The 910766-nt window shown below is 66.2% G+C and carries 798 protein-coding genes, 10 tRNA genes, 1 other RNA gene, 4 pseudogenes and 3 riboswitches; of the genes and pseudogenes, 439 read left to right on the top strand and 374 right to left on the bottom strand.

Annotation, left to right across the window (positions count from 1 at the left end):
• Positions 1-11 precede the first annotated feature (11 nt).
• The 4 genes from dusA to ACVOMH_RS04050 all read left to right on the top strand — a co-directional run bounded on the left by dusA (position 12) and on the right by ACVOMH_RS04050 (position 3811).
• The gene (gene dusA / locus ACVOMH_RS04065) at positions 12-1046 is read left to right on the top strand and encodes a tRNA dihydrouridine(20/20a) synthase DusA (RefSeq protein ID WP_481551155.1); all 1035 of its coding nucleotides are present in this window, start codon (positions 12-14) and stop codon (positions 1044-1046) included.
• A 185-nt stretch (positions 1047-1231) separates the two neighbouring features.
• A complete protein-coding gene (locus tag ACVOMH_RS04060) occupies positions 1232-1609 on the top strand; it encodes a PepSY domain-containing protein (RefSeq protein WP_481551131.1) in 378 nt (125 codons plus the stop codon).
• A gap of 71 nt (positions 1610-1680) precedes the next feature.
• Positions 1681-2364, top strand: a complete 684-nt coding sequence (locus tag ACVOMH_RS04055) for a response regulator transcription factor (protein WP_053520384.1) — start codon at positions 1681-1683, stop codon at positions 2362-2364.
• 22 nt (positions 2365-2386) lie between these two features.
• Positions 2387-3811, top strand: coding sequence for an ATP-binding protein (locus tag ACVOMH_RS04050; protein ID WP_481551130.1), 1425 nt, complete (start codon positions 2387-2389; stop codon positions 3809-3811).
• A gap of 3 nt (positions 3812-3814) precedes the next feature.
• On the opposite strand, the gene ACVOMH_RS04045 is transcribed toward ACVOMH_RS04050, so the two are convergent.
• Together ACVOMH_RS04045 and ACVOMH_RS04040 are read right to left on the bottom strand one after the other, a co-directional pair.
• Positions 3815-4624, bottom strand: coding sequence for a M90 family metallopeptidase (locus tag ACVOMH_RS04045; protein ID WP_481551129.1), 810 nt, complete (start codon positions 4622-4624; stop codon positions 3815-3817).
• On the bottom strand, positions 4591-4869 hold the full coding sequence (locus ACVOMH_RS04040; RefSeq protein WP_481522582.1) for a hypothetical protein: 279 nt from the start codon (positions 4867-4869) through the stop codon (positions 4591-4593). Before ACVOMH_RS04040 ends, ACVOMH_RS04045 begins: the two co-directional genes overlap by 34 nt.
• A 125-nt stretch (positions 4870-4994) precedes the next feature.
• On the opposite strand from ACVOMH_RS04040, the gene birA reads away from it, so the two are divergent.
• The 14 genes from birA (at position 4995) to rarD (ACVOMH_RS03970) (ending at position 16222) form a co-directional block, all read left to right on the top strand.
• Positions 4995-5960 carry a bifunctional biotin--[acetyl-CoA-carboxylase] ligase/biotin operon repressor BirA gene (birA, locus tag ACVOMH_RS04035; RefSeq protein ID WP_481551128.1) on the top strand — a complete coding sequence of 322 codons (966 nt, stop codon included), beginning with the start codon at positions 4995-4997 and terminating at the stop codon, positions 5958-5960.
• Positions 5957-6694: a type III pantothenate kinase gene (locus ACVOMH_RS04030; protein ID WP_481551127.1), complete on the top strand. Its 738-nt coding sequence runs from the start codon at positions 5957-5959 to the stop codon at positions 6692-6694. The genes birA and ACVOMH_RS04030 overlap by 4 nt, the downstream gene beginning before the upstream one ends.
• 9 nt (positions 6695-6703) lie before the next feature.
• The gene (locus ACVOMH_RS04025; protein ID WP_481551126.1) at positions 6704-7465 is read left to right on the top strand and encodes an SPOR domain-containing protein; all 762 of its coding nucleotides are present in this window, start codon (positions 6704-6706) and stop codon (positions 7463-7465) included.
• A 97-nt stretch (positions 7466-7562) separates the two neighbouring features.
• Positions 7563-7638: transfer RNA gene (locus tag ACVOMH_RS04020), tRNA-Thr, on the top strand.
• Between the two features lie 92 nt (positions 7639-7730).
• Positions 7731-8651, top strand: coding sequence for an arginase (gene rocF, locus ACVOMH_RS04015; RefSeq protein WP_481551125.1), 921 nt, complete (start codon positions 7731-7733; stop codon positions 8649-8651).
• A gap of 127 nt (positions 8652-8778) precedes the next feature.
• On the top strand, positions 8779-8931 hold the full coding sequence (locus ACVOMH_RS04010; RefSeq protein ID WP_054659629.1) for an entericidin A/B family lipoprotein: 153 nt from the start codon (positions 8779-8781) through the stop codon (positions 8929-8931).
• Positions 8932-8983: 52 nt separating this feature from the next.
• Positions 8984-9121: an entericidin A/B family lipoprotein gene (locus ACVOMH_RS04005; RefSeq protein ID WP_481551124.1), complete on the top strand. Its 138-nt coding sequence runs from the start codon at positions 8984-8986 to the stop codon at positions 9119-9121.
• A gap of 201 nt (positions 9122-9322) precedes the next feature.
• Positions 9323-9544 (top strand): CsbD family protein, encoded by a 222-nt coding sequence (locus tag ACVOMH_RS04000; protein ID WP_054659626.1) that lies wholly within the window; start codon positions 9323-9325, stop codon positions 9542-9544.
• A 355-nt stretch (positions 9545-9899) separates the two neighbouring features.
• Positions 9900-11201 (top strand): tryptophan--tRNA ligase, encoded by a 1302-nt coding sequence (locus ACVOMH_RS03995; protein WP_481551123.1) that lies wholly within the window; start codon positions 9900-9902, stop codon positions 11199-11201.
• A gap of 25 nt (positions 11202-11226) precedes the next feature.
• Positions 11227-11520: a hypothetical protein gene (locus ACVOMH_RS03990; protein ID WP_481551122.1), complete on the top strand. Its 294-nt coding sequence runs from the start codon at positions 11227-11229 to the stop codon at positions 11518-11520.
• A gap of 82 nt (positions 11521-11602) precedes the next feature.
• Positions 11603-12535, top strand: a complete 933-nt coding sequence (locus ACVOMH_RS03985) for an MBL fold metallo-hydrolase (RefSeq protein ID WP_481551121.1) — start codon at positions 11603-11605, stop codon at positions 12533-12535.
• Positions 12536-12667: 132 nt separating this feature from the next.
• On the top strand, positions 12668-14320 hold the full coding sequence (locus ACVOMH_RS03980; protein WP_481551154.1) for a M28 family metallopeptidase: 1653 nt from the start codon (positions 12668-12670) through the stop codon (positions 14318-14320).
• A gap of 103 nt (positions 14321-14423) precedes the next feature.
• Positions 14424-15323, top strand: coding sequence for a drug/metabolite exporter YedA (gene yedA, locus ACVOMH_RS03975; RefSeq protein ID WP_481551120.1), 900 nt, complete (start codon positions 14424-14426; stop codon positions 15321-15323).
• Positions 15320-16222 (top strand): EamA family transporter RarD, encoded by a 903-nt coding sequence (gene rarD / locus ACVOMH_RS03970; protein WP_481551119.1) that lies wholly within the window; start codon positions 15320-15322, stop codon positions 16220-16222. Before yedA ends, rarD (ACVOMH_RS03970) begins: the two co-directional genes overlap by 4 nt.
• A 79-nt stretch (positions 16223-16301) precedes the next feature.
• On the opposite strand, the gene ACVOMH_RS03965 is transcribed toward rarD (ACVOMH_RS03970), so the two are convergent.
• The 5 genes from ACVOMH_RS03965 to ACVOMH_RS03945 form a co-directional block, all read right to left on the bottom strand.
• Positions 16302-19157, bottom strand: coding sequence for a TonB-dependent receptor (locus tag ACVOMH_RS03965; protein ID WP_481551118.1), 2856 nt, complete (start codon positions 19155-19157; stop codon positions 16302-16304).
• Positions 19158-19402: 245 nt separating this feature from the next.
• Entirely contained in the window at positions 19403-20710 is a 1308-nt protein-coding gene (locus ACVOMH_RS03960) for an ABC transporter permease (protein WP_096144903.1), read from the bottom strand.
• Positions 20711-20720: 10 nt separating this feature from the next.
• Complete coding sequence (locus ACVOMH_RS03955) at positions 20721-21881, bottom strand: ABC transporter permease (RefSeq protein ID WP_054660219.1); 1161 nt, start codon at positions 21879-21881, stop codon at positions 20721-20723.
• A gap of 83 nt (positions 21882-21964) precedes the next feature.
• Positions 21965-22651, bottom strand: a complete 687-nt coding sequence (locus tag ACVOMH_RS03950) for an ABC transporter ATP-binding protein (protein WP_481551117.1) — start codon at positions 22649-22651, stop codon at positions 21965-21967.
• Positions 22652-22840: 189 nt separating this feature from the next.
• Entirely contained in the window at positions 22841-24082 is a 1242-nt protein-coding gene (locus ACVOMH_RS03945) for an efflux RND transporter periplasmic adaptor subunit (protein ID WP_481551116.1), read from the bottom strand.
• Positions 24083-24286: 204 nt separating this feature from the next.
• On the opposite strand from ACVOMH_RS03945, the gene ACVOMH_RS03940 reads away from it, so the two are divergent.
• Genes ACVOMH_RS03940 through ACVOMH_RS03925 form a run of 4 tightly spaced genes read left to right on the top strand, consistent with a single transcriptional unit; the run spans position 24287 to position 27827 of the window.
• Positions 24287-25192 carry an ABC transporter ATP-binding protein gene (locus ACVOMH_RS03940; protein ID WP_481551153.1) on the top strand — a complete coding sequence of 302 codons (906 nt, stop codon included), beginning with the start codon at positions 24287-24289 and terminating at the stop codon, positions 25190-25192.
• Positions 25192-25986, top strand: coding sequence for an ABC transporter permease (locus ACVOMH_RS03935; RefSeq protein ID WP_481551115.1), 795 nt, complete (start codon positions 25192-25194; stop codon positions 25984-25986). Before ACVOMH_RS03940 ends, ACVOMH_RS03935 begins: the two co-directional genes overlap by 1 nt.
• Before the next feature lie 39 nt (positions 25987-26025).
• Complete coding sequence (locus ACVOMH_RS03930; RefSeq protein WP_481551114.1) at positions 26026-27228, top strand: sensor histidine kinase; 1203 nt, start codon at positions 26026-26028, stop codon at positions 27226-27228.
• Positions 27225-27827, top strand: a complete 603-nt coding sequence (locus ACVOMH_RS03925) for a response regulator transcription factor (RefSeq protein WP_057505847.1) — start codon at positions 27225-27227, stop codon at positions 27825-27827. The genes ACVOMH_RS03930 and ACVOMH_RS03925 overlap by 4 nt, the downstream gene beginning before the upstream one ends.
• Before the next feature lie 3 nt (positions 27828-27830).
• Here the strand turns inward: ACVOMH_RS03925 and ACVOMH_RS03920 are convergent, their stop codons facing one another.
• Complete coding sequence (locus ACVOMH_RS03920; protein ID WP_481551113.1) at positions 27831-28379, bottom strand: cytochrome b; 549 nt, start codon at positions 28377-28379, stop codon at positions 27831-27833.
• 11 nt (positions 28380-28390) lie between these two features.
• Positions 28391-29485 (bottom strand): catalase family peroxidase, encoded by a 1095-nt coding sequence (locus tag ACVOMH_RS03915; RefSeq protein WP_481551112.1) that lies wholly within the window; start codon positions 29483-29485, stop codon positions 28391-28393.
• Positions 29486-29635: 150 nt separating this feature from the next.
• On the opposite strand from ACVOMH_RS03915, the gene ACVOMH_RS03910 reads away from it, so the two are divergent.
• Positions 29636-30151: an RNA polymerase sigma factor gene (locus ACVOMH_RS03910; protein ID WP_054660978.1), complete on the top strand. Its 516-nt coding sequence runs from the start codon at positions 29636-29638 to the stop codon at positions 30149-30151.
• On the top strand, positions 30148-30894 hold the full coding sequence (locus ACVOMH_RS03905; RefSeq protein WP_481551111.1) for an anti-sigma factor family protein: 747 nt from the start codon (positions 30148-30150) through the stop codon (positions 30892-30894). Before ACVOMH_RS03910 ends, ACVOMH_RS03905 begins: the two co-directional genes overlap by 4 nt.
• 34 nt (positions 30895-30928) lie before the next feature.
• Here ACVOMH_RS03905 and ACVOMH_RS03900 read toward each other — a convergent pair whose 3' ends face one another.
• The 7 genes from ACVOMH_RS03900 to ACVOMH_RS03870 form a co-directional block, all read right to left on the bottom strand.
• Positions 30929-32299, bottom strand: coding sequence for a leucyl aminopeptidase family protein (locus ACVOMH_RS03900; RefSeq protein ID WP_481551110.1), 1371 nt, complete (start codon positions 32297-32299; stop codon positions 30929-30931).
• Positions 32300-32335: 36 nt separating this feature from the next.
• Entirely contained in the window at positions 32336-33046 is a 711-nt protein-coding gene (locus tag ACVOMH_RS03895) for an HAD family hydrolase (protein ID WP_481522602.1), read from the bottom strand.
• A gap of 43 nt (positions 33047-33089) precedes the next feature.
• A complete protein-coding gene (locus tag ACVOMH_RS03890; RefSeq protein WP_481551109.1) occupies positions 33090-34184 on the bottom strand; it encodes an AI-2E family transporter in 1095 nt (364 codons plus the stop codon).
• A gap of 48 nt (positions 34185-34232) precedes the next feature.
• On the bottom strand, positions 34233-34658 hold the full coding sequence (locus ACVOMH_RS03885; protein WP_057505853.1) for a hypothetical protein: 426 nt from the start codon (positions 34656-34658) through the stop codon (positions 34233-34235).
• Positions 34655-35143 (bottom strand): phage holin family protein, encoded by a 489-nt coding sequence (locus tag ACVOMH_RS03880; RefSeq protein WP_481551108.1) that lies wholly within the window; start codon positions 35141-35143, stop codon positions 34655-34657. The genes ACVOMH_RS03885 and ACVOMH_RS03880 overlap by 4 nt, the downstream gene beginning before the upstream one ends.
• Before the next feature lie 5 nt (positions 35144-35148).
• Entirely contained in the window at positions 35149-35508 is a 360-nt protein-coding gene (locus ACVOMH_RS03875) for a hypothetical protein (protein ID WP_054660582.1), read from the bottom strand.
• A gap of 108 nt (positions 35509-35616) precedes the next feature.
• Positions 35617-37044 (bottom strand): Do family serine endopeptidase, encoded by a 1428-nt coding sequence (locus tag ACVOMH_RS03870; RefSeq protein ID WP_481551107.1) that lies wholly within the window; start codon positions 37042-37044, stop codon positions 35617-35619.
• Positions 37045-37507: 463 nt separating this feature from the next.
• Between ACVOMH_RS03870 and ACVOMH_RS03865 the strand changes: the two genes are divergently transcribed.
• From ACVOMH_RS03865 to ACVOMH_RS03850, 4 genes are all read left to right on the top strand, one after another.
• Positions 37508-39661 carry an adenosylcobalamin-dependent ribonucleoside-diphosphate reductase gene (locus tag ACVOMH_RS03865; protein WP_481551106.1) on the top strand — a complete coding sequence of 718 codons (2154 nt, stop codon included), beginning with the start codon at positions 37508-37510 and terminating at the stop codon, positions 39659-39661.
• Between the two features lie 144 nt (positions 39662-39805).
• Positions 39806-40621 (top strand): histone, encoded by an 816-nt coding sequence (locus tag ACVOMH_RS03860; protein ID WP_481551105.1) that lies wholly within the window; start codon positions 39806-39808, stop codon positions 40619-40621.
• An 85-nt stretch (positions 40622-40706) separates the two neighbouring features.
• Positions 40707-41471 (top strand): TSCPD domain-containing protein, encoded by a 765-nt coding sequence (locus tag ACVOMH_RS03855; protein ID WP_481551104.1) that lies wholly within the window; start codon positions 40707-40709, stop codon positions 41469-41471.
• A gap of 3 nt (positions 41472-41474) precedes the next feature.
• Positions 41475-42755, top strand: a complete 1281-nt coding sequence (locus ACVOMH_RS03850) for a hypothetical protein (RefSeq protein WP_481551103.1) — start codon at positions 41475-41477, stop codon at positions 42753-42755.
• 13 nt (positions 42756-42768) lie between these two features.
• On the opposite strand, the gene ACVOMH_RS03845 is transcribed toward ACVOMH_RS03850, so the two are convergent.
• The 4 genes from ACVOMH_RS03845 to ACVOMH_RS03830 all read right to left on the bottom strand — a co-directional run bounded on the left by ACVOMH_RS03845 (position 42769) and on the right by ACVOMH_RS03830 (position 45525).
• A complete protein-coding gene (locus tag ACVOMH_RS03845) occupies positions 42769-43017 on the bottom strand; it encodes a hypothetical protein (RefSeq protein ID WP_481551102.1) in 249 nt (82 codons plus the stop codon).
• A gap of 540 nt (positions 43018-43557) precedes the next feature.
• Complete coding sequence (locus tag ACVOMH_RS03840) at positions 43558-43764, bottom strand: hypothetical protein (protein WP_481551101.1); 207 nt, start codon at positions 43762-43764, stop codon at positions 43558-43560.
• Positions 43757-43906, bottom strand: a complete 150-nt coding sequence (locus ACVOMH_RS03835; RefSeq protein ID WP_481551100.1) for a hypothetical protein — start codon at positions 43904-43906, stop codon at positions 43757-43759. The genes ACVOMH_RS03840 and ACVOMH_RS03835 overlap by 8 nt, the downstream gene beginning before the upstream one ends.
• Before the next feature lie 323 nt (positions 43907-44229).
• The gene (locus tag ACVOMH_RS03830; protein ID WP_481551099.1) at positions 44230-45525 is read right to left on the bottom strand and encodes a solute carrier family 23 protein; all 1296 of its coding nucleotides are present in this window, start codon (positions 45523-45525) and stop codon (positions 44230-44232) included.
• 448 nt (positions 45526-45973) lie between these two features.
• On the opposite strand from ACVOMH_RS03830, the gene ACVOMH_RS03825 reads away from it, so the two are divergent.
• The 5 genes from ACVOMH_RS03825 to ACVOMH_RS03805 all read left to right on the top strand — a co-directional run bounded on the left by ACVOMH_RS03825 (position 45974) and on the right by ACVOMH_RS03805 (position 50620).
• A complete protein-coding gene (locus ACVOMH_RS03825; protein ID WP_481551098.1) occupies positions 45974-46456 on the top strand; it encodes a pyridoxamine 5'-phosphate oxidase family protein in 483 nt (160 codons plus the stop codon).
• A gap of 412 nt (positions 46457-46868) precedes the next feature.
• Positions 46869-47891, top strand: a complete 1023-nt coding sequence (locus tag ACVOMH_RS03820; protein ID WP_481551097.1) for an N-acetylmuramoyl-L-alanine amidase — start codon at positions 46869-46871, stop codon at positions 47889-47891.
• Positions 47892-47910: 19 nt separating this feature from the next.
• Complete coding sequence (locus ACVOMH_RS03815; protein ID WP_481551096.1) at positions 47911-48246, top strand: hypothetical protein; 336 nt, start codon at positions 47911-47913, stop codon at positions 48244-48246.
• 1001 nt (positions 48247-49247) lie between these two features.
• Positions 49248-49913, top strand: a complete 666-nt coding sequence (locus tag ACVOMH_RS03810) for a hypothetical protein (protein WP_481551095.1) — start codon at positions 49248-49250, stop codon at positions 49911-49913.
• 203 nt (positions 49914-50116) lie between these two features.
• Complete coding sequence (locus ACVOMH_RS03805) at positions 50117-50620, top strand: hypothetical protein (RefSeq protein ID WP_481551094.1); 504 nt, start codon at positions 50117-50119, stop codon at positions 50618-50620.
• A 316-nt stretch (positions 50621-50936) separates the two neighbouring features.
• Here ACVOMH_RS03805 and ACVOMH_RS03800 read toward each other — a convergent pair whose 3' ends face one another.
• A complete protein-coding gene (locus ACVOMH_RS03800; protein ID WP_481551093.1) occupies positions 50937-51971 on the bottom strand; it encodes an HPP family protein in 1035 nt (344 codons plus the stop codon).
• A 226-nt stretch (positions 51972-52197) separates the two neighbouring features.
• On the opposite strand from ACVOMH_RS03800, the gene ACVOMH_RS03795 reads away from it, so the two are divergent.
• The 10 genes from ACVOMH_RS03795 (at position 52198) to ACVOMH_RS03750 (ending at position 61921) form a co-directional block, all read left to right on the top strand.
• On the top strand, positions 52198-53244 hold the full coding sequence (locus ACVOMH_RS03795) for an NAD(P)-dependent alcohol dehydrogenase (protein ID WP_481551092.1): 1047 nt from the start codon (positions 52198-52200) through the stop codon (positions 53242-53244).
• A gap of 102 nt (positions 53245-53346) precedes the next feature.
• On the top strand, positions 53347-54633 hold the full coding sequence (gene bioA / locus ACVOMH_RS03790; protein WP_481551091.1) for an adenosylmethionine--8-amino-7-oxononanoate transaminase: 1287 nt from the start codon (positions 53347-53349) through the stop codon (positions 54631-54633).
• Complete coding sequence (gene bioD, locus ACVOMH_RS03785) at positions 54630-55280, top strand: dethiobiotin synthase (RefSeq protein ID WP_481551090.1); 651 nt, start codon at positions 54630-54632, stop codon at positions 55278-55280. The genes bioA and bioD overlap by 4 nt, the downstream gene beginning before the upstream one ends.
• 85 nt (positions 55281-55365) lie before the next feature.
• Positions 55366-55656 (top strand): hypothetical protein, encoded by a 291-nt coding sequence (locus ACVOMH_RS03780; RefSeq protein ID WP_481551089.1) that lies wholly within the window; start codon positions 55366-55368, stop codon positions 55654-55656.
• Between the two features lie 86 nt (positions 55657-55742).
• Positions 55743-56825, top strand: coding sequence for an SPFH domain-containing protein (locus ACVOMH_RS03775; RefSeq protein ID WP_481551088.1), 1083 nt, complete (start codon positions 55743-55745; stop codon positions 56823-56825).
• Complete coding sequence (locus tag ACVOMH_RS03770; RefSeq protein WP_481551087.1) at positions 56822-58027, top strand: TFIIB-type zinc ribbon-containing protein; 1206 nt, start codon at positions 56822-56824, stop codon at positions 58025-58027. The genes ACVOMH_RS03775 and ACVOMH_RS03770 overlap by 4 nt, the downstream gene beginning before the upstream one ends.
• A 159-nt stretch (positions 58028-58186) precedes the next feature.
• Entirely contained in the window at positions 58187-58333 is a 147-nt protein-coding gene (locus tag ACVOMH_RS03765) for a hypothetical protein (protein WP_157722938.1), read from the top strand.
• 290 nt (positions 58334-58623) lie between these two features.
• Complete coding sequence (locus ACVOMH_RS03760) at positions 58624-59970, top strand: c-type cytochrome (protein WP_481551086.1); 1347 nt, start codon at positions 58624-58626, stop codon at positions 59968-59970.
• Entirely contained in the window at positions 59967-60875 is a 909-nt protein-coding gene (locus ACVOMH_RS03755; protein ID WP_481551085.1) for a c-type cytochrome, read from the top strand. The genes ACVOMH_RS03760 and ACVOMH_RS03755 overlap by 4 nt, the downstream gene beginning before the upstream one ends.
• A gap of 29 nt (positions 60876-60904) precedes the next feature.
• On the top strand, positions 60905-61921 hold the full coding sequence (locus tag ACVOMH_RS03750) for a hypothetical protein (RefSeq protein ID WP_481551084.1): 1017 nt from the start codon (positions 60905-60907) through the stop codon (positions 61919-61921).
• A gap of 76 nt (positions 61922-61997) precedes the next feature.
• Here ACVOMH_RS03750 and ACVOMH_RS03745 read toward each other — a convergent pair whose 3' ends face one another.
• Positions 61998-62387 carry a DUF6165 family protein gene (locus ACVOMH_RS03745; RefSeq protein ID WP_481551083.1) on the bottom strand — a complete coding sequence of 130 codons (390 nt, stop codon included), beginning with the start codon at positions 62385-62387 and terminating at the stop codon, positions 61998-62000.
• 147 nt (positions 62388-62534) lie between these two features.
• Here ACVOMH_RS03745 and ACVOMH_RS03740 point away from each other — a divergent pair, with 147 nt between their 5' ends.
• A complete protein-coding gene (locus ACVOMH_RS03740; RefSeq protein WP_481551082.1) occupies positions 62535-62960 on the top strand; it encodes a hypothetical protein in 426 nt (141 codons plus the stop codon).
• Positions 62961-63038: 78 nt separating this feature from the next.
• On the opposite strand, the gene ACVOMH_RS03735 is transcribed toward ACVOMH_RS03740, so the two are convergent.
• Entirely contained in the window at positions 63039-63236 is a 198-nt protein-coding gene (locus ACVOMH_RS03735; RefSeq protein WP_054659872.1) for a heavy-metal-associated domain-containing protein, read from the bottom strand.
• 135 nt (positions 63237-63371) lie between these two features.
• On the opposite strand from ACVOMH_RS03735, the gene ACVOMH_RS03730 reads away from it, so the two are divergent.
• The 3 genes from ACVOMH_RS03730 (at position 63372) to ACVOMH_RS03720 (ending at position 67114) form a co-directional block, all read left to right on the top strand.
• Positions 63372-65855 (top strand): heavy metal translocating P-type ATPase, encoded by a 2484-nt coding sequence (locus ACVOMH_RS03730; protein WP_481551081.1) that lies wholly within the window; start codon positions 63372-63374, stop codon positions 65853-65855.
• A 23-nt stretch (positions 65856-65878) separates the two neighbouring features.
• Complete coding sequence (gene cueR / locus ACVOMH_RS03725) at positions 65879-66337, top strand: Cu(I)-responsive transcriptional regulator (RefSeq protein WP_481551080.1); 459 nt, start codon at positions 65879-65881, stop codon at positions 66335-66337.
• Between the two features lie 204 nt (positions 66338-66541).
• Positions 66542-67114, top strand: coding sequence for an OmpO family porin (locus tag ACVOMH_RS03720; protein ID WP_057506070.1), 573 nt, complete (start codon positions 66542-66544; stop codon positions 67112-67114).
• Positions 67115-67208: 94 nt separating this feature from the next.
• On the opposite strand, the gene ACVOMH_RS03715 is transcribed toward ACVOMH_RS03720, so the two are convergent.
• The gene (locus ACVOMH_RS03715) at positions 67209-67682 is read right to left on the bottom strand and encodes a YehS family protein (RefSeq protein ID WP_481522633.1); all 474 of its coding nucleotides are present in this window, start codon (positions 67680-67682) and stop codon (positions 67209-67211) included.
• A 187-nt stretch (positions 67683-67869) separates the two neighbouring features.
• On the opposite strand from ACVOMH_RS03715, the gene ACVOMH_RS03710 reads away from it, so the two are divergent.
• Positions 67870-68193, top strand: coding sequence for a DUF6122 family protein (locus ACVOMH_RS03710; RefSeq protein ID WP_481551079.1), 324 nt, complete (start codon positions 67870-67872; stop codon positions 68191-68193).
• A gap of 16 nt (positions 68194-68209) precedes the next feature.
• Here ACVOMH_RS03710 and ACVOMH_RS03705 read toward each other — a convergent pair whose 3' ends face one another.
• The 3 genes from ACVOMH_RS03705 to ACVOMH_RS03695 all read right to left on the bottom strand — a co-directional run bounded on the left by ACVOMH_RS03705 (position 68210) and on the right by ACVOMH_RS03695 (position 70501).
• Positions 68210-68647, bottom strand: coding sequence for a hypothetical protein (locus ACVOMH_RS03705; RefSeq protein ID WP_481551078.1), 438 nt, complete (start codon positions 68645-68647; stop codon positions 68210-68212).
• Positions 68648-68752: 105 nt separating this feature from the next.
• Complete coding sequence (locus tag ACVOMH_RS03700; protein ID WP_481551077.1) at positions 68753-69964, bottom strand: NAD(P)/FAD-dependent oxidoreductase; 1212 nt, start codon at positions 69962-69964, stop codon at positions 68753-68755.
• A gap of 42 nt (positions 69965-70006) precedes the next feature.
• A complete protein-coding gene (locus ACVOMH_RS03695) occupies positions 70007-70501 on the bottom strand; it encodes a lipocalin family protein (RefSeq protein WP_054659203.1) in 495 nt (164 codons plus the stop codon).
• 520 nt (positions 70502-71021) lie between these two features.
• Here ACVOMH_RS03695 and ACVOMH_RS03690 point away from each other — a divergent pair.
• The gene (locus ACVOMH_RS03690) at positions 71022-73406 is read left to right on the top strand and encodes a DUF3772 domain-containing protein (RefSeq protein ID WP_481551152.1); all 2385 of its coding nucleotides are present in this window, start codon (positions 71022-71024) and stop codon (positions 73404-73406) included.
• Between the two features lie 23 nt (positions 73407-73429).
• Here ACVOMH_RS03690 and ACVOMH_RS03685 read toward each other — a convergent pair whose 3' ends face one another.
• A complete protein-coding gene (locus ACVOMH_RS03685) occupies positions 73430-75532 on the bottom strand; it encodes a phosphoglycerol transferase I (protein ID WP_481551076.1) in 2103 nt (700 codons plus the stop codon).
• Positions 75533-75721: 189 nt separating this feature from the next.
• Positions 75722-77374, bottom strand: a complete 1653-nt coding sequence (locus ACVOMH_RS03680; RefSeq protein WP_083468518.1) for an ABC1 kinase family protein — start codon at positions 77372-77374, stop codon at positions 75722-75724.
• A 179-nt stretch (positions 77375-77553) separates the two neighbouring features.
• Between ACVOMH_RS03680 and ACVOMH_RS03675 the strand changes: the two genes are divergently transcribed.
• Positions 77554-78465 carry a DUF808 domain-containing protein gene (locus ACVOMH_RS03675; RefSeq protein WP_481551075.1) on the top strand — a complete coding sequence of 304 codons (912 nt, stop codon included), beginning with the start codon at positions 77554-77556 and terminating at the stop codon, positions 78463-78465.
• Between the two features lie 157 nt (positions 78466-78622).
• Here ACVOMH_RS03675 and ACVOMH_RS03670 read toward each other — a convergent pair whose 3' ends face one another.
• From ACVOMH_RS03670 to ACVOMH_RS03660, 3 genes are read right to left on the bottom strand one after another with little or no spacing between them, the layout of a single operon-like run.
• Positions 78623-79285, bottom strand: a complete 663-nt coding sequence (locus tag ACVOMH_RS03670) for a hypothetical protein (protein ID WP_481551074.1) — start codon at positions 79283-79285, stop codon at positions 78623-78625.
• A gap of 10 nt (positions 79286-79295) precedes the next feature.
• On the bottom strand, positions 79296-79835 hold the full coding sequence (locus ACVOMH_RS03665) for an RNA polymerase sigma factor (RefSeq protein WP_481522640.1): 540 nt from the start codon (positions 79833-79835) through the stop codon (positions 79296-79298).
• 55 nt (positions 79836-79890) lie between these two features.
• The gene (locus ACVOMH_RS03660; protein WP_481551073.1) at positions 79891-81435 is read right to left on the bottom strand and encodes a GGDEF domain-containing protein; all 1545 of its coding nucleotides are present in this window, start codon (positions 81433-81435) and stop codon (positions 79891-79893) included.
• A gap of 114 nt (positions 81436-81549) precedes the next feature.
• Here ACVOMH_RS03660 and ACVOMH_RS03655 point away from each other — a divergent pair, with 114 nt between their 5' ends.
• Positions 81550-82182, top strand: coding sequence for a Rossmann-fold NAD(P)-binding domain-containing protein (locus tag ACVOMH_RS03655; RefSeq protein ID WP_481551072.1), 633 nt, complete (start codon positions 81550-81552; stop codon positions 82180-82182).
• Between the two features lie 21 nt (positions 82183-82203).
• On the opposite strand, the gene ACVOMH_RS03650 is transcribed toward ACVOMH_RS03655, so the two are convergent.
• The 7 genes from ACVOMH_RS03650 to pdhA all read right to left on the bottom strand — a co-directional run bounded on the left by ACVOMH_RS03650 (position 82204) and on the right by pdhA (position 87796).
• Complete coding sequence (locus tag ACVOMH_RS03650) at positions 82204-82962, bottom strand: SDR family NAD(P)-dependent oxidoreductase (RefSeq protein ID WP_481551071.1); 759 nt, start codon at positions 82960-82962, stop codon at positions 82204-82206.
• Positions 82963-83013: 51 nt separating this feature from the next.
• Positions 83014-83400: a VOC family protein gene (locus ACVOMH_RS03645; protein WP_481522644.1), complete on the bottom strand. Its 387-nt coding sequence runs from the start codon at positions 83398-83400 to the stop codon at positions 83014-83016.
• A gap of 28 nt (positions 83401-83428) precedes the next feature.
• Positions 83429-83770: a hypothetical protein gene (locus tag ACVOMH_RS03640; RefSeq protein ID WP_481551070.1), complete on the bottom strand. Its 342-nt coding sequence runs from the start codon at positions 83768-83770 to the stop codon at positions 83429-83431.
• 173 nt (positions 83771-83943) lie between these two features.
• On the bottom strand, positions 83944-85284 hold the full coding sequence (locus tag ACVOMH_RS03635) for a dihydrolipoamide acetyltransferase family protein (RefSeq protein ID WP_481551069.1): 1341 nt from the start codon (positions 85282-85284) through the stop codon (positions 83944-83946).
• Complete coding sequence (locus ACVOMH_RS03630; protein WP_054659864.1) at positions 85281-85634, bottom strand: SH3 domain-containing protein; 354 nt, start codon at positions 85632-85634, stop codon at positions 85281-85283. The genes ACVOMH_RS03635 and ACVOMH_RS03630 overlap by 4 nt, the downstream gene beginning before the upstream one ends.
• Before the next feature lies 1 nt (position 85635).
• Positions 85636-86715, bottom strand: a complete 1080-nt coding sequence (locus tag ACVOMH_RS03625; protein WP_057506063.1) for an alpha-ketoacid dehydrogenase subunit beta — start codon at positions 86713-86715, stop codon at positions 85636-85638.
• The gene (pdhA, locus tag ACVOMH_RS03620; protein ID WP_481551068.1) at positions 86708-87796 is read right to left on the bottom strand and encodes a pyruvate dehydrogenase (acetyl-transferring) E1 component subunit alpha; all 1089 of its coding nucleotides are present in this window, start codon (positions 87794-87796) and stop codon (positions 86708-86710) included. Before pdhA ends, ACVOMH_RS03625 begins: the two co-directional genes overlap by 8 nt.
• A 285-nt stretch (positions 87797-88081) precedes the next feature.
• On the opposite strand from pdhA, the gene ACVOMH_RS03615 reads away from it, so the two are divergent.
• From ACVOMH_RS03615 to ACVOMH_RS03600, 4 genes are all read left to right on the top strand, one after another.
• The gene (locus ACVOMH_RS03615) at positions 88082-88942 is read left to right on the top strand and encodes a tryptophan 2,3-dioxygenase (protein ID WP_054659870.1); all 861 of its coding nucleotides are present in this window, start codon (positions 88082-88084) and stop codon (positions 88940-88942) included.
• A 276-nt stretch (positions 88943-89218) separates the two neighbouring features.
• Positions 89219-90730, top strand: coding sequence for a peptide MFS transporter (locus ACVOMH_RS03610; protein WP_057506062.1), 1512 nt, complete (start codon positions 89219-89221; stop codon positions 90728-90730).
• A gap of 10 nt (positions 90731-90740) precedes the next feature.
• Positions 90741-91337 (top strand): thioredoxin family protein, encoded by a 597-nt coding sequence (locus ACVOMH_RS03605; protein ID WP_481551067.1) that lies wholly within the window; start codon positions 90741-90743, stop codon positions 91335-91337.
• Between the two features lie 140 nt (positions 91338-91477).
• Positions 91478-92590 (top strand): hypothetical protein, encoded by a 1113-nt coding sequence (locus ACVOMH_RS03600; RefSeq protein WP_481551066.1) that lies wholly within the window; start codon positions 91478-91480, stop codon positions 92588-92590.
• A gap of 13 nt (positions 92591-92603) precedes the next feature.
• Here ACVOMH_RS03600 and ACVOMH_RS03595 read toward each other — a convergent pair whose 3' ends face one another.
• Positions 92604-93098 carry a MarR family winged helix-turn-helix transcriptional regulator gene (locus tag ACVOMH_RS03595; RefSeq protein ID WP_054659311.1) on the bottom strand — a complete coding sequence of 165 codons (495 nt, stop codon included), beginning with the start codon at positions 93096-93098 and terminating at the stop codon, positions 92604-92606.
• A gap of 125 nt (positions 93099-93223) precedes the next feature.
• On the opposite strand from ACVOMH_RS03595, the gene hppD reads away from it, so the two are divergent.
• From hppD to hmgA, 3 genes are read left to right on the top strand one after another with little or no spacing between them, the layout of a single operon-like run.
• Positions 93224-94333, top strand: a complete 1110-nt coding sequence (gene hppD, locus ACVOMH_RS03590; RefSeq protein WP_481551065.1) for a 4-hydroxyphenylpyruvate dioxygenase — start codon at positions 93224-93226, stop codon at positions 94331-94333.
• Positions 94334-94365: 32 nt separating this feature from the next.
• The gene (locus ACVOMH_RS03585; protein ID WP_054659310.1) at positions 94366-94830 is read left to right on the top strand and encodes a hypothetical protein; all 465 of its coding nucleotides are present in this window, start codon (positions 94366-94368) and stop codon (positions 94828-94830) included.
• Positions 94831-94872: 42 nt separating this feature from the next.
• Positions 94873-96177 (top strand): homogentisate 1,2-dioxygenase, encoded by a 1305-nt coding sequence (hmgA, locus tag ACVOMH_RS03580; RefSeq protein WP_054659308.1) that lies wholly within the window; start codon positions 94873-94875, stop codon positions 96175-96177.
• 1 nt (position 96178) lies between these two features.
• Here the strand turns inward: hmgA and ACVOMH_RS03575 are convergent, their stop codons facing one another.
• Positions 96179-96655: a hypothetical protein gene (locus ACVOMH_RS03575; protein ID WP_481551064.1), complete on the bottom strand. Its 477-nt coding sequence runs from the start codon at positions 96653-96655 to the stop codon at positions 96179-96181.
• Positions 96656-96785: 130 nt separating this feature from the next.
• Between ACVOMH_RS03575 and ACVOMH_RS03570 the strand changes: the two genes are divergently transcribed.
• The 4 genes from ACVOMH_RS03570 (at position 96786) to ACVOMH_RS03555 (ending at position 98860) form a co-directional block, all read left to right on the top strand.
• The gene (locus ACVOMH_RS03570) at positions 96786-96998 is read left to right on the top strand and encodes a hypothetical protein (protein ID WP_481551063.1); all 213 of its coding nucleotides are present in this window, start codon (positions 96786-96788) and stop codon (positions 96996-96998) included.
• An 86-nt stretch (positions 96999-97084) separates the two neighbouring features.
• Positions 97085-97369: a hypothetical protein gene (locus ACVOMH_RS03565; protein WP_481551062.1), complete on the top strand. Its 285-nt coding sequence runs from the start codon at positions 97085-97087 to the stop codon at positions 97367-97369.
• A gap of 75 nt (positions 97370-97444) precedes the next feature.
• Positions 97445-98395 (top strand): calcium/sodium antiporter, encoded by a 951-nt coding sequence (locus ACVOMH_RS03560; protein ID WP_481522654.1) that lies wholly within the window; start codon positions 97445-97447, stop codon positions 98393-98395.
• Positions 98396-98437: 42 nt separating this feature from the next.
• The gene (locus tag ACVOMH_RS03555; protein ID WP_481551061.1) at positions 98438-98860 is read left to right on the top strand and encodes a hypothetical protein; all 423 of its coding nucleotides are present in this window, start codon (positions 98438-98440) and stop codon (positions 98858-98860) included.
• A 23-nt stretch (positions 98861-98883) separates the two neighbouring features.
• Here ACVOMH_RS03555 and ACVOMH_RS03550 read toward each other — a convergent pair whose 3' ends face one another.
• From ACVOMH_RS03550 to ACVOMH_RS03520, 7 genes are all read right to left on the bottom strand, one after another.
• A complete protein-coding gene (locus tag ACVOMH_RS03550) occupies positions 98884-99240 on the bottom strand; it encodes a Na+/H+ antiporter subunit G (protein WP_481551060.1) in 357 nt (118 codons plus the stop codon).
• On the bottom strand, positions 99237-99488 hold the full coding sequence (locus ACVOMH_RS03545; protein WP_425478351.1) for a K+/H+ antiporter subunit F: 252 nt from the start codon (positions 99486-99488) through the stop codon (positions 99237-99239). Before ACVOMH_RS03545 ends, ACVOMH_RS03550 begins: the two co-directional genes overlap by 4 nt.
• A 29-nt stretch (positions 99489-99517) precedes the next feature.
• A complete protein-coding gene (locus tag ACVOMH_RS03540; RefSeq protein WP_054660114.1) occupies positions 99518-100024 on the bottom strand; it encodes a Na+/H+ antiporter subunit E in 507 nt (168 codons plus the stop codon).
• Positions 100021-101571 (bottom strand): monovalent cation/H+ antiporter subunit D, encoded by a 1551-nt coding sequence (locus ACVOMH_RS03535; protein ID WP_481551059.1) that lies wholly within the window; start codon positions 101569-101571, stop codon positions 100021-100023. Before ACVOMH_RS03535 ends, ACVOMH_RS03540 begins: the two co-directional genes overlap by 4 nt.
• A complete protein-coding gene (locus ACVOMH_RS03530) occupies positions 101568-101948 on the bottom strand; it encodes a Na+/H+ antiporter subunit C (RefSeq protein WP_054660087.1) in 381 nt (126 codons plus the stop codon). Before ACVOMH_RS03530 ends, ACVOMH_RS03535 begins: the two co-directional genes overlap by 4 nt.
• Positions 101948-104776: a monovalent cation/H+ antiporter subunit A gene (locus tag ACVOMH_RS03525; protein ID WP_481551058.1), complete on the bottom strand. Its 2829-nt coding sequence runs from the start codon at positions 104774-104776 to the stop codon at positions 101948-101950. The genes ACVOMH_RS03530 and ACVOMH_RS03525 overlap by 1 nt, the downstream gene beginning before the upstream one ends.
• 87 nt (positions 104777-104863) lie before the next feature.
• The gene (locus tag ACVOMH_RS03520; protein WP_481551057.1) at positions 104864-105790 is read right to left on the bottom strand and encodes a universal stress protein; all 927 of its coding nucleotides are present in this window, start codon (positions 105788-105790) and stop codon (positions 104864-104866) included.
• A 73-nt stretch (positions 105791-105863) separates the two neighbouring features.
• Between ACVOMH_RS03520 and ACVOMH_RS03515 the strand changes: the two genes are divergently transcribed.
• Complete coding sequence (locus ACVOMH_RS03515; protein WP_481551056.1) at positions 105864-106769, top strand: NAD-dependent epimerase/dehydratase family protein; 906 nt, start codon at positions 105864-105866, stop codon at positions 106767-106769.
• Here ACVOMH_RS03515 and ACVOMH_RS03510 read toward each other — a convergent pair.
• Together ACVOMH_RS03510 and ACVOMH_RS03505 are read right to left on the bottom strand one after the other, a co-directional pair.
• Positions 106763-107242, bottom strand: a complete 480-nt coding sequence (locus ACVOMH_RS03510) for an Mpo1 family 2-hydroxy fatty acid dioxygenase (protein ID WP_057506057.1) — start codon at positions 107240-107242, stop codon at positions 106763-106765. The two genes, ACVOMH_RS03515 and ACVOMH_RS03510, sit on opposite strands and share 7 nt — an antisense overlap.
• A gap of 91 nt (positions 107243-107333) precedes the next feature.
• Complete coding sequence (locus ACVOMH_RS03505; protein WP_057506056.1) at positions 107334-108260, bottom strand: phosphoribosylaminoimidazolesuccinocarboxamide synthase; 927 nt, start codon at positions 108258-108260, stop codon at positions 107334-107336.
• A gap of 163 nt (positions 108261-108423) precedes the next feature.
• Between ACVOMH_RS03505 and ACVOMH_RS03500 the strand changes: the two genes are divergently transcribed.
• The 11 genes from ACVOMH_RS03500 (at position 108424) to ACVOMH_RS03450 (ending at position 117451) form a co-directional block, all read left to right on the top strand.
• Positions 108424-108753, top strand: coding sequence for a J domain-containing protein (locus ACVOMH_RS03500; protein ID WP_054658250.1), 330 nt, complete (start codon positions 108424-108426; stop codon positions 108751-108753).
• A 12-nt stretch (positions 108754-108765) separates the two neighbouring features.
• Complete coding sequence (rpe, locus tag ACVOMH_RS03495) at positions 108766-109440, top strand: ribulose-phosphate 3-epimerase (RefSeq protein ID WP_054658252.1); 675 nt, start codon at positions 108766-108768, stop codon at positions 109438-109440.
• A gap of 3 nt (positions 109441-109443) precedes the next feature.
• Entirely contained in the window at positions 109444-109935 is a 492-nt protein-coding gene (locus tag ACVOMH_RS03490) for an N-acetyltransferase family protein (protein WP_481551055.1), read from the top strand.
• A 286-nt stretch (positions 109936-110221) separates the two neighbouring features.
• Positions 110222-111151: a lipid kinase YegS gene (gene yegS, locus ACVOMH_RS03485; protein ID WP_481551054.1), complete on the top strand. Its 930-nt coding sequence runs from the start codon at positions 110222-110224 to the stop codon at positions 111149-111151.
• 185 nt (positions 111152-111336) lie between these two features.
• A complete protein-coding gene (trpE, locus tag ACVOMH_RS03480) occupies positions 111337-112827 on the top strand; it encodes an anthranilate synthase component I (protein WP_054658256.1) in 1491 nt (496 codons plus the stop codon).
• A gap of 49 nt (positions 112828-112876) precedes the next feature.
• Positions 112877-113659 carry an SIMPL domain-containing protein gene (locus ACVOMH_RS03475; protein ID WP_481551151.1) on the top strand — a complete coding sequence of 261 codons (783 nt, stop codon included), beginning with the start codon at positions 112877-112879 and terminating at the stop codon, positions 113657-113659.
• 10 nt (positions 113660-113669) lie between these two features.
• Positions 113670-114254: an anthranilate synthase component II gene (locus tag ACVOMH_RS03470; protein WP_481551053.1), complete on the top strand. Its 585-nt coding sequence runs from the start codon at positions 113670-113672 to the stop codon at positions 114252-114254.
• 69 nt (positions 114255-114323) lie between these two features.
• Positions 114324-114836 carry a DUF1543 domain-containing protein gene (locus tag ACVOMH_RS03465; protein ID WP_481551052.1) on the top strand — a complete coding sequence of 171 codons (513 nt, stop codon included), beginning with the start codon at positions 114324-114326 and terminating at the stop codon, positions 114834-114836.
• Between the two features lie 14 nt (positions 114837-114850).
• Positions 114851-115888 (top strand): anthranilate phosphoribosyltransferase, encoded by a 1038-nt coding sequence (trpD, locus tag ACVOMH_RS03460; protein WP_481551051.1) that lies wholly within the window; start codon positions 114851-114853, stop codon positions 115886-115888.
• A 52-nt stretch (positions 115889-115940) separates the two neighbouring features.
• A complete protein-coding gene (gene trpC / locus ACVOMH_RS03455) occupies positions 115941-116735 on the top strand; it encodes an indole-3-glycerol phosphate synthase TrpC (RefSeq protein WP_481551050.1) in 795 nt (264 codons plus the stop codon).
• Positions 116732-117451: a haloacid dehalogenase-like hydrolase gene (locus ACVOMH_RS03450; RefSeq protein WP_481522668.1), complete on the top strand. Its 720-nt coding sequence runs from the start codon at positions 116732-116734 to the stop codon at positions 117449-117451. Before trpC ends, ACVOMH_RS03450 begins: the two co-directional genes overlap by 4 nt.
• A 6-nt stretch (positions 117452-117457) precedes the next feature.
• On the opposite strand, the gene ACVOMH_RS03445 is transcribed toward ACVOMH_RS03450, so the two are convergent.
• Positions 117458-118219, bottom strand: a complete 762-nt coding sequence (locus ACVOMH_RS03445; protein WP_057506053.1) for a sulfite exporter TauE/SafE family protein — start codon at positions 118217-118219, stop codon at positions 117458-117460.
• Positions 118220-118478: 259 nt separating this feature from the next.
• On the bottom strand, positions 118479-119168 hold the full coding sequence (crp, locus tag ACVOMH_RS03440) for a cAMP-activated global transcriptional regulator CRP (protein ID WP_054659443.1): 690 nt from the start codon (positions 119166-119168) through the stop codon (positions 118479-118481).
• Between the two features lie 152 nt (positions 119169-119320).
• Between crp and speD the strand changes: the two genes are divergently transcribed.
• Entirely contained in the window at positions 119321-120115 is a 795-nt protein-coding gene (gene speD, locus ACVOMH_RS03435; RefSeq protein WP_057506052.1) for an adenosylmethionine decarboxylase, read from the top strand.
• Positions 120116-120258: 143 nt separating this feature from the next.
• On the top strand, positions 120259-120573 hold the full coding sequence (locus ACVOMH_RS03430; RefSeq protein ID WP_054659435.1) for a DMT family transporter: 315 nt from the start codon (positions 120259-120261) through the stop codon (positions 120571-120573).
• Between the two features lie 162 nt (positions 120574-120735).
• Here ACVOMH_RS03430 and coq7 read toward each other — a convergent pair whose 3' ends face one another.
• Positions 120736-121380 (bottom strand): 2-polyprenyl-3-methyl-6-methoxy-1,4-benzoquinone monooxygenase, encoded by a 645-nt coding sequence (coq7, locus tag ACVOMH_RS03425; protein ID WP_481551049.1) that lies wholly within the window; start codon positions 121378-121380, stop codon positions 120736-120738.
• Between the two features lie 200 nt (positions 121381-121580).
• Here coq7 and rplM point away from each other — a divergent pair, with 200 nt between their 5' ends.
• Together rplM and rpsI are read left to right on the top strand one after the other, a co-directional pair.
• Complete coding sequence (gene rplM / locus ACVOMH_RS03420) at positions 121581-122009, top strand: 50S ribosomal protein L13 (RefSeq protein WP_054659439.1); 429 nt, start codon at positions 121581-121583, stop codon at positions 122007-122009.
• Positions 122010-122011: 2 nt separating this feature from the next.
• The gene (rpsI, locus tag ACVOMH_RS03415) at positions 122012-122404 is read left to right on the top strand and encodes a 30S ribosomal protein S9 (RefSeq protein ID WP_005411311.1); all 393 of its coding nucleotides are present in this window, start codon (positions 122012-122014) and stop codon (positions 122402-122404) included.
• 166 nt (positions 122405-122570) lie between these two features.
• Here rpsI and ACVOMH_RS03410 read toward each other — a convergent pair.
• The 3 genes from ACVOMH_RS03410 to ACVOMH_RS03400 form a co-directional block, all read right to left on the bottom strand.
• Positions 122571-122645: transfer RNA gene (locus ACVOMH_RS03410), tRNA-Gln, on the bottom strand.
• A gap of 113 nt (positions 122646-122758) precedes the next feature.
• A tRNA-Gln gene (locus ACVOMH_RS03405) sits at positions 122759-122833 on the bottom strand.
• 31 nt (positions 122834-122864) lie between these two features.
• A tRNA-Met gene (locus ACVOMH_RS03400) sits at positions 122865-122941 on the bottom strand.
• 119 nt (positions 122942-123060) lie between these two features.
• Between ACVOMH_RS03400 and ACVOMH_RS03395 the strand changes: the two genes are divergently transcribed.
• The 3 genes from ACVOMH_RS03395 (at position 123061) to bfr (ACVOMH_RS03385) (ending at position 124559) form a co-directional block, all read left to right on the top strand.
• A complete protein-coding gene (locus ACVOMH_RS03395) occupies positions 123061-123672 on the top strand; it encodes an RNA pyrophosphohydrolase (protein ID WP_057506051.1) in 612 nt (203 codons plus the stop codon).
• 87 nt (positions 123673-123759) lie between these two features.
• Positions 123760-123969: a (2Fe-2S)-binding protein gene (locus ACVOMH_RS03390; RefSeq protein WP_481522672.1), complete on the top strand. Its 210-nt coding sequence runs from the start codon at positions 123760-123762 to the stop codon at positions 123967-123969.
• 119 nt (positions 123970-124088) lie between these two features.
• The gene (gene bfr / locus ACVOMH_RS03385; protein WP_054659448.1) at positions 124089-124559 is read left to right on the top strand and encodes a bacterioferritin; all 471 of its coding nucleotides are present in this window, start codon (positions 124089-124091) and stop codon (positions 124557-124559) included.
• A gap of 7 nt (positions 124560-124566) precedes the next feature.
• Here bfr (ACVOMH_RS03385) and ACVOMH_RS03380 read toward each other — a convergent pair whose 3' ends face one another.
• The 3 genes from ACVOMH_RS03380 to ACVOMH_RS03370 are packed head-to-tail and all read right to left on the bottom strand — an operon-like array spanning position 124567 to position 129396.
• On the bottom strand, positions 124567-126891 hold the full coding sequence (locus tag ACVOMH_RS03380; protein WP_481551048.1) for an ATP-binding protein: 2325 nt from the start codon (positions 126889-126891) through the stop codon (positions 124567-124569).
• The gene (locus tag ACVOMH_RS03375; RefSeq protein ID WP_481551047.1) at positions 126888-128717 is read right to left on the bottom strand and encodes an EAL domain-containing protein; all 1830 of its coding nucleotides are present in this window, start codon (positions 128715-128717) and stop codon (positions 126888-126890) included. The genes ACVOMH_RS03380 and ACVOMH_RS03375 overlap by 4 nt, the downstream gene beginning before the upstream one ends.
• Positions 128718-128748: 31 nt before the next feature.
• Positions 128749-129396, bottom strand: a complete 648-nt coding sequence (locus ACVOMH_RS03370) for a DUF4126 domain-containing protein (RefSeq protein WP_481522675.1) — start codon at positions 129394-129396, stop codon at positions 128749-128751.
• Positions 129397-129564: 168 nt separating this feature from the next.
• Between ACVOMH_RS03370 and ACVOMH_RS03365 the strand changes: the two genes are divergently transcribed.
• The 5 genes from ACVOMH_RS03365 (at position 129565) to ampE (ending at position 133100) form a co-directional block, all read left to right on the top strand.
• Positions 129565-130305 carry a DUF6776 family protein gene (locus ACVOMH_RS03365; protein WP_481551046.1) on the top strand — a complete coding sequence of 247 codons (741 nt, stop codon included), beginning with the start codon at positions 129565-129567 and terminating at the stop codon, positions 130303-130305.
• A 2-nt stretch (positions 130306-130307) separates the two neighbouring features.
• Positions 130308-130745, top strand: a complete 438-nt coding sequence (locus ACVOMH_RS03360; RefSeq protein ID WP_054658944.1) for a bactofilin family protein — start codon at positions 130308-130310, stop codon at positions 130743-130745.
• Between the two features lie 31 nt (positions 130746-130776).
• Positions 130777-131163 (top strand): iron-sulfur cluster insertion protein ErpA, encoded by a 387-nt coding sequence (gene erpA, locus ACVOMH_RS03355; RefSeq protein WP_054658942.1) that lies wholly within the window; start codon positions 130777-130779, stop codon positions 131161-131163.
• A 59-nt stretch (positions 131164-131222) separates the two neighbouring features.
• A complete protein-coding gene (gene nudC, locus ACVOMH_RS03350; RefSeq protein WP_481551045.1) occupies positions 131223-132131 on the top strand; it encodes an NAD(+) diphosphatase in 909 nt (302 codons plus the stop codon).
• Between the two features lie 72 nt (positions 132132-132203).
• Positions 132204-133100, top strand: a complete 897-nt coding sequence (gene ampE / locus ACVOMH_RS03345) for a regulatory signaling modulator protein AmpE (RefSeq protein WP_481551044.1) — start codon at positions 132204-132206, stop codon at positions 133098-133100.
• A 59-nt stretch (positions 133101-133159) separates the two neighbouring features.
• On the opposite strand, the gene ACVOMH_RS03340 is transcribed toward ampE, so the two are convergent.
• The 4 genes from ACVOMH_RS03340 to ACVOMH_RS03325 all read right to left on the bottom strand — a co-directional run bounded on the left by ACVOMH_RS03340 (position 133160) and on the right by ACVOMH_RS03325 (position 136242).
• A complete protein-coding gene (locus ACVOMH_RS03340) occupies positions 133160-133576 on the bottom strand; it encodes a DUF2752 domain-containing protein (protein ID WP_481551043.1) in 417 nt (138 codons plus the stop codon).
• A 46-nt stretch (positions 133577-133622) separates the two neighbouring features.
• Positions 133623-133904: a CD225/dispanin family protein gene (locus tag ACVOMH_RS03335; RefSeq protein ID WP_054658939.1), complete on the bottom strand. Its 282-nt coding sequence runs from the start codon at positions 133902-133904 to the stop codon at positions 133623-133625.
• A 21-nt stretch (positions 133905-133925) separates the two neighbouring features.
• Entirely contained in the window at positions 133926-134159 is a 234-nt protein-coding gene (locus ACVOMH_RS03330) for a hypothetical protein (RefSeq protein WP_157722828.1), read from the bottom strand.
• A gap of 193 nt (positions 134160-134352) precedes the next feature.
• Positions 134353-136242: an MFS transporter gene (locus ACVOMH_RS03325; RefSeq protein WP_054658937.1), complete on the bottom strand. Its 1890-nt coding sequence runs from the start codon at positions 136240-136242 to the stop codon at positions 134353-134355.
• A gap of 179 nt (positions 136243-136421) precedes the next feature.
• Between ACVOMH_RS03325 and ACVOMH_RS03320 the strand changes: the two genes are divergently transcribed.
• On the top strand, positions 136422-137615 hold the full coding sequence (locus ACVOMH_RS03320) for an MFS transporter (RefSeq protein ID WP_481551042.1): 1194 nt from the start codon (positions 136422-136424) through the stop codon (positions 137613-137615).
• Here ACVOMH_RS03320 and yccS read toward each other — a convergent pair.
• From yccS to prmA, 8 genes are all read right to left on the bottom strand, one after another.
• On the bottom strand, positions 137612-139801 hold the full coding sequence (gene yccS / locus ACVOMH_RS03315; RefSeq protein ID WP_481551041.1) for a YccS family putative transporter: 2190 nt from the start codon (positions 139799-139801) through the stop codon (positions 137612-137614). The two genes, ACVOMH_RS03320 and yccS, sit on opposite strands and share 4 nt — an antisense overlap.
• 113 nt (positions 139802-139914) lie before the next feature.
• Positions 139915-141222: a phosphoribosylamine--glycine ligase gene (gene purD / locus ACVOMH_RS03310; protein WP_481551040.1), complete on the bottom strand. Its 1308-nt coding sequence runs from the start codon at positions 141220-141222 to the stop codon at positions 139915-139917.
• A gap of 22 nt (positions 141223-141244) precedes the next feature.
• Positions 141245-141655 (bottom strand): hypothetical protein, encoded by a 411-nt coding sequence (locus tag ACVOMH_RS03305; RefSeq protein ID WP_145974300.1) that lies wholly within the window; start codon positions 141653-141655, stop codon positions 141245-141247.
• Positions 141655-142458 (bottom strand): hypothetical protein, encoded by an 804-nt coding sequence (locus ACVOMH_RS03300; protein WP_481551039.1) that lies wholly within the window; start codon positions 142456-142458, stop codon positions 141655-141657. The genes ACVOMH_RS03305 and ACVOMH_RS03300 overlap by 1 nt, the downstream gene beginning before the upstream one ends.
• 35 nt (positions 142459-142493) lie before the next feature.
• On the bottom strand, positions 142494-144077 hold the full coding sequence (gene purH / locus ACVOMH_RS03295; RefSeq protein ID WP_481551038.1) for a bifunctional phosphoribosylaminoimidazolecarboxamide formyltransferase/IMP cyclohydrolase: 1584 nt from the start codon (positions 144075-144077) through the stop codon (positions 142494-142496).
• A gap of 117 nt (positions 144078-144194) precedes the next feature.
• On the bottom strand, positions 144195-144467 hold the full coding sequence (gene fis, locus ACVOMH_RS03290; RefSeq protein ID WP_054661077.1) for a DNA-binding transcriptional regulator Fis: 273 nt from the start codon (positions 144465-144467) through the stop codon (positions 144195-144197).
• 96 nt (positions 144468-144563) lie between these two features.
• A complete protein-coding gene (locus ACVOMH_RS03285; RefSeq protein WP_481551037.1) occupies positions 144564-145349 on the bottom strand; it encodes a DUF3426 domain-containing protein in 786 nt (261 codons plus the stop codon).
• 29 nt (positions 145350-145378) lie between these two features.
• A complete protein-coding gene (gene prmA / locus ACVOMH_RS03280) occupies positions 145379-146293 on the bottom strand; it encodes a 50S ribosomal protein L11 methyltransferase (protein ID WP_481551036.1) in 915 nt (304 codons plus the stop codon).
• 148 nt (positions 146294-146441) lie between these two features.
• Here prmA and ACVOMH_RS03275 point away from each other — a divergent pair, with 148 nt between their 5' ends.
• Positions 146442-147404 carry a hypothetical protein gene (locus ACVOMH_RS03275; RefSeq protein WP_481551035.1) on the top strand — a complete coding sequence of 321 codons (963 nt, stop codon included), beginning with the start codon at positions 146442-146444 and terminating at the stop codon, positions 147402-147404.
• Entirely contained in the window at positions 147401-147775 is a 375-nt protein-coding gene (locus ACVOMH_RS03270) for a hypothetical protein (RefSeq protein WP_054660428.1), read from the top strand. Before ACVOMH_RS03275 ends, ACVOMH_RS03270 begins: the two co-directional genes overlap by 4 nt.
• Before the next feature lie 67 nt (positions 147776-147842).
• On the opposite strand, the gene accC is transcribed toward ACVOMH_RS03270, so the two are convergent.
• From accC to cutA, 6 genes are all read right to left on the bottom strand, one after another.
• Positions 147843-149210: an acetyl-CoA carboxylase biotin carboxylase subunit gene (gene accC, locus ACVOMH_RS03265; RefSeq protein WP_054660431.1), complete on the bottom strand. Its 1368-nt coding sequence runs from the start codon at positions 149208-149210 to the stop codon at positions 147843-147845.
• Positions 149211-149220: 10 nt separating this feature from the next.
• Entirely contained in the window at positions 149221-149694 is a 474-nt protein-coding gene (gene accB / locus ACVOMH_RS03260; protein WP_057505770.1) for an acetyl-CoA carboxylase biotin carboxyl carrier protein, read from the bottom strand.
• A 66-nt stretch (positions 149695-149760) separates the two neighbouring features.
• The gene (gene aroQ, locus ACVOMH_RS03255; RefSeq protein ID WP_481551034.1) at positions 149761-150195 is read right to left on the bottom strand and encodes a type II 3-dehydroquinate dehydratase; all 435 of its coding nucleotides are present in this window, start codon (positions 150193-150195) and stop codon (positions 149761-149763) included.
• Positions 150196-150452: 257 nt separating this feature from the next.
• Positions 150453-151019: a TlpA disulfide reductase family protein gene (locus tag ACVOMH_RS03250; RefSeq protein ID WP_481551033.1), complete on the bottom strand. Its 567-nt coding sequence runs from the start codon at positions 151017-151019 to the stop codon at positions 150453-150455.
• A 1-nt stretch (position 151020) separates the two neighbouring features.
• Positions 151021-153363 carry a protein-disulfide reductase DsbD family protein gene (locus tag ACVOMH_RS03245; RefSeq protein WP_481551032.1) on the bottom strand — a complete coding sequence of 781 codons (2343 nt, stop codon included), beginning with the start codon at positions 153361-153363 and terminating at the stop codon, positions 151021-151023.
• 3 nt (positions 153364-153366) lie between these two features.
• Positions 153367-153690: a divalent-cation tolerance protein CutA gene (gene cutA, locus ACVOMH_RS03240; RefSeq protein WP_054658667.1), complete on the bottom strand. Its 324-nt coding sequence runs from the start codon at positions 153688-153690 to the stop codon at positions 153367-153369.
• Positions 153691-153925: 235 nt separating this feature from the next.
• On the opposite strand from cutA, the pseudogene ACVOMH_RS03235 reads away from it, so the two are divergent.
• From ACVOMH_RS03235 to groL, 3 genes and pseudogenes are all read left to right on the top strand, one after another.
• Positions 153926-154006 (top strand): annotated as a pseudogene (locus ACVOMH_RS03235) (pilin); the annotation flags it as partial.
• A 347-nt stretch (positions 154007-154353) separates the two neighbouring features.
• Entirely contained in the window at positions 154354-154641 is a 288-nt protein-coding gene (locus ACVOMH_RS03230) for a co-chaperone GroES (protein WP_481522690.1), read from the top strand.
• A gap of 59 nt (positions 154642-154700) precedes the next feature.
• The gene (gene groL / locus ACVOMH_RS03225) at positions 154701-156347 is read left to right on the top strand and encodes a chaperonin GroEL (RefSeq protein ID WP_057505767.1); all 1647 of its coding nucleotides are present in this window, start codon (positions 154701-154703) and stop codon (positions 156345-156347) included.
• 90 nt (positions 156348-156437) lie between these two features.
• On the opposite strand, the gene trxC is transcribed toward groL, so the two are convergent.
• Positions 156438-156890 carry a thioredoxin TrxC gene (gene trxC, locus ACVOMH_RS03220; RefSeq protein WP_481551031.1) on the bottom strand — a complete coding sequence of 151 codons (453 nt, stop codon included), beginning with the start codon at positions 156888-156890 and terminating at the stop codon, positions 156438-156440.
• A 369-nt stretch (positions 156891-157259) separates the two neighbouring features.
• Here trxC and ACVOMH_RS03215 point away from each other — a divergent pair, with 369 nt between their 5' ends.
• The 4 genes from ACVOMH_RS03215 to ACVOMH_RS03200 all read left to right on the top strand — a co-directional run bounded on the left by ACVOMH_RS03215 (position 157260) and on the right by ACVOMH_RS03200 (position 159675).
• Positions 157260-158333 carry a 3-deoxy-7-phosphoheptulonate synthase gene (locus ACVOMH_RS03215; RefSeq protein ID WP_481522691.1) on the top strand — a complete coding sequence of 358 codons (1074 nt, stop codon included), beginning with the start codon at positions 157260-157262 and terminating at the stop codon, positions 158331-158333.
• Between the two features lie 152 nt (positions 158334-158485).
• A complete protein-coding gene (locus ACVOMH_RS03210) occupies positions 158486-158932 on the top strand; it encodes a hypothetical protein (protein WP_481522692.1) in 447 nt (148 codons plus the stop codon).
• An 18-nt stretch (positions 158933-158950) separates the two neighbouring features.
• Positions 158951-159211, top strand: a complete 261-nt coding sequence (locus ACVOMH_RS03205; RefSeq protein WP_054658675.1) for a GIY-YIG nuclease family protein — start codon at positions 158951-158953, stop codon at positions 159209-159211.
• Positions 159212-159336: 125 nt separating this feature from the next.
• Entirely contained in the window at positions 159337-159675 is a 339-nt protein-coding gene (locus tag ACVOMH_RS03200; RefSeq protein WP_057505765.1) for a YegP family protein, read from the top strand.
• A 78-nt stretch (positions 159676-159753) separates the two neighbouring features.
• Here ACVOMH_RS03200 and ACVOMH_RS03195 read toward each other — a convergent pair whose 3' ends face one another.
• Positions 159754-161268, bottom strand: coding sequence for an acetyl-CoA hydrolase/transferase family protein (locus tag ACVOMH_RS03195; protein ID WP_057505764.1), 1515 nt, complete (start codon positions 161266-161268; stop codon positions 159754-159756).
• A 281-nt stretch (positions 161269-161549) separates the two neighbouring features.
• Here ACVOMH_RS03195 and glnE point away from each other — a divergent pair, with 281 nt between their 5' ends.
• Positions 161550-164375 carry a bifunctional [glutamate--ammonia ligase]-adenylyl-L-tyrosine phosphorylase/[glutamate--ammonia-ligase] adenylyltransferase gene (glnE, locus tag ACVOMH_RS03190; RefSeq protein ID WP_481551030.1) on the top strand — a complete coding sequence of 942 codons (2826 nt, stop codon included), beginning with the start codon at positions 161550-161552 and terminating at the stop codon, positions 164373-164375.
• Between the two features lie 40 nt (positions 164376-164415).
• Here glnE and ACVOMH_RS03185 read toward each other — a convergent pair whose 3' ends face one another.
• The 4 genes from ACVOMH_RS03185 to ACVOMH_RS03170 all read right to left on the bottom strand — a co-directional run bounded on the left by ACVOMH_RS03185 (position 164416) and on the right by ACVOMH_RS03170 (position 167537).
• A complete protein-coding gene (locus ACVOMH_RS03185) occupies positions 164416-164985 on the bottom strand; it encodes a queuosine precursor transporter (RefSeq protein ID WP_481551029.1) in 570 nt (189 codons plus the stop codon).
• 164 nt (positions 164986-165149) lie between these two features.
• Positions 165150-165668, bottom strand: coding sequence for a hypothetical protein (locus ACVOMH_RS03180; RefSeq protein ID WP_481551028.1), 519 nt, complete (start codon positions 165666-165668; stop codon positions 165150-165152).
• 15 nt (positions 165669-165683) lie between these two features.
• Positions 165684-166529, bottom strand: a complete 846-nt coding sequence (locus ACVOMH_RS03175) for a DUF2145 domain-containing protein (RefSeq protein WP_481551027.1) — start codon at positions 166527-166529, stop codon at positions 165684-165686.
• 36 nt (positions 166530-166565) lie between these two features.
• Complete coding sequence (locus ACVOMH_RS03170) at positions 166566-167537, bottom strand: mitochondrial fission ELM1 family protein (protein WP_481551026.1); 972 nt, start codon at positions 167535-167537, stop codon at positions 166566-166568.
• Positions 167538-167665: 128 nt separating this feature from the next.
• Between ACVOMH_RS03170 and ACVOMH_RS03165 the strand changes: the two genes are divergently transcribed.
• Together ACVOMH_RS03165 and ACVOMH_RS03160 are read left to right on the top strand one after the other, a co-directional pair.
• Positions 167666-168256, top strand: a complete 591-nt coding sequence (locus ACVOMH_RS03165) for a malonic semialdehyde reductase (protein WP_481551025.1) — start codon at positions 167666-167668, stop codon at positions 168254-168256.
• An 89-nt stretch (positions 168257-168345) separates the two neighbouring features.
• Positions 168346-169041: a YceI family protein gene (locus ACVOMH_RS03160; RefSeq protein ID WP_481551024.1), complete on the top strand. Its 696-nt coding sequence runs from the start codon at positions 168346-168348 to the stop codon at positions 169039-169041.
• Between the two features lie 98 nt (positions 169042-169139).
• Here the strand turns inward: ACVOMH_RS03160 and ACVOMH_RS03155 are convergent, their stop codons facing one another.
• On the bottom strand, positions 169140-169460 hold the full coding sequence (locus tag ACVOMH_RS03155) for a hypothetical protein (RefSeq protein ID WP_481551023.1): 321 nt from the start codon (positions 169458-169460) through the stop codon (positions 169140-169142).
• A gap of 169 nt (positions 169461-169629) precedes the next feature.
• Between ACVOMH_RS03155 and ACVOMH_RS03150 the strand changes: the two genes are divergently transcribed.
• Positions 169630-170694, top strand: a complete 1065-nt coding sequence (locus tag ACVOMH_RS03150; RefSeq protein ID WP_481551022.1) for a linear amide C-N hydrolase — start codon at positions 169630-169632, stop codon at positions 170692-170694.
• A 61-nt stretch (positions 170695-170755) separates the two neighbouring features.
• Positions 170756-171541, top strand: a complete 786-nt coding sequence (locus tag ACVOMH_RS03145) for a hypothetical protein (RefSeq protein ID WP_481551021.1) — start codon at positions 170756-170758, stop codon at positions 171539-171541.
• A gap of 142 nt (positions 171542-171683) precedes the next feature.
• On the opposite strand, the gene ACVOMH_RS03140 is transcribed toward ACVOMH_RS03145, so the two are convergent.
• Entirely contained in the window at positions 171684-172475 is a 792-nt protein-coding gene (locus ACVOMH_RS03140; RefSeq protein WP_481551020.1) for a siderophore-interacting protein, read from the bottom strand.
• Between the two features lie 94 nt (positions 172476-172569).
• Entirely contained in the window at positions 172570-173091 is a 522-nt protein-coding gene (locus tag ACVOMH_RS03135) for a PadR family transcriptional regulator (protein WP_481551019.1), read from the bottom strand.
• A 400-nt stretch (positions 173092-173491) separates the two neighbouring features.
• Between ACVOMH_RS03135 and aceE the strand changes: the two genes are divergently transcribed.
• Positions 173492-176179 (top strand): pyruvate dehydrogenase (acetyl-transferring), homodimeric type, encoded by a 2688-nt coding sequence (gene aceE / locus ACVOMH_RS03130; RefSeq protein ID WP_481551018.1) that lies wholly within the window; start codon positions 173492-173494, stop codon positions 176177-176179.
• 61 nt (positions 176180-176240) lie between these two features.
• Positions 176241-177791: an SIR2 family protein gene (locus ACVOMH_RS03125; protein ID WP_481551017.1), complete on the top strand. Its 1551-nt coding sequence runs from the start codon at positions 176241-176243 to the stop codon at positions 177789-177791.
• 75 nt (positions 177792-177866) lie between these two features.
• Here ACVOMH_RS03125 and ACVOMH_RS03120 read toward each other — a convergent pair whose 3' ends face one another.
• The 3 genes from ACVOMH_RS03120 to ACVOMH_RS03110 all read right to left on the bottom strand — a co-directional run bounded on the left by ACVOMH_RS03120 (position 177867) and on the right by ACVOMH_RS03110 (position 179442).
• Positions 177867-178103, bottom strand: coding sequence for an IS3 family transposase (locus ACVOMH_RS03120; RefSeq protein ID WP_481551150.1), 237 nt, complete (start codon positions 178101-178103; stop codon positions 177867-177869).
• Positions 178104-178338: 235 nt separating this feature from the next.
• Positions 178339-178851 (bottom strand): hypothetical protein, encoded by a 513-nt coding sequence (locus ACVOMH_RS03115; RefSeq protein ID WP_481551016.1) that lies wholly within the window; start codon positions 178849-178851, stop codon positions 178339-178341.
• 132 nt (positions 178852-178983) lie between these two features.
• Entirely contained in the window at positions 178984-179442 is a 459-nt protein-coding gene (locus ACVOMH_RS03110; RefSeq protein WP_481551015.1) for a hypothetical protein, read from the bottom strand.
• A 289-nt stretch (positions 179443-179731) separates the two neighbouring features.
• Between ACVOMH_RS03110 and ACVOMH_RS03105 the strand changes: the two genes are divergently transcribed.
• The gene (locus ACVOMH_RS03105) at positions 179732-180217 is read left to right on the top strand and encodes a hypothetical protein (RefSeq protein ID WP_481551014.1); all 486 of its coding nucleotides are present in this window, start codon (positions 179732-179734) and stop codon (positions 180215-180217) included.
• A gap of 723 nt (positions 180218-180940) precedes the next feature.
• Here the strand turns inward: ACVOMH_RS03105 and ACVOMH_RS03100 are convergent.
• Complete coding sequence (locus tag ACVOMH_RS03100; RefSeq protein WP_481551013.1) at positions 180941-182206, bottom strand: serine hydrolase domain-containing protein; 1266 nt, start codon at positions 182204-182206, stop codon at positions 180941-180943.
• Between the two features lie 288 nt (positions 182207-182494).
• Between ACVOMH_RS03100 and ACVOMH_RS03095 the strand changes: the two genes are divergently transcribed.
• From ACVOMH_RS03095 to ACVOMH_RS03085, 3 genes are read left to right on the top strand one after another with little or no spacing between them, the layout of a single operon-like run.
• On the top strand, positions 182495-183733 hold the full coding sequence (locus ACVOMH_RS03095) for an efflux RND transporter periplasmic adaptor subunit (RefSeq protein WP_481551012.1): 1239 nt from the start codon (positions 182495-182497) through the stop codon (positions 183731-183733).
• A 3-nt stretch (positions 183734-183736) separates the two neighbouring features.
• Positions 183737-184939 carry an ABC transporter permease gene (locus tag ACVOMH_RS03090; RefSeq protein ID WP_481551011.1) on the top strand — a complete coding sequence of 401 codons (1203 nt, stop codon included), beginning with the start codon at positions 183737-183739 and terminating at the stop codon, positions 184937-184939.
• Positions 184932-185645 (top strand): ABC transporter ATP-binding protein, encoded by a 714-nt coding sequence (locus ACVOMH_RS03085; RefSeq protein WP_481551010.1) that lies wholly within the window; start codon positions 184932-184934, stop codon positions 185643-185645. The genes ACVOMH_RS03090 and ACVOMH_RS03085 overlap by 8 nt, the downstream gene beginning before the upstream one ends.
• Positions 185646-185840: 195 nt before the next feature.
• On the opposite strand, the gene ACVOMH_RS03080 is transcribed toward ACVOMH_RS03085, so the two are convergent.
• Entirely contained in the window at positions 185841-187106 is a 1266-nt protein-coding gene (locus ACVOMH_RS03080; RefSeq protein WP_481551009.1) for a ferredoxin reductase family protein, read from the bottom strand.
• A 1097-nt stretch (positions 187107-188203) separates the two neighbouring features.
• Between ACVOMH_RS03080 and ACVOMH_RS03075 the strand changes: the two genes are divergently transcribed.
• From ACVOMH_RS03075 to ACVOMH_RS03065, 3 genes are all read left to right on the top strand, one after another.
• Positions 188204-188587, top strand: coding sequence for a hypothetical protein (locus ACVOMH_RS03075; RefSeq protein ID WP_481524069.1), 384 nt, complete (start codon positions 188204-188206; stop codon positions 188585-188587).
• Positions 188588-188798: 211 nt separating this feature from the next.
• Entirely contained in the window at positions 188799-189215 is a 417-nt protein-coding gene (locus tag ACVOMH_RS03070; RefSeq protein WP_481524068.1) for a hypothetical protein, read from the top strand.
• 30 nt (positions 189216-189245) lie between these two features.
• Positions 189246-190598: an XVIPCD domain-containing protein gene (locus ACVOMH_RS03065; RefSeq protein ID WP_481551008.1), complete on the top strand. Its 1353-nt coding sequence runs from the start codon at positions 189246-189248 to the stop codon at positions 190596-190598.
• A gap of 34 nt (positions 190599-190632) precedes the next feature.
• On the opposite strand, the gene pnuC is transcribed toward ACVOMH_RS03065, so the two are convergent.
• The 3 genes from pnuC to ACVOMH_RS03050 all read right to left on the bottom strand — a co-directional run bounded on the left by pnuC (position 190633) and on the right by ACVOMH_RS03050 (position 194715).
• Complete coding sequence (gene pnuC / locus ACVOMH_RS03060) at positions 190633-191199, bottom strand: nicotinamide riboside transporter PnuC (RefSeq protein ID WP_481551007.1); 567 nt, start codon at positions 191197-191199, stop codon at positions 190633-190635.
• Positions 191196-193370, bottom strand: a complete 2175-nt coding sequence (locus tag ACVOMH_RS03055) for a TonB-dependent siderophore receptor (protein WP_481551006.1) — start codon at positions 193368-193370, stop codon at positions 191196-191198. The genes pnuC and ACVOMH_RS03055 overlap by 4 nt, the downstream gene beginning before the upstream one ends.
• A gap of 70 nt (positions 193371-193440) precedes the next feature.
• A riboswitch (TPP riboswitch) is annotated at positions 193441-193536 on the bottom strand.
• A gap of 42 nt (positions 193537-193578) precedes the next feature.
• Entirely contained in the window at positions 193579-194715 is a 1137-nt protein-coding gene (locus ACVOMH_RS03050) for a phosphotransferase enzyme family protein (protein ID WP_481551005.1), read from the bottom strand.
• 1043 nt (positions 194716-195758) lie between these two features.
• On the opposite strand from ACVOMH_RS03050, the gene ACVOMH_RS03045 reads away from it, so the two are divergent.
• From ACVOMH_RS03045 to hemC, 6 genes are all read left to right on the top strand, one after another.
• Complete coding sequence (locus ACVOMH_RS03045) at positions 195759-198353, top strand: bifunctional diguanylate cyclase/phosphodiesterase (RefSeq protein ID WP_481551004.1); 2595 nt, start codon at positions 195759-195761, stop codon at positions 198351-198353.
• 165 nt (positions 198354-198518) lie between these two features.
• The gene (locus tag ACVOMH_RS03040; RefSeq protein WP_481551003.1) at positions 198519-198842 is read left to right on the top strand and encodes a DUF3817 domain-containing protein; all 324 of its coding nucleotides are present in this window, start codon (positions 198519-198521) and stop codon (positions 198840-198842) included.
• A 905-nt stretch (positions 198843-199747) separates the two neighbouring features.
• Positions 199748-201703, top strand: coding sequence for a glucans biosynthesis glucosyltransferase MdoH (gene mdoH / locus ACVOMH_RS03035; protein WP_481551002.1), 1956 nt, complete (start codon positions 199748-199750; stop codon positions 201701-201703).
• Between the two features lie 51 nt (positions 201704-201754).
• On the top strand, positions 201755-202420 hold the full coding sequence (locus ACVOMH_RS03030) for an alpha/beta hydrolase (RefSeq protein ID WP_481551001.1): 666 nt from the start codon (positions 201755-201757) through the stop codon (positions 202418-202420).
• 100 nt (positions 202421-202520) lie between these two features.
• On the top strand, positions 202521-203249 hold the full coding sequence (locus tag ACVOMH_RS03025; protein WP_057505748.1) for a LytR/AlgR family response regulator transcription factor: 729 nt from the start codon (positions 202521-202523) through the stop codon (positions 203247-203249).
• A gap of 30 nt (positions 203250-203279) precedes the next feature.
• On the top strand, positions 203280-204191 hold the full coding sequence (gene hemC / locus ACVOMH_RS03020; RefSeq protein WP_481551000.1) for a hydroxymethylbilane synthase: 912 nt from the start codon (positions 203280-203282) through the stop codon (positions 204189-204191).
• A gap of 102 nt (positions 204192-204293) precedes the next feature.
• Here hemC and ACVOMH_RS03015 read toward each other — a convergent pair whose 3' ends face one another.
• Complete coding sequence (locus ACVOMH_RS03015) at positions 204294-205070, bottom strand: DUF481 domain-containing protein (RefSeq protein WP_054660161.1); 777 nt, start codon at positions 205068-205070, stop codon at positions 204294-204296.
• Positions 205071-205232: 162 nt separating this feature from the next.
• On the opposite strand from ACVOMH_RS03015, the gene ACVOMH_RS03010 reads away from it, so the two are divergent.
• Positions 205233-206198, top strand: coding sequence for a helix-turn-helix transcriptional regulator (locus ACVOMH_RS03010; RefSeq protein WP_481550999.1), 966 nt, complete (start codon positions 205233-205235; stop codon positions 206196-206198).
• Positions 206199-206294: 96 nt separating this feature from the next.
• On the opposite strand, the gene ACVOMH_RS03005 is transcribed toward ACVOMH_RS03010, so the two are convergent.
• Positions 206295-206891: a lipocalin family protein gene (locus ACVOMH_RS03005; protein WP_481550998.1), complete on the bottom strand. Its 597-nt coding sequence runs from the start codon at positions 206889-206891 to the stop codon at positions 206295-206297.
• Between the two features lie 138 nt (positions 206892-207029).
• Between ACVOMH_RS03005 and ACVOMH_RS03000 the strand changes: the two genes are divergently transcribed.
• Both ACVOMH_RS03000 and ACVOMH_RS02995 read left to right on the top strand, forming a co-directional pair.
• Positions 207030-207350 (top strand): hypothetical protein, encoded by a 321-nt coding sequence (locus ACVOMH_RS03000; protein ID WP_481550997.1) that lies wholly within the window; start codon positions 207030-207032, stop codon positions 207348-207350.
• 67 nt (positions 207351-207417) lie between these two features.
• Positions 207418-209517, top strand: a complete 2100-nt coding sequence (locus ACVOMH_RS02995; protein ID WP_481550996.1) for a prolyl oligopeptidase family serine peptidase — start codon at positions 207418-207420, stop codon at positions 209515-209517.
• A gap of 75 nt (positions 209518-209592) precedes the next feature.
• On the opposite strand, the gene ACVOMH_RS02990 is transcribed toward ACVOMH_RS02995, so the two are convergent.
• The gene (locus ACVOMH_RS02990) at positions 209593-210786 is read right to left on the bottom strand and encodes a pyridoxal phosphate-dependent aminotransferase (protein ID WP_481550995.1); all 1194 of its coding nucleotides are present in this window, start codon (positions 210784-210786) and stop codon (positions 209593-209595) included.
• Between the two features lie 104 nt (positions 210787-210890).
• Here ACVOMH_RS02990 and ACVOMH_RS02985 point away from each other — a divergent pair, with 104 nt between their 5' ends.
• From ACVOMH_RS02985 to hslU, 9 genes are all read left to right on the top strand, one after another.
• On the top strand, positions 210891-213002 hold the full coding sequence (locus ACVOMH_RS02985) for a S9 family peptidase (protein WP_481550994.1): 2112 nt from the start codon (positions 210891-210893) through the stop codon (positions 213000-213002).
• A gap of 18 nt (positions 213003-213020) precedes the next feature.
• Complete coding sequence (locus ACVOMH_RS02980; RefSeq protein WP_054658502.1) at positions 213021-213428, top strand: YbaN family protein; 408 nt, start codon at positions 213021-213023, stop codon at positions 213426-213428.
• A 51-nt stretch (positions 213429-213479) separates the two neighbouring features.
• Positions 213480-213734, top strand: a complete 255-nt coding sequence (lptM, locus tag ACVOMH_RS02975; RefSeq protein WP_054658504.1) for an LPS translocon maturation chaperone LptM — start codon at positions 213480-213482, stop codon at positions 213732-213734.
• Positions 213727-214578: a diaminopimelate epimerase gene (dapF, locus tag ACVOMH_RS02970; protein WP_481550993.1), complete on the top strand. Its 852-nt coding sequence runs from the start codon at positions 213727-213729 to the stop codon at positions 214576-214578. Before lptM ends, dapF begins: the two co-directional genes overlap by 8 nt.
• Entirely contained in the window at positions 214575-215252 is a 678-nt protein-coding gene (locus ACVOMH_RS02965; RefSeq protein ID WP_057505745.1) for a DUF484 family protein, read from the top strand. The genes dapF and ACVOMH_RS02965 overlap by 4 nt, the downstream gene beginning before the upstream one ends.
• Before the next feature lie 16 nt (positions 215253-215268).
• Positions 215269-216147 (top strand): tyrosine recombinase XerC, encoded by an 879-nt coding sequence (gene xerC, locus ACVOMH_RS02960; RefSeq protein ID WP_481550992.1) that lies wholly within the window; start codon positions 215269-215271, stop codon positions 216145-216147.
• Between the two features lie 126 nt (positions 216148-216273).
• Complete coding sequence (locus tag ACVOMH_RS02955; RefSeq protein ID WP_481524048.1) at positions 216274-216486, top strand: DUF3079 domain-containing protein; 213 nt, start codon at positions 216274-216276, stop codon at positions 216484-216486.
• A gap of 101 nt (positions 216487-216587) precedes the next feature.
• The gene (hslV, locus tag ACVOMH_RS02950; RefSeq protein ID WP_054658510.1) at positions 216588-217139 is read left to right on the top strand and encodes an ATP-dependent protease subunit HslV; all 552 of its coding nucleotides are present in this window, start codon (positions 216588-216590) and stop codon (positions 217137-217139) included.
• Positions 217140-217168: 29 nt separating this feature from the next.
• Positions 217169-218542: an ATP-dependent protease ATPase subunit HslU gene (gene hslU / locus ACVOMH_RS02945; protein WP_054658512.1), complete on the top strand. Its 1374-nt coding sequence runs from the start codon at positions 217169-217171 to the stop codon at positions 218540-218542.
• 96 nt (positions 218543-218638) lie between these two features.
• Here the strand turns inward: hslU and ACVOMH_RS02940 are convergent, their stop codons facing one another.
• Entirely contained in the window at positions 218639-219316 is a 678-nt protein-coding gene (locus ACVOMH_RS02940; protein WP_481524045.1) for a TetR family transcriptional regulator, read from the bottom strand.
• A 225-nt stretch (positions 219317-219541) separates the two neighbouring features.
• On the opposite strand from ACVOMH_RS02940, the gene ACVOMH_RS02935 reads away from it, so the two are divergent.
• Both ACVOMH_RS02935 and smeE read left to right on the top strand, forming a co-directional pair.
• The gene (locus ACVOMH_RS02935; protein ID WP_481550991.1) at positions 219542-220723 is read left to right on the top strand and encodes an efflux RND transporter periplasmic adaptor subunit; all 1182 of its coding nucleotides are present in this window, start codon (positions 219542-219544) and stop codon (positions 220721-220723) included.
• A gap of 12 nt (positions 220724-220735) precedes the next feature.
• Positions 220736-223879: a multidrug efflux RND transporter permease subunit SmeE gene (gene smeE / locus ACVOMH_RS02930; RefSeq protein ID WP_481550990.1), complete on the top strand. Its 3144-nt coding sequence runs from the start codon at positions 220736-220738 to the stop codon at positions 223877-223879.
• A 236-nt stretch (positions 223880-224115) separates the two neighbouring features.
• On the opposite strand, the gene ACVOMH_RS02925 is transcribed toward smeE, so the two are convergent.
• Both ACVOMH_RS02925 and ACVOMH_RS02920 read right to left on the bottom strand, forming a co-directional pair.
• Positions 224116-224364 (bottom strand): hypothetical protein, encoded by a 249-nt coding sequence (locus ACVOMH_RS02925; protein ID WP_481550989.1) that lies wholly within the window; start codon positions 224362-224364, stop codon positions 224116-224118.
• Between the two features lie 122 nt (positions 224365-224486).
• The gene (locus tag ACVOMH_RS02920; RefSeq protein ID WP_054658102.1) at positions 224487-224939 is read right to left on the bottom strand and encodes a nucleoside deaminase; all 453 of its coding nucleotides are present in this window, start codon (positions 224937-224939) and stop codon (positions 224487-224489) included.
• Positions 224940-225042: 103 nt separating this feature from the next.
• Here ACVOMH_RS02920 and ubiE point away from each other — a divergent pair, with 103 nt between their 5' ends.
• From ubiE to ACVOMH_RS02900, 4 genes are all read left to right on the top strand, one after another.
• Positions 225043-225807 carry a bifunctional demethylmenaquinone methyltransferase/2-methoxy-6-polyprenyl-1,4-benzoquinol methylase UbiE gene (gene ubiE, locus ACVOMH_RS02915; RefSeq protein ID WP_481524041.1) on the top strand — a complete coding sequence of 255 codons (765 nt, stop codon included), beginning with the start codon at positions 225043-225045 and terminating at the stop codon, positions 225805-225807.
• A gap of 143 nt (positions 225808-225950) precedes the next feature.
• Positions 225951-227882: a M1 family metallopeptidase gene (locus tag ACVOMH_RS02910; RefSeq protein WP_481550988.1), complete on the top strand. Its 1932-nt coding sequence runs from the start codon at positions 225951-225953 to the stop codon at positions 227880-227882.
• 151 nt (positions 227883-228033) lie between these two features.
• The gene (locus ACVOMH_RS02905; RefSeq protein ID WP_481550987.1) at positions 228034-228768 is read left to right on the top strand and encodes a hypothetical protein; all 735 of its coding nucleotides are present in this window, start codon (positions 228034-228036) and stop codon (positions 228766-228768) included.
• 9 nt (positions 228769-228777) lie between these two features.
• On the top strand, positions 228778-229413 hold the full coding sequence (locus tag ACVOMH_RS02900; protein ID WP_481524082.1) for an HAD family hydrolase: 636 nt from the start codon (positions 228778-228780) through the stop codon (positions 229411-229413).
• Between the two features lie 128 nt (positions 229414-229541).
• On the opposite strand, the gene ACVOMH_RS02895 is transcribed toward ACVOMH_RS02900, so the two are convergent.
• Complete coding sequence (locus ACVOMH_RS02895) at positions 229542-230474, bottom strand: carbohydrate kinase family protein (RefSeq protein WP_054658096.1); 933 nt, start codon at positions 230472-230474, stop codon at positions 229542-229544.
• A 277-nt stretch (positions 230475-230751) separates the two neighbouring features.
• On the opposite strand from ACVOMH_RS02895, the gene ACVOMH_RS02890 reads away from it, so the two are divergent.
• The 8 genes from ACVOMH_RS02890 to ACVOMH_RS02855 all read left to right on the top strand — a co-directional run bounded on the left by ACVOMH_RS02890 (position 230752) and on the right by ACVOMH_RS02855 (position 240755).
• A complete protein-coding gene (locus ACVOMH_RS02890; protein WP_005419402.1) occupies positions 230752-231798 on the top strand; it encodes a rod shape-determining protein in 1047 nt (348 codons plus the stop codon).
• 126 nt (positions 231799-231924) lie between these two features.
• The gene (gene mreC, locus ACVOMH_RS02885; protein WP_481550986.1) at positions 231925-233004 is read left to right on the top strand and encodes a rod shape-determining protein MreC; all 1080 of its coding nucleotides are present in this window, start codon (positions 231925-231927) and stop codon (positions 233002-233004) included.
• A complete protein-coding gene (gene mreD, locus ACVOMH_RS02880) occupies positions 233001-233486 on the top strand; it encodes a rod shape-determining protein MreD (protein ID WP_481550985.1) in 486 nt (161 codons plus the stop codon). The genes mreC and mreD overlap by 4 nt, the downstream gene beginning before the upstream one ends.
• A gap of 2 nt (positions 233487-233488) precedes the next feature.
• Entirely contained in the window at positions 233489-235543 is a 2055-nt protein-coding gene (gene mrdA / locus ACVOMH_RS02875; RefSeq protein WP_481550984.1) for a penicillin-binding protein 2, read from the top strand.
• Positions 235540-236643, top strand: coding sequence for a rod shape-determining protein RodA (gene rodA / locus ACVOMH_RS02870; RefSeq protein WP_481550983.1), 1104 nt, complete (start codon positions 235540-235542; stop codon positions 236641-236643). The genes mrdA and rodA overlap by 4 nt, the downstream gene beginning before the upstream one ends.
• A gap of 389 nt (positions 236644-237032) precedes the next feature.
• A complete protein-coding gene (gene mltB / locus ACVOMH_RS02865; RefSeq protein ID WP_481550982.1) occupies positions 237033-238169 on the top strand; it encodes a lytic murein transglycosylase B in 1137 nt (378 codons plus the stop codon).
• Positions 238166-239437 (top strand): septal ring lytic transglycosylase RlpA family protein, encoded by a 1272-nt coding sequence (locus ACVOMH_RS02860; RefSeq protein WP_481550981.1) that lies wholly within the window; start codon positions 238166-238168, stop codon positions 239435-239437. The genes mltB and ACVOMH_RS02860 overlap by 4 nt, the downstream gene beginning before the upstream one ends.
• A gap of 103 nt (positions 239438-239540) precedes the next feature.
• Entirely contained in the window at positions 239541-240755 is a 1215-nt protein-coding gene (locus ACVOMH_RS02855) for a D-alanyl-D-alanine carboxypeptidase family protein (RefSeq protein WP_057505739.1), read from the top strand.
• A gap of 65 nt (positions 240756-240820) precedes the next feature.
• Here the strand turns inward: ACVOMH_RS02855 and ACVOMH_RS02850 are convergent, their stop codons facing one another.
• A complete protein-coding gene (locus ACVOMH_RS02850; protein WP_481550980.1) occupies positions 240821-241879 on the bottom strand; it encodes a lipid A deacylase LpxR family protein in 1059 nt (352 codons plus the stop codon).
• A gap of 429 nt (positions 241880-242308) precedes the next feature.
• On the opposite strand from ACVOMH_RS02850, the gene ACVOMH_RS02845 reads away from it, so the two are divergent.
• The 14 genes from ACVOMH_RS02845 (at position 242309) to folK (ending at position 257650) form a co-directional block, all read left to right on the top strand.
• Positions 242309-243994, top strand: coding sequence for a CsgG/HfaB family protein (locus tag ACVOMH_RS02845; protein WP_481524031.1), 1686 nt, complete (start codon positions 242309-242311; stop codon positions 243992-243994).
• Positions 243995-244362: 368 nt separating this feature from the next.
• Positions 244363-245340 (top strand): CsgG/HfaB family protein, encoded by a 978-nt coding sequence (locus ACVOMH_RS02840; RefSeq protein WP_054657866.1) that lies wholly within the window; start codon positions 244363-244365, stop codon positions 245338-245340.
• A gap of 114 nt (positions 245341-245454) precedes the next feature.
• Positions 245455-245733 (top strand): DUF493 family protein, encoded by a 279-nt coding sequence (locus ACVOMH_RS02835; RefSeq protein ID WP_054657872.1) that lies wholly within the window; start codon positions 245455-245457, stop codon positions 245731-245733.
• 26 nt (positions 245734-245759) lie between these two features.
• Positions 245760-246422, top strand: coding sequence for a lipoyl(octanoyl) transferase LipB (gene lipB / locus ACVOMH_RS02830; RefSeq protein ID WP_089153131.1), 663 nt, complete (start codon positions 245760-245762; stop codon positions 246420-246422).
• A 16-nt stretch (positions 246423-246438) separates the two neighbouring features.
• On the top strand, positions 246439-247449 hold the full coding sequence (lipA, locus tag ACVOMH_RS02825) for a lipoyl synthase (RefSeq protein WP_481550979.1): 1011 nt from the start codon (positions 246439-246441) through the stop codon (positions 247447-247449).
• Between the two features lie 207 nt (positions 247450-247656).
• The gene (locus tag ACVOMH_RS02820) at positions 247657-249831 is read left to right on the top strand and encodes a carboxy terminal-processing peptidase (protein ID WP_481550978.1); all 2175 of its coding nucleotides are present in this window, start codon (positions 247657-247659) and stop codon (positions 249829-249831) included.
• A 113-nt stretch (positions 249832-249944) separates the two neighbouring features.
• Positions 249945-250499: a DUF2242 domain-containing protein gene (locus ACVOMH_RS02815; RefSeq protein WP_481550977.1), complete on the top strand. Its 555-nt coding sequence runs from the start codon at positions 249945-249947 to the stop codon at positions 250497-250499.
• Entirely contained in the window at positions 250496-251761 is a 1266-nt protein-coding gene (locus ACVOMH_RS02810; RefSeq protein WP_481550976.1) for a hypothetical protein, read from the top strand. The genes ACVOMH_RS02815 and ACVOMH_RS02810 overlap by 4 nt, the downstream gene beginning before the upstream one ends.
• Positions 251762-251769: 8 nt before the next feature.
• Positions 251770-252678 carry a phosphogluconate dehydrogenase (NAD(+)-dependent, decarboxylating) gene (gene gnd / locus ACVOMH_RS02805; protein ID WP_481550975.1) on the top strand — a complete coding sequence of 303 codons (909 nt, stop codon included), beginning with the start codon at positions 251770-251772 and terminating at the stop codon, positions 252676-252678.
• A 15-nt stretch (positions 252679-252693) separates the two neighbouring features.
• Positions 252694-253080, top strand: a complete 387-nt coding sequence (locus tag ACVOMH_RS02800; RefSeq protein WP_083468401.1) for a BON domain-containing protein — start codon at positions 252694-252696, stop codon at positions 253078-253080.
• A gap of 151 nt (positions 253081-253231) precedes the next feature.
• The gene (locus ACVOMH_RS02795) at positions 253232-255037 is read left to right on the top strand and encodes a sensor histidine kinase (protein WP_054657868.1); all 1806 of its coding nucleotides are present in this window, start codon (positions 253232-253234) and stop codon (positions 255035-255037) included.
• A 10-nt stretch (positions 255038-255047) separates the two neighbouring features.
• Positions 255048-255488 carry a response regulator gene (locus ACVOMH_RS02790; RefSeq protein ID WP_481524024.1) on the top strand — a complete coding sequence of 147 codons (441 nt, stop codon included), beginning with the start codon at positions 255048-255050 and terminating at the stop codon, positions 255486-255488.
• 6 nt (positions 255489-255494) lie between these two features.
• Positions 255495-257018: an ATP-binding response regulator gene (locus ACVOMH_RS02785; protein ID WP_481550974.1), complete on the top strand. Its 1524-nt coding sequence runs from the start codon at positions 255495-255497 to the stop codon at positions 257016-257018.
• Positions 257019-257161: 143 nt separating this feature from the next.
• Positions 257162-257650, top strand: coding sequence for a 2-amino-4-hydroxy-6-hydroxymethyldihydropteridine diphosphokinase (gene folK, locus ACVOMH_RS02780; protein WP_481550973.1), 489 nt, complete (start codon positions 257162-257164; stop codon positions 257648-257650).
• A gap of 6 nt (positions 257651-257656) precedes the next feature.
• Here folK and ACVOMH_RS02775 read toward each other — a convergent pair whose 3' ends face one another.
• Positions 257657-258394, bottom strand: a complete 738-nt coding sequence (locus ACVOMH_RS02775) for a pteridine reductase (protein WP_481524021.1) — start codon at positions 258392-258394, stop codon at positions 257657-257659.
• Between the two features lie 54 nt (positions 258395-258448).
• Between ACVOMH_RS02775 and ACVOMH_RS02770 the strand changes: the two genes are divergently transcribed.
• On the top strand, positions 258449-259633 hold the full coding sequence (locus ACVOMH_RS02770) for a class I SAM-dependent methyltransferase (RefSeq protein ID WP_481550972.1): 1185 nt from the start codon (positions 258449-258451) through the stop codon (positions 259631-259633).
• A complete protein-coding gene (locus tag ACVOMH_RS02765; protein ID WP_481550971.1) occupies positions 259621-260016 on the top strand; it encodes a VanZ family protein in 396 nt (131 codons plus the stop codon). Before ACVOMH_RS02770 ends, ACVOMH_RS02765 begins: the two co-directional genes overlap by 13 nt.
• A 225-nt stretch (positions 260017-260241) precedes the next feature.
• On the opposite strand, the gene ACVOMH_RS02760 is transcribed toward ACVOMH_RS02765, so the two are convergent.
• From ACVOMH_RS02760 to ACVOMH_RS02725, 8 genes are all read right to left on the bottom strand, one after another.
• Positions 260242-262596, bottom strand: coding sequence for a beta-N-acetylhexosaminidase (locus ACVOMH_RS02760; protein ID WP_481550970.1), 2355 nt, complete (start codon positions 262594-262596; stop codon positions 260242-260244).
• Between the two features lie 120 nt (positions 262597-262716).
• Positions 262717-264189 carry an outer membrane protein assembly factor BamB family protein gene (locus ACVOMH_RS02755; protein WP_481550969.1) on the bottom strand — a complete coding sequence of 491 codons (1473 nt, stop codon included), beginning with the start codon at positions 264187-264189 and terminating at the stop codon, positions 262717-262719.
• 163 nt (positions 264190-264352) lie between these two features.
• Positions 264353-267301, bottom strand: coding sequence for a TonB-dependent receptor (locus ACVOMH_RS02750; protein WP_481550968.1), 2949 nt, complete (start codon positions 267299-267301; stop codon positions 264353-264355).
• Between the two features lie 842 nt (positions 267302-268143).
• Positions 268144-270984, bottom strand: a complete 2841-nt coding sequence (locus ACVOMH_RS02745) for a TonB-dependent receptor (RefSeq protein ID WP_481524015.1) — start codon at positions 270982-270984, stop codon at positions 268144-268146.
• A 117-nt stretch (positions 270985-271101) separates the two neighbouring features.
• On the bottom strand, positions 271102-272106 hold the full coding sequence (locus ACVOMH_RS02740) for a glucokinase family protein (protein WP_481524079.1): 1005 nt from the start codon (positions 272104-272106) through the stop codon (positions 271102-271104).
• A 327-nt stretch (positions 272107-272433) separates the two neighbouring features.
• The gene (locus tag ACVOMH_RS02735) at positions 272434-274743 is read right to left on the bottom strand and encodes a beta-N-acetylhexosaminidase (protein WP_481550967.1); all 2310 of its coding nucleotides are present in this window, start codon (positions 274741-274743) and stop codon (positions 272434-272436) included.
• Between the two features lie 112 nt (positions 274744-274855).
• Positions 274856-277519 (bottom strand): TonB-dependent receptor, encoded by a 2664-nt coding sequence (locus ACVOMH_RS02730; protein WP_481550966.1) that lies wholly within the window; start codon positions 277517-277519, stop codon positions 274856-274858.
• A 76-nt stretch (positions 277520-277595) separates the two neighbouring features.
• The gene (locus tag ACVOMH_RS02725; RefSeq protein WP_481551149.1) at positions 277596-278630 is read right to left on the bottom strand and encodes a glucokinase family protein; all 1035 of its coding nucleotides are present in this window, start codon (positions 278628-278630) and stop codon (positions 277596-277598) included.
• Between the two features lie 366 nt (positions 278631-278996).
• Between ACVOMH_RS02725 and ACVOMH_RS02720 the strand changes: the two genes are divergently transcribed.
• The 6 genes from ACVOMH_RS02720 to ACVOMH_RS02695 all read left to right on the top strand — a co-directional run bounded on the left by ACVOMH_RS02720 (position 278997) and on the right by ACVOMH_RS02695 (position 285175).
• Positions 278997-280286, top strand: coding sequence for a sugar MFS transporter (locus ACVOMH_RS02720; RefSeq protein WP_481550965.1), 1290 nt, complete (start codon positions 278997-278999; stop codon positions 280284-280286).
• A gap of 43 nt (positions 280287-280329) precedes the next feature.
• Complete coding sequence (locus tag ACVOMH_RS02715; RefSeq protein WP_481524011.1) at positions 280330-281406, top strand: LacI family DNA-binding transcriptional regulator; 1077 nt, start codon at positions 280330-280332, stop codon at positions 281404-281406.
• A gap of 6 nt (positions 281407-281412) precedes the next feature.
• Positions 281413-282441, top strand: coding sequence for an SIS domain-containing protein (locus tag ACVOMH_RS02710; protein WP_481550964.1), 1029 nt, complete (start codon positions 281413-281415; stop codon positions 282439-282441).
• Entirely contained in the window at positions 282441-283583 is a 1143-nt protein-coding gene (nagA, locus tag ACVOMH_RS02705) for an N-acetylglucosamine-6-phosphate deacetylase (RefSeq protein WP_481550963.1), read from the top strand. Before ACVOMH_RS02710 ends, nagA begins: the two co-directional genes overlap by 1 nt.
• Positions 283584-283600: 17 nt before the next feature.
• Positions 283601-284668 carry an acyltransferase family protein gene (locus tag ACVOMH_RS02700; RefSeq protein WP_481550962.1) on the top strand — a complete coding sequence of 356 codons (1068 nt, stop codon included), beginning with the start codon at positions 283601-283603 and terminating at the stop codon, positions 284666-284668.
• 72 nt (positions 284669-284740) lie between these two features.
• Positions 284741-285175, top strand: a complete 435-nt coding sequence (locus tag ACVOMH_RS02695) for an SseB family protein (protein ID WP_481550961.1) — start codon at positions 284741-284743, stop codon at positions 285173-285175.
• On the opposite strand, the gene ACVOMH_RS02690 is transcribed toward ACVOMH_RS02695, so the two are convergent.
• Positions 285172-286392: a multifunctional CCA addition/repair protein gene (locus ACVOMH_RS02690; protein WP_481524006.1), complete on the bottom strand. Its 1221-nt coding sequence runs from the start codon at positions 286390-286392 to the stop codon at positions 285172-285174. The two genes, ACVOMH_RS02695 and ACVOMH_RS02690, sit on opposite strands and share 4 nt — an antisense overlap.
• Positions 286393-286434: 42 nt before the next feature.
• On the bottom strand, positions 286435-288402 hold the full coding sequence (locus ACVOMH_RS02685; RefSeq protein ID WP_481550960.1) for a transglycosylase SLT domain-containing protein: 1968 nt from the start codon (positions 288400-288402) through the stop codon (positions 286435-286437).
• Positions 288403-288604: 202 nt separating this feature from the next.
• On the opposite strand from ACVOMH_RS02685, the gene ACVOMH_RS02680 reads away from it, so the two are divergent.
• Positions 288605-288976, top strand: coding sequence for an ExbD/TolR family protein (locus ACVOMH_RS02680; protein ID WP_481550959.1), 372 nt, complete (start codon positions 288605-288607; stop codon positions 288974-288976).
• Between the two features lie 70 nt (positions 288977-289046).
• On the opposite strand, the gene ACVOMH_RS02675 is transcribed toward ACVOMH_RS02680, so the two are convergent.
• The 4 genes from ACVOMH_RS02675 to ACVOMH_RS02660 all read right to left on the bottom strand — a co-directional run bounded on the left by ACVOMH_RS02675 (position 289047) and on the right by ACVOMH_RS02660 (position 292304).
• The gene (locus ACVOMH_RS02675; protein ID WP_172675130.1) at positions 289047-289784 is read right to left on the bottom strand and encodes an endonuclease/exonuclease/phosphatase family protein; all 738 of its coding nucleotides are present in this window, start codon (positions 289782-289784) and stop codon (positions 289047-289049) included.
• A 72-nt stretch (positions 289785-289856) separates the two neighbouring features.
• Positions 289857-290654, bottom strand: a complete 798-nt coding sequence (locus ACVOMH_RS02670; protein WP_057505637.1) for a thiol:disulfide interchange protein DsbA/DsbL — start codon at positions 290652-290654, stop codon at positions 289857-289859.
• Positions 290655-290772: 118 nt separating this feature from the next.
• Positions 290773-291420 (bottom strand): thiol:disulfide interchange protein DsbA/DsbL, encoded by a 648-nt coding sequence (locus tag ACVOMH_RS02665; RefSeq protein WP_481524004.1) that lies wholly within the window; start codon positions 291418-291420, stop codon positions 290773-290775.
• Between the two features lie 98 nt (positions 291421-291518).
• Positions 291519-292304, bottom strand: coding sequence for a c-type cytochrome (locus ACVOMH_RS02660; protein ID WP_481550958.1), 786 nt, complete (start codon positions 292302-292304; stop codon positions 291519-291521).
• Between the two features lie 231 nt (positions 292305-292535).
• On the opposite strand from ACVOMH_RS02660, the gene yihA reads away from it, so the two are divergent.
• The gene (gene yihA, locus ACVOMH_RS02655; RefSeq protein WP_481550957.1) at positions 292536-293171 is read left to right on the top strand and encodes a ribosome biogenesis GTP-binding protein YihA/YsxC; all 636 of its coding nucleotides are present in this window, start codon (positions 292536-292538) and stop codon (positions 293169-293171) included.
• A gap of 42 nt (positions 293172-293213) precedes the next feature.
• Here the strand turns inward: yihA and ACVOMH_RS02650 are convergent, their stop codons facing one another.
• The gene (locus ACVOMH_RS02650; protein WP_481550956.1) at positions 293214-293918 is read right to left on the bottom strand and encodes a VIT1/CCC1 transporter family protein; all 705 of its coding nucleotides are present in this window, start codon (positions 293916-293918) and stop codon (positions 293214-293216) included.
• A 161-nt stretch (positions 293919-294079) separates the two neighbouring features.
• On the opposite strand from ACVOMH_RS02650, the gene ACVOMH_RS02645 reads away from it, so the two are divergent.
• The 5 genes from ACVOMH_RS02645 (at position 294080) to ACVOMH_RS02625 (ending at position 302435) form a co-directional block, all read left to right on the top strand.
• Complete coding sequence (locus ACVOMH_RS02645; RefSeq protein ID WP_481550955.1) at positions 294080-295444, top strand: glutamate--cysteine ligase; 1365 nt, start codon at positions 294080-294082, stop codon at positions 295442-295444.
• A gap of 298 nt (positions 295445-295742) precedes the next feature.
• A complete protein-coding gene (locus ACVOMH_RS02640; RefSeq protein ID WP_481550954.1) occupies positions 295743-298757 on the top strand; it encodes a TonB-dependent receptor domain-containing protein in 3015 nt (1004 codons plus the stop codon).
• Positions 298758-298829: 72 nt separating this feature from the next.
• Entirely contained in the window at positions 298830-300467 is a 1638-nt protein-coding gene (locus ACVOMH_RS02635; protein WP_481550953.1) for an alkaline phosphatase D family protein, read from the top strand.
• A gap of 52 nt (positions 300468-300519) precedes the next feature.
• Positions 300520-301695 (top strand): hypothetical protein, encoded by a 1176-nt coding sequence (locus tag ACVOMH_RS02630; protein ID WP_481550952.1) that lies wholly within the window; start codon positions 300520-300522, stop codon positions 301693-301695.
• Between the two features lie 98 nt (positions 301696-301793).
• Positions 301794-302435, top strand: a complete 642-nt coding sequence (locus tag ACVOMH_RS02625) for a glutathione S-transferase family protein (RefSeq protein ID WP_481550951.1) — start codon at positions 301794-301796, stop codon at positions 302433-302435.
• Between the two features lie 93 nt (positions 302436-302528).
• Here the strand turns inward: ACVOMH_RS02625 and ACVOMH_RS02620 are convergent, their stop codons facing one another.
• Entirely contained in the window at positions 302529-304211 is a 1683-nt protein-coding gene (locus ACVOMH_RS02620; RefSeq protein WP_481550950.1) for a tetratricopeptide repeat protein, read from the bottom strand.
• A 153-nt stretch (positions 304212-304364) separates the two neighbouring features.
• Between ACVOMH_RS02620 and ACVOMH_RS02615 the strand changes: the two genes are divergently transcribed.
• The 4 genes from ACVOMH_RS02615 to fghA are packed head-to-tail and all read left to right on the top strand — an operon-like array spanning position 304365 to position 306982.
• Positions 304365-304640, top strand: coding sequence for a metal/formaldehyde-sensitive transcriptional repressor (locus ACVOMH_RS02615; RefSeq protein WP_481523994.1), 276 nt, complete (start codon positions 304365-304367; stop codon positions 304638-304640).
• A gap of 51 nt (positions 304641-304691) precedes the next feature.
• Positions 304692-305801, top strand: coding sequence for an S-(hydroxymethyl)glutathione dehydrogenase/class III alcohol dehydrogenase (locus tag ACVOMH_RS02610; RefSeq protein WP_481523993.1), 1110 nt, complete (start codon positions 304692-304694; stop codon positions 305799-305801).
• A gap of 10 nt (positions 305802-305811) precedes the next feature.
• A complete protein-coding gene (locus tag ACVOMH_RS02605) occupies positions 305812-306141 on the top strand; it encodes a DUF3658 domain-containing protein (RefSeq protein WP_481523992.1) in 330 nt (109 codons plus the stop codon).
• Position 306142: 1 nt separating this feature from the next.
• Positions 306143-306982, top strand: a complete 840-nt coding sequence (fghA, locus tag ACVOMH_RS02600; protein WP_481550949.1) for an S-formylglutathione hydrolase — start codon at positions 306143-306145, stop codon at positions 306980-306982.
• A gap of 58 nt (positions 306983-307040) precedes the next feature.
• Here the strand turns inward: fghA and ACVOMH_RS02595 are convergent, their stop codons facing one another.
• The 3 genes from ACVOMH_RS02595 to ACVOMH_RS02585 all read right to left on the bottom strand — a co-directional run bounded on the left by ACVOMH_RS02595 (position 307041) and on the right by ACVOMH_RS02585 (position 309087).
• Entirely contained in the window at positions 307041-307715 is a 675-nt protein-coding gene (locus ACVOMH_RS02595; protein WP_481550948.1) for a Dph6-related ATP pyrophosphatase, read from the bottom strand.
• Positions 307716-307718: 3 nt separating this feature from the next.
• Positions 307719-308057: a hypothetical protein gene (locus ACVOMH_RS02590; protein ID WP_054658058.1), complete on the bottom strand. Its 339-nt coding sequence runs from the start codon at positions 308055-308057 to the stop codon at positions 307719-307721.
• An 85-nt stretch (positions 308058-308142) separates the two neighbouring features.
• The gene (locus ACVOMH_RS02585) at positions 308143-309087 is read right to left on the bottom strand and encodes a DegV family protein (protein ID WP_481523989.1); all 945 of its coding nucleotides are present in this window, start codon (positions 309085-309087) and stop codon (positions 308143-308145) included.
• Between the two features lie 484 nt (positions 309088-309571).
• Between ACVOMH_RS02585 and ACVOMH_RS02580 the strand changes: the two genes are divergently transcribed.
• Entirely contained in the window at positions 309572-310387 is an 816-nt protein-coding gene (locus ACVOMH_RS02580; RefSeq protein ID WP_481550947.1) for a helix-turn-helix transcriptional regulator, read from the top strand.
• On the opposite strand, the gene ACVOMH_RS02575 is transcribed toward ACVOMH_RS02580, so the two are convergent.
• Positions 310333-312552, bottom strand: a complete 2220-nt coding sequence (locus ACVOMH_RS02575) for a putative bifunctional diguanylate cyclase/phosphodiesterase (protein ID WP_481550946.1) — start codon at positions 312550-312552, stop codon at positions 310333-310335. The two genes, ACVOMH_RS02580 and ACVOMH_RS02575, sit on opposite strands and share 55 nt — an antisense overlap.
• A gap of 18 nt (positions 312553-312570) precedes the next feature.
• A complete protein-coding gene (locus ACVOMH_RS02570) occupies positions 312571-314370 on the bottom strand; it encodes a methyl-accepting chemotaxis protein (protein ID WP_481550945.1) in 1800 nt (599 codons plus the stop codon).
• A gap of 317 nt (positions 314371-314687) precedes the next feature.
• Between ACVOMH_RS02570 and ACVOMH_RS02565 the strand changes: the two genes are divergently transcribed.
• Positions 314688-315230 carry a DUF924 family protein gene (locus tag ACVOMH_RS02565; protein ID WP_481550944.1) on the top strand — a complete coding sequence of 181 codons (543 nt, stop codon included), beginning with the start codon at positions 314688-314690 and terminating at the stop codon, positions 315228-315230.
• 79 nt (positions 315231-315309) lie between these two features.
• Here ACVOMH_RS02565 and grxD read toward each other — a convergent pair whose 3' ends face one another.
• Complete coding sequence (gene grxD, locus ACVOMH_RS02560) at positions 315310-316236, bottom strand: Grx4 family monothiol glutaredoxin (protein WP_481550943.1); 927 nt, start codon at positions 316234-316236, stop codon at positions 315310-315312.
• Between the two features lie 61 nt (positions 316237-316297).
• Between grxD and ACVOMH_RS02555 the strand changes: the two genes are divergently transcribed.
• Positions 316298-317077, top strand: a complete 780-nt coding sequence (locus ACVOMH_RS02555; protein WP_481550942.1) for a polysaccharide deacetylase family protein — start codon at positions 316298-316300, stop codon at positions 317075-317077.
• Between the two features lie 42 nt (positions 317078-317119).
• Positions 317120-318376, top strand: coding sequence for a DEAD/DEAH box helicase (locus ACVOMH_RS02550; protein ID WP_481550941.1), 1257 nt, complete (start codon positions 317120-317122; stop codon positions 318374-318376).
• Between the two features lie 18 nt (positions 318377-318394).
• Here the strand turns inward: ACVOMH_RS02550 and ACVOMH_RS02545 are convergent, their stop codons facing one another.
• Genes ACVOMH_RS02545 through ACVOMH_RS02530 form a run of 4 tightly spaced genes read right to left on the bottom strand, consistent with a single transcriptional unit; the run spans position 318395 to position 321425 of the window.
• Positions 318395-318724, bottom strand: coding sequence for a DUF6172 family protein (locus tag ACVOMH_RS02545; protein ID WP_481550940.1), 330 nt, complete (start codon positions 318722-318724; stop codon positions 318395-318397).
• 53 nt (positions 318725-318777) lie between these two features.
• Positions 318778-319476, bottom strand: a complete 699-nt coding sequence (locus ACVOMH_RS02540; protein ID WP_481550939.1) for a class I SAM-dependent methyltransferase — start codon at positions 319474-319476, stop codon at positions 318778-318780.
• A 23-nt stretch (positions 319477-319499) separates the two neighbouring features.
• A complete protein-coding gene (locus tag ACVOMH_RS02535; RefSeq protein ID WP_481550938.1) occupies positions 319500-320141 on the bottom strand; it encodes an SGNH/GDSL hydrolase family protein in 642 nt (213 codons plus the stop codon).
• A gap of 9 nt (positions 320142-320150) precedes the next feature.
• Complete coding sequence (locus ACVOMH_RS02530; RefSeq protein ID WP_481550937.1) at positions 320151-321425, bottom strand: pyridoxal phosphate-dependent aminotransferase; 1275 nt, start codon at positions 321423-321425, stop codon at positions 320151-320153.
• Between the two features lie 193 nt (positions 321426-321618).
• Here ACVOMH_RS02530 and rsgA point away from each other — a divergent pair, with 193 nt between their 5' ends.
• On the top strand, positions 321619-322716 hold the full coding sequence (rsgA, locus tag ACVOMH_RS02525; protein ID WP_481523980.1) for a ribosome small subunit-dependent GTPase A: 1098 nt from the start codon (positions 321619-321621) through the stop codon (positions 322714-322716).
• 31 nt (positions 322717-322747) lie between these two features.
• On the top strand, positions 322748-324004 hold the full coding sequence (locus ACVOMH_RS02520; RefSeq protein WP_057505580.1) for a flavohemoglobin expression-modulating QEGLA motif protein: 1257 nt from the start codon (positions 322748-322750) through the stop codon (positions 324002-324004).
• 22 nt (positions 324005-324026) lie between these two features.
• On the opposite strand, the gene ACVOMH_RS02515 is transcribed toward ACVOMH_RS02520, so the two are convergent.
• The 7 genes from ACVOMH_RS02515 to ACVOMH_RS02485 form a co-directional block, all read right to left on the bottom strand.
• Positions 324027-325268 carry an FAD-dependent oxidoreductase gene (locus ACVOMH_RS02515; protein ID WP_057505581.1) on the bottom strand — a complete coding sequence of 414 codons (1242 nt, stop codon included), beginning with the start codon at positions 325266-325268 and terminating at the stop codon, positions 324027-324029.
• 89 nt (positions 325269-325357) lie between these two features.
• Entirely contained in the window at positions 325358-326563 is a 1206-nt protein-coding gene (gene gltS, locus ACVOMH_RS02510) for a sodium/glutamate symporter (RefSeq protein WP_481550936.1), read from the bottom strand.
• A gap of 295 nt (positions 326564-326858) precedes the next feature.
• The gene (locus ACVOMH_RS02505) at positions 326859-327257 is read right to left on the bottom strand and encodes a RidA family protein (RefSeq protein WP_054660859.1); all 399 of its coding nucleotides are present in this window, start codon (positions 327255-327257) and stop codon (positions 326859-326861) included.
• A gap of 46 nt (positions 327258-327303) precedes the next feature.
• Positions 327304-328740 carry an N-acyl-D-amino-acid deacylase family protein gene (locus ACVOMH_RS02500; RefSeq protein WP_481550935.1) on the bottom strand — a complete coding sequence of 479 codons (1437 nt, stop codon included), beginning with the start codon at positions 328738-328740 and terminating at the stop codon, positions 327304-327306.
• A 3-nt stretch (positions 328741-328743) separates the two neighbouring features.
• The gene (locus tag ACVOMH_RS02495) at positions 328744-329619 is read right to left on the bottom strand and encodes a MurR/RpiR family transcriptional regulator (RefSeq protein WP_199398882.1); all 876 of its coding nucleotides are present in this window, start codon (positions 329617-329619) and stop codon (positions 328744-328746) included.
• Between the two features lie 4 nt (positions 329620-329623).
• Positions 329624-330979 (bottom strand): GntT/GntP/DsdX family permease, encoded by a 1356-nt coding sequence (locus ACVOMH_RS02490; RefSeq protein ID WP_481550934.1) that lies wholly within the window; start codon positions 330977-330979, stop codon positions 329624-329626.
• Between the two features lie 22 nt (positions 330980-331001).
• Positions 331002-332213 (bottom strand): amino acid deaminase, encoded by a 1212-nt coding sequence (locus tag ACVOMH_RS02485; protein ID WP_481550933.1) that lies wholly within the window; start codon positions 332211-332213, stop codon positions 331002-331004.
• Between the two features lie 266 nt (positions 332214-332479).
• On the opposite strand from ACVOMH_RS02485, the gene ACVOMH_RS02480 reads away from it, so the two are divergent.
• From ACVOMH_RS02480 to ACVOMH_RS02465, 4 genes are all read left to right on the top strand, one after another.
• The gene (locus tag ACVOMH_RS02480; protein WP_054659761.1) at positions 332480-334774 is read left to right on the top strand and encodes an NADP-dependent malic enzyme; all 2295 of its coding nucleotides are present in this window, start codon (positions 332480-332482) and stop codon (positions 334772-334774) included.
• 112 nt (positions 334775-334886) lie between these two features.
• A complete protein-coding gene (locus tag ACVOMH_RS02475; RefSeq protein WP_282267169.1) occupies positions 334887-335084 on the top strand; it encodes a zinc-finger domain-containing protein in 198 nt (65 codons plus the stop codon).
• Positions 335085-335092: 8 nt separating this feature from the next.
• Positions 335093-336205 (top strand): glycosyltransferase, encoded by a 1113-nt coding sequence (locus ACVOMH_RS02470; RefSeq protein ID WP_481550932.1) that lies wholly within the window; start codon positions 335093-335095, stop codon positions 336203-336205.
• Positions 336186-337517 carry an O-antigen ligase family protein gene (locus tag ACVOMH_RS02465; protein ID WP_481550931.1) on the top strand — a complete coding sequence of 444 codons (1332 nt, stop codon included), beginning with the start codon at positions 336186-336188 and terminating at the stop codon, positions 337515-337517. The genes ACVOMH_RS02470 and ACVOMH_RS02465 overlap by 20 nt, the downstream gene beginning before the upstream one ends.
• Before the next feature lie 24 nt (positions 337518-337541).
• On the opposite strand, the gene ACVOMH_RS02460 is transcribed toward ACVOMH_RS02465, so the two are convergent.
• Positions 337542-338462 carry an LpxL/LpxP family Kdo(2)-lipid IV(A) lauroyl/palmitoleoyl acyltransferase gene (locus tag ACVOMH_RS02460; protein WP_481550930.1) on the bottom strand — a complete coding sequence of 307 codons (921 nt, stop codon included), beginning with the start codon at positions 338460-338462 and terminating at the stop codon, positions 337542-337544.
• Positions 338463-338537: 75 nt separating this feature from the next.
• Here ACVOMH_RS02460 and waaA point away from each other — a divergent pair, with 75 nt between their 5' ends.
• Positions 338538-339833, top strand: coding sequence for a lipid IV(A) 3-deoxy-D-manno-octulosonic acid transferase (gene waaA, locus ACVOMH_RS02455; RefSeq protein ID WP_481550929.1), 1296 nt, complete (start codon positions 338538-338540; stop codon positions 339831-339833).
• A 78-nt stretch (positions 339834-339911) separates the two neighbouring features.
• On the opposite strand, the gene ACVOMH_RS02450 is transcribed toward waaA, so the two are convergent.
• The 3 genes from ACVOMH_RS02450 to ACVOMH_RS02440 form a co-directional block, all read right to left on the bottom strand.
• Positions 339912-341270 (bottom strand): TolC family outer membrane protein, encoded by a 1359-nt coding sequence (locus tag ACVOMH_RS02450; RefSeq protein ID WP_481550928.1) that lies wholly within the window; start codon positions 341268-341270, stop codon positions 339912-339914.
• A 19-nt stretch (positions 341271-341289) separates the two neighbouring features.
• Positions 341290-341937, bottom strand: coding sequence for a protein-L-isoaspartate O-methyltransferase family protein (locus tag ACVOMH_RS02445; RefSeq protein ID WP_054657423.1), 648 nt, complete (start codon positions 341935-341937; stop codon positions 341290-341292).
• 135 nt (positions 341938-342072) lie between these two features.
• Entirely contained in the window at positions 342073-342735 is a 663-nt protein-coding gene (locus ACVOMH_RS02440; protein WP_054657425.1) for a TetR/AcrR family transcriptional regulator, read from the bottom strand.
• A gap of 109 nt (positions 342736-342844) precedes the next feature.
• Here ACVOMH_RS02440 and ACVOMH_RS02435 point away from each other — a divergent pair, with 109 nt between their 5' ends.
• The 3 genes from ACVOMH_RS02435 to ACVOMH_RS02425 all read left to right on the top strand — a co-directional run bounded on the left by ACVOMH_RS02435 (position 342845) and on the right by ACVOMH_RS02425 (position 350193).
• A complete protein-coding gene (locus ACVOMH_RS02435; RefSeq protein ID WP_481550927.1) occupies positions 342845-343969 on the top strand; it encodes an efflux RND transporter periplasmic adaptor subunit in 1125 nt (374 codons plus the stop codon).
• 3 nt (positions 343970-343972) lie between these two features.
• The gene (locus tag ACVOMH_RS02430; protein WP_481550926.1) at positions 343973-347134 is read left to right on the top strand and encodes an efflux RND transporter permease subunit; all 3162 of its coding nucleotides are present in this window, start codon (positions 343973-343975) and stop codon (positions 347132-347134) included.
• Positions 347135-347307: 173 nt separating this feature from the next.
• Positions 347308-350193, top strand: coding sequence for a diguanylate cyclase (locus tag ACVOMH_RS02425; protein ID WP_481550925.1), 2886 nt, complete (start codon positions 347308-347310; stop codon positions 350191-350193).
• A gap of 31 nt (positions 350194-350224) precedes the next feature.
• Here the strand turns inward: ACVOMH_RS02425 and gdhA are convergent, their stop codons facing one another.
• The 10 genes and pseudogenes from gdhA to ilvC all read right to left on the bottom strand — a co-directional run bounded on the left by gdhA (position 350225) and on the right by ilvC (position 360713).
• Entirely contained in the window at positions 350225-351568 is a 1344-nt protein-coding gene (gene gdhA, locus ACVOMH_RS02420; protein ID WP_481550924.1) for an NADP-specific glutamate dehydrogenase, read from the bottom strand.
• A gap of 123 nt (positions 351569-351691) precedes the next feature.
• Complete coding sequence (gene leuB, locus ACVOMH_RS02415) at positions 351692-352753, bottom strand: 3-isopropylmalate dehydrogenase (RefSeq protein WP_481550923.1); 1062 nt, start codon at positions 352751-352753, stop codon at positions 351692-351694.
• Positions 352743-353321: a 3-isopropylmalate dehydratase small subunit gene (leuD, locus tag ACVOMH_RS02410; RefSeq protein WP_054657433.1), complete on the bottom strand. Its 579-nt coding sequence runs from the start codon at positions 353319-353321 to the stop codon at positions 352743-352745. Before leuD ends, leuB begins: the two co-directional genes overlap by 11 nt.
• Positions 353321-354739: a 3-isopropylmalate dehydratase large subunit gene (gene leuC, locus ACVOMH_RS02405; protein ID WP_054657435.1), complete on the bottom strand. Its 1419-nt coding sequence runs from the start codon at positions 354737-354739 to the stop codon at positions 353321-353323. Before leuC ends, leuD begins: the two co-directional genes overlap by 1 nt.
• Before the next feature lie 35 nt (positions 354740-354774).
• Positions 354775-356331 carry a 2-isopropylmalate synthase gene (locus ACVOMH_RS02400; RefSeq protein ID WP_057505590.1) on the bottom strand — a complete coding sequence of 519 codons (1557 nt, stop codon included), beginning with the start codon at positions 356329-356331 and terminating at the stop codon, positions 354775-354777.
• Positions 356328-357428, bottom strand: coding sequence for a threonine dehydratase (locus ACVOMH_RS02395; protein WP_481550922.1), 1101 nt, complete (start codon positions 357426-357428; stop codon positions 356328-356330). Before ACVOMH_RS02395 ends, ACVOMH_RS02400 begins: the two co-directional genes overlap by 4 nt.
• Before the next feature lie 111 nt (positions 357429-357539).
• Positions 357540-357791: an ACT domain-containing protein gene (locus tag ACVOMH_RS02390; protein WP_054658906.1), complete on the bottom strand. Its 252-nt coding sequence runs from the start codon at positions 357789-357791 to the stop codon at positions 357540-357542.
• Positions 357775-358968, bottom strand: a pseudogene (locus ACVOMH_RS02385) (thiamine pyrophosphate-dependent enzyme); the annotation flags it as partial. The pseudogene ACVOMH_RS02385 and the gene ACVOMH_RS02390, both read right to left, overlap by 17 nt.
• Positions 358969-359097: 129 nt before the next feature.
• A pseudogene (locus tag ACVOMH_RS02380) lies at positions 359098-359699 on the bottom strand (thiamine pyrophosphate-binding protein); the annotation flags it as partial.
• Positions 359700-359738: 39 nt separating this feature from the next.
• Positions 359739-360713 (bottom strand): ketol-acid reductoisomerase, encoded by a 975-nt coding sequence (ilvC, locus tag ACVOMH_RS02375; RefSeq protein ID WP_481550921.1) that lies wholly within the window; start codon positions 360711-360713, stop codon positions 359739-359741.
• A gap of 629 nt (positions 360714-361342) precedes the next feature.
• Here ilvC and ACVOMH_RS02370 point away from each other — a divergent pair.
• Positions 361343-362200, top strand: coding sequence for an AfsR/SARP family transcriptional regulator (locus ACVOMH_RS02370; RefSeq protein WP_481550920.1), 858 nt, complete (start codon positions 361343-361345; stop codon positions 362198-362200).
• Positions 362201-362417: 217 nt separating this feature from the next.
• Here ACVOMH_RS02370 and ACVOMH_RS02365 read toward each other — a convergent pair whose 3' ends face one another.
• From ACVOMH_RS02365 to ACVOMH_RS02295, 15 genes are all read right to left on the bottom strand, one after another.
• On the bottom strand, positions 362418-363740 hold the full coding sequence (locus ACVOMH_RS02365) for a prepilin-type N-terminal cleavage/methylation domain-containing protein (RefSeq protein ID WP_481550919.1): 1323 nt from the start codon (positions 363738-363740) through the stop codon (positions 362418-362420).
• Entirely contained in the window at positions 363737-364831 is a 1095-nt protein-coding gene (locus ACVOMH_RS02360) for a prepilin-type N-terminal cleavage/methylation domain-containing protein (RefSeq protein ID WP_481550918.1), read from the bottom strand. The genes ACVOMH_RS02365 and ACVOMH_RS02360 overlap by 4 nt, the downstream gene beginning before the upstream one ends.
• Positions 364828-367473 carry a hypothetical protein gene (locus ACVOMH_RS02355; RefSeq protein WP_481550917.1) on the bottom strand — a complete coding sequence of 882 codons (2646 nt, stop codon included), beginning with the start codon at positions 367471-367473 and terminating at the stop codon, positions 364828-364830. Before ACVOMH_RS02355 ends, ACVOMH_RS02360 begins: the two co-directional genes overlap by 4 nt.
• A gap of 12 nt (positions 367474-367485) precedes the next feature.
• The gene (locus ACVOMH_RS02350) at positions 367486-368169 is read right to left on the bottom strand and encodes a prepilin-type N-terminal cleavage/methylation domain-containing protein (RefSeq protein WP_481550916.1); all 684 of its coding nucleotides are present in this window, start codon (positions 368167-368169) and stop codon (positions 367486-367488) included.
• A 13-nt stretch (positions 368170-368182) separates the two neighbouring features.
• Positions 368183-369439, bottom strand: coding sequence for a type II secretion system F family protein (locus ACVOMH_RS02345; RefSeq protein ID WP_481550915.1), 1257 nt, complete (start codon positions 369437-369439; stop codon positions 368183-368185).
• Complete coding sequence (locus ACVOMH_RS02340) at positions 369436-371151, bottom strand: GspE/PulE family protein (RefSeq protein WP_481550914.1); 1716 nt, start codon at positions 371149-371151, stop codon at positions 369436-369438. The genes ACVOMH_RS02345 and ACVOMH_RS02340 overlap by 4 nt, the downstream gene beginning before the upstream one ends.
• The gene (locus ACVOMH_RS02335; RefSeq protein WP_481550913.1) at positions 371138-372520 is read right to left on the bottom strand and encodes an AAA family ATPase; all 1383 of its coding nucleotides are present in this window, start codon (positions 372518-372520) and stop codon (positions 371138-371140) included. Before ACVOMH_RS02335 ends, ACVOMH_RS02340 begins: the two co-directional genes overlap by 14 nt.
• An 8-nt stretch (positions 372521-372528) precedes the next feature.
• Positions 372529-373125, bottom strand: a complete 597-nt coding sequence (locus tag ACVOMH_RS02330) for a hypothetical protein (RefSeq protein ID WP_481550912.1) — start codon at positions 373123-373125, stop codon at positions 372529-372531.
• Between the two features lie 317 nt (positions 373126-373442).
• Positions 373443-375164: a pilus (MSHA type) biogenesis protein MshL gene (mshL, locus tag ACVOMH_RS02325; protein ID WP_481550911.1), complete on the bottom strand. Its 1722-nt coding sequence runs from the start codon at positions 375162-375164 to the stop codon at positions 373443-373445.
• A 33-nt stretch (positions 375165-375197) separates the two neighbouring features.
• Positions 375198-376001: a type II secretion system protein gene (locus ACVOMH_RS02320; protein ID WP_481523952.1), complete on the bottom strand. Its 804-nt coding sequence runs from the start codon at positions 375999-376001 to the stop codon at positions 375198-375200.
• A 1-nt stretch (position 376002) separates the two neighbouring features.
• On the bottom strand, positions 376003-376608 hold the full coding sequence (locus ACVOMH_RS02315; RefSeq protein WP_481550910.1) for a hypothetical protein: 606 nt from the start codon (positions 376606-376608) through the stop codon (positions 376003-376005).
• A complete protein-coding gene (locus tag ACVOMH_RS02310; protein WP_481523950.1) occupies positions 376605-377114 on the bottom strand; it encodes a hypothetical protein in 510 nt (169 codons plus the stop codon). The genes ACVOMH_RS02315 and ACVOMH_RS02310 overlap by 4 nt, the downstream gene beginning before the upstream one ends.
• Positions 377111-378496: a hypothetical protein gene (locus tag ACVOMH_RS02305; protein WP_481550909.1), complete on the bottom strand. Its 1386-nt coding sequence runs from the start codon at positions 378494-378496 to the stop codon at positions 377111-377113. Before ACVOMH_RS02305 ends, ACVOMH_RS02310 begins: the two co-directional genes overlap by 4 nt.
• On the bottom strand, positions 378493-379059 hold the full coding sequence (locus ACVOMH_RS02300) for a hypothetical protein (protein WP_481523948.1): 567 nt from the start codon (positions 379057-379059) through the stop codon (positions 378493-378495). Before ACVOMH_RS02300 ends, ACVOMH_RS02305 begins: the two co-directional genes overlap by 4 nt.
• 5 nt (positions 379060-379064) lie before the next feature.
• A complete protein-coding gene (locus tag ACVOMH_RS02295) occupies positions 379065-379868 on the bottom strand; it encodes a prepilin-type N-terminal cleavage/methylation domain-containing protein (RefSeq protein ID WP_481523947.1) in 804 nt (267 codons plus the stop codon).
• Between the two features lie 158 nt (positions 379869-380026).
• Here ACVOMH_RS02295 and ggt point away from each other — a divergent pair, with 158 nt between their 5' ends.
• Positions 380027-381733: a gamma-glutamyltransferase gene (ggt, locus tag ACVOMH_RS02290; RefSeq protein WP_481551148.1), complete on the top strand. Its 1707-nt coding sequence runs from the start codon at positions 380027-380029 to the stop codon at positions 381731-381733.
• A gap of 188 nt (positions 381734-381921) precedes the next feature.
• Here the strand turns inward: ggt and ACVOMH_RS02285 are convergent, their stop codons facing one another.
• On the bottom strand, positions 381922-383499 hold the full coding sequence (locus ACVOMH_RS02285) for a BCCT family transporter (protein WP_481550908.1): 1578 nt from the start codon (positions 383497-383499) through the stop codon (positions 381922-381924).
• A 548-nt stretch (positions 383500-384047) separates the two neighbouring features.
• Here ACVOMH_RS02285 and ACVOMH_RS02280 point away from each other — a divergent pair.
• From ACVOMH_RS02280 to ACVOMH_RS02260, 5 genes are all read left to right on the top strand, one after another.
• A complete protein-coding gene (locus ACVOMH_RS02280; protein WP_481550907.1) occupies positions 384048-384629 on the top strand; it encodes a DUF4136 domain-containing protein in 582 nt (193 codons plus the stop codon).
• Between the two features lie 20 nt (positions 384630-384649).
• Positions 384650-385336: an ion channel gene (locus tag ACVOMH_RS02275; protein WP_481524486.1), complete on the top strand. Its 687-nt coding sequence runs from the start codon at positions 384650-384652 to the stop codon at positions 385334-385336.
• 250 nt (positions 385337-385586) lie between these two features.
• Entirely contained in the window at positions 385587-387890 is a 2304-nt protein-coding gene (locus ACVOMH_RS02270; RefSeq protein ID WP_481550906.1) for a winged helix-turn-helix domain-containing protein, read from the top strand.
• Positions 387891-388005: 115 nt separating this feature from the next.
• Positions 388006-388887 carry a helix-turn-helix domain-containing protein gene (locus ACVOMH_RS02265; protein ID WP_481550905.1) on the top strand — a complete coding sequence of 294 codons (882 nt, stop codon included), beginning with the start codon at positions 388006-388008 and terminating at the stop codon, positions 388885-388887.
• Between the two features lie 66 nt (positions 388888-388953).
• On the top strand, positions 388954-391794 hold the full coding sequence (locus tag ACVOMH_RS02260) for a TonB-dependent receptor plug domain-containing protein (RefSeq protein ID WP_481550904.1): 2841 nt from the start codon (positions 388954-388956) through the stop codon (positions 391792-391794).
• Positions 391795-391997: 203 nt separating this feature from the next.
• On the opposite strand, the gene ACVOMH_RS02255 is transcribed toward ACVOMH_RS02260, so the two are convergent.
• The 3 genes from ACVOMH_RS02255 to ACVOMH_RS02245 all read right to left on the bottom strand — a co-directional run bounded on the left by ACVOMH_RS02255 (position 391998) and on the right by ACVOMH_RS02245 (position 395977).
• Positions 391998-393116, bottom strand: coding sequence for an HDOD domain-containing protein (locus tag ACVOMH_RS02255; RefSeq protein ID WP_057505603.1), 1119 nt, complete (start codon positions 393114-393116; stop codon positions 391998-392000).
• A gap of 142 nt (positions 393117-393258) precedes the next feature.
• Positions 393259-393804, bottom strand: a complete 546-nt coding sequence (gene ppa, locus ACVOMH_RS02250; RefSeq protein WP_054660091.1) for an inorganic diphosphatase — start codon at positions 393802-393804, stop codon at positions 393259-393261.
• Between the two features lie 145 nt (positions 393805-393949).
• A complete protein-coding gene (locus ACVOMH_RS02245; RefSeq protein ID WP_481550903.1) occupies positions 393950-395977 on the bottom strand; it encodes a sodium-translocating pyrophosphatase in 2028 nt (675 codons plus the stop codon).
• A 249-nt stretch (positions 395978-396226) separates the two neighbouring features.
• On the opposite strand from ACVOMH_RS02245, the gene ACVOMH_RS02240 reads away from it, so the two are divergent.
• Positions 396227-396736, top strand: coding sequence for a hypothetical protein (locus tag ACVOMH_RS02240; protein WP_481550902.1), 510 nt, complete (start codon positions 396227-396229; stop codon positions 396734-396736).
• 47 nt (positions 396737-396783) lie between these two features.
• Here the strand turns inward: ACVOMH_RS02240 and ACVOMH_RS02235 are convergent, their stop codons facing one another.
• Together ACVOMH_RS02235 and ACVOMH_RS02230 are read right to left on the bottom strand one after the other, a co-directional pair.
• Positions 396784-397389 carry a YiiX family permuted papain-like enzyme gene (locus ACVOMH_RS02235; RefSeq protein WP_481550901.1) on the bottom strand — a complete coding sequence of 202 codons (606 nt, stop codon included), beginning with the start codon at positions 397387-397389 and terminating at the stop codon, positions 396784-396786.
• A gap of 5 nt (positions 397390-397394) precedes the next feature.
• Entirely contained in the window at positions 397395-398651 is a 1257-nt protein-coding gene (locus tag ACVOMH_RS02230) for a 6-phosphofructokinase (protein WP_481550900.1), read from the bottom strand.
• A 149-nt stretch (positions 398652-398800) separates the two neighbouring features.
• On the opposite strand from ACVOMH_RS02230, the gene ACVOMH_RS02225 reads away from it, so the two are divergent.
• The 3 genes from ACVOMH_RS02225 (at position 398801) to ACVOMH_RS02215 (ending at position 401711) form a co-directional block, all read left to right on the top strand.
• A complete protein-coding gene (locus ACVOMH_RS02225; RefSeq protein ID WP_054659115.1) occupies positions 398801-399364 on the top strand; it encodes an adenylate kinase in 564 nt (187 codons plus the stop codon).
• Between the two features lie 288 nt (positions 399365-399652).
• A complete protein-coding gene (gene mpl, locus ACVOMH_RS02220; protein ID WP_481551147.1) occupies positions 399653-401026 on the top strand; it encodes a UDP-N-acetylmuramate:L-alanyl-gamma-D-glutamyl-meso-diaminopimelate ligase in 1374 nt (457 codons plus the stop codon).
• Positions 401027-401102: 76 nt separating this feature from the next.
• Positions 401103-401711 carry an LON peptidase substrate-binding domain-containing protein gene (locus ACVOMH_RS02215; protein WP_481550899.1) on the top strand — a complete coding sequence of 203 codons (609 nt, stop codon included), beginning with the start codon at positions 401103-401105 and terminating at the stop codon, positions 401709-401711.
• A 149-nt stretch (positions 401712-401860) separates the two neighbouring features.
• On the opposite strand, the gene ACVOMH_RS02210 is transcribed toward ACVOMH_RS02215, so the two are convergent.
• On the bottom strand, positions 401861-403864 hold the full coding sequence (locus ACVOMH_RS02210) for a bifunctional DedA family/phosphatase PAP2 family protein (RefSeq protein WP_481550898.1): 2004 nt from the start codon (positions 403862-403864) through the stop codon (positions 401861-401863).
• Between the two features lie 121 nt (positions 403865-403985).
• Between ACVOMH_RS02210 and ACVOMH_RS02205 the strand changes: the two genes are divergently transcribed.
• Positions 403986-404648, top strand: a complete 663-nt coding sequence (locus ACVOMH_RS02205; protein ID WP_481550897.1) for a protein kinase family protein — start codon at positions 403986-403988, stop codon at positions 404646-404648.
• Between the two features lie 87 nt (positions 404649-404735).
• Positions 404736-405554: an SDR family oxidoreductase gene (locus ACVOMH_RS02200; RefSeq protein ID WP_481550896.1), complete on the top strand. Its 819-nt coding sequence runs from the start codon at positions 404736-404738 to the stop codon at positions 405552-405554.
• 129 nt (positions 405555-405683) lie between these two features.
• On the opposite strand, the gene ACVOMH_RS02195 is transcribed toward ACVOMH_RS02200, so the two are convergent.
• Positions 405684-406556 carry an ion transporter gene (locus ACVOMH_RS02195; protein WP_057505639.1) on the bottom strand — a complete coding sequence of 291 codons (873 nt, stop codon included), beginning with the start codon at positions 406554-406556 and terminating at the stop codon, positions 405684-405686.
• 75 nt (positions 406557-406631) lie between these two features.
• On the opposite strand from ACVOMH_RS02195, the gene ACVOMH_RS02190 reads away from it, so the two are divergent.
• Entirely contained in the window at positions 406632-407861 is a 1230-nt protein-coding gene (locus ACVOMH_RS02190) for an acetylornithine transaminase (RefSeq protein ID WP_481550895.1), read from the top strand.
• A 352-nt stretch (positions 407862-408213) separates the two neighbouring features.
• On the opposite strand, the gene ACVOMH_RS02185 is transcribed toward ACVOMH_RS02190, so the two are convergent.
• On the bottom strand, positions 408214-408549 hold the full coding sequence (locus ACVOMH_RS02185) for a hypothetical protein (protein ID WP_481550894.1): 336 nt from the start codon (positions 408547-408549) through the stop codon (positions 408214-408216).
• A 2-nt stretch (positions 408550-408551) separates the two neighbouring features.
• Between ACVOMH_RS02185 and ACVOMH_RS02180 the strand changes: the two genes are divergently transcribed.
• Positions 408552-414641 (top strand): fibronectin type III domain-containing protein, encoded by a 6090-nt coding sequence (locus ACVOMH_RS02180; RefSeq protein WP_481550893.1) that lies wholly within the window; start codon positions 408552-408554, stop codon positions 414639-414641.
• A gap of 76 nt (positions 414642-414717) precedes the next feature.
• Here ACVOMH_RS02180 and ACVOMH_RS02175 read toward each other — a convergent pair whose 3' ends face one another.
• Positions 414718-415311, bottom strand: a complete 594-nt coding sequence (locus ACVOMH_RS02175) for an HAD-IA family hydrolase (protein WP_481550892.1) — start codon at positions 415309-415311, stop codon at positions 414718-414720.
• A 150-nt stretch (positions 415312-415461) separates the two neighbouring features.
• Here ACVOMH_RS02175 and azu point away from each other — a divergent pair, with 150 nt between their 5' ends.
• Entirely contained in the window at positions 415462-415911 is a 450-nt protein-coding gene (gene azu / locus ACVOMH_RS02170; protein ID WP_481550891.1) for an azurin, read from the top strand.
• Positions 415912-415982: 71 nt separating this feature from the next.
• On the opposite strand, the gene hemL is transcribed toward azu, so the two are convergent.
• Both hemL and thiE read right to left on the bottom strand, forming a co-directional pair.
• On the bottom strand, positions 415983-417275 hold the full coding sequence (gene hemL, locus ACVOMH_RS02165) for a glutamate-1-semialdehyde 2,1-aminomutase (protein WP_481550890.1): 1293 nt from the start codon (positions 417273-417275) through the stop codon (positions 415983-415985).
• Between the two features lie 35 nt (positions 417276-417310).
• A complete protein-coding gene (thiE, locus tag ACVOMH_RS02160) occupies positions 417311-417931 on the bottom strand; it encodes a thiamine phosphate synthase (RefSeq protein WP_481550889.1) in 621 nt (206 codons plus the stop codon).
• A gap of 69 nt (positions 417932-418000) precedes the next feature.
• Here thiE and ACVOMH_RS02155 point away from each other — a divergent pair, with 69 nt between their 5' ends.
• A complete protein-coding gene (locus ACVOMH_RS02155; protein ID WP_481550888.1) occupies positions 418001-418192 on the top strand; it encodes a rubredoxin in 192 nt (63 codons plus the stop codon).
• A gap of 95 nt (positions 418193-418287) precedes the next feature.
• On the opposite strand, the gene ACVOMH_RS02150 is transcribed toward ACVOMH_RS02155, so the two are convergent.
• From ACVOMH_RS02150 to ACVOMH_RS02115, 8 genes are all read right to left on the bottom strand, one after another.
• Positions 418288-419136: a SirB1 family protein gene (locus ACVOMH_RS02150; protein ID WP_054658226.1), complete on the bottom strand. Its 849-nt coding sequence runs from the start codon at positions 419134-419136 to the stop codon at positions 418288-418290.
• A gap of 66 nt (positions 419137-419202) precedes the next feature.
• A complete protein-coding gene (locus ACVOMH_RS02145; protein ID WP_481550887.1) occupies positions 419203-419655 on the bottom strand; it encodes a DUF192 domain-containing protein in 453 nt (150 codons plus the stop codon).
• An 84-nt stretch (positions 419656-419739) separates the two neighbouring features.
• Complete coding sequence (rpiA, locus tag ACVOMH_RS02140; RefSeq protein WP_054658230.1) at positions 419740-420387, bottom strand: ribose-5-phosphate isomerase RpiA; 648 nt, start codon at positions 420385-420387, stop codon at positions 419740-419742.
• Between the two features lie 111 nt (positions 420388-420498).
• A complete protein-coding gene (locus ACVOMH_RS02135; RefSeq protein ID WP_481550886.1) occupies positions 420499-420981 on the bottom strand; it encodes an EVE domain-containing protein in 483 nt (160 codons plus the stop codon).
• Positions 420978-421565 (bottom strand): 5-formyltetrahydrofolate cyclo-ligase, encoded by a 588-nt coding sequence (locus ACVOMH_RS02130; protein ID WP_481550885.1) that lies wholly within the window; start codon positions 421563-421565, stop codon positions 420978-420980. Before ACVOMH_RS02130 ends, ACVOMH_RS02135 begins: the two co-directional genes overlap by 4 nt.
• A 94-nt stretch (positions 421566-421659) precedes the next feature.
• Positions 421660-421844: non-coding RNA, 6S RNA (gene ssrS / locus ACVOMH_RS02125), on the bottom strand.
• A gap of 84 nt (positions 421845-421928) precedes the next feature.
• Positions 421929-422228 (bottom strand): cell division protein ZapA, encoded by a 300-nt coding sequence (locus ACVOMH_RS02120; RefSeq protein ID WP_054658236.1) that lies wholly within the window; start codon positions 422226-422228, stop codon positions 421929-421931.
• Complete coding sequence (locus tag ACVOMH_RS02115; RefSeq protein WP_054658238.1) at positions 422225-422446, bottom strand: TIGR02449 family protein; 222 nt, start codon at positions 422444-422446, stop codon at positions 422225-422227. The genes ACVOMH_RS02120 and ACVOMH_RS02115 overlap by 4 nt, the downstream gene beginning before the upstream one ends.
• A gap of 124 nt (positions 422447-422570) precedes the next feature.
• Between ACVOMH_RS02115 and ACVOMH_RS02110 the strand changes: the two genes are divergently transcribed.
• Both ACVOMH_RS02110 and ACVOMH_RS02105 read left to right on the top strand, forming a co-directional pair.
• Positions 422571-423116, top strand: a complete 546-nt coding sequence (locus tag ACVOMH_RS02110) for a YecA/YgfB family protein (RefSeq protein ID WP_481550884.1) — start codon at positions 422571-422573, stop codon at positions 423114-423116.
• 8 nt (positions 423117-423124) lie between these two features.
• Complete coding sequence (locus tag ACVOMH_RS02105; protein ID WP_481550883.1) at positions 423125-424450, top strand: aminopeptidase P N-terminal domain-containing protein; 1326 nt, start codon at positions 423125-423127, stop codon at positions 424448-424450.
• Positions 424451-424517: 67 nt separating this feature from the next.
• Here the strand turns inward: ACVOMH_RS02105 and pepQ are convergent, their stop codons facing one another.
• The 7 genes from pepQ to rph all read right to left on the bottom strand — a co-directional run bounded on the left by pepQ (position 424518) and on the right by rph (position 431742).
• The gene (gene pepQ, locus ACVOMH_RS02100; RefSeq protein WP_481550882.1) at positions 424518-425852 is read right to left on the bottom strand and encodes a Xaa-Pro dipeptidase; all 1335 of its coding nucleotides are present in this window, start codon (positions 425850-425852) and stop codon (positions 424518-424520) included.
• Between the two features lie 83 nt (positions 425853-425935).
• Positions 425936-426283, bottom strand: coding sequence for a PilZ domain-containing protein (locus tag ACVOMH_RS02095; protein WP_481550881.1), 348 nt, complete (start codon positions 426281-426283; stop codon positions 425936-425938).
• The gene (locus tag ACVOMH_RS02090; protein ID WP_481550880.1) at positions 426280-428733 is read right to left on the bottom strand and encodes a DUF1631 domain-containing protein; all 2454 of its coding nucleotides are present in this window, start codon (positions 428731-428733) and stop codon (positions 426280-426282) included. The genes ACVOMH_RS02095 and ACVOMH_RS02090 overlap by 4 nt, the downstream gene beginning before the upstream one ends.
• A gap of 79 nt (positions 428734-428812) precedes the next feature.
• Positions 428813-430018 (bottom strand): radical SAM family heme chaperone HemW, encoded by a 1206-nt coding sequence (hemW, locus tag ACVOMH_RS02085; protein ID WP_481551146.1) that lies wholly within the window; start codon positions 430016-430018, stop codon positions 428813-428815.
• Positions 430019-430031: 13 nt separating this feature from the next.
• Complete coding sequence (gene rdgB / locus ACVOMH_RS02080; RefSeq protein WP_057505614.1) at positions 430032-430634, bottom strand: RdgB/HAM1 family non-canonical purine NTP pyrophosphatase; 603 nt, start codon at positions 430632-430634, stop codon at positions 430032-430034.
• A complete protein-coding gene (locus ACVOMH_RS02075; protein ID WP_054657045.1) occupies positions 430631-431017 on the bottom strand; it encodes a VOC family protein in 387 nt (128 codons plus the stop codon). The genes rdgB and ACVOMH_RS02075 overlap by 4 nt, the downstream gene beginning before the upstream one ends.
• Positions 431014-431742 (bottom strand): ribonuclease PH, encoded by a 729-nt coding sequence (rph, locus tag ACVOMH_RS02070; protein ID WP_057505615.1) that lies wholly within the window; start codon positions 431740-431742, stop codon positions 431014-431016. The genes ACVOMH_RS02075 and rph overlap by 4 nt, the downstream gene beginning before the upstream one ends.
• A gap of 108 nt (positions 431743-431850) precedes the next feature.
• Here rph and ACVOMH_RS02065 point away from each other — a divergent pair, with 108 nt between their 5' ends.
• From ACVOMH_RS02065 to ACVOMH_RS02025, 9 genes are all read left to right on the top strand, one after another.
• Positions 431851-432711: a YicC/YloC family endoribonuclease gene (locus tag ACVOMH_RS02065; protein WP_054657047.1), complete on the top strand. Its 861-nt coding sequence runs from the start codon at positions 431851-431853 to the stop codon at positions 432709-432711.
• A 114-nt stretch (positions 432712-432825) separates the two neighbouring features.
• Complete coding sequence (gene gmk, locus ACVOMH_RS02060; RefSeq protein WP_054657049.1) at positions 432826-433452, top strand: guanylate kinase; 627 nt, start codon at positions 432826-432828, stop codon at positions 433450-433452.
• A 129-nt stretch (positions 433453-433581) separates the two neighbouring features.
• Positions 433582-433881 carry a DNA-directed RNA polymerase subunit omega gene (rpoZ, locus tag ACVOMH_RS02055; protein WP_054657051.1) on the top strand — a complete coding sequence of 100 codons (300 nt, stop codon included), beginning with the start codon at positions 433582-433584 and terminating at the stop codon, positions 433879-433881.
• A 107-nt stretch (positions 433882-433988) separates the two neighbouring features.
• Positions 433989-436148 carry a RelA/SpoT family protein gene (locus ACVOMH_RS02050; protein ID WP_054657053.1) on the top strand — a complete coding sequence of 720 codons (2160 nt, stop codon included), beginning with the start codon at positions 433989-433991 and terminating at the stop codon, positions 436146-436148.
• Between the two features lie 196 nt (positions 436149-436344).
• Positions 436345-436728, top strand: a complete 384-nt coding sequence (locus ACVOMH_RS02045; protein WP_054657055.1) for a RidA family protein — start codon at positions 436345-436347, stop codon at positions 436726-436728.
• A gap of 435 nt (positions 436729-437163) precedes the next feature.
• The gene (gene recG, locus ACVOMH_RS02040) at positions 437164-439296 is read left to right on the top strand and encodes an ATP-dependent DNA helicase RecG (RefSeq protein WP_481550879.1); all 2133 of its coding nucleotides are present in this window, start codon (positions 437164-437166) and stop codon (positions 439294-439296) included.
• Positions 439297-439361: 65 nt separating this feature from the next.
• Positions 439362-440297 (top strand): nucleoside hydrolase, encoded by a 936-nt coding sequence (locus ACVOMH_RS02035; protein WP_481550878.1) that lies wholly within the window; start codon positions 439362-439364, stop codon positions 440295-440297.
• Positions 440298-440385: 88 nt separating this feature from the next.
• Positions 440386-440628 (top strand): type B 50S ribosomal protein L31, encoded by a 243-nt coding sequence (locus ACVOMH_RS02030; protein ID WP_054657059.1) that lies wholly within the window; start codon positions 440386-440388, stop codon positions 440626-440628.
• Positions 440629-440902: 274 nt separating this feature from the next.
• The gene (locus tag ACVOMH_RS02025; RefSeq protein WP_054657061.1) at positions 440903-442177 is read left to right on the top strand and encodes a citrate synthase; all 1275 of its coding nucleotides are present in this window, start codon (positions 440903-440905) and stop codon (positions 442175-442177) included.
• Positions 442178-442414: 237 nt separating this feature from the next.
• Here the strand turns inward: ACVOMH_RS02025 and ACVOMH_RS02020 are convergent, their stop codons facing one another.
• Positions 442415-443035 carry a hypothetical protein gene (locus ACVOMH_RS02020; protein ID WP_054657063.1) on the bottom strand — a complete coding sequence of 207 codons (621 nt, stop codon included), beginning with the start codon at positions 443033-443035 and terminating at the stop codon, positions 442415-442417.
• Between the two features lie 81 nt (positions 443036-443116).
• Positions 443117-445543 (bottom strand): penicillin-binding protein 1A, encoded by a 2427-nt coding sequence (locus ACVOMH_RS02015; protein ID WP_481550877.1) that lies wholly within the window; start codon positions 445541-445543, stop codon positions 443117-443119.
• A 217-nt stretch (positions 445544-445760) separates the two neighbouring features.
• On the opposite strand from ACVOMH_RS02015, the gene ACVOMH_RS02010 reads away from it, so the two are divergent.
• From ACVOMH_RS02010 to tkt, 13 genes are all read left to right on the top strand, one after another.
• The gene (locus ACVOMH_RS02010) at positions 445761-446819 is read left to right on the top strand and encodes a pilus assembly protein PilM (protein WP_054657067.1); all 1059 of its coding nucleotides are present in this window, start codon (positions 445761-445763) and stop codon (positions 446817-446819) included.
• On the top strand, positions 446819-447541 hold the full coding sequence (locus tag ACVOMH_RS02005) for a PilN domain-containing protein (protein WP_481524454.1): 723 nt from the start codon (positions 446819-446821) through the stop codon (positions 447539-447541). Before ACVOMH_RS02010 ends, ACVOMH_RS02005 begins: the two co-directional genes overlap by 1 nt.
• On the top strand, positions 447538-448209 hold the full coding sequence (locus tag ACVOMH_RS02000; protein ID WP_481524453.1) for a type IV pilus inner membrane component PilO: 672 nt from the start codon (positions 447538-447540) through the stop codon (positions 448207-448209). The genes ACVOMH_RS02005 and ACVOMH_RS02000 overlap by 4 nt, the downstream gene beginning before the upstream one ends.
• Before the next feature lie 23 nt (positions 448210-448232).
• A complete protein-coding gene (locus ACVOMH_RS01995; protein ID WP_481524489.1) occupies positions 448233-448742 on the top strand; it encodes a pilus assembly protein PilP in 510 nt (169 codons plus the stop codon).
• Between the two features lie 19 nt (positions 448743-448761).
• Positions 448762-450663 carry a type IV pilus secretin PilQ gene (locus tag ACVOMH_RS01990; RefSeq protein ID WP_481550876.1) on the top strand — a complete coding sequence of 634 codons (1902 nt, stop codon included), beginning with the start codon at positions 448762-448764 and terminating at the stop codon, positions 450661-450663.
• A 98-nt stretch (positions 450664-450761) separates the two neighbouring features.
• On the top strand, positions 450762-451781 hold the full coding sequence (locus ACVOMH_RS01985) for an AAA family ATPase (RefSeq protein ID WP_054657075.1): 1020 nt from the start codon (positions 450762-450764) through the stop codon (positions 451779-451781).
• A gap of 84 nt (positions 451782-451865) precedes the next feature.
• Complete coding sequence (locus ACVOMH_RS01980) at positions 451866-452801, top strand: DUF58 domain-containing protein (RefSeq protein ID WP_481550875.1); 936 nt, start codon at positions 451866-451868, stop codon at positions 452799-452801.
• Positions 452798-453253 (top strand): DUF4381 domain-containing protein, encoded by a 456-nt coding sequence (locus tag ACVOMH_RS01975; RefSeq protein WP_481550874.1) that lies wholly within the window; start codon positions 452798-452800, stop codon positions 453251-453253. The genes ACVOMH_RS01980 and ACVOMH_RS01975 overlap by 4 nt, the downstream gene beginning before the upstream one ends.
• Before the next feature lie 11 nt (positions 453254-453264).
• Positions 453265-454251 (top strand): vWA domain-containing protein, encoded by a 987-nt coding sequence (locus ACVOMH_RS01970; RefSeq protein ID WP_481551145.1) that lies wholly within the window; start codon positions 453265-453267, stop codon positions 454249-454251.
• A complete protein-coding gene (locus ACVOMH_RS01965; protein WP_481550873.1) occupies positions 454248-456011 on the top strand; it encodes a vWA domain-containing protein in 1764 nt (587 codons plus the stop codon). Before ACVOMH_RS01970 ends, ACVOMH_RS01965 begins: the two co-directional genes overlap by 4 nt.
• Positions 456008-457696, top strand: coding sequence for a BatD family protein (locus tag ACVOMH_RS01960; protein WP_481550872.1), 1689 nt, complete (start codon positions 456008-456010; stop codon positions 457694-457696). Before ACVOMH_RS01965 ends, ACVOMH_RS01960 begins: the two co-directional genes overlap by 4 nt.
• A gap of 42 nt (positions 457697-457738) precedes the next feature.
• Positions 457739-459046 (top strand): dicarboxylate/amino acid:cation symporter, encoded by a 1308-nt coding sequence (locus ACVOMH_RS01955; protein ID WP_481550871.1) that lies wholly within the window; start codon positions 457739-457741, stop codon positions 459044-459046.
• Positions 459047-459221: 175 nt separating this feature from the next.
• Entirely contained in the window at positions 459222-461228 is a 2007-nt protein-coding gene (gene tkt, locus ACVOMH_RS01950) for a transketolase (protein WP_481550870.1), read from the top strand.
• 162 nt (positions 461229-461390) lie between these two features.
• Here tkt and ACVOMH_RS01945 read toward each other — a convergent pair whose 3' ends face one another.
• Positions 461391-465647: an autotransporter family protein gene (locus ACVOMH_RS01945; RefSeq protein WP_481550869.1), complete on the bottom strand. Its 4257-nt coding sequence runs from the start codon at positions 465645-465647 to the stop codon at positions 461391-461393.
• A 452-nt stretch (positions 465648-466099) separates the two neighbouring features.
• Here ACVOMH_RS01945 and ACVOMH_RS01940 point away from each other — a divergent pair, with 452 nt between their 5' ends.
• The 7 genes from ACVOMH_RS01940 to ACVOMH_RS01910 all read left to right on the top strand — a co-directional run bounded on the left by ACVOMH_RS01940 (position 466100) and on the right by ACVOMH_RS01910 (position 474748).
• Positions 466100-467503, top strand: a complete 1404-nt coding sequence (locus tag ACVOMH_RS01940; protein ID WP_481550868.1) for a DcaP family trimeric outer membrane transporter — start codon at positions 466100-466102, stop codon at positions 467501-467503.
• Positions 467504-467563: 60 nt separating this feature from the next.
• Positions 467564-468895, top strand: coding sequence for an arginine/agmatine antiporter (gene adiC, locus ACVOMH_RS01935; RefSeq protein WP_481550867.1), 1332 nt, complete (start codon positions 467564-467566; stop codon positions 468893-468895).
• A gap of 42 nt (positions 468896-468937) precedes the next feature.
• Positions 468938-471226: an Orn/Lys/Arg family decarboxylase gene (locus tag ACVOMH_RS01930; RefSeq protein ID WP_481550866.1), complete on the top strand. Its 2289-nt coding sequence runs from the start codon at positions 468938-468940 to the stop codon at positions 471224-471226.
• 30 nt (positions 471227-471256) lie between these two features.
• Positions 471257-472159: a cation diffusion facilitator family transporter gene (locus tag ACVOMH_RS01925; RefSeq protein ID WP_481550865.1), complete on the top strand. Its 903-nt coding sequence runs from the start codon at positions 471257-471259 to the stop codon at positions 472157-472159.
• A 75-nt stretch (positions 472160-472234) separates the two neighbouring features.
• Positions 472235-472609 (top strand): BlaI/MecI/CopY family transcriptional regulator, encoded by a 375-nt coding sequence (locus ACVOMH_RS01920; RefSeq protein WP_481550864.1) that lies wholly within the window; start codon positions 472235-472237, stop codon positions 472607-472609.
• A complete protein-coding gene (locus tag ACVOMH_RS01915) occupies positions 472596-474176 on the top strand; it encodes a TonB family protein (RefSeq protein ID WP_481550863.1) in 1581 nt (526 codons plus the stop codon). Before ACVOMH_RS01920 ends, ACVOMH_RS01915 begins: the two co-directional genes overlap by 14 nt.
• Before the next feature lie 11 nt (positions 474177-474187).
• Positions 474188-474748 (top strand): hypothetical protein, encoded by a 561-nt coding sequence (locus ACVOMH_RS01910; RefSeq protein ID WP_481524438.1) that lies wholly within the window; start codon positions 474188-474190, stop codon positions 474746-474748.
• An 83-nt stretch (positions 474749-474831) separates the two neighbouring features.
• On the opposite strand, the gene ACVOMH_RS01905 is transcribed toward ACVOMH_RS01910, so the two are convergent.
• Positions 474832-475653 carry a S1/P1 nuclease gene (locus ACVOMH_RS01905; RefSeq protein WP_481550862.1) on the bottom strand — a complete coding sequence of 274 codons (822 nt, stop codon included), beginning with the start codon at positions 475651-475653 and terminating at the stop codon, positions 474832-474834.
• Positions 475654-475764: 111 nt separating this feature from the next.
• Positions 475765-476409 (bottom strand): OmpW/AlkL family protein, encoded by a 645-nt coding sequence (locus ACVOMH_RS01900; RefSeq protein WP_054657438.1) that lies wholly within the window; start codon positions 476407-476409, stop codon positions 475765-475767.
• Between the two features lie 209 nt (positions 476410-476618).
• On the opposite strand from ACVOMH_RS01900, the gene gap reads away from it, so the two are divergent.
• The 3 genes from gap (at position 476619) to ACVOMH_RS01885 (ending at position 481982) form a co-directional block, all read left to right on the top strand.
• Positions 476619-477620, top strand: a complete 1002-nt coding sequence (gap, locus tag ACVOMH_RS01895; protein ID WP_057505643.1) for a type I glyceraldehyde-3-phosphate dehydrogenase — start codon at positions 476619-476621, stop codon at positions 477618-477620.
• Between the two features lie 259 nt (positions 477621-477879).
• Positions 477880-480600 carry a DUF2339 domain-containing protein gene (locus tag ACVOMH_RS01890; protein WP_481550861.1) on the top strand — a complete coding sequence of 907 codons (2721 nt, stop codon included), beginning with the start codon at positions 477880-477882 and terminating at the stop codon, positions 480598-480600.
• Positions 480597-481982, top strand: coding sequence for a DUF3999 domain-containing protein (locus tag ACVOMH_RS01885; protein ID WP_481550860.1), 1386 nt, complete (start codon positions 480597-480599; stop codon positions 481980-481982). The genes ACVOMH_RS01890 and ACVOMH_RS01885 overlap by 4 nt, the downstream gene beginning before the upstream one ends.
• Before the next feature lie 36 nt (positions 481983-482018).
• Here ACVOMH_RS01885 and ACVOMH_RS01880 read toward each other — a convergent pair whose 3' ends face one another.
• Positions 482019-482582, bottom strand: coding sequence for a GNAT family N-acetyltransferase (locus ACVOMH_RS01880; RefSeq protein ID WP_481550859.1), 564 nt, complete (start codon positions 482580-482582; stop codon positions 482019-482021).
• 79 nt (positions 482583-482661) lie between these two features.
• Here ACVOMH_RS01880 and ACVOMH_RS01875 point away from each other — a divergent pair, with 79 nt between their 5' ends.
• The 4 genes from ACVOMH_RS01875 (at position 482662) to ACVOMH_RS01860 (ending at position 487480) form a co-directional block, all read left to right on the top strand.
• Positions 482662-483840, top strand: a complete 1179-nt coding sequence (locus tag ACVOMH_RS01875; RefSeq protein WP_481550858.1) for a phosphoglycerate kinase — start codon at positions 482662-482664, stop codon at positions 483838-483840.
• Positions 483837-484481: an HAD-IA family hydrolase gene (locus tag ACVOMH_RS01870; RefSeq protein ID WP_481550857.1), complete on the top strand. Its 645-nt coding sequence runs from the start codon at positions 483837-483839 to the stop codon at positions 484479-484481. Before ACVOMH_RS01875 ends, ACVOMH_RS01870 begins: the two co-directional genes overlap by 4 nt.
• Before the next feature lie 369 nt (positions 484482-484850).
• Positions 484851-486317 (top strand): pyruvate kinase, encoded by a 1467-nt coding sequence (gene pyk, locus ACVOMH_RS01865; protein ID WP_054658804.1) that lies wholly within the window; start codon positions 484851-484853, stop codon positions 486315-486317.
• Positions 486318-486475: 158 nt separating this feature from the next.
• A complete protein-coding gene (locus ACVOMH_RS01860) occupies positions 486476-487480 on the top strand; it encodes a class I fructose-bisphosphate aldolase (RefSeq protein WP_057505625.1) in 1005 nt (334 codons plus the stop codon).
• A gap of 77 nt (positions 487481-487557) precedes the next feature.
• Here ACVOMH_RS01860 and ACVOMH_RS01855 read toward each other — a convergent pair whose 3' ends face one another.
• The 3 genes from ACVOMH_RS01855 to cysG all read right to left on the bottom strand — a co-directional run bounded on the left by ACVOMH_RS01855 (position 487558) and on the right by cysG (position 490790).
• Positions 487558-488142: an O-acetyl-ADP-ribose deacetylase gene (locus ACVOMH_RS01855; protein ID WP_057505626.1), complete on the bottom strand. Its 585-nt coding sequence runs from the start codon at positions 488140-488142 to the stop codon at positions 487558-487560.
• Between the two features lie 170 nt (positions 488143-488312).
• Positions 488313-489272: a cysteine synthase A gene (cysK, locus tag ACVOMH_RS01850; RefSeq protein ID WP_481524430.1), complete on the bottom strand. Its 960-nt coding sequence runs from the start codon at positions 489270-489272 to the stop codon at positions 488313-488315.
• Positions 489273-489293: 21 nt separating this feature from the next.
• Positions 489294-490790: a siroheme synthase CysG gene (gene cysG, locus ACVOMH_RS01845; RefSeq protein WP_481550856.1), complete on the bottom strand. Its 1497-nt coding sequence runs from the start codon at positions 490788-490790 to the stop codon at positions 489294-489296.
• 130 nt (positions 490791-490920) lie between these two features.
• On the opposite strand from cysG, the gene ACVOMH_RS01840 reads away from it, so the two are divergent.
• Together ACVOMH_RS01840 and ACVOMH_RS01835 are read left to right on the top strand one after the other, a co-directional pair.
• Positions 490921-491904, top strand: a complete 984-nt coding sequence (locus ACVOMH_RS01840; RefSeq protein WP_481550855.1) for a LysR family transcriptional regulator — start codon at positions 490921-490923, stop codon at positions 491902-491904.
• A 124-nt stretch (positions 491905-492028) separates the two neighbouring features.
• A complete protein-coding gene (locus tag ACVOMH_RS01835; RefSeq protein ID WP_481550854.1) occupies positions 492029-492463 on the top strand; it encodes a BLUF domain-containing protein in 435 nt (144 codons plus the stop codon).
• Positions 492464-492469: 6 nt separating this feature from the next.
• Here the strand turns inward: ACVOMH_RS01835 and ACVOMH_RS01830 are convergent, their stop codons facing one another.
• From ACVOMH_RS01830 to ACVOMH_RS01820, 3 genes are all read right to left on the bottom strand, one after another.
• On the bottom strand, positions 492470-493204 hold the full coding sequence (locus ACVOMH_RS01830; protein WP_481550853.1) for a phosphoadenylyl-sulfate reductase: 735 nt from the start codon (positions 493202-493204) through the stop codon (positions 492470-492472).
• Positions 493201-494907, bottom strand: coding sequence for an assimilatory sulfite reductase (NADPH) hemoprotein subunit (gene cysI, locus ACVOMH_RS01825; RefSeq protein ID WP_481550852.1), 1707 nt, complete (start codon positions 494905-494907; stop codon positions 493201-493203). Before cysI ends, ACVOMH_RS01830 begins: the two co-directional genes overlap by 4 nt.
• 89 nt (positions 494908-494996) lie before the next feature.
• The gene (locus ACVOMH_RS01820; RefSeq protein ID WP_481550851.1) at positions 494997-496838 is read right to left on the bottom strand and encodes an assimilatory sulfite reductase (NADPH) flavoprotein subunit; all 1842 of its coding nucleotides are present in this window, start codon (positions 496836-496838) and stop codon (positions 494997-494999) included.
• A 201-nt stretch (positions 496839-497039) separates the two neighbouring features.
• On the opposite strand from ACVOMH_RS01820, the gene cysD reads away from it, so the two are divergent.
• The 8 genes and pseudogenes from cysD to ACVOMH_RS01780 all read left to right on the top strand — a co-directional run bounded on the left by cysD (position 497040) and on the right by ACVOMH_RS01780 (position 507358).
• Positions 497040-497951 carry a sulfate adenylyltransferase subunit CysD gene (gene cysD / locus ACVOMH_RS01815; RefSeq protein ID WP_481550850.1) on the top strand — a complete coding sequence of 304 codons (912 nt, stop codon included), beginning with the start codon at positions 497040-497042 and terminating at the stop codon, positions 497949-497951.
• 26 nt (positions 497952-497977) lie between these two features.
• A pseudogene (cysN, locus tag ACVOMH_RS01810) lies at positions 497978-499831 on the top strand (sulfate adenylyltransferase subunit CysN); the annotation flags it as partial.
• Between the two features lie 118 nt (positions 499832-499949).
• A complete protein-coding gene (locus tag ACVOMH_RS01805; protein WP_481550849.1) occupies positions 499950-501035 on the top strand; it encodes an efflux RND transporter periplasmic adaptor subunit in 1086 nt (361 codons plus the stop codon).
• Positions 501032-504157, top strand: coding sequence for an efflux RND transporter permease subunit (locus tag ACVOMH_RS01800; protein WP_481550848.1), 3126 nt, complete (start codon positions 501032-501034; stop codon positions 504155-504157). The genes ACVOMH_RS01805 and ACVOMH_RS01800 overlap by 4 nt, the downstream gene beginning before the upstream one ends.
• Positions 504150-504677, top strand: a complete 528-nt coding sequence (locus ACVOMH_RS01795) for a GNAT family N-acetyltransferase (RefSeq protein ID WP_481550847.1) — start codon at positions 504150-504152, stop codon at positions 504675-504677. The genes ACVOMH_RS01800 and ACVOMH_RS01795 overlap by 8 nt, the downstream gene beginning before the upstream one ends.
• Before the next feature lie 96 nt (positions 504678-504773).
• The gene (locus tag ACVOMH_RS01790) at positions 504774-506276 is read left to right on the top strand and encodes an alanine/glycine:cation symporter family protein (protein ID WP_481550846.1); all 1503 of its coding nucleotides are present in this window, start codon (positions 504774-504776) and stop codon (positions 506274-506276) included.
• A 12-nt stretch (positions 506277-506288) separates the two neighbouring features.
• The gene (locus ACVOMH_RS01785; RefSeq protein ID WP_481550845.1) at positions 506289-507128 is read left to right on the top strand and encodes a TrmH family RNA methyltransferase; all 840 of its coding nucleotides are present in this window, start codon (positions 506289-506291) and stop codon (positions 507126-507128) included.
• A 17-nt stretch (positions 507129-507145) separates the two neighbouring features.
• Complete coding sequence (locus ACVOMH_RS01780) at positions 507146-507358, top strand: hypothetical protein (protein WP_481550844.1); 213 nt, start codon at positions 507146-507148, stop codon at positions 507356-507358.
• 206 nt (positions 507359-507564) lie between these two features.
• On the opposite strand, the gene ACVOMH_RS01775 is transcribed toward ACVOMH_RS01780, so the two are convergent.
• The 4 genes from ACVOMH_RS01775 to ACVOMH_RS01760 all read right to left on the bottom strand — a co-directional run bounded on the left by ACVOMH_RS01775 (position 507565) and on the right by ACVOMH_RS01760 (position 510598).
• The gene (locus ACVOMH_RS01775) at positions 507565-508980 is read right to left on the bottom strand and encodes a M28 family peptidase (RefSeq protein ID WP_481550843.1); all 1416 of its coding nucleotides are present in this window, start codon (positions 508978-508980) and stop codon (positions 507565-507567) included.
• A gap of 95 nt (positions 508981-509075) precedes the next feature.
• Complete coding sequence (mscL, locus tag ACVOMH_RS01770; protein ID WP_481524614.1) at positions 509076-509492, bottom strand: large-conductance mechanosensitive channel protein MscL; 417 nt, start codon at positions 509490-509492, stop codon at positions 509076-509078.
• 63 nt (positions 509493-509555) lie between these two features.
• On the bottom strand, positions 509556-510257 hold the full coding sequence (locus tag ACVOMH_RS01765; RefSeq protein ID WP_481550842.1) for a fumarylacetoacetate hydrolase family protein: 702 nt from the start codon (positions 510255-510257) through the stop codon (positions 509556-509558).
• Between the two features lie 59 nt (positions 510258-510316).
• Positions 510317-510598, bottom strand: coding sequence for a hypothetical protein (locus ACVOMH_RS01760; protein WP_481550841.1), 282 nt, complete (start codon positions 510596-510598; stop codon positions 510317-510319).
• Between the two features lie 177 nt (positions 510599-510775).
• On the opposite strand from ACVOMH_RS01760, the gene ACVOMH_RS01755 reads away from it, so the two are divergent.
• The gene (locus ACVOMH_RS01755) at positions 510776-511126 is read left to right on the top strand and encodes a Rieske (2Fe-2S) protein (RefSeq protein ID WP_481550840.1); all 351 of its coding nucleotides are present in this window, start codon (positions 510776-510778) and stop codon (positions 511124-511126) included.
• Between the two features lie 13 nt (positions 511127-511139).
• Here the strand turns inward: ACVOMH_RS01755 and ACVOMH_RS01750 are convergent, their stop codons facing one another.
• The 5 genes from ACVOMH_RS01750 to thiS form a co-directional block, all read right to left on the bottom strand.
• Positions 511140-511931, bottom strand: a complete 792-nt coding sequence (locus tag ACVOMH_RS01750; protein WP_481550839.1) for a DUF6491 family protein — start codon at positions 511929-511931, stop codon at positions 511140-511142.
• Between the two features lie 78 nt (positions 511932-512009).
• Positions 512010-513857: an SLC13 family permease gene (locus ACVOMH_RS01745; RefSeq protein WP_481550838.1), complete on the bottom strand. Its 1848-nt coding sequence runs from the start codon at positions 513855-513857 to the stop codon at positions 512010-512012.
• Between the two features lie 30 nt (positions 513858-513887).
• Positions 513888-514622 carry a tRNA (guanosine(46)-N7)-methyltransferase TrmB gene (gene trmB, locus ACVOMH_RS01740; protein WP_054657322.1) on the bottom strand — a complete coding sequence of 245 codons (735 nt, stop codon included), beginning with the start codon at positions 514620-514622 and terminating at the stop codon, positions 513888-513890.
• Positions 514622-515416 carry a thiazole synthase gene (locus tag ACVOMH_RS01735; RefSeq protein ID WP_481550837.1) on the bottom strand — a complete coding sequence of 265 codons (795 nt, stop codon included), beginning with the start codon at positions 515414-515416 and terminating at the stop codon, positions 514622-514624. Before ACVOMH_RS01735 ends, trmB begins: the two co-directional genes overlap by 1 nt.
• A 68-nt stretch (positions 515417-515484) precedes the next feature.
• Positions 515485-515685 carry a sulfur carrier protein ThiS gene (thiS, locus tag ACVOMH_RS01730; protein WP_054657339.1) on the bottom strand — a complete coding sequence of 67 codons (201 nt, stop codon included), beginning with the start codon at positions 515683-515685 and terminating at the stop codon, positions 515485-515487.
• Positions 515686-515853: 168 nt separating this feature from the next.
• Here thiS and ACVOMH_RS01725 point away from each other — a divergent pair, with 168 nt between their 5' ends.
• The 5 genes from ACVOMH_RS01725 (at position 515854) to ACVOMH_RS01705 (ending at position 521263) form a co-directional block, all read left to right on the top strand.
• Positions 515854-517653, top strand: a complete 1800-nt coding sequence (locus ACVOMH_RS01725) for an autotransporter outer membrane beta-barrel domain-containing protein (RefSeq protein ID WP_481551144.1) — start codon at positions 515854-515856, stop codon at positions 517651-517653.
• A 129-nt stretch (positions 517654-517782) separates the two neighbouring features.
• Positions 517783-517856, top strand: a tRNA-Gly gene (locus ACVOMH_RS01720).
• Positions 517857-518028: 172 nt separating this feature from the next.
• A complete protein-coding gene (gene rimK / locus ACVOMH_RS01715) occupies positions 518029-518904 on the top strand; it encodes a 30S ribosomal protein S6--L-glutamate ligase (protein WP_481550836.1) in 876 nt (291 codons plus the stop codon).
• Between the two features lie 354 nt (positions 518905-519258).
• Positions 519259-519936, top strand: a complete 678-nt coding sequence (locus tag ACVOMH_RS01710) for a response regulator transcription factor (protein WP_054657328.1) — start codon at positions 519259-519261, stop codon at positions 519934-519936.
• The gene (locus ACVOMH_RS01705) at positions 519929-521263 is read left to right on the top strand and encodes a sensor histidine kinase (protein ID WP_481523755.1); all 1335 of its coding nucleotides are present in this window, start codon (positions 519929-519931) and stop codon (positions 521261-521263) included. The genes ACVOMH_RS01710 and ACVOMH_RS01705 overlap by 8 nt, the downstream gene beginning before the upstream one ends.
• Before the next feature lie 86 nt (positions 521264-521349).
• Here ACVOMH_RS01705 and coaE read toward each other — a convergent pair whose 3' ends face one another.
• From coaE to ACVOMH_RS01690, 3 genes are all read right to left on the bottom strand, one after another.
• Positions 521350-521961 carry a dephospho-CoA kinase gene (gene coaE, locus ACVOMH_RS01700; RefSeq protein WP_481550835.1) on the bottom strand — a complete coding sequence of 204 codons (612 nt, stop codon included), beginning with the start codon at positions 521959-521961 and terminating at the stop codon, positions 521350-521352.
• A gap of 239 nt (positions 521962-522200) precedes the next feature.
• On the bottom strand, positions 522201-523064 hold the full coding sequence (locus ACVOMH_RS01695; protein ID WP_481550834.1) for a prepilin peptidase: 864 nt from the start codon (positions 523062-523064) through the stop codon (positions 522201-522203).
• 7 nt (positions 523065-523071) lie between these two features.
• Positions 523072-524331 carry a type II secretion system F family protein gene (locus tag ACVOMH_RS01690; protein WP_481550833.1) on the bottom strand — a complete coding sequence of 420 codons (1260 nt, stop codon included), beginning with the start codon at positions 524329-524331 and terminating at the stop codon, positions 523072-523074.
• A gap of 447 nt (positions 524332-524778) precedes the next feature.
• Here ACVOMH_RS01690 and ACVOMH_RS01685 point away from each other — a divergent pair, with 447 nt between their 5' ends.
• Complete coding sequence (locus ACVOMH_RS01685) at positions 524779-525138, top strand: prepilin-type N-terminal cleavage/methylation domain-containing protein (protein WP_481550832.1); 360 nt, start codon at positions 524779-524781, stop codon at positions 525136-525138.
• 163 nt (positions 525139-525301) lie between these two features.
• On the top strand, positions 525302-525643 hold the full coding sequence (locus ACVOMH_RS01680; RefSeq protein WP_481550831.1) for a type IV pilin protein: 342 nt from the start codon (positions 525302-525304) through the stop codon (positions 525641-525643).
• A 248-nt stretch (positions 525644-525891) separates the two neighbouring features.
• Here the strand turns inward: ACVOMH_RS01680 and ACVOMH_RS01675 are convergent, their stop codons facing one another.
• Positions 525892-526590 carry a hypothetical protein gene (locus tag ACVOMH_RS01675; protein WP_481550830.1) on the bottom strand — a complete coding sequence of 233 codons (699 nt, stop codon included), beginning with the start codon at positions 526588-526590 and terminating at the stop codon, positions 525892-525894.
• Positions 526591-527147: 557 nt separating this feature from the next.
• Positions 527148-527627: a hypothetical protein gene (locus ACVOMH_RS01670; RefSeq protein WP_054660738.1), complete on the bottom strand. Its 480-nt coding sequence runs from the start codon at positions 527625-527627 to the stop codon at positions 527148-527150.
• A gap of 470 nt (positions 527628-528097) precedes the next feature.
• Here ACVOMH_RS01670 and ACVOMH_RS01665 point away from each other — a divergent pair, with 470 nt between their 5' ends.
• Both ACVOMH_RS01665 and pilB read left to right on the top strand, forming a co-directional pair.
• The gene (locus ACVOMH_RS01665) at positions 528098-529084 is read left to right on the top strand and encodes a diaminopimelate dehydrogenase (protein ID WP_481550829.1); all 987 of its coding nucleotides are present in this window, start codon (positions 528098-528100) and stop codon (positions 529082-529084) included.
• Positions 529085-529220: 136 nt separating this feature from the next.
• A complete protein-coding gene (gene pilB / locus ACVOMH_RS01660) occupies positions 529221-530951 on the top strand; it encodes a type IV-A pilus assembly ATPase PilB (RefSeq protein ID WP_481550828.1) in 1731 nt (576 codons plus the stop codon).
• Positions 530952-531038: 87 nt separating this feature from the next.
• Here the strand turns inward: pilB and ACVOMH_RS01655 are convergent, their stop codons facing one another.
• Together ACVOMH_RS01655 and ACVOMH_RS01650 are read right to left on the bottom strand one after the other, a co-directional pair.
• Positions 531039-532421 (bottom strand): sigma-54-dependent transcriptional regulator, encoded by a 1383-nt coding sequence (locus tag ACVOMH_RS01655; protein WP_057505905.1) that lies wholly within the window; start codon positions 532419-532421, stop codon positions 531039-531041.
• Positions 532422-532488: 67 nt separating this feature from the next.
• On the bottom strand, positions 532489-534102 hold the full coding sequence (locus ACVOMH_RS01650; protein WP_481550827.1) for a sensor histidine kinase: 1614 nt from the start codon (positions 534100-534102) through the stop codon (positions 532489-532491).
• Positions 534103-534356: 254 nt separating this feature from the next.
• Between ACVOMH_RS01650 and sucC the strand changes: the two genes are divergently transcribed.
• From sucC to ACVOMH_RS01635, 3 genes are all read left to right on the top strand, one after another.
• Complete coding sequence (sucC, locus tag ACVOMH_RS01645; protein ID WP_481550826.1) at positions 534357-535526, top strand: ADP-forming succinate--CoA ligase subunit beta; 1170 nt, start codon at positions 534357-534359, stop codon at positions 535524-535526.
• Between the two features lie 25 nt (positions 535527-535551).
• Positions 535552-536430, top strand: coding sequence for a succinate--CoA ligase subunit alpha (gene sucD / locus ACVOMH_RS01640; protein ID WP_054658152.1), 879 nt, complete (start codon positions 535552-535554; stop codon positions 536428-536430).
• A gap of 216 nt (positions 536431-536646) precedes the next feature.
• Positions 536647-538284 (top strand): NAD+ synthase, encoded by a 1638-nt coding sequence (locus ACVOMH_RS01635; protein ID WP_481550825.1) that lies wholly within the window; start codon positions 536647-536649, stop codon positions 538282-538284.
• Positions 538285-538366: 82 nt separating this feature from the next.
• Here the strand turns inward: ACVOMH_RS01635 and ACVOMH_RS01630 are convergent, their stop codons facing one another.
• Positions 538367-539251, bottom strand: coding sequence for an outer membrane protein assembly factor BamD (locus ACVOMH_RS01630; protein WP_054658154.1), 885 nt, complete (start codon positions 539249-539251; stop codon positions 538367-538369).
• Positions 539252-539366: 115 nt separating this feature from the next.
• Here ACVOMH_RS01630 and rluD point away from each other — a divergent pair, with 115 nt between their 5' ends.
• From rluD to ACVOMH_RS01610, 4 genes are read left to right on the top strand one after another with little or no spacing between them, the layout of a single operon-like run.
• Positions 539367-540356 carry a 23S rRNA pseudouridine(1911/1915/1917) synthase RluD gene (gene rluD, locus ACVOMH_RS01625; protein ID WP_057505902.1) on the top strand — a complete coding sequence of 330 codons (990 nt, stop codon included), beginning with the start codon at positions 539367-539369 and terminating at the stop codon, positions 540354-540356.
• Positions 540356-541135 (top strand): peptidoglycan editing factor PgeF, encoded by a 780-nt coding sequence (pgeF, locus tag ACVOMH_RS01620; RefSeq protein ID WP_057505901.1) that lies wholly within the window; start codon positions 540356-540358, stop codon positions 541133-541135. Before rluD ends, pgeF begins: the two co-directional genes overlap by 1 nt.
• A gap of 2 nt (positions 541136-541137) precedes the next feature.
• The gene (locus ACVOMH_RS01615; protein WP_199398897.1) at positions 541138-541671 is read left to right on the top strand and encodes a DUF4166 domain-containing protein; all 534 of its coding nucleotides are present in this window, start codon (positions 541138-541140) and stop codon (positions 541669-541671) included.
• Positions 541661-542065 (top strand): thiol-disulfide oxidoreductase DCC family protein, encoded by a 405-nt coding sequence (locus ACVOMH_RS01610; protein WP_054658490.1) that lies wholly within the window; start codon positions 541661-541663, stop codon positions 542063-542065. Before ACVOMH_RS01615 ends, ACVOMH_RS01610 begins: the two co-directional genes overlap by 11 nt.
• Positions 542066-542077: 12 nt before the next feature.
• Here the strand turns inward: ACVOMH_RS01610 and otsA are convergent, their stop codons facing one another.
• The 4 genes from otsA to ACVOMH_RS01590 all read right to left on the bottom strand — a co-directional run bounded on the left by otsA (position 542078) and on the right by ACVOMH_RS01590 (position 548593).
• Entirely contained in the window at positions 542078-543445 is a 1368-nt protein-coding gene (gene otsA / locus ACVOMH_RS01605; RefSeq protein WP_054658492.1) for an alpha,alpha-trehalose-phosphate synthase (UDP-forming), read from the bottom strand.
• A complete protein-coding gene (locus ACVOMH_RS01600) occupies positions 543442-545223 on the bottom strand; it encodes a glycoside hydrolase family 15 protein (protein ID WP_057505899.1) in 1782 nt (593 codons plus the stop codon). Before ACVOMH_RS01600 ends, otsA begins: the two co-directional genes overlap by 4 nt.
• A gap of 54 nt (positions 545224-545277) precedes the next feature.
• Positions 545278-546024 carry a trehalose-phosphatase gene (otsB, locus tag ACVOMH_RS01595; protein ID WP_054658494.1) on the bottom strand — a complete coding sequence of 249 codons (747 nt, stop codon included), beginning with the start codon at positions 546022-546024 and terminating at the stop codon, positions 545278-545280.
• 136 nt (positions 546025-546160) lie between these two features.
• The gene (locus tag ACVOMH_RS01590) at positions 546161-548593 is read right to left on the bottom strand and encodes a TonB-dependent receptor plug domain-containing protein (RefSeq protein ID WP_481550824.1); all 2433 of its coding nucleotides are present in this window, start codon (positions 548591-548593) and stop codon (positions 546161-546163) included.
• Positions 548594-548780: 187 nt separating this feature from the next.
• Between ACVOMH_RS01590 and ACVOMH_RS01585 the strand changes: the two genes are divergently transcribed.
• The 7 genes from ACVOMH_RS01585 to ACVOMH_RS01555 all read left to right on the top strand — a co-directional run bounded on the left by ACVOMH_RS01585 (position 548781) and on the right by ACVOMH_RS01555 (position 557660).
• The gene (locus ACVOMH_RS01585; protein ID WP_481550823.1) at positions 548781-549257 is read left to right on the top strand and encodes a DUF3574 domain-containing protein; all 477 of its coding nucleotides are present in this window, start codon (positions 548781-548783) and stop codon (positions 549255-549257) included.
• A gap of 55 nt (positions 549258-549312) precedes the next feature.
• Positions 549313-550212 (top strand): FG-GAP repeat protein, encoded by a 900-nt coding sequence (locus ACVOMH_RS01580; RefSeq protein ID WP_481550822.1) that lies wholly within the window; start codon positions 549313-549315, stop codon positions 550210-550212.
• 63 nt (positions 550213-550275) lie between these two features.
• Positions 550276-551865: a SulP family inorganic anion transporter gene (locus ACVOMH_RS01575; protein ID WP_481550821.1), complete on the top strand. Its 1590-nt coding sequence runs from the start codon at positions 550276-550278 to the stop codon at positions 551863-551865.
• A 60-nt stretch (positions 551866-551925) separates the two neighbouring features.
• Positions 551926-552750: a DUF3014 domain-containing protein gene (locus ACVOMH_RS01570; protein ID WP_481550820.1), complete on the top strand. Its 825-nt coding sequence runs from the start codon at positions 551926-551928 to the stop codon at positions 552748-552750.
• A 182-nt stretch (positions 552751-552932) separates the two neighbouring features.
• Entirely contained in the window at positions 552933-555521 is a 2589-nt protein-coding gene (gene clpB, locus ACVOMH_RS01565; RefSeq protein ID WP_481550819.1) for an ATP-dependent chaperone ClpB, read from the top strand.
• Positions 555522-555658: 137 nt separating this feature from the next.
• Complete coding sequence (locus ACVOMH_RS01560; RefSeq protein WP_481550818.1) at positions 555659-556228, top strand: hypothetical protein; 570 nt, start codon at positions 555659-555661, stop codon at positions 556226-556228.
• A gap of 145 nt (positions 556229-556373) precedes the next feature.
• Positions 556374-557660 (top strand): O-acetylhomoserine aminocarboxypropyltransferase/cysteine synthase family protein, encoded by a 1287-nt coding sequence (locus ACVOMH_RS01555; protein WP_481550817.1) that lies wholly within the window; start codon positions 556374-556376, stop codon positions 557658-557660.
• A gap of 125 nt (positions 557661-557785) precedes the next feature.
• On the opposite strand, the gene ybaL is transcribed toward ACVOMH_RS01555, so the two are convergent.
• Together ybaL and ACVOMH_RS01545 are read right to left on the bottom strand one after the other, a co-directional pair.
• Positions 557786-559480: a YbaL family putative K(+) efflux transporter gene (gene ybaL / locus ACVOMH_RS01550; protein ID WP_481550816.1), complete on the bottom strand. Its 1695-nt coding sequence runs from the start codon at positions 559478-559480 to the stop codon at positions 557786-557788.
• Between the two features lie 238 nt (positions 559481-559718).
• The gene (locus tag ACVOMH_RS01545; RefSeq protein ID WP_481550815.1) at positions 559719-562103 is read right to left on the bottom strand and encodes a TonB-dependent receptor plug domain-containing protein; all 2385 of its coding nucleotides are present in this window, start codon (positions 562101-562103) and stop codon (positions 559719-559721) included.
• A 312-nt stretch (positions 562104-562415) separates the two neighbouring features.
• Here ACVOMH_RS01545 and ACVOMH_RS01540 point away from each other — a divergent pair, with 312 nt between their 5' ends.
• Positions 562416-564293, top strand: a complete 1878-nt coding sequence (locus ACVOMH_RS01540; protein ID WP_481523729.1) for an ABC-F family ATP-binding cassette domain-containing protein — start codon at positions 562416-562418, stop codon at positions 564291-564293.
• Positions 564294-564351: 58 nt separating this feature from the next.
• On the opposite strand, the gene ACVOMH_RS01535 is transcribed toward ACVOMH_RS01540, so the two are convergent.
• Positions 564352-565230: a LysR family transcriptional regulator gene (locus ACVOMH_RS01535; RefSeq protein ID WP_481550814.1), complete on the bottom strand. Its 879-nt coding sequence runs from the start codon at positions 565228-565230 to the stop codon at positions 564352-564354.
• A 168-nt stretch (positions 565231-565398) separates the two neighbouring features.
• Between ACVOMH_RS01535 and blaCESS the strand changes: the two genes are divergently transcribed.
• The 4 genes from blaCESS to ACVOMH_RS01515 all read left to right on the top strand — a co-directional run bounded on the left by blaCESS (position 565399) and on the right by ACVOMH_RS01515 (position 571003).
• Positions 565399-566289, top strand: coding sequence for a CESS family extended-spectrum class A beta-lactamase (blaCESS, locus tag ACVOMH_RS01530; RefSeq protein WP_481550813.1), 891 nt, complete (start codon positions 565399-565401; stop codon positions 566287-566289).
• 56 nt (positions 566290-566345) lie between these two features.
• Complete coding sequence (locus ACVOMH_RS01525) at positions 566346-567587, top strand: cation:proton antiporter (RefSeq protein WP_481550812.1); 1242 nt, start codon at positions 566346-566348, stop codon at positions 567585-567587.
• Between the two features lie 82 nt (positions 567588-567669).
• Positions 567670-570312 (top strand): serine/threonine-protein kinase, encoded by a 2643-nt coding sequence (locus tag ACVOMH_RS01520; protein ID WP_481550811.1) that lies wholly within the window; start codon positions 567670-567672, stop codon positions 570310-570312.
• Positions 570313-570355: 43 nt separating this feature from the next.
• The gene (locus tag ACVOMH_RS01515; protein WP_481550810.1) at positions 570356-571003 is read left to right on the top strand and encodes a hypothetical protein; all 648 of its coding nucleotides are present in this window, start codon (positions 570356-570358) and stop codon (positions 571001-571003) included.
• Between the two features lie 65 nt (positions 571004-571068).
• Here the strand turns inward: ACVOMH_RS01515 and ACVOMH_RS01510 are convergent, their stop codons facing one another.
• The gene (locus tag ACVOMH_RS01510; protein ID WP_481550809.1) at positions 571069-572025 is read right to left on the bottom strand and encodes a DUF3011 domain-containing protein; all 957 of its coding nucleotides are present in this window, start codon (positions 572023-572025) and stop codon (positions 571069-571071) included.
• Positions 572026-572212: 187 nt separating this feature from the next.
• Here ACVOMH_RS01510 and aspS point away from each other — a divergent pair, with 187 nt between their 5' ends.
• The 20 genes from aspS to ACVOMH_RS01410 all read left to right on the top strand — a co-directional run bounded on the left by aspS (position 572213) and on the right by ACVOMH_RS01410 (position 591186).
• Entirely contained in the window at positions 572213-573970 is a 1758-nt protein-coding gene (gene aspS / locus ACVOMH_RS01505) for an aspartate--tRNA ligase (RefSeq protein WP_481550808.1), read from the top strand.
• A 152-nt stretch (positions 573971-574122) separates the two neighbouring features.
• Positions 574123-574644: a GNAT family N-acetyltransferase gene (locus tag ACVOMH_RS01500; protein ID WP_054659723.1), complete on the top strand. Its 522-nt coding sequence runs from the start codon at positions 574123-574125 to the stop codon at positions 574642-574644.
• A gap of 112 nt (positions 574645-574756) precedes the next feature.
• Positions 574757-575389, top strand: a complete 633-nt coding sequence (locus tag ACVOMH_RS01495; RefSeq protein ID WP_481550807.1) for a lipase family alpha/beta hydrolase — start codon at positions 574757-574759, stop codon at positions 575387-575389.
• Positions 575390-575453: 64 nt separating this feature from the next.
• A complete protein-coding gene (locus tag ACVOMH_RS01490) occupies positions 575454-576185 on the top strand; it encodes a YebC/PmpR family DNA-binding transcriptional regulator (RefSeq protein ID WP_481523722.1) in 732 nt (243 codons plus the stop codon).
• A gap of 76 nt (positions 576186-576261) precedes the next feature.
• The gene (gene ruvC, locus ACVOMH_RS01485; protein WP_054657579.1) at positions 576262-576783 is read left to right on the top strand and encodes a crossover junction endodeoxyribonuclease RuvC; all 522 of its coding nucleotides are present in this window, start codon (positions 576262-576264) and stop codon (positions 576781-576783) included.
• Between the two features lie 10 nt (positions 576784-576793).
• Positions 576794-577381, top strand: a complete 588-nt coding sequence (ruvA, locus tag ACVOMH_RS01480; protein ID WP_481550806.1) for a Holliday junction branch migration protein RuvA — start codon at positions 576794-576796, stop codon at positions 577379-577381.
• A gap of 43 nt (positions 577382-577424) precedes the next feature.
• Entirely contained in the window at positions 577425-579341 is a 1917-nt protein-coding gene (locus ACVOMH_RS01475) for a potassium transporter Kup (RefSeq protein WP_481550805.1), read from the top strand.
• A gap of 45 nt (positions 579342-579386) precedes the next feature.
• A complete protein-coding gene (gene ruvB, locus ACVOMH_RS01470) occupies positions 579387-580433 on the top strand; it encodes a Holliday junction branch migration DNA helicase RuvB (protein ID WP_054657585.1) in 1047 nt (348 codons plus the stop codon).
• Positions 580423-580848 (top strand): tol-pal system-associated acyl-CoA thioesterase, encoded by a 426-nt coding sequence (ybgC, locus tag ACVOMH_RS01465; RefSeq protein WP_481523720.1) that lies wholly within the window; start codon positions 580423-580425, stop codon positions 580846-580848. Before ruvB ends, ybgC begins: the two co-directional genes overlap by 11 nt.
• 20 nt (positions 580849-580868) lie before the next feature.
• Entirely contained in the window at positions 580869-581648 is a 780-nt protein-coding gene (gene tolQ / locus ACVOMH_RS01460; protein WP_054657590.1) for a protein TolQ, read from the top strand.
• A 39-nt stretch (positions 581649-581687) separates the two neighbouring features.
• Positions 581688-582116 (top strand): protein TolR, encoded by a 429-nt coding sequence (gene tolR / locus ACVOMH_RS01455; RefSeq protein ID WP_054657591.1) that lies wholly within the window; start codon positions 581688-581690, stop codon positions 582114-582116.
• Positions 582106-583182: a cell envelope integrity protein TolA gene (gene tolA, locus ACVOMH_RS01450; protein WP_481523719.1), complete on the top strand. Its 1077-nt coding sequence runs from the start codon at positions 582106-582108 to the stop codon at positions 583180-583182. Before tolR ends, tolA begins: the two co-directional genes overlap by 11 nt.
• 171 nt (positions 583183-583353) lie before the next feature.
• Complete coding sequence (tolB, locus tag ACVOMH_RS01445; RefSeq protein ID WP_054657594.1) at positions 583354-584670, top strand: Tol-Pal system beta propeller repeat protein TolB; 1317 nt, start codon at positions 583354-583356, stop codon at positions 584668-584670.
• Between the two features lie 64 nt (positions 584671-584734).
• Positions 584735-585250, top strand: a complete 516-nt coding sequence (pal, locus tag ACVOMH_RS01440) for a peptidoglycan-associated lipoprotein Pal (RefSeq protein WP_054657596.1) — start codon at positions 584735-584737, stop codon at positions 585248-585250.
• Between the two features lie 3 nt (positions 585251-585253).
• Complete coding sequence (ybgF, locus tag ACVOMH_RS01435) at positions 585254-586063, top strand: tol-pal system protein YbgF (RefSeq protein WP_481550804.1); 810 nt, start codon at positions 585254-585256, stop codon at positions 586061-586063.
• Between the two features lie 36 nt (positions 586064-586099).
• On the top strand, positions 586100-586789 hold the full coding sequence (gene queE / locus ACVOMH_RS01430) for a 7-carboxy-7-deazaguanine synthase QueE (RefSeq protein WP_481523717.1): 690 nt from the start codon (positions 586100-586102) through the stop codon (positions 586787-586789).
• A 117-nt stretch (positions 586790-586906) separates the two neighbouring features.
• Positions 586907-587572, top strand: a complete 666-nt coding sequence (gene queC / locus ACVOMH_RS01425) for a 7-cyano-7-deazaguanine synthase QueC (protein WP_481550803.1) — start codon at positions 586907-586909, stop codon at positions 587570-587572.
• A gap of 64 nt (positions 587573-587636) precedes the next feature.
• A tRNA-Lys gene (locus ACVOMH_RS01420) sits at positions 587637-587712 on the top strand.
• A gap of 136 nt (positions 587713-587848) precedes the next feature.
• Entirely contained in the window at positions 587849-588400 is a 552-nt protein-coding gene (locus ACVOMH_RS01415) for an ECF-type sigma factor (RefSeq protein ID WP_054657602.1), read from the top strand.
• A gap of 26 nt (positions 588401-588426) precedes the next feature.
• Positions 588427-591186, top strand: coding sequence for a protein kinase domain-containing protein (locus tag ACVOMH_RS01410; RefSeq protein ID WP_481550802.1), 2760 nt, complete (start codon positions 588427-588429; stop codon positions 591184-591186).
• A gap of 28 nt (positions 591187-591214) precedes the next feature.
• Here ACVOMH_RS01410 and recQ read toward each other — a convergent pair whose 3' ends face one another.
• Entirely contained in the window at positions 591215-593017 is a 1803-nt protein-coding gene (gene recQ / locus ACVOMH_RS01405) for a DNA helicase RecQ (RefSeq protein WP_481550801.1), read from the bottom strand.
• Between the two features lie 303 nt (positions 593018-593320).
• The gene (locus ACVOMH_RS01400; RefSeq protein WP_481523713.1) at positions 593321-593869 is read right to left on the bottom strand and encodes a Dps family protein; all 549 of its coding nucleotides are present in this window, start codon (positions 593867-593869) and stop codon (positions 593321-593323) included.
• Between the two features lie 88 nt (positions 593870-593957).
• Here ACVOMH_RS01400 and hrpA point away from each other — a divergent pair, with 88 nt between their 5' ends.
• On the top strand, positions 593958-598070 hold the full coding sequence (gene hrpA, locus ACVOMH_RS01395; protein WP_481550800.1) for an ATP-dependent RNA helicase HrpA: 4113 nt from the start codon (positions 593958-593960) through the stop codon (positions 598068-598070).
• A 19-nt stretch (positions 598071-598089) separates the two neighbouring features.
• On the opposite strand, the gene ACVOMH_RS01390 is transcribed toward hrpA, so the two are convergent.
• Positions 598090-598623: a DUF4124 domain-containing protein gene (locus ACVOMH_RS01390; protein WP_241772681.1), complete on the bottom strand. Its 534-nt coding sequence runs from the start codon at positions 598621-598623 to the stop codon at positions 598090-598092.
• A gap of 101 nt (positions 598624-598724) precedes the next feature.
• Entirely contained in the window at positions 598725-599240 is a 516-nt protein-coding gene (locus ACVOMH_RS01385; protein ID WP_054659794.1) for a hypothetical protein, read from the bottom strand.
• A gap of 54 nt (positions 599241-599294) precedes the next feature.
• Between ACVOMH_RS01385 and ACVOMH_RS01380 the strand changes: the two genes are divergently transcribed.
• Positions 599295-601460, top strand: a complete 2166-nt coding sequence (locus ACVOMH_RS01380) for a RelA/SpoT family protein (protein WP_338062225.1) — start codon at positions 599295-599297, stop codon at positions 601458-601460.
• Between the two features lie 181 nt (positions 601461-601641).
• Positions 601642-603045 carry a tetratricopeptide repeat protein gene (locus tag ACVOMH_RS01375; protein ID WP_481551143.1) on the top strand — a complete coding sequence of 468 codons (1404 nt, stop codon included), beginning with the start codon at positions 601642-601644 and terminating at the stop codon, positions 603043-603045.
• A 27-nt stretch (positions 603046-603072) separates the two neighbouring features.
• Here the strand turns inward: ACVOMH_RS01375 and ACVOMH_RS01370 are convergent, their stop codons facing one another.
• Positions 603073-605172: a glycosyltransferase gene (locus ACVOMH_RS01370; protein WP_481550799.1), complete on the bottom strand. Its 2100-nt coding sequence runs from the start codon at positions 605170-605172 to the stop codon at positions 603073-603075.
• Between the two features lie 96 nt (positions 605173-605268).
• On the opposite strand from ACVOMH_RS01370, the gene mrcB reads away from it, so the two are divergent.
• The 4 genes from mrcB to tsaB are packed head-to-tail and all read left to right on the top strand — an operon-like array spanning position 605269 to position 611040.
• A complete protein-coding gene (mrcB, locus tag ACVOMH_RS01365; protein ID WP_481550798.1) occupies positions 605269-607680 on the top strand; it encodes a penicillin-binding protein 1B in 2412 nt (803 codons plus the stop codon).
• A 17-nt stretch (positions 607681-607697) separates the two neighbouring features.
• Positions 607698-608219 (top strand): hypothetical protein, encoded by a 522-nt coding sequence (locus ACVOMH_RS01360; RefSeq protein WP_481550797.1) that lies wholly within the window; start codon positions 607698-607700, stop codon positions 608217-608219.
• A 54-nt stretch (positions 608220-608273) separates the two neighbouring features.
• Entirely contained in the window at positions 608274-610319 is a 2046-nt protein-coding gene (yoaA, locus tag ACVOMH_RS01355) for a DNA repair helicase YoaA (RefSeq protein WP_481550796.1), read from the top strand.
• Positions 610320-610329: 10 nt separating this feature from the next.
• Positions 610330-611040 carry a tRNA (adenosine(37)-N6)-threonylcarbamoyltransferase complex dimerization subunit type 1 TsaB gene (gene tsaB, locus ACVOMH_RS01350; RefSeq protein WP_481550795.1) on the top strand — a complete coding sequence of 237 codons (711 nt, stop codon included), beginning with the start codon at positions 610330-610332 and terminating at the stop codon, positions 611038-611040.
• Between the two features lie 104 nt (positions 611041-611144).
• On the opposite strand, the gene ACVOMH_RS01345 is transcribed toward tsaB, so the two are convergent.
• Both ACVOMH_RS01345 and gshB read right to left on the bottom strand, forming a co-directional pair.
• A complete protein-coding gene (locus ACVOMH_RS01345) occupies positions 611145-612035 on the bottom strand; it encodes a TonB family protein (protein WP_481550794.1) in 891 nt (296 codons plus the stop codon).
• Positions 612035-612982 carry a glutathione synthase gene (gshB, locus tag ACVOMH_RS01340; RefSeq protein ID WP_481550793.1) on the bottom strand — a complete coding sequence of 316 codons (948 nt, stop codon included), beginning with the start codon at positions 612980-612982 and terminating at the stop codon, positions 612035-612037. The genes ACVOMH_RS01345 and gshB overlap by 1 nt, the downstream gene beginning before the upstream one ends.
• A gap of 253 nt (positions 612983-613235) precedes the next feature.
• Here gshB and pilG point away from each other — a divergent pair, with 253 nt between their 5' ends.
• The 7 genes from pilG (at position 613236) to ACVOMH_RS01305 (ending at position 625195) form a co-directional block, all read left to right on the top strand.
• Positions 613236-613637: a twitching motility response regulator PilG gene (pilG, locus tag ACVOMH_RS01335; protein WP_054658683.1), complete on the top strand. Its 402-nt coding sequence runs from the start codon at positions 613236-613238 to the stop codon at positions 613635-613637.
• A gap of 17 nt (positions 613638-613654) precedes the next feature.
• On the top strand, positions 613655-614017 hold the full coding sequence (locus ACVOMH_RS01330) for a response regulator (RefSeq protein WP_054658681.1): 363 nt from the start codon (positions 613655-613657) through the stop codon (positions 614015-614017).
• Positions 614017-614547 carry a chemotaxis protein CheW gene (locus ACVOMH_RS01325; RefSeq protein WP_481550792.1) on the top strand — a complete coding sequence of 177 codons (531 nt, stop codon included), beginning with the start codon at positions 614017-614019 and terminating at the stop codon, positions 614545-614547. Before ACVOMH_RS01330 ends, ACVOMH_RS01325 begins: the two co-directional genes overlap by 1 nt.
• 40 nt (positions 614548-614587) lie before the next feature.
• On the top strand, positions 614588-616624 hold the full coding sequence (locus ACVOMH_RS01320) for a methyl-accepting chemotaxis protein (RefSeq protein ID WP_481550791.1): 2037 nt from the start codon (positions 614588-614590) through the stop codon (positions 616622-616624).
• 108 nt (positions 616625-616732) lie between these two features.
• Entirely contained in the window at positions 616733-623338 is a 6606-nt protein-coding gene (locus ACVOMH_RS01315; protein WP_481550790.1) for a hybrid sensor histidine kinase/response regulator, read from the top strand.
• Positions 623304-624692, top strand: a complete 1389-nt coding sequence (locus ACVOMH_RS01310) for a chemotaxis protein CheB (RefSeq protein WP_481551142.1) — start codon at positions 623304-623306, stop codon at positions 624690-624692. The genes ACVOMH_RS01315 and ACVOMH_RS01310 overlap by 35 nt, the downstream gene beginning before the upstream one ends.
• Positions 624693-624721: 29 nt before the next feature.
• A complete protein-coding gene (locus ACVOMH_RS01305) occupies positions 624722-625195 on the top strand; it encodes a chemotaxis protein CheW (protein ID WP_054660630.1) in 474 nt (157 codons plus the stop codon).
• 11 nt (positions 625196-625206) lie between these two features.
• Here the strand turns inward: ACVOMH_RS01305 and ACVOMH_RS01300 are convergent, their stop codons facing one another.
• Positions 625207-625941 (bottom strand): 16S rRNA (uracil(1498)-N(3))-methyltransferase, encoded by a 735-nt coding sequence (locus tag ACVOMH_RS01300; protein WP_481550789.1) that lies wholly within the window; start codon positions 625939-625941, stop codon positions 625207-625209.
• 127 nt (positions 625942-626068) lie between these two features.
• On the opposite strand from ACVOMH_RS01300, the gene nudE reads away from it, so the two are divergent.
• From nudE to ACVOMH_RS01250, 10 genes are all read left to right on the top strand, one after another.
• Complete coding sequence (gene nudE, locus ACVOMH_RS01295; RefSeq protein WP_054660702.1) at positions 626069-626617, top strand: ADP compounds hydrolase NudE; 549 nt, start codon at positions 626069-626071, stop codon at positions 626615-626617.
• On the top strand, positions 626614-627420 hold the full coding sequence (cysQ, locus tag ACVOMH_RS01290) for a 3'(2'),5'-bisphosphate nucleotidase CysQ (RefSeq protein WP_481550788.1): 807 nt from the start codon (positions 626614-626616) through the stop codon (positions 627418-627420). The genes nudE and cysQ overlap by 4 nt, the downstream gene beginning before the upstream one ends.
• 77 nt (positions 627421-627497) lie before the next feature.
• A complete protein-coding gene (gene mazG / locus ACVOMH_RS01285; protein ID WP_481550787.1) occupies positions 627498-628316 on the top strand; it encodes a nucleoside triphosphate pyrophosphohydrolase in 819 nt (272 codons plus the stop codon).
• A complete protein-coding gene (locus ACVOMH_RS01280; protein WP_481550786.1) occupies positions 628313-628636 on the top strand; it encodes a YnfA family protein in 324 nt (107 codons plus the stop codon). Before mazG ends, ACVOMH_RS01280 begins: the two co-directional genes overlap by 4 nt.
• Positions 628637-628999: 363 nt before the next feature.
• On the top strand, positions 629000-629968 hold the full coding sequence (locus ACVOMH_RS01275; RefSeq protein WP_054659510.1) for an SPFH domain-containing protein: 969 nt from the start codon (positions 629000-629002) through the stop codon (positions 629966-629968).
• Between the two features lie 3 nt (positions 629969-629971).
• Complete coding sequence (locus tag ACVOMH_RS01270) at positions 629972-630403, top strand: NfeD family protein (protein ID WP_054659512.1); 432 nt, start codon at positions 629972-629974, stop codon at positions 630401-630403.
• An 89-nt stretch (positions 630404-630492) separates the two neighbouring features.
• On the top strand, positions 630493-631599 hold the full coding sequence (gene gcvT / locus ACVOMH_RS01265; protein ID WP_481550785.1) for a glycine cleavage system aminomethyltransferase GcvT: 1107 nt from the start codon (positions 630493-630495) through the stop codon (positions 631597-631599).
• 86 nt (positions 631600-631685) lie between these two features.
• Positions 631686-632081, top strand: coding sequence for a glycine cleavage system protein GcvH (gene gcvH, locus ACVOMH_RS01260; RefSeq protein WP_481523695.1), 396 nt, complete (start codon positions 631686-631688; stop codon positions 632079-632081).
• A 615-nt stretch (positions 632082-632696) separates the two neighbouring features.
• Positions 632697-632900, top strand: coding sequence for a hypothetical protein (locus ACVOMH_RS01255; protein WP_481523694.1), 204 nt, complete (start codon positions 632697-632699; stop codon positions 632898-632900).
• Between the two features lie 86 nt (positions 632901-632986).
• Positions 632987-633484 carry a hypothetical protein gene (locus ACVOMH_RS01250; protein ID WP_481550784.1) on the top strand — a complete coding sequence of 166 codons (498 nt, stop codon included), beginning with the start codon at positions 632987-632989 and terminating at the stop codon, positions 633482-633484.
• 316 nt (positions 633485-633800) lie between these two features.
• On the opposite strand, the gene ACVOMH_RS01245 is transcribed toward ACVOMH_RS01250, so the two are convergent.
• The gene (locus ACVOMH_RS01245; RefSeq protein WP_481550783.1) at positions 633801-635213 is read right to left on the bottom strand and encodes a serine hydrolase domain-containing protein; all 1413 of its coding nucleotides are present in this window, start codon (positions 635211-635213) and stop codon (positions 633801-633803) included.
• 79 nt (positions 635214-635292) lie between these two features.
• Here ACVOMH_RS01245 and ACVOMH_RS01240 point away from each other — a divergent pair, with 79 nt between their 5' ends.
• Entirely contained in the window at positions 635293-635898 is a 606-nt protein-coding gene (locus tag ACVOMH_RS01240; protein ID WP_057506036.1) for a LemA family protein, read from the top strand.
• A 67-nt stretch (positions 635899-635965) separates the two neighbouring features.
• A complete protein-coding gene (locus ACVOMH_RS01235) occupies positions 635966-637909 on the top strand; it encodes a M48 family metallopeptidase (protein ID WP_481550782.1) in 1944 nt (647 codons plus the stop codon).
• 12 nt (positions 637910-637921) lie between these two features.
• Here the strand turns inward: ACVOMH_RS01235 and ACVOMH_RS01230 are convergent, their stop codons facing one another.
• Positions 637922-639520, bottom strand: coding sequence for a GMC family oxidoreductase (locus ACVOMH_RS01230; protein ID WP_481550781.1), 1599 nt, complete (start codon positions 639518-639520; stop codon positions 637922-637924).
• Between the two features lie 152 nt (positions 639521-639672).
• Here ACVOMH_RS01230 and ACVOMH_RS01225 point away from each other — a divergent pair, with 152 nt between their 5' ends.
• Positions 639673-641037 carry an NTP/NDP exchange transporter gene (locus ACVOMH_RS01225; RefSeq protein ID WP_083468380.1) on the top strand — a complete coding sequence of 455 codons (1365 nt, stop codon included), beginning with the start codon at positions 639673-639675 and terminating at the stop codon, positions 641035-641037.
• Positions 641038-641100: 63 nt separating this feature from the next.
• Positions 641101-641457, top strand: coding sequence for a DUF1304 domain-containing protein (locus ACVOMH_RS01220; RefSeq protein ID WP_054657458.1), 357 nt, complete (start codon positions 641101-641103; stop codon positions 641455-641457).
• A 49-nt stretch (positions 641458-641506) separates the two neighbouring features.
• On the opposite strand, the gene ACVOMH_RS01215 is transcribed toward ACVOMH_RS01220, so the two are convergent.
• The 3 genes from ACVOMH_RS01215 to ACVOMH_RS01205 form a co-directional block, all read right to left on the bottom strand.
• The gene (locus tag ACVOMH_RS01215) at positions 641507-641785 is read right to left on the bottom strand and encodes a DUF4442 domain-containing protein (RefSeq protein ID WP_481550780.1); all 279 of its coding nucleotides are present in this window, start codon (positions 641783-641785) and stop codon (positions 641507-641509) included.
• Positions 641786-642038: 253 nt separating this feature from the next.
• Entirely contained in the window at positions 642039-644513 is a 2475-nt protein-coding gene (locus ACVOMH_RS01210; protein ID WP_481550779.1) for an acyl-CoA dehydrogenase, read from the bottom strand.
• Positions 644510-645418 (bottom strand): alpha/beta fold hydrolase, encoded by a 909-nt coding sequence (locus tag ACVOMH_RS01205; RefSeq protein WP_481550778.1) that lies wholly within the window; start codon positions 645416-645418, stop codon positions 644510-644512. The genes ACVOMH_RS01210 and ACVOMH_RS01205 overlap by 4 nt, the downstream gene beginning before the upstream one ends.
• Before the next feature lie 165 nt (positions 645419-645583).
• Between ACVOMH_RS01205 and ACVOMH_RS01200 the strand changes: the two genes are divergently transcribed.
• Complete coding sequence (locus tag ACVOMH_RS01200; protein ID WP_481550777.1) at positions 645584-646186, top strand: TetR/AcrR family transcriptional regulator; 603 nt, start codon at positions 645584-645586, stop codon at positions 646184-646186.
• A gap of 243 nt (positions 646187-646429) precedes the next feature.
• On the opposite strand, the gene ACVOMH_RS01195 is transcribed toward ACVOMH_RS01200, so the two are convergent.
• From ACVOMH_RS01195 to hslO, 4 genes are all read right to left on the bottom strand, one after another.
• The gene (locus ACVOMH_RS01195; RefSeq protein WP_481523685.1) at positions 646430-646945 is read right to left on the bottom strand and encodes a hypothetical protein; all 516 of its coding nucleotides are present in this window, start codon (positions 646943-646945) and stop codon (positions 646430-646432) included.
• Positions 646946-646972: 27 nt separating this feature from the next.
• Positions 646973-649750 (bottom strand): TonB-dependent receptor, encoded by a 2778-nt coding sequence (locus ACVOMH_RS01190; RefSeq protein WP_481550776.1) that lies wholly within the window; start codon positions 649748-649750, stop codon positions 646973-646975.
• A gap of 240 nt (positions 649751-649990) precedes the next feature.
• A complete protein-coding gene (locus tag ACVOMH_RS01185) occupies positions 649991-650812 on the bottom strand; it encodes an XOO1806 family protein (RefSeq protein WP_481551141.1) in 822 nt (273 codons plus the stop codon).
• 153 nt (positions 650813-650965) lie between these two features.
• A complete protein-coding gene (hslO, locus tag ACVOMH_RS01180; RefSeq protein WP_481550775.1) occupies positions 650966-651859 on the bottom strand; it encodes an Hsp33 family molecular chaperone HslO in 894 nt (297 codons plus the stop codon).
• Between the two features lie 75 nt (positions 651860-651934).
• Here hslO and mtgA point away from each other — a divergent pair, with 75 nt between their 5' ends.
• From mtgA to ACVOMH_RS01165, 3 genes are read left to right on the top strand one after another with little or no spacing between them, the layout of a single operon-like run.
• Complete coding sequence (mtgA, locus tag ACVOMH_RS01175) at positions 651935-652684, top strand: monofunctional biosynthetic peptidoglycan transglycosylase (protein ID WP_481550774.1); 750 nt, start codon at positions 651935-651937, stop codon at positions 652682-652684.
• A gap of 34 nt (positions 652685-652718) precedes the next feature.
• Positions 652719-653735, top strand: a complete 1017-nt coding sequence (locus tag ACVOMH_RS01170) for a glycosyltransferase family 2 protein (RefSeq protein ID WP_481550773.1) — start codon at positions 652719-652721, stop codon at positions 653733-653735.
• Positions 653695-654126: a CBS domain-containing protein gene (locus ACVOMH_RS01165; protein ID WP_054659677.1), complete on the top strand. Its 432-nt coding sequence runs from the start codon at positions 653695-653697 to the stop codon at positions 654124-654126. Before ACVOMH_RS01170 ends, ACVOMH_RS01165 begins: the two co-directional genes overlap by 41 nt.
• Positions 654127-654350: 224 nt before the next feature.
• Here the strand turns inward: ACVOMH_RS01165 and trhA are convergent, their stop codons facing one another.
• The 3 genes from trhA to ACVOMH_RS01150 all read right to left on the bottom strand — a co-directional run bounded on the left by trhA (position 654351) and on the right by ACVOMH_RS01150 (position 657580).
• Positions 654351-654983 (bottom strand): PAQR family membrane homeostasis protein TrhA, encoded by a 633-nt coding sequence (gene trhA, locus ACVOMH_RS01160; protein WP_481550772.1) that lies wholly within the window; start codon positions 654981-654983, stop codon positions 654351-654353.
• Between the two features lie 84 nt (positions 654984-655067).
• Positions 655068-656672, bottom strand: coding sequence for a peptide chain release factor 3 (locus ACVOMH_RS01155; protein ID WP_054659673.1), 1605 nt, complete (start codon positions 656670-656672; stop codon positions 655068-655070).
• Positions 656673-656746: 74 nt separating this feature from the next.
• On the bottom strand, positions 656747-657580 hold the full coding sequence (locus ACVOMH_RS01150; protein WP_481550771.1) for a M23 family metallopeptidase: 834 nt from the start codon (positions 657578-657580) through the stop codon (positions 656747-656749).
• A gap of 117 nt (positions 657581-657697) precedes the next feature.
• A riboswitch (SAM riboswitch) is annotated at positions 657698-657817 on the top strand.
• Between the two features lie 15 nt (positions 657818-657832).
• Between ACVOMH_RS01150 and metX the strand changes: the two genes are divergently transcribed.
• From metX to rarD (ACVOMH_RS01130), 4 genes are all read left to right on the top strand, one after another.
• Entirely contained in the window at positions 657833-658915 is a 1083-nt protein-coding gene (gene metX, locus ACVOMH_RS01145; protein WP_481523679.1) for a homoserine O-succinyltransferase MetX, read from the top strand.
• Positions 658912-660156 (top strand): O-succinylhomoserine (thiol)-lyase, encoded by a 1245-nt coding sequence (locus tag ACVOMH_RS01140; protein WP_481523678.1) that lies wholly within the window; start codon positions 658912-658914, stop codon positions 660154-660156. The genes metX and ACVOMH_RS01140 overlap by 4 nt, the downstream gene beginning before the upstream one ends.
• Positions 660153-661220: a homoserine dehydrogenase family protein gene (locus ACVOMH_RS01135; protein WP_481523677.1), complete on the top strand. Its 1068-nt coding sequence runs from the start codon at positions 660153-660155 to the stop codon at positions 661218-661220. Before ACVOMH_RS01140 ends, ACVOMH_RS01135 begins: the two co-directional genes overlap by 4 nt.
• Positions 661221-661370: 150 nt before the next feature.
• On the top strand, positions 661371-662249 hold the full coding sequence (gene rarD, locus ACVOMH_RS01130; protein ID WP_481523676.1) for an EamA family transporter RarD: 879 nt from the start codon (positions 661371-661373) through the stop codon (positions 662247-662249).
• Between the two features lie 76 nt (positions 662250-662325).
• On the opposite strand, the gene ACVOMH_RS01125 is transcribed toward rarD (ACVOMH_RS01130), so the two are convergent.
• On the bottom strand, positions 662326-662949 hold the full coding sequence (locus tag ACVOMH_RS01125; protein WP_481523675.1) for a hypothetical protein: 624 nt from the start codon (positions 662947-662949) through the stop codon (positions 662326-662328).
• Between the two features lie 330 nt (positions 662950-663279).
• Positions 663280-664662: an L-serine ammonia-lyase gene (locus tag ACVOMH_RS01120; RefSeq protein ID WP_481550770.1), complete on the bottom strand. Its 1383-nt coding sequence runs from the start codon at positions 664660-664662 to the stop codon at positions 663280-663282.
• A 96-nt stretch (positions 664663-664758) separates the two neighbouring features.
• On the opposite strand from ACVOMH_RS01120, the gene ACVOMH_RS01115 reads away from it, so the two are divergent.
• Complete coding sequence (locus ACVOMH_RS01115; RefSeq protein WP_054659845.1) at positions 664759-664983, top strand: glutaredoxin family protein; 225 nt, start codon at positions 664759-664761, stop codon at positions 664981-664983.
• Between the two features lie 90 nt (positions 664984-665073).
• Here the strand turns inward: ACVOMH_RS01115 and ACVOMH_RS01110 are convergent, their stop codons facing one another.
• The 3 genes from ACVOMH_RS01110 to ACVOMH_RS01100 are packed head-to-tail and all read right to left on the bottom strand — an operon-like array spanning position 665074 to position 666883.
• Entirely contained in the window at positions 665074-665643 is a 570-nt protein-coding gene (locus tag ACVOMH_RS01110; RefSeq protein WP_481550769.1) for a YceI family protein, read from the bottom strand.
• Complete coding sequence (locus ACVOMH_RS01105) at positions 665640-666218, bottom strand: cytochrome b (RefSeq protein WP_054659560.1); 579 nt, start codon at positions 666216-666218, stop codon at positions 665640-665642. The genes ACVOMH_RS01110 and ACVOMH_RS01105 overlap by 4 nt, the downstream gene beginning before the upstream one ends.
• Positions 666215-666883 carry a YceI family protein gene (locus ACVOMH_RS01100; protein ID WP_481551140.1) on the bottom strand — a complete coding sequence of 223 codons (669 nt, stop codon included), beginning with the start codon at positions 666881-666883 and terminating at the stop codon, positions 666215-666217. Before ACVOMH_RS01100 ends, ACVOMH_RS01105 begins: the two co-directional genes overlap by 4 nt.
• A gap of 323 nt (positions 666884-667206) precedes the next feature.
• Between ACVOMH_RS01100 and ACVOMH_RS01095 the strand changes: the two genes are divergently transcribed.
• A complete protein-coding gene (locus ACVOMH_RS01095) occupies positions 667207-670767 on the top strand; it encodes an ATP-binding protein (protein ID WP_481550768.1) in 3561 nt (1186 codons plus the stop codon).
• Here the strand turns inward: ACVOMH_RS01095 and mdtD are convergent, their stop codons facing one another.
• The 6 genes from mdtD to ACVOMH_RS01065 form a co-directional block, all read right to left on the bottom strand.
• Positions 670768-672183, bottom strand: a complete 1416-nt coding sequence (gene mdtD / locus ACVOMH_RS01090; RefSeq protein WP_481550767.1) for a multidrug transporter subunit MdtD — start codon at positions 672181-672183, stop codon at positions 670768-670770. It lies immediately after the preceding gene.
• Entirely contained in the window at positions 672180-672662 is a 483-nt protein-coding gene (locus tag ACVOMH_RS01085; protein WP_481550766.1) for a hypothetical protein, read from the bottom strand. The genes mdtD and ACVOMH_RS01085 overlap by 4 nt, the downstream gene beginning before the upstream one ends.
• A gap of 1 nt (position 672663) precedes the next feature.
• Positions 672664-673737 (bottom strand): uroporphyrinogen decarboxylase, encoded by a 1074-nt coding sequence (gene hemE, locus ACVOMH_RS01080; protein ID WP_054660499.1) that lies wholly within the window; start codon positions 673735-673737, stop codon positions 672664-672666.
• Between the two features lie 60 nt (positions 673738-673797).
• Positions 673798-674049, bottom strand: coding sequence for a WGR domain-containing protein (locus ACVOMH_RS01075; RefSeq protein ID WP_054660501.1), 252 nt, complete (start codon positions 674047-674049; stop codon positions 673798-673800).
• Positions 674050-674181: 132 nt separating this feature from the next.
• On the bottom strand, positions 674182-675294 hold the full coding sequence (gene aroB, locus ACVOMH_RS01070; protein ID WP_481550765.1) for a 3-dehydroquinate synthase: 1113 nt from the start codon (positions 675292-675294) through the stop codon (positions 674182-674184).
• The gene (locus tag ACVOMH_RS01065; protein WP_481523667.1) at positions 675291-675833 is read right to left on the bottom strand and encodes a shikimate kinase; all 543 of its coding nucleotides are present in this window, start codon (positions 675831-675833) and stop codon (positions 675291-675293) included. Before ACVOMH_RS01065 ends, aroB begins: the two co-directional genes overlap by 4 nt.
• A gap of 99 nt (positions 675834-675932) precedes the next feature.
• Between ACVOMH_RS01065 and ACVOMH_RS01060 the strand changes: the two genes are divergently transcribed.
• Positions 675933-676136 carry a dodecin family protein gene (locus tag ACVOMH_RS01060; RefSeq protein WP_481523666.1) on the top strand — a complete coding sequence of 68 codons (204 nt, stop codon included), beginning with the start codon at positions 675933-675935 and terminating at the stop codon, positions 676134-676136.
• Positions 676137-676183: 47 nt separating this feature from the next.
• Here the strand turns inward: ACVOMH_RS01060 and ACVOMH_RS01055 are convergent, their stop codons facing one another.
• Entirely contained in the window at positions 676184-677008 is an 825-nt protein-coding gene (locus tag ACVOMH_RS01055) for a kinase (RefSeq protein ID WP_481550764.1), read from the bottom strand.
• Between the two features lie 42 nt (positions 677009-677050).
• Between ACVOMH_RS01055 and pdxH the strand changes: the two genes are divergently transcribed.
• The 3 genes from pdxH to ACVOMH_RS01040 all read left to right on the top strand — a co-directional run bounded on the left by pdxH (position 677051) and on the right by ACVOMH_RS01040 (position 678888).
• On the top strand, positions 677051-677650 hold the full coding sequence (pdxH, locus tag ACVOMH_RS01050) for a pyridoxamine 5'-phosphate oxidase (protein WP_481550763.1): 600 nt from the start codon (positions 677051-677053) through the stop codon (positions 677648-677650).
• 99 nt (positions 677651-677749) lie between these two features.
• Positions 677750-678094, top strand: a complete 345-nt coding sequence (locus ACVOMH_RS01045) for a YqfO family protein (RefSeq protein ID WP_481550762.1) — start codon at positions 677750-677752, stop codon at positions 678092-678094.
• On the top strand, positions 678091-678888 hold the full coding sequence (locus tag ACVOMH_RS01040; protein WP_481550761.1) for a cobalamin-binding protein: 798 nt from the start codon (positions 678091-678093) through the stop codon (positions 678886-678888). The genes ACVOMH_RS01045 and ACVOMH_RS01040 overlap by 4 nt, the downstream gene beginning before the upstream one ends.
• 49 nt (positions 678889-678937) lie before the next feature.
• On the opposite strand, the gene ACVOMH_RS01035 is transcribed toward ACVOMH_RS01040, so the two are convergent.
• Positions 678938-680167: a citrate/2-methylcitrate synthase gene (locus tag ACVOMH_RS01035; protein WP_481550760.1), complete on the bottom strand. Its 1230-nt coding sequence runs from the start codon at positions 680165-680167 to the stop codon at positions 678938-678940.
• Positions 680168-680280: 113 nt separating this feature from the next.
• Here ACVOMH_RS01035 and prpB point away from each other — a divergent pair, with 113 nt between their 5' ends.
• The 7 genes from prpB (at position 680281) to pbpC (ending at position 694580) form a co-directional block, all read left to right on the top strand.
• Positions 680281-681168: a methylisocitrate lyase gene (gene prpB / locus ACVOMH_RS01030; RefSeq protein WP_481550759.1), complete on the top strand. Its 888-nt coding sequence runs from the start codon at positions 680281-680283 to the stop codon at positions 681166-681168.
• Between the two features lie 29 nt (positions 681169-681197).
• A complete protein-coding gene (locus ACVOMH_RS01025) occupies positions 681198-681788 on the top strand; it encodes a DUF1003 domain-containing protein (RefSeq protein WP_481550758.1) in 591 nt (196 codons plus the stop codon).
• Positions 681789-681821: 33 nt separating this feature from the next.
• Positions 681822-682979, top strand: coding sequence for a bifunctional 2-methylcitrate synthase/citrate synthase (gene prpC, locus ACVOMH_RS01020; protein WP_481550757.1), 1158 nt, complete (start codon positions 681822-681824; stop codon positions 682977-682979).
• Between the two features lie 182 nt (positions 682980-683161).
• Positions 683162-685777: a Fe/S-dependent 2-methylisocitrate dehydratase AcnD gene (gene acnD / locus ACVOMH_RS01015; protein ID WP_481550756.1), complete on the top strand. Its 2616-nt coding sequence runs from the start codon at positions 683162-683164 to the stop codon at positions 685775-685777.
• 90 nt (positions 685778-685867) lie between these two features.
• A complete protein-coding gene (prpF, locus tag ACVOMH_RS01010) occupies positions 685868-687055 on the top strand; it encodes a 2-methylaconitate cis-trans isomerase PrpF (protein ID WP_481550755.1) in 1188 nt (395 codons plus the stop codon).
• 205 nt (positions 687056-687260) lie between these two features.
• Positions 687261-692144 (top strand): alpha-2-macroglobulin family protein, encoded by a 4884-nt coding sequence (locus ACVOMH_RS01005; RefSeq protein ID WP_481550754.1) that lies wholly within the window; start codon positions 687261-687263, stop codon positions 692142-692144.
• A gap of 120 nt (positions 692145-692264) precedes the next feature.
• Positions 692265-694580, top strand: a complete 2316-nt coding sequence (pbpC, locus tag ACVOMH_RS01000; RefSeq protein ID WP_481551139.1) for a penicillin-binding protein 1C — start codon at positions 692265-692267, stop codon at positions 694578-694580.
• 54 nt (positions 694581-694634) lie between these two features.
• Here pbpC and ACVOMH_RS00995 read toward each other — a convergent pair whose 3' ends face one another.
• Together ACVOMH_RS00995 and ACVOMH_RS00990 are read right to left on the bottom strand one after the other, a co-directional pair.
• Positions 694635-695201 carry a ferritin-like domain-containing protein gene (locus ACVOMH_RS00995; protein WP_481550753.1) on the bottom strand — a complete coding sequence of 189 codons (567 nt, stop codon included), beginning with the start codon at positions 695199-695201 and terminating at the stop codon, positions 694635-694637.
• 27 nt (positions 695202-695228) lie between these two features.
• Positions 695229-695711 (bottom strand): redoxin family protein, encoded by a 483-nt coding sequence (locus ACVOMH_RS00990; RefSeq protein ID WP_481550752.1) that lies wholly within the window; start codon positions 695709-695711, stop codon positions 695229-695231.
• A 149-nt stretch (positions 695712-695860) separates the two neighbouring features.
• Here ACVOMH_RS00990 and ACVOMH_RS00985 point away from each other — a divergent pair, with 149 nt between their 5' ends.
• Entirely contained in the window at positions 695861-696298 is a 438-nt protein-coding gene (locus ACVOMH_RS00985; protein WP_481523653.1) for an Hsp20/alpha crystallin family protein, read from the top strand.
• A gap of 127 nt (positions 696299-696425) precedes the next feature.
• Complete coding sequence (locus ACVOMH_RS00980) at positions 696426-697313, top strand: DnaJ C-terminal domain-containing protein (RefSeq protein ID WP_057506018.1); 888 nt, start codon at positions 696426-696428, stop codon at positions 697311-697313.
• Positions 697314-697387: 74 nt separating this feature from the next.
• Here ACVOMH_RS00980 and pilH read toward each other — a convergent pair whose 3' ends face one another.
• Both pilH and ACVOMH_RS00970 read right to left on the bottom strand, forming a co-directional pair.
• A complete protein-coding gene (gene pilH / locus ACVOMH_RS00975) occupies positions 697388-697771 on the bottom strand; it encodes a twitching motility response regulator PilH (RefSeq protein ID WP_054660845.1) in 384 nt (127 codons plus the stop codon).
• Between the two features lie 106 nt (positions 697772-697877).
• Positions 697878-698873, bottom strand: a complete 996-nt coding sequence (locus tag ACVOMH_RS00970) for a YhdH/YhfP family quinone oxidoreductase (RefSeq protein ID WP_481550751.1) — start codon at positions 698871-698873, stop codon at positions 697878-697880.
• 141 nt (positions 698874-699014) lie between these two features.
• Between ACVOMH_RS00970 and hflK the strand changes: the two genes are divergently transcribed.
• The 5 genes from hflK (at position 699015) to ACVOMH_RS00945 (ending at position 703686) form a co-directional block, all read left to right on the top strand.
• Positions 699015-700118: an FtsH protease activity modulator HflK gene (hflK, locus tag ACVOMH_RS00965; RefSeq protein ID WP_054659494.1), complete on the top strand. Its 1104-nt coding sequence runs from the start codon at positions 699015-699017 to the stop codon at positions 700116-700118.
• Positions 700115-700978 (top strand): protease modulator HflC, encoded by an 864-nt coding sequence (gene hflC / locus ACVOMH_RS00960; protein WP_054659496.1) that lies wholly within the window; start codon positions 700115-700117, stop codon positions 700976-700978. The genes hflK and hflC overlap by 4 nt, the downstream gene beginning before the upstream one ends.
• Positions 700979-701056: 78 nt before the next feature.
• Positions 701057-701242 carry a DUF2065 domain-containing protein gene (locus ACVOMH_RS00955; protein WP_054659498.1) on the top strand — a complete coding sequence of 62 codons (186 nt, stop codon included), beginning with the start codon at positions 701057-701059 and terminating at the stop codon, positions 701240-701242.
• A gap of 245 nt (positions 701243-701487) precedes the next feature.
• Entirely contained in the window at positions 701488-702780 is a 1293-nt protein-coding gene (locus tag ACVOMH_RS00950) for an adenylosuccinate synthase (protein WP_481523652.1), read from the top strand.
• A 132-nt stretch (positions 702781-702912) separates the two neighbouring features.
• Positions 702913-703686 carry a hypothetical protein gene (locus ACVOMH_RS00945; RefSeq protein ID WP_481550750.1) on the top strand — a complete coding sequence of 258 codons (774 nt, stop codon included), beginning with the start codon at positions 702913-702915 and terminating at the stop codon, positions 703684-703686.
• Between the two features lie 63 nt (positions 703687-703749).
• On the opposite strand, the gene ACVOMH_RS00940 is transcribed toward ACVOMH_RS00945, so the two are convergent.
• Complete coding sequence (locus ACVOMH_RS00940; protein ID WP_481523650.1) at positions 703750-704160, bottom strand: hypothetical protein; 411 nt, start codon at positions 704158-704160, stop codon at positions 703750-703752.
• Positions 704161-704326: 166 nt separating this feature from the next.
• Here ACVOMH_RS00940 and ACVOMH_RS00935 point away from each other — a divergent pair, with 166 nt between their 5' ends.
• Positions 704327-705058 (top strand): helix-turn-helix domain-containing protein, encoded by a 732-nt coding sequence (locus tag ACVOMH_RS00935; RefSeq protein ID WP_481550749.1) that lies wholly within the window; start codon positions 704327-704329, stop codon positions 705056-705058.
• 60 nt (positions 705059-705118) lie between these two features.
• Here ACVOMH_RS00935 and ACVOMH_RS00930 read toward each other — a convergent pair whose 3' ends face one another.
• The 3 genes from ACVOMH_RS00930 to gcvP form a co-directional block, all read right to left on the bottom strand.
• Positions 705119-706066 (bottom strand): hypothetical protein, encoded by a 948-nt coding sequence (locus ACVOMH_RS00930; RefSeq protein ID WP_481550748.1) that lies wholly within the window; start codon positions 706064-706066, stop codon positions 705119-705121.
• 3 nt (positions 706067-706069) lie between these two features.
• The gene (locus ACVOMH_RS00925) at positions 706070-707488 is read right to left on the bottom strand and encodes an XVIPCD domain-containing protein (RefSeq protein WP_481550747.1); all 1419 of its coding nucleotides are present in this window, start codon (positions 707486-707488) and stop codon (positions 706070-706072) included.
• A 223-nt stretch (positions 707489-707711) separates the two neighbouring features.
• Positions 707712-710576, bottom strand: coding sequence for an aminomethyl-transferring glycine dehydrogenase (gene gcvP, locus ACVOMH_RS00920; RefSeq protein WP_481550746.1), 2865 nt, complete (start codon positions 710574-710576; stop codon positions 707712-707714).
• Between the two features lie 110 nt (positions 710577-710686).
• Positions 710687-710793, bottom strand: a riboswitch (glycine riboswitch).
• A 327-nt stretch (positions 710794-711120) separates the two neighbouring features.
• Here gcvP and ACVOMH_RS00915 point away from each other — a divergent pair.
• Positions 711121-712341, top strand: coding sequence for a multidrug effflux MFS transporter (locus tag ACVOMH_RS00915; protein WP_481550745.1), 1221 nt, complete (start codon positions 711121-711123; stop codon positions 712339-712341).
• Positions 712342-712419: 78 nt separating this feature from the next.
• Positions 712420-712836, top strand: coding sequence for a hypothetical protein (locus ACVOMH_RS00910; protein ID WP_481550744.1), 417 nt, complete (start codon positions 712420-712422; stop codon positions 712834-712836).
• A 1206-nt stretch (positions 712837-714042) separates the two neighbouring features.
• Here the strand turns inward: ACVOMH_RS00910 and ACVOMH_RS00905 are convergent.
• The 6 genes from ACVOMH_RS00905 to ACVOMH_RS00880 all read right to left on the bottom strand — a co-directional run bounded on the left by ACVOMH_RS00905 (position 714043) and on the right by ACVOMH_RS00880 (position 721766).
• Complete coding sequence (locus ACVOMH_RS00905) at positions 714043-714669, bottom strand: hypothetical protein (protein ID WP_481550743.1); 627 nt, start codon at positions 714667-714669, stop codon at positions 714043-714045.
• Positions 714670-714973: 304 nt separating this feature from the next.
• Entirely contained in the window at positions 714974-716986 is a 2013-nt protein-coding gene (locus ACVOMH_RS00900; protein ID WP_481550742.1) for a M2 family metallopeptidase, read from the bottom strand.
• 71 nt (positions 716987-717057) lie between these two features.
• Positions 717058-717492 carry an EamA family transporter gene (locus ACVOMH_RS00895; protein ID WP_481550741.1) on the bottom strand — a complete coding sequence of 145 codons (435 nt, stop codon included), beginning with the start codon at positions 717490-717492 and terminating at the stop codon, positions 717058-717060.
• 26 nt (positions 717493-717518) lie between these two features.
• A complete protein-coding gene (locus ACVOMH_RS00890) occupies positions 717519-719174 on the bottom strand; it encodes a phosphoethanolamine transferase (RefSeq protein ID WP_481550740.1) in 1656 nt (551 codons plus the stop codon).
• Positions 719171-719944, bottom strand: a complete 774-nt coding sequence (locus tag ACVOMH_RS00885) for a phosphatase PAP2 family protein (protein WP_481550739.1) — start codon at positions 719942-719944, stop codon at positions 719171-719173. Before ACVOMH_RS00885 ends, ACVOMH_RS00890 begins: the two co-directional genes overlap by 4 nt.
• A gap of 139 nt (positions 719945-720083) precedes the next feature.
• Complete coding sequence (locus ACVOMH_RS00880) at positions 720084-721766, bottom strand: ArnT family glycosyltransferase (RefSeq protein ID WP_481550738.1); 1683 nt, start codon at positions 721764-721766, stop codon at positions 720084-720086.
• 207 nt (positions 721767-721973) lie between these two features.
• Here ACVOMH_RS00880 and ACVOMH_RS00875 point away from each other — a divergent pair, with 207 nt between their 5' ends.
• A complete protein-coding gene (locus ACVOMH_RS00875) occupies positions 721974-722669 on the top strand; it encodes a response regulator transcription factor (RefSeq protein ID WP_054659540.1) in 696 nt (231 codons plus the stop codon).
• Positions 722666-723958 (top strand): sensor histidine kinase, encoded by a 1293-nt coding sequence (locus tag ACVOMH_RS00870; protein ID WP_481550737.1) that lies wholly within the window; start codon positions 722666-722668, stop codon positions 723956-723958. Before ACVOMH_RS00875 ends, ACVOMH_RS00870 begins: the two co-directional genes overlap by 4 nt.
• Before the next feature lie 206 nt (positions 723959-724164).
• On the opposite strand, the gene ACVOMH_RS00865 is transcribed toward ACVOMH_RS00870, so the two are convergent.
• From ACVOMH_RS00865 to ACVOMH_RS00845, 5 genes are read right to left on the bottom strand one after another with little or no spacing between them, the layout of a single operon-like run.
• A complete protein-coding gene (locus ACVOMH_RS00865; RefSeq protein ID WP_481550736.1) occupies positions 724165-724746 on the bottom strand; it encodes a hypothetical protein in 582 nt (193 codons plus the stop codon).
• Positions 724694-724945 carry a cell division topological specificity factor MinE gene (gene minE / locus ACVOMH_RS00860; protein WP_054659534.1) on the bottom strand — a complete coding sequence of 84 codons (252 nt, stop codon included), beginning with the start codon at positions 724943-724945 and terminating at the stop codon, positions 724694-724696. Before minE ends, ACVOMH_RS00865 begins: the two co-directional genes overlap by 53 nt.
• A 2-nt stretch (positions 724946-724947) precedes the next feature.
• On the bottom strand, positions 724948-725757 hold the full coding sequence (minD, locus tag ACVOMH_RS00855; protein ID WP_054659532.1) for a septum site-determining protein MinD: 810 nt from the start codon (positions 725755-725757) through the stop codon (positions 724948-724950).
• 33 nt (positions 725758-725790) lie between these two features.
• Positions 725791-726552, bottom strand: coding sequence for a septum site-determining protein MinC (gene minC, locus ACVOMH_RS00850; RefSeq protein ID WP_481523634.1), 762 nt, complete (start codon positions 726550-726552; stop codon positions 725791-725793).
• Position 726553: 1 nt separating this feature from the next.
• Positions 726554-727144, bottom strand: coding sequence for a GNAT family N-acetyltransferase (locus ACVOMH_RS00845; protein WP_054659603.1), 591 nt, complete (start codon positions 727142-727144; stop codon positions 726554-726556).
• A 140-nt stretch (positions 727145-727284) separates the two neighbouring features.
• On the opposite strand from ACVOMH_RS00845, the gene ACVOMH_RS00840 reads away from it, so the two are divergent.
• The 4 genes from ACVOMH_RS00840 to ACVOMH_RS00825 all read left to right on the top strand — a co-directional run bounded on the left by ACVOMH_RS00840 (position 727285) and on the right by ACVOMH_RS00825 (position 731022).
• Positions 727285-728484, top strand: a complete 1200-nt coding sequence (locus ACVOMH_RS00840) for a sensor histidine kinase (RefSeq protein WP_054659605.1) — start codon at positions 727285-727287, stop codon at positions 728482-728484.
• Positions 728484-729125 (top strand): response regulator, encoded by a 642-nt coding sequence (locus tag ACVOMH_RS00835; RefSeq protein WP_054659606.1) that lies wholly within the window; start codon positions 728484-728486, stop codon positions 729123-729125. Before ACVOMH_RS00840 ends, ACVOMH_RS00835 begins: the two co-directional genes overlap by 1 nt.
• A 284-nt stretch (positions 729126-729409) precedes the next feature.
• Positions 729410-730549: a polyketide cyclase gene (locus ACVOMH_RS00830; RefSeq protein WP_481523633.1), complete on the top strand. Its 1140-nt coding sequence runs from the start codon at positions 729410-729412 to the stop codon at positions 730547-730549.
• A gap of 101 nt (positions 730550-730650) precedes the next feature.
• Positions 730651-731022, top strand: coding sequence for a DUF423 domain-containing protein (locus ACVOMH_RS00825; protein ID WP_054659610.1), 372 nt, complete (start codon positions 730651-730653; stop codon positions 731020-731022).
• Between the two features lie 613 nt (positions 731023-731635).
• On the opposite strand, the gene ACVOMH_RS00820 is transcribed toward ACVOMH_RS00825, so the two are convergent.
• Genes ACVOMH_RS00820 through ACVOMH_RS00790 form a run of 7 tightly spaced genes read right to left on the bottom strand, consistent with a single transcriptional unit; the run spans position 731636 to position 735862 of the window.
• Entirely contained in the window at positions 731636-732445 is an 810-nt protein-coding gene (locus ACVOMH_RS00820; RefSeq protein ID WP_481550735.1) for a M15 family metallopeptidase, read from the bottom strand.
• A gap of 9 nt (positions 732446-732454) precedes the next feature.
• A complete protein-coding gene (locus ACVOMH_RS00815; protein WP_481550734.1) occupies positions 732455-733024 on the bottom strand; it encodes a PH domain-containing protein in 570 nt (189 codons plus the stop codon).
• Positions 733021-734313 (bottom strand): alpha/beta hydrolase, encoded by a 1293-nt coding sequence (locus ACVOMH_RS00810; RefSeq protein WP_481550733.1) that lies wholly within the window; start codon positions 734311-734313, stop codon positions 733021-733023. The genes ACVOMH_RS00815 and ACVOMH_RS00810 overlap by 4 nt, the downstream gene beginning before the upstream one ends.
• Positions 734313-734495, bottom strand: coding sequence for a DUF4177 domain-containing protein (locus tag ACVOMH_RS00805; RefSeq protein ID WP_054660372.1), 183 nt, complete (start codon positions 734493-734495; stop codon positions 734313-734315). The genes ACVOMH_RS00810 and ACVOMH_RS00805 overlap by 1 nt, the downstream gene beginning before the upstream one ends.
• On the bottom strand, positions 734492-734677 hold the full coding sequence (locus tag ACVOMH_RS00800; RefSeq protein WP_054660374.1) for a type II toxin-antitoxin system antitoxin: 186 nt from the start codon (positions 734675-734677) through the stop codon (positions 734492-734494). The genes ACVOMH_RS00805 and ACVOMH_RS00800 overlap by 4 nt, the downstream gene beginning before the upstream one ends.
• Entirely contained in the window at positions 734674-734958 is a 285-nt protein-coding gene (locus ACVOMH_RS00795; protein WP_481550732.1) for a hypothetical protein, read from the bottom strand. The genes ACVOMH_RS00800 and ACVOMH_RS00795 overlap by 4 nt, the downstream gene beginning before the upstream one ends.
• Before the next feature lie 22 nt (positions 734959-734980).
• Positions 734981-735862: an SPFH domain-containing protein gene (locus ACVOMH_RS00790; RefSeq protein WP_481550731.1), complete on the bottom strand. Its 882-nt coding sequence runs from the start codon at positions 735860-735862 to the stop codon at positions 734981-734983.
• Positions 735863-736132: 270 nt separating this feature from the next.
• Here ACVOMH_RS00790 and purT point away from each other — a divergent pair, with 270 nt between their 5' ends.
• Positions 736133-737320, top strand: coding sequence for a formate-dependent phosphoribosylglycinamide formyltransferase (purT, locus tag ACVOMH_RS00785; RefSeq protein ID WP_481550730.1), 1188 nt, complete (start codon positions 736133-736135; stop codon positions 737318-737320).
• A 67-nt stretch (positions 737321-737387) separates the two neighbouring features.
• Here the strand turns inward: purT and ACVOMH_RS00780 are convergent, their stop codons facing one another.
• Together ACVOMH_RS00780 and ACVOMH_RS00775 are read right to left on the bottom strand one after the other, a co-directional pair.
• Positions 737388-738593, bottom strand: a complete 1206-nt coding sequence (locus ACVOMH_RS00780) for an endonuclease/exonuclease/phosphatase family protein (RefSeq protein ID WP_481550729.1) — start codon at positions 738591-738593, stop codon at positions 737388-737390.
• 37 nt (positions 738594-738630) lie between these two features.
• Positions 738631-739386 carry an arginyltransferase gene (locus tag ACVOMH_RS00775; RefSeq protein WP_481550728.1) on the bottom strand — a complete coding sequence of 252 codons (756 nt, stop codon included), beginning with the start codon at positions 739384-739386 and terminating at the stop codon, positions 738631-738633.
• Positions 739387-739537: 151 nt separating this feature from the next.
• Between ACVOMH_RS00775 and ACVOMH_RS00770 the strand changes: the two genes are divergently transcribed.
• Positions 739538-740104 (top strand): EF-hand domain-containing protein, encoded by a 567-nt coding sequence (locus ACVOMH_RS00770; RefSeq protein WP_481550727.1) that lies wholly within the window; start codon positions 739538-739540, stop codon positions 740102-740104.
• Positions 740105-740208: 104 nt separating this feature from the next.
• Here ACVOMH_RS00770 and ACVOMH_RS00765 read toward each other — a convergent pair whose 3' ends face one another.
• The 4 genes from ACVOMH_RS00765 to ACVOMH_RS00750 all read right to left on the bottom strand — a co-directional run bounded on the left by ACVOMH_RS00765 (position 740209) and on the right by ACVOMH_RS00750 (position 743725).
• Positions 740209-741408 (bottom strand): RNA polymerase sigma factor, encoded by a 1200-nt coding sequence (locus ACVOMH_RS00765; protein WP_481550726.1) that lies wholly within the window; start codon positions 741406-741408, stop codon positions 740209-740211.
• Between the two features lie 60 nt (positions 741409-741468).
• Positions 741469-741978, bottom strand: a complete 510-nt coding sequence (locus ACVOMH_RS00760) for a putative signal transducing protein (RefSeq protein ID WP_481550725.1) — start codon at positions 741976-741978, stop codon at positions 741469-741471.
• A 3-nt stretch (positions 741979-741981) separates the two neighbouring features.
• Positions 741982-742878 carry an acyl-CoA thioesterase II gene (gene tesB, locus ACVOMH_RS00755; protein ID WP_054660821.1) on the bottom strand — a complete coding sequence of 299 codons (897 nt, stop codon included), beginning with the start codon at positions 742876-742878 and terminating at the stop codon, positions 741982-741984.
• A 64-nt stretch (positions 742879-742942) separates the two neighbouring features.
• Positions 742943-743725, bottom strand: coding sequence for an enoyl-CoA hydratase/isomerase family protein (locus tag ACVOMH_RS00750; RefSeq protein WP_481550724.1), 783 nt, complete (start codon positions 743723-743725; stop codon positions 742943-742945).
• Between the two features lie 37 nt (positions 743726-743762).
• On the opposite strand from ACVOMH_RS00750, the gene ACVOMH_RS00745 reads away from it, so the two are divergent.
• A complete protein-coding gene (locus ACVOMH_RS00745; protein ID WP_054657105.1) occupies positions 743763-744215 on the top strand; it encodes a copper chaperone PCu(A)C in 453 nt (150 codons plus the stop codon).
• Positions 744216-744358: 143 nt separating this feature from the next.
• Here ACVOMH_RS00745 and ACVOMH_RS00740 read toward each other — a convergent pair whose 3' ends face one another.
• Positions 744359-744766 carry an acyl-CoA thioesterase gene (locus tag ACVOMH_RS00740; RefSeq protein ID WP_054657103.1) on the bottom strand — a complete coding sequence of 136 codons (408 nt, stop codon included), beginning with the start codon at positions 744764-744766 and terminating at the stop codon, positions 744359-744361.
• The gene (gene uvrA / locus ACVOMH_RS00735) at positions 744766-747726 is read right to left on the bottom strand and encodes an excinuclease ABC subunit UvrA (RefSeq protein ID WP_057506384.1); all 2961 of its coding nucleotides are present in this window, start codon (positions 747724-747726) and stop codon (positions 744766-744768) included. Before uvrA ends, ACVOMH_RS00740 begins: the two co-directional genes overlap by 1 nt.
• 273 nt (positions 747727-747999) lie before the next feature.
• On the opposite strand from uvrA, the gene rplU reads away from it, so the two are divergent.
• The 3 genes from rplU to obgE all read left to right on the top strand — a co-directional run bounded on the left by rplU (position 748000) and on the right by obgE (position 749828).
• Positions 748000-748308 (top strand): 50S ribosomal protein L21, encoded by a 309-nt coding sequence (rplU, locus tag ACVOMH_RS00730; protein WP_054657101.1) that lies wholly within the window; start codon positions 748000-748002, stop codon positions 748306-748308.
• A gap of 19 nt (positions 748309-748327) precedes the next feature.
• The gene (gene rpmA / locus ACVOMH_RS00725) at positions 748328-748588 is read left to right on the top strand and encodes a 50S ribosomal protein L27 (RefSeq protein ID WP_054657099.1); all 261 of its coding nucleotides are present in this window, start codon (positions 748328-748330) and stop codon (positions 748586-748588) included.
• A 184-nt stretch (positions 748589-748772) separates the two neighbouring features.
• On the top strand, positions 748773-749828 hold the full coding sequence (gene obgE / locus ACVOMH_RS00720; RefSeq protein WP_481550723.1) for a GTPase ObgE: 1056 nt from the start codon (positions 748773-748775) through the stop codon (positions 749826-749828).
• 277 nt (positions 749829-750105) lie between these two features.
• On the opposite strand, the gene rpsT is transcribed toward obgE, so the two are convergent.
• Positions 750106-750375, bottom strand: a complete 270-nt coding sequence (gene rpsT / locus ACVOMH_RS00715) for a 30S ribosomal protein S20 (protein ID WP_005408560.1) — start codon at positions 750373-750375, stop codon at positions 750106-750108.
• 100 nt (positions 750376-750475) lie between these two features.
• On the opposite strand from rpsT, the gene murJ reads away from it, so the two are divergent.
• The 12 genes from murJ to radA all read left to right on the top strand — a co-directional run bounded on the left by murJ (position 750476) and on the right by radA (position 764092).
• Complete coding sequence (murJ, locus tag ACVOMH_RS00710) at positions 750476-752104, top strand: murein biosynthesis integral membrane protein MurJ (RefSeq protein ID WP_481550722.1); 1629 nt, start codon at positions 750476-750478, stop codon at positions 752102-752104.
• Between the two features lie 79 nt (positions 752105-752183).
• Positions 752184-753131 (top strand): bifunctional riboflavin kinase/FAD synthetase, encoded by a 948-nt coding sequence (locus ACVOMH_RS00705; RefSeq protein ID WP_481550721.1) that lies wholly within the window; start codon positions 752184-752186, stop codon positions 753129-753131.
• Entirely contained in the window at positions 753128-755959 is a 2832-nt protein-coding gene (gene ileS / locus ACVOMH_RS00700) for an isoleucine--tRNA ligase (protein ID WP_481550720.1), read from the top strand. The genes ACVOMH_RS00705 and ileS overlap by 4 nt, the downstream gene beginning before the upstream one ends.
• Positions 755959-756465 (top strand): signal peptidase II, encoded by a 507-nt coding sequence (gene lspA, locus ACVOMH_RS00695; protein WP_481550719.1) that lies wholly within the window; start codon positions 755959-755961, stop codon positions 756463-756465. The genes ileS and lspA overlap by 1 nt, the downstream gene beginning before the upstream one ends.
• A 51-nt stretch (positions 756466-756516) precedes the next feature.
• Positions 756517-757467, top strand: a complete 951-nt coding sequence (ispH, locus tag ACVOMH_RS00690) for a 4-hydroxy-3-methylbut-2-enyl diphosphate reductase (RefSeq protein WP_481550718.1) — start codon at positions 756517-756519, stop codon at positions 757465-757467.
• 36 nt (positions 757468-757503) lie between these two features.
• Positions 757504-757579, top strand: a tRNA-Thr gene (locus tag ACVOMH_RS00685).
• Between the two features lie 277 nt (positions 757580-757856).
• Positions 757857-758918: a ubiquinol oxidase subunit II gene (gene cyoA, locus ACVOMH_RS00680; RefSeq protein WP_481550717.1), complete on the top strand. Its 1062-nt coding sequence runs from the start codon at positions 757857-757859 to the stop codon at positions 758916-758918.
• Positions 758919-758920: 2 nt separating this feature from the next.
• Positions 758921-760918, top strand: coding sequence for a cytochrome o ubiquinol oxidase subunit I (gene cyoB, locus ACVOMH_RS00675; RefSeq protein WP_481550716.1), 1998 nt, complete (start codon positions 758921-758923; stop codon positions 760916-760918).
• On the top strand, positions 760915-761547 hold the full coding sequence (cyoC, locus tag ACVOMH_RS00670; RefSeq protein ID WP_054657083.1) for a cytochrome o ubiquinol oxidase subunit III: 633 nt from the start codon (positions 760915-760917) through the stop codon (positions 761545-761547). The genes cyoB and cyoC overlap by 4 nt, the downstream gene beginning before the upstream one ends.
• A complete protein-coding gene (cyoD, locus tag ACVOMH_RS00665; RefSeq protein WP_054657081.1) occupies positions 761547-761888 on the top strand; it encodes a cytochrome o ubiquinol oxidase subunit IV in 342 nt (113 codons plus the stop codon). The genes cyoC and cyoD overlap by 1 nt, the downstream gene beginning before the upstream one ends.
• A gap of 163 nt (positions 761889-762051) precedes the next feature.
• Positions 762052-762666 (top strand): lysoplasmalogenase, encoded by a 615-nt coding sequence (locus ACVOMH_RS00660; protein WP_481550715.1) that lies wholly within the window; start codon positions 762052-762054, stop codon positions 762664-762666.
• Between the two features lie 31 nt (positions 762667-762697).
• A complete protein-coding gene (radA, locus tag ACVOMH_RS00655; protein ID WP_054657078.1) occupies positions 762698-764092 on the top strand; it encodes a DNA repair protein RadA in 1395 nt (464 codons plus the stop codon).
• A 15-nt stretch (positions 764093-764107) separates the two neighbouring features.
• On the opposite strand, the gene ACVOMH_RS00650 is transcribed toward radA, so the two are convergent.
• A complete protein-coding gene (locus ACVOMH_RS00650; RefSeq protein WP_481550714.1) occupies positions 764108-764899 on the bottom strand; it encodes a cytochrome C assembly family protein in 792 nt (263 codons plus the stop codon).
• A gap of 110 nt (positions 764900-765009) precedes the next feature.
• Between ACVOMH_RS00650 and ffh the strand changes: the two genes are divergently transcribed.
• The 7 genes from ffh (at position 765010) to rplS (ending at position 770592) form a co-directional block, all read left to right on the top strand.
• Complete coding sequence (gene ffh / locus ACVOMH_RS00645) at positions 765010-766389, top strand: signal recognition particle protein (protein ID WP_057506380.1); 1380 nt, start codon at positions 765010-765012, stop codon at positions 766387-766389.
• Positions 766390-766478: 89 nt separating this feature from the next.
• Positions 766479-767549: an NAD(P)H-dependent flavin oxidoreductase gene (locus ACVOMH_RS00640; RefSeq protein WP_481550713.1), complete on the top strand. Its 1071-nt coding sequence runs from the start codon at positions 766479-766481 to the stop codon at positions 767547-767549.
• Between the two features lie 5 nt (positions 767550-767554).
• A complete protein-coding gene (locus ACVOMH_RS00635; protein WP_481551138.1) occupies positions 767555-768340 on the top strand; it encodes an aminotransferase class IV in 786 nt (261 codons plus the stop codon).
• 116 nt (positions 768341-768456) lie between these two features.
• Entirely contained in the window at positions 768457-768717 is a 261-nt protein-coding gene (gene rpsP, locus ACVOMH_RS00630) for a 30S ribosomal protein S16 (RefSeq protein ID WP_054659045.1), read from the top strand.
• Between the two features lie 40 nt (positions 768718-768757).
• On the top strand, positions 768758-769273 hold the full coding sequence (gene rimM, locus ACVOMH_RS00625; protein WP_481550712.1) for a ribosome maturation factor RimM: 516 nt from the start codon (positions 768758-768760) through the stop codon (positions 769271-769273).
• Positions 769274-769278: 5 nt separating this feature from the next.
• Positions 769279-770055 (top strand): tRNA (guanosine(37)-N1)-methyltransferase TrmD, encoded by a 777-nt coding sequence (trmD, locus tag ACVOMH_RS00620; RefSeq protein WP_054659041.1) that lies wholly within the window; start codon positions 769279-769281, stop codon positions 770053-770055.
• A gap of 138 nt (positions 770056-770193) precedes the next feature.
• Positions 770194-770592: a 50S ribosomal protein L19 gene (gene rplS / locus ACVOMH_RS00615; protein ID WP_057506378.1), complete on the top strand. Its 399-nt coding sequence runs from the start codon at positions 770194-770196 to the stop codon at positions 770590-770592.
• 354 nt (positions 770593-770946) lie between these two features.
• Here rplS and ACVOMH_RS00610 read toward each other — a convergent pair whose 3' ends face one another.
• Positions 770947-772440 (bottom strand): MATE family efflux transporter, encoded by a 1494-nt coding sequence (locus ACVOMH_RS00610; protein WP_481550711.1) that lies wholly within the window; start codon positions 772438-772440, stop codon positions 770947-770949.
• A 106-nt stretch (positions 772441-772546) separates the two neighbouring features.
• Here ACVOMH_RS00610 and ACVOMH_RS00605 point away from each other — a divergent pair, with 106 nt between their 5' ends.
• Positions 772547-772954, top strand: a complete 408-nt coding sequence (locus ACVOMH_RS00605) for an RNA-binding S4 domain-containing protein (RefSeq protein WP_481550710.1) — start codon at positions 772547-772549, stop codon at positions 772952-772954.
• 94 nt (positions 772955-773048) lie between these two features.
• On the opposite strand, the gene ACVOMH_RS00600 is transcribed toward ACVOMH_RS00605, so the two are convergent.
• From ACVOMH_RS00600 to ACVOMH_RS00580, 5 genes are all read right to left on the bottom strand, one after another.
• The gene (locus tag ACVOMH_RS00600) at positions 773049-773657 is read right to left on the bottom strand and encodes a DUF937 domain-containing protein (RefSeq protein ID WP_481550709.1); all 609 of its coding nucleotides are present in this window, start codon (positions 773655-773657) and stop codon (positions 773049-773051) included.
• Positions 773658-773828: 171 nt separating this feature from the next.
• On the bottom strand, positions 773829-775478 hold the full coding sequence (locus tag ACVOMH_RS00595) for a catalase (protein WP_481550708.1): 1650 nt from the start codon (positions 775476-775478) through the stop codon (positions 773829-773831).
• Between the two features lie 379 nt (positions 775479-775857).
• Positions 775858-778413, bottom strand: a complete 2556-nt coding sequence (mutS, locus tag ACVOMH_RS00590) for a DNA mismatch repair protein MutS (RefSeq protein ID WP_481551137.1) — start codon at positions 778411-778413, stop codon at positions 775858-775860.
• A gap of 127 nt (positions 778414-778540) precedes the next feature.
• The gene (locus ACVOMH_RS00585) at positions 778541-779659 is read right to left on the bottom strand and encodes a metallophosphoesterase (RefSeq protein WP_481550707.1); all 1119 of its coding nucleotides are present in this window, start codon (positions 779657-779659) and stop codon (positions 778541-778543) included.
• A 145-nt stretch (positions 779660-779804) separates the two neighbouring features.
• The gene (locus ACVOMH_RS00580) at positions 779805-781244 is read right to left on the bottom strand and encodes a GGDEF domain-containing protein (protein WP_481550706.1); all 1440 of its coding nucleotides are present in this window, start codon (positions 781242-781244) and stop codon (positions 779805-779807) included.
• A gap of 299 nt (positions 781245-781543) precedes the next feature.
• On the opposite strand from ACVOMH_RS00580, the gene ACVOMH_RS00575 reads away from it, so the two are divergent.
• From ACVOMH_RS00575 to ACVOMH_RS00565, 3 genes are all read left to right on the top strand, one after another.
• Positions 781544-783202, top strand: a complete 1659-nt coding sequence (locus ACVOMH_RS00575; protein WP_481550705.1) for a GGDEF domain-containing protein — start codon at positions 781544-781546, stop codon at positions 783200-783202.
• Between the two features lie 48 nt (positions 783203-783250).
• On the top strand, positions 783251-783973 hold the full coding sequence (locus tag ACVOMH_RS00570) for a pseudouridine synthase (protein ID WP_481550704.1): 723 nt from the start codon (positions 783251-783253) through the stop codon (positions 783971-783973).
• 88 nt (positions 783974-784061) lie between these two features.
• The gene (locus ACVOMH_RS00565; protein WP_481550703.1) at positions 784062-785126 is read left to right on the top strand and encodes a GGDEF domain-containing protein; all 1065 of its coding nucleotides are present in this window, start codon (positions 784062-784064) and stop codon (positions 785124-785126) included.
• Between the two features lie 48 nt (positions 785127-785174).
• Here ACVOMH_RS00565 and ACVOMH_RS00560 read toward each other — a convergent pair whose 3' ends face one another.
• From ACVOMH_RS00560 to ACVOMH_RS00550, 3 genes are read right to left on the bottom strand one after another with little or no spacing between them, the layout of a single operon-like run.
• Positions 785175-786086, bottom strand: a complete 912-nt coding sequence (locus ACVOMH_RS00560; RefSeq protein WP_057506582.1) for a DMT family transporter — start codon at positions 786084-786086, stop codon at positions 785175-785177.
• 46 nt (positions 786087-786132) lie between these two features.
• Positions 786133-786966, bottom strand: coding sequence for a DUF72 domain-containing protein (locus tag ACVOMH_RS00555; RefSeq protein ID WP_481551136.1), 834 nt, complete (start codon positions 786964-786966; stop codon positions 786133-786135).
• 36 nt (positions 786967-787002) lie between these two features.
• On the bottom strand, positions 787003-787437 hold the full coding sequence (locus ACVOMH_RS00550; RefSeq protein WP_481550702.1) for a VOC family protein: 435 nt from the start codon (positions 787435-787437) through the stop codon (positions 787003-787005).
• Between the two features lie 106 nt (positions 787438-787543).
• Here ACVOMH_RS00550 and ACVOMH_RS00545 point away from each other — a divergent pair, with 106 nt between their 5' ends.
• On the top strand, positions 787544-789130 hold the full coding sequence (locus ACVOMH_RS00545) for a serine hydrolase (protein WP_481550701.1): 1587 nt from the start codon (positions 787544-787546) through the stop codon (positions 789128-789130).
• A 271-nt stretch (positions 789131-789401) separates the two neighbouring features.
• Entirely contained in the window at positions 789402-791234 is a 1833-nt protein-coding gene (locus tag ACVOMH_RS00540; RefSeq protein ID WP_481550700.1) for an ABC transporter ATP-binding protein, read from the top strand.
• 171 nt (positions 791235-791405) lie between these two features.
• On the opposite strand, the gene ACVOMH_RS00535 is transcribed toward ACVOMH_RS00540, so the two are convergent.
• The 12 genes from ACVOMH_RS00535 to ACVOMH_RS00480 form a co-directional block, all read right to left on the bottom strand.
• The gene (locus ACVOMH_RS00535) at positions 791406-791918 is read right to left on the bottom strand and encodes a DUF1993 domain-containing protein (RefSeq protein ID WP_481523599.1); all 513 of its coding nucleotides are present in this window, start codon (positions 791916-791918) and stop codon (positions 791406-791408) included.
• Positions 791919-792098: 180 nt separating this feature from the next.
• Positions 792099-792590 (bottom strand): thermonuclease family protein, encoded by a 492-nt coding sequence (locus ACVOMH_RS00530; protein ID WP_481550699.1) that lies wholly within the window; start codon positions 792588-792590, stop codon positions 792099-792101.
• A gap of 223 nt (positions 792591-792813) precedes the next feature.
• On the bottom strand, positions 792814-793677 hold the full coding sequence (gene hchA, locus ACVOMH_RS00525; protein ID WP_481550698.1) for a glyoxalase III HchA: 864 nt from the start codon (positions 793675-793677) through the stop codon (positions 792814-792816).
• Positions 793678-794406: 729 nt separating this feature from the next.
• A complete protein-coding gene (locus tag ACVOMH_RS00520) occupies positions 794407-795345 on the bottom strand; it encodes an aspartyl protease family protein (RefSeq protein WP_481550697.1) in 939 nt (312 codons plus the stop codon).
• A 269-nt stretch (positions 795346-795614) separates the two neighbouring features.
• On the bottom strand, positions 795615-796634 hold the full coding sequence (locus tag ACVOMH_RS00515) for a hypothetical protein (protein ID WP_157722844.1): 1020 nt from the start codon (positions 796632-796634) through the stop codon (positions 795615-795617).
• Between the two features lie 364 nt (positions 796635-796998).
• The gene (locus ACVOMH_RS00510; RefSeq protein ID WP_481550696.1) at positions 796999-797436 is read right to left on the bottom strand and encodes a hypothetical protein; all 438 of its coding nucleotides are present in this window, start codon (positions 797434-797436) and stop codon (positions 796999-797001) included.
• A gap of 157 nt (positions 797437-797593) precedes the next feature.
• Positions 797594-797776: a hypothetical protein gene (locus ACVOMH_RS00505; RefSeq protein ID WP_481550695.1), complete on the bottom strand. Its 183-nt coding sequence runs from the start codon at positions 797774-797776 to the stop codon at positions 797594-797596.
• Positions 797777-798484: 708 nt separating this feature from the next.
• Positions 798485-798916, bottom strand: a complete 432-nt coding sequence (locus ACVOMH_RS00500; RefSeq protein ID WP_481550694.1) for a PH domain-containing protein — start codon at positions 798914-798916, stop codon at positions 798485-798487.
• 467 nt (positions 798917-799383) lie between these two features.
• A complete protein-coding gene (locus tag ACVOMH_RS00495) occupies positions 799384-801186 on the bottom strand; it encodes a DUF885 domain-containing protein (RefSeq protein ID WP_481550693.1) in 1803 nt (600 codons plus the stop codon).
• A 192-nt stretch (positions 801187-801378) separates the two neighbouring features.
• Entirely contained in the window at positions 801379-801672 is a 294-nt protein-coding gene (locus tag ACVOMH_RS00490; protein ID WP_054660288.1) for a hypothetical protein, read from the bottom strand.
• 290 nt (positions 801673-801962) lie between these two features.
• Positions 801963-802205, bottom strand: coding sequence for a DUF1653 domain-containing protein (locus ACVOMH_RS00485; RefSeq protein WP_481550692.1), 243 nt, complete (start codon positions 802203-802205; stop codon positions 801963-801965).
• 24 nt (positions 802206-802229) lie between these two features.
• Positions 802230-803144 (bottom strand): peptidylprolyl isomerase, encoded by a 915-nt coding sequence (locus ACVOMH_RS00480; protein WP_481550691.1) that lies wholly within the window; start codon positions 803142-803144, stop codon positions 802230-802232.
• Between the two features lie 152 nt (positions 803145-803296).
• On the opposite strand from ACVOMH_RS00480, the gene ACVOMH_RS00475 reads away from it, so the two are divergent.
• Both ACVOMH_RS00475 and ACVOMH_RS00470 read left to right on the top strand, forming a co-directional pair.
• The gene (locus ACVOMH_RS00475) at positions 803297-803659 is read left to right on the top strand and encodes a PadR family transcriptional regulator (RefSeq protein ID WP_054660281.1); all 363 of its coding nucleotides are present in this window, start codon (positions 803297-803299) and stop codon (positions 803657-803659) included.
• Positions 803659-804669, top strand: a complete 1011-nt coding sequence (locus tag ACVOMH_RS00470) for a sensor domain-containing protein (protein WP_481523585.1) — start codon at positions 803659-803661, stop codon at positions 804667-804669. Before ACVOMH_RS00475 ends, ACVOMH_RS00470 begins: the two co-directional genes overlap by 1 nt.
• Before the next feature lie 67 nt (positions 804670-804736).
• On the opposite strand, the gene ACVOMH_RS00465 is transcribed toward ACVOMH_RS00470, so the two are convergent.
• Together ACVOMH_RS00465 and ACVOMH_RS00460 are read right to left on the bottom strand one after the other, a co-directional pair.
• Complete coding sequence (locus ACVOMH_RS00465; protein ID WP_481550690.1) at positions 804737-806059, bottom strand: polyhydroxyalkanoate depolymerase; 1323 nt, start codon at positions 806057-806059, stop codon at positions 804737-804739.
• Positions 806060-806143: 84 nt separating this feature from the next.
• Positions 806144-806740 carry a class I SAM-dependent DNA methyltransferase gene (locus ACVOMH_RS00460; RefSeq protein ID WP_481523583.1) on the bottom strand — a complete coding sequence of 199 codons (597 nt, stop codon included), beginning with the start codon at positions 806738-806740 and terminating at the stop codon, positions 806144-806146.
• 63 nt (positions 806741-806803) lie between these two features.
• Between ACVOMH_RS00460 and ACVOMH_RS00455 the strand changes: the two genes are divergently transcribed.
• Positions 806804-807259: a CopD family protein gene (locus ACVOMH_RS00455; protein ID WP_057505801.1), complete on the top strand. Its 456-nt coding sequence runs from the start codon at positions 806804-806806 to the stop codon at positions 807257-807259.
• Between the two features lie 76 nt (positions 807260-807335).
• Here ACVOMH_RS00455 and ACVOMH_RS00450 read toward each other — a convergent pair whose 3' ends face one another.
• The 4 genes from ACVOMH_RS00450 to ACVOMH_RS00435 form a co-directional block, all read right to left on the bottom strand.
• Positions 807336-808115, bottom strand: coding sequence for an alpha/beta hydrolase (locus ACVOMH_RS00450; RefSeq protein WP_481550689.1), 780 nt, complete (start codon positions 808113-808115; stop codon positions 807336-807338).
• 115 nt (positions 808116-808230) lie between these two features.
• Entirely contained in the window at positions 808231-809190 is a 960-nt protein-coding gene (locus ACVOMH_RS00445) for an acetyl-CoA carboxylase carboxyltransferase subunit alpha (protein WP_481523581.1), read from the bottom strand.
• 74 nt (positions 809191-809264) lie between these two features.
• Positions 809265-812852: a DNA polymerase III subunit alpha gene (dnaE, locus tag ACVOMH_RS00440; RefSeq protein WP_481550688.1), complete on the bottom strand. Its 3588-nt coding sequence runs from the start codon at positions 812850-812852 to the stop codon at positions 809265-809267.
• Positions 812853-813124: 272 nt separating this feature from the next.
• The gene (locus ACVOMH_RS00435) at positions 813125-813787 is read right to left on the bottom strand and encodes a hypothetical protein (RefSeq protein ID WP_481550687.1); all 663 of its coding nucleotides are present in this window, start codon (positions 813785-813787) and stop codon (positions 813125-813127) included.
• Positions 813788-813934: 147 nt separating this feature from the next.
• Here ACVOMH_RS00435 and ACVOMH_RS00430 point away from each other — a divergent pair, with 147 nt between their 5' ends.
• Together ACVOMH_RS00430 and ACVOMH_RS00425 are read left to right on the top strand one after the other, a co-directional pair.
• Positions 813935-816151, top strand: a complete 2217-nt coding sequence (locus ACVOMH_RS00430) for a winged helix-turn-helix domain-containing protein (protein WP_481550686.1) — start codon at positions 813935-813937, stop codon at positions 816149-816151.
• 54 nt (positions 816152-816205) lie between these two features.
• Positions 816206-816640, top strand: coding sequence for a hypothetical protein (locus ACVOMH_RS00425; RefSeq protein ID WP_145974275.1), 435 nt, complete (start codon positions 816206-816208; stop codon positions 816638-816640).
• A gap of 15 nt (positions 816641-816655) precedes the next feature.
• On the opposite strand, the gene ACVOMH_RS00420 is transcribed toward ACVOMH_RS00425, so the two are convergent.
• The 15 genes from ACVOMH_RS00420 to rpsB form a co-directional block, all read right to left on the bottom strand.
• Complete coding sequence (locus tag ACVOMH_RS00420; protein WP_481551135.1) at positions 816656-817279, bottom strand: ribonuclease HII; 624 nt, start codon at positions 817277-817279, stop codon at positions 816656-816658.
• 32 nt (positions 817280-817311) lie between these two features.
• On the bottom strand, positions 817312-818517 hold the full coding sequence (lpxB, locus tag ACVOMH_RS00415; RefSeq protein WP_481550685.1) for a lipid-A-disaccharide synthase: 1206 nt from the start codon (positions 818515-818517) through the stop codon (positions 817312-817314).
• Positions 818514-819305, bottom strand: a complete 792-nt coding sequence (gene lpxA, locus ACVOMH_RS00410) for an acyl-ACP--UDP-N-acetylglucosamine O-acyltransferase (protein ID WP_481524410.1) — start codon at positions 819303-819305, stop codon at positions 818514-818516. Before lpxA ends, lpxB begins: the two co-directional genes overlap by 4 nt.
• A 16-nt stretch (positions 819306-819321) precedes the next feature.
• Entirely contained in the window at positions 819322-819780 is a 459-nt protein-coding gene (gene fabZ, locus ACVOMH_RS00405) for a 3-hydroxyacyl-ACP dehydratase FabZ (RefSeq protein WP_054658737.1), read from the bottom strand.
• A complete protein-coding gene (gene lpxD / locus ACVOMH_RS00400) occupies positions 819777-820793 on the bottom strand; it encodes a UDP-3-O-(3-hydroxymyristoyl)glucosamine N-acyltransferase (protein WP_481550684.1) in 1017 nt (338 codons plus the stop codon). Before lpxD ends, fabZ begins: the two co-directional genes overlap by 4 nt.
• A gap of 104 nt (positions 820794-820897) precedes the next feature.
• Positions 820898-823363, bottom strand: coding sequence for an outer membrane protein assembly factor BamA (bamA, locus tag ACVOMH_RS00395; protein WP_481524408.1), 2466 nt, complete (start codon positions 823361-823363; stop codon positions 820898-820900).
• A 71-nt stretch (positions 823364-823434) separates the two neighbouring features.
• Entirely contained in the window at positions 823435-824793 is a 1359-nt protein-coding gene (gene rseP / locus ACVOMH_RS00390; RefSeq protein WP_481550683.1) for an RIP metalloprotease RseP, read from the bottom strand.
• Between the two features lie 26 nt (positions 824794-824819).
• On the bottom strand, positions 824820-826016 hold the full coding sequence (locus ACVOMH_RS00385; protein ID WP_057505796.1) for a 1-deoxy-D-xylulose-5-phosphate reductoisomerase: 1197 nt from the start codon (positions 826014-826016) through the stop codon (positions 824820-824822).
• Between the two features lies 1 nt (position 826017).
• Positions 826018-826839, bottom strand: coding sequence for a phosphatidate cytidylyltransferase (locus tag ACVOMH_RS00380; RefSeq protein WP_481524405.1), 822 nt, complete (start codon positions 826837-826839; stop codon positions 826018-826020).
• Entirely contained in the window at positions 826836-827609 is a 774-nt protein-coding gene (gene uppS, locus ACVOMH_RS00375) for a polyprenyl diphosphate synthase (RefSeq protein ID WP_481524404.1), read from the bottom strand. The genes ACVOMH_RS00380 and uppS overlap by 4 nt, the downstream gene beginning before the upstream one ends.
• Before the next feature lie 3 nt (positions 827610-827612).
• Positions 827613-828170 carry a ribosome recycling factor gene (frr, locus tag ACVOMH_RS00370; RefSeq protein WP_054657163.1) on the bottom strand — a complete coding sequence of 186 codons (558 nt, stop codon included), beginning with the start codon at positions 828168-828170 and terminating at the stop codon, positions 827613-827615.
• Positions 828171-828252: 82 nt separating this feature from the next.
• Complete coding sequence (gene pyrH / locus ACVOMH_RS00365) at positions 828253-828981, bottom strand: UMP kinase (RefSeq protein ID WP_057505795.1); 729 nt, start codon at positions 828979-828981, stop codon at positions 828253-828255.
• 109 nt (positions 828982-829090) lie between these two features.
• The gene (locus tag ACVOMH_RS00360) at positions 829091-830596 is read right to left on the bottom strand and encodes an HDOD domain-containing protein (RefSeq protein WP_481550682.1); all 1506 of its coding nucleotides are present in this window, start codon (positions 830594-830596) and stop codon (positions 829091-829093) included.
• Between the two features lie 175 nt (positions 830597-830771).
• The gene (gene tsf, locus ACVOMH_RS00355) at positions 830772-831650 is read right to left on the bottom strand and encodes a translation elongation factor Ts (RefSeq protein ID WP_054657167.1); all 879 of its coding nucleotides are present in this window, start codon (positions 831648-831650) and stop codon (positions 830772-830774) included.
• A gap of 133 nt (positions 831651-831783) precedes the next feature.
• Positions 831784-832587, bottom strand: a complete 804-nt coding sequence (gene rpsB, locus ACVOMH_RS00350; RefSeq protein WP_054657169.1) for a 30S ribosomal protein S2 — start codon at positions 832585-832587, stop codon at positions 831784-831786.
• 480 nt (positions 832588-833067) lie between these two features.
• Here rpsB and map point away from each other — a divergent pair, with 480 nt between their 5' ends.
• The 5 genes from map (at position 833068) to dapE (ending at position 839179) form a co-directional block, all read left to right on the top strand.
• On the top strand, positions 833068-833859 hold the full coding sequence (gene map, locus ACVOMH_RS00345; protein ID WP_481524402.1) for a type I methionyl aminopeptidase: 792 nt from the start codon (positions 833068-833070) through the stop codon (positions 833857-833859).
• Positions 833856-836495 carry a [protein-PII] uridylyltransferase gene (locus tag ACVOMH_RS00340; protein WP_481550681.1) on the top strand — a complete coding sequence of 880 codons (2640 nt, stop codon included), beginning with the start codon at positions 833856-833858 and terminating at the stop codon, positions 836493-836495. Before map ends, ACVOMH_RS00340 begins: the two co-directional genes overlap by 4 nt.
• Complete coding sequence (gene dapD / locus ACVOMH_RS00335; RefSeq protein ID WP_481550680.1) at positions 836495-837535, top strand: 2,3,4,5-tetrahydropyridine-2,6-dicarboxylate N-succinyltransferase; 1041 nt, start codon at positions 836495-836497, stop codon at positions 837533-837535. Before ACVOMH_RS00340 ends, dapD begins: the two co-directional genes overlap by 1 nt.
• A gap of 72 nt (positions 837536-837607) precedes the next feature.
• Positions 837608-837964 (top strand): arsenate reductase, encoded by a 357-nt coding sequence (locus tag ACVOMH_RS00330; RefSeq protein WP_481550679.1) that lies wholly within the window; start codon positions 837608-837610, stop codon positions 837962-837964.
• A gap of 87 nt (positions 837965-838051) precedes the next feature.
• On the top strand, positions 838052-839179 hold the full coding sequence (gene dapE, locus ACVOMH_RS00325) for a succinyl-diaminopimelate desuccinylase (protein ID WP_481524398.1): 1128 nt from the start codon (positions 838052-838054) through the stop codon (positions 839177-839179).
• Here the strand turns inward: dapE and ACVOMH_RS00320 are convergent.
• Both ACVOMH_RS00320 and ACVOMH_RS00315 read right to left on the bottom strand, forming a co-directional pair.
• A complete protein-coding gene (locus ACVOMH_RS00320; protein WP_481550678.1) occupies positions 839176-839862 on the bottom strand; it encodes a pentapeptide repeat-containing protein in 687 nt (228 codons plus the stop codon). The genes dapE and ACVOMH_RS00320 overlap by 4 nt on opposite strands.
• A 95-nt stretch (positions 839863-839957) precedes the next feature.
• A complete protein-coding gene (locus ACVOMH_RS00315) occupies positions 839958-840851 on the bottom strand; it encodes a tetratricopeptide repeat protein (protein ID WP_481550677.1) in 894 nt (297 codons plus the stop codon).
• Positions 840852-841208: 357 nt separating this feature from the next.
• Between ACVOMH_RS00315 and asnB the strand changes: the two genes are divergently transcribed.
• Positions 841209-842894, top strand: coding sequence for an asparagine synthase B (asnB, locus tag ACVOMH_RS00310; protein WP_481550676.1), 1686 nt, complete (start codon positions 841209-841211; stop codon positions 842892-842894).
• A gap of 101 nt (positions 842895-842995) precedes the next feature.
• Positions 842996-843421: a RidA family protein gene (locus ACVOMH_RS00305; protein ID WP_481524394.1), complete on the top strand. Its 426-nt coding sequence runs from the start codon at positions 842996-842998 to the stop codon at positions 843419-843421.
• Between the two features lie 43 nt (positions 843422-843464).
• Here the strand turns inward: ACVOMH_RS00305 and ACVOMH_RS00300 are convergent, their stop codons facing one another.
• Positions 843465-845759 carry a penicillin acylase family protein gene (locus tag ACVOMH_RS00300; RefSeq protein ID WP_481551134.1) on the bottom strand — a complete coding sequence of 765 codons (2295 nt, stop codon included), beginning with the start codon at positions 845757-845759 and terminating at the stop codon, positions 843465-843467.
• Between the two features lie 179 nt (positions 845760-845938).
• Between ACVOMH_RS00300 and bfr (ACVOMH_RS00295) the strand changes: the two genes are divergently transcribed.
• A complete protein-coding gene (bfr, locus tag ACVOMH_RS00295) occupies positions 845939-846427 on the top strand; it encodes a bacterioferritin (protein ID WP_481550675.1) in 489 nt (162 codons plus the stop codon).
• A gap of 50 nt (positions 846428-846477) precedes the next feature.
• Here the strand turns inward: bfr (ACVOMH_RS00295) and ACVOMH_RS00290 are convergent, their stop codons facing one another.
• The 3 genes from ACVOMH_RS00290 to parC form a co-directional block, all read right to left on the bottom strand.
• Positions 846478-847134 (bottom strand): thiopurine S-methyltransferase, encoded by a 657-nt coding sequence (locus tag ACVOMH_RS00290; RefSeq protein ID WP_481550674.1) that lies wholly within the window; start codon positions 847132-847134, stop codon positions 846478-846480.
• A 14-nt stretch (positions 847135-847148) separates the two neighbouring features.
• Positions 847149-847400 carry a hypothetical protein gene (locus ACVOMH_RS00285; RefSeq protein WP_054659247.1) on the bottom strand — a complete coding sequence of 84 codons (252 nt, stop codon included), beginning with the start codon at positions 847398-847400 and terminating at the stop codon, positions 847149-847151.
• A gap of 86 nt (positions 847401-847486) precedes the next feature.
• A complete protein-coding gene (gene parC, locus ACVOMH_RS00280; protein WP_481550673.1) occupies positions 847487-849730 on the bottom strand; it encodes a DNA topoisomerase IV subunit A in 2244 nt (747 codons plus the stop codon).
• A gap of 198 nt (positions 849731-849928) precedes the next feature.
• Between parC and ACVOMH_RS00275 the strand changes: the two genes are divergently transcribed.
• From ACVOMH_RS00275 to ACVOMH_RS00260, 4 genes are read left to right on the top strand one after another with little or no spacing between them, the layout of a single operon-like run.
• Positions 849929-850372 (top strand): MarR family winged helix-turn-helix transcriptional regulator, encoded by a 444-nt coding sequence (locus ACVOMH_RS00275; protein ID WP_054659251.1) that lies wholly within the window; start codon positions 849929-849931, stop codon positions 850370-850372.
• The gene (locus tag ACVOMH_RS00270; protein WP_481550672.1) at positions 850369-851865 is read left to right on the top strand and encodes an efflux transporter outer membrane subunit; all 1497 of its coding nucleotides are present in this window, start codon (positions 850369-850371) and stop codon (positions 851863-851865) included. Before ACVOMH_RS00275 ends, ACVOMH_RS00270 begins: the two co-directional genes overlap by 4 nt.
• A gap of 11 nt (positions 851866-851876) precedes the next feature.
• A complete protein-coding gene (locus ACVOMH_RS00265; protein ID WP_481550671.1) occupies positions 851877-853055 on the top strand; it encodes a multidrug transporter in 1179 nt (392 codons plus the stop codon).
• A 7-nt stretch (positions 853056-853062) separates the two neighbouring features.
• A complete protein-coding gene (locus tag ACVOMH_RS00260; protein WP_481524387.1) occupies positions 853063-854622 on the top strand; it encodes a DHA2 family efflux MFS transporter permease subunit in 1560 nt (519 codons plus the stop codon).
• A gap of 133 nt (positions 854623-854755) precedes the next feature.
• On the opposite strand, the gene ACVOMH_RS00255 is transcribed toward ACVOMH_RS00260, so the two are convergent.
• The 3 genes from ACVOMH_RS00255 to ACVOMH_RS00245 form a co-directional block, all read right to left on the bottom strand.
• Positions 854756-854842, bottom strand: a tRNA-Leu gene (locus tag ACVOMH_RS00255).
• A 131-nt stretch (positions 854843-854973) separates the two neighbouring features.
• A tRNA-Leu gene (locus ACVOMH_RS00250) sits at positions 854974-855060 on the bottom strand.
• Between the two features lie 164 nt (positions 855061-855224).
• Positions 855225-855311: transfer RNA gene (locus ACVOMH_RS00245), tRNA-Leu, on the bottom strand.
• 117 nt (positions 855312-855428) lie between these two features.
• Here ACVOMH_RS00245 and rnr point away from each other — a divergent pair.
• The 3 genes from rnr to ACVOMH_RS00230 all read left to right on the top strand — a co-directional run bounded on the left by rnr (position 855429) and on the right by ACVOMH_RS00230 (position 862413).
• Positions 855429-857930 (top strand): ribonuclease R, encoded by a 2502-nt coding sequence (gene rnr, locus ACVOMH_RS00240; RefSeq protein WP_481550670.1) that lies wholly within the window; start codon positions 855429-855431, stop codon positions 857928-857930.
• A gap of 120 nt (positions 857931-858050) precedes the next feature.
• Positions 858051-858797, top strand: coding sequence for a 23S rRNA (guanosine(2251)-2'-O)-methyltransferase RlmB (rlmB, locus tag ACVOMH_RS00235; protein WP_054660104.1), 747 nt, complete (start codon positions 858051-858053; stop codon positions 858795-858797).
• A gap of 694 nt (positions 858798-859491) precedes the next feature.
• Positions 859492-862413, top strand: coding sequence for a diguanylate cyclase (locus ACVOMH_RS00230; protein ID WP_481550669.1), 2922 nt, complete (start codon positions 859492-859494; stop codon positions 862411-862413).
• On the opposite strand, the gene rnt is transcribed toward ACVOMH_RS00230, so the two are convergent.
• The 10 genes from rnt to pstS (ACVOMH_RS00180) all read right to left on the bottom strand — a co-directional run bounded on the left by rnt (position 862410) and on the right by pstS (ACVOMH_RS00180) (position 871750).
• Entirely contained in the window at positions 862410-863066 is a 657-nt protein-coding gene (gene rnt, locus ACVOMH_RS00225; RefSeq protein ID WP_481524383.1) for a ribonuclease T, read from the bottom strand. The genes ACVOMH_RS00230 and rnt overlap by 4 nt on opposite strands.
• A 60-nt stretch (positions 863067-863126) precedes the next feature.
• Complete coding sequence (locus tag ACVOMH_RS00220) at positions 863127-863879, bottom strand: HvfC family RiPP maturation protein (RefSeq protein WP_481550668.1); 753 nt, start codon at positions 863877-863879, stop codon at positions 863127-863129.
• Positions 863872-864750: an HvfB family MNIO-type RiPP peptide maturase gene (locus ACVOMH_RS00215; protein ID WP_481550667.1), complete on the bottom strand. Its 879-nt coding sequence runs from the start codon at positions 864748-864750 to the stop codon at positions 863872-863874. The genes ACVOMH_RS00220 and ACVOMH_RS00215 overlap by 8 nt, the downstream gene beginning before the upstream one ends.
• Complete coding sequence (locus tag ACVOMH_RS00210; protein WP_481550666.1) at positions 864734-865084, bottom strand: HvfA family oxazolone/thioamide-modified RiPP metallophore; 351 nt, start codon at positions 865082-865084, stop codon at positions 864734-864736. Before ACVOMH_RS00210 ends, ACVOMH_RS00215 begins: the two co-directional genes overlap by 17 nt.
• A gap of 107 nt (positions 865085-865191) precedes the next feature.
• Complete coding sequence (gene phoU / locus ACVOMH_RS00205; RefSeq protein WP_057505787.1) at positions 865192-865899, bottom strand: phosphate signaling complex protein PhoU; 708 nt, start codon at positions 865897-865899, stop codon at positions 865192-865194.
• Between the two features lie 121 nt (positions 865900-866020).
• The gene (gene pstB / locus ACVOMH_RS00200; RefSeq protein ID WP_481524380.1) at positions 866021-866851 is read right to left on the bottom strand and encodes a phosphate ABC transporter ATP-binding protein PstB; all 831 of its coding nucleotides are present in this window, start codon (positions 866849-866851) and stop codon (positions 866021-866023) included.
• 16 nt (positions 866852-866867) lie between these two features.
• Positions 866868-867734 carry a phosphate ABC transporter permease PstA gene (pstA, locus tag ACVOMH_RS00195; RefSeq protein WP_481524379.1) on the bottom strand — a complete coding sequence of 289 codons (867 nt, stop codon included), beginning with the start codon at positions 867732-867734 and terminating at the stop codon, positions 866868-866870.
• Positions 867734-868702: a phosphate ABC transporter permease subunit PstC gene (pstC, locus tag ACVOMH_RS00190; protein WP_054657474.1), complete on the bottom strand. Its 969-nt coding sequence runs from the start codon at positions 868700-868702 to the stop codon at positions 867734-867736. Before pstC ends, pstA begins: the two co-directional genes overlap by 1 nt.
• Before the next feature lie 146 nt (positions 868703-868848).
• The gene (pstS, locus tag ACVOMH_RS00185) at positions 868849-869937 is read right to left on the bottom strand and encodes a phosphate ABC transporter substrate-binding protein PstS (RefSeq protein ID WP_481550665.1); all 1089 of its coding nucleotides are present in this window, start codon (positions 869935-869937) and stop codon (positions 868849-868851) included.
• 793 nt (positions 869938-870730) lie between these two features.
• On the bottom strand, positions 870731-871750 hold the full coding sequence (gene pstS / locus ACVOMH_RS00180) for a phosphate ABC transporter substrate-binding protein PstS (protein WP_481550664.1): 1020 nt from the start codon (positions 871748-871750) through the stop codon (positions 870731-870733).
• Positions 871751-872223: 473 nt separating this feature from the next.
• On the opposite strand from pstS (ACVOMH_RS00180), the gene ACVOMH_RS00175 reads away from it, so the two are divergent.
• The 3 genes from ACVOMH_RS00175 (at position 872224) to ACVOMH_RS00165 (ending at position 877395) form a co-directional block, all read left to right on the top strand.
• Positions 872224-873639 carry a hypothetical protein gene (locus ACVOMH_RS00175; protein ID WP_481550663.1) on the top strand — a complete coding sequence of 472 codons (1416 nt, stop codon included), beginning with the start codon at positions 872224-872226 and terminating at the stop codon, positions 873637-873639.
• A gap of 472 nt (positions 873640-874111) precedes the next feature.
• Positions 874112-876130: an AAA family ATPase gene (locus tag ACVOMH_RS00170; RefSeq protein ID WP_481550662.1), complete on the top strand. Its 2019-nt coding sequence runs from the start codon at positions 874112-874114 to the stop codon at positions 876128-876130.
• Positions 876127-877395 carry an McrC family protein gene (locus tag ACVOMH_RS00165; RefSeq protein WP_481550661.1) on the top strand — a complete coding sequence of 423 codons (1269 nt, stop codon included), beginning with the start codon at positions 876127-876129 and terminating at the stop codon, positions 877393-877395. Before ACVOMH_RS00170 ends, ACVOMH_RS00165 begins: the two co-directional genes overlap by 4 nt.
• A 17-nt stretch (positions 877396-877412) precedes the next feature.
• On the opposite strand, the gene ACVOMH_RS00160 is transcribed toward ACVOMH_RS00165, so the two are convergent.
• Together ACVOMH_RS00160 and ACVOMH_RS00155 are read right to left on the bottom strand one after the other, a co-directional pair.
• Positions 877413-877535, bottom strand: coding sequence for a hypothetical protein (locus ACVOMH_RS00160; RefSeq protein ID WP_481550660.1), 123 nt, complete (start codon positions 877533-877535; stop codon positions 877413-877415).
• A gap of 307 nt (positions 877536-877842) precedes the next feature.
• Complete coding sequence (locus ACVOMH_RS00155) at positions 877843-879051, bottom strand: OprO/OprP family phosphate-selective porin (protein ID WP_481550659.1); 1209 nt, start codon at positions 879049-879051, stop codon at positions 877843-877845.
• Positions 879052-879585: 534 nt separating this feature from the next.
• Between ACVOMH_RS00155 and cls the strand changes: the two genes are divergently transcribed.
• Together cls and ACVOMH_RS00145 are read left to right on the top strand one after the other, a co-directional pair.
• Positions 879586-880851, top strand: coding sequence for a cardiolipin synthase (cls, locus tag ACVOMH_RS00150; protein ID WP_481550658.1), 1266 nt, complete (start codon positions 879586-879588; stop codon positions 880849-880851).
• 540 nt (positions 880852-881391) lie between these two features.
• Entirely contained in the window at positions 881392-883932 is a 2541-nt protein-coding gene (locus ACVOMH_RS00145) for a cation-translocating P-type ATPase (protein WP_481550657.1), read from the top strand.
• A 188-nt stretch (positions 883933-884120) separates the two neighbouring features.
• On the opposite strand, the gene nth is transcribed toward ACVOMH_RS00145, so the two are convergent.
• The 3 genes from nth to ACVOMH_RS00130 all read right to left on the bottom strand — a co-directional run bounded on the left by nth (position 884121) and on the right by ACVOMH_RS00130 (position 886013).
• Entirely contained in the window at positions 884121-884756 is a 636-nt protein-coding gene (gene nth / locus ACVOMH_RS00140) for an endonuclease III (RefSeq protein WP_481551133.1), read from the bottom strand.
• Positions 884757-884869: 113 nt separating this feature from the next.
• Positions 884870-885220 (bottom strand): hypothetical protein, encoded by a 351-nt coding sequence (locus ACVOMH_RS00135; RefSeq protein ID WP_057505782.1) that lies wholly within the window; start codon positions 885218-885220, stop codon positions 884870-884872.
• A 10-nt stretch (positions 885221-885230) separates the two neighbouring features.
• The gene (locus ACVOMH_RS00130; RefSeq protein WP_481550656.1) at positions 885231-886013 is read right to left on the bottom strand and encodes an enoyl-CoA hydratase/isomerase family protein; all 783 of its coding nucleotides are present in this window, start codon (positions 886011-886013) and stop codon (positions 885231-885233) included.
• Between the two features lie 167 nt (positions 886014-886180).
• Between ACVOMH_RS00130 and ACVOMH_RS00125 the strand changes: the two genes are divergently transcribed.
• On the top strand, positions 886181-886882 hold the full coding sequence (locus ACVOMH_RS00125) for an FKBP-type peptidyl-prolyl cis-trans isomerase N-terminal domain-containing protein (RefSeq protein ID WP_054660063.1): 702 nt from the start codon (positions 886181-886183) through the stop codon (positions 886880-886882).
• Positions 886883-886904: 22 nt separating this feature from the next.
• Here ACVOMH_RS00125 and ACVOMH_RS00120 read toward each other — a convergent pair whose 3' ends face one another.
• Positions 886905-887144: a hypothetical protein gene (locus tag ACVOMH_RS00120; RefSeq protein ID WP_481551156.1), complete on the bottom strand. Its 240-nt coding sequence runs from the start codon at positions 887142-887144 to the stop codon at positions 886905-886907.
• Here ACVOMH_RS00120 and ACVOMH_RS00115 point away from each other — a divergent pair.
• The 3 genes from ACVOMH_RS00115 to ACVOMH_RS00105 all read left to right on the top strand — a co-directional run bounded on the left by ACVOMH_RS00115 (position 887040) and on the right by ACVOMH_RS00105 (position 889712).
• Entirely contained in the window at positions 887040-887807 is a 768-nt protein-coding gene (locus ACVOMH_RS00115) for a CoA pyrophosphatase (RefSeq protein WP_481551132.1), read from the top strand. The genes ACVOMH_RS00120 and ACVOMH_RS00115 overlap by 105 nt on opposite strands.
• Entirely contained in the window at positions 887804-888706 is a 903-nt protein-coding gene (locus ACVOMH_RS00110) for a sulfurtransferase (RefSeq protein WP_481550655.1), read from the top strand. Before ACVOMH_RS00115 ends, ACVOMH_RS00110 begins: the two co-directional genes overlap by 4 nt.
• 76 nt (positions 888707-888782) lie before the next feature.
• The gene (locus ACVOMH_RS00105) at positions 888783-889712 is read left to right on the top strand and encodes a DUF1684 domain-containing protein (protein ID WP_481550654.1); all 930 of its coding nucleotides are present in this window, start codon (positions 888783-888785) and stop codon (positions 889710-889712) included.
• Here the strand turns inward: ACVOMH_RS00105 and ACVOMH_RS00100 are convergent.
• A complete protein-coding gene (locus tag ACVOMH_RS00100; protein WP_481550653.1) occupies positions 889697-890278 on the bottom strand; it encodes an N-acetylmuramoyl-L-alanine amidase in 582 nt (193 codons plus the stop codon). The two genes, ACVOMH_RS00105 and ACVOMH_RS00100, sit on opposite strands and share 16 nt — an antisense overlap.
• A 52-nt stretch (positions 890279-890330) precedes the next feature.
• On the opposite strand from ACVOMH_RS00100, the gene ACVOMH_RS00095 reads away from it, so the two are divergent.
• Positions 890331-890858: a hypothetical protein gene (locus ACVOMH_RS00095; RefSeq protein WP_481550652.1), complete on the top strand. Its 528-nt coding sequence runs from the start codon at positions 890331-890333 to the stop codon at positions 890856-890858.
• A 135-nt stretch (positions 890859-890993) separates the two neighbouring features.
• A complete protein-coding gene (gene rlmKL, locus ACVOMH_RS00090) occupies positions 890994-893138 on the top strand; it encodes a bifunctional 23S rRNA (guanine(2069)-N(7))-methyltransferase RlmK/23S rRNA (guanine(2445)-N(2))-methyltransferase RlmL (protein ID WP_481550651.1) in 2145 nt (714 codons plus the stop codon).
• Positions 893139-893191: 53 nt separating this feature from the next.
• On the opposite strand, the gene ACVOMH_RS00085 is transcribed toward rlmKL, so the two are convergent.
• The 5 genes from ACVOMH_RS00085 to ACVOMH_RS00065 are packed head-to-tail and all read right to left on the bottom strand — an operon-like array spanning position 893192 to position 896952.
• Positions 893192-893590, bottom strand: coding sequence for a hypothetical protein (locus tag ACVOMH_RS00085; RefSeq protein WP_057505777.1), 399 nt, complete (start codon positions 893588-893590; stop codon positions 893192-893194).
• A 59-nt stretch (positions 893591-893649) separates the two neighbouring features.
• On the bottom strand, positions 893650-894936 hold the full coding sequence (locus tag ACVOMH_RS00080) for a DUF445 domain-containing protein (RefSeq protein ID WP_481550650.1): 1287 nt from the start codon (positions 894934-894936) through the stop codon (positions 893650-893652).
• A gap of 6 nt (positions 894937-894942) precedes the next feature.
• Entirely contained in the window at positions 894943-895368 is a 426-nt protein-coding gene (locus ACVOMH_RS00075) for a hypothetical protein (protein WP_054660296.1), read from the bottom strand.
• Entirely contained in the window at positions 895365-896009 is a 645-nt protein-coding gene (locus tag ACVOMH_RS00070) for a DUF5671 domain-containing protein (protein WP_481550649.1), read from the bottom strand. The genes ACVOMH_RS00075 and ACVOMH_RS00070 overlap by 4 nt, the downstream gene beginning before the upstream one ends.
• Positions 896010-896061: 52 nt before the next feature.
• Complete coding sequence (locus ACVOMH_RS00065) at positions 896062-896952, bottom strand: ParB N-terminal domain-containing protein (protein ID WP_481550648.1); 891 nt, start codon at positions 896950-896952, stop codon at positions 896062-896064.
• Positions 896953-897120: 168 nt separating this feature from the next.
• Between ACVOMH_RS00065 and ACVOMH_RS00060 the strand changes: the two genes are divergently transcribed.
• From ACVOMH_RS00060 to ACVOMH_RS00050, 3 genes are all read left to right on the top strand, one after another.
• The gene (locus ACVOMH_RS00060) at positions 897121-898623 is read left to right on the top strand and encodes an aldehyde dehydrogenase (RefSeq protein ID WP_481550647.1); all 1503 of its coding nucleotides are present in this window, start codon (positions 897121-897123) and stop codon (positions 898621-898623) included.
• An 83-nt stretch (positions 898624-898706) separates the two neighbouring features.
• Complete coding sequence (locus ACVOMH_RS00055; protein WP_481524358.1) at positions 898707-899084, top strand: YajD family HNH nuclease; 378 nt, start codon at positions 898707-898709, stop codon at positions 899082-899084.
• An 87-nt stretch (positions 899085-899171) separates the two neighbouring features.
• Complete coding sequence (locus tag ACVOMH_RS00050; protein WP_481550646.1) at positions 899172-900467, top strand: MFS transporter; 1296 nt, start codon at positions 899172-899174, stop codon at positions 900465-900467.
• A 123-nt stretch (positions 900468-900590) separates the two neighbouring features.
• Here ACVOMH_RS00050 and ACVOMH_RS00045 read toward each other — a convergent pair whose 3' ends face one another.
• The 3 genes from ACVOMH_RS00045 to ACVOMH_RS00035 form a co-directional block, all read right to left on the bottom strand.
• Positions 900591-901052 carry a bacteriohemerythrin gene (locus ACVOMH_RS00045; RefSeq protein ID WP_481550645.1) on the bottom strand — a complete coding sequence of 154 codons (462 nt, stop codon included), beginning with the start codon at positions 901050-901052 and terminating at the stop codon, positions 900591-900593.
• A 105-nt stretch (positions 901053-901157) separates the two neighbouring features.
• A complete protein-coding gene (locus ACVOMH_RS00040; protein WP_481550644.1) occupies positions 901158-902462 on the bottom strand; it encodes a diguanylate cyclase in 1305 nt (434 codons plus the stop codon).
• Between the two features lie 66 nt (positions 902463-902528).
• The gene (locus ACVOMH_RS00035; protein WP_481550643.1) at positions 902529-903821 is read right to left on the bottom strand and encodes an NAD(P)/FAD-dependent oxidoreductase; all 1293 of its coding nucleotides are present in this window, start codon (positions 903819-903821) and stop codon (positions 902529-902531) included.
• Between the two features lie 181 nt (positions 903822-904002).
• Here ACVOMH_RS00035 and ACVOMH_RS00030 point away from each other — a divergent pair, with 181 nt between their 5' ends.
• The 6 genes from ACVOMH_RS00030 (at position 904003) to ACVOMH_RS00005 (ending at position 910626) form a co-directional block, all read left to right on the top strand.
• Positions 904003-904761: a gamma-glutamyl-gamma-aminobutyrate hydrolase family protein gene (locus ACVOMH_RS00030; protein ID WP_481550642.1), complete on the top strand. Its 759-nt coding sequence runs from the start codon at positions 904003-904005 to the stop codon at positions 904759-904761.
• Positions 904762-904767: 6 nt separating this feature from the next.
• Entirely contained in the window at positions 904768-906156 is a 1389-nt protein-coding gene (locus ACVOMH_RS00025) for a glutamine synthetase family protein (protein WP_481550641.1), read from the top strand.
• 138 nt (positions 906157-906294) lie between these two features.
• Positions 906295-907419, top strand: coding sequence for a polyamine ABC transporter substrate-binding protein (locus ACVOMH_RS00020; RefSeq protein WP_481550640.1), 1125 nt, complete (start codon positions 906295-906297; stop codon positions 907417-907419).
• A gap of 311 nt (positions 907420-907730) precedes the next feature.
• Positions 907731-908861, top strand: a complete 1131-nt coding sequence (locus ACVOMH_RS00015) for an ABC transporter ATP-binding protein (RefSeq protein WP_481550639.1) — start codon at positions 907731-907733, stop codon at positions 908859-908861.
• Complete coding sequence (locus tag ACVOMH_RS00010) at positions 908858-909784, top strand: ABC transporter permease subunit (RefSeq protein WP_481550638.1); 927 nt, start codon at positions 908858-908860, stop codon at positions 909782-909784. Before ACVOMH_RS00015 ends, ACVOMH_RS00010 begins: the two co-directional genes overlap by 4 nt.
• On the top strand, positions 909781-910626 hold the full coding sequence (locus ACVOMH_RS00005; protein ID WP_481550637.1) for an ABC transporter permease subunit: 846 nt from the start codon (positions 909781-909783) through the stop codon (positions 910624-910626). The genes ACVOMH_RS00010 and ACVOMH_RS00005 overlap by 4 nt, the downstream gene beginning before the upstream one ends.
• Positions 910627-910766: the final 140 nt, after the last annotated feature.

Here is a 910766-nt window from a genome sequence, read left to right as displayed (position 1 = left end):
ATACGATAGCAATGCAGCAAACCGAATCCCACGCCATATCTGGCGAAAAGCCCCGCAGGCCTTACGTTCTGGAGGGGATAAGGCTATGTGTCGCCCCGATGATGGACTGGACCGATCGTCATTGCCGTGCTTTCCACCGGCTGCTGGCGCCGGGTGCACGGCTGTATACCGAGATGGTGCATGCCAATGCGGTGATCCATGGGGATCGCGAGCGTCTGCTGGGCTTCGATGGCAGCGAACAGCCGCTGGCGCTGCAGCTGGGAGGCAGCGAACCGGCGCTGCTGGCGCAGGCCGCGCGCATTGCCGCCGACTGGGGCTATGACGAGGTCAACCTCAACTGCGGCTGCCCGTCGGACCGGGTGCAGGCCGGGCGGTTTGGCGCCTGCCTGATGCGCGAACCGGAGCTGGTGGCCGATTGCGTTGCGGCGATGGTCGCGGCGGTGGAGATTCCCATCACGGTGAAGTGCCGGCTGGGCGTGGACGAGGACAACGACTACGCGGTGTTCGCCGCCTTCGTCGACCGGCAGGTCGCCGCCGGCGCGGCGATGGTCGTAGTGCACGCGCGCAACGCCTGGCTCAAGGGCCTGTCGCCGAAGGAGAACCGCGAGATTCCGCCGCTGCGCTACGAGTGGGCGTACCGGCTCAAGCAGGAGCGTCCGGCGTTGCCGGTGGTGCTCAACGGCGGCATCGCCACGGTCGAGGCCGCGCAGGCGCAGCTGGCGCAGGTCGATGGGGTGATGCTGGGGCGCGCGGCCTATCACGAGCCCTATGTGCTGCACGCGCTGGAGGCGGCGCAGACCGGCATGGCCTTGCGTCCGCGGGAAGAGCTGCTCACCGCCTTCCGTCCGTATATCGAGGCCCAGCTCGAGCGAGGACTGGCGCTCAAGCACATCACCCGCCACCTGCTCGGGCTGTTCCACGGCCAGCCCGGTGGCCGCGGTTTCCGCCAGGTGCTGAGCGAAGACGCACACCGTCCGGGCGCGGACTGGGCGCTGATCGAACAAGCGTTGCAGGTGACCCGCGAACAGGCCGCCCGCGCCGCATGACCTTGGAAGTGGTGTTGGTGCGGTCATCTAGCTGAACGGGGCCGGTGGAGGCGGGGACGAGTTCAGATCGGATTCACCCCTAAAAATCAATTATTTGCCTCGATTTCGTGAGCTCCCTGGAAGTTTTTCTGGACCCGCGATTCACGATTTTTGAACGTTCCGTCGCAGTCCGATAGGATCACCGCATGCTTCCGGCCAGCCGTCATGTTTTCCCCCTCGTCGTTGCTGCAGCCCTGGCTGCCGCCGGTGCGGTCGTGGCGCCGGCCGCGGCACAGGAACAGCGCCCGGAGGCGCGCGGCGCCAACAACGAGGCCGGATTGGCCCGCAACGCCCCCCGGATGCAGGCCAATGGCCGCTCGCTGTCCGACGCGGTGCGTCGTGTGCAGCGCGAAACCGGTGGCCGCATTCTCGGTGCCGAGCGCGTGCCCTACGATGGCCGCGATATCAATCGCGTCAAATACATGGATGACCGCGGCCGGGTGCGTTATATGGACGATCCCTCGCCGCCGGTCCCGCGCGGTTCGCGCCGGGCCGATCCGCCACCACGCGGCGATAACTCCTGAACAGCGATAATCGCCCGCGTTCCGCATCAAAATGCTGGCCCACAGCCGGCCCAAGTTACTAGGGAGAGTTCATGCGTATCCTTCTGGTCGAAGACGAAGCCCCGCTGCGGGAGACCCTGGCAGCCCGCCTCAAGCGCGAAGGCTTCGCGGTGGATGCGGCGCAGGATGGCGAGGAAGGCCTGTACATGGGCCGCGAAGTCCCGTTCGACGTGGGCATCATCGATCTCGGCCTGCCCAAGATGTCGGGCATGGAGCTGATCAAGGCGCTGCGTGACGAGGGCAAGAAGTTTCCGGTGCTGATCCTGACCGCGCGGTCGAGCTGGCAGGACAAGGTCGAGGGCCTGAAGCAGGGCGCCGACGACTACCTGGTCAAGCCGTTCCATGTCGAAGAGCTGCTGGCGCGTGTCAACGCGTTGCTGCGCCGCGCCGCCGGCTGGTCCAAGCCGACCCTGGAATGTGGCCCGGTGGCCCTGGATCTGGCGGCACAGACCGTCAGTGTCAGCGGCAGCAATGTCGATCTGACCAGCTACGAATACAAGGTGCTCGAGTACCTGATGATGCATGCCGGCGAGCTGGTGTCGAAGGCGGACCTGACCGAGCACATCTACCAGCAGGATTTCGATCGCGATTCGAACGTGCTGGAAGTGTTCATCGGCCGTCTGCGCAAGAAGCTCGATCCGGACGGCGAACTCAAGCCGATCGAAACCGTGCGTGGTCGCGGTTACCGGTTCGCGATTCCGCGTAACGAAGGCTGAGCCCCGTCAGGGGCGGTGCGATATGACGGGCCGTCAGTGGCTGTTGAAGCGTTGGCGGCCTCGTTCTTTGCAGGCGCGCCAGCTGCTGGCCGCGTCGGTGGGGCTGATCGCGTTCTTGGCGTTGGCCGGCTACGCGCTGGATGCGGCCTTCGCCGACACTGCGCGGGCCAATCTGCGGGAGCGCCTGAAAAACTATGCCACCGCCTATGCCGGTGGCATCGACTTCACCCGCGACGGCTCGCTGTATATCCGCGAGCAGCCGCCGGATCCGCGCTTCGATGTGCCCGGCAGCGGCCTGTACCTGCAGGTGGTGATGCCCGGCGACCATGGCAATTCCATGTCCGCCGAAGGGCCGATCCTGCCGGAAGTCAGTGGCCATCTGCTTGATCCCCGGCAGGAGGTGTTTGAAGGGCCGCTGCCGATGACCCAGATCGACGGCACGCCCGGCGAGGTCTATCGCTACGGGCTGGGGCTGGTCTGGGGCGGTGACGGCGCGCCGGAAGCCGAGTTTCCCTACACCATCTATGTGCTGGAAGATTCGCGCGCGCTGGGTGCGCAGCTGCGGGTGTTCCGCGGCGCGGTGTGGTTCTGGCTCGGTGTCACCGGCCTGATCCTGCTGCTGCTGCAGACCCTGGTGCTGCAGTGGAGCCTGCGCCCGCTCAAGCGCGTGATCAACGAGTTGACCAAGGTGCAGCGCGGCGAGCGCGCCCGCATGAGTGAACGGCATCCGCGTGAGCTGGAGCCGCTGACCGAAAGCATCAACGCCTTCATTGAAAGCGAGCGCGAGAACCTGGACCGCCAGCGCAATACGCTGGCCGATCTGGCGCACAGCCTGAAGACACCGATCGCGGTGCTGCGCACGCAGCTGGACAGTGGTGCCGACGACGCCGCGCTGCGCGAGGAGCTGGACGTGCAGCTGCAGCGCATGAACAACCTGGTGTCCTATCAGCTGGCCCGGGCGGCCTCTTCGGGCCACAAGCTGTTTTCCGCGCCGGTGCCGATCGAGGCCACCGCCGAAGACATCGTGCCGGGACTGGAGAAGATCTATGCCAGCAAGGGCGTGCTGTGCGAGTTCGATATCGCCCCGGGCGTGAATTTCTACGGCGAGCCGGGCGATCTGCAGGAGTTGCTCGGCAACCTGCTGGAGAACGCGTTCAAGTGGGCGCGCCGCAGCGTGCTGCTGACTGCCAAACCGATCCCCGCCGCGCCGGGACGCCGCGCCGGCCTGCAGCTGGCGGTGGACGATGATGGCCCGGGTATCGCCGAGGAGAATATCGCCAAGGTGCTGCAGCGCGGAGTACGCGGTGACGAGCGGGTACAGGGCCATGGCATCGGCCTGTCGATCGTGCAGGACCTGATCAAGGACTATCGCGGCGAACTGCAAGTCAAGCGTTCGGCCGAGCTGGGCGGGGCCCGTTTCGAAGTGACGCTGCCGCCGGGGCTGTGAGGTTCAGGCGCCGTCGAGGGCGGCGAGCACGTCGGCAAACGGCGACGGGCCATAGAAGCGGCGCAGGTGTGCGGCCACAGCCGGCATCGCCTGCTCCAGCAGTTGCGGTGCGGAGAAGTGGTACTCGCTGACGACCGCAAAGAACTCCTCCGGGGCCTCGGCCGCATACGGATCCAGAGCGGTGTCCTCGCCGTTGTCCACCTGCCGGCAGAAACGGTCATAGCACTGCTGGAAATCGCGCGCCCACTGCTTCTGCCACTCCCGCGGCAGCGGCGGCGTGCCGTCCATCGCGCCATCGAGCAGGTCGATCTTGTGCGCCATCTCGTGCACGGCCACGCAGAACCCGGCCTGCGGATCGGCGATATCGGCCTGCACATCGGCCCAGGACAGGATCAGCGGACCGCTGTCCCACGCCTCGCCGATCAGTTCGTCATCCCATTCGTGCAGGATGCCGGCCGCGTCCAGATGGCTGCGGCGCACCCGGAACGCATCGGGATAGACCACCAGTTCGGACCAGCCGTGCAGGCCTTCGGCACCGAACTCGATCAGTGGCACGCAGCACAGCGTGGCCAGCAGCAGGCGCTGGGCCGGATCCAGTTCCAGCCCGGCGACCGCGGTGATGGTTTTCCGCTGCAGGAACCGCGCGACCAGCTCGCGCAGGCGGCGCTCGCGTTGCGGGACAAGCGGCCGCACCCACGGGCAAGCCTCGCGGACCTGCAGCCAAAGCGCGTCATCAACCGGAGGTGGCGGGCGTTGCCACCAGCGCCCGAATCCAGGGATCAGCGGAACATGCCCGGCAGCAGGCGGTGCCACTTCGGTGCGCGCAGGCGGGGGATGATTTCCTCATCGCTGCCACCGCCGGCCGGCGGTGTGGTGCGCTTTGTCGCCGGCGCTGGCGCGCCGCTGGCCAGATTCACCGATGCCGCTGGCACTGCAACCCGCTCCACTTCGCTGGGAGCGTAGGTGCAGCCGGTGTTGCTGGAGCCATTGAGCGCTTCGGAGGCCTGCGCTGCAACCGGCGTCAACAACAGGATCAGGCAATGTGCGAGGTGGCGCATCGACAACATCCAGAGCGGGCGAGCTCCCGATTCTAGCCTGCTTTTTTGCCTGAATTGGTCCGTGTGCTGGGCGCCCTGCCGGGCATCCCGCATAATTTCGTCGATTGTTTTGAGGAATAGCTGCCGTGGATGACCGCGAACTGCTGGCCAAGCTGGGGGCCGGGCCCCTTTCCGGCGATGCGCTGGCCCGCGAGCTGGGGCAGACCCGGGCCGCAGTCTGGAAGCGTATCCAGGGCCTGCGCGCGGCGGGCGTGGCGATTGACGGCCGCGCGGGCGACGGCTACCGGCTTGAACGTCCGGTGGAGCTGCTGTCGGCCGCGGCGATCCGCGCGGCGTTGGCGCCGGACGTGGTGAATCTGCTGGCGGATCTGCATGTGGGCTGGACCGTGGCCTCGACCAACAGCGAATTGCTGCAACGCAGCGCGCCTGGGCGCGGGGTGGAGGTGCTGCTGGCCGAGCGCCAGACCGGTGGCCGTGGACGGCGCGGCCGGCATTGGGCCTCGCCCTTGGCCGCCCATGTGTACCTGTCGCTGTCGCGCGCGTTTCCCGGAGGCCTGTCGCGGATGGGCGGGTTGAGCCTGGCGATGGGCGTGGCCACGGTGGAGGCGCTGCATGCCCTGGGGTTCACCGGTGCCGGCCTGAAGTGGCCCAACGATGTGATGGTGGACGGACGCAAGCTCGGCGGCCTGCTGGTGGAGGGCGGTGGCGAGTTTGCCGGTCCGGCGCGCGCGGTGATCGGACTGGGCTTGAACGTGCATATGCCCCCGGCCGTGGCCGCGGATATCGGACAGCCGTGGATCGATCTGCAAACGCTCGGCCCCGCGGCGGTCTCGCGCAATGCGGTGGTCGCCGCGCTGCTGTCGCGACTGCTGCCGGCGCTGGAATTGTTCGAACAGCAGGGTCTGGCGCCGTTCCTGCCGCGTTATGCGGCGATGGACGTGCTGGCCGGACGTGTGGTGCGGATCGAGGAGGCCGGCGTGCTGCATGAGGGGCACGCCTGCGGACTGGCCGAGGATGGCGCGCTGCGGGTGCGCATCGACGGGCGGGAAACCTGCTTCCATGCCGGCGAAGTCAGCGTGAGGGCGGCATGAGCGACTGGTTGTTCGATCTGGGCAATTCGCGGTTCAAGTTCGCGCCGCTGGTGGAGGGCGGCGTGGGTCCGGTACAGGCCTGGGCGCACGGTGCCGAGGCGATGACCGCCTCCGCGCTGCAGGCGCTGCCACGGGGCGATACCGCGTGGGTCGCCAGCGTGGCGGCCAGCACGCTGACGGCCGAGGTGATGACGGTGCTGGACGCCCGCTTCGCGCGGGTACAGGTGGCGCGCACGCAGGTCGAATGTGCCGGTGTGCGCATTGCCTATGCGCGTCCGGAAAAGTTCGGCGTGGACCGTTTTCTCGCCCTGTTGGCCGCCGCGCGTGCGCGCCAGCCGGTACTGGTGGTGGGGGTTGGAACCGCACTGACGATCGATCTCATGGATGGCGATGGGCTGCACCGCGGTGGCCGGATCGGTGCCTCGCCGACGGTGATGCGGCAGGCCCTGCATGCCCGTGCGGCGCAGTTGCCGGCCAGTGGCGGTGACTACGCCGAGTTCGCCAGCGATACGGCCGACGCCCTGGCATCGGGCTGTGACGGGGCTGCCGTGGCGCTGGTGGAGCGCAGCCTGCGCCTTGGCGCGGAGCTGCTCGGCGTGCCGCCGCAGTTGCTGGTGCATGGCGGCGGGGCGGCGCCGTTGCTGCCATTGCTGCCGCCAGCCGAGTACCGCCCGGCACTGGTGCTGGACGGACTGGCACGCTGGGCCGTGCATCAGCCCGTGCTGGAACGTTAGGATCGGCCCATGTTGATGCGCTTCCTGATTGTCGTACTGGCCATCCTCAACGTGGGGGTCGCGCTGTGGTGGATGACGCCGCGGTCAGCGACCGCGCCACTGCCTGCCGATAACGAGCCGGGCGTGGCCTCGCTCGAGCTGCTGCCCACGCCGGCGGTACCCCCGGCTGCCGCGCCTGTTGCGGAGGTCGCGCCCAGCCCGTCCGAGCCCGCGCCGGTTGCCGCCGCGAACGCAGTACCGGCGGCGGTTGCCCCGCCCGCTGTTGCCGCTTCTGCACCCGCACCGGCCACGCCTGAAGCCCGGGCACCGGCGCAATGTCTGAGTCTGGGGCCGTTCACCGCCCAGGCCCAGGCGCAGGGGGCGCTGTCCAGGCTGGGGGAGGTGGCCGAACGCGCGCGACTACGTGAGGTGCCGGGCAAGGCGGCATCCGGTTATCGCGTGCTGATCCCGGCAGCGGCCACCCGCGATGAGGCCCAGGCCACCGTCAAGCGCATCGTCGAGGCCGGCTTCAGTGACTACTTCATCATCGCCCAAGGGGATGATGCCAATGCGGTGGCGCTGGGCCAGTACCGCAATCGCGAAGGCGCCGAGCGCCGCCAGGCGGCGCTGACGGCAGCGGGGTTTCCGGCCAGGCTGGTCGCCAATGGCAGTGAAATGCCGCCCAGCTGGTGGATAGATGCGGCCGTGGCGGCAGGCTCCAGCCCCGCGGTGCTGGCGCAGCGCAGCGGCGCGGCGCAACAACAATCGCTGGATTGCACCCGGCTACGCTAGAATGGCGCCCCGCCGGTCCAGTGATCCGGCGGGTTTGCGCGCTGTGATGGCGTAAACTGTCCGCGCGGCTGCAATGGCTCGCCGGACGCACAATCTTGCCGCTTTAGCTCAGTTGGTAGAGCAACTGTCTTGTAAACAGTAGGTCATCCGTTCGATTCGGATAAGCGGCACCACCCTTCCCTTCCGTTTGCCTCCTGCTGCGCTGCCGCGAGGCGTTCGTGCGGCTGCTCGCTAGACTGCGCTGATTTGCAATGGAGGTATCGGTATGGCCGTTTTTCGTCCCGTGTCGCTGATCGGGGTACCCACGGATGTGGGGGCCGGCCATCGCGGAGCCCGTCTGGGGCCCGAGGCGCTGCGCATTGCAGGCTTGCCGGAGGCCCTGGTCGCGCGCGGTGTGGAGGTGCGTGATTTGGGTAATCTGCAGGGCCCGCGCAATCCCTGGAGCGGGCCGGTGCACGGCTACCGGCATCTGGATGAAGTTGTGGCCTGGAACAGGGCGCTGATGGAGGCGACCTACGCCGAACTGGCCGATGGACGCCTGCCGATCATGCTCGGTGGCGATCATTGCCTGGGCATCGGCTCGATCACCGCGGTGGCACGCTGGTGCCGCGAGCAGGGCAAACAGCTGCGCGTGCTGTGGCTGGATGCGCATTCGGATTTCAACACCTCCGAGGTCACGCCCTCGGGCAACATCCACGGCATGCCGGTGGCCTGCCTGTGCGGACTGGGGCCGGATGCGTTGACCCGGCTGGGAGGGAATGCGCCGGCGCTCTCGCCGCAGCAGGTGCGACAGATCGGCATCCGTTCGGTGGATGCCGAGGAAAAGCGCCTGATCAAGCAGCACCACGTCGATGTCTATGACATGCGCTATATCGATGAGACCGGGATGAAGCGCACCCTGCAGCAGGCATTGGCCGGCATCGACGACAATACCCACCTGCATGTCAGTTTCGATGTGGATTTCCTGGATCCGAGCATCGCGCCCGGCGTGGGCACCACGGTGCCCGGTGGTCCCAACTATCGTGAAGCACAGCTGGTGATGGAAATGATCGCCGACACCGGTCTGATGGGATCGCTGGACATCGTCGAGCTCAATCCCTTGCTGGATCACCACAACAAGACCGCCGAGCTGGCGGTGGATCTGGTGGAAAGCCTGTTCGGAAAGTCCACGCTGATGCGGGGCTGAGCCTGAACGTACCGGGCCGCTGTTCACGCCCACTGCACAGCGCACTCGCCAGATTCACCTCCACCTGCGGGCAGGTCGGCTGCGGATGTCCGCCGCCGGCTCCCGCCAGATGCAAAGGAGAAGTCGGATGAAGCGAGTGCTGATGTTGGCCCTGCTGGGGCTGTTTTCGGTCGGAATGCTCAGTGGCTGCAACACCGTTGCCGGTGCCGGCAAGGATATGCAGAAGGCGGGAGAGAAGGTGGAAGACAAGGCCGGCGATTGCAGTGACGGCAAGTGCTGACGGCAGTGCTTTGCGGCAAGACTTGGGTGTCTACTCACAACAGGAGAAAAACATGAAGCGTCTGGTTGCTCTGGTGCTGGTGTCGATGTTCTCGGTGGCGATGCTGTCGGCCTGCAACACGGTTGCCGGTGCCGGCAAGGATGTGCAGAAGGCCGGTGAGAAGGTCGAGGATGCTGCCAAGGGTCATTGATCGGGCAGGTACCTGTTCGAGTTCAAGCAACAAGGCCGGCACTGCCGGCCTTGTTGCGTTATACGAGGTCAGACGTTGAAGCTGAAGCATCGTTCACCGACATCAGCATGGGCCAACGAAGCGTGGACCTGATGCCAACATCGTCGCTGCCATGGTGGTCCCACGCGAACCAACCGCGTATCCCCCGAAAGGAGCAACGTAATGAATAAAGACATCATTTCCGGCAAGTGGACCCAGCTCAAGGGCAAGGTGCAGGCCAAGTGGGGCGACATCACCGATGACGACATGAAGGTGGCCGAAGGCAACGCCGAATATCTGAGCGGGCGCCTGCAGGAACGTTATGGCTGGGCCAAGGATCGCGCTGAGAGCGAGGTGCGTGATTTCGAAAAGGCCCTGCACAAGGAATATCCGGATTACCACTGAGCGCCTTCGCGCAGGTGATTGAAGAAGGGCCGCAGCGATGCGGCCCTTCCTGTAAGGGCACGCAGGGCAGGTGTGGGGGTGCGTTGATCGGTACTGGACCTCCGGAAGGAATTACCGGCGATGGGATGCCGGTGCGGCCGCTCGCGGCACGTACGAAGTCCCGCATCAGGCGGGGCGGCTCGCCTCCCGGTCCGCCGCGGACAGGAGCCCCACAGGGCGCGATGCCGCACAACACGCGGGCGCACAGGCCGTGTATGGCCGGCTGCCGGGGCCCGTCGAACACGCGGATGGAGGCGGCGACGGGGATCGGCGGGGTTACACTGGCCGGGTTCATTCCTCTGTCACCCTTGCGTTCATGACTACCCGCGTCCTTACCGGCATCAAGCCCTCCGGCACCCCGCACATCGGCAATTACCTGGGGGCGATCCGCCCGGCCATCGCCGCCAGCCGCGCTGCCGACACGGAAAGCTTCTTCTTCCTGGCCGACCTGCACAGCCTGATCAACACCCAGGAGCCACTGCGCGTGCAGCGCTCCACCTTGGAGATCGCCGCCAGCTGGCTGGCCGCGGGGCTGGACCCGGACAAGGTGTGGTTCTACCGGCAGAGCGATATTCCGGAAATCACCGAGCTGACCTGGTACCTGACCACGGTCGCCAGCAAGGGCCTGCTCAATCGCGCCCACGCCTACAAGGCGGCGGTGGACAGGAACCGCGAGGAAGGCGTCGACGAGGACGCCGGTGTCACCGCCGGCCTGTACATGTACCCGGTGCTGATGGCCGCCGACATCCTGGTGTTCGGTGCCAACAAGGTGCCGGTCGGCCGCGACCAGATCCAGCACATCGAGATGGCGCGCGACTTCGGCCAGCGCTTCAACCATGTCTACGGCAAGGACTACTTCGTGCTGCCCGAGGCGGTGATCGACGAGGCGGTGGCCACCTTGCCGGGCCTGGACGGCCGTAAGATGAGCAAGAGCTACGACAACGTGATTCCGCTGTTCGCCCCGCGCGAGGAGCTGAAGAAACTTGTGTTCTCGGTGCTGACCGATTCGCGTGCGCCGGGCGAGCCCAAGAGCACCGAGGGCTCGGCGCTGTTCCAGATGTACCAGGCCTTCGCCAGCGCCGAGCAGACCGCCGTGTTCGCCCAGGCGTTCGCAGACGGCATCGCCTGGGGCGAGGCCAAGGCGCAGGTGTTCGAACGCATGGACGCCGAGCTGGCGCCGCTGCGCGAGCGCTACAACGCGCTGATGGCCGAGCCGGCCAAGATCGAGGCGCTGCTGCGCCAGCGCGGCCAGCAGCTGCGCGAGCAGTTCGCCATTCCGCTGCTCAAGCAGCTGCGCGAAGCGGTGGGCCTGCGCGACCTGTCCACCATCGGCCAGACGGCGAAAGCCGAAGCGGTGGCCAAGGTGGCGCTGCCGTTGTTCAAGCAGTACCGCGAGAAGGACGGCCGCTTCTACTTCAAGCTGCTCGATGGCGACGGCCAGCTGCTGATCCAGAGCGAAGGCTTCGACTCGCCGCGCGATGCCGGCCAGCTGATCGCCGTGCTCAAGCAGGCCGAGCAGGGCGATGCGCTGCAGAGCGAGCTGTTCAAGGTCGAAGGCGAAGTGGAGCCGGTGCTGGCCGCGCTGGCCGCGCTGCGCGAGGCCGCCGCCAAGGATTGACCCGTTACCTGGAAGGAGCACGTCGATGGCCTGGTTGTCGTTGTTGTTGTTCTTTCCCTGGTTCTGTGTGGTGGGCGCGCTGTATTGGTGGTTTCCGCGCCAGCCGCGGCATCGCGCCCGCAGGCTGTTCGATGCCGTGATGCTGGGGCTGGCCTTGCTGGTCAGCACCGGCTTCATGCTGTGGGGTTACCGGGTGGGCGCGGCGGAAGGGGCCGCGGGCCTGTGGAAGCAGATCCTGGCGGTGCTGTACGCCTATGGCGGCTTCCTGGCGGTGATGGTGCTGGCGCTGCTGCTGCGCCCGCGGGTGCTCATGTACTGAATCCGGCGGCTGCGACCAAGGTGCAGTGGAAGCGGCCGGCAACGGCTGGCAGGATCGAAGATCGCCTTCCCGGAGCTGCCCGATGTCCGTCGACCCTGGCATCCACACCATCGACACCGCGTTCCAGCGCGATCATTTCGATGCGGCCTATCTGCTTGTGCACGGGGGACGCGGCGCGTTCATCGATTGCGGCACCACGCATTCGCTGCCGAGCCTGCTGGCCGCGGTGCACGGGGCCGGGCTGCAGCCGGCCGATATCGACTGGCTGATCCTCACCCATGTGCATCTGGACCACGCCGGCGGTGCCGGCGCGCTGCTGCAGCACCTGCCCAACGCGCAGCTGGTGGTGCACCCGCGCGGCGCGGCGCACATGATCGATCCGGCGCGGCTGATTGCCGGTGCCACCGCGGTCTATGGCCAGGCGGAAGTGGCGCGCAGCTACGGGCCGATCGTGCCGGTGCCGGCCGCGCGCGTGGTGGTAGCCGAGGATGGCCACCGCGTGTCGCTGGCCGGGCGTGAGCTGCTGTGCGTGGACACCCCCGGCCATGCCCGCCATCACCACTGCATCTGGGATGCGGCCAGCGGCAGCTGGTTCACCGGCGACACCTTCGGCCTGTCCTATCGCGAACTGGACATTGACGCCGGGCCGTTCATCATTCCGACCTCCTCGCCGGTGCAGTTCGAGCCGCAGGCGCTGCATGCCTCGATCGAGCGGCTGATGGCGCGCGCGCCGGTGGCGATGTACCTGACCCACTACGGCCGCGTCGAGCAGCCGGCGCGACTGGCGGCCGAGCTGCACGCGCAGATCGACGCGATGGTGGCTATCGCCCGCCACTGCGATGGTCACGCCGATCGCCACCGGCTGCTGGTACAGGCGCTGGGCGCGCTGTATGTGGCGCGGCTGCGCCTGCACGGCAGCACCCTGGACGAGGTGCAGGTGTTGCAGGTGCTCGGGCTGGATATCGAGCTCAATGCCCAGGGGCTGGAATGCTGGCTGGACCGCGGCCGCCGCTGAGGGCTGGAGTGCAGTGCAGTGCACGGCTGTGGCGATCAACGATCTGCGCGGTGGCGTGGCCCCCTCATTAAACAGACACCGCACGCGATAGAATCGCCGCTCTGTCGAACGCTGGTGTCCGCTGTGAATCCGATGCGCATTCTGCTGTTGTCGTCGTGCCTGTTTGCCGGCGGCATCGCCCATGCGGCCAACGACCTTCCCGGCGGCGGCATCGATGCTGCAGCGTTGTCCCGGCACGTGCGGGTGTTGGCCTCGGACGAATTCGAGGGCCGCGCGCCGGCCAGCGCCGGCGAACAGCGCACGGTGGACTATCTGGTCGAGCAATTCCGTGCGTCGGGTCTGCAGCCGGGCGGCGAAAACGGGGGCTGGGTGCAGAACGTGCCGCTGGTGCGCGCGCAGGTCGACGGGCCGGTCACCGCGCAACTGAGGCTCGGTGGCACGGCGCGGAAACTGGTCAACGGCGAGGACGTGACCCTGCAGAGCCTGCGCCCGCAGGCGGCCGTGGAGGTGCGCGATGCGCCGCTGGTGTTTGTCGGTTACGGCATCACTGCGCCCGAGCGCCAGTGGGACGACTACAAGGACCTGGACCTGCGCGGCAAGATCGCGGTGGTGCTGATCAACGACGCCGATTTCGAGGCCGATATGGCCGGGGCGTTCGATGGCCGCGCGGTCACCTACTACGGCCGCTGGACCTACAAGTTCGAGGAGGCCGCGCGCCGGGGCGCCGAAGGCGTGCTGATCGTGCACGAGACCGCTCCGGCGGCGTATCCGTGGGCGACGGTGAAGGCGTCGGGCACCTCGCCGCTGTTTGACATCCAGCGCAGCCAGGCCGAGGCGATGGCGCAGCACACCACGCTGCGTGGCTGGATGCAGCGCAACCTGGCCGAGCAGCTGTTCACCGCTGCCGGGCTGGATTTCGAGGCCGAGAAGCGCAAGGCGATGCGCGCCGATTTCCGGCCGGTGGCGCTGGGCGATGCGCGCCTGTCGGCCAGCTTCAAACTCAAGCGCGAGCCGGTGGTGACCCGCAACGTGGTGGCCAGGCTGGAAGGCGCGAGCCATCCGCACGAATCGGTGATCTTCTCCGCGCACTGGGATGCGTTCGGCATCGGCCAGCCCGACGCCAGCGGCCAGACCGTGCGCCATGGCGCGATCGACAACGCCACCGGCGTGGCCGCGCTGCTGGAGCTGGGGCGGGTGTTCGCCGCCGGCCCACGGCCGCAGCGCACGCTGTACTTCATCGCGCTGACCGCCGAGGAGAAAGGCCTGCTCGGGGCCAGCTACTACGCCGCCCATCCGCTGGCGCCGCTGGAAACCACCGCGGCGGTGTTGAACATCGAGATGTTCAGCCCGGACGGGGAAACCGCCGATATCGCCACCTGGGGCAATGGCCGCGTCTCGCTCGAGCAGGATATCGACCGCGTGGCCAAGGCGCGTGGCCGCCATTGGTCGCCCGATCCGAATCTGGAAGCCGGTTTCTTCTACCGTGCCGACCATTTCGCCTTCGCCCGCAAGGGCGTGCCGGCGATCACCGTGGGGGCGGGGCTGGACAAGCGCGACGGTGGCGTGGCGGCCGGCCGCGCGCTGCGCGATGCCTACTTCGCCAGCTGCTACCACCAGGCCTGCGATGCGTGGTCGCCGCAGTGGGATGCACGCGGGCTGGCCGCCGACACGCTGCTGGTCTACGACCTGGGGCTGGAACTGGCCAACAGCCGGCAGTGGCCGCAGTGGCAGCCGGGCGCGGAGTTCGAGGCCGCACGTGAGGCCAGCGACGCGGCGCGGCGCTGATCGCCCATCCCTGCGCCGCTGTTGCAACCCGGCGTTGCGGCAGCGGTAGCAGTGGGGGGCCGGTGGTGGCCTAAAATGGCGCGGTCCCCCGCCGGTTCTGCCCATGTCCGCTCCCGTTTCCGCACGGCCCGCCCCGCGCGGTGGTCTTGTCGTCCTCGCCCTGCTGCTGGTGTACGTGGTCTGGGGCTCGACCTATCTGGGCATCCATCTGGCCCTGGAAAGCGGCCTGCCGCCGTTGTCGGTGATCTCCGGTGCGCGCTTCGTGGTGGCTGGCAGCGTGCTCTATGCCTTGCTGCGCTGGCGCGGTGTGGCCGCCCCGACCCGGGCGCAATGGGCGACGCTGGCGGTGATGGGTGTGTGCCTGCTGTTCCTGGGCAACGGCATGGTGGTGATGGCAGAACGCGAAGTGTCCTCGGGCCTGGCGGCGGTGGCGGTGGCCTCGGTGCCGCTGTGGATGGCACTGTTTTCCACCTTGCGCGGCGAGAAGGCCACCGGCGGTGAATGGCTGGGCATCGCGATTGGTTTTGCCGGGGTGCTGTGGCTCAACGCCGGCAGCAGCCTGACCGCCACCCCGCACGGACTGGTGTTCCTGCTGATCGCCCCGCTGGGCTGGGCCGCCGGGTCGATCTGGTCGCGCGGACGCGACCTGCCATCGCCGTTCATGACCGCCGCCGGGCAGATGCTGTGCGGCGGCGTGATCCTGGTGGCCGGCGGCCTGCTGCGCGGCGAGCGGATGGACGCGCTGCCCACGCTGCAGGGCGTTCTGTCGGTGGGCTACCTGACCGTGTTCGGGTCGATCATCGCCTTCACCGCCTATGTCTGGCTGCTGCACAACGTGCGCCCGGTGCTGGCCAGCAGCTATGCCTACGTCAATCCGGTGATCGCCGTGGCGTTGGGCGCGTGGATCGCGCACGAGCGTTTCAGCGGCGCCGATATCGGTGCGATGGCGGTGATCCTGGCCGGCGTCGTGGTCATCACCCTGGCCCGGATCCGCCGCGCATGAACACCACCGGCGACCACCGCAACGGCCTGCTCGCTGTCACCCTGGCCTTTGTGATCTGGGGCCTGTTCCCGCTGTACTGGCATCTGCTCAAGGACGTGCCCTCGTTCCAGATCATCGCCCACCGCATTGTCTGGAGCGCGGTGCTGCTGGTGGGCGGTCTGGGTCTGGTGCGTGGCTGGGGCTGGCTGCGCGAGGTCAGGGCCACGCCACGGCGGTTCTGGCTGCTGGGCCTGTCGAGCCTGCTGATCGGTGCCAACTGGAGCCTGTACATCTGGGCGGTAAATGCCGGCCACGTGGTGGAAACCAGCCTGGGCTATTTCATCAACCCGCTGCTGAGCGTGGTGCTGGGCGTGGTGGTGCTGGGCGAACGGCTGGGCAAGCTGCAGTGGCTGGCGGTGGCGCTGGCCGCGCTGGGCGTGGCCTGGCTGACCTGGCAAAGCGGGCGGCCGCCGTGGATCGCGCTGGGTTTGTCGGTCACCTTCGGTCTGTACGGGTTGATCCGCAAGCTGGTGGCGGTCGAAGCGGTGGCCGGGCTGGGCGTGGAAAGCCTGTTCATGGTGCTGCCGGCGCTGGCTTACGTGCTGTGGGCCGAGAGCGGCCACGGCGGCGGCTTCCTCTCCGGCTGGGGCTGGGGCAACGATGCGCTGCTGGTGCTGGCCGGCGCGGTCAGCGCGATCCCGCTGATCGCCTTCGCCTACGGGGTGCGGCGGGTGCCGCTGACGGTGGTCGGGCTGCTGCAGTACATCGCCCCCACCCTGCAGTTCCTGGTCGGCGTGCTGGTGTTCCGTGAGGCGTTCGAGCACCGCCAGCTGGTCGGCTTCGGTCTGATCTGGGCGGGTCTGGCGGTGTTCGCGTTCGCCGGACTGCGGGCCGCGACCAGGGCCCGTTCGCGGGCGTGAGGCATCGCGGCCTGCGCCACCGCTGAAACGGAAACGGCGCCCCGCAGGGCGCCGCTCCGTCAACTCACAGCGCGGTGGATCAGAAACGCTGCTGGTACTTCATGTAGATGAAACGGCCGATGTCGAAGCCACCGTAGTAGGTGAAGCTGCTGTTCGGGCCGCTGTACATGATCGGGCCCGCGTGCTCGAACACGTTGTTCACGCCCAGCGACACAGTGCCGTCCCACGGCAGCGCATAACGGACCTGCAGGTCGTGAAAGGTGTTGGAACCGACCTGCTTGCTCGGCTGCATGTCCGTGTACGGCGACTGGAAGTCGGGCAGGTTGCACTCCGGGCCACCGTCCAGATCGTAGGAGCACTTCTCCTTCATGCTGGAGTAGTAGCGGGTGGTCCAGCTCACGCCCAGATCACCGTACTGCCAGTCGGCGGTGAGGTTCGAACGCACGCGGAAGTTGCCGCCCCAACCGGTGTACTGGTCGACCGGGGTGGTGGCTTCGTTGTCGCTCTTGCGCGACAGGTAGTCCACATAGGTGGTGTTCCAGCGCAGCGAGACCTGGCCGATCGCCAGTTCCGGCAGGCGGTAGCGGATGCCCACGTCGTAGCCGGCGGTTTCCTGGTAACCGGCGTTGTTCAACGAACGGTTCATGCCGCTGACCTGGCCCTTGTTGGTGCCCGAGGTGTAGCGGGTGAAGCGGCTGCAGGCCGAGGTGATGCCCTGCACGTAGCACTGGTTGAGGATGTCGGTGGCCGACTCGCCAACGATCACGTTGTCGATGCGGATCTTCCACCAGTCCAGGCTCAGGTCCAGGCCGGATACGAAGTCCGGGCTGTAGACCAGGCCCACGGTCCAGGTCTTGGCGGTTTCCGGCTTCAGCTCCGGGTTGGAGCCGGAGGTGAAGTCGGTCACGGCCTGTACGCCGGAGGTGGTGGCCAGTTCGCCGTCACCGGTCTTCTGGCGGAAGTCGTTGCCCAGGCCGGCCGCGGTGCAGCGGGCGGCGACCTCGGCATTGCGCGCGGCGGCGCCGAAGGCGCGGTCGCACGGATCGGTGATGCGGTCACGGGTGGTGACCGTGCCGCCGTACAGGTCGTCCACGGTCGGCGCACGGAAGCCGGTGCCGTAGGTGGCGCGTACCAGCAGCTCGTCGACCGGCTTCCACTTCAGGCCGAACTTGCCGTTGGTGGTGCCACCGAAGTTGTTGTAGTCCGAATAGCGACCGGCCACGTCCATCGACAGCTCGCGCACGAACGGCAGATCCGCCAGCAGCGGCACCTGCAGTTCCAGATAGACCTCGTCCAGCTTGTAGTCGCCGGCGGTCGGCTTGCCGCTGGTACCGGCGATCTGGCCGTTCTGCACCATCAGGTCCGGGGTGTAGCTGGCTTCCTCGCTGCGGTGTTCCACACCCATCGCCGCCATCACGTCACCGGCCGGCAGCGAGAACAGCGAACCGGAGATATTGGCGCTGAACACCTTCGTGGTGCTGCGGATATCGTCGACGAAGCTCTTGAACAGGTAGTCGCGCACGGCCGGGTCGCCGCTGAGCGAACCGGGGCTGTTGCTGCCCATCGGTGCCAGCGGATTCCACGGCACGCAGCCTTCGATCACGTTGCCGACGGTGCCGCAGCGGGCCACGCCATTGGCATCGATGAAGGAGGCGCCGACCGCGTTGTTGACGTTCGGCTGGTACATGCTCTGCAGCGTGCGGCGCTCGCCCTCGTTGCGGTTGAACATGTAGCCCACGTTCCAGTCCCAGAAGTGCGAACCGGTCTCGAAGCTGCCTTCCAGGCCCACGCTGGCACGCTTGGTGGTCAGGCTGTTGTTGGTCGCACGCGGGAACTCCTCGGTGCGGTGCGAGAACAGCACGTCCTTGCCCCAGTGGTTGAACGCGCTGTCCTTGGACAGGGCCGCACGCGCGCCGCTGTTGGCCTGCGCCTGGGATACCGAGTACGGGTAGCCGGCCAGCTGCTTGACCGAATCGCGCTCGCTGTAGAGCACGTCGGCGACCACGCGCAGGTCGTCGGTGATCTGGAAGCCGCCGTTGGCGAAGGCCGACTTGCGTTCCAGCGCCGAGAGCAGCGTCATGTTGGTCTTGGTGTTGGCATAGGTGGCGCGGTCGACCGGCTTGAAGTTCTCCTTCTTCGACGGATCGCCGCCCGGACCGACGCTGAGCACCTTGCCATCGACGGTGACCGAGCCCCATGCCGTGGTGCCGTTCAGACCATCGGTGGGGTGATAGGGGCCATTAGGATAGGCGGTGAACTCGCGCGCGCCGCCCAGCACCGGATCTTCCTTGGTGCTTTCGGCGCCGACGCTGAACCAGCCGCGGTCATAGGTCTTGCCGAACGTCGCGCTGTAGGCGCGCTTCTGGCCATCACCTTCGCCGTACTGGCCGACGTAGGCGCTGGCGGTGCCGCCATCGAAGTTCTTGCGGGTGATGACGTTGACCACGCCGGCGATGGCGTCAGAGCCGTACAGCGCCGAGGCGCCGTCGGTCAGCACTTCCACGCGTTCAACAATGGCCGAGGGAATCGAGCCGACGTCGGAGTAGCCGCCGGCGCTGACCCCCATGCGGCGACCGTCGATCAGCACCAGGCTGCGCTCGGGACCGAGGTTGCGCAGGCTGACGAACATGCCGCCGTAGTCGCGACCGGAGGACAGCGCCGAGGCGCGGCTCAGCGCCGGCGCGCCGGCGGCGGTGACGTCCTGCAGGATATCGGCGACGTTGACGTAGCCTTTCTTCTCGATTTCGGCGCGGGTCAGGGCGATGACCGGCTGGGCGGTCTCGACATTGGCCTGGCGGATACGCGAACCGGTGATCTCGATGCGGTCCAGGGTGACCGGGGCGTCGGTGGCGTCCTGCGCGAACGCAACCGGGGTGCAGCTGCTGGCCAATGCGAGGGCAATGGCGGTGTGCAGCGGTTTTGACTTCAGATACATCGCTTTCAGACTTCCTTTCTAACTACGAAAAAAAGCGCCCGCGAGGGGCGCCATGACAGATGCATCACCGTTGGGGGAGGGACGCAGCATCCGCTCACACAGATGCGCTGCCCGCCAGGACTTAGGCGGGCGCGCATCATGGACCAAACGGATAGATGCGTGAAGGGAGGGTTTCCGCCATGGCACTGTCAACGGGCCGGCCGAAGCGCGGGCAACGGCGGTTCCCGCGACGCTGCCCGCAGCCCTCAGGTCTCGCGCAGGGCGGTGGTGATAGGCAAGCGCGCCGCACGCAACGCCGGGAACAGGCCACCGACCAGGCCGATCCCCAGCGCCCATTTCAGCCCGCTCCACAGCAGCGGCGGTGAGACCTTGAACTGGAACACCACCTGGCTGAAGTTGTTGCCCAGCGTGGAAACGGTGAAGTTGTTGAACGCCAGCCACGCCACCGCCCCGCCCAGCAGGCCGCCCAGCAGCGCCAGCAGCATGGTCTCCAGCATCACCGCGGTGACCACCGGCACGCCGCGGAAGCCGATGGCGCGCAGCGTGGCGATCTCCCGCGCCCGCGTGGCCACCGCCGCATACATGGTGTTGAGCGCGCCAAATACCGCGCCCACCGCCATGATCGCGCCAATCACCGTACCCAGCACCTTGAGCAGTCCGTTGAGGCTTCCGCCCTGCTTTCGGTAGTAGTCGGCGGTGGTCTCCACATCCAGCTTCAGGCGCGGATCGGCCTCGACCGCGGCCTTGAAGGTCGCAAAGCCCTGCCTGCCCTCGGTACGCACCGTGATCGACTGCCAGGCGCTGCGGTTGTAGGTGGCGGCCAAGGTCTGCGCATCGGTCCACAGCTCGGACTCGTGTGCATCGCCGGATTCGAAGATGCCCACCACCGTCCAGGTCTGGTTGCCGAGGTTGAGCGTGCGGCCCACTTCCAGGTCGCGGAACTGCTTCTGCGCGCCGCGACCGGCCACGATCTCGCGCAGGCCGGCACCGAACTGGCGCCCTTCGACGATGCGTACCTTGTCATGCACTGCCCAGGCCTGTTCGCCGACACCGCGGAACTGCGCGTTCACGTCGGTACCGTCGCTGCGCGAGATGACGTTGACCACCTGCGACAGCTCCGGCGATACCAGCGGGCGGCCGTTGTCGCCGCGCGCGACACCGGGCAGGGTTTCCAGCAGAGGCACCTGCTCGCGGGTGATGACCGAGTTGGTTTCGGCCTGCGAGCCGCCGCGCAGCACGATGGCGGTGGTGTCATTGCCGGTGGCTTGCAGTGTGGCCTGGAAGCCCTGGCCCATCGCCAGCATCGCCACCAGCACGCCGACCACGCCGGCAATGCCGATGACGATCACCGAGGAAGCGCCCCAGCGCTGCGGCAGGCTGGCCAGGCCGATTCGGGTGGCGGCCAGGGCCAGCCGGCCGCTGCGGGTGAGCAGCAGCCACCCTGCGAGCACGATCGCCACGCCGGCCACGCCCACCCAGGGCAGCGCGATCCAGATGCCCAGGCCGATGGCCAGCAGGACGATGACCAGCGCATTTGCAAGAAATTTCCTCATCTCGTTCTCCTCAGCGCCCGGCCAGTGCATCGACGATCTTCAGGCGCTTGGCGCGCAGCGCCGGCAACACGCCCACCACCAGCCCGATCAGCACGATCAGCAGCGCACCCATCGCCCAGGTCTGTCCCGGCACCACCGGCGGCAGCAGGCCCATGGTCTTGGGCGCCATGGCCGGCAGCGCCAGCGCCGCCAGTCCCAGACCGGTAGCGCCGCCGAGGCCGACCAGCAGCACCGACTCCACCATCACCAGCATCAACACGGTGCCGTCCTTGAAGCCGAGCGTCTTGAGCACCGCCAGCTCGGGAACGCGCTCGCGCACCGCTTGCGCCATGGTGTTGCCGGTGAGCAGCAGCAGGGTGAAGAACACCGCACCCATGATCGAGGTGACGATCATGCCGATGTCGGCGAACTGCTTGATGAAAGCCTGCTGGAACGCCGACTCGGTCTGGCTCTTGGTTTCATGGTCGGAGTTGGCCGAGAGCGCGTCGATGGCCTGAGCCACGCGCGAGGCGTGGTCGGGGTTGTCCAGCCGCACGGTGTACCAGCTGACCTGGTTTTTGATGTAGTCGTTGGATTCGTCGAAGTACTTCCAGTTCATCATCAGCTGGCGTTCTTCGTTGGCCGCGGTGGCGGTGTTCCTGGATTTGAATATGCCGACCAGCTGCAACGGCCAGTCGTTGCTGCCGCCGCGCGGAAAGATCGTGGCCTGCAGCGGAATGGTGTCGCCGATCTTCCAGCCGAACTGCTTGGCCAGGGAGTCTCCGACGATGGCGCCGGTGCGGGTGGTGCGGAACGCTTCGACCTGGTCCTTGGGGATATCGAATTCGGTCATCAGGTCGAAGTAGTTCGGTGCCACCGAGAAGTTGGGGAAGAAGTTCCTCTGGTCCTGGTAGATGCCGCCGAACCACATCGCATAGGTGACATCGTCGACGCCTTCCACCTGGCGGATCTGCGATTCCAGCCGGATCGGCAATGACTGGGTGATGGACAGGCGCGAGGCGACCACCAGCCGGTTGGCACCGGCCACGCTGCTGCCACCACTGGCGAAGGCCACGCGCACCGAATCGAGCATGCCGAACAGCAGGAACGCGGTGACGATGGACAGCAGCGTGAACAGGGTGCGCGTACGGCTGCGGAACAGCTGCGCCCAGATCAGGGAGAAGTACTTCATGGCGTACCTGCCTGTGCGCCACCGTGCGGGCGGCTGCGCCATAACGAAGACCGTTGGTGTTGTTTTTTCATGACCGGGCTCCTTCAGTGCACCGGGGCGTCGACCAGCTCGCCCTTGTCCAGATGCACGGTGTGGGTGGCGTACTCGGCGGCCTTGGGGTCATGGGTGACCATGATGATGGTCTTGCCATGTTCGCGGTTGAGCAGCTGCAGCAGCCCCAGCACTTCCTCCGCGCTCTGGCGGTCGAGATCGCCGGTGGGCTCGTCGCAGATCAGGAAGGTCGGGTCGGAGACGATGGCGCGGGCGATGGCCACGCGCTGCTGCTGGCCACCGGACAGTTCATTGGGGCGATGGTCGCGGCGATCGGCCAGGCCGACCAGGGTCAGCGCGATCTGCGCGCGGCGCTTGCGTTCGCTGGCGTTGAGGCCGGTCAGCAGCAATGGCAATTCCACGTTCTTCTGCGCGGTGAGCATGGGCATCAGGTTGTAGAACTGGAACACGAAGCCGACGTGGTGGCTGCGCCAGGTGGAGAGCTGGCCGCCGCTGAGCTGGTCGATACGCTGGTCTTCGATGTTGATCTCGCCGCCGCTGGGCGCATCCAGCCCGCCGATCAGGTTGAGCAGCGTGGTCTTGCCCGAACCGGACGGACCCATCAGCGCGACGAAGTCGCCCCGCGCGATATCCAGATCGATGCCCTGCAGCACCTGCACTTTCTCCGGGCCGCGCTGATAGGTCTTGGTGATGTTGCGCAAGGAAACGAGGGGGCTCATGGGTAGACCTCAGCAGTGACGGAAGGAATGTGGGCCTGCCACCTGGCAGGTGCAGGGCACGGCGGCGTGGAACGACGGCAAGGGCCGCCCCGCGCTGGAGCGCACAGGCGGTTCATACAAAACCTGCAGCACAATCAGCGCGTGATTCCCGGCACCGCAGCGGATACGCCCGGCCAGCGGGCAGGGCGCTTACTTGTCCGCGCCCGCCAGCGCCACCTTGTCGCCATCCTTCAAGGCATCCGGCGGATCGAGCACCACCGTCTGCCCCACGCCCAGACCCGCCAGCACCTGCTTGTCCTTGCCCAGCGTGGCGCCGGTCTGCACGGCCTGCGCCCGCACGGTGTTGTCGGCCTGCAGCACGAATGCCGTCGGTTTGCCGTCACGCTGCACGATGGCCGCGCCCGGTACCCGTACCCCCTTGGGGGCCGCGGTTCCAGCCGGCGCGGCCTTCTCCAGGAAGCTCACCCGCACGCCCATTTCCGGCACCACACGCGGGTCTTTCACCTTCAACGCTACGCGGACCTTCACCGTGGCCTTGCCGCGGTCGGCGGTGGGGATGATCGCGATCACCTCGCCGGGGATCTTCCAGTCCGGATAGGCGTTGAGCACGATCTCCACCGGCATCTTCGGCTGCACGCGGCCGATGAAGGCCTCGCCCACTTCCACTTCCACTTCCAGCGAATCCATATCGACGATGGTGCCGATGCCGGTGCGGGTGAAGCCGCCGCCGGCCGACAGCGGCGAGACGATTTCGCCGGGCTGCGCGGCCTTGGCGGTGACCACGCCGGAGAACGGCGCGCGCACGATGTTGTTGTCCACGCCCAGGTCGGCGATGGCCAGCGCGTCGCGCGCCACCTCGGCGTTGTGGCGGGCGGTGGCCAACTGCGCACGCAGACTGTCGCGGGCCGCCACGGCCTGGTCGTACTGCGAGCGTGACACCAGCTGCTGGCCGACCAGGGAGTGCAGGCGCGTGACTTCGGTCTCGCTCTGGCGCAGCTGTGCCTGCAGGCCGCCGATCTGGCTGCGTGCGGCTGACAGCTGTGCGGCACTGAGGCTGCGCTGCGCATTGGCATCGATCGGATCCAGCGTGGCCATCACCTGGCCTTCTTCCACGCGCATGCCTTCTTCGATCATCACCTCACGCACCTTGCCGGTGATCTTGGCCGAGACGGTGGCCATGCGCCGTGCGACCACGTAGCCGCTGGCATCGAGCACCGAGGCGGTGCCACTGCCGTTCTGCGCCATGGCAAGCACCAGCGCGGTGTCCACCGTCAGTGCCGGCTTGCGCCCCAACCACATGCCCGCGGCCAGGGCCAGCAGCAGCGCCAGACCCGCCACCACCCACCACCAGCGCCGTGATGGCGAGGGGCCGCGCGGCGGCGCGGAGCGGTCGATGCGGAGTTCCTTCAGCAGTTCAGCAGATGCATTCATGTGGGAGAAGACGGCGCGTGACGGGGAATGTGACGGAAGGTACCCCAAACCGGTGCGACGGGAAGGTCAGGGCTGGAGCCAAGCATAGGCAGCCGGCAGCGGCGGCACAGGTGACGGGTGTCACCTGCTTTGCCTGACCGCCGGGACTGCCGCCATCGGCGTGTCGCGCCTACCGTGGCGCCATTCCGCCTGGAGGTGATGGTGATGGAGCAGGGCAAGGAAGTGCTGGCCAGCCTGCGTGGTGTGTACAAACGCTACGGTGCGTTGGCGGCGCTGGATGGCGTGGACCTGGACCTGCATGCCGGACAGGTGCTGGCGCTGCTCGGGCCCAACGGCGCCGGCAAGAGCACCACCATCGGCCTGCTGCTGGGCCTGCTGCGCGCCGATGCCGGGCAGGTGCACTTGTTCGGTGACGATCCGCAGCAACTGGCGGCACGGCGCAATATCGGGGTGATGCTGCAGGACGCCCAGCTGCCGGAAACTCTGAGCGTGGCGGAACTGCTGCGGCTGTCGGCCAGCTACTACCCGATGCCGCGCACCGTGGACGAATGTGCGGCGCTGGCTGGTATCGAGGACCTGCTGCAACGTCGCTACGGAAGACTTTCCGGAGGCCAGCAGCGACGTGTGCAGTTCGCCGTCGCCATCTGTGGCCGGCCGCGCCTGCTGTTTCTGGACGAGCCCACCGTCGGCCTCGACCTGCCCGCGCGGCAGCGGCTGTGGGCCACGGTGCGCACCCTGGTGGACGAGGGTGCGGCGGTGGTGCTGACCACCCACTATCTGGAAGAGGCAGAGCAACTGGCCGACCGCATCTGCGTGATGCGGCGTGGGCAGGTGGTCAGCGACGGCAGCGTCGCGGCCCTGCGGGCCCGCGTGCTGGTCCGCACGGTGCGTTGCCAGTCGCAGCTGGATGCCGCGCAGGTCGCACGCTGGCCGGGCGTGCGCCAGGCCCAGCGCGAGGGCGACCGCCTGCATCTGGCCTGCGACCAGGTGGAGGCGGTGGTACGGCGCCTGCTTGCTGCCGATCCGGACCTGTCCGCGCTGGAGGTCAAACCGGCCGGACTGGAAGAGGCGTTTTACGATCTCACCCACCCCCACGCACAGGCGGCCTGATGAACACCTCCTCTTCGATCCTGGCCGGTACGCGTACCGTGCCCGCCATGTCCGGCCGGCGCCTGCTCGGTGCCTATCTGCAGGAGGCGCGCGCCGAATGCCTGCGCTACCTGCGCAGCCCCGGCTTCGTGCTGCCCTCGCTGCTGTTCCCCGCCACTTTCTACCTGATGTTCGCGGTGATGCTGGGTTTCGGCCATTCCGCTGACGGGCCGCGCTTCCTGCTGGGCACCTATTCCACCTTCGGGGTGATGGCGCCCGGCCTGTTCTGCTTTGGCGTATCGCTGGCGCTGGAGCGCGGCAACGGCCTGCTCAGGCTCAAACGTGCGCTGCCGATGCCACCGGCCGCCTACCTCGTCGGCAAGATGGTGATGGCGATGCTGATGGCGCTGATGATCGGGGTGCTGTTGCAGGTGCTGGCGGTGCTGGTCGCGGGCGTGGCGTTGTCGGCATCCCAGGTGCTGCGCCTGACCGTGACCTGTGTGCTGGGCGCGTTGCCATTCTGCGCGTTGGGTCTGTTGATTGGCACGCGGGTGAAGGGCGATGCCGCGCCGGCGCTGGTGAACCTGCTGTACCTGCCGATGGCCTTGCTGTCGGGGCTGTGGTTCCCGCTGTCGATGCTGCCGCCGCTGCTGCGCACGCTGGCGCCGATCTGGCCCAGTCATCACCTGAACCTGATCGCCCAGTCCTCGCTCGGCTTCGATACGGGTAGCACCTGGCCGCATGTGGCATGGCTGGCGGTGTTCACTGTCGCGGTGACGCTGCTGGCGGCGTGGCGTCTGCACCGTCATGGCTGATGGCATCATGGCCCGCACTGCAACCGGAGCCGTCCGCTGATGTCCCGTCTTCTCCCCGCCTGGCTTGCGCCGGCCCCGGATTCGGTGGTGGCCGACAACCTCAGGCTCGGAAAATGGCCCTGGATCGACGCGGTCCATCTGTTCTGGACGGTGTGGGTGTTCATCACGCCGATGTTCGGCGGCGGTTACACCGTGCGCTGGGCGCTGATCACGCTGTGGTCCTATCCGCTGTTCCTTCTGTTGTACGCGATGGCATTGCTGGCGCCACGACGCCGCGCGCCATTGTTCGCGCTGGTAATGATCGTGTTGTCGATGGTACTGCTGCGCGTCTATCCGTCCGGTCTGAGCTACTTCATTTTCGGCTGCGTGATGCTGCGGGCCAACCGCGCCATCGGCACCGGTCGCTACCTGATCGAAGTGCTGCTGTTGAACGTGGTGTTCGTGGCGCTGGCCTCGTGGATCGGCTACCCGTGGCAGACCGTTGCCTGGGTGCCGGTGCTGGCGGTCATCATCGGCATCATCGTCAACGTGGAGCGCGCCAGCAGCGAGAAGGACGCCGCGCTGCGGCTCTCGCATGAAGAGGTGCGCCGCCTGGCCGCTACCGCCGAGCGCGAGCGCATCGGTCGGGATCTGCATGACCTGCTCGGCCATACCCTGTCATTGATTACGTTGAAAATGGAGCTGTCGCGCAAGTTGTTCGAGCGTGACCCGCAGCGATCGCAGCGCGAGCTGGCCGAGGCCGAGCAGATCGCCCGGGATGCGCTGGCACAGGTGCGCAGTGCGGTCACCGGATTCCGCGCCGCCGATCTGGCCGCCGAACTGGCGTCGGCGCATCTGCTGCTGGAGTCCTCGCATGTGCATCTGCGCTATTCGCCACCGCCGCCGATGCCGGCCTGGATCGAGGCGGGGCTGTCGATGATCCTGCGCGAAGCGGCCACCAATATCGCCCGGCATGCCCAGGCCAATGCGGCGCAGATCGCCATCCACAGCGAGCCCGGCGCGGTGTGGATGGAGGTCGTCGATGATGGCCGAGGCGGTGTGGCGGCCAATGGCAACGGCCTGGCCGGCATGCGTGAGCGGGTACTGGCGCTGGGGGGCGAGCTGCGGATCGATTCGCCCAAGGGGCAGGGAACACGGTTGAAGGTGCGCATTCCCGTCACTGCCACGACGCCGTCGTTGCCGCTGGCAGATGCTGCACCGTTGCCGCCTGACGCAGCCGCGGCCGGGGAGGTCCGCGCATGATCCGCATCCTGCTGGCCGAGGACCAGGCGATGGTGCGCGGCGCGTTGTCGGCGCTGCTCAACCTGGAGACGGATATCGAAGTGATTGGCACCGCGGCCGATGGCGAGATCGCCTGGCGGGAGCTGCAGCGGCTCACGCCCGATGTGCTGGTCACCGATATCGAGATGCCGGGACTGACCGGGCTGGAACTGGCCCAGCGCGTGCAGCGCCACGGGCTGCCGGTGAAGGTGGTGATCGTCACCACCTTCGCGCGAAGTGGCTTCCTGCGCCGCGCGCTGGATGCCGGCGTGCAGGGCTATCTGCTCAAGGATGCTCCGGCCGAGAAGCTGGCCGAGGCCCTGCGCCAGGTGCAGCGCGGTGGCCGCGCGATCGATCCGCAGCTCGCGGTCGAAGCGTGGTCCGAAGCCGATCCGCTCAATGACCGCGAGCGCCAGGTGTTGCGACTGGCCGGCGAAGGCCGCTCGGCCAACGAGATCGCCGAACAGCTCGGCCTGTCGCACGGCACGGTGCGCAACTACCTGTCCGAATGCATCGGCAAGCTCGGCGTGGCCAACCGCATCGAGGCGTATCGCCTCGCGCGGCAGAAAGGCTGGCTGTAGCCGTTACGGACGCTCGCGGCGTGGGCCGCGGGCCATCGCCTGGAACACGCCGTCGCGGCGTACCCAGGCGTGGTACAGCGCCGCCGACAGGTGCACCAGCACCGTGGCGAACAGCAGGTAGGCCAGGAGCCCGTGCGCTGCCCGCAACGGCGCATACAGCCCGGGCGAGTGCGGCACGATCGCCGGCAGATGCACGCTGCCGAACATCACGACCGGATAGCCGCCGGCCGACAGCATCGCCCAGCCGATCAGCGGCATCGCCAGCATCAGCGCATACAGCACCCAGTGCGATGCCTCCGCGGCGAACTTCTGGATGGCAGGCAGATCGGCTGGCAGCGGCGGCGCGCGGTGGCTCAGGCGGTTGCCCAGGCGCACCAGTGCCAGCAGCAGGATGGCGATCCCGAGCGGGCGATGCAGGTCGATCAGCGCCGGCCGCAAGGTCAGCGAGGCGACCATGATCACGCCGACAAACAGCATCGTCAGGATCAGCACTGCCATGCTCCAGTGCAGCAGGCGGGCGAGCAGGTTGAAGTGCGAAGGATCAGGTTTCATGGGTGAGCCGCTCATCGGGTTACTCCCTGGCCGGTGGCTTGGATGGCTTTGCCGCTGGCGATTTCGCGTTCGCGCCGGTCGAATGATTTGGCATACACCGCCGAGCGCGCCGCCAGGATCGGGTCATCGGACGCTTCCACGCCGGTGGGCAGGATCAGGGGATCGAAGTTCAGATCGCGGCAGGCGCCGTCGGCCTGCGGCTGCCACTGCAGCAGTGTCAGCGTGCCCACCGTCACCTGCTGGCGGTTTTCCGGCCAGGGTTGGGAGGGATCGTCGATCGCATCACCGGGCTCGGGCAGGCTCACCTGCATGTCCCAGCGCACCGGGCCGGCGGCCAGGCGCTGGCCCAGTTCCTCGGCCAGATAGTCCAGCGGAGCCTGCGCGCGCTGGGCTTTGTCCATTTCCACAAACGGCGCCTGGGGCCGCATCGACCAGCGCACCGGCTGGGCGTCGCCGGCGGCGTTGATGAAGCGGAAGCTGTGGATGCCGTTGTAAGCGGTGTTGGCCCAGCTGCTGGACCACGGCGCCGACTTGGCCCAGGCCTGGAATCGCCGCGCCTGCGGGTACTTGTCCAGGAAGACGGCCATCTTGGCCGGGTCGGGCTTGCCGGTGGCCGGATCCGGGATCTGGGCGCGGGTCTGCTCCAGAAACGCCGCCGCCGAGGGCACGGCGAAGAACGGGAAGCTGTTCATCGCCATCCGCCACTCCTGGCCGTCGTCGCTGCGCAGTTGCAGCGCCATGCTGCGCACGCGGGCCGCGGCATCGGCGCCATGCGGATCGCCGCCGCCAATCGACATCCGCCCCAGCACCGGCACCGCCGTCTGCGAGAACACCCGGGCTTTGGACAACGCAGCGCCCTCGGCCGTGCCCTGGAAGGTGCCCGTCACACAGATGCCCTTGCTGTGGGCACGGCGGAAACCGGGATGCCGCGCGCCGGTGGCCTCGATCGTGTTGATGAACGTGGACGCGGTCAGGCGCTGGCTGCTGCCGATCCAGCCGGCCGACCAGGCAAAGGCGACCGCGCCGAGCCCGGCGATGCCCGCGATACCGGCCAGCGGCAGCCAGCGGTGTCGGCGCGTTACAGGGGGGGGAGAGTCGGCAGTCATGGGCGTTTCCTGGGTGTGTTGACAGGTAGGACGTGCGGGCGCGCTGTCTATTCCATCGGACTGCGAAAAATATTCCGGAAAGGTTTTGCCCGGTCCGGGAATAATCCTCCGACATTAGCGTCATACCTGTAACTCTGCTGCCTGACTGTGATGGATACCTTCGACGACGAACGCCTGCGCGCGCTGTTGCCCCGCTTGCGCCGGTTTGCCCGCTCACTGGCGGCCGATCCGGCCAGTGCGGACGATCTGGTGCAGGCCACGCTGGAGCGCGCACTGCGCCGCTGGCATACCCGGCGCGAGGACGATGCGCTGCAGGCCTGGCTGTTCTCCATCCTCTATCGCCAGTTCATGGACGAACGCCGGCGAGCGGCGCGCTGGCAGCGGGTGGTGGCCTTGTTCGCACCGCAGCAGGCCGGCACCTCGCCATCGGCAGAGCGCGTACACGATGGACGTGCGCAGCTGGCCGCCTTTGCCCGGCTGCCGGTCGAACAGCGGGCGTTGCTGATGCTGGTCAGTGTTGAAGGCTTCAGCTATCGCGAAGCGGCCGAGGCGCTGGGCATTCCGATCGGCACGGTGATGTCACGGCTGTCGCGGGCGCGCGACCGGCTGCGTGCGCTGGATGAAGGCACCGCCGATACCACTCCGGCACTGCGGGTACTGAAATGAACACACTGCCTCCCGACGACGAAGCACTGCACGCCTACGTGGATGGGCGCCTGGACGCCGACCGTGTCCGCACCCTGGAGCACTGGCTGCAAAACCACCCGGAGCAGGCCGCGCGCATCGCCGGCTGGAAACGCGATGCCGCCTCGCTGCGTGCGACCTGGGCCGGTCTGGAGCCATTGCCGGCCGATACCCCCCTGGCGCCGCCGCAGATCCGCCGCCAGCTGCAGCGGCAACGACGCGCGCGGATGGGGCTGGTCGCCAGTTGTGTGCTCGCCCTCGGTCTTGGCACGACGCTGGGCTGGCAGGCGCGCGAGCTGCGCATGGCCGGTGAGCGCCTGCCGATGGCCGATGCCGTCGCTGCCTACCGTCTGTTTGCCGACACGGATGTGCCGCTGGAGTCCGGGGCCGGTCGTGACAGTCCGCTGCAGGGCTGGCTGCAGGCCAACTTCGGCGCGGCCGGCGCGGCGCCGGACCTGCAGTCGCAGGGGTTCCAGCTGCAGGGCGGACGCATGCTGTCCACCCCGGAAGGCGCGGCGGCCATGCTGGTCTACCAGGATGCCGACGGGGCCCGCATCGGCCTGTATCTGCGGCCGCGCAGCGACCGCTTCAGCCAGGGCGAGCGCCGCGATGGGCGCCTGCTGGCGCAGTACTGGGCGGAGGGAAATACCGCCTTCGCGCTGGTCGGGCCGGCCACCCAGGCACGGATGCGCGAGTTGCGACCGTTGTTGCACACCGCGGGCTGACGCCCGTCAGGACATCAGCCCGCAGCGGTGATGCTCAGCGGCCGTAACGGGTCTTGAGCATCGCCCAGGCCGAGCGCAGCGCCAGCGCTTCGCCCCCGGCCGGACGGCCCGCGCGCGCGCTGTCGTTCCACGCGTACACGTCCAGATGCGCCCAGGTCTGGCCGGCTTCGATGAAGCGTTCCAGATACAGCGCGGCGGTGACCGAGCCGGCCATGCGCGAACCGGCATTGGCCATGTCGGCGATACCGCTGTTGAGGTAGCGCAGGTACGGGCGCCACAACGGCATGCGCCAGACCGGATCGCGGGTGGCGTCGCCGGCGTCGAGCCACTGCTGGGCCAGGGTGTCATCGTTGGCGAACAGCGCCGGCAGGTCCGGGCCCAGCGCGATCCGCGCCGCGCCGGTGAGCGTGGCGAAATCGATGATCGCCTCGGGCTGCTGCTCGCTGGCATAGGTCAGCGCATCGCACAGCACCAGCCGGCCCTCGGCGTCGGTGTTGTCGATCTCCACGGTGATGCCCTTGCGGGTGGTGATGACCTCGCCGGGACGGAACGCGTCCGGGCCGACCGCGTTCTCCACCGCGGCGATCAGCAGGGTCAGCCGCACTGGCAGTTCCTGTGCCATCACCAGCCCGGCCAGCGCCAGCGCGTGGGCGGCGCCGCCCATGTCCTTCTTCATGTTGCGCATGCCATCAGCCGGCTTCAGGTCCAGGCCGCCGGTGTCGAAACACACGCCCTTGCCGACCAGCGCCAGATGCGGCGCATCGGCCTTGCCCCAGCGCAGTGCGATCAGTCGCGGTGCACGGTGCGAGGCGCGGCCGACCGCATGGATGGTCGGGAAATTCTGTTCCAGCAGTTCGTCGCCGGCGATCACTTCCAGTTCGCCGCCATGGGCGTTCACCAGCGCACGTGCGGCATCTTCCAGCTGCTGCGGGCCCATGTCCTCGGTGGGCGTATTGACCCAGTCGCGCACGCGCAGGCAGGCGGTGATGACATCGGCCACTTCGCTGGACGGGGAGGCCAGCAGTTGCGCCGGTGCGCGTGCCGGCTTGCGGTAGCGGGCGAAGCGGTAGCTGCCCAGGCCCCAGCCCAGCTGCAGGTTGCTGGCACTGGCCATATCCAGTTCGCCGGCCACCTTCCAGACACTGCCGGCCGGGAGCGCGAACGGGGCGTGCGCATAGCTGTAGGCATCGGCGCGATCACCCACGCCCAGCACCGCACCGGCCAGGCCGTCGGTGCCGGGTAGCAGCGCGACCGAGCCGGGCGCGGCGCTGAACTGCTGGCTCTTCAGCCAGGCCTGCAGGGCGGCCGGCTGCTGCGCGTTCCACGCGGCAAAACCGTTGTGGTCGAGCACGTACAGGGGGAGCGCGTGCGAAGAATCCGTGGTGAAACCATTGAGCGTGGACATGCAATACCTCTACTGCGTCTGGTGGCGGCCGCCGGTTCAGGCCAGGTGGCTGGATGCGTTGGCATCGAGCCAGTCGGCCAGTCCGGTCAGGGTGTCGAACTGCAGATCGGGCTGCAGCTCCGGATGGGTCCATGTATGTGCGTCGCGATTGATCCAGCAACCGCGCAGGCCCGCGCGGATGGCGCCGGCCACGTCCATCTCGGCGTGATCGCCGACGTGCAGCACCTGTGCCGGCGCCACGCCGAGGCGCTCGCAGGCGGCATGGAAGATGCCCGGGTCCGGCTTGGCCGCGCCGAACTCGCGCGAACCCAGCTGGAAGGCGAACAGCTCGCCGATGCCGATGCGCTGCAGATCGGCGTTGCCGTTGCTGACCGCCGCCACCGGCACGCGCGTGGCGATACGGCGCAGCGCGGCCAGTGCATCGGGATAGAACTCGACCTGGTTGCGCGCGGCGTAGAAGGCCTCATAGGCCGGCTCCAGCAGCGCCGGGTTGGCGCCGCTGTTGTCCAGCGCTTCGGCCAGTGTCAGCCGCCGCAACGCGCTCAGGTCATGGTGCAGATGGGGGTTGTCGACGAAGGTGCGCTCGCGCAGTTCGCGCATCGCTTCCACCGGGTACAGGGTGGCCGTCGCCGGGCTGTGCTCGCGCATCCAGTCGTGCAGCACCTGGTCGATCCGCGCGCCGATGGGCGCGAACGGCCAGAGGGTGTCGTCCAGATCGAGGGTGATGGCTAGGACAGGGAAGTTCACCGCGCCATTTTACGTCAAGCCATCGGCGCAGGCCTGCGATGCACTATTCCAGCAGCCTGGCCCAGCCCTGCATGCCGTCCAGCCGGGTCAGCACCAGTTTCACGCAGACCAGCAGCGGCACCGCCAGCAACAGCCCGACCATCCCCCACAGCCAGCCGAACAGCATCAGCGCCAGGATCAGCATCAGCGGCGAGATCGCCATGCTGCGGCCGAGCACCACCGGCGTCACCAGCTGGCCCTCCAGCGTGTGCAAGGCCAGGTAGCACAGCGCCGGCAGGAACGCGGTGAGCGGATCGCGGAACTGCACAAAGCCCATCAGCAGCATCAACGCGATGCCGAGCAGCGGCCCCACGTAGGGCGCGAAATTCAGCAGTGCCGCCACCGTGCCCCACAGCAACGCTTCGGGCAGCGCGATGCCCAGCAGCATCAGCGCGCCGGCCAGGGCCAGCCCCAGCAGCACGTTGATCACGCTGATGGTCAGCACGTAGCGCGAGATCTCGCGCTCGATCGAGCGCAGGATGTCGGCGGTGAAACGCTTCTGTTGGCGGGTGGGCAGCAGCGCCAGCACATGCCGTTGCAGGCTGTCGCCATAGATCATGAAAAACAGCGTCAGCAGCACCACCGCCAGCGCCGAGGCTGCCAGCTTGGGCGTGCGCACCAGCGCCTTGTAGGGGTCATCGAGCTGGGTACGGATCACCTGCACCTTGCGGCTGCCCTCGCCGGCGGCGGCGCGGGCAAAGCTCTCGGCCGCCTGGTTGGCCTGCTGCACCGGTTTGACCAGCGCCTGCACCTGGCGCGAGATCTGCCGCATCTGCTGCGGCGCCTCTTGCACCCAGTCGCTGGCCGGCCCGGCCAGCTGCACCGCCAGCGCGCCACTGCCGGCCAGCCCACCCAGCAACACCAGCACGGCGCCCAGAAACCGCGGGACATGCAGCCTCTGCAGCCCGCGGATGATCGGGTTTCCCACCAGTGCGAAGAACATCGCCAGCAGCACCGGCAGGATCACGCTCTGCGCGGCCCACAGCGTGTAGCCGACGGCCAGGGTGGCCAGCACCACCAGCGCCGTCGGCGAACGCGGACGTGGCGCGGGGGCAGGCGGGTCCTCAGGTGCGGCAATTTCGGGCAACGACTCGGACATGCGGACGATGCTCAGAAAGAGGGAGGGGCGGTGTGCCGGCGCGGGAGCTCAGGACTCTGATACATCGGTGGCGGCTTCGGCCGCGCGTGGCTGCACGGGGTCGGCGGCTGCGGCACCGGTCGAAGCGGCGGTTTCGGCCGCCTGTCCGGCATCATCGGCCGCAGCGCTGGCCTGTTGCGCCGCCATGCCCGCGGCTGCGGCCGCAAATGAAGCCACCGAGGCCTGTGCCGAGGCCACCAGTCCGGAGACCGAGCCGATCATCTGCAGCCAGCGGCCACCGCTGAAGGCGCCACCGGGCTCCAGCTTGCCGGCCGCAAAGCCGCCTGCCAGGCCGGCGATGACGATGCGCCCGGGGGTCCAGGCGCGCCGCCAGACATGGTTGAGCAAATTCCACTGGCTGAGGGTTTCGGTGCTGCGGACCTGCACCACGGCTTCGGCGCGCCGCACGCGGCGCTGCAGGACTTCGAACTTCATGGCGTGTTGTCCCCGGGCACGGTCACGTGGGCATCGGGATCTTCATCGCCGGGCTCATCGAACAGGCCCATCCGCGACAGCTGCCGGCGGGTGGCATGCATGCCGGTGTGGTGGAAGAAGTACGACACCCTCCAGATCGCATAGCCGGCCATCGCCAGACTGGCGAGGGTGGGGACCAGCAGCGATATGAACAGTGACAGGCCCAGGTACTGCAGCAACGCGACCAGCGTGGCGGCCAGCAGCAGCCACGCCGAGGCGCCGAACACGATCGCCACCCCGCTCCAAGCCAGGGCACGGCCGAAGGCGCTGCGGGCCAGGGCCAAATCGGCCGAGGCCAGGCGCCGCAGCGAACGGAACGTGTGGGAGGCCGAATCCAGCGTCTGGCGACCGGCATTGCCGATCTGGCGGATGCTCTCTTCCAGTCCGGGGGCTGGCGCATCCGCTCCTGCCGGTTCACCCGGTGGCGGTGTGGCGTGTTCGCTCACGCCGGTCAGTCGTTGCTGCGGGCGAGCTTGGCGATGATCCAGCCGGCGGCGAAGGCCACGCCGAAGGAGGCCAGTGGCCGCTCGCGGATCAGCTCGGCGGCGCTGTCGATCAGATCCTTGCTCTTGTCCATCAGTGCGTCCATCTGTTCCTTGGCGGCGGCACCGCCCAGCTCGGCCGCGGCCAAGCCGGACAGGGCGCTGTCAGACAGCTCGGCCTTCATGTTGGCCTTGCCCAGGCGCAGTTCGTCAGTGGCGGCGCCGGCGGCGCCCTTGACCGCCGAGCCGGCGGCATTCGCGGCCGACTTCAGGTGCGCGCCGGCCTCGCCCAGATGCTCTTTCATGTTTTCGGTATTGGTGGGGCTCATCGTGATCTCCTGGTTTCAGCGGGAGCGCCGCGAGGCGGCGCGCGGGTTGCAGCGGGCGTCCAGAAATACCAGTCGCGGGGTGTAAGGCGCGTTACGGACGATGAACCATCATCGCATCAACAGCTGACCGCGCGTGTTGCCGCGCAGAATGCTCAGCGCCAGTTGCGGCGGGCGTGGTTGGAAACTGGCGCGCCAGCTGGCCAGATCGGTGAACTCCCCGCTGCTGGCGGCAAGAATCACATCGCCACTGGCCAGCCCCGATTGTGCGGCGCGGCTGCCCCGTGCCACGTTGCTGACCAGCACGCCGTTGAGGCCGGCCTGACGCAGTGATTCGGGCAGATCGGCGAAGGTCGCGCCGCTCAGACGCGGATCCAGCGTTTCGCCGCTGACCGCACGCGGCTGTTCCTTCAAGGTGGCTTTGAGTTGCAGCGCTCTGCTGTCGCGACGCACTTCCAGCTCCACCGTGCGGCCTACCGGCTGCAGGCCCTCGAAGTTGTGCAGCGCCTGCGCGTTGTCCACGCGCTGGCCGTTGATCGCGGTGATCACATCGCCGGCCTTCAGCCCGGCGGCCATCGCCGCCGAGGCGGGCAGCACCCGCGTCACCAGTGCGCCGCGTGCTTCGGCCAGTCCCAGGCCCTGCGCGATCTGCGGGCTCAGGTTCTGCGTTTCCACGCCCAGCGTGCCGCGCACCACCACGCCCTTGGTGATCAGCTGCTCGACCACGTCGCGCGCCAGGTTGGAGGGAATGGCCAGGCCCAGGCCGATGTTGCCGGCCATGCTGCCCTGCGGGTTGAAGCTGGCGGTGTTGATGCCGATCAGCTGGCCGGACAGGTTGACCAGCGCACCGCCGGAGTTGCCCGGGTTGATCGAGGCATCGGTCTGGATGAAGTTCTGGTAGCCCAGCCCGCGGATGCCACTGCGGCCCACCGCCGAGACGATGCCGCTGGTCACCGTCTGGCTGAAGCCGAACGGGTTGCCGATGGCGACCACGAAGTCGCCCACGCGCAGCTGGTCGCTGTTGCCCAGGCGGATCTCGGTGAGCTTCTCGGCCGGGATGCGGATCAACGCGATGTCGGTGTCGGCATCGGAGCCGAGGAACTCGGCCTTGACCGTACGTCCGTCGGCCAGGGTCACCTGCACATCGTCGGCGTTTTCGATCACATGGTGGTTGGTCAGCACATAGCCCTTGGCCGCATCGATGATCACGCCCGAGCCGAGCGACTCGTTGATGCGCTCGGCCGGCACCTGCGGGAACAGGCGGCGGAAGAACGGATCGTTGAAGTAGGGGTTGCGCACCCGTACCACCTGCTTGGTATTGACGCTGACCACGGCCGGCATCACCTGCTCCAGCATCGGCGCCAGCGAGGGCAGCGGCTGCCCGGCCACCGAGGCCGGCAACGCGGCCGTGGCCGGCAGCGCGCTGGCCAGCGGCGCTGCATCGGCACGGTTGTCCAGGTGGGCGTTGATCGCCGTGGCGGTAAAGCCACCGAAGGCGGCGGCCAGGGCCAGAGGCAGCAAAGTGGGGATCGGTCGCATAAGTGCGGTAGCTCCGTGCACAGGCGCCAGGGGGCGCGTCGGGATGGGGCGGAATTCACTGAACGCGAGTGTGGCCGCCGATGGCTAAATCGACAATGAAATATTCCGCACCGCCGCAATCCCAAGGCCGGCAAGCGCTTCGCCGATTGCAAGGGGCTGGCGGCAGATTTTTCGTTTGACATCACCTTGCCGCTGGGTAAGCTTGGCCTCGCCATCAGCCACAATATATTGGGTTGATGTGAAACGCGCCCCCAAGCAGTAGGGTTATGCTCGGGGCGAGCACCCCAGCGGAAGGCGTGCAATGACAGCGAAAACGATGCAGATAACCGGTAGTCCCCGGAGTCCCCTCATCTCGCCAGCAGGCGCGTAACCACGCGGCTGTGCGTCGTCGTCGTTGCCGCCCGGCCCGCCGGGGAAGAGCCAAATCGCGCCCCATGGCGCCTTGAAGAGAATTTCCATAATCATGAGCACGGTGCGTCTTGAAGTGGTCAGCAATCAAACCAAATCGGACCTGATCCCTCTGCAGCCTGCCTCGCAGGACATCTGGGAAAAGAAGTACCGCCTCACGACCAAGGCGGGTGAAGCGCTGGATGCCGATATCGACGGTACCTACCAGCGCGTGGCCCGTGCCCTGGCCGATGCCGAAGCCAGTGAAGAGAAGCGCGCCTACTGGTACGAGCGTTTCGTCTGGGCGCTGCGCCGCGGTGCCATCCCGGCCGGCCGCATCACCTCCAATGCCGGCGCGCAGGAACACAAGCCGGCCACCAGCACGATCAACTGCACCGTGTCGGGCACCATCACCGACTCGATGGACGGCATCCTGGAGAAGGTCCACGAAGCGGGCCTGACCCTGAAAGCCGGCTGCGGCATCGGCTACGAGTTCTCCACGCTGCGCCCGCGCGGCGCATTCGTCGCCGGCGCCGGCGCCTACACCTCCGGTCCGATGTCCTTCATGGATATCTACGACAAGATGTGCTTCACCGTGTCCAGTGCCGGTGGCCGTCGTGGCGCGCAGATGGGCACGTTTGATGTGTCGCACCCGGACGTGAAGGATTTCATCCGCGCCAAGCGCGAGGACGGGCGCCTGCGCCAGTTCAACCTGTCGCTGCTGATCACCGACGGTTTCATGGAGGCGGTCAAGACCGATGCCGACTGGCCGCTGGTGTTCCCGTTCAACACCAAGGAACACGGCGACATCGACCTGGCCAAGGCCGAGGACGTGGTCTGGCGCGACTGGCCGACCCACGAGAACTACATCGTCCGCGACGATGGCCTGGTCGCCTGCAAGGTCTACGGCCACATCCGTGCCCGCCACCTGTGGGACATGATCATGGTCTCCACCTACGACTACGCCGAGCCGGGTTTCATCCTGATCGACCGCGTCAACGAGATGAACAACAACTGGTGGTGCGAGAACATCCGCGCCACCAACCCGTGTGGCGAACAGCCGCTGCCGCCGTACGGCGCCTGCCTGCTGGGCTCGGTCAACCTGACCAAGTTCGTGCGCGATCCGTTCACCGACAAGGCCAGCTTCGACTGGGACGAGTACAAGGAAGTGGTGCGCGTGTTCACCCGCATGCTCGACAACGTGGTCGAGGTCAACGGCCTGCCGCTGGAGCAGCAGCGCAACGAGATCATGCGCAAGCGCCGCCACGGCATGGGCTTCCTCGGCCTGGGCAGCACCATGACCATGCTCCAGATGAAGTACGGCTCCAAGGAATCGTGCGAATTCACCGAAGCCATCGCCCGCGACATGGCCGTGGCCGGCTGGGAAACCGGTCTGGAACTGGCCCGCGAGAAGGGCGCCGCGCCGATCATGGACGAGCAGTTCACCGTTACCGCCGCGATGCTGCGCCAGCGCCCGGAAATGAAGAAGGACGGCTGGAAGGTCGGCCAGACCATCGCCGGCAAGGTGCTGCACGCCAAGTACAGCCGCTACATGCAGCGCATCGCCACGGTTGCCCCGGAACTGGTCAAGGAACTGGCCGAAACCGGCGCGCGCTTCACCCACCACAGCTCCATCGCCCCGACCGGCACGATTTCGCTGAGCCTTGCCAACAACGCCTCCAACGGCATCGAGCCCTCGTTCGCGCACCACTACAGCCGCAACGTGATCCGCGAGGGCAAGAAGTCCAAGGAGAAGGTGGACGTGTTCTCCTTCGAGCTGCTGGCCTACCGCGCGCTGGTCAACGCCAAGGCCATGCCGTTTGCCGAAGACGCCGACGCGCAGCTGCCGGAGTACTTCATCAGCGCCGACGACATCTCGCCCAAGGAACACGTGGACGTGCAGGCCGCCGCGCAGAAGTGGGTGGACAGCTCGATCTCCAAGACCGCCAACGTCCCCACCGATTACCCGTACGAGCAGTTCAAGGACATCTACCGTTACGCCCACGAGCAGGGGCTGAAGGGCTGCACCACGTTCCGCTTCAACCCGGCCGCCTTCCAGGGCGTGCTGGTCAAGGAAGCGGACCTGGAAAACACCACCTACCGCTTCGAGCTGGAAGACGGCTCCACGGTGGAGGTCAAGGGCAACGAACAGATCGAGTACGACGGCGAAATGCACACCGCCGCCAACCTGTTCGATGCCTTGAAAGAAGGGTATTACGGCAAGTTCTGAGTAATGTCCCGGCCGTCCCGCCGCTGCGGCGGGGCGGTGACGCGATGGTCGCCGCCATCGGGTTGTACCGCGTGAGTTCCACGTTGCATCGGCTTCGAGATAGCATCGCCCACGTTACAGACCCGACGCCCTGAGGAGGGCTTTATGAGCAATGGTAATGGTGTGACGGCGACCGTTTCCCAGGTTGTCGAGACTGTGAAAGAAACCACCGCCCATCTGGGAGACAGCCTGGCGGTCACCGCCAGCGACGCCGTTGTCGCAGTCAAGGCCCGCGCCCGCAAAGCCGAGGCCGGCGCCAAGCAGCAGGTCGCCAAGGTGAAGAAGGCCGTGGCCAAGGCCGAGAAGGTCGTCGCCAAGAAGGCGGCCGCTGCCAGCAAGGAAGTGAAGAAGACCGTCTCCTCGGTACGCAAGAAGCTGGAAACGGCCAAGGTCAACGCCCAGGCCGAAGCGGCCGCGCTGAAGAAGCAGGGCGCCGGCAAGCGCGCCGCGGCCAAGAAGGCCCTGGCCAAGGTCGAGAAGACCGCGGCCAGCAAGGCGGCCTCGGCGAAGAAGACGGTGAAAACCGCCGAGAAGAAGGTCGCCAAGGCCGTGACCAGGAAAGCCGCTGCCACCAAAAAGGCAGTGAAGGCCACCGAGAAGAAGGTGGCCAAGGCCGTGGTCAAGAAGACCGCCGCCGCCAGGAAGGCGGTGAAGAGCGTCGAGAAGAAGGCGGTCAAGAAGGTCGTCGCTGCCAAGAAGGCAGTGAAGAAGGTCGAGAAAAAGGCGGTCAAGAAAGTCGCCGCCGCCAGGAAGGCGGTAAAGACTGCCGAGAAAAAGGCCGTCAAGAAGGTCGCCACCGCCAAGAAAGCGGTGAGGAAAGTTGAAAAGAAGGTCGTCAAGCAGGCCGCGGCCGCCAAAAAGACCGCTGCCAAAAAGGCCGCGACCGTGAAGAAGGCGGTCAAGAAGGCCGTTCGCAAGTAAGTCGCACCGCGCGCCCCGTCCTCACCGCGAGGACGGGGTTGCTGCCGCATACCCCGCACCACCACGCATATCCAGGACACGCACCATGGCCGTCAAAATCGACAAGAAAATCAAGGGTTACTCCGTCGTCACTCCGGACGACAAAGCCCGGGAAGCAGCGGCCAGCGCCCCGGTTGCCGTGGTCCAGGACGCCTCGCCGCTGGACAACATCGTGCACATGCACGAGCGCATCGAGCGCCCGGAAGTGCTGATCGGCAGCACCTACAAGATCAAATCGCCGCTGGTGGAGCACGCCTTCTACGTGACCATCAACGACATCGTGCTCAACGCCGATACCCAGCACGAGCTGCGCCGTCCGTTCGAGATCTTCATCAACTCCAAGTCGATGGAGCATTTCCAGTGGATCGTGGCGCTGACCCGCATCATGTCGGCCGTGTTCCGCAAGGGCGGCGACGTCACCTTCATCGTCGATGAGATGAAGGCCGTGTTCGACCCGAAGGGCGGCTACTTCAAGGCCGGTGGCGTGTACATGCCGTCGCTGGTGGCCGAGCTGGGCTTCATCGTCGAAGAGCACATGAAGTCGATCGGCCTGCTGCACGATCCGGAAATGAGCGCGCACCAGCGCGCCATGATTGCCGAGAAGCGCAAGCAGTTCGAGGAACACTCAAAAAAAAACGCTGAAGCCGTAACCGTCGCGGTTGCCGCCGTGGAAGCGGGCGAGGACGCCAGTGCCGACAACGGCAGTTTCCCGGCCGCGGCGACCATGTGCCACAAGTGCAGCACCAAGGCGCTGGTGGTGATGGATGGGTGTCAGACCTGCTTGAATTGCGGGTATTCAAAGTGCGGGTAACTTATGGCGCTTGTTGATATAGAAGAGCTTGTCGAACGCGTTCGAGGCGAAAGAGGAAGGGCGTTTATTCGTGAAGCTGTGCTTTGCTACAAGGCTGGTGCGTATCGCTCATGCGTAGTCGCAACTTGGATCGCTCTTATATACGATTTTATCGAAAAGTTTAGAGAGCTAGCTCTTTCTGGGGATGAGTCTGCTAAGAAGCTTGTGCTGGAGTTCGATCGAATTCAAGGCGCGCGAGACACTGCTGCTGCTTTGAAATTCGAAAGAGAAGTGCTTGATGTTGCTCGTGACGATTTCGAGCTTATTTCATCTCAAGAGCTGGTTGATCTTAAGCGTCTATTCGAAGATCGAAATCGATTCGGCCACCCGAACATAAACCAGGATTCGGATGAGCTAGATGCAACCCCCGAGCTGGCAAGGATGCATTTAAGAAATGCTGTCGAGCACGTTATGCATCGTGCGCCGGTCCAGGGCAAGGTGGCTCTAAGCGCAATTCAGGCTGCCGTCGATTCCCCGCTTTTCCCTGTGAAAATTAGTGAAGCTGCTATTGCACTTAGTGGGACGCCTCTCGTTCGCGCTAAAAAGGTCGTCGTTCGCGAATTTTTCTTAGGGTGCACAACTTCTCTAATTCGAGAGAAACTTCCTGCTGGTACTTTCGAAAGGCGGTGCGCTGCTGCCTCGGCTACCCGAAAGATGCATGCGGAAGTTGTAGGCGAAGTTGTTGAATCAAAAATTAGCTCTGTCTTTGAAAAGACGTCAGACGAATATCTGGATCGCCTTATTGTACTTCTGAATAAGGAGCCGGATTTTGAAAGGTACGTCAGTGCTGCGCTTCAGATCAGGCTCAAATCTTTCATTAAAGGGCTGGACGATACTAAGTTGGCGGTTTTGAATTTCATTGCTACCGATAGCTTGTTGCTTGAGGTTGCCTTGGAACGTCTTTCTAGGGTCACCGCGTCCCAGATGCGTGATTTTGTCCAGCGTGCTGCAGCTGAGCCTGCGCAAGCCGTTGTTGAGCGTGCTATCGAGCTTGTGGAGCAATCAAAGAGTTGGGATTCATCAAATGCGGTGCTCTCCGTTATTGGGGAGCGAATGCTGACCGTTCTGAGTAAGGAAAATGCGCGAAGAATTTTGGCGGCAAATTCCAATGGTGAGGTCAAGTGGAGCTTTAGCTACCCTGAGATAATTAAGAAATTAGTGGCTATGGGATTGCTTACCAAAGAAGAGGTTGAGAAGGTGGCATTGCTTGCAGGAGATGGCCCCTTGATCTCGCTCTTCGATTGACGAGAACAGTAACTTAGCCCTGTTCAAAAAAAACAGGGGTCAGCCAAAAACAGGGGTCAGAGTCGATTATTCGATCTGGCCCTTTTTCTTTGGGGTGGATCAAGGTCAAAGGCTTCCGTCTGCTGCGCAGCCGGGTAACTTTTGATGCGGCAAAAGTCACCAAAACCGCTTTCGCCGGACGCGTGCCGATGCGTTGAAGCCGCATCGGTTCCCTGCGCTCCTCGCGGATCGGGGCGGCGCGGAACTCGCTGCGCTCAGACACCCGCGCCTTCTTCCCCCGATCCACTGCGGTGCTCGGCACGCTTTGACGGCTCGGGTGGATCAAATGCGGTAAGCCAACAACGCGTAGCCCGGGTAAGCGACGCGCACCCGGGGCGTTCCCTGATGGCAACGTGCGGCTTTCCCGGGTGCGGCCCGGGCCTTACCCGGGCTACGGTGGGTCGCGTGATAGGGCACGGAGTAGCTTGGGATGGTGCGATACCGACGGAACCGGGTTGCGGGCGCACCTATTTCTTCACGGAGCCGCATCGGTCAGCTGTGCTCCTCGCGGATCGGGGCGGCGCGGAACTCGCTGTGCTCAGACACCCGCGCCTTCTTCCCCCGATCCACTGCGGTGCTCGGCACGCTTTGACGGCTCGGGTGGATCAAAAGCTGAAATCAAAAGCTAAAAACAGGGGTCAGAGTCGATTGTTGGTTCTGATCCTTTTGTTTTGGCGGTGGATCAAGGTCAAAGGCTTCCACACGCTGCGCGTGCGGGTTCCTTTTGTCTTGGCAAAAGGAACCAAAACCAGGAAAACAGGGGTCAGAGTGGATTATTCGCTCTGGCCTTTTTGTTATGGAGATGGGTCAAGGTCAAAGGCTTCCACACGCTGCGCGTGCGGGTTCCTTTTGTCTTGGCAAAAGGAACCAAAACCGCTTCCGCCGGACGCATGCCGATGCGATGGAGCTGCATCGGTTCCCTGCGCTCCTCGCGGATCGGGGCGGCGCGGAACTCGCTGCGCTCAGACACCCGCGCCTTCTTCCCCCGATCCACTGCGGTGCTCGGCACGCTTTGACGGCTCGGGTAGATCAAATGCTGTAAGCAACAGCAACAGCAACAGCAACAGCAACAGCAACAGCGTGGCAATGCGGCCGTCGCGGTTGACGTTCATCCCCGTAGAGCATGGCCAATGACTGGCGCGAATACCCGAAGGGCGACGCGCAGGAGCGCGTCGTTTTTCGCCGGTACATGGATGTGCCGTCGAAAAATGCGCCGGGCAGTGGCGGACCCGCGCATCGCGCGGGCATGCGTCCCGGGTGTGCTTTCTTTTGGTTACTTTTCTTTGCACAGGCAAAGAAAAGTGACTCGCACACCGCAGGTGCACGAAAGCTTTTCTGCCTTGGCTTTTCAAGATCAGAGGGGGAGCAGGGGGCGGAGTGGATTATTCGCTCTGGCCCTGGGTTTCCGTTCTGTCCGTCTTAGACAGGTGCCGCTTCACTGGGCTTTGGTGCGACCAAGCAAGGCATAAAGCCCGATCGCGCCGAAGGTGGCGCAGCCGATGCCGCCGAGCGCGAACTCGCCGAACTTCAAGGTGAACTCGCCGGTGCCGAGGATCAGGGTGATGGCCGCCACGATCAGGTTCTTGGTGTCGGAAAAATCCACCTTGTTGTCGACCCAGATCTTGGCGCCGGCAATGGCGATCAGACCGAACACCACGATCGACACCCCGCCCATCACCGGCAGCGGGATGGCCTGGATCAGGGCGCCGAACTTCGGTGAGAAGCCCAGCGCGATGGCGATCAGCGCCGCGACCAGGAACACCGCGGTGGAGTAGATGCGGGTGGCGGCCATCACGCCGATGTTCTCGGCGTAGGTGGTCACGCCCGTGCCGCCGCCGGCAGCGGAAACCAGGGTCGCCACGCCGTCACCGATGAAGGCGCGGCCCATGTACTGGTCCAGGTTCCTGCCGGTCATGGCGGTCACCGCCTTGATATGGCCCAGGTTCTCGGCCACCAGGATGATCACCACCGGCACGATCAGCAGCATGGCGCGGGTGCTGAAAACCGGCGCATGCATAGACGGCAGGCCAAACCACGGGGCGGCGGCGATGCCGCTGACATCGACGGGTTTGCCCATGCCCAGGCCGTTGGTCAGACCGGCATAGATGCCGCTGGCCACGATCAGGCCGATCAGGATCAGCAGGCGCTGCAGCATGCCGCGGGTGAACACCGCCACCAGCGCGACCGACAGGAAGGTCACCGCCTGCATCCACGCATCGAAGTTGTTGGCGGCCATGGTCTTGATGGGAATCGAGGCCAGGTTCAGGCCGATCACGGCCACTACGGCGCCAGTGACGACCGGCGGCATGAAGCGTTCGATCCATCTCGTGCCCACCGCGTGGACCAGCACGCCAATGGCGATGTAGACCAGGCCACAGGCCATGATGCCGCCCAACGCCAGCCCGATATTGGCGTTGGCCCCCTGGCTGGCCACATAGCCGGTGGCCACGTTCACCACGCCGATGAAGGCGAACGACGAGCCCAGGTAGCTGGGGACCTTGCCGCCGGTGATGAGGAAGAAAATCAGGGTGCCGACACCACTCATCAGCACGGCCAGGTTGGGGTCAAACCCCATCAGGATGGGCGCGAGCACCGTCGAGCCAAACATGGCGATCACGTGCTGGATGCCCATTAGCCCCGTTTGTGCCCAGGGCAGGCGCTCGTCGGGTCCGATGACGCCGCCGTTCTGCAGCGCGGGGGGGGACTTTTCGGTCCATGAGAACATGCCCATCTGGTTTGCATCCGGAGAACTGCTGGGCTGATTGTAGAGGCCGGGCGTGCCCACGGAAATCGGAAGAAAACCCCGCTGTCAGAGTCAATTATTCGCTCTGGCCCGCTGGTTTTGGCGATGGCTCGAGGTCAAAGGCTTTCGCCTGCTCCGCGGCCGGGTGCATTTGACCGGCCATTCGGCCGTTGAGGATCGGCTGACGCGGCAGAAGTCACCTGCCGGGCGTGGCGATGAACGGCGACGCCGGCTCGAAGGATGAGCGCCGCAGGTCCGAATCAAACCGCTTCCGCTGGATGCATGTCGATGTGATGAAGCGGCACCGGTTCCCTGGGCTGCGCGGATCGCGAAAGTGCGCAGGTTGCGGTGATGTCATCAATGGCGGCGTCTGTCATCACTGTCTGCATATGGGCGGTCGGCGAGGATCGGGTTTCCCTCAAGTGGAGAAACGTGGATGACCACACCCGAAGAGCTTCAGGAAAAACTCTGGAAAACCTTGGCCTCCGACCGTACCGTGCTGCTGGGTGTGCCGGGCAGTTACCACGGCGCGCCCAGGCCGATGACCGCCCTGGTGGAGGGAGAGCATGGCCCGGTATGGTTCTTCGCCGGCCGGCCCAATACGCTGGCGGACCTGGCCCGGACGGGGACGGCGGCGCAGGTGCTCGTGGTGGCCAAGGGGCATGAACTGTTTGCGACCATCAATGGCACGTTGAGCGTGCACAACGATCCGGCCATGATCGAGCGCCTGTGGAACCCGTTTATTGCCGCGTGGTTCGAGGGCAAGGATGATCCCACGCTGGTACTGCTGCGCTTTGATCCCGCTGATGCCGAGGTCTGGAAGAACGAGAACAACCTTCTGGCCGGGATCAAGATGATGCTGGGTGTGGACCCGAAGAAGGACTACGCCGACAACCAGGCGCACATCAATCTGCGCTGAGCGGTGCCCGCGTATCGAAGGGGATTGAACGCCGCGCCCTGTCCGATCCATGGAAATGGCTGCCACACGGCAGCCATTTCGCATGGGCAAGACAGGGGACGTAAAACCGGCGCACCGTCGTTGTTTTCAATGGATCTTCTGTACGGGCGATGGTTGCAAAGGTCGGGCTGTTGCCCGGCCTTTGTATTCTGGAGACGGCGATAGGGCCTTTATGCCGGAAGCCGGGCTGCATGGCCGTTTTGCACGGGCTGTGTCACACGCCGTTGGCCGGCATCCCGGGTTCAGGTCGTGAGGCCTGCCTGCTCCCGCTCTGGAAAATGGTATCCGTGCCGCATTTGCCCCCTTGCGATATCCGTATGATCCCAGCCGGTGGGGCGTCGCCTTCTGGAAGAATATTCAAGGAGGAATACAGATGGTTGAATCACGATCTACTCATCTTCCCAGTTCCCCGATCCATCCCGACAACGCGTTGTACCAGCGGCTCCTGTCCGGAGTGGAGGGTTTGCAGCGATGGACGCCGGACCACTGTGTCAATCTGGCTGCCGCCCTGTATGCGGAGGTGCGCAGTCGGCACCCGCACATGCGCGCGCAGGATATTGGCCAGGTTGTTGCGGGACAGGCGGAGGGGGCTCGCGCGGTCCTGTTCGCCATGCCGGTGGCTGGATATCACCGGCATGATCCGGACCCTGCTGCACTGCGGTTCGGTGTGTCTGTCGAGGCGCGCCTGCAATCGGCCCAGGTGACATTGGCCCCTTTTGGACGACAGCTAACGATCGGTGCGGATGGATTCCTGACCGACTCCGGGATCGTCCACACGCCGATTGCCAAGATCGAGCAGGGCGCGATGCCGCAGGTAAATGGCATTGTCCTGCATCGAACAGAATCGAGTACGGCCGCCGGAACGATAGACACATGGCGGACCCGGGCGGACGGAACGGGCGCCCACTTTCTGATCGACCTCGATGGCACGATCCACCAGACCGTCAGTATCGAGCGTCAGGCATGGCATGTGGGCGCGATACGGTCGCGTGGCGAAGTTGAAGGAACCCTTACGCCGGAAGATCAGCGTGAGCTCGAGGTGGCAAGGGGAGCGGTCCCGGAGTGGCGCGCCGCGGCGGTACGGGCGGTCAGTCGGGTCGAATCCAGCCGCCCGTATCCAGAGCGCTATCCAGTCAATGGCGACAGTGTGGGTATCGAGGTGGTGGGCAGATACCGTGCAGCCACCAGTACGTGGGATTCGCCCACCGCGGCGCAGACAGCATCAATCCGCAAACTGGTTTCCACCTTGCAGCACAACTTCGGGCTTACCGACCATGACGTGTATCAGCATGATGTCATCTCGCGCAAAACCCCTGGCGAAGGTGCGGGCTTGTATCCGCCTGCTGCTCCTGCTGCCGATGTTGGTGGGGTGCCACCTGCAGGACCGGCCCGATAGCAGCGGGCCGGAAATCACCGTGCTTGAGATTCTCAAGCCGGTCTATCAGCCCCTGGAAAGCGCGCGCCGGTCGTCCGCGGAGGCGGCCACTTGCCAGGCCTGGTCGCTCGACGCCCGGCAGGCGACGACCCTTTTCCGCCTGAGCAAACCGCTGCGGGAGGGCGAGTTGCACGATTACGACTGGCTGCCCTGTTCAATCAAGGGGCGGGTGCAGGCCGAAGGCCGGATCTGGGATTTCGAGATCAATGCCGCAGGTACCAGCACGTGGCGCGGCAGCCATGAGACGCGTCTGCTCGGCTGCGCGCAGGCCGCGTGCGAGTCGCTGGTGATCCTTATGCCCCAGGGCGGGCAGTGAACAAAGGGCCGGGGTCACTTCTGTCTGGCGTGGCCAGGCAACGGCTTCCACGGACTGTGCGTGCGGGCTACGTTTCACGCAGCAAACGTAGTCACTGGAGCGGAGCGATCAACGGCGAAGCCGGCCCGAAGGGGCGTAATTCAGGTGCGAATCAAGCCACTTCCACCGGGCGCATGCCGATGCGATGAAGCCGCATCGGTTCCCTGCGCTCCTCGCGGGTCGGGGCGGCGCGGAACTCGCGGCGCTCAGTGCCGCACCTTTCTCCCTCGATCCACTACGGTGCTCGGCAGGCCTTGAGAGTTCGGGTGGATCAAGTGCGGCAGACAACAGCAACAACAGTCGCTGGCGACCAGGGACGAACTGGCATCGGCACGGTTGGCCGCGGTAGCCGAGTCTTCAGTCGCCCTTTGCCATTCGATTTTCTGCTTCTGCTTACTGCAGTGGGCCTTCATTCCCCTAACGCATGGCTGATGGCGGGCGCGGGTAACCGCAGCGCGATGCGCAGAAGCGTGTCGATTTTCACCAAACTAGTGACGTGCCTTCGAACGAAACATGCGCCTGAGCGTGACGGACTCGCGCAAGGCGCGGTCGTGCATCCGTGATGTGTTTGACCCGTCATCGGTTGTTGGAACGGCTCCTGTTACGGCTGTTTTTTTGCGAAAGCAAAGAATGGCCCTTCAGCCGCCGAATGGTTGGTCACAGCAGCGTATAAGCGCAGGTGCACGAAAGCTTTTCTCTCTTGCTATGCAGTCCGCACCATTTACATGGGGCTCTGCGCTTTCTTCCTTGCATTTCGAATTTCTGAAATCGGCGGTGCATCCACTTTCTGCGGCATGCCGAGCCCTGTATTTGGCGGCCCGGGTGCGACGGTCAACATGATTTGGGCAGCGGTCTTTCGTCAGCGGAACGTCAAATGGAGGCAGACCATTAAAGATTCGGCGCGTACGGCCGTTACCGGCAGCGCCTTATGGCCGATCTCTTTCTTTCCGGATTTCATATTCATGTTCAAACCCACTGTCCTCGCCCTGGCCGTTGCGTTCTCTGCCAGCCTGGTTGTCCCCGCCGCCGCCGCGGCCGCCTTTGACGACGTGAGCGTCGGTGCCGGCGTGTCCACGCTGGGCTATGGCGTGGACCTGAATTCGCAGTTCACCGAGCGCTTCTCCGCCACCGTGGGCTACAACGCCTTCACCATCGACGGCGACGAGAACACCGATGACGTCCGCTACCAGGGTGATCTGAAATTCAACAACGCCACCGTCAAGCTCAACTGGCATCCGCTGTCGGGCGGCTTCCACGTCTCGGCCGGTCTGGTGGTCGGTGATATCCGCGCGGCTGTCACCGGCACCCCGCGTGCCGGCGGGGTCTACGAGTTCAACGGCGTGCAGTACACCGCCGCCGATGTGGGCCAGCTGCGTGGCCGCGTGGAAATCAAGGACAGCGTGGCGCCGTATGTGGGCGTGGGCTACCGTTCGCGCGGTGAAGGCCTGGGCTTCTACGCCGACCTGGGCGTGATCTCGGCCAAGACCAGCGTCAGCCTGGCCGCCACCGGGCTGGCCGCCGATCCGCAGTTCAAGGCCGACCTGGAGCAGGAGCGCCGCGAGCTGGAAGACAAGATCGATCTGAGCGTGTACCCGGTGCTGGGTCTGGGCCTGGTCTACCGTTTCTGACCGCCGCACGCCTGCGCGGGCCGGTACCAGGGCCAGGCGGATGCCTGGCCCTTTTTTTGTGTGGCGGCGATTGCTGGCGCGGCCACCGCGCCGCAACCGGCGCGTAGGTGGCCGACGGTATCTGTAACTGTGATCTGCATCGATGGGCGCCGATGTCCTGCATTGCCTATGATCGGCAGTCCATCAAGACACAGGAGTGCAATGTGCGACAGACAGGGAAATGGGTGGGGCTGATGGTGGCCATGGTGGCGGGCCTGTCGGCCTGTTCCGAGCCGGAGCAGCCGGCGCTGGCAACGGCCCCGCTGACGCTGGCACCCGCGCCGGTGGCGGAAGAGACTGCCGCCACGGGCCCCGCAGTGGCCACGGACACCGCCACGGCGGGCGCGCGGCGTGCCTGCATGATCGCCGGCACCATCACCGTCCTCGGCGAGTCGATCCGCTCGCGCGATTGCATGCAGATCGCCGGCACCAGCACCGAGCAGGACCTGGCCCGGGCCTGCGAAGGGCTGGCCGATGGCCTGAAGCAGGCCGGCAGCGCACCGGCCGAGGTGACCTATATGGAGGCCTGCCCGTCGCCCTCGCAGGGCGTGTGCCGGAACATCTTCGGTGGCAGGTTCGACGGCCACTACTACGAGCGCACCGCCGACAGTCTGGAAGGTTTGCCGCAGAGCTGCAGCATGGGCGGCGGCACCTGGGTGGCCGGATGAATATGGCCGTTTGAACCGGGCCGGTTGATTCTGGCGGAACCAGCAGGGCCGGCCGCGGGTTTGCGCGCCGGCCTTTTTCTTTCGGTGGCATGTTCGCCGGGCAGCGGCTGGAGGCGGCATGCGGCGGCATGTCAGCCTGGCCGACTGCGCGGTCGCGCCGCTGCTGCTCTCCGCCGCCTGGGCCGATCCGATCAGCAACCGTTATCCGTTGTTGCGCGGTCGCTGGCGCGCCCGTCTTTCGCCCGCGCGATGGAGGAGGCACGACTGCCGGCACCTGTTGCCGCCGGGCTTGTCGGAGCGCGACTGCGCGCGTGCTTTACGCCGGCAGCGAAGGCGGGCGGCGCGCGGCGTCCTGTCCGGTGGTCGCCGGCAGTTTCCCGGCGCCGGTCTTGATCCAGCGTCCGTCCTGGCGCGCCTCCACCTCGAAGCGGGCCCAGTGCTGGAACTGCGCCGGACTGGCCTCGCCCTGCTGGCCGCAACCGGCGCCGGCGACGATGCGATACGAAAGACGGGGGGTGGGGGTGCCTGCCGCCGGCAGCGCGAGCACCTGGCGCACGCTCCACGTGCGGCCCAGCCGGCCATTGCTGTAGCAGCGCCCGGCCTGGATCCGCGCCGGGTGCAGCGACACGCGCTCGGCATGCTGCTTGGCCAGTTCCAGCAGCTCGGTGAGGTTCTCGTCGGTGATGTCGACAAAGGAGTTGAGCTGGCCGATGGCGGCGTGGAAATCCTCCTGGGTCAGATCGAAATTGCGCTGGGCCGGGCTCACGCTGGGCAGGGGCTGCCGGCGGCGGTGCAGATGGGCCGGATAGCGGCGCCAGGCGAAGCAGGCGTTGAACAGCACCGCCGCCAGCAGGATCGCGCCGACATTGATCGCCACCGGCGTGAGCAGATAGTGGTAGCCCAGCGCATGCACGTCGCTGCCGCCGATCACCGCCGCCAGGGCGGTGGCGCCACCGGGTGGATGGATGCAGCGCAGGTAGTGCATTGCCGCCACCGCCAGTCCGACCGCGAGTGCGCCGGTCCATACCTGGCCGGGAAACAGCTGCTGGCAGCTGACGCCGATGAACGCGGGGACCAGGTGCCCGGCCAGCACCGGCCACGGCTGCGACAGCGCGCCGTGCGGTACCGCGAATACCAGCACCGCGGTGGCACCCATCGAGGCCAACAGCAGGGTGCTGCCCGGATGGCCGTCAAAGCCGTGCGGAAAGCTCCAGTGGGTGAGCTGGTAGACCGCCAGCAGGCCCAGCAGCGCGCCCAGCGCGGAGATCCACTTTTCGCCGTGACGGGTCTGGTTGCGTTCAATACCCAGCCAGCTGCGAAGCGGCGGGAGCGGTGTGGGAGAGGATTTCATCGGCGCAAAGCGGTAGCAGGTGTCGCCCCTATTTTCAGGTCACAGGGGCTGGCCGCACTACACGCAATGCGGCGATTCGGGCGTCGGCTCATGGCGATTTCTTCGCTCGATATGCCTGCGGTGGCCATGTATGGACAGCTGCATCCTGCCGGCGTGACTTATGCCATCACCGGTGCGCACCTAGACTGTGCGCCTGCGCCGCACCGCGGCTTTACCGGATGACCCCATGAAAACCCACGGTTACGCCGCTTTCGATCCCACCTCGCCGCTGGCGCCTTTCACCTTCGAACGCCGTGCGCTGCGCAGCAACGATGTGGCGATGGAGATCCTGTACTGCGGCGTCTGCCATTCGGACCTGCACACCGCCCGCAACGACTGGGGCTGGAGCTATTACCCGATCGTGCCGGGGCATGAAATCGTCGGCCGGGTGATCGAGGTCGGTGCCGAGGTCAGTCGCTACAAGGTGGGCGATCATGTCGCGGTCGGCTGCATGGTCGACAGCTGCCTGGCCTGCGACCAGTGCGACAGCGGCCAGGAGCAGCTGTGCCGCAACGGCATGACCGGCACCTATGCCGGCGCCGACCGCATCAGCGGCGAGCCCACCCAGGGCGGTTACGCCAAGCATCTGGTGGTGCGCGAGGAATTCTGCCTGCGCATGCCGCAAGGGCTGGACCTGGCGCGCGCCGCGCCGCTGCTGTGCGCCGGTATCACCACCTGGTCGCCGCTGCGCAGCTGGAACGTGGGCCCGGGCAGCCGTGTTGGCGTGATCGGCCTGGGCGGTCTGGGCCATATGGCGGTGAAGCTGGCGGTCGGTCTGGGCGCCGAGGTCACCGTACTCAGCCGCAGCCCGTCCAAACAGGCCGATGCGCTGGAACTGGGCGCCGGCCGTCTGCTGGTCTCCAGTGACGAGGCGGCGATGGCCGCGGCCGCGGCCTCGTTCGATCTGATCATCGACACGGTGCCGGTCAAGCACGAGCTGGACCCCTACCTGCCGCTGCTGGATATGGACGGCACGCTGGTGATCGTGGGCCAGGTCGGGCCGATGGGCCAGATCAACTCCGTGCCACTGCTGCTGGGCCGCCGCTGCATCGCCGGTTCCCTGATCGGTGGCATCCGCGAGACCCAGGAGATGCTGGATTTCTGCGCGGAGAAGAACATCCTGCCGGACTGCGAAATGATCCGTATGGACCAGATCAATGAGGCCTATGAGCGCATGGAGAAATCCGATGTGCGCTACCGCTTCGTCATCGATATGGCCTCGCTGCCGCAGTGACGGGAATCCATCGTGGCGGCGCACGTGCGCCGCTGCGGGCGAGGGCGTAAGGTACGCGCCCTGCAAGCCGCCTCCCGTGCGGCGTGGTTCTGGATGATGGTGATGGATCAATTCGACCGTGAGCACCTGTGGCATCCCTACAGTGCGCTGGGCGGCCCGGTGCCGGTGCTCAAGGTCACCCGTGCCGATGGCGTGTTGTTGCAACTGGAAGACGGTACCCGCCTGATCGACGGCATGGCCTCGTGGTGGTGCGCGGTGCATGGCTACAACCACCCGGTGTTGAACCAGGCCGTCATCGGGCAGCTGGGAAAGATGGCGCACGTGATGTTCGGCGGGCTCACCCATGAGCCGGCGATCGCGCTGGGCAAGGCGCTGCTGGAGATCGTGCCGGCGGGGCTGGAGGCGATCTTCTACGCCGACTCCGGTTCGGTGTCGGTGGAGGTGGCGCTGAAGATGGCGGTGCAGTACCAGGCCGCACGCGGCAAACCCTGCAAGAACAACATCGCCACCACCTGCTCCGGTTATCACGGTGACACCTGGAACGCGATGTCGGTGTGCGACCCGGTCACCGGCATGCATGGCCTGTTCGGTGCGTCGCTGCCGGCGCGCTGCTTTGTGCCGGCGCCACGTACGGGGTTTGACGAACCGTGGGATGAGCGTGATAGCGCGCCGGTCGCGCAACTGTTCGCCGAGCGCGCTGACACGCTGGCGGCGTTCATCATCGAGCCCATCGTGCAGGGCGCCGGTGGCATGCGCTTCTATCATCCGCAGTACCTGCGCGAGCTGCGGCGGTTGTGCGACGCGTATGACGTGCTGCTGGTCTGCGACGAGATCGCCACCGGCTTTGGCCGCAGCGGGCGGCTGTTCGCCTGCGAGCATGCCGGTATCAGTCCGGACATCCTGTGCATCGGCAAGGCGTTGACCGGCGGTTACATGACCCTGGCCGCGACGCTGTGCACGCGTGCGGTGGCCGAGGGCATCGCCAGCGGCGAGCCCGGCGTGTTCATGCACGGCCCCACCTTCATGGCCAACCCGCTGGCCTGCGCGGTGGCGGCCGCCTCGATCCGGCTGCTGCGGTCGCAGGACTGGCAGGGCACGGTGGCCGCGATCGAACACCGCCTGCACGAGGGGCTGGCGCCGGCACGCGCACTGCCGCAGGTGGCCGATGTGCGGGTGCTCGGTGCGATTGGGGTGATCGAGCTGAAGGCGCCGCTGCGGCTGGAACGCATCCAGCAGCGCATGCTGGAGGCGGGCATCTGGATCCGCCCGTTTGGACGGCTGGTGTATGTGATGCCGCCGTATGTGATTGAACCGGCGCAGCTGCAACAGCTGTGCGAGGGCATGGTGGCGCTGGTGGCCAGCCTGCAGGACGAGGATATGCGCGCATGAACGGCAAGGTGGTATTCGTCAGTGGCATCGATACCGAGATCGGCAAGACCGTGGTCACCGGCTGGCTGGCGCGGCAGTGGCTCGAGCAAGGGGACAACGTCATCACCCAGAAGCTGGTGCAGACCGGTTGCGTCGGTGCGTCCGACGACATCCTGATGCACCGCCGCATCATGGGCTGTGATCTGTTCGAGGAAGACCGCGATGGCACGACGATGCCGGTGCTGTACGCCTATCCTGCCTCGCCGCACCTCGCCGCGCGGCTGGAACAGCGTGAGCTGGATCTTGCCGCGATCGAACAGGCCACCGCGCGTTTGTGCGCGCGCTATGACACGGTGCTGGTGGAAGGTGCCGGTGGCCTGATGGTCCCGCTGACCGCGCAGCTGCTGACGATCGACTATGTGGTCCAGCGCGGCTGGCCGGTACTGCTGGTGACCTCCGGGCGGCTGGGCAGCATCAACCACACGCTGCTGTCGCTGGAGGCCATTGCCGCGCGCGGCATCACGCTGCACGGGGTGGCATGGAACTGCCGCGACGACAGCGGCGATGAAGTGATCGCCGCGGACAGCCGCAGTTTCATCCGTGCGCATGTGGCGCGCCATTTTCCGCAGGCGCAATGGTACGAGGCGCCGCGGCTGGAGCTGGCCTGACGGCCGCGGCGCCCCGGGGACGCGCTTGCCATTGGCGGCAGCGCTGGGTATATGAATGGATCATGTCTGCGGAAGGAGCCCTCTGATGACGTTCGCATTTCCCGCGTTCCACGAACACATCCTGCCCGGTGCACACACTGTCGAAGCCGTGGAAGCGGCCATGCGCAAGGCCGGCTGGCAGGATATCCGCCGCCACGGCAGCACCGTGATCGCCAAGGTCGGGCTGAATCTGTTCTCGTTTGGTGAAACCGTGGCCATCACCCTGGCACCGGGCCATGCGGTATTCCGCAGCACCTGCATCCTGGCCACGCAATGCCTGGACTGGGGCAAGAACCGGCGCAATATCGACACCCTGCTGGCGGCACTGCGCGGCTGATTGCACCGGTACCCGGGGCCGGCGGCCCTGCGCCGGCTCTGCTCGTTCCGTCTTAGAATCGGCCCTCAGACGATTCGGGAGGCGGTATGAGCATTCTGGGCTTCATCAAGAAAGAGCTGATCGAGATCATCGAGTGGACCGATGACTCGCGTGACACGCTGTCCTACCGCTGGCCGGACGAGGATCGCCAGATCAAGAACGGCGCGCAGCTGATCGTGCGCGAGTCGCAGATGGTGCAGTTTGTCGCCGCCGGCCAGTACGCCGACCTGTTCGGTCCCGGCAAGCACACGCTGAGCACGGCGAACATCCCGGTGCTGTCCACCCTCCTGGGCTGGAAGTACGGCTTCGAGTCGCCGTTCAAGTGCGATGTCTATTACCTCAATACGCGCCTGTTCACCGGCAACAAGTGGGGCACCGCCAACCCGGTGATGATGCGCGACGCCGATTTCGGCGTGGTGCGTCTGCGCGCGTTCGGCACCTACGATTTCCGCATCGTCGATCCGCCGAAGTTCCTCAAGGAGGTGGCGGGTACCGACCAGAATTTCCGTCTGGACGAATTCGCCGACACCATGCGTTCGCGCATCGTCAGCGTGTTCACCGAGGCGCTGGCCAGGGCCGGTGTGCCGGCGCTGGATGTGTCGCAGCGCTATTCCGAACTAGGCGAGGCGCTGCTGCCGATCATCAACCCGGCCATGTCCGGCAAGTACGGCATCGAGATCACCAGCTTCGTGCTGGAGAACGTGTCGGTGCCGCCGGAAGTGGAACAGGCCATCGACAAGCGCTCGAGCATGGGCGTGATCGGCAACCTCAACGACTACGTCAAATACCAGATGGGCCACGGCATGGGCGAGGGCGGCGAAGGGGCGGCCGCCGCCGCGGTGCCGGCGCAGATGGCGATGGGCTTCGGCATGGCGCAGGAAATGATGCGCGGCATGCAGGGCACCGCACCGGCCGCCGCAGGTGCGGCGGTGCCGCCGCCATTGCCGGCCGCCAGCATGGATGCACCGGTGTTGGACGTACTCACCCCCGAGCAGGCCGCGCAGGCCTTGTCGGTGTCGGTGGAGGACGTGATGGCCGCCATCGCCACCGGTGAGCTGAAAGCGCGAAAGATCGGCACGGCCACCCGCATCGCCCGTTCGGCACTGGAAGAGTTCCTGCGCGGCGGATGAACAACGCAACGGTTGGCAAACATCCCTGTCCCGAATGCGGCGGGGATCTGCAATGGAATGCCGGCAAGCAGGCGCTGGCCTGTCCGTACTGCGGCACCGTGGTACCGCTGGCGCAGGCCGCCGACGGTGTGGGCGATGGCAGTGCCGGTGTGGTCGAACAGGACCTGATGCAGGCGCTGGCGCGGCTGCAGGCGGCCGAGCGCACGCAGCCTCCACCGCTGCCGGCGGAGCAGGCACGCCCGGGCGGTGTGCTGGGCCTGCTGCAGAGCATGGCTGCCACGCCTGCCGCGCAACGCGGCTATGGCGCGCAGTCACGCGAGGTGCAGTGCCAGAGCTGCCATGCGATTTCGGTATTTGTCGCCGGCAAGGTGGCCGACCGCTGCGAGTTCTGCGGCTCGCCCTCGATCATCGATCACCAGTCGTTGGGCGATGCGATCACCCCGCAGAGCCTGCTGCCGTTCAAGATCAGCGACGGGCAGGTCCGTGATGGCATCCGCAAGTGGTACGGCACGCGCTGGTTCGCACCGAGCCGGCTCAAGCGTGCGGCGTTGACCGATACGCTCAAGGGCGTGTACCTGCCGTACTGGACGTTCGATGCGCAGGTGTCCGCGCGCTGGACGGCCGAGGCCGGCTACCACTATTACGTGACGGTGAGTTACCGCGACTCCAACGGCAATACCCGGACCCGACAGGAGCGACGCACGCGCTGGGAACCGGCGGCGGGCTCGCTGCGGCATTTCTTCGATGACGAGCTGGTGCCGGGTACGGTCGGGGTGCATATGGCGCTGCTGCACAAGATCGGCAGCTTTCCGACCACCACCGATCTGAAGGCCTATTCGCCCGAGTTCGTGCGTGGCTGGATGGTGGAGCGTTACCAGGTCGATCTGCGCCAGGCCGCGCAACAGAACGTGGCGCAGATGCAGGCGCAGACAGAAGCGCTTTGCGCCGAGCAGGTACCCGGTGATACACACCGCAATCTGCAGGTACAGGCCGATTACAGTGCCCGCACCTTCAAACACATCCTGGTGCCGGTGTGGCTGGTCAGCTACACCTATGGCGCGCGCAGCTACCAGGTACTGGCCAACGGCTACACCGGCGAGATTGCCGGTGAGCGTCCTTACAGTGCGTGGAAGATCTTCTTCGCGGCGGTGACCGCTGCGCTGGCGGTGATGGCATTGCTGTATGTGCTGGGAAATCTCTAGGCCTGCCGGTTGCCGGGATGAGGCTGGCTGCGGCAGCGACCGGACGTGGTCCCGGTGCCGCCGCGGGCGTCTGGTGGTCGCCCCCTTTAAAACCGCTGGAGCGGCCCCCATCTGATGGGCTTGTGGTAACAGCAACAAGGGAGGCTTATGCAAGCCGACATGACTGGATGGATCCAGTGCAGGAAATGCAACGCGGTGTACGAGCCCGCGATCAAGGTGCTTGAGCGGGTGTGTCCGCAGTGCCTGTCGATCAAAACCGTACGTCTGGACGTGGCCACGCTGCTCCAGCATCACGCAATCGCCTGACACCAGGCACAACCGGTGGGCCAGGCATTGCCTGGCCTTTTTTCTGCAGCGGCCACGTACCCTCCGGTACCGGTGCAACGCCGCAGGCCAGCCTTCAGTCCGGCGATGTTCCGGCTTTGCCTATGCTGGCGGTTGAATCCTGCGCCGTCCGGGTGGAATGCCGCAACGCCCTTGCCTTTGCACGTTTTGCGCGTTGCGGTGCGGCAGACGCGCGGCGGTGATTGATCTGGATCATGACCACGCACAGACGGCCTCGGGAGAATGGCCGCGCTCCCGGTAAGGCAGGTCGCATGAAGAAACTCACGAAGCTGGTGTTGGTGGTGGTGTCGGGGATGGCGGTTGCCTACGGTGTCGCCCGCTCCACGCCACACTGGTTCGCACCGCGGCAGGTGGCCGAGGTCGATATCCACGATCGCGCGCTGATCCAGCGCGGTGAATACCTCTCGCGCGTGGCCGATTGCGCCGCCTGCCACACCGCTCCCGGCGGCAAGGCGTTTGCCGGCGGGCTGGGCATGCAGACGCCGATGGGCACCCTTTATTCGACCAACATCACCCCGGACAAGGCCACCGGTATCGGGGGCTACGACTACGCCGATTTCGAACGGGCGGTGCGCCGTGGTATCCGCGCCGATGGCCAGCCGCTGTATCCGGCGATGCCGTATGTGTCCTACACGATCAGCTCCGATGAGGAGATCAAGGCGCTGTATGCCTACTTCATGTCCAGCGTGGCGCCGGTGGTGCATGCCAACGCCGCAACCACGATTCCATGGCCGGCAAGCATGCGCTGGCCGCTGTCGTGGTGGCAGCTGATGTTCGCCCGTCCGCGCGAGCACCGGGTGGATCCGGCACTGGATGCCAGCGCGCAGCGCGGCGCCTATCTGGTGGAAGGCTTCGCCCATTGCGGCGCCTGCCATACCCCGCGTGGGCTGGCGTTCCAGGAAAAGGCGCTGGCCGATGATGGTGGCCGCCAGTTCCTGTCCGGTTCGGTGCTGGAAGGCTGGTATGCCAAGAGCCTGCGCGATGAGGATATCGGGCTGGCGACGTGGAGCGAGGCCGAGATCGTCGAGTTCCTGCGCAGCGGACGTACCGACCGCACCGCGGCGTTCGGTGGCATGGCCGATGTGGTCCAGCACAGCACCCAGCACATGAGTGCTGAAGATCTGCAGGCGATGGCGCACTACCTCAAGCAGCTGCCGGCGCGTGCCGAACGTGCGCCGCAGTGGACGCCGCGCGCCGACACCACCACCGCGCAGCTGCGCGCTGGCGACTACCGCCAGCCCGGTGCGCTGGGCTATTCGGAGCACTGCCAGGCCTGTCACCGCGCCGACGGCAAGGGCGCGCCACGCATCTATCCGGCGCTGGCCGGCAATTCGATCGTGTTCTCCGACGATCCCAGTTCGCTGATCCAGGTGACCCTGGCCGGTGGCCGTACACCGCAGACCGCGCATGACCGCATGGCGTTCACCATGCCCGGTTTCGCCCATGTGCCCAACGTCGAGCTGGCCGACATCCTGAGCTTCATCCGCAACAGCTGGGGCAACCATGCCAGCGAGGTGACGGCCAACGACATCGCCCGCATGCGGCGGGTGATCGCGCACAAGCCCGTGCACTACGTGCCCGAGGAGGCCGCGCAATGAACAAGTCATGGATGGCGGCCACTGCCGCCCTGCTGCTGGCCGGTGCCGCCGGCGCCTGGGTCTGGCACGCCTACACGCACCCGGATCTGGATGCGCCGGAGCCGGTGCCGATGGAGGTGCTGGACAAGGACGGCAAACTGCTGGGCCATCATCTGGCGCCCAGCGCGCAGGAGATCGCCGGGCTGTCCAACGCCGCGCAGGTGATGCTGGGCCGGCGTCTGCTCAATGAAACCGCGCGGCTGCTGCCGGACAACGTCGGCAACGGCCTGAACTGCAACTCCTGCCATATGGCCAACGGCCGCGAGCCGCTGCGCAACCACTACCTCAATACCGGCGGCAACTACCCGCGCTACATGCCGCGGCCGGGCAAGGCCATCGATCTGGCCGAGCGCATCAACGGCTGCTTCGTGCGCTCGATGAACGGCAGGAAGCTGGCGGTGGAATCGGCCGAGATGCAGGGCATGCTCGCCTACATGCACTGGCTGGGCAGCGGCATGGCCAAGGGCGCGAAGGTGTCGGGCAAGACCGAAGGACCGATCGACATGTCGCTGCGGCCCGATCCGGTACGGGGCGAGCAGATCTACGCCGCGCAATGCGCCTCCTGCCATGGCAACAACGGCGAGGGCATGAAGGACGCCTCCGGCGACTACCTCTTCCCGCCGCTGTGGGGCGAGGAGTCGTTCAACATCGGCGCCGGCATGGCGCGATTGAGCAAGGCGGCGGCGTTCGTCAAGCACAACATGCCGCTGGCGGTGACCTACGAGCCGCCGTTCGGACAGACGGTACTGCCCGACCAGGATGCGATCGATGTGGCCGAGTATTTCATCAGGCAGCCGCGGCCGGATTTTGCCGGCAAGGTCAACGACTGGCCGCGCGACAACAAACCCAAAGACGCCCGGTACTGATCGTGCCGTTGGCAACCAGGAGTACAGGAATGCAGATTGTTTCCCGCGGAATCCTCGCCATGGCCATCGCGGCCGGCTGCGCGCCGCTGGCGGCGCTGGCGCAGGACAGCGGCCCGGACACGACGCTGTCCACGCAGATCTTCGCCAACGCCAGCCAGCTGGACCGCGATGGTGTGGAGACCGCCGATGAGGGATTGGCGATCGACCTGAAGCGCACCTTCGTGACGCTGGACCACCGTTTCAATGCGCGCTGGTCGGCGCAGATCACCACCGATGTGCAGTGGAACCGCAACAGCGATCCGACCGATGTGTGGCTGCGCCATGCCTACCTGCAGCGCGGTTTCGGCAATGGCAGCTGGCTGCGGCTGGGTAATGCGCCCACGCCGTGGATCGCGCAGGAGTCCGCGCGCGAAGGGTTCCGGTATGTGGACGCCGGATTGATCGCACGCACCAAGATGGGCGCGCCGGCCGACTACGGGGTGCATGGCCAGTACCGCCACGGGCCGCTGGTGTATGCGGCCTCGGTGGTGACCGGTGGCGGCTTCCAGAAGCCGCGGCTGGGCAACCGCGCCGATGTGGAGGCACGGGTGGGCTGGACGCCGCTCAAGGGCGTGGAATTGGCCGCCGGTGGCTATCGCGGCACGCGCGCGCAGGATGCCGGCAGCAAGCCGCATGTGCACACCGCGCAGCGCTGGAACGCGATGGCCAGCTGGGTGGGCGAGCGCAGCCGCGTCGGCGCGCAGTACTTCCGTGCCGAAGACTGGACCCGCATCACCAAGCCCGGCAGCGATGACCAGCGCGGCTGGTCGGCGTGGAGCAGCTACCAGTTCACCCCGCAGTACGGCGTGTTCGCCCGCTATGACGAAACCCGTATGAGCCTGGATATCGATCCGATCACGCGCGAGCGCTATCACCAGCTGGGCGTGGAGTGGAAGCCGAACAAGCACCTGCGGCTGGCCGCGGTTGGCAAGCGCGTGGAGCAGGCTTCGAAGCAGAAGGCGATGGAAAGCCACGAAGTGGGCGTGTGGGCGCAGCTCGCATTCTGAGCCCGATCAGCGTTGGTGAAACGCGAAAGGCCAGCGTTGTGACGCTGGCCTTTGCTTTCCGGACCAGGCCGTGGGCTTACTCGCCCTGGTACTGCTTCTCTTCCACCAGCGCCGAGCCCGCGACGCGGTTGATCTCGTTCTTGACCGCCACGCGCTCGCCATTGGTGCCATAGACACCGCGGGCCAGGGCGATGAACTCGGCGCCGAAGTCCTGCGCCGCTTCTTTGTCGCGCAGCCGGTCCTGGATCTCCCACATGCGCTCGTTGATCGCCTTGAGCTGGTCCTTCAGCGGCGACAGCTCGGTGCGCGCGCGCTGCTGTTCCAGCCACAGCGGCCACAGGCCATCCAGTTCGGTACGCACGTTGGCCAGCTTGGCCGCATCGGTGATGCGCTCGGCCTTGATTTCCAGGATGGTGATCTTGTCGATCAGTTCGCCGATCGATACCGGGGTCAGGAGGGTCTGCACGTTGCCGCTGCCACTTCAGAAGATGGGGGCCATGATACCGCCCGCCGCCGTCGCGTCGCCCGGGGAAAGGTTGCCGATGTTCCGGTAGTGGTCGCGCCTGCGTGTGGCCGCGCACAATGCGGGCCCGCCCCTGCCGTGGAGTTGCCGATGTTGTCACCGCGTTCCGTCGCCGTCGCCGTGCTGTTGGGCGGTCTGGCCTGCCTCGCCACTGCTGCCGCGAGCGATGCGCCCGCACTGCAGGGCGCGTGGCAGCTGCAATCGGGTGAATCCGTCAACAAAGAGGGTGCGGTGGTGGACTACGCCAGCCAGAAGCTCGCCAGCACCAAGCTGCTGGCCGACGGCCGCTTCGCCTTCACCACCACCAGCGACGGAAAGTTCTGGGCTGGCGGTTCGGGTACCTATACCACCGAGGGCGCGCGCTACGTGGAAACCCCGCTGATGGCGTCCTATCCGCTGGAGAGCGGCGGCCGCTACGAGTTCCGTTACACGCTGGAGGGCGATGTGTGGACGCTGGAACGCTGGGACGGTGAGCGTCGGGTCGAGCGCGAGGTATGGCGGCGCGTGGCGCGCTGAGGTGCACGGGGGGCATGCCTTCGAGCCGGGCGGAAGAGGGGCTCCGGCGCCGGTTCAGCCCTGATCCACCGGGGCCGGTCAGTCCTGCTGTGCCGGCGGGAAGCCGGCCGCGTCCAGCGCCTCGATGAAATCGGTCGCCGGGTGGCTGGACTGGATCTGCACGGTCTTGCCTGCCAGATCGATGTCGATGGTGGCAGCCGGGTCCACGTCCTTGACGGTCGCGGTCACGCTGCGGGCGCAGCCGCCGCAGGTCATGCTGTCGATATGCAGTTTCATCGGGAATCTCCACTGGGTGGGGGCATGGTGGGGCTTGCCAGTGTGGCAAGGTCAAGCACCGGATAAGGCTTGACCCTGCCATCGTGGGAAGCTTTAAGGTGCCCTCAACAGTAGGCAGGTGGAGATGAGCCGATGATGAGCAAGGTCGATCCGGGCACCCCGCATCCGGCACAACATTCGGAAGAATTGTTGATCGAAGGCATGACCTGTGCCTCGTGCGTGGGCCGGGTGGAGCGGGTGCTGAGCGCGCTGCCCGGCGTGCAGTCGGCCAGCGTCAACCTCGCTACCGAACGCGCCAGCGTGCGGACCGACGGCAGTGTCGGGCGGCAGGCGCTGGTGCAGGCCATCCGCAAGGCCGGCTACGAGGTCAGCGCGCCGGCCCCGGTGGAGCTGATGATCGAGGGCATGACCTGCGCTTCGTGCGTGGGCCGGGTGGAGCGCGCGCTGCAGGCGGTCCCCGGCGTGCAGTCGGCCAGCGTCAATCTGGCCACCGAGCGCGCGCGGGTGCAGGGCGATGCGCCGGTCCAGGCGCTGCTGGCCGCCATCGCCAAGGCCGGCTACAGCGCCCATGTGCTGGACCTGGCCGGCAGCGGCGAGGATGCCCAGGCGCAGCGTCACGCCGAGGAGCTGCGCGTGCTCAAACGCGATCTGTGGCTGGCCGCGGCGCTGACCCTGCCGGTGTTCGCGCTGGAGATGGGCGGGCATCTGCTGCCGGCGTTCCATCATGTCATTGCCACCACGCTGGGCACGCAGAACAGCTGGCTGCTGCAGTGCGCGCTGACCACGCTGGTGTTGCTGTTGCCGGGTCGCCGCTTCTATCTCAAGGGCATCCCGGCGCTGCTGCGCGCCGCACCGGACATGAATTCGCTGGTTGCGGTCGGCACGCTGGCTGCGTACGGCTTCTCGCTGGTGGCGACCTTCGCCCCGCGCTTGCTGCCGGCCGGCACGGTCAACGTCTACTACGAAGCCGCGGCGGTGATCGTGACGCTGATCCTGCTCGGGCGCATGCTCGAAGCCAAGGCCAAGGGCCGCACTTCCGAGGCGATCAAGCGCCTGCTCAAGCTGCAGGCCAGGACCGCACTCGTGCGCCGCGACGGCGGTGTGGTCGAACTGCCGCTGGAGCAGATTGCCACTGGCGATGTGATCGACGTGCGTCCGGGTGAGCGGATCGCCGTGGATGGGCAGGTGATCGACGGCGACAGCTACGTCGACGAGTCGATGATCAGCGGCGAGCCGGTGCCGGTGCAGAAGGCGCCGGGTAGCACCGTCATCGGCGGCACCGTCAACCAGACCGGCACGCTGGGCGTGCGCGCCACCGCGGTGGGCGGGGCCACGGTACTGGCGCAGATCATCCGCCTGGTGGAACAGGCACAGAGCGCCAAGCTGCCGATCCAGACCCTGGTGGACCGCATCACCCTGTGGTTCGTGCCGATCGTGATGGCGCTGGCGGCGCTGACCTTCGCGGTGTGGCTGTTGCTCGGCCCGGAGCCGGCGCTGACCTTCGGCCTGGTCAACGCGGTGGCGGTGCTGATCATCGCCTGTCCCTGTGCGATGGGCCTGGCCACACCAACCTCGATCATGGTCGGCACCGGCCGTGGCGCCGAGCTGGGTGTGCTGTTCCGCAAGGGCGAGGCGCTGCAGCTGCTCAAGCAGGCGCAGGTGGTGGCGGTGGACAAGACCGGCACGCTGACCGAAGGCCGCCCGGTCCTGACCGACCTGCAGCTGGCCGACGGCTTTGACCGCGCCGGTGTGCTGGCCAAGGTGGCGGCGGTGGAGGACCGCTCCGAGCACCCGATCGCCCGCGCCATCGTCAGCGCCGCGCGGCAGGACGGGCTGACGCTGCCTGCGATCAGCGCCTTCGAATCGGTGACCGGTTTCGGCGTGCGGGCCGAGGTGGACGGCGTGCGCGTGGAAGTCGGCGCGGACCGCTTCATGCACAAGCTCGGCCTGGACGTGGCGCTGTTCGCCGATGCCGCGCGGCGGCTGGGCGAGGAGGGCAAGACCCCGCTGTACGCGGCCATCGATGGCGTGCTGGCGGCGATCATCGCCGTGTCCGACCCGATCAAGCACGACACCCGCGCCGCCATTGCCGCGCTGCACGCGCTGGGCTTGAAGGTGGTGATGATCACCGGCGACAACCGCCGTACCGGCGAGGCCATCGCCCGCCAGCTGGGCATCGACAAGGTGGTTGCCGAAGTGCTGCCCGAAGGCAAGGTCGAGGCGGTGCAGCGGCTGAAGGCCACGCATGGCCATCTGGCCTATGTCGGTGACGGTATCAACGATGCGCCGGCACTGGCCGCGGCCGATGTCGGCATGGCGATCGGCACCGGTACCGACGTGGCGATCGAGGCGGCCGATGTGGTGCTGATGTCCGGCAGCCTGCAGGGCGTGCCCAACGCGATCGCCCTGAGCAAGGCGACGATGGGCAATATCGGCCAGAACCTGTTCTGGGCGTTCGCCTACAACACCGCGCTGATTCCGGTGGCCGCCGGCGTGCTGTATCCACTGTGGGGCGTGCTGCTCTCGCCGGTGTTCGCCGCCGGCGCGATGGCGCTGTCGTCGGTGTTCGTGCTGGGCAATGCGTTGCGCCTGAAGCGCTTCCAGCCGCCGCAGGGTTGACGGAGACGATGATGGAAGTGGGCATGAACATCGGCCAGGCCGCCAGGGCCACCGGCATCTCGGCCAAGATGATCCGCTACTACGAGGACACCGGCCTGATCGGGCCGGTGGCGCGTACCGATGCCGGCTACCGCCTCTACAGCCCGCGCGACATCCACACGCTGGGCTTCATCAAGCGTTCGCGCGACATGGGCTTCAGCGTGGAGCGTATCGGCGAACTGCTGGCGCTGTGGAAGGACCACTCGCGCCACAGCGCTGACGTCAAACGCATGGCCAGCGAACACATCCAGGTGCTGCGCGAGCGCATCGACCAGTTGCAGGAGATGGTGCAGACGGTGCAGGCGCTGGTGGATTGCTGCGCCGGCGATGGTCGCCCGGATTGCCCGATCCTGCGCGACATCGAAACCGGCGTGCCGCTACACGGTCCGGCGACGCCGACAACCTTCGGCCAGGCCGCTGCGGGCAAGCGCAAGCACACGTAGATCGCCGTGCTCGCTTGAATCCGGCCAATTGCGCTACACGCGCCACGCGTGCCAGAAAATGCCTGAATAAACGCCTAAAAACAGCGCTTCTCGCGCATGCCGATTTCAGGATGCGTTGGGGTGGCTAACGGAAAACTTACAACCGGACGCAAGCAGTCGCGCTGGCTGCTGTGCCATCTAGTTAGTAATCCAGAGGTTGTACCCATGAAGAATTCGCTGATTGCCCTGGCGCTGCTTGCCGCCGCTCCGTTCGCCGCCTCGGCCGCCGACGGCCTGTCCTACAACTATGCACAGGCTGATTACGTCAAGACCGACGCGGACGCCGGCAAGGCCGACGGCTGGGGCGTGAAGGGTTCCTATGAATTCATTCCGCACGTCCATGCCTTCGGTGAATACAACCAGCAGAAGGCCGACCTTACCGACGCCAAGACCGACCAGTGGCGCGTCGGTGTCGGCTACAACCGCGAAATCGGCAACAGCACCGACTTCGTCGGCCGCGTGGCCTACAACAAGTTCGACCCGAAGCAGGGCCTGGACTTCAACGGCTACAGCGCCGAGGCCGGTATCCGCACCGCGTTCGGTGCCCACGCCGAGGTCTATGCGATGGCCGGCTACGAGGACTACACCAAGAAGCACGGCATCAACCCGGAAGGCGAGTTCTACGGCCGTCTCGGTGGCCAGGTGAAGTTGAACCAGAACTGGGGCATCAATGGCGACCTCAAGATGAACGGCGAAGGCGACAAGGAATGGTCGATCGGCCCGCGCTTCAGCTGGTAACCGGCTGAGCTGTTGCCCAGACAGAAAAGCCCGGCATTGCCGGGCTTTTTCTTTGTGCAACCGTGGGGCAACTGCCCGCCACGGTGCTGGTGACTCAGCGGTTGCCGCGCAGGCGCAGGGTCAGGCCCTTGAGGAAATTGCGCAGCATCTGGTCGCCGCATTCGCGGTAGTTCTTGTGGTCGGGCTGGCGGAACAGCGCCGACAGCTCCGGCTTGGACACCGGAAAACCGGCGCTCTCGAAGACATCGTGCATATCGACATCCTTCAGCTCGAAGGCCACGCGCAGCTTCTTGAGGACCACGTTGTTGGTGATGCGCTTTTCCGGCGGGCGGGCAGGCTGCGAGTCGTCGCGGCCGCGGAAGTGGTAGATCAGGCCATCGAGGAAGCGCGACAGCACGGCGTCCGGGCAGGCCACGAACAGCGGCTCGTCTTCCTTGCGCAGGAAATCATGCACCTGCGAAGGATCCACGCTGAAGGCGGGATCGGCCAGCAGGATCGTATCCACCACCATGCCGTCGCTGAGATCGAGCATGTAGCGGATGCTGCGCAGTACGTCGTTGTTGATCATTGCCACTCCGGAACCACCGCGGCGGAACTGCCTGCGGGGGCATAGTGTAACGCCGCACCCTGCGGCCCCGGCCTACAATTGGTGCCCGTTCAGACAGCCCGCCGCGCATGCGCCTCGTACCTGCCGTTCCTTACGCGTCCACCGCTCCGCCGGGGAAGCCACAGATGACGCTCCGCCGGGGCAGCCGGTGAGCCTGCGCGCGATCATCCACCTGTGCCTGCATGCGGCGGTGCCGGCGCTGCTGGCGTGGCTGTTCTGGCGCCCGCAGTTCGGCAAGGCGTGGCTGGTGATGCTGCTGGGCTGGGTGATCGACCTGGATCACCTGCTGGCCGATCCGGTCTACGTGCCGGACCGGTGCAGTGTCGGCTTCCATCCGCTGCATACCGCGCCGGCGATCGCGCTGTATGCCGGGCTGGTGGTGCCCCAACGCACGCGCCTGCTCGGCATCGGCCTGGTGCTGCACATCGCGCTCGATGCGATCGACTGCATGTGGATGCGCTGCAGCAGCTGAGCCGGTCCCGGGAGGCTTACCAGCCGCCGTACCAGGGGCCCGGGCCATAACCGTACGGCCCGATGCCTTCCCCCTTGCTGAGGTGGATGTTGAGGTCCACCCGACGGGTCTTGCCCTCGTCATTGGTGTAGTTCTTGCCCAGGTTCAGATCCACTGCGCTCCAGTGGCTGTTGCCGGTCTGCTTGGAATAGCCGATGCCGGTACTGATCGCGCCATGCACCTGCAGCTTGTCGTCGACAGCCTCGGCGACGGGCTGGTTTCTGGACAGGCTGCGACCGCTGTGATCGCCGTAGAACGTGCCTGGTGCATCGGACTGGTAGGCCGGATCACCGAGATACCGCAACGGCGCCTGCGGAACGCTCAGATCCAGCGCCCCCGGGGTGACCGCATCGTTCTGCGCCACCGCGGCAGCGGGCAGCAGCAACAGGGCAAGGATAAGGGAGGTTCGGATCATGGCGGGTACCGCTCCGGAGCACGCGGCATCGTCAGTGATGCCGCTGGTGCAAAACTAGCAGATATGGCTTGAATGATGCCTGTCGTTTCCGCCTGCCCGTGGCGCTCACTCCAGGCGCTGGAAGGAAAACAGCGCAGCCAGCCGGTGCCGGCGCCGCTCGATGGCCGCGCGGATCAGGCCGGCGCCGATCATCGAATAGGTGATGCCGTTGCCGCCATAGGCCAGGGCGAACTGCACCCGTGGCCCCCACTGCGGATGCGTGCCGAAGAACGGCAGCCCGTCGCCGGTTTCGGCGAATGTACCGGCCCAGGCGAAGGCCGGTACCAGCTGGAGGTGCGGAAACAGCGCAGTGACTTTGTCCGCCAGCGTGTGGGCCTTGCGGTCGACACGGGCGTCGCGGCGCGCGGGGATGTCCACCGCGTCATCTTCACCGCCGACCAGCAGACGGTGATCGGCGGTGCTGCGCAGATACAGGTAGGGCCGCGCGGTTTCCCACAGCATCGTTGCGCGCAGCGGCCCCAGCGCCGCGACCGGCAGCGGATCGGTGACGAAGGCGTAGCTGCTGCGGTTGCGCGCGACCCGCTGGTCCAGCCACGCCTCGCTGGCGTAGCCGGCGGCCATCACCACGTGTTTGCAGGTGATGGTGACGCCCTGCTGGGTCCGTGCCTGCACCTGGCGCGCGGAGGGCTCCAGCGCGGTGATGCAGGTGCGGTCATAGACCTGTCCGCCGCGACGTCGCAGCTCGGCCAGCAGGTGGTAGGTCATCCGGTACGGGTCCACGCTGGCGGCCAGCTCGCTGACAATGGCGCCCGGCGCGGCGAAACCATAGCGCTTCTGGATTCGCGCCGTATCCAGCCAGCGCACCGCAAAGCCGTGGCGGCGGCGCAGTTCGAACTCGTCGATCAGCGCGGGCACATCGCGCCTACGGCTGGCGTAGTACAGGCTGGAGCGGTGCTGGAAATCCGTGCCGCGCAGCCGCGCGGCGACCTGCTGCAATCCTGGGATGGCCTCGGCACAGGCCTGGTAGGCCAGCACCGCCTGTTCTTCGCCGTAGTGTTTGGCCAGTACCCGCAGCGGCGTATCGATTTCGTACTGCAACAGCGCCGTGCTGGCCGCGGTGGAGCCCCAGCCGATATCACGTTGCTCCACCACGGCCACATCATGGCCATGCAGCCCCAGCTCGTCGGCGATCAGGGCGCCGCTGATACCGCCGCCGATCACCAGCACATCGCAGCGCAGCGACTGCTCCAGCTGCGGGAAGGCCCGCATCAACCCGTTGCGGATCGCCCAGAACGGATAGCCGCTTTTAAGATCCATCGTCGTCGTGTTCCTCGCCTGTAGAGGTTCAGTGGTGCCGGTTCAGGCCGTGCGCTGGCCGGTGTGCGGGGTATGAATCAGCGGCTCGATATCGAAGCCCAGTTGGCGTGCCCGTGCCAGGTAGTGCTCGCGGATGGTCGCGTCCATATCCGGTTGCCGGGCCAGCAGCCACAGGTATTTGCGGTCCGGGCTGCCCACCATCGCCGTGGTGTAGTCCGGAGCCAGTGCGATCACCCAGTAGTCGCCTTTGGTGAAGGGAATCCAGCGCAGGCCTTCGGGCAGGAAGCTGACTTCCAGTTTGCTGTTGGAGGCATCCACCGGCGTGGCCCGGCCGATGGATTCTTCCAGCTCACCGTTGTGCAGGCAGCGGTTTTGCACCCTTACGCTGCCATCTTCATTGAGCGAGTAGTGCGCGCTGACATCGGTGGCGTCTTCCGGCTCATGCCGCATTGGCAGACGATCGATTTCATACCAGGTGCCCAGATAGCGCTGCAGCTCCAGCGAGGGCACGGTAGGCAGGGGCGAATGCTCGGTCATGGATAGCGTCTCCTTGGTAATGGCAAGTTCCGGGAGGCAACGCTATAGCCCGAGCGCGGTGAACGGGTTGTGCGCGCCGGCCGCGCGGATTGCCGGTTGCTCCAGGCAGACCGTGACCTGAATCACTTTTGCTCCGCCTGGCGTTACTCCGCTCACATAGCCCGCTGCTTGACCGTGGGCGCGCCACGCGCGCGCTGCAAACAGGTGACTGCGCTGTTCGACGGCGAAGTCCGCTGTTTGCGGGTGCCGGTCCGCGGCCGGACTCTCAGGGCTGCGAGCCCAGGGCAGCCTATGCCCACGATCAGCCCACTGTGGAAGCTCTCCCCGCATTCCCGGACGCAACCGCCCTCACCTGGCGCGGTTGCGTCCGCCGTGCTGCGTGTCGCGACGGTTCGCATGATCTAGATGTTGGCTGATCTATAGTCCGCAGCAGGCGCGGTGTTCCGCGCGATCCGGTGCTTTTGCCTTGCTTGCTCAATGCGTTCTACAGCCGCTGCGCGTCGTGCTGTTTGTCATTTTGATGGTGGGAACAGGGCTGTCGGTCGAGCCGGCACGCGCCGCGCCGCAAGCCGCGGCCAGCGCCGGGCCGACCCCGCAGCTGCGGATTGAACAGGCCAGCAAGCTGTTCGCCTCGACGCAGCACGCCATGGATGATGCCGACGCGCCGGAAACCCTCAAGACCCTGTCCGAGCAGGCCGCCCAGGCCCAGCGCGAGGCCGAGAGCAGCGTGCAGGCACTGGCGCCGGAGCTGGCCCAGCTGGACGCGCGTATCGAACAGCTCGGGCCGGCGCCGGAAGGGGGCGAAGTGGCCGATATCGCCCGGCAGCGCAAGGCGCTGGAGCGCCAGCGCGACCAGATCGATGCCGCTATCAAGCGGGGAAAACTGTTGGCCGAGGATGCGCGGCAACTGGGCGAGGCGATCGAGAAGATGCGGGCCCAGCAGTTCGGCGAACAGCTCGGGCGCAAGGTCGGCTCGCCGCTGTCGCCGGCATTGTGGCGCCAGTTCTTCGCGCAGCTGCCGGACGATGTGGGGCGCTTCCAGTCGCTGTACCGGCAGGCCGGCAACGGCATGCGCCAGGCCACGGCCCGGCATGGCTGGGCGGCACCGTTGGTTGGCGCGGCGGTGGCGCTGGTGCTGCTGTTTCCGCTGCGGCTGTGGCTGCGGCATCTAGGGCGCCGCTATGCCGCCTCCGAGCGGGCGCCGGCAGGGCGTCTGCGGCGTACCGGACTGGCGGTGTGGCTGCTGCTGGTAGGTACGCTGATGCCGTGGCTGGCGAGTCTGGCGATGGTGGCGGGGCTGCAGGAGATTTCAGCCATCGCACCGCGGCTGGAGCGCGTCGCCGAGCAGTTTTCACTGGCAACCCTGGTGGCCGCCTTCATCGGCGCACTGGCGGCCTGTCTGCTGGTGCCCAAGCGACCGTCGTGGCGGCTGCTGGATATCGATGACCTGGCCGCCTTGCGCCTGCGCCGCTTCGCGTGGGCGGCGGCAGGCTTGACCTGGCTGACGATGCTGCTGCGGGCGGTCAACGCCGCCGCGCGGACCTCGCAGGTGGGCACGGTGACGCTCGATGGCCTGATCGCGTTGACCTATGTGGTGCTGATCATGTCGATGCTGGTGACCCTGGCCGCGCTGCACCGGCGCCGGGCGGCAGAGGCGGCCAAGGTCGAGCAGGAGGATGCCGGCAGTGGCCGCGCGCCCAGTGCACCGCGCAGCGGCTGGCTGGTGGTGGCGCGGCTGGGCGGTTATCTGAGCATCGGCGCGGCGCTGGTGGCGACCTTGCTGGGCTATCTCAACTTCGCCATGTTCACCGCCCAGCAGATGGTATGGGGCACGGTCGTTGTGCTGGCGACCACCTTGCTGCTGCGCTTTGCCGATGATTTCGCGCTGTGGCTGCTGGCACCGGGCAGTGCGCTGGGACGCATGCTGCGTCTGTCCACCGGCCTGCCGCCCGGCCGTCTGGAGCAGGCCGGCGTGCTGCTGTCGGCGATCTTGCGGATTGCCGTGGTGATGCTGGGTATCACCGCGTTCATCGCTCCGTTCGGCAATGTCAGCGCCCTGTATGGCTGGCTGGAGACGCTGGCCGGTGGAATCCGGATCGGCGACAACCTGCTGCGGCCGTCCTCGGTGCTGTGGGCGATCGGGGTGCTGGTGCTGGCGCTGGCGCTGATGCAGGTGGTGCAGCGCTGGCTGGTGGATACCTATCTGCCCAAGACCGAACTGGATCTTGGTGCGCGCAACTCGATCAGCACCGTCGCCCGCTATCTGGGCATCGTGCTGGCGGTACTGTGGTCGCTGGCGACGCTGGGTATCGGCTTCGAGAAGCTCGCGTTGCTGGCCAGCGCGCTGTCGGTGGGTATCGGTTTCGGTCTGCAGGCGATCACCCAGAACTTCGTGTCCGGGCTGATCCTGCTGGCCGAGCGGCCGGTGAAGATCGGCGACTGGGTGAAGATCGGCGACCAGGAGGGGGACATCCGCCGCATCTCGGTGCGTTCGACCGAGATCCAGGTGGGTGACCGCTCCACGCTGATCGTGCCCAACTCCGAATTGATCACCAAGACCATCCGCAACATGACCACGGCCAATGCACTGGGGCGGATCCAGATCCAGTTCTCGGTGCCGCTGGGCACCGATATGGGCCGGTTGCGCGCGCTGCTGCTGGGCATCTATGCGGCCAACGAGACCGTGCTGGAGCATCCGGAACCGTCGGTGTTCATCGATTCGATCAGCGGTGGCCAGGTGGCGATCAACAGCTTTGCCTACGTGCCCTCCTCGCGCAATGTCTACGGCACCCGCAGTGAGCTGCTGTTCGAGCTGTTGCAGCAAGTGGCGGCGCAGGGCATCGCGCTGGTCACCCCCACCGATATCCATCTGGTACGCGATCCGTCGGCACCGGCGCCGACCTGAGGCGGCGCGGTGACCGCCGCAGATCAGGAACGGGGCCGCTGCGCCGGCGTGCGCACCAGCGCGTAGTCGTCCACCGCCAGGGTTTCGGCATGGCTGAGCCAGGCGCGGATTTCCAGATCGTCGATGGCGTGATCCAGTCCCAGCGGCATGCGGATGCGCCCGTTGCTGTCGGCCTGCACCCATTGCTGGGCGACCACCACCTTGCGCTGCGATGACACCGCCTCGACCCAGAACGCGCGTTGCGGGCGCTGCGCGGCATAGATCTCCAGCACATACCGGCCCGGTCCGGTGCGCTGCGGCTGGCGGCTGATCATGCGTGACTGGCGCACGCTCGGGCGCGGGCCCTGGAACGGTTGCAGCGGGGCATCCACGGCGATGCCGCGGCGCAACTGGCCGTCGCGGTACAGGCGCATGCCCTGGTCGCTGTCCACCAGCAGCGCGCACCAGTGGCCCTCGGCCGACCCGTCCTCGAACGCGGTGCAACGGTCCACGTAGGCCAGCCGGTGCTCGGGATCGGCTTCATCGAACTTGCGCGAGGTGTTCTCCAGATACACCGACTTCAACTCCCACTTGCGGTCGTACTCGAGCAGCACCGGTGGCTGCACGTTCTGCACGCCGACCTGCACGTGGTCGTCCTGCAGACGCAGCATGCGGTTCTGTTCACCCAGCCACAGCGAGCGGGCGAACGCGCGGTAGCGGGTGTAGCTGTCGCCATCGCCGTGCAAGGCCGCGACACTGGCGCTGGGCGCGCGCTGTGGCGCGACCAGCGAACGTCCGAAGCCGATCGCGTCGATCGCCGGATCGATCAGCTGCAGCAAGGTGGCGCCCGAATCCAACGTGGTGCCGGCATCGCTGTGCAGCTGGCGCGGGGCGATATCCGGGCCGAGGAACAACAGCAGGTTCTCGCGGGTCTGCTTCTCCAGCACATGGCTCAGGTGGTTGGGCATGGCCAGGTGGTCGGAGGCGACGATCACCAGCGTGTTCCCGGCAAAGGCGCTGGCGCGGATGCGATCGACCAGCCGCGAAATCAGCCGGTCGCTGCACTGGAGGGCATGGAGCAGGCCGATATCGCCCAGCGCGCTGCGGTAGCGCAGGTTCCTGCAGGCCACCGGCAGATGGCCGGCCGGGTGATGGGTGTCCATGGTCAGTGCGGTGAGCATGAACGGCTGGCCGTTGCGTGAGAGCTCCATGAAGCGCTCGAACGCGTGATCGAGCAGCACATCGTCATGCACGCCCCAGTTGGAGAAATGCTTTTGGGCGATATCCTGTTGCTGGAACCAGGCCAGGTCCCGCACCTCGTCGAAGCCGTGCGTGGACAGGAAATCGGCTTTGGCCGCGAACTGGCCGTTGGCGCCCCCCAGGTAATGGTTGCGGTACCCCTGCTGCTTGAGATAGTCGCCCAGACAGAACGCCTCGGGCAGGAAGCTGGCCATGCGGCCCATGCTGTTCTCATCACCCTGTGCGGTGGTCAGCGGCACCCCACACATTGAAGACACCAGCCCGGCGATGGTCCAGCCGCTGCCGTCGGCCGAGGCGATATTGCGCACGTCCAGCGCCTGGCGGGCGAGGCGCCGGAGGTTGGGCATCAGTCCGGGAAACACCGCCTCATCCAGATAGGTGCGCTCCAGGCTTTCGCCATAGATCCAGACGATATTCGGGGTGCGTGCCAAAGGCCGGGATGGCACCACGTATTCGGGCGCGACACTGCTGTAGTCGACCGGTTGCATCTGCTGGTAGATGCGTCGCGCATCCGTGTAGAGCGGGCTGCTTGCCATCGTGGCGATCACCAGCGCGATGAATCCGGTCAACACGGCCCCGCCGCCGCGCCTCCGATGGAAGCGTTTGATCCGCATCAACAGCAGCGGTGTCAGCGACAGCAGTACCAGGGCGAGGAAGCCGGCGATGTACGCGCCGAAATCTCCCACACCGGCACCTTCCATATCGCTGCGCAGGTGATAGAGCGTGGCGGAGTTGATGCCATCGCCACTGAGTCGATCGATCAGCCACCAGCTGCTCAAGGCCAGCAACAGCACGGACAGCAGTCCCGCCTTGAGGCGCAGTCCGGTGGGCGACAACAACAGCAGGACGACAAGTGTTGCCAGATAGAACCAGATGATCCAATGCATGCGGTCAGGTGGAGAGTGGAACAGGGCAACGGCCGCGGCCGCAGGCTCCCTGCCATCATGCGGTGTCATGCATGTGACGGAGGGATGTCAGCAGAGTGCCTGCGCGAACCTGACTGGAATGTTTTTTCCGGCGGAACAGTTTGCCGTGCCGCCGTGCCATGAGCGTGGCGGTGGCGGCGTCATTCCGGCTCAGCGATGTCCGCGTTCCTCGTGCGCACGGGCCCGCGTGCGCCGGTCGAACAGCAGGGCGCTGAGGATCAGCCCCAGACCGATCACCACCGCCACCAGGAACAGCAGGATCGCGAAGGCCGGATAGCCGAACAGCGTCACGCGCGTGGGAACCCGCATCAACAGCACCGAGGACAGCAGCAGCGCGGCGGTGATCAGGGCCGCGGCGATGCGGTTGGCGACCTTCTGGATGTTCTCCATCAGCCGCGATTCTTCCAGCCCGGTCACCTTCATCTGCAGCCGGTTCTCGGCGACCAGGCTGAGGATGTCGGTCAGGCGCCGCGGCCCGTTGCGCAGCAGCTGCTGCATCTCCATCGCCTCGCTGGCCAGATTGGCCACCGACAGCGACTTTTTCAGGCGCGCGCGCATCACATGCTGCAGCTGCTTTTCGACCACACCACGGGTATTCATCGCCGGCGCGAGCACGCGGCACACGCCTTCCAGATTCAGCAGTGCCTTGCCCAGCAGGGTCAGCTCCGGTGGGGTGCGCAGGTTGCTGGCGGTGGCGATGCGCACCACTTCCAGCACCACATGGCCTTCGGACATGGTGCCATTGGCGGCGTAGCGGGCGATCATCTGCCCGGTCTCGCGCAGGTAGCGCTCCTCGTCGTAATCCTCCAGCCGCGTACTGATGCTGATGATCTCATCGGCCACTTCCTCGCCACGGCCGTCGATGGCGGCAAACAGCAGTTTGAGCAGGCGCTCGCGCAGCCGCGGCGGCACATGCGCCACCATGCCCAGATCGAAGATGGCCAGTTGTCCCTCGGGGGTGACGCGCAGATTGCCCGGATGCGGATCGGCGTGGATCTCGCCATGGACGAAGATCTGGTCCAGGTAGCCGCGGATCAGCGCTGCGGCCAGCGGCTCCATCGACTGCTCGGTGCGCCGCACCTGTGGAATGGCATCCACCCGCACGCCCTGCACCAGCTCCATGGTCAGCACCCGGCGGCTGCACAGGTCCCACACCGGCTGTGGAACCGTCAGCTCCGGATAGGGCGCCAGATGCTGGCCGAAGCGGGCCAGATTGGCCGCTTCGGTTTCGTAGTCCAGCTCCATGCGCAACGTTTTGGCGAACTCGTCCAGCCAGTCGGAAAAGCGCACCTTGCGGCCGACCCGGGTGAGGTGGTCGGCGGCGGTGGCAAAGCTGCGCAACACCGACAGATCCGAACGCAGCTGCGCGGCCACGTCGGGCTTTTGCACTTTCACCGCCACCTGGCGGCCATCACGCAGTTCGGCGCGATGCACCTGGGCGATGGAAGCGCAGCCCAGCGGTTCCGGGTCGAACCAGACAAACAGCTTGGCCACCGGCGCGCCGAGGTCTTCCTCGATGATCGCGCGGATCTGTTCGGCCGGAATCGGCGCCACTTTTTCCTGCATGCGCTCCAACGCGGTCACATACTCGGCCGGAATCATGTCCGGTCGCGTGGACAGCACCTGCCCGAGTTTGACGAAGGTGGTGCCGAGCGCCTCCAGATCGGCCACGAACTGGGTGGGGTTGTCGGTGGCGGGAATCCGGTCCAGACGCGGCAGTTCGCCATCAAGCTGGAGGCCGGAAAACACCCCCGAGTTCCGGTAGCGCACCAGCAGGCGCACGATCTGCTGGCGTCGGCTCATGCCGCCGATAGTGGTCGCGGTGGTATCGCTGGATGGCTCGGTCAAGGAGGCGTTCCGGGCAGAAGGGAGGGCCAGTGTGGCCGGCGCCGGGTGGTAGAGGGGTGAACACGCACGGCCTCACGCGCGGCAGGCGCTGAATAGGTGAAAATCGCCGCCTGTCCCATTCCTACGGTGTGCCCATGGCTGGAGCCAGCCTGTTTGCCCTGCTCGACGATATCGCCACACTGCTTGATGACGTTTCCCTGTTGACCAAGGTGGCGGCCAAGAAGACCGCCGGCGTGCTGGGGGACGATCTGGCGCTCAACGCGCAGCAGGTGACCGGCGTGAGCGCCAACCGCGAGTTGCCGGTGGTGTGGGCCGTGGCCAGGGGCTCGCTGGTCAACAAGGCGATCCTGGTGCCGGCGGCGCTGGCCATCAGCGCCTGGCTGCCGTGGGCGATCACGCCCTTGATGATGATCGGTGGCGCCTTCCTGTGCTTTGAGGGCGTGGAGAAGCTGGCGCACAAGTTCCTGCACTCCAAGGACGAGGACGACGCGCACAAGGCCGAGCTGACCCGCGCGCTGGCCGACGAGAAGACCGACGTGGTGGCCTGGGAGAAGGACAAGATCAAGGGGGCGGTGCGCACCGACTTCATCCTCTCGGCCGAAATCATCGTGCTGTCGCTGGGAGTGGTGGCCACTGCCCCGTTCGGCCAGCAGGTGACCACGCTGGTGGTGATCGCGCTGGCGATGACCGTGTTCGTCTACGGCCTGGTGGCCGGCATCGTCAAACTCGATGATCTGGGCATGTGGCTGCTGGACAAGGGCCGCACGCTGGCCGCGTTCGGACGCGGGCTGCTGTATGCCACGCCGTGGCTGATGCGCGGCCTGTCCATCGCCGGTACCGCAGCGATGTTTCTGGTCGGCGGCGGCATCCTGGTGCATGCGATTCCGGCATTGCACCACTTCGTGACCGGGTTGGCGCCGGCGCATCTGCAATGGCTGGCCAACGCGCTGGGCAGCGTGGTGGTGGGCATCGGCGTCGGCGCGCTGGTGCTGGTGGCGGTGACCCTGTTCCAGCGGCTGCGCGGCGGCGGCAAGCCGGCGCACTGAGCACGAATGATGGCGTGATGGGTGCCGGTGCCGGTGCCGGCGCCGGCCCGCGCCCTGCGACACCGGTGGGCGCGATCAGCACCGACGTGTCCCCTGAACCACGGCTTCGCCAAACAGGACGAAGCCCGGCCTGGGACAGACCATGCACGGAACGGGGCTAGTGCAGCGGGTCCTGCAGCTCGCGCAGTTCCTGCTGGGCGCGGGCCAGTGATTGCCCGGACAGGGCCTCGAATCCGCGGTGCAGCCAATGGGAGGCGGGTACCCGGTGCAGCGCCCAGTGCGCAAGGACGCTGCCGGCCACTGCCGCGACCAGGCCTGCCCCCAGTGTGGCGAGGAACCAGCGCGGCGCCATCGCATACAGATCCAACCCCAGCCACTGCACGCACAGCCACTGCGTGGCCAGCAGCCACAGACAGGCCCACGGCAGCCCCAGCGCCAGCTCGGTGAGGGCGGTGAAGCGGCGCAGCTGCGCCAGCCGGGTGAGCTGCTGCAATACCGGTGCCTGGGTGTACTGCAGGCGCGCGGACAGCAACGCGCGGGTGATCGACACCCAGATCGCGGCGATGCCGTAGCCGTGCAAGACCAGTCCGGTCAGCAGCAGATGCGGCACCTGCCGATGCTCGATCCAGAAGCGGGCGGCCAGTGCGGTGACCACGATCCACACCGCCAGCCACAGCAGCTGCAACGCGCTGAATCCCCGCAGGCGTTTGCGCACGTCGCGGCGACGCGGCTCACGCCAGGCCTCCAGCGCCCGCGCTTCGATCTGGTCCAGACGCCGGGCCTGCTGCGCCCAGGCGGATTTGAGATCGTCCAGTTCCATGCGCGTGTCCTCAGCGGTCGGGGGATGGGTTGAGCCGCTGCCGCAGTTGCTGGCGCAAGCGGTGCAGGCGGGTGGCGATATTGCCCGGACTGAGGCCCAGCACCTCGCTGATCTGGCGGTGGCTGCAGTCGTCCAGGTGCAACAGCAGCAAGGCGCGGTCCAGGGCCGGCAGGCTGCGGATCAGTGCATTGAGTTGGGCCAGACTGGCCGCATCCTCGGCGCTGTCGGCCACCGCGGCGAGGTCGTCGATGCGCGCGGCATCGACATCGCGGTGGTGATGCAGGCGCAGGCGCTGGTGGCGCAATTGCGAGATCGCCACATTCAGCGCGATGCGGTACAGCCAGGTGCTGAATTGCGCGCGCTCCGGGGCGAAGGCGGGGAACGCGCGCCAGGCCTGGATGCTGATCTCCTGGAGCAGGTCCCTGCGCTCCTCGCTGTCATGGCAATAGGCGCGGGCGACCTTGAGCACGATGCCCTGATGCTGTGCCAGCAGCGCGGCGAAGCGCTGCTGCAGATCCTCGCTCGTCCCGGCCATCATGATGGTGTCCATGCCCTGATGATTCGCACCAGCGCAGGAAATATCACAGCCTTGTCCAACTTGCCGCTCAGTCGGCCAGGATCGCCAGGTTGCGGCCGCCGCGCTTGGCGGCATACAGGGCACGGTCGGCGCGCTGCAGCAGCGCATCGGCCGTTTCCCCAGCCACCGCGCTGGCGACGCCGGCACTGAAACGGACCTGCACGCGCTGGTCCTCATGCAGGAATGGCCGCTGGACCAGTGCGGTCTGCAGCTGTTGCACCGTTTCCAACGCCGCCCCGCGGCCCAGCTCGGGCAGCACCAGCACGAACTCGTCGCCGCCCAGCCGGGCGATATGATCGCGGCCGCGCAACCGATGCTGGATCACCGCCACCAGTTGCCGCAGCGCCTGATCGCCGCCGGCATGGCCGTGGGTCGCGTTGGTCTGGCCGAAGTGGTCCAGGTCCAGCATCGCCACGCTCAGCGGCGTGGTGCCGGCGCGCAGTTCCCCGCCCAGCACTTCTTCCAGGCCACGCCGGTTGAGTGCCCCGGTCAGGGGATCGGTCCGCAGCTGACTGCCGACTTCTTCCAGTTCACGTTCCAGTTGCAGCACCCGCTGCTCGGCGGCGACCGCCTCGGCCCGGGCATTGGCCAGGTGGTCGCGCGCGCGCAGCGCCTGCGCCTGCACGCGCGCGGTGTCCTGCAGCACGTCCTGCAGCAGCTGGCTCAGATCGGCGATGCTGCGTGCCTGGCGGACCGAGATGGCGTAACTGGCCAGACGGTCGTGGTAATCGCCGGTATCGGTGGCCATGCCGTCCACCTGCTGGACGAAATCGATCATCAACTCCTTCATCGCCGTCTTGGAGGCGTCGATGCCCTGCTTGAGCAGGCCCTGGCGATAGATCACCTCCCGCAGGTCGTTGCGGGTGTGCTCCAGCGAACTGCGATCCAGCGGGCCGCCCAGCAACTGGCGCACCGCGCTGATCTGCCCCTGCAACCAGCTGCCGCCCTCGAGCAGTTCGGCGATGTTTTCCAGCAGCAGATCGAACAGGTTCAGCAGCAGGTCGTGCTGTTCCTGCAGCCCTTCGCTGCGCACGCCGACCTGGTGGCACAGCTCGCGCAGCTGCTGCTCCACTGGCGCCAGCGACTGGCCCGGCTGCCAGTGGCGCAGTTCGGCGCCCATCCGTTCGGTGTGCTGCTGCAGTTCCGGCGCCTGTACCAGCAAGCCGGCCAGCACCGCATCCAGGGTGTTGCGCAGCAGGTCGCGCAGCTTGGCGGCATCGCCGTTCGCCGATGGCGTGGTGTCCAGTTCGACCGTGCGGATGTACTTGTCGATCAGTTGCCGCAGCAGGCGGCCATAGCGCTCCCAGTCGCGCTCGGCCTGGGCGCTGTGCAGGCGCTGGCCCATGTCGCCCAGCTCGCCGGGCAGCGTGGCCATGCCCTGGGCGAAGGCGTGCAGCAGCGCTTCGGGCTCGCGGGCGGCGGCGAACAGCAGCTGCAGCTGTGCCATGCCCTGGGCGCCCTCGGCCGGCCGTGGACTGTTCACCGCCGGTTCGGCGCTTGCCGCCTGCCGGCGTGACAGGATGCGTCCCAGCCCGGCGCCGCGGGGAAGGGGAGTCTCGGTGCTGTCGGCCATTGCGGGAGTCCGGGCAGGAAGCGGGCGCGCTGGCGCCGGGAAGGTGGTAAGCAACCCCCATTATCGGCAAGGTGGGCGCCTGCTTGAACGGCAAGCGATCACGGGAGGTAACTGATGCGGGTATTGCTGGCGGGCGCGACCGGACTGGTTGGTGCGCAGGTGCTGCGGCAGCTGCTGGACGATCCGCGCTGCAGCGGTGTGGTGGCGCCAACGCGGCGGCCGCTGCCGATGCGCCACGCGCGGCTGCTCAATCCGGTACACGACTTCGCCGCCTTGCCGTTGGAGGCGCCGTGGTGGCGGGTGGACGCGGCCATCTGTGCGCTGGGCTCGACGATTAAACAGGCCGGTTCGCGTGAAGTGTTCCGGCAGATCGACCACGGCTATCCGCTGCTGATCGCGCAGGCGGTCAAGCGCCAGGGCTGCGAGGTGTTCGCGTTGAACTCGGCCGCCGGGGCCAATGCGCGCTCGCCGCTGTTCTACAACCGGGTCAAGGGCGAGCTGGAGCGGGATCTGCGCGCGTTGGGGTTCAGCTCGCTGACGCTGGTGCGGCCGGGCCTGATCGGCGGGCAGCGCCGTGAGCGTCGCCCGGCGGAGCATCTGGCCGGCGTGGTGCTGGGCGCGTTGGCACCGGTGCTGCCGCGCGGCTGGCGGATCAATCCGGCCGCGCATATCGCCACCGCGCTGGTGCAGGCGGCGCTGCAGCCGCCACCGGGAGAGCAGGTGGTCGGCGCGGCGGCGCTGGCCTGAACCGATTACCCGGCGTGGCGCTTACGCCTGCAGCGACTGGCCGCCATCCACCGCCAGCACCTGGCCGGTGATCCAGCGGGCGGCCGGTGAGCACAGGAACACCGCCGCGCTGGCGACATCCCCGGCATCGCCGAAACCGCCGAACGGAATCTTCGCGCGGATCTGTTCGTACAGCGCCGGCTCGCTGCTGCGCCGGCGGTCCCACAGGCCGTCGGGGAACTCGATCGATCCCGGTGCGAGTGCATTGACGCGGATGCGTTCGCGCGCCAGTTCGGTGGCCAGCGACACGGTGTAGTAGTTCACTGCGGCCTTGGCGGTGGAATAGGCGGCCGCACGCGGGGTCGGCACCGAGGCGTTGATCGAGCTGATGTTGAGAATCGCCGGCATCGTGCTGCCCCGCAGGTATGGCAGCGCCGCGCGATTGGTCCGCACCGCGGCCATCAGGTCGATCTCGAAGCCGGCTTGCCAGCTGGCATCGTCATTGCCGTTGCCAAACCCGGAGGCGTTGTTGATGACGATATCGATGCCGCCCAGCGCCGCGGCCGCCGCTTCCACCCAGCTTTGGATCTGGGCCGGATCGGCCAGGTCGCAGGCCTGCACATGCACCGGTGCGCCCTCGCGCTGCAGTGTCTGTCGCGCGTGCTGCAGGCCCTCGGCGCCGCGCGCGCACAGCGACAGCCGCGCGCCGGCCCGGGCGAACGCCGCGGCGATGGCCAGACCGATGCCGCGGCTGCCGCCGGCCACCAGCACCCGGGCGCCGGCAAGGGAGGAATCGGACATCGGGGCATCTCCAGCGGAAAAGTGATTGCCATTATCGGCGCGCCGGCGCGGTTACTCCCAGGTGTTGGGGGTCTGTCCGCGCGCCGGATGCTTCATCGCCACCACGCAGAAGCGGTGGCCGGTCGGCGCCTCCATCACCCACCAGCGTTTGACGAAGCCGATGCGGCGCGCGCCCAGTGCTTCCAGCCGGTCGGCTTCGGCGTCGATGTCGTCGGCCTCGATATCCAGATGCACGCGCGAGGGGTGGCTGACCCGCTGCACTTCCACCTGCAGCTCACCGGGCGCATCGCGCAACCGCGTGTACTGCGCGCCGTCGCTGTCGGTCTCGGCCGGCAGCGCCTGCAGGCCCAGTGCGGCGCTCCAGAAGGCCGCGGCGGTATCACTGTCGGTGTCCTGGCAATCGATGATGAAACCGGCCAGACGGCTGCGGTGGCTCATGGCGATACTCCCGGTCGGGTGGCGACGCTCAGCGGGGCAGGTTGGACAGGAACAGCTCGACCTTGCCGCAGGCCGGGCAGGCATGCAGCTCGAACTCCTCGCGGTTGACGAACAGTTCGCCCAGATCGCCCAGCAGGAACGGCATGGCCTGCGAACCTTCGTGGAAGCGCTTGCGGCCGATGAACTCCATCCGCGAGCCCGGGCAGCGCAGGCACTGGATCAGGCGCGGCGGCTGCAGCCATGGCGCGCTGGCCTCGGGCCGGAATGGCCGTTCCGGCGCCGAGCCGTCGGCATGGGTGCCGCAGTTCCAGCACTGTTCGAAGTGACCTTCGTTGGCTTCCTTGCAGTTGCTGCAGATCCAGCTGTTCATCAGGCGTACCGTCGCAGGTGGAGGTGGATGTGCGCATCCTAGCGCCGTGACCGCAGACCGGGGTGACAGTGCGAAACGCGGTGCCCGCGCCATCGGCAACGCAAGGCCCGGTTCCTCCGCCCCAAAAAAAGCCCGCATTGCTGCGGGCTGAAGTCTTGCTGCAAACAAACTGCTCAGTGGGCCAGGGCCAGATCGTCGATCATCGCGCGCAGGAAGCGGGCGGCTTCGCCACCGGTGCAGGCGCGGTGGTCGAAGGTCACCGACAGCGGGATCACCTTGTGCGTTTCCACGCCGCCCATCACCGGGGTCAGCTGGAAGCGGGCGCGCCCGGCGGCAACGATCGCCACGCACGGTGGCACCACCACCGGGGTGGCATAGCGGCCGGCGAACATGCCGAAGTTGGACAGGCTGATGGTGTAGCCGCTGAGCTCGGACGGGGCGATGGAGCGGTCTTCCACCTGCTGGCGCAGGCGGTTGATGCCTTCGCGCACGCCGCGGGCGTCGAGCATGTCGGCATTGCGCAGCGCCGGCACGAACAGGCCGTCATCGGTGTCCACGGCGATGCCGATGTCGACCTGCGCGTGCAGGGTGCGGGTGAGGGTGTCACCGTCGAACCAGGCGTTCATCGCCGGCACCGCCTGGCAGGCGGCGACGATCGCCCGCACCAGCCGCGAGGTCATGTCGTTGCCCGGCATCCAGGCATGGATGTCGGCGTCGTCATTGAGCGTGGTCGGCACGACCTTGCTGTGCGCGTCGGCCATGACCCGGGCCATGTTGCGGCGCACGCCCTTGAGCGGTTCCGGCTGGCCCTTGGCGACCATGCCCGGCGGGGCGGTGCGCATCGGCTTGCCGGCGGCCGACAGCGGCGTACGGGAGACTTGGGCCCGCGCGGCGACCAGCGGGGCAGCGGCCGTCGGAGCAGGAATCGGCGTGGCGCCGACCTTGGCGGTGCCGGCCGCGGCGGCCTGCTTCACATCGTTCATCGTCACCGCGCCGTCGGCACCGGTGGCGCGCACGCGGGTCAGGTCCACGCCCAGCTTGCGCGCCATCGCCCGCACCGCCGGCATCGCCTTGACCCCGCCCACGGCCACGGCCTGTTCGGTGTGCACGGCGTTGGAGCTGACCATCGCGCCGACCACGGTGCCTTCATCGGCCCGTTCGGCGGCGGCTGCCGCCGGGGCAGGTGCAGCCACCGGCACCGGCGCGGCTTCGGCCGGGGCGCCGTGGTGGTGGCCGGTGTCCTGGCCTTCGGCACGCTGCGGCAGGTTCGGGTCGATCTCGAAGTGCGCCAGCATGTGCCCGGTGACCACGATGTCACCGGCCGCGCCGGCCAGCTTGAGCACCTTGCCGGAGACTGGCGAGGGGACTTCGACCACCGCCTTGGCGGTTTCCATCGACACCAGCGGCTCGTCCAGCCGGATCACATCGCCTTCCTTGACGAACCATTCGACGATGGTGGCGTCCGGCAGGCCTTCGCCCAGGTCGGGCAGGTTGAAGCTCTTGGTCTGGCTCATGTGCAGTTCTCTTCCAGCAGTTCAAGTTCGCGGGCCGGCAGCCAGCCCTGCACGCCATCGGCGCGTTCGGACCACCACCAGCCGCCATGTTCGTGATGCAGTCGCACCTGTTCGCCGCGGTCCACGTCCAGCTCGCGCGCGCTGTAGTCGCGCAAGGCCTCGGCGCGGCCGTCACCCAGCGGCCGCAACCAGTCGGCCGGGGCCCAGCCAGCGGTGCCCTCAGCGGTTTTCACCCAGGCGAAGGCCGGCCATTCCTCGTCGCGGACACCGAGTTCGACGATCTGTCCGGTGCGCAGTTGCACCGGGTTGCGGTACTGGTTGCGGTGACTGCCATGCAGGCGTGCCCGCATGTCAGCCCGCCGCCACGGCGCGCTTGGCCGCCGCCACGATCCGCTCCACGCTCGGCAGGTACTTCATCTCCAGGCGGAACAGCGGGATGTGGGTGTCGTAGCCGGTGACGCGCTCGACCGGGGCCAGCAGGTCGTACATCGATTCCTCGGCCAGGCGCGCGGCGATCTCGGCACCAAAACCGGCGGTCTTGGGCGCTTCCTGCACGATCACGCAGCGGCCGGTCTTGGCCACCGATTCGGCGATGGTGGCGAAGTCCAGCGGACGCAGCGTGGCCACGTCGATGACCTCGGCGCTGATGCCTTCGCCGGCCAGCTTGTCGGCCGCTTCCAGCGCTTCCTTGACCTGCGCGCCCCAGGTCACCAGGGTCACGTCGGTGCCGTCACGCAGCACGAAGCACACGTCCAGCGGCAGTGCCTCGCCGTCATTGGCGACCACTTCCTTGTACTGGCGGTAGATGCGCTTGGGCTCCATGTAGATCACCGGATCCGGCTCGCGGATCGCGGCCAGCAGCAGGCCGTAGGCGCGCTGCGGGCTGGACGGCAGCACCACGCGCAGCCCCGGCACGTTGGTGAAGATGGCCTCGTTGGCTTCGCTGTGGTGCTCGGGCGCGCGGATGCCGCCGCCCCACGGCACGCGCAGCACCATCGGGCAGTGCAGGCGGCCACGGGTGCGGTAACGCAGGCGCGCGGCATGGCAGATCACGTGGTCGACCATCGGGTAGACGAAGCCGTCGAACTGGGCCTCGGCCACCGGCTTCATGCCCTGCGCGGCCAGACCGACGGTGAGGCCGGCGATGGTGGTTTCATCCAGCGGGGTGTCCAGCACGCGCTGCGCGCCGAAGCGCTGCTGCAGGCCGGCGGTGGCGCGGAACACGCCGCCGTTGACGCCGACGTCTTCGCCCAGCACCAGTACCGAGGGGTCGTGTTCCATTTCCCAGGCCAGGGCCTGGGTCACCGCTTCGATCAGGGTGATGGGCGTTGCGGTCATGGGCTCTTCTCCGCGCGCGGTGGCGGCGCTGTGCGCCGTGCCGGCGTCGTGGCCGGCGGTGGATTCAGGGGCGGTGCGCTTGAGATCATCCATGGCGCTGCTCCAGGGCGATGGCGTCGGCGCGCTGGGCCAGCAGGTCCGGCGGCGGATCGGCATACAGGTAGTCGAACATCGCCTCGACCGGCTGCACCGGGCAGTTGAGGTAGGCGTTGACCTCCTCGTCCACGCGCGCGCCGCATTCGGCGATCCAGCTCTTTTCTTCCTCCTCGCTCCACACGCCCTGTGCGGTCAGGTACTTGCGCAGGCGCAGCATCGGCTCGTTCAACCAGGCCGCCTTCACTTCGGCGTCATCGCGGTAGCGGCGCGCGTCGTCGGCGGTGGTGTGATCGGACAGGCGGTAGGTGAGCAGTTCCAGCACGGTGCCGCCGTTGCCGGCCAGGGCGCGTTCGCGCGCCTGTTCCATCGCCGCCAGCACCGCGATCAGGTCGTTGCCGTCCACCTGCAGGCAGAACAGGCCACCGGCGATGCCCTTCTGCGCCAGGGTTTCGGCACCGGTCTGGGCCGAACGCGGTACCGAGATCGCCCAGCCGTTGTTCACCACGCACAGGATCAGCGGCAGCTTGTAGGCGCCGGCCGAGTTCACCGCGGCGTAGAAATCGGTCTTGGAGCTGCCGCCATCACCGCACACGGTCACCGCCACCTGCGGCTTGCCCTGCAGCTTGAACGACAGCGCCGAGCCGGCCGCATGCAGGCACTGGGTGGAGATCGGCACGCAGATCGGGAAGTCGCGGACCGCGTCGCTGTCGCGGTCGTAATCGCTGCCGCGCTCGTCACCGCCCCAGTACATCAGCACGTCGCGCGGGCGTACACCGCGCATGAACATGGCGCCGTACTCGCGGTAGCTGGGGGCGAACACGTCGCCGGGCTTCATCGCCGCACCGATGCCGACGTGGGCCGCTTCATGGCCCAGGCAGGAGGCGAAGGTGCCGAGCTTGCCGGTGCGCTGCAGGGCCACGGCCTTGGTGTCGAACACCCGCGTGGCCAGCATCTGCTTGAACATCGGCAGCAGCGCCCGCGCATCGCGCAGCGAGGCGGGAAGGTCATTGCGGACCAGGTTGCCGTCGGCATCCAGGTACTGCAGGTATTCGATTTGGAACTGGGCGGAAACCGTCATCGCATCAACACCTTGAACAGATGGTTTCAAATGATAGGAATTGCCCATGGTAAGGACTCGGACCGGAAAAGCCGTCCTGCGGCGCAGCACAAACCGCCGTGCGAGCGTCCGCCGGGGTTGATAGCCACGGGGCAGGCGCCACAAACTCAACCTATTCAGTCGTGTTGTCGGGCGTGCGCATTGTCGCGCCGGGCGCGCTGGCAAGTGTTGCGTTTCCGTTTGCGCGGGGCCGCCGCCAATGGCCGGGCTGCGTTACGCTTTGCGCCCCGCGCACAGGCACGACCGATGACCGTAGAAAAGAACCAGCGTGAGCTCGAAGCCGGTATCCATACCGATCTGCAGGGCCGGCTCACCTACGGCGGTTACCTGCGCCTGGACCAGCTGCTGTCGGCGCAGCAGCCGCTGTCCAGTCCGCCGCACCACGACGAGATGCTGTTCATCATCCAGCACCAGACCTCGGAGCTGTGGCTGAAGCTGCTGGCGCACGAGCTGCGCGCGGCGCGCGGTTTCCTGCAGCGCGACCAGGTCTGGCAGTGCCGCAAGGTGCTGGCCCGCGCCAAGCAGGTGCTGCGCCTGCTGACCGAGCAGTGGGCGGTGCTGGAAACCCTGACACCATCCGAATACATGGGCTTCCGCGACGTGCTGGGGCCCTCCTCGGGCTTCCAGTCGCTGCAGTACCGCTATATCGAATTCCTGCTGGGCAACAAGAACGCCGACATGCTCAACGTGTTCGCCCACGACCCGGCCGGGCAGGCGCAATTGCGTGAAGTGCTGGAGGCGCCCAGCCTGTACGAGGAGTTCCTGGCCTATCTGGCGCGCTTCGGCCATGCCATCCCGGCCACCTACGACGACCACGACTGGACCCGGCCGCATGTCAGCGATCCGGCGCTGCGCCCGGTGTTCGAGACCATCTACCAGGACACCGACCGCTACTGGCGCGAGTACTCGCTGTGCGAGGACCTGGTGGACCTGGAAACCCAGTTCCAGCTGTGGCGCTTCCGGCATATGCGCACGGTGATGCGGGTGATCGGTTTCAAGCGCGGCACCGGCGGCTCCTCCGGCGTGGGCTTCCTGCGCCAGGCGCTGGAGCTGACCTTCTTCCCGGAACTGTTCGAAGTGCGCACCAGTATCCGCGCCGACGGCTGAGACGGGCCACGGGCAGCCCCCCGGCGCCGTTGCCCCGCATCGCGGGCGGAGGGCGGTGGGGTGTGCCGCCACGCGCTGGGCGCTGGCGGCATTGCGGCGCATTCATGAGGTTGCGGCGGCGGCCGGGTGGTTTGCGCGGCGGCCATGGCCGTGCGTGACCGGGACCTGACCGGCGCAACCTCTATTTGACGTGAAGCGGACGCTTCTGTGATCCTCGCCCGTCGCGCCGGTTCCGGCCGATTTCTTTACCCAACGAATTGTTCAGGGGAGTCCCGCATGAGCGCTGCCGCGCCGAATTCCGCATCCACCCCGGCGCCCGTGCCGGAGTTCAAGACCACGCTTGGCCATCCGCGTCCGCTGTGGATGCTGTTCATGACCGAGTTCTGGGAGCGCTTCGCGTTCTACGGCATGCGCTGGGCGCTGGCGCTGTACATCGTGGCGCAGTTCTTCAACGGCGACGCCGCCGGTGAGGGCTCGGCCAGCAAGCTGTACGGCGCCTACCTGGCGCTGGTGTACGCGGCGGCGCTGTTCGGCGGCTATGTCGCCGACCGGGTGATCGGCTACCAGCGCTCGATCCTGCTGGGTGCGGTGGTGATGGCGGCCGGCCTGTTCCTGGTCATGGTGCCGAACGAGATGGTGTTCAAGATCGGCCTGGCCACCATCGTGGCCGGCAATGGCCTGTTCAAGCCCAACATCTCGACCATGGTCGGCCAGCTGTATGCCACCGGCGATGAGCGCCGTGATTCGGGCTTCACCCTGTTCTACATGGGCATCAACGCCGGTGCGCTGATCGCGCCGATCCTGACCGGCTGGCTGGCCGAGAACATGTTCGGCGGCTCCTCGCAGATGCCGGCCTACAAGGCGGTGTTCATCGCCTCGGGCGTGGGCATGCTGATCAGCCTGGTGTGGTTCTGGTTTGGCCGCGCCCAGCTCAAGGGCATCGGCCGTCCGCTGGCCGGCGCGGAAGGTTTCGGACGCCTGCTGCTGGTGGTGCTCGGGGTGCTGGTGGCGATTCCGGCGATCTACTTCCTGCTGACCATCGATGCCAACAATCTGCAGGTGCTGCTGACGATCCTGTTCGTGGGCCTGTGCGTGCTGATCCTGCGCGAAGGCTTCGCCAACGGTGCGGTGGCGCGTGACAAGGCGATCGCGATGCTGATCATCTTCGCCTTCAACGTGCTGTTCTGGATGTTCTTCGAACAGGCCGGCAGCTCGTTCAACTTCCTGGCGCAGAACATCGTCCAGCGCGACTTCGGCGGCTGGACGTTCCCGGTGGGCTGGTTCCAGTCGGTCAACTCGCTGGCCATCATCACCCTGGCGCCGGTCATCGCCTGGATGTGGGTCAAGATGGGCAAGGCCAATCCGTCGATCCCGCGCAAGTTCGGCCTGGGCATCATCTTCAACGGCCTGGCGTTCCTACTGCTGATGTTCGCGCTGTCCAGCCTGGTGGACCCGCAGAGCCTGAAGATCCCGTTCTGGACGCTGTTCATGGTCTACGTGATCCAGTCGGTCGGCGAGCTGTGCCTGTCGCCGATCGGCCTGTCGATGGTGACCAAGCTGGCACCGGTGCGCCTGATCGGCTTCGGCATGGGCGGCTGGTTCCTGTCCACCGCGATCGGCAACAACCTGTCGGGCATTTTCGCCAGCAGCGTCAGCGGTGAAGGCGGCATGACCGTGGCCTCGGCGCAGGCCGGCTACACCTTCGGTTTCTGGGTGCTGATCGGCGCCGGCGTGCTGCTGTTCCTGATCGCGCCGCTGATCCAGAAGCTGATGCACGGCGTGAAGTAAGGCGGTGCCGATGAAGCGGTTGTCCGGGATGGTTGCCTTGCTGCTCACCGCGGCCTTGGCCGGCTGCAATCCGCCGCCGGCCGCCGCGCCGGCAGCGGTGCAGCCGCTGGACACCTCCGAACAGAAGCCGCCGGTGGCCGATATCCGCCAGCCGGTGGCTTCGGGCAATACCCCTGCCGCGGCGGATATCGCCGCGGTGGCCGGGCTCAATGCGCAGTTCGACCCGGCACGGGATCCGTTCGCCGATCTGGAAACGGCCAAGGTCGAAGCCCAGCGTGGTGGCAAGCGGATCATCCTGGATGTCGGTGGCGAATGGTGCTCGTGGTGCCACCTGCTTGACGCCTTCATGGAAGGCGATTCGCAGCTGCGCCGCTTTCGCGATGCCAACTACGTGTGGATGAAGGTCAATTACAGCGAGGACAACGAGAACGTCGCGTTCCTGTCGCGCTTCCCCGGGATTTCCGGCTATCCGCACCTGTTCGTGCTCGACGCCGACGGCCGGCTGCTGCACTCGCAGTTCACCGGCGAGCTGGAAAAGGGCAAGGGCTACGATCGCGCGCGCTTCGAGGCGTTCCTCCGCCAGTGGGCCCCGCCGGCCACGCCCTAGGCGTGCGGTAACCGGCAACCACAGCGGCGTCGCAAGGCGCCGTTTTTTATTGGGGGCACGCCGGGGCTTCATTTCCGTGCACCCCGGCCGCTATCGGAAAGATAGCCCGGCATCCGGCCGGGGACGCCGGCCCTATCCGCATGCACGCTGCTCCGCCTCCTGTTGATGCGCTTGACGAATCCGCCACTGCCGAGGCCGCCGGTGTGAACCTGCCGACGGTGGAAGCACTGCTGGATGAAACGCCAGACATGCCGCAGGACGTGCCGCGCTACCGCCTGCCGCTGGCCGCCTCACCGCCGAACATCATGCTGCAGTCGGCGATCACCCGGCTGGTCGAACAGAAAGAACGGATCGATGCGCTGGTGCGCGACGGCCTGCTGTCCGGCCTGTTGCCGGCCGAATGGAGCGCGCACCCGGGCAACGAGTTGCGTGCCTTCGTCGCCTCGGTGCTGCCGTTCGCCTCCGATGCGGTGCGCAGCGAGACCGTGCCGGCGCGGGTGCCACTGAAATTCCTGCTTGGCCAATCGCACCGCTGGAGCCGTGCCGAGGTGGCCGAGCCGAAGTCCCTGGCGGTCTATCTGGCGGCCGACGAGCGGGCAACGGCAGGCAGCGCCGATCAGGCCGAAGTGATGCTGCTCTCGCCGCTCGGTCTGGCCTGGGCGCAGGAGGGACGCAGCCGGGTCGGCTTCCTGCGCGCGCTGGGCGTCGAGTCGATGGCCGCGCGGGTGACGACGCTGGCCTATCCGGAAGCGGCGCAACTGGCGCTGTACCAGGTGACGGTCGATGGCATGACGCAGATCTGGTGCGTGCTGGACAACCGCCGACTGCGCGCGCTGTCGGCCCCGTCGCTGACCTTGCCGGTGTTGACCGCTTATGGCGTCGTCGCGCCACAGCCCTGGCCGGCGCAGTGGCCGGAAGCGGCCGACGTTGGCGCCGAGCTGGCGCGAATGCGCGGCGGTCGTGGCGTGGTCGAAGTCGATCTGGTCAAACTGGTGGACAAAATAAGACGTGGCAAAGCCGGCGAGGCCTGGGCCAGCGCAAGTCTGATGCAGCTGCACACCTGGGTGCCGCGTTGGCGCTTTTTCCTGGCTTCGTTCATCGGCCTGCCGGCGGCCTTGCTGGTGATCGCAGCACTGGCCCTGCCCGGTCAGATCGAAGCGGCCGCGGTTGCTTCGGCGCTGGGTTTTGCCGGAGGCGCCATCGCCGCGCTGGCCGCGCCATGGATCTATGCGCGACGCAAGTACCTGAGCTGATCGCCGATGGCGATCAAGCCTCGTTCATGCGTGCCAGGCCGGCCTCGGCCAGGCGCGTGATCAGGCGTTCCAGCCCCTGTTCTTCCTCCTCGGTGAGGACCGACATCAGGCGCCGCTCCATCTCGATCACCAGCGGTGCGATGGTCTCGTAGACCTCGAAGCCGGCCGCCGACAGCGCCAGCACCGAGCGCCGGCGGTCATCGCCGTGGGTCTCGCGTTTGATGAAACCGCGTTCCAGCAGGCGCGCCACGGCGCGGCTGACCGCGACCTTGTCCATCGCCGTGCGCTCGGACACCTCGCTGGCCGAGGAGCCCGGGTACAGCGCCAGGATCGTGATCACACGCCATTCGGGGATGGCCAGGCCATAGCGCTCGCCGTACAGCCGGGCGATGTTGCCGCTGACCCGGTTGGACAACACGCTGATGCGGTAAGGCAGGAACTGCTCGAGATCCAGCAACACGTGCGAGGCACGGATGCTGGTGGACTTGCTGTAATCGGAAGAGCTCATGCTGCAGTGCACCTTGATGGTGGTTTCATGTGAAACTATAACCTTCGGTCCAGGCCCCCGTTCGGGCGGGCCTTCCTGTCTAGCTCGCCGGTGACCGGCGACTGCCCTGCTTCCGGAGCCAACTCATGAATACCCCCAGCGCCACCCACGCGCCCAATCTGGGCATGCAGGTCACCACCTTCGAAAACCCGATGGGCATCGACGGGTTCGAGTTCGTCGAGTTTGCCGCACCGGCCGGGCAAGGTGCCCAGCTGCACGACTACTTCCAGAACATGGGATTCACTGCCGTGCTCCGCCACCGGCAGCGTGCTATTACCGTCTACCGTCAAGGCGGCGTCAACTTCCTCGTGAACGAGGAGCCGGATTCCTTCGCCGCCAATTTCGCCGCCAAGCACGGTCCGTGCGCCTGCGGCTTCGCGATCCGCTTCGGCAAGCCGGCGGCCGAGGTGTTGGCCGCGGCCATCGGCAACGGCGCCGAGGAAGTGACCCTGCTGGCCGACACCCGCGCGGTGCCGGCGCCGGTGATCAAGGGCATCGGCGACTGCATGCTGTATCTGGTGGACCGCTATGGCGCCGCCGGCAGCATCTACGACACCGATTACGAGCCGATCGAAGGCGCCGAGCAGAACCCGGCCGGCTTCGGCCTGACCTTCATCGACCACCTGACCCACAACCTGTACCTGGGCAACATGCAGCAGTGGTCGGACTACTACGAGCGGTTGTTCAACTTCCGCGAGATCCGCTACTTCGACATCAAGGGCGCCAAGACCGGGCTGGTGTCCAAGGCGATGACCGCACCGGATGGCATCGTGCGCATTCCGCTCAACGAATCCTCCGATCCGAAGAGCCAGATCAACGAATACCTGGACGCCTACAAGGGCGAGGGCATCCAGCACATCGCCTGCTTCACCGACAACATCTATGACACGGTCGAGGCGATGCGCGCGCGTGGCATCCAGTTCCTGGACACGCCGGACACCTATTTCGACGTGGTCGACCTGCGCATCCCGGACAACGGCGAGGACGTGGAGCGTCTGCGCAGGAACAAGATCCTGATCGATGCCGATCCGGAGACCAAGCAGCGCAAGCTGCTGCAGATCTTCACCACCAACGCCATTGGTCCGATCTTCTTCGAGATCATCCAGCGCAAGGGCAACGAAGGCTTCGGCGAAGGCAACTTCCAGGCGTTGTTCGAGAGCATCGAGCGCGACCAGATCAAGCGCGGCGTGCTGTAACGTTACCGGCCCCTTCCCCCGAGAAACGCGCGATGCTGACCGAGCTGATCACCCTGCTGACCTGTGACGACCTGCAAGGCAAGGACCTGGCCGCCTGCGTGTCCAGGATCAAGGCCTCGCCGATGGATCCGGAGCTGGACTGGATCGACGGCGACAGCCCGGCGGCGTTCATGCAGTTCGCGGTCCTGGCCGAGCTGGGCGATTACCTCGCCATCGGTGACAAGCTCGATGAACTGCACGAGGAGATCAGCGAGCAGTTCGCCAATCCGCTGCCGGCAATGCCCCACCAGGCGCTGTCGGCGGCGGAGTATTTCCAGTGGCTGGACGGGCAGCTGGCCGCCCGTCCGACGCCCTACGAGATACTGCTGTGGGGCAACCCGTTCGACGACAACCTCTACGCCTTCATCGTCCGTCGCCACGACAGCCCGCGCATTCTTGAACTTGCCGGAGAACTGGGTTTGCTGATCGAACCGGCGACCCGGCGTCAGCTGACCTGAAACCATCCCCTCCCGTCCGGGCCCATCCAAGCGAGCGCAGCCATGTCCCAGAGCAATACCGCCTACCAGTCCGGATTCGGCAACGAGTTCGCCACCGAGGCCGTACCCGGCACGCTGCCGGTGGGACGCAATTCGCCGCAGCGGGTGGCCCATGGCCTGTATGCCGAGCAGCTGACCGGCACCGCTTTCACCGCCCCACGTGGCAGCAACCGCCGCAGCTGGCTGTACCGGATCCGTCCGGCGGCGATGCACGGCGAATTCACGCCGTTCGTGCAGCCGCACCTGCATGGCGAGTTCAGCCACGCGGCGGTATCGCCCAACCAGCTGCGCTGGGATCCGCTGCCGTTGCCCACCACGCCCACCGATTTCATCGAAGGCCTGTACACCATGGGCGGCAACGGCGGGCCTGCGGCGCACAGCGGCGCGGGCATCCATATGTATGCGGCCAACACGGACATGCGCGGCCGCTGGTTCTACAACGCCGATGGCGAGCTGCTGATCGTGCCGCAGCTGGGCCGGCTGCGGCTGCGCACCGAGCTGGGCCTGATCGAGATCGAGCCGCAGCAGATCGCGGTGATCCCGCGCGGCGTGCGTTTTGCCGTGGAGCTGCCCGACGGGCAGGCGCGCGGCTATGTCTGCGAGAACTTCGGCGCACAGTTGAAGCTGCCGGACCTGGGGCCGATCGGCAGCAACGGCCTGGCCAATCCGCGCGATTTCGAAACCCCGGTGGCCGCCTACGAGGACCTTGAAGGGCAGTTCGAGCTGGTCGCCAAGTTCCAGGGCCGGCTGTGGCGCGCGGACATCGGCCACTCGCCGCTGGACGTGGTCGGCTGGCACGGCAACTACGCGCCGTACCGCTACGACCTGCGCCACTTCAACGCCATCGGTTCGATCAGCTACGACCATCCGGATCCGTCGATCTTCCTGGTGCTGCATTCGGCCAGCGACACCCCGGGCACCAGCAACCTGGATTTCGTGATCTTCCCGCCACGCTGGCTGGTGGCGCAGGACACGTTCCGCCCGCCGTGGTTCCACCGCAATATCGCCAGCGAGTTCATGGGCCTGATCCACGGCGCCTACGACGCCAAGGCCGAGGGCTTCGTGCCCGGTGGCGCCTCGCTGCACAACTGCATGACCGGCCACGGCCCGGATGCGGCCACCTTCGACAAGGCTTCCCATGCCGACCTGTCCAGGCCGGATGTGATCACCGACACCATGGCCTTCATGTTCGAAACCCGCGGCGTGATCTGCCCGAGCGAGCAGGCGGTGGCCGCGACGCATCGCCAGCGTGGCTACCAGGCCTGCTGGAGCGGCCTGCGCAACCACTTCACCCCGCCCCGGGGGTGATTCACGCCGGCACCGGTGCCGGTTCCAGCACCGCTGCCAGCTGCGCCTGCGGCAGCACTTCACGCAGGCGCGCCTGCACCCGCTGCGTGTAGCCTTCGGAAGTCAGTGTCGGCAGGTGTCGTAGGGCCAGCGTCAGCGCCTGCACGGTGTCGGCATCCTCACGCGCGGCCTGCAGCACCCGGTGCAGCTGGGTGGCGGTGGGATGGCGCTGCAGGGCCAGGATATCCAGCACATAGATGCGTGCGGCCAGCAGCGAGCGGCGATGTGGCTCGGCAGGAGCGGGGCGGTCCGTGGACAGATAGCCCTCGCGCTGCAGCCCGGCGATCAGTGCGGCCGCGTCACTGCCCAGCAGCAGGCGCAGCTCGTCCAGATCACGTTTGCCATCACACAGGATCAGCGCCCGCCGCTGGCGCAGGTCCAGCGCGCCGGAGGGTGTGTGCAGTTCGGCATGGCCCAGTTCGGTCTTGTGCGGCTGCATGGGGACTCGACGCGGCGCGGAAGGAGATGAGCCTGGCGGTCGCCGGTGAAAGCACCATGACAAGGCGTCGCTCACCTGGCGCGGCCGGTGCGGTCGCTAGACTCGGCCCGGACCTGCCCGGAGTTGCCGTATGAACCGCATCGCCTTGTTTTCGCTGATCCTCCTCGCGCTGCCGGCGGCCTCGCCCGTCCGAGCCGACCGCATCGCCGTCGGCAACCGGCAGCGTGTCTGCATCGGCCGCCGTGGCTGGGCCTGCTGTGACGACTGCCGGTGCCCGCTGGCAGGGCTATGGGCCGGTGGCACTGGGCAGCGATGCCGCGCAGCTGCGCGCGGTGTGGCCTGACGCGCTGCAAGGCGATGCGGTCGCCGACGGCGGCTGCTATTACCTCAGTCCGGCCGGCCGGCCAGGACGAGGCCCGGCCATTCTTCATGATCGAGGGCGACCGCTTCGTGCGCTATGACCTGCGTAGCACCGCTGTTCCGGCGCCAGGCGGTGGCACGGTCGGCATGGAGCTGGCACAGCTGCAGGCGCTGTATCCGCACGCCGGTCCCCCGCAGCCGCACAAGTATGTGGACGGCGCCCGGATGCTGCGGGTGACGGCGATCGACGGTGGTCCGGGCGTGCTGGTGTTCGAGCTGGGCGCCGATGGCAAGGTCGGCGCGTGGCGCGTGGGACTGCCGCCACAGGTGGATTACGTGGAAGGCTGCGGCTGATACCCTGCTGCCGCTAACGGTGGGGCACGCGTTCGGCCCTGCAACCGCCGCCATCATTGCCGGGAGAGATGCGGAATGTTTGAAGCAATCGTGTGGTTCGCATTGGGGCTGTTGCTGCTGGCGCTGGGCGGGGACTCCATCGTCAAGGCCGCCTCCGGTCTGGCCCAGCGCTTCGGCGCCTCGCCGTTCGTCGCCGGTCTGCTGCTGGTGGCGTTCGGCACCTCGCTGCCGGAGCTGGTGGTCAATGCCCGCGCGTTCGTGGTCGGCGCGCAGGAGCTGGCACTGGGCAACGCGGTGGGCAGCAACATCGTCAACGTCGGTCTGACCCTGGGTCTGGCGGCGCTGGCGTTTCCCTTGCTGGTGCGCACCCGGCTGCTGTCACCGCTGCTGGTGCTGCTGGCCGTGGCGTCGCTGGCATTGATCGTGTTCGGCCTGGATGGCGTGATCAGCCGCAGCGAAGGCATCGTGCTGCTGCTGGGCTTTGTGGCGGTGCTGGCGTTGCTGCTGACGCGCGCGCGGCGCGAGCCGGTGGAGCTGCAGGAGAGCATCGCCAACTACGCCACCACCCGCACGATGCTGTGGCTCAATATGGTCCGCCTGCTGATCGCCGCCGTGGTGCTGTATTACGGCGCACGCTGGGTGGTGCAGGCCGCACCGGTGATCGGTGCCGGCTGGGGGATGTCGCCGTTGCTGGCCGGCCTGCTGCCGGTGGCTATCGGCACCGCGTTGCCGGAAGTGGCTGCGGCCATCGCCGCGGCGCGTCGCGGCCAGGGCGACATGGTGGTCGGTCATGTGATCGGCTCGAGCCTGTTCAACCTGCTGGTGGTGGTGGGCGGTATGGCGGCGCTGCGACCGATGCCGCTGCCGGCCTCGTTCGTGCGGCTGGAGCTGCCGGCGGCGATCGTGTTCGTGCTGATGCTGTACCCGATGCTGCGCGGCGACCTGAAGATCACCCGCGGCGAAGGTGCGGTGCTGCTCGTGGCGTTCCTGGCGTGGGTGGGGTTGGAACTGGCGCTGTTGTATTGACGGATCAGGGAGGCAGTTGTGCGCAAGGGGATGGGTGTTGCGATGTTGTGCGTTGTACTGGCCGGGTGCGCGCTGCTGCCGCGGCAACAGGGGGCCTGGATCGATCCGGCGATGGCGGTGCAGCTGGCCGCGGCCGCCGGTCCCGGCCGTGGCGTGGATGGCGTGTTCGCACTGAACGTGCGTGCTATCGGAGAAGAGGGTGGCCGCCTGTTCCTGGGCTCGCAGCCGGACTACCGTGACCCGCGCAATCTCAGCGTTGCGGTGGATCCGCAGGCGCGGCTGGCGCTGGCCGAGCGGCTGCAGGCCGATCCGAAGACGGTGTTGAAGGGCAAGCCGGTTCTGGTGCGCGGTACCGCGCGCATGGTGCGGATCGACTTCACCGACGGTCAGGGGCAGCCCAGCGGGAAGTACTACTACCAGACCCATGTGCGCGTCAGCGACGTGGCGCAGATCCAGCTGCGCTGACGCCCGCCGGAAGCGCCGCCGCCTCAGTCAGGCGGAGTGTCGGTGTCGGGCCCGCCGTTACCGCCGGTGGGCGGTTCGGGGCGGCTTTCCATCATCAGCGACAGCGCCGCCTTGGCCATCAGGTGCGCGCTGATCGGGGCGGTGATGAACAGGAACACGGTGATCAGCAGCTCGCGCGGCTGCGGGTCTTCGCCCAGGAAGATGTGATAGGCCACCGAGCACGCCAGGATGCAGCCCACCCCCAGGGTGCTGGCCTTGGTCGGCGCATGCAGGCGCTTGAAGAAATCGGAAAAGCGCACCAGTCCCAGCGCGCCGACCAGGATGAAGAAACAGCCGAACACCAGCAGGGCCGACAGTGTGATCTGCAGGAACGTGATCATTCGACGATATCCCGGCGCAGTACGTACTTGCTCAGCACCACGGTGCTGCCGAAGCCGAGCATGGCGATGATCAGCGCGGCCTCGAAATAGATGGCCGAATCCAGGTACATGCCGAACAGCATCAGCAGCGCGATGGCGGTGACCGAGAGCGTGTCCAGGGCGAGGATGCGGTCCGGCACGGTTGGCCCGCGCAGCAGCCGCCACAGCGCCAGCAGCATCGCCAGCCCGACCACATGCATGCACACCATCAGGGTGGTTTCGAATATCAGATGCCCGTTCACGGGAAGATCTCCATCAGCGGCGCCTCGTAGCGGCTCTTGATCTCGGCGATCAGCGCGTCGGCGTCCTCCAGGTGCAGCACATGTACCAGCAGGTGGCGGCGGTCCTCGGACAGCGCGGCCGACACCGTGCCGGGGGTCAGGGTGATGAAGCTGGTCAGCGCGGCGATGCCGTGGATGTTGCCGATATCCAGCGGCAGCCAGATGAACGCCGGTTTCAGGCGGTCTTCCGGGCCCAGCACCTGTGCGGCCACGCGCAGGTTGCAGATCAGGATGTCCCACAGGATCGTGCAGACCAGCCGCGGTACCGGTCGCAAGGTGCCGATGCGGGCGAACTCGCGGTCCAGGCGCGCGGCGAACAGCGGCACCACCAGCCCGAGCAGCAGGCCCAGCAGCAGCTGGCCCACGTCGAAGGTGAAGGACATCACCATCCAGAACGCGACCACGGTGATGGACAGCACGGGCGACGGGAACAGCCGGCGCAGCAGGGGGCGATGTGGACTCATGGCTGCCTCACTTGCGGGAGGGTGCCGCGCACATCCTGCAGGTAGCGGTCCGGCGCCTGCAGTTGCGTGGCGATGGCCTCGGACTGGCGCATCAGCGGCGCGGCGAACACGCTCATCGCCACCACGTAGCCCAGCAGCAGGCAGGCGGCAGCGGTTTCGAACGGTCGCGCAGGGGCTTCGCTGGGCCCGGGGTGCGGCCCGGCCACCTCGTCCTCGGCGCCAGGCACATGCCAGAACAGGCGGATGCCGGTGCGGGTCAGGCCGATGATCACCAGCAGGCTGCTGCCCAGCACCGCGGTCCACACCACGGCGGTGTGCGCGTCGGGCACGGCCGCCAGCAGCGCGGCCTTGGCCAGGAAGCCGGCCAGGGGCGGCAATCCGGCCACCGCGACCGCGCCGACCAGGAACAGCAGGCCCGGCACGGTCTTGCCCGGCAGTACGGTCTGCTCGCCCTCGCGTCGCTGCCCGGCACGGAGGCGCCGGCGGCGGATCAGGTCGGCCACCAGGAACAGTGCCGCCGCGGTGAAGGTGCTGTGCGGCAGGTAGTACAGGCCGGCGGAAAGGGTGCCGGGAGTGCCCAGCGCGAAGGCGATGAACAGCGTTGCCGCCGAGACCACCACCAGGTAGGCGACCAGCACGCTCAGGCGGGTGGCCGCCAGTGCGCCGAGCGCGGCCACCAGCAAGGTGGCGATGCCGGTCCACAGCAGCCAATCGCTGCCATAACCGGCCATCGCGCCGGCGTCGGCATCGAACCACAGCGAGGTCACACGCAGCACCGCGTACAGGCCGACCTTGGTCATGATCACGAACAGCGCCGCCACCGCCGCCGGCGCGCGGGCATAGGATTCGGGCAGCCACAGGTACAGCGGCAGCAGCGCGGCCTTGGCGCAGAACACCAGCAGCAGCAGGCCCAGCGCGGCCTTGGCCAGCTTCAGGTGGCTCGGTGGCAGCTCGGCGATGCGCTGGCCGATCTCGGCCATGTTCAACGAACCCAGCGTGGCGTAGAGCATGCCCAGCGCGATCAGGAACAGCGTCGAGGCGGTGACGTTGAACACCACGTAGTGCAGGCCGATGCGCATGCGCAGGCCGCGTCCGCCCGACAGCAGCAGGCCGTAGGAGGCGATCAGCAGCACCTCGAAGAACACGAACAGGTTGAAGATGTCGCCGGTCAAAAACGCGCCGTTGAGGCCGACCAGCTGGAACTGGAACAGCGCATGGAAATGCGGTGCGCGCCGGTCCCAGCCGGTGCAGGCATGCAGCAGGCAGGCGATGGCCAGCAGCAGGGTGGTGGCCAGCATCCAGCCCGCCAGGCCATCGGCCACCAGCGCGATGCCCAGCCGCGCCGGCCAGTCGCCCAGCAGGTAGGCCCAGATCTGGCCCTGGCTGGTCTGCGCAAACAGCAGCGCCACCGCCACCGCCAGCGCCGCCATGCTGGCCCAGGCCACGCTGCGCTGCACCTTGGGCCCGTAGCGTCGGTGTTCGATGAACAGCGACAGCGCCGCGCCCAGCAGCGGAATCAGGATCGGCAGGATCACCAGATGGTTCATGCGCCGCGCCCCGGTTTGGCGGCTTGCTCAGCCGGCGGCTCGGGCTCGTGTGCATCCACGTGATCACTGTGGTTGTCGCTGCGGCTGCGCATGGCCAGCACGATGCTCACCGCGGTCATCGCAAACGCAATGACGATGGCGGTCAGCACCAGCGCCTGTGGCAGCGGATCGGTGTAGTGCGCCAGCGTGCTGGCGATCCCATCCTTGAGCACCGGCGCCTTGCCGATCACCGGCCGCCCGGCGCTGAAGATCAGCAGGTTGGTGGCATAGGACAGGAAGGTCATGCCCAGGATCACATCGAAGCTGCGCGCGCGCAGCAGCAGGTAGATGCCGATGCCGGTGAGCACACCGATCGCGCTTGCCAGGGCCAGTTCCATCAGTGCATCTCCCCGGTGCGGGCCGAACGGCGGTGGATATCGATCTCGCCGTTGCGGGCGTTGCGGCTGCGCGAGGGTTTGACGGTGCCCATCATCGACAGGATCAGCATCACCCCGCCGAACACCACCAGGTACACGCCGGTATCAAAACCGATCGCGCTGGCCAGCGGTACCTCGCCGATCAACGGCAGCTGCAGGTCCAGGTGGCCACTGGTCAGGAACGGTACGCCGAACAGCAGCGAGCCGGCGCCGCTGAGCAGGGCGATCAGCAGGCCCAGGCCGATGCATCTGATGTAGTCGAAGCCGAAGCGCGATTCCACCGAGGCCGAGCCCTGGATCACGTACTGGATCAGCAGCGGCACCGCCAGCACCAGGCCGGCGATGAAGCCGCCGCCGGGGGCGTTGTGGCCGCGCAGGAACAGGAAGATGGACACGGTGAGTGTGAGCGGGAACATGATCTGCGCCAGATCGGCCGGTACCGGCAGCTTCATCGGCGGGCCGGGCATGATCTGCTCCGGCGCCATCCGCGAACGCCGCAGCAGTGCATGCACCACCAATGCGGCGATGCCGAACACGGTGATCTCACCGAAGGTGTCAAAGCCGCGGAAGTCCACCAGGATCACGTTGACCACGTTGTGGCCGTAGGCCTCGGGCAGCGAGCGCAGCAGCAGTTCGCCGGCCATGGTGTTGGGCGGCAGGGTCATCAGCGAATAGGCCAGCGCGGCGATGCCGGTACCGGCGACGATGGCGATGGCCGCATCGCGGCGCTTGCGCCAGCGCGAGTGTTCCGGCGGCGACTGCGCTGGCAGGTAGTTCATGCCCAGCAGCATCAGCGCCAGCGTCACCATCTCCACCATCAGCTGGGTCAGGGCCAGGTCCGGCGCGGACAGGAACACGAAGGTCAGTGCCACCATCAGCCCGGTACCGCCGATCACGATCACCGCCAGCAGTCGCTGCCGGAACAGGAACAGGCCGGCAAAGGCGCAGGCCAGCATCACCAGCCACAGCATCCAGCCCAGCAACGGGATCGGTTGCGGCGCCGGCCAGGCCGGCATCGCCGGATTGGCGACATAGGGCGCGGCGGCCACGATCACCGCCACCAGCACCAGCGCCAGTAGCATGCGTTGCAGACTGCCGTTCGCCACTGCGGCGGTGAAGCGCTGGGCAAAGCCGAACAGCACCTCCAGGTTGCGCTGGAACAGCTGCTTGCCGACCGGACGGTTGCGCGCGGCGTACAGGTCGGTGAACCGGCGCAGGCCGAAATACAGTGCGATGCCGCCGGCCACGCCGATGACGCTCATCGCCAATGGCAGGTTGAAGCCGTGCCAGACGGCCAGGCTGTACTCGGGCAGCGCCGGGCCGAGGATCGCCTGGGCGCCGGCCTTGAGCACCGGGGCGACGGTCAGCGCCGGCACGATGCCCACCGCCAGACAGATCACCACCAGCACTTCCACCGGCACCTTCATCCAGCGCGGCGGCTCATGCGGCACCACGTCGATGTCGACCGGTCCTTTGCCGAAAAAGGTGTCGTGGACGAAGCGCAGGCTGTAGGCCACGCCGAGGATGCCGGCCAGCAGCGCGGCGGCGCTTACCGCGTTGCGCATCCAGTCCGGGCCTTCGGTGGCCAGCGCCTCGGCAAACAGCATTTCCTTGGACAGGAAACCGTTGAGCAGCGGGATGCCGGCCATTGCCAGCGAGGCGACGATGGCCAGCGTGCTGGTGATCGGCATCAGCCGACGCAGGCCGCCGAGCCGGCGCATGTCGCGGGTGCCGGTTTCGTGGTCGATGATGCCGGCGGCCATGAACAGCGAGGCCTTGAACGTTGCGTGGTTGAGGATGTGGAACACGCCTGCCACCACCGCCATCGGCGTGGACAGGCCGAACAGCAGGGTGATCAGGCCTAGATGCGAGATCGTCGAATAGGCCAGCAGGCCTTTGAGGTCATGCTGGAAGATCGCGTTCCACGCGCCGATCAGCAGGGTGATCGCACCGATACCGCTGACCACATAAAAGAACAGCTCGGTGCCGGCCAGCGCCGGGTGCAGCCGTGCCAACAGGAACACACCGGCTTTGACCATCGTGGCCGAGTGCAGATAGGCCGACACCGGCGTCGGCGCGGCCATCGCATGCGGCAGCCAGAAGTGGAACGGGAACTGCGCGCTCTTGGTGAAAATGCCGGCCAGCACCAGCAGCAGCGCCCACGGATACAGCGCGCTGGCGCGGATCAGCTCGCCCGAGGCCAGCACCACGTCCAGATCGAAACTGCCGACGATGCGGCCGATCAGCAGCACGCCGGCCAGCAGCGCCAGACCGCCGCCGCCGGTGACCACCAGTGCCATGCGCGCGCCCTCGCGGGCGTCCTTGCGGTGCGACCAGAAGCCGATCAGCAGGAACGAGCTGATGCTCGTCAGCTCCCAGAACACCATCAACAGCAGCAGGTTGCCGGCCAGCACCATGCCCAGCATCGCGCCCATGAACAGCAGCAGGTAGCTGTAGAAGCGCCGCGCGCTGTCCTTCGCCGAGAGGTAGTAGTGCGCGTACAGCACCACCAGCGCGCCGATACCCAGTACCAGCCCGGCGAACATCCACGCCAGCCCGTCCAGGCGCAGGCTGAAATCCAGCCCGATCTGCGGCAGCCACTGCCAGCTGCTGCGGACGATCCCGCCATCGAGCACGGTCGGGGTCACGCTGCCCAGCAGCGCCAGCCCCAGCACCGGTGCCGCCCCCGCCAGGCAGGCCGCCGCGCTGCGTGGCAGGCGGCCCAGCAGGGCGATGGCCGCAGCCAGCAGGAAGGGCAGCGCGAGCAGCAACGGCAGGACAGGCGTCATTCAGGAATGAAGGTGCAACGGGAGGATTTCGAGTTTAACAGGCGCTTTTTCCCGGTCCGGCGGTTTTTCTGAACGAGCCGTTCGGGTTCAGCCTGCAAGTCCAGCAACGGCGGTGTCTGCGGGCAGGGAACGCGGATCGCGGATCAACAGGGTGTCCGTTTCCAGCACCGCGACCAGCCGCCGGGCGACGCTGCCGATCAGCAGCTCAAACAGCGCGCCGCGGCCGTGCGTGGCGACAATGACCAGCTCCGCGCCGCTGTCCCGGGTATACCGCCGCAGTACCGCCGCCGGTGCGCCGGTATCGATATGGATTTCCGCCATGGCCTGTGCCAGCAGCGGCCGCAGTTCGGCCAGGAGCTGCTGGGCCTGTCCGCGCGCCGCGTCCCGGGCCTGCTCCTGCACGCTGGCGCGATCGCCGCCGAGCAGGGGGCTGCCCGTGGATTCCAGTGCATGCACCAGCGACAGCCGCAGTGGCGGACCCAGCAGCGACAAGGCCTGGCCGGCCGCCCGGTTGACGCTGTCGGAGAAATCGCTGGCCACCGCCAGGTGGCGATACGGTCCACGTACCCGGTCATGCACGATCAGCACCGGCAGCGGCGAATGCCGGCTCAGCCACAGCACGGTGGAGTCGGGTACCGGCAGTTCAAACAGCATGTCGCTGGCGATGCCGGTCACCAGCAGGCCGCAATTCTCCTCGGCCGCCAGGCGCAGCAGGGCCCGGCCGACATGACCCTGCGTCACCCGGACGTCAATCCTGCCGCTGTGGTCTTCCCCGTCCAGCAGCCGTTGCAGGCGACGCTCGGCGGTATCCCGTGGGTCCGGCGCTCCCTGTGGCAGTTCCGCGCCGGCTTCCATGGCGGCATCCGGAAGTACCGTGGCCACCACCAGCCGCGCGTTCCATTGCCGTGCCAGCTGCAGGGCGCGTGCCAATGCGCGGTCGCAACGGGCGCTCAGATCGGTGGCGAGCAGGATGGCGGAGGGAACGGCGTGGGAGTGGCTTTCAGAAGAGGACATGGCGTGCTCGGAGTTGTCCGGTTCGAGTCTACCTGCTGCGGCAAATCGCGATTGATCGCCTATCCTGTGCGGCATGGAAAATGACACCCGCGTTGAAACCGGCCTGCGCAAGGCACTGCTGTTTGGTGCCAGTGGCCAGATCGGTGAGCGCGTACTGGCCAACCTGCTGGCCGCAGGCTGGGAGGTGACCGCGGTGTCACGCCACGCGCAGGTGGCGCTGCCGGGAGTGCGGTGGCAGCGCGGCGACCTGTCCGGCACCTGGCAGGGCGAGGAGGGGTTTGACGCCGTTTTCAGCTGTGGTCCGCTGGACCATTTCGCGCGCTGGTATGCCGCATCGGACGTGCACGCACCGAAGGTGGTGGCGTTCGGTTCGACCAGTGTGGACGTCAAGCAGGATTCCCCTGAGCCGGCCGAGCGGGATGTCGCCGGTCGTCTGCGCGAAGCCGAGCAGGTGCTGTTCAAGCGTGCCAAAGAGCGTGGTGTCGCCGCCACGGTACTGCGGCCGACGCTGGTCTACGGTGCCGGCCGTGACAAGACGCTGAGCGTCATCGCCGCGCTGGCTGCGCGTACCGGTTTTTTTGTGTTGCCGCATTGTGCCAATGGCCTGCGCCAGCCGGTGCACGTGCAGGATCTGGCCGACGCGGCCCTGCAGGTAGTGCGGCATCCGGCAGCGGCCGGTCGCGCCTATGCGCTGGGCGGCGGTGAGGTGCTGGGATATGGCGAGATGGTCCGGCGGGTGCTGGCGTCATTGCCGGCCCGGCCGCGCCTGTGGAGCGTGCCGATGCCGTTGTTCCGGCTGGCCTTGCGGCTGGCGCATGCCAGCGGGCGGTTGCAGGGCATGAGTGCGGCCACGCTCGCCCGCATGCGCGATCCGCTGGTCTTCGATATCGAACCGGCGCGACGGGACTTCGGCTATGCGCCGCGTCCGTTCATTGCCGAGGCGGCGATGTTCACCGCGCCGGCGGCGGCCGATCAGTAACGCCAGCCGAACTGGCGGTACAGCTTGGCCAGCACCCAGATCGGGCCGATCAACAGGTAGGTCAGGTCGGTGAGGAAACTGGGCCGTCGGCCTTCGATCCTGTGGCCGATGAACTGTGCGATCCACGCCAGCACAAACACGCCGATGCCGATGCGCAGCAGCAGCGGAATGCCCAGGCGGTCTTCCAGCAGCCGGCAGATGCAGCCGGCCACGAAGAAAAGCATCAGCATGCCGATGCCCAGCGGGCGCGACAGGCGGTTGTAATAGGCCCAGGTGCCGAACATCGCCAGGGCCGCCCAGATGCCGTGCTGGAACCACGGCAGCAACGGCGGAACGCACCACAGCAGGGCGATCGCCGACCACAGGATGGCCGGTACCGCGACCACATGGATCGCCTGGTTGGTGGCGTTGCTATGGTCGCCGGAATAACCGGCGAAGTAGCGGTCCAGCGGGCGCGCGCTGCGGATGTCCATGGTCTCTCCCGGCCCTTGGTGGGCAGAGCATAGCGCGGCTACCCGGCGGACGCGCCCGGCAGGCCGCGCGCGTCCGCCAGGTGGTACGGCCTCAGTCGATGCTGATGCCCGCCAGCTTGTCCAGCGCCTCGGCGTACTTGGCGCGGGTGCGTTCGATCACCTCGGCCGGCAGCGCTGGGCCCGGGGCGGTCTTGTCCCAGTCCAGGGTCTCCAGATAGTCGCGCACGAACTGCTTGTCGTAGCTCGGCGGGCTGATCCCGACCTGGTACTCGTCGGCCGGCCAGTAGCGCGAGGAATCCGGGGTCAGCATCTCGTCCATGATGTACAGGCGGCCATCGGCGTCGGTGCCGAACTCGAACTTGGTATCGGCCAGCAGGATCCCGCGCTCGGCCGCGTATTCGGCCGCGAACTTGTAGATCCGCAGCGTGGCGTCGCGCACCTTCTCGGCCAGATCCGCGCCCACCGCCTTGACCATCGCGTCGAAATCGATGTTCTCGTCGTGGTCGCCCACCGCCGCCTTGGTGGACGGGGTGAAGATCGGCTCGGGGAGTTTCTCGGCCTGCTGCAGGCCATTGGGCAGGGCGATGCCGCTGACCTTGCCGGTGCGCTGGTAGTCCTTCCAGCCGCTGCCGATCACATAGCCGCGGGCGATCGCTTCCACCGGCACCGGCTTGAGCTTCTTGGTCACCACCGCGCGCTTGGCGTACAGCGCCGGATCGACGCCTTCGGGCAGCACACTGGCCACCTCGATGCCGGTCAGATGGTTGGGCATCAGGTGTTCGGTCTTCTTGAACCAGAAGTTGGAGACCTGGCACAGCATCTCGCCCTTGCCCGGGATCGGGTCGGGCAGCACCACGTCAAACGCCGACAGGCGATCGGTGGCAACCATCAACAGGTAGTCCCCGGGGGGCGTGCCAGCAGGCAGACGTTCGCGTGGGATATCGAACACATCACGCACCTTGCCGCGATGGCGCAAGGGCAGGCCGGGAAGATCGGATTGCAACAGCGTGGTCGGCACGGGCACTCCTGGGGCTTGGCAATGATGCCGCCGGCGTGGAGGACCCGGGTCTGGAGACCCGCAGGGCCCGCTGCTGGACGGCGGGCGGCCTAGTGTAAAGCCGGATCGGGTCGCTGTGGCATAAAATGCGCGTCTTGACGGTCCTCAGGCCATTGGAACCTCCATGCGCTGGTACGGAAAACTGCTTGGTTTCATCGCCGGGGCCCTGCTTTTCAGGCCCAATCCCCTGTTTGGTGCGGTGATCGGCCTGCTGCTGGGCCATGCCTTCGACAGTGACTGGTTCCGCCTGGGCAAAGATCTGCCGTACCGCGAGTTGGGGGTCACCCGCGACGCCACCGATGCCGAGATCGACCTGGCCTACCGTCGCCTGATGTCCCAGTACCACCCCGACAAAGTGGCCGGCGCCGCGCCCGAACTGCGCGCCCAGGCCGAAAAGAAGGCCCGGCAGATCAACGCCGCCTACGACCGCATCAAAACCCTGCGCAAGCGCTGAAAGGCTCCCGTCATGTCCAACTGCATCATCGCCCCGTCCATCCTCTCGGCCAATTTCGCCAAGCTCGGCGAGGAGGTCGACAACGTGCTGGCCGCTGGCGCCGACTGGGTCCATTTCGACGTGATGGACAACCACTACGTGCCCAACCTGACCATCGGCCCGATGGTCTGCCAGGCGCTGCGCAAGCATGGTGTGACCGCGCCGATCGACGTGCATCTGATGGTGGAACCGGTGGACCGCATCGTGCCGGACTTCGCCGAGGCCGGTGCCAGCCTGATCAGCTTCCACCCGGAAGCCAGCCGCCACGTCCACCGCACCATCCAGCTGATCAAGTCGCACGGCTGCAAGGCCGGCCTGGTGCTGAATCCTGCCACCCCGGTCGAAGTGCTGGACTGGGTGCTGGAAGACCTGGACCTGGTGCTGCTGATGTCGGTCAATCCGGGCTTCGGTGGCCAGGCCTTCATCCCCTCCACGCTGGACAAGCTGCGCGCGGTGCGGGCGATGATCGACAAGCTCGGCAAGCCGGTGATCCTGGAGGTCGACGGCGGGGTGAAGGCCGACAACATCGGCGAGATCGCCGCCGCCGGTGCCGATGCCTTCGTCGCCGGTTCGGCCATCTTCAATGCGCCGGACTATGCCGGGGTGATCGCGAAGATGCGCGGCAACGTCGCCGCGGCGCGGGGCTGAGTGGTGGGCGCGGCAGAAGTACGCATCCGCCCGGCATTGGCCGATGACGCAGGCCTGATCCTGAACTTCATCCGCGAACTGGCGATCTACGAGAAAGCAGAGTCGTCAGTGCAGACCGACGAGGCCGGCATCCGTGACAGCCTGTTCGGTCCGGATGCCAAGGCGCAGGCGCTGATCTGCGAGCGCGACGGCAAGGCGATTGGTTACGCCGTGTTCTTCTACAACTACTCGACCTGGCTGGGCCGCAACGGCATCTACCTGGAAGACCTGTACGTCAGCCCCGAGGCGCGCGGCAGCGGCGCGGGCAAGGCCCTGTTGCAGCACATCGCCAGGCTGGCGGTAGCGCAGGGCTGCGGTCGTTTCGAATGGTCGGTGCTGGACTGGAACACGCCGGCTATCGATTTCTACAAAGCCGCCGGAGCGGTGGCGCAGGACGAATGGACGGTGTATCGCCTGCAAGGCGAAGCGCTGCAGAAGTTCGCCTCAGGCGAATGATTGGCTGTTTGCAGGAGCGGCGTACGCCGCGAAGCACGGACGAAACCAGGTCGACAAGAGCTCATCCCCTTTGCCGGGCAACAGGCAGGGCGCGGCTCTGAAGATGAAGCAAAAAAAGGCCGCAGCGTTGCCGCTGCGGCTGGGGAATAGTGCGGAGGCTGATCCTGCCTCCATCCGTCGTCCTTGCTATGGACTTCCATACTCCCGGTCCTCGATGACGGAACGGTGACATTCACCCGCCCGCAGTGACGCGCTTGCTAGGCTGCGCGCGTTTCCGGAGAACAGCATGCAGGCAAGTCCGTGGTTTCTGATCCTCAATGGCAAGTCCGCCAACGATGAGGCGGTGCGCGAGGCTGTTGCGCAGCTGCGGCGACAGGGCCGCATCCTCGCGGTCCGGGTGACCTGGGAAGCCGGTGATGCCGGGCGTCATGTGCGTGAAGCCATCGCGGCCAATGCCGCGGTGATCGTGGCCGGCGGTGGCGATGGCACCTTGAGCGAAGTGGCCGAGGCCATGGCGCAGAGCACGCTGGATGCGGCGCAGCTGCCGGCGCTGGGATTGCTGCCACTGGGTACCGCCAACGACTTCGCGGCCGCCTCCGGCATCGCGCTGGAGCCGTTGGCCGCGCTGACGCTGATTGGCGCCACGGCGGCGCGGCCGATCGATCTGCTGCAGATCGACGGTGACGGGCGAAGCCATTGGTGCGCGAATCTGGCCAGCGGCGGTTTCGGTACCGACGTCACCGTGGAAACCCGCGAAGGATTGAAGAAAATGCTGGGCGGGCTGGCGTACGTGGTCACCGGTATTTCGCGGGTGGGCCGGATCGAGCCGATCCGGGCGCGGATCCACGGCGGAGACTTCGCCTGGGAGGGAGATTTCATCGCGCTGGGCATCGGCAATGGCCGTCAGGCTGGTGGCGGGCAGGTGCTGTGCCCGGATGCGCTGCTCGATGACGGCCAGCTGGATCTGACTGTCGTGCCCGAGCTTTCCGGTGAGGTCCTGTCCACCTTGGGCACTTTGTTCAGCGACGGCAAGCACGCGGCACTGGAGCAGGTCGCGGTGCGCGCCCGCCTGCACCAGCTGTGGATCGATGCCATGCAGCCGATGACACTGAATCTGGATGGGGAGCCGCTGCAGGCGCGCCGCTTCCATGTGCGCTGTGTGCCCGGCCGGGTACGCATGCATCTGCCTGCGGACACCGCCCTGCTCAGCCGCTGAACCGTTGCTGCTGCAAGCAATTGCCGATGTTGCAGATGCACACCACACCGCGATCTTGCGGTAGAGTTGCCCGGTGCCCATTCTGACGACCAAGCGTTCCCTTTCTTCCGCTCGCCGCTGGTGGCGATGGTGGCCCGTTGCCGTCGTCCGTCCCGCCACCGTCGTTTCCCGGAAGGAAAGCCGTCTTGATCACGCAAGAGCAGTTCCAGCAACTGGCCGCTGAAGGCCGCAGCGCACACCCGCACAATTTCGTCCCCGTCGTCCGTGAAGTGCTGTCCGACCTGGACACGCCGCTCTCGGTTTACCTGAAGCTCGCCGACGGCCCGTATACCTACCTGTTTGAATCCGTCGAAGGCGGCGAACGCTTCGGGCGCTATTCCATCATCGGCCTGCCTGCACGCCGCACGTACAGCTTCCGCGGGCATACGCTGGAAGTCAGCGAGCTGGGCGAGGTGGTCGAGCGCCGCGACGTGGCCGACCCGTTGGCCGAGGTGGAAGTGCTGCGCAAGCAGTACTCGGTGCCGCAGCTGGAGGGCCTGCCGGGCTTCACCGGCGGCCTGGTCGGCTGGTTCGGCTTCGAGTGCATCCAGTACATCGAGCCGCACCTGGGCGCGGGCGAAAAGCCCGACGAACTCGGTACGCCCGACATCCTGCTGATGCTGTCCGAAGAGCTGGCGGTGTTCGACAACCTCAAGGGCCGCCTGTACCTGATCGTGCATGCCGACCCGGCGCAGCCGCAGGCCTGGGCACGCGCGAACCGTCGTCTCGATGAGCTGGCGCACCGCCTGCGCCAGGGCGGCGCCGGTTACCCGCAGTCGCAGGTGTCCGACGCCATCGACGAGCAGGACTTCCAGTCCTCGTTCACCCGCGAGGAATACCACGCGGTGGTGCGCAAGGCGCAGGACTACGTGCGCGCCGGTGACATCTTCCAGGTGGTGCCCAGCCAGCGCCTGCGCGTGCCGTTCCGTGCACGGCCGATCGACGTGTACCGCGCGCTGCGTGCGCTGAATCCCTCGCCATACATGTATTTCATCGATGTCGGTGGCACCCAGGTAGTGGGTTCCTCGCCGGAAATCCTGGCGCGCCTGCGCGATGGCATCGTCACCGTGCGTCCGATCGCCGGCACCCGTCCGCGCGGCGCCACGCCCGAGTTGGACAAGGCGCTGGAAGTCGAATTGCTGGCCGATCCCAAGGAGCGTGCCGAGCACGTGATGCTGATCGATCTGGGCCGCAATGATGTCGGCCGCGTCGCCGAGCCGGGCACGGTGAAAGTGGGCGAGCAGTTCGTGATCGAGCGCTACAGCCACGTCATGCACATCGTCAGTGAAGTGACCGGCACGTTGAAGGCCGGCCTGAGCTATAGCGATGTAATGCGCGCGACCTTCCCGGCCGGCACGGTGAGCGGCGCGCCAAAAATCCGTGCGCTGGAGATCATCCGCGAGCTGGAGCCGGTCAAGCGCAACGTCTATTCCGGCGCGGTCGGCTACATCGGCTGGAACGGCGATGCCGATACCGCCATCGCCATCCGCACCGCGGTGATCCAGGACGGTTACCTGTACGTGCAGGCCGGCGGCGGCGTGGTCTACGACTCCGACCCCGATGCCGAGTGGCAGGAAACCATGAACAAGGGCCGCGCGCTGTTCCGCGCGGTGGCGCAGGCGGCGAAGGGCTTGTGAGCGTGCATTGTTTGCGCATCGTGGTGCGCAGGGGAATGGGGAAATCGGGATGAAGAGCAGATTCGTGTTGTCGTTGTTGCTGGCCTTGGCGCCGGTGCTGTCGTTCGCACAAGCTAATTCGATTCCGTCGCAGCCTCACCTGCTGGTGAAGGGGCAGGCTGCGCGCACGGTGGTGCCGGATCACTTCACGGTCGAGTTCCTGGTGCAAGCCACGGACATGGCGCCGGAACAGGCGCGGTCGAGGGTCGAGCGGAACGTGGCGGCGGTACTGGCCGCGTTGAAGAAGCACCGCGCGCTGGCGGAAAACACCTACGCCTCCTCCCTGTCGATTTCCGCCGAGAATGCGTACGAGAACGGCAAGCAGGTGTTCAAGGGAACCAAGGTTGTCCGTCGCGTCCGTGGCAGCTTCGATGATCTGGAGAAGCTGCGCGCATTGCTGGCCGACGTGGATGCCGGGCCGGAATTGCAGATCACCTCGTTGCGCTCCGGTTACGCGAAGGCCAGCACGTTGCGCGCCGAACTCAAGGCGCAAGCCGCCCGCCAGTCGCGCCATTCCGCCGAAGGGTTGGCAGCGGCCTACGGCACACGCATCACCGGCCTGTACACCATCTCCGACGTTGCTCCGAACTTTGCCTACGGCGTGCAGGCCGGTACGTGGCAGTCGACGAGCGAAGATGCCGGGGACGACGCCATCCCGCCGCCGTCTCCGCCAGCTCCCCCTGCGCCTGCGGCAATGGAGGTATCCGGCTCCCGCCTTGCGCCCGAGAGTCTGGAAACCGGGACGATCACCTTCACCGAAAACGTCTACGCGATCTTCCTGATCGCTCAATGAGTGCCATTCCATGCTGTTGATGATCGACAACTACGACAGCTTCACCTTCAACCTCGTGCAGTACCTGCAGATGCTGGGTGCCGAGGTGAAGGTGGTGCGCAACGATGCGATGAGCGTCGAGCAGATCGCCGCGCTCCAGCCTTCGCATATCGTGGTATCGCCCGGCCCGAAAACGCCGAACGAGGCCGGTGTGTCGCTGGAGGTGATCCGCCAGCTGGGTCCCCGCATCCCGGTGTTCGGCGTATGCCTGGGCCACCAGAGCATCGGCCAGGTCTATGGCGGTGACGTGATCCGCGCCGGCAACATCATGCATGGCAAGACGTCGCCGATCCGCCATGAAGGCAAGGGTGTGTTTGCCGGCCTGCCGGACCGCTATGAGGCCACCCGCTACCACTCGCTGGTGGTGGACAAGAACACGCTGCCGGCCGCGCTGGAAATCACCGCCTGGACCGAGAACCCGGACGGGTCGATGGAAGAAATCATGGGCCTGCGCCACCGCGAGTATCCGGTCGAAGGGGTGCAGTTCCATCCCGAATCGATCCTCACCCAGCATGGCCACGCGCTGATGAAGAACTTCCTGGACCGTACATGCTGATTGCACGGACGAGGCTGCTTCAGGCCGATGAGGGCGGTTCGATTCGAGCGCTGACGGAACGCCGGTGTCATGGGTGATATCGAACTGCGCCTGTTCGTGGTGATGCTCGGCGGCCGCCATGCGCGTGCCAATACCGAGGTGCACGACGTGGTGTTCGCCGTTGGCCGGGATATCAGGCAGACCTGGCCGCAGCTGCGCGAGCAGTGGTTCGGCGAGGCCGCCGGCCTGCATCTGGATTCTTGGATGACGGTCGATGGGGTCGAAGACTGGCAGGTACGCCTGTCGCAGGATCCGCCTGCCGCGGACGCGCCGACGCTGTTCTTCGTCAACCTCGGCGGTTATGTCGAAGGTGTATTCGGCGAAGACCACCGGTATCTGCTGGTGGTCGCCGCCGATGCGGCCGAGGCCAAGCGCAAGGCGCTGGCGCAGGCCCAGACGCAGTGGATCAAGCCACACCGCGATGCGCTGCTGGAAGTGGACCGCTGCCTGCCGGTGGGGCCGATCGGTGGCCTGCATGTGCAGCTTCGGCGTGGCGCACACGCCGGCATCCGCAGCCAAAGCGACTACATCGTTATTTCCTGATTTCTGGAGTTGTCATGACCATCACCGCGCAGGAAGCCCTGCAACGCACCATCGAACACCGCGAGATCTTCTTTGACGAGATGGTGGACCTGATGCGCCAGATCATGCGCGGTGAAGTCTCGCCGACCATGACCGCGGCCATCCTCACCGGCTTGCGGGTCAAGAAGGAAACCGTCGGCGAGATCGCCGGCGCGGCCACGGTGATGCGCGAGTTCGCGCTGCCGGTGGCGGTGGAAGACAAGACGCATCTGGTCGATATCGTCGGTACCGGCGGCGATGGCTCGCACACGTTCAACATCTCGACCTGCTCGATGTTCGTGGTGGCCGCGGCTGGTGCCAAGGTGGCCAAGCATGGCAACCGCAGCGTCTCTTCCAAATCCGGCAGCGCCGACGCGGTGGAAGCGCTGGGCGCGGTGATCGAGCTGCAGCCCGGGCAGGTGGCTCGCGCCATTGAACAGACCGGCATCGGCTTCATGTTCGCGCCGATGCACCATCCGGCCATGAAGGTGGTGGCGCCGGTGCGCCGCGAGATGGGCGTGCGCACCATTTTCAACATCCTCGGCCCGCTGACCAACCCGGTCGGTGCCACCAATATCCTGATGGGCGTGTTCCACCCGGACCTGGTCGGCATCCAGGCGCGCGTGCTGCGCGAGCTGGGCGCCGAGCGCGCGCTGGTGGTGTGGGGCCGCGACAACATGGACGAGATCTCGCTGGGCGCCGGCACCCTGGTGGGCGAGCTGCGTGACGGCAAGGTGCGCGAGTACGAGATTCATCCGGAGGACTTCGGTATCGCCATGTCGGCCAGCCGCAACCTCAAGGTGGAGAACCCGGAAGAGTCCATCGCCATGCTGCGTGGCGTGCTCGACAACGCGCCGGGCCCGGCCAACGACATCGTCGCGCTCAATGCCGGCGCGGCGCTGTATGTGGCCGGTGTGGCCGACAGCATCGCCGATGGTCTGGCCCGCGCCCGTGCGGCCATCGCCGATGGCAGCGCCCGTGCGCGCATGCAGCAGTACGTGGCCGTCAGCCGTATGCTGGCCGGCCACAGTTGAACGCTTCTCCGCTTCCCGCGTCCGCAGCGCCCGCCTTTCAGGAAACAGATCCATGAGTGACATCCTCAACACCATCCTCGCCCGCAAGATGCAGGAGGTGGCCGAGCGCAGCGCCCGCGTGCCGCTGGCCGAGCTGAGGGCGCGCGTGGCCGAGGCGCCGCCGGTCCGCGGTTTCGCCAATGCGCTCAACGCGGCGATCGCCAATGGCGATCCGGCGGTGATTGCCGAGGTCAAGAAGGCCAGTCCGTCCAAGGGCGTGATCCGCCCGGACTTCCATCCGGCCGATATCGCGGTGAGCTACGAGCTGGGTGGCGCCAGCTGCCTGTCGGTGCTGACCGACGTGGATTTCTTCCAGGGCGCGGACGCCTACCTGCAGCAGGCGCGGGAGGCCTGCACCCTGCCGGTGCTGCGCAAGGACTTCGTCGTCGACCCCTACCAGGTCTATGAGGCGCGCGTGCTGGGCGCGGACTGCATCCTGCTGATCGTCTCGGCGCTGGATGACCGCCAATTGGCCGAGCTGTCCGGGTTGGCGATGCAGCTGGGCATGGACGTGCTGGTGGAAGTGCACGACATCGACGAGCTGGAGCGTGCGATCCAGGTGCCGGTGCCGCTGATCGGCATCAACAACCGCAACCTGCGCACCTTCGAGGTGTCGCTGCAGAACACGCTGGACATGAAGGATGCGGTGCCGCGTGACCGCCTGCTGATCACCGAGAGCGGCATTCTCGGCCCGGCCGATGTCCAGCTGATGCGTGAGGCAGGCGTCAACGCCTTCCTCGTCGGCGAAGCCTTCATGCGTGTGGAAGAGCCGGGCGAGGGCCTGCGTCAGCTATTCTTCCCGGCATGACCGATTCATACCCCTTGCCTCCGGACGATGCGCAACTGGTCGTCTTCGACTTCGATCACACCCTCTACGACGGCGATTCCGGCAGTCATCTGTTCGCCTGGCTGATCAGGCGCAATCCGCTGCGACTGCTCGCGGCGGTGCTGGCCACGCCGGTACTGGGGCCGCTGGTGGCGATGCTGCCGACGCGGCGCATCGGCATTTCCGGCTATGTCTGGATTGCCACGTTCGGTCTGCATCAGGCGCGCGAGTTCAACAAGGTCATCGACCGGTACGTGCTCACGCACGAGACGCAGATTCGCCAGAAGCTGCTGCCGCATGCGCTGGAGGTGTTTGCCGCGCATCGCCGCGCCGGCGACCGCGTGGTGGTGGCCACCGGCGCGCCGCCGGAGCTGGCCCGCGCCATCCTCACCTTCGTCGCCCACCAGGGTGTGCCGGTGATCGGCAGTGAAGTGGGGCCGCGGCTGGGCGCGATGGGCGCCACCCGGCACTGCCACAACGAGGAAAAGATGCGGATGCTGCGCGAGCGGGGCTACGGCGACATCGCCATCGCCTATTCGGACAGCACCGCCGACCTGCCGCTGCTCAAAGCGGCCAGGGCGCCGGTGGTGGTCAATCCCAAGCATTCGCGCGTGGCCTACTTCGGCAAGGTGCTGCCGGTGGGAACGCCAATCCTGAACTGGGGTTGTGCCGGTCGCGGCGGTGATCCGCTGCCCTGAGCCGGCTCAGGCGCCGCGCAGCTTGAGCAGCGCGGTGCCGATCTGGAACAGGCTGATCGACAGCACCAGCAGGCCCACGGCAACCAGCACCCAGCGCTCCCGGACCCGCTTGACCAGCAGCGCAGCCACCGGTGCGGCCATCATGCCGCCCACCAGCAGCCCGGCGACAATGGACAGGTGCTGCAACCCCATCGACAGCAGGAAGGTGGCCGAGATCGACAGGGTGACGAGGAATTCGGCCGCGCTGACCGTACCGATGGTGGTGCGGGCCTGAGCGCCGCGCGCAAGCAGGGTCGAGGTCGCCACAGGTCCCCAGCCGCCGCCACCGCTGGCATCGAGCAGGCCGGCGAAGAAGCCCAGCAGGGGTACCCGCTTTATCTCCCGGCGCGGCGCGAAGCGGCCGGCGGCGCGGGCGAGGATGAACACCGCCAGGGTCAGCAGATACAGATAAATGAACGGACGGATGGCCTCGCCCGGCAGCCGCGTCAGCCCATAGGCGCCCAGCGCGCCGCCGATCGCGCCGGGCACGGCCAGGCGCAGGAACAGGCGTCGGTCGACATTGCCGGCCACCAGGTGCGAGACGCCCGAGGCGCCGGTGGTGAACACCTCGGCGGTGTGGATGCTGGCACTCACCGCGGCAGGCGGCAGGCCCATGCTGAGCAGCACGGAGGAGGAGATCAGGCCGAAGGCCATACCCAGTGCGCCGTCCACCAGCTGCGCACCGAGCCCGATCAGGATGAACCAGTAGAACTCGCTGCCAAATTCCATATCGCCAGCCTGCGGGCAGAGCCCGGAGCGGTCAAGGAAAGCTCCATCGGCAACGTTTCTCCGGCATCTGCGGTGGCAGGCTATGGGGAAGTCGGGCGGACAGGGGCGGGTATTCCCGCCGCTGTTCATGCAGATCATCCGGGCCGCCGGGCAGCGGTGTCGCGCAGACAAAAGCCCCCGGTCGAAAGGGGGCTTTTTTGATGGATGCCGCGATCATCGCGCTGATCGCACAGGCGCTGGCGCGATGGTTGAAGGCGTGTCAGCGGGTTCCGTACAGCACCACGGTCTTGCCGCGGGCGTGAAGGATGCCGTCCACCTGCAGCTTCTTCAGCACGCGGCCGGCCATTTCACGCGAACACCCCACCAGCCGGGCGATCTCCTGCCGCGACACGCGCAACTGGGTGCCTTGTGGATGACTCATCGACTCCGGCTCCTTGGCCAGATCGTGCAGGGTGCGGATGATGCGGTCAGTCACGTCCAGGAACGCCAGGCGGCTGGCTTTGCGGCTGGTGTGCAGCAGGCGCCGGGAGATCTGCGAGCCGATGGCATACAGCAGTTTCGGGGCGTCGGTGGACAGCGGCCCCAGGAACAGCTGGTGCAGGCGTTCATAGCTGATTTCAGCCAGTTCACACGGGGTGCGGGTGCGCAGGATGACCTCGCGCTTGTCCGATTCGATGAACAGACCCATCTCGCCAACAAACTCGCCGGCGCCGAAATAGCCCAGCACCAGTTCACGGTCGTCGTCTTCCTCGGCAATGATGCTGACCGAGCCGCTGATCACGTAATACAGGGTGCCGGCCGGGTCGCCAGGGCGGAACACATCGGTCCGGGTAGGGTAGCGGCGCCGGTGGCTGTGGGCCAGAAAGCGTTCGATGGTGGCTATATCCAGAGCCAGTGGGCTGGAGGCGAGGCGCGCGTTGGACACGGTGGTGGCGTTCCCTTGGCTCATGATGGCGTTCACATGACGAATGAACATGCTTAACGGACAAGCTTAGCGGCGCTGACCCCACCGGGCAAACCGGGGTAATGTGGGTACGTATCGCAGGGGGGGACTTTGCCCCATAATCGCCACCTTTCCCACCATCTACAGGATCGACCGCCGTGGTCAAGCCGTTGCCTCGCCTGAGGTTACAAGGATTCAACAACCTCACCAAGGCCTTGAGCTTCAACATTTATGACGTCTGTTATGCGCGTACCGAAGAGGAGCGCCAGCGTTATATCGAGTACATCGACGAGGAATACAACGCCGATCGACTCACGCAGATCCTCACCGATGTCGCTGAGATCATCGGTGCGAACATCTTGAATATTGCGCGCCAGGACTACGACCCGCAGGGGGCGTCGGTCACGATCCTGATCTCCGAAGAACCGGTGATCGACAAGAAGGCCGCCGGCAAGGAGTTGATCTCCGATGCAGTCGTCGCGCACATGGACAAGTCGCACATCACCGTTCACACCTACCCGGAAACCCATCCGCAGGAAGGTATCGCCACGTTCCGCGCCGACATCGATGTGGCCACCTGCGGCGTGATCTCGCCGCTGAAGGCCTTGAACTATCTGATCGAGAGCCTGGAATCGGACATCGTGATCATGGATTACCGTGTTCGCGGTTTCACCCGTGACGTGAAGGGCAAGAAGCACTATATCGACCACAAGATCAACTCGATCCAGAACTTCCTGGCCAAGAACATCAAGTCGCGTTACGAGATGTTCGACGTCAACGTCTATCAGGAAAACATCTTCCACACCAAGATGCACCTGAAGGACTTCGACTTGGACCAGTACCTGTTCGAAGAGAAGGCCAAGAACCTCTCGTTCAAGGAGCGCATGAAGATCGAGGCGCTGCTGCGTCGTGAGATCGAGGAGCTTTTCCACGGCCGCAACCTGGCCGAGTGAGTCTCAACACGGCGGCGGGCGTGCCCGCTGCCGTGACAACTGGCGGGACGGCCCGCCCTGCAGTGGATGCAGACGATTGCCGACGGCGGCCCGGTGCAGACATCGGGCCGCCGTTTTTTTTTGATTTGTGGAGGAGTTGCGTGATGCCCTGGATCTATCTGCTGCTGGCCGGCGTATTCGAGATCGGGTTTGCCCTGGGCCTGAAGTACAGCGAAGGCTTCACCCGTCTGTGGCCAAGCGTTCTGACGGTGGTGCTTGCCGCGATCAGCCTGTGGTTGCTGACCCAGGCGCTGCGTACCATCCCGGTGGGTACCGGCTATGCGGTATGGACCGGAATCGGCGCGGTTGGCGTGGCGGTGGCCGGGGTGCTGCTGTTCGGCGACGATGCATCGTGGTCGCGGCTGCTGTGCATCGGCTTGATTGTCAGCGGTGTGGTCGGCTTGAAGCTGGTCTCGTAAGCCGATGCCCCCGTTTGGGCTGCCGGCGCTCCTGGAGGCCCGATGTGCGCCGGAAGGCCGGATGCGTTAGTCGCCGCTCGGTGCGGTGCCGGGTAGTCGGCGTCTCCGGATGCCGTGGCCCGCACATTTTCCGGAGTGGTTCCAGACGCGTGGATGCTTCGCTCAGAGCCGGTAAGCCACGGCCTTCATCGCCTTGGATGCCAGTGCCATTGCCGACGGGATCGGAAACGGCAGTTTGCGTGCGCCGGCATGTTCGGCGTGCTCGGCGTGGCGGGCCTCGTCGAGCTTCATCACCTGCAGGATGGCGCGGCTGCGCTGGTCGGCCGGCGGCAGGGTCTGCAGATGCTCATCCAGATGGGCCTCCACCTGGCGCTCGGTCTCCACCACGAAGCCCAGGTTCCAGCCATCGCCGCGCAGGCCGGCGAGGGTGCCGATGGTGTAGCTGCCGGCGTACCACAGCGGGTTGAACAGGCTGGGGCGGCTGCCCAGCTCGTGCAGGCGGTCGGCGCACCAGCTCAGGTGGTCGGTTTCTTCCTGTGCCGCTGCGAGCAGATGGTCGCGCGTGGCGGGGTCGCGGGCAACCGCGGCCTGCCCGAAATACAGGCCCTGCGCGCAGACTTCGCCGACATGGTTGATGCGCATCAGTCCGGCCGCATGCCGGACTTGGTCCGGGTCCAGTGCCGCCTCGGGTGTGTCGCCGGCGGGATTGGGCCGGACAGCCATTGGACTCCCGAACACCGTGTCCAGCGCACGCTGTGCTTCGGTCAACAGGTGATCCAGGGGTGTCTGTATACGTGCGGTGGGCATGGGGCTGCAGGCGGGTAAGCGGATGCCCGATTCTCGCCGCTGGGTCAGGGTATGCCAAGGCGGAGGCATGTGCCCGGTTGCCAGGTTGCGCAGTCCCGTTGCGGCTGGTAGAATCCCGCCTCTTGCGTTTCACCTTCACAACGCGTGGCAGAGTTCCGGTGGTCCAACGCCGCAATGAGCCCGACCTAACAGAGTTCTTTATGAGCACTTTCACTGCAAAGAACGAGACCGTCCAGCGCGACTGGTACCTCGTTGATGCCGACGGCAAGACCCTTGGTCGTCTGGCTTCCGAACTGGCCCGCCGTCTGCGCGGCAAGCACAAGCCGGTTTACACCCCCCACGTTGATACCGGCGACTACCTGGTCGTCATCAATGCAGAAAAGATTGCCGTCACCGGCAACAAGCTGCAGGACAAGATGTATCACCGTTTCACCGGTTACATCGGCAACCTGAAGAGCGAGAATCTGGCTCAGGCGCTTGAGCGTCATCCGGAGCGCGTGCTCGAGACCGCGGTCAAGGGCATGCTGCCGAAGGGCCCGCTGGGTCGCCAGATGTACCGCAAGCTCAAGGTCTACGCCGGCACTGAGCATCCGCACGCCGCACAGCAGCCGCAGGTTCTGGATATCTAATCATGGCTATCACTCAAAACTACGGCACTGGCCGCCGCAAGTCCTCCACCGCTCGCGTGTTCCTGCGCAAGGGTTCGGGCAACATCACCGTCAATGGTCGTCCGCTGGACGAGTTCTTCGGTCGTGAGACCGCGCGCATGATCGTGCGCCAGCCGCTTGAGCTGACCAAGAACACTGAAAGCTTCGACATCCTGGTCACCGCCGCTGGCGGCGGCACCACCGGTCAGGCTGGTGCGATCCGTCTGGGCATTGCCCGTGCACTGGTCGAGTACGACGAAACCCTGAAGTCCGAGCTGCGCAAGGCTGGCTTCATGACCCGTGACGCCCGTGAAGTCGAGCGTAAGAAGGTCGGTCTGCACAAGGCCCGTCGCGCCACCCAGTTCTCCAAGCGCTGATTTCCAGTGCTCTGGATCGGGCGACTCCGGTTGCCCGACTGGTTGCGAAACAAAAGCCCGGCTCGTCCGGGCTTTTGTTGTTTCTGGCATCGGTGCAGTGTGGGTGCGCGGGTGGGGGTCGGGCATAGAAAAAGGCCAGATCATTCGATCTGGCCTTTTTGGTATCTGGCAGCCCCGGAAGGATTCGAACCTCCGAATGCCTGAGTCAGAGTCAGGTGCCTTACCGCTTGGCGACGGGGCTAAGTGCGGACTGGATTATCGCATGCCATGCGTGTGGAAGCCAGATTCCGCATGTTTTGACTGGCATTGATCAATAGAAAAAGGCCAGATCATTCGATCTGGCCTTTTGGTATCTGGCAGCCCCGGAAGGATTCGAACCTCCGAATGCCTGAGTCAGAGTCAGGTGCCTTACCGCTTGGCGACGGGGCTGTGGTTGCGAGAGTTGCCTCTCTGTTCCCTGTGGTGGCTATGGGTGGACTCGAACCACCGACCCCAGCATTATGAGTGCTGTGCTCTAACCGGCTGAGCTACATAGCCTCAGGGAGCCCGCAATTATTCTTGGACGGCCGGACTATGTCAACAGGTTTTTTCCGTGCTTGTGGCCTGAGGGCGGCCATGGCAGAGTCGCTGCAGTAGATTTTTCAGGAGTCCGCATCGTGATCGATCCGGACGGCTATCGACCGAACGTCGGCATTGTGCTGATGCGTGAGGATGGGCAGGTGTTCTGGGCACGCCGCGTGCGCCGGGATGGCTGGCAGTTCCCGCAAGGTGGAATGAACACCGACGAGACACCGGTCGAGGCCATGTATCGCGAGTTACAGGAAGAAACCGGTCTGTTGCCTGAGCACGTCGAAGTGCTGGGGGCCACGCCTGGCTGGTTGCGCTACCGGCTGCCCGCCAGGGCCATCCGCCATAACGAGCGCCAGGTCTGCGTCGGCCAGAAGCAGGTCTGGTTCCTGCTGCGTCTGACCGGCGATGAAGCGCATGTGCGCCTGGACCTGACCGAGACCCCGGAATTCGACCATTGGCGCTGGGTGGACTTCTGGTACCCAGTCGAGCATGTGGTGATGTTCAAGCGGGGTGTCTATGCGCGTGCGCTGCGGCATCTGGCGCCGCTGGCGCAGGGGGTGGCGGGGGGCGGTATTCAGGCGATGCCGCGATCCGCACAGGAGGCGTGGTTGCCGGGCAGCAGTGCCGGGCATGAGCGGCCACGCAAGCGAACGCGCCGGACCGGGCCCTGGCCGCGGCGACGGCTCCAGGAGGATTAGGGGCGGTTCACCTTCGGAATTGACAACTATTCGCGTTTGCGTTTGAATCTCGATCAGCCGCTTCCGGCTACTCAAGGCCCACGCATCATGTACGTCTGCATCTGCACCGGAGTTACCGATCACCAGATCCGCGAAGCCGCCCTGGCGGGTTGCGAAACGGTGGCAGAGCTGACGATGCGTACCGGGTGCGGGTCCAATTGCGGCTCTTGTCTGGAGATGGCCGCGGGCCTGCTGGAACAGGCCCGCAACACCCGGGCCCTGCCGCTCCCCGTCCTGTGGATGGCCCGCGCCGCGTAAGTCCCAGCGGGACTTCCCCGAGGTGAGCCCGCGCTGGGGCTAATGATCACGATTCGCGTTCCTTCATGCGGCATCCGCAAGCGTTACAGTGCCTGCGTTCAACTGCGGGAGCGAGTGCAATGAAGGGCGACGCCAAGGTCATCGAATTCCTCAACAAGGTCCTCTACAACGAGTTGACCGCCATCAACCAGTACTTCCTGCACGCCAAGATGCTGAAGAACTGGGGGCTGAAGGAACTGGCCGAACACGAATACAAGGAATCGATCGACGAGATGAAGCATGCCGACGTGCTGTCTGATCGCATCCTGTTCCTTGAAGGACTGCCGAACTTCCAGGCGCTGGGCAAGCTGCGCATCGGTGAAAATCCCACCGAGATCCTCAAGTGCGATCTGGCGCTGGAGATCGAAGCGGTGACGGTATTGCGCGATGCGGTGGCCTACGCCGAGTCCATCGGTGACTACGTCAGCCGCGAGTTGTTTGTGAAGATCCTCGATTCCGAGGAAGAGCACATCGACTGGCTGGAAACCCAGCTGGATCTGATCGCGCGCATCGGCGAGCCGAATTATCTGCTGACCAAGCTGGACGACTGATCCGGCTTCAGTGGTCGACGGTGCTGTTGGTTTCGCGGATTCCGGCCTGGTAGCCGGTCAGTGCCAGGCGCGTGCGCGCGAACTCGGCGATGATCAGCGCGACCATCACCGCCGGCCGTTCCAGGGTGCCGGCGCGGGCATCCAGTTCCACCCGGCGCGCCGCGGCTGACAACGCCAGCGCGCCGACATTGGCGCTGGAGGATTTCAGGCTGTGGGCCAGCTCGCGCAACTGGTCCAGATCGGCGCTGGCCGCCGCGTCCTGCAGCCGACGGACCAGCGGTGCGGTGTCATCGAGAAACACCTTGATGATGGTGGCGGTTTCTCCGCCGGCGATTTCCCGCAGCTCATCGAGCACTTCGCGCTCGAGCACCGGCAGCGAAGTGGCCGGCGGCATGCTGGATGGTGTTTCCACCGGAGGGGCGGCCATCGCAGGGCGCATGTCCGGCACCGCGGCAGCAGTGGCTGCGCAGGCCGGTTTGCACCAGCGGCGCAGGCAGGCGGCGAGCTCGTCGCGGGCGATGGGCTTGGACAGGTAGTCGTCCATCCCGGCATCCAGACAGCGCTGGCGATCGCCCGCCATGGCGTTGGCGGTCATCGCGATGATTGGCAGTCGGTGCAGGCCCGCAGTGGTCTCGTGCTCGCGCCAGCGGCGCGTGGCGCTGTAGCCATCGAGCACCGGCATCTGGCAGTCCATCAGCACCGCGTCGTAGCGTTGTACGCGCATCTTCTGCAGGGCGATCTCGCCGTGGACTGCGGTGTCGGCCGCGCAGCCGAGGACGGCCATCAGCTTCTGCGCGACCAGCAGGTTCACCGGGTTGTCTTCGACCAGCAGCACGCGTGCCCCGGCCAGTGCGGTAGGGGTGTCCGGCTCGGCCTGGGCGGCTGCCGATTGCGGGGCGGGCGTCGCCGGTGTTGGCGCCTGAATCACCGGCGCCAGCATTGCGCGCAGATCCGCATCCGGGCTTTGCCGTGACAGCAGGTTGCCATGGGCGCGCAGTTCTTCGGCGACCGGCATATCTCCGTAGAGCCAGATCAGACGCAGGTCGCCGTGCTCGTTGCGGGCGATGGCGCGCTGCAGCGCCAGGGCGCTCTGGCGCAGGGGTTCCAGATCGCCGATGACGGTGTGATAGGCGTTGGATGCGGTGCCATTGCGCAGGCGCTCGAGCGCCTCCTGCACCGTATCCACCGCTTGGACCGCAAAGCCCCAGTGCGGGAGTGCCAGCTCCAGCCGCTGGCGCAGACGCGGTTCGGGTGTGACCAGCAGTACCCGCGTCTTGTTCTCTACCGGAGCCGTCTGGCGCAGATCGCCGATCACCTTCAGCAGGGGAATCTCGAACCAGAACGTGGCGCCGCTGCCCGGGGTAGAAACCACGCCGATGCTGCCGTGCATCAGGTCGATGATGCGTTTGCAGATGGCCAGTCCCAGCCCGGTGCCGCCATACAGGCGCGTGGTGGAGGCGTCGGCCTGGGTGAAGGCGTTGAACAGGCGCTCCTGCTGGGCGGCATCGATCCCGATGCCGGTGTCGTGCACTTCAAAGCGCAGCTGGTGCTGGGCATTGGTTTCGCCCAGTCGTTTGACCTGGATCTGGATGCTGCCGCGCTCGGTGAATTTGATCGCGTTGACCAGCAGGTTGCTCAGCACCTGGCGCAACCGTACCGGATCGCCGCGCACCGAAAGCCGTACCGCCGGATCCAGTGCCAACGTGATGCGCAGCCCCTTGTGCTCGGCCGAACGCTGCATCAGTTGCAGCATCGAATCGAGCAGTTCGCGCAGGTTGAAGGTGGTGATCTCCAGCTCCAGCCGGTTGGCTTCAAGCTTGGAGTAATCGAGGATGTCATCGACGATGCGGAACAGCTGGCGCGAACTTTCGCTGGCGGTGTTGAGCATCTCCCGCTGTTCCGGCTCCAGGTGTCCCTGCGCAACCAGTTCAAGCATCGGGATGATGCCGTTGAGAGGAGTGCGGATCTCATGGCTCATCGTGGCCAGGAACTCGCTCTTGGCCAGGGTCGAAGCCTCGGCCTCCTGCTTGGCCTGCAGCAGCTGCTGTTCGAGCCGGGTGTGTCGCTGCTCTTCCTGCCGCAGTCGCAGCAGTTCGCGCTCACTCTGTAACGCGCGGCTTCGTTGCAGTGCCAGGGTGTCTGCCAGGTGGCGGCTGGCGAAAACGGCAAACAGGGCGGAGGCGCCGGCGCCGAGCATGGCGCCGGTTGCGGCCAGGGCTGCGAAGCGGGGCGGCAGCAGCCAGACACATGCTGCCGCGGCGATCGCCAGCATCGCCGCGGCGATCGCCCATCCGGTGGCTGACGGTGTGTGCTCGGCCGAGCGCCCGCTCATAGCACCGCGTTCTGGAAATCGAAGTTCAGCTCCGTGCCCACCGACTGCACCACATTGCCCTGGATGAAGTCGACCCCGCTCATCCACATTGCCGCGGCGGCCTGCGGGTCCTCGATCTGCTGGCCGATGACCTGCAGCCCGGCGTGATGGGCGCTGGTGATGGCCAGCCGCAGCTCATCGCGCAGTTTCTGGCTGCCGGCACTGCCTGCGAAGCGACCGGCCATGCGGACGTAGCTCAGCGGCAACTGGCTGAGCAGTGCATTGGCCTCGTCGCCGGGCTCGAACTGGCTCAGGCAGAACTGCACACCTGCCGGCATCAGCCGGGTACAGAACTGCTGCAGGGTGACCGCATGCACCAGTGCGTCGCCCAGGCGGACATCCACCACCAGCGAGCTGCCGGGCACCTGGCGCTCCTGCAGTGTATTCAACAGCCAGTTGGCGAAGCTCTCGCGCGCCAGTGTGCGCAGCGACTGCGAGACAAACAGCCGCATCGGTGGCGTGGCATGCTGGTACAGGTGCAGCATGCCCAGTGCGTGGTCGAGCATCTGCTGGTCGAGGTCGGCGATGCGGCCGGCGGCTTCGGCGGCGGGAATGACCTGCCCGGCGGACAGCAGGGTGCCGTTGCTCTGGCGCAGGCGCAGCAGCACCTGGTACTGGGCGGTGTCGCCACCGGCGACAGCGACGATGGGCTGGTAGGCCAGTTCGATCTGGCCGTCCAGCAGGGCCAGGTGTTCATGCGTGGCGTCTTCGCTGCCCTGGTAAGCCACCAGACCGTCGGGGTGCAGGCGTGCCAGCAGCGCGGTGCGCTCCACCGCCTCCAGCGCGCTGCCGGCATCGGCGAAGCCGTGTGACAGGCCGGCATAGCCGATGGCGCAGCGCAGGTGGACCGATTCGTCCTCGCGCGCGATCAATGGATGGGCCGACAGCGCTTGGCGCACCGCGCCTGCCAGCGGTGCCAGTGCTTCTTCGTCGATACCGCGGGTGAGCAGCAGGAAGCTGTTGTCGTTCAGACGGGCCAACAGATGCGGCCGCGCCGCCTCGGCCAGCCGTCGTCCGGCCTGCACCATCAGCCGTTCGAAGGCGGCATAGCCATAGCGTTCGCGCAGCCCCAGGGCGCTGGCCACTTCGATGAACATCACGCCACCGGGCTGCCGTTCGGCCAAGGCCGTGTCCAGCTGCAGCATCAGGTTGTGGCGGGTGGGCAGGCCGGTCTCGGGATTGTTCATCGCCGGCGCGGTGTCGCTGCGTCCTTGTGCCTGCTGGCGTGAGCGGCGGATACGGTTGGAGACCGCCGCCACCAGATGGCGCGGCCGGATCGGTTTGGTCAGGAAGTCGTCGGCGCCGCTGTCGAGCACCTCGAACTGGCGCTCGGGATCCATATCACCGGTCAGGAACACGATCGGCAGCAGCTGCTGGTCCGGCTGCTGGCGGATCAGCGCGGTCAGGCGCATGCCGTCCAGGCCGGGCATGTGCAGGTCCATCAGGATCAGGTCCGGACGGTGCTCGGTGATGGCCTGCTGCACGCCCTCCACTTCCATCTGCACGATGGCCTGCATGCCGGCGCCGTGCAGCACACTTTGTGCGAACAGCGCCTGGGAGCGGTCGTCCTCGACGATCAGCACGCGATACGGTGCTTCGCCGGCGGCCTGATGATTGCTGTTCTCGTTGCGGGCCGCCGAAGGCACCGGAGCGGGTGCCTGCGTCTGTTCGGGCTGGGTGATGCTGGCAGGCACGTTCTCCACACTCCAGCGCTGCCAGTAATTGGCCGGTGGGGTTTCCGCGCGGATCGGTCGTGCGGAGGAAATCACAGTGTCGTTGGTGGCCATCGGTACTCCCGGTCGACCGTGGATTATGCGGTCAAGCCGACGGTGGCAGCGAATGATCGCCCGGTGCCGGCGCTTGCGCGGGCCGCGCAGCGGGCGGGGGGGCGGCGAACAGCCGGCGCAATCCGCGCCAGAGCATGCGCCAGATCAGCCATACCGTCAGCGCACCGATCAGGCTGGCGCCGATCACGAACACCAGCGCCAGCCACGGGTTGGCCAGCGCCAGCGCCAGCCCGCCGATGACCACACCATCCTCGGCGGTGGAAGCGACCCAGTTGCTGGCCGGCTCCGGCGAGGTGTTGAGCAAGGCGCGGGTACCGGCCTTCAGGCCGTGGCTGGCCAGCGCGACCCCGGCGCCAGCGGCGAGCACGCCGGTGCTGAGCTCCCCGTCGCCTGACAGGGTCGCCGCGGCGAGGAAGGCGCCGGCCGGCACCCGGGCAAGGGTCTGCAGCAGGTCCCAGATCGAGTCCACCCCGGGAATCTTGTCGGCGAAAAATTCGGTGATGGCTAGTGCGCCGGAGGTGCCCAGCACCCACCAGGACTGCGTGGCCTGCAGCGCCGGCGGCAGCTCGACCCAGCCCAGCAGCCCGGCCAGGCCCACGCCGAACACGGTCAGATACACCCGGATGCCGGCCAGCCAGGCCAGCAGGATGCCGATGACAAAGATATGGGCGTCGGTCACGGTCGTCGGTCCATGAGGAAACTGTGAGCAGGGTCCAACTATCGGGCATGGCCGCGGTGAATGCCAGATCCGGCCTGCCGGCGCCCTGGCCGGGGGTCGTTTACACTGCCGTGTCGTTTCGAACGGAGCAGCAGCGCCCGTCTTCACTCACGGGTGCCGGCCACTGCCATGAACAACCGATCGCCTTCCCGTTTCCAGATCACCCCGCGCGGCGCCGGTGGCACCCGCCCGGGCTGGCTGCCCGTTGCGCTGCTGGCCACCGCCTGGCTGTTGTCGCTGCTGCTGGTGGGCTGGCTGGCCGCCCGTTATGCCTCGCCCGATGCGGGCGGTCTGCGCGAGCGCCTGCGCCAGAGCGAGCAGCAGCTGGAGCAGCAGCGCGGGCAGATCGAAGAATTGCGGCAGCGGCAGGCCACGCTCGAGGCATCGGACAAGATCAGCCGCGCGGCCAATACCGAAGTGCAGGCCTCGCTGGCCGAGCGCGACGAGGAAATCGCCGGCCTGCGCGCCGATGTCGCCTTCTATGAGCGGCTGGTGGGGGCCACCAGCCAGCGCAAGGGCCTGAACGCCCATTCGATCGAATTTTCCGCCGAGGCGGCCGGGACCTGGCATTACAGCGTGGTGCTGACCCAGAACCTGAACCGCGGCGCCATCAGCCAGGGCCAGATGCGCTTCTCGGTAGAGGGCGTGAAAGACGGCAAACTGACCACGGTCAGCTGGGATGAGCTGCACCAGCGCAAGGATGTGCCCGGGCAGAACTATTCGTTCCGCTATTTCCAGCAGCTGGACGGGAGCGTGATGCTGCCCCGGGATTTCACCCCGCAACGTGTGCGAGTCTCGCTGTCGGGGCCCGGGGGAGGCGCCACACAGACATTCGATTGGAAACTCGCCGGCAACGGCAGAGGGGAGTAATGATGTTCAAAAGCAAATCCAACCGCGACAGCCAGCTGGTCGTGGACGCCCTGATCGGGCCGCAGGTGGTGATCCGCGGCGATGTGGTGTTCAGCGGCGGGCTGTACGTGGAAGGCCGCATTCTGGGCAAGGTCGTCGCCGAAGACGGTGCCGAGGCGATGCTGACGCTGGCCGAGCAGGGCCATATCGAAGGCGAGATCCGCGCCGCGGTGGTGGTGCTCAGCGGCCGCCTGGATGGCGACGTGTACGCCAGCGAGCGGATCGAGCTGACCCCGAGCGCGCGGGTGACCGGCAACGTCCATTACCAGGTGGTGGAGATGAATGCCGGTGCCCAGTTGAACGGTCGACTGGTCCATTCCGCCAGCGCGGTCGCCGCGCTGCCGTCACCGGAGGCCAAGCGGGGCGGAAAGATCCGCCAAGCTGAAGCGGCCGAAGCTTGAATCCTCCCGGCCGCGTCCCCATGCTGACCCCATGAGTACGTTAGTGTCCCTGCCCGGCGCCAAGCCGGCACCTGATTACCAGTCGCTTGATCGTCCGCTCAATTTCACCGGTGCGGCCGCGGCCAAGGTGCGTGAACTGATCCAGGACGAGGGCAGTGACGCGCTGGCGTTACGCGTCTACATCCAGGGGGGCGGCTGTTCCGGCTTCCAGTACGGCTTCGAGTTCGACGAGAACCGCGAGGCCGACGATCTGGCGGTGGTCACCGACGGCGTGACCCTGCTGGTCGATCCGCTGAGCCTGCAGTATCTGATGGGTGCCGAGGTGGATTACACCGAAAGCCTGACCGGCGCACAGTTCGTGATCCGCAACCCGAACGCCCGCACCACCTGCGGCTGCGGCAGCAGTTTCTCGGTCTGAGTCACCGGCCGCACACGGCGCCCTTGCGATAGGGGCGCTTTGTCGGCACGCTCTGGCCGATGTCAAAGCTCTCCCTACCTTCCTTGGCCGGCTACGCGTTTACCGCCAGCTCCCTTGATCGCGCCGATGCGTTGCGCGATGACCCCGATGCGTTGTCCGGCCTGTGGCCGCAGGCCCGCGTGCTGGTGCTCGATACCGATGGCACGGCCTTGTGCGATGACAGCGGACAGCCGCTCCCGCTCAGTGGCCGGGATCTGGGCGGTGGCCCGGGATCGGCAATCTTTCTGGGCGTGGAACAGGGCCGTGCAGTGTTCGTGGTCGAGGCCGGTGCGGTGACGGTAAGCGCGCCGCAGCGGGTGGATCTGCGCCAGGCCGCGGCGAGCTGGTCGCCGGCCGATTCCGCCGCGTTCTGCTATGCCCGTGGCATGTCGTACTGGCATACGCGCACCCGTTATTGCGGCGTGTGTGGCGGCGCGGTGAATTTCCGTCGCGGCGGTTTCATCGGCCACTGCGGACAATGTGGCACTGAACACTATCCGCGGGTGGATCCGGCGGTGATCGTCGCGGTCGAAAACCAGGGGCGATTGCTGCTGGGACGCCAGGCCAGTTGGGCGCCACGCCGCTATTCGGTGCTGGCCGGTTTTGTGGAACCGGGCGAGACCTTCGAGCAGACGGTCATGCGCGAAGTGTTCGAGGAGGCCAAGGTGCGGGTGCGTGAAGCGCGTTATCTGGGTACGCAGCCGTGGCCGTTTCCGGGCGCGTTGATGGTCGGCTTCTGCGCCACTGCCGAGGACGATGTTCCGGCCGTGGATGGCGAACTGGAAGATGCGCGCTGGTTCAGTGTGGATGAAATCAGCTCGGCAATGCAGCGTGAGATCGACGATGACGGGCAGGGCATCTTGCTGCCGCCGCGGATTTCCATCGCGCGGACGCTGATCGGGGACTGGTTCGACCGTCAGCGTCGTTGAGCCGCTGCCAGCGCCATCTGCGCCGGTTCCAAGGGGGAAGGCAATGCCGACAATCGTGACAGGAGAATTCGCATGTTCACGACACTGGTAGCGGTGATCGCCGCGCTGGTACTGGGCCATCTGGCGCCGGCGCAGATGGCCGCGCTGCGCGACTGGCGCTGGTTCGGGCGCTGGCTGGCATGGGTGCAGGGTCAGTCGGAAACGGCGCAGGACAACCGCCATGCTTTGTGGCTGGCGATCCTTCCCTGCGTGCTGGCGGTCGCCGCGCTGCAGTGGCTGTTGTCCGGGCGGCTGTACGGCTTGCCGTCGCTGCTGTTCGGCATCGCCGTGCTGGCCCTGTGCTGGGGGCCGCGCGATTTGGATCGCGATGTGGAAGCGGTGATCGATGCCGAAGATGCAAATGCCTGTGGTGTGGCGATCTCGCAGCTGCAACGCGCCGGCGGCAGCCTGCGCGAGGACGCCCCCTCGCTGGTGGATGCCACGGTGATCAATGGATTGCGTCGCTGGTTCGCGCCGCTGTTCTGGTTCCTGCTGCTGGGGCCGTGGGGCGTGCTGCTCTACCGGTTGCTGGCGCAGGCCGTGCACGGCGCGCAGGGCGCGTTGCTCTCGCCTGCGGCGCGCGAAGACGGCAACACCTTTTTGAAAATCCTGGAATGGCCGGTGGCGCAGCTGATGACGTTGGCGATGGCGCTGGCGGGCAATTTCGACACCGTGTCTTCGGCATGGCGCCGCGCCGGCGGCAGCCGGGCATCGCTGTCCATCGACTTCCTGGCCGAGGCTGCGCGCGCGAGTGTGGGGGCCGAGCTGGTGGAAGAAGCCGAAGCGGCCGAAGCGGCGCGACTGGAAGGCATGCTGCCGGCCGATGAGCGCTTTCCCGAACTGCGCGATGCGATGAGCCTGGTCTGGCGCATGCTGCTGCTGTGGATGGTGATGCTGGCACTGATGATCATCGCCGGCTGGGTCGGCTAGGCCCGCCAGCGGGAAGGCGCTGCAGGGCCATCGCGCCAGCCGCGCGGAAGGCGGCTGTATCAGCCCGGCGCCAGCAGATGGAACGGATACCAGGGAAGGTTGCGGGTAACCCAGAAGCCGGCAATCAGTCCCATCCACAGCATCGGCCGCGCAACCGGTCGCAGCATCGGCTGAAGTGCTCTCGGCCACAGACCCGCGCCGTGCAGGGCCATCATCAGCATGGGCAGAATCGAGACCACGAGCAGTGGGTTCATCGCCAGGGCCTGGGGCAGGTCCAGCTGGACCAGCGCATGCAGACAGCGGGTGCTGCCGCAACCCGGGCACAGGATGCCGGTGAGCATGTAGAACGGGCAGGCGGGCAGGGGATTGCCGGGTGTGTTCGGATCGATCCGGCCCAGCACGGCCACCGCACCGGCCCCGAGCGTGGCCATTGCGGCCAGCGGTGCATAACGCAACAGGTGCGGGGGAAATTTCATGTCACAGAGCGCAGGCCGGCCGCGGACAGCCGACCTGCGTAATGCATCAGTAACCCGATGCGCCGCTCATCGCGCCGCCAACACCCAGCAGCACGAACACGACCACATACAGGATCACGACCACGACCCAGGCCAGGGCCGACCAGATGGCCCACTTCTTGGCCTTCTCCGAGGCGTCACGGGCACCGGCGACGTCACCGGCTGCCAGCAGGCCGTTGACCTTGGCGGCGTGGATGATCGAAACGATGCCCAGCGGCAGGCAGCAGAACAGGGTGGACAGGATCGCCCAGACGAGGTTGTTGGAAACGGCGGGACTGCTGGTGTTCACGAAAAACTCCTTGTTGAAAAATCAGCGAGACTTGCAGGCATTTGCCGCGATCAGCGGCGAAATGATCATGGCGGCGATCCAGCACAGGGGCCAGGTGATCCAACCGATGAACAGGAAAAGCAGCAGGAAATTGACGAAGGCCACGGCCCAGTAGCCGAACATGATGAACAGTCCGGTGGCGACATTGCCAGCGTACATATGGCCGATGCCGAACACCTGGAACAGGCCGGGGAGAACTTCCAGCAACGCCGCCACGCCACCGGATCTGTGCGGATGGTAGTAGTGGTGAACCTGCTGCGGAATGGGCGGCGCCGGCGCTGGTGCCGGTACCGGTGGTGTCGCGTTGTCCATGTATCCCCTGGGTGTCCCTTGCGTCGCATTGTCCCCTGCGATGCGTAAGCGCGATAGCGTAGCCAGTTGTCTTACGTCTGGAAAGCGTGGCGTGTGCTCAGGCCTCGCTGCCGCGCAATGCCCGCACCTTGTCCTCCAGCTGCGCGGCACCGGTAGCGGTTCCCTCCACCGGGGGCGCGGCGATGACGCCGATCTGGGCGCGGAAGCGGCGCGGTACCCGCATCCGCCCCAGCCGGGTGTCGCGCCGGCTCCACATGCTCGACCACATGCCGGTGAGCGCCATCGGCACCACGGGTACCGGGCGCCGCGCCAGGATCTTCTCCACGCCGGACTTGAACGCCGCGATCTGGCCATCCCGGGTCAAGGCGCCCTCCGGGAAGATGCAGACCAGTTCGCCCTCGGCCAGCGCCGCATCCACCTCGTCGAACGCGCGCTGCATCAGCGCGGCGTCCTCTTTCGGGCTGGCGATGGGAATGGCCTTGGCGGTGGTGAAAATCCAGCGCATCACCGGGATGTTGAAGATCCGGTAGTACATGACAAAGCGCACCGGGCGCGGGATGGTCGCCGACAGGATCAACGCGTCCATGTAGCTGACGTGGTTGCAGACGATCAGCGCCGGGCCCTCATCGGGCACGTGTTCCTCCACGCCGGTCACGCGCAGCCGGTACAGGGTGTGCACCATCACCCAGCTCAAAAAGCGCATCAGGAATTCGGGGACGATGGTGAAGATGTAGACCGCCACCACCACGTTGGCGATGGCCAGCGCCAGGAACAGCTGCGGCACGCTCCAGTCGAGCACGGTCTGGGTCAGCAGGCCCAGCCCGGCGGCCAGCACGATGAAGCCGGAGTTCTGGATGTTGAGCGCGGCGAACACCCGCGACATCTCCGACCTGGGCGAACGGCTCTGGATCAACGCGAACAGCGGCACCACGAAGAAGCCGGTGAACAGGCCGATGCCGAGCAGATCGATGACGATGCGCACGCTGCCGGGCTGTTGCAGGAATCCGGCCAGGTCCAGACCGGCCACACTGGCCGTGCCGGTGCGGGCGAAATACAGATCGAACAGGAATGCGCTCATGCCGAACGCGCCCAGTGGCACCAGTCCGATCTCGACGATGCGCCCGGACAGCTTTTCGCACAGCAGTGAACCGGTGCCGGTGCCCAGCGAGAACAGTGCCAGCGCCACGATGTACAGCGTGGAGCCGCCGCCCAGATTGACCTCGGCGTAGGTGGGCAGCTGCGAGGTCAGGATGGTGCCGAAGAACCAGAACCACGACACGCCGAGGATGGCGTTGCGGACCGCCTTCTGCTTCTTGGCCAGGCGCAGCACCGCCAGCGATTCGCGCAGCGGATTCCAGTGAATTTTCAGGTCCGGCGCGCCGGCATCCACGCGCGGGATCAGGCGTGCGGCCAGGTTGCCGGCCAACGCCAGGGTGATGATCGCCACTGCCGCGACGATGGGGCCCTGGCTGCCGGCCAGCGCGAAGATCATGCCGCCGGCGATCATGCCGGTCAGGATCGAAATGGAGGTGCCCATCTCGACCAGGCCGTTGCCGCCGGTCAGTTCCTCGGGTTTGAGGATCGAGGGCAACACCGAGTATTTCACCGGTCCGAACAGGGTGGACTGCAGGCCGGTACAGAACAGCGCGATCAGCAGTACCGGCATGTTCTGGGTGAGAAAGCCGATCGCCGCCAGCGACATGATCACGATCTCCATCAGCGTGGTGATCACGATCAGCCGCTGCTTCTCCAGCTTCTCGGCGATCTGTCCGGCCAGCGCCGAGAACAGGAAGTACGGCAGGATGAACAGCGCAGGTGCCAGGTTGGTGTAGAGCGTGCGTTCTTCGGTGCTCACGCCCAGATAGAACAGCAGACCGATGATCGCCTGGCGGTAGATGTTGTCGTTGAACGCGCCCAGTGCCTGGACGATGAAGAACGGCAGGAAGCGTCGCTGCGTGAGCAATGAGAACTGGCTGTGGCCGGACATCGGGACTCCTTGGTCTGCGCGGCACATTAGCAGACCGTGATGGCGGCTGAAGTACCATCAAACGCGGCCTTGGCTTCTGGATCACTGTGTCATGGCGGTGTTTTCACCGCCTGCGCGCAAGCTCGGCAAAAATAGCGGCTCTGCCGCGTCGGACGCGGCCTTGTGCGATATGTCCTGTGATGAACAACTCCGCTCCAGTCGCAGCCACGTCGCGGCCGCTGTCCTCCGCGCTGGTGCTGCTGCTGGCGATCGCGGTTGGTCTGGTGGTGGCCAGCAACTACTACGCCCAGCCGTTGTTGCAGCTGCTGGCCGGCGTGTTCGATGTCAGTGCCGGGGTGGCCGGCTGGGTGGTGACGGTGGCGCAGCTGGCCTATGCCGCCGGGCTGCTGCTGATCGTGCCGCTGGGCGACAGGCTGGAGCGGCGAGGTTTGATTGTCGGCCTGTTCGTGCTGGCATCGGGGGGCCTGGGGATCAGTGCCAGCGCCGGCAATTTCGTCCAGCTGCTGGCGGGTACCGCCCTGGCGGGGCTGAGCGCGGTGGCCGCGCAGATCATCATTCCGCATGCGGCCACGCTGGCGCGACCGGAGCAGCGCGGGCGCGTGGTCGGCACGCTGATGGCCGGCCTGCTGCTGGGTATTCTGCTGGCGCGGACCGCCTCCGGGCTGCTGGCGGGCATCGGCTCGTGGCACACCATCTACTGGGTTGCGTGTGTGGCGTTGCTGCTGTGTGCCCTTGTCTTGGTCCGGCTGCTGCCGCCATACAGGCCGACGGCCAGACTGTCGTATCCACGCCTGATCGGCTCGGTGCTGGCTCTGCTGCGCGATGAGCCGCTGCTGCGCCGGCGCTCGCTGCTCGGCGCCTTGCTGTTTGCCGGTTTCAGCGTGTTCTGGACGCCACTGGCGTTCTTGCTGTCAGGGCCGGCCTATGGCTACTCGATCAGCACCATCGGCCTGTTCGGCCTGGTGGGCGCGGCCGGGGCGCTGGCGGCCAGCCGCGCCGGGCGACTGAGTGATCGCGGACTGGGGCGCTGGGTGGCGGGCGGCGGCCTGGTGCTGCTGCTGCTGTCCTGGCTGGTGCTGGCGCTGGCGCCGGTCTCGCTGGCAGCCCTGGTCGTTGGCGTGCTGTTGCTGGATATCGCGGTGCAGGCGGTACACATCAACAACCAGAGCGCGATCTACCAGCTGGATGAAAACGCGCGCAGCCGCATCACTTCGGCCTACATGACCTGTTACTTCATCGGCGGCGCCAGTGGCTCGGCGCTGGGCACGGCGGCGTGGACGCGATACGGCTGGAACGGCGTGTGCGTGCTGGGCGGCGGCTTGGCGCTGCTCGGCCTGCTGGTGTTCTTCGTGCCGGCGCGCAGGTCGCGCTAGGCCTTTGCCGGAGGCGCGCTGCCGGCAGTGGTTGTTGCCACCGCTTCGGCGGCCACCGTGCGCAGCCGCGGCAGCAGCCGCAGCATGAGCGCCAGCTGGGTACGTACCAGCTGCGATTTCTCGTTGATGTCCTCGGGTGTTTGCTCCAGTGCATCGGCCAGGGCGATCTCGTCTTCCTGCGGCGTGGCGGCCTCGCGTTTGCCCAGTGCCTGCGCCAGTTGCGACAGCGACTGCTGCAGCTGCTGCTGGCCCTGGTGGACCAGCGGATCATCGCTGACCACCACCGCCTGCGCGCGATGCGCCCCCAGTGCCGACAGATAGCCCAGCAAGGTGTTGGACAGGGCGAGGAAGCGGAAACCCGCATCGAGATTGCCGCGGGCATAGCCCGGTTCGCGCAGCATGTTGGACAGGGCTGCCGACAGGGCGACATCGGCGTTGTGCATGTCGCGTCGGGCGATACGGTAGGGCAGGTCATCGCGCATGCCGCTGCGGTACTGGCCCAGCACCTCCTCCAGATACGCCGCGCCGGTCGCCACCACCTGCGCCATCACCTTGTGCAGCCGCCGGCCTTCCCAGTCCGGCAGGATCAGCAGCGAGGCCAGCGCGGCGATGACGCAGCCGATCAGCGTGTCGAGCAGGCGCGGCCAGATCAGCACGAAGCCGTCGCCGAGCAGGTTGAAGCACAGCAGCGCCATCAGGGTGATCGCCGCGGTGGCGATCACATAGCGGTCGGTACGGGTGATGAAGAACAGCAGCGCCGCGGCCAGCGCCAGCAACAGCTGCAGGCCGGTACCGGGAAACAGCTGCATCAATGCCCAGGTCACGCCCAGGCCGAGCAGTGTGCCGGCGATGCGCTGCACCAGTCGCAAGCGGGTCGCACCGAAATGCGGGCGGCACACGAACACGATGGTCAGCAGGATCCAGTAGCCGTTTTCCGGATGCACCAGCGCAAGCAGGGCATAGCCGGCGATCAGGGCGATGCCGATACGCACGCCGTGGCGGAACAGCAGCGAGCCGGGCGTGAGGGCCTGGCGCAGGCGCGTGCCGATATCGCGCAGGGTATGCGGCGAGGAATCGCGCAGGCGGGTGTCGATGCCTTCCAGCGGGGTGTCGGCCAGCGCGGTTTCCGACAATTGCCGCTCGATGCTGGATAGGTTGGCCGCCAGCAGCTGCAGCGAACCGAGCAGGCGCGTCCACTGTGGATTGCGCTGCGCGCGCAGGTACTGCAGCGAGGACTGCAGGTCCTGCCCGGCCACGCGGGTGCGCTCACCATAGTCAAAGGGCTGGCGCAGGCGGATGGCCTGGCCCAGGGCCTGGCAGGCCTTGCCCTGCAGCGACAGCAGGCGCCGGCAGCGGTAGAGCACGTCGCTGTGGAAGAAGGCTTCGGCCAGTGCCTCATAGGGGTAGTGCGAGGAGCTGGCCCGCTCATGGAAATCCTGCGCCATGTAGTACAGGCGGAAATACAGACCCGATTGCACACCTGGCCGCCCGGAGCGGCCGAAGCGGCTGAGGATCGCGGTCTTGGCGATGTTCAGCGCCCGCACCACGCGCACGTTCTGCTCGGCCAGCGCCAGCTGTCGCGCCTCCAGGTTGCCCTGCCGCACCGGTTCGAACAGGTCGGCCTTGAGCTGCAGGTACTGGCCCAGCTCGACGAACAGCCGCGCCAGCCGCTCGCGCACCGGGCGGTTGGCGAACATCGCCGCCCACAGGATCGACAGCAGTCCGTACCACGCCGCACCCGCCAGCAATGGCAGCACTTCACGCGTCGCCTGCCACTGGTTGCTGCCAGGGTGCTGGTCCAGCGCGATCATCGCGTAGATCGCCAGCGTCACCGCGGCCTGGCCGATGGAGGCATAACGCTCGCCCAGTGCGCCGAGCAGGGTCAGGCCGAACGCGGTCAGCGCCAGCGCGGTAATGAACGGCAGCGGATGCGGGAACAGCACGACCACCGCGGCGGCGGCCGCGACAAAGCACAGCAGCGACAGCAGCACCGATTTGGTGCGTCCCCACCAGTTGTCATCGGTCTCGGCGATGGCGCTGGCGATGATGCCCAGGAACAGCCCCGGGATCGCCCCGATAGGGCCGTCGTACCAGCCGTAGGCCAGAGCGGCGGTGAGCGCGATGAACACCCGCAGCCCATAGCTGGCTTTCTCGTGGGCCCACAGCCGGGTCAGGCGCGATTCCAAGGCGGGTGGCGCTCGATGATGGGATCAGGGGCCATTATTGCCGGTCCCGGGGACAGACCGGCAATCGTCCGGTGCGACCGCAGGGCGAGCGCACCGGTCTGTTTCAGGGGGGATCAGCCCTGATCCTGCTCGCGGGCGATGGCACGCCAGCCGATGTCGCTGCGGTGGAACGCGTGGGTCCAGTGGATCTTCGCCACACCGGCATACGCGTGCCGCTGCGCGGCGGAGACGCTGTCACCCAGCGCGGCCACGCACAGCACACGGCCGCCGGCGGAAAGGATGTTGCCTGCGGCGTCCTGCGCGGTGCCGGCGTGGAAGACCTTGGCGCCGCCGTGGGAAATATCCCCCGGCACGTCCTGCAGGCCCGAGATCACCTCGCCGGTGATCGGCGTTTCCGGATACGGCCGGGCGGCCATCACCACGCCCAAGCTGGGGCGCGGATCCCAGCAGGCTTCCACGCCAGCCAGCGCGCCGTCGATGGCCGCCTCGAGCAGCTCGACCAGATCCGACTGCAGGCGCAGCATCACCGGCTGTGTTTCCGGGTCGCCGAAGCGCACGTTGAATTCGATGACCTTCGGCGCACCGCTGGCATCGATCATCAGCCCGGCATACAGGAAGCCGGTGAACGGCACGCCATCTTTGATCATGCCGGCCACGGTCGGCTCCACCACTTCGCGCATCACCCGAGCATGCACTTCAGGGGTGACCACCGGAGCGGGAGAGTACGCGCCCATGCCGCCGGTATTCGGGCCGGTGTCGCCGTCGCCCACGCGTTTGTGATCCTGCGATGTCGCCATCGGCAGCGCGGTGCGGCCGTCGACCATCGAGATGAAGCTGGCTTCCTCGCCTTCGAGGAATTCCTCGATCACCACGCGTGCGCCGGCATCGCCGAAGGCGTTGCCGCTGAGCATGTCGTGCACCGCCGCCTCGGCCTCGTCCAAGGTCATCGCCACGATCACGCCCTTGCCCGCGGCCAGGCCGTCGGCCTTGATCACGATCGGCGCGCCCTTCTCGCGCAGGTAGGCCAGCGCCGGCGCCACCTCGGTGTGCACCGCGTAGAACGCGGTGGGAATGCCATGCCGGGCGAGGAAATCCTTGGCAAACGCCTTGCTGCCTTCCAGCTGCGCGGCGGCGGCGGTCGGGCCGAAGATGCGCAGGCCGGCGGCGCGGAAGCGGTCCACCACACCCAGCACCAGCGGCACTTCCGGACCGACCACGGTCAGCCCCACCGCCTCGTCCTGGGCCAGGCGCAGCAGGCTGTCGATGTCGGTGACCTTGACCGCCACGTTGCGGCACTTGGCTTCGGTGGCGGTACCGGCGTTGCCCGGGGCGACGATCACTTCGCTCACGCGCGGCGATTGCGCCAGCTTCCAGGCCAGAGCGTGTTCACGGCCACCGGCGCCGATGACGAGGATTTTCATGGGGTCAGTTCCTGTGGGGCATTCAAGGGGAAGGGCAGTCGGAAGCGCTCAGGGCGACTTCGAAAAACACCGCGCCGTTGGCATCGACGAAGCGGCGCCGCACACCGCCACCGGCCGCGTAGACCGGAGCCAACGCCGGTTCCTGGCACAGCTCGGCGATGGCCTCGGCTTCATCGCGGCGCAGCGCGGCGAACAGGTCGGGCTTGGCTTTGGCCATGGCCACGGTGGCCTCGGGAAAACGGATCATCAGCACCAGGTCATCGCCATGGCGGTGCACCGAATCGATCACCAGGCCATCGCGATAGGGCGCGGGCAGTTCCGTGCCCAGCGTGGCGATGGCCGCGCGCTGGGCCCCGGTGAGCTGGTCGCTGCCACAGCCGGGCAACAGGGCGCTGCCGGCAACGGCAGCCAGAAGCAGAACGGTCTTGCGCATCAGCGGCATTCCTCGCGTTGCAGGTCGGCCGGGATCAGGTAGCGCGCCTGTGCCGGATCGTAGGTGACGGTATGGGTCCGGTTGGTCCGGCCGTGGCAGTCGCGCCCGCTTTCGGTCACCCGCAGCGGCCAGTAGGGCACGTCGGGCTGGCTGTCGTCGGGCCGGATATCCAGATCCAGCGCCAGCGTGCCGGGCGCGCAATGGCCGGCGGCGTTGCATTCGATGGCGTTGTGGTTGTCCCAGTGCACACGCAGCCAGCCGGCGTCCGCGAGCCTGTCGCCGCCATCGAACAGCAGCCAGGCGCGGTGTCGCGTTCTGGAGCCGACGGCCACCAGCTCGTCGTCGATCTGGTAGGCCCACGCTCCGGCGCCCACCTGCACCGTGCTGATGCTGCCCGGCTGTCCGTCGGCGCCACTGGCGCGCCCGGGCAACTCGGCGGCAAGGCGCATGCTGCCGTCGGCAGCCTGCTGCAGCACGATGAAATCGGTGGTGCCCAGCTCGATCGAGGTGGCGTTGGCATAGCCGGTGCAGACGGCCAGCATGCGGTAGCGGTTGCCGCCGAGGGTGATGCCGTGGTCGGCGCACAGCGCGCGCTGGACCGGGCGGGCGCTGCCGGTGCCAGGATCCTCCAGCTGCTGCGCCCATTGCCCGGTCAGCTGTGCCGGCGCGCCGTAGCGCTCCTGCAGCAGCGCCCGTACCGCGTCATCGTGGCGCAGTACCGGCTTTTCCGCCCCGGCGCCGGCGGCCGGCGGCGTGTCCTGCCGGCAGGCCGCCAGCAGGACCACGGCGGCCAGGGAAATCAAGCGTGGAAACATCCCCATGGCCATCGGTGCGCGGCTCAGTGACGGAAATGACGCACGCCGGTGAACACCATGGCGATGCCATGTTCGTCGGCGGCGGCGATCACTTCGGCATCGCGCATCGAACCGCCCGGCTGGATCACCGCGGTGATGCCGGCTTCGGCGGCGGCGTCCAGGCCGTCGCGGAACGGGAAGAACGCATCGGAGGCCATCACCGACCCCGGCACCACCAGACCGGCGTCGGCGGCCTTGATGCCGGCGATGCGCGCCGAATAGACGCGGCTCATCTGGCCGGCGCCCACGCCAATCGTGCGCTCGTCCTTGGCGTAGACGATCGCGTTGGACTTGACGTACTTGGCCACGCGCCAGGCGAACAGCAGGTCGCGCGTTTCAGCGGCAGTCGGCGCGCGCCGGGTGACGGTCTTCAGTTCGTCGGCGCTCATGCCGCGGTTGTCGGCGCTTTGCACCAGCAGGCCCGAACCGATGCGCTTGGTGTCGTAGTTGTTGCGGGCATCACCGGCCGGAATGCGCAGCACGCGCACGTTGGCCTTCTTGGTGGCGTAGTCCAGCGCGGCCGGCTCGTAGTCCGGGGCGATCAGCACTTCGACGAACTGGCGGTCGAGGATGGCCTTGGCGGTGGCCGCGTCCAGCGTCCGGTTGAAGGCCAGGATGCCGCCGAACGCGCTGGTCGGGTCGGTGTTGTAGGCCATCTCGTAGGCGGCGCCGACATCGGCCGCCACAGCCACGCCGCACGGGTTGGCGTGCTTGACGATGACGCAGGCCGGCACGTCGAACTGGCGCACGCATTCCCATGCGGCATCGGCATCGGCCAGGTTGTTGTAGCTCAGTTCCTTGCCCTGCAGCTGCACGAAGGTGGCCAGGGTGCCCGGCACCGGGTACAGGTCGCGGTAGAACACGCCGCTCTGGTGCGGGTTCTCGCCGTAGCGCAGGTCCATGACCTTGATGAAAGAGGAATTCATCTGCGCCGGATATTCGTTGCGCACCGGCACCGCGGCGCCGGTGTCGGTCACCGCCGACAGGTAGTTGCTGATCGCCGCGTCGTACTGGGCGACGCGGTTGAACGCGGCCACCGACAGTTCGAAACGCTTGGCCGCCGACAGCTGGCCATCATTGGCCTCCAGTTCCGCCAGCAGCGCGGGGTACTGGTCCGGGCTGGTGGCCACGGCGACGCGGGCGAAATTCTTGGCCGCACTGCGCAGCATCGCCGGGCCGCCAATGTCGATGTTCTCCACCGCGTCGGCCAGGGTGCAGTCGGCCTTGGCGGTGACCGCTTCGAACGGGTACAGGTTCAGCACCAGCAGGTCGATCGGGGCGATGCCGTGCTGCGCCATCACCGCGTCATCGGTACCGGCACGGCCGAGCAGGCCGCCGTGCACCATCGGGTGCAGGGTCTTGACCCGACCGTCCATCATTTCCGGGAAGCCGGTGACATCGGACACGTCCTTGACCGGCAGGCCGGCCTCGCGGATCGCCTTGGCGGTGCCGCCGGTGGACAGCAGTTCGACGTTGCGGGCGGCCAGGGCGCGGGCCAGTTCGAGCAGACCGGTTTTGTCGGAAACAGACAGCAGGGCCCGGCGGACGGGCAGCAAATCGGAGGACATGGGGCGTGGGGATCAGCGGAGCGGGCCGATATTGTAGGCCGAGGCGCTGGTTGCGTGCGGGCCGCGCCCTGCGTGCGGCAGCCCGGCGCCGTATCCGCCCAGGCCCGCCGGGCGGGATCAGGCCAGCCCGTATTCCTTGAGTTTCTTGCGCAAGGTGGCGCGGTGGATGCCCAGCATCGACGCCGCACGGCTCTGGTTGCCCTCGCAGTGGTTGAGGATTTCCACGAACAGCGGGATCTCCATCTCGCGAAGCACGATCTCGTAGACATCGTCGGCGTCGCAGCCGTCAAGATCGCGCAGGTAGCGCCGCACGGACTGGGCAACGTGTTCGCGAAGCGGCGGCTTCGGAGCGCCGCGACTGGTGTCAGGACGTGGAGGGGCAGCGTTCAAGGGAGTTCCCGGATTCAGCAGAGGCGGGCGCGCGGCCCGTCGTGAGGGGAGGGAGTCTAGCGCGTGGGCCGGCGCGCTGCCACGCCGGTGCCGCGGTTACTGGAATTCGAAGTTGAACGCGACCGTGGCCGCGGCCGGTTCGCGCAGCCGGAAGGAGACCTGCGCGCTTTGCCCCGGCTCCAGCCGCGCCTGGGGATCGGCGCCCTTGCCGAGGTAGTCGGCCGGCAGCAGCGTGCGGCGGCCGATCACCCGGCCATCGGCGTCGGACAGCGACAGCCGCAGCGCCGGCCAGGCCTGCGCCCAGCGGGCATCGTTGCGGAAGCTGGCCTGCACCTGCAGCGCACCGGGCTGGCCGGGCACCGGGCGGATATCGCGGCTGAGCATGGCGAAGGCGGCCGGCTCATGCCAGGCCGGCAGCGCGCAGCGCAGCAGCGTGCAGATGCCGCTGATCAGCGGACGGGTACTGGCGCTGGCGGCGAGCGTGGCGCGGTCGGCGATGAGGATCTGCAGCAGCAACACCAGCGCCAGTGCGCCCAGCAGGCCCCACTGCCAGCGCGGGGTGGGGCGGGCAGTGCCGGGCGTGGCGGCAGCACGCAGGAAACTGGGTGCCTCGACTCCCGCTGGCTCCGGCAAGGCCGCCTCCACGGCATCCTCAAACGGAACGACAGCCGGGTCGCTCTCCGGCCGCGGCGTCAGCACGGCGGTGCTGGCCGCACCGGTCACCGTCGGGTCCTCCCCGGGCTGCCCGTCCGCCGGCGAGGTTTCGACCAGGCAGGCGCCGGCCGGTGCGTCACCGGCGTCGTCGATGGCCGCCGTGCGGTCGGTGGCGGCGTGCAGGAAGGTGGCCAACGGCCGACGAGGCGGAGTGGTTTCTTCGGTCATGGGTGGCAAGGCCGGCGCATGGGCCTCATTCAAGCACGGCGCACGCCGGTGATGCGCATCCAGTCGCCATCGCGCACGGCTTCGAGCTGGTCGAACCATGCCGCATAACGCTGCAGCAGCTCGTCTTCCTGACCATGCAGGATGCCCGACAGGGCGATGCGGCCGCCGGGGGCCACGCGCGTGGCCAGCAGTTCGGCCAGCGCGTCCAGCGCCGAGGCCAGGATATTGGCTACCACGATCGGGTAGGTCCGCACCGGCTCGTCCTCGGGCAGGTAGGCGGCGATCTGCATGCCGTTGCGCTCGCCATTGTCGGCGGTGGCGATCAGTGCCTGCGGGTCGTTGTCCACGCCGGTGGCACTGCCGGCGCCCAGCTTGAGCGCGGCCAGCGCGAGGATGCCCGAGCCGCAGCCGAAATCGAGCACGGCCTGGCCGGCCAGCAGGCCGTCGGTCGAAAGCTGGTCCAGCCAGCGCAGGCACAGCGCGGTGGTCGGGTGGGTGCCCGAGCCGAACGCCAAGCCCGGGTCCAGCCGCACCACGGCCGCATCGGTGGCCTGCGCGTCTTCGGGCAGTTCATGGTTCCACGGCACGATCCAGGTGCGCGCACCAAAGCGCATCGGCTGGAACTGGTCCAGCCAGGCGCGCTCCCAGTCCTCGTCCTGGACCGCGCGGAAACTGACCGAACTCCAGTCCAGCCCGGCATCGAAGGCTTCCAGCGCGGCCAGCAGCGCCAGCGCATTGGTGTCGGCCGGGAACAGCGCCGTCAGTACCAGTTCGTTCCACAGCGGGGTCTCGCCCACGCCCGGTTCCAGGATCGCCCGCTCGTTGCTGGTGTCGGCGTCGGCATCGAGCATGGTCACCGCCAGCGCGCCGACGTCCTCGAGTGCATTTTCGTAGCGGGGCTGGGTGGCTTCGGTGCAGCGCAGGGTGATTTCGAGAAATGGCATGGGCGAGGGACAGCGACAGCGGGACAGACCGCGCATCCTAGACGAGGCGGCGCCCGATTGCGCGTTTTCCGCCCGCCGATTCAGCCGTTCCGGCGTTGTGGTTGCTAGACTTCGTATCCTTCTGCCGCAGCGGTCTTCGCCGGTTTCCATGCTTTCCAGCCTGTCCAGAAAACCCTGGTACCTGTTGGTGCTGCCGGCGGCCGCGCTGCTGGCGGTGCTGGGCTATCGCAGCGGGCTGGCACAGAGCGGTGCCGGGGCCGAGCAGGCTGTCGCCGGGCAGGTCGAGGCGGCGCTGGTGGCGAACGCCGCCTCGCCGCGCCCGACCCGCCCACCGCCGGTGCTGCGTGAGCGTTCCACCGCGATCGGGCCTGGCCTGCCGGTGGATATGCGCGGTGCGCTGGAGGATGGCGGCAATCTGTTCGACTACGCCCGTCAGCTGCGGCTTGCCGCGGCGGCCGGCGATGCCGAAGCGGCGTGGGTCGTCAGCCGGATCTATGACTATTGCGGCCTGTATGCGCTGGACCCGCAAAGTTATGCCCTGGACAGCGCGATGCTGGCCGGGCTGGGGCTGGATGACGCCCCGGGCCTGATCGCCGCGCGGCAGCGGGTAAGCCAGCGCTGTAGCGGTTTCACCGCTGCCGACCAGCTTGGCCGGCCGCTGCTGCTGCAGCAGCGGCGTCAGGCGGCCAGGGCCGGCAATCTGGCCGCCGAGGCCGCGCTGCTGGCGATGGGCGAGCCGTTGCACAAGGAGGCGGACTACCGGCGCGGGCTGGTGGAGCGGGTCCAGCAGTCGCAGGATCCGGAAGCGTTTCTGGCGATTTCACCGGCGATGGGCGTCATGGCCGCCGGTGATGATGCGTTGAGCGGGCTGGTGGCGGGCAGCCAGTTCACGCAACTGGCGTGGCAGGTGGCGGCGTGTCGTCTCGGCTTGGCGTGCGGGCCCGACAGCGTCCTGATGAACAGCTATTGCGCCAACGGCGGAATCTGTTCGCGGGACCCGGGGCAGGACTTCGAGTCTTTCGTGTTTGATGCCGCGGTACCGCGGCAAGGTGTTGAGAAAATGAACGAATTGGTCAGTTACCTGCGCAAGGCGCGGGGAGGTGCGCGATGAATTACCGTCGTTTTCTGCGCGGTGCCAAGTTCTGGATCTGGGTCGTCCTGTTCGTGGCCTACTCGGCCGGCGCGGTCGGGGTGCTGCTGATAGACACCTATGAAAGCCGCTACCGGAACCTGTCCCAGGTCAAGCTGACCTCGGTGAAGGCCGACGCCGACGCCCGTCGTGCCGGCGCCAGCCAGGCGGCGGCGGTCTACCGCGCGCAGAGCGGCACGCCGTTTTCGACCTTGCCGGCCGGCAGCACCTTCCAGATCGTATGGCCCGACGGCTCGACCGAAACGGTGATGATTGTCGATCCGACCTCGCCGCTGGGCGTGGAGCCGGTCAAGGGCAGTGCGATCACCGCCGCCGATACCGGCGCGCAGTAGCCGGCAGCGGATCGCAGGCAAAGAAAAAGGCGGGTTGCCCCGCCTTTTCCCTGTCGCCATGCGCTGATCAGGTCAGCGCGATGGACTGGTTCTTGCGCTCGGCCAGCCGCTTTTCCAGGTAGTGGATGTTCTGTCCGCCGGCCTGGAAGCCCTTGTCGCGCATGATGCGCTGCTGCAGGGCCACGTTGGTCTTGATCCCGTCCACCACCATTTCGCTCAGTGCCACCCGCATGCGGGCGATGGCGGTGTCGCGGTCCGGGCCGTGCACGATCAGCTTGCCGATCATCGAGTCATAGTTGGCCGGCACGCGGTAGCCGCCGTAGATGTGCGTGTCCACGCGCACGCCCGGGCCGCCCGGCGGGTAGAAACCGGTGATGGTGCCGGGGCACGGGAAGAAGGTTTCCGGGTCCTCGGCGTTGATCCGGCACTCGATGGCGTGGCCATTGATCTGGATGTCGCTCTGCTTGATCGACAGCTTGTGGCCGGCGGCGATCTTCAGCTGCTCGGCGACCAGATCGATCCCGGTGATCATCTCCGTCACCGGATGCTCCACCTGGATGCGGGTGTTCATCTCGATGAAGTAGAAGCGGCCGTTCTCGAACAGGAATTCGAAGGTGCCGGCGCCGCGGTAGCCGATGCGGATGCAGGCTTCCACGCAGACCTTGCCGATCTCCGCACGCAGTTCCGGGGTGATGCCCGGCGCCGGCGCTTCTTCCACCACCTTCTGGTGGCGGCGCTGCATCGAGCAGTCGCGTTCGCCCAGATGGATGGCGTTGCCCTGGCCGTCGGCCAGCACCTGGATCTCCACATGACGCGGGTTTTCCAGGAACTTCTCCATATAGACCATGTCGTTGCCGAACGCGGCCTTGGCTTCCTGCTTGGTGGTGGCGATGGCGTTGACCAGCGCGCCCTCGGTATGGACCACGCGCATGCCGCGGCCACCGCCGCCGCCGGCCGCCTTGACGATGACCGGATAGCCGATCTCGCGGGCGATCTTGACGTTGGTGGCCGGGTCTTCGCCCAGCGGGCCGCCCGAACCGGGCACGCACGGCACGCCGGCGGCCTTCATCGCGCGGATGGCTTCGACCTTGTCGCCCATCAGGCGGATGGTGTCCGCCCTGGGACCGATGAAGATGAAGCCGGACTCTTCCACGCGTTCGGCGAAGTTGGCGTTCTCGGAGAGAAAGCCGTAGCCGGGATGGATGGCCTGGGCGTCGGTGACCTCGGCCGCGGCGATGATCGCCGGGATGTTGAGGTAGCTGTCCGTGGACGGGGCCGGGCCGATGCAGACCGACTCGTCGGCCATGGCCACGTGCTTGAGGTTGCGGTCAACGGTGGAATGCACCGCGACCGTGCGGATGCCCAGGGTGTGGCAGGCGCGCAGGATACGCAGCGCGATCTCACCCCGGTTGGCGATAACGACCTTGTCGAGCATGGCCGGCGCCTCAGGCGATCACGAACAGCGGCTGGTCGAACTCGACCGGCTGGCCGTTCTCACCCAGGATCGCCACGACCGTACCGGCGACTTCGGCTTCGATCGGGTTGAACATCTTCATCGCCTCGATGATGGCCAGGGTCTCGCCGGCCTTGACCTGCTGGCCGACGCTGACGAAGGCCGGCTTGTCCGGCGAGGACGAGGCATAGAAGGTGCCGACCATCGGCGCGCGCTGCACGTGGCCATCCGGCAGGGCGTTGCCCGGCTTGGCGGTACCGCCGGTGGAGGCCTCGGTCGGGCCGCTCATCGGCATGGCGGCGGCCGGTGCCGGGGCGGCGTAGACCGGAGCCGGCGCCGGGGCGGCATAGCCGGCCACCGGGGTGCGCGACAGGCGCACGGACTCTTCGCCTTCCTTGATCTCGATCTCGGCCAGATTCGACTCTTCCAGCAGGTCGATCAGTTTCTTGATTTTGCGCAGGTCCATTGAATGCCTCGTTGGGTGGTGTTCGAAACCGTGGGCGTCAGGCGCCACGCGGTTCCGTGGAAAGGGTCAGAGCCGCTGCAGGGCGGCGTCCATGGCGTAGCGGTAGCTGTCGGCGCCAAAGCCGCAGATCACCCCCACCGCCTTGTCGCTCAGATAGCTGTGGTGGCGGAATGGCTCGCGGCTGTGCGGGTTGGACAGGTGGATCTCGATAAAAGGTATCGCCACGGCGGCCAGCGCATCGCGCAGCGCCACCGAGGTGTGGGTGAAGGCGGCCGGATTGATCAGGATGAAGGCGGTACCGTCGGTACGGGCGGCCTGCACCCGGTCCACCAGCACATGTTCGGCATTGGACTGCAGGTGCTCGGTCGCATGCCCGGCCTGCTGCGCCTGCGCCATCAGCGCGGCGTCGATCTGGGCCAGCGTCGCGCTGCCGTAGACCTCGGGTTCGCGCGTACCCAGCAGATTCAGGTTGGGGCCGTGAAGGACCAGCAGTTTTGCCATGGGCCGCAGGGTTGGCAGGAAAGGGCGGCAGTGTGAGGGAAGCTGGCGATGCTGTCCAGTTCGACGAAATTAGCTTCGTTTTAATCGTTTGTTTGAATTTTTCTGGTGGCCATGCCGTGGTACTCCCAGCAGACGCTGCGGCAGGTACGGGGCAGGTACGTGGCAGAGTGCAGGCGCCAACGGCGCGATCACCTGGATCACGAATCTGCCGGAAGTCGGCCTGTTCGCCGACGATCGCCGCCAGGCGGCCCCATCGCTCAGGGCAGCTGTGCCCAGCGCTCGATCTCGCCGGCTTTGAACGGGCCGAGTTTCTGCCTGACGATGCGCCCCTGCGCATCGACCAGCACGCTGTAAGGCAGCAGCCCTCGGGTGTTGCCAAGCCTGACGCTGGCGTCGGCCGGTCCCGGCGTGTCGAGCACGATCGGGTAGTACACCGGCACATTGCCCAGGAAGTCGAGCACGGCCTCGGGGCTGTCCAGGGCCAGGCCGAGCACCTGCGGGCCATTGTCGGCATGTTGGGCGGCAAAGCGTGCCAGTTCCGGCATTTCCTCGATGCACGGTGCGCACCAGCTGGCCCAGACGTTGATCAGCAGGGGGCGACCCAGGAACCGCCCGGGCAGCGGGGTGGGCATGCCGTCCAGGTCCGGCAGCGTCAGTGCCGGCATCGCGTCGCCGGGGACGGCGGCGTACACCGCCGGCGGTGCTGCCGGCAAGGGCGGTGGCGACGGAAGGGGATCGGTCCCGGGGCTGGTCAGCCACAGCCCGGCGCCGGTACCGGCCGCGGCGGCCAGGGCGATGACCACGGGCCAGGCCGGCCGGCGCATCTCAGCGGGCCGCCCGCAGCAGCGCGTCTTCGACGACGGCCTGGGTCAGTACGGTGGGCAGCACCCGCGGCGGCGCGCCCGGGCCGTAGACCACGTACAGCGGTACGCCCACGGCTTTGTGCTGCTCGAGGAAGGCGCTGATCTGCGGGTCGACATTGGTCCAGTCGCCGCGCATATACACCGCATCCAGGCGCTTGAGGGTGTCGCGGAAGGCGTCACGGTCCAGTACGTTGCGCTCGTTGGCCTTGCAGGTCACGCACCAGTCGGCGGTCATGTTGACCAGCACCACGCGGTTGTCGGCGCGCAGGCGGTCGAGCATTTCCGGCGAATACGCCACGGCGCCTTCGCTGGTGGCCTGCGCCGCCGGCGGAGCGAGACGGGTCACGGCCCAGACCGGAGCCAGCGCGGCCAGTGCGATCAGCGCGCCCAGTGCCATGCCCGCGTGGCGGCTGTGCCAGCGGCTGCGCTCGAACCACCACAGACCCAGCGCCAGCAATGTCGCACCCGCCAGCAACAGCGCCACCGCGTCGATGCCGCGCTGCTTGCCCAGCACCCACAGCAGCCAGATCGCGGTGAAATACATCGGGAAGGCCAGCACCTGCTTGAAGGTTTCCATCCATGCCCCGGGCTTGGGCAGGCGCCTTGCCAGGCGCGGGACGAAGCCGATCAGCAGGAACGGCAGTGCCAGTCCCAGGCCCAGGGCCAGGAACACCAGCATCGCCAGCAGCGGCGGGGCGGTGAAGGCATAGGCCAGTGCCGGGCCCATGAACGGGGCGATGCACGGACTGGCCACCACGCAGGCCAGTACACCGGTGAAGAAATCACCGGCCGCCCCGCTGCGGTGTGCCAGCGACTGGCCGACGCCGCCGAGGCGGCCGCCAAGCGTGAACACGCCCGACAGGCTCAGGCCGACCGCGAACATCAGATAGACGAGGGTGGCGATGAACCACGGATGCTGCAGCTGGAAGCCCCAGCCCGCCGCCTGGCCGGCTGCCCGCAGCGCCAGCACCAGCGCACCGATCGCGCTGAAGGCGACCAGCACCCCGAGCGTGTACCAGAGGGCATGACGGCGCGCGTGCAGGCGGCTTTCGCCACTCTGCGCCAGCCCCAGCACCTTCAGCGACAGTACCGGCAGCACGCAGGGCATCAGATTCAGGACCAGGCCCCCGAGCAGCGCCAGCGCCAGGATCCCCAGCAGCGCCGGGCGTGCGGTGGTGCCCGGTGGCTGGCTGCGCAGGCTGTTGTCGGCCGAGGCGTCCAGTGAAAGGGCGCCGGTACCCGGGTCGGCATTGGGGCGCATCACCAGCGGCTGCGGTGCGCCGGCTTCTGCCTGCTGCGGTGGCGTGGGGTCGAGGGCCGCGGCCGGCGCGGCCTTCTGTCCGCTGGGCAGCGGTGGGATCACCAGCGGTGCGACGACCGCCTCCTCGCGGGGCGAGACCCTGCCGGCCGGTAGCGACAGGCGCACGCGCCGGGTCATCGGCGGATAGCAGATGCCATCGGTCTGGCAGCCCTGGAAAGTGGCCACCAGGGTGGCGCTGGTGGCCTCGGCGCGCTCGCGGCGTAGAGGTACCGGCACCTCGACCTGGTCGAAATAGACCACGACATTGCCGAAGTGCTCGTCGCGGTAGGGCTGGCCGGCCGGCCATTGCGGCTTGCCGGTGCGGATACCCGCAGCGCCTTCCAGCGCCAGCGAGGTGCGGTCGCGATACAGGTAATAGCCGGGCGCCGGCGAGAAGCGCAGCAGCAGGCGGTTGCCGTCATCGACGATGGCTTCAAAGCCGAAGGCCTGCTCCGACGGCAGCGGCAGCTCCTGTGCCGCCGCCGCGCCGGGCAGCTTCAGGCCCCCGGTGTTGCGCGCCAGCGGGTTGAACAGGGGCGCGCCGGACCCGGCAGTGGCGGTGGATGCGGCGGCGCCGGGCAGTTTCACCTCGATGCTGCGTTTCTGCGGCGGATAGCACACCCCGGCATCGGCGCAGCCCTGGTAGCGCACTTCCAGAGTCACGCTGTCCGCGCCGGACTCGGCCGTGCCCGGCAGGGTGGCCCGCAGCTGCCGGTGGTAGGTCTCCACATCACCGAAGAACTGGTCGTGCTTCTTCTCGCCGGCCGGCATCTGCAAGGCGCCGGCGGTAAAGCCGGGACCGGACTTGACGCTGGTGCGGTGGCGGTAGAGGTAGTAGCCCGGGGCGATGTCCCAGCGCAGCTCGATCCGCTCGCGGCTGCCGGCCTCGGCCTTCAGGACGAAGGCCTGGTCGACCGGCAGCAGGTCCTTTTCATCCAGGGCCAGGGCGGGCAGGGCGCACAGGGACAGCAGGCACAGCGCGGTCAAACGTTGGAACAACATCATCGATCAGGTTTCCTCCCGGGTCTGGGCCCGGATCCAGTCCAGATACGCCGGCAGGCCGGCGTCCGGGGAGACCACCAGGATCTCCGGCAATTCATAGGGGTGCTGCTGGACGATAGCAGCGGACAGGGCGTCCAGCCGCTCGGCGCAGGTCTTGATCAGCAGCTGCACCTCCTGCGCCTGCTCGATCTGTCCCTGCCAGCGGTACACAGACTGCATCGGCGGCAACAAGTTCACGCAGGCGGCCAGCCGCTGCTCCACCAGGTGACGGGCCAGCGATTGCGCAGTCACAGTGTCCGGGCAGGTGCAAAAGACCAGTCTTACGTCCATGCGGGCATTGTCGCAGAAGCGTCGCCCACACTTTCAAAGAGGAGTTCCAATACCGTTGTCACCGCTTGCATGTTGCGGCAAGTCACAGTTGTTATAGGCGTGTTTCACCTGCGATGAAAGGCCGGATCACTGGCGACTGGCGCCGTTGGGTGACGTATGCACCGCTGGCTGGCACGCAACAGGAGGCGGCTTCCTGGAACGACCCACCGCACGGGGATTCACGCTGATCGAGTTGATGATGGTGGTGGCGATCCTTGCCATCCTCGCGGCCATCGCGCTGCCGGCCCATCCGAACCCTGTACTGCGCAGCAAAATCCGCAGGGCGCAAAGTGCCAGGGGCAGTGCGTCCTGCCATCTGCTGTGATGCAGTGTCGCCGGCGGGCGTAACCCACGGTTCGGTCCACGGGTCCCGCTCCCCCTGATATTCAAGAAGCAGTGCAGCCCTGCGGCCGGGCGGCAATTTCTCTCTTGCTATGGCGTGGCCCGCTTGTCCCCCGGGCCGCGCCATTTTTTTCTTGCAGCCCTTGAAAGCCTCCGGGCGGGCCCCATCTCGCAGTCATGCCCGTTCGACGGGCGTTTTTACGCGTGGCACCTATATCGCCGGCAAAGCGGTCGGGTTCCGCCGAAGTTTTCAGGCCAATCAATAACTTAAGAGGTCTTTTCATGAGCATCAAGCCGCTTCACGACCGCGTTGTGGTCAAGCCGATCGAAGCCGAGGAAGTTTCCGCCGGCGGCATCCTGATCCCGGATTCGGCCAAGGAAAAGTCCACCAAGGGTGAAGTCGTGGCCGTGGGCCCGGGCAAGCCGCTGGACAACGGTTCGGTGCGTGCGCCGGCGCTGAAGGTCGGCGACAAGGTCATCTACGGCCAGTATGCCGGTTCGACCTACAAGGCCGACGGCGTCGAGTACAAGGTGCTGCGCGAAGACGACATCCTCGCCATCGTCGGCTGAGCGCGTCTTCCCACCTGATCCACCCCCAGACACTCTTACATTTACTGAGGTAACAGCACATGGCTGCCAAGGATATCCGTTTCGGTGAAGACGCCCGTTCGCGCATGGTGCGCGGCGTCAACACGCTCGCCAATGCCGTCAAGGCCACCCTGGGCCCGAAGGGCCGCAATGTCGTGCTCGAAAAGAGCTTCGGCGCCCCGACCATCACCAAGGACGGTGTGTCCGTGGCCAAGGAAATCGAACTGGCTGACAAGTTCGAGAACATGGGCGCGCAGATGGTGAAGGAAGTCGCTTCCCGCACCAACGACGATGCCGGTGACGGCACCACCACCGCCACCGTGCTGGCCCAGGCCCTGATCCGTGAAGGCGCCAAGGCCGTGGCCGCCGGCATGAACCCGATGGACCTCAAGCGCGGTATCGACAAGGCCGTGGTGGCCGCTGTCGCCGAGCTGAAGAACATCTCCAAGCCGACCGCTGACGACAAGGCCATCGCCCAGGTCGGCACCATCTCGGCCAACTCGGACGAGTCGATCGGCAACATCATCGCCGAAGCGATGAAGAAGGTCGGCAAGGAAGGCGTGATCACCGTCGAGGAAGGCTCGGGTCTGGAGAACGAGCTGGACGTGGTGGAAGGCATGCAGTTCGACCGCGGCTACCTGTCGCCGTACTTCATCAACAACCAGCAGGCGCAGACCGCCGACCTGGACGATCCGTTCGTGCTGCTGCACGACAAGAAGATCTCCAACGTGCGTGACCTGCTGCCGGTGCTGGAAGGCGTCGCCAAGGCCGGCAAGCCGCTGCTGATCATCGCCGAAGACATCGAAGGCGAAGCGCTGGCCACCCTGGTGGTCAACACTATCCGCGGCATCGTCAAGGTCGTGGCCGTCAAGGCCCCGGGCTTCGGCGACCGTCGCAAGGCGATGCTGGAAGACATGGCCGTGCTGACCGGCGGCACCGTGATCTCCGAGGAAGTGGGCCTGTCGCTGGACAAGGCCACGATCAAGGACCTGGGCCGCGCCAAGAAGGTGCAGGTCTCCAAGGAGAACACCACGATCATCGACGGCGCCGGCGATGTCGCCGCCATCGAGGCCCGTGTTGGCCAGATCAAGACCCAGATCGAGGACACCTCCTCCGATTACGACCGCGAGAAGCTGCAGGAACGCGTGGCCAAGCTGGCCGGCGGCGTGGCCGTGATCAAGGTCGGTGCCTCGACCGAAATCGAAATGAAGGAAAAGAAGGACCGCGTCGATGACGCCCTGCACGCGACCCGTGCGGCGGTGGAAGAAGGTGTGGTCCCGGGCGGCGGTGTGGCGCTGGTGCGTGCGGTTGCCGCGCTGGCCGGTCTGAAGGGCAACAACGAAGACCAGAACCACGGCATCCAGATCGCGCTGCGTGCGATGGAAGCCCCGCTGCGCGAAATCGTCGCCAACGCCGGTGAAGAGCCGTCCGTGATCGTCAACAAGGTCAAGGAAGGCAAGGGCAACTTCGGTTACAACGCCGCCAACGGCGAGTTTGGCGACATGATCGAGTTCGGCATCCTGGATCCGACCAAGGTGACCCGTTCGGCCCTGCAGAACGCCGCGTCGATCGCCGGCCTGATGATCACCACCGAAGCGATGGTGGCCGAGGCGCCGAAGAAGGACGAGCCGGCCATGGGTGCCGGTGGCATGGGCGGCATGGGTGGCATGGGCGGTATGGACTTCTAAGTCCGCCGCGGCCTCACCGCTGCTGATGTACGCAAAACCCCGCCGCGAGGCGGGGTTTTGTTTTGTCTGCGCTGTGCGGTTGCCGCCGCGTCAGCCACGCAGCTGCGCGCTGGCCCATTGCACGATGCTGCTGGCGGGCATCGCGCCGGACTGGCGTGCGATCTCGTGACCGCCCTGGATCAACACCATGGTCGGGATGCTGCGGATGCCGAAGCGGGAGGCGATCGCCGGTTCGGCCTCGGTATCGACTTTGCCCAGGCGCATGCGTGGTTCCAGCTGCGCGGCCGCCTTGGCGAACTCCGGCGCCATCTGCCGGCACGGGCCGCACCAGCCCGCCCAGAAATCCACCAGCAGCGGAATCTGCGAGCGGCTGGCATGGGCCTCGAACGCGGCGCTGTTCAACGCCAGCGGCGTGGCGGTGAACAGCGGCCGGTGGCATCGCCCGCAGGCCGGTGCCTGTCCCAGGCGCGCGCCGGGGACGCGGTTGATGGCATGGCAGTGCGGGCAGGCGATCTGCAGCAATCCGGTGGTGTCGTTGTTCATCGCAGCGGTCAGGAACGCGGTGAGCGGCGGTGCAGTATGCCGCCGTTGCGGTGAACTTCTTATCGCTGCTGCTTTATGAAGATAGATCCTGCGGGGAAGAACACGATGGTGCCGGACCCAAGGTGTCCGTTGCCCCTGAAACTGTCGCATCGCACAAAAAACCGTGTTATCAATGCTCCCCATGAACGCAGCCCGCGCCAGCTTTTACTTCTGGTATTACTTTCCCAAGCCGCTGGCGGAGGAAGGACTGCGCTCACCCTGAAGAAACTTTCAGATGCATTCCCGAAAAGCCGCCAGCGAACCTGGCGGCTTTTTTCATGCCGCCACGCTGGGGCAGAACCATTCACTCGTTTTGAACTGGAGACCCCCATGCCCCCCCACACCGACGATCTTCGCATCCGCAAACTTGAACCGCTGACCTCGCCGGCGCAGCTGCTGGCGTTGTTGCCCTGTGATGAACAGGCCTCGCAGACCGTGGCCGATGCCCGCGCCGCGCTGCACCGCATCCTGCACGGCCAGGACGACCGGCTCGCGGTGGTGGTGGGCCCCTGCTCGATCCACGATCCGGTGGCGGCGATGGAATACGCCCAGCGCCTGCGTCCGCTGCGCGATGCGCTCAGCGGTGAACTCGAGATCGTCATGCGCGTGTACTTCGAAAAGCCGCGTACCACGGTGGGCTGGAAGGGCCTGATCAACGATCCGGACCTGGATGGCAGCTTCAACATCAACAAGGGTCTGCGCGTGGCGCGCGGCCTGCTGCGTGACATCAACCGCCTTGGCCTGCCGGCCGGCGTGGAGTTTTTGGACGTGATCTCGCCGCAGTACATCGCCGATCTGGTGGCGTGGGGCGCGATCGGCGCGCGCACCACCGAAAGCCAGGTGCACCGCGAGCTGGCCTCGGGGCTGTCGTGCCCGGTGGGTTTCAAGAACGGCACCACCGGTGATGTGAAGATCGCTGCCGATGCGGTCGGCGCGGCCTCGCACCCGCACCACTTCCTGTCGGTGACCAAGGAAGGCGGCACCGCCATCGTCGCCACCCAGGGCAACCCGGACTGCCATGTGATCCTGCGCGGCGGCAAGGCCCCGAACTACGACGCCGCCAGTGTGCAGGCCGCCAGCGACGTGCTGGCCAAGTCGCAGCTGCCGGCGCGGTTGATGATCGATGCCAGCCATGCCAACAGCAGCAAGAAGCCGGAGAACCAGCCCAAGGTGATCGATGACGTCGCGATGCAGGTGGAAGCGGGCGAGCAGCGCATCGTCGGGGTGATGATCGAGAGCCATCTGGTGGCCGGCCGCCAGGAGCTGATCGAAGGCCAGCCGCTGGTCTATGGGCAGAGCATCACCGATGGCTGCATCGACTGGGACAGCACCGTGCAGGTGCTGGAGCGTCTGGCCGAGGCGGTGCGTGCGCGTCGCCGCGTGCAGCTGGAGGCGGCGGCCTGAGCCTTGTGTGACGTCCCTACTGGTGCACGGGAGCCTGCCGCAGTAGTTTACGCAGCCGGAGGCGCGAGGCCTCCGGTCTGCTGTGGCGACGGGGCAATCCACCTCCCCCGGCAGGAAGCCGATCAGTTCACCGTTCCAGGGAGAAGGAAGTAATGCGTACCCGTATGTGCAGTGTGGCGTTGGCAATGGCGCTGGTTCCGGCGATGGCGGTGGCCGCCAGGAAGCCGGTCGAGGATTCGGGCAGTGGTTGCCTGCAGAACCTGTCGGTGACCGGCGGTTTCAGCTCCGGCAAGCAGTTCCTGGCCTCGACCGACCACGAAGGCCTGGGCTATGCGGAAGTCTTCGCCAAGACGGTGGCCGCGATCGAGGCCGAAGGCATGGTCGGCATCTACCCGAACGAGCGCACCGGCTATATCGCCGCGGAAAATCCGGTCACCGGCGGGGGCGGCGCCACCGTGCCACTGCGCACCACCGTGCGCCGCCAGGACGATGGCAGCGTGCGCGTGGAAGTGCGATTCAGCACCAAGGGCGGGCAGATGACCTCCAACAAGGCTGTGGGCGCGGGCATGTGCAAGATCGCCGACGCCGCCAGCCTGTGATGTAGGCCTGCAACGCCTGTGCGCACCGCCAGCTGGTTCCTGTATCTGCTCGAATGCCGTGACGGCAGCTACTACGCGGGTATCAGCACCGATGTGGAGGCGCGCTTCCAGGCGCACCGCGCCGGCAAGGGCGCGCGTTACACCCGCGCGCATCCACCGCTGCGGATCCTGGCCAGCCGCCCCTATGCCGACCGCTCCGCCGCCTCGCGCGCGGAATGGCAGATCAAACAGTTGCCGCGCGAGCGCAAGCTGGCCTGGCTGGAGCGGCAGGAGGATTGAGGTAGAGTCGGCTGCGCGGTGGCGGTGGCTGATCGCCGCCGCGTCCGGTTGTCCGGACCTTCCGCCCTGCCTGCGGCAGCGCGGGGGCCGCGAGCCGGCCTCATCCTCAACGCGGGGGAATTGCGATGGCAGGTTGGTACGAGTTGGACAAGAGCAGTGACGGCCAGTTCTATTTCGTGCTCAAGGCGGGCAACGCCGAGGTGATCCTCACCAGCGAGCGCTACAGCACGCGGACCGCGGCCGAGAACGGTATCGCCTCGGTGCAGCACAACAGCCCCGATGAGGCGCGCTACGAGCGCAAGACCGCCAGCGACGGGCGCTACCACTTCAATCTCAAGGCCGCCAATCACCAGGTGATCGGCAGCAGTCAGCTGTATGCCTCGCAGGCGGCACGCGAAGCGGGCATCACCAGCGTCAAGGGCAATGGCCCCAGCACTACCATCAAGGACAGAACGGCGGTCTGAGCGCGATCTGCGGTCTTTGCCAGAAACGAAAAGCCCGGCGTTGTGCCGGGCTTTTTTGTTGAAGCGCGCTGAAAGGACTCAGCCCTTCATGCTGCCGGTGTCGAGCCAGCGCTGGTGCCAGGACAAGGCTTCGGGCAGCAGGTGCGGAGTGTGCTTGCCGTAGCTGTCGCGGCTGGCGCGGTCGAAATAATCGTTGAGCTGGTCGCGGAAATCCGGATGCGCGCAGTTGTCGATCAACACGCGGGCGCGCTTGCGCGGGGTCAGGCCGCGCAGGTCGGCCAAGCCCTGTTCGGTGACGATGATCGACACGTCGTGCTCGGTGTGGTCGACGTGACTGGCCATCGGCACGATCGCCGAGATGGTGCCGTTCTTGGCGGTGGACGGGCTCAGGAACGTGGACAGGAAGCCGTTGCGGGCGAAGTCGCCGGAGCCGCCGATGCCGTTCATGATGCGGCTGCCCATCACGTGGGTGGAATTCACGTTGCCGTAGATGTCCACCTCGATCATGCCGTTCATGCCGATGCAGCCCAGGCGGCGCACCAGTTCCGGATGGTTGGAGATCTCCTGCGTGCGCATGATGATGCGCTGGCGGTAGAAATCGATGTTGCGCTTGAACTCCTCGTTGGCTTCCGGGCTCAGCGCGAAGCCGGTGCACGAGGCGTAACTGAGCACACCGGACTTGAGCAGGTCGAGCATGCCGTCCTGGATCACCTCGGTGAAGGCGGCCAAGTCGCGGAAACCGCTCTTGGCCAGCCCGGCCAGCACCGCGTTGGGGATGTTGCCCACGCCGGACTGCAGCGGCAGCAGGTTGGCCGGCAACCGGCCCTGCTTGACCTCGTGCTTGAGGAAGTCGATCAGGTGCGCGGCGATCATCTCGCTGGTGGCATCGATCGGGCTGAACGGACTGTTGCGGTCCGGGCCGTGGGTACGCACCACCGCGACGATCTTGTCCGGATCGCAGTGCAGCGAGGTGTCGCCGATGCGGTCGTTGGCGCTGACCAGCGGGATCGGCTTGCGGTGCGGCGGCAGCGCGGTGCCGTAGTAGATGTCGTGCATGCCATCGACGCCGGCCGGCTGCCAGTCGTTGACCTCGATGATCACCTTCTTGGCCAGGTCCAGCCAGGTCTTGTTGTTGCCGACCGAGGTGGAGGGCACCAGCGAGCCGTCCTCGCGGATCGCCGAGACCTCGATCACCGCGGTGTCGATCTCGCCATAGAAGCCGAACCAGACATGCTGGGCGACGTGGCTGAGGTGGATGTCGATGTAGTCGAGCTTGCCTTCGTTGATGCGCGTGCGGGCATCGGGATCGCTCTGGAACGGCATGCGCATGGCGATGCCGTCGGCCTTGGCCAGCGCGCCATCCAGCTCCGGTGCGGTCGAGGCGCCGGTCAGCAGCTTGATCTGGAACGGCAGGCCGTCGGCATGCACCTGTTCGATGCGCTTGGCCAGCGCCAGCGGCACGGCCTTGGGATAGCCGGAGCCGGTGAAACCGCTCATGGCAACAGTTTCGCCCGGCTGGATCAGGGCGGCAGCGGCTTCGGCAGAAACCACGCGGTCACGCAGACGCGCGTCGAGAATACGTTCGACAGACATGACGACAAGTTTTCGTAGGGGACACGGGATTATCGCGGATCGGACGCGGGGATGTTGTCCGACCTTGGTGGGATGGCGCGGGCCGCCGGAATGCTTCTGTACTGCCGGGTATTGTTTTGCACTGCAGCGTGCAAGTTGCTTCCGATCCCCGCAGGATCGCCCTGCATCCCGACGTGGGGGAGGGAGCAAGGCCCGCTGGCAGTTCGCTGCCAGCGGGCTTTTTTATTGTCTTTTCGCGGCAGATCGCGACCGCAGGTGGCAGCGGATGCCAGAATTGGCGCATGAGTCCAATCGCCCCCGCGCTGCCTGAATCCGTCCTTCCGGTCGTCGACCGCGCCCTGGCCCGCCTGCGGCTGGCCGTCCCTGATCCGTCGCATTGGCCGCCCTCGGCCGCCTTCGACGCCGGCCTGCGACAGCTGGCGGTGGCCAGCGATTTCGCCATCGACACCCTGTGCCGGCAGCCGGAACTGCTGCGCTGGCTGGCCGACGGCGCCGCTGTGCCGCTGCCGCCACCGGTGCTGGACCCGCTGCAGTCCAGCGCCTGGCCGACCCGGCTGCGCCGCTACCGCGCAGCGGTTTCCACCGCCCTGGTCTGGCGCGATCTGCTCGGTCTGGACGAGGTGGAGGCGACGCTGGCCGGTGCCACCGCGCTGGCCGAGGACTGCCTGCAGCTGGCACTGGCCGCGCTGGAGCAGGAGTTCGCCCAGCGGCATGGCGTGGTCCGTGCCGCCGATGGCAGTGTGCAGCGGCTGGTGGTGTTCGGGCTGGGCAAGCTCGGTGGCGGCGAGCTGAATTTCTCCTCCGATATCGATCTGGTCTATGCCTACCCGGAAGGAGGCGAGTCCGATGGCGCCCGCCCGCTGGCGGCCGAGGAGTATTTCGCCCGGCTCGGCCAGCGGTTGGCACGGCTGCTGGATGAAACCACCGCCGAAGGCTTCTGCCATCGCGTCGACCTGCGCCTGCGCCCGTTCGGCAGCGCCGGACGGGTGGCGTTGTCATTTGCCGCGATGGACCAGTATTTCCAGCGCGAGGGTCGCGACTGGGAGCGCTATGCGTGGATCAAGGCGCGCGCGGTGGCCGGCGATATCGCCGCCGGCGAGGTGTGGCTGCAGACGCTGCGGCCGTTCGTCTATCGCCGCTATCTGGATTTCACCGCGCTCGACGGCCTGCGCGAGATGAAGGCCGCGATCACCGCCGAGGTCGCGCGCAAGGACCGGCTGGACGACATCAAGCGCGGCCCGGGCGGCATTCGCGAGATCGAGTTCCTGGCCCAGGCGCTGCAGCTGATCCGCGGCGGCCGCGAAGCGGCACTGCGCGAGCGGCGCCTGCTGCCAGCCCTGCGCGCGCTGGTCGAGGCCGGGCAGATGGCGGCCGGCGATGGCGAGGACCTGATCGACGCCTACCGCTTCCTGCGGCGGCTGGAGAACCGCCTGCAGATGCTGCGCGACGCGCAGACCCACGCGCTGCCGGTCGATCCGCTGGACCGCGAACGCATCGCGCTGGGCCTGGGCTATGCCGGTTGGGAGGCGCTGCTGCGCGATCTGGACGGACAGCGGCAGCGGGTAGCCACCGAGTTCGACGCGCTGCTGGCGCCGCGCCAGGGCCAGGCTGCGCCCGATGCGCTGGCCAGCTACTGGCGGGTGCTGCCCGGCGGCGGCAGTGCCGAGGTGTTGGCCGACGCCGGCTTCGCCGATGCCACCGGCGCGGACCAGTCCTTGCGCGAATTCGCCCAGTCGCTGGGGGTGAAGTCGCTGTCCGACGCGGCGCGGGCGCGGCTGGACCGGGTGCTGCCGGCGCTGCTGCACGCCGCCACCCGCTCGCCGCAGCCCGATGCCGCGCTGCGCCGCGTGCTCGGCCTGCTGCAGGCGATCCTGCGCCGCACCAGCTATCTGGCGCTGCTGGACGAGCAGCCCAGCGCGCTGGAACGGCTGGTCAACGTGCTGGCGCGCAGCGCGCTGCTGTCCGAGCGTCTGGTCGGTTTCCCGCTGCTGCTGGACGAGCTGCTCGATACCCGCGTGGCCGGGCCGATGCCGCAGCTGCAGGACATGCACGACGCCTGCGCGCAGGCGCTGACCCTCGACGATCCGGAAGCGGCGCTGCGCATGCTCAACGAGGTGCGGCTGGCGTTGAGCTTCCGCATGGCGCTGGCCTTCCACGATGGCCGCCAGCCGGCGGTGGACTGCACCCGGCAGCTGGCGCAGCTGGCCGACGCGGTGGTGGTGACGGTGCTGGAAATGGCCCGCGCCGATCTGGTCGCCACGCATGGCGAAGTGCCCGGCGGGCGCTTTGCGATCATCGGTTACGGCAGCCTCGGCGGGCTGGAGCTGGGCTTCGGCTCGGATCTGGATCTGGTGTTCCTGTACGACCACCCGGCCGGGGTGGATGCCAGTGATGGCGGCCGGCCGCTGGAAAGCGGGCGCTGGTTCGCGCGGCTGGCGCAGAAGGTGATGGCGCTGCTGGCCGCGGTCACCGCCGCCGGCCGCCTGTACGACATCGATGTACGGCTGCGCCCGGATGGCGGCAAGGGCGCGCTGGTGTCCTCGCTGGCCAGCTACACCGACTACCAGCGCGAGCGCGCCTGGACCTGGGAGCACCAGGCGCTGGTGCGCGCCCGCGCGATCGCCGGCGAGCCCTCGCTGCTGGCCGATTTCGAACAGGTGCGTGCGGCCACACTGGGCCGGGTGCGCGACCACGACACGCTGTTTGCCGATGTGCTGAAGATGCGCGCGCGCATGCGCACCGAACTGGACCGCAGTGACGCGGCGCGGATGGATCTGAAGCAGGGCGCCGGCGGGCTGGTGGATCTGGAGTTCGTGCTGCAGACCGGGGTGCTGGCGCAGGCGGCGGGCCATCCGGCGCTGTGCGAGCCGCGCGAGACCCCGTTCCTGATCGCGGCACTGGCCGCGGCCGGCTGGCTGCCCGGCACTACCGCGGTGGCGCTGCACGACGCCCATGCCACGTTGCTCGATGCCGGGCTGCGCTGCACGCTGGACCGGCGGCCGCGCATCACCGCGCCCACCCCGGAAATCGAGGCGGCGTGCGCGGCGATCACCGCCGCGGCCATCGCCCAGGGCTTGCCGTTCGAACCGGGCAAAGCGGCGCTGTAGGTCTCACACCCTGGCCCGGTGGTGCTGCCGGGCGGTCGGCTCAGCGGGTGCCGGGCTGGCCGCGCAGCGGCGCCATCTTCCACAGCAGGGCGCGGAACGGGGCCAGCAGGCACACGCCGATGGCCAGCTTCACCGCCAGGTCACCGGCCGCCCAGCTCACCCACGGCAGCTGCGAGCCGGCGAAGGCGATCGACCAGAAGATCGCCGTATCCACCGTGGCACTGCAGGTGGTGGCCACCATCGGCGCCCGCCACCAGTTGCCGGCGCGCAGCCGGTCGAACACGGTGATGTCCAGCAGCTGGGCGACGATGAACGCCGAGCACGAGGCCACCGCGATGCGCGGCGTGGCGATCCAGATCGACAGCAGCACCGCCACCGCGAACCCGGCCCACGCCACGCGGCGCGCGGCGCGCGGGCCGAAGCGGCGGTTGATCAGGTTGCTGACCAGGAACGCCACCGGATAGCTGAACGCGCCCCAGGTCAGCCAGTCATTGATCGGGTATTGCACCAGCACGTTCGAGCCCAGCACGACGATGCCCATTGCCAGCACAGCCAGCAGCATCGAGGGGAGGGTGAGCGGGGCGAAGCGGATCGATGGAGTCGGGGACATGGCGGACAGCAGGCGGCAACGCCGCAAGGCGCCGCGGAACAGGACAAGGAAGCGCGGCCGCGCCGGAGCCGGCGGGCGCAAGGGCCGGTCATTGTACCGGTCCGGCCTTTACCGGCCTTCACCGGCGCCCGGTGGGGCGGCGGCGGGGCCGGTTGTGCGGAGGCTTACAGCGTCGTGGTACGGCTGTCCCCGGCCGCCTCGATGGTCGGCACGAAGGTCAGTACCGCGCCGTCCTCGGCGCGCAGCATCCAGCCCGCGCCCTGCGGACTCGGGGTGAAGGCCACGGTCTGGCCGGGCACGAAGTTGGCCGCCGGGTTGTCCTGCCGCTGCGGCCATTGCAGAAGTGCGGTGTTTTCCGGATTGGCCGGGTCTTGCAGGGAAACGCTGCGGCCACCGTCGGCGGTCCGGGCGATGTCCTTCACCTGCATGTCCGGCAGCGGCCCGGCGCTGGTCCGGCGCTTGCCCTTGTGCGGCTTGCTGGAGGCCTTGGACAGGTCGGCCACGCTGCGCACGCCGGTGACCGACAGGTACAACGGCCCGGACACCACCATCATCGCGCTCACGCCGGTGATCAGCACCGAGGCCTGCGAGCCGGTCATGTCGTCGCCGGCCTGAGCCGGAGATGCGGGAAGCGCTAGGGCCAGAGCGCAGGTCAGGACGGTAGCGGCAAGCAGGGATTTCATGGGGTTCTCCTGGGGTTACGGGGAAGAAGATGCAGCCGGTGCAGCGATGCGCTGGTGGGCGATGCTCAGCTCACGCTCCAGCGCGCCGCGTTTGTGCAGGAAATCGAACACCGATTCCACCGTCACCACCGAATAGTTGCCGGAAACGCGTTCGCTGGCCGGATGATCGGTGACGGCCACGTTGTCGGCGAACAGGCGCGCCCCCAGCCGTTTGCCCAGACCGATATGCAGACGCGAGGGCCTGAAGTCCTTGCGCTTGAGCCAGGCCAGTGCGGCGTCTCGGTTGCCCAGCGTGCGGCCGTCTTCGACCTGCGCCATCGCCGCGGCGGTCACTTCCAGAATCCACTGGTTGGAGTTCTGGTAGTCGCTGCCGCCGGGCCAGGCCAGCATGCTGTAGCGCGGCTGGTGCAGGGCGCGGGCCGCTGCGGCTTCGCCGGCCAGCAGCTGCCTGAGCGCGGCCTGCACGGCCGGCGTGGGAATGCCCACGCGCAGGTCGGTGCTGATCGCGCTTTCACCGAGCAGATTGACCAGCCCTTCGCGGTACAGGTCCGACGAGCCGGATTTGCAGCGGTTGAGCAGGTGCAGCACATCCCAGCTCCCGGCTTCGTTGCGGACCAGAAACGCCAGATGGCTGTGGCGCAGGCCGTACCTGCGCAGGTCCTGGCCGCCGCGCGCGGCGATGGCCACCTCCACCCCGGGCAGCGCATCGAGGGTGTCGGCGGTGATGGCGGCCATGTCGAACATCGCCGCGATCGTGGTCGGCGGCGGGTAGCGCGGGGTGCAGGTCGGCGGCTGTGCGTTCGCCACCGGGGCCAGCGTGGCGATACCCAGCGCCAGCACTAGGGCAAAACGGCGGTTCATCGGTATGCATCCTTGCAGGCAAACTGTAAAAGACCGTTACAGGCCGAGGCGGGCCTTGACCTCGGCGGCGATGCGCGGGGTTTCGCGCAAGGGTTCGATCGGGTCTGCCGGGTCGGCGTCCAGCGCGGTCAGACCCTCCAGCAGCCGGCCGCGTTCGACCAGCGATTGCTGGAACCGCGCCATCCGTCCCTGCGCGCGCCGGCCCAGCAGCACGCCCACCGGCACCCGGGTGGCGCAGGCCTCGGACAGCAGGTTCACCGAGTCCGGCGTGCAGACCACGCGGTCGGCCCAGCCCAGCAGCCCGGCATACGGATTGGAACCGTCACCGCCATCACTCCAGATCACCCCCGGCACATCGTCGAAAGCGTGCAGCAGCGCCTGGGTCACCGCGCGCGGGGTACGCCGCGAGGTGGTGGCCAGCACGCTGCCGCCCTCGGCGCGCACCTGCGCGGCCAGCGCCTGGAACAGCGGCACGATCTCGCGCTGCTGCCACGGCGCGTGGTCGGTGGGGCCGCCGACCAGCAGGGCGGTGCGCGGCCCGGGCAGGTGTTCGAAACTGGAGAAGGCCGCGCGGCCGCAGGCCAGCCAGTCGTCGGTGACCGGGTTCAGGCTGCCTAGCAGGGTCAGCACGTTGTCGCCGCGCAGGCGGTCGTGGTCCGGGGTGATCACCAGATCCCAGTGGCGCGGGTGGATGCGCGGATCGAGGATCTGCACCGTGCGCGTGCCATTCCGGCCCAATACCCGCAGCGCGCCGGCCGCCTGGCGGCCGCAGCCGATCGCCAGTCCGGGTTGCGCGGCGGCCATCCGCTCGAAGCCTGCACCGAAGCCCCGCGTGGCGCCGGGCAGCAAGCGCGGTGCCAGCCAGCGCCACGGTGCCCGCGGTTCCAGCTGCAGCCGTTGCTGGCCGCCCAGACGCAACGCCGATGCCAACGCGACCGCTTGGCGGACGTTGCCGGCGCGGCCGTCGGTGATCGTCCAGGGAAGCGTCGATCGTTTCGCGTTTGGCATCAATTCGTTTCAGTAAGGCCGGGTGTTGCATCAGTCGTGGCGCTCTACACTGCGTCCACTCGTCGTGTCATTGTCCGGGCCTTTCCGGCCCAGCGCCACGACCGTAGCCAATTCACCACGGAGTTTCCATGTCCGACATCTTCAACGATGCCGCGCTCGACCAGCTGTTCCGTACCGCCCGCACCCAGAACACGTTCCAGGACCGCCCGGTTGAAGACAGCCAGCTGCGCGCGCTGTACGACCTGGTGAAGTGGGCGCCGACCTCGGCCAACGCCAGCCCGGCGCGCTTTGTGTTCGTCAAATCGGCCAAGGCCAAGCAGAAGCTGGCGCCGGCGCTGTCCGAAGGCAATCTGGCCAAGACCCTGGCCGCGCCGGTCACGGCGATCATCGGGTTTGACCTGGATTTCCACGAGAAGCTGCCGTACCTGTTTCCGCACACCGATGCCAAGAGCTGGTTCGATGGCGCGCGTGAGGGCCGTCACGAGGCCGCGTTCCGCAACGGCAGCCTGCAGGGCGCCTACCTGATCCTGGCCGCACGCGCGCTGGGCCTGGATGCCGGTCCGATGTCCGGCTTCGACAACGCCAAGGTCGATGAAGCGTTCTTTGCCGGCACCGCGATCAAGTCCAATTTCCTGGTCAACCTGGGCTATGGCGATCCGGCCGGGCTGTTCCCGCGTCTGCCGCGCCTGTCCTTCGATGAAGCCGCGCGCATCGAGTAAGTGTTCCATCGCCGGCGGTCATCACATCCGCTGACGCCGGCGTGTTGAAACTGCCTCCGTTCCTCTTTCTCTTCCTCAAGGAAACTCCCATGTCCACGCTCTCCAAACTGCTGCTCCCGCTGGCCCTGGCCGCCGCCATCAGCGCCTGCTCCAAGCCGGCCGAACAGGCCGCCCCGGCCGCGACTCCGGCGGAAACCGCCGCCGCGCCGGCCGAAGCCGCTGCCCCGGAAGTGGCGGCCATCCAGGTCGCGTCGGGGACCTACAAGCTCGATCCCAGCCACACCGATGTGCTGGTGCAGTGGAACCACATGGGCTTCTCCAACCCGACCGCACACTTCGGCAATGCCGACGGCACCCTGGTGTACGACGCCGCCGACGTGAGCAAGTCGACCGTGGAAGTCACCCTGCCGCTGTCGGGCCTGAACAGCTTCACCGCCAAGTTCGACGAGCACCTGCGCAGCGCCGATTTCTTCGACGCCGCCAAGTTCCCGACCGCCACGTTCAAGAGCACCAAGGTGGAAGCGGCCGGCACCAACAAGCTGACCGTGACCGGTGACCTGACCATCAAGGGCGTCACCAAGCCGGTGGTGCTGGGCGTGACCGTCAACGGTGCCGGCGAGCACCCGATGATGAAGGTGCCGTCGGTCGGCTTTGATGCCACCACCACCCTCAAGCGCAGCGACTTCGGCGTGGGCGCCTACGCCCCGGCCGTCAGCGATGAGGTCAAGGTCCGCATCACCACCGAGGCCAGCCAGGCCAAGGCCGAAGAAGCCAAGGCCCAGTAACCGGGGCGGGTTGACCGCTGCGCCCAGCGGCTGCAGCAAGAAGGCCCGCCAGTGATGGCGGGCCTTCTGTTTTCATGCACCACCGCAAAGCTGCGCGGTTACTCGCAGCGCACCGCGGTGATGACGTTGTTGGCATCGACGAACACGCGCAGGCGGTCTTTGCGGATGTCGCGGGTGGTGATGCTGGCCGGGCCGATCGGATTGACCAGCCCGGCGCCGCTTTCGCGCTTGAGCCGGCGGATGGTCGGCTCGTCGTTGACCTTGCCCACGGCCCACTGCAGCGTGGCATCCCGGCAGAGCCCGAAGTCGGGGTCGACAGCGGCAGGCGGCGCGCTCTGGCAGGCGGCCAGGCCCACGGCCAGCAGCAGGGCGAACGCCGGCAGGCGCAGTGTCGGGGAGGCGGCGGAAAATTCGGACATGGGATCGATCACATCGGCGGCCGGGCGTGGCTGCGCCGAGCATAGCAGCGGCTGGAAGGCGGCCGCTGCGGCAAGGCACGGCCACTGTGTCCACTGTCGATAGGGGATCGTTGCTAGGATCTGTCCGTCTGCTGTCAACGCAACGGTCAAAAAAAGGGAGTTTTTGTCCATGAAGTCAGTCAAGCGATCCCTCGTGGCAGCCTGTGCCACGCTCGTTGTCGGCGTGCTGGGCATGGCGCCCCCCGCAACGGCCTGCACCCGCTTCGTCTACCACGGTGCCGGCGATGAGGTCTTCACCGGCCGGTCGATGGACTACAAGGTCGATACCGGCACCCATCTGTGGATGTTTCCGCGCGGCATGCAGCGCAACGGCGAGACCGGCGCCAATACGCTCACGTGGACCTCGCGCCACGGCAGCGTCATCGCCAGCGCCTACGACTTCGCCACCACCGACGGCATGAACGAGGCGGGCCTGGTCGCCAACCTGCTGTGGCTGGCCGAATCCGAATACCCCGCGCGCGACAGCGGCAAGCCGGGCCTGAGCATCTCGGTGTGGACCCAGTACATGCTCGACAACTTCGCCACCGTGGAAGAAGCGGTCAAGGCGCTGGCCGACGAGCCGTTCACCCTGGTCAGCGATGCCGCCCCCGGCGAGCAGCGTCTGGCCACGCTGCACCTGTCACTGTCCGATGCCAGTGGCGACAGCGCCATCATCGAGTACATCAAGGGCAAGCAGGTCATCCACCACAGCCGCGACTACACGGTGATGACCAACTCGCCGGTCTTCGAGCAGCAGCTGGCGCTGGAAAGCTACTGGCGGCAGATCGGCGGCACGGTGATGCTGCCGGGCACCAACCGCGCGGCGGACCGCTTCGCGCGTGCGGCGTTCTATATCGACGCCATTCCCAAATCCACCGATCCGGTGGAATCCACCGCCAGCGTTTTCAGTGTGATCCGCAACGTCTCGGTGCCCTATGGCATCACCACGCCGGACCAGCCCAACATCTCCTCCACGCGCTGGCGCACCGTGGCTGACCAGACCCGCAAGCTGTACTACTTCGAGTCCGCGCTGGCGCCCAACGTGTTCTGGGTGGATCTGAAGAAGATCGATTTCAGCGAGCATACCGGCAAGGTCAGGCGGCTGGATCTGGGGCAGCAGGCACGCACCCTGTATGCCGGCGAGGCCAACGCGCAGTTCAAGGAAACCAAGCCGTTCCGTTTCCTCGGCGTCTGAGCGCCGCTTGCTTACATCGATCGTCTGCCCGGCACGCGGGCAGGCATCACCCGGAGCTCCCATGCACACGCGATTCAACCCCAAGTACCTGCCGGCGTCGCTGGCAATGGTCGTGCTGACGACGGCCGTTGTGCCGCTGGCCCAGGCCGAGACGTCCGGCGATGACCGCTGGCGTTTCCAGGCCACCCCGTATGTGTGGATGAGCGGCATGGAAGGCCAGGTGCGCCCGTTCCGCAGCGCGCCGACGGCCGAGGTGGACAAGTCCTTTTCCGAGCTGATGGACAGCCTGGACGCCGCGGCGTTTATCACCGGCACCGCGCGTCGCGGCAGCGTCGTGCTGCAGGCCGATCTCACCCATGCCGCCACCTCCGATTCAACGCCGCTGCCGCTGGGCCTGGCGGCCAACGTCAAGGTGCGACAGACCTCGGCTACGCTCACCGCCGGTTATGCCGTCAGGGCCGATGAGCGTACCGGCATCGATCTGCTGGCCGGCATCCGCTACTGGGATATCAACGCCGCGGTGCAGGTCCCGGGCCTGCTCTCGGCGCGTTCGGATTCGTCGTTCGTCGATCCGATCGCCGGCGTGCGCTGGCGCCAGGTGCTCTCGCCGCGCTGGAGCAGCGTGGCCTATGCGGATGTCGGTGGGTTCGGACTGGGCTCGGATGCCACCTGGCAGGTGCTGGCGCTGGCCAACTACCAGGCGACCGAGCAGTGGTTCGTGTCGATGGGTTACCGCCACCAGTGCCTGGACTACCGCGACCAGGGCAAGCGTCTGGACGTGGCCCTGTCCGGTCCGATGCTGGGGGTGACCTACCGGTTCGGTGCGGGCCGAAGCCCGCCGCTGTAACGCACGCGCCCCGCAAACGGGAGGCACCGAGCGCCGCCGTGCAGGCGGTGGCGGGCGCGGCGGCTGTTCCCCGCTGTCCACGCCGCCGCGCGTTCGCGCACAGCCTCCCTCGTGCGTCGCCTCGGGGAGGCGACAGTTGCGATCACTCCGTCTCGTCGGGGTCCGCCTTCCAGTAGCCGGTGGCGCGGATCCATTCCTTGGGCACCTGCAGGTGGCCTTCGATGAACTTGCGCATCATCCGCGCGCGCCGCGACTCGGCGGCGATCCAGTAGAACGCATCGCCGTCGGGCTGTTCGAAATCCACCAGCGCGTCTTCCAGCAGGGTGCTGTTGGCCGCGTCGAAGCCGTTGCGCTCGAACCAGTGCACTGTCACCTGCGCATCGCTGTCCAGCGGCTGGCGGTCGGCTTCCTCGGGGATCTCGATGAACACCTCGGCCACGGCGTGTTCGGGCAGCTCCTCCAGTCGCCGGGCGATGGCCGGCAACGCGGTTTCATCGCCGATCAGCACATAGCTGTCGAAGTCGTCGGCGATCACATGCGAGCCGCGCGGGCCGGCCACTACCAGCGCATCGCCCGGCTGCGCGCTGGCCGCCCAGTTCGCCGCCGGGCCATCGCCGTGCAGCACGAAATCCAGCACCAGCTCGCCGGCCTGCGCGTCAAAGAAGCGCGGCGTGTAGTCGCGTGCCGGCGAGGGCAGCTGGCCTTCCAGATAGCGTGGGCCTTGCTCGATCAGCTCCGGCAGCACGAAGGCGCCTTCGGCATTGGGGAAGAACAGCTTGACGTGGTCGTCGGGCGCGGCGCTCTCGAAGCCGGCCAGCGCATCGCCACCGACGATGACGCGTTGCATGTTCGGGGTCAGGCGCTGGCTGTGCAGCACCTGCAGCGGGCGGAACTGGATGGCGCGGCGGACGAGTCGGGATTCATGCAAAGACATGGGGGTACCTGGGTTCGGTCAAAGGCGCGGTGCGCCGGGGTGACCTGGCTGGATCGCTCTGGCTGGGTCGTGGGAAGAAAGAGGGCGGTGCGGCTCAGCCGGCATTGCCGCCGTCCTGTGCCGCGTGCCGCACCCGCGCCGTGGCCTGGGCCAGCAGCGCGGTGATGTGGGCCACGTCGGCGTCGCGCCAGCGGCGGTCGTGCAGCATCAGCGCCCGGGTGAGCTGGCCCATCGCCTCGCGCAACGGCGGCGGCAGCTTGGCCTTGGCCATCGTGCGCGCGCTGTGCCGGGCACGCAGCAAGGCGGCCTGCACCTCGGCATCGAGCGCGGCCAGCTGCGCGCGGCCCAGCGCGCTGATGCGATAGCGCTTGCGGCCGCCCTCCTCCTCGACGCTGACCCAGTGCTGCTTCTCGAAGTCCGCCAGCAGCGGATAGACCGAGCCGGCGCTGGGCGTGTAGGTGCGCACGAACATCTCGCTGACCTGCTGGATCAGTTCGTAGCCGTGGCGCGGCGCCTGGCCCAGCAGCCACAGCAGCAGCAGGCGCAGGTCACCGCGGCCAAGTGGACGGGCCGTGGCGCGGCTGCGGGTATCGGTGGTCACGGCCTCGGCCTTCATTTCGATATATCGGAATTGGTAAAGACGATATATCGAAAAGCCCCGGCCGGCAAGCGCCGGCGACGATCCGGCCGGGCAGGTGATACGGGTGCGACCGGGCGATTCCGCCGGCCGGTTTTCTGCTGCATCGCAGCATGGCTCCCGTTGTCACCTTGCTGACCCGGGCGGCTCGCGGCTTCGGGCCCACATGGCGCTGGTCGCCATGCGACGGCGCTGCGGACGAGGTGTCCTGCCGTGTCTACGTCCGGGGGCCATCGATGTCGCCGGATGTCTTGCGGACAGTAGTGGAATCAACGCCATACGTATGCGTAGCCAGCTTCGTCAGGGGCGCGGTGCGCTACACTTCAGGGCTCAAAATTAAAAACAAGCGCGCGCGTGCGTGCAGTACCTGGGAGCGCCAATGAACTGGTTGAATGAAGTGCTGAACAACGACCCCAACCCGGTGGAAACACAGGAGTGGATCGAGTCGTTGAAGGCCGTTATCGATGTCGAGGGCCCCGAGCGCGCGCATCAGTTGCTGGAAGGCATGGTGGAACTGACCCGTCGTTCGGGCGCGTTCCTGCCGTTCTCTCCCACCACCGAATACGTCAACACCATCGCCCCGCACCTGGAGGCCAAGAGCCCGGGCAATGCGGAGCTGGAATGGCGCATCCGCTCGATCATCCGCTGGAACGCGATGGCCACCGTGGTCCGCGCCAACCGCAAGCCGGGCGACCTGGGCGGCCACATCGCCTCCTTCGCCTCCGGCGCCACGCTCTATGACGTGGGCTTCAACCACTTCTGGCGCGCGCCCAGCGAGAACCACCCGGGCGACCTGCTGTTCATCCAGGGCCACAGCGCCCCGGGCATCTACGCCCGCGCCTTCCTGGAAGGCCGCATCGACGAGCAGCAGCTGGACAAGTTCCGCATGGAAGTCGATGGCGGCGGCCTGTCCTCCTACCCGCACCCGTGGCTGATGCCGGACTTCTGGCAGACCCCGACCGTGTCGATGGGCCTGGGCCCGCTGGCAGCGATCTACCAGGCGCAGTTCATGAAGTACCTGGAGAACCGCGGCCTGATCGAGAAGTCCGACCGCAAGGTGTGGTGCTTCATCGGTGACGGCGAGTCGGACGAGCCGGAAACCCTGGGCGCGATCGCGCTGGCCGGCCGTGAAGGCCTGGACAACCTGATCTTCGTGGTCAACTGCAACCTGCAGCGCCTGGACGGCCCGGTGCGCGGCAACGGCAAGATCATCCAGGAACTGGAAGGCGTGTTCCGTGGCGGCGGCTGGAACGTGATCAAGCTGCTGTGGGGCGGTTACTGGGATGCCCTGCTGGCCAAGGACACCAACGGCGTCCTGAAGAAGCTGATGATGGAAACCGTCGACGGCGAATACCAGAACTGCAAGGCCTTCGGCGGCGCGTACACGCGCGAGCATTTCTTCGGCAAGTACCCGGAGACCGCGGCGATGGTCGCCGGCCTGTCCGATGACGACATCTGGCGCCTGAACCGTGGCGGCCACGACCCGCACAAGGTGTACGCCGCCTACCACCAGGCCGTGAACACCAAGGGCATGCCGACCGTGATCCTGGCCAAGACGGTCAAGGGCTACGGCATGGGCAGTGCCGGCGAGTCGCTCAACCCGACCCACCAGACCAAGAAGCTGGACGACGAGGCGGTCCGCCACTTCCGCGACCGTTTCAACATCCCGGTCACCGACGAGCAGCTCAAGGACGGCCAGGTGCCGTTCTACCACCCGGGCCCGGATTCGCCGGAAGTGAAGTATCTGCAGGAGCGTCGCGCCGCCCTGGGCGGCTACCTGCCGCAGCGCCGGCAGAAGGCCAGCAAGTCCTTCACCGCGCCCAAGCTGGAAACCTACGAGCGCCTGCTCAAGGATTCGGGCGAGCGCAGCTACTCCACCACCATGGCCTTCGTGCAGACGCTCAACATCAGCCTGCGCGACAAGGAGCTGGGCCCGCACCTGGTGCCGATCGTCGCCGACGAAGCGCGCACCTTCGGTATGGAAGGCCTGTTCCGCCAGATCGGCATCTACGCCCCGTACGGCCAGAAGTACAAGCCGGTCGATGCCGACCAGCTGATGTACTACCGCGAGGACCAGTCCGGCCAGGTGCTGCAGCAGGGCATCAGCGAGCCGGGCGCCATCGCCTCGTGGATGGCCGCCGGTACCAGCTACTCGGTCTCCAACGTGCCGATGCTGCCGTTCTACATCTACTACTCGATGTTCGGCTTCCAGCGCGTGGGTGACCTCGCCTGGCAGGCGGCGGACATGCGTACCCGCGGCTTCCTGCTCGGCGGCACCGCCGGCCGCACCACGCTCAACGGCGAAGGCCTGCAGCACGAAGACGGCTTCAGCCACATCGTCGCCGGCGGCATTCCCAACGTGCGCAGCTACGACCCCACCTTCGGTTACGAAGTCACCGTCATCCTCCAGCACGGCACCAAAGCCATGATGGAAGACCAGGTGGACGAGTACTACTACATCACCCTGATGAACGAGAACTACACCCACCCGGGCATGCCCGAGGGTGCAGCCGAGGGCATCATCAAGGGCATGTACCTGCTCACCGACGCCGGCAAGCCCAAGAAGGGCGAGCTGCGCGTGCAGCTGCTGGGCAGCGGCACCATCCTGCGTGAATCCATCGCCGCGGCCGAGCTGCTGGACAAGGACTTCGGCGTCACCGCCGACATCTGGTCCTGCCCCAGCTTCAACGAACTGCGTCGCGACGGTTTCGACGCCGAGCGCTGGAACCGCCTGCATCCGGAAGCCGAACAGCGCAAGCCGTACGTCACCCAGTTGCTGGAAGGCCGCCAGGGCCCGGTCATCGCCGCCACCGACTATGTGCGCGCCTACGCCGACCAGATCCGCGCCTTCGTGCCGATGACCTACTCGGTCCTGGGCACCGACGGCTTCGGCCGCTCCGACACCCGCGCCAACCTGCGTCGTTTCTTCGAAGTGGACCGGTATTACATCGCCCACGCCGCCATCGCCGCCCTGGCGAAGGACGGCAAGATGACCGCCAAGGACGTGGCCCGGGCGATCAAGCAGTATGGGATTGATCCGGAGAAGGCGAACCCTGTGGGGGTTTGATGAAGGTTCTGGTATGTGAAATGGGCGGCCTTTAGGTCGCCCATCTTTTATTGGGGGAAATATGGATATAACAAACTACCTCGTAGAAATCCTCAAAGAAAAGGCTTCGGGTGCCTTCCTCTTCCTGGGCTCTGGATTCTCTCGTCGCTATATTGGATTGGAGGATTGGAAGGGGCTTTTGCAAAGATTTTGTGCGCCAGGTGTACAGTTCGAGTACTACTTGTCCAAAGTGGATGGCGATTACCCGGAGGCCGCAAAGCTGCTATCCGTAGATTTCAATGAGCGCTGGTGGCGTGAGGAAGAATTCTCGAAAAGTCGCGACCAGTGGGGTGGTCGAATAGCAACAAGTTCGTCCGCGCTTCGAGTGGAAATATGTAATTACTTGTCTTCGTTGACTAGTCAGTTTCCAGGTGGTCTGGAGTTGCCTGGCGAGGTTGAGATAATTCGTCGTCTAAACGTCGATGGAATTATTACAACTAATTGGGATTGCTTTTCTGAGCACCTGTTCCCTGACTACAAAGTTTATGTCGGTCAGGGTGACCTCCTGTTTGCTAATCCTCAAGAGGTTGGTGAAATATATAAAATCCATGGCGGATGTTCAGATCCTGATTCTCTAGTTCTTACATCGGACGACTATTCTCTTTTTGCTAGTCGTAATCCCTATCTGGCTGCGAAGCTAATAACTGTATTTGTGGAGCATCCGGTTGTTTTTATTGGATACTCACTATCCGATCCAAATATTCAGTCGATACTTCGTGCTATTAGCTCATGCATTGGATCAAAGAATGTCTCAAAGCTTCGTAAGAATTTGATTTTTCTCCAGCGCCTTGGTGATGGCGAGGAGGACTCAATTTCTGAGACTTTCTATGCAACTGATTCTGAGCAAATTCCGATCGTGCTCGTAAAAACTAACGATTTTTCTCTTGTTTATTCAGCGCTGGAGCAAGTGAAGCGTAAGGTGCCAGCGCGCATCCTTCGATTCTGCAAAGAGCAGATGTACGAGGTTGTAAAAAATGGAGAGCCTGATAAGAAAATCACTGTCATAGATATAGAGAAGATTTCTGCTACTGACAGTGTAGAATTCTTGGTTGGCGTTGGGGTTGTATCTAAGGGGCTTTCTGCTGTTGGATACGAGTCCATTCAGGCTGTTGATCTTTTTTCTGATTTGATTGTTTCTGAAAAAAATTATGACGCAGATTTGGTCCTTAAGAGTGTCATAAAGAGTGTTGGTAGGAATACAAGTAACATACCTGTCTTTAAGTATCTAAGTGCTGCAGGGGTTCTTACTAAGGCTGAGTACAATAAGTCTGATTACGAGCTTAAAAAGTGGGTGGATAGGCGAATAGATGAGTTTCGCCTAAGTGTCTACAAAAAGTCTTTTAATAATAAATGCAAGGATATGGGTGCGGCTGATGTAATACGTGAATTTAGTCCAGAGGTTGCTGCGGCTTATATTCCATTTTTATCATCCGACAAGATTGACTTGGATGTTCTTCATGCGTTCCTGAAAGATAACTTTGACATTTTTAGTCAACAAAATAGCGGTTATGTGAGTTACTTCCGCAAGCTGGCCTGCTTTTATGATCGGCTGAGATTTGGATGGAAGTTCTGATCGCGGAATAACGGCAAAAACAGGGGGGAACAACGGGGTCAGGTTGGAGTGACCCGTGTTTCGTGGACAGGGTAGTCAGGGGACAGTCCTGACCGGTTGATATTGCTGTTCGGCTTGTAACGGCGTGGTGTAGCCCAGCCCGGAATGCAGCCTGGCCCTGTTATAGAACACTTCGATGTACTCAAATATCGCGGTTCTGGCGGCCTCCCGGGTTTTAAACGGGCGGCCGTCATTGATTTCCAGGGCCGTAGGCTGGGTTGGCTTTATCAACCCAGCAAAGCCGGCTGAGAGCCACGGTATCGCTCCGGTCATTCTGGTTGTGAAATGAGGGGCAACGGCTTCCACACGCTGCGCGTGCGGGTTCCTTTTGTCTTGGCAAAAGGAACCAAAACCGCTTCCGCCGGACGCGTGCCGATGCAATAGGGCCGCATCGGTGCCCTGCGCTTCTCGCGGACCGGGGCGGCGCGGAACTCGCTTCGCTCAGACACCCGCGCCTTATTCCCCCGATCCGCTGCGGTGCTCGGCACGCTTTGACGGCTCGGGTGGATCAAATGCTGTAAGCAACAGCAACAGCAACAGCAACAGCAACAGCAACAGCAACAGGAAAAACCAAAGCCAAAGCCAAAGCCAAAGCCAAAGCCCTAGCGAAAGTGACCGCAGGTGAGCCCGGAAAGTTGATTCGTGATGACGGTGGGTTCGGTGTTTGTATGGAGGAGAGCGGCATGTTTGCCTGGCTCGCCCTTCGCCCTTCGCCCTTCGCCCTTCGCCCTTCGCCCTTCGCCCTTCGCTTTTCGCTTTTCAGCTTGTGCTTTTGAAGTTGACCTTCACCCCGTAGAGCATGGCCAATGACCGGCGCGGATACCCGCAGGGCGACGCGCAGGAGCGCGTCGTTTTTCGCCGGTACACAGATGTGCCGTCGAAAAATGCGGCAGGCAGTGGCGGACCCGCGCAACGCGCGGGCATGCGCCCGGGGGGGCTTGACCAACCATTCGGTTGTTGGAAAAGCGCCTCTTTTGGTTACTTTTTCTTTGCACAAGCAAAGAAAAAGTGACTCGCGCACCGCAGGTGCACGAAAGCTCTTGATCTTTCAAAAAGAATCGCCTCGAGGGTTCCAAGGCCCGCGGGCTGACTGAGTATCAACGATCCAGCCTGCTTGCTGTAAAAAGTGCTCCCAGCAATTGCCGGCACCGTGTCAGTTTCGGCGCCTCGGGGCATCACCGGACCTGAATATGACGGTGCCCGATTCGATTCCAATGGCGAACGATGTGCCGAGCAGCACGCATTGCCAGAACCAATCGCTTCCGATCTTTCCACCGGACATGAATGCCAAGATCGTAATCAGTGCGAGCGCGTGGAGCAGTACGCGTGAAATCCGTCCATACCTGTCCCAATCTTCGCGGCGTGCGTGACCGAAGTGCTTGAATCCATTTTCGCGGAACATCTTGAATTGGTAATAGAAACCCAGCATTTCAAAGACCAATCCGCGTTTGGCACCGGGCAGCGTCAGTCCCCACATGCAAATCATTGCTCCGACATACAGGATGGGCGGCAGCCAGGTGCCGCCGTCGATCGCACCGTACGCGATGCTGATCGGTGCCATTGCCACAACATGTAGGAACAGGATCAGTTTTCCCGAAAGCCGGTAACGCATTCCATCGCTCTCCGCCGTACGCCGCGTCGAGCCTATCGCATCTGGCTCATGGGAAATAAGCGCCTCGAAAACGATGAGGCAGTGTCGGTTTTGCGGAAGCGGCGCTCACGCTAACGGCTCTGTAGTCCTTTTCCTACCGCGCAACGCGTGTTCCACCGACTGACGTGGGCTGTGGCACGGGCGCAACGTCGCCGTGCTCCGGCCGCCCGGACGGTTGATTGCCACCGGCGGTAACGGAGCACGGACCCCGGACGTGCCGGGTTGGATACGCATAAGCAAGGAGCAGGCTGTGACCCAGAATGTGGTTTCCCTCGTCCTCAGCGACGCGCAGGTGGCCGCCGCCACCACCGGTTTGAAGCAGATTGAAAGTGCGTTGCCCGGGTTGATTTCCCTGCCGGCCGAGGACGCGCGCGGGCTGGTGTTCATGGGCGAGCGCTCCGGCCCGTTCGTACGCCGCACCCTGCGCGTGGTGGAGGAACACCCGCACGTGGTGCCGGCCAGCCTGGATATTCCAGCCGCGCAGGCCGACCTGCTCGCTTACGACCAGCTGGTGCCGCTGCTCGAACGCCTGCAGTACCTCACCAGCCGGGTGCAGGACACCGTCAACGCACTGGGCAGCGACCTGATGAGCACCGCGCTGGACGCCTACGGCCATATCAAGGTGTCCGGCAACGACCACGGCCTGGAAGACCTGCGCCGCCAGCTCGGCCACCGCTTCCGCGGCACCCGCACGGCCGCCCCGGTAGCCCCGGCCGAGGTGGCCGGCGCCGGCTGATCCCCCGCAGCGCTTGCCCGACAACGCCGGCCCCGTGCCGGCGTTGTCGTTTGGGGCGCCGCCGCCACCGTCGTCGCCGTCCGCCCCTTGCCGCCGCCGGCCACTACATCCATTTTCAGGACAATCGACCAAAAATCGGTCGACGCCGAACGAAAATCGCTCGACTGCGACCGAAAAATGGTCGTCGTCGACCAGAAATCGGTCGTGCACGAGCAAAAAATGGTCGGCGTCGACCGGAAATCGCTCGCGCGCGACCAATAAATGGTCGGCATCGACCATAAATCGCTCGTCACCGGCCGAAAAATGGTCGCGCACGAGCAGAAATCGGTCGGCAGCGACCGCAAACCGGTCACCGCTGCGCGAAAAACGCCCGCCTGCGCCCGCAGATCACCCGGCCCCCTCCGTCAAAGCGTCACCGCCATCCCAAAACCGCCCACGCCTGGCCGCGCAGCGCCCCTTCTATACCGATGAAGCCACTTCCGGGGCGCACGGACAACCGATGCACCGCACGGCACCGTGCGCAAGCGGCGGCCATTGCGCCTTTGTCCTACCAGTAACGAGCGTAGGCCGGGTGGGCTTCATCGACCCGGCAAAACACGGCGAGCGCCGGGTGCACGCTCTGGTGCCTCTCTGCGGCGGGCGGTCATGAGCAGCGGGAGCCGCTGGGGCTGTCCACCCTGCGCCTGTTTCCCGTCGTGTCGAACCTGAGGGTTTGCCCGACTGTCAGAGATCAAAGCCCAGCAGGTCGTGCCCGCTGGCATGGCGGACGATGCGCCGGTAGAGCAGGTTGCCGCTGCCGCCATTGGTCAGCAGCACGATCGCGCGTTGCCGCGCGGCATCGCCCAGCGCGAAGTTCTTGAAGATGTCGGCGTTGCTGCCTGCGTGATAGAACACCGGCCCGCTGCGGGTGTCTTCCAGGTTCCAGCCCAGTCCCTTGTCGGTCCAGCGGCCGGGCAGGACCAGTTGCGGCGTGAGCATCGCCTGGCGGGTGGTTTCCCTGATCTCCCACGCGGCCGGCGTGGTGCGCGGCATCATCAAGGTCATGAAGGTGGCGTAGTCGCGCAGCGTGGTGCGCAGGCTGGCGGCGGCATTGGCCATGATGTCGCCCTGCCACTGCACCAGCCTGGGCGGCGCGCTGGCCAGCACGTCGGGCAGGGCGCGCACCGCATCGTCGTACTTCCACGCCGAGAGCGGCTTGCCCCAGCGCTCGGCGACCGGCTGCGCCGCGCTCCATTGCTCGCGCAGCAACTGGCGGGGCATGCCGGTGCCGGGCCGGTCATGGGCGCGGTGGCCGTAGACCGAGCGCGCGGCGAGAGCGGCATCCCAGCCGTAGCTGCTGGCGGTCATGCCGGCTGGCCCGAACAGGCGCGACTGCATCGATTCGTCCAGGCTTTCCCCGGTCAGTGTTTCCACCACCAGTTGCAGCCAGAAGAACGCCTCGCCCGAATAGCCGATGCGCGTGCCCGGCTGGAAGGCGGGCGTCAGTGCTTCCTGCGCCGGCTGGGGGCGCCAGTTGGGCAAGCCGCTGGAATGGCGCAGCACATCGCGCGCGGTGATCAGCGCGATCCACGGTGAATCGGACAGATAGTCCGGCCGGCGGTAGTGCACCAGCGGCCGGTCGAGATCGATCAGCCCCTGATCGGACAGCTGCAGCACCAGATAGGCGAACACCGGCTTGCTGAGCGAAGCGTTCTCGAACAGGGTCTCGGCGGTGACCGGGGCCTGCGTCAGGGCATGGGTCACGCCCAGCGTGCGGCTCCAGACCGGCTTGCCCCCGTCGATGACGGCAATGCCCAGCCCGGGTACCGCGAACGCGGCCATCAGGCGCGGCAGCGCCGCCAGAAACGCATCGGAAGGAATCCACGGTCCCGTATCGGCCCGGCACTGCGCGCCGGCGGCCAGCGGCGCTGATCCGATCGCCGCCAGTGAACCGGCCCCCAGCGCGAGGAAGCGGCGACGGTCCAGACGGAGAGGCGCACGAGTAGGCATCACCGCATTGGATAGGGTTGGGGATGGGCTGGCAAGCGGCTCCCCGGCGCCACTCAGCTATCAGGGCCAGGTGGGAGGAACTGGAGTCCGACCCCGGTTCTCACCTGCTCCCTTGTCCGTTGCTCTCGACGGCAGGGCGTGCGCGTGGCGCGGCCTATCGGAATAAGGCTGATGCGAGAGTCGGAACTGGACCCTGACCCCGGTTCCGGTCGCCCGGGTTCTTCCCGCCATTGTCGCCCCGACGACGGACAGGTGAAGATACGCCCTGGTTTCCAGAGTGCCCCACCCATGCCACACGCCTCCGCTCGGCGGAAATGGATCATCGCCGGTGCCGTCGTGCTGGTGCTGGCCGTGCTGTCCTGGGGCAGTGTCCGCTGGCGCGGTCCGCTGCTGCCGGGCTATGTGGTGAGCGTCGGTCCGCTGGTGCAGAACGTGGTCGCAACCGGTCGCGTCGCGGCGCTGTCCCGGGTGGAAGTGGGGACCGAGATCTCCGGCCTGGTGCTGGAGCGCCGGGTGATGGACGGCGACCGGGTCGCACCGGGCGACGTGCTGGTGGTGCTGCGTGCCGCCGACCTGGAAGCGCGCCGCGACGAGGCACGCGCGGCGCTGGCCGCGCTGCGCCAGGCCGAGCGACCCGACGCCCAGGCGCGGTTGCGCCAGGCCCGGGCCGATCTGGCCCAGGCCGAGCGCGAGGCCGCCCGCCGCGCCGCGCTGGGCCAGCGGCAGCTGGTGTCGCGCGAGAGCGTGGAGCAGGCGCGGCAGGCCCTGGTTGCCGCACGCGCGGTGGCCGATCAGGCGCGGGTGGCGGTTGAAGCGTTGACCGGCGGTGCGCGCGAAGCCCAGGCGGTTGAACGCCTGCGCGCGGCCGACGCCGAGCTGGAGCGCGCGGTTATCCGGGCGACCGTCGCCGGCACCGTGCTGACCCGCCAGGTGGAGCCCGGCGATACGGTCAGTGCCGGGAAGGTGCTGCTGGAGATCGCCCGCGATGCGCCCGGCGAAATCCTGCTGCCGCTGGACGAGAAGAATCTGGCGCTGCTCGAGGTCGGGCAGCCGGCGACCTGCGTGGCCGACGCCTGGCCCGGACGCCCGTTTGCCGCCACCGTGTACCACATCGCCCCGTCGATCGACCCGGCCCGTGGCACGGTCGATGTGCGGCTCCGCATCGATCCGCCGGTCGACTTCGTGCGTCAGGACATGACCGTCACCGCGACCCTGCTCACCGGCCAGCGCCGGCGTGCCCTGGCCGTGCCCAACGACGCGCTGATCGCGGCCGATCCGGGCTCGGACCGCGCGCAGATCCTGCGCGTGCGCGATGGTCGTGCAGTGCCCGTGGCGGTGCGCCTGGGGCTGCGCGGGCTGGCCATGACCGAGATCGCCCAGGGCCTGGAGGAAGGCGACGAGATCGTGGCGGCGGGCGCCCTGGGTGTCACCGGGCGTCCGGCCGACGGTGCTCGCGTGCGCCTGCGCCTGCAGCCGCCGCCGGTGGCGCAAATGCCGCCCGCGGCCGATGCCGGCGACGCCGGCTGAGCCATGTGGATCGAGTCCACCATCGCGATGCGCTTTTTGCGGCAGGGCCGGGCGCAGTCGCTGCTGATCCTGTTCGGTATCGCGGTGGGTGTGTCGGTGATCGTGTTCGTCACCGCGCTGATCGCCGGTCTGCAGCAGAACCTGATTGAACGCACGCTCGGTACCCAGGCGCATGTCCGGGTGGAGGCGCCGCGCGAGGTCAACCATATCGCGCCGGCGGCACCGGGCACCCTGCAGCTGGTGCTGGAGGAGCCGCGCCCGCAGTCGCTGCGCCCCATCGACAACTGGCAGCAGGTGCTGGAGGTGATCGAGCGCCTGCCCGGGGTCAGCGCGGTCTCGCCGGTGGTGTCCGGTCCGGCGTTCGGGCGTCGCGGCGATGCGACCGCCTCGGTGGCCCTGGTCGGCATCGACCTCCCGCGCTATGTGCGGGTGATCCCTCTGCAGGAGAACCTGGTGGAGGGCCGGCTGGAGGTGGGCTCGGGCAACGGGCTGGTCGGCCGCCAGCTGGCCGAGGACCTGGGCCTGCGCACCGGTGGCAAGCTGCGCCTGGACGCCGGCGAAGGCCGCGAGGCGGTGATCAACGTTGCCGGCATCTTCGAGCTGGGCGTGCGCGAGCTGGATGCGCGCTACGTGTATCTGGATCTGAAACAGGCGCAGTCGCTGCTGGCGCTGCCCGGCGGCATCAGCGTGATCGATGTGACCGTGCAGGACGTGTTCGCCGCCGACCAGACCTCCGCGCGCCTGCGCGGGCTCACCGGGCTCAAGGCCGAGAGCTGGATGGAGAGCAATGCCCAGCTGATGAACGCGCTGACCTCGCAGAGCATGTCCACGCGCATGATCAGTTTCTTCGTGGCCATCTCGGTGGCACTGGGCATTGCCAGCGTGCTGGCGGTGAGCGTGGCCCAGCGCACCCGCGAGATCGGCATCCTGCGTGCGATGGGAACGCGGCGGCGGCAGATGCTGCAGGTGTTCCTGATCCAGGGCGCGGTGCTGGGCCTGGTCGGTTCGGCGGTGGGTGCCTTGGCCGGCTGGGGGCTGGTGGGCGCGTTCAACAGCTTCGGGCCGAAGCTGTTCACCATCGTGCTGCCGCCGGCGCTGGTCCTGGCGGCGATGGCGCTTGCCACGTTGTCCGGCATGGGCGCGGCGCTGGTGCCGGCCTGGCGTGCATCGCGGTTGGATCCGGTGGAGGCCATCCGCCATGTCTGAGGTCCGCGAGGTGCTGCGCCTGGAGGGGCTGCGCAAGTCCTACAACCTGGGCCAGCCCAACGAGGTGGAAGTGCTGCACGGGGTGGACCTGAGGCTGGACAGCGCCGACTTCGCCGCACTGGTGGGCCCCTCCGGTTCGGGCAAGAGCACGCTGCTGAACATGATCGGCCTGCTGGATTCCCCCACCGCTGGCGAGCTCTATCTGGGCGGCCGGCCCACCCGCGCGATGGACGACGAAGCCCGCACCGCGCTGCGCGGCAGCCAGATCGGTTTCGTGTTCCAGTTCCATCACCTGATCGGCGCGTTCACCGCGCTGGAGAACGTGCTGATGCCGGTGCTGGTCGCCCACGGCCGGCCGTCGCGCGAGACGCTGGATATCGCCCGCGGGCTGTTGGCCGACGTGGGCCTGGAGAAGTTCGCCGACCGCCTTCCCGACCAGCTTTCCGGTGGCCAGCAGCAACGGGTGGCCATCGCCCGGGCGTTGATGACCCGGCCCTCCCTGCTGCTGGCCGATGAGCCCACCGGCAACCTGGATACCCGCACCGCGGCGGACGTGTTCCAGTTGCTGCGCCGCTTCAACGAACAGTTCGGCTGCGCGGTGCTGGTGGTGACCCACGACCCGCGCTTGGCGGAAACCTGCGACCGCAAGATCACACTGGTGGACGGCCGCATCGTCTCCGACGAAGGGACGCGGGGCGACCGGTAAACCCCGCGGGCGGAACACCCGCTCGCCCCATGCGTGGTTCAGGGCGGTTCCGGACCCGGGCGGCGCCAGCCCGGCGGCCTTGGCTTGGCCCTCATCGGATTCGCGCCCGCACCTAACGCCGATGTGGCAAGCAGCAGGCGCCGGGTGCGCCGATGCCTGCAGCACCGTCTGGATGACGGCGGCCGGGGGGCCGCGTCAGCGGAAGTCGAACAGTTCGTGCGAGAGGTTGGCGTTGGGCACGCCATGGGCGGCCATGATCTTGCGGACCTCCTCGAGCAGGCCGGCCGGGCCGCAGAAGCAGACCTGGAGATGGGAGGGGCCCGCTTCGGCCACCCGCGCGGCGAACTTCTCCTGGAAGGCGGGGGTCTCCACGCCCGCCAGTATCGGCACGTAGTCCACGCCGCGCTGCTGTGCGAGCGGGGCCAACTCCTCGGCGGCGGGAAACGCGCGACCCGGCGTCTGGAAATTGAACAGGGTGATGCGTTCTAGTCCGCGCGCGGCAGGATCATCCAGCCAGGCCAGGAATGGAGAAATGCCAACGCCGCCAGCGATCCATACCTCGGCGGTCGCCTGCGCCGGCCGCATGAATCGCCCAAACGGTGCGTGTACTTCGGCGGTCATCCCGATGGAAACCTCCCGGACCAGACGCTGCGTGTAATCGCCCAGGGCGCGGATGACGAACTGCACCGGCTCGCCGCGCGTCCCCGCACTGGCGATGGTGAACGGATGGGGCTCGTGCAGCCCGGGCGCACTGAAGGACACAAAGGCGAACTGGCCCGCCCGGTATTCAATGCCGTGGCCCAGCGGCGACAGCACCAGCCGCACCGCGGAAGGGCCGGATACCACGCCGGTGACCTGGTATTCGGCGCGGTTGGATACAAAGGGATAGAGCAACAGTTTGTAGAAGGCGCCGGCGGCACCCAGCGCCGCGGCGATGGTCAGCCAGACACCGGCCGGGGACAGCAGCGCGACCGGTGACTTGAAGCTGAGCCAGTGCAGGACCACAATCAGGAACAGCGGGCCGGACAACTTGTGCCACCAGCGCCAGGTGCGGTACGGAATTTTGCGGTTCAGTGCGAGCAGCACGATCAGCATCAGCGCGATGTAGGACAGCTGCCGTACCAGGCGCGTCACCGGCGCAGGCAGTTCGATGATTGCGGCGGTCTCCCAGCCCGGCATGCCCGCCTTGAATGCCAGGTGCACCGAGGCGAAGACCAGCGCCCAGACCCCCAGCCATTTATGGGTTTCATAGACCCGGTCCAGTCCCCCGAATGCCGACTCCACCACTTTCCAGCGCGCACCCAGCAAGGCGGCGCAGGCCATCATCACCAGCGCCGCCACGCCCGAGGCCAGGCTGACGGCCGCCATGCTGCCGCGGGTTCCCGCCGGCAGATCGACAAAAACCAGCGCAAAACTCAGCGCAGACAATCCGATCAACACGGGGGCGGTCTTCAAGCGCATGGCGGTTGGCCTGTTTGGGGCGCCTATGCCGTTCAGGCGCGTACGCAGTATGGCAGTGACAGGCAGGGGCGGCACAGTGCCGCCGTCAGGCTGTTTGGCCGCATTGACCTCCCTCGACGCGCCGCCGCACACGCCTCAGGCCACGACCGGCATGGACGCGGTAGGTGCAGACAACTCCCCGGTGAGGATTGCGCCTGTCCTCCGCAGCGGGGCCTCTTCGATTCGTCCTTCATCCACGCTTTTTTCCCGTGTCCACCGCACCTGCGGGTAGATCATCGGCAGCCGAGCGGGCTGAAAAAGCAGGAACAGATAGAAACAGGGATCAGAGTGGAGTGACCCGTATTTCGTGAAAGGTTTCCGGTCAGCTGACGCGTATGTGCAGAGCGACAACAATCCGCGCGGCGCCGCATGTCACCACAGCGATGCTGCGCAGCTGCATCAGCAGGGTGACTCACAACGACACCCCACCATTGCCCGAGCCGGATTTACCAGCAACTACGCCCCGATGTCCTGCATGGCGCACTCCAAAGAAGTGGGCGAGATTGCAGCAAGCCGGGCTTCGACCGGCAAGTATCGAAGCCCGGTGCTGCCCGTGGTTTTCAGGCCGTCCTGGCCGCCCTGCTCCATGCCCGCAGGCCGATCACCGCCTGGCTGAAAGACAGTAGTTGAAGCAACGCTGAGATACCTGTTCTATCAGGCGAGACGCTGCCGTTCTTTCTTTCAGGTCTGGGGACGAGAATGCGACCCATACGTTCGCACTCCTGGCTCTCCAAGTCTGTGTTGTGTCGGCGTGGTGTGGGGCTGAGCCGCGGTCGAATACCGGATTGACGCGTGTGTTGGTGGTCTTTTCCTACACCGCCACATGTGATTTGCCGACATTCTTCGATTCGTTTGACAGGCAATGTCCCGAAGGCGGTGTATCTGTTGCCACTGTATCTACAACAAGGAGGCGACCGGCACAGCGCCGCAACTGCGCAGGATTGCATCATGCACAAGCCAATAAAGGCCTGTGACACGGAATGTGTGTCGCTTTGTTCCAGGTTGTTGGCTAGCGCCGGGTGAGCTGTATGGCTAGTGCTCTTCACAAGGAGATGGATATGCGTCCGCTGAAGGCTGTTCTTCTGGTATTGATTTCTATATCGGCGGCTGATGAGGTATCAGCCGCAAAGAGCGGGCCGTCACCGGTTTACCCCAAAGAGCTTCAAGGTACGTGGGATCTTGGGCAGGGCTCCTGCAAGTTGCCCATCGATCCAGATCTGGATGCGCCGATACGAGTGGAAACGGCGCGGCTGATGGGCTACGAGCATCAGGAGGCACCTGTTTCCATAGAGCGTGTTTCAGAGAGCCCGCTTGCCTGGCGGGTTTCTGCAACTTCAGACAACGCCCCAGGGATCACTACTGATGATCTGTATATCGTCAAAAATGATCATCTGACCATCTCTGATGGCGAGGCGACCAGAAAGTACCGCCGGTGCAGATAAACCCCGACAGTATGATCGAGTAGCAGCCATCAGGTTCAGGAAAGCATGGCCACATAACCGTTCTGTATTGGGTGTCAGGATTTCTGGATGGTTCGTTCTTCTTTCAAACGGTTCTTGGCTGAGTCTGCAGCGGAATGGGACAACCTCCCGCCTGCTTCTTTGAGGGGCGAAACGACGAAGATTCAATCACGCAGACAGGGAGTGCAGGTGGATGAACTGGAAATTCTCGCTCGCCATTGCCATCTCGGCCATTGCTTTTGCGATGACCGCAGATGCGGGCGTGGCGTCTTCTACTGGTACGAAAGCGGTCGCGTCCTATCCACAGGAACTGCACGGCTCTTGGATTCCTGCATCGGCGGTTTGCCCACAACGTGGCCAACCTCTCGACGGGGACAACGTGATGCACATCAGCGCAGAGTTGCTCCAGGGGTATGAGGATCAGAGCACCCCATCTGCGGTGGCCGTCATTTCGAGCGAGCCACCGGCGTGGAGGATTGAATCGTTGGTGGATGTCGGACCTTCCGGGGTCTACGAAAGAGGCGACCCCAAAATTTTCGTGCTCAGCGATGGGAATCTTTCCGTTACGTCAGAATTCCACGCCGATGTCTACAGGAAGTGCGATCGCTAGAAGGGCTTTTGATCAGACAAGGAAGAATCTATGGAAAGGGAATTGCCAAGCTATCGAATGCTGCAACTGGGGGCGCCGGATCGGAACAGAGTTCAAAGAAACGAAGTGTTCAACGACCTTGAAGGGCTGGTAACACATCACCCGGACTACAACAGGAACGCACAGCTGTTGAATGGAGTGGTTGTCCGCGGTGAAGACCATCGCCGGCGGACCTACAGCGTTGTAGGTGGTGAAATTCAGGAGGTGGAGGCGGCGCGCACCGACGAATATCGCGCATTGACGCAGGACCAGGTTCTGCTCGTGAAAGATTTCATACTGGAGGACTCGCGAATCGCGAGTGGCCAGCCTGGCGTGCGGCAGGTTGATGTGCCTGCACCGATGGCAGGTTATGTCGGCCGTGTTGACGCTGCCAATGGTGTTGTCGACATCCTCGACAGGCGCGGTGGTGAGGTGATTGTGAGGGCCCGGCATCTCTATCCCATCGCCGTCCACGTGGGCGACGAGGTCGGGTACGGCCAGTCTCTTGGTATCCAGAGTAATCGTGGGCTCAACGCCCGTGCTGGCAAGCATGTCCACTTCGAGGTCGATACCCGCTATTACCAGCACTATGAGAACTATATTGAAGATCTGGCCAGTGGCCGGCTGTCCATTGATCCCGCGGGACAGACACAAGGCATCGAAGCTAGGCCAGTCATCGATGATAGTGTGATCCGCATTGGAGAGTCGGCGGATATCGTGCGTCTGATCCAGGAGCGCTTGAACGCGGAGGGTTTTCGTGACACCAATGGCGGGCTTTTGCAGGAAGATGGCGTCTACAGGCTTTCTATGCAGCCTGCTGTCATCAACTACCAGAACGCACGGGGGCTGCCGGCCAGCGGCGACCTCGATCCGGCCACGTTGCAGCAGATCGCGCCAAGAGTATTCCCGCCAGAGGTAAACCGGTTGGAGCATGATGTGCATCCCAGCTACCTCGACCTCCATAGCGGCACTATGCCCGAGGAGGATCCGTTGCATCGCCAGGCGGAGAGGGCCGTGCGGTGTCTCGAGCAGAATCTGGGAAGGAACTACGACGGCAATAGCGCCAGATTGGTGGCAAGTGCTGCCTGCCTGGCTAAAGAAAATGGTCTGACGCAGATAGACCATGTACTGCTCAGCCGAACTACCGGGACAGCCCAACACGGTGAGAACCTGTTTGTTGTGCAAGGCGTGCCAGATGATCCGGCGCATCTGCGAGCACATATGCGTACCGATGAAGCGCTGGGCAGGTCGGTTGAGCAGTCGCTCGCCCACTTGCAGGTACTGAATGAAACGCAGAGTAGGCGGCAGGAGCAGCAGCCCGAGCAACGTGGACAGGTACACGCCCCTCAACCTGGGTTGGGGTAAAAAGCCGGGGCCGGCATGAGCCGGCCCCGGCCCGTCAGACCGTCCTGGCCGCCTTGCTCCATGCCCGCAGGCCCATCACCGCCAGACCGACGAACAGCAGGTACAGCGCAGCGGTGACGTGCAGCGATTTGACCAGGTACATGCCGATATAGACCACATCGACCACGATCCACAGCCACCACGCGGCGACATGCCGGCGTGCCTGCCACCACTGCGCCACCAGGCTGAGCGCGGCGAGTATGGCGTCCAGCCACGGCAGCGCGGCGTTGGTGAAACTGTGCATCGCCGCGCCCAGGGCCAGGCCGAACGCCAGGCCGATGCCGAGGTCACGCGACCACTGGCGTATTGCCAGTGGCGCGATGACGATCTGGCCGTCGTGCTGCAGTTGCCGGCGCCAAGTCAGCCAGCCGTACAGCAGGAACGCGGCGAAGGCGCCCTGCAGCAGGGCATCGGAATACAGCCTGACCTGTACGAACACCAGTGCGTACAGGCCGACCGAGACCAGTCCGACCGGCCAGGCGAGCATCCGCCGTTGCGTCATCAGCCACACGCCGAGGATGCTGAAGACGACGGCCGACCATTCCAGCAGCGCCGGGTTCATAGCGCGATGGTGACCGACAGGCGGGCCTGACGCGGTGCGCCGGGGAACAGGTAGTAGTCACCGGAGCTGCTGCCGGTATCGCGCCAGTAGAAGCGGTTGAACAGGTTGTCCACCGACAGGTTCCAGTTCATGCGATGCCCGCGCAGCTGGTGCTGGAAACGCAGGCCGGCATCGGCGACGTTGTAGCTGGGCGCGCGCACGCGGCCATCGGCGGTGGCGACATTGGCCGAGGCATAGCGCCAGCCGCCGGTGATACCCAGGCCTTCAACGAACGGCAGCTCGTAATCGGCGTGCAGGCTGGCGCGGGTCTTGGGCACGTTGATCAGCTGATGGCCTTCATAGGCGGGCGTGCCGCTGTGGCGGGCTTCGGCCTGCAGCACGCTGGCGCTGGCGGTCAGCCGCAGGTGCTCGCTGACGTGCCCGCGCGCAGTCAGTTCCAGACCGGTGTGGGCCTGCTGGCCGCGCTCGACGAAGGTGTAACCGGCGTCGCTGGCATCGGGCTGGGCGTACTGGAACGGCTGGGTGATGCGGAACAGCGCCGCGCCCAGCGCCAGTGCCTCGGAGGCCGCGAACTTGACGCCGACTTCGGTCTGGCGCGAGCGCACCGCAGGCAGGAATTCGCCATCATTGGTGGTCCAGAACGGTGCTTCCTGACCCAGCGCGATGCCTTCGACATAGCTGGCGTAGACATTGAGCTGATCGTTCGCGCGCCAGATCAGCGCGCTCTGCGGCAGGAAGCGTGAGAGGCGGCTTTCGCGTTCCAGCGCGCCGCGCTTGTTGCGCGCGGTCTCCTCCAGCCGCACGAAGCGACCGCCGGCCAGCCACTGCCAGTCGGCACCGAGATCTATGCGATCGAGCACGAACAGCGCGTTCTGCCTGCTGTCCAGGCGGCGCACCGAGGGGCCCGGCTGCAGCGGCGAGGGCGCGAACTGCGGTACCTCCGTGTCATGGATGTTGCCGGTGCCGACGTACTCGTTGACGTTGCGGCGCTTGTCCACGGTGCGGTGGAAGCCGTCCACGCCGAGCGTAAGCTGGTGGCCGATGTTGCCGGTGCTGAAGCGGCCATGCAGTTCGGCGCGCAGCTCCTGGTTGCGGCGGGTGTCGTCCGGGCTGCGGTAGTCGTAGATGTCGTAGTCGCCGTTGGGCGCGAAGAAGTTGCCCGGCACACTGCCGTCGGCGCATTGCGCGGCGTAGTAGCAGCCATAGGCGAAGGCGACGTTGTCATCGATCACCGTGCGGCTGTGGCTGGCCGACAGCCGGGACTGCCAGTTCGGGCTGAAGTCCCAGGTGTGCAGCGCGGTGATGTTGGTGCTGTCGATGCCCACCGGCCGTTGCCAGGCCTGGTAGCCGAGCATGTGCTCCCGGTCCACTTCGCCCGGCAGCGCACTGGCGCCGAGCAGCTGGTAGGCCGAGGCCGAGCGCTGCGCGCTGGTCTGGTAGTTGGCATCCACCTCGAGCTTGGCGCGTTCGCTGATCCGCCAGTCGGTGGCCAGCGCATAGAAGTTGCGGCGGCCATCGGCGTGCTCGATATACGAATTGCTGTCGTCCCAGGCGGCATTAAAGCGCACCCCGAAGCGCGGGCTCAGCCAGTGGCCCACGTCGATGGCGGCGTAGCGGCTGCCTTCGGCATCGGTGGCCAGGGTGAGGTTGCGGACGTCGGCCGGGCGCTTGCCGACGTAGTTGATGATGCCGCCCGGTGCCATCACGCCGGCAGCCAGTCCGGCCTCGCCCTTGAGCACTTCCACCTGCGCGATGTGTTCCAGCGCCAGGCGCTGCTCGCCGGCAATGCTCAGGCCGTTGAAGCGGTAGCCGGTGGCGGTATCCAGCGCGAAGCCGCGGATGGCGATGTTCTGGTAGTAGCCGACCGGCGCGTAGCTGTCGCCGAGCGAGGCATCGTTGTGCGCCAGCTCGGAGAGCGTGCGCACCTGACGGCTGTCGAGCAGGGCGCGATCGAGCACGCTGACCGCGGCCGGGGTGTTCTTCCAGTCGCCGCCGCCGAAGCTGCCGGACTGGGTGGTCTGCGGTGCAGCGTCCTGTTTGGCCTGCACGCGCACGGCGGCCAGCTCGGTGGGCGAGCGGTCGGCGGCCTCGGTTTCAACGTTGCTGGCGTACAGCGGCAGCGCCGCGCCCAGGGCGGCAGTCAACAGCGAGATTCGGTAGCAGCGGTTCATTCGGTTCGTCATCAGCCAGGAGGGGAGACGAAGCGAAGGCGCGCGCACGAACCCCGCCAAAGAGGGGGTTCGGGTGCTGCTCAAAGCTCCCTACGCCGGTGCAAACCGGATCAGGTTCCAAGGGACTCTCTCAGCCTGATCACGCCAGGCACCCCCGCTTCAGGGGCGTATTTGACCACAACCGGATGGATTTGGCCCGTGCGCCGGTTCAGGCGGCGGCGCGCAGCGCGGCCAGCAGCGCCTGTCCCGGGTTGCGGGTGAACCACTGTGCGTGGCCGAGCAGGAAGGTGTGCCAGGCGATGTCGGCGTTGGCGGTGGAGCCGGTGGCGCCGTGGAAATACTCCACTTCCGACAGGGCGAAATCGAAGTGGACGATGGGCAGCAGGTCGGCCAGCAGCTGTACCTGCGCCGCGCTCAGCGGGCGGACGCGGCGGTAGCCGTCGAGCAGGGCCAGCGCGATATCGGTATGCACCGCCTGCGCGCCGCGCTCCAGTTCCAGCCACGCCACCGCGTTGCGCTCGATCGCGGTGGCCAGATCGAACAGCGCGCTGGTAGGCGAGGCGAGACCGAAGTCGAGTACCGAGGCCACCCTCGGGGTACTGCCGGTGTCGCGCCACAGCAGGTTGGAGACGTGCCAGTCGTTGTGTGCCCACAGCCGCGGTTCGCGGTGCAGGCGCTCACCGAGCGCGCGGTGCCACGGCAGCACGGTCTGCTGCAGATCGCGCTGCCACGGTTTGCGCGCCAGATAGTCGGCCAGTGCCGGGCGCTCGACCAGATCGCGCTGCAGTTGCGCGATGGGATCGGCCGCGCGGATCAGGTCATCGCGTGCGACCAGCATGTGCGTGCTGCGCTGCGGGGCGTGGTAACCCGCAGCGGCGTTGTGCAGGGTTGCCAGCATCGCGCCGGCGGCCCGCGCGTGTCCGGGATCGAGCGGCGGTGTCCATGATGGTGCGTCGCGGTAGAGGTCCTGACCGGCGGCCAGTGCATGCAGCTCGTAGGTCCAGTGACCATGTTCAATGGCGGTGGCGCCATCGCGATCACCCATTACCTGCACCACCGGTACCCCGGCAGCGGCGAGATGGGCGATGAAGCGGTGTTCCTCGCCCAGGCTGGCCGTGGTGCGGACGCTGTGGTGATGGCGCTTGATGAACACCTGTCCGTGTCGGCCCTCGACGATGGCCGCCGCTGACATCGGCCGCGGGCTGTGCCACAACACCGCACCGGCACCTTCCAGTTGCGGGAAACGCCCGCTCAGCCATGCGATCTCGCGCGCGCTGATCGCAGGCCAGTCGGCCGCCACCTCATCGTTGTTGAGGCCCTGGACGCGGTGATCGGTGTTGTTCATGGGAAGACGGTAGTGACGTGCAAGGGGGGACGGGAGCAGCAGGGTAGCGCGTGCGGTGCGGAAGGCCATGCACGTGGAGAAGGTGCAGTTGAACCAGGTAACCCCGCGCCAACCGTGAACGCTGTTCCTGGAAATTTGGTGTGGCCAGGATGCGGCTGCCGCAGCTATTCCCCCCGCAGCGACTTTGGCCGCACGCGTTGTGTCGCTCCGGCTTCCACTTCGCTTCTCTCACAGCGGGGACAATCTGGCCAGGTATTAATCCAGGTTTCGTCGTAGCAACCACGGATCGTTGCGCGCGGCTGGAAATGTCACCGGGCAGTGTCGTGTCAAGCGTGCTCGTCGCAAGGTGAGCGGGAAGATGCACCTCGCCACTGGCGGGTCTACCGCAACGCGATGAGACCCGTGCCGCCGGCGTCGTACCGTTGCTGTGCGAGTGAGCCAAGCCAAGCCAAGCCAAGCCAAGCCAAGCCAAGCCAAGCTGTGGTCCGCGCCTCTATCACCACAACGATGGCATGGGCTTCGACACATCACGTTCGTTGAACAGGGCCTGTTGGATTCAACAACGCGTTCAGCTCCGCAGGGTGCCGTGAGCTGACCCGCTCAAGTCCACTTGATTGGCGGGACAGCGAATTGCGAAGGCGGCCACGGCAGGGATGTGTGTTTTGGCATCGGTCCGGCTTACCGTGGAACCGGCCGGCCGAGGCGGCTCCATGGATGAAGCGGCGCGGCGATGGTGGTCAAAAGTGAAACCCGGCACGCCGTTTCAGAAATGGATTGCGGTCCCGGGTTTGCGTTCAAGAATTCCTTTCATCACCCGATAGGGTTATTGATCGGCGACAGTCGGCCTGCTGCTGCGGCACGGACGATGTGTGTATAGACCACGCCGCTTTCACTGCGCGACGGGTGGGGGGGAGCATTATTGTCGTTGTCATCTTCAGGGAGCCGAATTCATGCCAGTACGGGAGGCAGGGAGGACACCGGAGGAAACGGGTACGGGCAACGCGATTACGCGCGGATTGGTACCCACCTCTCCGTTCTGGGCTTTGGCGGTATTGTTGCTGGGCCTGGTGTGCACGGCGGCTCTGGCGCACCATGAGTGGGTCTACCAGCAGCAGCGCACTGAATCCTTGCAGGGCTCGCTGGCCAATGCGGCGCAGTCGCGCATGCGCGAGCCGCTGAAGGGGGCGGCCATGGTGCTGCGCTCGATGCAGACGGTGTTCCTTTCCAGCGATGGAATGGACCAGAAAGAGTTCTCCCAATACCAGAAGAACCTGCGTCCGCAAGAGCTGGCGCAAGGTTATGTACTCACCGGCTTCGCGCGCGCCGAATTCAGTGCCACCGATCCCGGCCAGGTGGCTTACCGCTACCAGTTTGTGGCGCCGCTGCAGGGAAACGAGGTGCTGGTCGGTTTCGATATCACCCGGCAGCCGGATAATCTACGGGCATTGCAGCTGGCGCGGGACCGCGATATGCCCACCGCGTCAGCGCCGTTTCCCTTGCTGCAGTTCCAGGACGCTGCGGCCAGTGCCACCGGCGTCACCGTGCGCCTGCCGGTCTATTCTCCCGGTGCGGTTCCGCTGACGGTGCCTGAACGTCGTCAGCGCGAGATCGGAGCGCTGGCGGTCAGCATGCGACTGGAGCCGATGATCACCCAGGCACTGCAGGGGCGCGTGCTGGAATACATGCACGTGCAGATTCGCGATCTGGATGCGCCTGCCGGGCAGGACCTGGTATTTGCGTCAGCCACGCCGGTCGCCGAAGTTCCCCAGCAAGTGCGGCAACTGGATTTTGGCGGCCGCCGTTGGGAGATGCGTCTGTGGCCGCGCGCTGACCTGTTCGAATGGGGGCAACTGCGCGCGATCCTTATCGGCGGCACCGCGATCAGTACCCTGCTGGCACTGCTGGTGTGGTCGCAGATGACGACCCGGCGCCGCGCGGTTGATCTGGGGCGGCGCATGAGCGTGCGCTTCGGTGAAAGCGAGGCACGCTTCCGCACTCTCAACGAACTGCTGCCGGCGCTGGTGTTGCTGGCCAATGGTGACGGCAGTCGCATTACCTACGCCAACCAGGCGGCGCGGCAGTTGCTGGGTGACGTGGTCGGGTCACCGCTGGGCTCGCTGTTCGCCGATAGCCATGCCTGCGAGCGCGCGATTGCCATGGCGGTGAGTGGTGGTGGGTGGCGCAGCCAGGAGGTGATGCTGACCCCGGCCGGCGGCGCGGCTTTCTGGATCAATGCCTCGCTGGCCCAAGTGGAAGTGGAGGCACTGCCTCATTTGCTGATGGTGGCCACCGATACCAGTGCGCAGCGGGCGATGACCGAGCGCCTGCATTACCAGGCCACGCACGATGAATTGACCGGACTGCGTAATCGTCGCGAGTTCGAGCGGCTGCTGCGCGAAGCGCTGGCCGGTGAGGACGGCACTGCACTGGCTGCGCCGTTCGCGCTGCTGTACTTCGACCTGGACCAGTTCAAGCTGATCAACGATCTGTCCGGCCATGCGGCCGGTGACCAGTTGCTGGTACAGCTGGCGCGGGCGATGCGCGCCGTGTTGGGCCGCAACACGATTCTCGGCCGGCTCGGCGGGGACGAGTTCGCCCTGCTGGCGTTCGATGTGGACCTGGTGCAGGCCGAAGCGCTGGCCGAGCGCATCCGGCGCTGCATCGAGAGCCATATTTTCCACTGGCAGGAGCGTACTTATACCGTCAGCGCCAGCATTGGCCTGGTCATGGTCGAGCGGGAAGGCAGCACGCTCAAGGACCTGCTGGCCTGGGCCGACAGCGCCTGCTACCAAGCCAAGGAAAATGGCCGCAACCGTGTCTGCACCTATCGCGAGGATGCCGCCAGCACCCAGCGTATCGGCGAGATGGAGTGGGCCAACCGCCTACGCGGGGCGCTGGAGCAGGGCCAGCTTTTGCTGGACTACCAGGAGCTGGTGGCGCTTGACCCGGCGGCGGGTGATGCGGTGCATGTGGAGCTGCTGCTGCGCATGCGCGATCACAACGGCCGTGAGGTCATGCCCGGTGCCTTCCTCAGCGCCGGCGAGCGCTACGGGCTGATGCCGGCGGTGGACCGTTGGGTGATCCGTACCGCGTTGGCCAACTTCTCCCGGATCCATCCGTGCGGTGTCCAGCTGCACAGCTGTTCCATCAACCTGTCCGGCGCCAGCCTCGAGGATGACGGTTTGGCGGATTTCATCCTCGATGCGATCACCACGTTCAGGGTGCCGCCGGAGCGGCTGTGTTTTGAAATCACCGAAACGGTGGCTGTGCGCGACCTGCAACGCGTGGCACGTGTGATCGAGCGCCTGCGCGCGTCCGGATGCCGGATCGCGCTGGATGATTTCGGTGCCGGCATGTCCTCCTTCGGCTATCTGAAGAACCTGCCGGTGGACAGCATCAAGATCGACGGCAGCTTCGTGCGCGACCTTGGGCGAGAGCCGGTCAGCCGCATCATCATTGATGCCGTGACCCGGATTGGCCACGAGCGGAAACTGAAGGTCGTCGCCGAATGGGTGGATGACGAAAACGTGCTGTCTGTATTGCGCGAGCTCGGCGTGGACTACGCCCAGGGTTTCCTGCTGCACCGCCCCGAGCGGGTGCTGTTCCAGCGTGAAAAAGCTAACGTCCGGGTCGGTTGAATAAGACAGAGGTAAAGGTGATCCCTACGTGCCGTTGCCTGGCGCAGTCGGTCATGACTTTCGGCACGGATGTGATCTGCCTGTCGCGCAAAGCGGCGCTGATCCAGGGTGAGCAGCGCGGTTGGCCTACAATTTCCCGCCTTTCTGCACACGCACGGGTTTCTGATGTCTGCCAAACCGCTCTCTCCCGCAGGCAAGCTGTTTGCCGCGGCCGCGTTTATCGAAGGTGTCACCTGGGCCGGGTTGCTGGTCGGCATGCTGCTCAAGTACGGCACGGAAACCACCACGCTGGGGGTGAGGATCTTCGGACCGCTGCATGGTGCGGCGTTCCTGTTCTATGTGGTGGTCAGCCTGTATGCGTGGGGCAGGTTGCGCTGGCCGCTCTGGGCGATGCTGGTGGCGCTGGTGGCCGCGGTGCCGCCGCTGGTCACTGTGCCGGTGGAGATGTGGTTCCGCCGTATCGGACTGTTGTCCCACCGTCCGGGCTGATCGGCTGCGCTTCACCGTGCCCGGATGATCATGCCCGGGGGCGCTGTACGGTCCGGCCGGAGTGTTTTCTGCGGCTGTCGGCGGCCTTGTCCGCGGCCCCTTGTGTCATGCCGGCCAGGGTTTGCATCGTGCCGGCCGTTTCCCGCAATTTTTTTGCCGGTGATCTTTCCGGCGGTTTGTTTGATGGCATTCCTTGCGTCGTGCCGGGTGCCTTCAACATGGCCGTGCTGCACGAACGGTCTGCCGCAGAGGTCTGCAGCGGTGCACATGCCGGCCGCCTGCGCGGAGCACGCCTTCGGGCAGTTGGGCCGGAGGTTTCGTGGCGTTGCAGCCGGCGCGTGTTCATTTCGGGTTCTGTCTAACGTGCGCTGGTTTTCGTGACGCCGGTGCGCGGCGGCAGGCGAGCGGGCCCCTGTGAGGCATTCGCCCACCGGTGGGCGGTTTCTTCGGGGTCGGGACCGGCGCCTGCTGCTGCCAGCGGTGCCGGTCTTCAGGTCACGCGCCAGGACATCCCGGAAATGCGGAGCGGCGGGCGCCGGTGCTGCGGCGAGGCGTCGGGGCGTTTGGGCGTTTGGGCGACGCCATGGGGGCGGATTGCGGGGGCGGCCCGCAGCAAAGTGGTGGCCGTCCGGAGGTTCATTGATAATGGGGCCGTCCTGCGCCCAGGTGCGGGCTCCGTCATGAGGTGGACCTGGCGTTGAGGATGCCGGTACGGCGATGCGGTGGAGGGGGCTCCCGCATTGATCGGTTTGGGGGAAAGGGCACCGCGCCGGCGGCCTGGCGTTTGCCGCAGGTTTAAGTTGAACCGTCTAACGTTTTCCGCCTATCACGCCGTCCCATCGAGGAATTCTGGTGCATCACGGAAGCAGCGTTCATCCCAGCCCAAGCCGCGGTCATCTTCCCGATTGCCGCGGTTTTCTCCTGTCCTTCGTCGTGGGGCGCCGCGCGTGACGTTCGATATTTCCGGTTCACCGCTACGGGATGCCGGTATGGCGGTGCTGCCGGCCGAGCATCCCCTGGCAATGCCCGAGCAGTCTTTGCGCGACGGCTATCTGCATGCGCCGCGGCAGCTCACCGCGCCGGCCAATATCGGTTTGCGGCGGCTGTATGTGTTCGGCACGACCGCGCTGATGACGCTGGCAGCCAGCGCGATGATGGCCCGGGTGCTGGCCAGTGGCGGCATCAATGTGCTGGAAGTCTGCCTGCTGGCGCTGTTCGTGCTGCTGTTCGCGTGGGTCGCCCTGTCGTTCGTCGGCAGCCTGGCGGGGCTGCAGGCGCTGCTCCGCGGGCGGCGGAAATTGGGCATCTATCCGGATACGCCGCTGCCGGCGTTGCGTGAGCGCACTGCGCTGCTGATGCCCACCTACAACGAGGACCCGCGGCGGATGATGGCCGGCCTGCAGGCGATCTACGAATCGGTTGCGGCCACCGGGCAGCTGGATCACTTCGATTTCTTCGTGCTCAGCGACACGACCCGCGAGGTGACCGGTCGCGCCGAGGAACAGGTGTTCGCACGGCTGGTGCAGGCCACCGGCGGCGCCGGGCGACTGTTCTACCGGCGCCGTGCCAGCAATGTCGGGCGCAAGGCCGGCAACATCGCCGACTGGGTGCGCCGCTTCGGAGGCGCCTACCCGCAGATGCTGATCCTGGATGCTGACAGCCTGATGACCGGTGAGGTGATCGTGCGGCTGGTGTCGGCGATGGAAAATCATCCCACCGTCGGCCTGATCCAGTCATTGCCGGCCGTCGTCAACGGCCGTACCGCGTTTGCCCGCATGCAGCAGTTTGGCGGCCGGGTGTATGGGCCGGTGATGGCCTATGGCGTGGCCTGGTGGCACGGGGCCGAGAGCAATTACTGGGGCCATAACGCGGTGATCCGCACCCGGGCCTTCGCCGAGCAGGCGGGGCTGCCCGAGTTGCCCGGCCGCAAGCCGTTTGGCGGACATGTGCTCAGCCACGATTTCGTCGAGGCGGCGCTGATCCGTCGCGGCGGCTGGGCCTGCCACATGGTGCCGTACCTGCACGGCAGCTACGAGGAAGGCCCGCCGACACTGACCGATCTGCTGATCCGGGATCGCCGCTGGTGCCAGGGCAACCTGCAGCACGCCAAGGTTGTCAGTGCCAGCGGGCTGCACTGGATCAGCCGGGTGCACATGCTGATCGGCATTGGCCATTACTTCACCGCGCCGATGTGGGCGATGCTGATGCTGATCGGGGTGGCCATTCCACTGATCCACGGCGGGATCGATGTGGCGCAGGAGTTGCACCTGCAGCTGGCCCCCGCGCAGTACTGGCGCGGGCTGGACCAGGACGGTGTGGTGTGGGTGTTCGTGCTGACCATGGCGGTGTTGCTGGCGCCCAAGGCGATGGGCTATGTCGCCATGCTCACCTCGCGCAACGAACGCCTCGGTTGCGGTGGCGCGCTGCGCGCGCTGGTCTCGGTGCTGCTGGAAACCGTGCTGGCGGCGCTGATGGCGCCGGTGGTGATGTACGTGCAGTCGCGGGGTGTGGCCGAAGTGCTGGCCGGCAAGGATTCGGGGTGGGATGCGCAGCAGCGTGACGATGGCAGCGTGTCGTGGCCGGAACTGCTGCGCCGCTATGGTGGCCTGAGTGTGTTCGGGGTGCTGGTCGGCGGCATGGCCTATGCGGTTTCGCCGCCGCTGGCGGCATGGATGGCGCCAGTGGTGATCGGCATGGCGCTGGCGGTACCGGTGGTGGCGCTGACGTCCTCGCGCAGCGCCGGCGACTGGCTGCGGCGCCATGGCCTGCTGTCCATTCCCGAGGAGAGTGCACCGCCGGCCGTGCTGGTGCGCGCGGCCGAACTGAGAGCGGCGGCACTGCGCGAGCCCCTGCAGGACTGAGCCGGGGCCCGGGGCAGGCATAATGCGGGCCTGTCTTTGGGAGTCGTGGAAATGCTGGAAACAGTGGAACAGCAAACCGGCGCGGCGCCGGAATGGTCGGTGATCTGGTTGCACGGCCTGGGCGCCGATGGCCATGACTTCGCACCGATCGTGCCTGAACTGGTGCGCCCGCACTGGCCGGCGATCCGCTTCGTGTTTCCGCATGCGCCCAAGCGCCCGGTCAGCATCAACGGTGGCATGCCGATGCGGGCCTGGTACGACATCGTCAGCATGGATTTCCGCAGCCGCGCCGATACCGCTGGCGTGGCCGAGTCGGTGGCGCAGGTCGAGGAGCTGATTGCACGCGAACAGGCGCGCGGCATTCCGCTCGACCGCATCCTGCTGGCCGGTTTCTCGCAGGGCGGCGCCATCACCCTGGCTACCGGCCTGACCCGGCGTGAGCCGCTGGCCGGCCTGATCGCGTTGTCCACCTACCTGCCGGAAGTCGATGCCGCCGCCCGCCAGCTGGTGGAAGGCGCCACCGCCCAGCCGGTGTTCATGGCCCATGGCAGTGCCGATCCGGTGATTCCGCTGCAGATCGCCGAACACAGCGCGCAGGTGCTCAGGCAGCTGGGGTTCGCGCTGGAATGGCACCGCTACCCGATGGCCCACCAGGTCTGCGCCGAGGAGATCCAGGCGCTGGCTGAATGGCTGCAGCTTCGTTTCGCGCACGCATGATGTGAGTATTGGCAGCATGGTTGGCGTGTGGTCCGCACAGCAGTCGCGGGCCGGGGAGCACGCCGATCCGGTGGCAGATTGATGGTTTTGGGGAGATGACATGAAAGTGGTCATTGCCGATGACGAGCCCTTCGCCCGCGAGCGGTTGCGCGCGCTGCTGGCCGAGCACGCGGAGGTGGAAGTGGTCGCCGAGGCGGCCAACGGCGTGGAGGCCCTGCATGCCTGCGCCGAGTTCAAGCCGGATGTGGTGCTGCTGGATATCGCCATGCCCGGCGTCGACGGGCTGGAGGCGGCGCGCCACCTGGCGCAGTTCGAGCCACGCCCGGCGGTGGTGTTCTGCACCGCCTACGACGCCCATGCGCTGTCGGCGTTCGAGGCGGCGGCGATCGACTATCTGATGAAGCCCGTGCGCGCCGAGCGGCTGGCCTCGGCGCTGGAGCGGGCGCGCACCTTTGTCGCCGGGCGTGACCATGCCCCGGTCGCCGCAGCCGCGCAGGCACGGCGGGTGCTGTGCGCACGGCTGCGCGGCAGCCTGCGGCTGATTCCAGTGGAAGACATCCTGTATCTGCAGGCCGACGAGAAATACGTGGTGGTGCACCACACCCGCGGGCAGGACCTGATCGAGGAATCGTTGCGCTCGCTGGAAGAAGAGTTCCCGGCGCGCTTCATCCGCATCCACCGCAATTGCCTGGTCGCGCGTGCGCGGCTGGTCGAGTTGCGGCGTGCCCCGGCCGGGCAGGTGCATGCGGTGTTGCGCGATGTACCCGAGCCACTGGAAATCAGCCGCCGCTGCGTGGCCAGCCTGAAGCAGGCGTTGCCGCAGCTGTGACCGCCGCGCCGCTGCGGCGATAATGGACACATGACTACCTTGCGTATTGCCACCCGAAAGAGCCCGCTTGCCCTGTGGCAGAGCGAACACGTCGCCGACCGCCTGCGCCAGGCCCATCCGGGGCTGGAAGTGACCCTGGTGCCGATGAGCACGCGCGGCGACGAGGTGCTGGACCGTTCGCTGGCGGCCATCGGCGGCAAGGGCCTGTTCCTGAAGGAGCTGGAGCTGGCGATGCTGCGCGGCGAAGCCGACTGCGCGGTGCATTCGCTCAAGGATGTGCCGATGGAACTGGAGGCACCGTTCGTGTTGCCGGCCATTCTGACCCGCGCCGACCCGGCCGATGCCTTCGTTTCCAACCACTACGCCACGCTGGACCAGCTGCCGCACGGCGCGGTGGTGGGCACTTCGTCGCTGCGCCGGCAGGCCCAGCTGCGCGCGCTGCGGCCGGATCTGCAGTCGCGCGACCTGCGCGGCAACGTCAACACGCGTCTGGCCAAGCTCGACGCCGGGGACTACGACGCGATCATCCTGGCCTGCGCCGGGCTGGAACGTCTGCAGCTGGGCGGGCGCATCCGCAGCCGGCTGGTTGAGCCGCAATGGCTGCCGGCACCGGCGCAGGCCGCAGTGGCCATCGAATGCCGCGCCGATGCGACCGAGGTGATCGCGCGGGTCGCGACGCTGGATGACGTCGCCACGCGCACCTGCGTGGAAGCCGAGCGGGCGATGAACCGGGCGCTGGATGGCAGCTGCCACGTGCCGGTGGCCGGATTGGCGCAATGGCGAGGCGATGACGAGCTGTGGTTGCAGGGGCTGGTCGGTGGTGTGGCCGATGGCCGCATCGTGCGGACCGAGGCGCTGGGCCCGGCCGCGGATCCGGAAGCGCTGGGCCGGCGGGTCGCCGCGCAGCTGTTGCAGGCCGGCGCCGCCGACCTGCTGCGCTGAGCCACGACCGGAGGGGCGGGTCCGTCCGTTGCAGAAGCGCCCGGTTGCATCGACACAAAAAAGCCGGCGCGAGCCGGCTTTTTGTATCGTGAACGTGCTCGCTTACTTGAAGCTGTACACCACGTTCATCGTGGTCAGCGTATCGGTCTTGCGCTTGTCCTCGGCCACGTCGCTGTTGTGGCGGGCCTGCCAGCCGGCTTTCAGCGCAAAGTGCTTGTTCATGCTCACCGACACACCGAAGTCGTTCTGCGCGAAGGTGTTGTACGAGCCTGATTCCACCAGCAGGGTGTTGACCAGATCGGTGTTGTCGGTGATGGAATACTTCAGGTCGAACAGGCCACGGCCGATCAGGTCGGTGCGGTTCTCGTCGGTTTCCGAATTGTGCGAGCGGCGCACACCCGGACCGATCTGCGTATCCAGCGTCACCCGCTCGGCATCGATCAGGCGCGTGCCATAACCCAGACCGAAGCTGCCCTGGCGGTCGTAGGTGGCGAAATCGTCATTTTCATAGCGCACCGTCGCGGTCAGCTGGCGGTGCTCGCCCAGTTGCAGCGCGCTGCCGGCACCGGCGGTGTAGCGGTTGGAGGTGGTCTGGCGCTTGCGCGAGGTGCTGCCGTCGTCGGCGGTGACGGTGTACTCGGCGCTGGAACGCAGGCCGAACAGGTCCATGCTGTGGACCCAGTCGTCATCGCTGTAACGCAGCTTCAGGCGGCCGTTGAAGCTTTCGGTGCTGCTGTTGCCGTGGGCCGAGGCGAAGCCCAGTTCACCGCCACTGCCACTCCAGGGAGAGCTCATCGCGGCAGGATCGGAGCCGCTGTCGGCCCAGGCCAGCGGAGCACACAGCAGCAGCGGGAAAATCAGTGAAACACGCAGGGACATCAAGCAGTCTCCGGGGCACAAGGGGGGAAAACGGACGGTTTGATGATACCGGAAGCCCTGCCACCCCCGGTTCAGCGCGGCGCGGCGCTTTAGTCGCGGTTGAAGATTGTCCGGCCAGGGCCGCTGCTCCATTGCAGCGCGGACTCGGACATAATCGGGCTCATGGACCGCTATGAACGTATCAACGCGCTGCATCGTCTTCTCAAGTCGGCCCGCTATCCGGTCACGGTGGCACGGCTGCAGGAGGAGTTGAGCTGTTCCAGAGCCACCGTGTACCGGGATCTGGCCTTCCTGCGCGATGCGCTGATGGCGCCGGTGGAAGGCGACGGCGAAGCCGGGTTCCGCTACCAGACTGGCGAAAGCGAGCGTTTCGAGCTGCCCGGGCTGTGGCTCAGCTCCGAGGAGCTGCATGCCTTGCTGGCATCCCAGCACCTGTTGTCGCGGACCGGCGGTGGCGTGCTGTCCTCGGTGCTGGCGCCCCTGCAACAGCGGATCGAGGGGCTGCTGGCGGCCCAGGCCGGGGCGTCGAACTGGCCGGTGGAGCGGGTGCGGGTCATCCCGCACCGCGGTCGCAAGCTGGACGAGGCTAGCTTTCGCACGGTGGCGTCCGGGGTGCTGGAGCGCAAGCAGCTGTCCTTCGAATACCGCGCGCGTTCGACCGATGAGGCCACCCGACGCACGGTGTCGCCGCAGCGGATCACCCATTACCGCGACAACTGGTATCTGGATGCCTGGGACCACAGCCGCGAGGCGGTGCGCAGTTTCGCGGTGGACCGCATCCACCAGGCGCGATTGCTGGACCAGCTGGCCCGCGATGTGCCCGATACCGAGCTGGACGAACAACTGGCCGCCAGCTACGGCATTTTCTCCGGCGCGCCCAAGGGCTGGGCGACGATCGTGTTCAGCGCCAAGGCCGCGCGCTGGGTCGCCGACGAGCACTGGCATTCCAAGCAGCAGGGCCGCTTTCTGGCCGATGGCCGCTACGAGTTGAAGGTGCCCTACAGCGTTTCACGCGAGTTGCTGATGGATGTGCTGCATTACGGCTCCGATGCGGAGATCGTCGAGCCGCAGTCGCTGCGTGAGCAGGCCAAAGCCTTGCTTGCATTGGCGCTGAGCAACTACGACTGAGCCGCTGACCACAGGCCGACATGAAAAAGCCCGGTGCTTTGGCATCGGGCTTTTTCCATCGCGGCGGCCGGTCAGCACAGAGGTGCCACCGACCGGTTATTTCTGGTTGGGAACCTCGAAGCCCAGCTTGTCCACCTGCTCCGGATGCTGCGGCACGCGCTTGAGCTTGTCGGTGTTGACCTCGTAGGTGTCACGCAGGCGCTGCGCAAGGCGACGATACAGGGTGATGTCCATATCCGGTTCGCGGGCGAAGATCCACGCCATCTCCCGGCCCGGGTAGCCGATCAGTGCCCAGGAGTAGTCCGGCGCCACCTCCAGGATGCGCGTGTGGGTGGGCACGACCTTGTAGAACCAGGTGCGCCAGCGGCGGTTGCCGCTGTCCGGGTCGACCTTGGCGCGGATGCTGATTTCCTCCAGCGGCTGGCTGAAGCCCTCGCGGAACTGGTAGCGGATGGCGACCTTGTCATCCTCGCGCAGGGTGTAGGTGTTGACGCTGGCCACGTGGCCACGCTCGATGAAATTGGGAACCCGGCCAATCACATACCAGCGGCCCATGAAGCGCTGCAGGTCGATCGGACCGTTTACATCACCGGCTGCCGTCACCGGCGTCGGCGCGTCCTGTGCATGCAGTGGGGCCTGCGGCAGGGCCAGACTCAACAGGAGGGCGGACAGAAACACTGGAAGTGATCGCATTACGGAGTCGAGCGCCATTGGGGAGTCACGCCCGCATGTTCGACCGGTGGCGAGGGGCGCGTCAATGGCAGGTCGCAGCCGGTGAGATGGCCGCCGCCGAGCATGCACTCCCACCCCGTCATGCAGCCGGAGAACGTCATGTCGCAGTCGTCCGCATCGTCCTGTCGTCGTAATGAATCGCACGAGCCCGATCGGCGGGTACTGCGTGGGGTCAGGCAGTTGGCGCTGGCGGGGCTGGCACTGGTGCTGGTCTGGCCGGCGGCCCGCGGCTACAGCAGCTGGATCGGCTGGTTGCCGCTGTGGCTGGTGGGCATGCCGCTGGTGGCCTGGTGGGCGCTGTACCGGTTCCGCCTGCCGGCCGCCTGGCGTGCCGTGGGGGATCGCCGCGTTCGCCGTCGCCCGCCACAGGCACGGCGCTTCTGCCGTCCGGCGGCGGCCAGGACGCGGAAGGCGGCCTGACCTTCGACACGGGGCGCGTGGCAGCGGCCGTGCTAGCGTTCGCGCCTTATGACCGCATGGAGCCAGCATGTCCCGACTCACTTCCGCCTGCCTTGTCGCAGGCCTTATTTCCACCGGCCTGGCCGGAGCCGCCATGGCCGCTGACGAATCCCAGGACAAGTACGCCTGGCTGGAAGAGGTTGCCGGTGACAAGCCGCTGACCTGGGTCAAGGCCCAGAACGCGCAGGCTGAAGCCAAGCTGGCGCAGACCCCGCAGTTCAAGCAGATGGAAGCCGGCATCCGCGAGGTGCTGGATTCGGACGCCAAGATCCCGGGCGTGGAGAAGATCGGCGACTACTACTACAACTTCTGGAAGGACAAGCAGCACGAGCGCGGCGTGTGGCGCCGTACCACGCTGGTGGAGTACCGCAAGGCCGAGCCGCTGTGGGAAACCATTCTGGATCTGGATGCGCTGAACAAGGCCGAGGGCGAGAACTGGGTATGGCATGGCGCCAACTGCCTGCGTCCGCAGTACACCCGCTGCCTGATCGCACTGTCGCGCGGCGGCGCCGACGCCGATGTCACCCGCGAGTTCGATCTGGTCAAGAAGGACTGGATCCAGGACGGTTTCTTCCGTCCCGAAGCCAAGGGCGGCCTGGCCTGGATCGACCAGGACAACGTGTTCGTCTACACCGATTTCGGCGACGGCTCGATGACCACCTCCGGTTACCCGCGCGTGGTCAAGCAGTGGCGCCGCGGTACCCCGATCAGCGCGGCCACCACCGTGTACGAAGGCAAGCCCGAGGACATGTACATCTCGGCGATGCATGACGATACGCCGGGTTTCGAGCGCAATTTTGTCAACCGCACGATCGCTTTCTACAACAACGAACTGTTCCTGGTCGGCGCCGACGGCAAGCTGGTCAAGGTGGATGCACCGAACTCGGCCGAGAAGAGCGTGCGTCGCGAATGGCTGACGCTGGAACTGCGTGAGCCGTGGACGGTGGGTGGCAAGACCTACGCCGCCGGTTCGCTGCTGGCGACAAGGTTCGACGATTTCATGGCTGGCAAGCGCACGTTCGACGTGCTGTTCGCGCCGACGGACACCACGTCGCTGGCCAGTGCGGTGTGGACCCGGTCACACGTGGTGCTGAACGTGCTCGACGACGTCAAGAACCGCCTGAAGGTCCTTACCCATGGCCAGGACGGCTGGGTGTCCAGCGATTTCACCGGCGCCCCGGCGTTCGGCACGATTGGTGTCGGCGCGGTGGATGCGGATGAAAGTGATGCGGTGTGGATGACCGTCACCGACTATCTGACCCCGACCACGCTGGCCCTGGCCGAAATCGGCCAGCCGCCGGAAGTGCTCAAGACCATGCCGGCGTTCTTCGACGCCAGCGGCAAGGTGATCGAGCAGCACTTCGCCACCAGCAAGGATGGCACCCGCGTGCCGTATTTCGTCGTGCATGACAAGGCGATGAAGCTGGACGGCTCCAACCCGACCCTGCTGTACGGCTATGGCGGCTTCGAGATCTCGCTGACCCCCGGCTATTCCGGCGGCATGGGCCGTTCCTGGCTGGACAAGGGCGGCGTGTATGTCGTGGCCAACATCCGTGGCGGTGGCGAGTACGGTCCGCGCTGGCACCAGGCGGCGCTGAAGCAGAACCGGCACAAGGCCTATGAGGACTTCGCCGCGGTGGCGCAGGACCTGGTCCGCCGCAATATCACCTCGGCCAAACACCTGGGCGTGCAGGGCGGCAGCAACGGCGGCCTGCTCACCGGCAACATGCTGACCCAGTACCCGGAACTGTTCGGCGCGGTGGTGGTGCAGGTGCCGCTGCTGGACATGAAGCGCTACAGCCACCTGCTGGCCGGCGCCTCGTGGATGGCCGAGTACGGCAACCCGGACACGGCCGACTGGGAGTTCATCCAGACCTTCTCGCCGTACCACCTGTTCGACCCGGCCAAGACTTACCCGCCGGTGCTGTTCACCACCTCCACCCGCGATGACCGCGTCCATCCGGGCCACGCCCGCAAGATGGCCGCGAAGATGATCGAGGCCGGCAAGGACGTGACCTACTACGAGAACATTGAAGGCGGCCACGGCGGTGCGGCCAACAACGCGCAGGCCGCGCACATGCAGGCGCTGGCCTACAGCTTCCTGTGGGAGCAGCTGGGCGGGAAGTGATGTCCGACGGCAAGTGATGCAGGAAAAACGCCACCTTCCGGTGGCGTTTTTTTGTTCAGGGGGGCGTGGAGTGGATCAGCGTTGCTGCCAGCTGCGCAGGCCGCAGGCGATACGCTCGACCGCCTGCTGCAACCGCGCCACGTCCTGCGTGTAGGCGATGCGCACGTGCTGATGGGCGCGGTGCTGGCCGAAATCCAGCCCCGGCGTGAACGCCACATGCTCGGTTTCCAGAAAGTGCGCGCAGAAGGCCTGCGCATCGTCGGTGAACGCGCTGACATCGCAATACAGGTAGAACGCGCCCTGCGGTTCCACGTCGATGCGGAAGCCCAGCTCGCGCAGGGCCGGCAGCAGGTAGTCGCGGCGCTGGCGAAACTGCTCGCGGCGCTGTTCGAAGAGGGCGATGGTCTCGGGCTGGAAACACGCCAGCGCCGCATGCTGGGCCATCGACGGCGCGCTGATGTACAGGTTCTGGGCCAGCTTCTCCAGCTCGGGGACCGCCTGCGGTGGCGCCACTAGCCAACCCAGCCGCCAGCCGGTCATGCCGAAGTACTTGGAGAAGCTGTTCAGCACGAAGGCGCCGTCATCGACTTCCAGCACGCTGGGCGCGTCGAAGCCGTAGGTCAGGCCGTGGTAGATCTCGTCGACCACCAGATGGCCGCCATGCGCCTTCACCGCGCCGGCCAGCGCCGCCAGCTGCGCCTTGTCCAGGGTGGTGCCGGTGGGGTTGGCCGGCGAGGCGAGCAGGGCACCGACGCTGTCGCGGTTCCAGTGCGCGTCGATCAGCTCCGGGGTGAGCTGGTAGCCGGTGGCGGGTCCCGCCGGCACCAGTTGCGCGGCGCCTTCGACCAGACGCAGGAAATGCCGGTTGCAGGGATAGCCGGGGTCGGCCAGCAGCCAGTGCCGGCCAGGATCGACCAGCAGGCTGGAGGCCAGCAGCAGGGCGCCGGAGCCGCCGGGCGTGATGAGGATGCGCTCGGGGTCGATGTCCAGCCGGTAGCGGTCGCGATAGAAGCCGGCAATGGCCTGGCGCAGCGCCGGCAGGCCGCGGGCGGCGGTGTAGCGGGTATGGCCGGCGGCCAGCGCGGCCTGGCCGCCGGCGATGACCGGGGCGGCGGTGGTGAAGTCCGGCTCGCCGATTTCCAGATGGATCACATCGTGGCCGGCCTGCTCCAGTGCGTTTGCGCGGGCCAGCAGCGACATGACATGGAACGGGGCGATCTCGTGACTGCGACGGCTGTAGCCGGAAGGAGTGGGGTCGGATGTTTTCATCGCCGCCATGATAGGCGGGGTCCCCGGCATCGGGCCAACGGTGGGCCGTGGCACACTGTGGCCCGTTGCGCGGGCGGCCCGGAGCCAGCCCGCTGGAGCGCCTGATGAAATCCGCCCTTTGCCTGTTGGTTGCAAGCCTGATGATCAATACCGCCGCTGCTGTCTCCCCGCCTTCGCCGCCGGATGTGGAAAAACGCCCGCATACCGTCACCACGCCGTTCGGTGCGCAGCGCCAGGACGAGTACTACTGGCTGCGTGATGACAGCCGCGAAGATCCGGCGATGCTGGCTTACCTCAATGCCGAGAACGCCTATACCGATGCGCTGATGGCACCGCTCAAGCCGCTGGAGGAGAAGCTCTACGGCGAGATCGTCGGCCGCATCAAGCAGGATGACGCCAGCGTGCCGTACCGCGAGCGCGGTTACTGGTATTACACCCGCTACGAGACCGGCAAGGACTACCCGGTCTACGCCCGCCGCGAGGGCAGCATGGAGGCTGCCGAGCAGGTCCTGCTCGACCTGAACCCGATGGCCGAGGGCAAGGGCTATTTCTCCGTTGGTGACATGCAGGTCAGCCAGGACAACCGCCTGCTGGCCTGGGCCGAGGACGATGTCGGCCGCCGCCAGTACGCGATCCGCTTCAAGGACCTGGCCACCGGCCAGATCCTGCCCGATGTGATCCAGGGCGTCTCGCCCAACGTGGTCTGGGCCGATGACAACAAGACCCTGTTCTATGTCGAGAACGACCCGGAAACCCTGCTCACCGTGCGGGTGAGGAAGCACGTGCTCGGCACCCCGGCCAGCAGTGATGCGCTGGTCTACGAGGAGCACGACGACAGCTTCTACATGCGCATCGGCCGTACCCGCGACGACCGTTACATCGTCATCGGCGTGGACAGCACGGTGTCTTCGGAGCTGCGCTACACCTCGGCCGCCACGCCGGGCGAGTTCACCGTGCTGGCGCCGCGCGCGCGTGATGTCGAATATGACGCCGACCACTATGACGGCCGCTGGGTGATCCGCACCAATGCCGACGGCGCCACCAACTTCAAGCTGGTCACCGCGCCGGAAGGCGCCACCAGCCGCACGCAGTGGCAGGACTGGGTCAAGCACGATCCGCAGGTGCTGATCGAAGGCTTCGAACTGTTCGACGGCTACACCGCCATCGCCGAGCGCGCCGAAGCGCTGGAGCGCGTGCGCCTGCTGTTCGCCGATGGCCGCAGCCAGTTCGTCAAGGCCGACGAGCCGGCCTACTCGATGGGCCTGTCGGTCAATGCCGAGCCGGACACCGATTGGCTGCGCTACAGCTACACCTCGCTGACCACGCCGGCCACCACCTACGAGCTCAACGTGAGCACCGGCGAGCGCCGCCTGCTCAAGCAGCAGCCGGTGATCGGCTATGACCCGTCGCTGTACCAGACCGAGCGCGTCTGGGTGACCGCGCGCGATGGCGCCCAGGTGCCGGTGTCACTGGTCTACAGGAAGGGCTTCAAGAAGGACGGCACCGCCGCGCTGTACCAGTACGCCTACGGCAGCTACGGCATGTCGATGGATCCGTATTTCAACCAGAGCGTGGTCAGCCTGCTCGACCGTGGCGTGGTCTATGCCATCGCCCACATCCGCGGGGGCGAGGAGATGGGCCGGGCGTGGTACGAGAACGGCAAGCTGCTGCACAAGCAGAACACCTTCAACGATTTCATCGATGTCACCCGCGCGCTGGTGGCCCAGGGGTATGCGGCCAAGGACCGCGTGGCCGCCGCCGGTGGCAGCGCCGGTGGCCTGCTGATGGGCGCGGTGGCCAACCAGGCCCCCGGCGACTACAAGGTGATGGTGGCGCAGGTGCCCTTCGTCGATGTGGTCACCACCATGCTCGATGCCAGCATCCCGCTGACCACCAACGAGTACGACGAGTGGGGCAACCCGGAGCAGAAGCCGTACTACGACTACATGCTCAAGTACTCGCCTTACGACAACGTGCGCGCACAGGCGTACCCGTCGCTGTTCGTCGGCACCGGCCTGTGGGATTCGCAGGTGCAGTACTGGGAGCCGGCCAAGTGGGTGGCCAAACTGCGTGACGTCAATACCGGTACCGCGCCGATCGTGTTCCGTACCAACATGGAAGCCGGGCACGGTGGCAAGTCCGGCCGATTCCAGCGGTACAAGGAACAGGCCGAGTCCTTTGCCTTCGTGCTGTGGCAGCTGAGTCTGGCCGATTGATGCCGCCGGCTTCCCGCGATGTCTGATACACCACCGCCCGATGAGCCCCGCCCACCGCGCCTGCGCTGGGCGTGGTGGCTGCTGGCCTACGTCAGCCTGGGGGTGGGCATCGTCGGCATCTTCGTGCCGGGGCTGCCGACCACCGTCTTCGTGCTGATTTCGGCCTGGGCCGCTTCCCATGGTTCCGAGCGCCTGCACCGCTGGTTGCTCGATCACCCGCGCTTCGGCCCGGCCATCAGGGACTGGCGGGCGCACGGCGCGGTCAGCCGCAAGGGCAAATGGATGGCCAGCGCCACCATGCTGGTCTGCGCGCTGATCACCCTGTGGTGCGTACCGCTGGCGTGGGTGAAGTGGACCTCGATCAGCATCATGGCCTGCGTCTGCCTGTGGTTGTGGCGGCGGCCTTTGCCGCCGGGCGATGACTGAGCGCTCGCGGCGCCATCCGGATTTCATGGTCCAATCGCTATACTCGGCGCCATGAACAAGACGTCCCGTTGCCTGATTTCCATCCCCGCCACCCTCCTGCTGCTGGCCCTGGCCGCTTGCGGCAACAAGGGTCCACTGGTGATGCCACAGAAGCCGGTGCCGATCGAGGAGCAGGAAGTCGTCCCGGACGATGTGGACGCGGCCGCTTCCGACACGCCGACCGACCAGGCGGAACCAGAGCCGGTCGACAGCGGCGACGATGCGGGGATCAAGCCGGCAGAAAGTGCTGACACCCCCAATGAGTAAGCCGGTTTCAGGGCGCCTTCGCTTCACCAAGATGCATGGCGCCGGCAACGATTTCGTGGTGCTGGACCTGCGTGACGGCAGCCCGCCGCCGGATACGGCATTGGCGGCCCGGTTGGCCGACCGGCATCGCGGCGTGGGTTGCGACCAGATATTGACCATCGAACCGGCGCGCAGCGACGGCGCGGTGGCGTCGTACCGGATCTGGAATTCCGACGGTTCCAGCTCGCAGCAATGCGGCAACGGCGCGCGCTGTGTCGCGGCCTGGCTGGTGCGTGCGGGTGCGGCGCAGGGCGATGAATTCATCATCGACAGCCCGACCCGCAGCCACACCGTGCAGCGGCTGGGCCCGGACCAGTATGCGGTGGCGATGGGGCGTCCGGTGTTCGCACCGGCTCAGATCCCGTTGCTGGGTTTCCCGCGCGCGCGGGAGGAATATGTGCTGTCCTTGCAGGGCGAGAATGTCCGCTTCGGTACGGTGTCGATGGGCAACCCGCATGCGGTGCTGGAAGTGGGCCTGATCGATGCCGCGCCGCTGGAGCGGATCGGGCCGCTGCTGCAGCAGCACGCCTCGTTCCCGGAGTCGGTGAATGTGGGTTTTGCCCAGGTCATGGATGCCGGGCATGCGCGGCTGCGCGTGTACGAACGCGGTGTCGGCGAGACATTGGCCTGTGGCAGTGGCGCCTGCGCCGCGGCGGTAGTGCTGATGCAGCGGGGCCGTCTGCGGCGCGATGCAGTGATGTCATTGCCGGGAGGGGATCTGCGTATCCAATGGCCGGCCGACGACGCGGAAGTGGTGATGTCCGGTCCGGCGGCATTCGTATTCGACGGAGAATGGACGGGATGAACGACACGGTCGAGAAAATCGGTGCCCACGAAGTCGCCGCCTGGCTGCGGCGTCACCCCAGCTTCCTCAAGCAGTTCCCCGATCTGGCGCTGACCATGGTGGTGCCGCGCGATGACGGCCCCACCGCCTCGCTGGCCAGCTACCAGCTGGAAGTGCTGCGCGATAAGAACCGCGAACTGTCGCGGCGGCTGGCCGACCTGGGCAGCAACGCGCAGATCAACGAGCGGCTGGCCGTGCGCACCCACCAGCTGACCCTGGCGCTGATGCGCCAGACCAGCGCCGCCGCCACGCTCAAGGCGATGGCCGCCTCGCTGGAAGAGGATTTCGCCGGCGATCTGGTCAGCCTCATCGTGTTTGATGCGGTGCCCGAACTGGAACAGGCGCCGTGGTTGCAGGTGCTCGCCCACGACGATCCGGCGCTGGCACCGTTCCACGATTGCCTGCTCGACGGCGAGCCCATCTGCGGTCGTCTGCAGCAGGAAAAGAACCAGGTGCTGTATCGCGAACGCGTGGGCGAGGTCGCGTCCACCGCGCTGCTGCCGTTGCCGGGTGTGGGCCTGATCGCGGTGGGCAGCCATGATCCCAACCGCTTCTACCCGGGCATGGGCACGCTGTTCCTGCGCATGATGGGCGAGGCGCTGGCGGTGGGGTTGCAGCGCTTCCGCAGCGTCTGATGGCAGGGATGCGGCGATGAGCGCCGTGCAGGCCTTCCTGTCGTATCTGCGGATCGAGCGGCGCATGTCGGCGCATACGCTCGATGCCTACCAGCGCGATCTGGCGGCGTTGTCGCAGTGGTGCGAAGCCCAGGATCTGGGCGATCCGCAGGCATTGTCGGGCGACCGGCTGCGCGAATTCATCGCTGCCGAGCACCGGCGTGGACTGGCGGCCAAAAGCCTGCAGCGGCGGCTGTCGGCGTGCCGCAGTTTCTATACCTGGCTGCTGAAGAACCGTGCCATCGCCACCAGTCCGGCTGCCGGCCTGCGTGCGCCCAAGGCGCCGCGCAAGCTGCCGCAGGTGCTCGATGCCGATGAGGCGGTGCAGCTGGTCGAACTGCCCACCGATGCGCCGCTGGGGTTGCGTGATCGCGCGCTGCTGGAGCTGTTCTATTCCTCCGGGCTGCGCCTGAGCGAGCTGTGCGCGTTGCGCTGGCGCGATCTGGACGTCGCCAGCGGGCTGGTGCTGGTGCATGGCAAGGGCAATCGCGAGCGCGCGGTGCCCGTCGGCTCGCATGCCTTGGCGGCATTGCAGCAGTGGCGGTGCGACAGTGCCGGTACTGCGGAAAAACCGGTATTCCCCGGACGCGGTGGCGGCCCGATCACCCCGCGTGCGGTGCAGATCCGCATCAAGCAGCTGGCGCAGCGCCAGGGGCTGTTCAAGCACGTGCATCCGCACATGCTGCGGCACAGTTTTGCCAGTCACATCCTGGAGTCGTCCGGCGACCTGCGCGGTGTGCAGGAGCTGCTCGGCCACGCCGACATCGCCACCACCCAGATCTACACGCATCTGGATTTCCAGCACCTGGCCAAGGTCTACGACGCCGCCCATCCACGCGCCCGGCGCAAGTCCTGATCCGTATCGCCACCGGCGGGTCCGCCGAGCTGAATCGGCGCTGCCTGATTGCACCTTGTTTGACTTGTGTCAGGGCGTCGGCGATGGCATCTGCCCATTGTGGGCAGGACCCGTAGAGAGATCGACATGGCCAAGCCGTTTCCGCTCAAACCCAAGCACCCCGAGCGCATCTGCTGGGGCTGCGACCGCTATTGCGCCGCCGATGCGCTGGCCTGTGGCAATGGCTCCGGGCGCACGCAACATCCGATCGAAACCCAGGGCGAGGACTGGTACGTGGCCTGGGGTATCGAGCCGGAACCCGGGCGTCCCAATCAGGCCCGCAAGCAGCAACCCTGGTGAGTCCGCGCGGCTGAATGCCGACTGTCGCGGCACGGTGGCGGCCAGGCTTGATCGCTGCGGAAACTGTCCCCATGTCCGTGGAACAGTATCCCGGAGGCCGTATGGACCCCAGTCAGAACCCGAATGTTTTTCACGCCACCACCATCTGCTGCGTCCGCCGCGGCGCGCATGTGGCGATCGCTGGCGATGGTCAGGTCACCTTGGGACACACGGTGATGAAGGGCAACGCGCGCAAGGTGCGCCGGCTGGGTCGTGACGGCCAGGTGCTGGCCGGCTTTGCCGGTGCCGCGGCCGATGCGTTCACCCTGTTCGAACTGTTTGAAGCCAAGCTCGAGAAGCACGGCCAGCTGACCCGCGCGGCGGTGGAACTGGCCAAGGACTGGCGTACCGAGCGCCGTCTGGGCAAGCTGGAAGCGCTGCTGGCGGTGGCCGACCGGGAAACCTCGCTGATCATCAGTGGCACCGGTGATGTGATCGAGCCGGAGGACGGCATCATCGCCATCGGCTCGGGCGGCTCCTATGCCCTGAGCGCGGCACGCGCGCTGCTGGCCCACACCCAGATGGATGCCAAGGCCGTGGCGACCGAGGCGATCCACATCGCCGGCGGCATCTGCATCTACACCAATACCAACGTGGTGGTTGAAGAGCTCTGAGCCCTTCAGTCAACGATTGCGAGTACCCCATGAACCACAAGATCGAAGTTTCCTCCGCCACCATGACGCCGCGCGAGATCGTGCAGGAGCTGGACCGGCACATCGTCGGCCAGCACGACGCCAAGCGCGCGGTGGCCATCGCCCTGCGCAACCGCTGGCGGCGCATGCAGTTGCCGGCTGATCTGCGTAACGAAGTGATGCCGAAGAACATCCTGATGATCGGCCCGACCGGTGTCGGCAAGACCGAGATCGCGCGCCGCCTGGCGACGCTGGCCAATGCGCCGTTCGTGAAGGTGGAAGCGACCCGTTTCACCGAGGTCGGCTACGTCGGCAAGGACGTGGAACAGATCATCCGCGATCTGGCCGATACCGCGGTCAAGCTGTACCGCGAACAGGCCAAGGTGCGCGTACGCATGCAGGCCGAGGAGAAGGCCGAAGACCGGATTCTCGACGCGCTGCTGCCGCGCCGCAGTGTCGGCATCGGTTTTGACGCCGAAGCCGCGCGCAACGAGCCCTCGGCGCAGGACAATGAAACCCGCATCAAGTTCCGGCGCATGCTGCGCGCCGGGGAACTGGACGAGCGCGAGATCGAGCTGGAGTTCAGCGCCAACCTCAGCATGGACATCATGACCCCACCTGGCATGGAGGAAATGGGCCAGCAGCTCAGGTCCATGTTCGCCAACCTCGGCGGTGCCAAGGCGAACAAGCGCACCTTGACGATCAAGGCGGCCCGTCCGCTGCTGATCGAGGAGGAGGCCGGCAAGCTGGTCAACGAGGACGATATCCGCGCGGCGGCGATCGAGGCCTGCGAACAGCACGGCATCGTCTTCATCGACGAGATCGACAAGGTCGCCAAGCGCGGTGACAACGTCGGTGGCGGCGATGTTTCGCGCGAGGGCGTGCAGCGCGACCTGCTGCCGCTGGTGGAAGGTTCCAACGTGTCGACCAAGTACGGCACGATCAAGACCGACCACATCCTGTTCATCGCATCGGGTGCCTTCCATCTGGCCAAGCCCTCGGATCTGATTCCCGAATTGCAGGGCCGCTTCCCGATCCGCGTCGAGCTGGGGGCGTTGAGCAAGGATGATTTCGTGCGCATCCTCACCGAGCCGAAGGCGGCGCTGACCAAGCAGTACGAAGCCCTGCTGGCCACCGAAGGCGTCGAGGTCGATTTCACCGTTGATGCCGTCGACCGCTTGGCCGAGATCGCCGCGCAGGTCAACGAGCGGCAGGAGAACATCGGTGCCCGCCGGCTGCACACGGTGCTGGAGCGGCTGCTCGATACGCTCAGCTACGAAGCGCCGGATCGTGATGGCGACAAGGTCGTGATTGATCGCGGCTACGTCGACAAGCACCTGGGTGAGCTGGTGCAGGATCCGGACCTGAGCCGCTACATCCTGTAACCTCTATCCCTTACGTGCGTAGATGGAACGGCAGCCCCCTTGGTGCTGCCGTTTCTGTTTGCGGGTGTTCTGGGCGGGAGCCGCGGCGGCCTGGCGTCAGTCCAGCTCGTCCGGATCGAGTTCAGGCAGCGGCAGTGGCGCCGCGCCCGGTGTGAATACGCCCGGTTGCACGTAGTACGACAGCAGCGCATCCATCGTTTCGCGACTGTCGCGTTCCAGGTCGAACCGCTGCGGTTGCAGCATCGCGCTGTACAGCACGCCAGTGAGGCCGGCATGCAGGATGCGCGAGACCACGGTGGCATCCACGCCTTCGCGCAGCTGGCCGAGTGCGCCGGCGCGTTCGAGGGCGCGGCGGAAGATCGCCATCTCCTCCTCGATGCTGTCGTGCTGCAGCTGCTGCATGGCCTGGCTTTCGGCCGAAAGGTCATTGCGCAGCATGATCTCCATCAGATCGCGCAGGCGCGGATCGTTGGCCAGCTCGCCCACCGAGATCAGCATCGCCGAGCGCAGGTCGAGGATGGGCGTGTTGCGATGCGGTGAATAGGTGCGACGCAGGCGTTTGATGAAGGGGACGCGCTCACGGCCGATCATCGCTTCCAGCACTTCGGTCTTGTTCTTGAAGTGCCAGTACACCGCGCCGCGTGAACAGCCGGCGCGCTCGCCGATGGCGGCCAGCGAAGTGCCGGCCACACCGTTCTCGTGGAAGCAGGCCAACGCCGCATCGAGGATGCCTTCGCGGGTGGCTTGCGCCTCTTCTTTGGTTTTTCTGGCCATTGCGCGGTGCACAGGTGGGATGACGCCGGACTGAACTGTATCCGTTTACAAACAGTCATGCATGTATGTATATTTCCGCCGCTTGCTTTGCAGGATGGCGGTGATCTGCGCCGGGCAGCCGCCGCCCCGGCTGCGCCCGTACCGTATGCGCCAGCGGTTGCGCCGGCTACTGCCAGGTGCCGCCGGATCCTCAAGCGCTATTTTCCCTATTGAGCCTCTCTCTTCATGCACGCCATCAGCCGCTGCCGTCTCCTCGCGCTCTCGCTCGCACTCACCCTCACGCTGGCCGCCTGCAAAGGGGGCGAGGCGCCGCCGCCGCAAGGTCCTGGCCAGGTCACGGTGGTCACGCTCAAGGCCGAACCGGTCACCCTGACCCGCGAGCTGGCCGGCCGCGCCACCGGCTACCAGGTCGCCGAAGTGCGTCCGCAGGTCAGTGGCATCATCGCCAAGCGCCTGTTCACCGAAGGCAGCCTGGTCAAGGAAGGCCAGCCGCTGTATCAGCTCGACGATGCCGCCTACCGCGCCCAGGCCAACAGTGCCCGCGCCCAGCTGGCCCGGGCCGAAGCCAGCGCCAACGCCGCGCGTCTGGCCGCCCGGCGCAGCGCAGAGCTGGTCAAGAGCAAGGTCATCAGCGTGCAGGATGACGAGAACGCGCAGGCTGCCTGGAAGCAGGCCGAGGCCGATGTGGGTGCCGCGCGCGCGGCGCTGGATGCGGCCAATGTGACGCTGGGCTATGCCCGCATCACCGCACCGATCAGCGGCCAGATCGGCAAATCCTCGGTCACCGAAGGCGCGCTGGTCAGCGCTGGCCAGGCCGCCGCGCTGGCCACCATCAACCAGCTCGACCCGATCTACATCGATGTCAGCCAGTCCTCGGCCGAGCTGCTGCAGCTGCGCCGCGAACTGGCCGCCGGGCGCCTGGAAGGCGCGTCCGAGCTGCCGGTGGAGATCGTGCTGGAAGATGGCAGCACCTTCGCCCACAAGGGCAAGCTGGAGTTCTCCGAGGTCAGCGTCGATCCCGCCACCGGCAGCTATGGCTTGCGCGTGCGCGTGGACAACCCCGAGCAGGTGCTGATGCCGGGCATGTTCGTGCGTGCGGTGCTGGCCAGCGGCGTGCGTCCCGATGCGCTGCTGGTGCCGATGCAGGGCATCGCCCGCGATCCCAAGGGCAATACCACCGCGATGGTGGTCGATGGCGAGGGCAAGGTCGCGCTGCGCCCGGTCACCGTCAGCCGCACGGTCGGTGACAAGTGGCTGGTGGAAGACGGCCTGAAGGCCGGTGACAAGGTCATCGTCGAGGGCCTGCAGAAGATCGGCCCGGGGATGCCGGTGCAGGCCACCGAGAAGGGTGCCGAAGCCGCCCAGCCCGCCGCCGCGCCTGCCGCGGCGCCGGCTGCCAAGCAGTAAGCGGAGAACCATATGGCTCGCTTCTTTATCGACCGGCCCATCTTTGCGTGGGTCATCGCCATCATCATCATGCTGGCCGGCGCGCTGGCGATGATCAAACTGCCGATCTCGATGTATCCGGAGGTCGCACCGCCGGCGGTGTCGATCTCGGCCAACTACCCGGGCGCTTCGGCCAAGGTGGTGGAAGACTCGGTGACGCAGATCATCGAGCAGAACATGAAAGGCCTGGACGGGCTGATCTACTTCTCCTCCAACAGCTCCTCCAACGGCCAGGCCAGCATCACCCTGACCTTCGAGAGCGGGACCAATCCGGATATCGCCCAGGTCCAGGTGCAGAACAAGCTGCAGCTGGCCATGCCGCTGCTGCCGCAGGAAGTGCAGCGCCAGGGCATCAACGTGGCCAAGTCCAGCTCCGGCTTCCTCAACGTGCTGGGCTTCGTCTCCGAAGACGGCAGCATGGACGAGAACGACATCTCCGACTATGTCGGCTCCAATGTGGTCGATCCGCTCAGCCGCGTGCCGGGTGTGGGCTCGATCCAGGTGTTCGGCGGCAAGTACGCCATGCGCATCTGGCTGGATCCGAACAAGCTGCAGACCTACAAGGTCTCGGTGGACGAGGTCACCGGCGCGGTCCGCGCGCAGAACGCGCAGGTGGCCGTGGGCCAGCTGGGCGGTGCGCCGGCGGTGAAGGGCCAGCAGCTCAACGCCACCATCAATGCGCAGGACCGCCTGCAGACGCCCGAGCAGTTCCGCAACATCGTGCTGCGCACCGAGGCCGACGGTTCCACCTTGAAGCTCGGTGATGTGGCCCGGGTCGAGCTGGGCGCGGAAACCTACGATTTCGTCACCCGCTACAACGGCAAGCCGGCCTCGGGCCTGGCGATCACCCTGGCCACCGGCGCCAACGCGCTGGAAACGGCCGAGGGCGTGCGCAAGGCGTTGAGCGAACTGGAAGCCAGCTTCCCGCGCGGCATGACCGCGGTGATTCCGTATGACACCACCCCGTTCGTGCGGGTGTCGATCAAGGGCGTGGTCAAGACCCTGATCGAAGCGATCGTGCTGGTGTTCCTGGTGATGTACCTGTTCCTGCAGAACTTCCGCGCCACGCTGATTCCGACCATCGCCGTGCCGGTGGTGCTGCTGGGCACCTTCGGCATCCTGGCGGTGCTGGGTTTCTCCATCAACATGCTGACCATGTTCGCGATGGTGCTGGCGATCGGCCTATTGGTGGATGACGCCATCGTGGTGGTGGAGAACGTCGAGCGGATCATGGCCGAGGAAGGGCTTTCGCCGCTGGAGGCCACCCGCAAGTCGATGAGCCAGATCACCGGTGCGCTGGTCGGCATCGGTCTGGTGCTGTCGGCGGTGTTCGTGCCGATGGCCTTCATGAGCGGCTCCACCGGCGTCATCTATCGCCAGTTCTCGGCCACGATCGTCTCGGCGATGGCGCTGTCGGTGCTGGTGGCGATCGTGCTGACCCCGGCGCTGTGCGCGACCATGCTCAAGCCGCTGAAGAAGGGCGAGCACCATGTCGCCCCCACGGGGCTGTCGGGCCGCTTCTTCAACTGGTTCAACCAGGGCTTTGACCGCACCAGCGGCACCTACCAGCGTGGCGTGCGGGGCATCCTCGCCCGTCCGGGCCGTTTCATGGCGGTGTTTGTCGCGCTGACGGTGGTGATGGGCCTGCTGTTCGCCCGGCTGCCCAGCTCGTTCCTGCCCAATGAGGACCAGGGCATCCTGATGGCGCTGGTGCAGGCGCCGGTCGGCGCCACCCAGGAGCGCACGCTGGAGTCGATCTACAAGCTCGAAGACCACTTCCTGAAAAACGAGAAGGACGCCGTCGAATCGGTGTTCTCGGTGCAGGGCTTCAGCTTCTCCGGCATGGGCCAGAACTCGGGCATGGCCTTCGTCAAGCTCAAGGACTGGAGCGAGCGCACCCCGGACCAGGGCGTGGGCCCGATCACCGGCCGCGCGATGGGGGCACTGGGTCAGATCAAGGACGCCTTCATCTTCGCCTTCCCGCCGCCGGCGATGCCGGAGCTGGGTATCGCCTCGGGCTACAGCTTCTTCCTGAAAGACAACGCCGGACAGGGCCATGAGGCGCTGGTCAACGCGCGCAACCAGCTGCTGGGCATGGCCGGGCAGAGTGACAAGCTGGCCAACGTGCGCCCGAACGGGCTGGATGACACCCCGCAGCTGCGTCTGGACATCGACGTCGCCAAGGCCGGTGCGCACGGGCTGTCGCTGGATGCGATCAACTCCACGCTGGCCACCGCCTGGGGGTCGAGCTACGTCGATGACTTCATCGACCGCGGCCGGGTCAAGCGGGTCTATATGCAGGCCGACGACAGCTTCCGCATGAACCCGGAGGACTTCAACCTGTGGACGGTGAAGAACAGCGCCGGCGAGATGGTGCCGTTCTCGGCCTTCGCCAGCCAGCGCTGGGATTACGGTTCGCCGCGTCTGGAACGCTACAACGGCGTCTCGGCGCTGGAAATCCAGGGTGAGGCCGCGCCGGGCGTGGCCTCGGGCGATGCGATGCTGGAAGTGGAAAAGCTGGCCAAGCAGCTGCCGCCGGGCTTCAGCATCGAATGGACCGCCGTCTCCTACCAGGAACGCGAGGCCGGTTCGCAGACCCCGCTGCTGTACACGCTGTCGCTGCTGATCGTGTTCCTGTGCCTGGCCGCGCTGTACGAAAGCTGGTCGGTGCCGACCGCGGTGCTGATGGTGGCGCCGCTGGGTATTCTCGGTGCGGTGCTGGCCAACACCCTGCGCGGCATGGAGCGCGACGTGTACTTCCAGGTGGCGATGCTGACCACCGTGGGTTTGACCTCGAAGAACGCGATCCTGATCGTCGAGTTCGCCAAGGAGCACCTGGAGAAGGGCGCCGGGGTGATCGAGGCGACGATGCACGCCGTGCGTGACCGTCTGCGTCCGATCATCATGACCTCGCTGGCGTTCGGTCTGGGTGTGCTGCCGCTGGCCATCGCTTCCGGTGCCGGTTCCGGTGCGCAGCGTGCGATCGGTACCGGTGTGCTCGGCGGCATGATCGTCGGCACCCTGCTGGGCCTGTTCTTCATCCCGCTGTTCTTCGTGGTGGTGCAGCGACTGGTCAACCGCAAGCAGCTGGCCGCCGATAGAGATTTGCAGCGGTAACGCGCTGTGCAGATCGCTGGAAACGCCGGGCAATGCCCGGCGTTTTCTTTTCCGGCTACCGCAGGGCTTCTGCCGCCGCTCAGTGCGGATGCTGCCGTTGGTCCAGTGCCCGTGCGCTTGCACGGGCCGGCCGCTGTGCTGCTGCGGACTTGGCCGGTCGTCACCGATTCCCGGCGATGCATAAAAAAACGCCGGGGCAATGCGCGGCGTTTCTGGATAGGGCGGGACCGGTCCTGTCAGCTGATCTCCAGCGGGTCCAGCAGCTGGGCTTGTTCCACTGCGCCCAGGCGTTGGGCGAGCACGGCCAGGCGGTTGCACAGCTCGGTACGCAACTCGGGGAACTCGGCGGTCAGTTCAGCCTGGATCTGCTGATAGGCATCCCAGAACGCGGCGGTGCTTTGATGGCGCGCGTACTGGGCGCGCAGGCGCTCGCCCGCCTGCTGGAACGAGTGGTGACTGCGGTGGGATAAAACGGGCGCGTCCATGGCGTTACCTTTAATGGCTCTGCCCCCTGTGGCTGCAGCATAGTCCTGAATCCGTGCGCTGCCCACGCCCGCAGTCTCAATTCAGCATATGAACCGCACGAGCGGTCAACGGCGGGCCGGTGTCACTCGCCGATGTCTTCGTTCCAGACATCCGGGTGCTCGGCGATATAGCGGCCCATCATCTCGATGCAGCCCGCATCGTTCAGGTCGATGACCTTGACCCCGTTCTCGCGCAGCCAGTCGATACCGCCGGGGAAACTGACCGATTCACCGACCACCACGGTGCCGATGTTGAACTGGCGCACCAGCCCGCTGCAGTACCAGCACGGCGCCAGCGTGGTGACCATGATGGTGTCGCGGTAGCCGCGTTGGCGCCCGGCCTTGCGGAAGGCGTCGGTTTCGCCGTGGATGGACGGATCGTCCTCCTGGATACGGCGGTTGTGGCCGCAACCCAGCAGCCGGCCATCGTTGTGGTAGAGCGCGGCACCAATCGGAATGCCGCCCTCGGCCAGCCCCTGGCGGGCTTCGGCGATGGCGGTTTCCAGCAGGGCACGGTAGTCGGGGGTGGTGATCATGGAACTCCTCATGGCGCGACTGCGCCGGCAGAGGACCATGATAGCGGTCGTGTTCAGCCCGCCGGCAGGGACGTGGGGCGGCGGCGGTGCGATAATCGCCCACATGAGCGAATCCCCCTACAAGACCGGCACCACCCACTTCGGCTTCCGCGACGTACCGGCCAAGGACAAGCAGAAGCTTGTCGGCCAGGTGTTCACCTCCGTGGCCGACAACTACGACCTGATGAACGACCTGATGAGCCTGGGCATCCACCGGTTGTGGAAGCGCTACTTCGTGGCCACCGCGCAGGTGAAGCCGGGCGACCGCGTGCTGGATCTGGCCGGCGGTACCGGCGATATCGCGGTACTGCTCAAGGAGCGCATCGGCGCCGAGGGCAGCGTGGTACTGGGCGACATCAACGCCGGCATGCTGTCGGTGGGCCGCGACCGGCTGACCAACCGCGGCCAGGTCTCGGGCTTCGAGTGGGTGCAGCTCAACGCCGAGGCATTGCCGTTCCCGGACCAGAGCTTCGATCTGGTGACCATCTCCTTCGGCCTGCGCAATGTCACCGACAAGGACGCGGCGCTGCGCGAGATGTACCGCGTGCTGAAAGTCGGCGGGCAGGCGCGGGTGCTGGAGTTCTCGGAAGTGACGGTGGACTGGTTCAAACCGGTCTACGACTTCCACTCGTTCAAGGTGCTGCCGAAGCTGGGCAAGCTGTTCGCCCGCGGCGATGCCGACAGCTACCAGTACCTGGCCGAAAGCATCCGCAAGCATCCGCCGCAGGAAGAACTCAAGGCGATGATGACCGAGGCCGGTTTTGGCCGCTGCCACTACAAGAACCTCAGCGCCGGCATCGTTTCGATCCACTCCGGCTACAAGCTGTAACTCCGGGCGACGGGGCTGGACAGGGAGCGGCGCAAGCCGCTCTTTGCGTTTCCGGGCCGGCGACTGTGCCCTGGGACGTGCGGCCTCGGCGCGCCGCAATCGGTTTAAACTTCGGAATTATTCCCTGAACCGGTTGCTGATCCATGCGTTCTCCGTTCCTGATGCTGCCGCTGGCCGTCGCGCTCGTCGCCGGCTGTGCCAAAGAACCCGCCACGCCTGTTGCCGACCCCGTCGCCGAGAAGCCCGCCGCCGTGAGCACCGTCAACCGCAGCCATGATGAAAGTTCCTACGCCGAGCCGGACAAGGTCGTCATCAAGGATCTGGCGCTGGACCTGAAGCTGGATTTCGATACCCGGCAGATCGGCGGCACCGCCACCTACACGCTGGAGTGGAAGGACAAGGCCGCCACGCAGCTGTTGCTCGATACCCGCGAGCTGAGCATCGAGAAGGTCGAGGCGATCGCCGCCGATGGCGCCGCATCGCCGCTGCAGTTCACGCTGGCCCCGGCCGACAAGGTGTTCGGCAGCAAGCTCAGCATCGAGGCTCCGCAGCAGCCGGCCACCATCGCGATCACCTACCACACCGCGCCGACCGCCTCGGGCCTGCAGTGGCTGGAGCCGTCGATGACCGAGGGCAAGCAGCTGCCCTTCATGTTCAGCCAGTCGCAGGCCATCCACGCCCGGTCGTGGGTGCCGCTGCAGGACACCCCGAGCGTGCGCTTCACCTACAGCGCGCACGTGACCAGCCGCCCGGACGTGATGGTGCTGATGAGCGCCGACAACGATCCCAAGGCCGCGCGTGACGGCGACTACAGCTTCAAGATGCCGCAGCCGATTCCGTCCTACCTGCTGGCCATCGCCGCCGGTGACCTGGTGTTCGAGCCGATCTCGCAGCGTTCGGGCGTGTGGGCCGAGCCGGCCATGGTCAGCAAGGCCGCCAAGGAGTTCGAAGACACCGAGAAGATGATCGGCGCCGCCGAGAACCTGTACGGCGAATACCGCTGGGGCCGCTACGACATGCTGGTGCTGCCGCCGTCGTTCCCGTTCGGCGGCATGGAGAACCCGCGCCTGACCTTCGCCACCCCGACCGTGATCGTGGGCGACAAGTCGCTGGTGTCGCTGATCGCGCACGAGCTGGCGCACAGCTGGTCCGGCAACCTGGTGACCAACGCCAGCTGGAAGGACATCTGGCTCAACGAAGGCTTCACCACCTACGTGCAGGGCCGCATCACCGAGGCGCTGTACGGCCCGGAAATGGCCGAGATGGAGCGCGAGATCGACCAGAGCGATCTGCTGGCCGAAGTGAAGGGCATGAGCCCGGCCGACCAGGCGCTGGCGCTGCCGCCGCTGACCGAGCGTGACCCGGACGAGGCGCTGAGCAACGTCGCCTATGTCAAGGGCGCCTGGTTCCTGCAGTTCCTGGAGCAGCGTTTCGGTCGCGCCGTATTCGATCCGTTCCTGCGCGGCTGGTTCAACGACCACGCCTTCCAGAGCGCGAATACCGACCAGTTCGTCGCCTACATGAAGAAGAACCTGCTGCCCAAGAACCCGACCGCGGTGACCGAGGCCGAGCTGACCGCGTGGCTGGACGAGCCGGGCATTCCGGCGTTCGCGATCAAGGCCCGCGCGCGCAACTTCGCCGTGGTCGATACCGCGCGTATCGCCTACCTGGGCAGCGACAAGGTGCCCAGCAACCAGGTCACCAGCCAGTGGGGTACCCAGGAATGGGTGCGTTTCATCGATGGTCTGGGGCAGAAGCAGCCGCTGGAGAAACTGGCGCAGCTGGATGCGGCCTACCACTTCACCGGCACCCCGAATGGCGAGATCGCCATGCGCTGGTATCCGCTGGCCATCCGCAGCGGCTATGGCGAGGCACAGGCCGCTGCCGGCGAGTTCATCCAGCGTGTGGGCCGCCGCAAGCTGATCCTGCCGGTCTATGCCGAGCTGGTGAAAACGCCCGAAGGCCTGGCCTTCGCCAAGGACGTGTTCGCCCGCGCCAAGCCCGGTTACCACCCGATCACCACCGCCTCGGTGGAGGACATGATCGCCAAGGCCGAGGCGGCGCCGAAGCAGTAACCGCTTGCGCAAGCGGTTGTGTCACCGGAACGGCGGGCTTCGGCCCGCCGTTTCCCGTTGGCGTGCGTGGTCACGGCAGCCGGCGGATGTTTAAAGTAGCCCCATCCGGCGTTCGCGCCGGCCTGTTCCTGCCCGACAACGGAGTGGCTTGATGAAACCTTTGATCTTCGGCGCGCTGTGCGCCTTCGCCCTGGCCGGCTGTACCGATCCGGAGGTCGAGCGGCAGAAGCAGGAAGCGGCCGCGGCGCAGGAACGCGCGCGCCAGGAGCAGGCCGCCGAGGTCATTGGCAAGCAGTACGACAGCGCCGTCACCGCTTCGGAATGGGAGAAGGCGCGTGTCCACGGCGTGGCACTGCTGGACCAGTATCCGGATTCGGACACCGCCCGCCGGATCGAACCGGGCCTGGCCGAGGTGAAGCAAAAGGCCGAGGCCGCGCGTGAGCTGCGGCGCATGCAGGCGCTGTGGAACTACAACCAGGTGCCGGCCAAGGGCGGCGTGCAGCGGTCGGCGATGATCTACAGCAAGGAGCGCGTGGACTTGGATGGCAGCGGCGCCAAGCCGGTGCAGCTGGTGTTCCGCGACCATCCCGAGTGGAAGCGCCATGCCTATCTGGTGCTGCAGGCCAGCGACTTCGCCAAGGCCTGCTATGCCAGCTGCCAGGTCACGGTGACGGTGGATGACCAGGCGCCGCGCCGGATGGCCGCGCATCGCCCGGATACCGACGAGGCCATCGCCATGTTCATCACCGACAACCGCGGCCTGTGGCGGCTGGCGCGCAAGGCGAAAGTCATCCAGATCGAATTTCGGGTGAAAGCCGGTGACAGCCGCAGCGCGGTGTTCGAAGTCGGCGGGCTCGATGGCAGCCAGCTGCCGGGCTGGGATTGAGGCGTGGGTATTGTCGGATCGCCGCCGCTGGCGCCGGTGCCAGGCGTGGTGGACAGCCGCCATTGGGTGTTCGACATGGATGGCACGCTGACGCAGCCGCTGCATGATTTCGAGTTGATCCGGCGTGAGCTGCAGATTCCAGCCGGTGCGGACATTCTTGAACATCTGGCCAGCCTGCCAGTCCAGCAGGCGGCCGCCAGCCATGCCTGGTTGATGCGGCACGAGCGGGAACTGGCCGAGGCTTCCGTGGCGGCACCCGGTGCGGTGGCCTTGATCCGCGCGCTGCATGCTGACGGTTGCCGGCTGGGCATCCTTACCCGCAATGCGCGTGAGCTGGCGGAAGTGACGTTGGCGGTGATCGGGGTGGCGGATTGTTTTGCCGCTGACGAAATCATCGGCCGCCGGGACGCGGAGCCCAAGCCGTCACCGGCCGGCTTGCAGTTCTTTGCCGCGCGCTGGCAGGTACCGCCGGCGCGGATGCGGATGGTGGGGGACCATTACTACGATCTGGCCACCGCCCAAGCGGCGGGTGTGCCGGGAATTCTGATCAATGTGCCGGATGATCCCTGGCCAGGCATGGCACAGTGGCAGCTGCGTGATTGCGCGCAGTTGCTGCAGCATTGGCGCGCCGCGGCGTCGGGATAGCGGCGCGCAGGGCCTGGCGGTCGCATTGCCGACGGCGGCAGTGCCCGGCAGGGCCCGACCCTGGCGTTTGCCATCGGCAGGATCGGTAGTGGCACGCAAAAAAAAACGGCGCCGAGGCGCCGTTTTTCCTAGAGGCTGTAGCCGAACTGCTGCTTGAACTGGTCGTTGAACTCGGCGAAATCGAAGCGCTGGTTCTGGGTGCCGGGGTGTTCGACCTTCAGCGCACCCATCAGGTTGCCCATGCGGCCGATGGTCAGCCAGTCATAGCCCTTCTCGATGCCGAAGATCAGGCCGGCACGGAACGCATCGCCGCAGCCGGTCGGGTCGACCACGCGGCGCTCGTGCGCCGGCGGGATGTCGAAGCTCTTTTCCGGGGTGTGGATGATCGCGCCACGCGGGCCCTGGGTGGTGATGTAGGCCTTGACCCGGCTGACGATGTCTTTCTCGTCCCAGCCGGTGCGCTGCTGCAGCAGGTTGGACTCGTAGTCGTTGACCACCACGTAGTCGGCCTGCTCGATGAAGGTGCGCAGCTCCGGACCGTTGAACAGCGGCAGCGCCTGGCCGGGATCGAAGATGAAGGGGATGCCGCATTCCACGAACTCGGCCGCGTTCTGGATCATGCCTTCGCGGCCATCCGGCGCCACGATGCCGAAGCTCACGCCCGGCACGTCGCGCACGTGGTTGTCGTGCGAACGCATCATCGCGCCCGGATGGAAGGCGGTGATCTGGTTGTTGTCGTGGTCGGTGGTGATGAAACACTGCGGGGTGAACATGTCTTCCAGCACCCGCACCTGGCTCAGGTCGATGCCCATGCGCTCGAAGTGCTCGCGGTAGGGGCCGAAGTCTTGGCCCACGGTGCCCATCGGGATCGGGCTGCCGCCCAGCAGCTTCAGGTTGTAGGCGATGTTGCCGGCGCAGCCGCCCAGCTCCCGGCGCATCCGCGGCACCAGGAACGACACGTTCAGGATGTGCACCTTGTCCGGCAGGATGTGGTTCTTGAACTGGTCCGGAAACACCATGATGGTGTCGAAAGCAAGGGAACCACAGATCAGAGCGGACATCGGGAACAGACCTATACGGAAAAGGGGAAATTCCCGCCATGCAGGCGCACGCGGGTCGGCGCGATCGGGGCGCCAAAGTGCGTAAGGGTACCGGCTGCGGCGACGCACGACCAGAACCGCAGATGTCCGCAGGGGCGCCGAATCGGGCCAAAGCCCCGATTCACAATGGATTGTCCTTGCCCGCACCGGGGGGGATTGATAGGCTAGCGGACCTCATTTTCTGCCCATTTTTTCGCCAATCGGCGTGGGCACGACACCCCTCAGGATCACTTCCCAGATGTTCAAGAAGCTGCGTGGCATGTTCTCCAATGACCTGTCCATCGACCTGGGCACGGCCAACACCCTGATCTATGTGCGCGGCCAGGGCATCGTGCTCAACGAGCCGTCGGTCGTGGCGGTGCGTCAGGACCGTGCCATCGGCGGTACCCGCTCGGTGGCTGCCGTCGGCGCCGAAGCCAAGCAGATGCTCGGCCGTACCCCGGGCCATATCACCACCATCCGCCCGATGAAGGATGGCGTCATCGCCGACTTCACCTATACCGAGGCGATGCTCAAGCACTTCATAAAGAAAGTGCACAAATCGCGCGTGCTGCGCCCGAGTCCGCGCGTGCTGGTCTGCGTGCCGGCCGGCTCGACCCAGGTCGAACGTCGCGCCATCAAGGAATCGGCCGAAGAGGCCGGTGCGCGTGATGTGTTCCTGATCGAAGAGCCGATGGCCGCGGCGATCGGTGCCGGCATGCCGGTGACCGAGGCGCGCGGTTCGATGGTCATCGATATCGGTGGCGGCACCACCGAAGTGGCGGTGATCTCGCTCAACGGCATCGTCTATTCGGCCTCGGTGCGTATCGGTGGCGACCGTTTCGACGAGTCGATCACCAATTACGTGCGCCGCAACCACGGCATGCTGATCGGTGAAGCCACCGCCGAGCGCATCAAGGTGGAGCTGGGCTGCGCCTACCCGCAGGCGGAAGTGATCGAGATGGAGATCTCCGGCCGCAACCTCGCCGAGGGCGTGCCGAAGATGATCAAGATCAGCTCCAACGAGGTGCTCGAAGCGCTGCACGAGCCGCTGTCGGGGATTGTCTCGGCGGTCAAGCTGGCGCTGGAGCAGACCCCGCCGGAACTGTGCGCCGACGTGGCCGAGCGCGGCATCGTGCTGACCGGCGGTGGCGCGCTGCTGCGCGACCTGGACCGTCTGATCTCCGAGGAAACCGGTCTGCATGTGCAGGTGGCCGATGATCCGTTGACCTGCGTGGCCCGCGGTGGCGGTCGTGCGCTGGAGCTGGTGGACATGCACGGCAACGAGTTCTTTGCGCCGGAATAAGCCGTTCCGGTCGCGTATCGCGGCCACGCCCGAACGGCGTGAGCGGCCGTCCGCACACGCCCCGTGCAGCCCACCGCCGGGGCGTCGTCGCATCCTTTTTCCGCATTTTTCCAGTCGAAGCCTGACGTGCCGCCCTACGCCGGTCCTCCCGTAGCCTCCCGCCAGGGCGATGCCAGCAGTCCGTTGCGCCTGCTGGCCTATCTGGCGCTGGCCATCACCCTGATCGTGCTCGATGACCAGGGCGGCTGGCTGTCGCGCCTGCGCCAGCAGGCCAACGTGCTGGTGCAGCCGGTGTGGGCGCTGGCCGGCGTACCCGGGCGCGTGGGCGCCTCGGTCCGCGACAATGCCGCCAGCCACAACCAGCTGGTGGCCGAGAACCGCGAACTGCGCAACCAGCTGCTGCTGGCCAATGCGCGGCTGACCCGGCTGCAGACCGCGGCGCTGGACAACGCGCAGCTGCGCGAACTGCTCAATGTGGCCGAACGCAGCGGGCTGGACGTGCAGCTGGCGCCGATCCTGGATATCGACCTGGACCCGGTGAGGCAGCGGCTGGTGCTCGATGCCGGCCGCCGCGAAGGCGTGCATGTGGGCCAGCCGGTGATCGATGCCGGCGGGCTGATGGGCCAGGTGATCGCGGTGACGCCGGCGCATTCGACCGTGCTGCTGCTGACCGATCCGGATCATGCGGTGCCGGTGACTGTGGCCCGCAACGGCGTGCGCCTGATCGCCTACGGGCGCGGCGACACCCTGGAACTGCGCGATATCCCGCTCAGCGCCGGGGTCGAGGTGGGCGATGAGATCGTCACCTCCGGACTCGGCGGGCGGTTCCCGTCCGGTTTCCCGGTGGGCAAGATCATGAAACTGCGGCCCGACGATACCCACGCCTTCCTGGTGGGCGAACTGGAGCCGGCGGCCAAGCTCGATCGCGGCCGTGATGTGCTGCTGCTGCGCTCGGTGCCGACGATTGCGCGACGGTCGGTGACCGATGGTCTGGAGCTGCCGGCCACGAGCGCCGGGCCGGCGCCGGGCCTGTCGCCCGCCACTGTCACCGCGCAATCGGGCGGAGCTGCCGCAAGCTCGGTCGCGCCTGCGCTAAACACGGCCACTGCCGGACCGGCCGTGCCGCCAGCCAGCTCCACGCCCGCGACTGGACAGGCTGCTGATCCTCCCTCTCCGGCGGCCGCGCCGGCGCAGGTGCGCCCATGAGCCGGTTGCGCAACAAGGGTTGGGTGCTGCCGCTGAGTTTCGGGCTGGCGCTGCTGCTGGGGCTGGTGCCCTTGCCGGAGCTGCTGCTGCCGCTGCGGCCTTACTGGCTGGCGCTGGTGCTGGCGTACTGGGTGATCGAAACCCCGGACCGGGTCGGGCTGGGCTTTGCGTTCTGCATCGGGCTGCTGGCCGATCTGATGTTCGGCGGCATTCTGGGCGAGCAGGCGCTGCGGCTGGTGGTGATGGCCTTCATCCTGCAGCGCTTCCGCGCGCGCATCCGGTTCTTCCCGCTGTCGCAGCAGGCCTTGGCCATCGGCGGGTTGCTGCTCAATGACCGGGTCATCGATGCGGCGATCCACCTGCTGGTCGGCGAGCCGCTGTTGCGCTGGAGCTACTGGTGGGCGCCGCTGCTGGGCATGGCGCTGTGGCTGCCGCTGTATGTGGCGCTGGATGCGGTGCGGCTGGGCAAGCGCGGGCGCTGAGCATGTACCGTCGCCGACCGTCCAAGAACCTGCATGCCGAAACCGAGCAGTTCCGGCGGCGCGCGGCGCTGGGCTTTGCCGGGGTGCTGCTGACCCTGGGCTTCCTCGGCGGCTGGTATTTCAAGCTGCAGGTGCTCGATCACGAGATCTACGCCACCCGCTCGGAAGCCAACCGCATCAAGGCGCGGCCGGTGGTGCCGGGACGCGGACTGATCTACGACCGCAACGGCCGCCTGCTGGCCGAGAATGTGCCGGCCTTCCGTCTGGATGTGACCCCGGACAAGGTGCAGGACATGGAGGCCACCCTGGCTGGCCTGCAGAAGATCTTCGCGCTGACCGACGAGGACATCGAACGTTTCCGGCAGTCGCGCAAGGCGCGCCGCAGCTTCATGCCGGTGACCCTGAAACTGCGGGTCAGCGACGAGGAGATGGCGCGTTTCGCGGTGGACCGCTGGCGCTTTCCCGGGGTGGAGCTGGAGCCGTACCTGACCCGGCGCTATCCCTACGGCGACCTGTTCGGCCACATCATCGGTTACGTCGGCCGGGTCGATGACAAGGACCTGGAGGAGCTGGGCGAGGGCAACGCGGCGCTGAGCCATATCGGCAAATCCGGGCTGGAGCGGTTCTACGAAGCGCAGCTGCGCGGCAAGATCGGCTACGAGCAGGTCGAGACCAATGTGCAGGGGCGGGCGATCCGCACCATCGGCCGGGTGCCGGCGCAGTCGGGGACCGACCTGCGGCTGTCCATCGATGCCGACCTGCAGCGGGCGATGGTGGCCGCGTTCGGCGAGCAGGAGGGCTCGGCGGTGGCGATCGATCCGCGTACCGGCGAGATCCTGGCCATGGTCAGCCTGCCCTCGTACGACCCGAACCTGTTCGTCAACGGCATCTCGCATGCCGATTTCAAGCGCCTGAACGAAAATCCCTCGCGCCCGCAGTTCAACCGGCTGGTGCTCGGCGGTGTGGCGCCAGGCTCCACGATCAAGCCGTTTGTCGGTCTGGCCGGGCTGGACAGCGGCGTGCGCCGGCCGGAGGACAAGATCCTCTCGCGCGGCATGTTCTACCTGCCGGGCGTGAGCCGCGGCTGGGGCGATGCCAACCGCGGCGGCCATGGCTGGACGGACCTGCGCAAATCCATCGCGCAGTCGGTCAACACCTATTACTACCAGCTCGGTATCGACCTGGGCATCGAGCGTTTTGACCAGTATCTGGGCAGCTATGGCTTCGGCCAGCACACCGGCATCGATCTGGCCGGCGAGATCGACGGCATCCTGCCCTCGCCGCAGGCCAAGCTCAAGGCGCGCAAGGAGCGCTGGTATCCGGGCGATACGGTCAACGCCAGCATCGGCCAGGGCCTGTGGAAAGTGACGCCGTTGCAGCTGGTACGTGGAATTGGCGGGCTGGCCAGTGGACAACTGCGCCGGCCGCACCTGGTGACCGAACAGCGCGCCGGCTTCGATCACGACTGGGCACCGTTGCCGCAACCGGCAGGCAAGCCGATCACCCCCAACCCAGCCAATCTGCAGGCGGTGCGCGAAGGCATGATGGCCACGATGCAGCCCGGTGGCAGCGGCTGGCGCGTGGCTGCCGGGGCGCAATACCGCATGGCCGGCAAGACCGGTACCGCGCAGGTGGTCAGTCGCAAGGGGACGGCCGCGGTCAATCCCAAGAGCCTGCCGATGCACCTGCGCCATCGCGCGCTGTTTGTCGGCTTCGCCCCGGCCGAAGATCCGGTGATCGCCATTGCCATCGCGGTGGAGGGCGGCGGTTACGGTGGCTCGGCCGCGGCGCCGATCGCGCGCAAGGTGTTTGATGCCTGGCTCCTTGGCGAGATGCCCGAGGGCCTGCAGCCGCTGGATGCCGAGCGCGGCACCGTGGCGCTGGGGGTGACCGGTTTCGATACCGAAGATCCGGCGCTGCTGGCCCGTGGCGAACAGGCCGCGCTGGCACTGGAGGAGCTGCCGGTCCTGGTCGGCGCGCCGGTGGCGCCGCCGTCGCCGCAAACCCCGCCACCGCCGGCGGCGCTTCCGGCACCGGCCACGGGAGAACGTCGATGAGGGATTTCCTGCGCTGGGCGCTGGAGATGGGCCAGCGGCTGACCCGCGGCCTGGACTGGCCGCTGTTGATGGCGCTGCTGGCACTGATGGTGATCGGCCTGGCGGTGCTCGACAGCGCCGGCGGATCGGGGCTGGTGATGGCCCAGGGGGCCCGGTTCGCGGTCGGCCTGCTGGCGATGTGGGCGATCGCGCGGACCTCTATCCTGCGCATCCGCGCCTGGACCCCGGCGATCTATGCGATCTCGATGCTGCCGCTGCTGGCGGTGTTCGTGCTGGGGACCGGCAAGTACGGCCGGCAGTGGTTGAACCTGGGCTTTTTCTACCTGCAGCCGGCCGAACTGCTCAAGGTCAGCCTGCCGATGATGGTGGCCTGGTACCTCAACCGGATGCCGTTGCCGCCCCGCATCCCAGTGGTGCTGGTGGCGGCGGTGATCATCGGCGTACCGACGGGACTGGTGATGCTGCAGCCGGACTTCGGCACCGGGGTGCTGATCGCCGCCAGCGGCGCCTTCGTGCTGCTGCTGGCCGGTCTGCCGTGGTGGTGGGTCGGCGTGGGGGTCGGCGGCGTGGCCGCGGCCGCGCCGGTGGCCTGGTTCTGGCTGCTGATGCCCTACCAGAAGGACCGCATCCTGATGTTCCTGGACCCGGAGAGCGATGCGCTGGGCGCGGGCTGGAACATCATCCAGTCCAAGATCGCCATTGGCTCCGGCGGGCTGACCGGCAAGGGCTGGGGCCTGGGCTCGCAGTCGCACCTGAACTTCATTCCCGAGCAGACCACCGACTTCGCCTTCTCGGTGCTGAGCGAGGAGTTCGGCTGGATCGGCGTGGCCGTGGTGCTGGCGCTGTATCTGTTCGTGATCGGCCGCTGCCTGTGGATCGCGGTGGAATCGCGCGACGGCTACTCGCGGCTGCTGGCCGGGTCCACCGGCCTGGCGTTCTTTGTCTACATCCTGGTCAACGGCGGCATGATCTCCGGATTGTTGCCGGTGGTGGGCGTGCCGATGCCGCTGATCAGCTACGGCGGCACCTCGGCGGTGTCGCTGCTGGCCGGGTTCGGGCTGGTGATGGCGGTGCGCGAGCATCGTCCGGTGCACGGTTGAATGGGCAGGATGTGCAAGCTTTGATCCAGATCAAATACTGGATTTAACTTTCGCTTCACAATAATGACCGTCGCCGGACGCTGTCGCGCCGCGATGGTCGGCAGGTGCTCCGGGCACGTCGACTGGTCGGATCCAAGGGCATGACATGGGGAGATGTCACGCTTCCACGATTGGAGTCCGGCCTGAGCGCCGGTTGTGCCTGCGGGGATGGGGGCGCGGCCGGCGCTTTTTTTTGCGCGGCGGGTGCGGAGGCATTGCCGTATTCAGCTGCGAGGGGACCATTTCCGGTCCTGCAACGGCAATTTCCGCCATCGTTTCCGCGCTTCAATCTGCTTGGGATTCATGGTCTTATTGATGGAAATTCATCTTTGACCTGCTAACCTCGCCTGATGATTCGACGCGCTTTGATCTGCTGCATCACCCTGGGTCTGGTCGCCTGTGCGACCCCGCCGCAGGTCCCCGCTCCTCCCGCCACGCCGGTGGGAACGCCGATCACGCCGGGCACCGGCCCGGCCGAGGCGGTCCCCGAGGCCAAGGCCGATCTGCCGCCGGTGGACCTGACCCCGTTGCCGTTCGAGACCGCCCGCGCCAATTTCATCCGCGACACCGCCGCCCGCTACGGCATCGAGCCGGGCTACATCGAGGCCACACTGGCCCAGGCGCAGGTGCGTCAGCCGATCATCGCGGCGATGTCGCGTCCGGCCGAGCGGGTCAAACCCTGGAACGAATACCGGCCGATGTTCATCAGCCAGGCGCGGATCGACGGTGGCAGGCAGTTCTTCGCCGACCATCGCGACGAGCTGTTGCGGGTGCAGGAACGCACCGGCGTGCCGGCCGAAGTGATCGTGGCGATCATCGGTGTGGAAACCAGCTACGGCAAGAACGCCGGCAACCACCGCGTGCTCGATGCGCTGTACACCCTGGCCTTCAACTACCCGCGCAGCGGCGACCCGGCCAAGCTCGAGCGCGAGGTGCGCCGCGAGCTGTTCTTCCGCGACGAGCTGGCCAAGCTGTTTGAACTGGGCAAGCTGGAACAGCTCGACATCACCGCGCTCAAGGGCAGCTATGCCGGGGCGATGGGCATGGGCCAGTTCATGCCGTCCAGCTATCTGGATTACGCGGTGGACGGCAATGGCGATGGCCGTCGCGACCTGTTCAACAGCTACGACGACGTGTTCTCCTCCATCGCCAACTATTTCGTGAAGAAGGGCGGCTGGATCCGCGGCGGCACGGTGGCGGTACCGGCCACGCTGCAGGCGGGGTTCGCCGAGCTCAACCCGGCCGACTGGACGCCGAGCCTGACCGTGACCGAGCTTGCGGCCCGTGGTTACCGCCCGGTCACGCCGGTGCTGGCGGTCAATGCCAAGGCCACCCCGGTCACCCTGGAAGGCAGTGACGGCAAGCAGTACTGGCTGGGCTTCCAGAACTACTACGCGATCACCCGTTACAACATCTCCAAGATGTACGCGATGGCCGTGTTCCAGCTGTCCCAGGCCATCGCCGGCAAGGAGCTTCCGCCGGCATGAACAGCAAGTGGCTGGTCCCTGCGTTGATCGTGCTCGGGCTGGCCGCCTGCAGCAGCGCGCCGAAGAAATCCGCCGCCGGGGTCAGCGGCTCCAGCGCCCAGCGCCCGGCCACCGTGGTGCAGGGCACAGGCAGCGCGGGCGGCCAGTGCCCGGACGGTTCGCCCTATGCCAAGGCACAGGAAGACCTGTCCACGCGCGGCAACTACATCGCCGGCGGCCTGTACAAGCCCGGGGTCAGCGACAGCACGCCGACCTATGTGCCCAACGTGGCCTGCATTCCCGAGCCGGAGGTGGTCAGCGAGCCGCGCTCGCCGGTGGGCAACAAGTCGCCGTATTCGGTGCTGGGCAAGTCCTACCGGGTGATGGACCGGGTCGATGACTACGTCGAGCAGGGCACCGCCTCCTACTACGGGCAGAAGTTCCACGGCCGCCTGACCTCCAACCGCGAGGTCTACGACATGTACACCTTCAGCGCCGCGCACAAGACCCTGCCGCTGCCCAGCTTCGCCCGCGTGACCAATCTGGACAACGGCGAATCGGTGGTGGTGCGGGTCAATGACCGTGGCCCGTTCCACGAGGGCCGGGTGATCGACCTCAGTTATGCCGCGGCGGTGAAGCTGGGCATCACCCAGCGGGGTACCGGCCGGGTGGAAGTGCGCGCACTGACCCCCGGTGACAACACCGTTGTTTCCGGCGACAGCCGCCGCACCCGCCGCGAGCGCACCGCTGCCGTGGCCAGCGCACCGGCGCGCCGGGCAGCAGCGACCAGCCGCATGGACCAGCTGGTGGAGAAACTGCCGCCCGTCACGCCGGCGCGTCCGGTCGCGGCCAGCGCCGAGCATTTCGATACCTGGATGAAGGACAACGGTGCGCGTGTGGCGACCGGTCGTCCGGCCACCACCACCGCTGCCGGCGACGCGCCGGCGGCGGCCAGGGTGCAGGCGTTGGCGCCGTCGGTTGCCACGGGTGCACCTGCGGCCGCTGCAACGCCGGTCGTTCCGGCACCGGACAAGGCCGATGCTGCCACCCGCGCGCTGGGCACTATCCTGCTGCAGGTGGCCAGTTTCTCCAGCCGCGACAACGCCGCCCGTGCGCTGGGCCAGCTGTCCTCGGCCGGAATCGCCGGTGCCAGCCTGAGCGATATCGTCAGTGGCGGCCGGACCCTGTGGCGCCTGCGCGTGCCGGCCCGCGACCATGACAGCGCGGCCGAGCTGGCCGGGCGTATCGCCGGACTGGGTTTCGGCCGGCCGCAGCTGGTCCGCGATTGAGCCGGGCCATTAACCCCGGCCATATGCCGGTGCCGCAGCCGCAGTGCCAGCGCCCTACAATGGCCCCCCGCTTTTTTCCTCGTCCATCAGGAACCGTTTTCCGATGAAATTCCGTTTCGCCGCCGCTGCACTGGCCACGACGCTCGCTGTCGGTCTGGCCTCCGCCCAGACCCCCACGCCCATGCCGGCACCGGCACCTGCCGCTGCGGCCGCCCCGGTGCAGGTGGCCACGCCGCCGGCGCCCGTGCCAACCACCGCCAGTGCCTGGGTGCTGATGGACTACGCCACCGGGCAGGTGCTGGCCGGCGAGAACATCCACACCCCGCTGCCGCCGGCCAGCATCACCAAGGTGATGACGTCCTATGTGCTTGCCGCGGAAATGAAGAACGGCAAGATCAAGCCCGACGACCAGGTGATGATGAGCGAGCGCGCCTGGCGTGAAGGCGGTGCCGGCACCGATGGCAGCTACAGCGGCTTCCCGGTCAACCAGACCGCACGTCTGGAAGACATGGAAAAAGGCATGGCCGTCCAGTCCGGCAACGACGCGGCGATCGCGCTGGCCGAACACGCCGCCGGCAGCCAGGAAGCCTTCGCCGCGCTGATGAACAGCTACGCCGCCAAGATCGGCATGAAGGATTCGCACTTCGTCAATGCCCACGGCCTCACCGCCGAAGGCCACCAGTCCAGCGCCTACGATCTGGCGCTGCTGGGCCGCGCGTTCGTGCGCGACTATCCGGAAACCTACGCCTACAACAAGATCAAGGAATTCACCGTAGGCAAGATCACCCAGCCCAACCGCAACCTGCTGCTGTGGCGCGATGCCAGCGTGGACGGCATCAAGACCGGCCACACCTCGGCGGCCGGTTATTGCCTGCTGAGCTCGGCCCAGCGCGGCGACCAGCGGCTGATCGCGGTGGTGCTGGGCGGCGCCTCGGAAAAACAGCGCGCCGATGACAGCCTGGCGCTGCTGAACTGGGGTTTCCGCTTCTTCGAGACCCACCGGCTGTACGAGCCGGGCAAGGCGGTGACCGCGCAGCATGTGTGGAAGGGCAAGGCCGATGAAGTGCAGCTGGGCGTGGCCCAGCCGATGCTGGTGAGCGTGCCGCGTGGCCGCTACAACGATCTGAAGCCGTCGATGGATGTGCCCAAGCAGCTGGTGGCGCCGATCGCCGCCGGTCAGCAGATCGGCACGGTCAAGGTCTCGCTGGACGGCAAGGTGGTGGCCGAAGCGCCGCTGGTGGCGGTGCAGGCGGTGGAGGAGGGTGGCTTCTTCAAGCGCCTGTGGGACGCCTTCATGATGTGGTGGAAGTCCGAGTAAGGACCCGCCACACCGCAGCGAAAAGCCGGCGCCCGCGCCGGCTTTTTGTTTTCCGCAGTGGCCCGCTACAGGGTTCGGCTGACAGTGAAGCTGCCGAACACCGGTGTCTGCCGCTGGCCTTCAAATTCGCGGCTGCGGTGGTAGCGCGCCAGTGCGAACTTCCACTTGCCGCGCATCACCGCCAGCCCGTAGCCGAGTTCCCCGACCAGCGGGCGCTTGTCCACGCGATGGCTGCGGCGGAAGGTGTTGCCGTCCAGGGTGATGTCGCGCAGCACCCAGCGTGCATCGGCGGTCATGAACAGGTGGCCGGACCAGCCCTCGGCACGGCCGCGACGGGTGGGGGCGGTGTTCTCGCCGGCCGGGCGCAGCGGCGAGCTGCCGAAGTCGTCGGGCAGTTTCCAGCCGAAGCGGATCTCGCCGCCGCCATTGGCATAGGTGGCCAGGTTGCCCAGGGCGCCGCCCCCGTGGCTGATCACATCCCAGCCCCAGCCGTGCGCCTCGCCTTCGGCCGGCCAGCGCTGCAGGCGTTCGTGCAGCAGCTTGAACACCGGTTCGTCCTGCAGCTGGTGTCCCCAGCCCCTGAACTTTTCGTCGCCGAGCAGGCCGTGTACGCCGTCCTGCACCTGTTTGCCCTGTGCCGACGGACCGACCATGCCCAGGGCCAGCTGGGTGGTGCGCAGGTGGTTCCGGTGACGGGCATTGAAGCCGAAGGTGGTCAACAGCACCGCAGCATACGGACGGTCATCGCCGATCAGGTCGCTGCGGGTGTGATCGGTCGGGGTGAACAGGCCCTGGCCGACACTGAAGATCATGTTCTGCTGCTCGAACCGGCCCGGATACAGGTGCTCCAGATACTGGTTCACCCAGCGCGCCGGCCGTGGCAGGCAGGGGTCGTCGGTGTAATCGCGCAGGTTGGGCGAGACCAGCGTCAGCAGCGCGCCATTGGTATAGCCCTGGTCCTGCTGGGCGCCGCCGAACAGGTCGTTGTCCACGCGGAAGTTGAGCGCCGGCGGCTGTTCAAGCAATGTGCTGGCGGTGCAGGTGGCGGCCGTCACCCCTCCGGCCGGGGCGACAAGCCCGAACGCCACGCCCCATGCCAGGCGGGCTCCTGTGCTGGCTTTCATTCAATCGGCTTTGCGGGAAAAGGGAGTGGCAGCGTAGTGCCGCGATCAGGCCCGCCCTATCCCGCTGGGTGGATCAGAGCGTTGCAGCGCCCCCGTTGCGCCGCAACGCCCGGTGGCGCGGGCGCTCCGGCGCCCGGCGCGCGTCGCTTCAACGGGCGGGAACCTGTGTTCCATTTCGCGGCGGGAGCGCGGGATATTGCGCAAATCAAGACGCCGGGGTGCCGCGCCTGAAACGTGAGAGCCCGTGGTGCCGGACTTTCGTGGGAGCAGGCGGCGCGGGATCGGTCTATTCGTATTCAGTAATGTATATTTCAGATGAAGTAATTTCTGCCGAAGCAGGGACCTGCATGCCCTGTGAGGGAGTGCGGGCATCACTTTCACACGCGATACAACCAGGCCGGCATGCAGGCGACGGCCACAGGGGAAAACATGAAAAAGTATTCTGCAGCGCCGGTTCTGGGTGCAGCACTGGCGTTGGCTCTGTTCGCACCGGCCGCCCAGGCGCTGGATTTCAAAATGAGTCTCCGCGGCGGTCTGAAGTGCAAGAAGCCTGAAGGCACGATCCGTATCGTCGAACCTGATGACGGGCAGGCGCTGTGGGCCAGCCATGGCCTGCCGGCGCCGACGCGCATGCTGCGGGTGATGGTGACCGATTCCAATTGCTTCACGATCCTGGACCGTGGCGTGGGTTTTGCCGCCGCGCAGGCCGAGCGTGAACTGGTGGCCGGCGGTCATATCCAGGAAGGCGCGAATCTGGGCGGAGGGCAGATGCTGGCCGCCGACTTCATTCTGATTCCCGATCTGGTCTCGCAAAATCCCAACGCCGGCGGTTCCAACGTCGGTGGCGGTGCCGGTACCGACAAAAAACGCGGCCTGATCGGTGGCCTGGCCAACGTGGCCACGCTCGGCGTGGCGGGCAAGATCGCCGGCGGCATGAGCTCGCGCAAGCAGACCGCCGAGGTGATCTTGACCATCACCGATTCGCGCACCGCCGAACTGCTGGGTACCGCCTCCGGCGAGGCCAAGCTGACCGACCGTGACTGGAACCTGATGGCCTCGGCCTCGGCCAAGGGAATCAATGGCGGAATTTCGGCCGGTGCCTACGAGAACACCGAGTTCGGCAAGGTGATCAAGGAAGCCTATGGCGAAGCGTTCCAGGCGCTGCTTGAGCGGGTGGAGAAGGTCGATTTCGCCGCCCGGGTGAGGTCGGCGCCCACTGCCACCTCCAAGCCGCAGCTGGCCAGTGCCGCCACCACCTCCTATCCGGCTGGTGGCAATCCGACCGCGACGGCCTCGGCGATGCCGGCCAGTGCAATCGCCGCGCAGCAGGCCTTGCAGATCCAGCAGATGCAGTTGCAGATGCAGCAGATGCAGGCGGCCCAGCATCTGGCACAGCAGCAGATGCCGATGGTGCCGCCGCCGGTAGCGGTGCTCCCGGTACAGCCTTCGCCCTATGACCAGCAGGGTTATGCGGCAGCGCAGGCCGGTGCCGCGCCGTTGGCAGGCCAGACGGCCGGCGCCATGCAGCAGGGCGCCGGTGCCATTGTCGGTGGATTGGCGCAGGCGGCGGTACAGCAGCTGGTGCCGGAGCAGATGCAGGCCGGTGCCTCGCAGCTGGCCGGTGCGGCGCAGTTGGCAGGCCAGGTGGTCGGCGGCATGCAGCAGGGTGCCGGTACCGGTGCCATTGTCGGCGGATTGGCACAGGCGGCGGTGCAGCAGCTGGTGCCGGCACAGATGCAGGCCGGCGCTTCGCAGCTGGCCGGTGCGGCGCAACTGGCCGGGCAGGTGGTCAATGGCATACAGCAGGGGGGGGTCGCCGGTGCGGTGGCCAGCGGGTTGACGGCGGCGGCCCAGCAGTACGCCCCCCAGGTGGTTGCTTCGCAGCAGCAGGCCGCCGCGGCGCTGCGCCGGGTACTGGTACTCAATGAGCCGGTCAACCTGATGCAGGACCATTCCGGGCGCGGTGCGGTACTGCGGACGCTGCAGCCGGGCATGAGCCTGATCCTGACTGGCGGTACCCAGGGCGCGATGCTGGAAGCGCACGACCAGACCGGTGTGTACGGCTGGGTGCCGGCCACTACGCGTGGCACGGTACAGCCTTCGCACAACCAGTAATGAAACGATCCGGGAACCGGTCGCGGCGGCTGATCGTCGCGCTGCGGATTCCCGGAACCACCGGCCGCCTCACCCATGTCGTGGCATGGCTGGATCGGCCAGTCTATCCGGCACCGGCCCGGGCAGCCGCTCCACCGGCGCATGCCGGTGGCACGGTGGCCTGTCGTCCGTCAGCACGGCGGCGTTCAGTGACGCGGTTCCCTGAATGTCCGCTTGCTGGATGGAATCTGAAAAAGCGCTGGGTTACGATCCGGGCGGACCTGCGGCACTTGCCTGATCCCGTATCAGCAAGGAACAGGATGTTGTTGCAAGGTTTCTAAACCAAAGGAACGCACCTCGAAAGGTGCAGGTAACGGGGAATCACGTAGATGCGTAATGTTTTTTCGCCGCTGGTTGCAGCGGCTCTCACGGCGGGTATTGCCGCCGCTCTCACCAGCCAGCCGGCTGACGCCGCCTTCAAGCAGAAGGGCACCCAGGCGCAGGAACAGCGCAAGGCTGCCGCCGCCCAGATTCCCACCTGCCCGCGCCCGATCGGCACCTTGTCGGTGATCGAGCCGGAGGACGCCACCCACTGGTGGACCGGCCAGCAGCTGCCTGCGCCGTCGCGACTGATCAAAGCCTTCGTCAACCGTTCGCGTTGTTTCACCCTCGTGGACCGTGGCGCGGGCATGGCTGCCGGGCAGTTCGAGCGCGAGCTGGCTGCCAGCGGCGACCTGCGCGGCCGTTCCAACGTCGGCAAGGGCCAGGTCCGTGCCGCCGATTACGTGATGATCCCGGACCTGATCTCGCAGAACACCAATGCCGGCGGCAACGCCATCGGTGGCCTGCTGGGCGGGCTGATCGGTGGCAAGGCCGGTGCGATCGTCGGCGGCCTGAATTTCACCAGCAAGACCGCCGATGTGGTGCTGACCGTCACCGACGTGCGCTCCTCCGAGCAGGTGGCGATCGCCGAAGGTTCCGCACGCAAGAGTGACATGGGCTTCGGCGCCAGCGGCGGCCTGTTCGGTGGTGGCGGCCTGGGAGCGGCGGGGGTGGGCGGTTACGCCAACACCGAGATCGGCCAGGTGATCACCATGGCCTACCTGCAGGCCTACACGGACATCATCGCCCAGCTGGGTGGTCTGCCGGACAATGCTTCGGCGGCCGGTGCGCAGCAGGCGGTGACGGTCACCCGCGCCGGCCGGTTGCTGGCCAATGCCAAGGGCACCGGCGCGGCGGTGCGCTCGCTGGAGCCGGGCATGATGCTGTACCCCACCGGGGTGAAAGAAGGCGTCATGTGGGAAGTGGAGGATGAAATGGGCAACAAGGGCTGGGTGTCTTCCACCATGCTGGAACTGTCCAGGTAAGCGTCTGAAGCTGTACACAGCGAAGGGCCGCGCAAGCGGCCCTTCGCATTCAGGGGCGATGGCGGACTGCAGCCGGCCTTGGGTTTGACCGCCGGCGCCCCGATAATGGCGGGCATGGAAATCAAATCCGACAACCCTGAACACGGCTTCCAGTTCCCCGGCACCTTTGAGCTCAGTGCCATGGGCACGGCCGATACCGGTCTGGAGACCGAGCTGCCGCGGCTGCTGCAGCAACACGGCGTCGAGGTGCTCAGCGAGCGCATCAGCTGGAAGCATTCCTCCAACGGCAAGTATGTATCCGTGCGCATCAGCTTCAAGGCCGAAAGCCGCGAGCAGTACGATGCCGCGCATGAAGCGCTGCGTAACCACCCGGAAGTGAAGTGGACGCTGTAAACAGCGGCACCGGGCCGGCGGCTCGCGTGGCGGCGCGGACGGCCACGCTGCGTGATCTGGGCCGGCAGGGCTATGAGCCGGTCTGGCATGCGATGCAGCGCTTCACCGACGCCCGCGACGACAGCACCACCGACGAGCTGTGGCTGGTCGAGCATGATCCGGTGTTCACCCTGGGCCAGGCCGGCAAGGACGAGCACGTGCTGGCGCCAGGTGATATCCCGGTGCTGCATGTCGATCGGGGCGGTCAGGTGACCTATCACGGCCCCGGCCAGATCGTGGTCTACCCGCTGCTGGACTTGCGCCGGCTGGGTATCGGGGTGCGCGATTACGTGTGCCGCATCGAGCAGGCCATCATCGACACGCTGGATGAATGGAATATCGGTGCCGAACGCCTGGACGGTGCGCCCGGCGTGTATGTGGGCGGCGCCAAGGTGGCCGCGCTCGGCATCCGTGTGCGCCGTGGCTGCAGCTTCCACGGGCTGGCGCTGAATGTCGCGCTGGATCTGGAGCCGTTCCACCGCATCAATCCCTGTGGTTACGCCGGGATGCAGGTGACCTCGGTGCTAGACTTGGGCGGTCCGTCCGGGATCGATCCGGTCAAGCCGGTGCTGCTGTCCCATCTGGCCCAGCAGTTCGGTCTTGAGCTGCGGCCTACTCCCGAACTGCCCGATCTGAACTTCGCGGCCTGAGGCCGCCGGTACCGCCATGACTGAATCCACTCCGCGCTCCATTCCCCTGCAGGTCGTGCAGGCCGACACTCCGTCCGCGCCGTTGCAAACGGGCGTCAAGCAGCTCGGTAGCGACAAGATCGGCCGCTCGCCGGTGCAGTTCGCCGATGCGCCGGTGCTGCGCAAGCCTTCCTGGATCCGCGTGCGCATTCCGTCGGGCAATGCCGTGGCCAACCTCAAGGCCAAGCTGCGCGAGAACCGTCTGGTGACGGTGTGCGAGGAAGCCAGCTGCCCGAACATCCACGAATGCTTCGGCCATGGCACCGCGACCTTCATGATCCTGGGCGAAGTCTGTACCCGCCGCTGCTCGTTCTGCGATGTGGCCCATGGCCGGCCCAAGCCGCCGGACGCCAGCGAACCGGCCAGCCTGGGCCAGACCGTGGCCGACATGGGCCTGAAGTACGTGGTGGTGACCAGTGTCGACCGCGACGACCTGCGCGACGGCGGTGCCCAGCACTTCGTCGACTGCATCAGTGCGATCCGCGCCAAGTCGCCGGGCACCCGTATCGAGGTGCTGACTCCGGACTTCCGTGGCAAGGGCCGGATGGAGCGCGCGCTGGAAATCCTGGCGCAGAACCCGCCGGACGTGTTCAACCACAACATCGAGACCGTGCCGGACCTGTATCGCAACGTGCGTCCGGGTGCGGATTACCAGTGGTCGCTGACCCTGCTGAAGAACTTCAAGGCACAGCACCCGGATGTGCCGACCAAGTCCGGCATCATGCTCGGCCTGGGCGAGACCCTGGAGCAGGTGCAGGCCACGATGCGCGACTTGCGCGCGCACGACGTGGAGATGATCACCATCGGCCAGTACCTGCAGCCGACCGCGCATCACCACCCGGTGCTGCGTTACTGGACGCCGGAGGAATACAAGGCGTTCGAGGACTACGGCTACGAACTGGGCTTCACCCACGTCGCCTCCGGCCCGATGGTGCGTTCGTCCTACCACGCCGACCAGCAGGCGGCCGGGGCGGGCGTCGGCGTCTGATCGCCTCGCCATGATCCCGCGACGGCGGCATGCCGTCTGCGGGATCGCCGTGCCTGTGCCATGCATGCCGGTACGGTTCACATTCTGCTACCGGGCAGCGGCTAGTCTGATCCGACGCAGGGTGACAAGTGCAGAAACTTTCGGCACTGTCCGGGTGTCCGAACTGCGCGCAGTCTCCCCCTACCGTCTGGTGTCACGAGTATCTAGATGAACTATCGAGTCCCCGCCTTTTTGCTGGCCTTGGCGCTGACGGCGCCGGCCGCGTTGCTGGCGCGTGCCGACACGCCGGCACTGCCCTCCACGGCGACCGTCGATCAGGCGACCACCTCCAAGCTGGTGTACGGACTGCTCTCGGACAGCCGCTACGCCTATCGCCCGCGTCCGCTGGATGCGGCGACCTCGCAGGACGTGTTCAAGCGTTATCTGGAATCGCTGGACGGGGGCAAGCAGTTTTTCACCCGTGAGGACGTGGAGCGCTTTGCGCCATTGGCTGCCAATACGGGAACGGCGATCCGCAGCGGTGAGCTCGACCCGGCCTTCCAGGTGTTCGCGGTGTACCGCCAGCGGGTGGCCGATCGCGTGGCCTATGCTCGCGGGCTGCTCAAGCGCGAGCCGGATTTCACACTGGAAGAGCGCTTTGAATACGACCGCAAGGACGTGCCCTGGAGCACCTCGGCGGAGCTGGACGAGCTGTGGCGCAAGTCGGTCAAGAACGACTGGCTGCGGCTGAAGCTGGCCGGCAAGTCGGCCGCCGATATCCGCAAGACTCTGGACAAGCGTTACGCCACGCTGCTCAAGGGCATCAACGAGTCGAAGAACGAGGACGTGTTCTCGCTCTACCTCAACGCCTACACCCGCGCGGTGGACCCGCATACCGATTACTTCACCCCGCGCACTGCGGAGAACTTCAACCAGGCCATGTCGCTGTCGCTGGAAGGCATCGGCGCGCAGCTGCAGCGTCAGGACGATGTGGTGGTGATCCGCGAAGTGGTGCCCGGTGGCCCGGTGGCGATGGATGGCACGCTCAAGCCCGGTGACCGCATCGTCGGCGTGGGCCAGGGCAAGTCCGGCCCGCTGGAAGATGTGATCGGCTGGCGCATCGACGACGTGGTGGCCAAGATCCGCGGTGCCAAGGACACCCAGGTACGGCTGGAATACATTCCCGCCGCCGAGGGACTGGATGGCAAGCACCGCATGGTGACGCTGACCCGGCAGAAGATCCGCCTGTCCGAACAGGCCGCCAAGGGCGAGACGATGACCATTCCGGGCGCTGCCGACGAGCCGGAGCGTCGCATCGGCATCGTCAAGCTGCCCACGTTCTACCAGGACTTCGAAGGCCGCCGTCGCAACGCGACCGATTACGCCTCGGCCACCCGCGACGTGGCCAAGCTGCTGGCCGGTTTCAAGGCCGACAAGCTCGATGGCGTGGTGCTGGACCTGCGCAACAACGGCGGGGGTTCGCTGGATGAGGCGATCGAACTGACCGGTCTGTTCATCGAACAGGGCCCGGTGGTGCAGGTGCGCGAATCCGGCGGCCGCGTCACTGTCAACAGCGACCGCAACCCGGCGGTGGCCTGGGACGGCCCGCTGGCGGTGCTGATCAACCGTGGCTCGGCCTCGGCCTCGGAGATTTTCGCCGGTGCCATCCAGGATTACGGCCGCGGTCTGGTGATCGGTGAGACCACCTTCGGCAAGGGCACCGTGCAGAACGTGGTGCCGCTGGACCGTTGGCCGGCCAGCGAGAAAGAGCGCTTCGGCCAGGTCAAGCTGACCATCGCCCAGTTCTTCCGTGTCAGCGGCTCTTCCACCCAGCACAAGGGTGTGGTGCCGGACCTGGCGTTCCCGGCCAGTGTCGATGCCAGCGAATTCGGCGAGAGCACCTACGACAACGCGCTGCCTTGGACCCGCATCGCCGCGGTGCCGCACACCCAGTACGGCAATTTCGCGCCGATCCTGCCGCGGCTGGAAACCCGCCATGCCGAACGCGTGCGTAGCGACCGCGAGTTCCAGTGGTGGGAAGAGGATGTGCAGCAGTTCCGCACCGAGGCCGCCAAGAAGTACATCTCGCTCAACGAGGCCGAGCGCCGCGCCGAGCGGGAAAAGCAGGATGCCCAGCGCAAGCAGCGCCAGCAGATCCGCAAGGATTTGGGCCTGCCGCTGGATCCGCTGGCCGAGGACAGCACCGATGACGGTCTGACCGGCAACGAGCGCGACATCGTCAAGGATGCCGAGCGCGAGAAGGCTGCCGAGAAGCGCCCGGATCCGTTGCTGAGGGAGTCGGCCGCGATCCTGGCCGACGCCCTGAATCTGCTGGAAAAGGACCGTCCGCTGTCGGCGCAGGTGCTGCCGCAGTCCAGTGGCCCCGGACGCTGGGCCGACTGATCTTCCTGTGTGCCGGGCGCAGTGCCAGTACCGGTGCGCTGTGAATGACGCCGTCAACGTCCCGCGACGTTGGCGGCGTTATGCTGAGTGCCTTCGGTAAACGAGGAGCGCCCATGCCTGGCTGCCGGTTGCACCTGCTGGTAGGAACCGTCTTGCTGGCGCTTGCCGCATGTGGCGGCAAGGTTGCCGACAGCACGGTGCTGCGCGAGTCGTTCGATTCGGGTGACACCTATTCGCGCAATCTCGAGGTGGCGCCGGCCCAGGCCTGCGAGGCTGCTCGTCGCGCGCTGCTCAGCCAGGGTTATGCGGTCACCCGCGCCGATGCGGGCGGTGTCGAAGGCAGCAAGAATTTCCAGCCCAAGGACGAAGTGCACGAGCAGCTGTTGCTGCGGGTTTCGTGCGTGGGCCGCGCCGATGGCCGCGCGCAGGTGTTCGCCAGTGCGGTGCAGGAGCGCTATGCGCTGAAGAAATCACCGACCTCGGCCAGCGTCGGTGTCGGTGCGCTGGGTTCGGTGTCCGTGCCGTTTGGCAGCAATGACGATTCGCTGGTGCGCGTGGCCAGCCGCACCGTGCAGGATGCGCTGTTCTATCGCAATTTCTTCGGCCGCCTGCAGCAGTATGTGGAGGAGGTGGCCGCGCCACAGATACCCGACGGAGCGGCCCGGTGAGCCCTCACCGCGGCCGGGCATGGCAGGCCGCGGCGTGCGGATTGGTGTTGTGCGCGGTGTCTGGCTGGCCGCTCGCCGCACAGGCGCGTGCCGGTTGCGGCATTGCGCTGCTGCAGGAGCTGGGCTGGCGGATCACGCCGACGTCCGGAGCGGAGCCGCAGGTGCTGGCTGGCCGACCGTGCGAGCGGGGATCGGTGATGGAGGCACAGCGCCTGGGCGATCTGCAGGTACATATTCCCGCCCGCTACAGTGCCAGCCAGCGCGAGCAGTTCGCCGCGGGATTGCTGCAGAGCCCCCCCAGCGTCTGCGCCTATGCGTTCCGGCTCGGTGATGCGGCACGCACCGCCACGACACGGCTGCAGGCCAATGCGAACTACCGCTTTTCCGCATTGCAGCTGGGCTGGATCGGCTTCGGGGTGGGCGGCGCGCGGGCGCAGGGGTGGCAGCGCTTCCGCAGCTTCGGCCGGGGATATGCACCCGTGGCCGGCAATGCGCGGGCGATGGATGCCTTCTACACCGGCAGTGTGCGTTCCGAATGCGGAGTCGGGCGGCAGATCGCCCAGCTGGCCACCCAGCGCGAGTTGTATGGCGATGTATTGTTCGACCGCGAGTTCACGGCCGCGGAGCTTTCGATCGGCACGTTCCTGACTTTGCACGATACGCAGAGCATCCTGCTCGGCAGCAGCGCCGGCGAGCTGTTCGCCGATGGCAAGGCGGTGCGCACCTCGGCACGGGGGCGCCAGGCGTTCATGGCGGTGCCGGGTTTCATCGAGCATGTGTTCGAGCGCAGGTTTCTGGATGACATCAACAACCAGGCCGAGAACTTCATCATCACCGATCTCAGTGCAGCGGCCGCACAGGCGCTGGCGCGGCACGGCGGATTGGCCCACTACGACCGCGTCAACCGGCAGATATGGCAGCTTTCACAACAGATGCCGGGAAGTGGGTGGCGTCGTTTTGAACGTCTGTTGCATGAGCGCGATCCGGCACTGCGCGCCGCGCTGCCGCCGGAACAACAGGCGGTGCTGGCCCGGATCGATGCGCTGCTGGCCGATCCGGTGTACCGGGAGTTGCTGATTTACGTACATCCCAAAGGCGTCAAGCCGCTTGGCTACCATATCGTGCGCCTGCTGGATCGCAATCCACGTACACCTTTCAGCATCGATCTGGCATTGCACAATGTGCATTCCACGCTCTATCAGCGCTGGATCGGCGCCCGGCTGCGCGAGTGCGGCAATGAAATGTCTTTCAGCACAAGATGAGGTGCGGCGTGCAACTGGGAATGATCGGTCTGGGGCGCATGGGCGCCAACATGGCGCAGCGGCTGCATCGCGCGGGTATCCATGTGCACGGCTTTGATCCCGCGGCCCAGGCCCGGGAGCAGGTATCGGCTGCCGGTATTGCCACCAGCGACACGTTGCAGGATCTGGTTCACGCAATACCCGCGCCCCGGCGGCTGTGGCTGATGGTGCCGTCCACGGTGGTGGATGCAACGCTGGATGCGTTATTGCCGCTGCTGTCGAACGGAGACGTGGTGATCGATGGCGGCAACTCCTGGTACAAGCAGTCGCAAGCGCGGGCGGCCCGCTGCGGTGAGCGTGGGGTCGCCTTCGTCGATTGCGGCACCAGCGGCGGCATCTGGGGGCTGGAGGAGGGCTACTGCCTGATGGTGGGCGGCGATGTCGGCACGCTGGCCGGACTGGCGCCACTTTTCAGGGCGCTGGCGCCGGCCATGGACCGGGGCTGGGCGCACGTTGGACCGGTGGGTGCCGGACACTTCTGCAAGATGGTCCACAACGGCATCGAGTACGGAATGATGCAGGCCTATGCCGAAGGCTTTGCCTTGATGGAAAAGAAGGCCGAGTTCGAACTGGATCTGGCCCAGGTGACCGAGCTGTGGCGCCATGGCAGCGTGGTGCGCTCCTGGTTGCTGGATCTCGGTGCCGACGCGCTGCGGGATAATCCCACGTTGGCGGGGATCGCCCCTTATGTCGAGGATTCGGGGGAAGCCCGTTGGGCAGTGGCCGAGGCGATCGATCTGGAGGTGCCGGCGCCGGTGATCACCCTGTCGTTGCAGGAGCGCTTTCGCTCACGTCAGCGCAATTCCTTCACCGACCGGATGCTGGCGGCGATGCGCCGTCAGTTCGGTGGTCATGCGATCAGGAAGACAGATGCATAGCGCTGGAGGCATCAGATGGGCACAGGCCGGCGGAGCAGCGCTGCGATGAACAAGACAACGCGTGGGTTCGTGCTGGGCCTTGTCTGCACACTGCTGGTGGATGCCGCGATCGCGCAGCCAGCCAGCGGGACAGATGCCGTGCCAACGCCTCCGGCCGATGCATCCACGGCATCGGGTGATGCGTGGATTTCCACCCGGATCAAAGCCGCGCTGGTCCCGCTGGTGCGTGAGCGTCGTGCCCAAATCGCGGTCGAGGTATCGCAGGGGCGTGTTGTGCTAGCGGGAACCGTGGAAGGGGAGCTGACCCGGCAGCAGATCATCGCGTTGTGCATGCAGACCCGCGGCGTTGCCACGGTCGATGCTTCCGCGCTGAAAATCACGGGATTTGCCATGCCGCGTTGAACGTCGCATGAAGCCGGGCGCGGCGTTCACTCCGCGGGTAAATCATGCAATGCTTCGGCGGCAGGTATCCGGCGGGAAAGTTCAAGCCTGCTCCACGCAGGTGATAGACCTATCCGGCTGTTTGTAACGGCCAGCAATGCAAGGGGAGATGATGCTGTCAAGGTTCACCGATGATGGTTGGGACCGCTGGCGATTGATCGGCCTGGGCCTGGCGGCCTTCCTGATCATCGTGGTTCCAGCACTTACCATGCGGCAGCTGTCGCGTGAAAGCGTCAATGCCGCCAACTGGGTTGCCCATACCCAGGCGGTGGGCGCGCGCCTGTACAACCTGCAGGCCGATATCCGCGATGTGGAGTCGGCGGCACTGACCCTGTCCAAGGGTATCCAGTCTCCAGCCCTGGATGAACGTCTGCAGAGGATGGACCGCATGCAGGCCACCATGCAGGAGCTGGCCGAGCTGGTCAAAGACAGTCCGGAACAGCTGGTACGCATGGGCCGCATCGAGTCGATGCTCGAGCGCCGCATGGAGCTGGCCAAGGAAGTGGCACAAAGTCCTGATTCCCCGCACCAGCGGGCGATGATCGAGGAGATGACGTTCCGCTATCCCATCCGCATGCTCGTGGAGGAACTGCAGCAGCACGAGGAAAAACTGCTGGCCGACCGCGCCGCCACCGCTGAACGACGGCAGCGTGTGTCGTCGATCGTCTCGTGGAGCGCGCTGGTGGTGCAGCTGCTGTTGCTGAGCCTGGTGTTGTGGCTGCTCAAGCGCCAGATAGGCGGCCGTGCCGAGGCGGAGTTGCGCCTGATCAAGGCCAGTGCCCGCGCCAACTCGGTGCTGCAGACCGTCCGCGAGCCGATCGTGCTGCTGGATCACGAACAGCGGGTGGTGCTGCACAACACCGCGTTTTCAGAGCTGTACAGCGTCAACCACGAGGACATCAACCAGCGGCCGCTGCAATCGATCGGAGATGGAGTGTGGGCCGATGCGATCATCCGCCAGCGGTTGGCGGACGTGCTGTTGCGTGGACGCGAGTTGTGGGATTTCGAGCACGAGCAGCGCAGCATCGATGGCATGGTAAGAACCATGCTGATCAATGCCCGGCGCATGCCCTTGCCGGATGCGGACGATGAAGTGGTGCTGATGACCGTCAGTGACATCACCTTGCAGCGCGCCGTGCAGGTGCGGGTGGAGGAGCTCAACCGCCAGCTGGAAGGCAAGGTCGAGCAGATGGCCGAGGTCAATCGCGAGCTGGAGGCGTTCAGCTACTCGGTATCACACGATCTGCGTGCACCGTTGCGGCATGTGGCCGGATTCGCCGACAAGCTCGGACGCCATCTGGGCGACGGCGCCGACGAGAAGACGCGCCACTATCTGGAGGTGATCACCGGTTCGGCGCAACGGATGGCGGCGCTGATCGATGACCTCCTGGTCTACTCGCGCCTGGGACGCGGTGCGATGCGGATGCAGACGGTGGATATGCAGTCGCTGGTGGACGATACCCGCTCGTTGCTGGATTCCAATCTCAAGGCCGAGGAGCCGGAGAATGGTGCCCACCGCGAGATCGAGTGGAAGATCGGGCCGCTGCCGGTGCTGATCGCCGACGAGAACATGATGCGGCAGGTGTGGTTGAACCTGCTGGGCAATGCGGTCAAATACACTGCCGGTCGCGACAAAGCGGTGATCGAGGTGACGTCCCGGGCACTTGCCGACGGCGGTCAGCAGTTCTCCGTGCGTGATAATGGCACCGGCTTCGACATGCAGTACGCCGGCAAGCTGTTCGGGGTGTTCCAGCGGCTGCACAAGGCCAGCGACTACCCGGGTACCGGCATCGGGCTGGCCAGCGTGCGCCGGGTGCTGATGCGCCATGGCGGGCGCATCTGGGCCGAGGCCGAGACCGACAAGGGCGCAACGTTCCATTTCATTATTCCCCCGCAAGCGCCTGAGGCGCACAGTTGAAGGTTGTGACATGAATCCACTCCGTACGATCCTGATTGCCGAAGACAGTTCCGCCGACGCCGAAATGGCGATCGACGCTTTGCGTGATGCGCGCCTGGCCAATCCCATCGTCCATGTGGAAGACGGCGTGGAAGCGCTGGATTTTCTGCTGCGCCGTGGCGCCTTCGCGGGTCGCGAGGATGGACTGCCGGCGGTGTTGCTGCTGGATATCAAGATGCCGCGTATGGATGGCCTGGAAGTGCTGCAGCGCATCCGCGCCGAGGAAGAGCTGAAACGGCTGCCGGTGGTGATCCTTTCGTCCTCGCGCGAGGAAAGTGATCTGGCCCGCAGCTGGGATCTGGGCGTGAACGCCTATGTGGTCAAGCCTGTCGACGTCGACCAGTTCTTCAGCGCGGTCAAGACGATCGGTACCTTCTGGGCGGTGATCAACCAGGCCCCCGAGCTGGAGTGACGGCAGATGCCAAATATGGGAGCTCCGTTGGGCCCGCTGCGGATCCTGCTGGTGGAGGATTCGCAGGAAGACGCAGAGTTGCTGTGCGACCAGATTCTGGACGCCGGGCTGGAGGCGCGTTTCCAACGCGTTGACAGCGAGCAGGATCTGCTGGACGCGTTGGCGGAGGAAGCGCCGGATATCGTGCTGTCGGATCTGAGCATGCCGGGTTTTTCCGGCTATCAGGCGCTGCGGATCGTGCGTGAGCTGCATCCACAGACTCCCTTCATTTTTGTTTCCGGCACCATGGGTGAGGAAACCGCAGTGGAAGCACTGCATAACGGCGCCAACGACTACATCATCAAGCACCTCCCGGCCCGGCTTCCTTCCGCGGTCGCACGCGCCATCCGTGATGCGCGCAGTGCGCAGGAGCGCGCGCGCGTCGAGGAGGAGCTGATGCGTGCGCAGCGTCTGGAAAGCCTGGCGCTGCTGGCGGCGGGCTTGAGCCATGATCTGCGCAATATCCTGCAGCCGCTGCTGATCGTGCCGGATCTGATCCGTGACCGCAGCGATGATCCCAAGGTGATCCGCCTGGCGGATGTGATCGCCGAATGCGGGCGTCGGGGTCATGAGATGGCCGAGTCGATGCTGTCTTTCGTGCGCGGTTCGCGGCAGCCCAGCGAATCGGTCGGAATGTCGCGCCTGTTCCAGGCGGTGGGAATGCTGCTCAAAAGCAATATTCCCGCGTCGGTCGAGCTGCATCTGGAGGTGGCCGACGAACGGCTGGCGGTGGAGGCCAACTACACGGAGCTGCAGCAGGTGCTGCTCAATCTGTGTCTGAACGCGATCCAGGCCATGCCCAATGGCGGGCAGTTGCGGCTGGTTGCCGAGCGCGCGTTTGATCCGGTGGCAGGCGAACAACTGTGCATCCGCGTGCAGGACCAGGGCGTGGGCATGGATGAAGCGACGCTGCAACGGCTTTTCACTCCATTTTTCACCACCAAGAGCACGGGCACCGGCCTGGGTCTGATTTCATGCCGGCGCATCGTCGAGGGCCTGGGAGGCGTGATCAGCGTCCAGAGCGTGCCCGGACAGGGCACCTGCTTTGATCTGCTGCTGCCGCTGAGTGCGGAGCTGGCGTCTGATGACGGTGAGCGGCCGGCCGCGATTCCGGGCGGACGCGGGCAGCGTGTACTGATCGTTGATGACGAAGCGGTGCGGCTGTCGTTGCTGGGCAACGCGCTTTCCAGTCAGGGCTACCGCTTGCGTCTGGCCGCGGATGGCGCCGCGGCGCTGCGGCACCTGCAGCAGGCAGGATTGCCGGATGTGCTGCTGGTCGATGCGGGCATCCCGCTGCTGTCGGCCGGCCAGCTGCTGGCTGAAATGCACGGCATGGGTTTCCATGGCCCGGCCATCGTGCTGGAAGAGGCCGGTGAGCGGGTTTTCGATCAGATACCTCCACCGCCGGGCATCCGGGTGCACACCCTGCCCAAACCGCTGGAAATGCAGCGGGTGTTCCGCGCGGTGGCCGATGCCCTTGGCGTCAGCTGAGTTCTGCTGGCGTCAGTACCATGATTTATCCGACGCCAGCGTCGGCATTGCTTCACTGCTGCCCTATCATGTGCGCTCCGATTCCACGCGGCCTTGATGATGGTGCCAACCACCACGGCAGTGCCGCAGGCAAGTGACAACCGATGACCACCGTGCTCTTGAGCCTGGGCAGCAATCTGCGGCCGCAACACTATCTGCATCTGGCGGTGGAAGTGCTGCGCGGGCGTTTTGGCCCGCTGCGCGTGTCCCCGGCCTATCGCACCCCCGCGGTCGGCTTTGACGGGCCGGATTTCCTCAACAACGCGGTGATGCTGGAAACGCAGATGCCCTTGTTGGAGCTGGACCAGTGGCTGCATGCGGTGGAGGATGCCCACGGACGTGACCGCAGCGGCCCGCGCTTCAGTGACCGTACGCTGGATATCGACGTGGTGTATTACGGCGATCTGGTGGTGGAAGGACCGGGCCATCTGCGCATTCCGCGGCCCGAGCTCAAGCATGCGTTCGTGCTCAAGCCGTTGGCCGATATCGCCCCGGATTTCGTTGATCCCGTGCGCCACCAGACCCTGCGTCAAATGTGGCAGGCCCACCCGCAATACGGCCAGGCCTTCGACGTCGTCGAACTGGAAGCCTGAGCCGGCTCAGGTCAGCGTGCGGCCGCCATCCAGTCGCAGGGTCTGCCCGGTGATGTAACCGGCATCGTCCAGCAGCCAGCGCACCGCCGAGGCGATTTCGTGCGGCGTGCCCAGACGGTCCAGCGGCGTACGCTCCATCAGCTTCTGTTTGGCCGCCTCACTCTTGCCCTGTTCCGGCCAGAGGATGGCGCCGGGCGCGATCGCATTGACCCGCACGTGCGGGGCCAGTTCCAGCGCCAGCGTGCGGGTGGTCATTTCCAGTGCCGCCTTGGCCGCGCTGTAGGCGGGGTGGTCGCGCAGCGGCTGGGTAGCGTGCAGATCGGTCAGGTTGACGATGGCGCCGCGCTGGCGGCGCAGGTGTGGGGCGGCGGCCTGGGCGAGAAAGAAAGGCGCGCGGGCATTGACCGCAAACAGCTCGTCCCACTGTTCCGGCTGCACCTGTCCGAACGGGGTCGGGAAGAAGTTGGAGGCATTGTTGACCAGCGCATCCAGCCGCCCGAAGTGGCTGACGGCCTGTTCCACCAGATCCGGCAAGCAGGCAACATCGCGCAGATCCGCTTCCAGCGCCAGCACGCTGCCTGGCCGTTCACTTTCCAGATCGAAGGCCAGTGACTGCAGCTCCTCGCCGGACTGGTGGGCGTGCAGGGCGATGCGATAACCATGGGCATGCAGGTGCCGCGCAATGCCGGCGCCGATCCGGCGCGCGCTGCCGGTGACCAGGGCCACCCGTTGGGATTCTGTCATCTGTGGTTTCCTCACTCGGCTATCCTGTGCATTGTCCCCGTAAACCGCCGCATCATGCACGCCGACCTGCCCACGCCCGACCCCGAAGCGCTTGCGCACAGCCAGCAGCTGGCTGACCACCTGCGCGCCGACATCTTCGCCCAGGGCGGTGCGGTGCCGTTTTCACGTTTCATGGAGCTGGCGCTGTATGCCCCGGGCTGGGGCTATTACAGTGCCGGCGCCAGCAAGTTCGGTGCTGCTGGCGATTTTGTGACCTCGCCGGAGATGGGGTCGCTGTTCGCTGCAACCACCGCCAACGCCTTGGCACCGGTGCTGCAGCAACTGGGTCCGCAGGCGCGGATGCTGGAGCTGGGGGGCGGCAGTGGCGCATTCGCCGAGGTCATGCTCAAGCGTCTGCAGGAACTGGATGCACTGCCAGCGCGCTATGCGATTCTCGAACCTAGTGCGGATCTGCGCGAGCGCCAGCGGGAGCGGCTGGCCAAGGCGCTGCGCGCGGAGGTGTTCGCACGGGTCCAGTGGCTGGACCGTCCGTTCGATGACGACTGGGACGGGGTGGTGTTCGCCAACGAGGTGATCGATGCATTGCCGACGCCGCGCTTTCTGGCCAGCGACGGCGAGATCTACGAAGAAACCGTGGAGCTGGATGGCGAAGGCCGTTTCGTGCGCGGCGCGATGCCGGCCGATGCGTTGTTGCGTGCATCGGTCCGCCACATCGAGGCGTATCTGGAGGAGCCGTTCGCCCACGGCTACCGTTCGGAGGTGCTGCCGCAGCTGCCGTACTGGATACAGGCCGTCGCCGGTGGCCTGCGGCGTGGGGCGATGTTGTTCATCGACTACGGCTACCCGCGTGCGGAGTTCTACCGCCATGACCGCACCGATGGCACGCTGCGCGCGTTCTACCGGCATCGCGCGCACAACGAGGTGTATCTGTGGCCGGGGCTGCAGGACATCACCGCATCGGTGGATTTCACCGCGCTGGCCGAGGCCGGTACCCACGCCGGTTTTGATCTTGCCGGTTACACCAACCAAGCCAGCTTCCTGCTCGGCAACGGTATTACCGGGCTGCTGGAACAGGCCGAGCAAGACGCTGATGAACGCGGGCGGGTAGGTCTGCGCAATCAGCTCAAGAAGCTGACCTTGCCCAGCGAGATGGGCGAGCGTTTCCAGGTGATGGGCTTCAGTCGCGACGTGGATTTCTCGGCGACCTTTCTGATGGGCGATCTGACTTGGCGCCTGTGAGCACGGTGCTTAAACCGTTGCGGCACGCGCGGTTGTGGTTGGGATTGTGGTGCGTGGCATTGCTGGGGGTGATTGCGGTGTGTCTGATTCCACCGCCGCCGCTGGCATTGCCGCCCAACAGCGACAAGCTCGAACACTTCCTCGCGTATTTCGTGCTGGCCGCCTGCGCCGTGCAGCTGTTCGCCACACGTCGCGTGCTGGTCGCGGTTGCGCTGGGACTGGTGCTGATGGGGATTGGCATCGAGTGGGCGCAAGGTGCCCTGACCGCCACCCGCATGGCCGATCCGATGGATGCGCTGGCCAACACCAGCGGTGTTGTCGCGGGGATGCTGACCGCCCTGACACCACGGCGCGATCTGCTGCTGCGTTTGCAGCCGCGTTGAGCGGCGGTTCCAGTCTGGAATCCGGGTTGCCGCTGCAACCAGCGGGTGCGGTGCGCCGCCGAAGTGCCGTCGCTCACTATCCGGCTTTTCCACACGCGGGCGGGCTGCTACGGTTGGCAGGTCACCGGGGCCCTGCGCGGCACCGGTGACGGCTGTAAAAGATGGCGCGGTGCGGGCCGCAGGGTGGAGAGGACCCTGGGGAACGCACCGCGCCCTCCCGGGTAACTACTTGGCCGGTTGCAGCTGGATCTGGTCCAGCACCCACATCTGCGGGCGGGTATCGCCACTGAAGGTCATGCACAGATCGGTGATCTGTTCGGCGCCCTTGCGCAGCGGTGCTTCCAGTTCGATGAAGCCGTCCTTGCCCGGATGTTGCGGCAGCGGTACCGACGCCAGCACGCGGCCTTCGCAACCGGCGCGCACCTCGAACTCGCCGTACCTGGCCACAGGCTTGCGGTAGCCGCGGCGGGCCTCTTCTTCCTTCAGCAGGCCGAAGTTGTAGGGGATGCGGCCGGCGCGGACCTTGAACGCGGCGATGTCCTGCAGCTGTGCGTCTTCCCACAGCCAGCACGGGTTGAAGATGCTGACATCGAAGTTGTCCCGCCCGCTGCCCTCCAGCGGATTGTCGTCTTCCAGGCGCAGCAGCAGGCGGCCGCCTTGCGGGCATTGCGCCAAGGTCTTGTCGGTGCGGGTCAATAGCGAGGCGGCATCGAACGTCCAGCTGCTGGGGGCATTGGCGACGGGCTTGCCGTTGAAGAAGGTCAGCGCCTTCAACTCCGTGGGCACCGGGAGCGTCAACGCACCGGGGTAGGCCGCGGATTGTGCAGTGGGCAGGCTGCCGTCGGTGGTGTAGCGGATGTCGCGGTAGCCCAGTGGATTGGACAGCTCTACTGTCACCTTGTTGCCGGCGCGGTCGTCCTGCCGTTTCATTGCCACGGCCAGTGCGGTCTGGCCATAGGCGATATCCAGCGCCTTGTAGCGTTGCAGCTGTGCCGGCAGACGGGCCAGGAAGTCGTCGTAGCTTTTGCGCGCCAGCGGCGTCCAGGCGATCTCGGCCAGCGCCGACATGCGTGGAAACAGGTTGTGCTGCAGACGTTCGAACGTGCGGGTGTGCTCGGTCCACATATTGGCCTGAACGCCCAGCACATGCTTGCGCTGTTCGGCATTCAACTGGGCCGGGACCGGATCGAAGGCGTAGATGCGCTGCATCGAGGTGAACTTCGGGCGGCCCGGCGGCTCATCCGGCGAGTTGGTCTGCAGGAAGTCCAGATACAGCGTATTGCCCGGTGTCATCACCACATCGTGGCCATGGGTGGCTGCCTCGATGCCGCCCTCGATGCCACGCCATGACATCACCGTCGCTTCCGGAGGCAGACCGCCTTCGATGATCTCGTCCCAGCCGATCAGCTTGCGGTCGTGGCTTTCCAGGAACTTCTCCAGACGCTTGAGCATATGCGACTGCAGCGCCTCCTCATCCTTCAGCCCCAGCTCGCGGATGTAGGCCTGCACCTGTGGCGAGTCCTGCCACTGGTATTTGACCGCCTCGTCGCCGCCGATATGCACGTACTGGCCGGGGAACATCTCGATCACTTCGCTCAGGATGTTCTCCAGGAACTGCAGGGTTTCCTCGCGCGGATTGAACAGATAGGGATTCACGCCCCAGTTGTGCGAGGTCTGGGTCGGGCCGTTGACCACCCCATGTTCCGGGTAGGCGGCGACGGCAGCCTGGGCATGGCCTGGCACGTCGATTTCCGGCACCACGGTGATGTGGCGGGCGGCAGCGTAGGCCACGACATCGCGGATCTGGTCCTGTGTGTAGTAGCCGCAATACCGGTTGGGTGAACCGTCGGCCTTGACGCCTGCCTCGCCGGCCGGCACGCGGCAGCTGCCGACTTCGGTCAGCTTCGGATAGCGCTTGATCTCCATGCGCCAGCCCTGGTCGTCGGTCAGATGCCAGTGGAATACGTTGAGCTTGTGCATGGCCATGGCATCGAGCAGGCGCTTGATCTGCTCCACGCTCTGGAAGTGGCGGGCCGAATCGAGCATGAAGCCACGCCAGGAAAAGCGCGGTGCATCCTCGATGCGCAGCGCACCCAGCGTCACCGAAGCGGACTGCGCCGGCGCCAACATCTGCCAGATCGACATCGCGCCGTAGAACAGGCCGCGGTCGTCGCTGGCTTCAACCACGATGCCGTTGTTGTCCACCCGCAACGAATAGGCGTCGGCAGAGGCGCCATCGCGCGCGGGCAGCCGCTGGAAACGGATGCTGTTCTTGCTGGATTGTCCGGTCCCTGGCTGCAGCTTCAGTGGCGAAGTGTCGCCCAGCAGCTGGATGAACTGGCGTGCGACGGCCGCGGTGTCGCCATTGGCGATCACAAGGGTGGAGGCATCAACGGTGAAACGGCCGCTGAGCGGCTGCAGCACGGCAGGACGGGGAATGATGCTGGCACTGCTCGCATCCACCGGTTGCATCTGCGCCGACGGGCTGGCGTGTGCGGTCCCGGCCTGGCCTGTGGTGCTGGCGAGAATGGCCAGCATTGCCGCATGCAGGAGGTGGGTGGAGAGTCGGTGTCGGGTCATCGTGAATCCTCTTGGTCGATGTCAGGTGGCCGTGGCCAGCCGGGTGCTGCGTTTACAGCTGGTTGTCGGAATGACGGGTGCGATCCGGGCGGGGGAAAAAAACACACGATGCACTCTGGGTCAGGGGCTGTGTGCCGTGGTCCGCGCTGTGGCCGAGGTTGCACGGAGCATCGCATCCAGATCAAACCCCATCAGCACACCCTCGATGTCGGCGGCCACCAGCGTTGTCGCATCACCGGAAACACTGCCGGCGATGCCCCACTGGAAGCCGCGTCCGGGCGGTAGCGAGTAGGCGGAAAGCCAGCGCCCATCACGTCGATCCAGCACACCGATACCGGCGCCGTGTTCGAGAAAATAGGGGTGGCCAGCGGCCATGCCGATCACCAGGTGATCGCCCAGCGCCAGCGGCGTGCCCCAGCTCCAGCCGCCGACATCGGTACGCCAGAGGACGCGACCGTTGATGATGTCGATGGCGCTGACCTTGCGCAGGTCGGAGGAGCCGATGTACAGCGTGTTGCCGTCGAAGGCAGGTTCCGATTCGATCCACGACGTCCAGAACTGGGTCAGCCACAGTGCATTGCCGGTGCGTGCATCGACGGCATGCAGCACGCCACTGCGGTCGTTGCAGAATACCCGGCCGCGATACACCACCGGGGCTGCCCCGGGGCGTGCCGGCATGCGGTATTGCCACAGCGGGCTGCCGGTACGGGCATTGAGCGCCTGCAGCACGCCTGCTTCGGTAACCACAAACAATTGCTGGCCATCGCTGGCGAGGCTGTGCAGGATGCGGCCTGGCAGCTGCCGCTTCCAGCGACTGGCGCCGGTATGCATATCCAGCGCTTGCACGCTGCCGTCGCTGCCGCCGATATGGAGCTGGCCATTGGCGAGCAGCGGGCGCAGGCCCTGCCACTCCCAGGCGGCGGATTGCGGGTTGGGCGGTTCACGGCTGCTGCGTGCGTCCTGGATCGACGAGCGCCATTGTTCGCGCCCGCTTTTGCGGTCAAGCCGGTGCAGATAGCCGCCATCGCTGCTGATGAAAACCGCATCGTCGGTCAGCAGCGCGGTTGCATAGATCGGATAGCCAAGCGCGCTGCCCCAGCGCACGCTGCCATCGGCAAGATCGATGGCATACAGGCTGCCAGCGGTGGTGCCGAGATAGGCGACGCCGTTGTCGGTTACCGGCGAGGCGAAGATCTGGCCACCCAGATGGGCCTGCCAGCGTGGACCCGGTAGGGATGTGGGGGCATCGGGCGCGCCTGGCGTGGGCAGCATGTCGCGTTCGCCACGCTGCAGGCGCATACGTTCGCCGTTGCCAAGCAAGGTGCCGACGAGTTCGTTTCCCTGCCTGCGCAGCGCCATATGCAAGTTGCGGTGAACCAGGGTGCCGCTGTCGTCCAGGTCGGCCTTGCCATGCAACGGCAGGGCGCGCAGATGGGCGATGGGCAGATCCAGCTGCATGTCGTAGCGGCCGTGGGCGTCTGCCTGCAGATTCAGGCCGATGCTGACTTTCTCGCGCGGACTGCCGATCTCGCCAAGCCAGTAGCCGGAGAGATCATCAGCGGCGATGGCTGACAGGCCCAAGGCAAGCAGCATCAGCAGCACAACGCCTTGCACTGTGGGTGCGAGCAGAAGCGGCCGGTGGGGGGCCTTGGCAAAGAAGGGGTGTCTCATGCGCGCGATGACCTGTACGAACTGCGGAGTGAGCTTGAGCCTGGCGGGAGCTCTCGGCTCCCGCCAGGTGGTTTTGCATTACGGCTTAGAAGGCGAAGCGCAGTGAGGCCATGTAACGGCGGCCACTCTTGTAAGCGCCATTAAGCAGCTTTTCGGCGCCAAAGTAGCTGTGATACTGCTCGTCAAGCAGGTTCATGCCTTCAAGTCCCACGCTGAGATTGTTGGTGATCTTGTAGGAAACCGATGCATCCAGTGAGTGGTAGTCCATCGTCCACAACTGCTGGCTGCCATTGATGCGAGTGAAGTACTTGTCACGCCAGTTGTAGGTGATGCGGGCAGTAAAGCGGTCGTTCTCGAAGTATGGGCTGATGTTGAATTGGTTCTTCGAGTTGTAAGGCAGCGGCAGACCACCACTGGCTTCACCGTCGGAATAGGTGTAGTTGGCGATCACGCCGAAACCAGCTCCAATGTTCTGTTGCCAAGCGATTGATGCGCCCTTGATTTTGGCGTCACCACCGTTTACCGGACGGTCAACCCGATACACCGCATCGTCGCGCTGGTTGTCGTTCCAGTGGGTTTCGTCCTGCGCCACATTGACGATGTAGTCGGCAACATCGCGGTAGAACAGGGAGCCGGCCAGGATCGCGTCCTCACTGAAGTACCACTCCGCCGAGAAATCAAGGTTGCTGGAGCGATATGGCTTCAGGTTCGGGTTGCCTGCTGCACCGGTCAGGGTCTGGTCGGACAGCCACATGTAACTGGATAGGTCCGAGTAGCCCGGGCGTGCCATGGTCTTGGCCGCGGACAAGCGCAGTACCAGGTCGTCGCTGGCCTCGTACGCGAGATTGAGGTTGGGCAGTACGCTGTTGTATTTGCTCTTGCGGGTAACGTAGTCAAACGAGGCGGCGATGCGTTCCTGACTCCATTCGCGCTCGGTGCAGCTCTTCAGCCCGGTGTTGCATTCATAGGCGCTGGAGGCGGATTCGGTGCGGACATAGCGTACGCCGATGTTGCCGCGCAGGCGGTCGAGGCTGAAGTCGGCCTGCACATAGGCGGCCTTGATGTCCTCCTCGATGGTCCAGGTGTTACGCACGAACTCCAGGTTGCCCAGCGTGGTGGATACCGGGGCACTCTGCCATGGCGCCAGCCAGTCGCCGCTGTTGATGTAGTCGGCGAGCTTCCAGCCATCAATAGTGAACCGGTTGCCCAAGTCACCATAGCCACTGAAGCCGTCGAGGTAGTTGCCGGGAAGCTTGCGTGGGTCGAACATGTCGGCCGTGGCATCGCCGTATGTGGAGACTGAGTCGAGCACCACGCCGCGCTGGATCTGGCCGGTTTCGTGCGAACGCTGCTTGTAGCCGGCGCGGATCAGGTAGACCGGGGAGTCGAGTTTGAAGCCGAAATCCACTTGACCGTAGGTCTCCTTGTCAAGCGTGGGCTTCTCGATCAGGTTGCCACCCCAGCCGCTTCGCCAGTTGCTTTGTGTCGGCGCATCGGTATGCCACGGGCTGGCGTAGCCCCCGTCCATGCGGAACATTTCCGGGTTGGTGAAGGGGTTGTCTCCGATGATCTTCAGCGTCGCAGGCGTTCCCGGGCCGTTGCCGATGGACCACTCGTAGTCCGCCGGTGCCAGGAAGCTGGCGTACACCTGCTCCGGACCGCCCTCAGCCTTGGTGCTGCCGATGTGTGTGGACGCGTACCAGCGATCGCCGTTCCAATCGAGTTTGATGTCGTAGGTCTCAGACTCGATCTTGGCGCGGCGGTTTTGCATATCGAACGTCATACGACCGCCCTTGTGCTTGCCGCCCGTGATCAGGCCGTCTTCGATGGTGACGTCAGTCAGCGTCATCAGGCTGCCGTAGGTATTTCCCGGCCATGCGAACATTGACTGCGCCATGTGGTCGAAGCTGGCGTCGATCTTCAGCGCATTGATTTCGATATTCAGTTGCTCAACCGGCTTGAACTGAAGGGAGGCGGAGTAGGTATTCCGCTTACGCTCCTGCTCGAAGAAGTGTGCACTGATTGTGCTGGGTCCGATCGCCTCAGGGTTGGAATTGAGCGCATCCGCACAGGCGCCCTGGCAGGTGCCTGGTTTCTGAGGCTGCTTGCCGTTGGGAAGTGCCGGCTGTGACCAGTCGTCGCCGGTGTTGTTGACCGAGCCGGCGGCACCATCCAGACCATCGCGGTAGTTTTTCGCACGCACCGTGTTGTAGGACTCGATGCCGTCGCGGCGGATACTCTCGTTGCTGGACTGGGCTGAAAGGATGAAGCCGAAATTGTCGGCGCTGTTCTTCCAGCCAAAGGCTGCGGACGCACTGGGGTCAGTCTTTTCGACGCGATCATTGCGGGCATAGCTGACCCGGCCGGTGATACTGATCTGCTCGGGCATATCCAGCGGCTTGCGTGTGGAAACGTTCACGGTACCGCCTATGGAGCCCTCGTCCAGACGCGCTTCCGGCGACTTGAACACTTCCACCTTGCCCACCAGCTCTGGTGCCAGCAGCGAGTAGTTGAAGGTCCGGGTCGGAAAGTCGGACATGTTCCAGTCGCCCGAGGCGATGGACTGGCCATTGAGCAGGGTGCGGTTCAAGGCCGGGTCGACGCCCAGGATGCTGACGCGTTCGCCCTGGCCGTAGGCGCGGTCGATGGTGACGCCGGGGATGATGGTCATCGCCTCGGCAACGTTGGTGGCCGGGAACTTGCCCACGTCCTCGGCGGTGATGACATCCACGATGGCGTCGGCATTGCGCTTGGTTTCCAGCGACTGCTGAAGGCTGGCGCGGATGCCGGTGACGACAACGCGGTCAAGCTCGGTGGCATCGTCCCGGGCGTCCTGCGCGACAGCCGAGAAGCTCAATGCCAGACAGCTGACGATGGCCGCGGTGAGCGGCGACTTGCGATGGTTCAAAGGTCTCTCTCCCTTTGCTGGTGGTGGCCAGCGGAGGGGCTGGCCGGCGATGTCCGCATGCGGGTTGCTTGCGGGAAAGCGTCGCGGGCGAAGCGCCGCGGATATGAGGACCCGGTCGTCGAGCAAGGACGGCCAGGTCGCGCGGCAAGCCGCCCTGTGCGATCGGGGTTGGTGAAGGCTTTCGATGGACTCGCCACAGAACTGCACGCAGGGCCGCCGGTGGCGAGGGCGCTATATCCGAGTGGCTGCACGGCTGGCTTGTCCACGTCATTCCTTTGAGTGCGTCATGGATGGCGCTGAGGTGTGGGTGAAGTGTGCAGTCAGCATTCGGTTAAATGCAAAAAAAATTCTCATGAAAATCAGTCGGAAATTTTTCTCATTTTCGTAACCATATGTTTGTTTTTAAACATTAATAGCCTTGAAAATTTTTCATAATTCATTTCACATGAAACTCGTCTGCTAGTTTTTGTTTTAATAATGAAAATTATGTTCACAATCGATTCATTGATGTTTTCCGTTTCATCCGGGAGGTGACTGTCGGTGGTGTTGGCGGTCTGCGCTGCTTTTACCCTCGCGCAGTCCGCCCCGTTCCTTCTGGTCTGCGCCCGGTCTGGTTTGGCTGCGCCACATGCGTGCACTGCGATGCGGGTACTTCTCTGGAATGGTGTGGCTGCGTCTGGGACGGGCGTGTAGCCCCTTGTGCCGGTTGCTGATCCGCCACGGTGATCGCACTGTTCCGCTGGCGGCGCAGATGGAATTGAGCGCTTCTACGAGCGTGTTGATTCTTCCGCGAGAGTCCGTTGCAGGCGCTCCGTACCGTCGGATCGGCGGTGTCTGGCCGGTCTGCATGGCGGAGAAACACTGGAGCGACAGGGCCGGTGGGCGGGCAAAAAAAAGCGGGCCTGGAAAACCCAGGCCCGCTGGAGGAGAAAGACAGCGGTAAAACAATCAACAGTCAGTGGCGGCTATCAGAAGGCGAAGCGCAGTGTGGCCATGTAGCGACGGCCCGTACGGTAGAGGCCGCGGATCACCTTTTCCGTGTTGGCGATACCCGGCACTTCCGCATAGGAGCGGTACTCGCTATCCAGCAGGTTCATGCCGTCCAGGCCGAGGGTCAGGTTTTCCGTCAGCTTGAGGTTGATGGAGGCGTCCAGCGAGTCGTAGTCATCGGTGACCAGGAAGTTTCCGCGGTCAGCCTGCGTGTAGTACTTCGAGCGCCACGAGTAGGTGACACGTGCGCTCCAGCGGTCGCTTTCGAAGAACGGACTGACGTTGATCTGGTTCTTGGAGTTGAACGGCAGGCGCCCACCCGCGTCAGCTTTGGCGTCGGCGTAGGTGTAGTTGGCCAGCAGGCCCAGACCATTGTCGAAGCTGCTCTGGAATGCAGCCGAATAGCCCTGGATCTTCGCGCCACCGGCATTGTTCGGACGGGTGATGTCGTACTCCATGTCGGCGCTCTCGGCCTGGTTGTAGTGCGTCTCCTTCTGGGTGGTGTACAGGATGTAGTTGTCCACCTTCTTGTAGAACGCCGTACCCGCCAGAATGGCGTTCTCGGAGAAATACCACTCGGCAGAGAAGTCCAGGTTGGTGGACTCGTACGGATCCAGCTCCGGGTTGCCGCCGCCGCCGGTGAGGGTCTGGTCGCCAATCCACAGGTAGCTGGACATGTCGCCGTAGTTCGGACGGGAGATGACCTTCGCCGCCGAACCACGCAGCACCACGCTGTCATTGAGGTCGTATGCGACGTTCACGTTCGGCAGGACATTGCTGTACTTCTTGCTGATGGTGTTCAGCACATAGCCGTCAGCCGGGCACGGGCTCTTGAGCGAAGAGCATTTGTAGCCGGTGCTTTCCGACTCGGTCTGCACCAGGCGCACACCGAAGTTGCCGCGCAGACGGTCATAGCTGAAATCAGCCTGGAGGTAGGCGGCATTGATGTCTTCCTTCACCGACCAGGTGTTGGAGGCAAAGGACGGATCGTTGAACGTGCTCGGCGTCGGCATGGTTTGCCACGGTGCCAGCCATTTGCCGCTGTTGATGTAGTCGGCCAATGCCCAGCCGTCGATCATGAAGCGGTTGGACAGGTCGCCGACGTTGCCAAAGCCGCTGAGATAGCTGTCCGGCACCGGCTTCGGATCGAACTGGTCGGCAGTCAAATCGCCATAGCCCTTGATCGAAGCCAGTGACACACCGGCCATCGACTGTGCGGTTTCGTGTTCGCGACGCTTCACGCCGAAGCGCAGCTGGTAGATAGGCGAATCCAGTGTGATGCCGAAGTCGGCCTGGACGTACTTCTCTTCGTCCCGGGTCGGCTTGGTGACGATATTGCCGCCCCAGCCGGCGCCCCAGTTGGTGGCGGAGGGGGGGTTGGTGTGCCAACCACCGGCAGGGCCGCCGCCGTCGAAGCGATATGCGGATGGATCGGTGAACGGGCTGCCGGACTGTCCCGGCTTCATGTGGTTGGCGACGTCGGAAATCGGGTCGGTCTGGTAGCCGGAGAAATTCAGGGTCGGAGTTTTTCCGCTCAGGTCATAGCTGTAATTGGCCTTGTTGAGGAACTCACCGAACACCTGCTTGCCGGTGCCGCCGGTGGCCTTGGAGACGCCGGCGTGGGCGGAAGCGAACCAGCGTTCGTCCTTCCAAGTGAACTTCAGGTCATAGGAGTCGGTGTCCACTGTCGCCTGGCGGTTCAGCAGGTCGTACACGGTCAGGGCATTGCGGAACGAGGCCTTGGTGATGACGCCGCCATCGACGGTCAGGTCGGTCAGATTGCCCAGCGCATTCCATGGGTTGCCATTGAAGGCAAACATGGAGTGGGTCATGTTGTCGTACTTGGCCTTGACGTTGAGCGCGTTGAACTCGATGTCCAGCTTGTCGTTGGGCTTAAACTGCAGTGCCACGGACAGGGTGTCGCGCTCGCGCTCCTGTTCGAAATAGTGGGCACTGATCGAGTTCGGCGCCACCGCGTTCGGATTGGCGAGCAGGGTGTCTTTGCAGGCGCCCACGCAGCTTGGCGGCATGGTGGTAGCGGGATCGGTCGACCAGTCGGTCGTGGTGGTGGTGACCGAGTTGGGCGAGCCGCCCTTGCCGTTGATGTAGTCCTTGCCAGTGACCGTGCCATAGGATTCGATGCCGTCACGGCGGATGTTTTCGATCGAGCGTTGCGCCGAGATGATGGCGCCAAAATTGTCGGCTTGGTTTTTCCAGCCAAACATCGCCGATACCGAGGGGTCGCCTGCTTCAACGCGGTCGTTGTAAAGGTAGCCGACGGAGCCGGAGATGGTGGTGCCGCTCAGGTCCAGTGGCTTGCGTGTGGAGATGTTGACGGTACCGCCGATCGAGCCTTCCTCAAGCCACGCTTCCGGCGACTTGTAGACTTCGACTTTGCTCACCAGTTGCGGAGCCAGCAGCGAGTAGTTGAAGGTGCGCCCTGGCTGGTCAGAGATGAACCAGTCGGCCGAGGCAATGGTCTGGCCATTGAGCAGGGTGCGGTTCAAGGCCGGATCGGTGCCGAGGATCGAGACCTTCTCACCCTGGCCGAAGGCCTTGTCGATGGTCACGCCGGGGATGATGGTGATGGCCTCGGCAACGTTGGTGGCCGGGAACTTGCCCACGTCTTCGGCGGTGACCACGTCGACGATGGCATCGGAATCACGCTTGGAATCAATGGCCTGCTTCAGGCTGGCGCGGATGCCGGTGACCACGACGGTATCAAGGTCGGTCGCGCTCTGGCTGGCGTCCTGTGCGTGGGCCGAGAAGCTCAGGCAGGTGACGATCGCGGCGGATAGTACGGACTTGCGGTACCTCATGATGTCTCTCCTCATCATTGTTGGATTTCCGGTGTGCACCGGACACTGCGTAGTGGGGGTCCATGCGCGGTTGATTCGACACATGCACCGGGGTACTGCGGTTGGAAGTGCTCCGGGTTAGGCGTCCCTCCGGCCCAGATACCAGCTTGCGGCGCCGATGACGCCCAGTTGCCCGTGCTCTACCAGCTTCACGGGAATGCCTTGCAGCGCCGTGGTCATCGGCCCCTTGTTGAGGAAGCGCTCGACAAAGGTGCTGTTCAAAAGGAACTGGCTGATCTTCGGCAGGATGCCGCCCGCCAGGTAGATGCCGCCCTTGATGCCGTACAGCAGCGCCATGTCGCCGATGGTCGAGCCGAGGATTCCGCAGAACAGCTGCAGGGTTTCACGCGCCACCGGATCGTCATTGCCTTGGGCGGCCGTGCTGATGGCATCGGGGGTGGCGTGGACAGGACGGGCGTCGTGGATGGCGCACAGCGCGATGTAGAGATTGAGCAGGCCGGGGCCAGAAAGGGCCTGTTCGATACAGACATGCGAGCGACCCCGCAGCATCTGCTGCAGTACCGCCGTTTCCAGTGCGGTGGTGGCCGGCAGTGACGCCTGACCGGCTTCTGTGGCCAACACCACCGAGCGATGCGGGCCGGGAATCCATACCGCGGCACCCAGGCCGGTGCCGGGGCCAACGATCAGGGTCGGACCCGACGCTGCGTCGGCCGGGCCGGTCAGCTGCAACACCTGGCGTGCATCGATATGGGCCGCCGCATGTGCCACGGCTTCAAAATCGTTGACCAGGTGTACCGCCTCGAAGCCAAGGTCGTCGCGGATGCGTGTGGTGCTCAGCGCCCATGGCAGGTTGGCCGAAATCACCGTGCCGTCTTCCAGTGCATAGCCGGCGCTGGCGATGGCGCATTCGCGCACGCCCGGTGCCTGGCTGTGGAAGTCGGCAAGGATGGCGCTGAGGCTGGGGTAATCGGCACAGCGGTACTGGCGATAGGACAGCACATCCAGATTCGATGGCGCTCCAACAGCCGCTTGGATCAGTCCCACGCGCACGTGTGTTCCCCCCACGTCCGCGGCCACCAGGGGGGCAGGGCGGGGGGGGAAGACATCGTGTGCTGGATGGATGCTGACGGCCACTGGACTTTCCCCGGAGATTCGCGCGGCGTGTCTGGGCGCTGCGGTAGCCGGAGTTTCGTGTTGGGTGACAACGATGTCAAGCTGCGTTGCAAAAAATTTTCATATTGATCAGGTTGTACCTGCTCCATTCATATCAATGATTTATCGGTATATTTCACTTTCACCTGCAACCTGGCTTACGTTTCAGCCGTTTTGTGGAGGGTGACGCCTTTGGCTGTGAAATTTATTCGCATGCCTTTTGTCCTCCCAAAAGAAAAGGCCACCGTCTCCGGTGGCCTTTGTTTACAGCGGCCTGTCTACAGGGGTCTGGGTTGATCAGTCCGCCGTTTGCAGCTCCACGCGATCCAGTGTCCACATGTTCGGGCGGGTGTCGCCGGTGAAGCGGATGCACAGGTCGGTAGGGGTATCGGTGCCGGTAATCGGGGCTTCCAGCTCCAGGAAACCGTCGGCGGCGGGGTTGGCCGGCAGGGGCACGCTCGCCAGCGGCTTGCCTTCGCAATTGGCCAGGATGTCCATCTCGCCATGCGTGCTGCGTGCCGGTACGAACTTGCGGGCAGGCTCATCTCCGGCCAGCTGGAAGTTGTAGGGGATCCGGCCGGCCCGCACCTTCACCCTGTGCACGCCGCGCAGATCGGCTTCGGGCCACAGCCAGCAGGGGTTGAAGATGTTGACGTTGAAGATCTCGCGCTCCCCTTCGGCCGGGCCGTCGTCTTCCAGTCGCAGCAACAGCTTGCCACCGTTCGGGCACAGGCCCAGCTGGGTGTCTTCGCGGATGCGCAGGGAATCGCGGGTTACCTGGAAGCGGTTTTCCGCAGCCAGTGGCTTGCCGTCGAAGAACGCGGCCATGCGCACCTCGGTCGGCAGCTTCAGTTGCAGTGGCTGGTTGTAGAGGGGCGAGCTGGCGGTGACCTCGCTGCCATCTAGCGTGTAGCGCACCGCATAACCCAGGGGATTGTCCAGAGTCACTTCGGCGGTGCCGGCGATGCGGTCGCCCTTCTCGCTCATGTCCACCTGGAACGGCGTCTTGGCATAGGCGATACCCATGGCCTGATAGCGTTGCAGCTGACGGGGCAGGCGGGCGCGGAAGCTTTCGAAGTCGCGCTTGTCCTGCGGACTCCAGCCGGTTTCGGCCACTGCCGCCAGGCGCGGGAACAGGTTGTGTTCCAGATTCCGGTTGTTGCGGGTGTGCTCGCTGAACATGTTGGCCTGCAGGCCGAGGATATGGGAGCGCTTGTCGGCTGCCAGTTCCGCCGGCACCGGCTCGAATTCGTAGGCCCTCTGCAGAGTGATTGTGGTCGGACGGCCCGGTGGCTCGTTCGGCGATTCGGTCTGCAGGTAGTCCATGTACATGTGGGTGACCGGTGACATCACCACGTCATGGCCTTCGCTGGCCGCTTTCAGGCCGCCTTCGGTGCCACGCCAGGACATCACCGTCGCTTCCGGCGGCAGGCCGCCTTCGAGGATCTCGTCCCAGCCGATCAGGCGCCGGTCATGCTGCTCCAGGAATTTCTCCAGACGCTTGATCATGTGGCTCTGCATTTCCATCTCGTCCTTCAGGCCGAGTTCGCGCATGTGGGCCTGTACGCGCGCGGAGGCGATCCACTGGTCCTTGACCGCTTCGTCGCCGCCGACGTGCACGTATTCGGCCGGGAACATCCCGATCACTTCCAGCAGCACGTTCTCCAGGAACTGCAGGGTGCTTTCTTCGGTGTTGAACAGGTTGGGGAACACGCCCCACTGGTTGTCGATGACCAGCTTCTGGTCGGTGACGCCCAGCTCCGGATAAGCGGCGATGGCCGCCGTGGCGTGGCCCGGCACGTCGACCTCCGGGATCACCCGGATGTGGCGCTCGGCGGCATAGGCGACGATCTCGCGGATCTGCTCTTGGGTGTAGAAGCCGCAGTAGGTGCGCGGCTCACCGTTCTCCTCGTTGCGGCCGGCATCGCCCAGCGGCACGCGGCAGCTGCCCACTTCGGTCAGCTTCGGGTAGCGCTTGATCTCCATGCGCCAGCCCTGGTCATCGGTGAGGTGCCAGTGGAAAGTGTTGAGCTTGTGATGGGCCATCGCATCGAGCAGCTTCTTGATCTCGTCGATGCTCTGGAAGTGGCGGGCCGAATCGAGCATGAAGCCGCGCCAGCTGAAGCGGGGTGCGTCCTCGATGGTGGCCGCGGCAGCCTGGCCGGTCTTGTCGCCGGTCAGCAGTTGTGCGGCGGTCACCGCGCCGTAGAACAGCCCGGCCTCATCCCGCGCACTGACGTCGATGCCCTTGCTGGACACCTTCAATGCATAGCCTTCGGTTCCGGTCGCCACGGAAGCGTCCAGATGAAAGCGGATCTGTGCCTTGCTGGCCTTGTCGCTCACGGCCAGCGTGGGGCCGCCATTTTGTTTCAGCAGGCTGATGAACTGGCTGGCGACGCGGCGCGAGGTGGCATCGCTGCCGGCAACGCGGGTGGCAGGACCGATGGCGAAGTCTTTTCCTGCCACCGCCTGGTAGCTGGCGGGCAGTGGAATCAGCTGGAGCGGGGCGCCGAGGTCGCCTGCGTGCGCGTGCAACGCGGTAAGGCCCAGCAATACGCAGCTGCCAAGCCAGAGGGCGCGGTTGCGCGCGGGAGGGGACTTCGTCATGGGCGGAGCTCCGTTCTTGTGGTTCGAGAGGGTACTAAACAAAAACGCCGGGCCCGGAATGATCCAGGCCCGGCGCATCACACTCACCGGCGATGGTGCACGCCGGGATAGATCAGAACTTGAAGCGCAGGCTGGCCATGTAGCGACGGCCGGTAAAGTAGGCCGCTGCCAGCTGCTCTTCCTGGCTCACATACTGCTCGTACTTCTCATTGAGCAGGTTCATCGCGTCCAGCGACAAGCTGAGGTTTTCGGTGATGTTGAAGCCCAGGCTTGCGCTCAGGTCGGCATAGGCGGCGGTGGTTGCAGCCGGTGCACCGGCAACGTAGCCAACACCTTCGTACTTGCTGCGCCAGTTGTAGTTGACGCGTGCGCTGAACAGTTCGTTTTCGAAGTACGGGCTGACGCTGACCGTGCTGCGCGAGAGATACGGCATGTTGTTGCCGGCATCCGTCTCGCCGGTTGCGTAGGTGTAGTTGGCGATCAGGCCCAGACCGGTGTCGCCGAATGCCTGCTGATAGTTCACGTTGAAGCCGCGAACACTGGCACCACCGGCATTGCGCGGGCGGGTCACGCTGTAATCGCAGAAACCGTCGGCAGTGCAGCCATGGGAGCCGACGACATTCAGCCAAGTCGCGGGGTTGTTGTCACGCATGGAGTTGTAGCGGCGCTCCACGCCCGGGGTCTGCAGCACGTAGTTCTGGGTCTGCTTGAGGAATACCGAGCCGGCCAGCACGGACTGCGGCGCGAAATACCACTCGGCCGACAGGTTGAAGTTGTACGCCTTGTACGGGTCCAGGTCCGGATTGCCGCCCGAGCCGGTCATCATGGTGTCGTTCAAGAACAGATTGTTCGACATCAGGTTGTACGGCGCCCAGGCAATGACTTTGGCGGCCGAGGCGCGCAGCACCACATCGCCGCCGTTGTCATAGACCAGGTTGAGCGAGGGCAGCATGTTGCTCTTCTTGCTCTTGGTGGTCTGCCACCATTCTGCCGGAGCAGGCAGCACCGGTACGTTATCGCCATATACGTAGGCGCTGCTGTCGGTGTTGGTCTGTACCCAGCGCACGCCGACGTTGCCGCGCAGCGCGCCAGTGGAGAAATTCAACTGGGTATAGACGGCGGTGGTCTTCTGCTCCAGCTCCCAGGTGTTGTTCAGGAGGCTGGCGGCGTCGGAGCGGGTGTAGTCCACCGGGCTGCCCTTGACCCAGTCGATTACATTGCCTGCGCCCACTTGCGGATGACGGCTGGTGTTGCCGTAAACGCCCGGGAGGCTGCTCAGCAGGCTGGTGTTGCCGATGGTACCAACGTCGGCCAAGGTGCCGCCGCGTACGCCGCCATAGACGCCAAGACCGTAGTTTTCAGTATGTTCAGTGCGGCGCACGCCAGCTTGCAGCTGGTTGAACACGCTGTCGAAATTCATACTGAAGTCCAGTTGGGCGTACTTGTCCTGCGCTTCAGAGCTGAACACGCCGTTGTTGCCGAACATGTTGCCCCAGTTGGCTGGATCGTAATAATCGCCCTGGTCGTCAGCCTGAAAGCCCTTGCGGTAGTCCCAGGAATACGCGCCGCTGTAGATCGGCTCAAGCAGGAACTGGCTGATGTTCGGGTTCTCGGATTTGCTGGTGCCGATCTTGCCGCCAATCTTCCAGCCTTCGCCGCGGTACTGCAGGTCGAGGTCCACGCCCTTGGTGGTGACTTCGGAGAAGCGCACCTGGTTGTCATAGACAATGCCGGTGCCACTGCCCGGGTTGGCATTGGTATGGCCACCGGTGACGAAGCCGTTGGAGCCGGTGGGGTTGAAGTAGTCGATGGCGGCCATCGCAGAGTTGTTCTGCGTCATGAAGTTGTACATCGACTGGTTGTAGCTGTCGAAGTTCTCTTTGATGTACAGCCCGCTCAGCGTGCCTTCAAACTGGTCGTTCGGCTTGAATTGCAGATTCACCAGTGCGCTGTCGCGGGTGCGCTTCTGCTGGAACCACGCCACGTTGATTTCCTGGGCCACTTTGTCGGTCGGTCGCAGTTCACCGCGGGAGACCTGGTCGGCCACCTTCTGATTGACGGCGGCAAAGTCGGCGACGGTGCTGTAGCCGAAGATTTCGATACCCTGGCGGTCGACCCGCTCCTCATGGCGCTGGGCGGCGACGTTGACGCCGAAGGTGGAGTCGTTGTTCTTCCAGCTGTAGAGCACCGATACATTGGGGGCGCCCTTCTCGGCCTGGTCATTGTAGTTGTAGCCGACCGAGCCGCTGATGGCGTTGGCGTCCATGTCCAGGGGCTTGCGCGAGTGCATCAGCACGGTGCCGCCCAAGCTGCCTTCGGGCAGCCGGGCTTCGGAGGATTTGATGATTTCCAGCCGACCCAGCACTTCCGGGGCGAGCATGGTGTAGTCGAAGCCACGATTGGGCGACTCGCCGTACAGCCAGATGGCCTGTGCGACCGGGTGCCCATCGATGAAGCTCAGGTTGAGGCTGGGATCGGTGCCATCGATGGAGACGCGCTCGCCCTGGCCGAAGCGGCGGTCGATGGTGACGCCCGGGATCAGCGCCATTGCCTCGGCGGCATTGGTATTGGGGAACTTGCCGATATCTTCTGCAGTAATGGACTCTGAAACGGTGTCGTTGTTGCGCTTGGTGTCCAGCGACTTCTCGAGGCTGGCACGGATACCGGTAACGGTCACGGTGTCCAGGTCGGTCGCGGTCTGGTTGGCGTCCTGTGCGTGGGCGCTGAACGCAAGGCAGCTGACGATCGCCGCTGAAAGCAGGGTTTTACGATGCATGTTGTCTCTCCTCAACATCAGATTGAATGGCACGGATGTGCCGCGTTACTGCAGGTCGTGCTGGTGGATCTGTTGCTTATGCTGCGTGGGCTTGCTTGGCCGAATTTTCCAGATACCAACTGGCGGCGCCGATGACGCCCAGTTGCCCGTGCTCTACCAGCTTCACGGGAATGCTTTGCAGTGCCTTGCGCATCGGCCCCTTGTTGAGGAAGCGTTCGACGAAGGTGCTGTTCAAAAGGAACTGGCTGATCTTTGGCAGGATGCCGCCCGCCAGATAGATGCCGCCCTGCACGCCGTAGAGCAGGGCCATATCGCCGATGGTCGAGCCGAGGATTCCGCAGAAAAGGTGCAGGGCTTCCACCGCATGCGGGTCGCTGCCATCACAGGCGGCGGCGCTGACGGCATCGGGCGTGATGTGGATGGGCGTGATGTCGCGTACCGCGCACAGCGCGTTGTAAAGGTTGAGCAGTCCCGGCCCGGACAGGGCGTGTTCGATGGACACGTGCGGACGGGTACGCAGCATCTGCTGCAACACGGCCATTTCCAGCTCGGTGGTTGCCGCAAGCGACGCCTGGCCCGCTTCCGTGGGCAGGACCATCGAGTGCGTGCCAACCGGAATCCAGAGGGCGGCGCCGAGTCCGGTGCCAGGACCGATCACCAGCGTCGGGCCTGCCGGGGTTTGGCTTGGACCGGTCAACTGCAGGACTTGGTTGTCATCGATATGGGCGGCCGCATGCGCGACGGCTTCAAAGTCGTTGACCAGGTAGACGCTCTGGAAGCCCAGATCCTCGCGGATCTTCCGCGAAGATAGCGGCCATGGCAGGTTGGCCGATATCACGCTGCCGTCGGCCAGCGCATAGCCGGCGGTGGCAATCACGCAATCGGAAACCGTCGGATTGTGGCTGGCGAAATCGGAGAGGATCGCATCCAGCCCCGGGTAGTCGGCGCAGCGGTACTTCCGGTAGGACAGCACGTCGATTGTGGGCCTGTCGCCGTCTCCGGTCTGGATCAGGCCGACACGTACATGCGTACCGCCGACATCCGCCGCGAAGAAGGGCCGGGAGGCGTGTTCGTGACAGTTGCTCTGTTGTGGGGGGACGACAGCGGTCACTCGAATTCCCTGTGAGGTGGGAGCGCCCGCAGGGGCGCCAATCGGGGCCGAGTCTGTAATCGTTCTGACAACGATGTCAACGAATAGTTGCAACTTTCGATGCTGCACTGCGGCGTGCTTCGCGCAATTCCTGCATCTGCCGGTTTTGTTGCATCCGACAGCTTGCAACAGCTGAAACACGTGGTTTTATGAGGAAGGCACCGGTGCGCAAAGGATTGCCGGTATCTGCTGGACGCCGCGCAAGCCACCGTTGCTGGCAGGTGTTGTTGACAAACCTGTCAGCAGCAAACCATAAATGTGACAACGTTGTTCCCACGTAATCGCCAGGCGGCTCGATCCGTCTCCCGCATCCGCAGGAGCTTTCCCATGTCTGCTGTTCCCGCTTCCACGCCGCGCACCAGCATGGTGTCGTCCATCGCCATCGTCGGCGTGCTGTTTTTCATCATCGGTTTCTGTACCTGGATCAATGGTCCGCTGATCACCTTTGTCCGCCTGGCCTTCGACGTGAGCGAGGTGTCGGCGTTCCTGGTGCTGATGGTGTTCTACCTGTCCTATTTCTTCCTGGCGTTGCCGGCGTCGTGGATCCTCAATCGCACCGGGATGAAGAAAGGTCTGGCGTTGAGCCTGGCGGTGATGGCGGTCGGTGCGATGGCCTTCGGCGAGTTCGCCACGCAGCGCTGGTTCGGTGGCGCATTGGGCGGCCTGTTTGTCATTGGCGGCGGCATGGCGCTGCTGCAGACCGCGGTCAATCCCTACATCAGCATCCTTGGCCCGATCGAAGGCGCCGCGCAGCGCATCGCGCTGATGGGTATCTGCAACAAGATCGCCGGCATGCTGGCGCCGGTGGTGATCGGCACCTTCGTGCTGCAAGGCATCGGTGACCTGGAAACCCAGGTGCAGGCGGCCGATGCCGTCACCAAGACCGAACTGCTGAACGCCTTCGCCGCCAAGATCCATACTCCGTATCTGGCAATTGCCGGCGTGCTGCTGCTGGTGGCGGTGGGGGTGCTGTTCTCGCCGTTGCCGGAAGTGCGTGCCGACGAGGCCAATGCGGTCGCCAATGACGGCAAGGTCGAAAAGCGCAGCATCTTCCAGTTCCCGCATCTGTGGCTGGGCGTGCTGTGCCTGTTTGTCTACGTGGGCGTGGAAGTCATGGCTGGCGATGCTATCGGTACCTATGGCAATGCCTTCGGCCTGCCACTGGACAGCACCAAGCTGTTCACCTCCTACACGCTGTTCGCGATGCTCGTCGGCTACATCGTGGGGCTGGCGCTGATCCCGCGCTTCATCTCGCAGGAAAAGTATCTGGCCGTGTCCGCGGCGCTGGGCGTGCTGTTCACCCTGGGCGCATTCTTCACCCATGGCTATGTGTCGGTCGGTTTTGTGGCCGCACTGGGTTTTGCCAATGCGATGATGTGGCCGGCGATCTTCCCGCTGGCGATCCGTGGTCTGGGCCGCTTCACCCAGACCGGTTCGGCGTTGCTGGTGATGGGTATTGCCGGCGGCGCGATCATCCCGCAGGCCTTCGCGCTGCTCAAGCACGCCTATCCGGAACACTTCCAGCTGGTGTTCGCGGCACTGATGATTCCCTGCTACCTGTACATCCTGTATTTCGGCACGGTGGGGCACAACGCGGGCAAGGCACGTGGCCGCTGAATCGAGCATCATGGCGGGAATCGAGCCAACGCGGGAAACAGTTATGCGTAGACCCACCATCAAGGATGTCGCCGAGCGGGCCAAGGTCTCGTTGAAGACCGTCTCGCGCGTCATCAACAATGAGCCATCGGTGATGCAGGCCACCCGTGCGCGCGTGCTGCGTGCGGTGGCCGAGCTGGACTACGAGCCGGACCCGTCGGCGCGCAATCTGCGCAGCAACACCACGTTCGTGATCGGGCTTGTCTACGACAACCCCAACCCGTACCACATCATCGGCGTGCAGAACGGGGTGCTCTCGGCCTGCCGGGAAACCGGCTTCGGCCTGCAGATCCATCCCTGTGATTCCACCTCGCCGATGCTGGCCGAAGAGCTGGCCGATTCGGTGCAGCGTTCGCGTCTGGCCGGACTGGTGCTGACCGCGCCGATGTCCGAGCGCCCGGAGCTGGTCGCCGCGCTCAATGCGCGCGGCATCAAGACGGTCCGCATCATCGCCGCCACCGAGGACCCGGGCGATGGCCCGTGCGTGTTCGTCGATGACCGTGATGCGGCCTATGAAATCACCGAGCACCTGATCCAGCTGGGTCACCAGCGCATCGGCTTCCTGTGGGGCGGCATTTCACACCGCTCCAGTGGCGAGCGCTATGCCGGCTACGAGGCGGCGCTGAAGGACTACGGCATTCCGCTGGACAAACACCTGGTCGTGCCGGGCGATTACACCTTCGATGACGGCTTCCGTGGCGCGCGCCGCCTGCTGGCGTTGCGCGAGCCGCCCACCGCGATCTTCGGTTCCAACGACGAGATCGCCGCCGGCGTGCTGGCGGCGGCCAACTCGGCCGGTTTGAACGTGCCGTATGACCTGTCCATCGCCGGTTTCGAGGACAGTCCTTTCTCCCGCCAGTCGTGGCCGGCACTGACCACCGCCAAGCAGGCCACCGGTGATATCGCCCGGCATGCCGCGCGGCTGCTGATCAGCCAGTTGCGCAGCGACGCCTATGACGACACCCCCATGCAGCTGCACAACCAGGGCTTCGTCCCGCAGCTGGTGGTGCGTGGCTCCACCGCGCCGCTGCGTCAACAGCCGTCGCGGCCTCCTTCCTCTCCCCCTGACCTGTCCGAGTAACGATCCATGGCACTGCCGAGTGAGACCGAAACCCTGATGTTCCGTGAGGCGGCCGAAAGCGCCGCCGTCATCGCCGCCCAGTTCGCCCGCAACCGCGATGTGGTGCAGGCGCTGGCCGCCGACCTGCGGCAGAACCCGCCGCCGTTCGTGGTGACCTGTGCACGTGGCAGCTCCGATCACGCGGCTACCTATGCCAAGTATCTGTTCGAAACCCGGCTGGGCCTGGTCACCGCCTCGGCCTCGCCGTCGGTCGGTTCGGTCTACGAGGCGCCGTTGCAGGTGCGTGGCGCGCTGTATGTGGTGATCTCCCAGTCGGGCAAGAGCCCGGACTTGCTGCGCAATGCCGAGGCCGCCAAGGCCGCCGGCGCGCGCGTGGTGGCGCTGGTCAATGTCGAGGATTCACCGCTGGCGCAGCTGGCCGACACGGTGATCCCGCTCGGGGCGGGCGTCGAGCGCAGTGTCGCGGCGACCAAGAGCTATCTGGCCTCGCTGGCGGCGATCCTGCAGCTGGGCGCGTACTGGAAGAACGATCCGGCGCTGATCGCCGCGCTGGACGAGTTGCCGGCAGCGTTGTCCAAGGCATGGGAATGCGACTGGTCGGCGGTGACCGATGGCCTGGTCGATGCCCACAACCTGTTCGTGCTGGGCCGCGGACCGGGTCTGGCAGCGGCGCAGGAAGCGGCGCTGAAGTTCAAGGAAACCTGCGGCCTGCACGCCGAGGGCTACAGCTCGGCCGAAGTGAAGCACGGTCCGATGGCGCTGGTCGGCAGGGATTTCCCGGTACTGGCGTTCGCGATGCCCGATGAAACCGGCGCCGGCACCCGCGCCGTGGCCGAGGAATTCGCCGCGCGTGGCGCCCAGGTGTGGCTGGCCGGTGAAGGTGGCGCGCTGCCGGTGGCGGCGGCACCCCATCCGCTGTGTGCGCCGCTGCTGATCGTGCAGAGCTTCTACCGTGCGATCAATGCGCTGGCGCTGCGTCGGGGCAACAACCCGGATCTGCCGCCGCATCTGAACAAGGTCACGGAAACGGTCTGATGAAAACGGTACTGCGCAACGGCCGCATTCTTGCCGGCGAGGACTTCCGTGACGATGTCGCGGTACTGATCGACGACGGCCGTATCGTTGCGCTCGTCGCTGCCGATGATCCGCAACTGGCCGCTGCCGACGAGGTGGTGGATCTGGGCGGCGGCTGGCTGATGCCCGGCTTCATCGACGTGCAGGTCAATGGCGGCGGCGGTGTGCTGTTCAACAACCGGACCGATGTGGAAGCGCTGCGCACGATGATGGCCGGCCATCGCAGGTATGGCACTACCGGCATGCTGCCGACACTGATCAGTGACGATGCCGGGGTGATGGCGCGTGCGTTGCAGGCCATCCGCGACGCCATCGCGGCGCAGGTGCCGGGTGTGCTCGGCATCCACCTTGAAGGGCCCTACATCGCCCCGGCGCGCAAGGGCACGCATGATGCCGGCAAGTTCCGCGTGCCCGATGCCGACGAAGTCCAGATGGTGACGTCGCTGGACAACGGCATCACTCTGATCACGCTGGCACCGGAGCGGGTGCCGGCCGCGACGATCCAGCAGATGGTCGCCAACGGTGCGATCGTTGCCGCGGGCCATACCGCAGCGACCTACGAGGAAATCCGCGCCGGACTGGACGCCGGCCTCACCGGTTTCACCCATCTGTACAACGCGATGTCGCCGCTGCAGGGGCGTGATCCGGGTACCGTCGGCGCCGCGCTGGAAGATGCCGGCAGCTGGTGCGGGGTGATCGTCGATGGGGTGCACGTGCATCCGGCCAGCCTGCGCGTGGCGCTGGCGGCCAAACCGCGCGGCAAGGTGTTCCTGGTGACTGACGCGATGCCAATGGTGGGCTCGGACAATCCGGCGTTCGAGCTGTATGGCGAAGTCATCACTGCCGTGGATGGCGTGGTGCGCAACGCCGCCGGTGCCTTGGCCGGCTCCGCGCTGGACATGGTCACCGCTGTGCGCAACACGGTGAAGCTGCTGGGCCTGCCGCTGGCGGAGGCCGCACGCATGGCTTCGACCTATCCGGCGCAGTTTCTCGGGCTGGGTGACCGCTACGGGCAGATTGCGGCCGGTTATCAGGCCGATTTCGTCCTGCTGGACCGGGACCTGCAAGTCCAGGCCACCTGGATCGCCGGTCAGCGCGACTGACCACGTCGCTCCGGTAGATGGACAAGCCCGTTCGATTCGCCTCGGTTGATGCCCTGCGTGGCATCACCGTCGCGGCGATGCTGCTGGTCAACAATCCCGGCAGCTGGAGTCATGTCTATGCGCCGCTGCTGCATTCGGACTGGTATGGCTGCACGCTGACCGATCTGGTGTTTCCGTTCTTTCTGGTGATCGTCGGTGTGTCGATCGCGCTGGGTGTGGTGCCGAGGGTCGAACAGGGTGCGGACCGCGCGCGGCTCGCTCGCACCGTGCTGCTGCGCGCGCTGCGCATTCTCGGCTTGGGGCTGCTGCTGCACTATCTGGCGTGGTGGTGGCTGGACCTGCCGCACTACCGGCCATGGGGGGTGTTGCAGCGCATCGGTATCTGTTTCGCGCTGGCCGGCATGGCTGCAATCTGGTTGCGGCCCCTGGGGCAATGGCTGCTGCTGGGCGGTGTGTTGATCGGCTATGCGGTGCTGCTGGCCGCCGGTGGTTCGCTGGAGCCTCTGGTCAACCTGCCCAGTCGCGTCGATAGCGCGCTGCTCGGTCCGCTGCTGTACCAGTACGACCTTGCCACTGGCCAGGGCCATGATCCGGAAGGGCTGCTGTCCACGCTGGGCGCGCTCGCCTCGACGCTGATCGGCCTGCAGGCCGGGATGCTGTTGCGCAAACGTACCAGACATCTGCTGGTGGGCGCGCTGATCCTGCTGACGGGAGGCCTGGCGTGGTCGCCGTGGCTGCCGTTCAACAAGAATCTGTGGACCCCGTCCTACGTGCTGTGGACCGCCGGCTGGGCGTTCGCCTGCCTGTGGGTGGCCCATGTGCTGATCGACCTCCGCCACTGGCCGGCGCTGGGGCGCCGTTTCGGCGTCAATGCGATCACCGCTTACGCCGGCTCGTCGGCGATGGTGCTGGCGTTGATAGCTGCGGGTGTCTGGAGCGGGCTGTGGACGCAGGTGTTCGACCGCTGGATCACACCGCTAGCGGGGGCGCAGGCCGCGTCGCTGCTGATGGCGCTGACGTTCGTCGCGCTGTGGTGGCTGCCGATGGCGTGGATGGACCGGCGCAAGATCTATCTGAAGATCTGACAGCGCCGGGCTGCGGCGGGCAGGATGAGGCTGGTACAGTCGCTGGCGTAATCCATTTCTCCAGGAACACCGATGTCCACTGAAGTCCCTTTCACCCCGCTCAACGATCTGGAAGTCCGTCTGCTGCGAACCCAGGAAGCGGCCGTCAGCCCGGCGTATTTCCTCGATTCGCTGCTGAATGAAAAGGTCTTTGTGCTGCTGGACAAAGAGATTCCCGAAGGCGGCGACTGGGATGAAACCATCAACCCGCTGGTGCTGACCAATGACGCCAACGAGCCGATGTTCGCGGTGTTCTCCGCGCCCGAGAGAGCGGTGGTCTGGAGCGAGCAGGTGCCCGCGTTCGAAAACGCGCTGCATCTGGATTTCCGCTGGCTGCTGGGCGGTATCGCCGATGGCGTGGGCATCGTGCTCAACCCGGGCTTCGACGTCGGCATGGAAATGGTCCCCGACGCGGTGGCACAGCTGAAACAGCGCGCCGCGGCATTGGCACGCGCCGCAGGGGTTTAACGCGCCGCGCCAATGGCGCGGACGCGCGCCTTGGCCAAGGCCTCGCCGATGGCGGGGCCTTTCAGCCCCTCAGTAGCGATATCCCGGGCATTGATTGCCAGGGCGGCGGCATGCAGGCGCTGCAGTGTGCTGCGCTGTGGATAGTCGCTGTCTTCAAAGCCGAGCCGCCCGCGCTTGTCGCATTCGCACACCAGCGCCATCTGCGCGATGCGCTCGGGCCGGCGGAAGCCGTCGCAGCGGGAGATCAGTTCCAGCACGGTGGCGTCACGCAGTTCATCGATGCGATGCACGTTGAGATGCTCGCGGCAGACCGCTTCGGCCAGTTGGCGGTGATCGACCGGAATCTTCAGGCGTTCGCAGAGCTTGGCCAGCGGCTTCAGGCCGCGCTGTTCGTGCATGATGTGGCGGGGCAGTTCATCGGCCGGGGTCAGCGCCTTGCCCAGGTCGTGGGTGAGCGCGGCAAAGCCGATCAGGTCATCGCCCGGCGCCAGCTGTGCGGCCATGTCGCTGACCATTTCCTGATGGATGCCGGTGTCGATTTCCGGGTGGAACTCGGCGCGCTGTGGCACCCCGTACAGCGCATCCAGCTCGGGCAGGATCACCGCCAGCGCGCCGGTGTCGTGCAGGCTGCGCAGGAAGGCCGAGGGCTGCCTGCAGGTCAGCGCCTTGCGGGTCTCCTGCCAGATGCGCTCGGGTACCAGCGCCTCCAGCTCACCGCTTTCGGCGATCTGGCGCATCAGTGCGGCCGTTTCCGGCGCCAAGGTGAAACCCAGTGGCGCGAAGCGGGCCAGGAACCGCGCCGCGCGGAGCACGCGCAGCGGGTCTTCAACAAACGCCGGACCGACATGGCGCAGCACCCGCTGCTGGATATCACGCACGCCGCCCCAGGGATCGACCAGCTCGCCGCTGTCCTGGTCGCGGGCGATGGCGTTGATGGTGAAGTCGCGGCGCTGCAGATCCTGCTCCAGCGTCACCGATGGGTCGGCATCGACCACGAAGCCGCGGTAGCCGCGTCCGGACTTGCGCTCGGTACGGGCCAGCGCGTGTTCCTCGCCGGTGTCCGGATGCAGGAACACCGGGAAGTCCTTGCCCACCGCCTTGAATCCGCGCGATTCCATTTCCGCCTGGGTGGAACCGACCACCACCCAGTCACGGTCACCCGGCGGCAGGCCCAGCAATGCATCGCGGACCGCGCCGCCAACGAGATAAATCTTCATGGGCACATGATGCCGCACTCGCAGTGGCATCAGGGGCGCGTTTCAGCGACTGCCGCTGGTCACCACAGGTGCGCTGGGGCAGGTGAACGGCTTGCGGCGGGTGTCGATCTTGCCAACCATGCGCTCGCTCAGGGTGGCGGCGTCGCCATTGAGGCGCCAGTCGTAGATCACGCTGAAGGCGAGCACGCGGGCCACGTACTCGCGGGTTTCCTTGTAGCTGATGGTCTCGATCCAGAAATCCGGATCAAAGTCCGGGCGCTGCGACTGCCAGCGTGCGGTCGGGGTCGGGCCGGCGTTGTAGGCGGCGATGGTGACGTAGGGCTGGCCGTTGTATTTGTCCATCAGCTGGCGCAGGTAGGCGCTGCCGATGGCGATATTGGTGTCCGGGTCGTACAGGCTGGCCGCGCCGCCATAGCCGCTCAGGCCGATACTCTTGGCCACACTGGCACCGGTGGCGGGCAGCACCTGCATCAGGCCCATCGCGTTGGCCGGTGAGCGCGCGTTGGGATTGAAGATGCTCTCGGCGCGGATTTCCGCGGCGATCCAGGCCGGGTCCAGCGCGTTGCGCGCGGCTTCGCGGCGGATGCTGTCGTCGTGGTGCAGCGGGAACCGCAGCTTGTACAGGCGTTGCTCCTGCGGCCCCTTGAGCGCGAACACGGCGCGGTCGAACCAGCCGTTGTCGCTGGCCACTTCCACCGCGAGCCGGCGCTGGGTGTCGTCAAAGCGCGACAGCGCGTCGGCCCATTCGCGGGCGGCCCACAGCGGGCGCTCGATCTTGAACAGTTCCAGGGCGCGCACCAGTGCGGGGTCACGGGCGACGCTGCTCTTTGCCTGGGCGCTGTCGCCCGGATTCCACGGGCACAGCGCATAGGGCTGTTTCAGCTTGTCGGCGGCGAGGAAGCCATGAAAGGTCGGCTCGTTGGCGGCGGCGCGGTAGAGCGCGCTTGCGTCGGCCGGCTTGCCGGTCTTCTCCAGCAGGCGGCCTTCGAACCAGCGCCAGCGCGAGTCGTTGCGCTGGGCGGGCGGCATCTTGCGGATGGCGGCCAGCGCGGCCGGCCAGTCGCCGCGCGCCATCGCTTCGCGGGTACGCCATTCGTGCAGGCGTTCGTCATAGGCCGATTCGGGTACCGCGGCCAACCGCCGCGCCGACTCCGGCAGGTAGGAGGCCACCGTCCACAGTGCGATCTGGTAGCGCACCTGTCCCTGCTGTGCGGCGCTTAGCTCCAAAGTCCGGGTGTACTGCGGCAGCTGCTGCTCGGCGGCGCCCGGGTCGGTCTTGGCCAGCTTTTCCAGGCCATCGGTGGCGATACGGCGGCTGCGCTCGTTCTTCGGCCAGTTCAGGGCGCGGGCGTCGGGCTTGTCGACGAAGGCGGCGTAGTCGTTGGCCTGGGCCAGTTCGGCCGCAGGCAGGCCGCGCGCGGCGGCGCGCATCACCGCCGGTTGCTGGGCATCGGCGGCGGCATCGATGCGTTCCCAGCGCAACGCGGCGGGCAGGCCACCGCGGCTGGCGAGCACCGCGAATACCGGATCGCAGGCATCGGGCAGGGACTTGCCGCTGCTGCGCCACAGCGCCTGCGCCTCGCTGGTCCACTGCGCATCGGCCTTGCCGGTAGCCTGGCGGGCATTGAGCACGGCGCAGCGCAGGCCCGGATCGGTACTGGAGGTGTAGTTGGCCAGCAACGTCGGCCAGTCCTGGCGGCGGGCCAGCGCCGGCAGCCACGCCGCGCGGAACGTCTCGGCCACCGCCTGGCCCTGGTAGCGCTTGAGGAAGTCCTGCGCCTGCGAGGTCGTCAGCGTGTCGATGTTGCGGCGTAGACGGGCGTACTCGAGCCACCCATACAGGGGATGGTTGCGCAGGCCGCTTATCGAGGCATCTTCGGCTTTGCCGGCCTCGGCATTGGCGATGGCGGTACGCAGGGCGGTGCGCTGCGCCTCCACGTTCTGGGCGTGGAGGCCGGCCGTGGCCAGCGAAAGGAAAATGCCCAAGGGCAGCAGGGAGAATCGACTCATGCGCGAAGCATAGCGGCGCGGGTGTCAACGGCGGTGCGCCAGTCCTGCTCGATGATGAATGCCGGTGGCCGGGACCTGCGCAACGATGCCGGGATGACAGGCGAAACGTCGGCTGAATCCGTCGGCTGCGGACCTCCGCCGCTTGCATCATCGGCGCTAGTCTCGGCCATGAGGCGAGCGGCCTCCACGGGAGGGGAAGACCATGGCATTCAGTGCGAAGGGCAATTCTGGACCGTTGGCCGAGATCAACGTCACGCCGCTGTTGGATGTGATGCTGGTGTTGCTGATCATTTTCATCGTGACCGCACCGCTGGTGTCCTATCCGATTCCCGTGGCCCTGCCGCAACCCACCACCACGCCACCGCCACGGCTTGAACCACCGCCGCCGATCGAATTGCGGGTGGATGCCGGCAACCAGCTTCGCTGGAATGGCCAACCACTGGCATTGGCCGATGTGCAGACCCGCCTGCAGGAACAGGCGCAGGCCCATGCGGGCAATCTGCCGGAGCTGCGCATCGCCACCGATCCGGGCGCGGAGTACGCCGTGATGGCGCGGATCGCCTTCGTGCAATAACGGCGGCGCGACATGGCACCGATGGAAAGGCCGGCAATCTGCCGGCCTTTTTCCGTATCTGCGCGGTGGATCAGCGCAGGCTTTCTTCCGGCACCTGGACTTCCATCTTCACCGCCAGATGATCCGAATAGGCGGCGGGTACCGCCTGCGTATCCACCACATTGAGCGTGTCGCTGGTGAGGATATGGTCGATGGCCCGTTCCGGGCGCCAGCTGGGGAAGGTCGGGACCAGGCAGCCGGGTGGCTGCAGCCGGGTCTTGCGATAGAGCAGCTGCATCTCCGGACGATCGGCCATGCAGTTGAAGTCCCCCATCAGCACCGCGTTGGGATGATCGCTCAGCAGGTCGGAGATGAAATCCAGCTGCGACATGCGCGAATTGGTACCCAGCGACAGATGCGCCACGGCCACGGTGAGCCCTTCCTTGCCATCCCCGTAACGGGCCAGCAGCACGCCACGGCCGCCGATACGGCCGGGCAGGGGGTGATCCTGCACCTCCACCGGCTCCAGGCGGCTGAGCAGGCCGTTGGCGCTGGAGGCCACACCGCCCATGCGCCGGTTCGGCTGGTGGCTCCAGTAATTGAAGCCGGCGCGTTGGGCCAGATAGTGGGTCTGGTTGGTGAAGCCCGAGCGCAGGCTGCCCGGATCGGCTTCCTGCAGGCCGACGATGTCATGCCCGCTGGCCAGCTGGGCGATGGCGTCCAGGCTGGAGCGTTTCTGCCCGGCGGGCAGCGCATGCGACCAGCTGCGGGTCACATAGTCGCTGTAGCGACGGGTGCTCGAGCCGGCCTGGATGTTCGCGGTCAACAGCCGCAGCGTTTTGGTGGGGGATTTCACGATAGTGCGACTGGAGGGCCCCGGGATTCCGAGGCCCTTGATACCTTACCGGGCGTTGGCGGCGCGTTCGCGCGCGACCAGGTGGTCGGCGATGCGCAGCATGTCTTCCCAGCCCTGGCCCTTGACCAGGTACTTGCCGTTGACGATCAGCGACGGGGTGCCGGAGATCTTGCTGCGCTGGGCGAACTGCTTGGCGCGGTTGACTTTGGCCGAAACCGAGAAGCTGCCCATGGTGTCGGCGAAGGTCTTCGGCGCCACGCCGTGCTTGCCGTAGAAGTTGGCGATGTCCTCGACCGAGTCACGGCCGCGCTCGCCCTTCAGGGTCTGCTCGATGTGGATGGCCGAATACAGCGCATCGTGGGTCTTGTCCTGCACGCCCAGCGCTTCGGCGGCGTAGAAGGCGCGCGCATAGTCATCCCAGGTGCCGCCGAACACGGCCGGCACGTAGACGAAGTTCACGTCCGCCGGCAGGCCGGCCTTCCACGAGCTCACCAGCGGCTGGAAGCGGGCGCAGGCCGGGCAGACATAGCCGAAGATCTCGGCCACTTCGATCTTGCCGGTGGCCGGCTGGAACGGCTGGCCGCCTTCGATGGCCACATAGTCGGTGCCGGCAACCGGCTCCGGGCCAACCAGGCGGGCGGCGGCCGGAACCGGCGCGGCCGGAGCGGCGGCCTCAGTGCTGGCGTCCGCGGCCGGTGCCTGTTCGGTGGCGGCCGGAGCCGGCGCCGCTTCCGGCGCGGCCGGGGTGGCCGGAGCGGTGGTGTCGGCCGAGCCATCCTGGGCCTTGCAGGCGACCATCAACGGGAGCAGGGCCATCAGGGCCAGGGCGAAACGGATCTTCATCGGGTGGGATCTCCAGCGGAAATTCGGGGGTCCTCAGGCCGCGCGGAGCGACCGGGGACCACATGATGACATTATGTGCAGGCGCGGCTGAACCGGCTGTCGGCCGCGAGGGAGCCGCTCAGCGGCGTTTGGCGGCAGCCCGTTCGCGGGCGATCAGTGCATCGGTGATGCGCACGGCATCCTCGAAGGTGCGGCCCTTGACCAGGTATTTGCCGTTGACGATCAGCGCCGGTGTGCCCGGTGCACGCACGCGCATCGCAAAGCTGCGCGCATTTTCCAGCTTGCTGTCGACCTCGGGGCTGCGCAGCACATCGATATAGCGCTGCGGCTGCACGCCGTAGTTGGCGTAGAAGCTCGCCAGTTCCTGCGGCGATACGTTCTGTACCGGCAGGCTGCGCTGCTGGTGCAGGGAACGGAACATGTCGCCGTGGCTGCGCTTGAGCACGCCCAGCTGCTCGGCGGCGTAGAACGCGCGGGCATAGGAGTCCCAGTGGCCGCCGAAGACTGCCGGCACCAGCGTCAGGCGCACATCGGGCGGCTGCCTGGCCGCCCAGGCTTCCAGTACCGGCTCGAAGTTGGCGCAATGCCGGCAGGTGTAGCCGAACAGCTCGACGACCTCGATCTTGCCGGCCAGCGGTGCGAACGGGCCGGGAGCGGCGATCAGGTCATAGTCCTGGCCTTCCACCAGCGCGGCCGAGGGGGCGGCACAGGCGGCCAAAGGCGCCAGGGCGAGCATGAGGGCCATCAGGCGGGAAAGAAACGACATAGGGCTTAAAGTCTCCAGTCAAAAATAAAGACGCCGACCTGGTGGGGCCGGCGCGTCTGCGAACAGCACCTGCCGGTCGCCGCAGCGACCTGCGCGGGCTAGGGTTGAGCGGGGGCAGCGGCCACCGTGGCGTCATCGGCCCGATCATGCAGGCCCTGCACATAGCTGGCCAGCGCCTGGATTTCCTGCTCGGTCAGTGCCTGGCTGACCTGCGCCATGATCTTGAACTGGGCCGCATCGGTCTCACCGGTTTGCCCGGCCTGGTAACGCTGCAGACGCTGCGTCACGTAGCCGGCGTACTGGCCGCCGATGTGCGGATAGGCCGGGCCGGGATTGCCGGTGCCGGTGGGCCCGTGACAGGCGATACACGCGGGAATGCCGCGGCTGGCGTCACCGCCGCGGTAGAGCTTCTGTCCGATCTCGAAGAACTTCATTCCGGCATAAGGGCCCTCGCTGACCTGTGCATCATCGGCAACGCCGGCACCACTTTTCTGCGTGGCGAAGTAGGCGCCGATATCACGCATGTCCTGGGCGGTGAGGTTCTGCACGAACGGCACCATCGCCGCCACCGCGCCTTCGTTGCGCTGGCCGTTGGCGATCAGCGCCACCTGCCTGGCGACATAACGTTCGCTCTGTCCGGCCAGGCGCGGGTAGATATCGATCGGCGAATTGCCGTCGGCGCCATGGCAGGCCGCACAGGTGGAAGCTTTGGCCTGTCCGGCGGCGGCATCGCCGGGGCGGGTCTTGCTGAAATCGATTTCCAGCGGCGCCACGGCCACCGGCGCATTGTCGGGGACGGCGCTCACCGAACTCTGCGCAAACGCGACGACGGCGATCAGCGGTACAGCGAGTGCAGCAACGGCAAGAACACGAGCATGGCGCATGCGGAAGCTCCGTGTGGACCGGCCGGGCGGGGCTTCCGCCGGCATCGCCCGGATTATCAACGCCGTTTCGCGGCAGGGTCAACGCAGCACTGCAGCAAAAACCGCACGGGCACGGTGCCGAAGGGGGCGTAGTGGCCCGGAGGAGGGATTTTTCGCCGTTGCCAGGGGAAATGCCGCAGCGGCCATCAATCGGACACGGCGCGCGGCGCCGCAACATGCGATCCTATGCCCATGTCACAGCTCCTCGAACGCGCCCAATACCTGCTTTCCGCCCACAATGCCAAGCAATTGCCGGAGGATATCGGCAGTGAAGTGGCGTTTGCCGGTCGCTCCAATGCCGGCAAGTCCAGCGCCCTGAACGCCCTGACGCGCCGCAATGCACTTGCCCGCGTCTCCAAAACACCTGGCCGCACCCAGCAGCTGGTGTTCTTCCAGGTCACCCCCCAGGCGCATCTGGTCGATCTGCCCGGATACGGTTACGCCAAGGTGCCGCTGGACCTGAAGGCGCACTGGCAGGCCTTCATCGAGAAATATTTCCGCACCCGCGAGGCCCTGAAGGGACTGGTGGTGGTGATGGACATCCGGCACCCGTTGAAGGAATACGACCTGCAGATGCTCGGTTACGCGGTGCAGCGCGGGCTGCCGGCGCATGCGTTGTTGACCAAGGCCGACAAGCTCGGCCGGGGCCAGCAGATGCAGACCCTGCAACAGGTGAAGAAAGAGTTGTCCTCGCGCTTTGGCGACAGCGTCAGCGTGCAGTGCTTCTCCAGCGAATCCAAGCAGGGTGTGGATGAAGCCCGCCTGGTTGTCGGTGGCTGGCTGGGATTGAACCCGACCGTCGCCGATGCCGATACCGCTGCCGGATAAGGACCCTCTCCACCGCACCCCGGTGTGTGGCGCGGTGGGGGATCAGACCGGAATCTGGAACAGCCGTCCGATCAGGGCGGCTGCGGCCATCGCCATCGCTCCCCAGAACGTGACTCGCAATGCACCGCGTCCTGGCGAGGCGCCGCCCAGGCTGGCTGCCAAGGCGCCCGTCAGGCACAGCCCGATCAGCGTGGCGAGGGTGGTTGCCAGCGTCACGTGGGCAGCGGGAACCAGCAGCGCGGTCAGCATCGGCAGTGCGGCACCGGCGATGAAAGCCGCGGCCGAGGACGCGGCGGCCTGCAGCGGGCGTGCACGCAGGGTTTCGGTGATGCCCAGTTCGTCGCGGGCATGGGCGGCCAAGGCATCGTGTGCGGTCAGTTGCTCGGCCACGGCACGGGCCAGTTCCTCATCCAGTCCGCGTTGGCGGTAGATGCGGGTCAGCTCGTCCAGCTCACTGTGCGGGTCTTCACGCAACTCGCGGCGTTCGAGGGCCAGATCGGCGTGCTCGGCATCGGCCTGTGATTTGACCGATACGTATTCCCCCGCCGCCATCGACATCGCCCCGGCCACCGTGCCGGCAACGCCACTGGCGATGATCGTGGTGGCGCTGGCGCCGCCAGCGGCCACCCCCACCACCAGTCCGGCGATGGAGACAATGCCGTCATTGGCGCCCAGCACGGCCGCCCGCAGCCAGCCAACCCGGTCGGAACGGTGTCGTTCGTAGTGCATATGACGGCTACGGTCCATGCCCCAGTGTAGCGGGCGCGCCCGTCAAGCCGCCATAGCTGGGATGCTGAAATCCGCGACTGTCCACATGGCCGGTGCAGGCGGCGCGATATAGTGCCGCCTTGCGATGGACCGCTCCGGACCCCACATCGCGCCTTCATTCCCCCAGTGCGAGCCAGCCCTTGTCGAGCCCCAGCCACGTCGCCGATACCCCCATCACCGACCGCGACCAACTGGTCCAGGAGATCGCGTCGGGTGAAAAACCCAAGGCGCAATGGCGCATCGGTACCGAGCACGAGAAGTTCGGTTTCCGCCTCGATGACCTGCGTCCGCCGGCCTTCGACGGTGACCGTGGCATCGAGGCGCTGCTGACCGGGCTGACCCGCTTCGGCTGGGCGCCGGTGCAGGAAAACGGCCGCACCATCGCCCTGCTGCGTGACAATGCTTCGGTGTCGCTGGAGCCGGCCGGGCAGCTGGAACTGTCCGGCGCGGCGCTGGAAACCATCCACCAGACCTGCGTGGAAACCGGCACCCATCTCAACGAGGTGGCACAGGTGGCCGGCGAGCTGCAGCTGGGCTTCCTGGGTATGGGTTTCCAGCCCAAGTGGACGCGTGCGGACATGCCGTGGATGCCCAAGGGCCGCTACCAGATCATGAAGAACTACATGCCCAAGGTCGGTGCGCTCGGCCTGGACATGATGACCCGCACCTGCACGGTGCAGGTCAACCTGGATTTCGCCTCCGAGGCGGACATGGTGAAGAAGTTCCGCGTGTCGCTGGCGTTGCAGCCGATCGCCACCGCGCTGTTCGCCGACTCGCCCTTCACCGAAGGCAAGCCCAACGGCTACCTGAGCTGGCGCTCGCACATCTGGACCGATACCGATGCCGACCGCACCGGCATGCTCGACTTCGTGTTCGAGGATGGCTTCGGTTACGAGCGCTATGTCGACTATCTGCTCGATGTGCCGATGTACTTCTCCTACCGTGACGGCATCTACCACGATGCCAGCGGCCAGAGCTTCCGCGACTTCATGCAGGGCAAACTGCCGGTGCTGCCGGGCGCGCTGCCCACGTTGCGTGACTGGTCGGACCACATGACCACCGCGTTCCCGGAAGTGCGGATGAAGAAGTATCTGGAAATGCGCGGTGCCGACAGTGGTCCGTGGAGCCGGATCTGCGCGCTGCCGGCGTTCTGGGTGGGGCTGCTGTATGACCAGACCGCGCTGGATGCGGCCTGGGACCTGGTCAAGGATTTCAGTCTGGCCGAGCGCCATGCCCTGCGTGACGGTGTGCCGGAGCAGGCACTGCATCTGCCGTTCCGCAACGGCACCGTGCGCGATCTTGCCGCTCGCGCGCTGGAGATCGCGCGCGACGGCCTGCGTCGGCGCGCCGCGCTCAATGCCGATGGCCAGGATGAAACCCATTTCCTGGACGTATTGCAGGAGATCGTCGATTCCGGCAAGACCGCCGCCGAGCGCAAGCTCGACCTGTTCCACGGCCGCTGGAACGGCCGCGTGGAGCCGCTGTTCGCCGAGTTCGCGTACTGAACACAGTCGCCGCGTGGTAACCCGCGTAACGCGCACTGCCTGCCGGCAGCGCCGCGTATCGCGCCCATTGCCGGGCAGCGGCGACATCGTGCGCTGCCATCGATCCCTTGCCACAGGTGCTGCGCCGGTGGCGGGCATTTCCTGTTTCAACGGTGCAAGGCATCCGCACCTGGACGCCAGCGGATAGAGCCGGCGACCACCTGTAAATGTTCTGTAACTGAAGGTGAATACGATGCGCTGCATCTGCCTGGAAGCAGTTTCCAGGCACGACCTACGCATATCTCTTCAGGAACAAATCATGATCGTAGTCAGGAAGTCGGCGCTGGCTGGTGCCATCGTGCTTGCGCTTTGCCTTGCGCCAGAAGCCTTCGCGCAGGAGCAGCGGCAGGTTTCGGAGCAGGCAATGGCCGGTGGCGCGGTTCGCGGCCGTGTCTTCAATACCGATAGTGGCCAGTACGTGCGCAATGCAGAACTGCGCGTTGCCGGAACCACCAATGTCGTCTACAGCGATCAAAGCGGTGGTTTCCGCCTCAATGGTGTTCCCGCAGGTGAGGTTGTGCTCGTCGTCCGCTACGCCGGGCTTGAGGAAAGCCGGGTGACGGTCACGGTCACCAAGGGCGAGGTGGCCAGCGTGGATATTCCGCTCAAGGCCCCCGCCTATGCATCGGGAGCCAGCGAGGCGGTGAGCCTGGAGGGTCTGACCGTCACCGCCAGTCGCGAAGGCCAGGCCAGCGCGATCATGGAGCGGCGTGCGGCGATGAATGCCAAGAACGTGGTGGCCGCCGACAACTATGGCGCGCTGACCATGGGCGACGTCGGCGAGTTCATGAAGTCGATGCCGGGTCTGTCGCTGGATTACACCGAAGTCGACGCCACCGCGGTGCGTATCGGTGGTCTGGATCCGAAGTATTCGACGTTCACCACCGATGGCGCACGCATGGCCACGGCCACCTCGAACAACAACTCCGGCCGGCAGAACTCGTTCGAGCAGATGTCGATCACCGGCATCGAGTCGATCGAGCTCAACCACACGCTGACCGCGGCGATGGATGCCGATTCGCCGGGTGGCAGCATCAACCTGCGCAGCAAGCATGCTTTCCAGCGCAGCAAGCGTGATCTGGTGTTCCAGCTTGGTGCGGTGGGTACGTCCGATTCCAACTGGTCCGGCAGATACTTCCCCGACGACAAGAAGCACGACACGATCTATCCCTCCGGCCAGTTCGGCTTCGGCGATGTGTTCATGGACGGCCGCTTCGGCGTGGAGTTCAACGCCAGCTACAACGCCAACTATGTGCAGCAGGACCGCATCCAGACCGACTGGGCCTACAAGCCCGACGGCAGCGCCATGCCCTACCGGGTGATGTGGCGTCCGGGTCCGAAGAAGACCAGCCGTACCGCCGCCAACCTGAGCCTGGACTACCAGATCACCGACAACCTGGTCGCCTCGCTGCGCAGCACCTACTCGATGTACGACGTGGAGTACTTCAACCAGTACACCTACCTGATTTTTGGCACCACGTCCAAATCCGAAGCCGCGCCGGGCTCCACCCCCGAGCACATCGTGGTGGATCCCAATGGCACCAACACCCGGCTGCATACGCAGTACTCGCATCGCTATGCCGGTACCCCCGCCTATCTGGTCGCGCCCAAGCTCGAGTACAAGGGCGAGAGCTGGGAGGCGGTGCTGCGCGGCAGCTACTCGTCAGCCGAGTTCAACTTCCGCGACAACAGCAAGGGCTTCTTCCAGCGCACCGACAGCTGGCTGACCGGTATCGGTTTCACCCTGGATCGCCCGTCGGAAGGTTCGCACGCGTGGAATCTGGCGCAGACCGCAGGGCGGCCCTGGAACGATCCAGCCAACTTCAATCGCGATCACCCCATTGGCTACAACGTGCGCACTGCCGAATCCGATGCGGTCAACGACCAGTCCGGTATCAATCTCGACCTGAAGAAGCATCTGAGCTGGAACGACAACCCGCTCACGCTGATGGGCGGTCTGGGCACGCGCAGCAACGACTGGCGCACCAATGAAGGTTCCTGGCAGCAGTACAAGTATGTCGGTCCGAACGGCAGCCAGACCGATCCCTCGGCCTCGGTGCCGTGGACCGGGAATTACGACTTCGCGATCATCGGGACCGGCGCGGGAAACCTGAACGATCAGGGCTGGCGCGCTGACAACAACTACGCGATGTACGACATCTACCGGGAGCATCCGGAGTACTTCGTGCCGGACGATATCGGCAACCTCAAGCGCCGGCTCGACAACAACAAGCGCATCCAGGAAGACGTGGATGCCGCCTACATCGAAGCGGAAACCCGCATTGGCGATGCACGCTTCGACCTGGGCCTGCGCTATGAGAAGACCCATACCGCGGCGCGCATGGCCGACGTGCGTCCGCGCAGCGAGGTCCAGGCCGCCGGGCTGGACCCGAACACGGTCGAAGGCCTGCTGTACCAGTACAACAACGGCCGTTACACCACGCGCAAGGGCGGGTACGACGATTTCTTCCTCAGCGGCGGCATGAAGTACGACTTCACCGACAAGCTGGTCGGCCAGCTGTCCTTCAGCCAGTCCATCCTGCGCCCGGACTACGGCAACCTCGGTGGTGTGGTGTCGGTGAACGAGGACACGATGATCGTCACCGTGCCCAACGCGCAGCTCAAGCCCGAGCATTCCACCAAGTACTACGCCAGCCTACAGTACTACCTGGAGCCGTCGGGCATGCTGGGGCTGTCGTATTACAAACTGGACATGCAGGACATGCAGGTCACCGGTATCACGGTCGATCCGGAAAGTGTGGGTTTCAACCCCGGTGATTACGAAGGCTATACCTTCCGCAGTGCGCAGAACCTGCCGGGCACCAGCACCAACGAAGGCATGGTGCTGGAGTACAACCAGCAGCTCACCTTCCTGCCCGGTGCGCTCAAGGGCCTGAGCCTGTACGGCTCGCTGACCCATGTGAATCCGGATGGTCCGCGCCAGAACATTCCCAAGGAAGCAGCCAATTGGGGTGTCCGCTACAACTACGGGCGCTTCGATTTCCAGATCAACGGCAACTACCAGTCCGAGCATCGCGTCAGCGCCTTGAGCAACACGCCGACCACTGCCAACAACGGCATCCTCTACCGCGATTCGCGTCAGCTGTGGAATATCAGCGCCAGCTACAAGTTGACGGACAACATCGACGTGATGCTGGCCGGCCGCAACATCTTCAACGAGCCGGAAGTCATCTACTCCAACATCCCCAGTCGCGTGCAGATGTACACGGTCTACGGCTCGATGTGGAACTTCGGTATCCGCGGCCGCTTCTGATCGCCACTGCAGCCCTTCCGCGCCGGGCGCGGAAGGGTTTTTTCTGTCTGGATTCCCGTTGGAGACTGCTTCGTGACCGTCAATATCGATCGTCGCCGCCTGATCATCGGCGCCGGCCTGGGGATTGGTGCGCTGCTGCTACCGGTCGGCCGCACGTTGGCTTGCGAGCTGCTCGGCGCCAAAGGTTTCACCCACAATGTCGCCAGCGGCGAACCCGGCCCGCATTCCATGCTGCTGTGGACGCGCTATTTGCCCCCGACAGGCAGCAATGACGTGACCCTGCAGGTGGAAATGGCGCTGGACCGTGCGTTCACCCGGGTGGTGGCCGGCGCCAGTGTCCGCACCGGGAGCTACCGCGACTGGACAGCCAAGCTCACTGTCGATGGTCTGCAACCGGCGACCACCTACTGGTACCGTTTCATTGCACCCGATGGCAGCTTCTCGCCGGTGGGCCGCACCCGTACGCTGCCCGTAGGCGAGGTCGCCAGCTTCAGGCTCGGCCTGTTCTCCTGCGCCAATCTGCCGGTCGGCTGGTTCAATGCCTACGCGCATGCGGCCGAGCGCGAGGACATGGACCTGTGGCTGCACGTGGGCGACTACCTCTACGAATATGGTCTGGCTTCCTACAAAACGCAGGACCGGGTTGCAGGACGTGAGGGGCTGCCGGCGCACGATCACGAAATGGTATCGCTGCTGGATTACCGCCTGCGCCTGGCCTGCTATCGCGCCGATCCGGACTTGCAGCGGCTGCATCAGATGGCACCGATGGTGGCGCTGTGGGACGACCACGAGATCACCAACGACAGCTGGGAGGGCGGCGCGCAGAACCACCAGCCCGCCAGCGAAGGTGACTGGAACACCCGCAAGGCGGCCGCGGTGCAGGCCTATCGGGAATGGCTGCCGGTGTCCGACGAGCCGTGGAAGCAGTATCCGATCGGCACGCTGGCCACGCTGTACCGCACCGAGTCGCGCCTGATCGGGCGCACGCAGCCGGCCGATATCCGCAGCGCCTATTTGGCCGGTACCAAGGCGGCGCTGGAAGCGTTACGCGACGGCCCGTGGCAGGATCCCTCGGCAACGATGCTCGGTCTGGAGCAGGAGAGCTGGCTGTACCACGGTCTGCAGCACAACGCCGGCAACACCACGTGGCAACTGGTGGGGATGGGCACCATCCTCGGTCGCACGCTGATGCCGGAGCAGACCCTGGGCTGGCTGCGTCCGGAGGCCAGCGAACGTACGGTGCAGGCCTTCAAGGACAACATCCGCGGCGCACGCGTTGGCCTGCCGATGTGGATGGACCGCTGGGATGGCTACCCTGCCGCGCGTTCGCGTCTGCTGCGTGCGGCGCAACAGGCCGATGCCAACCTCGTGATGCTCTCCGGTGACAGCCACAACGCCTGGGCCTATGCGCTGGAGGAGGGCGGGCAACCGGCGGGGGTGGAGTTCGCGGTGCAGGCGGTCACTTCTGGCGGTATCGAAGGCAGCATGGCCGCCGATCCGAAAACGGTGGCTGCGGCCTTCATGGCCCGCAACCCGGAAATCCGCTGGTGCGATACCGCACAGCGCGGCTACGCGCTGCTGGACATCAACCCGCAGCGGATCCGCTGCCAATGGGTGTTCATGCAGGACATCAAGGCCCGCACCACCGCGTTGGCCGGCTCCCATCAGATGACCGTGCAGCGCGGACAGAACCGTTTCAGCGGCGCATGAACTGCCGCCCGCCTACCAACCGGCCACCTGCATCCGTTTCCAGGGATCTCCCATGAAAAACAGTTTCTACCTGCTGCTGGCGCTGCTGGCGGCTCCGGCGCTGGCCGGGGAACCGACTGCTGCCTCCGGCAAACCCCCTGTGCTGCCATTGAAGCAGGACGGGGGCACCTGGGATGCAGGACATGTGCAGGGCATCGCCGTGGACCGGCAGGGCGGCTTCATCTACTACTCGTTCACCGATCTGCTGGCCAAGTTCGACTTCGAGGGAAAGCTGGTGGGCACGCTGGCCGGCTGGACCGGTCATCTGGGTGATCTGGATCTCAACCCCGCTGACGGGCGGATCTACGGATCGCTCGAATACAAGGCCGATCAGGCGTTCTACATCGCCATCATCGATGGCCAAGGCATCAACCGGCTGGGGATGAATGCCGCCGAGGGTGAGGTTTTCCGCACGGTCCATCTGCCCGAGGTGGTGGACGACTACACCGCCGACGTGGATGGCGACGGTCGCTTCGATGGCGATGACGGTCGCTACTCCGGCAACGAGGCGCAGTCACCGGATCACCGTTATGGCTGTTCGGGCATCGACGGAGTGGCGTTCGGGCCACGCTTCGGTGCGAGCGAGGGCCCGCTGTACTTAACCGTGGCTTACGGCATTTACGGAAACACCGCACGCACCGACAACGACCACCAGGTGCTGTTGCAATACGACATCCGTGACTGGGCGCGTCACGCGCAGCCACTGCTCGAGGCACGGCCGCACCGGCAGGGACCGGCGGAGGTTGATGGGAAATACTTCGTGTACACCGGCAACACCACCTATGGGGTGCAGAACCTCACCTATGACGCTGCATCGCAGCGCTGGTTCATGGGCGTGTACCGCGGCCGCAAGGCGGCATTTCCCAACTACCAGCTGTTCGCCGTGGATGGCCGGGCGGCGCCGGTCCTTGGGGATCTGGTCGGGGTGCCGGCGGCCGATGGCAAGGGCTGGGAACAGGGCCTGCGACTGGCCCTGGCCGCGGATGGCCAGCGCGATCCGGCGACCGGCATCCGTGGCTGGAACCAGAAGGCCGATGTCGGCTTGCAGTCGCTGGGCGGGGGGCTGTTCTATTCCGTGCGCAATTCCGGCGCAAAGGGCGCGCAGCAGGCCGAACTGACGCTGATGCGCTGGACCGGCGACACATCGCAGCCGCTGATGCCGGTGTTGACGGAGCCGCCGGGGCAATGACCGCCGCCGGCCGGATTCGTCTTGCAGCGCAGCGGGCACTTCCGGGAGATGCCGCAGCGTGTTGCTAGACTGCCGTTCCACCATCCGGAGCCAGGTACATGGGCAGTTCGAACGATGAGATTGTCTTCTACACCCACCCGCAATCGCGCGGCCGCGTCGTGCGCTGGATGCTGGAGGAGATCGGGCAGCCCTACCGCGTCGAGGTGATGGGCTACGGGCAGAGCATGAAGTCGCCGGAGTATCTGGCGATCAATCCGATGGGCAAGGTGCCGGCCATCGTCCACCGCGGCGTGGTGGTGACTGAAACCGCGGCGATCTGCGCCTATCTGGCTGACGCGTTTCCGGCCGCCGGGTTGGCCCCGGCGCTGGCCGATCCGCTGCGTGGCAGCTACCTGCGCTGGCTGTTTTTCGTCGCAGGACCGGTCGAGGCCGCGGTCACCGCCCGCGCGCTGGGCCAGGAGCTGCCCCCGGAGAAGGCCGGATTCGTCGGTTATGGCAGCTATGAGGCGACCATCGGCCTGCTGGAGCAGATCGCGGCCAAGGCGTCGCCGTGGTTGCTTGGCGAGCGTTTCAGCGCGGCCGATGTCTATGTCGGCAGCCAGATCCTGTTCGGCTTGACCTTCAAGACGCTCCCGCCGCAGCCGGGCTTTCTCGCCTATGCGCAACGTCTGGGCGAGCGGGAGGCGTTCAAGCGCGCCGCGGCGGCCGATGACGCGCTGGTCGCACAGCCGGCGGGCTGATGCCGTGACCCGGCGTGGCGGGGAAGCCTACTCCCGGCTGGGGAGTGGTGCCCTGCGGCGGGGACGCCCGGCGCAGAATCGGCGTGGCTGCGCTCAATAGCGCGCGGCAGTCAGCGGCGCATCGGCCCACTGCCAGGCGGCGGCCTGCTGGCGAGAGGTTTCGTGCGCGGCATCGGCTTGGCCCAGGGCCTGCTGCGCCTGCGCCAGGCCGAACAGCGACCAGCCGTTGAGCGGATAGGTCCTCAGATCCTGGTTGAAGGCTTCCGCCGCGCCGTTGGCATCGCCGTTTTCCAGCAGCGCGGCGCCCAGATACGGGCGTACCGGCAGGGGCCAGTCGGCCGGCTCGTTGTAGGCCAGTGCGTCCTCGGCTGCGGTGGCTTCGCGCAGGCGGGTGATCGCGTCGCGATGTTTTCCCTGCGTCCGCAGCAACTCGCCCTGCAGCAGCCCATCGGCGACACGCAGGACATTGTCGGCGTGATTGATGTCGAAGAAGCTCACCTGCGCCATCGCCGGATCGATGGCGATCGCATGCAGCGCGTCGGCTTCTTTTTCCGCTTTATCCACTGCACCTTTGCGCAGCTGGGCCATGCCGCGGGCGAAGTGGCGTATTGCGGCCGGATAGGGCAATTCCGACGGGGCGCTGGTATCGGACAGGATCGCGTCCCAGTCGCCGAAGCGGACCTGGGTGAGCAGCGGCGCGACCACGAACTGCTGCATGAACTGCATCGGCGCCTCGCCCATGGCGCTGCGGTCGGCACGCTCGGCCGTCTGCTTTGCCGCCTGCAGCGCCAGCGTGCGTGAGCCGGTCAGGCCGGTGGTCATCGTCGCGAAGTGCCAGTTATGTGGCACATAACCCAGCGGGTAGACGCCGTTGCTGCCGCGGCATACGGCCAGGAAGTCCTTGTCGGCGGTGGTGGCGGCCAGATTGGTCAGGGTCGCATCGTGGTAGCGGCCGACGCGGATGTAGATATGGGCGGGCATATGCACCAGATGCCCGGAGCCGGGCGCCAGCGCCGCCAGGGTATCGGCATAGGGTTCGCCGCGCTTGGGGTCGGGGGAGGCCTCGATGGCGTGTAGGTAGTAGTGCATCGCACCGATATGGCGCGGATTGCGCGCCAGCACGCGCTCCAGTTCGCCGACCAGCTTCGGGGTGAACTGCGCCGGTGAGCCGTCCGCGTTCCAGTAGGCCCACGGCGACAGATCCATCAGCGCCTCGGCATACAGGGTGGCCGCGTCGTCATCGTCCGGGAACTGCGCGACCACCTGGGCCATCGCCTCGGCATAGGCGTGGTCCAGTGGTGCGCGGTCGTCCGGTGCTGGGGCGAGATAGCGCTTCTGCAGTGCCTGGATCAGGGCCTGATCGACCGGTCGCGCGCTGCCGGCCAGATGCGCCGCCTTTGCCGCCAGCGCGCTGGCTTCTTTGGCCGCAGCCGGGTCCATCGGCAGGTTGATGTTCGGGCCCAGCACCAGCGCCTGTCCCCATGTGCACATCGCGCACTGTGGATCCAGTCGCGCCGCTTCGGCGAAGGCCCGTCCGGCGGCTTCGTGGTTGAAGCCGTAGGCCAGCCGCAGGCCCTGGTCGAAGTAGCGTTGTGCCATCGGTACGGGCGTGCCGATATCCCGATGCAGATCGCCAAAGGTTTCAAACAGGGGCACCGGCACCGAGTCGGGGACGGCGGCTGTCTCGATGCCGGCGTTCCCGGCCCGATCACAGCCGGTCAGCAGCAGCGCAGCCAGCGTCGATGGCAGCAGCAGGAGCGCGGATCGGCGGATCATTGTGGCGTCTCCGGAGCAGTTGACCGGGACGATACTGCGGCCCCGCGCGCGCGGTGATACGGCGCTGTGAAGGATGTGCCGGCATCTCTGGCGGGTGCAATCGCGCAGCCTGCAAAATATACTACCCCCCAGTACAAGGTATCGGGGTCGGTCATGCCGCACTCGCCGGAGGAAAAAAGGAAGGTTCTGGCCCGGGTTAAGCGTATCCGTGGTCAGTGCGATGCGCTGGAGCGCGCGCTGCAGGCCGGTGCCGACTGCGGCCCGGTGCTGCAGCAGATCGCCGCCATTCGCGGCGCGGTCAACGGACTGATGAGCCAGGTCATGGAAGCCCACCTGCGTGAGGAATTCGGCCAGCTGGCGCGGTCCGAAGCCCAGCGCGCCGCGCGCGTGACCGAGATGTCCAGCCTGATCCGTTCCTATCTCAAGTAATCCCGGGCGGCGCACAGCGTCGCCTTCCGTCATTCCCGCAGGAGAACAACCATGAAATCCCGTGCCGCCGTCGCCTTTGCCGCCGGTGAACCGCTGCAGATTGTCGAGATCGATGTTGCCCCGCCCCAGGCCGGCGAGGTGCTGGTCAGGATCACCCACACCGGCGTGTGCCATACCGATGCCTTCACCCTGAGCGGTGAGGACCCGGAAGGCCTGTTTCCGGTGGTGCTGGGCCATGAGGGTGCCGGCATCGTGGTCGAGGTGGGCGAGGGCGTCACCAGCGTAAAGCCGGGTGACCACGTGATTCCGCTGTACACCGCCGAATGCGGCAAGTGCGAGTTCTGCACCAGCGGCAAGACCAACCTGTGCGTGGCCGTGCGCGCCACCCAGGGCAAGGGCGTGATGCCCGATGGCACCACCCGCTTCAGCTACAACGGTGAGCCGATCTACCACTACATGGGCTGCTCGACCTTCTCCGAGTACACCGTGGTGGCCGAGGTCTCGCTGGCCAAGGTCAACCCGGAAGCCAACCCGGAGCACGTCTGCCTGCTCGGCTGTGGCGTGACCACCGGCATCGGCGCGGTGCACAACACCGCCAAGGTGGCCGAGGGTGATTCGGTGGCCGTGTTCGGCCTGGGCGGCATCGGCCTGGCGGTGATCCAGGGCGCGCGCCAGGCCAAGGCCGGGCGCATCATCGCCATCGACACCAACCCGTCCAAGTTCGAGCTGGCCCGCCAGTTCGGCGCCACCGACTGCGTCAACCCGAAGGACTTCGACAAGCCGATCCAGCAGGTCATCGTCGAGATGACCGGCTGGGGCGTGGACCACAGCTTCGAGTGCATCGGCAACGTCGATGTCATGCGCGCGGCGCTGGAATGCGCGCACCGCGGCTGGGGCCAGAGCGTGATCATCGGCGTGGCCGGCGCGGGCAAGGAAATCTCCACCCGGCCGTTCCAGCTGGTCACCGGCCGCAAGTGGATGGGCACCGCCTTCGGTGGGGTGAAAGGCCGCAGCCAGCTGCCGGGCATGGTCGAGGACGCGATGGCCGGCAAGATCGAGCTGGAGCCGTTCGTCACCCACACCATGGGCCTGGAGCAGATCAACGAGGCCTTCGAGCTGATGCACGAGGGCAAGTCGATCCGTTCGGTGATCCACTACTGAGATGAGTGCGATGTTCAACAAAGATGGATTGGCCGCCGCACTGGCTGGCATGGACGACAGCGCGGAAGCGCGTGAGGCGATCGAGCGACTGCAGGCATCCGATCTGGCGGAGATTGACGCGTTGATCCTGTCGTCGCTGGACCGGAGCTGGAAGAAGGCCGGCTTCGTTACCACCGGCGTATTGATTGCCGCACCCGACGAATACGAGGATATTCCGGAGGCGTTCTACGCGTTGCGTATCCGCGCGCTGGCCAACGATTCGCGCATCGAGGTCAAGGGCGACCTGGACGTGTTGAAGACCTGCCAGATCCGCCTGTCGTCCGCCTCGGGAGGTGGCTGAGATGCTGGCCGAACGCCTCGAACACCGTGCCAGTTTCGGCGGCTGGCAGGAGGTCTACCGCCATCCTTCCCGGGTGCTGGGCTGCGACATGACGCTTGGGGTCTATCTGCCGCCGCAGGCGCAGGCCGGCGCTCGCTTGCCGGTGCTGTACTGGCTCTCGGGCCTGACCTGCACCGAGCAGAACTTCATCACCAAGGCCGGCGCGCAGCGCTATGCGGCCGAGCACGGGATCATTCTGGTGGCGCCGGATACCAGCCCGCGGGGCCCGGCGGTGGCCGATGCCGACGGCTACGACCTGGGCCAGGGCGCCGGCTTCTATGTCAATGCCACCACCGAGCCGTGGGCCCGCCATTACCGGATGTACGACTACATCGTCGATGAACTGCCGGCGCTGGTGGAGGCGAATTTCCCGGCCAGCGATGTCCGCGCGATCAGTGGCCATTCGATGGGCGGCCATGGCGCGTTGACCATCGCGCTGAGGAACCCCGGCCGTTACCGCAGCGTGTCGGCGTTCTCGCCGATCGTGGCGCCCTCGCAGGTGCCGTGGGGACAGAAGGCGTTTGCGGCCTATCTCGGCGACGACAGGGCGGCGTGGGCGCGTCACGACGCCACCGCGCTGGTTGCCGGGGCGAGCGAGCGTTTGCCGCTGCTGGTCGACCAGGGTGATGCCGACGAGTTCCTCGCCAGCCAGCTCAGGCCCGAGCTGCTGCAGGCCGCCTGCGAGGCGGCTGGCCATCCGCTGCAGTTGCGCCTGCAGCCCGGTTACGACCACAGCTACTACTTCATCAGCAGCTTCATCGGCGAGCACATCGCCCATCACGCCAGGGCGATGTGCGGTTGAACTGGCTGTCCCACTGGCGCAGGTCGTTCCTGCACCAGTGGGACAGTGGCCGGTGCGGTCAAGCCGTCAGGAAATCCGTATAGGCGTAGCGTGCGTCACGGAGCACGGTATCGCCCTGGCGCAATCGCAGTGGCGCACGGAACATCGGGCCGGCGCTGACGCAGGTGTGGAACTCGCCGTTCTCGCCGCAGGCATCAACGCCGGCGGGCAATGCGTCAAGGAAAGCCATGTCAAAGGCATGTCCGGCGAACGTTGCATCCAACACCTGGCTATCCACGCAGCACAGCTGCGCGCGCAATCCTTCCTGCACCATCTGCCGGGCCAGCGCAGCGGTGTCGCGGCCAAACAGGGGAAACAGTGTGTGCCAGCCGAGTTCGGCGTACTGCTGCACGCGCCAGTCGCGGATGTCTGCCAGCAACAGATCGCCGAAGGCGATGGTTTCCAGCGCAGGCCAGCGCTGGCGAGCGCCGCTCAATGCCTCGGACATGCGTGCCAGGTACACCGTGTTGTCGCAAACCGGTGGAATCCAGGCCTGTACCAGAGGCAGTCCCGCAGCATCGGCTTGGGCCTGGAGCACGTCGGCACGCACCCCTTGCATCGAAGAGCGGTTGTAGCCTTCGGTGAGCGTTGTAAGCAGCGCAATGACGACGAAGTCCTCGCGCTGGCGCAGTTCATGCAGTGCCCAGGCGGCATCCTTGCCACCGCTCCAGGACAGCAGGATCGGCGTGGCCACCGCTCAGCGCACGTCGCGCAGTTCCCAGTGGCTGCCGGCCAGCAGCCGCAGACGCTGCTTGAACAGCTCGCCGGGCAGGCGGGTGGTGGCCTGGAGGTTGATGCGCAGATCGGCCTGCTGGCCGGTCACCGTGGCATCCGGGTCGGTGGCGCCCAACGCCGGGTCGACATCCTCCGGATCCTCCTGGGTGGCCTTCCAGCGCTGGAACAGCTCGGGCGTGCGCAGCGCGGCCTGCAGCTGCGCGGCGAACTCCTCGGCGCCATTGGCGCTGAAGGACAGGCGCGGATCGTTGCCACGGGCTTTGGCCGGATCGGGCAGGGAGATGGAGTACTGCACGGACATACGGATTCTCCTGAGGGTTGACCCAACGTAACGTGCAACGCGTTGCGACCGCGTCACGCCAGTGATGGCCGGGGGCGATCGGTGGTCAGGCGGTGAAGCTGTGGGGCTCGTCGGCAAAACCGACGGTCACCGCGCCCTTGCCGACATTGACCATGCCGGTCAGGCTCATCACGCTTTCCAGCAGTTCCACCTTGTTCGCGCTGCAGGTATCACGCAGCGCGGCGTAGCCGGGCAAGGTGCGCAGTTCGGAAAGCTCGCCGCCGTAGCTCACGCATACGGTGGGCGTCAGCAGTCCGTTGCGCACCCGTTGCCCGGTGAAATCGAACAGCTTCTGCACCGCGTTGTCGAAACCCTTGATCTTGGCCACCGGCGCGGTATCGCCACGATAGCCGTGCAGTACCGGCTTGATATCCAGCGCGCTGCCCAGTGCGGCGCTGAGCAGGCCGACGCTGCGGTCGCCCTTGTGGCGGGCGCGGGCACGCAGGTAGTAGAGATCCCGGGTGACCATGTAGCCATGCACGTTGCCCGCCAGCTGTTCCAGCCGCTCGCGCATCTGCTGCACGCTGGCACCGCTTTCACGCAGGCGCACCGCCTCCACCGCGGTAACCGCCTGCGCGGCGAACAGGTTCTGGGTGTCGAGCACGCGCAGGGCGAACGGCGAGTTGTGGCCGGCAGCCTGGCGCACGGGCTTGTAGTCGTTGAGGATCGCGAAGCTGGCCTGCATGGCGTTGTCGTGGATCGGGCTGCGGGTCTTGGTGATGGTCATGCAGAACACATGGTCGTAGTCGATCACCAGCGTGCCCAGGAACAGATCACGGATCTGGTTGACGCTGAAGGCAATGGTTTCCGCTTCGGCACCGCCCTCGGCCACATGCGCATGCAGGAAACCCAGCGTGGCCTCCTCGTCGCGGTGGTCGGCCAGCACCGCTTCGCCGATCCGTACCGTGATGGGCAGCAGCACGATGCCGTGCTGGCGGATGAACTCCGGCGGCAGGTCGCAGGCCGAATCGACAACAATCCCTATGCGCATTAAAGCCCCCCGTCCCGATGTGATCTGAATGTGCGAACCGTATCGCAAAACCAACGCCGGCGTACGGTTTCGGGCCAGGTATTCCGTCCTTGAGCGGCGGCTGCCCGATGGTCCAGCGAGGAGTCCGGTGGACCGTATCCGGTTCCTTCCGCGCAGGCCTGCCGAGGGGGCCTGACCAACGGGCACAGGCACCGGCGATGGCGGCGCTCCCTGCACCTCGATGAAGGTGCCCGCCCGCCATTGCGTAACACCTGGCAAGTCCACTCGCTGGTGCGTGCCGGCTCCGGATCTGCGCAAACCTCTGGTCACGGCCGGGACCGGCCGGCAGGCTTCCAACCGCTCCGGCGTGCAGGTATTGAAGCGACTCTGCCGCCACCAGATTTTTACCCCATGCAACAGCGGTATCAGCCATACCGCTACGCAGGGTGGTATTTATGAATGCGCGATAGAATGCGGGACATAGGGAAATTTGGCGAAGTGCAGTATGTGTTCCAGCAACGCGCTTTCTACAGGTCAGGCCGCCGGACAGGCCGCAGATACTCCAGGCGAAAAAGCAGTGACCGCCCACGGAGCCGGAGCGGTGGATTCACGCATGATTGTGATTGCGGTGAACCGTCCGCTGATCCAGCACGGACTTGTGCATCTGCTGGAGAAGCTGGAGGCCCCGGGACACATAAGCATCAGCCGCAGTGTCGCCCAGACAAGCCAGCTGCTGCAGCGAAGCAACGTCGAGGTGCTGTTGACGGATCCCGAGCATGCTTCGCACCTGCATCGTGCCGATCGTCATGCGCTTGCGTCGGTGCGCACGCTTGTCATCACCTCGCGCGACCATGCCGGTGAGGATGCTTTTCCCCGTCAGGGCCGTCTGTGCGGCATGCTCACGGAAAAGGGCTGCGAGTGCAGTGCCCGTCTCCTGCTGTTGACGCTGCTTGAATGCCGGTTCAGTGGTGCGGAAGATTCCCGGTGCGGTGGGTGTGTGCTGCAGGAAACCCTGAAAAAAGCCGATCTGCCGCTGTCGCCGCGTGAGTTCGAGATATTCCTGCGCATTGGCGAAGGCATGGGGCCGACACAGATCGCCAGCGAGTCCGGCCTGTCGGTGAAAACCGTCGAAAGCTATCGCGAGAAAATAAAACAGAAACTGCAGCTGCAAGGCCGTGACGCCCTGCTGGCGGCATCGATGCGGTGGCGCTCCGGTTACTTCATCCAGATCGCACCCGGCGACGATGCCGATTCACCCGCAACGCATCATGTGTTCAGCCATTGCTCGGCGAACTGCTCCGCCGGCAGCGGTACTCCGTAGAAATATCCCTGCGCATGGCTGCACCCGAGCCGCTTCAGCGCATCCACCTGCAGCGCGCTTTCCACGCCTTCGGCGACCATGCGCAACCCCAGGCTCTGCGCCATCGCGATGGTGGCCACCACGATGGCGTAGTCGTGCGGTTGCTCCAGCATCCCCAGCACGAAGGAGCGATCGAGCTTGATCTTGTCCAGCGGGAAACCCCGCAGATGCGCCAGCGACGAGTAGCCCATGCCGAAGTCGTCCAGGGACAGTGAGAAACCGGAATCTTTGAGCTTCTGGAGGATGGACAGTGACGACTCGGGGTCGATCATGATCCCGCTCTCGGTCAGTTCCAGGTCTATTTTTCCGGGCAGTACCCCCGCTTGGTGGACCAGCTCCAGCAGCTGTTCGGCGAACTGTGGATCATCGAGCTGGCGCGGGGAGATATTGATTGCCAGCTGGCCGGGGAGGGCACGCCCGGCCGACTCCCAGCGATGCAGTTGCCGGCAGGCCTGGGCGGCAACCCACTGGCCGACGGCGCCGATCAGGCCGCGATGTTCGGCCAATGGGATGAACTCGTCGGGACTGACTTGGCCCAGCACCGGATCGTGCCAGCGCAGCAGCGCTTCGGCACCTACCAGGGTGCCATCTGCGACGGTTACCTGGGGCTGGTAGTACAGCTCCAGGGCACCTTCATCCAGGGCATGTTGCAGACGACTGGCCAGTTGCGCGCGCCGCAACAGGCGTTCACTCATCTCCGGCCGGTAGATCTCGATGCCGCTGCGCGAAGATTTTGCCACATACATGGCGATATCGGCATTGCGCAGCAGCAGGCCGCTTTTGAGGCCGTCCTCCGGGCAGCTGGCGATACCGATGCTGGCGCGGATACCCATCATCGACTGGCCGATCCACAGGGGTCTGCCGATCGCAGTGGAGAACCGCAAGGCAGCGGTTGTCGCGCCGTCCTTGGCGCCGGTCGGGGTGAGCACGACAAACTCGTCTCCTCCGAGCCGGGCCACCATTTCCTGTGGTTTCAGGTTCTCCTTCAGACGGCGTGCGACCTCGATCAGCACTTCATCGCCGACGCTGTGTCCCTGGGTGTCGTTGATCTCCTTGAAGTCATCCAGATCGATGAACAGCAGCGAGAACGGTTTGCGGGTCTTCCCGGCATCTATCAGGTGACGTTCGAGGTTGCCCAGGAAGTTGGCCCGGTTGGGCAACTGGGTCAGGTCGTCGAACAGGGCCAGCTGTTCGATCCGCGAAAGCTGCGAGACCTGCAGCGAGATGTCCTGCACGGTACCGACCACGCGGACCGGCTTGCCGTTCTCCAGCAGGGCCCGGCCGCGCTCGCGCAGCATGCGCAAGGGATGCCCGGGATGTTCTACCCGATAGCGGACGTCATAGGTGACGCCGCTGGCCAGGGTCGAGGCGAAGGCGGCATCGACTTCGGCACGGTCGGCCGGATTGACCCAGTAGCGCAGGCGTTCGTACCCGTTCTTCTCCTGGGTCTGTTCCAGATGCAGCATCTCCTGCGCGCGCGGGCATCCGTTCAACGGGCCTTCCGGTAGGAACAGCTCCCAGCGTGCAAGCTGCGCCAGATCATGTGCCTCGGACAACAGCGCTTCGCTCTCGCGCAACGACGATGTGGATTTGGATAGCGCATGGCGATCGGTGAAGACATAGGCGTTCATCGCGATGCCCATGTCCAGAAACAGCCGCTTGATCACCGACTGCATGGCCGCCGCGTAAAAGCGCGGATCCTCGGTCAGGATCGGCTCCAGCGAGTGGGTGATCTCGCTGAGCAGCTGGCTGCAGGAGCCCAGATACCAGTGCGGTTCCAGCCCGATATGGTGGTGGACCATGCCGATACGCAAGCGGTTGTCGACGTAGGCTGGATCCACCGGCGCGCAGAACAGCTCGCGCAGGTAGTGCTGCTGCATCCCGCGCAGACGGTCGAGCTGGCGCCCGTCCTGGATGTAGGAGCCGGTTTCAGCGAACGCGCCCACATGGGCGTAGAAGCGGTCGATGTTGTGCTGGGAACAGCTCTGGATGTAATCCCAGGCCTGGTTGAGGTTGCGTTGATCTTCGGCGTTGTATTTCAGATAGGCCAGACGCAGGTCGATTTCAGCTTGCGGGATCTCTGGCGTTCCACCGGAAAACGGTGAGCTGGGTTTTGGAAAATCCATCTTCAAACCTGTTGGAAACTAGAGCGTAGCAAGTGGGGTGTCGCGGATGGCTGCCGACGGCGGCAGGGCCTGCAGATGGAAGCGGCCGGTCTGGGCATGCAGCTCCCGTGCGGCCTCGTGCAGGGCCTCGGCGGCGGCGGCGTTCTGCTCGGCCATGGCGCTGTTCTGCTGGGTAAAACGATCGATCGTATCGATGGCAACATCGACTTCGCGCAGGCTCTGGCGCTGCTGCCCGGCATCCGCGGAGAGGATGCCCAGGTCATGGTCTATCAGCCCCGCGGCCTCGGTGATGTCCCGCAGTTTCGCTGCCGCGTCGGCAACCAGCGACTGGCCGTGCAGGACGCCCTGCGTCGATGCCGTCACGATCCGGTTGATCTGTTGTGCGCTCTCGGCGCTGTGCTGGGCCAATGCCCGTACCTCACTGGCGACCACGGCAAAGCCCTTGCCATGGACGCCCGCGCGGGCCGCTTCCACGGCGGCGTTGAGTGCCAACAGGTTGGTCTGGAAGGCGATCGCGTCGATCTGTTTGACGAAGTTGGCGATCTGCGTGTTATCCCGGGCCATCGTGTCGATGGCATGGGCCACCGCGGTGACCATGTCCTGTCCGGACTGCGATTCCGCGTTGATCCTGGCGGCCTGCGCGGTGATCGTGTCCAGTGCGCGGTTGGTCTGTTGCAGATGCACGCCCAGCTGCTTGACCGCACTTGCCGACTCCTCCAGCGAAGCCGCCTGGGCTTCGGTGCGACTGCTGAGCTCGCTGCTGCTGGCGGCGATCTCGCTTGCCGTCTGCAGCACCGCCGCCGATGACACCTGGATGGACCGGATCATCTGCGCCAGATTGCCCGCCGCGGTGTTGAGTGCCACGTGCAGTTGCTGGAAGACCCCCTCGGCATGCTCATCCAGCCGGCTGCCCAGCTCGCCGCGGGCCAGAGCACTGGCCACGCCAACGGCACTCGTCATCGGGGCATGCACCGCCTGCATCATCGTATTGAGCAGCTCGGCCAGTGCCTGCATGCTGCCCTCATAGTGCGCGGGCTGGAGCCGGCCATCCAGGTCGCCATGGCCGACGCGGCGCACCAGCTCGTGTACCGCGTGGATGTCGTCCCAGATGGCGAAAGCCCCCAGATAGCGGCCGTTGCCATCGCGGATCGGCATGGCATCCAGTTCCATGCGCATGGGTCCGATCTGCAGTGACGCCGATATCTTTGTCCGCGCGTTGCGCAGCGCCTCGCGCTGGTGCTGCGGATGCCGGTGGAAGATATCGATACTGCGACCGACCAGCTGCTCCGGATCGAAGTCGGGGAAGCGACTGCGCATGGCTTCCAGGTTGCGCTGGAACATGCGCTTGAGCGCATCGTTGACGTACACGATGGTGCTGTCGGCATCGGCCAGCATCAGCTTGGCGGTCATGTTGTCCAGTGCGGTGCGCAGGCGCAGCTCGCTATCGGCGGCCTGTGCCCAACGGGTCTTGTCGGTCCATTCCACCGCGTAGATGCTGGTAGTCCCGTCGGCGCCGGCGATCGGGGTGATGGCCAGGCCGAACCGTGCGCTGCCGACACGGATGTCGGTCAGGTGGCGCCCTGTGAGCTGTCGCAGCTGGAGGTGGCGCGCCGCCGGATCATGATGGAAGCGGTCGATCGAACTGCCCACCAGCGTCGCCGCGTCAAAATCGGGAAATTGCTGGCGCAGTTCTGTTTCCAGGCTGGCCAGCATGTTCCGCAATGCCGGATTGACGGCCAGGATGACGCCCTCGGCATTGGCGACCATCAGGCAGGTGCTGGCGCCATCGACAATGCTTGCCCACAGCGCGGGCGACAACGATTGGATACCGGCGGCGCGCCTGCGCGGCCAGAATGCTCGGATCAGCGCTTTCAAAGGACCCCCTCCCTTTATCCGGCGAGGCTATGAAAGGCCGACGCGCTCCGCCAGCGGGGTTTCCCCCTCCCCCTGCCCGGGGCTGCCGCAGGCGGAGGACGCAGGTGGCCGTGCTGGCGACGGGCAGCGCACAAAGCCGTATGCACGGCGCTGCGCGCGGCTTAAGCTAGCGGCGCAATGCGATAGGTCTGCACGTCACCTTCAGGGGCCGCGTATGTGGGTGGGTATCGCCATATGGATAGCAGCTGATCGGGGAGACAGTGGTGGAAACGGCACGTTCGGTGGTGGAATTCTGGCGGGCGGCAGGGCCGCAACGCTGGTTCGTGCGTGACGATGCGTTCGATGCGGCATTCCGCGAGCGCTTCCTGGACACGCACTACACCGCTGCCCGGCGTGGCTGTGAGGACTGGCTGCACGACGCCGAAGGTGCCCTGGCGCTGCAGATCCTGCTGGACCAGTTTCCGCGCAACTGCTTCCGCGGTACCGCCCATTGCTATGCCACGGATGGGCTGGCACGGCACTACGCCATACGCAGCATCGAGGAAGGGCTGGACCGTGAGCTGACACCGCAGCTGCGGGCCTTCATCTACCTGCCGTTCGAACACTCCGAAGACCCGGTCGACCAGGATCGCTCGGTGGCGATGTTCGAAGTGCTGGGCGATCTGGAATACCTGCGCTTTGCCGAACTGCACCGCGACATCATCCGCCGCTTCGGCCGCTTCCCGCACCGCAACGCGGTGCTGGGGCGGATTCCGACCCCGGAGGAGCTGCACTTCCTGGCCGAAGGCGGGTTCGCCGGCTGAGTCCGCAGCCGGCACGGTTTACCCAAAAAAAACGCCGGCAATGCCGGCGTTTTCTGGTTCTGCTGTGGCCAGTAGCCGATCAGTACTTCGGTACGCTGTTGTCCACGTGCTCCGACCAGGCGTCGATGCCGCCGGTGATGTTGAACACGTTGCTGAAACCCTTGGCGCGGAACTGTTCGGCAGCCTGCGCGCTGCGGCCACCACGGTGGCACAGGAACGCCAGTGCGGTGTCCTTGGGCAGGGCTTCGAGCCTGGCGCGGTTGTCGCCGTCAAAGGTTTCGAAGGGCGCGTTGATCGCAGCGATGGCGCGCTCGTCGGCCGGGCGCACATCAACCAAAGTGATGCTGCCGGCGCGCAGCTGGTCATCGGCGCTGCGTACGTCCAGCTCCTGCACCGCCTTGGGGGCGTTGGGGTTGTTGATCGCCAGACCCTGGCCGCGGATGTCGTCCACCCAGTCGATGGTGATGCCTTCGGCGCGGCGGGCGCTGGAGACATCGAACTGCACGCGCAGGCCATTGGATTCGGCGGCAATCGCGTTGGGATCGTGCGGGGCCAGCTGGAAGTTCGGCTGGAAGTTGGCATCGATGCTCAGCTGCAGCGCGGCACCGGGGGAGTCGGCCAGCGCGCCCTTGAGCATTTCCACCGCCGCCGGGGTGACGGTGATGGTCGGCGGGGTGCGGTCCGGGGCGGCCACACCCAGCAGGCTGCTCAGCTCGCCGCTGTTGGCCATCTGCAGGATGATGTCGCTGCCGCCGATCAGCTCGCCGTCCACGTACAGCTGCGGAATGGTCGGCCAGTCGCCATAGAGCTTGATGCCTTCGCGGATGTCCTGGTCGGCCAGCACGTTGACATGACCGAATTCCACGCCCAGATCCTGCAGCGCGCCGACGGCCTTGGCCGAAAAGCCGCATTGCGGCATGGACGGCTGGCCCTTCATGAACAGGACGACGCGGTCGGCGGCGAGGATGGATTCAATGCGCGAACGCAGGGCAGGGTCCAGGGACATCGGGAACTCGCAGAAGTGGTGAGGACTGCGGCTGATTCTACGCTGCATGGCATCATGGGGCATGACTGCCCCGGAAACCCTGTATCGCATTCCTGTGCGCCCCTGGCGCTGGGTGAAGTGGCTGCTGGCCTCGCAGCTGGGCGTGGCGCTGGTGTGGTGGCAGCTGGGCTGGGTCTGGGGACTGCCGCTGCTGCTGGCCAGCCACGGGCTGTTTATCGTGCCGGTGTTCCTGCCCAACAGCCGCTTCTACGCGCCGGTGCTCAGCCGCGTGCCCGGCGCGGAGGTGTGGCTGACCATCGATGACGGCCCCTCCGATGAGACCCCGGCGCTGCTGGATCTGCTTGATCGCCATGCGGCCAAGGCCACGTTCTTCATGGTGGGCGAACGGGCAGCGGCGCGGCCGGAGCTGGTGCGCGAGGTGCTGCGGCGTGGCCATGAGCTGGGCAACCACAGCCACTCGCACCCGCAGGCGCGCTTCTGGGCGCTGGGTCCGGCGCAGATGGCGCGCGAGATCGGCCAGTGCCAGCAGGCCCTGACCGCCATCGCCGGCACCCCGCCGCGCTGGTACCGCTCGGTGGTGGGCATGACCAATCCGTTTGTCGCCGCCGCGCTCAAGCGGCATGGCCTGACCCGGGTGGGCTGGAGTGCGCGCGGCTTTGACGGGGTGGGTTGCACACCGGAAGGGGTGATGGCGCGGATCGCACAGGATCTGCAACCTGGCGCGATCGTGCTGCTGCATGAAGGCGCCGGGCATGGCCAGAACCTGGCCATCATCGAAGCGGTGCTGCAGCAGCTGCAGGCGCGCGGCCTGCGTGCACGCCTGCCACAGCGAACGGCGTAGACTCGCCTCCCCGCCATGCCGGCGGTGTTCCGGACCTGCACCATGCCCTTTTCCACGCTCGGCCTGTCTCCTTATGTATTGCCCGCCCTGCAGCAGGCGTTGCAGCAGGCCGGCTATGCGGCGCCGACACCGATCCAGCAACAGGCGGTACCGCTGGTGTTGAAGGGTCGGGATGTGGTGGCGCTGGCGCCGACCGGGTCCGGCAAGACGGCCGCCTACGTGCTGCCGGCGTTGCAGCGCTTCTTTGTGCCACCGCCGCGCAAGCCCCGCGTGCTGGCCCAGCTGGTACTGGTGCCCACCCGTGAACTGGCGCTGCAGGTGGCCGATGTGTTCGCCACGCTGGGGCGTGAACTGCCGCGCAAACCGCATCTGGTGTGTGCGGTGGGCGGGGTCTCGATCAATCCGCAGATGATGGCCTTGCGTGGCGGTGCCGATATCGTCGTGGCCACGCCCGGGCGGCTGCTCGACCTGCTGGCGCACAACGCGTTGTCGCTCAGGCAGGTGCAGCTGCTGGTACTCGATGAGGCCGACCGTCTGCTGGAACTGGGCTTCGGCGCCGAGCTGCGGCAGTTGCTGGCCGAGCTGCCGGTGCAGCGGCAGACCTTGCTGTTCTCGGCCACCTTCCCGGCCGATATCCAGGCGCTGGCCGCGGCCGGGCTGCGCGATCCGCAGCGGCTGGAAGTGGGCGCGCAGGCGCCGGTGGAGATCGAGCAGCGGGCGATCCAGGTCGATAGCGGCCGCCGTGCCGAGCTGCTGTTGTCGCTGCTGGAAGAACAGCAGTGGCCGCAGGTGCTGGTGTTCGTCGCCAGCATCCGCGAGGGCGACCGGCTGGCCGCGCAGCTGCGCAAAGCCGATATCAGCGCCCAGGCGCTGCACGGCGAGCTGTCGCAGGGCCGTCGCTTCGGCATGCTGCAGGCGTTCAAGGATGGCCGGTTGCGGGTGCTGGTGGCGACCGATCTGGCGGCGCGGGGCATCGATATCGCGCGCCTGCCGGTGGTGGTCAATTACGAATTGCCGCGTGCGCCGGCCGACTACCTGCACCGCATCGGCCGTACCGGGCGGGCCGGGGAGAAAGGTCTGGCGGTGAGCTTCATCGATGCTGCGGCGATGCCGCACTGGCGTCTGATCGGCAAGCGCCACGGGCTGGCGGTGACGGTCGAGGTGCTGCCCGGTTTTGTACCGCAGCAGGCGGCACCGGCGCCGGGCGTGGTGGCCGATAGCAATGGCGGCATCAAGGGCCGCCGGCCCAGCAAGAAGGACCGCCTGCGCGCGGCGGCGGCCGCTAAGATGGCCGGCTGACGCGCCGGCCTTGCCCGGTCAATCTTCGAAGTCGTTTTCCGGTGCCACCGCCGGCTCCGCGGCCGGGCGCGGGCTGCGCTTGGCCGGCTTGCTCAGCACTTCCACATAGAACTGGGTGTTGCCGGCGGCGACCAGCGCGTCGATGGCGCGGAACAACCCGTCATACGCCACCGGCTTGGCGGAGGCTTCGTCCACGCCGAGCCTGCTGTCGAAACCCCACGTATCGGCGCCGGCCGGCAGCGCTTTGCCGCGCTCACGCTTGGTGTACTTGCGGATGTCGTGCTTGCTGGCTTCCAGCAGGCGGTCCGGATGTTTGCCTTCGATATCGAGGCGGTAGGTCTTCTTCACGGGAGTCTCGTTGCGGTGCCGGCCCGGGACGGGCGGCGGAGGGAATGGGCCAATTATCGGCGCAAATGGGCCGGCCGTGGCTGATCGCGCTGCGCGACCAGCAGCCAGTTGTTGAATGGGGTGTTGCCGTACAGCGGAGTGAGGCGCACCGACAGCCCGACCTGCCGCAGCAATGCCTTCAGCGATTCGGCATCGGGATAGTGGCGTGGACGGAACTGCATCCAGCCGATCAGGTTGGCGGCACGGTCGCCCAGGCGCGAGATCCGGCCGCGGCGGCTGTCATCAGCCAAGGCCATGCGCAGCACCAGCCGGCCGTCGCCCTCCAGCATGCCGGCGGCGTGGGGCAGAAGCGACTGCTGCGCCGGGGCCGGAAGGTATTGCAGGACATCCAGAATCGCGACACTGCCGCGGTGTTCGGGCAGGGTGGTGGCCAGGTCCATCACCTCGAAGCTGGCGTCGGCCAGCGCGGCGCGACTGGCCACCGTACTGCCACGGCGGATCTTGGCCGCATCGTTGTCGACCCCACGGTAACGCATGCTCTGTCCGTCCCGGCGCAGGGCGTGGGCCAGCAGGCCCAGGCCGCAGCCCATGTCCAGCACGGGGGCGCGGGTGCCGCGCAGGGCCTGCAGCACCCCGGGGTAAAGCGGGTCGCTGCGCAGCTTGCCCAGGGTGTAGTAATAGTCCCAGCGGTTGCCCCAGGGCCGGGTCGGCGCGAAGGCGCGGGCGATGACGCGCGCGTCATCGGACGTCATGGCCGGGGAGTCGTCGCGCGCGCTCACTGGGGCTGCGAGGCCGTGAGCAGGCCACTGGCGACCGGCAGCGCCACTTCCATCCAGCGCCGGTACATCTGCGCCGACGGATGCAGGCCGTCGGCGACCAGCATGGCCGGCTGGTCGCCGCCATCACGGCTGACCGGGGTGATATCGACGAAGGCCACGCCGTAGTCGCCGCAGCAGGCACGGGCGGCGGCGTTGAAATCATCGATGTCCTGCGCGACCTGGGCGGCATCGCGGCCGTTGTCGCGCGCGTAGGGCGTGAGGCCCCAGTCGGGAATCGACAGCACCAGCACCCGGGCCGGCAGCTCGTCGGCCAGGGCGATCGCGCGCTGCAGCAGCTGCTCGAACTGCTGGCGGTACTCGGCCAGCGGGCGTCCCCGGTACTGGTTGTTGACCCCGATCAGCAGGCTGACCAGCGCGAACGGCCCCTGGGGCGCAGCCTCATCGATGGCCGCGGCCAGCTCGTCGGTGGTCCAGCCGGTGGTGGCGATGACCTGCGGGTCGGCCAGTGGCACACCCTGCGCGCGCAGCGCCGCGGCCAGCTGGAACGGCCAGGTGCCGGCGGCCGGCACGCCCTCGCCGATGGTGTAGGAATCGCCCAGCGCAAGATAACGGGCGGCAGCGGTATCGATCGCGTTCATCGCCTTCGCTCAGCCGGTTGCGGCAGTGCGGGGTTTGAGTGTGACCACCTTGGTCACCGCGTCGGCGCGGCGGGCCAGCAGTTTGTCGATGCGGGCGAACACGTCGCGCATCACGCCGGCTTCCGGCAGCAGGGTCACGCGGAAGTGGTTGCGGTAGGGCACGTTGAAGCTGGAACCGGGCACCACCAGCACGCCTTCTTCTTCCATCAGCTGCAGCGCGAAATCATGGTCGTCAAAGCCCTGCGCGGCCGGGCCGACCACCGCCGGAAACGCGTACAGCGCCCCGGCCGGGGTGACCAGCGACAGGTGCTCGCTGGCGGCGCAGGCCTCGATCACCGCGCGGCGGGTCTCGTACAGGCGGCCGCCGGGGCTGCACAGCGCGGTGATGGTATCCGGGCCATTGACCGCCGCCTCGATGGCGTACTGGCCGGGGACGTTGGCACACAGGCGCAGCGCGCTGAGCAGGTCCAGCGCGGCGCGGTATTCGCCCAGCTGTTCGCCGGCACCGGACAGCAGCATCCAGCCCACGCGCCAGCCGCAGGCGCGATGCACCTTGCTCAGGCCGCTGAAGGTCAGGCACGGATGATCGCCGGCCAGCGGCGCGACCGGCTGGAACTGCGCGCCGTCATACAGGATCTGGTCGTAGATCTCGTCCACCAGCAGCAACAGGTTGTGCTTGCGGGCGATGGCGACGATCTTCTCCAGCAGCGCCCGCGGGTAGCTGGCGCCGGCCGGGTTGTTGGGATTGATCAGCACGATGGCACGGGTGCGCGCGGACACCAGCGCCTCCATCTCCACCGGGTCGGGCAGGAAGCCGTTTTCCGGCTTGCACTGGTAGTACACCGGGCGGCCGTCGTTGAGGATGGTCGCGGCCGACCACAGCGGGTAGTCCGGCGAAGGCACCAGCACCTCGTCGCCCGGGTTGAGCAGGGCGCGCAGCGACAGGTCGATCAGCTCGGACACGCCGTTGCCCACGAACACCCGATCAGCCACCGCATCGGGCGCGCCGCGGCGGGCATAGGCGGTGGCGATGGCTTCACGCGCGCCCGGCAGTCCCTGCTGGTGGGTGTACGGATCGGTGCGGCCCATGTCATCGGCGATCGCGTGCTGCAGGTGCTCAGGCGCGCGGAAACCGAAATTGCCGGGGTTGCCGATATTGAGCTTGATCAGCCTGCGCCCTTGCGCCTCCAGCTCCCGCGCTCGCCGGGCCAGTTCACCACGGATCTCGTAGCGGACTTCGGACAGGCGTTCACGGGTCGCAAGCGGTTTGGCAGAGGTTGACATTTCTCACAGCCGTCAAGGGCATGGACACCGCATGGTAGCGGAATTGTTGCGATGCGGGGCAACGGTTCCATTCCCAACAATTCCCAACAATCAGCGGCGCAACTGCCGTGCAAACCGCGCCTGCGCAGGGCCGTTTCCCCCTGCGACCACCGCCTTGGCGGGAGTCGATGCCGCAGCCCGGTAGAATTGGCCGATGACAGATTCCATCGACTTCACCGCGTTGCGTCCCATTGGCTGGCCCTGGCCCGGCGCGCCGGAAGATCCGGCCTGGCAGGGGCTGTTCGCCGCGCATCCGCAGGCCCGTCCCGGACGGGTGATCGAGCAGCACCGCTCCGGCTATGTGGTGGCCGATGCGCCCGAGGCCGCGATCAAGACCGAATCGCCTCCGGAATGGCAGCGGCCGCGCTTCCCCAGCCACGAGCGCGCGGCGGTAGGCGACTGGGTGCTGCTGGAAGGCAAGCGCATCGTGGCGCTGCTGCCGCGGCGCACCTCGATCAAGCGCGGCGCCGCCGGCGAGCATTACCACCAGCAGGTGATCGGCGCCAACATCGATACGGTGTTCATCGTCTGCGGGCTGGATGCGGACTTCAATCCGCGTCGCATCGAGCGTTACCTGCTGCTGGTGGGGGGCGGTGGCGCCGAGCCGGTGGTGGTCCTCACCAAGGCTGACCAGACCGAGTACAGCGACGATGCGCTGGAGGTGCTGCAGGATCTGGCCGCGCAGCAGATCCCGTTGCTGGCGATCAACGGCAAGGATCCGGCCAGCGTGGCCGCCTTGCATCCGTGGCTGGGGCCGGGCCGCACCGTGGTGCTGGTCGGTTCCTCCGGTGCCGGCAAATCGACCCTGACCAATACGCTGCTGGGCGAGGAGCGGATGAAGACCGCCGAGGTGCGCGGCAATGACTCGCGCGGCCGCCACACCACCACCCATCGCGCGCTGATGCCGTTGCCCACCGGCGCCTGTCTGATCGACACGCCCGGCATGCGCGAGCTCAAGCCCACCGGCGAGGAAACGCTGGCCGAAGGCGGTTTTGCCGATATCGAAGCGCTGATCCTGCAATGCAAGTTCAGTGACTGCTCGCACCAGACCGAGCCCGGCTGCGCGGTGCAGGCCGCGATCGAGCGTGACGAGATCGATGAGACCCGGCTGGAGAGCTACCGCAAGCTGCGCGAGGAAGTGGCCGCCGCCGCCGCCAAGCTGGCCCAGCGCCAGGCCGAGCAGGCCACAGAGCGGAAACGCAGCGGACGTGGTGCGCAGTGGCGTCCGGTCAACAAGGGCAAACGCCGCTGACCGGCAGCGGCCACTGATCGAGGTTGGGGGTATGGGCAACGCAATCACCGCCAATGATCCGGCCATCGTCCACCACGCCGCGCTGGATGCGCGCATGGTGCAGGCGGTGAAAGGCCTCCGTCTGTTGACCCTGACCAGCTGGCCGGCGTCGATGCAGGCGCCATTCCTGGACAGCGTGGCCCGCGGCAATCCGCGCCTGCCGCAGGTGCGTTACCCGCAGCACGATTTCAGCGACGCGCGCCGTGAACTGGCCGCCATCGAGGCGGCCGTCGATGAATCACATCCGCTCGGGGCCTACCTGCGTGATTCGGTGCGCAGCTGGGACCAGGCCGCCAGCCTGCTTGAAGCATTGGGCACGCCGGCGGTGGACCATTTCTCCAGCCAGCTGTTCGGCGTGCCCGAGCAGCCGATGCCCGGTAACGGCCCGAGCACCCGCGAGGCGGCACGGCATTTCATCCAGATCGCGCAGGAGCTGGACCATGAGCTGCTGGCGCCGGAGGAAACCGTGCCGGTGTCGGCCACCGCGCTGCAGTTGCAGTTGCAGGCCGATCTGGATGACTTCTTCGATGGGCGCGTTATCAGCGTGGAGCTGGACGCGGGGCTGATCGCCAAGGCCGCCGCCGGTGCCACCCGCATCCGCCTGCGCAGCGGCGCCTGCTTCAGCGCCTACGACCGCGCGCAGCTGTTCCACCACGAGGCGCTGGTGCATTCACTCACCGCGCTCAACGGCCGCGAACAGGTGCTGCTGCCCAGCCTGGGGCTGTCCTCGCCGCGCATCACCGCCACCCAGGAAGGGCTGGCGACGTTCGCCGAGCAGATCACCGGCAGCATCGACATCCAGCGGCTCAAGCGGGTGAGTCTGCGGATCGAGGCCATTGCGATGGCGCGCGACGGGGCCGATTTCATCCAGGTGTTCCAGTACTTCCGTGATGCCGGGCAGACTCCGGATGAAAGTTTCTCCTCGGCGCAGCGGGTGTTCCGCGGTGTGCCGACCCGCGGTGGGTCGGCCTTCACCAAGGACACCGTGTATCTGCGCGGGCTGGTGTCGGTGCATACCTTCTTCCGGCAGATGCTGCGCGATGAAAAACTGCAGGTCTGCCGCTGGCTGTTCGCCGGCAAGATGACCCTGCACGATGCGCAGGCGCTGGCGCCGCTGTTCGAGGCCGGAGTGCTGGCGCCGCCGCGCTGGCTGCCGGGCTGGATCCAGCGCGCCAACGGGCTGGCCGGGGTGTTGGCGTTTTCGCTGTTCGCCAACCGGATCCGCATGGACCAGCTCGGCGAACGCTGAGGCCTTCGCCCGGAACGCGCTCTCAGGGCGTGCCGAGCAACTGTGCGATGGCGCGCTCGCCGCTGCCCATCGCCAGCGTCCAGCCGAGCATGCCGTGGCCGAGGTTGCAGCCCAGCCCGTCGCCGAGGTCGCGGATGACCGGCGAGGACCACGGTGTCACCGGGCGCAGGCCGGCCCAGTGGCTGGTGAGGTGGTCGTAGTCGGCGGCCTCCGGCAGCGAGGCCCGCGCCATCGCCACCAGCTGTGCCAGCCGCGCCGGTTCCGGCGCCGGGTTCCAGTCGTTGAGATCGGCCAGACCGGCCACGCGGATACGCTCGCCGAGCCGGCAGAACACCAGCTTGCGTTTGGTGTCGGTGATGCTGACCTGCGGCGCATTGGCGCCACATGGCGCGGTGAACGAATAGCCCTTGATCGCCATCAGCGGCACGCGGATGCCGGCCGGGCGCAGCAGCCGGGCACCGTCGATGCCGGCGCAGACCAGCAGCCGCGGTGCCCGCAGCGCCTGTCCATCGGCTGATTCCAGCTGCCACTGGCCGTTCCTGCGCTGCAGCGAACGGGTGTCGAAATCGAACCGGGTCTGCACGCCGTACTGGCGTTGCAGTATTTCCAGCAGTCCCAGGCTGAAACGCCATGGATCGCCGGCCTCCTCCTCGGGCGAGTACACCGCGCCGGCCAGCCACGGCGCACCGCTCAACGCCGGCTCGATGGCGCGGGCCCCGGCGGCATCCACCAGTTGCTGCTGCACGCCGTAGGGACGCTTGAGCGCGATCATCGCCGCCGCACCCTGCACGCCTTCTGCGGTGGGATACAGGTGCAGCTTGCCGGAGACGGCGTGGTCGAAGGCGATCGGGTGCTGCTGCAGCAGCGCCTGCATCGCCGCGCGCGACTCCAGCGCCAGTTCCAGTGTGGCCAGCGTGTTTTTGTGCAGACTGCCCGCATTGGCCTGGCGCAGGAAGGCCACGCCCCAGCGCAGGAAATCCGGATCGGCCGACCAGCGGGTGCGGAACGGGCCATTACGGCCGAACGCCATTTCCGGCAGCTGGCGCCAGGTGGCCGGGCCGGCCATCGCGTCGGTATAGGCGTAGCTGAGCTGGGCGCCGTTGGCGAAGGAGGTGCCCAGCGCCGGACCGGCGTTGCGATCGACCAGCAGCACCGCCAGGCCGCGCCGGGCGGCCGCCCAGGCGCTGGCCAGACCCACCACGCCGGCACCGAGGATGATCAGGTCAGGACCGGAGGACGCGGGGGCTGCAGCGGGAGAGGTCATGGTGAAGGCGGCTACGGGGTGAGCGTTGCTTCACATTGTCGCGCCATATCCGTGCGCATGGCACGGATATGGCGCACGGAACCGGTCGCTCAATGCGGCCAGAAGTTCAGGAAGCCGGTGATGATCAACGCGTTGATGAAGTCGATGAAAAACGCGCCCACCAGCGGTGCTACCAGGAACGCACGCGGTGCAATGCCGTAGCGCTGCACCAGCTTGCGCATCACCGCCATGGCGTTGGCGGTGGTGCCGAGCATGAAACCGATGAAACCACCGCCCATCACCGCCGCGTCATAGTCGCGGCCCATCAGGTAGAAGATCGGCACCGCGAACAGCGCCACCACGCCGACCTGGATGATCAGGTTCACCAGCAGCGGCACGCCCAGACCGGCCAGTTCCCACAGTTTCAGGTCCATCAGCGCCATGGCCAGGAACAGCGCCAGGCAGATGTTGCCGATCAGATCGGTGGTGGGTACCGACAGCTTGATCCAGCCGGTGGCGTCATCGATGTTGCGGATCAGCGCGCCCACCAGCATCGCGCCGATATAGCCGGGCAGGGTCAGGCCGATGTGGGTGAAACTCTTGCCCACCCACGCGCCGACCCACATCGCCATCAGCAGCACGACGATGCTCTTGAGCGAATCGAACTCGCGGGCCGCTTCGCTGGGATAGCGCAGCAGGATCGACTCATCCACGTCCTTTGCGCCACTTTCGCCGCGGCTGCTGGGGGTGATGACCTTGAAGCGGCGCAGCAGCACGGTGATGACCGGTCCGCCGACGACGCCACCGCAGATGATGCCGGCCATGGCCGCGGTGACGGCCAGGGTCTCGGCGCCCTGCAGGCCGGCCTTCTCGAACAGCGGCGCGAACGCCAGGCCGGTGGCCGGGCCGCCAGTCAGCGTGGCCGAACCGGCCAATACGCCGAACATCGGGTGCAAGTCGAACATCCAGGCCACGCCGATGCCGATCAGGTTCTGCAGCACCGCAAACAGCGCCGCGATCACCAGGAAGGTCATCACCTGCCGGCCACTGATACGCAGCAGCCGCACACTGGCATTGATGCCCAGGGTGGTGAAGAAGGCCACCATCAACGGGGTCTTGAGCGTGGTGTCCAGGGTGAACAGCGTTACCTGCTGGCTGTGCGCCCACCATACCGCCAGCGCCACCAGCAGCCCGCCGATGACCGGCTCGGGCAGGTTGTAGCGGCGGAAAAACGGGATGGCGCGGCACAGCGCGTAACCCGCGAACAGCGTCAGGCCGGCAAAGGCCACCGTCTGCACGGCATCGAGTTGGATCATGGAACAGGTACCTCTACCAACGGGACACGGACTTTGTCCGGCTCAGGAAACAATATCAATAGCAGGTAGAGGTGGTTGCAGCGGCATTTCCGCCACCAGGTGGCGCTAGAATCGCCCGGCTCTAAGCTGAATGGGGATGGCTTGCGATGCATGCAGTGCCGGCCCCGCGCGCGATGTTGGGGTTTGCCGGCGGAACCCGCGCCGCGGTTTGCGGCCTGCGGCTGGGTGCGCGCCTGTTCGCAGTTCGAGCGGCCGGGTGCGCCCCGCTGCGGAAAGGCGCCGCGCTGCCGGCGGCTCAGTCGCGCGGTGGACGCTTGTAGGCCACGCAGTCCACTTCCACCTTGCAGTCCACCACCATGCGGCTTTCCACGCAGGCACGGGCCGGCGGGTGCTCGCCGAAATAGTGTTTGAACACGCCGTTGAAGGCGTAGAAGTCGCGCGCGTCGTCCAGCCACACACCGCAGCGCACCACATGCTCGGGGCCGTAGCCGGCCTCGGCCAGGATCGCCAGCACGTTGCCGATCACCACGTGCGACTGCTCGGTCACGGTGCCGGCGACCAGCTCGCCATCGCGCATCGGCACCTGGCCGGAGACGAACAGCCAGCCATCGGCCTCCACCGCCCGCGAGAACGGCATGTGCTGTTTGCCCTGGCCGACGCCGCCTTCGGCGCCATAGCGCTTGATGTCACTCATGGGTATTCCTTTCTATGTATGAGGTGTACCGGGAAGGTGCGCCGGTTCAGGCCGCTGGCGCCGCTTCCGGACGGATGAACCGGCCCGGGCGGGCGGTGACCTGGCGGCCGTCGTAGGCGAGCCGGCCGTTGACCCAGACCGCGTCGATCCCTTCGGCGGCGCGGATCGGATCGTGGAAGCTGGCGGTATCGCGCACCCGGGCCGGGTCGAACAGCACCAGGTCGGCCCACCAGCCTTCGCGGATCTGGCCGCGGGCGCCCATGTGGAAGCGCGAGGCCGGCAGCCCGGTCATCTTGTGCACGGCGGTGTGCAGCGGGAACAGCTGCTCGTCGCGCGCATAGTGGCCGAGCACGCGCGGGAAGGTGCCCCACAGCCGCGGGTGCGGGCGCGGATCGCGCGGCAGACCGTCCGAGCCGATCATCGTCAGCGGGTGGCTGAGGATGCGGCGCACGTCGGTTTCGTCCATGCAGAAGTAGACCGCGCCGGCCGGCTGCAGACGCACGGCGGCCTCCGTCAGCGGCAGATGCCAGTCGGCGGCGATCTCGGCCAACAGCCGACCGCCCTGGTCCGGTTCGGACTCGGACCAGGTGATCAGGATGTCGTAGGCATCGGTGACCTGCTTCAGGTCCAGGGTCGAGGCGCTGGCGGCGTAGGGATAGCAGTCGCAGGCCACGTCCTGCCCGGCCGCGGCGTGCTGCAGGTGTTCCAGTACCTCGGCGCTGCGGCCCCAGTTGTCCACGCCTGCACATTTGAGATGCGACACGCGGACCGCGGCTTGCGGCGTGCGCGCGGCATGGAGGGCTTCATCCATCGCCGCGAGGATGCCGGCGAACTCGTCGCGCAGGTGGGTGGCGTAGAGCCCGCCAGCCGGCAGTTCCCCGGCCAGTGCATCCACCTCGGTGGACGGGGCATTGAAGGCCGAGGCATAGGCCAGGCCGCTGCTCAGGCCCAGCGCGCCGGCGGCCAGGCTCTCGCGCAGCTGCGCGCGCATGGACGCGATCTCCTCCACCGAGGCGGCGCGATCCAGCCGGTCCATATGGTTCTGGCGCAGCGCGGTGTGGCCGACCAGTGCGGCCACGTTCACCGCCGGGGCGGCCGCTTCCACCGCACGGCGGTAGCTGGCGAAATCCGGATAGCGGAAGTCGGGTGCATCGCCGAGCAGGTTCATCGGATCGGGCACCTCGCCGCGCACCCGGACCGGGCTGGCGCTGATCCCGCAATTGCCGACCACCACGGTGGTCACACCCTGCGAGAGCTTGCTGGTCATGTCCGGGTTGCGGATCACTTCCAGGTCATCGTGGGTGTGTACATCGATAAAGCCCGGCGCCAGCGCGCGACCGGCGGCGTCGATCACCTCACCGGCCGGGCCGGCGAGCCGGCCGATGGCGGCAATGCGGCCGCCGTTGATGGCCACATCGGCGCGGACCGCGGGCCGGTCGTTGCCATCGAAGACGAGGGCGTTGCGGATAAGGAGCTCGTACACGGATCAGTCGCCCAGGGGCAGGCGCGAATCGCCGCCGCGGTAGCGGTCCAGCGCCAGCTTGATGCGGCGCAGGTGCTCGTGGTTGTCGCTGGCGTTGTTGAGCGCGACGGTGGTGGCCAGCACGTCGATGGCCAGCATCATCGCGTAGCGCGAGGCCGAGGGTTTGAACACGAAATCCGTTTCCTCGATGCTGATCGGCAGCAGCCAGTCGCTGCGTTCGGACAGCAGCGTGTCGGCGCGGGTGATGGCGCCCACGCGCGCGCCATAGGTACGGGCGATGTCGATGGCCGAGACGATCTCCGGGGTGATGCCGCTGACCGACAGGGCCAGCACCACATCCTTCGGACCGAGGGTTGCGGCGATCATCTTCATCGTGACCGCGTCGCTGCAGGCCGAGATCGGCAGGCCGAAACGCATCAGCCGGTTCTGCATCTCCTGCGAGAACACGGTCGAGCAGCCACCGATGCCGAACACATGGATGCGCCGGGCCTGACACAACGCGTCGGCCAGGTCCTGCACCACGCTTTCCTTCAGGTTGGCCAGGTTGTGGCGCAGGCTGGCTTCGATGTCATCGCAGATCTGCGCATACAGGGCCGAGACCGGCGGCGCGTTCTGCTGTTCGAGGAAGCGCTTGCCGACCGCGCCGGCCGAGGCCAGGCGGGCACGCAGTTCGCGCACGTGTTCGCAGCCCAGGGTCTTGGCAAATCGCGAGATGGCCGCGGCACTGACGTCGGCGCGATCGGCCAGCTCGGTGACACCGTATTGGGCGGCAGCGTCCACATCGGCAAGGATGGTGTGGGCGATGCGGGCTTCGACCGGGCTGAATTCATGCAGCCGCTGGCGTAGTTCGTAGACGATATCGAACATGGTGGAGGTCATCGGTTCAGAGCACCGCGGCAAGGGCCATCACCAGCAGCAGCGCGGTGACGGAGATGAGGGTTTCAAGCACGGTCCAGGTCTTGAAGGTCTGGGCCACGCTCATGTTGAAGTATTCCTTGACCAGCCAGAAGCCACCGTCATTGACGTGTGACAGCACGACCGAGCCGGCGCCGGTGGCCAGCACCAGCAGTTCCGGGTGCGGATAGCCCAGCGCGGCGGCGATCGGGGCGACGATGCCCGAGGCGGTGGTCATCGCCACCGTAGCCGAGCCGGTGGCCACCCGCATCAGCGCGGCCATGGTCCAGCCCATCAGCAGTGGCGACAGGTCGAAGCGCTGCGACAGGCCGATGATTTCGGTGGCCACGCCGGTGTGGACGAGGATGCCGTTGAGGCCGCCGCCGGCACCGACCAGCAGGGTGATCGCCGCGGTCGGGGCCAGGCACTCCTGCGAGAACTTCAGGATCTGCTCGCGGTTGAAGCCGCGCATCAGGCCTAGGGTGACAAAACTCATCAAGGTGGCGATCAGCAGCGCTACCACCGAGTGGCCGATGAAGCGCAGGCCATGGTTCAGCGCCGAGCCCGGCGTGGCGATCTGGTCGGCCCAGCCGCCCAGCAGCATCAGCCCCACCGGCACCAGCAAGGTGGCCAGGGTGATGCCGAAACCCGGCAGCTGCTCATCGGGAATCCGACCATGGCCTTCATCCAGCAGCGCCGCCTCCATCGGGTTGTGCGCCGGCAGCTGCACCCGCGGTGCGACGAACTTGGCGAACACCGGGCCGGCCAGCGCGGCGGTGGGCAGGCCGACGATCAGCGAATACAGCACGGTGCGGCCGACATCGGCCCCATAGGCCTGCACCGCCAGCATCGCCGCCGGGTGTGGCGGCACCAGCCCGTGCACTACCGACAGGCCGGCGACCATCGGCAGGCCGACCAGCAGCAGCGGCACGCCGGTACGGCGGGCGACGTTGAGCACGATCGGGATCAGCAGCACGAAGCCGACCTCGAAGAAGATCGGCAGGCCCACGCAGAAGGCGATCAGCATCATCGCCCAGTGCACGTTCTTCGGCCCGAAGCGGGCGATCAGGGTTCGCGCGATGCGTTCGGCGCCGCCGGATTCGGCCATCATCTTGCCGAGCATGGTGCCCAGCGCAACGATCAGCGCGATATGCCCCAGGGTCTTGCCCACGCCCTGCTCATAGGCCGGCAGGATTTCCGGGGCCGGCATCCCGGCCAGCAGCGCCAGCCCGACCGAGACCACGGTGACACTGATGAACGGGTTGAGCCGGTAGCGGGCGATCAGCACGACCAGCGCCAGGATCGACAGTACCGCGTAGATCAACAGCAGGTTTCCATTGCTCATGCGTACAGGCCGGGTGCGTGGATCAGAACTGGGTGGAAATGGCGTCGACGACGGTATAGGCGTCATCCACCACCAGCAGATGGCGCCACTTGTCGAAGGTCAGGCACGGGTGTGAGATGTCGAAGCACAGCATGTCGCCCACGCGCAGGTCGTCCTGGTCGCCGACGTCGAGGAAGGCGTGCTGGTCCATCATCGCGGTGATCTTCCAGTGCCCGGTTGCGGCAACCGGTGCCGCGGTGCCCGGCCGGTAGTGCAGCGCCGGTACCGGGAAGCCGGCATCGAAGGCGGCATCGCGCTTGCCCAGGGCGATGATCGCCTTGCCCGGCTCCGGCCGGGATTGCACATAGGCCCACAACTGCAGCGCCGGTTGCAGGCTGCTGCCCATCTGGCGCGCCACCGGGTTGCTGGCATGGATGCGCTTGGCCGCGTCGCGGTAGATGCCCACGTCATGGGTGAGGTAGCAGCCCGGGCGCAGCACCACCTCGATGCCCGGATCGCCGGCCAGTCCCGAAAACTCCTCGGCCACCACGTCGAACCAGGCCGAACCGGCGCCTGAAACCAGTGCCGGCCTCCGGGCCAGCGCGCCCAGTTCGCGCAGCTGCTGGAAGGTGGTCACGGTGCGCTGCAGGATCGCGCGCACCCCGGCCTCATCCGGCGCCACGCCTTCGTAGACTTCCACGCCCGCCAGCTGCACGGCGTCCGGCCAGCGGCCGAGTTCGGCGATCACCGCGTGGACCTGCGCCGCGTCGCGGACACCGGTGCGGCCGCCGGCGGCACCGATCTCCAGCAGCACGCCAACGCGCAAGGCCTGCGGCCGGAAGTACGCGCCCAGCGCGGCGACGTTGTCCGGCGAATCCACCAGGCAGAACAATTCGGTGCCGGCATCGCGCAGCAGGTCGGCGGCGATGGCCATGTTGGCCTTGCCCACCAGCTGGTTGGCCATCAGGATGCGCCGCGCGCCGGCCAGCCACGCCTCGCGGGCCTGGGGCGCAGTGGCCACGGTGATGCCCCAGGCGCCGCTTTGCAGCTGCAGCCGGAACAGTTCCGGGCTCATCGTGGTCTTGCCGTGCGGTGCCAGGTGCACGCCGTAGGCGGCGGTGAAGCGGCGCATCCATTCCAGGTTGTGCAGCAACGACTCATGCCTCAGGACGGCGGCGGGCAGGCTGACGTCCTCATGCAGGATCGACCAGCCCTGGGCGCTGGCGTCTGCAATACCCAGGGACGTGGCGGACACGCCAATGCCCTTGCCGCGTAGCGGGGTGGGCGTGTGCTGAAATAATTTTTTATCCAATGCGATACACCCGGGCGACAAGCGCTGGCCACTGAAGCGGGAGCTGTCTATGTACCAGATATCGCCGCGAGTGAAAAATATTTTCGCATATTGCTGCATGGCAGCATATGAGAAGGGTGACGTTTGTCCTGAATGGGGACCTGCCGGAAACCGCTAATGTCGGCGCCGAGTCGCTAGAATCGACGGTTCAGCCACTGCAAGTCCCGTCGATGTCCAAAGAAGATTTCAAGCAGGCCGCCCTCGAATACCACCGCATCTCGCCTCCGGGCAAGATCCGGGTCGCGGCGACCAAGCCCATGTTGACCCAGCGCGACCTGTCGCTGGCGTACTCGCCCGGCGTGGCGCATGCCTGCGAAGCGATCGTGGCCGACCCTGCGCAGGTGAGCGAACTGACCGCCCGCGGCAATCTGGTGGCGGTGATCTCCAATGGCACCGCGGTGCTGGGCCTGGGCAATATCGGCCCGCTGGCCAGCAAGCCGGTGATGGAAGGCAAGGGCGTGCTGTTCCAGAAGTTCGCCGGCATCGACGTGTTCGATATCGAGGTCGACGAGAACGATCCGGACAAGCTCATCGACATCATCGCCTCGCTGGAGCCCACCTTCGGCGGCATCAACCTGGAAGATATCAAGGCGCCGGAGTGCTTCGTCATCGAGCGCAAGTTGCGCGAGCGGATGAACATCCCGGTGTTCCATGACGACCAGCACGGCACCGCGATCATCGTTGGTGCGGCGGTGCTCAACGCCATGGTGATCACCGGCAAGAAGATCGAAGAGGTCAAGCTGGCCACCACCGGCATGGGCGCGGCCGGCATCTCCTGCGTGAACATGCTGGTGCAGCTGGGCCTGAAGCCGGAGAACATCCTGGCCTTCGACCGCGACGGCGTGATCCACACCGGTCGTACCGATCTGGATCCGGAAAAGGCCCGCTACGCCCGCGATACCGACAAGCGCACGCTGGCCGAAATTGTCGATGGTGCCGATATCTTCCTCGGCCTGTCCGCGGGCGGCATCCTGACCAAGGAGATGGTTGCGACGATGGCGCGTGATCCGGTGATCTTCGCGCTGGCCAATCCGTACCCGGAAATCCTGCCCGAAGACGCCAAGTCGGTGCGTCCTGACGTGATCATGGGGACCGGCCGTTCGGACTATCCGAACCAGATCAACAACGCGCTGTGCTTCCCGTATCTGTTCCGTGGCGCGCTGGATGTCGGCGCGACCGGGATCAACGAGGAAATGAAGATCGCCTGTGTGCGCGCGATTGCCGCGCTGGCGCGCAAGGAGGCCTCGGATCTGGGCGCCGCCTACGGTGGCGAATCGCCCAGTTTCGGTCGCGACTACCTGATTCCGCGTCCGTTCGACCGTCGCCTGCTGGTCGAACTGTCCGCCGCGGTGGCCCAGGCGGCGATGGATTCGGGCGTGGCAACCCGCCCGATCGCCGACATGGCCGCCTACCGCGACAAGCTGGCGCAGTTCGTCTACCGCACCAGCCTGTTCATGAAGCCGGTGTATGACCGTGCCCGCTGCGACAAGCAGCGCGTGGCCTATGCCGAGGGCGAAGAGGAAGTGGTGCTGCGCGCGGTACAGAACGTGATCGACGAGGGCGTGGCTTTCCCGATCCTGATCGGCCGCCCGGAGGTGATCGAATCGCGCGTGGAGCGCCTGGGGCTGCGCATGCAGGCCGGCGTGGACTACGAGATCACCAACATCAACGATGATCCACGCTTCAACGAGTACTGGCAGTACTACCACGAGATGACCGGCCGCAAGGGCGTCACGGTGGCCGCGGCCAAGAACCTGATGCGCTCGCGGCCGACGCTGATCGCGGCGGTGATGGTCGCCCGCGGCGAAGCCGATGCGATGCTGTCGGGCCTGGTCGGCCGCTTCCACAAGAAGCTGGGCTATGTGCGCAGCGTGATTCCGCTGGAAGCCAAGGTCAGCTCGACCTCGGCGATGACCGGCGTGATCAACAACCAGGGCGTGTTCTTCTTTGTCGATACGCATGTACAGGAAGACCCGACCGTCGAGCAGATCGTCGAGTCCACGCTGCAGGCGGCCTACCGCATGAAGCTGTTCGGCATCGAGCCGAAGATCGCGCTGCTGTCGCATTCGAACTTCGGCAGCCACGATTCCAAGGACGCGCTGAAGATGCGCCAGGTGCGCGAGGCGCTGCTCAAGCGCAATCCGCGTCTGAACGTGGATGGCGAGATGCAGGGCGATACCGCGTGGGACGAGGCGCTGCGCGAGAAGCTGCTGCCCAACAGTACGCTCAAGGGTCGCGCCAACCTGTTCGTGCTGCCCAACCTGGAAGCGGCCAACATCGCCTACAACCTGGTGCGCGTGTTCACCAACGGCGTGGCGATCGGGCCGATCCTGATGGGCATCTCCAAGCCGGTGCATATCCTCACCAGTAGCGCCAGCGTGCGCCGGGTGCTGAACATGACCGCGATCGCCGCGGTGGATGCGCAGATCCGCAAGCAGATGGAAGCCGAGCGCGGCAACGGCTGACCGGGCGGTTCACCGCCTATCCAAAGGGACCGGGCATTGCCCGGTCCCTTTCGTGTTTCTGGGGCCGGCGCTGCTAGAATTGGGTTCTCGCAATCCAGTTCCGTGCCTAGCCATGAGCCATACCGCCACCGCGCCCGCCAACGCCGAAAAGCGTTACACCGTGCACCGCGCCGACTTGCCGCTGAGCTGCCCGACGCCGGAAATGGCGCTGTGGAATTCGCACCCGCGCGTGTACCTGCCGATCGAGAACGAGCCCAATGGCGAGGCCGCGTGCCCGTACTGCGGCTCGGTGTTCGTGCTGGCTGATTGATCCTGCCGATGCGCCGCCTGACTGTGGTGCAGTTGCTGCCGGCGCTGCACTCCGGCGGTGTCGAGCGCTCGACGTTGGAGATTGCCCAGGCGCTGGTCGCCGCCGGCCACCGCGCCATCGTGGTGTCGGCGGGTGGACGCCTGGTGCAACCGCTGCTGGACAGCGGTGCCGAGCATCTCACTCTGGAGATCGGCCGCAAGTCGCTGCTGACGCTGCGGCACGTGGCCAGCCTGCGCCAGCTGTTTGTCGAAACCGGGGCCGATATCGTGCATGCGCGCTCGAGGCTGCCGGCGTGGCTGGGCTGGTACGCGTTGCGCGGGTTGCCAGCCGCTCAGCGTCCGCACTGGGTGACGACGATGCACGGGCTCAATTCGCCCGGGCGCTACAGCGCGATCATGGCCAGTGGCGAGCGTGTGATCTGCGTGTCGCAGACCGTGCGCGACTACCTGCTGGCCAACTATCCGCAGACGGATGCCGCGCGACTGCGGGTGATTCCGCGCGGCGTGGATGTGGCCCAGTTTCCGCGCGTTGCCCGTAGTGATCGCCGCGCACGGCTGGCGGTCGCCGCGCAGTATCCGCTCCTCGCTGGCGATGGCCCCCTGCTGCTGCTGCCCGGTCGCGGCACGCGGTTGAAAGGGCATGCCTACGCGTTGCGGCTGCTGGCGGCGTTGCGTGGCGAGGGTGTGCCGGCGGTGCTGTGGATGCCCGGTGCACGTGAACCCGGTCGCGAGGCCTATGTGCGCGAGCTGGAGCAGTCGGCGCAGAGGCTCGGCGTTGCCGAGGCGCTGGTGATCAGCGAGCCCACGTCCCGTATCGCCCAGGCCTATGCCGCCAGCGATCTGGTGCTGCAGCTGTCCGACAAGCCAGAGGCATTCGGACGCACCGTGCTGGAGGCGCTGTCGGTCGGGCGTCCGGTGCTGGGCTGGGCCCATGGCGGTGTCGGGGAGCTGCTGGGGCAGCTGCAGCCTTCCGGAGCGGTCGTGCCGGCAGACGAGGCCGCATTGCTGCAGCGGGCACGCGCGCTGCTGCTGCATCCGCCGGCCTTGCCCGCCCGTATGCCTTTGACGCTGCAGGCGATGCAGCGCGCCACTTTGGATGTCTATGGTGAACTCGTTCGCTGATGCCGCTTCGCTGCCGCCCGCCGCGCGTCTTCCGGGGCGCTGGGCGCCGGCATGGGTGATCGCTTTCGTCGCGCTGTGGCCGGCGCCGGGGATCGCCGAGGCGGTGCTGGTGCTGGGCGCGCTGTTCACGGTAGTGCGCCTGCTGCAGCTGCGGGCACGGGGCGGCATCGCGCCCTTGCTCAGCGTGCCGGCGTGGGCGCTGACCGGCGTGCTGTTCCTGGCCTACTGGTTGCCGCAGCTGTTCTCGGCAATGGACGCGGCCGATCCGGCCAAGGCCTGGGGAAAGGTGGCCGGCGGGCTGCGCTATCTGCCCTTCATGTGGCTGGTGGCGATTGCCGTGGCCACCAGTGGTCGGCGGCGGACGACATTCACCGGACTGGCGGTGATCGTTGGACTGTGGACGCTGGATGCACTGGCGCAGGCGCTGTCCGGAATCAGTCCGCTGTTCTGGTCGATGGACAAGCTCAAGTGGCTGATCAATGGCCGCGGTCTGTGCAGTGCAGAAGACCTCGCCGCAGTGGACCGGCTCAGCGGCGTGTTCGGCCCCTGCAACCTGAAGTTCGGCCAGGTGCTGGCGAGCATGGCGCCGTTCGCGCTGTTTGCCGTGGCCGCACGTTGGCGGCGCTGGGGCTGGCTGCTGGCGGCGGTATTGATCGGCGCGGTGGTGGTGCTGGCCGGTTCGCGCGCGTCGTGGATCACCTATGGCCTGGTGCTGCTGTTCTCGGGCTGGCGCCTGCTCGGTGGCAAGTGGATGGCGCTGCTGCTGCTGGCCGGCGTGGTGGGCGTGGCCGCGCTGGGGGCCGGCTCACCGCAGGTGCGTGAACGTATCGCGCGGACCACGCTGGCGCTCAGTGGCGACGGTGCCGGCGTGAACGAGGCGCTGTCCGGGCGCAGCCAGATCTGGGGCGCGGCCCTGTGCATGATGCGCGAGCATCCGATCAACGGGGTGGGCACGCGTGGCTTCCGCGATGCCTGGCCGGAGTGTGATCCGGCTCCTGCGCAGACCGCGGCCTGGGGCCAGGGGCCGGCGCTGCACGCGCATCAGATCGTGCTGGAAATCCTGGCCGAAACCGGTGTGGTGGGCCTGCTGCTGTGGCTGGCCGGGGCGGCGATGGCGCTGCGTGCGTGGCGTTATGCCAGTTGCGCCGCGCGGGAGCGTGCACTGCCGGCGGCGTTGGCGCTGGCGGTGACGGTGTTCCCGCTGAACACCCATCTGGCGTTCTATTCGGCGTTCTGGGGTGGGCTGACGCTGCTGCTGGCGGCCCTGTATGCCGGCGCGCTGCTGGCCGAAGAGCCGGGCGGCGCGCGCTGAGCGGTGACGCCCGCGGTGCGGGCGTCAGTCGTAGAAGTGGCTGCGGCCTTCGGGCTGGCGCTTGAAGCGGCGGTGGATCCACAGGTACTGGTCCGGTGCCTCGCGCACCATCTGCTCGATCGCGGCATTTACCCGTGCGGTGTCGGCGACCGGATCGTCGGTGGGGAAATCCGGCAACGGAGGCGCGATCTTCAGCACATAGCGGCCACCGACGCGGCGATGGAAGAACGGCACCACCGCGCAGCCGGTCATGCGCGCGAACTGGTGGGTTGCGGTGATGGTGGAGGCGGGCATGCCGAAGAACGGCACGAATACCGAATCCTTGCCGCGCATGTCCTGATCCGGTGCATACCAGAGCACGCCACCCTTTTTCAGGTGACGCACGGTGGCGCGGATGTCTTCGTTGGCGAACATCGCGCAGGCGTACTTCAGCCGCCCGCTTTTGACCGCCCACTCCATCACCGGGTTGCGGTACTTGCGGTACATGCCGGCCAGCGGCACGTGATCACACAGCAGCCGACCGCACATTTCCAAGGTCATGAAGTGCCCGGACACCAGCAGCACGCCGCGGCCTTGGGTCTGCAGGGCGCGCAGATGTTCCAGGCCTTCCATTTCCACCTTCGGGCGGATGACCTCGATGCTGCCCCACCAGGCCCGGGCGAACTCGAAAACCCCCACGCCCAGCGCATCGAAGCTGTCGCGCAGCAGGCGCTGGCGCCACGCCTGGTCCTGTTCGGGAAAGCACAGTTGAAGGTTCACTTCCGCCGCGCGGCGGCGGCTGCGGGCCAGGTGCAGGGCCAGCCAGCCGATGCCTCGACCCAGTGCGCGTTGCAGCGTCCATGGCAGGCGCGCGGCCAGCGCGGCGATACCCAGCCAAGCGAAGGTCGGCCAATGCCGGGGATCGCCCAGCGAAGGGCGGGTGGCGGTGGTGGGAGAATCGGACATGGGAGGATTCTAAGTGATGCATGACCCAACCGGTTTTGCCATGCGTTGCAGCGGCCGCTCCCGTATCCTTCCCGCATGCGCAAGGATCCCGTTGAAATATTGCTGCGCGGTCTGTATTCGGCCGTGTTGTATCTGTTGTTGCCGATCACGGTGTACCACCTGGTGTGGCGCGGGTTCCGGGTGCGCGAGTACTTCAAGCGTTGGGACGAGCGCTATGCCTCGTATCCGGAAAGTGGCAGCGAGCCGCGGGTGTGGCTGCATGCGGTGTCCGTGGGTGAGGTGAACGCCGCCGCGCCGCTGGTCAACGCGCTGCGGCAGCAACGTCCGGATATCCGCTGGATCATCACCACGATCACCCCGACCGGTTCGCAGCGGGTGCGTGCGCTGTGGGGCGATGCGGTGGATCACGTCTATCTGCCGTATGACGTGCCGGGCAGTGTCGGGCGTTTTCTCGAGCACTTCCGGCCGAGTCTGGCGCTGATCCTGGAAACCGAGCTGTGGCCGAATCTGCTGTTCGGCTGCCGCGATCGCGGCATTCCGGTCTACATCCTCAACGCGCGCCTGTCGGCGCGCTCGCTGAAGGGCTATCGCCTGCTGCGGCCGCTGGTGGGGCGTGCATTGCGCACGGTGACCTGCGTGGCGGCACAATCGCAGGACGATGCCGGGCGTTTCATCGCGCTGGGGGCAATGCCGCAGCAGGTGCGCGCGCTGGGCAACCTGAAATTCGATATCCATCCGCCGGATCCGTCGGCGGTGCGGGCGGCTTTCGGCTGCCATGTACCGGCAGATCGACCGGTGTGGATCGCCGCCAGCACCCATGAAGGGGAAGAGCAGGCGGTGGTCGACATCCACACGCGTCTGCTGGCACGGCATCCGCAGGCGCTGCTGTTGTGGGCGCCGCGCCATCCGGAGCGGTTCGCCCGGGTCGAGGCGCTGGCGCGCGAGCAGGGCTGGCAGGTCGCCACGCGCAGTGCCCAGCAGTGGCCGCCGGCCGGCACCGGGGTATTCGTGATCGACACCCTGGGCGAGCTGATGGCGTTCTATGCCTGCGCGACGGTGGCCTTTGTCGGTGGCAGCCTGCAGCCCATTGGCGGGCATAACCTGCTGGAGCCTGCGGCGATGGGAACCGCAGCGGTGACCGGGCCGCATCTGCACAACTTCGCCGAGATTTCGAAGCGCATGTCCGAGGCCGGGGCGGTGCGTATCTGTGCGGATGGAAACGCGGTGGCGCAGGCGATCGAGCACCTGCTGGACGACACCGTGGCGCGTGAGCGCATGGTCCAGGCGGGGCGGGCGCTGGTTGCCAACGGTCGCGGGGCGCTGGAACAGACCCTGGCGCTGATTGGCCCGGCGCTGCCGGCACAGGCCTGAGATTTTCCGAACCGCCGCACCCATGCAAAAGGCGGGCCGAAGCCCGCCTTTTGCGTTCCATCGGATTGGCGTGGGCGGTTACTGCACGCTTTCCGGCTGCAGCTTGGCCTCGGCATCCTGGGTGAGCAGGCGGTTGATTTCCTGCACCTCGGCCACGTCCACCGCGCCGACGGCCTGGCTCAGCTGCAGACGGCTGAGCAGAAAGCTGTAGCGCGCCTGTGCATAGTCCAGCTGTGCCTGGAACAGGGTGCGCTGGTTCTGCACCACGTCCAGCACGGTGCGGGTGCCAACCTCCAGGCCGACCTGCGAGGCGTCATAGGCGCTCTGCGCCGAGACCACGGCCAGGCGGCGTGCTTCCACCTCGCTGATCCCGGCCACGACCGTCTGCCAGGCGTTGCGGGTGTTGCGGTCCAGTGCGCGCTTCTGCTGCTCGTACGCATCCTGGGTGATGTCACGCTGGGCCAGTGCCTGGCGCACGCGCGACTGGGTGGCGCCGCCGGCGAAGATCGGCACGCTCAGGGTCAGGCCGATCGAGTTGCTGGTGCTGTCCGGCGTACGCGAGGAGCCGCCGATGCTGTCGCCCCAGCTGGCGTTCTTGCCCCAGGCACCGCCCAGCGCCAGGGTCGGATAGTGGTTGCCGCGTGCAGCCGAGACGTTGGATTCGGCCGCGCTGACCTGCAGTTCCTGGGCCTTCAGGGCCGGGTTCTGCGCCACGGCTTCGGCCACCAGCTGGTCGACATTGCTGCGGTTGGCCGGCAGTTCCGGGCGGAAGTCCTCCGGCAGGCCGCGCAGGCCGCGGACCGGCTGGCCTGTCAGCTCGGTCAGCGCCTGATAGGCGTCTTCCAGCGCATTGCGGGCCAGGATGGTGTTGGCGCGGGCCTGGTCGTACTGGGCGCGGGCTTCGTGGACATCGGTGATCGGGGCCAGGCCCACTTCCAGGCGCTTGTCGGCGTAGTCGAACTGCTTCTTGGCCGCCGCCTCGTTGGTCTGCGCGGCGGTCAGCGATTCGATCGCCACCAGCACGTTGAAGTAGGTCGTGGCCGAACGCACGATCAGATCGTCATTGGCCGAGTCCAGGGTGAAGTCGGCCGCCTTGCTGATGTCGCGCTGCGCCCGCAGGGTGGCGAACTGGCTCCAGTTGAACAGGGTCTGGCTGCCGGAGACGCGGTAATCGCGGCTCTTGCTGGTGCTCGAGCCGCTGACGCCGTCAAGTTCCACCCGTGAGCGGTTCAGCGAGGCCTCGCCGTTGATCTGTGGCAGCAGTGCCGCGCGCGCCTGCACCTGGCCCTCCTTGGTATACAGCCGGTTGGACTCGGCGGAGGACAGCTGCGGGTCGCCGTTGCGGGCCATTTCGTAGACCTGCAACAGGTCGGCGGCATGGGAGGTCAGCGGGGTGAGGGCGACGGCCAGCGCAAGGGCGAGGGATCGGCGAATCATTGCGGCTTCCTTGGACGTTTCAGAGTTGGAATTGCGGGGCTGGAGCGGCGCCCAGCAGATAGTCGATATCGGTTTCAAACAGCGATTCGATGCTGCCGTCGGCCTTGACCAGCACCGCCTCCATCACCGGGGATTTGCCCTGGATGACGAACATGCGGCCGCCCGGGCGCAGCAGCTTCAGCAGCTGGGTCGGGATGGTTTCTACCGCGGCGGTGATGCAGATGGCGTCGAAGTGGCGCTCGGTCTGCCAGTTCAGGGCATCGGCAACCTCGATGCGCACGTTGTTGCCGAGCTTGGCCGCGTCCAGACGCTGACGCGCGGTTTCGGCCAGTTCCGGATGGATTTCCAGGCTCAGCACTTCGCGGGCCAGATCGCCCAGGCAGGCGCTGATGAAGCCGCTGCCGGTGCCGATTTCCAGCACTTCCTCGCCCGGCTGCAGCGCCAGTGCCTGCAGCATGCGACCTTCGATGACCGGCTTCATCATCTTCTGGCCGTGGCCGAGCGGCAGCTCGATATCGGCATAGGCCAACGCGCGGTTGGCCTCGGCGACAAAGGCCTCGCGCGGCAGCCGCGCCAGAACGTCCAGCACGCGGGTGTCCAGCACGTCCCAGGGACGTATCTGCTGTTCAACCATCATTTCGCGGGCGTGGGAGTAATCGATCGTCATGGGAAGCTCATCATTCCGGCGCAGTGGGCCGGCCATTTTACCGGTTAGGAGTGGACGGTGCGGGGCAAGCATCGCTGCCACCTTGTGCGGTCCGCAGTGCCGGAAGTCATCGGGACCTCCGGTTCGTTCAGGTTGTCAGCGCGGCGCATAGGCGCGCAGGAAGAAATCGACGCAGGCGGCGATATGCGCGCGGGCATCGGGTACCGCCGGTGCCGAGCACAGGCCGCACATCATATGGGTATGCACTTCGCCCTTGATCAGGCAGAAGAACTGGCGGGCGGCCAGTGCCAGGTCATCGATGACCAGTTCCTGGCGGGCCACGCGGGCGCCCAGGAAGTCGGCCAGCGCCGCTTCGGTCCGCGCCGGGCCGGCCTGCCAGAACATCTGGCGGATGCGGTCGTCGGTGTCCGGGGTCATCATCATGCGCTGGGTGGCGATGGCCGCGTCGCTGCTGATCAGCGTGAAAAACGCATCGCCGATCCCCAGCAGCTGGTCGCGCAACGGGCCTTCGTTATCGGTCACAAACAGCTCGTCGGGCATCATCTCCACGCACTTGGCCTGGATCGCTTCGGTGAACAAGGTCTCCTTGTCACCGAAATGGCTGTACACGGTGAGCTTGGAAACGCCTGCCGCGGCAGCGATGCCGTCCATGCTGATGCCGTTGAAGCCCTGTTCGATGAACAGTTCCTTGGCCGCATCGAGGATCGCCGCGCGCTTGCCCAGGTCCTTGGGACGACCGGGGCCGGCGCCACGTGCAACGGGCTTCTCGGGAGCGTTGGCGGACGAGGAGGAAGACATCGTTTAATACTAGACCAGCTGGTTCGATATTTATACTATACCGTGTCGTTCAGTAATGGCGGTGACGTCCCGGCCGCTTCCCTTTCCTCCCGCTTCTGCGACCCCTCCGATGAAAAACGTTCGATGGATTGGCGTCATCCTGCTGCTGGCCGTGCTTGGTGCCTGTGGAAAGTCCGAACCCGCGCCGGTGGCGCCGGTTCCCGTGCTGGTGGTGCATCCCGGCGACAGCGTGGGGGCGGGCATCAGTGCTTTCCCGGGTGAGGTACGGGCCCGCGAGGAAACGGCGCTTTCGTTCCGGGTCGGCGGCAAGCTGCTGCGCCGGCATGTCGATGCGGGCGATCAGGTAAAGCGGGGGCAGCTGCTGGCCGAGCTGGATGTGGCCGATTACGCCTTGCAGGCCCGCGCCGCGCAGGCGCAGTACGCGGCGGCCGAGGCGGATCTGGTGCGTGCCCGGGACGAACAGAAGCGCTACGAGACGCTGGCTGCGCAGCAGCTGGTGAGCCGCTCGGCGCTGGATGCGCAGACTGCGGCATTCAAGGCCGCGCAGGCCCAGGCCAACGCGGCCCGCTCCAATCTGGAGGTCGCCCGCAATCAGGCCGCCTACGCGGAATTGCGCGCTCCCGAAGACGGCGTGATCGCCAGCCGCCAGGCCGAGGCCGGACAGGTGCTCGCCGCCGGACAGACGGTCTACACGCTGGCGGCCGCCGGCGCGCGCGAGGTCGCCATTGCGCTGCCGGAAAGCGGCATCCGTGACTACAGCGTCGGCCAGGCGGTGCAGGTCGAGTTGTGGAACCAGCCGGGCCGGCGGTGGCCGGGCAGCATCCGCGAGATTGCACCGGCGGCCGATGCCCAGGCGCGCACCTATGCCACCCGCGTGGGTCTGGCGCCGGAGGCATGGGGCCAGGTCGAGCTGGGACAGAGCGCGCGGGTGTTCATCGCCCATGAAAAGAACGCGGGATTGACGGTGCCGCTGGCGGCCGTGCAACAGGGCAAATCAGCGCAACAGGCCAGCGTCTGGGTGGTGGATCCGGCCAGCGCCACCTTGCAGGCGCGCGCGGTGTCGCTGGGCGCCTATGGCGCGCAGGACGTTCCGGTGTTGTCGGGGTTGAAGGCCGATGACTGGGTGGTGGCCGCTGGCGGCCATCTGCTGCGCGAAGGACAGGCGGTGATCGCGGTGGACCGCAAGAACCAGCCGGTGATCGCGCCGGCTGCTGCCGCCAAGCAGGGGGAGTGAGGCGTGCGCCGCTTCAATCTTTCCGAATGGGCGCTCAACAACCGCCCGCTGGTGCTCTTCGTGATGATCGCCATGGCGGTCATCGGCGCATGGTCCTACAAGCATCTCGGCCAGTCCGAGGATCCACCGTTCACCTTCAAGGCGATGGTGGTGCAGACGATGTGGCCAGGTGCCACCGCCGAGCAGGTCTCGCGGCAGGTGACCGAGCCGATCGAGAAGGCGCTGATGAACACCGGGCAGTACGAGTTCATCCAGTCGTACTCGCGACCGGGCGAATCACAGGTGATCTTCATGGCGCGCGATTCGATGCGCTCCAAGGATGTGCCCGAGCTGTTCTACCAGGTGCGCAAGAAGGTCGGCGACATCCGCGGCACGTTGCCGGCCGAAGCCGTGGGGCCATTTTTCAATGACGAGTTCGGCGACACCTTCGGCAACATCTACGCGCTGACCGGCAAGGGCTTCGATTACGCGCTGATGCGCGACTACGCCGATCGCATCCAGCTGGAGCTGCAGCGCGTGGCCGATGTGGGCAAGGTGGATCTGCTCGGCCTGCAGGACGAGAAGATCTGGATCGAGCTGTCCAACACCAAGCTGGCCACGCTGGGCATCTCGCTGCAGCAGGTACAGCAGGCGCTGGCGCAGCAGAACGCGGTGGCACCGGCCAGCTTCTTTGAAACCTTCAGCGACCGCGTGCAGCTGCGTGTGAGCGGTCAGTTCGACTCGGTCGAGGCGATCAGGCAGTTCCCGATCCAGGCGGGCGACCGCACGATCCATCTGGGCGATATCGCCCAGGTCAAACGCGGCTTCGCCGATCCGGCCTCGCCGAAGATGCGCTTCATGGGCGAGGAGGCGATCGGTATCGCCGTGGCGATGAAGCAGGGCGGCGACATCCTCCAGCTGGGCGCGACGCTGGATGCCGAGTTCGGGCGCTTGCAGAAGACCCTGCCGGCGGGGATGGAGCTGCGCAAGGTGTCCGACCAGCCGCATGCGGTGGAGGAATCGGTCGGCGAGTTCGTGCAGGTGCTGGCCGAGGCGGTGATCATCGTGCTGCTGGTGAGCTTCTTCTCGCTGGGGCTACGCACCGGGCTGGTGGTGGGTGTGACCATTCCGCTGGTGCTGGCGATGACCTTCTTCGTCATGCACTACTTCGATATCGGCCTGCACAAGATTTCACTTGGCGCGCTGGTGCTGGCGCTGGGCCTGCTGGTGGATGACGCGATCATCGCGGTGGAGATGATGGCCACCAAGATGGAGCAGGGCTACGACCGCCTGCGTGCGGCCAGTTTCGCCTGGACCAGCACCGCCTTCCCGATGCTGACCGGCACGCTGATCACCGCCGCCGGTTTCCTGCCGATCGCCACGGCCGCCTCGAGCACGGGCGAGTACACGCGCTCGCTGTTCCAGGTGGTGACCATCGCGCTGGTGGTGTCGTGGATCGCGGCGGTGCTGTTCATCCCTTACCTGGGTGACAAGATGCTGCCGGACCTGCACAACCCGCAGCCGCCCAAGCCGGGCAGCCTTGCCGGACGCTGGCATGCGCTGCGGCTGCGCTGGGCCGACCGCAACCCGGCGCTGGCCAATCTGATCAAGCCCAGACAGCTGGCGCACGACCATGACCCGTACAAGAGCGCGTTCTATCAGCGCTTCCGCCGCTTCCTCGACGCCTGTCTGCGCCGGCGCTGGCTGGTGATCTTCGCCACCATCGGCCTGTTCGTGTTCTCGCTGGTGATGTTCCGCTTCGTGCCACAGCAGTTCTTCCCGGATTCGACCCGGCCGGAACTGATGGTGGATATCGAACTGGCCGAGGGCGCCTCGCTGAAGGCCACCCAGGCGCAGGCGGAGAAGTTCGAGGCGTTGCTCAAGCAGCGCCCCGGCATCGCCAATTTCGTCGGCTATGTCGGCAGCGGGTCGCCGCGCTTCTACCTGCCGCTGGACCAGCAGTTGCCGGCGACCAATTTCGCCCAGTTCGTGGTGCTGGCCGATGACATCCAGGCGCGCGAAGACGTGCGCCAGTGGCTGATCGATGAGGTCGTGCCGCAGTTCGGCGACGTGCAGCTGCGTGTCACCCGGCTGGAGAACGGCCCGCCGGTGGGCTATCCGGTGCAGTTCCGCGTCTCTGGCGAGCACATCGACCGGGTCCAGGCCATCGCCCGCCAGGTGATGGCGAAGGTGCGCGAGAACCCGCATACCACCAACGTCAACCTCAACTGGTCCGAACCGAGCAAGGTGGTGCGGCTGGTGGTGGACCAGGAGCGCGCCCGCGTGCTGGGCGTGAGCAGCGCGCAGATCGCCCAGTTCCTGACCAGCTCGCTGTCGGGCATGAGCGTGAGCACCTACCGCGAAGGCAACCGCCAGATCGGCATGCTGCTGCGCGGACCGGATGACGAACGTACGCAGCTGGACATGCTCGCCAGCCTGGCCATTCCCACGGCGGGTGGCACGTCGGTGCCGCTGTCGCAGGTGGCGAGGCTGGAATCCACCTTCGAGGACGGGATCATCTGGCATCGCGACCGCCTGCCCACGGTCACCGTGCGCGCCGATATCGGCGACGGCACCCAGCCGGTGGGCGTGGTGGAGCAGATCGTGCCGACGCTGGCGCAGATCCGCGAGGCGCTGCCGGACGGCTACCTGCTGGAAACCGGCGGCACCGTGGAGGATTCGGCGCGCGGCCAGGACTCGATCAAGGCCGGCTTGCCGCTGTTCCTGGCGGTGGTGGCGACCTTGCTGATGCTGCAGCTGCGCAGTTTCTCGCGGGCGGCGATGGTGCTGGTGACCGCACCGCTGGGCATCATCGGCGCGACCCTGTTCCTGCTGCTGTTCCGGGTGCCGTTCGGGTTCGTGGCGATGCTGGGAACGATCGCGCTGGCCGGCATGATCATGCGCAACTCGGTGATTCTGATCGACCAGATCCAGCAGGACATCGACGCCGGGCATGACCGCTGGCACGCGATCATCGATGCCACCGTGCGCCGCTTCCGGCCGATCGTGCTGACCGCCCTGGCGGCGGTGCTGGCGATGATCCCGCTCTCGCGCAGCGCCTTCTACGGCTCGATGGCGATCTCGATCATGGGCGGCTTGATTGTCGGCACGGTGCTGACCCTGGTGTTCCTGCCGGCGCTGTACGCGGCCTGGTTCCGGGTACGCCCGGACGAAGCCGGCAGCTGAATCGACGATGATCTCCGGCCCCTGTGTCCCGCGCCGCAGGGAGCCGGGCACGGCGAATGTTAGATTGGCACGCCGGTGCACCGCCGGCGTGCCTGCGGGAGGCGGGTTTGGCGATTTCCCCACGTGATCGGTACTCCTGCCAACCGTGCGCGCCGGCGCGGCGGTGGACGCGGGTGTGGCTGGTCACGCTGGTGCTGGTGGTCGCCGGCTTTTTCCCGTCATGGGCCCAGGCCGGCCGGCACACCGTCGCCAGCTGGGATATGGCGCAGGGGCTGCCGCACAACCTGGTGCAGTCGCTGGCGCAGGGCACGGACGGCTTCATCTGGATCGGGACCTGGGAAGGTGTGGTCCGTTTCAACGGCCGCAGCTTTACCGTCTTCGACCGGCAGAACACCCCCGGGGTGGAGTTGTCCGGAATCCTGAGCATCCTTGCCGAGGCCGATGGCGCGATGCTGTTCGGAACCGCTTCCGACGGGGTTTACCGCTATCACAAGGGGGCATGGCAGCCGCTGGGCGGCGCCGATGCCCGGCAGTTGTCGGTGGTGGCGATGCTGCGTGACCACGACGGCTCGCTGTGGATCGCCACCAATGAACGTCTGCTGCGGCTCTCGGTGAGTGGTGTGCTGGAAGACGCCAGCGCGGCGATGGGCTTGCCGGTCGTCCCGGTCACCGCGCTGCGCCATGACCCGAGTGGCGGCATGCTGATCGCCACCGAGGTGGGGATCTTCCGTCTTGCGCAGCAACGCCTGCAGCCGTGGCGCAACAGCCAGGCATGGCGCGTGCGCGATCTGGTCGACGATGGTGCCGGCGGCTGGGTTGTGGCGGCCGATGACGGTATCCACTGGCTGCACGGCAACGGTCGCGTCGAACACCTCAAACGCGGCGAGCGGGTGGACGCGGTGCGCCGCGATGCTGCCGGTGCGCTGTGGATGAGTCTGTCCGCAGGCCGGCTCGAACGTTATGCCGATGGCGTGGTCGAGCGCCTGCCGGTGCATGGCCAGGTCAGTCCGGCGCTGTTGATCGATCGTGAGGGACTGGTGTGGTCGGGCAGCACCGATGGCCTGTTCCGGATCGACGAGGGGGCGGCCAGCGGGCTGACAGTCGCCGATGGCCTGCGCTCGAACTATATTCGCGCGGTGATGCAGACGCCCGATGGAGCGATCTGGATCGGCCATTCCGAAGGGCTGGAGCGCCAGTACAACGGGCAACTGGCCAAGGTGCCGCTGCTTGCGGATGCGCAGCGCGATGCTTCGGTGCTGGCGCTGGCCCAACGCGACCAAACCCTATGGGTAGGCACCTACAACCAGGGCGTGTTCGCGCTGGACAGCAACGGGCGTATCCAGCAGCGGGTGACGCTGCCGGGACTGGTGCAGCCGCTCGTGCGCGCGCTGCTGGCCGAGGCCGATGGCACCGTGTGGATTGGTTGCGCCGACGGGTTGTACCGGTACCGTCACGGTAGCCTGCGCCACTACGGGACGCTGGACGGCTTGCCGCCAGCGGCGGCGGTGCATGCGCTGTACCGTGATCAGGCCGGCGTATTGTGGATCGGCACCAGCAACGGCATGGCCTCGCTCGATGCGGCGCAAAAGCTCCGGGTATGGCCGGCAAACGCGGCCGATTTCCCGGCGCGGTACGTGTTCGACTTCCTGGGCGATGCCAACGGCGACCTGTGGATCGCGACCGACCATGGCCTGCTGCGGCGTCGGGGATTGTCGATCCAGGCCTTCGATCACGCCCGCGGGCTGCCGCGCGACAAGATCTTCCGCATTCTCGATGACGGGCAGAACCATCTGTGGCTGTCCAGCAATCAAGGTGTGTTCCGCCTGGATCGCAATGATCTGGTCGGCGTGGCGGCCGGCGCGCGTGCGCAGCTGGCGGTCCACGTCGTGGATCATACCGACGGCATGCCCAGCCGCCAGACCAACGGCGCCTCCTCACCGTCCAGCTGGATGACCGACCAGGGACAGCTGCTGTTTGCGACATCGGGCGGCTTGGCCGTGATCGATCCGCAACGCGTGGGACAGCAGCGTCTGCAGACCGCGCCGGTTGCCATCGAGAGCGTCATCGTCGATGGCGCGCAGCAGCAGATGCGTGAGCGCTACCAGCTTCCCAGCGAGGTCGAACGCATCGGGGTCGCCTACAGCGGGCTGGGCTTCCGCGCGCCGGACAAGATGCGCTACCGCTACCGGCTGGAGGGTTTCGACGCGGACTGGGTAGACGCCGATACACGCACCGAAGCGGTCTACACCAACCTTCCACCGGGCAGTTACCGGCTGCGCATACAGGCGATGGCGCTGCCGCTGGACTGGGCCGATGCCGCGCGGATTGGCGAGACCGTATTGACGCTGGAAGTGGCCACGCCCTACTGGCGGCGGCCCTGGGCACTGGCCCTGCTGGCGCTGGCGCTGATCGGCCTGGTAGTGGCACTCATCAGCTGGCGGACGGCCAGCTATCGACGCCGGCAGCGGCAACTCGATGACGAGATCGCGGTGAGGACGCAGGAGCTGAGCGAGAAAAACCGAGCGCTGGAGCAGGCCGATGCCGAACGGGACGCGCTGCTGAAACGGCTGGCCCATCAGGCCACCCACGATGCGTTGACCGGATTGCCGAACCGTCGCGCCGCCGACGCGCATCTGCAGCTGGCCTTGCGTGACGATCCGGCCTCGCCGTTGACCGTGGCGCTGGTCGATATCGACCACTTCAAACGCATCAATGACGTCTACGGCCACGAGGTGGGTGATCGTGTGCTGCGGGATGTGGCGTGGCTGTTGCAGTTGCAGCTGGGCGAGGGGCAGTTCATCTCCCGCCATGGTGGCGAGGAATTCCTGATCGTGCTGCGCGGAATGGGGTTGAGCGAGGCGTTGCCGGTGCTGCAGGCGCTGCGTACGCGGGTTGCGCGTCTGCGGCTGGAGGATGTGGATGCGGAGGCGACGATCACCGTCAGTATCGGTGCCGCCGAGCGCGGGCCGGGGCAGGAGACGACGCACACGCTGATCGCCGCTGCGGATCGACAGCTGTACCGGGCCAAGAATACGGGCCGCAATCGCGTCCTGTCCTGAGCGTTCCGGGCCAGGACGCGATCCGCACGGGTCAGTACAGGCCCTGGGCCAGCATCGCGTCGGCCACTTTGACGAAACCGGCGATATTGGCGCCGTCGACATAGTTGACGCTGCCATCTTTGCGCACGCCATGTTGCACGCAGTTGGCGTGGATCTCCTTCATGATCACGTGCAGGCGTTCATCGACATCGGCGTGACGCCAGGACAGTCGCAGCGCGTTCTGTGACATCTCCAGGCCCGAGGTGGCCACGCCGCCGGCATTGCTGGCCTTGCCGGGTGCATACAGCGTGCCGGCCTGCAGGAACACCTCCACCGCCTCCAGCGTCGAGGGCATGTTGGCGCCTTCGGCCACGCACAGCACGCCGTTGTGGACCAGGGTGCGCGCATCGGTTTCGTCCAGCTCGTTCTGGGTCGCGCAGGGCAGGGCGATATCGGCCGGGATGTGCCAGGGCCGGCGGTCCACCAGGAATTCGAAGCGGGGATCGTCGGCCAGCTCGGCCAGGCGGCCACGACGCTCGTTCTTCAATGCCATCACATCCAGCAGGCCCTGCTCATCGAAACCATCGCGCGCATACAGCGTGCCGCCGGAGTCGGAGAAAGTGAGCACGCGCGCGCCCAGATCGGCCGCCTTGGCGGCAGCGTACTGGGCAACGTTGCCCGAGCCGGACACCAGCACCTTGGCCCCATGGGTCTGGCGTCTGGCATGGTGCAGCATCTGCTCGACGAAGTAGACCGTGCCATAGCCGGTGGCCTCCGGGCGCATCAGGCTGCCACCGTAGGCCAGGCCCTTGCCGGTGAACACACACGAGGCATCGTTGCTGAGTTTCTTCATCATGCCGGCCATGAAGCCGACTTCGCGTGCGCCCACCCCGATATCTCCGGCTGGAACATCGGTATTGGGGCCGAGATGGCGGTGCAGCTCCAGCATCAGCGCCTGGCAGAAGCGCATCACTTCGCCGTCGCTCTTGCCCTTGGGATCGAAATCCGCGCCGCCCTTGCCACCCCCCATCGGCAGGGTGGTCAGTGCGTTCTTGAAGGTCTGCTCGAACGCCAGGAACTTCAGGATCGACAGGTTCACCGAGGGATGAAAGCGCATGCCGCCCTTGAACGGACCGATCGCCGAGCTGTGCTGTACGCGCCAGGCGCGATTGACGTGGGTCTGGCCGTGGTCGTCCGTCCAGGTCACGCGGAACTGGATCACGCGTTCGGGCTCGACCAGCCGTTCCAGCATGCCGTACTGCAGGTACTTGGGATTCTGCTGCAGGAACGGCCACAGGCTGAGCATCACTTCCTTTGCCGCCTGCAGGAATTCGGGCTGGTAAGGGTCGCGCTTGGCCACATGGGCCAGGAAGTCGTCGGGAGTGCGATAGTTCAAGGGCGTTCCTTTCAGGAGAGGGACTTGAAGCAACAAGTCCAAATGTGGAGGGAGCGTGCAATCCACCGGGCGGAAACGGGCCGCCAAAACAAAGACGCGGCCGATGGCCGCGTCCAGGTAAAGCTAGTTCAGCTGCGCAAGCACCGCCTGCGCGGCCTGTTGCGTGGACAGCGCCTGTCCCTGTGCCGCCAGGTCGGCGGTGAAATGGCCCGCATCCAGCGCGGCGCTGACCGCCTGCTCGATGGCGGCCGCCTCGGCCTCCAGTCCCAGCGAGTGGCGCAGCAGCATGGCCGCGCTGAGGATGGTGGCGTAGGGGTTGGCGATCCCCTTGCCGGCGATATCCGGGGCCGAGCCATGGATCGGCTCAAAGATGCCGACCTGGCCCTGTTCGCCGAGCGAGGCCGACGGCAGCAGGCCCAGCGAGCCGGCCAGCATCGAGGCTTCGTCGGTGAGGATGTCGCCGAACATGTTCTCGGTGACGATCACATCGTAAGCGCGCGGCTTGGCGATCAGGTGCATGGCCATCGAATCGACCAGCTGGTGTTCCAGTTCCACGTCCGGGAATTCCTCGCGGCCGATGCGGGCGGCGATGTCCCGCCACAGCCGCGAGGTTTCCAGCACATTGGCCTTGTCCACCGAGGTCAGCTTGCCACGACGTTGCTGGGCAAGACGGAAGGCGCTGCGCAGCACGCGTTCGATTTCGACCGTGGTGTAGCGGCACAGATCGCTGGCGCTGTCGGCATCGCGGGTCTTGTCGCCGAAATAGATGCCGCCGGTGAGCTCGCGCACGACCACGAAGTCCACGTCCCGCAGCAGCTCGGCCTTGATCGGCGAGGCGTGCAACGCCGCGGGATGGGTACGCACCGGACGCAGGTTGGCGAACAGCCCCAGCGCCTTGCGAATGGCCAGCAGGCCCTGCTCCGGACGCACCTTGGCATTGGGATCGGACCACTTGGGGCCACCCACGGCGCCGAGCAGCACCGCATCGGCCTTGCGGCAGGCCTCCAGCGTGGCCGGCGGCAACGGCTGGCCGTGCGTGTCGATGGCGATGCCGCCGATATCGTGTTCGACAAAGTTGAAGCTGTGGCCGAAGCGGGTGGCGATGGCTTTGAGCACATCGACCGCGGCGGCGGTGATTTCAGGGCCGATGCCGTCACCCGGCAATACGACGATTTCAGCGTGCATGTTCACTCTCGTAACGTTCGATTTCAGTCGTACGGCCCAGCAGGTAACCCAGCTGGTCAACGCCTTCGAGCAGGCAGGTCTGCGAGAAGCCGTCCAGCGGGAACGGATAGGCCTTGCCACTGGAAGTGCGCAGCTCGCGCGCGGCCACATCCACGGTCAGCTCGTCATCCGGGTTCTGCATCAGCGCTTGCACGTCGGCCTCGTCCAGCACAATCGGCAGCAGCCCGTTCTTCAGCGCGTTGCCACGGAAGATATCGGCGATCTCGCTGCTGACGATGGCGCTCAGTCCCAGATCGGTCAGCGCCCACGGCGCATGTTCGCGCGAGGAGCCGCAGCCGAAGTTGCGCCCGGCCAGCAGGATCGAACGCCCGGCGTTCTGCGGCTGGTTGAAGGCGAATTCCGGGTTCGGCGAGCCATCGGCCTGCCAGCGCCAGTCGTTGAACGCATGCTTGCCCAGACCGGCACGCTCGGTGGTGGACAGGAAACGCGCCGGGATGATCTGGTCGGTGTCGATATTGGTCTGGCGCAGCACCACGCTGCGCGAAACGATGCGGGTCAGTGCGGCCATCACGCCACCTCCTTGGCAAACAGCTCACGCGGGTCGGCGACACGGCCGTTCACCGCCGCCCACGCCGCGCTCATCGGCGATGCCAGCAAGGTACGCGAACCGGGGCCCTGACGTCCTTCGAAATTGCGGTTGCTGGTGCTCACCGCCAGCTGGCCGGGGGCCACCAGATCGCCGTTCATGGCGATGCACATCGAGCAGCCCGGCTCGCGCCATTCAGCACCGGCCGCACGCACAACTTCGTGGATGCCTTCGGCCTCGGCCTCGCGTTTGACGATTTCCGAGCCCGGCACCACCAGCATGCGCACGCCATCGGCGATGCGGCGGCCGCGCAGCACCTGTGCCACTTCGCGCATGTCGCTCAGCCGGCCATTGGTGCAGGAACCAACGAACACCACGTCCACCGGCGTGCCGATCAAACTGTGGCCGGCTTCGAATTTCATGTAATCCAGGCCCTTCTGCGCGGCGGCGTCGTTGGCGGCCGGGATCGGCGCATCCACCGCGATCGCGGTTCCGGGATGTGTGCCCCAGGTCAGGGTCGGACGGATGTCGCCGGCATCGATATGGACTTCGCTGTCGAAGTGCGCGGCCTCGTCACTGTTTAACGACGCCCAGTACGCCACGGCCTTGTCGAAGTCGGCGTCCTTGGGGCCGCGCGGGGTCCTGGCAATCCAGTCGAAGGTGACCTGGTCCGGTGCGACCATGCCGGCGCGGGCGCCGGCTTCGATCGACATGTTGCACAGGGTCATGCGCTGCTCCATGTCCATCGCGCGGATTGCCGAGCCGCGGAATTCCAGCACATGGCCGGTGCCGCCGTTGACCCCGATCACGCCGATGATATGCAGCACCACGTCCTTGGCGCCCACGCCCGGGGCCAGTTCGCCATCGACGGTGATGGCCATGGTCCTGGCTTTGCGCTGCAGCAGGCACTGCGTGGCCAGCACATGGCCGACTTCGCTGGTGCCGATACCGAAGGCCAGCGCGCCGAACGCGCCGTGGGTGGAGGTGTGGCTGTCACCACAGACGATGGTCATGCCTGGCTGGGTGAAGCCCTGCTCCGGGGCGATGACGTGGACGATGCCACGGCTGGCCGAGGCCATGTCGAACAGTTCGATGCCGTATTCGGCGCAGTTCTTGGCGAGGGTTTCGACCTGCGCTTCGGAGGCCTTGCTGGCGTAGGGCAGCGTGCCGTCCGGACCGGCCGGCAGGGTCGGCGTGGAGTGGTCCATCGTCGCCTTGGTGCGATCCGGCCGGCGCGGCTTCAGCCCGCGCTCGCGCAGCTCGGTGAAGGCCTGCGGCGAGGTCACTTCATGGATCAGGTGCAGGTCGATATACAGCACGGCCGGCGCGCTGTCGGATTCGGGGACCACGACGTGGGCATCCCACAGTTTGTCGTACAGGGTTTTGGGTGCGGCGCTCATCAGTTCGTTCCGTTGCCTATGTTCTGCCGTCGCGCTCAGGCGCTGACGGCTTCCTCGCAGGTGCTGCTTTCGCGATGGCGCAGCAGGCGATTGGTGACATCCAGCCAGGCAAGTGCGCTGGCTTCGATGATGTCGCGGCTGGTGCCGGTGCCTTCGAGGATCTCGCCTTCGTGGCGCACGCTCAGGTTGGCCTCACCGCGCGCATCGGCACCGATGCCGACACTGTGCACATGGTAGCTGTCCAGGGTCAGTTGCACGCCGGTGGCCGCCGACAGCGCCGAGAACAGCGCATCGACCGGGCCATCGCCCTGTGCGGTCTCGGACACGCGGTTGCCTTCCGGATCGGACAGCTCGACCAGCGCATTGGCGCGGCTGCCGACGTCGCTGATGGTCATCGAGGCCAGGCGGTAGCCGTCGCTGCTGGAGGTGCCCTGCATCAGGGTCTGCAGGTCGGCATCGGTGACCACCCGCTGCTGCTCGCACAGGGCCTTGAACTGCTCGAAGACCAGCTTCAGCTCTTCCTCTTCCAGCAGGTAGCCCAGCGCCCGCAGCCGTGCCTCGACCGCGGCGCGGCCGCTGTGGCGGCCCAGCACCATCTGCGAGGATTCCCAGCCCACGTCTTCTGGACGCATGATCTCGTAGGTGTTGCGGTTGCGCAGCATGCCGTGCTGGTGGATGCCGGACTCGTGCGCGAAGGCGTTGGCGCCGACGATGGCCTTGTTGCGCTGGACCGGCATGCCGACCAGGCGCTGCAGCAGCTGCGAGGTGGGCACGATGCGGCGGGTGTCGAAGCCGGTATCGAAGTTGTTGTAGAAGGCGTTGCGGACTTTCAGCACCATCGCGATTTCTTCCAGCGCGCAGTTGCCGGCGCGCTCGCCGATGCCGTTGATCGAGCCTTCCACCTGGCGCGCCCCTCCTTCGATCGCGGCCAGCGAGTTGGCTACCGCCAGACCCAGGTCATTGTGGCAGTGGGTGCTGAACACCACTTTGTCGGCACCGGCCGCATTGGCGATGACATGCTGGAACATCGCACGGATTTCTTCCGGCGTGGTGAAGCCGACGGTGTCGGGCAGGTTGATGGTGCTTGCGCCGGCAGCGATGGCGACCTGGGCGACTTCGGTCAGGAAGTCCAGTTCGGTGCGGGTGGCGTCTTCGGCGGAGAACTCGATGTCATCCAGATAGCCGCGCGCCATGCTCACATGCCTGTGCACCGATTCCAGCACCTGCTCCCGGCTCATGCGCAGCTTGTGCTCGCGATGCAGCGGGCTGGTCGACAGGAACACGTGCAGGCGCGGGCGTGCTGCAGCCTCCAGCGCCTTGACCGAGGTTTCGATATCGCCGGCCAGACAGCGCGACAGCACCGCCAGCACCGGCTGGCGCACTTCGCGGCCGATCAGGGCCATGGCGTCGCGGTCGGACTGCGAACTTGCGGGGAAGCCGGTTTCGATCACGTCCACGCCCAGTTCCGCCAGCGCCCTTGCCATCACCAGCTTCTGCGGTGGCGTCATGCTGCAGCCGGGTGATTGCTCACCGTCACGCAGGGTCGTGTCGAAGATGGTAATTCGCGGGGTGTTGTTGGTTGGAGTATTCACCAGAGGGTCTCCTCGACTGCGGCGGTAACGGAAAGATTGGGGATGTCGGCTTTGGCGGTGCGCGAGGCCGGTATGACGGCGCGGCTTCTAAGTCGCTCGGTATTGCGTTGCCGCGGCTTGCGCGGCGGGCGCGGTCGGACTTCCGACAGCAGCATGGACAGCACCGCGGCATCGATGTTGCCGCCGGACACCACCGCGCACTTGCGCTTGCCGGCCACGCGGCGACCGGCGGCCAGGGCCAGCGCACCGGCGCCTTCGGCGATCAGGTGTTCTTCCAGCGCCAGCCGCACCAGGGTTTCACGCAGCTCCGCTTCGCGCACGATGACCACGTCGTCGAGCAGGCTGGCGCACAGGCGGCGGGTTAGGAAGCCGGGAATCTTGACCTTGACCCCGTCGGCCAGGGTCGGCACCGGATCGATTTCGCGCACATCGCCGCGGATCGCCCGGGCCATCGAATCGACGCCCTCGACCTGGGCCCCGATGATGCGCACGCCCTGCGACTTCAGGGCCAGTGCCACGCCGGAGGCCAGGCCGCCACCGCCGATCGGCACGATCACCACGTCCGGGGCATGCGGGGCCAGCTCGATGCCCAGCGTGCCCTGGCCGGCGATCACATCCGGATCATCGAAGGCGGACAGAAAGCGGTAGCCGTTCTGTTCGGCCAGCTCGCGGGCGAAGGCGAAGGCTTCGTCGTAGCTGTTGCCGTGCTGGCGCACGGTGGCGCCCCAGTGCTGGACGCCGGCAATCTTGGTGGCCGGTGCGCCGTGCGGCATCACCGTGATGGCCTGCACGCCCAGCCGGTGCGAAGCCCAGGCCACGCCCTGGGCATGATTACCCGCGGAGGCGCAGATCACGGTGCGGTCGTCGCCGCGCTCCAGCGCCGCCAGCATCGCGTTGAGCGCGCCCCGAACCTTGTAGGAGCCGGTGCGCTGCAGGTTTTCCAGCTTCAACCAGGTGCCGAAACGCTCGGCATAGTGCAGCGGGGTGGGCGGCAGGAAGCGGCGCAGACGCGCCTGGGCGGCCAGCACATCGGCGACGCTGACGTGGATGTCGCCAGCGTACGCGGCAGTTGCAACGGGGCGGCCACGGTCAGCCATGTACGTGGCCGTCACCGCGGACGGACGGGCCGCGTTGCCGATGCCCGGATGGAAGAAGACGCCTCCGCAGGCTGCGGCGGCGTACTACCGGTACGCCACTTACCTCGCTGCTCATACCGGGGTACCCGCTACCGGTACCACCTGTACCGATTCGCAGTCGTAAACCTTGCGCAGCTGGTGGCACAGCGTTTCCGGCGGACGTGTGCCATGGATGTCCATCTGCACATGCCAGCGGCCGGCATCGTCGGCGTTGCGGTTGCCGGCGATGTTGCTGGGCGAAAAACCACGGCGTTCGACCATGCCGATCACGCGCACCAGCGCGCCTTCGGCCGGCTTCAGCACCAGGTCAAGCCGGTATTGCATTGGAACTCTCCTGCGTTGCCTTGGCGTGGGCGGGGTTGCTGTCGAGCATGGTGCTGTTGGCGTTGTTGGGCGGCACCAGTGGCCAGACATTGGCGCGGGCATCGATGGACACATGCAGCAGTGCCGGGCCGGGCGTGTCCAGCAGCGCGGCCAGCGCATCCTCGACCTGCGCGCGCTGGGTGATGCGGGTGGCGGGAATGCCGAACACCTGCGCCAGCGCGGCGAAATCCGGGTTGTCGGACAGGTCGATCTCGCTGTAACGCTCGGCGAAGAACAGTTCCTGCCACTGGCGCACCATGCCCAGCGAGGAGTTGTCCAGCAGCACGATCTTCACCGGCAGGCGGCAGCGGGCGATGGTGACCAGCTCCTGCACGTTCATCATGAAACTGCCATCGCCGGAGACCAGCACCACGGTGCGCTCCGGGCAGGCGAACTGTGCGCCCATCGCCGCCGGAAGGCCGAAGCCCATCGTGCCCAGCGCGCCAGAGGTCAGGTGGTTGCGCGGGTGGTTGAAGCGGCAATGCTGCGCCACCCACATCTGGTGCTGGCCGACGTCGCAGGCGATCACGGTGTCGGCTGGCGCCACTTCGCTCAGCCGCTTGAGCAGCGCCGGCGCGTAGATGTCCTGGCCTGGGGCGTCGTAGCGGGCGGTGAACTTCTCGCGGTTGGCCGCGCAGCGGGCGCGCCAGGCGTTGCAGTTGCCGCGCAGGGGAGTCAGTGCCCGCAGCGCGGTGGCGACATTGCCTGGAATGGCGACATCGACGCTGCGCAGCTTGGCGATCTCATAGGCATCGGCATCCAGGTGGATGACGCGGGCGAAAGGGGCGAACTCGGTCAGCTTGCCGGTGGCGCGATCATCGAAACGGGCGCCGACCACGATCAGCAGGTCCGATTCCTGCACCGCCATGTTGGCCGCCCGGGTGCCGTGCATGCCGAGCATGCCCAGGTACTGCGGATGATTGGCCGGCAGCGCGCCCAGACCACGCAGGGTCAGCACGGTCGGAATACCGGAGGCTTCGACGAACTGGCGGAACTCGCCGACCGCATCGGCCAAGCCGATGCCGCCGCCGCCGTAGATGACGGGCTTCTCGGCCGCGGGGGGGGGGGGGGGAGCCCCCGGCCCCCCCCCCCCCCCCCCCCCCGCCGCCCTCCCCCCCCCCCCCCCCCCCACCCCCGCCCTGCGCCCCCCCCCCCACCCCCCCCCCCCCCCCCCCCCCCCCCCCCCCCCCCCCCCCCCCCCCCCCCCCCCCGCTGCCGCCCGCCCGCGCTTTTTTGGGGGGTTGGGGGGGGGGGTTTTTTTTTGGCCCGCCGCGCGGCCAGACGCTCCGCCTCCGGCGCCGGCACCGGATCCACCGTGGCCGGCCTGTGATCGGGCAGATGCGAGGCATCGGCCAGCTGCACGTCCTTGGGCAGGTCGATCAGCACCGGACCGGGCCGTCCTTCGCGGGCGACACGGAATGCTTCGGCCACCACCTGTGGCAGTTCCTCGACACTGCGCACCAGCCAGCTGTGCTTGACGATCGGCATGGTCATGCCGAACACATCCAGTTCCTGGAACGCATCGGTACCCAGTAGCGGGGTGCCGACCTGGCCGGTCAGGCACACCATCGGTACCGAATCGAGCATCGCATCGGCGATACCGGTGACCAGGTTGGACGCACCGGGGCCGGAGGTGGCCACGCAGACACCGACCTTGCCGCTTGCGCGGGCGTAACCGTTGGCGGCCAGCGCCGCGCCCTGCTCGTGGCGTACCAGGATGTGCTTGAGGCTGGAGTCCACCAATGCGTCATAGAACGGCATGATGGTGCCGCCCGGGTAGCCGAACAGCGTTTGCACGCCTTCGGCTTCCAGGGCCTGCGTCAGCCAGCGTGCGCCATTGCGCGGCGCACCGGGGGTGGATGTGTTCATGCAGCGACCTTTGCCTGTTGCGGGTGGGGGACCGCGGGGTTACGCGTTCTGTGCTTGCAGCCAGACCATCTTGGCGCGGAGCTCCTTGCCCACCTTTTCGATCGGATGGTCCATGTCGGCCTGCTGGAACTTCCTGTAGTTCGGCAGCCCGGCTTCGTACTCGGCTTCCCAGTTCCGGGTGAAGGTGCCGTTCTGGATGTCGGTCAGCACGTCCTTCATGCGTGCCTTCACCGAGGCGTCGATCACGCGCGGACCGGAGACGAAATCGCCGTACTGGGCGGTTTCGGAGATGAACTCCAGCATGCGGGTGATGCCGCCTTCGTAGAACAGGTCCACGATCAGCTTCAGTTCGTGCAGCACTTCGTAGTAGGCGATTTCCGGCTGGTAGCCGGCTTCCACCAGCGTCTCGAAGCCGGCCTGCACCAGCGCCGAGGCACCGCCGCACAGCACGGCCTGCTCGCCGAACAGGTCGGTTTCGGTCTCTTCCTTGAAGGTGGTCTTGATGATGTTGGCGCGGGCGCCGCCCAGCCCGGCGGCGTAGGCCAGGGCCAGCTGCTCGGCCTTGCCGCTGGTGTCCTGGTGGACCGCATAGATGCACGGCACGCCACGGCCGATTTCATACTCGCGACGCACCAGTGCGCCCGGGCCCTTCGGTGCGACCAGCACCACGTCCAGATCGGCGCGCGGCTCGATCATGCCGAAATGCACGTTCAGGCCGTGCGCGAACAGCAGGCAGGCGCCAAGCTTCATGTTCGGCGCCAGCACCTCGTTGTACAGCTTCTTCTGCACCATGTCCGGGGTCAGCACGGCGACCAGATCGGCGTCCTTGACCGCTTCGGCCGGGCTCTTGACGGTGAAGCCGTCGGCCTGGGCCTTGACCTCGGTGGGGCCACCGGCGCGCAGGCCGACGACCACGTCGAAGCCGGATTCACGCAGGTTCATGGCATGGGCGCGGCCTTGGCTGCCGTAACCGACGACGGCGATTTTGATCTGGGGCAGTTCGTTGGTGCTCATGGTGCTTGGGTTCCTTGCAATGAAGAGAGACTGCAGAAATGAAAACGGCCGTTGCGTCAGGACGCAGCGGCCGGGGCGGGCGGGGCAGACACCATGCAGGTGGCAGCGCTGCAGGTGGCAGCGTTGGTGGTGTGTTTGCGGGTGGTGTCAGGGGTCGGAGACATGGTTTCAGATGAAATAGAAGCTGGAAACGAAAAACCCCGCACCGGGGTCGGCGCGGGGTCTTTGATCGAATCTGGCCGTTTTCTGCTACGCGCCAGCTCGTCCCGCACCTGTGGGTTCGGTAATAAGTACGAGTACAAGCAGCGATGCCGCGACCGGAGTCGGGCTCGATGACAGGTGGGCGGCGGTGGTGTGGCGTTGCAACATGGAACCGAGATAACCATCCCCACGGTGCGCATGTCAACGCTTGCAGATGTGATCACCGGCAATGGGCCGGCAATGCCCGCCACAGCGGCTTGGTTGCTCTTGAAACTGAGTGCCTGCACGGAATTCAGCGGACCTGGTTGCGCGGAAAGCCGCGCCCGCGACACGCGGTTCAAGAAAATTGGGGGGTCGATGATCGGATTCCGACGCTTTTGCCGGTTTAACAAGTACAGGGCAATTTCTGTTTTGGACCGGGGGAACTCATGGCATTGGATTTGGAGCGGGAGACGAGGCATGGCTGCGGTGCCCCGTGCAACAGCGCGTTCACTGACCGCGGAGCGGCGCTGGTGCCGCTGATGGCCTCCGGCGACGGGCTGCCGGCGCCGATCATCTATCGCAAGGGCTGGGCGCTGCTGGGCTATCTGGCGGTGGAGTCCAATCGCATGCACTCGCGGGTCGCGCTGGCAGCGCTGCTGTGGCCCACCCTGGGTGAAAGCAGCGCGCTGACCAACCTGCGCCAGGTGCTGAGCAACCTCAACCGCTTCTGCACGGCCAGGCTGGGGCCGGACATCCTGCGTATCGAACGCACCGCCGTCGGCCTGGTGCGCAGCGAGGCGCCGCGGTTCGACATTGATCTGCTGCTGGCCGCGCCATGCCAGTCGTTGCACCTGTTGACCGAGCAGCGTGTCTTCATGGAGGGCATGGACGACATCGCCGATTCCAACTTCCAGTCATGGCTGGAAACCACCCGGCAGATGCTGGAGGCCCGCCTGGTTGGTGCGGCGGAGAATTGCTGTGATGGACTGTTGGTGGCCGAACAGTGGGAGCGGGCCATCGATGTGGCCCGCGCGCTGAGTCTGCGTGACCCGTGGAACAACGCGCATGCCCGCCGGCTGATGCACGCCCATGCCGGCTGTGGATTGCACAGTGTGGCGGTGACGATCTACCAGCATTTCGAGTTGGAGCTTCAGCGGGAGCTGGGCCTGGAGCCGGATGTGGAAACCCGGCGGCTGTTTACCCGCATATCCAGTGGTTCGGCTGCTCAGCGCCGTGCTCCCTCGCCGGTGGCGGTAGCGGCCGGAATCAGGGCGGCGAAGACCGGTTTGCGTATGGCCGGCTGAACCCGCGGCTGCTCCTGTCATGTTGCTCCCGATGGCAGCCCTATGGCTGCCATTTCCATTTGCCTGCAATGCGCCGGTCCGCGTCAGGGCGCGTGCGCGGAGTCTGCCTGGCGCCGCTGGGGGCGTAGCGCCAGCACCTCCATGGCCCTGCGGATTGTCTGCGGGGCCGGGACGCGTTGGTTCTGGCGATGGGGCTGAACCGTACCCCTGGGGAGGATCAGGGGGTCGCGCCGATCTTGCCGATCTCGGCGCGCTCGGCCGGTCCGGGCGTGATCCCAAGCATGTCGGCACGCTGGGCCTGCAGGGAGACCGCCCGATACAGCGCGGTTGCGCGGAGCTGCAAGGGATAGATGCCGCCGTCCGGATCATCGCTGGCGGGGGTGCCGTCGAGGAACGCGCTGCGGAGCTGGGCGGTCTTTTTCACGTTTTCCACGCTCTTGGCCTTGAATGCGGCCGATGCCGTCGTCGCGCCCAGCGCACTGCCGAGTCCGACCGTCGACAAGGGCACGCGCCAGCTCCAGCCGCCAATGGAGTTCGCCGTCTCGCCGATCGAGTCGAAGATGCCGGCAGTGGCGCTGAAGATCTGTGCCACCGACAGCACGATGGCGGCGTCGGCACCCAAGTCACCGGCATGGGCAAGATCGACCATGATCTCGATCTGCTCCTGGTAGTCGTCCATCGCCGGTACATTCAGCGAAGCGGCCGCGGCGGCATTGGCGTGCGCATGCAGCGCGCTTCCCAGCGATTCGCCGCAGCGCAGCCGGCTCCACAGCTGCTCCATGCCGACCGCCCGAACCTTGTCCTGATAGTCGTTGCCGGCTTCCCGCCGCGGTGATGCGAAGGTGTGGCCCTTGTTGATGGCCGTCGGCGCGCTTGTCGCAGGATCGGTCAGCGCCAGCGCATAGGCGACGTTTGTGACCCGGCCGCTACTGCCGATGGTGTGGGCCTGGCTGCCCAGCGCCGGGGCGTTCATTGCCGTTCGCAGGGCATAGCAGAAGTCCAGGCCGTTGCTTTTCAGCGCCGGTACCGCGGTGCAGTCCACGCCAGCAAGCGTGGCGCAACCGGTCGGCAGCGCGACCTGCGCACTGATACTGCCGGAGGTGGCGTTGCCGAGCATCTGCAGGACAGGGGCGCGGTCCACGGCCACCGCCAGGTCACCTGCCACCGAGGCGAGGTCCGGATCGACGCCAGTGATCGCAGGACTGCGGTACACCGCATAGCGGATGCGTCCGGCACGCGGTTCGGGCAGCCCGAGTTCGGCATGCGGCAGGAAGCCGGTGCTCAGCGTGCAGTTGGCGATCCCGTCGATTCCCGCCGCCGGGCAGGGCAGGTGGTGCCGGGCGGAGACATAGGCCAGCAGCGCGTCGTCGGCGCGTTGTAGAAGCGTGCGTTGCAGCACCTGCTTCTGCTCGGCGTGGGCATAGGTCAGCCAACGCACAAGCAGCACCCCGGCAATGCCCAGCACCACCAGCACCACGCTCAACTCGACCAGCGAGAAGCCGCCCATGCGTTGTCGCGAACGCCTGTGGAATCGTGTCATCTGTCTACTCCGGCTTGATCCAGGGCAATCGCGGTCCGGCTTGCCGTGTCGTACATCACGTGTGCGCGATCACGCTGCTGGTTGGCATACATCAAGGCGGTGTTGGCCGCTTCGATACCTTCTTTGGCGCTGGCGATGTCTGCCTTGGCCAGTTCCACCGAATGGGCGGCATAGCCGATCGAGGCCAGGGCAGTGGCCTGCTCGCCGATGCCGATGGCTATTCCCAGCGGATCGGGTGGGAATCCTGCGGCGGTGAGGACGATGGCGATGGCCTCGTCGAAGATGGCGAACGCCAGGCCGGTAACCGCCGATGCCATACCGGTTTCGGCCTGGACCATGACGATCTGCGCGGTGCGCGCGTCGAACTTGCGGAAGCGGGCCGTATAGGCGGTGACTTCCATGATGCTGTGAGCGGCCAGCGCGCTTTGCGCCGCGCCTTGTGTGCGGGCAACCCGATCGCTGCAGGACAGGCGGCTGGCCAGTTCGCCGAATCCGGCGGCCTGCACCGCCATGGACGCATCGGCATCGCTGCTTCCGGGCAGCCGCAACGTCGCGGCGGCGGCCACTGGGGTGCCTTGCAGTGGAGAGCCATCGCGCGCGCCCAGCGCATAGGCGGCGCTGCTCTCCAGCCCGGGCAGCGGCGGTGCCGCCGTCTGCAGGTCGAACAGCTTCAGGCACAGGTCCAGTGCGTTCGGTGCCGGGGCGGCGGTGCCGGCATAGGCGCCGGCCAGCTGCGGCACGAACAGGTCGGCCGGTGGGACCAGCAGCGCCGGCTGCACCTGGTACAACAGGCGCAGCCTCGTTGAAAGGCCCAGGTCGCGGACCGGCAGCCAGCCCGCCGTGGCGCCCGCATCGGCCTTGCCATCGCCATTGGTGTCGGCGGCCGGCAAGCGGAGGTTGCCGCGCAAGTGGCCAAGCATGGCCTGCTCGGCCTGGGCCAGTTGCTGCTGGCCGGCATCGCGGCCCAGCACCTGCTTGCCGAGCGGAATAAAGCTCACCGCCACCGCGGTGAGCAATGCGGCGATCACCAGCACCACCGCCAGTTCCAGCAGGCTGAAGCCTCGGTGGTGGCGCGAGGAGATCGGCCTCATTGGCCAGCTCCGGCCGGTGCCAACGGGCCAACCGCGCCCCGCTGGTCGGCCTTGAGGATCAGGTTGCCGGCACCGATCACGATCGGACTCTCCTCGCCGCTGCCGATCGTGGTCTGCGCGGCCTTGAGATCCTCATACTTCTGCAACAAGTCGTTGTAGCGGGCCTGCAGGTTTTTCCGGTTGGTGGTTGCCTGCTCGCTTTGCGCTTTGGACCGCTGCCAGTCGGAATAGGCCTGGGCATAGCTGTAGTAGGTGCATGCTCCCTTAAAGAGGCAGTTAATCGTCTGCTGTGGTTCCAGCAGCGGCATTCCCCGGCTGCCCGACGCGGCCGGGAAGTCGTCGTAGTAGCGGGTTCTGCGATCGTCCGGATCATCCTTGCCGGCCCTGGTACACGTCGCGCTGCGGTTTCCGTAGCCGCACCAGGTGTAGATGCCGGTGTCCTCCTCGATCAGCATCTTCTCGAACACCCATTGCTTGGGGTACTCGATGTAAGGGGAGGGCTGGTCGTCGTAGGCTTTCCGGATCGTCTTGAGCAGTGCCTGGTAGGTCTTCAGTTCACTCTCCGCCCTGGCCAGATTGGCGGCGATCATCGGCTTGCACTGCAGGTTGTAGTCGCGCGGATTCTTCTGCATCTCGTCGAGAACCGTCAGCTTGCCGTTCTCGTACTGGGTGCTCTGGCAGGTATCCAGATAGCGGACCTGGTTGTTGGAGTTGTCGCAACGGATCTTGTCCTCCTGCGATGTGGCTTTTCCGCAGATCTTGCTGGCATCGTCACGGGCCATCTGCAGCAGCGTGGCGAAGCTGTCCTTCTGCTTTTTCAGCTCGTCGACCGCATCGGTCATCTCTTCCACGTAGCGCTTTGCATCGGACCACTGCTCGGCCAGCCGCAGGCGCTTGAGGGCATCGACCTTCGCGCTGGGTTTGAGATAGACCTTCCAGCTGTAGCCGGCATTCTCCCCGGACGCGGGCAGTGTGCAGGAGCTGTTCAGGCTGCCGCCGCCGGTCGCTTCGCAACGCCATTCCTGGTAGCGCGCGTCTGATGCACCGACATTGATGCGGTCCGGTTCGATGGTGCGCTCATTGAAGGGCGAGATGCGATGGGTGTAGTACGCGTTCTCGACCGCCAGCGTCCGGTTCTCCTCGGCCCTGGCCTTGTCCACCTGTTGCTTCAGGCCGTCCTGGAATTCGGTTTTCTTGCTCAGGCATTCGTAGACCGGCTGACCGTTCTCGTCGAACACGACCTTCCCGTCTTTCATCACCGGAATCGGGAAATGGTCGGCCCCGAGCTTGTACTCGCAGGTTTCCACCATGGCGCCGAACAGGGTCACCTCCAGCTGCTTGAGCACATCCTCCACCGACTGGGCCTGTGGCTTCACCGCCCGTCTGGCCCGGTCGCGGGCCTTGACGCTGGCGTCCAGGGCCATGCCGACCGGGATCAGCGCGGCCGTATTCAATCCCAGGGCAACGGTGCCGCTGACGGCCGAGACGACCGCAGTCACCAGTGCGGTGATCTTGAACGCCACTTCCCAGCAGGTGATGCCCAGCGAGGCAATGCAGGTGGCAACGGCGCGAACCAGTTCGCCTGCCGACAGATAGGTGCTGCTCAGTGCGTCGTAGATCCCGCCCACGTTCAGGGCAATGGCGGCGATGGTCGTGGCCTGGGTGAAGGTGGCATCGATCACACCCAGCTCACCATTGCCGATGTTGTTTTCCTGCAACTCGCCAATGGTGGTATGGATCGCCACCGCGCCGGCCAGGGCATCCATGGCAATGATTCCAACACTCGGCGGGGCCTGGTCGGGCGAGGTGGTATCGGCAAACTGGCGGCAGCCCAGGCTGTGCGCCATCGATTCGAATGTGCGTACCCGCACCCGGTCGTCGTAGTCGGCATCGCCGGGTTGCGCCGGACTTGGCAGCGCGATGCTGTCCGCGCTGTCGAAACGGCCATGTCGGCCCGGCTGGGTGCCGGCGGCCGTCAATCCGTAGGCGATGTTGTAACGCGCACCGGCGGCATCGACCGTATTGGCAGCGCTGGCATCGCCCTGGGAAAGTGAATTGCGATGCAGCGCGGCGCAGAAGTCCAGCCCATTGCCGACGACCGCAGGCGTACTGCCGGTTGTCCCGAACAAGGCGGGGTTACCGGCCGGGGCGTCTTCTTCCAGCGGCTCACCGTAGGCGTCGGGGATGAGGTAGGCATCGCCGGGTTCGCGCAGTGAGGGGAAGACCATCGGGGCGCCGGCGATGCTGCGCTGCGTTCCCTGCGATGCGGTGTAGCGCACCGGCCCGGCGGCCAGCGCTTGTTCGTTGGCACCCGGCAGCAGCGCGATGGGCAGGAACCCGGACGAAAGCGCGCAGTCCTCCGCCCCCTTGACCGGGTCCTCGCTCCAGTTGCGGGCCGGACAGGGCAGCCGTGAATGGGCCGCCGCATAGGCCATCAGTGCCTCATCGGCCCAGCGCAGCTGTTCCTGCTGGTTGGCGGCCTGCTCCAGTGGGCGTCCGGATTGCAACATAAGCGCGGCAGCGGCGACGACCGCGCCGAGCAGCATCAGCACCAACATGGCTTGCAGCAGGCCGAATCCGCGCTGGCGGCCTCCGGGGGGGGCGGGCGTGCCGATGTCCGGCACCGGGAGATGGATCGACATGGCTGACTCCGCTTACTGGTTCATCTTGATGTAGGCCTGCACCACGGCAATCTGCGCATCCACATTGGCACCTGCGGCACTTTGCTCGTGCCGGGACCACAGACCCGCATCGGCGACGAGCGCGCCGCTGGTGGCGCCCTGGCGACCGACTTCGCGCATCCGCCCGAAGCGCGCATCGACACGGCTGTCGAGGCGCTGGTCCAGCTGTTGGGCCAGCTCGGGGGTCAGGTTGCTCAGCCGCATCACGTTGCGCACGCGCCCTTGATAGCCGCTGGAACTGATCGGCTCGGCCCAGTCGGACACCGCCATCAGACACACTTCGATGCGCTGCGGGATGCCATTGCGATCCTGGTAGACGTAGGCATCCTGGCGGCCCTCGGCGGCCCCGTCGGGGAGGGTGACGCCACGTTTGAGCATTTCATCGACCAGATCCTTGCCGCACAGCGCCGTGGCCGTGGTGGCGCCGCCGACAATCCCGCTGAGCGTGGTGTCGCCGGGCACGCTGCCGGTCTGGGTGGTGTAACGGTCGTAGGCCAGAATCCAGCCTTGTACGAACTGGCTGCTGATGCGCTCGGCCACGGCGCTGCGGTAGACGTCGCGGCCCACGGTCACGGCACCGATGATGATGGCGATGATCACCAGCACCACCGACATCTCCATCAGGGTGAAACCACGCGCGCGATAGATTGATTTCATGGATCGGGTTTCCTTATATCTGCGGCGAGGTGATCGCCTGCTGCACCAGGTCATAGACCGGCAGCAACAGCGCGACGATCAGAAATACGAACATGCCACCGGCCAGCAGCACGACCACCGGTTTGATGATTTCCGACAGGTTGGTGATCAGCCGCTGCAGGCGCAGGCTGTATTCCTCCGACAGCCGCGAGAACTGGCTGTCCAGGGTGCCGGTGTCTTCGCCGACACTGATCATGCGCACCATCATCGAGGGAAAGCCGCCGACCTGGCGCATCGCCGAGGACACCCGGTCGCCGCGTTCGAGCACCTGGCGGATGGCGATGATGCGGTCGCGGTAGTACTCGTCGCGCATCGCCCGTTCCATCACCTGCAGGCTGGACACCATGTCCACGCCGGCGCGGATCAACAACGCCATGTACTCGGTGAAGAACGCCAGTCCGGAAGAGAACATGATGGTCTTGGCAATCGGCAGCCGGTGCAGCGTGTAGTGGGTTGCGCGGCGGAAGGCGCGGCTGTAGCGCCAGCTGACCCACAGCGCGAAGGCCGCCAGCACCAGCGCCACGAGGATGTAGCCCACATGCGAGATCAGCCACTCCGAGCCTTTCATCACCGCCACGGTCAGCGGCGGCAGCTTGGCGTTCATCTGTTTGAAAAGATCGGCCAGGTTCGGGACCACGTAGTAGATCCAGAAACCGCCGGCGGCGAAGATCGCCGAGAACACGAAGGCCGGATAGATCAGCGCCTGCTGGGTATCGGCGGTCATCCGCGAGATCCGTTCGACGTGGTCGGCGGCCTCTTTGAGCATCTTGTCCATGCTGCCGGTCTCGTCGCCGATCATCACCAGGTTGCGCACCGTTTCGGGAAACGCATCCGGATAGCGGCTGAAGGCGTCGCTGAGCGAGGCGCCGGCATCGAGCTCTTCGAGCAGGCGGCGGGCCAGGCGGGCCGGGTTCGAGGCGCGGCCCTGGCCGACCTCGTTGGCGACGGCCCGCAACGCTTCCATCACGGGAATGCCGCTGCTGGTCATCACCGCCAGGTCGCGGAGCATCCCCGACAGCTCGACCGGTTTGATGGTCGGCTTGATCAGGTGGGAGAGCGAGCGCTGGGTTTCGGCCAGCCAGCCGGGAAAACGGTGCAGCGTCAGCACCACGGCGTCGAAGTTCTTTTCCAGCCATAGCCGGGCCGAGGCGTCATGCTCGACGGCCAGCTGGGTGACACCGCTGCGCACGCGGCCGTTGGACAGCAGCAGCTTGTAGTAATAGACGTTCATGGCGCCGGCCCCACGCCGACCACACGCAGCACTTCCTCGCTGGTGGTCTGTCCGGCGATCACCCGGGTACGGGCGACCTGCTCGATGCTCTTGAAACCGGAGGCCATCGCCAGGCTGCGCAGGTTCTCGCGGCCCACGTCATCGGCAATCCCGTTGGCCAGCGCGTCATCGACGATCATGATGTCGTACACCGGCAAACGCCCGAAGTAGCCACTGCCACGGCAGCGGTCACAGCCCGGCCCGCGCCGGCCCATGGAACCGGGCGGTACACCCAGCCATTCGCATTCCTTGGCCGAGAACGGGGCTTCGGTGGCGCAGAACGGACAGACCTGGCGGACCAGGCGCTGGTTGACCACGGCCAGCAGGTTGTCGGCGATCACCTGCGCTTCCAGTCCCAGCGGGCGCAGGCGCGGTACCACGCCGAATACGGTGGTGACGTGCAGGGTCGAGAGCACCAGGTGGCCGGTGGCCGCGGCCTCGACGGCGGCCTGCGCGGTCTCGGCATCACGCATTTCTCCGAGCAGGATCACGTCCGGATCGTGGCGCAGGAAGTGGCGCAGCGCCGAGCCGAATTCATAGCCGGCACGGCGGTTGACCTCGGTCTGCCCGGCGCCGGGGACGCGGTATTCGATCGGATCCTCCACCGTCAGCACGTTGCGTTCGATCAGCGACTGCATGCGCAGAGCCGCGTGCAGGGACGAGCTCTTGCCCGAACCGGTGGGACCGGTGATCAGGATCAGCCCGGCCGGCTTGGCGAACAGCCGTTCCAGCAGTGCCACGTCTTCCGGGAAAAAGCCCATCTCCTCCAGCCCGGCCAGATCGCTGTGCTCGGGCAGCAGACGCATGACCATGCGCTCGCCCGATTCGGTGATCAGCGTGGAGACACGGACGGTGAGCGCGGAGTCCAGCACGGTGGCGCGGAAACTGCCGTCCTGCGGGCGGCGCTGTTCGGAGATGTCCATTTCCGAGGCCAGCTTGATGTAGCCCAGCAGGCGGTTGAGCGTGTTCGGCATCGCCCACATCGGCCGCAACACGCCATCGACACGGAACAGCACGTGCAGACTGTGCTCGGACGGGGCGATGTGGATGTCGGTGGTGCGTTCGCGTACCGCCAGATGGAGCAGGTAGTCGAGCAGTTTTTCAGGGCTGTAGGCGTGGTCGTTGTCCACCGCCAGGCGGCGGATCTCCTTCTCCAGCAGGCTCTCGATCGGGTTCTGCGCGAAGTAGTAGGTCTGCCGGATCAGGCGCGCGACCTTGCCGTACTCGCCCTGCAGGAAGTGGCAGCGCAAACCGCAGCGCTGCAGCACCAGCTGGGCCACGGCGGCGGCATCGGCGTCGCCCAGCAGCACCTCGAGCTGGTCGCCGTTGCGGCGCAACGGCAGGAACTGGCGCATCTGGCACAGCTCGCGGTTGAACATCGCCAGGATCTGCGGGTCCGCCACGGGCAGCGTTTCCACCGCGGCGAACTCGATGCCCATCATGCCGGCATGGGTACGGACGATGTCCGATTCGTTGGCCAGCCCGTGGCGGATCAGCAGGCGGCCGAAGCTCTGCTGCTCGACGAGGTTCTTCTGGCGGGCGTACAGCAGCTGGATCGGGTCCAGCAGTCCCTGTTCGTTCAGCAATACCCCGAGGCGCGCCTGTTCGAGGCTCACCAGCCCCTGGGTGGTGTTCGCCGAGGCGGCGGGGATACGGGAATCAGCCGTGGCCATAGGGTGGGATATCCGTGGGGTTCGAAGAGGTGGAGGCGCCGGAGGGGAGGCTGTCGAGCAGATGCAGGGTGAGCGGATCGGCGATGCCGGTGCCGGGCAGGTGATAGCGCAGCTGCAGCCGGGCGATGGCGCGATGGGTCAGGGGGCCTAGGCGGCCATCAATGTGGCCGTCGTAGTGGCCCGCCTCCCGCAGCTGCTGCTGCAGATACCGTATCTGTCCGGGTACTGCGTCGAGCGGCTGTGATATGGCCGGTGCGCCGAAGGCGATTTCCGCCTGCGTACCGGTGCTGCGCAGGCAGCGGCCGCCATGCGTCTGCAACAGGGCCGCGGTCTGGGCCGGAACGGACTGGCGTACCCGTACCGCCGGATCGATCTTCGCGATGCAGCGCTCCCAGGCGTGGTCCTGGGGGACCTGTGCGACCGCCGCGGCCGGAGCCGGTTCGGCGTGGCTGTCGCCGCTGCGCAGCAGTGTGGTGGTGGCGATGCCGCACAGGGCGGCCAGCGAGGCGGCGATGGCCCACGAGGGCGCATGGCGGCGTTTCGCGCGTGGTTGCCGCACCCCCGCCTCGGCGGCAGCGGCCTGGACCAGCGTTGCATCGATCGTGCGCTGTGCCCCGTTGTCGGCGTACAGGCCGTACAGGCAGCGGTCCATGATCAGGTGGATGTGTCGCGGGTTGCCGCCCGTTGCCTGGTACAGGGCGGCGGCCGCGTCCTCGTGCAGGCTGAAGCGGTCGTTGCCGCCGGCAGCCTGCAGCCGGTGCTGCACATAGGCGCGAACACTTCCAGCTGGCAACGGGTCCAGGCAGGCATGTTTGCTGATGCGGCTGGTGAGCTGGCGGATGCCCGGCTGCGCGAGCAGCGTCAGCAGCTCCGGCTGGCCCGCCAGCACGATCTGCAGCAGCTTCTCCTGCCCGGATTCCAGGCAGGTCAGCAGCCGCAGCAACTCCAGGCTTTCGATATCCAGGTTCTGTGCATCGTCGATGACCAGCACGCAGGTGGTCTGCCGTTGCCAGCATTGCAGCAGGAAGCGGTTGAGTGTCTCGATATCCGCGGCCGGGTTGCCCTGCGGCATCAGCGCGAAATCGCGCAGCACCGCAGCCAGCAGGTCGCCGCCCTGAAGGAATGTATTGAACACCAGCGAGACCACCATCCCGTCCTGCTCCAGCCCGGCGATCAGCTTGCGCAGGAAGGTGGTCTTGCCCGTGCCGACTTCGCCGGTCAGCAGTACGAATCCGGCGCGGGTGCGCAGGCAATGGCCTGCTTCGACCAGGTCGCGCTCCAGCGCCAGGGTCTGGAAGTAGCCGGTGGTATCGGGCGTGGGCGGGAATGGCGAGCGTTGCAGTCCCAGCAGCTCCAGGTGCCGGATCATGGCCGGGTTCATTGGCTGGCTCCCTGCAGCTGCGCCAGCGCCCGGCGGATCAGCGCCGAGTTGCCGTTTTCCGCGGCCAAGCGCCGCAACCGGGTCTGCGCGGCTTCCGCTTCGCCACGACCGGCTTCCAGCAGCGCGAGGTTGACGCCGGCCTGCTCGTCGTTGGTGATACGCGCCAGGATCTGCCGATAGCTTTCCTCTGCGGCCACCAGCTCACCCCGGGTATGGGCCACCCAGGCTTCGGTACGCAGCAGGGTCAGGCTGTCGCCCGGCAGCTGCGAACGCAGCAGCACCAGTCCGGCCTCGATCGCGGCCGCATCGTCCCGTGCCACCGCCGCTTCCAGCGACTTGAGCAGTGCCGGAATCTGTGCGGAAGAGGACGTGGCCGGTGCCGCCATGGCCGGGGCCTGGGTGCCGCTGTCGCGGCGGCTGACGGTGATGCTCAGCTGCTGCGCCTGTACGTCCACCACGGTGTCGGTCGTGGCGACCCCCGTCGCCGTCGGCGCCACCGCAGGGGCCGATGCCGGCGGTGAGGCCGGCACGACGGCCGAAGGCGAGGGTGCCGGCGATGCCGGAATGGCGGCGGTGCCGGTATCCCGGTCCATGGGCGTTGGCGGCGGCAGTGTCGGCAAACCAGGTGTCGGTGACGGCGTGGCTGCCACCTGCCGGATGGCAGGTGCCTTTTGCGCAGGCACGGGGGCGGTCGCCACTGGCGCGACTGGCTGGGGCGCGGCGGGGAGCGGAGCGGTTGCCTTGGTATAGAACAGGCCTGCAGCCAAACCGCCGGCCATCACCGCCGCTGCCCACACAAGCCGTGGGCGGTGGCGTGACGCATGCGCAACCGGCCGCGCGGCAGGTACGGCCGCGGGCGAAGATCGCGCGGGCAGGGCGTTGCTCTGCCGCAGTGCGTCGTAGATCAGGCTCACAGCACTTTCACCCTCAGCACCAGCACCAGCTCGCGGGTGGTGTGGCGCTTGGCGCGGGAACCGAACATGCGGCCGAACACCGGTACGTCGGACAGACCGGGCACGCCACGATCATCCAGGGACGCGTTCTGGTCGATCAGCCCGCCGAGCATCACCGTGTCGCCGTCGCGCAGGTTGAGGGTGGTGGTGATGCCCTTGACGTTGACCTGCGGCAGGGTGACCGCATTGCCGTTCGGGAATTCCTTCAGCGCCAGGCTGGCGGTATCGACCTCGGTCTGCATCGGATGCACCAGCAACTCGACGGTACCGTTGTCGTGGATCATCGGCGCCACGCCGATCACCACGCCGGAGAACAGTGAATCGGTCTGGATGTCGGTGGACTGGTTGGAAGCACCGCCGCCGGTATTGGAGAAGTTGCTGGTGGACTTGGTGACGTAGCGGATGTTGGTGCCCACGCTCAGGTAGGCCGGGCTGCCGTTGCGCACGCGCACACTCGGGTTGGACAGCACCTTGACGTTGCCGAAGCCGCGCAGCACGTTGACCGCGGCCGAGAACGTGTCGCCCACATAGCTCAGCCCCATCGCGCGTCCCAGGGCGGAGCCCAGGGTCTGGTTGGGGAACGTGATCGTGCGTGCCTGCTCGTTTAGACGGGTCAGGCCGTCATAGCCGAGGACGGAATCGGCGGCCGGCAGAATCGTTGCCGGCGTATCGGCGTAGATGCCGGCAACGCGATCGCGCAACAGGTTCCAGTCCACCCCGAAATTGCTGTTGTCGTTGAGCGACACATCCAGGATCTGGGCTTCGACCAGCACCTGGCGGCGCAGCTTCTTCTTGTTGTGCTCGACCAGCTCCTCCACCGCACGGATCTGCGAGGGGCGACCGCGCACGAACAGGGTGCCGCTGTTCGGATCCAGGTTGTAGCTGGCAACCGCGGCCGGCTTGGGCGCGTCGGGCGTGGTCGGTGCGGTGTTCTGCTTGGCCTTCTCGATCTCCAGGATGACATCCAATGCCGCGCCGAGCTGCTTGTACGGGTCGCTTTCCTTGCCGACCGTGCCGATCATCGACAGTGCACCGCGCAGTGACTGCCCCCCGCCTTCGCCGGCCATGCCGGCACCGAACACGTCGCCACCGGTGGCCAGGTCCAGTGACGTGACCGAATTGAGCATGTCCACGTTGAAGATGCGCTCCTTGGTCTGGCTGACGACCAGTGCCCCGCCGCGCAGTTCGCCATGCAGGTCGAACGCTTCCAGGATGTGGTTGAACACCTCGCGTGCCGAGACATTGCTCAGGTGCAGGCTGGAGCGCTGTTTCTGCTCGAGCACCTTGGGGTCGACGATGAGGTTCATCTTCAATTCGCCGGCCAGTGCCCACAGCAGCTGGCCGACGTCGGCATCGAACATGCTGATGCTGACCACGCTGTGCTCCAGCGGGTCGTAGGCCGGCGCCAGCGGCGTGGTGACGGTGCCGAGCGGGGCCTTGCGCTCGATGCTTTCCAAACGGCGGTCCTGTGCCTGGAGCAGCTTGGCCGACTCATCGGCGATCGCCGTGCCCGTCTTCTCCAGGGCCTTGTGTTCGACCGGCGGCAGGTCCTGCACGCTGCGCGGAGGCATGTTGGCGCAGGCGCCCAGCAGCAGGCTGCCGATGCCGGCCACCAGCAGGCGGGGCAACGGCGTGGTCTGTGGCGATGTGGGCGTCGTGGAGCGGGACAGGTGCGTCATGGGATGAACCTCGGAGAAGACGGGGTGGTGAGCTCAGCGTTCAAGGGCGGTCAGCCAGCCGAGCAGGGTTCCGGCGCTTTCGGCCAGCACCAGGTCGTCATGGCGGAAACTGGAAGGGCGGTCGGGATTGGCCATGCACAGGGAACTTCCCGAGGCAAAGCCGTTGTTGACGGTATCGAAGCGCGGATGCGGGCTGGCGCTGTTGCCGTCCCTGTCGCGGCCGGGGGCTACCAGTGCGAATGCAGGATTGACGGTGTCGCCGGCCTCGTCGCAGACCGGAGTCGCGCCGGCGGGATCGGCCGGATAGAAGGCAGTGCCAGCGGGGACCTTGTAGTACGGCTGGCCGGTTGATCCGGGTTGAGCCGTCACGTCGGCCAGCGTGGCCAACAGGCCTGCGGTGCCATCCTGATCGGTGAATTCGGCGGACCGGGGGAGCGGGCGGGTCAGGTCGGTGCCGGCTTTCCGGTAGACGGCATAACGCAGCCGTTGTTCGAGCGGTGGCAGGCTCAGGCCCAGCGATTCGTACGGCAGCCAGCCCACACGCAGTGCCGCCGGGCAGCTTGCAACGGCGGTGCCCGTGCCCGGGGTTTCGCGGCCGAGATGGCTGCTGCCGGCGGCCTCGCTGCTGTCCGGACAGGGCAGCCGTTTATTGCGCACGAGGAAGGCACGCAGCGCATTGCGTGCTTCGGCCAGCTCCGCCTGCGCGCGGGCGTGGTCACGCGATTGCCCGTACAGCTCGAAGGCGCCCACGCCCAGCGCGCTCAGCAGGCCGATGATGCCGGTGACCACCGACAGCTCGACCAGGTTGAATCCCCGTTGGCGGCGCGGCAAAGCCATATCAGCGGGGGACCGCCGGGGCCGGTGCCGCGGATGCCGCACTGGAGATGTCATAGCGCAACTGGGCCCGCAGGCGGCTCAGCTCGTCACTGACCTGGGAGATGCGTGCCTGCCGCTGCGGCGAGTCGGGCTGCTGGATCAGCATGGCCATCTCGCGGCCGAGCCGTTGCGCCTGCAACGCGATCTGGATGTTGGCGCGTGCCGCTTCGATATTGACGTTGGCTGGCAATGAGCCTGTGGCAGCGGCCGTATCCAGCTGGCGCAGCAATGCCTGTGCCTGGGCTTCGTTCTGTGCAAGCTGCTGGTCCATCTGCTGCAGGCTCAGCTGTGTGGCGGCGGCCGGTTTGGCCGGGCGGCGGGGAAACGCGGGTGCCGTGGCGATACCGGTATCCGGCGCGGCTGTCTGCGCGGCGCCGCTGCTTTGCCACGGGGCCACCGTGTCCTCCGTGGCAGTCGCGGCTGGCGGGAGCCCGCTGGACACGGTTTCCACAGCGGATTGCGCGGTCGCCACGGCGGCGGAGGGCTGTCGCCGCAAGCCGGCGACCAGCAGCACGCCGACCAGTGCCAGGGCGCCGGCGCCCAGCACGATCTTTGCTGCCGGCTTCACAGCGTGTCTCCACTCATGACCGGATTGCGTACCTTCAGCACGCTGGTCTGGCCATCGGCGCTGCGCAGCCGCACCCAGTCACGGCCGATCGCCAGCACGCGCGAGCCATCGTCCAGCCGCGAGCCGGTTCTCACCGGTTGGCCGTTGACCACGGCACTGCTGCGGCCGTTGGTGACAAGAACCATGGAGACGCTGACCGGGCCTGCGAATGTGTCGGGGCCGGTGGCGCTGCCGTCCGTGAGGGACGGCGCCGCCTCGGTGGCCGGCGGCAGGGCGATGAGGGATTCCCCCGCACTTGGGGCGGTAACCGGGCGCAGCCGCGCGACCAGCTCCAGTACTTGGCGGTTGCGGTTGATCGATGCGCGCAGTTGCGCTGCTTGCGTGCTTTCCTCGGCGTTGTTGCCGAGGAACAGCACCGCCGGTTTGACGATCACCATTGACGCCAGCCAGCCCGAAACACCGAGCCAGAGCGTCAGTGCGGTCATCGCGATGTATTTTTTCTTCACGGTGTCGGCTCCGGCGTGCCCGTGGCAACGGTTTTGAGCAGATAGGAAAAGACGCCCCCTCCGGCGCGGGTGCCGCCGCCAGACTGCGGATCCAGCGGGACTGGATCGAAACCTTCACGGCGCAGGCGCTCGACGAACGTGGCCACCTGCATGCCGGGTGTGCCGCGCCCGGCATCCACCATTCCATCCACGCGCAGGGTGCGTTGTGGTGCAGCCCCCGGCAGTACCGGCATACCGGGCTGGCTGGGCGGTTGTTCCACCCGCACGCGCAGGATCCGCACCTCATCGCTGGCGGCGCGACGGACGGCTTCCAGGCCGCTGACCGGATTCACCCTGTCGGCAAGACCCTTGGCTTTCTCGACGAACTGCAGCGCGTTGTCGAATCCGGCCGGTAGTGCAGCGTCACCGGCCAATTGCAGGGTCTTGCTCTCAAGTGCCGCGATTTCAGCGGAGATGGCCTCACTGCGCGTTTCGGCGTCGTTGGCGCTGAGGGTCCACCGCGCGCCGAGCGCACCCAGTGCGATGGTGATCAGCAACGAGGCTGCAGAAGCCAGTGGCAAGGCCCACTCGGCCAGATAGGCGGCACGGCTGGGCAACGGGTTGACCGCGTCGCGGGTGGAGGCATGGGCACGTACCCAGTCGATGCCACTGGACCAGCGCCGGCCCTCGGCATCGCTGAAAGTCCGCATCGGAACCTGGCTGACGCGCGCACCGGTGTTGACGGAAAAAATCTCCGCCAGTGCCTCGTTCATCGGTACCTGGCCCGGTTCGGCCGCGGGAACAAACAGCGAACACCACTGGAACTGCAGCGGCTCGGCATCCTCGTCGCTGCGTGCCAGGTCATCGGCGACCTGCTGGGCGAGGGCACCGGCGGTCATCGTCAGGTCGGTGACATCCTCGCTGTAGGCCATCGAGGAACGGCAGATGATGTCGTGCTTGCGTACCGCCAGCACGCACAGCTGCCGCCCGGCATGGATGACCAGGCCTTCGCCACTCTTGATCGCGCTCCACATCAGCGAGGTCAGTGGCACCACCAGACAGTGGTCCGGCTGGGCCTCGGCCCACGCATAGGTCTGCTGCCAGAGCTCGAGCGGTACCGCGGTGAACAGCGATTGATAACCGGCGCCCATGGAGCGGTTCTTGTGGATCAGGATCTTGCCCTCGCCGTCGATCATGCCGTCGGCGCGCAAGCGCTTTTCGATCAGGGCGACCGCATGGGCGGGGCTGCCTTCCAGGGAGATGACGCTGCTGACGCCGCCTTCGAATTCGGCGAACAGCCAGGCCGGCCCTTCCAGGCGTGGACGGCTGTCGGTGACCGCCACGGTATCGTGGCCGAACACCAGCCAGCGGCCGTGGAGCTGGACGATGCTTTGCATGCTCATGGTTGGGCGCTCGCGTGGGTGGTCTGCGCAACGATGCCGGTGGTATCGGGCGGGCCGGCGGTGCGGAACAGCAGGCTGCCGCGCAATGTCAGCGACAACGGTGCCGGTGGTCGGTCACCCAGCTCCAATGGCAGATGGAACAGCCCTTCTTCGACGTGGGTCACTGAAAGTTCGAAGGTGTCGGCACCGAAGATCCGCTCCGGTGCCGGGGCGATGCCGGCCAACAGCGAACTGGCGTCCGCGCGCGAAAGCTGCGTCTGGTTCAGGTTGATCAGGCGTTCGCCCCAGACCTCCGGGCGCATGTCCAGCGCCGCCAGCTGATCCATCAGCTGGCCCGCCGAACGCGCGTTGTCGACCTTCAGTTGTGCCTCTTGCTGGTGCATTTTCGCCAGCGCCAGCAACTCGTTGCGGTTGCTGAGCTGGTCATAGGCCTTTGCCAGCCCGGTCCGTGCGGTGATGAACCACGCGGCGGCGGCGACCAGGGCTAGAAGCGTCCCGGCGAACACCAGCAGGGAGAGACGACGTGACCGGCGCAGCCGGCCCAGCGGCGAGGCGATGGCCATGGCTTTTACTGGTTCATCTTGTAGTGGGCGGTCATCGTCAACACCTGTTCGGTATCGGTGTTGGTGCCGTTTGCGGCAGCCGTGCCGGTGCCGGAGGTATTGAAGGCCTCGGTGTTGTTGCCCTGCCATTCGATGCCGGCGGTGTTGGCATTGTCCGTGGCGGTCTTGGCGGCGACGCCCTGCTGGCGGAACGCGCCGGATTGCGGATCGGGCTTGCCGTCGATCATCTGGTCCAGTGAGCGCGCCAGGTCCGGGGTCAGGCCGGAGATGACCATCACATTGCCCGAGCCGGAGCCGGTACCCGGCGGATTCCACTGGAAGCAGACCTGCACTTCCTGCGGATTGCCGTTGGTATCCAGGTAGACATAGCGGTCTTCAAAACCTTCGCCGCGACCCGGCGGCAGGCTGATGCCGGCGCGGCGCATCATGTCGCGCAGCTGCAGGCCATTGGTGCTTGCCGCGGTGATGCCCTGCGGGGCGGCGGCATTGCAGATGGCACCGGGCGAGGTCGCGCCGGCCATGTCGCCGCCGGACAGCGAACCGGCGGCACCGTTGAAGTCGATACCGGCAACCATCAGCCGCGGCGCCGCCTGGTTGTCACCCACCGGGGCGCCGAAACGCTGGTGGTAGCTGTTGTAACCCACCACCCACTGGTCGACGAACTTCTGCTTGATCCGGGTGTACTCGGCGTTGCGCTGGACATCGCGGCCGATCATCACCGCGCCGATGATTACACCAATAATGACCAGCACCACGGCCATTTCGACCAGCGTGAAGCCGCCTTGGCGGCGGTTGGATCGGATTTGCATTGAAGAGCCCCTTTGGAAGAACCGGTGTGCCCGCTGTTGCTGGCGCGGGTGGTGTGTTTCAGCCGACTAGATACGGGGGCGGCGTAAGACACGCGTAAGAGCTGGGCGAACGCGGGGTGCTGGACTATCTTCTGGATATTCCCGACAGGTACCTTCCGATGATCCGTAGCGCGCTGTTGCTGGCCATGACCGTGGTTCCCGCGACGTTTTCATTTGCCGCCGACCGCATCACCGGTCCCGGGTTTGCCACCCGTTCGGAGGTCATCGCGCCGCATGCGATGGCGGCGACCTCGCAGCCGCTGGCCACGCAGATCGCGCTGGAGGTGATGAAGTCCGGCGGCTCGGCGGTGGACGCGGCCATTGCCGCCAATGCCGCACTCGGGCTGATGGAGCCGACCGGCAACGGGATCGGCGGGGACCTGTTCGCGATCGTCTGGGATCCGAAGACGCAGAAGCTGTATGGCTACAACGGCTCGGGCCGTTCGCCGCGTTCGTTGACCCTGGCCGAACTCCAGCGCCGGGGACTGAAGGAGATCCCGGCCACCGGGCCGCTGCCGGTGTCGGTGCCGGGCACGGTGGATGGCTGGTTCGCGCTGCATGAGCGCTTCGGCCGCAAGCCGATGGCCGACAATCTGGCACCTGCCATCGGCTACGCCCGCGACGGCCATCCGGTGGCGGAGGTGATCGCCTATTACTGGGACCGCTCGGTGCCCAAGCTGTCGTCGTATCCCGGGTTCAAGGAACAGTTCACCATCGACGGTCGCGCCCCGCGCAAGGGCGAGATCTGGCGTAATCCGAATCTGGCCGACACACTGCAGCAGATTGCCGAGGGCGGTCGTGACGCGTTCTACAAGGGGCCGATCGCCCGCACCATCGGCGCCTACTTCAAGGCCAATGGCGGCTATCTCAGCTACGAGGACCTGGCCAGCCACCACGGCGAGTGGGTGGAGCCGGTCAGCAGCAACTACCGGGGATATGACGTCTGGGAACTGCCGCCCAACAGCCAGGGCATCGCCGCGCTGCAGATCCTCAATATCCTGGAGGGCTACGACTTCTCGAAGATCCCGTTCGGCTCGCCCGAACATGTCCACCTGTTCGTGGAGGCCAAGAAACTGGCCTTCGCCGATCGGGCGCGCTTCTATGCCGACCCGGCGTTCTCACCGGCGCCGGTGCAGCGGCTGATTTCCAAGGACTACGCCGCGCAGCGGCGCGCGTTGATCTCGCCAGACAAAGCGTTGACGCAAGTGCAGCCGGGCACGCCCCGTCAGCTGGAGGAGGGCGACACCATCTACATGACCGTGGCCGATGCCGACGGCATGATGGTGTCGCTGATCCAGTCCAACTATCGCGGCATGGGCAGTGGCATGGCGCCGCCGGGGCTGGGCTTCATCCTGCAGGATCGTGGCGAGATGTTCGTCCTGCAGAAGGATCATCCCAATGGCTATGCACCCGGCAAGCGGCCGTTCCAGACCATCATCCCGGCGTTCATCACCAAGGACGGCAGGCCCTATGCGAGCTTTGGCGTGATGGGCGGCGCGATGCAGCCACAGGGGCATGCGCAGATCGTGATGAACCTGGTGGATTTCGGCATGAACCTGCAGGAGGCCGGCGATGCCCCGCGCATCCAGCACGAAGGTTCGACCGAGCCGACCGGACAGGCGCTGGCGATGAGCGACGGCGGCGAGGTCAATCTGGAAACCGGGTTCCCGTACGAAACCATCCGCGCGCTGATGCGCAAAGGCCACCGGGTGGTATTCGCCGACGGTCCCTATGGTGGCTATCAGGCGATCCTGCGTGACCCGGACAGCGGGGTGTATTACGGCGCATCGGAGAGCCGCAAGGACGGGCAGGCGGCTGGCTACTGAGTCCGGTTGAGAAAGCCGCCGCCGGCAACGGGCGGGACTGACGGCAGCGCCGGCAAGCGCGCTTGGGGGCTGTCCTCGCAGACACGCAGGCCAGGCGTGTCACTGATCCGCCACCCTGCGTTCCCGGACGGAAGCGGGCGGGCCGCTTTGCTCAGCGATGGCACGCACCGCCCAGGCGCGGGCACCGCTCAATCACCGCCCACGGTGCGTTCCGCCTCGGCCCGGGCGTCCTCCTGGGCCATCTGTTCGCGTTCTATCCATGCCTCGATGATGTGCCGGGTGCGCTGTGCCAGGCGGCGCTGCCGGTGGTGTTCGGCATCCAGTACCCGGTACAGCGACACCATCACCAGCACCATCAGCAAGGCGAAGGGCAGCGCCGCGATGGTGATCATGCTTTGCAATGCGTCCAGTCCGCCGGCCAGCAGCAGGACTGCGGCGATGAGCGCAACAGCCACGCCCCAGACCAGTTTGCGTGACAGCGGCGGGTCGCCGGCTTCGTCAATGGACATGCTGGCCAGCACCAGGACCGCCGAATCGGCCGAGGTGACGAAAAAGATGGTCAGCAGTACCAGCGCAAGGCCGGAAAGAAGCAGTGAGGCGGGCAGGCTGTCGAACATCGTGAACAGTACCGTCTCATAGCCGTTGCCCAATGCCTGCACCAGATCGGCCTGGCCGAACAGCTGCGACCACAGTGCGGTTCCACCGAACACGGAAAACCACAGGAAGCCGAGCAGCGTGGGTGCCAGCACCACGCCCACCACGAATTCCCGCACGCTGCGACCCCGTGAAACGCGCGCGATGAAGGAGCCGACGAAAGGCGCCCATGCGATCCACCACGCCCAATAGAAGATCGTCCAGTCCGCCACCCAGGTGCTGCCGGAGAAGGGCGACATGCGCAGGCTCATCGTCACCAGCTGGTTCAGATAGGAGCCCAGCGTGGTGGTGAACGTATCGAAGATGAAGCCGGTGGGGCCGAGCAGCAGGACCGCCGCCAGCAGCAGCGCGGCCAGGGCGAGGTTGAAGTTGGACAGCCACTTGATGCCCCGTTCCACGCCGCTGGCGGTGGAGGCCATGTACAGCACGAACGCCACCACGATCACGGTCAGCTGCAATGGGACGCCGGCACTCACCCCGAATACCCGTTGCAGGCCGGCGGCGATCTGGATGGTGCCAAAGCCCAGTGTCGGGGGCACGCCGATGGTGGTGGCCACCACAGCGGTGATGTTCACCAGCTTGCCGAACCAGCCGCGGTGATGATGTCCGATGACCGGTTGCAGCATGTCGCTGATCAGTCCCCGTCCATTGCGGTTGTACTGGAACCAGGCCATCGCCAGCCCGATCAGCGCATAGATTGCCCAGGGGTGCAGGCCCCAGTGGAAGAACGCATAGCGCATCGAAGCGCGCGCCGCGTCCATGCTTTGCGCTGGCAGGCCCTCGGGCGGAGTAACGAAGTGCGAGATCGGCTCGGCGGCACCCCAGAACACCAGGCCGATTCCCATGCCAGCGGCAAACAGCATCGACAGCCAGCTGGCGCGGGAGAAATCCGGTTCGGCATCCTCGCCGCCGATGCGCAGGTTGCCCAGTCGGCCGAAGGCCAGATACAGCAGGAACAGCAGCGTCAGAAACACGATCAGCAGATACAGCCAGCCGGCGCCGCGTACCACCTCGGTCAGCGCGGTCTGCACCACCTCGTTGAACGGACCGGGTGCGATACCGGCGATGAGCACCAGCAGGGCAACCAGTGCGATGGAGACACGAAACACCATAAAGGAGCTTCTCCAGTCAAAGGGGATTGAAGGGAGCTGAGCCGGGATCTGCGCAGCAGGGGGTTCTCCGCGGGCAGGCGCGGCAAGGCGCTGCAGGCGAGCCCGGAGTAGGGCCACTGGAATTGGCGCGACGATCATCATGCTACTGAACGGAATGTCACCATTTTGTTAGCGGTCGATGACGGGGCGTGGTGCGGCGGTGACCGGCTGACACGGCACCGTCCTGCGTTGCGTTGCGTTGCGTTGCGTTGCGCGGCGATGCCGATGGGGCGATGAGTCCGCTGCGAGGACATGGCATGGGTGACGCATCCCAGTCAGGTCACCCTCACCGGGGCAGCGGGTGAGGGTGATCGGGCAAGCCGTGGACGGGGTGGGGGCGCCACACCCCGGCAGGCCGAGACCCTCAAGTCCCCGTGCGCGGGTCCGGGTATCCCTTTCCAGCCCCTGCCATTGCCCGGAGGTCCGGGCACAGCGCATCCGGCGGCTGTTTGACCGCCGGCACCGGTTGGACGTGCTAGCGTTCTTCCGTCCACCACTGGGAAGTCGTCATGGAACTTCGCACCGTTTTCCGGCTTGTCGGGCTGTCCTTGGTACTGATGCTTGCCGCCTGCGCCAGCACCCCGCGTGTAGCCAGCCAGGCGGATCCCAGCGCGGACTTCTCGCGCTACCGCAGTTTCGCGTTCTACACGCCGCTGGCGCTGGAGCAGCACGGTTACACCACCATCACCAGCAACCGCATCCGTGCGGCGGTCCGCACCCAGATGGAGGCACGGGGTTATGTGTTCGATGAGCGCAATCCGGATTTGTGGGTGAACCTCAACGCGTACCTGCAGGACAAGACGCGTGTCACCACGATGCCGGAAGTGGACTACGACTATTACTACAGCTACCGCGCCCGCGGCTATGTGGCTGTGCCTTACTGGCGTGACCGTACCGATGTGTACCAGTACACCGAGGGCACACTCAATGTGGATGTGATCGATGCCCGTCTGAAGCGGCTGGTCTGGGAAGGCATCGCGGTTGGCACCGTCGGCCGTTCCGACCCGCAGCGTCGCGGCGAGCGGATCGACACGGCCGTGGCGGCAATATTTGCCGAATACCCCTATCGTGCGGCCGCCGCCACCCCCTAGAGTCCCGTCGCATGGCGAGGATGTCCGGTGCTTTCGCGCGCGCCCAGCTGAGATGGATCGTACTGGCACGCAAGCACCCGTCGGCCTGGTTGCTAGGCGTGCAGCTGCTGGGCGTGCTGCTGTATCCGGTGATGGAAAACATGCCAGCAGGACGTGCGGTGTTCGGCGCCTTCGGCATGGCGGTGCTGGGCTTGTCGGTGTGGGTGGTGCGTCGCAGTCCGCTCACCATCTGGATTGCACTGGTGCTGGCGATACCGGCGGTGATTTTCTCGGTCGCCGGCGCCTTGCTCGATCGCTATTCGGTGACGATGGTGGCGCAGGTATTCGAATGTCTGCTGTACTTCTATACGACATGGAGCCTGATCGCCTACATGTTGCAGGATCACAAGGTCACCCGCGATGAGCTGTTCGCCGCCGGCGCGACCTTCACCCTGCTGGCCTGGGCATTCGCTTTCGCGTTTTCGGTCTGCCAACACTGGATCCCGGGCAGCTTTGTCGCCACCAGCGAGGGCGATTTCCGGACGTGGACGGAGCTGCTTTATCTCAGCTTCAGCTTGCTCTCGGGAGTGGGCCTGAGTGATGTCGTACCGGTGCTGCCGCAGGCCCGCGCGCTGGTGATGCTGGAGCAGTTTTCAGGCGTGATGTATGTGGCTCTGGTTGTTTCCCGACTGGTCGGACTGACGATCCACAAAGCCGGAAAAAAATGAACGCCAGATAAAAATTTCGCGCCCGGAGGCGCGAATTTTGCAGCAGATTATGTGTATTCGTCGGCGAGAGAGAGCCTGATGTCGTCCCGCGTGGTAACGCGAGGAACCTCGATAGGCTAATATTTGCTCGATCTAATTCATTTGCGCTTTGCGTTGACGCCGTTTGCGGACTTTGGCGGTTCACTGGTAGCCCTGCTTCCAGGGGGCGGACACAGGATTGTGTCCTCCGGCAATTCCTTCCCTGAGTGGCATGGATATACCCAACAACGAAAAACCGGTGTCCGATCGCTTGCTGATCGGTGAATGTGTCGTGGTGCTGTCCTCGCGTGAGGTGCATGTGCCCGGCGCACGGCGGTTGCGCCGATTGACGCCCAAAAGTATCGGAGTGCTGCTGGTGCTGGTCCGCAAGGCCGGCCAGGTCGTCACGCGTGATGAGCTGTTCGCCGAGGTGTGGCCGGACACCATGCCGACCAACGATGTGCTCACCCAGGCGGTCACGCATTTGCGCAAGGCCTTCACTTCGGGCGAGAGCGGAATTGATGGCGCGGCGTATATCGAAACCATCGCCAAGACCGGTTACCGCTTGCTGGCACCGGTGTCGTGGGAGGGCCAGGGTTCTATTCCTGCGGGACGGTCGCCGTTAAGCGAAACGGCGCTGGTTCACGGCGCGCAAGCTGGCGCAACGCATGCGGCCGATGTGCCCAGACGCTCGATACGCCGGCGGCTGCGACGCCAGGTGTTGATCGCTGTCGGCCTGGCGCTGCTGGCCAGTACGGTGGTGATGTTCTGGTTGTTGTGGACCGCGCCGGCGGTTGCCGATCCGGATGTGGTCAACACCCGTGGTACCCGTGTGGTGGGTAGCCCGGAGCGCCCCTACCGGCTCATCACCTCTACCGCAGCCTTCGAGACCAGTCCGGCCCTGTCGCCCGACGGTTCGCTGGTGGTGTTCGCCAAGGAGGAGGAGGGGCTTTCCAGTCTGTGGATACAGAGCACGGGCAATACCGCCGCCGCGCCGCTTGTCGCGCCACCTGCGCAGGCTTCCGACCGCTTTCCGGCATGGTCGCCGGATGGGCGCGAGATCGCATTCGCGCGGTTCCATCCGGGGGACATGTGCGAGGTGTTGCTGGTGTCGGCGACAGGGGGCAGTGCGCGGCGGGTGGCGCGTTGTGATGGCACCGAGATGCTCAGCTTCGACTGGTCGCCGGACGGACGCAGCCTGCTCTTCGGCTCGATGACAGGAAGCCAGGCCAGCCGGGGTATCCGGGTACTCGATCTGGTATCCGGCCGTTGGTCGTCGTTGCGCTATGAAACGGGCAATGACGATTTCGACTACGCGCCGCGTTACTCGCCCGATGGCAAGCGGATCGGTTTCGTGCGCAATCCGCAGGTGGGGGATCTGTGGGTGATGGATGCCGATGGGCGCAACGCCAGGCGTGTGACCGAGGATGCGGCGGAAATACGCGGCTGGAGCTGGCTCGGCGCGACCGAGTTGGTGTTCGGCCGACGTGTGGACAGCGAGTCCCGTCTGTATCGCCTGGATGTGACAACCGGCCTGCTGCGTGATCTGGGCGTGGATGACGCCGACAGCCCGTCGGTGTCGCGGCAGGGACGCAGCCTGGCGTTCAAGCGGGACCACCCCCGGTACGCGCTGTTCCGGTTTCCATTGGGAGAGCAAGGCGGCAAGCCGCAGCGGTTGTTCGCATCCTCGGGGCGGGACGGTCAGCCGATGGTGTCGCCAGACGGCAAACGCCTTGCGTTCACCTCCAACCGCTCGGGCACGTTCGCGCTGTGGTGGGGAAGGCTGGATGATCCCGATTCGTTGCAGGTGATCGAAGGTTTCCGTCCGGAAGCGCGGCAGCCGATGGACTGGTCCGCCGATGGCCACAGCCTGCTGGTTGCCGGGCGTGACGGCGAGGGCATGCCGGGCATCTATGAGGTGACGCCCGAAGAGGGGCACTGGAAGAAATTGCCGGTGCCGGTGCATGAGCCGTTGCAGGCGATCTATGGATCACAACCGGGCAGCGTGCTGGTGCTCGAGCGCGACACCGATGACCGGATGCGGTTGACCCTGTTCGACCGCCGGCAGCAGCCATGGCGGCGCCTGGCCTCGATGGAGGGGGTGTCCCAGGTACGGCTGGACAGGGCAGGAGATCGTGTTCTGTTCACGCGGCTGGCGCACGCCGGCTTGTGGCAGGTGGGCCCGACGTTGGCCCAGAGCAGTATCAGGCTGCTCAGCACGGAGGCGCCTACGCGCTGGCGTTATCGCACGTGGGCGGTGACGGGCACCGGCCACGTGCACTATCTGCATATCGCTCCGGACTGTGCCAGTCAGCTCACCGCCATTGAGCAGCCGGATCGCAGCCTGTGTCTGGACGCGCGACGCTACGGATCGCGCAACGGTTTGAGCATGGCACCCGATGGCAGCGCTGTTTATGTCGCTTTGGCCATCGCCGACGGCACCGATATCGGTCTGATGCCGGTAGCGGAGCGTGTGCCGTGGCCTTCGCTTGGTGCGGCCAAGTGGTTGCCGTGGTTGAAAAAACCGCTTTCGTGATTCTTTCGCAAGTGGCATCTGGAAATTTTCGGAGCAAACTCGCCGGAACTTCCTGACCCGGGGCGCCAGAGTTGGCAAAACCATCGGCCATTGACGGCAAATGATGGTGTGTCACATGCGGCAGGTATCCTGGGTCGATCGCGGCCAGTCGGTGTCATTCGAGAAGCAGGCTGAAGAGGGCGTGCGACCCAATTGCGTGGGCGTTGCCCGGCTGGGCAGTCTGCAGACCTCCGGAACGGTGTTCACGGTGTGGTTGCAGTTGCGTGGCAGCGCCTGGGTGGAGTCCAAGGAAGGCAAGTTCCGCCTGCGCCAGCGCGAGTGGATCGCGTTCGAGAAGGAGTCGCGGCCGCTGATCCAGGCCGGGCGCGATGGGATGTGTATCGGCGTGAGCCTCGACAGTGACGCGCTGCGCATGCTCGGAACGCTGGCCGACAGCAGCGTCTATACCGGCCGTGGCCGCATGACCCAGGCCGAGGCCCGGCTGGCACTGCGCCTGTGGCGCGAAGCGCAAGGGCCGGGTACCAGCATCCATCACCTGCGGCCGTTGCTGCTGCATATCGCCTCGCTGCAGCGGGAGATGTCCGGCGGCGTGCAGCGGTGCCCGGGACGGTCACGGATGCGCAAGCGGCAGGTGTTCGGGCGGATGCAGCGGGCGCGCATGTACCTGGAAGGCAACAGCCACCGGGTGGTGCGTATCGGTGAACTGGCCGAGCTGACCAACTTCTCCAGCTGGTACCTGTCCAAGACGTTCCAGAGCCTGTATGAGGAAAGTCCGCAGTCGTTGTCTGCACGCCTGCGTCTTGAACGTGCGGCCATGTTGCTGCGCGATACCGACATGATGATCGGTGAAGTGGCCGCTGCCAGTGGCTTTGACAATTGCTGCAGCTTTGCGCGGGCATTCCGCTCCAAGTACGGCACCTCGGCCACCCGCTACCGCGAGGCGATGGAAATGTTGCCGCCAGAATCGGCAAAGTTTCCGATTGGGTTGCGCAAATAAAACTATGCGACTCGAACGTAACGTTCAGGGGTGTTTAACGCACCACTAACGTAATCGGAGAGATTGATGAATTTTCGTACTCCCGCTGTGCGGTTGGGCTTGCTCCCGGCCGGCATTGCCATTGCGCTGACCCCGGCTTTTGCCTCGGCGCAGGACGCCGCTGCTGGCGCCACCACGCTGGACCGCCTGGAAGTCACCGGCTCGCGCATCCGCGGTGCCAACATGGAGACCCAGCAGCCGATCCTGACGCTGAGCCGTGAAAACCTGGAAAAGCAGGGCTTCACTTCGGTTGCCGACGTGCTGCAGAACATGACCTCGGCCGGCTCCCCGGCCATCTCGCGTTCGGAATCGCTGGCTTCGGGCGAGAATGTGGGTGGCTATTACATCGACATCCGCAACCTGGGCGCCAACCGCACCCTGGTACTGATGAACGGCAAGCGCCTGGGCGCCACCTCTGGTGGCTACCAGGATCTGAGCCAGATCCCGATGTCGGCCATCGAGCGCATTGAAGTCCTGAAGGACGGTGCCTCGGCCATCTACGGTTCGGACGCCATCGCCGGCGTGGTCAACGTGATCACCCGCAAGAACTTCGACGGCGCCGAAGCAAACGTCCATATCGGCCAGTACGGCGAAGGCGACGGTGACCTGGAGCAGTACTCCTTCACCATGGGCGCCACCGGCGAGCGTGGCAGCCTGACCCTGTCGGCCGAGTACAGCAAGCAGGATCCGGTGATGGCCGGTGACCGCTGGTACTCGCGTGACGGCGGCAAGGGTCCGAATTCGACTCCGGCTGACTGGAGTGCTGTGACCAACAAGGGCAGCTGGTTCGGCCCGTGCGGCCCGGGCGGCGCCGATGCATGGTGCACCCTGAACGAAGGCGGCAATCCGAACAACGTTGCGGATTACCACCCGATCACCCAAGGTGAGTACACCAACGCCAATACCGAGATGAGCCTGCAGACCGGTATCGAGCGCAAGTCGGTCTATGTCAACGGCACCTACGACTTCACCGACAACATCTCGTTCAACGCGGACATCCTGTACAACGAGCGCAATACCGACCAGCAGATCGCCGGTTACCCGTACCAGTCGGCGCAGGCTGCTATCAACACCCCGATGTCCGCCGACTCGGTGTTCAACCCGACTGGTGAGCAGATTCAGTTCCGTCGCCGTCTTTCGGAAGTGCCGCGTACCACCGACAGCCAGCTCAAGACCCTGCGCTTCGCGCCGTCGGTCAGCGGCTTCTTCGATTTCGCCGGCAAGTCGTTCGACTGGAATGTCGGTGCGCTGTTCAACCGCAACGAGTCGGTCAAGAGCAACCACGGTGACATGAGCCTGATCGCTGCACGTCAGGCGCTGGGTCCGTCGTTCATCGACGCCAATGGCGTTGCCCGTTGCGGCACCGCCGCCAAGCCGATCGACGGCTGCCTGGCCTGGAATCCGCTGCTGCCGATCGGCGTGGCTGGCCCGGGTTCGCTGGCGGACAAGGATCTGCAGGAATTCCTGTTCCCGACCTTCACCACCACCGGTGTCTCCAAGACCACCGCGTTCACCGCTGACCTGGCCGGTTCGATCATGACCCTGCCGGCCGGTGACCTGGGCTTCGCCGTCGGTATCGAGCACCGCGAAGAAGACGCACGCTACGTGCCGGATGCGTTCATGCAGTCGGGCCAGTACACCGGTCTGGCGCAGAGCACCACCAACGGCAAGTACGACCTGGACGAGGTCTACCTCGAGCTGAACATCCCGGTGCTGGCCGACATGGCTTTCGCCAAGGAACTGACCATCAACGTTGCCGGCCGTTACTCGGACTACAGCAACTTCGGCGACACCGTGAACGGCAAGTTCGGTGTCACCTGGCGTCCGCTGGATGAACTGCTGGTCCGTGGCACCTACGCCGAGGGCTTCCGCGCTCCGTCGATCGACAACATGTACGGTGGCATCAGTGCCAGCTTCGAGCGTTACACCGATCCGTGCTCGGTCGGCGTGGCCGGCAGTGTTGCCGGCAATGCCGCCTGCACCGCGGCTGGCGTGGCTCCGCACTACGTGCAGTTGGGCCAGGGCTCGGAGCCCTGCACCACCTGGCCGTGCGCTACCCCGGACCAGTTCATTTCCGGTTCCAACCCGAACCTGAAGCCGGAAACCTCCACCAGCAAGACCGTGGGTCTGGTGTGGAGCCCGCGCTGGGTGCAGGGTCTGGACATCTCGCTTGACTGGTACAACTACCAGATCAAGGACATGATCATCTCCGACAGCGTCACCCGCATCCTGCGCGATTGCTATGTGCTGGGTGACAGCAGCCGTTGTGCCGGTATCGTGCGCGCCGCCGATGGTCACATCACCGAGATGTTCTACGGCCTGGCCAATCTGGGCCAGATGGAAACCGAAGGCTACGACCTGGGTGTGAAGTACCGTCTGCCGGAACTGGCCATCGGCCAGATCTCGCTGGATTGGCAGACCACCTACACCGCCAAGTACGACGAAGTCGGCCAGAACAAGGCCGGTGACAAGATCATCATCGGCAACGTCGGCTCGCCGGGTATCTTCCGTGTGCGTTCGAACGTGGGCGTGAACTGGGAGTACGGCGATTTCGGTGTGAACTACACCGCGCGCTACTTCTCGGGCATGAAGGAAACCTGCATCACCACCGCCGAGGGCTGGTGTGACCTGCCGAACCGTTATGAAAACGGTGAGAAGGCTCCGCTGCGTACCACCGGTTCGAACACCTTCCACGACCTGCAGGTCAGCTACAAGGCGCCGTGGAATGCCACCGTTGCCATCGGTGCGAACAACCTGTTCAACCACCGTGGCGCGCTGCAGTACTCGGCGCCGAACAGCGCCTTCGCGTACTACGGCGGCTTCGACATCGGTCGCTTCCTGTACCTGAAGTACACCCAGAAGTTCTGATCCATCGGATTTCTGTGACGCAAGACCAAGGGGTGGGCCGCAAGGCCCACCCCTTTTCTATGGACCTGTCCCGGATGCAACAGCGCCTGCGTGCCGCTTCCCGTCCGTACTTGAACGGCTATCCCGGTGGCTGGAGGGGCCGCAGGCACATACAAAAAAGGCCGCCCAAGGGCGGCCGTTTCGCTGTGCTGCCGGACGGGGAGTCAGGCCTCGACGCTGAGTCCGGCCAGATCGGCCGCCAGCTCGCGCCAGCCTTCCAGCTTGGAAATCACGCCAGTACGGGTGAGGTACTGCTCGTCGACCGCCGTGCCGCCGGCCAGTGCGGTGGCCACATGCACCGCGCCGCTCACCCAGAAACTGCGCACGGTCGAGCGCTGGGGTTGAAGGTGGAAGGCGACGGCTTCGATGATCGGCATTGGCAGGCCCCACAGCCCAAGCAGATAGGCGCCGGCTTCGGCATGGCCGGGGCGGTCGTCGCCGTCGGCCGGAGCCTCGCTGCGCTCGTTGCGTACACCGGGCAGCAGCAGGCCGATGTCGGCCAGCAGTGCGGCGGTGGCGCCCAGCTCGGCGCTGGAGGCGGGCAGCATCTTTGCGGCCAGGCGTGAGGCCAGCAACGCCCGGGACTGCAGGGCGTTGCGTTCGGCGGCGGAAATGGCGGCCAGCGAGAAAACCTCACTGGCCAGCACCAGGTCGCGCAGCGTCGACAGCCCCAGCCGGGTCACCGCGCCACGCAGGTCGGAGATGGCGCGGCCATTGTTGAAGAAGGCCGAATTGGACAGCTGCAGCACCTTGGCGGCGATGGCCGGATCGGCCGCCACCAGCTTGGCGATCTCGCTGGCATCACTGTCTTCGTTCTCTTCCAGCGCCTGCATCAGGCTCAGGTAGAGATGGGGCGGGGAGGGCAGCTTCTCGATGCGGCCGATGGAAGTGCGCAGACGCGGGCTGTCGAGCAGTTCGCGCAGCTCTTCCAGGCTGGTGAGGGCCTCCAGCAACACTTCCGGCGCCAACGGCAATGGCAGAAAACGATGGGCCACGCCGATGATGCGGGCCGAGGGGGAGCGCTGGCTGCTGTCGGTGTCGATCAGCGCGATACGGATGGTTTCCGGGCGCAGCGTGCGGATCTGACCCAGTAAGGTCGCCGGGGTGAGATCGGCCAGCACCGGGGCCACGATGACGGCGTCCACGGCCGAGGTCGCCACTGCGGCGATGGCGGCATTGCCATCCGGGGCGGTCTGCAGCTGCCAATCCTCTCCAAGATCGCTGACGTACTCGAAAAGTTCGTTCGACAGACTGGCTTCATCGCCGACAAGCAGGATACGCAAGACACTTTCCCCAGAAAAATACAGTTACTTGGCCACAACGGAAACAGGCCGGGAAAACCGGCCTGTCAATGTAGCCGAACCCCGTAACAGGGTCATGCGCTACAGATATGAAACGTGATCACTGTCGCTGCAGGCGGCAGGATCAGCCTTGCTGTTCCTGCTGGGCCAGGAAGGTCTGGTGGGCTTCCACCAGGATCTTCTTGGCTTCGGCGGCGTCGCCCCAGCCTTCGATCTTGACCCACTTGCCCTTCTCCAGATCCTTGTAGTGCTCGAAGAAGTGACCGATGCGCTCCAGCCAGTGGCTGGAGACCTGTTGGATGTCTTCCACATGGGCATAGCCGTTGAAGATCTTGGCCACCGGCACGGCCAGGATTTTCTCATCGCTGCCGGCTTCATCACTCATTTTCAGCACGCCCACCGGACGGCAGCGCACGACCGAGCCCGGTACCAGCGGCAGCGGCAGCACCACCAGCACGTCGGCCGGGTCGCCGTCGCCACACAGGGTCTGCGGCACGAAACCGTAGTTGCAGGGGTAGCGCATCGGCGTGGAGAGGATGCGGTCAACGAAGATCGCGCCGCTTTCCTTGTCCATTTCGTACTTTACCGGCTCCGAATCCTTCGGAATCTCGACGATGACGTTGATTTCTTCCGGCGGGTTCTTGCCCGGCGAGACAAGTTTCAGGCTCATTGCGCTGACTCCGAATCGTGATGTTTGGGGAAAACGCCCATTCTACGCTGGCGCCTATTGCACTGCATCACGCCCGCCCCTGGAAACAGGACACCCCGCCGGAGCGGGGTGTCCTGTCCTTCATAAACAATGGCTTGCGGAGTCTCTACAGCAACGGCACCAGCAGCAGCGCGACGATGTTGATGATCTTGATCAAGGGGTTGATCGCCGGGCCGGCGGTGTCCTTGTACGGGTCGCCCACCGTATCGCCGGTCACCGCCGCCTTGTGGGCATCGCTGCCCTTGCCGCCGAAGTGGCCGTCCTCGATGTACTTCTTGGCGTTGTCCCAGGCACCGCCACCGGTGGTCATCGAGATCGCTACGAACAGGCCGGTGACGATGGTGCCGATCAGCAGGCCGCCCAGCGCTTTCGGTCCCAGGAGCAGGCCGACCACCACCGGCACCGCCACCGGCAGCAGCGAGGGCACGATCATTTCCCGGATCGCCGAGCGGGTCAGCATGTCCACTGCACGGGAGTAGTCCGGTTTGCCAGTGCCCTGCATGATGCCGGGGATGTCGCGGAACTGGCGACGCACTTCCTCCACCACCGCGCCGGCGGCGCGGCCCACCGCTTCCATCGCCATCGCCCCGAACAGGTAGGGGATCAGGCCGCCGATCAGCAGACCGATGATCACGGTGTGGTCGGACAGGTCGAAGGCGAAGACCGTGCCCGGGTTGGCCAGCTGCAGGTTGTGCGTGTAATCGGCAAACAGCACCAGCGCGGCCAGCGCCGCCGAGCCGATCGCATAGCCCTTGGTCACCGCCTTGGTGGTGTTGCCGACCGCATCGAGCGGATCGGTGATCTCGCGGATTTCGGGCGGCAGTTCGGCCATCTCGGCGATACCGCCGGCGTTGTCGGTGATCGGGCCGTAAGCGTCCAGCGCCACGATCATGCCGGCCATCGACAGCATCGCGGTGGCGGCGATGGCGATGCCGTACAGGCCGCCATGCAGGTGGGAAAACCAGATTGCGGCGCACACGGCCACTACCGGCAGCGCGGTGGATTTCATCGACACCCCGAGCCCGGCGATGATGTTGGTGCCATGGCCGGTGGTCGAGGCCTGCGCCACGTGCTGCACCGGCTTGTACTGGGTGCCGGTGTAGTACTCGGTGATCCACACGATCAGGCCGGTGAGCGCCAGTCCGATCAGTGCGCAGATGTACAGATTCATCGCGCCATAGGGTGAATCGGCCATCAGCTGGGTGGTGACCGGCCAGAACGCGATCGCGGCCAGCACCGCCGAGACGATCACGCCTTTGTACAGCGCGCCCATGATCGAGCCGCCCGGCTTCACCTTGACGAAGAAGGCGCCGATGATCGAGGCGATGATCGACACCCCGCCCAGCACCAGCGGAAACAGCACCGCGTTGCGGCCGACCTCGGCCATCATCATGCCGCCCAGCAGCATGGTGGCGATCACCGTCACCGCATAGGTTTCGAACAGATCGGCGGCCATGCCGGCGCAATCGCCGACGTTGTCCCCCACATTGTCGGCGATCACCGCCGGGTTGCGCGGGTCGTCCTCGGGAATGCCGGCCTCGACCTTGCCGACCAGGTCCGCGCCCACATCCGCCCCCTTGGTGAAGATGCCGCCGCCCAACCGCGCGAAGATCGAGATCAGCGAGCTGCCGAAGGCCAGCCCGACCAGCGCGTGCAGGTTGTCGGCCTGACTCAGGCCCAGCTTCTGCAACACCAGGTAGTAGCCGGCCACGCCCAGCAGGCCCAGCCCGACCACCAGCATGCCGGTGATCGCACCACCGCGGAACGCCACATCCATCGCCGCGCGCAGGCCGTTGCGGGCGGCCTCGGCGGTGCGCACATTGGCCCGCACCGAGACGTTCATGCCGATGTAGCCGGCCGCGCCGGACAGCACCGCGCCGATCGCAAAACCAATCGCGGTGTACCAGCTGAGGAAGAAACCGACCAGCACGAACAGCACCACGCCGGCGATGGCGATGGTCAGGTACTGGCGGTTGAGATAGGCCCGCGCGCCTTCCTGGATGGCGGCGGCGATTTCCTGCATGCGGGCGTTGCCGGCAGGTTGCCGTAATACCCATTGGGCCGAAATGATGCCGTAGACGATGGCGACCGCGGCGCAGACCAGCGAAAGCACAAGACCGTACTGTTCGAGCATGACCCCTCCAACAACGTTGATGGATGCCATCCGGCAGTGGATGAAGCGGGGACACGCCGGGCAGAACGAAGCACTGGAACAGACCCGGGGCCGCAGGCGGCTGTGGTACGTGTCGCGGTGTTCAAACAATCCTGGAGCGGTCCGAGTATGACTGGCAGCTGTCTGCACCGCCAGCCGGCCCCGTCCTTGCCCTGGGGTTCAGCACCACGCTGGCAGCGTCGGCGACCTGCCGATACGGAACCGACGATGATGAAAGCCGCCGCTGTCCTGATCCTGTTCACCGCGCTGCCGTTGCCGGTGCTTGCCGCCAGCGCCAAACCGGAGATCGAACGCCCCGCGGGCAGTGCGCAAGCCGATGGTGCGGTGCACACCGTGCGGCAGATTCCCGAGGCCTGCACCCGTATCGAAGGGCGCTTTACCGGGGACGCGGCCAGTCCCTATGACATGCAGCTGGTACGCACCAGTGCGCAATGCCAGCCGCGTGCGGTGTTTCTGGATTTCGCCAAGGTCACGCCCAGCGAAGCGGCCGGCTGGAAGCTCAATGAGGTCGTGCGTATTCCATCGGCTGCCTGCCGCTCACAACAGGCGCAGGTGGAGGTGTGGCGCAAGCCGGCTGGACAGCAGGTCGCGCTGGATGGTCAGGGCCAGAACCGTGTCTATCTGGGCGATGCCAAGACGCAGGCCGCTGCCGGCAAGCTGGCAGCGCTGCCGGCGTACTCGGCCCGGTTGTCGGTGGAAGGCGCCGCCTGCACCCGTTGAACGGGTGAAAGGTGTCCGCCCGTTTCAACGGGCCGGACACTCGGGCCTCAGCGCTGGTCCACGGTGACCAGCATGGGTGAGGCGAAGATGGCCGCCGGCGAAATCACCGGCTCGTCCCGTGGGATGTTCGCGCCATAGCGCTCGCGCAGTTTGGCCCGCACGGCCGGTGCCTGCAGGTCGAAGCTGTCCAGCCGCGCCAGCGGTGCCAGGCGGATGCCGGTGGCATCGCGGTACAGCTTCCACACCAGTTCGGAGCAGTAGATGCGCTGGTCGGACCACTCGAAGGTCAGGTCGTAGGGTTTGCCGAGGTAGGGCGTGGCCGCGCGCTGCAGGCGTGCCTTGGTGTTGGCATCCAGCGGCGTTGCGGGCCGTTTGATCACATAGCGGCCTTGCCTGCCACGGTCGAGCCAGGCCTGCAGTGGCGTGTAGCGCACCGGTTGCACGGCTTCCAGCACGTGGGGGACACCGCCGCGCAGCAGCACGATGCCCATGTGGCTGTAGGGCGAATGCGTGGCGGCCTGCACCGCCACGCTCTGGCTGGAGGTCGAGGTGTGGAACACGATGTCGCCGTCCTGTGGCGTGTAAGCCGATGCCGGTAGCGTCCAGCACACCAGCAGCATCAGCAACGCCCAAAGGCCAACGCGCGGATACATCGTGTTCAGCCTTCCCACGCCGGCAGCTTCTTGGTCACCGCCACATTCTTCAGCGTCACGTACTTGGGCAAGCCGTCGCGCCCATATGGCAGGGGCGCCTCGCCGCGGATCAGCGGCTGCAGGTAGCGGCGGGCCTTGTCGGTGATGCCGAAACCGTCCTTGCGGATGAAGCTGGCCGGCATCTTCTTTTCGTGATTGGCGATCTTCGACAACGGCGCGGCCTCGATCTTCCAGCGGTAAGGCGCATCGGAGCTGCGCACGATCACCGGCATCACCGCGTTGTGTCCCTTCAGTGCGAACTGCACGGCCGCCTTGCCCACGGCCTGCGCCTGTTCCCAGTCGGTCTTGGACGCGATATGGCGGGCCGAGCGCTGCAGGTAGTCGGGCAGGGTCCAGTGCACCTTGTAGCCGAGTTCGGCCTTGACCTTGCCGGCCAGGTACGAGGCGACGCCGCCGAGCTGGGTGTGGCCGAACGAATCGGTGGCGCCCCCGGCATCGGCGACGAACTGGCCGTCGGCGGTCTGGATGCCCTCGCTGGCCACCACCACGCAGAAACCGACCTTGGCCACCACCTGTTTCACCTTGGCCAGGAACTTCGCCTCGTCATAGGCGCGCTCGGGCAGCAGGATGATTTGCGGCGCGTCCTCGGCGTTCTCGCCGGCCAGTCCGGCGGCTGCGGCCAGCCAGCCGGCGTGGCGGCCCATCGCCTCGTAGATGAACACGCGGGTGGAGGTTTCGGCCATGGCGGCCACATCCAGCGCGGCCTCACGCACCGAGATGGCGGTGTACTTGGCGGCCGAGCCGAAGCCGGGGCAGGTGTCGGTCACCGCCAGGTCGTTGTCGATGGTCTTGGGCACGCCCACGCAGGTCAGCGGGTAGCCGTACTCCTTGGCCAGCTGTGAGACCTTCAGCGCGGTGTCGGCCGAATCGTTGCCGCCGTTGTAGAGGAACCAGCGCACGTCATGGGCCTTGAACACCTCCAGCAGGCGCTCGTATTTGGCCCGGTCCGCATCCAGCGATTTGAGCTTGTAGCGGCACGAGCCGAAGGCGCCGCCCGGCGTGTGGGCGAGCGCGGCAATACTGGCGGCCGACTCCTTCGAGGTGTCGACCAGCTCCTCGCGCAACGCACCCAGGATGCCGTTACGCGCGGCCAATACCTTGATTTTCTTCGACCTTGCTTCAGTGATGACGGCCGAGGCGGTAGCGTTGATGACGGCGGTCACGCCACCGGACTGGGCGTACAGCAGGGTGCCTTGGGACATGGGTAAAACTCTACGGGCGGGGGACATTCCGGGACATTGGCCGGATGCGGTAAGCTGCGCATATTGCGGTGCAGCGTGAATCGGCCCCTGAGTCTAACGCCGCTGTCCGTCCCTGAAAGACATCATCCTCAAACATATGGGAGTCAGGAATGCGATTGGTTCTGTTGGGACCGCCCGGTTCGGGCAAGGGCACGCAGGCGACGAGCCTGAAGGAACAACTGCAGGTTCCGCACATCTCCACCGGTGATCTGCTGCGCGCCGAAGTGGCCGCCGGCACCGAGCTGGGCAAGCAGGCCAAGGCGGTGATGGACGCCGGCAACCTGGTGTCCGACGACATCCTGCTGGGCATGCTCGAATCGCGCCTGTCGCAGGCCGACACCGCCAAGGGTTTCATCCTCGACGGTTACCCGCGCAACGTGGCCCAGGCCAACGCGCTGGGCGAACTGCTGGCCAAGCTGGGCCAGCCGCTGGATGCGATCGTGCAGCTGGATGTGCCGACCGAGCTGCTGGTCGAGCGCATCGCCGGCCGCGCCCAGGAGCAGGGCCGCGCCGATGACAACCCCGAATCGGTGCGCCAGCGTCTGCAGGTCTACAACGATTCGACCGCACCGGTGATCGATTTCTACGCCGCCAAGGGCACCCTGGCCCGCGTCGATGGCGTCGGTGCGCTGGACGAAGTGCTGGCCCGCATCCTGGCCGCGATCAAGCGCTGATCCGCTGGCGGCTGTGGCGGGCAACGGCCACGACCGCCCAGACGCAAACGCCCGGATCCAGTGATGGATCCGGGCGTTTGCATTTGTAGAGGCCAGCAGATGGGCTTGCTCAGAGCCCCGCAGCATGAGCTCCCTGGGGATGGCCTCTTGGGGAGTAGGACCTGAGGGATACTGCGGCTGGCGTGGCGCATTCTGGGTCCGATTGGCTGAACGCGGTATCAGGTAATTCCCTACATACGGGTAGGTATTCCGGAAGGGCGGTACCCGGGCGTGAACGCATCGGCGACAATCGCCGGCATGAGCAAGATCCATATCCTCGGCATTGCCGGTACTTTCATGGGCGGTGTGGCCGCCTTGGCCCGCGAGCTCGGTCACCAGGTCGAAGGCAGCGACCAGGCGGTGTATCCGCCGATGTCCACCCAGCTGGAAACACTGGGGATCACGCTGTCGCAAGGCTATCTGCCTTCCAATATCAGCGCTGATTGCGATGAGGTGGTGGTCGGCAATGCGCTCTCGCGCGGCAATCCGGCGGTGGAAGCCGTGCTCGATGACGGCCGTCGCTACACCTCCGGCGCGCAGTGGCTGTCCGAGCAGGTGCTGCCCGGGCGCGACACCCTGGCCGTGGCCGGGACCCACGGCAAGACCACCACCACCACCATCCTGGCCTACCTGCTGCAGGCTGCCGGCCGCGAGCCCGGGTTCCTGATCGGCGGCGTGGCCGAGGACTTCGGTGTCTCGGCGCGGATCGGGCAGGGCCGCGAGTTCGTGGTCGAGGCCGATGAGTACGACACCGCGTTCTTCGACAAGCGCAGCAAGTTCGTCCATTACCGGCCGCTGGTGGCGATCCTCAACAATCTGGAATACGACCACGCCGACATCTTCCCGGATGTGGAAGCGATCGAGCGCCAGTTCCACCACCTGGTGCGCACGGTGCCGGCGCGCGGCCGGCTGATCGTCAATGGCGAGGACGCGCACCTGGAACGGGTGCTGGCGATGGGATGCTGGACGCCGGTGGAACGCTTCGGCTTCGCGCCGTCGCTGGAATGGAGTGCGCGGCTGATCCACGACGATGGCAGTGCGTTCGCAGTACTGCATCGCGGGGTCGAGATCGCGACCGTGCAGTGGCCGTTGCTCGGCCGGCACAACGTGCTCAACGGCCTGGCCGCGCTGGCCGCCGCGCAGGCGGTGGGCGTGGATGTGGCGGCCGTGGCGCCGGCCCTGGCCCGCTTCCATAGCGTCAAGCGACGGATGGAGGTCATCGGCACCGCCAATGACATCACCGTCTACGACGATTTCGCCCATCACCCCACCGCCATCCACACCACGCTGCAAGGCCTGCGGGCCAAGGTGGGTGAAGCGCGCATCGTCGTGGCGATGGAGCCGCGCAGCAATTCGATGCGGCTCGGTGCCCATGCCCAGGCGCTGGCGCCGTCGCTGGAGCTGGCCGATGCGGTGGTGTTCCTGGCGCGTCCGGAACTGCCGTGGGATGCGGCAAAAGTGATCGATGACGTGCGCGGCGATGCCCAGGCCGTGGCCGATACCGATACGCTGCTGCAGCGTCTGGATGAGCTCGCGCGCGCCGGTGACCATGTGGTGTTCATGTCCAACGGCGGCTTTGATGGCGCGCCGCGCCGCTTCCTGAAACAGCTGCAGGGCGGCTGAGAATGCTGCCCGGACGATGGTCAGGCCAACGCCAGGGCGTACTATTCCGGTGCAATACGACTTTTCCCGCTGATCGATGATGTCACCGCAGACGCTCCCCCTGTTTCCCCTGCACGCGGTGCTGCTGCCCGGCGCCGCGCTGGGCCTGCGCGTGTTCGAGGCACGCTATCTGGATCTGGTGCGCGAATGCGGCCGCAGCGGCGGCAGCTTCGGTATCTGTCTGATTCTGCAGGGCAAGGAAGTCGGCGCGCCGGCTGTGCCCGCGGCATGGGGCGTGGAGGCGCAGATCGAGGATTTCGACGTCGGTGCCGATGGCGTGCTGGTGTTGCGCCTGCGCGGTGGCCGTCGTTTCCATGCGACCGGCACACGGGTGCGCGACAACGGCCTGGTGGTGGCCGAAGTGCACTGGTGCGACCGCGACAGCGACGACGAGTTGCGCCCCGAGCACGGGCTGCTGGGCACCTTGCTGGAACACATCCTTGACCAGGCCGGCGGGCAGTTCACCGGGATCGGTCCGGCGCAGCTGGACCAGGCCGCCTGGGTCGGCTGGCGGCTGGCCGAACTGTTGCCGCTGGCCGAGGAGCAGCGGCTGCAGCTGCTGCAGGAGCACGATCCGCACCAGCGCCTGGACCGCCTGCTGGAATGGATACCGGGCTTCGACGTGCCGATCGAGGAGCCGTTGTAACCGCAATCCAGGCCGTCGCCGGGCAACCGTCGCTCCGATCGCGCTGGGCGATACGGCGCCGTCACGCGTGACGGCCAGCGGTGGTGATGGGGGCATGGCTACCTGCGTCAGTGGATTCCACCCGCCGCAGCGCTTGCCCGTGACGGGCGTTACGGCGCCGGTTCGCTGCGGATCATCAGCAACGGCAGGTCGCTGTCGTCCTGGGTCTGCTGCCGGCTTTCCAGTCCGTCCAGCGACTGCTTGAGCGCGTCCAGCGCCGGGTCCACCCCGCGCAGCGGCCGCCACATCCCGAACAGCTTCAGGTGGCGCTGGAAACGCAGGGTCTGTGCGCTACCCAGCCACACCGGCGTGCTGCCGGGCTGCAGCCGCACATGGGACGGCCACAAACGCAACGCGTAGATCTCGTCCGGCCGCGTGCCCGGGCGCAGCATCAGCAGCGCCTCGACATTGGTGTCCAGCGTTGCCGGCAGCACCGGCACCTCGCGCGGGCTGGCCTTCTGGTCCAGCATCAGCAGCGCCTGCTGCCAGCCGGCCTGCGGCTGCAGGGTCCAGCCGTTGCGTTCCAGTTGCTGCTGCAGCGGCGCCAGCGGGCCGGCGACCTGCACGTCCAGCGGCCAGCGCTGGTCGTCATCGAATTCGTTGCGACGGGCGGGCAGTTCGCGCCAGCCGTCCTGCCACCAGTGGCCGGCGGCAATCAGCCGGGGCGCCTCGGCGACCGGCTCGAACTTGGCCAGCTTGGCCGGCACATTGCGCGGCGCGTACCACAGCCCGGCCAGGATGAAGGTGCCATAGAACAGCCAGCCCACCGGTTTGACCCAGAACGAGCGGTTGAACCGGCGCCGGTAGGCCACGCCCAGCACCAGCAGCCAGAACATGCCGAACAGCATTCCGCCGATCACGTCACTGAGCCAGTGCGCGCCGAGGTAGATGCGCGCAAAGCCGATCACGGTGACGACGATGCCCGAGACCAGATAGGGCCACACGCGCGCGCGCCCCGGCAGTTCGCGGCCGATCAGCACCGCGAAGAAGCCGAAGGTGATGGTCGCCATCGTCACCGCCACCGACGGGAAACCGAAGCCGCTGCTGGCTGCCGGCGGACGCACCACATCGACGGTGGCGCCCAGCAGCTTGGTCAGCGCCAGGCCGAAGGCCAGTGCCGCCAGCCAGTGGGCGGCGGCCATCCAGCGCCGGCGCCAGGCCAGATAGCCCATGCCCACGGCGATGGCCGGCAGCAGCACCTGCCAGTCGCCGAGCGAGGCCAGCGCGGCCATCGGGTAATCGGCCAGCGGGTTGCGTAGCGCCAGCATCAGCCGGTGCACGGCCAGGTCCAGCGCCAGCGGTTCGCCGTGGCCGACCACCACCATCAGCAGCACGAACCAGCCCCAGCCCAGCAACAGCAGCATCAGCGCCAGCATCGCCAGCGGCACCGATTCGCGCCGGTGCGGGTCGAACAGATCGGTCAGCGAGCGCCCCAGCAGCTGCGGGTGGCGCTGCGACCAGTGCAGCAGCCGTGCCAGCCAGCCGTCCATGCGGGTGGCCGACCAGCGGTAGCTGTACAGCACGATCGCCCACACCAGCCCGAGCATCGCCCCGAGCAGGGCCAGCACCACGAACAGGCGCCCGGCCACGGCGGCCACCGCGTCGTAGGCCTGGCCCAGCGCCCAGCCGGGCAGCAGGAACAGGATCGCCCAGGACACGCAGGCGATACCGCTGGCCTTGAGGTAGCGGCTGAACGGCATGCAGGCCATGCCGGCGATTGCCGGTACGAACGGCCGGATGGCGCCGACGTAGCGGGCGATCAGAAGGCTCTTGAAGGCGTTGCGCCGGAACAGCACTTCGCCGCGGTCCAGCAGCTGCGGATAACGGCTGAACGGCCAAACCCCGCGCAGGCGGTCGCCCCAGCGGCGGCCGACCCAGTAGCTGATGCCGTCGCCGGCGAACGCACCCAGCGTCGCGCAGGCCACCGCGTACGGACCGGACAGCTCGCCCATGCCGATCAGCACGCCCACGGCGATCATCAACGGCAGCGCCGGCACGATCGCACCGAGGATGATCACCGCGTCGCAGAAGGCAATGGCAAATATCGCAGCGCCGGCCAGCACCGGGTGGGCGGCGATCCACGCGAGCGTGGCGTCGATCCAGGAAGAATTCATCGGCCGATTATAGGGGGCGGACCCCGTCAGACCGGCGTTCTGGCGCGGGGTTCCCGCCGGGCGCCTGCCTGTGGTTCACCTGGCCGGGCCCGCAACGGACGCCGCCGACTAGAATGTCGCGATGGCAGAACTTCCCGACGCGCGTGTGCAGGCGCTCAAATCAGACAGCTTCGGCAGGATTCTGCTGGTGGAGGGCCCCGAGGGCCGTTTCGTGCGCCGGGACCTGGGCGCCACGCCGCTGTGGCTGCGGTTGCCGGCCTGGTGGCTGGCCCGGCGTGAGGCCCGCGCGCTGGCCGCGCTTGACGGCATGGAGGCCACGCCGCGGTTGCTGGGCTGGAACGGCCACTGGCTGGATCGCAGCTATATGGAGGGCGCGGCGATGTACCAGCGCCCACCGCACGGTGATCTGGCCTACTTCCGTGCCGCCCGCCGGCTGCTGCAACGGGTGCACCGCCATGGCATCGCCCACAACGATCTGGCCAAGGAGGCCAACTGGCTGGTGCGCGAGGACGGCTCGCCTGCGCTGATCGACTTCCAGCTGGCGGTGCGCGGCAACCCGCGCTCGCGCTGGATGCGTCTGCTGGCGCGCGAAGACCTGCGCCACCTGCTCAAGCACAAGCGGATGTACTGCCGACACGCGCTGACCCCGGTGGAACGGCGCCTGCTCAAGCGCCGCTCGTGGATCCGCGAGCTGTGGTTTGTCACCGGCAAGCCGGTCTACCGTTTCGTCACCCGCCGCATCCTGCACTGGGAAGACAACGAAGGGCAGGGCCCCAAGCCCTGAGTTTGCGGCGGCATCAGTGCGTAGGCGTATGGAATGGCCGGTGCGGGGCATAATCGCGGTTCCCGTCAGCGTGTTTCCGGAGTCGGCATGTCATCGTTGCAAGGCAAAACCCTGTTCATCACCGGCGCCTCGCGCGGCATCGGCCTGGCCATCGCGCTGCGCGCCGCGCGTGATGGCGCCAATGTGGCTATCGCGGCCAAGTCGGCGGTGCCCAATCCCAAGCTGCCGGGCACGATCCACAGTGCCGCCGAGGCGGTCAACGCCGCCGGCGGCCAGGGGCTGGCGCTGAAGTGCGACATCCGCGAGGAAGACCAGGTACGGGCGGCGGTGGCGGCCACGGTGGACACCTTTGGCGGGATCGACATCCTGGTCAACAACGCCTCGGCGATCTGGTTGCGCGGCACCCTGGACACGCCGATGAAGCGCTTCGACCTGATGCAGCAGGTCAACGCGCGGGGCAGCTTCCTGTGCGCGCAGGCCTGCCTGCCGCACCTGCTGGCCGCGCCCAACCCGCACATCCTGACGCTGGCGCCGCCGCCAAGCCTGGACCCGAAGTGGTGGGGCCCACATACCGGCTACACCCTGGCCAAGATGGGCATGAGCTTTGTCACCCTGGGGCTGGCGGCCGAGTTCGGCCCGCAGGGCGTGGCGGTCAATGCGCTGTGGCCGCGCACGGTGATCGCCACCGATGCGATCAACATGATTCCCGGTGTGGATGTGGCCGGCTGCCGCACGCCGCAGATCATGGCCGACGCCGCGCACGCGGTGCTGACCCGGCCGGCGGCCGGTTTCAGCGGCCAGTTCCTGATCGATGACGAGGTGCTGGCGCAGGCCGGCATCAGTGACCTTTCCGGCTATGCGGTGGACCCGTCGCGGCCGCTGCTGCCGGACCTGTTTCTGGACTGAGTCACCCGGCAGGCCGCCCGCGCCGGTTTACGGCCTCGGGCGGCGAGGTGGGATGTGCTTTCCCACCCCGGAACCTCACCGGGCAACCTGCTGGCGTTGTCGATCGGACCGCGGCGCTGCGATCTCACGTCACTGGTTGAATGGCTCCGGCAAGACGCTGCCGCAACGGCGGCAGTGACGGGCGTCGGCTTCGTGCCCCTCCAGCCCGCAGTGCGGGCAGCCGCGGGCGTCGCGGCGCGCGGCCGCGTCGGCCTCGCGCATGGTGCTGGCCAGCTCGGCGGTATAGATGCCGGTGGGCACGGCGATGATGCTGTAGCCGATCAGGATCAGCACCGAGGTGACGAAACGGCCCAGCACGGTCTGCGGCACGATGTCGCCGAAGCCGACGGTGGTCATTGTCACCACCGCCCAGTACATGCTGCTGGGGATGCTGGTGAAGCCGTGATTGGGCCCTTCGATCACGTACATCAGCGCGCCGGCGATGATGGTGATGGTGACCACGGTGAACAGGAACAGCAGCACCTTGCGCCGGCTGCGCCACAGCGACAGCATCAGGATGCCGCTCTCCTCGACGTAGCGGGTCAGCTTGAGGATGCGGAACACGCGCAGGATGCGCAGCGCCCGCACCACCAGCAGGCTCTGCGCGCCGGGAATGAACAGCGACAGGTAGGTGGGCAGGATCGCGGCCAGATCGATGATGCCCCAGATGCTGACCGCGTAGCGCAGTGGCCGCCGCACCACCGCCAGCCGCAGGAGATACTCGGCGGTGAACAACAGGGTGAAGCCCCACTCGACCACATACAGCCAGCTGGCATGGGCGGCGTGGAAGCGTTGCACGCTGTCGAACATCACCACCAGCACGCTGGCGATGATGGCGTAGACCAGCAGCAGGTCGAAGTTGCGCGAGGGGCGGGTGTCGTGCCGGTAGATGATGTCGAACCAGTGGCGACGCCAGCCCGATTCGGTGGCGGGATTGAGCTGGGGAGCGGAGAACGGGCGCATGCCCTGCATTGTGCCGCAGCTGTTGGAATGGGGGAGAATGGGCGACCAATCCGCCGCCGATACCCCGATACCGTCATGACCGCTGCCAATGCCGATGCGCTGTTGTCCCTGTCCAACTACTACCTGCCGGTCTACAAGCCGCGCCAGCTGGTGCTGGAGCGAGGCCAGGGGGCGCGTCTGTGGGACACGCAGGGCCGTGAGTTCATCGATCTGGCCGCCGGCATCGCCGTGTGCAGCCTGGGCCACAACAACGCCGAGCTGAAGGCCGCGCTGTTCGCGCAGGCCGACAAACTCTGGCACACCAGCAACATGTTCTACAGCGAGCCGCCGCTGCACCTGGCGCAGGAGCTGGTGGAGGCCTCGCGTTTCGCCAAGCGGGTGTTCCTGTGCAATTCCGGCGCCGAGGCCAACGAAGTGGCGATCAAGCTGGTGCGCAAGTGGGCCAGCGCCCAGGGGCGCGACGCAGCCAAGCGCTACATCGTCACCTTCCGTGGCAGCTTCCACGGCCGCACCCTGGCCACGGTCACCGCCACCGCCCAGCCCAAGTACCAGGAAGGCTACGAGCCGCTGCCCGGTGGCTTCCGTTATGTGGACTTCAACGACGTCGCCCAGCTGGAGGAGGCGATGGCCGCTGGCGACGTGGCCGCGGTGATGTTCGAGCCGGTGCAGGGCGAGGGCGGGGTGATGCCGGCCAGCGCCGAATTCATGCGCCGTGCCCGCGAACTGTGCGACCAGCACGACGCACTGCTGGTGCTGGACGAGATCCAGGTCGGCATGGGCCGCAGCGGCGAGCTGTTCGCACACTGGCATTGGGGGGTGATCCCGGACATCGTGACCCTGGCCAAGGCCTTGGGCTGCGGTTTCCCGATCGGCGCGATGCTGGCCGGGCCGAAGGTGGCCGACATCATGGGCGTGGGCGCGCATGGCAGCACCTTCGGCGGCAACCCGCTGGCCGCCGCCGTCGCCCGCGTGGCGCTGCGCAAGCTGGCATCGGACGAGATCAAGGCCAACGTGCTGCGCCAGTCGGCCGCGTTGAAGGCCGGACTGGAAGCCATCGGCGAGGAGTTCGGCGTGTTCGAGCAGGTGCGCGGCATGGGCCTGATGCTGGGCGCGGTGCTCAAGCCGGACTACGTGGCCGACATCGGCGCGCTGCTGGACCTGGCCGCCGAGAAGCAGGTGCTGATCCTGCAGGCCGGCACCAGCGTGCTGCGCTTCGTGCCGGCGCTGAACATCACCGACGAGGAAGTGGCCGAAGGCCTCAAGCGCGTGCGCGAGGCGATTGCGGCGTACATGGCCGCGCGTTGATTGCGGTCATTACTGTCTAGGGGAGAAAGGCCGCCGGTGCATGCCGGCGGTCTTTTTTTTTGCGCCCGGCGCAGCGCTACCTTGTGCAGGAAGGGGACGCGTTGAGCAGCGTCTGTCATCGGTTCGGTGGCCGTGACGTCGCATATGTTCAATACGCCGTAAGGGAGGAATAGTGTCAGGCCTGCTGCGGAGGCAGGACTGCAAGGCTGTGCGCCGCAATCGCCGCCGGATCACCGTGGCGGGGCCGGTTGGAAACCTCGGGCGTTGTATTGCTGCCGTGCTCCCAGGGTGTGCCGTCGGCGGTACTGGCGTGATTTTGGTGATTACGATTAGAATTCGCGCGGGGTCACACTTACTTCGTTTGCTGGTTGCGCCGTTGCGGTGTGATCTGCTTGGCATTGGCGTGTTGCTTGGGGAGTCGCGCGCCGTGCGCTGGCACAGCAGGCAGTTGCAGCAAGTACTTCTGCGCGCCTGCGGATCTGGCCAGCTGTTGGTCTGCTTCCGCTGATCCGGTCATGCCGGTAATAGGGTGCCGGCTGACCAGGTGCCGCCAGCGTGGGCCAACTTCGCCTTGATTTCTGCGGTTCGTGTAACTGCGTTTTTGCAGGCTTTTCCTTCGCTGGGGATCGGCTTTGTCCGGTGGCGATCCGTTTTCTTCTATTCCTGTTGTCGTGTTCTGGAGATGCATGCATGCCGTTCCTCCGCAGGTTCCTGATCCTCGCGTTTGCCCTGTTCCCGCTGCTGGTGGTGGCCTCGGCGCAAGCGGCGATCACCGCGCGCGTTACCTACCAGAGCCATGCGGCTTACCTGGGCAACGGCAACCCGGCGCCAGGCGAGATCATGTTCATGCGCTCGGACATCCCCAATGCGGGTAACGACAACGGAGGGGTGGCCAATGGCAACACCGCGCGCCTGGTACTCAGTGGCAATGTGACCAATGCTGTGGTCAACCTCGGTTCGACGCCAGGCCACTTTACCGCCAACTTCAATCATGCGGGTTCGAGCGCTGCATCTGGTTGTGCCACCTCGCCGATCAATTTTTCCACGTCGCAATACCTGGCCGATGGCCAGAGCATTGACATCACCGTCACCTGCACGATGCCCGACAACACGCCGCCGACGCTGGCCAGCGCGGCGACCTCGACCAATGGCAGCCAGGTCATCCTTAACTGGTCAGAGGCTATTGATTATTACGGCAACGGCGAGGACTTCCGCGTTTACCAGAGTGGCACCCTGCGCACGATCACTGCCGCCAGCTATGCCGGCTCGCAGTTGACACTGATGGTGAGCCCGGCGATCAATGCCGGCACCACGGTGACCCTGGACTATGTCGACATCGGCAACCTGTATGACTTTGCCGGCAACCAGTCGGCCAGCTTCAGCGGGCGGGTTGTGACCAACAACGTGGTCGGTGGCCTGCCGCCCACTGTCACCGATGGCCGGATCAGCATTGCCGGTGCCACGGGTACCGGTGGTGTCTTCCTGTACGGCGATAGCGTCACCGCCCGCTGGGACAGCAGCGCCAGCGGTGACAACAACGCCGGCATCACCGGCGTGACGGTGGACTTCAGCCAGTTCGGCGGCGGGGCCGCCGTGGCGGCAACCAACAGTGCCGGTATCTGGAGCGCGATCTATACGCTGGGTGCAGGCATCAGCGCCAGCAACCGCAATGTCAGCATCACCGCTACCAACAGCAGTGGCAGTACCACCCGGGCCGACACCAGCAACGCCACGGTGGACACGATCCAGCCCGGTGTGACTTCGGTGGCGGTGCCTGCCAACCGCACGTACGGGGTGGGGCAACCCCTTTCTTTCACGGTGAGCACCAGCGAGAGCGTGGGGGTGACCGGAACACCGCAAATTGCCCTGAACATCGATGGCAGTGTCAAGCAGGCCACGTATGTCTCAGGTTCGGGCAGCACCAGTCTGGTGTTCCGTTATGTGATCGAAAGTGGTCTGAACGATCCGGACGGCATCACGATCGGCGCACTGGCCCTGAACGGCGGCACGCTGCGCGATGCGGCTGGCAACAACATGTTGCTGACCCTGAATTCAGTCGGATCCACCGCCGGTGTGAAGGTGGACGCCGTTGTACCTACGGTTCTCAGCATCGCACCGGCGCCCACTGCGTTGCCCACCGATACCACGGTGGATTTCACGGTCAGCTTCAGTGAGGCGGTGACCGCTGTTTCCACCGACGATTTCACCGTGACCGGGTCGGGCAGCGCAACAGGGAGCATCAACAGCGTTTCCGGCAGCGGCAGCAGCTACACCGTCACCGTCAATAACATCACCGGCAATGGCACGCTCAGGCTCGACCTCAATGGCGCCCGCAATATCGCCGATGCGGCCGGCAACATCAGCCCGCCGGCCTACAGCAGCGGCAGCAGCCATACGGTGGCCATCGCCACCGCGCCTGCTGCCCCGACTATCGGCACGGCGACCGCTGGCGAGGGGCAGGCCTCGGTGGCATTCACCGCCCCGGGCAACAACGGCGGTTCGCCGGTCACTGGTTATACGGCCACCGCCAACCCGGGCGGTGCGACCACTACCGGCACCGGTTCGCCGCTGGTGGTGAGCGGCCTGAGCAATGGCACCGCCTATACCTTCACGGTAACAGCGACCAACGCCGTCGGTACCAGTACGGCGTCGGCCGTGAGCAACAGTGTGACGCCGAAGGCCAACCAGACCATCACCTTCGCCCAGCCAGCCAACTACAACTTTGGCGCCCCGCCCACTTTGACCGCCACCTCGACCTCGGGGCTGACGGTAATCTTCACCTCGTCCACCGCCGGGGTCTGCACGATCACCCCCGGCGGTGTGCTGACCTTCGTCAGTGCCGGCACCTGCACCATCGATGCCGACCAGGCTGGCAACGCATCCACCAACGCGGCGAGCACGGTGACCCGCAGCTTTACCGTCAATGCCATCGTGCCGGATGCGCCGACCATCGGCACGGCCACGCCCGGGGACACCCAGGCCACGGTGAGCTTCAGCGCGCCGGCTTCCACCGGGGGTGCGGCCATCAGCCCTAGCGGCTACACGGTCACTGCCAGCCCCGGCGGCGCCACCGGCAATGGCTCCAGCTCGCCAATCATCGTTACCGGCCTGACCAACGGGGTGAACTACACCTTCACCGTCACCGCGACCAATTCGGCGGGCATCAGCGCGGCCTCGGCCGCGTCCAACGCGGTCACCCCGGCGGCGCCGCAGACCATCACGTTCGCCAATCCAGGGTCGCAGACCTTCGGCACCACGCCGACGCTGAGCGCCACGGCCGATTCCGGCCTGGCGGTCAGCTTCAGCTCCTTGACCACCGGCGTGTGCACCATCACCAGCGGTGGTGCATTGACCTTCATCACGACCGGCACCTGCACCATCAACGTTGACCAGGTCGGCAATGCGGCGTGGCTGGAAGCGACGCCGGTCAGCCAAAGCTTCACCGTCAACCCGGTAGTGCCGGGGGCGCCGACCATCGGCCCCGCCATCGGGGGTGATACCCAGGCCAGTGTGGCCTTTGCCGCGCCGGCCAACACCGGCGGCATTCCGATCACCGGCTATACGGTGACCGTCAGCCCGGCAGACGTGGCACCGGTGAACGGCGCAAGTTCACCGATCGTGGTCAGCGGCCTGACCAACGGGCAGCCGTACACGTTCACGGTGACCGCCTTCAACAGCGCCGGCACCGGGCCTGCCTCGAGCGCCTCCAACAGCGTCACCCCGAAGGCGACCCAGACGATCACCTTCAACCATTCCGGTGCGCAGAACTTCGGCACCACGCCGACGCTGATTGCCACGGCCGATTCCGGCCTGGCGGTCAGCTTCAGCTCGTCGACCACCGGCGTGTGCACCATCACCAGCGGCGGTGTACTGACCTTCCTCACCGTCGGCACCTGCACCATCAATGCGGACCAGGCCGGCAACGCCAGCTATCTGGCCGCGACCCAGGTCACCCGCAACTTTGCCGTCAACGCGGTGGTCTCCGGCGCGCCGACTATCGGCACGGCCGTGGTGACCGGCGTGGCACAGGTAGCGGTGTCTTTCACCACGCCGGTCTTCAACGGCGGCGATGCTGCACTCAGCTACACCGTTACACCAAGTCCGGCTGTGCCGGGCGGGCCATTCACCGGCAGCAGTTCGCCCATCGCCATCAGTGGATTGGACACGGGGACCAGTTACACCTTCACTGTGACGGCCAGCAACAGCGTGGGGCCGGGCCCGGCGTCGGCCGCGTCCAACGCGGTCACCACGGCAGCCACGCAGACCATCAGCTTCGCCAATCCGGGCGCGCAGAACTTCGGCACCACGCCGACGCTGACCGCCTCGGTGGATTCGGGGCTGCCGCTGCGCTTTGTCGCGTCGACGCCGGCAGTGTGCGCGGTCACCGCGGATGGGCTGTTGAGCTTCAGCAGTGCCGGCACCTGTACGGTGACGGTCCACCAGGACGGCGATGCTGGCCATTTGCCGGCATCGCTGGCGCAGTCGTTCAGTGTCAACGCGGTGGTGGCGGCGGCGCCGGTATTGGGGGCCGTGACCGTGACCGGTTCGGGCGAGGTGGAAGTTGCCTTCACGCCATCGGCCGCCACCGGCGAAGCCATCACCTACGTGGTGACCGCACAGCCGGGCGGCATCACCGCCAGCGGTACGAGCTCGCCGCTCAAGGTGACCGGTCTGACCGACGGGGTGAGCTACACCTTCACCGTCAGCGCCACCGGCCAGGCCGGCGACAGCGCGCCGTCGGCGCCATCGGCCCCGGTGGTGCCGCAGGTACTACAGGCGGTGACTTTCGACGAAGTGGGTACGCAGCGCTTCGATCAGGTGCCGGTGTTGTCCGCCCGCGCCGACTCCGGCTTGCCGTTGACCTTCAGTTCGCAGACGCCGGCGGTGTGCACGGTCACGGCCGATGGCCAGCTGGCCTTTGTGCTGGCAGGCAACTGCACCCTGGTTGTCGAGCAAGCAGGCGATGCCACCCATCGTCCGGCTTCGGCCACGCGCAGCTTCCTGGTCGAACCGGTGCCGCCGGGCGTGCCGTCCATCCAGACGCTGACGCCGCTGGGATCGGGGCAGGTCAGTGTGGTGTTCACGCCGCCGGTGTTCACCGGTGGCACGACCATCGACGGCTACCGCGTCACTGCCACGCCGCAGGGCGTGGCGGCACCGGCCATCCGCGCGATGAGCCTGCCAGCGGCCGGCACACCGGGGGTGATCACGACCACCGGCAGCGGTTCGCCGATCCTGGTGCAGGGGCTGGCCGAAGGCGTGACCTATGTGTTCACCGTGGCGGCCTACAACCTGGCCGGCGAAGGAGCGTCGGACAGCGCGCAGGAACTGGTGGCCGCCCCAACGCTGAGCTGGATCGGCGGCCTGCAGAAGGTCTATGGCGAGGCCGATTTCGAGCTGCCCCTGCCACAGAGCAACAGCCCCGGTGTGTTCACCTTCAGCAGCAGCAATCCGGCGGTGGCCACGGTCAACGGCCGCACGGTCACGCTGGTCGGCGAAGGCAGCACCACATTGACCGCGACCCAGGCGGCGACCCCCAACTTCCTCACCGGCGCGGTGATGCTGACGCTGGTGGTCAGCCCCCGTCCGGATCCAACACTGGATGCCCAGGTCAGCGGCGGCCTCCAGGCGCAGATCGATGCAAGCGTGCGCTTTGCGCAGGTGCAGGGCGGCAACATCCGTGACCGTCTGCGCCAGGTGCGCAGTGGCCACAACACCAGCAACGTCAACTTCGCGCTGGCCTATGCCGGCAGCCGCGGCGTCCCGGGGCTGTCGGTGCCGGTAGGCCGTGTGGCCGAGACGGCGCTGCCGGCCCTGCCCGAGGGTTGGGGGCTGTGGCTGGCGGGCACGGCGACCTTCGGCAAGGCCGGTCGCAATGGACGTAGCGGCGGCGGTTTCGATTTCAACACCGGTGGTATCACGCTTGGCGCCGACCGCGCGGTGGGTGAAAACCTGTTGCTGGGCATGGCCGGCAGCTGGGGCAAGCAGGGCACCGACTTCGACGGCACCCCGTCCAAGGTTGACGCCGACCAGCGTTCGCTGGCGGCCTATGGCTTGTGGCGGCTGGGCGAGCACCTGTTCGTCGATGGGTTGCTGGCCAATGGTCAGGTGGACTTCGACCTGACCCGCTGGAGCGAGCCGGCCAACGCCAGTGCCCGCGCCACACGTGCCGGCGACCAGTGGTTCGGCGCATTGACCTTCGGCTACGAGCATCGCAACGCCACGGGTCTGACCCTGACCGGCTACGGCCGCTACGATGGTCACCGCGCCACGCTGGATGGCTACCGCGAAACCGGTCTGGGCGTCTATGACCTGGTCTATGGCCAGCAGCGGGTGGACAACAGCGCGCTGGCAGTGGGACTGGAGGGCAGTCTGGCGTTCAAGGGCGAGCGGCTGGGGTGGCGCCCGCACTGGCGCATCGAGTACCGCGGTGCGTTGGAGAACCGCGGCGACGTGTCGATGAACTATGTGCAGCGCCCGCAGGGCACCGATTATGTGCTGGCCATGCGCAGCTACAACGACGACACGCTGTCGCTGGGCGCGGGCATGGACCTGCAATGGGACAGCGGCTGGATGTTCTCGCTGCTGCTGGGGCATGAGCAGGGCCGCAATGCGATGCGCAGCAACAGCATCGGCTTGCAGGTGCGCTACGGGCAACAGGGGGCTAACGCGCCGATGTACAGCGATGCGCCTGGCGTGCAACCGGTCGGCGGTTCTGCGCGTTCCTGTGGCGGTTCTTCCATGCCCTGTAACGCCCCACCGGGTGCTCAGCCCAGGTGATCGACAACAACGCCGGCGAAAGCCGGCGTTGTTGTTTCATCGCAGCCCACAGTGCAGTGCCAGGGCGTTGGTTTGCCTACAGCAGCTGGTAGCGCTTCAGCAGCTTGCGCAGCGACTGGGTGTGGTGGGCGGTATCGGCCAGCAGGCCGGCGGCGCGTGCACCTTGCACGTTGCGGAACAGATGATCGACGAACAGGGTGCAAGCCGGGGCACAGCGCAGGGTCGTACAGGCGGCGATATAGGCGGCCGGATCGGGTTTGCGCACGCCCAGTGCCGCGCTGCACAGCACGGCGGTGCCGGGCAGCAGCTGTTCGATCACCGGTCGGGTGAGCGGGCCGTTGTTGGTGAGGACGGCCACCTGCACGCCGGGCCGCAGCTGCCTGAGCAGCGCCACGCTGTCACGTCGCACGCGGGTGGCGGCATGTCGGGCCGCGTGCCAGTGCTGCGCCCGCAAGCGGCTGTCCAGGCGCTGGTTGAGGGCGGCAAGCAGTTGCAGGCCATCGAGTTCGCCGCGCGCATGCGCCAGCTCCAGTCCATCTCCGCGCAGCGCCGTATCCACCTGTGCGGAGGAACACTGCGCGGCCTCGGCCAGCTGGTGCAGATGGATGCGGTGGTCGTAGTCGGCCAGCAGGCCATCGAAGTCGAGCAGTAGGGCGTGCAGGTCAGGCATCAGGCGGCAGGTTCAAGGCGTGACCGGCAGTATCGTGCCTGCGGCGAAACAGCGCAGCCCTGCGACATTGCGTCGCGGAGGCGGAGCGGGGTGTTGTTCCTAGAATAGGGCCGTTGCATTGTTTTCCCTGGAAGTCTGGAGTCCTGTTCGATGCGCATTCCTGTGTTGCTGTTGGCCCTTGCCGGCCTGTTGCCCGCCGCTCCGGTGCTGGCCCGCACCTGCGCGGTCACCATCGAAAGCAATGACCGCATGCAGTTTTCGTTGCCGCAGATCACGGTGGCGGCCGACTGCACGCAGGTCGACCTCACGCTCAAGCACACCGGCAAGATGGCCGCCAACGTGATGGGTCACAACTGGGTGCTCACGCGCACGGCCGATTTCCAGCCCGTCGCCACCCTGGGAATGCGTTCGACGCTGGCCGACAGCTACCTGCCCAAGGGCGATGCGCGGGTGATCGCGTTCACCCCGGTGATCGGTGGCGGCCAGACCACCCGGGTGCGCTTTGCCACCAACAAGCTGGTCCGTGGCGGCGACTACACCTTTTTCTGTTCCTTCCCCGGCCACTGGGGAATGATGAAGGGCAAGCTGGTTTTCGCTTGAGCCCTTGTACGGGGCAAAGAAAAAGGCCGGCATGATGCCGGCCTTTTCCGTATTGCCATCGCGTGGCGGGATCAGCCCGCCGCGACCACGTTGAACGCCTCACGCGCTGCAGCCAGCGTGGCTTCGATCACCGTCTCGTCGTGCGCGCTGGACAGGAAGCCGGCTTCATAGGCCGACGGCGCCAAGAACACACCGCGCTCGAGCATGGCGTGGAAGAACACGTTGAAGGCCTTGATGTCACAAGCCGTGGCCTGGGCATAGGTCTCCACCTTCTCGCGGGTGAAGAACAGGCCGAACATCGCGCCGACCTGGTTGGTGGTCACCGCCACCCCGGCCTGCGCTGCGGCCGCTTCCAGCCCGGCGCACAGGCGTGCGGTGGTGGCGGCCAGACGCTCATGGAAGCCCGGGGCGCTGACCAGCTCCAGCATCGCCAGGCCGGCGGCCATCGCCACCGGGTTGCCGGAGAGGGTGCCGGCCTGGTAGATCGGGCCGGCCGGGGCGATCTGGTTCATCAGTTCGGCGCGGCCGCCGTAGGCGCCCACCGGCATGCCGCCGCCGATGATCTTGCCGAAGGTGGTCAGGTCCGGGGTGATGCCGTAATGCGCCTGCGCACCGCCCAGGGCGACGCGGAAGCCGGTCATCACCTCGTCGAAGATCAGCAGCGCGCCGTACTGCGTGCACAGCGCCCGCAGGTGCTGCAGGTAGCCTTCGCGCGGCGGGATGCAGTTGGCGTTGCCGACCACCGGCTCGATGATCAGCCCGGCAATCTCGCTGCCCTGCTGCTCGAACAGCGCCGTGGCGGCATCGAAGTCGTTGTAGGGCAGGGTCAGGGTCAGTTCGCTCAAGCCGGCCGGCACGCCCGGCGAGGTCGGCACGCCCAGGGTCAGCATGCCGCTGCCGGCCTTGACCAGGAACGAGTCGCCGTGGCCGTGGTAGCAGCCTTCGAACTTGACGATCTTGTTACGGCCGGTGGCGCCGCGCGCCAGACGGATCGCCGATAGCGTGGCCTCGGTGCCGGAGTTGACCATGCGCACCATCTCGCAGGACGGCACCAGCGCGGTGATGGTTTCGGCCATGGTCACCTCGGCCGCGCACGGGGCACCGAACGACAGGCCGTTGCCGATCGCCTGCTGCACCGCTTCACGCACCGCCGGATGGTTGTGGCCGACGATCATCGGGCCCCAGGAGCCGACGTAGTCGATGTAGCGGTTGTTGTCGACGTCGTACAGGTACGGGCCATCGGCGCGCTGCACGAAGAACGGCTCGCCACCGACCGACTTGAACGCGCGCACCGGCGAGTTGACGCCGCCGGGCAGCAGCGTCTGCGCGCGCGCGAACAGGGCGTGGGATTGGGCGTGGTTCATCTGGGAACTCCTGGGAACGGTAAAAGCGGTTGCCATCAGGCAAAGCAGCGGCGGTAGGCCTGCAGTGCGTCCAGCGGATCGGGTTCGGCGAACACGCCGCTGATGACCGCGATCAGGTCGGCGCCGGCGTCCACCACGGGCGGTGCATTGTCCGGCGTCAAACCGCCAATGGCCACCCGCGGTACGCCCAGTGCGGCGCTTTGTCGCAGCAGTTCCGGCGTTGCCCGGCGCGGGGTCAGCTTGCTGCGGCTGGGGAAAAAGGCGCCGAAGGCGACGTAGCTGGCGCCGGTCGCCACCGCGCGCTCGGCCCGTGCCAGTTCGTCATAGCAGGAGGCGCCGATGATCGCCTGCGGGCCAAGCATCGCCCGGGCGGCGGCGATGTCACCGTCGTCCTCGCCCAGATGCACGCCGGCGGCGCCTACCCGGGCGGCCAATGCGGCATCGTCGTTGATGATCAGCGGTACGCCGGCGGCCGCGCACAGCGCCTGCAGCGCAGTGGCCTGGGCCAGGCGGGAAGGGGCATCGACGGCCTTGTTGCGGTACTGCAGCCAAGTGATGCCGGCCAGCAGCGGGCGGACCCGCTCCAGCAGACGTGTGCTGTCGGTTTCGTCGGGGGTGATCAGGTAGACGCCACGGGCGTCGGCAAGCTGGGTCATGGATGGCTACCGGTACGGCGAAGGGAATGTGACAATCAACGCCGTTTCTCTATGCGGCGATTATCCCCGATGTCCGATGCCACGGCCTCCACCCTGCGCGACTGGATCTGTATCGTCTGCGGTTTCATCTACCGCGAGGCGGACGGCTTGCCGGAAGAGGGCATCGCGCCGGGCACGCGCTGGGACGAGGTGCCCGATACCTGGACCTGTCCGGATTGTGGCGTGACCAAGGACGACTTCGAGATGGTCGAGCTGGACTGAACGGCCGGCACCTGCGGTAGTACGCGCCCGGCCTGATCGCCACCCACCTGCCTGGCGTGGCGCTTCTGCCGCTGCATCTTGCCGCCGGCGTGGTTTCAGTGCAGCCGCGGACGTTCGCCGCCGATATCGATCAGGCGTTCGCGGATCGCGGCCGCATCGCCGGCCTCGGGTTCCATCTTCAGATAGCGCGCCAGATCGGTGCGCGCGCCGGCCAGGTGTTCCAGCTGCAGGTAGGCGAGGCCGCGGTCGCGGACCGCATCGGCCTGTTGCGGTGCCAGTTTCAGGATGCGGTCGGCACTGCGCGCGGCGCGGTCCCACTCTTGGCGCTCCACATACACGCCATGCAGGTTGCGCAGCATCCGCATCAATATGGCGCGGTGCGGTGCCGGGTCCAGAATCTGCGCCAGCACCTGATCGTCCGGGACTTCCCCGCCCAGGTTGGCGCGGGCGCGCTCACGCAGCTCCTCCACGCTCAATGGCCGGCCGCCATTGAAGGGGTCCATGATCAGCACACCTTCTTCCACCGGCAGCCGCACCAGGAAGTGCCCGGGGAAGGAAATGCCTTGCAGGGGCAGGCCCAGCCGCCGCGAGACGTCGATCTGCACCAGCGCCAGCGAGATCGGATTGCCCAGCCGGCGCGCGACCACCTCGTTGAGATAGCTGTTGCGCGGATCGTAGTACTCGTCGTGGTTGCCGCTGTAGCCCAGCTCGTTGAACAGGTGGTGGTTGATCGCCGCCACTTTCAGCGGCCACTCGCTGATTGCGCCCACTTCCGTGTGCAGATGGTCTGCATGGGCCTGCAACATGCGGTCGTACCGGGCAGCATCGAGCTGCGGGTATTCGTCGAGCGCGATCAGCAGCGCGGTCGGCAGCAGGGGCAGTAGCTCATCGCCCAGATTGGCAAGCTCGTCCCACTGCGGCAGGGTGATACGGGGTTCAGACATGGCTGCAAGACTGGCGACAAAGCGCCGCCGGTTCAAGCGTGGTGCCGTCTTCCATGCAGCGGTGGTTCAATCGGGCTGGACGATGCCGGGACCGAAGGTCAGCTCGGCACCGTCTTCCAGTTTCAGCCTGGCCGCCTGCCCGGCGTTGAGTTCGAGCACGTAGCGGGCCGGCTTGAAGCTTGGATACGGCGGGCAGGCGTTGCCGGCCGAGCACGGCGGCACATCGCGCTGCTGGCTGACAAGCCGGCGCGCGCTGTCGAAGTACAGGATGTCCAGCGCCAGCTTGGTGTTCTTCATCCAGTACGCCTGTGGTTCCTCGCGGTCATGGATGAACAGCATGCCGTGATCGGCATCCATCTGGTCACGGAACATCAGCCCGCGTGCGCGGCTTTCATCGTCCTGGGCCACTTCCACCTGGTAGCGGGCCCCGGCCAGCTCCACCCAGTGCGTGCCTCCGGCGCTGGCGCAACTGGCAAGAGCGAGCAGGGAGCTGGCGAGCAATAGACGTAGCAGGGACATGGGCAGGGACCGGGAAGGGGATGAGGAGTCGGTGGGGCGGCGGGACGGCACGCGACTGCATGCCGTCAGAGGCAGTGGGCAGGCTTACAGCACCTGGGGCGGTTCACCGCCGATGATCACCACATCGGCCGGACGCCGTGCGAACAGGCCGACGGTGACCACGCCGGGAATCTGGTTGAGCTGCTGTTCCAGCTTCACCGGGTCGGTGATGGACAGGTTGTGCACGTCCAGGATCAGGTTGCCATTGTCGGTGACCACGCCATCGCGCCACACCGGCTGGCCGCCGGTCAGCGCCAGGATTTCGCGGGCGACCAGGCTGCGCGCCATCGGAATGACTTCCACCGGCAGCGGGAACTTGCCCAGCACCTTGACCTGCTTGCTCGGGTCGATGATGCAGACGAACTGCTTGCTGGCCTCGGCGATGATCTTCTCGCGGGTCAGCGCGGCCCCACCGCCCTTGATCAGGTTCTTGTTGCCGTCGCACTCGTCGGCGCCGTCCACGTACAGCGACAGACCGCCGGTGTGGTTCAGGTCCAGCACCTCGATGCCGTGGCCCTTGAGCAGCGCGGTGCTCTGCTCGGAGCTGGAGACTGCACCTTCGATCTGGTCCTTGATGCGCGCCAGCGCCTCGATGAAATAGGCGACGGTGGAGCCGGTGCCGACTCCGACGATCATTCCCTTTTCGACGTATTCAATGGCTTTTTCGGCGGCCAGGCGCTTGGCTTCGGACATGGTGGGCTCGGTGGATGGGGAAAGGGAGGGTAGGAGCGATGGCAGGCGCGACCGGCGCTTTGCCGGGAAAGTCCCATCGCGACTGACGTCGCTCCTACGGGCAATGGGATGTCAGGCCGGCTTCTTTTCCAGCGACAGCAGCAGCTTCCACTGTGCGGCGGTGACCGGGAACACCGACAGGCGATTGCCCTTGGCGGTCAGCGGAAAACCTTCGCCCAGTTCCTCGGCATGCAGCTTGATCTCGTCCAGCGCGATCACCTGCGCCAGTTTGCGCTCGAACGCGACATCGACCAGCATCCAGCGCGGCTGCTCGCGCGTGCTCTTGGGGTCGTAGTAGTCGGATTCGGGATCGAACTGGGTGTCATCCGGGTAGGCCTCGCTGGCCACCGTGGCGATGCCGACGATGCCCGGTACCTTGGTGTTGGAGTGGTAGAACAGGATGCCGTCGCCGACCTTCATGCCATCGCGCATGAAGTTGCGCGCCTGGTAGTTGCGCACGCCATTCCACGGCTCGGTGCCCACGCGCTGCAGGTCGTCGATGGAAAAGGCGTCCGGTTCGGACTTCATCAGCCAGTAGCGCTTGCGGGCGGTCATGCGTTCAACGGTTCCGGGTAGAGAGTGGCCTGCTCGGTACAGATGGCATCCACCGCCACATCCCAGTCCTCGACCGGCAATGACGGCACCTGCTGGGCGGAAAACCCCACACCCACCAGCCACGGCGGCGCGGCCTGGCGCTGCCGGAATGCGAAGCTGCGATCATACCAGCCGCCCCCCATGCCCAGCCGCCGGCCCGTGTCGTCGAAGCCGACCAGCGGCGCCACCACCAGCGCCATCTCTTCCGGCCGCAGCGCCTGCGCCGGGTCTACATCCGGCTCGGGAATGCCGTAGCGGTTGCTGACCAGCGGCTGCCCCGGCCGCCACGGCGCGAAGCGCAGCAGCTTGCCATGCAGCACCGGCAGGCAATAGGTCTGTTGGGCTGGCAGCTGCATCTGCCAGCGGTGCAGCGCGATCTCGCCATCCATTGCCCAGTAGCCGGCCACCGGGCCGCTGACATCGGCGAATGGAAGGGACAGCAGGCGCGCGGCCAGACGTTCGGCGGCGGCGATGCGCATGGCGGCGGGAATATCGCGGCGATGCTGGCGCAGTTGCTGGCGCAGCTTCTGGCGAAGCTCTGTCATGACAGGCGGGGACCGTTGTGGAGTGGAAATGTGTTGCGGGCGGCACAACGAAAAGCGGGAACGGCACCCGAAGATGCCGCTCCCGCGGAATATTGCATTCTCCGCCATGACGATGCGTGCGAAACGACCTTGAACCCGGGGTTCAAGTGGGAACGCTGGGGAACCATCGGGCTTCCCGCTACAAGGCGGACTTGCACACCCGGCGCCGTCGCGCCCCCGTGGTCGTAATTAAGGGACAAGGCGAATGTTTGCACACGCCGTCGTTCACGGCAGAGAACGCAGGGCCAGTATAGCGAGGTTGCGGGCGCAAATGCAGCCTTTTCCAGCCGCCGCGGATTCAGCTGCCTGAGCCGCTCAGCTGGATCAACGCGCGTTGTCGATGGCGGTGTCCAGACGACGGTTCAGATCATTCAACGTGCTCTGGAAACGCTGCTGCTGTTTGGCCAGCTCGTCGCGCATCAGCTGCATTTCATGCGCCAGATTCAATGCGGCCAGCACCGCCACGCGATCCACCGCGGCCATGCGGTTGCTGCCGCGGATCTCGCGCATCCGCGCATCGAGCATATGCGCGGCGGCGGTGAGGCTGTCGCGCTCGCCCGGTTCCACGCCGACGGTGTAGTCGCGATCGAGAATACGGACACTGACCGGTTCGTTCTGGCTCACGTGTGCTGCTCCAGCGACTTGAGGCGTGTGATCATCGCTTCCACGCGCGAGCGCGCCTGTTCGTTCTTGGCCAACAGCTGCGAGCGTTCGGTCATCAGCTGTTCCTGCTGCTGGCGCAGGCTGCGATTCTCATCGGCCAGCCGCTGGTTGCGCTCGAACAGCAGTTCGATGCGGACGGCAAGGGCCTGCAATTGGGCAGCGGGGTCGAAGGAATCCATGGCGTGCACGATAGGCATGCCGGTGAGGGGCGGTCAAGGTGGTGATGGGGTGCGGTTGGTACACTGTGCGGCCGCTGTCGTTGTTTGCCGCGACGTGGCCCCATCCGTTTTTCAGACCTGTGACATGACCGAACTTCCTGCCGTCAACGACATCCTCAAAGCCAGCCAGAGTCTGGGTCTGGGCGCCTCTCCTGCCGAACTGCACGGAGGGCTGTGCGGCTGGCTGGCCGCCGGCGGGGCCGATGTGCCGGCTTGGCCAGGCCAGGTGCTGGCCGATGCCAGCTTGCCGGTGCCCGAGCCGGGCAGCGTGCTCGATCAGCTGCGGTTGGCGACGGTGGCGCAGCTGGAAGACCGGGATTTCGCCTTCGAACTGGTGCTGGCCGATACCGCTGCGCCGCTGCAGGCGCGTACCGATGCGCTGTTCGAGTGGTGCCGCGCCTTCCTGGGCGGTTTCGGTCTGGCCTCGGGCAAGCGCCCGGCGCTGAGCGAGGAGGGGGAAGAGGCGCTGCAGGATCTGGCCAAACTGGCCCAGGCGTCCAGTGACGAATTCGATGCCGGTGAGGAAGACGAGGACGCGCTGGCGGAAATCGAGGAGTTCGTGCGCGTGGCCGCGCTGCTGCTGCATGGCGACTGCGTGATGGGGTCGCGTCACCGCCAGCGTCTGAACTGAGCGGCGGCATGAAGCGACTTTCCGGGATCACCCCCGCCGAGTACGCCAGCCGCCGTCGCCAGTTGATGGAGGCGGCCGGCGATGACGCCATTCTGGTATTGCCGGCCGCACCGGAACGGGTGCGCAGCCACGACACGTTCCATCCGTATCGGCAGGATTCGGATTTCTGGTACCTGTGCGGTTTCCAGGAGCCGGAGTCGGTGCTGGTGCTGATTCCCGGCAGGCGCCACGGCGAGACGATCCTGTTCTGCCGCGAGCGCGACCCGGACCGCGAGGCCTGGGATGGTCCGCGCGAGGGCCAGGAGGGCGCAGTGGCGCGCTACGGCATGGATGACGCGTATCCGATCGATGACCTGGATGAGATCCTGCCTGGCCTGCTGGAGGGCCGTTCGCGGGTGTACTACCACTTCGGCCGTGATGCGGACTTCGATCTGAAGCTGATCGGCTGGGTCAACCGGGTGCGCTCGCAGGTCCGCCACGGCGCACAGCCGCCGCACGAGTTCCTGGAGTTGGGTCACCTGCTGCACGAGCAGCGGTTGTACAAGTCGGCCGATGAAATCGCGTTGATGCAGATGGCGGCGGACATCAGCGTGCGTGGCCATCGCGCGGCCATGCGGGCTGCGCGCGCGGGTATCCACGAGTACGAGCTGCAGGCAGAGCTGGAGCGGGAGTTCCGCGCGCATGGCGCCTGTCCGGCCTACAGCAGCATCGTTGGCGCCAGCGGCAACGCCTGTGTGCTGCATTACCGTGACAACAGCAGCGGCAGTCGTGACGGCGACCTGGTGCTGATTGATGCCGGCGCCGAATACCACGGCTATGCCAGCGACATCACCCGCACTTTCCCGGTCAATGGCCGCTTCAGCCCCGAGCAGCGCGCGCTGCACGATCTGGTGCTGGCGGCGCAGACCGCCGCGCTGGAGCAGGCGCAGCCGGGTATCGCCTACGAGGAGGGGCACCTGGCCGCCGTCGAGGTGCTGACCGAAGGCCTGCTGCGGCTGGGGTTGCTGAAGGGAGATCTGGAAGAGAACCTCATCGAACGCCACTACCAGCGCTTCTACCGGCACAAGACCGGGCACTGGCTGGGGCTGGATGTGCACGACGTGGGCGATTACCGGGTGGCTGGCGAGTCGCGCCTGCTGGAGCCGGGCATGGTGTTCACCATCGAGCCCGGGCTCTACATCGCCAGCGACGATCGCAGCGTGGAGGCGCGCTGGCGCGGCATCGGTATCCGCATCGAGGACGATGTGCTGATCACCGGTGACGGCCATCGTGTGCTCACCGGCGCGCTGGAGCGCAGTGCCGAGGAGATCGAGGCGTTCATGGCGGCGCGCTGAGTTCGAGTGCCGGAAAATGGAAAAGGGCGCCGATCGGCGCCCTTTTCTGTTGCATGGCCCGGGCCGGTCAGGCCGTGGCTGCGGCGGCAAATGCCGGGCGGGTGAGGTTGTCGGCCTGGCCTTCGGTACACAGCACTTCGTCTTCGATACGGACGCCGCCGTAGGGGCGGAAGAAATCCACGCGATCCCAGTTGATGCTGGCGGCGTTGCCGGCTTTCTTCACTTCGTCCAGCAGCATGTCGATGAAGTACAGGCCCGGCTCGATGGTCACCACCATGCCCGGTTCCAGCACGCGGGTCATACGCAGGTAGGGATGGCCGGCCGGGCGTTCGATCCGGCCGCCGTGCTCGCCGGCGGCGAAGCCGGCCACATCGTGCACCTGCGCACCGATCAGGTGGCCGATGCCGTGCGGGAAGAATGCCGCGCTCACCCCGGTGGCTAGCGCGGCCTCCGGCGATACGGTGATCACACCGAAGTCCTTGAGGATGCCCATCAGCGACAGGTGGGCATCGATATGCAGCTGCTTGTAGTCGAAGCCGGCGCGGACCGCTTCGCACATCTTGATCTGCGCCGCGTCCACCGCATCGACCAGCGCCTGGAATTCACCGTGGCCGGCGGCCGCGTAGGTACGGGTGATATCGCTGGCATAGCCGCAGGCCGAAGCGCCGGCGTCGATCAGGAAGCTGCGCAGCGGCTGCGGTGCGCTGCGGCCCAGGTCGGTGTAGTGCAGCACCGCGGCATGTTCGTTGAGCGCGATGATGTTGCCGTAGGGCAGGTCGTTGGCGTCCTGGCCGACCGCTTGGCAGTAGGCCATGTGGATCTCGAACTCGCTGGCACCGGCCCGGAACGCGGCCTCGGCGGCACGATGGCCACGCACGCCCAGCACCTGCGCCTGGCGCATCAGTGCGATTTCATAGGGGGTCTTGTAGCCGCGGTGCCAGTCCAGATGGTTGATCACCGCTTCCGGATTGTTCGGTACGAAGTTGCCCAGCGCGCTCTGCGGCTCACCGACAATGGCGCAGCGCGCCGGGTCCCCGGGCAGCAAGGCCAGCGCCTGGTCCGGCTTGCGGATGATGTGGATATCGAAATGCTCCACCCACCAGCCGCTGGGTGCGGCCGGAACCGCGTGCCAATAGTCGAACGGCTGATAGAACACCAGCGTCGGGCGTTTCCCGGGGGTGTGGATCAGCCAGCTGTTGGGCAGCCGGGTCAGCGGCAGCCAGGCCTTGAACTGCGGGTTGACCGCGTACGGGTAATCGCGGTCGTCGAAGGCCTGGTAGTGCAGGGTACCGCTGGGAATGACCAGGTGATCGAAACCGCCGCGTGCCAGCGCCGCATCGGCGCGGCGGGAGAGCTCGCCCAGATGGTGGGAATACAGGACGCCTGGATCTTGCTGTTTCATCGCGGTGGCTCGCTCGACGGTGCGGAATACAGGCCTGCGATTCTGCCGCAATCACGCGCGAGCTGCTGTGCCGTTTTCGGCAGTCAGTCCGTAGGAAGGTTGCCCTCGATCCACCGCGCCAGCTGTTCGCGATGGGGCCTGTCCAGGGTCAGGAAACGGAAGCCGGCCCAGCAGTGGTCCGGGGTGTGGGCCGGGGTACGCCACAGCAGATGCACGCCGACGTCGATGTCGATCTCGCCGCCCCGGCCGTCGGGAATGGGAAACTGCAGCTGGTACAGGGCATCTTCCAGCAGGGGTTCGGAGGCGATGACCAGCATGCCGGTTTCGGACACGTTGCTCAGGCGGCCGATCACGCTGTCGGTCATCCGGTCCCGGACCGGGATCAGTGCTGGAATCTGCAGGCGCGGCGCCCGCCGGGTGTTGGTGATCATGCGGACTCCGCAGCGGAACTGCCGCCGGCAAGTGAGCGCAACGTGCGCAGGGTTGCCTGCCAGGCGCGGTCGATCAGGCGGCCGCGGTCTTCGGTGACCACCTGCACCTGGCCCTTGGCCATCAGCCGGGCGAGTGCGTCGAGCGAATGCTCGGCCACCTTCTGCCCGCGCTGGTTGACGAACAGTGCGTTGTCGGTGATCAGGCTATACCAGGACAGGCGCTGGCGCTGCGAATCACCCTGCTGGTTGACGGTGAATTCGAACCACGTGCCGAACGGCATCGTGCGCAACTGCCGGTAATGCGTTTCCTCTTCCGGGCTGCGGTTGGCTACCGGCTTGCGGCGCGGATCTTCTTCTTCGTCGCGCTCGCTGCCCTCACCCAGACGGGCGCGGGCTTTGAGTTTGGCGCTGAGCTCGGTCTTGGAGGTGGTGTCGTCTTCCCCGCCCGGGGTGGACAGGCGCCGGGCGATCGCGCCGGCCTCGTCGCGGTGGTAGCCGACCTGCAACAGTGATTCTTCGATCTGGTTGCCCAGCACCACGTCCGGCTCGCCGCCAGCGGGGCTGGCGGTGACTTCGCTGATGCGGGCGGTGGCGACCTGGCGCTGTTGCCATTCCTCGGAGTTGTCGCCCTGGCGCAGCAGGGTCAGGGTCAATACGTCGGCCCAGGCCTGGCGCAGCAGGGTCTGCACGAATTTGGGCGCCGCGCCGTTGCGACATTGCTGGTCGATGGTACGCGTGGCCAGCTGCTTGGCAGCCTCCAGCCGCTCCTTGCCGCGTGCCGCTTCCACATGCCGGCGCTCGGTGACTTCGGCCTTGCGGGCGGCCGTCCGCAGGTGGTTCTGGATCTGCTGGTTGGCCTCGGTGAAGACCGCTTCGTTGCCGTCGTAGTCGGTGACGACCTTGTTGACCGCCTCACCGAGCTTCTGCAGCAGCACCGGATCGCCATCGTCATCGCCCAGCCAGGTGGCGCCGGATTCGGCCACCGCGTTGAGCAGCTCGCGCGCGGGGTGCTGGTCACGGACGAAGAATGCTTCGTCGTGGATCGCCGCCCGCGCCACCGGTACCTGCAGCTGGGTCAGCAGGTCCGCGGCCGCGCCTTCGGTGCGGACTTCGCGCTGGATCTGCGTGTACAGCATCCCCAGCAGGTCGAGGGTGTCGGCATCCTGTGGGGCGAGTGAGGCCGCAGGTCCGTGGTCGGCCTTGATCTGGCCGAGCAGCGCATTGCGGATGTCGCCAATGCTGCGCCGCGTGCCCGGCGAGGCGGCCTGCGCCTGCAGGCGGCCGAGCACCTCCATCACGGCCTGGCTGGGAACCGGTCGGGGTGCGTCGCCTGCCGGCGGCGCTGCAGCGGTGTGCGGGTCGTCGGTGGTGGCCGTGGCGGCACTGGCTGCCACGTTGCCACGTGGCTGGGGATGGCGGGCGGCGTCCAGCAGGCTGTGCAGGGCGGACATGCCGGGGGCGGAGATACCGCTTTCGCTGCCTGCAGGCATGGCGCCGGGGACAGCGCCAGTGCTGCCCGCGCCGGCCGAGAAGGAGGGGGCGGAGGCGGCTGCTGATCCTGCAGTGGCAACGGCGGCAGGGAATCCAGCCGTGGCGCCCTCATCAGGCAGAACCGCCCACGACGCCGCGGGCGCCTGTCCCTGCCAGCCGGTCAGGGGCCGGTTGGCCGCCGTGCGCTCGCCATTTGCGGCGTTGGCGGTCGAAGGCCCGTTCTGGCCGCCGCCGCGCGGGGCGGAAGGGCGCACCAGGTAGGGGCGGTAGACCAGCCCGGGCAGCACGCCTTCGCGGGCGAGCAGGATGTTGGCGCGATCGATCAACTCGCTGTGGCGTTCCATCGCCTGGCGCTCGAACACCTGATACAGCAACAGCTGCGTTTCCAGGCTCAGCTGCAGCTGCTCGCCGCAGTCGCGCAACGCGCGGCACAGCGCATAGGGGCCGATCGGCAGCCGTTCGATCTCGATGGCCGGTTGCGCGGCGAGCACGCCAAAACGCTGCCCCAGCAGTTGCAACGGACTGGGCGAGCGGTTGCTTTCGCGCCGGGCCATTTCATGCAGCACGATGTCGCGGTCGATGTCGGTGTCTTCGACCAGCGTCATGGTCTTGAGCGAGGCGTCCCTTGTCCGCGCGGCCGCGGTATGGCGGGCATCCTTGAACTGGACCAGTTGCTGCTCCAGCGCGTAGAAAAAGCGTGCCGGGAACTGGTCGCTGCACTCGCGCAGCTGGCGCATCTGCGCGTAGATGTCCGATTGGAGCTGGCTGCTGCGGGCTTTTTCCGCATGCTGGAACAGCTCGCGGTCCAGTCCGAGCATGGTCAGCTTCAGTGGCTGCTCCAGCACTTCCACGGCCAGCGCGTGGATCTGCTCCAGCAACATCCGCACACGGGGTGGCAGCGCGGCGCCAGCGATTCGAGCCGGCGCATGGCTGGCGGTGGTTGATGCGTTCCCTGACATCCGATGTACGTTCCGCGCCCCTTGTATGGGACGTTTTCTACCATTTTAGTGACGGAGTAGCCACTTCCGTCGCGTGCGCTCAGCGCAGGAACAGCTCCACCACGTCATTGGTGAAGTGCCGGCCCAGCTCGGTGGGCGTGGCTCTGGCACCGTCACAGATCAGCCAGCCGCGCGCCTGTGCGGTATCCAGTGCCGGTCGCAGCACGCTGCGCTCCAGTCCGGTGCGGGCCTCGAAATCGGCCAGCGGGAAGCCTTCGTGCAGGCGCAGCAGATTGAGCATGTACTCGAACGGCAGGCGTTCTGCGCCGACCACGTCATCGCCGCCGATGGCGGCGGGCGTGCCTGCGGTGTCCATGAAAGTCTGCGGGTGCTTGTGCTTCCAGCGGCGCAGCACCTGCTGCTCGGCGCCGGAGCTGATCTTGCCGTGAGCGCCGGCACCGATCCCCAGGTAGTCGCCGAAACGCCAGTAGTTGAGGTTGTGCTGGCATTGCCAGCCCTCGCGGGCATAGGCGCTGACCTCGTACTGGCCATAGCCGTGCTCGGCGAGCAGGGCCTGGCAATGCTCCTGGATGTCCCAGGCGCCGTCCTCGTCGGGTATGCCCTGCGGCGGCTTGGCGAAGAACACCGTGTTCGGCTCCAGCGTCAGCTGGTAGTGCGAGATATGCGTGGGATCGAGTGCGAAGGCCCGCTCAAGATCATGCTCGGCCTGGGCCAGCGTCTGCTGCGGCAGCGCGTACATCAGATCGATATTGAAGTTGTTGTAGCCGGCGTCCTGCGCCAGCTTGACCGCGCGTTCGGCCTCGCGGCTGTCGTGGATACGGCCCAGGCGCTGCAATGCTTCATCGTTGAAGGTCTGGATGCCGAAGCTGATGCGGTTCACGCCCGCCGCCCGGTAGCGGTCGAAGCGGCCGTGTTCGGCGGTGCCCGGGTTGGTCTCCAGCGTCACTTCCAGATTCGGCGCAAAGCGCAGGCGCGCGCTGGCTGCCTGCAGGAAGCGGTCGATCGCCTCGGGCGGGAACAGGCTGGGAGTGCCGCCGCCGAAGAACACGCTGTTCACCACCCGGCCCCAGACCAGTGGCAGATCCTGGTCCAGATCGCGGATGAGCGCATCGATATACGCATCGAACGGCAGCGCACCCTTGCCCGCGTGCGAGTTGAAATCGCAGTACGGGCATTTGCGCACGCACCATGGCAGGTGCACATACAGCGACAACGGCGGTGGTACCAGTTGCACCGGGCCCGGGGCATCACAGCCGCAGGCGTCGTCATGGGTGTGGAGGTCCATATGCATGCCGACCTCAGCGCGCCAGCTGGGTGGACAGCTGCTGTACCAGCAACTGCAGCGCCTTGGCGCGATGGCTGCGGCCATTCTTCTGCGCCGGCTCCATCTGCGCGGCGGTCAGGCCAAGTTCTTCATCCAGGAATACCGGGTTGTAGCCGAAGCCGTTGCTGCCGCGCAGTTCATCGATGATGCGGCCTTCCCAGCTGCCTTCGCAGATCAGCGGCTGCGGATCATTGGCGTGGCGCAGCAGCACGATCACCGCGTAGAAACGCGCAGTGCGGCGCTGGGCGGGCACATCGCGCAGCGCTTCGAGCAGCTTGGCGTTGTTGGCGGCATCGTCGGTGGGGCTGCCGGCGTAGCGCGCGCTGTACAGGCCGGGCGCACCGTCCAGTGCATCGACGATCAGGCCGGAGTCATCGGCCAGCGCCGACAGGCCGGTGACTTCGCAGGCGTGGCGCGCCTTGATCAGCGCGTTCTCGACGAAGGTCAGGCCGGTTTCCGGCACATCGCCCACGCCCAGCTCGCGCTGCGGCACGATCTGCAGCGGCAACCCGCCCAGCAGGGTCTGCAGCTCTTCCAGTTTGCCGGCGTTGCCGCTGGCCAGTACCAGTTTCATCATTTGGGTTCCAGCAGGTCCCAGGTATTGCCATACAGGTCGCGGAACACCACGACGGTGGCATAGCTCTCGTTGCGGGGCGCTTCGGTGAATTCCACACCGAAGGCCTGCATGGCCTCGTAGTCGCGCCAGAAGTCGTCGGTGTACAGGAAGAAGCCGACACGGCCGCCGGTCTGGTTGCCGATATGCGCGCGCTGCGCTTGGTCACTGGCGCGCGCCAGCAACAGCGATGCGGCGTTGCCATTGGCCGGGCCGACCACGACCCAGCGCTTGTGGCCCTGATCCAGGTCCTCCAGCAGGCGGAAGCCCAGCGCGCCGGTGTACCAGGCGATGGCCTCGTCGTAATCGGCGACGACCACCGTCACCAGGGCCAGATACCGGCTCATGCCTGCGCCAGTGCCGCCTGCTGCGCGTCGAACAGCTCGCGGATACCCTTTTCAGCCAGCACCAGCAGCGCGTCCAGCTCGTCACGACGGAAGGCGTGGCCTTCAGCGGTGCCCTGCAGCTCGATGAAGCCGCCGCCGTCGTTCATCACCACGTTCATGTCGGTGTCGCAGTCGCTGTCCTCGACGTAGTCCAGATCCAGCACCGGTACGCCTTTGTAGACGCCGACCGACACCGCGGCGACGGCGCCGAAGACCGGATTGCGCTTGATGTCGCCGCGCTTGAGCAGCACGTTCACCGCGTCGACCAGTGCCACGTAGGCGCCGGTGATGGCGGCGGTGCGGGTGCCGCCGTCGGCCTGCAGCACGTCGCAATCCAGGGTGATGGTGCGCTCGCCCAGCGCATTGCGGTCGATGCAGGCGCGCAGCGTGCGGCCGATCAGGCGCTGGATTTCCAAGGTGCGGCCGCCCTGCTTGCCACGCGCGGCTTCGCGGTCGGAACGGGTATGGGTGGCGCGCGGCAGCATGCCGTATTCAGCTGTCACCCAGCCTTCGCCCTTGCCGCGCAGGAAGCCGGGAACGCGGTTCTCGACACTGGCCGTGCACAGCACGCGGGTATTGCCAAAGCTCACCAGAACCGAGCCTTCGGCGTGGCATGTGAAGGCGCGTTCAAGGGTAACGGTGCGCAGCTGATCGGCCTGGCGGCCGCTGGGACGGGAAAAGGTCATGAAAAGTCCGGATTGCGAAGGCTTCGATGGGGCGTCCGGGCGGTCAATACACCGGCGTCCGGGGCTGGCTAGGGTACCATTCGCCCTTTGAAATTCATCGGAAAACACATGATTCGGAGCATGACCGCCTACGCCGGTGGTGAGCGCGTGACGCCCTGGGGCACCTTGGGCTGCGAACTGCGCTCGGTCAATCACCGCTTTCTCGAAGTAGGGGTGCGGCTGCCGGAAGACCTGCGTTCGCTGGAGCCACAGCTGCGGGAGCGCGTGTCCGCACGGGTCAGTCGCGGCAAGCTGGATCTGGTGATGCGCCTGCGTGCGCCCGAGGCGACCACCTCGCTGGCGGTCAATGAAGTGCTGGTGGAACAGCTGGGCGATCTGGCGGCACGTCTGCAGGCAAGTTTTCCCTCCATGCAGGTGGGTTTCACCGAATTGCTGCAATACCCGGGGGTGCTGCGCGCCGAATCCACCGACGCGGCCGCCCTGCAGGCCGAAGCGCTGGCGCTGCTGGATCAAACCATCGACAGCTTCGTGCAGGCGCGTGAGCGCGAGGGCCAGAAGCTGGCCGAAGCCATCAGCGAGCGTGTGGACGGGGTCGAGCGTATCGCCGCGGAAGTGCGTGAGCTGATTCCAGCCATCCGCGAAGGGCAGCGCGCCAAGCTGGCCGCACGACTGGCCGATCTTCCCCATCCGATGGATCCGGGGCGCGCCGAACAGGAACTGGTGCTGTGGCTGCAGAAGCTTGACGTGGACGAGGAGCTGGATCGTCTGTCCAGCCACATCGCCGAGATCCGCCGGGTGCTCAAGCAGCGCGAGCCGGTGGGGCGTCGCCTGGACTTCCTGCTGCAGGAATTCAATCGCGAAGCCAACACCACCGGGTCCAAGTCGGTGGACAGCCGCACTTCCAATGCCGCGGTGGAGCTGAAGGTGCTGATCGACCAGATCCGCGAGCAGGTCCAGAACATCGAATAACCGCGTCCCTGGCGTTGCTGTGAACCGGCCACCACCGATCTGGTGGCCGGTGGATTCGGGTTGCCGGCCGGTGCGTGATATTCTGCGCTGCCTTGCAAGTGGCGCCCCAGTTCCATGCGCGGAACTCTCTACATCGTTGCCGCCCCTTCCGGCGCAGGCAAAAGCAGCATCGTCAACGCCACCCTGGCGCGCGATCCGCAGATTTCACTCTCGATCTCCTTCACCTCGCGGGCCATGCGTCCGGGCGAGGAGAACGGCAAGCACTACCATTTCGTCAGCGCGGCCGAGTTCGAGCGGATGATCGGTGACGGCGATTTCTTCGAGCACGCCCTGGTGCACGGCGACTGGAAGGGTACCGCCCGCCAATCGGTGGAGCCGCAGCTGGCCGCCGGCCAGGACGTGCTGCTGGAAATCGACTGGCAGGGTGCGCGCCAGGTGCGCGAGAAGGTGCCCGGTGCGGTCAGTGTGTTCATCCTGCCGCCGTCGCGCCAGGCGCTGGACGAGCGCATGCGCAAGCGCGGCCAGGACAGCGAGGCGGTGATCGCCCAGCGGCTGGCCGCCGCCCGCGAGGAAATGCTGCACTACGACGAATTCGACTATGTGATCGTCAATGAGGACTTTGACATCGCCGTGGGTGAAATGTGCTCCATCTTCGCCGCCAGCCGCCTGCGACTGGCGGCCCAGCAGCGGCGCCACGCCGGACTGATAGACTCGTTGCTGGCCCCGGAATCGACCCCGTAAAAACAGCAAGCGATTGATTCACAAGGGTCTGTTCAGGGGCTGGCTTGATTTTTGCCATGGCTCGCCCCTACAATCGCCCCCCTTTCCCACATTCGATCGAGCGGCCGTTGCAGGTCGCCGGGAGCCCGCATGGCCCGCATTACCGTAGAAGATTGCCTGGAAGTCGTTAACAACCGTTTTGAGCTGGTCATGATGGCGTCCAAGCGCGCCCGCCAGTTGGCAAATGGTGTCCAGGCGACGATCGATAACAGCGAGACCGAGGACAAGCCGACCGTGCTGGCACTGCGCGAAATCGCGGCCCGCAAGATCGACCTCAACCTGATCGAGGAAGTCGAGAAGGCCGAGCGCGAGCGCATCGAGCGTGAGGCGCTGGAATGGGCTGCCGCCGAAGTGGTTGCCGACGAAGACATGTCCAAGAACGACGATTGATCCGGCTGCCCGGATCATCGCGTGAGATGGCACCGACAGCCCGCTCTATGCGGGCTGTTCGCGTTGTGGGGTTTGCCGTTATTACGCTGCTGACATAGTCTTCTGACATGAACCCAGGCCCTACTGCCCAGGTCGCCACGCCAGCGGGCGGGGCGGTACCTGACTACGTACTCCAACTCGAACGTGCTGCCGGCTATCTTCCTGCTGGACAAGTGCCGTTGCTGCGGCGTGCATGGGAAGTGGGCGCGGCCGCGCACGCGGGCCAGACGCGCAAATCAGGCGAGCCCTACATCACCCATCCGGTCGCGGTGGCGCGCATTCTCGCGGAGCTGGGACTGGACGTGGAGGCGCTGATCGCCGCGATCCTGCACGATACGATCGAAGACACGCCGCTGACCCGGCAGCAGCTGGCCGCCGAGTTCGGCGAGACCGTGGCCGAATTGGTCGACGGGGTCACCAAGCTGGACAAGCTCAAGTTCCGTGACCGCCAGGAAGCGGCCGCGGAGAGCTTCCGTAAGATGCTGCTGGCGATGTCGCGCGACCTGCGCGTGATCATGATCAAGCTGGCCGACCGCCTGCACAACATGCGCACGCTGGGCGCGCAGAGCAGCGAGGCACGCCGCCGCATCGCCCTGGAAACACTGGATATCTACGCGCCGATCGCGCAGCGCCTGGGCATGAGTCTGATCAAGTCCGAGCTGCAGAATCTGGGCTTCCGCGCGCTGTATCCGTGGCGTCACGCGATCATCGAAAAGCACATCCGCAGCCAGCCGGTGGTCCGTCGCGAGTCGATGGCGCAGGTGGAGGTGCAGCTGTCGCAGCGTCTGGCACGCGAAGGGCTCGAACACCGCCTGATCAGCCGCATCAAGACGCCGTGGAGCATCTACAACAAGATGCGCGACGAGAACAAAAGCTTCGACCAGGTCATGGACGTGTTCGGCTTCCGCCTGGTCATGCGCAGCGTGCCGAACTGCTATCACGCGCTGGGCGCCGTGCATGCCACATTCAAGCCGCTGGATGGCCGCTTCCGCGATTTCATCGCCATCCCCAAGGCCAACGGCTACCAGTCGCTGCACACGGTGCTGTTCGGGCCATACGGTTCGCCGATCGAAGTGCAGATCCGCACCGAGGAAATGGACCTGATCGCCGAGCGCGGTGTGGCTGCGCACTGGACCTACAAGTTCGGTGGTGATTCGCCCAACAGTGCGCAGAGCCGTGCCCACGCGTGGATCGTCGATCTGATCGATTCGCAGCGGGCGGCCGGCTCTTCGCTCGAGTTCCTCGACAACGTCAAGGTCGACCTGTTCCCGGACGAGGTCTATCTGTTCACGCCCAAGGGCAAGATCCTGTCGCTGCCGCGCAACTCCACCACGCTGGATTTCGCCTATGCCGTGCACACCGATGTGGGCAACCGGGCGGTGGCCTCGCGGGTGGACAAGAAGCTGGTGCCGCTGCGCACCAGGCTGGTCAGCGGCCAGACCGTGGAAATCATCACCGCACGGTCGGCCACGCCAAAGCCGCAGTGGCTGGAATTCGTGGTCAGCTCCAAGGCCCGCACCGCCATCCGCCACCAGCTCAAACAGCTGGAACACGAGGATGCGGTGCAGCTGGGCCATCGCATGCTCGACCGCGCGCTGGAGGCGATGGACAGTTCGATCGAGCGGCTGCCGAAGGGGCGCCTGGATGCGTTCCTGGCCGAGTACCGGTTCCCGCGCTTGGAGGCGTTCCTGGCCGATGTCGCGCTGGGCAACTGGATGCCGACCCAGGCGGCACAGGCGTTGATGGCCTATGGCGAGCTTCGTGCCGGTGATTCGGCGCAGCGGCCGCAGGAGAAGATCCTGATCAATGGCAGTGAGCGCGGCGTGGTCAGCTTCGCCAATTGCTGCCAGCCGATTCCGGGCGACGACATCATGGGTTACCACACTGCCGGCAAGGGCATCGTGGTGCACCGCATGGATTGCCCGAATCTGGCTGAACTGCGCAAGTCGCCCGAGCGCTGGGTGCCGATCGGCTGGGACACCAGTGTGGTCGGGGACTACGACACGGCGCTGGTCGTGGAAGTGGAGAATGGCACCGGCGTGCTGGCCCAGTTGGCCGCGGCGATCGCGCAGAGTCATTCCAACATCGAGCGCGTGGACTATCTGGATCGCGATCCCAATGCCGCGGTGCTGTGCTTCAACATCCAGGTGCGCGATCGCACCCACCTGGCCGAAGTGATGCGGCGCCTGCGGCGTCTGTCGGTGGTGCAGGCGGTGCGTCGGCAGTAGTTGCGCAGTTCTCCACAGAGGGTGTGCAACACGGCGATGACAAGTTGTGGATAAGGTCTTCAGGGCCTTATGGGGCAGGTGTTTCCATGGGCTGGTCAAAATTTGACCAGACTTTCGTTGCCGCATTCCGATGGGGTGCGGGTGGCGACAGGGCCGGCGCTACAATGGGGCACCTACTATCAGAGTGGAGCTGTCCATGTCCCGCCAGATCATCAATACCGCCAACGCCCCGGCCGCCATCGGCCCTTATTCGCAGGCCGTGCGTGCCGGCAACACCGTGTATTTTTCCGGCCAGATTCCGCTGGACCCGGCGACCGGTGAGATCGTCGCCGGCGATGTGACCGCGCAGGCCCGTCGCGCGTTCGACAACCTCAAGGCGGTGGCCGAAGAAGCGGGTGGGTCGCTGGACAAGATGGTGCGGCTGGGCCTGTATCTGACCGATCTGGGTGAGTTCGCCAAGGTCAATGCGGTGATGCAGGAGTATTTCCAGGCGCCGTTCCCGGCACGCTCGACCATTGAAGTGTCCGGCCTGCCCAAGGGCGCCGCGTTCGAGGTCGACGCGGTGATGTTTCTCGACTGATCCGTCATCGGCAACCTGTCCATGTGCGAATGCCCGGTTCTGCCGGGCATTCGTCTGTCAGGACGCAGGAAGCCTGATGTCGGAGGGTATACGCCTGGTCCGTCGCTTGAAGGCGCGGCCGAGTGGGGACGTATCGTTGAGGCCGGGTGGATCGCCGGTCATGGCGATAGCCGGTTCGCGGGCCTGCACCACTGCCGCTGCAGGCTTGGTGCGGCTCGGGTGTTGCACCTGGCTGAAGCGGGATTGCCCGCCGCGCCGCCGGCGTGCGGATGGGCCACCTCGTGTCGTGGGGGAAGAAGGCAGCTGCCGGTGTGCTCGACAGGCGGGCGCTGAGCCCGGGCAACCCGGCGTTCCGGTGGGGCGGGGCGTAGGGAAACCCCGGCGTCTTCGGATGCCGGGGTTTCTGTTTGTGACGCATGACGGCATCCTTGTGCAATGTCTGCGCGTCGTGACCTTGCCACCCTTGATCTGTCCACCGAACCGCTGGACCGCCTTGCCGGGGTCGGACCCCGGGTGGCGGCCAAGCTGGAGGCGCGTGGGCTGACCACCCTTCAGGATCTGTGGCTGCACCTGCCGCTGCGCTACGAGGATCGCACCACGCTGCTGCCGATCCGCGCGCTGAAGGCCGGGGTGGCGGCCCAGGTGGAGGGCAGGGTCGAGGCGGTGGAGCGCGGTTTCCGCTACCGCCCGGTACTGCGCGTGGCGATCAGTGACGGGTCCGGCGCCCTGCTGGTGCTGCGATTCTTCCACTTTCGCGCCGCGCAGGTGGCCCAGTTCGCGCTAGGCCGGCGGTTGCGTGCCTATGGCACGCCGCGTGCCGGTCAGCAGGGGCTGGAGATCGTGCATCCCAGCTACCAGCTGCTCGCCGATGACGAGCAGGCCGCGCTCGAGCAGGCGCTGGATCCGGTCTATCCGGTGGTCGAGGGCATCGGTCCGGCCAGCCTGCGAAAGTTGATCGGCCAATCCATCGACCGGCTGCCCGATGCTGCCACGCTGGAACTGCTGCCGCCCGCACTGCTGTCCGGGCTGGGGCTGCCGTCCTTGCGGGAGGCGCTGCTGACCATGCACCGCCCCCCGGTCGACGCGGATGTTGCAGCGCTGGGTGCGGGCGTCCACCCGGCACAGCGGCGACTGGCGATGGAGGAGCTGCTGGCCCATCACCTGAGTCTGCGCCGCCAGCGGATCGCGCTGCAGGCCCATCGCGCGCCCGCGTTGCGTGGAGGCGACGGGCTGGTAAAGGCGCTGCTCGCGTCATTGCCGTTCCGTCTTACCGGCGCGCAGCAACGGGTGTTCGACGAGATCCGTCGCGATCTTGCGCGTGCGCACCCGATGCTGCGGCTGGTGCAGGGCGATGTCGGCTCCGGCAAAACCGTTGTGGCTGCGCTGGCGGCGATGCTGGCGGTGGAGCGCCGCAAGCAGGTCGCGTTGGCGGCGCCGACCGAGCTGTTGGCCGAACAGCATCTGACCAATCTGCGCAGCTGGCTGGAACCGCTGGGCGTTCGCGTGGCCTGGCTGGCCGGCAAGGTGACCGGCAAGGCCCGCAGCAAGGTGCTCGAAGACGTTGCCAGCGGGCACGCGCAGGTGGTGGTTGGCACGCACGCGTTGATGCAGGATGCGGTGGTGTTCAACGATCTGGCGCTGGCCATCGTCGATGAGCAGCACCGCTTCGGCGTGCATCAGCGCCTGGCGTTGCGCGACAAGGGCGCGGCTGCCGGCGTGGTGCCGCATCAGCTGGTGATGACCGCCACGCCGATTCCGCGCACGCTGGCGATGGCCGCGTATGCGGACCTGGATGTTTCGGCCATCGACGAACTGCCGCCGGGGCGCACCCCGGTGCAAACGATCGTCATCAGCGCCGAACGCCGTCCGGCGCTGGTCGAGCGTATCCGCGTGGCCTGTCGGCAGGGGCGCCAGGTGTACTGGGTCTGCACGCTGATCGAGGAAAGTGAAGAAGAGGGGAGTGGTCCGGGCCAGGCGCGGCTGGATGCGACCGCCGCGCAGACCACGTTCGAGACATTGTCCGCGCAGCTGCCCGAGCTGCGCATCGGGCTGGTGCACGGGCGGATGAAGGCGGCCGAAAAGCAAGCGGCGATGCGCGCTTTCAAATCGGCCGAGGTCGACCTTCTGGTGGCCACCACCGTCATCGAAGTCGGTGTCGATGTGCCCAACGCATCGCTGATGATCATCGAGAATGCCGAGCGGCTGGGGCTGGCGCAGCTGCACCAGCTGCGGGGGCGGGTGGGTCGCGGCGCGACCGCATCCAGTTGTGTGTTGATGTACCAGGCCCCGTTGTCGGCGATGGCGCGGGAGCGACTGGAAACCATGCGGCACACGGCCGATGGCTTCCTGATCGCGGAGAAGGACCTGGAGCTGCGCGGCCCCGGTGAACTGCTTGGCACGCGTCAGACCGGTCTTGCCGCATTCCGCGTCGCTGACCTGGCCCGCGATGCGGGTCTGTTGCCTGTCGTGCATGACCTTGCCGATTGCCTGCTGGCCGAGTCGCCGGCGCTGGCCGAACGCGTCGTGCAGCGCTGGATTGGTGGCGCGGCGCGATATGCGGCGGCCTGAACCCAGGCTTCCCCTGTCATGGCCAAACTGCCATGCTCAAAGATCGATCCGATGTGAAGCACAAGATGAGCAAGAAGATTCCGTTGCTGATTGATACCGATCCCGGCGTGGACGATGCGCTGGCCTTGCTGATGGCGTTTGCCGACGACCGCCACGACGTGGTCGGTCTGACGGTGGCGGCCGGCAACGTCGGTCTGGACTACACCGTGCGTAATGCATTGAAGCTGTGCGAAGTGGCCGATCGCGAGGATGTGCCGGTATTTGCCGGCGCGGCCGATCCGCTCGTGTATCCGGCAGAAGATGCCGCCCACGTGCATGGGCGTGATGGGTTCGGTGATGTGGATCTGCCGTTGACCGCACGCAAGGTGCAGGCCGAACACGCGGCATTGGCGATCCTGCGTCTGTCGCACGAATATGCCGGCGAGCTGCTGCTGGTCGCACTTGGGCCGCTGACCAACATCGCGCTGGCACTCAAGCTTGATCCGAGCTTGCCACAGCGCGTCAAGCGCTTTGTGGTGATGGGCGGGGCAATCAACGGCCATGGCAACATCACTCCGGTGGCTGAGTTCAACATCGCGTTTGATCCGGAAGCCGCGCACATCGTGTTTTCGATGTTCCCGCATGCGGACGTCGCCGACTGGGAAGCCACCATCGCCCATGGCCTGCTGCATCGTGATGTCGAGCAGTGGTTGGCCGCCGATACCGACAAGGCACGCTTCTACGAACTGATCTCGCGGCAGACGCGGTTGTGGTCCGAGGACAGTCGTGGTGAGTACTGGTACGCGGCCGACGCCTTGGCCATGGCGTGGGCTTTGCAGCCTGAAGGGGCGACGCGGGTGGAACAGCGTCCGCTGGCGGTCGAGCTCACTGGCAACCGCAGCCGCGGCGCCACCGTGGTGGACTGGAATCGGCAGACCGGAGCGCCGGACAATACCGCGCTGCTGATCGGCTACGAGCAGGGGCGTTTCGAGGCCCAGGTGCGCGCCGCACTGGGCCTGTAAACCCGGGCTGTATGGACTTGGCTTGCCTATCGTCGCAAGCCAAGCCTATAATGCCGCTCTTGACCACCAGCCCGCACGGTGTGAGCCCATGAAGGCCGATATCCATCCTGATTACCACAACGTCGTTTTCCACGACGTCACTTCCGATTTCAAATTCCTGACCCGTTCGACCATGTCCTCCAAGGAGACGGTCAAGTGGGAAGACGGCGAAGAGTATCCGCTGGTCAAGGTTGAAATTTCCTCTGCTTCGCATCCGTTCTACACGGGCAAGCACAAGGTCATCGATACCAGCGGCCGCATCGACAAGTTCCAGAAGCGTTACGCGCGCTAATCTGGTTGTTGTTGCCAAAACAACGGCTGCGCTCTGCGTGGCCGTTGTTTTGTGTTGTCTGTCGTATGGCTGAATTGCGATGAGGTCGGATTGGCCGTCACTGCGACGCTGTGTCGCAGCCATGGTCTTTCTATAAGACTTTCGTCATCGCAACCCGCAAATGTTGCTGTGCGATAATGACGTGAACCGCGGTGGAAAACCGCGGACTTCATTCACGCGTCTGCCCGCTCCCTCTCTGTCAGGACAGGCGCCTTCCACTTGAGGAGCGCACACTGTGTCCGATCTTGATCAGGTCACGCTCAACGCCGGCGACAAGTCGGTTGTTCTGCCTGTAGTCAAACCCGTTCTGGGCAATGACTGTGTCGATATCTCGAAGCTGACCAAAGAAACCGGTCTCTTCACCTACGACTCCGGTTACACCGCCACCGCCAGCTGCAAGTCGGCCATCACGTATATCGATGGTGACAATGGTGTGCTGCTGTATCGCGGTTATCCGATTGAACAGCTGGCCGAGAAGTCCAGCTTTGTTGAAGTCGCCTACCTGCTGATCAACGGCGAGCGCCCGAATGCCGAGCAGCTGAAGGCCTTCGAAGCCGAGCTGAGTGCGGAAGCTGGCGTTGATGCTTCGATCAACACGCTGATCGGCAGCTTTGCCAAGGACGCCCATCCGATGGCGATCCTGGCTGCCTCGATCGCGCAGCTGTCGGCGATCTACCACGACTCGCTGGATCTGTCCGATGCCGAGCAGCGCCGTCAGGCCGCGGTGCGCCTGATCGCCAAGGTGCCGACGCTGTCGGCGCTGATCTATCGTCATGGCAACGGTCTGCCGGCCAACACGCCGGACACCTCGCTGGATTACGTCAGCCGCTTCCTGAAGCAGACCTTCGAGTCGGCCGATGGCAAGTACGACCTGAACAAGGACGTGGTAAAGGCGCTGGACCTGCTGTTCATCCTGCATGCCGACCATGAGCAGAACGCCTCGACCTCGACCGTGCGTCTGGTCGGTTCCACCGGCGCCAACCCGTACGCCTCGGTCGCCGCTGGCGTCACCGCGCTGTGGGGCCCAGCACATGGCGGCGCCAACGAAGCGGTGCTGAAGATGCTGGAAGAGATCGGTTCGGCCGACAACGTCGAGTCCGCCGTGCTCAAGGCCAAGGACAAGACCTCGGGCTTCCGCCTGATGGGCTTCGGTCACCGCGTCTACAAGAACTTCGACCCGCGCGCCAAGGTCATCGGTGAGATGACCAAGCAGGTGCTGGGCCAGCTGGGCGTGCAGGATCCGCTGCTGGACGTGGCCGTCAAGCTGGAGCAGGCCGCGCTGCAGGACGACTATTTCGTCGCCCGCAAGCTGTACCCGAACGTCGATTTCTACAGCGGCATCATCTACAAGGCGCTGCAGATTCCGACCGAGATGTTCACTGTGATGTTCGCCCTGGGCCGCACCGCTGGCTGGGTCTCGCATTGGCTGGAACAGCAGGTCGATCCGGAAATGAAGATCGGCCGTCCGCGCCAGGTCTACACCGGTCACGCCGTGCGCGACTACGAATAATGCTGACGGCGCAGCGATGCGCCGCCATCATCATCGCGAAAAGCCCCGCTCCGGCGGGGCTTTTTCGTTGCCCGGATATCCCCACAGGCTGTGCGAGGGTGATTGTGCAAGTTGTGGATAAGGCTGCGCAGGCCATGTGCTGCAAGGTTCTGCCAGGCGCGATGAAAATTTGACCAGTGCCGGATCTGCCGGCTACCCACACGAAGAGCCTGCCTGGAGGCGTTGCGGTGATCCGGCCTATTCCGCGAGCAGCTGCCGCAGCTGGGCCAGCGTGGCCCGTGGCAATGGTTTGCCATCGTCGGCGGAGGCCGGGGGGTGGCGCAGCGCATCCTCGGGCAGCACCACCAGCTCGAAGGCGATGCCATCGGCGGTGAATTCCCAGCCGGGATAGTGTCGTCGTCCAGTCTGTCCGGCCAGCTGCAGTGACCAGGTTCTGGCCTCGGCGGGAATGTGTTGATCGTGCAGGAAATGCTGGACGGCTTCGGTGTCGTCGCTGTGCAGGTGCAGGATGACGGGGCTGTTGTCGCCGGCCACGCCGGTCAGCACCGCGCCGCTCAGGCGTGGCCGGAAGGCGTGGAGAAACTGCATCGCCTGCAATGCCGATTCCCTGCGCTGGCGTAACGCGCCGGGCTGCGTGGTGCTGCCAAACAGCCGCTGATGCTCGCGTACTGCCTGCTCGACATCGGCCAGACGTGGCAGCAGCGTCTCGTCGTGGATGCCAAGCCGCTCGGCGGCCTTGCGCCGGGCCTGCTCGAAGTCATGGATGCCGCTTTCAGTGATCAGGCGAGCGGCCTCCTGGGCGATCCGCACACGGTTGCGGACGGTGTGCAGGGGCCTGCGCTGCGGCCGGTTCTTCATCAACGGACAGTCCCATGGGCGACGGACTGCCTGATTGTAGGCGCTCGGGGCGGCGGAGAGCTCCACCGCCCCGGACAGGGATCAGAAGATGTCGAACGCGGCGTCGTCGGCCTGCTGTTCCTGCTGGTCAAAGTCGAATTCCTGCATGCGATCCAGATCCTCGACCTTGATCCATTCGGTGGCGCCATTGAGCGTGGCTTCGACCATGCCCGATGGCGGGTCGTTCTTTGCGATCGGGGCGTCTTTCAGTGCCACGCGCATGTAGTCGATCCAGATCGGCAAGGCCGCGCGACCGCCGTACTCGCGATAGCCCAGTGAGCGGAAGTCGTCACGGCCCACCCACACGGTAGTGGCCAGCGGCCCGCCAAAACCGGAGAACCACGCGTCGCGATGGTCGTTGGTGGAGCCGGTCTTGCCGCCGACGTCCTCGCGACCCAGGACCTTGGCCGCGGTACCGGTGCCGCGCTGGACCACATCGCGCATCATCGAGTTGAGTTGATAGGCGGTGCGCTCATCAATGGCGCGCGGTGCGATGCGGGCATCGGGGTTGGCCGGCGCGGCAGGCGTGGTCGATTCCTGCTTGGCCGGATCGGACGTGGCAGCGACTGGCGCGGCTTCAGCACCGAAGTTGAAGCCATCGACCACTTGGCTTGCAGGTGTCGTGCTGGGGCCCGCGCCGCCGCAGCCGCGACAGGCTAATGCGGGATTTTCCTTGAAGATCACTGTGCCGTCGCGATCTTTAACCTCGTCGATGATCCAGGTGTCGATGCGCGAGCCGCCATTGGCGAATGCCGCATAGCCGCGCGCCACCGACAATGGCGTCAATGACGCGGTACCCAGTGACATCGACAGGTTCGGCGGCAGTTCGGCTTCCTGGAAGCCGAATTCGCTGATGTACTTGCGCGCGAAGTCCACGCCGATGCTGTCCAGCAGGCGCACCGAAACCAGGTTACGCGACTGCACGAGTGCTTCGCGCAGGCGCATCGGGCCGCGGAAACCGCCGCCATCGTTCTGGGGCTGCCACGTTTTGCCGCGGCGATCACGGAACACCACGGGCGCATCGAGCACGATCGAGGCCGGGTTGAAGCCCTTGTCGAACGCGGCCGCATAGATGAACGGCTTGAAGCTGGAGCCCGGCTGGCGGCGGGCCTGGGTGGCGCGATTGAACTTGTTGCCGGCGAAGCTGAAACCGCCGACAAGCGCGCGCAGCGCCCCGGAGTCGGCATCCAGTGAAACCAGCGCCGCCTGGCCGCGCGGAATCTGGTCGATCACCCATTCGCCTTCCTTCTCGCCTGCACGCACGCGAATGAGGTCGCCGCGGGTGGTCAGTTTGGCGGGTGTCTTGTTGGCCCAGCGCGTGGCCGAGGCCGGGAGCGTCAGCTCGGTACGGTCGGCCAGCACTACGCTCACCCCGCCATCGGCATGGGTGGCCGAGACGATGGCCGGCAGCAAGCCCGATTGCGCCGGAATCGCACTGATATGGCGGGCCAGCGCAGCGGCATCGTCGCTGGCGGCGACATCGAAATGCTGTTCCACGCCGTGCCAGCCATGGCGATGGTCGTAGACGCGAAGGCCATTGGCCACCGCCTGGTTGGCGGCTTCCTGCAACTCGCCATTGATGGTGGTGGTGACGTGGTAGCCCTCGTTAAGCACGTCGCCGCCGTATCGGGCGATCATCTCCTGACGGACGAGCTCGGCCACATAGGGCGCGTAGACCTGCACTGGCGGCTCGTGCGGCGCGGCATGCATCGGCACGGCCTTGGCGGCATCGGCCTCGGCCTGGGTGATGAAGCCCAGTTCGGCCATGCGCTGCAGCACGTAGTTGTCGCGGCGCTGGCGGGCCCGTTCGGGATTGCTGATCGGATTGCCGCTTGAGGGGAATTTCGGAATGCCGGCCAGCGAGGCCATCTCGTCCAGGCTCAGCTGGTCGAGCTTCTTGCCGTAGTAATACTCGGCGGCCGCGCCAATGCCGTAGGCGCGGTTGCCGAAGAAGCTCTTGTTCAGATACAGCTCGAAGATCTCGTCCTTGCTCAGCTCGTTCTCGATCTTCCGTGCCAGCAGAATCTCGGCCAGCTTGCGCGTATAGCTGTACTCGGAGCTCAGGAAGAACTGCCGCGCCACCTGCTGGGTGATCGTGGAGCCGCCCGGGACGCGTTTGGCGTCGGTCGTGGCCAGCAGCCACACCGCGCGGCCCACGCCTTTGTAGTCCACGCCGTCGTGCTGGTAGAAACGCGCATCCTCAGTGGCCAGAAAGGCCTGCTTCAGGCGCTCGGGCACGTCCTTCATCTGTACGGGATAGCGGCGCGTTTCGCCAAAAACCGCCATCAAACGACCATCGCTGGCGTATACGTACATCGGCTCCTGCAGCTCGACATCGCGCAGTGCCTGTACATCGGGCAATTTCGAGGAAACGACGTAATACAAGGCGCCTGCGGCGATCGCTCCCACCAGGGCGAGGGCGACAAAAAGGGCCAGCAGCCAGCGTAGCCAGCGGCGAAAACGTGGCATCTAGGGGAGTCCCGATTGCGGATTTCGTGGCCGCAGAGTATAGATTATGCAGGGGGACGGCTGGGGCCGCCTCCGGGGAGAAGTGGTTGGGGATCTGTTGGCCGATCTGTGGGGCACGTCGCCTTTCGGATCACTGCGGTTGCCAATTGCGAAAAATTCATTATTAATGCGCGGGCGCAACACTTGCGTCCAAGTGCCCGTCGGCAGGGGAGAAACCGTGGGGCTTATCCCAAAAAGTCAGCCGCCGCTTATCGGCGTTGACATCAGTTCGACTGCGGTAAAGCTGCTTCAGCTTGTCCGCAGCGGTAACCGTTTTCGTGTGGAACATTACGCCGTGGAACCACTCCCGCCGAACGCGGTGGTGGAAAAGAACATCGTCGAGGTCGAGGCGGTGGGCGAAGCCATCCGGCGCGCTGTAGCCCGCTCCGGAAGCAAGGCGAAGAACGCGGCCGCAGCGGTTGCCGGCTCCGCCGTGATCACCAAGGTGATCCCGATGCCGTCCGATCTGGACGAGTCGGATATGGAAGCCCAGGTGGAGCTGGAAGCGGTCAACTACATTCCGTACCCGATCGAGGAAGTGAACCTCGATTTCGAAGTGCTGGGTCCCGTGCCGAACAACCCCGAAATGGTCCAGGTGCTGCTGGCCGCTTCCCGATCCGAGAACGTGGAACTGCGTCAGTCCGCGCTGGAGCTGGGCGGATTGACGGCCAAGGTCATGGACGTGGAAGCATTCGCCATCGAGAACGCCTTCGCGCTTGTCGCCAGCGAGTTGCCGGTGGCCAGTGACGGAGTTGTGGCGCTGGTGGATATCGGTGCCACGATGACGACCCTGAACGTGCTTCGCGGCGGTCGCAGCCTCTACAGCCGCGAGCAGGTGTTCGGCGGCAAACAGCTCACCGACGAAGTCATGCGCCGCTATGGTCTCAGCTATGAAGAAGCGGGCCTGGCCAAGCGTCAGGGGGGGCTCCCGGACAGCTACGAAATTGAAGTGCTGGAGCCGTTCAAGGAAGCGACAGTGCAGCAGATCAGTCGTCTGTTGCAGTTCTTCTACGCCGGCAGCGAATTCAACCGCGTCGATCACATCGTGCTTGCAGGCGGCTGCGCCGCGCTTGCCGGGTTGCCGGCGCTGGTGGAAGAGCAGCTGGGCGTGGCCACCTCGGTTGCCAATCCGTTGTCGCAGATGACGCTGGGTCCGAAAGTGCAGGCCCATGCGCTGGCCCAGGATGCTCCGGCCCTGATGATCGCAACCGGCCTGGCCATGCGGGGGTTTGACTGATGGCACGGATAAATCTATTGCCATGGCGCGCTGAACGACGCAAACAGCGGCAGCGCGAATTCTATGGAATGTTGGGTTTTGCCGCGGTGGCGGGCGTGTTGCTGTCCCTGCTGTGCTGGTTCTACTACGACCGTCAGATCAGTGGCCAGAACGAGCGCAATGCGTTCCTTGAGGCCGAAATCGCCAAGGTCCAGGAGCAGAACAAGGAAATCGAGCGCCTTGACCGCCAGAAGGATCGCCTGCTTGCGCGCAAGAAGGTGATTGAAGAATTGCAGGGCAAGCGGTCGCAGATGGTGCATCTGTTCGACTCGCTGGTGCGGACCATCCCGGACGGGGTGGTGTTGACCGCGCTCAAGCAGGAGGGCGACATCCTGACGCTCGAGGGGCGGACCCAATCCAACGCGCGTGTCAGTACCTACATGCGCAACCTGGAGAGCTCGGGCTGGATGACCAATCCGGAGCTGTCGATCATCGAGGCCAAAGCGCAGGAGGCCAATTCCGGCAGTGCGCTGGATATCAAGTCCTTGCCGTATGTCTTCGAGCTGAGAGTGAAGTTGCCGGCGCCGGGTGAAGCTGCGGGAGCAGAAGATGTTGGCGCTGTCGAGCATCCGGCCTCCACAGGGGAACCTTCCACCGCTGAGTCGGCAAACGCCTCCAAGGCGGCCGAGGCTGCCAATGAACAGGCAATTGCCCCTGCAGCAGCTAAAGAGGTTCGCTCATGAGCGAGAAGAAAATGAAGCTCAATGAGCTTGATTTCAACAACATTGGCAATTGGCCTCAGAAGTTCAAGATGATTTTCTGTGCATTTCTGGCACTTCTGATCCTGGTGCTTTCCTATTTGCTGGTGATTCGCAGCAAGGCGGATGAGCTTGAGGGGCTGGAGCGCGATGAAGTCAGCCTGCGTAGCAAGTTCGAAGATGAACAGAAAAAAGCAGTAAATCTGGAGCCCCTGAAACAGCAGCTGGCACAGATGGAGCAGGTGTTGCAGCAGATGCTGCGGCAGCTGCCCAGCAAGACCGAAATGCCGGACCTGATCATCGACGTTTCGCAGACCGCCCTGTCCAGTGGCTTGAACAACGAGTTGTTCCAGCCGGGCGCGGAGTCTCCGAAGGAGTTCTACGCGGAGAAGCCGATCGCACTGCGGCTGGTGGGCAGTTATCACCAGTTCGGTGCGTTTGTCAGCGGGGTGGCGTCCTTGCCTCGCGTGGTGATCCTGACGATGCATGACATCAATTTGAAGCCGAAGGATCCGAAGGTCGGAATCTCGGCGCGCAGCGGTGCTCTGGAACTTTCCGGTACGGTCAAGACCTATCGTTACCTCGACGATACCGAGCTTGAGGCGCAGGAGAAGGCCGCGGCCGAGCAAGCAAAGAAGGGGGCCAAAAAATGAGCCAGTTCCTTCCTTATCGGTTGATGGGAGCCGTCGCGCTGGTGCTGGTTGTGGCTGGCTGCGCGCGCAGCGTGGTCAGCACGCCGGGTGATGCTCCGAATCTGCAGAACTGGGTTGCCGATGTGCGCGCCCGTCCTGCTGAGCCGTTGGATCCATTGCCGGTAATGCAGCAGTTCGAGACATTCGAGTATGCGGCCCAGGGGCTGCGCGATCCCTTCAGCGACGCATGGGTGAATCCGGAAGGCGGCAGCTCGCTGCGCCCGGATCCGGATCGTCGCAAAGAACCGTTGGAAGCTTTCCCGCTCGACAGTCTGGATATGGTCGGGACGATCGGTCGGGGAGCCGGAGCAGTTGCGCTGGTGATGGGGCCAGACAAGGTGACCTACCGCGTGCGTCCAGGCATCTATATGGGCCAGAGCGATGGCCGGGTGACCAGCGTCCGCGAAGATGGCATTGAACTGATTGAACTTGTGCCGGATGGTGCGGGGGGCTGGCTGGAACGTCCGGCCTCGCTCGCGCTTGATGATCGATGATTGACTAGGGGATAGCACGATGACTTTTTCAAAAGCCCTGAGCCTGCGTCCCGTCCGGCGCCAAGCGATGGCTAATGCCCGCGCTCTGGGAGTGGCGCTGGTGTTGGCTTGCGGCTCGACAACGATGGCGTTTGCCATGCCCGCCACCGCTACGATTGCGGCTAAACCCGCCGCGGCAACGGTGGCGGTGACGAAGATCGACTTCAAACGCGGAGACGACGGCGCAGGCCGGTTGATTCTCCAGTTCGATGGTCAGGGGGCGAGCCCGGATCTGCGCAATCAAGGCACCAATGTGGTGATCGACGTGGGTAACGCGACCCTGCCGGCCGAGTTGCAGCGTCCGTTGAACGTGATGGATTTCGCTACACCGGTTCAGCGCATCGACGCGAAGCCGTCCGGAACCGGCGCGCAGCTGGTACTCAGCACCGGCGCGCCGTTCGACTCGCTCGCCTACCAGACCGGCAACGAGTATGTGGTGGAGATTTCTCCGCGCCAGGCGGAAGTGGCGACCGGTGCGGTAACCGCCAAGACGGTCGCCCAAGCCGCGGCGACGGTTGCTGCGCGTGGTTACAGCGGACGGCCGGTGACCTTCAATTTCCAGGATGTGCCAGTCCGCACCGTCCTGCAGTTGATCGCGGAGGAGTCCAACCTGAACGTCGTCGCCTCGGACACTGTCCAAGGCAATGTGACGCTGCGTCTGGTCAACGTGCCGTGGGATCAGGCGCTGGACATCGTGCTGCGTGCCAAGGGGCTGGACAAGCGCCGTGAGGGGGGCGTCATATGGGTTGCCCCGCAGCCGGAATTGGCGAAGTTTGAGCAGGACAAGGAAGACGCGCGTATCGCGATCGACAATCGCGTGGACCTTGTGACCGACTACATTCAGATCAATTACCACAGCGCGGAAGCCATTTTCAAAGCCTTGACTGAGGCAAAGGGAATCGGCAACAGCGGCAATGGTGGCAGCAGCGGTAGCAGCGGCAACAGCGATAAGCAGGAAAACGGATTCCTGTCTCCGCGAGGGATGATTGTCGCGGACGAGCGTACCAATACGCTGATGGTCAGCGATATTCCGAAGAAAATCGCTCAAATGCGCGATTTGATCAAAGTTATCGATCGTCCGGTCGACCAGGTGTTGATTGAAGGACGTATCGTTATCGCGACGGATACGTTTGCCCGTGACCTTGGTGCGAAGTTTGGTGTACAGGGACGTCGCATCGGTGATCGCACTCAGGCCATCAGCGGCTCTTTGGGGGGTAACTCATCGATCATCAATGACGGGCTTATCACCAATGAAGGGTTGAACGTCAACCTGCCGGCGAACACCTATACCAAGAGTCCGGTGGGTGCTTTGGCCTATACATTGCTTGGCGCCAACTTTTCGTTGGATGTCGAGTTGTCCGCGATGCAGGAGGAGGGGCGTGGCGAGGTTGTTTCCAATCCCCGTATCGTCACCGCCAACCAGCGCGAGGGCGTGATCAAGCAGGGTAAGGAAATTGGTTATGTGACGATTTCAGGCGGTGGTGGCCTGGGTGGCGCACCGACGGCGAATGTCCAGTTCAAGGAAGTCCTGTTGGAGCTGAAAGTCACCCCGACCATCACCCAGGACAATCGCGTTTTTCTTAACATGAATGTGAAGAAGGACGAGGTTGATACGTTCCTGGAGGTCACCGACTACGGTACCGTGCCAATCATCAATCGCCGCGAGATCAATACGGCAGTGCTGGTTGAAGATGGCCAGACGGTTGTGATCGGTGGTGTCTACGAGTTCACTGACCGCAGCAGCGTCAGCAAGGTGCCGTTCCTTGGGGATATTCCATTCCTGGGCAATCTCTTCAAGAAGCGCGGTCGCAACAAGGACAAGGCCGAGTTGCTGGTATTTGTGACGCCGAAGATCCTTCGCGTCGCAAAAGCCGCCAACTGAGTCCAGCGTGGGAACAGAAAGGGCCGCTTTTTAGCGGCCCTTTTTTTGTTTGCGGCTGATGGGGAACCCTTTCACGGCAGATCGGTCAAAATGCGCCTATGAATCTACCTCCGCATCTTCCTGAGCCGGCCGTTGCACCCGCAATCAATGAAGGGCTGCAGCGGGAGTTCGCGTCCTTGCGTGACGCGCTTTCGAGCGAGATTGTCGGTCAGTCGGTGCTGGTGGAACGGCTGTTGATCGCGTTGCTGGCCGACGGACATCTGCTGGTCGAGGGCGCACCGGGGTTGGCGAAGACCACCGCGATCCGCGCCCTGGCCTCGCGCATCGACGCCAGTTTCGCCCGTATCCAGTTCACCCCGGACCTGTTGCCGGCCGACCTCACCGGCACCGATATCTGGCGCTCGCAGGAAGGGCGGTTCGAGTTCCAGCCGGGCCCGGTGTTCCATCCGATCCTGCTGGCCGACGAGATCAACCGCGCGCCGGCCAAGGTGCAGTCCGCGCTGCTGGAGGCGATGGGCGAACGGCAGGTGACGGTCGGTCGCAACACCTATCCGCTGCCTTCCATCTTCCTGGTCATGGCCACGCAGAATCCGATCGAGCAGGAAGGAACCTTCCCGCTGCCCGAGGCGCAGCTGGACCGTTTCCTGATGCACGTGCGTATCGGCTACCCCGATGCGGGGGCGGAGGCGGAAATCCTGCGGCTTGCGCGCGAACGGGCCTTGCGCGAACTGGCACCGACAACACCGCCGCACGAAAAGCTCTCGCTGCAGAAGATCGAGCAGGCGCGCCGCGCGGTGCTGGAGCTGCATATGGCACCGCAGCTGGAGCGCTATCTCATTGAGCTGGTGCTGGCCTCACGCGATGCCAGCGGTTACGACCCGGTGCTGGCACGACGTATCGCCTGGGGGGCAAGTCCCCGTGGCTCGATCGCGCTGGAGCGCTGCGCCAGAGCCCGTGCGTGGTTGTGCGGGCGCGACTATGTCACGCCGGATGACGTGCGTGCGGTCGCGCCGGATGTGCTGCGTCACCGGGTGCTGCCCAGCTACGAAGCGGCTGCGGAGGGCTGGGACGGGGATCGGCTCGTCGCCGCCCTGATCGATCGCGTGCCGTTGCCCTGAGTACCTGACGATGGCGGTTGATGCCGGGCATGAAACTCTATTGCCGCGCACCACGGCGATCCCCGCCACCGCAGGAATGGTGGCATGAGGCCGGTGCAGCCACAGGTGATGCCGGCCGCGTCGGCCACTTCCAGCGAGGGTGTCGTGCCAACGCTGGCGGAGTTGATCGCGCTGCGTGGCACTGCGGTTCGCGGACGTAGCCGGCGGCGCGGGCGGCAGGGGGTTTCCGGTCAGGCCGCTTCGGCAATGCGCGGTCGCGGCATGGAGTACGCCGAGTCGCGCGAATATGTGGCCGGCGACGATGCCCGGCATATCGACTGGAAGCTCAGTGCGCGCACCAACGCCACCCAGACCAAGACGTTCCAGACCGAGCGCGAGCGTGTCACCTTGATCGTGGCCGATACCTCGGCCGCGTTGTATTTCGGCACCCGCGTGCGCTTCAAATCGGTGCAGGCCGCGCGTGCCGGTGCGGTGGCGGTGTGGGCGGCGTTGCGCGAGGGTGACCGCCTGGCGGCGCTGCGCGGCACCCGCGAAGAGTCGCCGGTGCCTCCGGCCGGCGGCACGCGTGGAGCGCTGCGGGTGCTGGATGCGCTGGTGCGCTGGTATCGCGAACCGCCAGCGGCCGATGCCGGGTTGCCGACCGCGCTGGAGCAAGCCGGACGGCTGGCGCATCCCGGAGCCCGGGTGGTGGTGATGGCCGATCCGGCCAGTGCGCTGGCCGTCCCGACCGCCATCTGGTCGGCGTTGTCGATGCATGTGGATGTGCACCTGATCCTGCTGGTGGATCCCCTGGAACTGGCGCCCTCCGCATGTGTGCTGCCGCTGGCCACCCCGGGCGGTCGCCTGGAGCTGGATCTGGCATCGGCGTCCACCCGTGAGGCATGGCATGCGGCTTTCATCGCACCGGTCGAAACCCTGTGCCGGATGCTGCCGGGCCGACGCGTTCGGGTACAGGTGCTGTCCAGTGATGCACCCAGTGACGCGTGGTTGAACGGTGGATCGGGCGGAGCGCAGCGATGACGCCCCTCCAGTTGCCGCTGCGTGATGTGCACCTGCCTGCAGCGCCGGGCTGGTGGCCGCTGGCGCCCGGCGGGTGGCTGGTGCTGGGGTGTCTGGCGCTGGTAGTGCTGGCCGGCGGCGCATGGTGGTCCCGGCGCAGGCGTCGGCGGCGGAATTGGACACTGTTGTTCGATAGCCAGATAGGCGCCGCAGGCCCAGGCGCCGCGCAGCTGGCGGCCGCCTCCGAACTGCTGCGGCGTGCGGCGGCGCGCATGCAACCCGAAGCGGCCTGTCTGCAGGATGAGGCGTGGCTGCGCTTTCTCGACGGAAGCGGCGGTGCCGACTTCACTGCCGGCGATGGCCGGTGGCTGCTGGATGGCGGATTTCGGCCGGTGGTCGATGAAGTGGCGGCCGCCCGTGCGCTGGTGTTGGCGCGGCACCGGTTTCTGGAACTGATGGCGGGGCATCGATGAGCAGCCCGTACCTGTCCTGGTTGAGTGAAGCCTTGCCGGTATTCGCCTGGCCGTGGGTGTGGCTGGCATTGCCCTTGCCGTGGCTGATGCGCTGGTGGCCGCTGCGTGACGATCACACACCGGCGTTGCGCATGCCTTATGAAATGACGCGCTTCCAGGGGATGTTGGCGGCGCGCCGCCTGCCGGCATTGCGCGGGCTGCTGCTGTGGCTGGGCTGGCTGTGCCTGTGCGCCGCTACCGCGCGCCCGCAGCAGCTGGGCGAGCCGATCGAGCCAACGCGCCAGGCGCGGCAGATGATGCTGGCGGTGGACCTGTCCGGCAGCATGAGCGAACCGGATATGCAGCTGGGCGGGCGGGTGGTCGAACGGCTGACGGCCGCCAAGGCGGTGCTGGCGGATTTTCTCGAGCGGCGCGAGGGCGATCGTATCGGTCTGCTGGTGTTCGGCCAGCGCGCCTATGCGCTCACGCCGCTGACCAGTGATCGCGCCAGCGTGCGCGAGCAGCTGCGGGACAGTGTGGTCGGGCTGGCCGGGCGCGAGACCGCACTGGGCGATGCCATCGCGCTGTCGGTGAAGCGCCTGCGCGAGCAACCCGAGGGGCAGCGGGTGCTGATCCTGCTGACCGATGGCGTCAACACCGCCGGCGTGCTGGAGCCGCTCAAAGCGGCCGAGCTGGCCAAAGCCGAAGGCGTGCGCGTGCATACCATCGCGTTCGGGGGCAGTGGCGAGATCCGCATGTTTGGCATGAAGTTGCCCACCGGCGAAGACCCGATCGATGAGCAAACCCTGGCAACGATCGCCGAGCAGACCGGCGGGCGGTTCTTCCGTGCGCGCAACACCGACGAACTGGCCGGCATCTATGCCGAGCTGGATCGATTGGAGCCGGTCGCCGCGAGCGGTCCGGTGGTGCGCCCAAAGATCGAGCGCTACCCGTTGCCGCTGGCGCTGGCGCTGCTGTTCGCAGTGTTGGGGCTGGCATGGCCGGGGCGACGCCTATGAGTGTGCTGGATCTCTGGAACAGCCTGCATTTTCTGCGCCCGCAGTGGCTTTGGGCGCTGCTGTTGCTGCCTGCGGCCGTACTGGCTGGCTGGTACCGGCGGCGACGTCGCAGCAGCTGGCAGAGCGCGGTGGATCCGCACCTGCTGCCCCACCTGTTGCAACAGGGGCACGGCAGCGGAATCGGCGGCGTGTTGGCGCTGCTTGCCGGTCTATTGCTGGCGGTTGTCGCGCTGGCCGGACCGAGCTGGCGTCAGCTGGAGCAGCCGCTTTGGGAATCGAAAACGCCATTGGTGATTGCGCTTGATCTGTCCAGCAGCATCAGCGCGACCGATCTGCCGCCATCGCGTCTGCTGCAGGCACGCGCCAAGCTGGCGACCTTGCTGCGTGAGCGCAAAGGCGGCGAGGTGGCGCTGCTGGTGTATGCCGGCGAGCCGTTCACCGTCGCGCCGCTGACCGCCGATGCGGCCAACGTGGCGTTGTTTGTGGACGCGCTGGCGCCGGAGGTGATGCCGGTGGACGGGCAGAACGCGGGCGGCGCGATCGACTGGGCGGTGGGATTGCTGCAACAGGCACAGGCGCGCCACGGGGACATCCTGCTGCTGACCGGCGCGGCCGACGCCGAATCACGTGCCGCGGCAGCGCGGGCTGTGGCGGCCGGCTACCGGGTTTCGGTGCTGGGGCTGGGCACGGTGAAAGGCGCGGCCTATCGTGACCGGCGCGGACAGATCGTTCAGACCCATCTGGATGCCCCGGCGCTGCAGGCGCTGGCCAGCGCTGGCGCGGGTCGCTACCTGCAGTTGACGGCGAGCGATGCGGATCTGCAGGCGCTGGGCGTGCTGGAGCCGCGCCTGCACGACGGCGACAGCCCGAAAGAGAAGACCGGCAAGATCTGGCAGGACGAAGGCTATTGGCTGCTGCTGCCGCTGATGCTGCTGGCGTTGCTCGCCTTCCGGCGCGTCGGTGGGACCGCGGCGCTGTTGCTATGCGTGCTGCTGCTGCCGCTCGCGCTGCCGGCACAGGCGGCGGAGTCGAACTGGTGGCAGCGGGCCGACCAGCGGGATCACCAGCGTCTTGCCGAGGGTGTGGATGCCTACCGCAAGGGCGATTTTGCCGGCGCGCAACGCCATTTCGAAGGCATCGCTACGGATCAGGGCTGGTACAACCTCGGCAATGCGCTGGCGCGCCAGGGCAAGTACGACGAAGCCATCAAGGCGTACGACCGCGCCCTGAAGCAGCAGCCGGGAATGCCCGACGCGCTGGCCAATCGCGCGGCTGTGGATGCCGCGCGCAAACGCCAATCGCAACAGGGCCAAGAGGGGCGGCAAGGTCAGAGCGCGGGCCAGAGCAAGCAGGCGTCTTCGCCCTTGCAGCCAGATAAGAAGGGGCAGCCGCAGAGCGACGGGGCTCCGTCCTCTCCGTCGGCGCCGGGCAAGGACCGCGAGGAGGCGCCTCAGCCTTCGCCGCCGCAGAGTGGCCCGCCGCAATCCCCGTCGGCGTCTGCGCCGCAGGGCGAAGATGCCGGCAAGCAGCAGGCCGCCGACCAGGCCCAGCGGGAGCGCATGCGCCAGGCGATGGGCCAGGGGCCGCAGGGCGAGGCAAATGGAAAACCGGCACGGCAAGGTCCGCCGATGACGGCCGAAGAGCGCGAGCGGCGCCAGGCGGTCGAGGCCTGGATGCAGCGCGTGCCGGATGAGCCGGGCAATCTGCTGAAAACCAAATTCCAGCTCGAGTACGAGCGGCGCAAGCGGGAAGGGCGATGAAGAGCCGGAAAACATGGGGGTGGCTGCTGTGGCCGCTGCTGGCGATGTGGCTGCTGGGCAGCGGACTGGCGATGGCCGAAACCCGCATGTGGCTGGACCGCGACAGCCTGGCCGAGGGTGAAAGCACCACCTTGCTGATCGAAACCGACCAGGCCGGGGTCAGTCCCGACTACACGCCGTTACAGGCCGATTTCATCCTCAATGGGCAACGCAGCAGCCGGCAGTGGCAATTGGCCAACGGGCAACGGGTCCAGAAGTCGCTGTTCGAGGTATCGCTCACGCCGCGCCATGCCGGTGTGCTGGTGGTGCCGGCGCTGCGGGTGGGCAGCGAGCGGAGCGCACCGCTGCGGCTGGACGTCCGCGCGGTGGCGGCCCCGCAGCGCGATGCCGACACCATGACTTTCGTGGAAACCGAGGTCGATGCCACCGGGCCCTACGTCCAGCAGAGCGTGGGCGTGGTGGTACGGCTGTATTTCGCCACCCAGCTGGCGTCGGGCGAACTGGTGCTCGATACCCCGGCGGGTGCGTCGCTGCAGCGGATCGGCGAGGATCGCAGTTCCACGCGCGAGATCAATGGCCGCCGCTACAACGTGGTCGAGCGGCGCTATCTGCTGATCCCCGAGCGCAGTGGTCCGCTGGTGCTGGCCGGTGCGCGTTTCAGCGGTACCGGCGTGGGCGGTTTCTTCGATGATTTTTTCGGGCGCGACAGTGGCCGGCTCAGTGCCCGCGCACCGGACCAGACCCTGCAGGTGCGGGCGGTACCGGCCGCTGCGCCGCAGCCGTGGCTGCCGCTCAAGGAGCTGCGCCTGCGCTATGTGGCCGCGCCGCAGTCGGCACGGGTCGGCGAGGCGGTGAGCTTCGAGGTGGAGGCCATCGCGACCGGCGCCACGAGGGCGCAGTTCCCCGAACTGCCGGTGCCTTCGCTGGGCGATACGGCGCAGGTGTTTGCCGAGCCGCCGCAGTATGACGAGACCTTCAGCGGCAGCAGCCCGCAGCTGAAGCTCACCCGGCGCTATTCGATCGTGCCGCAGCAGGCGGGCGTGCTGTCGCTCAGCGGCGTGCAGATGGCCTGGTGGGATGTGCAGGCCGGGCAGGCGCGCACCGCCTCGGTGCCGGATCTGCAGCTGCAGGTTGCCGCCGGCAGCCCGGGACTGGTGGCGCCGCCGGTGGTGCAGCCGCCGGCCGTGTCCGCGTCGCAGGACACGGCCGTGGTGACAGCGCCGTCGCCGGCCGAAAACCGTTGGCTGTGGCGCGGACTGGCGGCCGGTTTCGCGTTGCTGTGGCTGTTGACGCTGGTGTGGGCGCTGCTGCGCAAACGCCCGCTTGTACCGCCGGAAACCGTCGCCGCGCTGTCGTCGCCGGCGCCTGGCACACGCTACAGCCAAGCCGATCTGCGCCGTGCGCTCGATGCTGGCGGGCTGGAGGAAGTGGTCCATATCCTCCTCGCCATGGCCGGGGTCGACAGCCTGGATGCGTTGTTGGCCGAACTGGAGGATGCCGACCAGCGGCAGGCGCTGGAGCGTATGCAACGGGCGCGATGGGCAGGCCAGGGCGATATCGCCCAGGCACGGGCGCGGCTGCGCGAGGTGTTCCGGCAGGGGCCGCGCTGGCGGGTGCGGGAGGTGGCGGAGAAGCCGCTGCTCGACCCTCTTTACCCGCAGACGCGCGGGAAAAGGCAGCTGTAGGCCTCTGCTAAGCTGCCCCCTTCATCGGAGAGACATATACCTATGGTCAATGCAGCAAAGACCCCCGCCAGCATGCCGTTCCACTGGAAGATCGGGATCGGCTTCGGTATCGGTCTGCTGCTTGGCTTGCTTGTGCACATGCTGAGCCCGGGGGCGCCCTGGGTGCATCTGGTCACCAGCTACCTGACCACGCCGGTTTCCGGGCTGTTCCTCAATCTGATCTTCATGCTCATCGTGCCGCTGATCTTCTCGGCGCTGGTGATGGGCGTGTCGGAGATGGGCGATATCCGCGCGCTGGGGCGCATTGGCTGGAAGTCGCTGGCCTACACCATCGTGCTGTCCGGTGTGGCGGTGCTGATCGGTCTGGTGCTGGTCAATGTGCTCAAGCCCGGTGCCGGCGTGGACCCGGCGGTGGCCGCACAGCTGCTGGCCGAGAACGCCGAGCGCAGCAAGGAGATCGTGGCCGGCGTCGGCACCCAGCCCAAGGGCCTGGAGATGCTGCTGTCCATTGTTCCCAACAACGTGCTGGCTGCTGCCGCCGACAACGGCAAGATCCTGTCGCTGATGTTCTTCGCGCTTATGCTGGGCATCGGCATGGTGCTCTCGCCGGCGGAAAAAGTGGCCACGCTGCGCAAGGCGATCGAGGGTCTGTTCGAGATCTCGATGACCCTGATCAATCTGGTCATCCGCCTGGCGCCGTATGCGGTGGCTTGCTTCATGTTCAACCTGGCCGCGATCTTCGGCTTCGGCCTGCTGGTCAAACTGGGCGCCTACGTCGGGGTGGTGTTGCTGGCGCTGGCGTTGCACATGTTCATCAGCTACGGCATCGCGGTGAAGCTGGCTGGCCGCTCGCCGCTGCAGTTCTTCCGGCAGACCCAGGAAGCCACCTTGATGGCGTTCTCCACCGCCTCGTCCAACGCGACCCTGCCAACGGCCATGCGCGTGGCCGACCAGATGGGTTTCCCGCGCAAGGTCTCGCGCTTCGTGCTGACCGTCGGTGCCACTGCCAACCAGAACGGCACCGCGCTGTTCGAGGGCGTCACGGTGATCTTCCTGGCCCAGTTCTTCGGCGTGGACCTGAGCATCGGCCAGCAGTTCATGGTGATGGTGGTCTGCATCCTGGGCGGTATCGGCACCGCCGGCGTGCCGTCGGGCTCGCTGCCGGTGGTGGCGCTGATTTGTGCCATGGTCGGCGTCAATCCGGTCGGCATCGGCCTGATCCTGGGCGTCAACCATTTCCTGGACATGTGCCGCACGGCGCTGAACGTGACCGGCGATCTGGCCCTGACCACGCTGGTGGCACGCGGCGAAAGCGACGAAACCGTCGGTCGCCACCACCCCCGCGACTGATCGGCGGCTGCCGCAGATATGAATGAACGGCCGCTCTGTGAAGGGCGGCCGTTCCGCATTGTGAAACAAGCGGATTTCATCACTGACAGGGCCGGGTTCCGGCCTGACCGGCCGGGTGCTCTGTGGGACAATAGGCCGCCCGCAGCTCCGCGGGAGCCTCCCGACACGACGAACCATGACGCAGCCCACCCGCCGCCAGTTGGCGAACGCCATCCGTTTCCTCGCCGCCGATGCGGTCCAAGCCGCCAACTCCGGTCATCCCGGCATGCCGATGGGCATGGCCGACATCGCCGAAGTGCTGTGGAATGACTATCTGCGCCACAACCCGAACAATCCGAAGTGGTTCAACCGCGACCGCTTCGTGCTGTCCAACGGCCACGGCTCGATGCTGCAGTACGCACTGCTGCACCTGAGCGGCTACGACCTGCCGATCGAGCAGCTCAAGGCGTTCCGCCAGCTGGGCAGCAAGACCGCCGGTCATCCGGAACACCACGAAACCCCCGGCGTGGAAACCACCACCGGTCCGCTGGGCCAGGGTCTGGCCAACGCGGTGGGTTTCGCGCTGGCCGAGAAGCTGCTGGCACAGCGCTACAACCGCCCCGAATTCGAAATCGTCGATCACCGCACCTGGGTGTTCCTGGGCGACGGCTGCCTGATGGAGGGCGTTTCGCACGAAGCCGCCTCGCTGGCCGGCACCTGGGGCCTGGGCAAGCTGGTCTGCTTCTGGGATGACAACAACATCTCCATCGACGGTGAAGTGGAAGGCTGGTTCACCGACAACACGCCCGAGCGTTTCGAGGCCTATGGCTGGAACGTGGTGCGGGGCGTGGATGGGCACGATCCGGAAAGCATCAAGGCCGGTATCGATGCGGCGCTGTCGCAGGCCGACAAGCCGACCCTGATCTGCTGCAAGACCACCATCGGTTTTGGCTCGCCGAGCAAGGCCGGCAAGGAATCCAGCCACGGCGCACCGCTGGGCAAGGACGAGCTGGAAGCCACCCGCAAGGCGCTGGGCTGGGAATACGGTCCGTTCGAGATCCCCGAAGCGATCTACGCCGGCTGGCGTGCCGGCGGTACCGGCACCCTGCGCCAGGCCGAGTGGGAACAGCAGTTCGACAAGTACGCCGCGCAGTTCCCGGCCCAGGCCCAGGAGCTGACCCGTCGTTCGCATGGTGAGCTGCCGGAAGACTTCATCGCCCAGGCCGATGCCTACATCGCCAAGGTGCAGGCCGAAGCGCCGAACATCGCCTCGCGCAAGGCCTCGCAGAACGCCATCGAGGCGTTCGCGCCGCTGCTGCCGGAAATCATCGGCGGTTCGGCCGACCTGGCCGGTTCCAACCTGACCCTGTGGAAGGCCAGCAAGACCGTGGTCGGCGAAGACCCTGATGCCAACTACGTGCACTACGGCGTGCGCGAGTTCGGCATGAGCGCCATCGCCAATGGCCTGGCCCTGCACGGCGGTTTCCTGCCGTTCGACGCGACCTTCCTGGTGTTCAGCGACTACGCCCGCAACGCGCTGCGCATGAGCGCGCTGATCCCGGCGCAGGTCATCCACGTGTTCACCCACGACTCGATCGGTCTGGGCGAAGACGGCCCGACCCACCAGCCGGTCGAGCACCTGGCCTCGCTGCGCTACATCCCCAACAACGATGTGTGGCGCCCGTGTGATGCGGCCGAATCGGCGGTCAGCTGGAAGGCGGCGATCACCCGCAAGGATGGCCCGAGCTGCCTGGTGTTCAGCCGCCAGAATCTGCCGGCCCAGGCGCGCAGCGCCGAGCAGGTCAAGCAGATCGAACGCGGCGGCTATGTGTTGGCCGACGCGGCCGGTAACCCGGATGTGATCCTGATCGGTACCGGTTCGGAAGTGGGTCTGGCGATGGCCGCCAAGGCCGAGCTGGACGCGGCCGGGATCAAGACCCGCGTGGTGTCGATGCCGTCCACCGACGTGTTCGACCGCCAGGACGCGGCCTACCGCGAATCGGTGCTGCCCAACGCCATCCGCGCCCGCGTGGCGGTGGAGGCCGGCGTCACGGGTTTCTGGCGTGCCTACGTCGGTCTGGACGGTGCGGTGATCGGCCTGGACAGCTTCGGCGCCTCGGCTCCGGCCGACCAGCTGTACAAGCACTTCGGCATCACCACCGAGGCGGTGGTCGCGGCGGCCAAGGCGCAGGTCGGCAAGTAATCGCCGCTGCGGTTTGAGCTATGCAAAAGGCCGGGGAACTCCCCGGCCTTTTTGTTGGATGCTCCGGCAAGTGGTTGGGGCCGGACCGCCGTTGTCATGACCGGTGCTGTGGCAGCTCCGCCCAGTGCCTGCGATGGCCAGCGCGGGTGTGCCGCGCCTGGCTCAAAAGCGCCACTGCAGGCTCAGCACGCCGCGGTGCTCGCGGTTGCCGCTGGCGAACTGGCCGCTGTAGCCCAGGCCCAGGGTGGTGGACGGGGTAATCTGCAGATCGGCGCCCAGTTCGACCACCGCGGCATCGCGGGACAACGGAACGCTGGCCACGGTAAACGCCTGGCCGCCCGCAAAGGCCAGGGTCCGGGATGCGCCCCCCTCACCAAACGCATGCTGCCAGCCGAGGGTTGCCTTCAGCTGCCCCCTGGTTTTCCCGAGCACCCCTTCGGTCTGTCCACGCAGGCCCAGGGTGCTGCTGCTCTGCCTGTCGTGCGTGCGTTGCCCGGTCAATGCTGCCGAGCCGCCCGCTTCGGTGAAGCCGGATGTGCGCACTTCGCTCCAGCCCAGCCCGGCAAACGGGGCGAGGGAGCTGCGCGGCGAAAGGGCAATGACGTAGCCCAGTTCGATGAACAGCTCGGTGGTGTGGCCGCCATAGCCGGCCGTGAGTCGCTGCGGCGCATCGGCCACGCGGGTATGACGACGGGTGTCGATGTTGTGTCGGGTGTGGATCGCGCCGCCCAGCAGAGCGAGCGCGCCACTATGAGCCTGGAACGACCTTCCGCCGAACAGCGTCCCGCTGTAACTGCGGATATCGGCCTCGGACTGGCGGTCATCGATGCCGATATCCGCGTCGCTGTAGCCCAGTGCGCCGCCAATATGCCAGTCATCGCCGACGGCCCGGTCGCTGCCGAGGACCAGACCGTGGCGGTGTTGCACCAGCTCGGCGGCGTTGCCGTCACCGCGCAGGGTCTGCCAGTTGCCTGTCAGCTCGGTCCACACCGGGGCCGGGTCCGGATTCGCCAGGCGGCCACGCAGGTGCGCCACCGGCCGTTCGCGCATGTCGCTGCCGGAGGCGAGCAGGCCGGCAGCGAGGCTGGCATGCAGTTCGCCGGAAAGATTGTCGAACACGGCCGGTGGCGCGCCGTCGGGCAAGGTCAGGATGTACCGGTGCAACGGATCGTCCACGGGCAGGCTGTCCAGACCGGCGGCGGTCGCGCGCTGGTTGGAGGTCACCGCCGCATCGACAAACGCGCCGCCGCTCTGTTTGCGTTCAAGTTGCAGGATCACATCCTGCGCGCCATAGCGCAGGGTGGGATCGAGAAAGGCGAAGTCGGAGCTGACCGTGTCGAACTGGCCGAGCAGCGCGTTCGCGGTGAGGATGGTGTACTGGCGGTTGGTCGCAAAGTCGCCATCGGGACCGACGTGCACCACCGCGCCGGCCAGGGTGGCGGTGCCGGTCACCGCGATACGGTCGCTGGTCACCGAACCCGGGTCGGCCTCCACGCGGTAGGTCGACCCGGGTTGGAAAATGAGGTCGCCGGCAACCCGCAGCGTGCCGATGCCATCGCCGGGTGCGATGCCGGCTCCGTGTTGCACGGTGGTTGTCCCCACTGTCCCGGTGCCTTGCAAAGTCGCGCCACTGGCGACGGTCAACGTGCCGCCCAGCCAGCCATCGCTGGCGATGGCCAGGGTGCCACTTTGCAGCTGTGTCTGCCCGCTGAAGCTGCGGCTGTCGCCGGACAGGTTCAGCAGTCCTGTCCCGGTCTTGGCGAAAACACCGCTGCCGGCAAGTACGCCCGCGTAGGCGCCATCGGCGGTCTGGTCGAACTGCAGGGTGCCGGCCGCGTCGATCTGCACCGCGCCGGAAAACCGTCCGCCGGCACTGATCAGACGGCCGCTTTCGATGTGCCAGTTCTGGTCGCTGCTGCTGTCCAGCGACAAGGTTCCGCTGCCGCGTTTGACCAGGCTGCCACCACCGGCGAACTGGCGGTTCCAGACGCCGTCGGCGGCCTGGTCGAACACCACCACGCCATTGTTGAGCAGGTTGCCACGGATCGTATCGGTGTCGCCGATCAGCATGCCTGCCTCGACCCGGGTGTTGCCGTATCGGTTGCTGCCGCTGAGCACCAACGTGCCGGCGCCGAGCTTGCGCAGGTCACCGCTTCCGGTGATGGGGCCACCGAGGCCCAGCCGGGTACCGGCAACCACGTCGATGCCGCCGCTCTGGGCGAGTGTGATGGCACGGGTGCTATCGAAACTGGCGATGCTGGCAAGGGTGCCGCCATTGAGCGTCAGCCCGCCTGCCGCCGCACCCAGGTTGGTATCGCTGCGTACCGCCAGTACGCCGCCGCGGACCTCGCTGCCGCCGCTGTAGCGGTTGCTGCCGGTGAGCAGCAAGGTGCCGAAGTCGGTCTTCACCAGCGTGCTGGCGCCGCTCAGGTCCGAGGCGATGGTGCCGACCATGCCGGTGCGTGCCGCGGAGCTGTCGCCGACGCGGATGATGCTTTCGGTACCGCCCTGCAGCACCAGCTCGCCACCGACGAGGGAATAGCCGTCGGTGGCGAGCTGCAGTCCGGTGATGCCGATTTGCCCCTGTGTGTTGTCCACCGTGACGCTGCCGCCGCGGCCCTGGAACACGGCAAAGTTCGGGTTGGGCAGGAACGGACCGTTGACCGCACCCGTGACCGTGGTCCAGTTGCCGTCGTTGGCATCCCAGCGTCCATCGCCGCCATCGACCACCCCGTTGTTATGCAGCCCGGCATTGCCACCGTCCCAGAAGTTGAGTGTGTCGCCAGCGGTATAGACCAGGTTGACCTGGCCGCTGCCGGTCTGGAGCAGGAGGTCGGTAGCCGACACGCCGCTGGGCGTGGCGCCGATATCCAGGGTGTTGTCGGTCAGCGTGCCGGCATAGTCGAACAGACGGTAGATGCCCTGGCCGAAGCCCCCCTGGCTGTTGACGTTGAGGGTGCCGTCCAGGGTCAGCGCGCCGTCTACGTCGAACAGCGGCGGGGTATCGGCGCCGCCGAGCGCGGCGTTGATCGTGGAGTTGGCGCCCAGCGTCAGATCACTGCCAAATCTGAGCGTCTGGCCCTGGATACCCTCCAGCTTCCCGCCGTCGCTGAAGCCGGTGGCGCCGGTAACGGTACCCGCTCCCGCCAGCGTGCCGCTGCGCTCCACGGTCACCGGGCCGGAGAAGGTGCCATCCACCTGTAGCCGGCCACCGGTGACGATCGCCGAACCACCGAGTTGGTCGGCAATCTGCAGACTGCCGCCGGAAACGGTCGTGGTACCGCTAAAAGCGGAGCTGTCCGCGCTCAGTCTCGTGATCCCTGCATAGTGGTTGAGCGCGTGGATACCTGCCGCCACGCTGCGCAAGGCAGGGTCAAACAGATAGGCGCTGTCGGTGTGGTTGAAGGCCAGCGTGCCGGTGCCCTCGCCAAACACGAGTTCGGCGGCAGTAAGCGTTCCCGCCACGCTGGCATCCATCGGACTGGTCGATGCCGCACCGAGATTGAGGGTGCCGCGGGCGCCGGCAAGCGCTCCCAGCACCGCAGTCGAGGCCAGCGCACTGCCGCGTTCGGTCAGGGTCAGGATGCCGCTTCCCCCTTGCCCGACGACGAGGTTGCCGGTGTTGGCCCAGATCGAGCCGCTGCCGGAGACGGTCACAGTACCCGCTCCGGTGGCGAAGGCGCCGATATAGCTTGTACCTGCGTAAACATTGCCGCCGTTGAGGACAGCAACCGTACCCGCGCCCGAGTAACCGACCAGCAGGTCGACCGTGTTGGTCCAGCGCGAGCCGCTGCCTGTGACAGTGACAATCCCCGTGCCACCCTCGATGGAGCCGACATAGCCGTAGCGATTGTCCACTGCGCCGCCGTTCTCCACGGAAACTCTGCCGGTGCCTTCAACGCCGATCTCCAGGTCGCTGTCGTTGACCCATGACGAGCCTGTGCCGGAAACCAGCACGCTGCCTGCGCTGCCGGCGAAATCGCCGACATACCCGGTACGGCTGTTCACGTGGCCACCGTCTTCGATCCGCAGGCGACCGGTGCCCTCGTAGCCCACATAGACATCGCTGACATCGGTCCACGTCGAGCCGGTACCGGTGACGATGACGGTCCCGTTGCTGCCGGTGCGATAGCCGAGGAAGCCCACGGTGTCGGTAACCGAGCCGCCACCGGCGATGGTCAGGGTGCCGGTTCCGGTCTGCCCGACATACAGCCGGGCCCGGATATTCCAGTTTCCCAATGGCGGCGTCGGGACGGCCGGGGAAATGTCGCCGGTTCCCGTCACCGATTGCGCATCGGCAGCTCCGGGATTGAAGCCTGCCGCAACCACGCTTGCCAGCGCGGCGACCGAGCGCAGCAGTGGCCAGATCGCTTCATATCGGCTCCGGGCCTGTCCCCCTTCCGATTCACGCTTGGACATATCCACCTCGATTGATGGCCGGGTGGCCCCAGGCTCAGGCTCCGCCCGATCCATCCTCCCGCCCGGCCCCTATGTGCGATGTGTAGCGATCACGCAACGCATCCGGATGCGCTGGGGAATGTGCGGAGGCCGGCACCCGCGGGGAAGGCGCAGGCATGATCCGCATCCGACCGGTGATCTGGCGCAACCGCAGATCGCCCGCGGGGTCCGTGTCCGACTGCCTGCCGTTGGCTGATGCTGGCGCGGTACAACCGGGCCGCAAGCGGCCCATGCACGCAGTCATCAAGATGATGGCGCCCGCGCAGTAACGGTGTTTCACGAAGCCATCATGCGTGCGGCGTATCAATAGCCCCGCGCATTGGCATGGTGATGCCGCTTCCTTGTGATCGGGCGTGTTGCGTCTGCGGCATGCGATGTGCAGCTTTTTCTGCATGGTGCACCAGGATCCGATGATGAAGCGGAACCCATTGCTCGCGGGAATCGTTCTGGCAGGCTGCCTCCCGGCGGCCCACGGGCAGGATACCGTCCAGGGATTGAGGGCCGAGATCGAACACGTACAGCGCACGCTCCAGGCCCTGAATGAGCGTCTGGCGGTACTGGAGAAAAACGACAGCCAACGCACGGCCTCACCGGAGCGCGAACAGGTGGTGCAGGCTCCCGCGCAACAGGTCGCAGACCCCGGGACGGTGGAACGCAGCCCCCTGCCGATGCGCGAATCGGTTTCCGATCCGTCGGCGGCGGCATCCCGCTACGACAACGCGATGTCGCCCACCGAGCCGGAACTGGGCGGCTTCATTCCTATCCCGGGTACCCGGACCCTGTTCCGGCTGGGCGGCTATGCCAAGCTCGATGCGATTGCCGACGCGCGCAATGCCGGCGATGAGAACCAGTTCGTGACTTCCACGATTCCCGTGGGCACCGATCGTCACGACACCTCCCGTTTCAATCTGCATGCGCGGCAGACGCGTTTCAGCTTCGAGGCGCGGCGCCCGACTACCAAGGGAAATCTCCGCTTCTATCTGGAGAACGATTTTTTCGGCAGCGCCGAGGGCTATGAATTTCGGCTGCGCCACGCCTACGGACAGCTGGGCAACACCTATGCGGGCTACGGCTATTCCAGCTTCATGGATGCCGACGCGTTGCCGGACACGCTAGACTTCGAGGGCCCGGGCGCCGCCGCGTATCTGCTGGTGGCCGGCGTGCACCACAGCTTCTCGCTGGGCAAGGGAAACACGCTGACGGTGGCGGCCGAAGATCCCGATGGCCAGCTGACCCCGGCGCAGGCGGACGCCAGCATCTCCAACCGATTTCCCGATGTCAGCATCGCCGCGCGGATGGAGCGCGACTGGGGCCATCTGCAGCTGGCGGCCCTGGGGCGCGGACTGGGCTATCGCCACGACAGCGGAAAGGATGACGTGTTCGGCGCTGGGCTGTCGTTCTCCGGTTCGCTGTCGTTGTCCGGGCAGGATCTGCTGCTGTTCGGCGCGGTGGCGGGCAGCGGTATCAGCCGCTATGTGGCCGACATCAGCGGCTCGGATCTGGATGGCGTTGTCGATGCGGACGGGCGTCTGCAGGCGCTTGGCATGCATGGCGGCTATGTCGCCTACACACACTACTGGTCCTCGCTGTGGCGATCGAACCTGGTCTACGGCGATCTGCGTCTGGAGCGTGATCCCGGACTTTCCAGCACCGCGTTCCGGCGCAGCCAGTACGGCGCCTTCAACCTGATCTGGAGCCCGGCGCCCTCGTGGATCATGGGCATGGAGCTGCTTTACGGGCGGTTGCAGCAGCAGGACGGCGCCCGCGCCGATGCGCTGCGGCTGCAGGGAAGCCTGCAATACAACTTCATCAAATAGAGCCACTTCCCCCTTGTTGCCTCGGCTGCGGGGCGACATCCACCCAGAAGGAGTGTCGTCATGGCAACAGGAAAGAAGATCGGTGTCGTCGGGGCCACCTTCCTGGTCGCCGGCAACATGATGGGGTCGGGCGTGTTCCTGCTTCCGTCCAGTCTGGCGAAGATCGGTACCGCCTCCATCTGGGGCTGGCTGGTGACCACGGCCGGTGCGCTGCTGCTGGCGTTCGTGTTCGCCAAGCTCGGCAAGATGGCACCGCAGGCCGGTGGCCCCTATGCCTATGCGCGTGACTGGTTCGGCCCATACATGGGTTTCCAGACCAACACCATCTACTGGTTCGCCAACTGGATCGGCAATGTCGCCATCCCGATCGCGGCAGTGGGCTATTTCAGCTACTTCTTTCCGATCCTGTCCGATCCGGTGGTGCGCTGCATCGCGGTGCTGATCCTGGTGTGGGGGTTGAGCTACGCCAATGTCATCGGCCCGCAGTTCGTCACCCGGCTGCAGACCGTCACCACCAGTTTCGCGCTGGTTCCGATCCTGGGCATCGCGATCTTCGGCTGGTTCTTCTTCGACATGGAGATTTTCAAAGGCGCCTACAACGTTTCCGGGAAGTCCGACTTTGGCGCGGTCTCCAGTGCGGCAGCATTGACTCTATGGGCCTTCATCGGCGTCGAGTCGGCCTCGGTGACTGCGGGCGTGGTGGAGAACCCAGAGAAAAACGTGGCCCGGGCCACGCTGGCAGGTGTGTTTCTCGCCGCCATCGCCTACATCGCCAGTTCGTCCGTGATCATGGGCATGGTGCCCAACGGTGAACTTCAGAACTCCGACGCGCCGTTCGCGTTGGCTGCGGCCAAAGCAGTGGGTGGCTGGGGCGGCGGCGTGGTCAGTCTCTGCGCGTTCCTTGGCGCGGCAGGTTCGCTGGGCGGTTGGATCCTGTTGACCGCACAAAGCGCCAAGGCCGCTGCGGATGACGGTCTGTTCCCGTCCATCTTCCGCAAAACCAACGAGCAGGATGTGCCTGTCAAAGGAATCCTGGTGGTGGCGCTGTTGATGACCAGCGCCGTGCTGTTGACCTCCACTTCGGAAACCGCGTCGGCGCAGTTCGATGTCATCACCTCCGCGGCCGTGGTGCTGACGCTGCTGCCGTATATCTATTCCTGCGTGGCCTGCTATTTCGTGGTCGAGCGGTCGCACACCATCGTCCACACCGGCGCGTTCTGGACGCTGACCAGCGTGACCGTGGTGTATTGCCTGTGGGCGATCTACGGATCGGCGGGGAACATCGTCCAGTACGCCTTCCTGTTCGTGCTGTTCATCACCGTGTTCTATCCGTTCTTCAGCGAACAGCGCCGGCAGCAGCGCAACGAGATGCTGCCTCCGGCAGGCAAGTGACGTTCCTCCCCCGGCTTCATTTTCCCGATGCAGGAGACAACCATGTACTTCAAGTCGTTGGACTATCCCATCGTCGTCATCGATGACGATTACGAGTCGCCGCGGATTGGCGGGATCCTGATCCGGGAGCTGGTCGATGAACTGCGCAAGACGGACCAGCGCGTGCTGACAGGCTTGACCCTGGCCGACGCCCAGGCCGGCGCGAGAACCTATATCGCCGCATCGGCGGTGCTCATTTCCATCGACGGGACCGAAGATACGCCCGACCAGTTCCAGCGGCTGGAGACGTTCCTGCATGAACAGAGCGCGCGACGGAAGGGCCTGCCGGTGTTCCTCTATGGCGAACGCCGGACCATCGAGAAGGTGCCCAGCAAACTGCTCCGGCACATCCACGGTTACGTGTTCCTGTTCGAGGACACCAAGAATTTCATCGCCAGGCAGGTGATGCGCGCGGCCGAATCCTACATGGACAAGCTGCTGCCGCCGTTCTTCAAGGCGCTGATCCACCATGCGGCCGAGAGCAGCTATTCATGGCATACCCCGGGCCATGCCGGTGGCGTGGCCTTCACCAAGTCTCCTGTGGGCCGCGCGTTCCACCAGTTCTACGGTGAGAATACGTTGCGCAGCGATCTTTCCATCTCCGTGCCCGAGCTGGGATCGCTGCTGGACCATACCGGCCCGATCAAGGACGCCGAAGCCGAGGCGGCCAGGAACTTCGGCGCCGACCATACCTTCTTCGTCACCAATGGCACCTCGACCGCCAACAAGATCGTCTGGCATGGCACCGTGGCCCGCGGCGACATCGTGTTCGTCGATCGCAACTGCCACAAATCGCTGCTGCATTCGCTGGTGATGACCGGCGGCATTCCGGTGTATTTCCGTCCCAGCCGCAACGCGCACGGCATCATCGGTCCGATCGGTCTGGACCAGTTCGACAAGGCGAGCATGGCGGCGGCGATCGATGCCAATCCCGTGGCCCGGGCCGCCTGGAAAAAGGGCATCAAGCCGCGTATCGCGGTGGTGACGAATTCCACCTATGACGGGCTGTGCTACAACGCCGAACGCATCGCCCTGGCCATTGGCAGCACGGTGGAATTCCTGCACTTCGACGAGGCCTGGTATGCCTATGCTGCCTTCCATCCGTTCTATGAGAACCACTACGGCATGGCCAAGGGAAAGGCGCGCGAGCAGGACGCGATCATCTTCACCACCCATTCCACGCACAAGCTGCTGGCCGCGTTCTCGCAGGCATCGATGATCCATGTACGCAACTCGGCCAATCGCGATCTGGATGTGGCCAGGTTCAATGAATCTTTCATGATGCACACCAGTACCAGCCCGCACTACGGCATCATCGCCTCCTGCGATGTGGCGTCGCGGATGATGACCGGTTCGGCCGGCCAGTCGCTGGTGCAGGAGATGCACGATGAGGCCATCGCGTTCCGCCATGCGATGTTGCACGTGCAGCAGGATCTGGGCCATGACACGTGGTGGTTCAAGGTGTGGCAGCCCGCCGGGGTGGAACGCGCATTGGCGAAGGAGCAGGGCCCAGCACCGGAGATCGCCGGGCGTTCGCAGTGGTATCTGCAGAAGGGCGAGCATTGGCATGGCTTCGAGGGGCTGGTCGACGACTATGTGCTGATCGATCCGATCAAGGTCACGCTGCTCACCCCGGGGCTGGCGATGGACGGCCATATGGAGCGGAACGGCATTCCTGCCGCGGTTCTCAGCCGGTTCCTGTGGACGCGCGGTATCACCGTGGAGAAGACCAACCTCTACTCGGTGCTGTTCCTGTTCTCGATGGGTGTGACCAAGGGCAAGTGGAGCACGCTGGTCACCGAGCTGATGGCCTTCAAGCAGCTCTATGACAGCAACGCCCCGTTGTCGCAGGCCCTGCCGACGCTGGCCGCGGCGTATCCGCACGCCTATGCGGGCTGGGGATTGCGGGACCTGTGCCAGGCCCTGCACGCGTTCAATGCCGAGTTCGAAGTCGCCAGGGTGATGAAGGAGATGTACGTGGAACTCCCCGAGCCGGTGATGACACCGGCCGAGGCCTACGACCATCTGGTGCGGGGTGATATCGAGCGGGTGGATATCGAGGAGGTGAGCGGACGGGTGGCTGGCACCATGCTGGTTCCCTATCCCCCGGGCATCCCCACGATCATGCCCGGTGAGCGGTTTGGCCGGACCAATGATCCGATCATCCAGTCCCTGCGGATCGCCCGCGAGCAGAATGTCCGCTTCCCGGGATTCGAGTCCGATGTCCACGGGCTGATCATCGAGCGTGAAGACGGCATCGCCACCTATAAAGTAGAAGTATTGAAGGGCTGAACCCGGCCAGCCCCGCCGTCATGGACGCCCATGGACACAAGCCAAGAGCAGCGCATTCTGAAATTGTCCATTGGCGTGACGGTCGGGGTCAGTGCCTCCGGCTTCTTCGGTGGCCTGCTCGCCGGCTCGCAGGCGGTGCTGTTCGATGGCGTCTACAGCCTGGTGGACGTGGCACTGACCCTGGTGGCGCTGTCGGTGCTGCGGCTGGTCGCGCGCGAGGGCAGCTCCCGTTTCCAGTACGGCTACTGGCACCTGGAGCCGATGGTCGAGGCGATGGGCGGGGCGATCCTGTCGCTGGCCTGCATCTACGCGCTGGCCAACGCGGTGATCGGCCTGACCACCGGCGGGCATGAGGTCAAGCTGGGCATCGCCCTGTTCTGGTCGGCGCTGCTGAGCGTGGTGAATCTGGTGATGTCCCTCTACGTCAGCGTCAAGGCCCGGCAGCTGCAGTCGGCCTTGCTGAGCCTGGATGCACGGGCCTGGTTCCTGAGCGGCATGATGAGCCTGGCGGTGCTGGGCGCATTCCTGCTCGCCACGCTGCTCAGTGGCGGTGACCGGCAGTGGCTGGTGCCGTACCTGGATTCGCTGGTGCTGGCCGGCATCTGCCTGGCGGTGTTGCCGCTGCCGTTGCACACGACCTGGAAGGCGATGCGCGAGGTGTTGCAGGTGGCGCCGCCGGAACTGGATGGGCGGGTCAGGCAGGTGATGGAGGCCTTTGTCGCCGAGCATGGCTTCTCCGGCTTCAGCAGCCATGTGGCCAAGATGGGACGCATGCAGTTCGTCGAGATCCACATCCTCACCCGCCCGCAGTGGAGCTTCGGCTCGATCAGCGAGGTGGACCGGCTGCGCGACGAGATCGCCACCCGCCTGGGCGCCCGCGACGCCGGATTCTGGCTGACCATCGACTTCACCTCCGATCCGGGGTGGACCTAGCTTAGTGCCGGTGGCGTTGCGCTTGACAGGGGTTTTGTTTACACGTGTAATCGAAAAAAATTACAGGCGTAAATGATGATCCAGATCAGTGCGGCCGAGGCGGTGGTGATGGAGGTGCTGTGGGGGCTGCATCCGCTGTCCGCAGACGAGGTGATTGCGCGACTGCCCGGCGGCAACGAATGGGCCGAGGCGACGGTCAAGACCCTGCTCAATCGTCTGCTCAACAAGGGCGCCATCGCCGCGCAGAAGGATGGCCGTCGTTATCTGTATTCGCCGCTGGTGCAACGCGACACCTGGGTGCTGGAGGAAAGCAGCAGCCTGATCGAACGCCTGTTCGAGGGACGTGTTGCGCCGCTGGTAGCGCATTTCAGCCAGCATCGGCGATTGAGCCGCGACGACGTTGCCGAGCTGCGCAAACTGCTGGAGGACCTCGACGATGACCAGCGCTGATTTTCTGGCGGGATTGCTGGAAGGAGCCGTCGCCACCAGCGCGGCGATGGTAGTGGTACTGCTGTTGCGAGGGGCAGTTCGCAATTGGCTCGGTGCCAGTGCCGCCTATCTGATGTGGTTGATTGTGCCGGCAGCGTTGTTCGCGGTATGGCTGCCTGCGCCGCGATTGACGACGGTGCCAATGGCCGCGACCGACATGGCCGTGCAAGTGGGCCAGACCATTCCCGATGCCGCAGCGGCACTATCCGAAGGAGTGCCGGGCTGGTTGGCGCTGTGGCTGGCTGGTGCGCTGCTGATGGCGGTGTGGTTGCTGTGGCAGCAGCGTCACTTCATGCGTGGGCTGGGGGCGCTGACACAGCGCGACGATGGTCACTGGCAGGCGCAAACTGTCGCCGGGTTGCCGGCGATAGTCGGTGTGCTGAGGCCCCGGATTGTGGTGCCGGCCGACTTTGAGCAGCGTTACAACGCCGAGGAGCGCGAGCTGGTGATGCTGCATGAGCAGCTGCATCTGCGCCGTGGCGACCTCTGGGTGAATGCCGCCTTGGCACTGCTGCAATGCGTGTACTGGTTCAACCCGTTGCTCGGGCCAGCCGTGCGCCGGTGTCGGGAGGATCAGGAGCTTTCCTGCGATGAACGCGTCATCGCCCATACCGCAGGTGCACGTCGCAGTTATGGCAACGCCATGCTCAAGACCGGGCTGGCGCTGTCTCCGTTGCCGGTGGGGTGCCACTGGCAGAACCAGCATCCATTGAAGGAGCGTATTGCCATGTTGAAGCGTCCGGTACCGGGGAAGAAGCAGTGGTTGGCGATGGTGGCGTTGTCTGCAGGACTTTGCGGTGGCGTGGGCTACACCGCATGGGCGGCACAGCCCGGAACGGCGGCGATGACTGAGGCCGGCGCCGTCTACGCAACGCGGGTACAGGCCGATGCCGATGGAACGCAGCAGCAGTTCGAACTGCATCAGCCAGTAGGCAAGCCGTTCGCTTTCACGCTGGAGTCGGCCAACGGGGTGAAATGGGATGCCGAGTTCACTGTGGTGCCTGCGGAGGCTGGAAAGCTGCGCTTGCAGGGCACGCTGAAGGCCGATGGGGTGTTGGTGTCTTCGCCGGAACTGCTGGTGGCGGCAGGCAAGATGGCTGCTGTCGAAGTCACGACCCGTGGTGGCAGCTCGTTGCTGGCACTGAAGCTTCAAACCGACGAGGTTGGTGGCAGCTCGAGAGCCGCGTCGTCAGGAAAGATTTCGGTCGAGCCGGAAGCCGGAGAGAACGATCCGACGACCGATCGCATGACGCCACCGGTGTACCCCAAGGCTGCATTCGAGAACGGCGTCAGCGGCAAGGTGGTGCTGCGGATCGAGGTGGATGCGGAAGGGCAGCCCACAGATGTAAAGGTCGAAACCTCACAGCCGCAGGGGGTATTCGATACGGCCGCGGTGGAAGCCGCACGGCAGTGGAAATTCAACCCGGCGCAGAAAGATGGCCAGGCCGTTGCTGGCGCGGTGCGCGTACCGGTCTGGTTTGACCTGGATGAGAGCGCCACGCATACCGAAGAAAGCTCGGGGAGCTGATCGTGCGGCTCATGACGGGGGCATTGCTGTTGCTGCTGGCAGGCTGCGCCACGCGACCGGTGGCAGACGGGGAACTGGCCGGCAGCTACAACATCGGGCGGCAGCTGCTGGCACCCGAGCAGAGGAGCGGCGGCGCCGGAGCGATTGAGCCGTACGTGCTGGGCGCCACTGAAACGTTCCGTATGCCGGAGCCCCTGCAGGCGCCATCACCCAGCTTGCCGCCGGGCTATGAACGTCAGACCTTGCCACCTACCACGCTGTGCGTGCGGGTGATTGTGATGGCTGACGGGAGCGTCGAGCGTGCGGAGTCGCTGCTTGAGCACACCCGCTGCAGCGCCGGCGCGGTGCCCGAGCATGCGCCTCTGTTGCGGGCAACACTGGATGCCACGGCGAAGTGGGTGTTCCATCCTGCGGCGATCTGCCGCTTTGCGCCAGGTACGGCTGCGTTGGCGCCGGGCAACTGCGCCGGTGCTGCCGAGGTGGAGCCGGTACCGGTGACGCTGCTGTATGGCTTCACCTTCGAGGTGGAGCAGGGCCGGGTGCGTGTACGGAGAAGCAGCGATTTGAATTGATGGACGCCGTAAATGAAGAAGCCGCGGGCGGGAGCTCGCGGCTTCTTCAATATGATCGTTCAGATGACGTTCCAAAGGCGGCATCATTGCCCGTCGAGCAATGCGTTCAACAACGCGGCCAGACGTTCACCAGCCAGACGGACCTGTGCCTCGGCAACCGGTCGCCAGGTCGCGGCATAGGCCTCGCCGATCTTGCGGCCGGGTGGATACAGTCCCGGACGGGTGGCGATATGGCAGGTCTGCTCGGCCCACTGGCCGGCATCACGCTGCAGCTGCGGTGCGCTGACGCCGGTCGGCGCCGGCAGTGCCTGCAGGCGTTGCAGGAACTGGTCATCATTCAACTGCAGGGCGTAGAACATGCCGCTGTCCCACACCGAATGCAGGTTGGTGCCGCGATCATTGAACTGCAGCTGGTAGCTGTTGCCACCGCGGTCGTGGCCGTAGCCGGCGTGCATGGGCTGATGGATGTCGCCGACCAGATGCACGACGAACTTCAGCGCCTGCAGGCGTGCTGCATCGGGCAGCTTGTGGTTGGCCAGCAGGGCGCTCTGTTGCTTCAGCGCCTCCACCACGCAGTTGCCATCGGGGCAATGCCGGGCGGCCTGGTAGGCGCAGCCGTCTTCGGCCATGTTGACGTAGTGCCAGTTGGCCGAGCGCTTGCCCAGATCGGGATCGTTGGCGCGCAGTTCGTCGGCCCACGGGGCGATGGCGGCCAGCGAGGGAACCGGTTCGCCGGCAAGCAGGCGGTCCACTTCGGCCCGGGCGGTCGGGCTCAGGCCGGTTTCGGCGACCCGGCCGACCAGCCGGTGGCCCTGTGCACCCCAGGCATATGCATCGGAAACCACCATGGTGTTGGCAAGAAGGGCGAGGCTGGCGGTGGCCAGCAGGGTCGGGAGATTCTTCATGGCCCGATTCTAACGTCTGCGCGAGGTGGTGCTGTTGCCACATCTGGCGACGCTGGAACAACAACGCCCCGGCCAGGGCCGGGGCGTTGCGGTGATCCGGGAGGGGCAGGATCAGAACTTGAAGACGTAGGCCACGCCGTAGACCAGCGGATCGATCTTGGCGGTGCCCAGCTTGGCGCCATTGACCTTGACCTTGGTGTCGATGTCGGCCCAGCGCAGGTCCACGCGCAGTGCACCCTTGTCGCTGATGGCGTAGTCCAGGCCGGCATGGGCGGCCAGGCCCCAGGAATCCTCCAGTTTCAGCTTGGTGCCATCCAGTGCGCCCTTGCTGTCGGTGTCGAAGAACTTGGTGTAGTTCACGCCCAGGCCGACAAACGGGGTGACCTTGCTGCTGTTGGCGAAGTGGTACTGCAGCGAGACCACCGGCGGCAGATGCTTGGTCTCACCGACCTTGCCGACGCCATCGATGCTGACTTCATGCTTGAACGGCAGGGCGGCCAGCACCTCGATGCCCACGTTGTCGGCAACAAAGTATTCGAACGTGACGGTCGGCTTGATATCGCTGTCCACCTTGGTCGGCAGCGCGCCCAGGCCCAGCGCGGCACCGTTGAGGTCACCGGCGTCGGACGTGGGATCAACCGCGTGCACGCCGACGCCCAGCGTCCAATCGCCCTTGGACTGGGCCATGGCGGGCGCGGCGGCCAGGGCCATAGCCGCGGCGAGGCTGGAGAGCAGCAGGGCGGAGGTCTTGCGCATGTGTAATTCCATTGCTTGTTGGAGGTGGCGCCAGTGTCCGGATGCCGGCCGGGGAGCGCTTTGATCCTGATCAAACACGCGTTTGCACTCAGCTGGCGCTCATTTGCGGGGCACTGCTGCCGCACCGGAACCGGGACCGGCTACTGTTAGAATGACGGCCCCTTTCCACCCCCGCCGCAACGGGTTTGCGGCTGCAGGAGCTTGTGAACATGGCAATCAAGGTCGGCATCAACGGTTTCGGGCGCATCGGGCGCAATGTGCTGCGTTCGGCAGTGCTGAACTTCGGCGACGACATCGAGATCGTGGCCATCAACGATCTGCTGGAGCCGGACTATCTGGCCTACATGCTCAAGTACGATTCGGTGCACGGCCGCTTCAACGCAGATGTCGCCATCGAGGGTGGCCACCTGCTGGTCAACGGCAAGAAGATCCGCCTGACCCAGGAACGCGATCCGGCCAACCTGAAGTGGAACGAAGTGGACGTGGACGTGGTGATCGAATCCACCGGCCTGTTCCTGGACAAGGCCAGCGCGCAGAAGCACCTCGATGCCGGCGCCAAGAAGGTGCTGCTGTCGGCCCCGTCCAAGGACGACACGCCGATGTTCGTGTTCGGCGTCAACCACCAGACCTACGCCGGGCAGAGCATCATCTCCAACGCCTCGTGCACCACCAACTGCCTGGCCCCGCTGGCCAAGGTCATCAATGACAAGTGGGGCATCAAGCGCGGCCTGATGACCACCGTGCACGCCGCCACCGCCACCCAGAAGACCGTCGATGGTCCGTCCAACAAGGACTGGCGCGGCGGCCGCGGCATCTTGGAGAACATCATCCCGTCCTCCACCGGTGCGGCCAAGGCCGTGGGCGTGGTGATCCCGGAACTCAACAAGAAGCTGACCGGCATGAGCTTCCGCGTGCCCACCTCGGACGTGTCGGTGGTCGACCTGACCGTCGAGCTGGAGAAGGAAGCCACCTACGCCGAGATCTGCGCCGAAGTGAAGGCACAGAGCGAAGGCGCGCTGAAGGGCATCCTGGGTTACACCGAGGACAAGGTGGTGGCCACCGATTTCCGCGGCGAGACCCACACCTCGGTGTTCGATGCCGATGCCGGCATCGCGCTGGATACCACCTTCGTCAAGCTGGTGGCCTGGTACGACAACGAATGGGGCTACTCCAACAAGTGCCTGGAAATGGTGCGCGTGATCGCGGCCTGATCCGTACCGTGTTGGGCTGAGCAAAGGGCGCCTTCGGGCGCCCTTTGTTTTGGCTGCGCAACCGGAGCAGGCCGCGCGGAGCCCGGGCGGTAAAGCTGCCGGAGGTTGCGCCGGCCCGGCCGGCGAGGGTGGGGACTGCCCGGGACCGGTCTTGTATGGATCTGGCGGCACACGCGCTCGCCACGCGCGCCGGCAGTTTCCGTTTGCGCCGCACCCGGATAAGGTGTGGCGGCCCTCCGTCGGGGGACAGGGACAGGAAATGGATGACACGCTGGTGGTCGTGGGGTTGTTGTTGCTGGCCGTGGCACTGCTGGTACCGGTGCTGCTGGTGATGGCGCTGGTCTCGGTGGCCTCGCTCAAGCGCCGGGTGGCGGTGCTGGAAGCTGCCCTTGCGCCGTCGCCGCAGGATGCGGCCGCCGCCGCGCGGCCTGTGTGGCGAGCGCCGGAAGCCGATCACCGGTCCGCCGGGAGCGCGCCGGTCCAGGCTGAGCCGCAGCCGCCTGGACCGCTGGCTGCGTCGCCGCCTTCCATCGTGATGCCGGTGACCCCCGCGCCGCCGCCGTTGCCGGAGCGGCCGGTTGCCGAGCACGTGCCGCCATCGCCGGCCACGGTTGCGCCGGCGCCGCGCCCGCGGCCGGAAGGGACGCAACCGCCCGCGCCGAGTTTCATCGAGCGCGGCATCGAACATCTCAAGCGGTGGTTCACCACCGGCAACGTGCCGATCAAGGTCGGCATGCTGGTGATGCTGGCCGGTGTCGCGGCCCTGCTCAAATACGCCACGGACCAGGGCTGGTTCAGCCTGCCGGCCAGCGTGAAGCTGGCCGGCGTCAGCGCCGCGGCACTGGCCGGCCTGGTATTTGCGTGGCGCAAGCGCCAAAGCCATCCCAGCTTCGCCCTGGCGACGCAGGGCGGCATGATCGGCATCCTGCTGCTGGTGGTGTTCGCCGCCTGCAAGAACTACGGAATGATCGGCGTGGTCCCGGCCTTTGGGCTGAGCGTGGTGCTGATCGCGGGCCTGTCGGTGATGGCGGTGCTGCAGGAGTCGCGCACGCTGGCCCTCCTCGGTGTGCTGGCCGGCTTCATGGCGCCAATCTGGCTGTCCAGTGGCAGCGGCAACCACGTGGCGTTGTTCTCGTACTACGCGCTGCTCAATGCCGGCATCTTCGCCATCGCCTGGGTGCGGCCGTGGCGCATTCTCAATCTGCTGGGATTCGCCTTCACCTGGGGCATCGGCACGGTCTGGGGCGTGCTGGACTACGAGCCGGCCAAGTTCGCCAGCACCGAGCCGTTCCTGCTGCTGTTCTTCGGCTTCTATCTGCTGCTGCCGCTGCTGTACGCGCGCAAGGCGGCGAAATCCGGCAACGCGCGGATCGATGGTTGCCTGTTGTTCGGCACACCGCTGGTCGCCTTCTCGCTGCAGGCCGGGTTGCTGCAGGGCGAGCGCATGCCGCTGGCGTTGTGCGCGCTGGGCGTGGCGCTGCTGTATGCGCTGCTGGCCCGCGCGCTGCTCAACCGCGACCGGCTGCAGATGCTGGCCCGTGGCTACGCCATCCTCGCGGTGGGCTTTGCCACGCTGGCGGTGCCGTTGGCGTTGTCGGCCGGCGCCACCGCTTCGGTATTCGCGCTGGAAGGCGCCGGGCTGGTCTGGCTCGGGCTGATGCAGGATCGGCGACTGGCGCGCTGGAGCGGCATCGGTCTGCAGCTCGCCGCCGCAGCCGCCCTGATGCTGGGGACCAGCCGGGGCCATCACGTCGATACGCTGGCCATTGCCAATGCCGGTTTCATGGGGGCGCTGCTGGTCGCGTTGGCCGGCTTCGCCACCGCCTGGTTGTATCGGGATGTGGGCAGGCGGCAGCTCGCCGCCGTGGCCTACGGATGGGGGCTGGCCTGGTGGCTGGGCAACCTCGCGCTGGAGATCGGCGACTTCGTCGAGCCCGGCAGCCGCTTGCATGCGGTGCTGCTGATGCTGGGGGTGACCGGCTGGCTGGCGGCCGAGGTGCAGCGGCGTGCGCCGGCTCTGGCGTTGTCACTGACCACGCTGGGCGGCCTGGTGCTGGCATTCCCGGTGGCGTTTGCCCAGCTGTCCGAATACGGCCAGCCGTTCGCCGGGCACGGTCTGTGGGCGTGGGCGCTGTTCGCCGTGCTGGGCGTGCGCAGCCTGCTGTGCCTGCGGGCCAGTAGCGGCGCGGTGGCAGGTCTGGCCCAGCTGGCGTGGTGGCTGCTGTGGCCGACCGTGTTGTCGCTGCTGGCCTGGCACCTCGGAGATCGCTTCGCGCTGGCCCAAGGCTGGGTCGGTCTGCTGCTGGCATTGCCCTGGCTGCTGTTGGCGGTGCTGTCGCTGCGGCGGTGGTCGTGGCTGGCGCAACCGCTGGGCGCGGCATTTGATCGCTGGCGACCTGCGTTGCAGGCGGCGGTATTCGGTGTACTCGGCCTGTGGTGGTTGACCGCCCTGGCCAGTGCTGGCGATGCCGCGCCGTTGTCGTGGATCGTGGGATTCAATCCGCTGGAGCTGGCGCAGATCGCGGTGCTGGTGCTGGCGGCGATGCGTCTGTGGCAAGGGCACAAGCAACGCAGTGTGCCGGCGCAGCTGGTCGGCATGGCGCTGGCCGGGCTGGTGCTGGTCACGGTGATGACGCTGCGCGCGGTGCACCACTGGTGCGGTGAACCGTGGAATGAGCGTCTGCTGGGCGGCCAACTGGCGCAGACCAGTCTGACCGTGGTGTGGAGCCTGCTGGGGGTGGTCGGCTGGGTCTCCGGTTCGCGCCGCGGGCAGTGGGGACTGTGGTTGGCCGGTGCCATCCTGATGGCGGTGGTGCTGATCAAGCTGCTGCTGATCGACCGCGACAACCTGGGCGACCTGCTCGGTATCGGCGCGTTCATCGCCTACGGCCTGCTGTGCACGCTGGTGGGCTGGCTGGCGCCGGCACCGCCGCGTCGCGCAGCGGCAATCCCGAACAACGATGAGGACCCGTCCGCATGATCAAGCGTTTGCTGTGGCTGGCCCTGCTGCCGATGAGCGTGCAGGCCGCCGATGATTTCGCCGCTCAGTGGCCGTTGCGGTTGTCCCAGCCCGATGCCGGTGCGTATCGCGTGCCGCTGGAAGCTTCGGTGTATGCCGCCGCCTATTGGCGCGATCTGCGCGATGTGCGGGTGCTCGATGCCGACGGCAAGCCGGTGGCCAGTGCGGTCTACGCGGCAGCCACGCCGGTGTCCGGGCTGCCGCGCATGGTCGAGCTGCCGTGGTTCGCGTTGCCGGTGGCGGCGACCACCGCCGATGACGATCTCAGTGTGGTGGTGCAACGCGACAGCGGCGGCAAGCTGCTGTCGATCCGCAATTCAGTCGCGGCCGGCGGCAATGTCGGGGCGGCCGATCCGGTCTGGCTGGTGGATCTGGGCGAGGACGCCGGCAAGCTGCGCGCGCTGCATGTGGACTGGGCCGATCCCTGGGCGACACTGGATCTGGGCTATCGGCTGGAAGCCAGCGACGACCTGCGTGGCTGGCAGGTGCTCGACCCGCAGGTGCGTCTGGTGCAGCTGAACAACCAGGGCCGCGCACTGCGCAGCAATACCCTCAAGGTCGTCACGGATCTGCGCTACCTGCGGCTGGTGCCGCTGCAGCGCAGCGGTGCCCCGGCCTTGCGCGGTCTGCGCGGTGAACTGGTCGATGCGGTGGACAGCGGCGACTGGCAGTGGCTGGAACTCACGGCCGAGGCCGGCGGCAACGCCAAGGACGGTTACCTGTACCGGTTGCAGGGCCGCTTGCCGGTGCAGCGGCTGGATGTGCGGATGCCGGCCAACAGTGCCGTGAGCTGGAGTGTGTCCAGTCGCGATCCGGATCGGCCCGGTGTCGATGGCCGCACGCCGGACTGGCAGCGGCTGACCGCAGGCTGGAATACCTGGAGCCTGAGTGAGGGGGGCACCCAGCAGCACTCGGCGCCGTTGGAAACCTCCGGCACCCTCACCGATCGCCAGTGGCGGTTGCAGGCCGAACCGGGCTCCCTCCCGGCCGGGGCGCCGCTGCTGCGTCTGGGATATCGGCCCGGCAGCGTGGTGTTCCTGGCGCAGGGACGTGCCCCCTATCTGCTGGTGGCCGGCAGTGCGAATGTGGCCGCTACGCAAGCCGCCCTCGATCCGATGCTCGATGCCCTGCGCGCGCGTAATGGCAGGCAGTGGCAACCGGCCACGGCGATGGTGGGCGAGCGCGCCGTGCGGGCCGGCGATGCCGCATACCAGCCGGCCAAGCCGCCGCACGACTGGAAGAATCTGCTGCTGTGGGCGGTCCTGGTGCTGGGGGCGCTGGCGGTCGCGGGGTTCGCGTTGAGCCTGGTGCGTGGCGGTGGCGAGCAAAAGAAACAGGATTGAGGGGGCCGGCCCTGGGCCGGCGGGGGCTGTGCGGCTTCAGCGGGCGTTGAAGTCCCGCTGCAACAGACCGTAGAAGGCGGTATCGCAAAGCTCGCCGTTCACCCGCCAGCGTTCGCGCAGCAGCCCCTCACAGACGAAGCCCAATCTCTCCAGCAACCGGCACGAGGCGGTATTGCGCGGATCGGCATCGGCCTCCACGCGGCGCAGCTGCAGCCCGTCAAACAGATGGCGAAGGATCAGGCGCAGCGCTTCGCTGGCCAGTCCGCGGCCCTGCCAGTCGCGGTGCAGGCTGTAGCCGATCTCGGCCCGGCCCTGATCCGGGTTAATCGCGAACACCGCGCTGCTGCCGATCAGCCGGTCGCTGCCGGCATCGGCAATCGCCCAGATGAGGATCTGCTGCTCGCGGCGCTGGCGCTGGCGCTGGATCTCGGCGATCTTGGCCTGAGCTTGTGCCAGCTCCGTCCAGGCCGGGTAGCTCCAGTAACGCATCACCACCGGGTCGGAATGGATGGCGAACAGCGCAGGGGCATCGTCGGGGCGGACTTCGCGCAGCCGCAGCCGCGCGCTGTGCAGCTCCGGTTGGAACAGACGTGTCTGCATCGCAATGACCTCCAGTTTGCCCCGGTTGGCAGGGCGGGCGAAAATGCCGGACTACCCCACCTGCGGAGCAGATCCTGCCATGTCCATCGTTCGTATGACCGACCTCGACCTTTCCGGCAAGCGTGTATTGATCCGCCAGGATCTGAACGTACCGATCGACGGGGACGGCAAGATCACCTCCGAACAGCGCATCACCGCCTCGCTGCCGACCCTGAAGCTGGCGCTGGAGAACGGCGCCGCGGTGCTGGTGACCTCGCACCTGGGCCGCCCCAAGGAAGGCGTGTGGAGCGCCGCCGATTCGCTGGCGCCGGTGGCCAGGCGCCTGTCCGAACTGCTGGGCGTGGACGTGCCGCTGGTCAAGGACTGGGTGGACGGCGTGGACGTGGCCCCGGGCCAGATCGTGCTGCTGGAGAACTGCCGCATGAACGTCGGCGAGAAGGCCGACGATGAAGCCCTGTCGAAGAAATACGCCGCGCTGTGCGATGTGTTCGTGATGGACGCCTTCGGTACCGCGCACCGCGCCCAGGCCTCGACCCACGGCGTGATCCGTTTCGCCCCGGTTGCTGCCGGTGGCCCGCTGCTGATGGCCGAGCTGGACGCGCTGGACAAGGCCCTGGCCAACCCGGCGCGCCCGCTGCTGGCGATCGTGGCAGGCTCCAAGGTCTCGACCAAGCTGGAACTGCTGTCCAGCCTGGTCGGCAAGGTCGACCAGCTGATCGTCGGTGGCGGTATCGCCAACACCTTCATCGCGGCCGAAGGCCATGGCGTGGGCAAATCGCTGGTCGAGAACGACCTGCTTGATACCGCACGCAAGATCGACGCCGACGCCAAGGCGCGCGGCGCCGAGATTCCGCTGCCGACCGACGTGGTGGTGGCCCCGGCCTTCGCCGCCGACGCCCCGGCCACCATCAAGCCGGTCGATGCGGTGGGCAGCGATGACATGATCCTGGATATCGGCCCGGCCACCGCCACGCAATACGCCGAGCTGATCGCCAAGGCCGGCACCGTGGTCTGGAACGGACCCGTAGGCGTGTTCGAGTTCGACGCGTTCGGCAAGGGCACCGAGGCGCTGGCACGCGCCATCGCCAGTTCCAAGGCGTTCTCGATCGCCGGTGGCGGTGACACCCTGGCGGCGGTGGACAAGTACGGCATCGCCAAGGAAGTGAGCTACATCTCCACCGGTGGCGGTGCGTTCCTGGAGTTCCTGGAGGGCAAGACCCTGCCGGCCGTGGCCGCGCTGGAGGCCCGCGGATCGTGATCCGCGATGTGCTGTTTTTCGATCTGGATGGCACCCTGATCGAATCGTCGGTGGGCATCACCCGTTGCGTGGCCTATGCGCTGGAGAAGATGGGCCAGCCGGTGCCGGCGGAGAACGAGCTGCGGCGCTGGATCGGTCCGGCGCTGCGTACCAGCTTCGCGCCGGTGTTCGGTGATCCGCAGCAGGTCGAGCAGGCGGTGGAGCTGTACCGCGAGCGCTTCGACAGCGACGGCTGGAAGGAGCACGAGATCTATCCGGGCATCGGCGAGGTGGTGCGGTCGTTGAAAGCCGCCGGCCACCGCCTGGCCGTGGTCACCGCCAAGAACGAGCCGCACGCGCAGCGGATCGTCGCGCATCTGCCGTTCGGTGACTGCTTCGAGGACGTGATCGGTGCTACCCCGTGTGGAACGCGCAGCCACAAGCCGGAGCTGGTGGCCGAGGCGCTGGGGCGGCTGTCACTGCAGCCGGCCGATTGCTGGATGATCGGCGACCGCCGCATGGATATCGAGGGCGCCCGCCACCATGGCATGCGCAACATCGGGGTGCTGTGGGGCTTTGGCGGGCGGCAGGAACTGGAGGTCGCCGGCGTCCACGCACTGGCCGCAGCTCCGGAGGATATTCCGCTGCTGCTGCAGGCCTGATGGAACGCAAAACGCCGGCGCGAGCCGGCGTTTTGCTTGGTCGCTTGCGCACGGTGGGACGATTCGCCGAAAAATAGGGGTGCGGTGCGATGTCTTTGTTGTCCGGCCGGTGTCAGATGGATGTCTCGCGGGAAGGGGCTGATGGCCTGACGGGACTTCTGTCGTTTACACCTGACCGGCAAGGGTCAGGGCAGTGTCGCATACGGGCGTGATCGAGGACGCGCGATGGCGTACGCACGCCGATGTCTTGCCAGGCTGTCTTTGCTGTCTGCGGGACATCGCGGTATTTGTCACGCGACACTCGCCGCGACATCGTTGTCATAGCGCGAATATGCTAATTTCGATGGTCTTTCAGGGAGACCCCGCACAATGATCGAACGCCAGCGCCGTACCAAGATCCTCGCCACCCTCGGGCCTGCAACCGACGCGCCGGGCGTGCTGGACGATCTGTTCCGCGCCGGCGTGAACGTGGTGCGTCTGAACTTCTCCCACGGTGATCCTTCCGGTCAGGCCAAGCGTGCCGCCGAAGTACGCGCCGCCGCGGCCCGCGTCGGTATGGAAGTGGGCATCCTGGCCGACCTGCCGGGCCCGAAGATCCGCATCGAGCGCTTTGCCGAGGGCAAGGTGCAGTTGAAGGCGGGTGACCGCTTCGACCTGATTGCCAGCGAAAATGCCGGGCCGGGCACGGCCAGCCAGGTGGGCGTCAGCTATCTGGGGCTGCCGCAGGACGTGGGTCCGGGAGATGTGCTGCTGCTGGACGACGGCCTGATGCAGCTGCAGGTGGTCGAGGTGCAGGGCGAGCGGATCATCAGCACCGTGCTCAACGACGGCGTGCTGTCCGACCGCAAGGGCCTGAACAAGCAGGGCGGCGGCCTGTCGCTGGGCGCGCTGACCGAGCGCGACAAGGAGCTGATCGGCATCGTTGCCAAGATCGGCGTGGACTTCATCGCCGTGTCGTTCTGCCGCAACGCGCAGGACATGAACGATGCGCGTGAAATCGCCCAGTCACATGGCTGCTACGCCGCGCTGGTGTCCAAGATCGAGCGCACCGAGGCGATCGAGAACCTGGAGGAGATCGTCGAGGCCAGCGACGTGGTGATGGTGGCCCGTGGCGACCTCGGTGTGGAGATCGGCGATGCCGAACTGCCGGGCCTGCAGAAGAAGATCATCAAGGCCTCGCTGGCGCAGAACAAGGTGGTCATCACCGCCACGCAGATGCTGCAGTCGATGGTCGAAAGCCCGATCCCGACCCGCGCCGAGGTGCTGGACGTGGCCAACTCGGTGATCGACGGCACCGACGCGGTGATGCTGTCGGCCGAAACCGCGGCCGGTGCCTATCCGGTCAAGGCGGTCGAAGCGATGGCCCGCATCTGCCTGGGGGCCGAACGCCAGTTCCAGACCGAAACCGACTTCAACGCCTCGCCGCGCAACCTGCAACGGGCCGACCAGGCCATCGCCATGGCCACGATGTTCCTGTCCCAGCACGTGGGCGTGCGCGCGATCGTGGCGATGACCGAATCCGGTGGTACCGCGCGGTTCCTGTCGCGTTTCCGTGCCAAGTCGCCGATCTTCGCGGTGACCCGCCATGATGGCGCGCGCCGGCAGATGGCGCTGATGCGCGATGTGTTCCCGATCAACTTCGACAGCCGCGGCCTGACCCCGCGCGAAGCCGCCCGCGGTGCGATCCGCCTGCTGGTCGAGGCCGGGCAGCTGCAGGCCGGTGACCGCGTGGTCTTCACCAGCGGCGAGCACATGGAAACCCTGGGCGCGACCAACACCCTGCGCCTGCTCGAAGTCGGTGCCGACGGCCGCGCCAGCGGCCTGGGCGACCTCTGACGTCATGCGTCACCGCTCCGGTCAGGAAGCTGATCGGAGCGGACAGGTTTTGTCCTGTCGGGACGGGACGAAACCCGCGCCAGACCCTGCGGGCGACCAGCCCGCAGAGCGGGCGGGCTATAATCGCGGTTTTCCCGCACTCCGTCACAGGTAAAGAGATGAGCATCGAACTGCTGGCTGAAACCGCCCAGGCCATGGTTGCCCCGGGCAAGGGCATCATCGCCATTGACGAATCCACTGGCACCATTGCCAAGCGTTTCGCCAGTGTCGGCATCGAGAACACGGAAGAGAACCGCCGTGCCTACCGCGAGCTGCTGCTGACCACGCCGAAGCTCAACGAGCACATCTCCGGCGCGATCCTGTACGACGAGACCATCCGCCAGTCGACCAAGGACGGCGTGCCGTTCGCCAAGTACATGGCCGACCACGGCATGATCCCGGGCATCAAGGTTGATACCGGCGCGCATCCGCTGGCCGGCTGCCCGGGCGAGATGGTCACCGAGGGCCTGGACGGCCTGCGCGCGCGGCTGCAGGAGTACTACAAGCTCGGTGCGCGTTTTGCCAAGTGGCGTGCGGTGATCAACATCGGCGAGAGCATCCCCTCGGGCACCTGCATCGAGGTCAACGCCCACGCGCTGGCCCGTTACGCCGCACTGTGCCAGGAAGCCGGCCTGGTGCCGATGGTCGAGCCGGAAGTGATCATGGACGGCGACCATGACATCGAGACCTGCTACGAAGTCACCGAGGCCACCCTGCGCGCGCTGTTCGATGCGCTGTACCAGCAGAACGTGGTGCTGGAAGGCACCATCCTGAAGGCCTCGATGGTCATCTCCGGCAAGGGCTGCGACGAGCAGGCCGATGTCGAGGAAGTGGCCGAATCGACCGTGATGTGCCTGAAGTCGGTGGTACCGGCGATCCTGCCGGGCATCGTGTTCCTGTCCGGCGGCCAGAGCGACGAGCAGTCCACCGCCCACCTCAATGCCATGAACCAGCTGGGCACCCTGCCGTGGCCGCTGAGCTTCTCCTACGGCCGCGCCATGCAGCAGGCCGCGCTGAAGTTGTGGGCCAAGGACATGAAGGGCAACTACGCCGCTGCACAGAAGACCGTGTACGAGCGTGCCAAGGAAAACGGCCTGGCCGCACTGGGCAAGTGGGAAGGCTGATCGCCTCTTCCGTGTCCTGAAACAGCGAAACGCCGGCCCTGTGCCGGCGTTTTCGTTTTTCCTTCCCGGCTCCCGGCTCAGGTCGCGGCCGCCAGCCCCTGCATCAATGCCGAGCTGCCCCCGCTGCTGTCGATCTGGCCGCTGCGGTTCAGGGCCTGCTGGTAGATCTTGAATGCCGCCGCGTTGTAGGCCACCAGGATGATGCGCAGCGGGCGGGTATGGCTCTTCCGCCAGGTCAGCGTTTCGGTCACCGCGATATCGGCGGCCTGGTGCAGCGGGTAGCCGTACACGCCACAGCTGATGGCCGGAAACGCGATCGATTGCAGCTCCATCCGTTCGGCCAGGCGCAGCGACTGCCAGTAGCAGTTGGCCAGCAGCGCGGCCTCATCATGGCGGCCGTCGCGCCATACCGGGCCCACGGTGTGGAACACATGCCGTGCCGGCAGCGCATGGCCGCCGGTGGCGCGGACCTCGCCGGTGGGGCAGCGGACGCCGGGGCGCAGCTCCGGCAGCTGGCAGCACTCGGCCAGCAGGCCGGGACCGGCGGCACGATGTATCGCCCCGTCCACGCCACCACCGCCCAGCAGGGTTTCGTTGGCGGCGTTGACGATGGCGTCAACGTCCAGTTCGGTGATGTCGCCGTGCCAGATTTCGATGCTCATGGTCCCGATCTTCCACCGCCCTGTATGAGAGAAACGTGACGGGCGCCTGCGTGCACCCGCTGCCGGCGAAGCCTGGCGCTGGCGTGTCTCACAGCCTGCGATTGCAGTTGCCGGAATGCATGAAGGCCGCGGGTAGCGGCCTTCATGGGTGATCACTGCTGAAATGCAAATTACGGCAGGCCGGCCAGCCAGTCGTCGTCCGAGCCCTCGTTGATATCGGCGAACAGCGGGGTGGAGAAGTAGCGCTCACCGGTGTCCGGCAGCATCGCCAGGATCACCGAGCCGGCGTCGGCGTCGGCGGCGATATCCAGCGCGCTGGCGACGGTGCCGCCGGCGGAGATGCCGACGAAGATGCCCTCCTCGGCGGCCAGCCGGCGTGCGGTCTCGATCGCACGGTCGTCCTGCACCGCCAGCAGCTGGTCGTAGACCGCGCGGTTGAGCACGTCCGGGACGAAATCCGGCGTCCAGCCCTGGATCTTGTGCGGAGTGAACTCCTTGCCGGCCAGCAGTGCGGCGCCGGCCGGTTCGGTGGCGATGATGCGGGTGTCCGGGCGCGCGACCTTCAGCACCTCGCCCACGCCGGTGAGGGTACCGCCGGTGCCCCAGCCGCTGACGAAATAGTCCAGGCGCCGGCCGGCGAAATCACGCAGGATCTCCGCCGCGGTGGTCTGGCGGTGGTAGGCCGGATTGGCCGGGTTGGCGAACTGGCTGGCCAGGAACCACCCGTGCTGGTCGGCCAGTTCCCTGGCCTTGCGCACCATGCCGCTGCCGCGTTCGGCCGCGGGAGTCAGGATCACCTTGGCACCGTAGGCGCGCATCAGCTTGCGGCGTTCGATGGAGAAGGTTTCCACCATCGTCGCCACGAACTTGTAGCCGCGTGCGGCGGCGACCATGGCCAGCGCCACGCCGGTGTTGCCGGAGGTGGCTTCGACGATGGTGTCACCGGGCTTGAGCAGGCCTTTTTTCTCGGCATCGAGAATGATCGCCAGCGCCAGCCGGTCCTTGACCGAGCCGCCCGGATTGAACGATTCGACCTTCACATAGAGGTCCACGCCGGCCGGGGCGAGCCGGTTGAGCTTGACCACCGGGGTGCTGCCGATGGTGTCGAGAATAGTGTTGTAGATAGCCATTGAATGCTCCGGGGAAGGCGGTCAGGCGGCGTCGGCCAGTGTCGGTGGCGAGGTCTTTGCGGGAGGTGAGGAAAGGGTGGGGGGGACCTGCAGCGGCGCGTGACCGAACCAGTGCAGCTCGTCGGCCAGCGCGGCGACATCGCCCAGGATCAGCAGCGCCGGCGATTGCACCCGGTACAGGTGGGCGGCCTCGGGCAGGGTGTCCAGCTGGCCGCGGACTACCCGTTGGCTGGTGCGCGAGCCGTTTTCGACCAGGGCGAACGGCGTCGCCGCGCACAGGCCTGCTGCGAGCAGACCGCTGCGGATCTGGGCCAGCGTCGCCACCCCCATGTAGAACACCAGCGTCTGCCGCGGTAGCGCCAGCGCGTTCCAGTCCAGCGTGTCCAGCGAACCCTTGCAGTGCGCGGTGACCAGGCGCAGCTGCTGGGCATGGTCGCGATGGGTCAGCGGAATGCCTGCATAGGCCGCGCAGGCCAGCGCGGCGGTGATGCCCGGTACCACTTCGTAAGCGATGCCGTGTGCGCGCAGGAACTGCAGTTCTTCGCCCCCCCGGCCGAACACGAACGCATCGCCGCCCTTGAGCCGCACCACGCGTTTGCCGGCGCGGGCGTGTTCCAGCATCAGCGCGTGGATGTGGTCCTGCGCGGTGCTGTGGCCCTGCGCGGATTTGCCCACTTCAATGAAATCGGCGTCGCGTCGCGCCAGCTGCAATACCTCGGTGCTGACCAGCCGGTCGTGCAGGATCACATCGGCCTGGTTGAGCGCGCGCAGCGCGTTGAGCGTGAGCAGTCCCGGATCGCCGGAACCGGCGCCGACCAGCACCACCGAGCCGGGCGTCGCGGTCGGTTCGCCGGCCATGTCCTGCCGCAGCTGGCCTTCGGCGGCGACCCACTGCCGGCGCCGCAGCAGGTCCAGCAACGGGCCGTCGATCAGCCGGTCGAAGAAGCGGCGGCGCGCCCCCAGCTCCGGAAAGCGGGCGCGGATGTGCGCGCGCTGGTCGGTGACCAGCGCAGCCAGCTGGCCCCAGGCCTGGTCGAACAGCACTTCGATCCGGCGGCGCACGTGGCGGGCCACCATCGGCGCGCCGCCGCCGCTGGAAATGGCGATCTGCAGCGGACCGCGCTCGACCACCGCCGGCACGTGGAAGGCCGACAGCGCGGCATCGTCGACCACGTTGGCGAACAAGCGGCGCGCGTGCGCGGCGGCCGCCACGGCCTGGTTGGTCGCCGGATCATCGGTGGCGGCGATCACCAGCCAGACATCCTCGCCGAGCCAGTGGGGTGCGAACGGCCCCTGCAACCATTGGATGCGCAGGGAACGCGCCAGTTCCTGCAGGGCCTCGCTCAGTTGCAGTGCGCCGACCCGTGGCAGTGCGCCGGCGCGCAGCAGCGCCTGGACTTTGCGTTCGGCCACCGCTCCCCCGCCCACCACCAGGACGGCCCGGCCACGCAGGTCGGCAAACAGCGGAAACAGGGAGGTGTCCAAGGTCGGTGGCACGGGGGTGGGGAAGGGACGCATGACCGTACCGGCGGCCCGGAATCCCCGGAAATGACTTGCGCCACCTCGCACATGACTTTCAGTTATAAGCTGAAGGGGAAATTTGACCTACAGTCCTCCGTCCCCCTCGACCGGTGTTCCGTCTCCCGCGATGACCCTCACCCAACTGCGCTATCTGGTCGCCATTGCCGATGCCGAGATGAACATCACGCTGGCGGCGACGCGGGTGCATGCCACCCAGCCAGGGCTGTCCAAACAGCTCAAGCAGCTGGAGGACGAACTGGGCTTTCTGCTGTTCGTGCGCAAGGGGCGCAGCCTGGAGTCGGTGACGCCGGCCGGTGAGGAGGTGATCAGCCGTGCTCGCGCGGTGCTGGCCGAGGCCAACAACATCCGCACCTATGCGGCCAACCAGCGCCGTGAAAGCCACGGCCAGCTGATCCTCACCACTACCCACACCCAGGCCCGGTTCGTGCTGCCGCCGGCGGTGGCGCGGATCAAGCTGGCCTATCCGCAGGTCAGCGTGCATCTGCAGCAGGCCGCCGAAAGCGACGCGCTGGACCTGCTCAGCCAGGGCGATGCCGACATCGCCATCATCAGTACGGCCGGCAGCGAACCGAGCACCGGCATCGCGGTGCCGCTGTTCCGCTGGCGGCGGCTGGTGCTGGTACCCAGGGGCCATCCGCTGGACCGCCCGGGCAAGGCGCCGGACATGGCCGCGTTGGCGGCCCATCCGCTGATCAGCTACGAATCCTCGACGCGGCCGAGCTCGTCATTGCAACGGGCCTTCGCCGCGCAGAAGCTGGAGCCGGATCTGGCGCTGACCGCGCTGGATGCGGACCTGATCAAGACCTATGTGCGTACCGGTCTGGGTGTGGGCCTGCTGGCGGAGATGGCCGTCAGTGCCGGTGACAGCGATCTGCGCGCGTGGCCGGCACCGGCGGCCATTCCCGAGTGCATCGCCTGGGCGGTGCTGCCGCGCGACCGGGTGCTGCGCGACTACGCGCTGGAACTGGTGCACGTGCTGGCCCCGCAGATCGACAAGCGCGATCTGCGTCGCGTGCTCGACGGCAACCAGGCGGCCGACTGGCCGCGGCCGCCGAGCTGGGAAGAACTGACCCAGACCATCACCAGCTGAGGCGGTGCGGGCAACCGATCACGCTGGCGTCGCCGTCTGGCCGGTGGTGTGTTCGAGCTGGCGCGTCTGCCCACGGTGAGGCTTTGCTACGCTGCAGGCCGTTTCCACGAGCTCGGGGATGTGCATGGAATTTGCCGCGGTGGCCTATCGCAGTACCGCCGTGTCCGGGCTCGGCAGTGACGAGCTGGATCATCTGCTGGTGGGCGCGCGTGCGCACAACCGGATGGAGGGCGTCACCGGCGTGCTGCTGTATGACGGGCGCCATTTCTTCCAGTATTTCGAGGGGGAGGCAGCGGGGGTGGCGCGGATCTACGCGCGTATCCGCGCCTCGCGGCTGCATGTGGACCTGCAGGAGCTGCAGCACGGCCCGGTGTCGCAGCGGTATTTCCGGCACTGGTACATGGGCTGCCGCCAGACCGGCAACAGCGTGCTGCAGCAGCTCAGCAGCCAGCAGTGGCGCCGCGAAGCGACCGCGTTGGACGGCGGCGGCGCGGATGACCCGCCGGGACTTCAGCAGCTGCGCGATTTCTGGGCACGCCAGGAGGGCGTGGCGCGCTGAGCCGGTTCAGATCTCCTCGTGCAGCCCGCATTCGCGCTTGAGGCCGAAGAAGCGGGTGTCCTCCTCGCGCATGCCCGGCTCCCACCGCCGGGTGGTGTGGAAATCGCCGATGGAGACATAGCCCTGTTCCCACAGCGGGTGATAGGGCAGCTGGTGTTCCTGCAGGTACTGCCACACGTCGCGGTCGTTCCAGTCGGCGATCGGATTGATCTTGTAGCGCTCGCCGCGCCGCTGCAGCACCGGCGTGGCGGCGCGGCTGGCCGACTGCCCACGGCGCAGGCCGGTGAACCAGGTGCCGGCCTGCAACTCGTCCAGCGCGCGCTTCATCGGCTCGACCTTGCGCAGGTTGTTGTACTGCTCGATACCGACCACGCCCTGTTCCCACAGCCGGCCGTGACGGGCCTCCATCCAGGCGCGGCTGACCAGCGGCCGGTAGACCTTGAGGTTGAGCTTCAGGCGCTCGGTCAGCGCGTCGGCGAAGCGGTAGGTTTCCGGGAACAGGTAGCCGGTATCGACCAGGATCACCGGGATGTCCGGTTGCTGGCTGCTGAGCAGGTGCAAGGTCACCGCCGACTGCGCGCCGAAGCTGGAGGACAGCACGTGCGTCCCCGGGGCATGTCGCAGTGCCCAGCGCACGCGATCGGCCGCGCCCATCGCTTCGAGCTGCGCGTTCAACGGACCCAGGTCGTCGGGCAGGCCGGCAGCGAACGAAGGAGAGGGGGCGGCGGACAGGGCACTCATGCGTGCAGTTCCACGGGAATCTGGCGGTGGGTGGGGTAGGTGGGCAGTTCGACGATGCCGGCGCGGTGCAGGAAATCACCGAAGCCTTCACCGCCGGTGCGCTCGCCGGCATAGCGGGCCAGCAGCGGTTCCAGCGCGGCGAGGATCTCCGGCTCGGTGATGTTTTCGCGGTACAGCGTGTTCAGGCGCTGACCACGGTGATCGGCGCCGAGCATCAGGTTGTAGCGGCCCGGGGCCTTGCCGACCAGCGCGATCTCGCCCAGATAGGGACGCGAGCAGCCGTTCGGGCAGCCGGAAATGCGCAGCAGGATCGGCGCATCGACCAGCCCGTGCCGCTCCAGCAGCGGCTGCAGCCTGGCGCTGAAGTCGGGCAGGTAGCGTTCGGCTTCTGCCATCGCCAGGCCGCAGGTTGGCAGGGCGACGCAGGCCATGGCCGCGCGCGCCAGTGCGGTCGGCGCGCGGTTGCCAATGTCGAGCCCGGCGGCTTCCACCAGGGCATCGATGCGGTCGCGCTGGTCGGCCGGCACGCCGGCGATCACCAGGTTCTGGTTGCCGGTCATGCGGAACTCGCCCTGGTGGATGCGGGCGATCTCGCGCAGTGCGGTCAGGTGCGGCGCGCCGGGACGGTCGGCGATCCGTCCGGAGGACAGCGACAGGGTCAGGTGCCAGCGGCCGTCGCCACCCTCGACCCAGCCGTAGCGGTCGCCGTTGTGGACGAACGGCTGCGAGCGGCCGGGCTGGAAGGTAATGCCGGCACGGCGCTGGATCTCTGCGGTCACCGTGTCCAGGCCGTGGTCGTCGATGGTGTACTTGAAGCGGGCCCGCTTGCGCAGTTCGCGGTTGCCCAGGTCGCGCTGGGTGGTGACCACGGCGGTGGCCACATCCAGCAGGGCATCACGCGGGATGAAGCCGACGTTGTTGGCAAGGCGCGGATAGGTTTCGGCATCGCCGTGGGTGGCGCCCATGCCGCCGCCCAGGGTCACGTCATAGCCGAGCAGTTCACCGGCAGCGTCCAGCACGCCGATGAAGCCCAGGTCGTTGGCGAACACGTCCACATCGTTGAGCGGCGGCAGCGCGAAGCCGATCTTGAACTTGCGCGGCAGGTAGCGCTCGCCGTAGACCGGCTCGTCCTCGCTGCCGCTGCCGGCCACCCGCTCCTCGTCCAGCCAGATCTCGTAGTAGGCGCGGGTGTTGGGCAGCAGGTGCTCGGAGGTGCGCGCGGCATCGGCATACAGCGTGGCATGCGCGCGCGACAGCAGCGGGTTGGCCGCGACCAGCACGTTGCGGTTGACATCGCCGCAGGCGGCCAGGGTGTCGATCAGCGCGGCGTTGATCGCCTGCATGGTCGCCTTCAGCTCGCGCTTGATCACGCCATGGAACTGGAAGGCCTGGCGGGTGGTGATGCGCAGCGAGTGGTTGCCGAAGCGGGTGGCCACGGCATCGAGCTTGAGCCACTGCTCCGGGCTGACCACGCCACCGGGTGTGCGGGTGCGGATCATGAACTGGTAGGCCGGTTCGAGTTTTTGCCGGCGGCGCTCGTCGCGCACATCGCGGTCATCCTGCTGGTAGCTGCCGTGGTACTTGATCAGGGTCTGGTCGTCCTCGCGCAGCGCGCCGGTGACCGGATCGGCCAGGCTCTCTAGCAGGGAGCCGCGCAGCCGGTTGCTTTCGGCCTTGATGGATTCGACGGAGTGGTTGCTCATGTTCTGTTCGCTATGCCGGAAAGGGAGGGGCAGGCGCGCCGTTCAGGCGCGAGGCATATCACCGCGACCGCGGCGACAGCACCCGGCGGTCAATACACATCCCGGCCATAGCGCCCCTCCGTGTGCAGTTGCGTGAGGTACTCGCGGGCGCCGTCCTCATCCAGCCCACCGTGTTCACGCACCACGTCCAGCAGCGCGGCATGCACGTCCTTGCCCATGCCGATCGCGCCGCACACATACAGGTGTGCGCCGTTCTGCAGCCAGTCGTACAGGTCGCGGCCACGCGTACGCACACGCTGCTGCACGTAGATCTTGTCGGCCTGGTCGCGGGAGAAGGCCAGGTCGAGGCGATGCAATTCCTTGCGGCGCAGGGCGTCCTGCCACTCGACCTGATAGAGGAAATCGATATTGAAATGGCGCGCGCCGAAGAACAGCCAGTTGCGCCCCGCAGCGCCGGTTTCGGCGCGCTCCTGGACGAAGCCGCGGAACGGCGCCACGCCGGTACCCGGGCCGATCATGATGATGTCGCGGCTGGCATCGGCCGGCACCCGGAAGCGTTCGTTGGCCTCGATGTAGACGGGCAGCGAGGCGCCTTCGGCCAATGCAGCGAGGAAGCTGCTGGCCGCGCCCTGGTGGGCGCTGCCGTGCGCGTCATAGCGCAGCTCGTCGACGGTGAGGTGGACTTCCTCGCCCACGCGCTTGCGGCTAGAGGCTATGGAGTACAGGCGTGGGGCGGCGGGGCGTACCGTGGCCAGCAGGGTCTCGGCACTCCACTCGGCTGGCCAGCGCCTCAGTACATCGATGAGCTGGTGGTCTTCGAACACCGCAGCCAGTTCGTTCTTCTGTGCCGGGTCCAGCAGGCGCGCCAGTTCCGGGTGCGCGCTGCGCTCGGCCACAGCGGCCAGCAGCGGGCGCGATATGCGGGTCAGTTCGCGGTGCTCGGCCAGCCAGTGCGACAGCGGGCGGAGGTGGCCGTCATGGGCGACGGCGGTGGCACCGTCCAGACCGGTGGCATCCAGCACCGCCTCCACCAGCGCGGGCGGATTGCGGTGCACGATGCCCAGCGCGTCGCCCGGCTCGTAGTGCAGTCCGCTGCCCTCCAGCGACAGTTCCAGGTGATGCACGCGCTTGTCGGCGGCGCCATAGTGCGCGTAGGCCGGGCCCTTGAAGTCGCGGCCGCTGATGAGCTGGCGCGACAGCAGTTCGGCGCTGAACGGGTGCTGGGCGCTGTACACGCTGGCATGGCGCAGCGGGGTGACGTTGCTTGGTGCCGGGCTGGCCGCCTCGCTGATGTGGGCGCGGGCATCGGCCAGCGCCTGGACCCGCCATGGCGCGGCGACGGTATCGATATCCAGATCGGCTTCGCCGGCTGGCTGCAGGCGGGAGGCCCCCAGCTCGGCCAGGCGGGTGTCGAGCGTGCGGGCGATGCCACAGAATTGGGCATAGCTGGAGTCGCCCAGACCGAGCACGGCGTACTTCAGTTCCGGCAGCCTGGGTGCGCGCTTGCCGGCGATGAACTCGACCAGGCCGATCGCGTCATCCGGGGGGGCGCCCTCGCCCTGGGTGCTGATCACGATATAGAGCAGGCGTTCGTTGACCAGCTCGCGGGTCGGGTAGGCGTCGGCGCGGACCAGCCGTACCGGCAGGCCGGCGGCCTCGACCTCGGCCACCAGCTGCTCGGCGGCGCGGCGGGCATTGCCGGTCTGGCTGCCGTAGATCACCGTCAGCCGCGACTGGGCCGGCTGCGGGACCGGCTGGCCGCCGGGGATGACCGCCAGCGACGGCGGTGGATGCCCCTGGGCCAAGCCCGCGGCGAAGCCGGACAACCACCACAGGCTGTTGCCGTCCAGGCCTTCCACCAGACGTGTCAGCAGGACCCTGCGGTCTTCAGGCAAGGGGCTGGGGGGCACGACGGCAGCGGCGGAGGTCATGGGGCTGTCCGGTCCGGGTAGGGACGCTGATGCTAGGCAGCGGCCCGCGCCAGCGGAAAGGACCGGCGGTTATCGCGTCATGCCGTGCGCTCATTTCAGTTGTGCGGTCGCTGCGCGCCACACTCGCTGCCCTGGCCGGAAGCCGTTCCCGCCGCACTGATACCCTCTTCAACTGGCCCTGGCCACTACCTTGGTGAAGCAATGACTGCCACCGCATCGTTGTCGCATCTGGACCGGCTGGAAGCCGAGAGCATCCACATCCTGCGGGAAGTCGCCGCGGCCTTCGACAACCCGGTGCTGCTGTACTCGGTGGGCAAGGACAGCTCGGTGCTGCTGCATCTGCTGCTGAAGGCGTTCGCCCCCGGGGTGCCGCCGATCCCGCTGCTGCACGTGGATACGCGCTGGAAGTTCCGCGAGATGATCGCCTTCCGCGACCGCCGTGTGGTCGAGACCGGCACCGAGCTGCGGGTGCATATCAATCCCGATGGCATCGCCCAGGACATTGGCCCGGTCAGTCATGGCGCTGGCGTGCATACCGATGTAATGAAGACCCAGGGCCTGAAGCAGGCGCTGGACAAGTGGAAGTTCGATGCCGCCATCGGTGGCGCGCGTCGCGACGAGGAGAAGTCGCGGGCCAAGGAGCGCGTGTTCTCCTTCCGCAATGACCGCCATCGCTGGGACCCGAAGAACCAGCGCCCGGAGCTGTGGAACCTGTACAACGCCCGCATCCATCCCGGCGAGAGCGTGCGGGTGTTCCCACTGTCGAACTGGACCGAGCTGGACATCTGGCTCTATATCTACCGCGAGAAGATTCCGGTGGTGCCGCTGTACCTGGCGGCCGAGCGGCCGGTGGTCGAGCGCGATGGCAGCCTGATCATGGTCGATGACGAGCGCCTGCCGCTGCGGCCGGGCGAAGTGCCGCAGCTGCGCAAGGTGCGCTTCCGCACGCTGGGCTGCTATCCGCTGACCGGTGCGATCGAGTCCGAAGCCGACACGCTGGAGGCGATCATCGCCGAGATGCTGGTGTCCACCACCTCCGAGCGACAGGGCCGGCTGATCGACCACGACCAGTCCGCCTCGATGGAGAAGAAGAAGCTGGAGGGCTATTTCTGATGAACGCCGCAACCCCGTCTTCACAGATCGCCTCCTATCTGCAGCAGCACGAATCCAAGCCGCTGCTGCGTTTCATCACCTGCGGCAGCGTGGACGATGGCAAGAGCACGCTCATCGGTCGCCTGCTGTACGAGAGCAAGCGCCTGTTCGACGACCAGCTGGCCGCGCTGGAGGCCGACAGCCGCCGCCATGGCACCCAGGGCGAGCGCATCGATTACGCGTTGCTGCTGGACGGGCTGGCCGCCGAGCGCGAGCAGGGCATCACCATCGATGTCGCCTATCGCTACTTCGATACCGACCGCCGCAAGTACATCGTCGCCGACTGCCCCGGACACGAGCAGTACACCCGCAACATGGCCACCGGCGCCTCGACCGCCGATGTGGCGGTGGTGCTGGTGGACGCGCGCAAGGGGCTGCTGCCGCAGACCCGCCGCCACAGCTACATCATCTCGCTGCTGGGCATCGGCCAGGTGGTGCTGGCGGTGAACAAGATGGACCTGGTCGGCTACGACCAGCGCGTGTTCGAGCAGATCGTCGCCGATTACCGCGCGCTGGCCGCGCAGCTGGGCATCGCCCATGTGCAGGCCATTCCGCTGTCGGCGCTGGAAGGGCATAACCTGTCCAGCCATTCCAGCCTGATGCCGTTGTACGACGGCCCGAGCCTGCTGGAACATCTGGATACGGTGCAGATCAGCGGGCACGACATGGCCAACGGGCTGCGCCTGCCGGTGCAGTGGGTCAACCGCCCCAACCAGGACTTCCGTGGTTTTGCCGGCACCATTGCCGCCGGCCAGGTGCGCGCCGGCGACGAAGTGGTGGTGCTGCCCTCGGCGCGCCGCTCCACCGTCAGGCAGGTGCTGGGCGTCAATGGCGAAGTGGCCGTGGCCACGGCCGGGCAGGCGGTGACGTTGACGCTGAGTGATGAAATCGATGTCAGCCGTGGCGATGTGATCGCCGCCGCCGGTGATCCGCCGGAGGTGGCCGACCAGTTCGCCGCGCATGTGCTGTGGATGGACGATGCCGCGCTGCTGCCCGGGCGCCCGTACTGGCTGCAGATCGGCAGCCGCACCGTGGCCGCCAGCATCAGCGAGATCAAACACCGCATCGATGTGAACACGCAGGAGAAACTGGCCGCCAAGCGGCTGGAACTCAACGAGGTCGGCTACTGCAACCTGTCACTGGACGAGCCGGTGGCGTTCGCCCCGTATGCCCACAATCGCGCGCTGGGCGGTTTCATCCTGATCGACCGCCAGACCAATGCCACCGTCGCCGCCGGCACGCTGGATTTCGCGCTGCGCCGCGCCGGCAACGTGCACTGGCAGCATCTGGATGTGGACCGGGCCGCGCGCGCGCGGATCAAGGGCCAGCAGCCGAAGGTGCTGTGGTTCACCGGGCTGTCCGGCGCCGGCAAGTCGACGATTGCCAATCAGGTGGAAAAACGCCTGCATGCGCGCGGCTGCCACACCTTCCTGCTCGATGGCGACAACGTGCGCCATGGCCTGAACCGCGATCTGGGCTTCACCGACGAGGACCGGGTGGAGAACATCCGCCGGGTGGCCGAAGTGGCGCGGCTGATGGCCGATGCCGGGCTGATCGTGCTGGTGAGCTTCATCTCCCCGTTCCGCGCCGAGCGGCAGATGGCCCGCGAGCGCTTTGCCGACGGTGAATTCATCGAGGTGTTTGTCGATGTGCCGCTGGCGGTGGCCGAGGCCCGCGACGTCAAGGGCCTGTACCGCAAGGCCCGCGCCGGTGAGATTCCCAACTTCACCGGGATCGATTCGCCGTACGAGGCGCCGGAGAACCCGGAGCTGCACCTGTATGCCGATGGCGAGGCGCTGGAGGCGATGGTCGACCAGGTGGTGCGGCTGGCGCTGCGCTGAGCCGCCAGCATCAGGCCGGCCCGAAGCGGGGCGGATCCGGGCGCCCCCCTCTAACGGCACATCCGGCCGTCACTTCGGCCAGCTAGACTGACCGATCGTGTAGCTGACGGATTTACCTATGTTGGGGCGTTTTGTCGCCACCGTTGCCGGTGGCACTGTCTTGGCGCTGGCCTTGGCCGGTTGCAATCGTGAAGGCGCCCAGGCGCCACGCCAGACCGCTGGTGCTGTGCCGGTGACCACCCAGATCGTCCAGCTGTCGGCCTGGAATGACACCTTGCAGGCGCTGGGCACCACCAAGGCGCGCGAGTCGGTGGTGATCACCGCCAAGGTCAGCGAAATCGTCGACACGGTGCATTTTGAAAGCGGCCAGCAGGTCGCGGCCGGCGCGCCGCTGGTCACCTTGCGCGGCGACGCCCAGCAGGCCGCGCTGGCCTCGGCCCAGGCCACCTTCGCCGAGGCCGACCGGCTGTACCAGCGCCAGCGCGAGCTGGCCGCGCAGCAGCTGGTGTCCCATTCCACCTTGGACACGCAAAAAGCCATCCGCGATGCCGCCGAGGCCCGCGTGCGGCAGATGCGCGCCGATATCGGTGACCGCCAGGTCCGCGCGCCGTTCGCCGGCGTGCTGGGCATCCGCCAGATCAGCCCCGGCGCGTTGCTCACGCCGAGCACACCGATCGCCACGCTGGATGACCTGTCGCGCATGCATGTCGATTTCCCGCTGCCGGAGGCCGAGCTGGCGACGCTGCAGCCTGGCGACAAGGTCGTCGGCAGCAGCATCGCCTGGCCCGGGCGTACCTTCGAGGGACGGGTGAGCACCATCGATGCGCGGGTCGATCCGGGCAGCCGCGCGGTGACCGTGCGCGCCGATTTCGCCAATGCCGATCACGCGCTGCGTCCGGGCATGCTGCTGGATGTGCGCCTGTTCCGCCCCGAGCGGCAGGCGCTGGTGATCCCGGAGATCGCGGTGGTCCAGGTCGGTCGTGACTCCTTCATCTACCGGGTCAAGGACGATGCCAGCGTCGAGCGGGTCGACGTCAAGACCGGCACCCGCCGCGCCGGCGTGGTGGAAGTCATCGACGGCCTGAGCGCCGGTGAGCGCATCGTCATCGACGGCACCGGCAAGCTGCGTCCGGGCATCAAGATCGAAGATGCCAAGCCGGCCGCCGCCGCGCCGACGCCCGCCACGCAGGCGGCTGCCGGATGAAGCTGTCCGACCTTTCGATCAAGCGGCCGGTGCTGGCCGTGGTGATGAGCCTGCTGCTGGTTGTGCTGGGGTTGATGTCGTTCAGCAGGCTGACCCTGCGCGAGTTGCCGGCGATCGATCCGCCGATCGTCTCGGTGTCGGTGGACTACACCGGCGCCTCGGCCGCGGTGATCGAAAGCCGCGTCACCCAGGTGCTGGAAGACGCGCTGGCCGGCATCGAGGGCATCGACACGATCAACGCGCGCAGCACCAATGGCCGCGCCTCGGTCAGCATCGAGTTCAATGCCAACCGCGACATCGAGGCCGCCGCCAACGATGTGCGTGACGCGGTCAGCCGCGTCGCCGACCGCATGCCCGAAGAAGCGCGGCCGCCGGAGATCGCCAAGGTCGAGAGCGACGCCGACCCGATCATCTGGTTCAACATGAGCTCCAGCTCGATGGACACGCTGGAGCTGAGCGACTACGCCGAGCGCTACGTGGTGGACCGCTTCTCCAGCATCGACGGGGTGGCGCAGATCCGCATCGGCGGCCGGCAGCGCTACGCGATGCGGGTGTGGCTGGACCGCGACCAGCTGGCCGCGCGCGGGCTGACCGTGGGCGAGGTGGAAGCCGCGCTGCGCAGCGAGAACGTGGAGCTGCCGGCCGGGCGCATCGAATCGGCCGACCGCGACTTCACCCTGCGCGTGGAGCGCAGCTACGTGGCCCCGGCCGACTTTGCCAGCATCCCGCTGGGCAAGGGCGCCGACGGCTATGTGGTGCGGCTGGGCGATGTGGCCAAGGTCGAGCTGGATTCGTCCGAACGTCGCGCCTACTACCGCAGCAACGGCGAGCCGGGCATCGGCCTGGGCATCGTCAAGACCTCCACCGCCAACGCGCTGGACGTGGCCCGGCTGACCCGCGCCGAGGCCGAGCGCATCGCGCCGAGCCTGCCCAAGGGCACGCAGATCTTCGTCGCCTTCGATAACACCACCTTCATCGAAGCCGCCGTTGAGCGCGTCTACGCCACGCTGGTGGAAGCGATGCTGCTGGTGCTGGTGGTGATCTGGCTGTTCCTGGGCAGCATGCGCGCGGCGCTGATCCCGGCGGTGACCGTGCCGGTGTGTCTGGTGGCCGCGTTCATCGCGCTGTTCGCGTTCGGCTTCTCGATCAACCTGTTCACCCTGCTGGCGCTGGTGCTGTGTATCGGCCTGGTGGTCGATGACGCCATCGTCGTGGTGGAGAACGTGCAGCGCCGCATCGACCTGGGCGAACCGCCGCTGGTGGCCGCCCGGCGCGGTACCACCCAGGTGGCGTTCGCGGTGATCGCCACCACCGCGGTGCTGGTGGCGGTGTTCCTGCCGGTGGGCTTCCTGGAAGGCAATACCGGCCGCCTGTTCCGCGAGCTGGCCGTGGCGCTGGCCGCGGCGGTGGCCTTGTCGGCGTTCGTGGCGCTGACGCTGACGCCGATGATGGCCTCCAAGCTGCTCCGGCCGCACAGCGAGCGCAAGGTCGGGCGTCTGCACGGCTTCATCAACCGCCAGCTGGAACGTGTCTCGGCCGCCTACGGCCGGGTGCTGGACCGGCATGTGCAGCGGACCTGGGTGTTCGGCGGGGTGATGCTGGCTGCGCTCGGGGCCAGCTGGGGGCTGTTCACCCTGCTGCCCTCGGAGCTGGCCCCGGCCGAGGACCGCGGCTCGTTCCAGATCGTGATCGACGGCCCGGAAGGCGCCGGTTTCGACTACACCGTCGGCCAGGTGCAGCAGGTCGAGCGGATCGTTGCGCAGTTCGTCGGCCCGGACGAACCGATCGTGCGCGCCAACCCGCGCGTGCCCGGCGGTTGGGGCAACAGCGAGGAGATGCATACCGGCCGCATCAGCGTGTTCCTGCAGCCCTGGCGTGACCGCACCGAAGCCACCAGCGACGTGGCCAACGACCTGCAGAAGCAACTCAACGGGCTGAGCGGGGTGCGCGTGCGCACCATGGTCGGTGGCGGTCTGGTGCGCAGCATGGGCCAGCCGTTCCAGATCGTGCTCGGTGGCCCGGAATACGCCGAGATCGCGCAGTGGCGCGACCGTCTGCTCGCCCGCATGGCCGACTACCCCGGTCTGGTCGGCGCCGATTCGGACTACAAGGAAACCCGGCCGCAGATGCGGGTCAACATCGACCGCCAGCGTGCGGCCGACCTGGGTATCTCGGTGACCGACATCGGCCGTGCGCTGGAAACGATGATGGGCTCGCGCCGCGTCACCACCTTCGTCGACAACGGCGAGGAGTACGACGTGCTGGTGCAGGCCGGGCGTGAAGGCCGCGCCTCGCCGGCCGATCTGGCCGCGATCCAGGTGCGCGCGCGCTCCGGTGAACTGGTGCCGCTGTCCAACCTGGTCACGCTCAGCGAGGTGGCCGAGGCCGGCAGCCTGAACCGTTTCAACCGGCTGCGCTCGATCACCATCAGCGCCAACCTCGCCCCCGGCCACACCCTGGGCGAGGCCATCGCCTGGGTGCAGGAGGCGGCGCGCGAGGAGCTGCCCGACTACGCGCAGATCGACTGGAAAGGCGAGTCGCGCGAGTACCAGAGCACCGGCAGCGCGGTGCTGCTGACCTTCGGCATGGCCCTGCTGGTGGTGTACCTGGTGCTGGCCGCGCAGTTCGAGAGCTTCATCCACCCGCTGGTGATCATGCTCACCGTGCCGCTGGGCGTGCTCGGCGCGCTGCTCGGGCTGTACATCAGCGGCGGCACGCTCAACCTGTTCAGCCAGATCGGCATCGTCATGCTGGTCGGGCTGGCGGCCAAGAACGGCATCCTGATCGTGGAGTTCGCCAACCAGCTGCGCGATGAGGGCCGCAGCGTGCACCAGGCCATCGTCGAATCGGCGATGGTGCGCCTGCGTCCGATCCTGATGACCTCCATCGCCACCGTGGTCGGCGCGATTCCGCTGGTCGTGGCCGGCGGTCCCGGTTCGGCCAGCCGCGCCACCATCGGCGTGGTGGTGATCTTTGGTGTCACCGTGTCCACTTTCCTGTCGCTGTTCGTGGTGCCGGCGTTCTACGCGCTGCTGGCGCCGTACACGCAGTCGCCGGAGACGGTGGCCAATGAACTGGCCAGGCAGGAGCAGGAAACGCCCTCGGTCGGTGGCCATGCCTGAGCCGCTGCTCGACGGTCGCGTGCGGTTGCGGCGCTGGCAGGGGAGCGATATGGAATCGCTGCTGCGCCATGCCAACGACGCGGCCGTCGCGCGCGGGCTCAGCACGCGCTTTCCGCATCCGTACACGCGGGCCGATGGCCAGGCGTTTCTGGGCGGGCAGGTGCTGGACCTGGACGGACCCGTGTTCGCGCTGGTCATCGACGGCCAGGCCTGCGGCGGGATCGGTGTGACGCCGGGCCAAGGCGAGCGCCGCCACTCGGCCGCGCTGGGCTACTGGCTGGGCCGGCGCTACTGGGGGCAGGGGATCATGAGCGCGGTGGTGGCCGCCTACGCACCGTGGGTGATGGCCGAGCTGGCGCTGTCGCGGCTGGCCGCGCAGGTGATGGCCGGCAATCCGGCCTCGGCGCGGGTGTTGTTGAAGAACGGATTCGACGAGGAAGGCGTGGAGCGCCAGTCAGTGCTGAAGGACGGGCAGCTGCATGACATGCGCTGCTTCGCCCGTCTACGGATGTTGCCGTAATACAGGGGGCGGCCCTGCACAGGGCTGCACAATCGTGGAAAAATCGGCCGGTCCCGTAGACCGGGGCCGGCCACTTTCAGCTTTCCGGGGAACTACGTGGAATCTATCGTCGAATTCGTCAACGGCATCATCTGGAGCAATGCGCTCATTTTCATGTGTCTGGGCGCGGGACTGTGGTTCACGCTGCGCACGCGCGTCATGCAGATCCGCGGGTTTGCCGAGATGTGCCGGCTGACGGTGCGCGGGCAGAAGTCCGAGGCCGGTGTGTCCTCCTTCCAGGCGCTGGCCATGTCGATGGCCGGGCGCATGGGCGTGGGCAACATCGCCGGCGTGGCTACCGCCATCGCCTACGGCGGCCCCGGCGCGATCTTCTGGATGTGGGTGATGGGCTTCCTCGGCGCCTCCACCTCCTATGTGGAATCCACCCTGGCGCAGATCTACAAGGTCAAGGACGCCGAGGGCCGCTACCGCGGTGGTCCGGCCTACTACATCGAAAAGGCGATGGGGCTGAAGTGGTATGCGGCAACCTTCGCGGTGGCCACGGTCATCGCCGCCGGTTTCCTGCTGCCGGGCGTGCAGGCCAACGCGATCGCCGACAGTGCGGTCAATGCGCTGTGCACCGGCGGTGACGCCTGCGCGGTGGTCGGCGGCGCGGCCAGCCTGAAGCTGTGGATCGGTCTGCTGGTGGCCACGCTGCTGGGCGTGATCATCTTCGGCGGGGTCAAGCGCATCGCCAGCTTCGCCGAGGTGATCGTGCCGTTCATGGCGCTGGGCTTCATCCTGATGGCCATCGTGGTGATGATGCTCAATGCCAGCAAGGTGCCGACGATGTTCGCCGACATCTTCTCCAGCGCCTTCGGCGCGCATGCTGCCTTCGGCGGCATCATCGGCCAGGCCATCGCCTGGGGCGTCAAGCGCGGCATCTACGCCAACGAGGCCGGCCAGGGCACCGGTCCGCACGCCGCCGCCGCTGCCGAGGTCTCGCACCCGGCCAAGCAGGGCTATGTGCAGGCCTTTGCGATCTACTTCGACACCATGCTGGTGTGCACCTCCACCGCGTTCCTGGTGCTGTCCACCGGCATGTACAACGTGTTCCGCGAAGTCACCGAGGGCGGCGTGAGCAAGCTGGAGGCCATCATCAGCGGCGTGCCCGGCGTGCAGCCTTCCGAAGGGGCGCTGTTCACCCAGGCCGCGGTGGAATCGGTCATGCCCGGCTGGGGCGCCGGCTTCGTGGCGATCGCGCTGTTCTTCTTCGCCTTCACCACGATCATGGCCTATTACTACATGGCCGAAACCAACCTCACCTACCTGGCCGGCAGCAACCGCACCCACCCGGCCGCGACGCTGGTGCTGCGCCTGGGCATCATGGGCATGGTCGTGTTCGGTGCCTTCCACAATGCCAAAATGGCGTGGGCGCTGGGTGATATCGGCGTCGGTCTGATGGCCTGGCTGAACGTCATCGCCATCTTCATCCTGCAGAAGCCGGCAATGCTGGCGCTGCGCGATTACGAACGGCAGAAGAAACTGGGGCTGGACCCGGTCTTCGATCCGGATGCGCTGGGCATCAAGAACGCCGATTTCTGGCGCGCCAAAAAATAAGAGAGACATGCAGTGAGCAATCCCTGGAACAACCGCCGTCCTTCCGCCCGCCCGCCGCGGGCGATCCCGCCGGCGCCATCGCGTGAGGGTGGCGCCGGCGGCCCGCCGATCCGCGGCAACGACGAGCTGCGCCTGTACGGCGTCAATGCCGTGCAGACCATGTTCGCGCGCCGCCCGGAGGCCATGCGCAAGCTGTACCTGGCCGAGGCGATGATCCCGCGCCTGCAGCCGATGCTGAAGTGGTGCGTGGCCAACCGCGTCGGCTACCGCGTGGTGGGCGAGGGCGATCTGAACAAGCTGGCGGCGACCACCCACCACGAAGGCGTGGTGGCCGACGTGCTGCGTACCGAGCCGCTGCCGCTGGCGACCTGGCTGGGTGGACTGCAGGACGGCCCGGTGCTGGCGCTGTGGCTCGATGGCGTGGGTAATCCGCACAACTTCGGCGCGATCCTGCGCTCGGCCGCGCATTTCGGGGTCAACGCGATCCTGCTGCCGTCTGAATCGACGCTGGCCCTGTCCGGCGCCGCGGCACGGGTGGCCGAGGGCGGCGCCGAGTTCGTCTCGCTGGTGCGCCTGCCGGCACTGCCGCAGGCCATGGCGCAGCTGCGCGATGCCGGCTTCAGCCTGGCCGCGACGCTGGTCGAGGACGGCGACGATGTGTTCAACACGGCACTGCCGGCGCGCATGGTCTATGTGATGGGCGCCGAAGGGCAGGGCATGGACCGCGAATTCGCGCAGGGCTGCGACCTGCGCCTGTCGATCCCGGGCACGGGCGCGGTGGAAAGCCTGAACGTGGCTTCGGCCACGGCGGTGTTCCTGGCCAGCTGGCGCCGGAACCACGGCGTGGCCTGAGCTACCGCGGGGGCGGGATGACAAAGGCGCCGCAGGGCGCCTTTGTTTTGTCCGCTGGCCGTTCCCGGCTCGTGCGCGACCGTTTTGCGGCCGTGCGCGAGCGATTTCTGGTCGCTCACGACCATTTTCCGGCCGTACACGAGCGATTTTTGGTCGCTCGCGACCATTTTTCGGCCGTGCACGAGCGATTTCTGGTCGGTCACGACCATTTTTCGGCCATGCGCGAGTGATTTTCGGTCGCTCACGACCATTTTTCGGTCGCACGCGAGCGATATATGGTCGATGCCGAGCGATTTTTGCTCGATTGTTCTGAAATTGTGCGTAGTGGCGGGGCGGGCACCCGCAGGGGCGCGGGCAGGATTGCGCTGGGCGTGCCGCTGCGGGCAAAAAAAGAGCGCCCGCAAGGGCGCTCCCGGTGTCCAGCGGCGGTGGCCGCTTACTCCTTCGGCGGCACCACGGCCTTGGCCTCGCTGCCGAAGCTGCCTTCGGACTCGGCGGCCAGATAGGCGAACACGGTGTAGGCGGCCACGTTCTGCGCCAGCGCGGCCGGGTCGATCTTGTCCAGGGTGTCGTCCGGGGTGTGGTGCAGGTCGAAGTAGTCGGTCCCGTCCTGCGCCAGCCACGCCCAGGCGCCGCCCTTGGCCGCCAGCGGGCCCACGTCCGGGCCGGGGCCACCCTCTCCCGCGCGGTATTCGATGCCCAGCGGCGCCAGCACGCTGGCGATCTGCGCGGTGGCCTCGCGCGAGTCGGCCGGGTTGCCCGAGCCGGTGTTGAAGGCGTAAATGCGGCCGGCGCCGAAGTCGCTCTCGGCGGCGATGTGCTGCTGCACGATCTCGCCGGCCTTGGCCCGGGCTTCGGCATAGGCCTTGCCACCGTGCAGGCCCTGTTCCTCGTTGGCGAAGGCGATCACCCGGATGGTGCGCTTGGGCGCCTGCTCGAGCTGGCCGATCAGGTGGCCGGCGGCCATGGTGATACCGATGCCGGCGCCGTCATCGATCGCGCCGGTGCCCAGGTCCCAGGAATCCAGGTGGCCGCCGATCACCACCACTTCCTTGGGCAGGCTGCGGCCGGTGATCTCGCCGATCACGTTCTGCGAGGTGTAGCTGCCGTCCCAGCCGCAGTCCAGCGCGATGCGGATGCGGGTCGGGCCGCGCGCGACCAGCCGGTTGAGCTGGTCGGCATCCGGCCCGGACAGTGCCGCTGCCGGCACCGGGGTCAGGCCCTCGTCGAAGCGGGTGATGCCGGTGTGCGGCATGCGGTGCGAGTCGGTACCGGCCGAGCGCATGATGAAACCGACCGCACCCTTGCGGATGGCCTCGGACGGGCCACGGCTGCGCACGCTGCCGCCGATGCCGTAGTCGGCGCCATCGCGTTTGCGGGTCATGCTGAAGTCGACATAGGCGATCTTGCCGGCCAGCGAGCCGGCCGGTGCGGCCTGCAATGCTTCCAGTCCCTCGAAGCGCACCACCTCGGCCTCGACCGTGCCGGCCGGGCTGCCGCCCAGCGCGGTGATGGTCAGCGGCTGCGGGTGCGCGCCAAGCACGGCGGCCGATTCACTGCGGCGTTCCCACTTCGGGAAGGTGACCGGCTCGGTCCATACCTTGTCGAAACCCAGCGCCTTGAACTTGGCCTTGGCCCATTCCACCGCGCGTGCATCGGCTTCGCTGCCGGCCATGCGCGGGCCGATTTCGGTGGTCAGCGACTCGACCACCTGCCAGCCGGTGCGGTCGGCCAGCGCCTGTTCGCGCAGCTGCGCGGCGGTGTCCAGCGCCGGCTGCGGAATGCGGGTCGGCGCGGCCAGTGCCGGGGCACAGGCAAGCACGGCGGCAATGGCGAAAGCGAGTCGACGCATCGGTGAGGCTCCGGAAACAGGAAAGCCGCGAGCATAGCGCCCGCGGCTTGTGTGCTCCTGTGCTGGAGGTCACCGCCAGGCGACCGCCGGCGCGGTTATGCCTTGTTGAGGCTGTCGCGGATCTGGCGCAGCAACAGCACCTCCTCGCTCGGCTCGGGCGGTGCGGCCGGCGCTTCGGCCTTCTTGCGCGAGAGGCGGTTGAGCACCTTGATCAGCATGAAAATGGCGAAGGCGACGATCACGAACTGGATGACCGTGTTGATGAAATCGCCATAGCCGATCACCACGGCCGGGATCTCCTTGCCGTCGGCGCCGAGCTTGGCCGGCGAGAGTTCCCAGGCCAGGTTGGAAAAGTCCACGCGGCCGATCAACCAGCCGATCGGCGGCATGATCACCTTGTCCACCAGCGAGGTGACGATCTTGCCGAATGCCGCGCCGATCACCACACCGACCGCCAGGTCGATGACGTTGCCGCGCATGGCGAATTCCTTGAACTCACTGATCATTCCCATGTATTTCTCCTTTCTTTCCGTTCCCAGGTGGGCGCCGCTGGCAGCGTACTCCAGCGGCGGTGATCAGACGACGACGCCGTCGCGGCGGGCGATATCCCCCAACCGCGCGCTGAAGCTGTCGCCGCGCTGCAGGGCGGCCACGCCGGCCGGAGTGCCCATGAAGACCAGATCGCCGGCCCGCAGGGCATAGAGCTTGGACAGCTCGTGCAGGATCTCGGCCACGTTCCAGATCATCTGGTCCAGCGTGGATTTCTGTCGCGGCTGGCCGTTGATCTCCAGCGACAGCTCCAGCGACGCCAGCTCGCCCACCTGCGCGGCCGGCACCAGCGTGCTGACCGGGGCGGAATGATCAAAGCCCTTGGCGATGTCCCAGGGCCCGCCCTTGGCCTTGGCCGCGGCCTGCAGATCGCGGCGGGTCAGGTCCAGGCCCACGCCGTAGGCCAGCACCAGGGCCATCGCCTGATCCACGGGCAGCACGCCGGCCGGGGCGTCCTGGCCGAGCGCGACGACCAGTTCGACCTCATGGTGCAGATCGGCCGTGGCCGGGGGATACGGCACCGGTGCCTGGCCGACAACAATGGCGTCGGCCGGCTTCATGAAGAACATCGGCTGGCCGCGTTCGCTGGCCGGGGGCGGGGTGGCGCCCATCTCGCGCGCGTGGTCGGCAAAGTTGCGGCCTACGCAGTAGATGCGATGTACGGGGAACGTACCGCCGCCGGCCACCGGGATGCGGGGCTGGGGCAGGGCGGGGATCAGATCGGTCATGGTTCGCGTCCGGGTGAAACGACGCGGAAGTCTAGCGGAGATCGGTGGGCGCGATCGGCTCAGCGCGCGTGCGGCAGCGCCGCCTTGCGCACCACCCGGTACTCGGCATCGACCACCGTGGGGTCGGATTCGCGCAGGGGACGCGCCTTGCGTGAGGCCAGCAGTTTCCAGCCGATGCCCACCAGGATCATCGCCGCGCCGACAAACAGGCCGCCGACGATCAGTACCGCCAGGATCGCCAGACCGAGCAGGCCCAGGGCCACCCGCACCAGCGGATTGCGTGGTTTGCGCGGCTCGAACAGGTTGCGGAACTTGGCGAACTGGATATAGCGGATGTGCATGAAGTGAGGATGACAGTGGCGCTGGCCGCAGTATCTGTGACAGCTCGAGAGCAAGCGTGAATTTGTCGTTAAACCGTAACGCGCATCTCCTCGAAAGCGGTACCGGGCTCAGCTTCCGGCAAGGCAGGTGAGGGCGCATGCGACAATCCCCGCCCCCTGTCTGTGCCGGTGTCCATCATGTCTGTCTCCGCTACCGCCCCCACCGAGCTGGCCGTGCTCGAGGCCTTGCCCGACCAGGGCTTCCATGCGGTGGCGGCGGTGATCGATGGCGATGCCGAGCCGCTGGTGCTGTACCGCGACGGGCAGCAGGTGCGGGCCTGGCTCAATGTCTGTCCGCATGCCGGTCGCGCGCTGGACTGGGCACCGGGCCAGTTCCTCAAGAGCAAAGAGGGCCATCTGGTGTGCGCGGTGCACGGCGCCAGCTTCGAGACGGTCAACGGCGAATGCGTGGCCGGGCCGTGCCGCGGCGACACCCTGCGGGCGGTGCCGCTGCGTATCGCCGACGGCAAGGTCTATCTGGCCGGCTGAGGCGGCACTGCGCTCAGGACTTGGCCGGCAGCGGGTAGACGCGGGCGATCGGGCAGCCGAAGTTCGAGGCCAGCGGCGACTGCATCAGCGGTCGCGGGATCGCGCCTTCTTCAATGAGGCCCCTGACCGGCGTGGGCTGCGCGCGCGACAGCTGCAGGCGGTCACCCGGGTGGCCGCAGACCTGGGACAGACCGACCCCAGAGAGCAGGGTCAGGGTGTCGGCATTGCTCAGATCGCCGCAGGAGCTGCCCAGCTCCAACCGGTAATAGCGGTGGCCGCCGGAGCGGCGCGGCGAGACTTCCACCACCACGCCCTGCGGGTCTTCGCTCCAGGAGCGAAGCTCGCGGGTGCCGACGCAGTAATCGCTGCTGCCAGCAAAACCGTGCCGGGTGGTCCCGGTGACGGCGACCGAGGGCAGGCTGCTGACCGGCGTGCCGGCGCGGCTGCGCAGCAGCTCGGCGTACTGGCGGTTGTCCTGGGCTTGGACCGCGGTCACCGCGCAGCTGGCGGTGGCGGTACGGATGGCTTCATCCGGGTTCCCGCAAAACCAGCCGCCCCGGGCGAGCAGACGCACCGGCTCGGTGCCGACGCCGGGGCAATCTTGCTGCAATGCCATCCGGTAGCGGCCGCCATCGGTGAGCCGCAGCGCCAGTGTGGCGGTATCGATGACCTGCACATCGTCCACCTTGCGTGCATCCATGCAGTGCGGCGCGGGCGGCTGGCTGATGTCGTTGTCCTGGGCCAATGCCGCCAGTGGCAGCAGCGACAGGGCGAGCAACAGGGACAGCGGACGGACTGAAGACATGCGGACACTCCTGGTCGGCACAACACGGCTCAGCGTGAGCCGGGGGAGCAGCGCAGGCCTCAGGGGCGCGCACTGCACTCAGAACATCAGGTTGATCATCAGTACCACAACCAGCGTGTAAATCAACGACAGCGGCGCGCCCACGCGCCACAGTTCGCGCGGCAGGTACTTGGCCGGGCCGGTGATCATCGAGATGACCGGGTTGGAGGCGGTCATCAGGTTGTTGGAGGCCGACAGCGCCACGATCAGCGCGAACGCGGTGGGATTGCCGCCTACCGCCAGCGCCAGATTCACCGCGATGGGCACCATCACGATGGTGGCGCCGACATGGCTGATCACCAGCGAGAACGCGGTGGTGAGCACGGCCAGCGCCAGCTCCAGCGCCCAGATGGGAATGCCCTGCGGCAGCTTGTCGATGGTGTGGCCGGCGATCCAGGCCGCCGCGCCACTGCTGTCCATCGCCCAGCCCAGCGGGATCAGCCCGGCCATCATGAAGATGGTTTTCCAGTTGATCGAGGCGTAGGCCTCCTCCATGCGCAGCACGCCGGTCAGCAGCATGCCGGCCACGCCGGTCAGCAGGGTCAGTGCGACCGGCAGCTTGGAAGTCAGCGCGATGATGATGGTCAGGGCGAAGATCGCCATGGCGATCTTGAACTTGTGCGGGCGCTGCTCACCCTTGGGATAGTCGGTGACCACGACGAAGTCGCGGCTTTCCGCCGCGGCGGCCAGGTCCTGCCAGATGCTGTGGAACACCAGCATGTCGCCGTTGCGCAGCGCCACGTTGCGCACGTCCTCGCGGATCACCTGCTTGTCGCGGTTGATCGCCAGCAGGCTGATGCCGCGCTCCTTGCGCAGGCGCAGCTCGCCGGCGGTCTTGCCGATCAGTTTGGAGGTCGAGGGGATGACCGCCTCGGAGATGCCGGCGCGGGCCGGATTGAACAGGTCGCCCAGGTTGCGCAGCCGCGAGGACATGCGCAGGAACTGGTTCTGGGCGAAGTCGGCCACCTGCTGCTTGGGGCCCATCGCCCCGATCACGCTGCCCACCCAGAGGCGCATGTCCGCCGGCGGTGCCAGGCGGGTGTCATCACCGGTTTTCAGGGCCAGCAGCAACGGGGCGTCGAACAGGTTCTCCGCTTCGCCCACGGTCATGCCCACCAGCGGGCTTTCGGCGGTGACCAGCAGCTCGAACACGTCGCCTTCGATGCCGTAGGCCTTGGCGAAGTAGCTCTCGGTGCGGGCCGGGGTCTGGCCGCCGTTGGCATCGTTCTCGTCCTGGGCGAGTTTGCGGTCGCCGTAAAAACGGAAGTACAGCAGCGAGGCGACCAGCAGCGCGATGCCAATGGGCAGCGGTGCGAACATGCGCAGCGGCTCGATCGTGGCGCTGCCGGAGGGCAGGTTGTTGTTGGCCGAAATCAGCAGGTCGTTGAGCAGGATCAGCGGCGAGTTGCCGACCATGGTCAGCGCACCGCCCATCACGATCGCCGCCGAAATCGGCAGCAGCAGCCGTTGCAGCGTCAGTCCGGTTCGCGAGGCCAGCCGCGAGGCGACCGGCAGGTACAGCGCCATCACCGACGGGTTCTGCATGAACGAGGAGTTCAGGCCGGCGGTGGCGCTGGTCAACAGCAGCAGCCGCTGCTCCAGCCCGTGCGAGCGCCGCAGCAGCCAGCCGGCCAGCCGGTTCAGCGCGCCGGTGCGGTCCAGTCCGGCGCCGAGGATGGTGGTGGCGATGATGCTCATCACCGCGTTGCCGGAGAAACCGCCGAAGATCTCCTCCGGCGCGATCAGCCCGGTGACGCCCAGCACCACCATGACCACCAGCGCCACCACATCGGCGCGGATGCGTTCGAACAGGAACATCGCCATCGTGAAACCGACCAGCCCGAGGACGAGCTTCATGTCGGTGGTCAGCGTGAGCGCGGTATCCATGGGGTGAGGGCGTTCCTGTCGGTGTCTGCGTCAGACCTTGTCGTACAGCAGGTCCCAGACGCCATGGCCGAGTTTCTGGCCGCGGGTCTCGAAGTGGGTCTGCGGGCGCCAGTCCGGCCGCGGCACATGGCCACGCGGGCCGGCCCGGTTGACCAGCCCGGCGGTGGCATCGAGCACGTCCCACATGTGTTCGGCGTAGGGCTCCCAGTCGGTGGCCAGGTGCAGGCGGCCGCCGCTGCGCAGCTTGCGCACCAGCAGCTGGGCGAACTCCGGCTGCACCAGACGGCGCTTGTTGTGGCGCTTCTTGTGCCACGGATCGGGGAAGTAGATGCGCACTTCATCCAGCGCGCCATCGGCGATCTCGTGGTTGAGCACTTCCACTGCGTCGTGGTGGTAGACCTTGGCGTTGGTCGCCTTGTCGGCCACCAGGTCGTTGAGCAGGCGGCCGACGCCCGGCGCGTGCACTTCCAGGCCGATGTAATCACGGCTGGTGTCAAAGCCGGCGGCAAAGCGCAGCGCGGCGCCATTGCCGGTGCCGATCTCCATCACCTTCGGCGCGTCGCGCCCGAACAGCGCGTTCAGATCACGCGGTTGGCCACTGTAGTCGATGCCGAAGTGCGGCCACGCATCGTCGAACGCGCGCTGCTGGGCGGGGGTGAAACGGCCCTGGCGCAGCACGAAGCTGCGCACGGCGCGATGGCCTTCCTCGACGGTGAAGGGCTTGGGCGGGGCCTTGGAGCCGGCGCTTTCAAAAGGATTGGTCATCAGCCGATCACCCCTTCCAGTGGCGAGGAGGCGCTGGCGTAGCGCTTGCGCGGGATGCGTCCGGCCAGGAACGCCTCGCGGCCGGCTTCCACGGCCTTGCGCATCGCGCCGGCCATCAGCACCGGGTTGCGGGCACCGGCGATGGCGGTGTTCATCAGCACGCCGTCGCAGCCCAGCTCCATCGCGATGGCCGCGTCCGAGGCGGTGCCGACGCCGGCATCGACAATGATCGGCACCTTGGCGTTTTCGATGATCTCGATCAGGTTGTACTTGTTCTGGATACCCAGCCCGGAGCCGATCGGCGCGGCCAGCGGCATCACCGCGGCGCAGCCGATCTCTTCCAGGCGCTTGGCCAGGATCGGGTCATCGGAGGTGTAGACCATCACGTGGAAGCCGTCCTTGACCAGCAGCTCGGCGGCCTTGAGCGTCTGGATCACGTCCGGGTACAGGGTCTTCTGGTCGCCCAGCACCTCGAGCTTGGTCAGGTTGTGGCCGTCGAGCAGCTCGCGTGCCAGCCGGCAGGTGCGCACCGCGTCCTCGGCGGTGTAGCAGCCGGCGGTGTTGGGAAGGATGGTGAATCGCTCCGGCGGCAGCACGTCGAGCAGGTTGGGCTCGCCCGGGGTCTGGCCGATGTTGGTACGACGGATGGCTACGGTGACGATCTGGGCGCCAGCGGCCTCGGTGGCCAGGCGGGTTTCCTCCAGATCCTTGAACTTGCCGGTGCCGGTCAGCAGCCGGGAGGAATAGGTCTTGCCGGCGATGACCAGCGAATCGGTTGGGACAGGTGCATTCATTGCCGAATTATCACCCATCGTGCCTGCGCTTGCCGTGCGGCCGGTGGCAATCCAGCGCCGATGCGCGCTCAGCCGCCACCGAGCGCGTGCACGATCTCGACCCGGTCCGCTTCGTGCAGCAGGCGGGTGGGGTGCTGGCTGCGCGGGATGATCTCGCCGTTGATCTCCACGGCGACGCGACGCTCGGCCAGGCCTTCGGCGCTGAGCAGTCCGGTGACGGTCAGGGGAGCATGGATCTGGCGGGGTTCGCCGTTGAGCTGGATGTTCATACGGCCATTTTCGCCAGTGCGCGGACAAATGCCCAGCCGCATGCGGCAGCGCAGCGTGTACCTCTTACGGTTGAATGAAAAACTAACACCGTGCGGGGGCGTACGCCGCCCGTTCTTTCACACCAGGAGTTCCTCATGTCCCATTTCTTCCGTCCGCTGCGTTCGGCCATGGCGCTGGCCATCGCGCTGGCTGCCGTGCCCGCAATGGCGCAGTCGCCGTATTCCAAGACGGTGTTCTTCGGCGACAGCCTGACCGACAGCGGCTATTTCCGCCCGATCCTGGTCAAGGCCGATCCCAATGCGAGCCTGGTCGGTCGTTTCACCACCAACCCGGGCTGGGTCTGGGCGGAACATCTGGCCGATCATTACGGCACCAACGCCTCGGCCAACGGCAACGGCCAGACCGGTGACAACTACGCCGCCGGTGGCGCGCGGGTCGGCGTGGATGTGGACAACCCGCTCAACCCGCTGCTGCCGAAGGTGCCGTCGATGAAGGCGCAGACCGCCGCCTACCTCGCCGCCAATGGGGGCAAGGCCGATGCAAATGCGCTGTATACCGTATGGGGCGGGGCCAACGACCTGTTCGCGGTGCAGAAGGCGCCGGCCCAGGCCGCGGCGATCATCGGTGCGGCGGTGACCGACCAGATCGGTATCGTCGGTTCCCTGAAGGGCGCGGGCGCCCAGTACGTGATGGTGCCGAACCTGCCTGATATCGGCCTGACCCCGGCCTCGGTCGCCGGCGGGCCGCTGGCGATGGCGCAAGGCACCGCGCTGGCCAAGAGCTACAACGATGCGCTGTTCGGCGGTCTCAAGCAGGCGGGCCTGCAGGTGATCCCGGTCGATACGTTCCACCTGCTGCAGGAAATCGTTGCCGACTACCGCAGCTACGGCTTCGTCAATGCGACCCAGCCGGCCTGCCTCGGCGCCTCCTCGCTGACCTGCACGCCGCCGACCTCGGTTGCGCCGAACGCCGCCAGTACCTACGTGTTCGCCGATGGCGTGCATCCGAGCACGGCGACCCACGCGATGCTGGGCCAGTACGCCATCTCGCTGCTGGAGGCGCCGCGCTTCCAGCAGGTCCTGAGCCATTCGGCGCAGACCGTCGGCCGTGCACGCGCCGACCAGGTCAGTGGCCACCTCGGTGCCCGTCCGGCCGATGGCATGAGCTGGTGGGGTGGCGTGCGCGGTGATATGCAGCGTTACGACCATGCCGATCTGTATGACGGCATGGCGCCAGCGGGCCTGTTCGGTATCGACTGGGCGCGCGATGGCATGGTTGTCGGTGGCTTTGCCGGCTACGGCCGTATGGATGCCGATTTCGGCAACAGCAACGGCGACTTTACCCAGACCGACACCTCGCTGGGCCTGTTCGCCGGCTGGTATGGCGAACGGGCGTGGGTCAATGGCCAGGTCAGCTACAGCTGGCTGGGCTATGACGTGACCCGCAACGTGCAGCTGGGGCCGGTGACGCGCAAGCACACCGGCTCGCCGGACGGCAGCAACCTGACCGCCGCGCTCAACGCCGGCTACGAGTTCGGCCAGGAAGGCGGCTTCCGCCACGGTCCGGTGGCCGGCGTGGTCTGGCAGCAGGTGAAGCTGGACGGCTACACCGAGAGCAATGCCAGCGCCACCGCGCTCGGCTACGAGGACCAGGATGCCGATTCGACCGTGGGCCGTCTCGGCTGGCAGGCACGGTTTGAGGGCGGTGCCGTGCAGCCGTACGCGCAGCTCACCTGGGACCACGAGTTCGAAGACGGCGCGCAGGCCGGTGCATGGCTGCAGACCATGACCGATGTGGGCGTCTACAAGGTGCCGGGGCTGGCGTTCGACCGCAATTACGCCACCGCGGTGATGGGCGCGCGTATGAACCTGTGGGGCCTGAACAGCAACATCGGCCTGAGCACCACCACCGCGCAGAAGTCCGCGCGTGATGTGACCCTGTTTGCCAGCTTCAGCGGCAGCTTCTGATCCAACCGGGTCGTGAACAGAAGGCGGTGTCGCTGTGGCGGCACCGCCTTCCTGTTGTCCGAAACCTCTCATACGGGGTCGTTGCCCGTTGCGCTGCGGGGGTCGCCGCGCATAGACTTGCCGCCTGATGCGGGTGTAGCTCAATGGTAGAGCAGAAGCTTCCCAAGCTTACGACGAGGGTTCGATTCCCTTCACCCGCTCCACTGTGCCTCGCGCACCTGTTCCTGGCATAGGACGCCACCGGCGCCGGCCTTTCTGTTCGATCTTCTGTTTGTCATCGTGGCCTTGCGCACAACGGGTTGAAGACCTGTGTCCGGCTTCATCCGGGCATGCAGTCGCGCGCTATGCTGCGCGCCTTTCCCCTGCATCGCCGCGATGAAACTCGCCATCCTCTCCCGCAACAGCAAGCTCTATTCCACCCGGCGTCTGGTCGAGGCGGCGCGCACACGTGGGCACACGGTGAGGATTCTCGATCCGCTGCGCTGCTACATGCGCATCACCGCAGGCGGTTTCAGCATGCATTACAAGGGCAAGCCGCTGACCGGCTTCGATGCGGTGATCCCGCGCATCGGCGCGTCCATCACCCGTTATGGCACCGCCGTGCTGCGCCAGTTCGAGATGATGGGCACGCGCACCCCCAATCCTTCCGACGCGATCCTGCGTGCCCGCGACAAGTTGCGGGCCCACCAGCTGCTGGCGGTCAAGGGCATCGACATGCCGGTGACGGTGTTTGGCGACAACCCCGACGACACCGACGATCTGCTGTCCATGCTTGGGCCGCCGCCGCACGTGGTGAAGCTCAGCGAGGGCACCCAGGGCCGCGGGGTGATCCTCACCGAGAAGCTCAGCGCGTCCAAGGGCACGGTCGAGGCCCTGCGCGGCCTGTATGCCAACTTCCTGGTGCAGGAATTCATTGCCGAGGCCCAGGGCGCCGACCTGCGCTGTCTGGTGGTGGGCGACCGCGTGGTGGCGACCATGCGTCGCCAGGCCCAGGACGGTGACTTCCGCTCCAATCTTCATGCCGGCGGTACCGCCGAGCCGGTGACCAGCAGCAAGGCCGAGCAGCTGGTCGCGGTGCGTTCGGCACGTGCGCTCGGGCTGGGGATCGCGGGTGTGGACCTGATCCGCTCCGCGCGTGGGCCGCTGGTGCTGGAGGTCAATTCGACCCCGGGACTGGAGGGCATCGAGAGCGTGTCCGGCCGGGACGTGGCCGGGCAGATGATCGACTACGTGACCCAGCTCAAGCGTTGACGACGCGCTGCGATTTGTTTGCATGGTTTTAACAACGCTTTAATCCACCCACACCTACGCTGTTGCCACTGTACCCAGCCCTCCTCAGTGGGTCCGGTGATCGGGAATCTTCAGGCCCTGGCGGTTTTCGTCAGGGCCTTGTTTTTTGTGACAGGAAGGTTCTTGTTGGTGGCGCCAGCGACTGGGTACAGTGCGGAGGTGTGGCGGCAAGGTACCAGGGGCGAGTTAGACTGCGGCACTGGATGGTCGATGAATGAGGGTCATCAGGTGGTATCAGTCAGCGCTTCGATACTGAACCAAGCCAGCGCCTTCCTGTCGAACAACCCATTGTGATCCCCAAAGGGGCATTTAACCGTGCGAATTCTTGTAATCGAAGACAACAGCGACATCGCCGCCAACCTGGGGGATTACCTCGAGGATCGCGGGCATACGGTGGACTTCGCCGCCGATGGCGTCACCGGCCTGCACCTGGCAGTGGTGCATGATTTCGACGCGATCGTGCTCGATCTCAATCTGCCGGGTATGGATGGCATCGAGGTCTGCCGCAAGCTGCGCAACGATGCCCGCAAGCAGACGCCGGTGCTGATGCTTACCGCACGTGATTCGTTGGACAACAAATTGGCCGGGTTCGACTCTGGCGCTGACGACTACCTGATCAAGCCGTTCGCGTTGCAGGAGGTGGAGGTGCGGCTCAATGCGCTTTCGCGTCGTGGCAAGGGCACGCACACGCGGGTGCTGGACGTCGGTGAGCTGGAGTACAACCTCGACACGCTGGAAGTGCGTCGCCAAGGCAAGCTGCTGCAGCTCAATCCCACCGCGCTGAAGATTCTACAGGCGCTGATGGAAGCCTCGCCGGCGGTAGTGACCCGGCAGGAACTGGAAACCCGCGTCTGGGGCGAAGAGTTGCCCGACTCGGACTCGCTGCGTGTGCATATCCATGGTTTGCGCGCGGTGGTGGACAAGCCGTTTGACGTGCCGATGATCCAGACCCGTCACGGCATCGGGTACCGCATCGCCGCTCCCGATGCCTGAAAGCGCATTGCCTGAGCCTGTCCGCAAGCGGGGGCGCTACCGCCGTCGTCTGCGCAGTCGCATCATTGTCTCGTTCGTGCTGTTGGGCTTCTGCCTGACCGCGCTGTTCGCGTTCGCCACCAACTGGGCGCGGATGCGGGTGGAAAACCAGCTGGTCGAAGATGTGATGAACCGGAACCTGGATGCCTCCTGGCAGAGCTACATCCAGAGTGGTGGACGCGATGTGGTGGCGCCGGTCCAGCAGATGCGCGCGTTCCTGTTCCGGCCGGACAAACTGGAGGGCCTGCGCCGGGACTATCCGGAGTGGGAGCATCTTGAAGATGGCATCCACAATTTCAGTGGCCAGGATGCCGAGGGCAATCCGTTCTCCTACAAGGTCGGCGTGCGCAAGACCGACGATGCCTGGTTCTTCATCGCCTATGACATGGGCCAGGCGTTACGCGGCGAGCAGCAGCTCAAGCGCGCGCTGTTCCTGTCGGTGATCGTCTTCAGCCTGCTGTCGTGGGTGCTGGGCTGGTGGTCGGCGTCACGGGTGATGCGGCCGGTGTCGGATCTTGCGGCGCGCCTGCGGGCCTATCGTGGCGGGAACCAGCATCCCGAGCCGCTCGCCCCGCGTTTCCCCGACGACGAAGTGGGGCAGCTGGCCGAGGCGCTGGACGACTATTCGGCGCGCCTGACCGAGGTGGTGCAGCGCGACCGGGAGTTCAATGCCGATGTCAGCCATGAACTGCGTACGCCGCTGGCAGTGATCCGTGGCGCCACCGAGCTGCTCCTTTCGCGGCCCGGACTGGATGAGAAGGTATTGCAGCGTCTGCAGCGCATCCAGCGGGCCGAGCAGCAGTGCAGTGATCTGATCGGCTCGCTGCTGCTGCTCTCGCGCAACGAGCGCGGGCAGGGTTGCAGCAACGTGGCGCGGGTGGGTGAGCAGTTGCTGGAATCCCATCGTGCGCAGCTGGGAGGCAAGCCGCTGGAGCTCAAGCTCGAAGGCAATCGCGAACTGGTGGTGGATGCGCCGGAATCCGCGTTGTCGGTCGCGCTGGGCAATCTGGTGGGCAATGCGGTGAAGTATTCGCAGGAAGGCCAAGTGCTGATCCGCGTCCTGGACAATGCCGTCGAGGTCATCGACAGCGGCCCGGGCCTGAGCGAGAAAGATGCGGCGAGCCTGTTCCAGCGCGGCTATCGCGGTACCCATGCCGGCCATTCGCAGGGCGGTGGTATCGGCCTGTCCATCGTCAGTCGCCTGTGCGCCCTTTACGGATGGCAGGTGCAGATCCGGCCGGGTGAGGTGCGCGGGGTGATTGCAACGCTGACATTCACGCCGGGCTGAGTGGCTTCCGGCGTTGCCGGGTACGGCCCGAATGGGCAGGCGGGAATGCGATGCGGCTGAAGCCCGGTACTGTGTGCGGGAATCGCCTAGCGCTGCGCAAGTTGCCGATACAGGCGGTCCAGCTGTTCCACCTGGGGTTGCAGGTGTTCGGGTGTTCCCTCATTGACGATGATGTCATCGGCCAGTGCCAGCCGCTGTGCGCGGGTGGCCTGGGCCTGGATCATGCGCTGCGCGAGCGCTTCGTCGATGCTGTCGCGACGGCGCAAGCGTGACAGCTGGCAGGTCTCGGGCGTGTCTATCACCAGAACGCGATCCAGCCAGGGATAGCCGGAGCGGCCGCCGGCCTCGGTCAGCAAGGGGATTGCAGCAATCGCATAGGGGCTTTGCGCCGCTTCACAGAGGGCTTTCAAGCGTGCGCGTATCGCCGGGTGGGTGATGGCTTCAAGCGCCCGCCGCTCTACGGGATCGGCGAACACGCGCCGGCGCAGCCAGGCGCGATCAAGGCCGCCGTCGGATTGAAGTGCCTCGGGGCCAAACCGTTCGACAATCTCCTCCAGCGCCGGACTGCCCACGGCAACGACGTCGCGCGCGGCGATGTCGGCATCGGCCACGGTGATGCCAAGGGCCTCGAAGCGGCGACTGACTTCACTCTTGCCCGAGGCGATGCCTCCGGTCAGGCCAACGATGAAGGTGCTCATATGCGTGCCCGCCGGAACTGTTAACAGTGTAGGAGCGACGTGAATCGCGACAAAGGGCATTACCCGTAGCGACGGGGCTTCACCCGCGGTGGGCAACCGGCCTGCGGGACCCTCGGCTGCAAAGCTTCCGCAGCGCCGGGCAAGGCCCGGCGGGGAGCTTCCCCGGCCATTCTCCCCTGCTCGATAAAGGCAGAGGCGATGGTCCCCACATCGCCCACTTCACCCACAAAAACAGAAGATCAGGCCAAGCCGGCAATGCGCATATAGCCGTCAATCATCTGGTCGCCCCACATGAAGACCAGCCAGCCGGCAATCGCGAGGTAGGGGCCGAACGGGATTGGCGTGGCACGGTCGCGACCGCGCGAGTACAGCCAGATCGAGCCAACAATCGCCCCTACCAGCGAGGACAGCAGGATGATCGGCAGGATGCCCTTCAATCCGCACCAGGCGCCGAGCGCGGCCAACAGTTTGAAGTCGCCATGGCCCATGCCTTCCTTGCCGGTGATCTGCTTGAACAGCCACCACACCGTCCACAGCGACAGGTAGCCCACCGCCGCGCCGATCAAGGCCGGTTTGGCCGGGATGTACAGGCTGTCCATGCTGCCGATCAGGCCCAGCCACATCAGCGGCAGGGTCAGTTGATCGGGCAACAGCTGGGTGCGCAGGTCGATGCCCGACAGCGCCACCAGGAAGCAGCTGAGCACAATCGCGCCAAAACCCTGCCAGCCGAAGCCGAACTGCCACACGCTGGCCAGCACCATCAGTGCAGTGACCAGTTCCACAATCGGGTACTGGATCGAGATCGGAGCCAGGCAATGGCGGCACTTGCCGCGCTGGATCAACCAGCTGAACAGCGGGATGTTCTCGTACCAGCTGAGCTTGTGCTTGCAGTTCGGACAGTGCGAAGGCTCGACGACGATCCCCGGCGGCGGCGGCTCGTAGATGTCCGGCTCCTCCAGGATCTCGCGCGCATCGCGCTTCCACTGCCACTCCATGCGCTTGGGCAGGCGCAGTATCACCACATTGAGGAAGCTGCCGACCAGCAGCCCCAGCCCGGCGGCGAGGGGGTAGCCCAGGCCGGGGTTCTGGTCGAGAAATGCCATGAATCAGTTATCCAACGGTGGAGGCGAGTTTGAAGATAGGCAGGTACATGCCGACAACCATGCCACCGACTACGGTGCCGATGAAGACCATGATCATTGGCTCCAGCAGGCTGCTCAGCGCATCCACCGCGTTGTTCACTTCCTGCTCGAAATACTCGGCCACCTTGAACAGCATGGTGTCCAGTGCGCCGGCCTCTTCGCCGATGGCGGTCATCTGTACCACCATATGTGGAAACAGGTTCACCTGTTTCATCGCCATGTTGACCGGGTAGCCCACCGAAACGTCGTCGCGCATCCGCAGAACGGCTTCCTCATATATCTTGTTGCCAGTTGCGCCAGCAACGATACCTAGGGCTTCCACTAGGGGCACACCGGCCTTGAACGTGACAGCCGTCGTCCGGGAGAAACGTGCAATCGCGCTGTTGTTCATGATCTGGCCGATCACAGGAACCTTGAGAATGATGCGGTCAAGTGCATGCTGCATTTGCGGAGAGCGCTTGTACATGAAGCTGATGCCACCAACCGTCAGAACGACCAGTAGCAGGATCGCCCACCACCACCCGACCATGAAGTCGGACGCAGTGACAATCATTTGAGTAAATACGGGCAGGTCGGTGCCGAAGCTCTTGAAGATGTCTTCGAACTGGGGGACGACCCAAATCAAAAGGATCGAGCTGACTAGAAGGGCGACTGCGATCACCATCGCTGGATAGAACAGGGCTTTCTTGATCTTGCCCTTCAGGGTCTCCAGGTTTTCCTGGTAATTGGCGATGGTCTCCAACACGGTTTCCAGCACACCTGCACCTTCGCCGGCGCGCACCAGGTTGCGGTACAGCTCGTCGAACTGCACCGGGTGCTTGCTGATGGCTTCATACAGCGAGGAGCCGCCTTCCAGATCCGCGCGGATCGTGCCCACCAGCTTGGCCATGCGCGGATTCTTGTGGCCACCGCCGATAATTTCCAGCGCGCTGACGATCGGTACACCGGATTTCATCATCGTCGCCATCTGGCGGCTGAAGAAGGCGATGTCCTTCGCTTTGACCGCGTGGCCGGCAGCGCCGAAGAACGGCTTGGGCTTGGGTTTCACCACCGTTGGATTGATGCCCTGGCGGCGAAGCTCCGCGCGGAGCAGGTTGACGTTCTTGGCGTCCTGCTCGCCTTTCATCTTGACGCCGCGCTTGTCTGTTCCCTCCCAGACAAACGGCTGCATCTGGCTGGTGCTGCGCGCAGCCGGCTCTTTGGCGATCGCGTTACGAGTTGCGGACATATCTCTGGGCTCCCCAGCCAGCCCTCCCCGGGCCGGCGACCTTCGCATGGTATCCGTAACGGCTTGCTGCGGCATCCCGTCTGCCGAAATAGGCGAAGCCCGTCACGTCGGCAGCTCCCAGCTGCCCCCGCGGCGTTTCACCAATCCGCTGCCGGCCTAACTCTCCCGCTATAGAGGCTGTGGGGGAAGCATCGCGCCATCTAGCAATGTTCTTGGGCGTGTTATGTCTTGCTCCATTCGTCACAACCTGACGCACCGCGTCACTTTGCGGGCCGGTTCGCACTACGTTGATGCGGGGCTTCCAATCTGCGGCGTTGCTGCCATCATTGCCACGGGGAGTAGGAGCGCTGTTCAGATAGTTGGCATGCAACCTGCTTTGTAACCCCATGCGGGGCAGGCGTGGTGCCTGCAACCATGTTCACAATCCAACCTCTAGGGGATGTACTCATGAAGAAGCAGCAGGGCTTTACCCTGATCGAACTGATGATCGTGGTCGCGATCATTGCCATCCTGTCGGCCATCGCACTGCCGGCCTACAACAACTACCGTGTCAAGTCGGCAGACAACGCCTGCATGGGCGAAGCCAAGGCCTACATGAACTCGTGGGTATCCGCCGTGAAGGGTGACATGGATCCGCTTCCGACCTACACCGCCGCTGCTTGCAATGCAGGTACTGCGCCTGCTGCAGCTAACGCAGAGAAGGATCCGGTGGATTACGCTGCTACCTTTACTGCAAAGGATCCGGGTGGCAAGACTGTCCAGTGCTCGGAGCAGACCGCAACCTGCCGATTCGCTGCTGGCCCCTGATCCGCTGGCGTTGCATTGAGTCAGACAAACCCCGCTTAGGCGGGGTTTGTTTTTCTGGGGAGGAGCAATGCATATGGACTGTCAATTAGAATCGGTTGTCGGTTGGCGTCAATTGGCACGGTCCTTGCTGTTGATTAGGTTGGGGAATTAAGGGGGTATCAATATGCGTCGTTCCGCATCTGGCTTCACTTTGATTGAGCTGATGATTGTCGTGGCGATCATCGCCATCCTGTCATCAATAGCCCTGCCTGCTTACAATAAATACCGGGTAAAGGCGGCGGAAAATGCCTGTATGGCCGAGGCCAAGGCTTATGCGAACAGTGCGCTGGCTGTGCTCTATGGGGATGAAATACCGTCCACGGCAGTCGCCCAAGCATGCGCCACGATCACTGGTGGCACAGCTATCGGGACGGCGGTGACGGCGACCCCGCAATCACCTGGAACCCGTACGGTCACCTGCCAGATGGACGGAACCAGTGGCGATGGCAGTTGCGTGCTGAATTGAATGGGTGTCCGCCTCTCATGAGCGGGCGCCCTTAATGCAGGCGCAAAAATCGATTCTGCGCCTGGATGGCCGACCCAAGTGATCACCTTCCTGAGTAGTTGTTTGGCGGGTCACGGGGATAAGTGGCTTGTCATGGTTTCACTCGTTGAACAGGTTGCGGAATGTCCGGCGGCGAGTGTCGACCTTGGCAGGTGTGCGGCGAAAGGCGTTGTTATTCGGTATTGACTGTCAAGCCTTTGCACATTACGTCAGTAGGTAACAGCCTTTACTGGCATACCGGTATCGGCATTTAGCACCATGCGTCCCTGCCCGTGTGTTGCGACGATGGGGAGACTCCGGAACATCACCGGGTTACCCGGTTCGGCAGGCAATGCATCGGCATTGCTTGGCGTTGCGTTGGATAGCAGTTGCGGGACTGTTTCTGCATAAGGCAGGTACCAGCGGGGCTGCTGCTCCCTGTCCATGCCGGTGTTCAGAAACGCGGAAAGCACAGACTGCTGGTCGCTGCCTGCGGCTCCCTGTTGCAGCCCCACCAGGATTGGGCGTCCGGATGAAGGGTGTGACCACTCGGGTCGGGCCGCCTGCTTCAGGGCGGTCTCACTGACTTCATTGGCAAGTACCACCGCCATGCGCACACCGCTGGCCACCACAAATACCGGTCGTGATTGCCATAGCGTATACAGGCCGACGCCGAGGAAGCCCATTTGCAGCAGGCCGATCACGGCCAGATCAAACCGCAGGGTTTTTTTGCCCTGTCTGTAGGTGATGAGGGTCAGCAGTGGGCCCGTTGCGAACTGCACGCCTGCCAGAATGGCCAACAGCGGTAGGACCCCGGAAATACGATAGATGCCCCACGGGTGCCAGAGCGGCACGACAACGGCGGCGATCAGGCCGATCAGCGCCAGGCTGAGCAGGGAATGCAGGGCGGCGGCTTTGTAGCGGGTCATCGGCGGTGTGGGCTTGGGAGCGGGAGTGCAGCATGCCTGAATGGCGAGGCGTGCGGGAGCGTGGGGGACAGTGCCGCCGCATCACCCGCATCGCACTGGTCGGGTTGTCATAGTCCCGGCACAGATCGCGGGCGACTCTGTCATCCGCTATAGGGGAGCCCCGGGTGTCGCTTGAGGCTGTGAGTTGCTCCGATGAGGTTATTTGCTTGCCGGATGCGGCTTTTTGCCTGTCGCACAAGGCTTTTTATCTGTCACGTGAGGCTTTTTGCCCGTCGGTTAAGGCTGTTTGCCTGACGCGTGAGGTTTTTTGCTGCTCTGTTGAGGCTTTTTGCCTGACGGCTAAGGCTTTTTGTCTGTCACGTGAGGCTTTTTGCTTGTCGGCTGAGGTTTTTTGTTACGACGTTCACGCTTCTGGAGGCTCCGCGGCGGTGTGGAGTGGCCGTGCTCAGCCCGCCGCGTGGTTTTCAGCATGCGCGACCGGTATTTCCGCTTTATCGGGAATAAAACAGGCCGCCCGCAGGCGGCCTGTGCATGACGACGCGGGGAGGGGCCCGGTGTTACGCCGGTTCCGGCACCTTGCCGCCGCGGCGCTGGCCCTTCTTGAAGCGGACCCCCAGCTCGTTGCGCAAGGCATCAAGGCCCTTGTCACGGCCGGAGACCTTGAGCTGGTTGTAGCCTTCCAGGGCCACGTTCATGACATCGCTGCCCAAGGCCATTTCGGTATCCGAGGCGCGGCTGCACAGCCGGTTGAGCCGGTCCAGAATGGGGCGCAACTGGTCGATCCCCTGCAGGTCGGCTTTGGCGCCGGGCAGTTCCGCAGCCAGGCTGGGCGGAATGATGTCCGGGTTCTGTTCCAGCGCTTCCAGTGCGCGCCGGGCAAACACTTCCGAGCCCGGGCCCATCTTGAACAGGCGTTGGCGCTGTTGCGGCTGCATGGCGGTGAGCTGGACCAGCTCGTTCTCCAGGTTGAGCAGCAGCTCGTTGATGCGGGTGACCTGATCCGCCGGCAGCACCAGCGTGGCTTTGCTTTGTCCCATTCCGGTATCCCTTCGATGAAAACCATCGGCTGATGGCAGGGCCTATTGCGGGTGTTGATGCGGCCTCCGGGTATCGGAGTTTGCCGGTATCGGGTCGTCGACAATGCCCCGTTCTGTTGTCGGGTAATTCCGACGCGGGCGTAGGAAATGGACGCGGATCGGCATCGGAATACTGCCCGATGCGCCGGACTGCGCGTGAATGGATAATGCCGGCCCGCGTCGTCGCCTCGAAGCAGGCCGGCAGGCGCACCTCCCTTCCAGAAACAGCCTGTAGCCCGGGTAAGCAACGCGCACCCGGGACCTCTGCGATGCCTGCACCGCGGTGTTTCCCCGGGTGCGGCCGATGGCCTTACCCGGGCGACTCGACTGCCCGATGCGCCGGACTGTGCGTGAAGGGATAATGCCGGCCCGCGTCGCCACCTTGTTGCAGGCCGGCAGGCGCGTCCCCCCTTCAGAAACAGGAATCAGCAATGGGTGATGCCATCCGCATCGGAATCGTGGGTTACGGCAATCTGGGACGCGGAGTGGAATTGGCCATCGCGCGCAATCCGGACATGGTGCTGGCCGGGGTGTTCACCCGTCGCCCGCCGGGCCAGGTGGCCACGGTCTCTGCCGCTACGCCGGTCCACGGCATCGAAGCGCTGGAGGTGCCGCGCGCGGATATCGACGTGCTGGTGCTGTGCGGCGGCTCCAAGGACGACCTGCCGGCACAGGGGCCGGCATTGGCGGCGCGCTTCAATACGGTGGACAGCTTCGACACCCATGCGCGCATCCCGGAGTACTTCGAGGCGGTGGACGTGCCGGCCCGGGCGGCCGGGCGTACCGCGCTGGTGGCCTGCGGCTGGGACCCGGGGCTGTTCTCGCTCAACCGCGTGTTCGGCGAGGCGCTGCTGCCGGAAGGCGAGACTTACACCTTCTGGGGCCGGGGCCTGAGCCAGGGTCATTCCGATGCGATCCGCCGGGTGCCGGGCGTGGCCGCCGGGGTGCAGTACACGCTGCCCTCGGACGCGGCCATGGCGCAGGTGCGCAGCGGCGCGCGCCCGCACCTGTCCACCCGCGACAAGCACACCCGGCACTGCTTCGTGGTGCTGGAGGACGGTGCCGATGCCGGAGAGGTGCGGCAGGCGATCGTGTCGATGCCGCATTACTTTGACCAGTACGACACCCGCGTGGATTTCATCAGTGCCGAGCAGCTGGCGCGTGAGCATTCGGCCATGCCGCATGGCGGTTTTGTGATCCGCAGCGGCAGCACCGCCGAGGGTGTCTCGCAGGTGGTGGAGTATTCGCTGAAGCTGGACAGCAACCCGCAGTTCACCGCCAGCGTGCTGGTGGCCTATGCGCGGGCGGTGTACCGCATGAACCGCGCCGGGCAGGTGGGAGCGGTGACGGTGTTCGATGTGGCCCCGGGCCTGCTGTCGCCGCGCTCGGCGGCGGAGCTGCGCCGCGGCCTGCTGTAGACCGGCCGGCAACGACTTGGCAACCCCCTTCGTGCCCGGGCAGGACGAAGGCGGGAGCGGGGCGATCCGGGCAGTGCGGCAGCCGCCGTGGCGGCCGGATGCGGTATCTTTCTGGTCTGATTGAAGGGGGAATCCCATGAACACACTGGCATCCGCCAACCTGGTGGGTATTACCGGCATCGCCCGGCGTCTGGTCCAGGACGGAGCGCTGGACGAAGCCACTGCGCGCACCGCGATGGCCCAGGCCACCGATGCCAAGGTGCCGCTGGCGCAATGGCTGGCCGACAGGAAGCTGGTCAGCGCCGCCAGCATGGCAGCGGCCAACGCGATGGAATTCGGCATGCCGTTGCTGGATGTGTCGGTGTTCGATGCCAACCAGAGCGCGATCAAGCTGGTCAGCGAAGAGCTGCTGCGCAAACACCGCGTGCTGCCGCTGTTCAAGCGCGGCGGCAAGCTGTTCGTGGGCACCAGCAACCCGACCCAGCCGCTGGATGAGATCAAGTTCCACACCAATCTGGTTGTCGAGTCCATTCTGGTGGACGAGGAGCAGATCAAGCGCACGCTGGACCTCTGGCTGGCCAGCAATGACAGCTTGGGCAACGCGCTGGGCGGCGACGACGGTGATGTGGGCGATCTGGATGTCGCCGCCGGCGATGAGGACATGGGAGGTGGTGGCGACGCCGGTATCGACGCCAAGGGCGACGACACCCCGGTGGTCAAGTTCGTCAACAAGGTGCTGGTCGATGCGATCCGCAAGGGCGCCTCGGACATCCATTTCGAGCCGTACGAGGACGAGTACCGGGTGCGTTTCCGCATCGATGGCCTGCTCAAGCAGGTGGCCAAGGCGCCGGTGAAGCTGCGCGAGCGCATCGCCGCGCGCCTGAAAGTGATGTCGCAGCTGGATATCGCCGAAAAGCGCGTGCCGCAGGACGGCCGTATCAAGCTCAACCTGTCCAAAACCAAGCAGATCGACTTCCGTGTCAGCACGCTGCCGACCCTGTTCGGCGAGAAGATCGTGCTGCGTATCCTCGATGGTAGCGCGGCCAAACTGGGCATCGACAAGCTCGGCTACGAGCCGGAGCAGCAGAAGCTGTTCCTGGAGGCGATCCACAAGCCCTACGGCATGGTGCTGGTGACCGGCCCGACCGGTTCGGGCAAGACCGTGTCGCTGTATACCGCGCTGGGCATCCTCAATGATGAGACCCGCAACATCTCCACCGCCGAAGACCCGGTGGAAATCCGTCTGCCGGGCGTGAACCAGGTGCAGCAGAACAACAAGCGCGGCATGACCTTCGCCGCGGCGTTGCGCTCGTTCCTGCGTCAGGACCCGGACGTGATCATGGTCGGTGAAATCCGTGACCTGGAAACGGCGGAGATCGCGATCAAGGCCGCGCAGACCGGCCATATGGTGCTGTCCACGCTGCATACCAACGATGCCCCGCAAACCATCGCGCGCCTGATGAACATGGGTATCGCGCCGTTCAATATCACCTCCTCGGTGACGCTGGTCATTGCCCAGCGCCTGGCCCGCCGGCTGTGCTCCAACTGCAAGCGTCCGCTGCAGCTGCCCGAAAACGCGCTGCTGGCCGAAGGCTTCACCGCCGAGCAGATCGACAAGGGTATCCAGCTGTACGAGCCGGTGGGCTGCGAGGAGTGCACCGAGGGTTACAAGGGCCGTACCGGTATCTACCAGGTGATGCCGATGACCGACGAGATCGCCTCGATCGTGCTGCAGGGCGGTAATGCGATGGAGATCGCCGCGGCCGCGCAGCGGGTCGGGGTGAATGATTTGCGCCAGTCCGCGCTGCTCAAGGCCGCTCACGGTGTGACCAGCCTGGCCGAGATCAATCGCGTGACCAAAGATTGATCCAGGACCGGTTGATCCAATGAAAAACGCCGGGTAAACCCGGCGTTTTTCATTGCTGCAGTTCTCTGCCGATCTGCGGGACGCCGGTTACTCCATTTCCAGCTTTTTCAGCTTGTAGCGCAGGGCGCGGAAGGTGATGCCCAGCTGCGCGGCGGTGCGGGTCTTGTTCCAGCGGTTTTCTTCCAGCGCCTTCTGGATTGCGGAGCGCTCCAGCTGCTCGATGTAGGTGGGCAGCGCGGCGTTGGCCGGATCGATATCGATCACCGCTTCCTGGGGGGCGGCGCCCTTGCCGCCATCGGCACCGAACGGCCGGGCGTGCGGCAACCGCAGATCATCGGCGCCGATATGCCCACCTTCGACCATCGCCAGCGCGCGCTCCAGGATGTTCTCCAGCTCGCGTACGTTGCCCGGGAACGCATAGTCGGTCAGGGCATCGATGGCGGAGGGGGCCAGCGCAGGCAGGGGTTGTCCCTGTGCGTGTGCCAGCCGGCTGAGGATGGCCGCCGCCAGTTGCGGCAGGTCGCTGCGGCGTTCGCGCAGCGGCGGCACGCGCAGTTCGATCACGTTGATGCGGTAGTACAGGTCGTGGCGGAAGCGTCCATCCTCCACCAGTTCGGCCAGATCCTTGTGGGTGGCCGACAGGATCCTCACGTCCACCGGAACTTCGGCCGCCGCGCCCACCGGGCGCACCGATTTTTCCTGGATCGCGCGCAGCAGTTTGACCTGCATCTGCAGCGGCAGCTCGGCCACTTCGTCCAGGAACAGGGTGCCGCCGTTGGCGGCCTGGAACAGCCCGGGCTTGTCGGCGTGGGCACCGGTGAAGCTGCCCTTGCGGTGGCCGAAGAACTCGCTCTCCATCAATTCGCCGGGGATGGCGCCGCAGTTGACCGGGATGAATGGCCCGGCCGCGCGGGCGCCCTGCTCGTGGATGGTCCGGGCGACCAGCTCCTTGCCGACGCCGGATTCGCCCAGGATGTAGACCGGTGCCTGGCTGCGCGCGACCTTGGTGATGGTGGCGCGCAGTTCGTCCATCGCCGCCGATTCGCCGAGCAGGCGCGCGGCATTTTCCGGCGGCGCCGGGGTGCGGGGGCGTTCGGTATTGTTCAGTTCCAGCGCGTGCTTGACCATGCCGCGCAGCACGCTGATGTCCACCGGCTTGCTGACGAAGTCGAAGGCGCCGGCCTTGAGCGCTTCCACCGCCAGATCCATGCTGCCAAAGGCGGTGATCATCGCCACCGGTGTACGCGGGTGGTCGCGGGTGATCTCGGTGACCAGCTCGATGCCGTTGCCGTCGGGCAGGCGCATATCGGTCAGGCACAGATCGAAGTGGTTGCTGGCCAGCAGCTCGCGCGCTTCGGCCAGGTTGGCCGCGGTACTGATGCGCAGCCCCATCCGGCCAAGGGTGAGAACCAGAAGCTCACGGATGTCGCGTTCGTCATCGACGACCAGGGCGCTGTGCGTCACATTCATGGCGGGAACGATAGCGGAGGAGGCCGGTTGCCGCCAACCTCGCGCCAGCGGGAGTGTGCCCGGGGTATCAGTGCGGCAGGGTCTGGGGCGGCGCGGACAGGGTCAGGCGGAAGCAGGCGCCGCCGGCCGGCACGGAGATGTAGTCCAGCTGTGCCTGGTTGGCACGGCACAGCTCGCGGGCGATGTACAGCCCCAGCCCGGTGCCGTGTTCGGAGGTGGTGTAGAACGGCCGGAACAGCTGTGCGGCCACCGCGTCGGGGATGCCGGGACCGCGATCGGTCACATCGATGATGGCGTGGCGTTCGGCCGAGGCGACGCGGATGCGGACCCGTGCCGGCTCCTCGGCCAGACGGCCGTACTTGAGCGCGTTGTGCACCAGCGAGGTCAGCACCTGGTGCAGGTGCCGGGGATCCATCAGCGCCATCACCGAGGCCTCGCGGATGATGACTTCCAGGCTGTCGGTCTCGATGGACAGGGTCTGCCGGTACTCCAGCACGAAGCGGCGGACGAAGCTGGCCAGGTCCAGGTTCTCCGGGTTGGCGCGTTCGCGCCGGGCCAGGCCGAGCACGCTTTCGACAATGCCGTTGGTGCGTTGGCACTGGTGATGGATGATCTGCAGCAGGCGGCGGTCGGCTTCGCCGATATCCGGCGATTCCTCCAGCAGCTGGGTGGCGTAGTTGATTGCCGCCAGCGGATTGCGGATTTCATGGGCCAGACTGGCGGAGAAGCGCCCCAGCGTGGACAGCGTCAGCGATTCGGCGCGGCGCGAGACAACGGTGGTGTCATCCAGGAACACCAGCGACAGTTCGCTGTCGGCCAGCAGCCGGGCGAAGCGCGGCTGCACCTCGGCCTGGTCGGGCGCCAGCTGCAGCGGCAATTCTTCCTCGCGCCAGCCATTGCGCCAGCGTTGCAGGCGTTTGGCCAGTTCGGGCGCGCGCAGCGACAGCCGGTTCTCGCCATCGTCCAGGGTGCCGCCGGCATCGCCGAGCAGGGCGGTGGCGGCCTCGTTGGCCACGGTGATGCGGCCGTGGCCATCGACCACCAGCACGCCGGTCCGCATGCGGCGGATGATCAGTTCGTTGATCTCGAACAGGTTGGCCACTTCGGCCCCGCGCTGCTCGGCCAGCTGCTGGTTGCGGCGTGCACGGTTGCCGATCTGGTAGCTGATCCAGGCCAGCGCCAGATAGCTGGTGATGAACATCGCCAGTTCGGCCACGGTGCGCGCATTGCTGCCGTCCTCCAGCTCGCGCCAGACGAATTCGAGCACGGTGGCGGAGCTGGCGCCCAGCGCCACCAGCATGCCGCGCGCGAGCGGCAGCAGCATCGCCGCGGCGGCGATGTTGAACAGCAGCGACATCGAGATGCCGGCGCTGGCGCCGGGCAGGGCGTGGGTCAGCAGCATCGCGGCCACGGTGTCGACCATCACGCTGCACAGGACGATGGTCTGCAGCCAGCGTTCGTTGCGGCCCCAGATCAACAGGCCCAGCGAAACCAGCAGGTAGCCGATGGAGACCAGCTGCGCCAGTCGCGGGTGATGGGGCTCGCCAACCAGCATGGACAGCGGGCTGAACACCAGCGCCGCGATCAGGCTGGCGACCAAGAGCCGGTAGAGCGCGAAGAAATACAGTTCGCGTCGCGGGATCGATTCGATGCGATCGATAAGCGATGAGCTGGGGGACAAGCCGGACTCCTTTCCTCGCGACGAGCGCACAGTATAGGTGCCGAACCGGTGGCGGGCGGCGCCGTGGCTGCGTCCAGATTCACGGGCAAGTGACTGAAAAGCTTTTGAAAACCGGACCCGCGCCGATGATTTGTACAGACTTCTTTGCGCCGCGGCCCGGGGTCGGCGACAATAGCCGGCCCGCCTGCGCTGTATGACGGCCACTTTGGCCTCGCGGACTTATGAGGCGGTCGTTCCTATTCCCACGGTGACGCATGAATTTCCACGAATACCAGTCAAAACAGCTGCTTGCCCAATATGGCATTCCGGTCCCGGCCGGCAAGGTCGCAGCCACCGCCGATGAGGCCGTTGCCGCTGCCCAGTCGCTGGGCGAAGGCCCCTGGATGGTCAAGGCGCAGATCCATGCGGGCGGTCGCGGCAAGGCCGGCGGCGTCAAGTTCTGCAAGACCGTCGACGATGTGAAGGCCGCTGCGGCCAAGATGCTCGGCACCAAGATGGCCACCTACCAGACCGCCGGCGTCGAGCTGCCGGTCAACCTGGTGCTGGTGACCACCGCCGGTGAGATCGTCAAGGAGCTGTACCTGTCCGTCCTCGTGGACCGTGGCACCAAGACCATCAGCTATATCGCCTCGTCCGAAGGTGGCGTGGAGATCGAGCAGGTCGCCGCCGAGACCCCGGAGCTGATCCACACCCTCAACGTTGACTTCGTTGAAGGCGTGCAGGGTTACCACGGTCGCGATTTCGGCTTCAAGCTGGGCCTGACCGCCAAGCAGGCCGGCCAGTTCGCAAGCATCATGGTCAACCTGTACCGCCTGTTCAACGAAAAGGACCTGGCGCTGGTTGAAATCAACCCGCTGGCGATTCTGGACGACGGCAACCTGTACGCGCTGGACGGCAAGTTCGACAGCGACGACAACGCCAGCTACCGCCACAAGGATCTGGTCGCCATGCGCGACAAGACCCAGGAAGACCCGACCGAAGTGATCGCCTCGGAGCTGGACATCAACTACGTCACCATGGACGGCAACATCGGCTGCATGGTCAACGGCGCCGGCCTGGCCATGGCCACCATGGATGTGATCAAGCTCAACGGCGGCGAGCCGGCCAACTTCCTGGACGTGGGCGGCGGTGCCAACAAGCAGCGCGTGATCGAAGCGTTCAAGCTGATCCTGTCCTCGGACAAGGTCGAAGGCATCTTCGTCAACATCTTCGGCGGCATCGTCCGCTGCGACATGATCGCCGAAGGCATCATCGCCGCGGTCAAGGAAGTGGGCGTCAAGGTTCCGGTGGTGGTCCGTCTGGAAGGCACCAACGTGGAAGAAGGCAAGCAGCTGCTGCGTGACAGCGGCATGGCCATCATCCCGGCTGACAACATCAACGATGGCGCCAAGAAGATCGTTGACGCGGTCAAGTCTGCTGCCTGATCCACGACACCCCAAGGAATTACCCATGAGCGTTTTGATCAACAAGAACACCAAGGTGATCGTGCAGGGCTTCACCGGCCAGCAGGGCACCTTCCACGCCACCCAGATGCTGGAATACGGCACCCAGGTGGTCGGCGGCGTGACCCCGGGCAAGGGTGGCACCACCCATCTTGAACTGCCGGTGTTCAACACCGTCGCCGATGCCGTCGCCGCCACCGGCGCCGACGCCTCGGTCATCTACGTGCCGCCGGCCTTCGCCGCCGACGCGATCCTGGAAGCCGCTGCGGCCGGCATCAAGGTCATCGTCTGCATCACCGAAGGCATCCCGGTGCTGGACATGCTGCGCGTGAAGAACGTGCTGACCCGTTCGCATCCGGACACCGTGCTGATCGGGCCGAACTGCCCGGGCGTCATCACTCCGGGCGAGTGCAAGATCGGCATCATGCCGGGCCACATCCACATGCCGGGCAAGATCGGCATCGTGTCGCGCTCGGGCACGCTGACCTATGAAGCGGTCAAGCAGACCACCGAAGTGGGCCTGGGCCAGTCGACTTGCATCGGCATCGGCGGCGACCCGATCAACGGCCTGAACTTCGTCGACTGCCTGAAGCTGTTCAACGAAGACCCGCAGACCGAAGGCATCATCATGGTCGGTGAAATCGGCGGCGACGCCGAGGAAGCCGGCGCCGAGTACATCGCCAAGCACGTCAAGAAGCCGGTCGTCGGTTTCATCGCCGGTGCCTCGGCTCCGGCCGGCAAGCGCATGGGCCACGCCGGTGCGATCGCCTCCGGTGGCAAGGGCACGGCCGAAGGCAAGTTCGCCGCGATGGAAGCCGCTGGCGTGAAGACCGTCCGTTCGCCGGGCGATCTGGGCGCGGCGATTGCCGAGCTGATGAAGAAGTAAGCCATCCGCTGCATGGATGTCTGGAAAAGGCCGCCTTCGGGCGGCCTTTTCTTTTGGACCGTCGCCCGGCTGCGCCCCGCTACGGCGGGCAATGGGCCACATCTGGAATAATGGCCCGGTGCATCCGCGCGGCGGTTGCACGGGGCGGGCGTCAGCCCGCCAGGTGTTTCCTTTCCGGCATCCGCATGGGGATGCCCGCAGAACAAGGCAGCTGACATGACCCAATCGCTTCGCATCGCTCTGGCCCAGTTCGACTTCCCGGTCGGTGATGTGGCGGGCAACGCCGACCGCATCATCGAGTTGATGCACGAGGCGCGCGACGAATACGGCGCCGAGGTGGTGCTCTTTCCGGAACTGGCGGTCAGCGGCTATCCGCCGGAAGATCTGCTGCTGCGCCCGGGATTCCTGCGCCAGTGCGAGCAGGCGCTGCAGCGTATTGCGACCGCCGCGCACGGCATCGTGGCGGTGGTCGGCTGGCCGCAGAGCGCCGGCGCGGTGGTCTACAACGCGGCCAGCGTGCTGCGCGAGGGGGCGGTGGAAACCACCTACCGCAAGCGTGAGCTGCCCAACTACGCGGTGTTCGACGAGCGCCGCTATTTCGACGTCGATCCGGACGGCGGCGACTGCGTATTCGAGGTCAACGGCGTGAAGCTGGGGCTGGTGATCTGCGAGGACCTCTGGTTTGCCGAGCCGCTGGCCGGTGCGGCCAAGGCCGGCGCCGAGCTGGTGCTGGTGCCCAACGCCTCGCCCTATGAACGTGGCAAGCACGCCCAGCGCGATGCGCTGCTGGCCGAGCGCAGCCGCGAGACCGGCGTCGGCATCGTCTACGTCAACACCGTCGGCGGCCAGGACGCGGTGGTGTTCGATGGCGCCTCGGTGGTGGCCGATGGCGATGGCATCGTGCATCCGGCCGCGGTGGCGTTTGCCGAGGAGATGCTGGTGGTCGACTACGACGTGGCCCGCCGCAGCTTCATGCCGATGCGCTGGATCGATGATGGCGATGAAAGCATGGACGCGCTGGCCTGGCGCGCGGTCACCCGTGGCATCCAGGACTACTGCCGCAAGAACGGCTTTTCCAAGGTCTGGCTGGGCCTGTCCGGCGGTATCGACTCGGCGCTGGTGCTGGCGCTGGCGGTGGATGCGCTGGGCGCGGCCAACGTCACCGCGGTCAGCCTGCCTTCGCGCTACACCGCCGACCTGTCCAATGACCTGGCCGTGGAGCAGTGCCGCGCGCTGGGGGTGAAGCTGGAGACGGTGCCGATCGAGCCGGCCTTCCAAGGCCTGATGCAGTCGCTGTCGGCGATGTTCGAAGGGCAGGCGCCCGACGTCACCGAGGAGAACCTGCAGTCGCGCAGCCGTGGCGTGATCCTCATGGCGCTGGCCAACAAGTTCGGTGGCCTGCTGCTGACCACCGGCAACAAGAGCGAGTACGCGGTCGGCTACGCTACCATCTACGGCGACATGTGCGGCGGCTACGCGCCGCTGAAGGACCTGTACAAGACCGAGGTCTACGGCCTGTCCAAGTGGCGCAATACCGTGGGCGGAGCCCCGGTGATCCCGCCGGCGGTGATCGCGCGCGCGCCGTCGGCCGAGCTGCGCGAGAACCAGACCGACCAGGATTCGCTGCCGGCCTACGACGTGCTCGACGGCATCCTGTACCGCTACGTCGACCAGGAGCAGTCGCGCGAGGACATCATCGGCGCCGGCTATGCGCCGGAGGTGGTGGACCGGGTGCTGCGGCTGGTGCGGATTGGCGAGTGGAAGCGCCACCAGGCCGCGCCGGGGCCGAAGGTGTCACGGCGTGCGTTCGGCCGGGAACGGCGCTATCCGATCAGCAACGGTTTCCGCGGCTGAGCCGGCCCAAACCGTTCAAGGGATAAAAAGAAAGGGGCCGCAAGGCCCCTTTCCTGTGTCTGCGCCGGATGGATCCGGCCGCTTACTTCTTGCCCATGGTGGCGTTGCGCTGCCCGGTGGCCACCGACTTCTCGCCGGCGAACGGGTTGAGCTTGCGGATCATCCACGGGTACTTGGGCCAGTTGCCGGCCAGCCACGGGTGGTCGGGCTGGTTCAGCTCGAGCACGCGACGGGCGTCATCGGCCAGGGTCTGGTTGCCCAGGCGGGTATAGGCCTCGGCCAGCAGTGCCACCGCATCGTACTGGAAGGCGCTCTGCGGATAGGTTTCCAGCAGGTAGTTGGCGCGGCCGGCGACCGAGACCCAGGCGCCGCGACGGGCGTAGTACAGGGCGTTGTCCAGCTCGTGCTGGGCGAACACGTCGCGCAGCTCGATCATGCGCTGGCGCGCGTCGGCGGCGTAGCGGCTGTTCGGGTAGCGCTCGGTGACGATGGTGAAATCGGCATAGGCCTGACGCGGCGAGGACAGATCGCGGCGGCTCGGATCCAAGGACCATACGCGGCGCAGGAAAACCGTATCGCGGTTGCTGTTGGCCAGGCCACGCAGATAGTACAGATAGGCGATGTTGCGATGGGTCGGGTAGGTGCGGATGAAGCGGTCGATGCTGGACACCGCGTCATCGTTCTTGCCGGCCTTGTACTGGGCGTAGGCGCTTTCGATCATCGCCTGCTCGGTGTACGGGCCGTACGGATATTGCGCAATCAGGCGCCGGAAGCTGTTTTCAGCCCCCGACCAGTTGCCGCCCTGCATCAGCTTGTGGCTCTTTTCGAACAGCTGTTCGACCGGCACGCCTTCGTCGGCATTCTTGCCCTTGGTACCGCGGTGGCAGCCGGAAACGGCAAAAACCAGCACCAGCAGCAGGGCGGTGAAACGGAGGGGGGCGGACAGCATCGAGAAGCCTCGGATCATGGGTCAGGGCAGGACGCGGCAGGAATACGAAGGGGCGATGATAGCCTAGTGGCCTGTCCTGCGACTGACTGTTGCCGTCAGGACCCCCAATTTCGTCTTTCTGTTGGTCTTTCCCATGTCCGAGAACACCTCTGCCACCCAGCGCCAGGCGCTGGTCCCCGATTCCGCTGCCGGTCGTCGTTTTGATGCCGTGCTGGCCGAACTGTTTCCCGAATTCTCCCGTTCGCGCCTGACCGAGTGGATCAAGACCGGCGCGGTACTGCTCGACGGCGAGCCGGTGCGGCCGCGCGATCCGGTCCGTGGCGGCGAGCTGGCCACATTGAACGCGGTGCTGGAGATCGAGACACACGCGGTGCCGGAGGATATCCCGCTGTCGGTGCTGTACGAGGACGAGCATGTGCTGGTGATCGACAAGCCGGCCGGGCTGGTGGTCCATCCGGGCGCCGGCAACCCGAGCGGCACCCTGGTCAACGCGCTGCTGTTCCGGGACCCGGAGATCGCCAAGGTGCCGCGTGCCGGTGTGGTGCATCGCCTGGACAAGGACACCAGTGGCGTGATGGTGGTGGCGCGCACGTTGCAGGCGCAGACCGCGCTGGTGGAGCAGCTGTCGGCACGTGAAGTGCACCGCCAGTATCTGGCGGTCGTGGTCGGTGCGCTGGTCGCCGGCGGTACCGTGGATGCGCCGATCGACCGCCACGCCCGTGACCGTCTGCGCATGGGCGTGCGCGAGGACGGCAAGGACGCGGTGACCCATTACCGGCTGCGTGAGCGCTTCCGCGCGCACACCGCCCTGGAATGCCGTCTGGAAACCGGCCGCACCCACCAGATCCGCGTGCACATGGCCCACCTCAAGCACGCCATCGTCGGCGATCCGCTGTATGGCGGTTCGCTGAAGCTGCCCAAGGGCGCCACCGATGAGCTGATTGCGCAGTTGCGCGGCTTCAAGCGTCAGGCGCTGCATGCTGAAACCCTGGAGTTCGTGCACCCGGTCAGTGGCGAAACGATCCGCAACACCGCGCCGGTGCCGGCCGACCTGCTGGCGCTGATGAAGGCGCTGCGTGAGGATTCGGAAGCCTTCGCCGAGCGCGAGCGGGACCGCCGCTGATGCCCAGCGCGCAGCCGTGGATGCGGGCCCACTGGCCGGCGCCGCCGGGCGTGTGTGCCTTCACCACGACGCGCCATGGGGCGGGTGGCTCGCAGCCCCCGTTCGATACCTTCAATCTCGGCAACCGCACGGCCGCTGACGGTGACGATCCGGCGCAGGTGCAGCGCAATCGTGAGGAGCTGCAGCGCCTGGCCGGGCTGCCTTCGGCCCCGCACTGGTTGCGGCAGGTGCATGGCACCGGTGTGCTGCGTTTTGACGCGCCGCCCGCCGCGCAGGGCATCGACGCCGAACCGGTGGCCGATGCCGCGGTGACCGCAGTGCCGGGCGTGGTGCTGGCGATCCTCACCGCCGATTGCCTGCCGGTAGTGTTCGCCGCGCGTGATGGCGGTGAAGTCGCCGCCGCCCATGCCGGCTGGCGCGGGTTGGCCGAAGGCATGCTGGAAGCCACGCTGGCGGCGATGCGTACGCCGGCCGGGTCGGTGATCGCCTGGCTGGGGCCGGCGGCCGGACCGGCGCACTATGAGATTGGCGCTGACGTGTATCAGGCGTTCGTCGCCCGCTCGGCCGAGGCGGAAGCGGCGTTCACGCCGACCCGGCCCGGCCATTGGCGGGTGGACCTGTACGCGCTGGCGCGGCAGCGGCTGCTGGCCGCGGGGATGGAACCGGCCGCTATCCACGGTGGTGATCTGTGCACGATCACCGACCCCGCGCGCTGGTTCTCGCACCGCCGTGACCGCCGCAGTGGCCGGATCGCCACCCTGGTGTGGATGCAGGGATGAATGTGCCGCTGTTCGCGCAGGTGCTGGGTTCCGCGTTCGAACAGCTGTCGCCGCAACTGCGGGCATTGCATTCGGTGCGTGACCGGCAACGCTGGAGCGGGCAGGGTGACGTAATGCGCGGCAGCCATTGGCTGGTAGCGCCGTGCGCCTGGCTGGCGCGTCTGCCGCCGACCTCGACCGTGCCAGTGGCTGTCGAGTTCGTGGTCGATGCCGATGGCGAGTGCTGGCGTCGCCGTTTCGGGCCGGCGCGGATGCACTCGCGGCTCTGGCAGCGCGGCGGGCGGCTGTTCGAGCAGCTGGGCGCGGTGCGTTTCCGCTTCGGCCTGTCCGAAAGCGCCGGGCAGATCCTGTGGCGGGTCGAGCGGGCCTGGGCCTTCGGGCTGCTGCCCCTGCCGGCACGCTGGTTCGCCCAGGTGCACTGCCGCGAACGCGAACAGGCCGGACGCTACGAATTCCTGGTCGACGTCTCGATGCCGCTGATCGGCCGGCTCATCCGCTACGAGGGCTGGCTGTTGCCAGACACCGATGCGCACTGAGCCGGCGGTGATCGTGTTCGACGGCGTGTGTGCGCTGTGCAGCCGCTGGGTCGGGTTCCTGCTGCGTTTTGATCGCGGCGGACGCTACCGCTTCGCGGCGATGCAGGGCCGCTGCGGTCGCAGCCTCCTGCACCGCTACGGGCTGGATCCGGAGGATCCGCTGTCCTTCCTGCTGCTGGAGGATGGCATCGCGTACACCGATACCGACGCGATTATCCGGGTGGTGGCCGGACTGGGCGGTGTCTGGACGCTGGCCGTGCTGGCCCGGGTGGTTCCCGCGCCACTGCGTGACCGCGGCTACCGCTGGCTGGCGCGCAACCGGTACCGCTGGTTCGGCCGCCATGAGCGCTGCTTTGTGCCCGATGCGGCCAGCCGCGAACGGTTTCTGGACTGAGGCTGGAGCAGTTCAAGGGGCCGCTTCCAGTGCCTGCAGGTAGTCGCGGCGCCAGCGGTTGATATCGAATTCGCGCAGGTGCTGCATCATCGTCTGCCAGCGCTCGATGCGTTCGGCGCGTGGCATGTTCGCCGCCGTGGCGATGGCATCGGCCACGCCATCCAGATCGTGCGGGTTCACCAGCAGCGCCTGTTGCAGCTCGTCGGCGGCGCCGGCCAGCAGTGACAGCACCAGCATTCCGGGATCTTCCGGGTTCTGCGCGGCGATGTATTCCTTGGCGACCAGGTTCATGCCGTCGCGCAAGGGCGTGACCAGTCCCACTGCCGCCTCCCGGTAGAAGCCGGTCAGGGTGCTGTGCGCATAGTTCTGGTTGACGTAGCGCAGCGGGGTCCAATCGGCTTCGGCATGGCTGCCGTTGATGTGGCCGGCCAGCTGTTCCAGTTCCCCGCGCAGCTTGCGGTATTCGTTGACGCTGCCGCGCGAGACCGGCGCGATCTGCAGGAAGGTCATCGTGCCTTTGTCCTGCGGATGGCGGCTGAGGTAGCGCTCGAAGCCGTGGAAACGCTCGGGCAGCCCTTTGGAGTAGTCCAGCCGGTCCACGCCGATGGCGAGCTTGCGGTGCTGCAGGCTCTGCCGCAGTGCGCGCACCGCGCTGTTACCGGCGGCGCTGCGTGCCTGCCGGGCGATGTGCTCCGTGTCGATGCCGATGGGGAAGGCGGAAGTGCGCACACGGCGACCGTCGGGGGCCTGTATCCATTGGCTGTCGATCAGACTGCCGCCGCCGAACAGGCGCACATAGGACTGGAAGCGGTCCACGTCGCGCCGGGTCTGGAAGCCCAGCAGGTCGTAGGCGTGCAAGGTCTGGAACAGCGCGCGGTGGTCGGGCAGCGCATGGATCAGATCGGCCGAGGGCACTGGCACGTGCAGGAAAAAGCCGATCCGGCAGCCCACCCCGCGCTCGCGCAGCAGTGAGGCCAGCGGAATCAGGTGGTAGTCATGGATCCAGACCGTGTCGTCTTCGCGCAGCAACGGTGCCAAGGTATCGGCGAACAGCCTGTTCACGCGCCAATAGCCGGCGCGTTTGCTGCGGTCGTAGTCCACCAGGTCCAGGCGGAAGTGCAGCAGCGGCCACAACGTCCGGTTGGAGAATCCGTTGTAGTAGGTGTCCAGATCGGCCTTGCTCAGGTCCATGGTGAGCAGGCGGATGGCCCCGTCGGTGTGCTCGTGCAGTGCCCCGCTTGTCGCGGTGCTGCGCCCGCTCCAGCCGAACCACAGTCCCCCGCGCTCGCGCAGTGCCGCCAGCAGGCCTGTCGCCAGGCCACCGGCGCGATTCTCGCCGGGCACGGCCACCCGGTTGGAGACGACCACCAGCCGGCTCACGAGGCCTCCTGCCAGCTGCGCGACAGACGCATCGCGGCGGTGATCAGCCCGACATGCGAGTAGGTCTGCGGGAAGTTGCCCCAGGCTTCGCCACCGTTGAAGGCAAGGTCCTCCGACAGCAGGCCCAGGTGGTTGCGTTGTTGCAGCAGCGCTTCAAACATTTCGCGTGCCTCCTCCATGCGGCCGATTGCGGCGAGCGCATCGATGTACCAGAACGTGCAGATGGTGAAGCTGGTTTCGGGTTCGCCGAAATCATCCGGAGCGATGTAGCGGTACAGCGCGTTGCCATGCTTGAGGTCCCGGCCGATGGCCTCGACGGTGGCGATGAAGCGGGCGTCGCTGGCGTCGATGAAGCCCAGATCGGCCAGCAGCAGCAGCGAGGCATCCAGGCGATGGCCGCCGAAGGTATCGGTGAAGTGGCCGAGCTGCTCGCTCCAGGCTTTTTCCATGATGCGCTCATGGATGATATCGGCGCGCTCGCGCCAGTACTGCGCACGTGCATCGAGCTTGAGCCGCACTGCGATCTTGCACAGGCGATCACAGGCCGCCCAGCACATCGCGCTGGTATAGGTGTGTACGTCGGTGCGGCCGCGGAACTCCCACAGTCCGGCATCAGGCACGTCATGCAGGGCGAAGGCCTGTTCGCCCAAGGGCTCCAGCCGGGCGAAGGTGTGCGCGTCGCCCGGATCCTGCAGGCGCTGGTCGAAGAACAGCTGGGTCGAGGCCAGCACCACGCTGCCGTAGACATCGTGCTGGCGCTGCAGCCAGGCCAGGTTGCCGCGCCGCACCGGCCCCATGCCGCGATAGCCGGACAGCGTCGCCACCTCCTCCTCATCGAGCTTGGCTTCAAAACCGATGCCATACAGCGGCTGCAGGCTGCCATCGCTGGTGGCCAGGTTGAAGATGTAGCCGAGGAACTGCTCCATCGTGCGGGTCGCGCCGAGGCGGTTGAGCGTGCGCACCACGAAGGCGGCATCGCGCAGCCAGCAATAGCGGTAGTCCCAGTTGCGGATGCTGCCGGGGGCTTCGGGAATGGAGGTGGTCATCGCGGCGATGATCGCGCCGCTGTCTTCGTACTGGCACAGCTTCAGGGTGATCGCACTGCGGATCACCGCGTCCTGCCATTCCAGCGGAATGGACAGGTAGCGCACCCATTCGCGCCAGTAGTCGCGCGTGCGCTGGAAGGATTCCTGCACATAGCCACTGAGCGAGCGGTTGAGTGATTCGTCCACGCCCAGTACCAGGTGCACGCGGTGGTTGAGCACGAACGGCAGGCCGTCCCGCACGAAGCGCACCGGCACATCGGTGGTCAGGCGCAAGGCGTGGTCCGGCAGCAGCCAGCGGATGTGGTTGCTGCCCCAGGTGGTGTCCGGTTGGCGTGCGCCCCAGTCGGCCAGTGGCCGCGCACGCACGATGATGCGCGGGCTGCCCGACAGCGGGGTGACCTGGCGGATCAGGCTGACCGGACGGTAGAAGCGCTCGTTCTGCCGCCAGCGTGGTGCGAAGTCGATGACTTCCACCGCACCGCCGTGGCGGTCATACAGTACCGTGCGCAGGATGGCGGTATTGGTGAGATAGGACTGCTCGCTGTCGCGGAAGTCCTCCAGCTCGATGCCGAAGTCACCGCCCGGGTGCTGGTTGGGGCCGAGCAGGGCACAGAAGGCCGGGTCGCCATCGAAGCTGGGCAGGCAGCTCCACACCACGCGCGCCTGTGTGTCGATGAGCGCGCCGAAACTGCCATTGCCAACTACGCCAAGGTCGAGGGTGGCGTCTTGCATTGCTTACTCCTTGTTGTGCGAACGCCGCTGGCGTCGCTGTTTCCTCCGGAGGGGTCAGGTCGTGGCTGCGCGCAGCCAGGCGTGTACGGCGGGGATGTCGGGCAGGGCGCTCCGCGCATGGCTTTCGGCGCGTTGGCCGACCAGCACGCCCAGACCGCCAGACTGCTGCGCAGCCTGAAATCCGTGCTCGTCGGTGAGATCGTCGCCGATGAAGAGCGGACGGCGGCCCTGAAAAGGCGGGTGCTGCATCAGTTCCCGCAGTGCCCGGCCCTTGTCATGCGTGGCGGTGACGAACTCGATGACATGGTTGCCGGGCTGCAGACGCACCCCGGGCAGCTGCGGCAGCTGGGCACGGGCAAAGGCGGTGATGGCGCCGGCGGCGTCCGGGGCGTTGCGCCAGTGCAGTGCCAGAGACTGGCCCTTGTGTTCGACCAGCATGCCGGGGTGCGCGTGGGCAAGCTGTTGCGCGCGCACGTGCAGAGCATGCAGCCACGGTGCGGTACCGCTGTCCGGAAGGGGGGCCTCGGCGCAGTGCCGCAGCTGTGCGCCGTGCAGGCCTGCCATTGGCAGTTGCAAGGGCGTGAACATCTGCTGCAGTTGGGTCAGCGGCCGTCCACTGAGCAACGCCAGCGCACCGCCCAGACGCCGGTGCAGGATGGCAAGCAGGTCCAGCAGCGGCGCGTCGGGCTTCACTTTGTCCGGATGATCGGCAAAGGCGAGCAGGGTGCCGTCGACGTCGAGGAAGAGCGCATCGGTGTCCGCCAGCGCCGGAGGCGGCGGACGCTGTAGTTCTTCAAACATGCCGACACTATGCCGCGACAGTTGTTATGGGAAGGTCATCCCGCGTGCGACAGCCGCTGCATGACCGCACATGGGGCGATGTGGGTGCAGCTCCCCTCGCCTGCTGCCAGGAGAGGGGAGCCGGCGTGTTTACCGATCAGAACGTAAAGCGCACCCGGCCATACCAGTACGCACCGTTGCTTCCGATCGGTGACAGCACGTCATACGGCAGGTTGCCGAAGTAGTGGATGTCTTCGTTCGACAGGTCCGGATAGTTGTCGGTCAGGTTCTGGCCACCAACCGCCACGCTCCACTGCGGACTGATGCGGTATTCGACTTCCGCATCCAACTGCCATTCGGCCTGGTAGGTCTGGGTCGGCACATAGCCATCGCCGAAATCGAACACGCGCTTGGCGCTGCCGTGGCGGCTGAGCCGGCTGCTCAACGACCAGCGGTCATTGGCCCAGCTCGCGGCGAACTGCGCGCGGGTGCGCGGGGCGGCATCGGTCAGCGTGTTGCTCTCTTCCACGCCGAACAGCACATAGTCCGGATCCAGCGCCAGCAGCTGCGCCGGCGTAGCCAGCACGTTCTTCAGCTCGGTCTTGGCATAGCTCCAGGTACCGGTCAGCAGCAGCTCGCCATCGCCCAGCGACTGCCGCCAGTTGCCGACGAACTCGGCGCCGCGGGTACGGGTGTCGGCGGCGTTGACGAAATAGTGCGCGCTTTCCAGCCCGCCGATGCCGAACTGCTGCTGGACGAAATCGGTCAGCGCATCGCCACGGATGCTTTCCGACAGTGCGATACGGTCATCGATGTCGATCTGGAACAGGTCCAGCGACAGGTCGAAGTGGCTGCCGATCTGGCTGGTGAAACCCAGGCTGGTGTTGACCGACTTCTCCGGTTTCAGGTCGGTGGCGCCCAGCGCACGTGCGATCGTGTTGTTCACCGACAGCAGCCGGCCCTGCACCAGCTGCCCACCGGCGGTGTAGCCGGTCGAGGTCGACTCGTAGCCGATCTGGCTCAGCGACGGTGCGTGGAAGTTGTTGGAGATCGAGCCGCGCAGTGCGAAGGCCGGGGCGAAGGCGTAGCGTGCGCCCAACTTGCCGGTCAGCTCACCGCCGAAATCCTGGTAGTGCTCGTAGCGGGCGGCGATATCGGTGGAGAATTTCTCGCCGAAGGTCGAGGACAGGCTGGTATAGGCACTGATCACATCGCGCGACAGATCGGCCTCGTCCTGTGGGGTCAGGCCACCGCCGGCCTGCGAGCCGGTCGGGCGGTCGGTATACGGGCCGGCGGCATAGCTGGCCGGGTCGCCAGCGCCGGTTTCATAGCGCTCGTGACGGCCTTCGATGCCGAAGCCGAGGCTGTGGCTGTCATTGGCGCGCACGAAGATGCGGCCGAAATCCAGGTTGGCCACGGTCTGCGCGAAGCTGAAATCACCGGTCTTGAAGCGAGTCGGGCTGGCCGGGCCGAGCGAGGCGTTGAGCGAGTTGTGCAGTCGATAGGTGAACGCGTTGCGGCCATGGTCGAGGCTGGCATCGTAGTTCCAGTCGCCGAGTTCGCCGCGGGCACCGGCCACCAGCTGCACATCCAGGTTTTCGCCTTCGGAGATCGGGCGGTAGCCGTTCGGGTACAGCGCCTTCCAGTTGGCCTCACCGTCCGGGTAACGGAAGTAGTTGGCGCCTTCGGTATCGCGCTGGTTCCAGGTGCCGAACGCATAGGCCTTGGAGGTCGCGCCGAGCGGAATCTCGCTGTTGAACCAGGCGTTGAGGTCTTTGCTGGCGCCATCGCCGAGCGAGTAGTTGCGCTTGCCGGCCAGGGCCAGGTTGTCCGGGGTCTGCGCCTCCCACGGCGGGATCTGGTCGAAACCAGCACGGTTGGTCGCTTCGCGGTTCTTCAGTTCCAGGCCCACGCGCAGGAAGCCACCGTCATCGGTCAGGGCGGTGCCGACCTTGGCGCTGAAGAAGCTGGTCTGGCCATCGGTCAGGGTGCGGCCGATCGGCTTGAGGTCGGTGTGGTGGGCGCCGAAGCTGGCCTCGATGGCGCCACCTTCCGGCGCGTCGTCGAGGATCACGTTGATCACGCCGGCCACCGCATCGGAGCCATACAGCGCGCCGGCGCCGTCACGCAGCACCTCGATGCGTTTGATCGCGCTGACCGGGATGGCATTGAAGTCGACCGGCGTGGTGCCCTTGCCGATCTTGCTGTCGGTATTGACCAGGGCGCTGTTGTGGCGGCGCTTGCCGTTGACCAGCACCAGCACGTGGTCCGGCGACAGACCACGCAGTTGCGCGGCACGCACATGGTCGGCACCGCCGGAGTTGGACTGGCGCGGGAAGTTGAACGAGGGCAGCAGCGCCTGCAGCGCGCTGCCCAGCTCGCCGTTGACCACGCCGGCCTTGCGGATGTCCTCGGCGCTGAGTACGTCCACCGGCGCGGTGGATTCGAGCACGGTGCGGTCGATGGCGCGGGTGCCGGTGACGATCACCGTGTCCAGGTTGGTGGCTTGCGGGGCGTCCTGGGCAAAGGCGGGAGAAGGCAGCACCAGCGCGATGGCCAGGCCAAGCGGGGCCGAGGTGGGGCGGGACATGGAAACTCCGGAGAAGGGCGGGGAGGGAATTTATTGCTTACATCCATCCGGATGAAGCGATATATTATCTTGGCGTGATGACGGCATCCGGCGCAAGTACCGCGCAGGGCATCTGCATATCGCCGATGGCGATCTGCGCCATCGGCCGTCCTTCCATTCCTGTCTTTCCCTGTTCCGGAGTTCCCCGATGAAGTTGCAAGCCCTCCTGTTCGCCGCCACCCTGGCCCTGACCGGCTGCGCCAGCCTGTCGTCGACTGCTCCGGCGGGCAGTGCGGTCACCGCCACACTGCAGGACGATGCGGCGCGTCCGGCCGCGGCCAGTGGCTGGGTGCGCAGCGAGCTGTATTTCGGCGTCGGCGAGGAAAGCGGGAATTCCGCGCGCGAACAGACCGATATCGTCAGCGAGGCACAGTGGCGCGCCTTTCTGGACAAGGAGGTGACGCCACGCTTTCCCGATGGCCTGACCGTGTTCGATGCCTATGGCCAGTGGCTGTTCCGCGGCGCGCCGGAGCCGAACCGGCTGCGCACGAAAGTGCTGGTGGTGTTGCACGAAGACACCGCGCAGCGTCGCGATGACATCGAGGCGATCCGTCTGGCGTGGAAGCAGGCCACCCGGCACCAGTCGGTGCTGTGGTCGCGGCAGCCGGTCGAGGTTTCGTTCTGAGCGACACCGGATCGACTAGCCTGCGGGCAGCTTCCAAGTGCAGACGAGTTTCTCCATGACGCCCCCCATACCCAGACCCCGCTGGCGTTATGCCGCTTTCGGCCTGCTGCTCGCAGCGGTTGTGCTGCCGGCAGCGCCAGCGCGCGCTGGCGATGACCGCGAGATACGCTTCGAGGTCACCGCCGCTGTGAGCGCGCATGCGCGCTTGCCCGGCGATGGCCGCGTGGACGTGGGTACCAGTCGCTCCTCGGCCCGCCAGCTACTGCTCGCCTCCACGGATGAAGCAGGCGGCGGCACGCGCCTGGGCCACGCCGACTACAACTTCGACGGTTACCAGGACCTGGCTACCCGCGCGACGCTGGGCCAGGTCAACGAGGCGGTCACGGTCTACCTGTACGAGCCGGCCAGCGGCCAGTTCCGGACATTGGCCGCGCCTGCGGGGGCGCACATCAGCTGCGCGGGCTTCTGGTCGCTGACCCCGGACCCGGCCACACGCACACTGACCAGCAGCTGCCGCAGTGGGCCGATGTGGTACAGCGATGTCTACCGCTACCAGGCAGACAGGGTCTACCTGTATCGCTCGATGCGCGGCGCCATGCTCGACACCGCCCCCTTGGCGCCGGTTCTGGATCTCGGGGTAGCCGGGGATGGGGATCCGGAAATCCTCACCGTGTGGAGCACCTGGGACGTTGCAGGCAAGCGTGTTGATAGTGCCATCCGGGATGCATTCGATCCGCCACTGGAGGATGCACCGTTGCCGGGCCGCAGTGCCTCGGTGGTGCCGGACAAACTGCAGCTGTACAGCAGGGCCGGCGACACCGTCACCCGGCGATATCTGCGCAAAGGTGATCGCGTCGAGCTGCTGGACGAAGCCGAGGGCTGGCTGCAGCTGCGCTACCACAATCCCCGCCACGGCCCGGTGCTGGGCTGGGTGAAACTGCCCCCGAACGGCTGATCTGCTCCATCCGCACCCAACATCCCCGCGATTACTCCGCCACGCTTTCCTGACGACATTCTCATGAATTCTTCCGCTTCAAGCTTCCCTCGGCGCTGGTTCGTCGCCAGCGATCTCAACGGCTTCTTCGGCCTGGTGGTCGACAACCTGTCGATCCTGGGCTTCATCGCGATGGCCCTGGTGGGCATGTTCCAGTTCCCGGCCGATGTGGTGTTCGGGCGCATGTTCCCCGGCACCGCGCTGGGCGTGCTGGTCGGCAATCTGATGTACACGCTGATGGCCCGGCGGCTGGCCGCGCAGACCGGCCGCGACGATGTCACTGCGATGCCGCTGGGGCTGGATGCGCCCACCAGTATCGGCATGGCGCTGCTGGTGCTGGGCCCGGCGTTCGTCGCGTTCAAGGCGCAGGGGCTGGACCCGCACGCCGCGGCGATCGCCACCTGGCAGCTGGGCATGGCTTCGCTGGTGATCATGGGCGTGCTCAAGACCGTGCTGTCGTTTTTCGGCGAGGCGGTGACCCGCGCGCTGCCGCGGGCCGCGCTGCTGGGCTCGATCGCCGGGATCGCGATCGTGCTGATGGGTTTTCTGCCCTTGCTGGAAACGCTGCGCTCGCCGGTGGTGGGTTTCGTCACCCTCGGTCTGCTGCTGTATGTGCTGATCGCCAAGGGGCGCCTGCCGGTCCGCGCGCCGGGAGTGCTGGTCGCGTTCGTGTTCGGCACGCTGCTGTATTACGGGCTGGGGCTGGCCGGGCTCGGCGCGCCGGGCTTCAAGGTGCCGCAATGGACGCCGCCGCAGGTGGTGTTGCCATGGCCGAGCCTGGGTTTCATCGAGGGCCTGCCCACGGCGATGACCTATCTGCCGCTGCTGCTGCCGTTCGGCCTGCTGATGGTGGTGGGTGGCATCAACGTTTCCGAAAGCGCCCGCGCGGCCGGTGACGATTACCGCACCCGCGACATCCTGCTGGTGGAAGCCTTCGCCACGCTGGTGGCCGGGCTGTGCGGTGGGGTGGCACAGACCACGCCGTATATCGGCCAGCCGGCCTACAAGCACATGGGCGCGCGCAGCGGCTACACGCTGCTGACCGGCCTGTTCATCGGCATCGGCGGCATGCTCGGGGTGATCTCGGGGCTGGTGCAGTGGCTGCCCCTGGCGGTGCTGGCGCCAATCATCGTGTACGTGGCCATCGACATCACCACCCAGGCCTTCCAGGCAACCCCGCGCGCGCATGCCGGGGCGATGGTGCTGGGCTTTCTGCCGTCGGTGGCCTATCTGCTGGCGATCAAGGCCCCGGGCTGGATCGCGCCGGAACAGCTGGTGGCGATGACCACGACGCTGGATGGGCACGGCCTGCCGGAGCTGGCGGTGATCTTCACCCTTGGCAACGGCTTCATCATCACCGCGATGCTGTGGATCGCCACGGTGGTGGCGATGATCGATGGCCAGTTGCGGCGCGGTGCGGTGCTGATGCTGATCGCCGCCGGGCTGACCCTGTTCGGCCTGATCCATTCGGTGGATCCGCGCGGCGGCATCTACCTGCCGTGGATGCTGGAAGGCCTGCCGAAGATCATCAGCTGGCAGTTCGCCGGCGCCTATGTCGCGCTGGCGCTGATGCTGGGACTGCTGTCGTTGCAGAAGCGGCCGACCGGCCAATAGCGGGGGAACCCTCGCCGATCGGCCCGGTCACACCCTCACATGCAATACGAGGTGCAAGTGATGCAGAAGCGCAAAGCGGTGTGGCCGTGGGTGGTGCTGGGAGTGGTGGCGGTAGGCGGGGCCGGGGGCTGGCTGTTCCAGGATGATCTGCGCCGGCTGCCGTCGCCGGGCAAGGTTGCGCCCGGCGGTAATACCGGGGTGGCAGCGCCGGCCGCGGCACCGTCGCAGATTGCCGCAGCGCCGGTCGCGGCCTCGCCGCGTTATCCGCTCGGCAGCACGGATGCCGCCGATGTGGCGCTGCCTGCGCTGGCCGACAGCGATGCGCAGGTGATGCAGATGCTGGGCGGGATGTTTCCGGACGGACTGCTGACCTTGCTGGTGCCCGGGCACCTGATCCAGCGCGGCGTGGTGCATATCGACAATCTCACCCAATCCAGCCTGCCGGCGGCGGCGATGGCGCTCCGCCCGGTTACCGGCAGCCCCCTGCTGCAAGCTGACGGCCAGGGCGGTGAGCAGCTGGCCGCGGCCAATGCGGCGCGCTATGCGCCTTATGTGGACGCCTTCACCGGCGTTGATGCCCAGCGGCTGGCGCAGGCCTATCGCCGTTTGTATCCGCTGATCCAGCAGGCCTGGCGCGAGGTCGGGCATCCCGATGGCCATTTCAACGACCGCCTGGTCGCGGTCATCGACCATCTGCTGCTGACGCCCGAACCGCCGGTTGCCCCGTCGCTGGTGCGGGATGAGCGTGGCAGGTACCGCTTTGTCGATCCGGATCTGCAGGCGCGCTCGGTGGGGCAGAAGGCGCTGTTGCGGCTGGAGGTGGCGCAGGCGCGGGCGGTCAAACAGCAGTTGCGCGAACTGCGGACCGCATTGACCGGCGGATAACCCGCTCGCGCAGGCGTTTGCGCCGGATCAATGCACGGGGTGACGGTGTGGCGATACTTGGCCGGAGGCGGCGATTGCAGCTGAACAGGGCAGGCTCCCCGCCCTTGAATCACACCATTGCAACCGCATCTGAACCAGTATCGCTGGCAGTGCCGGCCCCCTGATATCGAGGAAGAACACCCATGCGGATGGACAAGCTCACCTCCAACTTCCAGAAGGCGCTGGCTGACGCGCAATCCCTGGCGGTCGGCCGCGATCACAACATCATCGAACCGGTGCACGTGCTCAGTGCGCTGCTGGACCAGTCCGGTGGCAGCAGCCGTCCGTTGCTGGCCCAGGCCGGCGTCAACGTGCCGGTGCTGCGCGAGCGACTGGCCGAATCGCTGGATGCGTTGCCCAAGGTGTCCGGCCAGGCCGGCAGCCTGTCGATGGGCAACGATCTGGTGCGTCTGCTCAATGCCACCGACAAGCTGGCCCAGCAGCACAACGACCAGTTCATCGCCAGCGAATGGTTCCTGTTGGCCGCCGTGGATGACGGCGGCGCGGCCGGCATGGCGTTGCGCGGCGCCGGTGCCGACAAGAAGAAAGTGGAGGCCGCCATCGACAAGCTGCGCGGCGGAGAAACCGTGCAAAGCGAAAATGCAGAAGAGCAGCGCCAGGCGCTGGAGAAGTACACCATCGACCTGACCGCGCGCGCCGAGAGCGGCAAGCTCGATCCGGTGATCGGCCGCGACGAGGAGATCCGTCGCACCATCCAGGTGCTGCAGCGCCGGACCAAGAACAACCCGGTGCTGATCGGTGAACCCGGCGTGGGCAAGACCGCCATTGTCGAAGGCCTGGCCCAGCGCATCATCAACGACGAAGTGCCCGAAGGTTTGAAGGGCAAGCGTGTGCTGTCGCTGGACATGGGCGCGCTGATCGCCGGTGCCAAGTTCCGTGGCGAGTTCGAGGAACGGCTGAAGGCCGTGCTCAGCGACCTGTCCAAGAACGAAGGCCAGATCATCCTGTTCATCGACGAGCTGCACACGATGGTCGGCGCCGGCAAGGCCGATGGCGCGATGGATGCGGGCAACATGCTCAAGCCGGCACTGGCGCGCGGCGAGCTGCATTGCATCGGCGCGACCACGCTGGACGAATACCGCCAGTACATCGAGAAGGATGCCGCGCTGGAGCGCCGCTTCCAGAAGGTGTTCGTGGGTGAGCCGACGGTGGAAGACACCATCGCCATCCTGCGTGGGCTGAAGGAGCGCTACGCGGTGCATCACGGGGTGGAGATCACCGATCCTGCCGTGGTTGCCGCCGCCACGCTGTCCAACCGCTACATCACCGATCGCAAGCTGCCGGACAAGGCCATCGACCTGATGGACGAAGCGGCCTCGCGCATCCGCATGGAGATCGACTCCAAGCCGGAGGAACTCGACCGTCTGGAGCGTCGTCTGATCCAGCTCAAGATCCAGCGCGAGATGCTGAAGAAGGAGAAGGACGAGGCCTCGCGCAAGCGTCTGGCCGATCTGGAAGCCGATATCGATGTGTTGGAGCGCGAGTTCTCCGACCTCAACGAGATCTGGAAGGCGGAAAAAGCGGCATTGCAAGGCGCCACCAAGATCAAGGAGCAGGTTGAAAAGGCCAAGCTCGATCTGGAGGCGGCGCAGCGCCGGCAGGATTTCGCCAAGATGAGCGAGATCCAGTATGGCGTGCTGCCCAATCTGGAAAAACAGCTGGCCGCCGCGCATGAAGTGGAGCGCAAGGACTTCCGGCTGGTGCAGGACAAGGTCACCGACGAGGAGATCGCCGAGGTCGTCTCGCGCTGGACCGGTATTCCGGTCAGCAAGATGCTCGAAGGCGAGCGCGACAAGCTGCTGCGCATGGAAGACATGCTGCATAACCGGGTGGTCGGCCAGGAAGAAGCGATCAAGGTCGTTTCCGATGCGGTGCGGCGTTCGCGTGCGGGCCTGTCCGATCCACACCGTCCGAGCGGTTCGTTCCTGTTCCTGGGCCCGACCGGCGTGGGTAAGACCGAGCTGACCAAGGCGCTGGCCGATTTCCTGTTCGATTCACCCGATGCGATGGTGCGTATCGACATGAGCGAGTTCATGGAGAAGCACAGCGTCTCGCGGCTGATCGGTGCACCCCCGGGTTACGTGGGCTACGAGGAAGGTGGCTACCTGACCGAGGCGGTGCGTCGTCGCCCGTACAGCGTGATCCTGCTGGATGAGGTGGAGAAGGCGCATCCGGATGTGTTCAACATCCTGCTGCAGGTGCTGGACGACGGCCGGCTGACCGACGGCCAGGGCCGCACCGTGGACTTCCGCAACACCGTCATCGTGATGACCTCGAACCTGGGCTCGCACCAGATCCAGGACATGAGCGGTGACGACAGCCCGGAGGCCTACACGCAGATGAAGGCGGCGGTGATGGGCGTGGTGCAGGCGCACTTCCGTCCGGAGTTCATCAACCGCCTGGATGACATCGTCGTGTTCCATCCGCTGGACAAGCAGCAGATCAAGCAGATCGCGCGCATCCAGATGCGTGGGCTGGAGAAGCGGCTGGGCGAGCGTGGCCTGAAGCTGGAAGTCACCGATTCGGCGTTCGAGCAGTTGGCCAACGTCGGTTTCGATCCGGTCTACGGTGCCCGTCCGCTCAAGCGTGCGATCCAGGCGCAGTTGGAGAATCCGCTGGCGCAGAAGATCCTGTCCGGCGAGTTCACCAGCGGCGACACCATCCAGGTGGAAGCCGGTGGCAGTGGCCAGCTGCAGTTCGCCAAGGCCTGATCGCGAGAGTGCGACGGCGTGGCCCGGTGCCCGTCGTCGCAGCGATTCACGCCTTGCAGGAGCAGGTTCGATTGGGCTGCGGGCGCGGGCCATACGCTGCGGGAAGGCCCGCGCACTCCATGGATGAGGAAGATCTGATGCGGTATGCGATTGCATCGTTGCTGGCATCGCTGCTGGTGGTACCGGCGGCGCTTGCGCAGCGCACCGGCACCGAACAGCTGCTGCACCCGCAGGTACCGGGTTATGTAAAGGCGTTCGAGGACACCGAAGCTGACGGCGCACGCCTGTGGGAATACGTGCCCACCAGCCAAACCGTGCAGCAATGGACGGAGATGTTGACGGTCACCGCCTCCCGTCCCGGCCTGCAGGCGACGCCGCGCGAGTTCCTGGGCTTCATTGAACGCGGCTGGAAAGGCGCCTGCCCGGGTGGCGAAAGCCGCTGGATCCGCGAGGGCGAGGAGAATGGCTATCCCTTCGCCTTGTTGATGCTCACCTGCCCGAACAATCCCGCCAGCGGCAAGCCCGAATACACCTGGTTCAAGGGCATCCAGGGGGCAGACCGTTTCTATGTGGTGCAGAAAGCCTATCGCTTCGCGCCGGAACAGGAGCAGGTGGTGGCCTGGGTGCAATACCTGAGCAAGGTGCAGCTCTGCGATACCCAGGGCGCTGCCCATCCCTGCCCGCAGATGAGCCCCGCCAAACCGTAAGGTGCCGCAGGATGCCGGCAGGCCGGGCAGCTGCTGTCCTGCCTATCCGCTGATGCCAGGCGCTCACAAGTAACGGCTGCAACCTTCGGTCGGACGCCATCCCTCCTCGGCTATCGTCAGCGGTCCCTCCTGACCGAGCGCTCCGATGACCAACCTGCAGTGGAAGCCTGAAACCATCGCCGTGCACGGCGGCTATTCCCCCGACCCCACCACGCGCGCGGTCGCGGTGCCGATCTACCAGACGGTGGCCTACGCCTTCGACGACACCCAGCACGGTGCCGACCTGTTTGATCTCAAGGTGGCCGGCAATATCTATACCCGGATCATGAATCCGACCACCGATGTGCTGGAAAAGCGCATCGCCGCATTGGAGGGTGGTATCGGCGCGCTGGCGCTGGCTTCCGGGCAGGCCGCGATCACCTACGCCATCCAGACCATCGCCGAGGCCGGCGACAACATCCTCGCCTCCAGCGCGCTGTATGGCGGCACCTACAATCTGTTCGCGCACACGCTGCCGCAGTTCGGCATCCAGACCCGCTTTGCCGACTACCGCGATCCGCAGGCCTTCGCCGCCTTGATCGACGCACGCACCAAGGCGGTATTCGTCGAATCCATCGGCAACCCGCGCGGCAACATCACCGACATCGAGGCCATCGCCAGGATCGCCCACGCCCATGGCGTGCCGGTGATCGTCGACAACACCGTGGCCACGCCGTATCTGCAGCGCCCGTTCGATTTCGGCGCCGATATCGTCGTGCACTCTTTGACCAAGTATCTCGGCGGCCATGGCACCAGCCTTGGCGGTGCCATCGTCGATTCCGGTCGTTTCCCGTGGGCTGAGCACAAGCAGCGCTTCCCGCGCCTCAATACGCCGGATGTGAGTTACCACGGTGTGGTCTATACCGAAGCGCTGGGCCCGGCGGCCTTCATCGGCCGTGCGCGGGTGGTGCCGCTGCGCAACATGGGCGCGGCGATTTCACCGTTCAACGCGTTCCAGATCCTGCAGGGCATCGAGACGCTGGCGCTGCGCATGGACCGCATCAACAGCAATACGCTGGCGGTGGCCCACTATCTGCAGAAGCACGCCAAGGTGGCATGGGTGAACTACGCCGCGCTGCCGGATCATCCGGAGCATGCGCTGGTGCAGAAGTACCTGCGCGGCCATGGCTCGGGGATTCTCACCTTCGGCCTGCCCGGCGGACGTGAGGCCGGTGCCCGTTTCCTCGATGCGCTGCAGCTGTTCACCCGTCTGGTGAACCTGGGCGATGCCAAATCCCTGGCCACGCATCCGGCCTCCACCACCCATCGGCAGTTGAATGCGGCCGAGCTGGAGAAGGCGGGCGTCACCCTGGATACGGTGCGGCTGTCCATCGGCATCGAGCATATCGACGACCTGCTGGCCAACTTGGAACAGGCACTGGCCAGCGCCTGATCAGGGGCGCCGTCGTCTCGTGGCGATGGTGGAGAGGGCGCCTGCTTGCGCCGGGGGACGCCCTCTCGGCCCGGTCACGGAACGCCCCCGCCGCCACTGGCGGGCGGGGCGACAGGGCGATGCCGTCAGTAGCCGGGGCCGTGGCGCAGGGCGCGATAGGGCGGGGTAGCCATCACCATTTCCGCCAGCGAGTGCGCCAGTTCGCGCTCGGCCATCACCGTGCCGTCGGCGCCGTGCTCCAGCAGGTGCTTCACTTCGGCATCGCTGTGGGCGCGGGCCAGCAGCGTTAGGTCGGGATTGATCGCACGCAGTTTGGCCAGCGCCTCGCCCGATTCCAGCGGCTGCGGAATGGCCAGCACCGCGATCTTGGCGCGCTCCGGGTGCGCTTCGGCCAGCACCCGGTCGGCCGCCGCGCTGCCGCGGATGCCGGGAATGCCGGCCGCATGCGCGCGCTCGACGTGCTCGCGGTTGTCATCGATCACCAGCACCGGCACGCCGCGCTCGCGCAGCACCTGCGCCAGATGGCTGCCGACCCGGCCGTAGCCGATGACGATGGCATGGTCCTGCAGCTCCAGCGACGGGCCCGGCGGAATCTCCGGTTCCTGCGCCACCTGGGTGGCGATCGGATGCTTGGCCTGCCAGCGGTCGAGCAGGCCGAACACCAGCGGGTTGAGCATGATCGAGACCAGGGCGCCGGCCAGCACCAGCGACTGCCCGGTCTCGGGCAGGATCTTCAGCGCCACGCCGAGTCCGGCGACGATGAAGGCGAATTCGCCGATCTGCGCCAGTGACGCGGAAATGGTCAGTGCGGTGCTCTTGGAGTGGCCGAACGCGCGCACGATGAAGAACGCCGCGGCCGACTTGCCGAACATGATGATCGCCACCGTCGCCAGTACCTGCCACGGGTGCTCGACCAGGATCATCGGGTTGAACAGCATGCCAACGGAGACGAAGAACAGCACCGCGAAGGCATCGCGCAGCGGCAGCGAGTCGTGCGCGGCCTTATGGCTGAGTTCGGACTCGTTGAGCATCATGCCGGCGAAGAACGCGCCCAGCGCGAACGACACGCCAAACAGCGCGGCGGCGCCGAAGGCCACGCCCAGCGCGATGGCCAGAACGCACAGGGTGAACAGTTCGCGCGAACCGGTGCCGGCCACTTTCTCCAGCACCCACGGAATCACCCGGCGGCCGACCAGCAGCATCACCGCCACAAACAGACCCAGCTGCACGAAGGTCCAGCCGATGGAGGCCAGCACACCGGCGATGGAAGGGGCCTTGCCACTCGCATCGGGTCCGAAGACGTCGGCGATCACCGGCATCATCACCAGCGCCAGTACACAGGCCAGGTCTTCCACGATCAACCAGCCCACGGCGATCTTGCCGCGGGTGGTTTCCAGCAGGCGCCGCTCTTCCATCGCCCGCAGCAGCACCACGGTGGAGGCGGTGGCCAGCGAGAAACCGAAGATCACGCCGTGCAGTACCGGCCAGCCCATCACCGAGGCCACGCCCCAGCCCAACAGGGTCGCCACGAGGATCTGGCCGACGGCGCCGGGGATGGCGATCGCCTTGACCGCCATCAGATCCTTCAGCGAGAAGTGCAATCCCACCCCGAACATCAGCAGCATCACCCCGATTTCGGCCAGCTGGTTGGCCAGCGCCTGGTCGGCAACAAAGCCCGGGGTGAAGGGGCCGACGATGACACCGGCAACCAGGTAGCCCACCAGCGGCGACAGCCGCAGCTTGTTGGCCAGGACGCCGAGTACGAAGGCAAAGCCCAGGCCGATGGCCAGCATGTTGATCAGGGCGGTGTCATGGTGCATTACAGCTCGCAGTTATGGGGGATAGCTCGATTCTACGGACGCGGCCAGCATCGACAAAGCGGAAATACGCCGGAAAAAGCAAAAAATTCAAGATGATGGATTGCCGGCTCCGGCCCGTGCCGTTGGTGGCGGATGCGGCAACGGCGAGTCTGTGCCAGGCGACGGCGGGGCACCGGCCAGGCCCAAAAAGATGCCCCGGTTTCCCGGGGCATCTTCCTTCCACGACGCGGCTGCGGTCTTACCAGGTGTAGCTGATACGGCCGTAGACGTAGGCGCCATTGAAGCCGAACGGCGAGTAGTTGCTGTACGGCAGCATGCCCCAGGTCGAGTTCTGCAGGTCGGCGGTGCGCTCCGGGTACGTGTCCAGCAGGTTGTCCGCACCCAGGGTCAGCTTCCACTGCTCGCTGGGCTTGAAGCTGGCCGAGGCGTCCAGCACCCACTTGGCGTCGTAGGTCTGGTCGCGGGCAGCGGTGGCCGAGTTGCGCACGGTGAAGCTGCCATAGCGGGTGGCTGACAGGCCCAGCTCCCAGCGGTCCGAGCGCCAGGTGCCGCTGAGAATGGCCTTGTCACGCGGGTAGCTGTCCTCGATGCGGCCGATCTCGTCGCGGCCGATCAGCGACTGGGTGATGCCCAGGCTGCCGAATACCGCCGGCGAGGCGAGGAACTTCTTCACTTCGGTCTCGTTGTAGCTGTAGGCGGCGGTCAGCTCCAGGCTGCTGGCCGCCAACGGCAGGGTGTAGCTGGACACCGCATCCACACCGCGGGTCCGGGTGTCCATGCCATTGGTGAAGTAGGAGAACGCGGTGACCTGCGGCAGCCCCAGTCCGGCCAGCAATCCATTGGCGGCGGTATTGGTGGTGATGTTGGTGGACAGCACGATGCGGTCGTCGATGTCGATCTGGTAGGCGTCGACGGTCAGGTACAGCCGGTCCACCGGCTGCAGCACCAGGCCGACGCTGTAGGAGGTGGAGCTTTCGGCCTTGAGCGGGCTGGCACCCAGCGCCTGTGCGGCAGCACTGGTGGTCGGGAACGTGCCACGCTCGACGAAGACGCCGTTGATGATGGTGCTGGTCACCGCCTGGTAGCTCTGCTGGGCCAGCGACGGGGCGCGGAAACCGCTGGAGGCGGTGGCACGCAGCGCCACCTTGTCGGTGAAGGCGTAGCGCGCCGACAGCTTGCCGGAGAACTTGTCGCCGAAATCCGAGTAGTCCTCGTAGCGGCCGGTCAGGCCGGCGGAGAACTTGTCGGTCAGGTCGGCTTCCAGGCCGGCATAGACCGCGTAGTTGTGGCGATCGGCGTCGACCGCGTTGATCGGGGTGAAGCCGCCGAAACCCTGCGCGCCGCTGCCGGTGTACGACTCCAGCTGGCCGGCGGTCTGCTCCCACTTCTCGCGACGGTACTCGCCGCCGAAGGACAGGGTGACCGGGTATGCCAGGCCCCAGTCCAGCGACTTGGTGAGGTCGGCATTGAAGATGTCCTGCTGGTACTTCAGCGTGCCGTCGTAAAACGAGCTGGGGCTGTTCACGCCCAGGCTGTAGTTGATGCTGTTGCGGGTGTGGAAATCCAGGGTGTTTTCACCGTGGTTGAGGCTGACGTCCCAGGTCCAGCCGCTCTCGGTGCTGCCTTTGACGCCGGCCACCAGCGAGCGGTCCTTGGAGTATTGGTTGATCTGCGGCACGTAGCCGTCCGGATAGACCTGGGCCAGCAGCGCGCCCTGGCCGCTGTGGTTGGGCGAGCGGTAGAACGCGAACGAAGTGATGTCGCGGTTGCTCAGCAGCGCGTTGGCATAGCCGCTGATGTTGTCGCTGAAGGCGAAGCTCAGGTTGGCCGAAGCGGCGCTGGCGTCCACGCGCGGGTCGCCGACGATGAAGGTGGTCTCGCCGATGGCCGGGAAGTTGCCGGTGTTGGGCGTGGTCCCGCGGTAGGGACCGGCACGGTTGCTCTCGTCTTGCTGGCTGATCTGGCCGGCCAGGTGCAGCTTGCCGCGCCCGTCGGCGAAGCCGACGCCGGTGTCGCCGGAGAGCTGATATTTGGCACCGTCGCCGGCCGAATACTGGCCCGCGTCCACCGCCAGGCTGCCGCCTTCACCGCTGCCCTTGAGCACGATGTTGACCACGCCGGCGATGGCGTCCGAACCGTACTGCGCCGAGGCGCCGTCGCGCAGCACTTCCACCCGTTCGATCGCGGCGATCGGAATGGCGTTGATATCCACCGCGGCCGAACCGCGGCCGATGCTGCCGTTGACGTTGATCATCGCCGAGGTGTGGCGGCGCTTGCCGTTGACCAGCACCAGCACCTGGTCCGGCGAGAGCCCGCGCAGCTGCGCCGGACGGATGCCGCTGGTGCCGTCGGTCAGCGCCGGGCGCGGGAAATTCAGCGAGGGCAGGGCGCGTGACAGCGCGGTGGCCAGCTCGGAGGTGCCGGTGGACTGCAGCACTTCCGGGGTGATGATGTCGATCGGCGACTGCGATTCGGCCACGGTACGGTCGGCCACGCGGGTACCGGTGACGATCACCGTGTCCAGCGTGTTGGCACTGGACTGGGCCAGGGCGGGGACGGCGGGGGTGCCCAGGGCGAGGGCAATGGCGACGGCGACGGCGAGGGTACTGGACTTGCGGTTCATCAGGTTGCAGCTCCGGTATTGAGTGGCGGCATCGGCGAGGCGTGGGGTTCGCGGCTGTTGCGGTGCGCCATCAACGGATTAATGGAATTTTTACCTCGTGTCAAACCGGATGCTTCAGCTAAATTGTTGCTTTTGAAAGCTTTTTCAGCTCGGCAGGAGCGATTTGGCAGGGGGAGTAGGGGAGTCCTGCGGTTAAACGCCGGGAGGGCGCCTGCCGGTGCAGGAGGTGAGTCAAGTATTGGATAACGTTAGAATCACGTCGCAGGAATGCTGCTCACATGCACATTCCTTTTCGTTATAACGGACCTATTCATGATTTCCCTTCGTAATTTCGCCCTGCGCCGGGGCGAACGCCTGCTGCTGTCCAATGTCGACCTCACCCTGCATGCCGGCTACCGCGTTGGCGTGGTGGGGCGCAATGGCGCGGGCAAGTCCAGCCTGTTTGCCGCCGTGCGCGGCGAGCTGGAGGCGGACAAGGGAGATGTGTCGCTGCCGGGCAAGATCCGCATCGCCGACGTGGCCCAGGAAACCCCGGCGCTGCCGGACCGCGCCATCGACTACGTGCTCGGTGGCGATGACGTGGTGGCTGCGGTGCTGCTTGAAGAGGCCGCCGCCGCCGCACGCGAGGACTGGGAAGCGGTCGCCAACGCGCACCAGAAGATGGCCGAACTGGGCGCCTATGACGCCGAGGCCCGTGCCGGCAAACTGCTGCACGGCCTGGGCTTTCCGGCCGAAACCCACAGCCGGCCGGTGGCCGCGTTCTCCGGCGGCTGGCGCGCGCGTCTGAACCTGGCCCGCGCGCTGATGATGCCCAGCGACCTGCTGCTGCTGGACGAACCGACCAACCACCTGGATCTGGATGCGGTGTACTGGCTGGAACAGTGGTTGCTCAAGTACCCGGGCACCCTGTTGCTGATCTCGCATGACCGCGAGTTCCTGGACAACGTCGCCACCCACACCCTGCACCTGCATGGCGGCAGCGCCAAGCTGTACCCGGGTGGCTATACCGATTTCGAGCGCCAGCGTGCCGAGCACCTGCGCCAGCAGCAGATCGCGCACGAGAAGGAACAGGCCGAGCGCGCTCACCTGCAGAGCTTCATCGACCGCTTCAAGGCGCAGGCCTCCAAGGCCACCCAGGCGCAGAGCCGGATCAAGCGTCTGGCCAAGATGACCGGCACCGAAGCGGTGCGCGCCGAGCGCGAGTTCCGCATCGAGTTCTCGCCACCGGCCAAGCTGCCGTTCTCGCTGATCCGGCTCAACGATGTGACCGCCGGCTACGGCCCGGACGCGGTGATCCTGGACAACGTCGGCTTCGGTCTGGAAGCCGGCCAGCGCGTGGGCCTGCTCGGCCCCAACGGCGCCGGCAAGACCACGCTGGTCAAATCGCTGGTGGGCGAGCTGCCGCTGCTGGCCGGTGACCGCATGGCGCATCCGGACCTGCAGATCGGCTACTTCGCCCAGCACACGGTGGAATCGCTGCGCGAAGGTGCCACGCCCATGGACCACTTCCGTGATCTGGACCCCAATGGCGTGAACCAGAGCTTCCGCGATTTCCTGGGCAAGTGGAATTTCCCGGGTGATCGCGCGTTCGAACCGGTCGACGGATTCTCCGGTGGCGAGCGCGCGCGTCTGGCGCTGGCGCTGATCGCCTGGCAGCAGCCCAACGTTCTGCTGCTGGACGAACCGACCAACCACCTGGATCTGGAAATGCGCGAAGCGCTGGCCGAAGCGCTGGCGCTGTTTGAAGGCGCGATCGTGATGGTCAGCCATGACCGCCATCTGATCGGTCTGGTCTGCGACACGTTCTGGCGCGTGGCCGATGGCGTGGTCGAGCCGTTTGAAGGTGATCTGGACGAGTACGCGGCGTGGCTGCGCACCCGTGCCAGTGCCCAGGGGGCACGCAGCAAGGCCGACAAACAGGAAAAGCCGGCCGCTTCCGCGCCGCCCGCAGCCGTGGCGCCGGTCAAGCCGGCTGCGGCCAGAAAGCCGGTCAATCCGCACAAGCTGGAAGCGGCCGAAAAGAAGGTGGAGCAGCTGGGGGCCGCGTTGGCCGGGATCGACCGCCAGCTCGCCGATCCGGGCAACTACGCCGATGCGGCCAAGATGGCAAAGCTCGGCGGCGAGCGCGAGGTGCTGGCCCAGCAGCTGGAACAGGCAGAAGCCACGTGGATGGAGATGCTGGAAGACTGAGCTTCCCGCGGCGCCTGGCCTCGCAGCTTGGCAGGCGGTGGACAGCTCCCACCGGTGATCAAGGACCGGCCGGCGCTTCCTGCGCCTGCAGCCAGGCCTTGAACCGGCGCATCGGCTCGCGTTCCGGGCGCGAGCGCAGCCGCGTCAGCCAGTAACGGCCGAGTGACAGTGTCGGCGTGAACGGCTGCAGCAGGCGGCCGTCGGAAAGCTCCTGCTCGAACATGCGCAGCGGCAGCAACGCCACCCCGGCACCGGCCGCCGCCGCGCTGGCCAGCGTCAATGACGAATCGAACACCGGCCCGCGCGCTTGAACGCCGCTGACGCCGGCCAGTTGCAGCCAGCGCGGCCACTCCTCATTGCGGTAGGAACGCAGCAGCGGCACGTTGCCCAGCTCGCGCGGCTGCCGCAGCCGCCGGGCCAGCGCCGGGGCGCACAACGGCGCGAACGGGGTATCGACAATGGCCGTGCAGTCCTGGCCCTGCCAGTCGCCCTCCCCGAAGCGGATCGCCAGGTCCAGCCCTTCACCGGCCAGGTCGATGCGGTTGTTGTGGGTCTGCACGCGCAGTTCGATATCCGGATGGGCGGCCTCGAAGGCCGCCAGCCGTGGCAGCAGCCAGCCGGTGGCGAAGGTGCCGACCACGCCGACGGTGAGCACTTCGCGGAAGCGGCCGTCGCTGAAACGCGCCAGCGCGATCGCGATGCGGTCGAACGCCTCGGTCAGCACCGGATGCAGCGCCGCCCCTTCATCGGTCAGGGCCACGCCGCGTGGCAGGCGGTGGAACAGGCTGACCTGCAGGCGGTCTTCCAGCGAGCGGATCTGGTGGCTCAGGGCGGCCTGGCTGACGCACAGCTCCAGTGCGGCCCGGGTGAAGTTCAGGTGCCGTGAGGCGGCCTCGAAGGCACGCAGGGCGTTGAGGGGCAGCGGCGGGCGGATCATTCAAAGCCATTAGGGCGGGTGATGGGTTGTCCGCATTATTCCGCCTTTGCTGCGGCAAGGGCGGGGTCAGCTGCAAATTCAGCTCATGGCTGATGCTGGTTTTTCGCGCTGGTCACAGGCCGCCGCGGCTTTCACCATCGTTGTCAGCCAATGCCCAGGAGAGTCCGCATGTTCGCCCGTCGCCAGTTCCTGAAGTTCGGGGGTGCCGCCCTGGCCAGTGCCGTTGCCGTGCCGGCACTGGCGCGGTTGGCCAGCGCTACGGCACCTGCCCCGCCGGCCCGCGATTTCGCCGCGCTGGAAGCCGAAAGCGGCGGTCGGTTGGGCGTGTGCCTGTGGCATCCGGCCAGCGGTGCGCGCTATGGCCACCGCATGCAGGAACGCTTTCCGATGTGCAGCACCTTCAAGTTCCTGCTGTCGGCCGCGGTGCTGTATCGCGCCGATCGGGGCCAGCTCGCGCTGGACCGACGCGTGCCGGTGCGGGCGGCGGACATCATCGACCACTCGCCGGTCAGCCAGCGCCACGTCGGCAAGGACCTGACGGTGCGCGATCTGTGCCGGGCGACGATGATCACCAGTGACAACGCCGCGGCCAACCTGCTGCTGCCGCTGGTCGGCGAGCCGGCCGGGCTGACCGCCTTCCTGCGGGCGCAGGGCGATGCGGTCACCGTCTGCGCGCGCTACGAGCCGGAGGCCAACCGCTTCGCGCCCGGCGATCCGCGCGACACCACCAGTCCGGCGGCGATGGCCGCCAACCTGCAGCGCTTCGTGCTGGGCGACGTGCTCGCCCCGGCATCACGGCAGCAACTGGCCGACTGGCTGATCGACAACCAGACCGGCGATGCGCGCCTGCGTGCCGGCCTGCCGGGCGGTTGGCGGGTGGGCGACAAGACCGGCAGCAACGGGAGTGACGCCACCAACGACATCGCCGTGCTGTGGCCCGAGGCCGGCGGCAGTCCGTGGCTGCTGGCCAGTTTCCTGCAGGGGTCTGCACTGGATGATGACGGTCGCAATGGGATTCTTCGCCGCGTGGGGGAGCTTGCGGGGACCTGGTTGCACTGACAGCCGGTCTGTTCCGGCGCCCGCGTTGTCAGTTGTCCATCAAGGATGCCGGGCTCATGAACAAAGATGTCATCTACCTGCTGCTGATCTTCGCGCTGCTGGTGATCCCGCGCGCGATCCAGCGTTTCAGCATTCCGGCACCGTTGACCTGCCTGGTATTCGGTATCGGCGCGGTGCTGTGGCTGGGCGATGGCGCCCACGATCCGGTGTTGGCCCTGCTGTCGATGCTGGGAATCTCCTCGTTGTTCCTGTTCGCGGGGCTGGAGGTGGATATCGCCAGCCTGCGCAAGGGCATGTGGCCGCTGCTGGCGCACCTGCTCATCCGCAGTGCCTCGCTGGCCGGTGTGGCCTGGCTGGCGTGGCGCTATGCCGGCTTGTCGTGGCAGGCCGCCGGGCTGCTGGCGCTGGCGCTGCTGACGCCTTCGACCGGTTTCATCATGGATTCGCTGTCGCAGCTGGGGCTCAGCGACGAGGAGCGGTTCTGGGTGACCAGCAAGGCCATCGCCGGCGAGCTGCTGGCGCTGGTGGCGATGTTCGTGGTGATGCAGGCCGATGATCCGGTGCACCTGGGGCTCTCCAGCCTGGCGCTGGTGGCGATGATGGTCGGGCTGCCGCTGCTGTTCGTCGGTCTCGGCCGCTGGGTGGCGCCGCACGCGCCGGGCTCGGAGTTCTCGCTGCTGGTGATGGTGGGCATGCTCGCGGCCTACATCACCTACTGGCTGGGGGTGTACTACCTGGTCGGCGCGTTCATTGCCGGGCTGGTGGCACGCCTGCTGCAACAGCGGATGCCGTCGCTGGCCTCGCACGAGAACCTGCACGCGTTGCGCCTGTTCTCCTCGTTCTTCGTGCCGTTCTACTTCTTCAATTCCGGCACCCATGTGCCCGGCGACGCGCTCAGTTTCGAAGCGCTGGGACTGGGGGTGGTCATCACCCTGGTGGTGCTGCCGCTGCGCATCGCGGTGGTGAGCCTGCAGCGTCGGCTGATCTTCGGCGAGAACCTGCGTTCGAGCCTGCGGGTGGCGCTGGCGCTGTCGCCGACGTTGATCTTCACCCTGGTGCTGGCCGGGATCATGCGCGAGCGTTTCGATGTCTCGCCGGTGCTGTATGGCGCGCTGCTGTTCTACGCGGCGGTGACCACACTGCTGCCATCGCTGGTGTTCCGCACTCCGATGGATGTGGATCCGTTGCAGCACGAACGCGCAAACGACGCCGCGGCGACGAACGTAAGAGCGCAGATGGCTGCAGATGGGCCGCTGGACGTCGCCTCGAAACCGGCTGATCTGTCGCGCAAGACCTGAGGCCTGGGCCTGCCGGCCCGCTATCATCGGCACCCGGAAAGCGGGACGCCAAAGCGGCGCCCTGCAGGCACAGGGGATGCGGGTGGATCGGGACAGTTGGCAGCAGGTGCGGGAGCTTTTCGACTCGGTGTGCGCGCTGGATCCGTCGCAATGGCGGACCGAGCTGGCGCGGTTGAGCGCCGATCCGCAGGTCATCGCGGAAACCCTTGGGCTGCTGGAGGCACAGACCTGCGATCTGGGCCGCGCACGCGCGCCGATGGAGCAGCTGCTGACCGCCGCGGCAGTGTCGGAATTGAATGAGGGTGAACGGATCGGACCGTGGCGTCTGTGTGAGCGGTTGGCCAGTGGGGGCATGGGCGTGGTGTTCCGCGCCGAGCGTGCCGATGGCCTGTACGCGCAGCAGGTGGCGATCAAGTTCCTGCTCGGTCAACCCGGACCCCGGGTGGCCGAGCGGCTGGCCGCGGAACGGCGCATTCTGGCCGGATTGCAGCATCCCAACATCGCGCGGCTGTATGACGGTGGCAGCACGCCGGCGGGCAATCCCTATCTGGTCATGGAGTACGTCCGTGGCGAATCGCTGGATCAGTACTGCCGCCGCCAGGCCCTGGATATTCCCCAGCGCCTGGCTCTGTTCCTGAAGGTCTGCGGCGCGGTGCAGGCGGCGCATGCGCAGCTGGTGCTGCACTGCGACCTGAAGCCCTCCAATATCCTGGTGCGCGCCGATGGCGAGCCGGTGCTGCTGGATTTTGGCGTGTCGCGGCTGCTGGAGGGCGAAGAGCGCGGCGTGCGCGAGCCGTTCTTCACCGCGGCCTACGCGGCCCCGGAGTTGCAGTCCAACCAGAACGTGGGTGTCGCCAGCGATGTGTTCAGTCTGGGGGTGGTGCTGGGCGAACTGCTGGCGGGCGGATGCGTGCGCCGCGCTGCCGGGGCTTCCGCCGCGGCGGTGGTCGCGCCCAGCCTGCGGGTCGGTCTTGGCTCAAGGCAGCGGCGCGCGCTGCGCGGTGACCTGGATGCCATCGTGGTACGTGCCGGAGCGCTGCTGCCGGAGCAGCGCTATTCCTCGGTCGAGGCGATGGCGGCCGATGTACGGCGCTATCTGCAACACCGCCCGGTGCGGGCGCGCAAGGGTGGGCGTGGGTACCGCGCCGGTCGCTGGTTGCGGCGCAACTGGAAGGGGATGGCGGCCCTGTCGGCAGGGCTGCTGCTGGCGGCCGGGTTTGTCTGGCGGTTGGGCCAGGCCCGGGCCGAGGCCGAGCGTGAGGCCATGGTCGCCGAACAGGTCAGCGGCTTTCTGGTGTCCATGTTCCAGGCGGCCGATCCGCGCGAGAAGGGACTGCGGGGCGGAGAAACGATCAGCGCCAGGGAAGTGCTGGACCGGGCCGCCGTGCAGGTGGACACCGATCTGGATACCGCACCGGAAGTACGCGCGCGGCTGAAGGCGGTGATAGGGCTGGCTTACAAGAATCTGGGGGATTCCAGCAGGGCCCGGCCACTGATGGAGGCCGCTGCCGAAGCACTGGCGCAGGCCGGTGGCGCAAAGAACATCGATCTGGCCGCGCAGAGTCTGAATATGGCCTCCAGCACCTATTCGGCCGATCGCTTCGGCAAGGAGGGCGAGCGTCTGGCGCGCCGTTCGCTGGCGCTGCTGGGCGAGGGCGCGCCGGACAGCTTCCGGATTGCGCAGTCCTACAACTCGCTGGGACTGGCGTTGCTGTCCGAGCAGCGCTATGACGAGGCCGAAGCGGCGTTCAAACAGGCCTTGCAACGGCATGAGGCCGGCCGGCGCGAGCAGTTCATCGGCGTGCTGCAGGACAACCTGGGCATGCTCTACCGGCGCAAGGGCGACCTGGCCGCCGCGCTGGCCATGTTCGACCGTTCCACGCCGATGTTCGAGCGCCTGTTTGGACCGATGTCGTTCGACTACTGGGGCAGCCATACCGAGCGCAGCCTGGCCGTGGCCGACAGCGGCCGGCTGGCGGAGGCGGTGACGCTGTTCGAGGCCAACCTGGCGCGGGCACCGAAGATTTTCGGCGAACACAGTGTGTATGTGTCCAGCGAGAACAACCGGCTGGCCGCCACGCTGATCCGCAAGGGTGAGTATGTCCGCGCGCGGCCTTATCTGGATGAAGCGCTGCGGCTGACGGTCGCGGTGCAGGGCAAAGACAGCTACGGCTATTCGCTGGTACTGGAAACGGCGGCGCAGCTGGCGGTGGGGACCGGCGACATGCGCCGTGCCGAGGCCGACTACCGCACGGTGCTGGCCACGCGCGAGGCGGTGATCGGCGCCGATCATCCCGATACGCTGGATGCGGCGTTGCAGCTGGGCCTGTTGCTGACCCGGCTGGGCAGGAACGAGGGTGACGCGCTGCTGCAGCGGGCGTACCGGCAATGGCTGCCGCGTATTCCCGCCAACAGCGCCAATGGCATCCGCGTGCGCCAGGCCTGGACGGAGTGGCTGATCGGCAAACAGCGTCTGGACGAGGCGGCGGCGATGCTTGCGGCGCTGGAACCGGTCGTGCAGGCCAGTCCGTTCGCGGCGATCAACCAGCACGTACTGCGTGCGCGACTGGCGCAGCAGCGTGGTGCGTGGGCCGAGGCGGTGACGGCGTGGCAGGCGGTGCTCGCCGCGGCGGTGCCGGTATATGGCGATGATTCGCCGATCACCCGCCAGTGGCGGGCGGCCTTGGCAACCGCCCGCGCCGCAACAGCCAATGCGAGGCCCTAGGCAGGCGCTTGCCCGGCAATCCACGGCGGGCTAGGGTCGCCGGATGAACAAAAAACTTTCGCATTCCCTGATGTGCGTGCTGGCCCTGGCCGGCGGTGCGGTTTCCCCGGCCTTTGCGGGCACTCTCGATGCCGGGCGCATCGCCCGTCCGGACCCGGCGCCGGCCGACCAGTTCCTGGCGGCGCTGGCGCGGCATTGTGGGCAGGCGTTCGCCGGGCGCGTGGTCGCCAACCAGCCGGCCACGGCCACACCCGATGCCTTCGAGGGCCAGCCGCTGGTAATGCATGTCCGCGGCTGCGATGCGCCGACCCAGGAGCTGCGCGTGCCGTTCCATGTCGGCGATGACCGGTCGCGGACCTGGGTGCTGACCCGCACCGCCGGGGGGCTGCGCCTGAAACACGATCACCGCCATGAGGACGGCAGTCCGGATGCCACCACGATGTACGGCGGTGACACCCAGGACGCCGGCAGCGTGACGCGGCAGCGCTTCCCGGTGGATGCCGAGTCGGTGGCGCTGTTCCAGCGCGAGGGTCTGCAGGGCTCGGTGCGCAATACCTGGGCGATGGAGCTGGAAGCGGGCAAGCGCTTCGTCTACGAGCTGTCGCGCCCGGACGGGCGGCTGTTCCAGGTCGAATTCGATCTCACCGCGCCGGTGGCGCTGCCGCCCGCGCCGTGGGGCAGCGAGAGCTGAGCGGAAAAAGGAAGGGCGCCGATAGGCGCCCTTCTTCACTATTCCGGCAGGAGCCGGGTCGGTGCTCAGCGGCTGCCAAAGCGCGCGCGGCAGCCGGCGTTCACCCACACGCTGTTGCCGCTGTAACCCCAGTTGCGGCCTTCGACGCACGGGGTACTGGACAACTGCTGGATGACCACCGGGCGCCCCTGGCGGCGGTCCCAGGCGCAGGAGCGCATGCGGTTGTCATCGCTGCTGCAGGTGACGCTGTAATCGCTGTTGCCGCCATTCCAGTTGCCACCGTTATTGCCCCAGCCACCGCCACGGCCTTCCGTGAATTCGGCACGGCAGCCATTGCTGACCCAGACCGTACCGTTGCCGCTGCCCCAGTTGCGGCCCTCGATGCACTGGGTCTTTGACAGCTGACGCACCAGGGTGGCGCGGCGCCAGCCCGTGGTGCATTCGCGGCGACGGTTGTCATTGCTTTCACAGCGGATCGTGCCGGCATTGCCGTTCCAGTTGCCGCCCGTGCCGCCACGGCCCTCGGCAAACTCAGCGCGGCAGCCGTTGCTGACCCATACCGTGCCATTGCCGCTGCCCCAGTTGCGGCCTTCGATGCACTGGGTCTTGGACAACTGGCGGACCAGAGTGGCGCGGCGCCAGCCGGTATTGCAGACCCGCTGGCGGTTGTCATTGCTCTCGCAGCGGAGGGTGCCGGCATTGCCGTTGCCGCCCCCGCTCCAGTTGCCTCCGCCATTGCCGCGCAGCGAGGTGGCGATGTCCTGCTTGATCCGGGAGAAGCCCCAGCCGGAATTGACCTGGTCCAGGTAGAACTCCAGCTGGTCGTCGGGAATGCGGCGTCCGCCGGACTGGTCGGCGTATTCGCGCTCGATCACCCGGGCGCGGTCGGCGCGATTGAGCTGGCGCAGGTCCTCGGGTGCGTAGGCGCGGGTGGCCTGGGCCTGTGCGGTGGTTGGCAGGGCGGTCAACAGCGCGCCGGGCAGGGTCGCGGCAAGGCAGGCAAGCAGGAGGTGGCGTTTCATGGTGACATCCCCATTCAGTTCCGGAGGTGGCCGACTATAGTCCGCCACCCGCTTAAGCGGGCGTGACTGGTCGCCGGATTTGCTCCCGCACCGCCCGGGCCGCAAAATAACCGGCTTGATCGGCCTTGGCTGATATAAAACCTTCACCGGCGCCGCTGCGCGCTGGCATCCCCTGCGGAGCTTTTCCATGCGTACCCATTTCTGTGGCCTGGTCGATGAGACCTTGATCGGCCAAACCATCACTCTCGCCGGCTGGACCGACGTGGCCCGTAACCAGGGCGGCGTCTGCTTCATTGATCTTCGCGATCACGAAGGCATCGTGCAGGTGACGGTGGAGGTGGACAACGCCGAGGTGTTCGCCGTGGCCGCCTCGCTGGGCTACGAGGACGTGCTGCAGGTGGAAGGCGTCGTGCGCGCCCGCCACGCGGTCAACGACAAAATGCGCACCGGCAAGGTGGAAGTGATCGCCACCGCCATCACCGTACTCAACAAAGCCGCGCCGCTGCCGTTCCACGCCCACGAGAACCCGGGCGAGGAAACCCGCCTGAAGTACCGTTACCTAGACCTGCGCCGTCCGGAAATGCAGCGCATGCAGCGCACCCGCATCAAGCTGGTGCAGGCCCTGCGCCGTCATCTGGATGCGCGCGGCTTCCAGGATATCGAGACCCCGATCCTGACCAAGGCCACCCCGGAAGGCGCGCGCGACTTCCTGGTGCCGGCGCGCATGCACCCGGGCGAGTTCTACGCGCTGCCGCAGAGCCCGCAGCTGTTCAAGCAGATCCTGATGGTGGCCGGCTTTGACCGCTACTACCAGATTGCCCGCTGCTTCCGCGATGAAGCCCTGCGTGCCGATCGCCAGCTGGAGTTCACCCAGCTGGATATGGAGTTCGCCTTCGTGCGCGAACGCGATGTGCAGGACTTCGTCGAGGACATGATCCGCTCGATTTTCAAGGAAGTAGTCGACGTCGATCTCGATGCCAGTTTCCCGCGCATGACCTGGGCCGAGGCGATGCGCCGCTACGGGTCGGACAAGCCGGACCTGCGCATCGCGCTGGAACTGGTGGACGTGGCCGAGCTGGTCAAGACCAGCGAGTTCCCGGTGTTCACCGCGGCCGCCAATGACGCCGACGGCCGCGTGGCCGCGCTGCGCATCCCGGGTGGTGCCAGTCTGAGCCGCAAGCAGATCGACGAATACGCCGCCCACGCCGCCAAGTACGGTGCCAAGGGTCTGGCCTACATCAAGGTGGGCGAGAACGGTGAAATCAGCTCGCCGATCCAGAAGTTCTTCAGCGAAGAAGGCTTCGCCGCTTTGGTCGCCCATGTCGGCGCCGGCAATGGCGACATCGTGTTCTTCGGCGCCGGCGGCTACAACAAGGTCTCCGACTTCATGGGCGCACTGCGCCTGAAGGCCGGCAAGGACTTCAACCTGGTCGCCGATGGCTGGGCCCCGCTCTGGGTCACCGACTTCCCGATGTTCGAGTGGGACGAGGAAGAGCAGCGCTACGTCGCCCTGCATCATCCCTTCACCGCACCGGCGGTGGATGACGTGGCCGACCTGCGCGCCAATGCCAAGACGGCGGTGTCGCGCGGTTATGACATGGTGCTCAACGGCAACGAGATTGGCGGCGGTTCGATCCGTATCCATCGCCCGGAGATGCAGGGTGCGGTGTTCGAGCTGCTCGGCATCGGTGCTGAAGAAGCGCGCGCTAAGTTCGGCTTCCTGCTGGATGCCCTGAACTATGGCGCACCGCCGCACGGCGGCATCGCCTTCGGTATCGACCGCATCGCCGCGCTGATGGCCGGCACCGAGTCGATCCGCGACGTGATCCCGTTCCCGAAGACCACTGGCGCACAGTGCCTGATGACCGACGCGCCCTCGCCGATCGCCGACGCGCAGCTGGCCGAGGTGCACGTGCAGGTGCGTCCGAAGGCGGCCAAGGAATAAGTTCCGCCCGCCGCTTGATGGCTGCCCGGTCGCGTTGATGAGCGCCGGGCGCCCGCCGCCAATGCATCTGGAGGGGGGCGTTGGCGGTCCTATCCGATGGCAGTACCGCCGGATAGATTGGGCATCGTTCCCGTACCGCCGGAAACCCCGTGATCGACAATCGCTACACGCTCCGCCGCGCCACTGCTGACGACGCCGACACCTTGTCGGCGCTGGCTACACGTACCTTTGTCGAGACCTTCGGGCATCTTTATCCGCCGGAGGATCTGCAGGCGTTTCTGGACGAAGCGTATCCGGCGGCCCGCCAGCGTGTGATCCTGGAGCATCCGGACTATGCGGTGTGGTTGCTCGAATGCGATGGAGTGGCCGTAGGTCATGCCGCCGCCGGACCGTGTGGCCTGCCGCATCCGCAGGTGCGTCCCGGCGACGGGGAGCTCAAGCGCCTGTATCTGCTCCAGGGCCATCAGAATGGCGGCTGGGGCAGCCGCCTGTTCCAGGCCGCGCTGGCATGGCTGGAGCGCGAGGGCCCGCGCACGCTGTGGATCGGGGTGTGGTCGGAAAACTTCGGCGCGCAGCGCTTCTATGGCCGGCACGGTTTTGAGAAAGCCGGCGAGTACGAATTCCCGGTGGGCCGGGTCCGCGACCGGGAGTTCATCCTGCGCCGTTCACCCTAGCGCCGGCTATGGCCACCCAACACTTGCTTCACCCGGGATTGCCCGTGGGTCGGCTATCACTCCCCGTATCGATATGGAGCACGGGCGCCGCAAGCGGCGCAAGGTGGACGCAATGACATCACCGGTACTGCTGCTGCATGGCATCTGGAACGCCCGCGCCTGGGTCGGCCCCCTGGCGTGGCGGCTGCGCGCGCAGGGCTTTTCAGTCAACAGTTTCGGCTATCCCAGCGTGTTCGGTGGCCCGGAGGTGGCGGTGCCGCTGCTGATCGAGCGGTTGCGTGGTCGCGGCCCGGTCGCGCTGGTCGGGCATAGCCTCGGGGGGCTGGTGGCGCTGGAGGCCCTGCGGGTGGCGCCGGAGTTGGAAGTGTCCCGGGTGGTGTGCCTGGGCTCGCCGTTGTGCGGCAGCGAAACCGCGCGCGCCCTGGCCGGTCATGGCTGGGCGGCGGCCTTGGGGCGCAGCGGCGGACTGCTGCGGCACGGATTGCCGGCGTGGCAGGGCCGGGCCGAGGTGGGGCTGGTGGCCGGCTCGGTGCCGCACGGCCTGGGGGCCCTGCTGGGCGCGGTGCATGCCGATTCCGATGGCACCGTGGCGCTGGCCGAGACCCGTCTGCAGGGACTGGCCGACCATTGTGTGGTGCCGGTCAGCCACAGCGGGCTGGTGCTGTCGCCGGAGGTGGCGCGGCAGACCGCGGCGTTCCTGCGTGAAGGGCGGTTTGACCGTGATCGGGGACGACGGGTGGCGTGACAGGTGCCGGCGCGGCGATCGGGTAGAATTCACGCCCTGTTCCTGACAGATGTACGGTATTCCCATGGGTAGAGGTCCTTCCATCGAAGGCCGCAAAAACGCGTCTGACGCGAAGCGCGGCAAGATTTTCACCAAGATCATCCGTGAGATCAGCGTGGCCGCACGCGGTGGTGGAGGCGACCCCAACAACAACCCGCGCTTGCGTACGGCCATCGACAAGGCGCTGTCGGCGAACATGTCCAAGGACGTGATCGAGCGCGCGATCAAGAAGGCGACCGGCGAGCTGGAAGGCGTTGAATATGAGGAAATCCGCTACGAAGGCTATGCTCCGGGCGGCGTGGCGGTGATCGTGGACTGTCTGACCGACAACCGTGTGCGTACCGTGGCCGATGTGCGCCATGCCTTCAGCAAGTGCGGCGGCAATATGGGCACCGAGGGCTCGGTGGCTTTCATGTTCAAGCGCCTTGGCGTGCTGGCTTACGCGCCCGGCGCCGATGAGGAAAAAATCACCGAGGCCGCGATCGAGGCCGGTGCAGATGACATCGCGGTCTATCCGGAAGATGGCGCGATCGATGTGATCACCGCCCCGGAATCATTCCTGGGGGTGAAGGCGGCGATGGAAGCGGTGGCGCTGACGCCGGACCATGCCGAAATCACCTTCCGCGCCGACAACGACATTGCCGTGGATGCCGACACCGCTGTGCAGGTCAAGAAGCTGCTGGACATGCTTGAAGATCTGGACGATGTGCAGGACGTGTATTCCAACGTCGATCAGGCCAGCCTCGAGCGGGCCTGACCGGCCGTTCCCGTCCTACTGATTGAGACGGCGGTGGCGGATCATGGCCGCCGTCCAAATCCAGGCAGACCCTCCAATGACCCGCATCCTCGGCATCGACCCGGGCTCGCAACGCACCGGTGTCGGCATTATCGATATCGATGCCAGCGGCCGCGCCAGCCACGTCTACCATGCCCCGCTGGTGCTGCTGGGCGCCGATGGCTTTGCGTTGCGGCTCAAGCGGCTGGCCGATGGCCTGCACGCCTTGATCGAGGAATACCGGCCGCAGGAAGTGGCCATCGAGAAGGTGTTCATGGCCAAGAACGCCGACTCGGCGTTGAAGCTGGGCCAAGCCCGCGGGGCGGCGATCTGCGCGGTGGTGATGCGGGATCTGCAGGTCAGCGAATACGCGGCCACCGAGATCAAGCTGGCGGTGGTCGGGCGCGGCAGCGCGCAGAAAGAACAGGTCCAGCATATGGTGGGCCTGATGTTGAACCTGAAGGGCAAGCTGCAGGCGGATGCCGCCGATGCGCTGGCCGTTGCCATTACCCATGCGCATGTGCGCGCCACGGCCAACCGGCTGGGCGTGGATGTGCGCCAGGCCTGGAGTCGCAAATGAGGAACTTGGCATGATCGGACGCCTGCGCGGCATCCTCGCGTACAAAGCCCCGCCGTGGCTGGTGATCGACGTCAACGGCGTCGGCTACGAGCTGGAGGCGCCCATGAGCACGTTCTACGACCTGCCCGATGTCGGCCGCGAGGTGATCCTGTTCACCCACTACGCGCAGAAGGAAGACAGCGTGTCGCTGTACGGCTTCCTGCGCGAAGGTGAGCGCCGCCTGTTCCGTGATGTGCAGAAGGTGTCGGGCATCGGCGCGAAAATCGCGCTGGCGGTGCTTTCCGGGGTCAGCGTCGACGAGTTCGGGCGGCTGATCCAGACCGGCGATGTCGCCGCATTGACCCGTATTCCGGGCATCGGCAAGAAGACCGCCGAGCGTATGGTGGTGGAGCTGCGTGATCGCGCGGCCAATTTCACCGGCGGCGGTGCGCCCATCGCCGGACAGCTCGGGGCCGATCCGGTGTCCGAGGCGACAGTGGCCTTGCAGCAACTGGGCTATAGACCGGCCGAGGCGGCCAAGATGGCGCGCGATGCCGGCGGCGAGGGCGACGATGTCGCCACCGTCATCCGCAAGGCGCTGCAATCGGCGCTGCGCTGAGGCGCGGTGCCCATCCGGCTGTATGACGTCAATCGAGACTTCCATGTCCCACGTTTCCCCGCAGTCTGACTCTTCCGCGCCACATTCCGGCCACGGCACCGCTGGTGGTCTGGCGCTGGTCATCGGCGCCATCGGCGTGGTGTTCGGCGACATCGGCACCAGTCCGCTGTACACCCTGAAGGAGGCGTTCTCGCCGCACTACGGGCTGACCAGCGACCACGACACCGTGCTGGGCGTGCTGTCACTGGCGTTCTGGGCGCTGAACATGGTGGTCACGCTCAAGTACGTGACCATCATCATGCGCGCCGACAACGATGGCGAGGGCGGCATCATGGCGTTGATGGCGCTTGCCCAGCGCACGCTGCGCAACGGCTCGCGCTCGGCCTATGTGGTGGGCATTCTCGGTATTTTCGGCGCCTCGCTGTTCTTCGGTGATGGGGTGATCACCCCGGCCATCTCGGTGCTGGGCGCAGTGGAGGGCCTGGAGGTCGCAGCGCCCGGACTGGGACATTTCGTTGTGCCGATCACCCTGGTGGTGCTGGCCGCGGTATTCGCCGCGCAGCGTTTCGGTACCGAGAAGGTCGGCAAGGTGTTCGGACCGGTGATGACGATCTGGTTCCTGTCGCTGGCGGCGATCGGCATCTGGAACGTGGTCAGTGCCCCGGAAGTGCTCAAGGCCTTCAATCCACTGTGGGGCGCGCGCTTCTTCCTGGAGCATGGCTGGCACGGCATCTTCATTCTCGGTGCGGTGGTGCTGGCGGTGACCGGTGGCGAGGCGCTGTATGCGGACATGGGCCACTTCGGCGCGCCGCCGATCCGCCATGCCTGGTATTTCTTCGTATTGCCGTGCCTGGTCCTGAACTATCTGGGCCAGGGCGCGCTGGTGCTGCAGCGGCCGGATGCGGTGTCCAATCCGTTCTTCGAAGCGGTGCCGCAATGGGCGCTGTACCCGATGATCATCCTGGCGACGATGGCGGCGGTGATTGCCAGCCAGTCGGTGATCACCGGCGCATTTTCGGTGTCCCGCCAGGCCATACAGCTGGGTTACATCCCGCGCATGCGCATCCTGCATACCTCGCACGACACCATCGGCCAGATCTACATCCCGGGCATCAACTGGGGCTTGGCGGTGATGGTGTTCGGGCTGGTGCTGGCGTTCCGCAGTTCCAGTAATCTGGCTGTGGCATACGGCATCTCGGTGTCGGCCACGATGCTGATCGACACCCTGCTGCTGGCGCTGGTGGCGCGTGCGCTGTGGCCCAGGGCGCGGCATGCCATCGTCGCGCTGTGCGTGGTTTTCTTCGTCATCGACCTGGGGTTCGTGATCGCCAACGGCGCCAAACTGCTGCAGGGGGCGTGGTTCCCGGTCGTGCTGGGGGTGGCCCTGTTTACGATGATGCGCACCTGGCGGCGTGGTCGCGAACTGCTGCGCGATGAGATCCGCAAGGACGGTATCCGCATCGATACCTTCCTGCCCGGGCTGATGCTGGCACCGCCGGTGCGTGTACCGGGCACGGCGATATTCCTGACGGCCGATCCGGCGGTGGTGCCGCACGCGCTGATGCACAACCTCAAGCACAACAAGGTGCTGCACGAGCGCAATGTGTTCCTCCACGTGGAAACCCTGCCGGTGCCGTATGCGGCCGATGCGCAGCGGCTGAAGATCGATTCGGTGGGGGACGAGTTCTATCGCATCCAGGTGCGCTACGGTTTCATGGAAACGCCGGACGTCCCGCTGGCGCTGATGCGCTCATGCGACCACGGCGGCATCTATTTCGATCCGATGGAGACCACGTTCTTCGCCAGCCGCGAAACCATCGTCGCCAGCGCCAATCGCGGCATGCCGATCTGGCGTGACAAGCTGTTTGCGTTCATGCATCGCAACGCGGCCCCGGCCACCGGCTTCTTCCGGATTCCGGGCAACCGTCTGGTCGAGCTGGGTGCGCAGGTGGAGATCTAGCCCGTATGCCCGTAACTTGCCGCGCGCTTGGCGCATAATTGCGCGATGACTGATCATCGCATCATCGGCGCCGGCGCCACCCGCGAGGACGAGGTGGCCGATGCCAGCATCCGTCCACGCACCCTGGCCGACTATCTCGGCCAGGCGCCCGTGCGTGAGCAGCTGGATATCTACATCCAGGCGACAAAATCGCGTGGCGAGGCGCTGGACCATGTGCTGATCTTCGGCCCGCCGGGGCTGGGCAAGACCACCCTCAGCCACGTCATCGCCAACGAACTGGGCGTGGCGTTGCGGGTCACCTCCGGCCCGGTGATCGAGAAAGCCGGCGACCTGGCCGCGCTGCTGACCAACCTGCAGCCGCACGATGTGTTGTTCATCGATGAGATCCATCGCCTCTCGCCCGTGGTCGAGGAAGTGCTGTACCCGGCGATGGAGGATTTCCAGATCGACATCATGATCGGGGAGGGCCCGGCAGCGCGTTCGATCAAGCTGGATCTGCCCCCGTTCACCCTGATCGGCGCCACCACCCGGGCCGGGTTGTTGACCGCGCCACTGCGTGACCGCTTTGGCATTGTGCAGCGGCTGGAGTTCTATTCGGCCGACGAGCTGACCCGTATCGTCCGGCGCTCGGCCGCCATCCTCGGGATCGATTGCAGCGCCGAAGGCGCCGGCGAGATCGCGCGCCGTTCGCGCGGCACCCCGCGCATCGCCAACCGCCTGCTGCGCCGCGTGCGCGACTATGCGCAGGTCAAGGCCAGTGGGCATATCGACCAGAACGTCGCGCAGGCCGCCATGCAGATGCTCAAGGTCGACCCGGAAGGCTTCGATGAGCTGGATCGGCGCCTGCTGCGCACGATGGTCGAATATTTCGATGGCGGCCCGGTCGGGATCGAGTCGCTGGCCGCCGCCCTGTCGGAAGAGCGCGGTACGCTCGAAGACGTGGTCGAGCCCTATCTGATCCAGCAGGGTTTTCTGGTGCGTACCGCGCGAGGGCGTATGGCCACGCACAAGGCCTATCGCCACATGGGGCTGAAGCCCAAGGCCGCGCCGGCACCGGTGGATCTGTTTGTGGAGCAGCGCGATGACGATTGAGGCCCGGTTCAGTTGGCCGACACGCATTTACTGGGAAGATACCGACGCAGGTGGTGTGGTCTACCACGCACGCTATGTGGCGTTCATGGAACGCGCCCGCACCGAATGGATGCGCGCGCTGGGCTATGGGCAGGAAGCCATGCGCAATGGGGGCGGACAAGTGTTTGTGGTCCGTGCCATGAAGCTGGATTTCCTGAAACCGGCCAGGCTGGACGATGCACTGACCACCACGGTGGAACTGGTGCGATGCCGGTGGGCCAGTCTGCTGATGACGCAGGCGGTGATGCGAGAGGACCAACTGCTGGTCAGTGCCGAGGTCCGGCTTGCCGCCGTCAGCGCAGCGGATTTCCGTCCGCAGCCCATTGATGAAACGCTGTACGCAACGCTCAAACCCCTTCAAACACAAACCGCTTAAGCAATACTGAGGAAGACCGGATGATCGCTTTGCTTCTGGCCCTGCAGGCCACCGTGACCGAGGCCCTGCCGGCCGATGTCAGCGCCGCAGCTGCGCAGACCGTTGCCCAGGCCAGCCACGGCGGTGGCATCAACTATTTGGATCTGATGATCAAGGCCAGTATCCCGGTCAAGCTGATCGTGCTGCTGCTGCTGGCCGGTTCGTTCATCAGCTGGGTGATCATTTTCCGCAAGGCGCGCGTGTTCAAGGCCGCCGATCGCGAGGCCAACGATTTCGAGAACCGCTTCTGGTCGGGGGCCGATCTGGGCAAGCTGTATTCGGCGGCGACTGATCGCAACCGGTCGGTGGACGGTCTGGAAGCGATCTTCGAATCCGGTTTCCGCGAATACACCCGGATGCAGAATCGTCGCGGCCTGGACGGCCGCAGCCAGCTGGAAGGCGCGCAGCGCGCCATGCGCACCGCCTATGCCCGTGAAGTGGACGGGCTGGAGCGCAACCTGGAGCTGCTGGCCAATATCGGTTCAACCGCCCCTTATGTGGGCCTGGTCGGTACCGTGTTCGGCATCATGGTGACCATGCACGACATGATCAGCAGCGGTGAGCAGGCCGGTATCGCCTCGGTCGCGCCCGGCATCTCCGAAGCGCTGTTCGCCACCGCCATCGGCCTGTTCGTGGCCATCCCGGCAGTGTGGGCCTACAACCGTTTCACAACCCGCGTGGAGCGCCTGTCGGTGCGTTATGAAACCTTCGCCGAAGAGTTCAGCTCCATCCTGCAGCGCCAGAGCGGCGCTGACGAGTAAGCGCCTCCGCGCTTTCCTCTGACCGCAGGAGCCCAGAACATGACCGCCGCCATACCCCGCCGCAAGCGCCGCAAGCTCAAGTCCGAGATCAACGTCGTGCCGTACATCGACGTGATGTTGGTGCTGCTGATCATCTTCATGGTGACCGCGCCGCTGCTGACGCTCAGTTTCGAAGTCGATCTGCCCAGTTCCACCGCCAAGGCGCTGGAAAGCCGGCAGGATCCGGTGATCGTCTCGGTGCGCGCCGATGGCCAGCTCAGCCTCAAGCTGCCCGAAGCCAAGGACCCGCAAGCCATGGAGGCTGGTGTGCTGCAGGCGCAGCTGGGCGCGTTGGCCTCGCAGGACAAGGATCTGCGCGTGATCGTCGCCGCCGACAAGACCGTGACCTATGAGAAGGTCGTCGCGGCGATGGACGTGATCAAGGCCGCGAAGATCGAGAAGGTGGGTCTGGCGACCGATGCACGCTGACGCTTTGCCGCCGCCGCGCGATTCCAACAGCGAGTGGGGCCTGCCGGTCGTACTGGCCTTGCTGGTGCATCTGCTGGTTGCGGCGATCTTTATCATCGCCTGGGTCTGGTCGCCCTCGCGCTCGACCGACGCCGCTGCCGGGAGCCCGGCGGTGGAGGCCAGCCTTGAGCTTTCTGCTGCCGAGGCGGCAGCCGCACGCCAGGCGTTGCGTGCTTCGGAAAAGCTGCCCGACCTGCCCGAGCCGGTGCAGGACGTGCAGCCCGAACCGGTGCCCGAAGACACCGTGCCGCCGCCGCAGCCGATTCCCGAGCCGCGCCCGCAGGATGCGCCGACTCCGCAGCAGCACAATGCACAAGAACGCATCGCCCAGCCCGATACGGTGGACCAGGAGCGCGTCAGTGCACTGGCGATCTCGCAGGAGAAGGCCCGGCAGGAGCAGGAGGCCAAGCGCCGCCAGGAGCAGATCGATCTGACCGAGCGCAAGCGCGTGGAGGAGGCCGAGCAGAAGCTGAGGCTGGCCAAGCAGCAGGAAGAAGCCGACCGCCAGAAGAAGCTGGCCGACCAGCAGCGCCAGGCCAACGAGGCCAAGGCCGAGCAGGAGCGGCAGCAGAAGATCGCCGAGATCCGCCGCAAGCGGGAGCAGGCCGAGCGCGAGGCCAAGCTCGCCGAGCAGCGTCTGCGCCAGGTGGCCGATGCGCGCGCCAAAGCCCAGGCTGCATCGTCCAGCAGTGCCGGAAGTGCCGGGCCGACATCGCCCGCACCGGGGCAGGGGGGGACCAGCACGGATCTCACCGCCAAATATGCGGCGGCGATCCAGCAGGCGGTGCTCAACCAGTGGATACGTCCGGATTCCATCCCGCGAGGCCAGCGCTGCCGCCTCACCATCCGTCAGCTGCCCGGGGGAGAGGTGATGGATGTCGAATTCGCACCGGGCTGTCCCTATGACGAGGCCGGCAGGCGTTCGGTGGAGGCCGCGGTGCGGCGCGCCCAGCCGCTGCCCTATCGCGGATTCGAATCGGTGTTCCAGCGCAACCTCAATTTCAATTTCGAGGCGCAGGATCGCTGAGCGCAGGGCAGGTCGCGGTAGCCACTTGCTCTGATTGCTCAAGTAGCCATGGTGGTGGACTCCGTTTTCCGCAGTTGGCGGAATTTCACAGGGTGTTCGTTCACAATTGCGAAACTGTTCATCCGCGTGCTGCTATCCCTCTTTGACTTGATCCGTACCGTTGAGCCTCCCATGAAGAAAATGCATCGCTGGCTGGTTGCCCTCGCTGTCCTGCTGTTGCCGCTTGCGGCGATGGCGCAGCAGAAGGGCTTGGAAATCGACATCATCGGTGGCAATGCATCGGCAATGCCGATCACTGTCGTGCCGATGCCGTATCAGGGCTCGGTCGCGCCGCAGACCGATGTCGCGGCGGTGGTGCGCGCCGATCTGGAGCGCTCCGGCCAGTTCCGCAGTCTGCCCGAGGCGCAGATTGTCGAGCGTCCGACCCGCGGCAGCGAGGTGCAGTACCCGACCTGGCGCGCGCTCAAGCAGGACTACCTGGTGGTGGGGCGTGTGCTCGATGCCGGCGCCGGTGCCTATCGGGTGGAGTACGAGCTGTTCGATGTCGCCAAGGGCGAGCGCATGCTGGGTCTGGCGATGACCGCACGCTCCAACGCGATGCGTGATGTCGCCCATCAGATGGCCGATGCGATCTACGAGAAGATCACCGGTGTCCGCGGCGCGTTCTGGACGCGTATCGCCTACATCACCGCCAGCGGCAAGGGCGCCAACATGCGCTATGCGCTGATGGTGGCCGACTCCGATGGCTTCAATCCGCAGACCATCGTGCGTTCGGCCGAACCGCTGCTGTCGCCCAACTGGAGCCCGGATGGCCGCAAGCTGGCCTATGTCAGCTTCGAACGTGGAAATTCCTCCATCTACATCCAGGACATTTCCACCGGCGCGCGCGAACTGCTGACCAGCTTCCGTGGCATCAACAGTGCCCCGTCGTTTTCCCCGGACGGCCGCCGGCTGGCGCTGTCCCTGTCGCGCAGCGGCAATCCGGAAATCTATGTGATGGATCTGGGCAGCAAGCAGCTGACCCAGCTGACGAACCACTTCGGTATCGACACCGAGCCGACTTGGGCGGCGGATGGCGGCTCGATCTATTTCACCTCCGACCGGGGCGGTCGTCCGCAGATCTACCAGGTCCCGGCCAGTGGCGGCAGCGCCAGCCGTGTGACGTTCCAGGGCAACTACAACGCCACCCCCAGCGTTTCATTTGACGGCAAGAAGATCGTCATGGCGCAAGGCAGCGGCAATACGTATAAGATCGCGATGATGGACAGCAGCCTGGGGTCTCCCCGCTGGAGCACGCTGTCGCCGGGATCGCTGGATGAGTCTCCCAGTTTCGCCCCGAATGCAAGCATGGTGCTGTACGCCGCCCGCGAAGGTGGCCGTGGTGTGCTGTATGCCGTGTCGGCGGATGCGCGGGTGCGCCAGCGACTGGTCTTGGCGGATGGTGATGTCAGGGAACCTTCGTGGGGCCCCTACCGTGCCGCGCGTTGATAAAATGTTAATATCGCAGTTGCATTAAACCCCAACACCGGCTTAGGAGCCTTGAGTTATCGCCATGAATAAGTCCACTCGCGTTTTGCTCGTTTCGCTGTTGTCCGTGGCCGCGCTGGCCGGTTGCTCCAAAAAGGTCAAGGAACAGCCTGCTGCTCCGGTCGATACCACCCCGACCGCTCCGGCACCGGCTCCGTCCACCTCGGGTCTGTATGGCCCGGGCGACCTGGATACCGACGCCTGCTTGCGCCAGCGCGTGGTCTACTTCGACCTGGATCAGGATTCGGTCAAGCCGGAATTCCAGGCCATCATGGCCTGCCACGCCAAGTATCTGCGTGACCGTCCGTCCTCGCGCATCACCCTGCAGGGCCACACCGACGAGCGTGGTTCGCGCGCGTACAACCAGGCTCTGGGCGAGCGTCGTGGCAACGGCGTGAACTCCGCGCTGCAGGCCAACGGTGGCTCGGCTTCGCAGCTGACCGTCGTGTCCTACGGTGAAGAGCGTCCGGTGTGCACCGAGTCGAACGAGTCCTGCTGGTCGCAGAACCGTCGCGTCGAAATCGTCTACACCGCGCAGTAATCGATGCGTATCGGCATCACACTGATGCTCGCGGTCGCGGCAGCCGTTTCGGCTGCTGCACCCGCGTATGCACAGCGGCAGAGTCTGGCCGATCGCGTTGGCGTGCTCGAGCAGCAGGTCAACAACAGCCAGGCCAATACCGACATGCTCAACCAGCTGCAGCAGTTGCGTACCGAGCTGCAGTCGCTGCAAGGCACGATCGAACAGCTCCAGCATGAAAATGAACAGCTGAAGCAGCGCAATCGCGATCAGTATCTGGACCTGGATGGTCGTCTCAACCGTCTTGAGGGCGGTGTTGGCGCTCCAGCAGCTCCAGCCACTGGCGCAGTGACGCCCGCCGCTGCGGCCGCAAAGCCGACAGCGGCTGCTGCGGAACGTCCGCCCACGGTGCGTGGTGACGCCGGTGCGCTGGCGTCGGCCGGTGACGAGCGCGCCGCCTACAACGTCGCGTTCGATGCGTTGAAAGCAGGCAACTATGCCGATTCGGCGCAGCTGTTCCAGAGCTTCCTCGAGCTGTATCCCAATGCCGCCTACACGCCCAATGCGTTGTACTGGCTCGGCGAAAGTTATTACGCCACCCGCAATTTCAAGATGGCCGAGACGCAGTTCAGTGATCTCGTCGCGCGCTATCCCACCCATGACAAGGCCGCCGGCGGTTTGCTGAAGCTTGGCCTGTCGCAGCTGGGTGATGGCGATGCAGCGTTGGCGCAGCAGACCCTGGAGCAGGTGGTATCCCGTTTTCCCGGCAGTGATGCGGCCCGTACCGCCCAGGATCGACTGCAGTCGATCCGGCTTGGCCGGCAGCTGCGTTGAGGTGATGCCGCACCCGTCGGTGCGGCTGATGTGACTATGAATTCTCCCAGTGCCGCTGTCCCCAGCGAGATCGTGCAGTCGCCATTGCCGCGACTGAAGATCACCGAAATTTTCCTGTCCCTGCAGGGCGAGGCCGATAGCGTCGGCTGGCCGACGGTCTTCGTGCGCCTGACCGGCTGCCCACTGCGTTGCCAGTACTGCGATACCGAGTATGCGTTCCATGGCGGCACTTGGTGGGACATCGACGCGATTGTCGACGAGGTGCTCCGGCAGGGCGTGCGGCATGTCTGCGTGACCGGGGGAGAGCCGTTGGCGCAGAAGCGCTGCCTGATCCTGCTGCAGAAGTTGTGCGATGCAGGTCTGGAGGTCTCGCTGGAGACTTCCGGCGCCTTGGACATTGCCGAGGTGGATCCGCGCGTGTCGCGCGTGGTCGACCTGAAAACCCCGGATTCGGCGGAAATGGCGCGCAACCGGCTTGAGAACATTGCGTTGTTGACGGCGCGCGATCAGCTCAAGTTCGTGATCTGCAGTCGCGCCGACTACGACTGGGCCAAGTCGATGCTGGTCGAGCATGACCTCCCCGGGCGTTGCATGGTCCTGTTTTCGCCCAGCAAGTCGCAGGTCAGCGCACGTGAGCTAGCCGACTGGATCGTCGCTGACCGCTTGCCGGTGCGGTTCCAGATGCAGCTGCACAAACTGCTGTGGAATGACGCCCCCGGCCGCTGAGCCGCGTATGCGCAAGCGGATGCGGGATTTCATCGGCGCTTTGATTGTTGATCCGATATTTCAAAAATCCGGCGCGGGACAGCGTGCTGGCATTCCCTCCCCAACCGGACGATTCCCATGAAGAAGGCTGTTGTGCTTCTCTCCGGCGGCATGGATTCTGCCGCCGTCATCGCCATTGCCCAGGAGCAGGGCTATCAGGTCTACGCGCTGAGCGTGCGTTATGGCCAGCGCCACACCTCCGAGCTGGATGCCGCGGCACGTGTCGCGGCGGCACTGGGCGTGGCTGGGCACAAGGTGGTCGACGTGGATCTGCGCAGCATCGGCGGCTCGGCGTTGACCGATGATATCGCTGTGCCCGAAGCCGGCGGCGCCGGTATCCCGGTCACCTACGTGCCGGCCCGCAACACCATCATGCTGTCGCTGGCGCTCGGCTGGGCCGAGGTGCTGGGCGCCAATGATATTTTCTGCGGCGTGAATGCGGTGGACTACTCCGGTTATCCGGATTGCCGACCCGAATTCATTGCCGCCTTCCAGACGCTTGCCAATCTGGCGACCAAGGCGGGTGTGGAGGGCGCGGGCATCCGCGTCCATGCACCGTTGCAGCACCTGAGCAAGGCGCAGATCGCCAGCGAAGGGCAGCGCCTTGGCGTCGACTTCGGCCTCACCGTGTCGTGCTACCAGGCCGATACGGAGGGCAGAGCGTGTGGTCATTGCGATGCCTGCCGGCTTCGCGCCGACGGCTTCGCTGTAGCGGGCCTGACGGACCCGACGCATTACGCCTGACTTCCTGTTTTCGGTATTTCTGCGGTAGAATGCGCACCCGGCAAACGGCGCATGCTGTTTGTTTGGGCCGTTAGCTCAGTTGGTAGAGCAGAAGACTTTTAATCTTTTGGTCGATGGTTCGAATCCATCACGGCCCACCAGTTTTCAAGAAGGCCCCGGAGCGATCCGGGGCCTTTTTTGTGGTCCCTGCGAGCCGGCCGGCCAGGCACAGGCGGTTGGCAGTATCAGGTGTGCGCTCTACCATCAGGGCATCACATCTGTGTACCAGGACGTTCGTTGAGCAACCAGATCACGCAATTGCTGCACCGGTGGCAGCAGGGAGACCTGCAGGCGCGTGAGCACCTGTTCGATGCGCTGTATGCCGATTTGATGCTTGTCGCCCGCAATCGGCTGGCCAACCATACTGCAGGAACGTTGCAGCCGGCGGCGCTGGTCAACGAGTCCCTGCTGCGCTTGCTGGGGACGCAGGCCGACTACCATGATCGTACCCATTTCATCGCGGTGGCGGCGCTGAAAATGCGCTCGGTACTGGTGGATCACCTGCGCGCGCGGTCGGCGGAAAAGCGTGGCGGCAATGCCGAGCAACTCACCCTGTCCCATGCCGAAGGAGCCGCGGATGACAATGGCATCGGCTACGAGGTGCTGGCGCTGCATCAGGCGTTGAACCAGCTTTCCGAGCTGGAGCCGCGTGCGGCGAGCACCATCGAGCTGACCTATTTCGGTGGCATGAGCCGGGATGAGATCGCCATGGTGTTGGGCATTTCCGCACCGACGGTGGATCGTGATCTGCGGTTTGCCCGGGCATGGTTGAATCGCCAGTTGCTGTGAGGCGTCTGGCAAAGGGGGGGCTGCCGATGAATGCTCAGCGTTGGCGGGAGGTGCGCGACCTGTTCGAGGCGGTCTGCGATCTTCCGCGGGACCAGTGGCGGGCGACGCTGATGCAACGCTGTGACGATGCCGGCATTGTCGAAGAGGTGTTCCAGTTACTGCGGGCGCAGACCGTGGGTTTGAGCCGGGTTGCCAGCAGGCTGGATACGGCACTTGCACAAGCCCTCGCGCCGGAGTTCGGTGTGGGCGAGCGTCTGGGGCCGTGGCGGCTGACCGAGCGGATTGCCAAAGGTGGCATGGGCACCGTGTTCAAGGCAGAGCGGGCGGACGGGGTCTACCAGCGTACCGTTGCGATCAAGCTGCTTCATGGCTTGCCGGGGACCATCGAGGTGGAACGGCTGGCGGCAGAGCGGCAGGTACTCGCCGATCTGCAGTTGCCCCATGTGGCGCGTCTTTACGACGGTGGTACGACGCCCGATGGCCATCCCTATCTGGTCATGGAGTACATCGACGGTCTGCCGCTGGATCGCTACTGCGAGATGCACAAGCTGGATCTTCCCCAGCGCTTGCGGCTGTTCCTGGATATCTGTTCCGTGGTGCAGTCGGCGCATGAGCGGTTGGTTCTGCACTGTGATCTCAAGCCCAGCAATGTCCTTGTGGCACCCGGAGGACAGCCGGTTCTGCTGGATTTCGGTCTGGCCCGGGTGCTCAATGATGCGCGCGCGAAAGAGGACTCCGGCTACTGCACGCCGAGCTATGCCAGCCCCGAGTTGATGCGCGGCGCGCATGTGGGAGCGGCCAGCGATGTCTACAGTCTCGGGGTGATGCTGCTGGAGCTGGTCGCGGCACGTACCTGCGTGCGTGAGCCGCAGGACATCGATGTGCCGATGATTCTGCCCAGCGATCATGCGCCCGAAACGCTGCGCTGGCGGCGGCAGCTGAGGGGGGATCTGGACGCGATCGTCAGGCGCGCCTGTGCAGGCATGGTCGCGCAACGGTACCGTTCGGTGGAGGCGCTTAGCGCCGATATCCGCCGGTATCTGGAGTGGCGTCCGGTCGCGGCGCGGCAAGGCGGCCGCCTGTACGAGTTGAAGCGTGGAGCGCGGCGCAACTGGCGGGCAATCGCTCTGGGCTCGGCGGCGCTGGTGGTGATGGGGGCGTTCGTCACCGGCCTGGTCCGCACCCGCCAGCAGGCGCAAGAGGATGCGGCCATTGCAAAGCAGTTGACGGATTTCATGGTCGGCGTGTTCGAAACCGCGGATCCATTCCTGCGCACCGAGCGCGGCGAGGAGGAGCTGACCTCCAGGCAGCTGCTTGATCGCGCGGCGTTGCAGGTGTCACGCGATCTGGACGGCGTGCCTGCCCAGCAGGCGCGGATGCGCGCCGTGCTCGGTATTGCCTATCAGAACTCCGGCGTCTCCTCCCAGGCCGAGCGCCTGTTGCGGCAGGCGTATGAGGGCTTTTTGCGCGAGGATGTGGATCGTCCGGTGGATGCGGCATCAGCGCTGGCGAGTCTTTCCATCCACAAGACACGCCAGGGCAACGGGATCGAAGGGCTGGCGCTGGCCGATCGTGGCCTGGCGTTGCTTGCCCGACACAATGCGCCTGAAGTCGTGGCACAGCTGTACGCCGCCAAGGCCTTGGCGCATACCAATCAGCAACAGTTCGACAAGGCCGAGGCGCTGTTCGACCAGGCCCGGCAGCTGTATGAAACGCTTCCGAACGCGCATGCCGAGGTGCTACTGCCTGAATTGACCTACAACAAGGGCATCATGTACCTGCGTCATGGCCGCCAGGCGGCGGCTGAAGCGGCGTTCCGCCAGGTCCTGGCCGGGCGGCATGGCCGCCGTACCAGCCTGACATTGGCCACGGAAATGCGACTGGCGCAGATCCTCCGGGAGCAGGGCAGATTCGATCAGGCGCTTCCATTGCTGCAATCGGGAATGCATCGCGCCACAGAGCTGTATGGAGACCAAAGCAGCTTCGTACTGATGCAGCATGACGCGCTGGCCGATCTGTACCGCGACGCGGGCAACTACGCCGCCGCCGAGGTGCAGTACAAGCTGCGGCAGCGCCTGAGTGCGGTGCTGGATGGCGCCGATTCGGTCGAGTATTCGATGGGCCTGTTCAACTACGCCCTCCTGCACGATCTGCGTGGCGATGTGGTGCAGGCCGAGCGGCTCTACCGGCAGGCCTGGACACTGCGCAGCCAGAAGCTGGGGAGCCAGTCGCCCACCACCCTGCGCGCGCAGAGTGGCCTGGGGCAGTTTCTGATGCGCAGCGGGCGTAGCGAAGAGGCGGGCAAGCTGCTGCTGCATGCCGATGCCGGTCTGGCGGCGACGCTGCCGGTGGACGCGCCCGGGCGGGTGCAGGCCCGGTTGGATCTGATCCGCTGGCACATTCTCCAGAACGAGCTTGCGACAGCGCAGGCCTTGCTGGACGAGTTGCCGGCACGGATGCCTTCCGGCTTCGAGCTGCCGCTGTTGAAGGTACGCGCCGATCTAGCCGAGCACCGTGGCGAAGGTGCGGCGGCGCTGGCATTGCGGCGTACCGCACTGGAGTACGCCCGGTCGCTGTATGGCGATGACAAACCGGAGACCGCGCAGTGCCGGATGGCATTGGCGGAGGTCCTGCTGCGGTTGGGGCATCGGCATCTGGCGCTGCAGGAGTTGCAGCAGGCGTTGCCGGTGTTCAGACGGCTGTTGCTGGATACGGCACCGGACCGGCGCAAGGGGGAAGGGCTGATGCTGCTTGCACAGCGCGGCCAGGCGCCACGCGAGGAGTGAGCTGCGGCGCAGGAACTGCGCTGCCGCTTCAGCCCTGCTCGCGCACGATTTCAACCAGTCGCTCGCCATAACGGGCCAGCTTGCTGCCGCCGATGCCGCCGACCCGTGCCAGTTCGGCGACGCTGGTGGGCCGCTGCTCGGCGATGTTGCGCAGAGTGCTGTCATGGAAGATCACAAACGCCGGCACGTTCTGCTCCTTGGCCAGTTCCGCGCGCAGTCCACGCAGGGCCTGGAACAGCGCCAGATCCTGTGACTGGACCGGTACGCCGCTGCGGGCGGCGCCGCGGTCGCGGTCGCGGCTGGCCGGACGCTCGCGCCGCATCATCATCTGCCGGCGGCCCTTGAGCACATCGCGGCTGGCGTCGGTCAGGCGCAGGCCACCGTGTGATTCCGGATCGACCTCCAGCAGGCTTGCGGCCACCAGCTGCCGGAATACACCGCGCCAGCTGCGGGCATCGAGGTCGCTGCCGATGCCGAAAGTGCTCAGCTGGTCGTGACCGAGCTGGCGGATACGTTCGTTGTCACTGCCGCGCAGGATGTCGATCAGGTGGCCTACCCCAAAGCGCTGGCCGCTGCGGTACACGCAACTGAGCGCCTTCTGCGCCGGTACAGTCGCATCCCACGCCGCCGGGGGGCTCAGACAGTTGTCGCAGTTGCCGCAAGGCCGGGGATAGGTTTCGCCAAAACCGGCCAGCAGCACCTGGCGCCGGCATTGCATGGATTCGCAATAGCCCAGCAGATGGTCGAGCTTGGAGCGCTCCAGCGCCTTGCGCTCCTCGCCGGCCTCGGACTGCTCGATCATCTGCTTGAGCAGCACTACATCGCCCAGGCCGTAGCACAGCCATGCTTCGGCGGGCTCGCCATCACGGCCGGCGCGTCCGGTTTCCTGGTAATACCCCTCCATCGACTTGGGCAGGTCGGTATGCGCGACGAAGCGCACGTCCGGTTTGTCGATGCCCATGCCGAAGGCGATGGTGGCGCACATCACGATGCCGTCTTCGCGCAGGAAACGGCGCTGGTTGTCGGCGCGGATGTCGGCGGGCATGCCGGCATGATAGGGCAGCGCCTGCAGGCCCTCGTTGCACAGGAACTGCGCGGTTTCCTCGACCTTGCGGCGCGACATGCAATAGACAATGCCGGCCTCGTCGCGATGTGCGCGCAGGAAATCCAGCAGCTGGCGCTTGGCATTGTCCTTCTGCACCACGGTGTAACGGATATTGGGCCGGTCGAACGAGCTGACGAAGTGCCTGGCCGTGGTCAGATCCAGCCGCTCGGCGATCTCACGCTGGGTCGGCGGGTCGGCGGTGGCGGTCAGCGCGATGCGCGGTATCTGCGGCCAGCGCTCATGCAGCACGGTCAGCTGCCGGTATTCAGGCCGGAAGTCGTGTCCCCACTGCGAGACGCAATGGGCCTCGTCAATGGCGAACAGGGCAATCCGGGCCCGACTCAGCAGTGACAGGAAACGCCCGGTCAGCAGCCGCTCCGGTGCCACATACAGCAACTGCAACTGGCCTTCCAGCAGCTCGCGTTCCACCCGCGCGGCGGTTTCGGCATCCAGCGTGGAGTTCAGGAATTCCGCGTGCACGCCTGCCTGGCGCAGTGCTTCCACCTGGTCCTGCATCAGCGCGATCAACGGCGAGATGACGATGCCGCAACCCTCGCGCAGCAGTGCCGGGATCTGGTAGCACAGCGACTTACCGCCGCCGGTGGGCATCAGCACCAGCGCGTCATGGCCGCTGGCGACGTGTTCGACGATGGCCTGCTGGTCGCCGCGGAAACTGTCGTAACCGAAAACGCTGGAAAGCAGTTCTTGCGCGGGACTCTGGGGCATCGGCGTAGTTTACCTGCTGCCGGATGCCGGCCGGGCGCCGTGTCAACGCAAAGCTCAGGTTCGCGCGTCTCTACAGGGCAGGGCGCGTTGGGTGCGGCGCCACGCGTGGCATCCGGTACGGCACCGTGGGAGCCCCGTTGTGTGTGGCCGCCCGGAGTCCGGCGGGATGTCGGGCGTTGTGCAGCGCAGCCCGCCTGTGTCACGGCGGGGGGCGAACGCGGGAAGCCGGGGGCTTGATCAATCGCGGGCCAAGGCTCCATGAATGGAACCTTGGATACCGCAGGGCGGCGCAGCCCGAAGCCCTTACTGCAGCAGCGAGCGCAGCATCCAGGCGTATTTTTCATGGGTCTGCAGGCGCTGGGTCAGCAGGTCCTCACTGGGCGCATCGTCGGCTTTTCCTGCCTGTTCCAGCACCTTGCGCGCGGTGCGGCATACCGCCTCGTTGCCGGCCACCAGCTGCTGCACCATCTCGCGCCAGTCGGCGCTGTCCGTCAGGCCCGGCTCTTCGGGAATCGAGGTCAGTGCCACGAATTCGCGGTACGAACCGGGCGCATTGAAGCCCAGCGCGCGGATGCGCTCGGCGATCTCGTCCAGCGCCGTCCACTGTTCGGTGTACTGGGTTTCAAACATGGTGTGCAGCGAGTTGAACATCGACCCGGTGACGTTCCAGTGGAAGTTGTGGGTCTTCAGGTACAGCGTGTAGGCATCGGCAAGGAAGCGGGAAAGGCCGTCGGCCACCTTCTTGCGATCGCTGTCGTTGATCCCGATATCGATATGCGGGGCCGACGGTGCGGCGGCGGCCAGCTTCTTCTTGCCGGCTTCTGGCTTGCTGCTGTTCTTGGCTTTGGCCATGACGCATTTCTCCTTGGCGGGTTGAATGGCTTCACAATAGCGCCCTTGGAACCATACCTGTAATTCACGTTTTCACATTGAACGATCGATGAGCGCTATCCAGAAAGACATTGCCGTGCGCCTGCGCGATGCCCGCAAGGCGATTGACGGGGCGATGAGCCGCGACCGCGGGCGCTTGCTGGGGTTGTGGTCGCGCTGGCAGGGCAAGCCGGGCGATGCCGGCGCCGAACAGGCGTTCACGCAGCTGCTTGAGCGCTCATCGGCGCAGCGCCAACAGCGCGCTGCCACGCACATCGCCATCACCATGGACGACGCGCTGCCCATAGCGCGTGAAGCCGAGCAGATCTCCGCGCTGATCCGCGCGCATCAGGTGGTGGTCATCGCTGGCGAAACCGGCTCGGGCAAGACCACCCAGCTGCCCAAGCTGTGCCTGGCGGCGGGCCGCGGTGAGGCCGGCATGATCGGCTGCACCCAGCCGCGCCGCATCGCCGCGCGGGCGGTTGCCGCGCGCGTGGCCGAGGAACTGGGTACCGAGCTGGGCTCGGTGGTCGGCTACCAGGTGCGCTTCACCGACAAGGTGGGCGAAGACAGCCGCATCAAGTTCATGACCGACGGTATTTTGCTGGCCGAGATCGCCTCGGATCGCTGGCTGTCGCGCTATGACACGCTGATCATCGACGAGGCGCACGAGCGCAGCCTCAATATCGATTTCCTGCTGGGCTATCTGAAGCAGTTGCTGCGCAAACGCCCGGACCTGAAACTGATTGTCACCTCGGCCACGATCGACACCGAGCGCTTCTCGCGGCATTTCGACGATGCGCCGGTGGTCAGCGTGGAAGGGCGTACCTATCCGGTGGAGGTGCGTTACCGGCCGCTGGAGGGCGGCGTGCGCGAAGATGACGCCGCTGACGGCCACAGTGACGGCGAGCGCAGCGTCAACCAGGCCATTGTCGCGGCCATCGACGAGATCACCCGCGCCGATCCGCGCGGCGACGTGCTGGTGTTCCTGCCCGGCGAGCGCGAGATCCGCGATGCGCACCAGGCGCTGGAACGGCGCAAGTACCGCGAAACCGAGGTGCTGCCGCTGTATGCGCGGCTCTCGGCCAAGGACCAGGACCGGGTGTTCAATCCCGGGCCGAAACGGCGGCTGGTGCTGACCACCAATGTCGCCGAAACCTCGCTGACGGTGCCGCGCATCCGCTATGTGGTCGATCCGGGCTACGCCCGCATCAAACGCTACAGCCCGCGGCAGAAGCTGGACCGGCTGCATATCGAGCCGGTTTCGCAGGCCAGTGCCAACCAGCGCAAGGGCCGCTGCGGGCGTGTTTCCGAAGGTGTCTGCTACCGGCTGTATGCCGAGGCCGACTTCCAGGCGCGCCCGGAGTTCACCGATCCGGAAATCCGCCGCTCGTCGCTGGCCGGGGTGATTCTGCGGATGCTGCAGCTGGGGCTGGGGCAGATCGAGAAGTTCCCGTTCCTGGAGGCGCCGGACGAGCGCGCGGTGGCCGATGGCTGGCAGCAGCTGGCCGAACTCGGCGCGGTCGATGGCGAGCGCAAGCTCACCGCGATCGGCCGGCAGATGGCCCGCCTGCCGGTCGACGTGAAACTGGCGCGGATGCTGGTGGCCGCGCAGAAGAGCGGGTGCCTGCGGGAGATGCTGGTGATCGCCTCGTTCCTGGGTATCCAGGACCCGCGCGAGCGGCCACCCGAGGCGCGCGAAGCGGCCGACAACGCGCATGCACTGTTTGCCGATACGCGCTCGGAGTTCCTCGGCATCCTGCGCTTGTGGAATGCCTATCGCGACGCACACGAAGAGCTCACCCAGTCCAAGCTGCGTGACTGGTGCGGGCGCCACTTCCTGGGCTTCCTGCGCATGCGCGAATGGCGCGAGCTGCACCGCCAGCTGCGTTTGCTGTGTGATGAGCTGGGCTGGGACAGCAGCCAGGGCGAGGAATTCGGCAGGGCACTGTTGTCGGCACCGCCGACGCTGCCGGCCGGAGGCGATGCCGAAGCCAAGCGCAAGACCACCCGTGGCGAGCAGCACAAGGCCGCACGCCTCGCACGCGAAGGCAAGACGGAGCCGCCGCGTGCCGCAGTGAAAAACAACGCGGCCGGCCCCGCTGCCAAGCTGCAGACCGCGATGACCACGGTTCCGGACAAAGCCCGTATCGCCGCCTATCAGACGCTGCATCGGGCCATCCTCGCCGGCCTGCCGACGCAGGTGGGCCATCGCACCGAGAAGGGCGATTTCCAGGCGCCGCGTCAGCGCCGCTTCCATCTTTTCCCCGGCTCGGCGCTGGCCAAGCGGCCGCCGCCGTGGGTGCTCAGTGCCACGCTGCTCGATACCCAACGCATCTGGGGCATGACCAACGCCGCGATCGAGCCGGACTGGGTGATCGCCGAGTTGCCGCACCTGCTCGCCCGCAAGCATTTCGACCCGCACTGGTCGCGCGCGCAGGGGCAGGTACTGGCCTCCGAACAGATCAGTCTGTTCGGGCTGGTACTGGCGCCGAAGAAGCCGGTGCACTACGGCCGCATCCATCCCGGTGAAGCGCACGACATCTTCGTGCGGCAGGCGCTGGTGACCGGCGAGATCAACACCCGGGCCGGCTTCGTGGCCGACAACCTGAAGGTGCTGGAGCAGGCGCGCGAAGAAGAAGCCAAGTTGCGCCGCGCCGGCATCGTCGCCGATGAGGACTGGCAGGCACGCTGGTATCTGGACCGCGTTCCTTCGGAGATCCATTCGGTCGCACTGCTCGACAGCTGGTGGAAAGCGCTGGCACCGGACAAGCGCCGAAGCCTGCAGTGGTCGCTGACCGATCTGCTGCCGGGCGAGGGCAGCGAGCAGGACCGCTATCCGAAATATTTCCCACTGGGCGATGCACGCCTGGCGATGCACTACCGGTTCGAGCCCGGCAGCGAGGATGATGGCGTCACCCTGGATGTACCGCTGCACCTGCTCAATGCGCTGGACCCGGCACGGCTGTCCTGGCTGGCCCCGGGCTTCGTCGCCGAAAAGGCCGCGGCGTTGATCCGTAGCCTGCCCAAGGCGATGCGCCGCAATTATGTGCCGGCACCGGATTTCGGTCGTGCCTTCTTCGAGGCGTGGCCGCAGCCGTCGCCCGACGATATCCGCGGCGAGCTGGCGCGGTTCCTGTCCAAGGCCACCGGCGCCAAGGTGGCGGCCACCGATTTCGATCTCGACGCACTGGAGCCGCATCTGCGTATGAATCTGCGCGTGTGTGACGAGCGCGGCAAGCTGCTGGGCATGTCGCGTGATCTGGAGGCGCTGCGTGCACGTCTGGGCGAACGTGCCGGCACCGCGTTCGCCGCCCGTGCCGGCAAGGCCCTGGCGGCCGAAGGCCTGCGCGAGTTCCCGGCCACCCCCATTCCCGAGCAGGTGCCCGGTGAAGCCGGAGTGCCGGCGTATCCGGCACTGGTCGACACCGGTGAATGCGCGGCGCTGCGCATCTTCGCCGACCGCAACGAGGCCCGTCTTGCCCACCCGCATGGGGTACGCCGGCTGCTGGAAATCGCCCTGGCCGACAAGGTCAAACAGGCCCGCAAGCAGTTGCCGGTAGCGCCCAAGACGGGCTTGTTGTACGCGGCTATCGAGTCACAGGAACGACTGCGCGGCGATCTGGTCGATGCGGCGATGAACGCGGTGCTGGCGGACGGGCTGGGCGATATCCGCTCGCCGGAAGCCTTCGAGCTGCGCCGCGCCGATGCGGCCAAACGCCTGTTCGGCGAGGCGATGGAGCGGCTCAAGTTGGCCGAATCCATCCTCGGGCTGGTCGGTGAGTTGAAGCCGCAACTGGAAGCGCCGCTGATGGGCTGGGCGCGCGGAAATCTCGACGATATGGAACGGCAGCTGGCCGGGCTGATCCACGCCGGCTTCCTGCGGCAGACCCCGGCCGATGCGCTGGCCCAGTTCCCGCGCTATCTCAAGGCGATGATCCTGCGCGCCGAGCGCGCCAAGCGCGATCCGCCGCGCGACCAGGCGCGGATGCTGGAACTGAAGCCCTTCGTCGATGCGCTGGAAGATGCGCGCACCCAGGGTTTGGCGGAACGGCCGGAATGGGCCGCGCTGCGCTGGGATATCGAAGAGTTGCGGGTATCGCTGTTCGCCCAGGAGCTGGGTTTCCGTTCCGGCGTCTCCGCCAAAAAGCTGGCCCAGCGCGTGAGTGCGCTGCGCCGCTGAGCCGCCGCCTGCGCGCGGGTCAGCGCACAGGTGGCGGCGCCGGCCGGTGCCGTTCCGCGCAGCGGCGGCGGGCATCGTTCATCTGTGTATGCGCGTTGCCGTGCTCGCGGGTGATCGCCTGACGCAGGGTGCCCATGCGCGTGCGCAAGGCCTGTGTACGCTGCGGGTCGGTGGTGGCGGTCAACTGGTCGTTCAACGTGGACAGCTGTTGCTGCAGCACGCTCACGCGGTCGTTGGAAGGTCCATAGATCGACGCGGTGACGTTGGCGATGCAGCTGCGCTCAGCGGCGCGTGCGGCTTCCTGCTCGGTGGCCGACGTGGTGGAGGCGGGTGTGGCGGGCTGTACTTCGCCCGTTGCGGCGGCTTCCGTTGTCGGAGCCGGGCCCGACGGCGCTGCGGGCGGCTCATCGCGCAGCTTCATCGGTTGCGCCCTGGCATCGCAGGGAGACTCCGAATAGGCCGTTTCCCCGGATTTCCCTTTGCACTTGTAGACCTGCGCCGCAGCGCTGGCCGGAAGCAGGAGTAACAACAATGTCAGCACAATCACGGGCATGGTGGTCAACGGCGTCTTGAGAGCGGCAGGTGCCGAGGGGAAGAGTGGGGGGCGGAGCGGGACGCCCACTCGGCGCGTCCGTGATCGCGGCAGCAGGTGGACTACCTGGTGCGACGGACCTTGGCGCGGGTGTTCAGGCCATCGACCTGCAGGTACCAGACATTCATCAGTCCGGGGGTGATGCGCACCGTGGGTGCCTGCTTGCGGATGCCGCCGGCACTGGTGTCATCGGTCTGTTCCCAGACCTGGCCGTTGTCCAGGGTGTATTGGCGGCCTTTGCCGAAGCCCCGGAACTCGCCTTCGAGCTGCGCCTGGATCGGCTCGTTCGAGCCGAAGGCCAGAAAGCCGCGGTTTTTCACGATCACTTCCTGGCGGCCCTCTTCGCGGGCGCTTTCCAAGGCCGAGGCGGCGGCCTGTTCAACCTTGCCCTGCAACCAGTTGTTCAACGCGTTGAGCTCGTCCGCGCTGAGCTTGTCCAGGCCAGCGGCCCTGAACTCGGCGGCGGACATCTGCTGCTGCAGGTCACCTTGGACTAGGCGCTGGGCGTGGGCGGAAAACAGCGGGACCAGCGACAGCGCGGTCACGGCAAACAGAACGGACAGGCGGGGCAGCTTCATGGACGATTGTTCCCGGAGAGGGTTGGGCGCTAGTGTAGGGGCAACTGCCCGTAATTGACTGCTGTGAACCGTTCCTCCTCCCTTGGCCTGGATGCGCTGCTGCAGCGCCCCTCCACCAGTGCGCTGGCCGCGCCCCTGCGACAGGCGCTGCTGGAACTCTGGCAGCAGCCCGATATCCCCACCGAGCCCCGCCTACCATGGCCGGTACTGGGCGACACCCTGGATGCGCTGGCACTGCTATCGGCCGATGAGGCGGTGATCATCGCTGCGCTGCTGTTCGATCTGCCGGGCCTGCGCGCGCAACTGGCGGCGTTGCCGCTGGGAGCCTCGGCGGCGGCAGTCAACGGCCTGCTGGAAGGACAGGATGCCGCCGACCAGGTCTGGGCGCTGCACGCCGGTCGCGATGCCGGACGCAACAGCGAGGGCCTGCGCCGGCTGCTGCTGTCAATCATCCACGACCTGCGCGTGGTGCCGATCCTGCTGTCGCGGCAGCTGGCGTGCATGCGCGCGGCCGACAAATTGCCCGATGCGCAACGGCGTGCGCTGGCGCAGCTGACTCGAGACATCCACGCGCCACTGGCCAACCGCCTGGGTATCTGGCAGCTGAAGTGGGAGCTGGAGGACCTGGCGTTCCGTTTCCTCGATCCGGAAACCTATCGGCATATCGCGCGCGAGGTGGATGAAACCCGCATCGCGCGCGAGCGCTACGTCGAGACGGTCAAGAAGAAGCTGTCGGCGGCACTGGCCGAGCAGGGCATCGCCGCCGAAGTCAGCGGGCGGCCGAAACACATCTACAGCATCTGGCGGAAGATGCAGAAAAAGCAGCTGGCCTTCGAGCAGCTGTACGACCTGCGTGCGGTACGGGTGATGGTCGACGATGTGGGCGCCTGCTATGCCACCCTGGGCGTGGTGCACGCGTTGTGGACGCCGATTCCCAGCGAGTTCGACGACTACATCGCCCGGCCCAAGGCCAACGACTACCGCTCGCTGCACACCGCGGTGATCGGCCCGGAAGGGCGCACCATCGAGGTGCAGATCCGTACCCACGAGATGCATGCGCAGGCCGAGCTGGGCGTGGCCGCGCACTGGAAGTACAAGGAAGGCGGCAAGGGCGCGGAGAAGGCATTCGACCGCAAGATCACCTGGATGCGGCAGCTGCTGGAGCAGGCGCAGGATGCGGCCCATCCGGAGGATCTGGCCGGCGCGCTGGATGCGGAGCTGATCGAGGACCGGGTGTACGCGCTGAGCCCCAAGGGCGAGGTGATGGATCTGCCGGCCGGAGCGACGCCGCTGGATTTCGCCTACCACGTGCACACCATGGTCGGACACCGCTGCCGCGGCGCCAAGGTCAACGGCCGCATCGTGCCGTTGACCTATCGGCTGCGCAGCGGCGACCGGGTGGAGATCCTGACCGGCAAGGAGGCCGATCCGCGCCGCGACTGGCTGCTGGCGTCCAATGGCTATCTGGCCAGCAACCGCTCGCGCGAGAAGGTGCGCGGCTGGTTCCACAAGCTCGATCGGGCCCGCAACGTGCAGGCCGGCCGCGAACTGCTGGACAAGGAACTCAAACGCCTTGGCCTGCAGCAGGCGGACCTGATGGTGGCGGCGAAGAAGTTCCATGCCGACAGCGTGGAGGATCTTTACATCCAGGTGGCGCTGGGTGACACCGGCCCCAGCCAGGTCAGTCGGGCGTTGCTGGAGGCCGAGCGGGCGGCATCGCAGCCGGCGGTGCCGGTCATGCCGCGCCCGACCGCACGCCGCGACAGCCTTGGCAAATCCGACTTCACCGTACAGGGTGTGGGCAACCTGCTGGTGCAGCTGGCGCGGTGCTGCCAGCCGGTGGCCGGCGAGCCGATTGCCGGCTATCTCACCCAGAGCCGCGGTGTCACTGTGCATCGTATGGATTGCGCGGCGTTGGCACGCTTGAGTGGCGCGCATCCGGAGCGGGTGTTGCCGGTGGAGTGGGGTCGCGCCGGTTCCGGTTATGAGGTTGATGTGCTGGTACGGGCGGCCGATCGCCGCTGGCTGCTCAAAGACATCACCAACCTGATCGCGCAGGAAGATGCCTACGTGCTCAACATCAACAGCGACAACGTGCGCGACAGTGGCCGGATACAGCTGCGCCTGCGACTGAAGGTCAGTGATTACGGCCAGTTGTCCACCCTGCTCGGCAAGCTCGATGCGTTGCCGGGAGTGAGCGAGGCGCGCCGACTGGGTTGAAGCAAGCTCAAGCCGGTAAGCTGATCGGATGGGAAACAGTTGGCAACGCTGCAGGGAGTGGTCGGGAACCGTTGGCGACCGGTTGCGGCTGTACGTGCGCTGGTGGGTGGCCCGTGGCTGTAGCAGCCCGCGTGCTTGGCGTTCGATCACGGTGGGCGTGGCGGTACTGGCGCTGCTGCTGATGCTCGTGCGGCAACCGTTGGCCGACTGGCTGTGGCCGGAAACGAAAATCCAGCAGTTGCTCGATGAAGGTGAACGCGCGCTGGCCGAAGGCCGTCTGAGCGCGCCTGATGGCAGCGGCGCACGTGAACGCTTCCAGGCCGCCGCCGCCTTGGATCCGGACCGTCGCGATGTCCAGGACGCGCTGGGGCGCACCGGACAGGCGGCATTGCAGCAGGCCCGGCATTACCTCGCCGCAGGCGACTATGACGCAGCCCGATCGGCACTGGCGCTGGCGCGGCAACTGCAGTTGCCGGAGAGGGAGATCGAAACAATCGCCACCGCGTTGCAGCGTGTGAAGCACGATGGCGACGGCGTGGAGCGGTTGTTGCAGCAGGCGCAGGCCGCGCAAGCGCAGGGGCGGCTGGATGAGGGCCCGGACAGTGCCTTGCCGCTGTATCAACAGGTGTTGGCAATCCAGCCTGACCGGATGCAGGCGCTGGAAGGACGCGAGGATGCGCTTTCGGATCTGCTGCTGCAGGCCAAGTATCTGGCCCGCCAAGGCAAGGTGGAGGATGCCGCGCAGCGGTTGTACCGGGTGGAGGAATTCGATCCGGGGCACTACGACCTGCCCTCGGCGCGTGCGGTGCTCAGCGGTGCCCTGGAGCGGGCCCGGCGCAAAGCCGAACGCGATTTCGCGCGCGGGCGTCTACAGGCGGCGGCCGCAGGCTTGCGGCAGGTGCTGGCGGCCTCGCCGGCCGATGAGGCCGCGCGGCAGGGGCTGCATCGCATCGCGCGTGCGCAGGCGGCTGAAGCGGTGCGTCTGGCTGGCGACTTCCATTTCGACGATGCCGAGCAGGCGCTGGCACACGCGCGTGCATTGGCGCCGGGGATTGTCGAGATCGCCGCGGCCGAACAGACCCTGGCGCGCGCCAGGGCCGCGCAGCGATCAATGGACTCCTCCGTGCCTGCCGCCCGGCGCGAGCGTCAGTTGCGCGTCCTGCTGGCGCAACTGGAGCAGGCCGAGGCGCAGGGACAGTGGCTGCTGCCCCCGGGCAACAGCGCCTACGACCGGTTCAAGGCCGCCCAGGCGCTGGCCCCGCGCGATCCGCGGGTGCGGCAGGCGGCGGCCCGCATTCTTCCGGCGGCGCGCGCGTGTCTGGAAGACAACCTGCGCGGCAACCGGCTGCGCGCGGCCCGCACCTGCCTGGACGCATGGCAGGCACTGGCGCCGGGCGACGTGGGACTGGCCGCGGCACGCCGGCGGTTGGCGCAGCGCTGGATCGCGGTGGGCAGCGAGCGGCTCGGGGCCGGGGATGCGGCCTTCGCGGTGCAGGCGTTGGCGCAGGCCCGCGAGGTCGATCCGGCAACGCCGGAGATCAACGCATTCGCCGAACGCCTGCGCGGCGTGCAGCCACTGCGTTGAACGGTGCCGGTGGAGTCCGGAGACCGCTCAGGCCAGGAAGACGCGCTGGACCGTGACGCGCGCGGCATCCAGCGAAAAATGCTGCGCGATATTGCGCAGGCTGTTGTTGGACAGCTGCTGCCATAGCGCCTGGTCGCCATACAGGCGCACCACTGCGGCGGCAAACTCGCGCGCACCATCGGCCACCAGTACATCTTCGCCGTCACGCAGATACATGCCCTCCACCGCGCAGGTCGTGGCTACCACCGGCTGGCCATGGGCCATGCTCAGGTTGATCTTGCCCTTCACGCCGGCGCCGAAGCGCAGCGGCGCCACCGAGATCCTGCCGCCGCTCATGTACGGCGCCACATCCGGCACATAGCCATGCACGTGTACTCCCGGACAGGTGGCGGCCAGCGCATGGATCTGCGCCGGGACATCGGCACCGATGCAGTGGAAATCCACCTCGGGCAAGTGTTCGCGGATCAGCGGGAATACCTCGCCGATAAACCACTGCATCGCATCCAGATTCGGTGGATGGCGGAAGCCGCCGACGAAGACCAGATCGCGGCGCTGGCTCCAGTCCAGGCCATGGCCAGCCACCTCATGCAGGTTGGACAGCAGTTCGACCTTGACCTGGGGCGCATCGGTGGCGAGCTGTTTTCTCTCCGCATCGCTGACCAGCAAGGTCACGTCGGTGGCCGCCATCACCGCCAGTTCGCTGGCGCGGGTGCGTTCGGCGCTGCGCACCAGGCGCAGATCCCGCGCCAGTTCGGCGCCACGCCGCTCGCGCAGGTAATGCAAGTCCACCGTGTCGAACACCGTGCGCGCCTGTGGCGCGAAGCGCTTCACCAGTGGCAGGCACTCGTGGGCGAGGTGGTAGCGCACCAGCATCACCACCGCGAAGCGCCCCCCATGGCGCTGCAGCCAGCTGCCTACGCCTTTCAGAAACGGTGCATGCCAGACTTCCACACCCAAGGCCTGCAACGCCTCGGTGGCCTTGCCGCCGTGCTCGCCCCGGGTTGGAACAAAGACCACGTGTGCACCGCCGGCCAGCAGCATACGGATCAGGTTGAACTGGCGCAGCGAGGCCGAGTCGCGGTCGGGTTGCGGTACCGATTCGTCCAGGATCAGGATCTGCCGCTGCCCGCGGTGCAGCAGGGCCGGTGAAGGAACACTTCCGACCGGCAGCTGCCCGCGCAGGGCGTCGCGCCACTTGTCCGCGAACACCTTCTGGTTGCGCACCTGGTAGGCCTTTACGCCGCTGCCGGTGTCGGTACCGTTGCTGGTGCCTTCGTCATGCACGACACGGCTGGCCGGCTGCACCAGGACGCGGTAGCCGGCCGCGCGGACCTGGAAGGCCAGGTCGGTATCTTCGTAATAGGCCGGCGCGTAGCGGGTATCCAGGCCACCCAGTTGCTCGAACAGCGCGCGCGGCAATGCCAGCGCCGCACCCGAGCAGTAGTCGGCATCGCGCAGGCTGATGTAGCGGGGGTCTTCGGCCGATTCGAAGCGGCCATAGCTCCAGCAGCTGCCGTCATCGAAGACCACGCCGCCGGATTCCTGCAACCGTCCATCCGGATACAGCAGCTGGGCGCCGACCAGACCGGCCTCGGGCACGGTCTGGAACGTGGTCATCAGTGCATCCAGCCAGCCGGGTTGCGGCACCGTATCGTTGTTCAGCAGCACCACGTACTGCCCGCGGCTCAGCCGCAGGCCATCGTTGCAGGCCGCGATGAACCCTCCGTTCTGAGCGCGCACGTGATACCGCAGGCCTTCGATCTGCGGCATCCAGTCAGCGGTTTCATCGCTGCTGCCATCGTCGATCACCAGGATCTCGCAGGGGGTTGCCGGCGGATGGGCGGCCAGCGCGCGCAGGCAGGCCAGGGTGTGCCGGCAGTGGTTGTAGACCGGAATGACGATGCTGGCGACGGGCTGGTCGCTGGCAGGGACGGTGAACGGTGCAAACGGGACTGTGGCGGGGGCGAACAGCGGTTCCCGGCGTGGCGCGGGTTGACGCCGGGTATGCACCCCGACCCGGTGCAGTGTGGCCTTCCAGCCACGGGTACGCAGGCTGGCCAGACCGCGGCGGATCAGGCCGATGACGCGATTGATGTGGTAGCGCGCATCGGCCAGGGACATCGACATTCCGTTGGAACTCCAGCTTAAGCAGGGAAGGGTGTATCGCCGCGCCGCAGGACATGGCTGCGTTAGACTCGCCTCAACCTACATTCTCGCATTCCTGTGCCACGACGCTACGATTCCGACATGCTGGACGACGATACCGGCGGCAATGGTCCCCTGTGGCGCCAGCGCCTGATCACCTGGGGAATGGCGGCAGTCGCGCTGGGCCTGGGTTTCCTTATTCCCTATACGGCGTATCTGAACACCCAGGTGACGCAGCGCTTCGGCGAGCTGCGCTGGCAGATTCCCACCCGCGTCTACGCGCGACCGCTGGTGCTCAGCCCTGGCCTGGCGATGAATGCCAACACGCTCAAGACCGAGCTGGCGGCGTCCGGCTACCGGGATGACGGCGCGGGCACCAGCCCCGGCACCTACCGGGTGGAGGGCGGCAGTTTCCGCATTTCCAGCCGCGGCTATGTGGATGTGGATGGCCGCGTGGCGCCACGCCAGGTGACGGTGGCGGTATCCGGCGGGCAGGTGGCGTCGCTGCGCGAGGCCGATACGCGCAAGGCGCTGAAGGTGGCGCGGCTGGATCCGGCGCGGATCGCCACGTTGTACGGTCAGAAGCAGGAAGAGCGCCGGCTGGTGCGCCTGGCCGATGCGCCGGAGCTGCTGGTCACTGGCCTGCAGGCGGTGGAAGACCGTGATTTCAACCGCCATCACGGTATCGATATCAGCGGCATCATCCGCGCGGTCTGGGTAATGGTGCGCTCTGGCGGACAGAGCCGGCAGGGGGCCAGTACGCTTACCCAGCAGCTGGCCCGCAGCGGCCTGCTCGGAATCGGCAAGGAGCAGACGCTCACCCGCAAGTTCAACGAGGTGCTGTACGCGCTGATCATGGAGGCGCGCTATGACAAGGCCACGATCCTGGAGGCCTACCTCAACCAGGTCTACCTGGGCCAGCGCGGCAGCCAGGCCATCCATGGCGTGTCCTCCGGTGCCGAGTTCTGGTTCGGCCGCGATCTCGGTTCGCTGACCACCGAGCAGGTGGCGTTGCTGATCGGGCTGGTGAAGGGGCCGTCCTATTACGATCCGCGCCGCAATCCCGAGCGCGCGCTGGATCGACGCAACTTCGTGCTGGGCAAGCTGCACGAAAGCCAGCTCATCGACGATGCCGAATACCAGCGTGCGCTGAAGGCACCGCTGGGCGTGTCCAAGACCCCGGGCATCGCCGCCGCCAACCGGTTCCCGGCCTACATCGACCTGGTGCGTCGCCAGCTGGGCAACGACTACCCGGAAAGCGTGCTGCAGGGCGCCGGGTTGAACGTGTTCACCGGCATGTCGCCCTCGGCGCAGGCCTATGCCGAAGGTGCCGTGGGCCACACGATCAAGTCGCTGGAAAACAAGCGCCGTCCCGAATTGCAGGCCGGGCTGGTGGTCACCGATGTGCACAACGGTGACGTGCTGGCGGTGGTCGGCAGCCGCGACGTGTCCGAACCGGGTTTCAACCGCGCCATCGAGGCGCATCGTCCGGTCGGCTCCCTGCTAAAACCGTTCGTCTACCTGCTGGCATTGGCGCAGCCGGAGCGTTTTTCGCTGGCCAGCTGGGTGGATGACTCCCCGGTGACGGTGAAGCTCAGCCGCGGCCGCAACTGGACGCCGAACAATTCCGACAACCGCAGCCATGGCACGGTGCGGTTGATCGATGCGCTGGCCCGCTCCTACAACCAGGCCACGGTGCGGATCGGTATGCAGGTCGGGCCGGAGCGGTTGACCCAGCTGATCCACGTGCTGGCCGGGCTCAAGGCCGACTCCAATCCGTCGGTGATCCTGGGCGCGACCGACCAGAGCCCGTATGGCATGGCCCAGCTGTACCAGTTCCTGGCCTCCGGCGGCGAGATCCAGCCGCTGCATGCGGTGCGCGGTGTGGTCGATGCGCAGGGCAAGCTGCTCAAACGTTACGACAAGAGCCCGGCGCCCGCGCAGGAAGGCGACTCCATCGCCGCCAACCTGATCAGCGTGGGGCTGCAGCAGGTGGTGTCCAGCGGTACCGCTGCCGGGCTCAATGCCGACGGACTGGGGCGGCTGCATCCGGCGGGCAAGACCGGTACCTCCAACGATGGCCGTGACAGCTGGTATGCCGGTTACACCGGTGACCATCTGGCGGTGATCTGGATGGGCAACGACCAGAACGAGCAGACCGGCCTGTACGGCGCCTCGGGCGCGATGCGGGTGTGGTCGGGCATCTTCCGCAACCTGCCCAGCGCCGCGTTGCGGGTGAGCAACAAGGGGCTGGATTGGCAGTACGTGCAAGCCGAAGGCAGCAACGCTACCGACGAGGGCTGCCCGGGGGCCCGTCGCTTCCCGTTTGTGGCCGGATTCGCGCCGCAGTACGTGCCCTGCGCCGTGCCGGAAGCGGCGCCTCCGGCCGAAGAGCAGGCGCAAAGCGGTGGTTGGCGCAGCTGGTTCGGGCTCGACCGCAAGGAGCCGGAGCCGGCCTCCACGCCCGCTTCAGAAACGCCTGCGCGATAATGATGACCATGAATGGCATGTCTTTGATCCGCTCTGTACTGGTTGTTTCGGCGACCTCCCTGCTGCTCAGCGCCTGTGTGAGCGCGCCCTCGGCGCCGCCGGTGCCGCTCGACACCACGACGCCGGCGCAGCGGTTGGCGGCGGTGGAGGCCGCGGCCGGCGTCGATGACACCGAGCTGTCGGTGCAGCCGCTGCGTGATCCGCAGGTCGATGACCTGCGCGAGGCGGCCATCGCCCAGCGCAAGGCCGGTGATCTGGCCGCTGCGGCCGAGACCTTGAACCAGGCGCTGCAGCATGTGGACAACGATCCGGGCATCCTCCAGGAGCGCGCTGAAGTGGCGCTGCTGCAGGGCGACTGGGTGCGCGCCGAGACCCTGGCCAAGAAGGCGGTGGACCTGGGCTCGCGTACCGGCCCACTGTGCCGTCGGCACTGGGCCACGATCGAACAGGCCCGTCTGGCCCGCGCCGAAAAGGAAAACGCGGTGTCCGCGCATGCGCAGATTGAAGGCTGCACGGTGCCGGGGATCAAACGCTACTGATCCGGCTGCCGATTCCGGCCGCGCCGGGGTCGGCTGCCGGTTGGCGTGCCCACCATGTCCGATCTGGTCCACCGCAGTTGCCAAGCGCTCGATGAGGGCGGCGATCTGGCGCGCCAGATCGACGCGTTCGTGCCGCGCCCGGCGCAGCTGCGCCTGACCGGCGCCATCGCCGACGCATTCGAGCAGCGCGATGTGCTGCTGGCCGAGGCCGGCACCGGTACCGGCAAGACCTTCGCCTATCTGGTGCCCGCGCTGCTGTCCGGGCTGAAGACGATCATCTCCACCGGTACCCGCGCGCTGCAGGACCAGCTCTATCACCGCGACCTGCCGCGGGTGCGGGCGGCGCTGGGGGTGGGTCATCGCGCGGCGCTGCTGAAGGGGCGGGCCAACTATCTGTGCCGCTACCGGCTCGACCAGGCGCGCGGCGAGCCGCGTTTCAGCAGCCCCGAGCAGGTGGCGCAGTTCCAGCGGGTACTGGCCTGGTCCGGGCGCACCCAGTACGGCGACATGGCCGAGCTGGACGGGCTGGCTGACGATTCGCCGCTGCTGCCGATGGTCACCTCCACCGTCGACAACTGCCTGGGGACGGACTGCCCGTTCTGGACCGATTGTTTCGTCGTGCGCGCGCGGCAACGGGCGCAGGAGGCCGACCTGGTGGTGGTCAACCATCACCTGCTGCTGGCCGATCTGGCGCTCAAACAGGAGGGCTTCGGCGAAATCCTGCCCGGCGCGCAGGCGTTCGTGATAGACGAGGCCCACCAGCTGCCGGAACTGGCGGCCAATTTCTTCGGCGAAGGATTCGGCATGCGACCGTGGCAGGAGCTGGCGCGCGACTGCCTGGCCGAATGCCGCAGCGTGGCCGGTGCGCAGGCCACCCTGCAGCAGCCGGCGGCGACGCTGGAGCTGGCCTTGCGTGAGCTGCGCAGTGCCATGGAGGACCTGCCACCGCGCGGTACCCGCTGGCGGGCGCTGGCCCAGCCCGAGGTCGCCGAGGGCTTCGATGCGCTGGCCGCGGCGCTGGCGCAGCTGCGCGATGCGCTGGCGCTGGTGCGCGAGGCCTCGCCGGGTCTGGATGCCTGTCACGCGCGTGCGCAGGAGGGGGTCTCACGGCTGGCGCGCTGGCTGGGCGAGGACCTGCCACTGTTCGATTTCGAAGCCGATCCTGCCGAGGATACGCACGCGCCGGCCGATGACAACGACGTGCTCTGGTACGAGCTGACCCCGCGCGGCTTCCGCTGCCAGCGCACGCCGATGGATGTGTCCGGACCGCTGCGCGAGCACCGCCAGCGCTCGCTGGCGGCGTGGGTGTTCACTTCGGCCACGCTGACCGTGGATGGCGGGTTCGCCCATCTGGCCAGCCGGCTGGGGCTGGAGGATCCGGACTCGCTGGTCCAGCCCAGCCCGTTCGACTGGCAACAGCAGGCGCTGTGCTATCTGCCAAAGCAGCTGCCGGATCCGGCGGCGCGTGGCTATGGCGCGGCGTTGATCGCAACGCTGCGGCCGGTGCTGGAGGCCTCGCAGGGGCGGGCATTCCTGCTGTTTTCCTCGCACCGCGCACTGCGCGAGGCAGCCGAGGCGCTGCGTGGCGGGCCGTGGCCGCTGTTCGTGCAGGGCGAGGCGCCGCGCGCCAGCCTGCTGCAGCGTTTCCGTGAGTCGGGCAACGGTGTGCTGCTGGGCTCGGCCAGTTTCCGCGAGGGCGTGGATGTGACCGGCGATGCGCTGAGCGTGGTGGTGATCGACAAGCTGCCCTTTGCCGCGCCCGATGATCCGGTGTTCGAGGCGCGGCTGGACGCGATCCGCCGCAGCGGCGGCAATCCGTTCCGCGATGAGCAGTTGCCGCAGGCGGTGATCGCGCTCAAGCAGGGCGTGGGGCGGCTGATCCGCAGCGAGACCGATCGTGGGGTGCTGGTGCTGTGCGACCCGCGGCTGCTGTCACGCGGCTACGGCAGGGTGTTCCTCGATTCGCTGCCGCCGTTCCGCCGCACCCGCGAGCTGGCCGATGTGCAGGCGTTCTTTGCGCGACAATGGGTGCCGGACACGCCGCCCGTGCCATCCGTCGATGACGACGGGACCGCTGCGCCCCCGTTCTCCCTTTCCTGATGTTGATGCCATGAAGCTGCTCGCCTTTGAAACCGCCACCGAAGCCTGTTCCGTCGCCCTGCATGTGGATGGACGGGTACTGGAGCGGTTTGAAGTGGCGCCGCGCCGGCACGCCGAGTTGAGCCTGCCGTGGGCCGAACAGCTGCTGGCCGAAGCCGGTCTTGTCCGCAGCCAGCTCGACGGCATTGCGCTGAGCCGCGGCCCGGGCGCGTTCACCGGGGTGCGGCTGGCGATCGCCATCGCCCAGGGCATCGCCCTGGCGCTGGACCGTCCGCTGCTGCCGGTGTCGACCCTGCAGACATTGGCGTTGCGCGCACCGCACACAGCGCCGCGGGTGCTGGCCTGCATCGACGCGCGCATGGGCGAGCTCTACAGCGCCAGCTACCTGCGCGATGCGGCCGGCGACCTGGTGTTGCAGGAACACGAGCGGCTGCTGGCACCGGACGCGGTGGATGTGCCCGGTGAGGCTTCGGACTGGGCCGGTGTCGGCAGCGGATTCGCCGCCGGTGAGGGCGTGCTGGCCAACCGCCTGAAGTCGCGGCTGGCTTTGGTGGATGCGCAGGCGCTGCCGCGAGCGGCCGATGTGCTGCAGATCGCGGTACCGATGATGGCCCGCGGCGAAGGCATCGCTCCGGAGCTGGTGCAGCCTGCCTATCTGCGCGACAACGTCGCGCTGACCCTGATCGAGCAGCAGGCGCTGCGGGCCTCCAGGCAGAGCTGAGTCACGCTGCGAGGTGGATGTCCTGCGCCCGCGCACGTGTCGCAATGGGTCTGTGATCCTCCGGCGCTGGCCTGCCAGCGGTGGATCTGGCCGGGCCGGTTGTTTCAGCGGTCGTCGTGCAGCTCGCCGCCGGGCAGGAACACCCAGGTGCGGGTGACCTGCAGGATGTCGATGTTGTCGTCGGTTTTCGGCAATGCCGGGAAGGGTTTGGCCAGCTCGATCACCCGCAGCGCGGCGGCATCGAGCAGCGGCACGCCACTGCTGCGCAGGATGCGGCTGCTTTCCACGCTGCCATCGCGGCGAACCCCGACGGTGATCACCACCTGTCCACCGAGCCGGCGCTGGCGGGCTTCATCGGGATAGTTCAGGTTGCCCACCCGCTCGGCGCGATCCACCCACGCCCGCAGGTAATTGGCATAGGCGTACTCGCGGGTGCTGGCCGAGACGAATTTGCGGTTCGGGCGTTTGGCGTACTGCTCCGAGCGCAGGTGCACCTCGGCCGCCAGTCGGGCCATTTCCGCATCGCGCTGCTCGCGTGCGCTCATCGGCGCATTGCTGTCCGGGCGATCAGGCAGTGGCTGCGACTGCACCTCGGCAACGCGGTCCTTTCCCTGCTCGCTGGTGATCACCCGGGCCTGCGGCGGCGGTGGGGTGGCCGCGCTTTGCGCCTGCAGCGGTACCGGCGCCAGGCCGTTCTGGGCCTGCGGCACGATCCCGGCCTGTGCATCGCGCGGGCGTTGTGCGGTGTCGTGATCGCCGCCGCCCTGCTGGTTGGCCTTGGCCAGGAAGTCGGCCTGTTTGGGCGTCAATGGCGTGCTGGTCTGGCTGAAGATGACATCCAGTGTCGGCACCAGCGGCGCGTTGTCGCTGACGGCAAAGCCCACGCCGAGAAGCAGCAGGCCGTGCACCAGCGCAGAAAGCAGCAGAGTGGCGGTCAGGCGCTGCTGCTCGGTGACGCGGGGGGCGGCGGGCAGGGCGGCGGTACTGGCGCTCATCAAGCGATGCCGGCCTCGATCGCGTCGAACAGCTGGCCGGCGATGTTCAGCCCGAACTGGGTGTCGAGCTCGCGCACGCAGGTGGGACTGGTGACGTTGACTTCGGTCAGATAGTCGCCAATCACATCCAGACCCACAAAACGCATGCCGCGGCGCTTCATTTCCGGGCCGACCTGGGCGGCGATCCAGCGGTCGCGCTCGCTCAGCGGGCGGCCTTCGCCGCGGCCACCGGCGGCCAGGTTGCCGCGGAACTCGTCACCCTGCGGAATGCGGGCCAGGCAGTAGTCCACCGGTTCGCCATCGACCAGCAGGATGCGTTTGTCGCCGGCGCTGATATCGGGGATGAAGCGCTGCGCCAGGGCCAGGTGGCGGCCGCCGTCGGTGAGCGTTTCCAGGATGACATTCAGATTCGGGTCGCCGGTGCCGCTGCGGAAGATCGAACGTCCGCCCATGCCGTCCAGCGGCTTGAGCACCGCCTGCCCGTGCTCCAGCACGAAGGCCTTCAGTTCGGCCGCATCGCGGCTGACCAGCGTCGGCGGGCAGCACTGCGGGAACAGCAGCGCGGCCAGTTTTTCGTTGAAGTCGCGCAGGCCCTGCGGATCGTTGACCACCAGCGCACCAGCGCTCTGGGCGAGGCTCAGGATCTGGGTGTCGTAGAGATATTCGCCATCGAACGGGGGGTCCTTGCGCATCAGCACCAGCTGGCCGGGGCCAAATGCCAGGGGCGCGAATTCACCCAGGGTAAACCAGTCGGCCTTGTCATCGCGCACCTGCAGCGGCGCCACGTGGGCCACGGCCTTGCCCGCGTGCAGTGACAGGCCGCCCGGGCGTACGTAGTGCAACCGGTGGCCACGGCGCTGGGCTTCCAGCAGCATGGCGAAGGTGGTGTCCTTGGCGATCTTGATATGGGCGATGGGGTCCATCACCACGATGACGTCGAGCGGCATGAATTCAAACCTTGCAGATCAGCGCACGATGGTAGCGGGTTCGTCCCTGGGGCGCCCAGTCCGAAGCGCGCGCAAGGACGCTAGAATGGCTGAATAGCGCTGCGCAACAACCGTGACGGCCTTCACGCCAGACGGTCCGCCGCCCCCGGCATTGCGGCGGTGCTTGACAGTTCGCGGCGGTATTGGGATATAGATCGCTTTCGCAACCGCTTCACAATCTGGTGACGCGTTGCGTGCTCGGGGAAACAAAGCAATGGTTGAAAATATGACTGCGGGTGGGGAACTCGCAGGTTTGAGGGTCATGGTCATCGATGATTCGAAGACCATCCGCCGCACCGCCGAAACGCTGCTCAAGCGTGAAGGCTGCGAGGTAGTGACTGCGACCGACGGTTTCGAGGCCTTGGCCAAGATCGCCGACCAGCAGCCGCAGATCATCTTTGTCGACATCATGATGCCGCGGTTGGACGGCTACCAGACCTGTGCCCTGATCAAGGGCAATCAGCTGTTCAAGTCGACCCCCGTGATCATGCTTTCATCCAAAGACGGCCTGTTTGACAAAGCCCGGGGGCGCATCGTCGGCTCCGAGCAATACCTCACCAAGCCCTTCACACGCGACGAACTACTGGGTGCCATCCGCACATACGTCAACGCCTGACCAGGGGGAAAGGCACAATGGCTCGAATTCTGTTGATCGAGGACTCACCGACCGATCGGGCGGTGTTTACGCAATGGCTTGAAAAGGCCGGACATGAGGTCTTGACGGCCGACAACGCCGAAGACGGCCTGCAACTGGCCAAGAGCCAGGTGCCGCAGCTGGTGCTGATGGACGTGGTGCTGCCGGGGATGAGTGGGTTCCAGGCCACCCGCGCGCTGTCGCGTGATGCGACCACCCGCGATATCCCGGTGTTGATTGTCAGCACCAAGAGCATGGAAACCGACATGGCGTGGGGTATGCGCCAGGGGGCGACCGACTACATCGTCAAACCGCCGCGCGAGGACGACCTGATCGCGCGGATCAACAAACTGGTGGGCTGATGCGTTCTCCATTCGACATCCTCGAGGCTTACGAGCGCCGCAGTCTGGCGCATGCGGTGCAGTTGCCGGAGCGCGAGTTTTCGCAGGATGTCTGGCGCGGGGTGGGTTACCGCGTCGGCAGCCGGCGTCTGGTGTCCGACTTCCGTGAAGTGGTGGAAATCGTGCCGATGCCGCCGGTCACACCGGTGCCGGGCGCGCAACCGTGGCTGCTGGGAGTGGGTAACCTGCGCGGGACGCTGTTTCCGGTGGTGGACCTGAAGTATTTCCTGGAAGGCGAGCGCACCGTGCTGCAGGAGGGCCACCGCGTGCTGATCATGCGGCAGGCTGGCGGTGACGTGGCGCTGAGCATTGATGAGCTCTACGGGCAGCGCAGTTTCCAGGGGGCGCAGCAGGTGCCGGCCGGCGACATTGCCCAGGGACGCTATGCGCATTTCGTTGAACGCGCGTTCAACGACGGCGGTCACGACTGGGGTGTCTTCTCGCTGTCGGTGCTTTCGCGCACTCCCGAATTCCGGCAAGCCGCCGCCTGACCGGCCGCTTGCATCTCCGTATCGAATACCGAGGTCGAACATGAGTACTGCTCCGGACACCGCCAAGAGCGGCAAGCTTGGCAACGTGGGAACCAACTTCTGGTTGATCCTGCTGGTCATATCGATGATTGTCTTCGGCGCCAATACCGGTGTGGCGACCTGGCAGGGCAGCCGTCTGGCCGGTGCCAGTACCGAAGCGGCCGACTTGCAGGTGCTTTCCCAGCAGCTGGCCAACCAGGGCCGGGAGGCGGTGAGCGGTAATCGCGACGCCTACAGCGCTTTCAAGGACACCCGCAGCCGCGTGGAAAGCGCCGTCAGCGGCCTGAAGGGCCGCTACGGCAACGAAGCCGGTGTGTCCAAGCCGCTGGGAACGCTGGTCGACACCTGGAAGCCGCTGTCCAAGAGCGCCGAGCAGATCGTGGCCAGTGAGCCGGCGGTGCTGGCGCTGGCCGGTAATGCTGACAGCTTCGTCGGCGCGGTGCCGCAGCTGCAGGCCCAGTTGAACGAGGTCGTTCGCGCCATGACCGCCGGCAGTGCGCAGTCGGCGCAGATCTACAACGGTCTGCAGCAGGTGGTCGTCGCCGGCACCATGGCTCGCCGCGTGACCGAGATCCGCGCCGGTGGTGCCGGCGCCAGTGGCGCCGGTGATGCGCTCGCGCGCGACATGGTGGTGTTCTCGCAGGTGCTTGAAGGGCTGCGCCAGGGCAACGACGAGCTGGGTATCAGTCCGGTGCGCAATGCCGCCGCGCAGGTGGCGCTGGAACAGTCCGCCAACCAGTGGGCAAAGATGAAGAAGGACGCCGACGCGATTCTGGCCAGCTCGCGCCAGCTGTTCGCCGCGCAGTCCTCGGCCGCGGCGCTGACCGCCGGTTCGGACAAGATGCTGGCTGACAGCAAGAGGCTGTTCGATGCGTTCTCCGCTTTCGGCTCGACCCGTGATACCCGCCTGTTCCCGAACTTCTGGTGGAGTGTGATCTTCGGTGGCCTGTCGCTGCTGTCCATCATCGGTTTTGTGTGGAGCTCGGTGCGCAGCCGCTCGCGTGAGCAGGATCTGCGCTACCAGACCCAGGTGGAATTCAACAGCCGCAACCAGCAGGCGATCATGCGGCTGCTGGACGAAATCAGCTCGCTCGGTGAAGGCGACCTGACGGTGAAGGCGTCGGTGACCGAGGACATGACCGGCGCCATCGCCGACGCTATCAACTACGCGGTGGACGAGCTGCGCCACCTGGTGACCACGATCAACGACATCTCCTCCAAGGTGGCGGTGTCGGCCCAGGAAACCCAGGCCACCGCGATGCAGCTGGCCGAAGCGGCCGGTCACCAGGCCGACGAGATCACCAGTGCGTCGGATCGTATCGGCGAAATCGCAACCTCCATTGAGCAGGTCTCGCGCAACTCCACCGAATCTGCCGAAGTTGCGCAGCGCTCGGTGGTGATCGCGACCGAAGGTGCCGGGGTGGTGCGTCAGACCATCCAGGGCATGGACCAGATCCGCGACCAGATCCAAGAAACCTCCAAGCGCATCAAACGTCTGGGTGAATCCTCACAGGAGATCGGCTCGATCGTGGAACTGATCAACGACATTTCCGAGCAGACCAACATCCTGGCGTTGAACGCCGCCGTGCAGGCGGCATCCGCGGGCGAGGCCGGCCGTGGTTTCGCGGTGGTGGCCGACGAAGTGCAGCGACTGGCAGAACGTACTTCCGGCGCGACGCGCCGGATCGAAGGTCTGGTGCAGGCGATTCAGGCCGATACCAACGAAGCGGTCACCTCGATGGAGCAGACCACCGCCGAAGTGGTGTCCGGTGCGCGCCTGGCCGAGGACGCCGGTACCGCGCTGACCGAAATCGAGCGCGTGTCCAACGCGTTGAACAACTTGATCAAAAACATCTCCATCGCCGCCAATCAGCAGGCGTCGGCGGCTACCGACATCACCCAGACGATGGGCGTGATCCGGCAGATCACCGGCCAGACCTCTCAAGGTGCGGGACAGACGGCCGATTCGTTGGGTCAGCTGAACCAGCTGGCCGCCGAGCTGCGTCGCTCGGTGGCCGACTTCAAGCTGCCGGCCTGAGCCGGTTGATCGGGCGGGGATGCAAAGGAATCAGCAGATGATGTGTCGTCATACCGCAAAGCAGGGCCGCCCGGACGGCATGCAATCGATGCTGTACAGGGGAGTGCGATGAGTACCTTGCGCGATGCCATGAGCCACGCGGCACTGGGCTGGGTGAAGCCGGAGCTGGATGAGACCCTGCGTCTGGTACGCAACGAGGTCGAGTATTTTGTCGAGGACCCGAGCGATACCAGTCGTATGCGCTTCTGTGCCGGCTACCTGCACCAGGTGCAGGGCACGTTGCGCATGGTCGAGCTGTATGCGCCGGCGATGGTGGCCGAGGAGCTGGAGTCGCTGGCCAACGCCGTGCGCGATGGTGCGGTGCCTGATCGTGACGAGGCCTGCGCCACGTTGATGCGCGGCACGGTGCTGTTGCCCGACTATCTGGAGCGCCTGCAGAACGGCCATCGGGATATCCCGATCGTGCTGCTGCCGCTGCTCAACGAGATCCGCAGCGCGCGCGGTGCCGAGGGCATCAACGAGAGCGTGCTGTTCGCCTTCAATCCCGATGCCGGTGATGCCAGCCCCGCCGAGCTGGAGCATGCCCGCGGCAGCCTCAGCGGGCGCAACCGTGAGCTGCTTGATACGGTCGGCAGCGCGGTGAAGGAAGAACTGCTGCGGATCAAGGATGCCCTGGATCTGCACATGCGCATGGGCGGGGCTCCGGCCGATCTGCAGACGCAGGTCAGCGAGCTGGGGGCCGTGGCCGACACCTTGGGCGTGATGGGCCTTGGCGTGGCGCGCGGCGTGGTGGTGCAGCAACGCGATGCCCTGCGCGAGGTGGTTGCCGGCATCCGCGCCATCGATGACAACCTGTTGCTGGATATCGCCGGCGCGCTGCTCTATGTGGATGCGTCGCTGGATGACCAGGTGGCGTACCTGGGCGCGAACCTGCAAGGTGACGAGGATCCCGGTGCGGTTGAAACGCGCCGCACGGTGGAAATCCTCGCCCATGAGGCCATCGCCAATTTCGCCGCCGCGCGCGAAGCGTTCGTCGCGTTCATCGAGACCAACTGGGACCATGAGCGCCTGCGGGAAGTACCGCGCCTGCTTGGCGAGGTTGCCGGAGCGCTGCGCATGCTGGATCTGCAGACGCCGGCGGACTACCTGCATGGCGTGCAGCAGTACATCGATATCGAACTGATCGGCCGCAAGCGCATTCCCGGCGGTCGCCAGCTCGACACCCTGGCCGATGCCATGGCCAGCCTGGAGTATTACCTGGAGGCCCTGCGCGAACGCCGCGCGGGTCGCGGGGAGATCCTGGAGATCACCCGCAACAGTCTGGAAGCATTGCGTTACTGGCCTGTTCCCAGTGCGGCATCGGCCGAGTTGCCGGACAGTCCTGTACCGGAGGGGGTGGTCGACGAGGTTGCCCCCGCCAATGTCGTCGCCGCGGCAGAGCCGGCCGATACGCCTGCTGTCAGCGCGGATCCACCCACCGCTGTGGAGCAGTTGGACGTTCCGCCGGAGCTGCCGGCACGGGCGGTCTATCCGCTGGTGTATGCCGAGGCCATTACCGGTATGGCGGTGGCTGCGGTTGAGCCTCCGCCGCTGCCGTTCGGCGAGCAGGACAGCCCTGCCTCGCCATTTGATCCGGTTGCCGCAGAGGAAGACTCGGCAGTGCAATCGGCAAGCTACACGCTTGCGCCGATTGTCCTGGAAGGCGCCGGGTCCGGGCCGGACGAGATGGCCAGCCCGGAGCTGGAAACATTCCGTTTCCATGCCGCTGGGCACAACCAGACGGCCTCGCCGTCCCACCGCGACACCTTGCTCGATGCTGGTGCCGGCATGGACGTTGATCTGGCGCTGGTAGAGGAGGACAACACCGCCACGGCAGAACAGCCGGTCTACACGTTCGATAGTGGCCCATGGCAACTGGACGAAATTCCGTCGCCGACGGTTGAGCCGTCGGTCGAAGGCATCGAGACCATGGCGGTCGACAGCGGTCCGTTCGAGCTGGAAGCAGCTGCGCCGGGTCCTGAAGAGGCCGAGCCCCAGCCGCCCGTGTTGGACGTTGTGCCGTTGCAGTCTTTCGCACCGGCATGGGAGATCGTTGACGACACCATCCACGCGACCCCGGCAGTTGAATTGCCAGATGACTCCGCCCCCGTCCCGCGCATGGACGATATGGGCAAGAACGCGGTTGCATCCGCGCTGGCGATCGCGCTGGGCGATGTGTCCTCCACGCCGGCTGATGCCGACGCAGCCGCCGCTGGCGATGCCGGGTCGCCGGAGGATATCGAAGTGGCCGCGTTCATGGCCGAGCTCAATGCCGCTGCCGATGCGTTCGATCCGTTCGCTGCGCCGGCAACGGATGTGCAGCCTGCGGAAACCAGCGCAGAGTCTGTCCCGGTGCAGGGGCCGGTCCTAGAAGGCGGGTTCGAAGACGGTGCCGACGAGATCGATCAGGACATCCGAGATGTCTTCATCGAAGAATTCGACGAGGAACTGGTCAACCTCGGCAACCTGCTGCCTGTCTGGCGCGCGTCCCCGGGCAATGTGGAACGTCTGCGTCCGGTGCGGCGCGTGTTCCATACCCTCAAGGGCAGTGGACGGCTGGTCGGCGCACGTACGCTGGGTGAATTCAGCTGGAAGATCGAGAGCATGCTCAACCGCGTGCTCGATGGCAGCCGTCCGGCGAGCCCGGCCGTTGTCGCGATGGTCAACCAGGCCTACGAGGTGTTGCCACAGCTAAATGCCGCGTTGCGCGGCACCGGCACCATCCGCGCGGATCTGCTGGCGATCCAGGATGTGGCCGATCGCGTTGCCGCAGGCGAGGAGGCGTTCTACGCGGCTGTGGTCGCAACGTCGACCCCCGCGGTATCTGCTGGTCCCGCGTCCGGCGTGGTGGAGATCGTCGAAGGCACACCAGCATCGGTGGACAGCGTACTGCGCGAAATTCTGGAAGCCGAGGTCGCCCAGCATCTGGCCACCGTCCATGGCTGGCTGGATCAGGCACAGGTGCAACCACAGCCGGTGACGGAAGAACTGTTGCGCGCGGTGCACACCATGAGTGGTGCGTTCGCGATGACGGACGTGCCGGAAATCACGTCGGTAACGGCGCCCATGGAATCGTTCGTAAAGCGCTCGCTGGTGGCCGGACTGACGCCGGGTGGCGATGCGGTACAGGCGTTGAGGGAGGCCGCTGCGGCGGTATCGACAACCATTTCCGCGTTGCAGCAGCCTTCCCCGTTGATTCCCTCGTTCGCGGCATTGGCCGCCCGACTGGAAGCGCTTGTCGACACGTTGCCCGAGGCCAAGTGGCCACCGGTTGTCGACGAGACGTTCGAGGAAGATCGCTTGGCCGCGGATGTCGCGGCGGACGGCCTGGGTGTTGCCGACAATGGCGCGCCGGTCGAGCTGGAACACACAGCAGCCGAGCTGGGCGGTGTGCAGGATCTCTCGGCTTACTTCGATCCCGGTTTCCTCGTTGATGCGCCCGATGCCGCTGCGGCAGCTGCTCCTGAAATCGGGCAGCCGACACCGTCTGTTGAGCCGGATGCGCCATTGGCCGAGGCATTTGCGCCGTCGCTTGTCGATGGCACAGATCTGTCTTCCGATACGCTGTTGTTGGATGTCCACAGCGAACAGACCGAGCTTGAGGAAATCGATGCCGGCATTGAAATGCCGGTCCGCGAAGAGGGCGGGGATGTTCTCGCTTCTTCGAATTCCGACAGCGACCTGTCGGTCCCCAGAGAGGACCTGACCGCGCTGGAGCCCGAGGTGGAGACAGCCGGTACCGTTTTGCAGCCGGATCCGCCGGTCGAGCAGAACAGCGCGGTGGATGCGCCCGACGCCCACGATGCTCCGGCTCCATCGCTGGCAGAGGCCTCCGGATTGGTCGGGGAAGATGCGGCGGGCGAGATGGATGGCGTGGAAGCCATTGATGCGCCGGCGCAGGATGTCGCCTTCGCTACGAACCCGGCGGTTTCCGTGGCGGATGTCGCCATGCCGCCACAGGTTGATGATCTGCCGGTGCCTGCCGCGGATGAAGAAACGGCATTGGGTGAGCCGGAGTTGTTGCAGCCGCTGGCCGCGGATGCGACTGAGTCTGAGCGTGACCAGGAAGCGATTGAAGTTTCAGCGGAATCGCTTGACTCGGACGTAGATGCCATCACGCTGGAAGCCGAAGCCGAAGCCGAAGCCGAAGCCGAAGCCGAAGCCGAAGCCGAAGCGCCGGTTGTTCTGGCACCGCTCACCGCGCCGCTGGAAGAGGCTGTATCGCCAAGGATCAGCAGTGCGCCGGCTTCTATCGATGCCGGTCCGCTGGACTTCAATGATCTGGATCGCGAACTGGTCGATATCTTCGTCGAGGAAGGCAAGGATCTGCTTGACCACTGCGATGGCCTGATCAGCGCGCTGCGTGCCTCGCCCGAGGACCGTGAACTGTTGGCGGGATTGCAGCGCGACCTGCACACCCTCAAGGGCGGCGCGCGGATGGCCGGTATCAACGCCATCGGTGATCTGGGCCATGGCATCGAGTCGCTGCTGGAAGCGGTCGCGGCCAACCGTACCGAGATCACCCGTGGCGACGTGCAGCTGCTGGAACGTGGCTTCGACCGTCTACACCAGTTGTTGATCCGCACCGGCGAACACCGTGCGGTGCAGATGCCGTTTGATCTGATCCAGGCCTTCGATGCACGTACCCAGGGCCGTGCGGATGCTCCGGCTGCGTGGGTGGGCGAGCCAGTGCCGGCCAGCGATGGTCCGGCATCCGTGCAGGACGAGGTTGTCCCGCAGGTGGTGCCCGCGCTGGAGGAGCCGCTGGAGCCGCAGCCGGTGGCCGATACCGGCATCGCCGCCGAGCCGCTGTCCGCACCGCTGGTCGAACAGCAGGTTGCCGAAGAGGAGGGCGCTTCGCGTGGCCAGGAACAGGTGCGTGTCCGCGCCGATCTGCTGGACCGCCTGGTCAACCACGCGGGCGAAGTGGCGATCTACCGTTCGCGTCTGGAACAGCAGCTGGGCGCATTCCGCGGGGCCATGGCCGAGCTCGATCGCACCAACGCCCGTCTGCGCGATCAGTTGCGCCGTCTGGATCTGGAAACCGAAGCGCAGATCGTGGCGCGTTACCGTCGTGAGCAGGAGCAGGCCGATCACACGTTCGACCCGCTCGAGCTGGATCGCTTCTCGACGCTGCAGCAGCTCAGCCGCGCGCTGAACGAGTCGGCCGCCGACTTGGGCGGCCTGCAGGGCGTGCTGGACGATCTGTCACGCAATTACGATTCGCTGCTGCAACAGCAGTCGCGTGTCAGTTCCGAGCTGCAGGATGGCCTGATGCGTGCGCGCATGGTGCCGTTCGATGGTCTGGTGCCGCGCCTGCGCCGTGTGGTGCGTCAGGCGGCGCAGGATATCGGCAAGCAGGTGCATCTGAGCCTGGACGGTACCCACGGCGAGCTGGATCGCAACGTGCTCGATCGCATGGTCGCGCCGCTGGAGCACATGCTGCGCAACTCGGTGGCCCATGGGCTGGAATCGCCGGAGCAGCGTGTGGCCGCCGGCAAGCCGGAAGAGGGCCAGATCACCTTGCGCCTGCGTCGCGAAGGCTCGGAAATCGTGCTGGAAGTGGCCGATGATGGCGCCGGTCTGGATCGTGAGGCCATTCGCCGCCGCGCCGAGCAGCGTGGTCTGCTGGTCGCCGGCGAACATATTGACGAGGGGCAGCTGGACGGGCTGATCTTCGCCTCGGGCTTCAGTACCAGCGAGCAGGTCAGCCAGCTGGCCGGCCGTGGCGTCGGCATGGATGTGGTACGCAATGAAGTCCGCCAGCTCGGTGGCTCGGTTGACATCCGTTCGGTGCGTGGCCAAGGCGTGACGTTCACGCTGCGCCTGCCGCAGACGCTTGCCGTCACCCAGGCCGTGTTCGTGCGTATCGGCGAAACCACCTTCGCGGTGCCGGTCGCCTCGGTCAGCGGTATTGGCCGGATTTCGCGCGAGCGCTTCGAGTCCGGTGAGAGCCGTTACCACTACAACGGTGAGGACTTCACGCTCTACGACCTGGGTACGCTGGTCGGACAGGCCGCGGCCAAGGCCGAAGGGCAGCCGCAGATTCCGCTGCTGCTGGTGCGCGCCGGTGATCTGCGTGCGGCCGTGGCGATCGACCAGGTGCTCGGCAACCGCGAAATCGTCGTCAAGCCGGTTGGCCTGCAGATCGCATCGGTGCCGGGTATCTACGGCGCGACGATCACCGGCGAAGGCAACGTGGTGGTGATCCTGGACGTCGCACCGCTGGTGCGTCGCTATATCACCCAGCCGCAGGCCGTGGTGCAGGTGGTCGCAACCCAGGGCCAGCGTCATGTGCCGCTGGTGATGGTGGTCGACGATTCGCTGACCATGCGCAAGGTCACCAGCCGTGTGCTGGAACGCAACAACTTCGACGTGGTTGCCGCGCGCGATGGTGTCGAGGCGCTGGAGCTGCTGGAAGAGCGCGTGCCGGACCTGATGCTGCTGGATATCGAAATGCCGCGTATGGATGGCTACGAACTGGCGACCGCGATGCGTGCCGACGAGCGCTACAAGAGGGTGCCGATTGTGATGATCACCTCGCGCAGTGGTGACAAGCACCGTCAGCGTGCGTTCGAGATCGGCGTGCAGCGCTATCTCGGCAAGCCTTACCAGGAGCTGGATCTGATGCGCAATGTCTATGACCTGCTGGGGATTGCCCGTGTTCGCGAGTGACAACAACGGCGCTCGGCCGGTGGCTCTGCTGGCCCGCGAGGGCGCGGCCCGTGACCGCCTGCGCGATGCGGTGGCCGCCGCTGGCGGCCAGGTGGTGCTGGAGGATGATCCCAACACGCTGGATGCCGCGGCACTGGATGCCTCGGCAACCGAGGTGGTGCTGGTGGCGTTGGAGCCGGCGGTCGAGGATGCGCTCGAACGGCTGGATGCCGTGCTGGAGTCACCGCGCTATACGCTGATGTTCGAAGAGGCTGAGATCATCGCCCGGCGCGAGGGCTGGGAATCGCAGCGTTGGATCCGGCATCTTGCCGCCAAGTTGCAGGGGCACGGCAACGTCTTGCCGCCGGGCCCGGAAGACGATGCCGCCTTGCAGCCCGAGCCCGGCATGCCGGTGCGACCGGCTGAACTGCACGTCGATGCCCCGCTGCAGTTCCATCTCGACGAAGCGTTCGAAGCGGCAGACACGGTGCCTGCCGATGGCCTGTATTTCGCCCCTGCACAGGAACGTCAGGCGCCGGAGGTCATCAGCTTTGAAGAGTTGATGGCCAAGGCACAGGCCGAGGAATCCCCAGCGGCCACGGCCCAGGAAACCGGACCGTTGCCCCCGCCGTTGCCGCCGCTCGAGGATCCGCCGCAGGGAATGGTTGACACGCGAGTGCCCGCAGAGGCCACGGCTGCTGCAGGCAGCTACAGCAGCTGGTCGTTGCTGGAGGACGATGCCTATGTCGCCCCGGCGGCGCCGGTGGAAGCGGCTGCGGCCGAGAACCCCTCCATTGCCAGCCTGCTGTCGAGCTCGTTGTCGCTGGTGGAGCTGGAACCCGAGTCGGGCGAGTCCGCCGGTGGCCCGGTGCTGGTGCTGGCAGGTATTGGTGGTCCCGATGCGGTACGGCGCCTGTTGAGCGGGTTGCCGGAAGACTTCGCCCGCCCGGTGCTGGTGCAGATGCGTCTGGATGGGGGGCGTTACGCGAATCTGGTCAAGCAGATGGCGCGGGTCACGGCGCTGCCGGTGTTGCTTGCAGTCCCTGGACAGCCGGCTGAAGCGGGAAATGTGTACGTGCTGGCCGATGCTGTCGGACTGGAGCCGGACGGCGCCGGTCTGCGTTTTGTGGAGGCGTCCGCGCAGTTGATCACGGCCCTGCCGGCGGCAGACAGCGCGGTGGTGATGCTCAGTGGTGCCGATCCGGCGCTGGTGCCCGAGGTGCTGGCATTCGCCGCGCAGGGCGGTTGGGCCGCAGGCCAGACCGGTGACGGTTGCTACGACCCGGAAGCCGCCAGCCAGCTGGTGGTGGCGGGCATGCCCGGCGGTGATCCGGAATATCTGGCAGGCGAACTTGCCACGCGTTGCGCGCAATAGTCCGCACCGCTTCGATCAAGGAACAGACGATGAGTTATGCAAGCAACGATGAAGTACGCGGCGTCCTGATCCAGGCCGGTGCCGAGCGCGTGCTGTTGCCCAATGCCACGGTCGCGGAAATGATGTCGCGCGTCTCGGTCGAGCCGATTCCCGATGTCCCGGAGTGGCTGGTCGGCCAGATTGCATGGCATGGCTGGAACGTGCCGCTGCTGTCCTACGCCCGCTTCAGCGGACATGGGCAAGAGCAGGTCTCCGGCAACAACAAGGTGGTGGTGCTCAAGGCGCTGGGCGGCAATGCGGACATGCCCTATTTCGCGCTGCTGACCCAGTCGTTCCCGCAGCTGATCGCGGTGCCGCGCGATGGCCTGTTGGCCGACGCCTCCGAGGAGAGCCTGCCGCAGGGCGTGCACATGCGTGTGTTGCTGGGCGAGCAGAGCGCGCTGCTGCCGGATCTGGATGCGATCGAGGCGGCGGTGATCGCCGCCCTGTCCGCTGCGGCCTGAGTCCTCTTCGCTCAGAGATCACCCAGCCGCGCCTGCAGCGCGGCAATGGCCGCCAGACCGGCGGTTTCGGTGCGCAGAATGCGCGGCCCCAGCTGCAGCCCCTGGAAGCCGGCCTCCTGCAGCTGCTGGCGGTCGCGTGGCGACCAGCCGCCTTCCGGACCGATGGCGATCACCACGCCGTTGGCCGGCGCCTGCGACAACGAAGCCAGGCGGTGCGCGCCGAGCGGATCCAGCGTCAGCCTTAGCGTGTCGGCCGGCAGCGTATCGACGGCGACCGCCAGGGATTGTGGCGGTGTGAGCGCCGGGATCCGTGCGCGGCCGGATTGACCGCAGGCCGAGCCGACCACGCTGCGCCAATGTGCCAGCCGCTTTTCAGCACGGGTGGCATCGAGTTTGACCTCGGTGCGCTCGGCGTTGACCGGGATGATCGCGCTCACGCCCAGTTCGGTCGCCTTTTGCAGGATCAGATCCATCTTCTCGCCACGGGCGATGCCCTGCAGCAGGGTGATGGCCAGTGGCGATTCGTTGTCCAGCGGCTGGGCGTCATCGATATGGACCTGCGCATCGCGCTTGCCCGCCGTGGTCAGGGTGGCGGCATAGTCATGGCCGTCGCCATTGAACAGCACGCAGCGGTCACCCTCGCGCAGCCGCATCACCCGCACCAGGTGGTTGGCGGTTTCTTCAGGCAGGGAGAGTGTTTGTCCGGTGTGGAGCGGAAGGTCGATCGGGCAGCGGGTCAGGCGCATGCGGAGGTCTCGCGGGTAGTGGCACACGTCAGTGCGGCCGGGTCTGCTAGCATTTCGGGCTCATGAAAACCTCATCGCCCCCGCGCATTCTATCGTCGGCCCGTTGCGCTGTTGCCCGGAGTGGCGCATGAGCCGGCGTCTGCCTGTCATCCACAAGGTGACCTCGGAAAACATCGGGCCATTCCAGCAGGAACAGCTGGATCTGGAGTTCTCCAACGGCGAGCGCCGCCATTTCCAGCGCCTGGTGGGCCATGGACATGGCGCCGTGGTGGTGGTCCCCATGCTGGATGAGGACACCGTGCTGCTGGTGCGTGAATACGCCGCAGGCCTGCATCGCTATGAACTTGGCCTGGTCAAGGGGCGCATCGATGAAGGCGAAAGCGCGATCGAAGCGGCCGACCGCGAGCTCAAGGAAGAGGCCGGTTATGGTGCCCGCCAACTGGACGTGCTGCGCATGCTGACCCTGGCGCCTACGTATATGAGTCACCAGTCCTGGCTGGTGCTGGCGCGCGATCTGTACCCCGAACGCCTGATCGGTGATGAGCCGGAGGAGCTGGAAGTGGTGCCCTGGAAACTGGCCGAGCTGGATCAGTTGATGCTGCGCGAGGATTTTTCCGAAGGCCGCTCGCTGGCGGCGTTGTTCATTGCCCGCGAGTGGCTGGGGCGAGCGCGATGAGGCCGTTGCAGGCGCATGTGCGGGAAGCGGTGATCGACATCGCCCATCGCGCCGGAGCGGCGATCCTGCAGGTCTACGCCAACGGTTTCGACATTGAACACAAGGCCGATGACAGCCCGGTCACCAGCGCCGACCTGGCCGCGCACCAGCTGATCGTGCACGGCCTGTCGCAGTTGAGTCCGGACATTCCGGTGCTGTCGGAGGAATCCGCCCAGCTGCCGTGGGAAACCCGCCGCAGCTGGCAGCGTTACTGGCTGGTGGATCCGCTGGATGGCACCCGCGAGTTCATCAAGCGCAATGGTGAATTCAGCGTCAACATCGCCTTGATCGACGACGGCCTGCCGGTCTTCGGCGTGGTGCAGGCGCCGGTCACGGGGGTGGTCTGGCATGGCGAGCGCGGTGGCAAGGCGTATCGACGCGCGGGTGCGCAGCAGGAGCGGATCACCACCCGGGTGCCGCCGGCGCAGCCGCTGCGCGTGGCGGCCAGCCGCTCGCACCGCAGCGCACGCACCGAGGCGCTTCTGGCGCGGATGGGCGAGATCGAACTGGTCGCGCAGGGCTCGTCGTTGAAATTCTGCCGCATCGCCGAGGGCACGCTGGACGTGTATCCGCGGCTGGGGCCGACCAGCGAATGGGACACCGCCGCCGGCCAATGTGTGCTGGAGGCGGCCGGTGGCGTGCTGCTGGCGGCCGACAGCGGCGAGCCGTTCCGCTACAACCAGCGCCCGCGGCTGCTCAATGGCGATTTTGTCGCGCTGGGTGATGCGGCGTTGCCGTGGCGGGACTGGGTGGCCGGGCTGTGACGGCCTGAACCCGGGGCTCATGCCAGAAATCCCGCGCCGGCAGTGGCCGGCGCATCCGCAATGAAGGTGCTGCATACATGTCCGACATGAACGATATCCAGTCGCTGCTGCAGATCATGGCGCGCCTGCGTGACCCGCAGAACGGCTGCCCGTGGGACCTGGAGCAGGACTTCGCCAGCATCGCGCCGTATACGGTGGAAGAGGCCTATGAAGTCGCCGATGCGATCGATCGCAACGATCTGGCCGATCTGAAAGACGAGCTTGGCGATCTGCTGCTGCAGGTGGTGTTCCATGCACAGATGGCCAGCGAGCAGGGGGCGTTCGATTTCGGCGATGTGGTGGCGGCGATCAGCGCGAAGATGGTGCGCCGGCATCCGCATATCTTTGCCGATGCGCAGGCTGCCGATGCCGACGCGGTATTGGCCAACTGGGACGAGATCAAGCGCAGCGAGCGTGCGGCCAAGGGCGATCTGGACGACTCGGCCCTGGCCGGTATTTCGCGCGGACTGCCCGAATGGCAGCGCGCCGTCAAGTTGCAGAAGCGCGCCGCGCGCACCGGTTTCGATTGGCCGGGCCCTGCGCCGGTGATCGACAAGCTGCGCGAGGAGGTCGATGAGGTGCAGGCCGAGTTCGATGCCGCCGCCCGCGGTGCCAACAACCATGAGCGGCTGCAGGAGGAGCTCGGCGACATGTTGTTCGTCTGCGCCAACCTCGCCCGTCATGCCCGGGTCGATGTGGGTACCGCGCTGCGGTTGGCGAACCTCAAATTCGAGCGCCGGTTCCGTGCGATGGAAGCCCTGGCCGCCGTCCAAGGCGGTATGCGGACGCTGGATCTGCCGCAGCAGGAAGCGCTGTGGCAGGCGGTCAAACAGCGGGAGAAAGGGACAGTGCGTTGAAAACGCTGGCGCTGTTCCTGCTGACCGCCTTGGCCGAGATTGCCGGCTGTTATCTGCCATGGCTGTGGCTGCGCAAGCAGGGAAGTCCCTGGTTGCTGCTGCCCGCTGCCGCCAGTCTGGCGTTGTTCGCCTGGTTGCTGACGCTGCACCCCACCGCCAGCGGCCGCGTCTATGCCGCCTATGGAGGCGTGTATGTGTGCATGGCGCTGTTGTGGCTGTGGCTGGTGGATTCGGTCCGGCCCACCCGCTGGGATCTGCTCGGCGGCGGACTGTGCCTGCTGGGCATGGCGGTGATTATGTTCGCCCCGCGCAGCCACTGAACTCCCTGGTCTGGCGCATGGGCCGGGGGGGCCGCCTTGCCCGGCTTCCTCCCGACTCTTTGCATCCACACCGCACCCCTGCCCGGCGGCGAGTGCATTTTGCGGGTAGCGGGACGTGCTGGCGTACCGGTTCATGACGCTCTGGCAGCGGCAATGGGGATGGGGCATCGCCGGGCTGGTCTGTGGTTACGGCTTCACCCGGATCGGACACGTGCTTTTTTGAAACAACGGCCCGGCGGCATGCAGTGAGCTCTTCTATTCACGGTCCGCGGCATGTTGGCCGACATCCTGCACGGGCGCCTGCCTTTGTGAGCCCCGGCGGCTGGCTATACTCGGCATTCGATCGTCACAAGGAGTGGGCAGATGGGAAGCGGTGCGGGTTTTCTGGCGTTGGTGGTGGCGGTGGCGGGCATCATCGTGCTGTTCAAGACGGTGCGGATGGTGCCACAGGGCTATGAGTGGACGGTGGAGCGCTTCGGCAAATACACCCATACGATGACCCCGGGCCTGCATTTCCTGATCCCCATCGTCTACGGCGTGGGCCGCAAGGTGAACATGATGGAGCAGGTGCTGGATGTGCCCAGCCAGGACGTCATCACCAAGGACAATGCGGTGGTACGCGTGGATGGCGTGGTGTTTTTCCAGGTGCTGGATGCGGCCAAGGCGGCCTATGAAGTGGCCAATCTGGAAGTGGCGATGATCGCCCTGGTGCAGACCAACATCCGCACCGTGATCGGCTCGATGGACCTGGACGAATCGCTGAGCCAGCGCGAGACCATCAACGCCAAGCTGCTGAATGTGGTCGACCACGCCACCAATCCGTGGGGGGTGAAGGTCACCCGCATCGAGATCAAGGATATCCAGCCGCCGACCAACCTGGTGCAGTCGATGCAGCAGCAGAAGATGGCCGAGCAGAACAAGCGTGCGGCAGTGCTGGAAGCCGAGGGCATCCGCCAGTCGGAGATCCTGCGCGCCGAAGGCCAGAAACAGGCCGCTGTGCTGGAAGCCGAGGGCCGTAAGGAAGCCGCGTTCCGCGATGCCGAAGCGCGCGAGCGTTCGGCCGAGGCCGAAGCCAAGGCCACCGCGATGGTGTCCGAGGCGATCGCACAGGGCGATGTGCAGGCGATCAACTACTTCATCGCGCAGAAATATGTGGAGGCATTCAAGGAGCTGGCCAGCTCGCCCAACCAGAAGCTGGTGCTGATGCCGATGGAAGCCACCGGTGTGATCAGCTCCATTGCCGGTGTCGCCGAACTGGCCAGGGAGGCGTTCGCCAAACAGAACGAGGGCAAGCCTGCCGCACGCGGCAATCCGCCGCCGTTGGGGCGCTGAGCCATGCGCTGGGAAGTGGTGATATGGGCTTCGTTGTCGGTGGCGCTGTTTGCCGCCGAAGCGCTGGCGCCGGGTGCGTTCATGCTGTGGATGGGTGTTGCCGCCACGGTGGTGTTCCTGCTGGTGTGGGCCGTTGAGGGCATGACGGTGCTGGCGCAGGTGATCCTGTTTGTGGTGCTCAGCTTCGTGTCGATCCAGATCTATCGCACCTGGTTCCGCAAGCGCGACCGGCAGAGCGATCAGCCGCTGCTCAACCGGCGCGCCGAACAGCTGATCGGGCGGGTGGTGACGCTGGAGCAGGGCATCGCCAACGGCGTCGGCCGGGCCAAGATCGATGATGCGTTCTGGGTGGTGGCCGGCGTTGATCTTCCGGCGGGCAGTGCCGTGCGGGTGGTAGCCGTGGATGGCATGACCCTGAAAGTGCAGCCGGCGTGAGCCGGCCGGCGGCACGCTGGTGTGGCGGTGCCGCAGGTTTTAAGCGTAACCATCTGGGATAATGGCGGCCCCTTTTCCGCGGAACGGCCATGATCCAGAAGACCCTGCTCAACGAAAACCACCGCTCGCTTGGCGCCAAGATGGTCGACTTCGGCGGCTGGGACATGCCGATCCACTATGGTTCGCAGATCGACGAACACCACCTGGTGCGCAATGCCGCCGGCATGTTCGACGTCAGCCACATGACCGTGGTCGATCTGAAGGGCGCGCGCACGCGTGAATTCCTGCGCCAGCTGCTGGCCAACTCGATCGACAAGCTCAAGGTCAACGGCAAGGCGCTGTACTCGTGCATGCTCAACGCGCAGGGCGGCGTGATCGACGACCTGATCGTGTACCTGCTCGGTGAGGATTTCTTCCGCATGGTGGTCAACGCCTCGACCCGCGAGAAGGATCTGGCGTGGATCGGCCAGCATGCCGCGGCGTTCGGGGTCGAAGTCATCGAGCGCGAAGACCTGGCCATCATCGCCGTTCAGGGCCCGCAGGCCCGCGCGCTGACCGCCGGCCTGATCGCCGAAGCCGATCGTGCCGCGCTGGACAAGCTGGCCCGCTTTGCCGCGCTGGATGTCCGCGCGGTCGATGGCGTTGAGCTGTTCGTCGCCCGCACCGGTTACACCGGCGAAGACGGCTACGAAGTGCTGCTGCCGCAGACCGCGGTGGTGGCGTTCTGGAATGCGCTGCTTGAAGCCGGGGTGAAGCCGGCCGGTCTGGGCGCGCGCGACACGCTGCGGCTGGAAGCGGGCATGAATCTGTACGGCCAGGACATGGACGAGACCGTCACCCCGTTCGAAGCGGCGCTGGGCTGGACGGTGTCGCTGGACGAGGGGCGCGAGTTCATCGGCCGTCCGGCGCTGGAAGCGCAGAAGGCCGCCGGCAACGCACGGCAGATGATCGGCCTGGTGATGGACGACAAGGGCGTGTTGCGCCACGGCCAGAAAGTGCTCACCGCCCAGGGCGAGGGCGAGATCCTTTCCGGCACGTTCTCGCCGACGCTCGGCAAGGCGATCGCCTTTGCCCGTGTTCCGGCCGGTGCACCGGGCGACGTGCGCGTGGACATCCGCGGCAAGGAAGTTCCGGTGCGGCAGGTGAAGTTCCCGTTCGTGCGTGACGGCCAGCCGCAGGCCGGTATCAATCTGTGATTCACCCGGACCGGGCGACGGTTACCCGTGCCCGGTCCGTTAAACTAGCGCTTCATCCCGACCACCGTTTTTTTCGGAGCAGTTCCATGAGCGAGATCCCAGGCGACCTCAAATTCCTCAAGTCCCACGAGTGGGCCCGCGTTGAAGGCAACGGCCGCGTCACCGTCGGCATTTCCGATCACGCCCAGGGTTTGCTGGGTGATCTGGTCTACGTCGAACTTCCGGCTGTCGGTGACACCGTCACGGTGGGTGCCGGCGCGGCGGTGGTGGAGTCGGTCAAGGCCGCCTCGGACGTGTACAGCCCGGTGTCGGGCACCGTTGTCGAAGTCAACGAAGCTCTGGCCGACAAGCCGGAAACCATCAACGAAGATGCCTACGGTGACGGCTGGCTGTTCGTGGTCGAGATGTCCGAGCCGGAACAGTTGAACGACCTGCTGGGTCCGGACGACTACGCCGAGCTGCTGGAAGACGACGCGAACTGATCGCGTTGCCATGCTGACGCGACAACGGCCGCCTCGAGCGGCCGTTGTCGTTTCCCAAGGTGTGGATGTCATCGCGGCGTGATGGCATGGCGCACTTGGCGCGGCATCCACGATCATTTTGCGTGCCGATGCAACGTGTCTGCAGCAGCCGGCAACGCGGTAGTGATCGGAGGCGGCTGGCATGCGATGGCACGAAGATGACGTGCCGTGAGCGCGAAATTTTTGCGCAGTTCGTTGGTGCTGCGGGTAAAAAATTGTCAGGCGATGATTTTTTTCCAGATCCGTATCGCGCTTCAATGCCGTTGAGGAAATGGCCGGGTGTTGGATGCCACAGTGCTGCGCAGCCGTGCGTGCACAAGCGTACCGGTGCACAAATAGTGCGGTTTTTCCGCTGTTTTTCCGCAACACGCCTTGGGCGTGCGGTGGCGCCATGTTGTTCTGGCGCGTCAGTGGGGTTCTTGTCTGGGACGGGTATGGCCACTGCCGCACTGCGCTTTGCTGGGCAAGTTGCGTCGAGGTGGTTGACAGTAAAAAAAACCGTGATTAGGTTTCGCCCAGCAGACCTTTACTGCGCAAGCGAGTGAGCCGGATCAACATCCAGACGCGAAGCACAACTTGGACATCCGCCAGGATTTCTTCGATGGTGGAGCAGGCATCGCTTCCTTCGGCAAAACACTTCCTGATTTCCATCTGGCACCCGCAACGAGCATCGAAGCGGGTGTTTCTGTATCCGAAACGTTGCGCCCGACGCGACGACGGTCCTCCGCGATCCCACGCGGATTTGCTTCAACTGGGCATTTCAATTCCATAGATCACTGACGAGGAGCCACACAATGGCCACGAAAAAAGCTGCTAAAAAGCCGGCCGCCAAGAAGGCGGTAAAGAAAGTCGCCAAGAAAGCCGCGGTGAAGAAGGTTGCCAAGAAGGCAGTCGCCAAGAAAGTCGCGGTGAAGAAGGTGGCCAAGAAGGCCGTCGCCAAGAAGGCCGTCAAGAAGGCGGCCGTCAAGAAGGTCGCCAAGAAGGCTGCCGTGAAGAAGACCGTCAAGAAGGCTGCTGCCAAGAAGGTCGTCAAGAAGGCTGCGGCGAAGAAGGTTGCCAAGAAGGCCGCTGCCAAGAAGGTCGTCAAGAAAGTAGCCAAGAAGGCTGCTGCCAAGAAGGTCGTCAAGAAGGCCGCTGCGAAGAAGGTTGCAGCCAAGAAGCCGGCAGCCAAGAAGGCCGCCGCGAAGAAGGTTGTAGCCAAGAAGCCGGCGGCCAAGAAGGCTGCTGCGAAGAAGGTTGTGGCCAAGAAGCCGGCAGCCAAGAAGGTCGCTGCGAAGAAGGTCGTTGCCAAGAAGAAGCCGGCTGCCCGCAAGAAGAAGGTCGCTCCGGTTGCGCTGCCGGCCACGCCGGCGCCGCTGATCTGATCCCGCTTCACTAGCCGTACCTGAAACTCCTTCCCCGACTGCCCAGCGGGGAGGGAGTTTTTTTATGCGCGATCATCGGGAGCGGGGCGGGCGGATGAGGTTGAAGGCGATGCCGGAGCGGTCACGTTAGGGACTACCGCAGATACCGATACCCGGAGGGTCGGGTTCTGTGCGGAGCGGCCGGATCACGGCTGTCCGCGCCGCGGCGGGCTGGAGAATTCTTCTTTCAGCGCAGTGACCGTGATCCTGGAAGGCGCAAATAAAAAACAACAAAGGCGGCCATTGGCCGCCTTTGTCTGCTGGACTGTGCCGGCGCTCAGCGCGGCGAGGCCACCGCACGCTCGGAGGACGCGCCCTTTTTGCCGTCACGTGCAGGGGCACCGTCGGCCATCAGGTTGTCACTGCCGAAGTCGGTATCCACATCCAGCCAGCGCTGCGTCGGCAGGCCAATGGCGCGGTCCAGGATGGTGGGCATCATGCCGCTGGGCAGGCTGCTTTCGCCGTTCCACATGATGGCGATACCCAGGTCGCGCTCGGGCAGCAATGCCACCAGGCCACGGTAACCCTGCACGGCACCGGCATGGAACACCACCGAGTGACCGGCATAGTCGAACACACGCCAGCCCAGTGCGTAGCCTGCCGAATCCAGACGTTCACGCCGCCAGCCCGAGCGCATTTCGCCGGGGGTACTCACCAGCGGTGCGTGCAGGGTGGCCAGCAACGGCGCCGGCAGCACGTCCGGACGATGGCCGGTGTGGGCCAGCAGCCATTGCGCCATGTCGCTGGCGCTGGCATTGACGCCGGCCGCCGGTGCGACCCGGTAGTAGGTGGGCTTGGGGGTCAGCGAAACCCAGCCGTTGCGGCTGCGCACGTGCGGACGCGCCCAGCGCGAGCTGGCCTGGATGCCGGCCAGGCCGAGGCTGGCATCGTTCATGCCCAGCGGCTTGAGGATGCGCTTCTCCACCGCCTGCTCGTAGAAGTTGCCGGAGGCGGCGAACACCACATCGCCGACCAGGCTGAAGGCCACGTTCTGGTAGGCGTAGCAATCGCCAGGGGCGCACTTCAGTGGCGCGCTGGCCAGTTTCTGGGTCAGCGTGTAGTAGTCGGCGTTGGCTTCCACATCGCGGTCGTAGGCGTTGTAGGTCAGGCCGACGCGATGGCTGAGTACATCGGCGACGGTCAACGCATTGGTCGCCTCGGGCGTGGCCAGGCGGAAGCCGGGCACGTAGTCGGTGATCTTGCTGTCCCAGCGCAGCGTGCCATCGTTGACCAGCAGCCCGGCCATGGTGCCGGCAAACGCCTTGGACAACGAGGCCAGGCGGAACACGGTATGGGCGTCCACCTGTTGCGGGTTGCTGATATCGGTAACGCCATAGCCGCGCGCGGAAAGAATGCGGCCGTTGTGGACGATGGCCATGGCCATGCCCGGAACACGGTTGCCATAGGTCAGTTGCTCGGCCAGCGACTCGATCGCGGCCACATTGAACTCGGGCGACAGCGGTTGCACCTGGTCGGGCCGCAGCGCGGCGCGATAGGGCATCGGTTGCGTGGGCGATGGGGGCGGCGCGTTTTCCAGATTCACCGGCAGGGCTGCGCTGGCGGTCACGTCGATGGGCAGGTTGGCGTGGGTGGGCGTCTGTGCGGTGGACGCCAATGCGAAGGGCATCAACACCCCCAGCAATCCCGATGCCACCGGGCGGATTCCCCGGCGCGAGTTCTTTTCTTTCATCGTGATCGGTGCCTGTAAGCTACTGCCGTCGGCGATTCTAGCGCCGCTTTTCACGATTGCACAAACGGGGAGAGGATGAATGGGCATCACATTGATATTGCTGGTCTTTCTTGTGGTGGCTGTCGCAGTTATCGCGGCCGGTGTTGGCATCTATAACGGACTGGTCCGTTCCCGTAATGCGTACCGGAATGCGTTCGCGCAGATCGACGTACAGCTGCAGCGCCGCTTCGACCTGATTCCCAATGTGGTGGAAACCGCCAAGGCCTACATGAGCCATGAGCGGCAGACGCTGGAGGCGGTGATCGCCGCACGCAGCGCGGCGCAGTCCGGGCTTGCGGCGGCCAAGGCCGCTCCGGGCGATGCGGCGGCGATGGCGCAGCTGGCCGCCTCGCAGGGCCAGTTGAACGGAGTGCTGGGACGGTTGATGGCCGTGGCCGAGGCCTATCCGGAATTGAAGGCCAACCAGAACATGCTGCAGCTGAGCGAGGAACTGGGCAGCACCGAGAACAAGGTAGCGTTCGCTAGGCAGGCCTACAACGATGCGGTGATGGCCTACAACAACCGCCGCGAGACCTTCCCGGCCAATGTGTTTGCCGGCATGTTCCATTTCCCCACGGCCGCGCTGCTGGACATCCCGCTGGAAAAGCGCGAGCAGGTGCGCGAGGCGCCCAGGGTCCAGTTCTGATCCTGCGCAGGGCAGGGAAGGCCGGCACGTGACGACAGTCGCGTCCGGTGCCAGCTAGGGGGGCGGGATGAATTTCTTTGAACACCAGGCACAGGCGCGGCGCAATTCCGGGCGCCTGCTGCTGCTGTTCGCGCTGGCGGTGATCGCCATTGTCGCGGTGCTGGACGCACTGGTGCTGGTGGCCACCGGCAGCGTGCGGGGCGTGCTGTGGTGCACGTTGCTGACCCTGGCGGTGATCGCGTTGGCCTCGCTGTACCGCATCGCCTCGTTGCGGGGTGGTGGTGAAGTGGTGGCGGTACAGATGGGCGGCACCGAGGTGCCGGCCGATACCCGCGATCCGGCGCTGCGGCGGTTGCGCAACGTCGTGGAGGAGATCGCCATCGCCTCCGGTGTGCCGATGCCGCGGCTGTATGTGCTGGAACAGGAGACCGGCATCAACGCCTTCGCCGCTGGGTATTCACCGGCCGACGCCGCCATCGCCGTCACCCGGGGCAGCTTGCAGCGGCTCAACCGCGATGAACTGCAGGGCGTGATCGCGCACGAGTTCAGCCACATCCTCAATGGCGACATGCGGTTGAATATCCGCCTGATGGGGGTGCTGTTCGGCATCCTGATGATCAGCCTCATCGGCAAGCGGGTGCTGCTGCACATGAGTGCCGGTTCGCGGATAGGCGGCAGGCGCGGGCTTGGGCCGATCTCGATCGTGCTGGTGATCGGCGTGACCGGCATTGTCGTGGGCAGCATTGGGGTGTTCTTCGGACGGCTGATCAAGGCGGCGGTGTCGCGCCAGCGCGAGGTTCTGGCCGATGCCTCGGCGGTGCAGTTCACCCGGCAGACGCAGGGGCTGGCCGGGGCGTTGAAGAAGATCGGCGGGCTGGCCGAGGGTTCGCAGCTGGCCGACCGTGCCAGCGCCGAGGAAGTCAGTCACATGCTGTTCGGCGAAGGACTGGGCTTTTCGCGCTGGTTCGCCACGCATCCACCCCTGGTGGAGCGGATCCAGCGGCTGGAGCCTTCGTTCCGCACCGAACAGTTGCAGCGTTTGCGCGGTACCTGGTTTGCCAATCCGCCCGATGGCCTGGCCGAGGATCGCGCGCTGGGGCTGGCCCGCAGTGATGTGCCCGGTGTGGACGCGCTGGCGCCCGCTGCAGTGGCCACTGTGACGTCGCGGTTGCGGGTCGATCCAAGGCAAGTCGCCGCGCAAGTCGCCGCGCAGGTCGCCACCCCGGCTGATGACGACTACCAACAGGCGATCCGGCTGGCCGGCACCCTGTCGCCGCAGCTGCGCGAACTGGCGCGTGACCGGGAGGCCGCACAGCCGCTGCTGCTGGCGTTGTTGCTCGATGCCGACCCTGCGGTGGCGGTGTTGCAGCGGCAGGCGGTACAGGCGCAGCTGGGCGCTTCTGTGGTCACGCGGCTTCAGGCCATGGCCGATGGTCCGTTGCATGGTCTCTCTCGCGCGCTGCGCCTGCCGCTGGCGGCACTGGCGTTCCCCGCATTGCGGATGGCGCCGCGCCCGCAGTTGCGGGCGTTCGTGCAGTGCATCGAGGCGCTGGTCCATGCCGATGGGCGGATCTCGCTGTTCGAGTACTGTCTGTCGCGCCTGCTGCAGGTGCAGGTGCTGGCCGCGCTGGATCCCTCGCGCCACCCGCATTTCGGCCGGCGCAAGACCACCGGCGTGCGCCAGGAGCTTTCCACGTTGCTCGCGGTGGTCGCGCGGGCCGGCAATCTCGGTGACGAGGCCGCCGCGCGGCGCGCCTATCTGGCTGGGTTGCAACGCATCCTGCCGCACGATCACCTGCCCTATGCGCCGCCGTCGGCCGGCGTGCTGGCGCTGGATGCGGTGTGGGCGCCGCTGGATGCGCTCGATCCGCTGGCCAAGCAGCTGCTGGTGGAAGCGGTGACCGCCACCATCAGCCACAACCAGCGCGTCAGCGTGGCCGAGGCCGAACTGCTGCGGACCATCTGCGCCACGTTGCATTGCCCGTTGCCGGCGCTGTTGCAGGTGGCCTGAGCCGCGGAGCGGTCAGCCCGGCGGCGAGGTGTCGAGGATCAGGCTGGCGGCGCGCTCGGCGATCATGATGGTCGGTGCGTTGGTATTGCCCGTGGGCAGGCTTGGCATCACCGAGGCATCGATTACCCGCAGGCCGTCGATGCCGCGCACGCGCAGCTGCGGATCGACCACGGCCATCGCGTCGCTGCCCATCCGGCAGGTGCCGACCGGGTGGTAGATGGTTTCGGCCTTGGCGCGGATGAAGGCTTCCAGCCCGGCATCGTCCAGGTGCTCGTCGGCAGGGAACAGCGGTGCCCTGCGCCACGGCGCGAAGGCCGGCTGCTGGAGGATGTCGCGGCTCAGGCGCGCGGCTTCGACCATCATTTTCATATCGAAGCCTTCGGCATCGCCCAGATAGTTGGCATGGATACGCGCCGGCGCGGCGGGATCATGGCTGGCCAGTTCGATGCGGCCGCGGCTGCGCGGGTGCAGGTAGCAGGCGTGCAGGGTGTAGCCCTCGCCGGGCAGGCGGTGGCGGCCGTGGTTGTCCAGCATCGCCGGGACGAAATGGAACTGGATGTCGGCCCGTTCGTCGGCGGCAAAGCGCGAGCGCACGAAGCCGCCGGCCTCGGCCACATTGCTGGTACCGGCACCGCTGTGACCGCGCAGGAAATAGTCGAAGCCGATCTTCAGCTCGCTGGCGCGGTCGTAGCTGACCCCGGGCACAGTGCGGTACAGCGTGCAGATGTCCAGGTGGTCCTGCAGGTTGGCGCCGACACCGGGCTGGTCCAGACGCACCTCGATACCGTGGCGTCGCAGGTGCCCGGCCGGGCCGATCCCCGAGAGCATCAGCAGCTGCGGTGAGTTGATCGCGCCGGCGCTGAGCAGTACTTCGCGGCGGGCCCGCACTTGCTGGGGCTGGCCGCGGACGCGCAACGCCACGCCGGTGACGCGTTCGCCTTGAATCTGCAGCCGCTCGACCAGCGCGCCGGTCAGCACCTGCAGGTTGGGGCGCTGGCGGACCGGGGCCAGATAGGCGGCCGCCGAAGAGCAGCGCGCACCGTCCTTCTGGGTGACCTGGTACAGGCCCACGCCTTGCTGAGTGGGACCGTTGAAATCGGGGTTGAGCGCGAAACCGGCCTGCTGTCCTGCCTCGATGAAGGCACGGCTCAGTGGATTGACGTGACGCAAGTCCGACACCTTCAACGGGCCATCGCCACCGTGCAGGGCATCGGCACCGCGCCCGTTGCCCTCGCTGTAGCGGAACCAGGGCAATACCGTCTGCCAGTCCCAGCCGGTGGCACCGGCATCGGCCCAGCGGTCGTAGTCGCCTGCCACGCCGCGCGAGTAGCACATCGCATTGATCGAGCTGCTGCCGCCCAGTACCTTGCCGCGCGGCCACCACAGGCGCCGGTTGTTCAACGCCGGCTCCGGTTCGGTGTCGTAGCTCCAGTTCAGGCGCCGGTTGTTGACCAGCCGGGCAATGCCTGCCGGCATGTGGATCAGCGGATTCCAGTCGCGCGGGCCGGCTTCGATCAGCAGCACCCGCCGCTGCGGATCGGCGCTGAGCCGGTTGGCCAGAACACAGCCGGCCGAACCGGCCCCGACGATGATGTAGTCGAATTCCTTCACGGCCTTCCCCTTTCCCTGCTCCGCAGAATAGAACGGCCCGTCGCATGGCGGCCAGACCGTTTGCACTGGCGATGTTGCAGTGCATCGGATAAGTTGCGCCCACGCCGCGGAACCGGCGTGCCGGATCCCCCACCCGTGGTGCAGTCAGACGTATGAGCAAGCTTTCCCCTCCCGCGCGCGGTGGCCTGCGCCAGGTGATTTCCCTGCTCGGAGTGGAAGCTCCGGCGCTGTGGTGGTCGCTGCTGTACTTCTTCTGCCTGCTGACCGGCTACTACCTGTTGCGTCCGGTACGCGACGCGATGGGCGCCTCGGATGATGTGCTGGCGGTGTTTCCGGCCTCGCTGGTGCAGTGGGCCGGACACCTGGGGGTCAGCCTCGGCGACTTTACCCTGCAGGTGCTGTTCACCGGCACCTTCCTGTGCATGGTGCTGCTGCAGCCGGTATACGGCGCGCTGGTGTCGCGCTATCCGCGGCGGGTGTTCCTGCCGGTGATGTACCTGGCTTTCATCAGCTGCCTGCTGTTTTTCTACTGGGCGTTCCGCGAGGAACTGCCCGGGCGCGGCGCGGCGTTCTTCATCTGGGTGGCGGTGTTCAACCTGTTCGCAGTGTCGGTGTTCTGGAGCTATATGGCCGATGTGTTCTCCAACCAGGACGCCAAGAAGGTCTACGGCTATATCGGCGCCGGGGGCACCATTGGCGCACTGACCGGGCCGCTGGTCACCCGCCTGCTGGTGGAGAAGATCGGCGTGGGCAACCTGCTGCTGGTATCGGCCGCCTTCCTGGGCGCGTGCCTGTTCGCGATCCTGAAGCTGCGCAAATATGCCCTGCAGCGCGAGCAGCGGCTGCGCGACAGCAGCGGCGAGCAGGCGATGGGTGGCTCGGTGCTGGCCGGCTTGAAGCTGGTATGGAGCGATCCGCTGCTGCGTGCGCTGGCGGTGCTGATGTTCTTCGGCGTCGGCGTGGGAACCCTGCTGTACAACGAACAGGCGGCTATCGCGCGACGCTTCTTCACCGATGACGCCGCACGTACGGCGTACTACGCCAACATCGATCTGGCGGTGAACGTGCTGACGATCTTCGTGCAGGTATTCCTGACCCGCTGGCTGATGCGCCGCTACGGCATCGCCCCGCTGCTGCTGTTGCCGGCGCTGGCGATCCTGCTGGGTTTCTCGCTGCTGGCCGCCTCACCGCTGCCGCTGCTGGTGGCGGTGGTGCAGGTGATGACCCGCGCCGGCGAGTTCTCCCTGGCCAAGCCGGCACGCGAAACCCTGTATACCCGGGTCAGCCGCGAGTCCCGCTACAAGGCCAAGGCGGTGATCGATACGGTGATCTATCGCGGCGGCGACCTGACCTTCGTCTGGCTGCACAAGCTGCTGTCCAGCATGGGGTCGCATCTGGTGTTTATGGCGGGCGTGGGTGTGGCAGCGGGCATGACGATCGGCGCGATCCGGGTGATCCGCGCGCAGCGGAGCCTGCCGGACGAGATGCCGGTCAACGCATCGGTCGATCCGGCATAACCGGGAGGTGCCGTCGGCCTGCCGGGCCGGCCATGCTGCCGCTGTTCCGCCGGATGGACGCCGATGCGTCCGAGGTCTTTGGCCGCGTTGCTGGTGACGGTGCTGGTCGCCGTCCTGCACCGCTGTTTCCTGGTGCTGGAGATGTTCCTGTGGTCCCGGCCACTTGGGCTGAAGACCTTCCGCAATACTCCGGAGAAGGCCCAGAGGACCCGTGTGCTGGCTGCCAACCAGGGCCTGTACAACGGCTTTCTCGCCGCCCGGATTGTGGCGGGGCTGCTGCTGGAGCAGCCTGTGTTGGTGACGTTCTCGCTGCTCTGCGTGGTGGTCGCCGGCAGCTACGGAGCGTTCAGTGTGAACCGGCGGATCTTCTTCATCCAGGCGTTGCCGGCGATCCCGACGCTGGGGTTGCGCGCGGTGTAGCCGCTGCCCGGCGGTGGCTCCAACGGCACCTCCAGATCCATGCATCCACTCAGTCTTTGCGCGGCGACGCCCACCGCGCAGTCCGTGCCTGGAACACCTCCATGCCGGCAGCATCGCTCACGTTGATCCTCGCCGGCAGGGCGTAGCCAGCCGCTGTGCTGGCGGGAGGCAGTTCCGGTGTTGCCACCGCTTTCAGAAGACCACCTGACTTGGCCAGGTGCTTCACTTCCATGCCCCTGGGAATCCAGCGCATGCTGGCCGGCAGGCTGGCATCGAGCAGGACCCCGCTTATCCGTTCGGCCGGGCTGCACATCGCGATCGCGTGCACGGTGTCGATAGGGGGGGCTGATGCGGCGGCGCTGGCGCATCCCCTGCACAGCGGCCCGGTTCCAGCACGGTGATCCGCGGCGAGAGGCTGGCGAAGCAGGGCGCCTTGCGGCACACCGCCCGCCAGAACAGTTGCCGGCCGGCCAGCGGGTGAAATAGCGGTACAGCGAAAGCAAGGCGGCAGTCGTGGTGTGGATTCCTGGTATGAAAACGGCGGGCACAAGGCCCGCCGTAGGTATTGCATGTGGATTGGCTTATGCGGCCTGCTGCGGGCGCTGCGTGCCGGGCAGGTCGTAGTAGCCGGCAGAGCGCAGTTCGTGCGCGTCGAAGTCGTCCACGGTGATCGTGTCCATGGTGATCTCGCGCAGTTCTTCCAGCAGCTTGCGCTCGTCCTGGGTGATCACGCCCTCGGCCACGGCCTCATCCAGCTGGCTGGCGAAGGTCAGCGCTTCGATGCCCTTGGTCTTCAGGGCCTTGAGGAACTTGCGTTCCACCGGTTCGGCCATGATCGCCTTGGACAGATAGCTGTTGATGCGGCCGCCCGGGTTGTTCTCGCACGGCGTCAGGAACACACCCTGGGCCAGGCGGTCACGCGCTTCGTTGGGCGCCATCAGCGAGGCGGCGACGCGGCGGCTCAGACGGTCACCCGGGGCCTCGGCGCGACGGCCAAGCGGGAAGATCAGCGCCCACATCAGCCAGCCGATCGGGCGGATCGGGAAGTTGCGCAGCGCCGCCGACAGCGATTCCTCGATCTTGTGCACGCTGTCGTGGAAGGCCCAGGCCAGCAGCGGCTGGTCGCCCTGCGGGGCGCCTTCGTCGTGGTAGCGCTTGAGCATGGCGCTGGTCATGTAGATGTGGCTGAGCACATCACCCAGACGACCGGACAGCGATTCCTTGAACTTGAGCTTGCCGCCCAGGGTCATCATCGAGATGTCGGCCATCAGTGCCAGGTTGGCCGAGTAGCGGTCCAGCTTGCGGAAGTAGCGGCGGGTGTAGGCGTCGCCCGGGGCGGCACCGAAGCGCGCACCGGTCAGGCCGAACCACAGCGAACGCACGGCGTTGGAGATGCCGAAGCGGACGTGGCCGAACAGCGCCTGGTCGAACTCGCGCAGGCCGGCCTTGCGGTCTTCATCCTGCGCGGCCTTCATTTCCTTCAGCACCCACGGGTGGCAGAGGATGGCGCCCTGGCCGAAGATCAGCAGCGAGCGGGTCATGATGTTGGCACCTTCCACCGTGATGGCGATCGGTGCGGCCTGCCAGCTGCGGCCGGCGAAGTTGCGCGGGCCAAGGATGATGCCCTTGCCTCCGATCACGTCCATCACGTCGGAAATGACTTCGCGGCTCATGTTGGTGCAGTGGTACTTGGCGATCGCCGACGGCACCGACGGCACGTCGCCACGGTCGACCGCAGCCGCGGTGGCCTGCGACAGCGCACTGATCTTGTAGGCCTTGCCGCCGATGCGGGCCAACGCTTCTTCCACGCCCTCGAAGCGGCCGACCGACAGGCCGAACTGCTTGCGGATGCGCGCATAGGCACCGGTCACCACCGCACCGGCCTTGGCACCGCCCGAGGCGGTGGAGGGCAGGGTGATGGAGCGGCCAACGGCCAGACACTCGTTGAGCATGTTCCAGCCCAGGCCGCGCTTCTCGGCGCCGCCGATCAGCTGGGTCAGCGGAATGAACACGTCCTTGCCACGGATCGGGCCGTTCTGGAAAGTGGAATTCAGCGGGAAGTGGCGGCGACCGATTTCCACGCCTTCGGTATCGCGCGGCAGCAGCGCCAGGGTGATGCCGATGTCCTTGGTGTCGCCAAGCAGGCCGTCCGGATCGTACATGCGGAAAGCCATGCCGATCAGGGTCGCGACCGGAGCCAGGGTGATGTAGCGCTTGTCGAAGGTCAGCTTCAGGCCCAGCACTTCCTCGCCCTTCCACATGCCCTTGCAGACGATGCCGAAGTCGGGGATGGAGGTGGCATCGGAGCCGGCGAACGGGCCGGTCAGGCCGAAGCAGGGCACTTCCTGGCCGATGGCCAGGCGCGGCAGGTAGTAGTCCTTCTGCTCCTGGGTGCCGTAATGGTTGAGCAGCTCACCCGGGCCCAGCGAATTGGGCACGCCGACGGTGGAGCTGACCACGCTCGATACCGAGGCCAGCTTCTGGATCACCTTGTGGTGGGCCAGCGCGCTGAAGCCCAGGCCGCCGTATTCCTTCGGGATGATCATGCCGAAGAACTTGTTCTTCTTGATGTACTCCCACAGCTCCGGCGGCAGGTCGGCGTGGACGTGGGTGATCTCGAAGTCGTTGACCATCTTGCACAGCTCTTCCACCGGGCCATCGAGGAAGGCCTGTTCCTCGGCGGTGAGCTGCGGCTTGGGATAGTTGAGCAGGATGTTCCAGTCAGGGTCACCGGTGAACAGCTCGCCCTCGAAGCCGACCGAGCCGGTTTCCAGGGCGATGCGCTCGGTCTTGGACAGCGGCGGCAGCACCTTGCGGAACACGCCCATGAACGGTGCGGTGATCAGCGGCTTGCGCAGGAACGGCAACAGCACTGGAACACTGATCAAAGCAAGGATTGCCGCCGCCACGAGGATCGCGGTCTGGTTGATGCCGGCGAACCAGCAGGCGCCCAACAACACCGCACTGGCGAGGGTCCATACGACCAGGCGCATGCGGTGATACGCGACAAAGGCACCTGCCAGCAGCAGGACCAGAAAGGGAACGACGATGCTCATAGGCTTGCTCCGGTAACGTGCTCGGTTCGGACGGACGCGGCAGCCGAAGGCAGTGCGTCCAGATAGTTCAACACGGCGGCGGTAAACGCGTTGTTGTCATCGCCGGCGACCATATGGGTGGCCTCTGGCAGATGCACATGCTGCGCGTGCGGCACCAGTGTCATGAATTCTTCCACGGTCTGCGGCGAGACCAGATCGCTGCGACCGCCGCTGATCAGCAGCAGCGGGCAGTGCACGCGGCGTGCCGCATCGACGATCGCGTCCTGATGCTGCTCGCTGTCGCGCGCCAGCTCTTCGACCAGACGCGGATCCCAATGCCAGTTCCAGCGCCCGTCCGCGGTGGAGCGCAGCAGCGCACGCAGGGCATCTTCGCTCTTGCGCGGGCGGTGCGGCAGGTAGGCGGCGATGCTGTCGGCGGCGGCCTGCAGCGATGCAAAGCCATCAGGATGCGCACTCATGAAGGCGAGGATCCTCTCCACGCCGCGGGTTTCCCAGCGTGGGGTGATGTCCACCAGCACCATCGCCGAGAACAGGCCCGGCCAGCGGGCTTCGGCCATCAGACCGAACAGGCCGCCCATTGACGCGGCCACCAATACCGGCGGACGCGGCAGTTCGCCGGCCACCACGATCAGGTCGTCGGTGAACTGGTCGCCGTGATAGGGCGTATCCCCCGGGTTCCAATCCGAATCACCATGGCCGCGCGCGTCGTAGCTCAGCGTGGCATGGCCGGCCATGCCCAGTGTCTGCGCGGCCGCGGCCCAGGCGCCACGTGTCTGGCCAAAGCCGTGCGCGAACAGAACCGGAGTATGCCGCCCCGCCGTTCTCGATGCGCCCAGTGCAATGCCGTTGGCACCTTGGAGGCGGATTTCGTCGACGTGCGGGATGGAGGGGGAAGGATTGGCCATACCTGATGGTATGGATCGTTTGGCTGAACTGTCAATACGAATGCGTATGGATTGTGCAAAGCCCCGGAAAACAATGGCTTTCCGTAAGAGTCCCGAGGCTGTTCCGTCAGCCTGCGATTCCATTGCATACTGCAACCAATCCCCGCCGTATGGTTAAATCTGCCCATGAACGACTCAACAACCCTTCCGGCAGATTCCCGTGGTGCGCGTCACAGCCGACTCAGTGCCGACGACTGGGCGCAGGCCGCACTCGATCTGATTGCCGAACAGGGTGTCGGCGCGGTGGCGGTCGAGCCGCTGGCCCGCCGTCTGGGGGTCACCAAGGGCAGCTTCTACTGGCACTTCCCGTCACGCGATGCGCTCCTGCAGGCGGCCTTGGAGCGCTGGGAAGTGGTGGAGCAGCAGCAGGTGTTCGGCAGTCTGGAAGAGGTGCCCGATCCACGCACGCGGCTGCGTGCGCTGTTCCAGCTGGTGGCCCATGAAGTCACCCCGCACATCATCTACAGTGAACTGCTCAAGGCGCTGGACAACCCGATGGTGCGCCCGGTGATCGACCGGGTTTCACAGCGACGCATGGAATACCTGATCGCCTCGTTCCGACAGGCCGGCCTGAGCTCCACCGACGCCCGCCATCGCGCGCGTCTGGCCTACGCCGCCTACGTCGGCTTCCTGCAGCTGTCCCTGCAGTTGCAGCAGCCCAAACAGGCCCGCGAGGATTTCGAGGCCTACGTCGAACACGTCATCGAGACGTTGATTCCGAGCGAGTGAAAACGCCGGAAAACTGCACAGCAAAAGCTCGGTAACGTTGTGTGCGGCACCGCCCGGCACCATCTGTTGCCGGGCCGTAGAAGCCACCCCGTGTGGGCATCGGCAAGCCTCATCCAGGCACTCAATGCCTGATCAGGCTGCCCTGGTTCATTCTTGCAAGGTGCGGCGGTGGCAGGGCGGGCGGAGGGCGGCGTCTGCCCTCCACGCGGGCTGATGGGTCCTGCAGGCCGCTGTCGGGATACGTTACTCGACCTTCTTGGGGGTGCGCTGCATGCGCATCACACTGTCCTGCGCGTTGTTCTTCTGGCGGCGCCGCTCTGCAACCGTTAGGCAGTTGTTCTGCGGCATGTTCGAGCCCACGGTGCGTTCACGGCGGCAGATCAGCCGGCTGTCCGCCGCGGCCTGCGTCAGGATCGTATTGATCAGGCTCTGGTCGTTGAAGACTGCGACGCGGTTGTGCTCGGGAAGCTGCGCGGGGTCGGGCTGGGTCTGCAGATGCTGCAGGATACGGCCCAGTGCGGCGGTCACCGCGCTTCGGTCCTCGACTGAAATCTCGCGGTACTTGTCCTCGTTCAGATCGGCCAGCACCTGGCGGCGCTGTTCTTCAAAGGGCTTGGCGACATCGACGGCCTTGGTCTGCGCGCTTGCGCCTGCCGGTACCAGCAGGGCCAGCAATGCAATGCGGTAAATCCAGTGGTGCGGGGTGCTCATCACGATCTCCTTTCGTTCAAAAGAAGATGGCCCGGCGAACCGGGCCATCTGCGTGACACTAGTGCAGTGCCAGCATCAGAAGCGCTGGGTGTACTGCATGTACATGTAACGACCCGGGATATCGTACTGCGGGTCGAACGAGTTGGCGAAGGCGTCGAACGTCACCGGCGGATCCTTGGCGAAGACGTTGTTGGCACCGACGCGGACAGTACCGTTCCACGGCAGGTTGTAGCTCATCTGCAGGTCGTGGTAGGTAATCGATTCCAGCCTGCCTTCACTGATGTCTTCGGTCAGGCCCGAACGGTAACGGATCATCCAGCTTGCGCTGAAGTCGCCGTAGGACCAGTCGGTGGTCAGGTTTCCACGCAGGCGCCAGTACGGATCGGACTCGAAGTACATGCCGTTCAAGGCTTGCCAGTCATCATTCTTCGAGTCGCGCGAGCGGTTCTTGCTGACGTAGGTCGAGTCCAAGGTGAAGGCGAAGGTGCCCACCGAGGTTTCCGGCATGCGGTACTTCACCGTCAGGTCGTAGCCTTCCACTTCCTGGTAGCCGGCGTTGATGGGACCGATGAACATGTCGGTGACCAGGCCGTCGGCACGGCGGGTGAACAGGCTGCAGTAGCTGCTGATGCCGTCAACGTAGCACTTGTCCAGGATCGCATCAGCGGTGAAGCTCTGAATGCGGTTTTCCAGATCGATCGACCACCAGTCCAGCGAGACGTTCAGGCCGGTTGCCCATGCCGGGCTGTACACCAGGCCCAAGGTCTTGCTGGTGGAAGTTTCCGGGGTCAGGTTCGGGTTGCCGCCGAGGGTGAACGGGAAGATGGTCTGGCCACCGGCCGCGCCGCCGCCGCTGTTGTACTCGGCAATGAAGCCTGCCGGCACACCGGCGGCCTGACAGGCACCCAGCACGCTGGCATCGCCGGCGAAGCGGCCATTAGCCGAGCAGGGATCGGAGTACTGCACGAACGAGTCGGAGGCACCGCGGTACAGGTTGGTGATCGACGGCGCGCGGAAGCCTTCCGCCCAGTTACCACGAACCAGCAGTTCGTCGAACGGCTTCCACTTGAAGCCAAACTTGCTGTTGGTGGTGTTGCCGAAGTTGCTGTAGTCCGAGAAGCGGGTGGCCAAGCTCAGTTCCAGCAGCTGCGCGCCCGGCACGTCCTTGAGCACCGGCACCAGGACTTCCAGGTAGGCGTCGTCCAGGCTGTAGGCGCCGGAGGTCGGGTCAAACGCGTTGCCGGAGGTCAGGCCGTTGGCGATGAACGCGTCCGGCGAGGAGTAACCGCTTTCCTTGCGGTGCTCATAACCGGCGGCGAAGCTCAGCCAGCCCGCCGGCAGTTCGAACAGTTCACCGGACAGGTTCGCGGTGACGGCTTCGTTGCGGTACTGATAGGTGTTGTGAGCGGTGAACAGCAGGTAGTCCAGCATTTCCTTGCTGACGGCGCCCTGCGGCGACAGCGGATTGAACGGCACGCAGCCATCGATCACGGCGCCGCCCGGAGCGGTGACGCAGACCACCTTGCCATCGCGCACTTCCGAGGCGCCAAGCGAGGATTCCAGGGTCAGCAGGTTGGCGTCGCCGACCTGGGTCTCCACTTCATTGGTCTTGTTGAACGCGTAACCGACGTCCCAGTTGAACTGGCGGCCTGAGAACTCGAAGAAGCCATCCAGGCCCAGATAGACGTGACTTGTCTTGCTGTTCTGGTCATACAGGCGCGCCGCTTCGGTCAGGCGGTGGGTCCAGCTGACATCCCGGCCGTCGCCACCATATACGGTGTTGTACGGGTTGAAGTAGCTGTCGCCACTCATGCTGATGCCGGTGTTGATGGTGCTCAGCGGGAAGCCGGCCAGCTGCTGTGCCGAGCGACGCTCGTTGTACAGCGCATCCATCTTGAAGGTGATGCTGTCTGTCAGGTTGTAAGAACCCTGCGCGAACAGGGCACTACGCTTCTGCGGGGTCGCCAGGTAGTTGTCGGCCGCATAGTTGTAATTGAAGGCGCTGGTGTACGGCACATACTGGTCGATGCCGTAATACGGGTTGCTGGCCAAGCCGCTACCGATCGCACCCGGACGCAGGGCGAGGTTGCCGCCGGCGGATGCCGGGGCATTGATCTTGCCGTTGGCCGAATAGCTGCTGTAGTAGGCCGAACCCAGGCCGAAGTACGGCTCACGGGAAATGGCACGGTCCTTGGCCAGAACCTGGTCTTCCTTCACGCGCGAGAGACTGATGACCAGGTTGCCGCGGTCGCTGCTGGTGCCGACTGTGGCGTCGAAGGCAGTGCGCTGACCATCGCCCTTGTCGTACTGGCCAATGTAGGCATTTGCTTCGGCGCCATCGAAGTCGCTGCGGGTGATCAGGTTGACCACACCGGCGATGGCGTCGGAGCCATAGATAGAGGAGGCGCCATCCTTCAGTACTTCCACGCGCTCGATGATCGCAGCCGGAATGGTATTCAGGTCGACCGAGCCGGATAGATTGGCAACCCAGCGGCGGCCATTGACCAACACCAAGGTGCGCTCTGAGCCCAGGTTGCGCAGGCTGATGGTGGAGGAGCCGTCACCACCGTTGTTGAAGTTGGTGTTCAGGCCGGCGCCGTTGGCCGAGATGCGCTGGAGGACGTCGGCGACCGAGGTGAGGCCCTGCTTCTCGATGGCTTGGCGGTCCATCACGAAGACGGGCTGCGAGGTTTCCACGTCCACCGAGCGGATGCGGGAACCGGTGACTTCGATGCGGTCGAGGTTGGTCGGGCTGCTGGATTCCTGCGCCTGTGCGGTAGCGGTACCGGCGCTGGCGCTGGCGATCAGTGCCAGGACCACTGCATCACGCAGCTTGTTGGTCTTGCAATTCATTGGCTCTCTCTCTCCAAGGGATCTTGGTAGTTGCAATCGGAATTGCCACCGCAGGGGCCGAAATGAAGGCCCAAATTTGCGAGGCTGATTCGATAGTACTTCCGTATCTTCTGAAATTAAAGCTTTGTTAATGAATTGGATTATTTTGGTGAAATTCGGCAAATAGTTGTTGCGAGTGCAACAAAAAGCCCCCGGAGTACGGGGGCTTGGGTTACTTCTATCAAGAGCGAGCGCTTGGCTTTAGAGATCCTGCTCGTAACGGACGTAAGGAATTGCGCCGTCGTCGTTGCTGTCATTCCGGGGGGAGAACGGATTCTTGCCGCGGGTGATGACGTTGTCGGCACCGACGGTCAGCTGACCGCTCCACGGGGTGCGCCAGGTGATGCCAAGTCCGAGGCCTTCCCATTTGCTCTGGCCGGGGGCATCGACAACGCGGCCGATGACATTGGCGCTGAAGGCGCCATAGCCACCGCCAACGCTCAGGCTTTTGCTGTCCCACTGGTCAACCACGGCCGGCGAGACATCGCTCAGTGGAACCAGCCGGGCCTTGGCGTAGGTACCGCCAATGGAAACGAAGCCTTCGCGGCCGATGTTCTTCTGGCCGAACACCGTTAGATCGTTCTGCTCCACATGGCCGGCCGGGGCTTTGACGCCGTTCGACAGCCAAGCTGGCAACGATTCCTTGCCGGTGCCGGCGCTCACGCCGATACGGCCGCCTGGACGGTTGAAGCTGGTGGTCGCGGAAATATGCCGGCCCGGTGCGGTTTCGTCGTCGTCACCCAGGCTGGCCAGCATGCAGTGGCTGGCCAGTCCGCTGATGCTGCTGCCCCGGCTGCTGTTGCACAGCAGGCCCAGCGAATCGCCCGAAGACAGACCAAAGGCCGCGTCCAGCGAGTTGCGGCCGAAATGCCAGCGTGCACCTGCCGTCTGTTCGCCGGTGGGCTCCAGATACAGCAGCGCCTCCACTTTGCCGCTGCCCCGGTTCCAGACCGGAATGACGGTGTCTGCTGCCTTGGGCTTGCTTTGCGCATGAACGCCCGAGACCGCGCTCAGGGCGATCATCAAGGCAAGCGGCAGGCGCAGGAATGCGTTCATGGGCTCAATCAGACAGGGCAGGCACCGGGAAGTTCCCGGTGAGTGATGACTTGATCCTAGGGTGTTTATTATTTCTTAACAAGTCCTCGTCCTCCCCAGAACGCTACTCGTTGTATGCCGTCACTGCAGCCGCTCGGGGGCGGGCTGGTTGGCGGATGTGGAGCTGAACAATACGCCGATTTCGGTCAAAGGGAAGTGATATTCCCGGCCGCAGAATTCGCAGCGCACTTCGACCTGGCCGGTCGGTTCGGCGGCCGCCCGGGCTTCTTCCTCCCCCAGTGACTGCAGCATGCTCTCCACCCGCTCGCGCGAGCAGGAGCAGGCGAAGCCCAGGGCTTTCTCGGCAACCAGCTCCGGGCCTTCCTCGTGGAAAAGGCGGTGCAGCAGATCCGTGGCGCCGATGCTCAGCAGCTCATCGCGGTGCAATGTGTCGAACAGGGCGCCGGCGCGGGTCCAGCCGTCCTGGTCGCCCTCGTCACCGGGAAGTTTCTGCAGCAGCAGGCCGGCGGCCTGTTGTCCGTCGGCGGCCAGCAACAGACGGGTGGGGAGCTGTTCGGAGTGGCGGAAGTAGTCCTCGAAGGCCTCGTCCAGGCTCGGGCCCTGCAGGGCGACCAGGCTCTGGTAGCGCTGCGGCTCGCGCGGGTCCAGACCGGGATTTTCGATGGTGATGGCCAGCAGTGCGTCCTCGCCCAGCTGCGGCAGTTCGGCCGGGGCATCCAGGCCGTCAGCCAGCTGGGCGATGCCACGCACGGTGCCGGCGGCGGTGCATTCGGCAAACAGCGTGCGCAGCGCGGAGCTGCTGCGCAGCTGGATCGACAGGCGCCCATCGATCTTGGTGTGGCCGGTGAACAGTGCCGAGGCGACGCAGGCTTCACCCAGCAGCTGCAGGGCATTGGGCGGGTAGCTGGCGTGGGACAGAATTTCCCGCCAGCTGTCAGAGAGCTGGACGTGAACACCGCGGACACCGGCGTCGGGCAGGAGGAAGCGGACGAGGAGGTCGGAGGTGTCGGTCATGGAGGTGTCTGTGTGTGGGAGGACGTCGGTACCGGATAATGCGCCGGACGTCGGGATGATAAAGGTGTGGCTTAGATGGGGACGGAAGGCGAGAAGCGCAAGGTGGAGTTGGAAGGGGCGGTTCGACCGCGTCGACGGTGGCGACGCTGGATCCTGCTGGCACCGGCCCTGCTGGTGCTGTTCAGCATCTGCCAGGTGGTCGTACTGCGTTTCATCGATCCGCCGTTTTCCTCGGTTATGGCACTGCGCCAGCTGGAGGCCTGGGGCCGCGGCGACTGGAAATTCCGCCTGCATCACCAGTGGGTGGATCTGGACGGGATGGCGCGCAGCGTGCCGATCTCGCTGGTCGCGGCCGAGGACCAGCGGTTTCCCGAGCACAACGGTTTCGACCTGAAGGCGATCGAAAAGGCGCGCGACCACAACGCCCAGGGCCGACGACTGCGCGGGGCAAGCACCATCAGCCAGCAGGTCGCCAAGAACCTGTTCCTGTGGCAGGGACGCAGCTGGCTGCGCAAGGGGCTGGAAGCCTGGTATACGGTGCTGATCGAGCTGTTCTGGCCGAAACAGCGGATTCTGGAGATGTATGCCAACGTGGCCGAATTCGGCGACGGCATCTATGGCGTGCAGGCGGCGTCCCGGCAGTTCTGGGGCAAGGATGCCGCGCGCCTGAGTGCCGCCGAAAGTGCGCGGCTGGCGGCGGTGTTGCCTTCGCCGCGGCGCTACAGCGCCACCCGGCCAGGCCCGTACGTGCAGCGGCGCGCGGCCTGGATCCAGCGGCAGGCGCGCCAGCTGGGCGGTGCGGGCTATGTGGAGCAGATCGATTGACCTTGCCGCCGGCCGGCTTCCGTAGAATCGCCGCATGACTACCCGCCAGCGCCTGACCATCGTGATCGCCGCCTGCAACGAGCAGGAGACGCTGCCGCTGATCCATCCGCGGATCTGCGCCGAGCTGGACCGGCTGCAGGATATCGACGGCCACCTTCTGTATGTGGACGACGGCAGCACCGATGCGACCTGGACGGTGATGCGGCAGTTGGCCGCCGATCCGCGCGTGGCGACGTTGCGGCTGTCGCGCAACTTCGGCAAGGAGATCGCGCTGACCGCAGGGCTGGATTTCGTCGACGACGGGGCGGTGCTGATTCTCGATGCCGATGGCCAGGACCCGCCGGAGCTGATTCCCGAGTTCGTGGCGCTGTGGCGGCAGGGGTATGACGATGTATATGGCACCCGGCTGGTGCGTGAAGGCGATGGCTGGCTCAAACGGGTGACGGCGGCGCTGTTCTACCGGGTGATCGGGCGGCTGTCCAAGACCCCGATTCCCGCCGACACCGGCGACTTCCGGCTGTTGTCACCGCGGGCCTTGCAGGCATTGCGGCAGCTGCGCGAGCGTCAGCGGTTCATGAAAGGCTTGTTCGGCTGGGTGGGCTTCCGGCGGGTGGCCTTGCCGTACCGGCGTGCGCCGCGTCTGGCCGGGGCCAGCAAATTCGGCTTCTGGAAGCTGTGGAACTTCGCGCTGGAAGGCATCACCAGTTTTTCGACCGCACCGCTGCGTGTGGCGACCTATCTGGGGCTGCTCACTGCTGCATCGGCCTTCGGGTTTGCCCTGTTCGTGGTGGCCAAGGCCGCGCTGTACGGGGACCGGGTGGCCGGCTGGCCGACGATGATGGCGGTGATCCTGTTCCTGGGGGGCGTACAGCTGATCGCGCTGGGATTGATCGGTGAATACCTCGGGCGCCTGTACATGGAGGTCAAACAGCGGCCGCTATACCTGGTGGATAGCTGGCAGCCGGCGGCCGTGGCAGTATCAGCAGACCCTCATCGCGCGGAACAATGCCATGCAGACCGTTCGACAATTGCTTGCGACCAAGTCTCCTGAGATCCATGCGGTAGCCCCGGAAGTCGCGGTGATACAGGCCATCCGGTTGATGGCCGAAAAGGGCATCGGCGCGGTGCTGGTGATGGACGGCCGCCATCTGGTGGGCATCCTTTCCGAGCGCGATTACGCGCGCAAGATCGTGCTGAAGGACCGTTCCTCGGCCACGACCCCGGTGCGCGAGATCATGACGGCCGAGCTGGTCACGGTGGCGCCCACCGTGACGGTGGAGCAGTGCCTGGAACTGGTGACCAACCGCCGTATCCGCCACTTGCCGGTGGTGGACGGCGATGAGGTGATGGGCGTGATTTCCATCGGTGATCTGGTCAAATCGGTGATCGAGCAGCAGCGCCAGGAACTGGGGCAGCTGCAGCAGTACATCACCGGCGGCTGAGCTTGACGGCACGGCCCGGTGCGGCGCCGGACTCAGCCGGCATCCTTGCCTGGGCAGGTTCCGATCGTGATGTTCGGTGCGGGTGGGAAATCGAATCGCCGCCCGCGCGTAAGGCGCTGGTCGGTGGCGTCGATTTCCACATCGCCCGTCAGGTCATGACCGTTCGTCCCGCCGCTGGATCCGTCGCCCACAGCCGGCGGTGCGCCAGTGTGGGTGGTTTCCTGTCACAGGATCTGCGCGGTCACCGAGACGAAGTGGCAGACGCTGCCGCCGATCACGAACATGTGCCAGATCGCATGCGAGTAGGGCAGCTGTTCGCGGTGGTAGAACACGGTGCCCAGCGTATAGAACACGCCGCCGGCGAACAGCCAGCCGAGGGTGAATCCGTCCAGTGAGTGCCACATCGGCTTGATCGCCACCACCACCAGCCAGCCCATCACGATATAGATGATCGTCGAAAGCAGTTTGAAGCGGCCGGTATAGAACAGTTTGAAGATCACCCCGAATACGGCCAGCGACCAGATCGCGGCGAACAGACCCCAGCCCCACGGCCCGCGCAGGCCGATCAGGGTGAAGGGAGTGTAGGTACCGGCAATCAGCAGGTAGATCGCACAGTGGTCGAAGACCTTCAGACGGCCTTTGGCGATGGGGTGCTGGATGGCGTGGTACAGCGTGGAGGCGGTGTACAGCAGCAGCAGGGCGACACCGAAGACGATGGCACTGGCCAGTTGCCAGACGTCACCATAGATCGCAGCCAAGGTGATGAGGACGGCGCTGGCGCCGAGTGCGGCCACCGCGCCCAACCCATGGGTCAAGGCACTGGCGATTTCTTCGCGGATGGAAGCAGCTGTGGTCATGTAGGCAGATGACGCGGGCAGGGGGAATGCCCGGTGACCGCTATCATCCCTCCGAACGCCGGCGTATGCACGCCGGCATCGGGCTCAGGCCACAGAAACCGTGTGCGCTGCTTCACGGGTTGCGGCAAAGCGCACATCCGGCGCGCGTTCCTGCGCCAGCTGCAGGTTGACCCGTGTCGGCGCCAGATACACCAGCTGGCCGGCCGCATCGATGGCCAGGTTGCTGGCGTTCTTCTCGCGGAACTCTTCCAGCTTCCTGGCGTTGTCGCAGTGCACCCAGCGGGCGGTGACCACGCTGACCGGTTCGAAGATCGCCTCCACGCCGTACTCGTCCTTCAGGCGGTAGGCGGCGACATCGAACTGCAGCACGCCGACCGCACCCAGGATCAGGTCGTTGCTCATGATCGGGCGGAAGAACTGGGTGGCACCTTCTTCGGACAGCTGCGCCAGGCCCTTCTGCAGCTGCTTGAGCTTGAGCGGGTCGCGCAGGCGGGCGCGGCGGAACAGTTCCGGGGCGAAGTTGGGAATGCCGGTGAAAGTCACCGCTTCGCCTTCAGTGAAGGTGTCGCCGATGGAGATGGTGCCGTGATTGTGGATACCGATCACATCGCCCGGCCACGCCTCGGCAGCGATCTCGCGGTCGGACGCCATGAAGGTCAGCGCGTTGGCCAGCTTCATTTCCTTGCCGGTGCGCACATGGAAGGTCTTCATGCCGGCGGTGAATTTGCCCGAGCACACGCGCATGAAGGCCACGCGGTCGCGGTGCTGTGGATCCATGTTGGCCTGGATCTTGAACACGAAACCGGTCAGTTTGTCTTCCTGCGGAGCGATATCGCGGCCGGTGGTGGCACGGGCCTGCGGTGAAGGTGCGTGTTTGACGAAGAAGTCCAGCAACGGCTGCACACCGAAGTTGTTCACGCCCGAGCCGAAGAACACCGGCGTCTGCTTGCCGGCCAGGTATTCGTCCAGGTCGAACGGATGGCTGGCGCCCTGCACCAGTTCCAGCTCGTCACGCAGGTCGGCCAGCATCTTCTCGCCGATCTTCTCGGCCAGACCTGGCGCGTCCAGCGACGGGAAGATGGTCGAATCCTGGCGGGTGAAGTTGCGGCCCGGTTCGTACAGGTGCACTTCGCCGGTCAACAGGTGCACCACGCCCTTCAGGCGCTGGCCCATGCCGATCGGCCAGGTCACCGGCGCGCACTGGATGCCGAGCACGGTTTCCACTTCATCCAGCAGCTCGATCGGGTCCTTGCCCTCGCGGTCGAGCTTGTTGATGAAGGTCATGATCGGGGTGTCACGCAGGCGGCAGACCTCCATCAGTTTGATGGTGCGTTCTTCCACGCCCTTGGCAACGTCGATCACCATCAGCGCCGAGTCCACCGCGGTGAGCACGCGGTAGGTGTCCTCGCCGAAGTCGGCATGGCCGGGGGTGTCGAGCAGGTTGACGATCTTGTCCTCGTACGGGAACTGCATCACCGAGGAGGTGACCGAGATGCCGCGCTCCTTTTCCAGCGCCATCCAGTCGGAGGTGGCGTGCTTGCTGGTCTTGCGCGACTTCACCGAGCCGGCCATCTGGATCGCACCGCCGAACAGCAACAGCTTTTCGGTCAGCGTGGTCTTGCCGGCGTCAGGGTGGGAGATGATGGCGAACGTACGGCGACGCGCGGCTTCGGAGGCGACTTCGGACATGGCGAGCGCGCCCGCACGGGCGCTTCGGAGCAAAAGAGCCGTCGATTATAGCGGGACGCCCGTCGGCGCGTGGATCAGTCGCCGCCGCCATTGTCTTCACGCGGAAAATGCAGCTCGCCGCGGTCATCGGCCATGCGGAACGGCAGCGATTCCAGCGCCATGCCGGCGTTGCGCTGGACGGTGAAATGCAGGTGCGGGCCACTGCTGCGCCCGGTATTGCCTGAATTGGCGAGCCGTTGCCCGATTTCCACCTTCTGCCCGGGCCGGACCGCGGCACTGCCGGCTTGCAGGTGCGCATACAGCGCCATGCTGCCGTCGGCGTGCAGTATCCGGACCAGGTTGGCCTCGCCGGTGGCGGCATCCAACACCTGCATCACCACGCCGGCGCGTGCGGCGAGCACCGGCGTGCCTTCGGCGAGCGGGAAGTCCACCGCGTAGTGGTTCTGCGCATCATTGTGGCTGTGGCGGCCGCCAAACGCCTGGCTCACCCGGGCTCTACCGCCCGCGAAAGGCAGGCGGTAAAGCAGATCATCTGGACGGGCGCCCGGGGCGCCGGGAACGGCATCGAGCAGCAGCCGGGCCCCCGGGCCGTTGGCAGGCAGCCAGGCTAGGCGGCGCTCTTCAGCGGCGGCCAGCACCAGACGGGCAGGGCTTAGCAGTGCATCGCTGCCCTGCAGACGGATCTGTACCGGGCCGGCGAGCAGGTTGCGGGCGATCACCGCATGCCCGCCGCTTTGAGGTTGCAGTTGCAGATCGGCAAAGCCACTGCTGTGCGCAGATCGGACGGGCTGGGGGGGCTGTCCCAACCCCCAGCCGCGCCGCCACTGCGGGCCTTCGGCGGCGGCATCGCGCGGTCCGGCCAGCAGACAGGCGCAGGTCAACAGGAAGAAAAAAAGGGGGTTTTGCACGGTGGCCAGTGTGAGTGCGGTCGCCCAAGTATGGCGCTTTGGTTGCCGGAGAAACCTTTCCATCTCTCCATCCGGATAAAGGGATTGACAGGCCTCGGGGGCGCTGGCATTGTTGCCCCACCATCGAGACCGGCAGAGGGACAGGCCCTTTGAAGCCGGGGCAACCAGCAGACGCGCCAGCGGCTGTGTTTGGTGCCAAATCCTGCGGGGACCACGCGTCCGCCGAAAAGATGGTTCGATCTGCACCTCCGCATGTCGAACGCGAGCTCCGCGAAGCTCGATGGCCGCTCCTTACCGGATACCGCCATGAGTCTCGCCACCGTCGCCGTCCTTCAAGACGTTTCCGCCGTCGCTTCGCCCCCTACCGGGGGTGGCATCCGTGCTGTGCGCGGCGAACTCACGGTGCCGCTGTCGATGCGCCACGCCGGAGCGCGCGTGCTGCGTCTGCGCTATGAGTTGGTGGGTGTGGAAGCGGCGCCGGTGGTGCTGGTGGCCGGTGGCATTTCCGCGCACCGGCATCTGGCCGCCAATCCGGTATTCGGCGAGAAGGGCTGGGCCGAAGGCCTGGTCGGGCCGACCCGCGCGCTGGACCCGCAGCGCCGGCGCCTGCTCGGGTTCGACTTCATCGGCGCCGATGGCGATGTGGATGTGCCAATCGACACCGCCGACCAGGCCGACGCCATCGCCGCCTTGCTGGATGCACTGCATATCGAGCAGCTGCACGGTTTCGTCGGCTATTCCTACGGCGCGCTGGTCGGCCTGCAGCTGGCGATCCGCCATCCGCAGCGGCTGGCCAGGTTGATTGCAGTCAGTGGCGCCCACCGTCCGCATCCCTATGCCTCGGCGTGGCGTGCGCTGCAGCGCCGGGCGGTCGCCCTGGGCCAGCTGCAATGTGCCGAAACCCACGGGCTGGCTCTGGCCCGCCAGTTCGCCATGCTCAGCTACCGCACCCCGGAGGAGTTCGGCGAGCGGTTCGATGCCGCTCCGGAAGTGGTGAACGGGCGCGTGCGCGTCGCCGCGGAAGACTATCTGGATGCCGCCGGCGCGCAGTACGTCGCCCGCACCCGCGTCAACGCGTACCTGCGCCTGTCCGAATCGATCGATCTGCACCGCATCGAGCCGGCCGCTGTGGCCGTGCCGACGCTGGTGGTCGCCGTTGAGGGGGACCGGCTGGTACCGCTGTCCGATCTCGTCGCGCTGGTCGAGGGACTGGGCCCGCGCGGCAGCCTTCGCGTGTTGCGCTCGCCCTATGGCCACGACGCCTTCCTCAAAGAAACCGATCGCATCGACGCGATCCTCGCCAACGCCCTTCGCCTTCCCGGAGAAACCGCATGAGCCTGTCCGCCGCTTCCGATTTTCCCTGCAGCAGTGCCACCGCCGCGGTTCGCGCCGGTATTGATCGCGATACCGCCTTTGGCGCGGTGACGCCGCCGATCGTGCTGTCGTCCAACTTCAGCTTCGACGGCTTCGGCAACAAGCGCCAGTATGATTACACCCGCAGCGGCAATCCGACCCGTGACCTGCTGGGCGAGGCGCTGGCCGAACTGGAAGGCGGCGCCGGCGGCGTGATCACCGCCACCGGCATGGGCGCGATCAATCTGGTGCTCAGCGCACTGCTCAAGCCGGGCGAGAAGCTGGTGGTGCCGCACGATGCCTACGGTGGCAGCTGGCGCCTGTTCAACGCGCTGGCGACCAAGGGCCATTTCGAGCTGATCACCGCCGATTTGACCGATCCGCGTTCGCTGGCCGAGGCGCTGGCCCAGTCACCGGCGCTGGTGCTGGTGGAAACCCCATCCAACCCGCTGCTGCGCATCACCGACCTGCGTTTCGTCATCGATGCCGCACACAAGGCCGGTGCCAAGGTGGTGGTGGACAACACCTTCCTGTCGCCGGCACTGCAGAACCCGATCGCCTTTGGCGCCGATGTGGTGCTGCATTCGACCACCAAATACGTCAACGGCCACAGCGATGTGGTCGGCGGTGCGGTGATCGCCCGTGACGCGGAGCTGCACCAGCAGCTGTCGTGGTGGGCCAACGCGCTGGGCCTGACCGGCTCGCCGTTCGATGCCTTCCTGACCCTGCGCGGCCTGCGCACGCTGGATGCGCGCCTGCGCATCCATCAGGAAAACACGCGGGCGCTGGTCGACCAGCTGGCCCTCAGCGAGGCGGTGGCCACGGTCTATTACCCGGGTCTGGCTTCGCATCCGGGCCATGCGGTGGCCGCACGCCAGCAGAAGGGCTTCGGTGCGATGCTGTCGTTCGAACTGGCCGAGTGTGGCGGTGCCGACCCGCAGGCTGCGGTACGTGCCTTCCTCGATGGCCTGCGCTATTTCACCCTGGCCGAGTCGCTGGGAGGCGTGGAAAGCCTGGTGGCCCATCCGGCGACGATGACCCACGCGGCCATGACGCCTGAAGCGCGTGCCCAGGCCGGCATTTCCGACAGCCTGCTGCGCCTGTCGGTAGGTATCGAAGGCACCGAAGATCTGCTCGCCGACCTGCAGGCCGGTCTGGCGCGTGCCGCCCGGGTGATCGCGGACGGCAAGCGTGACGCCCAGCGAAAAACGGTGGATGCATGAGCGCGCAGTTGCGTACAGTCGCCGCGGCACAGGCCCGTCTGGTGCTGCTGGGCACCGGTACCGTCGGTTCGGCCTTCGTGGCCCGTTACCAGGCCTTGCAGCAACGCCAGCTGGCGCTGCCCACGCTGGATGTGGTGGCCAATTCGCGCATTGCCCTGGCCTGCGCGGATACGCCGGAGCGGGCGTTGTCGCAGGCTCGCGCCGCTGTGCGCAGCAGTGATGAGCCGGTGCATCGGCAGCAGATCGGTTGCCTGCGCGTCGGCGATATCGTCATCGACGCCACGGCCAGCGAGGACGTGGCCGCCGATCATGCCGGCTGGCTGGGGCAGGGTATCCACGTGGTGACCGCCAACAAATTGGGCAACGGCACCGCGTTGGCACGTGCGCGGCAGATCGCGGATGCCGCCGCCAGCACGGGTGCCTGTTACGGCGATGCCGCCACCGTCGGTGCCGGGTTGCCACTGCTTGCCAGCCTCCGCGCGCTGGTGGCCGGCGGTGACCACATCCATTCCATCGAGGGGGTGCTGTCCGGATCGCTGGCGTGGCTGTTCCATCGTTATGACGGCAGCCAGCCGTTTTCGGCCTGTGTGCGGGAAGCGGCGGCGGCCGGTTACACCGAGCCGGATCCGCGGATCGATCTGTCCGGCGAGGATGTACGGCGCAAGCTGCTGATTCTGGCCCGCGCCGCCGGCGTGCCGCTGGAGGCCGAACAGGTCCGGGTGGAATCGCTGGTGCCGGCCGCGCTGGCCGCGTTGCCGGCCTCGGCGGTGGACAGCGCGCTGGAGCAGTTGGATGCCCCGTTGGAGGCGCAGCTGCGCCAGGCACAGGCGCAAGGATTGCGTCTGTGCTTTGTCGGACGTCTGGACCGGGACGGTGCCCACGTGGGGCTGCGCGCATTGCCGGCCGATCACGCGCTAGCCGGCGGTCGTGGGACGGACAACCGGGTGGCGATCCACAGCGATCGCTACAACCGCCAGCCGCTGCTGATCCAGGGGCCGGGCGCCGGTGCTGAAGTGACGGCAGCGGCGTTGCTGGATGACGTGCTGCGCATCGTCGGCGGCTGACACCTGTCGCGCCTTATCATGGTGCCCGGCGCCGCATCCGCGAGTTGGCGTCCGCTGGCAGCTTGCACAGGCAGACTGCCGGCTGCCGTGCTCCGGGCCTGACCGCGCCGGTGGTTGGCCTGCGGTGATCTTCTCGACAGGTAGTGGCGCGTGTCCAAAGGTGTGGTGGTTTCGCTGGCGGCTTCGCTGCTGTTCGGTCTGATGTATTACGCCAGCCCGTGGCTGGCGCCGCTGCAGGGAACCGACATCTTTGGTTGGCGCGTGCTGTTCGCGGTGCCGCTGGTGGCGTTGATGCTGCATGTCGGCGGCGAGCCGCGCCTGATCGGTCAGACCTTGGCCCGGCTTCGCCAGGACCGCCGGTTGTGGCTGGCGATGCCGGCCTGCGCGGCGATGGTGGGCGTGCAACTGTGGCTGTTCCTGTGGGCGCCGCTGCACGGGCGCGCGCTGCAGGTATCGATGGGCTATTTCCTGCTGCCGCTGGTGATGGTGCTGGTCGGCCGGGTCTTCTATGGCGAGCGCCTGTCCGCGCTGCAGAAACTGGCGGTGACCAGTGCGGCGGCGGGCGTGGCGTGGGCGTTGCTGGGCAACCACGGCCTGTCCTGGGAGATGCTGCTGGTGGCGCTGGGCTACCCGGCCTATTTCCTGGTGCGGCGGCATCTCGGCGTGGCGCATCTGGGCGGCTTCTGGGTGGAACTGGTGCTGCTGTCACCGGTCGCCTGGTGGGCGGCAGTCGGCAATGGCGAGGCGCTGGCACAGATGCTGGTGCAGCGGCCGGCGCTGTACGGGTTGATTCCGCTGCTGGGTGCGATCAGTGCCGTGGCGCTGATGTGCTACATGCTGGCGGCGAAGATGCTGTCCTTCAGCCTCTTCGGCCTGCTCACCTATGTCGAGCCGGTGCTGCTGATGCTGGCCGCGTTGCTGCTGGGTGAGAGCGTGGGCCAGGACCAGTGGCCGACCTATCTCGCGATCTGGGTCGCGGTGGGGCTGCTGGCGCTGGAGGGGGGGCTGAAGCTGCGCACGCGTGTGTAGACCGGCAACGGTGCCCGTGCTTGCGGCGGGATATGCAATCACACGGCAACCCGGAGGCGGGACAAAACCCTGGTGGCTAGCGCGACCCGCTTTTCGCGGCCAGATGCTGCTGTACCTCGGCCCGGCTCATGCGGCGTCCGTCGCGGTTGACCACGCTGAAGTCCACCCCGTTCTCCCACAGCTGCAGGACATCCAGCACGGCGATGTCTTCCGCGGCGGTGCTGGACTGCAGGTCCAGCAGATACTGGTTGAAACCGGCATCGCGCAGCCAGGCGTCATAGCTGGAGTCGTGGTCGGTCATGAACTGGATCTGGTGGCGGCACTCTTCCCGGGCCGGCGAGGGGAACGCCTCGCATTGGGCGTTCCACTGGTGCAGGCCGATCAGGGCATCCGGTTCCATCTGCCGCTGCGCGGCGGCGGCCCACAGCCCGACGCACATGCTCGCGCAGTGGGAGTGCACGCGGACAATGAGATTGCGCCGGCGGATCATCCGTGCCGCTTCCAGCCCGGACTGGGCGTAACCGCCGCCACTGGTGATGTCGATGCGCTGCAGGGACGGGTTGGCATCCAATGCCGCTTGCAGCTGGGTGGCGAAATTCCTGCCGACGCTGCCTTCGATGCGCAGCACCGTACCTTGCTCACCCACCTGCATGCGCGCGTCTTCCACTTGCCGCAACGTGGTGGACTTCTCGCCTTGCACCACCCGCGCTTCGGACCGAGTGCCAGCGTTGCGGGGGACGGGCGCTTCCGGTTCGGCCGAGACGGAAGCCTGGGCGGAATCGGAATTCCCTGAGTTCCGCTCGCCAATGAACCAGGCCAGGACCAGCAGGATGCCCACCGCAAGCACCAGCCTGGTCAGGGTGAGCCCGCTCCTGCGTGGAGTGGGCTTGGCCCGCAGCGGATGTGCCGGGCGTGGCACCGGCGGCGGCTCATGACCTGGTTCCTGTTCGGTATGCATCCCTGCCCCTGCATCTACCTTGCGATGGCCCGATTCTGTGAGGCCGGCCCGCATCCTTGCAAGACGCGGCCGTCAGCACTCGATGACGTTCACCGCCAGGCCACCGCGGCTGGTTTCCTTGTACTTGTCCTGCATGTCGCGACCGGTATCGCGCATGGTCTTGATCACCTTGTCCAGCGACACCTTGTGCTTGCCGTCGCCACGGATGGCCATGCGCGCGGCGTTGATCGCCTTCACCGCACCCATCGCGTTGCGCTCGATGCAGGGAATCTGCACCAGCCCGCCGATCGGGTCGCAGGTCAGGCCCAGATTGTGTTCCATACCGATCTCGGCAGCGTTCTCGATCTGTCCCGGCTTGCCGCCCAGTGCGGCCATCAGTCCGCCGGCCGCCATCGAGCAGGCCACGCCCACTTCGCCCTGACAGCCGACTTCGGCACCGCTGATCGAGGCGTTTTCCTTGTAGAGGATGCCGATCGCCGCGGCGGTGAGCAGGAAGTCGAAGATTCCCTGTTCGCTGCTGCCCGGGCAGAAACGGTCGTAGTAGTGCAGCACCGAGGGAATGATGCCGGCCGCACCGTTGGTGGGCGCGGTGACCACGCGGCCGCCGGCGGCGTTTTCCTCGTTGACGGCCAGCGCGTACAGGTTGACCCAGTCCAGCGTGGTCAACGGATCGCGCATCGCCGCCTCCGGACGTGCGGACAGTTCGCGGTACAGCGCCGGCGCGCGCCGGCTGACATTCAGGCCGCCCGGCAGGGTGCCTTCGGAGCGGATACCGCGGGTGACGCAGGCCTGCATCGCCTCCCAGATCTCGCGCAGCCCGGCCCGGATCTGCTCCTCGCTGCGCCAGCACTTCTCGTTCTCGAACATCATCGCCGCGATGCTCAGGCCGCTGCGTGCGGCCTGCGCCAGCAGCTCGTCGCCGCTTTTGAACGGATACGGCACGGGGGTCTGGTCGGGCACGATGCGGTCGTCGGCGGCATCGTCCTCGTTGACCACGAAACCGCCGCCCACCGAGTAGTAATCGCGCGTGGCGATGACCTGGTCGTCGGCGTCGTAGGCGGTAAAACGCATGCCGTTGGTGTGGTACGGCAGTTTCTGGCGCTTGTTCATCGCCAGATCGCGCTTCTCGTCGAAGGCGATCTCGCGCTGGCCCATCAGTGTGATGCGCTTGCTGCTGCGGATGCGCTCCAGCGTGGCCGGAATGATGTCCGGGTCGATCGCATTGGGGCGGTGGCCTTCCAGACCCAGCAGCACCGCCTTGTCGGTGCCATGGCCGCGTCCGGTCAGGGCCAGCGAACCGAACACTTCGGCGCGGATGCGCACCACGTCGGACAGGCGGCCCGGATCGAGCAGCCAGCGATGCACGAAGCGTTCGGCCGCGCGCATCGGGCCGACGGTGTGTGACGAACTCGGGCCAATGCCGATCTTGAACAGGTCGAACGTACTGACGGACATGCGGGTTCTGCGTACTGCGGTAAGAGGGCGGCTATTCTACGGGCTCCCCGCTGCGGGCCTTGCCTGCAGCGCAGCATTCCCGCCGTGGAGCAGCCGATGAGCCAGTGGGTTCTGTACCAGCGCGATGACTGTCACCTGTGCGACCTGGCGCTGGCGGTGCTGGCGCAGGCGCGCGCGCCGGAGTTCGACAGTGTCTTCATCGATGGCGACGAACAGCTCGAGGCCCGCTACGGCACCCGCGTGCCGGTGCTGCGCCATACAGCCTCCGGCGCCGAGCTTGACTGGCCGTTCAGCGCCGACAGCCTGATCGCCTGGCGGTGATCGTCCGACAGGAGGGAGTGCCACGGTTGGCGTGTGTGCCGTGCGGCGGCTGCGGGCAGAGGAAGGCGCCGCAGCACGCGGGCGTTGCGGTCAGGGTGCGCTCTTCAGCACCACCTTGGTGCTGATCGCCGTTTCGTTGGGAATGGTGCCGGTGTCGGCCCATTCGCCGCCGCCGACGCCGAACTCCAACCGCTTGACCGTGGCCTTGCCCGTCAGCACCGGCTGCGCGCCCGGCGTCCAGCTGAAGGTCAAGGTCACCGGCTTGCTGACCCCGCGCAGTTCCAGCGTACCGTCAGCTGCGTACTGGTTGTTGCCCAGCGCGCGGAAGCCGTTGGCGGTGTAGCGGGCCTGGGCGAAACGGGCGACGTTGAAGAAGTCGGCGCCCTGCAGGGTCGAGTCGCGGTCGCTGTTGCCGCTCTTTGCCCCGGCAAGCGGAATGGTCACGTCGAGCTTGCCCGCGGCCGGGTTGGCCGGGTCGAAACTGACCCGGGTCTGGAAGCCGGGGAAGGTGCCGGTGAACACTTCGCCGTCGTACTTGCTGGCAAACACCAGGATCGAGCCGGGCGCCTGTACGTAGTCGGCGGCCATCGCAGGGGAGATGGCCAGCAGGCCGGCCAGTGCCGCCGCGACCGCCGTCGGCGAGGTGAGCTTGATGTTCATGCGGAATCCTTCTGTGGGGTGGGGAGCCAGCCATCGGGCAGCATGCGCACGAGCGTGGCATCGCGCTGGTGGATGTGGTGGTAGAGCGCGGCACCGGCATGGGCCAGCACCAGCAGGATCAGTACCCAGAAGCCGTACTCGTGGAGGGCATGGGAGACCTGGCTGGCGGACTCGCTGGGGGCCACCAGTTTGGGCATCTCCACCAGGCCGAACAGCTTGAACGGGCGCAGACCGCTGGCCGAGTCGTACAGCCAGCCAGACAGCGGGAGGGCGAACATCAGCAGATACAGCAGCCAGTGCGTGAGCGAGGCGATGCGTTCCTGCCAGCCGGGCGTACCCGGCACGGCGTGCGGCGCACCGGCATACAGTCGCCACAGCAGCCGCAGTGCGACCAGCACCAGTACGGTGATACCGATGGATTTGTGCATCGTGTAGATCCAGAAATACTTCGGCGTCTTGGGGAACTCGCCCATCACCAGGCCGACGATGCCCAGGGCCAGGATCAGCAGGGCGATCAGCCAGTGCAGGGTCTTGCTGACGCCGCCCCAACGGTGTGTGGTGTTCTTCAGGGTCATGGGTGCTTGTCCATTTCATTGTTCAGGGCGGCATCGGCCGCGTCCTGCAGAGTGTCGTCTGCAGGTGTGGGAATAATGTCGGGGGCCCCTGCCGGCGCCTCGGCGTTGCCGTCGCGCACGGCTTCGGCTTCGATGCGCAACTCGACCCGGTCACCGATGACGGACTGCCAGGCGTCAATGCCGAAATCGGCACGGCTCACTACCGCCGTTGCCGAAAAGCCGGCCGTACGCCGGAACGGCGGCAATGGATAGCGTTTGAGGGCGTTGAGGGTGACCTCCAGGGTCGTATCGCGGGTGACCCCGCGCAGGGTCAGCCGGCCGTGGACACGGGCGCGGCTCGCATCGACCGGTTCGATGCGGGTGGAGACGAAGCGTGCCTGCGGGAAGCGTTCGCCATCGAGCAGGTTGCGCGCCAGCGTGGCACGGTTCCATTTGTCATCGCCCAGGTCCAGCCGGGTGAGGGGCACCGCCACGTCGAGGTGCGCGCTGGACCAGTCCTGCGGATCGAATTCCAGCACGCCTTCCGTACCCGATACCGTGCCCAGCGCCTGCGAGAAGCCGGCATGCTCGATGGCGAACAGGACGCGGGTGTGGACCGGATCGATCCGGTAGCGCTCCGGCGCGGCCGTGGCAACCAGCGGCAGCAGGGCGCAGAACAGAATCATCAGCAGTCGCGGCACGGTCCGGCTCCGGTTCGGGGTGTCTGGATTCTAGGCGCACAGCCGGTGGGCATTGTGCGCGCGGTGAGCAAAGGATTGTTACTTGCCTGTGGGGACGGACACCGCAGCGGTGATCGACGCCGGGTTTTGTCCGGCCCCGGGATGGACGCTGGCGTCCGTCGCTGGAGGTCGGCTGCGGCGTTTGGATCATCCTGCGCTTGACGGTACGCACGATAGGCTGGATCGCGGGGGCTGTTGGCGATGGCCGGACGTCCGGCGCTGTGGCCGCAGCAAATGCCGGCAGCGCACGCACATGGAATACTGGCGCAATGACTCGAATGACTTTGTGGTTCTACGGATGGATGCTGGCGGCGTTGGCGCTGCCGGTGCTTGCCGATGTGCCGGCGACGCCGCAGCCGCGGCAGATCTCCGTGGCCGATGGCCTGCCCTCGAGCAATATCAATGCGTTTGCCGAGGATGGCTTCGGTTATCTGTGGCTGGCCAGTCGCGATGGTCTGGCGCGCTATGACGGGCGCAACTACCGCATCTGGCGCGCCGGCGACGGCCTGCGCGACAACCTGGTGTGGAGCCTGCATGTGGATGCCGGCAACCGGCTCTGGGCAGGCACCCAGAACGCCGGTCTGGTGATGCTGTCCCCCGACCGCCGCAGCTTCCGTTTCTATGACCGCGAGCACTTCCCGGAGATCGGCAGCAACACGGTCTGGAGCATCGCTTCCACCGCCGATGGCAACCTCTGGTTCGGCACCGCCACCGCCGGCCTGCACCGGCTGGGAGGGGACGGCAAGATTCGGCGCTTCATGCCGGTGGCCGGTGACCGGCGCAGTCTGCCGCACGCGGCCGTGGGCTATCTGGCGGTTACCGGCGATGGCAGCTTGTGGGTGGGGACCAAGGGCGGGCTGGCACGCTGGGATGGCGACGGATTCGAGCGGTTTGGCGAAGAGGTGCTGCCGTCGCTGGTGATCAACGGTCTGAAGGTGGACCGAGAGGGCCGGCTGTGGGTCGCCACCAACGAGGGGGTGGTGGTGCGCGAGGCCGATGGCCGGTTCCGGATGCCTGTCTGGGAGGGCCTGGCGTCCAGCGAAGTACTGAACATGCTGCAGTACTCCGGCGACGGCAATTACTGGCTCGACACCCGTTACGGGCTGGGGCGGATGCGCAACACCGGCGTCCACAACGTGCCGCTGTACAGCACCCAGGAGCGCGGGCTGGTCAAGCCGAACTGGTCCAGTGCCCACGAGGACCGCGAAGGCGGGCTGTGGTTCGCCAGTACCAATGCCGGGTTGTGGCATCTGCCGCCGAGCTGGCGCCAGTTCTCGGTGCTTTCGCGCCGGCTGGACGACCCGGCATCGCTGCGCAATCCCTACGCGCTGGCGCTGGCGCCGTCGGCCTCCGGTGGCATCTGGATCACCGGCACCCGGGGCGCGCTGGACCGGCTGGATCCGGCCACCGGTGCGGTCGAGCACCATGTGCGGAGTATCGACGGCAACAACTGGCCGCAGTCGCTGGTCGAGGATGGCCAGGGGCGGGTGTGGATCGGCAGTCTGGATGCGCTGGTGCGCTATGACCCGAAAACCGGCGCCCTACGGCGCTGGTACCGGGAGGACAGCACGGATCCGGCCTTGCCCGGCGATGGCGATCTGGTGCAGATCTGCGAAGGCGGCACGATCTGGATCTATTCCGAACGTGGCGGGCTGCAGCAGCGTGACGGCGACGGGCGGGTGCTGCGTTCGCTGCCCTTGGGGGGGGCGGGCTTGCCGGTCACCCCGGTGGAGGACATGCGCTGCGGGCCACAGGATCATCTGTGGCTGGCCACGGCGACCGGACTGATGGCATGGAACCCGGCGTTGGCGCGTTTCGAGCCGGTGCCGGGCAGTCCCCGTGATCGGATATATGTGTTCCGCACCACCGACAGCGGTGTGGTGTGGATGGCCGGGCTGGGGCGCATGGACCAGTACCTGTGGGACGGACAGAAGCTTTCCCGCTTGGACAGTGTCGGCACCGATCGTGAATTTCCGGCGCTGGCGCCCGCGGGGCTGGTGGTGGACGCCGAGGGCGTGGCCTGGGCCAGCAGTGCGCGCGGACTGGTGCGGATCGATCCGGCCAGCCGTTCAATCCGCCTGTACGGCGTGCATGACGGCCTGCCGGGGCAGGAATTCCGGCGCCGCGCCCTGGTCCAAGCGACCACCGGACAGATTGCCGGTGGTACGCCCGAGGGGGTGGTGCTGTTCGATCCGACGCGGGTCAAGCCGTCCACCCGCCAGCCGCCGCTGGTGATCGAACGGGTCAGTGTGCGCCGCGGCGACAGCGAGCATGACCTCACCCACCAGCGTTCGCTGGAGATCGAGGACGGGGACCGCGACCTGCATATCACCGCGCGGCTGCTGTCTTTCGCCGATTCGGCGACCAACGCCTACCGCTTCCGCCTGGAAGGCTATGACCCGGACTGGGTGGAGGTGGGCGCGGCGGGCGAGCGCGTGTTCTCGCAGCTGCCGCCGGGCAGCTACCGCTTGCAGGCGCAGGCGAAGACCTCCGACAACGTCTGGTCGGAAGTGCAGACGCGGCTCGTGCATGTGCAGCCGCCGTGGTGGCGCAGTCTGGGCGGGGTGATCGTGCTGACGGTGGTGGTGGGGCTGCTGCTGTTGCTGTTTGCCTGGCTGTACCGGCGCCGTCTGCGCCGCCGCAGCGAATGGCAGCTGGCGCTGCACAAGCAGGAGCTGGCCGAGCAGGCGTCGCTGGCCAAGACCCGTTTCCTGGCCACGCTCGGGCATGAGGTGCGCACGCCGATGACCGGCGTGCTGGGCATGAGCGAACTGCTGCTCTCCACCGAACTGGACGAGCGCCAGCGCGGCTACACCGAGGCCATCCATCGCGCCGGCGAACACCTGCTGCGGCTGGTCAACGATGCGCTGGATCTGGCCCGGATCGAAGCCGGGAAGCTGGAACTGCAGCAGCAGCCGCTTGATCTGCAGCAGCTGCTGGAAGAAGTGTGCGCGCTGATGGAGCCGCTGGCGCAGCGTCGCGGGCTGGAATTCCGCGTTGACAGCAGCGTGCCCGCCCTGACCCAGGTGGACGGCGATGCCATGCGTCTGCGCCAGATCCTGCTCAATCTTCTGAGCAATGCGATCAAGTTCACCAGCCAGGGCTCGGTGGTACTGCAGGTGTCATTGCAGGACGGGGGGCGCGGTGTGCGGTTCGATATCCGCGATACCGGCCCGGGGATCAATGTCGAACAGCGCAAGCGTCTGTTCCGTCGCTTCGAGCAGGCCGATGGCGCACGTACCGCGGCCCGCTACGGCGGCAGCGGGCTGGGGCTGGCGATCTGCAACGAGCTGGTCAGTGCGATGGGCGGCAGCATCGAGGTGGACAGTGTGCCGGGACGTGGCACCTGCTTCAGCGTGCAGTTGCCGCTGGCCTGGCGCCAGGTGGCGGTCGACGCCGCCGGCGCGGCGGGCACCGGCCCTGCACCGCTGCCGCCCTTGCAGGTCCTGCTGGTGGAGGATGACGCCACCATCGCGCAGGTCGTCAGCGGCCTGCTGGCGGTGAACGGGCACCAGGTGGTGCACGTGCCGCACGGCTTGGCGGCCTTGTCCGAGGTCAGCTGGCGCGCGTTCGACGTGGCGCTGCTGGATCTGGATCTGCCCGGCATCGACGGTTTGGTGCTGGCCGGCCAGTTGCGGACGCTGGGCTATGACATGCCGCTGGTGGCGGTGACGGCGCGCTCGGATGGCGAGGCCGAGCAGCAAGCCAGGGAGGCGGGATTTGACGGGTTTCTGCGCAAGCCGGTCAGCGCCCAGCTGCTGCTGGCCAAGATCGCCAAGGTACTGGCCGCGCGGCCGCGCAGTGCGGCGGGTGTGCCACCGCTGGTGTGATCATTCCACCACTTCTTCCACCGCCCGCGGATCCGGGCGGTTGTCCGGCAACTGCCAGAACACCAGGGTCGAACTGAGGGTGATCGCGCCGACGCAGACGAAGGTGGCGTGCAGCGCGGACATCGCATCGTCGCCGCTGAGGTGGGTGCCGAAGGTGGCCAGCAGGCTGCCCGCTGCGGCGGCGCCGAAGCCGGTGGCCAGCATCATCACCAGCGACAGCAGGCTGTTGCCGCTGCTGGCCTGGGCGGTATCCAGATCACGCAGCGTCACGGTGTTCATCACGGTGAACTGGATCGAATTGAACGTGCCGAACAGGACCAGCTGCAGCAACCGCAGCCACGGGGATTGCTCGGGGGTGACGAACACGAAGCTGGCCATCGCCAGTCCCACGCAGACCGTATTGAGCATCAGGATGCGGCGGTAGCCGAAGCGCTCCACCAGCGTCACCGCCGCGCGTTTGGCGACCATCGCCGACAGCGCCACGGGGATCATCAGCATGCCGGCTTTCGTCGGGCTCATGCCCAGGCCCACCTGCAGCAGCAGGGGAATCAGCAGCGGCATCGCACCGCTGCCGATTCGTGAGAACAGATTGCCGAGGATGCCGATCCGGAAGCTGACAACCTTGAACAGCGACAGCGGGAACAGGGCGTTGCTGCTGCCGGCGGCGTGCAGCCAGTAACCGGCCAGGGCCGCGATGCCGATCACCGCCAGCAGCATCACCAGCGCGTGGGCCGGGCCGACGCCGGAGATGCCGTCCAGCGCCAGCGAAAGCGCGACCATGCCCAGCGCCAGCATCAGGTAGCCGGGCAGGTCGAAACGGGTTTTCCGCTGGGCGCGGTGGTCGGGCATGATCCGCAGCGCGGCGATGAAACCGATCATCCCGATCGGCAGGTTGATCAGGAAGATCCAGTGCCATGAGGCCACTTCCACCAGCCAGCCGCCCAGCGTCGGCCCCATCAGCGGCCCCATCAGCGCGGGAATGGCGATGAAGCTCATCGCGGCGAGGAACTGCTCACGCGGGACCGAGCGCATCACCGCCAGCCGCCCGACCGGCAGCAGCATCGCTCCACCGATGCCTTGCAACACGCGGGCGGCCACCAGCCACTGCAGCGTGGGCGAAAGCGCGCAGGCCAGCGAGCCCAGCGTGAACAGGATGATCGCAGCCAGAAAGGTGCGCCGGGTACCGAGGCGGTCGGCGATCCAGCCGGAGGCGGGAATGAAGCTGGCCACCGCCAGTGCGTAGCTGAACACCACCGACTGCATCTGCAGCGGGCTTTCCCCCAAGCTGTGGGCCATCGCCGGCAACGCCGTGTTGACGATGGTCGAATCCAGCATCTGCATGAAGATGCCCAGCGATACCAGCCACAGCAGCGGCCGGTGCGTGGCGTTGCCGGAGGCTGGAGCGGCCGGGTTCATGGCAGCGGTGTGATTTCCATGACCCCGCTCAGCGCGTCGTAATAGAACCAGTCGCTGGCGTTGTCGGCCAGCCAACCGATCTGTGCGCGTTGGGGGCCGGGCAGGTGGCAAAGCAGCGAGCGGCGCAGCACCGGCGCGGCCGCCGGCGGGGCCTCGAACAGGTCCCGCAGCGAGTCGGCGACCGGCTCGCCCCAATGCAGGCAGTTCGCCCCGGCGGCGGTGGCCGTGTCCCAGTCCATCTTCTGCCAGAACGCGATGCGCTGGCTGTCGTCGAGCACTGCGGCCGGGGCCTCGGGCTTGCCGGGCTGCTGCACGCGGTAGTCGCCGTCGCGATGCGGAGTGATCGTCCAGACGGTTTCGCCGTCGGTGGCGGTGTAGGCATGGCCGAACCGGCCGGCCAGCGGAGCCGCGGCCCCGGCCCCGGCCGCCGCCGCGCTGGCGACCAGGAGCAGGATCAGCGCGGTGGCGGGCAGAGGCATGTCAGCGGCGGCTGTGGCTGTGGACGGCATCCACCAGCACGGCGACGTGCTCGGGATTCATGTCCGGCGACATGCCGTGGCCGAGGTTGAACACATGGCCTTCACGTGAGCCGCCGTTGCCGTCGCGGTAGCTGTCCAGCACCACGCCCACTTCACGGCGGATCGCCTCGGGCGAGCCATACAGCGTCGCCGGGTCCAGGTTGCCCTGCAGCGCGACCCGGCCGCCGGTGCGGCGCACCGCATCGCCCAGCTCGGTGGTCCAGTCCACGCCCACCGCATCGGTGCCGCTGGCGGCCAGTGCTTCCAAGTGCTGGCCGTTGCCCTTGCCGAACAGGATCAGCGGCGCGCGATCGGCCCCCTGGCCGCGGTCCAGCTCGTGCGCGATCCGGGTGAGGTAGGGCAGCGAGAACTCGCGGTACATCGCCGGGCTCAGCACGCCGCCCCAGGTGTCGAACACCTGCAGCGCCTGCGCACCGGCCAGGCGCTGGGCCGACAGGTAGGCGATCACCGCGTCGGTGACCACGCCCAGCAGCTGGTGCAGGGCCTGGGGTTCGTTCAGGGCCAGCGCCTTGATGCGCGCGTAATCCTTGCTGCCGCCGCCTTCGACCATGTAGCAGGCCAGCGTCCACGGGCTGCCGGAAAAGCCGATCAGTGGCACCTTGCCGTCCAGCTGGCGGCGGATGACCCGCACCGCGTCCATCACATAGCGCAGCTCGGTTTCCATGTCCGGCACCGCCAGTTTGGCGATGTCGGCCACGCTGCGCACCGGATGGCGGAACTTGGGGCCTTCACCGTCGACGAAATACAGCTCCAGACCCATCGCATCGGGGATGGTGAGGATGTCGGAGAACAGGATCGCCGCGTCCAGATCGAAGCGCTCCAGCGGCTGCAGGGTGACTTCGCAGGCGATGTCCGGGTTCTTGGCCATGGCCAGGAAGCTGCCGGCGCGGGCGCGGGTGGCGCGGTATTCCGGCAGGTAACGGCCGGCCTGGCGCATCAGCCAGACGGGGGTGCAGTCCACAGGCTCGCGGCGCAGGGCGCGCAGGAAGCGGTCGTTGCGAAGTGGGCTGGTCACATGAACTCCTGGATAAAAGTAGACGCAGGAACGCGCGGGGCGCCCTGTGGGGATGCGGGGTCAGGGTTGTGGCTGGCCGCTGGCGAACATCAGCTGGAAGCCGCGCTTGAGCTGCGCATCGCGTGCCTTCTCGAAGGCTTGCAGGGCATCGTCCTGCTGCAGGAAAAGTTCGCGGCGCAATTGCACGCGGCCGCCGATCTGGCCGCTTTCACGCAGCAGTTCCCAGCCGCCGAGAAGATCGGCAACCAGGGACAGCTGGACATAGCGGGGGGCTTCGTTGCCGCTGGGCGGCTGTTGCAGGAGGACACGCATGCCGCCGATTGTAGCCGCTGCGGCGGATTTCAGCCGCAGCGGGGGCGGTTGTCCGCCACCGCGGGAGCGCCAGACCACGGCGGAGGGTCTGGGGCCCGTTCGTCGGTGTCCGCTGCCCGTTGCCGGATGGGCTCAGTCCGGCTGGAGGATCGCCAGCACCGCGGCTTCGTCCACATCCGGCACCACTTCGGCCCGGCCGATGCCCCGCCACAGCACCAGCCGCAGGCGGCCGGCGATGTTCTTCTTGTCCAGCCGCATATGGGCCAGCAGCGTTTCCGGCGCCAGCCCGGCGGGGATGTCCACCGGCAGGCCATAGGACAGCAGCAGTTCGCGCAGGCGGTCGGTGTCGGTCGCCTCGGCCATGCCCAGCGCCGCCGACAGGCGCGCGGCCAGCACCATGCCCACGGCCACGGCTTCGCCATGGTTGAGGTTGTTGTTGCCCGGTGCGCCATAGCCCTGTGCGGTCTCGATGGCATGGCCGAAGGTGTGACCGAGGTTGAGCAGGGCGCGCTCGCCCTTTTCCAGCGGATCACGTTCGACGATCTGCGCTTTGTGTTCGCAGCTGCGGGCGATGGCCTGCGCCAGCACGGCGTCCTCGCCGGCCAGCAGTGCATCGCGCTCGCTGTGCAGCCACTGGAAGAACTCCAGGTCGCGGATCGCACCGTACTTGATCACTTCGGCCAATCCGGCACGCAGCTCGCGCAGCGGCAAGCTACGCAGCACGGCGGTATCGGCGATCACCGCGCGCGGCGGATGGAAGGCCCCGACCAGGTTCTTGCCCTGGGCGATATCCACCGCGGTCTTGCCGCCGACCGAGGAATCGACCATCGCCAGCAGGGTGGTGGGCAGCTGCACGCAATCCACGCCGCGCATCCAGCAGGCGGCGGCAAACCCGGCCAGGTCGCCGACTACGCCGCCGCCCAGCGCCAGTACGCAGGCATCGCGGGTGGCGCCGAGCGTGGCCAGCGCCTCGATCACGCCGCCGAAGCTGGCCAGCGTCTTGGAGGCTTCGCCGGCCGGGATGATGTGCTGGCCGACCTTCAGCGCCGGGCTCGCGGCCAGCAGTGCGGCCTGCACTTGCGCCAGATACAGCGGGGCGACGGTGTCGTCGCTGACCAGCAATACGTGGCGGCCGCGGATGGCATCGACCAGCAGTTCGCCCCGGGCCTGCAGGCCAGGACCGATATGGATCCGGTAAGGGCGTTCACCGCCGACATCGACGGTAGGGGGAGCAGCGGGGGTCATGCGGGAAGTTCCGAAATCTGCCAGAGCGCGGCCAGCCGCACCACGGCATGGGCGGTCGCTTCGGCGGGGGTGTAAAGGTCGGTATCGATGGTCAGATCGGCCACTTCGCGGTACAGCGGATCGCGGAAGGCCGCCATCTCGTGCAGCACCTGCTCGCGGTCATCGCGCTGCAACAGCGGACGGGTCTTGTCGCGCTGCAGGCGTGCCAGCTGCGAGGCGACGCTGACCCGCAGGTAGACGACAAAACCGCGCTGCCGGATCAGCCGGCGGTTGTCGGCATCGAGCACGGCCCCGCCCCCGGTGGAAATCAGCTGGCCACCGCGTTCCAGCAGCGCGCCGAGCACGCGCTTTTCATGCACGCGGAAGCCGGGCTCGCCGAGGTTGTCAAAAATGGCGGGAATGCTGGAGCCGGTGTCATCGACGATGGCCTGGTCGGCATCGACGAATTCCAGCCCGAAGCGCTCGGCCAGACGCCGGCCGATGCAGGTTTTCCCGGCCCCCATCGGGCCGACCAGAATGAGGTTGGGGGCTGGATTCATAGCGGATCGATGCTAGCACCTCGTGTCGGTGCGTTAACAAGGTAGCAGCCAAGCTCTGCCCTTCCACGAATGGTTCGTGGTGCAACCAAGGAGCAGGGCATGTCTGTAGCGAAAATCATCGAAGTCAGCGCCTCGTCCAAGACCAGCGTGGAGGAGGCGGTGCGCTCGGGTCTGAAGAAGGTGGCCGAGACCGTCAAGGGCATCCAGGGTGCGTGGATCAGCGAGACCAAGGCGGTCACCGACCCTCAGGGCAACATCATCGAGTGGCGGGTCAACCTGCGGATCACGTTCCTGGTCGAGTGAGCCGGCCGCTGGCGTAGGCGCGTGGCCCGAGCAGTGACCGTCGGTTCCTACGCCTGGAGTGGCCGCCGCTGCGCGTCCAGCGCGATCACGCGGTCGGCAATAGCCGGCAGGGTGCGCAAGGCCTGCCGGCTGATCCGCTCGTAGAACTGCACGAAGCGTTCCAGCTGCGCGCGGCTCATGCCGCTGCGGCCGGGGGCCGCCTGTTGCAGCGCCTGTTCCTGCTGCCAGCGCCACTGCGGCACCACCGCGAACCCCGGTGGTTGCAGGAACCAGAGGCGATCGAAGCGCCGCCACAGTGCCGGGTAGTCATCGGCCAGGGTCTGGTTGCACCAGCGCCGCCAGCGCCCGTCAGCGTCGGCTTCGCGCTCCAGCGCGTTCAGCGGTGTCTGCAGCGCCGCCTCCGGTTCGGCCGGGGTGCCCAGGAACCAGCCTTCGAACACCAGCAGGTCCAGGCGGCCGTCGATCCGTTCCCACTGCGCTTCGTCCACCCGCTCATCGGCCAGTTTGTCAAAGCGCGGCAGGTGGAATGGTTGTCCGCTGCTGGCGGCATCGAGCGTATCCAAGGCCAAGGGCAGATCGTGGGTGCCCGGCGGGCCGCGCGTGGCCAGCAACGGATGCACGCGATCGGCCAGACGCTGGCGCTGGGCCCGGGTGAGGTAGGTGTCATCGATGGACAGCGCGGCTGCGCGCAGGCCGCGGCCAAGGGCCAGCTCCACCACCTGTGCGGCCAGCGTGGATTTGCCGCTGCCCTGCAACCCGCTGATCGCCAGGATCGGGGTGGTCCTGCCGCTGCATAGCGCGTCGTCGAGGGCGTGTGTGACCAGCGTATCGGCGAAGCGGCGGACGGAGAAACGGTGCGGAACCGGTGACATGGCGCCACAATAGCCCAAACCCGTGCTGTTCGAAGTGGAGCCATGACTGATCTTTACGCAGAAGCGCTTGCCACCTTCGCCTCGCTGTTCGCGGAGGCCAAGGCCAGCCAGGAAATCGATGCCACGGCGATGACTGTGGCCACCGCCGATATCGACGGCCGTCCATCGGCACGCACCGTGCTGCTCAAGGCCTTCGATGAGCGCGGTTTCGTGTTCTACACCCATCTTGACAGCCGCAAGGGCCGCGAACTGCACGAAAACCGGCAGGTCGCGCTGTTGTTCCTGTGGCGCAGCCTGCGCGAGGCCGGCATCCAGGTGCGGGTGGAAGGTGATGCGCAGCTGGTATCGGCCACCGAAGCCGATGCCTATTTCGCCACACGGCCGCGCATGAGCCAGATCGGCGCCTGGGCCTCGGCGCAATCGCAGCCGCTGGCCTCGCGCGAGGAGTTCGAGCAGCGGCTGGCCAGTTTCGAGGCGAGCTTCGAAGGACGCGAAGTGCCGCGCCCCGACGGCTGGGGCGGCATCCGCGTGGTGCCGCGACGCATCGAGTTCTGGTACGGCGCCGACTTCCGCCTGCACGAACGCTGGTGCTATGAGGCCGATGCCGGCGGCAGCTGGAGCAAGCAGCTGCTGTACCCGTGAGCCGGTGATGCGCGGCGCAGCGGTGACATCGCGGATCTGCAGCGGCGCACCGGGCGGAGGCGTCTTGGCGCGTCGTCCAGGTCATTGGCGGTCAGACTCATGACCCTGCATCCGCTCTACCGCATCACCGTGTTCGTACCGCCGGCGCATCTGCAGGCGCTCAAGGACGCGATCCTGGCAGTGGACGATCTGTCCGCCGGGGGCTATTCGCACGGCATGTGGGAATCGGCCCCGGGGCAGGAGCAGTTCCGGGTGCTGCCAGGCACGCACAGCGCCATCGGACAGCCCGGCGCGCTGGTGCGCGAAGCCAGCGTGCGTCTGGAGTTCTGCATCCCGCGTGATGCCGCGCGCCTGCAACGGTTGCTGGAGAACGGCATCGCCGCCCATCACCCGTGGAACAGCCCGGCGGTATTCGTCGATACCACGGAGTTCGCAAGCCCATGATCGGCCCGCGCCGCATTGTCTGCCTGACCGAAGAGCCGACCGAAACGCTGTACGCATTGGGCGAGCAGGACCGTATCGTCGGGATCAGTGGTTTCACCGTGCGGCCGCCGCAGGCGCGGCGCGACAAGCCCAAGGTCAGCGCCTTCACCAGTGCCAAGGTGGATGATATCCTCAAGCTCAAGCCGGATCTGGCGATCGGCTTTTCCGATATCCAGGCCGATATCGCCGCCGAGCTGATCCGCAACGGCGTGGAGGTGTGGATTTCCAATCACCGCAGCGTCGCCGGCATCCTCGATTACATCCGCCGGCTCGGTGCGCTGGTCGGGGTGGCGCAACGGGCGTACGACTATGCCGACCAGCTGCAGCGCGGGCTCGATGCCATCGCCACGCAGGCGGCGACGTTGCCGCGGCGGCCGCGCGTCTATGTCGAGGAATGGGACGAGCCGATCATCACCGGCATCCAGTGGGGCGCCGAGCTGGTGGAGATCGCCGGCGGTATCGACGTGTTTCCCGAACTGTCGCGCGAGCCGCTGGCCAGGGCGCGGATTCTGGCTGACGGTGATCCGGTGATCGCGCGCAACCCGGAGATCATCATCGGTTCGTGGTGCGGCAAGAAATTCCGCCCGGAGAAAGTCGCGGCGCGCCCGGGCTGGGAGGCGATCACCGCGGTGCGCGACGGCGAACTGCATGAGATCAAGTCGCCGCTGATCCTGCAGCCGGGCCCGGCGGCGTTGACCGATGGCGTGGGCGCGATCGCCGCGATCATCCAAGCGTGGGCTCAGCGACAGGGCTGAGTGGGGATGGCGGGCGGGACCGTTGTCGCCGCCCAGTCCTCGCGACAGCTCAGTCGTGGTCGCCCGGTGCGCGTCCGCTGTAACGCGCACGCGGCCGGATCAGCGTGCCCAGCGCCTGTTGTTCCAGTGCATGCGCCAGCCAGCCGGTCAGGCGCGCGCTGGCGAACATCACCAGCGCATGGGTCGCCGGCAGCGCGTAGACATAGCAGATCGCCGCCAGCAGGCCGTCGATGTTGGGATGTTGGCCACTGTGCTCGGTGGTGGTCGCCAGCACCGTCTCCACATGCCGCATGCGCGGGCAGTCACCGCGCAACGCCCGCAGCTGGCGCAGCACTTCGGCCCCGCGCGGATCACCATCGGGATACAGCACGTGATTGAAGCCGGGCAGCTCGTCGCCGCGCCGCCAGCGTTCGGCGATGAAGCCGGCCGGCGCGCCGCTGGCCTCGGCATCGCACAGCAGCGCATACGCACGCGCGGTGGCGCCGCCGTGGCGCGGTCCGGACATCGCCGCCAGTCCGGCACACACGGTCGCGTGCAGGTGTGCGCCGGTGGAGGCGACCACGCGCGCGGCGAACGCTGACACATTCAGTTCGTGATCGGCGCACAGCACCAGCGCAGAGCGCACCACCTCGGCGAAACCGGCATCACCGGGCTGCCAGTGGTCGGCGAGCAGGCGATGCACCGGCCGCGCGTCGGGCTGGGTGCCGACCAGCAGCGCGGCGTTCTGCCGCAGCAGCATCGCCGCCACTTCGCGCCGTACCGGTGCGGCGGCGTTGAGCGATTGCCGGTGTTCCAGGGCCAGCAGCGGCAGGCAGGCCATCGCCCGCTCCAGTGGCGGCAGCGAGCTGTCCAGGGCCAACGGCGCGATGCGCTCGGGCCAGACATCCGGCACCGAGGCGACGAACGGATCCTGCTCCTCGCCTTCCCACAGCAGGCGGGCGATGTCCTCCAGCGTGGCGCCGCTGCGCGCGGCGGTGACGGCCGAGCGGCCGCGGTAATAGGGTGCATCCGGACGGATCAGCGAGATCCGTGTCTCCAGCACCGGCAGCCCGCGATCCAGGCTTTGCGCCGCCCCGCGCGCGGCGCCGCGTCCGGCCTGCTTGCGGCGTGCCAGCCGTTCCACTTCCGCGCGCAGATACATCCGGCTGCGCGCGTCCGGACCGGGACGTGAGCTGAGCTGGCCGCGGCTGACATAGGCGTACAGGGTGGCGGTACTGATCCCCAGCAGCGCGCAGGCGTCGCTGGCGGGAATCAGTTCGGGGCCGGAGTGTTCGGACATGACGTGTTCAATAGGTTGATTTGTTGAATCAAGATTGATCAATGATTGCGATGGTGACAGATTGGGCGCCATCGCGGAATGGCACCTCGCCTCCGCCAGGACAGGAGCCCCCCATGAGCCTTTCTTCCGCTGGCGCCGCGTTCCGCGCCGCCCTGGCCGCCGAATCCCCGCTGCAGGTGATCGGCGCCATCAACGCCAACCACGCCCTGCTGGCCAAGCGTGCCGGCTACCGCGCCATCTACCTGTCCGGTGGCGGTGTCGCCGCCGGTTCGCTGGGGCTGCCGGATCTGGGCATCAACACGCTCGAGGACGTGCTGATCGACGTGCGCCGCATCACCGATGTCTGCGACCTGCCGCTGATGGTGGATATCGATACCGGCTTCGGGCCCAGCGCGTTCAACATCGCCCGCACCGTGAAGTCGTTGATCAAGGCCGGCGCGGCCGCCTGCCATATCGAAGACCAGGTCGGTGCCAAACGCTGCGGTCACCGTCCGGGCAAGGAGATCGTCAGCCAGGGGGAGATGGTCGACCGGGTGAAGGCCGCCGCCGATGCCAAGACCGATCCGGACTTCTTCCTGATCGCCCGCACCGATGCGATCCAGATGGAGGGCGTGGATGCGGCCATCGAGCGGGCCATCGCCTGCGTCGAGGCCGGTGCCGACGGCATCTTCGCCGAGGCCGCCTACGATCTGGAAACCTACAAGCGCTTCGCCGACGCGGTGAAAGTGCCGCTGCTGGCCAACATCACCGAATTCGGCGCCACGCCGCTGTTCAGTGGCGACGAACTGGCCTCGGCCGGCGTGGCGATCCAGCTGTTCCCGCTGTCGGCGTTCCGTGCGGCCAACAAGGCCGCCGAGAACGTGTACGAGGCCATCCGCCGCGACGGCCACCAGCGCAATGTGGTGGACACCATGCAGACCCGCGAGGAGCTGTACGACCGTATCGGCTACCACGCCTTCGAACGCAGCCTGGACAAGGTGTTCGCTGGCAAGGGCGCATGATGGCGGCTTTCCCGGCCGGTTGACCCGCCATGGCAAACACCTCGCCCCGTACTGCCCGTGTTGATCGCCGCGAAACGGCGCGCCGGCTGTTGCAGAAGGAGCTGGAACAGCTGCCGCCGGAGGAGCGGCTGGTGGTCGAGCGCTTCATCTCGCGGCGCAAGGTCGCGCGCAATGTGGGGCAGGAGTTCCACCAGGCGCGCACCTTCGGAGCGCGGGTCGCCGACAAGGTGGCGAAGGTGGGCGGCAGCTGGAGCTTCATCCTGTGCTTCTTCTTCCTGCTGCTTGTGTGGATGGTGGCCAACAGTTTCATGCTGGCCAAGGCGTTCGATCCCTATCCCTACATCCTGCTGAACCTGGTGCTGTCCTGCCTGGCGGCCATGCAGGCACCGATCATCATGATGAGCCAGAACCGTCAGGCGGCCGTGGACAGGATGCATGCCGAGAACGACTACCAGGTCAACATCAAATCCGAACTCGAAGTGCTGCAGATCCATGAAAAGCTCGATCTTCTGCGTTCGCAGGATTGGGCGCTGCTGGTGGAGCAACAGAACCGGCAGATCGCGATGCTGCAACGGCTGCTGGAGCAGAACACACGCGCCGCCGGCCGCAACCCAGACTGAAACCGTGAACCCGTTTTCTTGGAGGTAAACACCATGTCAGAGCAAACCGCCGCACCGGCTTTCAAGCCCAAGAAGTCCGTCGCCCTGTCCGGCACCGCCGCCGGCAACACCGCGCTGTGCACCGTCGGCCGCAGCGGTAACGACCTGCATTACCGCGGCTACGACATCCTGGACCTGGCCAATACCAGCGAGTTCGAGGAGATCGCCCACCTGCTGGTGCACGGCAAGCTGCCCAACAAGGCCGAGCTGCGCGCCTACAAGGCCAAGCTGAAGTCGCTGCGGGGCATCCCGGCCGCGGTCAAGGCGGCGCTGGAGGAGCTGCCGCCATCGGCGCATCCGATGGATGTGATGCGCACCGGCGTCTCGGTGCTGGGTTGCGTGTCGCCGGAGAAGGACGACCACAACCACCCGGGCGCGCGCGACATCGCCGACAAGCTGATGGCCTGCCTGGGCTCGATGCTGCTGTACTGGTACCACTGGAGCCACAACGGCCGCGTCATCGACGTGGAGACCGACGATGATTCGATCGGTGGCCACTTCCTGCACCTGCTGCATGGCGAGCAGCCGTGCGAGTCGTGGGTCAAGGCGATGCATACTTCGCTGATCCTGTACGCCGAGCATGAGTTCAACGCCTCCACCTTCGCCTGCCGCGTGATCGCCGGCACCGGCAGCGACATGTACAGCGCCATCACCGGCGGCATCGGCGCGCTACGCGGGCCCAAGCACGGCGGCGCCAACGAAGTCGCGTTCGAGGTGCAGAAGCGCTACGAGACGCCGGACGAGGCCGAGGCCGACATCAAGGCCCGGGTGGAGCGCAAGGAAGTGGTGATCGGCTTCGGCCACCCGGTCTACACGGTGTCCGATCCGCGCAACCAGGTGATCAAGGACGTGGCGCGCGCGCTGTCGGCCGAGCAGCAGAACATGAAGATGTACGACATCGCCGAGCGCCTGGAGTCGGTGATGTGGGACATCAAGAAGATGTTCCCGAACCTGGACTGGTTCAGCGCGGTCAGCTACCACATGATGGGCGTGCCGACGGCGATGTTCACCCCGCTGTTCGTGATCGCCCGTACTGCCGGCTGGAGCGCGCACATCATCGAACAGCGCATCGACGGCAAGATCATCCGTCCCAGCGCCAACTACACCGGCCCGGAAGACCAGGCCTTCGTGCCGCTGGACAAGCGCGGCTGACCGCGCCGCCAGGCCTCGCCCGCGCCAGCGGGCGGGGCCGCGTTCTTTCACCCGCGGGGAAGGATGCCCCCTGAAACCACCGTGGCGCTGCTGCCTGCTTCCAACGCCGGCTGGCAGCGCTGCTTTCGCAGGCACCGCGCAGGCGTGTGCCGCCCAGCCAGCCCGGATTCCACAGGCCCGCCATGAACACCGACTACCGCAAGCCCCTTCCCGGCACCCCGCTGGACTACTTCGACGCACAGGCTGCGGTCGATGCCATCGCCCCCGGTGCCTATGCCACGCTGCCGTACACCTCGCGCGTGCTGGCCGAAAACCTGGTGCGCCGTTGCAATCCGGCCACACTCACCGATTCGCTCAGGCAGCTGATCGAGCGCAAGCGTGACCTCGATTTTCCGTGGTTCCCGGCGCGCGTGGTGTGCCATGACATCCTCGGCCAGACCGCGCTGGTGGACTTGGCCGGCCTGCGTGACGCCATTGCCGACAAGGGCGGCGACCCGGCCAAGGTCAACCCGGTGGTGCCGGTGCAGCTGATTGTCGACCACTCGCTGGCGGTGGAATGTGGCGGCTACGATCCGGACGCGTTCGCCAAGAACCGCGCTATCGAGGACCGCCGCAACGAGGACCGCTTCCATTTCATCGACTGGACCAAGCTGGCCTTCGAGAACGTCGATGTGATTCCACCGGGCAACGGCATCATGCACCAGATCAATCTGGAGAAGATGTCACCGGTGATCTACCAGCAGGACGGCGTGGCCTTCCCCGATACCTGCGTGGGCACCGACAGCCACACCCCGCACGTCGATGCGCTGGGGGTGATCGCCATCGGCGTGGGCGGCCTGGAAGCAGAGAGCGTGATGCTGGGTCGCGCCTCGTGGATGCGCCTGCCCGACATCATCGGCGTCAAGCTGACCGGCAAGCCGCAGCCGGGCATCACCGCCACGGACGTGGTGCTGGCCCTGACCGAGTTCCTGCGCAACCAGCGCGTGGTCGGTGCCTGGCTGGAGTTCTTCGGCGAAGGTGCTGCGGCACTGACCATCGGTGACCGCGCCACCATCTCCAACATGTGTCCGGAATACGGCGCCACCGCAGCGATGTTCTACATCGATGCGCAGACCATCGACTACCTGCGTCTTACCGGACGTGAGGAAGCGCAGATCGCGCTGGTCGAGAGTTACGCCAGAACCACCGGCCTGTGGGCCGACGCGCTGACCACCGCGCAGTACGAACGCGTGCTGGAGTTCGACCTGTCCAGCGTGGTGCGCAACATGGCCGGCCCCAGCAATCCACACAAGCGCCTGCCGGTGGCCGAGCTGGCCGCGCGGGGTATCGCCGATGAAGCCAAGCTGGAGCGCGGCAAGGGCGAGCAAGCCCAGGGGCTGATGCCCGACGGCGCGGTGATCATCGCCGCCATCACCAGCTGCACCAATACCTCCAACCCGCGCAACGTGATCGCCGCCGCGCTGCTGGCGCGCAATGCCAACGCGCGTGGCCTGACCCGCAAGCCGTGGGTGAAGTCCTCGCTGGCCCCGGGTTCTAAGGCCGTACAGCTGTATCTGGAAGAAGCCGGCCTGCTGCCGGAGCTGGAGAAGCTGGGCTTCGGCATCGTCGCCTTTGCCTGCACCACCTGCAATGGCATGAGTGGCGCGCTGGATCCAGAAATCCAGCAGGAGATCATCGACCGCGACCTGTACTCGACCGCGGTGCTGTCGGGCAACCGCAACTTCGACGGCCGCATCCACCCCTATGCCAAGCAGGCGTTCCTAGCCTCGCCGCCGCTGGTGATCGCCTATGCCATCGCCGGCACCGTGCGTTTCGACATCGAGAAGGACGTGCTGGGTGTGGACGCCGATGGCAACGAGGTGCGCCTGAAGGACATCTGGCCGAGCGACGCCGAGATCGATGCGGTGGTGAAGGCGGCGGTGAAGCCGGAGCAGTTCCGCAAGGTTTACAACCCGATGTTCAACATCCGCGTCGAGCATGGCGGCAAGGTCAGCCCCCTGTACGCCTGGCGCCCGCGCAGCACCTATATCCGCCGCCCGCCGTATTGGGAGGGCGCATTGGCCGGTGAGCGCACGCTGCGTGGCATGCGCCCGCTGGCGGTGCTGCCGGACAACATCACCACCGACCACCTGTCGCCGTCCAACGCGATTCTGCCGTCCAGTGCGGCCGGCGAGTACCTGGCCAAGATGGGCTTGCCGGAAGAGGACTTCAATTCCTACGCCACCCACCGTGGCGATCACCTCACCGCGCAGCGCGCCACCTTCGCCAACCCGAAGCTGTTCAACGAGATGGTGCGCAATGAAGACGGCAGCGTGAAGCAGGGCTCGCTGGCGCGGGTGGAGCCGGAAGGCAAGGTGATGCGCATGTGGGAGGCGATCGAGACCTACATGGAGCGCAAGCAGCCGCTGATCATCATCGCCGGTGCCGACTACGGCCAGGGCAGCTCGCGCGACTGGGCGGCCAAGGGCGTGCGTCTGGCCGGTGTGGAGGCGATTGCCGCCGAAGGCTTCGAGCGCATCCACCGCACCAACTTGATCGGCATGGGCGTGCTGCCCCTGGAGTTCAAGCCGGGCACCAACCGCAACACGCTGGACCTCGACGGCACCGAGACATATGACGTGATCGGCCTGCGCACCCCGCGCACGGACCTGACCCTGGTCATCACCCGTCGTAACGGTGAGGTGCTGAAGGTGCCGATGACCTGCCGTCTGGATTCGGACGAGGAAGTGGCGATCTACGAGGCCGGTGGCGTGCTGCAGCGCTTCGCGCAGGACTTCCTGGAAGCTTCCAACGCCTGACGTACCCGGCGCCCTTCCCCTGGTGGAGGGCGCCGGGCAAGGAGCGTTGTTCCCGTCCGTCCCGTCACCCGCAAGCAAGGAAACCCGCGCATGTCCGCCATCCCCCAGATCCGCATCCCCGCCACCTATATGCGTGGTGGCACCTCCAAGGGCGTGTTCTTCCGTCTTGAGGATTTGCCCGAGGCCGCACGCGTGCCGGGTGTCGCACGGGACCGCCTGCTGCAGCGGGTGATCGGTTCGCCCGATCCGTACGGCAAGCAGACCGACGGCATGGGCGGGGCGACCAGTTCCACCAGCAAGTGCGTGATCCTCTCACCCAGCCGCCAGCCGGGCCATGACGTGGACTATCTCTACGGCCAGATCGCCATCGACAGCGATTTCGTCGACTGGTCCGGCAACTGCGGCAACCTGTCTACCGCCGCCGGCGCGTTCGCGCTGCATGCCGGCTATGTCGATCCGGCGCGGGTGCCGGCCGATGGCGTCTGCGTGGTGCGGATCTGGCAGGCGAACATCCGCAAGACCATCCTTGCCCATGTGCCGGTCAGCAATGGCCAGGTGCAGGAAACAGGCGACTTCGAGCTGGACGGGGTCACCTTCCCGGCGGCGGAGATCGTGCTGGAGTTCCTCGATCCGGCCGATGAGGGCGAAGGCGAGGGCGCGATGTTCCCGACCGGCAACCTGGTCGATGCGCTGGACGTGCCGGGTGTCGGCACGCTGCCGGCGACGATGATCACCGCCGGCATTCCCACCGTGTTCGTCAATGCCGCCGACCTGGGGTACAGCGGCACCGAGCTGCAGCCGGCGATCAACGAGGACAAGGCGGCGCTGGCCCGGCTGGAGGCCATTCGCGTGGCCGGCGCGTTGCGCATGGGCCTGATCCAGGCGCCGGAAGAAGCGCTCACCCGCCAGCACACGCCGAAGGTGGCCTTCGTCGCCCCGGCGACCGACTACGTTTCCAGCAGTGGCAAGACGGTCGGCGCGGTGGACATCGACCTCAACGTGCGCGCGATGTCGATGGGCAAGCTGCACCACGCGATGATGGGCACCGCCTCGGTGGCCATCGCCACGGCCGCCGCGGTGCCGGGCACGCTGGTGAATCTGGCCGCCGGTGGCGGCCCGCGCGATGCGGTGCGCTTTGGTCATCCTTCCGGCACGCTGGCTGTCGGCGCGTCGGTGACGCAGGTTGACGGGCAGTGGAGCGTCACCAGGGCGGTGATGAGCCGCAGCGCCCGCATCCTGATGGAAGGCTGGGTGCGGGTACCCGGCGACAGCTTCTGAGCGACGGCCGCGGCGGCCTGAAGGTGCCAGCGTTTTCCGCAGATGAAAGCCCGGCCTGGTGCCGGGCTTTCCGCTATCCGGGCAGTGCTGTGTCCGGGCGGTAACCGGGCTTTGCTTATACTCGGGCCGACCTCTGGGGAGTATCGCAATGGACAGGAAGGGATCGCCGGGCCGCAGTGTGGGGCACTCGACATGGAAGGGGGTAATGCTGCTCGCGCTGCTGGTGCTGGTGCTGGGCGCATGCAAGCGCAATCCGGCCGGACAGCTGCCCGGCGCCAGCGGCGAGGCGATCCAGGCCACGCAGGAGCAGGTGAAGGGCTTTGCCATGCTGCGGGCCTGGCCGGACCAGAAGGGCGGCGACGGTCTGGCGCTGGCGGTGGAGTTCTCGCGGCCGCTGGTCGGCACCCAGGATTTCGACAAACTGCTGCGTTTTGAAGAGAAGGTTGGCAACGCCGACAGCAGCTGGTCACTGTCCGATGACGGCAAGACCTTGCGCTACCCCTATGTGGAAGCGGCCCGTGAATACACGCTGGTCATCTCGCCGGATCTGCTGGCCGCCGATGGCAGCCGGCTCGGCACCGAGGTGCGGCAGAAGGTGTTCACCGGCGCGCTTGATCCGGCGGTCGGCTTCGCGTCGCAGGGCAGCGTGCTGCCGGCCAAGGACAGCCGCGGCCTGCCGGTGGTTTCGGTGAACGTGCCGGAAGTGGATGTCGAGTTCCTGCGCGTGCGCGAGAAGGACCTGTCGACCTTCTTCGGCCAGTACCAGCGCGGCGGCCGTCGCGGCAGCTGGGAGCTGGACAGCGATTACGGCGACAAGACCCCGCTGTCGCAGCTGGCCGAGCCGGTCTACGTCAACCGCTTCGTGCTGGGCGGCAAACAGAACGAGCGGGTGCTGACCTACCTGCCGATCCAGGACGTGAAGGAGTTGCAGCAGCCCGGCCTGTACTTCGCGGTGATGAAACGTACCGGCAGCTTCGAAAGCGAATACGACACCTCCTTCTTCACCGTCAGCGATATCGGCCTGCACACGCGCGCCTACAAGGACACGCTGTTCGTGCATACCGCCTCGCTGGCCAGCGGTGCGCCGGCGCGGAGCGTGCAGCTGCGCGTGCTCGACGGCAAGGGCGAGGTGGTGCTCAAGGGCCAGACCGACACGAACGGCAATGCGCTGCTGAACTACACCCTCGATGCCGCCCACGTACTGGTGGCCAGCAGTGGCAGCGACACCACCATGCTGCCCTTCAACCAGCCGGCGCTGGACCTGAGCGAGTTCGCGGTGGCCGGGCGCCAGAACGCCAACTTCGATGTGTTCGCCTGGTCCGGGCGTGACCTGTATCGCCCGGGCGAAACCGTGCGGATCTCGGCGCTGCTGCGCGACAACGACGGGCGGATGCTGCGCGGTCCGGCCACGGGCAGCCAGCCGGTATTCCTGCGTCTGAAACAGCCCGATGGCAAGACGTTCCGCGAAACCCGTCTGCAGCCGGGCGAACAGGGCTATTTCGCGTTCGAACAGGTGATTCCGGCTGAAGCGCCGACCGGGCGCTGGCAGGTGGAGTTCCGCACCGACCCGGCCAGCAAGGACGCGGTGCAGGGCATGACCCTGCGCATCGAGGAGTTCCTGCCCGAGCGGATGAAGCTGGACCTGGGCAGCGCGCAGGCCACGCTCAAACCGGGCGAGCCGCTCAAACTGCAGGCCGATGCGGCCTATCTGTATGGCGCCCCGGCCGATGGCAACCGTTTCACCGCGCGGCTGGCGGTGGCGGTGGAGCAGCATCCGCTGGAGTCGATGCCGGGCTGGTTCTTCGGTGATCCGACCGTGTCGCTGCCGCGCGAAGCCAACGATGTGATCGACACCACACTGCCGGCCGACGGCAAGCTGCGCCAGGACATCGCGCTGCCGGCCGAGGTGGGCAAGGGCACGCCGGTGGCGGCGGTGGTGTCGGGCAGCGTCTATGAAAGCGGTGGCCGTACCGTGACCCGCACGCTCAAGCGGGTGCTGTGGCCGGCGCCGGCGCTGGTCGCGCTGCGGCCGCTGTTCGATGACAAGGAGGGGGCCGACGCCAACGCCAATGCGCGTTTCGAACTGCTGCGGGTGGATGTCGAGGGCAAGCCGCAACCGGCCAAGGGCCTGAAGGTCACCTTGGTCCGCGAACTGCGCGACTACCATTGGAGCTATACCGACGACCGTTGGGACTACGATTTCACCCGCCGTTTCGAGAACAAGGAAACCCGCACCCTCGACGCCGGCAGCACCGCCGTGCGCTTCGATTTTCCAGTGGAATGGGGCGAGTACCGGGTGGATGTGTTCGACCCGGCCACCGGTCTGACCCTGCGTTATCCGTTCCGTGCCGGCTGGAGCTGGGAGGACGACAACCGCGGCCTTGACGCGCGTCCGGACAAGGTGAAGCTGGCGCTGGACAAGACCGCCTACCGCGCCGGCGATACGCTCAAGGTGACGGTCACCCCGCCGCATGCCGGCCGTGGCGTACTGATGGTCGAGAGCGACCACATGCTGTATGTGCAGGACATCGACGCCAAACCGGGCAGCACCTTCGAAATTCCGGTCACCAAAGACTGGGAGCGGCATGACGTCTACGTCACCGCGCTGGTGTTCCGTGGCGGCAGCGCACCCAGCAAGATCACCCCGGCACGCGCGGTCGGCGTGGCGCACGTGCCGATCGAGCGCGGCAACCGTCGGGTGGCGGTCGGGCTGGTGGCGCCCAAACAGATGCGTCCGGAACAGCCGATGACGGTGACCGTCAGTGCGCCGGAGCTGGCCGGCAAACCGGCCCATGTCACCGTGTCGGCGGTGGACGTGGGCATCCTCAACATCACCCGTTTCCCGGTGCCCGATGCCCCGGCGCACTTCTTCGCGCAGCGGCGCCTGGGGGTGGATGCCTATGACATCTATGGCCGGGTGATCGAGAGCTTCGAGGGCAACAGCGGCAAGCTGAAGTTCGGCGGCGACATGGCGCTGGCGGCGTTGCCGCAGGCCAAACGCCCGACCGCGCGGGTGCAGACCGTGGATCTGTTCTCCGGGCCGGTGGCGCTCGATGCCAGGGGCAACGCGCGGGTCACGCTGCGGGTACCCGATTTCAACGGCACCCTGCGGGTCTCGGCGCTGGTCTACGCCGATGACCGCTACGGCAACCGCGATGTGGAAACGCTGGTGCGCGCGCCGATCCTGGCCGAAGCCAGCATGCCACGGGTGATGGCGCCAGGCGACCGCAGCACGGTCACCCTGGACGTGCAGAACTTCACCGGCAAACCCGGCGAGTTCGCGGTACGCGTGGAAGGTGAAGGTCCTCTGAGCATCGCCGAGGCGAGCCGCAAGCTGCAGCTCGGCGTCGAGGCCAAGAGCACGGTGAGCTTCCCGTTGACCGCGCAGGAGGGCTACAGCGTGGCCAAGGTGCGGGTACGGGTGGAGGGCAACGGTTTCAAGGTGGACCGCCGCTACGACCTGCCGGTGCGCGCGGCGTGGCCGCAGGTGCTGCGCTCGCAGACGCGCACGCTCGATCCGCTGGCGCCGGTCACGCTCGACAGCGGATCGGCCAGTGGCCTGATGGCCGGTTCGGTCAACGCCCGCATGCTGGTCAGCGCGCTGCCGCCGATCCCGTTCGCCTCGGCCCTGCAAGGGGCACTGAACTATCCCTACGGCTGCGCCGAGCAGACCACCAGCAAGGGCTATGCGGCCCTGCTGCTGGATCAGGCCACCTCAAGCATGCTCGGTGCCGACGGGCTTGATGCCAAGGCCCGCAACGAGCGCATGGAAGGCGCATTCGGGCGGCTGGCCTCGATGCAGGTGGCCAATGGCAACTTCTCGATGTGGGGCAGCGACGATTACATCAATCCGGCGCTGACCCCGTACATCGCCGAGTTCCTGCTCGATGCCAAGGAGGCCGGTTTCGCGGTGCCGGAGAACGTGCTGCAGAAGGCGCTGAACCGGATCAGCGAAGACCTGCTCAGCGGTGGCAACCAGTTCTACGGCCAGGACCGCCGCGATGCGTTGAAATTCGCCAACCAGGCCTACTCCGGTTACCTGCTGGCACGGGTCAATCGCGCACCGCTGGGCACGCTGCGCACGCTGTGGGACAACGAGCGTTCCAAGGCAGTGACCGGCCTGTCGCTGGTGCATCTGGGCGTGGCGTTGTCGCTGCAGGGCGACAGCAAGCGCGGCCAGGCGGCGATCGCGGCCGGCTTCGCCAGGCCGGGCACGGATCGCCCGGCGTGGTTCGGCGACTACGGCAGCCCGCTGCGTGATGACGCCCTGATGATCGCACTGCTGCATGAGCGCGGGCTGGCCAAGCCGGAGTATGACGCACGCGTGGTCAGCCTCGGTCGCGAGCTGGATGCGCGCCGCAACAGTGGCTGGCTGTGGCTGAGCACGCAGGAACAGGTGGCGCTGGCACGGATGGGCAAGGCCTTGATGGCCAACCAGAAGAAGCTGGTGTCCGGTGAGCTGGCCATCGGTGGCAAGGTCGAGAACATCGAGGCGCGCAAGGTGTTCGCGCGCGTGTTCGACATGGCCCAGCTGGCACAGGGCGTGCGTTTCTCGCCGCAGGGTGAGGCGCCGATGTTCGCCAGTCTGGACGTGGCGGGCATCCCGCGGCAGGCACCGGCGCCGGACAACACCCATATCGGTATCGAGCGCAGCTGGTACGGCACCGACGGCAAGCCGTGGACGCCGCGGCCGCTGAAGGAGGGCGAGGCGCTGATTGTGCGGCTGGGCATCACCGCCAACGTCTCCATGCCCGACGCCCTGGTCACCGATCTGCTGCCGGCCGGCCTGGAGATCGAGAACTTCAACTTGGGCGATGCCAAGCAGTGGGCCGACGTGGTGGTGGATGGCGTGGAGATCAGCGACCGCGCGCGTGCGGCCGACGTCAAGCACGAGGAGTTCCGTGACGACCGCTATGTGGCGGCGCTGAATCTCCCGCGTGGCGGCAAGGCCCACGTGTTCTATCTGGTGCGCGCGGTCACGCCGGGCACCTACACGGTGCCGCCGCCGCTGGCCGAGGACATGTACCGTCCCGACCTGCGTGGCGTGGGCCGCAGCAATCCGACCACGATCACCGTGGTGCAGCCATGAACCGGTTCAATCCCAGCAACAGGCGGAGCGTGAGTGGGCCGAGCCGCTGAGCCGCAGCAACGGGGGGCGCGCGCCCGCTTCCCCCGGACCGGCGCCGTCGTTTCCCGCTGCTGGCCGTGGTTGCGCTGGGGCACGGCGGCACTGCTGGCGTTGCTGCTGGCGCTGGACGTCGTCTTTCCGCCGCCGCTGCCGAAGTCGCGCGACACCAGCACGCTGGTGGTGGCCAGCGATGGCACGCCGCTGCGCGCCTTCGCCGATGCTGAAGGGGTGTGGCGCTATCCGGCCGATGCGAAGAGCGTGTCGCCGCTGTATCTGCAGGCGTTGCTGACCTACGAGGACCGCTGGTTCTGGCGCCATCCGGGGATCAGTCCGTGGGCGCTGCTGCGCGCCGGCCGGCAGATGCTGGCCGAGCGCCGTATCGTTTCCGGCGGCTCGACGCTGACCATGCAGGTCGCGCGGATTCTCGATCCGCACACGCGCACGCCGTGGGGCAAGCTCAAGCAACTGCTGCGCGCGCTGCAGCTGGAAGTGCACCTGGGCAAGGCGCAGATCCTGGACCTGTACCTGGAGCGTGCGCCGTATGGCGGCACCATCGAGGGGGTCGAGGCGGCCAGCTGGGCTTACCTGGGCAAGTCCGCCGCGCATCTTTCGCAGGCCGAAGCGGCATTGCTGGCGGTGCTGCCGCAGTCGCCGAGCCGGCTGCGCCCGGACCGGCATCCGCAGGCCGCGCAGCGGGCGCGCGACAAGGTGCTCGAGCGCATGGCCGCGCTGGGCGTGTGGTCGGCCGATGAAGTCGCCGACGCGCGGATCGAACCGGTGGTCGCACGTTCGCTCCAACAGCCGCTGCATGCCGCCTTGCTGGCGCAGCGCCTGCGCGGTCTGCAGCCACGTGCCGCACAGATCCAGACCACGATCGACAGTGGTCTGCAGCGCATGCTGGAAGAGCGCGTGGCGGCCTATTTCTCCCAATTGCCCGAACGCACGTCGGCTGCCCTGCTGGTGCTGGACAACACCACGCTGGAGGCACGGGCCTATGTCGGCTCGGTGGCGTTTGCCGACAAGCCGCGGCTGGGCCACGTGGACATGGTGCAGGCCTGGCGTTCACCCGGTTCCACGCTCAAGCCGTTCCTGTACGGCATGGCGCTGGACGATGGCCTGATCCATTCGGAAAGCCTGCTGATTGATGCGCCGCAGAGCTTCGGGGGCTACCGGCCGGGCAACTTCGATGCCGCCTTCAACGGGCCGATCGGTGCGGCCAGCGCGTTGCGGCTGTCGTTGAACGTGCCGTCGGTGGACCTGCTCGACCGGGTCGGTCCCGCCCGTTTCGCCGCGCGGCTGGGCAATGCCGGCATCAATCTGCGCTTTCCGCGCGGCACCTCGCCGAATCTGGCCTTGATCCTGGGTGGTACCGGCGCGCGGCTGGAGGATCTGGTCGGCGCGTTCGCCGCGCTCAACCGTGAGGGCATCGCCGGGCGCGTGCGCTATACGCCGGACGATCCGCTGATCGAGCGCCGGCTGGTATCACCCGGGGCGGCGTGGATCGTGCGCGAGATCCTCCAGTCCAACCCGCGACCGGGTTATGGCGTGGGAACCTTCGATACCGGCAGTAGCCCGCCGGTGGCGTGGAAGACCGGCACCAGCTACGGCTATCGGGATGCCTGGGCCATCGGCGGCACCCAGCGTTACACCGTGGGCGTGTGGGTCGGCCGGCCCGATGGCACGCCGTTGCCGGGGCACTATGGCGCGGTCACCGCCTTGCCGCTGATGTTCGAGGTGATCGACAGCCTGCCGCGGCAGCCGGGCGACACCAGCCCCGGCGCCATGCCAGCCAGCGTCAGCGAGGTCGAGATTTGTTGGCCGCTGGGCATCGCCGCCGCGCAGACCTCAGCGGCGATGTGCCAGCGCCGTTTCAAGGCGATGGTGCTTGACGAGGGGGTGTCGCCCACATTCGCCGAGCGCGATGCACGGTTGTGGCAGTCCGGTCGTCTGCGGTTCCAGGTCGATGGCAGAACCGGCCAGCGTCTTTCACCGGGCTGCAAGGCGGCCGGTCCGGTGGAAGAGCGGGAGATCGCGCGCTGGCCGGCGCTGGCCGCGCCGTGGTTGTCGCTGGCGCAACGGCGCGCGCAGACCTTGCCACCGCTTGCGCCGCAATGTGACGGAAATGGCCAGCTGTCCGATGCTGTGCTGCATATCGACGGCCTCAATGACCGGGCCACGCTGGCCCGCGCACCCGGCGCCAGCAACGGCCCGCGTCTGCAGCTGCGCGCACTGGGTACCGAAACGGCGGTGGAATGGTTGCTGGACGGACGCTGGATCGCCCGGACCCAGGGCGCTCGCCCCTTCATGCGCCAGTTCGACGTACCGGGCGAATACACGCTCACCGCGCTGGCCGCTGATGGCGCGTGGACCCGGATCCGTTTCCGGGTCGCGCCGTAGCGGAGTGCGCACAGCGGAGCGGCCTCGGCCACTCCCGCGCGGCATCCCGCCCGCTTACTTGCCGACCCAGCCTTCCAGCAGGTCGGCGAAGTCGTCGGCGTGCTCCTCTTCCTGCGCCAGGATGAGCTCGAGCATGCGCTTGGTGGTGGTGTCCTTGTCGCCGATGAAGTTGATCATCTCGCGGTAGCTGTCGATGGCGATGCGCTCGGCGATCAGGTTCTCGCGCACCATGTCGCGCAGATCATCGCCTTCCTTGTACTCGGCATGGGCGCGGGCGGTCAGGGTGTCCGGATTGAGGTCCGGCTCGCCGCCCAGCTGCACGATGCGCTCGGCCAGCATGCCGGCGTGTTCCTGCTCCTGCTGTGCATGCTCGAGGAACTCGCCTTTCACCGAATCGGCAAGCATGCCCTTGGCCATGTAGTAGTGCCGGTAGTAGCGCAGCACGCATACCCATTCGGTTGCCAGCGCGTCGTTGAGCAATTTGATCACCGCCTTGCGATCGGCACCGTAGGACGGGGTGATGGCACCATCCTCGATGCTCTTGCGGGCGTTGGCGCGCAGGGTTTTGCGGTCGGTGAGCCCGGCGGGCTGGACGGACTTGGCGGCGGACGGCTTGCTCATGGCTGGCGGATCCTTCTGTGGGAAAACTTATGTGGGGAGATGGGCGAGGACATGCTCCGCGGAGGAAACCTCGAACTGGCCCGGCTGCTCGATGAAGCAGCTGCGCACCACGCCGTCTTCGATATACAGCGCGAAACGGCGCGAACGCAGGCCCATGCCGGAGCTGCTGGCATCCAGCTCCAGTCCCAGTGCGCGGGTGAGCTCGCCATTGCCGTCGGACAGCATCTGCAGGCCATCGGGCACCGACTGGGTCTTGGCCCAGGCCTGCATTACGAAGGCGTCGTTCACCGCCATGCAGTACACCTCGATGCCACGACGGCGGAATTCGTCGAAATGCTCGACGTACCCGGGCAGATGGCGGGCCGAGCAGGTCGGGGTGAATGCCCCCGGTACCGCGAACAGCACCGCCTTGCGGCCATCGAACAGCGCGTAGGTGTCGACCGTCTCCAGCCCTTCGCGCAGGCGCTTGAGGGTTACTTCCGGAATGCGGTCGCCAACGTGGATGGACATGGGTATCTCCTTGCCTGAATTTGAGTTTAGTGGCCGCTGGTGAAGCGCAGCGTCAACGGCTTGAAAAGGCTGTCTTCACACAATATCTGGGGTGCACGGGAACGGCATCGCCATTCCGGCATGTCAGTCCACACTTGCAGGAGGACATCATGAGCATCGTACGTTACCGCCAGTGGCCGACGCAGACCGAGATCCATGATCTGCTGGCGCCACTGCTGAAAACCGCCGAAAGCGCCGCCCGCGCCAGCACCGCCTGGGTACCGGCCGTGGATATCCGCGAGGAAGCCTCGCAGTTCGTTCTGCTGGCCGATCTGCCGGGCGTGGATCCGGCTGCCATCGACGTGCAGATGGACAAGGGCGTTCTTTCGATCAAGGGCGAGCGCGTGGCCCCGGTGCTGGAGGAAGGCCAGCAGCTTTCGCGCAGCGAGCGTGGCCATGGGGCGTTCATCCGCCGCTTTACGCTGCCTGACAGCGTTGACGTGGAGGGGATCGTGGCCAGCAACCGCAACGGCGTGCTGGAGATCCGCATTCCCAAGCGCAGCGAGGCGGCGCCGCGCCGCATTGAGGTCCGTCACGTCGCGGGCTGAGCCGATGTGAGCGGGTTTGCACCGGCGCAGCCGCCGTGGCCCGGTAGAATGGCGCCACGGCGGTTGCCGCATGCATGACGGCCCGTTGCCGAAAGGTGGCGGGCCGGACTTTTTCAGAGGTGGATGGATGGAATTCAAGGATTACTACGCAACGTTGGGGGTCGAGCCCACGGCCGGCGATGCCGAGATCAAGGCGGCCTACCGGCGGCTGGCGCGCAAATACCATCCTGATGTGAGCAAGGAAACCGGCGCCGAGGAGAAGTTCAAGGCCGTCAACGAGGCCTACGAGGCGCTGCGCGACCCGGCCAAACGCCGCGCGTACGACCAGCTGCGTGCGCAGGGCTATCGTCCGGGCGAGGAATTCCACGCGCCGCCCAACTTCGGCGGCGGCCAGGGCTTCGATTTCGAGGAGGTCTTCGGCGGTGGTGGCGCCGGCGGCGGCTTCAGCGATTTCTTCGAAAGCCTGTTCGCCCGCCAGCGCGGCGGCGGCCGTGCCCAGGGGGGCTTCGGGGGCGCCGGGCCGCAGCCGATGCGCGATACCCGCGCCAAACTGTCGGTGCCGCTGGAGGCCGCCTACAAGGGCGACACCTTGCGTATCACCGTGGATGGCCGCCAGCTGGATGTGCGCGTGCCCAAGGGCATCCGTCCGGGCCAGGTGATCCGGCTGTCCGGGCAGGGCAGCGCCGGCGGCAACCTGATGCTGGAAGTGGAGTACGCCGCGCATCCGCAGTTCGAGGTCGATGGCCGCAATATCCTCTACACGCTGCAGGTCACGCCGTGGCAGGCCGCGCTGGGTACCAGCATCAGCGTGCCGACGCTGGGCGGGGCGGTGGAGCTGAAGGTGCCGGCCGATTCGGACAGCGGGCGCAAGCTGCGCCTGCGCGGGCGCGGATTGCCGGGCTCGCCTGATGGCGACCAGATCGTGGAACTGGAGGTGGTTGCGCCGGTGGCCACCAACGACGCCCAGCGCAAGGCGTACCAGAACCTGGCCAAGGCGTTCGGCGAAGCCCCGTAAGCGCGGCAGGCCGGTAGGCAGAAAGCACAAAGGCGGGCCAGTGGCCCGCCTTTTGCTTGTCCGCAATCGTGGCTTCAGGCCGGCGGTGGCTCTTCCACATTGAATACCCGTTCGATTACTTCCGACAGCTCCGCTTCGGAGAACGGCTTGGTGATATAGGCCTTGGCGCCCTGGCGCATGCCCCACAGCCGGTCGGTATCCTGGTCCTTGGTGGTCACCAGGATCACCGGGATGTGCTGGGTGCTGGCCTCGCGCTTGAGCGTGCGCGTGGCCTGGAAGCCGTTGAGGTTGGGCATCACCACGTCCATGAGCACCAGGTCCGGCAGCACTGATTTGGCCACTTCCACCCCGGCAGCGCCGTCGGTGGCGGTGAAGGTCTCATGCCCCAGTTTCTCGACGATGCGCTGGATGCCCATCAGCTGCGACGGTGAATCGTCGACGATCAGGATGCGTGCCATGTTGTTTCCCCACTTCCATCTTCCCCAAGATGCGGGCGAGTGTAGTGCCGGCCCGGCATGGACGTGAAGCTTTGTGCGTCACGTCCGTGGCGCGGTGCCGGGTTGGTCAGTCCACTCTTACGAGCGTGCGGCCGAAGGACTGTCCGGCCAGCATGCGCTCGAACACCTGCGGAAGCTCGGCCAGGCCCACTTCCCGGCGGCAGATGGTGTCCAGGTGGCGCGGCTTCCAGTCATCGCCCAGGTGCTGCCAGACCTGCTGGCGGATATCGCGCGCGGTTCCGGCCGAGGCTACGCCCAGCAGCGAGACGCCGCGGATGATGAAGGGCATCACCGTCATGGCCAGATCGCCGCTGGCGGCCAGGCCGGCCGAGGCGACATTGCCGTACGGCGCGGTCTGCGCCAGCAGGCTGACCAGCATCGGCCCGCCGACGTTGTCCAGGCCGCCGCCGAAGCGGGCCGATTCCATCGGCCGTGTGGTGGCCAGCGCCTCGCGGCCCAGCACCTGGCTGGCACCCAGGCCGGTCAGATAGTCCGCCGCCTCGGCTTTGCCGCTGATGGCGTGCACCTCGAACCCGGCGCGGCTGAAGATGTCCACCGCCAGCGAGCCGACACCGCCGGTGGCGCCGGTGACCGCCAGCGGACCCTGGGCGGGCGACTGGCGGTTTTCCTTCATCCGCAGCAGCGCCAGGGCCGCGGTGAAACCGGCGGTACCGAGAATCATCGATTCGCGCAGGGACAGCCCGGCCGGCAGGGCGATGACCCACTTGGATTCCAGCCGCACGTACTGGCTGTAGCCGCCGTCCCGGGTTTCGCTCAGGCCGCAGCCGGTGGTGAGCACCAGGTCGCCCTCGCGGAAGGCCGGGTCGGTGGAGGCCACCACTTCGCCGGCCACGTCGATCCCGCCCACCAGCGGGAAACGCCGCAGGATCTTGCCCTTGCCGGTACCGGCCAGCGCATCCTTGTAGTTCACCGAGGACCAGCGGGCGCGGATCACCACCTCGCCGGGGCTGAGCTGGTCCAGCGTGAGGGACTCCATCCCGGCGCGGTAGCCGGCCTCGTCGTTGTGGATGCGGAAGGCGGAAAAGGGGGTGGACAGGGACATGGCGGTATCTGGACCGGAACGGGGGATGTCCAAGATAGCGGTTGCGAAACGGCGGGTCTGCCCCATCTTGTAGAATCGGGATTCGATTGATGGCCGGTAATCGCGGGTAGTCCGCCGCCGGCCCTGACAGATGGAGCATGCATGGCCTGGAATACACCCGGCGGCAACAGCGGCGATGGCCCTCAGGGCAACCGCAAGCCACGCGGCGGCAATGGGGGAGGTTGGGGCGGCGGAAGCCTGCCCGGACCACTGCGCGACCTGTTCGATGGCGGTATCTGGCGCTGGGTGCTGGTGGCCGTGGTGTTGCTGGTGCTGTTCTCCAGCTTCCAGCTGATCGGCGAACAGCAGCGTGGCGTGGTGCTGCGCTTTGGCCAGTTCTCGCGGATCCTGCAGCCCGGCCCGAATTTCAAACTGCCGTGGCCGATCGAATCGGTGGCCAAGGTCAACGCCACCCAGATCAAGACCTTCAGCAGCAACGTGCCGGTGCTGACCCGTGACGAGAACATCGTCAATGTCGCGGTCAACGTCCAGTACCGGGTCGACGATCCGCGCCAGTATCTGTTCGGTACAGTCGATGGCGACCAGGTGCTGGAGCAGTCGGCGCAGAGCGCGGTGCGTGAGCAGGTCGGCCGTGCCGATCTGAACACCGTGCTCAACAACCGCGGCCCGCTGGCGGTGGTTGCCGAGCAGCGGCTGCAGGCCGCGCTCAAGGCCTACAACACCGGCCTGAGCGTCACCGGCCTGACCCTGCCCGACGCGCGTCCGCCGGAAGAAGTGAAGCCGGCATTCGACGAGGTCAACGGTGCCCAGCAGGTCAAGGAACGCCTGATCAACGAAGCCCAGGCCTACGCGGCCAAGGTCGTGCCGGAAGCGCGTGGCCAGGCCTCGCGGGCCCGTACCACGGCCGAAGGCTACAAGCAGGCGATGGTCGCCCGCGCCGAAGGTGACGCGCGCCGCTTCAGCCTGCTGCAGGCCGAGTACAAGAACGCGCCGGAAGTCACCCGCAAGCGCCTGTGGCTGGAAACCGTGCAGCAGGTGCTGTCGGAAAACCGCAAGGTCATCGGTGGCGACGGCCGCCAGCTGATCTACGTGCCGATGCCGGCCGACGCCGCCAAGGCGTCGGGCAATGCGCCGCAGCTGACCCCGGACATGGTGGTGCCGGCGTTGCCGTCGGCCACCGAGAGCATTCGCAATGCGGACCGTTCGGTCTCGCGCTCGGCAAATCGTGAGGAGGCCGGTCGATGAAAAGTTCGTTTGGAATCGGCCTGCTGGTCGTGGTGCTGCTGGGTCTGCTGGGCTCGGTCTATGTGGTGCGGGAAGACCAGACCGCGATGGTGCTGAACCTGGGCAAGGTGGTGCGCTCGGACATCAAGCCCGGCCTGCATTTCAAGGTGCCGCTGGTGGAAACGGTGCGGGTGTTCGATCGCCGCTTCCAGGTGCTGGACACCGCGCCGGCGCGTTATTTCACCGCCGAGCAGAAGGACGTCAGCGTCGACTTCTTCGCCATCGGTTACATCTCCGATGTGCGCTCCTACTACCGCGCCACCGGCGGTGACGCCAAGGTGGCCAACGCCCGTCTGGCGCCGATCATCACCGACTCGCTGCGCAACCAGATCAACTCGCGCACGCTGCAGCAGCTGGTGTCCGGTGACCGCAGCGAGCTGATCGCCGGCCAGCTCAAGAGCATCAACGAGGCGGTCAAACCGCTGGGCATGCAGATCATCGACCTGCGCATCAAGCAGATCGACCTGCCCACCGACAGCCAGGTGATCACCGACGTGTACGAGCGCATGCGGGCGCAGCGCAAGCAGGAGGCCGCCAAGCTGCGCGCCGAAGGCGAGGAGCAGTCGCTGACCATCCGCGCCCAGGCTGATCGCGAAAGCACGGTCATCGTGGCCGAAGCCGAGCGCGATGCGCAGCAGCTGCGCGGTGAGGGCGATGCCCAGGCCGCGGCGATCTACGGCAAGGCCGGTTCGGCCGACCCGTCGTTCTACGCGTTCTACCGCAGCCTGGAGGCCTACCGCGCCTCGATGACCGACGGCAACGGCGTGATCGTGCTCGACAAGAACGACCCGTTCCTGCAGTACATGAAGAACGATCGCTGAGGCGGTTGTCACGCGTCACCCTGACGGGGATCGGGCACTGCCCGGTCCCCGTTTCTTTACGGGCGAAGGAAGAGAGCGATGAAAGACCTGTTGGCCGCGTTGTGCCTGGTGGCGGTGATCGAAGGGCTGTTCCTGTTTGCCGCCCCGGCCGCGTGGAAGCGCATGGCCGAACAGCTGCTGGACGCCCCGCTGCCGGCGCTGCGGCGGATGGGCGCAATCGCGCTGGCGGCGGGGTTGGTGATGCTGTGGTGGCTGCGACACTGAACCCCCACCGGCCGGTGCCGTCATCCTGAATGTGCAGGGGTGGTAGCTGCGCAGCAAAACCCGGATAATCCACAAAAGCCGGTCGGGCCCTCCAGTTGATGGAATGCCAGATGCGGCTTTTTCCGTGTATGGCCTTGGTGTTTGCCGGATGCTCCCCGATGGAGCCTCCCCGTGGCGGACAGGCTTGGACCACACGACCCCGTCCGCGGCCCCGATGGCCGCAGCAAACTCAGGAGTCACCCGTCATGGGTCAATCAGTTGTTGTTCTCGGCGCCCAGTGGGGCGATGAAGGCAAGGGCAAGATCGTCGATCTGCTGACCGAGGAAATCGGTGCGGTCGTGCGTTTCCAGGGCGGCCACAATGCCGGGCATACCCTGGTCATCAACGGCAAGAAGACGGTCCTGCACCTGATTCCGTCCGGCATCCTGCGCGATGACGCGCTGTGCCTGATCGGCAATGGCGTGGTGATTTCCCCGGCGGCGCTGAAGAAAGAGATCGAGGAGCTGGAAGCGGCCGGCGTGGAAGTGCGCTCGCGCCTGAAGATCTCCCCGGCCGCGCCGCTGATCATGCCGTACCACATCGCCCTGGATCAGGCCCGCGAGAAGGCCGCCGGCGGCAAGGCCATCGGCACCACCGGCCGTGGCATCGGCCCGGCCTATGAAGACAAGGTGGCACGCCGCGGCATCCGCATCGCCGACCTGCACTATCCGGAACAGCTGGCCGAAAAGCTCAAGGCCGCGCTGGATTACCACAACTTCGTGCTGACCCAGTACCTGGGCGTGGAAGCGGTCGATTTCGACACCGTCTATGCCGAAGCCCTGGCGTTCGGCGAATACGTCGAGCCGATGAAGTCCGACGTCGCCGGCATCTGTCATGACCTGCGCAAGCAGGGCAAGCGCGTGCTGTTCGAAGGCGCGCAGGGCGCACTGCTGGACATCGACCACGGCACCTACCCGTACGTCACCAGCTCCAACACCACCGTCGGTGGCGCGCTGGCCGGTGCCGGTGTCGGCGCCGATGCGATCGACTACGTGCTGGGCATCGCCAAGGCTTACGCCACCCGCGTCGGCGGCGGTCCGTTCCCGACCGAGCTGGACGACGAGATCGGCCAGGGCATCCGTGACCGCGGTGCCGAGTACGGCGCCTCCACCGGCCGTCCGCGCCGTTGCGGCTGGATGGACATCGTCGCGCTCAAGCGCGCCGTGGCCATCAACGGTATCTCCGGCCTGTGCATCACCAAGCTGGACGTGCTCGACGGCATGGAGAAGCTCAAGGTCTGCATCGCCTACGAATACCGTGGCAAGCGCACCGAGTACGCGCCGCTGGACGCTCAGGGCTGGGAAGAGTGCACGCCGGTGTACCTGGAGTTCCCGGGCTGGAGCGAGAACACCCACGGCATCACCGAGTGGGACAAGCTGCCGCCGGCCGCCCGCGCCTACCTGCGCGCGCTGGAAGAACTGGCAGGTTGCCCGGTCTCGATCGTCTCCACCGGCCCGGACCGCGACCACACCATGATCCTGCAGGATCCGTGGGGCTGATAGCTCCTCATCGTCCGGCTTGATGATTGAAGCAAGGCCCCGCCCAGTGCGGGGCTTTGTTTTTTCCGGATGTAGAGACTTCCGCCGCCTCCGAATTTGCGCGATGCTCGACTGCATCGGGGAGGGGCTTACATGGAACGCAGCGATAAGACGGACACGCCGCAAGGCGCGGCACCAGGTGGAGACAGAGCGCTGGACTGGTCGCTGATGCCGGTGGCACAAGGCAGCGATGACTCGGTAGTGATGCAGGCACTGCAGCGTGTCCGGCGTGAGCCGGCATTGCTGTTCACCGCGACCTACCTGCTGGTTTCGGTACTGGGGCTCTGGTGTAGCTACTGGTTCTTCTGGGGTTTCGAACTGCCGATTCTCGAATACCTTCAGGCCAGCGATTTCTTGGTGGCCGGCGTGCGTGACCCGGCCTATGTGTTCGTACTGGCCATGGGGGCGCTGCTGGTGCTGGTGGTCAGCTGGCCCGAGACGATGCGCCTGCGCAACCCGGAGAAAGTCGCGCAGCTGCGTGCGCGCAGCGTGTGGTGGCGGATGCTGTTCTCCCGCAGCGCTTTGACCAGCTGGGATGCCACTGGCTTGCGTCCGTTGACGGCGATGACCGTATCGGTGGTGATGTGCATGGCCATCGGCAGTGCGATCTACGTGATGAAGCGTGGCGAGTACATCCGCCAGAGCGGCAGTGGCCACGTGGTTACTGTGCAGTTCAATGGTGAGCCTGCGGCGCAGCCGGGGACCGCGCGTCTGCTGGGTTCCAGCAGTGCATTCGTGTTTCTCTGGTGGCCGCAGCACAAGCGCGCCGAAGCGGTTCCGATCGCTACGATCAAGCGCCTGCAGGTGGTGACCGATGGCCGCGCAAAGCCGGCTCCGGGCATCGCCCCTGGCAAAGTGGCGCACTAGGTATACGTCAGCTTGCTGGCGCCACCGGTTCTCCTGAGGTCGCTGGCCGGGTGCTGCGGGGAGTCAGGGTTGGTCGAGCGGCGTGCCGTTGATGCGGCGTTCGACGATTTCCAGCAGGGTCGGCGTGCTGACGCCGAACGAGCCGGCACGGCCTTCGTCGAACGCCTCGCGCCACTGCCCGTACCCCTGTTCGTAGGCCGGATCCGGGGTGCGCTGGGCGATAAAACGCAGCTGGCTGCGCTCCAGGGTCTGGTCGGTCACCGGCGCGTGGGCGAGCTTGGTCATGTAACCGCTGGGCAGACCCGGGTGACGGATCTTCAGGGCATCCAGAGTCACGTGGTAGATGTTGCCGCCGCCGAGCGGATGCTGGTCGATGCGGTTGATCAACAGCGTGGGCTGCTCGCCGGCATGGCGGCCCTGGCAGGCCCACAGCTGGCCGACGGCGAAATGGTTCGGAGTGGGGGCTTGGCTCATGGGGCGTCGGTCCGCAGGCAGATAAGCCCGATGATGCCGCCAATGCCGGCCCCGGACTTGTCCGGATCTGGCGGCAACCGCTGCCGGCGAGCACTTATGGGCAGGCGGGCGCGGCCCCGAGCTGGCTAGAATGGCCGTGAGCCTGCTTGCCTGCCCGATTGATCCGATGCGTATCGACCCTGCCGAAATCGAAGCCCTGTTCGACGCGATTCCCAGCGTGCTGTTCTTCGCCAAGGACACGCAGGGCCGCTATACCCACGTCAACATGACGATGATGCAGCGGCTGGGAATGAAGTCGCGCAGCGAGGTGATCGGCAAGCGCGCCGACGAGGTGTATCCGGCCGGCATGAGCGAAGCCTATGTCGAGCAGGATGCGCGGGTGCTGGGCGGCGAGGTCATCGAGAACGTGATGGAGCTGCAACTGCTGGCCAACCGCCAGCCGGGCTGGTGCCTGACCTGCAAGCGGCCGATCATCGAGCACGGAAAGGTCGTCGGGCTGATCGGCATATCCCGCGATCTGGGCCAGCGCGGTGGGCTGGAATCCCAGTACGAGCCGTTGCGGCTGGCGCTGGAATACCTCAATACGCACTACGCCGAGAACGTGCGCATGCAGACCCTGCTGGATATCACCGGATTCTCGCTGTCCAAGCTGGAGCGCTCGTTCCGCAAGGTATTCCAGATGACCCCGCAGCAGGTGCTCACCCGGCTGCGCATCCAGATCGCATTGCACCTGCTGCACGGCAAGGACAGCGTCGCCAGCATCGGCCAGGCGTGCGGCTTCAGCGACCAGAGCGCCTTCACCCGCAAGTTCAAGGCCGAAGTCGGCATGGCGCCGCGGCAATACCGGGCCCTTATCGCCGAGCGGGCCCATGCCGCGGAAGCGGACACGGGGGGCTGAAAAAGGAAAGCCCCACTTGAATGCGGCTTTCAGGATGACAGGACAGTTGGGACGATCGCTTCAGTCTGGAATAACGAAGCGATCATCCGCGGGGCATGCCCACGAGTCATGCTGCGGTGTCTTGTCGATGCATGGCCACAAGGTGGCCGGTACCGTGGCGCGGGTTTCGAAGTGGTCGTCATTCCATAGCAGGAATCCGGCATGGGCAAAGCTGCCTTTGCCAAAGGTGTGTGCATCGTTACGTAGTGGATTGTCGGGGTCGGACTCCACTACCCACCGCGCCACCGGTACCCAATCCAGGCGCGAGCCGTCCAGAAAGGGCAGGCTCGCCCCCTGTTGCTGGTAGCGCTGTTGGGTCACTGTGCCGAGCATGTGCTCTGGCGAGGTGATGCTGGCGGTAACGTCCTGGAGTGGGCGACCGGTGATCCCCAGGTAGGCACGTAATCCGCTGCCCATGCTGGGCCGGTCTGCATCGATGCAGCGGCGCCAAGCTGAGTCTGCGCTGTGATCCACTACCGTATTCCGCAAGTTGTCGCAGCCTATTTTTATCTGGACCAGGTAACCCCGGATATTCGGGTTATCGGACTCGAATGTACGGACCCAGAACATTGAATCCTGGCCGGCATGCATCTTCACCAGTCGGTCTGGACGGCCCGGAATGCGGGGTACTTCCATAACCGTGCCGATGGTGGTGTGCATGGCGTGCCGTAATGCAGTTGCAGGTAGGCCGAGATCGGCCGATGGCAACGCCAGGATGAGATCTGCAATGTCCTGCGGTACGGGTTGTCGCGGGGCATCATCGGATGGTCGCGGCAGGCTGAGGTAGGGAATTCCCGGCAGTGAAGGTGAGCCAGATGTGGTTACCGTAATCGCTGCTGCTGGCGGGATAGAGGGCCGTTGATTCAAGGCGTCCGGGACAACCTCTGCCGATAACGCCGAAGCGCAAGCCGAGGGCAACCAAAGAAAGCAGGACAAGCTGGCGATCCGGTAGAACGGATGGTTGTCCATTGATCAACGCCCTCCCATTGTCGGTGTGTCCTGATGCTGTGTGGGCACCGTGGGGACGGTTGGCATTGCCTGCAATTGTTGTTCTTGCAGGCGCTGCAAGCTGCTGTTGATCGGCATTTCCGCCATCGCCGCCGCCGAGACGGGAACACGCAGCGCAGCCGGGTCGCCACTGCGGCCTTGCACCAGGAACAACGTCTCACCTTCAGCGCGGTTGCCGGTTGCATTGCTGGTCACGATCTGATCCACGCGGGTAACCCCTTTCGCCTTGGCGTCGTACAGCAGACTGAGGCTGAAGGCCTCGGCCTGATCAGCATAACGGCCGCCCAGATCTTGCAGGCGGCTGCTGATCTGTTGCTGCAAGGCGTGATCAATATGCCGGTGCTGGCGTGGATCGTTCGCTGGATCCAACGGAGTGTCGAGGCTGTGCCGCAGGGCTTGGTCGGGGGCGACCGAGGTCAGTACATACTGCCAGCGGTCCTGCCCGGGTGTGGCGCGGACAACGCGTAAAAAGTCATCGTAGTCGACTGTGTGGATGGTCTGGCAGCCGGCTGAGTCGGTGTTCTCACGGCTGCCACGGTGCATCTTGAAGGTTCTATTGAGATCCTGCACGCCATGAGTGTCACGTGAGTCGAACCAGCCGTCGCCATTGCTGTCGCGTTCAATGCGTCTGCCGCCTGCGGCTATGGCAGCAGCTGTGGGGCGCAAGGAAAACTCATCAGCAAGACCGCGGCGGGGGTGTGTGGTGGCTTGCATCTCGGTGCTGCCTTCGGTCAGCCGGCCGAGGTCGCGGACGCCGTCTCCGTTCACATCCGCACCCTCGGTCTTGGTACGCGTGGCTACGTTTTCAAAGGCAGGGCTACGCGGCGTGGTCTTGGCATGGCCGTCATATTGGGCGGTGGGCTCGGTGGTGGCCTCGTTGAACTCGCGGGCACGGCGGTTGCCGTCAACGTCGGTCCACAGCACCACGATGCGATCGTTATAGACGCCTTTGCCGCGGGCTTGAGTGGTCTGGTCTTCGTTGCGCAGCCCAAGTATCACCCTGTCTTGAGTCGCCAAGGCATCACGAGCAGCGTTGTTTCCGCGGGTGCCAATGATGCTGGCATAGACATCGTGTTGCTGTGCCTGCGACAAGTTGCTGGTTTCACCTGGAGCGGGAAAGCGGGGTGGACGCGTGGTACCTGCCATGCGCTCCAGCAGTGGCTGCAGGAGCACGGTATCTGCGGAGGGAATACCACCTGGCTGGCGCAAAGCGGCAAGTTGCGTTTCCGCGCGAACCGCCACGTAGCGATCCATTGCTTCCTGGATTACCGGTGGCTGCTCTTGGCGCAATGCTTCCAGGTGGGCAGCGGCATCGCGGGCACGGCCTTGCTGCAGTAGCGTGACGACTTCATCGGCTGACGTGGTGATATCGAACTCTGGCATGTCCGTGTCCTTGAGTCGGATGGGCGGGTCAGGATCCTTCGCGTGCTGTTATGCCATGGAGTCACGGGTGGTTTCTGTAGGAAAAGTCCCTGTTCCCGTGTCTTCACTGGCCGGTGGTCATGCTCCCCCGCAGGCAGTTCGGCAGGCGGAAATCTCCATCCTGGAACAAAAAAACCCCGCCGAAGCGGGGTTTCTGTCTACACGTTACGCAGGCCGGTCAGGCTCAGGCTTCGACTTCATCCTTGTACGCATCCACCGGGATGCAGGCGCACATGATGTTCTTGTCGCCGTAGACGTTGTCCACGCGTGCCACCGGCGGCCAGTACTTCTGCTGCTTGAGCGAGGGCAGCGGGAAGGCGGCCAGTTCGCGCGGGTAGGCGTGGGCCCACTCGCTGGCCGACACCTGGGTGGCGGTGTGCGGGGCGTGCTTGAGCGGGTTGTCCTCGCGGTCCAGTTTGCCGTCTTCGATGGCCTGGATTTCCTCGCGGATCTGGATCATCGCGTCGATGAAACGGTCCAGCTCGTGCTGCGATTCGCTTTCGGTCGGCTCCACCATCAGCGTGCCGGCGACCGGGAAGCTCAGGGTCGGGGCGTGGAAGCCGAAGTCGATCAGCCGCTTGGCCACGTCCTCGGCGCCGATGCCGGTGGCCTTCTCCAGCGGACGCACGTCCAGGATGCACTCGTGCGCCACCAGGCCGTTGCGGCCGGTGTACAGCGTCTTGTAGTGCGGGGCCAGGCGGGTGGCGATGTAGTTGGCGTTGAGCAGCGCCACCTGGGTCGCCTTGCGCAGGCCGGCGGTGCCCATCAGGGTGATGTACATCCAGCTGATCGGCAGGATCGAGGCGCTGCCGAAGCTGGCCGCGCTGACCATGCCGACCGGGCCGTTGTCGCCGAGCTTGCCCGGCAGGAACGGGGCCAGATGCGACTTCACCGCACACGGACCCACGCCCGGGCCGCCGCCGCCGTGCGGGATGCAGAAGGTCTTGTGCAGGTTCAGGTGCGACACGTCCGAGCCCCATTTGCCGGGCTTGGCCACGCCGACCAGGGCGTTCATGTTGGCGCCGTCGGTGTACACCTGGCCGCCGTGCTTGTGGATGATCTCGCAGATTTCCACCACCTCTTCCTCGAACACGCCGTGCGTGGAGGGGTAGGTGATCATCAGCGCGGCCAGGCGGTCGCTGTACTTCTCGGCGTTGCGGCGGATGTCCTCGACATCGACGTTGCCGTTGCCATCGGTCTTGGTCACGACCACGGTCATGCCGCACATCTGCGCCGAGGCCGGGTTGGTGCCGTGCGCCGAATCCGGGATCAGGCAGATGTCACGATGGCCTTCGCCGCGCGACCGGTGATAGGCGCGGATCGCCAGCAGGCCGGCGTACTCGCCCTGCGCGCCGGAGTTCGGCTGCAGGCTCACCGCGTCATAGCCGGTGCATTCCACCAGCATCGCTTCCAGCCCGTCGATCAGTTCCTTGTAGCCCTGCGCCTGGTCTGCCGGGGCCAGCGGATGGATGTTGGCAAACTCCGGCCAGGTGATCGGGATCATCTCGGCGGTGGCGTTGAGCTTCATCGTGCAGCTGCCCAGCGGGATCATCGTGCGATCCATCGCCAGATCCTTGTCGGCCAGCGAGCGCAGGTAGCGCAGCATCTCGTGCTCGCTGTGGTGCGTGTTGAACACCGGGTGGGTCATGAACGCGGACTGGCGCAGCAGTGCCTTCGGCAGCGCATCGGCGGTGCTGGCATCCAGTGCTTCCACATCCACGTCGGCGCCGAACAGTTGGCCCAGCGCCACGATGTCGGCGCGGGTGGCGGTCTCGTCCAGGCTGATGCCGACCGAGCCGGCATCGATCACGCGCACGTTGTAGCCGGCGGCCACGGCCTTGGCCTGTACCGCCGCGGCGTCAACGCCGGTGATGTGCAGGGTGTCGAAGAAATCATTGCCCACGGCCACGCCGGCGTCGCGCAGCGCGGCGGCGAGGATCGCGGCCAGGCGGTGGGTGCGGCGGGCGATGCGGGTCAGCCCTTCCGGGCCGTGGTAGACGGCGTACATCGAGGCCATCACCGCCAGCAGCACCTGCGCGGTGCAGATATTGGAGGTGGCCTTCTCGCGGCGGATGTGCTGCTCGCGGGTCTGCAGGGTCAGGCGGTAAGCCGGATTGCCGGCCGCATCGACCGACACGCCGATCAGGCGGCCCGGCATCGAGCGCTTGTAGGCGTCACGGCAGGCCATGAACGCCGCGTGCGGGCCGCCGAAACCGAACGGCACGCCGAAACGCTGGCTGTTGCCGACCACGATATCCGCGCCCCATTCGCCCGGTGCGGCGATCAGCGTCAGCGCCAGCAGGTCGGTGGCCACCGCCACCAGGCCCTGGCGCGCGTGCACGGCCTCGGCCAGCGCCTTGTGGTCACCGATATGGCCGAAGGTATCGGGGTACTGCAGCAGCACGCCGAACGCATCGGCGGTCATCGCCTCGGCCGGGGTGCCGACCTGTAGCGCGATGCCCATCGGCTCGGCGCGGGTGCGCAACAGTTCCAGCGTCTGCGGGTGCACCGCGTCATGCACGAAGAACAGGTTGGACTTGGACTTGGCCGAACGCTTGGCCAGGGTCATCGCTTCGGCCGCGGCGGTGGCTTCGTCCAGCAACGAGGCGTTGGCGATCTCCATGCCGGTCAGGTCGGCGCACAGGGTCTGGAAGTTGATCAGCGCTTCCATGCGGCCCTGCGAGATTTCCGCCTGGTACGGGGTGTAGGCGGTGTACCAGGCCGGGTTTTCCAGGATGTTGCGCGCGATCACGTTCGGCGTGTGGGTGCCGTAATAGCCCTGGCCGATGAAGCTGCGCAGCACGGTGTTCTTGCGGGCGATGGCGCGGATCTTGGCCAGCGCTTCCACTTCGGTCAGCGATTCGGGCAGCGCCAGCGGCGCCGGCGACTTGATCGAGCCCGGCACGATGGCGTCGGTCAGCGCTTCGAGCGAGTCATGGCCGACCACGCGCAGCATCTGCGCGATTTCGGCATCGTTGGGGCCGATGTGGCGCTCGACGAAGGCGGAGGAATGTTCGAGGTCGCGCAACGAAGGGGTGTTCTGGGTCATGGCTGACGTCCGGAGAAGGCGTGCGGGCAAGGGCGGGGTGGGCAAGGCCCGCACCGGCAGACCATGGCGCCGCGCAAACGGCGCCACAGCCGGCAAGCCGGTGGCGTGTCTTGCGCCCCTCTGTCCTTTTGCCTGAGAGTTTGGAAGCGCCGCGACGAGGATCGTGTGCTTCTTGCCCCTTCGGCGCCGGTAACCCGGTCTCTCCAGAGTTTTGTTGCAGGTGGTATCGGGCCTGAGCGATTACGGGCTTTTGCGCCTTCGGCAGCGGGGTGAGCCGCTTCTCCCACCGTGTTACGTACAGCGTGCCGATTATAGCCCGGGGCAGACCCGCGCACCGGCTTGGATTACCATCGGAATCCCGGCGTTTGGGGCTGCGCCCCGTGCCCGGCGGTCTTGAAGGCTTGATCTCGCTGAACGAGGCGGGCCCAGGCCAATACCCTGAGTCCGTCATGGCCGTGTCGCATCGCCCGCGCCCGGTCCTGTTCATCCCCATTTTTGCCCCGCACCGGTCGCCGGCCGGTGCGTTTTCCGGTTGTTGGAATCCATGCAAGCAAGCAAGCAGGTCTCGCTGCGCCGTATCGCCGTGCTGGTCGGCGGACTGTCGATGTTCGGTCCGTTCGCGATCGACGCGGTGTTCCCCGCCTTTCCCCACATCGGTGCCGAGCTCGGTGCCGATAAGCTGGCCATGCAGCAGGTCATCAGCGTCTATCTGCTGGCCTACGCGTTGATGAGTCTGCTGCACGGCGCGCTGTCCGATGCGCTGGGCCGCAAGCGGGTGATCCTGGGCGGGCTGGCGGTGTTCATCGGCGCCTCCATCGGCTGCGCGCTGGCCACCGACATGGCCACGCTGCTGCTGTTCCGTGGCCTGCAGGGGCTGTCGGCCGGCGTGGGCTACATCATCGGCCGCGCGGTGATCCGCGACCTGTATGACGGCGACGACGCGCAGCGGCTGATGAGCCAGGTGTCGATGATCTTCTCCATCGCCCCGGCCATCGCCCCGATCATCGGCGGCTGGCTGCTGGGCTGGAGCAACTGGCAGGGCATCTTCTGGTTTCTGGTGGCGTTCTCCAGCGCGCTGCTGCTGATCACGATGATCTGGCTGCCGGAAACCCATCCGCCGCACGCACGCCTGTCGCTGCACCCGGCACGGCTGCTGCGTGATTACCTGGGCATCGCCCGCAATCCGCGTTTCCTGCGGCTGGCCGCCGCCGGCTCGCTGGGCTTCGGCGGGCTGTTCCTGTACATCGCCTCGGCGCCGGCCTTCGTGCTGGACCTGCTGCACCTGAACGAGCGCCAGTTCGCCTGGCTGTTCATTCCCACCATCGGCGGCATGGCGCTGGGCGCCTACGCCTCCGGGCGGGCGGCCGGGCGCATGGACGGCGTCCGTGCGGTGCGTATCGGCTATGGCTGCATTGCCATGGCCACCCTGTACAACATCGGCTACAACGCGCTGGCCCCGCAGATGAGCGTGCCGTGGGCGGTGCTGTCGCTGCCGCTGACCTCCTTCGGCGTGGCGCTGATCTTCCCGATCCTGAGCCTGGCGATCCTGGACATGTACCCGCGCCAGCGCGGCACCGCCTCCTCGATGCAGGCCTTCAGCACCCTGCTGACCAACTCCGTCATCGCCGGCGTGCTGTCGCCGCTGCTCAGCCGCAGCGGGCTGTGGCTGGCCATCGGCGCCGGGCTGTTCGCCGTCGCCAGCGGTATCGCATGGAAATGGGAACGCCGCAGCCTGCGCGCGCAGCGTGCGGCCACACATTCCTGAGGCTCCACCGCCTCGTCATCCCGATAAGGGACAATAGCCGCGCCGCCATCACCGGCGGCCGTTCAAGAGCACACACCGATGTCGATCCAATCCAAGGGCCGCCGCGAGGCGAAGAAGAAGCTGGCCGAGCGCGAGCGCAACCAGGCCGCGGCCAATCCCGAACCCAAGGCGAAAGTCGAGCCGCATGCCGAATTGCGCGACCAGCACCGCACGCTGCTGGCCGGCATCGTCCGCCGCGACGGCGAATGGGTGCTGGGCATGGACGGCAAGATCGCCGGCGAGACCCCCAGCGCCGCGCGCGTGCTGGCGCTGATCATGCGTGCGGCCGAATGGCACGAGAACAACAACACCCCCGTGCGCCTGATGTATTCGGATGCGCTGAAGGACGCCGCCCACGCCGAGGCCGCGGGGCAGGGCATCGACTTCGACACCTACAAGCGCAACCTGGCCGCCGAGCTGGGCGCAGGCGCCAAGGGCACCGCCGGCACGCATTGAGCGGCCATCGGCCCAGGGCGTGAATCACAAGGGCGCCGCGGGGCGCCCTTGTCGTATGGGGGGCGGGGCGGGCTGTGAATCATGCTGACGGCGCCGGAAGCCGGGGCAGCATCACTGCGCTGCCCGTGATTTCTCCCGAACAGCAAAAAGCCTTAACGGAGTAGCTCGGAAACTATCCGGAACAGCAAAAAGCTTTAACGGAATAGCTCGGAAGCTATCGGGAATAGAAAAAAGCCTCAACGGAGTAGCGCGGAAGCTATCCGGAATAGCAAAAAGCCTTAATTGTTCAGCTCCGAGCTTCTCCGGAGTAGCAAAAAGCCTTAACGGACCAGCAAAAAGCCTCATCGGAATAGCTCGGCGTCTGATCGGCGCCGGAGCTGGTGGACAACCCCGCCCAGACACCCCGCCAGCCGAGTAGCCCGGGTAAGGCCATCGGCCGCACCCGGGGGCACACCGCAAGGCAGGCATCGAACAAGTCCCGGGTGCGCGTCGCCTACCCGGGCTACCCGCTGCAACTGCGCCAGGCGTCGGGTTGCCGGTGGCTGCGGGTCAGGGAGTGACCCACCGGAATGTCCGGCGGGGGGACGGAGCAGAAAACCCGAGGGCCGTAGGCCGGGTCGGCTCCAGCAACCCGGCATCGCAATGCACGTCAAGGGCGCTGGGTTGGTAGGCCTAACCCAGCCTACGGTCCTTGGCCTCCCGAGCAAAACGCTCCGCGTGGCGAGCAGAAAGCTCGGGACTTCGAGCAGATTGCTCCATTGATCGAGCAAAAAGCCCTGCGTTCCGGGCTCAGGTGCTCGGCGGTCCGAGCAAATAGCTCCGCGCGCCGAGCAAAAAGGTCGGGATTCCGAGCAATTTGCTCTGTCACCCAAGCAAAAACCCTGGAACTTGGGAAGTCACCTTGGCTGGGCCGGTTCCCCGATCAGCATGCTGGCAAACACTGCGCTGGCATGGGCTTCCAGGCAGACGGAGGGTTCTCGATATCAAATTGCACTCCCGCGCCAGAGTGCTTTGATTTAATTAACTCTAACCCCTGTTTTCCCGCCGTTTTTATGCCGCAAAAATGACGGTGTAACAAGCCCGGTAGGCTGGGTTGGCTCCATCAACCCAGTATCGCAAAACAAAACAAAGGCGCTGGGTTGGTGGGACTAACCCTGCCTACGGTCCTAGAGTGCTTTGATTTAATTCACTCTGACCCCTGTTTTCTTATGCCCCAACCGACCGCTTGTCGGCCAATGGATCAATGACCTCAAGAGCCCGGCTATCTGGGTTGTAAGCGACGAGCAAGGTATGGCCGACGGGCTTGGCGGTAGAAAGCCCTTTCACTGCACTTGGATCCAACGTGCCGGCTGCAGCCTCGGACAGGAATTGCAGGAACGCGCCTTGAGCGTCATTGCACAGATCAGCGTCAAAGTCGCTTTGAAGCAGTAGTTTGACGGAGTAGCCGTCTCCGAAGTCCGCCACGATTGAATAGAAGATCGAATAGCGCGGATGCTCCGATTCGGCTTTGCCTTTTGAGAAGACTACCCGACCCTTTGGCGCATTCTTTCCAAAGAACTTTGAAGAAACACTTGAGACGGCCGATTTAAAAATAGAGTAGTGATCTTTACCAGCCTCTTTAAGGAATGAATCGAAGTAAGCCTTGCCAATGTAGATCACGACAGCTGTAGGAACTAGCCACTCGATACCCGCGTAAGGACCGGGATCTGGCTTTGACTCGATCCGCAGGTCTAGGCCCTCTGAGCGGATAGCCGCCTCGAACTCCGCGAAGTTTGAGCGATCTATAACCTCAAGGTGGAGCAATCCGATTTGTGGCTTGCTGGATCTTTCCATTGGGGCATAACACTTATTGGTCCGCCCAAGTGCGGCATAACGCCAATCATGGCCGACTTCAATGTTGCTGGCAATCCAAGGAGTTTTCCTTGTATTCCATTGGCTTGAAGGGTCTGTGGATAGCGAGCAGGGCGCTTTGCGCCGTTTTTATGCCGCAAAAATGACGGTGTAACGATTACACCCTCCAGTTCGCCGGCGTAACGAGGTTGCGATGCAGTCAATGCGCTGGCAACAGCCGAATGAATCCGCTAGAAAAACAAAGGGCGCCAAACGGCGCCCTTCGTCTCAAAACCACCTGCAAGGTTTACTTCGCAGCGGTGGCCGGTGCTGCCGGTGCACTGGCCGCCGGCGCCTGCGCGGTCCAGCCGCACATCTGGCCTTCGTTCTGCTGCTTGAGCCATTCCTGCAGCGGGGCGAAGTATTCCAGCATCGGGCCGGCGTCGAGTTTCTCTTCGCCGGTGAGTTCCTTCAGCGTGGCCTGCCACGGCTGGCTGGCGCCCTTGCTCAGCATCGCCCAGAACTTCTGGCCGGCTTCCTTGTTGCCATAGAAGCTGCATTCGTTGAGCGGGCCGGTATAACCGGAGGCATCGCACAGGCCCTTGTAGAACTGGTACTGCAGGATGCGCGCCAGGAAGTAGCGCAGGTACGGGGTGTTGCCCGGCACGTGGTACTTGGCGCCGGCGTCGAAGAATTCCTCGCCGCGGGCGGTGGCCGGGGCCACGCCCTGGTACTGGGCCTTCAGCTCCCACCACTTCTGGTTGTACTGGTCCGGCTTGATCGAGCCGTCGAACACGCCCCAGCGCCAGCGGTCGATCATCAGGCCGAACGGCAGGAACGACACGCCGCTCATGGCCATGCGCATCTGCGCGTTGATGGTGGCCTCGCGGCTTTCCTGCTGGGCGCCGACCAGGCCGATGGAGTTGAGGTACTTGGGCGTCATCGCCAGCACGATGGTGTCGCCGATGGCCTCGTGGAAGCCGTCGTTGGCGCCGTTCTGGAACAACGGCGGCAGCGGGTTGTAGGCCAGGTCGTAATAGATGTGGCCCAGCTCGTGGTAGATGGTGGTGAAGTTCTCTTCGGTCGGGGTGATGCACATCTTGGTGCGCACGTCCGGGCCGATGTCCTTGCCGTTGCCGCCCATGTTCATGTCCCAGGCGCTGGCGTGGCAGACCACGTTGCGGTCCAGTGGCTTGATGAACTGGGTGTTGGCCCAGTAGCTCTCCGGCAGCTTGGGCATGCCCAGGGACACGTAGAAGTCCTGCGCGCGTTCGGTCATCTGCCGGGCGGTGGCCAGTTCGGCCTCACGCTGGGCCTTGAAACGGCTTGCCGGATCGCTGCCACCGGCCTTGGCCAGCGCCGCGCTCAGGTTGCCCTGGTACTGCTTTTCCAGCGCGGCGGTGATGTCCAGGCTGCCGGCGTTGGGGTAGGGCGCGGTCATGTCCCACAGGTTGCTCCAGTCCTGCTGCCACATGTTGCCGGTCAGGTGCGCGGCGATCATGCCGCCGCCCACTTCGGCCTTGTCCTTGCCGTATTCCTTGTCCAGCTTGGCGCGGGTGTAGCAGTGCACCTGCTCGTACAGCGGCTTGACCTGCTCCCACAGGCGGTCGGTTTCCGGGCCGACCTGTTCGGCCGGCATGTCATAGCCGCTGCGCCACATCTGGCCGGCGTCGCTGTAGCCCAGCTCGCGGGCGCCTTCGTTGACCAGTTCGACGAAGCGCTGGTAGCTGGCGCGCGAGGGCACGGCGGTGGAGTGCCAGCCCTGCCAGGCGTCGAGCTGCTGGTTGTAGTCGCGCGAGGTGGCCAGCACCTTTTCCAGGTCGCCGAGCTGGCGGCAGTTCCTGGCATCGCCTTCGCCCACGCAGTAGGTGCCGGCGCCGTAGTCGCCTTCCAGCTTGGTGGCGATGCCGGCCAGCTCGGCCAGCTTGGCCGGATCGCGCGGGGCGGGCATGGCGGTCATCAGCTTGAGCAGGCTGATGGCGCGCCTGGTGTCGGCGCTCATCGGCTGGCCTTCGTACTTGTTGGCCTGCTCGATCCAGCCGTTGAGCGTGGTCAGCCAGCGCTCGTTGGCCTTGGCGGCCACACGCGCCGAATCGTCATTGATATAGGTGGAGGACAGCCACTGCGCCGAGGTCATCTCCGGGTACATGGCCTTGTATTCGGCATTCACGCGGGCGATGAACTGGTCGGCGCTTTCGGCCGGGGCGGCGGCGCTGGCGGCCGGCGCGGCGGCGTCGGGCGCGGCGTCCTTCTTGCAGGCGGCCAGCGAGAGCACGGCCACGCCAACCGCGGCGGCCAATACCAGATGACGATTCTTCACGGTGATCCCCGGAGTGATTTCAAGTCCGGCGAAGGTAGAGCGGCCGCGTCAGCGCCGCAAGTGGACAAAGGTCAGCGCTTGATCGCCATCAGCAGCACGCCGCCGCCGATCATCGCCACGCCCAGCCATTCACGCCAGGCCAGCCGCTCGTGCAGGAAGGCCACCGCGAACAGGGCCACCAGCACCATGCTGAGCTTGTCCACCGGCGCCACCTGCGAAGCGGGGCCGCCTTGCAGGGCGCGGAAGTAGCACAGCCACGAGGCGCCGGTGGCCAGCGCCGACAACGCCAGCCAGCCGGCGGTGGTGGCGGGCAGTTGCAGCGGGTTGTGCCATTTGCCGGTGGCGGTCACGAACATCGCCAGCACCACGACGATGATCGCGGTGCGCAGCAACAGCGCCAGATCCGGATCGATGCCGTGCAGGCCGAGCTTGGCGAAAATCGCGGTGAGCGCGGCGAACACCGCCGACAGCAGCGCCCAGGGCAGCCAGTGCGGGAAGGTGGCCATGGGGGCTCTCCGCCAGATGCCGGTACTCAGCTGCTGCAGCCGGCGAACACGTCCTGCGCGCGGTCGTACACCGCCGTTTTGACCTGCATCAGGCCCAGCACCGAGGGGAACAGGTTGTCGTGGTCGGCGCGCTGTGCGGCCCGCTCGCGCAGGCAGGCCAGGTCGATGCCGCGATCGGCGGCGAAGCCGGGCGAGAACCACATCAGCATCGGCACCCGGGTCTGCTCTTCCGGGGCGATGGCGTAGGGCATGCCGTGCAGGTACAGGCCTTTCTCGCCGAGCGATTCGCCGTGGTCGGACAGGTAGATCATCGCCGTGTCGTAGTCCTCGATGCCGCGCAGCGTGGCGATGGTGCGGCTGAGGAAGTGGTCGGTGTAGCGGATCGAGTTGTCGTAGCTGTTGACGATCTGCTCGCGGCTGCACTGGCCCAGGTCGGCGGTATCGCAAGTGGGTACGAACTGGCGGAACTGCGCCGGATAGCGCTGGAAGTAGCTGGGGCCGTGGTTGCCCAGCTGGTGCAGCACCACCACCCGGTCACCGGGTTTGGCGCGCACCTGCGCGGCCAGATCGTCAATCAGGATCTCGTCCATGCAGCGGCCATCGGCGCACAGGCCGGGCGTGGTGGCATCGTCCAGATGTTGGGTCTGCAGTCCCTCGCACACCCCCTTGCAGCCGGACTGGTTGTCGCGCCACAGCGTGGCGATGCCGGCGTGCTCGAGCACGTGCAGCAGCGACTGGTGGCCGCGGATCTGCTTCTCGTCGTAGTGGCGGCGGCCGAACGGGGAGAACATGCACGGCAGCGAGACTTCGGTGCTGGTGCCACAGGCATGCATGTCCGGGAAGTTGATCGCGCCGGTCTGCGCCAGCTCCGGTGTGGTCTGGCGGGCGTAGCCGTTCAGGCCCCAGTTCTGCGCGCGCACGGTTTCGCCCACCACCAGCACCAGCAGGCGCGGCTTGCTGCCGGCCGCGCGCGGCGTGGCCTTGGCATCGGTGCCCAGCGGCAGTTTGGGTTGCCGCTTGATCGGGCTGGCCGTGGCCAGGTTCTGCTTGAGCGCGATCAGGTAATTGACCGGCGTGGCCAGATAGCGCACTTCGCGGTGGTTGCGCATCAGCGCCGAGATGTCCTGGAACGAGGCCATCACCCCGCCGCCGCCAATCAGCACCACGCCGACCAGCAGCAGCACCCGCCACAGCAGCGCCTTGCCCCAAGTGCGCTTGCGCAGCCGTACCCGCCACAGCAGCAGCGTCGGCAGCAGCGCATAGCCCAGCAGCGGCAGGATCAGGGCCGGGGTCATCAGTTCGCGCGACTCCTTGTGATCGGTGGCCAGCACGTTGCGCAGCATGTCCGCGTCCAGATAGACGTTGTAGCTGTTCATGTAATGCGTGGCGAAGGCGGTGGTGACGAACAACACGGTCAGCAGCACCTTGGCGTTCCAGCGCCACACCAGCAGGCCCAGCAGCAGCGCATGCACACTGAGCAGCAAGGCGAACAGCGAGACCGCGAGCAGCACATTGCCGGGGTTGGTGGCCATCGCGCTGCGCCAGAAAAGCCCGTTGCAGACCAGCGCAAAGAACGCGCTGCTGAGCAGGATCAGGGTTTCGGTGCTGATTTGCGGACGCCAGCTGCGCAGCTGGCGCCAGGACAGGCGCGACGTGCGGGCAACAGGAACGGCAGTGCTCATGCGGCTTCCTCCAGGACGCTGACCGGTGCGGGTGAGGCGGATGGCGCGACAGCAGGGGCGAACAGCAACAGGTACAGCGTCGAGGCAACGGCCCAGCTGATCGCCAGTGACCACAGGTCATGGGACAGGAAGTGCGCACCGCGCAGCTGTTGGGCCAGGCCGAATATAGCCCCGACTGCCAGCGCCGTCAGCAGGGCCGGCCAGCGCCACTGCGGACGCACTTCGCGCATGAAAAAGAACAGCGCCACCCAGGCGTAGCCGGAGCCGGCATGGCCGGCCGGGAAGCAGGCCGGATTGCCGAGCGCGGCCGGCCGTGGCTCGAACAGGCCGACGAACGGGCGCAGGCCGCCATAGCGCTCCAGGTCCCAGGGGCAATCCATGTGGGTGCCGGATTTGAGCAGGGCGATCAGGCCGGTGGACAGGCCCACGGACAGCAGCAGGTACAGCAGCGGCCGGCCGAGCGGGCGCCAGCGGGCGTCCAGGCGGCTGCGGACCAGCGCCAGCATGACCAGCAGCGCCACGGCCCAGGTGAGATCCCGGCCGCCCTTGTGGATCAGCTGGCTGGTCCACCACGCCTCCTTCAGCGCCCATTGCCCGCCTTGCCACTGGTAGAGCTGGTCGGCCACCCACAGGTCACCGTTGCCGGCCATCAGCAGCACACTGGCGGCGACGGCCAGGACCAGCGGGACCCAGACAATGCGGCTGGCGGATCCCCGCGAAGGGACCGTGGCCGGGAAAGACAGCAGGCGGGAGGGGGCGGGGGCGGGCATGCAGCAGGGGCCATCGGATGGGATGGCGCGATGCTGTTCCGCCGGATGTCGGAATGCGGTCGGAAGGATGTGGAAATTCTGTCAGGTGTTAAGACAGTTGCCGGTCCTTGCCGCCACCCGGTGGGTGGGCGGGCGCGGCTCAGTCGCCGTCGTCGTCCGGCGCGGTATCGCCCCCGTCCACGCTGCCCTGGGTTTTTTCGACGCAGGCCACATCCAGCGCCGTGCCCGGCAGCAGCTGCCAGTTGTTGCGGTTGGCACTGCCGATGGCGATGACCCGGGCGCGATCGGCGCAGGGGCTCATCGCCTTGTCCAGCACGAACAGCCAGCGTCGTTGCGGATCCTGTGCGACCCAGCGGGCAGCATCCTGCCACTGCTCGGCCACCGGCCGCTTGAAACCGAAATCGGCGGCCTGCGGATCGGTCTGCAACAGGTTCTGCTCGCGCCAGGCCACCATGCCCAGCTCGGCCTCCGGGCCGATGCGCGCGCGCACCTTGTCCATCACCTTCGAGGCGGAGCTGTAGGGATCCAGCGCCGGCATCGCGCCCAGCCCGTACATCGACCACAGCAGCACCGTGGTCAGCACCACGGCCAGGCCCGCCCGGCGCAGGCGCAGGGTGATGGCCAGCAGCAGGCAGGCCGCGCCGACGCCGATCAGCCACCCGCCGACCGTTGGCAGCACCGACAGGTCGATCGCCCGCCTGGCCGCGTTGCGCTGCGCCCAGCCATCGCCATGCACCGCGCCATAGCCGATCACCAGCATCGCCACGGCCAGCAGGGCCACATAGCCCAGCAGCAGCCAGCGCACGCCGGTGCGGCGCAGCAGCCCGGCCAGCAGCGGTGCGGCGGCCACGGCCAGTGCCGGGAGCATCGGCAGGATGTAGACCTCGCGTTTGCCCGGGCTGGCGCTGAAGAACAGCAGCACCAGCAGCGCCCAGCCCAGCAACAGCACATAGCGCGGATCGGCGCGGCGGCAGCGGCGCCACCAGGCCGGGACCAGCCACGGCAGCAGCAGGCTGCCCGGCAGCCACATCGTGGCGATCACCTGCAGGTAGTACCAGGCCGGCTGGGTGTGGTGCCAGGCCGAGGTGTAGCGGGTGCCGGTCTGCTTGAACAGCAGCTCGTGTGCGTAGGCCTTCAGCGCGGGATCGGGATTGTTCAACAGCGCGATGCCCAGCGGGGCCAGCCACACCGCCGTGCCGAGCAGGAACATCGGCAGCAGCAGCCACCAGTTCCAGCTGCGGCCCGGGCCCGCAACCTGCGGATGGCGCCAGCGCCAGAGCGCCCACGGCAGCAGGATCAGCAACGGCAGGAAGCCCACGCCCTTGGTCACCGTGCCGACGCCGGCGGCAAAGCAGGCCAGGGCGAAGGCGCCCCAGTTCGGGCCCAGCAGCAGGTGCCGCATCAGCCCCCACAGTGCCAGTGTGGTCATGCCCACCAGCACCATGTCGATCTGTGCGCGCTTGGCCATCAATCCGAACTGGATGCAGACAAACAGCGCCAGCACCGCATAGCGCGCGACCTGCCGGTTCCACAGCCGCCGCGACAGGTCCCAGGTCAGCCACAGCGTCAGCAGCGCGGCCAGCAGCGAGGGCACCAGGAAGGACAGGTTCCAGTCGCCGAGCACCTTGTAGGTTGCCGCCTGTAGCCACATGAAGGTGGCCGGCTTCTCCGCGTACAGCTCGCTGCCGCGATGGGGCAGCAGCCATTGCCCGGTTTCGACCATATGCCGCGCCGCCAGCACAAAGCGCGGCTCGTCGGGCGGGCTGGGCGAGCGCATGCCCAGCCCGGCCACCAGGCTGGCCACCACCAGCGCCATCAGCATCACAAACCACAGGGAATTCGGGGAGGAGCGGGAAGGTGTTGGGCGCACGGGCGACTCGTTCTCGGAAGGACAGGCGCGATGATCGCGGGGACGACGTGGGAAGCGTGTCGCAACCATTGTTACCTGTTTCGACGACATTCTGACCACCCCGCGTCTACGATATCGGCCGATACCCGCCGCTGGCGGGGCTTTGCAAAGGTTCCGCCCATGCGGCTGCTGGTCATCGAAGACAATCGCAACCTGATCGCCAACCTGTTCGAGTACTTCGAGGCGCGCGGGCATGTGCTGGACGTGGCCCCGGACGGCGTCACCGGCCTGCATCTGGCGATAACCCAGTCCTACGACGCGATCCTGCTGGACTGGATGCTGCCGCGCATGGAGGGGCCGGAGGTGCTGCGCAAGCTGCGCGAGGAGCACCGCTCCGAGGTGCCTGTGATCATGCTCACCGCGCGTGACGAGCTGCCGGACAAGATTGCCGGCTTCCGTGCCGGTGCCGACGACTATCTGACCAAACCCTTCGCGCTGCCCGAGCTGGAGGTGCGGCTGGATGCGGTGCTCGCGCGCATGCGGGGGCGCAATCCGCGCAAGGTGCTGGAAGTGCACGATCTGCGGCTGGACCTGGGCACGCTGGAGGCCCGGCGCGGCGGCCAGGTGCTGCACCTGTATCCGGCCTGCCGCAAATTGCTGGAAGTGCTGATGCGCGCCAGTCCCGCGGCGGTGACGCGCGACCAGCTCGAATACGCGCTGTGGGGCGAGGAACCGCCCGATGGCGACATGCTGCGCTCGCATATCTACGAGCTGCGGCGTGCGGTGGATGGTCCGTTCGAGCAGAAGCTGCTGCACACCCTGCCGCGTGTGGGTTATCGGCTGTCGGCACCGGCGACCGGCAGCCTCCCGTCGTGACCCGGCCCACGCTGCGGCGCAAATTGCTGGGCTGGCTGGCGGTGTATGTGGCGCTGGTGACGCTGGCGGTGTTCAGCGCGGCCAACTATGTGCATGAGCGGGCCGAACATGCGGTGTGGCGCGCGCTGCTGAACACCGAGCTGGACAGTGTCATCGGCCACATGCGCAGCGATCCGGACTATCGCTGGCAGGATTCGGACACCTTGCACCTGTTCCGCGAGCACGATGAAAAGGGCATTCCGGAAACACTGGCGCATCTGACGCCGGGTCTGCATGACGGCGCGCTGCTGGCCGGCCGGAACGCGGCGGCGATGGTGCGCGACACCGATGATTTCGGCCGCGTGATGCTGGTGCTGGACATCACCGATTTCGCGGCGCTGGAGCATTTCGTCACCCGCTGGGCGCTGCTGGCGGGCGTGGCGCTGCTGCTGGTCACCTTGCTGATGGCCTGGGTAGGCATGAACCGGCTGGTGCGGCCGTTGTCGGTCCTGGCCCAGGACATCGGCCACCTGCGTCCGGAGCGGCGTGGCCAGCAGGTGCAGGTCGACAAGCGGGGCAGTGCCGAGCTGGAAGTGATCGCCGGCGCGCTGAACGACTATCTGCAGCGCAACGAGCATTTCGTCGAGCGCGAGCGGATGTTCATCAGCACCGCCAGCCACGAACTGCGCACGCCCATCGCCGTCATCACCGGTGCCGCCGAACTGGCCCTGGAACAGCCGCAGTTGCCGGCGCGGGCACGCCAGCAGCTGCAGCGCATCCGTGGCACCGCATCCGGCGTCGAGCAGCTGATCCAGCTGCTGCTGGTGCTGGCGCGCGATCCGGCCCGGCTGGCGGCGATGAGCGAACTGCTGGCGCTGGAGCAGCTGGTGCCGGAGATCATCGAGGACCATCGCCATCTGGCCAATGGCAAGGAGCTGCAGCTGCAACTGGTGCAGGCCGAGCCGTGCCAGATCCTGGCGCCGCTGGGCGTGGTGCAGGCGGCGATCGGCAACCTGCTGCGCAACGCGATCGAGAACAGCGACCGTGGCGTGATCCGCCTGGGTGTTTCTGCGCAGGCGCTGGTCACCATTGAAGATCCGGGTCACGGCATGAGTCCGGAAGAGGTCGCCCAGCTGTACGCGCGGATGGCCCGGGGCGAGCGCGATCCGAGCGCGGGCATCGGGCTGGATCTGATTGCGCGACTGTGCGGCCACCTGGGCTGGACGCTGGATATCCACTCGCAGCCGGAGCGCGGTACCCGCGTGGTGCTGGATATGCGCGCATCGCAGCCGGCGCGGGCGCCACACTGATCGCGAGGCGCCGATGGAGTCCATCGCCTCGCCAGGCGCCCGCGTCTGGCCGAGGCGGTGGCTTTGCGCGGCAGGCAAGCGGGGGCCGATCAGCTACGCCTGGAGTTCCTGGCCCTCCTGCGCGAACCGCAACGGGCTGATTGTGCGACGCCGGTGCGACGTGGCTCGTTGCCGCGCGCCATGTTTTACCGGGGGATGGGGCGGTTTTACGCGTCCAGCAAGCCGCGTTCGATCAGCCACGCCCTGGCGTCTTCGGCATCCTGCTCGAACCACGCCCGGGTAGACCCCAGTCGATACGTGTATCCCCACGTATCCATGTCGGCCATCAGGCGCGTGCTGCCGACGCCGGGCAGCTGTCCGGCCAGCACGATCTGCAGATAGCAGGTGGCATCTTCCTCGGCCACCGAATCGGTGGCATCGGTATGCACCAGGGCGCGACGCTCCGGCGGCAGCACGATCAGGTGGCAGGCCTCGTGCAACATCGAATGCACGGGAGTGTCATCACGCACGTACACGTCGCTGCCGATGATGCCGGCTTCCGGCTCGCCCCAGTAGCTGCCCGGGATCGTCCCGCCGGCGGCGATATGGTTCAGGCGCAGGCCATGACCGGCGAGCAGCGCGACGGCATCGCTCCACTGGATATCGCCGACACAGGTCACGGCCACGTCTGGCCCGGAGAGGGGGGATGGGTTCACGGAAGGCACACTCCCGGCGGCCAGCGCCGCCGGGTGGAGATCACTTGTCGTCAGGCAGGGCGACGGAGATGTCGAGCACGTCGTTGGCGCCATCCTTGACGAGGTCGACCTTGACCGCATCGGCGTCGATATTGACGTACTTCTTGATCACTTCCAGCAGTTCGCGCTGCAGCAGTGGCAGGTAGTCGGGGCCGCCACGGGTGCTGCGTTCCTGCGCGATGATGATCTGCAGGCGGTTTTTCGCGGTTTCGGCGGTGTTCTTCTTCTGTTTCAGGAAGTCGAGCAGTCCCATGCTTATCCTCCAAACAGCTTGCTGAAGAAGCCCTTTTTCTCAACCGAAATGAAGCGCATCGGGCGCTCCTCGCCAAGGATGCGGCTGACCGCGTCCTCGTAGGCCTGGCCGGCCGGGGATTCGCTGTCCAGGATCACCGGTTCGCCCTTGTTGGATGCATTGAGCACGTCGCCGGACTCGGGAATGACGCCAATGGCTTTCAGGCCCAGCACTTCCTCCACGTCGGCAATGCTGAGCATCTCGCCGGTTTCCACGCGCGGCGCGCTGTAGCGCGTCAGCAGCAGGTAGGCCGGGACGTCCTTGCCGGCTTCGGCGCGGGCGGTCTTGGAGTCGAGCAGGCCGATGATGCGGTCCGAGTCGCGCACCGACGACACTTCCGGGTTCACCACCACCACGGCGCGGTCGGCGAAGTACATCGCCAGGAATGCGCCCTTCTCGATGCCGGCCGGCGAGTCGCAGATGATGAAATCGAAGCCGTCGGCAGCCAGGTCCTTGAGTACCTTCTCCACGCCTTCCTTGTTCAGTGCGTCCTTGTCGCGGGTCTGCGAGGCGGCCAGCACGTACAGGTTGTCAAAGCGCTTGTCCTTGATCATGGCCTGCTTCAGTGTGGCTTCGCCGTGGACAACGTTGACGAAGTCGTACACCACGCGGCGCTCGCAGCCCATGATCAGGTCGAGGTTGCGCAGGCCCACGTCGAAGTCGATGACGGCGACTTTCTTGCCGCGACGGGCGAGCCCGCAGGCGAGGCTGGCGCTGGAGGTGGTCTTGCCGACGCCGCCTTTGCCGGAGGTGACTACGATGATTTCAGCCAAAGGACTTCTCCTGGGTATTCGTTTTGGGCCGCGTCAATCCAGCGCGGCAATCATGATCTGGTCCTGTTCCAGCCACACCTGCACGGCTTTGCCGCGCAGGGTGTCGGGAATATCGTCCAGCACCTTATAACGTCCAGCAATGGCGACCAGTTCAGCGTGGAAGTCGCGGCAGAAAATGCGTGCCGCGGTGTTGCCTTGCGCGCCGGCCAATGCCCGGCCGCGCAGCGTACCGTAGATATGGATGCTGCCGTCGGCGATCACCTCGGCACCGGCACCCACGGTTGAAAGTACAGTCAGGTCGCAGTTTTCGGCATACAGCTGCTGGCCCGAGCGGACCGTGCCCAGTTGCATGCGTCCTGGCTGCGCGGGCGCTGCGGCGGGGACGGGCGCTGCAGGCGCAGGTTCCGGCGCACGGCGTTGCGGCGCGGGCGCTGCGGCCGGTTCGGCATCAGCGCGCTCGTACTGGGCGCGGAACTTGGCCAGCAGGGGCAGCCCCAGCTGTTGGGCCAGCACTTCGGTGTCCTGGGTGCCATAGGCCAATGCCACCGGCAGCACGCCTGCCTCACGCAGTCCGTTCAACAAAGCCTGTGCGGTCGCCAGATCCGGCACCTGGCTGAGCCCGCCGAAATCCAGAATCACCGCCGCGCGTCCGAACAGCTTGGGGGCGCGGGTGACGCGATCACGCATTTCCTGGCTCAGGCGCTCCACATCCAGGGTGCGGATGCGCAGGTTGGCAATGCCGACCTGCCCGATTTTCAGTTCACCCGCCTGTTCGAAATCCAAATTCACTGCCATCTCAAGTTCCCGTCGGCCGCTGCTGCAGCGGTCGGCGTGTGTGGCCCACCCACGGTACGTCGGGCAGGTTGTCGCCATAGGTTTGATGCACCCATTCGTAGCTGCACAGGTCCTTGAGCAGCATGCTGGTGCGCACGTCCACGTCGGGCATGGTGTTCTGGCCGACTTCGCGGAAGCCGAAACTGCCATGGAAGAGCAGTGCGGCGTCGGCGCCATGGTCCAGGAACACCTCGCAGGCCATCTGTGGATAGCGAAGTTCCGCATAGCTCTGCGCATCGGCATAGAACGCGCGGCCCACGCCACCGCCGCGGCGACGGCTGGCCACCACGATGCGGTCGATATAGAAGAAGCTGGGATAGCGCTGCTGGAACCACGCGTAGTTGCAGCTGTCATGGGCGCTGCCGCTGCCATAGCCGACGAGGAACCCGGCCAGGTTGCCATCGCGCTCGGCCACCCGGAAATATTCGGCGGTTTCGTAGAAACGGCGGAGTTTTGCCGCGTCCAGCGGGAGGATCGCCAAGCCGGCATTGTTGTTCAGTGCCAGAACGGAATCGAGCTCATGCTCGAGCACGTCGCGGATGACAATCGACATTGTGACTCCGTGGGGTAAAACGGTCGGCCTGTGGAGGCTGTGCGGCGAATTATCGCATGGGTGGCCGGAGCCGGGCGAGCCGGCGCGGGCATGACTTCCGAGGGAGGGCGCAACCTGCCGCATATCCTTACTATGCCGGGATGTTGGGATACCTCAGCCACACCCGCGTTCTCCGCCTGGCCGGCCTTTTCACCTGGGCGCTGGTCAGCCTGCCGTTGATCTACACCCAGTACGCGCCGGAGGAGGGCGTGGCGCAGCCGGCGGCCGGAGAGGCGGCGTGGCTGTTTGTGGCCTATCTGGTGTTCGGCGGCTGCTACTTCTGGCTCACCCGCGGGCTGAAAGCCTCCGGCCATACCAACTGGTATGACCGCACGGTGCTGCTGGTGCTGACGGTTTCGGCGCTGGCGGTGAGTTATCTCTCGGCCACCGGTCTGGGCAGCATCCTGATGATGGTGGCTGCCGGGGTGATTCCGTGGCTGCTGAGCAAGCGGGTGGGGATCGTCTGGCTGGTCCTGAGCCAGTTGGCGGTGTTCCCGGTCTACAACCTGATCCTCGGCCTGCCGTTGTTCGAGGCCCTGCTGCAGTCGCTGCTGTACGGCGGTTTCTCCATGTTCCTGTTCGTCACCAGCCTGGTGGCGCGCCAGCAGACCCAGGCACGGGAGGAGCAGCGCCGGCTGAATGCGGAGCTGCGGGCCACCCGTCTATTGCTGGCCGAAAGCGCCCGGGTCAATGAGCGCACCCGCATCTCGCGCGAGCTGCATGATCTGCTGGGCCACCACCTGACCGCGCTGAGCCTGAATCTGGAAGTGGCCGGACATATCACCGAGGGCCAGGCCCAGGAGCATGTCCGTCAGGCGCATACGCTGGCCAAACTGTTGTTGACCGACGTGCGCGAAGCTGTGAGCCAGCTGCGGGAGAGCGGCGCGATCGATCTGGCGGCGGCGCTGCGGCCGCTGACCGAGCGGGTGCCCTCGCTGGACATCCATCTGGAGATGGACGAGCCGTTGAACGTGGAGGACCCCGAGCGCGCCCATGTGCTGCTGCGCTGTACCCAGGAGATCATCACCAACGCGGTGCGCCACGCCGGTGCCCGCAACCTGTGGATCCGGGTCCATCGGGAAGATGGTCAGGTCGTGATCGTCGCGCATGATGACGGGATCGGTGGTGAGGTGGACGAGATACTGCCGGGCAATGGTCTGCGTGGCATGCGTGAGCGCCTGGTTCAATATGGGGGGGCGCTGGAGGTGTCCATGCGGCGCGGTGAGGGCTTCCGTCTTCGCGCCTCATTGCCGGGCGTAACCAATATGATGCTGGCCTCCGGGCCCCAAGGAGTGAGTTGATGATCCGTGTCTGCCTGGTCGATGACCAAACCCTGGTACGGCAGGGCATCCGTTCGCTGCTGGCGCTGGATGACAGTATCGAGGTGGTGGCCGAGGCCACCGATGGCCGCCAGGCGGTGGAGATCATTCCGCAGGTCGCGCCCGATGTGGTGCTGATGGACATGCGCATGCCGGTGATGTCCGGCCTGGAGGCGCTGCAGACGCTGTCGCGGCTGGGCCAGTTGCCGCCGGCGATCATCCTGACGACCTTCGATGACGACCAGCTGGTGCTGGCCGGGCTCAAGGCCGGGGCCAAGGGCTACCTGCTCAAGGATGTGACCCTGGAGCAGCTGGTCGGTGCGATCCGCACCGTCGCCGATGGCGGCTCGCTGGTGCAGCCGGCCGTCACCCAGCGGCTGCTGTCGGGGCTGGAGCACATGCGCAACGAATTTGTCAGCCTGGACCGCCCCGATCCGCTGACCGACCGCGAGACCGAAATCCTGCGGCTGATGGCCAGCGGTTTCTCCAACAAGGAGATCGCCAACTCGCTGGGCGTGGCCGAAGGCACCATCAAGAACCACGTGTCCAACATCCTGTCCAAGCTGGGGGTGCGCGACCGCACGCGGGCGGTGCTCAAAGCCTTCGAACTCCAGCTGGTCTGAAGTGGTGGGAGTGAAAAATCGGGCCCGGCCGGTTTCCGTGCTGGCGTTAGGGTCCGGTGAGGATGGAAAATAGCCGCAATCGGCCCTCGGCCGTGTCGGGTCCGCCGGTGGCGGGGCTCCTGATCCGGGAGCGGAACGCCGCGCTTTGCAGCCCTCAACCCATGTTCCGTACCAGGCAGGGAAACCGGTGCGTCAATTCTGTCAACAACCTGCGCAAAGCCTGATAGGATGGGGGCTTCGCTTCAATCAACCCGGCCGTGGGATCGGCCACGGAGACTCTCTGAATGACCCGTATTATCGAGTTCCTGATTGCCCTGGGGATCGTGGCTGGCCTGTTCGTCATCATTGGCGTGTGCCTGCCGGGCGAGCGCCATATTTCTGAAAGCATCGAAACCAACCGCAAGATGACGATCGTGTATGACACGGTCAACAGCCTACGCCGTTTCAAGGACTGGAATCCGCTGGTGCTGCGCGACAAGGGCATGGAACTGAAGCTCAGCGGTCCGGACGCCGGCGTCGGTGCCCGCCTGGATTACAGCTCCAAGGACAGCGCGCTGGGTAGCGGCAGCTGGGAAATCAAGGAAAGCGAAAAGAACAAGCTGGTGCGTATCGCCATCGAGGACCCGACCCGGGGCCACGACAAGGTCACCACCTTCACTCTTGAGCCGACTGGCAAGAACGACCGCAACGTCAAGATCACCCAGGACTACTCCGTCAAGTACGGCATGGACCTGTTTGGTCGTTACGCCGGCCTGTACGTGAGCCGCCATATCGGTGATGACGTCAAGCTGGGTCTGTCACGCATGGCCAACATGCTGGCGACGGTGCCGAACGTCGACTACCGCGCTGCCGAAGCCCCGTTGACCGATCTGAAGATCGTTGACGTTCCGGCCGAGGATCTGCTGGTCGTCAATGCCGGCAACATCGATCGCAACAACGACACCATCCGCAAGTCCATCCAGGACAACCAGGAATGGATCAAGCGCACGATGGAGGCCAATGGCTTGGAAGCTGCCGGTCCGGTGCGCATCGTCACCACCGACTTTGCCGCTGACAAGTACGCCTTCGACGTGGCCCAGCCGGTCCGCAAGAAGAGTGGTGCCGCCGCCGCTGCCGACAAGCAGGAAGGTGATGCTGCCAAGACCGAAGCTCCGGCCGCGGTGGCTGCGACCGACGGCAAGTTGAACGTGAAGATTCCGGCCGGCAACCCGGTGACGTATTCGCACGTTCCGGCGCACCGTTCGGCCTTCGCTTCCTACGCCGGTCACATGGCGGGCCTGGATATCGCGCGCAACGCACTGCGTGCCTGGGCGACCACCCACGGCAACGAAGTGATCGACCGTCCGTACGAATCCTGGAAGGGTGGCGTCGACAAGGCGTTCACCACTGACGGTACGTATGACGTTTACTGGTCGGTGAAGTAATTCGCTGTCACAGCGGATGAACTGATCTGCCCTGAAACGCGCCGCTTCTTGCGGCGCGTTTTTTTTTAGCCGCGCCAAGGCGCAAGTGGAGAAGTGGAATGATGCTGGGGCTGGAACGACGTGCGCGCAAATCTTCTTTCCTGGCGTTCAGTGGCGGGCTGCTGGCGGCGCTGGCCATCGGTCTTTCGGCCTACGCGTCACATGGGCTCAATGAGCCACTGGCGCAGTCGAACCTCAACACTGCCGCGCTGTACCTGTTCGGGCATGGCGCAGTGCTGGCGATACTCGGCCCGGCCTCGCTGAACACCCTGGGGCGAAGTGCGCTGTACGTGCTGCTGCTGGGGGTGCTGCTATTTTCCGGCAGTCTGGCCGCCGGGGTGCTGGCGGGCTGGACGACGCGGCTGGCGCCCGCGGGCGGCATGTTGCTGATGGGCGGCTGGGTGCTGCTGGCCATTGCCGCGCTGCGGCGCTGACGTCAGGTCCCGCCGTCGACGCGGGTTCGACCCCGGCCTTGCGCATCCCCATCCGCTGCGTGATCACCGCGCTGGAGTCGGGATCAGGCGACTGGGGCCGATCCGCGGCGGCCAAGGCTGGGCGGTGGCGATGCTGCCGATGTTCCCGCTGGGCCGGACCGATATCCTGCCCATCGACGGCCATGGCATCGGCAAGAAAGTGCAACGGGTGGACGGGAGCGCAGCGCCGCCCACGTCGCCCACGCCGCGCGCACTGCCGGCCCGGGGCGAGCGCCGGGGCCTGGATCGCAGCTGGGCCATCCGGTCCCTGTGGCGGATAGCCGATTTCCCCGAAGCCTCACGTGCGGAAACCGGTCGTTTGCAGGCGTCAGCGCGATCGGCAGCGCCAACGGCCCGCGCGCCGGTTCCTGGCAACGAGCGAGTCTGCATGCTGGCGGCAGACGATGCGGCGGATGGGCGCGGCGACGGCGGGCGGGTTCCTGCCCGTCGCTTACCCCGCAAAACGGAGGACGCTGGCGCCTGCGAACAGGGCGGGCGATATCGCTGGTGGTCATCGCCACTGCCGGCGTGGCACGCCGGCGCGAGGCCCGTGCGGGCGACGCCCAGAGGTCGCTCAGGGAATGATGCGGCGGAAGCACCAGTGCCAAGGCTCGTAGACGATGCCGTGCGGGTTATCGTGCGGATAGCTCATGTGGAATCCGAAGTCGCCGGCCCGTCTCTGCAGCCAGCTGAAGGCGGCGGTGTGTTCGAACGACTCCTCGGCCGCCGGCGCGTCCGGAGCGCTGATGTCCAGCGCGTTGCCGCCATGGTGTTCACTGTAACCGGGCGCGGCATTGACGGTGAGGATCTGCGCCACGTCCAGGCCGCGCGCCAGCTTGCGTTCAAAAATGCCGAGCTGGTAGGCATGGCTGCGGTAGCCGGAGATCGCCTCCAGTGCGATGCCGTCAAGGGAGGCGGTGTGCTGCATGCGCTGCCAGGCACGGCTGGCGCCACGGGTCAGCCACAGTGGCCGGCGGTAGCGGTCGAATCCGGCCAGATGCAGGTGCGCCGGTTCGGCGATCAGCCACAGGCCGGTGTGGCTGGCGTAGCCGGTACTGTGCAGGCCGAGCTGGTCCAGACGCTGCTGCAGCTGGTGCAGCGGAAGTTCGCCCTCCGGTGGCGGCACACGGGCCGGGGTTGCCAGCGTGGCATCCAGTGCCGCCATTGCCGGTTCGATGCCGGGCTCCGCCTGCAGGCGGCTGACCAGCGGCATCAGCCCATGCGGCAGTTGCACCGCCAGATAGCGGCCATCGCGCTTGCGGCGCAGCACGTGACTTGCCTGTGACAGCAGGCGGGCATCGTGGTTGCTGCGCGCCCGCAGCAGGCCACCGGGCCAGATCTCGATATCGGGCGTGTTGATCAGGAGGCGGGGGACATTGCGCATGGGGGCAGCTTAGGCGCGGGGCAGGTTGTCGGCCAGCCGTTTGAGTTCCTCCAGCAGGGCGCGCGGCTGCTCCGGGCTGAGCAGCACGCTGCTGCCATCGCGCAGGGGCAGCACCAGTACTCGGTGGTTGTCGGTGATCAGGCAGAAGCCCTTGTTGCCGTCCTTCATCCGGAAGTGGCCGGCGCGAAAGCCGGGCATCTGGAAACCGTTGGTTTTCAGGGCGGGTTTGAAGTCCGGGTTCTCGTCGAAGTCGACCACGCGGGCGCGGTCCAGTCGCATGGCACTGATCGGCACCTGCTTGCTGTACAGCGTGCTGGCGATCTTCAGCCGCCTTACATCCAGCTGCAGATGACGCCGCCGGTAGGCCAGGGTCAAGCCGGCAGTGATCAGTGGCAGAACCAGCAACGGGCCCCAAGAGGCGAACGCGGCGGTGACGGGGGGCTTGCCTGCGAACAGCTGGATCAGCGGGTTGATGCAGATCACCAGCAGCACGGGACCCCACAGCCATAGCAGGGACGTCGCCGCCGGTGCGGCCAGCGGGATGGACTGCACTGGAATCGATGGGGTCTGCGGTCTCATGGCCGGGTCTTGATCCACCGCGCGACGTCGCCGATCAGCACCTGCTCCACATGGCCGGGCCGGGAGTATTCCTCCAGTGAGCTTTTGCCTTCGCCGGTGATACCCAGATGGTTGAGCGCGGGGTAATGCCGGAACTGGTAGCGCTCCCCTTGCAGTCCCTGGTTCCAGCGCTGCCAGTCGGCATCGATCACCTGGAAGTCGCGGCCGCCCTGCAGCAGCAACACCGGCAGGGCGGTGCTGCGGACATCGGCAACGGGGTCCACCTGTTCCAGTTGCTGCCAGAAGCGCCCGGGCAGGTTCATCAACGTGGCATCCGGATCGCGGCGGACGGTGGCGATCGCGGCTGTCAGCGCGTCCAGCTGCGCCTGTTCGGCAGTGCTGATGCTGCCGTCCAGCCCGGCCATGTAGCGGTTCTGTTCGGCCAGCAGATCGAGGATCGGCCGCGCCGGCGCGGCAAGCAGCACCAGACCGGCGATCTTGCCGCTGGCGTTGGCGATGCGGCCGGCCAGCAGGCCGCCCTGGCTGTGGCCGAGCACATAGATGTGGTCGGGATCGATCCGCGGGCTGCCAGCCAGCGCCGCCACGGCGGCGACGGCATCGTCGGTGGTCTCATCATCGATGCTGAAAGTGCCGTTGAACTCCTGTGGTCGCGCATAAGTGCGTTTGTCGTAGCGCAGTACAGCGATGCCCTGCGCGGCCAGGCCGCGGGCGAGATCCAGGAACGGGCGGTTCGGACCGATGGTCTCGTCGCGGTCCTGCTGGCCGGAGCCATGGACCAGTACCACCGCCGGGAACGGGCCCGGGCCCTTGGGCAGTGCCAGCGTGCCGGGCAGGGCGGCTTTGGCGCTATGCGGGGCCGGCACGCTGAAAGCCTGTTCGCTGAAACCGGCATCGGCGGCCGGGGCGGCGGCGGGCGGTGGCGCCGCCGGTTGCACCAGAAAGCCGGTGATCCGGTCGTCTTCGTCGAATGCGATCCGCGCCTGCAGCTGGCCGTTGGCGTAGTCCAGCGGGACGATGACGATGCGATAGCCGCTTTCCTCGCTGGTGCGGGCCTCGCCGCGCTTGCCGGCGGCCCCCAGCTGCGCGGTCAGCGATTCCCATACCGCCTTGAGCCTGTCGGCCGGAACCGCGTCCTTCATCTGCGGCGAGAACATCGCCTCGGCGGTGCTGTACCGGCCGGCATCGAGCTGGTCGAGCAGGCGCGTGGCCAACGCGGCCGGGTCCGCGGCAAAGGCGGTGCTGGAGAAGGCGAGCAGCGTGCCCGCAATCCACGCGTTGAGCCTGGTCATCACTGCTCCTTCTTGAACACCAGCGTGGGCGAGGAAGTGGTGGGCAGGGCATGGACCACATTCACCAGCTCCCACCCCTGGCGCCCATGCTTGTCCAGCTGCTCCTGCAGGCTCTCGGGCTTGAACGTGCCCCACATGCTGGTTTCGGCTTTGACGACCAGATACTTCCACTGCTTGCTCATGACTCCTCCTTGTTCGAATCATCCGGTGCGGGGCGGGGCAGGCGCCCGGCCTTGCGCAGGGCGTCGCGGATCACGTACTCGATCTGCGCGTTGAGACTGCGCAGCTCGTCGTCGGCCCACCGCTGGGCAGCCGCCAGGACTTCGGCGTTGATGCGCAGCGGATAGGCCTTCTTCTCGCTCACGGGCGTGGCGCTCCATTGCTGCCGCGGCGCAGGTGCATCACCAGCGAGATGCCCAGCGCATTGACCGCGATCACCAGCCCGACGATCACTCCGTAGGCGATGGTCTGCTGGTCGCCGGCCAGGTGGAGACCAATGCCGCCGACAAACAGGCACAGCGCGATCAGCGCCCAGCGCAGGCCGATGCCGCGGGCGTGGGCGGTGCCGGGGCGTTCGCTCCACACCGCGAAGCACAGCGCCGGAATGCCGGTGGCGGCGATGATCAGGGGGGCGAAGACATTCACTGCGGTCACCTCAGGATGTTGTTCAGTACAGCGAGCCGGCGTTGACGATCGGCTGGGTGCCACGATCCGAGCACAGCACGGTGAGCAGGTTGCCGACCATCTGCGCCTTGCGTTCCTCGTCCAGCTGCACCACGGCATTTTTCTGCAGTTCCAGCAGGGCCATTTCGACCATGCCCACCGCGCCGGCCACGATCTGCGTGCGGGCGGCGATCACCGCGCTGGCCTGCTGCCGCTGCAGCATCGCCTGGGCGATTTCCGGGGCGTAGGCCAGGTGGCTGATGCGGGCGTCCAGCACCTGCACGCCGGCATCGGCCAGACGCTCGGCCAACTCGTTTTTCAGGTGCTGGGAGATCTCGGCGGCATGGCTGCGCAGCGCGAGCTGGCCAGCGGTGTGCTGGTCGTACGGATAGCTGGTGGCCATCGCGCGCAGCGCCGATTCGGACTGGATATGCACGAAACTTTCGTAGTCGTCGACGTTGTAGACCGCCTCGGAGGCGTCCACGACCTGCCAGACGATGACCGCGGCGATCTCGATCGGCGAGCCGTCCAGCTCGTTGACCTTGAGCTTGCCGCTCTCGAAATTGCGCACGCGCTGGCTGATCTTGCGCTTGGTGAAGAAGGGGTTGTTCCAGCGCAGGCCGTTGTCCTTGACCGTGCCGACGTACTTGCCGAACAGGCTCAGCACCGCGGCCTGGTTGGGCTGCACCATGTACAGGCCGCAGCTCAGGAAGAGGCCCAGGCTCACCAGTACGATGCCGGCCAGTACCAGCAGGCCACCGCCACCCGCGCCGGATTTGGTCAGTACCACGGCGAAAATGATGGCGGCCGCGCCCGCCAGCATCAGCGCGAGTGTGCCGAGCAGGGTGGGAATGCCGGACAGGGAACCGATCGACTTCTCTTTCATGGCACATCTTCCGTGGTAGTTGGATGGGAAGATATCAAATTGATATCAACATGCAAGTGGGGGCCGGTGGCGGGCGGGCGCAGTGCTGCTCCAGCGGGACCGGGTTTCGCGCGGGCCTGGGTCTGGGCCAACGGCCGCGGTTTCTGTTGCCGCTGCTGATGGGCTGTCGGACGCCTCGGGCAGCGGCGCGGGGAACGGCTCGCCGGGGGCGGTTTCCGCCCGGGTTGCCTAGAATGTGCACCCTCTTTCGCGCTTTCCCGGAACCGTCTGATGATCACCCTTGGTACCCCGCTGTCTCCGTCCGCCACCCGCGTCCTGCTGCTCGGTTCCGGCGAACTGGGCAAGGAAGTGGCCATCGAGCTGCAGCGCTTCGGGGTGGAGGTCATCGCCGCCGACCGCTACGCCAACGCGCCGGCGATGCAGGTGGCGCACCGCAGCCATGTCATCGACATGCTCGACCCGGTCGCGCTGAAGGCGCTGATCGCCAAGGAGCAGCCGCATCTGGTGGTGCCGGAGATCGAGGCCATCCATACCGAAACCCTGGTGCAGCTGGAAGCCGCGCAGGGCCTGCGGGTGATCCCGACCGCGCGGGCCGCGCGCCTGACCATGGACCGCGAAGGCATCCGCCGGCTGGCGGCCGAAACCCTGGGCCTGCCGACCTCGCCGTACCGCTTCGTCGATACCGAGGCCGAGTACCGCGAGGCGGTGGCCGCGATCGGCCTGCCGTGCGTGGTCAAGCCGGTGATGTCGTCCTCGGGCAAGGGCCAGAGCACGCTGCGCAGCGAGGCCGATATCGGCCCGGCCTGGGACTACGCGCAGACCGGCGGCCGCGCCGGTGCCGGCCGCTGCATCGTCGAAGGCTTCATCGATTTCGATTACGAGATCACCCTGCTGACCGTGCGCCATGCGGGGGGCACCGCGTTCTGCGATCCGGTCGGGCATCTGCAGAAGGATGGCGATTACCGCGAGAGCTGGCAGCCGCAGGCGATGTCGGCCAGGGCGCTGGAGAGTGCGCAGCAGATCGCCCGTGCCATCACCGACGATCTGGGCGGCTGGGGCCTGTTCGGCGTGGAGTTGTTCGTGAAGGGCGACGCGGTGTGGTTCAGCGAGGTCTCCCCACGCCCGCACGACACCGGGCTGGTGACCCTGATGTCGCAGGAGCTGAGCGAATTCGCGCTGCACGCACGCGCCATTCTCGGCCTGCCGATCCCGACCATCCGCCACTACGGGGCGTCGGCCTCCTGCGCGTTGCTGGCACAGGGCCATGGCGTTCCGTTCTTCAGCAATGTGGCCGAAGCACTGGTCCATCCGGATTCGGCACTGCGCCTGTTCGGCAAGCCGGTGGTGGAAGGCCAGCGCCGGGTCGGTGTGACTCTGGCGCGCGCGGCGGATGTGGAGCAGGCGCGTGCGATCGCGCGGGATGCCGCAGCGGCCATCGGCATCGAGTTGCGCAGCTGAGCACACACCGCAGCGCAATGAAAAACGCCGGCGATTGCCGGCGTTTTTTGTTCAGGGTGGAGGCGGGTCAGCGCACGTCGACCCAGACCAGGTGATGGTCGCTGCCATCGGCGATCTTCGCCTCGTGACGGTCACTGGCCGGCCAGAACACGCCGCTGCCCACGTGCTGGAATCCGGTCGAGGGCAGCACGTAGTCCAGCCGCATTGTGCCCGAGCGCGGGCCGAAATCGCCGGTGGCATGCTGTGGCGCGCCGTGGCGGAGCAGGCCCTTGCCGGCATACCTCAGTCCGGTCTCCTCGGCGCCCTTGCTGCTGGGCGTGGGGTAGCGCAGCACGCGCGGATGTTCGAGCAGTTCGAGGATGCCCTCGTGCCGGCCATCGCCATCGACCGGGTCATTGTTGAGGTCACCGACGATCACAAAGCGCGCGTCGCCGGCCAGACCGCCGCAGCGGTGCTGGTCATCGCACAGCCACGGCTTGTCGCCGCCATCCAGATATTCCTTCCACAGCCGCAGTTCGTCGTGGTTGCGGGCGGCGTTGCGCTTCTCCTTGCCATCGAACACCGGCGGAGTCGGGTGCGAGGCCAGCACGTGCACGGTGCCCAGCGGGGTCTTCACCGGCACATCCCAGTGGGACTTGGACGACAGCCGCAGCTGTGACCAGACCGTATCGTTCCAGAACGGGGCGCCGCTTTCCGGATCGACCGGGCGCAGTGCGCCGGGCATCGTGCTCCACTTCAACAGCTGGAAAGTGCGTACCGCCGCCGCGTCGATCGGGTACCGGGACAGCACCAGCATGCCGTACTGGCCCGGGTGCAGGCCGTAGCCCCAGGCATCGTTGCCGCGGTCGCGGCCGGTGCCGCCGATCTCGCCGTTGTTGTCCAGATCCAGTCCGCTGGGCACGCCGGTGTTGACCGGGGCCAGGTAGCGGTAGGCGTAGTGCAGTGGCTGGCCGCCGCCAGGCTGGGCGACTTCCAGATAGCGCTGCTGGAACAGGTCGGCCGCACGGTGGGCCTCGTCGAAATCGAACTCGTTGAGCAGCACCAGATCCGGGCGGGTCTGCTGCAGCACCGCGGCGATCTTGCGCGCATGCGCGCTGTCGCCCTGCAACTGGCGGATCAGTCCGCCGGTTTCATCCGAATACAGCGAGGTGTTGTAGGTGGCCAGGCGCAACTGGCTGGCGGAGGTGTCGGGCATCGCGGATGTCCGCTCGTCGGTTTGTGCGCAGGCGCTGCACAGCAGGGCAGCGGCGGCGATCAGGGCATGGGCTTTCATGCCGCTATTGTGTACCGGTTGAGGTGTCAGGCGTTTGTCAGGGGCTGTCCGGCAACGCGCCGAAATCGACCCAGCGCCGGCCGTCATAGGCTTCCAGCGGCTGGTAGCGGCGCTTGTAGTCCATCTTGCGGTGGCCGCGGATCCAGTAGCCCAGGTACAGGTGGGGCAGCGATTCGCGCTGTGCCCAGGCGATCTGCTGGAGGATCGCGTAGGTGCCCAGGCTGCGCGCCTGCTCGTCCGGGTCGAAGAAGGTATAGACCGCCGACAGCCCCTGCTCGGTGACATCGGTGACCGCCACCGCCAGCAGGCGTCCGCGCTGATCGTCGATCCGGGCGGCACGGATTTCCAGGAACCGGCTGTGCGGCCAGCTGCCGATCAGGAACTGGTCGAACTCGTGCGGACCGTGGTTGTCCATGCCGCCGTTGGCATGCCGCTGGCCCAGATAGCGCTGGTACAGCGCGAACTGTTCCTCGGTACGTTCGGCCGGCACCACCCGGCATTCCAGATCCGCATTGCGTGCCAGGCAGCGGCGCTGGCTGCGGTCGGCCAGGAAACGTTCTGCCGGAATTCGTACCGGCACACAGGCGTGGCAGTGGGCGCAGTGCGGGCGGTAGACCAGATCCCCGGAACGGCGAAAGCCCCAGCCCAGCGCGGTCGGATACAGCGCCCCGAGCCGGGCGTCCTGCGGGTCCAGCACCAGGTCGCGGGCCTGCCGGTCCGGCCAGTAGCCGCAGGGGTGCTCTCCTGTCTGGAACAGGCGTAGCTCTTCGTTCGGGTTGCCTTGCAGTGCCATGTCCACAGCATAGCCGCCAGCGGTCGCAAATCCTGCGCCTGTCTGAGTGATGAATACGGCCCGGTTCGCGGTCAACGGCGCAGGCCGCCGCGCGTTGACAGTAACGAGGACGCACTGTCGCGTCCGTTCCACCACCCCAGGGAGTCATACCATGACCCGACGCAAGCCCCTTCTCCTGCTGGCCACGTTGCTGGCAACCTCCGTGACCGGCCTGGCCGTGGCCGCCAGTCCGGCCCCGTCCAAGCCGATGGCACCGCGGATGGATGCCAACGGCGACGGCGTGATTGATCGGCAGGAGGCCGCCGCGCATCCGCGTCTGGCCCAGCGTTTCGACGCGCTGGACAAAAACAAGGACGGCAAGCTGGCCCGCGATGAGATGCCGGCACCCCGCCATGGCATGCGCCACGGCCGTCATCATGGCGGTCGCGATGGCGGCTTCATGATGCGTGGCATGGATGCGGACAATGACGGGCGTATCAGCGCCGCCGAGTACCGCGCCCACTTCGACAAGCTGGATGTCAACAAGGACGGTTACATCGACCAGGCCGATCGCGTGGCCCGGGCCGAGCAGCGTCGCGCCGAATGGTTTGCCAAGGCCGATACCGACAAGGACGGCAAGCTGAGCCCGGCCGAGCTGGAGGCGGCGCGCAAGGATGGCCCGCGTGGCGGGCATGGCGCGCATCGCGCAATGCCTTCGCATACGCCGGCGGCGAAGTAGGTACTGGCCAAGCAACCAACGACAACACCCCCGCTGGACTCAGCGGGGGTGTTGCGTGTGTGGCGTTCAACCTTGCCGGAAATGCAGCAGCTGCGTGCGCTGGCTTACTTGGTCAGCAGTGAGAACAACACCGCCCCCACCGTGAACACGGTGGCGCTGACCATTGCGGTGCGGCCGAACATGCTGCGATAGACCCAGCTGGGTCCAGTGCGGCCATGACGGGCCGCATCGCGTGCCAGCATGGGTGCCATCACCCGCGGCAGGGTGACCAGGTACTGGTAGTTCAACGCGATCATGCCGGCTGCCATGATGCCCAGGCCTGTCGCCAGCCCCAGGTTCAGCACCACCACGGCCAGAATGCTGCCGCAGAACAGCACGGTGGTCACGTTGTGCAGGCGCAGGAAGCGACGGACCCGTTCGCGCTCGTCGGCGGTCTCGGCATAACGAAGCAGGTACAGGCTGGCAATACACGCCGTGAGCATGCCGATGCCGATGCCGACGGCGATCAGCCAGAGGTCGTGCGGGTTGTGCATCAAGCTGGTGGCGACGGCACCGATCGAGCCTCCGGCGGCGCCGCCGCTGACGGTGTTGGCGCCCAGTCCGCCGGCCCCGAGCTTGCCGGCGCCCGCCATGCTGCCGATGGCAATGGCGCTGGCGGTGCCGGGCGCCGCCAACATCACCGCCGAACTGACGACTGCCGCGAACGCCGTACCCGGCGCACTGGCGCGGGCGAATTCGCCAAAACGCCTGAGCATCTCCCCGCGCACGCTGGCGCGGGCGCGGGACAGGCGTTTGCGCACGGCCGCATCGCTCAGGCCCAGCAGCAGCGCGACCTGCTGCGAGCTCTGGCCTTCGCGGTAGAACAGCAGCAGGGTTTCGCGGCTGTCCTCGGGCAGCGCGGAAATGATCTCCGCCGCCGCCAGCTCCTCCTCCACCCGCATCAGTACGTCGGCGCCATTGGGCGAGGGGTCGGCGGCCATGCCGATGGCGATCTCGGCCGCCTCACCGCTGAGCGGGCGGTTGCGGTTGGCGCGCAGCCAGTCACGGGCAAGATTGCGGGTGATCTGCCGCAGCCATGGCAGGAAGCTGGAGGTGTTGCTGAGCTGGTTGAGCTGCTGCCAGGCCTTGATGAAGGCTTCCTGGGCGATGTCCTCGCTGGCGTGCACGTCACGGGTGATCGCCAGCGCGATCGCCGTCACCGTGTTCTGGCAGACCGCCACGATGCGCCCATAGGACTGCATGCAGCCATTGCGGGCGGCAGGCAGGTCGCGTTGCAGGGTGGCTTCCAGCTGTGCGGTGGTCATCGGCGGCTCCGGTGGATGATGCAAGGCATGACGGACGCCGGCGCCGGATGTGACCGCGGCTCAGTTGCGCGGGGGCTGCGCGCTGGGCTGGATGCGCACACGGACCTCGTCGGTCCGGTCCTGCGCCGGTGCGGCCGGCTGTGTCTGTGGCGCGGGCGCGGCGACCACCGGTTCCGGGGCGCTGCGGTGGCGCAGCACCATCATCAGGATCACCGCGGCAATGACCGCCATCAGGATGAAGCGGATGCGCCAGGCCCAGCTGCGACCGTTGCCGGTGGCCGCCGGGGGGGCGCTGAAGGCGTACTCGGCGGTGGGATGGTCGCGGCGGGTGGTGTCCAGCAGGCGTGCCTCGCGCAGTATCTCGCGCGCCCGCGGCTGGTCATTGGCATGCACCACCCACACCGACGGCAGATTGCCGGCGCTGGTCCTGTCCAGATAGCTGAACTGGCCCCGACGCTTGCTCTGGTACGAGCGGCCGTTGGTGACGCGCACTTCGATACCGGCATCGCGCAGCATCTGCGCCACGCCCTCGGCGTTCTCGACCCGCTGACTGCTGAAAATCTTGCGCATGGTTCAGCCCTTGCTCGTTTCGTTGGCATCCGGCGTGACCCGGATCAGGCCTTCCTGCGCGGTGCTGGCCACCAGCACCCCGTCGCGGGTGAAGAACTGGCCGCGCGCCAGGCCGCGCGAATCCTGCGCGCTGGGGCTGTCCAGCGAATACAGCAGCCACTGGTCCACGCGGAACGGACGGTGGAACCAGATCGCGTGGTCCAGCGAGGCCATCTGCACATGCGGCTGGTAGTAGCTGATGCCGTGCGGGAAAGTGGCCGTGCCCAGCAGGTGGAAATCCGAGGCGTAGGCCAGCAACGCCTGGTGCAGTTCCGGCGCATCGCCGACCGGTTCGGTCAGGCGCAGCCACACCTGGTGATAGGGCGGGCGCTTAGGCGGATTGAGCTCGTCACGCGGGTAGACATGGCGGAACTCGAACGGGCCGCCGCGCGAGAGCCAGCGCTGCACCTTCACCGGCAACCGCTCCAGCACCTCGGCCGGCAACGGGCGGTTGGGCTCGATGTCCTCCGGTTGCGGCACCTCGGGCATCTTGTGCTGGTGCTCGGCGCCGGTTTCGGCCTGCTGGAACGAGGCCGCGCAGAAGAAGATCACCTTGCCGTGCTGGATCGCGGTGACCCGGCGCACCGAGAAGCTGCCGCCGTCGCGGGTGCGGTCCACGTCATAGACGATGGGGTGGTCGATGTTGCCGGCCCGCAGGAAGTAGGCGTGCAGCGAATGCACATGGCGGCCGTTGTCGACCGTGGCCTGGGCGGCGGCCAGCGCCTGGCCCAGCACCTGCCCGCCGAACACGTATTTGGTGCCGATATCGCGGCTCTGGCCACGGAACAGGTTGTCCTCCAGCCGCTCCAGCGACAGCAGGTCAATCAGTTCGGATACCACGGGTTCGGCGTTGGCGGACAAGACGGCGACCTTCAATTCGACAGGCCGCGATTATAGCGGTCGCCGGCTGCCCGCCGGTCCGCGGTCAGCGCTTGCCCAGCCGCGCCACCAGCGCCTGCAGCGCGGTCTGCGCATCGGCCGAATACCAGGCCTCGACGAAGCGCTCGAGCTGGATGTGTTCGGCCTGCATCGCCTCGTGCAGGTCGGCGCGGGCGATGGCCCGGGTCTGCAGCATCGGCTGGTGCGGCAGCGCCAGCTGCGTCTGCAGCCAGCCGATGGCGCGGGCCACGACCTGTGTGGCGTCATCGGCCAGTTCATCGACCAGGCCGATCTCCAGTGCCCGCTCGGCGCTTACCAGCTCACCGCCGGCCAGCAGCACGCCGGCGCGGTGGGCGCCGACCACGCGCCGCAGCAGGCGCTGGATGCCTTCCGGCGCGACCAGTCCCACCTGTACCTCGTTCAGGCCGATCACATAGGGCTTGGCCGGATCGGCGCTTCGCGCCATCACCCGGTAGTCGCAGCACAGCGCCAGCACGCAGCCGCCGGCAGGGGAGTGGCCGGTCAATGCCGCCACCACCGGGATGCGGCTTTCGGCGATCACCCGGGCGGCGCCGAAGAAGGCCTGCCAGCTGTCCAGCAGCTTGTGCCGGTCATTGCCGTGGCCGAGCAGGTGGGGCACATCCATGCCGCCGGTGAAGATACGCTCGCTACCGGACAGCACGATGCCCTGCACATCGTCGGCCATCGCCTGGTTCAGTGCGGCGATCAGGGCGCGGCACAGCTCGGTATCCAGCGCGTTGACCGGCGGTCGCGCCAGGCGCAGTTCGCGGATCGGGCCATGGTTGATCACTTCGATGAGCGTGGTCATGCTGCGGCTTCTCGTACGGCAGGGAGTTGTGGTTTCGATGATAACCAAACCATTCGTGTGCGTACTGTTGGCCGTGTGTGCGTCCAGTGCCGCCGCACAAACCCCGGCGCCGGCCTGCGTGACCATCAGCGGTGGCTGGGTGCGTCTACCGCCGGGTACGATGCCGATGGCCGCCGGTTATGCCCGCATCCGCAACGACTGCAGCGCTGAGGTGGTGGTGGTGGGCGCGGACAGTCGCGTGTTTGCCGAAGTGTCATTGCACGAAACCACGCGGGTGGACGGGGTCAGCCGGATGCGAGAGATCACGCGCCTGCCGGTGCCGGCCGGCAGGGGGGTCGAACTGGAGCCCGGCGGCCTGCACCTGATGCTGATGCGACCGGAGTTGGCGCTGACCGAAGGGGGGCAACTGCCGCTGCGGTTGCGTCTGGCCGATGGCAGCACGGTGGAGGGCCGTTTGCAGGTCAGGCGGCAGGCGCCGCCGCGGCCGTAACGACCGGGCGGTGCCAGTCGTGGGAGTCGGCGTGGAAGGGGCTCATGATGCGGTGCTCCGCAGGACCGCTTATCGGGTATCCGAACTGCATGAAAAAGCCGCCCGGCGGGCGGCTTTTGCGGTGTGCGGGTGTGGGGGAGGCGTCAGCTCGAGGCGTTGCGGATGGCCTCGGGCAGTGGCGCGCTCCTGCCGGTCTGCGTGTCCATCCACACCACCACCACGTTGCCGTCAGAGTACAGCTTGCTGCTGTCCTGCTGATCGATGATGCGGTGGCCGATGGTCACGCTGCTGGTGCCCAGCCGCTCGACGAACAGCTCCACGACGATGTCGTTGGGCCAGACGATGGGCAGGCGGTAGTTGATATTGGTGTTGGCCACCACCGGGGCGATGCGGTCGGTCATCGAGACGCCTTCCACGCCCTGCATCCAGCGCACACGCGCTTCTTCCAGATAAGACACATATTTGGCGTTGTTGACGTGGCCCATCGCGTCCATGTCGCGCCAGCGCACGCTGATCGGCACGCGGGCCAGCTGTTTGGGTTCAGTGCTCATCAGTCCGTCTTCTTCTTGCTGGGGGTTGCTGCTTTCCTGGTTGCGGTCTTCTTGACCGGCTTTTCCTTGCGCGGTGGGCGCGCATCGGGCTTGTTGGCCACGGCGGCCGGTTGTTCGGGACGCGCACAGGTGGAGGGCAGCATCCGCGCCAGGAACTGGCCGGTGTAGGAATCCGGGTACGCGGCCACGTCTTCCGGCGTACCGGTGACCAGGATGGTGCCGCCGCGGTGGCCGCCTTCCGGGCCCAGATCGACGATCCAGTCGGCGGTCTTGATCACGTCCAGGTTGTGCTCGATCACCACCACCGTGTTGCCCTCGTCGCGCAGCTTGTGCAGCACGCCCAGCAGCGCTTCGATGTCGTGGAAGTGCAGGCCGGTGGTCGGCTCATCGAGGATGTACAGGGTGCGGCCGGTATCGCGGCGCGACAGCTCCTTGGACAGCTTCACGCGCTGCGCCTCACCGCCGGACAGCGTGGTCGCGCTCTGGCCCAGCTTGATATAGCTCAGGCCCACGTCCACCAGCGTTTCCAGCTTGCGGGCGATCGACGGCACCGGCTCGAACAGCTTCAGCGCATCCTCGACGGTCATTTCCAGCACGTCGTTGATGTTGTAGCCCTTGTAGAGGATCTCCAGCGTCTCGCGGTTGTAGCGCTTGCCATGGCAGACATCGCACGGCACGTACACATCCGGCAGGAAATGCATCTCGACCTTGATCAGGCCATCCCCCTGGCAGGCCTCGCAGCGGCCACCGCGCACGTTGAAGCTGAAGCGGCCCGGCGAATAGCCGCGCGCACGCGCTTCGGGCACCTGCGCGTAGAGCTCGCGCAGCGGCGTGAACAGGCCGGTGTAGGTGGCCGGGTTCGAGCGCGGGGTACGGCCGATCGGCGACTGGTTGATGTCCACCACCTTGTCGAACAGGTCCAGGCCCTCGACCTCCCGGAACGGGGCGACCGGATGCGAGGCGCCATTGATCTCGTTGGCGGCCAGCGAGAACAGGGTGTCGTTGATCAGGGTCGATTTGCCCGAGCCGGACACGCCGGTGACGCAGGTCAGCAGGCCGGAGGGAATATCCAGGTCGACATCTTTGAGGTTGTTGCCGGTGGCGCCGCGCAGGTGCAGCGTCATCTTCGGATTGGGCGTGTGCCGGCGCGCGGGAATCTCGATGGCGCGCTTGCCCGACAGGTACTGGCCGGTCAACGAGCGCGGCGCATCGAGGATGTCCTGCAGCGTGCCCTGGCCGACGATCTCGCCGCCATGCACGCCCGCGCCTGGGCCAATGTCCAGCACGTAGTCGGCCAGGCGGATCGCATCCTCGTCGTGTTCGACCACGATCACCGTGTTGCCCAGATCGCGCAGGCGGGTGAGGGTGCCCAGCAGGCGCTCGTTGTCGCGCTGGTGCAGGCCGATGGACGGCTCGTCGAGCACGTACATCACGCCCACCAGGCCGGCGCCGATCTGCGAGGCCAGCCGGATGCGCTGGGCCTCGCCGCCGGACAGGGTGTCGGCCTTGCGTTCCAGGGTCAGGTAATCCAGCCCGACATCGACCAGGAAGCCGAGTCGCTCGCCGATCTCCTTGACGATCTTGGTGGCGATCTCGCCGCGCCAGCCGGGCAGGCTCAGTTCGCTGAAGAAGCGTTTGGCCTCGTCGATCGGCAGCACCGCGATTTCCGGCAGTGGCCGGTCGGCGACGAACACGTTGCGCGCGGCTTTGTTCAGGCGCGCGCCCTGGCACTCCGGGCAGGCCCGTTCGCTGATGTACTTGGCCAGTTCCTCGCGCACCGCCGGCGATTCGGTTTCCTTGTAGCGGCGTTCGAGGTTGGGGATGATGCCCTCGAAGCGGTGCTTGCGCTGGCTGCGGCCGCCGGCCTCGGTGAAGTAGGTGAACGTGATGCTGTCCTCGCCACTGCCGTACAGCACCGCCTTGCGCACATGCTCGGGCAGGGACTGCCAAGGGGCGTCCACGTCGAAATCGTAGTGCTTGGCCAGCGAGGCGATCAGCTGGAAGTAGTAGGCGTTGCGCCGGTCCCAGCCGCGCACCGCGCCGGCTGACAGTGACAGTTCCGGATGTACGACCACGCGCGCCGGATCGAAGAACTCGGCCATACCCAGACCGTCGCAGCCCGGGCAGGCCCCGACCGGCGAGTTGAACGAGAACAGGCGCGGTTCCAGTTCCGGCAACGCGTAGTCGCAGACCGGGCAGCTGTACTTGGAGGAGAACAGCTGCGGTTCGGCATCGGCCGCCTCCAGGCTTTGCACCGAAGCCATGCCATCGCCCAGTTTGAGCGCGGTCTCGAAACTTTCGGCCAGCCGTTGCTTGATGTCCTCGCGCGGGCGGAAGCGGTCGATCACCGCCTCGATGGTGTGCTTCTGGCGCAGACCCAGTGGCGGAACTTCGTCGATCTCATACAGCTCGCCGTCGACCCGGACACGCACAAAGCCCTGTGCGCGCAGCTGGTCGAACACCTGCACATGCTCGCCCTTGCGCTCGCGGATCACCGGTGCCAGCAGCATGTAGCGCTGTTCCGGATCCAGTGTCAGCACCTGGTCCACCATCTGGCTCACCGTCTGCGCCTCCAGCGGGTAGCCGTGGTCCGGGCAGCGCGGGCTGCCGACGCGGGCGTACAGCAGGCGCAGATAGTCGTAGATCTCGGTGATGGTGCCCACGGTCGAGCGCGGGTTGTGCGAGGTGGACTTCTGCTCGATCGAGATCGCTGGCGACAGGCCCTCGATGTGGTCCAGATCCGGCTTCTCCATCACGCTCAGGAACTGCCGCGCATAGGCCGACAGCGACTCGACGTAGCGGCGCTGGCCTTCTGCGTAGATCGTGTCGAACGCCAGCGAGGACTTGCCCGAGCCGGACAGGCCGGTGATCACGATCAGCTTGTCGCGGGGCAGGTCGAGGTCGATGTTCTTGAGATTGTGCGTCCGCGCACCGCGGATGCGGATGAAATCCATCGCCATGGGAAATCCGATTTGGACTGCTGCCGGCGGGGCCGGTAACAGGAGGTGTGGGGGCGTCGCTGACGGCAGCCAGTCAGCCTAGCGAGCTTGTGATTTGGGGGCAATTGCCGGATTCCCCAGAGCAGGCAGGCCGGCATCCGGCGCTGTTCAGGCGATGGACAGTCAGAGCGGGCGGCGACTTGACCCGAACCTGTTGCGGCCAGTAAAATCCCGCTCCTGTCCGCCCTCGATGGCGGGCACGGCGACCACAATAACTACAGAGGAAGTCTGGTCATGTACGCAGTTCTGGTAACTGGCGGTAAGCAGTACCGCGTCGCGCAGGGTGAAACCCTCCGCGTCGAAAAGCTCGAAGTCGAAGCCGGCAGCGAGATCAAGTTTGACAACATCCTGATGCTCGGCGATGCCGATGGCATCAAGCTGGGTGATGCGCTGAAGGGTGCTTCGGTAACCGCCAAGGTCGTGTCCCACGGCCGCGCCGACAAGGTCCGGATCATCAAGTTCCGTCGCCGCAAGCACCACATGAAGCGTCAGGGTCACCGTCAGTACTACACCGAAATCGAAATCACCGGCATCGCCGGCTAATTGCTAAGGAGAATTCGTCATGGCACATAAAAAAGGCGTAGGTTCCTCGCGCAACGGTCGCGATTCCAACCCGAAGTATCTGGGCGTCAAGATCTTCGGTGGCCAGGCCATCGAGGCCGGCAACATCATCGTGCGTCAGCGCGGCACCCAGTTCCATCCGGGTACCGGCGTCGGCCTGGGTCGCGATCACACGCTGTTTGCGCTGGTCGATGGCAAGGTTGAGTTCTCGGTGAAGGGTGCCAACAAGCGCCGTACCGTCAGCATCGTCGCGGAAGCTTAATTTCGCAGGTGCAAGCGCCCATACTCCGGTGTGGGCAGCTGACGAAAGCCCCGCTTAGGCGGGGTTTTTCGTTGGCGGAAATCCGTTGTGAGGGCTTGCAGCCCTGTTTTCCCCGGGGTAGCCGGGATCGTTAGAATTTGCGGTCGGGCAATGTGCCTGCCGCCATCAGTAGGCAACCAGAATCATGAAACTTGTAGACGAAGCGGAGATCCAGGTCATCGCTGGCAACGGCGGTAACGGCTGCGTCGGCTTTCGCCGCGAGAAGTTCATTCCGCTGGGCGGCCCGGATGGCGGTGATGGCGGTGACGGCGGCAGCGTGTGGGTCCGCGCCGACGAGAACCTGAACACCCTGGTCGATTTCCGCCATGACCGCATCTTCAAGGCGCAGCGTGGCGAAAACGGCATGGGGCGCCAGATGTATGGCAAGGGTGGCGAGGATCTGACCATTACCGTGCCGGTGGGGACGGTGGTGATAAACGTCGATACCGATGAGGTGATCGGCGATCTGACCCGGCATGGTGATCGTCTGCTGGTGGCCAAGGGCGGCAAGGGTGGCCTGGGCAACATGCATTTCAAAAGTTCGACCAACCGCTCGCCGCGGCAGTCGCTGCCGGGCGAGGAGGGCGAGGAGCGCCTGCTCAAGCTGGAGCTGAAGCTGCTGGCCGACGTTGGTCTGCTCGGGTTCCCGAATGCCGGCAAGAGCACGTTGATCCGTGCGGTTTCGGCGGCGACACCGAAGGTGGCGGACTATCCTTTCACAACGCTGTACCCGAACCTGGGTGTGGTGAAGGTCGAAAATTACCGCAGCTTCGTGATCGCCGACATTCCGGGCCTGATCGAGGGTGCGGCCGATGGTGCGGGCCTGGGAGCGCAGTTCCTGCGTCACCTGCAGCGCACCCGCCTGTTGCTGCACCTTGTGGATATCTCGCCGATGGAGGGTGGCGTCGACGGGGTTTCGCCGGTCGAGCAGGTGCGTGCCATCGAGCGCGAGCTCGGCAAGCATGATCCGGAGTTGCTGCAGAAGCCGCGCTGGCTGGTGCTGAACAAGGCCGACCTGATGTTCGAAGATGAGGCGCAGGTCGCGGCCGAGCAGATTGTCAAAGAGCTGGGCTGGACCGGGCCGTGGTATCTGGTGTCGGCGCTGGGGCGTGAAGGCACCTGGCCGATCATGAAGGACATCATGGCGTTCTTCGACCAGCAGAAACTGCTGGAGGCCGAGGCGCGCGACGCGGCGCTGTAAATTGCCCGGGCGGCTGGATCCGGTTTCCCCGCTCTCATCACCTGTGAAAAACCCGGCTGCTGGCCGGGTTTTTCATGTGGCAATCCTGGGGTTGCCCGCCCGTGCGTGCGCAGCTGCTTGCAGCGTTTGGATGGCGTGTCCTGATCTGGTTGGCGCGCGCCATGGCGGGCCCGGCTTGGCTTTTGGCGTTGTGGTCGCGGATTTCAGGCAATAAAAAACCCGGCTTGGGCCGGGTTTTTCAAGCCGGAAGCCTTGCGGCTTCTGGTGGACTCGCTATTCAGGCAGCCTTGAGGGCCTTGATGCGGTCATTCAGGCGGCTCTTATGGCGGGCAGCCTTGTTCTTATGGATCAGGCCACGCGCGCTGAAGCGATCCAGAATCGGCTGGGCGACAGCGAAGGCGGCTTCGGCGCCGGCGGCATCGTTGGCGTCCAGCGCCTTGATCACTTTCTTGACAGCGGTGCGCAGCATCGAGCGCTGAGCCACGTTGCGCGCGTTGCGCACGACGGTCTGCTTGGCGCGCTTCTTGGCGGACTTGATATTGGCCACGGTGGTGGTTTCCTGAAAATCGGTGTGGTGGGAACAGCAAGCACGCAAGTATGATGATGGTCAGGGCGAACGTCAAGTCAGGTTGTCAAGGGGAAGTTTAGTGAGCGGCCGGTTGCTCAGATCCACTGCAGTTTTCAGTGCAATGACGTTTCTTTCGCGTATCAGTGGGCTGGTCCGCGACCAGATCTATGCGCAGGTTTTCGGGGCCGGCGCGGCGATGGATGCGTTCGTCGTCGCATTCAGGATTCCAAACTTCATGCGCCGGCTCTCCGCCGAGGGCTCCTTCTCGATGGCGTTTGTGCCGGTGCTGGCCGAGTACAAGGCCAAAGGCGATCACGCCGCCGTCAAAGCGCTGGTGGACCGGGTGGCGGGTGTGCTGGCTGCGGTTCTGCTGGTTGCGACAGCGCTGGCCGTCCTGCTGGCGCCTTGGGTGATGAGGGTTTTCGCGCCCGGGTTCGAGCCCGACAGCGACCAATTCCGGTTGGCCACGCTGATGCTGCAGATCACCTTTCCCTATGCCCTGTTCATTTCACTGGCATCGCTGGTGGGCGGGGTGCTGAACAGCTATCAAAGGTTTGCCATACCTGCGCTGTCCCCGATTCTGCTGAACATCTCGATGATCGCTGCGGCGCTGTGCCTGGTGCCGTATATGAAGGCCTGGGGCTATGAGCCGGTGCTGGCTTTGGCTTGGGGGGTATTCGTGGCGGGCATTCTGCAGTTGGCGTTCCAGCTGCCGTCGTTGGCGAAACTGGGGCTGCTGCCGCGGCCCAGGTTCGATCTGGCCCATGCGGGCGTGCGCAAGATCATGAGGCTGATGGTGCCGACACTGTTCGGCTCGTCGGTGGCGCAGGTGAACCTGCTGTTCAACACGCTGGCGGCATCGCTGTTGATGGGCGGCAGTGTGACCTGGCTGTATTACAGCGACCGGTTGCTGGAGTTCCCGTTGGGCATGTTTGGCGTGGCCATTGGCACGGTGATCCTGCCGCATCTGTCCAATCGCCATGTGGATGCTGATCCGGCGGGGTATTCCAAGGGGCTGGATTGGGGCTTCCGGCTGTGCCTGCTGATCGGCATACCGGCCTGTCTGGGGTTGGTGCTGTGCGCTCAGCCATTGCTGGCCACGCTGTTCCAGTACGGAGAGTTTTCCGAGCAGGACATGCGCATGAGCAGTCTGAGCCTGATGGCGCAATCGCTGGCGGTGCCGGCCTTCCTGCTGGTGAAGGTGCTGGCGCCGGCGTTCTATTCGCGGCAGGACACCCGCACCCCGGTCAAGGCGGCGCTGGCCTCGATCGCGATCAATGTCCTCAGTACCGTCTTCCTGTTCGCGATGATGCTCCGGTTCAGTCCGATGGGGCAGACGGCGTTGGCGGCGGCCGGGGGTGACTGGCTGGAGGCACTCAAGCGCGTGGAGGGCGCACACACCCTGCTTGCACTGGCCATTGCCGTGGCTGGCTGGGCCAATGCGTTGCAGCTGTGGTGGTATCTGCGCAGGGCGCGGGTGTACCAGCGGCAGCCGGGCTGGGGGCGCTTTCTACTGCAGCTGCTGGTCGCCAGTGTGCTGATGCTGGTGGCGGTGCTTGCGTTGCGGCTGCTTTGGGTCGACTGGACGCCGTGGGCATGGTGGGAGCGCGGCTGGCGCCTGGCGGTGCTGGTGGGCAGTGGTGGCGCGGTGTACGCCGCCGGCTTGCTGCTGATGGGCTACCGGCCCCGCGAGCTGCGTGGCCAGTAAGCCGACAGCGCGGCCCGCACCGTTATACTTCCGGGCTACACACGACAGAGCCGGCCCGTATGGGTCGGATCCGGATGGAATGAGCAGGCTTTTTAGAGACGTCGACGGCGGGGTGTTGTTCCCGCAGGGAAGCGTGGTCTGCATCGGTGCTTTCGACGGCCTGCACCTGGGCCACCGGGCGCTGGTGCGCCACGCAGTCGCCCGTGCCCGTGCGCTGGGAGTCCCGGTTGTGGCACTGGCCTTCGAGCCGCTGCCGCGCGAGTTCTTCGCCAAAGGCAACCCGCCGCCGCGGCTGATGCTGGCCCGGGACAAGGTCGGCGCGTTGCGCGGGCTGGGTGTGGACAGCATCGGCCTGCTGCGGTTCGACGCGAAGATGGCTGCGACCTCGGCCGAGGATTTCGTCCGCCAAGTACTGGTGCGGCGGTTGTGCGCACGCGAGGTCTGGATCGGCCCCAAATTCCACTTCGGCAACCGTCGTGGCGGCGATATCGCGCTGTTGCAGGCGATGGGCGCCGAGCTGGGCTTTGTCGCCGGTGAGATCGAGCCGGTTCACCTGAACGGCGAGCGCATTTCCAGCACCCGTATCCGTGAGCTGATCGTGGCTGGCGAGTTTGCCCATGCCGGCGACCTGCTGGGGCATCCATACGCCATCGGCGGCCGGGTCGTGCGCGGGAAGCAGCTCGGACGCACCCTGGGCTTTCCCACGGCCAATTTGCGTTTTCCGAAAACGCCCGCACTTTCTGGTATCTACGCCACCCGGGTGCACGGCGTGTTCGAGCAGCCCTGGCCGTCGGTGTCGAGCTTCGGCACGCGCCCGACCGTGCAGGGAGTGGAGCCGCTGCTGGAAGCCCATCTGTTCGATTTCCAGGGCGACCTGTACGGCCGCCATATCGAAGTGGAATTTGTCGCCAAGCTGCGCGATGAAGAGAAATTCAATGATCTGCCGGCGTTGACCGCGCAGATGCACCGCGACGCCGAACAGGCGCGTCGCATCCTTTCCGAACACAGATTGCGAGCCACCGCGTGAGCCAGGATTACAAAGCCACCCTCCATCTGCCGGCAACGGAATTTCCGATGCGTGGCGACCTGCCCAAGCGTGAGCCGGGCATCCTGGCGCGTTGGGAAGAGCAGGGCATTTACGCGCAGCTTCGCGAGAACGCGAAGGGCCGTCCGCTGTTCGTGCTGCACGACGGCCCGCCGTATGCCAATGGCCAGATCCACCTGGGCCATGCGGTCAACAAGATCCTCAAGGACATCATCGTCAAGTCGCGTTACCTCGACGGCTTTGATGCGCCCTACATCCCGGGCTGGGATTGCCATGGCCTGCCGATCGAGATCGCGGTGGAGAAGAAGTGGGGCAAGGTGGGCGTCAAGCTCGATGCCGAGCAGTTCCGCCAGAAGTGCCGCGAGTACGCCGAAGAGCAGATCAACCTGCAGCGCGCTGATTTCAAGCGCCTGGGCGTGATCGGCGATTGGGAAAACCCCTACAAGACGCTGAGCTTCGACTTCGAGGCCAATGAAATCCGTGCGCTGGCCAAGATCGTGGCCAACGGTCACCTGGTGCGCGGCGCCAAGCCGGTGCACTGGTGCTTCGACTGCGGCTCGGCCTTGGCCGAGGCGGAAATCGAATACCAGGACAAGACCTCCCCGGCCATCGACGTGGCCTATGCCGCGCGTGATTCCAAGGCGCTGGCGGCCAGTTTCGGTGTCGAGCTGCCGGCCGGTGTGGAAGTGGCCGTGCCGATCTGGACCACCACGCCGTGGACGCTGCCGGCTTCGCTGGCGGTGTCGCTGGGTGCGGATATCGAATATGTGCTGGTCGAAGGCCCGGCCCACAACGGCCAGCCGCGCTGGCTGGTGCTGGCCTCGGCGCTGGCCGAGCGTTCGCTGTCGCGCTATGGCGTGACCGACATGGTCGTGCATGGCCATGCCAAGGGCTCGGCGCTGGAGAACCAGCTGCTGGCGCACCCGTTCTACGCCAGCCGCGACCTGCCGCTGCTCAACGGCGAGCACGTCTCCGATGCCGACGGTACCGGTGCGGTGCATACCGCGCCCGGCCATGGTCAGGAAGACTTTGCGGTCAGCCAGCAGTACGGGCTGATGGACAAGTACAACGCCGGCCAGGTCAATCCGGTCGATGGCCGCGGCGTCTACCTGCCGTCGACGCCGCCGGCCGGTACGGTCGAACTGGCCGGCCAGCACCTGTGGAAGGCGCAGCCGCTGATCGTCGAGGTGCTGCGTGAGAGCGGCGCATTGCTTGCCTTCTTCGAAATCCAGCACAGCTATCCGCATTGCTGGCGTCACAAGACGCCGGTGGTGTTCCGCGCCACCCCGCAGTGGTTCATCTCGATGGACAAGGCCAACCTGCGCAATGACGCGATGGCGGCCATCGACAACGTCGGCTGGTTCCCGAGCTGGGGCAAGGCGCGTATCAGCAACATGGTCGACGGTCGCCCGGACTGGTGCATCAGCCGCCAGCGCACCTGGGGCGTGCCGATTGCCTTGTTCACCCACCGCGAAACCGGTGAGCCGCACCCGCGCAGCGTCGAGCTGATGCGGCAGGTGGCCGACCGTGTGGAGCGGGGCGGCATCGACGTCTGGTATTCGCTGGACGCCAGCGATCTGCTCGGCGATGAAGCGGCGCAGTACGAAAAGGTCACCGACATCCTCGATGTCTGGTTCGACTCCGGCGTCACCCATGAAGGCGTGCTGCTGGCACGTGGCTACGGCAAGCCGGCCGACCTGTACCTGGAGGGCTCGGACCAGCACCGCGGCTGGTTCCAGTCCTCGCTGCTGACCGGCGTGGCCATCGACAAGGCCGCGCCGTACAAGCAGTGCCTGACCCACGGCTTCACCGTGGACGAGCACGGCCGCAAGATGTCCAAGTCGCTGGGCAACGGCATCGAACCGCAGGAAATCATGCGCACCCTGGGCGCGGACATCCTGCGCCTGTGGATCGCCTCGGCCGATTACAGCAACGAAATGTCGCTGTCGCAGGAGATCCTCAAGCGCAACGCCGACGCCTACCGTCGTTTGCGTAACACCGCACGCTTCCTGCTTGGCAACCTGGATGGTTTCGACCCGGCCCAGCATCTGCTGCCGCTGCAGGACATGGTCGCTCTGGACCGCTGGATCGTGCACCGCGCGTTCGAGCTGCAGGAGAAGATCAAGGCGGCCTACGCCAACTACAACATGGCCGAGATCGTGCAGCTGCTGCTGAATTTCTGCAGCGTCGATCTGGGTTCGCTGTACCTGGATGTGACCAAGGATCGCCTGTACACGATGCAGGAAGATTCGCGCGGCCGTCGCTCGGCGCAGAGCGCGATGTTCCATATCGCCGAAGCGTTCGTGCGCTGGGTCGCACCGATCCTGACCTTCACCGCCGAAGAGCTGTGGGGCTATCTGCCGGGCAAGCGTGCCGGAAACGTGCTGTTCACTACCTGGTATGACGGCCTGGCCCCGTTGCCTGCCGACGCCGAGTTGACGGCGGCCGATTTCGACCAGCTGCTGGCCCTGCGCGAGCAGGTCTCCAAGGTGCTCGAGCCGATGCGCGCCAACGGCGCCATTGGTGCCGCGCTGGAGGCCGAAATCACCGTTGCCGCGGATGCGGAAACGGCGGCGCGCTGGCAGCCGCTGGCCGAGGAGCTGCGCTTCCTGCTGATCAGTGGTGATGTGCAGGTGCGCCCGGCAACCACCGACGAGGTGTTTGTCAGCGCGCAGCCGACCGACAAGGCCAAGTGCGTGCGCTGCTGGCACTACCGCGCTGATGTCGGCTCGGTTGAGGCACACCCGGAGCTGTGCGGCCGTTGCGTCACCAACATCGAGGGGGCCGGTGAAAACCGGCGCTGGTTCTGATGTCGGCTGCGCGTCCCAAGCCCGATGCGCTGATCTGGCTGCTGGTTTCGGCAGCCGTGATCGGTCTGGACCAGTGGAGCAAGGCGTGGGTGCTGTCCAGCCTCCCCGAATTCACTGCAGTGCCGGTGATTGACGGCTTCTGGAACTGGTACCGCACTTACAACACCGGCGCTGCGTTCAGCTTTCTCAGTGATGCGGGTGGCTGGCAGTTGTGGTTCTTCACCCTTCTGGCAGTGGCCATCAGTGGTCTGCTGGCGTTCTGGCTGTCGCGCACCCCGCGCGCGGCCTGGCACAGTGCGTTGCCGTACGCGCTGGTGATCGGCGGGGCCATTGGCAATGTCATCGATCGCCAGATCCACGGCCACGTGATCGACTTCATCCAGTGGTACGTCGGTAATCACTATTGGCCGTCGTTCAATATCGCCGACTCGGCCATCGTTGCTGGCGCCATCGGCATCGCCCTGTCGGGGCTGTTTGAAGGCAAGTCCGGCAAAAAAGCCGGATAATTCCTACCTGTTTCACCGAAACCGGCCGTTGCCGGCCGGAGTATCTGACTGATGGACGTTCTGCTCGCCAATCCCCGTGGTTTCTGTGCCGGTGTCGATCGCGCCATCGAGATCGTCAAGCGCGCGATCGAGACGCTGGGTGCGCCGATCTACGTGCGTCATGAGGTTGTGCACAACCGCTTCGTGGTGGATGACCTGAAGGCGCGCGGTGCCATCTTTGTCGAAGAGCTCGATGAGGTCCCGGACGACAATACGGTGATCTTCAGTGCGCATGGCGTCTCGCAGGCCGTGCGCACTGAAGCCGAGCGGCGGGGTTTGAAGGTGTTCGACGCCACTTGCCCGCTGGTGACCAAGGTGCATCTGGAAGTGGCGCGACATTGCCGCGCCGGTCGCGACGTGGTGCTGATCGGTCACGAGGGCCATCCGGAAGTCGAAGGCACGATGGGCCAATGGAACCGGGAAAAGGGCTCCGGCCACATCTATCTGGTGGAAAGTGTCGGGGATGTGGAGGCCTTGCAGGTCTCGCAGCCGGAAAACTTCGCCTACACCACCCAGACCACGTTGTCGGTGGATGACACCCGCGCCGTGATCGATGCCCTGCGCAAGCACTTCCCGGCGATCCAGGGGCCGAAAAACGACGACATCTGCTATGCCACGCAGAACCGCCAGGATGCGGTGCGCGAACTGGCTTCGCAGTGTGATCTGGTGCTGGTGGTGGGCTCGGTGAACAGCTCCAATTCCAATCGCCTCAGTGAGCTGGCCCGTCGTGAAGGCGTGGAGTCGTATCTGATCGATGGTGCCGAGGAGATCGACCCGCAGTGGGTTGCCGGCAAGCAGCGCATCGGCCTGACCGCGGGCGCCTCGGCGCCGCAGGTGCTGGTGGATGGGGTTATCGCCCGTCTGCGTGAATTGGGCGCAGCCAGCGTCCGCGAGCTCGATGGTGAGCCTGAATCGATGGTGTTCGCGTTGCCCAAGGAGCTGCGTCTGCGTTTGATCGATTGACCGGGCACATCACGTTCACTTAGAATTCGCGCCTTCGCCGGAATAGCTCAGTTGGTAGAGCGGCGCATTCGTAATGCGTAGGTCGTAGGTTCGATTCCTATTTCCGGCACCAGTAAACAAGAACGCCGACTGTCCGCAGTCGGCGTTCTTGTTTTTACGCGCCGCGCGCGTCTGGTGCGACAACATGTCGCATGCCGGAAATGGCGATTCTTGTGCGAAATCATTGTCAACGGCTTTCTTAAGCAGTGCGTGAAGGCCTAAAATTGCGGGGCTGAAATCTGGCAGTCCTGTGTACGTGTTCCCCCCGGCGGGCAATCCCCGGGTGGTCGTCCGCGCAAGTGCGCTAAGGGGTTGTCGGGCTGAGCACTCCCTCGCAATTGGATCGACCGATGATTCCGTTGAAAACTCTTGGACGCATGCTGCGTCCGGGCTTAATTGTCGCGATGACCGTCTTGATGACGGGCTGCGACTGGTCCTTGTTTGACCCCAAGGGTCATATCGCCCGTGAAGAACTCACGCTGCTGATCACCTGTACGGTGCTGATGCTGCTGGTGGTGATTCCGGTGATCATCATGACGCTGGTGTTTGCATGGAAGTACCGTGCCAGCAATACCAGTGCCCGTTATGAGCCGAAGTGGTCGCATTCCACCGCCATCGAAGTGGTGGTGTGGTCGATCCCGTGCATGATCGTGCTGGTACTGGCGGTGCTGACGTGGCGTTCTTCGCACGCGTTGGATCCGTACAAGCCGCTGGAATCGGACAAGAAGGCCATCACCATCGAGGCGGTTTCGCTCGACTGGAAGTGGCTGTTCATCTATCCGGAAGAAAACGTGGCTGTGGTCAACGAGCTGACCTTCCCGGTCGGTGCGCCGCTGAACTTCAAGCTGACCTCCGATACGGTGATGAATGCGTTCTTCATTCCGCACCTCGGCAGCATGGTGTACTCGATGGCGGGCATGGAAACCAAGCTGCATCTGATTGCCGATGAAGCCGGCTCGTTCGATGGCATGTCATCGCATTACAGCGGTGCGGGTTTCAACAAGATGCATTTCAAGGCCCATGCCGTTACCGACGAGCAGTACCAGCAATGGTTGGCCAAGGTCCGTGCCGAAGGTTCGGTGCTGGATCAGGCCTCGTTGACCGAGTTGGGTGCCCAGAAGAACCACGACTGGTTCCCGGTGACCTACTACGCCAGCACACAGGCGGGCCTGTTCGACGCGATGATCGCCCGGCACATGGGTGACAACCATCACTACGGTATGAAGCATGACCGTAGCGATGCCGCGGCAAATGGCGTGAGCCATGAAGGTCACGATGCCGGCGCTGCCGGGCATGCGGAGCACGAAGCGGCCGCGCCGGCTGCTGCCGGCGATACCGCACCGCAGGCTGAACACCACTCAGGCGAGCACGCTGCAGCCGGTCATGCCGGTCACAGCGGCTCGGGAGAATGACAATGTTGGGAAAACTCTCGTTTGAGGCGATTCCACACGACCCGATCATCATCACCACCTTGATCGGCGCCACGCTGGTCGGTCTGCTGGTGCTGGCGCTGATCACCAAGGCGAAGTTGTGGGGTTATCTGTGGAAGGAGTGGTTCACTTCGGTGGATCACAAGAAGATCGGCGCGATGTACCTCATCGTCGCTTTCGTCATGTTGCTGCGCGGTTTTGCCGACGCGATCATGATGCGCACGCAGCAGGCGATGGCTGCCGGCGGAAATGAAGGTTTCCTGCCGCCACATCACTACGACCAGATCTTCACCGCCCATGGCGTGATCATGATCTTCTTCGTGGCGATGCCGCTGATCACCGGCCTGATGAACCTGGTCGTGCCGCTGCAGATCGGTGCGCGCGACGTTGCGTTCCCGTTCCTGAACTCCCTCAGCTTCTGGCTGTTCATGGCAGGCACCGCCCTGATCATGATCTCGCTGGGCGTGGGTGAGTTTGCCGCGACCGGCTGGCTGGCGTTCCCGCCGTTGTCGGGGCTGGAGTACAGCCCGGGTGTGGGTGTGGACTACTACATCTGGGGTCTGCAGGTTGCCGGTCTGGGTACGACGCTGAGCGGCATCAACTTCCTGGTGACCATCCTGAAGATGCGTACCCCGGGCATGCCGCTGATGAAGATGCCGGTGTTCTCCTGGACCGCACTGGTCACCAACGTGCTGATCATCGCCGCGTTCCCGGTGCTGACCATCACCCTGGTGCTGCTGACCCTGGACCGCTACCTGGGCATGCACTTCTTCACCAACGATGCTGGCGGCAACGCCATGCTGTACATCAACCTGATCTGGATCTGGGGTCACCCGGAGGTCTACATCCTGGTGATGCCGGCGTTCGGTGTGTTCTCTGAAGTGATCGCCACCTTCTCGCGCAAGACCCTGTTCGGCTACAAGGGCATGGTCTACGCCACCGCGGCGATCGGCGTGCTGTCGTTCCTGGTGTGGCTGCACCACTTCTTCACCATGGGCTCGGGTGCCAACGTCAATGCCTTCTTCGGCATCACGACGATGATCATCTCGATCCCGACCGGCGTGAAGATCTTCAACTGGTTGTTCACGATGTACCGTGGCCGCGTGCACTTCACCTCGCCGGTGCTGTGGACGATCGGTTTCATGGTCACCTTCGTCATCGGCGGCATGACCGGCGTGATGCTGGCGATTCCGGCGATCGACTTCGTGCTGCACAACTCGCTGTTCCTGATCGCCCACTTCCACAACGTCATCATTGGCGGCGTGGTGTTCGGCATGTTTGCCGGTATCACCTACTGGTTCCCGAAGATGTTCGGCTTCAAGCTGGATGAGACCTGGGGCAAGCGTGCGTTCTGGTGCTGGTTCATCGGTTTCTATGTCGCCTTCATGCCGCTGTACGCACTGGGCTTCATGGGTGTCACGCGTCGTCTGCAGAGCTATCCGAACACCGACCACCAGCCGTTCTTCATCGTGGCCATGATCGGTGCGTTCATCATCGGCGCGGGCATCCTGTGCCAGTTCATCCAGATCGTCGTGTCGATCCGTGATCGCAAGAAGAACGTGGACCTGACCGGCGATCCGTGGGACGCCCGTACCCTGGAGTGGGAGACCACTTCTCCGGTGCAGTTCTACAACTTCGCTGTATTGCCGAAGGGTGAAGAGCTGGATGATTTCTGGGAACGCAAGCAGCGTGGCGAAGCCTGGCCGAAGCCGGCCAAGTACAGCGATATCCACATGCCGCGCAACACCGGCGCCGGTGTCGTGATCGGTGCCTTCAGCCTGGTGTTCGGTTTCGCGATGATCTGGCACATCTGGTGGCTGGCCATCGTTGGCCTGGTCGGCATGATCGCCAGCTTTATCGTCCGCACCTTCGACAAGGACGTGGATTACTGGGTGCCGGCGGCTGAAGTCGAACGTATCGAGAATGAGCACCGCAAGCACCTGATCGCTCAGGGGCTGGTGAAGACCGAGGTGAAGGCATGAGCACAAACGCCCACACGATGACCCACGGTTCGGCCGCAGACGCGGCTGGCCATGAGCACGAGCACCATCACGACGCAGGCGAAAGCACCGTTTTCGGCTTCTGGGTGTACCTGATGAGCGATCTGCTCATCTTCGCCACCCTGTTCGTGACCTATGTGGTTCTGGCCGGCGCGACCAATGGTGGCCCGGGTGCCAAGGAACTGTTCGACCTGAAGTTCGTGGCCGGTGAAACCGCGCTGCTGCTGGTGTCCTCGCTGACCTTCGGTCTGGGCATGATCGCCATGCACCAGAAGAAGATGGGCCAGATGTTCGGCTGGCTGGGCTTCACCTGGCTGCTGGGCGCCGGCTTCATGGCCATGGAAATCTGGGAGTTCAATCACCTGGTGCACCAGGGCTATGGCCCGGACCACAGTGCGTTCCTGTCGGCGTTCTTCGCACTGGTCGGCACCCACGGCTTGCACGTGACCGCCGGCCTGCTGTGGCTGCTGGTGATGTTCGTCCAGCTCAAGCAGAACGGCCTGACCGAGACCAACAAGACCCGCATGGCGTGCCTGAGCCTGTTCTGGCACTTCCTGGATCTGGTCTGGATCGGCGTGTTCTCTGTCGTCTATCTGTCGGGAGCCCTCTGATGTCCGCACATGACAATCACGACCATGCCGCCGGTGGCTCCAGCCACGGCAGCGTCAAGTCCTACCTGACCGGCTTCGTGCTGGCGGCAGCGCTGACCATCATCCCGTTCTGGGCGGTGATGAGTGGCGGCCTGTCCTCGACCTTTGCCACCGCCATGGTGATTCTGGTCGCCGGCGTGCTGCAGCTGCTGGTGCACCTGGTGTTCTTCCTGCACCTGGACCGCTCCTCGGCCGCACGCTGGAACGTCAATGCAGGTCTGTTTACCCTGGTGGTGATCGGCATCATTCTTGCCGGCACGATGTGGGTGATGTGGAACATGAATTACCACATGATGCACTGAGTGGGCTGACGCTCCTCGCCGACAAAGGCCGCCGCAAGGCGGCCTTTGTTTTTTCCGGCAGCGGGGCGATGCTGTGCGAAAAAAGGGGGGAGTGCGATGGGCGGACGCAAGGTGCTGACGGCAGGAATCGTGATCGCCGCCGCAGGCGCGATCCTGGGGGGGTATGGCCGGTGGTGCCTGGCTGCCGCTGCACTACGTAGGCAAGCCACTGGCGACACTGCTGATCCTGGGCGTGGCGGCCACCGCGGTCGATGCCGACAGACGGTATCGCCGGTGGATTGTGCTGGGGCTGGTGTTCTCGCTGATGGGCGATGTATGGCTGATGCTGCCCGGGGACTATTTCGTCGCCGGGCTGATCGCGTTCCTGCTGGCGCATCTGGCCTATATCAGCGCCTTCCTGCCGGGGTTGCATTGGCGCGCGGCGCTGCCGGCGGCGTTGTGCCTGGCTGCGTACGCGGTGGGGTATGTGTGGCTGCTGTGGCCCTATCTGCCCGCTGCGTTGCGACTGCCGGTGCTGGTTTACGTGGGGGTGCTGGCGTTGATGGCGATCGCGGCCCTGGGGCGGCGCCTGCAGCAGCCGGTGCGTGGTGCGTCGCGCGACTCGAGCGGTCGGGCGGCGCTGGGGGGAGTGCTGTTCATCGCCAGTGATTCGGTACTGGCCTGGGACCGCTTCACCGGTGGCGTGCCGCTGGCCCTGTTGCTGGTCCTGTCCACTTACTACCTGGCGCAATGGTGCATTGCCTGTTCGGTCTCAGCCAGCGCGAATCGCCCGCGCTAAAGTAGCCGGCCATCCCTTCACGGAACCGGCAATGGCCAAGACCCAGAGCAAGGCCCGCACGGCGTATGTCTGCGGCGAATGTGGCGCGGAGTACAGCAAGTGGCAGGGCCAGTGCACCGAGTGCGGCGTCTGGAACGTGCTCAGCGAGATCGTGCTGGAAAGTGCGGCGGCGGCGAAATCGCCAGCCTCGCGCCGCAGTGGCTGGGCCGGCAAGGTCGAGGCGCCGAAGATCACCGCGCTGAAGGATGTCCAGCAGACCGATCATCTGCGTGTGTCCACCGGTATCGGCGAGTTCGACCGGGTGCTGGGTGGCGGTCTGGTCGAAGGCGCGGTGGTGCTTGTGGGGGGAGATCCGGGTATCGGCAAATCCACGTTGCTGTTGCAGGCGGTGGCGAAGATGGCCGGCACGCTGCCGGTGCTCTATGTCACCGGCGAGGAGTCGCTGGCGCAGGTGGCCGGTCGCGCGGTACGTCTGGACCTGCCGCTGGAAGGCGTCAATGCACTGGCTGAAACCGGCGTCGAGCACATCCTGCAGCACGCCGCCAGCGCACGCCCGAAGTTGATCGTGGCCGACTCGGTGCAGACCCTGTGGACCGAGACGGTGACCGCCGCGCCCGGTTCGGTCAGCCAGGTGCGCGAGAGCGCCGCCCGTCTGGTGCGCTTCGCCAAGGAGACCGGTACCGCCGTGTTTCTGGTCGGGCATGTGACCAAGGAAGGCGGCATCGCCGGGCCGCGCGTGCTGGAGCACATGGTCGATGCAGTGCTGTATTTCGAAGGTGAGAGCGGCAGCCGCTTTCGCGTGCTGCGCGCGTTCAAGAACCGCTTTGGTGCGGTCAACGAGCTCGGTGTATTCGCGATGGGGGAAAAGGGCCTGAAGGAAGTGCCCAATCCCTCGGCGATCTTTCTCTCCGGTGGCAGTACCCGGCAGCCGGGCAGCTGTGTGATGGTCACGCGCGAGGGCACCCGTCCCTTGCTGGTGGAGGTGCAGGCGCTGGTGGATTCCTCGCCGTTGTCCAATCCGCGCCGGGTAGCGGTAGGGCTGGAGCAGAACCGGCTGGCGATGCTGCTGGCGGTATTGCACCGGCATGGGGGCGTGCTGGTTGGTGACCAGGACGTGTTCGTCAATGTGGTCGGTGGCATCCGCGTGCAGGAAACCGCGGTGGACCTGCCGGTGCTGCTGGCGGTGCTGTCCTCGCTGCAGGACCGGCCGCTGGCCGACAAGACCATCGCCTTCGGCGAAGTCGGCCTGTCCGGGGAGATCCGGCCCGTGCCCAATGGCGAGGACCGGCTGCGCGAGGCGGCCACGCATGGTTTCAAGCGTGCCATCGTGCCCAAGGCCAATGCGCCCAAGGCCGGATCGGTCAAGGGCATGGAAGTGATCGCGGTGGAGCGCCTGTCGCAGGCACTGGAAGCGGCGGCGGAATGACGTCGCCGCAGTCGATCAGCCGCGTTTGAGCACCAGTTCGATGACGAATTGGCTGCCGAAGAAGGCCAGCAACAACAGCATCATCGCGCTCAGTGTCCAGTGCACGGCCTTGATGCCACGCCAGCCATAACGGCGCCGGCCGATCAGCAAGGTGCCGAACACGATCCACGACAGCACGCTGAGCACGGTCTTGTGCACCAGCTTCTGCGCCAACAGGTTGTCGACGAACAGCACGCCGGTGAGCAGGGTCAGGGTCAGCAGGCTGAAGCCTACGGTGATCGTGCGGAACAGCAGGGTTTCCAGGTCCGCCATCGGTGGCAGCGCGCGCAGCCAGGGGCGGAACTCGCGCTGCCGCAGTGCGCGTTCCTGCAGCCACAGCATCATCGCCAGCAGCGCGGCGATACTCAGCGTGGCATAGGACAGCAATGCCAACCACGCATGGGTGGCCAGCTGCCAGCCCAGCGCCTTGCTCGGTGCATGCCCGTAGCTGTGGTAGATGACCAGCAGGATCGCGGCCAACGGAAACGCCACCACGCCCAGTGCCGCCATGCGTCCGCGTGCGCCCACCAGAGTCGTCAGCAGCGCCATGCCCAGCCCGACCAGCGACAGTGCGGCGAAGAAGTGCATGTCCGGGCCGCCGACAGTGTTCAGCGCCACCAGCACGTGATAACCGCCGTGCAGGACTTCCGCGGCGACGGCCGGGACGAGCCAGCCGCGCGGTGGAGCGCTGGCGCCGGCTGTCAGTCCGCGGATCAGCAGGCCTGTAGCCAATAGGTAGAGCAGGGCGGCAATGAGAACGATTGTCATCGCAACAGTTTCGCATACGGGCCTGCCGCTGGCGATGCGAACCGGCGATCGCGGCGAGGGGTCGTTATACTTGCCCACTCTGTTTCCACGATTTCCGCAGGTTTCGCCGCATGTTCGAGTCACTGACCCAGCGCCTTTCCGGCACCATCGAGCGCCTGCGTGGGCGCGGCCGTTTGACCGAGGAAAACATCCGCGAGGCCACCCGCGAGGTGCGCATCGCCCTGCTGGAGGCCGATGTCGCCCTGCCGGTGGTGCAGGCGCTGGTCGAGAAGATCAAGATCCGTGCGGTCGGTCAGGAAGTGCTCAAGTCGCTGACCCCGGGCCAGGCGTTGATCAAGGTCGTGCGCGACGAGCTGACCGCGGTGATGGGCTCGCAGGCGTCCGATCTGAACCTCAATGTACCGGCGCCGGCCATCATTCTGATGGCGGGCCTGCAGGGTGCGGGCAAGACCACCACCGTGGGCAAGCTGGCCAAGCACCTGAAGGAAAAGCGCAAGAAGAAGGTGATGGTGGTCTCGGCCGACGTCTACCGTCCGGCCGCCATCGAGCAGTTGAAGACGCTGGCCGACCAGGTCGGCGTACTGTTCTTCCCGTCCAGCCCGGAGCAGAAGCCGGTGGACATCGTCCGCGCCGCCATCGATGACGCGCGCAAGTCCTTCGCCGATGTGCTGCTGGTCGATACCGCCGGCCGTCTGGCCATCGACGAAGCGATGATGGCCGAAATCCAGGCCCTGCATGCCGCGGTCAACCCGGCCGAGACCCTGTTCGTGGTCGATGCCATGACCGGCCAGGACGCGGCCAACACCGCCAAGGCCTTCGGCGAGGCGCTGCCGCTGACCGGCGTGGTGCTGACCAAGACCGACGGTGACGCCCGTGGTGGTGCCGCGCTGAGCGTGCGCTACATCACCGGCAAACCAATCAAGTTCACCGGTACCGGTGAAAAGGTCGACGGCCTGGATGTGTTCCATCCCGAGCGTGTGGCCAGCCGCATCCTCGACATGGGCGACGTGCTGTCGCTGGTGGAGCAGGTCGAGCAGCAGGTCGACAAGGACAAGGCGCAGAAGCTCGCCGAGAAGGTCGCCAAGGGCAAGAAGTTCGACCTGAACGACATGCGTGACCAGTTGGAGCAAATGCAGAACATGGGCGGCATCGGTGGCCTGATGGACAAGCTGCCGGGCCTGGGGCAGATCCCCGAGCACCTCAAGGCGCAGGTCAGCCAGAGCAAGGAAGTGCCACGCATGATCGCCATCATCAACTCGATGACCAAGAAGGAGCGGCGCAATCCGGGCCTTCTGAACGGTTCGCGTCGTGCCCGCATCGCGCGCGGCTCCGGCACCCAGCCGGCCGACGTCAACAAGCTGATGAAACAGTACATGCAGATGGAAAAGATGATGGGCAAGCTGGCCGGTGGCGGCATGAAGGGCATGATGCGCAACATGAAGGGCATGCTCGGCGCCATGGGTGGCCGTGGCGGCCTGCCGTTCCGCTGATCCGGCCGACGGCGGGGCGCTGCAGGCCGCGCAGGGAGCCTGCGATAACGCGTGCCCGTGGTTTCCCGACACCTGTATAGGGTTTTGTAATGAATCCCGGTATCCGGCAGCGTGTTGATCGTTTCTGCCAGCGCTTTGGCGTTGGCTTGCCGGTCCTGCTGGCGCCCATGGCAGGCGCCTGCCCGGTGTCGCTGTCGGCGGCGCTGGCCAATACCGGCGGCATGGGCGCGATGGGCGCGGTGCTGTCCACGCCGGAACAGATCAGCCAGTGGATGGCGGCGTTCCGTGCGCAATCGTCGGGTCCGGTGCAGATCAATCTGTGGCTGCCCGATCCTGCGCCGCAGCGTGATGCGGCCGCTGAGGCGGCCACGCGCGGATTTCTCGCGCAGTGGGGGCCGCCCGTGCCGGTGGCTGCCGGTGACACTGTGCCGCCTGATTTCGCTGCCCAGTTCGAGGCGCTGGTCGCCGCTCGCCCTGCGGTGGCCTCGACCATCATGGGTATCTTTTCCACTGAACAGGTGCAGCGGCTGAAGGCGGCAGGGATCGCCTGGTTCGCCTGCGCCACAACCCTGGATGAAGCCATGCAGGCGCAAGCGGCCGGTGCCGATGCGGTGGTCGCGCAGGGCATGGAGGCCGGCGGTCATCGCGGCGCGTTCGATGCCGCGCAGGCCGAGCGGCAGATGGTGGGCCTGTTCGCGCTGCTGCCGCGTCTGGTCGATCATTTGCAGGTGCCGGTGATCGCTGCGGGCGGCATCGCCGACGGGCGCGGGGTTGCAGCGGCATTGATGCTGGGCGCCAGTGCGGTGCAGGTGGGCACCGCGTTTCTGGCCGCCGATGAATCCGATATCCCGGTTGCCTGGCGGCAGGGCTTGGCCGCCGCGGAGCCGGAGGCCACCTGCGCGACCCGGGCATTCAGTGGCCGTCTGGGACGTGCACTGGCTACTGCCTATGTGCAGGCGGCCGACGCGGGCGATGTACCGCCGCCGCGCCCATATCCTGTGCAGCGCGGGCTTACCGCCCCGATGCGGCAACAGGCTGCTATCGACAACCGGCTGGACGCGATGCAGGCCTGGGCCGGCCAATCAGCATGGATGGCGCGCAGCGCACCGGCGGCTGGAATCCTGCGTTCGCTGTGGGCGCAGGCAAGGGAATTGCTGTGAGCGGAATGTTCTGCAACGGCGAGCCTGTGGATGCGGTGCTGGTCAGTGCGGCGCTGGTCAATTACGGGCACTTCACCTCATTGCAGGTACGCGGCGGCGCGGTACAGGGCTGGGCGCTGCATATGCAGCGATTGCAGCAGGGGACGCGCGAGCTGTTCGACGCGACGCTGGATGAAGTGCGGTTGCTGGCTTGGTTGCGGCAGGCATTGCAACATGGCGAGCTGGTGGATGCCTCGGTGCGGATCACGGTATTCGCGCGGAATTTCGACTTCCGCCGGCCATTGCGCGCAGTACCCGTGGATGTGCTCATAGCGGTCAGTGCACCGGTCGCGAGGCCGGCCCTGGCGCGCTCGGTGCTGCCGCTGGCCTATCAGCGTGATCTGCCGCATATCAAGCATCTTGGAACGTTTCCGCTTTTCCACCATCGCCGCCAAGCCGTGCAGCAGGGTTTCGACGACGCGGTATTTGTCGATACGGCCGGCCGGATCAGCGAGGGCAGCACCTGGAACATCGTTTTCTGGGATGGCGCCCAGGTGGTCTGGCCGCAGGCGGCAGCTCTGCGCGGCACCACCGAACAGCTGCTGGTTGACGGCCTGCAGCGGCAAGGTGAGCGGCAGCTCCGCCGGGAGGTGATGCTGGATGCGCTTGCGGCGTTCCGCGGTGCCGCCGCCTGCAACGCAAGCGGTGTGTGGTCGTTGGCGCGGATCGGCGATCAGCACTTCGGCGGCTCGGACGAGTTGCTCCTGCGCTTGCAGCAGGCACAGGCCCATGCCGCCTGGCAGCCACTGTAGGCGAGGGTGCCGGTTCAGTTTTTGCGGGTGGCCGGGGTTGGAATGGAGCAATAGCGCCGCTATAATCGCCGGCTTACCGCGCCATCCTGGCGACTGGGCAACAAAGGAAAACGACCATGGTCAAGATTCGACTGACCCGCGGCGGCGCCAAGAAGCGTCCGTTCTACCACATCATCGTCACCGACGTCCGTAGCGCCCGCGACGGCCGCAACATCGAGCGCGTCGGTTACTACAATCCGGTTGCCCAGGGTGCAGAGCAGCGCATCGTGCTGGACATCGCCAGCGTCGACAAGTGGGTTGCCAACGGCGCCCAGATGACCGACAAGGTCCGCAACCTGTACAAGGAAGCGACCAAGTCTCAGGCCGCTGCGGCCTGATTCTGACGGGCCACGCGAAAGCGTGGCCCAGTCACAAGTCATGAAGAAAGATTCTGAGCGCCGGATCCTGCTGGGCAGGGTTGCCGGCGCTTTTGGTGTGCGCGGCGAAATAAAGCTCGAGTCCTGGACCGAGCCGCGTTCCGCTATTTTCAACTACCAGCCTTGGATTCTGCGTACTCCTGCAGGGCAGGAATCCGAGGTGAGCGGCGTACGTGGCCGTGATTCCGGCAAGCATCTGGTTGCGAGCTTCCCGGGCGTGACCGACCGCGATGTGGTCGAAGCCATGCGTGGCACCGAGGTCTATGTCGCCCGCAGTGCGCTGCCACCGCCCAAGCCCGACGAGTATTACTGGGTCGACCTGGAAGGTCTGGACGTGCAGACGGTGGAGGGGGTCAAGCTGGGGCAGGTCTCGCATCTGTTCAGTACCGGCTCCAACGATGTGCTGGTGGTGCGCGGCGACCGCGAGCGCATGATCCCGTTCGTGATGGACGACTTCGTAAAATCGGTCGATTTCGATGCCGATTTGATCGTCGTCGACTGGGATCCGGAGTTCTGAGTCCCATGCGTGTGGATGTGATCAGCCTGTTTCCGGAGTTTCTGGCCCAGTCGGCCGCGCTTGGCGTGGTCGGGCGGGCACAGGAGCGCGGCTTGCTGGAGCTGCATGGCTGGAACCCGCGCGATTACGCCGAGGGCAATTACCGGCGGGTGGATGACCGTCCATTCGGTGGCGGCCCTGGCATGGTGATGCTGATCGAGCCGCTGCGGGCTGCGTTGGCGGCTGCGCGTGCCGCCGATCCACAGCCGGCGCCGCTGATCTACCTCAGCCCGCAGGGGCGTCCGCTGAGCCAGGCCAAGGTCCGGGAATTGGCGGCGCTGCCACGGATGATCCTGCTCTGTGGTCGCTATGAGGGCGTGGACGAGCGCTTTATCGCCAGCGAGGTGGACGAGGAGATCTCTATCGGTGATTACGTGCTGTCGGGCGGCGAGCTGGGCGCGGCGGTGATCATCGACGCCGTAACTCGCCTGCAGGAGGGAGCCCTGAACGACGCCGAATCGGCGGTGCAGGACAGTTTCGAGGGTGATGGCCTGCTGGATTGCCCGCATTACAGCCACCCCGCCAGCCATGCGCTGGGGAACGTGCCGGAGGTGTTGCGATCAGGAAACCATGCCGCCATTGCCCGCTGGCGTCGGCAGCAGTCATTGCTCCGGACGGCATTGCGGCGGCCTGATCTGCTCGATGAGGCCGGGCTGGGCAAGGCTGACCGCAAGCTGCTGGCCGAGGCTGTGGCAGGTCTGGAAATCCAGACACCGCCTACTGGCGCCGACGGCAGCCAGTAGGCTATAATTTCCGATTCCCGCCAGCCAGTATCGCCTGGTGATGGAGACAAAACAACAAACGTGCAGCGCAATCCGGTGACTGCATCAGTCCAAGCTGTCGAATCGACACGCCCACCCGAAAACAATCGGTGTAATCCAATGAGCAAGCTGAACAAGTCCATCGTCGCGGAATTCGAATCCGCCCAGATCACCCGCGAACTGCCTAAATTCAGCCAGGGCGACACCGTCGTGGTGAACGTGAAGGTCAAGGAAGGCAACCGCGAGCGCGTGCAGGCCTACGAAGGCGTCGTGATCGGCACCAAGAATGCCGGCCTGAACTCCGCCTTCACCGTGCGCAAGATCTCGCACGGCTACGGCGTCGAGCGCGTGTTCCAGACCCACAGCTCCATCATCGACTCGGTCGAAGTGAAGCGCCGCGGCAAGGTCCGTTCCGGCAAGCTGTACTACCTGCGTGGCCTGGAAGGCAAGAAGGCGCGTATCAAGGAAGACCTGGCCGGCAACGCCCGCGCCAAGGCCGCCCGTCAGGCTGCCGAGTAATACCCGCCGGCTGGGTTCAAACCCAGTCTGCAGCAACGGCCACCTTCGGGTGGCCGTTTGCGTTTATGGCAGAACAGGCACTTCCGGGCGGAGGTGGAAGCCGGCGTGAGTTGGGGTTGGCTTCCTGCTGGCAATGGCGTTATCGCTGTATCAGGGGATGTTTTGTCCAGTGCGGTAGCAGCCTAGCTGGATCTGACCGGTTCAGTGCATTGTCGGCCGACTGATCGCGGGCGCATGGTTTGGCCGTCGTTTGCCGGCGCGCGACGCGTGCTGGAGTCCTCACGATCTCCCGCATCGCACTGAATCCGGAATCTCCCGACACAGGCTGCCGCACCTGAACACGGCGTCCGGGGATCAGCGTGCTGTCGTATCGCCGGGAGCAGGTTCCATCCCAAGGCCGATATCGACATCGGCCACGGGCGCCGGGGGCGCGGCGCCGATCTCCGCCGGCGTGGCCACAGTGTCGGTCTCGGGCGTGACCAGCATGCTCGCCTTGTGCCAGTTTCCCCAGCGGTAATAGGCCATGATCATCAGCATCGAGCAGAACGCACTGACCGGGAAGCTCCACCAGATCGCATCGGCCCCCATCAGCGGTTGCAGCCATTTGGCGAAGGGCACACGGATGCCCCACATCGCCACGGCCAGGATCAGCAGCGGCGGCACCACCGCGCCGGTGGAGCGCACCACGCCGGCAACCACGAAGTTCACGCCAAAGAACAGGAACGACCAGACCGCGATGTGGTTCAGGTGGCGGCCGATCTCCAGTGACTGGCTGGCCGCCGGCAGGAACAGCGCCAGCGTGCTGCGATCGAACAGGATGATCGGTGCGATCAGCGCGCCGGTAAGCAGGAAATTGAACAACACACCGGTACGCGCGGTGGAATCCACCCGCTCCCAGCGGCCGGCACCCACATTCTGCGCGGCCATGGACGAGCAGGCCGCACCCATGGCCATCGCCGGCATCTGCACATAGGTCCACAGCTGCAGCGCGGCGCCATAGGCCGACGCGGTTTCCACGCCATAGCCGTTGACCATGGTGATCATCATGATCATTGCCAGCGAGATCAGGATCATCTGCAGGCCCATCGGCACGCCCTTGAGGATCAGCGAGGTGAGGATGACCGGGTCGATTTTCAGCAGCCGGGCATCCTTTCGGCCCAGCCACAGCAGGTGCCGCTTGTTGCGCAGATACAGCAGCAGCGCGGTCAGCGCCAAGGCCTGCGAGAAGAACGTGGCCCACGCCGAGCCGGCCACGCCCAGTTCGGGGAATGGACCGATCCCGAAGATCAGCAGCGGATTGAAGGCGATATCCAGCAGCACGGCCAGCAGCAGGAAACCGAATGGCGTGCGCGCATCGCCGGCGCCACGCAACGCGGCACTGATAAAGGCGAAGGCGTACAGCAGCGGCATCGCCAGAAAAATCACTTTCAGATACGCGTCAGCCAACGGCAGCGATTCGGCCGGGGTGCCCATCGCCAACAGCAGCCGGTGCGAAAGGAACCAGCCCAGTACCGCGATCACGGCCGAAAGACCGACGAAAAAGGTGGCGCTGGTGCCCATCACCCGGCGCGCCTGCGGCAGATTCCTGGCACCGATGGACTGGCCGATCAGGATCGTGGCGGCCATGCCGATGCCGAACACCGACCCGATCAGGAAAAACATGATGTTGTTGGCGTTGGCCGTCGCGGTGAGTGCGGCCTCGCCCAGGAACTTGCCGACCCAGATCGCATTGACCGAGCCATTCAGCGACTGGGCGATGTTGCCCGCCAGAATAGGCAGCGCGAACAGCAGCAGGCTGCGCCCGATCGGGCCTTCGGTCAGTGAGCGGGCATGCGTGGCTTTCGACATGGATGCGGCTGCCGGTTTCGGGGCTGGCACACTAGCACCTTGCAGATGAGGGGGCCGAAGGCGGGTATCCACCGCCCGGTCACAAATTGGAGGCCGTGGCACTACGATGAATCACCCAGCAGTTCCCGTGGAGAGTATCCGCCTGGATGTGTGGCTGTGGGCCGCGCGCTTCTTCAAGACCCGTAGCCTGGCCAAGCAGGCGGTGGAAACCGGCAAGGTCGAGGTGGACGGACAGCGACCCAAATCTTCGCGGGCGATACGGATAGGCGATGGTTTGCGCGTGCAGCGTGGCGAAGAGGTGGTCCAGCTCAATGTGCGCGGGCTGAGCGATATCCGTGGACCGGCAACGGTAGCGCAGGCGCTTTACGAGGAGACCGCCGCATCGAAAGAGGCGCGCGAAGCGCTGCGCCTGCGCCGTGCTGCGGAGCGGACCGGCTATCAGGCGCCGGAACATCGTCCGGACAAGCGCGCGCGTCGGCTGATCCGGGCGTTGGGGGATATTGACGCGCGTTAACGTCGAGCAGCGCGGGCTGCTGTCACCCGATGCGGATCTTCAACAGCGGAACGCCACCAGAGCGGTGGCGTTCATTTGTGAGTGGCAGTGAGGTTCAGCGTTTGCCGCTGCCGAGCAGGCCGCTGCCCAGCTTGATCAGGTCGGCGACACCGAACTGGCCGTCGCCGTCCTGGTCCAGCACGCTGCCGAGCAGCCCGCCCGCGATGCCCCCAGCCTGCGACACCTGCTGTTTTTCCTGGCCCAGAATCTGCGCCAGGCCGTCCGCGTTGGCTGGGCCCCCGCCGCTCATGCGCTGGGCGATGAAGGCCATCACGATCGGTGCCAGGATCTTCAGCAGCTGGCTCGACGTGCCCGGGCTCAGGCCGGTGGCCTGCGCCAGGCCGGCTTCTGCCCGACTCTGGTTGCTGCCGAAGATGTGGTCGAGGATGCCGGCGCCATTAGCGGCCGGAGTCGCGCTATTGCCGCCCAGTACCGCGCCCAGCACGCTGCCGATGTCCAGGCCGCTGTGGTTGTTCTGCAGGGCGCCGAGCAGGGCGTCGGCACCCTGCGGCTTGGCCGCGTTGTTGCCCAGGGCGCCCATCAGCAGCGGCAGCGCCGCGCTGACCGCGGTGGACGCCTGCTGGCGGTCAATGCCCAGTTGCTGCGAAACCTGTTGCAGCGGTGCGCCCTGCAACTGGGAGAGGAGATCGTCGGTCAGGCTCATCGGCACGGATCCTTGCGGTGGGAGGCTGTTTGCATGGTACCCCCGGGCACGGGCGGAAGAGCCAGGGCAGAGGCGGCTGCGGGAAGAAGGTCTGCAGCGTGGCGCGGTCCGGAAGCACCACCGCCCGCGCGGGGCGGGCGGTGATGGCAGGGAAGTGTCGGACGTTGGTGCTTACAGCTCGATGTCTTCGGCGCCCGGGGTGGCGGTGGGGAAATCGCTGCCCGGGTGCGGCGGGGGCGCGAACGGATCGGCCGGGGCAGTTGCTGCGGCCAGCTTCTGCAGCGCCGCCGCGATGCCGGCACCATAGGCCGGGTCGGCCTTGTTGCAGTTGTCGATGTGGCGCTGCTTGATGAAGTCCGGCGCATCGCCCAGGGCGCGGGCGGTGTTCTCGAACAGGCGCTGCTTCTGCTCGGCGTTGTAGCTGCGGAACAGCGCGCCCGGCTGGCTGAAGTAGTCGTTGTCGTCTTCGCGGAAGTTCCAGAAGTCGGCATCGCCACGGATCTTCAATGCCGGCTCGCGGTACTGCGGCTGCTCCTGCCACTGGCCGTAGCTGTTGGGCTCGTAATGCGGCAGACCGCCGTAGTTGCCATCCACACGCATGGCGCCATCACGATGGTTGCTGAACACCGGGCAGCGGGCGGCATTGACCGGGATCTGGTGGTGGTTCACGCCCAGCCGGTAACGCTGCGCGTCGGTGTAGGCGAACAGGCGTGCCTGCAGCATCTTGTCCGGCGACGGACCAATACCCGGGACGAGGTTGCTCGGGGCGAAGGCCGACTGCTCCACATCCTGGTACCAGTTCACCGGGTTGCGGTTGAGTTCGAACTCGCCCACCTCGATCAACGGGTAATCGCTCTTGGGCCAGACCTTGGTCAGGTCGAACGGATGGATGCGGTAGGTTTCCGCTTCCAGCTCCGGCATGACCTGCACGAACAGCTTCCACTTCGGGAACTCGCCGCGCTCGATCGCCTGGAACAGGTCGCGGCCATGGCTTTCGCGGTCTTTGCCGACCAGCACTTCGGCCTGCGCATCGGTCAGCGCCTGCACGCCCTGCTGGGTGATGAAATGGAACTTCACCCAGAAGCGCTCGCCGCCTTCATTGGTGAAGCTGTAGGTATGCGAACCGAAACCGTTCATATGGCGGAAGCTGCGCGGAATGCCGCGGTCGCTCATCACCACCGTCACCTGCAGCAGCGCTTCGGGCAGCAGGGTCCAGAAATCCCAGTTGTTGCGGGCGCTGCGCAGATTGGTGTGCGGATCGCGCTTGACCGCCTTGTTGAGGTCGCCGAACTTGCGCGGATCACGCAGGAAGAACACCGGAGTGTTGTTGCCGACCAGGTCCCAGTTGCCTTCCTCGGTGTAGAACTTCAGTGCGAAGCCCCGGATGTCGCGCTCGGCGTCGGCGGCGCCACGCTCACCGGCCACGGTGGTGAAGCGTGCGAACATCTCGGTCTGCTTGCCCACCGCCGAGAAGAGCTTGGCACGGGTGTACTTGCTGATGTCATGGGTGACGGTGAAGGTGCCGAATGCACCGGAGCCCTTGGCGTGCATGCGACGCTCGGGAATGATCTCGCGGTTGAGGTTGGCCAGCTTCTCCAGCAGCCACACGTCTTCCATCAGCAACGGGCCACGTGGGCCGGCGGTCTTGCTGTTCTGGTTGTCCACCACCGGCGCCCCGAACGCGGTGGTCAGCGGCGTCACCGGCGCATCGCCATGCTTCTGCGCAGGTGTGGTGCTGGTGTCACGCTGTGCCTGCGCTGCCTGTTCGGGCGACGGGGCGCTGTGATACGGACAGGTTGGCTTGGTGTCGTTGCTGCTCATGGCTGGCTCCAGCGGGGCGGGGGATGGGTTTCCAGCCCTGACTGTAGCCATGCCGTGGTGAAATGGGTAATCGAATGATGTGCTCGCAGTGATAGTGATTGGCTATCAACGTTCCAATTGAAATTCGCGGGGCCTCTTGCCACCCGTGCCGGGTGGGGCAAGCGTTCGGTTGATGTGAAAATTTCGCGTAGCGGTAGCTGCCGGCGGCCTTCTCGACCACTCTGGAGTCGCGGATCGCAAACAAGGTGGTGCACAGAACCCGGCCTCGCGTGCGGGTTATCGACGTTGCGGTTTTAGAGGCGCAAGGGCCGCACTGGGGCGGCCCTTCGGGACGCGGTCGAGTGCAGGGCACGATCCCCGCGGATATCCATCGCATCGATTACAGCAGGGATTTCACCCGGTACAGCGCTTCCAGCGCCTGTTTCGGAGTCAGTTCATCCGGGTCTATCGCCTGCAGGGCATCCAATGCTGCCGAACTCGGTGCGGCAAATAGACCAAACTGCTGTGGTGCATCCAATGCCTGTGGCGCCATGGCCGCGCTCTGGGTTTCGCCGCCGCGCTGTTCGAGCTCGGCCAGGCGGCGTCGTGCCTGCGCCACGGTGGCCTTGGGCAGCCCGGCCAGCGCGGCCACCTGCAGGCCGAAGCTGCGGTTGGCCGGACCATCCTTCACTGCGTGCATGAACACCAGCGCCTCGCCATGCTCGACCGCATCCAGATGCACGTTGGCGATGCCGCTGGGCCCGCCTTCATGGCTTTCGTCGGCCAGCGCGGTCAGCTCGAAATAGTGGGTGGCAAACAGCGTGTAGCAGCGGTTCTGGTAGGCCAGATGGCGCGCCACCGCATCGGCCAGGGCCAGACCGTCGTAGGTCGAGGTGCCGCGGCCGATCTCGTCCATCAGTACCAGCGAATGCGCGCTGGCGTGATGCAGGATGTAGCTGGTCTCGGCCATTTCCACCATGAAGGTGGACTGGCCCTTGGCCAGGTCGTCGCCGGCGCCGATGCGGGTGAGGATGCGGTCGATCGGGCCGATCACCGCGCGGCTGGCCGGCACGAAGCTGCCGATATGGGCCAGCAGTACGATCAACGCGTTCTGTCGCATGTAGGTCGATTTACCGCCCATGTTCGGGCCGGTGATCACCAGCATTCGGCGGTCCGGATGCAGATCCAGATCGTTCGGTTCGAACGCCGCCTCGCGCACGGCTTCCACCACCGGATGACGACCGCGCTCGATGCGCAGGCAGGGTTCTTCCTGCAGCTGCGGTTGTGACCAGTCCAGCGCCTGCGCGCGCTCGGCAAAACCAGCCAGCACGTCCAGTTCGCTCAGGGCGCCGGCGCAGCGCTTGAGCGGCTCCAGATGCACGGCGATGGTGTCGAGCAGGCCTTCGTACAGCAGCTTTTCGCGGCTGAGCGAACGCTCGCGGGCCGACAGCACCTTGTCCTCGAAGTTCTTCAGCTCTTCGGTGATGTAGCGCTCGGCGTTGGTCAGGGTCTGGCGGCGGGTGTAATGCACCGGCGCCTTGTCGGCCTGGCCCTTGCTGATCTCGATGTAATAGCCGTGCACCCGGTTGTAGCCGACCTTCAGCGTGTTGATTCCGCTGGCCTCGCGTTCGCGGGCTTCCAGGTCGATCAGGAACTGGTCGGCATGGGTGGACAGGCGGCGCAGTTCGTCCAGTTCGGCATCGAAACCTTCGGCAATCACGCCGCCGTCTGACAGCTTCAGCGGCGGCTGTTCGGCGATCGCGCTGGCCAGCAGGTGGGCGCTTTCATCGTGCGAACCCAGCTCGGCGCGCAACTGTTGCAGGCGTGGTGAATCCAGTGGCTGCAGCTGTGCGGTGATGGCCGGCAGCAGCGCCAGGCCGTCGCGCAGCGTGGAGAAATCGCGCGGGCGCGCCGAGCGCAGCGCCATGCGGGTGAGGATGCGTTCGATGTCGCCCAGTGCGCGGAAACTCTCGCGCAGATCGGCATCGGTGCCGCGGTCGATCAGCGTGGCCACCGCGTGGTGACGCTGCTGCAGCACCTCACGCAGGCGCAGCGGGCGGTGCAGCCAGCGCCGTAGCAGGCGCCCGCCCATCGGCGAGACGGTGCTGTCGAGCACGCCCAGCAGTGTGTTGCGGGTGTCGCCATCCACGCGCGTATCCAGCTCCAGATGACGGCGGGTGGCGGCGTTCATCGCGATCGCCTCGCCGGCGTTTTCCATCGCGATGGAGGTCAGGTGCGGCAGGCGCTGCTTCTGGGTTTCCTCGACATAGCCCAGCAACGCGCCGGCGGCGGCGGTCGCGCGCGGTTTGTCGTCGATACCGAAGCCGGAAAGATCATGCAGCTTGAAGAAATTCAACAGCTGGCGGCGGCCGCTGTCGGCATCGAACAGCCACGGCGCACGCCGCCGCACGCCGCTGCGCTGGCGCAGGAATTCCGGCCAGCCGTCTTCGTCGGGGACCAGCAGCTCGGCCGGTTCCAGGCGGGCCAGTTCGGCTTCCAGTGCGTCGTCGCTGTCGACTTCGTTGACCAGGAAGCGGCCACCGGCCAGATCAGCCCAGGCCAGGCCGTAGCCGGCCTTGTTGCGCGAGATTGCCATCAGCAAGGTGTCGCGGCGCTCGTCCAGCAGGGCCTCGTCGGTGACGGTGCCGGGGGTGACCACGCGCACCACCTTGCGCTCGACCAGGCCCTTGGCCAGCGCCGGGTCGCCGATCTGCTCGCAGATCGCCACCGATTCGCCCAGTGCCACCAGCCGCGCCAGATAGCCTTCGAAGGAATGCACCGGCACGCCGGCCATCGGGATCGGCGCGCCGCCGGAGCTGCCACGCTGGGTCAGGGTGATATCCAGCAGGCGCGCGGCCTTGCGTGCATCGTCATAGAACAGCTCGTAGAAATCGCCCATCCGGAAGAACAGCAGCAGGTCCGGGTAGTCGGACTTGGCGGCGAAAAACTGCTTCATCAGCGGGGTGTGTTCGGGCTTTTTCTCGGTCACGCGCTTTCCACTTCGATTGCCGGGCAGCCGGGCTGCCACAAAGGCGTCATTGTAGGGGCAGCCTGATGGCGGGACGACGGCCGGGCTTGGCCGTTCAGTTGCCGCGGCCTTCGGCCAGCGGCACCCGCGAGCCGTCGAGCAGGCCGCGGCTGAGCTTGCCGTTCTCGATAAACAGCAGTTCGCCGTTTTCACCGTTCTTGATGCTGCTGTCGATGGCGATGATGCGATCACCGTGGAAGCTGCTCACGTGCGGCATCGAGGTGTGGCCGACCACGATCCGCCGCAGGTCCAGCTGCTCCAGCACCTGTTGCACGCCGGCAGTGTCCAGCTGGCCATCGAAATAGCCGCGGTACCAGATCGGGCTGGTCTTGCCGTCATACAACGGGGCAAGCTTGGGATCGGCTTTCAGCTCGGCCCGGGGACGGCCGAGCGAAGCCCGGTAGGCGGCATTGGTGGCAGCCGGGTCCAGCGCCAGCTGGATCGCTTCGGGCGAAATGCCACCGTGCAGGAAAAGCGTATCGCCAATGCGCAACAGCACCGGGCGGGTGCGCAGCCATTGGCCGATCACCGAATCGGCGCCATACAGCTGCGGATAGCTCTTGCCCAGCAGCTGCGCGCTGCGCAGGTATTTGGGATTGACGTAGCTCAGGTTGTCGTAGAGCACCATCGTCTCGTGATTGCCGAGAACGAAGTGCACCGCGCCGCCCGCCTTTGCCGCCTGCTGCTGCAGGCTGTACAGCAGCCAGAATGCCTCGGTGACCTGCGGACCACGGTCAAACACGTCGCCAGCGATCACCAGCGTGTCGCGGCCCAGCGCCCAGCGGTCCTTGCCATCGATCACCTTGTTGGCGCGCAGCAGCCGCACCAGCAGCCCGTACTGGCCATGGATATCGGACAGGGCCACGATGCGGGCCGCGGCAGGCAGCGAGGAGGCTGAAGCCGGCAGTGGCTGCAGTACGGCCAGCGGGCGCGGGTAGCCGCACTGCGACGGAACCGTGGTGGTGGCGCGGCGGGTGAGCGTGCGCTCGACTACCCGGTCATTGCAGATCCATCGCGCCTGCAGTTGTTGCCCGTTGCGGAAGATATAGGGACCGTCGCTGTCCACGTGCGCCGCCGGGGCGGAGACCTCTCTGGCGCTGGCCACGCCGGGAAGCAGCAGGGCGGCGTGGAGCAGCAGGGCGGCCCAGCGGGTAACGGTACGGGCAAATGACATGGACGACATCCGGCAGACGAGGAGGCAGGCGGGGGTGGGCATCCGCCACCCCATGCTACGTGGCCGCACGCGTGCGGGCATCGGCCATTGGTTGGCCGGGCCGGCGAAGCTAATGTGCTACCGGCCCTGCGCCGGCGCAGGGAAGTCAGCGGTTCTGCAGGGAAGCACGGTCCGGGGCTTCCGGCAGGCTGTCGTCGGCCAGCACGATGCGGTTGCGGCCCTGTTTCTTGGCCTGGTACATCGCGGCATCGGCGCGTGCCATGACGCGCTCGTAATCCGGGTGCCCGTCATACAGGGCGACCCCGATGCTGGTGGTGATCGCCAATGGCTGGCCATCGGCCAGGGGGACGGGTGAATCGGAAATACGCCGGCACAGGCCATCGGCGATGACCAGCGCCTGACGCTCGTCCACCGCCACCAGCACCACCACGAACTCCTCGCCGCCATAGCGGAACACGTAGTCGCTGCCACGGGTGAACTGGCTGAGCATGCCGGCGATGTGCTGCAGGGCGCGGTCGCCGGCCTCATGGCCGTGCTGGTCGTTGATGCTCTTGAAGTGATCCAGATCCAGCAGCAACACCGCAAAGCCGGCCTTGTTCTTGCTCGCCAGCTCGATTTCCCGGCGCAGGACGGTAGGCAGGAAGCGGCGATTGAGCAGGTTGGTCAGGGCATCGCAGCCGGCGTCCAGTTCACCGATACGCTCGAACAGCATCCCCAGCAGGTTGCGTATCTGGCCGACGCGGGCACGCACTTCCTGCAGATGGGCCGAACGCACCTTGAGGTCGCGCTTTGTATCCAGGGTGTCATGCAGGGTCTGGTCCACTGCGGTCATCAGCGCGCAGATCTGCTGGGTTTCGGAGCTTTCACCGAAGCTGGGAATGCCCTTGTGGGTCAGCCACAGGCCGAACTCGGAGCCGGCCAGCGACTGGAACTCCGGCGTCTCGTTCTGGCTGGCCAACGCATAAAGCAAGGTGTTTTCCCAGTCCAGCAGCAGGGCGCGCTGGCGTTCGCGCTCGGTACCCACGTTCTGCACCAGCGAGAACAGCCGGTATGCCGCATCGGTGCGCGAGGAGCGTTCGCGTGCATTGGAGTAGGCCAGGGTCATGCATTCCAGTGCGATGTCGAACGAGGCGGTAAGGCAGGCAACGGCGGCGTGCGCGTGCTCGCTGTGTCCGGCCTGCTCGCTGATCAGCTGGAAAAGCCGCTGTTTCAGCACACGCATGCCGCGGGTCACCAGGTCGACGGGGATACCGACCCGGGCGTGGACATCGCCCACCACGCGCTGGGCGGCGATCAGCGATTCCACCCGTTCCGGCGTGGCCAGCAGCAAATCCCGCACCCAGCGTTGCATGGCCGGCTGCAGGCGCGTGCGCACCTGGTCGTGTGACAGCAGCCGTGAGGCCCGCTTGTCATCCAGCATCACCTGATAGAAATGCACCGCCATTTCGGCCGCGCCGGTATCGGCAAGCTGGGCCAACACCTGCGTCGCGGCAGGGCCGGCTTCGGTCAGTCCGCGTTGCCAGGCGGCAACCAGCGCCGGATTCTCGTTGTCGATAGCGGACGAAACGGCGGTAATGCTGTGCATGACAGAGTGCGCGACTGCTCAAGGTAAGCAGGCGTTATCGGCAGAAAGGGCAAGTACTTTAGCGGGGAACCGGGATGGAGGTCACGGCCGGCGGGAACAGGGCAGGGGATTGGGGCGGGAAAGGCTGCGGTCGGGGGGGGGGGCGCTGGTTGACTTGACAAATCGGGTGCAATGGTCACTTTCCGGACCTGGGGCAGGTGCCACGACGCCTTCACGTGATGGATGCGCCGGGTTCTTGCGATAATCCGATCCGGCGCATTGGAGTGCGCGTTGGGGATGGCATGGTGGAAGGATGCAAGGTGGCAGGTGCACGTGGCGCAACGATGATCGTCGCCATGCTCCTGCTGGCACTGGTAGGTGTGGTCTGGTCCGGGGCAGGCAATGCTGGGCCGCTGCAGCTTGACCGTGACTATCTGCTGGTTGGCGCGGCCACCGATCAACCGGCGCCGATACGGACCTGTTCGCCGGAGGCGCTGGCGCGGCTGAACGATGGCATCGATATTCCGGCGCCCGCCGGCGGCTGGTCCGGCGCCCCGCAGGCGGTGGATGTGTTCAACGTGTTCGCCGGCGAGGTGATGATCCATCACGGTGACCGCCAGGTCTGCGGACACATGCAGGACGCGCGCACCCGCGATTCCCGGTTCCGGGCCGGTATCGGCATGGTGGTGGTGCCCAAGGCCGGCAGCCGTGAGCCGATCCAGGTCGCCTGGGAGCCGCCGCTCAAGGCCCGCTGGATTCCGACGGTACGACTGGGGGCCCCCAGTCCGGTGCAGCAGATCGATACCGTGCGACTGCTGATCCGCACCGCCTGCATCGCCATCGCGTTGGCATTGGCGTTGTCGGCGCTGATTGGTTTTCTCACCACGCTCGGGCGCGAATTCCTGTTGTACGCGCTGGTGTGCGTGCTGCTGGTGGTCTGGCAGTCGGTACTGAGCGGGCTCAGCGGCTATCCCGAGCCGTGGTTGCCGGTGGGGCGCACGGCGGCGTGGTGGCAGGTCGCGCTGTCCTCGCTGCGGGTCGCGGTGATGGGCTGGATCATGTGGCGGCTGTGCGGGGGACCGCGGGTGCTGCAGCGCTCGCGGCCGGTGATGAAGGGCCTGCTGGCTGTGCTGGTCGTGCTCGCGCTGGGCGCGCCGGCGATGCCGTGGCCACTGCTGTCGTGGGTGGGAATGGCCCTGGACCACCTGTTCCTGCTGATCTGCGCGCTGACCTTCCTGCTGGGGGGCGTATCGCTGTGCCGGCGCAATTTCAGGGCGCTGGAGGGGCTGGCGGCGGTGCTGCCGCTGCTGGTGATCGAACTGGCGGATCTGTTCGGCAGCCGGCTGCTGGTCCAGTACCGGGTCGAAATCATCCAGCTGTCGGTCACCTGGTTTTTGATGGTCTCGGCCTATTCACTCAACCGTGGCCTGGGCCGTCTGCGCCAGCAGCGCGACGAGATGCGGCATCTGGCCGACACCGATGCGCTTACCGGTCTGCCCAACCGTCGCGCCGGCTTGCGCCAGCTGGAGCAGTACATGCAGCAGGCGCGCACCAGTGCACAGCCGCTGTCGATCGGCTTTCTCGATATCGATCTGTTCAAGCAGATCAATGACCGCTACGGCCACGATGTGGGCGACGAGGTGCTGGTGCTGGTCGCCAGGACGCTGGCGCAAGGCGTGCGTAACAAGATGGATGTGATCCGCATGGGCGGCGAGGAGTTCCTCGTGCTGCTGCCGGGCACAACGGCCGGCGTGGCTGCGCCGCGGCTGGAGCAGATGCGCGAGAAAATCACGCACAACGCCCGGAATCTGCAGCATGAAGGGCTGGTGGTGACGGTCAGCATCGGGCTGGCGCAGCTGCAGGCGCGGGACGAGGATGTGGCCGGGCTGATGCGGCGGGCCGACAACGCGATGTACCGGGCCAAGCGCGCGGGCCGCAATCGCGTGGTGGATGCGGGCTCGGAGCTGGAAACCGCCTGAACCGGCCGCGCGCTGTTCGGGCAGCAGGCGATGGCGGATAATCGCCCGATGACAATCCGAATCAACAAGCACATTGCCGAAACCGGCTTCTGTTCCCGCCGTGAGGCCGATCGCCTGCTCGCCGCCCGCCGCGTCACCGTCAACGGCATCGTTGCCGGCACCGGCGCCGTGGTGGGCGAGGGCGATCAGGTGCTGGTCGATGGCCAGCCGCTGCGCACCCGCGCCGTTCACAAGAACACTGGCCGTCGCCATGTCTACATCGCGCTGAACAAGCCGGTGGGCATCACCTGCACCACCGAGACCGAGGTCAACGGCAACATCGTCGACTTCGTCGGGCACGAGCAGCGGATTTTCCCGATCGGCCGGCTGGACAAGGATTCTGAAGGCCTGATCCTGATGACCAGCAATGGTGACATCGTCAACAAGATCCTGCGTGCCGAAAACGGCCATCAGAAGGAATACCTGGTTGCCGTCAACAAGCCGGTCACCGACCAGTTCCTGCGCGGCATGGCCCGTGGTGTGCGCATCCACAACGAGATGACGCTGCCGTGCCGCACCTCGCGCATCGCAAAATTCGGCTTCCGCATCATTCTCGAGCAGGGTCTGAACCGGCAGATCCGCCTGATGGCCGCCGAGTTCGGCTACCGCGTCACCCAGCTGCGGCGCGTGCGCATCGACAACATCAAGCTCGGTGCACTCAAGCCCGGACAGTGGCGCAATCTCACCGAACAGGAGTTGCGCGGCCTGCTGCCGCAACAGACCGATTGGTGAAGTGTGACCGGCTCGCTGCCGTCTCTGCGTGCGGTGGCTAGAATCCCAGATGCCCACCTGATGCCAGCCGCCGGATCGGAAACCGAGCATGATCAAACCCGCGCTTCCCGCCAATGAAGCCGAACGTCTGGCGGCGCTGCACCGCTACCGCATCCTGGATACCGCCCGTGAGCAGGAATTCGAGGATCTGGTAACCATCGCCCGCACACTGTGCGGGACGGCGATGGGCGCGGTGACCCTGATCGATCAGGACCGCCAATGGTTCAAAGCGCTGCAGGGGTTTGAGAGCGAGCAGACCACGCGTGACGAGGCGTTCTGTGCCCATGCCATTCTCCAGCCCGGGCAGCTGACCGTGGTTCCGGATGCGCGGCAGGATGCCCGCTTTTGCGGCAATCCGGCGGTGGTGGGGGAACCGAACATCCGCTTCTATGCCGGCGCCCCCCTGTTGAGCAGTGACGGCCACGCGCTGGGAACCCTGTGTGTGTTCGATTCGGCGCCCGGCATGCTGGATGCGGACCGTGCCAGCGCCCTGCGCGCGCTGTCGCGGCAGGTGGGACGGATGATGGAAATGCGTCTGCTGCGCCGCGAGATCGACCATCACCATCGCGAGCACGCGTGGTACGAGGCCCGGCTGGCCGAGTACTACCAGCAGCTGGAACAGACCAATCTGGAGCTGTCCGAACAGACCCGCACCGATCCGCTGACCGGCCTGCCCAACCGCCGCGCCCTGGCCGCGGCGATGTCCGCCTCGATCGAACGCGGCGGCGAGGGGCCGCCGGCGGTGGCCATCGTCGATATCGACCACTTCAAAAGGGTCAACGACATCCACGGCCACAGCGAGGGCGACCGCGTGCTGACCGAACTGGCCGATGTGCTGCGCGCGCAGTTTGCCGGACGCGGCATGGCTGCCCGCTTCGGTGGCGAGGAATTCGTGATCCTGATGCCCGGGACCCCGCTGCATCAGGCCGAATTGCAATGCCAGTACCTGCGCGAGGCCGTGCGCCTGTTGCCGATCGGGCTGCCGTTGTCGGTCAGCATCGGTCTGGCCGCGCACCGTGCCGGGGAAACCCCGGCCGATACCCTGCGCCGGGCCGATGCCGCGCTCTACCAGGCCAAGGCCCAGGGCCGCGACCGGGTCGTGCTGGCCGACTGAGCGGGTCCTGCCGGCAGGACGGCGCGAGGTCGTTGCCGTGTGTGGCGCTCAGCTGGCGGTGGCGGCCGGCCGCAGGCGGTTGAGCAGCGGATGCAGGAACACGCCACCGAGGATGATCGTCACGCCCAGATAGAACTGCGCTGACAGCTCATGCTGCTCGGCCAGGAACAGCATCGCCAGCACAATGGCGTACACCGGCTCCAGGTTGGTCACCAGCTGCACCGTATAGGCGCTCAGGTGGCGCAGCGCGACCAGTGCCAGCGCGAACGGCAGCAGCGTGCACAGCCCCGACAGGGCCAGCAGCAGCAGGCCATCGTGCAGATCCGGCAGCACCCACAGATCGCTGGCCAGGGCCGGCAGCAGGAACGGCAGCAGCGGCGCCAGCAGGGTCAGGGTCAGGGTGCCGGCGCCCAGCTCCAGGGCGGTCACCGTCAGCGGGTCGGCGTGGCCGACCATGCGCTTGTTGAACGAGCCGAAGATGGCGACCAGCAACGCCGACAGCGCGCCCACCGCCACGCCCAGGCGCATGCCGTCGGGCACGCCGCCGACCACCAGCGCCACGCCCGGCAGTACCACCACGCCCAGCGCCAGTTCGCGCAGCTGGAACGGACGCCGGGCGATCCACGGTTCGATGATCGCGGTGAACACCGGCGCCAGCGCGATGCAGGTCGCCGCCACCGAGGCGTTGGCCAGCTTCACCGCACCGTAGAAGGTCAGCCAGTGCAACGCCACCAGCGCGCCGATGCCGGCATAGCCGAGTACCAGCCGTGTGCTGAGGCTGGACAGCCCGCGCCAGACCCGCGGCAGCAGCGCCAGCATCGCCACCACCAGCAGCATCCGCCACCACACCAGCGGCAGGGCGGGCAGGGTGATCAGCTTGCCGAGGATGGCGGTCACGCCCCACAACAGCACACAGAAATGGATTTGCAGCAGGGCTTTGCGGGTGTCGTTCATCGGCATGGGCGAATTGTCGCCGATGGCCGGTCCGGTCGCTGTGCCGCTTCCGTCACTTTTCCCCCAGAAGCCGCAACAGCGCCTGCGCCGCCGCCGGGTTGCGGTGCTTGGCGGCACTGATGAAGTAGATGAACACCTCACGCGGGGTGCTGGCGACGGTGTCCGGCGGCACCAGGTACGGCAGATCGGCAGGCGCGGCCGCCTGTCGCCAGCGGTGCGCGCGTTCGGCCCACTGGGCCAGTTCCGGCAACGGGTAGCCGCTGGGGTGTGCGTCGCGACTGTCCATCAGCCGCGCATAGACGAAGTCGCCGCACAGGTCGGCGGCGTTGGGATGCGTGGCCGAGTCGGTATAGACCAGTGCCATGCCGTGCTGCCGGGCCAGCGCCACCAGTTGCGTGGTGAACACGCTGCGCTCGCGCACTTCCAGCGCATGCCGCTGCTGGCGCCCGTTGACCCGCGTTGGCAGCAGCGCCAGGAAGCGGGCGAAGTCGTCCGCTTCCAGCGCACGCCCGGCTTCGAACTGCCACAGCAGCGGCCCCAGCCGGTCACCCAGATGGCTGATGCCATCGATGAAATCCTCGACCTGCGCACCGGTGGACGCCAGCTTGCGTGCGGTGACGATGCGCTTGGGCGCCTTGGCCGAGAACACGAAACCTTCCGGCGTGGCATCGCGCCAGCCGGCATAGATCGCCGGTTTCTGCGCGCCGTAGTAGGTGCTGTTGATCTCGATACTGGTCAGCTGGCGGCTGGCGAACTCCAGCTCGCGCCGTTGCACCAGCCCGGGCGGATAGAACGCGCCGCCACGCCAGGGGGCATAGGTCCAGCCGCCGATGCCGACGTGGAAGCCGGACGGCGAACGGACATCGCGGGAAAACAGGTCATCCATGCGCAACGTGTCCACGCAAAGCACCATTGTGCCGGGTCAGGGAGCCGTCGGCGCCTGCCAGGGATCGTAGCTGCCGAACCACCACAGATGGCCTTCGATATCGCGGCAGCCATAGCCGCGGCCGCCGTAGTCCTGGTCGGCGAGCGCGATGACGATCTGCGCGCCGGCGGCCCGGGCGCGGGCGCAGTGGGCATCGGCGTCGGAGACGATCACGCAGACGCTCTGGGTTTCCCGGCCGTCCACCTCATCGGGCTGGACCATGTTCGCACCCCATGGGCCGGGCCGCACCGAGCCGAGCATCAGCATACCGTTGCCGAACACCAGCTGCGCGTGGTGGACGATGTCACCGTCCCGGTACACCGCATGGCGCTGGAAACCGAACGCGTGGCACAGCCAGTCGATGGCGGCTGGCGCATCGCGGTAGCGCAGGCACGGAACAAAGGTGGCGGTGGTGCGGGCGGCAAGTTCCATGGCGGCGTTCCTGCGGGCGGTGGAAGGCGAGCGTGCGCGTGCGCGCGTTACCATCGCGGCAAGGCCGGCCCGTGCGGGGCGGGTATCGATCCAGAGGGAACACACATTGAACAACTGGTTGGGCGGCGGGCTGGTGCTCGCGATGGGGATGGCCGCACAGGCCGCGTTGGCACAGGAAACCGTGACGCCGGCGCAATTGCAGCAGCTCGATGCCACCGTGGAACGGGTACGTGATCAGTTCGACGTGCCGGGCGTGGCGGTGGCAGTGGTCAAGGACGGCAAGGTCATCCTGCAGCGCGGCTGGGGCGTGCGCGAACTGGGCAAGCCCGAACCGGTGCAGGCCGACACGCTGTTCGCCATCGCCTCCAACACCAAGGCCTTCACCGCCACGGCGCTGAACCTGCTGGCCGAGGACGGCAAGCTGAAAATGGACGACCGGGTGATCGACCACCTGCCCTCGTTCCGCATGTCCGATTCCTATGTCACCGGCGAGATGCGCATCCGCGATCTGCTCTCGCACCGCAGCGGCCTGAGCCTGGGGGCCGGTGACCTGCTGTTCTGGCCGACCACTACCTACTCCAATGCCGAGGTCGTGGCGCGGCTGGCCAAGGTGCCACTCAAGGGCGGCTTCCGTGACCGCTACGCCTACGACAACATCCTTTATGCCGTGGCCCAGCAGGTGATCGAAACCGTGTCCGGGAAGTCGTTCGATGCCTTCCTGCAGCAGCGCATCTTCGACAAGGTCGGCATGGCCGGCACCCGCTACAACGCCGATCACCTCCAGCCCGGAGACAAGGCCGCCGTCGGCCACGCCAAGTTCGATTTCACCGACCTGCGTCCGGTGTCACCGCTGACCTGGTCCAACGCCGCCGGCGCCGGTGGCCTTTATTCCAGCGTGCAGGACATGGCCAAGTGGATGAACGTGCAGCTGGCCGAAGGCCGGCTCGCCGATGGCACGCCGCTGTTCAGCGAGAAGACCCAGCAGCAGATGTGGCAGATGCAGATTCCGCAGGCCGTGCCCAAACCGTCGGTGCCGCAGCTGGAAGCGGCGCGGCCGAACTTCGCCGGTTACGGCGAGGGCTGGAGCCTGAGCGACTACCGCGGACAGAAACTGGTGTGGCACACCGGCGGCTGGCCGGGACAGGTGTCGCGGCTCACCCTGGTCCCCGGGCAGGAGCTGGGCGTGGTGGTGCTGACCAATGCCGAGTCCGGCGCCGCGTTCAACGCCATCACCATGAGCGTGCTCGACGCGATGCTCAATGCGCCGGCGCACGACTGGGTGGGCGCCTATGCCGCCGCCGTGGCCAAGTCGCAGGACAAGGCCGACGAAGGCTGGGCCAAACACCAGGCCGCGCGCGATGCCAAGAGCAAGCCGTCGCTGCCGCTGGCCGGCTATGCCGGCGCGTACCGTGATGCGTGGTATGGCGATGTGTTCGTCGAGCAGCACAGCGGCAAGCTGCGGCTGCGCTTCGGTGCCACCGCCGACCTGGTCGGCACCATGGAGCACTGGCAGCACGACACCTTCATCGTGCGCTGGGACAACCGCTCACTCAACGCCGACGCCTTCGTCACTTTCAGCCTCGACCCCGACGGCAAGGTGCGCGAGGTGCGCATGCAGGCGGTGTCTGCGCTGACCGATTTCAGCTTCGACTTCCAGGATCTGCTGCTGGTGCCGGTGTCTGACAAGAAATGAGTGCCAAGGCCCCATCGGTCAGGCCGGTGGTCGCCAAGCGGCAGACCGGTTCCATCACGCCGGCGCTGCCGGGTCACCACCGGCGAGGCAGATAGCGCGACCGGTTGTTCCCGGCAGTCCGGCATGCCGAACTACCGGCGATAGCGGGACCGTTCCGCCCGCAGGCGGGCCTGCCGTGGTGGTGGCGCACAGCCAGGCGCGTGCCCTGTGCGCTCTGTACTGCAGGGATACGCGACAATGGCCCACCTCGTCTGATCGCTGGCCTGCTTCCATGTTCCGTTGGTTCGAATCCCGCCTGGACCCGTTCCCGTCCGATCCGCCCGCGCAGCCGCCGCGCGGGCTGTATGCGTTCTGCCGGCACTACACGCGTGGCGCGGAAAAATGGCTGCTGTTGATGGCGCTGACCACCGCCGGCATCGCGGTGGCCGAGCTGGCGCTCTACGCCTATGTCGGCGCGCTGGTGGACCGGCTCGGCAGCAGCACGCCGGCCAGCTTTCTCGCGGCCGAAGGCCCGCGCCTGCTGTGGATGGCGCTGCTGGTGCTGGTCGGGCTGCCGTTGCTGGTGATGGTCAATTCGCTGGTGCAGCACCAGACCCTGCTGGGCAATTTCCCGATGCGGATCCGCTGGAGCGTGCACCGCTACCTGTTGCGGCAGTCGATGGGCTATTTCCAGGACGAGTTCGCCGGGCGCATCGCCACCAAGCTGATGCAGACCTCGCTGGCGGTGCGCGAGACGGTGGTCAAACTGTTCGACATCGGCAATTACGTGCTGGTGTTCTTCATCGGCACGCTGGTGGTGGCCGGTGCCACGGATTGGCGGATGATGCTGCCGTTCGTGGCCTGGCTGATCGGGTATGCGCTGTTGATGTGGCATTTCGTGCCCCGCATGGAACGCATCTCGCGCGAGCAGGCCGACGCGCGCTCGGAGATGACCGGGCGCATCGTCGACAGCTACACCAATATCGCCACGGTCAAGCTGTTCTCGCATTCGCGGCGCGAGCAGGCCTACGCACGCGAAGCGATGGCCGGCTTCCTGGACAAGGTGCATCCACAGATGCGTCTGGCAACGCGGGTCTACTCGCTGCTGTATGCGCTGAACATGCTGCTGCTGTTTTCCTCGGTGGTGCTGGGGCTGTGGCTGTGGCAGGGCGGTGTGGTGAGTGCCGGCGCGATCGCCGTGACCGTGGCGCTGGTGCTGCGCATGCTGGGCATGTCGCAGTGGATCATGTGGGAGCTGTCGTCGCTGTTCGAGAACATCGGCACCGTGCATGACGGCATCAACTCGATCTCGCTGCCGCCGACGGTGGACGATGCGCCCGGCGCTCCGGAACTGGCACGGCTGGCCGGTGACATCCGCTTCGAGGGCGTGTCCTTCCACTACGGCAAGAACCACGGCGTGATCGAAGGGCTGGACCTGCACGTGCGGGCCGGCGAGAAGATCGGCGTGGTCGGGCGCTCGGGCGCGGGCAAATCCACCCTGGTCAACCTGCTGCTGCGCTTCCACGACGTCGAACGCGGCCGCATCCTCGTCGATGGCGTCGATATCGCCTCTGTGCAGCAGGATTCGCTGCGCGCACACATCGGCGTGGTCACCCAGGACACCTCGCTGCTGCACCGCTCGATCCGCGAGAACCTGCTGTACGGTCGCCCCGACGCGAGCGAGGAACAGATGCGCGCGGCCGTGGCCAAGGCGCGTGCCGATGGCTTCATTGCCGAGCTGCGCGACAGCGAGGGCCGCAGCGGCTACGACGCCCATGTCGGCGAGCGCGGCGTGAAGCTCTCCGGCGGCCAGCGCCAGCGCATCGCCATTGCCCGCGTGCTGCTCAAGGACGCGCCGATCCTGATCCTGGACGAGGCGACCTCGGCGCTGGATTCGGAAGTGGAGGCGGCCATCCAGGAGAGCCTGGACGAGCTGATGGGCAACAAGACGGTGATCGCCATCGCCCACCGCCTGTCCACCATCGCGCGCATGGACCGGCTGGTGGTGATGGACCAGGGGCGCATTGTCGAGACCGGCACCCATGCGCAACTGATTGCCGCCGGTGGCCTGTATGCGCGGCTGTGGGCGCGGCAGACCGGCGGCTTTGTGGCGGCGGAGGACTGAGGCGGCGTTCCCGGGCGCGGCCGTTGGCCTTGCCCGGACTACGGACTATTGTCTGCCGGCAACAAAAAGCCCCCGCCAGCAGCGCTGGCGGAGGCTTTCAGCGGGTAGCCCGGGTAAGCGGAGCGCACCCGGGGTTTCCTCAATGTGGCAAAGCCTGTCGTGTCGGCAGACTCAGTAGCTGCCCATGTAATCGCGCTTGCCCAGCTCCACACCGTTGTGGCGCAGGATCGCGTAGCTGGTGGTCACGTGGAAGAAGAACTGCGGCAGCCCGTACTGCAGCAGATACACGCTGCCCTGCAGCTTCTTCTCCTTCGGGGTGCCGGCGCGCAGCACGATCTCGCGCGACTCGCTGCCCTCGAACTGTTCGGCACTGAAGCTGTCCACATGTGCCAGCGTCCTGGCGATCAGCGCCTGCAGCTCGGCGAAGCCGGCCTCGGCATTGTCCGGCCACGAGGGCACTTCGGTATTGGCCAGGCGCGAGCTGATGCCCTTGGCGAAATCGGCCGCGATCTGCACCTGGCGCACCAGCGGGAACATGTCCGGGAACAGGCGCGCGCCGAGCAGCGCGTTGGGGTCGATCTTCTTCTCAGTGGCGTGGGCTTCGGCCTTGGCCAACACCTCGGACAGGGCGGAGAGCATCTGCTTGAGAACGGGAACCGAGGCGCTGTACATCGAAAGGGACATGGTGGAACTCCTTGAGAGGGGAAAGCCGACGCGGGCGGGACCACGCGTGTAATCAAAGTCCCCACAGCATAGGCGCTCTGCTGCCGCCAGGTTGCCGCCCTGGCCGGTGGATCGTGGAACGCAGCATGTCATGCCGCCGGCCGGAGCCGGCCATGCGCGGCGTCCGCCGGCCCTTGGCCGTCAGTTCTGCGCCTTCTTCGCGCGTCGTGCCGCCGCTTCATTGCGGCGGAACTGCCACGGCGCCACCGGGTGGGGATCGGCCCACAGACCGGTGCCGCTCACGCGCGCCTGGATTTCCAGTACCGGCATCAGGCGGTCATTCAAGTAGTCGGTATAGGCCCAGGCCATGCCGGCCCTGACCATTTCCCGGTTCACGTTGACGCCCTGCACATGCAGCACGCCGATGGTGCGGCCGTAACGATCCTTGCCGTCTTCGACCACCCGCACCGTGCGCCCGAACACCAGCGCCGACAGATGCTGCTGCGAACGGGTGCCAAAGGCCTGGCGTTTTTCCGGGGCGTCGATACTGCCCAGCCGCACCCGCACCTGCTCGCGGTTGTGCAGCACCGTGACCGTGTCGCCATCGGCGACCTTGACCACCCGGCCATCAAAATCGGCATATGCGCTGGCGCTGACGGCCAGCAGCAGGACAAAAGCAATTACGTGTTTCATCGGAACTCGTGGGTATCAAACAACGGCATCCACGAGCGCACTACTCACAAATACCACCAGTTGCGCCGGAGCGGCGCGATTGCGGGAGGGAAGGGCGCACTGCACGGATGCACATGCCGCGTGCAGCGCGTTGCGTGTCCGCTCCCCCACCGGGGGGCGTCAGCTTAATGATCGGGCGCGAAGCTGCAAGCGCGGCGAAACGCCGCGCGGTGATGGCTGCCGGCTATCGGTTGTGGACGGCCTCCAGCAGCGTGGTGGCGGCCAGCTTGCCCAACGGGTTGGCGGCCAGCGGACTGTCGCCGGTCAGCAGGGTACCGTCGCGGTGCACCGCCCCGGAGATACCGGTGTTGAGGATGTCGAAGCCCAGGGCCTTGAGCTGCTCGCCGAACTTCCAGGTCAGGTGGCCGGGCATGTAGCCGATGTCGGGCGTCTGCGCGTCCATCGCATCGGGAAAGGCGACGATCTTCTTGCCCCGGTAGATCGGGCTGTCGCCCACGGCCAGAAACGCCGCCGGGCCATGGCACAGCGAGATCACGAACTTGTCCTTTGCCGCAGCCCATTCAAGCACCGCCTTGACCTCGGGGCTTTCCGGCAGTCCGATCAGCGCGCCATGGCCGCCGGGGATGAACACGCCGAGGTAGTCCGAATCCTCACCCAGCGCCGTCTCGACCACGTCGGCCAGCTTCAGTGGTTGCTTGAACGCCTCGCGGTACCTGGCGAACAGCCCCAACACCTCGGTGTCTTCTGAAGGCATCGCCCAGTATTCGAACTTCACCGGATTGCCGGACAGCGTGGCGACATCGAAGGCGAAGCCGGCCTTGTCCAGGTGGTACATCGGCAGCAGGGTCTCCACCGGGTGGTTGCCGGTGGAGAACAGGGTACCGTTGTCGGTGAGCAGATAGCGCTCATCGGCGCCGATCATCAGCAGCTTCCAGCGCCCGCCGGTGTAGGGCGTGGGATAGTCCGCACCGTCCAGGTCGGACCTGGGCGAGGTGAACTGGCTCAGCGAGTAGGGTGACGGAAAGAACGCGTTGTCTTCGGCCGGATCGGGGGTGGGGCGGCGGTCTTCGGGGGAGGTGTTGCTCATGGGATCTCCTGGGAGGGGGGGGGGCTGGGACGCTGGTGGAGGTTGCAGGGCGTTGCGAAGACCGACTCTATGGGAGCGGGGAGAAGGCGAGGGTGAGGACCGGCGGGGGCGGTGTCGCGCCAGCTGTGGGCGTGGTGGAAGCCTTGGCGCGCCGGCAAAAAGCCTGACCCTTCGAGCAAACCGCCCCGTCGTCCGGGTAAACAGCCCGGGGTTCCGGGCTGAGGTACTCGGCGGCCCGAGCAAAAATCTCAGACCACCGGGCAGATTGCTCCGCCTCTCCGAGCAGAAAACCTGGCGTTCCGGGAAAATTGCCCGGCGTTCCGGGCTCAGGTAGTCGGCGCTCCGGGCAAAAAGCTCCGTCAACCGGGCAGATTGCTCCGCCTTTCCGAGCAGAAAGCTCGACGCTCCGGGCAAATAGCTCGGCGCCCCGAGCTCAGTTACCCGGCGACCCGGGCAAAGCGCTCCGTGCCCCGAGCAGATTGCTCCGAGGTCCGAGCAAAAAGCCCGGTGCTCCGGGCAAATAGGTCGGCGCCCCGAGCTCAGTTACCCGGCGCTCCGGGCAAAAAGCTCCGTCCACCGGGCAGATTGCTCCGTCGTCCGAGCAGAAAGCTCGACGCTCCTGGCAAATTGCCCGGCGGTCCGAGTAGTACGCTCGGCAAGCCGGGGCGGCCCGATCAGCGCCGTTCTGGCCCTGATACGGATGGACAGTGGAACCCGCGCGCGCCGTGGCTATTGGCAAAGGGCGATGGCGCGGGAGCGCTGGTCGATCATCACCGTCATCTGCTGCAGCACATGCGCACCCACCAGCAGTTCGGGATAACGCCCGGAGACACGGACCTCGACGTTGGCGAGCGTCACGTCGCCCAGGCGGAACGGGCCAGGCAGCTGCGCGCGCCCGGTTTCGAGGGTTGTGTTGGACAGCGTGCCGGTGCCGGCGCGTTGCAGCGGGGTGTCGGCCAGCTGGGCATACAGCGATTGCGGCAGCACGAAGCTCACGTTCGCGCCGGTATCCAGATTGCCGGTGGTTGCCACCCCGCCGATGGTCACCGGGATGCGGAAAGCGCGCTCATAGCCGATCGCGCCCGACTGGTCCTGAGCCAGCGCCAACGTCCGCGAGAAGTACAGGGTCTTTTCCGGGTAATCGATGACCAGCAGGCCGTCGCTGAAGAACTCCCGGCCGAGGATGCCGGAGAACGTCTCGGTCGCCGGCTTGTTGCCGCTGTAATCGCGGGTGATGACCTCAAGATCGCGGTGGACGAGGCCTCCCAGTGCCAACGAATCCAGCCGCGTCACATCCGCTTTGGCACGGGTTACGCCATCGGAGTTGTCCGCCTGCCCGTGAACCGTCAATCCCAGTGCCGAGACCAGACTGGTGTCCGCACGGCCCATGCCGCTGGCGCCGGTATCCACGGCAAACCGGAACGGCCCGCGGCCGTTGACGCCCACCGGAACGTAGATGCGGCCATCGATCACCTCAAATGGCACGCGCAGCTGCCAGTCCGCCTCCGGCCTATCGGCCAGCGTGCAGGCGTCTGCAGCCAGCGCAGGGGCACTGGCGGACAGTGCCGCGCACAGCATGGCCGCTGTCCCGATGGCGTGCCGGCCCCAACGCTTGCGTATCGATGCCGGCGATGATGCCAGCGACAGGGTCGGGAAGTGCCGCTTCATGGAGACATCCGTTGTGAGCAGAGGTGAGCAACCTGTCACGGTGGTGGCCCCCTCGCCACCGGCATGCGACCGAGGGGGCACAGCAACCGCCCAAGTGGGGAATACCGCGATGAAGCTTCTGAAGCGGCTACCGCAGAGGGGCTGTCTGCGCACCGGCCAACACCGGGGACACGGGCATCGACGGGACATCCTGACGGGCAGGGAGGGGGCGGCCGGGGCGAATGTGCCGCGCTCAGGCGAAGCGGGCATCCGCCCCTGCCTGGGAGGGACTACAGCCCCAATACCTCGGCAGCGAATGCCTGCGCCGAAAAAGTATTTCCGGGTGGACCGCAATAGCGGCCCGATTGCGTATCCAGCACGTAGCTGGCACTGGCAAGCAATGAACCGTCGCCTCGATCCTTGATCTCAATGGTTTCACCTTGCAGTCCCAGCGGCCAGGGGAAATCGCGTGCCCGGGTCAGCACCGCATACCTGCCTTGTGGCTGCGGCACTGTGATGCCGTCCATGTTGTCCGGTGTGAACTGAAAGTAGCCTTGCTGTCCTTCGGGAGCGGTCGTCACCACAAAATCGAGCTTCCCACTACGCAGGAGGCCATTGCGCATGATTGCGCCATACGTTCGATATTTGAGTTTGGATGCCCGCGAACCTCGTGGTGCGATCGTCCAACTCCAATCCGGTGCCAGGAACACACTGCGCACGTCCTTTGCACGCCGCACAACCTGCATGCCTGCAGTGACGCAGCTGGCATCAAACACGCGATCCCGTTCCTTCGCGTGCGCCTGCAGTCCGCCAGATCCGGAAGCACCATAGATTCCATACATCATGGCAACCATTCCTCCGGCTGACAGGGCCGCCAGCAGGACGAGGCTTTCACGCCCAAGGCGGAGGCGGGCAAACTGTCCGGCCGCAAGCAGTGCCATCGACATCACCCACAGTGCATATCCCCAACCATAGGCGCTGACCGGCGACTGTGAAGATATTTCGTGCACGCGCACATGCCTATACAGCGGGAACGAAAGCGCCAAAGCCAGCGCCACGACAGCCAGGATTGCCGAGGCCCGCGGTTTCTTTTGTGCCAGGAATGCCGCGATCAGAAATGCGGGATTGGCGAACCAGCCGAAATTCAATTCAAGTGCCGCTGCCCATCCCATAAGCAGCAGACCAAGGGACGACTGCGGCTCAAAATTCCCACCGACATAGATGGCCGGAAAGAAGAAGCAGGCCAGGTAACTGGCGACAGCCACAAATACATGGACGTTGAGCGTCACCGATCTCGGGTTCATGTTCATCCTGAAAGTCCAATCTGAAGGCCATAGGTGGACGCCAAACTTTCTGGAACGTTTTTTTTCAGCTGTCCGGTTTTCAACCACGAACCAGATCCAGCGGCTGCGACCGGCTTTCCGGTCATCAAGGTGGACTGCACGGAGAAAGCTGGTGGCGACGTATGGACCGCTCCGGAAGCCACCGCTGGATCGCGCACAGGCCCGGAAGCGCCGGTTCCGAACTTCACCGGAGCCGCAAAAAACCTCAACGGAGTAGCTCGGAGATTATCCGGCGGATGGGAGCCGCCCGTCGCAGATGCTGGCGCGGCGGACCCAAACGCCAGCAGGCGGGGCATCTTCCATATCCTGCATCGCCTCGACGCAAACCGCTCTAGCGACGGCTGTCTTCGTAAACTGCGGCAACCTGCGCGAAGCTGGGGTTGGACATTCCCATGCCGTTGATAAATACGGCTGGCGCGCCCTGCTTGAAAACCTCGACGGTGCGATCCACCGCCGCACGCTGCTCCGCATCGGGATTTGCAAGCTCGAAGGAAATCGAGCTGCCCCTTGTGACGGGAATACCATGATCTTTCAGTGCCTGGATCAGGGCTTCGGCCTTTTGCGCCTGCTCCGAAGGACAGTTGGGTGGCGCCAGAACCAATACGGTATTGCGTGGTGTGCCGCCGGGCATTTCCACCGGAATGAATCGATTGCTGCTGACCCCGCTGTCTGCGGTGATCGTGGGAAGGGCGGAGGGGGCACGCTTGCTCCACCAGTTAAATCCGCCTGCCAGTCCCAGGGCGAGCAGAAGCATCATCCACAAACGCATGAGTCGTCTCCTTATGTGCTGTAAGTCGAACCGATGTCTGGGGCGCGTCGCCGCCGTGGCATCGGCGGTACGGTCCCTGGCACCTGCCAATCGGAATGAGCAAGCCCGCCAGGCGGGTGCGGCTTGAGCGAATGGCCGGGCCGTTGATCAAAGCCAGTCAGGAGTGACTGTCCTGGTTACGGGAGTAGCCTTCCTGGTAGCCCTCGACGAAGGGGCCGGTGGCAGCCGACATAAACAGAACGATGGCTGCGGCCAGCAGCATGTTGCGCCGGTTCCTGCGGTAGCCGGTGATGAGCAGCACGACGCCCAAAGCGAACAACGCCACTTCAATGTAGTACATCCCTGTTTCCCCTTTGCTTGCCTGATAGTTGGATTGAGCCGCGCCAAGATCGTCTCTGATTGGTCGTGAATGGAATTTCCAGTGTCGCGTGGGGCCGATGATAGCCGCAGACCGGGCGGGCTCCACTACGCCTGCATGGTGCGAGCTACAGATTTTGCGGCGGGGACAAGGCCGAGCCAGCGAAGAGCTGGGAGCCTGTCCGCAGCGGCAAAAAGCCCTGACGGAGTAGTTCGGCACTTAATCGGGAACAGCAAAGAGCCTCAGCGGAGTAGCTCGGAGCTACTCTGGAACAATAAAAAGCCTCAAACGGACCGTCGTGAGCCTGTCGTGACTGTCCCGAAGCACCGAACCATGTAAGCGTGCCGAGCACCGTAGTGGATCGGGAGAAGAGGACGAGGTCGTTTGAGCGAGGCGAGCTCCGCGATGTCCCGATCCTTGAGGCTCGCGCGGAATCGATGCGGTTCCATCGCATTGACACGCGTCTGGCGGAAGCGGTTTTGGTTTTTTCGCAACCAACGCTCGTCAAAAGCCGAATGGCGGGTCAAAGGAGCTCGCGCCCAGCATGTCGATGCTGTTGTCCTTGATTCATCGCTAAAACAAACGGGCCGGATCGAACAATCGACTCCGGCCCCAAAATGCCTCGTCCTTGTGCCCTGGTGGATTGATTCATCCGTTCTGGAGAAGGGATGGCCCCAAGGCCGGCGACGGCTATGGCAACGGAGGTGGGTTCCCGGGCACCGCGTGACCGGTAGCGACGGCCGGCGATGCTGCGCCACCCAGCACGGCTTGGGCGATCAGGTTGTCCAGACGTCGCACGTCCAGCCCCTTGTTGAGGTTGACCTTGATGTGCCCGGCCTTGGTCCAGAGTTCAATTTCGGAATTGAAGTTGAACAGACCGTGGCCGTTCTCCGAAGACCACATGAAGATCGAAGAGTACGGCAACGAGTAGATCTCCACCTTCTTTCCGGTGATGCCCTGCGCGTCGCGCACGATCAGTCGCTTGTTGGTGAACACTGCCGAATCACGGAAGGTCTTGTAGGCCGCCACGGCGAACTCCCCCTGCACCAGGATCTCGTTCACGTCTGGAGGAATCGGGCACTCCGATACCAGCGTCCAGGCCAGGATTGCATTGGTTTCCATGTTGAAGCCGTCTCCGTGTTTGTGAATCGTTGTGCTTTGGAGGCGGAATTGTAGGCGGCGCACAGGGCACGGCGATATACAGGAAGGCATGTTTGCTGGAGGTGGACGGGATGCACGTCATGCGCTGCTACGCAGGCCGTTGGCGTTGAGTCGGTGGAAGCACTCGATGATCTGCAGAGCCTCCTTCCATCGTGCTGGATTGGCCAGCGGCAGGAATGCGGCAGCCAGATCTTTTGACAGGAATTCAACACCGCGTCGTATGTGGCCCCGCTACGCGGTGGCCGGCATTCCATCACACGGCAGGCAGGGCGTGATATGCAGCTGTAGCCATGGGCGTTCGAAATCGTGACGTAGGCTCCGATTGCCTGGTGGACTGCCGAGCACACGCCCATGATCGGTGGAGACGAAAAAGCACAAGCCCGAGAGATCCCGGGCTTGTGCAGTCAATCATCAGCGCAGGTCGAGCGTCACTCGATCGGCTGGTCCAGCATCAGCTGGCGCGCGAAGCGCACCGGCGGGGCGCCGTAGGACAGGATCTGGTCGTGGTAGGCCTTCAGGGTGAAGTTGGCGCCCTGTTTTTCTTCCACGGCCTTGCGGGTGTCGAAGTGTTCCTGCGCGCCGACAAAGTAAGTTGGCAACTGCGCCGAGGTGAGCTGGGCGCGGACCCATTTGCCCGCCGCTTCGCTTTCCTGCTGGAAGGCGTCGTGGGTCATCAGGTGCATGGCCTGTTCGCGGCTCCAGTTGTCCACGTGCACGCCCTGGTCGAGGATGGCGTTGGCAATCGTGCGCAGGTAGAACTTGAGCTGCACCAGGTGGAACAGCGGGTCGTTATCCAGATAACCCTGTTCCTGCATCATGCGTTCGGTATAGACCGCCCAGCCTTCGGCAAACAGGCCCGAGCGCAGCACGGCGCGCAGGGTGGAGGGGAATTTGCCGGAGTGCCAGCCTTCCAGATAGTGGCCCGGCGTGCCTTCGTGGATGGAGAGCAGGTGGATCATGCGGCTGTTGTATTCGCGCAGGAACGAATCGACCTGCTTGTCGTTCCAGTCGTCGGGAATCGGCGAGACGGCGTAGAAGGTCTTGAGATTCTTGTCCAGCGGGCCGGGCGAATCGCAGTAGGCCACGGCTACGCCGCGCTGGAATTCGGGCATCAGGATGATGTCCACCGGCGAATCGGGCAGGGTCATCAGGTCGTGCTCACGCACGAACGCGGTGGACTGGTCCAGTGCGGCCTTGGCGTCTTCGACCACCTTGTCGCGGGCCGGTTTGTCGGCATAGGCCAGTTCCAGCGCCGCTTCGATCGCCGCCTGCTGCTGGGCGTCGGTGGGATTGGCCGGCATCTCCGGTGCGCCGGGCTTGTCCTTCAATACCACCTGGGCGATGCCGTACATGTCGGTGCGCACGCGGGCCAGTTCGGCACGGGCGCGCTCGCCGATCTCGGCGCGCGACAGCGAGGAGTTGAGCGAGAACTTCAGCTTCTGGTCGTACTTTTCCGCGCCGATGCGGAACTCGCCCTTGGCGTTGGGTACCAGGGTGCTGTCCAGCCAGGTCTGCTGCTCTTCCACCGCCTTGGTCAGGCCGGCGATGGCGGTCTTCAGGCGCTCCTGGTCGGCCGCTTCGAGCTGGCCGAGGTTGGGCACGATGAAGGTTTCCACCAGACTGAGGATGCCGCGGTTCTGCTTGGCGACGGTTTCGGCATGGATCTTCGGTACCCGCGCCGGATCGAGGTTGGCGCGGGCGGCGGCGAAGATCTGCGGGATCTTCTCGATCCGCGCGGTGGCCGATTTCAGGCGCTCGGGCAGCGGTGCGAATTCGCGCGCCATCAGGCCGTAGATGGCGCTGCCGGCCAGGCCGCTGTAGACCTGCGGGTCCCACTGCCAGGACTGCAGCGTCTCGTTGGACCAGATGTCCGACTGCAGCTGGTTGCGCAGGATGGCGGCATCGACCTGGTTCTCGCGGCCGAGCTTGCTCACGTCGATCTTCTCCAGATCGGCCAGCAGCGCCTTGCTCGCTTCCAGGCTCTTCTGTTGGCCGGCGGCGCTGACGTCGTCCAGTTCGGCATCGAAGCGGTGATCGCCGATCTGCGTGGCGCTGACCGGGGACAGCTGCATCCAGGTGTCCAGGGCCTTCTTGGACAGTTCGGCGAACTGGGCGTCGGCCTGGCTCTGCCCGGCCTGCTCGGTGGCGGCGGACGGGGTGGTGGGGGCTTCGCCACTCTGGCAGCCGGCAAGGCTGGCGAGCAGGGCGGCGGCGAGCAGGTGCTTGCGCATCGGTGATCCTATGGGGCGATTGATGTCGGCCAGCATAGGTGGCTGTGGTGGCGGCTGCACCTGCCGTTGGTTGGTGTACCGCTGCCGGGGCGGCCCGCAGGCCAACCGGCCGCTGCCCGGGAGCCCCCGCGAAGCCAGGGGCATCCCCGTGGCGGCATGACGCCGGTATTGCCGCCATGAGTGGCGGCGCGGTCAGCCTTCGTCGTGCTCGTATTCGACAAAGACATCCAGCGTCCGCGCGAGCCGCTCTACCGCCAGATGCACGTTCTGGGAGGTGGCGGCGTTGCCGACTTCGATTTCCAGTTCATGGATTCCCGGGCCATGTTCATCGGACAGCCCCGCCGAGCTGGAGTCCTCATCATCCAGATGGGGCATCAGATCGTCGGTTTCCTCGATGTGTTCGACGCCCTCCAGGCTGGACAGCAGGTTGCTGATGGCACGCGCGTCGTCGGCGCTGCCGGTAATGCGGATACGCAGGATAGGCATTGGGAACCTCCGGGCAATGGAGCGCCAGCATAGGTACGGCGCGGAAAAGGACGGGTGAAGCGCACGTGGGAAATCGCGGCGCTTCATACCGGGGTGTTTGCCGGGCCCGCATGCGGTGCAGGCGGTTCTGACCGGTGCCGGCCGGTGTGCGGGGAGCCTGTTGCAGTGCCGTGCAGTGCAGTGGACGAGCGCTCGCGTACGTTGGGAAGGACGCCTTCAGGCGTGTCCCCATCCGCCTGCGGGCGCGACTGCCGCGCGGCGGTACACCCATGTCGGACCAGGCGCCGCGCTTATCCGGTGGGGGACGCCAGTGGCGCGAAACGGCGCACCGGCTGGCCCTCGATGACCACGGTTTCGCAGAACATCGCGTACGGCCGCACCCACAGTCCGCCTTCACCGTAGAGCGCACGGTAGACCACGACCGGCTCCAGGGTTTCGCTGTGGCGGGCGACGCCAAGGACCTCGTAGTCCATGCCCTTGTAGTGGCGGTAGCGGCCCGGGGCCAGTTCGGGAGCGGGGGCGAGGTCGGACATAGTGGTTCTCAATCGGTGGGGGAATTACTTCACGGCGCTGCCAACGCGCACCGGCAGCGGGATGTTGCACAGGTCGATATGGCCGGCGGCGCGTTTGTAGAAACCATCGACGCGGTTGCGGCGGGCTTCCACGGTGGCGGCGAAGGTTTTCGAATCGGTGCGCAGCACCTGCAGCGGCACGCGCTGCTCGACCGGCAACGTGCTGGCCAGGGTGATGGCCTTGATCGGTGTGCGCTGCGCGGCATCGTCGTAGAAGCCCATCGGCTCGGGGCCTCGCTGGATCGCGCTGAGCAGCTCCATGCCCTTGAGCACACGGCCGACCAGGGTGATGTTGCGGTCCAGCTGGCGTGGCGACTGGCCGATGACGACATACAGCTCGGCGCCGAGGCTGCTGTCCTCGGCGTTGTTGCGGCCGGCCCCGAGCGCGCCATAGCAGTGCGCCAGCCAGCTGTGCTGACCATCGCTGCCGACGGCGAAGTCGCCGACAAAGCCGGTCTGTGTGGCCCAACCATCGCGGTCGGGCAGGGCGGTGAAGGCCAGGCCTCGGGCGGGGCGCTGGAATTCGGCCGGCAGGTGGGTTCTGGCGCTGCCCATGGACCTGGCCTTGGCGGCGTCATCGGCCTCGGCATCGCCGAACTGGACCACGAAATTGTCCTGCGCGCGGTAGATGCTCAGCCCGTCCCAGAAGTGCTCGCGCGCCAATGTGCGGATGTTGCCGACGTGTTCGGGGGCGAAGTCCGGCGCCAGCTCGATGATCACCCGGCCGCCGTCCACGTCCATATAGAGGAGGTTTTCCGGCGCCGGCGTGTGCCAGTCGCTGGCCGGTGAGGCGTCGATGATCTCCTGCGCGCTGCGGTATTTGGCCGGTGCGTCGGCGGCCAGCAGCGAAAGCGGAGACAGGGCCAAGGCCAGGGTCAACAGCGAACGGCGAAGCGTCATCGGGCACTTTCCTGAACGGGTGTGGGGCGATTCTGCGGGATCGCCGGGCCCCGCGGCCAGTCCATGCGCAGGATGGGGTGACTATCGGCACATTCACTATAGCGAACTAAACACTAGTGTTGCCTTCAGGCTAGTGTGCAGGAGTGAGGGCCATGAGTGAGCTTGATGCCCAGCTACGCAAGTTCCAGAAAGAACTCAGTACCGGCACGGTGTCGCTGGCGTTGCTGGCGGTGCTGGCCAAGGCGCCCGAGCCACTGTACGGCTACCTGATCGCCAAGGAACTCGAGCGCGTGGGCGAGGGGGTGCTCAGCGGCAAGCAGAGCGCGTTGTACCCGGTACTGCGCAATCTGGAAGGCGCCGGGCTGCTGGAAAGTCACGTTGAACCGTCGGTGGCCGGTCCACCGCGCCGCTATTACCGCATCAATGACGACGGTCGTGCCGTTCTGCGGCAGTGGATCGCCGCCTGGAAGGCCACCCGCGACTCGGTCGAGTCCGTACTGGAAGGAATCAACTGATGAACATCGAAAACACCGCGCGGCAGCTGCCGACGACGATTCCCGAATACCTGGAGCAGTTGCGCACGGCGCTGGCCGGCGCGGACCCGGCGATGATCCAGGACGCGCTGTACGACGCCGAGGAATACCTGCGCTCGGAACTGGCCGAGCAGCCGGGCAAGAGCGAGGCCGAGGTGATTGCCGGGGTCGCCGGCAGCTACGGCGCACCGGAGGAAGTGGCCGAGATCTACCGCGAGACCGAAGTGACGGTGAACCGCGCCCTGCGCACGCCGCGTGCCAGCGCTGGACCGGTGGTGCCGGTGATGGCGGCGGCTGTGGCCGCAGCTGCGGCACCACCGGAACCGGCTTCAGCGCGAGCCGCACAGGCCGAGCCGCCTGCCGCGCCGCCGCGTTCGCTGCTGATGCGGCTGTTCGGGGTGGTGCTCGATCCGCACACCTATGGCGCGCTGTTCTACATGCTGCTGTCGCTGGTGACCGGCACCTTCTTCTTCACCTGGGTGGTGACGGGCATGAGCCTGTCGCTGGGCCTGCTGATCCTGATCATCGGCATCCCGATCCTGCTGCTGTTCCTGGGCTCGGTGAGGGTGCTGTCGCTGCTGGAAGGTCGCATCATCGAGACCCTGCTGGGGGTGCGCATGCCGCGCCGGCCGGCCTATACCGATCGCAGCCAGGGCTGGCTGCAGCGCATCGGGGCGATGTTCTCCGACGGCCGGACCTGGCTGACGATGCTGTATTTCCTGCTGATGCTGCCGCTGGGAACGCTGTACTTCACGCTGGCAACGGCCTTGCTGTCGACGTCGCTGGCACTGGTGTTCGCACCGTTGGCCGATCTGCTGTTCGGGCAGCCGGTCGGGATCTGGATCGATGGCGTCAATATCGGCTCGCCGTTCTGGATGTGGCCGTTGACGGTGGTGGCCGGCCTGCTGCTGCTGCTGGGCACCCTGCATCTGGCACGCGGCATCGGCAAGCTGCACGGCGCGCTGGCCAAGCATCTGCTGGTTCGCCTGTAAGCCGTCCGGGCAAACAGAAAGGGCGGGGTGCTCGCGCATCCCGCCCTTTTGCGTTCCACTTCCGGCGTCAGCGCTGCGCGCGACGCCGCAGCGGGGTGACGTTGCTGCCGGCGGCGGCCTTCTTGCGTGGCTTGGCAGCAGTGGTCGGCTGCGCATGGCGGGCCAAGAAGTCGCGCACGGTGGGGTAAACCACCTCGCGCCAGCGGCGGCCACTGAAGATGCCGTAGTGGCCGGCGCCCTCGACGATGAAGTGGCTGCGGCGCGAGGCCGGAATACCGGTGCACAGCGCCTGCGCCGCCTCGGTCTGGCCGAGGCCGGCGATGTCGTCCAGCTCGCCTTCGATGCTCAGCAATGCGGTGTTGCGGATGGCCGACGGATCCACGCGCTCGCCGCGCACATACCACTCGCCGCGTGGCAAGAGGAACTGCTGGAACACCACCTTGATGGTGTCCAGGTAGAACTGCGCCGGCATGTCCAGCACCGCGTTGTATTCGTCGTAGAACTGGCGGTGGGCGTTGGCATCGTCCATGTCGCCCTTGACCAGATCGGTATAGAAATCCCAGTGCGACATCAGGTGGCGGCTGGGATTCATCGATACGAAGCCGGCATGCTGCAGGAAGCCCGGGTACACCCGGCGGCCCTGGCCGGGGAACGGCGCCGGCACGGTGTGGATGACGTTGTTCTCGAACCACGACAGCGGATTGCGCGTGGCCAGGTTGTTCACCGCGGTGGGGCTGCAGCGCGCATCGATCGGGCCGCCCATCATCACCAGCGAACGCGGAGTGGCTTCGCCGCGGCTGGCCATCAGCGAGACGGCGGCCAGCACCGGCACGGTCGGCTGGCAGACGCTGACCACATGCACGTTCTCCGCGCCGAGGTGGCGGATGAACTCCTGCACATACTCCACATAATCGTCCAGGCCGAACTCGCCCTGTTCCACCGGCACCATGCGCGCGTCGATCCAGTCGGTGACGTAGACGCGGTGGTCGCGCAGCAGCGTGCGCACGGTGTCGCGCAGCAGCGTGGCGTGGTGGCCGGACAGCGGCGCCACTACCAGCACGATCGGCTGGGCCAACAGTTCCTCGACCTTGGAAGCCTCGTTGCTGTGGCGCTTGAAGCGCAGCAGCTTGCAGAACGGCTTTTCCACCTCGGTGAGCTGGGCGATCGGCACGATCTCGCCGTCCAGTTCCAGCTCGTGGATGTTCCACTCGGGCTTTTCGTAGTCCTTGCCGATGCGGTGGAACAGCTCGTTCATCGCTGCCAGCTGATCGGCCCCGGGCATGGATGACCACCAGTGGCCAGGATTGTTGAAGAACGCCGCATTGGCCTGGGCCTGGTGAACCCAGGGCGCGAGCAGGTTGCGGGTCAACTCATGCAATTGATAAAGCATGGATCACTGATTATGTATGGTCATATGTTGCTGCGCAGCATAGCGCACTCCAGCGCTGGCGGCGTTAAAAGCGGGCGTCGAGGCTCAGCGGCCCTGTTCCAGCGCGGCGACATCCTCGTCGAAGGCCGGCCCGAGCCAGCAGTGCGAGCCCACGGACTGGAAGCCGGCGCGACGCAACTGGCGGCGATACCAGCGGGCCGGACGCTGCTGGAAACCGTCGTGGTCGCCATGGAAGTCGTCTTCGGCGGTGAAGGTTTCCAGGAACGCGACGCCGCCGCACAGCTCGGCCAGGCCTTGCAGCCCCTGTCGCAACTCGCGGCTGGGCACGTAGTGCATGACATCCGAACACACCAGCAGGTCCACCGGTGCGCACGGGCGCAGCCACTGGAAATCACCGAAGCCGGCCAGATGCAGGTTGCGGGTGCGGCCATAGCGGCGCACCGCGTACGCGCTGCTGTCAAAGCCCATGTACTGCAGTTTCGGCCGCAGCTTCAGCAGTGGCGCGCGCCAGGCGCCCTCGCCGCAGCCGATATCCAGCACGCTGCGGACCGGACGTTCCAGGTAGTACTCGGCCGTGGCCACGGCCAGCTGCACCTTGCGCGCCAGACGCGCGGGACCGCCGATGTCATCGCGCCGGTACCAGCGTTGGAAGTAGGCGGCGTCGTACTGTTTGTCGTGCATGTGCGCAGGGGAGGTGGATCGGTGAAAATGGCGCCCATCCTACGCCGCCAAAGGGGCCAGTGCATGCAGTCGTACTTCTGGGTCAAGACGTTCCATCTGGTGTTCGTGGTGGCATGGATGGCGGCCGTGTTCTACCTGCCGCGCATCCTGGTCAACCTCACCGAAACCGCAGGGCAGGCTGCCGTGGTGGAGCGGCTGCAGCTGATGGGCAAGCGGTTGTACCGCTTCGGCCACATCATGTTCGGCATCGCCTTCCTGCTCGGACTGGTGCTGTGGCTGGGCTACAAGGTGCTGCCCGATTTCCCGACCATGGTCGCACCGGGGGCAGCCGGCTGGCTGCATGCCAAGCTCGGACTGGTGGTGTTGCTGCTGGTCTACTACAGCGTCACCGGGCGCTGGTTGAAGGGCACGCTCAAGGGCAAGGCGTTGCCGTCCTCGCGCGCGCTGCGCTGGTTCAACGAGCTGCCGCTGGTGCTGTTCATCGCCATCGTCTACCTGGTGCTGGCCAAGCCGTTCTGAGGGGATCAGGGAGTGAGATGAAAAGGCCGGCATTGCCGGCCTTTTTGTTGCGCACGCCACGCCGCAGCGGACGTGCTCATTGCACCGGCGCGGTGCCGTCGCGCAGGGCGGCGACGAATTGCGGGTGCCGGGTGATGTCGCTGTGGTCGGCGTCGGCGAAGGTGATCACCTCGGCAAGGCCGGGGCGGAAATGACGGGCCAGCTGTAACGAGCTGTCGTTGGGGATCACCGTATCGCGGCCGGCGATGATCAGCGTGCTGGGGGCGCGGATGTGGCCGGCGAAGCGCCAGGACTCGTAGTGGTCGCGCAGCAGCCAGCGCACCGGAAACAGCGAGAACATCCGCGCCGCCAGCCCGGCGATGCTGCCGTAGGGCGTGACCAGCACCAGCCGGTCGGCAGTGCGCGCGGCGGCCAGCTGCACGGCGACACCCGAGCCCAGGCTGCGGCCGACCACGGTGATACGACCGGCATCTGCGGCGAGGGTGTCATACAGCGAGAACGCATCGGCGATCAGCGCCGACTCGCTCGGCATGCCCGAGCTGCCGCCGTAGCCGCGATAGTGCATGGCATGGATGCCGGCATCGGGGAAGGCGCGCTCCAGCAGCGGCAGCGTCTGCGCCACGTCCTCGGCGTTGCCGCCGAAGTACAGCACCAGATGCGGGCTTTGCCGCTGATTACTGCTGATCAGGATCCGCGCATCGTCGCGTTGCAGCGTCCAGTGGGGCGTGGCGGGATCACGCGGGGCAGGATGGTAGAGCAGGGCGCGGGCATTGACGGCCAGAAAGCCGCAGGCCAGCAGATAGACGCCGGCGACCACGGCCGAGGCGCTGGCCACCACTTTCGTTCCGGTATTCATCGCCTTGCCCTTGACGGGTGCTGGTGAGGATTGTGGACCTGGTGGTGTCGTGTGGGAGTCAACAAAAAGGCCGGCAATGCCGGCCTTCTGTCAGAGCGCGGTTGCGCCGGCGGGCTCAGGCCGCCTCGTAGGCTCCGTAGCTGCGCAGGCGCTTGTAGCGCTGCTCCAGCAATTCCTCCACGCCCAGCTTTTCCAGCGCGTCCAGCTCGTTGAGCAGCACTGCCTTCAGGCGCTTGCCCATCTGCGTCGGATTGCGGTGGGCGCCGCCGATCGGTTCGCGGATCACCTTGTCGATCAGACCCAGCCCCTTCAGGCGCGAGGCGGTCATGCCCAGCTGCTCGGCCGCATCCTTGGCCTTGCCGGCGTCCTTCCACAGGATCGAGGCGCAGCCTTCCGGGCTGATGGTCGAGTAGACGCTGTATTCGAGCATCAGGGTGCGGTCGCCCACACCCAGCGCCAGCGCGCCGCCGGAGCCGCCTTCGCCGATCACGGTGCAGATCACCGGCACCTTCAGCTCGGCCATTTCCATCAGGTTGCGGGCAATCGCCTCGGACTGGCCACGCTCCTCGGCGTCGATGCCGGGCCAGGCGCCGGCGGTGTCGATCAGGGTCAGCACCGGCAGCTTGAAGCGCTCGGCCATCTTCATCAGGCGCAGCGCCTTGCGGTAACCCTCGGGCTTGGGCATGCCGAAGTTGCGACGTACCTTTTCCTTGGTGTCACGGCCTTTCTGGTGGCCGATCAGCATCACCGGGCGGCCGCCGATACGGGCCAGGCCGCCAACAATGGCCTTGTCATCGGCGAAGGCGCGATCGCCCGCCAGTTCCTGGAATTCATCGCAGAAGATGCGGATGTAATCCAGCGGATACGGGCGCGACGGGTGGCGCGCCACCTGCAGTACCTGCCACGACGTGAGGTTGCGGAAGATCTGCGCGGTACGCAGGCGCAGCTTGTCTTCCAACGCCTTGACCTCGGCATCGACATTGACCGCCGGCCCGGCGCTGGCACTGCGCAGGTCCTTGATCTTGGCTTCCAGATCAGCGATGGGTTGCTCGAAATCGAGGTAGTTCGGGTTCATCGGAAACCGTCATGAATTCTAAAGGGGGGAAGTGTAGCCGAACGCGTCAGATCGACCCGTACGCGTGCGTCCGGTCAATTGGCCCACGGCGGGCTGCATTTGACCTTGACCGTGCGCACTGCCGGATCTTCGCGCAGTGCATCGATCAGTTTGGTGCTGACACGGACCGCACCGCTGCCGCCCAGATCTAGCATGCCGGCGATGCTGCCGGTCTTATCCTTGAGCAGCAGGTCCACACGCAGCGGTGTGCGACCGGGGCGATGGGTGTCCAGCAGTGCATCGATGCGCTGCCAGACCGGGCCGTCGCGCGCATCCACGCGCAGTGACAGGCGGATCGCATGGTCGGCGCAAAGCTGCTCGTAGTCCCAGCACTGGCGGATGCGCAACGCATAGCCACCGTTGAACTCGTCCTCGCGCAGGCCGCCCTTGACCACCAGGATGCGGTCCTTGGTCATCAGGTGGCCGAACTCGGCCAGGCCATCGGTGAACGCGCTGCATTCCACGCGGCCCTTGCCGTCTTCCAGTTGCATGAAGACCTGGCTCTCGCCCTTGCGGCGCACCCCCACCACCATGCCGGCCAGGATCACCGGGGCTTCCTGGCGCCAGGCGCGTTTTTCGCCGTCCTTGCCAGGACGCGCCGGGGGGATCAGCTTTTCCAGCCCGCCCAGATCGGTGCCGACCAGCTCTTTGACGTCGTCGGCAAAGGGGTCGAACGGGTGGCCGCTGAGGTAGAAGCCCAGTGTCTCGCGCTCGCCTTCCAGCAGCTGGCCCAGTGCCCATTCCTTGCTTTCCGGCAGGTCCAGCTGCAGCGCGGTGTTGATCGGATCCGGAGCGCCGAACAGCGAATTCTGTCCGGAGGCCTTCTCGCGCGCCATCTGCTCGGTGGCCTTGAGCACTTCGGGCAGCTGCAGCATCAGCGTGGCGCGGTTCGTGCCCAGGCCATCGAGCGCGCCGCAGTTGATCATGGCTTCCAGCGTGCGCCGGTTGAGCTTGCCCGATTCGATGCGCGCGCAGAAATCCAGCAGCGAGGCGTACTCGCCCTTGCGTTCGCGCTCTTCGACCACCGCCTCGCAGGCGCCCTGGCCGACGCCCTTGATCGCGCCCAGGCCGTAGCGGATGGTGTCGGCGTTGGCGGCCTCGAACATGTAGGCCGATTCGTTCACGCGCGGCGGCAGCACCGTCAGGCCGAGATTGCGCACTTCGGCCAGGAAGCCGACCACCTTGTCGGTGTTGTCCATGTCCGAGGACAGCGTCGCGGCCATGAACTCGGCCGGATAGTGACGCTTGAGCCACGCGGTCTGGTAGCTGACCAGCGCGTAGGCGGCGGCGTGCGACTTGTTGAAACCGTAGCCGGCGAACTTCTCCATCAGGTCGAAGATCTCGTCGGCCTTGGGTCCGTCGACGCCGCCCTTGGCCGCACCTTCGCGGAAGATCTCGCGGTGCTTGGCCATTTCGGCCGGCACCTTCTTGCCCATCGCGCGGCGCAGCAGGTCGGCGCCGCCCAGCGAGTAGCCGCCGACGATCTGCGCCATCTGCATCACCTGCTCCTGGTACACCATGATGCCGTAGGTGTCTTTCAGGATGGCTTCGGTGCGCGGATCGGGATAGATGATCTCTTCCTGGCCGTGCTTGCGCGCGTTGAAGGAGGGAATCAGGTCCATCGGGCCGGGGCGGTACAGCGACACCAGCGCGATCAGGTCTTCGAAGCGGTCAGGACGGGCGTCCTTGAGCAGGCGGCGCATGCCCGAGGATTCGAACTGGAACACCGCGCCGGTGTTGCCGTTGGCGAAGATGTCCTTGTAGGTCGGCGCGTCGTCCAGCGGAATCTGGGTGATGTCCACCGGCGGGATGCCGGCGCGCTCGTGGCGCTTGTTGATCGCCTTGACCGCCCAGTCGATGATGGTCAGCGTGCGCAGGCCGAGGAAGTCGAACTTCACCAGCCCGACTTCTTCCACGTCGTTCTTGTCGAACTGGGTGACCGGATTCTTGCCCTGGCCGTTCTCGTCGTGTTCGGCGTACAGCGGGCAGAACTCGCTCAGCGGCTCGGGGCCGATCACCACGCCGCCGGCGTGCTTGCCGGCGTTGCGGGTGAGGTCTTCCAGCTGCAATGCCAGATCGATCAGGTCGCGGACATCGTCCTCGCTCTCATAGCGGGCGATCAGCTCCGGCGAGGCCATTTCCGAATTGGCGCCTTCCTTGCCCATGCCCAGCGCATCTTTCAGATGGATGCCGAGGATGTTCGGAATCAGCTTGGAAACGCCGTCGACCAGCCCGTACGGGAAGCCGAGCACGCGGCCGGTGTCGCGCACCACCGCCTTGGCGGCCATGGTGCCGTAGGTGATGATCTGGCTGACGCGCTCGCGGCCGTACTTGCGCGCGACGTAGTCGATCACCTCGTCGCGGCGGTCCATGCAGAAGTCGATGTCGAAGTCGGGCATCGACACGCGTTCGGGGTTGAGGAAACGCTCGAACAGCAGGTTGTAGGGCAGCGGGTCCAGATCGGTGATCTTCAGTGCCCACGCGACCAGCGAACCGGCACCGGAACCGCGGCCCGGGCCGATCGGAATGCCCTGGTTCTTGCCCCACTGGATGAAGTCGGCCACGATCAGGAAGTAGCCGGGGAAGCCCATCTTGATGATGGTGTTGAGTTCGAACTCGAGCCGCTCGAAGTAGTCCTCGCGGCTCATGCCCGGCGCCAGCGGATTCTTCTGCAGGCGCTCTTCCAGACCGTCGCGCGACATCTTCTGGATCCAGGTGTCCAGGGTCTCGTCGTCGGGGACCGGGTAGTTGGGCAGGAAGTAGGTGCCCAGCCGCATCTCGAGATTGCAGCGCTGTGCCAGCGCCAGCGTGTTGTCGATCGCGTCGGGGATGTCGGCGAACAGCTCGGCCATCTGCTCGGGCGATTTCAGGTACTGCTCGCGGCTGTACTCGCGTGGACGCTTGGGGTCGTCCAGCACGCGGCCGGTGGAAATGCACACGCGCGCTTCGTGCGCGTCGAAATCCTCCGGCGACAGGAAACGCACGTCATTGCTGGCGATCACCGGCAGGCCGCGCTGGCCGGCGGCCATCAGCGCGAACTGGTTGAAGGCCTCTTCACCGTCGCGCTTGGTGCGGGTCAGCTCCAGGTGCAGGCCATCGCCGAACACGCGCTGCCAGTCGGCCAGCTGCTGCTCGGCCAAGTCGTGGCGGCCTTCGGCGGCCAGCCGTCCGGCCAGGCTCTCGCGGCCGGCCAGCGCGAACAGGTTCTGGCAGCCGTCCTTGAGCCATTGCGGATGCACCGCCACGCCGCCTTCGGGGCGATGGCCTTCCATCCAGGCGCGGGTGAGCAGGCGCGACAGGCTCAGGTAGCCTTCGCGGTCGCGGCACAGCAGCGTCATCCGCCACGGGTCCTGGCCTTCCTCGGCGATGAGCAGGTCGGCACCGGCAATCGGCTTGACCCCCACGCCTTCGGCGGCCTTGTAGAACTTCACCAGCGCGAACATGTTGTTCAGGTCGGTGACGGCCAGCGCGGGCGCCTGCATCTCTACCGAGCGGCTGAGCAGGTTGGCCTGTTTGGCTTTCTTGGGGTCGGCCTGATCGGGCTTCGCCGGGACACGGATGGTCGAATCCGCCAGCGAAAACTCGGTGTGGACGTGGAGATGGACGAAACGGGAAGTGGACATGCTGGGCCAGAATGATGCCCGGGCAGGGTAGCGGTGGGGGCCGGTGGGGACAAGGCTTGACATCACCGTGGGCGGTTGCCGGCTCGTGGTCCGGGAGCCGGACGCCCGTCCGGCGGGGCGCTGGCGACCGTGCCGGTGCGGGCGGGGACGGGCCTCCTGTACCGCGGCGTGGGGGCCGCAGGCGGTACAGGACCTTGTGCACGTGCCCGGGTGGCCGTCCGGGCAACGAAGACCGGGCCAGGCAACCGGGGCCAACCGACATCCCGGCAGGGTCAGTGGACGCGGAAGTAGCGCATCGGCTCGGGAGCGTAGCTGTTTTCGCGGACCCGACGCTGGTGCTCGTGCAGGCGCGCTTCGATCTCGCGCAGCTCCAGCCACAGGCTGCGGCTGAATGCGATTTCCGTGTAATCGCGCCCCTGGCGTTCGGCCTCGATGCGGCGCAGGCGCTGGTAGTCCAGGAAGTTGGCGACCTCACCGGCCAGCTGCGGCCATGCCGTGTCGATCACGATGGCCTGGTCGAGCTGGCCGACCCCGGGGACCGAGTCAGGAATCAGCTGGCGGTTCTCATGCAGATAGCCGAGCACGCAACGGGCGCAGCTCACCGCTTCGGCGACCGGTTCCCAGTCATCGTCCTGGAGCATCTGCTCCACGAGCCGGGCCTGCTGCAGCCGCTGCCGGATGCAGGCCGACGGAGCGGTGTTGCTGCTGGCATTGCTGCCCAGGCTGCGGGCGGCGGTGGCCAGCTGGTCGGCTTCCAGTGGCCGGGTGCGGCCCAGCCGGGCCAGCAGCTGGTTGAAGCGTTCGACTTCCCGCGGAAGCAGCACGAAGTCGTTCACATGGTTGCGGCGGTGGGGATTGCTGCCGGGGGACTGATCGAGCACCTGCGGAAGCGGAAGGCGGCCGTCGAAGGCGGTGGAGTCGAAGGTGGCGTACATGGTGGTGCTCCAGGCGGGGAAGGGGGGGCGCCCGTGAAGAACGGTGCAGCACCAGCATCCGCTTGGGCGTAGCATGGGTCATGATGGCAGGCGGAGCCTTCAGACAGTCATTGCGCTGGTTTCTGAGGTTTTGATGAGGGCTTGCCGATGGGGTCGACCGGAGACCCGGGTAACACTGGTCACGCGACCGAACGCTACCGTTTTGACGGCATCGTGGTCGACGCGGTCGCGCATACGCTCAGCCGCGACGGCCAGTTCCATTCCGTGGAGCCCAAGGCGTTTGCGGTATTGCTGCTGTTGCTGCGGCACGCCGATGAATTGCTGGAGCGCGACCAGTTGCTCGACGCCGTCTGGGGCCACCGGCACGTCACCCCGGGCGTGCTGACCCGCGCCATCGCCCAGCTGCGTGCGGCGCTGGATGACCACTCGCACGAGCCGCGCTATATCCAGACCCAGCACGGATTGGGATACCGGTTCATCGGCAAACTGTTGCCGGCCGAAGAGCCGTCAACCGCCACGCCGGCCCTGACCGAGCCGCTGCCACCCGGGACCGGGCTGTCCACGCTGGCTGAGAGCGCAGCTGCGGCGCAGTCGCCCCTGATGCTGGAGCCGGCGCCCAGGCCGGCATCGCGGCTGTCCGGGGGGCGTCAGGCCGCCAATGTGCCGCTGCCGTTGTGGCTGCGCTCGCGCGGGATGCTGATCGGGACCGGGCTGGCGCTGCTGGTGCTGGCTGCCGGCGGATGGTGGCGGAGCCATACCACCATCGGGCAACCGCCGGTGGCCGAGGCCTCCATCGCGGTGATGCCCTTCAGCAGCCTCAGCGACAACGCCGATGACCGCTATTTCGCCGATGGCCTGGCGGTGGAAATGCACGATGCACTGGCCGATGTGCCGGGCCTGAAGGTGGCGGCGCGGCAGCTGGCGGCGCCGGCCAATGCCGAGGACGAGGACGATGTACGGCGGATCGGACGCCGGTTGGGGGTGGCCACGTTGCTGGATGCCAGCGTACGCCGCGAGGGCGGCAAGGTGCGGATCAGTGCGCGGCTGTCGGACACCACGACCGGATTCACGCTGTGGACCGATACCTATGACCGCGAGATCCACGACGTGTTCGCCTTGCAGAGTGAGATTGCCGGCCAGGTGGTGCATGAACTGCTTGGGCACCTGCCCGGGGAAGTCCCGGGGCTGGCGCAGCGCTTGACGCCCACCAACGACGTCGACGCCTACGATGCCTATCTGCGCGGACTGGCATTGCTGCAGCGTCCGGTCGGTGAGACCGGCAATGAACGGGCGATCGCCAATTTCCGCCAGGCGCTGGCGGCCGATCCGCATTTCGCCCGCGCCCAGGCTGGCATCTGCCGGGCGGAAATCGCCCGGCTGGAGGGAGTCAGCGATGCGGTGGCGTTCGAGCGGGCGCGGCAGGCCTGCGCGCAGGCCCAGGCGATGGATCCGGGGCTGCGCGAGGTGAGCCTGGCGATGGCCGAGATCGCCCGGGTCAGCGGCCAGAGCGCGCGCGCGCTGACCCTGTACCGGCAGGCCACCGACGACCCGGCGCTGCGTGCCGACGGACTGGTCGGGTTGGCCCGCACCTATGGCGCGCTCGGGCAGGAGGCGCGGGCGCTGGACTACTTCCAGCAGGCGGTGGCGGCGCGGCCCAGCGACGCGCAGATCTACCGTCTGCTCGGCTATCACCACTGGCTGCGCGGCGAGCTGCCCCAGGCGATCGAGGCCTTTGTCACCGCCACCCTCCTGCAGCCGGAAGACAGTCGCCTGTGGAGCAGCCTGGGCGGTCTGTATCTGGCCCAGGGTGACAGCGCCCAGGCTGGCCGGGCGTTCAGCATGTCGTTGTCGATCGAACCCAATGCCGGGGCGCTGACCAATCTGGGCGCGATGAAATTTGACAGCGGCGAATACGCCGTCGCTGCAGGGTTGTTCCAGCAGGCCACGGTGCTGGAGCCGGACGACTATCTGCACTGGGGCAATCTGGCCGATGCGCTGGCCGCCTCACCGGACACCGCCGCCCAGGCGCAGGTGCCATACCGGCGCGCGGCGCAACTGGCGCAACGTTATGTCGACGTGCGCCGCGACGATGCGTACGCGCTGGCCTTGCTGTCCTGGTATCGCGCCAATCTGGGCGAGCGGGCACGCGCGCTGCAGGACCTGCAGCGCGCGCGCAAACTGGGCACCCAGCCGGCCGAGGTCGCGCTGTGGTGTGCGCAGACGCTGACCCTGCTCGATGATCGGCAAGGTGCCCGCAGTTGCGTCGCCAGCGCGCTGAAGGAGGGCGTTCCGCAACAGCGGATCGATGCACTGCTGTCGTTGCAGCGTTTCGCCGCGGCCGGCGGGGCCGCGCACCGGCAATAAGGGGGCTGCTTTTCCCCTGTCCGTGGCGGCGGACCCCATCCAGGAGTGGTCGTCATGCGTAGCAGAACGTGGGTGTACGGAGTGGTCATGGGCAGCGCCGCGGCCTGGGCCATGCAGCAGACATCGCCGGCGCAAACGCGCGAGCCGCCGCTGTGCACGGACCAGTTGCCGCCACGGGCGGTCAAGCTGGTCTATGTCGATGTGGCACCGGGCGTGGCCGGACCGGTCGTCACGCCGGAGCTGTGTGTGGTCCGCAGCGGCACCCAGGTGGTGTGGCGCAAATCGGCTGATGCGCAGGAGTCGTTCGAACTCACCTTCGCCGAAGCGCCAGGTGGTACCGCGGCGACGCAGTTCCTCTCCAGGCCCGTCGGCAACCGCCAGGAAGTGCTGATCACCGCCAAGCCGGTGACGAGCACCAGCGAGATCCCCTACGACGCGCGTATTGGCGTTTCCCGCATCGATCCGGGAATCAAGATCGTGCCGCGCTGAACGCTGCGGCCGGGTTCAGGCCGGCTGCAGGCAGGCGCGGACCGGGGCGAAACTGCGACGATGCTGCGGGCACGGGCCATGGGCCCGCAGTGCGGCCATGTGCGCGGGCGTGCCGTAGCCCTTGTGCTGCTCGAAGCCGTATTCGGGGAACTGCAGGTGCAGATCCCGCATGTAGCGGTCGCGGCTGACCTTGGCCAGGATCGAGGCGGCCATGATGCTGCGGTCGATGGCGTCGCCGCCGACCAGCGCCTCGGCCGGGCAGGGCAGGCCCTGGGGAATCTTGTTGCCGTCGATGCGCGCGAACTGGGCGACATGTGCCACGCCTTCCACCGCTTGGCGCATGCCCTGCATGGTGGCCTGGAAGATGTTCAGGCTGTCGATCTCGGCCACGTCGACCATGATGATGGCGTGGGCCAGGGCGCGTTCGATGATGCGATCAAACAGCTGCTCGCGGCGCAGCGCGGTCAGCGCCTTGGAATCATCCAGGCCGTTGATGCGTGGCAGATCCGGATCGAACACCACCGCTGCCACGGCCACCGGTCCGGCCAGCGGACCGCGCCCGGCTTCATCCACCCCGGCGATCAGGCGCGGGGCCGGATGTGCGCCCACTGCGGCATCGTCGAACAGCGACAGCGACATCTCTGCGGCGCGGATGCGGGTGCGGCGGGCGGTCATGGCCGGGCGGCCGCCGGCATGCGCAACAGTCCGGCGACCGCCTCGGCCGCGCGGGCCGAGGCGTCCTGGCGCAGTTCCTGGTGCAGGCGCAGGTAGTCGTCCTGCAGACCGCTCACGCCCTGCGGATGCTCGAACCACTGCGTCACCGCGGCAGCGAGCTTGTCCGGGGTGCAGTCGTGCTGCATCAGTTCCGGCGCCAGATCCTTGCCGGCCAGCACATTCGGCAGCGCATAACGGTTGACCTTGAGCAGCCCCAGTGCACTGACGATGCGGTAGGTGAGCTCCGCCACGCGGTAGCCGACCACCATTGGCCGCTTGACCAGCATGGTTTCCAGCGTTGCGGTGCCCGACGCCAGCATCACCACATCGGCGGCGGTCATCGCCTCGCGGGCGCGACCATCGAGCAGATGCACACGCGCACTGGGAAGGGCGGCGGCGCGGATCTGCTCGACCAGAAGCGCCTTGCAGTGGGCGTTGGCGGCCGGCACCACGATGTGCAGGTCGCGCATCTTCTCGCACAGCTGCCAGGCGGCCTCGAAGAACGGCGGACCGAGGCGACTGACTTCACCCAGCCGGCTGCCCGGCAGCACCGCCAGCACCGGCACCTGCGCGGGAATGGCCAGCGCCGCGCGGGCTTGCTCGCGGTCGCTTTCCAACGGTATCTCGTCGGCCATCGGGTGGCCGACGAAGCGCGCATCGATGCCATGGCGCGCGTAGATCGGTGGTTCCATCGGAAACAGGCACAACACCAGGTCGGCGCTGGCGCCGATCTTCTCGGCGCGTTTCTCACGCCAGGCCCAGACCGAGGGGCTGACGTAATGCACGGTAGGAATACCGCGCTGCTTGAGCCACTTTTCCACGCCCAGATTGAAATCCGGCGCATCAATGCCGATGAAGACATCCGGTTGCCAGTCGAGCACGCGCTGGCGGAACTGCCTGCGCAGCTTCAGCAGCCGCGGCAGATGTCGCAGGATCTCGGCCAGCCCCATCAGCGCCAGCTCACTGGCGTCAAACCAGGTCTGACAGCCGGCTTTGCGCATCGCATCGCCGCCGATGCCGGCAAATTCGGCATCGGGATAGCGCTGGCGCAGTTGATCGATCAAACCGGCACCGAGTCCGTCGCCGGACGCCTCACCGGCGACGAGCGCGATGCGAAGCGCGCGTCCGGCGGTGTCCGGCAAGCGGTCCAGGCGCCCGGTCATCGCAGCAGCGGACGGTCGGTGTGTTCGATGAAGTCCAGCAGGTCCTTCACGTCGGCATTGTCACGGGCCTGCTCGGCCAGCTGCTGCTTGGCTTCGGCCAGCGGCAACCCTGCCACGTACAGGGTGCGGTAGGCACGCTTGATCGCGGCGATACGCTCGGCATCGAAGCCGCGGCGCTTGAGGCCTTCGCTGTTGATGCCGCGGGGACGGCCGTGGGTGTCGGTGCCGACCATGGTGAAGGGCGGTACGTCGCCACCCACCAGGGCGCCCATGCCGAGAAACGCGTGATCGCCGATGCGGCAGAACTGGTGCGCGCCGGCGAAGCCGCTGATGATCACCCAGTTGCCGACGGTGACATGCCCGGCCAGCGTGGTGTTGTTGGAGAACACGCAGTGGTTGCCGACATGGCAGTCGTGGGCGACGTGCACATAGGCCAGCAGCCAGTTGTCGTTGCCGACCGTGGTGATGCCACCGCCGCCGCCGGTTCCGCGGTTGATGGTGACGAACTCGCGGATCACGTTGCGGTCGCCGATCACCAGTTCGGTGCGTTCGCCGCCGAACTTCTTGTCCTGCGGCTCGCCGCCGATGGCGGCATGGCCGATGAAGTGGTTGTCGCGGCCGATCCGGGTCGGACCGTGGATGCTGCAATGCGGGCCCACCACCGTGCCGGCGCCGATTTCAACCTCGGCCCCGATCAGGGTGAAAGCGCCCACGCGGACATCGGCGGCAAGCACCGCCGCCGGGTCGATAACTGCGGTCGGGTGGATCAGCGGGGCGCTGTTGTTCATACGTCGGCTCCGGGGATCAGTCGCGGGTGCCGGCGCACAGCACTTCGGCATGGGCGACGACTTCGCCGTCCACCTTGGCTTCGCCGTAGTACACGGCCATGTTGCGGATCACCCGCTTGACCTGCACGTGCAGCTCCAGCACATCGCCCGGCACCACCTGCTTCATGAAGCGCACATTGTCCACCTTGACCAGGTAGAACAGCTTGGACTGCGCATCACGGCCGAGGCTGAGCTGGGTCAGCACGCCGCCGGCCTGGGCCAGCGCCTCGATGATCAGCACGCCCGGCATGATCGGCTGGGTCGGGAAATGCCCCTGGAAGAACGGCTCGTTGATGGTGACGTTCTTGTGCGCGACGATGCGCTTGCCTTCGATATCGAGCTCGACGACTTTGTCGACCAGCAGGAATGGATAGCGGTGCGGGATCAACGTCTGGATCGTGGTGACGTCGATGGGCAGCTGCGGACTTGCGTTCATTCCTTCTCCTTGCTCACAGCCAGGATGCGCCTTGCCAGCGCATCGAGCTGCTTGAAGCGCGCGGCGTTTTTGCGCCACGTGCGGTTGTCGGTCAATGGGGTGCCGGATGAGTATTCACCCGGTTCGGTAATGGAGTTGCGCACCACCGATCGGCCGGTGATGGTGACGTGGTCGCAGATTTCCAGATGTCCGACCACGCCGACCGAGCCGCCCAGCAGGCAGTAGCGGCCGATCTTGGCGCTACCGGCGATGCCGGTGGAGCCGGCGATGGCGCTGTGCGCACCGATCTGCACGTTGTGGGCGATCTGCACCAGGTTGTCCACGCGCACGTCCTCGTCGAGCACGGTGTCTTCCAGCGCGCCACGGTCGATGCAGGTGTTGGCGCCGATCTCGCAGTCGTCGCCGATGCGCACGCCGCCCAGCTGCGGCACCTTGATCCAGTGGCCGCCGTCCATCGCCAGGCCGAAGCCTTCGGCACCGAGTACGGCACCCGGGTGGATACGCACGCGCTTGCCCAGCTTGACCCGGGCTACCAGGCTGACGCGGGCCAGCAGCTCGCAACCGGCCTCGAGCTGGCAGTCGTCACCGACCACGCTGCCGGGGCCGATGATGCAGCTTTCACCGATCACGCTGCGCGCGCCAATGTATACGTGCGGACCGATATGGGCGCTGGCCGCCACCTGGGCGCTGGGATCGATGACCGCACTGGGGTGGATGCCGGGCTCGCGCAGCGGCATGGTCTCGAACAACGCGCCGATCTTGGCGAAAGCGGTGTACGGGTCTTTGGCGATCAGGGTGGTGCCGGGCGCGGCTGCGGCATCGTCGGCACGGAGCACGACGATCGAAGCCTGGCTGTCGGCCAGCTGCGGCCGGTAGCGCGGATTGGCCAGAAAGGTGAGCTGGCCGGCGCCGGCATGGGCGAGGGTGGCGACGCCGTGGATGCTGGCGGTCGCATCGCCCTGCACCTGCAGACCAAAGCGTTCGGCAAGTTCCTGTGCGGTATAGGTAGGCATATTCACTGCGGCAGTTTAGCGCCAGAGGGGCCAGCGGTCATGACAAGGCCCGGTTGCCCGGGCCTTGTCTGATGCAGGTGGTGCATGGAATGGTCAGGCGGAAATCAGAACTGGCCACCGAAGGTGAACTGCAAACGCTCGATTTCGTCGCCTTCTTCCTTCTTCAGCGGGAACGCGTAGCTGATCGAGATCGGGCCGACCGGAGCGCGCCACAGCAGGGCGACACCGGCCGAAGCACGCAGCTCGTTGGCCTTGAAGTTGCTGGTGCCGGCGTAGACGTTGCCCACGTCCAGGAACGCGGAAACGCGCGCCGACGGGCTGTCGAACAGCTTCGGGAAATAGGCTTCGATCGAGCCGACCGTCTTCACCGAGCCACCCAGCGGCTGGCCGTTGTAGTAGCCGCCAATGGGTTCCGAGCGCGGGCCCAGGGTGTTGTCCTCGAAGCCACGCACCGAGTTGGTGCCGCCCGCGTAGAAGTTCTCGAAGAACGGCAGGCCGGATGCCTTGATCTGGCGGTAGTTGGCGGTGGGGTTGGTGGCGCAGTCCACCACCTGCGAATAGCCCGGGGTACCCGGCACGGCCGGCGTGTCGCCATTGGCGGGGGTGCCGGGGACCGCCGGGATATCGTTCCAGCAGATGTCGCGGACCTTGTCGCTGCCGTAGGAATCGCCGTAGCCCAGCTCCAGACGCGTATTGATGACCAGCGACGGCATGATCGGCCAGTACTTGGAGAACTGGTAGCTGAGCTTGTAGTACTCCACGGTCGAGCCCGGCAGCGTGGCCTCCAGGCCCAGACGCTGGTAGGTGCCGCGGGTCGGCATGAAATAGTCGTTGCGGGTATCACGGGCCCAGCCCAGCTCGCTGCGCCAGGAGTGGAAGGTGCGCGTGCCGACCGCATCGATGTAGTCGATGATCACCTGCGGGGTGTAGCCCTGGTAGGTGGTGATCTGGTTGCTGTCGATGCCGAACATCAGCGAGAACGCGTCGTTCTCGGTGATCGGCACGCCGAACACCACCTGCGCGGCACCGTTGGTGCTGTTGTACTGGGCGGTGTTGAAGTCCGAATAGTCCAGCTCGCGCCAGGACAGGTTGTAGCCCAGCGAGACGCCGTCATCGGTGAAGTACGGGTTGGTGTAGGAGAAGCCGTAGCGCTGCAGGTAGCTGCTGCGCGAGGCGTCGACCGACACACGGTTGCCGCCGCCCAGGAAGTTGTTCTGCGACAGCTGGATCGAGGTGGTCATGCCATAGGACTGCGAATAGCCCAGGCCGAATACGAAGCTGCCGGAAGTGGTTTCCTTGACGTTGTAGACCACGTCCACCTGGTCGTTGCTGCCGGTGACCGGGCTGGATTCGACATCGACCGACTCGAAGTAGCCCAGACGCTGCAGACGGATCTTGGAGCGGTCGATTGCCGCCTGCGAGTACCAGCTGTTCTCGAACTGGCGCATTTCGCGGCGCAACACTTCATCGGCGGTACGCGAATTGCCCTTGAACACGATACGGCGCACGGCCACGCGCGGGCCCGGCACCACCTGCATGTTCACCGCGACGGTGCGGTCGGCACGATTGCTGGTCGGGATCGGGTTCACCTTGGCGAAGGCGTAACCGATGTTGGACAGGCTGTTGGTGATTGCATCAGCGCTGATTTCCAGCAGGGCGCGCGAGAACGTGTCGCCGCTCTTCTGGATCACCATGCGTTCCACATCTTCCTGCGGAAGAATGGTGTCGCCGGTGACCTTGATTTCGGAAATCTTGTACTGCTCACCCTCGGTCACGCCGGCGGTGATGAACATGTCGCGCTTGTCGGGGCTGATCGAGACCTGGGTGGAATCGATGCTGAAATCGACATAGCCGCGGTCCAGATACCAGGAGTTGAGCTTCTCCAAGTCGCCGGACAGTTTTTCCTTGGAGTACTGGTCATCGCGGCGGTACCACGAGGCCCAGTTGTGCTCCTTCGATTCCCAGGTGTCGAGGATGTCCTCGGCGGGGAACTTCTCGGTGCCCACCAGGTTCACGTGCTGGATCTTGGCCGCCTTGCCTTCCTTGACGGCGATGGCGACATCGACGCGGTTGCGGTCCAGCGGGCTCACCGTCGGGGTGATCTCGACGTTGTATTTGCCACGGTCGTTGTACTGGCGGCGCAATTCCTGCGTCACCCGGTCCAGGCTCAAACGGTCAAAGGTGCCGCCTTCGCTCAGGCCGATGTCGCTCAGACCCTTGAGCAGCTGCTCGCTCTTGATGTCCTTGTTGCCGGTGACGGTCAACTTGTTGATCGCCGGGCGCTCCTTGACCGTGACCACCAGGATGTCGCCCTGGCGGTCCAGCTGCACATCCTCGAAGAAGCCGGTCTTGTACAGCGCGCGGATGGTGTCGCCGACCTTGGCGTCATCGACCGTGTCGCCACGCTCGATGGGCAGATAGGTGAATACCGTACCGGAGGAGATGCGCTGCAGGCCGTCCACGCGGATATCGCTGGCGGTGAAGGGCTCGGCCGCCAGCGCAAGCGCAGGCAGGGCCAGACCGGCAGCAAGGGCGAGGGCAAGCAGGCGGCGATTGGGAAGTCGCGTCATGTCACGTCCGGTTGGAGTCGATTTCAATGTTGCGTGGGTGCCGGCGTAAGACGACGACAGCAGGAAAAAGTTCATCGCGGGACCAGGCTGAGGATGTCGTTGTAGAACGCCAGACCCATCAGCCCGGCCAGCAGCGCCAGACCGATGTACTGGCCGGCGGCGATGGCGCGCTCGCTCAGCGGGCTGCCCTTGACCAACTCGATAAGGTAATACAGCAGGTGGCCGCCGTCCAAGATCGGGATCGGCAGCAGGTTGATGATGCACAGGCTCAGCGACAGCAGGGCCAGGAAATACAGGAACCAGTCCACGCCGCGCTCGGCCGAGGCATTGGCCACGCGGGCGATGGTGATCGGCCCGGAAATGTTCTTGACCGAGGCGTGGCCGGTCAGCATCCGCCGCATCATTCCCAGCGAATCGCTGGCGAGCTTGCCGGTTTCGCGCAGGGCCGCCGGGATTGCCGCCAACACGCCGTACTGCTGGCGGGCGTCGTAGGTGGGGGGCTGGCCGGTGACGAAGCCCACGCCGATCAGCCAGCGCGGCTTGCCGTCCTGGCCCTGGCCCGCGATCGGCGTCAGCTCCAGGGCTAGGCGCTCGCCGGCGCGCTCGATGTCGAGCATGCCGGCGCCGCCGCGCTCGCCCAGTTGTTGCACCAGAGGGGCAACCTGGTCGGCGCTCTCCACCCGCTGGCCGTCGATGGCCAGGATCAGGTCGCCGGGTTGCAGCACGCCACTGGCGGCCGAATCGGCGACGATCGACTCCACCAGGGCCGGTTGCAGCCAGAATTGCCAGATGAAGCCTGCCTGCACCGGGACGTTGCGCTCATCGAAATCCGCCGGCAGCTGCGACAGCGGCAGTACCCGGGTGCGCTCGTTGTCCAGGGCATCGCGGACCTTGGTGCGGACATCCTGGCGGTCCATCGCGGCGGTGGTGAAGGCCATGCTGGCTTCGGCCCAGGTGTCCACCGCGCGGCCATCCACTTCAACGATACGGTCGCCGGCGGCAAAGCCGGCCTGCTGGGCCATGCCGGTGCTGCGGCCGATGGTGGCCGAGTAGTCCTGCTTGCCGATCACGAACATCGCCCACAGCAGGGCGATGCACAGCAGCAGGTTGGCGGCCGGACCGGCAGCGACGATGGCGATGCGCTGCCACACACTCTTGTTGTTGAAGGCGACCGCGCGCTCGCCGGCAGGCACTTCGGCTTCGCGCTCGTCCAGCATCTTCACGTAGCCGCCCAGCGGGATGGCGGCGATGGCGAACTCGGTACCGTTGCGGTTGCGGCGGCTCCACAGCGGTTTGCCGAAGCCCACCGAGAAGCGCAGCACCTTCACCCCACAGCGGCGGGCTACCCAGTAATGACCGAACTCGTGGAACGTGACCAGCAGGCCCAGGCTGACGATCATCCACCACACGGAGCCGAGAAAATCACCCATGGGCAGAACTCGATTGGAAGGTGGGTTCAGACATGCGGCAGGCGGGCGATGGCGGCTTCGGTGATCTGGCGGGATTGCGCGTCCGCTGCCAGCAGGGCGTCCAGTGTATCGGCCGCCACGTACGGCAGGGTGGAGAGGGCGTGCTCCACCAGCGCGGGAATCGACAGGAAGCCTATACGGCCCTGAAGAAAGGCTGAAACCGCCACCTCGTTGGCCGCGTTCAGGATGGCCGGGGCGCTGCCGCCGGCGTCCATGGCCTGCCAGGCTAGGCGCAGGCAGGGGAAGGCGTCCAGGTCCGGCGCCTCGAAATCGAGCCGGCCCTGGCTGAGCAGGTCCAGCCCGGCGACGCCCGATTCGATGCGCTGCGGCCAACCCAGACCGACCGCCAGGGTGGTGCGCATATCCGGCAGCCCGAGCTGAGCAAGGGTGGAGCCGTCGATGAATTCCACCAGTGAATGCACCAGGCTTTGCGGGTGCACCAGCACATCGATGCGCGCGCCCGGGATGTTGAACAGGTGGTGCGCCTCGATGACTTCCAGGCCTTTGTTCATCAACGTCGCCGAATCGACCGAGATCTTCGGCCCCATCGACCACTTGGGATGGGCCACAGCCTGGGCCGGGGTCACGCCTTCCAGTTCGGCACGGCTGCGGCCACGGAACGGGCCACCGGAGGCGGTGAGGATGATCCGGCGCACACCGGCTTCCAGGCGTGCATCGCATGAGCGCAGGCACTGGAAGATCGCGTTGTGTTCGCTGTCGATCGGGATGATCTCGGCCCCGGCAGCGGCGGCTTCGCGGGTCAGCAGCTCGCCGGCCAGCACCAGCGACTCCTTGTTGGCCAGCAGCAGGCGCTTGCCGGCCCGGGCGGCGGCCAGGGTCGAGGACAGGCCGGCGGCCCCGACAATCGCCGCGACCACGGTGTCGCAGGTGTTGCCGGCCGCCAGTGCATCAATGGCGTCGTCGCCGGCGTGGGCCTCGGTGGTGAGGCCGGCGGCAGCCAGTCCGTCGCGCAGCCGCGCGTACAACGCCGGATCGGCGATGGCGGCGTGATCGGGGCGGTGCGTGCGGCACAGCGCGATCAGGGCGTCGACATTGCTGCCGGCGGCCAGCACGCTGGCGCGCAGCTGCCTTGGATGCCGGGCGATGACGTCCAGCGCGGAGCTGCCGATCGAGCCGGTGGCGCCGAGGATCGCGATCTGGCGCGGAAAAGAGGTCAAGGACATATCAGAAACCGAAGATTTCCTTGCCCAGCGCGAACACCGGCAAGGCAGCGAGGACGCCATCGATGCGGTCCAGCACGCCGCCGTGGCCGGGGATCACGTTGCCCGAGTCCTTGGCGCCGGCATGACGCTTTAGCAGGCTTTCGAACAGATCACCCAGCACCGATGCCAGTACGGCGATGGCGGCGACGAGCATCAGTCCGCCCAGCTGCGAAGCCTGCACGCCGGCGATCCAGCCGAATACGCCGGCCACCAGCAGGCCTGCCAGCAGGCCGCCGAGCAGACCCTCGATGGTCTTGTTCGGGCTGATGCGTGGGGCGAGCTTGTGCTTGCCGAACGTGCGGCCGGCGAAATAGGCGCCGGAATCGGCGGCCCAGACGGTTGCCAGTGCGGTCAGCAGCCAGCGGTTGCCATTGGGCTCGCTGGCATGGATCAGCACCAGTGCAGTCCAGGCCGGAATGATGGCCAGCGTCGCGGCGGCCAGCTTGAGGGTGCGCGAGCCGCTTTCCTCATGCGCGCCGAAGTTGAAAAACCGCAGCCACAGCAGTGCCAGCAGCCAGAAGCCGACGCCGACCAGCGTGGCCAGCTGGAACAGGACCGTGCTGCCGGCCGAGGCCCACACCAGCAGCACCATCAGCAGCAGGTTCAGCACCAGCAGGACCGTGCGCGGCAGGCCGTCGACATGGGTGAGCTTGAGCCATTCCCACAGCCCGGTCAGAAACACCAGTGCCGCGGCAGCTGCCAGCCATTGGGTGGGAAGCAGCAGGATCGCGCAGATGGCCACCGGGGCCATGATCAGCGCGGCGATGACTCGGGTCTTGGTCATGGGATTGCGGTCTCCATTGCCGCGGCGGTGATCTGCGCGCTGGTCAGGCCAAAGCGCCGTTCACGGCGGCAATAGTCGTCCATCGCCTGCTGGAGTACGTCAGCATCGAAGTCCGGCCACAGCACGTCGGTAAACCACAGTTCGGTATAGGCCAGCTGCCAGAGCAGGAAATTGCTGATGCGGGTGTCGCCGCCCGTGCGGATGAACAGATCCGGCGGCGGCAGGTCGGCCAGTGCGACATGCCGCGAAAGCGCCTGCTCGTCGATCTGGTCCAGGGTGAGGGTGCCGGCGACAACCTGTTCGGCCAGTGCGCGTGCGGCGTGGGCGATATCCTGGCGTCCGCCATAGCTGGCGGCGATGGTCAGGGTCATCGCGGTGTTGTCGAGCGTGCGCTGTTCCGAACGCGCCATGCGTTCGAGGATGCCCTTGCCAAAGCGGGTCCGGTCCCCGATGAAGCGCACGCGGACACCGCGACGATGGAGTTCATCCACCTCGCGATCCAGTGCACCGAGGAACAGCTTCATCAGGGCATCGACCTCTTCCTTCGGCCGGCCCCAGTTCTCGCTGGAAAACGCGAACAGGGTCAGGGCACCGATGCCGTTCTCAAGGCAGAAGTCGATGGTGCGGTTGACCGCGCGGGCGCCGGCGCGGTGGCCGATCATGCGCGGTCGCCGGCGTTGCTGCGCCCAGCGCCCATTGCCATCCATGATGATGGCAATGTGCCCGGGCAGACGCGCTGCGGGTGTGCCGCTGGGCAGGACGGATGGCACGGGTCAGACCGCCATCAGTTCCTGTTCTTTGAGTTTGACCACCTCGTCGATGTCCTTGATCGCCTTGTCGGTCAGCTTCTGGATGTCTTCCTGTGCACGACGGTCGTCATCTTCGGTGATGGTCTTGTCCTTGAGCAGCTTGGCCACTTCCTGGTTGGCATCGCGGCGGATGTTGCGGATGGCGACCTTGGTCTCCTCGCCTTCCTTGCCCACCGATTTGGCCAGCTCCCGGCGGCGCTCTTCGGTGAGCGGCGGCAGGTTCAGGCGGATCACCGTGCCCATGGTGGTGGGCGTGATGCCGATGTCGGAGGCGTAGATGGCTTTCTCCACGTCCTTGATCATGTTCTTGTCGAACAAGGTGATCACCAGCGAACGGCCTTCGGACACACTGATGCTGGCCACCTGGTTCAGTGGCGTATCGGTGCCGTAGGCTTTGACCTTGATGCCTTCAAGCAGGGCCGGTGATGCGCGGCCGGTGCGGATGGTGGTGAGGGTGTGGCGCAGAGCATCGATGCTCTTGGCCATGCGCGCCTGCGCATCTTGCTTGATTTCGTTGATCATCGCCGAATCCTTGATGTTTCTTGAACCGGTCGATTATAGGCGAAACCCCGCACCCACCGGACCGGAACCGGTTGTGAGAAGGTCAGTGGGCGTCGCGGCCGTGGACCAGTGTGCCGATGTTCTCGCCGTGCAGGATCTTCAGCAGTTCGCCCGGCTGGCTCATGTCGAACACCCGCATCGGCAGGTCGCTGTCGCGGGCCAGTGCGAACGCCGCCGTGTCCATCACTTCCAGGCCCTGGCTGATCACGCGGTCGTAGGTCAGGCTGTCGTAGCGCACGGCATCGGCGTGCTTGTTCGGGTCCTTGTCGTAGACGCCATCGACCTTGGTGGCCTTGAGCAGCAGGTCGGCACCGATCTCGATCGCGCGCAGTGCAGCGCCGGAGTCGGTGGTGAAGAACGGGTTGCCGGTGCCGGCGGCGAAGATCACCAGGCGGCCCTTTTCCAGGTGGCGGATCGCGCGGCGGCGGATGTAGTCCTCGCACACGTCGTTGATCTTGATCGCACTCATCACGCGCGCCTTGCCGCCGGCCTTTTCCAGCGCGTCCTGCATGGCCAGGGCGTTGATCACGGTGGCCAGCATGCCCATGTGATCGCCGGTGACGCGGTCCATGCCGCCAGCGGCAAGACCGGCGCCGCGGAAGATGTTGCCGCCGCCGACCACCAGTGCGATCTCCGCCCCGGCCTGCTGGGCCTCGATCACCTCATGTGCCAGGCGATTGATGACCTTGGGGTCGATGCCGTAGTCCTCATCTCCCATCAGCGCCTCCCCGGAAAGTTTCAGAAGGATGCGGTGGTAGGCGAGCTTGGACATGGCGGTCTCACAGGGCTGGAAAACGCGTGAATTCTAACGGAAGCGGCGGTTCCAAGTCAGAGGTGTTGTTGCAATGCGGCGTAAATTCCGGACATGGCCCCCTGCCGGTTCAGCAGGCGGTGGGGGAGGGCGCCGGTGCCCGCGCGTTGACGCGGTTGCGGCCCTGGGTCTTGGAGCGGTACAGCACGTCGTCGGCGGCCTTGAGCAGCTCCTGCACATCGACGAACCGTTCGTAGTCGCCATGGGCGGCCACGCCGGCGGAGAAGGTGACATGCACGGGAGCGCCTTCGACCTCGATCATCGGGATGTGCGCGATGTTGAGCAGCACCCGGCGGATCACTTCCACGGCCAGCTGCTCGCTGGTACCGGGGAAGATGACCACAAACTCCTCGCCGCCGAAGCGGGCGATCGTGTCGCTGCTGCGCAGTTGTGCCTGCAGTTGTCCGGCAAACACCTGCAGGACCTGGTCGCCAATCAAATGGCCGTGCAGGTCATTGATTTTCTTGAAGTCATCCAGGTCGATGAAGGCGATGGAGAGGGGGCGGTCGAGCTGTGCGGCGCGGGCGAACTCCTGTTCCAGTACGGTTTCAAGCTGGCGCCGGTTCAGGACCCCGGTCAGCGCATCCAGGTGGACCTGTTCGCCCAGACGGCGTGCCTGCGCTTCGAAGTCGTCGGCGCGTCGGCGTGCGGAGGAGGCGTCCTGCAGCTCGCGCAGGTTGCGCAGTTCCTTCAGTTCGCTGGCATGTTCCAGCAGCTGGGTCACGCGGGCGGAAGTCGGGGGCGGGGTGTCGAACAGGGCGCTCAGGTCCGGCAGCATCTGGCTGACCTGCTGTAGTACCTGCTCGAAGCGCGGGCTGTCCATCTGCAGCTCGGCATGCACCCGCTGCAGGGCATAGGTGCGCGCGGCATCGGCGTCATCACTCAGCCAGATCTCGGCGACGCATCCGGAAAGGGCGACGCAGCGTTCGAAAAGGTCGGTTGCGATGGCGGGCGGCTCGCTGTGGGCGATGGCCTCGACCAGGTAGCGTGGCAGGTGCCATTGCTCGCACAGCTGCGCGCCGATATCGGCGTGACTGCAGTCCAGTACCGCGCGCTCGCGGGCAAGTAGTTCGTCGTTGCTGCTGGCCGTGCCGAGCAGGTTGGGGTAGCTGTCGGGACGGGCCTGCAGCAGGGCAAGGATGCCGACGTCCTGCAGCAGGCCGGCCAGCATCAGTTCTTCGATCCGGCGCACGCCACAGCCCAGTCCGAGGAAGCGGGCGGCCAGGGCGCTGAGGATGCTGCGCCGCCAGGTTGCCTCCAGCAGTTGCGGTTCGCGGCTTTCCTCGCGCAATGCGCGGGACAGTGAAAAGCCCAGTGCAAGCTGCAAGGTGGCATTGAGTCCGAGCATGGTCAGTGCTTGGCCCAGATTCTCGATCCGGCGCCGGCTGGCATACAGCGGCGAGTTGGCGATGCGCATCATGCGCGCGCTCAGGGCAACGTCCAGGGCGATGACGTCTGCCGCCGTGGCGATATCGGTTTCCGGATCCTGCGCCAGCTCGATGATGCGCAGGGCAATGGCCGGCGGCGAGGGCAGGTTTCGGCAAAGAGATAGCGTGGTGGTCAGCTCGGGTGACATGTCATGAGGGCGGTCAGCAGATGCCCAAGAATACATGCGCCTCGCCAAGAAAGCAGATACATCACATTTTTGCCCGGTATTGCATGGATTTGCGGGCGTGGCGGCCGTTCGGGCCGGACAAAAAAGAAGCCGCGGAGGACCGCGGCTTCTTCTGGACATCAGGTGCGGGCCGGAATCAGACCTGCATCGCCTTGGCGACTTCGGCGGCGTAGTCTTCCACCACCTTCTCGATGCCTTCGCCGACCACCAGGCGCTGGAAGCCGATCACTTCGGCGCCAGCGGCCTTGAGCACCTGCTCGACGGACTGGTTGGTGTCCAGCACGTACGGCTGGCCGTACAGGGTCACTTCGTTGACGATCTTGTTGATCTTGCCGGAGATGATCTTTTCCAGGATGTCGGCCGGCTTGGCCTTTTCCTTGTCGGACATCTTGGCCAGCTCGATTTCCTTTTCCTTGGCAACGAACTCGGCCGGCACATCGCTAGCCTTGTTGTGCGGCGGATTCATGGCGGCCACGTGCATGGCCAGGCCACGGGCCAGCTCGTCGTTGCCGCCGGCCAGTTCGATCAGCACGCCGATGCGGCCGCCGTGGATGTAGGCGGCAACGGTGTTGCTGGTGTCGATGCGGGCCAGGCGACGGATCTGCATGTTCTCGCCGAGCTTGGCGATGGCGGCAGCGCGGGCTTCCTCGACGGTTTCGCCGGTGGCCATTTTGGCCGACTTCAGGGCTTCGGCGTCAGCAGCACCCGAGGTCAGGGCAGCCTGGGCAACGGCGTCGATGAAGGCGATGAAGTTGGCGTCCTTGGCGACGAAGTCGGTCTCGGAGTTGACTTCCACCAGCACGGCCTTGTTGCCGTCCTGTGCCGCCGCGATGCGGCCTTCGGCGGTGACGCGGTCAGCCTTCTTGTCGGCCTTGGCCAGGCCCGACTTGCGCAGCCATTCGGCGGCGGCGTCAATGTTGCCGTCGTTCTCGGTCAGAGCCTTCTTGCACTCCATCATGCCGGCGCCAGTGCGCTCGCGCAGTTCCTTGACCAGGGAGGCGGTGATTTCAGCCATGGGATTACCTCACGAATAGAAAGGGGAAGGCCGGCAATGATTGCCGGCCGTTGTTACGCGACCCTGTCAGTGCCGGGCGCAGCGGGTGCGCCGGTACAGGGAGGTGGGCGCGGCGGGCGCGCCCACGTGGGGATCAGGCCGAAGCCTCGTCGCCCTTGGTGGTCTTCTTGGCCGGAGCGCGGCGGGCCGGCTTGGCTTCTTCGGCAGCGGCGGCTTCGGCGAACTCTTCCTCGCGCACCGAGGCGGAGTTCGGAGCGGCGGCCTTGCCTTCCAGCACGGCGTCAGCGGCGGCGCGGGCGTACAGCTGCACGGCGCGGATGGCGTCGTCGTTGCCCGGGATGGCGTAATCGACCAGTTCCGGGTTGTAGTTGGTGTCAACCACGGCGATCACCGGGATGCCGAGCTTCTTGGCTTCCTTGATGGCGATGTCTTCGTGGCCGATGTCGATGACGAAGATGGCGTCGGGCAGACGGTTCATGTCCTTGATGCCGCCCAGCGAGGCTTCCAGCTTGTCGCGCTCGCGACGCAGGCCCAGCACTTCGTGCTTGACCAGCTTGTCGAAGGTGCCGTCGGTTTCGCCGGCTTCCAGTTCCTTCAGGCGGGCAACCGACTTCTTCACCGTGGCGAAGTTGGTCAGGGTGCCACCCAGCCAGCGCTGGTTCATGAACGGCATGCCGCAACGCTCGGCTTCTTCCTTGATCGAGTCGCGGGCGCTGCGCTTGGTGCCCAGGAACAGGATGGTGCCGCGCTTCTGGGCAACGGACGAGATGAAGTTCATCGCATCGTTGAACAGCGGAACGGTCTTTTCCAGGTTGATGATGTGGATCTTGCCGCGGGCGCCGAAGATGTACGGAGCCATCTTGGGGTTCCAGTAGCGGGTCTGGTGGCCGAAGTGGACGCCGGCTTCCAGCATCTGACGCATGGTGACCTGGGGCATTGCAAAACTCCTGGTAGGGAACCTGCCGCCAAGGAAAAGTGAGAAGGCGGCGCGCACTGCGCGATAGGTTCCGGGGTTGGGCTTCCCTGGCGCCTCCGTGGCCGAACCCTGACAGATCAGGGCACCCCGGCACGGATGGGGGCGACAGGTGTGGATTCACCGAATGGCGCTCGGTGTGGGCGTACTTTGCAGGCACCGGGCCTGACGCAGCTGCGGGAGTATAAGGGGCATGGCGGGCTTCCCGCAAATGACCGGGTCCGTGCCCGTGCGGTGCGCCGGGGGTTTGGGGCATTGCTGCACCGGCTGCGGTGCGGGGATGCTTTCCCCGCGTTCAGGGCGCCGGTATCGCCGTCGCGCGCCGGATTGCTGGCACGGCGGGGGTCGCGGTCAGTGTGCGACGGGGCAGCGTACCGCTGGTCCAGGCGCCGTTGCAGAAGTCAGGAATTCAGCGTTTGGCGTCAAATGGGCGATAATCGGCGGATGGCAATCCAACTGAAAACCCCCGAAGAAATCGAGAAGATGCGCATCGCCGGCCGTTTGGCGGCCGAGGTGCTGGACATCATCGGCCCCCACGTTAAGCCCGGTGTCACCACAGAGGAGCTGGACCGCATCTGCCACGAGCACATCGTGAACGTGCAGGGTGCGATTCCGGCCAATGTGGGTTACCGCGGGTTTCCCAAGACCGTGTGCACCTCGGTCAACAACGTCATCTGCCATGGCATTCCGAGCGAGGCCAAGGTTCTGAAGGACGGGGACATCATCAATATCGACGTGACCGTCATCAAGGATGGCTGGCACGGCGATACCAGCCGCATGTACTACGTCGGCACGCCGTCGGTGATGGCCAGGCGCCTGGTGGAAACCACCCGCGAAGCGATGTGGCGCGGTATCCGTGCGGTCAAGCCGGGCGCGACGCTGGGCGACGTGGGCCACGCGATCCAGGAATACGCCGAATCCGAGCGTTTCTCGGTGGTGCGCGAGTACTGCGGCCATGGCATCGGGCAGGTCTACCACGACGAGCCTCAGGTGCTGCATTACGGCCGGCCGGGCCAGGGGGTCGTGCTCAAGCCGGGCATGACCTTCACCATCGAGCCGATGATCAATGAAGGCGCGCGCCACACCAAGGTGCTGCCGGATGGCTGGACGGTGGTCACCAAGGACCGCAAGTTGTCGGCGCAGTGGGAACACACCATCGCGGTGACCGAGGACGGTGTCGAGGTGCTGACCTTGTCGCCGGCCGAGTCCGAACAAGCGCCAACCACGCAGGCATGAGCCAGCTGCCGACGGGCCCGAGTCTGGACGCGTCGGCAGAGACTGCCGGTGATGTGCAGTGGGCTGCCGATGCCCGGCAGTCGCTTGTCCACACCGATGCGCGTCTGTGCAAACGCTTCGAGCAGGCCGACAACGTCGAACGCCTGCTCGCGTTGCGCGCCCGCGCGGTTGACCAGCTGATCCGCGAGGCCTGGCTGCGCTGTGTTCCCGCCGGTGCCGGGCTGGCGCTGTTCGCGGTCGGCGGCTATGGCCGCGGCGAGCTGTTCCCGCGCTCGGATATCGATCTGCTGGTGCTGGGGGAAACCGCCGCGCAGCACGCCCACGAGGCCGATCTTGCCCGGCTGTTCGCCTTGCTGTGGGATGCCGGGCTGCCGGTCAGCCATGCGGTGCGCTCGGCTGCGCAGTGCGTGCAGGCCGCCGCTGACCAGACCGTCCTGACTGCGCTGATCGAGGCGCGGCCGCTGTGTGCCGACAGCGCCGCGCAACAGGCGCTGGCGCGGGCGATTTCGCCCAGCCTGATCTGGCCGGCACGGGAGTTCTTTCTTGCCAAGCGCGAGGAGCTGCTGCTGCGGCATCGCCGCTTTGGCGACACCGCCGACAACCTGGAGCCCGATCTCAAGGACGGCCCGGGCGGCCTGCGCGATCTCAATACGCTGGGCTGGATGGCGCTGCGCACGTTCGGTGTCAGCAATATCGATGCGCTGGTCGGGCTGGGGCATCTCGGTCTGGACGAGGCGGCCGCGCTCAAACGCGAGCGGCTGGTGCTGGCGCGGCTCCGGTTCGGCCTGCATCTGGTGGCGCAGCGTCCGGAAGAGCGCCTGCGCTTTGATTATCAGAAGACCCTGGCCGAGCGGATGGGCTATGCCGACGACGCGGAAAGCCTGGGGGTCGAGAAGATGATGCAGGGCTTCTACCGCAGCGCGGCGGTGGTACGCCGCATCAGCGACCGCCTGCTGCAGCGCTTCGAGGAGCAGTTCGATGGCGAGGCTGCGCCCGAGCCGGTCGGCGACGGCTTCTCGTTGCGCCGCGGTTATCTGTCGGCGGACGATCCGTTGTGGCCGCATGGCGATATCCGCTCCCTCTTCGCGCTGTTCGCCTGCTGGGCGCGTATCCCGGAAGTGCGGGGTCTGCATTCGATGACGGCGCGTGGGCTGGCCGAGATGCTGGATGAGATTCCGCCCTATACCCGGGTGGAGGCGGATGTCAGGGAGCGGTTCATGGCCCTGCTGCGTGGGCCGCGCGCGGTCGACACGCTTGCCCGCATGGCCCGGCTGGGCGTGCTCGGACAGTGGATTCCCGCCTTTGCGCAGGTGTCCGGGCGTATGCAGTTTGACCTGTTCCACGTCTACACCGTCGATCAGCACACCTTGATGGTGCTGCGGAATATCGGTCTGTTCGCTTCGGCGCGGGCGGACGAGCGCTTTTCCATCGCCCATGAGGTGTGGCCGCGTCTGCGCAAGCCCGAGCTGCTGCTGCTGGCCGGCCTGTTCCATGACATCGCCAAGGGCCGTGGCGGTGACCATTCCGAACTGGGCGCGGCCGATGCCCGCCAGTTCTGCAGCGCGCACGGGCTGAGCAGCTCCGATACCGAACTGGTGGCCTGGCTGGTCGAACAGCACCTGCGCATGTCGGTGACAGCGCAGAAACAGGACATCACCGACCCGGACGTGATCCATCGATTTGCCACTCTGGTGGGTACGCGCGACCGCCTGGATTACCTGTACCTGCTGACCTGCGCCGACATCGCCGGCACCAGCCCCAAGCTCTGGAACGCGTGGAAGGACCGGTTGCTGGCGGACCTGTACTTCGCCGCGCGCCGCGCACTGCTCGAAGGCCTCGAGCATCCGTTGCCCGAGGCCGAGCGGGTGCAGGAAGCGCGTGACAGCGTGCGTCAGCAGATGCGGCTGCTGGGGCACCCGGATACGCTGATCGACCGCCAGTTCGCGGCGATGCCCGATGAGAGTTTCGTGCGCTTCCGGCCCGAACAGCTGGTGTGGCAGGCGGCGTCGCTGATTGAAATCCGCAAGGGCGGCACGCTGGTGAAGGTGCGCCGGATTATGCCGGAAAGCGACGCGCTGGAAGTATTCGTGCATTCGCCCGATCGCGATGGTCTGTTCGCGGCGATCGTGATGACCCTGGACCGTGCCGGCTACGGTATCCACCGGGCGCGTGTGCTGGACGGCCCGGACAGCACCATTTTCGATACCTTTGAAGTGATTCCGGTCGGCAGCTTCGCCGATGGCGATACCGCGCGTCTGGAGGCGGCACTGCGCAAGGCGCTGGCCGGCAATATCCAGATCCTGCGGCCTTCACGGCGGGTGATGCCGCGACAGCTCAGACATTTCCGCTTCGCGCCGCGGATCGAGTTCCTGGAGTCGCGCGACCACAACCGCACCGTGCTGAATCTGGTGGCGCCGGATCGTCCGGGTCTGCTGGCCGATGTGGCGCATGTGCTGCGCGACCAGTGCCTGCGTGTCCAGGACGCGCGTATCGCCACTTTCGGTGAGCGCGCCGAGGACCAGTTCCAGCTCACCGATCGGCATGATCAACCTCTTACCGAATCTTCCAGACAGTCATTGCATGATGCGTTGATGGCCTGTCTGGAGCCCGACAGAACGCCAGGAGACCCCCACTGATGGCTACCAGGAAACCCGCCGCCAAGAAGGCAGCATCCAAGCCCGCCGCCGCGGCCAGGACCGTGTCTGCCAAGCCGACAGTCAAGAAGACCGCGGCAAAGAAGGCGGTCAAGAAAGCCGCCGTGGCGGTGGAAAAAGTGATGCCGGCCAAACCCAAGGCGATCGAGTCGATGGGGCCGCGCAGCCTGCGCAAGCCGCCTGCACCGGGCGTGGCGGAAATGAAGTTCAGCATCGAGAGCGCTTTCGAGCGCCGCACCATGCTGACCGTCGATGAGATCGAAGGATCGACCCGTCCACTGGTCAACCGGGTGATCGACGGTCTGGAGTCGGGCGAGTTCCGCGTCGCCGAGCCCGATGGTCACGGTGGCTGGAAGGTCAACGAGTGGCTGAAGAAAGCGGTGCTGCTGTATTTCCGCGTCAATGAGATGGAAGTGATCGACGGCAGCCCGGCGCCGTTCTGGGACAAGGTGGAGTCGCGTTTCGAGGGCTATGGCGAGGCGGAGTTCCGCCAGGCCGGCGTACGTGTGGTGCCCGGCGCGATCGCCCGTCGCGGCACGCACTTCGGCAAGGACGTGGTGCTGATGCCGAGCTTCACCAATATCGGCGCGCACGTGGGCGAGGGCACCATGGTCGATACCTGGGCCACGGTGGGGTCGTGCGCGCAGATCGGCAAGCACTGCCACCTGTCCGGCGGTGCCGGCATCGGCGGCGTGCTGGAGCCGCTGCAGGCCAGCCCGACCATCATCGAGGACCACTGCTTCATCGGTGCCCGTTCGGAAGTGGTCGAAGGCGTGGTGGTTGGCCATCACAGCGTGATCGGCATGGGGGTGTTCCTGAGCCAGAGCACCCGCATCTACAACCGTGCCACCGGTGAGATCAGCTACGGTTACGTCCCGCCCTACAGTGTGGTCGTGTCCGGCTCGTTGCCGAGCAAGGATGGCACCCATTCGCTGTATTGCGCGGTGATCGTCAAACAGGTCGATGCCAGGACACGCAGCAAGACCAGCGTCAACGACCTGCTGCGCGGTCTGGCGGACTGAGACACTGCCGCGGTAGTGCCCGTACGTGGCGACGGGCGCTGTGTGCACCTGCCTGAATTTATGGAATCTGCAATGACCACGATCTACGGACTCAAGAACTGCGATACCTGCAAGAAGGCCACCAAATGGCTGGACCGCTTCGGCATCGCCTACACCTTCGTCGACTACCGCGACAACAAACCCGCGCCGGAAACGCTGCTGGAATGGGCCGGCAAGGCCGGCGGCTTCGCGGCGATGATCAACAAATCCTCGACCACCTGGCGGCAGCTGCCGGACAACCGCAAGTCCCCCGAATCCGATGCCGAGTGGAAGCTGCTGCTGCGCGAGTATCCGCAGCTGATCAAGCGTCCGCTGGTCATCACCGGGGACGGCGTGCTGAGCCAGGGTTTCAGCGACAACGGCTTCAAGGCGCGCTTCAACATCGCCTGATTCCCCATGGCCTGGCGACGGATACCGTCGTGACCACGGCAACCCAAACCACCGGGAAGCACCGCGGGTGCTTCCGCACGAGGTCCCATGAGCGACGTATTCGACCTGACCTGCGCGTTGATCGCGCGCCCTTCGGTAACGCCCGATGATGCCGGGTGCCAGCAACTGATCGCCGGGCGGCTGGGTGCTGCCGGTTTCACTTGCGAACACCTGCGGCTGGGCGAGGTCGACAACCTGTGGGCCATGCACGGCAGCGGCGCACCGGTGCTGGTGCTGCTGGGGCACACCGATGTGGTGCCCAGTGGCCCGGTCGAGACCTGGAGCAGCAATCCTTTCACGCCGGAAGTGCGCGACGGCGCGCTCTACGGGCGCGGTGCTGCGGACATGAAAGGCAGCGTCGCCGCCTTCGTGGTGGCGGCCGAACAGTTTGTCGCCGCATATCCGCAGCATCCGGGCACGCTGGCGGTGCTGCTGACCAGTGACGAGGAGGGGGACGCCATCGACGGCGTACGCCACGTCGCCAGGCTGTTTGTCGAACGCGGCCAGACCATCGACTGGTGCATCACCGGCGAGCCGTCCTCCACCGCGAAGCTCGGTGACCTGCTGCGTGTCGGCCGGCGCGGCAGCCTGTCGGCCAAGCTGCGTATCAAGGGCGTGCAGGGCCATGTGGCGTACCCGGACAAGGCGCGCAACCCGATCCATCTGGCTGCACCGGCGCTGGCTGAACTCACCGCGCGGCATTGGGACGATGGCTACGAAAGCTTCCCGCCGACCAGTCTGCAGCTGTCCAACATCAGTGCCGGCACGGGGGCCAGCAACGTGATTCCGGGCGAGCTGCAGGTGATGTTCAATCTGCGCTACAACCCGCACTGGAATGCCGACCGGTTGCAGGCGGAGATCACCGCGTTGCTGGATCGCCATGGGCTGGACTACGTGTTGGACTGGCATCGCAGCGGCGAGCCGTTCTATACCCCGGAAGGTACCCTGCGGCGGGCCGCGCGTGAGGTGCTGGCCGAATTCGCTGGCGCCGCGCCGGAAGAAAGCACCGGTGGTGGAACCTCGGACGCGCGCTTCATCGCACCGTTGGGCGCCCAGTGCATCGAAGTGGGGCCGGTCAATGCCAGCATCCACCAGGTGGATGAGAACGTGCAGGTGGCCGATCTGGAGGCGCTGCCGGAGCTGTATCGGCGGCTGATTGAGCGCCTGCTCGCCTAGGCGACGATCAGGCCGAACGCGGCAAGCGCCGCGGCGGCCTGACGCTGCGATATCACCGCTTTCTTGAAGTACTTGGCGTCCATCACGTTGAGCCCGCTGATGTCGGTATCGCGCAGGTCGGCGCCTTCAAACCGGGTCAGGCGGGTCTGTGCGTTGCGCAGGCTGCCGCCGCTGAACACGGCATCGCGGAAGTCGCAGCCGGACAGGTCGGCTTCGGAGAAATCCATGCCCTCCAGGCGTGCCTTGCGGAACGAAAGCCCGCGCAGATCGGCGCTCACCAGCAGGCAGTGGCGGAACTCCAATGCCCAGCCGGTCACTTCCTGCAGGTGGGCACCGGTCAACTTGCAGTCCTGGAACTGCACCGAGGACAGCGTTGCTCGCCGCCAGTGGCTGTTGTTGAGATCGCAATCGGCGAAGCGTGAATCGCTGAGCTGCGCCGAGCTGAAATCGCAGTGGCCGCCACGGCACTTCTGCCATTGGCTTTCTTCCAGCGATGCAGCCAGCCAGTGCGCACCGGCCAGCGAGCACTGGTTGAACTGGAAACCGTCCATATCCAGTCGCGAGAAATCGCCTTCGTCCAATGTGCAGGATTCGAACACCGCTGCACGCGGATGCGCGTGGATGATCTGCTGCATGCGCGCGCGGTCGATGGTTTCTTCACGGAAAACGGCGGTGTTCGTCATGTCCAGCTCTGCGGATGCCAGCGCGTCATTCTGCGCGATATCCGCCAGTTGATGCAGTCTTGTCGCACTGGTCCATGTGTGTACAGACCGCGGTTCTACTCGAAGATGAAGAACGGTGGTGCGATGGCTTTGCGCCAGTAGGATTCCTCGGCCAGGTAGAACTCCTGTGCATAGGCTCTGGCGAACCACGCCGCCGCTGCAACTTCATCCTTCTGCAGCCCCCTGCCGCCGCGCCCCAATGCCAGCCCTGCGAAGTACTGGCCGTAGACATTGCCTTGTTCGCCGGCGCGCTGATACCAGCGCAGTGCCTCGCTCTTGTCCTCGGGCATGCCAATGCCGGCTTCGTGCAAGGTGCCCAGGTCGACCTGCGCTTCGGCATCGCCACGGGCAGCCCGTCGCTGGATGTGGGCGATGGCGGCATTGGTTGATGGCTGCTTGCTGGCCAGACGTGCCGCTTCGGGTGAGGTGCGGGTTGCGTTGCGCAGTGCGTCCAGCTTGTACAGCTCGCGCATGTACACCGCGTGGCGCAGCCGCCAGCGCAATGCGCCAGCCATATCGCCGCGATCGGCATGCCAGCGCTCCAGATCGCGCATCGCGTAGGGTGAGCCGTGGTAGGCGGCGCTGCGGAACCAGTGCAATGCCTTGCGCGGGGAGGGCTTGAGCACCCTGGCTTCCGGTGTTTGCGGCGCATCGCTGCTGTCCAGGCGGCCGCGTTGCAGGATCGTTCCCAGCTGCTCCTCCACCCCGGTGCTGCGGTGCGTGCGGGGCGGAATCGCCGCGGCGCGTGCGTACCAGTCCAGCGCCCGCGGGTCGTTGCGGGCCCGGTAGAGATTTGCCACACGCAGTACCGAGTCGAACTGGCCGTCGCTGGCGGCAGCCAACGCCTCGCGCTCGGTGGTGTCGACGGGACGGTGTGGTGCGGTGGCGGTGCAGGCGGCCAGTGTGAACAGGCACAGGGCGTGCAGCACGCGGAAGGCAAACGGTTTCATCCATGAAGTCCAGACAGCGGTGCGCGGATTATCCGGGAACATGGCGGCCCGAGCACTGAATCAGTTGCCGCAGCAACAGTTGCGCGCTCCGGAAAACCGGGATACGGTCTGTCCCATGTCCTTGTTCCCGGCCAACGCTGTCAATAACAACAACCGCAACAATCTGCGCGCGAATAATCGTGCGCGGCCACTGCGGGACTGCGACCAGAGCTAGGACAGGCAACACGCTCAGGCCACCAGAAAACCCGCATCGGTCGATGCGGGTTTTTTTGTGGCCGAGCGGGAACACCGAGCGGCTGCACCTCTGCCAGCCGTTGCTTCGAATGCTTGTCCCCACACAACCCCAGGAGCTTTCCCATGTGTTCCATCTTCGGCATTTTCGGCCTGCAATCCGGTGACGACCTGCAGGCGCTGCGTCGGCAGGCGCTTGAACAATCCCAGCGCCAACGCCATCGCGGCCCGGACTGGAGCGGCGTCTACGTGGACGAAGGCGCCATCCTGGTGCACGAGCGCCTGGCCATCGTCGACCCGGCCGGCGGCTCGCAGCCGTTGCTGTCCGACGACGGCCAGTTGGCGTTGGCGGTGAATGGTGAGATCTACAACCACCAGGAGCTGAAGAAGGAACTCACCCAGCCGTATGCGTTCCAGACCGGTTCGGACTGCGAGGTGATCAACGCGCTGTATCGGGAGGATGAGCCGGCTTCGTATCTGAACCGCCTCAACGGGATCTTCGCCTTCGCGCTGTGGGACAAGGCCAAGGGCCGTGTGATCATCGCCCGCGATCCGATCGGCGTGGTGCCGCTGTACTGGGGGCACGACAAGCAGGGCCGGCTGTGCGTGGCCTCGGAAATGAAGTCGCTGTCCGACACCTGCGCCGATGTCGCGCAGTTTCCACCCGGGCACTGGTATGACAGCAGTACCGATACCCTGAGCAAATACTATGAACGCCCGTGGCGCGATTATGACGCGGTGGCGGGCGTGGACGTCTCCCTGGCCGAGCTGCGTGAAGCCTTCGAGCGCGCCGTGCACCGCCAGCTGATGACCGATGTGCCCTACGGCGTGCTGTTGTCCGGAGGGCTGGATTCGTCGCTGGTGGCCGCGGTCGCCGCGCGTTATGCGCGTCATCGCATCGAGGATGGCGACCAGAGCGAGGCGTGGTGGCCGCGCCTGCACAGTTTCGCCATCGGCCTGAAGGGCTCGCCGGATCTGGCTGCCGCCGAGGTGGCAGCCCAGGCGCTGGGCACCGTGCACCACGGTTTCGAGTACACCTTCGAGGAAGGTCTGGATGCGCTGCCGGAAGTCATCCGGCATATCGAAACCTACGATGTCACCACCATCCGCGCCTCTACGCCGATGTTCCTGCTGGCACGGCGGATCAAGGCGATGGGGGTGAAGATGGTGCTGTCCGGCGAGGGCAGCGACGAGATCTTCGGTGGCTACCTGTACTTCCACAAGGCGCCCAACGCGCGCGAGTTCCATGAGGAGCTGGTGCGCAAGCTCGACGCATTGAACAACTACGATTGCCTGCGTGCCAACAAGTCGATGATGGCCTGGGGCGTGGAACCGCGCGTGCCGTTCCTGGACCGCGAGTTTCTGGACGTGGCGATGAAGATGGATGCCCGCCACAAGATGATCGACAAGGCCAGCGGCCGCATCGAAAAGGCGGTGCTGCGCGAGGCGTTCGAGGGCTACCTGCCGAAGGAAATCCTGTGGCGGCAGAAGGAGCAGTTCAGCGATGGTGTCGGCTACGGCTGGATCGACGGTTTGAAGGTGCACGCCGAGGCACAGGTCAGCGACCGCGTGCTGGCCGCGGCCGACAAGCGCTTCCCGTACAACCCGCCGCAGACCAAGGAGGCGTACTACTACCGTCATCTGTTCGAGCAGTTCTACCCGAGCCGCGCGGCGTCGGAGACCGTGCCCGGCGGCAAGTCGATCGCCTGTTCCTCGCCGGCGGCGATTGCCTGGGATGCCAGCTTCGCCACCATGGCCGATCCTTCCGGGCGTGCCGTCGCCGGTGTGCATGACCAAGCACTGGCTGGCTGAGTGTCGATGCCTGGCCCGCAGCGATGCGGGCCATTCTTTTTCCGGTTGTCGCGGGCAATTGTCCGTGACCGCTTCCGCGTCCAGTCAATCAAGGAAAACCAATGCGCGTGCTTCCCATGATGGTGTTCGGCTTGCTGTGCAGTCCGCTGCTCCATGCGGCGGAGGGGCCGCTGGAGCGGCACGTGCTGGGGAGCTGGGAAACCGATATCGGCTATACCGGCGTGATCCGCGACGGCGACATGCTGTATGTGTCGGGCGTGCCCTGCAAAGGTGAAACCATGCAGGCTGCGGTGCAGAGCTGCTACAGCCAGTTGACCGGAATCCTGCAGCGTTTTGGCGCCAACAGCAGCCAGGTGGTCAAGGAAACCGTCTACACCACGGATATGGAGGGGCTGATCACGGCCATTCCCGAGCGCAAGACCTTCTTCGTCGATGGCAAGTATCCGGCCGCCAGCTGGGTGCAGGTCAGCCGGCTGTTCGACGTCGAGGCCCGGCTCGAGGTGGAGTGGACGGTTCGCCTGAAGTGACGCCGCTATGCAGGGGTTGCCAGGGCAGGCGCCGCGCGGTCGCTCAGCGCGGACTCAAACGCAGGCTGTGCGCGGTGCGACCCGGCAGGAACGGGGATGAGCGGCCTTCCACCCAGTCGTCGTGACCGGCGCCCCAGAAAGGTGACAGTGGATGGCCGCTCTGGCCGCCGGGCATGTGTACGATGCCCTCGGCCTCATGGCCGGGTGATACCACCATCCGCTGCGAAGCGCCGAACTTCGGGCCGGCCACGCGCGGCATGTCGCCGTCCCCTGCCAAGGGCTCGGCCGGCATGCACAGCCAGGAGTTGAGAAGGCGTGGCAACGCTGCCGAGACCGGATGGCAGATGGCGGCGGTGTTGTGTTCGCCCCAATTGCGTTGCGCCAGATCGGGACCCTGTTGGGCCAGATCCTTTTCCAGTTGGCGGGCGCTGGTGGCCAGCAGCGCCTCCCAGCTTTCATAGGGCGGTGGCAGCAGATGCGGCGGGCGCTGGTCGAGCAAGGGCCACAGCACGCCCTCGAACTGGGCAAGTCTAGGGGCGAGGTAACGATCGCCCAGCTGCTCTTTGGCCGGAGCCAGCAGCGCGCCCTGGAGGTTGTCCATCAAGATGCTGCGGAAACCGCGTGCCATCCGATAGCTGACCGAGTCCGTGGAGGCTCGACCCTGCCATTGGCGGCTGGCCGCTTCCAGTCGCTGCAGCGCAGGGTCATCACTGTGCCCGACGGTCTGCCGCAGCAGCTTCCACCAGTGCTCCATCAGCACGGCACGGTCATCGAGCTGGATGGCCAGCAGGTCCTGTTCGGTGAAGTGCTCGCGGGCGAACAGGCCGTCGCGGATCTGCTTGGCACGCGCGCCGAGGTCATAGCCGCCGTCACCGGCGTCGGCCAGCGCGACGCCATCAAGCACCCGGCCGTTGGCGGTCCACAGGCGGTGATCGGGCGGATCGACAAGTGCCGGCGCCTGGTCGCTGCGGATGGGCCACGGCGGGCAGCTGGCCTGCGCAGTCGCCGTGGCGTGACAGGCCGGATCACGCGCGGGGCGTGCACCGATCAGGCGCCAGGCGATACGGCCGCTGCGGTCGGCGACCAGCAGATTCTGTGCCGGAATGCCGGAGCGATTGGCGGTTGCGAACGCGGCGTCCAGATCTGCGGCTTTGGCCATGTCGGCGAATGCCAGCCGGACCGCGCCGGGCTGATGACCGACCCAGCGCAGGGCCAGAAGGTGTCCATCCGGTTCCTCATGCAGGATCGGTCCCCAATCGCTCTCGCGCACCCGCAGTACTTCGGTTTTGGCGCCGGCGACAGCAATGGCCTCGTCATGGATGCGCAGCGGTGCATTGGCGGACACGGCGGTGTAGTCGGCGGTGTCGACATAGCTGTTGGTGAAGCCCCACGCAATGCGGGTATTGCTGCCGACGATCACCGCCGGCAGGCCGGGCAGGGTGAAGCCGGTGACATCGACCTTGCGGTCTGGCGCGGTCGGATCGGCGTAACGCAGGCGTGCGCGGAACCAGATGTTGGGTGCCCGCAGGCCCAGGTGCATGTCGTCGGCGAGGATGGCGCGACCGTCGGCGGTCAGGGCGCCTGACACGGCGAAGTTGTTGCTGCCCAGGACCTCGGATGCCGCCGCGACCGGCGCAGGCGGCCCGATGCTGGCCGGACGGCGCAGGTCCAGGGTTGTCGCATCCGGCAACCGCGCGTCCCCCCGGGCGGCGCCGAACAGCGGGGCGTCCCAGCTGCTGCCATCGTGCGTGAGCAGCGTATACAGGGCCGGCGGCACCACCTTCTTGAGGCGCGCCAGCGCCAGTTCGCGGGTGTTGGCCGGGTCCTGCAGGTCGGCATACATCGCCAGCCCGGCCAGTACCGAATCTTCCAGTTGCCAGAGACGTGGTGGTTGGCGCAGCAGCAGATAGGGCCATGGCCGCACCGGCAACGCAGCCAGCCCGGCGTTGACGCCGTCGCGATAGGCTTCAAGCACGGCACGTTTTCCGTCCAGCGCGACGGCGAGGTTGTCATGGGTGCGGGCGCGCAGGCGATGCACGCGCATCTTGCGGTCCAGCGGCAGGGCGTCGGTGCCGAACAGCTCGGCCAGCTCGCCTGCGGCCGAGCGCCGCATCAGGTCCATCTCGAAGAAACGCTCCTGTGCATGCACATAACCGAGCGCACGGGCCATATCGACCTCATTGGCCGCATTGATCGTCACCACGCCCAGCGCATCGCGCTCGACGCTGACCGCAGCGCTCAGGCCGGGCAAGGCCCGCTGGCCATCCAGCGTTGGCAGGCTGCCGCGCAACAGCAGCCAGAGAATCAGCAGCAACAGCACCAGCAAGCCCAACAGCATCCCCAGCGAACGCAGCAGCCAACGCAGCACAGGCCTATCCCAGGTAGCGGTTCTGCCGCGATTGTAGACAGCTTGTGCAGCCGGCGTGGGGCGAAGCGCAACTGAAAGTGATTCCGATTAGATCATCGCCGCGCCAGATGGGGCAGGCTATGCCCATTGCGAACCATCAGGAGCACCCCATGAAGGGCAACCCCGACGTCATCGAATGCCTGAAAGAGCTGCTGCGCGGCGAACTGGCGGCGCGTGACCAGTATTTCATCCATTCCCGCCGTTACGAGGATCAGGGCCTGATGGCGTTGTATGAGCGTATCGGCCATGAGATGCAAGAGGAAACCGAACACGCCGACGCGCTGCTGCGCCGCATCCTGTTCCTCGGTGGCGATCCGGACATGCGTCCGCACGGCTTAGAGCCGGGCGTGACCGTGATGGAAATGCTGGAGAAGGACCTGCAGGTCGAATACCAGGTGCGCGCCAACCTCGCTGCAGGCGTAAAACTGTGCGAAACCCACGGCGACTACGTCAGTCGCGACATCCTGATCGCACAGCTGCGCGACACCGAAGAAGACCACGCCTGGTGGCTGGAGCAGCAGCTGGGTCTGATCAAGCGCATCGGCCTGGAGCTGTACCAGACCAGCAAGATGGACGCAAAGGGCGCGCCGGCCCATTGAGGCCGGCCGGGTTTTGATGAAACAGGGCGGCGCAGGCCGCCCTGCGTGTTTCAACGGTACTGCAGCCGGTATGCCGCGGTGGAGAGGGCGGTGACGCCCTGGTCCCGGAAGCCGGGTTGCTGCTCAAGGATGTCCTGGCGTTCCAGCAGCGCGGTCTGCCACGGCGCGCTGAACAGCTGCTCCACTTCAAGCTGCGGCACGCTGAACGGCGGGCCCTGTTTCTGGTCCTGGGGATACTCCAGCGTGATCAGCAGCCCGCGGCAGCCGTCGGGCAAGTGCGCGTACAGCGTGTCGCGATAGTGGCGGCGCAGCTCCGGCGGCAGCGCGATCAGCGCGGCGCGGTCGTAGACGCCAGCGATATCGGCCAGCAGTGTGCTGTCCAGCGCGAAGGCGTCGCCGCAGATAATCTCGATCGGCCCGGCGCGATAGTGTTCACCGTACTTGCTTTGATGGCGCGCCGGCGTCAGGCCCGCTTCGGCGAAGAACTGCTCCACCGCCAGCGACGACAGCTCCACGCCCAGCACGCGATGTCCCAGGGCGGCCAGCCAGTGCATGTCCAGGCTCTTGCCGCACATTGGCACCAGTACGCGGCTGCCGGGCGGCAGCTCCAGTGCGGGCCAGTGCCGCGTCAGCAGCGGCATGACATCCGTGCGATGGAAACCGATCTGGCCGTTGTGCCAGCGCTGCAGCCAGAAATCCGGTTGCATGGAGTTGCTCCTCTTCAGCGGGTTTTCCGCCAGCCGTTGTCTGGCGTGATCCGGGCGAGCGTTTCGCGGGTCGCATAGAAACGAATCAGGCCGCAGTCGCGACAGACGATGGTCTGCATCTTGGCGCTGCTGAAGACGCCACTGGTACCGGGCAGCAGGTCGGGGCCGTAGCCGCCACGGGCGTTGATGCCGCCATGGGCGTAGAGATTGTCGCCCTGACATTCCGGACAGATCGTCTGTGGGGGTGTGTCTTCAGCCGATGTCATGGGCGGTTCCTTGAGGACAGGTTTGCCGTCGCTGTTTCAGTCGGCGCGCAGCATGGGAGTGGCATGCCGCGCGCCAGCAAAGTGAATTACTGGACATCCAGCCCTTCGACCTTCTGCCAGCCCCTGGGCAACAGATGCCCACGCGTGGCCCGCGTGCCCATATAGGTCTCCAACTCCTTGAAGGACAGGCTCATGGTGCGCTGGCCGCTGCGGACCTGCAGGGTGTTGCCCGGTCCGACTGCGACCACCGCGACCACCCGTTCGGTGGAGAGCTTGGCCTTGGGGATCTCGATGATCTTGTTGCCCTTGCCCTTGTCCAGTTCGGGCAGGTCGCTGGCCGGAATGGCCAGCATGTTGCCGGCGCTGGTGACGGCAACAATACGGTCGGTTTCCGGGTTGGCGACCACCGCCGGCTGCAACACGCTGGATCCGGTGGACAGGTTGAGCATCGCCTTGCCGGCCTTGTTGCGGCCGGTGAGATTCTCGAAACGGGTGACGAAGCCGTAGCCGTGGGTGGAGGCCAGCACGAAGCGGGTGTTGTTCTCGCCGCTGGCCAGGGTCACGAACGCGCTGCCGGGTGCCGGCGAGAAGCGGCCGGTCAGCGGCTCGCCGTTACCGCGCGCCGAGGGCAGGGTGTGTACCGGGGTGGAGTAGGCCCGGCCCTCGCTGTCGATGAAGGCCACCTGCTGCGTGCTGCGGCTGCGGACGATGCCCAGCAGGCCGTCGCCTTCGCGGTAGGACAGGCTGCTGCCGTCGATGTCGTGGCCCTTGGCCGCGCGTACCCAGCCCTTTTCCGACAGCACCACGGTCATCGGCTCGCTGGCGACCAGTTCGGTCTCGTCGATGGCCTGGGCGGCGCCACGCTGCACCAGCGGCGAGCGGCGTTCGTCGCCGAACTTCTTGGCGTCGGCAATTAGCTCGTCCTTGACCAGCTTGCGCAGCTTGGCGGTGCTTTCCAGGATCGACTGGATGTAATCGCGCTCCTTGGCCAGCTCGTCCTGCTCGCCGCGGATCTTCATTTCCTCCAGGCGCGCCAGCTGCTTGAGCTTGGTCTCCAGGATGTAGTCGGCCTGGTCCTCGCTCAGTTCGAAGCGGGCGATCAGTGCGGCCTTGGCCTCATCCTCGGTACGGATGATGTGGATCACCTCATCCAGGTTGAGGAACGCCACCAGCAGGCCGTCCAACAGGTGCAGGCGGCGCTCGACCTTCTGCAGGCGATGGTTCAGGCGACGGGTGACCGTGTCATAGCGGAACCGCAGCCATTCGGACAGCAGCATCTTCAGGTTCTTGACCTGCGGCCGCCCGTCCAGGCCGATCACGTTGAGGTTGACGCGGTAGCTGCGTTCTAGGTCGGTCGTGGCGAACAGGTGGCCCATCAGCTGTTCGGCATCGACGCGGTTGGAGCGCGGGATCAGCACCACCCGTACCGGGTTGGCGTGGTCGGACTCGTCGCGGATGTCCTCCAGCCATGGCAGCTTCTTGGCCCGCATCTGCGCGGCGATCTGCTCGATCACCTTGGACGGCGAGACCTGGTGTGGCAGCGCGGTGACGACGATGTTGCTGCCTTCCTTGAGGAAGGTGGCGCGGGCGCGCACGCTGCCATTGCCGGTTTCATAGAGGTTCCGCAGATCCGCCGCCGGGGTGATGATCTCGGCGGTGGTCGGGTAGTCCGGGCCGCGCACGTGTTCGCACAGGTCGGCGACGGTGGCGTTGGGATCATCGATCAGGCGGATCACCGCACTGACGATCTCGTTGAGATTGTGCGGCGGCACGTCGGTGGCCATGCCCACGGCGATACCGGTGGTGCCGTTGAGCAGCAGGTGCGGCAGGCGTGCCGGCATCCACGAGGGCTCTTCCAGGGTGCCGTCGAAATTGGGCGTCCAGTCGGTGGTGCCCTGGGCCAGTTCGCCAAGCAGCACTTCGGCGATCGGGGTCAGCTTGGATTCGGTGTAGCGCATGGCCGCGAACGACTTGGGATCGTCGGTGGAGCCGAAGTTGCCCTGGCCCTCGATCAGCGGATACCGGTAGGAGAACGGCTGCGCCATCAGCACCAGCGCCTCGTAGCACGCGCTGTCGCCATGCGGGTGGTATTTGCCGATCACATCGCCCACGGTGCGCGCGGATTTCTTCGGCTTGGCCGAGGCGTTGAGCCCCAGTTCGCTCATCGAATAGATGATGCGCCGCTGCACCGGCTTGAGGCCGTCGCCGATGAACGGCAGGGCGCGGTCCAGCACCACGTACATGGAATAGTCGAGATAGGCGCGTTCGGCATATTCGCGCAGCGGCTGCTGTTCGTAGCCGTGGAAAACGGTGCGGGCAAGATCGGTCATTGCGGGTGGGAGCTACCTGTTGTGAGAAGCGCGGCGGGACCGCCGGTTTCCTGATCGGTCGATTATCCGGATGACGGCCGGGATGCCAAGCCGGTTGTCACGCCCGTGCCGCGGTGGGGCCGCCGTGGTGGTGTCCCATCCGGTTCCCGATGGAAATGTTCTAGACAGAATAATTCCATATGGAATAAAATTGTCGGCATGAACGATGACACCTCCCAACCGCCCAGCTTCGGATTGTTGCTGCGGCAGGTCTTTGACGAGCTTGTGCGCCGGCTGGATGCGTCGATGGCCGAAGAGAACCTCGGTATCGGCTTCACCCATTACCTGGGGCTGAAAAAGCTATCGGTGATGGCGCCGTGCACCGCGGTGGAACTGGCCAATGCGATCGACCAGGTGCCCAGTGCGGTGACCCGGCTGCTGGACCGGCTTGAAGCGCTGGGCTGCGTGCGTCGCGAGCCCCATGCCCTGGACCGCCGTGCGCTGCAGATCGTCATGACCGACGAAGGCCATGCGCTGTGGCAGCGGCTCAAGCGGCGTGGCGATCAGACCATCGATGTGGCCATGCGCGATCTGGATGCGGCCGAACGCGCCCAGCTGCTTTCCCTGTTGATCCGCGTACGCGACTCCCTCTGCCTGCCATGAACACATCCCGACGTTTCTCCCATGGCCTGCGCCGCTGTGCCCGGCCGGCGTTGTTGACCGGCTTGGCGCTGGCGCTGGCCGCCTGTGCCAGCAGTGGCGGGCTCAGTCCGCAAGGGCGGCTGCTGGATGCCGACAGCCTGCAAGCCGGCAGGACGCTGGCCGGCCACGACTTGAGCGCCCCGGGGTTCCCGGCTGCGGACTGGTGGCGGGCACTGGGTGATCCCCAACTGGATGCGCTCATTGCCGAAGGCCTGCGCAACAGTCCGACGCTGGAGGTGGCCGATGCCCGCCTGCGGCAGGCGCAGGCGCAGAGCGCCAGCACCAGCGCCGAACGCAAGCCGAGCCTGTCGCTGTCGCCGGGCTACACCGGCATCACCCTGCCCGAGTCGATGGTGGGCAATGAGCTGGGTGGCCATTACATGGGCAGCGTGCAGGCCGTGGCCAATTTCAGCTATGGCGTGGATCTGTGGGGCGGTAAACGCGCGGCGTGGGAGGCGGCGGTGGATGGCGCGCATGCGGCGGCGGTGGATGCGCAGGCCGCGCGGCTGGACCTGTCGGCGGCCATCGTGCAGGCCTATGTCCAGCTGGATCATGCCTGGCAGCTGCAGCAGGTGGCCGACGAGGAGCTGGCGCGTGCCGAAAAGATGCTGGCATTGACCCGGCAGCGACGCGGCGCCGGTATCGACAACGAGCTGCAGGTGCGCCAGGCGCAGGCACGCGTGCCGCTGGCACAGCAACAGCAGCAGGCGGCGCAGCAGCAGATCGATCTCGCCCGCAACGCGCTGGCCGCGCTGCTTGGCAGGGGGCCGGACCGCGGGCGTGAGATCGGCCGGCCCGCTGCACTGAACCGGTTGGCGTTGCAATTGCCCGGAGTACTTCCCAGTGATCTGCTGGGGCGGCGCCCGGATGTGGTGGCCGCGCGCTGGCGGGTGGAGGCCTCCGGCCAGCAGATCCATGCGGCCAAGGCGCGCTTCTATCCGAGCTTGAATCTGACCGCGCTCGGCGGGGTGGTTTCCAGCGATCTGGGCACGCTGCTGCAAAGCGGCTCGGGTTTCGGCTTGCTGGCACCGGCGCTGAGTCTGCCGGTTTTCGATGGCGGCCGTCTGCGCGCCCAGCTGGCCAAAGCCGATGCCGACTACGATCTGGCGGTGGCCCACTACAACCAGACGCTGGTGGCGGCACTGCGCGAGGTGGCCGACCAGGTCAACGCGGTGCGTTCGCTGGACGTGCAGGTGGAATCGCAGCAGCAGGCAGTGGATACGGCCGAGGCCGCATTCGCGCTGGCCGGGCAGCGCTACCGCGCCGGTATCGGCAATTACCTCGACGTGCTGGGCGCGCAGGACCTGCTGCTGCAGTCGCGGCTGCGGCTGAGCAGCCTGCAGTCGCAGCAGCTGGCGTCCTCCATCGGCCTGAGCGCGGCGCTGGGCGGCGGTTTTGCGCCCGCCAGTGCGGACCTGCCGGCGACCGCTGCGTCCAACAATTCGAATTCCTGAGAAACCTTTCTATGAGCCAGACTTCTTCCGACGCGGCTGCGGCCGCTCCCGGCCGTCGCCGCAAACTGCTGCGCGGCCTGCTGTTGATCGTGGTGCTGCTGATTGCGGCCTTTGCGCTGTGGTATTTCCTGTTCGGCCGTTGGGCCGAGGAGACCGATGACGCCTATGTGGTGGGCAACCAGGTGCAGATCACGCCGCTGGTCGGTGGCACGGTGGTCGCCATCGCCGCCGATGACGGCATGAAGGTGGAGCAGGGCCAGTTGCTGGTGCAGCTGGACCCGGCCGATACCGACGTGGCGATGCAGCAGGCGCAGGCCAATCTGGCGCGCACGGTGCGCCAGGTGCGCGGCCTGTACCGCAGCGTGGAAGGCGCGCAGGCCGAGCTCAATGCCCGCCAGATCAGCGTCAAACGTGCCCGCGAGGACTTCGCGCGGCGCAAGGATCTGGCCGCCAGCGGTGCGATTTCCAATGAGGAACTGGCCCACGCCCGTGACGAACTCGCTGCCGCCGAGGCGGCCGTGGCCGGGTCACGCGAGACCGTGGAGCGCAGTCGCGCGCTGGTCGATGACACCGTCATCGCCACCCAGCCCGATGTGCAGGCCGCCGCGGCGCAGTTGCGCCAGGCGTATCTGAACCATGCCCGTGCCGGCATCGTCGCGCCGGTGACCGGCTATGTCGCCCGTCGCTCGGTGCAGGTTGGCCAACGCGTGCAGCCCGGCGCGGTGCTGATGGCGGTGGTGCCGACCGAGCAGATGTGGGTCGAAGCCAATTTCAAGGAAACCCAGCTGCGCCACATGCGGCTGGGACAGCAGGTGGAGCTGCGCTCGGATCTGTACGGCGGCGATGTGCGCTATGCCGGCCGCATCACCAGCCTGGGCATGGGCACCGGCTCGGCGTTCTCGCTGCTGCCGGCGCAGAATGCCAGCGGCAACTGGATCAAGATCGTGCAGCGCGTGCCGGTGCGTATCGCCATCGATGAAAAGCAGCTGGCCGAGCATCCGTTGCGGATCGGGCTGTCGATGAAAGCCGAGGTCAACCTGCACGACCAGCAGGGCGGCGTGCTGCCGGCCCAGGCCGCCACGGGCACGGTGTATGGCACGCAGGTCTACGGCCAGCAGCTGCAGGCGGCCGATGCGCTGATCCACCGCATCATCCAGGACAACCTGCCGCCGTCCGCGCGCGCCAGCTGAGGTCGCCATGTCCGCTCAAGCTCCCGCGGCGCCGGCCGCCCACGCAGGTGCGGGGCCGGCCAACCTGGCGCTGTGCACCGCCGGACTGGCGCTTGCATCGTTCATGCAGGTGCTCGATACGACGATCGCCAATGTCTCGCTGCCGACCATCGCCGGCAACCTGGGCGCCAGCTCGCAGCAGGCCACCTGGGTCATCACCTCCTTCGCGGTCAGCACCGCTATCGCATTGCCGCTGACCGGCTGGGCCAGCCGCCGCTTTGGCGAGGTCAAGCTGTTTGTATGGGCAACGGTGGCCTTCTCCCTGGCCTCGCTGTTGTGCGGTATCGCGCAGAGCATGGGCATGCTGGTGGCGTCGCGCGCGCTGCAAGGCTTTGTCGCCGGGCCGATGTACCCGATCACCCAGTCGCTGCTGGTCTCGATCTACCCGCGTGAGAAACGCGGGCAAGCGCTGGCGCTGCTGGCGATGATCACGGTGGTGGCGCCCGTCGCCGGACCGATCCTCGGTGGCTGGATCACCGACAACTACAGCTGGGAATGGATCTTCCTGATCAACGTGCCGCTGGGGGTGATCGCCGCGGTGATCGTCGGCGGCCAGTTGCGGCACCGGGTCGAGCAGATCGAGAAGCCGAAGATGGACTATGTCGGTCTGGTCACGCTGGTGATCGGCGTGGGCTGCCTGCAGTTGCTGCTGGATCTGGGCAACGAGGAGGACTGGTTCGCCTCGACCAAGATCGTGGTGCTGGCCTGTGTCGCGGTGGTGGCGCTGGCGGTGTTCCTGATCTGGGAGCTGACCGACAAGGATCCCATCGTCGATCTGCGCCTGCTGCGGCATCGCAATTTCCGCGCCGGCACGCTGGCGATGGTCGTCGGTTACGCCGCGTTCTTCAGCGTGGCGCTGATGATCCCGCTGTGGCTGCAGCGCGATCTGGGTTACACCTCGATCTGGGCCGGGCTGGCCACCGCGCCGTTGGGCATCCTGCCGATCATGCTGGCCCCGCTGCTGGGCAAGTACGGTGGCAAGCTCGATATGCGCATGCTCGCCTCCATGGCGTTTCTGGTGCTGTCGATCACCTGTTTCCTGCGCTCGGGCTTCAACCTGCAGGTGAACTTCGCGCACGTGGCCGGCATCCAGTTGCTGATGGGCGCAGGCGTGGCGCTGTTTTTCATGCCGGTGCTGCAGATCCTGCTGTCGGATCTGGACGGGCGTGAAGTGGCGGCCGGCTCAGGGCTGGCGACGTTCCTGCGCACGCTGGGCGGCAGCTTCGCCGCCTCGCTGACCACCTGGCTGTGGTCGCGGCGCACCCAGCAGCACCATGCCGATCTGACCGCGCACATTTCGGTCTACGAGCCCGGCATGCACGAGCGGATCACCGCGATGGGGCAGGGCGATCTGCAGCATGGCGCCGCGCTTCTGGACAACATGATCGGCCACCAGGCGTCGCAGATGGGCTTCAACGACATCTTCCTGCTGCTGGGCTGGGTGTTCCTGGCGATCATCGTGTTCGTGTGGCTGGCCAAGCCCCCCTTCGGTGCGGGGGCGGGCGCCGCTTCGGCCGGGGGGCATTGAGCGCGGCGGCATGCAGGAATGTCCGGCCATTAAAAAAGCGCGCTGGCGCGCTTTTTTTGCGGGGTGTCGGAGAAAGAATTTCAAACGGCAGAAACGAAAAAACCCGCTTTCGCGGGTTGTTTCATTTGAGTCATGGTGCCCAGGAGAGGACTCGAACCTCCACGGAGTTGCCCCCGCTAGCACCTGAAGCTAGTGCGTCTACCAATTCCGCCACCTGGGCGACTCAGGACCGGAATTGTGCCGGCCGCGACGCAGGCTGTCAACAAAAATGATGAAGATGTGACGCTGGAAGAACGGTCCGATCAGCGGGCACAAAAAAACCCGCTTTCGCGGGTTGTTTCGTTTGAGTCATGGTGCCCAGGAGAGGACTCGAACCTCCACGGAGTTGCCCCCGCTAGCACCTGAAGCTAGTGCGTCTACCAATTCCGCCACCTGGGCGACTCAGGAGCGAGATTATGCAGGCCGTTTTTCAAAGCGTCAACAACTTTGCAGTGCGATTCGACGATTTCGTCCCTCGCGGTTCGTCGTGGCAATCTGCGCAACAGGATGACGGCAATCGCACATACGAAAAGACCCGCTTGCGCGGGTCTGATCGTTGAACGTGGTGCCCAGGAGAGGACTCGAACCTCCACGGAGTTGCCCCCGCTAGCACCTGAAGCTAGTGCGTCTACCAATTCCGCCACCTGGGCACTTCAGGCCGGCGATTTTGAATAGGGCGCAGGTGTTTGTCAACGCTTTATTTCGTAACGACGGCGTGTGGCACGGTCTGCACTGCATACAGCAATCAGCGGGTACCATGGAGGCCAATGAAAAACAAAAAGACCACTGGGACCGACAAGGTCCACAAGTCCGCCCCCGGCAGCAAGCCGGGCAAAGCACCGGGTAAAGCGCCGGGTAAAGCGCCGGGCAAATCCTCCAAATCAGGCAAGCTGCCGCCCTGGATGCCAGACAGCCTGGCCGCGCCGGCCAAGCCAGGTCGCAGCAGATCCAAAGACAACGGCGCACCGCAGAGTTTTGTGCGTGGCCGTCGCAAACCGGCGCCGGTATCCACGATCGATGACCCCTACGCATCGCGCGAGGCCGAGCGTTACGAGCAGCCCATCGCCAGTCGCGAGGCGATCTTGCAGGTGCTCGAGCGCTGTGGCGGGCCGCAGAACGCCGAGGAGCTCGGGCGGCACTTGGGATTGACCGAGCCTGACCGGGCCGAGGCGCTGGGCAAACGCCTGGGCGCTATGGTGCGTGATGGCCAGCTGGTCCAGAACCGTCGCGGCGGCTTCGCCCCGGTGCAGCAGTTGAGCTTGATTCCCGGCGTGGTGATCGCCAACCCGGAAGGCTTCGGTTTCCTGCGCCCGGATGAGGGCGGCGATGACCTGTTCCTGCCGCCGTACGAGATGCGCAAGGTCATGCACGGTGATCGCGCGCTGGCCAATGTCACCGGCATCGATCGCCGAGGCCGCCGTGAAGGCACCATCGCGCGCGTGCTGGAGCGAGGCGTCAACCGTCTGATCGGGCGCTTTACCGTGGAAATGGGCATCAGCTATCTGGTGCCCGATGACAAGCGGATCCAGCGCAACGTGCAGATTCCGGCCGATGCCACCGGCGGCGCCAAAGACGGGCAGCTGGTGGTGTGTGAGCTGACGCAGGCGCCGGACACCCGGCGTCCGCCGATCGGTCGCATCATCGCCGTGCTGGGCGACAAGCTGACACCGTCGCTGGTGGTGGAGGCGACGATCCACGGCCATGAGCTGCCTCACGAATTCCCGCAGCAAGTGCTGGATGAAGCCGCCGCGGTGCCGCTGGTAGTGGAGCAGAAAATGATCGGCGGTCGTGTCGACCTCCGTGACATGCCGCTGGTCACCATCGACGGTGCTGACGCCAAGGATTTCGATGACGCGGTGTATTGCGAAAGCAATCGCCAGGGTTTCCGCATCCGCAACCGTCAGGGCTACCGCCTGGTGGTGGCGATCGCCGACGTGTCCAATTATGTGCGGCCCGGCACCCCGCTTGACGACGAGGCGCAGAAGCGCGCCACGTCGGTGTACTTCCCGGGCTTTGTTGTACCGATGCTGCCGGAGACGCTCTCCAACGGCATCTGCTCGCTGAACCCCAATGTCGACCGCCTGTGTTTCGTCTGCGATATGCAGGTGGACAGTGACGGCGAGGTCACCCAGTCCAAGTTCTACGAGGCGGTGATGCGCTCGCATGCGCGTCTGACCTACGACCAGGTGTGGAAGGCCGTTGGCGAGAATGACGCCGATGCACGCGCTTCAATCGGTCCCCAGCTGGGGCACATCGAACATCTCTACAACTTGTACAAGCTGCTGGAAAAAGCGCGCGAGAAGCGCGGCGCGATCGAGTTTGAAACCTCGGAAGTCCGCTTCGAGCTGGACAATCGCGGCGAGGTCACCCAGGCCGGCATGCTGGTGCGCAATGCAGCGCACAAGCTGATCGAGGAGTGCATGATCGCGGCCAATGTGCAGGCTGCCAAGTTCCTGCTGGCGTCGCATGTGCCGGCGCCGTACCGGGTGCACGAGCGGCCACCGGAATCCAAATATGCGGACCTGCTTGAATTCCTCAAGGAGTTCAAACTGAGTCTGCCGCCGTGGAGCAAAGTGCAGCCGGGCGATTACACCAAGCTGCTGAAGAAGGTGCGCGAGCGGCCGGATGCGGCGTTGCTGGAGTCGGTCTTGCTGCGCAGCCAGTCGCTGGCGGTGTATTCACCCGACAACAACGGTCACTTCGGTCTGGCGCTGGAGGCGTACGCGCATTTCACCTCGCCGATCCGCCGCTACGCGGATCTGCTGGTGCATCGGGCGATCAAGCATGCGCTGACTGGCGCCCGCCCGGAAAAATACCTTTACACCCCGCATCAGATGAGCGCGTTGTCGCTGCAGTGCTCCGAGCGTGCGCGTCGCGCCGACGAGGCCGAGCGTGAGGTGGATGAGCGTTATCGCGCCGCGTGGATGGAAAAACATGTCGGTGGCGAGTTTGAAGGCGTCATCAGTGGTGTCACCAGCTTCGGACTGTTCGTTGAACTGGACGACTCCAAGGTCAACGGTCTGGTCCACGTCACCCAGCTGCCGCACGACTATTACAAGTTCGATCCGATCCGCAAGATGCTCAGCGGCGAGCGCAACGGCAGCGAGTTCCGGCTCGGTGACCGGGTCCGCATTCTGGTGCTCAAGGCCAGCATGGAGGAGCGCAAGATCGACTTCCGCCTGGTCGAGCGCAAGGGCGGCCAGGCGGCGGACGTGCCGTCACTGCCTGAGCGTGGCAAACCGGCCAAACGCAGCAAAAAGAAGTACTGATGTCGATGGCGGCTGCCGGCAGGCGGCCGCCCGTCGCGCGGTCCGCAGGCCGGTGGCAGCTGCGGGCCGGACCGAATGGGCCTACCATTGCCACCCCCCGTTTTTCCCCATGTGACGCCCATGAGCAAGCAGAACCAGTGGATCGTCGGCGTCAATGCCGTGGCTTCCTCGATTGAAAAAGACCCGGAGAATGTCCGCGAAGTGCTGATCGAGGCCGGCGCCAAGAATCCGCGTCTGGTGGAAATCGAGGAAGAAGCCCTGCGCAAAGGCATCGACGTGCGCAAGGTCAACGCCCAGGCACTGGGCGGCGTGGCCGGACAGGTCCGCCATCAGGGCGTGGTCGCCCGTTACGCCGCGCCCAAGCTGTGGGCCGAGAACGAGCTGGAAGGTCTGATCGAGGCCGCTGGCGGCAAGGCGCTGGTGCTGGTGCTGGACGAGGTGCAGGACCCGCACAACCTCGGCGCCTGCCTGCGCAGCGCGGCCGCTGCCGGCGTCACCGCGGTGGTGATTCCCAAGGACAAGAGCGCGCCGGTCAACGCCACCGTGCGCAAGACCAGCGCCGGTGCCGCCGACCGTATCCCGGTGGTGGCGGTGACCAATCTGGTGCGCTGTATCAAGGACATGCAGAAGCTGGGCGTGTGGGTGTACGGCTTGGCCGGTGAAGTGGACCAGACCATCCATCAGCTCGACCTGCGTGGCAATGTGGCGCTGGTGATGGGCGGCGAGGGTGATGGCCTGCGCCGGTTGACCCGCGAAACCTGCGATGGGCTGGTGCGCATCCCGATGCCGGGTGATATCGAAAGCCTCAACGTGTCGGTGGCCACCGGCGTGGTGCTGTTCGAGGCGGTGCGCCAGCGCCTGGTCTGAACCGCTCCGTTGCCACCCAAAGCCCCGCCATCAGCGGGGCTTTTTTATGGCTGCGACCGCGGTGTGCCGGTGCGAAGCCGCCATGGGCGCATGCCGCGTCAACCCGCCAGTGCACCCCCGGGGCGGGTTTCTGCCGCTACCCGAAGGGGGGCGGGACGGGCAATCCGCGTGATCGCCTGGACAGGCGGCCTGCGCGATCACCGCCTGGGTTCTTACGTTTGCCGGTTAGCATCTGCCGCGCCGGCTTGGGGCTGCCGGCGGGTGGCCAGCCGCCGCGTCCGGATGGACGTGCCGCGAGGGACGCGGTGCCAGCCGGCAGGGTCGGGCGATGGGGCATTCGCCATGTCCGGACGCATTTTGATCTCTTCCCGAGCCGCCGTTCGCCACTGCTGTCACGGTGGCGGGATGTCCCGTGGCCCGCGCGGCAAATGGGAATGGTTGCCGCCGGCCGCGGGCAAGTGGTGTAGGTTGAAGCTGTCGGAGGATGGCGGCGTTGTCGTTGCAGGCGCGCCGTGGCTTCCTCGGGACCCGGTATTCAGGGGCGCGCCAGGCCGGGGGCGCATGCAAGAGCAGATCGTCCACGATGGAATGGGAAACCGGTCATAAGGCATACCTGGCAGAGAGCGCAGGTCGTATGCGCTTGCCCGCCGGGCTGCGGGTAAGCGGCGCGTTGTCGTTGTTTCTGCTGTTGTTGATGGCCGCTTGGCCCGCCTGGAGCCAGTCCAGCCGCACCGCACTGAACGATTACAGCCGCGACCTGTGGACCAGCCGCAACGGCCTGCCGCACAACACGTTGCGGGATATCGCGCAGACCCCTGACGGCCATCTGTGGTTCGCCACCTGGGAAGGCCTGGCCCGCTACAACGGGCTGGATTTCACCGTGTTCGATCGCAACAGCCGTCCTCCCGTGCCTGACAACGGCATCGGCACCCTGTACGTGGACCGGGAGCGCGCGTTGTGGATGGGGGATTCGCGCGGCAATGTCACCCGTTTCGACCAGAAGGGCCGTTGGCAGCAGTGGCGGCCGCCCCACGGCGATGCGCCGGCGGTCATGATCGAGGCCATGCACAAGGACAGCCGCGACCGGCTGTGGCTGCTGTATGAAGGCACCGGACTTGGCCGGCTGGATCCGGATGGCCGCTTCCATCATTTCCTTCCGCCGGCGGCGCTGCGTGATGCGGTCAATTTCACCCATATGGCGGTGGACGGGCGTGACCGGGTCTGGATAGGAACCTTCGACGGCCTGCTGTATCTGGATCTCGACGGCGTGATCAAGCGCGCGCCTGCCGCGTTCGATCTTCCGCCCGGTCTGGCCTGGCCCTATCTGGCGCCGGATCACTCGCTGTGGGTGGTGGCGGCCGACCATCTCTACCGGATGGAAGGCGAGCATCTGGTACTCAAACACCGGCTTCCCGGCGTGGGCCAGCTCACCGAGATGCTGCTGGACCGCCACGGGGAGGTCTGGGTGGGGACCGAAAACAACGGGCTGTGGCGGTTGGGCGAAAAGGGCGCCGAGCATCTGCGCTCGACCGGGGCGCTGCTCGACTCGCGGGTCATCAGCCTGCTGGAGGACCAGGAAGGCAGCATCTGGGTCGGCTTGAATGGCGGCCTGTTGCGCCTGCGCGAGGCCCTGTTCAACAGCTACACCCATAGCGATGGACTCAGTGGCGATTTCATCCGCACGCTCACCGAAGATGCCAACGGGGCGCTGTGGATAGGCAGCAGCAGTGGTCTGGACCGGATGCTGCCTGATGGCCGGATCGAGCCGGTCGCCCTGCGGCCCGGCGAACGCCAGCCCTCGATACTGGCGCTGGCTACCGGGACCCGGGATGACGTCTGGATCGGCACCCGTGGCGAGGGCGTCTTCCATATCGACGATCGTGGCCGTGTGCACCGGTACCGGCCCGGGGAGGAGGTGCCGCGTGGCAACTACCGGGCGATCGCGCTCGCGCCCGACGGCCGGGTGTGGCTGGGCTCGGCCCATGGGGTGCTGCAGCTGGAAAACGGGCGCGCTGTGCCGGTGGCGCTTCCGGGTATGCCGCGCACGGTGGTGCTGGCGTTGAGCTGGCTGGAAGACACCTTGTGGATCGGTACCACCGAAGGCGTGTGGCGCATGCAGGGCGGACGCGCCCAGAAGATCGATATCGCCAAACTTGGCGATGCGCGGGCCGTATACGGCTTCCGCCAGATTGATGATGCGGTGTGGATCACCAGCGACCGCGGTCTCTACCGCTACACCGGCAACGGCCTGGCGCACGTGGGGCTGCAACACGGGCTGCCGGTGGATACGGTGTTCGAGCTGGTGCCCGACGCGCTGGGCAATGTGTGGCTGAGCAGCAATCGCGGCATCTGGCGCACGGACGCGCAGCAGCTGCAGGCGGTGGCCGATGGCACGCGGCCCCGGCTGGAGGGGGTGATGTACCGCGAGATCGACGGGGTCGCCAGCGCGCAGGCCAATGGCAGCTCGGGGCCGGCGGCCGTCCGCAGGCGCGATGGCAGTATCTGGGTGGCTACCGCCGGTGGCGTCACCACGGTGCAACCGGCGGCATTGCAGCGCTTCCAGTCACGTCCGCCACCGACGGCGGTGATCGAAAACGTGCGGCTGGATGGCGAACCGCTGAACTGGCGCAGCGGCGAGGCGAAGATGATTCCCGGCGGGCTGCGGGTGGCGGTGAACTATGTCGGGCTCAGTTACCTGATGTCCGACCGGATCCGTTACCGCACCCGGCTGGAAGGACTGGAGCGGGACTGGGTCGAGCGCGGCAACCAGCGCGGCGTGGAGTATGTGGGCCTGCCGCCGGGCAACTACGCCCTGCACGTGTCGGCGGCGCATCCGGATGGCCGCTGGAGCGAGGGGACGGCCCTGTGGCAGTTCACCGTCCAGCCGCTGTGGTGGCAGCGGCTGGATGTCCATTTCGCGGCACTGCTGCTGGTGTTGTTGGCCTTGTATGCGCTGTTCCGCTACGTGATCCATCGTTACGAGGCCAACAACGCCCGTCTGGCGCGGCTGGTGGAGGAGCGCACCCACGATCTGAAATTGCAGGCCGACCACCTGCTGGCCGCCAACGAGGAAAAGAGCACGCTGGCCGAGCGTCTGCGCGAGCAGGCCGAGGCTTTCGAGCGGCAGGCGCGGGAGGATGCGCTGACCGGGCTGGCCAATCGCCGCGCGTTCGACCAGACCCTGGCGCGCGAGATGACCCGGTCCTCGCGCAATGGCCAGCCGCTGTCGCTGGTGGTGCTGGATATCGACCACTTCAAGAACGTCAATGACACCTGGTCCCACGGCGTCGGCGATGAAGTGTTGCGCAAGGTTGGCCGCCTGCTCCGCAGCGGCTGTCGCGAATCGGACCTGGCGGCGCGGCTGGGCGGCGAGGAATTCGCACTGATCCTCAGCGACACGCCGCTGGCGGAGGCTCTGCGCATCAGCGAGCGGCTGCGCGAGCTGTTCCACGCGCAGCAGGACTGGGCCGATATCGCCGGGCTGCACCTGACCTTCAGTGCCGGCGTGGTGCAGCTGGGCGCGGCCGATCAGGCCCCGGAACAGCTGTACGCACGCGCGGATCTGGCCCTCTACCGGGCCAAGAGTGAAGGCCGCGACCGCATCTGCGAGGGTTAACGGGAGAGGGCGCCCAGGGGCGACGACGGCCACGCATTGACGATCTTGCAGAACAGGCGCGCGGTCTGCTCGGTGTCGTAGACCGCGCTGTGGGCCTCGTTGGCGTCCCAGTCGAAGCCGGCGGCCTGCACCGAACGGGCCAATACCGTCTGGCCGTAGGCCACGCCGGCCAGGGTTACCGTATCGAACACGCTGAACGGATGGAACGGGTTGCGCTTGTGGCCGCTGCGGGCGACGGTGGCATTGACGAAGTTCAGATCGAAGTGGGCGTTGTGGCCGACCAGGATCGCGCGTTGGCAGTGGTATTTCTTCATTGCCGCGCGCACCGGTGCGAACACATGTTCCAGCGCCTCGCGTTCGGGCTTGGCCAGGCGGAACGGGTGATCGAGCACGATGCCGGTCACTTCCAGCGATTTGGGATCGATCTCGGTTCCTTCGGCCGGAATCACGTGCGCGCTGGCGGTCTGGCCGGGATAGAGCAGGCCGTTTTCGTCCATTTCCACCGGGACCGCGGCAATTTCCAGCAAGGCGTGCCGGGTGCAGTCGAAGCCGCCGGTTTCCACATCCACCACGACGGGCAGGAAACCGCGGAAGCGCTGCGCCATCGGCGTGAAAGCGGGTCGGGGGGCCGAGGGCTCAACGTGTTCATTCATCGCAATAGGGTAGCAGAGCACTTTGCCTGGCCGTGCGCTGGTGGCTGAAGCGCGCGCGGCTCAGGCCGGCGTGGTGGTGCCGACAATGCAGCCGCTGGTGGCCAGTTGCCGCAGCATCGCCGCGGCATTGTCCAGGAACGTCGCGTCCGCGTGGACCCCGGCCTCTGCCGCCAGCTCCTGCAGGTGCTGGCGGCCACACCGTCGCGGCAGCTGCTCCAGCCGTTCCAGCAGCCGGTACAGCAAGGGCGACAGTTGCGAAAAGACAACCGCGCCGTCGGGCTGGCGGCGTGCCAGCAGCAGCGTGGGCTGCGCCGGCGCTTGCAGCGGCTGGTAGCCCGGGGCGATGCGGTGCACCGGCCAGGTGTAGGCCAGCGCCCGGCACCACGGTGAAAGCACCGGCGCCTGCGCCAGCAGATCACCGGCCGGGTCATGCGCGGGCAGCGGCGCATCGCTGATCTTCAGCGCCAGCTCGATCCATTCGTAGTGGGCCAGCTCCAGCAGCCACGGCGCATCGGCGCGGACGGGCTGCTGGTCGAGGAAGTGGATGAACTCCTGGCCGATCTCGGGGAACAGCGGGGTGTGGGCACGATGCTCGCGGCAGAACGCACGCACCAGCGGCAGCCAGCGTTCCTCCCCCAGCGTGCTGGCGATGACCGGGAAATTGGCCGCCAGCAGGCTCTGGATGTTGTTGAAATACAGCTCGCGATAGACCTGCAGGCGGCGCGGATCGATCTGCGCCGGGGGCGGTTGCCGCTGCGGGTCACGCAGGTGCGCGGCAAAGCGGAACTGCAGCTCGCGCAGGGACTCAGCCATGGGCGTAAACCGCACCCGCATCGGCAGCCTGTTGCAGCTGGCGGATCTGGTCCACTTCGGCCAGCAGCGCGGCCAGCGGCGGAAAGTTGAAATCCCGCTCCAGCAGGGTCGGGCGCACCCCATGCAGCGCATAGGCGTGGCCCAGCAGCGCCCACACCTCGTCCTTCACCGGCATGCCGTGGGTGTCGATCTTCAGATCCTGCGCCTCATCGTGATGGCCGGCCACGTGATAACTGGCAATGCGTGCCGAGGGCAGCGTGGCCAGGAACGCATGCGCGTCATAGCCATGGTTGATGGCGTTGACGTAGACGTTGTTCACGTCCAGCAGCAGCTCGCAGTCGGCCTCGTCCAGCACCGCGTTGATGAAGCCGGCTTCATCCATCCCGGCGCCCGGCATGGCGTAGTAGGAGGCGTTCTCCACCGCGATGCGGCGACCGAGGATGTCCTGGGTCTGGCGGATGCGCGCGGCCACGTGCTGCACCGCCTCCTCAGTGAACGGCAGCGGCAGCAGTTCGTACAGATGGCCGTCATCGCTGCACCAGCTCAGGTGCTCGCTGTACAGGGTCACGCGGTGGCGGTCGAGAAACCGGCGGGTACGGGCGAGAAAGTCCACATCCAGCGGGGCCGGGCCCCCCAGCGACAGCGACAGGCCATGACAGCTCAGGGGATGTCGTTGCGACAGCTCGGCCAGCGCCTCGCCCAGCCGGCCGCCAACACCGATCCAGTTGTCCGGTGCGCATTCGAGGAAATCAAAAGAACCTGCCGGCGCACTCAGCAGCGCATCCAGCAACGCGCGTCGCAGGCCCAGTCCCGCACCGGCCGGCAACGGCCAGTGCGGGTGGGATGCGGATGACTCAGTGGCTGCCGCCACACTTGCCCTCGCCGCACTTGCCTTCGGCATGCGCCTTGGCGGCGCCGGCGGCCTTGTCCGCGGCCTTGGCGTCGGCGTCGGTGTTCTTGTCCTTGCTGGCGCCGCACTTGCCCTCACCACACTTGCCTTCGGCGCTGTGCTTGGCCTTTGCGTCTTCGGTCTTGGCGGTTTCGGCGGTGGCCTGCTGCCCGGCGGTCGGCGGGGTCTGCGCGGTGGCGCCCAGCGCGTAGCCCTGGGCCAGGTCGGTCATGGCGAAGGCGGGCGCGGCCCCCAGGCTGCCGAGCAGCGCGGCACCGAGGGCGAGTGAGGTGGACTTGCGGATGTCGATGGCCATGGTCGGGGTGTCTCCGGTATCGGCTTGGGCCGGGGGAGGCCGGAGCTTAGCAAGCGCCTGTCGAAAAAAGCGTTAGTTTTCCACGACGACAGGCGCATGACCGCCGATCAGACGTGGTCGACGGTGCTGGTCTCATCGCGCTTCTCGCGCGGGGGCAGCGGCTGCTCGCCCTTGACCAGGAACCACACGTTCTCGGCGATGTTGGTGGCATGGTCGCCGATGCGCTCCAGGTTCTTGGCCATGAACAGCAGGTGCGTGCACGGGGTGATGTTGCGCGGGTCTTCCATCATGTAGGTGAGCAGCTCGCGGAACAGCGCGGTGTACTGGGCGTCCAGGCGGGCGTCATCCTCGCGCAGCTTCAGCGCGGCCTCGGCGTCGTTGTCGCGGTAGGCGTCCATGGCGCGCCGTACCTGCTGCGCGGCCAGCCGGCCCAGGGCGCGCAGGCCCTGGATCTGCGGCAGCGGCGGCACCGCGACCAGCGCGATGGAACGCTTGGCGACGTTGGCGGCGTAATCGCCGATGCGCTCGATGTCGGCCGGAATACGCAGGCCGGCCAGGATCTCGCGCAGGTCGCGCGCCATCGGCCCACGCAGCGCCAGCCGCATCACGTCATGGCTGATCTGCTGCTCGAGCTGGTCGATGGCCTCGTCATTGGCGACCAGGTGCAGGGCGGCCTTCTCGTCGCGGCGTTCGATCACATCCAGCGCGGCTTCGAGCTGGGCCACGGACATTTCGCCCATGCGCAGGATTTCGGCCACCAGACGCTGCTGTTCCTCGTCGTAGCTCTTGACGATGTGGTCGTTGGGAAGATTCATGGAATGCTCGCTGGTTGCAGGTGCCGGGAGTGGCAGGGGCAGGGCGTTCGAGGTGCGGATGTCGCCGTTCACGGACGGGCGTCGGGCAGGCCGCGCGGCAGGGCCGCGCCGGTGGCCGGCCTCAGCCGAAGCGACCGGTGATGTAGTCCTCGGTCTGCTGCTTGGAGGGGTTGGAGAAGATCACTTCGGTGCGGTCGTGTTCGATCAGGTCGCCCAGGTACATGAAGGCGGTGTAGTCGGACACACGCGCGGCCTGCTGCATGTTGTGGGTGACGATGGCGATGGTGTAGTCGTTCTTCAGTTCCTCCACCAGCTGCTCGATGCGGCTGGTGGAGATCGGGTCCAGCGCCGAGGTCGGCTCGTCCAGCAGCAGCACGTCCGGGCGCAGCGCCACCGCGCGGGCGATACACAGGCGCTGCTGCTGGCCGCCGGACAGGCCCAGCGCGCTCTGGCCCAGCTTGTCTTTCACCTCGTCCCACAGCGCGCCTTGGCGCAGCGCCTGTTCCACGCGCACGGCCATCTCGGCCTTGGACAGCTTCTCGTGGTGGCGGATGCCGTAGGCCACGTTCTCGAAGATGGTCATCGGGAACGGCACCGGCTTCTGGAACACCATGCCGACCTTGGAGCGCAGGCGGTTCATCGGGTACTTGGGCGAGAGGATGTTCTCGCCGTCCAGCAGCACTTCCCCGCGCGCCTCGAGCTTGGGATACAGCGCGTAGATGCGGTTGAAGATGCGCAGCAGGGTGGACTTGCCGCAGCCGGAGGGACCGATCAGCGCGGTGACGCGCTTTTCCGGAATCTCCAGGTGGATGTTCTTCAACGCATGGAACTTGTCGTAGTAGAAGTCCAGGCCGCGCGCGGCGAGCTTGACCGGCGCCGGGGTGTGCAGCGACTGGTGGGCGGCGGGCACGGCGATGCGCTGCATCGGCACGGCGTTGGTGAGGTCGTTCATGGGAAGGTCCATGGGATCAGTCGTTTGAAATGCGGTTGCGCAGCAGCAGGCCGCGCGCGGAGAGGCTGACCAGCAGCACGAACACGGTCAGCACCAGGGCACCGGCCCAGGCCAGCACCTGCCAGGATTCATACGGGCTGCCGGCGAACTGGTTCATCACCACCGGCACCGAGGCCATCGGCTGGAACACGTTGGAATTCCAGTATTGGTTGCCGAAGGCGGTGAACAGCAGCGGCGCGGTCTCGCCGGAGATGCGGGCCAGGGCCAGCAGGATGCCGGTGACGATGCCGGCCATCGCGCTGCGGTAGAGCACCTGCATGATCACCTTCCACTGCGGCACGCCCAGCGCCAGCGCGGCCTCGCGCATCTGCACCGGCACCAGCCGCAGCATCTCGTCGGTGGTGCGGATCACCACCGGCAGCACGATGAAGGCCAGCGACAGTGCGCCGGCAAAGGCCGAGAACTGGCCGCCGGTCTGCATCACGTACAGCGTGTAGACGAACAGGCCCAGAACAATCGACGGTGCCGACAGCAGGATGTCGTTGACGAAACGCACCACCGTGCCGGCCTTGCGCGCATTGCCGTACTCGGCCAGCCAGGTGCCGGCGGCCACGCCCAGGGGGGTGCCGATGGCGATGGCCAGGGCGCACATCACCGCACTGCCGAAGAAGGCGTTGAGCAGACCGCCTTCCTGCATCGGCGGCGGTGTCATCTGGGTGAAGAGGTTGAGGTTGATGCCGGGCAGGCCCTTGGACAGCAGCGTCCACAGGATCCAGCCCAGGAAGAACAGGCCGAACACCGCCGTGGCACAGCCCAGGAACAGGGCCACGCCATTGGTGATGCGGCGGCGCAGGTACAGCGAATCGGACGAGGCGGTGGACATCAGTTGCCCTCCTTGCGGGACAGGCGCATCAGCATCAGGCGGGCGATGGCCAGCACCACGAAGGTGACGATGAACAGCACGAAGCCGAGCAGCAGCAGCGCCGAGCGGTAGGTTTCGGTGGCTTCACCGAAGTCGTTGGCGATCAGCGCGGCGATGGTGGTGCCCGGCTCCAGCAGCGAAGGGGTCAGGCGCACGCTGTTGCCGATCACGAAGGCCACCGCCATCGTCTCGCCCAGGGCGCGGCCCAGGCCCAGGAACACGCCGCCGATCACCGCCGAGCGGGTGTAGGGCAGGACGATGTCCCAGCTCACTTCCCACTTGGTCGAGCCCAGCGCGTAGGCCGATTCCTTCAGCCGGGTCGGCACGGTGAGGAACACCTCGCGCATCACCGAGGAGATGAAGGGGATGACCATGATCGCCAGCACGAAGCCGGCGGTGAGCATGCCGATGCCCAGCGGCGGACCCTGGAACAGCGGACCGATCAGCGGCAGGGTGCCGAGGTGGTCGTTGAGGAACGGGGTGACGTACTCGGTCATTACCGGCACCAGCACGAACAGGCCCCACATGCCGTAGATGATCGAGGGAATACCGGCCAGCAGTTCGATGGCGGTGCCGACCGGGCCGCGCAGCCAGCGCGGCGCCACTTCGGTCAGGAAGAAGGCGATGCCGAAGCTCACCGGCACCGCGATCAGCATCGCGATCAAGGCGGTGACGATGGTGCCGTAGATCGGCGCGAGCGCACCGAATTTGTTCTCAACCGGGTTCCAGTCGGCCGAATAGAAGAAGCTCAGGCCCTGCTCCTGCAGGGCATGACGGCCGCCCCACAGCATCGACAGCGCGGCGCTGGCCAAGGCGACCAGCACCAGGATCACCGTGGCGATCAGGAACCAGCGGAACAGCCGGTCGTTGCGGGCATCACGCAGATCGCGCGAGCTGGGCGGAACTAGGGTCGGTGCGATGGCATTCATGGCAGCGGCGGGGGCCCAAGAGGATGCGGTGGTGTTTCTGTCCCCGGGGGCGGGGAGTACATATCGTTGAGGACGTTGTCCCCGTCTGCGCGGGGACGACGCAATGACAAAGGCGGACGCACCGGTGGTGCGTCCGCGTCATTGCGTCACTTGAACTCGCTGGCCCAGTAACTTTCGATCTGCGTCACCAGCTCGGCCGGCAGCGGCACGTAATGCAGTTCGCTGGCCTGGGCCTGGCCGCTCTCGAAGGCCCACTTGAAGAACGCGCGGGTATCGGCGCTGCGCTTGGCATCCTTGGGCTGCTTGTGCATCAGCATGAAGTTGGTGGCGGTGATCGGCCACGCATTGGCGCCTGGGGCGTTGGTGATGACCAGGTTGAAATCCTTGGCGTTGGCCCAGTCGGCGCTGGCCGCGGCGGCGGCAAAGGTGTCGGCGGTCGGCTGCACCCAGTTGCCGGCGGCGTTCTGCATCGAGGCGTACGGCATGTTGTTCTGCAGCGCGTAGGCCAGCTCGACGTAGCCGACCGAACCCTTGATCTGCTTCACGTACGAGGCCACACCTTCATTGCCCTTGCCGCCGACACCGTCCGGCCACTGCACCGAGGTGCCTTCGCCGACGCTGTCCTTCCACTGGCCACTGACCTTGGACAGGTAGTTGGAGAAGTTGAAGGTGGTGCCCGAACCGTCGGAGCGGTGCACCAGGGTGATCTTGGTATCGGGCAGTGGCACGCCCGGGTTGGCTTCGGCGATGGCCTTGTCGTTCCAGGTCTTGATCTTGCCCAGGAAGATGTCCGCCAGCAGCGGGCCGGTCAGGCGCAGCTGGCCCGGCTGCAGGCCTTCCAGATTGACCACCGGCACCACGCCGCCGATCGCCGAGGGGAACTGGCCCAGACCAGCCTGCGCCAGCTCTTCGGTGGAAAGCGGCTTGTCGGAGGAACCGAAGTCCACGGTGCCGGCCTTGATCTGGGCGATGCCACCGCCCGAGCCGATGGACTGGTAGTTGATCTTGGCGCCGGTGGCGGCGTTGTAGTCGGCCGACCACTTGGACACCAGCGGGAAGATGAAGGAGGCGCCGGCGCCGGAGATTTCGACGGACACCTTGTCACCGGCGGCGGCAGCGCCGGTGGCGGCGTTGTCCGGGGTGGAAGCGGCCTGGTTGCCCGCGCCACCGCAGGCCGACAGGCCCAGCGCGATGGCCAGCGAGAGGGCGGCAAGACCGGTCGTGTGCAGCTTCATGGGTCACTCCATAGCGGGGCAGATGCCGGCAGGGCCAGCGGATGAGGCTATGAAATGATGTTTTTGTTACAGCCTGATTACACCGCCGAAAGAATCTGAAATCCCCTGTGCCGGCAAGGACTTGCCGGGAAGGAGCGCGGCGCTCGCCGGGGCGGGGCGCGGCCGGTGGTTGGTGTGCTGCCGGAGCGGGCGGAACGGGATGGGACCGGGTGGGGACCGGACGGATGGACGCCGCTGCTGTAACCGAGGGTGGGCGAGCGCCACCGCCGCCGCTGGAAGCCGGTGTCCCGCCATCGGGTGCGGCGGGTTTGCACCAAAAAGGGGCATCGATGGCACTTGAAACGGCATCGATGCCGCTTTTTTCGCCATCGATGCCACTTTGACCGGCAACGTTGCCCCTTTTTGGGGCATCACTGCCGCTTTTTTCGGCATCGATGAGACTTCTGTCTCAAAACAAGGCGCTTTTCGGCCCTTCAGCAGGGACAGGAACGCGACGCAGACAGCGCCGGGGCCACAAAAAACCGCTGGGAGCGGTTTTTGACATCGCCGGTCGATGGCCCGAAGAGTTGCCGCCATGGAGGGTGGCAACCAAAAAACGCCGGGGACTGCTTCTGGCATCGCCCGTCGATGCTCCGAAGGAATGCCGCTGCGGGCGGCGGAAACCAGAACCGCCCCGAAGGGCGGCCTGGTGGTGGATGCGGCGTCCGTGCCGGCCCGCCGGGGAAGGGAGAGGGCTTCCCTGGCGGGGCGGGTGGCGCAGGCGGCGAGGGAGAGGGTCTCGCCGCCGCACTCCTCAGTAGCGGACGTTCTGCTGCCAGTAGATTTCGATCTGGCGCACCAGCGAGTCCGGCAGCGGCACGTAGTCCAGCTGGCGGGCCTGCGCATCGCCGTTGGCGTAGATCCAGCGGAAGTACTCGACGGCGGCCTTGGCACCTTCGGCGCTCTTGGGCTGCTTGCGCATCAGGATGAAGTTGGTGGCGGTGATCGGCCAGGACTGCTCGCCCGGGGCGTTGGTCATCACCAGGTAGAAGTCACGGGCGTTGGCCCAGTCGGCGCTGGCGGCCGCGGCGGAGAACGTCTCGTCACGCGGCTGCACGAAGTTGCCGGCGGCATTCTTCATACGCGAGAAGGTCAGGCGGTTCTGCAGCGCGTAGGAGAACTCGACATAGCCGATCGAACCCTTGATCTGCTTGACGTAGGCGGCCACGCCCTCGTTGCCCTTGCCACCGATGCCGACCGGCCACTGCACCGAGGTGCCTTCGCCCACGGTGGTCTTCCAGTCGCCGTTGACCTTGGACAGGTAGTTTACGAAGTTGAAGGTGGTGCCCGAACCGTCGGAGCGGTGCACCACGGTGATCTTGCTGTCCGGCAGGGTCAGGCCCGCATTGAGCGCGACGATGGCCGGATCGTTCCACTTGGTGATCTTGCCCAGGAAGATGTTGGCCAGGGTCGGGCCGTCGAGCTTCATCGCACCGGCGTCCACACCCGGCACGTTCAGCACCGGCACCACGCCGCCGATCACCGAGGGGAACTGCACCAGGCCCGAGGCGGCCAGGTCTTCGGGCTTGAGCGGCGCATCGGAGGAGCCGAAGTCCACGGTGTTTGCCTTGATCTGGGCGATACCGCCGCCCGAGCCGATGGACTGGTAGTTCACGCGCTTGCCGGTGGCGGCGCTGTAGTCGGCCGACCACTTGGACATGACCGGATAGATGAAGGAGGCGCCGGCACCGGTGATATCGGCAGCATTGGCGGCGAACACGTAGGACGCAGCGAGGATGGCGACAGCGGCGCGCGATTTGATGGCGTGGATCACGAATGGCTCCTGGGAGGGTGAGGTGCGGGAGGTCCGCCCGGCGCCTATTCCATAACCATTGGATGACAGTGCCGCGTCTGTCATATGACGCGTCGGTGACAGCGGCGCGGATCGCTCAGGACGTGGCGTGCAGCGGTTCTGGCAGCGGGTAGGGCGGCTGTACTTATTAAGAATAAATTGGACGATTCGGCCAACTCATGAAGTCAATGAACCATAGTTGGCCGCTTGGAGAGGCGGCAGTCTTGGTGTTCGCTGCAGCGTCTGTGACCGCTCCTAGTGCAAGCACAACCCGTGCCGCGAGTACCAGCTTCCGACTCCAAACGGACCCTTTCCTCGGAGCTGCCGGGATAAATCAATCTCGATCCATTGCTCCTTCAATGAATTTGCTTTGCGAGCTAGGAAAATTAAGGATTAATGATGAGAATCCAAGATCCTGAACTTTAAGGCCTAATACGATGAGCAAAGATGGGATGGTGAACATCCAAGGGCAGTTCTCGTTACAGCCTGATAAGCCCATACCACTGCGCACTGCTGTTTCCATTCGTTACGAGAAGCACGATCCAACGTCACTCGAAGTCGAGATGCTGTTCCTAGGCGGCGAAGAAGAACGCGCCGAGGCATACCGTGCAATCCAAGCAATTGACATCAACCTCGTAAAGCTACATGCAACAAACGAAGGCGAGGAGTCGATCAGTTTGCTTGGAATAATCCGGTGGGAGTCGCGCTTAACGAGCATGAAGTTGGAGGTGGGAGCAATCGAGATTGGCATCGATTGTCACCCGGCTGCCGAGCCGCTGCTTGTCAGCTTTACAGTTGACCTCCAACCAAGCGGAATTCTCACGGGTTATGGCTTGACTGAACTGCACTACAACGGCGACATCACAACGCGTCGCGCCGAGGAGGGAAAGATTCTAGTGCAGACAAGTCTCGGTCTGATCGAAGCAATGGAAGCCTATGATTATTTAGAGGGGACGGCATTCGGCGACAAGGTCATGCATCGCATTCAGCGTGTCCGCCTGGCGGGCGAGTTCAAGCTTCAGCCCGGAGAGACTCTGAGGTCATTGCATGACCGACTGTTTGAGGAAATTTCCCCGATCTGCAGCGCACTCTCCCTCTGCTACAGGCAGCCAGTCGATGCATACCAGATCGAGTATCTATGGAAGGGACCTGATGAAGATCCACTCAAGCGAGCTACCTACAGGCACAAATGGCATGGGAGCCGAGAAAATACGAACAACAGCGAACTTGTCGATTCATCAAACCTGCGAGATGGTGGCCTCTCAGACCTTGTCCAAGCGTTGAGGATTCACCCACAATTCAATTCGCTTGACCGAGGTATACGATTTCTATCGTATTCCTATGTCAGTTTCCTCGAGACTGCGTACTTCACGGCCTTTTCTGCGATGGAAACTGTCGTCAATGCCATTTCTGATGCGGCAGAAGGTAGAGTGCTTGGCTCTTCATCGTGGAGGAGAGTGGAGGACGCACTAGGTGGTTCAATCGACAGTCTGGTTGACGAAGGGTCCATAACAGCTAATGTCGCCAGACTCATGAAGGAAAAGCTTCCGGAGCTTAAACGCGCATCGCTCGCATCAAAGATCGAAAAGGCTGTCGAGATGTATTCGATCAAGACATCGGACCTATGGACCGCTGAAGGATTCTCGGCTGGAATAAAGCAAGCATCCAATTTCAGGAATGGTCTCTTCCACGCCGCTGACACATCTGACATAGACGTGATGGGGATCGACCTGACAAGAATCAGGGCCTTCACTGAGCGACTTATTCTTGCAGTGCTCTCATGGCCGGAGGATCGTAGATGGGTCTGGCGCGACGACAAAGTTCGCTGGATCATCCAGCCCCCAGATCCAGAGGCTTTCGATAAAGATTAGGGCTGCAGACTGGTGTTGGCCGCACCAACCCACCCCCTTTGTGTATTTCGTGATGCTGGGTTGATGAAGCCAACCCAGCCTACGGAACTTGAGGTTCAACGAGCACTTTGATGCTGGATTCTGGAGCGATACGTCAGTTCGAGTGTTTCATGATACTTCGTGCAAGATTCGCCCGGGATTCGCTGTTGGCGGTACCTATTTGGTCTTCTTGGATCAGCCGTATCATACGAAAAGCTTTGAGATGATCCTTTTTACTGAAGGTTCTGCAGATAAGAAAGACAAATGGTTGCAGTACGTTGAGGCGCAAGTTGGGCGCTAATAATTCATTCAAGGGCCGTAGGCTGGGTTGGCCGCATCAACCCAGCCTACGGAACTGGGTTGAGGCCAACCCCTTGCGCATCACCCTGACCCAAGGAGCCACATAAGCTGTTTCTCCATTGTTTGAATCCTGATCTGATTGGAAGAGGTGTTCATGTCGTTCAAGGAAGAGGCTGTTCTTAACCACTTCAAGAGCCAGCCATCGTTTGTTTCGGTGATGGCACGTTGGAGCGATGCTGAGCGAACGGAGTTTGCTCGTTTGATGCATGGTGTCCACCTGTGTGGGATGGATGTCTGGCATTCGAGGAAGAATCCAGAAGTGGTCATCTTTGGTCGCCGGGGGCAAGGGAAACAGGCATGGAAGCGGGTTGCGATCATTCTTTGTCGAACGCCTTTCCTGGTGAGGATGAAGCGAAATGTCGGCAAGTACGAGGGGAAGAGCGACTACACGATGACTCCCGATTTCGTTGGAAGTTTCCTCGGTGTGATCGAAGCGTCCCGGAATATGACTGATTGGAGTTGGCTCTCTACTTCCCGCTCTGCTTTCTGGCCTGACCAGCTTGAGCCTGAAAATGAGGATCAGCCTACGGGTTCTGAATTTACGGCTGGGGGTTCTGAGGTGCAGGTTTCGACGAACAAGGAGGAGCCAGCGCTTGCCAGCAACATGATCTTCTATGGCCCTCCCGGCACCGGCAAAACGCACGGAACAGTGGATGCCGCGCTGGAACTGCTGGATCCATCCTTCCTTGCTGCCAATGCCGACAAGCGCGGAACCTTGAAGCAGCGCTTCGATGCGCTTGCCGAGAGTGGTCACATCCATTTTGTGACCTTCCACCAGAGCTTCAGCTACGAGGATTTCGTCGAAGGGATCCGTGCCAATACGGCCGAAGAGGGTGGCGGGCTGGAATACAGCGTGGAGCCGGGGGTGTTCAAGACGGTTTGCGAGGCGGCCCGCAGCCGTGTGGTGACCGAGGGCACCACTAGGCTTGATGTCAGTGACCGCAGGGTCTGGAAGTTGTCACTGGGCGATGCGCAGACTGAGGGTCATATCTTTGAGCAGTGCATGGCCAACGGCTGTGCCTTGCTGGGTTTCGGCGCCGATGTCGATATGACGGGGGTTGCTTCGCGTCAAGACATCGCTGACCGCTTGAAGGCTGCAGGAGAAGAGGGCAGTGGCTATCCGGCAATTGCCTTGAATGTGTTCGTGCGGCAGATGAAGCCGGGTGACTTGATTCTGGTAACCGAGGGGAACCTGAAGTTTCGTGCCATAGGCGAGATCACCGGTGACTACCAGTTCGTGGACAGTGAGGATCGTGAGTACACGCACAGCCGCCCGGTACGCTGGCTGCGCCAGTACTCGCCGGGGCGTCCGTACCAAGAACTGACAGACAAGCGCTTCAGCCAGATGACGGTGTATGAGCCAACGGCCATCAAGCGTGATCGTTTGGCTGCACTGCTCGACAGCGGGCAGGCTGAAATCCGTGAGCCGGGGGCGCGCGTGTTGATCATCGATGAGATCAACCGTGGCAATGTCTCGCGCATCTTCGGTGAGCTGATCACCCTGATCGAGCCGTCCAAGCGGGAAGGGCAGAAGGAAGCCTTGGCGGTTACGTTGCCGTATTCGAAGGAGCGTTTCAGCGTGCCTTCCAACCTGCACCTGATCGGCACGATGAACACGGCCGACCGTTCACTGGCCTCGCTGGATGTGGCGCTGCGCCGCCGCTTTGAGTTCATCGAGCTGCCGCCGAAGCCGGAATTGCTGGCTGGCCTGGTGGTTGATGGCGTGGATGTGGCAATGATGCTGACGGTCATGAACCAGCGCATCGCGGTGCTGCTGGGGCGTGACTACCAGATCGGCCATGCCTGGTTCATGGGTTTGACGGAAGACAGGTCGATGTCAGCCCTGGCCAAGGTGTTCCGCCGTCAGGTCATTCCGCTGTTGCAGGAATACTTCTACGAGGATTGGCAGAAGATTGCCTGGGTTCTCAACGACCATCGCAAGGGCAGCGCCCCGCGCTTCCTGGTCGAGCCGGGCGTTGACAGTGTGGCCTTGTTCGGTGAGGGCATGGATCTTCCAGGGCTTTCACGTCTTTGGCAGTTGGACGATGCGGCTTTCGATGATCCTGCCGCCTATATCGGCATTTACTGGGATGTGCCGGTAACGCAGGCGTGATCCTGGTCCACGAGCATGCACGCCTGACGACCGCACCCTTGCAGGAGGAGGGGATGCACCAGCGGTGCATTCCGCCTTCTGCCTTCGACTGGCTGTGCCGCCAGGGCAAGTTGCTGGGCAGTGGCGGGGTGTCGCTGGTACAGGTGGAAGGCCAGCGTTGGCTGCGCCTGGATGGTCATGTCGGCCTGATCGAAACGCCCTGCGGTACGCGCATCGAGATCCTGCCAAAAACGGTGGATGGCAGTGATGACCCGTTGCAGTCACGTACCACCTTGCTGGCCATGCTGCAGCGGTGCCTTGACCTCCCGGTGCGGGACGTGGGCGAGACATCACTGCAGGCGCTCACCATGCCGGTCAGCGAGTGGATCATCCAGCAGTTTCTGGTGGCGCTGGAAACGCTGGTACAGCGGGGCGTGCGTTGTGACTACCACACCGAGCAGGACCAGCTGCGTCATTTGCGTGGACGGTTGCTCATTGCACAGCAGCTTCGTCAGCCTGCCGGGCGAGCGCATCTGTTCCAGGTCGAGCACCAAGTTTTTGATGCTGATCGCCCGGAGAACCGTTTGATCCGCTCAGCGCTGGACAAGGTGCGAGGTCTGACCCGTGAGCTGCGCAACTGGCGTCTGAGCCATGAGCTGGCCCATGTGCTGCACGCAGTGCCGGCTTCTCACGACAACAGCCGTGATTTCCAGTGCTGGCGCGATGACCGCCTGATGGCCCATTACCGCGATATCCGACCGTGGGTGGCGATGATCCTGGGCGAGCGCAATCCGCTGGCTATGCTGGGGCAATGGCAGGGACGCAGTCTGTTGTTCCCGATGCAGCGGGTGTTCGAGCGTTTCGTGGGTTGGGCCTTGCGGCGGCATCTGCCTGCTGGCGTTCGTCTGCGAGAGCAGGCCGCCAGCCAGTTGCTTTGCCGCCATGAGGGCGATGGGATGTTCCAACTGCAGCCGGACTTTCTGATTGAACAGCCAGGCTTCAAGTGGGTGGGGGATGCGAAATGGAAGCGGCTGGATGCAGGCAACCGCCAGAACAAATACGGCATCAGCCAGAGCGATCTCTACCAGCTGTTTGCTTACGGGCATAAATATTTGGGTGGCAAGGGGCAGATGAGTTTGATCTACCCGGTCACCTCAAGGTTTCATGAGGCCTTGCCGCTGTTCCACTTTGATCCCGCACATGAGTTGAGTCTGGAGGTCATCCCAGTTGATTTGAGGACCGGCGCGTTGCTGGGTACCCGCTTGGGCACCTATGAAAACGGCTGAATGACCGCAGGCATGCCTTAGCCCTGATCCAGTGCGAGGTGGATCAACACCACGCACTGGGAGGCGAACAGCATCTTTTTGCCCAGTGACAGGTGCCGGGTCCCAAGGCGTTCCAGGCTGTCGAAGGTCTTTTTCGGCATCGGATATGGTCGGCGAGCAGGAAGCAGGGGGTATCGCCGAAGGCTTCCTCAGCAATCGGTGTGCCCTGGCTAGCGGTTCCAGATTCACTTCGGCCGTGGTCATATACCTCCGCACGAGCCGCTAGGGTGCAGTGGGCAGCGAATGGCCGGGCAGTTGCCTTCGTTGTTGTGGTTGCGAGGGCGGTGGCTGCGATTGAACGTCACCGAAGACCAAGGGAGGGGCGTCGCTCCCACGCAAGCCACCGGCCGGAAACAACGAACGCCCCTTGCGGGGCGTTCGTCTCATATCACCGGTAGCGGAATCGGCTTACCAGAAGAACTGCAGGCGGGCTTCCAGGATGTTGGGCTTGTCGCTGACAAAGCTGCGTGCGCTGGCGCTGTACTTCTTGCTGTCCACCATCACGTAGTTCAGCGAGGCCTTGAAGTTGGAGCGCCAGTACCAGTTGGCGCCCACGGTCCAGACATCCATCTTGCCGCCGAGCACGCCATCCACCAGCGGTGCGCCGCCGACCATGGCCGGGGCACGCAGGCCACCGTCGTTCAGATCGATGTGATCGAAGCGGGCGCCGAGCTGCCACATGCCGCGGCCCGGGTCATTGGGCAGGCCCAGACCCGGGGTGCCACCCTTGTAGCTCCAGGTTTCGCCGGTGACGTTCCACACGCCGCTGAGGTAGTAACCGTCGCTGGTGTAGTTGTCGTGGTCATAGCGCTTGACCTTGGCGTTGAAGTACTCGGCCTGCGCCTTGAACGGGCCCTGCACGTACATGGCTTCGGCGCCGAGGGTGCTGATGCGGTCGCTGTCCTTCATGTCGCCGGTGTCGACCAGGCGCACGGTGGCCAGGTCGGCATTCGGGCGGGCGCGCAGGCGCAGGGTGTCGGCGTCGGTGTCGTAGTCGGCGTAGCTCAGGCCGAAGTGCAGGATGTTGCCCTTGTCGTTGATCGGGGCGAACGTGCCGCGCAGGCCGTAGCCGCTGCCGTGGGCCAGATCGCGGGTCAGCTCGCGGCCGAAGGCCGAGGCGGTGACCGACCAGTTGCTGTCACCGAGGCCATAGCCCACACCCAGGCGGCGGGCGACGGCGTAGGTGTTGGTGACGGTGGCCTTGGAGATGAAATCGTTGTTCTTGGTGCTGGAGAGTTCTTCCAGGCTGTTGGGCTGCTTGTACTGGCCCACCTGCAGGTAGTGGTTGCTGTTGCCGCCCAGCTTGTACTTGGCGTTGGTGTCCAGGAACTTGTCGGCCTTGGCGTCGTAACCGACCACCCACTCGATGTTGCCCGGGCCCTTGCCCTTGAGCACCAGCTCGGCGCGGCGCAGTTCGAACTCGCTGTCCTTGCCGTTCTTGGCGGTGCCGTTGAGGTCGGCGCGGTCGTTGTCGAACCAGTTGCCGTCGGCCTGCACCAGACCTTCGAAGGTGATTTCGGAACCGCCGATGACGTCGATGGCGACTTCCGCGTGGGCGACCGGTACAAACAGCGCCGCAGCAACGGCTGCAGTGAGGAGCTGGCGATGCAGTTTCATGGATGGATGGCCTTGCAGGCGGGTTGAGGATGCAGCGAAGGCTAGGGCGTAAAGATTGCGTAAATGTGACAGTTCGGCAACGCCGCGCGTCCCCGCCGGACAGGCGCCATGGTATTGGGACGCGCCGCTGTTACCGCGCCGTGTCGCGCAGATGGCAGTGATATCTGCGCATTCAGCGGGAAACAATGCTGTCACTGCGCGGGGAGCGCGGAAACGTCGGAGGGCGAGGCGGTGACCGTCCCTTCCGGTCGATAGCGGGACGGGGCGTGCCGTCCGGGCGGCCGCCGGGAAGGCTATGCGCCCCGCGTTGCGTGGCTCCACCCGCGGCGCTCCTGGCTGTTGCAGCCCTGCCATCCGGGCGGACCAGACGGCATCCAGTTACAGGGGGACGTAGCCCTCCCGGGCGTGCAAACAACCGCCGGGTTTCGCTGTTCGGCACCGGGCGGCTTCACGCACAGCTGATCAGGCCTGCAGTTAGTTTGTTGGCTTCCCACGTGGGACTGCCCCATGGCCAAACGCTGGAGCCGAAAACGCATGGTCTGGACGATCGTGACCACCGCCCTGATTACGCTGCTGTTGGCGGTGGTGGCGATGAATTTCAAAACCTCGGAGAAGAAGCTCGAGCGCAGGATCGAGCATCTGTACGCGGCCGACAGCCCGCAATTCCGCAGGGAAATGGGTGTGTTGCTCGGGCCCGGGCTGATACCGGGCAACCGGGTCACCGATCTGGAAAACGGTGACGAGATTTTCCCGGCGATGCTGGAGGCGATCCACTCGGCGCAGAAGACGATCACTTTCGAAACCTATATCTATTGGTCCGGGCAGATAGGCCAGGAGTTTGCAGATGCCCTGGCCGAGCGCGCCCGCGCAGGCGTGCAGGTCAAGGTGATGGTGGACTGGGTGGGCAGCCTGAAGATGGACACCCGTCTGCTGGATCAGATCCGCGACGCCGGCGCCGAGGTGCACCAGTACCGTCCGCTCAAGTGGTACAACCTGGGCCGTCTCAACAACCGCACCCATCGCAAGCTGCTGGTGATCGACGGCAAGCTGGGTTTCACCGGCGGGGTAGGCATTGCCGACCAGTGGAGCGGGCATGCCCAGGACGGCGAGCACTGGCGCGATATGCACTTCAGGATAGAGGGCCCGGCGGTCGCACAGATCCAGGCCGCCTTCAATGACAACTGGATCAAGACCACCGGCCAGGTGCTCAACGGAGCGGACTATTTTCCGCCGCTGGCGCCTGCCGGGGAGATGGATGCCCACATGTTCGTGGCATCGCCTGCCGGCGGTAGCGAGAGCATGCATCTGATGTACCTGATGGCCATTGCGGCGGCCGAACGCACCATCGACCTGCAGGCGGCGTATTTCGTACCCGATGAGTTGATCATCAAGGCGTTGATCACCGCCCGCCACCGGGGGGTACGGGTGCGCGTGACCTTGCCCGGCAAGCACATCGACTCCGAGACCGTCCGCCTGGCCTCGAAGGCGCATTGGGGCGAGCTGTTGCTGGCCGGCGTGGAAATCTACGAATACCAGCCCACGATGATGCACAACAAGCTGCTGATCGTGGATGGAGTGATGAGTTCGGTGGGGTCCACGAACTTCGATGTACGCAGCTTCCGGCTCAACGACGAAGCCAGCCTCAACGTGTACGACGCCGCCTTCGCCGCACGCATGACCCAGGTGTTTGATGCCGACCTGGCGCACACGGTGCGATACACCTACGCCATGTGGGAGCAGCGGCCCTTGAAGGAGAAGTTCATGGAGAAGTTCATCCTGCCGATCAAATCGCAGCTGTGATCCGGCGGCCGCTGTTGCGGCGCCGGTAGGCACCGGCGGGTGCCTGGCGCGCTTTGCCTGGGGGCGCCCGGGGGGATGTGCCGGTGGCTTCGACGGGAAGAGCTGCTGTCCGGCTGGGGATGAGGGGGCCGGGATGATCGGCAGGAGAGCGGCGCAGAGGGGGAGGCCGCGCCCGACCCACCGCAGACCTCCGGAATCTTCAGATTCTTGATCCGTTCCGATGCGGGTTCCGTCCCGTCACGGGGAAATGCCGGTGGTGGGTTCGCGCGGGAAGACGCTAGGGCGCCCGGCTTGTGCTGCACGGATGTGGCGGATTCAGGCAGATACCCGCTCGTTGCTGGCGAGCGGTCGGTTCAGACCGTTGGATCGGGCGGCGGGCAGGGGGGGCGCCTGCAAGGAGTGGATACCCTCCCGCCATGGCATTGGCCTTTACGGCACAATGGACTTGCCTGTGTGCCTGTCCACCTGCGACATGACCTGCAAGGCGGGTCGTAGAGTGATGGGGACGACGCAATCAAGCTTGCCGGGGAAATTCAGCGGATGAACGCAACGCGCCCACCCTCGAACCGGGATCTGCAAGGCCTCAGTGGCGAAGAGGCCGCGCGCCGGCTCGCCATGGACGGGCCCAATATGCTGCCCGGCACCCGTCCCAAGACGTTCATCGGCATTGTCCTGGGGATACTGCTCGAACCGATGTTCCTGATGCTGCTCGTCGCCGGCGTCCTCTATCTTCTACTGGGGGATACGGCCGAAGCGATCTTCCTGTTGAGCTCTGTATTTGTCGTCATTGGCATCACCGTGATCCAGGAGCGCAAGACCCAGCGTGCGCTTGAATCCTTGCGCGATCTGTCGGCGCCACGCGCCTTGGTCCTGCGTGATGGCCAGGAGTTGCGCATCCCCGGCCGGGAGGTCGTCGTCGGTGATCTGCTCATCCTGCATGAAGGCGACCGCATTTCTGCAGATGCGTTGTTGATCGATGGCCAGCTGGATGCCAACGAGTCGCTGATATCCGGTGAGGCGGTGCCCGTGGCCAAGTTGCCCGGGACCGCCAGCAACCAGTTGTTCGCCAGCACCCTGGTAACGCGTGGCGTGGGCCTGGCCGAGGTCACCGCGACGGCGGCGGCGACGGCGGTCGGGCGTATTGGTGAAGCGCTGGCGGCGACCGAGGAACCACGCTCCGGCCTGCAACTGGCTTCGCGCCGGCTGGTGCGCAATCTGGCTGTGGGGGGGCTGATCCTGGCAACGGTGTACTTCCTCGTGAACTGGCTGTGGGATGCGCACGGACTGGTGGAAAGCCTGCTCGCCAGCACCGCCCTGATAATGGCCATCCTGCCCGAGGAGATTCCGGTCATCCTGACCGTGTTCCTTGCGCTGGGCGCGTGGCGGATCTCGCAACGCAAGGTGCTGACCCGGCGGGTCCCGGCCGTCGAGGCGCTCGGTGCCATCTCGGTGCTGGCGGTGGACAAGACCGGCACGCTGACCGAAAACCGCATGCAGGTTGCCGAACTGCGGCGGGAAGATGCGACGTTTGTCAGCGCCGGCGCCGAGGCGCTCGCCGAGCCGTTCCACGAACTGGTGGAGTTCGCGATGCTGGCGACCCCGGTCGATCCCTTCGATCCGATGGAAAAGGCGATCCAGCAGTTCGGCATGCACTGGCTCAATGGCAGCGCGCATGTGCATGCGGAGTGGGAGCCTGATTTCGAGTACGGGTTGTCGCCCGAGATTCTCGCGATGACGCGTGTCTTCCCGGTCGGGGGGAACACGCAACACATGCTGGCGACCAAGGGCGCGCCCGAGGCGGTCGTGGATCTGTGCCATCTGGATGCCGCCGGCGCGAGGAGGATACTGGCCCAGGCCGAAGCGATGGCCGCGCGCGGCCTGCGGGTGCTGGGCGTTGCACGTGGACGCTGGCAGGGTGGGACGCCGCCGCACAGTCAGCATGATTTCGATTTCCAGTTCCTCGGCTTGCTCGGCTTTGTCGATCCACCGCGGCCTGAGGTGCCGGCGGCGATCGCCGAGTGCCGTGCGGCCGGCATCCGCATCATCATGCTGACCGGCGACCATCCGGCCACCGCCATGGCGATCGCTCGTGAAGTGGGTCTTAGTGAGCGTGCGGACGTCATCACCGGTGCCCAGATCGATACGCTGGATGATCCGGCGTTGCTGGCGCGCTTGCGCCACGTCGATGTGTGCGCGCGGCTGAAGCCGGTGCAGAAGCTGCGGCTGGTCCGTCTGCTGCGCGAGGATGGGGAGGTGGTTGCCATGACCGGCGACGGCGTCAACGATGCGCCGGCGCTGAAAGCGGCCGATGTCGGCATCGCCATGGGCAAACGCGGTACCGATGTCGCGCGCGAATCGGCATCGCTGGTCCTGCTGGATGACAGTTTCGCCAGCATCGTCGAGGCGATCCGCCAGGGACGACGCATCTACGACAACATCACCAAGGCGACCCGCTTCGTGTTTGCGGTGCATATGCCGATCATTGCGCTGACGCTGGTACCCTCGTTGCTGCACTGGCCGGTGATGCTGATGCCGGTGCACATCGTCCTGCTGGAACTGCTGATCGATCCCTCGTGTTCGATAGTGTTCGAAGCCGAGCCGGAAGCCGATGGCGTCATGCAGCGTCCGCCGCGTGCCTTGGCCGAATCACCGTTTGCCGCGGGAAATATTGCCGTTGCCATTGTGCAGGGTATCGGCGCTGCCATGGTCCTGCTGGCCGGCTATGGAAGCATACTCAGCGCGGGTATCGATGTGACGCACGGCCGCACGGCAGTCTTCATTGCGCTCATCTTTGGCCTGTTCGCTCTGGTCCTTGCCAACCGTCATCCGGATCATTCCCTGGTTGCGCGCGGCCACATGCGCAACCGCTGGCTCAGGCCGATGTTCCTCGGCGTCGTGCTGCTGCTGACATTGGCGATCAGCGTGCCGTATCTGCGCCACATCATGGGTCTTTCGATGCCGACCCCGGTGATTGTGGCCGGTGCGGCAATCATGCTCGCACTGACCTTCATCTGGCTGGAAGGATTGCGCCTTGCGCTGCGCCTGTCAGCCCGTCTCAAGGCAACTCCCCTTGCACGATAGATCCGGGGATCGTGCGCGTCGGCGGCACGCCGCTGTCCTTGAGCGGGCACAGCTCATGGGTCACTCACGGGACGTAGCCCGGTTCTCGTGCCTTGCACACGTAGCGGCCATGCAGGATCAACCGGCCCGCAGTGACCGACGGGCGCCATGACGAGGGGGCCGCGCCTGCGGCCGGCGGTCTCGCCGCGTCAGGCGGCGGTCTTGTCTTTGAACTGGCACAGATCGCGGATCACGCACTGGGCGCAGTCCGGCTTGCGTGCCTTGCAGACGTAGCGGCCATGCAGGATCAGCCAATGGTGCGCATCAATCAAAAACTCATCGGGAATGACCTTCATCAGCCCATCCTCCACGGCACGCACGTCCTTGCCGGGCGCCAGCCCGGTGCGGTTGGACACACGGAAGATATGCGTGTCCACCGCCATCGTCGGCTGGCCGAAGGCGGTGTTGAGCACCACGTTGGCGGTCTTGCGGCCGACACCGGGCAGGGCTTCCAATGCGGCGCGATCGGCTGGCACCTCGCCGTCATATTTCTCCACCAGCAGGGCGCAAGCGGCGATCACGTTCTTGGCCTTGGCGTTGAACAGGCCGATGGTGGCGATGTAACGCTTGAGCCCTTCCTCGCCCAGCGCGAGGATGGCCTGGGCGGTATTGGCGACCGGGAACAGTTTGCGCGTGGCTTTGTTCACGCCCACGTCGGTGGCCTGCGCGGACAGCGTGACCGCGACCAGCAGCTCGAACGGCGAGCTGTACTCCAGCTCGGTCCTGGGATGCGGATTGAGTTCGCGCAGACGCGTGAACATCTCGCGCACCTGCTCGCGGCTCATGCGCTTGCTGGCGCGGGGTGCAACAGGCGTCTTCGCCGTGGCCGTGGATTTTTTGGCCCCAGCCTTGTTTACCGCGATTTTCTTCGCCGGCGCTTTCTTGATGATCGCCGTGCTCATGCCGACGGGCTCCCGCCGGCACGGGCCTTGGCGCGGGCGAGGATGGCGGCGGCGGCCGAGGGCAGCGCCGGTTTGCTGTCGGCGGCCGGTGGCGGCGCACGCCGGGCCTCGCGTTCGGCGGCGCGTCGGGCCAGACGTGCCGTCCGGGCGCGATAGCGTTCACGGGCGGCCCAGGCGCGTTGCAGGCGCTGTTGCGCCTCGATAAGTACCTGCGACTGTGCGGGCGTGAGCGCGGCCTTGCCGGGTTCCGGAACGTAGTCCATCAAGCCGGCACGTACGGCGGCGTCCAGATCATCGGCCAGCACCAGATCCAGCAAGTGTTGCGGTGAAACGGGGGATGCGGACATCGAGGGCGGCTCAGCGATTCTGGAATTCCGGCTTGCGGCGTTCGAGGAAGGCGCGGGTGCCTTCGCGCATGTCCTCGGTGGAGAACACCAGACCGAACTGGGCGCTCTCGTACTCCAGCCCTTCGCCGATCGCGCATTCGCCACCGACATTGATCGTATCGAGAATGCCGCGCAGGGCCAGCGGTGCGGCATGGGCCAGCTGGGTGGCGAGCTTCAGGGTTTCCGCTTCCAGTTCCGCGGCCGGTACCACGCGGGTGAGCAGACCCAGCTGCTGCGCGCGCGCGGCATCGATCGGCGCGCCCAGCAGGCACAGTTCCAGTGCCGCGGCACGGCCGGCCAGACGCAACAGACGCTGGGTGCCGCCAAAGCCCGGGACCAGACCGAGGTTGATTTCCGGCTGGCCGAGTTTGGCGCTGTCGGCGGCAATCCGCAGATGGCAGGCCATCGCCAGCTCCATGCCGCCGCCCAGTGCGAAGCCGTTCACCATCGCGATGACCGGCTTGTTCAGACGCTCGATGCGGCGCATCAGCTGCTGCCCGACCAGCGAGAAGTCGCGGCCCTGCACCGGAGTGAGTCCATTCATCTCCGCGATGTCGGCGCCGGCGACGAACGCCTTGGAGCCGGCACCGGTGAGGATTACCACGCGTACCTCGTCCGCTGCCGCGGCCTCGGCGAATGCGGCGTCCAGTGCTTCCAGGGTCTGCCGGTTCAATGCGTTGAGCTTTTCCGGGCGCTGCACGGTGATCGTGCGGATCAGGCCCTGGGTGTGGATCGAAACCGGCGCCTCGGACATCGGCTAACTCCTGAGAAAAGTTAAAAAAATGTGATTGCGGAACTCTTTTTACCGCCGACTGTCTGAGCAACTGTGATCGGTGGCGGTCCGCGTTTGTGACCGCTATCCTAACCCGTCGCCTCAGGCGGCATGGTTGCCCTGAGACATCCTTCCTGGAGAACTGTTTGATGAAGTTGCGTTCTATCGCGGTGGCCGTGGCCGCCCTGGCCCTGACCGGCACTGCAATCGCCCAGGACGTTTCGTCCGAGAAGGGCAAGCTGAGCTATTACTTCGGCTACGACTACGGCAACAACCTGGCTGAGCTGACCGGCCGCGGTGAGCAGCTGGACATCGCTTCGGTGGTGAAGGGCCTGCAGGATGCCTACGCCAAGAAGCAGCCGGCCATCACCGCCGACCAGCTCAAGCCGGCCGTTGAAGCCTTCCAGAAGCGCGAGCAGGCCCGTGCCCAGGCCGCCAAGGCCGAGTACGAAAAGGCCGCCGCGGAAAACAAGACCCGCAGCGACCAGTTCATGGCCGCCAACAAGGCCAAGGCCGGCGTGCAGAGCCTGGCCAGTGGCGTGCAGTACCGTGTGATCGAAGCCGGCAACGGCGCCAAGCCGACCCAGGCCAGCACCGTGGCGCTGGAAGTGGCCGGTCCGTTCCCGTATGGCCAGCGTCCGACCGAAGCCCGCCCGGCGCAGTCGATCCCGTCGATCAAGGTCAGCGAAGTCGAAATGGCCGCCATGCGCGAAACCCTGCTGCAGATGCCGGCCGGCGCCAAGTGGGAAGTGACCCTGCCGCCGGAAAAGGCCTATGGTGCCGATCCGCGTACCCCGTTCCCGCCGAACGTGGCCGTGCAGTTTGAAATCAAACTGGTCAGCGTGAAGTAAGCGCACCGCCAGTGGAGCAACGTCAATTGCGCCGGTGCGAAAACACCGGCGCAATTTTTTTTGCGGAATCGGTAGCATCGGCCGGTCCCCAACCGCGATAGGCTTGGATGGTGCGTTTGTGATGGATGCTGTACGTCGTGTCGTACCCAGTCCCTGCATTGGAATCTGCGTTCTCGATCCCCACGGTCACTGCCGCGGATGCGCCCGGCGTGGCGATGAGATCGGTGCCTGGCTGCAGATGGATGACGCCATGCGCGAGCATCTGATGGAAGCCGTATTGCCGGGGCGGATGATTGCGCCCGGATCGCTCGCGGCGCGGCTTTCCGATCCGGCGCGGTTGTTGCGCGCACTCGAACCGCTGAGCTCGGCACCCGCCGGGGAAGGCTGGAACCACAGTGAACTGGCCGACATCCTGCCGCCCACACCGCCGGTGGAAGCGGCCGTGCTGGTCGGACTGATACCGCGGCCGCAGGGGGTGCAGCTGCTGTTGACGCGGCGGACCGAACACCTGCGCCACCACGGCGGCCAGGTGGGACTTCCCGGCGGCCGGATCGAGCCGACCGATCGCAATCCGGTCATGGCCGCGATCCGTGAATGCGAGGAGGAGATCGCTCTGGCGCGCCGGCAGGTGCAGGCGCTGGGCTATCTGGACCCGTTCCTCACCATTACCGGTTTCCGGGTAAGTCCGGTGGTGGCCGTGATCGATCCGGCGTTCGTGGCGGTGGCCGATCCTTCCGAGGTGGCCGAGGTGTTCGAAGTGCCGTTTGATTTCCTGATGGACCCGGCCAACCTGCGCCAGGTCCCGATGGAGTACCGCGGCCGCATGCGCCACGTGCTGGAATACACTTGGCCGGGGCAGCGTATCTGGGGGGCGACGGCCGCCATCCTCTACAACCTGCGTCGTCGACTGGAGCAAGTGCCATGAAGTTGAGCGATCCCCCCTGGACCACGCTGGTGGATGTCGATTCGCTGGCGGCGCGGCTGCGCGTTGACGGGCTGCAACTGGTTGACGCGCGGGCCACCGCAAGCACCGCGCTGCGTCTTGTGGATGCGCGCTTTTCGCTGGCCGATGCGCACGCAGGCGCTGCCAGCTATGCGGCCGGGCATCTTCCCGGAGCGGTGTACGCCGATCTCAACCGCGATCTTTCCGATCTGGCAAAAAAAGGCCATGGCCGCCATCCCTTGCCGGACAGCGCGGCGTTTGCCGCGACCCTGGGCCGCTGGGGTATCGGCCCGCAGACGCAGGTGGTGGTCTACGACGCGGCTGACGGCAGCATGGCCGCTGCCCGGTTGTGGTGGCTGTTGCGCCTGATCGGCCACCGCCATGTGGCGGTGCTCGATGGTGGTGTTGCGGCCTGGCAGGCTGCCGGTCTTGGACTGGAGCGTGAGGTGCCCGAGGTTGCACCGCTGGGGCCGTATCCGGGGCAGTTCGACAGCACGCAGATCGTCAGCGCCGAGGAGGTCGCCGCGCGGCTGGCGCAGACGCCGGGCTGGCTGATCGACGCGCGTGCGGGCGAGCGCTATCGCGGCGAGGTGGAGCCGCTGGATCGCGCCGCCGGGCACGTGCCCGGGGCGGTCAACCGTCCGTTCGGCCTGAACGTGGTTGATGGCCGGTTCCGGCCGGCGGCAGAATTGCGCGCCGAGCTCGAGCCGCTGCTGGCCGGCCATACGCCGGCCGAGCGGGTGGCGATGTGTGGTTCCGGGGTCACCGCCTGTCATCTCGTGCTGGCGTTCGAGATCGCCGGTCTGAGCGGCATGCGGGTGTTCAGCGATTCGTGGAGTGGCTGGTCCAGCGACGCGTCGCGACCGGTGGAAACCGGCTGAGCCAGCGCGCAGGAGGGCCGGTCCGCGGGGAGGTGGGCCGGCATGGCAAGGGGCGGGCAAGGGGCAGGGGAGCGGGATGCGTTTGCGGATGAGCACAGCGCTGATGGTGTTGGCACTGGCATGCAGCGGCTGCATGCGCGGTGGCTCGGCTGCGGCCGATGGTGACTCCCAGCGCTACGCGCGCGAAATCGAACAATGGCGGACGCAGCGGCTGGAAGCGTTGCGCGCGCCCGATGGCTGGCTCAGCTATGCCGGTTCCGGGCGGCTGCGACCGGGGCGCTATCGCATCGGCAGTGCGCCCGGCAGCGAGGTGCGGCTGTCGGCCGGGCCTTCCGTACTGGGAACGTTGACGCTGGGCGGTGATGACACGGCCCATATCCAGGCCAGCGCTGGCAGCACGGCGACGCTGGACGGAAAGCCCCTGCAGCACGCGAAACTGATCCCGGCGGTGGTGGGCGGGGCTGCGGCCAGCCGTATCCGCCTGGGAGAGACGGAGTTCTATCTGGTGCGCACCGGCAATGTCTGGGGCTGGCGCTATCGCGACCCCGGCTCGCCGTATCGACGCAACTTCGGGGGAATAGAGCACTTCCCCGTGGCGCCGCAGTGGCGCGTGCGCGCGCGCTGGCACCCGTACAAGACGCCGGAGGATGTGGTGCTGCTGACCTCCATCGGCACGCCGTTGCCGGCCCAGGTGCCGGGCGAGGCCCGTTTTGAAATCGACGGCCGTAGCTATCGCCTGCGCCCGGTGCTGCAATTGCAGGAAGCCGACGACAAGCGCCTGTTCTTCCTGTTCTCCGACCGCACCAGCGGCCGTGAAACCTATGGCGGCGCGCGCTATCTGTCCGCGGCGAGCCCGCACGATGGCACCGTGGTGCTGGATTTCAATCGCGCCGAGAATCCGCCCTGCGCGTTTACCCCGCATGTGGTGTGCCCGGTGGCACCGCCCGCAAACCGGCTGGATCTGGCTGTCACCGCGGGCGAAAAGGTCTATCAGGCGCGCGACTGAGCGGGCAGGGGCTGCAGCGCGACGGCCTGCAGCACCTGTGGCCAGGGAAACCGCGGGCCAGGATCACGCTTGCGGGCCACGGTCAGCGTGGCATCGTCGCTGGCCTCCACCTGTGCGGTATCCAGCTCCTCATGCCCGGCAATCCAGCGCAGCGAAGGCAGCGCCGTGGACAGCCAGTGCAGCAGTGCGATCAGGGCCTGGATCTGTGCCGGGGTATACGGCTCCTCCATGGCCTGGTGGCGCGAGTCGAACCAGTGCGGGTACCGCCCGGTATTGACCAGTTCGATGCCGACCGAGCGCGGATTCATGCCACGCACGTGGTGCGCCACCCGTTCCAGCGCCACGTATTGCACGATGCTGCCGTCGCGATCGATATAGAAGTGGCCGCTGTTGCCGCTGCCGTTCTCATACAGTGCCCGCTCGCCGTATTCGCGGGCCATCACCAGATCGGGCAGCTCGGTGCAGTGGATCACCACCAGGTCGACGTCGGACAGCGCCCGTCGCGCGAGGACGGACTCATACGGCAGTGGCGCGGAAACAATGGCGGGAGCAGGGAGCGCGGACATCGGTGGATGCTAGCATTTGCACCATGACTTACCTCGTATCCGGCAGGGCGCCATGAGTCGCGGCCACTGCATTCTTTCCCACGGTTTCGAGAGCGGCCCGGACGCGACCAAGGTCACCGCGCTGGCCGAGGTGGCCGAACGCCTGGGCTTCAGTCACGAACGCCCGGACTACACCGATCTGGATGGCCGCCAGGACATCAGCCGTGTCGGCGATGTGCCCGCGCGCCTGCAACGGCTGGTCCAGCTGGCCGGTGACGCGGCCACGCGCGGGCCGGTGGTGCTGGCCGGCTCCAGCCTGGGCGCCTATATCTCGGCGATCGCCTCGCTGCAGGTGCCCACGCGGGCACTGTTCCTGATGGTTCCCCCCACCACGATGTGGCCGATGCCCGCCCTGGACGCGGCCACGGTGCCGATCAGCGTGGTCCACGCCTGGCATGACGAGCTGATCCCGGCCGCACAGGTCATCGCCTGGGCGCAGCAGCGTTCGGCGCGGTTGCTGATGGTCGATGACGGCCACCGTCTGGCCCGCCATGTGCAGGCTTCGGCACAGGCCTTCGAGAGCCTGCTGCGCGGGCTGTGATGCCTGCCGCCACGGCCCGTGAGGGCGGCGGCGGCGACAGTTGCCTACAATGGCGGCCTTGGATTCCGGTTTCCGGGTGCGCAGATGGCGTGCCCGCCAGGTGTCCCTCCCTTTTCCGACAGTCGATCCGATCCCGTGAAATTCTTTGTTTCCTGCGCCAAGGGCCTGGAGTACCTCCTTGCCGACGAGCTGCTGGCGTTGGGCCTGCCCGTCGCCACCGCCACCATCGCCGGCGTCAATGCCGAAGGCCAATTGCGCGATGCGCAGCGCGTGGTCCTCTGGTCACGGCTGGCCAGCCGTGTGCTGTGGCCGCTGGCCGAGTTCGAATGTCCGGACGAGGGCTCGCTCTATCAGGGCGTGGTGGCGATGCCTTGGGAGGAACACCTGCATTCGGATCTGACCCTGTCGGTCGATGCCCACGTCTCCGGTACCGCCATCACCCATGCGCGCTTTGCCGCGCAGCGGATCAAGGATGCGGTAGTGGACCGTCTGCGCGGGCAGGGCCAGGAGCGCCCCTCGGTGAATACGGAATTCCCGGACGTACGCATCAACCTGTCCCTGCGCAAGGGCCGGGCGACGATCTCGATCGATCTGAGCGGCGGTCCGATGCACCGGCGTGGCTGGCGCAACGCGCAGAACGAAGCGCCGCTGAAGGAGAACCTGGCCGCGGCGGTGCTGCTGCGTGCCAACTGGCCGAAGATCCACGCCGAAGGGGGCGGCCTGCTCGATCCGATGTGCGGCAGTGGCACCTTGCTGATCGAAGGCGCGCTGATGGCCGCCGATGTGGCGCCGGGCCTGCAACGGCACGGCAGCCTGCCGCCGAGCCGCTGGCGGGGGTTCGATCAGGCGCAGTGGAAGGAATTGATGGCCGAGGCGCGTGAGCGTGAGCGCATCGGGCGCGCGGCACTGAAGCAGGTCATCCACGGCAGCGACAACGATCCGCACGCGATCCGCGCAGCCAAGGAGAACGCGGAAGTGGCCGGGGTCGCCGAGGCGATCTGGTTCGGTGTGCGTGATGTGGTCGATCTGCAGGTACCGCCGCAGGCGACCGGCTGCGTGGTCTGCAATCCCCCGTATGACGAGCGCCTGGCCGCGGACAACGCGCTGTACCGCCAGCTGGGTGATGCGCTCAAGCGCGCGGTGCCGCAGTGGCGGGCGAGCCTGCTGTGCGGCAGCACCGATCTGGCTTTCGCCACGGGCCTGCGCGCGCGCAAGACCTACCAGCTGTTCAACGGCGCGATCGAGTGCGCGCTGATTGTCTGCGATCCGATCGCGGTGCCCAGGCGCGAGAGCGACGGCCAGCCGCGCGAACTGAGCGAGGGCGCGCAGATGGTGGCCAACCGTCTGCGCAAGAACGTCAAAAAGTTCAAGAACTGGCTCAGCCGCGAGCAGATCAGCTGCTATCGCGTCTATGACGCGGACCTGCCCGAGTACGCGGCGGCGATCGACGTCTATCAGGAAGATGGCGGCCAGCGCCGCACGTTTCTGCATGTGCAGGAATACGCCGCGCCGGCGGAGATTCCCGATGTCGACGTGCGCCGCCGTCGCAACGAGCTGCTGGCGGCCGCGCGCGAGGTGTTCCAGGTGCCGGCCGACCAGGTCGCACTGAAGTCGCGCGAGCGTGGCAAGGGCGGCAGCAAGTACGGCCGTTTCGAGCAGCGCGGCGAGTTCGTGCTGGTGCGTGAGAACGATGCGCTGTTGCGGGTGAACTTGTTCGACTATCTGGACACCGGCCTGTTCCTGGACCATCGCCCGCTGCGCTGGCACATGGCCCAGGAAGCCACCAACAAACGCTTCCTCAACCTGTTCTGCTACACCGGCGCAGCCACGGTGCAGGCGGCGGTGGCCGGTGCGGCTACGACCACCAGTGTTGACCTGTCCGGAACCTACCTGCAGTGGTGTGCCGACAACCTGGCCTTGAACGGCAAGGGCGGCAGCCAGCACCAGTTGATCCAGGCCGACGCCTTGGCCTGGCTGGAAGCCGAACGGCACCGCTTCGATGTGATCTTCTGTGATCCGCCGACCTTCTCCAATTCCGCCCGCGCCGAGGACTTCGACGTGCAGCGCGAGCATGTGCGCCTGCTGCGTGCGGCGGTGGCACGTCTGAGCCCGGACGGCGTGCTGTATTTCTCCAACAACTTCCGTCGCTTCAAGCTCGATGAGAACGCGATCAGGGAATTTGCCGCGTGCACGGAGATTTCAGCCCAGACCATCGGGTTGGACTTCGAATGCAACGCGCGCATCCACCGGGCGTGGGAGCTGCGACGTCACGGCGCCTGAGCGGCCGCCCGGCCGGCAACCGCTGCCATCCACCCCAGAGGCCGGCGCGGCAATCAGCGCCGGCAGGCTTCTTCGATGGATTTTCCAAGCGCGTCGGCGTCGGCGCGGCCAAAGGTCTTGGCCAGCTCGTGGCGCCACTTGGCGTTCTCGCAGCGTTCCGGATCGGCCGCCGCATCGATGACGGTGCCGCGCACGCTGGCCGGCTGGCCACGGCCGGCGTCGGCCTGCATGCGCGCCCGGGCGCGGCGCAGCATTTCCTCGTTGCGGTAGCGTTCCTCGTACGTCAGGCGCGGATCGCCCACCACCTTGCGGCTGACGCCGGTGTCCTGCTCGATCGGGCAGGGCAGTGACTGGTAGATGGTTTCGCTGCCCTTGAGGCACTTGTAGACACGTTGTGCGCAGGCGTCGCCAGCCAGTGCGCAGATGGACAATGCCAGCAGTTTACGTTTCATCGATCCCCCCGGAGTGGGCGGAGCTTACTGCATGCCGGCAGATGCCGCAGCTGCCGGTCTCAGAAACGCAGCCAGCCGGTCAAGGCATGCAGCAGCAGGCCGATCAGGCCGCCAACCAGGGTGCCATTGAAGCGGATGTACTGCAGGTCGCGGCCGACGCTCAGTTCCAGCTGTTCGACCAGTTTTTCCTCATCCCAGCCTTTCACTGTCTGGGCGATATGGGTGGTGACGCCGGCGCGCAGGCGGTTGGTGAGTTTCCCGGCGCCGGCCAGCATGTGCTGGTTGAGCGCATCGCGCAGCGCCGGATCGCGACTGATGGCGGCGCCGAGCTGGCCGAGGCTGCGCTCCAGATGGCCGGCCAGCGCCGAATCCTCGCGCGCCAGATCCTCGCGCAGGAAGCCGTGCACGCGCTGCCACAGGCCCTGCACATAGTCCTGCAGCGCCGGGTGGTCGAGCATCTGCTGCTTGAGCGCGTCTACCCTGTTGGCCAGCGCGGGATCTTCGCGCAGCCGGCGCATGTAATCGCCCAGCCAGCGCGCATAGTCCTGCCGCAGCGGATGCTCCGGCTGCGACAGCACCGCCTGCAGTTCTTCCAGCGCCGCGCAGGCCAGGCGGTCGGCCAGCGAGTCGCCGATCTCGTCGACCGGTTTGACCCAGTCCACGGTGCTGGCCAACTTGGGCCACTCCTTGCGGATGTAACGCACGATCAGCGCCGAGGCCTGCTGGCGCACGCTGTCGTTGTCCAGCCAGCCGGCAACACGCCTGAGGCCTTCGTCGAGCACGCGCTGGTGGCGGTTGTCGGCGGTGAGCAGGCCCAGCAGATCGCCGGCGGTGGCCGCCGCGTTCCACTGCCGCAACTGCTGGACCACAAAGCCCTGGATGGAGCGACGCACGGCGGCCTCGTCCAGCAGATCCAGCGCCTGTACCGCCCAGCCGCGCGCCATCCCGGCCAGCATCCTGGCCTGCGCCGGTTGCGACAGCCACTCGCCCAGACGGGTGGCAGGATCGAATACTTTCAGCTTGGCGAGCAGGGCCTGCGGCTCGAGGAAATGGTCGCGCACGAATACCGCCAGGCTGTCGGCGATGCGCTCCTTGTTGCGCGGAATGATCGCCGTGTGCGGGATTGGCAGGTTCAACGGCCGCCGGAACAGCGCCACCACCGCGAACCAGTCGGCCAGTGCGCCGACCGTGGCCGCTTCGCAGAACGCCCCGACCCACGCCCAGATGCCACGCTCTTCATTGAGATGACTGACGATGAAGCCGGCCAGCATCGCCAGCAGCATCGCCAGCGCATAGCCCTTCAGGCGCCGCAGCTGCGCGCGGCGCGGATCGCACGGCGTGTTCACCGCCGCTCAGTCCTCATCTTGGAGCGAACGCCGGTAGCAGTGCTCACCGGACGGGTGGTTCCATGCATTGAAGGCGGTGCCACGGCGCAGGCCGACATTGCTGGCGGTGGCGAAGCGGGCACACAGTTCGAAGTGGCTCTCATCCAGGCGGCGGTAGCGGTAGTCCGGCCCGCCCTGCGGGTCGGACAGGTTCAGCGCCATACCCGGCTGTGCGGCAAGCGCCGCCAGGTCCGATGGCAGCTGGTCGTGGCTTTGCCGGTAGCTGCGGATGGCGCTGTCGAGATTGCGCAGATCCTGCACGCGGCTGTCATCGAGGCGTTGCAGGCGCTGTTGCGCGGGGGAGTCGATGATCCACACGCCGGCGGCCACGGCCAGCGCGGTGACGATGCCGGCGGCCCACAGCAGGCGGCTGCCCCAGTTGCCATGGCTCATGGTGTGGCCTCCTCGCGGCGCAGGTCCCACAGGTACCAGCCGAACACGGTACCGGCCAGCACGCCGACCACCAGCACCTTCAGGCCGAAACGCAGGCTCAGCTCGCCGCCGAGCACGTTGTAGACCAGCGTGGTGAGGTCACCGATCAATACGGTGGCGGCGATAAACAGGGTCAGGTAGGTCAGCCAGCGGCGGACCGGTGACAGCCGCTTGATCGGATGCCGGGTCACGTCACGGCTGATCCGCTGCGACAGAAAGGCAAATACCGGAAAGCTGATCACCAGCGCCGAGACCGACCAGCGGATCGCCGGGCCCAGTCGCAGCACTTCCCATTGGGCATCGGCCGGGTCGGGCAGAGCGTGTTCGATCAGCTTGAACAGCAGGCTGCCCAGGTTCCATGCGAAGAAATACAGCGTGCTGAACAGCAACAGATAGACGAAAGCCTCCCGTGCCGACAGCGAGGCACGGGGGCGCGGCACCGGCAGGGGAAAGTCCACCTCGGCCCAGCTGTCCAGTGCGCCACGGGCCTGTTCGCTGCTCCAGCCGGCCGCCAGCAGCGCCTGGCTGACCTGCTGGCGGGTATGCCCGCGGATCAGGGCGTCGCGGACGAACGATTCAAGTTCAGGGGAAGCCGATGCCATCGCGAGCTCCTTGCAGGGCGTGGCCGCAGCGTAGGGCGCGCGGGCGGGGTGATCAAGCGTCGGCGTCTTCGGCCGCTGCATCGCTACGCTGGGTTGCAACGCGGGCGCGCAGTGCGTCCAGCTCCATGCGCAGCGCCTGGTTCTCGGCGGTCAGCGAGGCCACCCGCTGACGCAGCGCCTGCACTTCCGCGCTGTCGAGGGTGTCATCCGGGCCATCAATCTCGGCGGCGCTCGGCGACGGGGCGTTGTCCTCGTCGCGCGCGGCCTTGGGCTTGCGCTTGGCTTCGCGCACGCGCTTGACCGCCTGCTTCAGTTCTTCCTTGCCGCCCTTGGCCGCCGCGCGCTGTTCCTCGGCCGGCAGGCTGGCCACGGTGGCCGCGGCACTGAGCGAGATCGCACCCACGCGCATGGCTTCGATCACTTCCGGTGTGGCGTGATCGTGAATCTTCTCGATCATCGTCACCTGGCTGGGGCTGAGCTTGGCTTCGCGCGCCAGATCGGCCTTGGACAGCTTCGGCGCCGGTTCCCACGGGGGGGTATCGGTATCGCCCTCGTTGCTCGCGCTGGCCGTGGCTTCGCCTTCACTCTCGCGGCGCAGCTGTTCCTGTTCGGCGCGGCGTCGGGCTTCGATGATGTCGCGCTTGCGCAGCGCCAGCACACCGCGCTGGTAGTCCGACACGCTGCGCCGGCCCAGGTGTTGCTCGATCATCCACAGGTGCACGTCGTCCATCGACTTGAACCGGGTGTTCTGCACCGTGTTGAACGGGATGTTGTGGCGGGTGCAGATGCCGTAGCGGTTGTGGCCGTCGATCAGCACGTTGCCCCACAGCACCAGCGCGTCGCGACAGCCCTCGGCCAGCAGGCTGCGCTCCAGCGCGTCGTGCTCGTCCTGCGTGAGCGGGTCGATGTAGGCCTTGAGTTCTTCGTTGACGATGATGTCCATGTGCACTGCCGGTAAAACATTGGGGGCGGCATTGTAGTGATCGCGGCGCGCGGGCGGGCAATCCGGTCCGGTTCAGGCCACGCGCGATTCATGACGGATGTGCACGGGCGCCGGCGTACCATGCAGGCGTGCGGCGCTGTGCCGCGTCCTGTACATCCGGAAACCGTCATGACCATTCCGCACCTGCGTGAACAGTGGCAAATGCTGGCCGATGGCCTGGCCTTGCGCACGCGCGCGTTCATCGATGGCCGCTATGTGGATGCGGCCTCCGGGGCCACGTTCGCCTGCATCAGCCCGATCGACGGCCGGGTGCTGGGGCAGGTGGCCGATGGCGGGCAGGTGGATATCGACCGTGCGGTGGCCGCGGCGCGGCGCAGTTTCACTGCCGGGCACTGGTCCGGACTCAAGCCTGTCAAGCGCAAGCAGGGGTTGCTGCGGCTGGCGGCGCTGGTCGAGCAGCACGCCGATGAGCTGGCGTTGCTGGAAGCCCTGGATATGGGCAAGCCGGTGGCCGAGGCGCGCCGGGTCGATATCGGTGGGGTGATCCGCTGCCTGCAGTGGACCGCCGAGGCGGTGGACAAGCTCTATGGCGAGATTGCGCCGACCGGCACTGACGAGCTGGGCCTGATCACCCGCGAGCCACTGGGGGTGATCGGCGCGATCGTGCCGTGGAATTTCCCGCTGCTGATGGCGGCATGGAAGATCGCCCCGGCGTTGGCGGCCGGCAACTCGGTGGTGCTCAAGCCTTCGGAGAAATCGCCACTGAGCGCGCTGCGCTTTGCCGAACTGGTGGCCGAAGCGGGCCTTCCCGAGGGCGTGTTTAACGTGGTGCCGGGCAGTGGCAAGGGCGCCGGCGAACCGCTGGCCCTGCATATGGACGTGGACGGACTGGTGTTCACCGGTTCCACCACGGTGGGCAAGCGCCTGCTGCAGTGTGCGGGGCTGTCGAACATGAAACGCGCCTACATGGAGTGCGGCGGCAAGAGTCCGAACATCGTGTTTGCCGATGCCCATGATCTGGACAAGGCGGCCGAGGCGGCGGCCCGCGGCATCTTCTACAACCAGGGCGAGGTCTGTACGGCCGCCTCACGGCTGCTGGTGGAGCGCCCGATCAAGGACGAGTTCGTTGCCCGGGTGGTCGAACATGGCCGGAAAATGCAGCCCATGCACCCGTTCGAGCCGGATGCGGCGATGGGCGCGATGGTGGACGAGGCACAGACCGCGCGGGTGCTGGGCTATGTGGAAGAGGGCATCGCCGAGGGCGGGCGTCTGCTGCTGGGCGGCAAACGTGCCCACGTGGTGGCCGGCGGCTGTTACATCGAACCGACCGTGTTCGACGAGGTAGCGCCGTCCAGCCGGATCGCCCGCGAGGAGATCTTCGGCCCGGTGTTGTCGGTCATCGCTTTCGACGGCGAGCCGCAGGCCCTGCAACTGGCCAACGACAGCGACTATGGCCTGGCGGCCGGTGTGTGGACGCGGGACATCTCGCGTGCCCACCGCGTCGCCCGCGGCCTGCGGGCGGGCAGCGTGTGGGTCAACTGCTGGGATGGCGGCGACATGACCGCGCCGTTCGGCGGCTACAAGCAGTCCGGCAACGGCCGCGACAAATCGCTGCATGCCTTCGACAAGTACACCGAAATGAAGGCGACCTGGATCAATCTGCGCAGCTGAGCGCCACGCGGCGCATTTGCGCTGGTGGCGGCTGCGTGCCGGCGCTACAGTCGCGTCCATCTGTCCTACTTCCGGCAATTCCCATGTCCTCCAAGTCTTCAGGTCCTGACCATGCCGCGCTGGATCGCATCGTGGCGCAGGCCCGGCGCGATGCCGAACAGCGCGAGAAGGGCTACCGCGAACGTGCATTGAAGATGTACCCCTGGGTCTGCGGCCGCTGCGCCCGCGAGTTCACCCGCGCCAACCTGACCGAACTGACGGTGCATCACCGCAACCACGACCACGATTTCAATCCGCCCGACGGCAGCAACTGGGAGCTGCTGTGCGTGTACTGCCATGACAATGAGCATTCGCGCTATGCCGATTACACCGGCGTGGCGGCCAACCAGGCCGAAGAACGTACCGCGGCGGCCACCGCCAACCCGTTCGCCAACCTGAAGGCATTGCTCAAGCGCGAATAGCACCGGACATCGGTGGCGCTTGCAACCGTTGCTTGCCGGCCGCGGCCGCCGTGGCAGAATCCTGCGGAAATTTCCGGTGATCCTCCGATGACGTCTTCTTTGCTGACCGCACCTGCCGCCAATTCTCCGCGCCGGGTGCTGGCGGCCAGCCTAGTCGGCACCACCATCGAATTTTTCGATTTCTACATCTACGCCACCGCCGCGGTGCTGGTGTTTCCGCAACTGTTCTTCCCGGAAAGCAGCCCCCAGGCGGCGCTGCTGCAATCACTGGCGACCTTTGCGGTGGCCTTCATCGCGCGCCCGGTGGGCTCGGCGGTGTTCGGCCACTATGGCGACCGCATCGGCCGCAAAGCCACCCTGGTGGCGGCGCTGCTGACGATGGGGCTGTCGACCGTGGCCATCGGCCTGCTGCCCACCTATGAGCGCATCGGCCTGATTGCGCCGTTGCTGCTGGCGCTGTGCCGTTTCGGCCAGGGTCTGGGACTGGGGGGCGAATGGGGGGGCGCGGTATTGCTGGCGACCGAGAACGCGCCGCCGGGCAAGCGCGCGTGGTACGGAATGTTTCCGCAGCTGGGTGCGCCGCTGGGGTTTCTGCTCTCGGCCGGCACGTTCCTGCTGCTGGGCAAGGTGATGGACGATGCCGCGTTCCTGGCCTGGGGCTGGCGGGTGCCGTTCGTGGCCAGTGCATTGCTGGTGATCGTCGGCCTGTGGGTGCGCCTGAACATCCACGAGACCCCGGATTTCCGCAAAGCACTGGAAAGCGGCCAGCCGGTGCGGTTGCCGTTGCGTGACGTGCTGGCCGGGCATGGCTTTGCGGTTGTCGCCGGCACCCTGGCGGCCTTTGCCACCTTCGTGCTGTTCTATCTGATGACGGTGTTCACCCTGGGCCATGGCACCTCGGCGCTGGGGTACGCGCGCGAGGATTTCCTGCTGCTGCAGATGGTGGGCATCCTGTTCTTCGCCGCGGGCATCCCGCTGTCCGCGCTGTATGGCGACCGGCGCGGCACCTTGAAGGCGATGTTATGGGCGACGGGGGCGATCTTCGTCTTCGGCCTGCTGTTCCAACCGCTGTTCCAGGCCGGGCATCCATGGCAGGTACTGCTGTTCCTGTCGCTGGGCCTGTTCCTGATGGGGCTGACCTACGGCCCCTGCGGCACCATGCTGGCCGGCCTGTATCCGGTGCAGCTGCGCTATACCGGCGCGTCATTGTCGTTCAACCTGGCCGGGATTCTTGGTGCGGCGCCGGCACCGTATGCGGCGACTTGGCTGGCCGGCCGCTTCGGGATTGCCGCTGTCGGCGGCTATCTGTGTGTGACCGCGCTGGTCACCGGGCTGGCGCTGTGGGTGCTGATCCGGCGCCCGCGCGCGCTGGCAGTGCCGTAGCCGGCGCCACCACGGCTGTCCGGGCGGGCAGTGGTGGCCGCTCAGCCCTGCCTGCGGATCGCGGCCATCCACCAGCGCAGCGCGGTGAACAGTTCGCGCGGTGAAGTATCAGCGCGGTCCATTTCAGTTGAACAGGCGCTTGAGCGTGCGTCCCAGCCAGCCACCCTGCTGGTGCTCGCGGGTGAACTGGTTGAGGTGGCGCTTGACCTGCTCGGCATAGGCCTTGTCGTCACCGCGGATATGGTTGAACAGCCAGCGCGAGAGCATGTTGCGCAGCTCGTCGGTGACATCTTCGCCGGCCTGGAAGCGCAGGCGGTATTCGGACACGCGCTTGCCGAACACCTCATGGACCCGCTTGTGGGCGGCACAGAACGGATAGCCGGCTTCTTCCATCAGCTCTTCCTCGAAGGCGAAGTGCGACATGGTGTAGTCCACCAGTTCGTCGATCACTTCGGCCACCGCCACGCGCTCCAGACTCTTCTGCGCGACGTGCAGGTGGTTGAGCATCTCCACGATACGCATGTGCTGGTGGTCGATGACTTCCACGCCCGTATTGAGATCGTCCTGCCATACCAGTAGTGCCACTGCGCGTTCTTCCTGTGAGAGCTGTGGGCGGCACTCTAGGCAGTGGCGGTCCGGCGCGCGTTGATCTGGATCAAGGCCCGCCGGCGACGCCAGTGGCGCTGGCCATCACGGCAGCTGCTGGCTGCAGACGCGGTTGCGCCCGCCGGCTTTGGCCAGATACAGCTGGCGGTCGGCCTCGGTGATCAGCTGGTGCAGGCTGCCGTGGTGGGTGGGCATGTGGCAAAGGCCGATGCTGACAGTCATGCGCAACGTGCTTTCGCCAAATTGCAGCTGCAACGCCGCCAGGGCCTGGCGCAGCTGCTCGAAGTACTCGATGCTGCGTGGCTCGTCCAGGTCGTTGACCAGCATGCAGAATTCCTCGCCGCCAAAACGCGCGCTGAGGTCGTGCGGCCGGGTGTGGGCCTGCAGCACCGCGGCGACCGCACGCAGCGCCTGGTCGCCGGCTTCGTGGCCGAGGCTGTCATTGATGTGCTTGAAGTGGTCGATGTCCAGCATCGCCACGGTGATGGCGCCGGTTCGGTTCTGGCCCAGTTGCCGCTGACTCTGCTCCAGGAAACTGCGCCGGTTGGGCAGGCCGGTAAGGAAATCGCGCGTGGCCAGATCCTGCAGGGTGCCGATCAGCTCCAGCTGGTCCACATTCTGCGAGATGCGGCAGAAAAACTCCTCGCGCGAGAATGGCTTGCGCAGGAAATCGTTGGCGCCGTTCTTCAGAAAACGCGGGATCAGGGACGGATCGGCGTTGCCGGAAATGCCGATCACCGCCACCTTGTCGCGCGCGCGCAGCGCACGCAGCCGGCGGGTCAGTTCCACGCCATCCATGCCCGGCATTTCCTGGTCGACAATTACCAGGCGGATCGCCGGATCGGTTTCTATCACCTGCAGCGCGCTGGCGCCGTCGGCCGCCTCGCTGACGTGATAGCCGTACATGCCCAGCAGCGAGGCCGCATACGCGCGCGCCGAGGGCGAGTCGTCCACCACCAGGGCCGAGATGCGCCGATTGCGTTCCAGACGCTGCACCAGCCACACCAGGTAGTCGATGCTGCCGGGGGTGTTCTTCAGCACGTAGTCGATGATCTGCTGCTGCAGCACGCGTTTGCGCAGGCCCTCGTCGTAGACGCCGCTGACCACGATGGTGGGCAGGCCGCGATCGACGAAATAGTCGACCACGCGGTCGCGGTGCCCGTCGGCCAGTACCAGCCCGGTCAACACCAGGAACCAGCCGCCTTCGCTGTCCAGCAGTTCGCCGGCCTCCTCCAGGGTGGAGGCGACGCTGACCGGCAGCTCCAGGCGCTGCTCGATGGCTGCGCGCAGCATGGAGGTGAACGTGCGCGAGTTCTCCACCAGCAGGATCCGCTGGGGCAGCTGCGTGATCGGGCGGCTGTCGAAAGTGGCCTGCGGCAGGGCAGGCATGGGGGCAAGGTGCTGGGGCATCACAACCGGTAGCGGCGGCTGCCGTAAGAACTTGAGCCGGTTGGCCTAGCCGAGCAGATCGCGCAGCTTGTACCAGGACATGGCCGCCACCAGCAGTGGCATGCGCAGTGCTTTGCCACCGGGGAACACGCCGTGTGGGATGCGCTCAAACACGTCCAGACGTTCGGCCTGGCCGGCAATGGCGGCGGCGATCACCTCGCCGGCCAGACCGGTGCTGGCCACGCCATGCCCGGAGAAACCCTGGGCGAAATAGATGTTTGGCGTCAGCCGCCCCCAGTGCGGGGCGCGGTTGCGGGTGATATCGATATAGCCGCCCCACAGGTACTCCAGCTCCACATCGGCCAGCTGCGGAAACACCCGGCGCATGCGCCGGGTCATGCTGGCGCGCAGGCCCGGCGGCGGCAGCGCCGAATAGTTGGCCTGGCCGCCGAACAGCAGGCGGTGGTCGCGGCTCAGGCGGAAGTAGTCCAGCGCCCAGTTCACGTCGGCCACGGCCATGTCGTTGCGGATCAATGCCCTGGCGCGCTCGGCGCCCAGCGGTTGGGTGGCGCCGATATAGGTGCCGACCGGCATCATCCTCGTTTCCAGTTCCGGCGCGATGCCCTGCAGCCAGGCGTTGCCGGCCAGCACCACAAAATCGGCGCTGAGCTGGCCCTGCGCGGTATGCAGCACCGCCCGTGGGCCACGCTGCAGCCGCACCACCGGCGAATGCTCGTGGAGCGTGACTCCGGCGGCTTCGGCCGCACGCGCCAGTCCCTGCGCGTACGCCAAGGGATGCAGGTGGCCGCTGGCCGGGTCATACAGCGCACCGAGGTAACGCTCGCTGGCCAGTTCCTGGCGCAGGCGCGCGCGATCCCACCATTCCAGCGGGTAGTCGTAGCGGGCGGCCATACGCTCGATGTCCAGCCGCAGGGCGCGTTCCTGGCGCGGCTGGATCGGTACGCTGGCATGGCCGTCGCGCCAGTCGCAATCGATGTTGTGGCGGGCGATGCGGTGTTTCAGCATCGCCATGCCGTCGCGCGAGAAATCGAACAGCCGCCGCGCGTCGGCCTCGCCGACCAGTGCTTCCAGGGTGTCCGGCGCGCAGCCGTAGCCGACGATGGCCTGGCCACCGTTGCGTCCGGAGGCACCCCAGCCGACCCGCTCGGCTTCGAGCACGCTGACGCGGTAGCCCTTTTCGGCCAGGGCCAGTGCGGCGGTCAACCCGGTATAACCGGCGCCCAAGACGGCCACGTCGGTCTGGGTCGGACCGCGCAAGGGCGGGCGGGCAGGCACTTCCGCCTGGCTGGCGGCATACCAGCTGGGGGGATAGCCGGACTGGGGGGTGTCCACGGACATCAGGCGGATTGATCGGTCGGGTCGGGGGCGGGGAGTGTAAAGCGCGCGGTGTGCAGGGCGCGCACCTGCCATGCCTGCAGGTGACCGGTGCGCCGGGCAGGGGTTGAACGGGGCCTGGTGTGTGGTTGCCTAATCGCAAGGGCGGCGGTAGCGTGCTCCGCATCTTTCCAGAGCATGACGCATGGCCAGCCTGCCGCTGGTCGGCTTGCCCACCGACCGCAAGCCGATCGGCTCGCATCCCTTTCTCGTGGTCGGTGAGAAGTACGTGCGCGCCGTGGCCGAGGCTGCGCAGGCGATGCCGGTCGTGCTTCCCCTGTTGCAGCCACCGCTGCTGGCCGATGCCTGGCTGGCACGGCTTGATGGCCTGCTGCTGACCGGGGCAACCAGCAATATCGAGCCGCACCATTACGCCGGCGGTTCGAGCTGGCCCGGCAATCCGCACGACCCGGCACGCGATACCAATGTGCTGGGCCTGATCCCGCAGGCCATGGCGATGGGCCTGCCGATCCTGGCGATCTGCCGCGGCTTCCAGGAGGTCAACGTGGCCTGTGGCGGCAGCCTGCATCCGCAGGTGCACAACGTGCCGGGCCTGGCCGATCACCGTGAAGATCCGGATTCACCGCTGGATGTGCAATATGGGCCGGCCCACCGGCTGACGTTGACCTCGGCGGGCCTGTTGGCCGCTATTGCCGGTACGGGCGAAGTGGAGGTCAACTCCGTGCACGGCCAGGGCGTGTCCCGGCTGGGCGAGGGCCTGCAGGTCGAGGCGCGTGCGCCCGATGGGCTGATCGAGGCCTTCCGTGGCCCCGGCTCATCGTTCCTGCTGGGCGTGCAGTTCCATCCGGAATGGCGTTTCAGCGAGAACCCGTTCTATTGCGGTATTTTCAAAGCCTTCGGCGAGGCCTGTCGCCGCTACCAGTCGCAGAAACAGAAAAGTTGATCCGTCATGACCTCGCGCCCCCGAACCCGCAAGACCGCTGCCAGCGTGCAGGAAGAAAGTTCCCTGCTGCGCTGGCTCAAGGAACGGCACATCACCGAGGTCGAATGCCTGGTGCCGGACATCACCGGCAACGCGCGCGGCAAGATCATCCCGGCGGACAAGTTCTCCCACGACTACGGCACGCGTCTGCCCGAAGGCATCTTCGCCACCACCGTCACCGGTGATTTTCCCGATGACTATTACGAACTGACCTCGCCGGCCGATGCGGACATGATCCTGCGCCCGGATCCGGACACGGTGCGCATGGTGCCCTGGGCCACCGACCCGACCGCACAGATCATCCATGACTGCTACACCAAGACCGGCGAACCGCACGAGCTGGCACCACGCAACGTGTTGCGGCGGGTGCTGGCCGCCTACGAGGAGCTGGGCCTGAAACCGGTGGTCGCGCCGGAGGTAGAGTTCTTCCTGGTGCAGAAGAACACCGATCCGGATTTCCCGCTGCTGCCGCCGGCCGGCCGTTCCGGACGTCCGGAAACCGCACGGCAGTCCTACTCGATCGACGCGGTCAACGAGTTCGACCCGATCCTCGATCTGATGTACGACTACTGCGACGCGATGAAACTGGACGTGGACACGCTGATCCATGAATCCGGCGCCGCGCAGCTGGAGGTGAATTTCACCCACGCCGATGCGATGTCACTGGCCGACCAGGTGTTCCTGTTCAAGCGCACCATGCGCGAGTCGGCCTTGCGCCACGGGGTGTATGCGACCTTCCTGGCCAAACCGATGGAAACCGAGCCGGGCAGCGCGATGCATATCCACCAGAGCCTGGTGCGCATCAGTGACGGCCGCAACGTGTTCGCCGGCAAGAAGGAGGGCGAGTACAGCGCGCTGTTCGAGAGCTATCTGGCCGGCCTGCAGAAATATGTGCCGATGGCGATGGGGTTTTTCGCGCCGAACGTGAACTCCTACCGGCGTCTGGTGTTCGGCGAGGTTTCGCCCAGCAACGTGGAGTGGGGCTTCGACAACCGTACCTGCGGCCTGCGCGTGCCGATGGACACCCAGGAAAATGCGCGGGTGGAAAGCCGCTTTGCCGGCTCTGACGCCAATCCGTATCTGGCGATGGCCGGCACCCTGGCCTGCGGCCTGCTCGGGATCCGCGAGAAGCTCAAACCGACCGCGCCGGTCACCGGCAACGCCAAGGGGCTGGGGTACGAGCTGCCGCGCTCGCTGGGCGAATCGCTGGACGGACTGGAAGGCTGCGATGCGCTGCAGGAGTTGCTGGGACGCCGTTTCTGTCGCGCCTACATCTCGGTCAAACGCAAGGAGTACGAGACCTTCTTCCGCGTGATCAGCTCCTGGGAACGTGAATTCCTGCTGCTAAATGTATGATTTCGCGGAAATTCACAGCGATGGATGGGCGCAAGTGCTGCGTGGCGAGGGTTCGCTAAGCGGCCCTCAGGTGGGACAATAAGCCACCACCGGTCCAACCGGTTCCCCCATTGCTCCCGGATCACCACTGGAGAATCCATGAAGCTGCGCATTTTGACCGCGGGTGTCGCCCTTTCCCTGCTTGCCGCCTGCGGTGGCAAGGACGAAGGCGCCAAGGCGCCCGAAGGCGGCGAGGCCAAGGTCCTCAACGTTTACAACTACTCGGACTACATCGCCGAGGACACCATCCCGAATTTCGAGAAGGCGACCGGCATCAAGGTCACCTATGACGTGTTCGACAGCGATGAGATGGTCGAGACCAAGCTGCTGACCGGTGACAGCGGCTATGACATCGTGGTGCCGACGCTGAACTTCTTCGGCCGCCAGATCCAGGCCGGCGTGTTCCTGCCGCTGGACAAGAGCAAGATCCCGAACCTGGCCAATCTCGACCCGGCGGTGATGGCGCGCATCGCCGGCCAGGACCCGGACAACAAGTACGGTGTGCCGTACATGATCGGCACCACCGGCATCGGCTACAACGTGGCCAAGCTCAAGGAACGTTTTGGTGGCAGCACCGAGATCGCCAACAGCTGGGACCTGGTATTCAAGCCGGAAAACATCGCCAAGATGAAAGATTGCGGCGTGACCATCCTGGACACCCCGGCCGACATGATTCCGATCGCGCTGCACTATCTGGGCGAAGATCCGCACAGTGCCGATCCGGTGGCGATCGAGAAGGCGGCCGAGCTGCTCAAGTCGATCCGCCCGTATGTGCAGAATTTCCACTCCAGCCAGTACGTGGGTTCGCTGGCCAATGGCAGCACCTGCCTTGTGGTGGGCTGGTCCGGTGACATCATCCAGGCCCGCGACCGTGCCGAGGAAGCCGGCAATGGCGTGGAAGTTGCGTACTCGATTCCGAAGGAAGGTGCGCCGCAGTGGTTCGACATGCTGGCGATCCCCAAGGATGCCAAGCATCCAGAAAACGCCTATGCGTTCATCAACTACCTGCTGGAACCGCAGGTGGCCGCCAACAACACCAACGTGACCCAGTACGCCAACCCGGTCACGGCGGCCACGCCGATGGTGGACGAGGCGATCCGCAACGATGCCACCGTCTATCCGCCGGCCGATGTGGCGGCCAAGATGTTCACCTATGGGATCAACACCCCGGAGACGGACAAGCTGTACACCCGTCTGTGGACCCAGATCAAAACCGGGCGCTGATCGCCAGCGCGGGGTCTGTCCCGGCCTGACCGGTCGTTGAACCCGCTGACCGGCAGGGGGACTGTGACGGCTCCCGTACTGCCCCAGGCAGCCTCCGTGCACCGCATGGAGGCTGTTTTGCTTTCTGCCCGGCCTGCCGGCAAGCGGATTCCCCCAGCTCCGGGGCCGGTAACCGGCCCGGCGCAGTCCTGTCCCCTGACCGTGAACGGCTCTGGCTGGAGGGCCATCCGCCAGATATAGCGGTGTCCCCTGCAAAACGCGGGGGCTAAACTACGTCCGTTTGTCCATCTGCCCGTGCCTGGAGCCTGAGCATGCCCGTTGAAGCCACGCCGGCGACCGTTGTCCTGAACAACGAGCCCGGCTACCTGTCCATCCGTGATCTGCGCAAGGAGTTCGACGGCTTTGTCGCCGTTGAAGACGTCAATCTTGACGTGCGCAAAGGGGAGATCTTCGCGCTGCTGGGCGGGTCGGGCAGTGGCAAATCCACGTTGCTGCGCTGTCTGGCCGGGTTCGAGACCCCGACCAAGGGCAAGATCCTGCTCGACGGCCAGCCGATCACCGCGCTGCCGCCCTACGAGCGGCCGATCAACATGATGTTCCAGTCCTATGCGCTGTTTCCGCACATGACCGTGGAGCAGAACATCGCCTTCGGCCTGAAACAGGACGGACTGGCCAAGGACGCGGTCGCGCGCCGTGTGGGTGAGATGCTGGAGCTGGTGCAACTGGGCAAGCTCGCCAAACGCAAGCCGCACCAGCTCTCCGGTGGCCAGCAGCAGCGCGTGGCGTTGGCGCGTTCGCTGGCCAAAGGGCCGAAACTGCTGCTGCTGGACGAGCCGATGGGCGCGCTGGACAAGAAGCTGCGCTCGAAGATGCAGCTGGAGCTGGTCAACATCATCGAGCAGCTGGGCGTGACCTGCGTGATGGTCACCCATGACCAGGAAGAGGCCATGACCATGGCCACCCGCATCGCGGTGATGGACCAGGGCTGGATCCAGCAGATCGGCAAGCCCGATGACATCTACGAGCAGCCGGCCAACCGCTTCGTGGCCGGTTTCATCGGTTCGGTCAACCTGATCGAGGGCGTGATCGATGAAGACCTGCCCGAATACGTCACCGTGCGTACCGCCGATTTCCCGGCGCCCATCTACGTCGGCCACGGCATCACCGGCTATGAAGGCCAGCCGGTGGCGTTCGCGCTGCGTCCGGAGAAGGTGCACATCGGCAAGGACGAGCCGGAAGGGCAGACCAACAAGGCGCACGGCGTGGTCGAGGACATCGCCTATTTCGGCAGTCACTCGGTCTACCACGTGCGGTTGCCCAGTGGCGCCAAGATCCTGTCCAACTTCGCCAACATGAAGCGTTGGGACAGCGACGGCATCACCTGGAGCGACGAGGTCTGGGTGTCCTGGGACGACAACGACGGCGTGGTGCTGACCTCATGAGCGCGATCCGTTCCCAGCGAAACGGCTGGCGGCGCTGGCTGCCCGACATCCGGGCTGCGGTGATCGGAGTGCCGTACCTGTGGCTGCTGCTGTTCTTCGCGATCCCGTTCCTGATCGTGCTGAAGATCTCCTTCGCCAAGATGGCGGTGGCGATGCCGCCGTACACCTCGATCGTGGAGTACGTGGACAGTGCTTTCACCATCAATCTCAATCTGGGCAACTACACGCAGCTGTTCACCGACAGCCAGTACGTCGTGGCCTACCTGAGCTCGATCAAGATCGCGCTGATCTCCACTCTGCTGACGCTGCTGATCGGTTACCCGATGGCGTATGTGATCGCGCGCATGTCGCCGTCGGCACGCAACATCGCGATGATGCTGGTGGTGCTGCCGTCGTGGACCTCGTTCCTGATCCGTGTATATGCGTGGATCGGCATCCTCGACAGCAATGGCCTGATCAACCGGACCCTGATGGGAATGGGGCTGATCGATGAACCGTTGCGCATCCTCTACACCCCGGTGGCAGCCTACATCGGCATCGTCTACTGCTACCTGCCGTTCATGGTGCTGCCGTTGTACGCCAACCTGGTCAAGCTTGACCATCGCCTGCTGGAGGCGGCCTACGACCTCGGCGCGCGGCCGTGGAAGGCGTTCTTGAAGATCACCCTGCCGCTGTCGCGCAACGGCATCATCGCCGGCTGCATGCTGGTGATGATCCCGGCGGTGGGCGAGTTCGTGATCCCGGAGATGCTTGGCGGCCCGGATACGCTGATGATCGGCCGTGTGCTGTGGGGCGAGTTCTTCAACAACCGCAATTGGCCGCTGGCGTCGGCGGTGGCGATCGTGATGCTGATCCTGCTGCTGATTCCGATCCTGATCTTCAACCGTGCGCAACAGCGCGAGCTGGAGGGGCGACTGGTATGAGCATGACCCGGCGTAATTCCTGGCTGGGCTGGAGCGTACTGCTGCTCGGCTTCGCGTTCCTGTACCTGCCGATCCTGCTGTTGATGTTGTATTCGTTCAATTCATCCAAGCTGGCGACGGTGTGGGCGGGTTTTTCCACCAAGTGGTACGGCGAACTGTTCCGCGACCGCCAGCTGCTGCAGGCGGCATGGGTGAGTCTGAAGATCGCATTCTGGACGGCTACCGCCTCGATGGTGATCGGCACGATGGCGGCGATGGCGATGACGCGTTTCAAGCGTTTTCCCAGCAAGACGCTGTTCGGGGCGCTGATGACCGCGCCGCTGGTGATGCCGGAAGTGATCATCGGCCTGTCGATCCTGCTGATGCTGGTGTCGATGGGGGGGCTGTTCGGGCTGCCCTCCAAGGGCGTGGTGGCGATCTGGATCGCGCATGTGACCTTCACCATTTCCTTCGTCACGGTGGTGGTCTCCTCGCGTCTGCAGGAGCTGGACCGTTCGCTGGAAGAGGCGGCGATGGACCTGGGCGCCAACCGGCTGAAGGTGTTCTTCCTGATCACCTTGCCGATCATCGCTCCGGCGCTGATGTCGGGCTGGCTGCTCGCGTTCACCCTGTCGCTGGATGACGTGGTGATCGCCAGTTTCGTCGCCGGCCCCAGTTCGACCACGCTGCCGATGAAGATCTTCGCCTCGGTGCGCATGGGCGTGAGCCCGAAGATCAACGCGCTGGCGACGTTGCTGGTGCTGGCGGTATCGGCGGTGGCGGTGATCGGCTGGTGGATTTCCGCACGTGCCGACAAGCTGCGCCAGCGCGACATGCAGCTGGCCCTGCAGGACAACGGCTGATCCGTCGCGCCTGCGGTATGCGCGCCGCGGCGCCGCGGCGCGGCGCCGCGGCGGGGCGGCCGGCGCCGCGATGTACTGACGCCGGCGGTCCCGTTGCCGCCGTTCCCATGACCGCCGCGTTGATTGAAGTTGGTGGCAAG

The organism is Stenotrophomonas sp. STEN013 (genome assembly GCF_056760355.1).
Note: the sequence above shows the minus strand (reverse complement) of the source record. Positions and strands in the feature narration are given on the sequence as shown.

Coding starts and splice junctions, on each gene's coding strand:
- tolR (WP_054657591.1), top strand. CDS start 581,688: ATGACCGCCGCCATACCCCGCCGCAAGCGCCGCAAGCTCAAGTCCGAG.
- ACVOMH_RS02175 (WP_481550892.1), bottom strand. CDS start 415,311: ATGCCTGACCTGCACGCCCTACTGCTCGACTTCGATGGCCTGCTGGCC.
- ACVOMH_RS02075 (WP_054657045.1), bottom strand. CDS start 431,017: ATGAGCCGGTATCTGGCCCTGGTGACGGTGGTCGTCGCCGATTACGAC.
- ACVOMH_RS00705 (WP_481550721.1), top strand. CDS start 752,184: ATGAGCAGGCTTTTTAGAGACGTCGACGGCGGGGTGTTGTTCCCGCAG.
- trmB (WP_054657322.1), bottom strand. CDS start 514,622: ATGACCAATCCTTTTGAAAGCGCCGGCTCCAAGGCCCCGCCCAAGCCC.
- xerC (WP_481550992.1), top strand. CDS start 215,269: ATGAGCGCCGTGCAGGCCTTCCTGTCGTATCTGCGGATCGAGCGGCGC.
- ACVOMH_RS01780 (WP_481550844.1), top strand. CDS start 507,146: ATGACAAAGGCGCCGCAGGGCGCCTTTGTTTTGTCCGCTGGCCGTTCC.
- ACVOMH_RS00275 (WP_054659251.1), top strand. CDS start 849,929: ATGAACGATGACACCTCCCAACCGCCCAGCTTCGGATTGTTGCTGCGG.
- ACVOMH_RS01885 (WP_481550860.1), top strand. CDS start 480,597: ATGATCAAGCGTTTGCTGTGGCTGGCCCTGCTGCCGATGAGCGTGCAG.
- ACVOMH_RS03760 (WP_481551086.1), top strand. CDS start 58,624: ATGAAGAAACTCACGAAGCTGGTGTTGGTGGTGGTGTCGGGGATGGCG.
- ACVOMH_RS03470 (WP_481551053.1), top strand. CDS start 113,670: ATGCTGTTGATGATCGACAACTACGACAGCTTCACCTTCAACCTCGTG.
- smeE (WP_481550990.1), top strand. CDS start 220,736: ATGGCTCGCTTCTTTATCGACCGGCCCATCTTTGCGTGGGTCATCGCC.
- ACVOMH_RS01735 (WP_481550837.1), bottom strand. CDS start 515,416: ATGAATGCACCTGTCCCAACCGATTCGCTGGTCATCGCCGGCAAGACC.
- ACVOMH_RS02630 (WP_481550952.1), top strand. CDS start 300,520: ATGAAAAACAGTTTCTACCTGCTGCTGGCGCTGCTGGCGGCTCCGGCG.
- ACVOMH_RS04030 (WP_481551127.1), top strand. CDS start 5,957: ATGAGCGACTGGTTGTTCGATCTGGGCAATTCGCGGTTCAAGTTCGCG.
- ACVOMH_RS02790 (WP_481524024.1), top strand. CDS start 255,048: ATGAATCCACTCCGTACGATCCTGATTGCCGAAGACAGTTCCGCCGAC.
- ACVOMH_RS02490 (WP_481550934.1), bottom strand. CDS start 330,979: ATGAGCAATGGAAACCTGCTGTTGATCTACGCGGTACTGTCGATCCTG.
- ACVOMH_RS02940 (WP_481524045.1), bottom strand. CDS start 219,316: ATGGCCAGAAAAACCAAAGAAGAGGCGCAAGCCACCCGCGAAGGCATC.
- pepQ (WP_481550882.1), bottom strand. CDS start 425,852: ATGAAACAGCAAGATCCAGGCGTCCTGTATTCCCACCATCTGGGCGAG.
- purH (WP_481551038.1), bottom strand. CDS start 144,077: ATGTCCTCCGATTTGCTGCCCGTCCGCCGGGCCCTGCTGTCTGTTTCC.
- lpxB (WP_481550685.1), bottom strand. CDS start 818,517: ATGACCGGGCGCCTGGACCGCTTGCCGGACACCGCCGGACGCGCGCTT.
- ACVOMH_RS03075 (WP_481524069.1), top strand. CDS start 188,204: ATGCGTCCGCTGAAGGCTGTTCTTCTGGTATTGATTTCTATATCGGCG.
- ACVOMH_RS03320 (WP_481551042.1), top strand. CDS start 136,422: ATGAACAACTCCGCTCCAGTCGCAGCCACGTCGCGGCCGCTGTCCTCC.
- ACVOMH_RS00085 (WP_057505777.1), bottom strand. CDS start 893,590: ATGAAACGTAAACTGCTGGCATTGTCCATCTGCGCACTGGCTGGCGAC.
- ACVOMH_RS01920 (WP_481550864.1), top strand. CDS start 472,235: ATGATCCAGATCAGTGCGGCCGAGGCGGTGGTGATGGAGGTGCTGTGG.
- ACVOMH_RS03585 (WP_054659310.1), top strand. CDS start 94,366: ATGCTGACCGAGCTGATCACCCTGCTGACCTGTGACGACCTGCAAGGC.
- ACVOMH_RS01245 (WP_481550783.1), bottom strand. CDS start 635,213: ATGAAAGAAAAGAACTCGCGCCGGGGAATCCGCCCGGTGGCATCGGGA.
- ACVOMH_RS02615 (WP_481523994.1), top strand. CDS start 304,365: ATGCCGCACTCGCCGGAGGAAAAAAGGAAGGTTCTGGCCCGGGTTAAG.
- ACVOMH_RS00320 (WP_481550678.1), bottom strand. CDS start 839,862: ATGACGAACACCGCCGTTTTCCGTGAAGAAACCATCGACCGCGCGCGC.
- ACVOMH_RS01985 (WP_054657075.1), top strand. CDS start 450,762: ATGAATCTACCTCCGCATCTTCCTGAGCCGGCCGTTGCACCCGCAATC.
- ACVOMH_RS02905 (WP_481550987.1), top strand. CDS start 228,034: ATGAAACCTTTGATCTTCGGCGCGCTGTGCGCCTTCGCCCTGGCCGGC.
- ACVOMH_RS02095 (WP_481550881.1), bottom strand. CDS start 426,283: ATGATCACCAACACCCGGCGGGCGCCGCGCCTGCAGATTCCAGCACTG.
- ACVOMH_RS01905 (WP_481550862.1), bottom strand. CDS start 475,653: ATGAAGAATCTCCCGACCCTGCTGGCCACCGCCAGCCTCGCCCTTCTT.
- ACVOMH_RS03175 (WP_481551027.1), bottom strand. CDS start 166,529: ATGAACCGCCGTTTTGCCCTAGTGCTGGCGCTGGGTATCGCCACGCTG.
- ACVOMH_RS02860 (WP_481550981.1), top strand. CDS start 238,166: ATGAACAGCAAGTGGCTGGTCCCTGCGTTGATCGTGCTCGGGCTGGCC.
- yihA (WP_481550957.1), top strand. CDS start 292,536: ATGTCACAGCTCCTCGAACGCGCCCAATACCTGCTTTCCGCCCACAAT.
- ACVOMH_RS02605 (WP_481523992.1), top strand. CDS start 305,812: ATGTTCAACAAAGATGGATTGGCCGCCGCACTGGCTGGCATGGACGAC.
- ACVOMH_RS03340 (WP_481551043.1), bottom strand. CDS start 133,576: ATGAAATTTCCCCCGCACCTGTTGCGTTATGCACCGCTGGCCGCAATG.
- clpB (WP_481550819.1), top strand. CDS start 552,933: ATGCGGATGGACAAGCTCACCTCCAACTTCCAGAAGGCGCTGGCTGAC.
- ACVOMH_RS00600 (WP_481550709.1), bottom strand. CDS start 773,657: ATGAGCCTGACCGACGATCTCCTCTCCCAGTTGCAGGGCGCACCGCTG.
- ACVOMH_RS01510 (WP_481550809.1), bottom strand. CDS start 572,025: ATGAAACGCCACCTCCTGCTTGCCTGCCTTGCCGCGACCCTGCCCGGC.
- ACVOMH_RS03545 (WP_425478351.1), bottom strand. CDS start 99,488: ATGGTGTGCATGCATGTGGTCGGGCTGGCGATGCTGCTGGCGCTGTGG.
- pgeF (WP_057505901.1), top strand. CDS start 540,356: ATGCCCAGCGCGCAGCCGTGGATGCGGGCCCACTGGCCGGCGCCGCCG.
- ACVOMH_RS00890 (WP_481550740.1), bottom strand. CDS start 719,174: ATGAGCACTGCCGTTCCTGTTGCCCGCACGTCGCGCCTGTCCTGGCGC.
- ACVOMH_RS03140 (WP_481551020.1), bottom strand. CDS start 172,475: ATGTCTTTGCATGAATCCCGACTCGTCCGCCGCGCCATCCAGTTCCGC.
- ACVOMH_RS03675 (WP_481551075.1), top strand. CDS start 77,554: ATGGCTGGAGCCAGCCTGTTTGCCCTGCTCGACGATATCGCCACACTG.
- ACVOMH_RS04050 (WP_481551130.1), top strand. CDS start 2,387: ATGACGGGCCGTCAGTGGCTGTTGAAGCGTTGGCGGCCTCGTTCTTTG.
- rimK (WP_481550836.1), top strand. CDS start 518,029: ATGAAACTCGCCATCCTCTCCCGCAACAGCAAGCTCTATTCCACCCGG.
- ACVOMH_RS00570 (WP_481550704.1), top strand. CDS start 783,251: ATGACAATCCGAATCAACAAGCACATTGCCGAAACCGGCTTCTGTTCC.
- ACVOMH_RS03040 (WP_481551003.1), top strand. CDS start 198,519: ATGTCTGCCAAACCGCTCTCTCCCGCAGGCAAGCTGTTTGCCGCGGCC.
- ACVOMH_RS01685 (WP_481550832.1), top strand. CDS start 524,779: ATGAAGAAGCAGCAGGGCTTTACCCTGATCGAACTGATGATCGTGGTC.
- metX (WP_481523679.1), top strand. CDS start 657,833: ATGTCGAACGCGAGCTCCGCGAAGCTCGATGGCCGCTCCTTACCGGAT.
- ACVOMH_RS01495 (WP_481550807.1), top strand. CDS start 574,757: ATGACATCACCGGTACTGCTGCTGCATGGCATCTGGAACGCCCGCGCC.
- ACVOMH_RS00910 (WP_481550744.1), top strand. CDS start 712,420: ATGTCGATCCAATCCAAGGGCCGCCGCGAGGCGAAGAAGAAGCTGGCC.
- mltB (WP_481550982.1), top strand. CDS start 237,033: ATGATTCGACGCGCTTTGATCTGCTGCATCACCCTGGGTCTGGTCGCC.
- ACVOMH_RS01670 (WP_054660738.1), bottom strand. CDS start 527,627: ATGGGACAAAGCAAAGCCACGCTGGTGCTGCCGGCGGATCAGGTCACC.
- ACVOMH_RS03735 (WP_054659872.1), bottom strand. CDS start 63,236: ATGAAACTGCATATCGACAGCATGACCTGCGGCGGCTGCGCCCGCAGC.
- ACVOMH_RS02115 (WP_054658238.1), bottom strand. CDS start 422,446: ATGGATTCCTTCGACCCCGCTGCCCAATTGCAGGCCCTTGCCGTCCGC.
- ACVOMH_RS02090 (WP_481550880.1), bottom strand. CDS start 428,733: ATGTCAGGGAACGCATCAACCACCGCCAGCCATGCGCCGGCTCGAATC.
- ACVOMH_RS02850 (WP_481550980.1), bottom strand. CDS start 241,879: ATGAAAGCCAGCACAGGAGCCCGCCTGGCATGGGGCGTGGCGTTCGGG.
- ACVOMH_RS03305 (WP_145974300.1), bottom strand. CDS start 141,655: ATGCGCAAGACCGTTCTGCTTCTGGCTGCCGTTGCCGGCAGCGCCCTG.
- ACVOMH_RS02925 (WP_481550989.1), bottom strand. CDS start 224,364: ATGGACGCGCCCGTTTTATCCCACCGCAGTCACCACTCGTTCCAGCAG.
- gap (WP_057505643.1), top strand. CDS start 476,619: ATGGCAATCAAGGTCGGCATCAACGGTTTCGGGCGCATCGGGCGCAAT.
- mrdA (WP_481550984.1), top strand. CDS start 233,489: ATGTACCGTCGCCGACCGTCCAAGAACCTGCATGCCGAAACCGAGCAG.
- ACVOMH_RS02965 (WP_057505745.1), top strand. CDS start 214,575: ATGAACGACACGGTCGAGAAAATCGGTGCCCACGAAGTCGCCGCCTGG.
- ACVOMH_RS02215 (WP_481550899.1), top strand. CDS start 401,103: ATGATGTCACCGCAGACGCTCCCCCTGTTTCCCCTGCACGCGGTGCTG.
- cyoD (WP_054657081.1), top strand. CDS start 761,547: ATGTCCGCACATGACAATCACGACCATGCCGCCGGTGGCTCCAGCCAC.
- ACVOMH_RS02465 (WP_481550931.1), top strand. CDS start 336,186: ATGGTGAACTCGTTCGCTGATGCCGCTTCGCTGCCGCCCGCCGCGCGT.
- dusA (WP_481551155.1), top strand. CDS start 12: ATGCAGCAAACCGAATCCCACGCCATATCTGGCGAAAAGCCCCGCAGG.
- ACVOMH_RS00075 (WP_054660296.1), bottom strand. CDS start 895,368: ATGAGCCATGGCAACTGGGGCAGCCGCCTGCTGTGGGCCGCCGGCATC.
- leuB (WP_481550923.1), bottom strand. CDS start 352,753: ATGCACGCTGAAATCGTCGTATTGCCGGGTGACGGCATCGGCCCTGAA.
- ACVOMH_RS02670 (WP_057505637.1), bottom strand. CDS start 290,654: ATGAAGATCCGTTTCGCCCTGGCCCTGATGGCCCTGCTCCCGTTGATG.
- ACVOMH_RS02150 (WP_054658226.1), bottom strand. CDS start 419,136: ATGTCTGAACCCCGTATCACCCTGCCGCAGTGGGACGAGCTTGCCAAT.
- ACVOMH_RS01795 (WP_481550847.1), top strand. CDS start 504,150: ATGCCTGAGCCGCTGCTCGACGGTCGCGTGCGGTTGCGGCGCTGGCAG.
- ACVOMH_RS03125 (WP_481551017.1), top strand. CDS start 176,241: ATGGATATAACAAACTACCTCGTAGAAATCCTCAAAGAAAAGGCTTCG.
- pstB (WP_481524380.1), bottom strand. CDS start 866,851: ATGAACGACCTCACCAACGCCGTGCCGATGCAGCGCATCGCCGTGCCC.
- ACVOMH_RS03945 (WP_481551116.1), bottom strand. CDS start 24,082: ATGAATGCATCTGCTGAACTGCTGAAGGAACTCCGCATCGACCGCTCC.
- accB (WP_057505770.1), bottom strand. CDS start 149,694: ATGGACCTGCGCAAAATCAAGAAACTGATCGACCTGCTGGAAGAGTCG.
- ACVOMH_RS01610 (WP_054658490.1), top strand. CDS start 541,661: ATGCGCACTGAGCCGGCGGTGATCGTGTTCGACGGCGTGTGTGCGCTG.
- ACVOMH_RS03665 (WP_481522640.1), bottom strand. CDS start 79,835: ATGGACACCATCATGATGGCCGGGACGAGCGAGGATCTGCAGCAGCGC.
- ACVOMH_RS02240 (WP_481550902.1), top strand. CDS start 396,227: ATGAAAGCCGCCGCTGTCCTGATCCTGTTCACCGCGCTGCCGTTGCCG.
- ACVOMH_RS00995 (WP_481550753.1), bottom strand. CDS start 695,201: ATGAGCAAGCCGTCCGCCGCCAAGTCCGTCCAGCCCGCCGGGCTCACC.
- ACVOMH_RS03475 (WP_481551151.1), top strand. CDS start 112,877: ATGAAGAGCAGATTCGTGTTGTCGTTGTTGCTGGCCTTGGCGCCGGTG.
- mreD (WP_481550985.1), top strand. CDS start 233,001: ATGAGCCGGTTGCGCAACAAGGGTTGGGTGCTGCCGCTGAGTTTCGGG.
- ACVOMH_RS00065 (WP_481550648.1), bottom strand. CDS start 896,952: ATGGACATCATCGTCAACGAAGAACTCAAGGCCTACATCGACCCGCTC.
- ACVOMH_RS01535 (WP_481550814.1), bottom strand. CDS start 565,230: ATGATCCGCCCGCCGCTGCCCCTCAACGCCCTGCGTGCCTTCGAGGCC.
- ACVOMH_RS03520 (WP_481551057.1), bottom strand. CDS start 105,790: ATGTCCTCTTCTGAAAGCCACTCCCACGCCGTTCCCTCCGCCATCCTG.
- ACVOMH_RS00805 (WP_054660372.1), bottom strand. CDS start 734,495: ATGAGCAAGCAGTGGAAGTATCTGGTCGTCAAAGCCGAAACCAGCATG.
- rplM (WP_054659439.1), top strand. CDS start 121,581: ATGAGCACTTTCACTGCAAAGAACGAGACCGTCCAGCGCGACTGGTAC.
- ACVOMH_RS02245 (WP_481550903.1), bottom strand. CDS start 395,977: ATGCTCGAACAGTACGGTCTTGTGCTTTCGCTGGTCTGCGCCGCGGTC.
- ACVOMH_RS01975 (WP_481550874.1), top strand. CDS start 452,798: ATGACGCCCCTCCAGTTGCCGCTGCGTGATGTGCACCTGCCTGCAGCG.
- ACVOMH_RS03795 (WP_481551092.1), top strand. CDS start 52,198: ATGAAAACCCACGGTTACGCCGCTTTCGATCCCACCTCGCCGCTGGCG.
- ACVOMH_RS01910 (WP_481524438.1), top strand. CDS start 474,188: ATGACGGGGGCATTGCTGTTGCTGCTGGCAGGCTGCGCCACGCGACCG.
- ACVOMH_RS03160 (WP_481551024.1), top strand. CDS start 168,346: ATGTCCACGCTCTCCAAACTGCTGCTCCCGCTGGCCCTGGCCGCCGCC.
- ACVOMH_RS01590 (WP_481550824.1), bottom strand. CDS start 548,593: ATGTCCCGCCCCACCTCGGCCCCGCTTGGCCTGGCCATCGCGCTGGTG.
- ACVOMH_RS03005 (WP_481550998.1), bottom strand. CDS start 206,891: ATGCGATCACTTCCAGTGTTTCTGTCCGCCCTCCTGTTGAGTCTGGCC.
- fghA (WP_481550949.1), top strand. CDS start 306,143: ATGCTGGCCGAACGCCTCGAACACCGTGCCAGTTTCGGCGGCTGGCAG.
- rplU (WP_054657101.1), top strand. CDS start 748,000: ATGTACGCAGTTCTGGTAACTGGCGGTAAGCAGTACCGCGTCGCGCAG.
- ACVOMH_RS01360 (WP_481550797.1), top strand. CDS start 607,698: ATGTCTTTGATCCGCTCTGTACTGGTTGTTTCGGCGACCTCCCTGCTG.
- ACVOMH_RS00050 (WP_481550646.1), top strand. CDS start 899,172: ATGACGTCTTCTTTGCTGACCGCACCTGCCGCCAATTCTCCGCGCCGG.
- trxC (WP_481551031.1), bottom strand. CDS start 156,890: ATGAACAACGACACCACCGGATTGCTGCAGATCGCCTGCCCGCACTGC.
- ACVOMH_RS01750 (WP_481550839.1), bottom strand. CDS start 511,931: ATGTCTTCAGTCCGTCCGCTGTCCCTGTTGCTCGCCCTGTCGCTGCTG.
- ACVOMH_RS02000 (WP_481524453.1), top strand. CDS start 447,538: ATGAGCGAGAAGAAAATGAAGCTCAATGAGCTTGATTTCAACAACATT.
- nudC (WP_481551045.1), top strand. CDS start 131,223: ATGTCAAAGCTCTCCCTACCTTCCTTGGCCGGCTACGCGTTTACCGCC.
- ACVOMH_RS00020 (WP_481550640.1), top strand. CDS start 906,295: ATGAAGCTGCGCATTTTGACCGCGGGTGTCGCCCTTTCCCTGCTTGCC.
- ACVOMH_RS01900 (WP_054657438.1), bottom strand. CDS start 476,409: ATGCGCAAGACCTCCGCCCTGCTGCTCTCCAGCCTCGCCGCGGCTATG.
- yegS (WP_481551054.1), top strand. CDS start 110,222: ATGCAGGCAAGTCCGTGGTTTCTGATCCTCAATGGCAAGTCCGCCAAC.
- ACVOMH_RS03595 (WP_054659311.1), bottom strand. CDS start 93,098: ATGAGCTCTTCCGATTACAGCAAGTCCACCAGCATCCGTGCCTCGCAC.
- ACVOMH_RS00015 (WP_481550639.1), top strand. CDS start 907,731: ATGCCCGTTGAAGCCACGCCGGCGACCGTTGTCCTGAACAACGAGCCC.
- ACVOMH_RS03215 (WP_481522691.1), top strand. CDS start 157,260: ATGCCCCCCCACACCGACGATCTTCGCATCCGCAAACTTGAACCGCTG.
- ACVOMH_RS03390 (WP_481522672.1), top strand. CDS start 123,760: ATGTACGTCTGCATCTGCACCGGAGTTACCGATCACCAGATCCGCGAA.
- trpC (WP_481551050.1), top strand. CDS start 115,941: ATGAGTGACATCCTCAACACCATCCTCGCCCGCAAGATGCAGGAGGTG.
- ACVOMH_RS04000 (WP_054659626.1), top strand. CDS start 9,323: ATGAATAAAGACATCATTTCCGGCAAGTGGACCCAGCTCAAGGGCAAG.
- ACVOMH_RS01220 (WP_054657458.1), top strand. CDS start 641,101: ATGCGTCCGAGGTCTTTGGCCGCGTTGCTGGTGACGGTGCTGGTCGCC.
- ACVOMH_RS03955 (WP_054660219.1), bottom strand. CDS start 21,881: ATGAAGTACTTCTCCCTGATCTGGGCGCAGCTGTTCCGCAGCCGTACG.
- ACVOMH_RS01240 (WP_057506036.1), top strand. CDS start 635,293: ATGGGCATCACATTGATATTGCTGGTCTTTCTTGTGGTGGCTGTCGCA.
- ACVOMH_RS02340 (WP_481550914.1), bottom strand. CDS start 371,151: ATGGCCACGGCTGATTCCCGTATCCCCGCCGCCTCGGCGAACACCACC.
- ACVOMH_RS00230 (WP_481550669.1), top strand. CDS start 859,492: ATGGCCGCTTGGCCCGCCTGGAGCCAGTCCAGCCGCACCGCACTGAAC.
- ACVOMH_RS02280 (WP_481550907.1), top strand. CDS start 384,048: ATGGAACTTCGCACCGTTTTCCGGCTTGTCGGGCTGTCCTTGGTACTG.
- ACVOMH_RS00060 (WP_481550647.1), top strand. CDS start 897,121: ATGACCATTCCGCACCTGCGTGAACAGTGGCAAATGCTGGCCGATGGC.
- bioD (WP_481551090.1), top strand. CDS start 54,630: ATGAACGGCAAGGTGGTATTCGTCAGTGGCATCGATACCGAGATCGGC.
- ACVOMH_RS03850 (WP_481551103.1), top strand. CDS start 41,475: ATGGCGCTTGTTGATATAGAAGAGCTTGTCGAACGCGTTCGAGGCGAA.
- ACVOMH_RS01940 (WP_481550868.1), top strand. CDS start 466,100: ATGAAGCGGAACCCATTGCTCGCGGGAATCGTTCTGGCAGGCTGCCTC.
- ACVOMH_RS01560 (WP_481550818.1), top strand. CDS start 555,659: ATGCGGTATGCGATTGCATCGTTGCTGGCATCGCTGCTGGTGGTACCG.
- ACVOMH_RS02895 (WP_054658096.1), bottom strand. CDS start 230,474: ATGTCCGCTCTGATCTGTGGTTCCCTTGCTTTCGACACCATCATGGTG.
- ACVOMH_RS00445 (WP_481523581.1), bottom strand. CDS start 809,190: ATGAACCCGAACTACCTCGATTTCGAGCAACCCATCGCTGATCTGGAA.
- ACVOMH_RS01320 (WP_481550791.1), top strand. CDS start 614,588: ATGAGTACTGCTCCGGACACCGCCAAGAGCGGCAAGCTTGGCAACGTG.
- aroQ (WP_481551034.1), bottom strand. CDS start 150,195: ATGGCAAAACTGCTGGTCCTTCACGGCCCCAACCTGAATCTGCTGGGT.
- ACVOMH_RS00765 (WP_481550726.1), bottom strand. CDS start 741,408: ATGACCACCGCACAGCTGGAAGCCACCCTGCAACGCGACCTGCCTGCC.
- ACVOMH_RS00810 (WP_481550733.1), bottom strand. CDS start 734,313: ATGACCAGGCTCAACGCGTGGATTGCGGGCACGCTGCTCGCCTTCTCC.
- rsgA (WP_481523980.1), top strand. CDS start 321,619: ATGACAGATTCCATCGACTTCACCGCGTTGCGTCCCATTGGCTGGCCC.
- ACVOMH_RS02665 (WP_481524004.1), bottom strand. CDS start 291,420: ATGTCGTTTCTTTCCCGCCTGATGGCCCTCATGCTCGCCCTGGCGCCT.
- ACVOMH_RS04040 (WP_481522582.1), bottom strand. CDS start 4,869: ATGCGCCACCTCGCACATTGCCTGATCCTGTTGTTGACGCCGGTTGCA.
- ACVOMH_RS02995 (WP_481550996.1), top strand. CDS start 207,418: ATGTCCCGACTCACTTCCGCCTGCCTTGTCGCAGGCCTTATTTCCACC.
- hflK (WP_054659494.1), top strand. CDS start 699,015: ATGGCCTGGAATACACCCGGCGGCAACAGCGGCGATGGCCCTCAGGGC.
- lpxA (WP_481524410.1), bottom strand. CDS start 819,305: ATGAACAACAGCGCCCCGCTGATCCACCCGACCGCAGTTATCGACCCG.
- ACVOMH_RS02990 (WP_481550995.1), bottom strand. CDS start 210,786: ATGAAAACATCCGACCCCACTCCTTCCGGCTACAGCCGTCGCAGTCAC.
- cueR (WP_481551080.1), top strand. CDS start 65,879: ATGAACATCGGCCAGGCCGCCAGGGCCACCGGCATCTCGGCCAAGATG.
- ACVOMH_RS03910 (WP_054660978.1), top strand. CDS start 29,636: ATGGATACCTTCGACGACGAACGCCTGCGCGCGCTGTTGCCCCGCTTG.
- ACVOMH_RS03170 (WP_481551026.1), bottom strand. CDS start 167,537: ATGCCAAACGCGAAACGATCGACGCTTCCCTGGACGATCACCGACGGC.
- pstS (WP_481550665.1), bottom strand. CDS start 869,937: ATGAAGCTGCACACGACCGGTCTTGCCGCCCTCTCGCTGGCCATCGCG.
- ACVOMH_RS03875 (WP_054660582.1), bottom strand. CDS start 35,508: ATGAGCCCCACCAATACCGAAAACATGAAAGAGCATCTGGGCGAGGCC.
- ACVOMH_RS00815 (WP_481550734.1), bottom strand. CDS start 733,024: ATGAGACCGCAGACCCCATCGATTCCAGTGCAGTCCATCCCGCTGGCC.
- rimM (WP_481550712.1), top strand. CDS start 768,758: ATGAAGAAAGATTCTGAGCGCCGGATCCTGCTGGGCAGGGTTGCCGGC.
- ACVOMH_RS03915 (WP_481551112.1), bottom strand. CDS start 29,485: ATGACTGCCGACTCTCCCCCCCCTGTAACGCGCCGACACCGCTGGCTG.
- ACVOMH_RS03920 (WP_481551113.1), bottom strand. CDS start 28,379: ATGAAACCTGATCCTTCGCACTTCAACCTGCTCGCCCGCCTGCTGCAC.
- ACVOMH_RS02235 (WP_481550901.1), bottom strand. CDS start 397,389: ATGTATCCGCGCGTTGGCCTTTGGGCGTTGCTGATGCTGCTGGTGTGC.
- ACVOMH_RS03010 (WP_481550999.1), top strand. CDS start 205,233: ATGGACCGCTATGAACGTATCAACGCGCTGCATCGTCTTCTCAAGTCG.
- ACVOMH_RS02715 (WP_481524011.1), top strand. CDS start 280,330: ATGCGTAGACCCACCATCAAGGATGTCGCCGAGCGGGCCAAGGTCTCG.
- ACVOMH_RS03740 (WP_481551082.1), top strand. CDS start 62,535: ATGTTGTCACCGCGTTCCGTCGCCGTCGCCGTGCTGTTGGGCGGTCTG.
- mazG (WP_481550787.1), top strand. CDS start 627,498: ATGTCCGACATGAACGATATCCAGTCGCTGCTGCAGATCATGGCGCGC.
- ACVOMH_RS02585 (WP_481523989.1), bottom strand. CDS start 309,087: ATGCGCATAGGGATTGTTGTCGATTCGGCCTGCGACCTGCCGCCGGAG.
- ACVOMH_RS00610 (WP_481550711.1), bottom strand. CDS start 772,440: ATGTCGAAAGCCACGCATGCCCGCTCACTGACCGAAGGCCCGATCGGG.
- aroB (WP_481550765.1), bottom strand. CDS start 675,294: ATGACCCCCGCTGCTCCCCCTACCGTCGATGTCGGCGGTGAACGCCCT.
- nudE (WP_054660702.1), top strand. CDS start 626,069: ATGAGCCGGCGTCTGCCTGTCATCCACAAGGTGACCTCGGAAAACATC.
- hflC (WP_054659496.1), top strand. CDS start 700,115: ATGAAAAGTTCGTTTGGAATCGGCCTGCTGGTCGTGGTGCTGCTGGGT.
- ACVOMH_RS02050 (WP_054657053.1), top strand. CDS start 433,989: ATGAACCCAGGCCCTACTGCCCAGGTCGCCACGCCAGCGGGCGGGGCG.
- pdhA (WP_481551068.1), bottom strand. CDS start 87,796: ATGACGGTTTCCGCCCAGTTCCAAATCGAATACCTGCAGTACCTGGAT.
- ACVOMH_RS02855 (WP_057505739.1), top strand. CDS start 239,541: ATGAAATTCCGTTTCGCCGCCGCTGCACTGGCCACGACGCTCGCTGTC.
- aceE (WP_481551018.1), top strand. CDS start 173,492: ATGAACTGGTTGAATGAAGTGCTGAACAACGACCCCAACCCGGTGGAA.
- dapE (WP_481524398.1), top strand. CDS start 838,052: ATGAGCGACGTATTCGACCTGACCTGCGCGTTGATCGCGCGCCCTTCG.
- ACVOMH_RS04060 (WP_481551131.1), top strand. CDS start 1,232: ATGCTTCCGGCCAGCCGTCATGTTTTCCCCCTCGTCGTTGCTGCAGCC.
- ACVOMH_RS00305 (WP_481524394.1), top strand. CDS start 842,996: ATGCGCGTGCTTCCCATGATGGTGTTCGGCTTGCTGTGCAGTCCGCTG.
- ACVOMH_RS03630 (WP_054659864.1), bottom strand. CDS start 85,634: ATGCGGGCACGCCTGCATGGCAGTCACCGCAACCAGTACCGCAACCCG.
- acnD (WP_481550756.1), top strand. CDS start 683,162: ATGAACACCGACTACCGCAAGCCCCTTCCCGGCACCCCGCTGGACTAC.
- ACVOMH_RS00270 (WP_481550672.1), top strand. CDS start 850,369: ATGAACACATCCCGACGTTTCTCCCATGGCCTGCGCCGCTGTGCCCGG.
- hemL (WP_481550890.1), bottom strand. CDS start 417,275: ATGAACCACGCCCAATCCCACGCCCTGTTCGCGCGCGCGCAGACGCTG.
- ACVOMH_RS03700 (WP_481551077.1), bottom strand. CDS start 69,964: ATGGATCTTAAAAGCGGCTATCCGTTCTGGGCGATCCGCAACGGGTTG.
- ACVOMH_RS03810 (WP_481551095.1), top strand. CDS start 49,248: ATGTTCAAACCCACTGTCCTCGCCCTGGCCGTTGCGTTCTCTGCCAGC.
- ybgF (WP_481550804.1), top strand. CDS start 585,254: ATGCGTATCGGCATCACACTGATGCTCGCGGTCGCGGCAGCCGTTTCG.
- ACVOMH_RS01960 (WP_481550872.1), top strand. CDS start 456,008: ATGAAGAGCCGGAAAACATGGGGGTGGCTGCTGTGGCCGCTGCTGGCG.
- ACVOMH_RS00790 (WP_481550731.1), bottom strand. CDS start 735,862: ATGAAAGAGAAGTCGATCGGTTCCCTGTCCGGCATTCCCACCCTGCTC.
- ACVOMH_RS01055 (WP_481550764.1), bottom strand. CDS start 677,008: ATGTCACCGGTTCCGCACCGTTTCTCCGTCCGCCGCTTCGCCGATACG.
- ACVOMH_RS03625 (WP_057506063.1), bottom strand. CDS start 86,715: ATGGATGATCTCAAGCGCACCGCCCCTGAATCCACCGCCGGCCACGAC.
- ACVOMH_RS00380 (WP_481524405.1), bottom strand. CDS start 826,839: ATGACCAAGACCCGAGTCATCGCCGCGCTGATCATGGCCCCGGTGGCC.
- ACVOMH_RS00840 (WP_054659605.1), top strand. CDS start 727,285: ATGTTGGGATACCTCAGCCACACCCGCGTTCTCCGCCTGGCCGGCCTT.
- ACVOMH_RS00990 (WP_481550752.1), bottom strand. CDS start 695,711: ATGTCCATCCACGTTGGCGACCGCATTCCGGAAGTAACCCTCAAGCGC.
- ACVOMH_RS03080 (WP_481551009.1), bottom strand. CDS start 187,106: ATGCGCTTGAAGACCGCCCCCGTGTTGATCGGATTGTCTGCGCTGAGT.
- ACVOMH_RS01375 (WP_481551143.1), top strand. CDS start 601,642: ATGCTCGTGCGGCAACCGTTGGCCGACTGGCTGTGGCCGGAAACGAAA.
- ACVOMH_RS02370 (WP_481550920.1), top strand. CDS start 361,343: ATGGCATTGGATTTGGAGCGGGAGACGAGGCATGGCTGCGGTGCCCCG.
- ACVOMH_RS01755 (WP_481550840.1), top strand. CDS start 510,776: ATGTCTGTCTCCGCTACCGCCCCCACCGAGCTGGCCGTGCTCGAGGCC.
- ACVOMH_RS02475 (WP_282267169.1), top strand. CDS start 334,887: ATGAGCCATACCGCCACCGCGCCCGCCAACGCCGAAAAGCGTTACACC.
- ACVOMH_RS00530 (WP_481550699.1), bottom strand. CDS start 792,590: ATGAAACACGTAATTGCTTTTGTCCTGCTGCTGGCCGTCAGCGCCAGC.
- ACVOMH_RS00330 (WP_481550679.1), top strand. CDS start 837,608: ATGACCACGATCTACGGACTCAAGAACTGCGATACCTGCAAGAAGGCC.
- rpoZ (WP_054657051.1), top strand. CDS start 433,582: ATGGCCCGCATTACCGTAGAAGATTGCCTGGAAGTCGTTAACAACCGT.
- gcvT (WP_481550785.1), top strand. CDS start 630,493: ATGATCCAGAAGACCCTGCTCAACGAAAACCACCGCTCGCTTGGCGCC.
- tolA (WP_481523719.1), top strand. CDS start 582,106: ATGCACGCTGACGCTTTGCCGCCGCCGCGCGATTCCAACAGCGAGTGG.
- ACVOMH_RS01555 (WP_481550817.1), top strand. CDS start 556,374: ATGACCAACCTGCAGTGGAAGCCTGAAACCATCGCCGTGCACGGCGGC.
- ACVOMH_RS00955 (WP_054659498.1), top strand. CDS start 701,057: ATGAAAGACCTGTTGGCCGCGTTGTGCCTGGTGGCGGTGATCGAAGGG.
- ACVOMH_RS02365 (WP_481550919.1), bottom strand. CDS start 363,740: ATGACACGATTCCACAGGCGTTCGCGACAACGCATGGGCGGCTTCTCG.
- ACVOMH_RS00905 (WP_481550743.1), bottom strand. CDS start 714,669: ATGGAAAGATCCAGCAAGCCACAAATCGGATTGCTCCACCTTGAGGTT.
- otsB (WP_054658494.1), bottom strand. CDS start 546,024: ATGTTTGAAGAACTACAGCGTCCGCCGCCTCCGGCGCTGGCGGACACC.
- ACVOMH_RS00435 (WP_481550687.1), bottom strand. CDS start 813,787: ATGTACGCCACCTTCGACTCCACCGCCTTCGACGGCCGCCTTCCGCTT.
- ACVOMH_RS00650 (WP_481550714.1), bottom strand. CDS start 764,899: ATGACAATCGTTCTCATTGCCGCCCTGCTCTACCTATTGGCTACAGGC.
- ACVOMH_RS01675 (WP_481550830.1), bottom strand. CDS start 526,590: ATGACCCGCTACAAAGCCGCCGCCCTGCATTCCCTGCTCAGCCTGGCG.
- gcvP (WP_481550746.1), bottom strand. CDS start 710,576: ATGACCCAGAACACCCCTTCGTTGCGCGACCTCGAACATTCCTCCGCC.
- ACVOMH_RS02815 (WP_481550977.1), top strand. CDS start 249,945: ATGCCTGGCTGCCGGTTGCACCTGCTGGTAGGAACCGTCTTGCTGGCG.
- ACVOMH_RS01690 (WP_481550833.1), bottom strand. CDS start 524,331: ATGTCCGCAACTCGTAACGCGATCGCCAAAGAGCCGGCTGCGCGCAGC.
- ACVOMH_RS03715 (WP_481522633.1), bottom strand. CDS start 67,682: ATGATCAACAACGACGTACTGCGCAGCATCCGCTACATGCTCGATCTC.
- ACVOMH_RS00155 (WP_481550659.1), bottom strand. CDS start 879,051: ATGAAACTGCATCGCCAGCTCCTCACTGCAGCCGTTGCTGCGGCGCTG.
- ACVOMH_RS03655 (WP_481551072.1), top strand. CDS start 81,550: ATGCGGGTATTGCTGGCGGGCGCGACCGGACTGGTTGGTGCGCAGGTG.
- ACVOMH_RS02145 (WP_481550887.1), bottom strand. CDS start 419,655: ATGTCCCTGCTACGTCTATTGCTCGCCAGCTCCCTGCTCGCTCTTGCC.
- ACVOMH_RS01155 (WP_054659673.1), bottom strand. CDS start 656,672: ATGTCCGAAGTCGCCTCCGAAGCCGCGCGTCGCCGTACGTTCGCCATC.
- ACVOMH_RS00260 (WP_481524387.1), top strand. CDS start 853,063: ATGTCCGCTCAAGCTCCCGCGGCGCCGGCCGCCCACGCAGGTGCGGGG.
- ACVOMH_RS03135 (WP_481551019.1), bottom strand. CDS start 173,091: ATGAAGGCCGAGGCCGTGACCACCGATACCCGCAGCCGCGCCACGGCC.
- radA (WP_054657078.1), top strand. CDS start 762,698: ATGGCCAAGACCCAGAGCAAGGCCCGCACGGCGTATGTCTGCGGCGAA.
- ACVOMH_RS02185 (WP_481550894.1), bottom strand. CDS start 408,549: ATGCATCTCCAGAACACGACAACAGGAATAGAAGAAAACGGATCGCCA.
- ACVOMH_RS03195 (WP_057505764.1), bottom strand. CDS start 161,268: ATGTCTGTCGAACGTATTCTCGACGCGCGTCTGCGTGACCGCGTGGTT.
- ACVOMH_RS03650 (WP_481551071.1), bottom strand. CDS start 82,962: ATGTCCGATTCCTCCCTTGCCGGCGCCCGGGTGCTGGTGGCCGGCGGC.
- rpsB (WP_054657169.1), bottom strand. CDS start 832,587: ATGCCCCAGGTCACCATGCGTCAGATGCTGGAAGCCGGCGTCCACTTC.
- ACVOMH_RS00430 (WP_481550686.1), top strand. CDS start 813,935: ATGGGGTCGACCGGAGACCCGGGTAACACTGGTCACGCGACCGAACGC.
- coaE (WP_481550835.1), bottom strand. CDS start 521,961: ATGAGCACCTTCATCGTTGGCCTGACCGGAGGCATCGCCTCGGGCAAG.
- ACVOMH_RS01225 (WP_083468380.1), top strand. CDS start 639,673: ATGAGCAAGCTTTCCCCTCCCGCGCGCGGTGGCCTGCGCCAGGTGATT.
- ACVOMH_RS03635 (WP_481551069.1), bottom strand. CDS start 85,284: ATGAGCCAGACCAAGAGCTTCAACCTGCCCGACCTGGGCGAAGGCCTG.
- ACVOMH_RS03325 (WP_054658937.1), bottom strand. CDS start 136,242: ATGTCCGGCCACAGCCAGTTCTCATTGCTCACGCAGCGACGCTTCCTG.
- ACVOMH_RS03925 (WP_057505847.1), top strand. CDS start 27,225: ATGATCCGCATCCTGCTGGCCGAGGACCAGGCGATGGTGCGCGGCGCG.
- ACVOMH_RS03685 (WP_481551076.1), bottom strand. CDS start 75,532: ATGCATTGGATCATCTGGTTCTATCTGGCAACACTTGTCGTCCTGCTG.
- ACVOMH_RS03570 (WP_481551063.1), top strand. CDS start 96,786: ATGAACCGCATCGCCTTGTTTTCGCTGATCCTCCTCGCGCTGCCGGCG.
- trmD (WP_054659041.1), top strand. CDS start 769,279: ATGCGTGTGGATGTGATCAGCCTGTTTCCGGAGTTTCTGGCCCAGTCG.
- ACVOMH_RS02620 (WP_481550950.1), bottom strand. CDS start 304,211: ATGATCCGCCGATCCGCGCTCCTGCTGCTGCCATCGACGCTGGCTGCG.
- ACVOMH_RS03950 (WP_481551117.1), bottom strand. CDS start 22,651: ATGAGCCCCCTCGTTTCCTTGCGCAACATCACCAAGACCTATCAGCGC.
- ACVOMH_RS02495 (WP_199398882.1), bottom strand. CDS start 329,619: ATGACCTCCACCATGTTCGATATCGTCTACGAACTACGCCAGCGGCTG.
- ACVOMH_RS00210 (WP_481550666.1), bottom strand. CDS start 865,084: ATGGCCATCGACATCCGCAAGTCCACCTCACTCGCCCTCGGTGCCGCG.
- ACVOMH_RS02480 (WP_054659761.1), top strand. CDS start 332,480: ATGTCCAAAGAAGATTTCAAGCAGGCCGCCCTCGAATACCACCGCATC.
- rph (WP_057505615.1), bottom strand. CDS start 431,742: ATGACCTTTTCCCGTCCCAGCGGCCGCCAGGCCGATCAGCTGCGCACC.
- ACVOMH_RS03015 (WP_054660161.1), bottom strand. CDS start 205,070: ATGTCCCTGCGTGTTTCACTGATTTTCCCGCTGCTGCTGTGTGCTCCG.
- ACVOMH_RS01545 (WP_481550815.1), bottom strand. CDS start 562,103: ATGAACCGCAAGTCCAGTACCCTCGCCGTCGCCGTCGCCATTGCCCTC.
- prpC (WP_481550757.1), top strand. CDS start 681,822: ATGTCAGAGCAAACCGCCGCACCGGCTTTCAAGCCCAAGAAGTCCGTC.
- ACVOMH_RS03860 (WP_481551105.1), top strand. CDS start 39,806: ATGAGCAATGGTAATGGTGTGACGGCGACCGTTTCCCAGGTTGTCGAG.
- ACVOMH_RS01820 (WP_481550851.1), bottom strand. CDS start 496,838: ATGACCTCCGCCGCTGCCGTCGTGCCCCCCAGCCCCTTGCCTGAAGAC.
- lspA (WP_481550719.1), top strand. CDS start 755,959: ATGTCGGCTGCGCGTCCCAAGCCCGATGCGCTGATCTGGCTGCTGGTT.
- ACVOMH_RS00005 (WP_481550637.1), top strand. CDS start 909,781: ATGAGCATGACCCGGCGTAATTCCTGGCTGGGCTGGAGCGTACTGCTG.
- gmk (WP_054657049.1), top strand. CDS start 432,826: ATGCGCGGAACTCTCTACATCGTTGCCGCCCCTTCCGGCGCAGGCAAA.
- ACVOMH_RS03510 (WP_057506057.1), bottom strand. CDS start 107,242: ATGGACATCCGCAGCGCGCGCCCGCTGGACCGCTACTTCGCCGGTTAT.
- prmA (WP_481551036.1), bottom strand. CDS start 146,293: ATGCCATTTCTCGAAATCACCCTGCGCTGCACCGAAGCCACCCAGCCC.
- bfr (WP_481550675.1), top strand. CDS start 845,939: ATGAAGGGCAACCCCGACGTCATCGAATGCCTGAAAGAGCTGCTGCGC.
- ACVOMH_RS03800 (WP_481551093.1), bottom strand. CDS start 51,971: ATGAAATCCTCTCCCACACCGCTCCCGCCGCTTCGCAGCTGGCTGGGT.
- ACVOMH_RS02735 (WP_481550967.1), bottom strand. CDS start 274,743: ATGACGAAGTCCCCTCCCGCGCGCAACCGCGCCCTCTGGCTTGGCAGC.
- ACVOMH_RS01330 (WP_054658681.1), top strand. CDS start 613,655: ATGGCTCGAATTCTGTTGATCGAGGACTCACCGACCGATCGGGCGGTG.
- ACVOMH_RS02540 (WP_481550939.1), bottom strand. CDS start 319,476: ATGACGTCCGATGACGCGCGCGTCATCGCCCGCGCCTTCGCGCCGACC.
- gltS (WP_481550936.1), bottom strand. CDS start 326,563: ATGATCCAACTCGATGCCGTGCAGACGGTGGCCTTTGCCGGCCTGACG.
- ACVOMH_RS03500 (WP_054658250.1), top strand. CDS start 108,424: ATGCGCTGGTACGGAAAACTGCTTGGTTTCATCGCCGGGGCCCTGCTT.
- ACVOMH_RS03930 (WP_481551114.1), top strand. CDS start 26,026: ATGTCCCGTCTTCTCCCCGCCTGGCTTGCGCCGGCCCCGGATTCGGTG.
- ACVOMH_RS01915 (WP_481550863.1), top strand. CDS start 472,596: ATGACCAGCGCTGATTTTCTGGCGGGATTGCTGGAAGGAGCCGTCGCC.
- ACVOMH_RS01135 (WP_481523677.1), top strand. CDS start 660,153: ATGAGCGCGCAGTTGCGTACAGTCGCCGCGGCACAGGCCCGTCTGGTG.
- ACVOMH_RS01570 (WP_481550820.1), top strand. CDS start 551,926: ATGCAGAAGCGCAAAGCGGTGTGGCCGTGGGTGGTGCTGGGAGTGGTG.
- ACVOMH_RS01190 (WP_481550776.1), bottom strand. CDS start 649,750: ATGAATTGCAAGACCAACAAGCTGCGTGATGCAGTGGTCCTGGCACTG.
- pilG (WP_054658683.1), top strand. CDS start 613,236: ATGGTTGAAAATATGACTGCGGGTGGGGAACTCGCAGGTTTGAGGGTC.
- ACVOMH_RS00460 (WP_481523583.1), bottom strand. CDS start 806,740: ATGCACGACAAACAGTACGACGCCGCCTACTTCCAACGCTGGTACCGG.
- ACVOMH_RS02330 (WP_481550912.1), bottom strand. CDS start 373,125: ATGGACCGGGATACCGGCACCGCCGCCATTCCGGCATCGCCGGCACCC.
- ACVOMH_RS02980 (WP_054658502.1), top strand. CDS start 213,021: ATGTCTGATACACCACCGCCCGATGAGCCCCGCCCACCGCGCCTGCGC.
- ACVOMH_RS03610 (WP_057506062.1), top strand. CDS start 89,219: ATGAGCGCTGCCGCGCCGAATTCCGCATCCACCCCGGCGCCCGTGCCG.
- ACVOMH_RS01585 (WP_481550823.1), top strand. CDS start 548,781: ATGAAGTTGCAAGCCCTCCTGTTCGCCGCCACCCTGGCCCTGACCGGC.
- ACVOMH_RS04005 (WP_481551124.1), top strand. CDS start 8,984: ATGAAGCGTCTGGTTGCTCTGGTGCTGGTGTCGATGTTCTCGGTGGCG.
- ACVOMH_RS02470 (WP_481550932.1), top strand. CDS start 335,093: ATGCGCCGCCTGACTGTGGTGCAGTTGCTGCCGGCGCTGCACTCCGGC.
- cysK (WP_481524430.1), bottom strand. CDS start 489,272: ATGGCTATCTACAACACTATTCTCGACACCATCGGCAGCACCCCGGTG.
- pilH (WP_054660845.1), bottom strand. CDS start 697,771: ATGGCACGCATCCTGATCGTCGACGATTCACCGTCGCAGCTGATGGGC.
- ampE (WP_481551044.1), top strand. CDS start 132,204: ATGTTCACGACACTGGTAGCGGTGATCGCCGCGCTGGTACTGGGCCAT.
- ACVOMH_RS03825 (WP_481551098.1), top strand. CDS start 45,974: ATGACCACACCCGAAGAGCTTCAGGAAAAACTCTGGAAAACCTTGGCC.
- ACVOMH_RS02390 (WP_054658906.1), bottom strand. CDS start 357,791: ATGCAATACCGGCTTGACCTGGTGCTGAAGCCGGCCGAAGGCGCGCTG.
- erpA (WP_054658942.1), top strand. CDS start 130,777: ATGAGTACGTTAGTGTCCCTGCCCGGCGCCAAGCCGGCACCTGATTAC.
- ACVOMH_RS03905 (WP_481551111.1), top strand. CDS start 30,148: ATGAACACACTGCCTCCCGACGACGAAGCACTGCACGCCTACGTGGAT.
- ACVOMH_RS03645 (WP_481522644.1), bottom strand. CDS start 83,400: ATGAGCCACCGCAGCCGTCTGGCCGGTTTCATCATCGATTGCCAGGAC.
- ACVOMH_RS01410 (WP_481550802.1), top strand. CDS start 588,427: ATGAATGCTCAGCGTTGGCGGGAGGTGCGCGACCTGTTCGAGGCGGTC.
- hslO (WP_481550775.1), bottom strand. CDS start 651,859: ATGACCGACACCTCCGACCTCCTCGTCCGCTTCCTCCTGCCCGACGCC.
- lpxD (WP_481550684.1), bottom strand. CDS start 820,793: ATGCCTACCTATACCGCACAGGAACTTGCCGAACGCTTTGGTCTGCAG.
- ACVOMH_RS00465 (WP_481550690.1), bottom strand. CDS start 806,059: ATGCTTTATCAATTGCATGAGTTGACCCGCAACCTGCTCGCGCCCTGG.
- ACVOMH_RS02920 (WP_054658102.1), bottom strand. CDS start 224,939: ATGATCACCACCCCCGACTACCGTGCCCTGCTGGAAACCGCCATCGCC.
- ACVOMH_RS00565 (WP_481550703.1), top strand. CDS start 784,062: ATGATCAAACCCGCGCTTCCCGCCAATGAAGCCGAACGTCTGGCGGCG.
- ACVOMH_RS01040 (WP_481550761.1), top strand. CDS start 678,091: ATGATCGGCCCGCGCCGCATTGTCTGCCTGACCGAAGAGCCGACCGAA.
- ACVOMH_RS00950 (WP_481523652.1), top strand. CDS start 701,488: ATGGGTCAATCAGTTGTTGTTCTCGGCGCCCAGTGGGGCGATGAAGGC.
- trhA (WP_481550772.1), bottom strand. CDS start 654,983: ATGACCACAGCTGCTTCCATCCGCGAAGAAATCGCCAGTGCCTTGACC.
- pyrH (WP_057505795.1), bottom strand. CDS start 828,981: ATGTCCAAGCTCGCCTACCACCGCATCCTTCTGAAACTTTCCGGGGAG.
- rpe (WP_054658252.1), top strand. CDS start 108,766: ATGTCCAACTGCATCATCGCCCCGTCCATCCTCTCGGCCAATTTCGCC.
- ACVOMH_RS02300 (WP_481523948.1), bottom strand. CDS start 379,059: ATGGCCATCGCCTCGCCGCTGGGCCGGCTGCGCCGGTCACGTCGTCTC.
- ilvC (WP_481550921.1), bottom strand. CDS start 360,713: ATGAGCACCAACGAACTGCCCCAGATCAAAATCGCCGTCGTCGGTTAC.
- ACVOMH_RS02840 (WP_054657866.1), top strand. CDS start 244,363: ATGCGTAATGTTTTTTCGCCGCTGGTTGCAGCGGCTCTCACGGCGGGT.
- rpsI (WP_005411311.1), top strand. CDS start 122,012: ATGGCTATCACTCAAAACTACGGCACTGGCCGCCGCAAGTCCTCCACC.
- ACVOMH_RS03285 (WP_481551037.1), bottom strand. CDS start 145,349: ATGACCGAAGAAACCACTCCGCCTCGTCGGCCGTTGGCCACCTTCCTG.
- groL (WP_057505767.1), top strand. CDS start 154,701: ATGGCTGCCAAGGATATCCGTTTCGGTGAAGACGCCCGTTCGCGCATG.
- ACVOMH_RS03000 (WP_481550997.1), top strand. CDS start 207,030: ATGTCGCAGTCGTCCGCATCGTCCTGTCGTCGTAATGAATCGCACGAG.
- ACVOMH_RS02770 (WP_481550972.1), top strand. CDS start 258,449: ATGCACGCCGACCTGCCCACGCCCGACCCCGAAGCGCTTGCGCACAGC.
- azu (WP_481550891.1), top strand. CDS start 415,462: ATGCGCATTCCTGTGTTGCTGTTGGCCCTTGCCGGCCTGTTGCCCGCC.
- ubiE (WP_481524041.1), top strand. CDS start 225,043: ATGAGCGAATCCCCCTACAAGACCGGCACCACCCACTTCGGCTTCCGC.
- ACVOMH_RS00035 (WP_481550643.1), bottom strand. CDS start 903,821: ATGTCCGTGGACACCCCCCAGTCCGGCTATCCCCCCAGCTGGTATGCC.
- ACVOMH_RS00505 (WP_481550695.1), bottom strand. CDS start 797,776: ATGTACTACATTGAAGTGGCGTTGTTCGCTTTGGGCGTCGTGCTGCTC.
- nth (WP_481551133.1), bottom strand. CDS start 884,756: ATGAGCCGCGAGCAGGTGCGCGAGATGTTCACGCGTCTGCGCGAACTC.
- ACVOMH_RS03870 (WP_481551107.1), bottom strand. CDS start 37,044: ATGCGACCGATCCCCACTTTGCTGCCTCTGGCCCTGGCCGCCGCCTTC.
- queC (WP_481550803.1), top strand. CDS start 586,907: ATGAAGAAGGCTGTTGTGCTTCTCTCCGGCGGCATGGATTCTGCCGCC.
- ACVOMH_RS00485 (WP_481550692.1), bottom strand. CDS start 802,205: ATGTCCGACCTCGCCCCCGCTCCCGAACTGGCCCCGGGCCGCTACCGC.
- ACVOMH_RS03855 (WP_481551104.1), top strand. CDS start 40,707: ATGGCCGTCAAAATCGACAAGAAAATCAAGGGTTACTCCGTCGTCACT.
- dapD (WP_481550680.1), top strand. CDS start 836,495: ATGGCTACCAGGAAACCCGCCGCCAAGAAGGCAGCATCCAAGCCCGCC.
- ACVOMH_RS02520 (WP_057505580.1), top strand. CDS start 322,748: ATGGGCAACGCAATCACCGCCAATGATCCGGCCATCGTCCACCACGCC.
- ACVOMH_RS03985 (WP_481551121.1), top strand. CDS start 11,603: ATGTCCGTCGACCCTGGCATCCACACCATCGACACCGCGTTCCAGCGC.
- ACVOMH_RS00770 (WP_481550727.1), top strand. CDS start 739,538: ATGACCCGACGCAAGCCCCTTCTCCTGCTGGCCACGTTGCTGGCAACC.
- ACVOMH_RS03100 (WP_481551013.1), bottom strand. CDS start 182,206: ATGCCTACTCGTGCGCCTCTCCGTCTGGACCGTCGCCGCTTCCTCGCG.
- ACVOMH_RS01105 (WP_054659560.1), bottom strand. CDS start 666,218: ATGACCCTGAAGAACACCACACACCGTTGGGGCGGCGTCAGCAAGACC.
- pstA (WP_481524379.1), bottom strand. CDS start 867,734: ATGTCCACCGCCTCGTCCGATTCGCTGTACCTGCGCCGCCGCATCACC.
- ACVOMH_RS03365 (WP_481551046.1), top strand. CDS start 129,565: ATGAACAACCGATCGCCTTCCCGTTTCCAGATCACCCCGCGCGGCGCC.
- ACVOMH_RS01765 (WP_481550842.1), bottom strand. CDS start 510,257: ATGACCGATCTGATCCCCGCCCTGCCCCAGCCCCGCATCCCGGTGGCC.
- ACVOMH_RS03990 (WP_481551122.1), top strand. CDS start 11,227: ATGGCCTGGTTGTCGTTGTTGTTGTTCTTTCCCTGGTTCTGTGTGGTG.
- ACVOMH_RS01800 (WP_481550848.1), top strand. CDS start 501,032: ATGAAGCTGTCCGACCTTTCGATCAAGCGGCCGGTGCTGGCCGTGGTG.
- ACVOMH_RS03835 (WP_481551100.1), bottom strand. CDS start 43,906: ATGAACGTCAACCGCGACGGCCGCATTGCCACGCTGTTGCTGTTGCTG.
- tkt (WP_481550870.1), top strand. CDS start 459,222: ATGACGCAGCCCACCCGCCGCCAGTTGGCGAACGCCATCCGTTTCCTC.
- cyoA (WP_481550717.1), top strand. CDS start 757,857: ATGATTCCGTTGAAAACTCTTGGACGCATGCTGCGTCCGGGCTTAATT.
- ACVOMH_RS01275 (WP_054659510.1), top strand. CDS start 629,000: ATGGGAAGCGGTGCGGGTTTTCTGGCGTTGGTGGTGGCGGTGGCGGGC.
- cyoB (WP_481550716.1), top strand. CDS start 758,921: ATGTTGGGAAAACTCTCGTTTGAGGCGATTCCACACGACCCGATCATC.
- ACVOMH_RS02650 (WP_481550956.1), bottom strand. CDS start 293,918: ATGGACCGTAGCCGTCATATGCACTACGAACGACACCGTTCCGACCGG.
- ACVOMH_RS03705 (WP_481551078.1), bottom strand. CDS start 68,647: ATGATCCGAACCTCCCTTATCCTTGCCCTGTTGCTGCTGCCCGCTGCC.
- queE (WP_481523717.1), top strand. CDS start 586,100: ATGAATTCTCCCAGTGCCGCTGTCCCCAGCGAGATCGTGCAGTCGCCA.
- ACVOMH_RS01655 (WP_057505905.1), bottom strand. CDS start 532,421: ATGAATGTGACGCACAGCGCCCTGGTCGTCGATGACGAACGCGACATC.
- ACVOMH_RS00030 (WP_481550642.1), top strand. CDS start 904,003: ATGGCCAGCCTGCCGCTGGTCGGCTTGCCCACCGACCGCAAGCCGATC.
- ACVOMH_RS00560 (WP_057506582.1), bottom strand. CDS start 786,086: ATGCCGATGAACGACACCCGCAAAGCCCTGCTGCAAATCCATTTCTGT.
- ACVOMH_RS02660 (WP_481550958.1), bottom strand. CDS start 292,304: ATGCGCCATGCTCGTGTTCTTGCCGTTGCTGCACTCGCTGTACCGCTG.
- ACVOMH_RS03445 (WP_057506053.1), bottom strand. CDS start 118,219: ATGGAATTTGGCAGCGAGTTCTACTGGTTCATCCTGATCGGGCTCGGT.
- bamA (WP_481524408.1), bottom strand. CDS start 823,363: ATGACGCGACTTCCCAATCGCCGCCTGCTTGCCCTCGCCCTTGCTGCC.
- ACVOMH_RS01170 (WP_481550773.1), top strand. CDS start 652,719: ATGACTACCCGCCAGCGCCTGACCATCGTGATCGCCGCCTGCAACGAG.
- nagA (WP_481550963.1), top strand. CDS start 282,441: ATGAAAACGGTACTGCGCAACGGCCGCATTCTTGCCGGCGAGGACTTC.
- ACVOMH_RS02005 (WP_481524454.1), top strand. CDS start 446,819: ATGGCACGGATAAATCTATTGCCATGGCGCGCTGAACGACGCAAACAG.
- ACVOMH_RS03865 (WP_481551106.1), top strand. CDS start 37,508: ATGAGCACGGTGCGTCTTGAAGTGGTCAGCAATCAAACCAAATCGGAC.
- ACVOMH_RS02505 (WP_054660859.1), bottom strand. CDS start 327,257: ATGAGTGACATCAAGCGCTATGGCGCCGAAGGCGGCGTCGGCCAGGGC.
- ACVOMH_RS00285 (WP_054659247.1), bottom strand. CDS start 847,400: ATGACATCGGCTGAAGACACACCCCCACAGACGATCTGTCCGGAATGT.
- yoaA (WP_481550796.1), top strand. CDS start 608,274: ATGTCCGATCTGGTCCACCGCAGTTGCCAAGCGCTCGATGAGGGCGGC.
- ACVOMH_RS00760 (WP_481550725.1), bottom strand. CDS start 741,978: ATGCGCAAGATTTTCAGCAGTCAGCGGGTCGAGAACGCCGAGGGCGTG.
- ACVOMH_RS03070 (WP_481524068.1), top strand. CDS start 188,799: ATGAACTGGAAATTCTCGCTCGCCATTGCCATCTCGGCCATTGCTTTT.
- pilB (WP_481550828.1), top strand. CDS start 529,221: ATGAACACACTGGCATCCGCCAACCTGGTGGGTATTACCGGCATCGCC.
- ACVOMH_RS01635 (WP_481550825.1), top strand. CDS start 536,647: ATGACCCAATCGCTTCGCATCGCTCTGGCCCAGTTCGACTTCCCGGTC.
- ACVOMH_RS01400 (WP_481523713.1), bottom strand. CDS start 593,869: ATGGCCAAAGCCAAGAACAGCAGCAAGCCAGAAGCCGGCAAGAAGAAG.
- ACVOMH_RS00835 (WP_054659606.1), top strand. CDS start 728,484: ATGATCCGTGTCTGCCTGGTCGATGACCAAACCCTGGTACGGCAGGGC.
- ACVOMH_RS02800 (WP_083468401.1), top strand. CDS start 252,694: ATGGGCACAGGCCGGCGGAGCAGCGCTGCGATGAACAAGACAACGCGT.
- ACVOMH_RS00745 (WP_054657105.1), top strand. CDS start 743,763: ATGATAACCAAACCATTCGTGTGCGTACTGTTGGCCGTGTGTGCGTCC.
- ACVOMH_RS02020 (WP_054657063.1), bottom strand. CDS start 443,035: ATGAAGAACCGGCCGCAGCGCAGGCCCCTGCACACCGTCCGCAACCGT.
- ACVOMH_RS01930 (WP_481550866.1), top strand. CDS start 468,938: ATGTACTTCAAGTCGTTGGACTATCCCATCGTCGTCATCGATGACGAT.
- bioA (WP_481551091.1), top strand. CDS start 53,347: ATGGATCAATTCGACCGTGAGCACCTGTGGCATCCCTACAGTGCGCTG.
- ACVOMH_RS01630 (WP_054658154.1), bottom strand. CDS start 539,251: ATGATCCGAGGCTTCTCGATGCTGTCCGCCCCCCTCCGTTTCACCGCC.
- ACVOMH_RS01890 (WP_481550861.1), top strand. CDS start 477,880: ATGGATGACACGCTGGTGGTCGTGGGGTTGTTGTTGCTGGCCGTGGCA.
- ACVOMH_RS00420 (WP_481551135.1), bottom strand. CDS start 817,279: ATGTCGCTGTCGCTGTTCGACGATGCCGCAGTGGGCGCACATCCGGCC.
- ACVOMH_RS02820 (WP_481550978.1), top strand. CDS start 247,657: ATGAACTATCGAGTCCCCGCCTTTTTGCTGGCCTTGGCGCTGACGGCG.
- tolQ (WP_054657590.1), top strand. CDS start 580,869: ATGATCGCTTTGCTTCTGGCCCTGCAGGCCACCGTGACCGAGGCCCTG.
- ACVOMH_RS03210 (WP_481522692.1), top strand. CDS start 158,486: ATGCGTACCCGTATGTGCAGTGTGGCGTTGGCAATGGCGCTGGTTCCG.
- ACVOMH_RS00750 (WP_481550724.1), bottom strand. CDS start 743,725: ATGACCACGCTCATCGAAGTGATCAACCATGGCCCGATCCGCGAACTG.
- ACVOMH_RS03660 (WP_481551073.1), bottom strand. CDS start 81,435: ATGGCCGACAGCACCGAGACTCCCCTTCCCCGCGGCGCCGGGCTGGGA.
- sucC (WP_481550826.1), top strand. CDS start 534,357: ATGAATTTCCACGAATACCAGTCAAAACAGCTGCTTGCCCAATATGGC.
- ACVOMH_RS01990 (WP_481550876.1), top strand. CDS start 448,762: ATGACTTTTTCAAAAGCCCTGAGCCTGCGTCCCGTCCGGCGCCAAGCG.
- ACVOMH_RS01025 (WP_481550758.1), top strand. CDS start 681,198: ATGGCAAACACCTCGCCCCGTACTGCCCGTGTTGATCGCCGCGAAACG.
- ACVOMH_RS01200 (WP_481550777.1), top strand. CDS start 645,584: ATGAACGACTCAACAACCCTTCCGGCAGATTCCCGTGGTGCGCGTCAC.
- ACVOMH_RS01165 (WP_054659677.1), top strand. CDS start 653,695: ATGCAGACCGTTCGACAATTGCTTGCGACCAAGTCTCCTGAGATCCAT.
- ACVOMH_RS01760 (WP_481550841.1), bottom strand. CDS start 510,598: ATGCACATCCGCTATATCCAGTTCGCCAAGTTCCGCAACCTGTTCGAG.
- ACVOMH_RS01305 (WP_054660630.1), top strand. CDS start 624,722: ATGAGTTATGCAAGCAACGATGAAGTACGCGGCGTCCTGATCCAGGCC.
- ruvC (WP_054657579.1), top strand. CDS start 576,262: ATGACCCGCATCCTCGGCATCGACCCGGGCTCGCAACGCACCGGTGTC.
- ACVOMH_RS01065 (WP_481523667.1), bottom strand. CDS start 675,833: ATGAATCCAGCCCCCAACCTCATTCTGGTCGGCCCGATGGGGGCCGGG.
- tsf (WP_054657167.1), bottom strand. CDS start 831,650: ATGGCTGAAATCACCGCCTCCCTGGTCAAGGAACTGCGCGAGCGCACT.
- ACVOMH_RS01385 (WP_054659794.1), bottom strand. CDS start 599,240: ATGAAGCTGCCCCGCCTGTCCGTTCTGTTTGCCGTGACCGCGCTGTCG.
- ACVOMH_RS02305 (WP_481550909.1), bottom strand. CDS start 378,496: ATGAGCATGCAAAGCATCGTCCAGCTCCACGGCCGCTGGCTGGTGTTC.
- ACVOMH_RS01525 (WP_481550812.1), top strand. CDS start 566,346: ATGAACAAAGATGTCATCTACCTGCTGCTGATCTTCGCGCTGCTGGTG.
- mscL (WP_481524614.1), bottom strand. CDS start 509,492: ATGGGAATGATCAGTGAGTTCAAGGAATTCGCCATGCGCGGCAACGTC.
- ACVOMH_RS01185 (WP_481551141.1), bottom strand. CDS start 650,812: ATGATCGCCCTGAGCGCGGTCTCGGGCGTTCATGCGCAAAGCAAGCCC.
- ACVOMH_RS00120 (WP_481551156.1), bottom strand. CDS start 887,144: ATGCTCGCGCATGGCGTCATCCATCTGCAGCCAGGCACCGATCTCATC.
- ACVOMH_RS03030 (WP_481551001.1), top strand. CDS start 201,755: ATGCTGGAAACAGTGGAACAGCAAACCGGCGCGGCGCCGGAATGGTCG.
- ACVOMH_RS01980 (WP_481550875.1), top strand. CDS start 451,866: ATGAGGCCGGTGCAGCCACAGGTGATGCCGGCCGCGTCGGCCACTTCC.
- ACVOMH_RS02445 (WP_054657423.1), bottom strand. CDS start 341,937: ATGACGATCGATTACTCCCACGCCCGCGAAATGATGGTTGAACAGCAG.
- ACVOMH_RS04055 (WP_053520384.1), top strand. CDS start 1,681: ATGCGTATCCTTCTGGTCGAAGACGAAGCCCCGCTGCGGGAGACCCTG.
- thiS (WP_054657339.1), bottom strand. CDS start 515,685: ATGAACATCCAGCTCAACGGCGAACCCCGCCAGATCCATGCTCCCCTG.
- ACVOMH_RS03960 (WP_096144903.1), bottom strand. CDS start 20,710: ATGAGGAAATTTCTTGCAAATGCGCTGGTCATCGTCCTGCTGGCCATC.
- ACVOMH_RS01095 (WP_481550768.1), top strand. CDS start 667,207: ATGACTCGAATGACTTTGTGGTTCTACGGATGGATGCTGGCGGCGTTG.
- ACVOMH_RS02320 (WP_481523952.1), bottom strand. CDS start 376,001: ATGGCTTTGCCGCGCCGCCAACGGGGATTCAACCTGGTCGAGCTGTCG.
- rpmA (WP_054657099.1), top strand. CDS start 748,328: ATGGCACATAAAAAAGGCGTAGGTTCCTCGCGCAACGGTCGCGATTCC.
- ACVOMH_RS03550 (WP_481551060.1), bottom strand. CDS start 99,240: ATGATCACGTTCCTGCAGATCACACTGTCGGCCCTGCTGGTGTTCGGC.
- ACVOMH_RS03900 (WP_481551110.1), bottom strand. CDS start 32,299: ATGTCCACGCTCAATGGTTTCACCACGGATTCTTCGCACGCGCTCCCC.
- ACVOMH_RS03525 (WP_481551058.1), bottom strand. CDS start 104,776: ATGACGCCTGTCCTGCCGTTGCTGCTCGCGCTGCCCTTCCTGCTGGCT.
- ACVOMH_RS03695 (WP_054659203.1), bottom strand. CDS start 70,501: ATGACCGAGCATTCGCCCCTGCCTACCGTGCCCTCGCTGGAGCTGCAG.
- ACVOMH_RS03935 (WP_481551115.1), top strand. CDS start 25,192: ATGAACACCTCCTCTTCGATCCTGGCCGGTACGCGTACCGTGCCCGCC.
- rplS (WP_057506378.1), top strand. CDS start 770,194: ATGAGCAAGCTGAACAAGTCCATCGTCGCGGAATTCGAATCCGCCCAG.
- recG (WP_481550879.1), top strand. CDS start 437,164: ATGTCTGCGCGTCGTGACCTTGCCACCCTTGATCTGTCCACCGAACCG.
- ACVOMH_RS00880 (WP_481550738.1), bottom strand. CDS start 721,766: ATGCTGATGGCGCTGGTGGTGGCCAGCCTGGTGGCCGGGCTGGGCATG.
- purD (WP_481551040.1), bottom strand. CDS start 141,222: ATGAAAATCCTCGTCATCGGCGCCGGTGGCCGTGAACACGCTCTGGCC.
- ACVOMH_RS02555 (WP_481550942.1), top strand. CDS start 316,298: ATGACTGCCCCGGAAACCCTGTATCGCATTCCTGTGCGCCCCTGGCGC.
- ACVOMH_RS00455 (WP_057505801.1), top strand. CDS start 806,804: ATGCAGTCGTACTTCTGGGTCAAGACGTTCCATCTGGTGTTCGTGGTG.
- ACVOMH_RS02730 (WP_481550966.1), bottom strand. CDS start 277,519: ATGCATCGTAAAACCCTGCTTTCAGCGGCGATCGTCAGCTGCCTTGCG.
- ACVOMH_RS01205 (WP_481550778.1), bottom strand. CDS start 645,418: ATGGCCAATCCTTCCCCCTCCATCCCGCACGTCGACGAAATCCGCCTC.
- ACVOMH_RS00550 (WP_481550702.1), bottom strand. CDS start 787,437: ATGGAACTTGCCGCCCGCACCACCGCCACCTTTGTTCCGTGCCTGCGC.
- ACVOMH_RS01775 (WP_481550843.1), bottom strand. CDS start 508,980: ATGCGTCGACTCGCTTTCGCCATTGCCGCCGTGCTTGCCTGTGCCCCG.
- ACVOMH_RS02295 (WP_481523947.1), bottom strand. CDS start 379,868: ATGCAAATCCGATCCAACCGCCGCCAAGGCGGCTTCACGCTGGTCGAA.
- ACVOMH_RS01695 (WP_481550834.1), bottom strand. CDS start 523,064: ATGGCATTTCTCGACCAGAACCCCGGCCTGGGCTACCCCCTCGCCGCC.
- ACVOMH_RS02580 (WP_481550947.1), top strand. CDS start 309,572: ATGTGTTCCAGCAACGCGCTTTCTACAGGTCAGGCCGCCGGACAGGCC.
- ACVOMH_RS02035 (WP_481550878.1), top strand. CDS start 439,362: ATGAGCAAGAAGATTCCGTTGCTGATTGATACCGATCCCGGCGTGGAC.
- ACVOMH_RS01600 (WP_057505899.1), bottom strand. CDS start 545,223: ATGCAAGACGCCACCCTCGACCTTGGCGTAGTTGGCAATGGCAGTTTC.
- map (WP_481524402.1), top strand. CDS start 833,068: ATGGCAATCCAACTGAAAACCCCCGAAGAAATCGAGAAGATGCGCATC.
- ACVOMH_RS01855 (WP_057505626.1), bottom strand. CDS start 488,142: ATGAGCATCGAAATCTGGCACGGCGACATCACCGAACTGGACGTTGAC.
- ACVOMH_RS02700 (WP_481550962.1), top strand. CDS start 283,601: ATGGACAAGCCCGTTCGATTCGCCTCGGTTGATGCCCTGCGTGGCATC.
- gshB (WP_481550793.1), bottom strand. CDS start 612,982: ATGCCGCTCGACGTCATCGTGGTGATGGACCCCATCGCCCATATCAAG.
- ACVOMH_RS01580 (WP_481550822.1), top strand. CDS start 549,313: ATGACGCCCCCCATACCCAGACCCCGCTGGCGTTATGCCGCTTTCGGC.
- ACVOMH_RS00535 (WP_481523599.1), bottom strand. CDS start 791,918: ATGTCCCTTTCGATGTACAGCGCCTCGGTTCCCGTTCTCAAGCAGATG.
- ACVOMH_RS02625 (WP_481550951.1), top strand. CDS start 301,794: ATGGGCAGTTCGAACGATGAGATTGTCTTCTACACCCACCCGCAATCG.
- ACVOMH_RS00385 (WP_057505796.1), bottom strand. CDS start 826,016: ATGTCCTTGACCTCTTTTCCGCGCCAGATCGCGATCCTCGGCGCCACC.
- ACVOMH_RS01955 (WP_481550871.1), top strand. CDS start 457,739: ATGGTCAATGCAGCAAAGACCCCCGCCAGCATGCCGTTCCACTGGAAG.
- ACVOMH_RS03885 (WP_057505853.1), bottom strand. CDS start 34,658: ATGAAGTTCGAAGTCCTGCAGCGCCGCGTGCGGCGCGCCGAAGCCGTG.
- rpiA (WP_054658230.1), bottom strand. CDS start 420,387: ATGTCCGAAGCCAAGCGCCTGGCCGCCGAAAAAGCCATTGAATACGTC.
- ACVOMH_RS00490 (WP_054660288.1), bottom strand. CDS start 801,672: ATGCCTATCCTGCGTATCCGCATTACCGGCAGCGCCGACGACGCGCGT.
- ACVOMH_RS02285 (WP_481550908.1), bottom strand. CDS start 383,499: ATGGTGTTTCGTGTCTCCATCGCACTGGTTGCCCTGCTGGTGCTCATC.
- ACVOMH_RS01945 (WP_481550869.1), bottom strand. CDS start 465,647: ATGTCCAAGCGTGAATCGGAAGGGGGACAGGCCCGGAGCCGATATGAA.
- ACVOMH_RS00495 (WP_481550693.1), bottom strand. CDS start 801,186: ATGCGCAAGCACCTGCTCGCCGCCGCCCTGCTCGCCAGCCTTGCCGGC.
- ACVOMH_RS02030 (WP_054657059.1), top strand. CDS start 440,386: ATGAAGGCCGATATCCATCCTGATTACCACAACGTCGTTTTCCACGAC.
- ACVOMH_RS01110 (WP_481550769.1), bottom strand. CDS start 665,643: ATGAACATCAAGCTCACCTCGCCGACGGCGGTCGCGGCGGCACTGGCC.
- rodA (WP_481550983.1), top strand. CDS start 235,540: ATGAGGGATTTCCTGCGCTGGGCGCTGGAGATGGGCCAGCGGCTGACC.
- ACVOMH_RS01370 (WP_481550799.1), bottom strand. CDS start 605,172: ATGTCGATGTCCCTGGCCGATGCGCGCTACCACATCAATCGCGTCATC.
- ACVOMH_RS03560 (WP_481522654.1), top strand. CDS start 97,445: ATGTTTGAAGCAATCGTGTGGTTCGCATTGGGGCTGTTGCTGCTGGCG.
- yedA (WP_481551120.1), top strand. CDS start 14,424: ATGTCCGCTCCCGTTTCCGCACGGCCCGCCCCGCGCGGTGGTCTTGTC.
- ACVOMH_RS02355 (WP_481550917.1), bottom strand. CDS start 367,473: ATGTCGATCCATCTCCCGGTGCCGGACATCGGCACGCCCGCCCCCCCC.
- pnuC (WP_481551007.1), bottom strand. CDS start 191,199: ATGAACCCGGCGCTGCTGGAATGGTCGGCCGTCGTCTTCAGCATCCTC.
- ACVOMH_RS00775 (WP_481550728.1), bottom strand. CDS start 739,386: ATGGCACTGCAAGGCAACCCGAACGAAGAGCTACGCCTGTTCCAGACA.
- pdxH (WP_481550763.1), top strand. CDS start 677,051: ATGACTGATCTTTACGCAGAAGCGCTTGCCACCTTCGCCTCGCTGTTC.
- rpsP (WP_054659045.1), top strand. CDS start 768,457: ATGGTCAAGATTCGACTGACCCGCGGCGGCGCCAAGAAGCGTCCGTTC.
- ACVOMH_RS03110 (WP_481551015.1), bottom strand. CDS start 179,442: ATGCGTTACCGGCTTTCGGGAAAACTGATCCTGTTCCTACATGTTGTG.
- ACVOMH_RS00510 (WP_481550696.1), bottom strand. CDS start 797,436: ATGCGTTTGTGGATGATGCTTCTGCTCGCCCTGGGACTGGCAGGCGGA.
- ACVOMH_RS03730 (WP_481551081.1), top strand. CDS start 63,372: ATGAGCAAGGTCGATCCGGGCACCCCGCATCCGGCACAACATTCGGAA.
- ACVOMH_RS02260 (WP_481550904.1), top strand. CDS start 388,954: ATGAATTTTCGTACTCCCGCTGTGCGGTTGGGCTTGCTCCCGGCCGGC.
- ACVOMH_RS01390 (WP_241772681.1), bottom strand. CDS start 598,623: ATGCCCGTGATTGTGCTGACATTGTTGTTACTCCTGCTTCCGGCCAGC.
- rocF (WP_481551125.1), top strand. CDS start 7,731: ATGGCCGTTTTTCGTCCCGTGTCGCTGATCGGGGTACCCACGGATGTG.
- asnB (WP_481550676.1), top strand. CDS start 841,209: ATGTGTTCCATCTTCGGCATTTTCGGCCTGCAATCCGGTGACGACCTG.
- ACVOMH_RS02720 (WP_481550965.1), top strand. CDS start 278,997: ATGTCTGCTGTTCCCGCTTCCACGCCGCGCACCAGCATGGTGTCGTCC.
- ACVOMH_RS01100 (WP_481551140.1), bottom strand. CDS start 666,883: ATGATTCTGTTCTGCGCCCTGCTGCCGCTGGTTGCCACGGCCGCGCCG.
- rlmB (WP_054660104.1), top strand. CDS start 858,051: ATGAGCAAGCAGAACCAGTGGATCGTCGGCGTCAATGCCGTGGCTTCC.
- ACVOMH_RS02265 (WP_481550905.1), top strand. CDS start 388,006: ATGCGGCAGGTATCCTGGGTCGATCGCGGCCAGTCGGTGTCATTCGAG.
- ggt (WP_481551148.1), top strand. CDS start 380,027: ATGATCCGTAGCGCGCTGTTGCTGGCCATGACCGTGGTTCCCGCGACG.
- ACVOMH_RS02575 (WP_481550946.1), bottom strand. CDS start 312,552: ATGGATTTTCCAAAACCCAGCTCACCGTTTTCCGGTGGAACGCCAGAG.
- ACVOMH_RS02835 (WP_054657872.1), top strand. CDS start 245,455: ATGGAAATCAAATCCGACAACCCTGAACACGGCTTCCAGTTCCCCGGC.
- ACVOMH_RS03540 (WP_054660114.1), bottom strand. CDS start 100,024: ATGAGTCCACATCGCCCCCTGCTGCGCCGGCTGTTCCCGTCGCCCGTG.
- ACVOMH_RS00940 (WP_481523650.1), bottom strand. CDS start 704,160: ATGAGCCAAGCCCCCACTCCGAACCATTTCGCCGTCGGCCAGCTGTGG.
- ACVOMH_RS01195 (WP_481523685.1), bottom strand. CDS start 646,945: ATGGCCCGGTTCGCCGGGCCATCTTCTTTTGAACGAAAGGAGATCGTG.
- ACVOMH_RS02450 (WP_481550928.1), bottom strand. CDS start 341,270: ATGATTCGCCGATCCCTCGCCCTTGCGCTGGCCGTCGCCCTCACCCCG.
- crp (WP_054659443.1), bottom strand. CDS start 119,168: ATGAGCCAAGGGAACGCCACCACCGTGTCCAACGCGCGCCTCGCCTCC.
- ACVOMH_RS02775 (WP_481524021.1), bottom strand. CDS start 258,394: ATGACAGAATCCCAACGGGTGGCCCTGGTCACCGGCAGCGCGCGCCGG.
- ACVOMH_RS00985 (WP_481523653.1), top strand. CDS start 695,861: ATGAGCATCGTACGTTACCGCCAGTGGCCGACGCAGACCGAGATCCAT.
- ACVOMH_RS02755 (WP_481550969.1), bottom strand. CDS start 264,189: ATGCTGCTTGCCTTGGGCCTGTCAGCCATCGCCGCTGATGATCTCTCC.
- ACVOMH_RS02845 (WP_481524031.1), top strand. CDS start 242,309: ATGAAAAAGTATTCTGCAGCGCCGGTTCTGGGTGCAGCACTGGCGTTG.
- ACVOMH_RS03360 (WP_054658944.1), top strand. CDS start 130,308: ATGTTCAAAAGCAAATCCAACCGCGACAGCCAGCTGGTCGTGGACGCC.
- prpF (WP_481550755.1), top strand. CDS start 685,868: ATGTCCGCCATCCCCCAGATCCGCATCCCCGCCACCTATATGCGTGGT.
- ACVOMH_RS00095 (WP_481550652.1), top strand. CDS start 890,331: ATGAGTCGCGGCCACTGCATTCTTTCCCACGGTTTCGAGAGCGGCCCG.
- ACVOMH_RS00540 (WP_481550700.1), top strand. CDS start 789,402: ATGTTCCGTTGGTTCGAATCCCGCCTGGACCCGTTCCCGTCCGATCCG.
- glnE (WP_481551030.1), top strand. CDS start 161,550: ATGAGTCCAATCGCCCCCGCGCTGCCTGAATCCGTCCTTCCGGTCGTC.
- ACVOMH_RS03055 (WP_481551006.1), bottom strand. CDS start 193,370: ATGAACCGCTGCTACCGAATCTCGCTGTTGACTGCCGCCCTGGGCGCG.
- ACVOMH_RS03820 (WP_481551097.1), top strand. CDS start 46,869: ATGGTTGAATCACGATCTACTCATCTTCCCAGTTCCCCGATCCATCCC.
- ACVOMH_RS03680 (WP_083468518.1), bottom strand. CDS start 77,374: ATGAGCCGACGCCAGCAGATCGTGCGCCTGCTGGTGCGCTACCGGAAC.
- ACVOMH_RS03755 (WP_481551085.1), top strand. CDS start 59,967: ATGAACAAGTCATGGATGGCGGCCACTGCCGCCCTGCTGCTGGCCGGT.
- ACVOMH_RS03085 (WP_481551010.1), top strand. CDS start 184,932: ATGTCTGAGGTCCGCGAGGTGCTGCGCCTGGAGGGGCTGCGCAAGTCC.
- ruvB (WP_054657585.1), top strand. CDS start 579,387: ATGACTGATCATCGCATCATCGGCGCCGGCGCCACCCGCGAGGACGAG.
- ACVOMH_RS03640 (WP_481551070.1), bottom strand. CDS start 83,770: ATGAACAGCTGGATCTGCAGCAACTGCAAGGAAGCCAACGAAGGTCAC.
- ACVOMH_RS00055 (WP_481524358.1), top strand. CDS start 898,707: ATGTCCTCCAAGTCTTCAGGTCCTGACCATGCCGCGCTGGATCGCATC.
- cysD (WP_481550850.1), top strand. CDS start 497,040: ATGACTGCCACCGCATCGTTGTCGCATCTGGACCGGCTGGAAGCCGAG.
- ACVOMH_RS02935 (WP_481550991.1), top strand. CDS start 219,542: ATGCACGCCATCAGCCGCTGCCGTCTCCTCGCGCTCTCGCTCGCACTC.
- ACVOMH_RS02550 (WP_481550941.1), top strand. CDS start 317,120: ATGCCCTTTTCCACGCTCGGCCTGTCTCCTTATGTATTGCCCGCCCTG.
- ACVOMH_RS02350 (WP_481550916.1), bottom strand. CDS start 368,169: ATGAAATCAATCTATCGCGCGCGTGGTTTCACCCTGATGGAGATGTCG.
- ACVOMH_RS00930 (WP_481550748.1), bottom strand. CDS start 706,066: ATGGACAACCATCCGTTCTACCGGATCGCCAGCTTGTCCTGCTTTCTT.
- ACVOMH_RS02985 (WP_481550994.1), top strand. CDS start 210,891: ATGAAATCCGCCCTTTGCCTGTTGGTTGCAAGCCTGATGATCAATACC.
- ACVOMH_RS02610 (WP_481523993.1), top strand. CDS start 304,692: ATGAAATCCCGTGCCGCCGTCGCCTTTGCCGCCGGTGAACCGCTGCAG.
- ACVOMH_RS03250 (WP_481551033.1), bottom strand. CDS start 151,019: ATGCGCCGGCCGGCCTGGCCCGTGGTCATCGCCCTGGCCGCCGCGGCC.
- mshL (WP_481550911.1), bottom strand. CDS start 375,164: ATGACGCACCTGTCCCGCTCCACGACGCCCACATCGCCACAGACCACG.
- ACVOMH_RS02890 (WP_005419402.1), top strand. CDS start 230,752: ATGTTCAAGAAGCTGCGTGGCATGTTCTCCAATGACCTGTCCATCGAC.
- ACVOMH_RS01725 (WP_481551144.1), top strand. CDS start 515,854: ATGGCGCTGGCCATCGCGCTGGCTGCCGTGCCCGCAATGGCGCAGTCG.
- ACVOMH_RS02155 (WP_481550888.1), top strand. CDS start 418,001: ATGTCCGATGCCACGGCCTCCACCCTGCGCGACTGGATCTGTATCGTC.
- ACVOMH_RS00290 (WP_481550674.1), bottom strand. CDS start 847,134: ATGCAACCGGATTTCTGGCTGCAGCGCTGGCACAACGGCCAGATCGGT.
- ACVOMH_RS02065 (WP_054657047.1), top strand. CDS start 431,851: ATGATTCGGAGCATGACCGCCTACGCCGGTGGTGAGCGCGTGACGCCC.
- ispH (WP_481550718.1), top strand. CDS start 756,517: ATGGACGTTCTGCTCGCCAATCCCCGTGGTTTCTGTGCCGGTGTCGAT.
- leuC (WP_054657435.1), bottom strand. CDS start 354,739: ATGAGCGCCGCACCCAAAACCCTGTACGACAAACTGTGGGATGCCCAC.
- lipA (WP_481550979.1), top strand. CDS start 246,439: ATGACTGAATCCACTCCGCGCTCCATTCCCCTGCAGGTCGTGCAGGCC.
- ACVOMH_RS02395 (WP_481550922.1), bottom strand. CDS start 357,428: ATGGCTGACCGTGGCCGCCCCGTTGCAACTGCCGCGTACGCTGGCGAC.
- hslV (WP_054658510.1), top strand. CDS start 216,588: ATGGACCCCAGTCAGAACCCGAATGTTTTTCACGCCACCACCATCTGC.
- ACVOMH_RS02130 (WP_481550885.1), bottom strand. CDS start 421,565: ATGACAGAGCTTCGCCAGAAGCTGCGCCAGCAACTGCGCCAGCATCGC.
- rnr (WP_481550670.1), top strand. CDS start 855,429: ATGAAAAACAAAAAGACCACTGGGACCGACAAGGTCCACAAGTCCGCC.
- parC (WP_481550673.1), bottom strand. CDS start 849,730: ATGACCGATCTTGCCCGCACCGTTTTCCACGGCTACGAACAGCAGCCG.
- ybgC (WP_481523720.1), top strand. CDS start 580,423: ATGACGATTGAGGCCCGGTTCAGTTGGCCGACACGCATTTACTGGGAA.
- ACVOMH_RS01575 (WP_481550821.1), top strand. CDS start 550,276: ATGAATTCTTCCGCTTCAAGCTTCCCTCGGCGCTGGTTCGTCGCCAGC.
- ACVOMH_RS03025 (WP_057505748.1), top strand. CDS start 202,521: ATGAAAGTGGTCATTGCCGATGACGAGCCCTTCGCCCGCGAGCGGTTG.
- ACVOMH_RS00660 (WP_481550715.1), top strand. CDS start 762,052: ATGGCCGGTGGTGCCTGGCTGCCGCTGCACTACGTAGGCAAGCCACTG.
- ACVOMH_RS01745 (WP_481550838.1), bottom strand. CDS start 513,857: ATGGATACCGCGCTCACGCTGACCACCGACATGAAGCTCGTCCTCGGG.
- ACVOMH_RS00515 (WP_157722844.1), bottom strand. CDS start 796,634: ATGAACATGAACCCGAGATCGGTGACGCTCAACGTCCATGTATTTGTG.
- ACVOMH_RS00555 (WP_481551136.1), bottom strand. CDS start 786,966: ATGGATGACCTGTTTTCCCGCGATGTCCGTTCGCCGTCCGGCTTCCAC.
- rseP (WP_481550683.1), bottom strand. CDS start 824,793: ATGGGTGATTTTCTCGGCTCCGTGTGGTGGATGATCGTCAGCCTGGGC.
- hppD (WP_481551065.1), top strand. CDS start 93,224: ATGAATACCCCCAGCGCCACCCACGCGCCCAATCTGGGCATGCAGGTC.
- ACVOMH_RS01515 (WP_481550810.1), top strand. CDS start 570,356: ATGAACAAAAAACTTTCGCATTCCCTGATGTGCGTGCTGGCCCTGGCC.
- ACVOMH_RS02695 (WP_481550961.1), top strand. CDS start 284,741: ATGTCCACTGAAGTCCCTTTCACCCCGCTCAACGATCTGGAAGTCCGT.
- ACVOMH_RS02230 (WP_481550900.1), bottom strand. CDS start 398,651: ATGTCCCAAGGCACCCTGCTGTACGCCCAGTCCGGTGGCGTGACCGCC.
- ACVOMH_RS00125 (WP_054660063.1), top strand. CDS start 886,181: ATGAAGTTGCGTTCTATCGCGGTGGCCGTGGCCGCCCTGGCCCTGACC.
- ACVOMH_RS00885 (WP_481550739.1), bottom strand. CDS start 719,944: ATGCCCGCCCCCGCCCCCTCCCGCCTGCTGTCTTTCCCGGCCACGGTC.
- folK (WP_481550973.1), top strand. CDS start 257,162: ATGACCACCGTGCTCTTGAGCCTGGGCAGCAATCTGCGGCCGCAACAC.
- ffh (WP_057506380.1), top strand. CDS start 765,010: ATGTTCGAGTCACTGACCCAGCGCCTTTCCGGCACCATCGAGCGCCTG.
- ACVOMH_RS00830 (WP_481523633.1), top strand. CDS start 729,410: ATGACCCGTATTATCGAGTTCCTGATTGCCCTGGGGATCGTGGCTGGC.
- ACVOMH_RS03780 (WP_481551089.1), top strand. CDS start 55,366: ATGACGTTCGCATTTCCCGCGTTCCACGAACACATCCTGCCCGGTGCA.
- ACVOMH_RS01490 (WP_481523722.1), top strand. CDS start 575,454: ATGGGTAGAGGTCCTTCCATCGAAGGCCGCAAAAACGCGTCTGACGCG.
- ACVOMH_RS03575 (WP_481551064.1), bottom strand. CDS start 96,655: ATGCAGCCGCACAAGACCGAACTGGGCCATGCCGAACTGCACACACCC.
- ACVOMH_RS00480 (WP_481550691.1), bottom strand. CDS start 803,144: ATGACGCTTCGCCGTTCGCTGTTGACCCTGGCCTTGGCCCTGTCTCCG.
- ACVOMH_RS01325 (WP_481550792.1), top strand. CDS start 614,017: ATGCGTTCTCCATTCGACATCCTCGAGGCTTACGAGCGCCGCAGTCTG.
- ACVOMH_RS03150 (WP_481551022.1), top strand. CDS start 169,630: ATGAAGTCAGTCAAGCGATCCCTCGTGGCAGCCTGTGCCACGCTCGTT.
- ACVOMH_RS03430 (WP_054659435.1), top strand. CDS start 120,259: ATGCCCTGGATCTATCTGCTGCTGGCCGGCGTATTCGAGATCGGGTTT.
- ACVOMH_RS00865 (WP_481550736.1), bottom strand. CDS start 724,746: ATGGCGCCAACGACGTGCTCGACATCTCCGTCGCCCTGCCTGACGACA.
- ACVOMH_RS03155 (WP_481551023.1), bottom strand. CDS start 169,460: ATGTCCGAATTTTCCGCCGCCTCCCCGACACTGCGCCTGCCGGCGTTC.
- mutS (WP_481551137.1), bottom strand. CDS start 778,413: ATGAAGCAGTTTTTCGCCGCCAAGTCCGACTACCCGGACCTGCTGCTG.
- gcvH (WP_481523695.1), top strand. CDS start 631,686: ATGAGCGAGATCCCAGGCGACCTCAAATTCCTCAAGTCCCACGAGTGG.
- waaA (WP_481550929.1), top strand. CDS start 338,538: ATGCGCAAGGATCCCGTTGAAATATTGCTGCGCGGTCTGTATTCGGCC.
- ACVOMH_RS02710 (WP_481550964.1), top strand. CDS start 281,413: ATGGCACTGCCGAGTGAGACCGAAACCCTGATGTTCCGTGAGGCGGCC.
- ACVOMH_RS01860 (WP_057505625.1), top strand. CDS start 486,476: ATGAGCATCGAACTGCTGGCTGAAACCGCCCAGGCCATGGTTGCCCCG.
- ACVOMH_RS00605 (WP_481550710.1), top strand. CDS start 772,547: ATGAATCACCCAGCAGTTCCCGTGGAGAGTATCCGCCTGGATGTGTGG.
- dnaE (WP_481550688.1), bottom strand. CDS start 812,852: ATGTCCACTTCCCGTTTCGTCCATCTCCACGTCCACACCGAGTTTTCG.
- ACVOMH_RS01075 (WP_054660501.1), bottom strand. CDS start 674,049: ATGCGTGTCCTCCTGCAACAGCCGCCCAGCGGCAACGAAGCCCCCCGC.
- ACVOMH_RS01005 (WP_481550754.1), top strand. CDS start 687,261: ATGCTGCTCGCGCTGCTGGTGCTGGTGCTGGGCGCATGCAAGCGCAAT.
- ACVOMH_RS02210 (WP_481550898.1), bottom strand. CDS start 403,864: ATGAATTCTTCCTGGATCGACGCCACGCTCGCGTGGATCGCCGCCCAC.
- fabZ (WP_054658737.1), bottom strand. CDS start 819,780: ATGAACGCAAGTCCGCAGCTGCCCATCGACGTCACCACGATCCAGACG.
- hmgA (WP_054659308.1), top strand. CDS start 94,873: ATGTCCCAGAGCAATACCGCCTACCAGTCCGGATTCGGCAACGAGTTC.
- leuD (WP_054657433.1), bottom strand. CDS start 353,321: ATGGCCGCACTGACCCGCATCGTTTCGCGCAGCGTGGTGCTGCGCCAG.
- cysQ (WP_481550788.1), top strand. CDS start 626,614: ATGAGGCCGTTGCAGGCGCATGTGCGGGAAGCGGTGATCGACATCGCC.
- ACVOMH_RS02440 (WP_054657425.1), bottom strand. CDS start 342,735: ATGTCTTCCTCCTCGTCCGCCAACGCTCCCGAGAAGCCCGTTGCACGT.
- ACVOMH_RS00010 (WP_481550638.1), top strand. CDS start 908,858: ATGAGCGCGATCCGTTCCCAGCGAAACGGCTGGCGGCGCTGGCTGCCC.
- ACVOMH_RS03720 (WP_057506070.1), top strand. CDS start 66,542: ATGAAGAATTCGCTGATTGCCCTGGCGCTGCTTGCCGCCGCTCCGTTC.
- minE (WP_054659534.1), bottom strand. CDS start 724,945: ATGGGACTGCTCGACTTCCTGAAACAGAAGAAGAACACCGCCGAAACC.
- ACVOMH_RS03535 (WP_481551059.1), bottom strand. CDS start 101,571: ATGAACCATCTGGTGATCCTGCCGATCCTGATTCCGCTGCTGGGCGCG.
- hemC (WP_481551000.1), top strand. CDS start 203,280: ATGACTACCTTGCGTATTGCCACCCGAAAGAGCCCGCTTGCCCTGTGG.
- thiE (WP_481550889.1), bottom strand. CDS start 417,931: ATGACCCAGCTTGCCGACGCCCGTGGCGTCTACCTGATCACCCCCGAC.
- ACVOMH_RS00450 (WP_481550689.1), bottom strand. CDS start 808,115: ATGAATACCGGAACGAAAGTGGTGGCCAGCGCCTCGGCCGTGGTCGCC.
- rdgB (WP_057505614.1), bottom strand. CDS start 430,634: ATGATGAAACTGGTACTGGCCAGCGGCAACGCCGGCAAACTGGAAGAG.
- ACVOMH_RS01880 (WP_481550859.1), bottom strand. CDS start 482,582: ATGCAGACACGTCTGTTCCAACCGGAGCTGCACAGCGCGCGGCTGCGG.
- ACVOMH_RS02270 (WP_481550906.1), top strand. CDS start 385,587: ATGGATATACCCAACAACGAAAAACCGGTGTCCGATCGCTTGCTGATC.
- cysG (WP_481550856.1), bottom strand. CDS start 490,790: ATGCGTCCCTTCCCCACCCCCGTGCCACCGACCTTGGACACCTCCCTG.
- hchA (WP_481550698.1), bottom strand. CDS start 793,677: ATGAGCAACACCTCCCCCGAAGACCGCCGCCCCACCCCCGATCCGGCC.
- ACVOMH_RS01115 (WP_054659845.1), top strand. CDS start 664,759: ATGAGCCAGTGGGTTCTGTACCAGCGCGATGACTGTCACCTGTGCGAC.
- accC (WP_054660431.1), bottom strand. CDS start 149,210: ATGCTCGACAAGGTCGTTATCGCCAACCGGGGTGAGATCGCGCTGCGT.
- ACVOMH_RS03050 (WP_481551005.1), bottom strand. CDS start 194,715: ATGAACAACACCGATCACCGCGTCCAGGGCCTCAACAACGATGAGGTG.
- ACVOMH_RS02535 (WP_481550938.1), bottom strand. CDS start 320,141: ATGAACGCGATCGATACCGCTGCCGCCCGTTATCTTGCGCTGGGCGAT.
- hrpA (WP_481550800.1), top strand. CDS start 593,958: ATGAGCGCTATCCAGAAAGACATTGCCGTGCGCCTGCGCGATGCCCGC.
- ACVOMH_RS00520 (WP_481550697.1), bottom strand. CDS start 795,345: ATGAAGCGGCACTTCCCGACCCTGTCGCTGGCATCATCGCCGGCATCG.
- obgE (WP_481550723.1), top strand. CDS start 748,773: ATGAAACTTGTAGACGAAGCGGAGATCCAGGTCATCGCTGGCAACGGC.
- recQ (WP_481550801.1), bottom strand. CDS start 593,017: ATGCCCCAGAGTCCCGCGCAAGAACTGCTTTCCAGCGTTTTCGGTTAC.
- ACVOMH_RS00595 (WP_481550708.1), bottom strand. CDS start 775,478: ATGAGCAGCAACGACACCAAGCCAACCTGTCCGTATCACAGCGCCCCG.
- ACVOMH_RS03180 (WP_481551028.1), bottom strand. CDS start 165,668: ATGAAATCCCTGCTTGCCGCTACCGTCCTGACCTGCGCTCTGGCCCTA.
- ACVOMH_RS00635 (WP_481551138.1), top strand. CDS start 767,555: ATGTTCTGCAACGGCGAGCCTGTGGATGCGGTGCTGGTCAGTGCGGCG.
- ACVOMH_RS02745 (WP_481524015.1), bottom strand. CDS start 270,984: ATGAGGTACCGCAAGTCCGTACTATCCGCCGCGATCGTCACCTGCCTG.
- ACVOMH_RS00500 (WP_481550694.1), bottom strand. CDS start 798,916: ATGGAAACCAATGCAATCCTGGCCTGGACGCTGGTATCGGAGTGCCCG.
- ACVOMH_RS00740 (WP_054657103.1), bottom strand. CDS start 744,766: ATGAGCACTGAACCCAAACAGCTGGCCCGCGTGCCGATCAGCGTGCGC.
- ACVOMH_RS02180 (WP_481550893.1), top strand. CDS start 408,552: ATGCCGTTCCTCCGCAGGTTCCTGATCCTCGCGTTTGCCCTGTTCCCG.
- uvrA (WP_057506384.1), bottom strand. CDS start 747,726: ATGGCGATGGATTTCATCCGCATCCGCGGTGCGCGGACGCACAATCTC.
- ACVOMH_RS00220 (WP_481550668.1), bottom strand. CDS start 863,879: ATGGCTGAGTCCCTGCGCGAGCTGCAGTTCCGCTTTGCCGCGCACCTG.
- ACVOMH_RS01830 (WP_481550853.1), bottom strand. CDS start 493,204: ATGAGTGCCCTGTCCGCCGCCCCCTCTCCTTCGTTCGCTGCCGGCCTG.
- ACVOMH_RS01270 (WP_054659512.1), top strand. CDS start 629,972: ATGCGCTGGGAAGTGGTGATATGGGCTTCGTTGTCGGTGGCGCTGTTT.
- ACVOMH_RS00640 (WP_481550713.1), top strand. CDS start 766,479: ATGAATCCCGGTATCCGGCAGCGTGTTGATCGTTTCTGCCAGCGCTTT.
- ACVOMH_RS03965 (WP_481551118.1), bottom strand. CDS start 19,157: ATGTATCTGAAGTCAAAACCGCTGCACACCGCCATTGCCCTCGCATTG.
- ACVOMH_RS02760 (WP_481550970.1), bottom strand. CDS start 262,596: ATGACCCGACACCGACTCTCCACCCACCTCCTGCATGCGGCAATGCTG.
- ACVOMH_RS00425 (WP_145974275.1), top strand. CDS start 816,206: ATGCGTAGCAGAACGTGGGTGTACGGAGTGGTCATGGGCAGCGCCGCG.
- grxD (WP_481550943.1), bottom strand. CDS start 316,236: ATGTCCCTGGACCCTGCCCTGCGTTCGCGCATTGAATCCATCCTCGCC.
- ACVOMH_RS01300 (WP_481550789.1), bottom strand. CDS start 625,941: ATGCGCCTGACCCGCTGCCCGATCGACCTTCCGCTCCACACCGGACAA.
- ACVOMH_RS03465 (WP_481551052.1), top strand. CDS start 114,324: ATGGGTGATATCGAACTGCGCCTGTTCGTGGTGATGCTCGGCGGCCGC.
- ACVOMH_RS03145 (WP_481551021.1), top strand. CDS start 170,756: ATGCACACGCGATTCAACCCCAAGTACCTGCCGGCGTCGCTGGCAATG.
- ACVOMH_RS03830 (WP_481551099.1), bottom strand. CDS start 45,525: ATGGGCATGTTCTCATGGACCGAAAAGTCCCCCCCCGCGCTGCAGAAC.
- ACVOMH_RS03270 (WP_054660428.1), top strand. CDS start 147,401: ATGAATTACCGTCGTTTTCTGCGCGGTGCCAAGTTCTGGATCTGGGTC.
- ACVOMH_RS01925 (WP_481550865.1), top strand. CDS start 471,257: ATGGACACAAGCCAAGAGCAGCGCATTCTGAAATTGTCCATTGGCGTG.
- coq7 (WP_481551049.1), bottom strand. CDS start 121,380: ATGCCCACCGCACGTATACAGACACCCCTGGATCACCTGTTGACCGAA.
- ACVOMH_RS01060 (WP_481523666.1), top strand. CDS start 675,933: ATGTCTGTAGCGAAAATCATCGAAGTCAGCGCCTCGTCCAAGACCAGC.
- ACVOMH_RS01235 (WP_481550782.1), top strand. CDS start 635,966: ATGAATTTCTTTGAACACCAGGCACAGGCGCGGCGCAATTCCGGGCGC.
- ACVOMH_RS02690 (WP_481524006.1), bottom strand. CDS start 286,392: ATGAAGATTTATCTCGTTGGCGGCGCGGTCCGCGATGCATTGCTGGGC.
- phoU (WP_057505787.1), bottom strand. CDS start 865,899: ATGAATCTTCCCAACGACCACATCGTCAAGAGCTACGACGAGGAACAG.
- ACVOMH_RS02345 (WP_481550915.1), bottom strand. CDS start 369,439: ATGAACGTCTATTACTACAAGCTGCTGCTGTCCAACGGCCGCGTGCGC.
- ACVOMH_RS01310 (WP_481551142.1), top strand. CDS start 623,304: ATGACCTGCTGGGGATTGCCCGTGTTCGCGAGTGACAACAACGGCGCT.
- ACVOMH_RS03995 (WP_481551123.1), top strand. CDS start 9,900: ATGACTACCCGCGTCCTTACCGGCATCAAGCCCTCCGGCACCCCGCAC.
- ACVOMH_RS00040 (WP_481550644.1), bottom strand. CDS start 902,462: ATGCCTGCCCTGCCGCAGGCCACTTTCGACAGCCGCCCGATCACGCAG.
- ACVOMH_RS01965 (WP_481550873.1), top strand. CDS start 454,248: ATGAGTGTGCTGGATCTCTGGAACAGCCTGCATTTTCTGCGCCCGCAG.
- ACVOMH_RS03690 (WP_481551152.1), top strand. CDS start 71,022: ATGGTGGGAACAGGGCTGTCGGTCGAGCCGGCACGCGCCGCGCCGCAA.
- ACVOMH_RS01835 (WP_481550854.1), top strand. CDS start 492,029: ATGGAATTTGCCGCGGTGGCCTATCGCAGTACCGCCGTGTCCGGGCTC.
- ACVOMH_RS01210 (WP_481550779.1), bottom strand. CDS start 644,513: ATGAGCATCGTCGTTCCCTTTCTGGTCCTGCTGCTGGCAGGTGCCTTT.
- ACVOMH_RS01035 (WP_481550760.1), bottom strand. CDS start 680,167: ATGTCCGAACACTCCGGCCCCGAACTGATTCCCGCCAGCGACGCCTGC.
- ACVOMH_RS03245 (WP_481551032.1), bottom strand. CDS start 153,363: ATGATGTTGTTCCAACGTTTGACCGCGCTGTGCCTGCTGTCCCTGTGC.
- ACVOMH_RS03530 (WP_054660087.1), bottom strand. CDS start 101,948: ATGGAACTGGCCCTGGCAAGCGCGATCGGTGTGCTCACCGGCATCGGC.
- ACVOMH_RS00780 (WP_481550729.1), bottom strand. CDS start 738,593: ATGAAAGCCCATGCCCTGATCGCCGCCGCTGCCCTGCTGTGCAGCGCC.
- ACVOMH_RS01665 (WP_481550829.1), top strand. CDS start 528,098: ATGGGTGATGCCATCCGCATCGGAATCGTGGGTTACGGCAATCTGGGA.
- rarD (WP_481551119.1), top strand. CDS start 15,320: ATGAACACCACCGGCGACCACCGCAACGGCCTGCTCGCTGTCACCCTG.
- ACVOMH_RS00945 (WP_481550750.1), top strand. CDS start 702,913: ATGGAACGCAGCGATAAGACGGACACGCCGCAAGGCGCGGCACCAGGT.
- ACVOMH_RS03770 (WP_481551087.1), top strand. CDS start 56,822: ATGAACAACGCAACGGTTGGCAAACATCCCTGTCCCGAATGCGGCGGG.
- ACVOMH_RS02530 (WP_481550937.1), bottom strand. CDS start 321,425: ATGTCAACCTCTGCCAAACCGCTTGCGACCCGTGAACGCCTGTCCGAA.
- ACVOMH_RS02335 (WP_481550913.1), bottom strand. CDS start 372,520: ATGATCCGGCACCTGGAGCTGCTGGGACTGCAACGCTCGCCATTCCCG.
- ACVOMH_RS03605 (WP_481551067.1), top strand. CDS start 90,741: ATGAAGCGGTTGTCCGGGATGGTTGCCTTGCTGCTCACCGCGGCCTTG.
- ACVOMH_RS01120 (WP_481550770.1), bottom strand. CDS start 664,662: ATGTCCGTCAGTACGTTCGACCTGTTCAAGATCGGCATTGGCCCGAGT.
- ACVOMH_RS00315 (WP_481550677.1), bottom strand. CDS start 840,851: ATGAAACCGTTTGCCTTCCGCGTGCTGCACGCCCTGTGCCTGTTCACA.
- mtgA (WP_481550774.1), top strand. CDS start 651,935: ATGGGGACGGAAGGCGAGAAGCGCAAGGTGGAGTTGGAAGGGGCGGTT.
- sucD (WP_054658152.1), top strand. CDS start 535,552: ATGAGCGTTTTGATCAACAAGAACACCAAGGTGATCGTGCAGGGCTTC.
- ACVOMH_RS00585 (WP_481550707.1), bottom strand. CDS start 779,659: ATGTCATTTGCCCGTACCGTTACCCGCTGGGCCGCCCTGCTGCTCCAC.
- ACVOMH_RS00925 (WP_481550747.1), bottom strand. CDS start 707,488: ATGCCAGAGTTCGATATCACCACGTCAGCCGATGAAGTCGTCACGCTA.
- tolB (WP_054657594.1), top strand. CDS start 583,354: ATGAAGAAAATGCATCGCTGGCTGGTTGCCCTCGCTGTCCTGCTGTTG.
- ACVOMH_RS02360 (WP_481550918.1), bottom strand. CDS start 364,831: ATGAGGCCGATCTCCTCGCGCCACCACCGAGGCTTCAGCCTGCTGGAA.
- ACVOMH_RS02435 (WP_481550927.1), top strand. CDS start 342,845: ATGAAAAACGTTCGATGGATTGGCGTCATCCTGCTGCTGGCCGTGCTT.
- ACVOMH_RS00895 (WP_481550741.1), bottom strand. CDS start 717,492: ATGGCCACCTTCCCGCACTGGCTGCCCTGGGCGCTGCTGTCGGCGGTG.
- ybaL (WP_481550816.1), bottom strand. CDS start 559,480: ATGCACCATGACACCGCCCTGATCAACATGCTGGCCATCGGCCTGGGC.
- ACVOMH_RS03615 (WP_054659870.1), top strand. CDS start 88,082: ATGACCGTAGAAAAGAACCAGCGTGAGCTCGAAGCCGGTATCCATACC.
- ACVOMH_RS01540 (WP_481523729.1), top strand. CDS start 562,416: ATGATTTCCCTTCGTAATTTCGCCCTGCGCCGGGGCGAACGCCTGCTG.
- bfr (WP_054659448.1), top strand. CDS start 124,089: ATGAAGGGCGACGCCAAGGTCATCGAATTCCTCAACAAGGTCCTCTAC.
- ACVOMH_RS02640 (WP_481550954.1), top strand. CDS start 295,743: ATGATCGTAGTCAGGAAGTCGGCGCTGGCTGGTGCCATCGTGCTTGCG.
- ACVOMH_RS00845 (WP_054659603.1), bottom strand. CDS start 727,144: ATGTCGATTGTCATCCGCGACGTGCTCGAGCATGAGCTCGATTCCGTT.
- ACVOMH_RS02190 (WP_481550895.1), top strand. CDS start 406,632: ATGACCGCTGCCAATGCCGATGCGCTGTTGTCCCTGTCCAACTACTAC.
- ACVOMH_RS01140 (WP_481523678.1), top strand. CDS start 658,912: ATGAGCCTGTCCGCCGCTTCCGATTTTCCCTGCAGCAGTGCCACCGCC.
- ACVOMH_RS01705 (WP_481523755.1), top strand. CDS start 519,929: ATGCCTGAAAGCGCATTGCCTGAGCCTGTCCGCAAGCGGGGGCGCTAC.
- ruvA (WP_481550806.1), top strand. CDS start 576,794: ATGATCGGACGCCTGCGCGGCATCCTCGCGTACAAAGCCCCGCCGTGG.
- ACVOMH_RS03120 (WP_481551150.1), bottom strand. CDS start 178,103: ATGACCGGAGCGATACCGTGGCTCTCAGCCGGCTTTGCTGGGTTGATA.
- ACVOMH_RS01995 (WP_481524489.1), top strand. CDS start 448,233: ATGGGAGCCGTCGCGCTGGTGCTGGTTGTGGCTGGCTGCGCGCGCAGC.
- ACVOMH_RS02515 (WP_057505581.1), bottom strand. CDS start 325,268: ATGACCTCTCCCGCTGCAGCCCCCGCGTCCTCCGGTCCTGACCTGATC.
- ACVOMH_RS03765 (WP_157722938.1), top strand. CDS start 58,187: ATGACTGGATGGATCCAGTGCAGGAAATGCAACGCGGTGTACGAGCCC.
- ACVOMH_RS00360 (WP_481550682.1), bottom strand. CDS start 830,596: ATGTCACCCGAGCTGACCACCACGCTATCTCTTTGCCGAAACCTGCCC.
- minC (WP_481523634.1), bottom strand. CDS start 726,552: ATGGCAGTGAATTTGGATTTCGAACAGGCGGGTGAACTGAAAATCGGG.
- prpB (WP_481550759.1), top strand. CDS start 680,281: ATGAGCCTTTCTTCCGCTGGCGCCGCGTTCCGCGCCGCCCTGGCCGCC.
- ACVOMH_RS02205 (WP_481550897.1), top strand. CDS start 403,986: ATGGCAGAACTTCCCGACGCGCGTGTGCAGGCGCTCAAATCAGACAGC.
- ACVOMH_RS00300 (WP_481551134.1), bottom strand. CDS start 845,759: ATGCTGTTGGGCTTGCTGGTGCTGTTGCTGCTGATTCTCTGGCTGCTG.
- pstC (WP_054657474.1), bottom strand. CDS start 868,702: ATGAATGCCATCGCACCGACCCTAGTTCCGCCCAGCTCGCGCGATCTG.
- ACVOMH_RS03670 (WP_481551074.1), bottom strand. CDS start 79,285: ATGGAACTGGACGATCTCAAATCCGCCTGGGCGCAGCAGGCCCGGCGT.
- blaCESS (WP_481550813.1), top strand. CDS start 565,399: ATGTTCGCCCGTCGCCAGTTCCTGAAGTTCGGGGGTGCCGCCCTGGCC.
- lptM (WP_054658504.1), top strand. CDS start 213,480: ATGAACAAGACGTCCCGTTGCCTGATTTCCATCCCCGCCACCCTCCTG.
- ACVOMH_RS00160 (WP_481550660.1), bottom strand. CDS start 877,535: ATGCCGAAAAAGACCTTCGACAGCCTGGAACGCCTTGGGACCCGGCAC.
- ACVOMH_RS00170 (WP_481550662.1), top strand. CDS start 874,112: ATGTCGTTCAAGGAAGAGGCTGTTCTTAACCACTTCAAGAGCCAGCCA.
- ACVOMH_RS04010 (WP_054659629.1), top strand. CDS start 8,779: ATGAAGCGAGTGCTGATGTTGGCCCTGCTGGGGCTGTTTTCGGTCGGA.
- ACVOMH_RS00145 (WP_481550657.1), top strand. CDS start 881,392: ATGAACGCAACGCGCCCACCCTCGAACCGGGATCTGCAAGGCCTCAGT.
- pyk (WP_054658804.1), top strand. CDS start 484,851: ATGATCGAACGCCAGCGCCGTACCAAGATCCTCGCCACCCTCGGGCCT.
- ACVOMH_RS01840 (WP_481550855.1), top strand. CDS start 490,921: ATGACCCTCACCCAACTGCGCTATCTGGTCGCCATTGCCGATGCCGAG.
- ACVOMH_RS03375 (WP_481551047.1), bottom strand. CDS start 128,717: ATGGCCACCAACGACACTGTGATTTCCTCCGCACGACCGATCCGCGCG.
- ACVOMH_RS03165 (WP_481551025.1), top strand. CDS start 167,666: ATGTCCGACATCTTCAACGATGCCGCGCTCGACCAGCTGTTCCGTACC.
- ACVOMH_RS02200 (WP_481550896.1), top strand. CDS start 404,736: ATGTCATCGTTGCAAGGCAAAACCCTGTTCATCACCGGCGCCTCGCGC.
- ACVOMH_RS00025 (WP_481550641.1), top strand. CDS start 904,768: ATGACCTCGCGCCCCCGAACCCGCAAGACCGCTGCCAGCGTGCAGGAA.
- ACVOMH_RS03185 (WP_481551029.1), bottom strand. CDS start 164,985: ATGTCCCCGACTCCATCGATCCGCTTCGCCCCGCTCACCCTCCCCTCG.
- ACVOMH_RS00825 (WP_054659610.1), top strand. CDS start 730,651: ATGCTGGGGCTGGAACGACGTGCGCGCAAATCTTCTTTCCTGGCGTTC.
- ACVOMH_RS01875 (WP_481550858.1), top strand. CDS start 482,662: ATGTCCATCGTTCGTATGACCGACCTCGACCTTTCCGGCAAGCGTGTA.
- ACVOMH_RS00935 (WP_481550749.1), top strand. CDS start 704,327: ATGCGTATCGACCCTGCCGAAATCGAAGCCCTGTTCGACGCGATTCCC.
- ACVOMH_RS03275 (WP_481551035.1), top strand. CDS start 146,442: ATGCTTTCCAGCCTGTCCAGAAAACCCTGGTACCTGTTGGTGCTGCCG.
- rnt (WP_481524383.1), bottom strand. CDS start 863,066: ATGAATGAACACGTTGAGCCCTCGGCCCCCCGACCCGCTTTCACGCCG.
- ACVOMH_RS03750 (WP_481551084.1), top strand. CDS start 60,905: ATGCAGATTGTTTCCCGCGGAATCCTCGCCATGGCCATCGCGGCCGGC.
- ACVOMH_RS02910 (WP_481550988.1), top strand. CDS start 225,951: ATGCGTTCTCCGTTCCTGATGCTGCCGCTGGCCGTCGCGCTCGTCGCC.
- ACVOMH_RS00915 (WP_481550745.1), top strand. CDS start 711,121: ATGCAAGCAAGCAAGCAGGTCTCGCTGCGCCGTATCGCCGTGCTGGTC.
- ACVOMH_RS01085 (WP_481550766.1), bottom strand. CDS start 672,662: ATGCCTCTGCCCGCCACCGCGCTGATCCTGCTCCTGGTCGCCAGCGCG.
- rluD (WP_057505902.1), top strand. CDS start 539,367: ATGTCCGAGAACACCTCTGCCACCCAGCGCCAGGCGCTGGTCCCCGAT.
- ACVOMH_RS03600 (WP_481551066.1), top strand. CDS start 91,478: ATGCACGCTGCTCCGCCTCCTGTTGATGCGCTTGACGAATCCGCCACT.
- ACVOMH_RS00580 (WP_481550706.1), bottom strand. CDS start 781,244: ATGCACAGCATTACCGCCGTTTCGTCCGCTATCGACAACGAGAATCCG.
- ACVOMH_RS03230 (WP_481522690.1), top strand. CDS start 154,354: ATGAGCATCAAGCCGCTTCACGACCGCGTTGTGGTCAAGCCGATCGAA.
- ACVOMH_RS03980 (WP_481551154.1), top strand. CDS start 12,668: ATGCGCATTCTGCTGTTGTCGTCGTGCCTGTTTGCCGGCGGCATCGCC.
- ACVOMH_RS02590 (WP_054658058.1), bottom strand. CDS start 308,057: ATGTCCGTGCAGTACTCCATCTCCCTGCCCGATCCGGCCAAAGCCCGT.
- ACVOMH_RS03200 (WP_057505765.1), top strand. CDS start 159,337: ATGGCAGGTTGGTACGAGTTGGACAAGAGCAGTGACGGCCAGTTCTAT.
- ACVOMH_RS03890 (WP_481551109.1), bottom strand. CDS start 34,184: ATGTCCGAGTCGTTGCCCGAAATTGCCGCACCTGAGGACCCGCCTGCC.
- ACVOMH_RS00980 (WP_057506018.1), top strand. CDS start 696,426: ATGGAATTCAAGGATTACTACGCAACGTTGGGGGTCGAGCCCACGGCC.
- ACVOMH_RS01315 (WP_481550790.1), top strand. CDS start 616,733: ATGAGTACCTTGCGCGATGCCATGAGCCACGCGGCACTGGGCTGGGTG.
- ACVOMH_RS00820 (WP_481550735.1), bottom strand. CDS start 732,445: ATGCGCAATGTCCCCCGCCTCCTGATCAACACGCCCGATATCGAGATC.
- ACVOMH_RS03555 (WP_481551061.1), top strand. CDS start 98,438: ATGTTGTGCGTTGTACTGGCCGGGTGCGCGCTGCTGCCGCGGCAACAG.
- ACVOMH_RS03065 (WP_481551008.1), top strand. CDS start 189,246: ATGGAAAGGGAATTGCCAAGCTATCGAATGCTGCAACTGGGGGCGCCG.
- ACVOMH_RS02045 (WP_054657055.1), top strand. CDS start 436,345: ATGTCCCGCCAGATCATCAATACCGCCAACGCCCCGGCCGCCATCGGC.
- ACVOMH_RS02135 (WP_481550886.1), bottom strand. CDS start 420,981: ATGACCGCCCGCAAGCGCTACTGGCTGATGAAGTCCGAACCGGACGCC.
- mdtD (WP_481550767.1), bottom strand. CDS start 672,183: ATGAACCCGGCCGCTCCAGCCTCCGGCAACGCCACGCACCGGCCGCTG.
- cyoC (WP_054657083.1), top strand. CDS start 760,915: ATGAGCACAAACGCCCACACGATGACCCACGGTTCGGCCGCAGACGCG.
- cysI (WP_481550852.1), bottom strand. CDS start 494,907: ATGAGCAACCACTCCGTCGAATCCATCAAGGCCGAAAGCAACCGGCTG.
- aspS (WP_481550808.1), top strand. CDS start 572,213: ATGCGTACCCATTTCTGTGGCCTGGTCGATGAGACCTTGATCGGCCAA.
- ACVOMH_RS00130 (WP_481550656.1), bottom strand. CDS start 886,013: ATGTCCGAGGCGCCGGTTTCGATCCACACCCAGGGCCTGATCCGCACG.
- ACVOMH_RS03450 (WP_481522668.1), top strand. CDS start 116,732: ATGACCGATTCATACCCCTTGCCTCCGGACGATGCGCAACTGGTCGTC.
- cls (WP_481550658.1), top strand. CDS start 879,586: ATGGTCTGGACGATCGTGACCACCGCCCTGATTACGCTGCTGTTGGCG.
- pal (WP_054657596.1), top strand. CDS start 584,735: ATGAATAAGTCCACTCGCGTTTTGCTCGTTTCGCTGTTGTCCGTGGCC.
- ACVOMH_RS00110 (WP_481550655.1), top strand. CDS start 887,804: ATGAAGTTGAGCGATCCCCCCTGGACCACGCTGGTGGATGTCGATTCG.
- ACVOMH_RS01345 (WP_481550794.1), bottom strand. CDS start 612,035: ATGAGCGCCAGTACCGCCGCCCTGCCCGCCGCCCCCCGCGTCACCGAG.
- ACVOMH_RS00105 (WP_481550654.1), top strand. CDS start 888,783: ATGCGTTTGCGGATGAGCACAGCGCTGATGGTGTTGGCACTGGCATGC.
- ACVOMH_RS02460 (WP_481550930.1), bottom strand. CDS start 338,462: ATGTCCGATTCTCCCACCACCGCCACCCGCCCTTCGCTGGGCGATCCC.
- frr (WP_054657163.1), bottom strand. CDS start 828,170: ATGATCAACGAAATCAAGCAAGATGCGCAGGCGCGCATGGCCAAGAGC.
- dapF (WP_481550993.1), top strand. CDS start 213,727: ATGAGTAAGCCGGTTTCAGGGCGCCTTCGCTTCACCAAGATGCATGGC.
- ACVOMH_RS02015 (WP_481550877.1), bottom strand. CDS start 445,543: ATGCCACGTTTTCGCCGCTGGCTACGCTGGCTGCTGGCCCTTTTTGTC.
- ACVOMH_RS00340 (WP_481550681.1), top strand. CDS start 833,856: ATGAGCCAGCTGCCGACGGGCCCGAGTCTGGACGCGTCGGCAGAGACT.
- hslU (WP_054658512.1), top strand. CDS start 217,169: ATGAACCACAAGATCGAAGTTTCCTCCGCCACCATGACGCCGCGCGAG.
- ACVOMH_RS00265 (WP_481550671.1), top strand. CDS start 851,877: ATGAGCCAGACTTCTTCCGACGCGGCTGCGGCCGCTCCCGGCCGTCGC.
- ACVOMH_RS00475 (WP_054660281.1), top strand. CDS start 803,297: ATGAGTGAGCTTGATGCCCAGCTACGCAAGTTCCAGAAAGAACTCAGT.
- ACVOMH_RS03775 (WP_481551088.1), top strand. CDS start 55,743: ATGAGCATTCTGGGCTTCATCAAGAAAGAGCTGATCGAGATCATCGAG.
- ACVOMH_RS03515 (WP_481551056.1), top strand. CDS start 105,864: ATGGAAAATGACACCCGCGTTGAAACCGGCCTGCGCAAGGCACTGCTG.
- ACVOMH_RS02195 (WP_057505639.1), bottom strand. CDS start 406,556: ATGCGCCCGTTCTCCGCTCCCCAGCTCAATCCCGCCACCGAATCGGGC.
- ppa (WP_054660091.1), bottom strand. CDS start 393,804: ATGAGCCTGAAACTTGTCTCGCCGGGCAAGAACCCGCCGGAAGAAATC.
- ACVOMH_RS00100 (WP_481550653.1), bottom strand. CDS start 890,278: ATGTCCGCGCTCCCTGCTCCCGCCATTGTTTCCGCGCCACTGCCGTAT.
- tsaB (WP_481550795.1), top strand. CDS start 610,330: ATGAAGCTGCTCGCCTTTGAAACCGCCACCGAAGCCTGTTCCGTCGCC.
- cutA (WP_054658667.1), bottom strand. CDS start 153,690: ATGGACGTAAGACTGGTCTTTTGCACCTGCCCGGACACTGTGACTGCG.
- ACVOMH_RS02105 (WP_481550883.1), top strand. CDS start 423,125: ATGAAGCGACTTTCCGGGATCACCCCCGCCGAGTACGCCAGCCGCCGT.
- ACVOMH_RS03095 (WP_481551012.1), top strand. CDS start 182,495: ATGCCACACGCCTCCGCTCGGCGGAAATGGATCATCGCCGGTGCCGTC.
- ACVOMH_RS02785 (WP_481550974.1), top strand. CDS start 255,495: ATGCCAAATATGGGAGCTCCGTTGGGCCCGCTGCGGATCCTGCTGGTG.
- ACVOMH_RS00135 (WP_057505782.1), bottom strand. CDS start 885,220: ATGTCCGCATCCCCCGTTTCACCGCAACACTTGCTGGATCTGGTGCTG.
- ACVOMH_RS03380 (WP_481551048.1), bottom strand. CDS start 126,891: ATGAGCGGGCGCTCGGCCGAGCACACACCGTCAGCCACCGGATGGGCG.
- ACVOMH_RS02110 (WP_481550884.1), top strand. CDS start 422,571: ATGACCGAACTTCCTGCCGTCAACGACATCCTCAAAGCCAGCCAGAGT.
- ACVOMH_RS04025 (WP_481551126.1), top strand. CDS start 6,704: ATGTTGATGCGCTTCCTGATTGTCGTACTGGCCATCCTCAACGTGGGG.
- ACVOMH_RS01680 (WP_481550831.1), top strand. CDS start 525,302: ATGCGTCGTTCCGCATCTGGCTTCACTTTGATTGAGCTGATGATTGTC.
- adiC (WP_481550867.1), top strand. CDS start 467,564: ATGGCAACAGGAAAGAAGATCGGTGTCGTCGGGGCCACCTTCCTGGTC.
- ACVOMH_RS03940 (WP_481551153.1), top strand. CDS start 24,287: ATGGAGCAGGGCAAGGAAGTGCTGGCCAGCCTGCGTGGTGTGTACAAA.
- ACVOMH_RS02955 (WP_481524048.1), top strand. CDS start 216,274: ATGGCCAAGCCGTTTCCGCTCAAACCCAAGCACCCCGAGCGCATCTGC.
- ACVOMH_RS00470 (WP_481523585.1), top strand. CDS start 803,659: ATGAACATCGAAAACACCGCGCGGCAGCTGCCGACGACGATTCCCGAA.
- ACVOMH_RS02225 (WP_054659115.1), top strand. CDS start 398,801: ATGCGATTGGTTCTGTTGGGACCGCCCGGTTCGGGCAAGGGCACGCAG.
- ACVOMH_RS02795 (WP_054657868.1), top strand. CDS start 253,232: ATGCTGTCAAGGTTCACCGATGATGGTTGGGACCGCTGGCGATTGATC.
- ACVOMH_RS02680 (WP_481550959.1), top strand. CDS start 288,605: ATGGCATTCAGTGCGAAGGGCAATTCTGGACCGTTGGCCGAGATCAAC.
- ACVOMH_RS02275 (WP_481524486.1), top strand. CDS start 384,650: ATGTCCGGTGCTTTCGCGCGCGCCCAGCTGAGATGGATCGTACTGGCA.
- ACVOMH_RS01805 (WP_481550849.1), top strand. CDS start 499,950: ATGTTGGGGCGTTTTGTCGCCACCGTTGCCGGTGGCACTGTCTTGGCG.
- ACVOMH_RS02685 (WP_481550960.1), bottom strand. CDS start 288,402: ATGAGTCGATTCTCCCTGCTGCCCTTGGGCATTTTCCTTTCGCTGGCC.
- ACVOMH_RS03565 (WP_481551062.1), top strand. CDS start 97,085: ATGATCGAGGGCGACCGCTTCGTGCGCTATGACCTGCGTAGCACCGCT.
- ACVOMH_RS00070 (WP_481550649.1), bottom strand. CDS start 896,009: ATGGCATCGGCTTCCCCTGAACTTGAATCGTTCGTCCGCGACGCCCTG.
- ACVOMH_RS01045 (WP_481550762.1), top strand. CDS start 677,750: ATGACCCTGCATCCGCTCTACCGCATCACCGTGTTCGTACCGCCGGCG.
- trpD (WP_481551051.1), top strand. CDS start 114,851: ATGACCATCACCGCGCAGGAAGCCCTGCAACGCACCATCGAACACCGC.
- ACVOMH_RS00970 (WP_481550751.1), bottom strand. CDS start 698,873: ATGTCCCTGTCCACCCCCTTTTCCGCCTTCCGCATCCACAACGACGAG.
- purT (WP_481550730.1), top strand. CDS start 736,133: ATGATCACCCTTGGTACCCCGCTGTCTCCGTCCGCCACCCGCGTCCTG.
- hemW (WP_481551146.1), bottom strand. CDS start 430,018: ATGGACCTCCACACCCATGACGACGCCTGCGGCTGTGATGCCCCGGGC.
- ACVOMH_RS03090 (WP_481551011.1), top strand. CDS start 183,737: ATGTGGATCGAGTCCACCATCGCGATGCGCTTTTTGCGGCAGGGCCGG.
- ACVOMH_RS01475 (WP_481550805.1), top strand. CDS start 577,425: ATGTCCCACGTTTCCCCGCAGTCTGACTCTTCCGCGCCACATTCCGGC.
- ACVOMH_RS00875 (WP_054659540.1), top strand. CDS start 721,974: ATGCGGCTGCTGGTCATCGAAGACAATCGCAACCTGATCGCCAACCTG.